Source organism: Alcaligenes sp. Marseille-Q7550, from assembly GCF_965112015.1.
This window is the reverse complement of record NZ_CBCOPU010000001.1, coordinates 739,308-1,647,766: the sequence shown is the minus strand read 5'-3', so window position 1 is coordinate 1,647,766 and position 908,459 is coordinate 739,308. Positions and strand designations below refer to the sequence as shown.

The 908,459-nt window shown below is 64.5% G+C and carries 802 protein-coding genes, 21 tRNA genes, 3 rRNA genes, 2 other RNA genes, 40 pseudogenes and 1 CRISPR repeat array (2 of these 869 cut by a window edge); of the genes and pseudogenes, 380 read left to right on the top strand and 488 right to left on the bottom strand.

Features of this window, described 5'->3' with window-relative positions; genetic code table 11:
- The 4 genes from ACWPWO_RS07880 to ACWPWO_RS07865 all read right to left on the bottom strand — a co-directional run.
- Positions 1-240 carry the 5' portion of a hypothetical protein gene (locus ACWPWO_RS07880; RefSeq protein WP_454005752.1) on the bottom strand. The gene continues 171 nt to the left of window position 1, outside the view, so only the first 240 of its 411 coding nucleotides appear in the window; the start codon lies at positions 238-240; its stop codon lies off the left edge, out of view.
- A gap of 315 nt (positions 241-555) precedes the next feature.
- A complete protein-coding gene (locus ACWPWO_RS07875; protein ID WP_454005750.1) occupies positions 556-906 on the bottom strand; it encodes a hypothetical protein in 351 nt (116 codons plus the stop codon).
- A 247-nt stretch (positions 907-1,153) separates the two neighbouring features.
- Complete coding sequence (locus ACWPWO_RS07870) at positions 1,154-2,146, bottom strand: arsenic resistance protein (RefSeq protein ID WP_454006321.1); 993 nt, start codon at positions 2,144-2,146, stop codon at positions 1,154-1,156.
- Positions 2,147-2,195: 49 nt separating this feature from the next.
- A complete protein-coding gene (locus ACWPWO_RS07865; RefSeq protein WP_394065367.1) occupies positions 2,196-2,456 on the bottom strand; it encodes a hypothetical protein in 261 nt (86 codons plus the stop codon).
- Between the two features lie 228 nt (positions 2,457-2,684).
- Here ACWPWO_RS07865 and ACWPWO_RS07860 point away from each other — a divergent pair, with 228 nt between their 5' ends.
- On the top strand, positions 2,685-3,662 hold the full coding sequence (locus tag ACWPWO_RS07860; RefSeq protein ID WP_454005748.1) for a Bug family tripartite tricarboxylate transporter substrate binding protein: 978 nt from the start codon (positions 2,685-2,687) through the stop codon (positions 3,660-3,662).
- Between the two features lie 7 nt (positions 3,663-3,669).
- Positions 3,670-4,443, top strand: a complete 774-nt coding sequence (locus ACWPWO_RS07855; RefSeq protein WP_454005746.1) for an HpcH/HpaI aldolase family protein — start codon at positions 3,670-3,672, stop codon at positions 4,441-4,443.
- A gap of 423 nt (positions 4,444-4,866) precedes the next feature.
- On the opposite strand, the pseudogene ACWPWO_RS07850 reads toward ACWPWO_RS07855, so the two are convergent.
- A pseudogene (locus ACWPWO_RS07850) lies at positions 4,867-5,639 on the bottom strand (SDR family oxidoreductase).
- A 109-nt stretch (positions 5,640-5,748) separates the two neighbouring features.
- Here ACWPWO_RS07850 and ACWPWO_RS07845 point away from each other — a divergent pair.
- Both ACWPWO_RS07845 and ACWPWO_RS07840 read left to right on the top strand, forming a co-directional pair.
- Positions 5,749-6,675 (top strand): LysR family transcriptional regulator, encoded by a 927-nt coding sequence (locus ACWPWO_RS07845; RefSeq protein ID WP_454006320.1) that lies wholly within the window; start codon positions 5,749-5,751, stop codon positions 6,673-6,675.
- A gap of 85 nt (positions 6,676-6,760) precedes the next feature.
- Positions 6,761-7,042 (top strand): annotated as a pseudogene (locus ACWPWO_RS07840) (lysozyme inhibitor LprI family protein); the annotation flags it as partial.
- A 139-nt stretch (positions 7,043-7,181) separates the two neighbouring features.
- On the opposite strand, the gene ACWPWO_RS07835 reads toward ACWPWO_RS07840, so the two are convergent.
- Together ACWPWO_RS07835 and ACWPWO_RS07830 are read right to left on the bottom strand one after the other, a co-directional pair.
- Entirely contained in the window at positions 7,182-8,351 is a 1,170-nt protein-coding gene (locus ACWPWO_RS07835; protein ID WP_454005744.1) for an amidohydrolase family protein, read from the bottom strand.
- Between the two features lie 169 nt (positions 8,352-8,520).
- Complete coding sequence (locus tag ACWPWO_RS07830; RefSeq protein WP_454005742.1) at positions 8,521-9,435, bottom strand: DNA/RNA non-specific endonuclease; 915 nt, start codon at positions 9,433-9,435, stop codon at positions 8,521-8,523.
- Positions 9,436-9,854: 419 nt separating this feature from the next.
- Here ACWPWO_RS07830 and ACWPWO_RS07825 point away from each other — a divergent pair, with 419 nt between their 5' ends.
- The gene (locus tag ACWPWO_RS07825; protein WP_454005740.1) at positions 9,855-10,244 is read left to right on the top strand and encodes a DUF202 domain-containing protein; all 390 of its coding nucleotides are present in this window, start codon (positions 9,855-9,857) and stop codon (positions 10,242-10,244) included.
- Positions 10,245-10,250: 6 nt separating this feature from the next.
- Here ACWPWO_RS07825 and ACWPWO_RS07820 read toward each other — a convergent pair whose 3' ends face one another.
- The 3 genes from ACWPWO_RS07820 to ACWPWO_RS07810 form a co-directional block, all read right to left on the bottom strand.
- On the bottom strand, positions 10,251-10,697 hold the full coding sequence (locus ACWPWO_RS07820) for a PaaI family thioesterase (RefSeq protein WP_454005738.1): 447 nt from the start codon (positions 10,695-10,697) through the stop codon (positions 10,251-10,253).
- A gap of 153 nt (positions 10,698-10,850) precedes the next feature.
- On the bottom strand, positions 10,851-12,560 hold the full coding sequence (locus ACWPWO_RS07815; RefSeq protein ID WP_454005736.1) for an SLC13 family permease: 1,710 nt from the start codon (positions 12,558-12,560) through the stop codon (positions 10,851-10,853).
- Positions 12,561-12,848: 288 nt separating this feature from the next.
- Positions 12,849-13,745 carry a hypothetical protein gene (locus tag ACWPWO_RS07810; protein ID WP_454005734.1) on the bottom strand — a complete coding sequence of 299 codons (897 nt, stop codon included), beginning with the start codon at positions 13,743-13,745 and terminating at the stop codon, positions 12,849-12,851.
- A 473-nt stretch (positions 13,746-14,218) separates the two neighbouring features.
- Between ACWPWO_RS07810 and dapD the strand changes: the two genes are divergently transcribed.
- The 4 genes from dapD to ACWPWO_RS07790 are packed head-to-tail and all read left to right on the top strand — an operon-like array spanning position 14,219 to position 19,012.
- On the top strand, positions 14,219-15,037 hold the full coding sequence (gene dapD, locus ACWPWO_RS07805) for a 2,3,4,5-tetrahydropyridine-2,6-dicarboxylate N-succinyltransferase (protein ID WP_454005732.1): 819 nt from the start codon (positions 14,219-14,221) through the stop codon (positions 15,035-15,037).
- A 2-nt stretch (positions 15,038-15,039) separates the two neighbouring features.
- Positions 15,040-16,176, top strand: a complete 1,137-nt coding sequence (dapE, locus tag ACWPWO_RS07800) for a succinyl-diaminopimelate desuccinylase (RefSeq protein WP_454005730.1) — start codon at positions 15,040-15,042, stop codon at positions 16,174-16,176.
- Positions 16,170-17,093, top strand: coding sequence for a 50S ribosomal protein L3 N(5)-glutamine methyltransferase (gene prmB, locus ACWPWO_RS07795; protein ID WP_454005726.1), 924 nt, complete (start codon positions 16,170-16,172; stop codon positions 17,091-17,093). The genes dapE and prmB overlap by 7 nt, the downstream gene beginning before the upstream one ends.
- Positions 17,090-19,012: an ATP-binding cassette domain-containing protein gene (locus tag ACWPWO_RS07790; RefSeq protein ID WP_454005724.1), complete on the top strand. Its 1,923-nt coding sequence runs from the start codon at positions 17,090-17,092 to the stop codon at positions 19,010-19,012. The genes prmB and ACWPWO_RS07790 overlap by 4 nt, the downstream gene beginning before the upstream one ends.
- A 239-nt stretch (positions 19,013-19,251) precedes the next feature.
- On the opposite strand, the gene sorU is transcribed toward ACWPWO_RS07790, so the two are convergent.
- On the bottom strand, positions 19,252-19,566 hold the full coding sequence (sorU, locus tag ACWPWO_RS07785) for a SorU family sulfite dehydrogenase c-type cytochrome subunit (RefSeq protein WP_454005722.1): 315 nt from the start codon (positions 19,564-19,566) through the stop codon (positions 19,252-19,254).
- 54 nt (positions 19,567-19,620) lie between these two features.
- Positions 19,621-20,841: a SorT family sulfite dehydrogenase catalytic subunit gene (gene sorT / locus ACWPWO_RS07780; RefSeq protein ID WP_454005720.1), complete on the bottom strand. Its 1,221-nt coding sequence runs from the start codon at positions 20,839-20,841 to the stop codon at positions 19,621-19,623.
- A gap of 258 nt (positions 20,842-21,099) precedes the next feature.
- On the opposite strand from sorT, the gene ACWPWO_RS07775 reads away from it, so the two are divergent.
- A protein-coding gene (locus ACWPWO_RS07775; RefSeq protein WP_454004211.1) for an IS3 family transposase occupies positions 21,100-22,469 on the top strand; the annotation gives its coding sequence in 2 pieces (ribosomal slippage) (positions 21,100-21,588 and positions 21,591-22,469; 1,368 coding nt in all).
- A 77-nt stretch (positions 22,470-22,546) separates the two neighbouring features.
- Here the strand turns inward: ACWPWO_RS07775 and ACWPWO_RS07770 are convergent.
- From ACWPWO_RS07770 to purN, 5 genes are all read right to left on the bottom strand, one after another.
- A complete protein-coding gene (locus tag ACWPWO_RS07770) occupies positions 22,547-23,965 on the bottom strand; it encodes a 3'-5' exonuclease (protein WP_454006318.1) in 1,419 nt (472 codons plus the stop codon).
- 75 nt (positions 23,966-24,040) lie between these two features.
- The gene (locus ACWPWO_RS07765; RefSeq protein WP_454005718.1) at positions 24,041-24,838 is read right to left on the bottom strand and encodes a UvrD-helicase domain-containing protein; all 798 of its coding nucleotides are present in this window, start codon (positions 24,836-24,838) and stop codon (positions 24,041-24,043) included.
- A complete protein-coding gene (locus tag ACWPWO_RS07760; RefSeq protein WP_394065349.1) occupies positions 24,835-26,061 on the bottom strand; it encodes a DesA family fatty acid desaturase in 1,227 nt (408 codons plus the stop codon). The genes ACWPWO_RS07765 and ACWPWO_RS07760 overlap by 4 nt, the downstream gene beginning before the upstream one ends.
- 99 nt (positions 26,062-26,160) lie before the next feature.
- A complete protein-coding gene (locus tag ACWPWO_RS07755) occupies positions 26,161-27,579 on the bottom strand; it encodes an RsmB/NOP family class I SAM-dependent RNA methyltransferase (protein ID WP_454005716.1) in 1,419 nt (472 codons plus the stop codon).
- 32 nt (positions 27,580-27,611) lie between these two features.
- Entirely contained in the window at positions 27,612-28,268 is a 657-nt protein-coding gene (purN, locus tag ACWPWO_RS07750) for a phosphoribosylglycinamide formyltransferase (RefSeq protein WP_454005715.1), read from the bottom strand.
- Positions 28,269-28,317: 49 nt separating this feature from the next.
- Here purN and ACWPWO_RS07745 point away from each other — a divergent pair, with 49 nt between their 5' ends.
- From ACWPWO_RS07745 to dut, 5 genes are all read left to right on the top strand, one after another.
- The gene (locus tag ACWPWO_RS07745) at positions 28,318-29,283 is read left to right on the top strand and encodes a bifunctional riboflavin kinase/FAD synthetase (protein WP_454005713.1); all 966 of its coding nucleotides are present in this window, start codon (positions 28,318-28,320) and stop codon (positions 29,281-29,283) included.
- Positions 29,273-32,113 (top strand): isoleucine--tRNA ligase, encoded by a 2,841-nt coding sequence (gene ileS, locus ACWPWO_RS07740; protein WP_454005711.1) that lies wholly within the window; start codon positions 29,273-29,275, stop codon positions 32,111-32,113. Before ACWPWO_RS07745 ends, ileS begins: the two co-directional genes overlap by 11 nt.
- A complete protein-coding gene (gene lspA / locus ACWPWO_RS07735; RefSeq protein ID WP_454005709.1) occupies positions 32,106-32,642 on the top strand; it encodes a signal peptidase II in 537 nt (178 codons plus the stop codon). The genes ileS and lspA overlap by 8 nt, the downstream gene beginning before the upstream one ends.
- A 17-nt stretch (positions 32,643-32,659) precedes the next feature.
- On the top strand, positions 32,660-33,856 hold the full coding sequence (gene coaBC / locus ACWPWO_RS07730) for a bifunctional phosphopantothenoylcysteine decarboxylase/phosphopantothenate--cysteine ligase CoaBC (protein WP_454005708.1): 1,197 nt from the start codon (positions 32,660-32,662) through the stop codon (positions 33,854-33,856).
- A 73-nt stretch (positions 33,857-33,929) separates the two neighbouring features.
- Entirely contained in the window at positions 33,930-34,391 is a 462-nt protein-coding gene (dut, locus tag ACWPWO_RS07725) for a dUTP diphosphatase (protein WP_454005706.1), read from the top strand.
- Between the two features lie 5 nt (positions 34,392-34,396).
- Here dut and ACWPWO_RS07720 read toward each other — a convergent pair whose 3' ends face one another.
- The 11 genes from ACWPWO_RS07720 to clpS form a co-directional block, all read right to left on the bottom strand.
- Positions 34,397-35,134, bottom strand: a complete 738-nt coding sequence (locus tag ACWPWO_RS07720; protein ID WP_454005704.1) for an ABC transporter ATP-binding protein — start codon at positions 35,132-35,134, stop codon at positions 34,397-34,399.
- Entirely contained in the window at positions 35,131-35,964 is an 834-nt protein-coding gene (locus tag ACWPWO_RS07715; RefSeq protein ID WP_454006316.1) for an ABC transporter ATP-binding protein, read from the bottom strand. Before ACWPWO_RS07715 ends, ACWPWO_RS07720 begins: the two co-directional genes overlap by 4 nt.
- A gap of 5 nt (positions 35,965-35,969) precedes the next feature.
- Positions 35,970-37,049: an ABC transporter permease subunit gene (locus ACWPWO_RS07710; protein WP_454005702.1), complete on the bottom strand. Its 1,080-nt coding sequence runs from the start codon at positions 37,047-37,049 to the stop codon at positions 35,970-35,972.
- Positions 37,046-37,978 (bottom strand): branched-chain amino acid ABC transporter permease, encoded by a 933-nt coding sequence (locus ACWPWO_RS07705; RefSeq protein ID WP_454005700.1) that lies wholly within the window; start codon positions 37,976-37,978, stop codon positions 37,046-37,048. Before ACWPWO_RS07705 ends, ACWPWO_RS07710 begins: the two co-directional genes overlap by 4 nt.
- Positions 37,979-38,108: 130 nt before the next feature.
- A complete protein-coding gene (locus tag ACWPWO_RS07700) occupies positions 38,109-39,173 on the bottom strand; it encodes a branched-chain amino acid ABC transporter substrate-binding protein (RefSeq protein ID WP_454006314.1) in 1,065 nt (354 codons plus the stop codon).
- Between the two features lie 204 nt (positions 39,174-39,377).
- The gene (gene putA / locus ACWPWO_RS07695; protein WP_454005698.1) at positions 39,378-43,151 is read right to left on the bottom strand and encodes a trifunctional transcriptional regulator/proline dehydrogenase/L-glutamate gamma-semialdehyde dehydrogenase; all 3,774 of its coding nucleotides are present in this window, start codon (positions 43,149-43,151) and stop codon (positions 39,378-39,380) included.
- Positions 43,152-43,248: 97 nt separating this feature from the next.
- Positions 43,249-43,860, bottom strand: coding sequence for a PqiC family protein (locus ACWPWO_RS07690; protein WP_454005696.1), 612 nt, complete (start codon positions 43,858-43,860; stop codon positions 43,249-43,251).
- Positions 43,857-45,389: a PqiB family protein gene (locus ACWPWO_RS07685; RefSeq protein WP_454005694.1), complete on the bottom strand. Its 1,533-nt coding sequence runs from the start codon at positions 45,387-45,389 to the stop codon at positions 43,857-43,859. The genes ACWPWO_RS07690 and ACWPWO_RS07685 overlap by 4 nt, the downstream gene beginning before the upstream one ends.
- A gap of 149 nt (positions 45,390-45,538) precedes the next feature.
- A complete protein-coding gene (locus ACWPWO_RS07680; protein WP_454005692.1) occupies positions 45,539-46,798 on the bottom strand; it encodes a paraquat-inducible protein A in 1,260 nt (419 codons plus the stop codon).
- Between the two features lie 3 nt (positions 46,799-46,801).
- Positions 46,802-49,105 (bottom strand): ATP-dependent Clp protease ATP-binding subunit ClpA, encoded by a 2,304-nt coding sequence (clpA, locus tag ACWPWO_RS07675; RefSeq protein WP_454005690.1) that lies wholly within the window; start codon positions 49,103-49,105, stop codon positions 46,802-46,804.
- A gap of 93 nt (positions 49,106-49,198) precedes the next feature.
- Positions 49,199-49,522: an ATP-dependent Clp protease adapter ClpS gene (gene clpS / locus ACWPWO_RS07670; RefSeq protein ID WP_454005688.1), complete on the bottom strand. Its 324-nt coding sequence runs from the start codon at positions 49,520-49,522 to the stop codon at positions 49,199-49,201.
- A 162-nt stretch (positions 49,523-49,684) separates the two neighbouring features.
- Between clpS and ACWPWO_RS07665 the strand changes: the two genes are divergently transcribed.
- Both ACWPWO_RS07665 and ACWPWO_RS07660 read left to right on the top strand, forming a co-directional pair.
- Positions 49,685-49,930: a cold-shock protein gene (locus ACWPWO_RS07665; RefSeq protein ID WP_394065332.1), complete on the top strand. Its 246-nt coding sequence runs from the start codon at positions 49,685-49,687 to the stop codon at positions 49,928-49,930.
- Positions 49,931-49,973: 43 nt separating this feature from the next.
- On the top strand, positions 49,974-50,435 hold the full coding sequence (locus tag ACWPWO_RS07660) for a DUF192 domain-containing protein (RefSeq protein WP_454005686.1): 462 nt from the start codon (positions 49,974-49,976) through the stop codon (positions 50,433-50,435).
- Here ACWPWO_RS07660 and pcaF read toward each other — a convergent pair whose 3' ends face one another.
- From pcaF to xseA, 3 genes are all read right to left on the bottom strand, one after another.
- Positions 50,436-51,641, bottom strand: coding sequence for a 3-oxoadipyl-CoA thiolase (gene pcaF / locus ACWPWO_RS07655; protein WP_454005685.1), 1,206 nt, complete (start codon positions 51,639-51,641; stop codon positions 50,436-50,438). It abuts the gene before it with no gap.
- A gap of 282 nt (positions 51,642-51,923) precedes the next feature.
- Positions 51,924-52,502 (bottom strand): superoxide dismutase [Fe], encoded by a 579-nt coding sequence (sodB, locus tag ACWPWO_RS07650; RefSeq protein WP_454005683.1) that lies wholly within the window; start codon positions 52,500-52,502, stop codon positions 51,924-51,926.
- Positions 52,503-52,551: 49 nt separating this feature from the next.
- Positions 52,552-53,898 carry an exodeoxyribonuclease VII large subunit gene (gene xseA, locus ACWPWO_RS07645; protein WP_454005682.1) on the bottom strand — a complete coding sequence of 449 codons (1,347 nt, stop codon included), beginning with the start codon at positions 53,896-53,898 and terminating at the stop codon, positions 52,552-52,554.
- A 414-nt stretch (positions 53,899-54,312) separates the two neighbouring features.
- Between xseA and ACWPWO_RS07640 the strand changes: the two genes are divergently transcribed.
- The 10 genes from ACWPWO_RS07640 (at position 54,313) to ACWPWO_RS07595 (ending at position 62,042) form a co-directional block, all read left to right on the top strand.
- The gene (locus ACWPWO_RS07640; protein ID WP_454005681.1) at positions 54,313-54,918 is read left to right on the top strand and encodes a MotA/TolQ/ExbB proton channel family protein; all 606 of its coding nucleotides are present in this window, start codon (positions 54,313-54,315) and stop codon (positions 54,916-54,918) included.
- Complete coding sequence (locus ACWPWO_RS07635; RefSeq protein WP_454006312.1) at positions 54,918-55,322, top strand: ExbD/TolR family protein; 405 nt, start codon at positions 54,918-54,920, stop codon at positions 55,320-55,322. The genes ACWPWO_RS07640 and ACWPWO_RS07635 overlap by 1 nt, the downstream gene beginning before the upstream one ends.
- Entirely contained in the window at positions 55,319-56,395 is a 1,077-nt protein-coding gene (gene lpxK, locus ACWPWO_RS07630; protein ID WP_454005679.1) for a tetraacyldisaccharide 4'-kinase, read from the top strand. The genes ACWPWO_RS07635 and lpxK overlap by 4 nt, the downstream gene beginning before the upstream one ends.
- Before the next feature lie 3 nt (positions 56,396-56,398).
- Positions 56,399-56,584 (top strand): Trm112 family protein, encoded by a 186-nt coding sequence (locus ACWPWO_RS07625; protein WP_394065325.1) that lies wholly within the window; start codon positions 56,399-56,401, stop codon positions 56,582-56,584.
- Position 56,585: 1 nt separating this feature from the next.
- A complete protein-coding gene (gene kdsB / locus ACWPWO_RS07620) occupies positions 56,586-57,350 on the top strand; it encodes a 3-deoxy-manno-octulosonate cytidylyltransferase (protein ID WP_454005677.1) in 765 nt (254 codons plus the stop codon).
- Positions 57,351-57,451: 101 nt separating this feature from the next.
- The gene (gene adk, locus ACWPWO_RS07615; protein ID WP_394065323.1) at positions 57,452-58,108 is read left to right on the top strand and encodes an adenylate kinase; all 657 of its coding nucleotides are present in this window, start codon (positions 57,452-57,454) and stop codon (positions 58,106-58,108) included.
- 56 nt (positions 58,109-58,164) lie between these two features.
- Positions 58,165-58,929 (top strand): 3-hydroxyacyl-CoA dehydrogenase, encoded by a 765-nt coding sequence (locus ACWPWO_RS07610; RefSeq protein WP_454005675.1) that lies wholly within the window; start codon positions 58,165-58,167, stop codon positions 58,927-58,929.
- An 18-nt stretch (positions 58,930-58,947) separates the two neighbouring features.
- Positions 58,948-60,501, top strand: coding sequence for a murein biosynthesis integral membrane protein MurJ (murJ, locus tag ACWPWO_RS07605; RefSeq protein WP_454005673.1), 1,554 nt, complete (start codon positions 58,948-58,950; stop codon positions 60,499-60,501).
- Positions 60,502-60,554: 53 nt separating this feature from the next.
- Entirely contained in the window at positions 60,555-60,818 is a 264-nt protein-coding gene (rpsT, locus tag ACWPWO_RS07600) for a 30S ribosomal protein S20 (protein WP_394065320.1), read from the top strand.
- A 276-nt stretch (positions 60,819-61,094) separates the two neighbouring features.
- On the top strand, positions 61,095-62,042 hold the full coding sequence (locus tag ACWPWO_RS07595) for a 2-hydroxyacid dehydrogenase (RefSeq protein WP_454005670.1): 948 nt from the start codon (positions 61,095-61,097) through the stop codon (positions 62,040-62,042).
- Positions 62,043-62,092: 50 nt separating this feature from the next.
- Here the strand turns inward: ACWPWO_RS07595 and ACWPWO_RS07590 are convergent, their stop codons facing one another.
- On the bottom strand, positions 62,093-62,407 hold the full coding sequence (locus ACWPWO_RS07590) for a DUF3579 domain-containing protein (RefSeq protein WP_454005668.1): 315 nt from the start codon (positions 62,405-62,407) through the stop codon (positions 62,093-62,095).
- A 253-nt stretch (positions 62,408-62,660) separates the two neighbouring features.
- Here ACWPWO_RS07590 and argF point away from each other — a divergent pair, with 253 nt between their 5' ends.
- Complete coding sequence (gene argF / locus ACWPWO_RS07585) at positions 62,661-63,602, top strand: ornithine carbamoyltransferase (RefSeq protein ID WP_454005666.1); 942 nt, start codon at positions 62,661-62,663, stop codon at positions 63,600-63,602.
- Here the strand turns inward: argF and ACWPWO_RS07580 are convergent.
- From ACWPWO_RS07580 to argG, 9 genes are all read right to left on the bottom strand, one after another.
- Entirely contained in the window at positions 63,599-64,330 is a 732-nt protein-coding gene (locus ACWPWO_RS07580; protein WP_454005664.1) for a response regulator, read from the bottom strand. The genes argF and ACWPWO_RS07580 overlap by 4 nt on opposite strands.
- Positions 64,327-66,996: a DUF4118 domain-containing protein gene (locus ACWPWO_RS07575; protein WP_454005662.1), complete on the bottom strand. Its 2,670-nt coding sequence runs from the start codon at positions 66,994-66,996 to the stop codon at positions 64,327-64,329. The genes ACWPWO_RS07580 and ACWPWO_RS07575 overlap by 4 nt, the downstream gene beginning before the upstream one ends.
- A gap of 49 nt (positions 66,997-67,045) precedes the next feature.
- The gene (gene kdpB / locus ACWPWO_RS07570) at positions 67,046-69,127 is read right to left on the bottom strand and encodes a potassium-transporting ATPase subunit KdpB (protein ID WP_454005660.1); all 2,082 of its coding nucleotides are present in this window, start codon (positions 69,125-69,127) and stop codon (positions 67,046-67,048) included.
- A 15-nt stretch (positions 69,128-69,142) separates the two neighbouring features.
- Positions 69,143-69,820 carry a potassium-transporting ATPase subunit KdpC gene (kdpC, locus tag ACWPWO_RS07565; protein WP_454005658.1) on the bottom strand — a complete coding sequence of 226 codons (678 nt, stop codon included), beginning with the start codon at positions 69,818-69,820 and terminating at the stop codon, positions 69,143-69,145.
- A 12-nt stretch (positions 69,821-69,832) separates the two neighbouring features.
- Positions 69,833-71,536: a potassium-transporting ATPase subunit KdpA gene (kdpA, locus tag ACWPWO_RS07560; protein WP_454005656.1), complete on the bottom strand. Its 1,704-nt coding sequence runs from the start codon at positions 71,534-71,536 to the stop codon at positions 69,833-69,835.
- 136 nt (positions 71,537-71,672) lie between these two features.
- Complete coding sequence (gene kdpF, locus ACWPWO_RS07555; RefSeq protein ID WP_454005654.1) at positions 71,673-71,768, bottom strand: K(+)-transporting ATPase subunit F; 96 nt, start codon at positions 71,766-71,768, stop codon at positions 71,673-71,675.
- A 446-nt stretch (positions 71,769-72,214) separates the two neighbouring features.
- Positions 72,215-73,327, bottom strand: a complete 1,113-nt coding sequence (locus tag ACWPWO_RS07550; RefSeq protein ID WP_454005652.1) for an S-(hydroxymethyl)glutathione dehydrogenase/class III alcohol dehydrogenase — start codon at positions 73,325-73,327, stop codon at positions 72,215-72,217.
- A 66-nt stretch (positions 73,328-73,393) separates the two neighbouring features.
- The gene (frmR, locus tag ACWPWO_RS07545) at positions 73,394-73,669 is read right to left on the bottom strand and encodes a formaldehyde-responsive transcriptional repressor FrmR (RefSeq protein WP_454005650.1); all 276 of its coding nucleotides are present in this window, start codon (positions 73,667-73,669) and stop codon (positions 73,394-73,396) included.
- A 161-nt stretch (positions 73,670-73,830) separates the two neighbouring features.
- Complete coding sequence (gene argG / locus ACWPWO_RS07540; RefSeq protein ID WP_454005648.1) at positions 73,831-75,168, bottom strand: argininosuccinate synthase; 1,338 nt, start codon at positions 75,166-75,168, stop codon at positions 73,831-73,833.
- A 174-nt stretch (positions 75,169-75,342) separates the two neighbouring features.
- Here argG and ACWPWO_RS07535 point away from each other — a divergent pair, with 174 nt between their 5' ends.
- The 4 genes from ACWPWO_RS07535 (at position 75,343) to ACWPWO_RS07520 (ending at position 77,382) form a co-directional block, all read left to right on the top strand.
- Positions 75,343-75,933 carry a peroxidase-related enzyme gene (locus tag ACWPWO_RS07535; RefSeq protein WP_454005646.1) on the top strand — a complete coding sequence of 197 codons (591 nt, stop codon included), beginning with the start codon at positions 75,343-75,345 and terminating at the stop codon, positions 75,931-75,933.
- Positions 75,934-75,938: 5 nt separating this feature from the next.
- Positions 75,939-76,346 (top strand): YbaN family protein, encoded by a 408-nt coding sequence (locus ACWPWO_RS07530; protein WP_454005644.1) that lies wholly within the window; start codon positions 75,939-75,941, stop codon positions 76,344-76,346.
- A 29-nt stretch (positions 76,347-76,375) separates the two neighbouring features.
- Complete coding sequence (locus ACWPWO_RS07525; protein ID WP_394065305.1) at positions 76,376-76,780, top strand: NUDIX hydrolase; 405 nt, start codon at positions 76,376-76,378, stop codon at positions 76,778-76,780.
- 119 nt (positions 76,781-76,899) lie between these two features.
- The gene (locus ACWPWO_RS07520) at positions 76,900-77,382 is read left to right on the top strand and encodes a hypothetical protein (RefSeq protein ID WP_394065304.1); all 483 of its coding nucleotides are present in this window, start codon (positions 76,900-76,902) and stop codon (positions 77,380-77,382) included.
- A gap of 87 nt (positions 77,383-77,469) precedes the next feature.
- Here the strand turns inward: ACWPWO_RS07520 and metC are convergent, their stop codons facing one another.
- A complete protein-coding gene (metC, locus tag ACWPWO_RS07515; RefSeq protein ID WP_454005641.1) occupies positions 77,470-78,663 on the bottom strand; it encodes a cystathionine beta-lyase in 1,194 nt (397 codons plus the stop codon).
- A 152-nt stretch (positions 78,664-78,815) separates the two neighbouring features.
- On the opposite strand from metC, the gene ACWPWO_RS07510 reads away from it, so the two are divergent.
- Positions 78,816-79,277: an Lrp/AsnC family transcriptional regulator gene (locus ACWPWO_RS07510; RefSeq protein ID WP_454006310.1), complete on the top strand. Its 462-nt coding sequence runs from the start codon at positions 78,816-78,818 to the stop codon at positions 79,275-79,277.
- Between the two features lie 33 nt (positions 79,278-79,310).
- On the opposite strand, the gene ACWPWO_RS07505 is transcribed toward ACWPWO_RS07510, so the two are convergent.
- Positions 79,311-80,180, bottom strand: a complete 870-nt coding sequence (locus ACWPWO_RS07505) for an MOSC domain-containing protein (protein WP_454005639.1) — start codon at positions 80,178-80,180, stop codon at positions 79,311-79,313.
- A gap of 576 nt (positions 80,181-80,756) precedes the next feature.
- On the opposite strand from ACWPWO_RS07505, the gene ACWPWO_RS07500 reads away from it, so the two are divergent.
- From ACWPWO_RS07500 to ACWPWO_RS07480, 5 genes are all read left to right on the top strand, one after another.
- Positions 80,757-81,029, top strand: a complete 273-nt coding sequence (locus ACWPWO_RS07500) for a hypothetical protein (RefSeq protein WP_454005637.1) — start codon at positions 80,757-80,759, stop codon at positions 81,027-81,029.
- Between the two features lie 158 nt (positions 81,030-81,187).
- Positions 81,188-82,642, top strand: a complete 1,455-nt coding sequence (locus tag ACWPWO_RS07495; protein ID WP_454005635.1) for a diguanylate cyclase — start codon at positions 81,188-81,190, stop codon at positions 82,640-82,642.
- Between the two features lie 58 nt (positions 82,643-82,700).
- Positions 82,701-82,925 (top strand): hypothetical protein, encoded by a 225-nt coding sequence (locus ACWPWO_RS07490; protein ID WP_394065299.1) that lies wholly within the window; start codon positions 82,701-82,703, stop codon positions 82,923-82,925.
- Between the two features lie 162 nt (positions 82,926-83,087).
- Positions 83,088-83,780, top strand: coding sequence for a 3'-5' exonuclease (locus tag ACWPWO_RS07485; protein WP_394065298.1), 693 nt, complete (start codon positions 83,088-83,090; stop codon positions 83,778-83,780).
- A gap of 118 nt (positions 83,781-83,898) precedes the next feature.
- On the top strand, positions 83,899-84,135 hold the full coding sequence (locus tag ACWPWO_RS07480; protein WP_394065297.1) for a DUF3892 domain-containing protein: 237 nt from the start codon (positions 83,899-83,901) through the stop codon (positions 84,133-84,135).
- Between the two features lie 82 nt (positions 84,136-84,217).
- On the opposite strand, the gene ACWPWO_RS07475 is transcribed toward ACWPWO_RS07480, so the two are convergent.
- A complete protein-coding gene (locus ACWPWO_RS07475) occupies positions 84,218-85,366 on the bottom strand; it encodes an ABC transporter substrate-binding protein (protein ID WP_454005633.1) in 1,149 nt (382 codons plus the stop codon).
- A gap of 210 nt (positions 85,367-85,576) precedes the next feature.
- Here ACWPWO_RS07475 and ACWPWO_RS07470 point away from each other — a divergent pair, with 210 nt between their 5' ends.
- A complete protein-coding gene (locus ACWPWO_RS07470; protein WP_454005631.1) occupies positions 85,577-86,278 on the top strand; it encodes a tellurite resistance TerB family protein in 702 nt (233 codons plus the stop codon).
- Between the two features lie 217 nt (positions 86,279-86,495).
- The gene (locus ACWPWO_RS07465) at positions 86,496-87,209 is read left to right on the top strand and encodes a DUF4377 domain-containing protein (protein ID WP_454005629.1); all 714 of its coding nucleotides are present in this window, start codon (positions 86,496-86,498) and stop codon (positions 87,207-87,209) included.
- A 277-nt stretch (positions 87,210-87,486) separates the two neighbouring features.
- Here the strand turns inward: ACWPWO_RS07465 and ACWPWO_RS07460 are convergent, their stop codons facing one another.
- Positions 87,487-87,831, bottom strand: a complete 345-nt coding sequence (locus tag ACWPWO_RS07460) for a DMT family protein (protein WP_454005627.1) — start codon at positions 87,829-87,831, stop codon at positions 87,487-87,489.
- 257 nt (positions 87,832-88,088) lie between these two features.
- Here ACWPWO_RS07460 and ACWPWO_RS07455 point away from each other — a divergent pair.
- Positions 88,089-89,572 (top strand): annotated as a pseudogene (locus tag ACWPWO_RS07455) (diguanylate cyclase domain-containing protein).
- An 83-nt stretch (positions 89,573-89,655) separates the two neighbouring features.
- Here the strand turns inward: ACWPWO_RS07455 and aqpZ are convergent.
- The 9 genes from aqpZ to glf all read right to left on the bottom strand — a co-directional run bounded on the left by aqpZ (position 89,656) and on the right by glf (position 98,098).
- Positions 89,656-90,354 carry an aquaporin Z gene (gene aqpZ, locus ACWPWO_RS07450; RefSeq protein ID WP_454005625.1) on the bottom strand — a complete coding sequence of 233 codons (699 nt, stop codon included), beginning with the start codon at positions 90,352-90,354 and terminating at the stop codon, positions 89,656-89,658.
- Complete coding sequence (locus ACWPWO_RS07445; RefSeq protein WP_454005623.1) at positions 90,351-90,635, bottom strand: hypothetical protein; 285 nt, start codon at positions 90,633-90,635, stop codon at positions 90,351-90,353. Before ACWPWO_RS07445 ends, aqpZ begins: the two co-directional genes overlap by 4 nt.
- Before the next feature lie 14 nt (positions 90,636-90,649).
- Positions 90,650-91,408, bottom strand: coding sequence for a metalloprotease LoiP (gene loiP / locus ACWPWO_RS07440; protein ID WP_454005621.1), 759 nt, complete (start codon positions 91,406-91,408; stop codon positions 90,650-90,652).
- 175 nt (positions 91,409-91,583) lie between these two features.
- Positions 91,584-92,732, bottom strand: a complete 1,149-nt coding sequence (locus ACWPWO_RS07435) for an MFS transporter (protein WP_454005619.1) — start codon at positions 92,730-92,732, stop codon at positions 91,584-91,586.
- Between the two features lie 274 nt (positions 92,733-93,006).
- On the bottom strand, positions 93,007-93,591 hold the full coding sequence (locus ACWPWO_RS07430; protein WP_454006308.1) for a hypothetical protein: 585 nt from the start codon (positions 93,589-93,591) through the stop codon (positions 93,007-93,009).
- On the bottom strand, positions 93,588-94,205 hold the full coding sequence (locus ACWPWO_RS07425) for a hypothetical protein (RefSeq protein ID WP_454005618.1): 618 nt from the start codon (positions 94,203-94,205) through the stop codon (positions 93,588-93,590). The genes ACWPWO_RS07430 and ACWPWO_RS07425 overlap by 4 nt, the downstream gene beginning before the upstream one ends.
- A gap of 94 nt (positions 94,206-94,299) precedes the next feature.
- Positions 94,300-94,566, bottom strand: a complete 267-nt coding sequence (locus ACWPWO_RS07420; RefSeq protein ID WP_454005616.1) for a hypothetical protein — start codon at positions 94,564-94,566, stop codon at positions 94,300-94,302.
- 55 nt (positions 94,567-94,621) lie between these two features.
- A complete protein-coding gene (locus ACWPWO_RS07415) occupies positions 94,622-95,782 on the bottom strand; it encodes a beta-glucosidase (RefSeq protein ID WP_454005615.1) in 1,161 nt (386 codons plus the stop codon).
- Between the two features lie 18 nt (positions 95,783-95,800).
- Complete coding sequence (gene glf, locus ACWPWO_RS07410; protein ID WP_454005613.1) at positions 95,801-98,098, bottom strand: UDP-galactopyranose mutase; 2,298 nt, start codon at positions 98,096-98,098, stop codon at positions 95,801-95,803.
- Between the two features lie 244 nt (positions 98,099-98,342).
- Between glf and ACWPWO_RS07405 the strand changes: the two genes are divergently transcribed.
- From ACWPWO_RS07405 to ACWPWO_RS07350, 12 genes and pseudogenes are all read left to right on the top strand, one after another.
- A tRNA-Ile gene (locus ACWPWO_RS07405) sits at positions 98,343-98,421 on the top strand.
- 378 nt (positions 98,422-98,799) lie between these two features.
- A complete protein-coding gene (locus tag ACWPWO_RS07400; RefSeq protein WP_454005611.1) occupies positions 98,800-99,123 on the top strand; it encodes an ArsR/SmtB family transcription factor in 324 nt (107 codons plus the stop codon).
- A 19-nt stretch (positions 99,124-99,142) separates the two neighbouring features.
- Positions 99,143-100,432: an arsenic transporter gene (locus ACWPWO_RS07395; protein ID WP_454005609.1), complete on the top strand. Its 1,290-nt coding sequence runs from the start codon at positions 99,143-99,145 to the stop codon at positions 100,430-100,432.
- A 26-nt stretch (positions 100,433-100,458) separates the two neighbouring features.
- Positions 100,459-100,794, top strand: a pseudogene (gene arsC, locus ACWPWO_RS07390) (arsenate reductase (glutaredoxin)); the annotation flags it as partial.
- Positions 100,795-100,875: 81 nt separating this feature from the next.
- On the top strand, positions 100,876-101,598 hold the full coding sequence (arsH, locus tag ACWPWO_RS07385) for an arsenical resistance protein ArsH (RefSeq protein WP_454006306.1): 723 nt from the start codon (positions 100,876-100,878) through the stop codon (positions 101,596-101,598).
- Positions 101,599-102,183: 585 nt separating this feature from the next.
- A complete protein-coding gene (locus ACWPWO_RS07380) occupies positions 102,184-102,588 on the top strand; it encodes a YchJ family protein (protein ID WP_454005607.1) in 405 nt (134 codons plus the stop codon).
- Entirely contained in the window at positions 102,581-103,051 is a 471-nt protein-coding gene (locus ACWPWO_RS07375) for a GNAT family N-acetyltransferase (protein ID WP_454005606.1), read from the top strand. The genes ACWPWO_RS07380 and ACWPWO_RS07375 overlap by 8 nt, the downstream gene beginning before the upstream one ends.
- Positions 103,052-103,072: 21 nt before the next feature.
- A complete protein-coding gene (locus tag ACWPWO_RS07370) occupies positions 103,073-103,594 on the top strand; it encodes a DedA family protein (protein ID WP_454005604.1) in 522 nt (173 codons plus the stop codon).
- Positions 103,595-103,601: 7 nt separating this feature from the next.
- Positions 103,602-103,946 (top strand): DMT family transporter, encoded by a 345-nt coding sequence (locus tag ACWPWO_RS07365; RefSeq protein ID WP_454005602.1) that lies wholly within the window; start codon positions 103,602-103,604, stop codon positions 103,944-103,946.
- Positions 103,947-103,972: 26 nt separating this feature from the next.
- Positions 103,973-104,431, top strand: coding sequence for a D-aminoacyl-tRNA deacylase (dtd, locus tag ACWPWO_RS07360; protein WP_454005600.1), 459 nt, complete (start codon positions 103,973-103,975; stop codon positions 104,429-104,431).
- Between the two features lie 118 nt (positions 104,432-104,549).
- A pseudogene (gene nhaA / locus ACWPWO_RS07355) lies at positions 104,550-105,904 on the top strand (Na+/H+ antiporter NhaA).
- Positions 105,905-105,970: 66 nt separating this feature from the next.
- Positions 105,971-106,438, top strand: coding sequence for a hypothetical protein (locus tag ACWPWO_RS07350; RefSeq protein WP_454005598.1), 468 nt, complete (start codon positions 105,971-105,973; stop codon positions 106,436-106,438).
- On the opposite strand, the gene cnbZ is transcribed toward ACWPWO_RS07350, so the two are convergent.
- Positions 106,435-107,196, bottom strand: a complete 762-nt coding sequence (gene cnbZ / locus ACWPWO_RS07345) for a 2-amino-5-chloromuconate deaminase CnbZ (protein WP_454005596.1) — start codon at positions 107,194-107,196, stop codon at positions 106,435-106,437. The two genes, ACWPWO_RS07350 and cnbZ, sit on opposite strands and share 4 nt — an antisense overlap.
- A gap of 152 nt (positions 107,197-107,348) precedes the next feature.
- Positions 107,349-107,714 (bottom strand): YgiW/YdeI family stress tolerance OB fold protein, encoded by a 366-nt coding sequence (locus ACWPWO_RS07340; protein ID WP_454005594.1) that lies wholly within the window; start codon positions 107,712-107,714, stop codon positions 107,349-107,351.
- Positions 107,715-107,867: 153 nt separating this feature from the next.
- Between ACWPWO_RS07340 and mgtE (ACWPWO_RS07335) the strand changes: the two genes are divergently transcribed.
- The 3 genes from mgtE (ACWPWO_RS07335) to ACWPWO_RS07325 all read left to right on the top strand — a co-directional run bounded on the left by mgtE (ACWPWO_RS07335) (position 107,868) and on the right by ACWPWO_RS07325 (position 113,355).
- On the top strand, positions 107,868-109,208 hold the full coding sequence (gene mgtE, locus ACWPWO_RS07335; protein ID WP_454005592.1) for a magnesium transporter: 1,341 nt from the start codon (positions 107,868-107,870) through the stop codon (positions 109,206-109,208).
- A gap of 182 nt (positions 109,209-109,390) precedes the next feature.
- On the top strand, positions 109,391-112,348 hold the full coding sequence (locus tag ACWPWO_RS07330) for an MHYT domain-containing protein (protein ID WP_454005590.1): 2,958 nt from the start codon (positions 109,391-109,393) through the stop codon (positions 112,346-112,348).
- Positions 112,345-113,355 carry an HD domain-containing phosphohydrolase gene (locus ACWPWO_RS07325; protein WP_454006304.1) on the top strand — a complete coding sequence of 337 codons (1,011 nt, stop codon included), beginning with the start codon at positions 112,345-112,347 and terminating at the stop codon, positions 113,353-113,355. Before ACWPWO_RS07330 ends, ACWPWO_RS07325 begins: the two co-directional genes overlap by 4 nt.
- On the opposite strand, the gene ACWPWO_RS07320 is transcribed toward ACWPWO_RS07325, so the two are convergent.
- Genes ACWPWO_RS07320 through ACWPWO_RS07310 form a run of 3 tightly spaced genes read right to left on the bottom strand, consistent with a single transcriptional unit; the run spans position 113,352 to position 116,784 of the window.
- The gene (locus ACWPWO_RS07320) at positions 113,352-115,010 is read right to left on the bottom strand and encodes an ABC transporter permease (protein WP_454005588.1); all 1,659 of its coding nucleotides are present in this window, start codon (positions 115,008-115,010) and stop codon (positions 113,352-113,354) included. The two genes, ACWPWO_RS07325 and ACWPWO_RS07320, sit on opposite strands and share 4 nt — an antisense overlap.
- 39 nt (positions 115,011-115,049) lie before the next feature.
- On the bottom strand, positions 115,050-115,973 hold the full coding sequence (locus ACWPWO_RS07315; RefSeq protein WP_454005586.1) for an ABC transporter substrate-binding protein: 924 nt from the start codon (positions 115,971-115,973) through the stop codon (positions 115,050-115,052).
- A 40-nt stretch (positions 115,974-116,013) separates the two neighbouring features.
- Positions 116,014-116,784, bottom strand: coding sequence for an ABC transporter ATP-binding protein (locus ACWPWO_RS07310; protein ID WP_454005584.1), 771 nt, complete (start codon positions 116,782-116,784; stop codon positions 116,014-116,016).
- Between the two features lie 127 nt (positions 116,785-116,911).
- On the opposite strand from ACWPWO_RS07310, the gene ACWPWO_RS07305 reads away from it, so the two are divergent.
- The gene (locus ACWPWO_RS07305; RefSeq protein ID WP_454005582.1) at positions 116,912-117,442 is read left to right on the top strand and encodes a helix-turn-helix domain-containing protein; all 531 of its coding nucleotides are present in this window, start codon (positions 116,912-116,914) and stop codon (positions 117,440-117,442) included.
- Here the strand turns inward: ACWPWO_RS07305 and ACWPWO_RS07300 are convergent.
- From ACWPWO_RS07300 to ACWPWO_RS07250, 11 genes are all read right to left on the bottom strand, one after another.
- Positions 117,436-117,864 (bottom strand): hypothetical protein, encoded by a 429-nt coding sequence (locus ACWPWO_RS07300; RefSeq protein ID WP_454005580.1) that lies wholly within the window; start codon positions 117,862-117,864, stop codon positions 117,436-117,438. The two genes, ACWPWO_RS07305 and ACWPWO_RS07300, sit on opposite strands and share 7 nt — an antisense overlap.
- 14 nt (positions 117,865-117,878) lie before the next feature.
- Positions 117,879-118,991 (bottom strand): aminotransferase class V-fold PLP-dependent enzyme, encoded by a 1,113-nt coding sequence (locus tag ACWPWO_RS07295; protein ID WP_454005578.1) that lies wholly within the window; start codon positions 118,989-118,991, stop codon positions 117,879-117,881.
- 21 nt (positions 118,992-119,012) lie between these two features.
- The gene (locus ACWPWO_RS07290; RefSeq protein ID WP_454005576.1) at positions 119,013-120,311 is read right to left on the bottom strand and encodes an MFS transporter; all 1,299 of its coding nucleotides are present in this window, start codon (positions 120,309-120,311) and stop codon (positions 119,013-119,015) included.
- Positions 120,312-120,412: 101 nt separating this feature from the next.
- Complete coding sequence (locus tag ACWPWO_RS07285) at positions 120,413-122,767, bottom strand: mechanosensitive ion channel domain-containing protein (RefSeq protein WP_454005574.1); 2,355 nt, start codon at positions 122,765-122,767, stop codon at positions 120,413-120,415.
- 100 nt (positions 122,768-122,867) lie between these two features.
- Complete coding sequence (locus ACWPWO_RS07280; RefSeq protein ID WP_454005572.1) at positions 122,868-125,324, bottom strand: DUF3772 domain-containing protein; 2,457 nt, start codon at positions 125,322-125,324, stop codon at positions 122,868-122,870.
- A gap of 238 nt (positions 125,325-125,562) precedes the next feature.
- A complete protein-coding gene (locus ACWPWO_RS07275; RefSeq protein WP_454005570.1) occupies positions 125,563-127,164 on the bottom strand; it encodes a phytoene desaturase family protein in 1,602 nt (533 codons plus the stop codon).
- 66 nt (positions 127,165-127,230) lie between these two features.
- Positions 127,231-128,055: an SDR family oxidoreductase gene (locus ACWPWO_RS07270; RefSeq protein WP_454005569.1), complete on the bottom strand. Its 825-nt coding sequence runs from the start codon at positions 128,053-128,055 to the stop codon at positions 127,231-127,233.
- A gap of 20 nt (positions 128,056-128,075) precedes the next feature.
- Positions 128,076-128,672, bottom strand: coding sequence for a cysteine hydrolase (locus ACWPWO_RS07265; protein ID WP_454005567.1), 597 nt, complete (start codon positions 128,670-128,672; stop codon positions 128,076-128,078).
- Complete coding sequence (locus tag ACWPWO_RS07260) at positions 128,672-129,208, bottom strand: aromatic-ring-hydroxylating dioxygenase subunit beta (RefSeq protein ID WP_454005565.1); 537 nt, start codon at positions 129,206-129,208, stop codon at positions 128,672-128,674. Before ACWPWO_RS07260 ends, ACWPWO_RS07265 begins: the two co-directional genes overlap by 1 nt.
- Positions 129,209-129,223: 15 nt before the next feature.
- A complete protein-coding gene (locus ACWPWO_RS07255) occupies positions 129,224-130,522 on the bottom strand; it encodes an aromatic ring-hydroxylating dioxygenase subunit alpha (RefSeq protein ID WP_394065247.1) in 1,299 nt (432 codons plus the stop codon).
- A gap of 27 nt (positions 130,523-130,549) precedes the next feature.
- The gene (locus tag ACWPWO_RS07250) at positions 130,550-131,743 is read right to left on the bottom strand and encodes an ABC transporter substrate-binding protein (protein ID WP_454005563.1); all 1,194 of its coding nucleotides are present in this window, start codon (positions 131,741-131,743) and stop codon (positions 130,550-130,552) included.
- A gap of 196 nt (positions 131,744-131,939) precedes the next feature.
- Here ACWPWO_RS07250 and ACWPWO_RS07245 point away from each other — a divergent pair, with 196 nt between their 5' ends.
- Complete coding sequence (locus ACWPWO_RS07245; RefSeq protein WP_454005561.1) at positions 131,940-132,923, top strand: AraC family transcriptional regulator; 984 nt, start codon at positions 131,940-131,942, stop codon at positions 132,921-132,923.
- An 18-nt stretch (positions 132,924-132,941) separates the two neighbouring features.
- On the opposite strand, the gene ACWPWO_RS07240 is transcribed toward ACWPWO_RS07245, so the two are convergent.
- Together ACWPWO_RS07240 and ACWPWO_RS07235 are read right to left on the bottom strand one after the other, a co-directional pair.
- Entirely contained in the window at positions 132,942-134,102 is a 1,161-nt protein-coding gene (locus ACWPWO_RS07240) for a PrpF domain-containing protein (protein WP_454005559.1), read from the bottom strand.
- 2 nt (positions 134,103-134,104) lie between these two features.
- On the bottom strand, positions 134,105-135,064 hold the full coding sequence (locus ACWPWO_RS07235) for a GntR family transcriptional regulator (protein WP_454005557.1): 960 nt from the start codon (positions 135,062-135,064) through the stop codon (positions 134,105-134,107).
- A gap of 154 nt (positions 135,065-135,218) precedes the next feature.
- Here ACWPWO_RS07235 and acnA point away from each other — a divergent pair, with 154 nt between their 5' ends.
- Positions 135,219-137,870, top strand: a complete 2,652-nt coding sequence (acnA, locus tag ACWPWO_RS07230; RefSeq protein WP_454005555.1) for an aconitate hydratase AcnA — start codon at positions 135,219-135,221, stop codon at positions 137,868-137,870.
- Between the two features lie 21 nt (positions 137,871-137,891).
- Here the strand turns inward: acnA and ACWPWO_RS07225 are convergent, their stop codons facing one another.
- From ACWPWO_RS07225 to ACWPWO_RS07210, 4 genes are all read right to left on the bottom strand, one after another.
- A complete protein-coding gene (locus tag ACWPWO_RS07225) occupies positions 137,892-138,422 on the bottom strand; it encodes a CinA family protein (RefSeq protein WP_454005553.1) in 531 nt (176 codons plus the stop codon).
- A gap of 171 nt (positions 138,423-138,593) precedes the next feature.
- Positions 138,594-139,061 carry a MarR family winged helix-turn-helix transcriptional regulator gene (locus ACWPWO_RS07220; RefSeq protein ID WP_454005551.1) on the bottom strand — a complete coding sequence of 156 codons (468 nt, stop codon included), beginning with the start codon at positions 139,059-139,061 and terminating at the stop codon, positions 138,594-138,596.
- Positions 139,058-140,977, bottom strand: a complete 1,920-nt coding sequence (locus ACWPWO_RS07215) for an FUSC family protein (protein WP_454005549.1) — start codon at positions 140,975-140,977, stop codon at positions 139,058-139,060. Before ACWPWO_RS07215 ends, ACWPWO_RS07220 begins: the two co-directional genes overlap by 4 nt.
- A 154-nt stretch (positions 140,978-141,131) precedes the next feature.
- A complete protein-coding gene (locus ACWPWO_RS07210) occupies positions 141,132-141,581 on the bottom strand; it encodes a GNAT family N-acetyltransferase (protein ID WP_454005547.1) in 450 nt (149 codons plus the stop codon).
- Positions 141,582-141,826: 245 nt separating this feature from the next.
- Between ACWPWO_RS07210 and ACWPWO_RS07205 the strand changes: the two genes are divergently transcribed.
- On the top strand, positions 141,827-143,533 hold the full coding sequence (locus tag ACWPWO_RS07205; RefSeq protein ID WP_454005545.1) for an FMN-binding glutamate synthase family protein: 1,707 nt from the start codon (positions 141,827-141,829) through the stop codon (positions 143,531-143,533).
- A gap of 25 nt (positions 143,534-143,558) precedes the next feature.
- Here ACWPWO_RS07205 and ACWPWO_RS07200 read toward each other — a convergent pair whose 3' ends face one another.
- Entirely contained in the window at positions 143,559-143,720 is a 162-nt protein-coding gene (locus ACWPWO_RS07200; RefSeq protein ID WP_394065236.1) for a hypothetical protein, read from the bottom strand.
- Between the two features lie 81 nt (positions 143,721-143,801).
- On the opposite strand from ACWPWO_RS07200, the gene ACWPWO_RS07195 reads away from it, so the two are divergent.
- The 4 genes from ACWPWO_RS07195 (at position 143,802) to ACWPWO_RS07180 (ending at position 146,008) form a co-directional block, all read left to right on the top strand.
- Complete coding sequence (locus ACWPWO_RS07195; protein ID WP_454005543.1) at positions 143,802-144,212, top strand: hypothetical protein; 411 nt, start codon at positions 143,802-143,804, stop codon at positions 144,210-144,212.
- Between the two features lie 57 nt (positions 144,213-144,269).
- The gene (locus ACWPWO_RS07190; RefSeq protein WP_454005542.1) at positions 144,270-144,887 is read left to right on the top strand and encodes an SCO family protein; all 618 of its coding nucleotides are present in this window, start codon (positions 144,270-144,272) and stop codon (positions 144,885-144,887) included.
- A 19-nt stretch (positions 144,888-144,906) separates the two neighbouring features.
- Positions 144,907-145,377 carry a copper chaperone PCu(A)C gene (locus ACWPWO_RS07185; protein WP_454005539.1) on the top strand — a complete coding sequence of 157 codons (471 nt, stop codon included), beginning with the start codon at positions 144,907-144,909 and terminating at the stop codon, positions 145,375-145,377.
- Positions 145,378-145,678: 301 nt separating this feature from the next.
- On the top strand, positions 145,679-146,008 hold the full coding sequence (locus ACWPWO_RS07180) for a PsiF family protein (RefSeq protein WP_394065232.1): 330 nt from the start codon (positions 145,679-145,681) through the stop codon (positions 146,006-146,008).
- An 88-nt stretch (positions 146,009-146,096) separates the two neighbouring features.
- Here the strand turns inward: ACWPWO_RS07180 and ACWPWO_RS07175 are convergent, their stop codons facing one another.
- Complete coding sequence (locus ACWPWO_RS07175; protein ID WP_454005537.1) at positions 146,097-146,675, bottom strand: DJ-1/PfpI family protein; 579 nt, start codon at positions 146,673-146,675, stop codon at positions 146,097-146,099.
- Positions 146,676-146,899: 224 nt separating this feature from the next.
- Between ACWPWO_RS07175 and ACWPWO_RS07170 the strand changes: the two genes are divergently transcribed.
- Both ACWPWO_RS07170 and ACWPWO_RS07165 read left to right on the top strand, forming a co-directional pair.
- A complete protein-coding gene (locus ACWPWO_RS07170) occupies positions 146,900-148,939 on the top strand; it encodes a hypothetical protein (protein WP_454005535.1) in 2,040 nt (679 codons plus the stop codon).
- A gap of 76 nt (positions 148,940-149,015) precedes the next feature.
- Entirely contained in the window at positions 149,016-149,588 is a 573-nt protein-coding gene (locus ACWPWO_RS07165; protein WP_454005533.1) for an HdeD family acid-resistance protein, read from the top strand.
- A gap of 58 nt (positions 149,589-149,646) precedes the next feature.
- Here ACWPWO_RS07165 and ACWPWO_RS07160 read toward each other — a convergent pair whose 3' ends face one another.
- The 9 genes from ACWPWO_RS07160 to ACWPWO_RS07120 all read right to left on the bottom strand — a co-directional run bounded on the left by ACWPWO_RS07160 (position 149,647) and on the right by ACWPWO_RS07120 (position 158,886).
- Positions 149,647-150,258, bottom strand: coding sequence for an HAD-IB family hydrolase (locus ACWPWO_RS07160; protein WP_454005531.1), 612 nt, complete (start codon positions 150,256-150,258; stop codon positions 149,647-149,649).
- Between the two features lie 67 nt (positions 150,259-150,325).
- Entirely contained in the window at positions 150,326-151,705 is a 1,380-nt protein-coding gene (locus ACWPWO_RS07155; RefSeq protein ID WP_454005529.1) for an NCS2 family permease, read from the bottom strand.
- A 345-nt stretch (positions 151,706-152,050) separates the two neighbouring features.
- Entirely contained in the window at positions 152,051-153,352 is a 1,302-nt protein-coding gene (locus ACWPWO_RS07150; RefSeq protein WP_454005527.1) for a sulfatase family protein, read from the bottom strand.
- Between the two features lie 9 nt (positions 153,353-153,361).
- Positions 153,362-154,330, bottom strand: a complete 969-nt coding sequence (locus ACWPWO_RS07145; protein ID WP_454005525.1) for a Bug family tripartite tricarboxylate transporter substrate binding protein — start codon at positions 154,328-154,330, stop codon at positions 153,362-153,364.
- Positions 154,331-154,357: 27 nt separating this feature from the next.
- The gene (locus ACWPWO_RS07140) at positions 154,358-155,311 is read right to left on the bottom strand and encodes a tripartite tricarboxylate transporter substrate binding protein (RefSeq protein WP_454005523.1); all 954 of its coding nucleotides are present in this window, start codon (positions 155,309-155,311) and stop codon (positions 154,358-154,360) included.
- 163 nt (positions 155,312-155,474) lie between these two features.
- Complete coding sequence (locus ACWPWO_RS07135) at positions 155,475-157,220, bottom strand: FUSC family protein (protein WP_454005521.1); 1,746 nt, start codon at positions 157,218-157,220, stop codon at positions 155,475-155,477.
- The gene (gene mdtN, locus ACWPWO_RS07130; protein ID WP_454005519.1) at positions 157,207-158,256 is read right to left on the bottom strand and encodes a multidrug transporter subunit MdtN; all 1,050 of its coding nucleotides are present in this window, start codon (positions 158,254-158,256) and stop codon (positions 157,207-157,209) included. Before mdtN ends, ACWPWO_RS07135 begins: the two co-directional genes overlap by 14 nt.
- 7 nt (positions 158,257-158,263) lie before the next feature.
- Complete coding sequence (locus ACWPWO_RS07125) at positions 158,264-158,500, bottom strand: YtcA family lipoprotein (protein ID WP_454006303.1); 237 nt, start codon at positions 158,498-158,500, stop codon at positions 158,264-158,266.
- Between the two features lie 203 nt (positions 158,501-158,703).
- On the bottom strand, positions 158,704-158,886 hold the full coding sequence (locus ACWPWO_RS07120; protein ID WP_454005517.1) for a hypothetical protein: 183 nt from the start codon (positions 158,884-158,886) through the stop codon (positions 158,704-158,706).
- Positions 158,887-158,899: 13 nt separating this feature from the next.
- Here ACWPWO_RS07120 and ACWPWO_RS07115 point away from each other — a divergent pair, with 13 nt between their 5' ends.
- The 3 genes from ACWPWO_RS07115 to ACWPWO_RS07105 are packed head-to-tail and all read left to right on the top strand — an operon-like array spanning position 158,900 to position 163,369.
- Positions 158,900-160,372, top strand: a complete 1,473-nt coding sequence (locus ACWPWO_RS07115; RefSeq protein ID WP_454006301.1) for a Na+/H+ antiporter — start codon at positions 158,900-158,902, stop codon at positions 160,370-160,372.
- Positions 160,373-160,416: 44 nt separating this feature from the next.
- Positions 160,417-161,886 (top strand): amidohydrolase family protein, encoded by a 1,470-nt coding sequence (locus tag ACWPWO_RS07110; protein WP_454005515.1) that lies wholly within the window; start codon positions 160,417-160,419, stop codon positions 161,884-161,886.
- 4 nt (positions 161,887-161,890) lie between these two features.
- Positions 161,891-163,369, top strand: coding sequence for a TolC family protein (locus ACWPWO_RS07105; RefSeq protein WP_454005513.1), 1,479 nt, complete (start codon positions 161,891-161,893; stop codon positions 163,367-163,369).
- A 19-nt stretch (positions 163,370-163,388) separates the two neighbouring features.
- On the opposite strand, the gene ACWPWO_RS07100 is transcribed toward ACWPWO_RS07105, so the two are convergent.
- Positions 163,389-164,522, bottom strand: coding sequence for an aminotransferase class V-fold PLP-dependent enzyme (locus ACWPWO_RS07100; RefSeq protein WP_454005512.1), 1,134 nt, complete (start codon positions 164,520-164,522; stop codon positions 163,389-163,391).
- A gap of 130 nt (positions 164,523-164,652) precedes the next feature.
- Here ACWPWO_RS07100 and ACWPWO_RS07095 point away from each other — a divergent pair, with 130 nt between their 5' ends.
- Positions 164,653-165,327, top strand: coding sequence for a metallophosphoesterase (locus tag ACWPWO_RS07095; protein ID WP_454005510.1), 675 nt, complete (start codon positions 164,653-164,655; stop codon positions 165,325-165,327).
- Positions 165,324-166,190 carry a PhzF family phenazine biosynthesis protein gene (locus tag ACWPWO_RS07090; protein WP_454005508.1) on the top strand — a complete coding sequence of 289 codons (867 nt, stop codon included), beginning with the start codon at positions 165,324-165,326 and terminating at the stop codon, positions 166,188-166,190. The genes ACWPWO_RS07095 and ACWPWO_RS07090 overlap by 4 nt, the downstream gene beginning before the upstream one ends.
- Before the next feature lie 52 nt (positions 166,191-166,242).
- Here ACWPWO_RS07090 and ACWPWO_RS07085 read toward each other — a convergent pair whose 3' ends face one another.
- The 3 genes from ACWPWO_RS07085 to ACWPWO_RS07075 form a co-directional block, all read right to left on the bottom strand.
- Complete coding sequence (locus tag ACWPWO_RS07085; protein ID WP_454005507.1) at positions 166,243-167,871, bottom strand: alpha/beta hydrolase; 1,629 nt, start codon at positions 167,869-167,871, stop codon at positions 166,243-166,245.
- Between the two features lie 160 nt (positions 167,872-168,031).
- A complete protein-coding gene (locus tag ACWPWO_RS07080) occupies positions 168,032-168,295 on the bottom strand; it encodes a hypothetical protein (RefSeq protein ID WP_454005506.1) in 264 nt (87 codons plus the stop codon).
- The gene (locus ACWPWO_RS07075; RefSeq protein ID WP_454005504.1) at positions 168,196-170,013 is read right to left on the bottom strand and encodes a hypothetical protein; all 1,818 of its coding nucleotides are present in this window, start codon (positions 170,011-170,013) and stop codon (positions 168,196-168,198) included. Before ACWPWO_RS07075 ends, ACWPWO_RS07080 begins: the two co-directional genes overlap by 100 nt.
- A gap of 405 nt (positions 170,014-170,418) precedes the next feature.
- Here ACWPWO_RS07075 and ACWPWO_RS07070 point away from each other — a divergent pair, with 405 nt between their 5' ends.
- The 4 genes from ACWPWO_RS07070 (at position 170,419) to ACWPWO_RS07055 (ending at position 172,917) form a co-directional block, all read left to right on the top strand.
- Positions 170,419-170,961, top strand: a complete 543-nt coding sequence (locus tag ACWPWO_RS07070) for a GNAT family N-acetyltransferase (RefSeq protein ID WP_454006299.1) — start codon at positions 170,419-170,421, stop codon at positions 170,959-170,961.
- 56 nt (positions 170,962-171,017) lie between these two features.
- Positions 171,018-171,428 (top strand): hypothetical protein, encoded by a 411-nt coding sequence (locus ACWPWO_RS07065; RefSeq protein WP_454005503.1) that lies wholly within the window; start codon positions 171,018-171,020, stop codon positions 171,426-171,428.
- Between the two features lie 350 nt (positions 171,429-171,778).
- A complete protein-coding gene (locus ACWPWO_RS07060; RefSeq protein ID WP_454005501.1) occupies positions 171,779-172,099 on the top strand; it encodes a hypothetical protein in 321 nt (106 codons plus the stop codon).
- A 359-nt stretch (positions 172,100-172,458) separates the two neighbouring features.
- Entirely contained in the window at positions 172,459-172,917 is a 459-nt protein-coding gene (locus ACWPWO_RS07055) for an HIT family protein (RefSeq protein WP_454005499.1), read from the top strand.
- A gap of 13 nt (positions 172,918-172,930) precedes the next feature.
- Here ACWPWO_RS07055 and ACWPWO_RS07050 read toward each other — a convergent pair.
- Positions 172,931-173,007: transfer RNA gene (locus tag ACWPWO_RS07050), tRNA-Met, on the bottom strand.
- Positions 173,008-173,330: 323 nt separating this feature from the next.
- Between ACWPWO_RS07050 and ACWPWO_RS07045 the strand changes: the two genes are divergently transcribed.
- The 5 genes from ACWPWO_RS07045 (at position 173,331) to ACWPWO_RS07025 (ending at position 179,525) form a co-directional block, all read left to right on the top strand.
- Entirely contained in the window at positions 173,331-174,731 is a 1,401-nt protein-coding gene (locus ACWPWO_RS07045; RefSeq protein WP_454005497.1) for a GntP family permease, read from the top strand.
- A 387-nt stretch (positions 174,732-175,118) separates the two neighbouring features.
- On the top strand, positions 175,119-175,472 hold the full coding sequence (locus tag ACWPWO_RS07040) for a hypothetical protein (RefSeq protein WP_454005495.1): 354 nt from the start codon (positions 175,119-175,121) through the stop codon (positions 175,470-175,472).
- Positions 175,473-175,786: 314 nt separating this feature from the next.
- Positions 175,787-178,600: a xanthine dehydrogenase family protein molybdopterin-binding subunit gene (locus ACWPWO_RS07035; protein ID WP_454005493.1), complete on the top strand. Its 2,814-nt coding sequence runs from the start codon at positions 175,787-175,789 to the stop codon at positions 178,598-178,600.
- The gene (locus tag ACWPWO_RS07030; protein WP_454005491.1) at positions 178,597-179,139 is read left to right on the top strand and encodes a (2Fe-2S)-binding protein; all 543 of its coding nucleotides are present in this window, start codon (positions 178,597-178,599) and stop codon (positions 179,137-179,139) included. The genes ACWPWO_RS07035 and ACWPWO_RS07030 overlap by 4 nt, the downstream gene beginning before the upstream one ends.
- A 113-nt stretch (positions 179,140-179,252) precedes the next feature.
- On the top strand, positions 179,253-179,525 hold the full coding sequence (locus tag ACWPWO_RS07025) for a hypothetical protein (RefSeq protein WP_394065208.1): 273 nt from the start codon (positions 179,253-179,255) through the stop codon (positions 179,523-179,525).
- 32 nt (positions 179,526-179,557) lie between these two features.
- On the opposite strand, the gene ACWPWO_RS07020 is transcribed toward ACWPWO_RS07025, so the two are convergent.
- The 3 genes from ACWPWO_RS07020 to ACWPWO_RS07010 all read right to left on the bottom strand — a co-directional run bounded on the left by ACWPWO_RS07020 (position 179,558) and on the right by ACWPWO_RS07010 (position 182,547).
- Complete coding sequence (locus ACWPWO_RS07020; RefSeq protein WP_454005489.1) at positions 179,558-180,574, bottom strand: tripartite tricarboxylate transporter substrate binding protein; 1,017 nt, start codon at positions 180,572-180,574, stop codon at positions 179,558-179,560.
- A gap of 26 nt (positions 180,575-180,600) precedes the next feature.
- A complete protein-coding gene (gene nadC / locus ACWPWO_RS07015; protein ID WP_454005487.1) occupies positions 180,601-181,464 on the bottom strand; it encodes a carboxylating nicotinate-nucleotide diphosphorylase in 864 nt (287 codons plus the stop codon).
- A 138-nt stretch (positions 181,465-181,602) separates the two neighbouring features.
- Positions 181,603-182,547 carry an NUDIX hydrolase gene (locus ACWPWO_RS07010; protein WP_454005485.1) on the bottom strand — a complete coding sequence of 315 codons (945 nt, stop codon included), beginning with the start codon at positions 182,545-182,547 and terminating at the stop codon, positions 181,603-181,605.
- A gap of 399 nt (positions 182,548-182,946) precedes the next feature.
- On the opposite strand from ACWPWO_RS07010, the gene ACWPWO_RS07005 reads away from it, so the two are divergent.
- The 6 genes and pseudogenes from ACWPWO_RS07005 to ACWPWO_RS06980 all read left to right on the top strand — a co-directional run bounded on the left by ACWPWO_RS07005 (position 182,947) and on the right by ACWPWO_RS06980 (position 189,119).
- Complete coding sequence (locus ACWPWO_RS07005; protein ID WP_454005482.1) at positions 182,947-184,677, top strand: methyl-accepting chemotaxis protein; 1,731 nt, start codon at positions 182,947-182,949, stop codon at positions 184,675-184,677.
- A 291-nt stretch (positions 184,678-184,968) separates the two neighbouring features.
- Positions 184,969-185,250: pseudogene (locus ACWPWO_RS07000) on the top strand (PAS domain-containing protein); the annotation flags it as partial.
- A gap of 193 nt (positions 185,251-185,443) precedes the next feature.
- Positions 185,444-186,619 (top strand): methyl-accepting chemotaxis protein, encoded by a 1,176-nt coding sequence (locus ACWPWO_RS06995; protein ID WP_454005480.1) that lies wholly within the window; start codon positions 185,444-185,446, stop codon positions 186,617-186,619.
- Between the two features lie 292 nt (positions 186,620-186,911).
- Positions 186,912-187,448 (top strand): methylated-DNA--[protein]-cysteine S-methyltransferase, encoded by a 537-nt coding sequence (locus ACWPWO_RS06990; RefSeq protein ID WP_454005478.1) that lies wholly within the window; start codon positions 186,912-186,914, stop codon positions 187,446-187,448.
- A 100-nt stretch (positions 187,449-187,548) separates the two neighbouring features.
- Entirely contained in the window at positions 187,549-187,815 is a 267-nt protein-coding gene (locus ACWPWO_RS06985; protein ID WP_454005476.1) for a transcriptional regulator, read from the top strand.
- Positions 187,812-189,119, top strand: a pseudogene (locus ACWPWO_RS06980) (HipA domain-containing protein). The gene ACWPWO_RS06985 and the pseudogene ACWPWO_RS06980 overlap by 4 nt, the downstream one beginning before the upstream one ends.
- A gap of 3 nt (positions 189,120-189,122) precedes the next feature.
- On the opposite strand, the gene ACWPWO_RS06975 reads toward ACWPWO_RS06980, so the two are convergent.
- The 8 genes from ACWPWO_RS06975 to ACWPWO_RS06940 form a co-directional block, all read right to left on the bottom strand.
- Positions 189,123-190,445, bottom strand: coding sequence for a DUF445 domain-containing protein (locus tag ACWPWO_RS06975; RefSeq protein WP_454005474.1), 1,323 nt, complete (start codon positions 190,443-190,445; stop codon positions 189,123-189,125).
- A gap of 44 nt (positions 190,446-190,489) precedes the next feature.
- Positions 190,490-190,774: a YkgJ family cysteine cluster protein gene (locus tag ACWPWO_RS06970; protein ID WP_454005472.1), complete on the bottom strand. Its 285-nt coding sequence runs from the start codon at positions 190,772-190,774 to the stop codon at positions 190,490-190,492.
- A gap of 46 nt (positions 190,775-190,820) precedes the next feature.
- On the bottom strand, positions 190,821-191,849 hold the full coding sequence (locus ACWPWO_RS06965) for a hypothetical protein (protein ID WP_454005470.1): 1,029 nt from the start codon (positions 191,847-191,849) through the stop codon (positions 190,821-190,823).
- Positions 191,850-191,852: 3 nt separating this feature from the next.
- The gene (locus ACWPWO_RS06960; protein ID WP_454005468.1) at positions 191,853-192,425 is read right to left on the bottom strand and encodes a hypothetical protein; all 573 of its coding nucleotides are present in this window, start codon (positions 192,423-192,425) and stop codon (positions 191,853-191,855) included.
- A gap of 48 nt (positions 192,426-192,473) precedes the next feature.
- Positions 192,474-194,198 carry a hypothetical protein gene (locus tag ACWPWO_RS06955; protein ID WP_454005466.1) on the bottom strand — a complete coding sequence of 575 codons (1,725 nt, stop codon included), beginning with the start codon at positions 194,196-194,198 and terminating at the stop codon, positions 192,474-192,476.
- Positions 194,195-195,244, bottom strand: a complete 1,050-nt coding sequence (locus ACWPWO_RS06950; RefSeq protein WP_454005464.1) for a helix-turn-helix transcriptional regulator — start codon at positions 195,242-195,244, stop codon at positions 194,195-194,197. The genes ACWPWO_RS06955 and ACWPWO_RS06950 overlap by 4 nt, the downstream gene beginning before the upstream one ends.
- Before the next feature lie 119 nt (positions 195,245-195,363).
- Positions 195,364-195,486 carry a hypothetical protein gene (locus tag ACWPWO_RS06945; protein ID WP_454005462.1) on the bottom strand — a complete coding sequence of 41 codons (123 nt, stop codon included), beginning with the start codon at positions 195,484-195,486 and terminating at the stop codon, positions 195,364-195,366.
- Between the two features lie 436 nt (positions 195,487-195,922).
- Positions 195,923-196,540 carry a hypothetical protein gene (locus ACWPWO_RS06940; RefSeq protein WP_454005460.1) on the bottom strand — a complete coding sequence of 206 codons (618 nt, stop codon included), beginning with the start codon at positions 196,538-196,540 and terminating at the stop codon, positions 195,923-195,925.
- A gap of 588 nt (positions 196,541-197,128) precedes the next feature.
- On the opposite strand from ACWPWO_RS06940, the gene ACWPWO_RS06935 reads away from it, so the two are divergent.
- Complete coding sequence (locus tag ACWPWO_RS06935; RefSeq protein ID WP_454005458.1) at positions 197,129-198,688, top strand: FliC/FljB family flagellin; 1,560 nt, start codon at positions 197,129-197,131, stop codon at positions 198,686-198,688.
- A gap of 117 nt (positions 198,689-198,805) precedes the next feature.
- Here ACWPWO_RS06935 and ACWPWO_RS06930 read toward each other — a convergent pair whose 3' ends face one another.
- Positions 198,806-199,252 carry a hypothetical protein gene (locus ACWPWO_RS06930; RefSeq protein ID WP_454005456.1) on the bottom strand — a complete coding sequence of 149 codons (447 nt, stop codon included), beginning with the start codon at positions 199,250-199,252 and terminating at the stop codon, positions 198,806-198,808.
- Positions 199,253-199,722: 470 nt separating this feature from the next.
- Between ACWPWO_RS06930 and ACWPWO_RS06925 the strand changes: the two genes are divergently transcribed.
- Positions 199,723-200,349: a rolling circle replication-associated protein gene (locus ACWPWO_RS06925; protein WP_454005454.1), complete on the top strand. Its 627-nt coding sequence runs from the start codon at positions 199,723-199,725 to the stop codon at positions 200,347-200,349.
- 61 nt (positions 200,350-200,410) lie between these two features.
- Here ACWPWO_RS06925 and ACWPWO_RS06920 read toward each other — a convergent pair whose 3' ends face one another.
- Entirely contained in the window at positions 200,411-201,256 is an 846-nt protein-coding gene (locus ACWPWO_RS06920; protein WP_454005452.1) for a hypothetical protein, read from the bottom strand.
- Entirely contained in the window at positions 201,246-202,502 is a 1,257-nt protein-coding gene (locus tag ACWPWO_RS06915) for a tyrosine-type recombinase/integrase (RefSeq protein WP_454005450.1), read from the bottom strand. Before ACWPWO_RS06915 ends, ACWPWO_RS06920 begins: the two co-directional genes overlap by 11 nt.
- A 108-nt stretch (positions 202,503-202,610) precedes the next feature.
- On the opposite strand from ACWPWO_RS06915, the gene ACWPWO_RS06910 reads away from it, so the two are divergent.
- Complete coding sequence (locus ACWPWO_RS06910) at positions 202,611-202,928, top strand: hypothetical protein (RefSeq protein WP_454005448.1); 318 nt, start codon at positions 202,611-202,613, stop codon at positions 202,926-202,928.
- Between the two features lie 252 nt (positions 202,929-203,180).
- Complete coding sequence (locus ACWPWO_RS06905; RefSeq protein ID WP_454006297.1) at positions 203,181-204,785, top strand: flagellin N-terminal helical domain-containing protein; 1,605 nt, start codon at positions 203,181-203,183, stop codon at positions 204,783-204,785.
- A gap of 88 nt (positions 204,786-204,873) precedes the next feature.
- On the opposite strand, the gene ACWPWO_RS06900 is transcribed toward ACWPWO_RS06905, so the two are convergent.
- From ACWPWO_RS06900 to ACWPWO_RS06890, 3 genes are all read right to left on the bottom strand, one after another.
- On the bottom strand, positions 204,874-205,200 hold the full coding sequence (locus tag ACWPWO_RS06900; protein WP_454005446.1) for a type II toxin-antitoxin system RelE family toxin: 327 nt from the start codon (positions 205,198-205,200) through the stop codon (positions 204,874-204,876).
- Complete coding sequence (locus tag ACWPWO_RS06895) at positions 205,187-205,438, bottom strand: type II toxin-antitoxin system Phd/YefM family antitoxin (protein WP_454005444.1); 252 nt, start codon at positions 205,436-205,438, stop codon at positions 205,187-205,189. The genes ACWPWO_RS06900 and ACWPWO_RS06895 overlap by 14 nt, the downstream gene beginning before the upstream one ends.
- A 211-nt stretch (positions 205,439-205,649) precedes the next feature.
- A complete protein-coding gene (locus ACWPWO_RS06890) occupies positions 205,650-206,552 on the bottom strand; it encodes a LysR family transcriptional regulator (RefSeq protein WP_454005442.1) in 903 nt (300 codons plus the stop codon).
- Between the two features lie 178 nt (positions 206,553-206,730).
- Here ACWPWO_RS06890 and ACWPWO_RS06885 point away from each other — a divergent pair, with 178 nt between their 5' ends.
- The 8 genes from ACWPWO_RS06885 to ACWPWO_RS06850 all read left to right on the top strand — a co-directional run bounded on the left by ACWPWO_RS06885 (position 206,731) and on the right by ACWPWO_RS06850 (position 212,209).
- Positions 206,731-207,198 (top strand): tripartite tricarboxylate transporter TctB family protein, encoded by a 468-nt coding sequence (locus ACWPWO_RS06885; RefSeq protein ID WP_454005440.1) that lies wholly within the window; start codon positions 206,731-206,733, stop codon positions 207,196-207,198.
- A gap of 11 nt (positions 207,199-207,209) precedes the next feature.
- Entirely contained in the window at positions 207,210-208,751 is a 1,542-nt protein-coding gene (locus ACWPWO_RS06880) for a tripartite tricarboxylate transporter permease (RefSeq protein WP_454005438.1), read from the top strand.
- Between the two features lie 59 nt (positions 208,752-208,810).
- Positions 208,811-208,951, top strand: coding sequence for a hypothetical protein (locus ACWPWO_RS06875; protein ID WP_454005436.1), 141 nt, complete (start codon positions 208,811-208,813; stop codon positions 208,949-208,951).
- Positions 208,924-209,442 (top strand): tripartite tricarboxylate transporter substrate-binding protein, encoded by a 519-nt coding sequence (locus tag ACWPWO_RS06870; RefSeq protein ID WP_454006295.1) that lies wholly within the window; start codon positions 208,924-208,926, stop codon positions 209,440-209,442. The genes ACWPWO_RS06875 and ACWPWO_RS06870 overlap by 28 nt, the downstream gene beginning before the upstream one ends.
- Positions 209,439-209,756, top strand: a complete 318-nt coding sequence (locus ACWPWO_RS06865; RefSeq protein WP_454005434.1) for a tripartite tricarboxylate transporter substrate-binding protein — start codon at positions 209,439-209,441, stop codon at positions 209,754-209,756. The genes ACWPWO_RS06870 and ACWPWO_RS06865 overlap by 4 nt, the downstream gene beginning before the upstream one ends.
- 82 nt (positions 209,757-209,838) lie before the next feature.
- Positions 209,839-210,231: a RidA family protein gene (locus ACWPWO_RS06860; RefSeq protein WP_454005432.1), complete on the top strand. Its 393-nt coding sequence runs from the start codon at positions 209,839-209,841 to the stop codon at positions 210,229-210,231.
- Positions 210,232-210,233: 2 nt separating this feature from the next.
- Positions 210,234-211,505 (top strand): NAD(P)/FAD-dependent oxidoreductase, encoded by a 1,272-nt coding sequence (locus tag ACWPWO_RS06855; RefSeq protein ID WP_454005430.1) that lies wholly within the window; start codon positions 210,234-210,236, stop codon positions 211,503-211,505.
- Positions 211,502-212,209, top strand: coding sequence for an aspartate/glutamate racemase family protein (locus tag ACWPWO_RS06850; protein ID WP_454005429.1), 708 nt, complete (start codon positions 211,502-211,504; stop codon positions 212,207-212,209). The genes ACWPWO_RS06855 and ACWPWO_RS06850 overlap by 4 nt, the downstream gene beginning before the upstream one ends.
- A gap of 3 nt (positions 212,210-212,212) precedes the next feature.
- Here ACWPWO_RS06850 and ACWPWO_RS06845 read toward each other — a convergent pair whose 3' ends face one another.
- The 5 genes from ACWPWO_RS06845 to ACWPWO_RS06825 form a co-directional block, all read right to left on the bottom strand.
- Positions 212,213-213,664 (bottom strand): methyltransferase regulatory domain-containing protein, encoded by a 1,452-nt coding sequence (locus ACWPWO_RS06845; RefSeq protein WP_454005427.1) that lies wholly within the window; start codon positions 213,662-213,664, stop codon positions 212,213-212,215.
- A 335-nt stretch (positions 213,665-213,999) separates the two neighbouring features.
- Positions 214,000-214,686: a type II toxin-antitoxin system HipA family toxin gene (locus ACWPWO_RS06840; RefSeq protein WP_454005425.1), complete on the bottom strand. Its 687-nt coding sequence runs from the start codon at positions 214,684-214,686 to the stop codon at positions 214,000-214,002.
- 7 nt (positions 214,687-214,693) lie between these two features.
- Positions 214,694-215,215, bottom strand: a complete 522-nt coding sequence (locus tag ACWPWO_RS06835; protein ID WP_454005423.1) for a hypothetical protein — start codon at positions 215,213-215,215, stop codon at positions 214,694-214,696.
- Between the two features lie 4 nt (positions 215,216-215,219).
- Positions 215,220-215,543 carry a helix-turn-helix domain-containing protein gene (locus ACWPWO_RS06830; RefSeq protein ID WP_454005421.1) on the bottom strand — a complete coding sequence of 108 codons (324 nt, stop codon included), beginning with the start codon at positions 215,541-215,543 and terminating at the stop codon, positions 215,220-215,222.
- Between the two features lie 200 nt (positions 215,544-215,743).
- Positions 215,744-216,505: an RNA polymerase sigma factor FliA gene (locus tag ACWPWO_RS06825; protein ID WP_454005419.1), complete on the bottom strand. Its 762-nt coding sequence runs from the start codon at positions 216,503-216,505 to the stop codon at positions 215,744-215,746.
- 236 nt (positions 216,506-216,741) lie between these two features.
- Between ACWPWO_RS06825 and ACWPWO_RS06820 the strand changes: the two genes are divergently transcribed.
- The 20 genes from ACWPWO_RS06820 (at position 216,742) to fliR (ending at position 232,755) form a co-directional block, all read left to right on the top strand.
- Positions 216,742-217,143: a flagellar protein FlaG gene (locus ACWPWO_RS06820; protein ID WP_454005417.1), complete on the top strand. Its 402-nt coding sequence runs from the start codon at positions 216,742-216,744 to the stop codon at positions 217,141-217,143.
- Between the two features lie 88 nt (positions 217,144-217,231).
- Positions 217,232-218,653 carry a flagellar filament capping protein FliD gene (fliD, locus tag ACWPWO_RS06815; protein ID WP_454005415.1) on the top strand — a complete coding sequence of 474 codons (1,422 nt, stop codon included), beginning with the start codon at positions 217,232-217,234 and terminating at the stop codon, positions 218,651-218,653.
- Between the two features lie 6 nt (positions 218,654-218,659).
- Positions 218,660-219,091, top strand: a complete 432-nt coding sequence (gene fliS / locus ACWPWO_RS06810; RefSeq protein WP_454005413.1) for a flagellar export chaperone FliS — start codon at positions 218,660-218,662, stop codon at positions 219,089-219,091.
- 72 nt (positions 219,092-219,163) lie between these two features.
- On the top strand, positions 219,164-219,499 hold the full coding sequence (locus ACWPWO_RS06805; RefSeq protein ID WP_394065184.1) for a flagellar protein FliT: 336 nt from the start codon (positions 219,164-219,166) through the stop codon (positions 219,497-219,499).
- Positions 219,496-220,737: a flagellar hook-length control protein FliK gene (gene fliK / locus ACWPWO_RS06800; RefSeq protein ID WP_454005411.1), complete on the top strand. Its 1,242-nt coding sequence runs from the start codon at positions 219,496-219,498 to the stop codon at positions 220,735-220,737. Before ACWPWO_RS06805 ends, fliK begins: the two co-directional genes overlap by 4 nt.
- Positions 220,727-221,047 carry an EscU/YscU/HrcU family type III secretion system export apparatus switch protein gene (locus tag ACWPWO_RS06795; RefSeq protein WP_454005409.1) on the top strand — a complete coding sequence of 107 codons (321 nt, stop codon included), beginning with the start codon at positions 220,727-220,729 and terminating at the stop codon, positions 221,045-221,047. Before fliK ends, ACWPWO_RS06795 begins: the two co-directional genes overlap by 11 nt.
- A gap of 142 nt (positions 221,048-221,189) precedes the next feature.
- Positions 221,190-221,525, top strand: a complete 336-nt coding sequence (fliE, locus tag ACWPWO_RS06790) for a flagellar hook-basal body complex protein FliE (protein ID WP_454005407.1) — start codon at positions 221,190-221,192, stop codon at positions 221,523-221,525.
- A gap of 116 nt (positions 221,526-221,641) precedes the next feature.
- Complete coding sequence (gene fliF / locus ACWPWO_RS06785; RefSeq protein WP_454005405.1) at positions 221,642-223,360, top strand: flagellar basal-body MS-ring/collar protein FliF; 1,719 nt, start codon at positions 221,642-221,644, stop codon at positions 223,358-223,360.
- Positions 223,347-224,357, top strand: a complete 1,011-nt coding sequence (fliG, locus tag ACWPWO_RS06780) for a flagellar motor switch protein FliG (protein WP_394065179.1) — start codon at positions 223,347-223,349, stop codon at positions 224,355-224,357. Before fliF ends, fliG begins: the two co-directional genes overlap by 14 nt.
- Positions 224,350-225,084, top strand: a complete 735-nt coding sequence (fliH, locus tag ACWPWO_RS06775; RefSeq protein ID WP_454005404.1) for a flagellar assembly protein FliH — start codon at positions 224,350-224,352, stop codon at positions 225,082-225,084. Before fliG ends, fliH begins: the two co-directional genes overlap by 8 nt.
- Before the next feature lie 5 nt (positions 225,085-225,089).
- Entirely contained in the window at positions 225,090-226,541 is a 1,452-nt protein-coding gene (gene fliI / locus ACWPWO_RS06770; protein WP_394065177.1) for a flagellar protein export ATPase FliI, read from the top strand.
- Between the two features lie 2 nt (positions 226,542-226,543).
- The gene (gene fliJ, locus ACWPWO_RS06765) at positions 226,544-226,993 is read left to right on the top strand and encodes a flagellar export protein FliJ (RefSeq protein ID WP_454005401.1); all 450 of its coding nucleotides are present in this window, start codon (positions 226,544-226,546) and stop codon (positions 226,991-226,993) included.
- 13 nt (positions 226,994-227,006) lie between these two features.
- Positions 227,007-228,287, top strand: coding sequence for a flagellar hook-length control protein FliK (locus tag ACWPWO_RS06760; protein ID WP_454005399.1), 1,281 nt, complete (start codon positions 227,007-227,009; stop codon positions 228,285-228,287).
- Positions 228,288-228,463: 176 nt separating this feature from the next.
- Entirely contained in the window at positions 228,464-228,979 is a 516-nt protein-coding gene (locus tag ACWPWO_RS06755) for a flagellar basal body-associated FliL family protein (protein WP_454005397.1), read from the top strand.
- Positions 228,979-229,986: a flagellar motor switch protein FliM gene (gene fliM, locus ACWPWO_RS06750; protein WP_454005395.1), complete on the top strand. Its 1,008-nt coding sequence runs from the start codon at positions 228,979-228,981 to the stop codon at positions 229,984-229,986. Before ACWPWO_RS06755 ends, fliM begins: the two co-directional genes overlap by 1 nt.
- Positions 229,983-230,480 (top strand): flagellar motor switch protein FliN, encoded by a 498-nt coding sequence (gene fliN / locus ACWPWO_RS06745; RefSeq protein WP_454005393.1) that lies wholly within the window; start codon positions 229,983-229,985, stop codon positions 230,478-230,480. Before fliM ends, fliN begins: the two co-directional genes overlap by 4 nt.
- Positions 230,480-230,779 carry a flagellar biosynthetic protein FliO gene (gene fliO, locus ACWPWO_RS06740; protein WP_454005391.1) on the top strand — a complete coding sequence of 100 codons (300 nt, stop codon included), beginning with the start codon at positions 230,480-230,482 and terminating at the stop codon, positions 230,777-230,779. Before fliN ends, fliO begins: the two co-directional genes overlap by 1 nt.
- A 48-nt stretch (positions 230,780-230,827) precedes the next feature.
- Complete coding sequence (gene fliP / locus ACWPWO_RS06735; protein ID WP_454006293.1) at positions 230,828-231,553, top strand: flagellar type III secretion system pore protein FliP; 726 nt, start codon at positions 230,828-230,830, stop codon at positions 231,551-231,553.
- Positions 231,554-231,564: 11 nt separating this feature from the next.
- A complete protein-coding gene (fliQ, locus tag ACWPWO_RS06730; protein WP_454005389.1) occupies positions 231,565-231,834 on the top strand; it encodes a flagellar biosynthesis protein FliQ in 270 nt (89 codons plus the stop codon).
- 135 nt (positions 231,835-231,969) lie between these two features.
- Positions 231,970-232,755, top strand: a complete 786-nt coding sequence (gene fliR / locus ACWPWO_RS06725) for a flagellar biosynthetic protein FliR (protein ID WP_394065168.1) — start codon at positions 231,970-231,972, stop codon at positions 232,753-232,755.
- Between the two features lie 15 nt (positions 232,756-232,770).
- Here the strand turns inward: fliR and ACWPWO_RS06720 are convergent, their stop codons facing one another.
- The 3 genes from ACWPWO_RS06720 to ACWPWO_RS06710 form a co-directional block, all read right to left on the bottom strand.
- The gene (locus ACWPWO_RS06720; protein WP_454005387.1) at positions 232,771-233,457 is read right to left on the bottom strand and encodes a 3'-5' exonuclease; all 687 of its coding nucleotides are present in this window, start codon (positions 233,455-233,457) and stop codon (positions 232,771-232,773) included.
- Positions 233,454-235,172 (bottom strand): DUF294 nucleotidyltransferase-like domain-containing protein, encoded by a 1,719-nt coding sequence (locus tag ACWPWO_RS06715; RefSeq protein ID WP_454005386.1) that lies wholly within the window; start codon positions 235,170-235,172, stop codon positions 233,454-233,456. The genes ACWPWO_RS06720 and ACWPWO_RS06715 overlap by 4 nt, the downstream gene beginning before the upstream one ends.
- Before the next feature lie 270 nt (positions 235,173-235,442).
- Positions 235,443-237,062: a methyl-accepting chemotaxis protein gene (locus ACWPWO_RS06710; RefSeq protein ID WP_454005385.1), complete on the bottom strand. Its 1,620-nt coding sequence runs from the start codon at positions 237,060-237,062 to the stop codon at positions 235,443-235,445.
- On the opposite strand from ACWPWO_RS06710, the gene ACWPWO_RS06705 reads away from it, so the two are divergent.
- Positions 237,049-237,177: a hypothetical protein gene (locus ACWPWO_RS06705; protein WP_394065164.1), complete on the top strand. Its 129-nt coding sequence runs from the start codon at positions 237,049-237,051 to the stop codon at positions 237,175-237,177. The two genes, ACWPWO_RS06710 and ACWPWO_RS06705, sit on opposite strands and share 14 nt — an antisense overlap.
- A 31-nt stretch (positions 237,178-237,208) precedes the next feature.
- Here the strand turns inward: ACWPWO_RS06705 and ACWPWO_RS06700 are convergent, their stop codons facing one another.
- The 13 genes and pseudogenes from ACWPWO_RS06700 to flgB all read right to left on the bottom strand — a co-directional run bounded on the left by ACWPWO_RS06700 (position 237,209) and on the right by flgB (position 249,446).
- Positions 237,209-237,646 carry a hypothetical protein gene (locus ACWPWO_RS06700; RefSeq protein ID WP_454005384.1) on the bottom strand — a complete coding sequence of 146 codons (438 nt, stop codon included), beginning with the start codon at positions 237,644-237,646 and terminating at the stop codon, positions 237,209-237,211.
- 81 nt (positions 237,647-237,727) lie between these two features.
- Positions 237,728-239,080, bottom strand: a complete 1,353-nt coding sequence (locus tag ACWPWO_RS06695; RefSeq protein ID WP_454005382.1) for a methyl-accepting chemotaxis protein — start codon at positions 239,078-239,080, stop codon at positions 237,728-237,730.
- Between the two features lie 64 nt (positions 239,081-239,144).
- Positions 239,145-240,365: a flagellar hook-associated protein FlgL gene (flgL, locus tag ACWPWO_RS06690; RefSeq protein ID WP_454005381.1), complete on the bottom strand. Its 1,221-nt coding sequence runs from the start codon at positions 240,363-240,365 to the stop codon at positions 239,145-239,147.
- Positions 240,366-240,400: 35 nt separating this feature from the next.
- Positions 240,401-242,065, bottom strand: a complete 1,665-nt coding sequence (flgK, locus tag ACWPWO_RS06685; RefSeq protein ID WP_454005380.1) for a flagellar hook-associated protein FlgK — start codon at positions 242,063-242,065, stop codon at positions 240,401-240,403.
- 107 nt (positions 242,066-242,172) lie between these two features.
- Positions 242,173-243,138, bottom strand: a complete 966-nt coding sequence (gene flgJ, locus ACWPWO_RS06680) for a flagellar assembly peptidoglycan hydrolase FlgJ (protein ID WP_454005378.1) — start codon at positions 243,136-243,138, stop codon at positions 242,173-242,175.
- On the bottom strand, positions 243,138-244,202 hold the full coding sequence (locus tag ACWPWO_RS06675; protein WP_454006291.1) for a flagellar basal body P-ring protein FlgI: 1,065 nt from the start codon (positions 244,200-244,202) through the stop codon (positions 243,138-243,140). The genes flgJ and ACWPWO_RS06675 overlap by 1 nt, the downstream gene beginning before the upstream one ends.
- A gap of 91 nt (positions 244,203-244,293) precedes the next feature.
- Entirely contained in the window at positions 244,294-244,980 is a 687-nt protein-coding gene (locus ACWPWO_RS06670) for a flagellar basal body L-ring protein FlgH (RefSeq protein ID WP_454005376.1), read from the bottom strand.
- 22 nt (positions 244,981-245,002) lie between these two features.
- A pseudogene (gene flgG, locus ACWPWO_RS06665) lies at positions 245,003-245,788 on the bottom strand (flagellar basal-body rod protein FlgG).
- A 39-nt stretch (positions 245,789-245,827) separates the two neighbouring features.
- On the bottom strand, positions 245,828-246,577 hold the full coding sequence (gene flgF / locus ACWPWO_RS06660; RefSeq protein WP_454005374.1) for a flagellar basal-body rod protein FlgF: 750 nt from the start codon (positions 246,575-246,577) through the stop codon (positions 245,828-245,830).
- A gap of 8 nt (positions 246,578-246,585) precedes the next feature.
- The gene (gene flgE / locus ACWPWO_RS06655) at positions 246,586-247,857 is read right to left on the bottom strand and encodes a flagellar hook protein FlgE (protein ID WP_454005373.1); all 1,272 of its coding nucleotides are present in this window, start codon (positions 247,855-247,857) and stop codon (positions 246,586-246,588) included.
- A gap of 50 nt (positions 247,858-247,907) precedes the next feature.
- Positions 247,908-248,592, bottom strand: a pseudogene (locus tag ACWPWO_RS06650) (flagellar hook capping FlgD N-terminal domain-containing protein).
- 20 nt (positions 248,593-248,612) lie between these two features.
- Positions 248,613-249,017 (bottom strand): flagellar basal body rod protein FlgC, encoded by a 405-nt coding sequence (gene flgC, locus ACWPWO_RS06645; RefSeq protein ID WP_394065153.1) that lies wholly within the window; start codon positions 249,015-249,017, stop codon positions 248,613-248,615.
- 12 nt (positions 249,018-249,029) lie between these two features.
- On the bottom strand, positions 249,030-249,446 hold the full coding sequence (gene flgB, locus ACWPWO_RS06640; RefSeq protein ID WP_394065152.1) for a flagellar basal body rod protein FlgB: 417 nt from the start codon (positions 249,444-249,446) through the stop codon (positions 249,030-249,032).
- Positions 249,447-249,615: 169 nt separating this feature from the next.
- On the opposite strand from flgB, the gene flgA reads away from it, so the two are divergent.
- From flgA to flgN, 3 genes are all read left to right on the top strand, one after another.
- Complete coding sequence (flgA, locus tag ACWPWO_RS06635; protein ID WP_454005371.1) at positions 249,616-250,341, top strand: flagellar basal body P-ring formation chaperone FlgA; 726 nt, start codon at positions 249,616-249,618, stop codon at positions 250,339-250,341.
- Between the two features lie 85 nt (positions 250,342-250,426).
- Positions 250,427-250,711 (top strand): flagellar biosynthesis anti-sigma factor FlgM, encoded by a 285-nt coding sequence (gene flgM / locus ACWPWO_RS06630; RefSeq protein WP_454005369.1) that lies wholly within the window; start codon positions 250,427-250,429, stop codon positions 250,709-250,711.
- Positions 250,712-250,729: 18 nt separating this feature from the next.
- On the top strand, positions 250,730-251,179 hold the full coding sequence (gene flgN, locus ACWPWO_RS06625; RefSeq protein ID WP_454005367.1) for a flagellar export chaperone FlgN: 450 nt from the start codon (positions 250,730-250,732) through the stop codon (positions 251,177-251,179).
- 85 nt (positions 251,180-251,264) lie between these two features.
- Here flgN and flhF read toward each other — a convergent pair whose 3' ends face one another.
- The 14 genes from flhF to flhD all read right to left on the bottom strand — a co-directional run bounded on the left by flhF (position 251,265) and on the right by flhD (position 267,681).
- Positions 251,265-253,619 carry a flagellar biosynthesis protein FlhF gene (gene flhF, locus ACWPWO_RS06620; protein ID WP_454005365.1) on the bottom strand — a complete coding sequence of 785 codons (2,355 nt, stop codon included), beginning with the start codon at positions 253,617-253,619 and terminating at the stop codon, positions 251,265-251,267.
- Positions 253,616-255,727 (bottom strand): flagellar biosynthesis protein FlhA, encoded by a 2,112-nt coding sequence (flhA, locus tag ACWPWO_RS06615; protein ID WP_454005363.1) that lies wholly within the window; start codon positions 255,725-255,727, stop codon positions 253,616-253,618. The genes flhF and flhA overlap by 4 nt, the downstream gene beginning before the upstream one ends.
- A gap of 4 nt (positions 255,728-255,731) precedes the next feature.
- A complete protein-coding gene (gene flhB / locus ACWPWO_RS06610; protein WP_454005361.1) occupies positions 255,732-256,883 on the bottom strand; it encodes a flagellar biosynthesis protein FlhB in 1,152 nt (383 codons plus the stop codon).
- 298 nt (positions 256,884-257,181) lie between these two features.
- A complete protein-coding gene (cheZ, locus tag ACWPWO_RS06605) occupies positions 257,182-257,823 on the bottom strand; it encodes a protein phosphatase CheZ (RefSeq protein WP_454005359.1) in 642 nt (213 codons plus the stop codon).
- A gap of 13 nt (positions 257,824-257,836) precedes the next feature.
- The gene (cheY, locus tag ACWPWO_RS06600) at positions 257,837-258,226 is read right to left on the bottom strand and encodes a chemotaxis response regulator CheY (RefSeq protein ID WP_454005357.1); all 390 of its coding nucleotides are present in this window, start codon (positions 258,224-258,226) and stop codon (positions 257,837-257,839) included.
- A gap of 43 nt (positions 258,227-258,269) precedes the next feature.
- Positions 258,270-259,328: a protein-glutamate methylesterase/protein-glutamine glutaminase gene (locus ACWPWO_RS06595; RefSeq protein ID WP_454005355.1), complete on the bottom strand. Its 1,059-nt coding sequence runs from the start codon at positions 259,326-259,328 to the stop codon at positions 258,270-258,272.
- A 35-nt stretch (positions 259,329-259,363) separates the two neighbouring features.
- Positions 259,364-260,206, bottom strand: a complete 843-nt coding sequence (locus tag ACWPWO_RS06590) for a CheR family methyltransferase (protein WP_454005353.1) — start codon at positions 260,204-260,206, stop codon at positions 259,364-259,366.
- A gap of 3 nt (positions 260,207-260,209) precedes the next feature.
- Positions 260,210-261,943 (bottom strand): methyl-accepting chemotaxis protein, encoded by a 1,734-nt coding sequence (locus ACWPWO_RS06585; RefSeq protein WP_454005351.1) that lies wholly within the window; start codon positions 261,941-261,943, stop codon positions 260,210-260,212.
- Positions 261,944-262,022: 79 nt separating this feature from the next.
- Positions 262,023-262,523: a chemotaxis protein CheW gene (locus tag ACWPWO_RS06580; RefSeq protein WP_394065140.1), complete on the bottom strand. Its 501-nt coding sequence runs from the start codon at positions 262,521-262,523 to the stop codon at positions 262,023-262,025.
- 17 nt (positions 262,524-262,540) lie between these two features.
- Positions 262,541-264,607, bottom strand: coding sequence for a chemotaxis protein CheA (gene cheA, locus ACWPWO_RS06575; protein ID WP_454005349.1), 2,067 nt, complete (start codon positions 264,605-264,607; stop codon positions 262,541-262,543).
- Positions 264,608-264,673: 66 nt separating this feature from the next.
- The gene (gene motB / locus ACWPWO_RS06570; protein WP_454005347.1) at positions 264,674-265,612 is read right to left on the bottom strand and encodes a flagellar motor protein MotB; all 939 of its coding nucleotides are present in this window, start codon (positions 265,610-265,612) and stop codon (positions 264,674-264,676) included.
- A gap of 12 nt (positions 265,613-265,624) precedes the next feature.
- Positions 265,625-266,503 (bottom strand): flagellar motor stator protein MotA, encoded by an 879-nt coding sequence (gene motA, locus ACWPWO_RS06565; protein ID WP_454005345.1) that lies wholly within the window; start codon positions 266,501-266,503, stop codon positions 265,625-265,627.
- Between the two features lie 157 nt (positions 266,504-266,660).
- Positions 266,661-267,332 (bottom strand): flagellar transcriptional regulator FlhC, encoded by a 672-nt coding sequence (flhC, locus tag ACWPWO_RS06560; RefSeq protein ID WP_454005343.1) that lies wholly within the window; start codon positions 267,330-267,332, stop codon positions 266,661-266,663.
- A 22-nt stretch (positions 267,333-267,354) separates the two neighbouring features.
- On the bottom strand, positions 267,355-267,681 hold the full coding sequence (flhD, locus tag ACWPWO_RS06555; RefSeq protein WP_394065135.1) for a flagellar transcriptional regulator FlhD: 327 nt from the start codon (positions 267,679-267,681) through the stop codon (positions 267,355-267,357).
- 442 nt (positions 267,682-268,123) lie between these two features.
- On the opposite strand from flhD, the gene ACWPWO_RS06550 reads away from it, so the two are divergent.
- Positions 268,124-268,621 (top strand): C40 family peptidase, encoded by a 498-nt coding sequence (locus ACWPWO_RS06550; RefSeq protein ID WP_454005341.1) that lies wholly within the window; start codon positions 268,124-268,126, stop codon positions 268,619-268,621.
- Positions 268,622-268,744: 123 nt separating this feature from the next.
- On the opposite strand, the gene ACWPWO_RS06545 is transcribed toward ACWPWO_RS06550, so the two are convergent.
- A complete protein-coding gene (locus tag ACWPWO_RS06545) occupies positions 268,745-270,343 on the bottom strand; it encodes an FAD-dependent oxidoreductase (protein ID WP_454005339.1) in 1,599 nt (532 codons plus the stop codon).
- Positions 270,344-270,548: 205 nt separating this feature from the next.
- Between ACWPWO_RS06545 and glpK the strand changes: the two genes are divergently transcribed.
- Genes glpK through ACWPWO_RS06530 form a run of 3 tightly spaced genes read left to right on the top strand, consistent with a single transcriptional unit; the run spans position 270,549 to position 272,720 of the window.
- Positions 270,549-272,042, top strand: a complete 1,494-nt coding sequence (glpK, locus tag ACWPWO_RS06540) for a glycerol kinase GlpK (protein WP_454005337.1) — start codon at positions 270,549-270,551, stop codon at positions 272,040-272,042.
- Between the two features lie 27 nt (positions 272,043-272,069).
- Positions 272,070-272,522, top strand: a complete 453-nt coding sequence (locus ACWPWO_RS06535; RefSeq protein WP_454005335.1) for a TM2 domain-containing protein — start codon at positions 272,070-272,072, stop codon at positions 272,520-272,522.
- Between the two features lie 6 nt (positions 272,523-272,528).
- Positions 272,529-272,720 carry a CopG family transcriptional regulator gene (locus ACWPWO_RS06530; protein ID WP_454005333.1) on the top strand — a complete coding sequence of 64 codons (192 nt, stop codon included), beginning with the start codon at positions 272,529-272,531 and terminating at the stop codon, positions 272,718-272,720.
- A 20-nt stretch (positions 272,721-272,740) separates the two neighbouring features.
- Here ACWPWO_RS06530 and ACWPWO_RS06525 read toward each other — a convergent pair whose 3' ends face one another.
- Both ACWPWO_RS06525 and ACWPWO_RS06520 read right to left on the bottom strand, forming a co-directional pair.
- Positions 272,741-274,411 (bottom strand): SulP family inorganic anion transporter, encoded by a 1,671-nt coding sequence (locus tag ACWPWO_RS06525; protein WP_454005332.1) that lies wholly within the window; start codon positions 274,409-274,411, stop codon positions 272,741-272,743.
- A 191-nt stretch (positions 274,412-274,602) separates the two neighbouring features.
- Positions 274,603-276,906, bottom strand: a complete 2,304-nt coding sequence (locus tag ACWPWO_RS06520; RefSeq protein ID WP_454005331.1) for a heavy metal translocating P-type ATPase — start codon at positions 276,904-276,906, stop codon at positions 274,603-274,605.
- A 78-nt stretch (positions 276,907-276,984) separates the two neighbouring features.
- Here ACWPWO_RS06520 and cadR point away from each other — a divergent pair, with 78 nt between their 5' ends.
- Positions 276,985-277,416: a Cd(II)/Pb(II)-responsive transcriptional regulator gene (cadR, locus tag ACWPWO_RS06515; RefSeq protein ID WP_454005329.1), complete on the top strand. Its 432-nt coding sequence runs from the start codon at positions 276,985-276,987 to the stop codon at positions 277,414-277,416.
- 89 nt (positions 277,417-277,505) lie between these two features.
- On the opposite strand, the gene ACWPWO_RS06510 is transcribed toward cadR, so the two are convergent.
- The 3 genes from ACWPWO_RS06510 to ACWPWO_RS06500 are packed head-to-tail and all read right to left on the bottom strand — an operon-like array spanning position 277,506 to position 278,691.
- Entirely contained in the window at positions 277,506-277,916 is a 411-nt protein-coding gene (locus ACWPWO_RS06510) for a DUF6691 family protein (protein ID WP_454005327.1), read from the bottom strand.
- A gap of 10 nt (positions 277,917-277,926) precedes the next feature.
- Complete coding sequence (locus ACWPWO_RS06505) at positions 277,927-278,358, bottom strand: YeeE/YedE family protein (RefSeq protein WP_454005326.1); 432 nt, start codon at positions 278,356-278,358, stop codon at positions 277,927-277,929.
- 30 nt (positions 278,359-278,388) lie between these two features.
- A complete protein-coding gene (locus tag ACWPWO_RS06500; RefSeq protein WP_394065113.1) occupies positions 278,389-278,691 on the bottom strand; it encodes an ArsR/SmtB family transcription factor in 303 nt (100 codons plus the stop codon).
- Positions 278,692-278,758: 67 nt separating this feature from the next.
- On the opposite strand from ACWPWO_RS06500, the gene ACWPWO_RS06495 reads away from it, so the two are divergent.
- Both ACWPWO_RS06495 and ACWPWO_RS06490 read left to right on the top strand, forming a co-directional pair.
- Positions 278,759-279,625, top strand: coding sequence for an MBL fold metallo-hydrolase (locus ACWPWO_RS06495; RefSeq protein ID WP_454005323.1), 867 nt, complete (start codon positions 278,759-278,761; stop codon positions 279,623-279,625).
- Between the two features lie 127 nt (positions 279,626-279,752).
- Positions 279,753-280,133 (top strand): SirB2 family protein, encoded by a 381-nt coding sequence (locus ACWPWO_RS06490; protein ID WP_454005321.1) that lies wholly within the window; start codon positions 279,753-279,755, stop codon positions 280,131-280,133.
- A gap of 54 nt (positions 280,134-280,187) precedes the next feature.
- On the opposite strand, the gene ACWPWO_RS06485 is transcribed toward ACWPWO_RS06490, so the two are convergent.
- A complete protein-coding gene (locus ACWPWO_RS06485; protein ID WP_454005319.1) occupies positions 280,188-281,243 on the bottom strand; it encodes a YeiH family protein in 1,056 nt (351 codons plus the stop codon).
- Positions 281,244-281,344: 101 nt separating this feature from the next.
- Here ACWPWO_RS06485 and ACWPWO_RS06480 point away from each other — a divergent pair, with 101 nt between their 5' ends.
- Both ACWPWO_RS06480 and ACWPWO_RS06475 read left to right on the top strand, forming a co-directional pair.
- Positions 281,345-282,226 (top strand): LysR family transcriptional regulator, encoded by an 882-nt coding sequence (locus tag ACWPWO_RS06480; RefSeq protein WP_454005317.1) that lies wholly within the window; start codon positions 281,345-281,347, stop codon positions 282,224-282,226.
- Between the two features lie 155 nt (positions 282,227-282,381).
- The gene (locus ACWPWO_RS06475; RefSeq protein ID WP_454005315.1) at positions 282,382-283,608 is read left to right on the top strand and encodes a DUF3734 domain-containing protein; all 1,227 of its coding nucleotides are present in this window, start codon (positions 282,382-282,384) and stop codon (positions 283,606-283,608) included.
- 66 nt (positions 283,609-283,674) lie between these two features.
- Here the strand turns inward: ACWPWO_RS06475 and ACWPWO_RS06470 are convergent, their stop codons facing one another.
- A complete protein-coding gene (locus ACWPWO_RS06470; protein ID WP_454005313.1) occupies positions 283,675-284,601 on the bottom strand; it encodes a DMT family transporter in 927 nt (308 codons plus the stop codon).
- Between the two features lie 127 nt (positions 284,602-284,728).
- Here ACWPWO_RS06470 and ACWPWO_RS06465 point away from each other — a divergent pair, with 127 nt between their 5' ends.
- The 5 genes from ACWPWO_RS06465 (at position 284,729) to ACWPWO_RS06445 (ending at position 289,678) form a co-directional block, all read left to right on the top strand.
- Positions 284,729-285,223: a MarR family winged helix-turn-helix transcriptional regulator gene (locus ACWPWO_RS06465; RefSeq protein WP_394065099.1), complete on the top strand. Its 495-nt coding sequence runs from the start codon at positions 284,729-284,731 to the stop codon at positions 285,221-285,223.
- A gap of 66 nt (positions 285,224-285,289) precedes the next feature.
- Complete coding sequence (locus tag ACWPWO_RS06460; RefSeq protein ID WP_454005311.1) at positions 285,290-286,696, top strand: efflux transporter outer membrane subunit; 1,407 nt, start codon at positions 285,290-285,292, stop codon at positions 286,694-286,696.
- Between the two features lie 24 nt (positions 286,697-286,720).
- Positions 286,721-287,899, top strand: a complete 1,179-nt coding sequence (locus tag ACWPWO_RS06455) for an HlyD family efflux transporter periplasmic adaptor subunit (RefSeq protein WP_454005309.1) — start codon at positions 286,721-286,723, stop codon at positions 287,897-287,899.
- A gap of 89 nt (positions 287,900-287,988) precedes the next feature.
- On the top strand, positions 287,989-289,494 hold the full coding sequence (locus ACWPWO_RS06450; protein WP_454006289.1) for a DHA2 family efflux MFS transporter permease subunit: 1,506 nt from the start codon (positions 287,989-287,991) through the stop codon (positions 289,492-289,494).
- Between the two features lie 108 nt (positions 289,495-289,602).
- Positions 289,603-289,678 (top strand) — tRNA-Asn (locus ACWPWO_RS06445).
- Positions 289,679-289,863: 185 nt separating this feature from the next.
- Here ACWPWO_RS06445 and ACWPWO_RS06440 read toward each other — a convergent pair.
- On the bottom strand, positions 289,864-290,994 hold the full coding sequence (locus ACWPWO_RS06440) for a porin (RefSeq protein WP_454005307.1): 1,131 nt from the start codon (positions 290,992-290,994) through the stop codon (positions 289,864-289,866).
- A 587-nt stretch (positions 290,995-291,581) separates the two neighbouring features.
- On the opposite strand from ACWPWO_RS06440, the gene ACWPWO_RS06435 reads away from it, so the two are divergent.
- A tRNA-Asn gene (locus ACWPWO_RS06435) sits at positions 291,582-291,657 on the top strand.
- A 194-nt stretch (positions 291,658-291,851) separates the two neighbouring features.
- Here the strand turns inward: ACWPWO_RS06435 and ACWPWO_RS06430 are convergent.
- The gene (locus ACWPWO_RS06430) at positions 291,852-293,936 is read right to left on the bottom strand and encodes a PhoX family protein (RefSeq protein ID WP_454005305.1); all 2,085 of its coding nucleotides are present in this window, start codon (positions 293,934-293,936) and stop codon (positions 291,852-291,854) included.
- 208 nt (positions 293,937-294,144) lie between these two features.
- On the opposite strand from ACWPWO_RS06430, the gene ACWPWO_RS06425 reads away from it, so the two are divergent.
- Positions 294,145-295,233: an AI-2E family transporter gene (locus tag ACWPWO_RS06425; protein WP_454005303.1), complete on the top strand. Its 1,089-nt coding sequence runs from the start codon at positions 294,145-294,147 to the stop codon at positions 295,231-295,233.
- A gap of 122 nt (positions 295,234-295,355) precedes the next feature.
- On the opposite strand, the pseudogene ACWPWO_RS06420 reads toward ACWPWO_RS06425, so the two are convergent.
- Positions 295,356-296,577: pseudogene (locus tag ACWPWO_RS06420) on the bottom strand (MFS transporter).
- Positions 296,578-296,713: 136 nt separating this feature from the next.
- Here ACWPWO_RS06420 and ACWPWO_RS06415 point away from each other — a divergent pair.
- Positions 296,714-297,301 (top strand): TetR/AcrR family transcriptional regulator, encoded by a 588-nt coding sequence (locus ACWPWO_RS06415; RefSeq protein ID WP_454005302.1) that lies wholly within the window; start codon positions 296,714-296,716, stop codon positions 297,299-297,301.
- Positions 297,302-297,442: 141 nt separating this feature from the next.
- Here ACWPWO_RS06415 and ACWPWO_RS06410 read toward each other — a convergent pair whose 3' ends face one another.
- On the bottom strand, positions 297,443-297,826 hold the full coding sequence (locus ACWPWO_RS06410) for an MAPEG family protein (protein WP_454005300.1): 384 nt from the start codon (positions 297,824-297,826) through the stop codon (positions 297,443-297,445).
- 112 nt (positions 297,827-297,938) lie between these two features.
- Here ACWPWO_RS06410 and ACWPWO_RS06405 point away from each other — a divergent pair.
- Together ACWPWO_RS06405 and ACWPWO_RS06400 are read left to right on the top strand one after the other, a co-directional pair.
- Positions 297,939-298,014, top strand: a tRNA-Thr gene (locus tag ACWPWO_RS06405).
- A 1,003-nt stretch (positions 298,015-299,017) separates the two neighbouring features.
- Positions 299,018-299,641, top strand: coding sequence for a hypothetical protein (locus ACWPWO_RS06400; RefSeq protein WP_454005298.1), 624 nt, complete (start codon positions 299,018-299,020; stop codon positions 299,639-299,641).
- 236 nt (positions 299,642-299,877) lie between these two features.
- Here the strand turns inward: ACWPWO_RS06400 and ACWPWO_RS06395 are convergent, their stop codons facing one another.
- Positions 299,878-301,203 carry a hypothetical protein gene (locus ACWPWO_RS06395; RefSeq protein ID WP_454005296.1) on the bottom strand — a complete coding sequence of 442 codons (1,326 nt, stop codon included), beginning with the start codon at positions 301,201-301,203 and terminating at the stop codon, positions 299,878-299,880.
- Positions 301,204-301,596: 393 nt separating this feature from the next.
- On the bottom strand, positions 301,597-301,872 hold the full coding sequence (locus tag ACWPWO_RS06390; RefSeq protein ID WP_454005294.1) for a hypothetical protein: 276 nt from the start codon (positions 301,870-301,872) through the stop codon (positions 301,597-301,599).
- A gap of 836 nt (positions 301,873-302,708) precedes the next feature.
- On the opposite strand from ACWPWO_RS06390, the gene ACWPWO_RS06385 reads away from it, so the two are divergent.
- The 3 genes from ACWPWO_RS06385 to ACWPWO_RS06375 all read left to right on the top strand — a co-directional run bounded on the left by ACWPWO_RS06385 (position 302,709) and on the right by ACWPWO_RS06375 (position 307,543).
- Complete coding sequence (locus ACWPWO_RS06385; protein ID WP_454005292.1) at positions 302,709-305,744, top strand: S8 family serine peptidase; 3,036 nt, start codon at positions 302,709-302,711, stop codon at positions 305,742-305,744.
- A 149-nt stretch (positions 305,745-305,893) separates the two neighbouring features.
- Entirely contained in the window at positions 305,894-306,244 is a 351-nt protein-coding gene (locus ACWPWO_RS06380; protein WP_454005291.1) for a VOC family protein, read from the top strand.
- Positions 306,245-306,436: 192 nt separating this feature from the next.
- The gene (locus ACWPWO_RS06375; protein WP_454005289.1) at positions 306,437-307,543 is read left to right on the top strand and encodes an isopenicillin N synthase family dioxygenase; all 1,107 of its coding nucleotides are present in this window, start codon (positions 306,437-306,439) and stop codon (positions 307,541-307,543) included.
- On the opposite strand, the gene glcF is transcribed toward ACWPWO_RS06375, so the two are convergent.
- From glcF to glcD, 3 genes are read right to left on the bottom strand one after another with little or no spacing between them, the layout of a single operon-like run.
- On the bottom strand, positions 307,540-308,769 hold the full coding sequence (gene glcF, locus ACWPWO_RS06370) for a glycolate oxidase subunit GlcF (protein ID WP_454005288.1): 1,230 nt from the start codon (positions 308,767-308,769) through the stop codon (positions 307,540-307,542). The genes ACWPWO_RS06375 and glcF overlap by 4 nt on opposite strands.
- Positions 308,754-309,845, bottom strand: coding sequence for a glycolate oxidase subunit GlcE (gene glcE / locus ACWPWO_RS06365; protein ID WP_454005286.1), 1,092 nt, complete (start codon positions 309,843-309,845; stop codon positions 308,754-308,756). The genes glcF and glcE overlap by 16 nt, the downstream gene beginning before the upstream one ends.
- Positions 309,845-311,344, bottom strand: coding sequence for a glycolate oxidase subunit GlcD (gene glcD, locus ACWPWO_RS06360; RefSeq protein ID WP_454005284.1), 1,500 nt, complete (start codon positions 311,342-311,344; stop codon positions 309,845-309,847). The genes glcE and glcD overlap by 1 nt, the downstream gene beginning before the upstream one ends.
- Positions 311,345-311,537: 193 nt before the next feature.
- Here glcD and glcC point away from each other — a divergent pair, with 193 nt between their 5' ends.
- On the top strand, positions 311,538-312,302 hold the full coding sequence (gene glcC, locus ACWPWO_RS06355) for a transcriptional regulator GlcC (RefSeq protein ID WP_454005282.1): 765 nt from the start codon (positions 311,538-311,540) through the stop codon (positions 312,300-312,302).
- A gap of 66 nt (positions 312,303-312,368) precedes the next feature.
- Here glcC and ACWPWO_RS06350 read toward each other — a convergent pair whose 3' ends face one another.
- The 7 genes from ACWPWO_RS06350 to ACWPWO_RS06320 all read right to left on the bottom strand — a co-directional run bounded on the left by ACWPWO_RS06350 (position 312,369) and on the right by ACWPWO_RS06320 (position 320,466).
- Positions 312,369-313,091, bottom strand: coding sequence for an alpha/beta hydrolase family protein (locus tag ACWPWO_RS06350; protein ID WP_454005280.1), 723 nt, complete (start codon positions 313,089-313,091; stop codon positions 312,369-312,371).
- 43 nt (positions 313,092-313,134) lie between these two features.
- The gene (locus ACWPWO_RS06345) at positions 313,135-314,715 is read right to left on the bottom strand and encodes a phytoene desaturase family protein (protein ID WP_454005278.1); all 1,581 of its coding nucleotides are present in this window, start codon (positions 314,713-314,715) and stop codon (positions 313,135-313,137) included.
- A gap of 413 nt (positions 314,716-315,128) precedes the next feature.
- Positions 315,129-315,241 (bottom strand): 5S ribosomal RNA (gene rrf / locus ACWPWO_RS06340).
- A 180-nt stretch (positions 315,242-315,421) separates the two neighbouring features.
- Positions 315,422-318,303: ribosomal RNA gene (locus tag ACWPWO_RS06335) — 23S ribosomal RNA — on the bottom strand.
- A 374-nt stretch (positions 318,304-318,677) separates the two neighbouring features.
- A tRNA-Ala gene (locus tag ACWPWO_RS06330) sits at positions 318,678-318,753 on the bottom strand.
- A gap of 10 nt (positions 318,754-318,763) precedes the next feature.
- Positions 318,764-318,840 (bottom strand) — tRNA-Ile (locus ACWPWO_RS06325).
- Between the two features lie 90 nt (positions 318,841-318,930).
- Positions 318,931-320,466 (bottom strand): 16S ribosomal RNA (locus tag ACWPWO_RS06320).
- The 16S, 23S and 5S rRNA genes sit together here with 2 tRNA genes alongside, the layout of an rRNA operon.
- 1,018 nt (positions 320,467-321,484) lie before the next feature.
- Here ACWPWO_RS06320 and rng point away from each other — a divergent pair.
- Positions 321,485-322,948, top strand: a complete 1,464-nt coding sequence (rng, locus tag ACWPWO_RS06315; protein ID WP_454005276.1) for a ribonuclease G — start codon at positions 321,485-321,487, stop codon at positions 322,946-322,948.
- A gap of 113 nt (positions 322,949-323,061) precedes the next feature.
- On the opposite strand, the gene ACWPWO_RS06310 is transcribed toward rng, so the two are convergent.
- On the bottom strand, positions 323,062-323,517 hold the full coding sequence (locus ACWPWO_RS06310; protein ID WP_454005275.1) for a hypothetical protein: 456 nt from the start codon (positions 323,515-323,517) through the stop codon (positions 323,062-323,064).
- Positions 323,518-323,547: 30 nt separating this feature from the next.
- Positions 323,548-325,340, bottom strand: a pseudogene (gene msbA, locus ACWPWO_RS06305) (lipid A export permease/ATP-binding protein MsbA).
- Positions 325,341-325,430: 90 nt separating this feature from the next.
- Here msbA and ACWPWO_RS06300 point away from each other — a divergent pair.
- Genes ACWPWO_RS06300 through ACWPWO_RS06290 form a run of 3 tightly spaced genes read left to right on the top strand, consistent with a single transcriptional unit; the run spans position 325,431 to position 327,411 of the window.
- The gene (locus ACWPWO_RS06300) at positions 325,431-326,393 is read left to right on the top strand and encodes a glycosyltransferase family 9 protein (protein WP_454005274.1); all 963 of its coding nucleotides are present in this window, start codon (positions 325,431-325,433) and stop codon (positions 326,391-326,393) included.
- On the top strand, positions 326,390-327,154 hold the full coding sequence (locus ACWPWO_RS06295; protein WP_394065050.1) for a YdcF family protein: 765 nt from the start codon (positions 326,390-326,392) through the stop codon (positions 327,152-327,154). Before ACWPWO_RS06300 ends, ACWPWO_RS06295 begins: the two co-directional genes overlap by 4 nt.
- A complete protein-coding gene (locus ACWPWO_RS06290; RefSeq protein ID WP_454005272.1) occupies positions 327,151-327,411 on the top strand; it encodes a YkgJ family cysteine cluster protein in 261 nt (86 codons plus the stop codon). The genes ACWPWO_RS06295 and ACWPWO_RS06290 overlap by 4 nt, the downstream gene beginning before the upstream one ends.
- A gap of 131 nt (positions 327,412-327,542) precedes the next feature.
- Here ACWPWO_RS06290 and ACWPWO_RS06285 read toward each other — a convergent pair whose 3' ends face one another.
- From ACWPWO_RS06285 to hrpA, 9 genes are all read right to left on the bottom strand, one after another.
- On the bottom strand, positions 327,543-328,097 hold the full coding sequence (locus tag ACWPWO_RS06285; protein WP_454006287.1) for a glycosyltransferase: 555 nt from the start codon (positions 328,095-328,097) through the stop codon (positions 327,543-327,545).
- Between the two features lie 21 nt (positions 328,098-328,118).
- Complete coding sequence (locus tag ACWPWO_RS06280; protein WP_454005270.1) at positions 328,119-328,688, bottom strand: glycosyltransferase family 4 protein; 570 nt, start codon at positions 328,686-328,688, stop codon at positions 328,119-328,121.
- A 159-nt stretch (positions 328,689-328,847) separates the two neighbouring features.
- Positions 328,848-330,020 (bottom strand): glycosyltransferase family 4 protein, encoded by a 1,173-nt coding sequence (locus ACWPWO_RS06275; protein WP_454005268.1) that lies wholly within the window; start codon positions 330,018-330,020, stop codon positions 328,848-328,850.
- Entirely contained in the window at positions 330,017-330,730 is a 714-nt protein-coding gene (locus ACWPWO_RS06270) for a polysaccharide deacetylase family protein (RefSeq protein ID WP_394065788.1), read from the bottom strand. The genes ACWPWO_RS06275 and ACWPWO_RS06270 overlap by 4 nt, the downstream gene beginning before the upstream one ends.
- A 98-nt stretch (positions 330,731-330,828) precedes the next feature.
- Entirely contained in the window at positions 330,829-331,629 is an 801-nt protein-coding gene (locus ACWPWO_RS06265; protein WP_454005266.1) for a glycosyltransferase family 2 protein, read from the bottom strand.
- Positions 331,602-332,441, bottom strand: a complete 840-nt coding sequence (locus ACWPWO_RS06260; protein ID WP_394065040.1) for a polysaccharide deacetylase family protein — start codon at positions 332,439-332,441, stop codon at positions 331,602-331,604. The genes ACWPWO_RS06265 and ACWPWO_RS06260 overlap by 28 nt, the downstream gene beginning before the upstream one ends.
- Positions 332,438-333,544, bottom strand: coding sequence for a glycosyltransferase family 4 protein (locus ACWPWO_RS06255; protein WP_454005264.1), 1,107 nt, complete (start codon positions 333,542-333,544; stop codon positions 332,438-332,440). The genes ACWPWO_RS06260 and ACWPWO_RS06255 overlap by 4 nt, the downstream gene beginning before the upstream one ends.
- On the bottom strand, positions 333,541-337,017 hold the full coding sequence (gene dnaE, locus ACWPWO_RS06250; RefSeq protein ID WP_454005262.1) for a DNA polymerase III subunit alpha: 3,477 nt from the start codon (positions 337,015-337,017) through the stop codon (positions 333,541-333,543). The genes ACWPWO_RS06255 and dnaE overlap by 4 nt, the downstream gene beginning before the upstream one ends.
- 91 nt (positions 337,018-337,108) lie before the next feature.
- Positions 337,109-340,900 (bottom strand): ATP-dependent RNA helicase HrpA, encoded by a 3,792-nt coding sequence (hrpA, locus tag ACWPWO_RS06245; RefSeq protein WP_454005260.1) that lies wholly within the window; start codon positions 340,898-340,900, stop codon positions 337,109-337,111.
- A gap of 108 nt (positions 340,901-341,008) precedes the next feature.
- On the opposite strand from hrpA, the gene argA reads away from it, so the two are divergent.
- Positions 341,009-342,364, top strand: coding sequence for an amino-acid N-acetyltransferase (gene argA / locus ACWPWO_RS06240; RefSeq protein ID WP_454005258.1), 1,356 nt, complete (start codon positions 341,009-341,011; stop codon positions 342,362-342,364).
- A 59-nt stretch (positions 342,365-342,423) separates the two neighbouring features.
- Positions 342,424-342,696, top strand: coding sequence for an oxidative damage protection protein (locus ACWPWO_RS06235; protein WP_454005256.1), 273 nt, complete (start codon positions 342,424-342,426; stop codon positions 342,694-342,696).
- Between the two features lie 70 nt (positions 342,697-342,766).
- Here the strand turns inward: ACWPWO_RS06235 and phoU are convergent, their stop codons facing one another.
- The 12 genes and pseudogenes from phoU to alr all read right to left on the bottom strand — a co-directional run bounded on the left by phoU (position 342,767) and on the right by alr (position 353,471).
- Positions 342,767-343,489 (bottom strand): phosphate signaling complex protein PhoU, encoded by a 723-nt coding sequence (gene phoU, locus ACWPWO_RS06230; protein ID WP_454005254.1) that lies wholly within the window; start codon positions 343,487-343,489, stop codon positions 342,767-342,769.
- An 89-nt stretch (positions 343,490-343,578) separates the two neighbouring features.
- Positions 343,579-344,262, bottom strand: coding sequence for a ribose-5-phosphate isomerase RpiA (gene rpiA, locus ACWPWO_RS06225; protein WP_454005252.1), 684 nt, complete (start codon positions 344,260-344,262; stop codon positions 343,579-343,581).
- Positions 344,263-344,305: 43 nt separating this feature from the next.
- Positions 344,306-344,662 carry a Spx/MgsR family RNA polymerase-binding regulatory protein gene (locus ACWPWO_RS06220; protein WP_454006285.1) on the bottom strand — a complete coding sequence of 119 codons (357 nt, stop codon included), beginning with the start codon at positions 344,660-344,662 and terminating at the stop codon, positions 344,306-344,308.
- 12 nt (positions 344,663-344,674) lie between these two features.
- Positions 344,675-345,481, bottom strand: a complete 807-nt coding sequence (locus ACWPWO_RS06215; protein WP_394065025.1) for an ABC transporter permease subunit — start codon at positions 345,479-345,481, stop codon at positions 344,675-344,677.
- A complete protein-coding gene (locus tag ACWPWO_RS06210; protein WP_454005251.1) occupies positions 345,478-346,398 on the bottom strand; it encodes an ABC transporter permease subunit in 921 nt (306 codons plus the stop codon). Before ACWPWO_RS06210 ends, ACWPWO_RS06215 begins: the two co-directional genes overlap by 4 nt.
- The gene (locus ACWPWO_RS06205; protein ID WP_454005250.1) at positions 346,395-347,525 is read right to left on the bottom strand and encodes an ABC transporter ATP-binding protein; all 1,131 of its coding nucleotides are present in this window, start codon (positions 347,523-347,525) and stop codon (positions 346,395-346,397) included. The genes ACWPWO_RS06210 and ACWPWO_RS06205 overlap by 4 nt, the downstream gene beginning before the upstream one ends.
- Positions 347,526-347,530: 5 nt before the next feature.
- Positions 347,531-348,636, bottom strand: a pseudogene (locus tag ACWPWO_RS06200) (polyamine ABC transporter substrate-binding protein).
- A 77-nt stretch (positions 348,637-348,713) separates the two neighbouring features.
- Complete coding sequence (locus tag ACWPWO_RS06195) at positions 348,714-349,433, bottom strand: 3-deoxy-D-manno-octulosonic acid kinase (protein ID WP_454005248.1); 720 nt, start codon at positions 349,431-349,433, stop codon at positions 348,714-348,716.
- 9 nt (positions 349,434-349,442) lie between these two features.
- A complete protein-coding gene (locus tag ACWPWO_RS06190; RefSeq protein WP_454005246.1) occupies positions 349,443-350,210 on the bottom strand; it encodes a sulfite exporter TauE/SafE family protein in 768 nt (255 codons plus the stop codon).
- A gap of 7 nt (positions 350,211-350,217) precedes the next feature.
- Complete coding sequence (radA, locus tag ACWPWO_RS06185; protein WP_454005244.1) at positions 350,218-351,603, bottom strand: DNA repair protein RadA; 1,386 nt, start codon at positions 351,601-351,603, stop codon at positions 350,218-350,220.
- 2 nt (positions 351,604-351,605) lie between these two features.
- Positions 351,606-352,322 (bottom strand): SDR family oxidoreductase, encoded by a 717-nt coding sequence (locus ACWPWO_RS06180; protein WP_394065013.1) that lies wholly within the window; start codon positions 352,320-352,322, stop codon positions 351,606-351,608.
- A gap of 18 nt (positions 352,323-352,340) precedes the next feature.
- Positions 352,341-353,471, bottom strand: a complete 1,131-nt coding sequence (alr, locus tag ACWPWO_RS06175; RefSeq protein WP_454005242.1) for an alanine racemase — start codon at positions 353,469-353,471, stop codon at positions 352,341-352,343.
- 121 nt (positions 353,472-353,592) lie between these two features.
- Between alr and hpnC the strand changes: the two genes are divergently transcribed.
- From hpnC to hpnE, 3 genes are read left to right on the top strand one after another with little or no spacing between them, the layout of a single operon-like run.
- On the top strand, positions 353,593-354,471 hold the full coding sequence (hpnC, locus tag ACWPWO_RS06170) for a squalene synthase HpnC (RefSeq protein WP_454005240.1): 879 nt from the start codon (positions 353,593-353,595) through the stop codon (positions 354,469-354,471).
- Positions 354,468-355,331, top strand: a complete 864-nt coding sequence (gene hpnD / locus ACWPWO_RS06165; RefSeq protein ID WP_394065007.1) for a presqualene diphosphate synthase HpnD — start codon at positions 354,468-354,470, stop codon at positions 355,329-355,331. Before hpnC ends, hpnD begins: the two co-directional genes overlap by 4 nt.
- Positions 355,328-356,620, top strand: coding sequence for a hydroxysqualene dehydroxylase HpnE (gene hpnE, locus ACWPWO_RS06160; RefSeq protein WP_454005237.1), 1,293 nt, complete (start codon positions 355,328-355,330; stop codon positions 356,618-356,620). The genes hpnD and hpnE overlap by 4 nt, the downstream gene beginning before the upstream one ends.
- A gap of 36 nt (positions 356,621-356,656) precedes the next feature.
- Here the strand turns inward: hpnE and speG are convergent, their stop codons facing one another.
- The 5 genes from speG to alaC all read right to left on the bottom strand — a co-directional run bounded on the left by speG (position 356,657) and on the right by alaC (position 363,274).
- A complete protein-coding gene (gene speG, locus ACWPWO_RS06155; RefSeq protein WP_394065003.1) occupies positions 356,657-357,217 on the bottom strand; it encodes a spermidine N1-acetyltransferase in 561 nt (186 codons plus the stop codon).
- A gap of 774 nt (positions 357,218-357,991) precedes the next feature.
- Positions 357,992-358,942 carry an IS110 family transposase gene (locus ACWPWO_RS06150; protein WP_454005135.1) on the bottom strand — a complete coding sequence of 317 codons (951 nt, stop codon included), beginning with the start codon at positions 358,940-358,942 and terminating at the stop codon, positions 357,992-357,994.
- Positions 358,943-359,382: 440 nt separating this feature from the next.
- Entirely contained in the window at positions 359,383-360,792 is a 1,410-nt protein-coding gene (gene thrC / locus ACWPWO_RS06145) for a threonine synthase (RefSeq protein ID WP_454005235.1), read from the bottom strand.
- Positions 360,792-362,090: a homoserine dehydrogenase gene (locus ACWPWO_RS06140; RefSeq protein ID WP_454005234.1), complete on the bottom strand. Its 1,299-nt coding sequence runs from the start codon at positions 362,088-362,090 to the stop codon at positions 360,792-360,794. The genes thrC and ACWPWO_RS06140 overlap by 1 nt, the downstream gene beginning before the upstream one ends.
- Positions 362,087-363,274 (bottom strand): alanine transaminase, encoded by a 1,188-nt coding sequence (alaC, locus tag ACWPWO_RS06135; protein WP_454005232.1) that lies wholly within the window; start codon positions 363,272-363,274, stop codon positions 362,087-362,089. Before alaC ends, ACWPWO_RS06140 begins: the two co-directional genes overlap by 4 nt.
- Positions 363,275-363,501: 227 nt before the next feature.
- Here alaC and ACWPWO_RS06130 point away from each other — a divergent pair, with 227 nt between their 5' ends.
- Genes ACWPWO_RS06130 through ACWPWO_RS06110 form a run of 5 tightly spaced genes read left to right on the top strand, consistent with a single transcriptional unit; the run spans position 363,502 to position 368,200 of the window.
- A complete protein-coding gene (locus tag ACWPWO_RS06130; RefSeq protein WP_454005230.1) occupies positions 363,502-363,945 on the top strand; it encodes an Mth938-like domain-containing protein in 444 nt (147 codons plus the stop codon).
- A complete protein-coding gene (locus ACWPWO_RS06125) occupies positions 363,942-364,409 on the top strand; it encodes a peroxiredoxin (protein WP_454005228.1) in 468 nt (155 codons plus the stop codon). The genes ACWPWO_RS06130 and ACWPWO_RS06125 overlap by 4 nt, the downstream gene beginning before the upstream one ends.
- Before the next feature lie 52 nt (positions 364,410-364,461).
- Positions 364,462-366,177 carry a PhoH family protein gene (locus ACWPWO_RS06120; RefSeq protein WP_454005226.1) on the top strand — a complete coding sequence of 572 codons (1,716 nt, stop codon included), beginning with the start codon at positions 364,462-364,464 and terminating at the stop codon, positions 366,175-366,177.
- 59 nt (positions 366,178-366,236) lie between these two features.
- A complete protein-coding gene (gene pdxA / locus ACWPWO_RS06115; RefSeq protein WP_454005224.1) occupies positions 366,237-367,232 on the top strand; it encodes a 4-hydroxythreonine-4-phosphate dehydrogenase PdxA in 996 nt (331 codons plus the stop codon).
- Positions 367,229-368,200 carry a bile acid:sodium symporter family protein gene (locus tag ACWPWO_RS06110; RefSeq protein ID WP_454005223.1) on the top strand — a complete coding sequence of 324 codons (972 nt, stop codon included), beginning with the start codon at positions 367,229-367,231 and terminating at the stop codon, positions 368,198-368,200. Before pdxA ends, ACWPWO_RS06110 begins: the two co-directional genes overlap by 4 nt.
- A gap of 37 nt (positions 368,201-368,237) precedes the next feature.
- On the opposite strand, the gene ACWPWO_RS06105 is transcribed toward ACWPWO_RS06110, so the two are convergent.
- From ACWPWO_RS06105 to ACWPWO_RS06055, 11 genes are all read right to left on the bottom strand, one after another.
- Positions 368,238-369,608, bottom strand: a complete 1,371-nt coding sequence (locus ACWPWO_RS06105; RefSeq protein ID WP_394064988.1) for a replicative DNA helicase — start codon at positions 369,606-369,608, stop codon at positions 368,238-368,240.
- A 113-nt stretch (positions 369,609-369,721) separates the two neighbouring features.
- The gene (rplI, locus tag ACWPWO_RS06100; protein ID WP_454005221.1) at positions 369,722-370,177 is read right to left on the bottom strand and encodes a 50S ribosomal protein L9; all 456 of its coding nucleotides are present in this window, start codon (positions 370,175-370,177) and stop codon (positions 369,722-369,724) included.
- 18 nt (positions 370,178-370,195) lie between these two features.
- Complete coding sequence (gene rpsR / locus ACWPWO_RS06095; protein WP_123051413.1) at positions 370,196-370,468, bottom strand: 30S ribosomal protein S18; 273 nt, start codon at positions 370,466-370,468, stop codon at positions 370,196-370,198.
- An 89-nt stretch (positions 370,469-370,557) separates the two neighbouring features.
- A complete protein-coding gene (gene priB / locus ACWPWO_RS06090; RefSeq protein WP_454005219.1) occupies positions 370,558-370,875 on the bottom strand; it encodes a primosomal replication protein N in 318 nt (105 codons plus the stop codon).
- Positions 370,876-370,888: 13 nt separating this feature from the next.
- Positions 370,889-371,272 carry a 30S ribosomal protein S6 gene (rpsF, locus tag ACWPWO_RS06085; protein WP_454005217.1) on the bottom strand — a complete coding sequence of 128 codons (384 nt, stop codon included), beginning with the start codon at positions 371,270-371,272 and terminating at the stop codon, positions 370,889-370,891.
- Positions 371,273-371,421: 149 nt separating this feature from the next.
- Entirely contained in the window at positions 371,422-372,228 is an 807-nt protein-coding gene (folE2, locus tag ACWPWO_RS06080) for a GTP cyclohydrolase FolE2 (protein ID WP_454005215.1), read from the bottom strand.
- A 147-nt stretch (positions 372,229-372,375) separates the two neighbouring features.
- Positions 372,376-374,241, bottom strand: a complete 1,866-nt coding sequence (dxs, locus tag ACWPWO_RS06075; RefSeq protein ID WP_454005213.1) for a 1-deoxy-D-xylulose-5-phosphate synthase — start codon at positions 374,239-374,241, stop codon at positions 372,376-372,378.
- Positions 374,242-374,336: 95 nt separating this feature from the next.
- Positions 374,337-375,245, bottom strand: a complete 909-nt coding sequence (locus ACWPWO_RS06070; protein ID WP_454005211.1) for a polyprenyl synthetase family protein — start codon at positions 375,243-375,245, stop codon at positions 374,337-374,339.
- A 1-nt stretch (position 375,246) separates the two neighbouring features.
- Positions 375,247-375,543: an exodeoxyribonuclease VII small subunit gene (locus ACWPWO_RS06065; RefSeq protein ID WP_454005209.1), complete on the bottom strand. Its 297-nt coding sequence runs from the start codon at positions 375,541-375,543 to the stop codon at positions 375,247-375,249.
- Positions 375,544-375,707: 164 nt separating this feature from the next.
- Positions 375,708-376,571 (bottom strand): sulfurtransferase, encoded by an 864-nt coding sequence (locus ACWPWO_RS06060; protein WP_454005207.1) that lies wholly within the window; start codon positions 376,569-376,571, stop codon positions 375,708-375,710.
- Positions 376,564-377,472, bottom strand: a complete 909-nt coding sequence (locus tag ACWPWO_RS06055) for a DMT family transporter (RefSeq protein WP_454005205.1) — start codon at positions 377,470-377,472, stop codon at positions 376,564-376,566. The genes ACWPWO_RS06060 and ACWPWO_RS06055 overlap by 8 nt, the downstream gene beginning before the upstream one ends.
- Before the next feature lie 244 nt (positions 377,473-377,716).
- Between ACWPWO_RS06055 and htpX the strand changes: the two genes are divergently transcribed.
- Positions 377,717-378,598 (top strand): protease HtpX, encoded by an 882-nt coding sequence (gene htpX, locus ACWPWO_RS06050; RefSeq protein ID WP_394064967.1) that lies wholly within the window; start codon positions 377,717-377,719, stop codon positions 378,596-378,598.
- A gap of 135 nt (positions 378,599-378,733) precedes the next feature.
- The gene (locus ACWPWO_RS06045; protein WP_454005203.1) at positions 378,734-380,398 is read left to right on the top strand and encodes a Na/Pi cotransporter family protein; all 1,665 of its coding nucleotides are present in this window, start codon (positions 378,734-378,736) and stop codon (positions 380,396-380,398) included.
- 61 nt (positions 380,399-380,459) lie between these two features.
- Here the strand turns inward: ACWPWO_RS06045 and polA are convergent.
- A pseudogene (gene polA / locus ACWPWO_RS06040) lies at positions 380,460-383,177 on the bottom strand (DNA polymerase I).
- Here polA and ACWPWO_RS06035 point away from each other — a divergent pair.
- From ACWPWO_RS06035 to hisM, 4 genes are all read left to right on the top strand, one after another.
- Positions 383,176-383,844: an LOG family protein gene (locus ACWPWO_RS06035; protein WP_394064961.1), complete on the top strand. Its 669-nt coding sequence runs from the start codon at positions 383,176-383,178 to the stop codon at positions 383,842-383,844. The pseudogene polA and the gene ACWPWO_RS06035 overlap by 2 nt on opposite strands.
- A 101-nt stretch (positions 383,845-383,945) precedes the next feature.
- The gene (locus ACWPWO_RS06030; protein ID WP_454005200.1) at positions 383,946-384,737 is read left to right on the top strand and encodes a transporter substrate-binding domain-containing protein; all 792 of its coding nucleotides are present in this window, start codon (positions 383,946-383,948) and stop codon (positions 384,735-384,737) included.
- A 15-nt stretch (positions 384,738-384,752) separates the two neighbouring features.
- Positions 384,753-385,442 carry an ABC transporter permease gene (locus tag ACWPWO_RS06025; RefSeq protein ID WP_454005198.1) on the top strand — a complete coding sequence of 230 codons (690 nt, stop codon included), beginning with the start codon at positions 384,753-384,755 and terminating at the stop codon, positions 385,440-385,442.
- Complete coding sequence (hisM, locus tag ACWPWO_RS06020) at positions 385,439-386,143, top strand: histidine ABC transporter permease HisM (RefSeq protein WP_454006283.1); 705 nt, start codon at positions 385,439-385,441, stop codon at positions 386,141-386,143. Before ACWPWO_RS06025 ends, hisM begins: the two co-directional genes overlap by 4 nt.
- A gap of 46 nt (positions 386,144-386,189) precedes the next feature.
- Here the strand turns inward: hisM and ACWPWO_RS06015 are convergent, their stop codons facing one another.
- The 10 genes and pseudogenes from ACWPWO_RS06015 to scpB form a co-directional block, all read right to left on the bottom strand.
- Positions 386,190-386,651, bottom strand: a complete 462-nt coding sequence (locus ACWPWO_RS06015) for a DUF1641 domain-containing protein (RefSeq protein WP_454005196.1) — start codon at positions 386,649-386,651, stop codon at positions 386,190-386,192.
- A gap of 15 nt (positions 386,652-386,666) precedes the next feature.
- Positions 386,667-387,857 (bottom strand): NAD(P)/FAD-dependent oxidoreductase, encoded by a 1,191-nt coding sequence (locus ACWPWO_RS06010; RefSeq protein ID WP_454005194.1) that lies wholly within the window; start codon positions 387,855-387,857, stop codon positions 386,667-386,669.
- Between the two features lie 380 nt (positions 387,858-388,237).
- Complete coding sequence (typA, locus tag ACWPWO_RS06005) at positions 388,238-390,055, bottom strand: translational GTPase TypA (protein ID WP_454005192.1); 1,818 nt, start codon at positions 390,053-390,055, stop codon at positions 388,238-388,240.
- A gap of 3 nt (positions 390,056-390,058) precedes the next feature.
- Positions 390,059-390,808, bottom strand: a complete 750-nt coding sequence (truB, locus tag ACWPWO_RS06000; RefSeq protein ID WP_454005190.1) for a tRNA pseudouridine(55) synthase TruB — start codon at positions 390,806-390,808, stop codon at positions 390,059-390,061.
- Between the two features lie 33 nt (positions 390,809-390,841).
- Complete coding sequence (gene rbfA / locus ACWPWO_RS05995; RefSeq protein WP_394064947.1) at positions 390,842-391,255, bottom strand: 30S ribosome-binding factor RbfA; 414 nt, start codon at positions 391,253-391,255, stop codon at positions 390,842-390,844.
- Between the two features lie 3 nt (positions 391,256-391,258).
- Entirely contained in the window at positions 391,259-394,288 is a 3,030-nt protein-coding gene (gene infB / locus ACWPWO_RS05990; RefSeq protein ID WP_454005188.1) for a translation initiation factor IF-2, read from the bottom strand.
- Between the two features lie 68 nt (positions 394,289-394,356).
- Positions 394,357-395,841 carry a transcription termination factor NusA gene (gene nusA, locus ACWPWO_RS05985; RefSeq protein ID WP_394064943.1) on the bottom strand — a complete coding sequence of 495 codons (1,485 nt, stop codon included), beginning with the start codon at positions 395,839-395,841 and terminating at the stop codon, positions 394,357-394,359.
- Positions 395,838-396,329, bottom strand: a complete 492-nt coding sequence (gene rimP, locus ACWPWO_RS05980) for a ribosome maturation factor RimP (protein ID WP_394064941.1) — start codon at positions 396,327-396,329, stop codon at positions 395,838-395,840. The genes nusA and rimP overlap by 4 nt, the downstream gene beginning before the upstream one ends.
- 329 nt (positions 396,330-396,658) lie before the next feature.
- Positions 396,659-398,274: pseudogene (rluB, locus tag ACWPWO_RS05975) on the bottom strand (23S rRNA pseudouridine(2605) synthase RluB).
- A gap of 2 nt (positions 398,275-398,276) precedes the next feature.
- Positions 398,277-399,158 (bottom strand): SMC-Scp complex subunit ScpB, encoded by an 882-nt coding sequence (gene scpB, locus ACWPWO_RS05970; protein WP_454005185.1) that lies wholly within the window; start codon positions 399,156-399,158, stop codon positions 398,277-398,279.
- Positions 399,159-399,230: 72 nt separating this feature from the next.
- On the opposite strand from scpB, the gene ACWPWO_RS05965 reads away from it, so the two are divergent.
- A tRNA-Met gene (locus ACWPWO_RS05965) sits at positions 399,231-399,307 on the top strand.
- Positions 399,308-399,330: 23 nt separating this feature from the next.
- Here ACWPWO_RS05965 and ACWPWO_RS05960 read toward each other — a convergent pair.
- Entirely contained in the window at positions 399,331-399,696 is a 366-nt protein-coding gene (locus ACWPWO_RS05960) for a hypothetical protein (protein ID WP_454005183.1), read from the bottom strand.
- A 237-nt stretch (positions 399,697-399,933) separates the two neighbouring features.
- Here ACWPWO_RS05960 and ACWPWO_RS05955 point away from each other — a divergent pair.
- Positions 399,934-400,010: transfer RNA gene (locus tag ACWPWO_RS05955), tRNA-Met, on the top strand.
- A gap of 162 nt (positions 400,011-400,172) precedes the next feature.
- On the opposite strand, the gene ACWPWO_RS05950 is transcribed toward ACWPWO_RS05955, so the two are convergent.
- The 3 genes from ACWPWO_RS05950 to ACWPWO_RS05940 form a co-directional block, all read right to left on the bottom strand.
- Positions 400,173-400,688: a peroxiredoxin gene (locus ACWPWO_RS05950; protein ID WP_454005181.1), complete on the bottom strand. Its 516-nt coding sequence runs from the start codon at positions 400,686-400,688 to the stop codon at positions 400,173-400,175.
- Positions 400,689-400,762: 74 nt separating this feature from the next.
- Positions 400,763-401,467, bottom strand: coding sequence for a cysteine hydrolase family protein (locus ACWPWO_RS05945; protein WP_454005179.1), 705 nt, complete (start codon positions 401,465-401,467; stop codon positions 400,763-400,765).
- A gap of 141 nt (positions 401,468-401,608) precedes the next feature.
- The gene (locus ACWPWO_RS05940; RefSeq protein ID WP_454005177.1) at positions 401,609-402,559 is read right to left on the bottom strand and encodes a hypothetical protein; all 951 of its coding nucleotides are present in this window, start codon (positions 402,557-402,559) and stop codon (positions 401,609-401,611) included.
- Between the two features lie 138 nt (positions 402,560-402,697).
- Here ACWPWO_RS05940 and ACWPWO_RS05935 point away from each other — a divergent pair, with 138 nt between their 5' ends.
- Positions 402,698-403,846 carry a GNAT family N-acetyltransferase gene (locus tag ACWPWO_RS05935; protein ID WP_454005175.1) on the top strand — a complete coding sequence of 383 codons (1,149 nt, stop codon included), beginning with the start codon at positions 402,698-402,700 and terminating at the stop codon, positions 403,844-403,846.
- A 9-nt stretch (positions 403,847-403,855) separates the two neighbouring features.
- On the opposite strand, the gene phaR is transcribed toward ACWPWO_RS05935, so the two are convergent.
- The 5 genes from phaR to ACWPWO_RS05910 all read right to left on the bottom strand — a co-directional run bounded on the left by phaR (position 403,856) and on the right by ACWPWO_RS05910 (position 408,804).
- Entirely contained in the window at positions 403,856-404,401 is a 546-nt protein-coding gene (gene phaR, locus ACWPWO_RS05930) for a polyhydroxyalkanoate synthesis repressor PhaR (protein WP_454005173.1), read from the bottom strand.
- Between the two features lie 50 nt (positions 404,402-404,451).
- The gene (gene phbB / locus ACWPWO_RS05925; protein WP_454005171.1) at positions 404,452-405,189 is read right to left on the bottom strand and encodes an acetoacetyl-CoA reductase; all 738 of its coding nucleotides are present in this window, start codon (positions 405,187-405,189) and stop codon (positions 404,452-404,454) included.
- 126 nt (positions 405,190-405,315) lie between these two features.
- Positions 405,316-406,902, bottom strand: coding sequence for a PHA/PHB synthase family protein (locus ACWPWO_RS05920; protein WP_454005169.1), 1,587 nt, complete (start codon positions 406,900-406,902; stop codon positions 405,316-405,318).
- A 184-nt stretch (positions 406,903-407,086) separates the two neighbouring features.
- Positions 407,087-407,854 (bottom strand): peptidoglycan editing factor PgeF, encoded by a 768-nt coding sequence (pgeF, locus tag ACWPWO_RS05915; RefSeq protein ID WP_454005167.1) that lies wholly within the window; start codon positions 407,852-407,854, stop codon positions 407,087-407,089.
- A complete protein-coding gene (locus ACWPWO_RS05910; protein ID WP_454005165.1) occupies positions 407,836-408,804 on the bottom strand; it encodes an RluA family pseudouridine synthase in 969 nt (322 codons plus the stop codon). The genes pgeF and ACWPWO_RS05910 overlap by 19 nt, the downstream gene beginning before the upstream one ends.
- Before the next feature lie 179 nt (positions 408,805-408,983).
- Between ACWPWO_RS05910 and ACWPWO_RS05905 the strand changes: the two genes are divergently transcribed.
- A complete protein-coding gene (locus tag ACWPWO_RS05905) occupies positions 408,984-409,781 on the top strand; it encodes an outer membrane protein assembly factor BamD (protein WP_394065784.1) in 798 nt (265 codons plus the stop codon).
- Positions 409,782-409,854: 73 nt separating this feature from the next.
- On the opposite strand, the gene ACWPWO_RS05900 is transcribed toward ACWPWO_RS05905, so the two are convergent.
- A protein-coding gene (locus ACWPWO_RS05900) for an IS3 family transposase (RefSeq protein ID WP_454004211.1) occupies positions 409,855-411,224 on the bottom strand; the annotation gives its coding sequence in 2 pieces (ribosomal slippage) (positions 409,855-410,733 and positions 410,736-411,224; 1,368 coding nt in all).
- A gap of 115 nt (positions 411,225-411,339) precedes the next feature.
- Positions 411,340-413,379, bottom strand: a complete 2,040-nt coding sequence (locus ACWPWO_RS05895) for an ATP-dependent DNA helicase (protein WP_454005163.1) — start codon at positions 413,377-413,379, stop codon at positions 411,340-411,342.
- A gap of 277 nt (positions 413,380-413,656) precedes the next feature.
- Between ACWPWO_RS05895 and ACWPWO_RS05890 the strand changes: the two genes are divergently transcribed.
- The gene (locus ACWPWO_RS05890) at positions 413,657-416,014 is read left to right on the top strand and encodes a Tex family protein (protein WP_454005162.1); all 2,358 of its coding nucleotides are present in this window, start codon (positions 413,657-413,659) and stop codon (positions 416,012-416,014) included.
- A gap of 3 nt (positions 416,015-416,017) precedes the next feature.
- Positions 416,018-416,533: a hypothetical protein gene (locus ACWPWO_RS05885; RefSeq protein WP_454005160.1), complete on the top strand. Its 516-nt coding sequence runs from the start codon at positions 416,018-416,020 to the stop codon at positions 416,531-416,533.
- Between the two features lie 67 nt (positions 416,534-416,600).
- Here the strand turns inward: ACWPWO_RS05885 and ACWPWO_RS05880 are convergent, their stop codons facing one another.
- The 5 genes from ACWPWO_RS05880 to ACWPWO_RS05860 form a co-directional block, all read right to left on the bottom strand.
- Complete coding sequence (locus tag ACWPWO_RS05880; RefSeq protein ID WP_454005158.1) at positions 416,601-417,926, bottom strand: tryptophan--tRNA ligase; 1,326 nt, start codon at positions 417,924-417,926, stop codon at positions 416,601-416,603.
- Positions 417,927-417,959: 33 nt separating this feature from the next.
- Positions 417,960-419,051 (bottom strand): cell division protein ZapE, encoded by a 1,092-nt coding sequence (zapE, locus tag ACWPWO_RS05875; RefSeq protein ID WP_454005156.1) that lies wholly within the window; start codon positions 419,049-419,051, stop codon positions 417,960-417,962.
- 120 nt (positions 419,052-419,171) lie between these two features.
- Positions 419,172-420,599, bottom strand: coding sequence for a dihydrolipoyl dehydrogenase (lpdA, locus tag ACWPWO_RS05870; protein WP_454005154.1), 1,428 nt, complete (start codon positions 420,597-420,599; stop codon positions 419,172-419,174).
- Positions 420,600-420,849: 250 nt separating this feature from the next.
- The gene (odhB, locus tag ACWPWO_RS05865) at positions 420,850-422,061 is read right to left on the bottom strand and encodes a 2-oxoglutarate dehydrogenase complex dihydrolipoyllysine-residue succinyltransferase (RefSeq protein ID WP_454005152.1); all 1,212 of its coding nucleotides are present in this window, start codon (positions 422,059-422,061) and stop codon (positions 420,850-420,852) included.
- A 34-nt stretch (positions 422,062-422,095) separates the two neighbouring features.
- The gene (locus tag ACWPWO_RS05860) at positions 422,096-424,966 is read right to left on the bottom strand and encodes a 2-oxoglutarate dehydrogenase E1 component (protein WP_454005150.1); all 2,871 of its coding nucleotides are present in this window, start codon (positions 424,964-424,966) and stop codon (positions 422,096-422,098) included.
- A 521-nt stretch (positions 424,967-425,487) separates the two neighbouring features.
- On the opposite strand from ACWPWO_RS05860, the gene ACWPWO_RS05855 reads away from it, so the two are divergent.
- Positions 425,488-427,776, top strand: a complete 2,289-nt coding sequence (locus tag ACWPWO_RS05855) for an NADP-dependent malic enzyme (protein WP_394064902.1) — start codon at positions 425,488-425,490, stop codon at positions 427,774-427,776.
- Between the two features lie 67 nt (positions 427,777-427,843).
- Here ACWPWO_RS05855 and ACWPWO_RS05850 read toward each other — a convergent pair whose 3' ends face one another.
- Positions 427,844-429,613 (bottom strand): L-lactate permease, encoded by a 1,770-nt coding sequence (locus ACWPWO_RS05850; protein ID WP_454005147.1) that lies wholly within the window; start codon positions 429,611-429,613, stop codon positions 427,844-427,846.
- Between the two features lie 244 nt (positions 429,614-429,857).
- Here ACWPWO_RS05850 and lldR point away from each other — a divergent pair, with 244 nt between their 5' ends.
- The 6 genes and pseudogenes from lldR to ACWPWO_RS05820 all read left to right on the top strand — a co-directional run bounded on the left by lldR (position 429,858) and on the right by ACWPWO_RS05820 (position 436,251).
- Complete coding sequence (lldR, locus tag ACWPWO_RS05845) at positions 429,858-430,637, top strand: transcriptional regulator LldR (RefSeq protein ID WP_454005145.1); 780 nt, start codon at positions 429,858-429,860, stop codon at positions 430,635-430,637.
- The gene (lldD, locus tag ACWPWO_RS05840; RefSeq protein WP_454005143.1) at positions 430,634-431,773 is read left to right on the top strand and encodes an FMN-dependent L-lactate dehydrogenase LldD; all 1,140 of its coding nucleotides are present in this window, start codon (positions 430,634-430,636) and stop codon (positions 431,771-431,773) included. Before lldR ends, lldD begins: the two co-directional genes overlap by 4 nt.
- A gap of 103 nt (positions 431,774-431,876) precedes the next feature.
- Entirely contained in the window at positions 431,877-432,629 is a 753-nt protein-coding gene (locus ACWPWO_RS05835) for a TSUP family transporter (RefSeq protein WP_454005141.1), read from the top strand.
- A gap of 232 nt (positions 432,630-432,861) precedes the next feature.
- Positions 432,862-433,868, top strand: a pseudogene (locus ACWPWO_RS05830) (TRAP transporter substrate-binding protein).
- A gap of 44 nt (positions 433,869-433,912) precedes the next feature.
- Entirely contained in the window at positions 433,913-435,823 is a 1,911-nt protein-coding gene (locus ACWPWO_RS05825) for a TRAP transporter large permease (protein WP_454005139.1), read from the top strand.
- A complete protein-coding gene (locus tag ACWPWO_RS05820; RefSeq protein WP_454005137.1) occupies positions 435,808-436,251 on the top strand; it encodes a GlcG/HbpS family heme-binding protein in 444 nt (147 codons plus the stop codon). Before ACWPWO_RS05825 ends, ACWPWO_RS05820 begins: the two co-directional genes overlap by 16 nt.
- 635 nt (positions 436,252-436,886) lie before the next feature.
- Here ACWPWO_RS05820 and ACWPWO_RS05815 read toward each other — a convergent pair.
- The 8 genes from ACWPWO_RS05815 to ACWPWO_RS05780 form a co-directional block, all read right to left on the bottom strand.
- On the bottom strand, positions 436,887-437,837 hold the full coding sequence (locus ACWPWO_RS05815) for an IS110 family transposase (RefSeq protein ID WP_454005135.1): 951 nt from the start codon (positions 437,835-437,837) through the stop codon (positions 436,887-436,889).
- Positions 437,838-438,336: 499 nt separating this feature from the next.
- Positions 438,337-439,635 (bottom strand): citrate synthase, encoded by a 1,299-nt coding sequence (gene gltA, locus ACWPWO_RS05810; RefSeq protein ID WP_394064887.1) that lies wholly within the window; start codon positions 439,633-439,635, stop codon positions 438,337-438,339.
- 17 nt (positions 439,636-439,652) lie between these two features.
- Positions 439,653-439,913: an FAD assembly factor SdhE gene (locus tag ACWPWO_RS05805; protein WP_394064885.1), complete on the bottom strand. Its 261-nt coding sequence runs from the start codon at positions 439,911-439,913 to the stop codon at positions 439,653-439,655.
- 17 nt (positions 439,914-439,930) lie between these two features.
- Complete coding sequence (locus ACWPWO_RS05800) at positions 439,931-440,647, bottom strand: succinate dehydrogenase iron-sulfur subunit (RefSeq protein ID WP_394064883.1); 717 nt, start codon at positions 440,645-440,647, stop codon at positions 439,931-439,933.
- Between the two features lie 13 nt (positions 440,648-440,660).
- Positions 440,661-442,367 (bottom strand): succinate dehydrogenase flavoprotein subunit, encoded by a 1,707-nt coding sequence (gene sdhA, locus ACWPWO_RS05795; RefSeq protein ID WP_454006281.1) that lies wholly within the window; start codon positions 442,365-442,367, stop codon positions 440,661-440,663.
- Between the two features lie 75 nt (positions 442,368-442,442).
- Positions 442,443-442,826 carry a succinate dehydrogenase, hydrophobic membrane anchor protein gene (sdhD, locus tag ACWPWO_RS05790; RefSeq protein WP_454005132.1) on the bottom strand — a complete coding sequence of 128 codons (384 nt, stop codon included), beginning with the start codon at positions 442,824-442,826 and terminating at the stop codon, positions 442,443-442,445.
- Complete coding sequence (sdhC, locus tag ACWPWO_RS05785; RefSeq protein WP_454005130.1) at positions 442,826-443,239, bottom strand: succinate dehydrogenase, cytochrome b556 subunit; 414 nt, start codon at positions 443,237-443,239, stop codon at positions 442,826-442,828. Before sdhC ends, sdhD begins: the two co-directional genes overlap by 1 nt.
- Before the next feature lie 100 nt (positions 443,240-443,339).
- Positions 443,340-444,110, bottom strand: a complete 771-nt coding sequence (locus ACWPWO_RS05780) for a GntR family transcriptional regulator (RefSeq protein WP_454005128.1) — start codon at positions 444,108-444,110, stop codon at positions 443,340-443,342.
- Positions 444,111-444,403: 293 nt separating this feature from the next.
- Here ACWPWO_RS05780 and ACWPWO_RS05775 point away from each other — a divergent pair, with 293 nt between their 5' ends.
- Entirely contained in the window at positions 444,404-445,393 is a 990-nt protein-coding gene (locus ACWPWO_RS05775; protein WP_454005126.1) for a malate dehydrogenase, read from the top strand.
- Between the two features lie 90 nt (positions 445,394-445,483).
- On the opposite strand, the gene prpR is transcribed toward ACWPWO_RS05775, so the two are convergent.
- The gene (prpR, locus tag ACWPWO_RS05770) at positions 445,484-447,406 is read right to left on the bottom strand and encodes a propionate catabolism operon regulatory protein PrpR (RefSeq protein WP_454005124.1); all 1,923 of its coding nucleotides are present in this window, start codon (positions 447,404-447,406) and stop codon (positions 445,484-445,486) included.
- Between the two features lie 257 nt (positions 447,407-447,663).
- Here prpR and prpB point away from each other — a divergent pair, with 257 nt between their 5' ends.
- The 9 genes and pseudogenes from prpB to efp all read left to right on the top strand — a co-directional run bounded on the left by prpB (position 447,664) and on the right by efp (position 456,448).
- Entirely contained in the window at positions 447,664-448,548 is an 885-nt protein-coding gene (gene prpB, locus ACWPWO_RS05765; RefSeq protein ID WP_454006279.1) for a methylisocitrate lyase, read from the top strand.
- A 98-nt stretch (positions 448,549-448,646) separates the two neighbouring features.
- Positions 448,647-449,810 (top strand): bifunctional 2-methylcitrate synthase/citrate synthase, encoded by a 1,164-nt coding sequence (prpC, locus tag ACWPWO_RS05760; RefSeq protein WP_454005122.1) that lies wholly within the window; start codon positions 448,647-448,649, stop codon positions 449,808-449,810.
- An 89-nt stretch (positions 449,811-449,899) separates the two neighbouring features.
- Positions 449,900-450,301 (top strand): hypothetical protein, encoded by a 402-nt coding sequence (locus tag ACWPWO_RS05755; protein WP_454005120.1) that lies wholly within the window; start codon positions 449,900-449,902, stop codon positions 450,299-450,301.
- A gap of 11 nt (positions 450,302-450,312) precedes the next feature.
- Positions 450,313-450,588 carry a GNAT family N-acetyltransferase gene (locus tag ACWPWO_RS05750; protein WP_454005118.1) on the top strand — a complete coding sequence of 92 codons (276 nt, stop codon included), beginning with the start codon at positions 450,313-450,315 and terminating at the stop codon, positions 450,586-450,588.
- Positions 450,589-450,714: 126 nt separating this feature from the next.
- The gene (gene acnB, locus ACWPWO_RS05745; protein WP_454005116.1) at positions 450,715-453,300 is read left to right on the top strand and encodes a bifunctional aconitate hydratase 2/2-methylisocitrate dehydratase; all 2,586 of its coding nucleotides are present in this window, start codon (positions 450,715-450,717) and stop codon (positions 453,298-453,300) included.
- 148 nt (positions 453,301-453,448) lie between these two features.
- Positions 453,449-453,934 (top strand): annotated as a pseudogene (locus tag ACWPWO_RS05740) (DUF2863 family protein); the annotation flags it as partial.
- Positions 453,935-453,942: 8 nt separating this feature from the next.
- Complete coding sequence (locus ACWPWO_RS05735; protein WP_454005114.1) at positions 453,943-454,665, top strand: DUF2863 family protein; 723 nt, start codon at positions 453,943-453,945, stop codon at positions 454,663-454,665.
- A 37-nt stretch (positions 454,666-454,702) separates the two neighbouring features.
- Positions 454,703-455,788 carry an elongation factor P maturation arginine rhamnosyltransferase EarP gene (earP, locus tag ACWPWO_RS05730; RefSeq protein WP_454005112.1) on the top strand — a complete coding sequence of 362 codons (1,086 nt, stop codon included), beginning with the start codon at positions 454,703-454,705 and terminating at the stop codon, positions 455,786-455,788.
- Between the two features lie 102 nt (positions 455,789-455,890).
- The gene (gene efp, locus ACWPWO_RS05725; RefSeq protein ID WP_394064858.1) at positions 455,891-456,448 is read left to right on the top strand and encodes an elongation factor P; all 558 of its coding nucleotides are present in this window, start codon (positions 455,891-455,893) and stop codon (positions 456,446-456,448) included.
- A 74-nt stretch (positions 456,449-456,522) separates the two neighbouring features.
- Here the strand turns inward: efp and exaC are convergent, their stop codons facing one another.
- Positions 456,523-458,049, bottom strand: coding sequence for an acetaldehyde dehydrogenase ExaC (gene exaC, locus ACWPWO_RS05720; RefSeq protein ID WP_454005110.1), 1,527 nt, complete (start codon positions 458,047-458,049; stop codon positions 456,523-456,525).
- Positions 458,050-458,291: 242 nt separating this feature from the next.
- Here exaC and ACWPWO_RS05715 point away from each other — a divergent pair.
- Together ACWPWO_RS05715 and ACWPWO_RS05710 are read left to right on the top strand one after the other, a co-directional pair.
- Positions 458,292-458,789: pseudogene (locus ACWPWO_RS05715) on the top strand (GAF domain-containing protein); the annotation flags it as partial.
- A gap of 349 nt (positions 458,790-459,138) precedes the next feature.
- Positions 459,139-460,116, top strand: a complete 978-nt coding sequence (locus tag ACWPWO_RS05710) for a sigma-54-dependent Fis family transcriptional regulator (RefSeq protein ID WP_454005108.1) — start codon at positions 459,139-459,141, stop codon at positions 460,114-460,116.
- On the opposite strand, the gene ACWPWO_RS05705 is transcribed toward ACWPWO_RS05710, so the two are convergent.
- The 8 genes from ACWPWO_RS05705 to ACWPWO_RS05670 all read right to left on the bottom strand — a co-directional run bounded on the left by ACWPWO_RS05705 (position 460,067) and on the right by ACWPWO_RS05670 (position 470,280).
- Positions 460,067-460,525 (bottom strand): DUF1178 family protein, encoded by a 459-nt coding sequence (locus tag ACWPWO_RS05705; protein ID WP_454005106.1) that lies wholly within the window; start codon positions 460,523-460,525, stop codon positions 460,067-460,069. The genes ACWPWO_RS05710 and ACWPWO_RS05705 overlap by 50 nt on opposite strands.
- A 90-nt stretch (positions 460,526-460,615) precedes the next feature.
- Positions 460,616-462,334, bottom strand: coding sequence for an ABC transporter ATP-binding protein (locus ACWPWO_RS05700; protein WP_454005104.1), 1,719 nt, complete (start codon positions 462,332-462,334; stop codon positions 460,616-460,618).
- The gene (locus ACWPWO_RS05695; protein ID WP_454005102.1) at positions 462,331-463,788 is read right to left on the bottom strand and encodes an ABC transporter permease; all 1,458 of its coding nucleotides are present in this window, start codon (positions 463,786-463,788) and stop codon (positions 462,331-462,333) included. Before ACWPWO_RS05695 ends, ACWPWO_RS05700 begins: the two co-directional genes overlap by 4 nt.
- A 7-nt stretch (positions 463,789-463,795) precedes the next feature.
- Positions 463,796-464,773 (bottom strand): ABC transporter permease, encoded by a 978-nt coding sequence (locus ACWPWO_RS05690; protein ID WP_454005100.1) that lies wholly within the window; start codon positions 464,771-464,773, stop codon positions 463,796-463,798.
- Positions 464,773-466,959, bottom strand: coding sequence for an ABC transporter substrate-binding protein (locus tag ACWPWO_RS05685; RefSeq protein WP_454005098.1), 2,187 nt, complete (start codon positions 466,957-466,959; stop codon positions 464,773-464,775). The genes ACWPWO_RS05690 and ACWPWO_RS05685 overlap by 1 nt, the downstream gene beginning before the upstream one ends.
- On the bottom strand, positions 466,953-467,534 hold the full coding sequence (locus ACWPWO_RS05680; protein ID WP_454005096.1) for a thermonuclease family protein: 582 nt from the start codon (positions 467,532-467,534) through the stop codon (positions 466,953-466,955). The genes ACWPWO_RS05685 and ACWPWO_RS05680 overlap by 7 nt, the downstream gene beginning before the upstream one ends.
- 93 nt (positions 467,535-467,627) lie before the next feature.
- Positions 467,628-469,232 (bottom strand): acyl-CoA dehydrogenase family protein, encoded by a 1,605-nt coding sequence (locus ACWPWO_RS05675; RefSeq protein ID WP_454005095.1) that lies wholly within the window; start codon positions 469,230-469,232, stop codon positions 467,628-467,630.
- Between the two features lie 43 nt (positions 469,233-469,275).
- Positions 469,276-470,280, bottom strand: coding sequence for a magnesium and cobalt transport protein CorA (locus tag ACWPWO_RS05670; RefSeq protein ID WP_454005093.1), 1,005 nt, complete (start codon positions 470,278-470,280; stop codon positions 469,276-469,278).
- A gap of 91 nt (positions 470,281-470,371) precedes the next feature.
- Here ACWPWO_RS05670 and ACWPWO_RS05665 point away from each other — a divergent pair, with 91 nt between their 5' ends.
- From ACWPWO_RS05665 to ACWPWO_RS05635, 7 genes are all read left to right on the top strand, one after another.
- Entirely contained in the window at positions 470,372-470,746 is a 375-nt protein-coding gene (locus ACWPWO_RS05665) for a DUF423 domain-containing protein (protein WP_454005091.1), read from the top strand.
- Positions 470,747-470,836: 90 nt separating this feature from the next.
- Complete coding sequence (locus ACWPWO_RS05660) at positions 470,837-471,841, top strand: adenosine deaminase (RefSeq protein ID WP_454005089.1); 1,005 nt, start codon at positions 470,837-470,839, stop codon at positions 471,839-471,841.
- Complete coding sequence (locus ACWPWO_RS05655) at positions 471,834-472,433, top strand: DNA-3-methyladenine glycosylase (RefSeq protein ID WP_454005087.1); 600 nt, start codon at positions 471,834-471,836, stop codon at positions 472,431-472,433. The genes ACWPWO_RS05660 and ACWPWO_RS05655 overlap by 8 nt, the downstream gene beginning before the upstream one ends.
- Positions 472,434-472,481: 48 nt before the next feature.
- Positions 472,482-472,802: an I78 family peptidase inhibitor gene (locus ACWPWO_RS05650; protein WP_454005085.1), complete on the top strand. Its 321-nt coding sequence runs from the start codon at positions 472,482-472,484 to the stop codon at positions 472,800-472,802.
- A 6-nt stretch (positions 472,803-472,808) separates the two neighbouring features.
- Positions 472,809-473,216 carry a PaaI family thioesterase gene (locus ACWPWO_RS05645; RefSeq protein WP_454005083.1) on the top strand — a complete coding sequence of 136 codons (408 nt, stop codon included), beginning with the start codon at positions 472,809-472,811 and terminating at the stop codon, positions 473,214-473,216.
- A gap of 160 nt (positions 473,217-473,376) precedes the next feature.
- Positions 473,377-473,976 (top strand): NAD(P)H:quinone oxidoreductase, encoded by a 600-nt coding sequence (gene wrbA / locus ACWPWO_RS05640; RefSeq protein WP_454005081.1) that lies wholly within the window; start codon positions 473,377-473,379, stop codon positions 473,974-473,976.
- Between the two features lie 26 nt (positions 473,977-474,002).
- Positions 474,003-475,013: a glutathione S-transferase family protein gene (locus ACWPWO_RS05635; RefSeq protein ID WP_454005079.1), complete on the top strand. Its 1,011-nt coding sequence runs from the start codon at positions 474,003-474,005 to the stop codon at positions 475,011-475,013.
- Here ACWPWO_RS05635 and ACWPWO_RS05630 read toward each other — a convergent pair.
- Positions 475,010-476,179, bottom strand: a complete 1,170-nt coding sequence (locus ACWPWO_RS05630) for an alpha-hydroxy acid oxidase (protein ID WP_454005078.1) — start codon at positions 476,177-476,179, stop codon at positions 475,010-475,012. The two genes, ACWPWO_RS05635 and ACWPWO_RS05630, sit on opposite strands and share 4 nt — an antisense overlap.
- Positions 476,180-476,407: 228 nt before the next feature.
- Between ACWPWO_RS05630 and ssuD the strand changes: the two are divergent.
- The 4 genes and pseudogenes from ssuD (at position 476,408) to ACWPWO_RS05610 (ending at position 478,423) form a co-directional block, all read left to right on the top strand.
- Positions 476,408-477,600, top strand: a pseudogene (ssuD, locus tag ACWPWO_RS05625) (FMNH2-dependent alkanesulfonate monooxygenase).
- 172 nt (positions 477,601-477,772) lie between these two features.
- Positions 477,773-477,849: transfer RNA gene (locus ACWPWO_RS05620), tRNA-Arg, on the top strand.
- 129 nt (positions 477,850-477,978) lie between these two features.
- Positions 477,979-478,055, top strand: a tRNA-Arg gene (locus ACWPWO_RS05615).
- Entirely contained in the window at positions 478,028-478,423 is a 396-nt protein-coding gene (locus tag ACWPWO_RS05610; RefSeq protein WP_454005076.1) for a hypothetical protein, read from the top strand. Before ACWPWO_RS05615 ends, ACWPWO_RS05610 begins: the two co-directional genes overlap by 28 nt.
- A 44-nt stretch (positions 478,424-478,467) precedes the next feature.
- Here the strand turns inward: ACWPWO_RS05610 and ACWPWO_RS05605 are convergent, their stop codons facing one another.
- The 7 genes and pseudogenes from ACWPWO_RS05605 to hpsN form a co-directional block, all read right to left on the bottom strand.
- Positions 478,468-479,904 carry an NAD(P)(+) transhydrogenase (Re/Si-specific) subunit beta gene (locus ACWPWO_RS05605; protein WP_454005074.1) on the bottom strand — a complete coding sequence of 479 codons (1,437 nt, stop codon included), beginning with the start codon at positions 479,902-479,904 and terminating at the stop codon, positions 478,468-478,470.
- A complete protein-coding gene (locus ACWPWO_RS05600; RefSeq protein WP_454005073.1) occupies positions 479,901-480,221 on the bottom strand; it encodes an NAD(P) transhydrogenase subunit alpha in 321 nt (106 codons plus the stop codon). Before ACWPWO_RS05600 ends, ACWPWO_RS05605 begins: the two co-directional genes overlap by 4 nt.
- 3 nt (positions 480,222-480,224) lie before the next feature.
- A complete protein-coding gene (locus ACWPWO_RS05595; protein WP_454005071.1) occupies positions 480,225-481,343 on the bottom strand; it encodes an NAD(P) transhydrogenase subunit alpha in 1,119 nt (372 codons plus the stop codon).
- Position 481,344: 1 nt separating this feature from the next.
- Complete coding sequence (locus ACWPWO_RS05590; protein ID WP_454005069.1) at positions 481,345-482,358, bottom strand: alcohol dehydrogenase catalytic domain-containing protein; 1,014 nt, start codon at positions 482,356-482,358, stop codon at positions 481,345-481,347.
- A gap of 9 nt (positions 482,359-482,367) precedes the next feature.
- Positions 482,368-483,747: an MFS transporter gene (locus tag ACWPWO_RS05585; protein ID WP_454005067.1), complete on the bottom strand. Its 1,380-nt coding sequence runs from the start codon at positions 483,745-483,747 to the stop codon at positions 482,368-482,370.
- A 54-nt stretch (positions 483,748-483,801) separates the two neighbouring features.
- Complete coding sequence (locus ACWPWO_RS05580) at positions 483,802-484,566, bottom strand: SDR family NAD(P)-dependent oxidoreductase (RefSeq protein ID WP_454005065.1); 765 nt, start codon at positions 484,564-484,566, stop codon at positions 483,802-483,804.
- 21 nt (positions 484,567-484,587) lie between these two features.
- Positions 484,588-485,900: pseudogene (gene hpsN / locus ACWPWO_RS05575) on the bottom strand (sulfopropanediol 3-dehydrogenase).
- 169 nt (positions 485,901-486,069) lie between these two features.
- On the opposite strand from hpsN, the gene ACWPWO_RS05570 reads away from it, so the two are divergent.
- The 4 genes from ACWPWO_RS05570 to ACWPWO_RS05555 all read left to right on the top strand — a co-directional run bounded on the left by ACWPWO_RS05570 (position 486,070) and on the right by ACWPWO_RS05555 (position 491,323).
- The gene (locus tag ACWPWO_RS05570; RefSeq protein WP_454005063.1) at positions 486,070-487,077 is read left to right on the top strand and encodes a LacI family DNA-binding transcriptional regulator; all 1,008 of its coding nucleotides are present in this window, start codon (positions 486,070-486,072) and stop codon (positions 487,075-487,077) included.
- A gap of 502 nt (positions 487,078-487,579) precedes the next feature.
- Positions 487,580-488,629, top strand: a complete 1,050-nt coding sequence (locus ACWPWO_RS05565; protein ID WP_454005062.1) for an ABC transporter ATP-binding protein — start codon at positions 487,580-487,582, stop codon at positions 488,627-488,629.
- A 5-nt stretch (positions 488,630-488,634) separates the two neighbouring features.
- Positions 488,635-490,302: an ABC transporter permease gene (locus tag ACWPWO_RS05560; RefSeq protein WP_454005060.1), complete on the top strand. Its 1,668-nt coding sequence runs from the start codon at positions 488,635-488,637 to the stop codon at positions 490,300-490,302.
- 16 nt (positions 490,303-490,318) lie between these two features.
- Positions 490,319-491,323 carry an extracellular solute-binding protein gene (locus tag ACWPWO_RS05555; protein WP_454005058.1) on the top strand — a complete coding sequence of 335 codons (1,005 nt, stop codon included), beginning with the start codon at positions 490,319-490,321 and terminating at the stop codon, positions 491,321-491,323.
- A gap of 67 nt (positions 491,324-491,390) precedes the next feature.
- Here ACWPWO_RS05555 and ACWPWO_RS05550 read toward each other — a convergent pair whose 3' ends face one another.
- Positions 491,391-491,981 (bottom strand): phenylacetic acid degradation protein PaaY, encoded by a 591-nt coding sequence (locus tag ACWPWO_RS05550; protein WP_454005056.1) that lies wholly within the window; start codon positions 491,979-491,981, stop codon positions 491,391-491,393.
- Positions 491,982-492,097: 116 nt separating this feature from the next.
- Here ACWPWO_RS05550 and ACWPWO_RS05545 point away from each other — a divergent pair, with 116 nt between their 5' ends.
- The gene (locus tag ACWPWO_RS05545; RefSeq protein ID WP_454005054.1) at positions 492,098-492,349 is read left to right on the top strand and encodes a hypothetical protein; all 252 of its coding nucleotides are present in this window, start codon (positions 492,098-492,100) and stop codon (positions 492,347-492,349) included.
- Between the two features lie 47 nt (positions 492,350-492,396).
- On the opposite strand, the gene ACWPWO_RS05540 is transcribed toward ACWPWO_RS05545, so the two are convergent.
- Entirely contained in the window at positions 492,397-492,756 is a 360-nt protein-coding gene (locus ACWPWO_RS05540; protein ID WP_454005052.1) for a DUF4870 family protein, read from the bottom strand.
- Positions 492,757-492,989: 233 nt separating this feature from the next.
- Here ACWPWO_RS05540 and ACWPWO_RS05535 point away from each other — a divergent pair, with 233 nt between their 5' ends.
- A complete protein-coding gene (locus tag ACWPWO_RS05535; RefSeq protein WP_454005050.1) occupies positions 492,990-494,636 on the top strand; it encodes a methyl-accepting chemotaxis protein in 1,647 nt (548 codons plus the stop codon).
- A gap of 75 nt (positions 494,637-494,711) precedes the next feature.
- Here ACWPWO_RS05535 and ACWPWO_RS05530 read toward each other — a convergent pair whose 3' ends face one another.
- The 3 genes from ACWPWO_RS05530 to ACWPWO_RS05520 all read right to left on the bottom strand — a co-directional run bounded on the left by ACWPWO_RS05530 (position 494,712) and on the right by ACWPWO_RS05520 (position 496,444).
- Positions 494,712-495,629: an SPFH domain-containing protein gene (locus tag ACWPWO_RS05530; RefSeq protein ID WP_454005048.1), complete on the bottom strand. Its 918-nt coding sequence runs from the start codon at positions 495,627-495,629 to the stop codon at positions 494,712-494,714.
- Positions 495,616-495,759, bottom strand: a complete 144-nt coding sequence (locus tag ACWPWO_RS05525) for a hypothetical protein (protein WP_454005046.1) — start codon at positions 495,757-495,759, stop codon at positions 495,616-495,618. Before ACWPWO_RS05525 ends, ACWPWO_RS05530 begins: the two co-directional genes overlap by 14 nt.
- Positions 495,760-495,937: 178 nt before the next feature.
- On the bottom strand, positions 495,938-496,444 hold the full coding sequence (locus ACWPWO_RS05520) for a hypothetical protein (protein ID WP_454005044.1): 507 nt from the start codon (positions 496,442-496,444) through the stop codon (positions 495,938-495,940).
- Between the two features lie 484 nt (positions 496,445-496,928).
- On the opposite strand from ACWPWO_RS05520, the gene ACWPWO_RS05515 reads away from it, so the two are divergent.
- Entirely contained in the window at positions 496,929-497,309 is a 381-nt protein-coding gene (locus ACWPWO_RS05515; RefSeq protein ID WP_454005043.1) for a hypothetical protein, read from the top strand.
- A 31-nt stretch (positions 497,310-497,340) separates the two neighbouring features.
- Positions 497,341-498,012 carry an SOS response-associated peptidase gene (locus ACWPWO_RS05510; RefSeq protein ID WP_454005041.1) on the top strand — a complete coding sequence of 224 codons (672 nt, stop codon included), beginning with the start codon at positions 497,341-497,343 and terminating at the stop codon, positions 498,010-498,012.
- 33 nt (positions 498,013-498,045) lie between these two features.
- Here ACWPWO_RS05510 and ACWPWO_RS05505 read toward each other — a convergent pair whose 3' ends face one another.
- The 35 genes and pseudogenes from ACWPWO_RS05505 to ACWPWO_RS05335 form a co-directional block, all read right to left on the bottom strand.
- A complete protein-coding gene (locus ACWPWO_RS05505) occupies positions 498,046-498,882 on the bottom strand; it encodes a hypothetical protein (RefSeq protein WP_454005039.1) in 837 nt (278 codons plus the stop codon).
- A gap of 643 nt (positions 498,883-499,525) precedes the next feature.
- Positions 499,526-500,146 carry a transglycosylase SLT domain-containing protein gene (locus tag ACWPWO_RS05500; RefSeq protein WP_454005038.1) on the bottom strand — a complete coding sequence of 207 codons (621 nt, stop codon included), beginning with the start codon at positions 500,144-500,146 and terminating at the stop codon, positions 499,526-499,528.
- Between the two features lies 1 nt (position 500,147).
- Complete coding sequence (locus ACWPWO_RS05495) at positions 500,148-500,609, bottom strand: hypothetical protein (protein WP_454005036.1); 462 nt, start codon at positions 500,607-500,609, stop codon at positions 500,148-500,150.
- A gap of 50 nt (positions 500,610-500,659) precedes the next feature.
- Positions 500,660-502,015: a phage tail fiber protein gene (locus ACWPWO_RS05490; RefSeq protein WP_454005034.1), complete on the bottom strand. Its 1,356-nt coding sequence runs from the start codon at positions 502,013-502,015 to the stop codon at positions 500,660-500,662.
- Complete coding sequence (locus tag ACWPWO_RS05485; protein ID WP_454005033.1) at positions 502,002-502,214, bottom strand: hypothetical protein; 213 nt, start codon at positions 502,212-502,214, stop codon at positions 502,002-502,004. The genes ACWPWO_RS05490 and ACWPWO_RS05485 overlap by 14 nt, the downstream gene beginning before the upstream one ends.
- A gap of 190 nt (positions 502,215-502,404) precedes the next feature.
- A complete protein-coding gene (locus ACWPWO_RS05480; RefSeq protein ID WP_454005031.1) occupies positions 502,405-502,773 on the bottom strand; it encodes a hypothetical protein in 369 nt (122 codons plus the stop codon).
- 3 nt (positions 502,774-502,776) lie between these two features.
- Entirely contained in the window at positions 502,777-508,521 is a 5,745-nt protein-coding gene (locus ACWPWO_RS05475) for a host specificity factor TipJ family phage tail protein (protein ID WP_454005029.1), read from the bottom strand.
- A complete protein-coding gene (locus ACWPWO_RS05470) occupies positions 508,514-508,900 on the bottom strand; it encodes an NlpC/P60 family protein (protein WP_454005027.1) in 387 nt (128 codons plus the stop codon). Before ACWPWO_RS05470 ends, ACWPWO_RS05475 begins: the two co-directional genes overlap by 8 nt.
- The gene (locus ACWPWO_RS05465; RefSeq protein ID WP_454005025.1) at positions 508,897-509,430 is read right to left on the bottom strand and encodes a DUF1833 family protein; all 534 of its coding nucleotides are present in this window, start codon (positions 509,428-509,430) and stop codon (positions 508,897-508,899) included. Before ACWPWO_RS05465 ends, ACWPWO_RS05470 begins: the two co-directional genes overlap by 4 nt.
- A gap of 399 nt (positions 509,431-509,829) precedes the next feature.
- Positions 509,830-511,887 carry a phage tail tape measure protein gene (locus ACWPWO_RS05460; protein ID WP_454005023.1) on the bottom strand — a complete coding sequence of 686 codons (2,058 nt, stop codon included), beginning with the start codon at positions 511,885-511,887 and terminating at the stop codon, positions 509,830-509,832.
- Positions 511,888-511,907: 20 nt separating this feature from the next.
- Positions 511,908-513,158: a tape measure protein gene (locus tag ACWPWO_RS05455; RefSeq protein WP_454005022.1), complete on the bottom strand. Its 1,251-nt coding sequence runs from the start codon at positions 513,156-513,158 to the stop codon at positions 511,908-511,910.
- Between the two features lie 5 nt (positions 513,159-513,163).
- Positions 513,164-513,400, bottom strand: a pseudogene (locus tag ACWPWO_RS05450) (DUF1799 domain-containing protein); the annotation flags it as partial.
- 133 nt (positions 513,401-513,533) lie between these two features.
- Positions 513,534-513,947: a phage tail assembly chaperone gene (locus ACWPWO_RS05445; RefSeq protein WP_454005020.1), complete on the bottom strand. Its 414-nt coding sequence runs from the start codon at positions 513,945-513,947 to the stop codon at positions 513,534-513,536.
- A 24-nt stretch (positions 513,948-513,971) separates the two neighbouring features.
- Entirely contained in the window at positions 513,972-514,901 is a 930-nt protein-coding gene (locus ACWPWO_RS05440; RefSeq protein WP_454005018.1) for a phage tail tube protein, read from the bottom strand.
- A gap of 215 nt (positions 514,902-515,116) precedes the next feature.
- Positions 515,117-515,536, bottom strand: coding sequence for a hypothetical protein (locus ACWPWO_RS05435; protein WP_454005016.1), 420 nt, complete (start codon positions 515,534-515,536; stop codon positions 515,117-515,119).
- Complete coding sequence (locus ACWPWO_RS05430) at positions 515,533-515,856, bottom strand: head-tail joining protein (protein ID WP_454005014.1); 324 nt, start codon at positions 515,854-515,856, stop codon at positions 515,533-515,535. The genes ACWPWO_RS05435 and ACWPWO_RS05430 overlap by 4 nt, the downstream gene beginning before the upstream one ends.
- Before the next feature lies 1 nt (position 515,857).
- A complete protein-coding gene (locus tag ACWPWO_RS05425; RefSeq protein ID WP_454005012.1) occupies positions 515,858-516,856 on the bottom strand; it encodes a major capsid protein in 999 nt (332 codons plus the stop codon).
- Positions 516,857-516,920: 64 nt separating this feature from the next.
- A complete protein-coding gene (locus ACWPWO_RS05420) occupies positions 516,921-517,274 on the bottom strand; it encodes a head decoration protein (RefSeq protein WP_454005010.1) in 354 nt (117 codons plus the stop codon).
- A 14-nt stretch (positions 517,275-517,288) separates the two neighbouring features.
- Complete coding sequence (locus tag ACWPWO_RS05415; RefSeq protein WP_454005008.1) at positions 517,289-518,413, bottom strand: head maturation protease, ClpP-related; 1,125 nt, start codon at positions 518,411-518,413, stop codon at positions 517,289-517,291.
- A 20-nt stretch (positions 518,414-518,433) separates the two neighbouring features.
- Positions 518,434-519,948: a phage portal protein gene (locus ACWPWO_RS05410; RefSeq protein ID WP_454005006.1), complete on the bottom strand. Its 1,515-nt coding sequence runs from the start codon at positions 519,946-519,948 to the stop codon at positions 518,434-518,436.
- Positions 519,948-520,157, bottom strand: a complete 210-nt coding sequence (locus tag ACWPWO_RS05405) for a phage head-tail joining protein (RefSeq protein ID WP_454005004.1) — start codon at positions 520,155-520,157, stop codon at positions 519,948-519,950. Before ACWPWO_RS05405 ends, ACWPWO_RS05410 begins: the two co-directional genes overlap by 1 nt.
- Positions 520,157-522,229: a phage terminase large subunit family protein gene (locus ACWPWO_RS05400; protein ID WP_454005002.1), complete on the bottom strand. Its 2,073-nt coding sequence runs from the start codon at positions 522,227-522,229 to the stop codon at positions 520,157-520,159. The genes ACWPWO_RS05405 and ACWPWO_RS05400 overlap by 1 nt, the downstream gene beginning before the upstream one ends.
- Positions 522,229-522,720 carry a terminase small subunit gene (locus ACWPWO_RS05395; RefSeq protein ID WP_454005000.1) on the bottom strand — a complete coding sequence of 164 codons (492 nt, stop codon included), beginning with the start codon at positions 522,718-522,720 and terminating at the stop codon, positions 522,229-522,231. Before ACWPWO_RS05395 ends, ACWPWO_RS05400 begins: the two co-directional genes overlap by 1 nt.
- Positions 522,717-523,496 (bottom strand): hypothetical protein, encoded by a 780-nt coding sequence (locus tag ACWPWO_RS05390; RefSeq protein WP_454004998.1) that lies wholly within the window; start codon positions 523,494-523,496, stop codon positions 522,717-522,719. The genes ACWPWO_RS05395 and ACWPWO_RS05390 overlap by 4 nt, the downstream gene beginning before the upstream one ends.
- A 448-nt stretch (positions 523,497-523,944) precedes the next feature.
- Positions 523,945-525,000, bottom strand: coding sequence for a RelA/SpoT domain-containing protein (locus ACWPWO_RS05385; RefSeq protein ID WP_454004996.1), 1,056 nt, complete (start codon positions 524,998-525,000; stop codon positions 523,945-523,947).
- A gap of 27 nt (positions 525,001-525,027) precedes the next feature.
- On the bottom strand, positions 525,028-525,411 hold the full coding sequence (locus ACWPWO_RS05380; protein WP_454004995.1) for a hypothetical protein: 384 nt from the start codon (positions 525,409-525,411) through the stop codon (positions 525,028-525,030).
- A complete protein-coding gene (locus ACWPWO_RS05375; protein WP_454004993.1) occupies positions 525,408-525,788 on the bottom strand; it encodes a hypothetical protein in 381 nt (126 codons plus the stop codon). Before ACWPWO_RS05375 ends, ACWPWO_RS05380 begins: the two co-directional genes overlap by 4 nt.
- On the bottom strand, positions 525,785-525,961 hold the full coding sequence (locus tag ACWPWO_RS05370) for a hypothetical protein (RefSeq protein ID WP_454004992.1): 177 nt from the start codon (positions 525,959-525,961) through the stop codon (positions 525,785-525,787). The genes ACWPWO_RS05375 and ACWPWO_RS05370 overlap by 4 nt, the downstream gene beginning before the upstream one ends.
- Positions 525,958-526,686, bottom strand: coding sequence for an ATP-binding protein (locus ACWPWO_RS05365; protein ID WP_454004990.1), 729 nt, complete (start codon positions 526,684-526,686; stop codon positions 525,958-525,960). The genes ACWPWO_RS05370 and ACWPWO_RS05365 overlap by 4 nt, the downstream gene beginning before the upstream one ends.
- Positions 526,670-527,464, bottom strand: coding sequence for a hypothetical protein (locus ACWPWO_RS05360; RefSeq protein ID WP_454004989.1), 795 nt, complete (start codon positions 527,462-527,464; stop codon positions 526,670-526,672). Before ACWPWO_RS05360 ends, ACWPWO_RS05365 begins: the two co-directional genes overlap by 17 nt.
- Positions 527,461-527,982: a hypothetical protein gene (locus ACWPWO_RS05355; protein WP_454004987.1), complete on the bottom strand. Its 522-nt coding sequence runs from the start codon at positions 527,980-527,982 to the stop codon at positions 527,461-527,463. Before ACWPWO_RS05355 ends, ACWPWO_RS05360 begins: the two co-directional genes overlap by 4 nt.
- The gene (locus ACWPWO_RS05350) at positions 527,969-528,103 is read right to left on the bottom strand and encodes a hypothetical protein (protein WP_454004985.1); all 135 of its coding nucleotides are present in this window, start codon (positions 528,101-528,103) and stop codon (positions 527,969-527,971) included. The genes ACWPWO_RS05355 and ACWPWO_RS05350 overlap by 14 nt, the downstream gene beginning before the upstream one ends.
- Positions 528,100-528,360: a hypothetical protein gene (locus ACWPWO_RS05345; RefSeq protein WP_454004983.1), complete on the bottom strand. Its 261-nt coding sequence runs from the start codon at positions 528,358-528,360 to the stop codon at positions 528,100-528,102. Before ACWPWO_RS05345 ends, ACWPWO_RS05350 begins: the two co-directional genes overlap by 4 nt.
- Positions 528,357-528,878 carry a hypothetical protein gene (locus ACWPWO_RS05340; protein ID WP_454004981.1) on the bottom strand — a complete coding sequence of 174 codons (522 nt, stop codon included), beginning with the start codon at positions 528,876-528,878 and terminating at the stop codon, positions 528,357-528,359. The genes ACWPWO_RS05345 and ACWPWO_RS05340 overlap by 4 nt, the downstream gene beginning before the upstream one ends.
- A 97-nt stretch (positions 528,879-528,975) precedes the next feature.
- Positions 528,976-529,182 carry a hypothetical protein gene (locus ACWPWO_RS05335; protein ID WP_454004980.1) on the bottom strand — a complete coding sequence of 69 codons (207 nt, stop codon included), beginning with the start codon at positions 529,180-529,182 and terminating at the stop codon, positions 528,976-528,978.
- 70 nt (positions 529,183-529,252) lie between these two features.
- Here ACWPWO_RS05335 and ACWPWO_RS05330 point away from each other — a divergent pair, with 70 nt between their 5' ends.
- Positions 529,253-529,513 (top strand): hypothetical protein, encoded by a 261-nt coding sequence (locus ACWPWO_RS05330; protein ID WP_454004978.1) that lies wholly within the window; start codon positions 529,253-529,255, stop codon positions 529,511-529,513.
- Here ACWPWO_RS05330 and ACWPWO_RS05325 read toward each other — a convergent pair.
- On the bottom strand, positions 529,494-529,685 hold the full coding sequence (locus ACWPWO_RS05325) for a hypothetical protein (protein ID WP_454004977.1): 192 nt from the start codon (positions 529,683-529,685) through the stop codon (positions 529,494-529,496). The genes ACWPWO_RS05330 and ACWPWO_RS05325 overlap by 20 nt on opposite strands.
- A gap of 400 nt (positions 529,686-530,085) precedes the next feature.
- Between ACWPWO_RS05325 and ACWPWO_RS05320 the strand changes: the two genes are divergently transcribed.
- The 5 genes from ACWPWO_RS05320 (at position 530,086) to ACWPWO_RS05300 (ending at position 532,875) form a co-directional block, all read left to right on the top strand.
- Positions 530,086-530,466, top strand: a complete 381-nt coding sequence (locus ACWPWO_RS05320; protein ID WP_454004975.1) for a hypothetical protein — start codon at positions 530,086-530,088, stop codon at positions 530,464-530,466.
- A gap of 103 nt (positions 530,467-530,569) precedes the next feature.
- Positions 530,570-531,178: a hypothetical protein gene (locus tag ACWPWO_RS05315; RefSeq protein ID WP_454004973.1), complete on the top strand. Its 609-nt coding sequence runs from the start codon at positions 530,570-530,572 to the stop codon at positions 531,176-531,178.
- Between the two features lie 855 nt (positions 531,179-532,033).
- Positions 532,034-532,258: a hypothetical protein gene (locus ACWPWO_RS05310; protein ID WP_454004971.1), complete on the top strand. Its 225-nt coding sequence runs from the start codon at positions 532,034-532,036 to the stop codon at positions 532,256-532,258.
- Positions 532,259-532,284: 26 nt separating this feature from the next.
- Positions 532,285-532,515: a hypothetical protein gene (locus ACWPWO_RS05305; protein ID WP_454004969.1), complete on the top strand. Its 231-nt coding sequence runs from the start codon at positions 532,285-532,287 to the stop codon at positions 532,513-532,515.
- A 120-nt stretch (positions 532,516-532,635) separates the two neighbouring features.
- Positions 532,636-532,875, top strand: coding sequence for a hypothetical protein (locus ACWPWO_RS05300; protein WP_454004967.1), 240 nt, complete (start codon positions 532,636-532,638; stop codon positions 532,873-532,875).
- Positions 532,876-532,911: 36 nt separating this feature from the next.
- Here the strand turns inward: ACWPWO_RS05300 and ACWPWO_RS05295 are convergent, their stop codons facing one another.
- The gene (locus tag ACWPWO_RS05295) at positions 532,912-533,265 is read right to left on the bottom strand and encodes a hypothetical protein (protein WP_454004965.1); all 354 of its coding nucleotides are present in this window, start codon (positions 533,263-533,265) and stop codon (positions 532,912-532,914) included.
- A gap of 222 nt (positions 533,266-533,487) precedes the next feature.
- Between ACWPWO_RS05295 and ACWPWO_RS05290 the strand changes: the two genes are divergently transcribed.
- From ACWPWO_RS05290 to ssb, 3 genes and pseudogenes are all read left to right on the top strand, one after another.
- Positions 533,488-533,682: a hypothetical protein gene (locus ACWPWO_RS05290; protein WP_454004964.1), complete on the top strand. Its 195-nt coding sequence runs from the start codon at positions 533,488-533,490 to the stop codon at positions 533,680-533,682.
- Between the two features lie 79 nt (positions 533,683-533,761).
- On the top strand, positions 533,762-533,989 hold the full coding sequence (locus ACWPWO_RS05285) for a hypothetical protein (RefSeq protein ID WP_454004962.1): 228 nt from the start codon (positions 533,762-533,764) through the stop codon (positions 533,987-533,989).
- Between the two features lie 2 nt (positions 533,990-533,991).
- Positions 533,992-534,321 (top strand): annotated as a pseudogene (gene ssb / locus ACWPWO_RS05280) (single-stranded DNA-binding protein); the annotation flags it as partial.
- Between the two features lie 410 nt (positions 534,322-534,731).
- Here the strand turns inward: ssb and ACWPWO_RS05275 are convergent.
- Together ACWPWO_RS05275 and ACWPWO_RS05270 are read right to left on the bottom strand one after the other, a co-directional pair.
- Complete coding sequence (locus tag ACWPWO_RS05275) at positions 534,732-534,959, bottom strand: hypothetical protein (protein WP_454004960.1); 228 nt, start codon at positions 534,957-534,959, stop codon at positions 534,732-534,734.
- 316 nt (positions 534,960-535,275) lie between these two features.
- On the bottom strand, positions 535,276-535,494 hold the full coding sequence (locus ACWPWO_RS05270; protein WP_454004958.1) for a hypothetical protein: 219 nt from the start codon (positions 535,492-535,494) through the stop codon (positions 535,276-535,278).
- Between the two features lie 125 nt (positions 535,495-535,619).
- Between ACWPWO_RS05270 and ACWPWO_RS05265 the strand changes: the two genes are divergently transcribed.
- From ACWPWO_RS05265 to ACWPWO_RS05225, 9 genes are read left to right on the top strand one after another with little or no spacing between them, the layout of a single operon-like run.
- Complete coding sequence (locus ACWPWO_RS05265; protein WP_454004956.1) at positions 535,620-536,258, top strand: hypothetical protein; 639 nt, start codon at positions 535,620-535,622, stop codon at positions 536,256-536,258.
- Positions 536,233-536,412, top strand: coding sequence for a hypothetical protein (locus tag ACWPWO_RS05260; RefSeq protein WP_454004954.1), 180 nt, complete (start codon positions 536,233-536,235; stop codon positions 536,410-536,412). Before ACWPWO_RS05265 ends, ACWPWO_RS05260 begins: the two co-directional genes overlap by 26 nt.
- Positions 536,409-537,386, top strand: coding sequence for a hypothetical protein (locus tag ACWPWO_RS05255; RefSeq protein WP_454004952.1), 978 nt, complete (start codon positions 536,409-536,411; stop codon positions 537,384-537,386). Before ACWPWO_RS05260 ends, ACWPWO_RS05255 begins: the two co-directional genes overlap by 4 nt.
- Positions 537,383-538,087 carry a DUF2786 domain-containing protein gene (locus tag ACWPWO_RS05250; RefSeq protein ID WP_454004951.1) on the top strand — a complete coding sequence of 235 codons (705 nt, stop codon included), beginning with the start codon at positions 537,383-537,385 and terminating at the stop codon, positions 538,085-538,087. The genes ACWPWO_RS05255 and ACWPWO_RS05250 overlap by 4 nt, the downstream gene beginning before the upstream one ends.
- Positions 538,080-538,268 (top strand): hypothetical protein, encoded by a 189-nt coding sequence (locus ACWPWO_RS05245; protein ID WP_454004949.1) that lies wholly within the window; start codon positions 538,080-538,082, stop codon positions 538,266-538,268. The genes ACWPWO_RS05250 and ACWPWO_RS05245 overlap by 8 nt, the downstream gene beginning before the upstream one ends.
- Positions 538,265-539,122: a ParB/RepB/Spo0J family partition protein gene (locus tag ACWPWO_RS05240; RefSeq protein ID WP_454004947.1), complete on the top strand. Its 858-nt coding sequence runs from the start codon at positions 538,265-538,267 to the stop codon at positions 539,120-539,122. The genes ACWPWO_RS05245 and ACWPWO_RS05240 overlap by 4 nt, the downstream gene beginning before the upstream one ends.
- Positions 539,119-539,334 (top strand): hypothetical protein, encoded by a 216-nt coding sequence (locus tag ACWPWO_RS05235; RefSeq protein WP_454004945.1) that lies wholly within the window; start codon positions 539,119-539,121, stop codon positions 539,332-539,334. The genes ACWPWO_RS05240 and ACWPWO_RS05235 overlap by 4 nt, the downstream gene beginning before the upstream one ends.
- A gap of 41 nt (positions 539,335-539,375) precedes the next feature.
- On the top strand, positions 539,376-539,591 hold the full coding sequence (locus ACWPWO_RS05230; RefSeq protein WP_454004943.1) for an excisionase: 216 nt from the start codon (positions 539,376-539,378) through the stop codon (positions 539,589-539,591).
- Entirely contained in the window at positions 539,561-540,796 is a 1,236-nt protein-coding gene (locus ACWPWO_RS05225; protein WP_454004941.1) for an Arm DNA-binding domain-containing protein, read from the top strand. The genes ACWPWO_RS05230 and ACWPWO_RS05225 overlap by 31 nt, the downstream gene beginning before the upstream one ends.
- A 46-nt stretch (positions 540,797-540,842) precedes the next feature.
- Here the strand turns inward: ACWPWO_RS05225 and ACWPWO_RS05220 are convergent.
- The 6 genes from ACWPWO_RS05220 to cysS form a co-directional block, all read right to left on the bottom strand.
- A tRNA-Ser gene (locus tag ACWPWO_RS05220) sits at positions 540,843-540,935 on the bottom strand.
- Positions 540,936-540,995: 60 nt separating this feature from the next.
- Complete coding sequence (locus ACWPWO_RS05215; protein WP_454004940.1) at positions 540,996-542,249, bottom strand: aspartate kinase; 1,254 nt, start codon at positions 542,247-542,249, stop codon at positions 540,996-540,998.
- Positions 542,250-542,418: 169 nt separating this feature from the next.
- Entirely contained in the window at positions 542,419-543,483 is a 1,065-nt protein-coding gene (tilS, locus tag ACWPWO_RS05210) for a tRNA lysidine(34) synthetase TilS (protein ID WP_454004938.1), read from the bottom strand.
- Positions 543,455-544,420: an acetyl-CoA carboxylase carboxyltransferase subunit alpha gene (locus tag ACWPWO_RS05205; RefSeq protein WP_454004936.1), complete on the bottom strand. Its 966-nt coding sequence runs from the start codon at positions 544,418-544,420 to the stop codon at positions 543,455-543,457. The genes tilS and ACWPWO_RS05205 overlap by 29 nt, the downstream gene beginning before the upstream one ends.
- Before the next feature lie 27 nt (positions 544,421-544,447).
- Positions 544,448-545,119: a DNA-3-methyladenine glycosylase family protein gene (locus ACWPWO_RS05200; RefSeq protein WP_454004934.1), complete on the bottom strand. Its 672-nt coding sequence runs from the start codon at positions 545,117-545,119 to the stop codon at positions 544,448-544,450.
- The gene (cysS, locus tag ACWPWO_RS05195) at positions 545,104-546,543 is read right to left on the bottom strand and encodes a cysteine--tRNA ligase (protein ID WP_454004932.1); all 1,440 of its coding nucleotides are present in this window, start codon (positions 546,541-546,543) and stop codon (positions 545,104-545,106) included. Before cysS ends, ACWPWO_RS05200 begins: the two co-directional genes overlap by 16 nt.
- A 246-nt stretch (positions 546,544-546,789) precedes the next feature.
- Between cysS and ACWPWO_RS05190 the strand changes: the two genes are divergently transcribed.
- The 4 genes from ACWPWO_RS05190 to ACWPWO_RS05175 all read left to right on the top strand — a co-directional run bounded on the left by ACWPWO_RS05190 (position 546,790) and on the right by ACWPWO_RS05175 (position 548,919).
- Positions 546,790-547,437, top strand: coding sequence for a tetratricopeptide repeat protein (locus ACWPWO_RS05190; RefSeq protein WP_454004930.1), 648 nt, complete (start codon positions 546,790-546,792; stop codon positions 547,435-547,437).
- Between the two features lie 170 nt (positions 547,438-547,607).
- On the top strand, positions 547,608-548,117 hold the full coding sequence (locus ACWPWO_RS05185; RefSeq protein WP_454004928.1) for a peptidylprolyl isomerase: 510 nt from the start codon (positions 547,608-547,610) through the stop codon (positions 548,115-548,117).
- Positions 548,107-548,493 (top strand): metallophosphoesterase, encoded by a 387-nt coding sequence (locus ACWPWO_RS05180; RefSeq protein ID WP_454004926.1) that lies wholly within the window; start codon positions 548,107-548,109, stop codon positions 548,491-548,493. The genes ACWPWO_RS05185 and ACWPWO_RS05180 overlap by 11 nt, the downstream gene beginning before the upstream one ends.
- 36 nt (positions 548,494-548,529) lie before the next feature.
- Positions 548,530-548,919, top strand: coding sequence for a hypothetical protein (locus ACWPWO_RS05175; protein WP_454004924.1), 390 nt, complete (start codon positions 548,530-548,532; stop codon positions 548,917-548,919).
- A gap of 58 nt (positions 548,920-548,977) precedes the next feature.
- Here ACWPWO_RS05175 and ACWPWO_RS05170 read toward each other — a convergent pair whose 3' ends face one another.
- The 5 genes and pseudogenes from ACWPWO_RS05170 to ACWPWO_RS05150 all read right to left on the bottom strand — a co-directional run bounded on the left by ACWPWO_RS05170 (position 548,978) and on the right by ACWPWO_RS05150 (position 554,154).
- Complete coding sequence (locus tag ACWPWO_RS05170) at positions 548,978-550,276, bottom strand: type II toxin-antitoxin system HipA family toxin (RefSeq protein WP_454004922.1); 1,299 nt, start codon at positions 550,274-550,276, stop codon at positions 548,978-548,980.
- Positions 550,273-550,575, bottom strand: a complete 303-nt coding sequence (locus ACWPWO_RS05165; protein ID WP_454004920.1) for a helix-turn-helix transcriptional regulator — start codon at positions 550,573-550,575, stop codon at positions 550,273-550,275. Before ACWPWO_RS05165 ends, ACWPWO_RS05170 begins: the two co-directional genes overlap by 4 nt.
- Positions 550,576-550,747: 172 nt before the next feature.
- Positions 550,748-551,610 (bottom strand): annotated as a pseudogene (locus ACWPWO_RS05160) (undecaprenyl-diphosphate phosphatase).
- Positions 551,611-551,635: 25 nt separating this feature from the next.
- A complete protein-coding gene (locus tag ACWPWO_RS05155; RefSeq protein ID WP_454004918.1) occupies positions 551,636-553,219 on the bottom strand; it encodes a TerC family protein in 1,584 nt (527 codons plus the stop codon).
- Between the two features lie 143 nt (positions 553,220-553,362).
- Positions 553,363-554,154, bottom strand: coding sequence for an inositol monophosphatase family protein (locus ACWPWO_RS05150; protein ID WP_454004916.1), 792 nt, complete (start codon positions 554,152-554,154; stop codon positions 553,363-553,365).
- Positions 554,155-554,262: 108 nt separating this feature from the next.
- Here ACWPWO_RS05150 and ACWPWO_RS05145 point away from each other — a divergent pair, with 108 nt between their 5' ends.
- From ACWPWO_RS05145 to ACWPWO_RS05135, 3 genes are all read left to right on the top strand, one after another.
- Positions 554,263-555,111 carry an RNA methyltransferase gene (locus ACWPWO_RS05145; protein ID WP_454004914.1) on the top strand — a complete coding sequence of 283 codons (849 nt, stop codon included), beginning with the start codon at positions 554,263-554,265 and terminating at the stop codon, positions 555,109-555,111.
- Positions 555,112-555,117: 6 nt separating this feature from the next.
- Complete coding sequence (gene cysE, locus ACWPWO_RS05140; RefSeq protein ID WP_454004912.1) at positions 555,118-555,966, top strand: serine O-acetyltransferase; 849 nt, start codon at positions 555,118-555,120, stop codon at positions 555,964-555,966.
- Between the two features lie 111 nt (positions 555,967-556,077).
- The gene (locus tag ACWPWO_RS05135) at positions 556,078-556,848 is read left to right on the top strand and encodes an IclR family transcriptional regulator (protein WP_394064753.1); all 771 of its coding nucleotides are present in this window, start codon (positions 556,078-556,080) and stop codon (positions 556,846-556,848) included.
- 66 nt (positions 556,849-556,914) lie between these two features.
- Here ACWPWO_RS05135 and ACWPWO_RS05130 read toward each other — a convergent pair whose 3' ends face one another.
- Both ACWPWO_RS05130 and ACWPWO_RS05125 read right to left on the bottom strand, forming a co-directional pair.
- Entirely contained in the window at positions 556,915-557,727 is an 813-nt protein-coding gene (locus tag ACWPWO_RS05130) for a mechanosensitive ion channel family protein (RefSeq protein ID WP_394065781.1), read from the bottom strand.
- A 528-nt stretch (positions 557,728-558,255) separates the two neighbouring features.
- The gene (locus tag ACWPWO_RS05125; RefSeq protein WP_454004909.1) at positions 558,256-558,864 is read right to left on the bottom strand and encodes a class I SAM-dependent methyltransferase; all 609 of its coding nucleotides are present in this window, start codon (positions 558,862-558,864) and stop codon (positions 558,256-558,258) included.
- A 45-nt stretch (positions 558,865-558,909) separates the two neighbouring features.
- Here ACWPWO_RS05125 and ACWPWO_RS05120 point away from each other — a divergent pair, with 45 nt between their 5' ends.
- From ACWPWO_RS05120 to ACWPWO_RS05105, 4 genes and pseudogenes are all read left to right on the top strand, one after another.
- Positions 558,910-559,950 (top strand): LLM class flavin-dependent oxidoreductase, encoded by a 1,041-nt coding sequence (locus ACWPWO_RS05120; protein ID WP_454004907.1) that lies wholly within the window; start codon positions 558,910-558,912, stop codon positions 559,948-559,950.
- Positions 559,947-560,858 carry a LysR family transcriptional regulator gene (locus ACWPWO_RS05115; protein ID WP_454004905.1) on the top strand — a complete coding sequence of 304 codons (912 nt, stop codon included), beginning with the start codon at positions 559,947-559,949 and terminating at the stop codon, positions 560,856-560,858. The genes ACWPWO_RS05120 and ACWPWO_RS05115 overlap by 4 nt, the downstream gene beginning before the upstream one ends.
- Positions 560,859-560,951: 93 nt before the next feature.
- The gene (locus tag ACWPWO_RS05110) at positions 560,952-561,980 is read left to right on the top strand and encodes a Bug family tripartite tricarboxylate transporter substrate binding protein (RefSeq protein ID WP_454004903.1); all 1,029 of its coding nucleotides are present in this window, start codon (positions 560,952-560,954) and stop codon (positions 561,978-561,980) included.
- A 20-nt stretch (positions 561,981-562,000) separates the two neighbouring features.
- Positions 562,001-563,586 (top strand): annotated as a pseudogene (locus ACWPWO_RS05105) (gamma-glutamyltransferase family protein).
- Here ACWPWO_RS05105 and ACWPWO_RS05100 read toward each other — a convergent pair.
- Positions 563,580-565,277, bottom strand: a complete 1,698-nt coding sequence (locus tag ACWPWO_RS05100; RefSeq protein ID WP_454004902.1) for a 2-isopropylmalate synthase — start codon at positions 565,275-565,277, stop codon at positions 563,580-563,582. The pseudogene ACWPWO_RS05105 and the gene ACWPWO_RS05100 sit on opposite strands and share 7 nt — an antisense overlap.
- A gap of 259 nt (positions 565,278-565,536) precedes the next feature.
- Between ACWPWO_RS05100 and ACWPWO_RS05095 the strand changes: the two genes are divergently transcribed.
- From ACWPWO_RS05095 to mutS, 6 genes are all read left to right on the top strand, one after another.
- Positions 565,537-566,301, top strand: coding sequence for an AraC family transcriptional regulator (locus ACWPWO_RS05095; RefSeq protein WP_454004900.1), 765 nt, complete (start codon positions 565,537-565,539; stop codon positions 566,299-566,301).
- 170 nt (positions 566,302-566,471) lie between these two features.
- Complete coding sequence (locus tag ACWPWO_RS05090; protein ID WP_454004899.1) at positions 566,472-568,316, top strand: ABC transporter ATP-binding protein; 1,845 nt, start codon at positions 566,472-566,474, stop codon at positions 568,314-568,316.
- Between the two features lie 169 nt (positions 568,317-568,485).
- Positions 568,486-569,250 (top strand): glucosamine-6-phosphate deaminase, encoded by a 765-nt coding sequence (gene nagB, locus ACWPWO_RS05085; RefSeq protein WP_454004897.1) that lies wholly within the window; start codon positions 568,486-568,488, stop codon positions 569,248-569,250.
- A 155-nt stretch (positions 569,251-569,405) separates the two neighbouring features.
- Positions 569,406-570,566: an efflux RND transporter periplasmic adaptor subunit gene (locus tag ACWPWO_RS05080; RefSeq protein WP_454004895.1), complete on the top strand. Its 1,161-nt coding sequence runs from the start codon at positions 569,406-569,408 to the stop codon at positions 570,564-570,566.
- Positions 570,563-573,664, top strand: coding sequence for an efflux RND transporter permease subunit (locus ACWPWO_RS05075; RefSeq protein ID WP_454004893.1), 3,102 nt, complete (start codon positions 570,563-570,565; stop codon positions 573,662-573,664). Before ACWPWO_RS05080 ends, ACWPWO_RS05075 begins: the two co-directional genes overlap by 4 nt.
- 204 nt (positions 573,665-573,868) lie before the next feature.
- Positions 573,869-576,496 (top strand): DNA mismatch repair protein MutS, encoded by a 2,628-nt coding sequence (gene mutS, locus ACWPWO_RS05070; protein WP_454006277.1) that lies wholly within the window; start codon positions 573,869-573,871, stop codon positions 576,494-576,496.
- Between the two features lie 75 nt (positions 576,497-576,571).
- Here the strand turns inward: mutS and ACWPWO_RS05065 are convergent, their stop codons facing one another.
- The 4 genes from ACWPWO_RS05065 to ACWPWO_RS05050 form a co-directional block, all read right to left on the bottom strand.
- Complete coding sequence (locus ACWPWO_RS05065) at positions 576,572-576,892, bottom strand: 2Fe-2S iron-sulfur cluster-binding protein (RefSeq protein WP_454004891.1); 321 nt, start codon at positions 576,890-576,892, stop codon at positions 576,572-576,574.
- Positions 576,893-576,920: 28 nt separating this feature from the next.
- On the bottom strand, positions 576,921-578,144 hold the full coding sequence (locus tag ACWPWO_RS05060) for an NAD(P)/FAD-dependent oxidoreductase (protein WP_454004889.1): 1,224 nt from the start codon (positions 578,142-578,144) through the stop codon (positions 576,921-576,923).
- A gap of 82 nt (positions 578,145-578,226) precedes the next feature.
- Positions 578,227-579,276, bottom strand: coding sequence for a xylose isomerase (locus ACWPWO_RS05055; RefSeq protein ID WP_454004887.1), 1,050 nt, complete (start codon positions 579,274-579,276; stop codon positions 578,227-578,229).
- On the bottom strand, positions 579,273-580,301 hold the full coding sequence (locus tag ACWPWO_RS05050; protein WP_454004885.1) for an aromatic ring-hydroxylating dioxygenase subunit alpha: 1,029 nt from the start codon (positions 580,299-580,301) through the stop codon (positions 579,273-579,275). Before ACWPWO_RS05050 ends, ACWPWO_RS05055 begins: the two co-directional genes overlap by 4 nt.
- Before the next feature lie 210 nt (positions 580,302-580,511).
- Between ACWPWO_RS05050 and ACWPWO_RS05045 the strand changes: the two genes are divergently transcribed.
- Positions 580,512-581,180: a TetR family transcriptional regulator gene (locus tag ACWPWO_RS05045; RefSeq protein WP_454004883.1), complete on the top strand. Its 669-nt coding sequence runs from the start codon at positions 580,512-580,514 to the stop codon at positions 581,178-581,180.
- 24 nt (positions 581,181-581,204) lie between these two features.
- Here ACWPWO_RS05045 and ACWPWO_RS05040 read toward each other — a convergent pair whose 3' ends face one another.
- Positions 581,205-582,287 carry a porin gene (locus ACWPWO_RS05040; protein ID WP_454004881.1) on the bottom strand — a complete coding sequence of 361 codons (1,083 nt, stop codon included), beginning with the start codon at positions 582,285-582,287 and terminating at the stop codon, positions 581,205-581,207.
- 430 nt (positions 582,288-582,717) lie between these two features.
- Here ACWPWO_RS05040 and ACWPWO_RS05035 point away from each other — a divergent pair, with 430 nt between their 5' ends.
- Together ACWPWO_RS05035 and ACWPWO_RS05030 are read left to right on the top strand one after the other, a co-directional pair.
- A complete protein-coding gene (locus tag ACWPWO_RS05035; RefSeq protein WP_454004879.1) occupies positions 582,718-584,034 on the top strand; it encodes an MFS transporter in 1,317 nt (438 codons plus the stop codon).
- A gap of 163 nt (positions 584,035-584,197) precedes the next feature.
- On the top strand, positions 584,198-585,385 hold the full coding sequence (locus tag ACWPWO_RS05030) for a JmjC domain-containing protein (RefSeq protein WP_454004877.1): 1,188 nt from the start codon (positions 584,198-584,200) through the stop codon (positions 585,383-585,385).
- 238 nt (positions 585,386-585,623) lie between these two features.
- On the opposite strand, the gene ACWPWO_RS05025 is transcribed toward ACWPWO_RS05030, so the two are convergent.
- The gene (locus tag ACWPWO_RS05025; RefSeq protein WP_394064713.1) at positions 585,624-585,968 is read right to left on the bottom strand and encodes an antibiotic biosynthesis monooxygenase family protein; all 345 of its coding nucleotides are present in this window, start codon (positions 585,966-585,968) and stop codon (positions 585,624-585,626) included.
- 255 nt (positions 585,969-586,223) lie between these two features.
- Between ACWPWO_RS05025 and ACWPWO_RS05020 the strand changes: the two genes are divergently transcribed.
- The 3 genes from ACWPWO_RS05020 to trpA all read left to right on the top strand — a co-directional run bounded on the left by ACWPWO_RS05020 (position 586,224) and on the right by trpA (position 589,608).
- A complete protein-coding gene (locus ACWPWO_RS05020) occupies positions 586,224-587,477 on the top strand; it encodes a benzoate/H(+) symporter BenE family transporter (RefSeq protein ID WP_454004875.1) in 1,254 nt (417 codons plus the stop codon).
- Between the two features lie 71 nt (positions 587,478-587,548).
- Entirely contained in the window at positions 587,549-588,784 is a 1,236-nt protein-coding gene (gene trpB, locus ACWPWO_RS05015) for a tryptophan synthase subunit beta (RefSeq protein ID WP_454004873.1), read from the top strand.
- On the top strand, positions 588,781-589,608 hold the full coding sequence (gene trpA, locus ACWPWO_RS05010; RefSeq protein WP_454004872.1) for a tryptophan synthase subunit alpha: 828 nt from the start codon (positions 588,781-588,783) through the stop codon (positions 589,606-589,608). Before trpB ends, trpA begins: the two co-directional genes overlap by 4 nt.
- Before the next feature lie 62 nt (positions 589,609-589,670).
- Here the strand turns inward: trpA and ACWPWO_RS05005 are convergent, their stop codons facing one another.
- Positions 589,671-590,324 (bottom strand): GntR family transcriptional regulator, encoded by a 654-nt coding sequence (locus ACWPWO_RS05005; RefSeq protein ID WP_394064705.1) that lies wholly within the window; start codon positions 590,322-590,324, stop codon positions 589,671-589,673.
- A gap of 240 nt (positions 590,325-590,564) precedes the next feature.
- Here ACWPWO_RS05005 and ACWPWO_RS05000 point away from each other — a divergent pair, with 240 nt between their 5' ends.
- The 8 genes from ACWPWO_RS05000 (at position 590,565) to bioD (ending at position 598,895) form a co-directional block, all read left to right on the top strand.
- Positions 590,565-591,050, top strand: coding sequence for a cupin domain-containing protein (locus ACWPWO_RS05000; RefSeq protein WP_454004869.1), 486 nt, complete (start codon positions 590,565-590,567; stop codon positions 591,048-591,050).
- Between the two features lie 87 nt (positions 591,051-591,137).
- Complete coding sequence (locus ACWPWO_RS04995; protein ID WP_454004867.1) at positions 591,138-591,662, top strand: TRAP transporter small permease subunit; 525 nt, start codon at positions 591,138-591,140, stop codon at positions 591,660-591,662.
- The gene (locus tag ACWPWO_RS04990) at positions 591,659-593,014 is read left to right on the top strand and encodes a TRAP transporter large permease (protein ID WP_454004865.1); all 1,356 of its coding nucleotides are present in this window, start codon (positions 591,659-591,661) and stop codon (positions 593,012-593,014) included. The genes ACWPWO_RS04995 and ACWPWO_RS04990 overlap by 4 nt, the downstream gene beginning before the upstream one ends.
- A 41-nt stretch (positions 593,015-593,055) precedes the next feature.
- Positions 593,056-594,177 carry a TRAP transporter substrate-binding protein gene (locus ACWPWO_RS04985; RefSeq protein ID WP_454004864.1) on the top strand — a complete coding sequence of 374 codons (1,122 nt, stop codon included), beginning with the start codon at positions 593,056-593,058 and terminating at the stop codon, positions 594,175-594,177.
- Between the two features lie 390 nt (positions 594,178-594,567).
- Positions 594,568-595,695 (top strand): cytochrome P450, encoded by a 1,128-nt coding sequence (locus ACWPWO_RS04980; RefSeq protein WP_454004862.1) that lies wholly within the window; start codon positions 594,568-594,570, stop codon positions 595,693-595,695.
- Positions 595,692-596,954 carry an aminotransferase class I/II-fold pyridoxal phosphate-dependent enzyme gene (locus ACWPWO_RS04975; RefSeq protein ID WP_454004860.1) on the top strand — a complete coding sequence of 421 codons (1,263 nt, stop codon included), beginning with the start codon at positions 595,692-595,694 and terminating at the stop codon, positions 596,952-596,954. The genes ACWPWO_RS04980 and ACWPWO_RS04975 overlap by 4 nt, the downstream gene beginning before the upstream one ends.
- On the top strand, positions 596,872-598,212 hold the full coding sequence (locus ACWPWO_RS04970; RefSeq protein ID WP_454004858.1) for an adenosylmethionine--8-amino-7-oxononanoate transaminase: 1,341 nt from the start codon (positions 596,872-596,874) through the stop codon (positions 598,210-598,212). Before ACWPWO_RS04975 ends, ACWPWO_RS04970 begins: the two co-directional genes overlap by 83 nt.
- A complete protein-coding gene (bioD, locus tag ACWPWO_RS04965; protein ID WP_454004856.1) occupies positions 598,209-598,895 on the top strand; it encodes a dethiobiotin synthase in 687 nt (228 codons plus the stop codon). The genes ACWPWO_RS04970 and bioD overlap by 4 nt, the downstream gene beginning before the upstream one ends.
- Positions 598,896-598,916: 21 nt before the next feature.
- Here the strand turns inward: bioD and ACWPWO_RS04960 are convergent, their stop codons facing one another.
- From ACWPWO_RS04960 to ACWPWO_RS04930, 7 genes are all read right to left on the bottom strand, one after another.
- The gene (locus ACWPWO_RS04960) at positions 598,917-599,303 is read right to left on the bottom strand and encodes a FecR/PupR family sigma factor regulator (protein ID WP_454004854.1); all 387 of its coding nucleotides are present in this window, start codon (positions 599,301-599,303) and stop codon (positions 598,917-598,919) included.
- On the bottom strand, positions 599,296-599,613 hold the full coding sequence (locus ACWPWO_RS04955; protein WP_454004852.1) for a sigma factor-like helix-turn-helix DNA-binding protein: 318 nt from the start codon (positions 599,611-599,613) through the stop codon (positions 599,296-599,298). The genes ACWPWO_RS04960 and ACWPWO_RS04955 overlap by 8 nt, the downstream gene beginning before the upstream one ends.
- Before the next feature lie 664 nt (positions 599,614-600,277).
- Complete coding sequence (locus ACWPWO_RS04950) at positions 600,278-601,153, bottom strand: IS110 family transposase (protein WP_454006275.1); 876 nt, start codon at positions 601,151-601,153, stop codon at positions 600,278-600,280.
- 529 nt (positions 601,154-601,682) lie between these two features.
- Complete coding sequence (gene bamC, locus ACWPWO_RS04945; protein WP_394064681.1) at positions 601,683-602,816, bottom strand: outer membrane protein assembly factor BamC; 1,134 nt, start codon at positions 602,814-602,816, stop codon at positions 601,683-601,685.
- Positions 602,813-603,718 (bottom strand): 4-hydroxy-tetrahydrodipicolinate synthase, encoded by a 906-nt coding sequence (dapA, locus tag ACWPWO_RS04940; protein WP_454004850.1) that lies wholly within the window; start codon positions 603,716-603,718, stop codon positions 602,813-602,815. The genes bamC and dapA overlap by 4 nt, the downstream gene beginning before the upstream one ends.
- 79 nt (positions 603,719-603,797) lie before the next feature.
- On the bottom strand, positions 603,798-604,448 hold the full coding sequence (locus ACWPWO_RS04935; protein WP_394064678.1) for a site-2 protease family protein: 651 nt from the start codon (positions 604,446-604,448) through the stop codon (positions 603,798-603,800).
- A gap of 164 nt (positions 604,449-604,612) precedes the next feature.
- The gene (locus ACWPWO_RS04930) at positions 604,613-605,239 is read right to left on the bottom strand and encodes an L-threonylcarbamoyladenylate synthase (RefSeq protein WP_454004847.1); all 627 of its coding nucleotides are present in this window, start codon (positions 605,237-605,239) and stop codon (positions 604,613-604,615) included.
- 188 nt (positions 605,240-605,427) lie between these two features.
- Between ACWPWO_RS04930 and ACWPWO_RS04925 the strand changes: the two genes are divergently transcribed.
- The 3 genes from ACWPWO_RS04925 to ACWPWO_RS04915 all read left to right on the top strand — a co-directional run bounded on the left by ACWPWO_RS04925 (position 605,428) and on the right by ACWPWO_RS04915 (position 607,486).
- Positions 605,428-605,503 (top strand) — tRNA-His (locus tag ACWPWO_RS04925).
- Between the two features lie 271 nt (positions 605,504-605,774).
- Positions 605,775-606,032, top strand: a complete 258-nt coding sequence (locus ACWPWO_RS04920) for a hypothetical protein (RefSeq protein ID WP_454004845.1) — start codon at positions 605,775-605,777, stop codon at positions 606,030-606,032.
- Positions 606,017-607,486: a phospholipase D-like domain-containing protein gene (locus ACWPWO_RS04915; protein WP_454004843.1), complete on the top strand. Its 1,470-nt coding sequence runs from the start codon at positions 606,017-606,019 to the stop codon at positions 607,484-607,486. The genes ACWPWO_RS04920 and ACWPWO_RS04915 overlap by 16 nt, the downstream gene beginning before the upstream one ends.
- A gap of 18 nt (positions 607,487-607,504) precedes the next feature.
- Here ACWPWO_RS04915 and ACWPWO_RS04910 read toward each other — a convergent pair whose 3' ends face one another.
- On the bottom strand, positions 607,505-608,299 hold the full coding sequence (locus ACWPWO_RS04910) for an enoyl-CoA hydratase/isomerase family protein (RefSeq protein WP_454004841.1): 795 nt from the start codon (positions 608,297-608,299) through the stop codon (positions 607,505-607,507).
- A gap of 272 nt (positions 608,300-608,571) precedes the next feature.
- Here ACWPWO_RS04910 and ACWPWO_RS04905 point away from each other — a divergent pair, with 272 nt between their 5' ends.
- Positions 608,572-609,297: a PaaX family transcriptional regulator gene (locus ACWPWO_RS04905; protein ID WP_454004839.1), complete on the top strand. Its 726-nt coding sequence runs from the start codon at positions 608,572-608,574 to the stop codon at positions 609,295-609,297.
- Positions 609,298-609,320: 23 nt separating this feature from the next.
- Positions 609,321-609,524, top strand: coding sequence for a PaaX family transcriptional regulator C-terminal domain-containing protein (locus tag ACWPWO_RS04900; RefSeq protein ID WP_454004837.1), 204 nt, complete (start codon positions 609,321-609,323; stop codon positions 609,522-609,524).
- A gap of 238 nt (positions 609,525-609,762) precedes the next feature.
- On the opposite strand, the gene ACWPWO_RS04895 is transcribed toward ACWPWO_RS04900, so the two are convergent.
- The 3 genes from ACWPWO_RS04895 to ACWPWO_RS04885 all read right to left on the bottom strand — a co-directional run bounded on the left by ACWPWO_RS04895 (position 609,763) and on the right by ACWPWO_RS04885 (position 612,056).
- Positions 609,763-611,481, bottom strand: coding sequence for a cation acetate symporter (locus ACWPWO_RS04895; protein WP_454004835.1), 1,719 nt, complete (start codon positions 611,479-611,481; stop codon positions 609,763-609,765).
- Positions 611,478-611,786, bottom strand: coding sequence for a DUF485 domain-containing protein (locus tag ACWPWO_RS04890; RefSeq protein ID WP_394064664.1), 309 nt, complete (start codon positions 611,784-611,786; stop codon positions 611,478-611,480). Before ACWPWO_RS04890 ends, ACWPWO_RS04895 begins: the two co-directional genes overlap by 4 nt.
- Before the next feature lie 193 nt (positions 611,787-611,979).
- Positions 611,980-612,056: transfer RNA gene (locus ACWPWO_RS04885), tRNA-Arg, on the bottom strand.
- Between the two features lie 257 nt (positions 612,057-612,313).
- Between ACWPWO_RS04885 and ACWPWO_RS04880 the strand changes: the two genes are divergently transcribed.
- Entirely contained in the window at positions 612,314-613,618 is a 1,305-nt protein-coding gene (locus ACWPWO_RS04880; RefSeq protein ID WP_454004833.1) for a phospholipase A, read from the top strand.
- Positions 613,619-613,624: 6 nt separating this feature from the next.
- Here ACWPWO_RS04880 and ACWPWO_RS04875 read toward each other — a convergent pair whose 3' ends face one another.
- A complete protein-coding gene (locus ACWPWO_RS04875; RefSeq protein WP_454004831.1) occupies positions 613,625-614,578 on the bottom strand; it encodes a LysR family transcriptional regulator in 954 nt (317 codons plus the stop codon).
- Between the two features lie 125 nt (positions 614,579-614,703).
- Between ACWPWO_RS04875 and ACWPWO_RS04870 the strand changes: the two genes are divergently transcribed.
- From ACWPWO_RS04870 to ACWPWO_RS04855, 4 genes are all read left to right on the top strand, one after another.
- On the top strand, positions 614,704-618,261 hold the full coding sequence (locus tag ACWPWO_RS04870) for an indolepyruvate ferredoxin oxidoreductase family protein (protein WP_454004830.1): 3,558 nt from the start codon (positions 614,704-614,706) through the stop codon (positions 618,259-618,261).
- A gap of 220 nt (positions 618,262-618,481) precedes the next feature.
- Complete coding sequence (locus ACWPWO_RS04865) at positions 618,482-620,371, top strand: LTA synthase family protein (protein WP_454004828.1); 1,890 nt, start codon at positions 618,482-618,484, stop codon at positions 620,369-620,371.
- A gap of 75 nt (positions 620,372-620,446) precedes the next feature.
- Positions 620,447-620,523 (top strand) — tRNA-Pro (locus tag ACWPWO_RS04860).
- An 82-nt stretch (positions 620,524-620,605) separates the two neighbouring features.
- Positions 620,606-620,866: a hypothetical protein gene (locus ACWPWO_RS04855; protein ID WP_454004826.1), complete on the top strand. Its 261-nt coding sequence runs from the start codon at positions 620,606-620,608 to the stop codon at positions 620,864-620,866.
- A 13-nt stretch (positions 620,867-620,879) separates the two neighbouring features.
- Here ACWPWO_RS04855 and ACWPWO_RS04850 read toward each other — a convergent pair whose 3' ends face one another.
- Genes ACWPWO_RS04850 through ACWPWO_RS04840 form a run of 3 tightly spaced genes read right to left on the bottom strand, consistent with a single transcriptional unit; the run spans position 620,880 to position 623,423 of the window.
- A complete protein-coding gene (locus ACWPWO_RS04850; protein WP_454004824.1) occupies positions 620,880-621,368 on the bottom strand; it encodes a DUF421 domain-containing protein in 489 nt (162 codons plus the stop codon).
- A gap of 13 nt (positions 621,369-621,381) precedes the next feature.
- Entirely contained in the window at positions 621,382-621,798 is a 417-nt protein-coding gene (locus ACWPWO_RS04845; RefSeq protein ID WP_454004822.1) for a c-type cytochrome, read from the bottom strand.
- Positions 621,795-623,423: a flavin monoamine oxidase family protein gene (locus ACWPWO_RS04840; protein WP_454004820.1), complete on the bottom strand. Its 1,629-nt coding sequence runs from the start codon at positions 623,421-623,423 to the stop codon at positions 621,795-621,797. The genes ACWPWO_RS04845 and ACWPWO_RS04840 overlap by 4 nt, the downstream gene beginning before the upstream one ends.
- Before the next feature lie 341 nt (positions 623,424-623,764).
- On the opposite strand from ACWPWO_RS04840, the gene ACWPWO_RS04835 reads away from it, so the two are divergent.
- Positions 623,765-623,841: transfer RNA gene (locus ACWPWO_RS04835), tRNA-Pro, on the top strand.
- Positions 623,842-623,944: 103 nt separating this feature from the next.
- On the opposite strand, the gene ACWPWO_RS04830 is transcribed toward ACWPWO_RS04835, so the two are convergent.
- The 3 genes from ACWPWO_RS04830 to ACWPWO_RS04820 form a co-directional block, all read right to left on the bottom strand.
- Positions 623,945-624,166 (bottom strand): hypothetical protein, encoded by a 222-nt coding sequence (locus tag ACWPWO_RS04830; RefSeq protein ID WP_454004818.1) that lies wholly within the window; start codon positions 624,164-624,166, stop codon positions 623,945-623,947.
- Between the two features lie 22 nt (positions 624,167-624,188).
- A complete protein-coding gene (locus ACWPWO_RS04825; RefSeq protein ID WP_454004817.1) occupies positions 624,189-625,385 on the bottom strand; it encodes a S8 family serine peptidase in 1,197 nt (398 codons plus the stop codon).
- A 209-nt stretch (positions 625,386-625,594) separates the two neighbouring features.
- Positions 625,595-626,320, bottom strand: a complete 726-nt coding sequence (locus ACWPWO_RS04820; protein ID WP_454004815.1) for a transporter substrate-binding domain-containing protein — start codon at positions 626,318-626,320, stop codon at positions 625,595-625,597.
- An 83-nt stretch (positions 626,321-626,403) separates the two neighbouring features.
- Here ACWPWO_RS04820 and ACWPWO_RS04815 point away from each other — a divergent pair, with 83 nt between their 5' ends.
- A complete protein-coding gene (locus tag ACWPWO_RS04815; RefSeq protein ID WP_454004813.1) occupies positions 626,404-626,805 on the top strand; it encodes a DoxX family protein in 402 nt (133 codons plus the stop codon).
- Between the two features lie 12 nt (positions 626,806-626,817).
- On the opposite strand, the gene ACWPWO_RS04810 is transcribed toward ACWPWO_RS04815, so the two are convergent.
- The 3 genes from ACWPWO_RS04810 to ACWPWO_RS04800 are packed head-to-tail and all read right to left on the bottom strand — an operon-like array spanning position 626,818 to position 629,379.
- Entirely contained in the window at positions 626,818-628,179 is a 1,362-nt protein-coding gene (locus tag ACWPWO_RS04810) for a sensor histidine kinase (RefSeq protein ID WP_454004811.1), read from the bottom strand.
- The gene (locus tag ACWPWO_RS04805) at positions 628,176-628,841 is read right to left on the bottom strand and encodes a response regulator transcription factor (RefSeq protein ID WP_454004809.1); all 666 of its coding nucleotides are present in this window, start codon (positions 628,839-628,841) and stop codon (positions 628,176-628,178) included. The genes ACWPWO_RS04810 and ACWPWO_RS04805 overlap by 4 nt, the downstream gene beginning before the upstream one ends.
- 1 nt (position 628,842) lies before the next feature.
- On the bottom strand, positions 628,843-629,379 hold the full coding sequence (locus ACWPWO_RS04800; RefSeq protein ID WP_454004807.1) for a PepSY domain-containing protein: 537 nt from the start codon (positions 629,377-629,379) through the stop codon (positions 628,843-628,845).
- A gap of 514 nt (positions 629,380-629,893) precedes the next feature.
- On the opposite strand from ACWPWO_RS04800, the gene ACWPWO_RS04795 reads away from it, so the two are divergent.
- Positions 629,894-630,316: a hypothetical protein gene (locus ACWPWO_RS04795; protein ID WP_454004805.1), complete on the top strand. Its 423-nt coding sequence runs from the start codon at positions 629,894-629,896 to the stop codon at positions 630,314-630,316.
- Positions 630,317-630,523: 207 nt separating this feature from the next.
- Positions 630,524-632,146 carry an acyl-CoA synthetase gene (locus ACWPWO_RS04790; protein WP_454004803.1) on the top strand — a complete coding sequence of 541 codons (1,623 nt, stop codon included), beginning with the start codon at positions 630,524-630,526 and terminating at the stop codon, positions 632,144-632,146.
- Between the two features lie 363 nt (positions 632,147-632,509).
- On the opposite strand, the pseudogene pstB reads toward ACWPWO_RS04790, so the two are convergent.
- The 5 genes and pseudogenes from pstB to ppk1 all read right to left on the bottom strand — a co-directional run bounded on the left by pstB (position 632,510) and on the right by ppk1 (position 638,566).
- Positions 632,510-633,288 (bottom strand): annotated as a pseudogene (pstB, locus tag ACWPWO_RS04785) (phosphate ABC transporter ATP-binding protein PstB).
- A 35-nt stretch (positions 633,289-633,323) separates the two neighbouring features.
- A complete protein-coding gene (gene pstA, locus ACWPWO_RS04780; protein ID WP_454004801.1) occupies positions 633,324-634,187 on the bottom strand; it encodes a phosphate ABC transporter permease PstA in 864 nt (287 codons plus the stop codon).
- 12 nt (positions 634,188-634,199) lie between these two features.
- Entirely contained in the window at positions 634,200-635,138 is a 939-nt protein-coding gene (gene pstC / locus ACWPWO_RS04775; RefSeq protein ID WP_394064627.1) for a phosphate ABC transporter permease subunit PstC, read from the bottom strand.
- A gap of 214 nt (positions 635,139-635,352) precedes the next feature.
- A complete protein-coding gene (pstS, locus tag ACWPWO_RS04770) occupies positions 635,353-636,396 on the bottom strand; it encodes a phosphate ABC transporter substrate-binding protein PstS (RefSeq protein WP_454004798.1) in 1,044 nt (347 codons plus the stop codon).
- Positions 636,397-636,493: 97 nt separating this feature from the next.
- The gene (ppk1, locus tag ACWPWO_RS04765; RefSeq protein ID WP_454004796.1) at positions 636,494-638,566 is read right to left on the bottom strand and encodes a polyphosphate kinase 1; all 2,073 of its coding nucleotides are present in this window, start codon (positions 638,564-638,566) and stop codon (positions 636,494-636,496) included.
- 253 nt (positions 638,567-638,819) lie between these two features.
- On the opposite strand from ppk1, the gene ACWPWO_RS04760 reads away from it, so the two are divergent.
- Complete coding sequence (locus ACWPWO_RS04760) at positions 638,820-640,310, top strand: Ppx/GppA phosphatase family protein (RefSeq protein ID WP_454004794.1); 1,491 nt, start codon at positions 638,820-638,822, stop codon at positions 640,308-640,310.
- Positions 640,311-640,390: 80 nt separating this feature from the next.
- On the opposite strand, the gene ACWPWO_RS04755 is transcribed toward ACWPWO_RS04760, so the two are convergent.
- The 5 genes from ACWPWO_RS04755 to ACWPWO_RS04735 form a co-directional block, all read right to left on the bottom strand.
- Positions 640,391-641,173, bottom strand: a complete 783-nt coding sequence (locus ACWPWO_RS04755; protein ID WP_454004792.1) for a GNAT family N-acetyltransferase — start codon at positions 641,171-641,173, stop codon at positions 640,391-640,393.
- Positions 641,174-641,241: 68 nt separating this feature from the next.
- Positions 641,242-642,585, bottom strand: coding sequence for a phosphoglucosamine mutase (gene glmM, locus ACWPWO_RS04750; RefSeq protein ID WP_454004790.1), 1,344 nt, complete (start codon positions 642,583-642,585; stop codon positions 641,242-641,244).
- Complete coding sequence (gene folP / locus ACWPWO_RS04745; protein ID WP_454004788.1) at positions 642,582-643,424, bottom strand: dihydropteroate synthase; 843 nt, start codon at positions 643,422-643,424, stop codon at positions 642,582-642,584. The genes glmM and folP overlap by 4 nt, the downstream gene beginning before the upstream one ends.
- Before the next feature lie 24 nt (positions 643,425-643,448).
- Positions 643,449-645,356, bottom strand: a complete 1,908-nt coding sequence (ftsH, locus tag ACWPWO_RS04740; RefSeq protein WP_454004786.1) for an ATP-dependent zinc metalloprotease FtsH — start codon at positions 645,354-645,356, stop codon at positions 643,449-643,451.
- Between the two features lie 107 nt (positions 645,357-645,463).
- Complete coding sequence (locus ACWPWO_RS04735; RefSeq protein ID WP_454004784.1) at positions 645,464-646,102, bottom strand: RlmE family RNA methyltransferase; 639 nt, start codon at positions 646,100-646,102, stop codon at positions 645,464-645,466.
- A 17-nt stretch (positions 646,103-646,119) separates the two neighbouring features.
- Here ACWPWO_RS04735 and ACWPWO_RS04730 point away from each other — a divergent pair, with 17 nt between their 5' ends.
- Positions 646,120-646,707 (top strand): YhbY family RNA-binding protein, encoded by a 588-nt coding sequence (locus tag ACWPWO_RS04730; protein WP_454004782.1) that lies wholly within the window; start codon positions 646,120-646,122, stop codon positions 646,705-646,707.
- A gap of 96 nt (positions 646,708-646,803) precedes the next feature.
- On the opposite strand, the gene greA is transcribed toward ACWPWO_RS04730, so the two are convergent.
- Together greA and ACWPWO_RS04720 are read right to left on the bottom strand one after the other, a co-directional pair.
- The gene (gene greA / locus ACWPWO_RS04725; RefSeq protein WP_454004780.1) at positions 646,804-647,280 is read right to left on the bottom strand and encodes a transcription elongation factor GreA; all 477 of its coding nucleotides are present in this window, start codon (positions 647,278-647,280) and stop codon (positions 646,804-646,806) included.
- A 305-nt stretch (positions 647,281-647,585) separates the two neighbouring features.
- Complete coding sequence (locus ACWPWO_RS04720) at positions 647,586-648,911, bottom strand: solute carrier family 23 protein (protein ID WP_454004778.1); 1,326 nt, start codon at positions 648,909-648,911, stop codon at positions 647,586-647,588.
- A gap of 283 nt (positions 648,912-649,194) precedes the next feature.
- On the opposite strand from ACWPWO_RS04720, the gene ACWPWO_RS04715 reads away from it, so the two are divergent.
- Complete coding sequence (locus ACWPWO_RS04715) at positions 649,195-649,863, top strand: histidine phosphatase family protein (protein ID WP_454004776.1); 669 nt, start codon at positions 649,195-649,197, stop codon at positions 649,861-649,863.
- A gap of 16 nt (positions 649,864-649,879) precedes the next feature.
- Here ACWPWO_RS04715 and ACWPWO_RS04710 read toward each other — a convergent pair whose 3' ends face one another.
- The 5 genes and pseudogenes from ACWPWO_RS04710 to carA all read right to left on the bottom strand — a co-directional run bounded on the left by ACWPWO_RS04710 (position 649,880) and on the right by carA (position 657,021).
- Positions 649,880-650,512 (bottom strand): LysE/ArgO family amino acid transporter, encoded by a 633-nt coding sequence (locus ACWPWO_RS04710; protein ID WP_394064601.1) that lies wholly within the window; start codon positions 650,510-650,512, stop codon positions 649,880-649,882.
- A gap of 5 nt (positions 650,513-650,517) precedes the next feature.
- The gene (locus tag ACWPWO_RS04705) at positions 650,518-651,288 is read right to left on the bottom strand and encodes an SDR family oxidoreductase (RefSeq protein WP_394064599.1); all 771 of its coding nucleotides are present in this window, start codon (positions 651,286-651,288) and stop codon (positions 650,518-650,520) included.
- Positions 651,289-651,377: 89 nt separating this feature from the next.
- Positions 651,378-652,274, bottom strand: a complete 897-nt coding sequence (gene lpxO / locus ACWPWO_RS04700) for a lipid A hydroxylase LpxO (protein ID WP_454004773.1) — start codon at positions 652,272-652,274, stop codon at positions 651,378-651,380.
- 318 nt (positions 652,275-652,592) lie between these two features.
- Positions 652,593-655,835, bottom strand: coding sequence for a carbamoyl-phosphate synthase large subunit (gene carB / locus ACWPWO_RS04695; protein WP_454004771.1), 3,243 nt, complete (start codon positions 655,833-655,835; stop codon positions 652,593-652,595).
- A 15-nt stretch (positions 655,836-655,850) separates the two neighbouring features.
- Positions 655,851-657,021: pseudogene (gene carA / locus ACWPWO_RS04690) on the bottom strand (glutamine-hydrolyzing carbamoyl-phosphate synthase small subunit).
- Between the two features lie 168 nt (positions 657,022-657,189).
- On the opposite strand from carA, the pseudogene tal reads away from it, so the two are divergent.
- Positions 657,190-658,151 (top strand): annotated as a pseudogene (gene tal, locus ACWPWO_RS04685) (transaldolase).
- An 81-nt stretch (positions 658,152-658,232) separates the two neighbouring features.
- Here tal and ACWPWO_RS04680 read toward each other — a convergent pair.
- From ACWPWO_RS04680 to ACWPWO_RS04640, 9 genes and pseudogenes are all read right to left on the bottom strand, one after another.
- Positions 658,233-659,026: pseudogene (locus tag ACWPWO_RS04680) on the bottom strand (ABC transporter permease).
- 1 nt (position 659,027) lies between these two features.
- Positions 659,028-659,834: an ABC transporter ATP-binding protein gene (locus tag ACWPWO_RS04675; protein ID WP_454004769.1), complete on the bottom strand. Its 807-nt coding sequence runs from the start codon at positions 659,832-659,834 to the stop codon at positions 659,028-659,030.
- Positions 659,827-660,867 carry an ABC transporter substrate-binding protein gene (locus ACWPWO_RS04670; protein WP_454004767.1) on the bottom strand — a complete coding sequence of 347 codons (1,041 nt, stop codon included), beginning with the start codon at positions 660,865-660,867 and terminating at the stop codon, positions 659,827-659,829. Before ACWPWO_RS04670 ends, ACWPWO_RS04675 begins: the two co-directional genes overlap by 8 nt.
- Before the next feature lie 110 nt (positions 660,868-660,977).
- On the bottom strand, positions 660,978-661,589 hold the full coding sequence (recR, locus tag ACWPWO_RS04665; protein ID WP_454004765.1) for a recombination mediator RecR: 612 nt from the start codon (positions 661,587-661,589) through the stop codon (positions 660,978-660,980).
- Positions 661,589-661,915 (bottom strand): YbaB/EbfC family nucleoid-associated protein, encoded by a 327-nt coding sequence (locus tag ACWPWO_RS04660; protein ID WP_394064583.1) that lies wholly within the window; start codon positions 661,913-661,915, stop codon positions 661,589-661,591. The genes recR and ACWPWO_RS04660 overlap by 1 nt, the downstream gene beginning before the upstream one ends.
- A gap of 39 nt (positions 661,916-661,954) precedes the next feature.
- Positions 661,955-664,051 (bottom strand): DNA polymerase III subunit gamma/tau, encoded by a 2,097-nt coding sequence (locus tag ACWPWO_RS04655; protein WP_454004762.1) that lies wholly within the window; start codon positions 664,049-664,051, stop codon positions 661,955-661,957.
- A 115-nt stretch (positions 664,052-664,166) separates the two neighbouring features.
- Positions 664,167-664,264: signal recognition particle sRNA small type (gene ffs / locus ACWPWO_RS04650), an RNA gene on the bottom strand.
- A gap of 16 nt (positions 664,265-664,280) precedes the next feature.
- Positions 664,281-667,584, bottom strand: a pseudogene (locus ACWPWO_RS04645) (UvrD-helicase domain-containing protein).
- The gene (locus tag ACWPWO_RS04640) at positions 667,584-669,575 is read right to left on the bottom strand and encodes a PD-(D/E)XK nuclease family protein (protein WP_454006273.1); all 1,992 of its coding nucleotides are present in this window, start codon (positions 669,573-669,575) and stop codon (positions 667,584-667,586) included. Before ACWPWO_RS04640 ends, ACWPWO_RS04645 begins: the two are co-directional and overlap by 1 nt.
- Positions 669,576-669,690: 115 nt before the next feature.
- Between ACWPWO_RS04640 and ACWPWO_RS04635 the strand changes: the two genes are divergently transcribed.
- From ACWPWO_RS04635 to ACWPWO_RS04620, 4 genes and pseudogenes are all read left to right on the top strand, one after another.
- On the top strand, positions 669,691-670,311 hold the full coding sequence (locus ACWPWO_RS04635; protein ID WP_454004760.1) for a hypothetical protein: 621 nt from the start codon (positions 669,691-669,693) through the stop codon (positions 670,309-670,311).
- 216 nt (positions 670,312-670,527) lie between these two features.
- Complete coding sequence (locus ACWPWO_RS04630; RefSeq protein WP_454004758.1) at positions 670,528-671,334, top strand: 2OG-Fe(II)-dependent halogenase WelO5 family protein; 807 nt, start codon at positions 670,528-670,530, stop codon at positions 671,332-671,334.
- A 30-nt stretch (positions 671,335-671,364) separates the two neighbouring features.
- Entirely contained in the window at positions 671,365-672,285 is a 921-nt protein-coding gene (locus tag ACWPWO_RS04625) for a DMT family transporter (protein WP_454004756.1), read from the top strand.
- Between the two features lie 221 nt (positions 672,286-672,506).
- Positions 672,507-673,623: pseudogene (locus tag ACWPWO_RS04620) on the top strand (IS3 family transposase).
- Positions 673,624-674,153: 530 nt separating this feature from the next.
- On the opposite strand, the gene ACWPWO_RS04615 reads toward ACWPWO_RS04620, so the two are convergent.
- Both ACWPWO_RS04615 and ACWPWO_RS04610 read right to left on the bottom strand, forming a co-directional pair.
- Positions 674,154-674,741, bottom strand: a complete 588-nt coding sequence (locus tag ACWPWO_RS04615) for a Panacea domain-containing protein (protein ID WP_454004754.1) — start codon at positions 674,739-674,741, stop codon at positions 674,154-674,156.
- A gap of 955 nt (positions 674,742-675,696) precedes the next feature.
- Entirely contained in the window at positions 675,697-676,194 is a 498-nt protein-coding gene (locus ACWPWO_RS04610) for a hypothetical protein (RefSeq protein ID WP_454004752.1), read from the bottom strand.
- A 35-nt stretch (positions 676,195-676,229) separates the two neighbouring features.
- Positions 676,230-677,422: a CRISPR direct-repeat array (repeat unit 29 nt; unit sequence CGGTTCATCCCCGCTCGCGCGGGGAACAC).
- Positions 677,423-677,694: 272 nt separating this feature from the next.
- Here ACWPWO_RS04610 and ACWPWO_RS04605 point away from each other — a divergent pair.
- A complete protein-coding gene (locus tag ACWPWO_RS04605) occupies positions 677,695-678,507 on the top strand; it encodes a TOBE domain-containing protein (RefSeq protein WP_454004751.1) in 813 nt (270 codons plus the stop codon).
- Here the strand turns inward: ACWPWO_RS04605 and ACWPWO_RS04600 are convergent.
- The 3 genes and pseudogenes from ACWPWO_RS04600 to modA form a co-directional block, all read right to left on the bottom strand.
- Positions 678,488-679,212 (bottom strand): annotated as a pseudogene (locus ACWPWO_RS04600) (sulfate/molybdate ABC transporter ATP-binding protein). The gene ACWPWO_RS04605 and the pseudogene ACWPWO_RS04600 overlap by 20 nt on opposite strands.
- On the bottom strand, positions 679,209-679,889 hold the full coding sequence (modB, locus tag ACWPWO_RS04595) for a molybdate ABC transporter permease subunit (RefSeq protein ID WP_454004749.1): 681 nt from the start codon (positions 679,887-679,889) through the stop codon (positions 679,209-679,211). Before modB ends, ACWPWO_RS04600 begins: the two are co-directional and overlap by 4 nt.
- 18 nt (positions 679,890-679,907) lie before the next feature.
- Positions 679,908-680,657, bottom strand: coding sequence for a molybdate ABC transporter substrate-binding protein (modA, locus tag ACWPWO_RS04590; protein ID WP_454004747.1), 750 nt, complete (start codon positions 680,655-680,657; stop codon positions 679,908-679,910).
- 142 nt (positions 680,658-680,799) lie between these two features.
- Between modA and xerD the strand changes: the two genes are divergently transcribed.
- The 3 genes from xerD (at position 680,800) to ACWPWO_RS04575 (ending at position 683,487) form a co-directional block, all read left to right on the top strand.
- A complete protein-coding gene (gene xerD / locus ACWPWO_RS04585; RefSeq protein WP_454004745.1) occupies positions 680,800-681,696 on the top strand; it encodes a site-specific tyrosine recombinase XerD in 897 nt (298 codons plus the stop codon).
- Positions 681,697-681,712: 16 nt separating this feature from the next.
- Positions 681,713-682,207, top strand: coding sequence for a Cys-tRNA(Pro) deacylase (gene ybaK / locus ACWPWO_RS04580; RefSeq protein ID WP_454004744.1), 495 nt, complete (start codon positions 681,713-681,715; stop codon positions 682,205-682,207).
- Between the two features lie 65 nt (positions 682,208-682,272).
- Complete coding sequence (locus ACWPWO_RS04575; RefSeq protein WP_454004742.1) at positions 682,273-683,487, top strand: MFS transporter; 1,215 nt, start codon at positions 682,273-682,275, stop codon at positions 683,485-683,487.
- Between the two features lie 55 nt (positions 683,488-683,542).
- On the opposite strand, the gene ACWPWO_RS04570 is transcribed toward ACWPWO_RS04575, so the two are convergent.
- Positions 683,543-683,968, bottom strand: a complete 426-nt coding sequence (locus ACWPWO_RS04570) for a PACE efflux transporter (protein ID WP_454004740.1) — start codon at positions 683,966-683,968, stop codon at positions 683,543-683,545.
- A gap of 83 nt (positions 683,969-684,051) precedes the next feature.
- Positions 684,052-684,126, bottom strand: a tRNA-Arg gene (locus ACWPWO_RS04565).
- Between the two features lie 429 nt (positions 684,127-684,555).
- On the opposite strand from ACWPWO_RS04565, the gene ACWPWO_RS04560 reads away from it, so the two are divergent.
- Both ACWPWO_RS04560 and ACWPWO_RS04555 read left to right on the top strand, forming a co-directional pair.
- Positions 684,556-684,960, top strand: coding sequence for a hypothetical protein (locus tag ACWPWO_RS04560; protein ID WP_454004738.1), 405 nt, complete (start codon positions 684,556-684,558; stop codon positions 684,958-684,960).
- Positions 684,961-685,239: 279 nt separating this feature from the next.
- On the top strand, positions 685,240-685,743 hold the full coding sequence (locus ACWPWO_RS04555; protein ID WP_454004736.1) for a hypothetical protein: 504 nt from the start codon (positions 685,240-685,242) through the stop codon (positions 685,741-685,743).
- Here the strand turns inward: ACWPWO_RS04555 and ACWPWO_RS04550 are convergent.
- On the bottom strand, positions 685,737-686,723 hold the full coding sequence (locus ACWPWO_RS04550; RefSeq protein ID WP_394064506.1) for a LysR family transcriptional regulator: 987 nt from the start codon (positions 686,721-686,723) through the stop codon (positions 685,737-685,739). The two genes, ACWPWO_RS04555 and ACWPWO_RS04550, sit on opposite strands and share 7 nt — an antisense overlap.
- Before the next feature lie 160 nt (positions 686,724-686,883).
- Here ACWPWO_RS04550 and ACWPWO_RS04545 point away from each other — a divergent pair, with 160 nt between their 5' ends.
- On the top strand, positions 686,884-689,172 hold the full coding sequence (locus ACWPWO_RS04545) for an NADP-dependent malic enzyme (protein WP_454004734.1): 2,289 nt from the start codon (positions 686,884-686,886) through the stop codon (positions 689,170-689,172).
- A gap of 73 nt (positions 689,173-689,245) precedes the next feature.
- Here the strand turns inward: ACWPWO_RS04545 and ACWPWO_RS04540 are convergent, their stop codons facing one another.
- Positions 689,246-690,241 (bottom strand): tripartite tricarboxylate transporter substrate-binding protein, encoded by a 996-nt coding sequence (locus ACWPWO_RS04540; protein ID WP_454004732.1) that lies wholly within the window; start codon positions 690,239-690,241, stop codon positions 689,246-689,248.
- A gap of 153 nt (positions 690,242-690,394) precedes the next feature.
- Between ACWPWO_RS04540 and ACWPWO_RS04535 the strand changes: the two genes are divergently transcribed.
- Genes ACWPWO_RS04535 through ACWPWO_RS04525 form a run of 3 tightly spaced genes read left to right on the top strand, consistent with a single transcriptional unit; the run spans position 690,395 to position 693,128 of the window.
- Positions 690,395-691,291, top strand: coding sequence for an AEC family transporter (locus tag ACWPWO_RS04535; protein ID WP_454004730.1), 897 nt, complete (start codon positions 690,395-690,397; stop codon positions 691,289-691,291).
- A 5-nt stretch (positions 691,292-691,296) separates the two neighbouring features.
- On the top strand, positions 691,297-691,797 hold the full coding sequence (tsaE, locus tag ACWPWO_RS04530; RefSeq protein WP_454004728.1) for a tRNA (adenosine(37)-N6)-threonylcarbamoyltransferase complex ATPase subunit type 1 TsaE: 501 nt from the start codon (positions 691,297-691,299) through the stop codon (positions 691,795-691,797).
- Positions 691,761-693,128 (top strand): N-acetylmuramoyl-L-alanine amidase, encoded by a 1,368-nt coding sequence (locus tag ACWPWO_RS04525; RefSeq protein ID WP_454004726.1) that lies wholly within the window; start codon positions 691,761-691,763, stop codon positions 693,126-693,128. Before tsaE ends, ACWPWO_RS04525 begins: the two co-directional genes overlap by 37 nt.
- Before the next feature lie 96 nt (positions 693,129-693,224).
- Here ACWPWO_RS04525 and ACWPWO_RS04520 read toward each other — a convergent pair whose 3' ends face one another.
- Positions 693,225-693,878, bottom strand: coding sequence for a VTT domain-containing protein (locus ACWPWO_RS04520; RefSeq protein ID WP_454004723.1), 654 nt, complete (start codon positions 693,876-693,878; stop codon positions 693,225-693,227).
- A 239-nt stretch (positions 693,879-694,117) separates the two neighbouring features.
- Here ACWPWO_RS04520 and mutL point away from each other — a divergent pair, with 239 nt between their 5' ends.
- On the top strand, positions 694,118-695,983 hold the full coding sequence (gene mutL, locus ACWPWO_RS04515; RefSeq protein WP_454004722.1) for a DNA mismatch repair endonuclease MutL: 1,866 nt from the start codon (positions 694,118-694,120) through the stop codon (positions 695,981-695,983).
- On the top strand, positions 695,980-696,921 hold the full coding sequence (gene miaA / locus ACWPWO_RS04510) for a tRNA (adenosine(37)-N6)-dimethylallyltransferase MiaA (protein WP_454004720.1): 942 nt from the start codon (positions 695,980-695,982) through the stop codon (positions 696,919-696,921). The genes mutL and miaA overlap by 4 nt, the downstream gene beginning before the upstream one ends.
- 122 nt (positions 696,922-697,043) lie before the next feature.
- Here the strand turns inward: miaA and purM are convergent, their stop codons facing one another.
- Positions 697,044-698,093 carry a phosphoribosylformylglycinamidine cyclo-ligase gene (purM, locus tag ACWPWO_RS04505; RefSeq protein WP_454004718.1) on the bottom strand — a complete coding sequence of 350 codons (1,050 nt, stop codon included), beginning with the start codon at positions 698,091-698,093 and terminating at the stop codon, positions 697,044-697,046.
- A 54-nt stretch (positions 698,094-698,147) separates the two neighbouring features.
- On the opposite strand from purM, the gene hda reads away from it, so the two are divergent.
- Genes hda through folK form a run of 4 tightly spaced genes read left to right on the top strand, consistent with a single transcriptional unit; the run spans position 698,148 to position 701,420 of the window.
- The gene (gene hda / locus ACWPWO_RS04500) at positions 698,148-698,846 is read left to right on the top strand and encodes a DnaA regulatory inactivator Hda (protein WP_454004716.1); all 699 of its coding nucleotides are present in this window, start codon (positions 698,148-698,150) and stop codon (positions 698,844-698,846) included.
- Positions 698,847-698,849: 3 nt separating this feature from the next.
- The gene (locus ACWPWO_RS04495) at positions 698,850-699,551 is read left to right on the top strand and encodes an HAD family hydrolase (protein WP_454004714.1); all 702 of its coding nucleotides are present in this window, start codon (positions 698,850-698,852) and stop codon (positions 699,549-699,551) included.
- A 10-nt stretch (positions 699,552-699,561) separates the two neighbouring features.
- Complete coding sequence (pcnB, locus tag ACWPWO_RS04490; RefSeq protein ID WP_454004713.1) at positions 699,562-700,938, top strand: polynucleotide adenylyltransferase PcnB; 1,377 nt, start codon at positions 699,562-699,564, stop codon at positions 700,936-700,938.
- Complete coding sequence (folK, locus tag ACWPWO_RS04485) at positions 700,935-701,420, top strand: 2-amino-4-hydroxy-6-hydroxymethyldihydropteridine diphosphokinase (protein ID WP_454004711.1); 486 nt, start codon at positions 700,935-700,937, stop codon at positions 701,418-701,420. The genes pcnB and folK overlap by 4 nt, the downstream gene beginning before the upstream one ends.
- 74 nt (positions 701,421-701,494) lie before the next feature.
- Here the strand turns inward: folK and ACWPWO_RS04480 are convergent.
- From ACWPWO_RS04480 to ACWPWO_RS04470, 3 genes are all read right to left on the bottom strand, one after another.
- Positions 701,495-702,864 (bottom strand): IS3 family transposase gene (locus tag ACWPWO_RS04480; RefSeq protein ID WP_454004709.1). Its coding sequence is split into 2 segments (ribosomal slippage): positions 701,495-702,373 and positions 702,376-702,864, totalling 1,368 coding nucleotides; the frame shifts between segments, so codons are not numbered across the junction.
- 110 nt (positions 702,865-702,974) lie between these two features.
- Positions 702,975-704,495 carry a fumarate hydratase gene (locus ACWPWO_RS04475; RefSeq protein ID WP_454004707.1) on the bottom strand — a complete coding sequence of 507 codons (1,521 nt, stop codon included), beginning with the start codon at positions 704,493-704,495 and terminating at the stop codon, positions 702,975-702,977.
- Between the two features lie 36 nt (positions 704,496-704,531).
- Positions 704,532-705,299, bottom strand: a complete 768-nt coding sequence (locus ACWPWO_RS04470) for a crotonase/enoyl-CoA hydratase family protein (RefSeq protein WP_454004706.1) — start codon at positions 705,297-705,299, stop codon at positions 704,532-704,534.
- A 228-nt stretch (positions 705,300-705,527) separates the two neighbouring features.
- On the opposite strand from ACWPWO_RS04470, the gene glyQ reads away from it, so the two are divergent.
- The 6 genes from glyQ to gloA (ACWPWO_RS04440) are packed head-to-tail and all read left to right on the top strand — an operon-like array spanning position 705,528 to position 711,133.
- Positions 705,528-706,436 (top strand): glycine--tRNA ligase subunit alpha, encoded by a 909-nt coding sequence (gene glyQ, locus ACWPWO_RS04465; protein WP_454004704.1) that lies wholly within the window; start codon positions 705,528-705,530, stop codon positions 706,434-706,436.
- Complete coding sequence (gene glyS, locus ACWPWO_RS04460; protein ID WP_454004702.1) at positions 706,433-708,565, top strand: glycine--tRNA ligase subunit beta; 2,133 nt, start codon at positions 706,433-706,435, stop codon at positions 708,563-708,565. The genes glyQ and glyS overlap by 4 nt, the downstream gene beginning before the upstream one ends.
- Entirely contained in the window at positions 708,565-709,104 is a 540-nt protein-coding gene (gene gmhB / locus ACWPWO_RS04455; protein WP_454004700.1) for a D-glycero-beta-D-manno-heptose 1,7-bisphosphate 7-phosphatase, read from the top strand. Before glyS ends, gmhB begins: the two co-directional genes overlap by 1 nt.
- Before the next feature lies 1 nt (position 709,105).
- Entirely contained in the window at positions 709,106-709,855 is a 750-nt protein-coding gene (locus ACWPWO_RS04450) for a lysophospholipid acyltransferase family protein (RefSeq protein WP_394064468.1), read from the top strand.
- Positions 709,821-710,708 (top strand): M48 family metallopeptidase, encoded by an 888-nt coding sequence (locus tag ACWPWO_RS04445; RefSeq protein WP_394064466.1) that lies wholly within the window; start codon positions 709,821-709,823, stop codon positions 710,706-710,708. The genes ACWPWO_RS04450 and ACWPWO_RS04445 overlap by 35 nt, the downstream gene beginning before the upstream one ends.
- Before the next feature lie 29 nt (positions 710,709-710,737).
- Positions 710,738-711,133 (top strand): lactoylglutathione lyase, encoded by a 396-nt coding sequence (gene gloA / locus ACWPWO_RS04440; RefSeq protein ID WP_394064464.1) that lies wholly within the window; start codon positions 710,738-710,740, stop codon positions 711,131-711,133.
- Between the two features lie 8 nt (positions 711,134-711,141).
- On the opposite strand, the gene ACWPWO_RS04435 is transcribed toward gloA (ACWPWO_RS04440), so the two are convergent.
- Together ACWPWO_RS04435 and ACWPWO_RS04430 are read right to left on the bottom strand one after the other, a co-directional pair.
- Positions 711,142-711,549: a VOC family protein gene (locus ACWPWO_RS04435; RefSeq protein WP_454004698.1), complete on the bottom strand. Its 408-nt coding sequence runs from the start codon at positions 711,547-711,549 to the stop codon at positions 711,142-711,144.
- Between the two features lie 180 nt (positions 711,550-711,729).
- On the bottom strand, positions 711,730-713,985 hold the full coding sequence (locus ACWPWO_RS04430; protein ID WP_454004696.1) for an acyl-CoA dehydrogenase: 2,256 nt from the start codon (positions 713,983-713,985) through the stop codon (positions 711,730-711,732).
- Between the two features lie 375 nt (positions 713,986-714,360).
- Here ACWPWO_RS04430 and ACWPWO_RS04425 point away from each other — a divergent pair, with 375 nt between their 5' ends.
- Positions 714,361-715,590 (top strand): nucleoside recognition domain-containing protein, encoded by a 1,230-nt coding sequence (locus ACWPWO_RS04425; RefSeq protein ID WP_394064458.1) that lies wholly within the window; start codon positions 714,361-714,363, stop codon positions 715,588-715,590.
- A 31-nt stretch (positions 715,591-715,621) separates the two neighbouring features.
- On the opposite strand, the gene rsmA is transcribed toward ACWPWO_RS04425, so the two are convergent.
- From rsmA to ACWPWO_RS04410, 3 genes are read right to left on the bottom strand one after another with little or no spacing between them, the layout of a single operon-like run.
- Complete coding sequence (gene rsmA, locus ACWPWO_RS04420; RefSeq protein WP_454004693.1) at positions 715,622-716,410, bottom strand: 16S rRNA (adenine(1518)-N(6)/adenine(1519)-N(6))-dimethyltransferase RsmA; 789 nt, start codon at positions 716,408-716,410, stop codon at positions 715,622-715,624.
- Between the two features lie 8 nt (positions 716,411-716,418).
- Positions 716,419-717,873: a peptidylprolyl isomerase gene (locus tag ACWPWO_RS04415; RefSeq protein ID WP_454004691.1), complete on the bottom strand. Its 1,455-nt coding sequence runs from the start codon at positions 717,871-717,873 to the stop codon at positions 716,419-716,421.
- Positions 717,866-720,214 carry an LPS-assembly protein LptD gene (locus ACWPWO_RS04410; RefSeq protein ID WP_454004689.1) on the bottom strand — a complete coding sequence of 783 codons (2,349 nt, stop codon included), beginning with the start codon at positions 720,212-720,214 and terminating at the stop codon, positions 717,866-717,868. Before ACWPWO_RS04410 ends, ACWPWO_RS04415 begins: the two co-directional genes overlap by 8 nt.
- A gap of 145 nt (positions 720,215-720,359) precedes the next feature.
- Between ACWPWO_RS04410 and ACWPWO_RS04405 the strand changes: the two are divergent.
- From ACWPWO_RS04405 to ACWPWO_RS04390, 4 genes and pseudogenes are all read left to right on the top strand, one after another.
- Positions 720,360-721,400, top strand: a pseudogene (locus tag ACWPWO_RS04405) (aminoglycoside phosphotransferase family protein); the annotation flags it as partial.
- A gap of 4 nt (positions 721,401-721,404) precedes the next feature.
- Entirely contained in the window at positions 721,405-722,115 is a 711-nt protein-coding gene (gene murU / locus ACWPWO_RS04400; protein ID WP_454004687.1) for an N-acetylmuramate alpha-1-phosphate uridylyltransferase MurU, read from the top strand.
- A 164-nt stretch (positions 722,116-722,279) separates the two neighbouring features.
- Positions 722,280-722,441: a hypothetical protein gene (locus ACWPWO_RS04395; RefSeq protein WP_454004686.1), complete on the top strand. Its 162-nt coding sequence runs from the start codon at positions 722,280-722,282 to the stop codon at positions 722,439-722,441.
- Between the two features lie 2 nt (positions 722,442-722,443).
- On the top strand, positions 722,444-722,980 hold the full coding sequence (locus ACWPWO_RS04390; RefSeq protein ID WP_454004684.1) for a hypothetical protein: 537 nt from the start codon (positions 722,444-722,446) through the stop codon (positions 722,978-722,980).
- 67 nt (positions 722,981-723,047) lie between these two features.
- Here the strand turns inward: ACWPWO_RS04390 and glnQ are convergent, their stop codons facing one another.
- The 11 genes from glnQ to mnmD all read right to left on the bottom strand — a co-directional run bounded on the left by glnQ (position 723,048) and on the right by mnmD (position 735,263).
- Positions 723,048-723,776, bottom strand: a complete 729-nt coding sequence (gene glnQ, locus ACWPWO_RS04385) for a glutamine ABC transporter ATP-binding protein GlnQ (protein ID WP_454004682.1) — start codon at positions 723,774-723,776, stop codon at positions 723,048-723,050.
- Entirely contained in the window at positions 723,773-724,552 is a 780-nt protein-coding gene (locus ACWPWO_RS04380) for an ABC transporter permease subunit (protein WP_394064442.1), read from the bottom strand. Before ACWPWO_RS04380 ends, glnQ begins: the two co-directional genes overlap by 4 nt.
- A gap of 169 nt (positions 724,553-724,721) precedes the next feature.
- Positions 724,722-725,465, bottom strand: a complete 744-nt coding sequence (gene glnH / locus ACWPWO_RS04375) for a glutamine ABC transporter substrate-binding protein GlnH (protein ID WP_454006271.1) — start codon at positions 725,463-725,465, stop codon at positions 724,722-724,724.
- A gap of 218 nt (positions 725,466-725,683) precedes the next feature.
- Positions 725,684-726,475: a MetQ/NlpA family ABC transporter substrate-binding protein gene (locus tag ACWPWO_RS04370; RefSeq protein ID WP_454004680.1), complete on the bottom strand. Its 792-nt coding sequence runs from the start codon at positions 726,473-726,475 to the stop codon at positions 725,684-725,686.
- Positions 726,476-726,531: 56 nt separating this feature from the next.
- Positions 726,532-727,191: a methionine ABC transporter permease gene (locus ACWPWO_RS04365; protein WP_454004678.1), complete on the bottom strand. Its 660-nt coding sequence runs from the start codon at positions 727,189-727,191 to the stop codon at positions 726,532-726,534.
- Positions 727,188-728,198, bottom strand: a complete 1,011-nt coding sequence (locus ACWPWO_RS04360; protein WP_454004676.1) for a methionine ABC transporter ATP-binding protein — start codon at positions 728,196-728,198, stop codon at positions 727,188-727,190. The genes ACWPWO_RS04365 and ACWPWO_RS04360 overlap by 4 nt, the downstream gene beginning before the upstream one ends.
- Before the next feature lie 376 nt (positions 728,199-728,574).
- A tRNA-Lys gene (locus ACWPWO_RS04355) sits at positions 728,575-728,650 on the bottom strand.
- 94 nt (positions 728,651-728,744) lie between these two features.
- Positions 728,745-729,542: an alpha/beta fold hydrolase gene (locus ACWPWO_RS04350; protein WP_454004674.1), complete on the bottom strand. Its 798-nt coding sequence runs from the start codon at positions 729,540-729,542 to the stop codon at positions 728,745-728,747.
- 1 nt (position 729,543) lies between these two features.
- The gene (locus ACWPWO_RS04345; RefSeq protein ID WP_454004672.1) at positions 729,544-730,524 is read right to left on the bottom strand and encodes a Bug family tripartite tricarboxylate transporter substrate binding protein; all 981 of its coding nucleotides are present in this window, start codon (positions 730,522-730,524) and stop codon (positions 729,544-729,546) included.
- Positions 730,525-731,079: 555 nt separating this feature from the next.
- Positions 731,080-733,284, bottom strand: coding sequence for a glycoside hydrolase family 31 protein (locus ACWPWO_RS04340; protein WP_454006269.1), 2,205 nt, complete (start codon positions 733,282-733,284; stop codon positions 731,080-731,082).
- Between the two features lie 113 nt (positions 733,285-733,397).
- On the bottom strand, positions 733,398-735,263 hold the full coding sequence (gene mnmD, locus ACWPWO_RS04335) for a tRNA (5-methylaminomethyl-2-thiouridine)(34)-methyltransferase MnmD (protein ID WP_454004670.1): 1,866 nt from the start codon (positions 735,261-735,263) through the stop codon (positions 733,398-733,400).
- A 132-nt stretch (positions 735,264-735,395) separates the two neighbouring features.
- Between mnmD and ACWPWO_RS04330 the strand changes: the two genes are divergently transcribed.
- Positions 735,396-736,244 carry an inositol monophosphatase family protein gene (locus tag ACWPWO_RS04330; protein WP_394064428.1) on the top strand — a complete coding sequence of 283 codons (849 nt, stop codon included), beginning with the start codon at positions 735,396-735,398 and terminating at the stop codon, positions 736,242-736,244.
- Positions 736,245-736,280: 36 nt separating this feature from the next.
- Here ACWPWO_RS04330 and ACWPWO_RS04325 read toward each other — a convergent pair whose 3' ends face one another.
- Positions 736,281-737,978 (bottom strand): AMP-binding protein, encoded by a 1,698-nt coding sequence (locus ACWPWO_RS04325; protein ID WP_454004668.1) that lies wholly within the window; start codon positions 737,976-737,978, stop codon positions 736,281-736,283.
- 346 nt (positions 737,979-738,324) lie between these two features.
- Here ACWPWO_RS04325 and ACWPWO_RS04320 point away from each other — a divergent pair, with 346 nt between their 5' ends.
- The 3 genes from ACWPWO_RS04320 to mgtE (ACWPWO_RS04310) all read left to right on the top strand — a co-directional run bounded on the left by ACWPWO_RS04320 (position 738,325) and on the right by mgtE (ACWPWO_RS04310) (position 741,560).
- Positions 738,325-739,539, top strand: a complete 1,215-nt coding sequence (locus ACWPWO_RS04320; protein ID WP_394064424.1) for a M20 aminoacylase family protein — start codon at positions 738,325-738,327, stop codon at positions 739,537-739,539.
- A 173-nt stretch (positions 739,540-739,712) separates the two neighbouring features.
- A complete protein-coding gene (locus ACWPWO_RS04315) occupies positions 739,713-740,057 on the top strand; it encodes an acyl-CoA thioesterase (RefSeq protein WP_394065775.1) in 345 nt (114 codons plus the stop codon).
- A gap of 21 nt (positions 740,058-740,078) precedes the next feature.
- Complete coding sequence (gene mgtE / locus ACWPWO_RS04310; protein ID WP_394064422.1) at positions 740,079-741,560, top strand: magnesium transporter; 1,482 nt, start codon at positions 740,079-740,081, stop codon at positions 741,558-741,560.
- A 76-nt stretch (positions 741,561-741,636) separates the two neighbouring features.
- On the opposite strand, the gene ACWPWO_RS04305 is transcribed toward mgtE (ACWPWO_RS04310), so the two are convergent.
- The 3 genes from ACWPWO_RS04305 to ACWPWO_RS04295 form a co-directional block, all read right to left on the bottom strand.
- A complete protein-coding gene (locus ACWPWO_RS04305) occupies positions 741,637-742,524 on the bottom strand; it encodes an NAD(P)-binding domain-containing protein (protein ID WP_454004665.1) in 888 nt (295 codons plus the stop codon).
- 650 nt (positions 742,525-743,174) lie between these two features.
- Positions 743,175-745,904 (bottom strand): preprotein translocase subunit SecA, encoded by a 2,730-nt coding sequence (gene secA, locus ACWPWO_RS04300; protein WP_454004664.1) that lies wholly within the window; start codon positions 745,902-745,904, stop codon positions 743,175-743,177.
- Positions 745,905-746,023: 119 nt separating this feature from the next.
- Complete coding sequence (locus ACWPWO_RS04295) at positions 746,024-746,968, bottom strand: M23 family metallopeptidase (RefSeq protein ID WP_394064416.1); 945 nt, start codon at positions 746,966-746,968, stop codon at positions 746,024-746,026.
- Between the two features lie 81 nt (positions 746,969-747,049).
- Here ACWPWO_RS04295 and ACWPWO_RS04290 point away from each other — a divergent pair, with 81 nt between their 5' ends.
- The gene (locus tag ACWPWO_RS04290; RefSeq protein ID WP_454004661.1) at positions 747,050-747,469 is read left to right on the top strand and encodes a DciA family protein; all 420 of its coding nucleotides are present in this window, start codon (positions 747,050-747,052) and stop codon (positions 747,467-747,469) included.
- A 29-nt stretch (positions 747,470-747,498) separates the two neighbouring features.
- On the opposite strand, the gene lpxC is transcribed toward ACWPWO_RS04290, so the two are convergent.
- The 16 genes and pseudogenes from lpxC to rnpB form a co-directional block, all read right to left on the bottom strand.
- Complete coding sequence (gene lpxC / locus ACWPWO_RS04285) at positions 747,499-748,422, bottom strand: UDP-3-O-acyl-N-acetylglucosamine deacetylase (protein WP_394064412.1); 924 nt, start codon at positions 748,420-748,422, stop codon at positions 747,499-747,501.
- Positions 748,423-748,705: 283 nt separating this feature from the next.
- Complete coding sequence (gene ftsZ, locus ACWPWO_RS04280) at positions 748,706-749,872, bottom strand: cell division protein FtsZ (RefSeq protein WP_454004659.1); 1,167 nt, start codon at positions 749,870-749,872, stop codon at positions 748,706-748,708.
- A 168-nt stretch (positions 749,873-750,040) separates the two neighbouring features.
- Positions 750,041-751,267, bottom strand: coding sequence for a cell division protein FtsA (gene ftsA / locus ACWPWO_RS04275; protein ID WP_454004657.1), 1,227 nt, complete (start codon positions 751,265-751,267; stop codon positions 750,041-750,043).
- A gap of 7 nt (positions 751,268-751,274) precedes the next feature.
- Complete coding sequence (locus ACWPWO_RS04270; RefSeq protein ID WP_454004656.1) at positions 751,275-752,066, bottom strand: cell division protein FtsQ/DivIB; 792 nt, start codon at positions 752,064-752,066, stop codon at positions 751,275-751,277.
- Between the two features lie 18 nt (positions 752,067-752,084).
- On the bottom strand, positions 752,085-753,035 hold the full coding sequence (locus ACWPWO_RS04265; protein ID WP_454004654.1) for a D-alanine--D-alanine ligase: 951 nt from the start codon (positions 753,033-753,035) through the stop codon (positions 752,085-752,087).
- Positions 753,032-754,438, bottom strand: coding sequence for a UDP-N-acetylmuramate--L-alanine ligase (murC, locus tag ACWPWO_RS04260; protein WP_454004652.1), 1,407 nt, complete (start codon positions 754,436-754,438; stop codon positions 753,032-753,034). Before murC ends, ACWPWO_RS04265 begins: the two co-directional genes overlap by 4 nt.
- A complete protein-coding gene (gene murG, locus ACWPWO_RS04255) occupies positions 754,435-755,508 on the bottom strand; it encodes an undecaprenyldiphospho-muramoylpentapeptide beta-N-acetylglucosaminyltransferase (RefSeq protein WP_394064400.1) in 1,074 nt (357 codons plus the stop codon). Before murG ends, murC begins: the two co-directional genes overlap by 4 nt.
- The gene (gene ftsW, locus ACWPWO_RS04250; RefSeq protein WP_454004649.1) at positions 755,505-756,698 is read right to left on the bottom strand and encodes a putative lipid II flippase FtsW; all 1,194 of its coding nucleotides are present in this window, start codon (positions 756,696-756,698) and stop codon (positions 755,505-755,507) included. The genes murG and ftsW overlap by 4 nt, the downstream gene beginning before the upstream one ends.
- Entirely contained in the window at positions 756,695-758,221 is a 1,527-nt protein-coding gene (gene murD, locus ACWPWO_RS04245) for a UDP-N-acetylmuramoyl-L-alanine--D-glutamate ligase (protein ID WP_454004647.1), read from the bottom strand. The genes ftsW and murD overlap by 4 nt, the downstream gene beginning before the upstream one ends.
- On the bottom strand, positions 758,218-759,390 hold the full coding sequence (gene mraY / locus ACWPWO_RS04240) for a phospho-N-acetylmuramoyl-pentapeptide-transferase (RefSeq protein ID WP_454004645.1): 1,173 nt from the start codon (positions 759,388-759,390) through the stop codon (positions 758,218-758,220). The genes murD and mraY overlap by 4 nt, the downstream gene beginning before the upstream one ends.
- Positions 759,380-762,159: pseudogene (gene murF, locus ACWPWO_RS04235) on the bottom strand (bifunctional UDP-N-acetylmuramoyl-L-alanyl-D-glutamate--2,6-diaminopimelate ligase MurE/UDP-N-acetylmuramoyl-tripeptide--D-alanyl-D-alanine ligase MurF). Before murF ends, mraY begins: the two are co-directional and overlap by 11 nt.
- Complete coding sequence (locus ACWPWO_RS04230) at positions 762,156-763,892, bottom strand: peptidoglycan D,D-transpeptidase FtsI family protein (protein WP_454004643.1); 1,737 nt, start codon at positions 763,890-763,892, stop codon at positions 762,156-762,158. Before ACWPWO_RS04230 ends, murF begins: the two are co-directional and overlap by 4 nt.
- Complete coding sequence (gene ftsL, locus ACWPWO_RS04225; RefSeq protein ID WP_394064388.1) at positions 763,889-764,191, bottom strand: cell division protein FtsL; 303 nt, start codon at positions 764,189-764,191, stop codon at positions 763,889-763,891. Before ftsL ends, ACWPWO_RS04230 begins: the two co-directional genes overlap by 4 nt.
- Positions 764,188-765,258 (bottom strand): 16S rRNA (cytosine(1402)-N(4))-methyltransferase RsmH, encoded by a 1,071-nt coding sequence (rsmH, locus tag ACWPWO_RS04220; protein ID WP_454004640.1) that lies wholly within the window; start codon positions 765,256-765,258, stop codon positions 764,188-764,190. The genes ftsL and rsmH overlap by 4 nt, the downstream gene beginning before the upstream one ends.
- Before the next feature lie 7 nt (positions 765,259-765,265).
- Positions 765,266-765,694 (bottom strand): division/cell wall cluster transcriptional repressor MraZ, encoded by a 429-nt coding sequence (gene mraZ / locus ACWPWO_RS04215; protein WP_394064385.1) that lies wholly within the window; start codon positions 765,692-765,694, stop codon positions 765,266-765,268.
- A gap of 375 nt (positions 765,695-766,069) precedes the next feature.
- An RNA gene (rnpB, locus tag ACWPWO_RS04210) (RNase P RNA component class A) lies at positions 766,070-766,477 on the bottom strand.
- Between the two features lie 65 nt (positions 766,478-766,542).
- Here rnpB and ACWPWO_RS04205 point away from each other — a divergent pair.
- Positions 766,543-768,345, top strand: coding sequence for an ATP-binding cassette domain-containing protein (locus ACWPWO_RS04205; protein WP_454004639.1), 1,803 nt, complete (start codon positions 766,543-766,545; stop codon positions 768,343-768,345).
- 529 nt (positions 768,346-768,874) lie between these two features.
- Here the strand turns inward: ACWPWO_RS04205 and recQ are convergent.
- The 5 genes and pseudogenes from recQ to ACWPWO_RS04180 all read right to left on the bottom strand — a co-directional run bounded on the left by recQ (position 768,875) and on the right by ACWPWO_RS04180 (position 776,030).
- On the bottom strand, positions 768,875-770,701 hold the full coding sequence (gene recQ / locus ACWPWO_RS04200; RefSeq protein WP_454004637.1) for a DNA helicase RecQ: 1,827 nt from the start codon (positions 770,699-770,701) through the stop codon (positions 768,875-768,877).
- 9 nt (positions 770,702-770,710) lie between these two features.
- Positions 770,711-771,838, bottom strand: a complete 1,128-nt coding sequence (locus ACWPWO_RS04195) for a hypothetical protein (RefSeq protein ID WP_454004635.1) — start codon at positions 771,836-771,838, stop codon at positions 770,711-770,713.
- A 24-nt stretch (positions 771,839-771,862) separates the two neighbouring features.
- Positions 771,863-773,633: pseudogene (locus ACWPWO_RS04190) on the bottom strand (ClcB-like voltage-gated chloride channel protein).
- A 10-nt stretch (positions 773,634-773,643) separates the two neighbouring features.
- Positions 773,644-774,693 (bottom strand): cytochrome d ubiquinol oxidase subunit II, encoded by a 1,050-nt coding sequence (locus ACWPWO_RS04185; RefSeq protein WP_454004633.1) that lies wholly within the window; start codon positions 774,691-774,693, stop codon positions 773,644-773,646.
- A complete protein-coding gene (locus tag ACWPWO_RS04180; RefSeq protein ID WP_454004631.1) occupies positions 774,690-776,030 on the bottom strand; it encodes a cytochrome ubiquinol oxidase subunit I in 1,341 nt (446 codons plus the stop codon). Before ACWPWO_RS04180 ends, ACWPWO_RS04185 begins: the two co-directional genes overlap by 4 nt.
- A gap of 415 nt (positions 776,031-776,445) precedes the next feature.
- Between ACWPWO_RS04180 and ACWPWO_RS04175 the strand changes: the two are divergent.
- From ACWPWO_RS04175 to ACWPWO_RS04155, 5 genes and pseudogenes are all read left to right on the top strand, one after another.
- Positions 776,446-778,202, top strand: a pseudogene (locus ACWPWO_RS04175) (glutamine--tRNA ligase/YqeY domain fusion protein).
- A 30-nt stretch (positions 778,203-778,232) separates the two neighbouring features.
- On the top strand, positions 778,233-779,006 hold the full coding sequence (gene minC / locus ACWPWO_RS04170) for a septum site-determining protein MinC (protein WP_394064370.1): 774 nt from the start codon (positions 778,233-778,235) through the stop codon (positions 779,004-779,006).
- A 181-nt stretch (positions 779,007-779,187) separates the two neighbouring features.
- Positions 779,188-780,003 carry a septum site-determining protein MinD gene (gene minD, locus ACWPWO_RS04165; RefSeq protein WP_394064368.1) on the top strand — a complete coding sequence of 272 codons (816 nt, stop codon included), beginning with the start codon at positions 779,188-779,190 and terminating at the stop codon, positions 780,001-780,003.
- Between the two features lies 1 nt (position 780,004).
- Positions 780,005-780,304, top strand: a complete 300-nt coding sequence (gene minE / locus ACWPWO_RS04160; protein WP_394064366.1) for a cell division topological specificity factor MinE — start codon at positions 780,005-780,007, stop codon at positions 780,302-780,304.
- A gap of 262 nt (positions 780,305-780,566) precedes the next feature.
- On the top strand, positions 780,567-781,718 hold the full coding sequence (locus ACWPWO_RS04155; RefSeq protein WP_454004628.1) for an aromatic ring-hydroxylating oxygenase subunit alpha: 1,152 nt from the start codon (positions 780,567-780,569) through the stop codon (positions 781,716-781,718).
- Positions 781,719-781,781: 63 nt separating this feature from the next.
- Here the strand turns inward: ACWPWO_RS04155 and ACWPWO_RS04150 are convergent, their stop codons facing one another.
- Genes ACWPWO_RS04150 through ACWPWO_RS04135 form a run of 4 tightly spaced genes read right to left on the bottom strand, consistent with a single transcriptional unit; the run spans position 781,782 to position 785,616 of the window.
- Positions 781,782-783,092 (bottom strand): TRAP transporter large permease, encoded by a 1,311-nt coding sequence (locus tag ACWPWO_RS04150; RefSeq protein WP_454004626.1) that lies wholly within the window; start codon positions 783,090-783,092, stop codon positions 781,782-781,784.
- A complete protein-coding gene (locus tag ACWPWO_RS04145; protein WP_454004624.1) occupies positions 783,089-783,712 on the bottom strand; it encodes a TRAP transporter small permease subunit in 624 nt (207 codons plus the stop codon). Before ACWPWO_RS04145 ends, ACWPWO_RS04150 begins: the two co-directional genes overlap by 4 nt.
- Positions 783,713-783,766: 54 nt before the next feature.
- Complete coding sequence (locus tag ACWPWO_RS04140) at positions 783,767-784,819, bottom strand: TRAP transporter substrate-binding protein (protein ID WP_454004622.1); 1,053 nt, start codon at positions 784,817-784,819, stop codon at positions 783,767-783,769.
- 50 nt (positions 784,820-784,869) lie between these two features.
- Positions 784,870-785,616, bottom strand: coding sequence for a maleate cis-trans isomerase family protein (locus ACWPWO_RS04135; RefSeq protein WP_454004620.1), 747 nt, complete (start codon positions 785,614-785,616; stop codon positions 784,870-784,872).
- A 143-nt stretch (positions 785,617-785,759) separates the two neighbouring features.
- On the opposite strand from ACWPWO_RS04135, the gene ACWPWO_RS04130 reads away from it, so the two are divergent.
- Together ACWPWO_RS04130 and hydA are read left to right on the top strand one after the other, a co-directional pair.
- Complete coding sequence (locus tag ACWPWO_RS04130; protein ID WP_454004618.1) at positions 785,760-786,455, top strand: GntR family transcriptional regulator; 696 nt, start codon at positions 785,760-785,762, stop codon at positions 786,453-786,455.
- 54 nt (positions 786,456-786,509) lie between these two features.
- Positions 786,510-787,919: a dihydropyrimidinase gene (hydA, locus tag ACWPWO_RS04125; protein ID WP_454004616.1), complete on the top strand. Its 1,410-nt coding sequence runs from the start codon at positions 786,510-786,512 to the stop codon at positions 787,917-787,919.
- A 99-nt stretch (positions 787,920-788,018) separates the two neighbouring features.
- Here the strand turns inward: hydA and ACWPWO_RS04120 are convergent, their stop codons facing one another.
- The 3 genes from ACWPWO_RS04120 to ettA all read right to left on the bottom strand — a co-directional run bounded on the left by ACWPWO_RS04120 (position 788,019) and on the right by ettA (position 790,584).
- On the bottom strand, positions 788,019-788,246 hold the full coding sequence (locus tag ACWPWO_RS04120) for a glycine zipper 2TM domain-containing protein (RefSeq protein WP_394064350.1): 228 nt from the start codon (positions 788,244-788,246) through the stop codon (positions 788,019-788,021).
- Positions 788,247-788,367: 121 nt separating this feature from the next.
- Positions 788,368-788,904 carry an isochorismatase family protein gene (locus ACWPWO_RS04115; RefSeq protein ID WP_394064348.1) on the bottom strand — a complete coding sequence of 179 codons (537 nt, stop codon included), beginning with the start codon at positions 788,902-788,904 and terminating at the stop codon, positions 788,368-788,370.
- Positions 788,905-788,913: 9 nt separating this feature from the next.
- Positions 788,914-790,584, bottom strand: coding sequence for an energy-dependent translational throttle protein EttA (ettA, locus tag ACWPWO_RS04110; RefSeq protein WP_454004613.1), 1,671 nt, complete (start codon positions 790,582-790,584; stop codon positions 788,914-788,916).
- A gap of 163 nt (positions 790,585-790,747) precedes the next feature.
- Between ettA and ACWPWO_RS04105 the strand changes: the two genes are divergently transcribed.
- Positions 790,748-791,236 (top strand): hypothetical protein, encoded by a 489-nt coding sequence (locus ACWPWO_RS04105; protein ID WP_454004611.1) that lies wholly within the window; start codon positions 790,748-790,750, stop codon positions 791,234-791,236.
- 25 nt (positions 791,237-791,261) lie between these two features.
- Here ACWPWO_RS04105 and ACWPWO_RS04100 read toward each other — a convergent pair whose 3' ends face one another.
- Both ACWPWO_RS04100 and ACWPWO_RS04095 read right to left on the bottom strand, forming a co-directional pair.
- Positions 791,262-792,185 (bottom strand): glycosyltransferase family 2 protein, encoded by a 924-nt coding sequence (locus tag ACWPWO_RS04100; RefSeq protein ID WP_454004609.1) that lies wholly within the window; start codon positions 792,183-792,185, stop codon positions 791,262-791,264.
- Positions 792,186-792,458: 273 nt separating this feature from the next.
- A complete protein-coding gene (locus ACWPWO_RS04095; RefSeq protein WP_003803595.1) occupies positions 792,459-792,587 on the bottom strand; it encodes a hypothetical protein in 129 nt (42 codons plus the stop codon).
- 250 nt (positions 792,588-792,837) lie between these two features.
- Here ACWPWO_RS04095 and uvrA point away from each other — a divergent pair.
- The 3 genes and pseudogenes from uvrA to ACWPWO_RS04080 all read left to right on the top strand — a co-directional run bounded on the left by uvrA (position 792,838) and on the right by ACWPWO_RS04080 (position 800,276).
- A pseudogene (uvrA, locus tag ACWPWO_RS04090) lies at positions 792,838-798,530 on the top strand (excinuclease ABC subunit UvrA).
- On the top strand, positions 798,503-799,645 hold the full coding sequence (locus ACWPWO_RS04085) for an aminodeoxychorismate synthase component I (protein WP_454004606.1): 1,143 nt from the start codon (positions 798,503-798,505) through the stop codon (positions 799,643-799,645). Before uvrA ends, ACWPWO_RS04085 begins: the two are co-directional and overlap by 28 nt.
- On the top strand, positions 799,626-800,276 hold the full coding sequence (locus ACWPWO_RS04080; protein ID WP_454004604.1) for an aminotransferase class IV: 651 nt from the start codon (positions 799,626-799,628) through the stop codon (positions 800,274-800,276). The genes ACWPWO_RS04085 and ACWPWO_RS04080 overlap by 20 nt, the downstream gene beginning before the upstream one ends.
- Here ACWPWO_RS04080 and ACWPWO_RS04075 read toward each other — a convergent pair.
- On the bottom strand, positions 800,253-801,053 hold the full coding sequence (locus ACWPWO_RS04075) for a tRNA threonylcarbamoyladenosine dehydratase (protein WP_454004602.1): 801 nt from the start codon (positions 801,051-801,053) through the stop codon (positions 800,253-800,255). The two genes, ACWPWO_RS04080 and ACWPWO_RS04075, sit on opposite strands and share 24 nt — an antisense overlap.
- Positions 801,054-801,290: 237 nt before the next feature.
- Between ACWPWO_RS04075 and ACWPWO_RS04070 the strand changes: the two genes are divergently transcribed.
- The 5 genes and pseudogenes from ACWPWO_RS04070 (at position 801,291) to purU (ending at position 805,183) form a co-directional block, all read left to right on the top strand.
- The gene (locus ACWPWO_RS04070; RefSeq protein ID WP_454006267.1) at positions 801,291-801,962 is read left to right on the top strand and encodes a gamma-glutamylcyclotransferase; all 672 of its coding nucleotides are present in this window, start codon (positions 801,291-801,293) and stop codon (positions 801,960-801,962) included.
- Between the two features lie 9 nt (positions 801,963-801,971).
- On the top strand, positions 801,972-802,604 hold the full coding sequence (pdxH, locus tag ACWPWO_RS04065) for a pyridoxamine 5'-phosphate oxidase (RefSeq protein ID WP_394064330.1): 633 nt from the start codon (positions 801,972-801,974) through the stop codon (positions 802,602-802,604).
- A 16-nt stretch (positions 802,605-802,620) separates the two neighbouring features.
- On the top strand, positions 802,621-803,133 hold the full coding sequence (locus ACWPWO_RS04060; protein WP_454004599.1) for a flavin reductase family protein: 513 nt from the start codon (positions 802,621-802,623) through the stop codon (positions 803,131-803,133).
- A gap of 64 nt (positions 803,134-803,197) precedes the next feature.
- Positions 803,198-804,315: pseudogene (locus ACWPWO_RS04055) on the top strand (NAD(P)/FAD-dependent oxidoreductase).
- Positions 804,316-804,334: 19 nt separating this feature from the next.
- Positions 804,335-805,183, top strand: a complete 849-nt coding sequence (gene purU, locus ACWPWO_RS04050; protein WP_394064324.1) for a formyltetrahydrofolate deformylase — start codon at positions 804,335-804,337, stop codon at positions 805,181-805,183.
- Between the two features lie 457 nt (positions 805,184-805,640).
- On the opposite strand, the gene ggt is transcribed toward purU, so the two are convergent.
- The gene (ggt, locus tag ACWPWO_RS04045) at positions 805,641-807,386 is read right to left on the bottom strand and encodes a gamma-glutamyltransferase (protein WP_454004596.1); all 1,746 of its coding nucleotides are present in this window, start codon (positions 807,384-807,386) and stop codon (positions 805,641-805,643) included.
- Entirely contained in the window at positions 807,383-808,264 is an 882-nt protein-coding gene (locus tag ACWPWO_RS04040) for a LysR substrate-binding domain-containing protein (RefSeq protein WP_454004594.1), read from the bottom strand. The genes ggt and ACWPWO_RS04040 overlap by 4 nt, the downstream gene beginning before the upstream one ends.
- Before the next feature lie 136 nt (positions 808,265-808,400).
- Here ACWPWO_RS04040 and ACWPWO_RS04035 point away from each other — a divergent pair, with 136 nt between their 5' ends.
- Positions 808,401-810,107 (top strand): thiamine pyrophosphate-binding protein, encoded by a 1,707-nt coding sequence (locus ACWPWO_RS04035; RefSeq protein WP_454004592.1) that lies wholly within the window; start codon positions 808,401-808,403, stop codon positions 810,105-810,107.
- A gap of 17 nt (positions 810,108-810,124) precedes the next feature.
- Positions 810,125-811,318, top strand: a complete 1,194-nt coding sequence (locus tag ACWPWO_RS04030) for an acyl-CoA dehydrogenase (protein WP_454004590.1) — start codon at positions 810,125-810,127, stop codon at positions 811,316-811,318.
- Positions 811,319-811,389: 71 nt separating this feature from the next.
- Here ACWPWO_RS04030 and ACWPWO_RS04025 read toward each other — a convergent pair whose 3' ends face one another.
- Entirely contained in the window at positions 811,390-811,836 is a 447-nt protein-coding gene (locus tag ACWPWO_RS04025; protein ID WP_394064314.1) for a MaoC family dehydratase, read from the bottom strand.
- A 200-nt stretch (positions 811,837-812,036) separates the two neighbouring features.
- On the opposite strand from ACWPWO_RS04025, the gene ACWPWO_RS04020 reads away from it, so the two are divergent.
- On the top strand, positions 812,037-812,852 hold the full coding sequence (locus tag ACWPWO_RS04020; protein WP_454004588.1) for an alpha/beta fold hydrolase: 816 nt from the start codon (positions 812,037-812,039) through the stop codon (positions 812,850-812,852).
- A 6-nt stretch (positions 812,853-812,858) separates the two neighbouring features.
- On the opposite strand, the gene ACWPWO_RS04015 is transcribed toward ACWPWO_RS04020, so the two are convergent.
- The 8 genes and pseudogenes from ACWPWO_RS04015 to ACWPWO_RS03980 all read right to left on the bottom strand — a co-directional run bounded on the left by ACWPWO_RS04015 (position 812,859) and on the right by ACWPWO_RS03980 (position 820,854).
- Positions 812,859-813,884, bottom strand: a complete 1,026-nt coding sequence (locus ACWPWO_RS04015; RefSeq protein ID WP_454004586.1) for an L-threonylcarbamoyladenylate synthase — start codon at positions 813,882-813,884, stop codon at positions 812,859-812,861.
- On the bottom strand, positions 813,877-815,061 hold the full coding sequence (locus tag ACWPWO_RS04010) for a 5-(carboxyamino)imidazole ribonucleotide synthase (protein ID WP_454004584.1): 1,185 nt from the start codon (positions 815,059-815,061) through the stop codon (positions 813,877-813,879). The genes ACWPWO_RS04015 and ACWPWO_RS04010 overlap by 8 nt, the downstream gene beginning before the upstream one ends.
- Before the next feature lie 13 nt (positions 815,062-815,074).
- Positions 815,075-815,599 carry a 5-(carboxyamino)imidazole ribonucleotide mutase gene (purE, locus tag ACWPWO_RS04005; protein WP_394064306.1) on the bottom strand — a complete coding sequence of 175 codons (525 nt, stop codon included), beginning with the start codon at positions 815,597-815,599 and terminating at the stop codon, positions 815,075-815,077.
- 77 nt (positions 815,600-815,676) lie between these two features.
- Positions 815,677-816,558, bottom strand: coding sequence for a phosphoribosylaminoimidazolesuccinocarboxamide synthase (locus tag ACWPWO_RS04000; RefSeq protein WP_454004582.1), 882 nt, complete (start codon positions 816,556-816,558; stop codon positions 815,677-815,679).
- A 137-nt stretch (positions 816,559-816,695) separates the two neighbouring features.
- The gene (fba, locus tag ACWPWO_RS03995) at positions 816,696-817,760 is read right to left on the bottom strand and encodes a class II fructose-bisphosphate aldolase (protein WP_394064302.1); all 1,065 of its coding nucleotides are present in this window, start codon (positions 817,758-817,760) and stop codon (positions 816,696-816,698) included.
- Between the two features lie 80 nt (positions 817,761-817,840).
- On the bottom strand, positions 817,841-818,413 hold the full coding sequence (gene mog, locus ACWPWO_RS03990; protein ID WP_454006265.1) for a molybdopterin adenylyltransferase: 573 nt from the start codon (positions 818,411-818,413) through the stop codon (positions 817,841-817,843).
- 136 nt (positions 818,414-818,549) lie between these two features.
- Positions 818,550-819,309: pseudogene (locus tag ACWPWO_RS03985) on the bottom strand (SDR family oxidoreductase).
- A 102-nt stretch (positions 819,310-819,411) separates the two neighbouring features.
- The gene (locus tag ACWPWO_RS03980; protein ID WP_454004579.1) at positions 819,412-820,854 is read right to left on the bottom strand and encodes an aldehyde dehydrogenase family protein; all 1,443 of its coding nucleotides are present in this window, start codon (positions 820,852-820,854) and stop codon (positions 819,412-819,414) included.
- Between the two features lie 77 nt (positions 820,855-820,931).
- Here ACWPWO_RS03980 and ACWPWO_RS03975 point away from each other — a divergent pair, with 77 nt between their 5' ends.
- Positions 820,932-821,774 (top strand): NAD-dependent epimerase/dehydratase family protein, encoded by an 843-nt coding sequence (locus ACWPWO_RS03975; protein ID WP_454004577.1) that lies wholly within the window; start codon positions 820,932-820,934, stop codon positions 821,772-821,774.
- Between the two features lie 223 nt (positions 821,775-821,997).
- Here ACWPWO_RS03975 and ACWPWO_RS03970 read toward each other — a convergent pair whose 3' ends face one another.
- The 3 genes from ACWPWO_RS03970 to tkt form a co-directional block, all read right to left on the bottom strand.
- The gene (locus ACWPWO_RS03970; RefSeq protein ID WP_454004575.1) at positions 821,998-823,188 is read right to left on the bottom strand and encodes a phosphoglycerate kinase; all 1,191 of its coding nucleotides are present in this window, start codon (positions 823,186-823,188) and stop codon (positions 821,998-822,000) included.
- A gap of 64 nt (positions 823,189-823,252) precedes the next feature.
- Positions 823,253-824,266 (bottom strand): type I glyceraldehyde-3-phosphate dehydrogenase, encoded by a 1,014-nt coding sequence (gene gap, locus ACWPWO_RS03965; protein WP_454004573.1) that lies wholly within the window; start codon positions 824,264-824,266, stop codon positions 823,253-823,255.
- Positions 824,267-824,280: 14 nt separating this feature from the next.
- Positions 824,281-826,326 (bottom strand): transketolase, encoded by a 2,046-nt coding sequence (tkt, locus tag ACWPWO_RS03960; protein WP_454004572.1) that lies wholly within the window; start codon positions 826,324-826,326, stop codon positions 824,281-824,283.
- 173 nt (positions 826,327-826,499) lie between these two features.
- Between tkt and ACWPWO_RS03955 the strand changes: the two genes are divergently transcribed.
- Positions 826,500-827,228: a 16S rRNA (uracil(1498)-N(3))-methyltransferase gene (locus ACWPWO_RS03955; protein WP_454004570.1), complete on the top strand. Its 729-nt coding sequence runs from the start codon at positions 826,500-826,502 to the stop codon at positions 827,226-827,228.
- Between the two features lie 97 nt (positions 827,229-827,325).
- Here the strand turns inward: ACWPWO_RS03955 and ACWPWO_RS03950 are convergent, their stop codons facing one another.
- The 4 genes and pseudogenes from ACWPWO_RS03950 to ACWPWO_RS03935 all read right to left on the bottom strand — a co-directional run bounded on the left by ACWPWO_RS03950 (position 827,326) and on the right by ACWPWO_RS03935 (position 832,363).
- The gene (locus ACWPWO_RS03950; RefSeq protein ID WP_454004568.1) at positions 827,326-827,793 is read right to left on the bottom strand and encodes a barstar family protein; all 468 of its coding nucleotides are present in this window, start codon (positions 827,791-827,793) and stop codon (positions 827,326-827,328) included.
- Positions 827,790-828,988: pseudogene (locus ACWPWO_RS03945) on the bottom strand (patatin-like phospholipase family protein). The gene ACWPWO_RS03950 and the pseudogene ACWPWO_RS03945 overlap by 4 nt, the downstream one beginning before the upstream one ends.
- 9 nt (positions 828,989-828,997) lie before the next feature.
- Positions 828,998-831,292 (bottom strand): NADP-dependent malic enzyme, encoded by a 2,295-nt coding sequence (locus ACWPWO_RS03940; protein ID WP_454004566.1) that lies wholly within the window; start codon positions 831,290-831,292, stop codon positions 828,998-829,000.
- A gap of 156 nt (positions 831,293-831,448) precedes the next feature.
- Positions 831,449-832,363, bottom strand: a complete 915-nt coding sequence (locus ACWPWO_RS03935) for a hypothetical protein (RefSeq protein WP_454004565.1) — start codon at positions 832,361-832,363, stop codon at positions 831,449-831,451.
- A 130-nt stretch (positions 832,364-832,493) separates the two neighbouring features.
- Between ACWPWO_RS03935 and ACWPWO_RS03930 the strand changes: the two genes are divergently transcribed.
- Positions 832,494-833,654: a pyridoxal phosphate-dependent aminotransferase gene (locus ACWPWO_RS03930; RefSeq protein WP_454004563.1), complete on the top strand. Its 1,161-nt coding sequence runs from the start codon at positions 832,494-832,496 to the stop codon at positions 833,652-833,654.
- A gap of 14 nt (positions 833,655-833,668) precedes the next feature.
- Here ACWPWO_RS03930 and ACWPWO_RS03925 read toward each other — a convergent pair whose 3' ends face one another.
- Positions 833,669-834,508: a transglycosylase SLT domain-containing protein gene (locus tag ACWPWO_RS03925; protein WP_454004562.1), complete on the bottom strand. Its 840-nt coding sequence runs from the start codon at positions 834,506-834,508 to the stop codon at positions 833,669-833,671.
- 80 nt (positions 834,509-834,588) lie between these two features.
- On the opposite strand from ACWPWO_RS03925, the gene ACWPWO_RS03920 reads away from it, so the two are divergent.
- Positions 834,589-836,133: a UbiD family decarboxylase gene (locus ACWPWO_RS03920; protein WP_454004560.1), complete on the top strand. Its 1,545-nt coding sequence runs from the start codon at positions 834,589-834,591 to the stop codon at positions 836,131-836,133.
- A gap of 112 nt (positions 836,134-836,245) precedes the next feature.
- Here the strand turns inward: ACWPWO_RS03920 and gloA (ACWPWO_RS03915) are convergent, their stop codons facing one another.
- Together gloA (ACWPWO_RS03915) and ACWPWO_RS03910 are read right to left on the bottom strand one after the other, a co-directional pair.
- Positions 836,246-836,716, bottom strand: coding sequence for a lactoylglutathione lyase (gene gloA / locus ACWPWO_RS03915; protein WP_454004558.1), 471 nt, complete (start codon positions 836,714-836,716; stop codon positions 836,246-836,248).
- A gap of 40 nt (positions 836,717-836,756) precedes the next feature.
- Complete coding sequence (locus ACWPWO_RS03910; RefSeq protein ID WP_454004556.1) at positions 836,757-837,677, bottom strand: LysR family transcriptional regulator; 921 nt, start codon at positions 837,675-837,677, stop codon at positions 836,757-836,759.
- A gap of 307 nt (positions 837,678-837,984) precedes the next feature.
- On the opposite strand from ACWPWO_RS03910, the gene ACWPWO_RS03905 reads away from it, so the two are divergent.
- From ACWPWO_RS03905 to ACWPWO_RS03895, 3 genes are all read left to right on the top strand, one after another.
- Positions 837,985-838,272: a hypothetical protein gene (locus ACWPWO_RS03905; RefSeq protein WP_454004554.1), complete on the top strand. Its 288-nt coding sequence runs from the start codon at positions 837,985-837,987 to the stop codon at positions 838,270-838,272.
- Positions 838,218-839,363 (top strand): MFS transporter, encoded by a 1,146-nt coding sequence (locus ACWPWO_RS03900; protein WP_454006264.1) that lies wholly within the window; start codon positions 838,218-838,220, stop codon positions 839,361-839,363. The genes ACWPWO_RS03905 and ACWPWO_RS03900 overlap by 55 nt, the downstream gene beginning before the upstream one ends.
- 247 nt (positions 839,364-839,610) lie before the next feature.
- Positions 839,611-840,045: a hypothetical protein gene (locus ACWPWO_RS03895; protein WP_454004552.1), complete on the top strand. Its 435-nt coding sequence runs from the start codon at positions 839,611-839,613 to the stop codon at positions 840,043-840,045.
- A 64-nt stretch (positions 840,046-840,109) separates the two neighbouring features.
- Here the strand turns inward: ACWPWO_RS03895 and ACWPWO_RS03890 are convergent, their stop codons facing one another.
- The 13 genes from ACWPWO_RS03890 to dacB form a co-directional block, all read right to left on the bottom strand.
- Positions 840,110-841,420: an amidase gene (locus ACWPWO_RS03890; protein WP_454004551.1), complete on the bottom strand. Its 1,311-nt coding sequence runs from the start codon at positions 841,418-841,420 to the stop codon at positions 840,110-840,112.
- Entirely contained in the window at positions 841,401-842,573 is a 1,173-nt protein-coding gene (locus ACWPWO_RS03885) for an oxamate carbamoyltransferase subunit AllG family protein (RefSeq protein WP_454004549.1), read from the bottom strand. Before ACWPWO_RS03885 ends, ACWPWO_RS03890 begins: the two co-directional genes overlap by 20 nt.
- A 9-nt stretch (positions 842,574-842,582) precedes the next feature.
- Entirely contained in the window at positions 842,583-843,197 is a 615-nt protein-coding gene (locus ACWPWO_RS03880; protein WP_454004547.1) for an NAD-dependent dehydratase, read from the bottom strand.
- A 54-nt stretch (positions 843,198-843,251) separates the two neighbouring features.
- Positions 843,252-844,124, bottom strand: a complete 873-nt coding sequence (locus tag ACWPWO_RS03875) for an NAD-dependent epimerase/dehydratase family protein (protein WP_454004545.1) — start codon at positions 844,122-844,124, stop codon at positions 843,252-843,254.
- A 21-nt stretch (positions 844,125-844,145) separates the two neighbouring features.
- Entirely contained in the window at positions 844,146-845,111 is a 966-nt protein-coding gene (locus tag ACWPWO_RS03870) for a PDR/VanB family oxidoreductase (protein ID WP_454004543.1), read from the bottom strand.
- Between the two features lie 18 nt (positions 845,112-845,129).
- Positions 845,130-846,353 (bottom strand): aromatic ring-hydroxylating oxygenase subunit alpha, encoded by a 1,224-nt coding sequence (locus tag ACWPWO_RS03865; RefSeq protein WP_454004541.1) that lies wholly within the window; start codon positions 846,351-846,353, stop codon positions 845,130-845,132.
- Between the two features lie 236 nt (positions 846,354-846,589).
- Positions 846,590-847,444: a LysR substrate-binding domain-containing protein gene (locus ACWPWO_RS03860; protein ID WP_454004539.1), complete on the bottom strand. Its 855-nt coding sequence runs from the start codon at positions 847,442-847,444 to the stop codon at positions 846,590-846,592.
- Between the two features lie 132 nt (positions 847,445-847,576).
- The gene (locus tag ACWPWO_RS03855; protein WP_454004537.1) at positions 847,577-847,969 is read right to left on the bottom strand and encodes a hypothetical protein; all 393 of its coding nucleotides are present in this window, start codon (positions 847,967-847,969) and stop codon (positions 847,577-847,579) included.
- Complete coding sequence (locus ACWPWO_RS03850) at positions 847,966-848,355, bottom strand: phage holin family protein (protein ID WP_394064246.1); 390 nt, start codon at positions 848,353-848,355, stop codon at positions 847,966-847,968. The genes ACWPWO_RS03855 and ACWPWO_RS03850 overlap by 4 nt, the downstream gene beginning before the upstream one ends.
- A 164-nt stretch (positions 848,356-848,519) precedes the next feature.
- Positions 848,520-848,834 carry a DUF883 family protein gene (locus ACWPWO_RS03845; protein ID WP_454004535.1) on the bottom strand — a complete coding sequence of 105 codons (315 nt, stop codon included), beginning with the start codon at positions 848,832-848,834 and terminating at the stop codon, positions 848,520-848,522.
- A gap of 156 nt (positions 848,835-848,990) precedes the next feature.
- Complete coding sequence (locus tag ACWPWO_RS03840; RefSeq protein WP_394064242.1) at positions 848,991-849,707, bottom strand: hypothetical protein; 717 nt, start codon at positions 849,705-849,707, stop codon at positions 848,991-848,993.
- Positions 849,708-849,826: 119 nt separating this feature from the next.
- Positions 849,827-850,462 carry a uracil phosphoribosyltransferase gene (upp, locus tag ACWPWO_RS03835; RefSeq protein WP_394064240.1) on the bottom strand — a complete coding sequence of 212 codons (636 nt, stop codon included), beginning with the start codon at positions 850,460-850,462 and terminating at the stop codon, positions 849,827-849,829.
- A gap of 71 nt (positions 850,463-850,533) precedes the next feature.
- Complete coding sequence (gene dacB, locus ACWPWO_RS03830; protein ID WP_454004533.1) at positions 850,534-851,982, bottom strand: D-alanyl-D-alanine carboxypeptidase/D-alanyl-D-alanine endopeptidase; 1,449 nt, start codon at positions 851,980-851,982, stop codon at positions 850,534-850,536.
- 155 nt (positions 851,983-852,137) lie between these two features.
- Here dacB and queA point away from each other — a divergent pair, with 155 nt between their 5' ends.
- The 10 genes from queA to lnt all read left to right on the top strand — a co-directional run bounded on the left by queA (position 852,138) and on the right by lnt (position 863,890).
- A complete protein-coding gene (gene queA, locus ACWPWO_RS03825; protein WP_454004531.1) occupies positions 852,138-853,217 on the top strand; it encodes a tRNA preQ1(34) S-adenosylmethionine ribosyltransferase-isomerase QueA in 1,080 nt (359 codons plus the stop codon).
- Entirely contained in the window at positions 853,198-854,382 is a 1,185-nt protein-coding gene (gene tgt, locus ACWPWO_RS03820; protein WP_394064234.1) for a tRNA guanosine(34) transglycosylase Tgt, read from the top strand. The genes queA and tgt overlap by 20 nt, the downstream gene beginning before the upstream one ends.
- Positions 854,383-854,420: 38 nt before the next feature.
- Positions 854,421-854,765: a preprotein translocase subunit YajC gene (gene yajC / locus ACWPWO_RS03815; protein WP_394064232.1), complete on the top strand. Its 345-nt coding sequence runs from the start codon at positions 854,421-854,423 to the stop codon at positions 854,763-854,765.
- A 60-nt stretch (positions 854,766-854,825) separates the two neighbouring features.
- The gene (gene secD / locus ACWPWO_RS03810) at positions 854,826-856,688 is read left to right on the top strand and encodes a protein translocase subunit SecD (RefSeq protein ID WP_454004528.1); all 1,863 of its coding nucleotides are present in this window, start codon (positions 854,826-854,828) and stop codon (positions 856,686-856,688) included.
- 52 nt (positions 856,689-856,740) lie between these two features.
- On the top strand, positions 856,741-857,679 hold the full coding sequence (gene secF, locus ACWPWO_RS03805; protein ID WP_454004526.1) for a protein translocase subunit SecF: 939 nt from the start codon (positions 856,741-856,743) through the stop codon (positions 857,677-857,679).
- Between the two features lie 733 nt (positions 857,680-858,412).
- The gene (gene miaB, locus ACWPWO_RS03800) at positions 858,413-859,813 is read left to right on the top strand and encodes a tRNA (N6-isopentenyl adenosine(37)-C2)-methylthiotransferase MiaB (protein ID WP_394064226.1); all 1,401 of its coding nucleotides are present in this window, start codon (positions 858,413-858,415) and stop codon (positions 859,811-859,813) included.
- Between the two features lies 1 nt (position 859,814).
- Positions 859,815-860,810 (top strand): PhoH family protein, encoded by a 996-nt coding sequence (locus ACWPWO_RS03795; RefSeq protein ID WP_454004524.1) that lies wholly within the window; start codon positions 859,815-859,817, stop codon positions 860,808-860,810.
- Positions 860,803-861,279 (top strand): rRNA maturation RNase YbeY, encoded by a 477-nt coding sequence (gene ybeY, locus ACWPWO_RS03790; RefSeq protein ID WP_454004522.1) that lies wholly within the window; start codon positions 860,803-860,805, stop codon positions 861,277-861,279. The genes ACWPWO_RS03795 and ybeY overlap by 8 nt, the downstream gene beginning before the upstream one ends.
- A gap of 102 nt (positions 861,280-861,381) precedes the next feature.
- A complete protein-coding gene (locus tag ACWPWO_RS03785; protein ID WP_454004521.1) occupies positions 861,382-862,263 on the top strand; it encodes an HlyC/CorC family transporter in 882 nt (293 codons plus the stop codon).
- Positions 862,250-863,890, top strand: coding sequence for an apolipoprotein N-acyltransferase (gene lnt, locus ACWPWO_RS03780; RefSeq protein WP_454004519.1), 1,641 nt, complete (start codon positions 862,250-862,252; stop codon positions 863,888-863,890). The genes ACWPWO_RS03785 and lnt overlap by 14 nt, the downstream gene beginning before the upstream one ends.
- 70 nt (positions 863,891-863,960) lie before the next feature.
- On the opposite strand, the gene ACWPWO_RS03775 is transcribed toward lnt, so the two are convergent.
- Complete coding sequence (locus ACWPWO_RS03775) at positions 863,961-866,783, bottom strand: EAL domain-containing protein (protein WP_454004518.1); 2,823 nt, start codon at positions 866,781-866,783, stop codon at positions 863,961-863,963.
- 596 nt (positions 866,784-867,379) lie between these two features.
- Here ACWPWO_RS03775 and ACWPWO_RS03770 point away from each other — a divergent pair.
- The 3 genes from ACWPWO_RS03770 to ACWPWO_RS03760 all read left to right on the top strand — a co-directional run bounded on the left by ACWPWO_RS03770 (position 867,380) and on the right by ACWPWO_RS03760 (position 867,652).
- Positions 867,380-867,455, top strand: a tRNA-Ala gene (locus ACWPWO_RS03770).
- 21 nt (positions 867,456-867,476) lie between these two features.
- A tRNA-Glu gene (locus ACWPWO_RS03765) sits at positions 867,477-867,552 on the top strand.
- Between the two features lie 23 nt (positions 867,553-867,575).
- Positions 867,576-867,652: transfer RNA gene (locus ACWPWO_RS03760), tRNA-Asp, on the top strand.
- A gap of 199 nt (positions 867,653-867,851) precedes the next feature.
- Here the strand turns inward: ACWPWO_RS03760 and ACWPWO_RS03755 are convergent.
- Positions 867,852-868,412, bottom strand: coding sequence for a hypothetical protein (locus ACWPWO_RS03755; protein WP_454004516.1), 561 nt, complete (start codon positions 868,410-868,412; stop codon positions 867,852-867,854).
- A gap of 142 nt (positions 868,413-868,554) precedes the next feature.
- Between ACWPWO_RS03755 and ACWPWO_RS03750 the strand changes: the two genes are divergently transcribed.
- The 4 genes from ACWPWO_RS03750 (at position 868,555) to ACWPWO_RS03735 (ending at position 873,938) form a co-directional block, all read left to right on the top strand.
- Entirely contained in the window at positions 868,555-869,166 is a 612-nt protein-coding gene (locus ACWPWO_RS03750; protein ID WP_454004514.1) for a TetR/AcrR family transcriptional regulator, read from the top strand.
- Between the two features lie 51 nt (positions 869,167-869,217).
- Complete coding sequence (locus ACWPWO_RS03745) at positions 869,218-870,303, top strand: efflux RND transporter periplasmic adaptor subunit (protein ID WP_454004513.1); 1,086 nt, start codon at positions 869,218-869,220, stop codon at positions 870,301-870,303.
- Positions 870,300-873,371: an efflux RND transporter permease subunit gene (locus ACWPWO_RS03740; RefSeq protein WP_454004511.1), complete on the top strand. Its 3,072-nt coding sequence runs from the start codon at positions 870,300-870,302 to the stop codon at positions 873,369-873,371. Before ACWPWO_RS03745 ends, ACWPWO_RS03740 begins: the two co-directional genes overlap by 4 nt.
- A 108-nt stretch (positions 873,372-873,479) precedes the next feature.
- Positions 873,480-873,938 carry a DUF3293 domain-containing protein gene (locus ACWPWO_RS03735; protein WP_454004509.1) on the top strand — a complete coding sequence of 153 codons (459 nt, stop codon included), beginning with the start codon at positions 873,480-873,482 and terminating at the stop codon, positions 873,936-873,938.
- Position 873,939: 1 nt separating this feature from the next.
- Here ACWPWO_RS03735 and ACWPWO_RS03730 read toward each other — a convergent pair whose 3' ends face one another.
- Positions 873,940-874,362: an acyl-CoA thioesterase gene (locus ACWPWO_RS03730; protein WP_454004507.1), complete on the bottom strand. Its 423-nt coding sequence runs from the start codon at positions 874,360-874,362 to the stop codon at positions 873,940-873,942.
- A gap of 281 nt (positions 874,363-874,643) precedes the next feature.
- Between ACWPWO_RS03730 and bioB the strand changes: the two genes are divergently transcribed.
- The 6 genes and pseudogenes from bioB (at position 874,644) to ACWPWO_RS03700 (ending at position 880,482) form a co-directional block, all read left to right on the top strand.
- On the top strand, positions 874,644-875,660 hold the full coding sequence (gene bioB, locus ACWPWO_RS03725) for a biotin synthase BioB (RefSeq protein WP_394064202.1): 1,017 nt from the start codon (positions 874,644-874,646) through the stop codon (positions 875,658-875,660).
- Between the two features lies 1 nt (position 875,661).
- Complete coding sequence (locus ACWPWO_RS03720) at positions 875,662-876,510, top strand: EamA family transporter (protein WP_454004504.1); 849 nt, start codon at positions 875,662-875,664, stop codon at positions 876,508-876,510.
- Between the two features lie 207 nt (positions 876,511-876,717).
- Entirely contained in the window at positions 876,718-877,668 is a 951-nt protein-coding gene (locus tag ACWPWO_RS03715; RefSeq protein WP_454006262.1) for an ABC transporter substrate-binding protein, read from the top strand.
- A gap of 1 nt (position 877,669) precedes the next feature.
- Positions 877,670-878,455, top strand: coding sequence for an ABC transporter ATP-binding protein (locus ACWPWO_RS03710; protein WP_454004502.1), 786 nt, complete (start codon positions 877,670-877,672; stop codon positions 878,453-878,455).
- Positions 878,452-879,329 (top strand): annotated as a pseudogene (locus ACWPWO_RS03705) (ABC transporter permease). The gene ACWPWO_RS03710 and the pseudogene ACWPWO_RS03705 overlap by 4 nt, the downstream one beginning before the upstream one ends.
- Positions 879,330-879,462: 133 nt before the next feature.
- Positions 879,463-880,482: a BMP family protein gene (locus ACWPWO_RS03700; RefSeq protein ID WP_454004500.1), complete on the top strand. Its 1,020-nt coding sequence runs from the start codon at positions 879,463-879,465 to the stop codon at positions 880,480-880,482.
- A 166-nt stretch (positions 880,483-880,648) separates the two neighbouring features.
- Here the strand turns inward: ACWPWO_RS03700 and ACWPWO_RS03695 are convergent, their stop codons facing one another.
- The 5 genes from ACWPWO_RS03695 to ACWPWO_RS03675 form a co-directional block, all read right to left on the bottom strand.
- Positions 880,649-882,052, bottom strand: coding sequence for an MFS transporter (locus ACWPWO_RS03695; RefSeq protein WP_454004498.1), 1,404 nt, complete (start codon positions 882,050-882,052; stop codon positions 880,649-880,651).
- A gap of 250 nt (positions 882,053-882,302) precedes the next feature.
- Positions 882,303-882,812: a peroxiredoxin gene (locus ACWPWO_RS03690; RefSeq protein ID WP_394064190.1), complete on the bottom strand. Its 510-nt coding sequence runs from the start codon at positions 882,810-882,812 to the stop codon at positions 882,303-882,305.
- A gap of 184 nt (positions 882,813-882,996) precedes the next feature.
- Entirely contained in the window at positions 882,997-884,322 is a 1,326-nt protein-coding gene (locus ACWPWO_RS03685; protein WP_394064188.1) for a TRAP transporter large permease, read from the bottom strand.
- Positions 884,319-884,954 (bottom strand): TRAP transporter small permease, encoded by a 636-nt coding sequence (locus tag ACWPWO_RS03680; RefSeq protein WP_454004496.1) that lies wholly within the window; start codon positions 884,952-884,954, stop codon positions 884,319-884,321. Before ACWPWO_RS03680 ends, ACWPWO_RS03685 begins: the two co-directional genes overlap by 4 nt.
- A gap of 124 nt (positions 884,955-885,078) precedes the next feature.
- Positions 885,079-886,062, bottom strand: coding sequence for a TRAP transporter substrate-binding protein (locus ACWPWO_RS03675; RefSeq protein ID WP_454004494.1), 984 nt, complete (start codon positions 886,060-886,062; stop codon positions 885,079-885,081).
- 115 nt (positions 886,063-886,177) lie between these two features.
- On the opposite strand from ACWPWO_RS03675, the gene ACWPWO_RS03670 reads away from it, so the two are divergent.
- From ACWPWO_RS03670 to ACWPWO_RS03635, 8 genes are all read left to right on the top strand, one after another.
- Positions 886,178-888,031, top strand: a complete 1,854-nt coding sequence (locus ACWPWO_RS03670; RefSeq protein WP_454004493.1) for a sensor histidine kinase — start codon at positions 886,178-886,180, stop codon at positions 888,029-888,031.
- The gene (locus tag ACWPWO_RS03665; protein ID WP_454004492.1) at positions 887,977-888,147 is read left to right on the top strand and encodes an ATP-binding protein; all 171 of its coding nucleotides are present in this window, start codon (positions 887,977-887,979) and stop codon (positions 888,145-888,147) included. Before ACWPWO_RS03670 ends, ACWPWO_RS03665 begins: the two co-directional genes overlap by 55 nt.
- Complete coding sequence (locus tag ACWPWO_RS03660; RefSeq protein WP_454004490.1) at positions 888,140-888,784, top strand: response regulator transcription factor; 645 nt, start codon at positions 888,140-888,142, stop codon at positions 888,782-888,784. Before ACWPWO_RS03665 ends, ACWPWO_RS03660 begins: the two co-directional genes overlap by 8 nt.
- A gap of 88 nt (positions 888,785-888,872) precedes the next feature.
- Complete coding sequence (gene moaC / locus ACWPWO_RS03655) at positions 888,873-889,382, top strand: cyclic pyranopterin monophosphate synthase MoaC (protein WP_454004488.1); 510 nt, start codon at positions 888,873-888,875, stop codon at positions 889,380-889,382.
- A gap of 21 nt (positions 889,383-889,403) precedes the next feature.
- Positions 889,404-889,661 (top strand): molybdopterin converting factor subunit 1, encoded by a 258-nt coding sequence (gene moaD, locus ACWPWO_RS03650; RefSeq protein ID WP_394064178.1) that lies wholly within the window; start codon positions 889,404-889,406, stop codon positions 889,659-889,661.
- Between the two features lies 1 nt (position 889,662).
- Complete coding sequence (locus ACWPWO_RS03645) at positions 889,663-890,142, top strand: molybdenum cofactor biosynthesis protein MoaE (RefSeq protein WP_454004486.1); 480 nt, start codon at positions 889,663-889,665, stop codon at positions 890,140-890,142.
- The gene (locus ACWPWO_RS03640; RefSeq protein ID WP_454004484.1) at positions 890,135-890,653 is read left to right on the top strand and encodes a molybdenum cofactor synthesis domain-containing protein; all 519 of its coding nucleotides are present in this window, start codon (positions 890,135-890,137) and stop codon (positions 890,651-890,653) included. Before ACWPWO_RS03645 ends, ACWPWO_RS03640 begins: the two co-directional genes overlap by 8 nt.
- Before the next feature lie 30 nt (positions 890,654-890,683).
- Positions 890,684-891,889 carry a molybdopterin molybdotransferase MoeA gene (locus ACWPWO_RS03635; RefSeq protein WP_454004482.1) on the top strand — a complete coding sequence of 402 codons (1,206 nt, stop codon included), beginning with the start codon at positions 890,684-890,686 and terminating at the stop codon, positions 891,887-891,889.
- A 412-nt stretch (positions 891,890-892,301) separates the two neighbouring features.
- On the opposite strand, the gene mobA is transcribed toward ACWPWO_RS03635, so the two are convergent.
- The 3 genes and pseudogenes from mobA to ACWPWO_RS03620 form a co-directional block, all read right to left on the bottom strand.
- A complete protein-coding gene (gene mobA, locus ACWPWO_RS03630; RefSeq protein WP_454004480.1) occupies positions 892,302-892,913 on the bottom strand; it encodes a molybdenum cofactor guanylyltransferase MobA in 612 nt (203 codons plus the stop codon).
- Positions 892,910-894,004: pseudogene (gene moaA, locus ACWPWO_RS03625) on the bottom strand (GTP 3',8-cyclase MoaA). The gene mobA and the pseudogene moaA overlap by 4 nt, the downstream one beginning before the upstream one ends.
- A 76-nt stretch (positions 894,005-894,080) precedes the next feature.
- Complete coding sequence (locus tag ACWPWO_RS03620; protein WP_454004479.1) at positions 894,081-895,187, bottom strand: substrate-binding domain-containing protein; 1,107 nt, start codon at positions 895,185-895,187, stop codon at positions 894,081-894,083.
- 196 nt (positions 895,188-895,383) lie between these two features.
- On the opposite strand from ACWPWO_RS03620, the gene ACWPWO_RS03615 reads away from it, so the two are divergent.
- The 6 genes from ACWPWO_RS03615 (at position 895,384) to ACWPWO_RS03590 (ending at position 901,977) form a co-directional block, all read left to right on the top strand.
- Positions 895,384-895,890, top strand: a complete 507-nt coding sequence (locus ACWPWO_RS03615) for a formate dehydrogenase subunit gamma (protein ID WP_454004478.1) — start codon at positions 895,384-895,386, stop codon at positions 895,888-895,890.
- The gene (locus tag ACWPWO_RS03610; RefSeq protein ID WP_454004476.1) at positions 895,887-897,458 is read left to right on the top strand and encodes a formate dehydrogenase beta subunit; all 1,572 of its coding nucleotides are present in this window, start codon (positions 895,887-895,889) and stop codon (positions 897,456-897,458) included. The genes ACWPWO_RS03615 and ACWPWO_RS03610 overlap by 4 nt, the downstream gene beginning before the upstream one ends.
- A 13-nt stretch (positions 897,459-897,471) precedes the next feature.
- A complete protein-coding gene (fdhF, locus tag ACWPWO_RS03605; RefSeq protein WP_454004474.1) occupies positions 897,472-900,372 on the top strand; it encodes a formate dehydrogenase subunit alpha in 2,901 nt (966 codons plus the stop codon).
- A gap of 8 nt (positions 900,373-900,380) precedes the next feature.
- Positions 900,381-901,244 carry a formate dehydrogenase accessory sulfurtransferase FdhD gene (gene fdhD, locus ACWPWO_RS03600; RefSeq protein WP_454004473.1) on the top strand — a complete coding sequence of 288 codons (864 nt, stop codon included), beginning with the start codon at positions 900,381-900,383 and terminating at the stop codon, positions 901,242-901,244.
- Positions 901,241-901,489 (top strand): formate dehydrogenase subunit delta, encoded by a 249-nt coding sequence (locus tag ACWPWO_RS03595; RefSeq protein ID WP_454004472.1) that lies wholly within the window; start codon positions 901,241-901,243, stop codon positions 901,487-901,489. Before fdhD ends, ACWPWO_RS03595 begins: the two co-directional genes overlap by 4 nt.
- 65 nt (positions 901,490-901,554) lie before the next feature.
- Positions 901,555-901,977 carry a hypothetical protein gene (locus ACWPWO_RS03590; RefSeq protein WP_454004470.1) on the top strand — a complete coding sequence of 141 codons (423 nt, stop codon included), beginning with the start codon at positions 901,555-901,557 and terminating at the stop codon, positions 901,975-901,977.
- Between the two features lie 66 nt (positions 901,978-902,043).
- Here the strand turns inward: ACWPWO_RS03590 and ACWPWO_RS03585 are convergent, their stop codons facing one another.
- Positions 902,044-902,505 (bottom strand): universal stress protein, encoded by a 462-nt coding sequence (locus tag ACWPWO_RS03585; RefSeq protein ID WP_454004468.1) that lies wholly within the window; start codon positions 902,503-902,505, stop codon positions 902,044-902,046.
- Between the two features lie 89 nt (positions 902,506-902,594).
- Entirely contained in the window at positions 902,595-902,936 is a 342-nt protein-coding gene (locus ACWPWO_RS03580) for a TIGR01244 family sulfur transferase (RefSeq protein WP_394064150.1), read from the bottom strand.
- A gap of 50 nt (positions 902,937-902,986) precedes the next feature.
- Here ACWPWO_RS03580 and ACWPWO_RS03575 point away from each other — a divergent pair, with 50 nt between their 5' ends.
- Complete coding sequence (locus tag ACWPWO_RS03575) at positions 902,987-903,583, top strand: N-acetyltransferase family protein (protein ID WP_454004465.1); 597 nt, start codon at positions 902,987-902,989, stop codon at positions 903,581-903,583.
- Between the two features lie 8 nt (positions 903,584-903,591).
- On the opposite strand, the gene ACWPWO_RS03570 is transcribed toward ACWPWO_RS03575, so the two are convergent.
- The gene (locus ACWPWO_RS03570; protein WP_454004463.1) at positions 903,592-904,350 is read right to left on the bottom strand and encodes a ChbG/HpnK family deacetylase; all 759 of its coding nucleotides are present in this window, start codon (positions 904,348-904,350) and stop codon (positions 903,592-903,594) included.
- Here ACWPWO_RS03570 and ACWPWO_RS03565 point away from each other — a divergent pair.
- The gene (locus tag ACWPWO_RS03565) at positions 904,349-904,792 is read left to right on the top strand and encodes a GtrA family protein (protein ID WP_454004461.1); all 444 of its coding nucleotides are present in this window, start codon (positions 904,349-904,351) and stop codon (positions 904,790-904,792) included. The two genes, ACWPWO_RS03570 and ACWPWO_RS03565, sit on opposite strands and share 2 nt — an antisense overlap.
- Here the strand turns inward: ACWPWO_RS03565 and ACWPWO_RS03560 are convergent.
- Together ACWPWO_RS03560 and ACWPWO_RS03555 are read right to left on the bottom strand one after the other, a co-directional pair.
- The gene (locus ACWPWO_RS03560) at positions 904,731-906,401 is read right to left on the bottom strand and encodes an ArnT family glycosyltransferase (protein WP_454004460.1); all 1,671 of its coding nucleotides are present in this window, start codon (positions 906,399-906,401) and stop codon (positions 904,731-904,733) included. The two genes, ACWPWO_RS03565 and ACWPWO_RS03560, sit on opposite strands and share 62 nt — an antisense overlap.
- A 93-nt stretch (positions 906,402-906,494) precedes the next feature.
- Positions 906,495-907,472: a glycosyltransferase family 2 protein gene (locus ACWPWO_RS03555; RefSeq protein WP_454004458.1), complete on the bottom strand. Its 978-nt coding sequence runs from the start codon at positions 907,470-907,472 to the stop codon at positions 906,495-906,497.
- A 345-nt stretch (positions 907,473-907,817) separates the two neighbouring features.
- Here ACWPWO_RS03555 and ACWPWO_RS03550 point away from each other — a divergent pair, with 345 nt between their 5' ends.
- Together ACWPWO_RS03550 and ACWPWO_RS03545 are read left to right on the top strand one after the other, a co-directional pair.
- Entirely contained in the window at positions 907,818-908,222 is a 405-nt protein-coding gene (locus ACWPWO_RS03550; protein WP_454004456.1) for a group III truncated hemoglobin, read from the top strand.
- Positions 908,223-908,224: 2 nt separating this feature from the next.
- Positions 908,225-908,459, top strand: partial view of an RrF2 family transcriptional regulator gene (locus ACWPWO_RS03545; RefSeq protein ID WP_454004454.1) — the 5' portion only. 230 nt of this gene lie beyond the right edge of the window; the window shows 235 of its 465 coding nt (coding positions 1-235); the start codon lies at positions 908,225-908,227; its stop codon lies off the right edge, out of view.

The following is a 908,459-nucleotide window of genomic DNA, read 5'->3' as shown; positions in this document are numbered from 1 at the left end:
CAAACATGCTTGAAGAACGTGGAAAGCCACGCCATGGGCATCATCAAGGTAGACGGCCTGCATCGCCATGTCCACTTTCGCCAGCCCGGCGCACTGTGACTGCGCTTCGACGTGATCACCTGGCCGGGGAGCCTCTGCTGCACGAATGACCTGGGCACGTACGTGCTCTGGCGACTGGAGGATATGTTCGGGTTCTTCCGCACTGACCAAGAGTACTTTCAGCGCCACGGCAATCATCAAGGAGAATCACCGATTAACAAACACGCAACTGAGGGTCCAGCTCCAACCCAAAGTGGCACAAGACCACAGCGGCAGCGCTGAGATGTCTGCGCCTGCCGTCATCCAGCTTGCTCAGAGAGTGCCTATTGAGCGGGCCAACCGGGTTATTCTGATGATCACGGAGCACGTCCATGCTTTTCTCAACCATTCGCCGCAAGAACATAATCGTCGGTAGGGGCAATACTTCCCACGCCTGATAGATTTCTTTAACCGCGAGGCTCAAACGATACAAGGCTTCGGGCATGGCGCGCCCATCGCCCGCGAGCACAGCGAGTTTCAGGCCGTAAATTGATTCACGGCTTTTGCAACATCTCCCAGCAGACCAGATAACTGCATGCGCAACTTATCATCAGAACGAATCGAAATTTCATCCAACACATGGTTGCAGGCAGCCTCCTTGCTCAGTACTCCCTGGCTCAGAGCAACAAGATCGGCTTCTCTTAGCTCATCCAAATAAGTATCCAGGCAGTACTTCGCTTCCTTTAGCGAGTACACCCCCCCCTCCTGGGCTGTGTACCGCAAATTGCCAACTATCCCCAGGGGACAAGGCGCCAGATCTTTCCGCTCCAGCGCCACCTCCTGGTGGTTGGCTATCTGGACAGTAGGATTAAGGGTTGGAGTGATCATGATCATCTTTCCTTGAGTAAATCAGGCCTCAACGCCCGAACCGGGAACAGGAGCGCTGATGGCCTGCGCCACAGAAACAAACACGTGGCCGTCGCGGCGCAACTGCCGCTATCTCAAGTCTGGGTAACCGATGAACATCTGGCGTTCCTGTACATGCGAGGGCAATCCCCTGGGGCTCGAGCGGCACGGGAAGCCCCGCGCCTCAAAGAAGCCCGAGTCGTGACACGCTCATCGAAAGAGATACCAATCAATCATCTGCCAAACGCTGGTCCGCGCGCACAACTTCGCTCGCGCCCCACCGCGCCGCCAAGCGCACATAGACCAGCTCTGCCAATAATTCGACCAGCGTCTGCGTCACGATGACGGCCGGCAGAACGGGAATGGCGCCTGGGATGGACAGGGCCAAGGGCAGGACCACCAGGGAATTGCGCGTGGCCGAACTGAACGCGACGGCCCGGCTGGCCGGAACGTCCAGTCTGGCCCTGCGCGCCAGCCACCAGCCGCACATCGGTGCGATGATGGCGTACGCGAGATAGACGGGCAGGACCAGCAGGACGGCGCCCATGGCCGAGCCCAGCTGCGGCGCCACCGCCGCGATGACGATGAACAGCACCAATGCCGTGGCAGGCACGGGCGCCAGGCCGAACACTTGCTGTGCGCGCCTCCATCCTCTGCGGCGCGCGGCCAGGAACTGGGTGAGGCCGGCCAGGACCAGCGGCGCGGCGATCAGCCACAAGAACGCATGCAGGAACGGACCGGCGTCGATGTAAAGAGCAACATCCCGTCCGAATGCGAATTTCAGGTAGAGAGGCAACAGCAGCATCTGCACCAGCAGCAACACCGGCGTCGAGGCCAGAAGCGCCCGAGCGTCCGCGCGGCCCAGGTGGGCAAACGTGACGACATAATCAATGCAAGGCGCCAGCAGCACCAGCAGGACGCCCAGCCGCAGCATGGGCTCGTCCGGCAGCAGGCCGGCAAGCGCGAAGACCAGCGCCGGCATCAACACGAAGTTGGACAGGAGCAACACGGCCATGAACCGCGTCTGCTTCAAGGCCTGGCCCAGATCCACGAGCGGAACCTGCAAGAAGGTCACATACAGCATGAAGGCCAGAGCGGGATTGACAGCCGCTTCCAGCATTGTCGAGCCGGGAACGAACAGGGCCACGCCGAGGGCAATCGCCGCCGCGCCAAAATAGATCGCGATCTGCCTGCCCTCCAGGCCGTCGCGAATTTTTTCCAGGCCCATCCCGCTTCCCTGCAGAACTGTTCAGACCGGCAACCTTAAATGCTTACAGCCCCCGGCGCAAGCGGGCGGCGGACGCCCGGTTCAAGTCCCTGGCTTCTTGCTCGGCGTACTCGCGCTCGCCGGGCTCATAGCGTCCTTCATGCATGCAGTTGCTGCGGTTCCAGGCGCATTCATTGAACAAGCGTGAAATACCGCTCGAGCCGCTCGACCCGCCGACCGTGCTCGAACCGCCGGAAGAGCAGGCGGCAAGCGCGGCGGAACAAGCCAGCAGGATGGCGGATCGGCCCAATAGTCGCGTGATCATCTCTCTTTTCCCTTTATGAATCTCTGACCTGTTCTTATAGCAGATAAGAAAAGCGGGACCGAGGCGGCCTTGCACATGGATACAGTTGCCACGTCAGCCGGGTTTTCGTTCAACCGATAAGCCGCCTTAGCATTTACCCTGAAAAACAACAAAATGGAACCATTGGTCTCAATTTTCGGTGTTAGTATGCTCAGACCTTAGAAAAAGTATCAAATAAAGAGACAAAACATGTCAGTATTCAATAAGAACGCAGCCGCTTTGCTGGCCTGCATCCCGCTGGCCCTTCCTCTGGCTGCACAGGCCCAAGACTATCCCCAGCGCCCCGTCACGCTCGTCGTTCCCTTCGTGGCCGGGGGCGCCTTCGACGTCGTGGCCCGCCTGGCGGCCGAACGCCTGCGCACCGAGCTGGGCCAACAGTTCATCGTGGAAAACAAGCCGGGAGCCGGCGGCACGCTGGGCGGGCGCATCGTCTCCCAGGCCAGGCCCGATGGCTACACCATCCTGCTCTCGGGCGTGGGGCCCATCTCGATCTCCCCCGCCGTCTACAAGAACCTGGGCTACGATCCCGCCAAAGCCCTGGCGCCAGTGATCCAGCTGACCTCCTCGCCTTTCGTGCTGGCAACCAGCCAGGCCTTTCCGGGCAGCACCGTGGCCGAATTCATCCAGTTCCTGAACGACAAGCCGGGGGCATACAACTATGCCTCGACGGGAAACGGCACCCTGGTCCACCTGGCCGGCGAGTACTTCCGCCACAGTGCCAAGGTCCAGTTCGAACACATTCCCTACGCGGGCGGATCGCAGACGACCCTGGCGCTGCTCAACGGCGAAGCCACCTTCTCGATCACCAACATTCCCAACGTGCTGCCGCAAATCCAGGCGGGCAAGCTCAAGGCTCTGGCCACCACGGGGGCACGGCGCCCCTCCGCCCTGCCCGATCTGCCCACCATGACCGAGGCAGGCGTGAAGGACTTCGAGTTCTCGGGCTGGATCGGCATTTTCGCGCCGGCGGGCACGCCCGAGGACATCATCACGACGCTCAACACCGCCTTCAACAAGGCGATGAGCGATCCCGGAATGCGGGAGCGCCTCCAGCAGCAAGGGGACGAGGTGGCGACCGGAACGGTTGCGCAATTCAAACAATTCGTGGCCGAGAGCGATGCCAAGTGGAAGGCGGTCGCAACCCAGGCCCAGGTCTCCATTGATTGAGGCCGCCATGCCCTGCAAATTCAATACGCTCAAAGAGCGCGTGGACCGAGGCGAGCGCTTGATCGGCCTCTGGTGCTCCCTGATCAGCGCCACGGCAGTGGAAGTGCTGTCCACCACCGATTACGACTGGCTCCTGCTGGACATGGAGCACGCTCCGAACAGCCTGGGCGACATCATCGACCAGTTGCGCGTGCTGGACTCCTCCCAGGCAAGCGGCTTCGTGCGTCCGCCCGGCAACGACCGCGTCACCATCAAGCGCCTGCTGGACGCCGGGGCCAAGAACCTGCTCTTTCCCTACGTCGAGAATGTCGGGCAGGCGCGGGACATCATCCATGCCACCCGCTATGCCCCCGCAGGCGTGCGCGGCGTATCCACGGCCGGGCGCGCCGCCCAGTATGGACAACAGCCCGGCTACCTGGCCGACGCAGCCCGGGAAATCGTGATCGCCATCCAGATCGAGACCGTGCAAGCGCTCGAATCCGTCCCCGAATTCACCTGCCTGCCTGAAATCGACATTCTTTTTTTCGGACCGGCCGACCTGTCCGCCGACATGGGCCATCTGGGCGAACCCGAGCACCCCCGCGTCAAGGCCGCCATCGTGGAAGGGATCCGGCAGGCCGAGGCGGCCGGCAAGATGGCCGGCGTGCTGGCGCCCAACCTGGACCTGGCCAGCGACTACTACAAGGCTGGAGCCAGGCTGATCGCAATAGGCAGCGACATACAGTGCCTGCGCTCGGCCGCCACAGCCGCCCTGTGCACCGCCCAGGACAGGCTGTCCTGAGCAGGCGCCTGGCCAGAAGGCTGCAGACGCTCTTCGAACGCCCTTTGGACAGCGCGGCATTTTTTTCATACGGATGCTTGCATCTGGTGCGAAATGCACGACCGGAAGGCCCTAGCATGAAACGGCAGCAAGTCCCGCGTCACTTTCTTTTCGACAAGGAGCAAGCATGCCTCTCACGCCAGATCCCAGACTCGCGCCAGGCCCTGAGCCCGATCCCCGCAGACCGCCCGCCCCCAGCCCGGATCGCACGCCCTACCCCGGCCACAAGCCTGACCAGCCGCCGGAAATCGATCCCGACCGCAGCCCCGTGGAACTCCCCCGGAGCCGCCTGCACAGCCGGACCCCAACGATCCGCCCGGCTCGTGAACAAGGGGCGGCCGCCCCCGGGCAAGAGCCCGGGAGCGGCCCAGTCGGGCCAATCAACTACTTCGTGGTGTAGCCGCCATTGACGAGAATGGTCTGGCCCGTGATCCACCAGCCGTCGCTCACCAGGTGGCGGATGAACGGCACCACGTCCTCGATGTCGGTCAGCCCCGTCTGGCTGAACGGGGACAGGGCGGCCGCCGTCTTGTGATAGGCCACCGCATCCTCGCCTTCAGCGGGATAGAAAAACGGAGTGTCCATGGGACCGGGGCCCACGGCCGTCACTGAAATGCCGCGCGCGCCCAGCTCCTTGGCGGCGGCGCGGGTGAAATGCTCCACAGGGCCTTGGTGCCGGCATAGGCGGCATAAAAGGGCGTAAAGGCGCCCAGCAGGGAGGTCACCAGCGTGCAGATCTTGCCCCCGTCCTGCACATGCCGGCCTGCTTCCTTCAGGAAGAAGAAGGCGCTTTTGGCATTGACGGCGCTCATTTCATCGTACTCCGCCTCGCTGACCTCCAGAATGGGCTTCTTGAGCACCTTGCCCACGGTATTGATGGCGATGTGGGGCCTGCCCACAGCGGCAACCGCTTCGGAGAACAAGCGCTCGACGGCGCCCGCCGAACTCAGGTCCGCCTGCAGGGCCACTGCCTTGGCCCCTGTCTTGCGGATGGCGGCCAGGGTGGCCTCGGCATCGTCCTTGGAGGCCGCGCTATGGTAATGGATCGCCACGGCCGCAGCGCCGTGCGCGGCCAGGTCGCGGGCGATCAGGCCGCCCAGGTTCTTGGCGCCGCCGGCCACGAGCACGACTTTGCCTTCGATACTGTGTTGAGTCATGGAGATCTCCTTTTGGGATGAGGGATTCCATGACTTTATTTAGCAATTGAAGTCGAATAAATCCAGGCTTTGCATCTACACTATCCAGAAATCACTACCAATGCATCCCATGGACCGCATCGACCAGTTCCGCATCTTCATCCGCGTCGCCCACAGCGGCGGGTTCACCGCGGCAGCCGAGCAGTTGAGTCTGCCGCGGCCCACGATCTCGCTGGCGATCCAGCAACTGGAAAACCGGCTGGGCGCGCGGCTCTTCAATCGCACGACCCGCCGCGTAAGCCTGACCCGCGATGGAGAGGCACTGCTGGAGCGCGCCATGGCCCTGGTGAACGACAGCGAGGAACTGGAGCATCTGTTCAAGCCCGACATCCGCGGCCTGAGCGGGCGCCTGCGGGTGGACCTGCCCAGCCGCCTTGCGCGGCGGCAGGTGGCGCCGGCCCTGCCCCGGTTTCTGGAACGCCATCCCGGCATCCAGATAGACCTGGGTTCCAGCGATCGTACCGTGGACCTGGTGCACGAAGGCGTGGACTGCGCCCTGAGAGTGGGCGAGATGGCGGCGAGCAGCCTGGTGGCGCGGCCGCTGGGCGTGTTCAGAATGATCAATTGCGCCAGCCCCTCCTACCTGGCGCACCATGGAACGCCCCATATCCCGCAGGATCTGGCGCAGCACTACGCCATCCATTACGCGGCGCCAGCCGCAGGCCGCCTCGCCCCCTGGGAGTGGCGCGAGCATGGACAGACACGCACCCAGGCGATGCAGACGCGGGTGTCGGCCAATAATGCCGAAACCTACATCGCCTGTTGCCTGGCGGGCCTGGGACTGATACAGATCCCTGCCTTCGACGTGCAGGAGCATCTGCAAAGCGGCGAGCTGGTTCAGGTACTGCAGGACTGGCCGGCGCCCAGCATGCCGGTGCAGATCGTCTACCCGCACCGGCGTCATCTGTCGCGACGCGTCCAGGTCTTCAGCACGTGGCTGGCCGACATCCTGGCCCCCTGCCTGGACACGGGCGACGCGGACCTGCCCGGCGCCTGAGTCCTCGCCGCAACAGCCGCCCGGCAGGTTACGATACACGCCGTTGCGCCATCATCTCAGGCGCGCCATTTCAAGGGAACAATACATGCATAAACACCTGCTTGCACTGCTCGCCCTGACGGCATCCTTCGCCGCCCACGCCAACGACAGCTACAAGGCCGTCGACGCGCAGCTCAACAAGACGTATCAGGAAATCGTCGCCCGTCTCAAAGACGATGCGGACGGCAAGAAATTGCTGGTGGACGCGCAGCGGGCCTGGATGAAGTTCCGGGACGCGGAATGCAAATTCCAGGCCTCGGCGGTGGACGGCGGCAGCGCCTATCCCTTGGCCATGCAGGCCTGCCTGGAAGCCGTGACTCAGCAGCGCGTCCAGGAACTGGAACGCTACACGTCCTGCGAGGAAGGGGACCTCACCTGCCCCGTTCCGCGCTCCGCCTGCCCGACGCCGCCGCCCGACCGCCGGCCTTCCAGGCCGACAAGAGCCTTGGCCTTGCAGCGGCCCGCGGTCAGCACCCGTCGATACGCTGTCCGCGGCGCAGCACCAGGCGCTCGGCGGGCGCCGCCGCCACGGCCGCGGCGGCATTGGGCGCCGGCACGGCCACGAAATTGGCGTCGTTGCCCACGCGCAGCCCATAACCCTGCAGGCCCAGCACGCGGGCGGCCGCCTCCGTGGCCATGTCCAGCGCCACCGCAAGCTCCTCGTCCAGATAAAAACCGGAACGGTAACCGATCAGCATGGCGCGCTGCAGCATGTCACCGTTCCCATAGGGCCACCAGGCGTCCTGGATATTGTCATTGCCCGTGAACACCGTGACGCCCGCCTGGCGCAAGGCCAGGACAGGCGGAAAACCGTGATTGCCGGGCGCATTGGTCATGATGGCGATACCGGAGCGGGCCAGTTCCCGGGCCGCTGCATCCAGCTGCGCGGGATCGAGGTCGCCCAGGCCGTAGGCATGGCTGACGGCGACACGGCCTTCCAGGCCCAGCGCACGGGTGCGCGCGGCGATGCGCTGCAATTGCTCGCGGCAGATCCGGCCGGGTTCGTGCAGATGGATATCCAGCTTGGCGCCATGCCGCTCGGCGATACCGAAGATGAGGTCGAGCTGGCCGTCCGCATCACCGTCCAGCGTGGTGGGATCGATGCCGCCGATGACGTCCACGCCCTCGCGCGCTGCCGCTTCCAGTACATCGGCCGTGCCGGGGCAGCTCATCACGCCGGCTTGCGGAAAAGCCACCAGTTCGATGTCCATGCGGTCCTTCCACTCCTCGCGCACCTGCATCACGGCGAACAGATGCTCCAGGCCGGTCGTGGCATCCACGTCCACGTGGCTGCGCATGGCCTGGGTGCCGAAGGCCGAAGCCTGGCGCAGCAAAGCCTGGGCGCGCTGCGCGATAGGCAGCGCGCCGGCCAGCTCGCGTTTCTCCACCGCCAGACGCTCGCGCAGGCTGCCTGCCGGCTGATGCGGGCGCCACCGATCGCCCACGAAGCTCTTGTCCAGGTGGATATGTCCGTCCACGAAAGCCGGCAGCACCACCCTGCCGCCCAGGTCCACGGCATCCACGCCCGGCAACGCCGGCAGCGCGCCCTCCAGGGCGGCGATACGGCCTTCCTTCACGTGTATGGACAAAGGGCGGCCGACGGCGTCGACGGCGTTCACGTACAGGCATTCATTCATGGCGACTCTCTTTCCAAATAGCGCCGCCGCACTCCGCCGATCGAGAAAAAAGGGGACTGCTTCCAAGCGGCATCAGCTCTTTTTCACGATAAATCAGGGCACCGCCATGCACAAATTAAATATTGAAATCAAAAACATTTATTTATTGAATGCCACGCGCATGTGTCGTTCACGACGACGGCGCCAGCGCCGGCAGCAGATGCATGCCCGTGCGCCGCACGAATTCCTCGTAGCTGATGGGCGGGCCCGCCTTGGTCGCGGCATCATTGGCCTGCCAATGCACCCAGGAACGGCGGGTGGTGGCGTCATACACCAGCTTGAACAGATGGCTGGGCACCGCCACCCTGCCCTGGCCTATGGTGGGCGGCCGCGTCGCGAACACCGGCCCCGTGAACACATACACGTCGCCGGCGGCGCGCTGCACGTATTTGCGGGTGTCCCCTTCGATCTGATTCCAGGGCCCGCCGTTGTGAACCTGATTCTGCGGCACCATATTGGCCAGGGAGAAACTCTGCGCCATGCCCTGCTCGTCGGCCATGTCGCCGGCCGGGGCCATGTGCCCGCGCGAGTAACCCGAACCGCGGTAGTCCGCCAGCTCAGCCCGTTCGGACGCCGGCAGGCGGCCTTCCGCATAGAACTTGTCGGTGCGCGGCAGGCCTTGTCCGGCCTGCAGGGCGCGCCGGTTCAAGCGCTCCGCCACGAAGACGGGCGTCTTGGTCTGACCGCTGTGCAGAATCGCAAACGAACTGAAGCACAACTCGCGCAGCGTATAGGCTGCCGGCACCACGGGCGGCTTGCCTGGAAAGAATTGGGGGCACTGCGCAAACGAAGTCCGGACGTAGCCATTGACCGGCGCCGAGGGCGGCGCGACGGCGGACGGCGCCTGCGGCCAGTCCAGCTTCGCCAGGACCTGATCCAGGCCCGGCCAGTCCCGCAGTTGCGGATGAATAGCGCAACTGGCCGCCCCGAACGCCGCCAGCGCGGAAGCCCCCGCTGACTTCAGAAAGCGGATGAGGCTTCCCGTCCCTGCCTTGTTCCTGCCTGATGTTTTTCTTGCTGGTGCTGCTTTTTTCTTTCTGGTCATGCCGCTCGTACTGGATGCTGCCGCCGGCCCGCATCGTTGCGCCGGCAGCGCACCGATTATAAGCAGCCCTGCCGCCATGCATCCCTCCATACGGGAACGGACTTGTAAAAGTCGTTACTTACAATCATGGAGCGCCATGCAGCACGAACGGACCAGCGTCCGCTTGGGCGGCCCCGCCATGGATCCGGGCCCGCTGCGCATGATCATCGACTCAAGCCCCGCCTCCGCCTGTCGGGCGTCGCTGTATCTGCCCGCGCGCGTATTCAGCAGTCAAAAGATAGTGTTGCGTTATATACCGAAGACGATACCAATCGAATATGTATAAACCATCCCACATAACTAATATTTATAAAGAGAGATTTTCTGTTACACTGGAATCTTCCTATGCAATAGACACTTATCCCTTGATTGCGCAGATCATGAATACCAGAAACCTGATTTTCGGCCTATGCGCAGCGCTGCTCGCTTTCTGGTTTCTTCCTTTTGCCCACATCAACAACAGCCTGGCCCAGGCTTCGGATGCTTATTCGGGCTGGAGCGCCGGTTTTTTCGGCTTTCTCCTGCCGCTGTCCGTCCTGGCCGTCGCCAGCCTGATCTGGGCCGACAAGGTGCGGTCCGCCTGGCTCGCCATGGCCGTACACATCGGCATCTTCGCCTCCACGATCAAAAGCATCTGCGAAAAGTCGCTGTTGTTCTCCAAGGTATGCGGCATGGGCGTCACTTTTTCCTACGGCTCCATCATCTATGGCCTGTGCACCGCCGCGCTGTGCGTGATGCTGCTGACCTACAGGAAGCCGCCGGCCTTCTGAGCCGCCTCAGGACGCCCCCGCCTTCTCGGGGCGGTCGTGCATGACCATGATGGTCTGCTGCATCAGGGCGCATAGCGTCTCCCGCCCTTGCTGCACGGCATATACTTCCCCGCGCGTAATGATCAGGCTGCGTCCTGGACGCAATACCTGGCCGCGCGCAATCAGGGCCTGTCCCTGGGCCGGGGCCAGGAAATTCACCTTGTACTCCACACTCAGGACCGAAGCCCCGGGCGGCGCCAAGGTCATGGCGGCGTAGCCGGCCGCCGAATCCGCGATCATGCCCACCACGCCGCCGTGCACGAATCCGTGCTGCTGCTCCACGCCGCTCCAATGCGGCAGGTGGATCTCGACGCGCCCCGCTTCGACCACGGGCAGGCTGGCCTGGATCAGCGACATGGCGTTCTGACGCGCAAAGCTGGCCCGGATCTCCTCGGCCATACGCGGATCCAGCATTGGCGGCGCCTCTGCGAAAGGGGAACGGCTCGTCATGGTTCAATCCTTGAAAACTGCCGGCTCCACGGCCCGGCCGGCGGCAGGCGTAAACATGCGCTCAGAACGGCCAGAAGATGGGAATGAATGTCACGCCCAGCACCCAGAAGATCAGGTTCAAGGGCAAGCCGACCTTGATGAAGTCGACAAAGCGATACCCCCCGCCCCATACACCATGGTGTTGGTCTGGTAGCCCACCGGGGTGGCAAAGCTGGTGGAGGCCGCAAACGTGACCGCGATCAAAAATGGCGTGGCATCCACCTCCAGCATCCGGGCGGTGGACATGCCGATGGGCGTCAGCAGCACGGCCGTCGCCGCATTGCTCATGAATTCAGTCAGCAGCAGGGCCATCAGGTAGAGCACCGCCAGCACCACCAGAGGGCCGGAGGAACGGACCAGCCCGATGGTGTTCTCGACCAGGAACTGCGCCGCGCCCGTCTCGCTCATGGCCACTCCCAGCGGCAGCAGTCCCCCCAGCAGAATGATGATGCGCCAATCGATGGCATCATAGACTTCGTCGGCATTCAGGCAGCCCGCCAAGGTCATGGCCACGGCGCCGGACAGCGAAGCGATGGCGATCGGCACCCAGCCCAGGGCCGATACGGTGATGACCAGCGCCATGGTGAGCAGCGCGAACGGCGCCCGCCAGCCCATGGGCTTCTCGGCCTCGCGCTCGGACAGCACGATGACATTGGTATCCGAGCGCAAAGCGGCCTTTTCCGAAACCGGCGTCAGCATCAGGAGGATATCGCCTACCCGCAGGCGCACGTCGCGCAGTTTTTCGCGCAGCACCTGGCCGCGCCTATGAATGCCCAGCACGGTGGCCTTGTGATGCCAGCGGGGATCCAGGGTGCCCAGCGTGCTGCCGCTGATGCGCGAACGCGGCGCGATCATCACTTCGGTCAGCACCTGGTCCACGTCCTCGAAGGAGCGCTGCTGCAATTTGAACTTCGGGTCCACTTCCAGGCCAGCCTCTTTGCGCAGTTCGTCCAGCTTGGACCAGTCGCCGCGCGCCAGCAGCACATCGCCTTCCTGCAGTTCCTGCTCGCGCGGCGCCCAGACCTTGTCCTCGCCGCGCAGCAGCTCCAGCACGAAGACGCCGTACTGCTCGCCCAGCTTGGCTTCGCCCACGGAGGTCCCGATCAGGGACGAATCGGACATGACGCGCAGCTCCGTGATGTACTTGCCCAGCTCGTAATGGTCGACCAGCTCCGCGCCGCGGGTGTCCGGCAGCAGCCAGCGGCCGACAGTCAGCAGGTACAGGCAGCCGGCCGCCAGGCAGATGACGCCCAGCGCCGTGAACTCGAACATGCCAAAGCCGCGATGACCCAGGTCGCGCGCGATCGCATTGACCAGCAGATTGGTGGAGGTCCCCACCAGCGTGCACACGCCCGCCATCTGCGATACGTAGGACAAGGGGATCAAGGCCTTGGAGGCAGACATGCCTATGCTGGCGGTAGCCGTCATCACGATGGGCATGAACACGGCGACGACGGCCGTGTTGTTCACGAATGGCGAGATGAGCGCCAGCACCAGGAACAGGATGAGCAGAAACTGCAGCGGCGAGCGGGCCTTGCCCAGCAATCGGCCTATGCCTGACAGCGCGCCGCTGTTCTGCAAGCCCGCCGCCAACACGAACATGGCCGCCACCGTGATGGTAGCCGGATTGCTGAATCCGGCCAGAGCCTGCTCGGGCGTGACCAGGCCCAGCACGGCCAGGCTGCTCAGCACCAGCAGGGCCACCGCGTCGATTCTGAGCTTCTCGGTCGCAAACAGGACAATCGCCGCCAGGGCCGTGCACAGGACCACCGCGATCTCTGCCGTCATGCTGTCATGTCCCCCGTTTTTTTATTATCGAAGCATCCAATGGAAAGACAGGGCGCGATACCCCTGGATCTGGAAGCCAGGGCGCGATGCAAAGCCCTTGCAGAACCTTCTGGAGGCAAAAAAAATTATACACACCTGCCGCGGAATGAAAATAGGCTGCGCGCCGACGGAATTGCCCTTGCCTTTGGAGACTGCAATATAAGCAGGCCCATACGAAAAAAACCGGGAAAACCCGCTCGCGAGACGAAAAAAACCGCCGTTGAAACGGCGGTTTTCCAGGATGCGGGATCACCAGCGCGTCCGGGCCCGGCCTCCTATGGTGGCGGCCAGGCTGGCCACGAACGCTCCCAGCAGCAAGGAGGCGAACCCCCAAAGGGCGAAGGCGGCGGCCGCCTTGCGAGCGGCATCCGCAGCCTCGCGAGCTTGCTGCTCCAGCTTCTGCGCGGCCTGCCGCGCTTGCTGCTGAACCGCGTCCAGGCGCTCCTGGGCCTGTTCGGGCGGCACGCCCGCGCGATCGGCCACCAGCCGCAGCAGATAATCCCTGTCCTGCGGGGAGACGTCGCCTTCCTGCAGGCTGCGCGCCAGGATACGGCCCACTTCCCTGTCCGGATCGCCGCTGCGGACCGCCGGATCGGCCGGCCTGAGCAATACGTCAGTAAAATAATCCAGATCCAGTCCCTGCGCCCGGTCGCCGCCGGCGTCGGCCGCCACGGCCGAGGCGGCCCCCAGCCCCGCGCCGGCCAGGCTCGCCCCCGCCCTGGCCGTTCCCGAAGCGATGGACGCGGCCGTGGAGCCCAGCATGAACAAGGCGACGACGGCGCTGACCGCCCAAACCAGGAAACCATGGGCGGTATCCCGGAAATAGATCTCGTCATTGGGCACCTCGGTCCAGTTGGTGCGCAAGCGGCCCGTCACATACCCGGCAATGCCATAGGCAATGACATGGGTGGCGAACATCCAGACTATGGTGCCGATGGCCAGCGCCGAGCCGGAAGCGCCGTCGCCGCTCCAAGGCGACACGGCCAGAAAACCCAATCCCGTGCCGCCGATGAACAAGGCGCCGGTCAGGGCCGCGCTGATGACAGCGCCCGCAATGACGGCTCCCCAGGAAACCGCGGGCCGGGACGATTCCATCGTCCAGCGCGGGGCGCGTTCCGAACCAGGTGCAATATGCGTATCAGGCATGGTCTTTCCTTTTCAAAAAGATGTCGACGCCCGGCGGTTCAATGCCAGAACAAGGCCAACAAGATAATGATTGGAATAGGAACACCCAACAACCATAGAAGTATCGATCTCATGGCGCCTCCTCATAGTGTCAAAAAAAGAATCTCTTCACTGCGTCCTGAAGCCAGCGACATCGCCTTCATTTATTGATTCATTCTAGGCACAGCCCCGGGCATCCTGGAACAAATGCCTGTAATAAGAAATGGAAAATTGTGAAGAATTCCGGACGTGCAGCCGCAGCCTCCGCATCACGGACCAGGGCCGCTTCCAGCGCCGCCTCCGTTTTGCAGCGCAGCATAAAATCGTGGCGAGGACGCGCCGGACTCGGTTATCCTGTTGGCTCGACCTAAACCTCGGCCGCATCGGCGGCAAGTCCGCGCCCAGCGCGGCTTCTTCCCGCCGCCGGCGGCCTGACTCGACGCAGAGCCTAGACCATGAGCGATCTCCAACGTCTGATCGACGATGCGTGGGAACACCGCGCCTCCATTTCCCCATCCCGGCACAGCCCGGAACTGCGCAACGCCAGCCATACAGACAGCGAGAAACTGGATTACGGCTCCCTGCGCGTGGCGGAAAAGATCGACGGAGACTGGATCGTGCACGACTGGATCAAGAAAGCCATCCTGCTGTCCTTCCGCCTGAACGACAACCGGGTCATGGGCGCCGAACCCGCCCCCTTCTACGACAAGGTACCGTTGAAATTCGAACAGTACGACCAGGCGGCCTTCGCGCAAGCGGGCTTTCGGGCAGTGCCCGGCGCCGTCGTGCGCCAGGGCGCCTACGTCGCTCCCGATGTGGTGCTGATGCCTTCCTTTGTGAACATCGGCGCCTATGTAGGCGAAGGCACCATGGTGGACACCTGGGCCACGGTGGGGTCCTGCGCACAGATAGGCAAGCACGTGCATCTGTCCGGCGGCGTAGGCATAGGGGGGGTGCTGGAACCCCTGCAGGCCAGCCCCACCATCATCGAGGACAACTGCTTCATCGGCGCGCGCTCCGAAGTCGTGGAAGGCGTCATCGTGGAGGAGAACTCCGTGCTGGCCATGGGGGTGTTCCTGTCGCAGAGCACCAAGATCTACGAACGCGAGACCGGCAAGATCTACCAGGGCCGCGTGCCGGCCGGCTCGGTCGTGGTGCCCGGCTCCCTGCCTTCCGAGGACGGGCGCTACAGCCTGGCCTGCGCCATCATCGTCAAACGCGTGGATGCCCGCACCCGCGCCAAGACCAGCATCAACGATTTGCTTCGCGCCTGAACATGAGCTCCGACAACCCTGTACTGAATACGCTTCAAGACCTCATCGCCCGTCCTTCGGTCACGCCGGACGACGCCGACTGCCAGCAATGGCTGGGCGAACGCCTGGCCCGCGCGGGCTTCACGCTGGAGTCCCTGCCCAGCGGACCGGTGCGCAACCTGTGGGCCCGCAGGGGCGCCCAGGCGCCGCTGTTCGTCTTTGCCGGGCACACGGACGTCGTGCCGCCCGGCCCCGAGCAGGCCTGGGATTCGCCTCCCTTCGAGCCCGTCATCCGCGACGGCCAGCTCTACGGCCGGGGCGCGGCAGACATGAAGGCCTCCATCGCCGCCTTCGTGCACGCGGCCGAGGAATTCATCCAGGCCAATCCTGAGCACGCAGGCTCCATCGCCCTGCTGCTGACTTCCGACGAAGAAGGCCCGGCCATCGACGGCACCGTGCATGTCTGCCGGGTGCTCAAGGAGCGCGGCGAACTGCCCGACTACTGCGTGGTGGGCGAGCCCGCCAGCGCGCGCCAGTTGGGCGACACCATCAAGAACGGGCGGCGCGGTTCCCTGTCCGGCCATCTGATCGTGCATGGCCGCCAAGGCCATGTGGCCTACCCGCAACTGGCGCGCAACCCCGTGCACCTGGCCGCCGGCGCCCTGACCGAGCTGACCGAACGCATGTGGGACGCCGGCAATATGGACTTTCCTCCAACCACTTTCCAGATCTCGAACATCCATGCCGGCACGGGAGCCAGCAACGTCATTCCCGGCCAACTGGATGTCCACTTCAATTTCCGCTTCTCGACCGAGCAGACGCCGGCTGGCTTGCAGGCCGAGGTGGAGTCCATCCTGCGCCGCCACGGCCTGGAGTTCACACTGGACTGGACCGTAGGCGGCGAACCTTTCCTGACCGAATCGGGCGCGCTCAGCCAGGCCCTGAGCCAGGCCATTGCAGCGGAAACCGGCGTGCAGGCGGAGCTCTCGACCACGGGAGGCACCTCGGACGGGCGTTTTATCGCTAAAATCTGCCCCCAGGTCGTGGAGTTCGGCCCGCTGAACGCCAGCATCCACCAGATCAACGAACACGTGGCCGTGGCCGACCTTCAACCCTTGAAGAACATCTACCGCCGCACATTGGAAACCCTGCTTTGCTAAGTCCCTCCATCGAAACCCCCGCCCTGCTGGACGCCCAGCAGGAACTGCAGACCGTGCGCGACCTGCTGCGCTGGTCGGTCAGCCAGATGAACCGCTGCGGCGTGGCCTTCGGGCACGGCAGCGACAATGCCTGGGACGAGGCCGCCTACCTGCTGCTGCACACCTTGCGCCTGCCGCTGGACACGCTGGATCCCTACCTGGACGCCCGCCTGCTGCGCAGCGAGCGCGAACAATTCCTGGCGCTGATCGCCCGCCGCTGCAACGAGCGCCTGCCGGCCGCCTACCTGACCGGCGAAGCCTGGCTGCAGGGCCACCGTTTCCGCGTGACGCCCGACACCATCGTGCCGCGCTCGCCCATCGCCGAACTGCTGTCCGAGCAGCTTCAGCCCTGGGTGGCCGACCCGGACGCTGTCTACAGCGCGCTGGACCTGTGCACGGGCACCGGCTGCCTGGCCATCCTGACCGCCCTGGCCTTTCCCCAGGCCCAGGTGGACGCGGTGGATCTGTCCGACGCCGCCCTGGCCGTGGCCCAGTCCAACATCGACGACTTCGGCCTGAGCGAACGGGTAACGCTGCACAAGAGCGACCTGCTGGACCAATTGCCCGATGCGGCCTACGACCTGATCATCTGCAACCCGCCCTACGTCAACGAATCGTCCATGCAGGCCCTGCCCGCGGAATACGTGCACGAACCCCGGCTGGCGCTGGCCGGCGGCGAAGACGGCATGGACCTGGTGCGCCGCATCCTGGATGCCGCCCCCGACTTCCTGGCGCCCAACGGCGTCCTGGTGCTGGAAATAGGCCATGAATACGACAATTTCCTGGCCGCCTTCCCCGAACTGGACCCGGTGTGGCTCAGCACCGAAACCGCCGAGGACCAGATCCTGCTGCTGACCCGGGAGCAACTGGCTCCGTGATACGCGCAACTGGAATCACGCTGCGGCGCGGCGTCAAGGTACTGCTGGAAGACACCGAATTCATCGTCAATCCCGGCGAGCGCCTGGGCATCGTGGGCAAGAACGGCGCGGGCAAGTCCTCGCTGTTCGCCCTGCTGCAAGGCGAGCTGGACCTGGACGCGGGCGATCTGAACATCCCCGAGGCCTGGGAAATCGCCAGCGTGCGCCAGACCATTCCGGACCGCAACCGCCCGGCGCGCGAATTCGTCATCGACGGCGACGTGCGCCTGCGCGCCTTGCAGCAGGCGCGCGCCGACACGCCCGACTCGGACGGCCAGCGCATCGCCGAACTGGAAAACGCCCTGGTGGAGGCCGACGCCTGGTCCGCGCCATCGCGCGCCGAACAGCTGCTGGCCGGCCTGGGCTTTCGCCCCGACCAATGGATGCTGCCGGTGCGCGAGTTCTCCGGCGGGTGGCAGATGCGCCTGTCGCTGGCGCGCGCCCTGATGGCGCCGTCCGACCTGCTTCTGCTGGACGAACCCACCAATCACCTTGACCTGGACGCCATGCTCTGGCTCGAGCGCTGGCTGGCCTCCTATCCGGGCACCGTGCTGCTCATCTCGCACGACACCGAATTCCTGGACGCGGTGGCCCGCTCCATCCTGCACCTGGACCACGGCAAGCTGGTCCGCTACAAGGGCGGCTACAACGACTTCCTGGCGCAACGCGCCGAACGCGTGCAGCAAAGCCAGATCGCCTACGAGCGCCAGACGCGCGAGGCCGCCCGCCTGCAAAGCTTCATCGACCGTTTCAAGGCCCAGGCCACCAAGGCCAAGCAGGCGCAAAGCCGCGTGAAGGCGCTGGCGCGCATGCAGACCCTGGCGCCGCTGCGCGTGGAGTCCGGCGTATCCATACGCCTGCCCTCGCCCGAGTACACGCCCGATCCGCTGCTGACGCTGGAACAGGCCGACCTGGGCTATCCGGACCGCCCGGCTCCCATCCTGAGCGGCGTTCGCCTGATGGTGCGCGGCGGCGCGCGCGTGGGCGTGCTGGGCATGAATGGCGCGGGCAAGTCCACGCTAGTCAAGACCCTGGCCGGCAAGCTGGCGCCGCTGAGCGGCGAGCGGCTGGAATCCAAGGGCCTGGTCATCGGCTACTTCGCCCAGCACCAGCTCGACTCCATCGACCCGGAATCCTCGCCCCTGCAGCACCTGGCGCGCCTGGCCCCGGACACGCGCGAGCAGGAACTGCGCAACTACCTGGGATCGTTCGGGTTCAGCGGCGACATGGCGGCCAGCCCCACCGCGCCGTTCTCGGGGGGAGAAAAGGCCCGCCTGGCCCTGGCCCTGATCGTCTGGCAGAAGCCCAACCTGCTCCTGCTGGACGAACCCACCAACCACCTGGACGTGGACACCCGGGAAGCCTTGGCCGACGCCCTGGCCGACTACGGCGGCAGCGTGCTGCTGGTCTCGCACGACCGCCATCTGCTGCGCTCCACCGTGGACTCCTTCTGGATCGTGGCCGACGGCCGACTGCAGGAATTCGACGGCGACCTGGAAGACTACCGCGACTGGCTGCTGGCGCGCAGCGCCCAGGCCCGCTCCGACGCCCGGCAGGAAACGCGGGCCGACGGAAACGAGGTCGTGGACCGCAAGGCCCAGCGCCGCCAGGAGGCGGAACTGCGCCAGCGCCAGGCCCAGCAGCGCAAGCCGCTGGAAGCAAGGCTGAAAAAAGTGGAAGCGGCCATGGACAAGGCTGCCGCGCGCCTGCAGGAACTCGATGCTCTGATGCAGGATCCGGACTTCTATTCCGACGCCTACAAGGACCAGCGTCCCGCGCTGATGGCCGAACATGGCGAGCGCAGCAAAGAGCGCGACGCACTGGAAGAAGAATGGCTGGAACTGCAGGAAGCCATCGAGGACATCAACCGGCAGGAATGAAGCCGCGCTGGGACGCGCGCACGGCCTCGACGGGGCAAAAGAGGCCGTGGCAGCATCACGGATGATGCCTCAGGCCGCCTTTTCGCCGCTGATCTGCGTGCGGCGCACCTCGGTGAGCCATAAGCAAAAGACAACAGCAAAAAAAGCAACAAACCCATTAAAGTAAGCTGCTTGCGCTCGAAGAAAGCCATAAAAAAAACTCCCCCGAAGGGGAGCCTGGCGCCTGACCGGCAAAAGGATTACTGCCCGGCCACCGAGTTGACATACCCGGCCACGGCCTGGCGTTCCTCATCGCTGAGCGTCTGGGCAAACGAGGGCATGGCGCCCATGCCTTCCTGCATGACCTTCAGGATCTGCTCGCGCGAGGGCTTGAGCTCGTCCAGGTTGGGGCCGATGGCTCCGGCCGACCCCGCGTCGTCCAGGGTATGACAGACCGCGCAGGCGATCGGCTTGGCGCCGGTCAGGAACAACTCCTTGCCCTGGGTATTGTCATCGGCCTGGACCTGGCCGGCTGCCGCCAGCATCCATACTGCTGCTACAAGGTATTTCTTCATGATCATCCATTCACGACCGCCCCGGCGCACCGGGGCGGATTCAACATTCCATGCTCAGACTACGGTGACGGCCAGCATATGGTCGCGCCAGCTGTTGTTCAGGTAGCCGCGATTGTTCGGCACACGCTCTTCGGGCTGCACGGCGCCGGCCTGGCTGGTGGCGCGGCTGGCGATCTCGTACTTGCCGGGCTTCAGGTCCACGCCGACCACGAACTGGCGCCAGGCATACTTGCCCAGATCCGGCCCCACGAAGCTCGCCTTGACCCAGTTCTTGCCGCCGTCCACCGACACTTCCACTTCCTTGGCTTCGGACATGCCGCCGAAGGCCAGGCCCTGGATCTGGACCTTGCCGGCCTTGACCTCTTCACCGGGTTCGCCATTGGGACTGGTGATCCAGGACTTGACCGGCATTTCCCAGACTGACTCTTGATTGGGATTGGATTTCTCGCCGACTGGCGCCAGACGATAGCTGTTCTGCTGGATATTGGCGGCAGATTGCTCCGCCGTGAACGCCAGCTGTTTGATGTACTTGACGTTGTTCACCCCGGTATAGCCGGGCACGACCAGCCGCAGCGGTCCTCCGTGGGCCAAGGGGATGGGCTCGCCGTTGATTTCCCAGGCCAGGATGGCGTCCTCGATGGCTTCCACCGGAATCGAGCGCTCCACCATGATGGTGTTGGGATCCAGGCCCTGCGGGATTTCCTCGCCGCCCGTGCCCGTCATGTACTTGGCGCCCGAGTCCATGCCGCCGACAGCTTCCAACACCGCCTTGATGGGCACGCCGCTGAAGACGACGCAGCCCGCTGCCCCCACCGTCCATTGGGTGCCGCTGGGCTTCTCGGGGAAATAGGCCCGGCCGTTGCCCGAGCATTGCAGCACCATGGGCACGGCCACCAGTCCCAGACGCTTGAGGTCGGCCACCGTCAGGTCCTTGGGCTGCTTGACGCCTTTGATCGACACGACCCAGGCATCCGGATCGGCCACGATCTGTTCCGAGGGAGGCGCCACGTTGTTGCGTACGAACAGGCGATCGAGCGGCGTGATCAGGCCGGAGCCAAAGGCGCTGCGCTTGGTTTCGATGGTATTGGCGCTGTGCACGATCAGGCTGTCGGCATGCTTCCAGGACGCATAGGCCGGCAAGGCCTTGGCCTCGGATTTCGCCTTTTCCTGCGCCAAGGCCTGGGACAGCGGCGTCAGGCCGCCGGCGCCGGCCAGCGCCACGACTCCCCCCGTGGACAGGAGCATGCGTCGCCGTGAAAGATTGCTGGGTTCCATTCTCGCCTCCATGTGTTTTTCATGTATCCACTTAATTTAGGCTTCGATTTTATGGAGGCGATAAGCTTATAACCAGAACTTATAACCCTAGTACATAACGGTCCAGCTTGAGTTGCATTCCTGCCCTGCCCGGCTCGACAGCCCCATGAATTCAGGGCCTGGCTGGATCCATAGGCAGTAAAGATCATGAAAAAGCCCCCGGAAAGATTGAACTGACCCCCGAAAGTTGGACATTGATCCAACCTTCGGGGGTTTTACATGGCGAAATATGATGTGGACTTCAAGCTGGAAGTGGCACGGGACTATTGGTCCGGGTCGCTAGGGGCCCGGGCATTGGCCGGGCGATATGGGCTCGATCATGGGACGGTGCGCCGCTGGGCCGCGCAGTACCGAGAGCATGGCGAGGCGGGATTGCACAAGAAGCACAGCGGTCACTACGGCGCCGAGTTCAAGCTGTCCGTGTTGAGTCGGATGTGGCAAGAGGGCTTGTCTTGCCGCCAAGCCGCGGCGCGGTTCGACGTGCGCGGCGGCCATGGCGTCGTGAGGCGGTGGGAACGCGAGTATCATGAAGGGGGCCTTCGCGCCCTGACCCCCAACCCTCGCCCAGGCCGCTCCCCGACGATGAAATCCCCCAAACCCCCAACCCTTACGCCTTCGCCCTGCGAGGACACGCGCACGCTGGAGCAGTTGCGCCAAGAGAACGAATATCTGCGCGCGGAGAATGCGTACTTAAAAAAATTGAGGGCCTTGCGTCAGGAAAAAGCGCTGGCCGCGCAGAAAAAGCGCGGGTCGTGCTCGAATTGAGGCAAGGCCACACCTTGGCCGTGCTGCTGAAGGTGGCCGGGCTGTCGCGCAGCACGTTCTACTACCAGGCCAAGGCACTGGGCGCGGCCGATCCCTGCGCCGGGCTGAAGGCGCGCATCCGCGCGCTGTACGACCAGCACCAGGGCCGCTATGGCTACCGGCGCATCACGGCGGCGCTGCGCCGGGCCGGTGAGCTCATCAACCACAAGGCCGTCCAGCGCGTGATGCAGACGCTGGGACTGAAGTCCTTGGTGCGCCCGAAGAAATACCGTTCGTACCGAGGCGAGCAGGGCCGTGTGGCGCCGAACCTGCTGACGCGCCAGTTCCAGGCCGACAGGCCCAACCAGAAGTGGGTGACGGATGTGACCGAGTTCAAGGTCGGCGCCGACAAGCTGTACCTCTCGCCGGTGATGGACCTGTACAACGGCGAGATCGTGGCCTACGAGACCAGCCTGCGCCCCGTGTTCCAGCTCGTGGGCAGCATGCTCCAGAAAGCGCTGGCCCGGCTCGCACCCACGGATCGCCCGCTGCTGCACTCCGATCAGGGCTGGCAGTACCAGCAGCCCCAGTACCGGCGTCTGCTCGCTGAGCAAGGCGTGATTCAGAGCATGTCGCGCAAGGGAAACTGCCTGGACAATGCCGCCATGGAAAGCTTCTTCGGTACGCTCAAGGCCGAGTTCTTCCACCTGAACCGCTTCGAGAGCATCGAGCAGCTCCAGGCCGGCATCGGCCAGTACATCCACTACTACAATCACGAACGCATCAAGCTCAAGCTAAAAGGCCTGAGCCCGGTGCAGTACCGAGCTCAGGCCTTCGGGCTTTAGGCTCTGACCGTCCAACTTTTGGGGGTCAGTTCAGCTCCGGGGGCTCTCTGGCGCGTGGTGCAGACTGCGCTGCCTGCCTAGCTGACGGTTTCGAGCTTGGCGATGGCCAGCGCCAGCGTCTTGCTGCCCACCTCGCGGAAGTGGATCTGCGCCTGGGCGTCATCGCCTCGACCCGTCAGGCTGACAATGGTGCCTTCGCCGAAACGGGAATGGCGAACGCCCTGCCCGATCCGGAAGGATTGCCCGTTGACCTCCAGCACGCTGGTCTGGCTGCGCCCGCCATACGGCGTGGCGCTGCTGCCCGATCCCGTGGCCTTCCAGGTCTGGCCGCGCCGGAAAGCGCCGCCGAACGAAGGCTCCGCCGGTTGGGCCGGCGCGCTGGCATAACGGGCCGACAGCCACTTGACGTGGTCATCGGGCAGCTCGTCCAGGAAGCGCGAGCGCAGGGCGTAGCGGGTCTGCCCGTGCAGCATGCGGCTCTGTGCCAGCGTTACGTACAGGCGCTGGCGCGCACGGGTGATGGCTACATACATCAGGCGGCGCTCCTCTTCCAGGCCGCCCGCATCGAACAGGCTGTTTTCGTGGGGAAACAGCCCCTCTTCAAGGCCGGTAATGAAGACCGCGTCGAACTCCAGGCCCTTGGCAGCATGGATGGTCATGAGCTGGATTGCATCCTGGCCGGCCTGCGCCTGATTGTCGCCCGCCTCCAGCGAGGCATGCGTCAGGAAGGCACCCAGCGGGGACATGGGCGCCAGCGTGGCCGGCGCGCCTTCCAGCGCCTGGGCCTGCTCGCCCTGCGGGGCATCCGGCACGCGGCCGGCCGGCAATTCGGCAAAGCCTTCTTCGCCCACGAACACTGTGGCCGCGTTGACCAGTTCCTGCAAGTTCTCCAGACGCTCGGCGCCTTCCTTGTCGGCCTGATAATGCGCCAGCAAAGTGCTTTCGTGCACGACGTGCTCGATCAGTTCGGGCAGGGACAGGACCTGCGCCTGATGCGCCATGTCCTGGATCAGGGCCGCGAAACGGGCCAGGCCGGCGGCCGCCCTGCCCTGCACATAAGGCACGGCGCGCAGCAGGCTGGTACCGCGCTCGCGCGCCAGGTCCGCCAATTGTTCGACCGAACGCGCGCCTATGCCGCGCGTGGGGAAATTGACCACGCGCAAAAAAGCGGTGTCGTCGTCGGGGTTGTCCATCAGGCGCAGGTACGCAAGCACATGCTTGATCTCCTGTCGCTCGAAAAAGCGCTGCCCGCCGTACACCTTGTAGGGCAGGCCCTGGGAGAACAAGCGGTGCTCGATGACCCGCGACTGCGCATTGCTGCGATACAGGATGGCGATCTCGCGGCGCGGCTTGCCTTCGGCGATCAGGGCGCGGACCTCGTCCACGATCCACTGCGCCTCCAGCGCGTCGGAGGGCTGCTCGCAGATGCGGATGAGTTCGCCTTCGCCGCTGTCGGTCCAGAGGTTCTTGCCCAGCCGGCCGCTGTTGTGTTCGATGAGCGCATTGGCGGCGTCCAGGATATGGCCGCAGGAACGATAATTCTGCTCCAGGCGGATGACGTTGCCGCGCGCTTAGTCACGCTCGAAATCCGCCATATTTCCCACGTTGGCGCCGCGGAAGGCATAGATGGACTGGTCGTCGTCCCCGACCGCGAACAGACTGGCCTGATCGCCGGCAAGAAGACGCAGCCAGCGGTACTGAAGCACGTTGGTATCCTGGAATTCGTCCACCAGGATGTGCTTGAAACGGCGCTGATAGTGCTCGCGTATGGGTGCGTTGCGCGACAGCAGTTCGTAGGCGCGCAGCAGCAATTCGCCGAAATCGACCACGCCTTCGCGCTCGCATTGCTCCTGGTAGAGCTGGTAGAGATCGATCAGGCGGCGCCGATGAGGGTCGAAGCCGTCCAGGTCGCCGGGACGCTGTCCGTCTTCCTTGCAGGTATTGATGAAATGCTGGATGTCCTTGGGCGGGAACTTCTCGTCGTCGATATTGTTGGCCTTGACCAGGCGCTTGATGGCGGCCAGCTGGTCGGCGCTGTCCAGGATCTGGAAGGTCTGGATCAGGCCCGCATCGCGATAGTGCATGCGCAGCAGCCGGTTGCACAGCCCGTGGAACGTGCCCACCCACATGCCGCGCGTATCGATGGGCAATAAAGAAGTAAGCCGCGTCAGCATTTCGCGCGCGGCTTTGTTGGTGAAGGTGACGGCTGCCAGGCCATACGGGCTGACCTGCCCGGTCTGGATGAGCCAGGCCATTCGGGAGGTCAGCACGCTGGTCTTGCCGCTGCCCGCCCCGGCCAGCACCAGGGCGTGTTGACCGGAAGGCAGGGTGACGGCGGCGCGCTGCTGGGGATTGAGGCGCTCTATCATGCCGCGTAGCGGCGCAGACGCAGGGCGAACTGCTCCAGGCTTTCGATGCCGCTTTGCTGGGCTCGCTGGCACCAGGCGCGCAGGTCGGACAGCAGCTGCTCGCTGGAGGAGCTGGAGCTTTCCCAGATGCCGGCCAGCTCACGCTGCATGCGCACCAGGATGGACAGGCGGGAATTGCCGGCGGCCACGGTTTCGAGCTCGGCGCGCTGCTCGGGAGCCAGCACGTCGTCGCCGCGGCCGATCCAGTCCTTGCAGCTTTGCAGCAGAGACCACGAGCAATTGGGGTTGTCGTGGTTCACCTGGGGCTTGAGGCGGGCGATTTCCTCGGCGGCCGTGGTCTTGATGATGTCGGCGTAGCGGGCCAGGATTTCATAGCGGTGCGTGATCACGCCCTGCAGGGTGGCCAGGCTGATGGTGTCCACGGAAGAGCTCGAGGGCACGGCGGGCTCCAGGCGCAGCTTGGGAGCGACCTTCTTGACCTTGGCCAGGCCCAGGGCCTTGAACACGGAGATGTAGCACCAGCCCAGGTCGAATTCATACCATTTGCTGGAGAACTTGGCCGAGGTGCCGTAGGCGTGGTGGTTGTTGTGCAACTCCTCGCCGCCGATGATGATGCCCCAGGGGAACACATTGGTGCTGGTGTCGGGACTGGCGAAATTGCGATAGCCGATCGCATGGCCCAGGCCGTTGACCACGCCGGCCGCCCAGAAGGGGATCCAGGCCATCTGGATGGCCCAGACGGTCAGGCCCAGCAGGCCGAACAGGAACAGATCGATGCCCAGCATGATGGTGATGCCCAGCATGCTGTGCTTGCTGTACAGGTTGCGTTCGAGCCAGTCGTCGGGCGTGCCGTGGCCGAAACGCTTGAGGGTTTCGGGGTTGGTGGCTTCCTGGCGGTACAGTTCGGCGCCGCGGAAGAAGACCTTGCCCAGGCCGAACACCACGGGCGAATGGGGATCGCCCTCGCGTTCGCACTTGGCATGGTGCTTGCGGTGGATGGCGACCCATTCCTTGGTGACCATGCCGGTGGTCATCCAGAGCCAGAAACGGAAGAAGTGCATCAGGGCCGGATGGAGGTCCAGGCCGCGGTGCGCCTGACTGCGGTGCAGAAAGACGGTGACTGACACAATGGTGACATGCGTCAGTGCGAGAATGACGAGGGTGAGCTGCCACCAGGACAGTTGCAGCCAGCCATCGGCAAGAAAAGATAGAAACGATTGCATAGACCCTTTTAGACCTGATCTTTGTTAAGGGGAACCAGAAAAGTGTAGCCCACTTGCCTGGTTAACAATAGCATTATTTGGGACTGAACTTGCTTCAAATCAAGCACTTTGCGCGTTTCGTTCCAGTGCCGCCGCAAAAAAGCAGTCGGTCTGGTGGCGATCCGTGCGCAGGTTCAGGTAAGGCCCTTCCAGTTCCAGGGCCGGGCTCTTGTCCTTCAGGATTTCCCGGGCATCCAGCAGACGAAACTCGGGATGGGTTTGCAGGAAGGCCTGCACCTGCTGCTCGTTTTCTTCGGGCAGGAAACTGCAGGTGGCATAGACCAGTCGTCCTCCCGGAGCCACACACGCGGCGGCCTGTTCCAGAATGTCGGCCTGCATGCGGGTGTACTGCTGCAAGGCTTCGGGGCGTTGACGCCACTTTAGATCGGGATTGCGGCGCAAAGTTCCCAGGCCGCTGCAGGGGGCATCCACCAGCACGCGCTGGGCCTTGCCGTGCAGGCGGCGCACGCGCTGGTCGCCCGACTCCTGGATGACCACCGGCACCACATTGGACAGGCCGGCGCGCGCAAAGCGCGGCTTGGCCTTGTTCAGGCGCGTGGCGGACACGTCGAATGCGTACAGCCGGCCGGTGGAGCGCATCAGCGCGCCCAGCAGCAGCGTCTTGCCGCCGGCGCCCGCGCAGTAGTCGATGACCATCTCGCCGCGGCGCGGCTCCAGCAGGGCCGTCAGCAACTGGCTGCCCTCTTCCTGGATCTCCAGCTCGCCTTTTTCATACTGTGGCCAAACCGCGACAGACGGCCGGCCCTCGATGCGTATCCCCCAGGGCGAATACGGCATGGCGGTGGGCTTGAAGCGCGCCATAGGGCCGTTCTGCAGCTGGCGCAGCACCGTGTCGCGCTCGGCCTTCATGGGATTGACGCGCAAGTCCAGCAGGGCCTGGCCGTTCATGGCTTCCATGAGCTTGTAGGAATCAGGGATCTGCTCCAGGCGCTCTTCCAGCCACTCGGGCAGGCTCAGGCGCACGCCCACGGGCAGGCCGTCCACGTTCAAGGAGCGGATGTGGGCAAGCCACTGGCGCTCGTCCTGGCCCAGGCCGGCCGCCAGCTCGTCCTGGCCGAAGGCAGCCGCCAGCCCCAGGATGGCCAAGCGCCGGGTCGACGGGCCTACGCCGCTCTCGGCCCAGTTGCGATACTGGCGCAGGTGGCGCAGCACATCGAACACGGCTTCGCGGATCTCGGCGCGGTCGCGCGAACCCATCTTGGGACGCGTGCGCGCCCAGCGCGTCAGCGCGAGATCGGCCGGATGCTTCCATTGCAGCACCTCGCCCAGGGCGCTGGCCACCTGTTCGATGCGCCGCTGCGCCAGCGCGCCCGGCGCGGGCGGGCCCGAAGGCTTGCCGCGGGCCGGGCCCTGGGAACGGCCGCGCGCGACGGCTGCGCCGTTGCGCTGGCTGGAGGAGGACGGACGCTGACGGTCCGAGCGGTCGCGCTCCGACCGGGAATGACGTTGTTCAGACATGAATGTTCAAGAAATCCTATGGACCCGCCCGCTCAGGCAGGAAAGTAAAAGCCGCGCTGCGCCACGCCCGATACGTGCACGCGCCCATCCGGCTGCAGCGCCACCCTGCCCTCGACCAGCCACTGCACCGCCTGAGTGTAGACCTGGTGCTCGGTGGCCAGCACGCGCCCGGCCAGCGTCTGGGCATCGTCGCCTTGCAGGACGGGCACCAGGCTCTGGGCGATGATTGGACCGTGGTCGAGCACGGGCGTCACGAAATGCACCGAGCAGCCATGGAACTGCACCCCGGCGTCCAGCGCCTGCTGATGCGTGTTCAGGCCCGGGAAACTGGGAAGCAGAGATGGGTGTATATTGACGAGCTTGCCCGCGTAGCGCTGGACGAAGCCCGTGGTCAGAATGCGCATGAATCCCGCCAGTAGAACATAATCCGGCTGGTAGCGGTCGATCACGCGCGCCAAAGCGTCGTCAAAGGCCTCGCGTGTTGCAAATTCGCGATGCGGCACGACCTCCGTGGCCAGGCCGCGGCGCTGCGCCCAGTCCAGCCCGGGCGCATCGGCCTTGTTCGAGATGACGGCCTGGATGCGGCCGTTCAGGCCGGCCTGCTCGATGTGTCCGGCTATGGCCTGCATATTGGAACCCCGGCCCGAAATCAGCACAACCAGGCGACAAGGTAGGGTGGAATCGGTCAAAATCCTGTTTCCCGAGAAATAACGAATCCAAAATTGTAAACTCTCGCTTGTGAAATCTGCTCTAAAACTCTACCGATCCTTGCCGCGCCGCGACAGCACGGCGCGCAGCGCCGTCACCATAGGCAACTTCGACGGCGTGCACCTGGGCCACCAGGCCATCCTGCATCGCCTCAACGAGGCCGCTCGCCAGCACGGCCTGAGTTCCTGCGTGATGACCTTCACGCCGCATCCGCGCGCTTTCTTCGCGCAGCGCGGCCAGCGCCCCGAACTGATCCCCACCCAGATCAGCGGCCTGCGCGACAAGGTCGAGGCCCTGCGCCAATGCGGCATCGAACAGATCTACCTGGCGCGCTTCAACCAGGACATGGCCGACATGTCGGCCGCCGCCTTCATCGAGGACATCCTGGTGCGCGGCCTGAACACCGGCTGGCTGCTGGTGGGCGAGGACTTCCGCTACGGCCACAAGCGCGCCGGCGACATCGCCATGCTGCGCGAGGCGGGCCGGCGCCACGGCTTCGAGGTGGAAACCCTGCAGGACGTGCCCGACGCCGACGGCCGGCGCATCTCCAGCTCGGAAGTGCGCACCGCCCTGGCCGTGGGCCAGCTGGACCGGGCGCGCGCCCTGCTGGGCAAGCCTTTTCACATCAGCGGCCACGTCATCCACGGCCAGAAGCTGGGCCGCGACATCGGCTACCCCACGCTGAACATCCGCGTGCCCGAACACTGCGCGGCGCGCTCGGGCGTATACGTGGTGCTGGCCCACGGCCTGGACGCGCGGCCCATGCCGGGCATCGCTTCGCTGGGCGGGCGCCCTACCGTGCAGGACCAGGGCCGCCTGCTGCTGGAAGTGCATTTACTGGACCGCCAGCTGAACGCTTACGGTAAACTTGCCCGTATAGAATTTCTGGAATTTGTCAGGGACGAAGAAAAGTTCCCCGACCTCATCACTATGATCGCCGCCATCGACAACGATGCACAGCGCGCTCGCGACTATTTCGCCTCAAATGGACTATAAAGACACTCTCAATCTACCCGACACCCCTTTCCCCATGCGCGGCGACCTGGCCAAACGCGAGCCGGGCTGGATTGCCCAGTGGGAAGAGAACAAAGTCTATGCAGCCATCCGGCAAGCCAGCGCCGGCCGTCCCAAGTTCATCCTGCACGACGGCCCGCCCTATGCCAACGGCGACATCCACATCGGTCACGCGGTCAACAAGATTCTGAAGGACATCATCGTCAAGAGCCGCAACATGGCCGGCTTCGACGCCCAGTACGTGCCGGGCTGGGATTGCCACGGCATGCCCATCGAAATCCAGATCGAGAGGAAATTCGGCAAGAACCTGCCCGTGGCCGAAGTCCAGTCCAAGGCGCGCGCCTACGCGCTGGAGCAGATCGACCGCCAGCGCGCCGACTTCAAGCGCCTGGGCGTGCTGGCCGACTGGGAGCGGCCCTACCTGACCATGAACTACAGCAACGAGGCCGACGAACTGCGCGCCTTGTCGCAGATCATGCAGAAAGGCTTCGTGTTCCGCGGCCTCAAGCCCGTGAACTGGTGTTTCGACTGCGGCTCGGCGCTGGCCGAGGCCGAGGTCGAGTACGCCGACCGCAAGGATCCTTCCATCCACGTCGCCTTCCCCTTCGCCCAGAAGGACAAGGTGGCGGCCGCCTTCGGCCTGGACAGCGTGGAGGACGGCGCCATCGTCATCTGGACGACCACGCCCTGGACCATCCCGGCCAACCAGGCCCTGAACGTCCATCCCGAGATCGAGTACGCGCTGGTCAAGCTGAACGCCGCGCGCGCCACGGGCCAGTGGCTGGTCCTGGCCAAGGACCTGGTGGAATCCTGCCTGCAGCAATGGGGTCTGGAAGGCGAGATCATCGCCACCGCGCCCGGCGCCGCCCTGGACCATCTGGAGTTCCGCCATCCCCTGGCCGGCGCGCACGCCGGCTACGACCGCGTCTCGCCCGTCTACCTGGGCGACTACGTGACCCTGGACAGCGGCACGGGCGTGGTTCACTCGGCGCCCGCCTACGGCATCGAGGACTTCAACTCCTGCAAAGCCAACGGCATGAAGGATGACGCCATCCTCAAGCCCGTGCTGGGCAACGGCCATTACGCCGACAGCCTGCCGCTGTTCGGCGGCCAGATGATCTGGAAGGCCAACCCCCAGATCGTCGAGGCCCTGGAAAACGCCGGCACGCTGCTCAAGACCGAACAGTACACCCACAGCTACATGCACTGCTGGCGCCACAAGACGCCCATCATCTACCGAGCCACCAGCCAATGGTTCGCAGGCATGGACAAGGCGAACAACACCGGCCGCACCCTGCGCGAAATGGCGCTGGAAGGCGTGGAACGCACGGATTTCTATCCTGCCTGGGGCCGCGCCCGCCTGCACGCCATGATCGCCAACCGTCCGGACTGGACCCTGTCGCGCCAGCGCCAATGGGGCGTGCCCATGGCCTTTTTCGTGCACAAGGAGACCGGCGAGCTGCACCCGCGCACGCCCGAACTGATGGAACAGGTCGCCCAGCGCATCGAGCAGCACGGCATCGAAGCCTGGCAGAACCTGGACCCGCGCGAGCTGCTGGGCGAGGAAGCCGACCAGTACGAGAAGAATCGCGACACGCTGGACGTGTGGTTCGACTCCGGCACCACCCACGCCACCGTGCTGGGCGGCAAGGACCACATCACGCACGGATCGCACGCCGACATCCTGCAATGGCCCGCCGACCTGTACCTGGAAGGCTCGGACCAGCACCGCGGCTGGTTCCATTCCTCGCTGCTGACCGGCTGCATGCTGTACGGCCGCCCTCCCTACAAGGCCCTGCTCACGCACGGCTTCGTGGTGGACGGCAACGGCCGCAAGATGAGCAAGTCGCTGGGCAATACCGTCGTGCCGCAGAAGATCGCCGACAGCCTGGGGGCGGAAATCATGCGCCTGTGGGCCGCTTCCACCGACTATTCGGGCGAGCTCTCCATCTCGGACGAGATCCTCAAGCGCGTGGTGGAAGGCTATCGCCGCATCCGCAACACCCTGAAGTTCCTGCTGGGCAACCTGGCCGACTTCGACCCGGCGCAGAACGCCGTGCCGCTGGACCAGTTGCTGGAAATCGACCGCTACGCCCTGCAGATGACCGCGCGCATGCAGGCCGAGATCCTGGACAACTACCAGCGCTATGAATTCCACCCCGTGGTGGCCCGCCTGCAGATCTTCTGCTCTGAAGACCTGGGCGCCTTCTACCTGGACATCCTGAAGGACCGCCTGTACACCACGGCCCGCGACGGCCTGCCGCGCCGTTCGGCCCAGACGGCGCTCTACCACCTGACCCAGGCGCTGCTCAAGCTCATGGCCCCCATCCTGTCCTTCACCGCCGAAGAGGCCTGGAAGGACCTGCACCAGGGCCAGGTCGCCAGCGGCACGATTTTCACCGAGCTGTTCCACGACCTGCCCGAGCAGCGGGACCAGGACGCCCTGGAAGCCAAATGGCAGCGCCTGCGGGCCATCCGCGCCGAAGTCATGCGCCGCATCGAAGACGTGCGCAGCACCGGCGCCGTGGGCTCGTCCCTGGCGGCCGAAGTGGACATCCACGCCGGCGGCCAGGATCTGGAATGGCTGCAGTCGCTGGGCCAGGACCTGCGCTTCATGCTGATCGTCTCGCGCGCCGACGTGCACGCCGGCGAAGGCGAGCTGCGCATCAGCGTGAACCCGACCGAACAGGCCAAGTGCGAGCGCTGCTGGCACCATCGCCCGGACGTGGGCCGCAGCCACGAGCACCCCACCCTGTGCGGCCGCTGCGAAGACAATCTGTTCGGCGACGGCGAAGTGCGTCACCATGTCTGACCAGGACCTCGCTCCCGCCAGCCCCGGGCAGGCCCGCCTGCCCGCGCGGCAGTTCTGGGCTTGGCTGGGCCTGGCGGCGCTGATCGTCGTGCTGGACCAGTGGACCAAACGGTATTTCGACACCCACCTGTTCTACCAGGAACGCTGGAACATCCTGCCCTTCTTCGACTTCACGCTGCTCTACAACCCGGGTGCAGCCTTCAGCTTCCTGGCCGGCGGCCAGGGCTGGCAGCGCTGGTTCTTCGTGGCCATCGCCCTGGTGGCCACGGTGCTGATCCTGACCATGCTGCGCCGTTCGGCCAGGCAGCCGCTGTTCTGCCTGTCGCTCAGCCTGATCCTGGGCGGAGCCGTGGGCAATGTGGTGGACCGCCTCCAGCACGGCCACGTCGTGGACTTCCTGCTGTTCTACTGGAACCAGTCCTACTTTCCGGCCTTCAACCTCGCCGACGTGGCCATCACCTGCGGCGCCATCCTGCTGGTCCTGGACGAATTCCTGCGGATGCGCCGCAACAAGCGGCAACACGCCTGACCCTGCAAGGAGCCCCCATGCTCGCCAAGAAGAAACTGGTCTTTGGCATCAGCGGCGGCATCGCCGCCTACAAAACGGCGGAACTGCTGCGCCGCGCCCAGGAACTGGGCGCGCAGATCGACGTCGTCATGACCGAATCGGCCACGCGCTTCGTCACCCCGGTCACCTTCCAGGCCCTGTCGGGGCGTCCGGTCTACACGGACCTTTGGGATGCGCGCGTGCCCAACAATATGGCCCATATCCAGCTCAGCCGCCAGGCCGACGCCATCCTGGTGGCGCCGGCCAGCACCAACTTCATGGCGCGACTGGCCCAGGGCATGGCCGACGACCTGCTCAGCACGTTGTGCGTGGCGCGCGGCCTGTGCCCCTTGCTGGTAGCCCCGGCCATGAATCGCGAAATGTGGCTGCACCCGGCCACTCAGCGCAATGTGGAACAACTGCGCCGCGACGGCGTGCACATCCTGGGCCCAGGCTGTGGCGACCAGGCTTGCGGCGAGACCGGCGACGGCCGCATGCTGGAACCGCAACAACTGCTGGCCGAGCTGGTCGCCTTCTTCCAGCCCAAGCTGCTGGCCGGCAAGCGCGTGCTGATCACGGCCGGCCCCACGTCCGAGCCCATCGATCCGGTGCGCGTCATCAGCAACCGTTCGTCCGGCAAGATGGGCTATGCCATCGCGCGCGCCGCCTTCGAGGCGGGCGCCCGGGTCACCCTGGTTTCCGGTCCGGTCGCCCTGGAAACGCCCTATGGCGTGCAGCGCATCAACGTGGAGACGGCCCGCCAGATGCATTCGGTCGTCATGGCGCAGGCGGCGCAGGCGGACGTGTTCATCAGCGTCGCGGCGGTGGCCGACTGGTACGTCAGCAACGCCAGCGATCGCAAGATCAAGAAAACCGCCGACCAGACAACGCCGCAACTGGAATTCAGCCCCAATCCCGACATCCTCGCCGAGGTCGCCGCCCTGCCCCAGGGCCCGTTTTGCGTGGGCTTCGCCGCCGAGACCGACCATCTGCTGGAGCACGCCCAGGCCAAGCGCCGGCGCAAGAACGTGCCCCTGCTGGTGGGCAACCTGGCGCAGCGCACCATGAATGCCGAGGACACCGAGCTGATCCTGTGCGACGAACACGGCCACACGCACTGGCCCGCACAGGACAAGCTGCAGGCAGCCCGCAAGCTGGTGCAGGCCGTCGCCGAGCGGCTCTCCAAGCGGTCCTGATTTCCATTCCTTCCATCACAGCGGGCGGCGCCATACCCCGTGCGCCGCCCTTCTTTTCAAAGGATGCCCCTACATGCATCGCCGTATCGAAGCCCGCATCGTCAATGAGCTGCTGGGCGCCGCCATAGAAGCCCCCAGCTACGCCACAGACGGCTCGGCCGCCATGGACCTGCGCGCCTGCCTCGAGCAGGCCGTCACCCTGCCGGCCGGCGGGCGCATGCTGGTCAAGACCGGCCTGGCCATCAATATGATGGACCCCGGCCTGGTCGCCATCGTCGCCTCGCGCTCGGGCCTGTCGCTCAAGCACGGCGTGCGCGTGGCCCAGGGCATAGGCGTCATCGACGCCGACTACCACGGCGAAATAGGCGTGATCCTGGCCAATGACGGCGACGCGGACTATGTGATCCAGCCCGGCGAGCGCATCGCCCAGCTGATGTTCCAGCCCGTGGTGCAGGTGGCCCTGCAGTTCGTGGACCAGTTCTCCACCGAGACCGAGCGCGGCACGGGCGGATTCGGCAGCACGGGCAAGAGCTGATCCCTTCAAGCAGCGAAGTCTTCCTCCCCCAGGTAGGCCGCGCGCACCTTGGGATCGTGCAGCAGTTGCGAGGCCGGTCCTTCCAGGATGATGCGGCCCGACTCCATCACGTAGCCCCGATCGCCCAGTTCCAGCGCCAGGCGGGCGTTCTGCTCGATCAGCAGGATGGTGACCCCTTCCTTGGCGATATCCTGGATCAGGCCGAAGATGCGCTCGACCATGATGGGCGCCAGGCCCATGGAGGGCTCGTCCAGCAGCAACAGCTCGGGGCGGGAGATCATGGCGCGACCCATGGCCAGCATCTGCTGCTCGCCCCCCGACAAGGTGCCGGCCGACTGTTTCTTGCGCTCGGCCAGACGCGGGAACAAAGTGTAGGCCCGCTCCACATCCTGGCGCACCTGGGCGTCGTCGCGGCGCGTGTAGGCGCCCATGGACAGGTTCTCCTCGATGGTCAACTGGCCGAAGATGCCCCGCCCTTCCGGCACCATGACCAGTCCGCGCCGCACCAACTGATGCGAGGGCACGCCCACGATGCTCTGGCCCTGATAATCCACCTGGCCGGCCGCCACGGGCACCAGCCCGCAGATGGCGCGCAGCGTCGTGCTCTTGCCCGCGCCGTTGGCCCCGATCAGGCAGACCAACTCGCCCTTGCCCACCTGCAGGTTCAGCCCCTGCACGGCGCGGATGCCGCCGCAGGCGACGTCCAGGCCCCGAATATCCAACAACCACGGCGACGCGCTCATGCCTGCTCCTCCTGCGTAGCGGTAATGCCCAGTTCCTTGGCGGCCCCCGCCCCCAGATAGGCCTCGATGACACGGGGATTGTGCTGCACCTCGGCCGGCCTGCCTTCGGCCAGCACCTTGCCGTATTCCAGCACCAGCACCCGGTCGCACAGGCCCATCACCAGCTTCATGTCGTGCTCGATCAGCAGCACGGTGATGCCGTCGCCGCGGATCTTTTCGATCAACTGGCGCAGGACCACGGTCTCGGAAGGATTCATGCCGGCGGCCGGCTCGTCCAGCGCCAGCAGCTTGGGGTCGGTCGCCAGGGCGCGGGCGATCTCCAGGCGGCGCTGGTCGCCGTAGGAGAGCGAACGCGCGATGTCGTTGGCGCGTTCGACGATGCCCACGTATTCCAGCAGCTCGTAGGCGCGCGCCTCGATCTGCTCTTCCTCGCGGCGCGTGGCGCGATTGCGCAGCACCGCACCCAGCACGCCGGCGCGGGTGCGCACATGCCGGCCTATCATGACGTTCTCCAGCGCCGACAGATTGCCGAACAGGCGGATGTTCTGGAAGGTACGCGCAAAGCCCGCCTCGGCAATCTGATGCGGTTTGTAATCCGTCAGCACGTGGCCGGCGAACTCGCAGCGCCCCGATTCGGGCACGTACAGCCCCGTCATGACATTGAACAGCGTCGTCTTGCCGGCGCCGTTGGGGCCGATCAGCCCGTAGATATCGCCCTGGCGGATGCTGAAGCTGACGTCCGACAAAGCCTGCAGGCCGCCGAAGCGCTTGGACAGCCCGCTGGCCTGCAGCAGCGCCTCGCCGCTGCCCGCGGTCTTGCTTGTTGTCATCGCGCTCATGCCTGGGACTCCTTCATCTTGCGTTCACGGCGTCGCACCGCCGACGGCCACAACCCTTCGGGCCGGTAAATCATGACCAGCACCAGGGCGAAGCCGAACAGCAGCATGCGTATGCCGTCCGGATCCAGGATCACCTCGCCGAACACGCTTTGCTGCAGGGGCACCACCACAGCGCGCAGCAGCTCCGGAAAGACCGACAGCAGGAGGGCGCCCACGATGACGCCGGGGATGTGGCCCATGCCGCCCAGCACCACCATGCACAGCACGGAGATGGACTCGGTCAGGCTGAAGCTCTCGGGGCTGACGAAGCCCTGCATGGAGGCGAACAGCCCGCCGGCCACCCCGCCGAAGGTCGCGCCCATGGCAAAGGCCAGCAGCTTGACGTTGCGGGTATTGATGCCCATGGCCTTGGCGGCGATCTCGTCCTCGCGGATGGCTTCCCAGGCGCGGCCGATGCGCGAATGCTGCAGGCGCACGCAGACGAACACGATCAGCAGCGTCACCGCCAGCAGCAGGTAGTAATACTTCTCCGGTCCGGTGACGCGTATGCCGAAGAAGGTCTCGGCCCGCCCGAAGACGAATTCGCCCACCTTGAAGGTGTCCACCCGGTTGATGCCCTGCGGACCGTTGGTGATGTTGACCGGCGCGTCCAGGTTGTTCATGAAGATGCGGATGATCTCGCCAAAGCCCAGCGTGACGATGGCCAGGTAGTCGCCGCGCAGCTTCAGGACCGGAAAGCCCAGCAGCACGCCGAACAAGGCCGCCAGCACGATGCCGGCCGGCATCACGACCCAGAACGGCAGGTGCAGGCCGAAATGCGGCGAGGCGAGCATGGCCCAGACATAGGCGCCGACGGCGTAAAAAGCGATGTAGCCCAGGTCCAGCAGGCCCGCAAAGCCCACCACGATGTTCAGGCCCAGGGCCAGCATCACGTACAGCAGCGCGAAGTTCAGCGTGCGGATCCAGCTCTGGCCGGCCATGCCCAGCACAAAGGGCAGCACCGCCAGGACCACGCCGATCAGCAACGCGCCCAGCCAGACGCGCACGGGAACGGGTTTCTTCTTGGTGTCCATCATGCCCGGTCTCCCACCCGTTCACCCAGCAGGCCGGATGGACGGAAGAGCAGTACCAGGATCAGCACGATGAACGAGAACACGTCCTGGTAGTTGCTGCCGAACACGCCATTGGTCAGGTCACCGATGTAGCCGGCGCCCAGGGCCTCGATCAGCCCCAGCAGCAGTCCGCCCAGCATGGCGCCGCCCAGGTTGCCGATGCCGCCCAGCACCGCGGCCGTGAAGGCCTTCAGGCCCAGCATGAAGCCCATGGTGTACTGGGCCACGCCGTAGTAGGTGACGATCATGACGCCGGCCACGGCCGCCAGGGCCGAGCCGATCAGGAAGGCGGCGGAGATCACGGTGTTGATGTTCACGCCCATCAGGCCGGCCACCTCGCGGTTCTGCGCGGTGGCGCGCATGGCCGTGCCCAGGCGGGTGCGGTGCACCAGCGCCATCAGGCCGACCATGATCAGGGCGGCGCCGCCGATGATCAGCAACTGCAGCAGGCTGATGCGCGCCTCGCCCAGCTGGAACACCATGGGCTCGATGATGTGCGGAAAGCTCAGGTAGTTGCGGCCCCAGACCATCATGGCGATGTTCTGGACAATGAAGGACACGCCGATGGCGGTGATGAGCGCAGCCAGGCGCGGTGCGCGGCGCAGGGGGCGGTAGGCGTAACGCTCGGCCGTCCAGCCTATGGCCATGCAGGTCGGGATCGCAGCCAGCAGGGCCAGCCCCACGGCCAGCCAGGCGGACATGCCGGCCGGGTCCGCCCCCACCAGGGACAGCACCACCGTGGTCGCCAGCATGGCGCCCACCATCACCACGTCGCCGTGGGCGAAATTGATCAGGCCTATGATCCCGTACACCATGGTGTAGCCCAGCGCCACCAGCGCATAGACACTGCCCACGGTCAGGCCGTTGATGAGTTGTTGTATCAGAATTTCCATCGACAAGGACTCGCTGTCGTTTCCCGGGCATGCACCGCGGCATGGCCACGGAACAGCGGGCGCCGGCCTCCCGGGGAGGCCGGCTGAAGAGCCGCACGGCAACGCACGGCTCAGGCACCAGATGCAGGTCTTAGTTGGCCTGGCTCACCATGGTCTTGACCATGGTCCACTTGCCGTCCTTGACCTCGTAGATGGTCACGGCGATTTCCTTCAGGTCGCCGTTCTTGTCGTAGGCGATGTTGCTGCTGGTGGCGCCGCTGCGCTTGAGGCCGGCCAGCTTGGGCAGGTAGTCCTCGGCCTTGGAGGAGCCGGCTTCCTTCATGGCGGTGATCATGTTCCAGGCGCCGTCATAGGCATAGGGCGCGTAGACGCCGGGATCGACCTTGAAGCGGTTCTTGTAGTCCTGGGCGAACTTCTCGCCGGCCGCCATGGTGGACAGCGGCACGCCGGCCAGGGAGGCGTAGGTGCCGTCGGCGGCGCCGCCGGCCAGACGCAGGAAGGTGTCGCTGCGGGTCATCTCGCCCGAGACCAGGGGCGCCTTGATGTCCAGGGTCTGCATCTGGCGCTTCATGGGGCCGGACTGGGCGTCCAGGCCGCCGAAGAAGATGGCGTCGGGCTGCTTGGACTTGATGTTGGTCAGAATGGAGGTGAAGTCGTTGGCCTTGTCCGTGGTGTACTCGCGGGCCACGATCTGGCCGCCCGCCTTTTCAACGGCGCGCGCCACCTGATCGGTCAGCCCCTGGCCGTAGGCCGTGCGATCATCGATCAGGGCGATCTTCTTGGCCGCCAGATCCTTCACCATGAACTGGCCCACGGCGGCGCCCTGCTGGGTGTCGCTGGTCATCATGCGGAAGGTGTTGTCGTAGCCCTGCTGGGTGTACTCGGGCGAGGTCGCCATCGCGATCTGCGGAATGCCGGCGTCGTTGTAGACGCGCGAGGCCGGAATGGTGGTGCCGGAGTTGAAATGGCCCAGTACGCCGTCCACGCCATCGTCCACGATCTGCTGGGCCACCTGCACGGCGGTGCGCGGGTCGGCCTGGTCGTCCTTGGCGACCAGTTCGAAACGGGCGGTCTCGCCGTCGATCTGGATCTTCTGGGCATTGGCCTCTTCCAGGGCCAGGGTCAGCCCGTTGCGCATGTCCTCGCCGTAGTGCGCCTGCGGACCGGTCAGCGGGGCGGCAAAGCCCAGCTTGATGACTTTCTCTGCAGCCGAAGCCGGCGCTGCGGCAAGCGGCCAGCACCGCGGCCGAGACCAGACCCAATTTGATGTTTTTCATGGACTGCATGGTTGTTCTCCCTAGTTTTAATGGGACCGGGCTTATGGCCGGCCTTACTGCTGTGAATTTTACCGGGCCGCCGACTCCGGGTACGAGTCGGCGCGGCGCGCAGGCGAGCGCGCCTAACCCACCATCATCAGGCTGGCGTTGCCCCCGGCAGCCGCCGTGTTGGTGCTGACCGAGACTTCGCGCATCAGACGTTCGGCCGCATAGGCCGCGCCCCGGCGCAACTCTTGCGTGGACAGCCCCTGGACCCCCACGATGGCGCCTTCGCGCTGCGCCACCTGTATGGCCAGTTGCTCGAGCTCATCGCCGTCGCCTTCAAACAAGACAGCATCATAATCCGCGCAGCCCAGCTCTGACAGATCAATCTGCTCCACGCCCTGCTCGGGCAAGCCGTCCAGCCCGGCGCGGTTCAGCAGAACCGGCTGGCAGCCGCTGAGCGCGCAGGCCTGCATCTGTGCGCGCCAGCCCTCCTCGCTGGCCGGCATGCACAGTACGCGACCGCGCGGATGCAATTGATAGACATTGGATTCGCCGGTGGGCCCGGGCAGGACCTGGCCGTTCTTGCGCAAGGCCTGCAGGGGCAGGTCCTGCGCGCAGCGGCCAAGCAGGCGACGCAGGTACAGCGGGCCGCCCGCCTTGGGTCCGGTGCCCGACAAGCCTTCGCCGCCGAAGGGCTGCACGCCCACCACCGCGCCCACCATATTGCGGTTCACATACACATTGCCGGCGCGCACGCGCGACACCACGCGCTGCACGGTCTCGTCCAGGCGGGTATGCACGCCGAAGGTCAGCCCATAGCCGCGTTCGTTGATCTGGTCGATCAGGGCGTCCAGGTCCTTGCGCGCATACGTCATCACATGCAGCACCGGGCCGAATATCTCGCGCTCCAGGTCCTGCACCTGATTGATCTCGATCAGCGTGGGCAGCACGAATGTCCCGGCCAGACCGGCGGGCCGCTCGCCCTGCTCCACCTGGAAGCCGGCGCTGCGCATGGCCGCAATGTGCTGCTCGATGCCGGCTCGGGCCTCTTCGTCGATGACCGGCCCCACATCCGTGCTCAACAAGTCCGGATTGCCCACGCGCAACTCCTTCAGGGCGCCGCGCAGCATGCCCAGCACGCGCTCGGCCGCTTCTTCCTGGATGCACAGCAGCCGCAGGGCCGAGCAGCGCTGGCCGGCCGAATCGAAGGCCGAATTGAGCACGTCGAACACCACCTGCTCGGCCAGCGCGGAGCTGTCCACCACCATGGCGTTCAGGCCGCCCGTCTCGGCGATCAGCGGCACCACCTGGCCGTCCGGCGTCAGGCGCTGGGCCAATTGGCGCGCCAGCGATTTGGCCACGGCCGTGGAACCGGTGAACAGGACGCCGTTGACCTGCGGGCTGGCCACCAGCGGCGCCCCCACGGTCGGCCCGCCGCCCGGCAGCAACTGCACCGCGCCTTCAGGCACGCCGGCACGGTGCAGCAGGCGCACCGCGGCCGCGGCGATCAGCGGAGTCTGCTCGGCCGGCTTGGCCAGCACCACATTGCCCGCCGCCAGGGCGGCCGACACCTGTCCCAGAAAGATGGCCAGGGGGAAATTCCAGGGGCTGATGCAGACGACCACGCCCAGCGGACGCTGGCGGTCATTGTCGAATTCGCGCAGGACCTGACCCGAATAGTAGCGCAGGAAGTCCACGGCCTCGCGCACTTCGGAGATGGCGTTCGCATAGGACTTGCCGGCTTCGCGCACCAGCAGGCCCATCAGTTCCTGCATCTGGTCTTCCAGCAACTGGGCCGCCTGCTGCAGGGCGCCGGCCCGTTCGTCCACCGGCGTGGCCTGCCAGATCGGGGCATAGTGGGCCGCCGCTTCCAGGGCGTGCGCGACGTCGGCCTCGCCGGCCTCCATGACCTGCCCGACGACATCCTGGTGATTGGCGGGATTGAGCACGGCGCGGGCTCGGGAATCATCCCAGACAGGCGTGTCCTGGGCCAGCAAAGGCTGCGCGCGCCAAGGCTGGGCGGCGCTCTGCATCAGGGCCGCCGCCAGCGAGCCCAGGCGATGCTCGTTGCTCAGGTCCAGGCCCGCGGAGTTCAGGCGCTGCTCCGCCTCCCAATAGAGCTGGCGCGGCAGCGGGATCTTGTCGTGCGGACGGCCGAGCGGCTGCAGTTGCAGGGCCTGAGCCACGGGATCGGCAATCAGGTGCTCGACCGGCAGGTCGGCATCGCCGATCTGGTTCACGAATGACGTATTGGCCCCGTTTTCCAGCAGGCGACGCACCAGGTAGGCCAGCAAGGTCTCGTGCGAGCCGACCGGCGCGTAGATGCGGCAGGGGCGGTTCAGCTTGCCCGCCTTGACCGGGCCAACCACCTCGTCGTAGAGCGGCTCGCCCATGCCGTGCAGGCACTGGAACTCGTACTGGCCGGGATAATAGTTCTGGCCGGCCATGTAGTAGATGGCCGACAGGGTCTGCGCATTGTGCGTGGCGAACTGCGGATAGATGGCCTCGGGCGCCTGCAGCAGCTTGCGCGCGCAGGCCAGATAGGACACGTCCGTATGCACTTTGCGCGTATAGACGGGATAGCCTTCCAGGCCGTCCACCTGGGCGCGCTTGATCTCCGAGTCCCAGTACGCCCCCTTGACCAGGCGCAACATCAGGCGGTGACCACTGCGCCTTGCCAGGTCGATCAGGTAGTCGATGACGAAAGGCGCGCGCTTCTGATAGGCCTGCACCACGAAGCCTATGCCGTTCCAGCCCGCCAGGGAGGCATCGAAACACAGCCGGTCCAGCAAGTCCAGGGACAGCTCCAGGCGGTCGGCTTCCTCGGCGTCGATGTTCAGGCCCACATCGTACTGGCGCGCCAGTTGCGCCAGTTCCAGCAGGCGCGGATACAGCTCGCCCATGACGCGGTCGCGCTGGGCGCGGCTGTAGCGCGGATGCAGGGCGGACAGCTTGATGGAGATGCCGGGACCTTCGTAGATTCCGCGGCCCTGGCTGGCTTTGCCGATGGCATGGATGGCCTGTTCATAGGCCTGGTAGTAGCGCTGCGCGTCCTCGGCCGTGGTGGCCGCCTCGCCCAGCATGTCATAGGAATAGCGAAAGCCCTTTTCCTCGAACTTGCGACTGTTGGCCAGGGCCGAGGCGATGGTCTGGCCGGTCACGAACTGCTCGCCCATCATGCGCATGGCCACGTCCACGCCCTTGCGGATCAGAGGCTCGCCGCCTTTGCCTATCATGCGCGTCAGCGCCGAGGACAGGTTCTTCTCGCTGTTCACGCTGACCAGGCGCCCCGTCAGCATCAGGCCCCAGGTGGCGGCATTCACGAACAGGGACGGCGACTCGCCCACATGGGCGCGCCAGTCGACATGGCTGATCTTGTCGCGGATCAGGGCGTCGCGGGTGGCGCGATCGGGAATGCGCAGCAAGGCCTCGGCCAGGCACATCAGGGCCACGCCCTCCTGGCTGGACAGGGAAAATTCCTGGATCAGTCCCTCCACGCCGCCGCCGGTGCGCTTGGCGCGCAGGGCATTCACCAGGCGCGCGGCCAGTTCCTGGGCGCGCGGATCCTGCGAAGCGCGCGCCGCGCTCAGCAGCAAAGGCACGCATTCGGTTTCGGGGCGGCGGTACGCCGCCGTTATGGCCGCGCGCAGCACGCTTTGCGGCTGCACGTCCTGTGCAAAGGCGTAGAAGGGAGCCTGCGGCGCCTCCACGGGGTCGTCGGCTGCCGCAGCTTCAGCGCCCGGCAGATAGGCCAGCTCACCGGGAATCGCCCCGCGTTCGATATTCTCGATGTAGGAAAGCAGGGCCTGCTTGTGCAGCCAGTGCGGCGTGCATTGCAGCTTGTCCGCCGCGCTGCGCAAACGCTCGCGCAATTCCGTATCGACCTTGATGCCTAAGGTAGTGCTCGCCATGCCCGTATCCCGGTAAAAATGCTGTTGCATTGGAATGCCGAAATACTACTGCTGGTTAACCAAAGCACCTATTCAGGTTAACCCGAATCCGAGAAAGTTAACCCATGCAGGAAAGCGAGTTAACCGACTCCATGGGAACGGTCTTGCCCTGCATCTGCGCGGCCAGCGCATCGGCCAGGCGGCCTTGCAGGCGGCGATGCGCATCGATCAGTTCGGACACCGAGGACGCCGGCTCCGAATCCAGCCAGCGGCATTGGTAGGCCGGCGCCTTGAAGCCTACCGGACGCAAGGACCAGCTCAACTCCAGCGCCGCGCGCTCGCCATAGATGGATTCGAAGCGCTGCACGGCCATGTCCAGGCGCCAGAACGCGGCCTTGCCGCCCGTATCCGCCAGCTGCGGCACGCCCAGGCGGCTTTGCAGCCCCGAAACCAGGGCCAGCGAGAGCTCGTCGGGCAGAGGCGAAGCCCATTGGCTGTCGTTGAGCAGGCGTACTTGCGCGCCCGGCGGCACGGTCAGCACCACGGCGCGACGGTCCAGTTGCGAGGGAACGTCCACGCGGCGCACCTGGAAGCCCGTCCAGCCCTGCACGGGCGCGGCAGCCGGCGCCGACGGCAGCGGAGCCAGCAGGGTGTAGTACGTAGGCTGGGCGCCGGCGCAGGCGGCCAGCAGGCCCAGGCTGGCCAGCAAGGGAATGGGACGGGGCGTCATGGCTTGGGCTCCGGCAGGACGTCGGGCGAGCGTCCCCGCAACAAGGAGGACGGCTGGCTCTGCAAGGTGTCGGTCAGATCGCGCAGGGAGCGCAGGGAACGGTTCAGCTCGCGCAGGGTCTGGTCGACCGAGGAATTCAAGGGTGAATCGGATTCCAGCATGGCGCCCAGCTTCTGCACCGCCTGGTCCATGGTCTTGAGCGTGCCGTTCAACTGGGGGACGGTGGTTTTCTCGAACTGCTTGAGCACCTTGCCCAGGTCCGTCAGGCCGCCTTGCAGGTCTTTGCCGATCTGGTCGAACGGCACGGCTGAAATCTTGGTGACGATATCGCTGACCTGTTCCTGGAGGCGATCGAAATCGCCCGCGATCACCGGAACGACCAGGGGATGCGCATCTGGATTGAAATCCACCTTGGCGGCCTTGTCGAAGAACTCGAGCGCGATGTACTGCTGGCCGGTGATCAGGCTGGCCGGACGCATCTGGGCTCGCAAGCCCCGCTCCACCATGGGCCGGAAAAGCGAGCGCACCGGATCTTCGCCCTTCACGGCGGAGGCGGCGACCTGCTCATAGATGCGGCCGAAGCGTTGCGGGTAGATGCTCGCCTTGACCAGCGCGAAGAAACGCTTGCGTTCGAAATCATATTCCAGGTCGATGTCGTCCACCTGCCCCAGCTCCAGGCCGCGGAACTCCACCTTGGAGCCCACCTTCAAGCCCTTGATGGACTGATGGAAATGGAAGTTCAGCTCCACGGCGGGGCCGTCCGGCTCCGCCATGGCCTGCTCCTTGGTGGAGAACAGCTCGTACTCCGCGTTGCTCTTGGCCGGTACGGCGGGCTCGCCGGGCATCTGCTCGAACGCCAGCCCGCCGGCCAGGGCCGACACCAGGGAATGCGTGCGCACATTGAAACCGTTGGAATCCAGGGACATGTTCACGCCGCTCACATTCCAGAAGCGCGAGCCTTGCGTGACGAACTGATCATTGGGCGCGTCCACGAAGACCTGCACGCGCACGCCATCGCCCGCATCGTTCAGTTCATAGCTGATCACCTGCCCCACCTGTATGCCCTTGTAATACAGGGGCGAGCCCAGATCCAGCGAGCCCAGCGCCGGCGCGGTCAGCACGAAACGCTTGCCGGGGCGGCCGCTGATGACCTCGGGAGGGCTTTCCAGGCCGGTGAAGTCAAAGGCGCTCTCGCCCTTTTCCAGGGTATGCGGCGCATCCACGCCGATATAGACGCCCGACAGCAAGGTGCCCAGGCCCGACACTCCGTTCAGGCCCAGGCGCGGCCGCACCACCCAGAAACGCGAACCTTTCTGGGTGATGAACTCGGAGCCTTCGCGCTCGAGCTGGGCGGTCACGATGACGCGGCGCCGGTCCGGCGCCACCTGGATGTCGGAGATGGTGCCCACGTTCACCTCGCGATAGCGCAGCTTGGTCTGATCCACCACCAGGCCGTCCGCCGAATCGAAGCTGATGGTGATGCGCGGGCCGGTCAGCACCCAGTTGCGCACCACCAGCGAGGCGCCCACCAGCGCCGCCGCGATGGGCAGGATCCAGATCCAGGAAAAGCGCGAACGCTGCGCCAGGACGACGCGGGGCTGGGCCGGCCCCTGCGGCTGCCCGGCCGGCTCCGGCGGGTTCGCCGCCTCTTGTTGTCGTTATCGTCCACGTTGTGTCCTCAAGAAGCGTGTGGCAAAGACGGGGATCTGGCCGTGTCGGTGTCGCGATCCCAGCCATCGCGGGGATCATAGCTCAGGGCGGCCAGCATGGTCAGCACCACCACCAGGCCGAAGCTGAGCGCACCGGGGCCGGGGATGATCTGCGACAGGCCGGGGAAATTGGCCAGGGCCGCCATCAGCACCACCACGAACACGTCCAGCATGGACCATTGCCCGATGAGCTCGACCATATCGTACAGGCGGTTGCGCTGGCGTTGAACGGCATTGCCGCGCCAGCGCCGGCCCAGCAGCAATACGCCCAGCGCCAGCAGCTTGGTGATGGGCACCACGATGCTGGCCACGAACACGATGATGGCCAGATCCCAGGAACCCAGTTCCCAGAGCTGTATGACGCCGCCCAGAATGGTGTGGGCGCTGCTGCCCATGATGCTGCGCAGCTCCATCACCGGCAGCACGTTGGCGGGAATGTAGAAGATGCAGGCGGTGAACACCAGGGCCGCGGTACGCGCCCGGCTGTCGGGCTTGCGCTTGTGCATGGCGGCGCCGCAACGCTCGCAGTCCTGCGCCCCGGCCGTCTGGACCAGGCCGCAATGATCGCAGGCGCACCAGCCTCCCGCCCGCTCCAGCACCCCGGCGCGCGCCATGGGCGCCAGTTGCGCATCCTCGGCCCATAGCCACAGGCGGCGCGCCGTCAGCCGGCTCAGCCCCGTCAGCAGAAAGGTCAGCACGAAAAAGGCGTACAGGCCGGGCGCCACGGTCAGGCGGCCGATGCCGGCGAATTTGACGATGGCCACCAGCACGCCCAGGAAAAGCACGGCCGTCATGGACCAGTGCTCCAGGTGGCTGAGCACGCGCAGGCCCAGGCCGAAATCGCCGGGCAAGGGGCGAGCGCGCGCGATCAGTCCCAGCGCCCAGAATTGGAACAGAAGCTGGAACAGGGGAAGCCAGAAGCCGACCAGGCCCGCCATGATGGACAGGCCGAAATGGCCTTGCTGCCAGATCAGCAGCAGGGCCTTGGGAAAGGTGGGGGATACGGTCTTGCCCGCCATGCCCAGGTGGACGACGGGAAAGAGGTTGGCGATCAGGAACAGGACAAGAACCGCCAGCACCACCGCCTGCCACTGGCGCGGCGAAAAACGGCTGTGCCGATAGAGCTCGGCGTCGCAACACGCGCAGCGGGCGAGCCCCGCGCCCTGCAGGGGAACCCGCTCGTGAACCGTGTCACAATGCGTACAGGCTACAAGCGGGCGAGCCCCCATGGTTTAGTCGACCAGCCCCGGTTCGGGACGCGAGGAGGAAGCCTTGCTGTCCGGCGCGTCCGGACCGGCGGAGGGGAACTCCAGCACCACCTGATCGTTGGCGTCCAGACCCACCTCCACATGGCCGCCGTCGACCAGCCGGCCGAACAGGAGTTCGTCCGCCAGGGCGCGGCGTATGGTGTCCTGGATGAGCCGGTGCATGGGGCGCGCGCCCATGGCCGGATCGAAGCCCTTGGCGGCCAGGTGGTCGCGCAGCGCATCGGTAAAGGATACTTCCACGCGTTTCTCGTGCAACTGGTTTTCCAGCTGCATGAGGAACTTGTCGACCACGCGCAGGATGATCTCCCGCGACAGCGGCTTGAAGCCGATGATGGCGTCCAGCCGGTTGCGGAACTCCGGCGAGAAGTGGCGCTTGATGTCCTGCATCTCGTCGCCGGTGCGCTCGGGCTGCGTGAAGCCGATGCCGGTCTTGTTCAGGGCCTCGGCGCCGGCATTGGTGGTCATGATCAGGATCACGTTGCGGAAGTCGGACTTGCGCCCGTTGTTGTCCGTCAGCGTGCCGTGGTCCATGACCTGCAGCAGGATGTTGTAGACGTCCGGATGGGCTTTTTCGATCTCGTCCAGCAAGAGCACGCAGTGCGGCTGCTTGGTGACCGCCTCGGTGAGCAGCCCGCCCTGGTCGAAGCCCACGTAGCCGGGCGGCGCGCCGATCAGGCGCGAGACCGTGTGACGCTCCATGTATTCGGACATGTCGAAGCGCAGCAGCTCCACGCCCAGCACGAAGGCCAGCTGGCGGGCGACCTCGGTCTTGCCCACCCCGGTGGGACCGGAGAACAGGAAAGAACCGATGGGCTTGTCGGGCAGGCCCAGGCCGGAGCGCGCCATCAAGATGGCGGCGTCCTGGCCGAACACCACGGACTTGAGATCGCGCGCCAGCGTGGCCAGCTTGTTGCGGTCGTCCGTGGACACGGATTGGGGCGGAATACGCGCTATGCGCGACACCGTGGCCTGGATATCCGTCTTGCCGATGACCTTCTTCTGCTTGGAGCGCGGCAGCAGGCGCTGCGCGGCGCCGGCCTCGTCGATCACGTCGATGGCCTTGTCCGGCAGGAAGCGGTCGTTGATGTAGCGGGCCGACAGCTCGGCGGCGGCCGTCAGGGCGGCGGCCGAATAGCGCACGCCGTGGTGTTCCTCGAAGTGCGATTTGAGGCCGCGCAGGATCTGCACGGTCTGCTCCACCGTGGGTTCGGCCACATCGATCTTCTGGAAGCGCCGCGACAGGGCGTGGTCTTTCTCGAAGATGCCGCGGTATTCCGTGTAGGTGGTCGCGCCCAGGCACTTGAGCTGGCCGGAGGACAGCGCCGGCTTGAGCAGATTGGAAGCGTCAAGCGTGCCGCCCGAGGCCGACCCGGCCCCGATCAGGGTGTGGATCTCGTCGATGAACAAGATAGCCTGCGGCGTATCCTTGAGCTGCTTGAGCACGGCCTTCAGGCGCTGTTCGAAATCGCCCCGGTACTTGGTGCCGGCCAGCAAGGCGCCCATGTCCAGCGCGTAAACGCGCGCCTGGCCCAGGATGTCGGGCACTTCCGCGCGCTGGATGCGCAGCGCCAGGCCCTCGGCGATGGCGGTCTTGCCCACCCCCGCCTCGCCCACCAGCAGCGGGTTGTTCTTGCGGCGGCGGCACAGCACCTGGATGACGCGTTCGACTTCCTTCTCGCGGCCGATGAGCGGATCGATCCGGCCCTGGCTGGCTTCAGCGTTCAGGTCCGTGGCGTACAGGTCCAGCGGGGACTTCTGCGAGTCGGAGCGCGTGTCGGGCTCGGGTGCGGCCGAAGCCTTGGGAACTTCGGGCGGCGTGGGCTCGGGATTGGACTTGGTGATGCCGTGGGACAGGAAATTGACCACGTCCAGGCGCGTGACGCCCTGCTGCTGCAGGTAGTACACCGCATGGGAATCCTTTTCGCCGTACATGGCCACCAGCACGTTGGCGCCCGACACCACGTTCTTGCCGGAGTTGCTGGAGGACACATGCATGATGGCGCGCTGGATGACGCGCTGAAAGCCCAGCGTGGGCTGGGTATCCACTTCCCCTTCTCCGGGAAAGGTGGGCGTGTTCTCGTTGATGAATTTGCGCAAATTCTGACGCAGCGCATCAATGTCGGCCGCACACGCCTTCAACACTTCAACAGCCGAGGCGTTGTCAAGCAGGGACAGCAGCAGATGCTCTACCGTGATGAATTCATGGCGCGCGGCACGAGCCTCGACAAAGGCCATGTGTAGACTGACTTCAAGTTCTTCGGAGATCACGCTTCCTCCTACACGGCGAGAGTAAAACTTGGGTGGTTGCTTCTATTCTATGACTAATTTGCCTGATCTGAACAACCCGGTAAACCATTAGTTTCAGGCGTCCGGCGCCGGTTCCATGACGCACTGCAATGGATGCTGGCGGAACTGGGCAAGCTGGCGCACGATCTCCACGCGGGTGGCGGCAATATCGCGCGGATACACGCCGCAGACGGCCCGGCCTTCGTAGTGCACCTTGAGCATCAGTTTTTCCGCTTCCTCGGGCGACTTGCCAAAGACCCGCTCCAGCACGCCCACCACGAACTCCATGGGGGTGTAGTCATCGTTGAGCAGGATGACCTGATACATGGGCGGAGGCGCGAGCCGCGCCGACTGGCGCTCGACGGTCGTCTCGCCTTGCTTGTCGATCTGAATGGCCATAGTACAGACTAGGTGCTTTCCATAGGTTGACTGGGGGTAACGAAATTAAGCATCATCCGCTTGATCGCGTCAATTTCGGAAAAAACCGACATGAAGTGATCGCAGGCCCGGGGAGGGGCCGAAAAAGTATCAACCTTACACTATAGTTGAGAGGCAGGAAGCATGTCGGAAACAACCACCACCGCAAACACGGGAGACAACCAGAAACTGTCCGGCACCGTCAAATGGTTCAATGACGCCAAGGGCTTTGGATTCATTACGCCAGACAATGGTGGAGAAGACCTCTTCGCCCATTTTTCGTCCATCCAGATGAACGGGTTCAAGACCTTGAAGGAGGGCCAGAAAGTCCTGTACGAAGTTGCCCAGGGCCCTAAAGGCAAGCAGGCACTGAATATTACTTCCCCTTAAAATCCTGCACTCTCAATTCTAACAAAAAGCAGACTCGCTACACATGCATTGTTCACGTATCACCACAGGGCCCGGGCGCCCTGTTTTTTTTGCCTGCTCCCTGGCCGCCCTGCTGCTGGCCGGCGCCGCCCAGGCGCAGGATCCATTGCCCATGCGCACCCTGACGCTGGGTGAACGCACCATCCAGGCCGAGGTGGCCGACCGGCCCGAGACACGCGCCATGGGCCTGATGGATCGCCAGAGCCTGACGCCCGATCACGGGATGCTGTTCGTCTTCGAACAGGAAGGCATGCCCTGCTTCTGGATGAAGAACACGCCCCTGCCCCTGGACATCGCCTTCATCGACCAGGAAGGGTTCATCGCCAACATCGCCGCCATGCAGCCGTTCGATCTGCAGTCGCACTGCCCGGTGCGGCCCATCCGCTATGCGCTGGAAATGGAGCAGGGCTGGTTCGCCAAGGCAGACAAGCAGGCCGGCGAACGCGTCGTCGGTCTGCCGCGCTGATCAGACGCGCTCGAGGATCAGGGCCACGCCCTGCCCCACGCCGATGCACATGGTGCACAAGGCGTAACGGCCGCCCGTGCGATGCAATTGATTGACGGCCGCCATGGCCAGGCGCGCGCCGCTGGCGCCCAGCGGATGGCCCAGGGCGATGGCGCCGCCATTGGGATTGACGCGCGGATCATTGTCTTCCAGCCCCAGCAGGCGCGTGACCGCCAGGCCCTGCGCCGCGAACGCTTCGTTCAGCTCTATCACGTCCATCTGGTCCAGCGTGAGGCCCGCCAAGGCCAGCACCTTCTGGCTGGCCGGCGCCGGGCCTATGCCCATGATGCGCGGCTCCACGCCCGCGAAGGCCATGGCCACGACGCGCGCGCGCGGGACCAGCCCCTGCTCGCGCGCCATGGCTTCGCTGGCCACCAGCAAGGCGCAGGCGCCGTCGTTCACGCCCGAGGCGTTGCCTGCCGTGACCGTGCCGTCGGCCCGCACCACGGGCTTCAAGCGCGCCAGCGACTCCAGCGTGGTCTGGCGCGGATGCTCGTCCGTATCCACCACCACGGGATCGCCCTTGCGCTGCGGGATCAGCACCGGCGTGATCTCCTGCGCCAGATAGCCGGCCTGCTGGGCGGCGGCGGCGCGCTCCTGGCTGGCCAGGGCGAACAGGTCCTGGTCCTCGCGGGACACCTGGAACTGACGGGCCACGTTCTCGGCCGTCTCGGGCATGGAATCAATGCCGTACTGCTCCTTCATGCGCTTGTTCACGAAACGCCAGCCTATGGTCGTGTCGTAGATGGCGGCATTGCGGGCGAAGGCCGTTTCGGCCTTGCCCATGACGAAAGGTGCGCGGCTCATGCTCTCCACGCCGCCGGCCAGGATGAAGGCGGCGTCGCCCGAGCGGATGGCGCGGGCGGCCGAACCGATGGCGTCCAGGCCCGAGCCGCACAGGCGGTTCAGTGTGACGCCCGGCACGTCCACAGGCAGGCCGGCCAGCAGCGCGGACATGCGCGCCACGTTGCGGTTGTCCTCGCCGGCCTGATTGGCGCAGCCGTAGATCACATCATCCAGGCGAGCCCAATCCACCTGCGGATTGCGCTGCATCAGCGCGTGCATGGGCACGGCGCCCAGGTCGTCCGCCCTGACGGCGGACAAGGCGCCGCCATAACGTCCGAACGGTGTACGGATTGCGTCGCAGATAAAGGCGTCCTGACTCATCAAACTCATCCCAAAACAAGAATAAAATCGCGCACAACGCCCGCAAGACATAGCTTGGGGGCAATCCAACGATGATAATACGCCGCCTGCGCGATGACGGATACATGATGAAGGCATGTCCGCTGCGCGGCCGATTCAAACGCCATGCCGTCCATCCCCGCCCTGCTTGCAGACCGCCCCGCGCGTGCGGGAACAGGCAATAAAAAAAACCGCCGGGGCAGGTTGCTGCCGGCGGTTTCCAGTCTGTGCGCGGCCAGAGGGCCGCGCAGCCTGAACAGGGGATCAGCCCAGGTTCTTGGCGGCGAACTCCCAGTTCACCAGGTTCCAGAAATGCTCCAGGTACTTGGGACGGGCGTTGCGGTAATCGATGTAGTAGGCGTGTTCCCACACGTCACAGGTCAGCAGGGCTACGTCGTCCGAGGTCAGGGTGGTGCCGGCGTTGCTGGTGTTGACGATGTCCAGGGAGCCATCGGCCTTCTTGACCAGCCAGGTCCAGCCCGCGCCGAAGTTGCCCACGGCGGACTTGGTGAAGGCGTCCTTGAAGGCGTCGAAGCTGCCCCACTTGGCGTTGATGGCGTCGGCCACCTTGCCGGTTGGAGCGCCGCCGCCATTGGGGGACAGGCTGTTCCAGTAGAAGGTGTGGTTCCAGACCTGGGCTGCGTTGTTGAACACGCCGCCGGAGGACTTCTTGACCACGTCTTCCAGGGAGGCGTTTTCGAATTCGGTACCGGCCACCAGATTGTTCAGGTTGGTGACGTAAGCCTGGTGGTGCTTGCCGTAGTGGAACTCCAGGGTTTCCTGGGAGATATGAGGCTCAAGTGCGTTGAGTTCGTAGGGAAGAGCGGGAAGAGTAAATGCCATTTCAATTCCTTCTAAAAAAACCGTGCTTGGTATCCGAAACGGACGCGGCCTAGAGCAAATCGTGCGCACGTACAACATCCACCGAAACGCTGCCGCGACTCAACTCGACATCGAGTCGTTCACCAACGTTTAAGTCTAACGCATTTTGCACGACTTTCCCTGTGGCATTCCTGACAATAGCATATCCGCGATTCACTATAAGACGAGGCGACAAAGCCTGTAGGGTTTGCTGGGCCGCCTGCAGCCGCTGGCGACGCAGAACCAGCCCGTGCTCGCCCGCCTGGAGCAGGCGACGGCGCGCCGAATCCAGGCTTTGCTGGCGCGGCGCCACCTGAGGCATGCTGCGCCGCAGGCGGAACAGCACGGTTTCCAGGCGCTGGCGAGGACGTTCCGGCAAGGTCGAGGCCTGGCGTCGCAGGCGCTGGACCAGACCGTCCAGGCGCTGCTGCTGCTGGGCAATGCGCTGCTGCGGCGAGACCAGCATGGCCACGGCGCGGTCCAGGCGCAGCGAGGCGCGCTCCACGTGGCGCCGCATGCCGTGATTCAGGGCCCCCAGCCGCGCGCCGAGCTGGTCCAGCAATTCCGCCCGGCTCGCGCAGGCCAGCTCGGCGGCGGCCGTGGGCGTAGGCGCGCGCAGGTCGGCCACGAAGTCCGCGATCGTGAAGTCGGTCTCGTGCCCCACTCCGCTGATGACGGGAATCGGGCTGGCGGCGATGGCGCGCGCCAGGCCCTCGTCATTGAAACCCCAGAGATCCTCCAGGCTGCCTCCGCCGCGCACCAGCAGCAGCGTGTCCACCTCGGCACGGGCGACGGCCGTCTCCAGCGCCTGGCGCAGGCGCGCGGGCGCATCGGCTCCCTGCACAGGCGCGGGATAGACGATGACGCGCACGTGGGGCGCGCGCCGCGCCATCGCTGTCAGTACGTCGCGCAGGGCGGCCGCCGCCAGCGACGTGACCACGCCCACGCAGCCTGGCAAGGCCGCAATGGGTCGCTTGCGTTGCGGATCGAACAGACCCTCGTCCTGCAACTGGCTCTTCAGGCGCAGAAAGGCTTCATGCAGATCGCCCAGACCTGCGCGGCGCATGCTCTCCACCTGGACCTGGAAATCGCCGCGCGGCTCATACAGCGAGACGGCGCAGCGGAATTCGAAGCGCTCTCCCGCCCTGGGCACGAAGCCCACCGCCTGGGCCCGACCGCGAAACATCACGGCACGCACGGCCGCCCTGTCGTCCTTGATGGAGAAATACCAATGACCCGAGGCCGCCTGGGTGAAATTGGAGATTTCGCCGCGCACCCAGACCACCGGCATGTGCTCGTCCAGCAACTGGCTGACCCGCCGGTTCAACTGGGCGACCGTCCAGACGACGGGCGTCTTAGTTTCTTGATAATACGTCACATTTTCCTCTTCGCCGCTCGTCCAGGCCGGGTTTTCCACCGCATCGTATCCACAAATGTCATGGTTTTGTCAAATTGCTGATCGCACAACAACTTCCGCTTCAATCGTCATATTTCACTTCACGATGGAACCATAAGGCTTTGAAATAAAAAGATATTTAAAAAACAAGGCGAGTGGAAAAAATTAGCCAGCGAACCGCCAGACCACCAACGGCGGCCCTGACAGGCTTTTTATGCACAGAATTATCCACAGATTCTGTGGATACTCTTGTCCAAGCCAGAGCCCGTGCCGTCCGCAGCCTATGCCGACCGCCCGGGCCCGATCCGGATCCAAAGTGTACCGCGCCGCTCCCCGAATCGCGGCGGCGGCCCTACAATAGACGCTGATCCATTTTCACGACCGGAAAACCGACCCGTGCTTGCCCTTATCGATGCCGCCGGCTGGCCCGTCTGGCTGCTGCTGGCCTGCTCCATCCTGGCCCTGGCCCTGATCCTGGAGCGCCTGCTCTCACTGCGCACCAGTCGCATCCTGCCTCCGGGGCTGGCCCGTCAGATCGGCGAGCTGACCCTCCAGAACCGCATCCAGGACGACTCCCTGGCGCGCCTGCACGCCAACTCGCCCCTGGGCCGCGTGCTGGCCACGGTGCTGCAGCATCGCCACGAGGACGCCGCCTTGCGCCAGGCCGCCGCGGAGGCCGCCGGCAACGAGCTGGGCTATCAGTTGAACAAATACATTCCCGCCCTGGGCACCATTGCGGTCATCGCCCCGCTGCTGGGCCTGTTCGGCACGGTCATCGGCATGATAGACATCTTTGCCGCGTACGATCCGGCCGGCGGCGACCCCAGCCTGGTGGCCCGCGGCATCTCCGTGGCCCTGTACAACACCGCCTTCGGCATCCTGATCGCCGTACCCGCGCTGATCTTCCATCGCTACTTTCGCAGCCGCGCCGATTTCCTGCTGCACCGCCTGGAAAGCGAAGCCGGCGCGCTGGACCGGCTGCTGGGCCAAAGGACCCGATGATGCGTTTTCGCCGCGCCCGCGAACAGGACCATCTGGAACTGAACCTGGTCCCGCTGATCGACGTGCTGCTGGTGGTGCTGATCTTTCTGGCCGCCAGCAGCACTTTCGTGCGCCATCGGCAGTTGGACGTCTCCCTGCCGCAGGCCCAGGCTCAGGCGGCCCAGCCGGCCGAGCTGCTGCTGGCCATCAGCCAGGATGGCCGCTACGCCCTGAACGGCGACTGGCTGGAGGCCGACAGCCCCGCGCCCCTGAGCCGCGCACTGGCGGCCGCCCCGCGCGACGCCCAGGACAGCCTGCTCATACTGGCCGACGGCCAGGCGCCCCATGCCGCCGTGGTGCAAGCCATGGAGGCGGCGCGCCAGGCGGGCATCGCCCGTATCCACTCAGCCACCCAGGCCCCATGAGCCAGCACGCCCGTCTCGCCCGCTGGCTGCATCGCCAATGGCAGCACCGCGGATGGTTCAGCGCCCTGCTCAGCCCCCTGTCAGGGCTGGCGGGCGTCATCGTGCGCCGCAAGCAGGCGCGCTACAGGCGCGAGCCGCAGGCCGCCTACCGCAGCCCCGTGGCCGTCATCGTGGTGGGCAACATCATCGTGGGCGGGGCGGGCAAGACTCCCGTGGTGCAGGCGCTGGCGCGCCATCTGCGTGAACTGGGCTGGACGCCGGGCATCATCAGCCGCGGCTATGGCGTCAAGGTGGGCGCCGAGCCCCGCGTGGGGCAAGGCTTGCTGCCCGCCAGCCAGTTCGGCGACGAGCCCGCCCTGATCGCCGCCCAGACCCAGGCGCCCATTGCCGTGCACCCGCGCCGCGCCCTGGCGGCCCAGGCCCTGCTACGCGACTTTCCCGCCGTGGACCTGATCATTTCCGACGACGGCCTGCAGCATCTGGCGCTGGAACGCGACCTGGAAGTCGTGGTGCAGGACGCGCGCGGCGTGGGCAACGGCCGCCTGCTGCCGGCCGGCCCGCTGCGCGAGCCGCCCGAACGCCTGCTGCGGGCGGACTGGCTGGTCACCCAGCTCAATGCCGACCAGCCCGCGCCCCGCACGCCGCATCCTGCCGACCCCGCCCGCTGCCTGACCATGACGCTGGCCCCCTGCCGCATGGAACAACTGGCCACCGGCCTGAGCCTGGAATGGGCGCGCTGGCGCGAGCAGTACAGCGGCCGTAGCGTCCAGGACCTGGCCGCCATAGGCCAGCCGGAACGCTTTTTCGCCATGCTGCGCCTGAACGGCCTGAACCTGTCCGCGACACGTTCGCGCCCTGACCACGCCGCCCTGGCGCCGCAGGATTTCGCCGGCCTGCATGACGGGCCCATACTGATCACCCGCAAAGACGCCGTAAAATGTCGGGGCATGGACGATCCGCGACTCTGGGTCGTGGACGTGCTGCCGGTCTTTTCGCGACCCCACTGGATCCAGGAGCTGGACGGCGTGCTGCGCACGCGGCGCGCCGTCCCTCCTTCCCCTACCCGGAGCTAAACAATGCAAACACGCCTGCTGGAAGTCCTGGTCTGCCCCTTGTGCAAGGGGCCGCTGCGCCACGACCGCGAACACCAGGAACTGATCTGCAAGGCCGACAAGCTGGCCTTCCCCATCGTCGACGGCATCCCCACCATGCTGGAGAGCGAAGCCCGCCGCCTGGACGCCCAGGACAGCCCCGCGTCCTGACATGAGCTTCACCGTCATCATTCCCGCCCGCCTGGGATCCACCCGCCTCCCAGACAAGCCGCTGGCCGACATCGCCGGCCAGCCCATGGTGGTGCGCTGTGCGCGGCAAGCCGCCCTGTCCCGCGCGCGCCAGGTCCTGGTGGCCACCGATTCGGAGCGCATCGCCCAGGCGGTGCGCCAGCACGGCTTCCAGGCCCTGCTGACCCACTCCGACCACCCCACCGGCACCGACCGCCTGGCCCAGGCCGCGCGCCTGCTGGCCCTGGAGGACGGGGAAATCGTGGTGAACGTGCAGGGAGACGAGCCGCTGATCGCGCCCGAGCACATCGATGCCGCCGCCGACCTGCTGGCCCGCCATGCGCAAGCCGACATCGCCACCCTGGCCGCTCCCATCCGCGATGCGGACACCCTGTTCAATCCCAACGCCGTCAAGGTCGTCTGCGATCTGCAAGGCCGCGCCCTGTACTTTTCGCGGGCGCCCGTACCCTGGGCGCGCGACGCGCTGGCCCAGGGCGAGCGGCGCCTGGCGGACGGGCTTCCCGCATTGCACCATATCGGCCTGTACGCCTACCGCAACCGCTTCCTGCAGCGCTTTGCGCAATTGCCGCGCGGACCGCTGGAACACTACGAATCCCTGGAGCAGTTGCGCGCCATGGAAAACGGTTTTCAGATCATGGTGCACCGCCTGGAACAGATTCCCGCAGCGGGCGTGGACACCGCGCAAGACCTGGAAAGAGTACGCGCTCACTTCGCAAATCGGTTATAAAAGATCTTTTTTCTGCTTGTCCGAACAAGAAATGCGCGAAATATGCTGCATTGCGTCATAATCGAGCGAAAATCGGATACAAGCACTTCCTGGAGGAATTCATGCGACTGATACTGCTCGGTCCCCCCGGTGCCGGCAAAGGCACCCAAGCAGCCTACATCACCGAGAAATTTGGCATCCCCCAGATTTCCACCGGCGACATGCTGCGTGCGGCCGTCAAGGCCCAGACCCCGCTGGGCCTGGAAGCCAAGAAGATCATGGATGCCGGCGGTCTGGTCTCGGACGACATCATCATCGGCCTGGTTCGCGATCGCCTGCAGCAGGCCGACTGTGAACAAGGCTACCTGTTCGACGGCTTCCCGCGCACCATTCCGCAGGCCGACGCCCTGAAGGACGCCCAGGTCAAGCTGGACTTCGTGGTGGAGATCGACGTGCCCGAAGAGAGCATCATCGAACGCATGAGCGGACGTCGCGTGCATCCGGCCAGCGGCCGCAGCTACCACGTCACCTTCAATCCGCCCAAGACGCCCGGCGTGGACGACGTCACCGGCGAGCCCCTGGTGCAGCGCGACGACGACCGCGAGGAAACCGTGCGCCACCGTCTGTCTGTCTATCGCGAGCAGACTCGGCCACTGGTCGATTACTACTCGCAATGGTCGGCCACCGGCGACGCCCAGGCTCCCGCCTACCGCAAGATCTCCGGGGTGGGCAGCGTGGAGGAAATCCGCCAGCGCATCCTGGACGCACTGCAAAAATAAGACCTGACTCGACCGGCCCTCTGGGGCCGGTTGTTTCTTTCGCAGGAGACAACGTCATGCAGATCAGCAACAAGACCTTTATCGTGACCGGCGGCGCCTCCGGCCTGGGAGCAGGCACGGTGCGCATGCTGGTGGAGCACGGCGCCCACGTCGTCATCGCCGACATCCAGGACGAGGCCGGCCAGGCGCTGGCCCTGGAGCTGGGCCAGCGCTATCTGCGCTGCGACGTCACCCGCGAGGACGACGCCCGCGCCGTGGTCGAGTCCGCCGCCCAGGATGCGCAACGGCCGCTGTTCGGCCTGGTGAACTGCGCCGGCGTGGCGCCCGCCGCCCGCACCGTGGGCCGTGACGGCCCGCACAGCCTGGAACTGTTCCAGAAAGTGGTCATGATCAATCTGGTGGGCACCTTCAATATGTGCCGGCTGGCGGCCGCCGCCATGAGCGCCAACACGCCCGACTCCACCGGCGAGCGCGGCGTGCTGATCAATACCGCCTCCGTGGCGGCCTACGACGGCCAGATCGGGCAGGCCGCCTACAGCGCCTCCAAGGCCGGCGTGGTCGGCCTGACCCTGCCGCTGGCGCGCGACCTGGCCAAGACCGGCATACGCTGCATGACCATCGCGCCCGGCATCTTCGGCACGCCCATGCTGTTCGGCATGCCCCAGGAAGTCCAGGATTCCCTGGCCGCCAGCATTCCCTTCCCCTCCCGTCTGGGGCGTCCCGACGACTACGCCAAGCTGGTGCACAGCATCATCACCAACGAGATGCTCAACGGCGAGACCATCCGCCTGGACGGCGCCATCCGGATGGGCCCCAAGTAACTTCTCACCGTCGCATCAATGGGTTTGTTCCGCTCGGCGGCCACGGTCAGTGGCCTGACGCTGCTGTCCCGCATCACGGGACTGGCGCGCGATATCCTGATTGCCCGCGCTTTTGGCGCCGGCCCTCTCACCGACGCCTTCTGGGTGGCGTTCCGCATTCCCAACCTGCTGCGGCGGCTGTTCGCCGAAGGCGCGTTCTCGCAGGCCTTCGTGCCCATTCTGGGGCAGGCCCGCAAGGACAACGACGAGGCGGGCGTGCGCCGGCTGCTGGACCGCGTGGCCCTGCTGCTGACCGTCGCCCTGATGGCCGTGACCGCCATCGGCATCCTGGCCGCTCCCTGGCTGGTCACCGCCATGGCCAGCGGCATGGCCGCGCCCGAACGCCAGCACGAGTTCGGCGCGGCGGTGGCCATGACGCGGCTGATGTTCCCCTACATCATCTGCATGTCGCTGGTGGCCTTCGCCTCGGGCGTGCTCAACACCTGGAGCCGCTTCGCCATCCCGGCCTTCACGCCCATCCTGCTGAACCTGTCCATGATCGCGGCCAGCGTCCTGCTGGCCCCGCACATGGAAACGCCGATTTACGCCCTGGCGGTAGGCGTCATGGCCGGTGGCGTGGCGCAATTGGCGGTGCAGTGGGCGGCCCTGGCCCGCCTGGGCCTGCTGCCGCGCTTCTCGCTGAAGATAGGCCAGGCGCGCCGCGATCCCACGGTGCGACGCATCCTCAGGCAGATGCTGCCCGCCATCCTGGGCGTGTCCGTCGCGCAGATCTCGCTGCTCATCAACACCAATATCGCCACCTGGCTGCAGGCCGGCAGCGTGACCTGGCTGTCCTTTGCCGACCGCCTGATGGAGTTCCCCACCGCGCTGCTGGGCGTGGCGCTGGGCACGGTGCTGCTGCCCAAGCTGTCGGCCGCGCACGCCAGGGGCGATGCGGACAATTACAACGCGCTGCTGGACTGGGGCCTGCGCCTGGTGCTGCTGCTGGGCCTGCCGGCCGCCGTGGGCATGGCCCTGCTGTCCGACGGCCTGGTGGCCACGCTGTTCCACTACGGCGCCTTCGGCGCAGCCGATGTGGCCCAGACCCGGCTGGCGGTGGGCGCCTATTCCGTGGGCCTGGTGGGCCTGCTGGCCATCAAGATCCTGGCGCCGGGCTTCTATGCCAAGCAGGACATACGCACGCCGGTCAAGATCGCCATAGGCGTGCTGGTGCTGACCCAGCTTTTCAACCTGCTGCTGGTGCCCCACTACGCGCACGCCGGCCTGGCGCTGTCCATCGGGCTGGGCGCCACCGTCAACGCCCTGACGCTGCTGACGCTGCTGGTGCGCCGCGGCATCTACCGCCCCCGACGCAACTGGCTCTCCTTCCTGCTGCGCCTGGCGCCCGCCCTGCTGGCGCTGGCCGCCGTGCTGCTGCTGGCCGACCGGCACATCGACTGGATCGCCCTGGGGACCGCGCCCCTGCTGCGCGTGCTGTGGCTGGCCGGCGTGCTGGCGGCGAGCGGCGCCGTCTATCTGGGCATGCTGTTTGTGTTGGGTTTTCGACCCTCTTACTTTACAAAGCGGGGTTGATGACTTAGAATTGCTGTCTTTGCCGATTAAACTTTAAAACTTAGTAAATACATATGGCTAATTCCGCACAAGCTCGCAAGCGCGCCCGCCAAGCAGTGGCCCGCAACAAACACAACGCCAGCATCCGTTCCATGCTGCGTACCGCGATCAAGCGTGTTCGCCAGGCCATCGACGCCGGCGACAAGGCAGCTGCCAACGAAGTCTTCCGCAAGGCCACCAGCATCATCGATCGCGTGGCCGACAAGAACATCATCCACAAGAACAAGGCCGCTCGCCACAAGAGCCGTCTGTCCGCCGCCATCAAGGCTCTTGCCTGATCGCAGACGGTTTTAATGGTTTAATCGGCCCTGGCCTAAAAAACCAGACAAAAAGGGGTGCCAGGCACCCCTTTTTCATTGGCCGAAAAACCATCGCCTCGCCTTGCGAGGCCGGCGTCCCCTTCCAGGCGCGGGCCCGTGCGGACACATCCCGCAGCACCGGAATACAGCGTATTCAACGCCATGGCCACCCGTGCGCCGGCACGCAAAGCCATGCCTTGCCCTGCAAGGCAAACATGCTAAGTTATGGTTTTGAATGCGCCTGCGTTAAATACCATGACCCGCCCCATTCTGCTCCAGCTCGTCCCCCTGGCTGACCACCCTGCCCTGCAGCGCGTGGACGCACACTATGAGCGGGTCCAGGTCAGCGATCCGGGCCAGCTTCCTTCCGGCCTTGCCCAGCGCGTCCAGATCATACTGGCAACCGCCATGACGCCCGTCACCGCCGCCCTTATGGACCAGCTGCCCGCGCTCAAGGCCATCTGCAGCATAGGCGTCGGCTACGATGCCATCGACCGCCGCCACGCGCACCAGCGCGGCATTGCCGTCAGCAACACGCCCGACGTGCTCAATGACTGCGTGGCCGACATGGCCTGGGCCCTGATGCTGGACACGGCGCGTCGGGTCAGCGAAGCCGACCGCTATGTGCGCGCCGGCCAATGGCGCCAGGCCAACAGCTTTCCGCTCGCTACGCGCGTCAGCGGCAAGAAGCTGGGCATCGTCGGGCTGGGCCGCATCGGCCAGGTCATCGCGCGCCGGGCCGGCGGCTTCGACATGGAGCTGCGCTACCACAATCGGCGGCCCCGCAAGGATGTGGACTGGCATTACGAGCCCTCGCTGATCGAACTGGCCCACTGGGCGGACATCCTGGTGATCGCGGCCGTCGGGGGCGACGAGACGCGCGGCCTGATCAATCGCGCCGTCATGGACGCCCTGGGCCCGCAGGGCATCCTCATCAACATTTCGCGCGGCAGCGTGGTGGACGAACGGGCCCTGATCAAGGCACTGCAGGAAGGCCGGCTGGGCGGCGCGGGGCTGGACGTCTTTGAAAGCGAGCCAGGCGTACCCGAAGAACTGGCGCGCCTGGACCAGGCGGTGCTGACGCCGCATGTGGCCAGCGCCACCCGCGAAACGCGCGACGCCATGCTGCGCCTGACCCTGGACAATATCCTGCATTTCCAGCGGACCGGCTCCCTGCTGACCCCGGTCGCTTTCCACGAGTAAAGCCGGCGGAGTAAAAAAAAACCCTGTCACGGACAGGGCTTGCTTGCAGATCAGGACTCGGTCTTGCTCATGTCGGTGGGATCGATGCCGCTGGTTTTCAGGTTGTTGTCCTGGGCAAATCCGCACACGAACTTCCAGGCCAGCGGTTCGAGTTCACGCAGGCGGGCGTCCACCACCACGCAGCGCACCCCGTCGATCAGGCGAGGCACCACATAAGGGGAGTAGGTCAGGTGGCCGCCGGCCGCGCCCGCCGGACGGAACTGGGACATCACCCCGGCCAGGCGCTCTGCCCAGTCGCTGGGACGGAAACGCTGGTCCTGCCGGGTCACACCATGGATTACAAGTTGCTTAACTGGCTCTGTCATAACAATTAAAGACTGATCGCGCCGGCCGGATAGGCTGCGCCGTTTTTTCCCCCGCCCCGCATTGTATCCGATCGGACGGGCCCGTATGCTTTCCACTCCCAAATTAAGCCGCTTGACAAGCGGCGTTCAAGCGGGCCCGAGCCTTCTTTTTGCCCGCCTGCCGCCAAGCCGGGCCCAAAAGCGGGGAACAGCCCCGACTTTGCTCTAACAGCCGGGACAGGGTAAGATGTTTTTCTTTTACGCAGGATTCTTTATGGATGCCACCGTGCAAGCAGGGCCGCTTCGGCACTTTCTGCAGTTTCGCGACTTTTCTCACGAAGAAATTTTGTATGTGCTGGAACGTGCTCGCCTGATCAAGGACAAGTTCAAGCGCTACCAGCCGCATCACACGCTGCACGACCGCACCCTGGCCATGGTGTTCGAAAAAGCCAGCACCCGCACCCGCGTGTCCTTCGAAGCCGGCATGTACCAGCTGGGCGGCTCCGTCATCCATCTGACCACCACCGATTCGCAGCTGGGCCGCTCCGAGCCCATCGAAGACACCGCCCGCGTGGTCTCGCGCATGGTGGACATCGTCATGATCCGCGCCTTGGAGCAGACCCGCCTGGAACGCTTCGCCTCCCATTCGCGCGTGCCCGTCATCAACGGTCTGACCAATGAATTCCATCCCTGCCAGATCCTGGCGGACATTTTCACCTTCATCGAGCACCGCGGCGACATTCGCGGCAAGACGGTGGCCTGGATCGGCGACGCCAACAATATGGCCTACACCTGGCTGCAGGCCGCCGAAATCCTCGGCTTCACCTTGCACGTCTCGGCCCCCAACGGCTACCGCCTGGAACCGGCCCGCACCGGCAATCCCGCCCCCTCCGTACTGCAGGAGTTCGACGATCCGCTGCAGGCCTGCAAGGGCGCGCACCTGGTCACCACAGACGTCTGGACCAGCATGGGCTACGAAGCTGAAAACGAAGAACGCCGCAAGGCCTTCGCCGACTGGTGCGTGGACGAGGAAATGATGGCCGCGGCCGACCCTTCGGCCATCTTCATGCACTGCCTGCCCGCGCATCGCGGCGAGGAAGTCACCGGAGAGGTCATCGACGGGCCGCAAAGCGTCGTCTGGGACGAGGCCGAAAACCGCCTGCACGCACAGAAAGCCCTGATGGAATTCCTGATCCTGGGCCGCCAGCAAAGCTAGGCCGGACCGGCCTGGGCGGCCCCGCCCTCCACCACCACCCCCGAAAGCCGGTAGCCGACCTGCAGTTCGGTCAGCAGATGCCTGGGCTGCGAGGCGTCATCCTCGAGTTTCTGCCGCAGCTGCATCATGTAGACGCGCAGATAATGGGGCCTGTCCGAATAGGACGCCCCCCAGGTTTCATGCAGCAGATGCTGATGGGTCAGCACCTTCCCATGCCCCCGGATCAAGGCTCCCAGGAGGCGGAATTCGATCGGCGTCAAATGCACCGCCTCATCGCCGCGCATGACTTCATGCGTGGAAAGATCAACCGTCACCTGGCCGAACCTGACCCGGGACGAAGCGGCCTGCGCCTGGAAGAACTGCTGCGAGCGACGCAAGAGCGCGCGGATTCTGGCCAGCAGCTCAGGCACGCCGAAGGGCTTGACCAGATAGTCGTCTGCGCCCGCATTCAGCGTCTCCACCTTTTCCTCTTCGCGCTCCCGGGCGGACAGGACCAGGATCGGCGCCGACATCCAGCCGCGCAGCTCGCGGATCAACTTCTTGCCGTCGCCATCGGGCAGCCCCAGATCCACGATGAGCAGGTCGGGTCTGCGCGTGGCGGCATCCACCCTCGCCTGCTCAACCGAAGCGACCTCGCAGACCGTCATCTCCTCCCGCTCCAGGGCAATGCGGACGAAACGCCTGATGTTCGGTTCGTCCTCGACAATCAATATCTTCGGTTTGTTCATGCTTGGGCCTGGTCGATGTCTATCTTGGGTGCGGCGCGCCAGGGCAGGCGGATTTCAAAAATGGCGCCCTGAGGCTGGCGCGGCTTGGCGCAGATGGCGCCGCCATGCGCAGCGACAATGGTACGGCACAATCCCAGTCCCAGGCCGACCCCGGCAGTGGAAGACTCTTTCTGCCCGCGGCTGAACGACTCGAACAGCCGTTCAGGATCGCCGGCCGGCAGGCCGGGGCCATCGTCGCCGATCAGCAGATACATGGAATCGCCCGAGCACAGGCAGCGCACCGTAATGGTGCTGGTCGGGGGCGTGTACTTGGCGGCATTGTCGAGCAGATTGGCGAGCACCCGCTCCATGAGCACGGCATCCACCTCGACCAGCGGCAGATCGGGCGGGACATCCATCAGTACCGACCGGGGCGACAAGGCCGCCGCACAGCGCGCCAGCGCGGCCCCGACGATTTCGCCCGGCGCATGCCATTCTTTGTGCAGCTTCACCCCTTCGTGCTGCATGCGGGCCAGATCCAGCAGATTGGACACCTGGCGACGCAACTCGTCCGCTTCGATGCGGATGGATCGGGCGATGTCGATGCGTTCGACCTCTGCCAGCCCATTGGGATGCTCCAGGGTTTCGGCCAGGCCGCGGATCGCCGTCAACGGGGTCCGGAGATCGTGCGATACGGCCGACAAGAGCGTATTGCGCATCTTCTCGCCTTCCATGCGGACCACCGTGTCCTGGGCGACTTCCACATAATGGATGCGCTCCAGCGCTTGGGCGATGGTGAAGCAGCAGGCATCCAGCAAGCGCCGGGTGCCCGGCGCGCCGAACGAGGCGGCCCCGGACGGCCGGGTCGCCAGCACGCCGCGCGGGGCCATGGGCCCCTTCAAGGGCAGATAGAGCGCAAGAGCGCCATTGAGCGTCTGCGTACCGTGCCCGGCCTGCTCCACATGATCGAAAGCCCATTGCGCGACCGACAGCTCCACGAAGTCCGCGCAGCGCGTGACCACGAGCCGCCCCTTTTCGTCCGGGACGATCAGGACGACGGGCGTCTCGAACAGCGGCTCTATCGTGTCCCGGCACACGGCGACCACCTGCTCGAGCGCAATCGAGCCGGCCAGTTCGCGCGTCACGCGCGCCAGCGCATTCGCGCGGCGCTCGCCTTCCCGCGCCATGCGGGCTTCCGCCTGCAGCCTGGCCGCAAGCTGGCCTATGATGAGCGCCACGGACAGCATCACCCCGAAGGTGAAGACATACTGAGTGTCGGTGACCGAAAACGAAAACCGCGGCTCGACGAAAAAGAAATCGAAGAAGGCCACGGACAGCAAAGACGCCCACATCCCGGCAAGGCGGCCCAGACGCAGGGCGATGAATACCACGGTGATCAGAAACAGCATGACCACATTCGACAGGTCAAAGACGCTGAGCAACTGTGCAGCCACCAGAGCGGTGGCGACGCAGACGGCCGTGGCGGCCGCCAGCGCGCCGCCCTGCCCCTTGGGCCAAAGATTCCAAGGGCGCCGCGGCGGTCGTCGACCTGAGTCGGTGCGCAGCAGCACCAGGCCCATCTCGGGACTGGTGCGGGCGATCCGCTCGGCCAGGCGGGGCTGAAACGAAAAGCCAGACCGCGCCCTGCCTGCACCCAGGATGAGCTTGGTTGCATTGCGCTGGCGCGCATAGGCCAGAATCGTGCGCGCCACCTCCAGGCCGGCGATATTGACGAACTCGGCCCCGGCATGCTGCGCGCTGGCGGCCAGGCGCGCCAGCGCCTCCTGCGCCTCGGGCCTGGCGCTTTCATGGGGCTGATCCACATGCAGGACGATCCATTGGGCCTGCAGCTGCTGGGCGAGCCTGGCCCCCTCCCTGATCAAGGCGTCCTGGCCGCCTTCCGCGCTGACGCACACCATCAGCAGCTCGCGCGTGGGCCAGACCGTGCGGATCGCATGCGAGATCCGGTACACGCGGACATCCGCGTTGACCCTGTCCGCCATGCGGCGCAGGGCCAGTTCGCGAAGTGCGATGAGGTTGCCGCGCCGAAAGAAATTCCGGCGCGCCTGGGCCATCGACGAAGGCAGGTAGACCTTGCCCGAATTCAGCCGCTCCAGCAGATCGTCGGGCGGAAGATCGACCAGCACCACATCGGCCGCCCGGTCAAAGACCCGGTCAGGCACCGTTTCCCGGACGCGCACCCCCACGATGCTTCCCACCACGTCGTTCAGGCTGTCCAGATGCTGCACGTTCAAGGCCGTGTAGACATCGATGCCGGCGTCCAGCAGCTCCTCGACATCCTGCCATCGCTTGGCATGGCGGCTGCCCGCGGCATTCGAGTGGGCGAGCTCGTCGACCACCAGCAGCCGACAGCCCGAGGCGAGCGCACCGTCCAGGTCGAACTCGGCCTGCACGCGGCCGTTGCGCACGCGCTCCTGGCGCGGCAGCACAGGCAGCCCCTGGGCCAGCGCCAGCGTTTCCTGGCGCCCATGGGTTTCGACGATGCCTATGGCGACGGCCACGCCGTCCGCCTGCTGCTGGTGCGCCGCCTTGAGCATGGCGCAAGTCTTGCCCACGCCGGCGCAGGCGCCGAAGAATATCTTGAGCTGACCCCGGCGGGGCCGATGCGGGTCATCGCCCACGATCTTCAAAAGTGCGTCCGGATCGGGCCGCTCCTCGATCATCATCTGCTCCCGTGCTCCTTTCAGGAAAGTTGGCCTCGATATTACGCTCTCATCAGAAGAAAGGCGTCAAGAGCATGTCGATCAGCTTGATGCCCGCGAACGGAGCGACAAGCCCGCCCGCCCCGTAGATGAGCAGATTGCGCCGCAGCAGGTGGCTTGCCGGTTCCGCCCTGTACTTCACCCCGCGCAGGGCAAGCGGAATCAGGGCGACAATGATCAGGGCGTTGAAGATCACGGCGGACAGAATGGCGGTAGCCGGGCTGTGCAGCTGCATGATGTTCAGCGCCTGCAGCGCCGGATAGGTGGCCACGAACGCCGCCGGGATGATGGCGAAATACTTGGCCAGGTCATTGGCGACGCTGAAGGTCGTCAGGGCGCCGCGCGTCATGATCATCTGCTTGCCGACTTCGACCACGCGCAGCAGCTTAGTCGGACTGCTGTCCAGGTCCACCATGTTGCCGGCTTCCTTGGCCGCCTGGGTGCCGCTGTTCATCGCGACGGCGACATCGGCCTGCGCAAGCGCGGGCGCGTCATTGGTGCCGTCGCCGGTCATCGCGACCAGATGCCCCTGCTCCTGGTAGCAGCGGATCAGCTGCAGCTTGTCCGGCGGCGTGGCCTCCGCCAGATAGTCATCCACGCCCGCCTCGGCCGCGATCGCCGCAGCCGTGAGCTTGTTGTCGCCAGTGATCATGACGGTCTTGATGCCCATTGCGCGCAGCTCGGCAAAACGCTCCTTGATGCCGCCTTTCACGATATCTTTCAGTTCGACCACGCCAAGCGCCATATTGCCGTCCGCCACGACCAGCGGCGTGCTCCCGCGCCTGGCGACCTCGTCGACGAGTCTGTCCAGCTCGTCGGGAAACACGCCGCCCAGCGATTGCACATGCGAACGGATGGCGCTGGCCGCGCCTTTGCGGATCCGGCGCCCGCCGATATCGATGCCGCTCATCCGGGTATGCGCGCTGAATGCGACCGTCCGGGCGCCGTGCAGTTCGCGCCCCCGCAGGTTGAATCTGCGCTTGGCCAGCACGACGATCGAGCGCCCCTCCGGCGTCTCGTCCGCCAGCGAGGCGAGCTGCGCCGCATCTGCCAGCCCCTGTTCCGTCACGCCCGGAGCGGGGATGAATGCCGAGGCCTCCCGGTTGCCCAGCGTGATGGTCCCCGTCTTGTCCAGCAGCAGCACATCGACATCGCCCGCAGCCTCGATGGCGCGGCCGGAGGTGACGAGCACATTGGCCTTCATCATGCGGCTCATGCCCGCAACGCCGACGGCCGACAGCAGCGCGCCGATGGTGGTCGGGATCAGACAGACGAGCAAGGCGATCAAGGCCGTGATCGTCACCGGCGAGCCTGCTCCGGTCACCAGGGTGGCAAAGCGGGAAAACGGCAGCAGCGTCACGCACACCAGCAAAAACACCAGGGTCAGCGCGACCAGCAGGATGTTCAGCGCGACTTCATTGGGCGTCTTGCCCCGTTTGGCGCCTTCCACCATGGCGATCATGCGATCGAGGAAGGCCTCGCCGGGCCGGGCCGTGACGCGCATCACGATCCAGTCGGACAAGACGCGGGTGCCTCCCGTGACCGAGCAGAAATCGCCTCCCGACTCGCGGATCACGGGGGCCGATTCGCCGGTGATCGCCGATTCATCCACGGACGCTGCGCCCTGCAGCACCTCGCCATCGGCCGGAATGAGCTCGCCGGCATCCACCCGCACATAGGCGCCCACCACCAGTTCGTCGCTGGGCACAGGCCAGGAGGGGCTGTGGCGCCTTGGCTCTTTGAGCACCCGCGCCACCACTCGCTGGCGCGTGGCGCGCAGCGCGTCCGCCTGCGCCTTGCCCCGGCCTTCGGCCACGGCTTCGGCGGCATTGGCAAAAAGCACCGTGAACCAGAGCCAGGCCGCTACCGCCAGGATGAAGCCGGCCGGGGCCTCGCCCTGGCCGAGCAGCGCCTGGACGCCCAGCAAGGTGGAGACGATGCTGCCCAGGTAGACGACGAACATCACCGGATTGCCGATCTGCACGCGCGGCGACAGCTTCCTGAAGGCGGCGGCGCACAGCGCCCGCCAGGCAAGAGGTCCGGGGACTTCGGAAACAGCGGCGTCTTGCCGCGTTTTCATAACGATGAAGGACATGGCGAGCTCCCTGTCTTAATGCGCTTCGGGCCGAGCGGGGACGGCCAGATCAAGCGCGAGATTGAGTTCCAGCACGTGGACCCGCGGATCACCCAGCACGCCTAGCTGGCGCGGGCTGGTGTATCTATCCATGAGCAGCCGCACCTGTTCCACCGGCACGCCCCGGGCCCTGGCGACGCGCGGCGCCTGCAATTGCGCGTTGGCGACCGAAATATGAGGGTCCAGGCCCGACGCCGAAGCCGTCACCGCATCGACGGGAACGAGGGCGTCGGCCGCCAGGCCGTTCATCTTCCGGTAGGCCAGGGTGCGCTCGGCCACGGCGTCGCGCAGCTGCCTGCTGAGCACGCCCTGATTGCTCGCCGCACCGGCTGCGGCGTTGTAGGGCTGGGCGGCGGCGCGGGACGGGTCGTCCGGGGCGGCGCCCATGGTCGCGCTGGGTCGGCCGTGGAAATACTCCGGCCCGGTGAAGTGCTGGCCGATCAGGCGGGATCCCACCACCTTGCCGTCCTTCACGACCAGGCTGCCCTGAGCCTGATCCGGAAAAAGGGCGACGCCGACCCCTGTCGTGGCGAGCGGGTATGCGACCCCCGCGAGCATCATGAAAAAGACGGCCGAAACGATCACGGGCCGGGCCAGGCTCTTGAAAAATGATGGCGATGAGCTGCCCGCAGCGGAAATAATGATGGTCGACATGAAATTCGCACCTCAGAAACTTGTTCCGTCGAGCATCAGCAGATGTTCGACAATCGGACCGAGCGCGAGCGTCGGCATGAAGGTCAGCCCGCCAACCACCAGGACCACGAAGATCAGCAAGCCGGTGAACAGCGCCGAGGAGGTCGACAAGGTGCCCGGCCCCTCGGGAATGGTTTTCTTGGCCGCCATGACGCCCGCGACGGCCAGCAAGGGCAGCAAGGTCAGGTAACGGCCGGTCAGCATGGCCAGGCCTATGGTTGTATTGAAGAATGGGGTATTGGCATTGAAACCCGCGAACGCCGAACCGTTGTTGGCCGTGCCCGACGCATAGGCGTACAGCACTTCGCTGAAGCCGTGCGGCCCCAGGTTGGAGAGGCTGTCCAGGGTCGACGGCATCAGGCTGGCGAGCGCTGTAAAGCCCAGAATGCTGAACGAACGCGCAAGCAGGGCCAGCATCACGTACTTCATCTCGCGCGCCTCGACTTTCTTGCCCAGGAACTCCGGCGTGCGCCCTATCATCATGCCCACCAGGAAAACCGTCAGAATGGCGTAGCTGACCAGGCTGATGAACCCGACGCCTATGCCACCGAACACATTGTTCAGCATCATCTGCGCCATCGGAACCAGGCCGCCGAGCGGCGTCAGCGAAGAATGCATGGCGTCCACCGAGCCGGTCGTGGCCGCCGTGGTCACGGTGGCGAACATGCTGCTTTGCGCGATGCCGAACCTCACTTCCTTGCCTTCCATATTGCCCCCGCCCTGCACGGCGCTCGGCCTCTGATCCACTCCCAGGGACGACAGCAAGGGATTGCCGGCCTGCTCGGCGCTGTAGGCCAGCCACAGAAATCCGATGAACATCACGACAAAGGCGGCGAACAATGCCCTGCCCTGGCTCCTGCGCCGCACCATCGCGCCGAAGGCATAGGTCAGGGCGGAGGGCACCAGCAACATGCCGAGCATGTGCAGCGTATTGGTGAGCGGGGTCGGATTCTCGAAGGGGTGCGCGGCATTCGTGCCGAAGAAGCCGCCGCCGTTGGTGCCTATGTGCTTGATGCTCTCCAGGCTGGCGACAGGGCCCAGAATGATCTGCTGCCTGGCACCTTCCAACGTGTCCGCCACGATCTGCGCGTCCAGCGTCTGCGGCACTCCCTGCCAGACGTAGACCAGCGCAATCAGAAAGCTGGCGGGCAGGAGCAGGCGATACAGAGAACGGGTGAAGTCCACCCAGTAATTGCCGATGTCGGCCGCGCTCTTGCGACTGAGGCCGCGCATGAACCCGCCGGCCGCCGCCAGCCCCGTGGCCGCGCTGACCGACATCAGGAAGGTGATCACGGCCATCTGCGACAGGTTGGAGAGGCTGGATTCGCCTGAATAAGCCTGCCAGTTGGTATTGGTGGTAAAGGACACCGCCGTGTTGAACGCCAGATCAGGCGGCTGTGCGGCGCGCGCGAGCGTATCGCCGGGCAGCAGGCCCTGCAGGCGCAGCAGCACATAGCCCAGCAGCAGCATGGCTGCGTTGCTCAGCAGCAAGGCCAGGCCGTAGCGCTTCCAGGACATTTTCTCGTCCGGATCGACGCCCAGCATCCGGTAAGTGCCTCGCTCCAGAAAGCCATGACGGGGACTGGTGAAAAGATGCGCTATCCATTTGCCTAGCGCCACGGCCAGCAGCGCCATGACCGCAAGAATAACGGCGAATTGAAAAATGTCCTCAAGCATGACGGCCTCCATCAGATTTTCTCGAGACCGATGGCAAACCGACCGCCACCGCAAAGAACATCACTGCCAGGGACACGAATACAAGATCACCCATATATGCACCTATGAAAAACGCGAAAGCCCCTTGGACCGGACATCAAAACCTCTCAGCCTTCACCAGGGCATACAACAGATAGGCAAAGAGGCCGGCTGAAACGGCGCCGGCCAGAATGGTGGTCAATGAGGCAGTCATCGAGAACTCCCAGTCGAATCCGCAAGCCGGCCGCATCCTCAGGCGGACACTGGCCGGAAACCGGAACTTCGTGTTTTCAGGACTGCCGATCCTGGAGCGCCCGGACCGTCGGTGAACCGGACGGCGCAGACGCTGCGCAAACCGGCAGCAGACGTGAAAAGTCTAGGATTTCCCGTATAAATTCAGGGATGTGTTTAGGCGCCTGCGTATAAGACGGCATATGGATGAGCGCCGCGCCCCGCGGGGCCTGCTTGTCGATGCGCCTTGGGCGGGTCCGGTTCGCCAAGGACGGACCAGGCGTTCGAGCCGCCCCTCGAACCAGCGCTGAGCAAAAAAAATCCCCGGCCAGAACCGGGGGGCTTCGATTCGTCCGGGGCGCGTCGGCTCCGGGGCGTTCACGCAGCGCAGCCGCGGCATCGAGCCTCGGCCGCCGGCTGCGCATGATCTCAGGCGTAATGCACGACCGAACGAATGGACTTGCCTTCGTGCATCAGATCGAACGCTTCATTGATCTGCGTGAGCGGCATGGTGTGCGTGACGAAAGGCTCGAGCTGGATGCGGCCGGCCATGGCATCCTCCACCATGCCGGGCAGTTCGCTGCGGCCCTTCACGCCGCCGAAGGCCGTGCCCATCCATTTGCGGCCCGTCACCAGCTGGAACGGACGGGTGGAAATCTCCTGCCCCGCGCCGGCCACGCCGATGATGACGCTCTGCCCCCAGCCGCGGTGCGCGCTTTCCAATGCGGCGCGCATCACATTGACGTTGCCGATGCACTCGAAGCTGTGGTCCACGCCCCAGCCGGTCATCTCCACGACCACTTCCTGGATCGGCTTGTCATGATCGTTGGGGTTGACGCAATCGGTAGCGCCGAAGGTGCGAGCGAGTTCGAACTTGGCGGGGTTGGTATCGATGGCGATGATGCGGCCGGCTTTGGCCAGCTTCGCGCCCTGGATCGCCGCCAGGCCGATCCCGCCCAGGCCGAACACGGCCACGGTGTCGCCTTCCTGCACCTTGGCGGTGTTCTTGACCGCGCCCAGGCCCGTGGTCACGCCGCAGCCCAGCAGGCAGACATGCTCGGGATTGGCCTCGGGGTTGACCTTGGCCAGCGAAACTTCGGCCACCACGGTGTATTCGCTGAAGGTGGAGCAGCCCATGTAGTGGTAGATGGGTTCGCCATTGTAGGAAAAGCGGGTGGTGCCGTCGGGCATCAGGCCCTTGCCCTGCGTGGCGCGCACGGCGGTGCACAGATTGGTCTTGCCGCTCTTGCAGAACAGGCATTCGCCGCATTCGGCAGTGTACAGCGGGATGACGTGATCGCCGGGCTTGACGCTGGTCACGCCTTCGCCGACCTCCACCACGATGCCGGCGCCTTCATGGCCCAGCACGGCGGGAAAAACGCCTTCAGGGTCGTCGCCGCTGAGCGTGAAGGCGTCGGTGTGGCAGACGCCCGTATGCGTGATCTTCACCAGCACTTCGCCTTTTTGCGGCGGGGCGACGTCAATCTCGACGATTTGCAGAGGTTCTCCAGCTTTGAAGGCGACGGCTGCGCGTGATTTCATGTAACTGTCCTTTGGTTGGTGAGCGTAAGAATGAGATGTCCAGGAAGCGATCCGCGGCCAGGCGGGTCAGCGCAGATATGCGCGCACCAGAGCGATGGCGTCGTCCACGGACGATTGCCGGGCATTGTCCTCGCTGGCCAGGGGAGCGAGCTCCTCGCGCAGATGACTCTCCAGCACGCCGGCCATCAGTCCATTGACGGCGCCGCGCACGGCGGCGATCTGTTGCAGCACTGGCCCGCACTCTTCCCCCTGCTCCAGCGCCCGTTCCAGGGCATCGAGCTGCCCGCGTATGCGACGGACACGGGCAAGAACACGTTTCTTTTCTTCTGGCGTGTGTGGCACGAAGAACCCCCTGAACCTACATACCCCCAGTATATCAAATATACTACCCAGGGGTATATGGAAAACCCCTAGAAACAGGCTGCGCACAGGAAAGAAGCAAGACGCCATGCAAAAAAAAAACCGGGAACAAAGTTCCCGGTTTTTTCATGGCGACAAGGCGATCAGTCCTGCTTGCCGTCCTTGAGCTGGGGCAGAGCCGAACCGGCCGCTGGCGCCAGCAAGCCGGTCTGGGTATAGGTGAACAGCTTGTTGCGGGTGTCCACGATATCCAGGTTGCGCATGGTGAGCTGGCCGATGCGATCGCGCGGCGAGAACATGCTGTCGACCTTTTCCATGCTCAGGCGCTCGGCCTTGTAGGTCAGGTTGGGCGAGACGGTATCCAGGATGGAATAATCGTTGCCGCGGCGCAGTTCCAGCGTGACTTCGCCGGTGATGGCGCGGGCCACCCAGCGCTGGGCGGTTTCGCGCAGCATGATGGCCTGGGGGTCGAACCAGCGGCCCTGGTAGAGCAGGCGGCCCAGGCGCAGGCCGTTGATACGGTACTGCTCGATGGTGTCTTCGTTGTGGATGCCGGTGACCAGGCGTTCGTAGGCGATGTGCAGCAGCGCCATGCCGGGAGCTTCGTAGATGCCGCGGCTCTTGGCTTCGATGATGCGGTTCTCGATCTGGTCGCTCATGCCCAGGCCGTGACGGCCGCCGATGCGGTTGGCTTCCAGCATCAGTTCGACGGGATCGGCGTATTCCACGCCATTCAGGGCCACGGGCTGGCCTTCCTCGAAGCGCACGCGCACTTCTTCGGCGGGCACGGCCACGGCGTCCTGCCAGAAGGCCACGCCCATGATGGGCTTGACGATGCGTATGCCGGCGTTCAGGTGCTCCAGGTCCTTGGCTTCGTGGGTGGCGCCCAGCATGTTGGAGTCGGTGGAGTAGGCTTTTTCGGCCGACATCTTGTAGTCGAAGCCGTTTTCGCGCATGTACTCGGACATTTCGGCGCGGCCGCCCAATTCGTCGATGAAGGTCTGGTCCAGCCAGGGCTTGTAGATCTTCAGGTCGGGGTTGGTCAGCAGGCCGTAGCGGTAGAAGCGCTCGATGTCGTTGCCCTTGTAGGTGCTGCCGTCGCCCCAGATATGGACGTCGTCTTCCTTCATGGCGGCCACCAGCATGGTGCCGGTCACGGCGCGGCCGATGGGCGTGGTGTTGAAATAGGTGACGCCGCCGGTGGAGATGTGGAACGCATTGCACTGCAGTGCGGCGATGCCTTCGACCACCAGTTGCTGGCGGCAATCGATCAGACGCGCGACCTTCGCACCGTATTCCTGGGCCTTGCGGGGGATGGCGTCGTAGTCGGGCTCGTCGGGCTGGCCCAGGTTCGCCGTGTAGGCGTAGGGGATGGCGCCCTTGTTACGCATCCAGAGAAGGGCGGCGCTGGTGTCCAGGCCGCCGGAAAAGGCGATGCCGACCTTCTGGCCGACAGGAATGGATTCGAGGATGGTTGTCATTATCGAGTCAGTAGTGGTGTGCAAGTACGTGCCCGCCCGCCGGACCGCGTGGCGGCCCTGCCCGGGACAAGGTCAATATGTCATTATATCGTCAGGACCGGCACTGGACACCCTCGCCCTGGAGGGATTTGACCACCCGGCGCGCGCGAACCACCTTTTCCGTGGAGAATGCTCATGCCCGACACCCCCACCCTGCCCCCCATCAGCCGCTATCCAGTGCCGGCGCTGGCCGACCTGCCCGACGACATCCGCGCCCGCATCGAGGCGGTGCAGGAAAAATCCGGCTTCATCCCCAACGTCTTCCTGGCCCTGGCGCACCGTCCCGACGAATTCCGCGCCTTCTTCGCCTACCATGACGCCTTGATGGACAAGCCCGGCGGCCTTACCCAGGCCGAGCGCGAAATGATCGTGGTCGCCACATCGGCCGCCAACCAGTGCCACTATTGCGTCATCGCCCACGGCGCCATCCTGCGCATCCGCGCCCGCGACCCGCTGATCGCCGACCAGGTGGCCATCAACTGGCGCAAGGCGGACATCAGCCCGCGCCAGAAAGCCATGCTGGACTTCGCCATGACGGTCTCGCAACGTTCGCAGGAGCTGGGCGAGGCCGACTTCCAGAACCTGCGCAACCATGGCTTCAGCGACGAGGACGCCTGGGACATCGCGGCCATCAGCGCCTTTTTCGGCCTGAGCAACCGCATGGCCAATTTCATGTCCATGCGCTGCAACGATGAATTCCACCTGCTGGGACGCGTTCCGCGCTGAGGTCCATGCGCATCATCCTGTTGGCGGCGGGCTTTGTATGCGTGGCGCTGGCCGTGGCCGGCGCCGTCCTGCCCTTGCTGCCCACCACGCCCTTCGTGCTGCTGGCCGGCTGGTGCTTTGCGCGCAGTTCGCCACGGTTCCATCTGTGGCTGCTGGAGCACCGCTGGCTGGGGCCGTACCTGCGCAACTGGCAGGACGGCCGCGGCCTGACCCGGCAGGCCAAGCGGCGCGCCCTGGCGCTGCTGTGGCTGTCCCTGGCGCTCTCGGCCTGGCTGGCCGAACAGGCCGGCTGGCTGCGCCTGCTGCTGCTGATCCCCGGCGCGGGCGCCACCTGGTATCTGCTGCGCTGCAAGACCCTGGAAGCGGGCGGCCCCGCCACCGCGCCGGATCGCATCCAAAAAGATTTACACTAACGTTTTTGCTCGAATTCCCGTTCAGTCCCATGTCCGCTCCCGTCATCCTGCTAGCCGCTGCCTTCATCACCAACCCATCGGGCCAGATCCTGCTGGTCCGCAAGCGCGGCAGCCCGTATTTCATGCAGGCCGGCGGCAAGCTGGAAGCCGGCGAAACCCCGCTCCAGGCCCTGCAGCGCGAACTCGAAGAAGAGCTGGGCCTGGCCGGCTCCGAAACCGCCCACGCCCGCTACGAAGGCTTCTTCGAATGCCCGGCCGCCAACGAACCGGGGCATGTGGTGCACGCGCACGTCTTCACCCTGACGCTGGATCGCGCCATCCAGGCCGCCGCCGAACTGGAAGAAGCGCGCTGGGTCGACCCGGCCCAGGCCCGCGAACTGCCCCTGGCCCCGCTGCTGGAAGAACACATCCTGCCGCGCCTGGCGGCCGTCTGAACACCCCGTGACGATGCGTTTTTTGGCATAATGACTGCCTTTGGCCGCCAGTGCGGCGGCCGCGGCTCCACGCCCAGTCCGGCCCGCAAAGGCGGGCTTTCTTCATTTGCCGGTTATCTATGTCCTCTGTTCCCAGCCAAGGCGCTGTCGTCACTTTCACTTTGCAGCAATTGCGGGCCGCCACCCAGGCGGGAGGCATTCTGGGCGTGTCGATCAAGGGCCAGGGAAACCATTTTTTCGTGCAGATCGCCACGCGCGCCGGCCAGGCCGTGCTGGTGACGGCGCGCAGCAAGGACCCGCGCAGCTTCAAGAGCCCCTTGCAGGCCATGATCCTGCTCAAGCAGATCGGCATCGTCACCGGCCAGTTCGACCTGAGCCAGTATTCCCCCGACCAGCACGAAACGCCGGTGCGCACGCGGCGCCGCCCCGCCACGCCCAGCAAGCTGGGCCTGCGCTGGAACCGCATCGCCGAGCGCATCTCCAGCCCCGAACAGCCTTCGCTGGACGACCCGTTCCTGAACATCAATGAAGAGCAGGCGCGCCGCCTGATGGCGCGCCAGGAGAACCAGCAGCTGAGCCTGCTGGGAGGCAAGCCCAACTGAACGGCGACGCCGTGGCCGGCGCCGGCCACGGCATTGAGGAAAAGCAAAAAAAAGAGCGCCCGCAGGCGCTCTTCGCATGGCAGGCCCTTAGGCCCGGCACAACTCACCCACGCCGTAGGCCTGCGCCAGAGCCGCCTGCAGATCATCCTGCAGATCTTGCACATCTTCCAGGCCGACATGCAGGCGCAGCAGCTGCCCCTGCCCGAACAGCGGCCGGCCATCGCGCCGGGGCATGTCCAACGGCAAGGCAAGGCTTTCGAATCCGCCCCAGGACAGGCCGATGCCGAACAGCTTCAAGCTGCGGAAGAAGCGCGACAACTGCTCGGCCGACAAGGGCTCCAGCACCACGCCGAACAGGCCCGTGGAACCCAGGAAATCCCGTTCCCAGAGCGCATGCCCCGGGTGCGACTCCAGGGCCGGGTGCAGCACCTGCAAGACCTGCGGCTGCCGTTCCAGAAAGCGCGCCAACTGCAGGGCGCTGGCCTGGTGCTGGCGCAGGCGCACGCCCAGCGTGCGCAGGCCGCGCAAGGCCAGGAAGGCATCGTCGGGGCCGGCAGTCTGGCCGAAGTCATGCGCGGCGCGGCGCAGCAAGGGCCAGGCCCGTTCATTGGCCGTGGCCACGCCCAGCAGGGCATCCGAATGACCGGTCAGGTATTTGGTGGCGGCATGCACCGAAATGTCGACGCCATGCTCGAAAGGCCTGAAGAACAAAGGCGTGGCCCAGGTATTGTCCATGATCACATAGGCACCGGCCGCGTGCGCGCAACAGGCGATGGCGGGAATGTCCTGGATCTCGAACGTGCCCGAACCGGGCGACTCCACATAGACCGCCTTGGTGTCGGACCGGATCAAGGCGGCGATCCCAGCGCCGATGGACGGCTCGTAGAACTGCACCTGGATGCCCATGCGGCCGGCCAGCACCTGCAGGGCAAAAGCGCGCATGGGCCCATAGACCGAATCGGGCAGCAGCACATGGTCGCCCTGCTCCAGCACGCCCAGCAAGGCGTGGCTGCAGGCCGCCAGACCTGAAGGAAACAGCCAGGCGCGGTGTCCGCCCTCGAGCTCGGCCACGGCTTGCGCCAGCGTCTGCAAGGTGGGATTGGTGAAGCGGCCGTAGGAAGCATAGGGATTGTCCGGCTCCTTGCGCTCGGTCCATTGTTCCAGCGTATCGGCCAGAATGGTCGAGCCCCGGCAAACCGGCACGTTCACGAAACCGTTCGATACCGCCGCGTCGCGGCCCAGATGGGTCAATCGGGTGTCCCTGTAGTCACAATTGTGCATGCTGTTTTCCTGTCGGTGACCGGCCCATGTGCGGACCGATAGGAACAGTCTACGCAAAATGCCGGGAGGAATATTGCGTTTTTCTGCCTCTGGAGCCACAATTAAGACAATCAAATTCCTGTTACTTTCTGAAAACAGGAAAATAATTGCTCCTGCTAGACAAATTCGACAAAAACATTCTTGACCTGCTGCAGAACGACGCCACCTTGTCCATCCAGGACATCGCCGATCGCGTGGGCCTGTCCAGCACGCCCTGCTGGCGCCGCATCCAGCGCCTTGAGCAGGACGGCTATATCGAGAAACGGGTGGCGCTGCTGAACCAGGAAAAGCTCAACGTGGGCGTGACGGTGTTCGTGGCCATCAAGACCAATCAGCACAACAAGCAGTGGTACCGGCAGTTCTCCGCGGTGGTGGATGCCATCCCCCAGATCGTGGAGTTCTACCGCATGAGCGGCGACACGGATTATCTGCTGCGCGTGGTCGTGCCGGACATCAGAAGCTTCGACCGGGTCTACCAGCGCCTGATCAGCGAAATCGAGCTGACCGATGTCAGCTCCAGCTTCGCCATGGAGCAGATCAAATACACCACCCGCCTGCCTCTGGACTACGCCTGAACGCCCCGACGGGCCTGGGACCCGTCCGAGACGCTAGAATTCGTATTCCACGTCCAGCGTGCGGCCCGGCAGCAGACGCTGCGGCTCGGATTGCGCCAGCATGGCCTGCATGCCGAACAAGGTGCCCTGGGGAAACTGCCGGCTGGACGCCAGTGCCAACCCCGGCTGCACGCCGACCTGGCCGGTGGCCTGATTCACATTGCGCATGGGGCAGCGCGTACAAGGCCGTATGAAGGCGAAGCTCAGACCCGGTGCGCTGACGCCCAGCACGTAATCTTCCTCGTAGGCCGGCAGGCCTTCAAACACGATATTGGCCCGGAAGCGGTCCATGGGCACGGCCTGCTCGCCGGACTGCACCACACGCTGATTGAGCTCATCCAGGGACGCCTGGTTGGCGAACAGAAACGGCAAGGCGTCGGCAAAGGCGAAGCCCTGTTCCTGACGGCCCACGTCCCGCCAGCCATTCGCCTTGTCCAGCCAGGGCTGGACGCGTTCGGGCTGCACGTAGCGCCGCGCCGCGTCGTGGCGGCGCAACAAACGGCACGGCGTCTGCAGGAAGGCGCTGAACCAATGCGCGACCTCATCGCCCTCGTCCCGTCCCAGCGTTTCCGCGTTCCAGATGCGCACCGGCACAGGCGTCTGCGCGCGGTCCGCGCCGTCCAGCGACCAGGACAGCGCCGGCATGCCGGGCGCCTGGACCGTGATGCATCCTGCGGACACCTGCGGCCGGATCAGGGCCATGCGCGGCCAGCGCCGCTGCGTCATGAAGATTCCCGCCTCGTCCACCACGACCCATTCCCGATCGTGGTCCAGCCCGGCCGCGCTGACTCCCACTCCGTCCGGATGCGTCTGGGCGCCGCAGGATTTGATGGGGTAGGTGTACAGGCCGGTAATGGTGATCATGACGAAGCAAAGCAAGATGATGGGCAATGGCACATTCTAGAGCATCAGCCCGACCATCTGCATGCTGGCTGCTGCGCGTCGCCATGAGCGGGCGCTGCGCTTGACGTGGCGCCCCGCGGACAAGCACCACTTGACAAAGCACTTAACTTATGACTTAATAGTTGCTTGATCGCGCAAATCATCCATTACATTAAGAACTTGCGATCGAACCCAAGCGCATGGCGTTACCCCAGTCAGCCATGCTTGAAGTCCATGGCTGCTGCCGTCGGACCTTGGGTAATACCGAGGCACTTGCGTGCCAAAACTTTCATAATCATTTTTCATGCCGCCCGAACAGGGAACCTTTTCCCAAAGGCGGCACACAAAACCAGCTGTGCAACCGGCGCTCCCGACCCAACACGAGACCGCCTGCCGCATCGATGCGTCGCATCGGTCCTGTTGCCGGCCTGCGTCCGCCTTTCAGGCGGATTTTTAAAGCATGAGGCCTGTTTGCTCACCAGAGCGCGGTCCGTCCCGGTGTCATAAAACTTCAACAAGAACACGATGTAATGGCGCCATACGAAAAGGAAAAAATACATGAAGAACATCTATCCAACCGGTTTGATTTCGCGTCCCGACCATATCACCCTGAACAAGACCGACATCCGCATCGGCGACACGGTCTATCTGCAACCCAAGAACGGCCCGCGCATGGCTGGCACCGTCATTTTCAGCTCGCCAGTGCATGGCTGCACCACCTACACGGCCGACAGCCTGACCGAAGGCCAGGGTCCCAAGGTACGGTTCCGCTTCCGCCTGCAGGACGTGCATCACGTGGCCCCGCGCCACGCCGGCCATCATCTGAACTGATGGCCCGTGGCGGCGCTCCGCGCCGCCCGCCCCCTTCCTTTAACGGCACCAAATATTACAAACCGTAAAAAATCTTCCGGTTTCGACTTACAATAGTTGCGGCTTAAAACTTACCCGGCGCTGCCAGGCGTCTTTCACACGCGCGCGCGTAAATGGCAATGGGTTTTATTTCGACGCAACTTCCCTGGTTACGTCCTCCCTGGCGCCAGACCATCCTCACCGGTCTTTGCCTGTTCGGACTGATCTACATGCTGACGCTGCTGGGCATATCCACGCGGCGCCACGACATGCTGGCGACCTTCTGGCCGTCCGATGCCATCGCACTGGGACTATTCCTGCGCCATCGCGACTGGGGCGCCCGCCCCGTCTACTGGCTGGCTGTCGCCCTGAGCTATCTATGCGCCGAACTGAGCAATCAAAGCCCCGTCCTCATCTCGACCATGCTGGCGGGAGCCAATATGCTCAGCTTGGGCCTCGCTTACCGCCTGCTGACTCGCAGCCCCTATGTGGACCTGTCGCTGCGCCGTCCCCAGGCCATTCTGGCGCCGGTCGCCTACTGTGCGCTGGCCTCCTTCGCCTCGTCATTGCCCGGCGGACTGGCCCATCATCTGTACACCCGGCAGGACCTGCTCTCGGCCAGCCTTTCCTGGCTGATCACGGGATTGCTCACCTACACGGCGATCCTGCCCGTGCTCCTGGCTGCGCCGCCCGAGCCCCTGAAGCGTCTGCGTCAATACTGGAACGAGCCCCACACCCTGACGCTGGCGGATCTGGCGCCCGCCGCCCTGCTGCTGCTCAGTTGCCTGCTGAGCCTGTTCATCGGCGGGCCGGGCTCGCTGGCCTTCCCCGTGCTTCCCTTGCTGTGGTGCGCGTTGAGCTATCCGCTGTTCGGCACCGCCCTGCTCACCCTTCTCTACGTTCTGTGGTCCCTGTTCGCGGTGTGGCAGGCAGCCGGCCTGTTGCCCGATGCCTCCTCGTCTTCGTTGAATTCGCTGTCCATCCGCATCGGCATCGCCTCCATCGCGCTGGCGCCCATCACCGCCGCCTGCATCATGGCCGCACGCAACGAAGCAGTGGAAAAATTGCAGCGCCTGGCCCTGTACGACGCACTGACCGGCATGCTCAACAAGCCCGCCTTCCACCAGCAAGGCCAGGCCCTGCTGATCCGGTGCAGGCTGAGCCATGCGCCGGTCAGCGCGCTGCTGCTGGACATAGACCATTTCAAGCCGGTCAACGATACGCATGGACATCATGCCGGCGACCAGGCCCTGGTGGCCGTGGCGCACCGCATCCAGACCGCGCTGCGCGATACCGATCTGTGCGGCCGGCTCGGCGGCGAGGAGTTCGGCATCCTGTTGCCAGACTGCAGTCCCATGCAGGCCCATGCGGTGGCGGAGCGCGTGCGCCAGAGCGTTGCCCGCGAACCCGTGCTGCTCGAGGACGGGCAAGAACTGGCGCTGACCGCCAGCCTGGGGGTTGCCACGCTGGGAGCCGACACGCCCGACCTGAAGGCCTTGCTGCGCCAGGCGGACAAGGCCCTTTACCGGGCCAAGCACGCCGGCCGCGACCGCAGCCATTCCTTCGACTGGCCGGGTCCCGCAGCGGACGCTTGACTGTTTCCGTAACGGGCATGATACTTGTGTATCAATAGGAAACATAACAGAGGCGTACATGCCCCAGGTTCAAAGCTCGACCTTGTGCGAAGCCTGCCTGCAATTGCCGCAAGGACTGGCCACGGCGGAACCGCATGCCGATCTGCGCCTGCTCGGCCTGCATCCGCCCGCCCGCGACGGCTCTCACGAAACCCAGTATCGCTGTCAGCGCTGCCAGACACATTGGCTATTGCGCACCAACCGCTGGGGCGTGCCTGAAGGTTTCCGGCTCAAACCGCTGTAGAAACCGCACTTATCCACAAAAAATGTGGGTAACCCTGGGGAGAATCTCCCGCCGGAGCCCCGGGGCCAGCCAGGAGCAAGGCCTCGCGGCGGCCCGCATCGCTCCCGTCACCGCTTGACCAGCGCCTGCGCCGTGTAGGCAAAGCGCAGCGCATGAACTACCATGACTGCTTTGCCTGTTACCCGTTCCCGTATGTCCGCCCTGCTGTTTGACACCGAAACCACCGGCACCGCCCAGCCGCAGATCATCGAAGCCGCCTGGCTGCGCCTGAGCGACCCCGTCTTCCTGCTCGTCGACGAAGAATTCGAGCAACGCTACCGCCCCGATGAAGCCATCGCTCTGGGCGCACTGGCCACGCATCACATCTACGACGAAGAACTGCAAGACTGCCCTCCGCACACCGACTTCGCCCTGCCGGCGGACACCCAGTACCTGATAGGCCACAACGTGGACTACGATTGGGGCTGCGCCGGTCGCCCGGAGATCAAGCGCATCTGCACCTTGGCGCTGGCCCGCCACCTGCTGCCCGGACTGGACAGCTACAGCCAGTCCGCGCTGATCTACCATATTGATCGCGCCAATGCGCGCGAGCGGTTGCGCCAGGCCCACTCCGCCTTGGCGGACGTGCGCAACTGCCTGTCGCTGCTGCAGTTTCTCCTGAGCCATACCCAGAACGTCCACACCTGGGAGCAGCTCTGGCAACTGTCGGAAAAAGCCCGCATCCCCACCGTGCTGCGCTTTGGCAAGCACAAGGGCATGGCGATCGCCGACGTGCCGCAGGACTACAAGAACTGGCTGCTGCGCCAGCCCGACCTGGACCCCTACCTGATCAAGGCGCTGAAAGGCCAGGCCTGAACCGGACAGCCTCGCGATATCCCTAATGGAGCGGCGGGCGTTTTTGCCCAACCATAGAAGTCCCTGCAAGCACTTCATGAGGTGGCAAATGACCGAGGTTTCATACGTCACGAAAGATATGAGTCGGGACCCCTACGAACGCATCACGTATCTGGGGGGAGCAGGCTGGCAACGTTCGCAGCCTGAGGTCGTACAACGCATCGAGCAAGGCCTGGAGGATTACTACATCACTCTGCATGGCGTCCCGGCCAAGCTCGTGGTGGCGCTCAGCCGCTTCGGCGCCAAATACCTGAAAACCGAGATCGAAGGCGAGGAACCTCATTTCCTGCTGAGCCTGCCGGCCAGCCCGGGTTGACCATGATCCGCCCCGCGGCGGGGCATTCCATCCGAAGCAAAAAAACGCGGCCTGGCCGCGTTTTTTCGTGGACCTGCGCTTTTTACTTGACCAAGCGCCACTGGCCGTCGCGCACGGTGATCAGCTCTCGCCCGCGCTCGTCAAAGCCGCTGTGATCCTCGGGCGACATATTGTAGACCCCCTGCGTGGCCACCAGTTCGCGCGTCTGTTCCAGGGCGTCGCGCAAGGCGGCGCGGAACTCGGGCGTGCCCGGCTTGGCCTTGGCCGCCGCCTGCGGAATCGCTTTTTCCAGCAGCAGGCCGGCATCGTAGACATTGGCGCCGAAGGTGGCCGGGGCCGTGCCGTACTTGGCGGTGTAGCGCTGGATGTAGTCCTGCGCAATGGGCTTGGACGGATTGCTGTCGGCGATCTCGGGCAGCACCAGCATCAGGCTGGCGGCCAGCACCGTGCCCTCCACCTGGGCGCCGCCCAGTTGCAGGAAGGCCGGCAGCGCCGCGCCGTGGGTCTGGTAGATCTGCCCCTTGTAGCCCTGCTTGACCAGCGTGACCTGCGGCAGCACGGCCGCCGCCCCGGTGCCCGCCACCAGCACGGCGTCAGGCTTGGCCGCAAAGATCTTCAGCGCCTGGCCCGTCACCGAGGTGTCCGAACGCACATAGCGCTCGGTGGCCACGATCTGGATGTTGTTCCTGGCGGCCAGATCCTTGAAGACATTCAGCCAGCTTTCACCATAGGCGTCGTTGAAGCCCAGGAAGGCGGCGGTCTTGACTCCGTGTTCGACCATGTGCTTGACCAGCGCGGCGGCAATGATGTCGTCGTTCTGCGTGGTCTTGAACACCCACTTCTTCTCCGGCGTCATGGGCAGCACCACGGAGGCCGCCCCCACCGGAGCCAGCACGGGCGTGCCGGAATCGGCGGCGAATTGGATGATGCCCATGGCGTTGGGCGACCCGGTGGGCCCGATCAGGGCGTCGATCTTGTCCTCGGAGATCATCTTCTTGAACAAGGTCGCCGTCTGGTTGGGATCGCTGGCGTCGTCCATGGACACGTACTCCGCGCTCAGGTCGCCGACCTTGGCGGGCAGAAGAGGCACCGCATTGCGCTGCGGCAGCCCCACCACCGCCGTCGGCCCGGGGGCCGAAGCGATCACTCCGATCTTGACCTGGGAGTGGGCCGGCGCAGCCGCGGCGGCCAGCAGGACGGATGCGGCAAGTAAAGTTCGAGTCAGCTTCATGGTTTTCGTGGAGCCGACGGCGCGGCCCTTTCCCCTAAAAATCGGCGCGCACGCCTCTATGAACGGATCAGCGCATAAGATACCAAATTCAGTCCGGCACCGGGTGCGCAAAGCCGGGACTTTGGCCAGGTCTGCTTACAATTGCGGACCGGAGCCCCTGGGAAAGTAGTTTATAACTAGCCTACTGTTTATTACTGCGAAAGGCATCCCATGTCACTTCAGCAACTGCTGCAACAGATCCTGCAAAACAGCCAGAGCACCGATCCCGATCGGCAGGAGCGCGGCCTGGGCGGGAAGCTGGCTGAGCAGGCCGGCGGCTTTGGCGGCGGCGCCGTCGTTGGCGGCCTGCTGGGCCTGCTGCTGGGGAACAAGAAATTCCGCAAGATGGGCAGATCCATGGCCGGCTACGGCGGAGCGGCGGCCCTGGGCGCACTGGCCCTGAAGGTCTACCAGAACTGGCAGGAACAGAACGCCGGCCAGCGCCTGGAACCCGTGCCCGTGCAGGCGGTGCCGCCGGCGCCATTGCCCGTGCAGAACGCCCCCTCCAACGCGGCCGACACCCACGCCATGGTGATTCTGGCGGCCCTGGTGTCCGCCGCCAAGGCCGACGGGCACATGGGCGAGCCCGAACGCCAGTTGATCGAAAACGAAATCGCCAAGCTCTCCGCTCCCGAGCAGGCGCGGCTGTGGCTATCAAAGGAACTGCTCAAGCCCGTGGATCCGCAAGCTGTGGCCAGCCTGGCCCAGACGCCGGAACTGGCGGCCGAGATCTACCTGGCCAGCCTGCTGGTCATCGACGAGCAAAGCTATATGGAACGCGCCTACCTGGACGAGCTGGCGCGCCTGATGTCCCTGCCGGACTCCCTGCGCAAGAGTCTGGAGAATCAACTGCAGTCGGAGGCGCAAACGTAAGACATGGTCAAGAAGGCTTGTCAGGGGGCCCATGAGCCGCCCACAATGCATGCCTGTTTTTCTCCCGGGTGCATGCTTCACCCGTCCTGATGACTCAACAAGGAAGAAACCCATGAAAAAAACACTGACTTTGGCTGCCAGCTCGCTGGCATTAATGGGTCTGGTCGCCTGCACGGCTCCGCAAACCGCGTCTGACGCCCCTATTTCGAAACGTCAAATGGACAAAGAGATTTCCCTTGAGGCCTATCACTGGCGCCTGTTCGCGGCCACCGGCAAGGATGGGCAGCCGCTGCCCGCCATCCCGGGCGCGGACGGCAAGCAGGTGACCCTGAACTTCACGGACCGCCAGGTGTCCGTGGACGGCCTGTGCAACCTGCTCAGCGGCGGCTATGTCGTCAACGGCTCCAGGATCAGCATCACGCACCCGGTAAGCACCATGAAGGCCTGCGCCGACGAAAAGCTGATGCGCGACGAACATGCCGTGGGTCAACTGCTGCCGACCGCAACCGACTGGAGCATGGCCAAGGCCGACTCCGCGCCTGACAATCCGGCGCCCGTCCTGACCCTGACCTTCCAGGACGGCACCAAATGGCGCATGAAGGGCGAGCCTACCGCATCCACGCGCTACGGCAGCGAGCCCGAACGCGTCTTTCTGGAAGTGGCGCCGCAGCGCGAAGCCTGCTCGCATCCGCTGATGCCCAATTACCAGTGCCTGAAGGTGCGCGAGATCCAGTATGACGGCAATGGCGTCAAGACCCATACCGGCCAATGGATGTACTACTACGGCGACATCGAGGGCTACACCCACGAACCTGGGGTGCGCAACGTGCTGCGGGTCAACCGCTACACCTTGAAGAACGTTCCTGCGGACGCCTCCAAGCATGCCGACGTGCTGGACATGGTCGTGGAGAGCGAGGTCGTACAGCCCTGAGCACTCTGGCGCTCAGCCCCAACCGGCCTGCGGGCCGGTTTTTTCATGGCCTGCGACACCCGCCGACACGATATGGTAACCATACAGTACAAAGCCGAGGGAAACAGTGGCAATGGCCATAAACGGTTACGCAATGCCCGCTTCGGACACACCGCCGGAGGGCTGGATGCCCTTAGTATGAATACATCCCGGGCGTAAGCATTCACCTCCCCGTACGTCCGGCTTCAGGTCCCCCATGATTTGGGGGACTTTTTTTCGCCCGCCGCCAGCTGGCGCCCTACTTCAACGGCCCATAGAACACAAAAAAGGCCCCGGCGCAGATCAGGGCGAACCCCACCAGATGGTTGAGGGTGAAGCTCTCTTTCAGGTAGAGCACCGAAAACACGGCGAAAACCGCCAGCGTGATGACCTCCTGGATGGTCTTGAGCTGGGCGGCCGTGTAGACCGTATGCCCCAGACGATTGGCGGGCACGGCCAGGCAATACTCCACCAGGGCGATGCCCCAGCTGAGCAGGACGACCTTGAGCAAAGGGCTGTGAGGAAACTTCAGATGTCCATACCAGGCGATGGTCATGAACACGTTGGATGCCAGCAGCATCAGAATGGGCAGGATCTTGGCCATGTTCCACATATACGCGAGACAGGCGGCCGGGGCCGCGACCGCGCCAGTGTAGCGCTACTGGAGCTCGAACGCCGCCAGGCACATCCATGTGTCCGGCCAGCCAGGCGATCAACATGCGCTCCCTCCCCTCTGCGCAACACTCGGGCACCCGCCGGCCTGGACATAGGCATGCCCCCTTCCATAGACCCCGACTGCACGCTACTATTTGTCGCATTTGCCGCCTTACGGCTAGGCGACTCCTCTTTCCGCGCGCCATCATGCCACTTCCCCTCCGGACCACTCCAGCCCTCACCCCGGGCTTCGACGCTTCCCTGACCCTCTTTGACGCTTCCCCCGTATCCATGTGGCTGGAGGATTACAGCGGCGTCTTTGAATTGTTTGACCAATGGCGGGCGCAAGGCATAAGCGATCTGGGCGCTTTCCTGCAAGCTCGCCCTCAGCTGGCGGCACAGTGCTCGGCGCGCATCCGGCTGCTGCATGTGAACCCCGCCACCCTGGCGCTGTACGCCGCTGGCAGCGTCGACGAACTATCCGAGAGGCTCGACGAAGTGCTGCGCGGCGATACGTTCGAGTCCCTCATCCAGGAACTGCTGCAACTCTGGTCCGGGCGGCGCGCTTCCAGGGCCGCAGCGTCAACTACACGCTGGACGGCCGGCGCCTGGACATCCTGCTCAAGGGCGTGCTGCTGCCCGCCCACGAACGCCATGGCGACCGCGTGCTGGTGGTCATCGAAGACGTGAGCGAACTGGAACAGGCCCGGCGCCGCGCCCGCGACAGCGCCCTGCATGCGCTGAGCCTGTTCCAACAGGCGCCCGTCTCCCTGTGGGTGGAAGACTTCAGCACCATACGCGGCCTGCTCGATGAACTGCGCAGCCACGGCATCACGGACCTGCGCACCTTCACCGACGTACACCCTGAATTCGTGGAGCGCTGCATGGCGGAGATCAAGGTGCTGGACGTCAACCAATACACCCTGGACATGTTCAAGGCCGGCAGCAGGGATGAACTGCTGACACGCCTGCCCGAGGTGTTCCGGGAGGAAATGATTCCCAGCTTCCGCGAGCAGCTGATCGATCTATGGGAAGGGCGCCTGCTGCAGCAGCGCGAAGTGCTCAACCACACCCTGGACGGCACGCCGCTGAACATCCACCTGCAGTTCTCCGTATTCCAGGGTCATGAAGACAACTGGAACCAGGTGCTGCTGGCCCTGACCGACATCACCGCCCGCAAGAAGGCCGAGACCTACCTGGAGTACCTGGGCAAGCACGATGTGCTGACCAAGCTCAAGAATCGCTCCTTTTACGTGGATGAGCTCAACCGCCTGAGCCGCAAGAACATCCTGCCCACCTCCGTCATGGTGCTGGACCTGAATCACCTGAAGGAGACCAATGACAGCCTGGGCCACATCAGCGGCGACGCCCTGCTGCAGCGCGTGGGCGAGGTGCTGCTGCAGGCCGTGGACAAACCCTGGCACGCCGCCCGCGTGGGCGGAGACGAATTCATCATCCTGATGCCCGGCGCCGACGAGGCCGCGGCCCACGCCCTGGCCGAGAACATCGGCAAGCTGGCCGAACTGAACAATCAGTTCTACAGCGGCCCGAAGATCGCCCTGTCGATCGGCGCAGCGACGGCGCACGAGCCCAACTGCCTGGAAGCCGTGCTGCGCCTGGCCGACCAGCGCATGTACGACGCCAAGCGCGACTACTACGAGAAAACCGCCCGCAACCGCCGCCAGGCTTGAAAACCACGAAAAACGGGCCCGGGCGCATACGGCCCGGACCCGTTCATCGGCGATGCGGCTCAGAAAGCCGCAGCCCGCGGCGCTTACGCCTCGTCGGACTGCAAGGCGCGGAACACCAGAGCCCCAAGCACGCCCCCGACATTGGGCGCCAGCCAGAACAGCCAGAGCTGGTCGATGGCCCAGCTGCCCTGGAACAGCGCCACGCCGGTGGAGCGTGCCGGATTGACCGAGGTGTTGGTGATGGGGATGCTGATCAGGTGGATCAGCGTCAGGGCCAGACCGATGGCCACGCCCGCCAGGCCGGCGTGGCCGCGCTTGTGGGTGGCGCCCATGATGATGAACAGGAAAAATGCCGTCAGCACCACTTCGGCAACCAGGGCGGAAGCCAGCGGATAGCCGTCGGGCGAATGCGCGCCGTACCCGTTGGAGGCAAAGCCCGCGGATACGTCGAAACCAGCCTTGCCGCTGGCGATCAGGTAGAGCACCGCGCCGGCCGCCAATCCGCCCAGCACCTGGGCCACCACGTAAGGCACCAGTTCGCGAGCCGGAAAACGACCGCCCGCCACCAGGCCGACAGTCACGGCCGGATTGATGTGGCAGCCCGAGATGGACCCGATGGCATAGCACATGGTCAGCAAGGTCAGGCCGAAGGCCAGGGCCACGCCGGCAAAGCCTATGCCCAGTTCCGGGTAGGCCGCGGCAAAGATCGCGCTGCCGCAGCCGCCAAAAACCAGCCAGAAAGTCCCAAAGAATTCCGCACTGCAACGTTTCGTCAAAGTCATGGCCGCCTGCCCTCATCAATAAAAAGTAGAACGAATTCTAGACAGCCCCGTTTGCGCCTGTCCATGGAGCAATCTTCAATAATTGACAAGCCCTTGGCGAATGGGCGGATCAGCCCGGACTCCAAACAGATGCGGCGCAAAACATTGTCGCCATTGCTATTTTTGGGACCCGAAAAAGCAAGAAAGAAAAATAAAACGCGAATTGAAGCAGGCCATTTTTTTTCAAGGCGTTCCGCATTTGATGCAATAAAAAAACGCCCGCGTCGCGGGCGTTTCTTCAAGCAGGACGGGCGCCTTACTTGGCGGCGTCGATGCGCTGCTGCATGCGCTGGGCGCGCTCCGTGGAACCGGGGTGCGAGCTCATCACGCTGCTTTCGCCACCATCCAGCTCGGCCAGTTTTTCAAAGGCCGTCACCAGGCCCTGGGTCTTGAGCTTGCGCTCGGTCAGCAGATCGAAGGCGTAATCGTCCGCGGCCGATTCCTGGGACTGGGAGAATTGCGCGTTCAGCAAGGCCTCGGTGAGCTCGCCCAACTGGCTGGAGTTCAGCTGCGTGACCACGCCATTGCCCGAGGCGGCCGCCAGATCGCGCGCAGCCGACAGGCCGTAGGCGGTCTGCATGGCTTTCTTGCTGTGGCCCAGCTCGACGTGGCCCATTTCGTGACCGATCACGCCGCGCAGCTCGTCGTCGTTCATCTTGTCCATCAGGCCGGCGTACACGCGGATGCAGCCGTTGGCCATGGCCCAGGCGTTGACTTCCTGTACCTGGTACACCTTGAAGTTCGGCGTCTGGCCATTGAGTGACTTGCTCAGCGGCTTGACGATGCGCTGCAGACGCTTGTTGTACTTGCTGTTGGGGCTGGCCACCTTGTTCTGTGCGTCCATCTGCTTGCAGGACTGATCGGACAGGGCGATCACTTCCTGATCAGACAGGTTGTAGGCTTGCAGCGCCTTGCTGCCCGCACCCACCATGCCGCCCACGTCCATCGTCTTGCAACCGGCGGTCAAACCCGCCACGGCCAATACGGCAGCCAATGCACCAAAACGAAAAGTCATCACTCTTCCCTTTTTTCAGTTTGAACAGAACGGGGATTTTAATGACGCCGAGCGTCCTGGCCATCTTTTAAAACAATATTTAACAATTAAATTGTATACATTTATTCACATATTTAATGGATTGAAAAATCAGCGGAAATTCAATCTTCTGTTCCGATTTCTTTTCAACGGAATTTCATCCGGATCGGCGGCCCGGGCAGGCCGCGCCCACTGCCAGGCAGGCGGCCCCGGCCGCAAGAACGGCGGCGACCGCTGGCAGGTAAGCTACGGTGAACCGATCCAGGGTGAGGCCGCCCACGAAGGTGCCCAGGCCCACCCCCACGTGCATCGCGGAGAAATTCAGGCTGATGCCCGCCTGGGCCGTCGGCGCGTCCGTGCGCAGCAGAAAGCCCTGCACCACCGGCGAGATCATCCAGCTGATGCAGCTCCAGATCATGACCACGGGAGCTGCCGCCCAGCCAAACCTGCTCAGCAGCCAGGGCAATATCAGCAATACCAGCAAATAAGCCGCCGGCACCAGCACCAGCGCCTTCCCGGCCGGCAGCCGATCGGCAATCCGCCCGCCCAGATAGCCGCCGGCCACGCCGGCCGCGCCGAAGGCCACGAAGGCATACGCCGCGTCGGCGGCGTCCAGGTCGGCGGCATGCACGAGGTAAGGCAACAGGTAGGCGAACAGGACGAAATGCCCGGCGATCATCAGAACCGACACGCCTTGCGCCGCCACCAGGCGGCCATTGGCGAGATGGCGCCGGTAGGACAGGCGAGGCGCATCCGAGGGCCGCGCCCGCGGCACGAACAGCATGGACGCCAGCAGCACCAGGGCGGCCACGGCGGCCAGCGCCCAGAACACGCCTCTCCAGCCACTCCATTGACTGAGCAGCATGCCCGCCGGCACGCCCAGCACCAGGGATCCGCTGATGCCCATGAATATGATGCCGATGGCGCGGCCGCGCAGCTCCGGCGCCACCTGCTCGGTGGCCAGGGTGGTGGCCAGCACGCAGACCAGGGCGCTGGCGCCGGCCATGAGGATCCGGGCGGCAAACAGCACCGCATAGACCTGGCTGCAGGCAGCCAGCGCATTGCCGGCCACGAACAGCGCCAGCGCGCCCAGGTAAAGCCGCCGGCGCTCCAGGCGCGCCGCCAGCAAGGGCGCCCAGGGCGCGGTCAAGGCAAAGCTGATGGAAAAGACCGCGGTCAACTGGCCGGCCAGCGCCACGGAGACGTCAAGACTGCCGGCCACATCCAGCACCAGGCCGACGATGATGTTTTCGGCGGTGCCGGTCACGAAAGTGGCCAGGGCGAAAAGAAAGATTCGGGGATCCATGCACTCCATCCTCTGAACGTGAATGGCCATGTCATGGCGTCCCGACACGGCCGAACAAACCGATCGGGTTTCGAGGCAGAGCTTCGGTTATCCCTGAATGCGCAAGAAACGCTTGCAAGAAGCGGCGCTGAAGAAATTGCAGAAAAACAGGCGCGTGCCGGAGCGTTCCGGCATGAAGCCGCCGGCCCGGCAAGGGCTGCGGCTGATTCTAGCATGCTTTCAAATGGCCCCGCGGCGGCCGCATGCCCGCCCCTCCTGCATATCGTCCCGGCACTCACTGGCCGAAAAGGCGTTTGAACGTCTCCTCGTCCCGGGCGCGCAGCTCGGCAAGCGTGTAGGTCTTGCCCCGCGGGTCCACGAAACGGTCGAGTTCGTAATACCCTTCTTTGTAGAGTTTGTAGCGCGCGGGTCCCAGCCATTCCTTCTGGTAATGCGGATCCTGGCGAGAAAACCAACGGCTGTAGTTCGTCTCCAGGCCGACTTCACCTCTCTTCACCCCCGCCTTCCTGCGTTGGGCCGGGCTCATCCGCTCCACCGGCCGGTAGGCCGCCGGCCGGGGCACGCGCTCGCCTTCTTCGCCCAGGCGATAGGAGCCGCGCACCTTGAGCGCCAGCACGAACGGCCGATTGCCGGCCAGGCTGCCGTCAAAGCTGGGCACCAGCTGCGTGCGGCACTGGATATGGTAGGGCGGGCGCGGATAAGCCGTGCCGCGCTGATACAGGGCGCCGTCCATGGCGGCGCAATATTTGCTGGTACGCCCGTCCAGCACGGCTGTCACCACGACATACCTGACTCCCGCCTGTTCGTAGACGGCTTCATGCGCGGTAATGGCGACATGGTGGCGCGCCGTGCGTATCATGCGTTCCACATCGAACCTGCCCCGCTGCCAGAGCCCATTGCGCCAGCGCAGCCGGGCGCTGCCCGCAGCAGCCGGACGCTGTCCTTGTCCGCCCTGCCCACCTGCATGCCCTCGCGCAAGGCGCCCACAAGCCGCAGCCTAGCCTGGGCGGCAATCTCCGCCAACAGGTCCTCGACCTGTACGATGCCATCCTGTACGGGAGTCGCCTGGGCCGTCTCCTGGATGCGTGCGCCATCCGCTTTTATAGGAGGCAGCCCGTCCACGGCCCGCTCCAGGACCTTGCCCATATACTCGGCTTCGTAGGCGGCCAGCTCGGCGGCGCTCTTGCTCCACTCGCGGCTGACCACGGCCTGTATGTCGGCCACGGCCTGGTCGATGCGCGCCAGCAAGGGCTGCAGGCCGGCCGCCTCCAGGTCTTCATGAATGAACGCCTGCCGTTCGGCCGGTCCCAGCGCCGCAAGCAATTCAGGCAGGTCATCCAGCACATCCTCGCCGATCTGCTCCACCTCGTTCCAGACGCGATTGACCGCCGCCGTGGACGCGCGGTGACTGTAGGTCGAATGGCGCACCAGGGCGGTCAAGACCGCCTGCTGGGCCCGGGCCAGTTCGCTCACGGCCTCCCCCTCCCGCAGAAGCGGTGAAAACCATGCAGGGCCGGCCTGTTCAGGCAGGCCCCGCCGGAGCCGGGGCTACGGCGGGAGCCGGGCGTCACGACTTCATGCGACCGCACAGATAGGCAAGAGCGGCAACCACGGCCACGGCCGTGATGGGGTTGGCGCGGATGACATCCTTGCCGCAAGCCAGCGCGCTTTCCAAGGCGTCGCGTCCCACTTCACCCGCATCCTGTGCAACGATGCGAGCACGCTGAGCGACTTCAGAGCTTCTGGCGGCGAACTCCCGGCCAGCTTGCTCGGCCGTGTCCATGCCCTCATCGATCGCGCCTTTGAGTTTTTCAGTCGATTGTTCAAGTGCCATCGGTTTCTCCTGGTCATACCGCAGCATGCGGTACGGTTAGTATGGCCCTGCAGGCCTAAAAATAAGTGCTAGCTTGAAACGCCTTATGTCCAGATGTGCGCAACCGGGACGGCGCGCCGAATCGCTGCTGCTGCAAGGCGAGCTCCGCGGCCATTTCTTTATTGACCGGCCGCCCGCCGCCTTCGTCGGGATAGCCAAGCAATCCACAAGGACAATGACGGCCGTCATCCCAACCCGGATAGTCGGTGACCGGATAGAGGCAGACGCCGTCCCCGGGCACCCCTCGCTGCCGGGCGGCCCAGACTTCGTCGCACACGTAGCGGAACCACGGCCTGAGCATGTCTCCCTCAGCCCCCGTCTCGGACACGATCAAGCGCCTGCCGTACCGCCTGTAGGTCTCCTCCAGCAATTGCCGGAACGGCCGGTAGGCGGGATCGCCGCGGTCAAGCGGAGGACCCAGATGGAACCACTGGTTGTACGGGTAGTAATTCACCCCCAGGATGTCCAGGCAGTCGGGCCCGCCTCCCAGTTCCGGGTCTCGCATGCCAGCCAGCATGTCCCACGCGTCATACTGCGCCAGACGCAGGCCCTCGACCTCGGCCTGGCTGTGCGGCGGCTGGCCGACAATATGAATGACGGGCTCCGCCTGGACAAAGCGCGCTCGCGGTTCGACGTTCCTGATGGCCTGTATGGCGCGCACGGCGCTGCGCACCAGCTGCCTCTTCAGCTCCGGCCCCCTGCCCCCGGCACAGGGCGCGAACAGGCGCAGATCGCTCCCCGCCCATGCCCAGAACGAAATCTCGTTGATGGGGCAGTAAAGCGGGGGTGCATCGCTTTCGTCTCGCACCAGCCTGGCTGCCGCCGCTGCGAAACGCGCGAAGCGGTCGGGAAATTCGTCGGACCAGATATCGATGTGCGACGGCCAGCCGTAGTGGCACAAGTCCCAGATGGGCTGGACGCCCGCCTGCACCGAGGCCCGCAACATGGGCAGGAAGCTGCTCCAGTCGAACCGGTAAGGGCTGGCTTCGATCAGGTGCCAGCGCAACCCGTCGCGCACGGTCGCCAGGCCATGCCTGAGCATGGCCCGATAATCCGAACAGGCATGGCGCGCATGCCTCGTGCCTTCGAGCAGGTCCAGGCGGACTCCGTCCGAGCGCTGCTTGGTCGAACATTCGAAGCCGCCCATGAAATAACTGTGAAATACCGTTTCATCCATGGCTTCCCGCACCCCTGGTCACATTGCATACTGCTGCTGGAGCTGCGCGTGCGCCGCCTGCTTCCGTCCCCGCGCCAGGCGCTCATAGACCGACAGCGCCTGAGCCACCACCTGGTCCATGTTGTAGTAACGATAAGACCCCAGCCGGCCCACGAAGGTCACGCCGGGATTGCGGTCGGCCAGCATCTGGTAACGCCGGTACAAGGCTGCATTTTCGGGTCGTGGCACAGGATAATAGGGATCGCCCTGCGCGCTGGGGAACTCGTAAGTGATGCTGGTACGGTCATGCTGTTGGCCGGTCAGGTACTTGTACTCCGTGATGCGCGTGTACGGCACGTCCTCCGAGGGACAGTTGACGACGGCAACCGGTTGAAAACGCGGCTGCTCCAGGGTCTCGTGCTGGAACTGCAACGACCGGTAAGGCAGCTTTCCATAGCAATATTCAAAGAACTCATCGATCGGGCCGCAATAGATCAGGTGCCCGAAATCCACCAGGTCCCGCACATCCTCATAGTCCGTGCCGGTCATGACCTCGATATTGGGATGGTCCAGCATCTTCTCGAACATGGCCGTATAGCCGCGCCGCGGCATGCACTGGAAGGCATCCGTGAAGTAGCGGTCGTCTTGCGAGGTGCGCGTCGGCACGCGAGAGGTCACGGAGCTGTCCAGTTGCGAGGGATCGAGCCCCCATTGCTTGCGGGTATAGCCGCGGAAAAACTTCTCGTACAGTTCCCGACCCACCGTTCCGACAACCACGTCCTCCGACGTCTTGAAACGTCCCACGGGCTCCGCGCGGGCCGCCAGGAAGGCCGTCGCCTCCCCGGGAGTGAAGCGACGCCCGTAAAGCAGGGACAAGGTCGTCAAGTTGATGGGCATGGGCACCAGCTTCCCGTCGACGCTGGCCAGGACCCGATGCTCGTAGGGGCGCCAATCGGTGAAGCGGGAGAGGTAGCCGACCACCTTCGCGCAGTTCGTATGGAAGATGTGCGGTCCGTACTTGTGCACCAGGATGCCGGCTTCGTTATGGTAATCATAGGCATTGCCCGCGATGTGGGGACGCTTGTCGATCACCAGCACTTTCTTGCCCTGCCCGGCGGCCAGCCGCTCCGCCAGCACGCTGCCCGCAAAGCCCGCGCCCACGATCAGGTAATCGTAGCGGCGGCGGATCGGCGTGCGGCGCCGCCGCACGCGAGCCATGATGTCCCGCATGCGGCGCCAGGTATCGTCCCAGGACATGCTGGCCAGGATGGCGTCGGCCTGCCGGCACAGCACCTCGCGATCCTGACTGCGGGGCAACTCGCGCTCGATGGCCTGTACGAACTCCTCGGCCGTGGCCGCTATGTGCACCAGCCCGCAATCGCCGTAGCTGCGCAGCACATCGGGAACCGGGGTGGACACCACGGCGCGTCCGCCGGCCAGATACTCGGGCGTTTTCGTGGGGCTGATGAATCGCGTGGACTCGTTCATGGCGAAAGGCATCAGGGCCACGTCCCAGCCCGCCAGGTAGGCGGGCAGCGTCTCGTAGGTCTTGGCGCCCAGGTAATGGATGTTCGGGCGGCGCGGCAGGCAGGCCGGATCGATCTTGACCACCGGCCCCACCATCACGAAATGCCAGTCGGGCCGCAAGGCGGCCAGCTCATCGAGCAGAGCCGTATCCAGACGCTCGTCCAGCACGCCATAGAAGCCCAGGCGCGGACCCGGTATCCCTGCCTGGTCCGCCGGCTCGGGCCCAGGCGCGCGCGCCCGGGCAAAATGATCCACATCCACGCTGCTGGGGAACAGATGCACATTGGAATGCAGCTTGCGCTTGCTCTCGTACAGGCTGTGCCCGCCCGTGAACACCACGTCGGCCCGTCGCATCAATCGGCGTTCGCGTTCGATCAGTTCCGGCGGCGCGCCATGGAATGCCGACAGCTCGTCCATGCAGTCGTAGACCACGGTCACAGGCTGCAGATGCTCGGAGAAAGCCAGGCTCATGGGCGTGTAGTACCACAGGTGCAGCTCTTTGGCCGGATGAGCTGCCAGGTAGGCGTCCAGCAAGCTGCGCAGCGCCCGCTCATCAGCCGCGCGGCCCTGCCCCGGCATCAGGTGGGGCACCAGGACCCGCAGGCCCGCGCAGGGCTGCTGCTCCTCAAGGTGCGGCTCATCCTGGCGGGCATCGAAGAGCGGCTCTTCGAAGTACAGCACGCTGTAGTCGCGCGCGAACCGCGTGATGAGATGCTGCGGTCGCTGATAGACAAAATTCCAGCGCAGATGAGAAAAGCACAACAGCACAGGCTGCCTGCCGCCCGCCAATAAGGAAGTAGCCGGTTTCATGAGTTCCACCTTGAAGAAATAGGATCTGGTGCTGGAATACGCCGCCCGGACAGTCCTGCAGAGCCGCAGCTCCCGCCCTGCCGGCAAAGGCCTGCGATGCGCCTGGACGGCCTGGGTGGGCACGCTTCAGCAAATAGCGCTCCCAAGGCCCTGCGCGAACGCAGGCCTCCAGGCACTGCGGAAAACACGCTGTGCACAAGGGGAAGACTTTGTGCAATAATTGCCGACTTGATCGCACAGATCTGCCCCTCTAGCTCATGCCTGGTTAGAGCAGCGGACTCATAATCCGTTGGTGCCGTGTTCGACTCACGGGGGGGGCACCAGTATTCATGCGGGTTTACAGGCTTTCTGAGAACCAGCGCAAAATTTCGGTGGGGAAAAATTTGACACTCACCACGAGAGCTCGCCCCAGTGGCGGGCTTTTTTGCGTCTGTAACCGATGCCGGCATCGAGCCGGCGCTGTAACTGCTGAACACAGCCCGGCCGGGGTCTGCGTTTCAGCGGCACCCTGTCGCACGGCAACTGGGCAAGGTGACGTGCCAGGCGCCGAACATCGACCAAGCGTGCGCCATCTGAAGTGCATCCCACACGCCTCAACGTTTGCCTTTCTCCTTGAAAAAGTCCGTCCTGCCCGCGTTGGGCCTCGGGACTGGATTAGAAAACACCCCAATAATTCAACAATTGATGTATTATTGACACAAATGCAAGAAATCAACGTCATCCGAGCGCTATCCGCCCTGGCCCACGAAGCCCGACTACGAATTTTTCGTGCATTGGTCGTGGCAGGGCCAGAAGGTCTGACTCCCAGCGCCCTCGCGGAGCAACTGGGCATCGCTCCCAATGCGCTCTCCTTTCACCTCAAAGAACTTTCGCATGCCGAGCTGGTCAGCCAGGAGCGGCACGGACGCAACGTGCTGTATCGTGCGGAATTTCCAACGATGAATGACCTATTGGCGTACCTCACCGAGAACTGCTGCCAAGGCGCTCCATGCACGCCCGCTTCCGCTACCGCCTGCAAATGCTGAACGACATAGCCCGCTGAGCATGTTGACCGCCACCCTGATCTTCATCTTCACCCTGACCCTGGTCATCTGGCAACCGCGTGGCCTGGGCATTGGCTGGAGCGCATCGATAGGCGCCGCCATTGCCTTGCTGCTGGGAGTCGTCGACCTGGGCGACATCCCCATCGTCTGGGGCATCGTCTGGAACGCCACCGCCACTTTTATAGCGGTCATCATCATCAGCCTGTTGCTCGATGAAGCTGGTTTTTTTGAGTGGGCCGCACTTCACTTTGCACGCTGGGGCGGCGGCAGCGGACTCAAGCTGTTTGCCTTGATCGTGCTGCTTGGAGCCGCCGTTGCCGCATTGTTCGCCAATGATGGCGCCGCCCTGATCCTGACACCCATCGTGATGGCCATGCTGCTTGCCCTCGGTTTTTCTCCTGCGGCTACGTTGGCGTTCGTCATGGCCGCCGGCTTCATTGCCGATACCGCCAGCCTGCCGCTGATTGTCTCCAATCTGGTCAACATCGTGTCCGCCGATTACTTCGGCATCGGCTTCACCGGCTATGCGTCCGTGATGGCGCCCGTCAATGTCGTCTCGGTCCTGGCCAGCCTGTGCGTACTGGTCCTGTTCTTTCGCCGAGACATTCCGGCCGCCTACAAGCTGGAGCAACTCAAGCAGCCTTCCGCGGCAATCAAGGATCCGACCACGTTTCGCACCGGCTGGGCCGTGCTGGTCTTGCTTCTGCTTGGTTTTTTTGCGCTTGAGCCTTTGGGGGTCCCCGTCAGCGCCGTTGCCGCCGCCGGCGCCGCGCTCCTGCTGGGGGTGGCCGCTCGCGGAACCGTCATCAGCACACGCAAAGTGCTGCATGGCGCGCCATGGAAAATTGTCGTGTTCTCGCTGGGCATGTATCTGGTGGTGTATGGCCTGCGCAATGCCGGCCTGACCGATCACATCGCCGCGCTGCTGAACCGATTCGCTGAAGCAGGCATCTGGGGGGCGGCGATGGGAACCGGCGTACTCTCCGCGCTGCTGTCCTCGATCATGAACAATATGCCCACTGTGCTGGTCGGCGCGCTCTCGATCGATGCATCTGCCGCCAGCGGTACGGTCAAGGACGCCATGATTTATGCCAATGTGATCGGCAGCGGCCTGGGCCCGAAATTCGCCCCTACCGGCAGCCTGGCCACATTGCTGTGGCTGCATGTACTGGCCAGGAAAGGCACGACCATCAGTTGGGCCTACTACTTCAAAGTGGGCGCAGTTCTTACCACGCCCGTACTGCTCATCACCCTGGCGGCGCTGGCCGTACGACTGAGCGCCGGATCCTGAGCTGCCTATAAGAGGAATCGAGCACCATGAGCGACATCACGATTTATCACAACCCTGCATGCGGCACATCCCGCAATGTGCTGGCCATGATCCGGAACAGCGGGGAAGAACCGGCCGTCATCGAGTATCTGAAAACGCCACCCGACCGCGCCGCGCTGACAGCGCTCATCGCCAAGATGGACGTTTCCGTGCGCGCGGTGCTGCGCGAGAAAGGCACCCCCTATACGGAACTCGGCCTGAATGACCCGAAATGGACGGATGAGCAACTGATCGATTTCATGCTCCAGCACCCCATCCTCATCAACCGGCCCATCGTGGTCACGCCCTTGGGCACGCGCCTGTGCCGACCGTCGGAAACTGTGCTGGACATTCTTCCCCAGCCGCAGCGCGGCGCATTCAACAAGGAGGACGGCGAAATGGTCGTGGACGCGGGGAGGGGCGCCGTGTCTGAATCCCTTCTTGACTTGCCCAATATCGACGCCGCACTGTTCCAGCAACCCGACGCCCGGCAACTGCTGGCGCCTCAGCGCGCAACGCACGCGCCGCGCTTTCTGCTGCTCTACGGCTCACTGCGCGAGCGCTCGTACAGCCGACTGGCCGCGGAAGAAGCGGCGCGCATCCTGCGTGCGCTCGGCGGCGAAACTCGAATGTTCGACCCTTCGGGTCTGCCGCTGGTGGACGATGCGCCGGTCGATCACCCCAAGGTCAAGGAGTTGCATGACTCAGTGCAGTGGGCCGAAGGCATGGTGTGGAGTTCGCCTGAACGTCATGGCGCAATGACGGGACTGATGAAAACCCAGGTCGACTGGATTCCACTCTCGGTCGGCGCCGTCCGCCCTACCCAGGGCAAGACACTGGCGGTGATGCAGGTATCGGGAGGATCCCAGTCCTTCAACGCAGTCAACCAGATGCGCGTATTGGGACGCTGGATGCGCATGCTGACCATCCCGAACCAGTCATCGATCGCAAAGGCATACCAGGAATTCGATGAAGTCGGGCGCATGAAGCCCTCGGCCTACTACGACCGAATCGTGGACGTAATGGAAGAACTGATGAAGTTCACGCTGCTCACACGCGACCTGGCGCCGTACTTGGTGGACCGCTACAGCGAACGCAAGGAAAGCGCGCAAGCGCTGAGCAAGAGAGTCCACCAAAAAAGCATCTAAGCCAAAGACAGGGATCCAAGCCGCGCCTGAAGCACTGCCATGCTGGATAGCGACTCAATCCAGCGCGGCGGCCTGAACGACTTGGCATCTCTCTCGACTCGAAACGCTGGAGGAAGGCCCGCGCAGCCTCATAGTCGCCGCCTCCTTTATCCATCCCATGACAGTTTTCTTGCACCTGGGTCGGCCCCAACGAGCCAGTACGCAGAAATCAAGCAGACGAGTAGACGGCTAGCGGACGACGCGAAGAAACGCGCAGATCAAGCTCGCCTGGTCACGCGGCAAATTTTTAGCATAAGCACCAGAGCGTGTGTTCAGAAAGCATGTCCAGTCAGCCCATTTAATGCTCTAGTTAAGCCGGCCTCATTGCATTTCATCACCGTGGCTCCAAGCTCGCTCCAGACCTCGCCGCTGCGGCCAAGCACCCTTCGGCAGCAACCGCGTCCGCATGCTCTCGATTTTCCCGCCTGGAGCGCGCCGCGACGAAAACCAGGCAGGGGCGGCTACCTTTGCTCACCGGATTCAGGAAACATTCAGCTATCTTTCAGGTATGCTTTTGGACTTGTCTGTTTTCCCCTGATTCTTCCCGTGAAAAAGTCGTCTTCCCAAGCCGCCTCCTGCCCCTGCGGCAGCGGCGCGGCCTATGAATCCTGCTGCGGCCGATGGCATGCGGGCGAGAGGCGCCTGCTGGCGCCCGATGCCGCGGCGCTGATGCGCTCGCGTTACAGCGCTTTCGTGCGGGACGAGCTGGACTATCTGCTGGCCACCTGGCATTCCTCCACCCGGCCTGCCGCGCTGGAGCCCAATCCTCCCGGGCTGCAATGGCTGGGGCTGCAGGTGCGCCGGCATGAGCGGATCGATGCCGACCACGCCATCGTGGAATTCGTGGCCCGCAGCCGGCTGAACGGGCGCGCCAGCCGCCTGCACGAAACCAGCCGCTTCGTGCGCGAGGACGGACGCTGGTTCTACGTGGAGGGCGATTTCCATGACTGAGCCGCTGGATGGCCTGCGCATCGAACAAGCGTCTGGGAAAGACCTGCCCATGGAGCTCCTGCTGGAGGCCGATCCCAGCCCGTCGCTGGTGCAGGGCTATCTGCGCACCGGCACGGCCTGGCGGGTGACGGACGGCCGGCAGACGCTGGCCGCCGCCGTGCTTCGGCCCCTGCCTGGGCAGGCCTGGGAGCTGATGAACATCGCCGTGCGCCCGGAGCGTCAAGGCCAGGGCCTGGGCGCCCGCCTGCTGCAGGCCGTGATCGCCCATGCGCGCGCCCAAGGCGCGCGGCGGCTGGACGTGGGCACCGGCGCCTTCGGCTATCCGCTGACCTTTTATCAGCGCGCCGGCTTTCGCGTCGTAGCCGTGGAGCGCGATTACTTCCTGCGACATTACCAGCAGCCGCTGTTCGAGGACGGCATCCAGCACAAGGACAGGCTGATGCTGAGCCTGCCCCTGCCCTGACGCTCCCTACTCGGACCTTTCATGCTGAGCACGCTTACCGACTTCGCCGACCAGGCCACGCAACTGATCTCCGCCAACCCCCAATGGGTGGCGCCCGCCGTGTTCGCCCTGTGCCTGGTCGAGTCCCTGCCCTTCCTGGCCCTGCTGGTGCCCGGTACCGCCATCCTGCTGTCCGTGGGCGCGCTGGTGGGCGCGGGCGAGATGGAGCTGCTGCCCGTGTGGCTGGCGGTGTCTCTGGGCGCGGGCCTGGGAAGCTGGATTTCCTTCTGGCTTGGACAGCGCTATGGGGGTAATCTGTTTCATTTCGAATGGGCCCGCAAGCGCCTTCACCTGTACGCCAAGGCGCAGGCTTTTTTCTCCCGCTGGGGCTGGTTCAGCATCGTGGCCTGCCGCTTCATCGGCCCGCTGCGGGCCACCGTGCCCCTGATCGCCGGCACCCGCGGCATGTCGCCGCTGGCCTTTCATGTCTCGGCCTGGGCCTCGGCCTGCCTGTGGGCCAGCGTGCTGCTGCTGCCGGGCTGGCTCAGCTTCCAGAGTTTCTGACTTCGCCATGACGCCTCTTGCCGCCAGCTACCTGACCCTCTTCATCGCCATCGTCTGCGAGATCATCGCCACCAGCCTGCTGCAGCAATCGCAGCAGTTCACGCGCCTGGCGCCCAGCCTGCTGACCGTGCTGTTCTACGCCGGCGCCTTCTACTTCCTGTCGCTCAGCCTGCGCACCATGTCCGTGGGCGTGGCCTACGCCATCTGGAGCGGCGTGGGCATCGTGCTGATCTCCCTGATAGGCTGGTTCCTGTTCAAGCAGAAGCTGGACCTGCCCGCCATGATAGGCATAGGCTTCATCGTGGCCGGCGTGCTGATCGTGAACCTCTTTTCCAAGACGGTCGCCCACTGAACGCGGCCCGACTCGAGACCCGAACCATGATTGCCCTGATTCAACGCGTGCGCCGCGCCCAGGTGGACATCCAGGAACAGACCGTGGCGCGCATCGACGCAGGCCTGCTGGCGCTGGTCTGCGCGGAACACGGCGATACCGCCGTCCAGGCCGAGCGCCTGCTGGACAAGCTGCTTACGTTGCGCATCTTCAGCGACGCCGATGGAAAAATGAATCTGAACCTGCTGCAGGCCGGCGGCCAGTTGCTGCTCGTCAGCCAGTTCACCCTGGCGGCGGACACGCGCAAGGGCAACCGCCCCGGCTTCAGCCGCGCTGCGCCGCCGGCGGTGAGCCAGCCGCTGTTCGACGAACTGGTGGCGCGGGCGCGCCAGCGCCTGCCGGACACGCAATGCGGCCTGTTCGGCGCGGACATGCAGGTGAGCCTGATCAATGACGGCCCTGTCACCATTCCCCTGCACATCCCGCCCGATGGCGCCGCAAGCTGACATTTGCCTTAAAAAATAAGGCTCCCTATAATGCCGGCTGGGTGTCTTTGCGGCATGGTGCCGCAAAACAGGTTAAATACATGCGCAGGTCGGGCCGCCTCGCGGAGACTTGCCGACCATGTCCCCCGTCACCGCCGGGGCGCCGCCGCCGCGCGCCCATACGTTCACCCGCCGCCTGCAGCAACAACTGCAACGCCTGCTGCACATCGAGGCGCTCGCCGGCGTGGCCCTGCTGCTGGCCGCCGCCCTGGCCCTGATCTGGGCCAATTCCTCCCATGCCGACAGCTACCACGCCCTCTGGCACACCCAGGTCACCCTCGAACTGGGCTCCTGGCGCTTCTCCCAGGACCTGCATTTCTGGGTCAACGACATCCTGATGACGCTGTTCTTCCTGGTGGTGGGTATGGAGATCCGCCGCGAGATCCATGACGGCGCCCTGTCGGACTGGCGCTCGGCCATGCTGCCGGTCTGCGCGGCCCTGAGCGCCATCACCCTGCCCGCCCTGATCTATGCCGCCCTGAACCGCGAACCCATGGTGCTGATGGGCTGGGCCATCCCGACCGCCACCGACATCGCCTTCGCCGTGGGCGTGCTGGCGCTGCTGGGACGTTCGCTGCCCGGCAGCCTGCGGGTATTCCTGCTGGCGCTGGCCATCATCGACGACCTGGTCGCCATCCTGATCATCGCGTTCTTCTATTCGGGCGGCCTGGACTACAGCGCCTTCCTGATCGCCGCCGTGGGGGTGGCCGCCGTGCTGGGCCTGCAGAAAATGGGCATAGGCTCGGCCTGGGCCTATGTGCTGCCCGGCGCCGTGCTCTGGTTCGGCCTGCTCAAGACCGGTGCGCACCCCACCCTGGCCGGCGTGGTCCTGGGCATGATGAGCCCGGTGCGCGCCCTGCCGCTGCCGCGCAAGGCCCGCCACCTGAACCTGGAACTGGCCCAGAAGCTGGAGCATCAGCAGGATGCCCACGAGGTGCTGCATACCCTGCGCGACATGCATCTCGCGCAGCGCGAGATGCTGGCGCCCGTGGACCGCATCCCCGCGCTGCTGCACCCTGGGTCGCCTTCGTCATCATGCCCGTCTTCGCGCTGGCCAACGCCGGCGTCAGCCTGGGCGGACTGGACCTGCAGGCGCCCGGCGCGCAAAGCGCCCTGCTGGGCGTGGCGATCGCGCTGATCGTCGGCAAGCCGCTGGGCGTGCTGCTGGGCACCTGGCTGCCGGTGCGCCTGGGCCTGTGCTCCCTGCCTCCCGGCATGGACTGGCAGGGCGTCACGCTGATCGGCCTGCTGGCGGGGATAGGTTTCACCATGTCCATCTTCGTGGCCAATCTGGCCTTCGATCAGGCGGGGCTGCTGGATGCCGCCAAGCTGGGCGTGCTGTGCGGCTCGCTGGTGTCCGCACTGCTGGGGCTGGCCTGGGGCCTGGCGCTGCAGCGCCGCTACCGCCGCCAGGCGGCTCTGGCGGCGACCTAGCAAGCCCCGACAATGGTATGCTGGACGACCCGCAGGCGCGCCTGCCCGTCCAGCCAGGACCACAGCATGACCGAATTCAATATTTCCAGCACCGCGCCGGACTGGCGCGGCCAGGCCCTGTCCAACTTCGTGCTCTCGCCATTCGTGCTGGACGGCCGGCTGCTGGCCTCCGTCGAGGGCTTCATCCAGGGCATCAAGTTCGCGCCCCACGATGCGCGCCGCGCGGCCATTTTCGAGACCTTCGGCATGCAGGCCAAGCAAGCCGGCGCCCAGGCCGAGCGCCGCGTGGTCTGGTGGCAGGATCAGGAGCTGGCCTACGGCAGCGCCGCGCACCATGCGCTGATAGGCCGCGCCATCCGCGCCCGCATCCTGCAAAGCGAAGGCCTGACGGCGGCGCTGGCCAGCACCCGGGGCCACGTCCTGGTGCATCTGACGCCCGAGCCTGAATCGCCCGCGACCTCGCTTCCCGCCACGGTATTTTGCGCCATCCTCACGCAATTGCGCGAGGAAATCCTGGCGGGCCGGTCCGCCTAGTCGATCACCAGCACGCGCTCGTTCAGCACGCGGCGGCAGTCCATCTCGTACTCCAGATCCACCACGGGCGGACGGGCCAGATGCCAGCCCAGGCCGTTGCGGATGGCGCCGCGCCGTGCCAGTTCGCTGGCCATGAAGGCATGCACATCGTGCACGGTGTAGGCATGGGTCGCCGTGATGTCGGCCCACTCGAAGCCCAGCACCTGCATGCGACGCTCCATCTCGTCCAGCACCCAGCGGGCTTTCTGCAACAAGCCTTCTGGCGACACATCCTGGTAGGCCACGACCACATCCTTGTAGTCGCCGGGCGTCTCGGGAGCTTCGCAACTGCCCGCGATCACGAAGGTGGACTCCTCGATGTCGGTGTCCACCGTATAGCTGAAGGCATAGAAGCTGGGTTCGGCGGGCGCGTCCACCAGGGGCGAAACATTGCTGCGCGCCACGGGATTGTGCTTGCCCTTGATCAGGCCCCAGTCGGTCAGGGTCTGGACATAGCTTTCGTTGAAGCTGTTGAAGCCGCTGTCGCTGACCGGTTCGGGCGAGCGCAGCTCGCAGGCGCACAAGGCGGTCAGGGGGCGTTCCTCGGCCTCCAGCACGGCCTGGATCAGGTCGAACCCTTCCTTCACGGGCACGGGCTCGGAAAACACCACGCGGCAGATCTCATAGCCGGGCTGGGCGGCCACGCCGGCCGAATAGCGGTTCACGCCCGTGGGGACGAAACGGTAGTTGCCCTTGTCAAATACCACTGCATTGCTCATTGTCGTTCCTGGTCTTGCGGCGGGCACCCTGCCCAGCCTGAATGAAGGTCGCGCTCCGCCGACGCGGCGCGAAAGCGGGCACTATAGCACCGTCCGCGCGCAAAAAAGCCCGCAGGCCAGGCCTGCGGGCCCCGGGCGGCGCGAAAAAGCTCCTACTTGAGGATGGCGATCGCCTTGACGTCGATTTCGGACTTGCCCATCAGGCTCTTGTCCATCTCGCCGCTGATCTCGACCGGCGTGTTCTCATCCACCGGCACCTTGGGGAATATCTTGTCGTCGATCTCGACCTGGACCTCGCCGGTTTCATCGGCAAAGATGTACTTTTCATCCGACACCTTGCGCACCAGCTTGCCCCGCAGCGCCACCTGATCGTCGTCCTTGGCATTCTTGAGCACCTGGTCCACGGTGGTCAGGGACTTGTGCTCGGACGGACCCACGTACTGGGCCTGGGCCGCAGTCATCATGGCGCCGCCCAGTGCCAGGGCGGCGGCCAGCATCGTCAAACGAGAGTTCTTCATGCTGCGCTCCTGTTGTAAGAAACAGAATTCATCCTAGCATCAAAGACGCATCCGCCTGCCTTCCTTCGCAGTTGGTTACAATGAGGCCCGTCGGCAACCGCCCTGGCGCGGCCGACTCCGCCTCGAGCCTCAGCATGCCCAACGGAGTTCTCCATGCCCTCTTCCCAAGCGACCTCGCTGCTTGATCTGCAGGCCCATCCGGCCGACCTCGTCCAGGCGCTCAATCTGCTGGAACGCCGGCAGGCCGTCGCCGCCGTGCGCGACTTCGACGACCAGCGCCTGCACACCCTGCTGGAGCGGCCCGAGCTGCGCTGGGCCGGCGATGTACTGATGGACGCCGCGCGGCAGCAACGCTGGCCCATGCTGGAAACCCTGGCCGAAGACCGTCTGGCCGACCTGCTCCAGGACCTGGAGCCCGCCGAGCGCGAGCGCATCCTGGGCCATCTGTCCCAACCCACGCGTACCTCCGTGATGCAACTGATGCACTACCCGGCCGACACGGCCGGCGGCATCATGACCACCGAATTCCTCCAGGTGCCCCTGGACTGGAGCGTCGCACGCACCCTGCAGCACATCCGCGAAGTGGAAAGCACGCGCGAGACCGTGTACGCCATCTACGTGGTCAATCCCTTCAAGCAACTGCAGTTCGTGGTCCCGCTGCGCAAGCTGGTCTGCGCCGATCCGCAGGCGCCGCTCACGGACCTGTGGCGCGGGGAAACGCCGGTCACCGTGCAGGCCTACACGGACAAGGAGGTCGTCGCGCAGATCATCCGCCGCCACGACTTCCTCGCCGTGCCCGTGGTCGACGAGGAAAACGTCATCATCGGCATCGTCACGGTGGACGACGTGATCGACGCCCTGATGGACGAGGCGGCCGAGGACATGAACCGCTTCGGCGGCGCCGAGCACATCGGCAAGCCCTACCTGCAGGCCGGCTTCTGGACCATGATACGCAAGCGCGGCGGCTGGCTGGCCGCCCTGTTCCTGGGCGAGATGCTGACCGCCAGCGCCATGCAGCACTACGAATTCCAGTTGGAGAAAGCCGTGGTGCTGGCCATGTTCATCCCGCTCATCATGAGCTCGGGCGGCAACTCCGGCTCACAGGCCACCTCCCTGCTGATCCGCGGCCTGGCGCTGGGCGACGTACGCCTGGCGGACTGGTGGCGCGTGCTGCTGCGCGAACTGCCGGCCGGCCTGGTGCTGGGCACCCTGCTGGGCGCCGTGGGCTTCGTGCGCATCGAGCTCTGGCAGCATCTGGGCCTGTACGACTACGGCGAACACTCCCTGCTGATCGCCTTCACCATCTGGCTGGCCCTGGTGGGCATCGTCACCTTCGGATCGTGCATAGGCTCCATGCTGCCCTTCCTGCTGCAGCGCGTCGGCTTCGATCCGGCCAGCGCGTCCGCACCGCTCGTGGCCACGCTGGTCGACGTGCTGGGCCTGGTCATCTATTTCTCGGTGGCCGCCCTGCTGCTGACCGGCACCCTGCTTTAGGCGGGGCGGGCCCGGCCCGCCGTCAGAAAAAGCCGCTACAGCCGCGTCGATTTTCAGTAACATATCCTCGCAGTTACATACGTCCGATAAGCCGCCGACGCGGCTTTACCTGCGCCCCCCGCCGCCGGCGGGCGGAGCCCGACACCAAGAACAACTCACGGCCCAGCCAGGCCCACGGACCCATGCAGATTCTCGACCAGTTCTTCATCAGCGCCGACCAGACGGCTCCCTTCCTGATCGGCACATACAACAGCGGGCTGGTCATCCTGTCCCTGCTGGTCGCCATCTTTTCCTCCGGCATGGCGCTGCAGACCGCGCACATCGCCCGCATGGCAGACCTGCGCCTGTACCGCCAGGTCGCCATCGGCACCGGCGCCATCGCACTGGGCGGCGGCATCTGGACCATGCACTTCATCGGCATGCTGGCCTTCGAGCTGTGCACCTCCATCCATTACGATCCGGCCATGACCATCCTGTCCGTGGTCCCCAGCGTCGCCGCCTCCTGGGTGGCGCTGCAGATCCTCTCCCAGGCCAGGGTGCAGCGTTCGCACCTGGTCCTGGGCGGCGTGCTGGTGGGCCTGGGCATCGGCGCCATGCACTACAGCGGCATGGCCGCCATGCGCATGGCGCCCGCCTTGCGCTACGAGCCGGTCACCTTCCTGGTGTCCATCCTGGTGGCCGTGGCGCTGGCCATCCTGGCGCTGTGGATACGCTTTCGCCTGCACCGCACGGGCCTGACGCTGCTGCAGCGCATCGTCATCAGCGGCATCGTGATGGGCCTGGCCATCTCGGGCATGCACTACACCGGCATGGCGGCCGCGCGCTTCATCGGCGACGCCTCCCAGCCGGACAGCATGATCATGTTCAACAGCACCTTCGCCTCGCTGGCACTGTCCACCTTCACCATCACCGTGACGGTGCTGGTCACGGCCGCCAACGGCCTGCTGCGCTATCGCCAGCTCTTCCTGAAAATGGAGGAGAGCGAATCGCGCATCCGCGCCATCGTGGACACGGCGGTGGACGGCATCATCACCATAGACAGCAAGGGCACCATCCAGGACTTCAATACCTCGGCCGAGCGCCTGTTCGGCTGGAAAGCGGGCGAAGTGCTGGGGCGCAACATCAATATCCTGATGCCCGAGCCGGACCGCTCGCGCCATGACGGCTACCTGGCCAACTATCTGCGCACCGGCGATCCCAAGATCATCGGCGTGGGTCGCGACGTGACCGGTCTGCGCAAGGACGGCAGCCTGATGCCCATGCGGCTGGCCGTGGGCAAGGTGCTCCAGCCGGGCGAGCCGCTGTTCGTGGGCTTTGTCTCCGACATGAGCGACTACAAGGCCATGGCCATGTCGCTGCGCGAGACGGCCGAGCGCGCCGAACAGGCGGCCCAGGCCAAGACCGCCTTCCTGGCCAACATGAGCCATGAGATCCGCACGCCGCTGAACGCCATCATCGGCTTTACCGAACTGCTGCTGCGCGGCCAGCTCAACCCCCAGCAGAACAAGCACCTGTCCATCGTGCGCAACTCCGCCCGCTCGCTGCTGAGTCTGCTCAACGACATTCTGGACACCACCAAGCTGGAACGCGGCTCGGTCGAGCTGGAGAAGATCGACTTCTCGCTGAAGGATCTGTGCAGCCAGGTCGTGGCCTCGCTGCGGCTGGCGGCCGAGGCCAAGCACCTGGAGCTGCGCCTGAATTACGCGCCCGAGCTGCAGGACCACTATCGGGGCGATCCGCTGCGCATCCAGCAAGTGCTGAACAACCTGATCGGCAACGCCATCAAGTTCACCGAGAGCGGTTCGGTGCGGGTCGATGTGGAAAGCGGGCGCAACAGCGTGGTGATGCGCGTCAGCGACACCGGCATCGGCATGACGCCCGAGCAGTTGCGCCATGTCTTCGCTCCCTTCGCACAGGCCGACGTGTCCATCAGCCGCCGCTTTGGCGGAACCGGCCTGGGCGTGACCATCTCCCGCCAACTGGTCGAGCTGATGGGGGGCGAGCTGGGCGTGCGCAGCACGCCGGGCCAAGGCAGCGTATTTCAGGTGACCGTGCCGCTGGAGCCCGGCGCAGCGCCAGCCGAAATGCCCGACGACGGGAAGATGCCCCATCTGCCGCCCCTGCGCGTCCTGGTGGCCGACGACGTCGCCCTGAACCAGGAACTGCTGACCCTGGCCCTGGAGCAGCACAGCCATGCCGTGGTGGTGGCCGGCAACGGCCATGAGGCCCTGGAACGCTTGCAGGACGAGCATTTCGACCTGGCCCTGGTGGATGTGCACATGCCCGACATGGACGGGCTGGAGACCGCGCGCCGCTGGCGCGAGCAAGAACGCCGCGAAGGCCGCAAGCCCCTGCCGCTGATCGCCCTGACCGCCAGCGTCATGGAGTCGGACCGCCGCGCCGCCCGCGAAGCGGGCATGAACGGCTTCGCCACCAAGCCCCTGGATCTGTCGCGCCTGTTCCAGGAGATCGCCCTGGTCCTGGGACTGGATCCTTCCCAGCCCGACAAGCAGGTCCCGCGGCCGGTCGATCCGCAACTGATAGACTGGGACGCGGGCGTGCGCCTGTGGGGATCGCACGAGCGCCTGCGGCGCGCCATCCTGAGCTTCCTGTCCGATCTGGCCACCCGCTATCCCTTGAGCGAGGCCAGCCATGAACAGCCCAACTGGGAAATCATGCTCAGCAGTCTGCACGGCATCCGCGGCACGGCCGCCAACCTGGGGCTGACGCCGGTCGCCAAGCTGGCCGGCGAACTGGAGGACAAGATCCGCCGCGGCGAGACCCGCCATACGCGCGACCGCATCTACCGCCTGCAGGACCTGCTCAACAGCGTCGCCATGGAACTTAACCAGCACAGCCGCCCCGCCGCAACGTCCGAACACCCCGCCGCCGCCCTGCAACCGGCCCAGGCGCTGGCCCGCATGCGCCGGCTGCAGGACAGCGTCAGCCGCAGCGAACTGGACGAAGAAGCCTTTCAGGCTGTCTGCCGCCATCTGGAAGGCCAGGGCCAGATCACCACCCTGTCCAGCCTGAACAAAGCCATCGACGCCTTCGACTTTGAACAGGCCAATTCCATACTTGCCGGCCTGATCGCCGAGCTGAACGCAACCCTGGCCGCCGATAAACCGCGACATGAATAATTTCACCGTGTCTCGCCCCCACCCTGCTGCTGGTCGATGACGAACCCGCCAACCTGCAGATCCTGCGTCACACCCTGCAGAACGACTACCGGCTGCTCTTTGCCAAGGACGGCGCCAAGGCGCTGGAGCTGGCTCAGCGCGACCTGCCCGAGCTGATCCTGCTGGACATCATGATGCCCAAGCTCTCGGGCTACGATGTCTGCCGCGAACTCAAGGCCAATCCCCTGACCCAGGGCATCCCCGTCATTTTCGTGACGGCCCTGGCGCAGGCGCAGGACGAGCAGTTGGGCTTCGACCTGGGCGCGGTGGACTACGTCGCCAAGCCCTTCAATCCGTCCATATTGCGCGCGCGCATCCGCAACCACCTGTCCCTGGTGCAGATGAGGGAGCTGCGCGAGAGCCGCCTGCAGATCGTGCGCTGCCTGGGGGTGGCGGCCGAGTACAAGGACAATGAAACGGGCCGGCATGTGATCCGCATGAGCCACTACGCCCGCATCCTGGCGCGCTGGGCGGGCTATTCGGACGAAGCCGCCGATGAACTGCTGCACGCCGCGCCCATGCACGACATCGGCAAGATCGGCATTCCCGACGCCATCCTGCAGAAGTCCGGCAAGCTGGACGCCGCCGAGTGGGACATCATGCGCACGCACACCCTGATCGGCGCGCGCATCATCGGCCATCATTCGCACGGACTGCTCAAGCTGGCGCGCTCCATCGCCCTGTACCATCACGAGAAATGGGACGGCAGCGGCTATCCGTACGGCCTGAAAGGCGAGGACATCCCGCTGCCGGCGCGCATCATCGCCATCGCCGACGTGTTCGACGCCCTCACCAGCGAGCGGCCCTACAAGCGCGCCTGGAGCGTGGAAGACGCCGTCGCCCACATCCGGGAGCAGGCCGGCCAACATTTCGATCCCGCCCTGGTCGCGCTGCTGGACAAGTGCCTGCCGGAAATGCTGGACATCAAGCAGAAATGGGCTGACGAAACGGAAGAGTCCGCCGTCTAGCCGGCGCGGCGCTGCAGCCGCAGGGCCGCGAGCATCAGGCCCAGGCTGGCCGCCATCGCCACGCAGGCCATGGCCATGCCCTGGCCGATGGAGCCCTGCTCGAACTGGCGCCAGATATAGATGGACACCGTGCTGACGCCGGCCGGCGCCAGCAGCAGCGAAGTCACCAGTTCACGGGAAGAGACGGCGAACACCATCAGCATCGCCGCCAGCACGCTGGGCCAGATCTGCGGCAGCGTGATGCGCCAGAAGGCCTGCGCGCCGCTGGCGCCATGGACCCGGTCGGCCGCGGCCAGCGAAGGCGACATCTGGCGCAGCGCCGCGCCTGCATAGCGCACCGGATAGGGCAGCAGCAGGCACGAATAGGACAACACGAGGATGAAGATGGTGCCATAGGGCGTCAGGGGCCAGAAGGCCTGGTTCCAGGCCAGGATCAGCCCCACCCCCACCACGATGCCGGGAATGGCCGCCGGCATCAGCGACAGCCCGTCCAGAAAACCCGCCAGGCGGGTGCGCGCGTTCTGCGCATGGCAGGCCGCCGCCACGCCCAGCAAGGCGGTCAGGCAGGCCGTGGCCAACGCCAGACCCATGCTGGAGCCCAGGGACTGGAGCGCGCCGTCGCTCCCCTGCAGCAATGCCCGGAAATGATCCAGTCCCAGATTGCCCCAGGCCACGCCGCCCGACACCGTGCGGCTCAGGGCGCCCAGAACCATCGCCGCCAGGGGCACGCCCACCGCCAGCAAGGCCGTCAGCGCGAAGGCGAGCAGCACGGGCCAGCGCCAGAATCCCAGGCCCGCCGGCGCGCTGGCCACGGAGCGGCCGAGCTGGGTTTCAAATTGACGTCCCGCCAGCACGGCGCGCTGGACGGCATAGGCCGTCAGGGCCAGCAGCATCAGGATCAGCGAGAGCATGGCGGCTCCCGACAGATCCACGGGCCAATCCGACAGGCGGCGCTCGATGGCCACGGTCAGCACGCTGAGCCCGGCCTGGGTTCCCAGCGCCGCCGGCACGCCATACTCCTCGATGGACAAGGTGAAAGCCAGCAGCAGGCTGGCCAGAATGGCGGGCAGGGCAAGCGGCAGGATGACGCGGGCGAACGCCTGGGCGGGCGAGGCGCCGCACACCCTGGCGACCAGTCCCAGGTAGCGGCCGCCGCCGGCCATGCTGCGCGACACGGCGAAATACACGACCGGGAAAGTGTTCAGGCTCATCACCAGCGCCACGCCCCAGGGCGAGAACAGCCAGGCCGAGCCGTCCCAGCCCAGGAGCTGATGCACGTAGCCCCGGCTCTGCAGCGCCAGCGTCCAGGACAGCGCGCAGATGTAGGGCGGCAGAAGAAACGGGATCAGGAAAAGCAGGTCCCACAATCTGGCGCCGGGCAGCGCGAACAGCGCGCGCGCCGCGCCCAGCGGGATGCCGATGGCGGCGCTGATCGCCGCGACCGTCAAGCCCAGCGCCAGGGTGTCGCCGGCCAGTCCCCAGACCTGCGGCTGGGCCAGTTGGCGCGCCAGCCCTTGGAAAGCTTGTGTGAACGAGCCCTGGTGCCACTGCGGGAACACCGCCTGCAGCACGATCATGGCCACGGGCAGCCCGACCAGCAGCAACAGCGCGCCCGCGGTGGCGGACGAACCCCATCGTTGTCGAATCATCATCATGGCGAGACGGCGCGGCCGTGCGGGCCGCGCCCTGTGCGGTCAGTAGCGGTTGAACAGTTGGTTGAAGCGCTGCAGCAACTCCTGGCGCTCGCTGGCGCCGGCCTGCACGTCCAGGATGCGGATGTCGGCCAGCAGGGGCCGCTGCGCCGCCACGCCGGTGCGCACGGGCATGAGCCAGGCCTGACCCACGGCCTGCTGCGCCGGGACCGAGAGAAGGAAGCGGGCGAAACGCTGGGCCAGCTCGGGCTGCCGGCTGGATTTCATCACCATGATGGGCCGCGGCGCGATCACCGTGCCCGACTGCGGAAAGATGACCTGGACGGCTTCGCCCTTGGCCGCCGCCGCATAACTGACATAATCCACGGCGCCGAACACCACCGCGCGCGCGCCCTGCAGCACGGGCGCCAGAGCCTGGGCATTGGGGCCGGAAATCGTCATGCCCTGCTCCTTCAGGCCGGCCAGAAAGGCCCAGAATTCCTCGCCTCTGGCGGCCTGCAGGCCCAGCAGCAAGTCCAGCGTGGCGCCGGAGAGCGCCGGATCGGGCATGGTGACGCGATCGCGGTACTCGGGCCTGAGCAGATCGGCCCAGTCCTGCGGGGCCGGCGTGCCCGAGGCCGGGTTCCACACCATGCCCAGCGCGGACACGCCCTGGGCCACGTAATTGGGCTGCTTCAGGAAGGCGGGCACCTGCCCCTCCGCCTCGCCGGTCTCCAGGGGCGCGAGCAATCCGCGCGCATCCAGCTCGGCGGCGCTGTCCCACGACGCGGATATCACCACATCGGCGCGCGGATTGGCCGACTCGGCCTCGACGCGCGCCATGACCTTGCCGGTGGTGGCCTGGAACACGTCCACTTTCACGCCTTCGCTGCGTTCGAAATCAGCGGCCAACTGCTTGATCAATGTGCCGGGGCCGGCGGAATACACCGTCAGGGTCTGGGCAGACGGGGAGGCGGAAAACATCATGGAACTCGTCAGGAAAGTAAACAAAGCAGTACGCAGCATATCAGTGAACCTTGAAGTCGGGATTGGGGGCAATGTCCAGCAGGCGACCGGACTGCAGGCGCGCGATGCGATGCGCCAGACGGCCGGCCTCCTGGGCATCGTGGGTGACATACACCGCCGTGGTGTTCATCTGGCGCAGCAAGGCGGCGATTTCCTCGCACAGGGTCTCGCGCAGCTCGCGGTCCAGGTTGGACAGGGGTTCGTCGAACAGCAACAGGCGCGGCGCGGCCACCAGGGCGCGGGCCAGGGACACGCGCTGCTGCTGCCCGCCGGACAGTTGGGCGGGGCGGCGCGGCCCGAAACCGGCCAGGCCCACGCGCTCCAGCGCCCACTCGACGCGCTCGCGCCGCAGCTTGGGCTCCAGTCCGCGCATGCGCAGCGGAAAGCCCACGTTGTCGGCCACCGACAGATGCGGCCACAAGGCGTAGTCCTGAAACACCATGCCCAGGTCGCGACGCTCGGGCGGCACGAATACTTGCGGACCGTTGAACTGGCGCGCGCCCAGCCGCACGCTGCCGGAATGGGGCTGGATCAGTCCGGCCAGCACCTTGAGCAGCGTGCTCTTGCCGCAGCCCGACGGCCCCAGCAGCGCCAGCACCTGGCCGGCGGGCACCTCCAGGCTGATGCCGTCGAGCACGGGCTGGGCGCCGTAGCGATAGACGAGTCGGTCCAGGGAAAGCGGACAGGCCGGCGGAACGTCAGGCGCGCAGGCGGAGTCCGGAGGATGGGCGTGCGCGAACGCGCGCCGCCGCAGGCGGGAAAGCAATGACATGCAGGAAGCTCCTCTTTGGGATTCGATCAGCCCCTGCAGTCTAGGCAGCGCACATGACAGCCTGATGACCATGCGTCCGGGCGGCCATGGCTTACAATGCAGGCTTTGCCACCACCCCCTCCCCGTCATGGCCGCCCTGCGTATCCGTGAACTGCGACAGCACAAGAAACTTTCCCTGCGCAAGCTGGCCGAACTCGCCCAGGTGTCCCCGGGCCTGATCAGCCAGGTCGAGCGCGGCCTGACCCAGCCCAGCCTGGATACGCTGCGCCAGATCGCGCGCGCTCTGGACACGCCTCTTTTTTCGCTGCTGGAAGACAATCTGGAACGGGTGGCCGTGGTGCGCGAACATGAGCGCATGACGCTGCATTCGGCCTCGGGCGTGCAGTACCGGCGCATCTCTCCCGGTTTCGGCAAGATCGAGATGCTGGAGGGTTTTCTGCCGCCCGGCGGCGCCTCCGTGGGAGAGCGCTGGAGTCACCCGGCCGAAGAATGCGTGGTCGTCACGCAAGGCCGGCTGATGGTGGATGTGGATGGGCACATCCACTGCCTGGAGACGGGCGACAGCTGCTATTTCGACTCCAGCCTGCCGCACGCCTATCGCAATCCTTACGACCAGGACGTGCGCTTCATCGTCGCCATCACCCCGCCCAGCTACTGAGCCCGGCGCCGCCAACCGCTGTGCAACTGGGCCTGGATCAGGTCCAGCTCCGTTTCGTGGCAGCGCTGCAGGCGCTGCCAGCGCGCCTCGTCCATGCCGGCCGTGCGCGCGGCCATCATCACCAGCACGCAGGCGCGCTCATCGATGGGCTGCACCCAGGCGCTGATGCGCGGGCTGCGCTCGGCGGCACCGCCCACCCAATAGCGCAGCAGCCCCTGCTCGCGCAGGACCTCCACGCTGACGTGGGTCTGCCCGCCGTCGAACAGGGACGTGCCCGCCACCACGCCCTCGCCCGCCGGCCGGGTGTCGAAACACCCCAGCGACCATTGCCCCAGAAGGCTCAGGTCAGCCATGAAATCAAGAACTTCGGCAGCCGGCCGCTCGATGCGGCGGCTGGCCTGATGCGCCCAGCTCATTTCCATGTCCGCTCCTTGCATCACCAGCCCGCCTGCAGCGTATCGCACAGGCGCAACACATCGGCCTCGTCGCACACATTGCCCGGCGACCGGCGCAGCACCCCATCGCGATGATCGCAATACATCTCCTGTTCGCCCAGCGCATCCACCAGCGCCTTGGCGCGCGCCGCGCTGCTCGCCCGCAGCATCACGCTGCCGCCGCGCTCCTGCACGGGCAAGGGCGTAAGCACCGGCCAGCCCTGACGCGCCGCGCGCTCCAGGATCAGGGCCGTCAGCGCCTGGTTCTGTTCCCAGAGGTTCTGCACGCCGGTCTCCAGCACGAAACGCATGCCCGGCAAGGAGGCGATGCTGCCCAGCACCGACGGAGTCCCGTGGTCGAAGCGGCGCGCATCGGGCGCGTAACTGAACTGGTCCAGATTCCAGTTGAAGGGATTGTCCTGGCTGAACCAGCTCCGGAACTCCGGTTCGCACTGCTCGATCAGGTCGGGGCGCACATGCAGCAGGCTGGCCCCGGACACGCCGCACACCCACTTGAGCGAGGCCGACAAGGTGAAGGCCACCCCGTCATGCAACTGGAACGGCACCAGGCCGGCCGCCTGCGTCAGATCCAGCGCCATCAGGCTGCCGTGTTCACGTGCGCACTGGGCCATCCGGTCCACGTCCACCCGGTGCGAAGACGTGGAGCTGACCCAGGTCACCAGCGCCAGCCCGACGCTGTCGTCCCAGGCGCGGATGAAGTCATCGTCCGTCACATAGGACAGGCCCTGGCTGAGCGGCACGGTGCGCAGCGTGAAGTCCAGGCGCTGCGCGAGCTTCTGCAGCAGAAAGTGCAGGCTGGGAAAGCAGTCGCCCGCCACCAGCAAGGTGCGGCCGCGCAGGACATGGGATGGCAAGGCGCCCAGGATGCTGTACAGCCCGCCGGTGACGTTCTCGCTCAGGGCGATGTCCTGGGCGCGCCCGCCGATCAGTTGCGCCCAGCCCTCGATGAAGGCTTGCTTGCGACCCAGCGCATAGCCCCACTGGCTGTCGTCCGGCGCGGACCAGACTCGCGAGAATTCTGCCAGCTCGGCCTGCATGCGGGCCTGCTTGCCCTCGAACATGCCGATGGAGTGATAGAGAAAATAGCCTGACATTGCTTGTGGTTTCCTTGTGAATCAATCCGCCAGCCTGCGGCCGGACGTTTCCTGCACGCTGGCCAGGGCCGCCACGCCCACCAGCGCGGCCGCCATCACATAGAAGGCGGGCGCCATGCTGGAGCCGGTCAGATTGGTCAGCCAGGAGGCGACGAAGGGCGCGGTGGCGCCGCCCAGGATGGTGGCGATATTGAAGCCCAGCGATACGCCGCTGTAGCGTACGCGCGTGGGGAACAGCTCGGCGTACAGCGGATAGCCCACGGACTGTACGATGATGAAAGGGACAATGGACACGGCCACCGCTGCCGCCGCCACGGCGAAATTGCCCCATGAAGCCACCCACATGGTCAGCGGCACCAGCACCAGATAGCCCAGCAGACCCACGGTCAGCAGCGGCTTGCGTCCGAAGCGGTCGGACAGCCCGCCGGCCAGCGGCATCAGGAAGGCGGACACCAGCGTCACCAGCGAAACCAGCCAGAACACGGCCGAAGCGTCGTACTTCAGGGTGCGGGTCAGATGCGTGCTCAGGTAGACCACGCCCACATAGCCGGCGGCATTCTGGGCGAAACCGATGGCGATCACCTGCGCCAGGGGACGGGCGTGCTCGCGCAGGATCACCGACATGGGGGAATGCTCGGGGCGGCGCTCCTTGAGCAGCTCCTGGAAGCGCGGCGAGTCCTCGATGCGCGAACGAGCCCACACGCACAGCAGGATCAGCGGCACGGACAGCAGGAACGGAATGCGCCAGGCCCACTCCTGCATGGCCTGCTTGCCGAAGACCGTGGTGACCAGCCCGGCCACGCCGGTGGCCAGCGACAGTCCCAGCGTGGCGGCGGCCGGATTGAAAGCGCCGAAGAAGCCGCGCCGGTTCGGCGGCGAACACTCTGCGACATAAGTGGCCGCGCCGGTGATCTCCCCGCCGGCGAAAAAGCCCTGCAGCAGGCGGCACAGCAGCAGCAGCGCCGGCGCCGCCAGCCCCAGGGTGGCGTAGGTGGGCAACAGGCCCATCAGGGCGCTGGCCACGCCTATGCCCACGATGGTCACCATCAGAGCGGCCGTGCGGCCGTGACGGTCGCCGAACCAGCCAAAGAAAATGCCGCCCAGCGGCCGGGCCAGAAAAGCCCCGCCGAAGACGGCCAGCGTGGAGAGCAAGGCGGCGTTCTCGTTCTCGCCTACGAAGAACAGCATGCTTAGGGTCACGGCCAGCACGCCGTACAACTGGAAATCGTAGTACTCGATCATGGTGCCCAAGCCGGCGGCGCTGGCCGCGCGCCAGGGCGACACGCCCGGAGGCGCTGGGTTTGTCTGCTTGTCCTGCATGTCTCGTCCGTCCTATTGCGCCTAGTGCGCCCTATTTTGTTTAGTGTGGCTAAACAAATTATACGGACGAATATTTCAGCATTCAATCAGTGCGGCAGTCATCATGAGCGTGCGGACTCATCTGCGCCCCGGCCCTCTTCCTGGGGCAGCCAGCGCTGCGCCGGATGCAGGCTGATGCCATGCGCCCGCAGCCGGCGCAGCAGATCCAGCATCAGGTTGCTGCGCACGCGACGCAGCGGATGCATGCTGCCCAGAAAGCAGCGCATGCCGAAAGCCAGCCCATCGCCCTGGATGCCGTCGCAATACAATTGCGCCGGCGGATCCTCCAGTATCTCGGACTGGGCGCGCACGGCCTGCTGCAACAGCTCCATGACCAGATCGGCGTCCACGTCCAGCGGCAGCAACAGACGCGCCTCCACCGCACCCAGGGAAGCGGGCGTGTAAGTCAGGTTGCGCACCTGGCGGCCCACCATGTCGGCGTTGGGCACCGTCAGCATGCTGCAATCAAACTTCTCCACATAGGTGGCGCGCATGCGGATCTCGCGCACCGTGCCCTCGCTGCCGTCCACTTCCACCCAGTCGCCCACCTTGACGGGGCGCTCCAGCATCAGGACCAGGCCGGAGGCGAAATTCTGGACAATGCCACGCAGCCCGAAACCCACGCCGACCGTCAAGGCGGTGAATATCCAGGTGACGGACTCGATGGGCACGCCCAACATGGACAGGCAGATCACCAGCAGGACGAAATAGCCTACATAGCTCACCGTGCTGACGATGGCGTTCTGCAAGCCCGGCTCCAGATTGGTGTTGGGCATGAAGCGATGGCGCAGCCAATTGCGCAGCACGTGGATCACGGCGATGCCCAGCAGCATCACGCCCAGCGCGATCAGCCACAGGTCCAGGCGCCACTGCACCGCTCCCAGACGCAACACCTCGCGCGAGACGTCCAGACCCGATTCCAGCATCTGCTTGGGCGCGGTCAGCCAGTCCGAACTGATGACCCAGACCGTCAGGGCCAGCACCGAGGCGCGCGCCAGACCGAATATGACCACGATGAGCTGGCTCTGAACGCGAAGCTGTTCGCTCCCGACCGTGCGGCTGCGGCCGCGCAGGTGCGCGAGCAGGCTGTCGCAGATGTCCTGCAGCAGCACCATGAGCAGATAGCCGATGGAACCGAAGACCAGCATCAGGGTCAGGAAATGCGAGAGCAGTTCATCCGCAAGGCCTTGCCAGCCGCACAGGAAAAATAGCAGCGCCAGCGTGTAGATCCCCGCCGCCCCGTAGTACGCCAGCCGCGACCAATAATAGCCGCGCTCGCTCAGCCCCTGCCCTTTCCCGCCCGTCGGCGGCTGGGCGGACAAGAAGCGTTCAGCCCGCAGCCCCCACAGGCCGTAGACGAACAAGACCATGTACAGGACAGTGTCCACGCCATCCACCGAAAGCAGAAAGATCTCGGACATGGGCAGGGTGGTCCTGAACATATCGGCCAGGAACTCGACGTAGGTCGTCAGCATGAACAGCCAGGGGAAACAGCGCAACCGGCGTTGCCCGCGGTCCGACAAAGGCAGCAGGCGCCAGGAGCTGCGCGGCTGGAAGATGACCGCCTTCATGGCGGCCAGCACCAGGGCCCCCATGAAGGCGGCCAGTTGGGTGTAGGCGACCAGCTTGAGTTGCGGTTCCGACAGCCCGGGCCTGTCCAGCAGCAACAACATGATTTCCTTGCCCACGATCCAGGCCATGCCCATCCAGACCATGAAATTGGCCATGGCCAGGCCCGAGCGCCGCAAGCGCCCGCCGGGCGCATGGCGCGTGACCAGGGCCGGCAAGACGCGCAACAGCGCCACGCCCGCGAGCAGCGCGGCCAGGACCAGCCACACCGAGCCGCTGCTTTGCTGCCAACTGGATCGGGACAGGCTCTGGCGCCATTGCTGCGCATAATCCGACAGGCGCTGGCGATCGGACGGCCAAGCCTGGCGCAGTTGGGGCACTCCTTCCAGAAACAACAGGGATGGCGAACGTTTCCAGCGCTGTTCATCTTCGTAGCGCTGGCCGGCGTCCCGCAAGAGCTGGCGCGTCTGCTCGGCCTCGACCTGGACCAGGCGCGCCACTTTCAGTTCGGCCTGCAAAGCCGCCACTGCGCGCTGCAACTGGGCACGCTCCAGGCGCGCCGCTTCCGGCTCGTCATCCCCTTCGGCTTCCTCGCCCAGTTCCTGCAGGCGCGCCTGCAGGAACTGGCTGCGCCGCTCCAATTGCTGCACGGTGCGGGCGGACAGCTCCAAGGCCTCGGTCAGGCGGTCCTCCTGCATACGCGCCGCCTCGGGACGCAAGGTCTCCCTCCCGTCCTCCAGACGGAGCTGCAGCAGGCGCACGCGGTCCTGGGCCTGCTGCAGCTGCATCAACAGCTCCCGATCGGCCGGCCCCACCGGCACGACCTGGCCTTGCGCCGCGATCGGCATCCACAGACTCAGACATAGAAAAACGATCAGCCACACTTCCCGCAACGCCTTCATATCGTCCTTTACCGTGTTGTAAGCAGTCCTGATTCCAGACACCAACCTATTGAGTGTCGGCTGCAAGGGGAAGGGTTCCATCTTTGCCCGCCTGGCTTGCCGCGGGCGTGGCGGGCAGCACCGTCATGGTCTGCGTATGGTGCAGCACCAGCCCGTTCCGGCGCAGGCGATCCAGTATCTCGAACATCAGCGAGCTGCGCGTCTTGGCCGAAAGGCGCGGCGAGGACACGAAACTGCTGGCCGTGAACGCCAGGCCATTGGCGTCGAATCCGTCCAGGGTCACGCCCGGGGCCGGATCCTCCAGCACGTCGGGGTGGTCCTGCATGGCCTCCACCATGATATCGCGCACCCGTTTGGCGTCCGTGTCGATGGGCATGTTGATCTTGACGTTGACCACGCCCAGCGGATTGGTCAGGGTGACGTTGCGCACGGGCTTGGTGATGAATTCCGAATTGGGCACGATCAGGGTGGAGCGGTCGAACATCTCGATCTCGGTGGCGCGCGCATTGATCTTGCGCACATTGCCTTCCACGCCGTTCAGGCTGACCCAGTCGCCCACCTTGATGGGGCGCTCGGCCAGCAGGATCAGGCCGGACACGAAGTTCTGCACCACCGCCTGCAAGCCGAAACCGATGCCCACCGACAGGGCCGAGATGATCCAGGCCATGCGCTCCAGGCCTATGCCCAAGGATGAAATCGTCATGGCCAGCACGACGAAATAGCCCACATAGCTGAAGAGATTGGCCGTGGACACGCGCATGCCCGCGTCGATGCGCGTGGCCGGCAGCAACTGGTTCGTCATCCAGCGCTGCAGGACCTTGACGGCGAAAATGCCCACCAGCAGCACCAGCAGCGCCGCCAGTACGGAACCCGGCTTGATCTGCACCTGGCCGATGGAAAATCCCGTCATCAGGAATCCCAGGCGGCGCTGCAGCCACTCGGCAGGATCCTCGCCGAACGGCAGCAGGACCAGCGTGACGGCCGCCACGATCAGGCTCAGGCGCGCTGCTCCGGACAGCAGGATCACAAGCTGGCTGCGGGCGCGCAACTGCGAATTGGAGAGTTCGTTGGCGGCGCGCTTCTCCTTGAACTGCAGCAGCAGGCTGTTGCCGATGTCGCCGACCAGGGCCACCAGCACGTAACAGGTGCAGATCACCATGCTCAGCCACAGCGTCTCCTGCACGATCAGGCTGCTCAGCGCGATGTAGCCCAGCAGAAAGGCCAGCAAGCCCACGGCGATGACCGCCCCCAGCACCATGGGTACGGAGCGGAACCAGCCGTTGACCCTGGGCGCCGGTTCCGGCTTGGCGCCCTCCTCGGGCGGCTGCGCCGGCTGGCGGACGCGCAGGCCCTGGGTCAGGTTCCAGGCGGCAAAGGCGATCAGCATGCTCAGCGTCAGGGTGTTGAAGCTGTTCACCAGCAAGGTGGCGCTGAGCGTGGCGTTGATCAGGCCCAGCAACTGCTGGGACATCCAGGTGAGCGTCACCATGACGCCCAGGGCGATGGGCAGCCGGGCCAGCTTGGTGGCCACGTCGCCCGGAATGGGCGGCAGGCGCCAGCTTGGCCGCTGCGGCGCCAGCAGCACCCGGCCCATGCCGGTCACGAAACCGCCCAGGTACAAGGCGAACACGCACTTGGACACAAAGCTGTCCAGTTCGGCGGGCAGCTCGCCCTGCCAGTGCAAGAGCATTGACGCAATGGAGCCGAGCAGGCCCGGCGCCAGCGTGTAGAGCACGATCAGGGCGGCGGCGTAGAACGAACGCCGCAGGCGCGAAGGCTTGGTGTGATTGATGGTGAAGTCGGCCAGGCCGCGCGCCAGCAGGATCGCCACGCCCAGCACCAGCAGCGCCAGGGCGCCGGCCAGCCAGAATACGCGCGCGGGCGCATCCACCATGCGTTTTTCCAGATCGCCCACCATGCGCTCGACCCGGCCCAGGTCGCCGGGCAGATCGCGCTTGACGTTGCTCCAGAAGCGCGGCGTCAGGATGGACTGCGAGCGGCGGCCCAGCTCGGCCTGGAAGATCTGCCGGCGCTGCTTGGATATCTGGTCTATGCCTTGGCGGGTCTCCACCCCGATCAGCCTGGCCAGCTTGGTCTGGCCGTCCAGGTTGGACTGGGCCTGCTGCAGCTGGGCCAGCTGGCGGGCGATGTCCTCGGACTCCCCGGCCTGCTCGTCCACCGGCCCCAGCTGGGTCAGGCGCGCCTCCACGCTGCTCAGCTCCGGCTCCAGCCGGGAACCTATCTCCTGCGCCTGCTCCTGGGCCTCGGTCAGGCTGTTGCGCAACTCGACCAGATCGGAATCAGTCAGATCATCCGGCTTCTGCAGCCGGCCCTGCACTTTCTGCAAGGTCTGGCGCAAGCCGTCGAGCGCCTTGCCGGCTTCTTCGGCCTGGACGGCGGCGGGCTCGGCGGCATGCGCGGGCGCGCCCTGCATTCCCAGGAACAGGACAAGAAAACAAAGGCTGAACAGGGCGCACAGGCCCAGGCGGCGCATGGACTGCATCAGGATGGCTCCAGGTATCCGGCAAGGCCGCGCGCCGGCCCTACTGTCGGACCCGGTACGCACGGCAGCGTGAAAACATGCACAGAATACTCAAGAATCGCGGCCATAGTGCTACCCGGTGAAACCGGGAACACATCTTTTTTGCAGGAAAGCCCGCCCCAAAGCGTCCGGGCCGGCAATATGCCGGCCCGGGACGCTGATCTGATTGCTGCAAAGAACGGGTCAGACGCGCCGGCCGCTACCGTATCTGCTCGGCCACCATGAAGCCCGAGGCTCCCGCCAGGCCGGGGCCGGGGTGGGTGGAGGCGCCGATGTGGTAGACATTCTTGTAGGGTGTGCGGTGCGAGCGCGCGCCCTGGCTGCTGGCGAAGGGCCGCATCCAGAAGAACTGGTCGGGCGAGCACACGCCTGAATAAGGGTCTCCCCCCACCAGGTTGCAGTTGGCTCTTTCCAGGTCGGCCGGCGACAGGGCCTTGATGCCGATGATCTGCCGGCGCAAGCCCGGCAGGATGGCCTCCAGCTGGTCGACGATGCGCTCGCACACGGCCTCGCGCACCGCCTCGTTCCATTGCCCGTCTTCCGGCACGGCGATCTTGCCGGCCGCATCGCCGCGCAGGCGCGAGGGCATGTCCTGCATCTGCATCCAGAGAATCCACTTGCCCTGCGGCGCGCGCCCCGGATCCACGGCGCATGGCTGGCCGATGGCCACCGTGGGCTTGGCCGGGATCAGGCCATTGTTGGCCTGGGCCACGCTCATGCTGACATCCTCCAGGCTGTCGGACAAATGCAGCAAAGGCACTTTCAGCAATTCCGGATCGCTCCAGTTGGGCATGCCGTCCAGGGCGATGTGGATCTGCATGTCGCCGCGCCCGAAACGATAGGCCTGCGCCTGCTCGCGCACCGGCGCGGGCGCGCCCGGCAGCAGGCGGCCGTAAAGCTGGGGCGGCGTGACATTGCACACCACGGCCTCGGTGGCTTCATACAGCCGGCCGCCGGCGCGCACGCCGCGCGCTTTCTGCCCGTCCAGCACGATTTCCTCGACCTCGGTATTGAGCTGGACGCGTCCGCCGGCCTTCTCGACCAGTGCGCACAGGGCGCGCACCAGGTTCCGGCCGCCGCCCTTGACCACCGGCATGCCGCCGGCCACCACCGCCGCGAAGGTCAGCTTGCCGATCAGCGCCGAACAAGCGTCGTCCGGCCCCAGCCCGGAGTGCAGCACCCAGGGCGCCATCATGCCGCGCACGCGATCATCCTTGACTTCGCGTTCGGCCCAGCGGCGGAAGGACTCCAGGGATTCGCGGCCGTATTGCATCAAGCCGTCCAGGCGGCGCTTGCGCCACTGGGAGAACAGCAGGCCCAGCAGGCCGCGGCTGTAGGGCTCGGATCCCAGCAGGCCGAAGGTCAGTGCGGCGTCGCGCTCGAACAACTGGCTGGCCATCTGCCCGAAGGCGGCGCCGTCGCCCGCGGCAAAGGCGTTGATGCGCTGCACGGCGTCGCCCACGTCATTGCGCAGGGCCAGGCCCCGCCCGTCGCTGCCCACCACCCCCGTGGTATAGCCATTGTCCAGGAACTCCACGCCCTGGGCCGCCAGGTCGTCCTTCAGGCGCGCATAGGCCGCGCCCGAGGTGAACAGCGGATACCAGGACGAGAACACTTCATGCGTGAAACCGGGAAACAGCTCCTCGGTGCGTATGCAGCCCCCCGCCCTGTCGTTGCGCTCCAGCACCAGCACCCGCTTGCCGCGCTGGGCCAGCAAGGCCGCGCAGACCAGGGAATTGATGCCGCTGCCCACCACCACGACAGCATGCCGCTCGTTGTTTTTTATTGTTTCGCTTGTCATCCCACCATCCTTGTTCTTGCCGCCCCCTGGGCGGCCAACGCATCTTGTACCGCATTTCGCGGCGGATCAGGAAGCCTGTTTCTGCGCCCAGACCTGGAACCAGTGGCGGGGCGAGCGCCCCTGCTCCGGCCCCAGCACGGAAAAGCCGCCGTCCACCGGCAGGTCCACGCCCGTCATCCAGGAAGCCGCGCCGGACACGGCGAACAGCACCGCCTGGGCCACTTCCGAGCCCGAGCCCACGCGGCCCAGCGGATGGACCTGCGCGCCCACCTGGTCGGCCTGCTCGCGCGAGCCGCCGCTCATGCGCTCCACGGAAGGCGACCAGGTCCAGGCGGGCGAGACCGCCAGCACGCGGATGCCCGCCGGCGCGAGCTCCACCGCCAGGCTCTTGGTCAACTGCAGGATGGCCGCCTTGGAGGCCGGGTACAAAGCCCGGCCGGCCACGCCGAACTTGCCGCCCGTGCTGCCCATATTGATGATGACCCCGCCCCGTTCCATGTGCGGGCTGACCTTCTGCGCGAGGATCGCGCCCGACACCAGGTTCACATCCAGCGTCTCGTGCCACAGCGCCCGGCTGGAAGCCAGGCCCTCGTCGCCGTAGCTGCAGGCGTTGTTGACCAGGATGTCGATGCGCCCGGTCTGCTCCAGGGCGGCCTGCACGCAGGCGTCCAGCTGGGCGTCGTCGCGGATGTCGGCCGCCATGAAACGCGCCCGGCCCACGGCCTGCAGGCGCGCCTCGGTGGCGCGCCCTTCATCCTGGCCCCGCCCCACGATCAGCACCCAGGCCCCGGCCGCGCACAAGGCCAGCGCGATATCCGCGCCCAGCCCCTGGGTGGAGCCGGTCACGATGGCGACCTTGCCCTGCAGATTGACTGAAAAATCCTGTTCCATTCTTCCCCCTGCCGACGGCCTCAGCCGCCGAATACCGTATCCCAATCTTCCTGCTGGTCGATATGGACGATCAGGCCCATGCTGGCCAGCGAGGCTTCATGCGTGCCGGGCGGCGCCGCGCAGGCCGTGGCGGCCACGGCCACTTCGAACCCCATGTCGACGGCGTGCCGCACCGTGCTTTCCACGACCGAATGCGTGGCCACGCCGGCCACCACCAGCCGGTCCGCTCCCAGACGCCGGACCACCGGCTCCAGTTGCGAGCCGAAGAAGGCGTTGATGCGCGTGTGGTGCACCTCGAACTCCTGCGGCAAGGGCTCCAGCCCTTCGTAAAAGTCCGCGCCCCAGCTGCCGGCCTGCATGGCCCCGATGCGCTGCACATTGCGAAGGATGGGGGCATTGGTGAGCAGATCGGCGTAGTCGGGCCGGTAGCCGACCCGCACGCGCACCACCGGCACGCCGCGCGCGCGGGCCTGCGCCAGCAGCCTGCCGGCCGCCGCGATGACCTGCTGACGCAGCGGGCTGTCGGCCGTCAGGCCGACCCGGATGCGGCCGTCCGCATGCAGCACATCGTTCTGGTAGTGCAGGGCCAGCAGGGCCGTGCGGCTCGGCGCGCCCATCAGATATACACCTGGATGGCGCCGTGCACCGCATCGCGGTCCACCAGATTGACCTGCTTCATGCGCAGCTTCCAGCCGCCGTCCTCCTGGGCCTGCAGCTTGTGGATCAGCGAGCCGACCCGGTGCACCTGCTCCTTGCCGCGCCACTCCATGGAATGGAAGGCGGAACGCACCACCAGATAGCCGTCCGGATCCGTGCCGTCTATCATCACATTGCTGACCACGCGGCAGGACTGGGTGACGGGCTGCTGCGACCAGTTGCGGCTGTTCTCCAGGCGGCGGATGCGCAGCTCGCGCAGCAGCTTGTTCTCCCAGCACAGCGAAATGTGCTCATAGGGACTGGTCTGGTCGAAGCTGTGCGGGATCCAGTACATGCCGTCCTCGGTCCACAGGTCCAGCCACTCCTGCCAGCGGCGCTCGTCCAGCAGGCGCGCTTCCCGGTAGATGTACTGCTCCACCCCGCGGATGGCGTCCTGGCTCAGGCTCACGGGCGTCACACGGTCCACGCCCACATCAAAATCAATATCAAACAACATGGCAGGTCTCCTCGGTCAGGCGGTCATGAACTTTTTCCAGGCGCGGAACTGATTGCGCATGGGCAATTCGCTGGTGCCGTTGGTGGCCACCATGCCGCCTTCGATGGCCTTGTCCGTGCCGTTGTAGCGGTGCATGCTGATCCACTCGCCGCCTCGGGTCAGATTGCCTTCCTGGCAGCGGCCATACACCTCGATGTCGTCCGGCATCACGTTGGACGAGGGCGAGTTGATCAGGTTGGCGTACATCAGGCCACGCTTGTAGATTTCCTCGGGGGCGCCCTTCAGGCGGAACAGCTGGATCTCGACATGAGTGCGGTCCACGGCCACGGGACGGATCACGCGGAACTGCTGGAACACGGTGTGCGGCGAGCCACTGCCGTAGATGATGGTGTTGTGGCGGTTCTGGCCCAGGATGTTCAGCGCCTTTTCCTCGCCATAGGCTTCTTTCAGCGATTCATAGTGGGCCTTGGACACCGGGTCGGTCTCGATGGCGCCGGGATTGAAGATGCCTTCCATATAGCCGTGGCCGTTCTCGAAGGCGTACAGGTCCAGCTTCTCCCAGAAGCCGTAAGGCTCGCCGTTGCCGTCCATGATGTGCAGCTCCAGGGGCATGGAACCGTAGTCCTGCGCCTGCTCGCGCGCCGCCGTGTAGGACGACTCATGCGTCACGTTGGCATGCATGGTGTCGTGCAGGTTCTCGTAGAACACCTTCCAGTTGGAGGGCTGCCAGACCTTGAAGGTACCGCCCGCCACTTCCACCTCGCCCACGGGCGAGCGGTCGCACAGATTGTCGATGGAGGTGATCACATGGCCCAGGAACTCCTTCAGGCCCGGGCCCTCGGCGCTCTGGTTGGCGAACACGAAGCCGCGATAGCTCTCCACCCGCGCCACGCGGCGCATGGAGAAGTCCGGATGCTTGGGATCGAAACAGGTGCCCTCGAAGCCGTTCTTCATGGGCGCGGCCAGATGCTGGCCGTCCAGCTTGAAGGTCCAGGCATGGTAGGGGCAGCGGAAGAACTTGCCCGTATTGCCGCAGCCCTCGGCCACGACCTTGGCGCCCTTGTGCGGGCAGCGGTTGTACAGCACGTACACGTTCTTGTCGCTGCCGCGCACCATGATCACGTCCTGGCCGCCCAGCGAAGTGGTGTGGTAGTCGCCGGGGTTGGGGACCTGGCTTTCGTGGCCTACATAGATCCAGGCGCGGCCGTAGATGCGCTCCATCTCCAGGCGGAAGATCTCGGGATCGGTATAGACCGATTTGTGCACGCTGTCCTCACGGACCAGCGCGGCCAGGGCTTCGTTGCTATAGCTCATGATTGCCTCCTTGCTGCCGGGCGCCCGTCAGGCGCCCTTCTTGTTGCTGTCCATCTTGCACTGCGGCGCAAAATGATCCTGGAATTGCTCGAAAACGGTGGACACGATCTTGTTGCTCATCTGGCCCTGCGCATTGGGAGCCACTTCGCGCATGTAGTAGGTCTGCACCGGATACTGGTTGTTGTTGAAGGCGAAGGCTCCGCGCACGGACTCGAACGGCGCGCGGCGCAGCGCCTGGCGCAAGGCCTCGCGGTCGTGGGCCGCCTTGGGATCGGCCTTCAGGGCGCCGTCCAGCAGGCGGGCGGCGTCATAGCCCTGGGCCGCGTACATGGAGGGCAGGCGTCCATAGGCCTGCTGGAAATCCTTCACGAAGCGCTGGTTGGCGGCGTTGTCCAGATCCGGCGACCATTGCGCGGCGTTGGCCATGCCCTGCATGGAATCGCCGATGGCGGCGATCGTGTCCTGGTCGGCCGAGAAACCCGGCGTGTAGACCGCCATCTGGCTGGACAGGCCGGAGTTGACCAGCTGCTTGATGAAGGCCACGCCCATGCCGCCGGGCAGGAAGAAGAACACCGCATCCGCGCCCGAGGCCCGCATCTGGGCCAGCTCGGCGGCAAAATCCACCTGGCCCAGCTTCACGTAGACCTCGTCGGCGATGTCGCCCTTGAAGGTGCGCTTGAAGCCCTCGATGGATTCGCGCCCGCCCGGATAGTTGGGCGCGATCAGGTAGACCTTCTTGTGCGCCTTGTCGGTCACGTATTTGCCCATGGCGGCCGGGATGTCCTCGTTCTGCCAGGACACGGCGAAGAAATTCGGGTTGCAGCGCTCGCCGGCGTAGTCCGCCGGACCGGTGTTGGCCGAAATATAGATCGTGTCGCTGCCCAGGATGGTGGGCATCACGGGCAGCAGCACGTTGGAAAACGCCATGCCGGTGATCACGTCCACCTTGTCGCGCTTGATCAGGCGCTCGACGGCCTGCCGGCCTTCCATGGGTTTCTGCTGGTCGTCGACCACCGTCACCGCGGTCTCGATCCCGCCCAGCTTGCCGTCGGCGTGCTTGACGCCCAGCTCGAAGCCGTCGCGGATCTCCGAGCCGATGGCCGCGCCCGGCCCCGACAAGGTGGTCAGCAGGCCGACCTTGAACACATCCTGCCCCCAGGCCGTGGAACTGGCCGCCGCCAGGGCCACAGCAGTCATACAGCCCGCAAATCGCTTGTTCATGCTTGTCTCCGTCCTCTGTCTTTCGTAGAAGGTGCTAAGTAAAGACGTCAATTCACAGCTCTGCCCCGATCTGATAACGTGCCATCGACAGGACTTACTGTTTTAAGTTTGAAATACATTAGGCCAGGGACGGGCCTTCGGGCTATCCGGAAGCAGCAAGCCTTATCCGGATCCGGCAGAAATTAGGAGAGACATCATGCAGGCGTGGTTCATGTCGGGGCTGACGCCCCTGCAGCGCAGCACACCGCGCTTACAATCACGCTGCCCGGACCAGACGCGCAGCGAGACCGCCGGCGTGCTGACCGAGCACCGCCTGACCTGGAATGGCGGCCAGGTGGACGCTTCGCTGCGTTATGCGAAAAGCCACAGCTTTTCCTTCGTGCTGCTCAAATATGGCGCTGCCGTGCAGGTTTCGCCGGGCGCGCTGGAAGACTTCCTGCTGTTCCAGGTGCCCATCCAGGGACGCTCCTGCATACGGGTCGGCCGCGAACTGGTGCGCGCCGACCCTCATACGGCCGGCGTCATCTCCCCTTCCCTGCCCCTGGAGCTGGACTGGGAACAGGGCTGCGAACAATTCCTGATCAAGATTCCGCGCGTGCGGCTGGAAGACGTGGCCCGCCGCTGCCTGGGCCTGAACCTGGAGCGGCCCATCGAATTTGCCGCCACGCTGGCGCTGGACTCGCCCCAGGGGCGCGCCTGGCAGCATCAGGTGGGCAGCCTGCTGGCCTACGGCGCCCAGCCGCCGGGCGAACTGGACGGCTGGCTGCGCCAGGTGGAGGACAATCTGCTGCTGCACTTGTTCCATACCCAGCCGGGCAACTACAGCCAGCAATTGCGGCTGGGCTGTGCGCCGGCGGGCTCGCGCCGCGTGCAGCGCGCCGAGGATTTCATGCGGGCCCATCTGGACGAGGCCCTGACGCTGGAGCAGATCGCTGGCGCGGCCTGCGTCAGCGTGCGCAGCCTGACGCAGGCCTTCCGGGACGAACGCGGCCAGAGCCCCATGCAGTTCCTCAAGCAGATCCGGCTGGAGGCGGCGCATGCCGCCCTGCAGGCCGCGCCGCCCGGGACATTGGTCAGCGATGTGGCCTTGCGCTTCGGCTTCGGCCATCTGGGCCGCTTCTGCGCCGACTACAAGGCCCGCTTCGGCTGCAATCCCTCGCAGTCCTTGCGGGCCAACTGATCAGCCCGCCAAGGGGGATCAAGCCTCCAAGGCCTGGCCGGGCACCCAGAGGCGGCCATCGAAGAGACGCCGCGCCGTGCGGTAGAAAGAACCGGCGCGCGCATGCCACTGGCCGTCCCGGCGGTCCACTTCCGCGCCCACCGTGAGCACGCCCGACGGCATGCCCAGGCGCAGCGGCCCCTGCGGCGCCACCGATGCGGACAGGCATTGCGCAGGCAGGCTGCCCTGCATGCGCGCAGCCACGGCGGTGCACAGCGAAATGGTCAGCGGCAAGGCCCGGTGCGGCTGGCCATTGGAGATCACGCGCGCCACCAGGTCTATGTCGCCGGCGGAGATGGTTTCGCCGGACAGGGTGGGACTTTCCTGGGCCGGCGCCACGATGCAGACAAAAGGCACGATGCGGATCTGGCGCGCGGAATCTTCGTCCGGAGCAATGCCCATGCGCACCGAGGCCTGCACCCGGATGGCGTCCAGGCGCTCCAGGATCTGCGGCTGCGACTCCAGCCAGTCCGGCAGCTCCAGCCCCGTCAGGCCCACATCGGCGGCGCGCACGAACACGGCCGCGTTGGCCGCATCCACCAGCGAGACCTCGATGCGGCCCACGCCGGGCACGTCCAGCCATTCGGAAACCTGCCCGGTCGGCAGCAGCGCGCCCGTGGACGCCCCGCCCGGCTCGACGAAATCCAGGCGTATGGGCGAGCCCGTCCCGCCCACGCCGGGAATGGCCAGATCGCCGTCGTAGCGCGGCTGGCCATCCTCCACCGTGAAGCGGGCGTGGATGATTTTCTGCGTATTGGTGTTGAAGATGCGCACGCAGGCCTCGCCGTCCTCGACCTGCACCAGGCCCTCTTCCACGGCGAAGGGCCCGACGGCCGAGCTCATATTGCCGCAATTGCCGCGGTAATCCACCTTCTGCTCCTTGATGGACACCTGCGCGAAGGTATAGTCCACATCGGCGTCGGGATGGCTGGACGGCCCGATGATGCACACCTTGGACAGCGAAGACACGCCTCCGCCCATGCCGTCAAGCTGGCGCCCATAAGGATCGGGCGAGCCCATGGCTGCGGCGAACAGCGGCGTCCAGTCATCGCGATTGGCCGGCAGGTCGCGGGCGTGCAGCATCAGCGCCTTGCTGGTGCCGCCGCGCATGAATACGGCGGGAAGGGATTTCTGTTTCATCGTCATTCCTGGTGCTTGGCTTGCGCCGTTGGGTTGAAAAGAGAAGATGGGTGTGCGGCGCGCTGCAGCTGCTGCACTTTTTCATGGCTGGCATTGCCCAGGTGGCGCGCCAGCAGTTCGGCGGCGCGGGCGCGCTCGCCCTGCTCCAGCAGGTCCAGAATGGCCAGGTGCTCCAGGCACTGGCGGCGGATGCGCTGCCTGTCTATGGTCTCCTGATATTCCAGCAGGCGCCGCAACTGATTCTGGCGCGTGACGGTCTGGGCAATGAAGCGGTTGCCGGACAGGGACGCCAGCGCCTCATGGAACGTGGCGTTGGCCTGGTACATCTCGGCATGGCCGGCATGACGCCAGCCGCCCTCGGCCAGGGCCTGCTGCTGGCGCCGCACCCGCCGCAGCACGGCGGTATCGATGGCAAAGCCGGGCAGCAGCATGGCGGCGGGCTCCAGCAGCTGCCGCAGCGCGTAGCTCTCTTCGCAGGCCTGGGGGCCGTCTATCATGGGCAGAAAGGACCAGCCCTTGCTCGCGCGCTGCTCCATCCAGCCTTCGTTGGCCGCGCGCGCCAGGATGCGGCGCAGGCGCTCGCGCGTCAGCCCGTGGCGGCGCATGGCGTCGTTTTCCGAGAGCGTGTCGCCCCACAGGCCCGAAAGCTTGTCGCGCGCCAGCTGAAGATAGGCCTCGTCGTCCTGGCTGGCGCCCAGTTCCTGTTCCACCACGCCCAGTTCGTCCGCGCCCTTCAGCAGGAACAGGCCGCGTCGCGGCGGCTGCGGGCCCACCACGCCTTTTTCGGCCAGGTAAGCCAGCGCGCCGCGCACGGGCGAACGGGAAGCGCCCAGCGCCTGAGCCAGCGATTGTTCGGTCAGGTGATGCCCGGCCTGCAGATGACCGGCCCGCACGTAGTCCAGCAGGCGGTGCGCCAGCGTGACGTGCAGGGAATTGAACTCGTTCTTCATACAGGCATCCATGAAAACATCCACGACGCGGTCGCCGTTTTATTGTATTATATACAAACAAAATACAATTTTATTGTTCCGCAACCACTCCAGACGCATATTTTGTCTGGCCTTTCACGGTAAGGCCGCCCCCTCCGGCCTTCATAGTACGGATGAATCGCTTGCCATGTCCCAGTCTCCTGCCCTCGCCAAGCTGTCTGTGAACGGACGCTCCCTGCATTACGTGCCCATCGCCGACATTCCCGGCGTCGACACCCTGCCCTATTCGCTGCGCGTCCTGCTGGAAAACCTCTGCCGCCAGAAGCTTGTGCGCGGCGCGGACGTGGACGAGGAAATCCGCTCCCTGCTCGCGCGCAAGGTGGGCGACGGCATCACTTTCTATCCGGCGCGCGTGTTCGGCCAGGACATCCTGGGCCTGGTCATGCTGCTGGACATGGCGGCGCTGCGCGAAGGCGTGGAAGCGGCCGGCGGCGACGCCAGCCGCGTGCGCCCGCAAGTGCCCATCGACGTCATCATCGACCACTCCCTGCAAGTGGACAGTTGGGCCAACCCGCAGGCCGCCGACATCAACCTGGCGCGCGAATACCAGCGCAACGGCGAACGCTTCGCCTTCCTGCGCTGGTGCTCCAGCAATTTCGAAGGGGTCAAGGTCGTGCCGCCCGGCAAGGGCATCATGCACCAGTTGCACATCGAACACATCGGCCAGGTCGTCCGGTCTGAACAGACGGACAGCGGCGAACTGGTCTACCCCGACAGTTGCGTGGGCACGGACAGCCACACACCCATGGTCAACGGCCTGGGCATCCTGGGCTGGGGCGTGGGCGGCATCGAGGCCGAAGCCGTCATGGTGGGTCTGCCGGTGGCCATCGCCCTGCCCGCCGTGGTCGGCATCGAACTGAGCGGCTCGCTTCAGGACGGCGTGCTGCCCACCGACCTGGTGCTGGTCATCACCCAGAAGCTGCGCGAGCTGGGCGTGGTGGGCAAATTCGTGGAATTCTTCGGCCCCAGCGTGGACCAGCTTTCGCTGGGCGACCGGGGCATGATCGCCAACATGGCCCCCGAGTACGGCGCCACCGCCGTGTTCTTCCCCATCGACCAGGCCGCCCTGGACTATATGCACATGACGGGCCGCCCGCAGGAGCAGATTGCCCTGGTGGAACAATACAGCAAGGTCCAGAAGCTGTGGCGCAATCCGCAGGCGCCCGCCCCCGTCTACGACACGGTGCTGAAGCTGGACCTGGGAAGCATCAAGCCCAGCCTGGCCGGCCCCAGCAATCCTGAAGACCACCTGGACCTGGAGACCGCCGCCGCGCAGTTCCCCGCGCACCACCAGAAAATCGCCCACCGTCCTTACGACCCCCAGCGCGCCGTGCCTGTGGAGGGCGAGGACTACGCCCTGCACGACGGCGACGTGGTGATCGCCGCCATCACGTCCTGTACCAATACGGCCAACCCCGCCAACATGATGGCCGCCGGCCTGCTGGCGCGCAACGCCGTGGCTCGCGGCCTGCGCAGCAAGCCCTGGGTCAAGACCTCGCTGGTGCCCGGCAGCCAGGTCACCGCGGATGTGCTGCAGCGCGCCGGCCTGCAGGACAGCCTGGACGCGCTGGGCTTCGATATTGAAGCCCAGCGCGTCCAGGCTGTCCTGCAGGCCGGCGCGCTGCCGCCCAACATCGTCAAGGCCATCGAATCGGAAAAGCTCGTGGCCGCCGCCGTGCTCTCGGGCAACCGCAACTTCGAGGGACGCATCCACGCCAACGTGCGCGCCGCCTACCTGGCCTCGCCCGCCCTGGTCGTGGCCTACGCGCTGGCCGGCAACATGAACGTGGACCTGACGCGCGAACCGCTGGGCCGGGACGAACAGGGCCGGGACGTGTTCCTGAGCGACATCTGGCCCAAGGCCGCCCAGGTCCGGCAGGCCATCCAGGGCTCCTACGAACGCGACCTGTTCATCGAGCGCTATGCCGAGCTGTACGACGGCGGCGCGCCCTGGGACGCGCTGGCCCGCCAGAGCGACGGCGGCCGCTACCCCTGGGAGGCCGACAGCCCCTACCTCCGCAAGCCGCCTTACTTCGACGGGCTGCAGCGCGAGCCCGCTCCCGTGGCGAACCTGCGCGGCATGCGCCCGCTGGCCATCCTGGGCGACTCCATCACCACGGACCACATTTCCCCGTCCGGCTCCATCAGCCTGGGCACGCCGGCCGCGGACTTCCTGCTGTCCAAGGGCGTGGCCCAGAAGGATTTCAACAACTACACCACGCGCCGCGCCAACCATGAGGTGGTCAAGCGCGCCACCTTCGCCAACATACGCCTGCGCAACAAGATCGTGCCCGGCGTGGAAGGCGGGGTCACCAAAGTCATGCCGGAAGGCGAAGTCATGCGCATCTTCGAGGCCGCGCAGCTCTACCAGGAGCGCCAGGTGCCGCTGCTTGTCATCGCCGGCAAGAACTACGGCTGCGGTTCATCCCGCGACTCGGCCGCCAAGGGGCCGGCGCTGCTGGGCGTGAAGGCTGTGGTGGCCGAAGGGTTCGAACGCATCCACCGCACCAATCTGGTGGGCATGGGCGTGCTGCCGCTGCAGTTCCAGGACGGCGTCAATGCCGACACGCTGGGACTGGACGGCACGGAGACCTTCGATGTGCAGGGACTGGAGGAAAACCTGGGCGTGCGCTCGCAGGCCGAGCTGATCATTCACCGCCTGGACGGCAGCCGGCAGGCCGTGCCGGTCACCGTGCGCCTGGATACGATGGAGGACGTGGAATACTGGCGCCACGGCGGCATTCTGCCGCGCGTGTGGCGCTCCTATCTGCAGGCCTGATGCTTCACGGAAGGCCGTCGATCAGACGCCAGGGCTCAGGCCCTGGCGTTCCTGTTTCAGCATCTGCAGCCAGTGCTCGATGCGCAGGATGGCGTAGTCGGCGCTCTGGCGGCGGATTTCTTCGCGCGAGCCATCGAAGGCGATGGTCTCGGTATACACCACCAGGGGATCGAACGGATCCCGGGGCTTGAACAGCCAGGCATAGCATTGGGTTCCCGCCGGGATGCGCGGCGCGGCCGTGTCGTCGGCCACGCCGGTGTTGGCGATGATGAGGTTGGCCGGCGTCAGCTCGGCCGCACCCTTGGCCATGGCCCGGGCCACGGCTTCGCTGGTCAGGTTGTTGGCCGCCAGCACGGCCTGGTCCACCCCCAGGCAGCGGTACTTGGCTTGCGGCGAATACGTGACGAAGGCGCAATCCAGCAGACCGCCGGCGCCGGGCTGGTCCGCCAGGGTCGAGGCTATCAGTCCCGCCGTGCAGGACTCCGCCGTGGCGATCGTCCATTGCGAATCGATCAGGTTTTTGACCAACCGTGCAAGATCCTGCTCTGTCATGGCGCACCTCCTTATCAGCGGAAACAAGGAGTGTTTATTCAAACATAAAGCAGAAAAGGACGAAACCCGGCCCGGCTCCAGGAATTCTCTGAATAAGTCCAGCGGTAAGCGGACGTTGCGGTTCGGGATGAAACGCAAGGCGCGCGACGCGGCGGCTCGTCCAGAAAACACCTAGAGATCGAACAGGCCGGGAACCTCGGCCGGGCCCTGGCCCAGGTTGCGCGCCAGCACCTGGAAGCAGCGCAAGGCCGCCTGCATGTCCTGCGGATCCATCCCTTCGAACAGGCGCGCGCGCAACTGGCGCAGCAGATCCAGCACATGATCGTGAAAGGCCCTTCCCTTGTCCGTCAGGCGGATCAGGCGGGCGCGCCTATCCTCTTCGTCGGGCACCCGCTCCACCAGCCCGCCCGCCTGCAACTGATCGATGACGCGCACCAGCGTCGGCCCTTCCAGGCGCATCATCTGCGCCAGCTGCCCCTGGCGCGTCTGGTCGCCCAACTGGGCCAGATAGCGTATGGGCAGCACAGTGGCCTCGGACACGCCGTACTGGCGCAGCGCCAGGTCCAGCTCGCGCCGGTACAGGCGCGCCAGCACGACCAGGGACAGGCCGAATTGTTCTTCGAGCGATTGCTCTGTCATGGCTTCCTCGCAAAATCCGTCCCGCCCTGGGCGGGATAGGCATAATCCAGGACCGCACGGGCCCCGTCCAGGGCCTGCGCCACGTCCAGCACCGCGTCGGCCAGCACCGGATCGGCGCACTCGGGAGCCAGCCGCGCCAATTGATTGGCCGCCTCGCGCGGCCGCCGCTCGAAGCCGTCCAGCAAGGCGCAGACATGCTGCACGCAGGCCCGCTGCCGCGGGCCCACGGTGGCCAGCCGCTGCAAAGCCACGATGCCATAGCCCAGATTGATCAGGGACACCGCCCCGCGCGGCGCCTCGGCCCCCGTCCACTGCAGCAATCGCACCAGTTGGCGCGCCGCCCGGCTGCGCCAGGCCTGCACATGACGCGGCGGCTGACTACGTATCAGCGGATGGATTTCGCGCACCATGCGACGCGCCAGCGCGCGCCCCCGGGAGTGGGTACGGCTCGGCAGAAAATAAAAAGCCGTACAGACCACGGCCGAGCCGGCAATCAGGGCCGCCGATCCTTGCACGATGGCCGGCAGGGCCACGGCCGCCATGCCGGCCTGGCTGGCCAGCTGGAAACACATATTGGCGTCCAGCGCCCACAGCGCGGTAGGCCGGTTGGCGCGCGCCAGACCGCCCGCGACCATGAAGGGCAGCACCGAAGCGATGACCTGCCAGTCCTGCGTCAGATGAGGCTGCACGGCATAGCGGTACAGCCCCGCCGCGCCCGCGCCCACGACAATGCCGGTGAAAATGTGCTTGGCCATCAACTGCGGCCGCGGCATGGAGCCCAGAATCATGGAGAAGATGCACACGCCGATGGCGGCCAGCTCCAGGACCGGACTGCCCAGAGCGTAGGCGCCGGCGCCCGCCGCAAACCCGGCCGCGCCCGAGATGGCGCCGGTGCGCAGGGCCAGCGGCCAGTCCACCGCCGCCGCCGGGACGCGTACGGCGCGGATGCGGCGCTGCAACTGCTCCGGGCGCGGCGCGAACAGGCCCTGCCGGGCGCGCCGGATCTGCCCCATGGCGCGCCGCAGACGCGCCAGGCTGACCTCCTGCCCGCCTGAAGCGGGACGTTTCTCCAGCACGGCAATATCCTCCCCGTCCTGCAAGGCCTGGGCCTGGTCCAGCAGCCACTGCGCATGCTCAGGGTGACAGGCAAGACCGCGCGCGCGTTGCCGGGCGATCACCTGGCCGGCCGCGACCAGTTCGATGGCGGCATACAGCAAGGCGTCCACATAGGGAATGCGCCGGTAGGCATCCAGCGAACCGGCGGCGGTCAGACGGGCCTGCGCATCCAGTTCGCAGATTTCGCGCACCACGCGCGCGCTCAGGTTTCTGTCCTCCTCCTGGAATCGCGGGCCCAGATGGTGAGCCGCCAGGCGCAAGGCGTCGGCCGCGAGCTGGCGCACGCGCTCGTAATAATCGGCGCGGCGGCTGTGCGGGGTCGCCCAGCCCGAGATCAACGTCGCGACCAGCACCCCGATCAGGGTGCATTCCACCCGCGACAAGGCCAGCTCAAAAGACGCCTCGGGCGCCAGCACGGAAGGCAGCACCACCACGGCGGCGGTGATGCCGGCCAGCATGGGCATATAGCTGTGGGCGCCGCGCAGCACATGGGTCAGCGCCGAGCCGGCCGCCACCACCAGAGCCATGCACAGCAATTGCAGGTAAGGATCGGGCAGGTGCAGGAAGGCCAGCCCCAGCGCCGCGCCCAGCAAGGTGCCGCCGACGCGAAACAGCGCGCGCTCGTAGATCAGGCCCCGCGAGGCCTGGGAAATCGCCCAGCCCGGCATGGCCGCCCAGTACGGGTTGTCCACGCCCAGCAGCACGGCGATCGTGAAGGACAGCCAGGCGGCCAGCGCCAGACGCAAGCCCAGTTGGACCGAGGCTCGGTCCAACTGGATCAGCTTGGAAGAAGAAGACATGGAAATGGGAAACAGCTAAAGCTCAATTATATAGTTAGCTTAGCTATCTATTTGACAAGCGTTCCGTAACAAAAAGAATCATGCCCAGCCGTCATGACCGGTTCCTGGAGTGGGCCCGCCCCGTCTCGGGCTCGCACACTTCTGCTTCCGGCCATCAGGCCTGCTCTTTCTCCAGCCGCATCATGATGTGGGGAATGCCCGCATCGTCGAAGATCTCGCCGTATTCGACAAAACCGCGCTTGCGGTAAAAAAGCTGCGCCTGGCGCTGTGCCGCCAGGCGCAGCTCCGCGTGCCCGGCCTCCCAGCCCAATTCGATCAGATGATCCAGGATGCGCCTTCCCAGGCCGCTGCCCCGCCAGGGCGCGGCAACCGCCAAGCGGCCGATATGGCCGTCGGCCAGCAGGCGCCCCGTGGCGACGGGCCGCTCGCCGTCGTACGCCACCACATGCACGCTGAGCGGGTCCTGCGCGTCCACCTCTTCCTCCAGAGGCACCTTCTGCTCCTGCACGAAGACCGCCAGACGCACCTGCAGCGCCTGCTCGCCCAGTTCATCCCAAGTTCCGGTGCGCAGGCGCAGCTCCTGTGCTTCCTGAATGCTTTTCATGCTTTTCTGTCCTGTGAAACCCGTTGCGGCAAACGACGTGCGCTCCAGCCTTGCAGCCTGGCCGCGATGCGGGGCCGCTTGCGGCGCCGCATCGATCCGTCCTTGCCTGACCTCGCCGCCAGCGGCGAGGTATGCGCAAAGGCACATGGCCAAATCGTACTGCGCCGTTCTATGATGTAGCGATTCCGGCGCCCCGACCCACGAGGTCGAGCTTGCCGTCGTGTTCATTTTTGGCAGGAGTCATTATGCAACAGTGGCTGACACGCTACACAGCCTTCTATGTGATCATCGCCCTCACCGTCCTGTCCCTGCTGCTGGCCCTGGTCTCGGGCGCCGGCTGGCTGTGGGTGGCCGTGCCGGGCATGGCGCTGTGCGCGCTGGGCCTGGTGGACCTGACCCAGACGCGCCACGCGATCCGCCGCAACTATCCCGTGATCGGCAACCTGCGCTTTCTGTTCGAAGCCATCCGCCCCGAGATACGCCAGTACTTCCTGGAAAGCGACACTCAGCAACTGCCCTTTTCCCGCGCCGACCGCTCCCTGGTCTACCAGCGCGCCAAGCAGCAAGTGGACAAGCGCCCCTTCGGCACCCAGCAGGAGGTCTACGGCAACGGCTACGAGTGGATCAACCACTCCATGAACCCCACCCATATCACCGCTCCGGAATTCCGCATCAACGTTGGCGGCCCCGCCTGTACCCAGCCCTACTCCCTGTCCGTGCTGAACATCTCGGCCATGAGCTTCGGCGCCCTGTCGGCCAATGCCGTGCTGGCCCTGAACAAGGGCGCGCGCATGGGCAATTTCGCCCATGACACCGGCGAAGGCGGCGTCAGCAGCTATCACCTGCGCCACGGCGGGGACCTGATCTGGAACATAGGCTCGGGCTATTTCGGCTGCCGCGACGAGCAGGGACGCTTTTCCCCGGAACGCTTTGCCGAACGCGCCACCCAGGATCACATCAAGATGATAGAGATCAAGCTGTCGCAGGGCGCCAAGCCCGGCCACGGCGGCATCCTGCCCGGCGCCAAGGTGACGGCGGAGATCGCCGCGGCGCGCGGCGTGCCCGAAGGCGTGGACTGCAACTCGCCCTCGCGCCACAGCGCCTTCTCCACACCCGTGGAGCTGCTGCATTTCGTGGCGCAGTTGCGCGAATTGTCCGGCGGCAAGCCAGTGGGCTTCAAGCTGTGCATCGGCCACCCCTGGGAATGGTTCGCCATCGCCAAGGCCATGCTCAAGACCGGCATCACGCCGGACTTCATCGTGGTGGACGGGGCCGAAGGCGGCACGGGAGCGGCGCCGGTGGAATTCGTGGACCACGTGGGCACGCCGCTGCGCGAGGCCCTGCGCCTGGTGCACAACACCCTGGTGGGCATAGGGCTGCGCGAGCAGATCCGCCTGGGGGCCTCGGGCAAGATCATCAGCGCCTTCGACATGGCGCGCATCATGGCCCTGGGCGCGGATTGGTGCAACAGCGCGCGCGGCTTCATGTTCGCAGTGGGCTGCATCCAGGCCCAGGCCTGCCACACCGACAAATGTCCCACGGGAGTGACCGCGCAGGATCCGCTGCGCCAGAAGGCGCTGGTGGTGGACGACAAGTCCCTGCGCGTGGCGAGCTTTCATGCCAACACCCTGAAGGCCCTGGCCGAACTGCTGGCGGCCGCCGGCCTGGAGCATCCGGCCGAACTGCGCCCGCACCACATCGCCCGGCGCATCAGCAACGGCGAAGTGCGCGTGCTCTCGGCCCTGTTCCCGGATCTGCAGAAGGGCGAACTGCTGCGCGGCCACTACCGCCAGACCATCTTCCGGGTGGGCTGGCCCATGGCCAATCCCGATTCCTTCGAACCGGCCTACAGCCTGAGCAAGGCGCTCTCCAGCCTGAACGACGAGGCCGAACCCGACGAACCCCTGAAAAAACAGGATTCGGCCGACAGCGCGGGACAGGCGCTGGCCTGATCCCCGCAGGCAGCGGCGGCGCGCCTCAGCGCGACTGCCGCACCGCTCCCACGCCCACGTCCATTTCCCCGTACACCTGTACGCCCGAACGGCTCAGGCCGGGGTCGCCGCCACTGTCGCGCGCCGCGCAGGCGCCCAGGCTGGCGGCCATCAGTACAAGGGCCACGGCCCGAACGACTTGTCGCATATCAACTCCTTCACGATTGCCTCCCACTGTGCCAGAAAATCCCGCAAGCGGGGTTTCCAACTGTACTAGAATGCAGGGATCATGATGAGGCACACGGCACTTTTCCCGCATCGCTCAGGCAGCCGGCTCCTGCTGGCCCTGGCGCTGTGCGCGCTGCTGCTGCGCGGCCTGATCCCGGCCGGCTACATGCCGGCCTCCGGCCCGGACTACGCCGGCGCGCTCACCTTCTGCGTGCAGGGAGAGCCCGGCCTGGCAAGCTGGAGCGGGCAGGCGCCCCCGCCCGTCCAGGACGGCCATGCCGCCCATCCGGCCTGCCTTTTCGGCCAGGCCCAGGCGCAAGGCGTGCTGCCCCTGACCGACGCTGCGGCCTGGACGCCGGCCTTCCTGCCCGTGCACACCTGGAACGCCGCCGCGCCGGCCCCCGACCCGCTGCTGCCCCTGCCCGGCCCCGCCGTGGGCGCCCGCGCTCCTCCCGCCCCGCTGCGTTCCTGACGGCATCTTGCGCGGCCGCCAACGGCCGCACCACTCTGAATCTAGCGGGACTTACCTATGAAGGCTTCACAACCACGCCGCCGGCTGCTGCTCGGCCTGCTGGCCGCGCCCCTGGCGCTGGCCGCCTGCAAAGACGAGGCGCCCAAGCAGGCCGCCTTGACCAATCTGGAAGGCGTCAACATGAGCGGCGCCGACTTCGCCAAGGATTTCAGCCTGACCGACACCGAAGGGCAGCGGCGCACCCTGGCCGACTACCGCGGCAAGATCGTGCTGATCTTCTTCGGCTTCACCCAGTGCCCCGACGTCTGCCCCACCGCGCTGACGCGCGCCGTGGACATCAAGGAGCAATTGGGCGAAGACGGCGACAAGATCCAGGTCCTGTTCATCTCCGTAGACCCGGAACGCGACAGCAACGACGTATTGCGGGCCTATATGCAGGCCTTCGACCCCAGCTTCGTGGCTTTGCGCCCCAGCGCCGAGGAACTGGCCAAGACGGCCAAGGACTTCAAGGTCTTCTATCAGAAAGTGCCCACCGGCTCCAGCTACACCATGGACCACAGCGCGCTGACCTACGTCTACGACGCCAACGGCCGCCTGCAGCTCGCCCTGCGCCACACGCAGACCACCGAGGAAGCCGTGGCCGACCTGCGCCAGGTGCTGGCCCTGTCCCGCTGAACGAACAAGGAATTTCATCATGCAACGTACCATTATTTCCTCCCTGCTCTCCCTGGCCCTGCTGGGCGCCGCCGGCCTGGCCCAGGCCGAAGTCACCGTCACCGATCCCTGGGTGCGCGCCACCGTCGCCGGCCAGCAGGCCACCGGCGCCTTCATGAAACTGCAGTCCTCCGACAAGGCCCGCCTGGTCGGGGTTCGCAGCCCGCTGACTGAACATGCCGAAGTGCATGAAATGGTCATGGACAAAGAAGTCATGCGCATGCGCCAGGTGCAGCAGATCGAACTGCCGGCCGGCAAGACCGTGGAGCTCAAGCCAGGCGGCTATCACATCATGCTGCTGGGTCTGGACAAGCAGGTTCAGGAAGGCACGGACGTGGACCTGACCCTGCTGGTCGAGACCGACGCCGGCCAGAAACAGGAAATCACTGTCCGCGCGCCCGTGCGAGCGCTCAACGCCAAGGCGGGCGGCCACGGCCACAAGGCCCATTGAAGGGCGGATGCAAATTACGGGTTTTCCTTAATTTGCAAGGCGAAGCCGCCGAGCGTAAAGTGAAGTCACTGACACAGCGTCAGTGAGCTGCCTTAAAACCGCAGCTTCCCTCAACTGCCATCATGGCAGTTCACCGCCGCAAAAGCGGCAAACAGGCCCTACCGCAACGGTAGGGCCTTCGTGTTTTCAGCCCTGTTCAATTGCTGACATTTCCCATCTGGCACGGGCCGGCGGCCTGGATTATGCTTGGCGCAAGGCTGCCGACCGGCAGGCCTTGTTCCTGACTTTGGGGAGAATCTTCATGAAACTGGCCCTGACCCTCGCTTCGGCGGCAAGCTCCTTGTTTCTTCTGGCCGGCGCCGTCCACGCCGCCCCGGCTGCGGATGCCGCCAAGCCCCTGACCCCGCAGCAGCAACGCATGAGCACCTGCAATGCCAACGCCAAGGACCTTGCCGGCGACGAACGCAAGGACTTCATGAGCCGCTGCCTGAAGGGCGAGATCACCCAGCCCGAAAAAGCGCTGAGCGCTTCCCAGCAGCGCATGCGCGACTGCAACGCCCAGGCAAGCGCCAAGGCCCTGAAAGGCGACGAGCGCAAGACCTTCATGAGCACCTGCCTGAAGGCGCAATGATCCCCGCCTGGTCTGGCGGCGGAACGGACGCCGGTCGGCTTTCCGCCGGCCGGCGTCCTGTTCCGGCTGACCCGGACCATGCCGCCGGCTAGTGCGAGATCGTCGTCCCCAGCACCTTCAGAAACTGCGCCAGCCACTGCGGATGCGCGGGCCAGGCAGGCGCGGTGACCAGCTTGCCGTCCGTCACGGCCTCGGTCACGGCAATGTCCGCGTAGCGTCCGCCCGCCAGCTCCACATCAGGGCGGCAGGCCGGATAGGCAGAACACTGGCGGCCCTTCAGCACATCGGCGGCAGCCAGCAGCTGGGCGCCGTGGCAGACCGCCGCCACCGGTTTGTCGGCCTGGAAGAAATGGCGCACCATCTCGATCACGCGCGGATTCAGGCGCAGGTACTCGGGACCGCGGCCGCCCGGGATCACCAGCGCGTCGTAGTCCTGCTCGCGCACCGCGTCGAAATCCGCATTCAGGCGGAAGTTGTGGCCCCGTTTCTCCGAATACGTCTGCTCGCCCTCGAAATCATGGATGGCCGTGGCGATGGTGTCGCCGGACTTCTTGTCGGGGCAGACGGCGTCCACCCGGTGGCCCACCGCCAGCAAAGTCTGGAACGGCACCATGGTCTCGTAATCTTCACAATAATCACCGCAGATCATCAGGATCTTCTTGCTCATCACTGCTCCTTTGACTATGGACACAAGCCCCACTGCACCAGGGCGCAAGCCGGACGCGGGCCGCGCCGGCAACCAGCCCATGATGGCCCAGCCAGATGGCAGGCGCAAGACAGCCGGCGCTGCGCCCCAAAAGCAAATAAACGTAACGATTGCCAACAAGTTCCTTTACTATCTCGCTTTGCGCCTTGCCGCGCCGTCACACACCTGCGAGCCGACCTTCCATCATGAGCTTGAAGAAAGACAGTCTGGGCCGGGATTTCCTGATCTTTGCCCTGATCACCGCCCTGTTCACCCTGGGCGTAGCCATCTTCCTGTACGCTTACTTCCCCGATTTCTACCGCTGGCTGGGCTCGCGCGACTTCGTGCGCGGCGACCAGGAAGGGGTCTTCGACCTGCAGTCCTACACCGGCGTGATGCAGATCGTGCTGGGCATGCCCATCGCCCTGGCCGGGTCCGTCTACGCCATCTACCTGGCTCGCCAGAGCATGAACCTGTCCCGGCTGAGCCACGAACAGACCCAGGCCCTGAACCGCAACGAACTAAGCAACCAGTACAAGGAAAAGCTGGGCCGGGCCTCGCACGCTTTTCACGAACTGGCCCTGACGCTGCGCGACCTGAACCTGGGCTCGCTGGCGGTCTACGGCATGGCCAGCAAGGCGATCAACTTCAGCGCCAGCATGTGGGGCGCCGGCCCCGAAGGCAGCCGCGAATCCCTCGCCGGCGCCAGCCAGCAGTTGTGCCAGACCCTGGAGCGGCTGCGCGCCGCCCTGGAAGTGATTTATGCCGATCCGGCCCTGCGCCGGTTGCTGGAAACCAAGCTGCGCGGCGGCACCTTGATCAACACCATAGACCAGATCTGGCTCAAGGACAGCAACCGCGACGACCTGCCCCTGCTCAATGCCGTGCTGTCCAGCGACTACCTGGCCATCTCGGACCACCTGGCCCAGCGCGCCCGCAGCCTGCACGGCCAGGAACTGATCATGGCCGCGCTGGCGGCGCTGGCCGGCATCGCCCTGCGCTGGTCCCTGTCCGAGCAGTATCGCCAGCAAAACCCGCAACTGATGCGGCACCTGCTGGACACCGAGATCAACGACGGGGCGGAAGCCGCCGACAATTACGCCGAGGAATTCGGCCTGCGTTTCCTGGGCGTGGTCCTGCTCAAGCACTCGCGCCGCGTCAGGCTGAACTCGCCCCTGCCCCACGAATGGCGCATCGACCTGGGCACGGCGGCTTTCGTGGACCTGATCAACGCCCTGCCCAGCCGCGAAGAGATCAAGCGCTGCGTGGACCGGCAGGAAGAGCAGCTGGTACATGATCTGCGCATGCTGCAAGTCGACACCGACGGCTACATCGACCTGGTGACCGAACCCACGCGCTCGTTTTCCTCGGTGCTGCAATACCACGTCCGGCAATTGCTGGACGTGTTCCAGTCGCACAATCACCGCATGGGCCTGATCCGCCCCGACTCGCAGGGCGAGCCGCTGCACCAGTTGGCCCGCACCGCCAGCCAGATCGCCGGCGGACAGAGCCTGGCCCAGGACGACATCACCAACAAGGTCATCCAGCTGGCCATCCGAAACATCCTGGAAATGCGCGACTCCGGCGTGCTGAGCCCGCAGGAGGTCCGCCCCGCCGTGCAGGCGCTGGCGCGCTCCCACACCGAGCCGCTTGCCCTGTTCATTCTGGAGCCGGACCTGCTGGCCGTGCTGGGCGCGGCCTTGTCGCCGGAGCTCGCCCTGGACCTTCTGGTGCAATTGGCCGAGCTGCCCATGCAGGAAGAACAGGCCGCCGCCCGGGCCCAGTTGATGCTGCAAGTGGGCGCGCTGCTGGCGGGCCATGGCCAGGACGAGGCCGCCGCGCAGGCGCTGGAGTCGGGGTCGGAGTTGACGAACACCCTCCTGCGGCACAAGCTGCCGCTGCTCAAGAGTTATTACATCGACGCACAGGACGCCCCCACCCACTTGGCTCAGGTGCTGTTCGCCATTGTCTTGCGCAATGTGGTCTGGAGCCTTCCCGTGCGCGTACTGCTGGAGGGCGAACCGCTGCGCGCCCGCCTGCTGTACGCCACCGACGCCGTCCTGCCCGTCATCTACGAACGCTTCCACCAGTTGAACCAGCTGGACTGGACTCCCGCACTGGACAAATGGGAGGGCGCTCCCCAGGCCGGGCATCTGCATCGCTGGCGGCAGGCGCTGCAAGCCTGGCTGCTCCAGGGTCAGGCTACCGACGAGGGCACCATCGAACTCGACCTGGCCAAGCCCTGAACCACGCTAGGCCGGCGCGCGCGACTGCGGTACAGTAGATGTGTCATGTATGGTTTCTTCTTACAGGAGCACGCATATGGCCTTAGCCCCCCAAGACCGCAATCCCTCTGAACTGCTGCGCCAGTTGCCCTTGAAACCCGGCTGGCTGATCGGGCTGGGCATTGCCCTGATCATCCTCGGCCTGCTCGCCCTGGCCTACATCGTGGGCGCCACGGTGGCCAGCGTCGTGTACGTGGGCGTGCTCATGGCCATCGGCGGCGTCCTGCAGCTAGCCCACGCCTGGAGCGCCAAGGGCTGGAAAGGCTTTTTGCTCTGGAGCCTGAGCGGCGTGCTCTACCTGCTGGCCGGCGTGGTCGCCATCAGCAATCCCCTGGTGGGCGCCACCATCCTGACACTGATCTTCGGCGCCTTCCTGATTGCCTCGGGCGTGTTCCGGCTCTGGGTCTGGTTCCAGAACCGCGCCCAGCCCGGCGGCGGCTGGCTGGCCGTCTCGGGCCTGATCACCCTGGCCGCAGGCCTGATCATCGCCGCCGGCTGGCCCGGCAACAGCGTCTGGGTGCTGGGCCTGATCCTGGGCATAGACCTGCTGACCCAGGGCTGGGCGACCTTGCTGCTGGGCATGGCCATCAAGCGCGTCGGCCCGCGGTAAACCTGCCCTCCCATAAAAAAAAACCGCTCCGTGGAGCGGTTTTTTTTCCGTCATCGCGTCATTCCGGCAAGCTGGGCAACGCAGCTTGCGAACCGCGCAGCCAGGGCCGGCGGGTACAGGCCAGCATGGCCGCGTCACCCTGGCTGTCCCCGTAGGCCATGTCCAGCTGCACCGCAGGCGTGCCCAGCCAGCCCTGCAGGCGGCGCACTTTCTCTTCGCCCCAGCAATTGGCGCTCTTCAAGCCGATATAGCGGCCCTGGGCATCGAAACCCAGTTCAGTGGCCAGCACCTGGGCCAGGCCTTCCTGTCGGGCCCAGATGTCCAGGTAAAGAGAGGGGGAAGCGCTGACCAGCACCACGGTGTCGCCGCGCCGGCAGTGTTCGCGCAGACGCTCCAGCATCTCCGGACGCAACAGCCTGGGCAGGTGGCGGCTTACATAAGCCTGGGCCAGGTCCTCCAGTTGCCGGCGGTCCAGGCCCGCCAGGGCGCTGGCCAGGAAGCGCGCCTTGATGGCCTGGCGCCGCGCCGGTCCGCGATCCAGGCGCGCCACACGCGGCGCGCAGGCCAGGTAGGCTTTCAGGCAGACGCCCCAGCCGCGCATGCGCCGCACGAAGTCCTGCAGGCTGTCCCTGTCGGTAATCGTGCCGTCGAAGTCAAAAGCCACCAACACGGGCGCCCCTTTCTGTCTGGAAAACAGGCAGTTTACGGGCAAAGGGCGCCCTTCTCAAACCATCGCCCTACAAAGCCCAGCCGCCCAGATAGAACACGGCCAGGGCCACGGCGATCAGCACCGTGCCCACATTGAGCTTGTTCAGCTCGCCGGCGAACAGGCGCCCCAGCACCAAGGTGCAGAAACCCAGCATGATGCCGGTCACGATATTGCAGGTCAGCACGATGAAGACGGCGCAGACCAGCCCGGCCATGGTGTCCACCGAATCCTCGGTGTTCAGGTGGCGCACGCCGCCCAGCATCAGCAGGCCCACGTACATCAGGGCGGGCGCGGTCGCGTAGGCGGGCACCAGCGCCGCCAATGGGGACAGGAAGATCAGCGCCAGAAAGCCCAGGCCCACTACCACGGCCGTCAGGCCCGTGCGCCCGCCGGCCGCCGTGCCGGCCGCCGATTCAATATAGGCCGCTGCCGGAGCGGCGCCCAGCGTGGACGACACCATGGAGCTGACCGAGTCCGTGGTCAGCGCGCGGCTGCCATTGATGATCTGGCCCTTGTCATCGAGCTGGCCGGCCTGGCCCGCCACGGCGCGGATGGTGCCGGTGGCATCGAACACGGCCGTCATCACCAGGGCCAGCACGCTGGGCAGGACCACGGCGTTCATGGCGCCGCCTATGTCCATGGCGCCGATCAGCGAGTGTTCGCCGCCCAGCGCCGGCATGGCGAACAGGCCCGTGAAACGCACGGCCGGGTCGAAAGCCAGGCCGATGGCCGACAGGACCAGGATGACGATCAGGATGCCTCCGGCCACGCGGCGGCGCTCCAGGCCGAAGATGGCGGCCAGCCCCAGCACGGACAGCCAGACCGGCATGGCCGTGACATCGCCCAGCGCCACCGGCAGGCCGGCGCCGGCGTTGCGCGTGACCAGGCCGACTTCATTGGCGGCGATCAGCAAGAGGAACAGGCCTATGCCTATGCCCGTGCCGTGGGCGATGCCCAATGGCAGATTGCGCAGGATCCAGGTGCGTATGCCCGTGGCGGAAATGGCGGTGAAGATCACCCCCATCAGGAAAATCGCGCCCAGCGCCACGGCCGGGGTCAACTGCTGGCCCAGTACCAGGTCGAAGGCCGTGAAGGCCGTCAGCGAGATCGCACAGCCCACGGCAATGGGCAGATTGGCCCAGAAACCCATCAACAGCGAGCCGAAGGCGCTGGTCAGGCAGACCGCCACGAACACCGCTGACGTATCGAAACCGGCCTTGCCCAGCATGGACGGCACCACGAAGACCGAATACACCATGGCCAGAAAGGTGGTCAGCCCGGCCAGGATCTCCTGGCGCAGGGAGCTGCCTCGCTCGCGATAGGCAAAATGTTTTTCCAGCCAGCCGCCGGCCGTCGGGGCTTCCAGGGCCTGCTGCCTCGCCCGCAATGCGGTTTCTTGCTCAGCCATGATCCATGCTCCTTTATCAGTATTTGATGTCTGAAACGGTGCTTTGCCGTCATCAGGAATCATTAATGGACAGACCCGCCCCCGACAGGGGAGCGGCATCTCTCATGGCCTGAACCAGGAGCGTGCGCCAGGCAGCGGCCAGCACCCGTCCTGCCCGCGGAAAAACGCAGGCATGCATGCAGAAAAGAAATAGGTGAGCGGGGGTCGTCTCCTCCCCGACCGGCGCCTTTGCGGCGTTTCTTCTGATCCCGGCAATGGGAAATGAGGCCCCATTCTACGAGCCGGCCCGGCGCGGAAAATCACGTCAAGGTAATGAGGGTTATCAGGCTCCGGCCGGGACGCGCTTCAGCGCGACGGCATGTCGCAGGGTCCATAGACCAGGTCCGCGCGCGCTTCGGGCGGAATGGGCGGCATGCTGCGCTCCCATTGCAGGTAGCGTTCGCGCATATCCTGCAGGCGCGCGGGATCGCGCCGAGCCTGATTCGCCCGCTCGCGCTCGTCCTGCCCCAGGTTGAACAGGTACTCGACTTCGTCCACCTTCAGGTATTTCCAGTCTCCCTGGATCAAGGCGCGCTGGTCCCGATGCTTCATGCGCCAGAACAGCGGCCGCCGCACGTCCGGACCCGGTCCGCCCCGCAGCAGCGAGGCCAGCGACACGCCATCAGGCTCGAAACCGGCGCGAGCCCGCACGCCCGCCAGCTCCCAGAACGTCGCCGTCCAATCCATGGTCATGCACGGGACCGCGCACACTCCGGGGCGCACCGCCGCTGGCCAGTGCGCCAGCAAGGGAACCCGGATGCCGCCCTCGGTCAGATCCATTTTCCCGCCGACCAGAGGCCAGTTGTTGGAATAGCGCTCGCCGCCATTGTCGCTGGTGAACACGACCAGAGTGTCATCGAGCAGATCCTGCTCGCGCAGCGCCTGCATCAGAACGCCTATGCCCTCGTCCATCTCGCGGATCATCTGCTGGTAGACATGGATGGAGCCGCTTTCCAGATCGCTCAACGCGGCCGGAAACTCGTACTGCGCATCACGCTGCATGGCGCGCGTCTGCCACGGCCAATGGGGTGCGGTGTAGTGCAGGCTGAGCAGGAACGGCTCCCTGTCCCGGCCACGCTGGCGCACGAACTGCACGGCGCGCTCGCTGAACAGGTCCGTCAGGTAGCCCTGGGCCCGGATGGGCTCGCCATTGCAGTACAGCGCCCCCTCTCCTTTGTTGTCCGTATGGCGCAAATAGTCCGCCCCGCCCGACAGAATGCCCCAATGCTCCTGATACCCGCTTTTCAAGGGACCGAAGTGCGGCGGATAGCCCAGATGCCATTTGCCGATCAGGGCGGTCCGGTACCCTTTTTCGCGCAGCAAAGACGGCAAGGTGGGGTGCTCCGGAGGCAGGCCGGCCACCTTGTCGCCCTTGAAGCGCGGCGTCAGCGGCTCGTGGGCGCCGCCGCGCAGACGATACTGGTAGCGCCCCGTCATCAGGGCGAAGCGTGTCGGCGAGCAGACCGGCGAATTGGCATAGGCCCGCGTGAAGCGCAGGCCATTGCGGGCCATGCGATCCAGATTCGGACTGGTGTCGGGCAAGCCGCCGTAGCATCCCAGATCCGCATGGCCCAGGTCGTCGGCCAGAATGGAGACGAAATTGCTCATCCTGCTCCCTTACAAGGTTCCCGCCAAGCCGGCATCGGTGATGACCTGCCGGTACCGGATACTGTCCTGGTCGATCTGTTGCTGGAACTCATCCCTGCGCTTGATGGTCACGTCCATGCCCAGTTCGCGCAATTTGGCCGCCAGGCCGGGGTCGGACAGGGCCTGAACAAAAGCATCCTCCAGCCACTGGCGCTGCGCGGGATCCGTGCCCGCCGCCACGAAAAAGCCTGTCCAGCTCGCCACGTCCACCCCCGGGAACCCTGCCTCGGACGCCGCCGGAACCTGGGGAAGGATGGGCGTGCGCTCCTGGCTCGTCACCATCAAGGGGCGCAGCTTGCCTGCCTTCAGATGCGGCAGGGACGGGGCCAGGGCATCGATCAGCACGGGGACATGAGCCCCCAGCACCGCCTGTAGCGCCGGCGTGCTGCCATTGAATGGCACCGGCGTGGGCGAGATGCCCGCCGCGCGCGTGACCACCTCCATGGCGATGCGGCCCGGCAGGGCTCCGTGTGCGTACATGGCATAGTCCATCTGGCCTTGCTTGAGGCTTTCCACCCACTGCCCCACCGTCTGGATGCTGGACTCGGGCGCCACGCTCAGGACCAGCGGCATGAAGGTCGCCATGGCCACCGGCTCGAAATCCTTGGCGGGATCGTAGGCCGGTTCCTTGTACAGCACCGGATTGAACACCATGGTGGCGTCGATGGCCGTCAGCACGGTGTAGCCATCCGGCTTGGCGCGCGCCACGTGACGCGCGGCAATCGTGGTGTTGCCGCCGGGCCGGTTCTCCACCACGATGGACACCGACTGCTGCTCGGCCACCTTCTGGGCGATCAGGCGCGACAGCGTGTCCGACCCGCCTGGGGCCGCGACCGGGACAAACAGGGAAAGGGGCCGTTGGGGGTATTGCGCCGGGGCCGCCCCCGCCGGCATCGCTCCCGCCAGAGAAGCCATAGCCAACATATAGGCAAGTTTCATCGTCTCGCTCCGTCAATGAATGAAGAATCAGTCCAGCCGTATGGCCAGACGCTGGATCATGGGTCCATACAGCCGGGACTGCGCCTGGATGAACTGCTCGAAATCCTGGCCCGTGCGTATATCGACCAGCATGCCTTTGGCCTCCAGCCGGGCGCGTATGTCGGCCTGAGCCATGGCCTGGACGACCGCGTCCTGCATCGCCGCCACCGCCGCGTCCGGCGCCTCCCGAGGCGCGACCAGTCCCCACCAGCTGGAGAACGCCAGGGGCTGCCCCAGCTCGGCCAGCGTCGGAATCCGATCCGCCTGCGCCAGTCGCTCATCGGACGCCACGGCCAGCGCGCGCAGCCGCCCCTCTGCCAGCAAGGGCGCGCTGCCCACCAGCAAGTCGAACATGAAATCCACTTCGCCTGCGGCCAGGTCCGTCAGCGCCTGGGCCGCGCCGCGGTAGGGAATGTGGTCGGCCTCCAGTCCCAGGTCGCGGGAGAACTGGGCGCCGGCCAGGTGCGCGACCGTGCCGATGCCCGCCGACCCATACCGCAAGCGGCGCTGCTGCCCCAAGGTCCGCACATCGTCCAGGGAATTGAGGCCGCTATCGGCGCGCACCAGCAAGAGCAAAGGGGCCTGCGCCAACAAGGCGACCGGTTTCAAGCGCTCGGCCGCCTTTTGCTGTTCGGCGCCATGGAACAAAAAGGGATTCAAGGACAGCAGGCCGGTGTGGGCGATCAGGAAATTCCGCTCGCCGGCGCGTTGAGCCACCGTGGCCTGAATGGCCGACATGCCGCCCGCGCCCGGCTTGTTCATCACCACCACAGGCTCGGCCAACTGCCGTGCCAGCGATGGCGCCAGGTCCCGGGCCAGTTGATCGACCGCTCCCGCTGGAGGAAACGGCAAGACAAGGTTGATGGAAGCGGCCAGGGCGGCCAGCGGGAACAGACACAACAGCAGGATCCCCGCTCCTATCCGTAACATCGTCGCGCGCATGGATACCTCCTCTATATTTAAAAATATACTTCGGTATATTTTTAAATATAAAAGAGCAAGCCATCAGGCTCCATGCTTGATTTCCCTAGTCTTTGAAGGGCGACAGGACCTGGCCCTGATCCGCATTCCGCAGCACGACAGGCAGCCAGGATCCGCTCGAACCTCAGTCCTGGCGCGAGACCGTCGCGTCCGCGCCTTGCAGGAATTGCTCCCGCAACTGCTCCCACTGCTCGGTCAAGGCCTGCACGGCTTGCGGCTCGGGCCGCAGCCCCTGCGGCTCCAGCTTCACCAGCGCCAGGCCGTACCGGGCCGCCGACAGGTCCTGCGCCACGCCGGCCGATTGCTGCACGGCTTGCGCGGGGCGGCGGCTCCACAGCTCTCCCAGTCCGGCCAGGCCCTGCGCCGCCCCGGCCAGGCGCCGGCGCACAGAACCAACGATGCTGACCGGCCAGACCAGGGTGAACATCAGGTACATGACGGTATTGCCCAGCAGGATGCCCATGACGCGGTCGCGCGCCGAATCCAGGTCGAAACTGGGACCAAAGCCCTGCAAAGTCACCAGATAGAATGCGAAGGCGATCTGTATGCCTGCATAGGAGATGCGCTCCGGTCCGTAGAACACCCAGGCCCCCAGCAGGGACACCAGGAACACCACGGCCATCAGTCCGCCGATATCCACCAGATGCGGCATGATGAACAGCACCGTCAAAAAGCCCAGCGCCGCGCCCGCCAGGCAACCGGCGATGCGCAGCGCCAGCTTGTGCACGGTTTCTCCCGTCGATCCCAGGGCCGCCACATAACAGGTGATCATGGCGGTGTGAATGCCCTGCCAGTCCAGGGCGCTGTAGATCAGATAGCACAGCACGGCGGCCGCCGTCGCCTTCAAGGCGTGATGCTGATAGATGGGATTGGTCCAGGCATCGGGTACGAAGAAGGGTTCGCGCGGCGGATCGGCGCGCCCGATGGGCGTGACGCCCGCCAGAGACTGCAAGGCCTGATGCAGTTCGAGCGCCGCCGGGCCGCCGTCGGCCGGCGGTGCGGGCAGATCCACAGCCTGGGGAGCCAGACCTTGCTCCAGAGCTTGGGCGCCCTGTTCGCAGGCCCGGGCCAGCGCCAGGCCTTGCGCGGGATCTGCGTCCGCTTCGCGCAACACGGCCACGGCCAGCAGGACGCGATACGTGTTCAGGATGGCCTGATCCAGTTCCTCCTGGCGCCGCGCCGGCAGCAGGTGGAACAGGCGCACCCAGCCCAGGCGTTTCTGCTGCTCGGCCACGCCCAACGCCAGCTCGGCCCACAGCGCCTGCGCGTCCGCCCGCCCGTCCAGGTCTCGGGCGGCCAGGCGCAGGCGCGCGCCCAGTTCGCGGCGCAGCACCTTGTGCGGATACAGGCCGAAACACAGATTGAAGACCAGCACCAGGCCCATGGGCGCGCTGGCCATCAGCCAGGCGTACAGCAAGGCGCGCGTGGCGATCTCCCCCACCGGCACGTAGCCCAGCAGGGTCAGCACAAAGGCGATCACCAGGGCGATGATGCCGCCCAGCGGCCCCAGCTTGCTGGCCACACCCAGAAACAGCAGCGCAAAAGACGTCAGCACCATGGCCAGCAAGCGCAGGGCCGGATATTCGATGGTGAACTGGATCAGCGGCACCATCAGCAGCACGACCAGCGACACCAGCACCACCAGGGCCAAGGCCAGGACCGAGCTTTCGCCCGAATCGGACTTCATCACGAAGAAAATGACGAAACAGCTGACGGCCGATTCCGGGATGCCGTAGTTCATGGCCAGCATGACCATCAGGGCGCACAGGGCGGCGACCCGCCAGCTCAGCGCCAGGCGGCCGGGCGTGGGCCGCAGGTCCTGCAGGAGCACCCGCCACAGGCCGGACGGGCTTGCGCTAGCAGTCGCCATCGGCGTGAATGATGGACGTGGCCGAGGCGCCCATGCGCATCAGATCCTCGGGCGGCTGGTCCAGCCGGATGCGCACCGGAAAGCGCTGCGCCACCCGCACCCAGTTCAGGGACTTCTGGATGAAGGGCAGGCTGCGCGGCAGGTTGATCTCTTCCTGGCTGCTGACGCCCCAGCCTATCTCCTCCACCTTGCCGCTCAGCTTGCGCGACGGATCGGCCAGCACGTAGACCGTGGCGCAGGCGCCGGGGCGGATGCGTTTCAGGTCGGTTTCGCGGTACATGCCGGTGGCGTGCCAGGCGTCCGTGGCGATCAGGGTGAAGACCGACACGCCCGGCAGCAGGTGTTCGCCCGGGCCGGTGCGCAGGCCCACGATGCGGCCATTGACCGGCGCCTTGACCTGCGTGTGTTCCAGGTCGCGCTGCGCCATGGCCAGGCCCGCCTGGCGCATCTGCACCATGGCCTGCTCGGCCTGCGTGTCGCCCACCAGGGCCTGGGCGGCGCCCGCCTGCTCCAGGGCCTGCTTCAAGGTGACTTCCGCGTCCCGCATCAGGGTGTTGGCCTCGTCCAGCTGCTGCCGGGACACATAGCCCTTGGCCGCCAGATTGGCCAGGCGCCGCTGGCTTTGCGCGGCCATGGCCAGGTTCGTGCGGGCGCGGGTGATCTGCTCGTCGGCGATCGTGGCGTTGTGCCCTTCGGCGCGCACCGCCCGCTGCTTGACCTCCAGCGTGGCCTGCGCCAGCGCCAGTTCGGCCTGCGCCTGCTCCAGCCGCAACTGATAGAACACCGGATCCACCGTGAAGAGCAGTTCGCCCTGGCGGACATATTGGCCGTCGCGCACCGCCATCTGCTCGATGCGTCCCGGCAGCGAACTGGACACGTGCACCACGTCCGCGCCCAGCACGGCATCTTCCGAGGCCGGATTGTCCGCCGCGCGCTGCAGGTAGCGCCAACCAAGGGCAAAGGCGGCGATGACGGCCGCGGCCGTCAGCAGCCATGCCAGGCTCTTGCGGGAACGGGAATGCGATGGCGAAGTCATGGCGCGGTCACTCGAAGAAAAGAAGAAGCGCGGCAAACGCCAGGGCCAGCGTCAGGCAGGCGTACACCGGCAGGCGGGCCGGCAGGGCGTCGTCCACGCCCGCCCGGATCAGGCCCCAGCGGATCAGCAAGGTCAGGACAATGGCGCCTAGTACGGCCAGCAGCCAGGCAGGAAAATAGGAACCGGCCAGATAGACCGTGGGCGCGCTGGAGCATCCCCCAGCAGCGGCAAACTCATCATGCAGCCGATACGCGCAAGCATGCGATGCTTCTCCCCGACTTTCTTCAACACTATGAATGGCGCCTGCGCCTTGCGGTATTCATTCGCGAACCCCGGCCATTGTACCGGCGCCCGCGCCGCGGGTCCTGCGCCCTTGCGCTTATTTATTCCGGAACTGGACAGTATAGGCTTGCCCGGCGCGATAGCGGTTATAGTGGGAACCACATTTCAGATCCGTTTTTTCAAGCGCGCCATTTTCAGAAAAACTCCATGAATGACGTCAATCTGACCCTGACCATGCTGGCTGCCGTGCTGATCAGCAACAGCCTGGTCAAGATGATTCCTCTTGCAGTGCCCGCGCCGCTGGTGCAGATCAGTCTGGGCTTCATGATTGCCGGCTGGTTCAATCATGGCATGACGCTGAATCCGGACCTTTTTCTATCTTTTTCTGCCGCCCCTGCTGTTTCTGGACGGTTGGCGCATTTCCAAGGAAAGCCTGATCCGGGACCGCATCGGCATTCTGGTGCTGGCTTTCGTGCTGGTATTCATGACGGTGTTCGGCCTGGGGCATCTCCTGCATTGGCTGATTCCCGCCATGCCGCTGCCCGTGGCCTTCGCGCTGGCCGCCATCGTCTCGCCCACCGACCCGGTGGCCGTGTCCGCCATCACCCGCCGGGTGCCGCTCCCGCCCCGGCTCAAGGCCATACTGGAAGGGGAATCGCTATTCAATGACGCCAGCGGCCTGGTGGCGTTCCGGCTGGCTGTGGCGCTGGCCATGGGCGGCTCCTTTTCGATGGCCTCGGCCGGCCGCAACTTCCTCTGGCTGACCCTGGCGGGTCTGGCGGCGGGCGTGCTGGTCACGCGCGGCCTGCTGCTCCTGCGCAATGCCTTCGTGCGCCGCTGGGGCGAAGAGCCGGGCGCGGAAATCCTCTTCAGCCTGCTGCTGCCCTTCGCCGCCTACTTTCTGGCCGAGCAGCTCGAGGCTTCCGGCATCCTGGCCGCCGTGGCGGCCGGGGTCGCCATGAGCTACGCGGAACTGTCGGGCAACGCCCTGGCCGCCACGCGCACCCAGCGCAAGGCCGTCTGGGACACCTTGCAGCTGAGTCTGAACGGCCTGATGTTCGTGCTGCTGGGCGAACAATTGCCGGCCATCTTCCGCGGCGCCGTGCAGGTCGTGAAAGAGACCGGACACCACAACCCCGCCTGGCTGCTGGTCTACGCCGTCGCCATCTGCGTGGCGCTGGTGCTGCTGCGGTTCCTGTGCGTCTACGGCTATCTGTGGCTGCGGCGCGGCCTGTCCCTGCTGGGCGCCAACCACGACACGGGGAAGGACAGCCCGCGTCTGGTCCTGGTGCTGTCGGTGGCCGGAGTGCGCGGCGCCGTGACCCTGGCCGGCGTCATGACCCTTCCCCTGCAACTGCCCGACGGCAGCCCGTTCCCCGCCCGCGACCTGGCCATTTTCCTGGCGTCGGTCGTCATCATCGTCTCCCTGCTGATGGGCGGCCTGAGCCTGCCGCCCCTGATGAAGAAGGTCAAGCTTCCCGAACTGCATCGCCGCCAGGGCCAGGCGGAACTGGCCGACCAGGCCGCCCGCCAGGCCTGCGTGCAAAGCGTCGCGCACACCCTGAACGAGCTGATCGAGCAGAACCCCGATGTACCCGGCGAGCGCTACGCCGCCATGGCCAACCGCGTGCTGGCCAGCCTGAACCAGGACCGCGACGACGGCAAAGCCGCCGGGGATCCGGCCGAGCAGGATCTGGAGAAACGCATGCAGATGCAGGCTATCGCCGCCGCCCGCAATGCCGTATTCGCCCTGGCGCGCCAGCACCAGATATCCGATGAGATCGCCCGCGAGAAAGTCCGCCTACTGGACCTGATCGAGGTGCTCATGTCCTGAGCCCGCGTCCAGCCCCAACCGCCCCTGACCCCAGAAGAACGCTCATGCAGACCCATACCTATCTCGGCCAGTCCCGCGCCTCCCGCCAGCAACGACACGCCTATCGCCGCGGCCTGCCCGCCTGCGTCTGCGCCCATCCGGCCATCCCCCTGGTCCATCGGCGCCTGGACGCGGCCGCCGCGCCGGCCGCGCCGAACGGGCTCCCGGCCTTTCAGTCCGACAATGCCCTGGAACAGAAACCGCTCGCCCTGGCGCCCAAGCTGTTCCTGACCAATCTGCGCCTGTTCGACGGCCTGCGCACGCAACTGCAACAGGGCCTGGCGGTACAGATCGACCAGGGCCGCATCGCCGCCATCCTGGACAGCGCCGACGTTCCGCCCGACGCGCCGACCCTGGACTGCCGCAACAAGGTGCTGATGCCCGGCCTGATCGATGCGCACTGGCACAGCCTGCTGTGCGGCGTGGACCAGATGACGGCCATGATGGCCGACCCCGCGGACCTGCACCTGATCGCCGCCAAGCAAGCCGAGCGCACCCTGCTGCGCGGCTTCACCACGGTGCGCGACGCCGGCGGCCCGAGCTTTGCGCTCAAACGCGGCATAGACATGGGCCTGCTGCACGGCCCGCGCATCTACCCGTCGGGCGCCATGATCGCCCAGACCGGCGGCCATGCGGACTTTCGCATGCGCTACGAAGTGCCGCGCGCGCAAGACGAGCTGAGCCATACGGAGCGCGCCGGGGTCGCCTGCATTGCGGACGGCGCGGACCAGGTGCTGCGGCGCGTGCGCGAACAGTTGATGCTGGGCGCCAGCCAGGTCAAGCTGATGGCCGGCGGCGGCGTGACCTCCCTGTACGATCCCCTGGAAGGCCTGCAGTTCAGCGATGCGGAATTGCGCGCCGCCGTGGGAGCCGCCGAGGACTGGGGCACCTACGTCATGGTGCACGTCTACTGCGCCAAAGGCATACAGCGGGCCGTCAAGGCCGGCGTGAAGTCCATCGAGCACGGCCAGTTGGCCGACGAGGAGACCGCGCGCATCATGGCCGGCGAAGGCGTCTGGTGGAGCCTGCAGCCCTTCCTGGGCGACGAGGACGCCAACACCCAGCGCGATCCGCGCAGCAAGGCCAAGCAGCAGCAGGTCGCCGCCGGCACCTTGCGCGCCTATGAGCTGGCCCAGAAGCACCGGATCCAGACGGCCTGGGGCACGGACATCCTGTTCAGCCCGCAGCACCTGCCGCGCCAGGGCCACATGCTCGCCAAGCTCACCCGCTTCTACGATCCGCTGACCGTGCTGAAGATGGCCACCGGCGACAACGGCCGCCTGCTGCGCATGTCGGGCCTGCGCAATCCCTACGGGGGCGAGCTGGGCGTCATCCAGCCCGGCGCCCTGGCCGACCTGCTGCTGGTCGACGGCGAACCCGAGCGGAGCCTGGACTTCCTGGACCAGCCGGACCAAAGCCTGGCGCTGATCATCAAGGATGGCAAAATCTACAAGAACGCTCTGCCTGCTTCCTGACCCCATGACCAAACCCGCCCTTCGCTCCCTGCGCATTGCCCTGCCGGCCGCCGCGCTGGCCCTGGCGGCCTGCGCCGCCCCTGCCGCCAAGGCCGCCGCCGGCCCGGTCCCCAGGCAGGATGCGCCCGAACCGCCCCGGCTCATGGAGCCCGGGACCGGCGTCTCGCACGAAGCCCCGGGCGCGCCCCGCGTGCGGGCCGGCCATGAGTACACCCTGCCCGAGCTCATCGACCTGGCCCAGCAGCTCAATCCCAGCACCCGCATCGCCTGGGGCGAGGCCCAGCAGGCGGCGCAGGCCGCCGGCATGGTGCAGAGCGCCTACCTGCCCCTGATTTCCGCCAATATCGTCGGCGGCTATGTGCGCAGCGACCGCAGCGACAGCGCGCGCCTGCTGGGACGCGACGTGGAGCTGAACTACGACACGCACCTGAGCGGCGTGGTGCCGGCCCTGACGCTGCAATGGCTGTTGTTCGACTTCGGCAAGCGCGCCGCCCTGCAGGAGGCCGCCGACAAGCTGGCGCTCGCCAGCCGCATCACCTTCAGCGGCGTGCACCAGGCAGTCATCGCGGAAGTCTCCATCAGCTACTTCAATTACAACTCGGCGCGCCGGCGCGAGCAGATCGCTGCGCAAGGCCTCAAGAACGCAGCCCTGATCGAGGACATTGCCCTGGAGAAAGAGCGCAATGGGCTGGGTACGCGCATCGAAGTGGCGCAGGCGCGCCAACTGAAGGCCCAGGCCCGCCTGCACCACGTCAACGCCGGCACGCTGGCCCGCCAGGCCTACCAGACCCTGCTGGGCGCAGTCGGACTTGCGCCCGATACCCGGCTGGAGGTGGCCGACAGCGCCGGACGGCCGCTGCCCGAAGACCTGGACATTCCCGGCAACGCCGCCTTGCGGCAGGCCATCGCCCGGCGTCCCGACGTGCAGGCCATGCAGGCGGCGCACCAGGCCAGTCTGGCCGGCGTGGACTCGGCCCAGGCCAGTTTCATGCCCAAGCTCATGCTGATGGGCTTTGTCTCCAGGCGGATCGGATCGCTGAGCGTGGGCAATCTGCCCGAAGTCAGCCCGCAGGCATCCTCCAGCGGCGCGGTGCTGGCCCTGTCCATTCCCTTGTACGACGCAGGGCTGCGGACCAAGCAGACCCGCGAGGCGCAGTTGCGCGCCGACACCGCCCGCGAAAGGGTGCAGAAAACGGAACAGGACGCCTACAAGCAGATGGTGATCGCCGCCGACGTGCTGCGCGCGGCCCTTGAATCCCATCGCGCCGCCGGCGAGCTGGTGCAGGCCGCCCAGGTCACTTACGACGGCGCGCTGGAGTCCTACAAGGAAGGGCTGACCGGCATGACGCTGCTGACCGAGGCCCATAGCGGCCTGCTGGGCGCGCTGGAAGCGCAGAGCGCCGCCCATGCGGCCGGCCTGGTGGGCTCGGTCAACCTGGCTTTTGCCATGGGCGAGCTGAACCAGGCGCCCGCCCTGCCGTGAACGCCGCCGGCGCGCGGGTTCAGTTCGCCTCGATGGCCCGCAGGGCCTTGTCCAGGCGATCCACCGTGCGGTCCAGCTTGTCCAGCTTGTCCAGTCCGAACAGGCCGATGCGGAAAGTCTTGAAGTCCGCCGGTTCGTCGCACATCAGGGGCACGCCGGACGCGGCCTGCAGGCCCGCCTGGGCGAACTTGGCGGCCGAATGGATGCCGTCGTCGGTGGTGTAGCACACCACCACGCCGGGCGCTTCGAAGCCGGGAGCGGCCACGCTGCGAAAGCCGTGTTCGCGCAGCAAGGCCCGCACCCGACGGCCCAGCTCGAGCTGCCGGGTCCGGATGGCGTCAAAGCCATGGCTTTCCGTTTCCGCCATGGCTTCCTGCAGCACTTTCAGGGAGTCCGTGGGCAAGGTGGCGTGATAGGCATGGCCGCCGCTTTCATAGGTTTCCATGATCTGCAGCCACTTGCGCAGGTCGCAGGCGAAGCTGGTGCTGACCGTGGTCTCGATGTGCAGCCGGGCGCGTTCGCTGAGCATGACCAGGCCGCAGCAGGCCGAACCTGTCCAGCCCTTTTGCGGCGCGCTGATCAGCACGTCCACGCCCACCGCCTTCATGTCCACCCAGGCCGTGCCCGAGGCGATGCAGTCCAGCACGAACAGGCCGCCGACCGCATGCACGGCTTCGGCCACCTGGCGCATGTAATCATCCGGCAGCATGATGCCCGAAGCGGTCTCCACATGAGGCGCGAAGACCAGCGCGGGCTTTTCGGCATGGATGGCGGCCACCACCTCGGCGATGGGCGCGGGCGCATAAGGGGCCTGGCTGCCGGCCTCGACGGGGCGGGCCTTGAGCACCGTGGTGCTGGAGGGGATGGAGCCCATGTCGAAGATCTGCGTCCAGCGATAGCTGAACCAGCCGTTGCGGATCACCAGGCATTTGCGGCCCGTGGCGAACTGGCGCGCCACCGCCTCCATGCCGAACGAACCGCTGCCCGGCACCACGATGGCGGAATGCGCCTGGTAGACCTGTTTCAGCGTGCGGGATATTTCGCGCATCACATGCTGGAAGGTCTTGGACATATGGTTCAGGGCGCGGTCGGTGTAGACCACCGAATATTCGAGCAGGCCGCCGGGATCGACGGAATTGCTTGTATCAGACATGAAGACCTCGGGATTCAGAAACAAAAGATATAAGGATCACGGTGATTTTAGTCCATGCGGGCAAGCGCAGGTTGACGATGCGACTGCCTCTGGGTACCTTGAGGGCCACGCTTCGCACTCCCCGGAAAAAATGATGCGCATACCTCATTTCACCCTGAACACCCAGGGGCGGGACATCGCCGTGGGCGATGTGCACGGCTGCTTCAGCAAGCTGGAGGCGGCCCTGCGCCGGGTCCGTTTCGATCCTGCCAAGGACAGGCTGTTTTCCGTGGGCGACCTGGTCGACCGCGGACCGGAATCCAGGCAGGCCCTGCAATGGCTGGACCTGCCCTGGTTCCATGCCATCTGCGGCAACCACGAACTGATGACCTGGCGGCGCGCGGTCGGCCGCCCCATCCAGGAATTCGACCATCGCATCCATGGGGGCCTGTGGCTGGACGACTGCCCGCCCGAGGAACAGCAGCGCATCGCCCGGCGCCTGCAGGCCCTGCCCCTGGCCATGGAGGTGGACACGCCCGAGGGCGTGGTGGGCATCGTGCACGCCGACTTCCCCTACGAAGACTGGAGCGCCATCCACGGCCCAGACTTCGACGCCAGCGACGAATATGTCTGCCTGTGGTCCATAGACCGCTACGAAACCCGCTACGCCGGAACCGTGCGCAACGTGCGCGCCCTGATCCACGGCCACCGCACCACCCGCACGATGCTCCAGCTTGGCAACGTCTACTTCATCGACACCGGGGGCTGGCGCGAAGGCGGCCGCTTCACCCTGCTGGACCTGCATACCTTGAAGCCCTTGTCATGAAACCATGGAAACCATTGCAGGGCGTCGCCATGCCCCATGAACTAGGCCGCCAGCGCATCCATGCTTTCGCTGATGGAGAGCGCGGCGGCAACCCGGCCTATGTCATCGCCAGCACGGAGCCCGCAGCGACGCGGCAGAGCGAGCTCATCGCCCTCGCCCGCGCCCAAGGCTGCGAGGTCACGCACCTGCACTTCACCGGCGAACCCGGCACGGCCCGGGCCCGCTTTTACGTACCGACGGGCGAGATCGCCTTCTGCGGCCACGGCGCCCTGGCGGCCGCGGCCTGGGCGATGCGGGCCAGGCAGGCGCAGGATCGTTTGCTGCTGGTCCATCAGGGCGGCGAAATCCTCATGCAGAGGCACAACGATGGCCAGACAGGTTTCACCGACACCGCCGGCAATACCCGCGAACACCCCATGACCCGCCCCCTGCTTAAGGAATTGCGCGCCATGCTGGGGCTGCCGGAACTGCAAGGGGAAGACGTGACCCTGCACCTGGGCGGCAAGCAGCGGCGCAAGGCCCTGATCGCCCTGTCCAGTCCGCGCTGGCTGGCCCGGATAAGCCTGGATGCCGAGCGGCGCGACCGCTTCTGCCGGCAGCATGAGCTGACCGGCATTTATCCCTTTGCCGTGTCGGCGCACGGCGACATCCTGAGCCGTCACTTCCCCTTGGCCGCAGGCCTGGACGAGGACATGGCCACGGGCAACATCGCGCCCACCGTCGCCGCCCTGGTTTGCGGCGACCGGCCCTGGCCCCTGAACATCCTTCAGGGCGGCCCGAACTGCGATACGGCGCGCCTGCTGTTGCAGCCGACGGAGGACGGACTGTGGTTCGTAGGCGGCTATTGCCGCCACATCGCCTAGCCGCCGCGCAGGTCTTCCTGGGCCGCCAGCATCCGCCGGCGCAGATGCTGCTTCAATGCCAGCAGGTCCTCGTCCGACCAGGAACGCCCCGGCGCCACCTCGCGCCACGCATCGATGTAGTGCTCGGGCGCATACACGTGCCCGTAGCCCAGGGGGTGCCCATGGACAGGCTCATGTCCAGGGCCAGCTGCAGAAAGGTCACGACCGGATACCAGCGGAACTGCGACGAGACGTCCGGACCACGAGGCGCGTTCATCCATTCCGGCTGCCGGTACAGCGCATGCTGGTCGAAGAAGGTCACCGCGTCGCTGGCGTACTGCAGATAGACGATGCGCAGCGGCCCCCAATCCTCATACTTGCCGGGAGCCTGGCCGTCCTGATTGAGGAAGCGCACGAACGCGCCATCCCGGAACACCGGCAGCCAGGCCGGGCTGCCGGCGTTCCTGTCCCGAGTAATCCGCCGCCAGTCGCTGCTCATGAAGGGCGGGCCGCTCCATAGCGCGCCATGTATGGGGTCTTCCAGCATCTCGAACAGCAGCAGGGATTTTTCGGAGTTCATGGCGCCCAGGCTCAGGCCATGCAGATACAGGCGGGGACGCTCCTGCCTGGGCAGTTGCTTCCAATAGCCATAGACCTCGGAAAACAATGCGCGGGCCGAATCCGCCCCCATGTCCGCCTGAAACAGCAGCGACAAAGGGCTGTTCAGGTAGGAGTACTGCATGGCTACGCTGGCCACGTTCCCGTCATGCAGATACTCCAGGCCATCGATGGCGGCCGGATCCACCCAGCCCGTGCCCGTGGGCGTGATGATGACCAGCACGTCGCGCTGGAAGCCGCCTTGCCGGATCAGCTCGGCCAGCGCCTGCCTGGCCCTGTCCTGCACGGACTGCCCCACATTCAAGCCGGCGTACACCCGCACAGGATCCAGGGCATCGCGGCCCGTCACGGAACGGATGTCGGCCGCGCCCGGAGCGGACGCCACGAACTCCCGCCCCGCTCGTCCCAGATCCTTCCAGGCCAGCAAGGAACCCGGCCCCCCGGTCTTGCCGGCCTGCGCGGGCTGCGGCCGTTCGGGCTCGATCAGGGCGTCATATTCCTGGAAGGACCGATCCGCCAGCGTGAACACCGCCTGCACTAAGACCCCGTTGACCAGAGTCCAGAGCAGCGCCGCCGTCACGCTCACCCCCAGCACCGTCCCCGCCTTGCGCGGCAGATAGCGGCGGACGGCGGCTACGATACAGCCGCCCAGCCACAGCGCGCACCGGACAAGCAGCAAGAGGATGAAAAAGCTGAGCAGCGCCAATGCCGAGACGCGCAAGGGATAGGCGCTGTCGACCGGCTCCATGCGCATCACGGCATGAATGGCGTTCTGCCATCCTACCGACAAGGCCAGCGCCGCGATCGCCGCGGCCAGGCAAGCCAGGCCGATGACGGTCAGTGCGCGGCGGCGCAGCATCGCGCCCGGCTCGGGCAACTCCAGGTAGCGCCACAAAAGGCGCAAAAGATAGCCCAGGCCATAGCCGCAACTGAAGGCCACCCCGCACAAGACCCCTTGCATGACGAAACTGCGCGGCGCCAGACTGGGCGTCAGCGCTGCCGCAAAAAACAGAGTCCCCAGCAACAGGCCCATGCCCGACAGGGAGCGGCGCAGCGCCTGGAACAACAAAACGAGTCTAGACATGGAAGGCCCTGATGAAGAGTCCTGGTCTTTCGCTTGAAGCACTGCCTCCACCACATGCGCGGTGATGCAGAGCGGCGCGCAAGCCTATGGTTCCCTGGCTTTGATCGTGATCTGGCATTGCAACATCACGCCGGGGCGCGCCCCGTCCCGGCAACGCGATTCAGCCGGCAGCCAGCTTTTTCATTTCGGCAGCCGTGCCTCCGCTCAACACTTGGACATCGCCTACCTTCCCTTGGCCGGACAAGCGCCCGCCGTCTTGGACCGTGACGGTTCCGTCGATCTGTCCGTCGACAACAAGCGCGCCGAAGACCGACACATTCCCCGTCAGCGAGCCTGCCACATGCAGTTCCGCGCCGGACGCCACTTCCGTGGTACCGGAGTAGTCATTGTCTCCGCCCAGGACCAGCCTGCCCTTATCCAGCACGAGACTGCCGCCAAGATTCCTTTCCCTTTTGTCGCGTAGTCGAAGATGGAACCGTCGAAACGCCCGTTCGCGGCAGTCAGGACCAGCTTGTGCCGGCCCAGGAAGATAGAGCCCGCCTTGCCTCCCTCGATGCTGCGCAGCCGGGTGTCGCTCGTCATGTCCGGCACGCGCCACGCCGCCATATAGCCGCCCTTCTGGTCTATATAGAGTGCGCCGTCGACCACCACGCGGGATGACTGCTCGAGAGAGCCCTGGCCGGCAAGATGAAGATGGCTGTCGGCCTTGACATGGGTGGCGCCGGTATAGTCGTTGATGCCGGTCATGCGTACGTTGGTATCTTTTTCAAGCACGAAATCGCCTGAACCGGACAGGCGGCCAGCCAGCCCTATCCATCCCGAACTGCCCGTTTCGCCGGTGATCCGGCTCAAATGGCCCGCGCTGTCAACCGGGCCGTTCGTCGTGAAATCCTGGATGGTGACGAAATAAGGCGAATAAGCGGTGGCCTTGTTCTGGAGATCGTACATCAAGGAATTGGATTGGAAGAACGGCAGGCCTATGGTCACGCCGTCGCCTTCGTCCTCATCCCTGATGCGGCTTATCTCGACATCGTCGAATTCGACATCGTTGAGCTTGTCGGCGAAACCATGCAGCTTGAAATCGACCGTGTCCGATTCATGCTCACCCAGCTTGAAACCTTTGGCCTTAAGCATTTTCAAGACTTTGTCCTGCTCCACGTAAATGAAGTCGGACGTGCCGGTATCAAACAGAATGGGCCCCTTGAATTCAACGGCGCGCTTCTTCTTCCCGACCTTGAAGGAGATAGTGTAGCTGTACGCCCCTTCGTGCTGATTGGACGCATTGGCGCCCGATTGGTCGAACCGCCTGTCATAGCCCTCGTCATCATAAGGCAGCTCGCCCCAAGGCATCACGGCGGTGAACTGGGAGCGTATGCTCGGATTCAGATGAAGCACCAGGCATGGCGCGCAACCGGGCGTCTTCTCCTTGCCCACGTTTGCGTTGGCGGCAATCACATACCCTGTCCTTGTCTGCGAACCCAAGCTGGCGGACGGGCCCTCCGACATCTTGAAATCGCCCGCGCCGTAAGTGCCGTAAAACGGCGGATTATCCGTGGGCTTCCCAGTCCTGATGCGTTCGCGGACTTCCAGGTCGGCATAAAGCGGCGTTTCATCATCGTATCCGACCGGGCTAGCCGAGGTCTTGTGCTCTTTGAACCCATAGTGATCCCGGGTGAACACCCAGTCGAGAATCCTGCCCGCCGCAAAATCGCCTGCCGTCGATGCAACCGGCCCTTGGGAAGGCCTTTTTGGATCATGGTAATGCAGCTCGCCGAACTTGACCCTCTGCGTCCAATAGCCATACGAGCCGTCGCCATAGGCAACCATTTTGGGCTTTTCGCCAGGAACGGGCTTTATGCCGGCCGCATTTGCGTCGAACGGCGCCATGAAATCGTCGGAGCCCGTATCAAACTGGAAAAGACGAGGAGTCGAACCATCGACGCCGATCATGATGCCGAGCGCATCGTAACTGTCATCATTGTCGGTTGAGACGTGCATCAGCGGAACGGAAACAGGTTCGGCTGTCTGGGCAAGAACGAACTGGCTGTCATATGCCATGAGCCCAAAGGCGGCAACGAACATGGCGCCCCGAGACGCGAAGACAACACGCTCTTTTTTACCTCGGCCATACTGCTCCTGCATCACGAATCTCCCTGACTTTTTTGATTATGCGGTCAAGAAAAAACGGGTAATGTTCCGATTTTCAGCGACGAGTCCCCGCATTCCTGCACGGCCGCAACCGCCTGGCCTGCAGCTATGCGAGCTTGCCGAAAAAAGAAGTATTCCCGTTCGACCGCGGGTCATTATCCTGTGCATGAAATGGCAGAGCAAGACATTCGATTTGCGCGAGCTTGCCCTGATTCCGTATTTCCTCTTATTGCACAAGCCCTTTGCATTAACTCGCGTGTCAAAATGGACACGCCAGTCGACTGCACGCCTGGCAAGCCGGCGATAAACTTGCCATATTCGAACCCGCCCCTGAAGCCGCCGGAGCCTGCGCGGCGCAAACAATGACAGGAACCAGCTCTCATGAGGACTCTCGCGTCGATGCAAGCGCATAACGTCACCGTCCGCCGCGCAGGAGCCGCCGACCTGCCGCGCCTTGCCCTCTGCGACTTTTCCTTCGAGGTCGCCGCTGAGCTTGTCGAACCCTTCGAGGCTATGCAGACTGCACCAGTCGAGCCGCCTTACCGGAAAGACTATGGCTTTGACGCGGATGAGCTGGCGGATTACCTTGATCTGTCCGATGGGGGGCTTTTCGTGGCCCTGGCGCGCGGGGCCCCTGTTGCTTACATGGCCGTATCCCCAGGCTGGAACAACTACGCCGTCATAGAAGACATAGCGGTGGATGCTCCCCATCGAGGAAACGGCATAGCCCGCCTCATGCTGGACACGGCAGTGGCATGGGCGCGGGAAGCGTCCTTGGCAGGCCTGCGGCTTGAAACCCAGTCCGTCAACGTGGCCGCCTGCCGCGTCTACAAGCGTTACGGATTCCTGCTCGGCGGCCATGATCGTTATCTGTACCGCGGACTGCACCCCGACAGCCGGGAAATCGCCCTCTTCTGGTACCTGCCTTTTCAAGATAATTGATGGCAACAGGCCATACGCGGGATTAAAGACATAGCCTGCGACAAGGGAGATACACAATGCTCATACGTCTGATACCGCTTGTCGCGGCTGGCATTTTTTTAGGGCTCGGCGCGCATGGCCACAGCGAGGCGGCGCCGACTCGCGGATTGCCGGATGGCGAAACCGTCCTGCTGGCCAGTGAGCTGTGCACCAATATTTATCCCGGCTGGGTGCACGAATTTATCCAAGCTGAGCTCAACGGCGATGAACATGCAATCGGCGCTTTAAATGAGAACATTAAATTCATACACAGTATGGAGCCTTCCCCTTTCCGCGATCTGGGAATGTTCCTCATGACAGTAGCGTATCAGAACTACAGCCAGCACAAAAAAGATCTCTATAAAAGCGGCGTACCGGCCGCTCGTGCGCCTTTGGAGCTCCATCGCCTGGCTCGCGTCTTTTGCATGAAACAATTACATATGTATTGATGAATAAAGGCGCTGCAGCCGCCCTGACGCCGAGACGAGAACGCGTCCAACTTCCATTTCCGGCGGCGCCGCGCTCCAGGTCTGTCCCCGCGTTGCGCGCAGCCGCCGTCGACCTCATTTCCTGTACCAGAGGCCATCCCGTCCTGTTGCCAGTCCAACTGTCATCCCTGAGATCAGCCCCCAAAACAGAGACATAAAGATACATTTGAGACTCTTGATCACGTTTATGGGTTTGTAACTCCGGAACGGTTGGGTATTATTCCCACGCGTCTCGTTACACGCATATTCACTCTGAAAACGGATGTCAAACCCACGATTTTTCGTTATTTAGTCTCTAAGAGGAGAAGGAAATGGGTAAGCTTGACCACGGAACAATGTGCATCATGTGCCAGACCCTGCCGCTATCAAAGCCACACACTTCTCGACATATAAACATGCACCCTCTTACCCGGCTGGAGGATTTCGGGCAGGACGGCGCCGAAAGCCTGTATCGCTGCTCAGTCTGCCATACGCACTGGCTTTACCAGAAAGACAAATGGCACGCCTGCCTCGGCTTCAAGCTCTGGCCCGGCGACCTGCACAGCTACCGGGCGCAGGAAAGAGCACCACGGTCATCGCCCAGCCAATTTGCTCCACAGAAAATCTTCCGTGGTCCTGTACGCTTGAATTAGCTCTCATCCAGACCTAGCTGAGCGTACCTATCGCTTACAGCCTCCATATACCGCATGGCCCTGAACGGCGCAGTGTCAGTCTCAGGCGGCCAATCAGATGCGGGCAGGGCCACATCCCAGCAAGGACTTCGTGGCCCTGTTATGCAAGCGCTGACAGGCATGCTCACCGGCAACATCAACCCTCAGCAGCAAACCCCACCACGTCCGCCGGACCTGCGGGATTGTTCAGAGAAAACACCCCATCGGCGCGTTTCCAGCTTAATCCGACTCTTTGAAACGCAAAAGGCACGAAGCCCCCTGTGAATACTCCAGAGAATTTTCGTATTTTTGAAGGCTCCGGATGGGTTGTGAGCCACCGAATGAACTCCACCCTTCCCGGCTATCTTATGATCAGCTCAAAAGTAGACGCCCAGGATCTATCTGAGCTTTCGGATACTGCACTAAGCGAGCTCGGCCCGTTGCTGGCAGTTGCTCAGCGCGTCTTGAAGCATGAATTGCACGCTCAATGGGTCTATATAGGCCGATACGGGCATACACCCGCTTGTCCTGTCCATTTTCATGTGATCCCGATATACGACTGGGTGACAGACCTGTTCTGGAAGGATCATCGGTATCGCTTGCTTGAGACCTTCACAGACGGGGCAAGCAACAGCTTGACGGATGGAGCTGAGTTGACGCTGTTCGTATGGCGCGAATTTTGCGAACGCCCGGATCCACCGCCAGTCAGCGGCCCTTCAATCTCGGAGGTGATTGAGCTGCTTCGGGAAAAATTCAGGCCATATCTGGCGGCAAAGAAAAAGCGGCTCACATCGCTGTGAGCCGCTTATATCTTGGTGGCGCATCCCTGATTCGAACAGGGGACCTGCGGATTATGATTCCGTCGCTCTAACCTGCTGAGCTAATGCGCCGAAGAAGAAATTATAGCAAGGTTTTCGATTTTGGCAAACGTTTTCGGGAGATTTTTTGCCTGCCCTTGCAGAAAATTCTGCAAACCCTTCCGAAACCCGCATGAATGCTGGCTCAGGCGCAGGAGAATTTCTTCGCCCTCCGCGAAAAAGTGTCACATAAGGTATCCAGACTGTCTATCTGGTCTCATGCAGGGCTGCGTGGGGAGCGTTGACGGCCGTCAAGCGGCGCGCGCCGAAGGCGTTGCTACACTGGCGGCTTGGCGACCCGCCTGTTCTGCCCTATTTCTCGTCCGCGATCCGGACTCCGACAGGAGCTTTTTCCTATGGCCAGTACGCTTGCTATTGTTGTTTCGCTGTTGCTGTTGATGTTTCTTGCTTACAGGGGGGTGACGGTGCTGCTGCTGGCGCCCCTGATGGCCGCGCTGGCGGTGCTGCTCTCGGGCGATGCGGGCTTTCTGCTGCCCATCTACACGTCCACCTTCATGAGCGCGCTGAGCAATTACGTGCTCCAGTTCCTGCCCATCTTCCTGCTGGGCGCCCTGTTCGGACAGTTGATGGCCGACTCGGGCGCCGCCCACACCATCGCCCAATGGATCACGCGCAAGCTGGGGCATCGCCACGCCATTGCCACCGTGGTCATGGCCTGCGGCGTGCTGACCTACGGCGGGGTGTCCCTGTTCGTGGTGGCATTCGCCATCTATCCCATCGCCAAGGATCTGTTCCGCCAGGCCAATGTGCCCAAGCGCCTGATCCCCGCATCGATCGCGCTGGGCTCCTTCACCTTCACCATGACGGCCCTGCCCGGCACGCCCGCCATCCAGAACGCGATTCCCATTCCCTACTACGGTACCAATGTGTTCGCCGCGCCGGGCCTGGGCATCATCGGCGGCCTGGTCATGGCCCTGGGCGGCCTGTGGTGGCTGCAGTCGCGCGCCAGGAAGGCGGCCGCCGATGGCGAAGGCTACGGCGAACACCTGGAGGATTTGGGCGACATCCCTGAAGAGGATCACCAGGGCCTGAGCCACATGCCGCTGTTCCTGGCCGTGCTGCCCCTGCTGCTGGTGATCGGCGTCAACGCCCTGTTCACCTACGGCATCTTCCCCGGCACCAATTTCGATTACCTGGCCGAGCGCTTCCCGCAGATCGCCCCCGCCAAGATCACCGGCCTGTGGGCGCTGATCATCGCGCTGGTGGTCTCCAACCTGGTACTGATCGTCAGCCGTCTGGGCCGCTGGAAGAATCTGCGCGAGAGCATCAACAAGGGCGTGTTCGGCTTCATGCTGCCGCTGTTCAACACGGCCTCGGAAGTGGGCTACGGCGCCGTCATCGCCAGCCTGGCAGGTTTTGTCCTGATCCGCGACTTCGTCCTGAACCTGGCGCCCGGCAATCCGCTGATTTCCGAAGCGGTGGCCATGACCACCCTGGCCGGCATCACGGGCTCCTCGTCGGGCGGCCTGAGCATTGCCCTGCAGACCCTGGGCTCGGACTACCTGCAGATGGCCCAGCAAGCCGGCATCAGTCCCGAACTGCTGCACCGCGTGGCCGTGATGGCCGCCGGCGGCCTGGACACCCTGCCCCACTGCGGCGCGGTGATCACCCTGCTGTCCATCTGCAAGCTGAACCACCGCCAGTCCTATGGCAACATCGCCGTCGTCACCATGGTATGGCCGCTGATTGCCGTAGCCGTCGTCATCACGCTGGGCACGCTGTTCGGCAGCTTCTGACACCACAATGCCGACACGAAGAAAGCCAGCCGCAAGGCTGGCTTTTTCTTGGTTCTTCAAAGAATGCCGGGGATACCTCCGTGTTTGGCGAGCCGTTTGGGCCAAGCGGAAAGAACCTCGGGTTCTCGCGAAGCAGGCCGCGGCGGGCCTCGCGAGAACGGCGCCGCTGTTTTGGCCCAAACGGCGGGACGTCCGCGCAAGCCGTATGACGACGTATCAACCTTTCGCTGAATTTTCTGCTTGGTATGGATGTTCAGGGCCGGGTCGATGCCATCGGCATTTTGAGCCGTTCAAGGCGCGGGAAGATCGGACGGGGCGGGTCCGATGGCTTGCCGCAGGCGGGGCGCAGGGACGGGAGCTAAGCGTCGTTCTGTTCGACGGCGGCGCTTGTTGCTCGCCCGGGGGGCGAGCAACCCGCCGGAGTTAACGACGCGCCCGGCCAGGCGCCCCGACCAGGGCACCGGCGCACCGCGCCGGCAAGCCATCAGCGCCGTCCGATCTTCCCGCGCCTTGAACGGCGTCTTCAAAAACCAGTTCGGCATCGACTTGGCAATTCAGTCCCCCGAATTCTTCGAAGAACCTTTTTCTTTGCCGGGCCTCCCGCCAGCCGCGTTCGTCAGAACGGCGGCAACTCAAGAAAACCACAACAAAAAATCCGTCCACAAGCCGATCAGTAAAAACACCGAGCCCGATGAAACCAGTAACAAGGCCATGTTTTTTATGAAAAAAGCAATAACATAACCAAAACAATATAATCATTATCACGCAAAATGCATGCATTCTCCGTCACTATCCCAACAACTTGATTCTTACAAAGTTAGTTAACTAACCGGGTCAAGCCGGATCCCGCGTCCGGAAAAAGCCACGACAAGCGGGATCCCACACAACAACAACGATTCGGAGACACGCACATGCAACTCGGCCAACAGCCCTACCCTCGGTTCTGACACGTCCCCGCTCCAGGCAGTCACGTGCGGCGCAGCAAGACTGCGCGCGCCCGGCTGCGTGCCGCTCTCGATACCGCGACGCATCTTTCCATTATCCGGAGGTCCTGCATGACCACTGCAACATTCAGCCGGCGCCGATTCCTGAAGTTCGGAGTCGTATCCGGCGTATCCATCTACATGGCGCCCTTCCTGCCCAAGGCGGCGCAAGCCACGCTGCTGGGGGAACAGAACACCCGGCCCACGCCCTGGAATGCCTCGGGGCGACAGGCGCCCTTCAAGATCGACGGCACGCGCCAGGTCACCGGCAGCAAATTCTTCGTGCGCGACATACGCGCCAAGGACATGCCAGGCTGGCCGCAGCAACAGGCGCACGCCTTCATTCTGCGCGCCACCCAGGCCGATCATCTGTATACCGGCCTGGACCTGCAGAAGCTGGGCGCGGACCTGCAGCCCGACATTCTGATCCAGGCCGAAGACCTGAAGAAAGCCGGCCTGGAGCTGCCCGACTACTACAATGACGAAATGCTGCTGGCCGCCGGCAAGACGGCCCGCTTTCTGGGCCACCCGGTCGCCATCCTGATCTACAAGGACTTCGATCGCTACCGCCGCGCCAAGAATGCCAGTCAGACCCCCGGCGTGGTGGGCTATGGCGAAAAAACCGGCTTCCGGGAACTGGACGCCTACGGCGGCGCCCGTTACATCCGCGTCGAAGGCGCCGGCGGCTCGCCCGACGATGTCTTTTCCAGCATGCGCGACGGCGCCGTCTTCCCGGACAAGGTCCAGGGCGAGGCGCCTGTCTGGCCATCCAGCCAGGGAGACTCCCCCGTCGCCAAGGCCATGGCCCTGAGCGAGCAGATGCAAAAGGACTTCCAGCAGCCGCCCGGCGATTGGCTGGTGCTGGAAGGCGACTACTACTCCCAGTCCATCGACGGCTCGCCCCTGGAGCCCGAATGCATCAATTGCTGGTACGACGGCAAGAAGCAGGAACTGCAGATGGTGGTGGGCTCCCAGACACCCGGCGCGGACGGCGCCGAAGCGGCGGGCATGGTGGCGGCTTCGTCCTTTGGCCTGAAGAACGTGGTCGTGCACCCCTGTACAGCCACCGGCTACGGCGTCAAGGAGCACAGCGCCTTCAACCATTATGGCGTGGTGGCGGCCCTGTTCGCCGGCAACCTGCCGGTGCGCCTGGCCAACAATCGCTTCGAGCAGTTCCAGGCCGGCCAGAAACGGCACTCCTACCGCATGAAGAACCGTATCGCCATCGACAAGGCCAGCGGCAAGATCATGCAGTATCAGAGCTTCAGCCTGTCCGACGGCGGCGGCCGGGCCACTTGCAGCTGGCCCGTCACCACGGGCGGCGCGCAGAGCGCCCAAGGCATCTACTACCTGCCCAGGAGCGACGCCTGGGGCGTGGCGCTGGCCTCGCGGGCCGTGGAAGCCGGCTCCATGCGGGGCTTTGGCAAAGGCCAGACCATGACCGCCATCGAGCTCATGATGGACGAAGCGGCGGCCCGGCTGAACATGGACCCCATAGACCTGCGCCTGAAGAACGTCATGCTCAGCGGCCAGAAGAACATGGAAGGCGGCATCCCGGCCGGCTCGCTGCGGGCGCGGGAAATCCTGGAAAAGGCGCGCCGGCACCCGCTGTGGACCGACCGCGAGCAGAAGAAAAAAGCGTTCGAGGCCGCCAACCCCGGCAAGCTGTACGGCGTGGGCTTTGCCTGTGTCATGAAGAACTACGGCACGGGCTCGCAGGGCTACCATTCGGGCATCGAGATCGACGAGCAGGGCCAGGTGCATCTGCGCACCTCCATCGTGGAGATCGGCACCGGCTCGGCCACTTCCCAGGCGGTGATCTGCGCCAAATGGGTGGGCCGCGCCGCGAATACCGTCCAGGCCTCGCACCTGGACTGGCCCGAGCTGGGCATGGAGGCCACCCACAACCCCTACATCCTGAAGCAGGCCGACCAGGACAAGCAGCAAGCCAACTCGCGCTGGACGCCTGTGCTGTCCTCCGGTTCGTACGCCAGCAGTTCGTCCTACTTCGGCTCGCACGGCACCTCCGAAGCCGCCCGCCTGCTGTTCCTCTACGGCCTGTGGCCGGCGGCCGTGTCCATCTGGGGCGAAGGCTATGGCGGCGGCCAGATCGCCCCGCTGACCGTGCGCCCGGAGGACGCCCGCTGGACCAGCGACGGCCGCCTGAGCGCCGGCGGCCTGGAACCCCTGCCCCTGGAGCAGTTGGCCAAGCGCGCGCACGACATGAAGCTGGTGACCGGCGTGGTGCTGCACGCCTTCAACCGCTACCAGTGGGCCGAAGCCGACTACGACGTGGCCGGCCAGAACGTGCGCCTGCCCGTGGACGGGCTGGCGCTGCGCTACGGCGCGGGCGATCCCAAGGCCAGGGAGCTGAATGGCTACCAGCGGCTGGAGCGGCGCAACATCGCCTATCCGCCGGTGGCGCGGCGCCGCGGCGGCTACCTGTACTACTCGGCGGTGGGCGTGCTGACGGAAGTGGAGGTCGACCGCAAGAGCGGCGAGCAGACGCTGCTATCCGCGCACACCTGGGTGGACTGCGGCAAGCCCATCGTGCCGCAACTGGTCATGAGCCAGGCCGAAGGCGGCCTGGCCATGGGCCTGGGCCAGGCCTGGTACGAGGACCTGCCCCTGTATGAAGGAGGTCCCGGCGACGGCACCTGGAACTTCCACCGCTACCGCTTGCCGCGCGCCAAGGACGTGGCCGTCTGGAACACCAGCTTCGAACTGCTGGAGCCGCTGTCCGAGACCGACGCGCCCAAGGGCATTGCCGAAGTGGTGATGATCCCCATCATCCCGGCCGCCGTCAGCGCCGTCAATCACGCCACCGGACAGTTCTTCCGCGAACTGCCCGTCACCGCCGAAAAAATCAAGGAGCGTCTGGCATGAGCAATCCGACCAAGAAACTGCGCCTGAACATCAACCGGGTCGACCTGCAGGCAATGGAAGTCAGCCAGGATCTGCCCATGATCGACTTTCTGCACGAATACGCCGGGCTGACCGGCACGCACCTGGGCTGCGGCATGGGCATCTGCCACGCCTGCGTGGTGATCGTGGACCATCCGGACGGGCGCAGCGAAGAAGTGCGCACCTGCGTCATGCCGGCCAGCTACTTCGAAGGCAAGAAAGTGCGCACCATCGAGGCGCACGCCAAGCGCGACGGGCAGGACAAGGTCACGGAACTGCATCCGGTGCAACAAGCCTTTCTGGAGCACTTCGCCTTCCAGTGCGGCTACTGCACGCCGGGCTTCGTCAATGCCGGCATCGTGCTGTACGAATCCTTGCAGAAGCAGCCGGTGGCGCGCGACCAGGTCGAGGCCAAGGTGTCCGAGGGCCTGCAGAACCACATCTGCCGCTGCACCGGCTATGTGCGCTACCACCAGGCCATGAAGGACCTGATCCTGGCCACGCCCGGCATGGTGAGCTAGGCCCCGGCGCCGGGGACGGCCCCAGGGTTGTCCCCGGCTTGCCGGCGCGCCGGACATGCTACGATTTGCGCAGCAGGACTTGAACCTGGAACAGCAAGAACAAGGAGCGCGCCATGAGCAACACCTACAGCCTCAATGACCTGGGTCGTGAAGCCGTCCGCCAATTCGTGCAAGACCGTGGCCTGCCCGACCTGAACCTGGATGCCTATTACGCCGCCGCCGAGGTGGAGGCCGATAATTTCAATGAAGACGGCAGCCAGCGCGGCGAGATCGAAATCACCCCGCCTTGCAGCAAGGACGGCCTGATGCACACCCTGCTGCTGGAAAAACACTGGTTCAGCGCCGAACCCGTGCCCGAAACACCGGACGACGATCCGCTGTTCTGATGCCGGCCCGAGACGCGCCCCACCCGGGCGCGTCAGTCCACCTGCAGGCCGATCTTGCGGGCCAGCAGGCCGGAGCGGTCGATATCGGTCCAGACGATGTCCCGGAATCCCTGCGCCAGGGCTTGCTTCCCCGGCGATTGCGGCGTATAGCCCAGGTCCATCAGTTCGCGCTGCATGACGGGCTGCGCCACGGCCTCTCGCACCGCCTCGTTCAAGCGCCGCACCACCTGCGCCGGGGTGTGGGACGGCGCCAGCAGGCCGTGCCACTGATCCAGCTCGAAGGGCTGGCCGATGATTTCCGCCACGGTCGGCACGTCCGCCAGCACGGGGCTGCGCTGGGGCGAGGTCACCGCCAGGGCCCGCAGGCGCCCGGACGCGATCAGCGCCGACGCGCTGGACAGCGTGACGATGCCGACCGGCACCTGCCCGGCCACCACGTCGTTCAAGGCCGGGCCGCAGCCCCGGTACGGGATGTGCAGCAGGTACGTGCCGCTGGTCTCGTACAGCATCTCCCCGGCCAGGTGCTGCGGCGTGCCGTTGCCGCAGGACGCATAGGCCAGGGACGGCTCGGAGCGCACCGCCAGCACGTCCTGCAAGGAGGCGATGCCGGAACCTTCCGCCGTCACCAGCACGGAAGGCACGAATCCCACATTGGCCACCGGCGCGAAATCGGCCTTGGGATCAAAGCCCAGGTTGCGGTAGACGCCGGGGTTGATGGCAAAAGAACTGTTGGCCATCAGCAAGGTATAGCCGTCGGCGCGCGCATAGGCCACGGCGCGAGAACCGATATTGCCGCTTGCGCCGGGGCGGTTGTCCACGATGACCGCCTGGCCCAGGCTTTCCTGCAGGCGCATGCCCAGCTTGCGGGCCAGCAGATCGGTGCCGCCCCCCGGCGGGAAGGTGACGATGATGGTGATGGGTCGGCTGGGATAGTCCTGGTCTTGCGCAGGGGCCGCGGGGCCCGCCGCGTCCGCCGGGGCAGCCAGCGCCAGTGAAGCGGCGGCCAGCGCTGCGCCGCCCAGTGCGCAACGCTTCAGGAACGACAACATGGTGTTTCCAGTAAGGTGACGGTCTATCAGGCGTCCAGGCCTATGTCCAGGACCCGGGCGCTATGGGTGATCCAGCCCACGGCGATGCGGTCCACCCCGCAGCGCGCGATCTGCACGGCGGTTTCGGGCGTGATGCGGCCCGAGGCCTCGGTCTTGGCCCGGCCGGCGACTCGGTCCACGGCCTGTTTCAAGGTGTCCGTGTCCATATTGTCCAGCAGGATGCTGTCCACGCCCAGCTCCAGGACTTCGTCCAGTTGCTCCAGCGTGTCCACCTCCACCTCTATGCATACCAGGTGGCCGATGTAGGCCCGCGCCGCTTCCACCGCCGCGCGCACCCCGCCGGCCACGGCAATATGGTTGTCCTTGATGAGCACGGCGTCATCCAGGCCGAAACGGTGATTGCTGCCTCCGCCGACCCGCACCGCATACTTCTGCAGGGCGCGCATGCCCGGCATGGTCTTGCGGGTGCAGGTCACCTTGGTGCCGTAGGGCGCGATGGCACGGGCAATGGACGCGGTGGCCGAGGCCACCCCGCTCAGATGGCCCAGGAAATTCAGGGCGCAGCGCTCGGCCGGCAGCATGGCGCGGGCCGAACCGCTGATGACGGCGATTTCCGCGCCGGGTGCCAGATCATCGCCGTCCTGCAGCCGGGCCTCGAATCGCAAGGACGGATCCAGCAGCCTGAAGGCGATGCGCGCCAGGTCCAGGCCGGCCAGCACGCCGTGCTCGCGAGCCACCAGCCGAGTCCGGGTGCGGGCCTCGGGCGACACAATGGCATCCGTCGTCAAATCGCCGGCGCGACCCAGATCCTCCTGCAGGGCGGCGCGCACCAGCGGCTCCAGGATGACGTCCGGCAGCGGCGGGACGCGGTTCACGCCGGGGACTGTCATTTGCGCGGTCGGCGCAGTGATTTCTTTTATGCTCATTTTGAGTATTAAAAAGGATAAAAAGAAGGCCTGTCGGCACCATGCATTTATGCTATTCCTGAGCATAAAAGCTGTCAAGCCGCAGGCCTTGCCCTCTTCCTCCTAGCGGGCCTGTTTGGCCAGCGGGAGCTTGCTGCCGGAAATAGCGCGTTCCAGCAGCACGTCGCCCCGGAACCGGAACAGTTTGGCGGGCCTGCCCGAGCCGCCCAGGCTCATGGCGCCCGTCTCTTCCACCAGGGCCTGCTGCTCGATCAGGCGCCGGAAATTCTGCTTGTGCAGGCCCCGGCCCGCCAGCGCCTCCACCGCCTGTTGCAGCTGGAGCAAGGTGAATTCCGGCGGCATCAGCTCGAACACCACGGGCCGGTACTTGATCTTGGCCCGCAGGCGAGCCAGGCCCGTGGCCAGGATGCGCCGATGATCATGCATCATGGGCAACCCCAGGCGGTTCTCCTGTCCCACCGCATCCGGACGCGGTTCGCGGCGGCGGATCGCCTCCGGCAGCAAACCCGCCTCGTACAGCAATTCGTAGCGCTGCAGCGCGAAATCCTCGTTCCAGGTCGCACCCGCCAGCCCGGAGCTGTAGGCTACGCGCTGGCGGCGTATGGCCTGCGCTTCCGGATCCTGGTCGCACCACTGCATCAGGGCGGGCGCGATCAGATCCTGGATAAGGGCGGGCGCGCCCTGGCGCCAATCCTCCCAGGGGAAGTAGCGATAACAATCCTGCCAGATGACCTGGGCGACGTCCGGCCGCCCCACTTCGCGCGTCAGCCCCACATAGCTGACCGACACCACGCGCGCCCCGTGGGCGTCGAAGCGGTCCCGGTCCGCAAAGGTGTAGAGCTGCTCCACGTAGCCCAGGGGATGATGGGTCTGCGCCTCCACCCAATCGCGCAGGCCGGTCTGCAAGGAACGGTGCGCCTGCTGGAAAGGGCCGGCCGGCAGGGCCTTGCCCGCATCCGTCGTCAGCACGCGCGGCTCGCCATCAGTGACGGCGACCAGTACGGCCACCAGCTCGGCGCTGACGGCGGGTTCCTGCAGTTCGATCACATGCTCTCCTTGAAAACCGCGCCCGCAAGCGGGCGGCGTCGCCGAATTATAAACGCAGCACATACGGCGCCGAACCAACACACGAACCCGACGCGTTACGATGGACGGGGCGGCAAAATATACCGATGAAAAAGTACAGATCTAAAGAAAAAAAGCGACTATCCGTAAAGCTGATAAACCCTATTTCTAAAACGTTATGTCAGTTCAAGCCGCCGGTCAGACACCGGATATGCGCCTAGTTTCTGCTTTTGCCGCTGTCAGCCATTCGCAAAAATAGAGAGATTTGTGTGGTTTAAGGTCATATTCAGAAAAAGACTTGCCCGTGCGTGCGTCTCCCGACGATTTCCGTCGGTCCGGCTGACCTTGAACAGCACACGTAGTGTTCCTGCAGGATGTTGAATGCGTAAGAATTTTCCCGTTACCCAGGACGAGGTGCGTGTCCGGGCTGATCAGTACCTGATTTCCAAGACGGACCTGAAAGGCCGCATCACCTACGCCAATGCCGCGTTCATCGCCATCAGCGGTTTCTCGCGAGAGGAACTGGTCGGCAAGGCGCACAATATCGTGCGCCATCCGGACATGCCGCCCGAGGCCTTCCAGGACCTGTGGGACACGCTGCAGAAAGAACGCCCCTGGATGGGCGTGGTCAAGAACCGCCGCAAGGACGGCGGTTTCTACTGGGTCTACGCCATGGCGGTGCCCATCTACGAGAACGGCGCCGTCACCGGCTACGCCTCGGTGCGAGTCAAGCCCACCCAGGAACAGATCGAGGAAGCCGACCAGTTCTATCGCGCCATCAACGAAGGACGCGCCCAGGGCTATCGCGTGTTCGAAGGCCGCAAGGTGCCCACGGGCTGGCGGCGCGGCGTGCAGCTGCTGCGCAAGCCCTTCAGCAATTCGCTGCGCGCCAGCCTGTTCCGCATGGGCGCCCTGGCGCTGGCCGCGACCGGCGCGGCACTGTACTTCGCCCTGACCGGCGGCGTTCCCCAAGGCTCGGGCCTGTGGCTGACGGGCGGCCTGTGCCTGGCGGGCGCCGCCATGATGGCCTATGGCTGGCTGATCGCCCAGCGCGTCATCCGCCCGCTGGACCAGGCCTCCCTGATCGCCCAGCAGATCGCCACCGGCAACCTGCAGCTGGACATCGACATCAGCGCGAGTGAAGGGAATTCGGAAATCGGGCAGCTCTACTTCTGCCTGGACCTGATGCGCAAGAGCCTGGTGGGCATCGCCAGCGACGCCCGCCATGGCATCGAGGCGTCCATCCATGCCGCCCGCATCCTGGAGGTGAACAATACCAACCTGGCGGCGCGCACCGAGGACCAGGCCGCCTCCCTGCAGGAGACCGCCGCCAGCATGGAAGAGCTGACCGTGACCGTGCGCCAGAACGCCGACAACGCCAACCAGGCCAGCCAGCTGGCCGACGCCAGCATGCATATCGCGCAACGCGGCGGCGCCGTGGTCAACGAAGTGGTGCAGACCATGCAGGGCATACACGACAGCTCGCGACGCATCGGCGACATCGTGACCGTGATCGAAGGCATCGCCTTCCAGACCAACATCCTGGCCTTGAACGCGGCGGTCGAATCGGCGCGCGCGGGCGAGGCCGGACGCGGCTTTGCCGTGGTGGCCGGCGAAGTGCGCAGCCTGGCCCAGAAGAGCTCCCAGGCCGCCGGCGAGATCAAGATCCTGATCGATGAATCGGTAGGCCGCATGGCCAAAGGCGCCGAACAAGCCGCCCGCGCCGGCGACACCATGGAAGAAATCGTGGATTCGGTCAAGCGCGTGACGGACATCATCGGCGAGATCTCCACCGCTTCCATCGAACAGGCCAGCGGCCTGGACCAGATCAACCAGGCCATGGCCAAGATGGACGGAGTCACGCAGCAGAACGCCGCCCTGGTCCAGGATCTGGGCAACACCATGAGCGGCCTGGCCCAGGAAGCGTCGGAACTGGCCGACGCCATCAAGGCCCTGAACACGGGCGAAGACGGCAAGGCCGACACGGCGCCCCCGGCCGCCCGCCTCTCCCGGGCCCCTGCCCCGCAGGTGCTTTCCTACCAGCCCTCGCCGGCCGCTGTCGTGCCCAGCGCGCGAACGGCATCGGCCCGGCTGAGCGCCGTGCGCCGCTGAAGCGCCAAAACAGGGTCGGATACCGTGGCAGGATTTCCGACCCTGTCAATACTGACAGCTAGACAAATTCAAAAAACTCCCGAACAAAATCCGGATTCAGCGTCCGCGATAAAAATAAAATAAATAAATCAAGCGCATGTGAAAAAAGCGCGGAGTGCTTAAAACAATTATCTGCCACGTCATCAGCGTGACACATTTAGATTCCATGATTAACACGATGTAATAGGAAGACGCAGATCAGTAACATAAGGGGTTGCGTTCCCTGTTGCTTAGCCCTCCATAGGCCTGATCATGCGCGAAAACCATCCCATCACCTCACATGAAACTCAGGTGCCCGACAAGGTCTACCTGATCTCCAAGACGGACCTGCAAGGCCGCATCACCTACGCCAATCCCGCCTTCATCGAAATCAGCGGCTACAGCCACGACGAGCTCATCGGCTCGCATCACAACATCGTGCGCCATCCCCACATGCCGCCCGTCCTGTTCCAGGACCTGTGGCAGACCTTGAAACAGCAGCGACCCTGGTCGGGCCTGATCAAGAACCGACGCAAGGACGGCGGCTTCTACTGGGTCAAGGCGCGCGTCATTCCCCTGCTTGAAAACGGCCGGGTCAGCGGCTATGCCTCCGTGCGCGTGCGGCCCGACGCGCAGGAGATCCGCGAAGCCGAACATCTGTATCAGGCCATCAACGAACAGGGCCTGCGCGATTTCCGCATCCGGGAAGGCCGCCTGCAATCCACCGGCTGGCGCGCGGCGGCGCGCGATGCTGCAGCCGCTGAACCGCAGCCTGCGCGCCAGCCTGCTGCGCTTCGGCCTGCTGACCGGCGGCCTGCTGGCCCTGTGCGCCGCCCTGCTGGCCGGCAGCGGCGCCTCCGCGGCCTACCTGGCCGGCGGGCTGGGCGCCCTGGGTGCGGCCGGACTGGCCACCCTGGCCTACGGCTGGGTGGTGACCCAACGCATGATGCGGCCGCTGCAAAGCGCCACCCACATCGCGCAGCAGATCGCCACCGGCAACCTGCTGATCGAACTGAATCCGCAGCATACGCGCAGCCAGGAGGTCGCCCAGCTCTACTTCTACATGGACATGATGCGCAAAAGCCTGCTGGGCCTGGCGCGCGACGTGCACCAGGGCATACAGGCCTCCCTGGACGTATCGACCCGCCTGGAAGACGGCAACCGCCAGCTTTCCAGCCGGACTTCGGCCCAATCCGGTTCACTGCAGCGCACCGCGGCCAGCATGGAACAGCTGACCATGACCGTGCAGCAGACCGCCGACAACGCCCGCCTGGCCAACAAGCTGGCTGGCCAAAGCCTGTCCACGGCCCGGCGCGGCGGAGAAGTCGTGCAGGACATGGTCAACACCATGCAGGACATTCACAACAGCTCCGAGCGCATCGGCGACATCGTCACCATGATCGAGGGCCTGGCCTTCCAGACCAACATCCTGGCGCTGAACGCCGCCGTGGAGTCGGCCCGCGCCGGCGAGGCCGGCAAGGGCTTTGCGGTGGTGGCGGGCGAAGTGCGCAGCCTGGCCCAGAAAAGCGCCCAGGCGGCGGGCGAGATCAAGGCCCTGGTGGACGATTCCCTGCAGCGCATGGCCACCGGCGCGCGCCACGCCGATCGGGCTGGCGCCACCATGGACGAGATCATGCAGTCGGTCTCGGACGTCACCCACCTGATCAACGAAATCTCCACCGCCTCGGACGAACAGGCCAGCGGCCTGGCGCAGATCAACGAAGCGGTCTCCCACATGGACCAGGACACCAACGACAACGCCGATCTGGCGCGCAACCTGGGAGACACCGTCAGCCAGCTCAGCCGGCAGGCGCTGGAATTGAAGCTGTCCATTCAACTGCTGAACACCGGTCATGGACGCTCCACCTACATCCCCGACCCCGGCGCCACGCAGGACCCCATTCCCTTGTTGAAAGTGGCCTGATCAAGAACGCAGACGCCGATCGCAGACGGATGGCATGAACGAACATGAGACTGATAGTCGCCGGTCCTACCGGTAGCCCTGAACGTGGAACGCCGCCCGGAAAGACCACGCCCCATGGCGTATGGAACGGGCTGGCTGCGTCGGGGGCCGGCAAACAATCGGACAGCCGGCAGGACCGCTTGCCCTCCTCCTCAGCCTGCGCTGCACTAGAGCTTCACATTCCGCCCGCGCTTTTCGGCTGGAAATGCCTCGTCGACCAGGCAGAAAGCGTGCATCCCCAGGAGAGAACACCATGCCCGACACCCTGGAACTGAATTACGCCATCGCCCCCTGCGACTTCGGGCTGCTGCTGGCGGCCATGCACGGCAAGAAACTGATCGCCGCCAGCCTGGGCGATGACAAGGACGCGATGCGCGCCGATCTGCAGGGCCATTTCCCCGGCGCGCAGCTGCACGAAGTGCCAGCCGACAGGGTCCCCGCCCTGCAAAAGCTGGCGGACTACCTGCACGCCCCCGCAAAAGCGCCGGACATCCCCATGGAGCTGCATGGCACCGACTTCCAGCTCAAGGTCTGGAACGTCCTGCGCCAGATCCCGCCCGGCCAGACACGCAGCTATACCGACATCGCCCGCGCCATCGGCGAGCCCGCCGCCACCCGCGCCGTCGCCCGCGCCTGCGCCTCCAACCCCATCGCCCTGCTCATCCCTTGCCACCGCATCCTGCGCAGCGACGGCGGCATCACCGGCTACCGTTGGGGCGTGGAGCGCAAGAAAGCCATGATCCGGCACGAGAAGGAATTCATTAAAACCGCACGAACGCAAGGATTATGAACATACAACCCAGAGGCGATCAAAAATCCTTACGATCATGCGGTTTTATTGCAGAATTTACTATTTCAATCTAAAATCCTCATGGTCATGAGGATTTTTTATGAAAATACCTATAGACCAAGCGAGCGCCATCGGGCAAATAGTACGCGCCAGCCGTAAGGTCCAGAAAATACGGCAAGACGACGCCGCCGGCAGCATCGGGGTCAGCGAAAACTTTCTGGGCAAGATCGAGCGTGGCGGCGAAACTGTTCAGTGGGGAAAACTGTTCCAGGTTATGGAAGGGCTGGGAATCCGCGTGGTACTGGACGTACCCGACAGCGTCGCCTCCTATCTGGGCCATGGCCCTGACGGGAAAGAGAAATCATGAGCGGCCGCACGTTGCAGGCATTCATCGATCAAACCCCGGTCGGCATTCTGCAGGAAATCCAGGGCCTGTGGAGTTTCCAGTACGCTCAACCATGGCTGAAAAACCCTCGATGTTTCGCACTCAGCCCCCACCTGCCACTGACACTGGAGCCTTTGGTAGATGGCGCAAGCAAACGCCCTGTACAATGGTATTTCGACAATCTGCTGCCAGAAGAAAACCAGCGCTTCTTGCTGGCCAAAGACGCCAGGCTGAATGCCGCCGACTCTTTCAGCCTGTTGGCCTGGTACGGCGCAGAATCCGCAGGGTCATTGACATTGTTGCCCACAGATGCGCCGCCACAGTCCGCTGAACCCTTGCGGCCGTTGTCGGACGACCACCTGGAAGCGCGGATACGCCAGTTACCCAAGGCCCCTTTGACCCGTGCCGCCATCAAGCGCATGTCTTTAGCTGGCGCGCAACACAAACTGGCCATCGTCCTGCGCGACGGGGCGTTGTTTGAGCCCGCCGGCGCCACCCCTTCCACTCATATCCTCAAGCCGAACCATCCGGACGAAGATTACCCGCATTCCGTCATTAACGAATAGTTTGTTATGCGTCTAGCTAAACGGCTTCGTCTGGATGTGCCTGACGTGCATCGACGCTATACACCTTCTCCCGTGTATCTGATCAATCGCTTTGATCGAATACCAACCCCGCAGGGCTGGCAACGCCAGCACGCGATAGACGCTTGCCAGTTGCTAGGTTTCGATCGCAGCTTCAAGTACAGCCAAGGCAACATGGACAACCTGGCCTCTTTGGCCATGGCTTGCCGCAGCCCGGCGGTCGCTAGATCCCGCATCTTCGTCTGGCTGGTATTCAATGTGCTTATCGGCAACAGCGACGCGCATTTGAAAAATCTGAGCTTCCTGGTGTCGCACGAAGGCATTCAACTAGCACCGTTCTATGACCTGCTCAGCATTGCCGCTTACGAATCACGGGCATTCGACCGGCAAGGCTGGCCGACCCACACTACACTGGCCTGGCCCATTCTAGGGGCGAATCGCTTCTCGGACATCCACCGGGATCTGGTGCTGGAGGCTGGAGCGGTTTTGAGCCTGACTAAAGGAACGGCGGAACGCCTGCTGGAACATATCCGTGGACGTATCGAGCTGGAGGCCCAAGCGCTCTACGATGAAGTGCAAACGGAAAACATGCGCATTGTCCAGGCCCGTCCGGGGCTTGCAGCCACCATGGCAGGAGAGTCTCGCTGCTTGAGGACTATTTTGCACACCGTCATCAAAGATATGGCGCAGCGTCTGGCCTGAACGTCACGCCACCCACAGCATCAACAAGCCATGCAGCGCAACACCCACCAGGCCGCCCACCAGCGTGCCATTGAAGCGTATGAATTGCAGGTCGGTGCCCACGCTCAATTCCAGTTCGCGCACCAGGTCCTGGTCGTCCCAGTTGCGCACTGTGCGGGAGATATGGTCTTTCGCGCCTTCGCGCAGATGCTCGGCCAGGCCCGCCGCGGCGGACAGCATGTGTTCGTTCAAGGTGGCCCGCAGCTCTTCATCCTTTTCCAGGCGCTGTCCCAGGTCCTGCGCCAACTGGCGCAGATGCGCGGCGACCGCGCAATCGTCCCTGTCCAGGTCAGTGCGCAAGGTCCTGATGACGTCGTTCCACAGGCCATCGATATAGGCGCCGACTTCCCGATGCTCCAGAAGGCGCTGCTTGATGGACTCCACCTGTTCGATCAGTGCGGGATCGCGTCCCAGCCGCTGGATATAGGTCTCCACCCAGCGTTCGTAATCCTGGCGCAACTCGTGATCGGGCTGGCAGAGACTGTCCTGCAGCTCGTCCACCAAGGCGCGCGCCAGCTTGTCGGCCAGCTTGCCCGATAGATCGTCCACCGAGGCGACCACCCCCACAAGCTTCAGGATGCCGGGCCATTCGTTCTGGGCATGACGCAGCAAAACGCCGGCAACACGCTGCCTGACGGCCTCGTCCGCCAGGTAAAGGCCCAGCTGCTGCAAGACCTCGTCCAGCAGCCTCTGATGGCGGCCATTGCGAGTCAGCAGGCCCAGGATCTCGGACGCCGTGCCTGCAAGGTTCCAGCGCAGCAGGTACGCTCGCAGTCCGTCCGTCAGCGCCTGCTTGACGCTTTGCTCATCCAGCAGACGCAAGGCCTCCCGCAGGCCCGTCCGCATGTAGGCCGCCGCTTGTCCGCTTTGCTCCGGCCGGGACAGCCACTGCCCCAGCCGCGCCGCCGGGTCCAGGGCGCGCAGCTTCTCCAGGATGGCGGCGGAGTCCAGGAAATGATCGCGCACGAACACGGCCAGGCTGTCGCCCAGGCTGTTCTTCTTGTTGGGAATGATGGCCGTATGCGGCAAAGGAAGCCCCAAGGGCCGCCTGAACAAGGCCACGACCGCGAACCAGTCGGCCAGAGCCCCGACGGTGGCGGCCTCGCTGAAGGCCCGCAGCCAGGGCCACAGACCCGCCGCCGGCGCCGCCTCGCCCTGACGCATCATGGCGTGACTCAGCAGGAACAGGCAGACAGTGACCACCAACAGCGCCAGAGCGCTGAGCTTCATCTTGCGCAGGCGGTGTTCGGGGGCGGATAAAACCCGGGCACACGCTGACATCGCCATTCAATCTCAAAAAAAAAAACGAACAAGATAGACCTGATGGACGCTCAAGGCAGCACATGTTCTGCGATCTGCCGACATGCCTTGAGATTCAGCGACACAAAATCGTCCCAGCTGTATTGCCGAAAATAGCGCAGCTCGTACTGCCGATCCACTCTGCAAATATCGGGACGCTCCGCGTAAATCCGGCAGCCTTTGGTCTCCACATCGAAGTTTCTACACGTTCCGTCACCACGGTCCAGAAAACGGGTCTCGGCGGCCAGATGAACAATCTGGCAGCACAAGCCACATTGGACACAAGGAAACGCCTTATGCTGCAGAATTTTTTGCATGAAATTGAGTCCCCCTGTCACACAGGGGGAATTTGCCTTGATTGACTTAGCTGCCGTGTCTATCCAACTCATCCTTCTGGCCGTTGGCGACAGCGACTACCTCTTGAATACGCTTTTCAGTCGACAACACCAGGTTGCCGGCCTCATCCAGAATGGGCGTATCAATCATGGCTTTTAACAGCTGGGCAAACTTCACCGCCCTGAATACCGCCGCTTTGCTGTCATCCGAAAACGCCTGGAAGTCCTCGCCTTCCTGTTCGATGATTCTTTTCAGATCACCCACAGCCCGGCGCAGATGAGAGCTGATCTTGGAAAAAGTGCTATTTGCTAATGTAGTCACCTTCTCGATCGCCTTCAGCTTGGTCACCATGAGTTCGGCTTCTTGAGCAAGGGTTCGAGCCTGCTCCATATTGCTCTTGGCTTCGTTGAGCGCCGTTCCCCCCTTGCTGCCAAGAATATGGCCAAAAATAGCCAGCGCAGGCCCGGCGACGATCCCTCCCAGACCCACTATGCCACCCGCCATGCCGTACCCTCCGGCCGCCAGGGATCCGCCTCCCAGCCAGGCCAGGGTTGCATTGGTCGCCGCCACTCCCCCCAAGGAAGAAATAGCGGTCCCCGTACTGGCCGTCGCCAACAGCATCGTGCCGTTATAAGCTCCAAATGCCAACGCGGCGCCTCCTCCCAGACCGGCCCCCAGACCCAAACCGGCATCCTGAAGGGCCTGGTAATCCTTGCGCAATCCGACGATGATCTCACTGGAGAATGCTCCCCCGGTCAATTTGTCAAGCCCGGGGCCTTCACCAAGGTCAACGTTTTTCAGTCGTTCAAATGTCTGGATGAACTCCGCCACGACGCCATTGAACGCCCGCAACTTGCGTTGACCATAATCCTCCAGGACATGATTGGTCGCCTTGCGCTGAGCCTCGACGTCGTCATTGGCTTTGTCCACGACGGAACGAGCGTCGTTGTTCATATCCTTGGCATTGCTATGGTCCATGGCGCCACTCACGCCCTTCACCGCGCCATACACGCCAGCAGCGATGGCCGCGGCGCCGACAATCAATGGAATAGCCATTTCTTACTCCAGAATAATAGATATTGTCTTGCTAGTCTCCCGGCTGAGCGTCTCCGCACGTTCTAGCAAGTCATTAAAAATAAAATCGTCCAGTTGATGGTGCCGCTGAAACTCTTTGAGCAGCGCCCACTTGATTCCCGCCACATGACCGTCACCCAATGCCACCATCAACAGCTCGTAGAGAACGATCTTGGGCACGGCCGGCACATCGAACCCCTTGCCGGCGACGATTTTCTTCAACACCTTGGTCGCCGCCTGCAAGCGCACCTCCGGCTTCTCCATGGTGGAGACCGGATATTCTTTCAAGGCCCCGATCAATGCATCGTGAACCCGCCTTGATGACTCCACGTCCCTGGAACCCAATCCATCGGCCATTCCGGCCACTATTTCAAGCTCATCAATGATCGCCTTCTCATTCTCGCTTTCCAACACGGACAACATGTCCAGATTCGTCCCAACTGTAATCTTGCTGGAAGGCTTGCCATCCCACAACAAAGGCTTATCGCACAAGACCAGAAGCTTCGCCAATCTCAGCAAATACTTCTTATCCTCACTATTGAGCAACTTATAGAACATGAACCTCTTCACCTCCCTTCATGAAAATCATCGGCACACACCCATCCCTTAGAGAATCAATGGCTTGTCCGACGCCATAAATTCGTTGAACTCGGCCTGCCCCCCGAACTGCAGCTGTTTCCCAAGCAAAGAGGCGTACCGATTCACGGCGGCGGCCATCGCGTCCGTTCCACCGTCATCGGCGCAGCTCAATACGTCCATGAGTCGGACGGTCTCCTGCTGCAACCGGGGGAATTCGCGCCTCATAAACCGGGTCAGCTGTTCTTGCTCAATAGCGATGCGCGCTCTTGTCTCGGCCGCTGCCCGGCGCACCCGCTCGAGGTGCTCGCGGGACTGCTCGACATCCCGGGCAGCGTCCAGGGCACTCTGATAGAACATGGACGACAGGGTATAGCCGATCAGTCCGCCGATGGCCGCTCCCACGACCGGGATGGGAATCGCTATCTGCCCCACCGCCGCCATCATGCTGCTTGACAGCATGCCCGCCCCCTTTTCTCCGACTTCGGACAAAAACTGGGCCTCGTTGATCTCACCCCTGACATAACGCTTGACGCTGGCCCCCAGAGACAGGCAGATGTTCACGGCCAGTGCGGGAGCATGGGTGGACGCCAACTGTCGCGCAAACGCACTCTCGGATTGCTGCATTCCTCCCTTTATCGCTGCACCGGCAAAACCTGTGAAGTAACCCGCGGCAACGGCCTGTACGGCATCCTTGCTCACATCCGTGAACACGTCGGCCAATTCCTTCTCTCCTTGCGCAACCGCAAAGAAGTTACGCAACAGTGAGATGCTGACCCCCACGGTCGCGCCGATGCGCGCTCCTTCCAGGCCGGCACGGTGCGACGTGCGGCCAATATCCAGCAATGTTGCTATGGCCGGATGTTCACGATAGAAAATGGCTTCCTGAGTGGTCAGGCCGCTGTCACGCACCTTGTCCGCCAACCGCTCATAACGCTCCGCTTCCGCTTTCAACTTACCGGCCGCCTCTGTATGGCCATGCGTCTCCGCCTGTACGGCATTGGCGCGGCGCTGCCTGGCCTGCTTCAAGCAATACTGGGCAACGGACTCGGGCTGAAAATCCGGCCCTGCAATGTATTGTTCTAGTGAATCCGCCTCTTGCAACAAGCGTTGCGCCTGCCCTGACTTGACAGGATCTGCACCGATCACTTCGGCGCGCGCTCTCAGCCTTTTTGCCTGCTCCAGAAAATAACCCTGATCCCCTTTGAACTGTTCTGACGGCAGTTCCAACTGCACACCCCGGTATCGGGCAAATTTGCCATCCTCGCGAGCGATACTGTCGAGCAACTCATTGCGATTGCCCACAAACTTCATCTGTGACTGCGAACCATCGAGGATCTTGCCGTCAAGTATCAGTACGCGATCGACTACATTGTGATTGACGCCGAATTGAGACAAATCGTCTGTCCGAGACGTACGGACCGGAGAGCCTTTGATGATGGCTTGCGCATTATCCCGGCTGGTCGCGGCCACCTCTGCGCTGAAGCCCGCCTGCTGCCGAATATTCTGGGCGGCATAGACGGGATCATCATTGACCTTGGACTGGGAAATGCCCGCCAATCCCTTGGCGAGGCGCTGTCCGGTTTCTCTATCCAGGCCCGCGTATCCTTTGATGTACTCCGCGCCGGCGCTGCCAAAGCGCTGTACCGTTTCATGCGCTGCCAGCGCTGCAGCAGTGCGATCCATGTCGCGGCTCGTCCGTTTGCGTTCATCCTTGGAGTCGTCGGCGTCAAACTCGGTTTCATAAGGGTTCATAAAGTCTCCAGACATTGGGTTGAGGTACTGCTGGGTTTTGAATACAAGCTGGACATTCCATCAAGCCTGGCTTTGATCTTTTCAATCCAATGGTTGGGCTCATGCACACGGATCTTGTCCCCTAGCCCGAATATCCACCATAAAGTTTCCTGATCATCCGGAACCCGGGCATACAAGCGCTCCCAATCGCTGCCATTGATTGCCTCCAGGTCTTGCTCCGGGGCCAGCGGCGTCTCCCGCAGCAGCCATGCGATTTGCGGCGCCACATCCGCGACAAGGCGCAGCTGCGCTACAGGCTCGGGGTTGTTGAAACCGCCGCTGTGGATATAGCGATCAAGGTCAAAGCCCGGCGGTTCATGCGCAGGCGCATCCGAACAGTGTGCTTGCTTGATGCGGTGCAAGGCGAATTGCCGCACGTCCGCATAACCATCCACAACGCCAATCAAATAGCTGACCGAATGCCGCGATACCAGGGCCGCGGGATGCAAAGACAGGACCTTGTGATCCCCCTTGCTACGGCTCAGATAGTGAATCGTCAACTGCCGCCGCTCCAGCAAGGCAATAGCGGCCTGCTCCCAGACCAGTGGATCCAATTGCGCCGGCTGCAAAGCCTTGCCATTGGGAAGGGCTCGCACCCGCTCCGCCCATCGCCCCAGATTATTGTTCTTCAGGCCGAGCATCTGCCGTTGCGCCAGGTCGAAATGTGGCGCGAGCAGCCCAAGCACGCTGGGAGGCAGCAACTTGCGAAGATGATGCTCGGCCAGAACAAATGCCAAAGCCGTTGGCGTATCCAAGGCCGGAAAGGCAAACTCCGGGGCATCTTTCGAAAAGCTCCATCGATAAGGGCGCTGGCTTTCGTCGCATTGCAAAGGAAAATCCATGGACAGCCGCCCCGACAAGTCTCGTTGCAGGCTGCGCATATCAATATCAAAGCACTCCGCCTTGAGCTTCTCCAGCAAATCCGTGGTGGAAATGCTCTTGGGCGCGCGCGGTATCAATCGCAACATGGCCAAGTGCCTGAAAAGCCTATCCTTGGGCACAGACATAGCCATATCCTTGCCGTTCCATCACCATCTCCATACGCACTTTTTTGACAGCTTTTGTAACAATTATTTCGACCTTCGTGAAGAAGAGCAACTTCTTTCGCGGTCAATTAACCCCCTGTCTAATGATCGCTACGCTGCCGCTCACGATCCAATTCCCGCTGCAGTTCATCAATCATCCGGCTACGCTTCATCAGCATTGCGCCCAAGATCAATCCCATGGAAAAACAAACAAACTCTTTCATGGCAACCGCCCTTTCGAAACGATTCAAGTCTATGGGAGGGATTATTTCACTGACAGGCGACAATCTATGTCGCACGGGAGAATTGCTGAAAAACAGGGAGATTGCGCGGCCCGGCTCTCCTATTGCTCCTCGGCGCCTCTCGCCCGATAGGTCTCGGCAAACGAGCCTCCCCTCTTCCTTGCCTGCCCAGGACACCGCAGCGTCATAGGCTACGTACGAAGCGCGTACGCCGCCGGAGAAACTTGCCCGGCTTGTGCGCCGACGAGGAAGGCAGACTTGGGCATCTATAATAAAGAGCGGCGAGCGCGCGGCAGGGTGTCTGTCGCCATGCGCTGTTTTCGATCAATGTTCCGCCAGGCACGTCCTGCTCCGGAGTGTGGTGTGCTAAGCGTCGTTCATGCGTTCGTACTGCCGAGCACGAATACAGCCATCACCGTTATCGGGGCCTGACCACCATGCACACCGATGCGCTGGCATAATTCTCGCGCCGCGCCAGGGGCCTCCAGCTCATTTGAACTTTGCAAGACAATTCACTGCTGGCTGCCGTACAGCGCGCCTTGATATCGGCAATCAGCTTATCCAGACTGGCCAGCGCCTTCTTCTTTTTTTTGAATGCATAGAACGCGATAACGCCGGATTGAAAACTATTGACCCCGCCGCACATCAAAATACCGCAAATTCGCTCAAGATCGCCGTCGAGACGGCTCAGAACAGCAACCGGATGCTTGACTTCGCCCATAAATCGCGGTTTGTTCTGAATGGAATGTGCGACGAAATCAAAGCGACCATTGCCTCGCAACTCTTTACGAATATTCTCAGCCTCCACCACGCCGGCCAAACGCAATGTGTTCTTGACCGAGCACTCCAAGTTCACAAACAAATTGAGCTGTTTCAACTCATCAGCAATTTTCACCGTCAAATAGTATTCCGGCGCGTCGATGACGTCGCAATCCGACAAGTCTGGATAGTCCTCGTACGCTCTCCGAATGCCTTCATGAACAGCATCCTCGAATTGCCTGATGCCTACGGGCCCCTTTGCCGTCCTTACTGCCATATCTTCTCCAATTGACCCGCCTGACCAAAAACAGAGCTGACCCGATGCTCCGCCGCCTCGGCGAAATCAATAGATTAACTAGCACCCTCAACATGCAACTCCGCCATTAACAACAAAATACGGACATTGTTCAGTCCATCAAGAGTCAATAAGAAAGAACAGAGAACAGCGGTGTGCGGCCATGGCAACGGCTCCTTAGTCTCGAGGCCGTGCTTCAAGAAAATATCCGGAGCAGCGCAGCTTGCTGATGGGCATGGTGGAACGAGGTTGCCAAGGGTAGCCCCCATACCACATGGCAATAGAACGAATGACCAGGGTATCGGTGCCCTGCCCGGATCGCTTGGACACGCCCGGTCGCAGGCAGGAAACATCTATCGACCGCCCCCAGACAGCAGCCCGAGCTCAGACAACTGAATTTTTTCCGCCTCCCCCTAAAGTTCCCATACTGTCCTCCGTAAATGCAACTGAACAGGAAGAACGCAGCGTGTCGAATGCGCGATCAACCCTCCGGGGCCCAGCAGAACGTCAACGCTTTCCTGGGCAAAGGGCGAAACCGTTTCGCCGCTCTACTCAACATTGGGAGTTACCATGTCTGTTATCAATACCAACTACCTGTCGCTGGTTGCCCAGGGCAACCTGAACAAATCCCAAGGCGCGCTGGGCCAGGCCATCGAGCGCCTGTCCTCCGGCCTGCGCATCAACAGCGCCAAGGACGACGCTGCTGGTCAAGCCATTGCTAACCGCTTCACCGCCAACATCAAGGGTCTAACCCAAGCTTCGCGTAACGCGAACGATGGTATCTCCATCGCACAGACGACGGAAGGCGCTCTGAACGAAATCAACAATAATCTGCAGCGTATCCGTGAGTTGACTGTTCAAGCCACGAACGGCACTAACTCCGATTCTGATCTCAAGTCGATCCAGGATGAAATCGGCCAGCGTCTGGCTGAGATCAACCGCGTGTCCGAACAAACGCAATTTAACGGCGTGAAAGTTCTGGCTAGCGACAACGCCCTGAAGATCCAAGTTGGTGCAAACGACAACCAGACGATCTCCGTGAACCTGAAGAAGATCGACGCTCAGTCGCTCGGCCTTCAGGAGTTTCGCATTGACGGTGCGCGTCAAGCCACCGTTAGCGACCTCCGTGCCCAAGGTGCTACCGGTTTCGACAAATACGAAGGCGCAACGGTTGCCGGCACAAATGACGGCGAAGAGATCCGTGTCGATCTGAACAGCGGTAAAATTACCACCGCTGTTACGAACGCTGGCAATACCACTCAAGAAAGCGTCTACGTCAATGCTATTGATGGTAGCTTGACGACGGAAAAGACAATCACCAATACCTCGGTTGGCGATTTTGATGATGTCAATGCAATTGACGCCGCAATCGTTGGCTTAGAAAAGGGCGACACCTTTGAACTGGATGGTGTCGAGTTCACAGTTGACACAGCGTTTGTTCGCGCGGACACTACGGCAGGTGATGAAGTTCAGGCCGAAGGCACGGCCACCGCTATGATTGACGGCGAAAAGGTCACCTTGACTTTGACTAGTGATGCGAACGGTAGTAATGAAGCGCTAGCCATTGATAAGACTGTCTACAAATCCGAAATCGACGGGTCCCTTACTCTGCAAGAAACCTCGTCTAACCGACTGGCAAAATTGGCTGATCTCGATTTGCAAGGGGCTAAGAAAGCTGGCAGCGAGCTCAAATTGGGTGGCGCTACTTACACCGCTAACGCCGACGGAAGCAAACTGACATTTGATCAGGACGACGGTGCCGGTGGTACCGTGGCGGTCACTGCTTTCATTTCGCGTACTGAAGCAGGTAACGTCAAAATCATTTCGGAAGCCGCAGCCGCTGCCGAAAAAGCCACGGACGACCCTCTGAAGACGCTAGATGACGCTCTTTCCACAGTTGACTCCCTGCGTTCGGAGTTGGGTGCGATTCAAAACCGTTTCGAGTCCACGATCGCTAACCTCAACAACACCGTCACCAACCTGTCCGCAGCTCGTTCGCGTATTGAAGACGCTGACTACGCAGTCGAAGTCTCCAACATGACTCGCGCTCAGATCCTTCAGCAAGCTGGTACGTCGGTTCTGGCTCAGGCCAACCAAGTACCGCAAGGCGTTCTGTCCCTGCTGCGTTAATTCTCGGCAAGGCATGGGGATGGGCAACCGTCCCCATACAGAACTCGAAACCGCCTTTCCTTCGGGATTGGTGGTTTTTGCTATTTGGGATGCTGCAATAGCTGAAGGGATCGCCTTTTATCGCAAGATCACCTTCTTCTTGACCGGCCTTCCATCGCTTCCCACGACGGTCCCATACCCGTAGAGGCCAGCCCCCTCCAAGTTATTCCTCACAGCGTTATCGCTGACGTTGACACCTTCCGCTCGTAATGCCTTGCCGATCTGACTTGGATTGGCGTATTGGCCTGACCGAGCCATATCTTCAATACGTTGCCTCACACCCACAGGCAATGCCTTTCCATTCTTCTTCGGCGCTCTACTCCGGGCAGGCAATACGCCCTTCTTGATCCATTCCGGATTCTCGTCTAGCAACTTCTTCCATCGATTGTAGGTACTGCGGGCCAGCCCCACATCCATACAAGCCTGCGTGACTGTTCTTCGCTTCTTCTTGTCGAAATGATTCGCGGCGCTGTAGATGGTCTGTACCAGTTGAAATCGCTCGTCGGCTGATCGCTGCTTGCTCATAGAAAAACGATAACACATATGAGCCAAATCACCTCAGAAACCGGCGCTTTTTAGACGGCTGTAGATAAATACCCGGCCACTTGTGTTCTTGCACTTTTAACCGGGATAGCAAGTGGCCTCATCTCATCAATCTGAACTCATTGGCATCTGCCTGTGAGGACACAATTTAACGCTACAGGCGACTTTGTGATTAAGAACGTGGGGTTAGTCGTTCAGGACATTCGTCGGGCATTTGGAAATGCCCTTGGTGAAACTATGCCCAAAATATCTGTAATGAAGATGGTGAAGTGAACCACATACACGGAATCACCAGTCAGGAAAAACACCAAAGAAAAGACAAAATATCCCTTTAATCAACATTTTCCTCTAACCACTTCATTTAAGAAATGTTGACCACATGACTGATCTACTTCACATATCTCACATCAGTCCGCCCGTAATGGGAACAACAACACAAATAAAGGACATACATGACCACGCATCACAACACCCAATCCCTACAGGGAAATAGCCCTAACGGCAACAAAGCCATCACACTTGAGGACATCAGATCCGCCCTAATGGATGAATTCCACTTCAGCACATCACTCAAAGAGCCAGAGCAATTTCGTATCAGTCAACGGGCACAGCACATCTACGACATCACCCAGCAGGACTTCGAATGGTTCGTCACATTGACTTTCAGGTATAAGAAAAACGACCACGACGAAGTGGTTTCTCTGGGGAAGAAATTCTTTGACCGATTAAGCAGTGAGATATACGGCAAGAGATCAAAAAACCGAATTATTCACTACTCGGCAATTGAACGACATGACGACGGGTCACTTCACATCCATGCATTGCTCAAAGAACCGAAACCACATGCACCAATTGGCATGTATGGAATACGGGATCTAGTCAAGCGGAATTGGTTCAAGGTGGCAAGTACGAATCTGGATATGACTTCTTCCCGCTCCAATCCCGAAGATTCATGGTTTGAACCGGTTCGCGAGGGAAATATACTACGGCTAGCTGGTTACATGACCAAGGACTGCTACCGGTACGACGACACCATCATCTATGACTTGTGCTGCCTTACCGGACGGAAAGTTCGTTAACAGCCGATCTCCGTCTTTACCCATCTTTCTGCGAGGCTCGATGTATGGGCCTCTTTGTCATTCATGGGTATCTGGCTTCAGTCGTCAGCTTCATGAGTTTCCCTTCATCCACGACATTCAAAGTTCCGGCATGAAGGTATCGCCCGGACCACTCCGACAGAAGTTGCTTGATGCCCCCTAATGCAGCCAGCACCAGTTCTTGCTCTTCTGCTTCGGGATTCCTGTCGATCACTTCCCTCACGGATGTTCCCAGACGCCCAAAGAATTCGCGTTTATTGAAGTAATTCAATATTCCATGGGCATCATGCTTCAGCCGCTCGAAAGTCGCATGTAAGGCACCAGCATGACGCGTCATGACCACCGTGTCGGAATCCCGCAGATACCGCAAGGCCACGACATCTTCGGTGGGTTCCATGATGACCGTACCGGCACCACGCCAATAGATGGGGTTGCGCATCGCCCTTTGACGATTTCGGAACCGTTCATACATGTGGCGGTCTTCTTCTCTCAGAAAGTCATCCTGCTCGGCTTCCAACAGATAGATGACGACCTGAGCACGCAGCCGAAAGAACCCAACATACCAGATGTCATAGTCGAGCTTGGCAATGATGTCAGAAAGCCTTTCCTTGCGCTTTTCGACGGCCATCAAGACCTGATAGAAGCCGTCTTGCTCCAGCAATTCATCGAGCTTTTCCGTAATCGTCAGCCGAAGCTTCGAATGACGTTCAAATAAGGCCAGTTCAGCGAGGATCGCGCTGCGGTGCTGTTCAGCGATTTCGCGGAAGTGAGTTTCAAACTGTCCCCAGTGATCGGCCAGCCGATTCGACGTTTTGAACTGTCTGTGGATGGCATTCACGAACCGATTCACAGTTTGCCCGTAGAGCGCGGCAAGGTTTTTATCCGGCATTCACTCCCCTTTCCAGTTCAAAAGCCCTTGAAGGCAGAAAGCCCGTTTTTTCCATTTCCAACGAAGGCAATGTCGTAGCAATCTTATTCATTCTGCCGTCCAGCACGCGTCCAGATATATCCGAAACATAGTCCGACACGGAATTGGTGGCTGCCAGCAGAGTGTCGTTGCTCAGATGGGCGTAGCGCTGCGTCGTCTTCACGTTCGAGTGACCCAGTATTTTTTGCACTTCGTAAATGGATCGGCCCTTGTTGACGAGAAAGCTGGCGTAGCTGTGGCGTAGATCATGCAGCCGCACATCCTCTATGCCCGCCTGTTCCCGTACTCGATTCCATGCATGAAAGATATTGACGTAAGGCTGCATCGTGGCGGGGTTGAAGAAGATGTAGTCCACTCCAGGAACCCGCTCAATATTGCGCAGCAGTTGAATTACTCCCGTCGATAGCGGAACGTATCGGGTAATGCCGCTTTTGTTGAATTCAATTCGCCAGATCCGGTTCTGGAAATCGACATCGCACCACTTCGCACCCAACACCTCATTGCGTCGTGCGCCAGTCAGGATCAGCATGACGATGATCTCCTTGATCCTGGGATGCTCCGAAGCACCGAGTTCGGCAATCAGTCTGCGGAGTTCTTCGTTGCTCAAATATCGATCTCGCAGATTGTTTTCCCGAAGCTTGCGAACCGCAGAGATCGGATTGGATGCCACACCCTGAATCTCCCATTCCCGCGCACAGCTGAAAGTTCTGTGAGCGACGTTCAGCATGCGGTTGGTGGAGGATGGTTTGAAGCGCTTTTCTTCGCGATGCTGCCGCAACAATTCGATTGCATGCTGTTTCTTGATTTCATCCATATACAGCCCGCCCAATACAGGAAGGATGTGCAACCGCAATTGCGCCTCATCAACCCGCCAACTACGTTTGTGGGTCTTCATGTAAGGTAGATAGCGCTTCAGGATGAAATCGCGATAGGTCGGGACGGTTCTGCGCTGGTTCTTTTCAACGAAAGGATCGTCGCCCAGACTCAGGCGAGCCAGTAGTTCCTTCGCTTTGTTCCTCGCGTCTGCCAATGACATGATTCCTGCATCGGCAAATCGCTTCTCCTTGGTACGGCCATGCGTATCCAGATACCGGATGTAGTACGAACGACGGCCACTATCAGAGACCTTGACGAGGAACCCCGGTAGCCGTGTGTCAAAATAGTCGACCCTACGTTTGCCCGCAGGACACAGCATCGAATCGACCATATGTTGAGTCAGTAATGTACGAGGCAGAGGCAAGATCACACAAAACCAATAACGATACTAATAGTATCATTTAATGCGTGTTTGGTATAGGACGGACTTCTGGCTGCTATGACAACGACAGAGAAGAAAAAACAGGTGCGTATTGCCCTGGTAATGCGGTCGGTTCGTTCGGCCATCGGATATAACCAAGTCCAGTTTGCCGAATTGATCGGCAGTGCCAAGCCTACGATTGCGCGAAGTGAAACTCTTGAGATGCCGATGAACGGCGAGCTTTACACCCGCATGGTCGAGCAGCTCGAAGAACTCGGCATCAAGATTGACTCCGATCAGGACGGCGTGAGCCTGCATTTTGATGAGCGGGCCATCGCAGTCCTGGAAGGCAGGTTGCACGACACAGCCCTTAGACGGCCCGACCGGAAGAAATAGTCTCTTCCCAAAACAGACACCTTGGGTGCCGTGACGGATCAGAACTAGGTTTGGGCAACGTAGAAAGCCCGTAGAAAACTTGCCGACAAAGACGGCTAACAAGTCATTGATTCTTATCGTACCTGCGTCAAATCTGTACGGTCGGAATCCTCGACTTTCGTCGACAAGCCGTAGTCACAGAGTAGTAATTTCTGGAAATCGGAGTAAAAACCTTGTTTTTCTCATTATTATCAGCGGCTTACGGAGAGCGTTATCAACAGCGCCAAGGACGACGCCGCCGGCCAGGCCATCGCCAACCGCTTCACCGCCAACATCAACGGCCTGAAGCAAGCCGCCCGCAACGCCAACGACGGCATCTCCATCGCTCAGACCACCGAAGGCGCATTGAACGAAATCAACGCCAACCTGCAGCGCGTGCGTGACCTGTCCGTGCAAGCCGCCACCGGCTCCAACTCGCCTTCCGACCTGAAGTCCATCCAGGACGAAATCCAACAGCGTCTGGACGAAATCGACCGCGTCTCCGGTCAGACCCAGTTCAACGGCGTCAAAGTGCTGGCCGGCGACAATAAGCTGTCGGTACAAGTCGGCGCACACGACGGTCAGACTATCGAAATCAATCTGAAAGAAATCACCGCCAAGACCCTTGGTCTGGATGGTTTCAATGTCAGCGGGTCCGGTGTCATCGCTAATCGCAAGGCAAATCTAAGCGATCTGACCGCCGCTGGCGGAACTCTGAACGCTGGAGCCTATGACGTTGTCACCGACAATGAAGCAGTCCGTGCTGAAGACGCTTTTGCCAAACTTGCTGATGGAAATACAGTAACTGTTGATGACGGCACCAATCCTGCCGTTGCGTACACTTACGACGCAAAGAGCGGTAGTTTCAGCTTTAACAACAGCTTCACTGATGCAGCCAACACTACCGCTGGCGCAACCAATACCGTCAATAAAGTCAAAGCAGCTATTGGCTCGGGCGCAAAGTCGGATGTCACTGTAAATCTCGCTGGCACCGACTTCACTGGCATCAGCATCGCTTCTGACGGAAAGGTGTCTGCAAGCAATGGCGACGCACTTTATCTGGTGAAAGAAGACACCTCTGGAAAGATGGTTCTTAGTGCCAACCAGGGTGCTGCGACAGCGCAAGCAACGCTTGACGATGTTTTGAATGCAGTACTGCGTGAGCAAAATGCAAGCATCACTGTAAACGGTAAGACCTACACAACCACGCAAGCACAGGCCGATGGCACTACTGCAGGCATCATCGGTTTTAAAGACTCCATCAGTTCTTCCGACTTGCTTACCAAAGTCAAAACCAATGCTACTGGCGGTACTACGACTGTTGCACTTGGTGATGGCGTAGTTAACGGACAAATCAACCTCAACAACCTGGGAGTCTCGACTACTCAATTCATCGACTCAAAGGGAAATTTCACCACGACCGGCACCGAAACCGTTAGCTATAAGGTAAATTCTGACAATGGCGAAGTCACAGTTTCCAGCGCTGGCGATAATTTGGGTAAAACGGCTTTCATCGATGCAAATGGTAAATTGACAGTTGCAGCTACTAGCGAAGGCACGGCAACGAAAGATCCTCTGGCCGCTCTGGATAAGGCCCTGGCAAGCGTCGATTCCCTGCGCTCCGAGCTGGGTGCTGTTCAGAACCGCTTCGAATCCACGATCGCCAACCTGAACAACACCGTGACCAACCTGTCCGCTGCTCGTTCGCGCATTGAAGACGCCGACTACGCCGTCGAAGTGTCCAACATGACCCGCGCTCAGATCCTGCAACAGGCCGGCACCTCGGTTCTGGCCCAGGCCAACCAGGTTCCGCAAACGGTTCTGTCGCTGCTGCGTTAATTTCTGCGTAGCCCTGCTCTTTGCCTTGCGCAAGGGGCAGACAGCCTGCAAGAAGCCAGCCCTCGGGCTGGCTTCTTGCATTTCTTCCTTAGCCCAGACCGTCACTCAGTCGCTGGATAGCGGCGCGATAGGCCGCCATATCTTCCCGTTTGTCCACGGCCAGCACCAAGACGACGAGAACATCATCCTCGACGAGATACACCAGACGATACCCTTGTTTCAGCAGCTTGATCTTATAGCAATCCCGCAGGTCGCCATGCAAGGCGGAGCCTGGCACATGGGGCACGTCCAGTCGTTTGCGAAGCAATTTCTTGAACGCCGTTTTCACACTGCCATCCAGCCGCTGCCATTCCTGCAGTGCCTGCGGCAAGCCCTTCAGCCGGTATTTCGGCGCCTTGGGCTCAGAGCTGCTCAAAATCGACCTCGACGGCCGTGTCTTTCAACGCCAACCGTTGCCGCACCAGATCAGCCAACTCGCGGTTGGCCATTTCCTCTACCAGCGCCTCGAACAAGCGTGTCGCGACCACGTATAACGCCGTCCGATTGTGATTCAGTACGGCAACCGGTTTCTCGCCCGCCGTGCGCAGCACTTGTGCCGGATTCTTCTTGAATTCGGACATGCTGATAGAGTAATCGGCATAGATCAGGTCCATATCGACTCCCAAAAAAGCTATGAAATTAGCGCTATTTTAGCAGTATAAAGCCGTCAAGAATAAAGTGAAGAAAGGAAAGACGGCCAGAACGATATCGAAGAACCACGCGAACGCCCAGAGGACCCGAAGCGATTCACTTGGCGCTGGCTTGTCGCATAACGGCCCCATGCCCATCGCTACATCTTGAACAACAGCAACAGCGCCCTTCAGATCAATTACCGGACAGCAGCCCCGCCAGGCGGGCCCGCAGCCGCTCCGTGAACTCCTGGGTAATCCGGGACCTGGCCTGGTGGGCGGGATGCAGCAATCCGACCCGGAACGGCACCATGGGCTTGAAGGGTTTGAAGACCACGCCTTGGCCTGCTTGCGGGCCATAACTGGCCACGGTGATCGGGTCCAGCAGGCAGATGCCTTGCCCGCGCTCCACGAAGCGCAAGGCGGGGATGAAGAATCGGGTACGCACACGCACGTTCAGGCGGCACTGCGCGGCATCGAACACTTGGCTCAAGGCATGCGCCGTGCTGTGATCCGGATACAGCGCAATCATGGGCTCGTCCGCCAGCAGAGCCGGCGTCAGCACCGGTTCGCCCGCCAGGCGATGGCCGGCCGGCACGGCGCATACGCACTCCATGTCGAACAGCTCCACCTCGATGGACGGGTCCGGTCCGCCGATCTCGGCCAGGGCCACGTCATACTGCGCCGAAGCCGTCCATTCCAGAATGCTTTCCGAAGTCCGGGTCTGCAAGGACACTTGCACGCCGGGATAGTCATCCAGAAAATCCGCGACCAGGTCCGGCATGAACACATAAGAAGGACCGGGCATGCAACCGATGCGCAGAACGCCCTGCTGCTTGTTCCGGATGTCCTTGAGGGTTTCGGTCAGCTCCTGCATGCGGCCTGCGATGGCCTCCAGCTCCGTATACAGGTACTTGGCTTCCGGCGTGGGATACAAGCGCTTCTTGCGGCGCTCGAACAGCGGAAAACCCAACTGCTCCTCCAGAGCGGCAATATTCATGCTGACCGCCGACTGCGTCTTGAACAGACGCTGGGCCGCATCGGACACCGACCCGGTCAGCAACACAAGACGAAACGCTTCCATGTGGCGTAGGTTCATGATTCAAAAACATCAATAAAACTGATGAAGTCCTAAAAAAATAAGATTTGCGCTGATCAAACGATTTAGCCACTATCTCGGCTAAGACTAAATAGGGTTGAACCCGATAAACGGCGGTCCCGATACACGCCAATAAAACTCATGGAGACAAACATGACCAAGAAGCCAAGGGGGTGTCATGGATAAACCCCGCGTCGACGTGGCCTTTTCCAGCGCCATCATCCTGATTTCCATACTCATCATCAGCAACGACGCCTTGGTCGAGGGCGGCGTGCAGACCGAATTGGGCTCCCTGTTCCTGCCGCGGATCGTCGCGGCGCTCATGATCATTTTCGCTCTTGGCATGGGCCTGCCCGCCCTGCTCGGCATCTTGCGAACCACCCGCAGGACCAGTTCCCCCGGGGCCGGCGCGCAGGATGCGATCGGCGTGATCCTCTATCTGGCGATCCTGCTGGCCTACTGGCTGGCCATGCCGCTGGCAGGCTTCGTGGTCGCCACCCCAGTGGCCATGCTGGCGATCGGCCGGCTGCTGGGCGCCCGGAAATGGTGGCCCATGCTGGCCGTATCCATTATCACGCCGCTGATGATCGACTCCGGCAGCCGCGCTTTCCTGCGCGTCTTCCTGCCGGTCTGGTCCCTGTCCTGAAGGGGACTCGCATGACTGACATCTTGCATAACTTCATCGGGGGCCTGGGCACGATCTTCGCGCCCGGTCCCATCGCCGCCATCGTCGTGGGCGTGTGCATCGGGATTTTCTTCGGCGCCATTCCGGGGATTTCCGGCATCATGGCCATCGCCATCGTCCTGCCGCTGACTTTTTACGTCGATCCGGTCATCGGCATCACCATGCTGCTGGCGATCTACAAGGCCGGCATCTATGGCGGATCCATTTCGGCCATCCTGATCAACACGCCAGGGGCCGCCGCCTCCTTCCTGACGGCGCAGGATGGGCATGCCCTGGCCAGGGCGGGCAAGGCCGGCAAAGCGCTGGCTATGGCCCTCTATGCCTCCGTGACGGGCGAGGCGCTGGCCACGCTGGTGCTGATTTTCGTGGCGGCCCCGATCTCGGTGATCTCGCTGCAGGCCGGCCCCATCGAAAAAGTATTCCTGCTGATCTTCGCCTTCACCGTCGTCGGCTCCATGACGGGCGAATCCATTGCCCGCGGCATGCTGTCCTGCTGCCTGGGCATGCTGTTCGCCATGGTGGGCATGTCGCCCATCACGGGAGCCGCCCGCTTCACCTTCGACATTCCGGCATTGATGAGCGGCTTCACCTTCCTGCCCTTGCTGATGGGCGTGCTGGTCATGCCGGAAGTGATCGAGGCCGTCAAGCGCCGCCGGGCGCCGCCCCTGGATCTGATTCCCACGGCCTCGGCCAATCCCGACGACAGCCGGGTCACCGGGCGCGAATTCCGCTCGGTCCTGGGCACCATCCTGAAGTCCACCGGCATAGGCACCTTCATCGGCGCCCTGCCCGGCCTGGGCTCCAGTGCGGCCGCCTTCATGGCCTATGGGGAGGCCAAGCGTTCCTCCAAGAACCCCGACGAGTTCGGCAAGGGCTCCCTGCATGGCGTGGCGGCGGCCGAATCGGCCAACAACGCCGTGTGCGGCTCCAGCATGATCCCCATGCTGACGCTGAGCATACCCGGCGACGACGTCACGGCTTTGCTGATGGGCGCCTTCCTGATCCACGGCATCACGCCCGGCCCCACCATCTTCTATGAACATACCGACGTCATCTACGGCATCTTCGCCGGCTTCCTGATCACCGATCTGTTCCTGCTGATCATCGCGCGCGCCGGCTTCAAGTTCTGGACGCGCCTGGCCTCGGTGCCCCGCTACTACATCTTCCCTTGCGTGACGGTCTTCGCCTTCTTCGGCGCCTACACCGTCAACCAGGAGATGTACGACATCTTGCTGCTGATCGTATTCACCATCCTGGGCTGCGGCATGCGCCGGCTGGGCCTGAGCACGGCGGCCTTCATCATCGGCTTCATCCTGACCCCGCTGCTGGAGCAAAACCTGGACCAGGCGGTGACCATCGTGGGCACGGAATACGGCATGCTGGCCCGCTCGCCCATGGTCTGGATATTCACGGCCTTGAGCCTGTTCTCGGTGTATTCCGCGCTGCGCCTGCAGCGCAGGACCCGCCTCAAGGCCGCCATCATGAACCAAGCGGAAACACAGGCCCGAGCCTGACCCCCTTACCAGAACAGGGTCTGAACAAGACCCGATATCAAACCCTCGGAGACAACGATATGAAACACCTGCGCATTTCCATACTGGCCTTGAGCACAGCCGTCGCCACGCTGTTCACGGCATCCGCCGCTGCCGCGGACTACCCCGTCAAGCCCATCAATGTCATCGTGCCCTGGGGGCGGGCGGCGACTCGGATCTGACCACGCGGCTGTGGGCCGACGCCATGGAGCATGAGCTGGGCAAGCCGGTGGTGGTGATCAACAAGGCCGGCGGCGGCGGCGTCATCGGCACCACCTTCGTGGCCAACAGCAAGAAAGACGGCTACACCCTGGTGAATGCCGGTCTGAGCAATGTGCAAGTCACCCCCAACTTCAGCAAGACTCCCTATGACATCGACAGCTTCGAACCCGTGGTCAAGCTCTCATCCGTGCCCTTCGGCATTCTGGTGCCCGTCGACAGCCCCTACAAGACCTTCCGGGAATTCATCGCCGCCGCCAAGTCCGGCACCTTGACCCAAGGGTCCTGGGGCGCCGCCTCCTCGGGCACCGTACTGGCCAGCATCGTGGCCGACCAGGCCGGCTATACCGTGAAATACGTGCACGGCAACACCACGGCGGAGTCCATGGTGGACCTGATCGGCGGCCATATCGATTCAGCGGTTTCCTTCCCCCGGCCTTCGGCCCCCACGTGAAATCCGGGCGCGCGCGCCTGCTTGTCCTGAACCAGGCCATGGATGAATATCCGGGCGTACCCACTTTTGCCGACTTCGGGATCAAAGGCTCCTTCGAAGGCTGGTCTGGCATCTATGCGCCCAAAGGCACTCCCAAGGAGGTCATCGATACTTTGATCGCCGCCAGCGCCAAAGCCATGGCCAAGCCCGATGTCCAGGCGGCCTACGCCAATATGGGCGCCAACGTGGACTTTCGCAGCGGCGAGGCGTGGATCCGGGAAACGCGCGAAACCTATGAGCTGATGAAAGAGGCCGCCGCAAAAATGAAACGGTAAGTCCTGTAAGCCCAGCAGCCTCGCCCACCGCACAAGAACCGGCCTGTCATCAGGCCGGGGGTGCCTTTTTACGCCTTGAACCATGAATATTGAACGCTACCACTCCAATCAACGCATGAGCCAGATCGTTGCCTGCGGCCCCACCGTCTACCTGGCGGGCCAGGTCGCGCAAGACCCCGCCCAGGATATCGAAGGACAGACGCGGCAGATCCTGGCGCAGATCGAGTCCCTGTTGGCGCAAGTGCACAGCAGCAAGTCGCAGCTGCTGGCGGTGACGATCTGGCTGGCCGATATCCAGGACTTCCAGCGCATGAACAGTATCTGGGACGCCTGGGTCGATCGGGCCAATCCGCCGGCGCGCGCCTGTGTCCAGGCCGCCCTGGCCAGGCCGACACTCAAAGTCGAAATGCAGGTGACCGCATGGCGCGCCGCTCCCGCACAGATGCGGGGGCCTGCTTCTGGCGCCGGGGCATAAGCATGGCCAACACCCTGCATGTAGGCGTCGTCGGCGCAGGCATCGTGGGCTTGGCCACTGCGCTGTGGCTGCAGCGTTCGGGTTGCCGGGTGACTCTGCTCGACCGCCAGGAGCCCGGTGAAGGCACCTCTTCCGGTAATGCCGGAGTCTTCGCCGACTATGGACGGGTTCCCTTTGCCAGCATGGCGCAGCTCAAGCAGTTGCCCGGCCAGCTCCTGGATCGCCGGAGCCCGCTGTCGATCCAGGCCAGTTACCTTCCCAGACTGCTGCCATTCGGTCTGCGCTTTGTGCGAGCCTGCCGGCCGGAACAGTTTCTGGCCGGGTGCCGGGCCATGACGCAACTGCAGCGCACCGCGCCGCGGGACGACGCCGTCCTGCTCGACGCGGCCCAGGCGAACGACCTGGTGAAAGCCAACGGCGCACTGGCCTTGTGCTCGACTGAAGACGGCGTGCGGCAAGCCCGGGAAGGCCACCTGAAGCTGCGAGCCGAACTGGGCACAGCCATTGCCATGCTCGATCGTCAGGAAGTGGCCGAGATGGAACCGGCGTTGGGAGACTTTCATGCAGGCGGCGCCTATTACCCGAACACCCGCTTCACCATCAACCCGCTGGCTTTAAGCCAACGCTACGCAAACCACTTCACCCGGAACGGGGGCAGGTTCATCCAGGCCGACGTAGGCCGTTTGTCACCCGGCCCGCAATCCTGCACGCTGAGCGCGAGCGGCCGCAACCTGCGCTTTGACCATATCGTCATCTGCAGCGGCGTGGCCAGCGCCGCCATGGCGGCCCCCTTGGGCGCGCGCATTCCGCTGGCCAGCGAACGCGGCTATCACCTGATGCTGGATGCCACGGGCATTTCCTTGCAGCGCCCCGTGGTCTGGCTGGACAAAGCCATTTTCCTGACACCGATGCAAGACGGCATACGTGTCGCCGGTACAGCGGAGTTCGCGTCGGAAACCGCGCCGGCCAGTAGCGCACGACAGGCTCTGATGCAGCAAACCGCCAAGGCCATGCTCGGACATTTGCCGCCCGTGCTCTCGACGTGGGTAGGCAGCCGGCCATCCACGCCGGATTCGCTGCCGGTGATCGGACGCCTGCCCGGGCAGGACCGCATCTGGGTGGCATTCGGACACGGCCATCTGGGCCTGACCCTGTCCTCGGTCACGGGCCGCCTGATCAGCGAAAGCTTGCGCGCAGGCGCCGAACTGCCCGAAATCGCGCCCTACTCTCCTGCCCGATTCACCTCTTTCTCTGCAACAAGGACCATGCCATGATTCTGAACGGCGGATACAACTACTACGGCATCCCCCTGGGCGTGATTTCGCTGGACTCGCATTTTCCCAAACCGTCCAATCACATCAAGCATGCAGCCAGCTTCGACTTTCCCATCCTGTACAAGACCGTCAAAGGCGCCACCGTCGCTCGCCTGATCAAAGAACGGGACCCCGCCCTGCTTGTTCCGTTCCTGGATGCGGCCCGGGAGCTGGAGCAGGAAGGCGTCAAGGCCATTACCGGCAGTTGCGGGTTCCTGGCCCTGTATCAAAAAGAAATCGCCGCAGCCGTATCCATCCCGGTCTTCATGTCCAGCCTGATCCAGGTGCCTCTGGTGTCCCGCATGCTGGGCGCCGGCCGGCCCGTGGGGCTTGTGGTCGCCGACCAGCATGCGCTGACAAGGGCCCATCTGGAGGGGGTCGGCATCACGGACGAGCCTATCGTCATTGCAGGGATGCAGGATCAAGCGCAGTTTCGCGAGGTTATCCTGTCCGCCCAGCGCAACGAGCTGGACATGGAGCAATTCTCCGCCGAGCTGAATCAAGTCATCGACGCCCTGCTGGCCCAGCACCCGCATGTGGGCGCCTTGGTGCTGGAATGCACGGACCTGTCGCATTTTGCCGCCGCCTTGCAGGCCCGCACCGGCTTGCCGGTCTTCGACCTGAGCAGTCTGGCGCGCATGGTGGTGGGTGCGACCGGACTTTGAAAATCAGGCCTGCATCAAACCCTGGCGCACCAGCAGCTGCTTCAAATCCGCCATCACTTTGGCGGCTTTGGGATCCAGGTTGCGCTGGCCCTTCAAACTGGCGCCGTCGTTGCCGGGAATGCGCCCCGCCGTCCAGGCATCGCACAGATTGCGACGGATTTCGGCGTCGCTGGCCAGGCCTTTGGCCATGTGCTGCAGTACAAAATACTCCGCCTCCGTCAGCTTGATGTTGGCGCCGCCATGCCAACGATTGTATTGGCCTATGCCTTCGTGAACCTGGCGCCGCCACTCCAGCAAGGGTGCAAAGCCCGCCAGCAAGCCCTGCTGCATCCAAGGTTGGGAAGTTTCATCGTCCAACTCCATGGTGTAGCGACCAAAGTTGAACAATGCCTCCATGGCTGCCTGCGCTTTTTCGGCCGTCTGCACTTCAGCGACTTGCATCAGGCGCCTCGCAAGGTCCTGACCGCTGACAGCCTGCGGCCAAGCCTGGTGCAAGATATCCAAGGCGGCTTGCAGTCCTGCTCCATCGATATGCAGCAGCTCGCCTCGGGTATTCTTGTAGGCGCGCACGTGCTCAGGCGCATCGTCGTTCTTTTTGGCCGACTCGAAATATCCGGCAAATCGCAGGTCCGACAGCCGACTCAGATCCGGGCTGGACAAGATTTCGCCTTCCCGATCCGCGTGCACCAGCATGCTCTTGCGGAAATTGCGCCCCACCGCAAAGTCCAGGTATTGCTGGCGCAGCAGGCGGTTCTGCCCCAGGGCGATCAGGCTGTGATTCAGTTGGACGTTCCGGCCGAACACCTGACTGCATTCCAGACGCGGCTCGGAGTCGCCCACATGGACCAGGCCGGCTTGCTGGGCTGCATCCGCGAACTCCACAAAATAGCAGGGGCTGTTGAACGTTTCCAGATACTCGTGGGCAATGTAATAGTCGGAATGCGTAAGCAACTGCTGCACGGCCCCCAGCAAAGAAGGACGCAAGGGATTGCTGGCCGCCAAGCCGTCGGACAGCAAGGTCAGCATGGCCTTGGCGCTGTCCACTTTTTGCTCTTCGTCCGCGAAATGGCTGTGCAGCAGCATGGCGTCGCGTACGATCTCGCCCGCCTTCCAGCCGGGATAGGTGTTGTAACTGATGTAGGCCAGGCCCTTTGGCGACAGGTTCTCCCGGCAGACGCGCAGAATGTCCTGGCGCACCTCGGGAGGGACCCAGCTGAACACGCCGTGCACGATGATGTAATCGAACTGCCCGAACTCGGCGCTTATGTCGCTGATGCTCATGGCATGAAGCTGCACGTTCTCCAGACCCATGTGCTTGACCAGCGCCCGGCCTTGCTCGATCTGCACCGGCGACAGGTCCACCCCCACCGCCAGCGCTTGCGGATGCTGGGCGGCAAAAGGGACCAGATTGCCGCCGGCGGCGCAGCCGAGCTCCAGGACCTTTGCATGCTGCAAAGGCATCGTCTCCACGCCATACAAATGAGCGGCAGCCCGCAGATGAGCCGGCGCCGTGTAAGGAAACGGGTTCGAAGTGTACGGCTGTCTGTTGTAGTGTTCGGCTATTTTCTGGTCAAAATCGACAAGGGCATCCACATCAGGCTCCGGCATCATGCAAAACCATCAGGATAATATGGACGCTCCTTCCCCAAACCCCTGATCAAGCCCGGGAAAAGGCTGGGCTTTGCCGGACAGGCGGCTCTACCAGGCTGAGCTGGCGGCAGGCATGACGCTTTGGCATGAGTCTGCCGCTGTCTTGGAACACCGTCTTCGCCGCAAGAAGGCCTTGCCGGCTACGGTCCCAGCAAGCGCCCCCGGTTAAACACGATGCGTTGCGCCAAAAAGTCCTTGATCTCGCTACCCAAGCGAACAGCCACCGCATCAAAACCATCTTCGACCCGATCTACCAATGCAATCAAGAAATCATCAGCCTGGCTTGAACTTTGAAAGCCGAAACGCAGTGCGTCGGCCAGCACGGCTTCACGGGAAATATCGAAACGTCCCATGGACAATTGCATGCACAATCGATCCGGTGTCTGGTCCGGGTTGGGTACGACGTCGAATGCCGGCGCCAGACGCCAGCGGCCCTCCCGATGGCTGTACACCGCGGCATGATTCCTGGGGTGATCATCGTCATTGCCAACCAGTGCATTGAATACCATTCGACCGAACAGCTCCCGGCCATCCTCAAGCGGCGCGCCAAGCTGCAACAATTCTTCCGCCAGGCGCGGATAGCTCCATTGCTGAGGCTTCAGCCGGCCTGGGTATTCTGTGCGCAGCAGCGTGGCGCCGCTGAGCGTCATATGACGCTGCGCGCCATGACGGTCAAAACGCAGACTGCGCAGAACGCTCAAGCCATCCCCCACTTGCTCATGCTCGGTCCGGGCAAAATGCAGGCCGGCCAGACTGGCCCATTGCTGGGCCACATGCTCCAACAGCGGTATATCAACCGTATCCGAAGGCAAGGCCGGCTTGACCAACCAATAATCATCCCGGTCTTTGACGGTACCTTTGGGGCGCGCCCCCCATGCTGGGCGTAGCCATCAGGAAGCGACGCACACGCACATCCACGACGGGCCTGCGCTCGAACAAAGCCAATAACTCCTGAGCCAGCGCCGCAAGCTGCGGCAGGCCGGGGCTGGCCAGACCAGCCACATCCGGCCTTTTGGATGTGCCGATCGCCAAGGCTCCCCAACGCTGCGCGTTGCGAGCCAGGCGCAGATATATGCTGTCGTGTGCATCGTCCGGTAAGTGGTGCTCGCGTTGCAGCAGCATTTTTCCCCATGAATCGGGAGAGATGTCACGCAAGACATCATGCAGGCCCCCATACCGCATGGCGGCATAATCGGTGTCGGCCACCAGGGGCAGGTTGACGGGATCGATCGACCATGGCAGACCCGCCTGAAGATAACTGGGAGCGTATAGAAAACGCCCCTGTCCGCCATCGAGCTTGTAACGCCCGACCGTCACCCACTCGCCGTTATCGGGCCTTTGCAAATAGATGTACAAGGGCTTAGAAGTCGTCATCTTCGTCGAAGGAAGATGGCCGCGCGCGCGCCGTGGCGGGCTGCTGCCAAAAGACAGGCTCCAGCGCCGGCGCCACTACATCCAGCAGTCCCAAAGCCATCAAGGCCGATAGATAAACCGCCGCGCTGGCGCCGGGATCGCCGCGTTCGACGCGGCGCAAGGTGGCGTCGGAAATACCAATGCGGGCGCAAAGATCCGCCGCCCGGATCTGACGGGCGACACGCTGGCTGCGAATGCTGCGGCCCCACATCAGCAACCGTTCCTGCACCAAGGTGGGGGTCAGCGACGGAGAACGAGATTTTTTTGGCATACGCACAAAATTTATAGATATCGTTTTATTAACTATAACACGATATTTATGAAGAAAAACCTGTTCTTTTCGTTGTTTAAATTAAATTATAGATATCGCATTAACAGGGTTAAAGCATCTTCTATAAAGGATCACACGAGAGCCGGCCTAGAAAAAAAGTCTTGTCCGGTTCTGCTGTTCCTATAGGACGCGGCCCGCTGCTACAGCAAGACCTGAAACTCCGCGCTGTCGGATATGGCGTCCCACTGATCCTTGGCCAGCGCGGCGCGGATGCGGGCCACGGCCTGGCTGCGCAACTGAGACACCCGGCCCTCGGTCACGCCCATGACCAGGGCGATTTCTTTTTGATTCAGGTCCTGCTCGAACTGCAGGGACAGGAGAAGCTTCTCGCGCTCGGGAAGCTGGTCGATGGCGCTGATGAGCGCCTGGCGCAGACCCTGGGAGGTGAGCAGATTCAGGGGATTGTCGAAATAGGCCTGATCCCGGGTGCCGTCCTCCAGGAACTCCAGGGCATCGGCGCCGTTGTCGGCATGCCGGGTCAGGTCCTCGTAGTGGATCACCTGCACGCCGGCGGCCTCGTCCAGCAATTCGTAGTAGTCGTCCAGCGACAGGGACAGGGACTGGGCGATTTCGGCTTCGGACGGTTCGCGCAGCAGCTTCTGCCGCAGGGAAGTGACGGCGAACTCGATCTGCCGCGCCTTGGTGCGCACGCTGCGCGGCAGCCAGTCCTGGCTGCGCAGCTCGTCCAGCATGGCGCCACGGATGCGTGTGACCGCGTAGGTCTCGAACTGGGCCTCGGCCACCACCTGATAGCGCCGCACCGCGACCAGCAAGCCCATCATGCCCGCCTGCATCAGGTCGTCCAGTTCCACGCTGGAAGGCAGGCGCGACACCAGCTGGAGGGCCTGGCGGCGCACCAGAGGGGCATACTGCTCGACCAAGGCGTCTTCAGAACGAGGCATGGGCTGGCACAGAATCCGGAAATGACTAGACTGGCTTATTGTGCCTGCCCCGTTCCGCCCACAGTCTGCAAATCAAGCAGTCTTTCGCCATCTTGTTCGCCCTTTATGGCTGCGGACAGGGAAAAAAACGCCTAAAGAAGCCTCAAGCCATGCCGTAATCGTAACGTTACAGGCACAGGCGCCAAGCTCAACTCGATTGCGGGGGCCTGTCACCAAGCCCCTTCAGGAGTGATGTCATGATCCATTCAGTTTCATCTCAGACGACGGCCTTGGCGCCCCTTTCACCTCCGGTGGACCAGAATCCCGGCGCAATCCAGCCTTCGGCGGCCACCACCGTCACACCCGTCCAGGAAAGCGGTACCGACACGCAGCTTCAGCAGCGCTGGCCCGAGCGGCGCGAACCCGCGCCCGGCATGGTCAACACGCTGGAAGACACCCTGGAGCAGATAAACAGCTCCCTGCAGGCCTGGTCCACCGGCATCCGCTTCGACATGGACGACGAAGCCCAGCGCCTGGTCGTGTCCATCGTGGACAACAGCACCGGCGAAGTGTTGCGCACGGTCCCCTCGGACGCCGTCATACAGATCGCCAAAATGATCGTGCAACTGCAAGGCAATGCCGTCAGCGTCAAGGCATAAAACCAAACAAGCATTGAAACATCCCATAGACATGGGCTTTGCGCGCGACAAAACCGCGACAAAATAGGACATTACAGGAGTATTTGACATGGCTATTTCTTCGATTGGCATCGGCTCCGGCCTGAAGCTGGACGAGCTTCTCGAGAGCTTGCGTAAAGCCGAGAACGCATCGCTGACCGTTATCCAAAATCGCCAGGTTGAAAACGTCAATCGCATTTCCGCCTACGGGAAGTTGAAAAGCACGATCACAGCCTTGCAAACCGCCGGCAAGGCGCTAAATGACGAAACCCTGTACGGCGCCGTCAAAGTCAATGCGGGCGGAGACGGCGTCATTACCGCCACGGGCAGCAACAAAGCCACTCCCGGACAATACACTATCGTAGTGGAAAAGCTGGCGGCCAAGCAGTCGCTGAGCACGAATCGCCTGGACACCCGCGACAGCCCGCTGGGCGTGGGCGGCAAGATTACCGTCACATTGGAAAATGGCAAAGAACACACGCTAGACCTGACCGGCAAGGACACATCCCTGCAAGGCGTCATGAAAGCCATCAACGCCGACCCCAAATTGGGCGTTACGGCGACCATTATCAATAACGGCGACAAAGATCATCCGTATCAATTGGTGCTTACCGCTGCCGACACCGGCGGACAGGCGGCCGTAAAAAGCATAGCCGTGGAAGGAAACAGCGGCCTGCAGGACCTGCTGGGTTTTCCGGCCGTCCAAACCCCGCCGGCCAATGAAGGTGATCCGACTCCGCCGGCGCGCGGCATGTCGGTCCTGACCAAAGCCGAGAATGCCAAAGCCAAAATCAACGGTATTGAAATCACCAGCCAGAGCAATACCCTGAAAGATACCGTCGAAGGCCTGGAAATCACGCTCAGCAAAGTCAGCGCCGACCCCGTCAAGCTGGACGTCACGCGCGACGACAGCATTCCCACCAAGGCTCTCAAGGATTTCGTCAGCGCCTACAATACGCTGAACAGCACCATACGGTCACTGACCTCGTACGATATCGAAAACAATAAAGGTTCGCCCTTGACCGGCGACTCGATTCCCCGTCGCGCCCAATCCAACCTGCGCACGGCTTTGAGCTTTGCCTCCAGCGAAGGTGACCTGCGCACGCTGTCCTCGATCGGCATCACCGCCGATCCGAAAACAGGGGATCTGCTGGTGGACGACAAGAAACTGGCCGCTGCGCTGAAAGATAATATGGCCGACGTCCAGCGCCTGTTCGTGGGCGACGAAGCCATTGGCAACCGCATCTACAAAGCCGCCGATGAATACGTCAAGAAAGACGGCTTCATCGACAATGCCACCGAAGGCGCCGACAAGATCGGCAAAACTCTGGAAAAACAGGCTCTTGCCACCGCCGAGCGCATCGACAACAAGATCGAAGCCTACCGCAAGCAGTTCGTCCAGCTGGACAAGATGGTCAACCAGATGCAAGGCATCAGCAGCTACCTGACCCAGCAACTATCCATGTTGGGCAACATGAACAGCAACAAGTAAACACCCATGAGCTATCCCGCCCCCTCCCGTCGTTTCGGTCAGCAATCGGCCAAGGCCTATGCCCAGGTGGGCCTGGAGACCCAGGTCCTCAGCGCCAGCCCGGAACACTTGATCACCCTGCTTTTCAACGGCGCCCGCGCGGCAATCATGCAAGCGCGGCTGCACATGGAAAACGGCAATATCGCAGGACGGGGGCAGGCCATCTCCAAGGCCTTGGATATCGTGGACTCCGGCCTCAAGATGGCCGTGGACCAGGAAAAAGGCGGCGAACTGGCGCGCAATCTGGTCGCAACTTATGACATCATCCTTCATAACCTGATGCTGGCCAATCTACGCAACGACCAGGACAAGCTGACTCTGGCCGAACGCATGTTGGTGGATATCGCCGACGCCTGGACCTCCAGCGTCGACGCTCAACGCACCCAGGCCCCGGCCTGAGCCTGGGGCCGGCAGAACGGCAGCACCTCTGCACCCTCAATCTCTTTTGCGCCCCAAGCGCCTGGTACGAACATGAGCGATACCCCAAGCCTGATCGTCGATCAATACGAAACCATCGCCGGCATTACCCGCCACATGCTGGAACTCGCCCGTACGGCGCGCTGGGACGATGTGCTCGAGCAGTCCGAACACTATCGGCAAGCCGTCGAGCAGCTCAAGAACATGGAAGATTTGTCTGCCACCGACAAGCAGGCGCGGCGCCAATTGCTGACCCAGATTCTGGAGGACGACGCCGAGATCCGCCACCTGGCCATGCCTGAACTCGCCCGTCTGGGCGCGCTGCTGGGCAACATGAAACGCCAACAGACCGTCCTGCAGGCCTACTACAGCCCCGGCGTCCATTCATGAGCATAGGCGGCCCATCCCCTCTGGGGACGCTGCTGATCCAGCGGCTGGACGCCGTGCTGGGAATAGGCACCTCCCAGCAAAGCAATATCGCCAGCGGCGCCCGTCCGGACGCCGTCAGCCAGACCCCGGGCAGCACGCGCGCGGAGCGCCCGGAAAACACCACGGGCCGCGACCCGCGCCAAAGCGTCGATCACGTGCGGGCCGAATCGCAGCGCCAGGCATCGACGCCTCTGCGCACTCACGGCGGCCGCATGCCGGTCGATCCCAAGCTGCTGGACAGCGGGACCAATACCTCCAGCACGCCTTCGGCTCCCACCACGCTGGGGCGCACCGCCCAGTTCATCCTGGCTCTGTTGGAGCGCTTCCCCGACCGCGCTCCCGCCGTCCAGGGGCGACAGGCCCTGCTGCCCGCCGATCCCGATCCGCAAACGTCTTCTCCGCAACGCCCGGCCACGGACTCGGCCGGCAACGCTCGCGCCGACCAGGCTCCGGCCCAAACCGGCGGCTCCCTCGTGCAGACGCTGGCGCAGCAACGCCTGCCCCTGCCTGCGACCGGCGGACCAGCGCCGGGCGCAGCGGGCCCCGGCGCACCGGCCGCACCGGCCGCACAGGCGTCCACGGCCCAGGCCGGCGACGCAGGCCCGGCAGCCACGCTGGCGCGCCACTTCGCGCAAGCCCTGCCCCAGGCGCTGCAGCATAGCGGCCTGTTCTATGAATCCCATCTGTCCGACCTGCATTTCGGACAGCGCAGCGCAGCCGAACTGCAGCAGGAACCCCAGAACCTCGCCCCGCGTCCGGCCGCCGACCCGGCCTCCCCCGCGCCGTCCGCAGGCCCTTCCGGCCACGCCGCCCAGCAGGCCGATCAGTCGCAGGCCCTGCTGGTGCGCCAGCAATTGGACGTGCTGGCCAACCAGGCCATACAGTGGCAAGGGCAGGCCTGGCCGCAGGCCGACATGGACTGGACCATCCAGCGCCACGAGGCCGGGCCGGACGAAGAACCCGAACACTGGTCCAGCACCCTGCACCTGGATCTGCCCACCCTGGGCCCGGTCACGCTGCGGCTCAATCTGCTGGACCAGCAACTGCTGGTCAACATCCAGGCGCAGCAATCCGCTTCCTATCTGGACGAGCACAGCCTGGCGCTGCGCGAGCGGCTGCACGAACAAGGCCTGCACCTGAGCCAGTTGCACATCGAGGCCGAAACGCCTGAACCGGACGAGCCCCACCATGTCGACTGACGCCTCCTCCAACCGCCAGCAGGCCGTCGCGCTGCGCTACGATCCCCAGGACGGCGCGCCGCGGGTCGTCGCCAAAGGCTACGGCACTCTGGCCGAGAACATCCTGCGCACCGCGCGCGAACACGGCCTGTACGTCCACGAGTCCCCCGAGCTGGTGGGCCTGCTCATGCAGGTCGACCTGGACCGCCATGTGCCGCCCCAGCTGTACCAGGCCGTCGCCGAACTGCTGGCCTGGCTGTACGCACTGGAGCAAGGCCATCCCCAGGCCGCCTCGGCCTTGCAGGCGCTGAAAGAAAACGGCCAACCCTGACCGTGCCGTTCATAAGGGAAGAAAAGCCCCTGTTTTTGGCGATAGATACCCTGCTTACCGTCGAGCTCAAAACGTTACATTAAGCAAGGCAAGCTGCCCGCACCTGCGTGCGCAGCCCATCGTGACTTTGTGGCAAGCGAATATGTCGATTTCCAATCTCTCCAGCATTGAAAACGTTCTGGCCCAGATGCGCGCCGTGGCCCAGGCCGCCGGCGCTCCCGCCTCGGCCTCCTCGCCGGCGGTCGCCTCCGCGACAGGCGGCTTCGCCGCCGAACTGGCCCGCTCGCTCAGCCGGGTGTCGCAGGCCCAGAATGCTGCCAATGCACAGGCGCAGGCCTTCGAACTGGGCGAGCCGGGCGTCTCCCTGAACGACGTCATGATAGACCTGCAGAAAGCCAGCATCGCCTTCCAGGCCACTGTCCAGGTGCGCAACCGGCTGGTCGCCGCCTACCAGGAAATCGCCAGCATGCCTGTCTAAGGCTGCCATCCCACTCGCGGCATACGCCCTTCCTCCCACCGCCAGCCTGAGCCCGCCCTGATTTGAACTCCACTGATTCCATGCAGAACCCCGCATCTGCCTCACCGAGGTCACCCATGAGTCAGACAGCAGAAATGCTGAGCAGAATTCCTGGCTACAACGCAATCCGTTCGCTGCCCAAGGTCGCGCTGATCGGCTTGGGCGCCGCCCTGGTCGCCCTGGTCGCCGGGCTCCTGATGTGGAGCCGCAGCCCCGACTACCAGGTCCTGTTCTCCAATCTGGACGACCGCGACGGCGGCGCCATCGTCTCCGCCCTGGGCCAGATGAACGTGCCCTACCAGTTCAATGGCGCCGGCACGGCCATCCTGGTTCCCAAGGAGCGCGTGCACGAAGCCCGCATGCAGCTGGCCGCTCAAGGCCTGCCGCGCAGCGGCAACGCCGGTTTCGAATTGCTGGACCAGAGCCGCTTCGGCGCCAGCCAGTTCAATGAACAGGTCACCTACCAGCGCGCGCTGGAAGGCGAACTGGCCAACTCCATCAAGGCCGTGCATTCCGTCCAGGAAGCCCGCGTGCACCTGGCCATGCCGCGCGAGACCCTGTTCGTGCGCGACCGCCAGTCGCCCACCGCTTCCGTGGTGGTATCGCTCTATCCCGGGCGCAGCCTGACCGAAGGCCAGGTGTCGGCCATTACCTGGCTGGTCTCTTCCAGCGTCCCCAACCTGGCCGCGGACAAAGTCTCCATCATCGACCAGAACGGCCGCCTGCTGACCGCGCCATCGGGCGAATCGGGCGCCGACAGCCTGCAGCGCAACTTCGTCAACGACATCGAGTACCGCGCCGTACAACGCATCCTGACGCTGCTCAATCCCCTGGTGGGCGCCGGCAATGTGCGCGCCCAGGTAACGGCCGAAGTGGACTTCTCGCGCCGCGAACAGACATCCGAGGTCTACAAGCCCAACCAGGCCCCGGGCCAGGCCGCCGTGCGCAGCCAGCAGACCAGCTCCACGCTGCAGCGCAATCCGACGCAGGCGCAAGGCGTGCCCGGCGCGCTCAGCAACCAGCCGCCGGCCAATGCCACCGCCGATATCGTCAATCCTCCCCAGGGCCAGGAAGGCCAGGCCCAGAACGCGCAAGGCGCACAGAACGCCCAGGCGGCGGGCAATAACGCGCCCAATGCCGGCGCCAACGATCCGTCCCTGGGCTCGCTCGCCGAGCAGGCGCGCCTGCTGCAAAGCGCCGGCAACGCCCGCAACGACGCCACGATCAATTACGAAGTGGACCGCACCATCAGCCACGTCAAGGGACCAATGGGCCAGCTCAGCCGCCTGTCCGTGGCCGTGGTGGTCAACTATCGCAACAAGGACGACGAAAGCCAGCCCCTGGAACAGGACGAACTGGAAAAGATCCGCGACCTGGTCAAGCAGGCGGTGGGCTACTCCGCCGACCGGGGCGACACCTTGAGCGTGGTCAACGGCCTGTTCAACGAACAAGGCGAAACCGACCCACCCTTCTGGAAGAATCCGGAGTACCGCGAGCTCGCCATGGACATGATCAAATACCTGGTCTTCGCCTTCATCCTCTTCATGGCCTGGCGCATCGTCGTCAATCCCATCATCCAGGGCTTGATCCAGGCCAAGGCCAACGCGGACGCCCGCGTCGAGCGCCAGAAGGAAGACAAGGCGCGCGAACAGGCCGCCGAACAGCGCGCCGCCGAGATGAACCGCTACGAAGACAATCTGAACACGGCGCGCGCCATGGCCCACAGCGATCCACGCGCGGTCGCCATGGTGCTGCGCTCCTGGTTGACCAAAGAAGACAAAAATGAAAACGGCTAAAGCAGACAACTCCGTTGAACGCAGCGCCATCCTGATGATGTCGCTGGGAGAGGACGCGGCGGCCGAGGTATTCCGCTACCTCTCGCCACGCGAAGTGCAGCAGCTCAGCTCGGCCATGGCCTCGCTCAAGCAGCTCACGCGCGCCGACATGGACGAGGCCCTGGAAAGCTTTCGCCAGGAAGCCGACCAGTTCATGGCCGTCACCCTGGACTCCAACGCCTACATACGCTCGGTGCTGACCAAGGCCCTGGGCTCGGATCGCGCCGCCGGCCTCATCGAGGACATCCTGGAAGTGGGCGAAGGCGCCAGCAGCGGCATCGACGCCCTGAACTGGCTGGACGCCTCCAGCGTGGCCGAACTGATCGCCGACGAGCACCCCCAGATCATCGCCACCATCCTGGTGCACCTGGAGCGCGACCGCGCCGCCGACATCCTGGGCCACCTCACGGAACGCCTGCGCGACGACGTGGTGCTGCGCATCGCCACCTTCGGCGGCGTGCAGCCGGCCGCCCTGCACGAACTGACCGAAGTGCTCAACTCCATGCTGTCGGGCCAGGGCGCCAAGCGCAGCAAGATGGGCGGCCCGCGCACCGCCGCCGAGATGCTGAACTACATGAACGCCAGCACCGAGGAATCCGTGCTGACCAGCCTGCGCAGCATGGACGCGGACCTGACCCAGCGCATCGTGGACGAAATGTTCGTCTTCGAGAACCTGGCCGACATCGAGGACACCGCCATCCAGCTGCTGCTCAAGGAAATCGAGACCTCGGCGCTGACCATCGCCCTGAAGGGCGCGCCCGAAGAGCTGCGCGACAAGTTCTTCCGCAACATGTCCAACCGCGCCGCCGAGATGCTGCGCGAAGACATCGAATCGCAGGGCCCGATCCGCATGTCCAAGGTCGAGCAGGAACAGAAAGCCATCGTGCAGGTGGCCCGCCGGCTGGCCGAAAACGGCCAGATCACGCTGGGCGGCATGAGCGGGGACGAATATGTCTAACAAAGCATCTGCCTACGCCGAGCTTCAGGAGAGCTGGAGCCGCTGGCAGATGCAGGGGCTGGACGAACCCGAGGAGCCGGCCGTCCCGGCGGAGCCCGAGTTCGTTCCGCCCACTGACGAAGAACTGCAGCGGCAACTGGAGGATCAGCGGGCGCAGGCCCAGGAACGAGGCCACCAGGAAGGCTATCAGGCCGTCTATGAGCAAGGCCGCGCCGCCGGCGAGGCGGCTGGACGGGAAAGCGGCCACGCCGAGGGCTATGAAGCCGGCGTGGCGGCCGGCATGGCCAAGGCCCAGGAACAGATCGAGCAGCACGCCCAGGCCTTCATGGCCCTGAATCGCGCATGCAGCCAATCCATAGAAACTCTGGACCAGGAGATCGGCCAGGCGCTGATCAGCCTGGCCACGCGCATTGCCGAACACGTGCTGCGCAGCACCCTGGACGCCCAACCCGAACGCATCCGGGATCTGGTGGCCGACGTACTGCGCGCCGACCCAGGCGACACCAGTCTGCTGGTGCTGTCCCTGCATCCGGAAGATGTGGCCCTGGTGCGCGAATACCTGAGCAGCGAAGCCGAATTGCGTCCCTGGCGCCTGCAGGCGGACGCCAAGCTGCAACGCGGCGACTGCATCGTGCGCTCGGCCTACGGCGATATAGACGCGACACTGACGACACGCTGGCGACGCGCCCTGGCCGCCCTGGGCCTGCAACCCGACCAGGAATCCTGAGCACCATGCCGCATCGCGCCTATTGTCCCTATGCCGATGCCTCCGATCGCTGGCGGGCCCAGTTGCTCTCGGCCCAGCAGCGCGTGCAGGCCATCGAACCCAGTCTGCGCAGCGGCCGCGTGGTGCGCGCCACCGGGCTGGTGCTGGAAGCCACCGGACTGAAACTGGCGGTGGGCGCCGCCTGCAGGATCGAGCTGTCGGCCGCCCAGGGCATCTGGGCGGAAGCCGAGGTGGTGGGCTTCCAGGGCAATTCGCTGTACCTGATGCCGCTCAGCGATATCTCCGGCCTGCCTCCGGGAGCGCGCGTGGTTCCCGTGGAGCCGGACGTGCAGCCGCCCGTTCCCCTGCCCTGCTCCGACCAGCCCGACAGCCTGCCCGCGCAGGCCCGCTCGCGCCACGTGCCCGTCGGCATGGGCCTGCTGGGCCGGGTCGTGGATGGCAACGGACGCCCTCTGGACGGCCTGGGTCCGGTCGAGGCCGAAGCCTCGGTATCGCTGAACCACACGCCGCCCAATCCCTTGAACCGCAGCCCCATCGACACGGTGCTGGACGTGGGCGTGCGCGCCATCAACGGCCTGCTGACCGTCGGGCGCGGACAACGCATGGGCCTGTTCGCCGGCTCGGGGGTGGGCAAGAGCGTGCTGCTGGGCATGATGGCGCGCTACACCCAGGCCGACATCATCGTCGTGGGCCTGATCGGCGAACGGGGCCGCGAAGTCAAGGAATTCATCGAGCACAACCTGGGACAGGACGGACTGCAGCGCTCCGTCGTGGTGGCGGCTCCGGCGGACGTCTCGCCGCTGCTGCGCCTGCAGGGCGCCGTCTACGCGACCCGCCTGGCCGAGTTCTTCCGCGACCAGGGCAAGAACGTGCTCCTGATCATGGATTCGCTGACCCGCTACGCCATGGCGCAGCGCGAGATCGCCCTGGCCATCGGCGAACCCCCTGCAACCAAGGGATATCCGCCCTCGGTGTTCGCCAAGCTGCCGGCGCTGGTCGAGCGCGCCGGCAACGGCGAACCCGACGCGCAGGGTCGCAGCGGTTCCATCACGGCCTTCTATACCGTGCTGACCGAAGGCGACGACCAGCAGGACCCCATCGCCGACTCCGCCCGCGCCATCCTGGACGGACACATCGTACTGTCGCGCAGCCTGGCCGAGACCGGCCACTATCCGGCCATCGACATCGAGGCATCCATCTCGCGCGTGATGTCGGCCATCGTCCAGCCTGAGCAATACAGCCAGGTGCACCGCTTCAAGGGACTGCTCTCCAGCTACCAGCGCAACCGCGACCTGATCGCCGTGGGAGCCTACACCCGGGGCAACGATCCGCGCATCGACGAAGCCATCGAACGCTACCCCTGGCTGGAGGCCTACCTCAAGCAGGGCATGCAGCAGCGTGTGGATGTGGCGCGCGCCTTTGACGAACTGAATGCCGTACTGAACCACGGACAATGACCATGAAAGCCAATGCCTCCCTGCATACGCTGGTCGACCTGACCCAAGGCCAGGTCGATGAGGCCGGCCGCCAGCTCCAGGAGCTGACCGGCCAGCGCGATGCGGCCAACAGCCAGCTGGACATGCTGCAAGGTTACCGGCAGGACTACGCCCAGCGCCTGCTGGACGCCGGCCGGACCGGACTGTCCATGGCGAACTACCACAATTTCCGCCGCTTTATCGCCACATTGGACGAGGCGATTTCCCAGCAAAATAAGATCATCCTGACGCTGGAAGACAAGATCGAGCAAGGACGCCAGGAGTGGCATGCGCGCCAGCGGCGCCTGAACGCCTACGAAACCCTGATCGACCGTCGCCAGCAGGAACAGCAACGCAAACAACTCCGGATGGAGCAGCGCGCCAGCGACGAGATCGCCGCGCGCCTGTTCCTCCGCAGCCAGTCAGCCTATTGAACAAGCGCCGCACATGACCTCGCCCACCCTCCTGGTTATCCCTTCGGCCGGCCCCGCCGGCAAGGACGCCGCCGTCAACACCGGCGCTGCCGCGCAACCGGGCGACGGCGCCTTCGCCGTGCACCTGCAGGCGCAACAGCAGCAAGTCCAGGGCGGCGCGCGCCCGACGAACGGCGATATTCCCGCCGACGCACAGGCGGCCGAGACCGATGCCGCCCTGCCCCTTCTGATCACAGACCAGGACCCGACCGCCTTGCTGCCCACGGATGAGGCGGACGTGGACGCCGCCGATGACGCCGCGCAAAGCGGCCTGCCCGCCCTGGCGCTGTCCATCCTGTCCGAAATCCAGGCCTTGCGCCAAGGCGCCGCTCGCAGCGAAACGTCCTTGCCCGCCGCCCAGGCTGAAGAACCGACGGACGTCCGCAGGCTGCCTGGCCTGACCCTGGCCGCCGCTCTCGACGCCGACTCGGCAACTGTTTCATCCCCCGACGCGACCTCTCCAACGCCCGGCCAGGATGCCCCGCTGCGTTCAGCCCTGCCCCCTACCGTCGATGCCGGCCTGACGGCCGCCGTGTCAAACGCCGCGCGCAGCCAGCGCCTGGCGCCCGCCTCCGCTGTTCACTCCCAGAACGCCGCGCCGCGCGCCGGCGCCAGATCCGAGCCCACATCGCAGGCCGTCACGGTCCTCTCCACAGCTCCGGAACCACGCGTGAACGCCGAAGCGCCTCCGGCGCCGAACGAACAGGCTGCAGCGCCACGCATCGCAGCCCAGCCGCTGGGCATACCCGCGGCCCCGGCACCAATACCCGCAAGCACGGCTCCTGTCGTTCAGGCAAGCATCACAACCCCGCTGCAGTCGCCCGATTGGAGCGCCGCCCTGGGTCGACAGTTCATCGCCCTGGCCCAGCAGTCCCAAGGGCAGATCCAGAGCGCCGACATTCGCCTGGATCCTCCAGAACTGGGGCCTCTGCGCATCACGCTGCATATCCAGGACGGCGTGGCCCACGCCATGATCACCTCCCCTCATGCCCAGGTACGCCACACCATTGAACAGTCTCTGCAACAATTGCAGCAGCAGTTCGCCGACGGCGGCCTGACTCTGGGGCAGGCCGACGTGGGCGACCAGCACGCCTCGCATCAGCAGTTCCAGGAGCAGTTGGCGGCCCGCCACCAAGCTTCCAGCGGATCGGCATTCAGCCTGGACGGCCATGCCGAAGCCGACGCAGCCGCTGCGCCGGCCGCCCCGCCCGCCCGCCTGCTGGATGCCAACGCGCTGGTGGACACCTTCGCCTGACCACCAGCCCGACGGTCTCCACGGCAAAAAGCATGATCAAGCTTGAAAAGCAGCGTCTATTCGCCGCGCCCGCAGCCTTGCGCCTCGGGCACAATACCCTTGGGAAGCGTGCCGGCCCAGGCCGCATGCACGCTTGTCCTACCGTATTACGCTAGTTACCCACCGCTCACACTCACATGGCCCGAAAAGCATCCACCAAACTCGCACGCCTGATCAAGACCGGTCTGTTGGTTCTGTTTATTGTCGCCGCCAGCGTGGGCGCCACCCTGTACTATTCCTGGCAGCAGGACAGCCCGCCCACCTGGCTGCAGTGGTCGGAAAAAGGCAATCCCGCCGCCGCCGGCGAAGCCGATGGCGCGCCAGCGCCCATCGCCGCTAAGCCCATTTTTGCGCCGCTCGATCCATTCACCGTCACCCTGAGCGAAAACGGGCGCTCGCGCATCCTGTACGTAGGCATCACGCTGCGCGTGCAGGACGACGGCTCGCGCGCCATGCTGCTCGAATACATGCCCATGATGCGGGACCGCGTGCTCAAGATTCTGGCCGAACAGCAGCCTTCCCACATCCAGACGCCGGAGGGCCGCCAAGCCCTGGTCCAGCAGCTCACTGCCGGGTTGAAGGAGCAGTATCCTCCGAATCCGGCCCAGCCGCGCATCAACGATGTCCTGTTCACCGCCTTTGTCATCCAATAATGTCGTATCAGAGCTTCCTATCCCAAGACGAAGTCGATGCACTGCTGGCCGGTGTCACCGGCGAAGGCGCTGACACCAAGCCGCTGAGCGAGAACACCTCGGGCGTACGGGCCTATGACCTGACCTCGCCCGACCGGGTGGTGCGGCACCGCATGCAGACGCTCGAGCTGATCAACGAACGCTTCGCCCGCCGGCTGCGCTCGACCATGCTCAGCTTCATGCGCCGCAACGCCGACATCACCGTGGGTTCGATCCGCATCCAGAAATACTCGGATTTCGAGCGCAACCTGCCGGTGCCCAGCAACCTGAACATGATCTCGCTCAAGCCCCTGCGCGGCGTGTCCCTGTTCACCTTCGACCCCAACCTGGTCTTCCTGATCATCGACAGCCTGTTCGGCGGCCATGGCCGCTACAACACCCGCGTCGAAGGCCGGGACTTCACCACCACCGAACAGCGCATCATCCAGCGCCTGCTGACCCTGACGCTGGAGAGCTACTGCGGCGCCTGGGAATCCATCTACCCGCTGGAAGCGGAGTACATGCGCTCGGAGATGCACACCAAGTTCGCCAGCATCAGCAGCAGCAACGACATCGTGGTGGTGACCTCCTTCAACATCGAATTCGGCGCGCAGGGCGGCAACCTGAACATCTGCCTGCCCTACTCCATGATCGAGCCGGTGCGCGACATCCTGACCCGGCCCCTGCAGGACACGGGCTCCAACGCCATCGACCAGCGCTGGACGCACCAGCTCTCGCGCCAGGTGCGCAGCGCCCAGGTGGAACTGATCGCCGATTTCGTGAGCATAGACATGACCATCTCCCAGCTCACGCAACTCAAGGTCAACGATGTGCTGCCCATCGACATCCCGGACATCATCGAAGCCCACGTGGACGGCGTGCCCGTTCTGGAATGCCGCTACGGCACGTCCAACGGCCGCTACGCCCTGCGCGTGCAGAACATACTGGCCACCAACGCCACCGACCTGACTAAAGGTAAGTCCCTATGACCCACCCTCTCAACCCCAACGACCGGTCTGCTCCCGAGGACGACTGGGCCGCCGCCATGGCCGAGCAGCAGGCCGGCCAGACCAATCAGGCCCAGGGCCTGGGACAGTCCATGGACGACGACTGGGCGTCCGCGCTCGCCGAGCAGACGGCCGCCGCCACGCCCGAGCCGACGCCGGCCGCCAGCACGCTGTTCCAGCCCATCCACCAGAGCAGCGAAGGCGGCGGCAGCGACATCGACATGATCATGGACATCCCCGTCCAGTTGTCCGTCGAACTGGGCCGCACGCGCCTGACCATCAAGAACATCCTGCAACTGGGCCAGGGCTCGGTCGTTGAGCTGGACGGCCTGGCGGGCGAACCGCTGGACATCTACGTCAACGGCTACCTGATCGCCCAGGGCGAAGTGGTGGTCGTGGACGAAAAGTACGGCATCCGCGTGACCGACATCATCACCCCGTCCGACCGCATCCAGCGCCTGAACGGACGACGCTGATGGATCAGGGCCAACTCGTCAGAGTCCTGCTCAGCCTGATCGTGGTGGTGGGGATGATTCTGGCGGCGGCCTGGGCGGCCCGCCGCGGCGGGCTGCTGCGCCAGAGCCAGACGCGGCGCATCCGCATCCTGGACAGCCAGCGCCTGGGCGCGCGGGCCCCCCTGGCACTGGTCCAGGTCGACGACCGCGAGATCCTCATCGGCGTCACACCCCAGCAGATCAGTCTGCTGCACGCCGGCGCCGCCCCGCGCGATGACGACGACTTCCGCTCCCACCTGGATCAAGCGCGCTCGTCCTGAGGCACCATGACCGCATCCTCCTTCTTTCCGCTGTTCCGCCGGCTGTTCATGCTGCTGGCGCTGCTCGTGCTGCTCGCGCCGCTTGACAGCTGGGCGCAGGCGGTGCCCGCCCTGACCTCCACGCCCGGCCCCAACGGATCACAGACCTGGTCGCTCAGCATCCAGACGCTGGCCATGCTGACCATGATGTCGTTCCTGCCGGCGGCGCTGCTCATGATGACCGGCTTCACCCGCATCATCATCGTGCTGGGCCTGCTGCGCAACGCCATGGGCACCGGTACGGCGCCGCCCAACATGGTGCTGGTGGGCCTGGCCCTGTTCCTGACTTTCTTCACCATGTCGCCGGTCTTCGACGAAGTCTACGAACAGGCCTACAAGCCGCTGTCGGAAAACAGCATTTCCTTCGAGACCGCGCTGGAACGCGGTGCGCAGCCCCTCAAGACCTTCATGCTGCACCAGACCCGCGAGGCGGACCTGAAACTGTTCGGCGACATGGCCGACGTGGGAGAACTGCAGAGCCCGCAGGACGTGCCCTTGCGGGTGCTGGTCCCGGCCTTCGTCACCAGCGAACTCAAGACCGCCTTCCAGATAGGCTTCACTGTCTCCATCCCCTTCCTGACTATCGACCTGGTCATCGCCAGCGTGCTGATGTCGCTGGGCATGATGATGGTGCCGCCCGTCACCATTTCGCTGCCCTTCAAGCTCATGCTGTTCGTGCTGGCTGACGGCTGGCACCTGCTGCTGGGTTCGCTGGCGCGCAGCTTCTACCAGTAAAAAGGACTGCCATGACTCCCGAAGCCGTCATGTCCATGACCTACACCGCGCTCAAGCTGGCGCTGACCATGGCCGGTCCCATGCTCATCGTCGTGCTGGTGGTGGGCCTGGGCATCAGCATCTTCCAGGCCGCGACCCAGATCAACGAGATGACCCTGTCCTTCATCCCCAAGCTGCTCGCCATGGGGATCACCGTCGTGCTGCTGGGCCCCTGGCTGATCAGCACCATGGTGGACTACATGCAGAACCTGCTGCGCGGCATTCCCGGCCTGGTGAACTGAGAACCTGTTCAATGCCTTTTCATAGCGCCCGCCCATCCTACTGCCGCGTCCATCCAGGCGCGGGGCGCCGCTCATGCTCCGGCCTGAGCGACCGGCACCATGAAAAGACATTGACCAGGCTCTGAAGGTCGGCACATGCTCCAGGTTACCGCGGAACAGCTCTATGCCTGGCTGAACGCCTTTCTGTGGCCCTTCGTGCGCATCCTGGCCACCCTGGCCGCCCTGCCCTTCTTCAGCGAATCCGCCATTCCCAAGCGCGCCAAGGTCGGGCTGGGCGTGCTGCTGACGCTGGTCGTCGCCCCTTCCCTTCCCGAGCTGCCCGCCGTGCCCACGGCGTCCTGGACGGCGCTGCTGATCGCTGCGCAGCAGGTGCTGATCGGCCTGGCCCTGGGGCTGACCATGCGCATCATATTCGCCGCGGTACAGGCCGCCGGCGAATTCATCGGCCTGCAGATGGGCCTGTCTTTCGCATCTTTCTTCGATCCTGCCACCGGCTCAAACACCGCCGTGCTGTCGCGCCTGCTCAATGTGGTGGCCGTGCTGATGTTCCTGGCCCTGAACGGCCACCTGCTGGTGCTGGGTGTGCTGGCACGCACCTTTCAGGTACTGCCCATTGGCCTGGGCCTGGATGTGGGCGGCTGGGGCGTGCTGCTGGACTGGAGCAGCGAACTGTTCATCGCCGGCATGCTGCTGGCCCTGCCCTTGATCATCGTGCTGCTGTCCATCAACCTGGCCTTCGGCATCCTGAACCGTACCGCCCAGCAACTGACCATTTTCGCGGTGGGCTTTCCCATCACGTTGACCATAGGACTGGTGCTGCTGACGGTAGTCATTCCCCAGACCACGCCATTCCTGGCCCAGCTCTTCAATAGCGGCTACGAAGCCATGATGCGCGTCGCCCTGGGCCTGGCAGGCGGCTAGAGCCTGTCCCCACGCCTAGAACACGGCCGCGAGGCGCCGGCCGTGATGCTGCATGGCCTTGCGCACCTGGCCCACGGTGCGCAGCCCCTTGCGCTCAGCGCGGCTCATCAGCAACTGGAGCAGCTGGGCGCTGGCCAGGGCGTCGCCCAGGGCATCGTGCCGCTCGATCGCCGGCAGGCCGCAGTATGCCAGGCAATCATCCAGGCCATGACGCCGACCCTGCCATTCCGGCAAGAGGCACGCCGCCATCTCGGCCAGGTCCAGGCAGACAGGCATCGGGCCATCCAGCCCGGCGGCCCGCCAGGCCGGCTCCAGAAAGGACAGATCGAAATCCGCGTCCCAGGCCGTCAGCAAGGTTCCCCGGGCGTATTGCGCGAAATCCCGCATGACTTGCGCCAGATCGTGCCCCGTCGCCTGCTGCTGGGGGCTGATCTCATGAATCAGCAGGCTTTCGGCGCTGCGCTCGCCCTGCCCTTGAACCAAACCGGACCATAGGTTCCCAAGCGCTATGCCTTCCCGCTCCAGCCGGACCGCACCGATCTGCACGATATGGTGGCGACGCGCATCCAGGCCGCTGGTCTCCAGATCCAGCACGGCGAACAAGGCGTCCCGCCAGAACCAGGCATCGAAATAGGCCCAGGACCCGACCGTGTCGCGAGCCGCATTCCCGCGCCGCCAGGGCCACCACCGCGGCGCATTCACAGGCGATACCGCAGGGCCAGTATGCGCTGGGCGCGACGCACCTGGGCCAGCGCTTCGCGCAGCACCCGGGCAGCGGGCGCGCCCAGGCCGTGCGGGCGCACGAGATTGTCGGGCTCCACCCGCCGCTGCCATTGCCCTTGGTGATGTTGCAGACGCAGGAGCTGCAGATAGCGATAGGCTTCATGCAGACCTTCGGATTCGCCGGGGGAGAAGACGCCCCGCCGGGTCAGGTAGCTCAAGCGGTCCAGCGACGCCGGCTGCTCGCAGCCATGTGCCAGCGCCAACACCCGCAGCACATCGACCAGAGGCGCCAGAGCCTGCTTTTTGATGTCCAGCACATCCTCGCCCTGGCCGACCAGCGCCTCCAGGCGGCTGCGCGGCTTGCCGCTGGGTACGCGCACCTGGCAGGCGCTCTGGGCCATCATGCGCTGGAACGCAGGATTGTCATTGACCATGCCCAGCACGCGGCGACGCAGGCGCTGCAGCACCTTGTCATTGCCCCAGATGGCGCGGCAATCGAAATAAATGGTGGATTCCAGCAATTGCTCGGCGGCCGGCCGCTCGATCATGACCTGAAAACGATGCAGCCATTCCTGCTCGGACAGGCACAAGGCCGGATTGCTGGCCATGATGTTGCCGCTGCACCAGCGCATGCCGCAGCGGTCCAGCGCTTCATTGACGCGTCGCGCAAAGGGCAGCAGCAGCTCGCGGCAAGTCCGGGCATGCTGTGCGGAATCGGCAATGAAAAGAATGCCGTTGTCCTGGTCGGTGAAGCGCGTCTGCTCGCCGCGCGCCTGACTGCCGAAGGCCAGCCAGCAGAAGTCGATGCCTGCCAGCGCCTGGCCCGGCAGGCACAGCTCGATGACGCGCCGCACCGTATGGTCGTTCAGCCGGGTCACCACTGCCGTCAGTTGCTCGGGCCGCGCGCCGTGCGCCAGCATGGCATCCACCAGCCGGCCGATATCGGCCTGCAATTGCACCAGCGCCGCAACGTCGTGGGCGCAGCGCAAGGCCCGCGACAGATGGACCAGATCCACGCGCTGCAAGGAGAAGACATCACGTTCCGACACCATGCCCACGGCCTTGTGATCCTGCACCAGGCAGACGTGGCCGATGTGGTGCTCCACCATCAGCAAGGCGGCGTCGAAAGCCGAGGCCTGCGGAGTCAGCCATACGGGGTCGACGGTCATGACCTCGGCCATGGCCTGCAAGGGGTCGTAATGCCCGCCGGCTATCAGGCGGCGCAGGTCCCGCAAGGTGAAGATGCCCAGCAGATGGCCGTCGGCATTGAGCACGACGATGCTGCTCACCTGGCGTTCGTGCATGCGTTTGACGGCCTGCTCCACCGGACAGTCCGGCAAACAGCCGAGCACGCCCCGCTCGACGAGCGATTGCAGGCTCATGTCCAGCGTATAGCTGGCGCCCAGCTCGGCGCTCGCGTGGGCCTGGGCCGATCGCCAGACACTGGCCATCAGGCTGCTGGCCCCGCGCAGGCAATACTCGTGGAACGGTTCGCTGGCGGTCAGCAGGTGGGCCACGGCCGGGCCGGCCACGCACAAGGCGAAACAATCCTCCAGAACGTGGTAGTCACTGCTCAACGCCTGTCCCGAGACCAGTTCACGCAAAGGCAGCAGATCGCCGGCCACGTGATCGATCTCTTCGTCCTGTTCCACATTGCGCACCTGTCCCTGGCGGATGATGTACAGCTGCTCCACCCGCTCGCCCGCCGGCAGCAGGGTCTGGCCGGACGCAAAAAGCGCAGCTCGCTGTGCTCTATCAGATAGTCACAGTGCTGCGCCTGCATTTGGTTGAAAGGCGGGTAGGCGATCAACCAGGCCAGGATGCCGGGCGCCTTCTGGCGCACGGCCGTCCTGGCCACGGACTCACCGGGGATGGCGAACGACATGGGTTGCTCCGGCTGCAGTTGGCACAGGTTGATTGTGCCATGCAGCATGCCCTCCGCCGAGCGGTTTTCCTAAGGGATTTCAGCTATAGGCAGCCTGTCCCAGCAAGCCCGCGGAATTGCGCTCCAGTTGCTCCGGTTCATTCTCGGGCATGTCGATGACGTCGCCCTCGTTGATCTTGAATTGCGCCACTGCCTGGGCCAGGCGCTCGGACTGGGATTGCAGCGAACCGGCGGCAGCGGCGGCCTCTTCGACCAGCGATGCGTTTTGCTGCACCACAGCATCCATCTGGGTGACCGCCACATTGATCTGGTCGATGCCCGACGTCTGCTCCTGCGACGCGGAGGAAATCTCGCTCATCAGGGTCGTGACGCTATGCACGGCGCGAACCACGTCCTGGATGATCTCGCCCGCGCTGGCCACCTGCTGCGTACCGGTCCGCACCTCGTCCAGCGACGCTTCGATCAGGCCCTTGATTTCCTTGGCGGCCTGCGCGCTGCGCTGCGCCAGGCTGCGCACTTCGCCCGCCACCACGGCGAAACCCTTGCCCTGCTCGCCCGCACGGGCGGCTTCCACGGCCGCATTCAGCGCCAGGATGTTGGTCTGGAAGGCGATGCCATCGATGACATTGACAATATCAGCCACCTGACCGGAACGCACGGAAATCTGGTTCATGGTGTTCACGACCGCGCCCACGGATTCGCCGCCGCGGCGGGCGACTTCGGCAGCGTTCTGCGCCAGCTTGTCGGCCTGGTTGGCATTGTCGGAGTTCTGGCGCACGGTGCTGGCCAGCTCTTCCAGGCTGGCCGCAGTCTCCTGCAGGGAGGCGGCCTGCTGCTCGGTACGCGAACTCAAGTCCGTGTTGCCGGCAAAGATCTGGCTGGAGCCGGAGGCGATCTCGTCCACGCCCTGGCGCACCGTGGCAACAATGCCCTGCAGACTTTGCTGCATGCGACGCATCGCGTCGTACAGCACGCCGACTTCATTGCTCGACTGGTAGCTGATCTTTTTGGTCAGGTCGCCGTTGGCGATATGGTCGAAATGCACCCCGGCCTCGCGCAACGGCTTCAAGGCCAGCTTGCCCAGGACGATGCGCAGGATCACCATGATGATCAGGCCGAACACCAGGCTGGCGCCGATCACCGTCATGGCAAGGCTGGACTGCTGCTCGGCCTGCGCCAGGTGGCGCTCGGTCAACAGGTCGAAGTAACGGCCCAGCTCTTCGATGCTGGCCTGGAACGCCAGGGCGCGCATGACGCCGAAGCCGTTGCTGACGAAATAAAAGGTGTTGTAGTCCTTGCTTTCCAGCGCCTGCACCATGGGCTCGATGCCATCGTCCAGGTAAGCCTGGTAGGAGGCGATCAGCCCCATGATCAGGCGGCGCAGCTCGGGTTCGGTGTTCATGTCCGCACGCAGGGCGCCAAAATTCTTGCGCACCACGTCCAGCTTGTCGACGGCATTGCGCACCGCCGCCTGGGCGTTGTTCAAGATGCCTTCGTCGTTCTCGATCTCGGCTTCCTGATAGTAACGGGCTGCCGTCATCAAGGTCATGCGCGCCTGCAGCATGTCGTTGCTCAGCTCGAGCACTTGCTCGGCGCGGTCATTCTGTTTGCTCAAGGTCCGCAGAGAGTCCCCGTTCTGCTGCAGATAATAGGCCGACAGGCCGCCCACCAGCACGATGAGCAGCATGAAGATGCTCATCCCCAACATCAGCAAGGTGCTGATCTTGAATCCGGTAGGGCCGGTGCTGCGTGCGCGGAATTCTTTCCTGGTAGCGCGTTTCGATTGCCGAGACGCAGAACTGCTTTTTTTCTGAATACCCAACATGGATAGACCCAATTAATAGACTATTGGCTGACAGGCAGGATTGTGATCATGTCCGAATCCGGAGATTCGATAGTTATGGAGCCGGTCGGCCTGGTGGGAGCTTGTTCGCGATACGTACGCGGGATGTTATTGCGCTTGACCACCTGCTGGAAGCGCCCGGCTGCGTCGAACGTCAGCCAGAGCTCCTGCCGGAAGTAAAGCGCATCGGTCGCCACAGTGGCGCCGTGGAGCCAGACGGCCAGCTCACTGCCGTCCAACTGCCGGTACACCTGATGAGGGGGGGCGTGAAGCAGGACCTCGGCCTGGGCGCGCGTGGTCTGGCCGGGAATCATGTGATTCAGCCCCGAGGCCTCGAAAGAATTGCCTTGCGTGGCGCAGGCCGCCAGCGCCGTCAATGCCAGGCCGGCGGCCGCCTTGCGGACCTGTCCGGCCAGAGCGGCCAGTCGGGTCCGGAACATCAGAACTCCTCCCAGTCATCGTCCGAAGACGCACTGGTGGCCTTGCCGCTCAGGTCCGGACGACGCAAGCGCTGGCTGTCATCACGGGGCGCGGCGGGCGTCTTGGCGGCCGGGGCGCGAGGGGCTGCGCGCCGGAGCGGCCAGGCCCTTGGCGGCGACGGCTGGCTTGGCGGCTGCCGTCTTGCCGGGCAGCGCCGAACCCGGACGGGCCTCGCGGCCGGCCGAGCCCGAGACGGCGCGGCGATTGGCCACGCGGCGGGCGTTGACATCGATGACTTCGGTGCCGGGCACGCGGAACGAGGCAATGGCTTCGTTGACCTGATTGACCTGCTCGCTCAGGCCGGCCGAGGCCAGCGCCGCCTGCTCTACCAGACGCGCGTTGTACTGTGTGGTGTCGTCCATCTGTGAGACGGCGCGATTGACCTGGTCGATCCCCGAGGATTGCTCGATGGTCGCCGCGGTGATCTCGCCCATGATGTCCGTGACCCGGCGCACGGAATCGACGATTTCCTGCATGGTCGACCCGGCGCGCTCCACCTGGGAAGAGCCCTCGGTGACTTTGCGCACGGAATCCTCGATCAGCCCGGTGATTTCGCGGGCGGCCTGGGCGCTGCGTTGCGCCAGGGCCCGGACCTCGGCGGCCACCACGGCGAACCCCTTGCCCTGCTCGCCGGCGCGGGCGGCCTCCACGGCCGCGTTCAAGGCCAGGATGTTGGTCTGGAAGGCAATGCTGTCGATCACGCCGACAATGTCGGAGATCTTGTTCGAACTGGCCGAGATGCCCTGCATCGTCGCAACCACTTCATTGACGGCGCTGCCGCCGCGATGGGCCACGTCCGAGGCCGTGGCGGCCAGCTGGTTGGCCTGCTGGGCGTTGTCGGCGTTCTGGCGCACGGTGCCGGCCAGCTGCTCCATGCTGGCGGCGGTCTGCTGCAAGGAGGCGGCCTGCTCTTCCGTGCGGCTGCTGATGTTGTTGTTGCCCTGGGCGATTTCCTGGGAGCCGGCCTGGATTTCCTCGAGCCCGTTGCGAATCACCGTCATGGTCTTGACCAGCGACTCCTGCATGCGGCGCAGCGAAGCGAACAGCTCGCCGATCTCGTTCTCGGTCAGCACATTGATGCGCTGGGTCAGGTCGCCCTTGGCGATGGCATCGAAGTACGTGGCGAAGTCGCCCAGCGGGCGCACCACGCGGCGCAGGAAATACGCCAGGGTGGCCAGGCTGACCAGAATGGCCAGGACCAGCAGGACGCCGTATGCGCCGTTGACCAGCCCTTGGTGTTCCTGGAGCGTCCGCAGCACGTCGCCGCTGGAGCCCTGGTCCAGCAGCGCATGGTAGTAATACAGCGCGGAGCCCGCCGATGCCAGCGCCAAGACCATCAGAATAACAACGAAGAAGGTCATGCCGACCTTGAGGCTTATATTCTTAAATAGCATAGAAAATTCCCGCAGGTGGTTCCTGGCTGCTGGTTGAGAAAGATGTCAGCCCGACATCAGGGTGTCAGCCCTTGCTGTTGATGCTGAACAGGTTGGTGCTCTGGATCTTGCGAAACGCCAGGGCGGCGGCCTCCAGGGCGGATTTGCGCAGTTCGAGCTGCGTGGTCGCCTGGTAGTAATCCAGATCTTCCAGACGCGACAGTTCCTGCTTGTAATTGATGGTGCGCAAGGCGCCGTTGGCCGACAGCGCGTCGATCTCGTTCAGACGCGTGCCCACCGAAGAGCGCACGGTCAGGATGTTGTCGTAGTTCTCCGAGATGCGCTGAATCGCGGAGTTCATGGTGTTGCGCAGCGCCGCCTTGGCGACCGGATCCTCACCGGAGGGCTGCCTGAGCGCCGTCACGACCGATTGCAAGGTGTTGAACATGTTCATCTCGGCCGGCGAGCTGCTGTCCATGGATTTGATCGTAAACGTGTCGCCGGCTGCAGGCGCGCCTTCGATCTGCACGCTGACCTTGCCGGGCAATTCGATGCGCTGGCGCCCCGTATCGTCCAGGCTGCCCTGCGTGGTGACGCCGCCGGCCGTGATTTCGTAATCGGTTTCCGACGTGAACCTGATGGCATAGCTGGGGAATGCGCCGGCCGCGGTCGAGTTGCCGCTCGGCGCGCTCAGCACCGCCGTCCCGGTGTTGCCATGGGCCTGGGTCAGGTAGGAGGTCGACCCCGGATTGGCGCGCTCGAACAGGTTCTGGCCATGGTCGGAGGAGTCCAGCTTGCGGGTCTGCTCGACCTGTATCTCGCGGCTGTTGGTATCGCCGCGATAGACGTAGCTCGATCCCATGCGTTCGAAGGGCTGCTTGTCGCCCTGCGCTCCCGAGAACAGATACTGGCCGGAGCCGTCCTTGCTGTTGGCATACCCCATCAACGTATCCAGCGCGCTCTCGAGCACCGTAGCCAAGGTGTTGCGGTCCGCATCGGACAAGGTGCCGTTGGCCGCCTCGACCAGCCGGGTCTGCACATCCTGAAGCTGCAAGGTGATGGAGTTGAGAATGTTCTCTTCTTCGCCGAGCGCGCCCTTGGCGACCTCGCGGTTTTCCCCGTAACGCTCGTTCATGGCCTGGGCCTGCGCCAGATTGATCGTCTGGGCGGCAGCCAGGGGATCGTCGGACGGATTGACCATGCGCTGGCCCGAACCGATCTGCTGGAAAATACGCACCAGATCGGACTGCTGCTTGTTGATGGAGTTCAAGCCCGTCTGGAAGTAAAGAGAAGAACTAATACGCATGGCAATTATCCACGTTCAGGACGAAAGAACCGCAATCAGGTACGGAGGTTCAAAAGGGTGTCGAACAGCTGCGAGCTGATGTCGATCAGGCGCGAGGCGGCGCGATACTGCTCCTGGTAGCGCTCCAGCATGATGTACTCCTCGTCCATGTTGACGCCCGACAAGGCCTGCTGCGCCGCGTAGTTCTGCTCGATCAGCTTGGCCTGGGCCTTGGCGGCCGTGCCGTTCTGCTGGGTCTGCACCGCAATGCGGTTGACGATCTGCCCGAAAGCGTCGTTCAGGCTCAGGGAACCCTGGCCCAGCACCTTGTCGTTGCGCAAGGACGCCAGCTTCTGGGCGATGTCCCCATTGGCCGTGCCGGTATTGCCGGCGGCTGCGGCGATGTCCTGCGGATTCTTGATATTGACGGACAGGCTGGTGCCCGCTTCAGCAGTAGGCTGGATCAGCCAGGAATCGCCATCAACAGCTCCTCCAAGCTTGGAAATATCAATTTTCAAGCCATCGACCTCGGTGACGCCGCCGGGTCCATCCAGCGGTTTGACCACATCGGTACTGAGATTGCGCAGCTGAAACTGGCCATTGACGCGCTCGATGCGATAGTTCTGGCCAGTCAGCTCATTGCTGGAACCCGCCAGGAAGCTGACTTCAGGCTTTCCTGCGGATTGGCTGTTACGGCCGTTGGCCGTGACCTTGGGACCGCTGACGCTGAAGAAGTCCGCGCCTTGATCGCCCTTCAAATCGTAGCCTTGGCGATGCAGGTCATTCACCGAATGCGCCAGTCCCACGGCCAGGCGGCCCAGGCTGTTGATGGCGGGCTCCAGGCTTTCCACGCGGAACTGGAGCAAGCCGCCCAGCGAGCCCCCCTTCAGGGCGCCGTCGCGGAATTCGCTGATGACGGGCTTGCCGTTGTCATCCAGGGAGGATGTGAAGCCGACCACCACACGCTCCGGATTCTCTGCCGAGCGCACGGCGTGCAGCGGATACACTTTGTCCGCGCCCAGCAGGAGCTGGCCGCCCACCGTGGTGACGCTGATGCGGCCGTTCTGTTCGACAGTGCGCACGTCCACCAGTTGGCTCAATTCGGACACCAGCTGTTCGCGCTGGTCCAGCAGGTCATTGGGTTCGTGGAAGGGATTGGTGCCCTTGGCCGTGACGATCTGTTGATTGACGTCGTTGATGCGTTCCAGATAGCTGTTGATCTGGGTGACCGTCGTGTCGAGCTGCGTATTGATGTTCTCGCTGACGCGGTTCATGTAGGCTGTGGCGTCGTTGATCTGCGTGGCCAGGCTTTCGGCGCGGCCCAGCAGTTCCTGCCGGGCGGACGAATCGGCCGGCTTGGAGGCCAGCGCCTCCAGTCCGTCGAAGAATTTCTGCAGGGCCGGACTGATGCCCACGGTACGGTCGGAAAACAGGTTGTCCAGCTGGCTGATCTCGTTGCCATAGCTGACCAGGGCCGCGCCTGCCGTCTGCGAGCGCACCAGTTGCTGGTACAGGAAGTTGTCGTAGGAGCGCTGCACCGTGACGGCCTGTACGCCCCGCCCATAGAATCCGCTGCCGGTTCCTACCGATCCAGCGGTCTGCGAGAGCACGGACTGGCGGTTGTATCCGACGGTATCGGCATTGTTCAGGTTGTGGCCCGCGACTTGCAGGCGCTTCTGCGCGGCGAACAAGCCCGAAAGACCCAGATTGGCGAGATTCATGCTAAATCCTTTATGTCCTGCCCGGCTTGTAACGCCCTGGGCGAAGAATGAACATTCTGTTGCTTTTTACGGCGGCAAACGCCCAAGCTTTAGTCCGAAATCGGGACTCAACGCGTTCCTGCATCGAAATACGACATGATTGCGATCAGCTTCTGCGCATAGGACGGATCCGTGGCATAGCCGGCGTCCTGGATGCGCTGCGCGGCCTCCTCCGCGGTGGCGGCTTGCTTCACCGCCTCGTAACGCTTGCTGCTGCCGATCAGGCGCGCATAATCGGAGAACGATTCCGCGTAGGAGTCGTAGGCGCGGAAAGGCTGCTTGACCTTGCGGGCCACGCCGTTCTCGAATTCGGTGGTCATCACTTCCACCACTTTCCCTTTCCAGCCGGGCGTGGCCTTGATGCCGAACAGGTTGTGGCTGGTGCGGCCGCCGGGATGCAGGATCTCCTTCTTGCCCCAGCCCGACTCCAGCGCCGCCTGACTGAGGATCAGCTTGGCAGGCACGCCGCTGTCCTCGGCGGCGATCTTGGCGGCGGAGTTCATGCGGTCCACGAACTGGCGGATATGCTCGGGCGCGCCTCTGATGGAAGAATAGACACGCTCCACCGTGCTGTTGCGCGTGAGCTGGGCGATCAGGGCGGAGATGGACGAAGCGTCCGCCGGGCGCGCATCAGGCGTGCGTGAGCGCAGGACGGCCACCCGCGAGCGGGCCGCTTCAGGCTGGGACGCCTCCGGGCCGGCAGGCCCGGAAGCCTGGCCGCGCATCTGGGCCAGCAGCGCCTGGGCCAGGCCTATGCCGGGGTCGGACAGTTGCAAGGCCAGTTGCTCGTCGCCCATGCTCTGCGCCATGCGCACGGCCTGCGTGTCGAACAGCCCGCCTTCCGGATTGGCCGCCCGCGCCTGCTTCAGGATGTTCTGGATGAACAAGGCTTCGAACTGGCGCGCCACCTGCATTTGCGTGGCCTCGTCCCGGCCGTCCTGGCCGGCGTTGCGGCGCAGTTGCGCAAGCTGCTGGGAATCGAAGATGGACACCTGTCCCCCGGCGCCGGGACGCGGGAAATACTGCACGCTCATCAGATGATCTCCAGGTCGGCGCGCAGGGCGCCGGCGCTCTTGAGGTTCTGCAGGATGGACAGCAGGTCCTGCGGGGTGGCGCCCAGGGCATTGAGGGCCCGCACCACATCGGCCAGATTCGCGCTGGTGCGCACGCGCTGCAGGGAGCCGCCCTGGCTGCGCATCTCGATCTGGGTGCTCTCGGACACCACGGTCTGGCCGCCGCCGAACGGCGTGTCGGGCTGGCTGACCTGGGGCTGGCGGCTGATGACCACAGACAGATTGCCGTAGGCGATGGCCGCCTCGTCGATGGTGACGCTGCGGTTCATGACCACCGATCCGGTGCGGGCATTGATGACCACGCGCGCGCGCGCCGGCGGCAGGTTCACCTGCAGGTTCTCGATCTGCGACAGGAATGCCGTCTGGGCCTGCGGATCCAGCGGACCGCGCACCTGGATCAGGCGCCCGTCCAATGCGGTCGCCGTGGCGGGGCCGAAATGCTTGTTCAGCGCGGCCACCACATTCTGGGCCGTCCCGAAATCAGACGTGTTCATTTCGAGGTTGATCATGCCATCGCGCGCGTAGGTCGTCGGCACGCTCTGCTCCACCGTGGCGCCGCCGGGAATGGTCCCACCGTTGAGCTGGTTCACCTGCACGCTGGAACCGCCGGCCTCCGCGCCCGCGCCGCCCACCAGCAGATTGCCTTGCGCGATGGCGTAGACCTGGCCATTGGCGCCCTTGAGCGGCGTCATCAGCAAAGTGCCGCCGCGCAGGCTCTTGGCGTTGCCCATGGAGGACACCACCACATCCAGCGCCTGGCCCGGACGGGCGAAGGCCGGCAGGCGCGCCGTAACGATGACCGCGGCCACGTTCTTGAGCTGCATGTTGCTGCCCTGGGGAATCGTCACGCCCGGCTGGTACAGCATGTTGGTCAGGCTTTGCTGCGTGAAGGGCGCCTGGCGCACCTGGTCCCCGCTGCCGTCCAGGCCCACGACCAGGCCGTAGCCGATCAGCGGATTCTCGCGCACGCCCTGGATGGACGCCAGGTCCTTGATGCGCTCAGCCTGGCTGACCGGGGCCAGCATCAGGCCCAGCCCCAGCAGGCCGGCGCGCAGCAGTCGGGCCAAGGAAGCGAAACGGATACGACGAAGAGAGGACACCATGGCTAGCCGCGGCTCAGAAGGGGGAAATGTTCAGGAAAAAGCGCTGCAGCCAACCCATGGTCTGGACCTCGTCCATGACGCCCTTGCTGCGGAACTCGATGCGGGCGTCCGCCACCTGGGTGGAAGACACCGTATTGCTGCCCGTGATGGAGCGCGGATCGACCACGCCCGAGAAGCGGATGTACTCGCTGCCGCGATTGATGGCGATCTGCTTCTCGCCCGCCACCTGCAGATTGCCGTTGGGCAGCACGCCCACGACCGTGGTGGTCAGCGTGCCGCTGAAGGTATTGTCGGCGCGGCTGGAGCCCTTGCCCTGCGCCTTGTTCGAGCCGGTGACCTCGAAATTCTGCTTGGCGCCCACCTCGTTGGGCAGCGCGGCCGGCGCCAGGGCGAAGTCCAGGCCGCCGCTGCCGCTGCGGTCCGTGTTCGTGGACACGTTCTTGGCGGCGTTGGTGCGCTCCTGGATCACGATGGTGACAATGTCGCCCACATTGCGCGGCCGGCGATCTTCGAACAGGGGATAGTTGCCATAGGCCGAGGGTTGGTAGATGGAGCCATTGGCAATGGCCGCCGGCAGGGGCGCGGGCGGCGGCGCGGCCGTCAGCGGCCCGGTCACCACGGGCTCGGGCGGAATCGGCGCGCAGCCCGGCAGGTCCAGCACCTGCCCAACAGCCAAACGCGCCAACCGGGCACTGCTCATCCTCGACAGCCCTTTCCGAACCTTACAGCTGCGTCAGACGGGCCAGCATCTGGTCGGCCGTCGATACGGCCTTGCTGTTGATTTCGTAGGCGCGCTGCGTGCTGATCATGTTGACCAGCTCTTCAGCCACATTGACGTTGGACGTCTCGTTGTACTCCTGCAGCACCAGTCCCGCGCCGTCCATGCCGGGCTGCAGGAAATTGGCGGGACCCGAGGCATCGGTCTCGATGTACAGGTTCTCGCCCATGCTCTGCAGGCCAGTGGGATTGATGAAGGTGCTCAACTGCAATTGGCCCACCTCCACGCTGGCGCCGGCCGCGCCGGGCTGGGTGACGGAGACGGTGCCGTCGCGCGCAATCGTGATCTGCAGCGCGTTATCGGGGATGTTGATGGGCGGCTGGATGGGCTAGCCGCCGGCCGTCACCAACTGGCCGTTCTGGTCCACCTGCAGGCTGCCGTCGCGGGTGTAGGCAAAGGTGCCGTCCGGCATCTCGACCTGCAGAAAGCCTCGGCCCTGGATGGCGATATCCATTTCATGTCCGGTGTTCTTCAGGTCGCCCTGGGAATGGATGCGCTCGGTGGCCACGGTGCGCACGCCCGTGCCGACCTGCAGGCCCGACGGCAGTTGATTGGCCGCGCCGACCTGGGCGCCGGGCTGGCGCAGGGTCTGGTACATCAGGTCTTCGAACACGGCGCGCGTGCGCTTGAAGCCGACCGTGTTGACGTTGGCCAGATTGTTGGAGATGACATCCATATTGGTCTGCTGCGCTTCCAGACCGGTCTTGGCAATCCACAGGGAGCGAATCATGAGTAATCCTTGCTGCTAGTTCCCAGCCGCGGGCGGGGTTCAGCCATTGAAAGAAAGAATCGAATTGGCGCGGTCTTCGCGCGCACCGGCTTCCTGGATGATCTTCATCTGCGACTCGAAGCGGCGCGAATTGGCGATCATGGCAACCATGGCCTCGGCCGGATTGACGTTGCTTTTCTCGATGAAACCGGCCACCAGGCGCACGGCCGGATCGGCCTGCGCGGGCGCGCCGTTGGCCTGGCGGAACAGGCCGTCCTGGCCGCGCACGAGGTCTGCGGCAGGCGGATTGACCAGTTTGAGCTGGCCCACCATCTGGATGTCGCGCGGATTGTCGCCCGCGCCCAGGGCGGTCAGCCGGCCGTCGCTGGAAAAAGTCACCGTACCGCGATCGGGCACTTCGATGGGCTGGCCGTCCACGCTCAACACCGGCAGGCCCGACTGCGTCACCAACTGGTTCTGGGCATTGACCGCCAGGTCGCCGGCGCGCGTGTAAGCCTCATCGCCGCCAGGCGTGCGTACGGCGAGCCAGCCCTCGCCGGCGATCGCCACATCCAGGGCATGGCCGGTCTCGGCCATGACGCCAGGCTGGAAGCGGCTGCCGGGAGACACCGTGGCCGTGGCCACGCGGGTCTGGGAGCCTATGTCGCTGACCACGGGCACGGAGCGGTAGTAGGCGAGCTGTTCGCGAAAGCCCGACGTGCTCAGGTTGGCCAGATTGTTGGTGATCACATCCTGCTGTTCCAGGATGCGCTGCGCGCCGTTCATGGCGGTGTAGATCAGACGGTCCATGACGGCTGTTAGCGCAGGTTGACCAGGGTCTGCAGGACCTGGTCCTGCGTCTTGATGGTCTGGGCGTTGGCCTGGTAGGTGCGCTGGGCGATGATCATGTTGACCAGTTCCTGGCCCATGTCCACATTGGATTCTTCAACCGCCTGCCCTTTCACGGTGGCCAGGCCGTTCTCGCCCGGGCGGCCCAGGATGGGCTGGCCGGAGGCCCCGGTCTCGGTCCAGGCATTGCCGCCAATGGGCTTGAGGCCCTGCAGGTTGCTGAAGTCGGCCAGCACGAGCGAGCCCAGGCGCATGGTCTCGCCATTGGTGTAGGCGGCGATGATGGTGCCGTCGCCGTCGATGGACATGCTGGCGTATTCGCCGGTGGCGTAGCCATCCTGGTAAGGGTTGCCGCGCGAAAACTCACCGCCGAACTGGGTGGTGCCGGTGTAGCGCAGGTCAAAGACCAGGTCATCGGCAGGCGAAACCGCGCCGCCCGGATTGGCCAGGGTGAGGCTCACGACAGCCGGATCGGTGGTCAGCACGCCCGCGCCGTTGAAGGTCAGCTTGGCCGAGGCCGGGTTGAGCGGAGTATCGCCCACCATGTAATAAACGTCCCACTCGCTGTCACCTGCGGCATTTGCCGGGCGCTTGGCGTAGTATTGAGTGACATTGTGGCTGTTGCCCAGCGAATCGTAGACCGTGTAATTGAAGGTTTGGGTATAAGTCGTATCGTCCTTGGGGTCAAAAGTCGGCACCATGACAGGATTGCCATTGGCATCCAGGACAGGAGTGCCATCCGGATTAAAACTCTGCTTTTCAGCCACAATACTTTCCGCATTGGCCGGCAGGTTCAGCTTCAGGCGCATTTCCGTGGTGGCCTTGGGCGGGATGTTGCCCGACGGCACCTGCAGGCGCTGCAGGGTGCTGGAGCCTTCTCCGTAACCGGTCAGATAATGGCCCTGGGCGTTGACCAGCATGCCTTCCTTGTTGGGAAAGAACTGGCCGTTGCGGGAATACACGACGGCGCCATTGGCCTGCTCCAGGCGGAACAGGCCTTTTTCGCCGTCGATGGCCATATCGAACTGATTGCCGGTGCTGCTGATGTTGCCGATGGAGAAACGCTGGTTGACGCGCGAGACCTGCACGCCCAGACCGATGCGCGAGTTGGCGTAGACGTCCGCGAACTGCACCGTGGAGGACTTGTAGCCCACCGTGCCGGCGTTGGCGATATTGTTGCCGATGGCGTCCAGGTTCTGGGAGGCAGCGTTCAAGCCGCTCAAGCCTTGTCCGAAACTCATGAGTATTCCTTTTGTTTAACCGTTGAACAGGTCCGGCGCGCGCGCGGGCCTTACATGATTTTGCGTATGTCCAGCAGGGAGTAAGAACCCGCCAGTCCCAGGTCCAGCTTCAATCCAGTGGAGGTGTAGGCCACGCTGCCCACCTTCCCGTAAGTCAGGGCTTCCGCAGTGACGGCCTCGCCGTCATTGCTCGCCAGCACCTTGGCGGTGTAGGCGCCGTCGGCCAGCGGCAGGCCGTCGTTGTCAAGTCCGTCCCATTCCATGGAATAGACGCCGGCCTTCAGGGCGCCCTTGTCGTACTCGCGCACCACCTTGCCGCTGCTGTCCAGGATCTGGACCTTGGTCGTGGTGCTCGAGCTCGGCCAGGTCTATGCCGAACGGCGTGGCGACCTTCTGGCCTTCCGCGTCGCTGCCCAGCAACACCTTGCTGCCGGGAACCAGGACCTCCTTGCCGATCAGCCCGGCCGCCTGCATGGACTGGGTCACATCCATCTGGCCGGCCACGGCCATCAGGGTGTTGTTCAGCTGCGTGATGCCATTGACGGTCGACATCTGCGCGATCTGCGAAGTGACCTGGGCGTTGTCCATGGGGTTGAGGGGGTCCTGGTTACGCAGCTGCGTCACCAACAGCGTCAGGAAACGATCCTGCGTGTCGGCCATCAGGTTCTTGCTCTGGGCGTTGGCCATGCCCAGTGCGGCGACCGACGCATCAACGTTGTTATTGACAGTGCTCAAGATCTGCTCCGTATTCGGGCTTACTGACCGATGCTCAAAGTGCGCATCATGAGATTCTTGGAGGTATTGATCACCTCCACGTTGGCCTGGTAGGAACGCGAGGCCGCAATCATGTTGACGGTCTCGGCCACCACGTCCACATTGGGCATCATCACGTAGCCTTGTTCGTCCGCATGCGGATTGCCCGGGTCATACTGCAGGCGACCGGGCGCCGAACTTTCGCGCACGGCCGCGACCTGCACGCCGCCGATCGGGCTCTGCCCCTGGGGCGTCATCTGGAAAACGACCTCGCGGGCCTTGTAAGGCTGGCCATCGGGCCCCGCCACGCTGTCGGCATTGGCGATATTGCTGGCCGACACGTTCAGGCGCTGGGACTGGGCCGCCAGCGCGGAGCCGGCGATCTGGAAAATGCTGAGACTGGACATGGGAACTCGCGCTTATTGCTGCAGGGCGGTCATCAGGCCCTTGAGGCGCTGTGACAGAAGACTGATGGTGCTCTGGTAATGCATGGTGTTGTCGGCGAACTGCACGCGCTCGACGTCCATCTCGACCGTATTGCCGTCGATGGAAGGCTGGGTGGGCAGGCGATACAAGAGCTGGTCCGTGACCGGCGGCGTCACGGCCTTGGCCGCGATATGGCGCGCCGAGGTCAGGGACAGGCTGGTATCGGGCAGGCGCTGATTGCCTCCCCCGCCCAGGGCGGCCTTGAGCGACGCGGAGAAATCCATATCCCGCGCCTTATAATTAGGCGTGTCGGCATTGGCGATATTGGAAGCCAGCACTTCCTGGCGCTCCTGGCGCACAGCCAGGGCGGTCTGGTAGAACTTCAGGTCGGCACCGATGCGATCGATCATGGAATCAAGCGGAAATCACTATGGGTTCGAAACGGGTGAACAGGCGCAAGCCTTTCACCGCCATAACAGAATGGTAGCCAGAGGCGTCCAGGCACAAACCAGGGAACAAAACGCTATTTGTCTGCCAGTTCTTCTCTTGACGACGAGCCCGACTCCGTAAAATGCCTTCATGACGCCCAATCGCCTGCTTTCCGTCCTGTACCTGTCCGCCGCCTGCCTGGCCTGCCCGGCGGGCGCGCAGCAGCCGCAACAAGAACAGCAGGAGCAGCCCGCCGTCCAGACGGTCGAGGACATGCAGGCCATGGTGCACGACTACCTTCTGGCGCAGGCGCAGGTCCTTCCCGGCCAGGCGCAGATCACCCTGGACGCGGCGCGCCTGCACGCCATGCCGGCCTGCCGCCAGGCCCAGGCCTTCCTGCCCAGCGGCCAGCGCCTGCGCGCGCGCATGAGCGTGGGCGTGCGCTGCCTGGCCCCCCAGCCCTGGAGCAGTTCGGTGAACGCCACCTTGTCGGTCCAAGGCCACTACTACGTCACCAATCGCCGCATCAATCCAGGAGAGACAATCAGCCTGGACGATCTGGTGGCGCGCGAAGGAGATTTGCTGCAACTGGCTTCCGGCGTGGCATTCGACCCAAGCCAGATCGTGGGCTTTGTCGCCAGCCAGCGCATCGCCCTGGGCACTCCCATCCGCAGCTCGGCGTTGCGCGATCCGCAGTCGGTCATGCGCGGCCAGACCGTGCGCACCATCGCGCGCGGCGCGGGCTTCGTGGCGACGGGCGAAGGCCAGGCCCTGCAGAGCGGCGCGCCTGGCATGCAGATCCAGATCAAGGCCAGTTCCGGGCAGATCATTTCGGCCACCGTGCTGGACGCCTCCACCGTCCAGGTCATGATGTAGGACGGGAATCCGCCGCCATGCTAAAGTTCCCGGCTGCCCCGCCGTTACAAGATCAACGCAAAGAACAGGCCCCACGGAGAAACACGTGAAAATCACCACCTCCCCTCTCAAGACGCCCGTGGCTGAACGCAGCGGCACCGTCTCCAGCCAGGCGCGCAATGCCTACGGCGCCGGTTCGCCGACCGCCAGCCAGGAAGTGGATTTCAGCGCCGCCGCCCGGCAGCTCAATTCCCTGCAGGACAGCGCCGGCGACGTGGACATGCAGAAAGTCAGCGCCCTGCGCGATGCCATCGCCTCGGGGCAACTGAAGATCGACACCAGCCGCATCGCGGACTCGCTCATCGCCACCGCGCGCGACCTTCTCAAATAAACCCGCTCCGCCACGGCCATGTCTTTGCAAAACTGCCTCGCCGACCACCTGCAGACGCTGCGGACTCTTGAAACCCTGCTGATCGACGAGAACGCGCTGCTGTTGCGCGCTTTCGAACCCCAGGAACTGGCGCAGATCACCTTGCGCAAATACCAGATCCTGGAGCAGATCGAGCAGCTCGAACAACAGCGCGTCGCCTTGCTTCAGGACCGGCAGCTGGATACGCAAGCCCAAGGCTTGCGGTTGGCTGCGGAGCAGGACCAGCTCCAGGACGAGCTCGAACAGATGTTCGAGCTCAGCGATCGCGTGCGTTCCCTGAGCGAAAACAACGGGATACTGGTGGACGCCTTCCTGGCGGACAACCAGCAAGCGCTCGACGCCCTGGCCGCCTTCAGCGGGCGCACCCATTTCTACGACGCGTCGGGCAAGTCGCAGTCCAGCAGCTCGCCGCTCAGCCTCAAGGCCTGAACGCAAGCGCTGCACTCAAGTCAAAGGCCCCTCGCGAGGGGCCTTTGTTCTGTCTGCTTGGCCGCTGTGGCCGCCATTGGTCCGCTCAGCTCATGGCTTCCTTGAGCACCAGCATCTTGACCAGGGCGTCCACCGATTGCCCCGTCTTCAGTGCGCCCTTTCCCAACAAGCGGCCGGCCAGTTGGCGCACGCCCATGTTTTCCGGAGCCTGCAACAGATCCCACGCCGCCAGGCTCATCTGGCCCGCCGCCAGCAGACGAAGCTCCTCGTCGGCGGCGGAGGCGGCCGGCCGCAAGAATGGCAGCATGGGCGCCAGCAGGCGCGCCATGTCCTGAGCTTCGGCGCGCAACATCATGTAGCAGGCCAGGCTGGCTGGCGCGATGGGCTCGACGCCATCACGCATGTGCACCAGCGCGAACCGTGTCTTGAGCACCTTGCCGTCGTGGCGGCGCACCGTGCGCAGCAAGACCAGGTCGAACGGCACCGGGGGCGCGTTCCTCTGCCTCAGGTGCACCCGCGTATGCGCATGCCAGAGGGCGATCTCGCCCAGGCGCAAGCGTCCCAGGGACTCCATGTGCAGGCGGGCGGGCAAGTCCGGTACGGCATGGAAAGACAATTGCTTGCACAAGGCATTGGGCGTGGTCTGCCCATCCTTGTGCCACAAGGAGGAGGCGCCCGGAATCAGCGCCAGCCAGTCGGCGGGCATGGCCGCCCACTGCCGCCACATCGTGGGCGAGCCGCCTTCGAATATATGCAGCAGGCTCACGGGATCCGCCTGGCTGTTGAGCACTTCCATGGCCTGGCTCAAAGCCTGGGCGGGACTGGGGCGCTGCAGCGTGCGCACGCCCCGCGCGTCGGACCAGTCCGCCGGGGATTGGCGCTGATAATACGGCACGCTCAGGGCCTGGCCCTGAGGACTGAAGAGATAGCTCAGGGACAACTGCTCCTGGCCGCCTGTCAGTGCCTGATCCGCATGGATGACCAGCAGGCGCTTGACGTCCGCATCCGTCATTTCCTGCCGCGCGGCGCGCATCAAGGCCGCTCCTCGCTGTGCGACCTCGCCCAGCTCCGGCTGGACGTCCTGCGCGTGCAGATCCCTCCAGAAATCATACGCCTCCGCACAGGCCAGACGCTCGTCCAGGACGGCGGCCGCGCGCCGCGCCTGCTCCACCGACACGGGAGCCCCGGCCGAGGCCGCGGCCAACAGCCGTGGCAGCACCCGCGCGCGGCGTTCCTGCTCCAGCTCCTGTTCCTGGGCAATCTGTCCGTCCGACTGCAGCAAGGCAGCCAGATCGCCTTGAGTGGGCGAATACAGCGGCCGTTGGCTTTCGCGCACCTGCAAGGCCGAGTCCACCAGTTCGGCGGCGGACATGAAGCGCAGGTCCTCGGGCACCTTCTGGCCGGTGGACACATAATGGATGGGCAGCTTGAAGCGGATGGCCGTGTCCAGCGGGGCCCCCAGCTTGATGGCTTCGTCGACCTTGGACACGATGCAGCCGCTCAGCGGCGTGCCGCCGTCCTGGGTATAGCTGCGTGCCACTTCATCCAGCGTGTCGCCCTGGCTGGCCGCGTTGAGCACCAGCAGGCGCTGCACGCGCCGGCCGGCCCCCGCCAGCAGCGCCGCCTGCTCGCGCACGTAGCGGTCGCGCTGGCTGATGCCCACGTTGTCGATCAGGATCAGTTGGTCGGGGCGCACGCCCAGCACCAGGCTGCGCAACTGCTGCACGTCCTGGACGATATGCACCGGCACCCGCATCAGATCGCCGTAGATCTTGAGCTGCTCGTGCGCGCCGATCCGGTAGGTATCCGTGGTCAGCAGGACCCCGCGCTCCGGGCCGAAACGACGCACGGCCCGCGCCGCCAGCTTGGCCAGCGTGGTGGTCTTGCCCACGCCCGTGGGGCCGACCAGCGCCAGCGCCAGTCCGGGCTGCCACAGGGACTCTTCGGAGCGCAGCACCGGCAGATGCGTCTCCAGTTCGGTGCGCGCCCATTGCAGAGCGGCGCGAGCGCTGAGATTGTCCGGCAGGCGCTTGAGCATGGCGCGCAGCAGGGCCGTGCTGAACCCCTGCGCCAGCAAGGACTGGAATAGATTGACGGCCACTGGCGAGCGCCGCATCTGGTGGCTCCAGACCAGATCGTCCATGCGCCCTTCCAGGGCTCCCCGCAAGGCGCCGATGGCGCCCATGACATTGTCGGCGCCCGGCGGCGGCGCCATCTCCTGGCGCATGCCGGCCGCCTGGTTGGGAGCCGGCGCAGGGGCGACCGGCGCAGGCACGTCGCGGATGGCGGATTCCGGCACCGATGTGGCGTCGGTGGCCAGGATCTCGACGCCGCCGTTGACGCGGCGGTTGGAAACGATCAAGGCATCCGGCCCGAGTGCGATGCGCACCTGGCGCATGGCTTCCCGGCTGGTACTGCCAAAAAAACGGCTTATATTCATGCGGACTGACCAATGATTGTTGTCACCCGAAGCATGCGCTCTTCAGGAATTTCGGCATTCGACAAGACTCCCAGCTGCGGGATGTGATGACGCAGGAAACGCGCCAGGGACGCGCGCAAGACGGGCGGCACGACCAGCACCGGAGGATCGCCGTGCTCTTCCTGGAACTGCGAAGCGCGCATGGCTTCGGTCAGGACGGATTCGGCCAGGCCCGGCTCCAGGGCGCCGCTGCTGGTCAGCGCCTGCGTCAGCACGCGTTCCAGGCGCGCATCCAGGCCGATGACGCGCAACTCGCCCTCGCCCGGGAACCACTGCTGGATGATGGCCCGGCCCAAGGCCACGCGCAGCACGGCCAGCAACTCGCCGGCCTCGTTGCCGGTAGCGGCGCCATTCTGGCCCAGCAGCCGCGGCGCATGCTCGGCCAGGGTCTCCACGATGGTGCGCATGTCGCGGATGGGCACATCCTCGGCCAGCAGGCCGCGCAGGACCTTGAGCAGCAGGCTGAGCGAAATGGTCTGCGGAACGAAGTCCTCGACCAGCTTGGGCGCCTCGCGGCCCACGTGATCCAGCAGTTGCTGAACTTCCTGACGGCCCAGCAGGTCGGCGCCATGGCGATGCAGCAGATGATTGATGTGCGTGGCGATCACCGTGCTGGCGTCCACCACGGTGTAGCCGGCGATCTGCGCCTGCTCGCGCAGCGACACGTCCACCCAGACGGCGGGCAGGCCGAAGGCGGGATCGGTGGTCGGCGTGCCGGGCAGCTTCATGGTGACCCCGCCCGGATCGATGGCCAGCCACTGGCCCGGGGTGGCCGTGTCGCGGCCGATCTCCACGCCCGACAGCAGGATGCGGTAATCGTGGGGCTTGAGCTCCAGGTTGTCGCGTATGTGCACGACGGGCGGCAGGAAGCCCACGTCCTGGGCGAATTTCTTGCGCAGGCTGCGGATGCGATGCAGCAACTCCCCGTTCTGGGCGTGATCCACCAGGGAAATGAGCCGGTAGCCCACCTCCAGCCCCAAGGGATCCGCCATGGTCACATCGCCCCAGCTGGCTTCGGCCGCCGCCGCCTCGGCAGTCGCCTGGACCTGCTCGGGCGGCTCCCCGGCCTGCTGGACTTGTTCGGCCTGGTGCTTCTGCATCATCCAGGCGCCGCCGGCCAGAATGGCCGCCAGCAGCAGAAAGACCAGATTGGGTATGCCCGGAATCAAGCCCATCAATCCCAGGATGCCCGCCGTGATGTACATCACCACGGGATTGCGGAACAACTGGCTGACCATCTGCTGGCCCACGTCTTCGTCCGTGGCCACGCGCGAGACCACCACGCCGGCCGCCGTGGAGATGATCAGGGCGGGAATCTGGGCCACCAGACCGTCGCCGATGGTCAGCAGCGTGTAGACGCGGCCGGCCTCCGAGAAAGACAGATCATGCTGCAGCACGCCGATGATCAGGCCACCGATCACGTTGATGACCATGATGAGCAGGCCCGCGACCGCATCGCCGCGCACGAACTTGCTGGCGCCGTCCATGGAGCCGTAGAACTCGGCCTCCTGGGACACTTCGCTGCGCCGGCGACGCGCCTCGTCCTCGCCGATCAGGCCGGCGTTCAGATCGGCGTCGATGGCCATCTGCTTGCCCGGCAAGGCGTCCAGGGTGAAGCGCGCGCCCACTTCCGCGATGCGCCCCGCGCCCTTGGTGATCACCACGAAGTTGATGATCACCAGGATCACGAAGACGATCAGGCCGACGGCGAAGTTGCCTCCGACCAGGAAATGCCCGAATGCCTCGATCACCTGCCCCGCTGCGTCCGGCCCCTTGTGACCGTGCATCAGCACCACCCGAGTCGAGGCCACGTTCAGCGCCAGCCGCAGCAGGGTCGCGAACAGCAGCACGGCCGGGAAGGCGGCGAAGTCCAGCGGCTTCTTGGTGAACATGGCCACCAGCAGGATCATGACGGCCAGCGCGATGTTGAACGTGAACAGCAGATCCAGAATGAACGGCGGCAAGGGAAGAATCATCATGGCCATGACCATGAGGATGAGCACCGGGCCGGCCATCATGCGGGCGTGCTGCCCGCCGTTCTGTTTGAATAGAGCGAAAATAGAGTTCATTGCGTCAGTGTGTGCGCGAATGCAGGCGGCCGGCATCCATGCCGGCCGGCACGTTCAGCCGGGTGGGCGTCACGGGCCGTTCGCCCTGCCCTTTGTTCCAGTTGCGGAGCTGGTAGACCCAGGCCAGGACCTCCGCCACCGCGGCATACAGGTCCACGGGAATCTCCCGCTCCAGTTCGACATTGAAATACAGGGCGCGCGCCAGGGCCGGGGCCTCGAGCATGGCCACGTGGTGCTGCGCGGCCGCCGCCCGTATGCGCGCCGCGACCAGGCCCGTGCCCTTGGCCACCACGCGCGGCGCCGAGCCATTGCCCTCCTGGTAGCGCAGGGCCACCGCGTAATGCGTGGGGTTGGTCACCACGACATCGGCCGCCGGCACCTGCGCCATCATGCGCGAGCGCGCCATGGCGCGCTGCTGCTGGCGAATGCGGCCCTTCACGTGCGGATCGCCTTCGCTTTCCTTGTGTTCTTCCTTGACGTCCTGGCGCGACATGCGCATCTTCTTGTAGAAACTCCAGAGCTGCCAGGGCGCATCGATCAGCACGATGACCAGCAGACTGGCCGCGATCAACGCACAGCATTTGATGATGATGCCCATGCCCGAGGCGATGGCCTCGGTCGGACTGGCGTACATCAGCGCCGTCATCTGGTCGCGGTGGGACCAGATGACATACACCGCCACGGAGCCGACCAAGCCGGCCTTGGCCAGCGTCTTGATCAGCTCCACGACCGTCTGGGCGGAGAACATGCGCTGCACGCCCTTGAGCGGATTCATGCGCTCGAACTTGGGCGCCAGCGCCTTGTTGCTGAACGTCATGCCGCCCAGCGCCATGGAAGCAAGCATGGCCACGACCACCAGCAGGAGAAACAGCGGCGCCAGGCCCAGCAGCGCCTCGAACGCCAGGTTGGCCGCCTGCGTGACCATGACCTTGGAATCATGGCCCAGACGCGGGTCGAACCATACGCTGCGCCGCACGACACCGCTCAGGGTCTCGTAGAAATGGCCCGCTCCCACCCAGATGCCCCCTATGCCCGCGCACAGCATCAGGAAAGTCGTCAGCTCCCGGGAACGCGCGATCTGCCCTTCTTCCCGCGCCTTTTCCAGGCGCCGGGGCGAGGCCGGTTCGGTTTTTTCGAGATCGCTGTCTTCTGCCATTGACTGCCGAGACGCATGGGATTGAATGGGTGGACGGGGAGCCGGCGCCCAGCGCGGGACCTACGCCCGCACTGCCGCCGACCGTCATTCTAAGAGACCTGCACCCTCCTGATAGCCGGGAGCTAAGGCGATAAACACGGGCTGTTCCCGCGCAAGAAAAAATGCCCCCACGCTGCGCCTTCGGCTTGCTGCCCCCCGAGGGGGCGCTTTCTGCCTTGGGGCGGCCCGGCGGCAAAAAAAGCGCCGCCATGGGCAGCGCCTTGAAAAAATTTGCCCGCAGGCAGGCGCAGGGCAGGATCTAGAACCCCAGATTGGCCAGCAGATCGTCCACCTGATCCTGGCTGGTGACCACCTCGGAAGCCGTCGCCGACACCACCGGCCCGTTGATCAGGCTGTTCGTCTCTTCGCGCTTTTCGGTAGGCACATTGTCCACCAGCACCTGCACCAGTTCAGTCTCGATGGCGCCGACCACGCCCAGCATGCGCGTGATCACCTGACCGGTCAGGTCCTGGAAGTCCTGAGCCATGATGATCTCCAGCAGATTGTCCTGGGTCTGCTGCGCCTTGACCGGCACGTCGCTGAGAAAGGCGCGGGTGCGTTTGACCAGGTCGCGCGCCTGGTCCTGATCCAGAGGCTGATCGAACCACTGTTCCCACTGGGCGTCCAGCTCCTGGGCGTCGGCCTGCAGGGTTTCCTGCAACGGACGGACCTGCTCGGCGGCGTTCAGCACGCGATTGGCGGCCTGCTCCGTCATGCGAGCCACATAATGCAGGCGGTCGCGCGCATCGGGAATGGCGTGCGCGGCATCCTTGATCGCCTGATCCAACCCCAATTCGCGCATGCTTTCGCGCAGCATGCGGGTCAGGTTCGCGATGCGGTAGACCAGATCGGCCGGGACGTTCTGCGGTTCCGGGTGGGTGGGTGTTTGCTGTGGGTCCATGTCGTCCTCCGTTTCAACCGCCCATCTTTTCGAATATCTTGTTCAGCTTCTCTTCGAGCGTCGCAGCGGTAAAGGGTTTGACCCCGTAGCCGTTGGCGCCGGCCTGCGCCGCGGCAATGATGTTCTCCTTCTTGGCCTCGGCCGTGACCATCAGCACGGGCAGGGAGGACAGGTTCGCGTCGGCGCGGATCTGCTTGAGCATCTCCAGGCCGTCCAGGTTCGGCATGTTCCAGTCCGACACCACGAACTCGAAATTGCCGTTGCGCAGCTTCTCCAGCCCCATCTGGCCGTCCTCGGCCTCGTCCACATTTTCGTAGCACAGATCCTTGAGCAGGTTCTTGATGATCCGACGCATGGTCGGGAAATCATCGACAACGAGAATTTTTAAGTTTTTTTGTACCATTCACATTCTCCAATTGAGTAACTGCCAGTGCGCTTCGGCCCGCTTAGACGCGGTGACCGAAGGCCCCCACACTGGCCAGAATTCGTTCACTGATCTGCCCCAGGGGCAGCGCAACTTCGGCGGCGCCGATCTGCAAGGCCTCGCGCGGCATGCCGAACACCACGCAGGTGGCTTCGTCCTGCGCGAAGGTCTGGGCGCCGGCCTGCTTCATGGCCAGCAGGCCCTGCGCGCCGTCCTTGCCCATGCCGGTCAGAATGAGGCCCACGGCGTTGCGGCCGGCCACCTCGGCGGCGGAATGGAACAGGACATCCACGGACGGACGGTGCCGGTTGACCGGCTCGCTGTCCACCAGCTTGACCACATAATTGGCCCCCGAGCGCGCCAGCTTCATATGCGCCACCCCGCCCGGGGCCAGGTACACGTGGCCGGGCAGCACGCGCTGGCCATCCTCGGCTTCGTGCACCTGCATGGCGCACAGCCCGTCCAGGCGATTCACGAAAGAGCGGGTGAAGCCCGCCGGCATGTGCTGGGTGATCATGATGCCCGGGCAATTGGCCGGCAAGGGCTCAAGCACCTGGCGGATGGCCTCGGTGCCGCCGGTGGACGCGCCGATCATGATGAGCTTCTCCGTGGTGGAGAACGCATGCGTGAGCTTGCGCACAGGCTCGGCGCCCGCCGGTTGGGGCGCAGCGCGGCGCGGCCGCGCGATCGAGGCTGCGCGTATCTTGTCGGCGATCAGGTCCGAATAGTCTAGCAAGCCGTCGCGCAGGCCCAGCTTGGGCTTGGTGACGAAATCCACCGCGCCCAGCTCCAGCGCCCGCAGGGTGACGTCGGAATTGCGCTCGGTCAGCGAGGACACCATGACCACGGGCATGGGGCGCAGGCGCATCAGCCGCTCCAGGAAGTCCAGGCCGTCCATGCGCGGCATTTCCACATCCAGCGTCAGCACATCCGGATTGTGTTCCTTGATGAGCTCGCGCGCGACCAGCGGATCCGGCGCCACGGCCACGACCTCCATGTCCGCATGGCTGTTGATGATCTCCACCATGAGGCTGCGCACCAGGGCGGAGTCGTCCACACATAAAACTCGAATTTTCTTCATTGCTGCAAAGTCCCGATTCCGAGCGCCGAGGGCGGTCAATCCCTGACGTAGACCGTCTGGCCCAGCAGGCGGAACGCCTTGGTCAGGTAGGAGAAGTTTTCAGAATGCCCGACGAACAGCAGCCCGCCCGGCTTGATGACGGCGGCGAACCGCTCCAGGATGCGTGTCTGGTCTTCGCGGTCGAAATAGATCATCGTGTTGCGACAGAAGATCACGTCGAAGCTGTTGTTCGCCGGCCAGGCCGAACCCACCAGATTGAACTCGTCGAATTCCACCATCTGGCGCAGCGCCGGCTTGACGCGGGCTAGCCCCTTGCGCGCGCCCACCCCGCGCTGGAAATAGCGCGGCAGCCAGGCTTCGGGCACCGGCTCGATGCGCTCCAGGGTGTAGACGCCCTGGCGGGCCTTGTCGAGCGCGTCCGAGTCGATATCGGTCGCCAGGATGGAGACCCCCGAATCGGGGGAAGCGCAATGCTCGCGCACCGTCATGGCGATGGAATAGGCTTCTTCGCCCGTGGAGGCCGCGCTGCACCAGATGTCCAGCGGCTTGGGCCGCTTGCTGACGAACTTGCCCAGGATGTCGAAGTGATGCTGTTCGCGAAAGAAGGCCGTGTGATTGATGGTGAAGGCGTTGACGAAGTCCTGCCATTGCAGGCTGTGCGAATCACGCTCCAGGAGGTCCAGGTACTGGCGCACCTCCGTCATGCCGGCTTTCTGGGTGCGCATGCCCAGCGTCCGGGCCACCATGTCTTCCTTGTGGGTTCCCAGAATGATGCCCGCATGGGACTTGAGCAGGCGCGCGGCCCGCTCGCAATCCGCGCGCGAGGCTTGCGGAATGACCGGCAGTGTATAGACGAAAGGTTCCACAGGTGTACTCATAGACTACAGGCTGGCCAGCGCCCCGCCCAAAGGTCTTGCCGACAAGGCGGGATCCGAACCGGAACGGCCCAGCTCTGGAGTGTCGAAGGGCACATCGATGACGTCCTGCGCGCTGACCTTGAAGGCCGCCACGGCGTCCGACAGGCGCGTGGCCTGGTCCTGCAGGGAGCCTGCCGCGGCCGTCGCCTGCTCGACCAGGGCGGCGTTCTGCTGCACTACCGTATCCATCTGCGTCACGGCGCGGTTGACCTGCTCGATGCCTTCGGATTGTTCGTTGGAGGCGGAGGAAATCTCCGCCATGATGGTCGTGACGCTCTGCACGGCCGCCACCACTTCCTTGACGACTTCGCCAGCCTCGTCGACCTGCCGGGTGCCGGCTTCCACCTTGGCCAGCGATTCCTCGATCAAGCCCTTGATCTCGCGGGCCGCCTGGGCGCTGCGCTGCGCCAGGCTGCGCACTTCGCCCGCCACCACGGCGAAACCCTTGCCCTGCTCGCCAGCGCGGGCGGCTTCCACGGCCGCATTCAGAGCCAGGATGTTGGTCTGGAACGCGATCCCGTCGATCACGCTGACGATATGGGCGATCTGGCCCGAACTGGCCGATAGTTCTTCCATGGTCCGAACGACCGTGGCCACGGCCGCGCCGCCGCGCAGGGCGACTTCGGAGGCGCCCTTGGCAACCCGGTCCGCCTGCAGGGCATTGTCCGAATTCTGCCGCACGGTGCTGGCCAGTTCTTCCATGCTGGCCGCCGTCTCCTGCAGGGAGGAGGCCTGATCCTCGGTGCGGCTGCTCAGATCCGTATTGCCCATGTAGATCTCGCGCGAGCTGAAGGTGATCTCTTCCACGCCCTCGCGCACCGTCATGACCATGCGCTGCAAGCTGCTCTGCATGCGGCGCACGGCGTCATAGAGCACGCCGATCTCGTTGGTGGAGCTCATCTCCACGCGCTGGGTCAGGTCGCCGCCGGCGATGCGGTCGAAATGCTCCCCGGCCTGGCGCAGCGGACGCAGCACCATGCGGTTCAGGAATACATAGACGGCCAGGGCGATCAGCACGCAGAGGATCATGGCCAGCCCCACCAGACGGATGACCAGGTTGTACTGGTCCGCTTCCTTCTGGTACTGGGCGTCGATGGAGGCCTGCTGATTCCGGTGCAAGGTGCCCAGGGCGCTGTACAGGTCTTCTTCCAGCAGCTTGGTGGTCGTGGTGACGTAACTGCGGAATTCGCTGATGTCGCCCTTGTCCAGATAGGAGATCAAGGGCAGCACGCCGCCCTGCATCAGGGAGGCGAAGGCGGCGTCCACGCGCGAATAATAGCCGTCGCCGTCCTTGAGCTGCTTGGCCATTTCCTGGTAGTGCGCAAAAGCTTTCTGCGTCTGGTCGAACTGCTTGCGGGCCGCATCCATGATCTCGCGCGTGGCCGAGCTGATGGCATTGGCCGTGTCGCCGTCGCCCCACTGGGACATGAGCTCCTGATTCTGGAGATCGCTGTTGACCACGTAGCTGACGGCTGCGCGCCCGAGCAGGGTCTGGGTGTCCTTGTAGCGCTCGATGGCCTGGTACATGGCAGAGCCGACACGCTGATTGGTCACGATGCTCTGCAGGGCCAGATTGTTGCCGCGCAGGGACAATATCCCCAGGGCCGCGCCTGCAACCAGCATCAGCAAAAAGAACACCAGCACCAGAATCAGACTGGTACGCACCTTCAGATTGGCCAACCGTAATCCATCCAGCATTACAAGCACCTTGTCTAGAGTAGACCCGAACACCGGAGGCACTTTTGGCGCCTCCCCCGACCTGCGCCTCCTGCGGCGATCAGGCCACTGCGCTGTCGACCAGCGCCATTTCCTCGCTGGTCATGAGTTTTTCGATATCGACCAGGATCAGCATGCGCTCGCCGAGCGTGCCGATGCCGGTCAGGTATTCCGTGGAGAAGGCCGTGCCGAAGCTGGGCGCGGCGCTGATCTGCGAGGATTGCAGCACGAGCACGTCGGACACCCCGTCCACCACCACGCCCACGACGCGCTCCTTCAGGTTCAGGATCACGACGACGGTCTGGTGGTCGTAGTCCACTTTCTCCATGTTGAAGCGGATGCGCAGGTCCACGATGGGCACGATCACGCCGCGCAGATTGGTCACGCCCTTGATGAAACCGGGCACATTGGCGATGCGCGTCACGGTCTGGGTGTCGTAGCCGCGGATTTCCTGCACCTTCAGGATGTCGATGCCGTATTCCTGGTCGCCCAGAGTGAAAACCAGGTACTCCTTGCCGCCGACTTCAGCGGCTTCGGAATGGGAATTAAAGTCGTTGGACATGCATGTCTCCGGATAGATCAGACCAGCGCGGCGGCGCGATCGCGGGCCAGACGCTGTAAGGCAAATACATCAACAATCAGGGCTACGCTGCCGTCACCAAGAATGGTTGCCGCGGAAATCCCCGGAATCTTGCGATAGTTGGCTTCCAGGTTCTTGACCACCACCTGGTGCTGGCCGATGAGATGGTCGACCAGCAGCGCGAAACGCATGTCCTCGGCCTGCAGGATGACGGCGATGGCGCGCGTCACGTCGACTTCGGCGTCCTCCACCGAGAAGATGTCCCGCAGGGAGATCAGGGGCAGGTACTCGCCGCGCACGAACATGACGTGGTCGGTTTCCGAGACGCGACGCAACTGTTCATGGGTGGGCTGCATGGATTCGGTCACGTGCGCCAGGGGCAGGATGAACACTTCCTTGCCCACCTGCACCGACATGCCGTCCAGGATGGCCAGGGTCAGGGGCAGCACGATGCGGGTGGTGGTGCCCACCCCGGCGCGCGAATAGAGCTGCACATGGCCGCCCATGCTCTGGATGTTGCGTCGCACCACGTCCATGCCCACGCCCCGGCCCGAGATTTCCGTGACCTTGTCGGCGGTCGAGAAGCCCGGGGCGAAGATCAGTTGCCAGACTTCGTCGTCCGGCATGGTTTCGCTGACAGGCAGCCCCGAGGACATGGCCTTCTTCAGGATCTTGTCGCGATTCAGGCCCGCGCCGTCGTCCACGACTTCGATGATGATGTGCCCGCCCTGGTGCTGCGCGGACAGCGTCAGCACGCCCTCGGCATCCTTGCCCGCGGCGATGCGATCCTCCGGCATCTCGATGCCGTGGTCGATGCTGTTGCGCACCAGGTGCGTCAGCGGATCGATGATGCGTTCGATCAGGCTCTTGTCCAGCTCGGTCGCCTGCCCCTTGGTGACCAGGCGGATCTGCTTGTTCATGCGGGCGGCGCTCTCGCGCACCACGCGGGGGAAGCGGCTGAACACGTAGTCCATGGGCATCATGCGAATGGACATGACCGATTCCTGCAGGTCGCGCGCATTGCGCTCGAGCTGTTCGATGCCGTTGAGCAGCCGGTCGTGCACGACCGGATCCAGCGTGGAGGCCGTCTGCACCAGCATGGCCTGGGTGATGACGAGTTCGCCCACCAGATTGATGATCTGGTCCACTTTCTCGACGCCCACGCGTATGGTGCCCGACTCCTTGGCGGCGGCCGGCTTGGCGGCGTTCGCCGCGGGTTTGGCGGCTGGCTTGGCAGCAGCCGGGGCGGGCGCGCTTTCGGGGTGCGCTGCGGGAGCGGCCGCAACTGGCTGGGCCGAGGCGGCAGGCTCGGGCGCCGGCGCGGCGGATGTCGCTGCGTGGGCGGCCTGGGAAGGCGCCGCGCTGAACTTGACCGTCACCTGGTCAGCGTTGACCACGAAGCAGCAAACGGCCTGGATGTCATCGGCCGAGGCCGTGGTTTCCAGCCAGATGTCCAGACGCTGGCCCTCGCGCGACTGGTGCACGATGGTGCCCATCAATTCCATTTCCTGCTGCAGGGCCTCGGCATCCTTGTCGGACACAGGGCCCAGCGACACCCACAGGGGCAGTCCCGACGTCTCGGCAGGCTGGGCCGGCTCAGGTTCGGGCTCCGGTTCAGGCTCGGCCGCAACGGCGGGCGCCTGCTCCTGCGTGGTCAGGATGCCCTTCTGTTCCAGGGCCAGCTGCCGCAATTGTTCGCAGATGCGGCGGTAGGCGTCCTCGTCGGGATCCTCTCCATCGCGGTAGGCGGTGACTTGTCCGGTTAACACGTCCTTGGTTTCCAGAAAAAGGTCGATCATGTCCTTGCGCAGTTGCATTTCGCCGTTGCGGACCAGGTCCAGCAGGTTCTCGAGCAGGTGCGTGGTCTCAGCCAGCTGGGTGAAGCAGCCAAATGTACCCGCCCCGCCCTTGATCGAATGGGCGGCACGGAAGATGGCGTTCAACTGGTCGCGATCGGGCTGGTCCAGGTCCAGCTCCAGCAGCAAGCGCTCCATGTCGGCCAGCAGCTCATCGGCTTCATCGAAAAAGGTTTCGTAAAACTGACTCAGATCTACGCCGGAGCTCATGAACACTTCCTTCTTGGTAATGGCTTAGAACATCTAAACAAAAAGTCCAGCCCGTCTGTGCGGGCTTTACGGCGTGACAGGCAGAGCGCCGGGCAACTCAGGCAGACCGGGGATGCGCACGCTGATGGGCCCCTCCGGCTCCTGCATGGCCTCGCGCAGGTCGAATTCCTCGGAACCGCTGGCATTCTGCTCATCGATGCGTCGTTCCGCGCGGCTATTGAGCACGAGCAGACTGATACGCCGATTTACGGCCGCCGCGGGGTTATCTTTAACCAGGCTGACCGTGTCGGCCAGGCCCAGCACCTGCTTGACCTTGGCCTCGGCCAGGCCGCCCGCGACCAGTTCCTGGCGAGCCGCATTGGCGCGGTCCGCGGACAGCTCCCAGTTGCTGTACAGGCGCTCGCCGCTGGCGTACTGCATGGAGTCGGTGTGGCCGGTGATCTGGATGCGGTTGGGCATCTCGTTCAGGGGCTGGCTCAGGGAGCGCAGGATGGCCCGCATATAGGATTGCACCAGAGCGCTGCCGGTGGCGAACATGGGCCGGCTCTGCCGGTCGATGATCTGGATGCGCAGGCCGTCCTGGGTCATGTCCAGCAGCAACTGCGGCCGGAACTCCTTGAGCACCGGGTCGATGCGGATCAGCTCTTCCAGAGCGGACTTCAGGTCTTCCAGGCGCTCGACATCCTGACGATCCTGCATGGCGTCGCTGTTGGTCGCGCCCGGATGGGGGTTGGGAATCAGGCTGGGCTGCCCTCCGGGAATGACGCTGCGCGACTGATCCCCCTGCTGGCCGCCTGTGACGGCGTCGATCAGCGGCATGCGGAAGTAGTCGGCGATCTCCTTCAGGTCCTGTTTGGGGACCAGCGACAGGATCCACATCACCAGGAAAAAGGCCATCATGGCCGTCATGAAGTCCGCGTAGGCGATCTTCCAGCTTCCGCCATGGTGTTCGCCGTGCGCCGTCTTCTTGCGGCGGATGACGACTCTGTCCTTGTGATTGCTCATGACTGCTTCCGATCAGGCTTTACGGCCGCCACCTGCAGAGCGGGCCTGGCGCACATGCTCCTCCAGTTCCTGGAAGGACGGGCGCTCCGTGGAGAACAGGACCTTGCGGCCGAATTCCACCGCCAGCTGGGGAGGATAGCCGTTCATGTTGGCCAGCAGCGTCACCTTGATGCACTCCAGCACCTTGACCGAGTCGGCCGTGCGGCGCTCGATGGTCGCGGCCAGCGGCGCCACGAAACCGTAGGCCAGCAAGATGCCCAGGAAAGTGCCGACCATGGCCTTGGAGATCAGGTCGGCCAGAACGGCCGGCGGCTGGTCCACCGACGCCAGCGCCTTGACCACGCCCAGCACCGCCGCGACGATACCGAAGGCGGGCAGTGCGTCGGCCACTTCGCGCAGGGCGCGGGCGGGCACGTTGCGCTCGTGCTGGTGGGTCTCGATGTCCTGCTCCATCAGGGTCTCGATTTCAAAGGAGCTCATGTTGCCGCTGATCATCAGGCGCAGATAGTCCGCGATGAAGTTCATCAGGGCCGGATCCTTCACCACGTTGGGGTAATCGGCGAAGATGGCGCTCTGTTCGGGGTTCTCGATATCGGACTCGATGGACATCATGCCGTCGCGGCGCGCCTTGTTGAGCAGGACGTACAACATGCCCATCAGCTGCATGTACAACTGCTTGTTGTAGGGACTGCTGCGAAACGCGATGGGCAGGGCCCCGGCCAGCAGCTTGATGGACTTGCCGCTGTTGGACGCGAAGTAGGCGCCCATCGCCGCACCGCCGATCAGCAGCAATTCGAAAGGCTGGTACAGGGCGCCCATATGCCCGCCCAGGGCCACGAAACTCCCGAACACGGAGACAAAGACAACGATATATCCAATCAGAATAAGCACGGATACGCCTTCTTCAAGTACACGCAACTAATGATGGCGGCAAGTGGCCGGGCCAAAACGCCGCTTCAACGGGCTTTTTCCCGCATAGATCGACGCTTCCGGTCCTCTTTGCACATCGGAAACACTTCAGGAAACTGGAACGGCCGGCGCGCGGACGCTAGCCGATGCGGGCGGGCACGTCCGGCTGGAGCTGGCGCCGGGAAGCGGCCGGGGCGCGGCGCGGGGCGCATGGCTCTTCGCGGGCAGGCCGGGCTTCTTTGCTGGCGGCCTCGACCTTGCGGCTGCCGCGCGCCTTGCTGGCGCGCGTCTTGCCCGCACGCGGCGGCGGGCGGCATATGGCGCAGACAAAACCGGCTTCGGGATCATGGGCGTGGGCAACGAAACCGCCCTTGCAGCGCTCGCACTGGGAAAGCTGCAGCAGACCGCTGTCGAAAAAGCGCAGCAGCATCCAGGCGCGCGTGAAGCTGAGCACGGGTTCCTCGTCCGCCGTCGTTTCGACGCGGCCGGCGGCCGACTGCTCCAGGTACAGACGGTACGCCTCGACCAGAGCCTGGCTCTTGCCGCAGGGAGTCTGCGCGACCATGAATTGATAGATGCTGTAGAACAGGCTGGAATGGATGTTGGGCAGCCAGGTCATGAACCAGTCCACCGAGAACGGCAGCATGCCCTTGGGCGGCGAACATCCTTTGACTTCCCGATACAGGCGCGCGAGACGGTCGTAGCTGAGCGAGGTTTCCGCCTGCAGCACCTGCAAACGCGCCCCCAACTCGATCATTTCCGAAGCCAGGCCGATTTCCTGGGCCTCTTTGGCGACGCTTTTTGTAGCCATAACGTTTGGATCGTCCCTGCCGTCAGCCCGCCTGACCGGCCGTCGCTCTCTGGGACAGCAGAATGGTGGAATGGGCCTGCTGCAGCACGCCGCCCAGCACATTCTGCGTCAGCGTCGTGAGCAGATCGTAGTCGTTGAAGCGAAAGCCGCAGATCAGGGAGCTGGAACTGGCCAGCTTGACCAATTGCGCGGGGGACAGATGCATCAGGGTTTCGGCCACATCGGCGTCGAACCCCAGCCGGAACATTCCTGCCGAAAAATTCTCGCGAAGCAGGCGTTGTGCGAGCAGCAAGTACGACAAATTGACTTCCTGAATGTCATTCAGCAGCGAATTTTCCGATACGGGCATGTCAGCCTTCCTTGTAAAACTGGTTCAACCAGCTAATTTCTTGTAACAAACAACATTTAACACGGGAAATGTTACAAAGATGCGTATCGTGTTCTAGAGAAACCTTGCACGAGCACCCTGCCATACCGCTATTTCTTACCGACTCACGCCGAGAAACAATACGACATCGACATGAATACAGTGAAAAATATGCATTAAATGTATCAATTGCAGACTGAATCTTATCAGATGCTCACTTAATGTTGTAGATATAAAACTGGATGTTACGTGACCGAGATCAAGACGCCGGGCGCCCGGACGTGTTCCGCGCCAGCGGCCGGAAAGCCTAAGCCCTTCTCCCCATGGTTTTTTTTTACTCAAGCTGCCGAAAAGAACGAAAGATCGGCATAATGCAGGCAGAAGCGGGAAGTTCCATTCCCGGCGCACAAGTTTGTAACCACATATGAACCTTGCTGCTTTTACGCAACGACTGATCGCCTTGCTGTTGCTGGCTCTCCTGTCTGCCTGCGCCGGCGCCCCGCCAGGCCCCGCCTCCCGATCCAGTGTTACCGTCGAAGACGGACGGCGTTCCGCCGTGGTGCTCTCGGCCATGACGCTGCTCGACTCCCCGTTCCGCTACGGGGGACGCGAACCCTCCACGGGCTTTGACTGCAGCGGGCTGGTGCACTATGTGTTCAGCCAGGAGCGCTCGAGCTCCCCCATTCCGCGCAGCAGCGCGGAGCAGGCAGGCGCCAGCCGCCGCATCAGCCGCAAGCAGTTGCGGCCGGGCGACCTGGTCTTCTTCAATACATTGGGCAGGCCCAATTCGCACGTGGGCATCTATATAGGAAACAACCAGTTCATCAACGCCCCCTCCAGCGGCGGGCGGGTGCGCATCGATTCCATGGACAACCCCTATTTCGCCAGGCGCTTCGAGACGGCCCGGACATTTTTCGAATAAGAACCCAGAAGAAGGTCTGCTGCCTGGCGGCCGGGATGTGCTGGCGGCAAGGAAGGAGCGCTTCCAGCGCCGCATGGACCAGGCAGTACCTGACTTTGCGGTGAGGGGCTCAACGGCCCGCGATCACGCAGCCGGCAAGGTGGCGTACGTCTGCGCCAGCTTCAGGAAAGCGTCCAGCTCGGGATCGCGGCCGGTTTCTTCCTGCATCAGCCGCGCCACGGCCGGGGCCGTGCGCTGCGCCAGCCGCGCGTCCAGGAACAGCAGACGCGAGCGCCGCGCCAGCATGTCCTCGACGGTGCGGGCGTATTCATAGCGGCAGGCAAAACGCACCATGGCCTCGCTCAGGCCCGGCGCCAGCTCCACGTCCGCACCCGGCAGGGATTTGACCCAGTCCGATTCGCTGCCATAGGCGTCCAGCCCCGGCGCGCTGCCCAGCGAGCGCCGCGCCGCGGCGTGCGACGCGCCGACCAGGCGCTGATCCAGCGTGCTGCAGGCCGGCAGCTTGCCCACCAGTCCGGCCCGTTCGCAACGTTCGAGCACATCCTGGGCCATGGCCCTATAGGTGGTCCACTTGCCGCCGGTGACCGTGACCAGACCGCTGGGGCTGACCAGCACGGTATGTTCACGGCTGATGGACTGGGTCTTGCCATCCCCGGACTCGTCCACCGGGCGGACCAGCGGGCGCAAGCCGACCCAGACGCTGCGCACGTCCTGCTCGCGCGGCGCCTTCTGCAGATAATGAGCGGATTCCGACAGGATGAAATCGATTTCCTGGCGTAGAGGCCGAGGTTCCAGCGGCACGTCTTCGCGCGGCGTGTCGGTCGTGCCCAGGATGAGCTTGCCCAGCCAGGGCACGGCGAACAGCACGCGCCCATAGCGCGTACGCGGCACGAGCAGGGCATGGTCGCCGGGCAGGAAGTCCTGATCCACCACCAGATGCACGCCCTGGCTGGGCGCCACCATGGGGCGCGCCTGGCGGCCGCCCTCCTGGCCGTCCAGTTCGCGCAACCGGTCCACCCAGACGCCAGTGGCGTTCACCACGCAAGATGTCCGCACCTGATAGGTCTGCCCGCTTTCCCTGTCCTGGCATCGCACGCCGGCTATCCGTCCTTCGTGGTGCTGGATTTCCGTGACCGGGCAGTAATTGACGAGCAAGGCGCCGTACAGCGCCGCCGTACGCGCCAGCGCCAGCGCCAGCCGGGCGTCGTCGAACTGGCCGTCCCAATACTTGACCCCGCCCTTCAGGCCGCTGCGGCGGGCGCCGGGCAAGAGTTGCCGCACGCGCGCGGCGCCCAGGAACTGCGTGCTGCCCAGGCCCTCGCGGCCCGACAGCGCGTCGTAGGCCATCAGTCCCAGCCCGTAGAAAGGGGTTTCCCAGCATTTGTAGCTGGGCATCACGAACGGCAGGGGCTGGGCCAGATGCGGCGCGTTGTGCAGGAGATGGGTGCGTTCGTGCAGGGCCTCGCGCACCAGGGAGATGTTGCCTTGCGCCAGGTAGCGCACGCCGCCGTGCACCAGCTTGGTGGCCCGCGACGAGGTGCCTTTGGCGAAGTCCCAGGCTTCCAGCACCACCACCTTGAGCCCGCGCAGCGTCGCATCCAGGGCAATGCCCAGCCCGGTCGCGCCGCCACCCACCACAACGAGGTCGGCCTGTGTTGTGCGCGCAAGAGCGCCCAGCATTTGCGTCCTATCGGTCAGCAACGGTGAGTGTCGAGTGGTCATGGGAGCTATCGTCGAGTCTGGAGCCGGCGGCAGCCCGGATCAGGGCGGGCCGAGTCGGTATTTACCCTTATTTTAACCTCTTGCTCTCCACCTTGCAGCGAAACTTGCCATCCCAAGAATCAGGCGCCGCACCACGCGTGGCGCGCAGAGCCGGCCTGCAGCCGGTACACTGTGGGCTGCTTTTGTTTTCATCGGCCGGACCCGCATGACATTCATTCTTGCACTCGATCAGGGCACTTCCAGCTCCAGAAGCCTCGTGGTGGCGGCCGACGGCCGCATCCTCGCCCAGGCTCAACAGGAAACCCGCCAGTACTATCCACGCAACGACTGGGTCGAGCATGACCCGCAGGAAATCCTGGACACCCAGCTGGCCACCGCGCGCCAGGCCATCGAGCAGGCCGGGCTGACGGCACAGGACATCGCCGCCGCCGGCATCACCAACCAGCGCGAGACCACCCTGCTCTGGGACCGGCGCACCGGTCTGGCCGTGCACCCCGCCATCGTCTGGCAGGACAGGCGCGCCGAGGACCTCTGTGCGCGACTGCGCGAACAGGGCCTCGAAGCACTCATCACTCGCAAGACGGGCCTGCCCATCGACGCCTATTTCTCCGCCACCAAGCTGCGCTGGCTGCTGGATTCGGTGCCCGGCGCCCGCGAACGGGCCGAACGCGGGGAGCTGGCCTTCGGCACTGTGGACAGCTGGCTGATCTGGCACCTGACCGGCGGAGCCGTCCATGCGACCGACATCAGCAATGCCTCGCGCACCCTGCTCTTCAACATCCATCAAGCGCAATGGGACGAGGAGCTGCTGGCGCTGTTCGACATCCCGGCCGCCATCCTGCCCCAGGTGCGCGACTCGGCCGGCCACTTCGGCGACTGCGACCCGGCGCTGCTGGGCCGCGCCATTCCCATTTGCGGCGTGGCGGGCGATCAGCAAAGCGCGCTGTTCGGCCAGGCATGCTTCAGGCCGGGCATGGCCAAGAACACCTACGGCACGGGCTGCTTCCTACTGATGCACTGCGGGTCGCGCTCCCCCGATTCGCACAACGGCCTGATCGGCACCTGCGCCGCCCGCCACGGCCCCGACCCCTCCTACGCGCTGGAGGGCAGCGTATTCATCGGCGGCGCCGTGGTCCAGTGGCTGCGCGACGGGCTGGGCGCGCTGGAGCACAGCGCCCAGGTGGAAGCGCTGGCGCGCAGCGTCCCCGACGCCCAGGGCGTGCATCTGGTGCCGGCCTTCACCGGGCTGGGCGCACCTTACTGGGACGCCCAGGCGCGCGGCGTCATCACCGGCCTGACCCGCTCGAGCACCATGGCGCACATAGCGCGCGCCGCCCTGGACAGCATCGCCTACCAGAGCGCCGCCGTGCTGCTGGCCATGAACCGGGACGTCCAGGCCAGCGGCGGAAGCCCTCTGCACGAATTGCGCGTGGACGGCGGCGCCAGCGCCAACAATCTGCTCATGCAATTCCAGGCCGACCTGCTGGGCCTGCCCGTCGTGCGCCCGGACAACATCGAGACCACCGCGCTGGGCGCCGCCTATCTGGCGGGACTGGGCTGCGGGCTGTATAAAGACCCTCAGGAGATCGCCACGCTCTGGCGCAGCGAGCGGGTCTTCGAGCCCGCCATGTCGCGCGACCAGGCCCAGACCCTGATGCACGGCTGGGAGCAGGCGGTGCGCCAGGCGCGCACGCAATGAACATCGACTCTTTTTGATGGGAACACCATGCTGCAGAGAATCATATTAGGCATCGCCATCTTCGTGCTGGTGCTGCTGGGCCTGACCTTTGGCGAGGCCGTGCTGCGCGAGCTGCTGTCCTACCTGGGCTTCATCATCGATGATTTCGCCGACCTGGCGCTCCAGGTGCGCGAATACCTGGCGCTGCATTGGGGCAAGGCGCTGCTGGCCCTGCTGATCACCATTCCCCTGGTGATGTGGATCGCCAGCGCCAAGAAAGAAGAGCTGGAACGCCCCACCAGCCACCGCAAGATCGCCATCGTGCTGGCCATCTTCCTGGGCTGGATAGGCGCGCACCGCTTCTATCTCGGGCAGATAGGCTGGGGCCTGCTGTTCGTCGTGCTGTTCGTCATCTGGGCCCCGCTGGCCTACATCCTGGCCCTGATCGACGCCCTGCGCTACGCGTTCATGGGCAATGACGAATTCACGCTGAGCCGCTGACCCGCCATGGAAAACAAGACTGCAAGGCTGACGGTGCTGATAGACCCGGCCAAGAAGAAGGCGTTCGAGGCCCTGTGCCAGCGGCAGGACCTGACGCCGCCCCAGGTCGTGCGACAACTGATACGTGATTACCTGGCCCGCCACGATGTGGACTACCCCGGCGCCGCGCGCAATCCCCGCATAGACCCGCCGGCCTAGAACCTGTCGATGCGAGCTTTCTAAATAGCGTTGACAGGCCCTGGCCGGTCCAGGCCGGCTGCCGCGCCCAGCCAGGCTTCAGTCGCCGTGTCGTAGATGCGCCGGCCATGCACGCGGGCCAACAGGCCCATGCGGCGCACCTTGCGCGACACGCGTTCGTTGGCCTCGGTCAGCGCCACCTGCACGCCGCGGCGCGCCAGATCATCCAGGGCCGTCTCCAGGGCCTGCAAGGCGGTGGCATCCATGAAGGGCACGTAGTTCAGGCGCAGCACGATCACCCGCACCGCCTCCGGCACTTCCTGCAAGGCGCGGTTCACCGCATCCACGCTGGCGAAGAAATACGGCCCCTCCACCACCAGCACGCGTATGTCCTCGCGCGGGCTCGCGCCGGGCTCCACGTCCAGCACGCGCTGCAGCTCCCTGCCCTCCAGCGAACGGACCTGCACGCCGTCCGAGGTGCGCTTGAGCACGTACAGCATGGCCAGCACCACCCCGATGTTGACAGCCACCACCAGGTCGGCGAACACCGTCAGGGCGAAGGTCACCCACAGGATGAGCAGATCGGCCGCCGGCAGACGGCGCTGCAAGCGCAGCACCAGCCCCGCCTGGCTCATGTTCCAGGCCACGACGAACAGGATCGCGGCCAGCACCGCCAAGGGAATGTAGGCCGCCAATGGGGCCAGCAACAGAAGGACCAGCACCAGGAAGGCAGCATGCACGATGCCCGCCAGCGGACTGTTGCCGCCATTGCGGATATTGGTCGCGGTGCGGGCGATGGCCCCGGTTGCGGCAATGCCGCCGAACAGGGGCGCCAGCATATTGGCCACGCCCTGGCCCACCAGCTCCTGGTTGGAATCGTGCCTGGCGCCGGTCATGGAGTCGGCCACGACGGCCGATAGCAGGGATTCGATCGCACCCAGCATGGCGATGGCAAAGGCCGGCCCGATCAGTTCCACCACACGCGTCAGCGTGATCTGCGGCCACTGGAACGACGGCAGGCCGGTCGGCAAGGCACCGAAGCTGGACCCGATGGTGGCCACCGACTCGAAGCGGAACACGGCCTGCACCAGCGTCACCAGCACCAGCGCCGCCAGGGGCGCTGGAATGCGCGAGAGGCCGCGCACCCGGGGCAGAACCAGCAGGATGATCAGGGACAGCACTCCCAGTCCGGTGGTGGCCGGGTCCAGAGCGGGCAGGTTCTGCAGCAGGAACCAGAGTTTTTCATGGAAGTGCTGGCCCTGGACGACCGGCAGGCCGAAGAAGTCGCGCCACTGCCCCACCCAGATGATCACGCCAATGCCGGCCGTGAAGCCCACGATGACCGGGTCGGGAATGAAACGTATCACCGCTCCCAGCCGCAGCAGGCCCAGCAGCAGGAGTATGACGCCCGCCATCAGAGTGGCGATCTGCAGCCCCGCCACGCCATGCTGAGCCACCACCCCTGACAGGATGACGATGAAGGCGCCCGTGGGGCCGGCGATCTGAACGCGGCTGCCGCCCAGAACGGACACCGCCAAACCAGCCACGATGGCCGTGTACAGGCCCTGCTCCGGCTTGACGCCCGAGGCGATCGCGAACGCCATGGCCAGGGGAAGCGCCACCACGCCCACGATCAGGCCCGCCAGCACATTGTTCAACCAATGACGGCGGTTCAATAGGCCGGCTCGGCCCGCTTCCAGCAGTGCAATCATCGTCCGTCCTTGCGACACCCGGCCAGCCTGCGTATTTCGACAGGCGCCGGACAGGCCCCGCGCCACATCAGGCCGGTCCTATTAGTTATCATTACATGATAATACTATTCGCATTCTTGCCCATACAGAAGCGGGGCCGGCCGCCAAAAAAACCGCCTGTCGCCAGGCGGGGAAGTCGGACGGAAGTATGCTCAGTGTCGCGCACGCAACAGTCGCAGGCTGTTGAGCACCACCAGCAGGCTGGCGCCCACGTCGGCGAACACGGCCATCCACATGGTGGCCTGGCCGCTCAAGGCCATCACCAGGAACACGGCCTTGATGCCCAAGGCCAGGCTGATGTTCTGCCACAACACGCGGTGCAGGGCCTGGGACTGCCGCATCAGCAAGGCAATCTTGCCCAGGTCGTCGTCCATCAGCGCCACATCGGCTGTTTCGATGGCGATGTCCGAGCCCAGCGCGCCCATGGCAATGCCCACGTCGGCGCGAGCCAGGGCGGGCGCATCGTTGATGCCGTCGCCCACCATGGCCACCAGGCCCTGGCCCAGGCGCTGTTCGATGCGTTCCAGCTTGTCCTGCGGCAGCAGCCCGGCCCGGTAGTCCGCGATGCCGGCCTGAGCAGCCACGTGGCGCACGGCCTGCTCATGGTCGCCCGACAGGATCTCCACCTGCACGCCTTGCCGCTGCAGGGCCGCAATGGCCTGGGCCGTGGTGGGGCGCAACGTGTCCAGGACGGCGAACCAGGCCAGCAGCCCCTTGCCGTCGCCCAGATACACCATGCTGGCGCCGCTCTCCAGGGCCTGCTGCTCAGCCTGGCTGAGGGAAGCCGGATCCGCACCCTCCAGAACCCAGCTGCGCTTGCCCAGCCGCAGCGCGCCGTTCAGGCCGCGAGCCTGCACGCCATGTCCGGCGATGGCTTCGAACTGCTCCAGGCCCGCCAGGCCGGACGCATGCCGGCCCCGGGCGATGGCTTGCGAAGCCGGATGATCGGAGCGCTCCGCCAGCGCCACCGCCAGGTCCAGGGCCTGCTCGTCCGACACGCCTTCGCGCAGGCTGCCGTAGACATCGAGCGCCGGCTGTCCCAGCGTCAGGGTGCCGGTCTTGTCCACAGCCAGGTAGCGCAACTGGCGAGCGCGCTCCAGATAGACGCCGCCCTTCACCAGGATGCCGGCCCGCGCCGTGCTCGCCAGCGCGCTGACCACGGCTACCGGCGTGGAAATCACCAGCGCGCATGGGCAGGCGATCACCAGCAGCACCAGGGCGCGATACACCGCGTCCAGCCAGCTCACCCCCCACACCAGGGGCAGGGCCACGGCCATGAGCACGGCGGCCACGACCACCAGCGGCGTATAGACACGGGAAAACTGGTCCACGAAGCGCTGGATGGGCGCCTTGTTGGCCTGGGCCTCCTGGACCGAGCGGGTGATGCGCGCCAGCAAGGTATCATCGTGCGCGGCCGACACCCGGTACACCAGTTCGCCCATGCCATTGATGGTGCCTGCAAAAACTTCGTCGCCCGGCCCCTTGTCCACGGGCGCGCTCTCGCCGGTGATCGGCGCCTGGTTGACGGCGCTGAGCCCCTCCACGACCTGCCCGTCCAGTCCGAAGCGCTCGCCCGGCGCCACGCGCACGGACCAGCCCGCCTGCACCTGGCTGGCCGGCAGGCGGCTCCAGCCACGCCCGTCGGCGCTGGCCTGCACATCGTCGGGCACCAGCTTGAGCAGGCTGTCCACGGCGTTGCGGGCGCGGTCCAGGGAGCGGGCCTCGATCCATTCGGCCAGGCTGAACAAGGACATCACCATCGCAGCTTCCGGCCATTGGGCCAGCAGCACCGCGCCGGTGACCGCAATGCTCATGAGCGCATTGATGTTCAACTGGCCGTTGCGCAGCGCGATCCAGCCCTTTTTGTAGACCTGCACGCCGCCGGACAGAATGGCCCCCAGCGACAGGATGATGACCAGCCATTCGGGCGCGGCCAGCCAGTGGCTGATCTCCGCACCCAGCGCCAGCGCCACGGCGGCGACAATGCGCACCAGGCCCTGGCGTGCGGGAGCGGCCGCTGCGGGGGCCTCGTCCGCCATGCGAGGCTGGAAGCCCAGGCCGCGCAAGGCCTGCAGCACTATGTCGCGCGCTCCTTCGGCATGATCCACCGTCAGGATGCGCTGCATCAGGTCAAAGCCCAGCTCGCGCACCTGCGGCACGCGCTTCAGGCCCGAACGGATCATGTTTTCCTCGGCCGGGCAATCCATGTCGGCAATGGGCGCCGCCAGGCGGGTGCCGGTGCTGGCGGCCAGGGCGGCGGCCGGCGCGGACGCCGGCATGGCGCAGCAGGCCGCGGCGGCGGCGCCCGCCTGGGCGCGTCCATGATCATGGCCGTGGTCATGCCCATGGTCATGGGAATGGTCATGCGAGTGATCATGGGAATGATCGTGCGCATGGTCGCCCCGCGCTTCGCTGCCCGTGGGAGGGATTGTTCTGGTCTTGTCGAAAGAAGTCATTGCAGCTCCTCGCTTTCTTGCATGCCTGCAGTAGAAAGCCTAAAGTAACTACAAGGTCAAGCCTTCAGGAGCCTTGTCATGAAAATCGGCGAATTGGCGCAAAAAAGCCACTGCAACACCGAAACCATCCGTTATTACGAAAAAGTCGGCCTGCTGCCCGAGCCCGAACGCAGCGAAGGCAACTACCGGCAGTACCGCGCCATGCACCTGGAACGGCTGCGCTTCATCCGCAACTGCCGCAGCCTGGACATGACGCATGAAGAAATCCGCGCCCTGCTGGCCCATATGGACGGCCCGGCCCAGGATTGCGAGCCCGTGAACAGCCTGCTCGACGAACATATCGAACACGTGGCCGTGCGCATCCGCGAACTGGAACACCTGCAGGAACAATTGAAGGAACTGCGCCACCGCTGCGGCCAGGCCGGCGGACTGGAGCACTGCGGCATCCTGCCGGGCCCGGGGGACCGGGACCCGGACCGCGCGCCGGGCCCCACCACCCACCTGGGCTGAGGCTGTCCCGGCGCCAGAAGGCGCCGGCCCGGCCGCATCGACCGGGCCGCGTCACAGGCAGCGGCGAAGAGAGGCGCAAAGGCGCATGCTCAGCCGCGCAACCTCCCCGCCAGCCACATGCCGACCAGCATGGCCGCAAGGAACAGCAGGGCCATGGGCGCACCCGAAGCCGCCAGCACCACGGCCGGACCGGGGCAAAAACCCGCCAACCCCCAGCCCACGCCGAAGACCAGCGCGCCCAGCACCAGCGGCCTGTCGATGCGCCGGCTGGCGGGCAACTGCATGGGCTGGTTCGTGAAATATGTGCGCGTGCGGCGCCGCGCCAGCGTGAACGGGACAATGGCCACCGCAATGGCCGCCGCCATCACCAGCGCCAAAGACGGGTCCCAGGCGCCGGCCAGGTCCAGAAACCCCAGCACCTTGGCCGGATCGGCCAAGCCGGACAGCAGCAGCCCAAGGCCAAAGACCAGGCCGCTGAGCAAGGCAATGATGTAAGTCACATCCCGTTCCTTAAAGCAGATGGCGTACAACGAACACCGTCAGAAAACCGCTGGCCATGAATGCCAGCGTAGCCACCAGCGAGCGGGGCGACAGGCGCGACAAACCGCAGACCCCGTGTCCGCTGGTGCACCCCGATCCCAGTCGCGTCCCGAACCCCACCAGCAAGCCGGCCAGCACCACCAGCAGCCAGGGCTGCCCGCCGGGAACCGGCACGGTGCAGCCTGCCAGGCGATACGCCCAGGGCGCCGCCGCCAGGCCCAGCAAGGCCATCCAGCGCCAGCCGCGATCCCCGCGCGCTGCGCTCCAGGTGCCCGAGACCAGGCCCGAGATGCCGAACACCCGGCCATTGAGCAGCACCAGGACGGCGGCCGCGCCCCCCACCAGAGCGCCTCCCAGCAGGGCGCTCCAGGGCGTGAATGACGCCCAGTCGATGTGAATCATGTTTTGCTCTCCTGAGAACCGGTTCAAGGCCTACGCGCAGAAAATCCCGTACAAGGTCCGCATCACCGCCAGCACATCCGGATGCTCCAGCCGGTAATATACGAACTTGCCGTCCTTGCGGCTGGCGATCAGCCCTTCACGGCGCAATACCGTCAATTGCTGCGACAAGGTGGGCTGGCCGATGCCGCTGCGTTGCGCCAGTTCGCCCACATTGCACTCCCCCTGCACCAAGGCGCATAGAATGAGAAGGCGATCGGGGTTGGCCAGCTTGCGCAACAGATTGCTGGCCTGATCGGCCACCAGGCGCAAGGCCTGCAGATCGGGTTGACTCATATCAATCAGCCAGAAAACAATATATATTATTATATATTATATTTTTAAATAACGTAAGAGGACCGCCATGCCCCAAGCTCAGGTCGCCCACTTCTTCGATCCGGACACCTCCACCTTCTCCTACGTGGTCCATGCCGATGGCCAGAAGGAATGCGCCATCATCGACTCCGTCCTGGACTACGATGCCGCGGCCGGCCGCACCCGCAGCGATTCGGCCCAGGAAATCGTGGATTTTGTGCGCGGGCGCGGGCTGCAGGTGCAATGGATACTGGAGACCCACGCGCACGCGGACCACCTGTCCGCCGCCGTCTGGCTGCAGGAGCGACTGGGCGGGAAGATCGCCATCGGCAGGCAGATACGGCAGGTGCAAGCGACGTTCGGCCGCATCTTCAATATAGAAGCGCAGATCAAGGCCGACGGCACGCCCTTCGACGCCCTGTTCGACGACCAGCAGCATTTCCACATCGGCGCCCTGCCCGTGCAGGCCCTGCACGTTCCCGGCCATACCCCGGCCGACATGGCCTATCACGTCCAGGGGCTGGGCGTGTTCGTGGGCGACACCCTGTTCCAGCCCGACGTGGGCACGGCGCGCTGCGATTTTCCAGGCGGCAGCGCCGTCCACCTGTACCGGTCTATCCAGCGTCTGCTGGCCTTGCCAGCGCAAACGGTGCTGTTCATGTGCCACGACTACCCGCCCGAGGGGCGCGAGCCGCGCTGCAACTGCACGGTGGCTGAACAGAGAGCCGGCAACATCCACGTGCGCGACGGCGTCACCGAAGAGCAGTTCCGGGAACTGCGCGAAGCGCGCGACAAGACCCTGGCCATGCCGCGCCTGATCCTGCCCTCCGTTCAGATCAACATCCGCGCCGGACATTTTCCGGAGCCCGAAGACAACGGCCAGGCGTATCTGAAACTGCCGCTGAACCTGCTCTGATCCCCCGCCGGGGAACCTGCGGCCATGTCGCCGACTCTGAGCTGGAGCAGACCTGTTACAGGACGGGCTTGCGTATACTGCAATCGCCCCCTTTCATTCACATGACCGTTCAGAGGAAATCCAAGGCATGACATACATGGCCATCAAGCACCTGCACATGACCGCGGCAGGATTGAGCATTCTGTTCTTCATCATCCGGGCCTTCTGGTCGGTCAGCGGCTCCGCCCTTTTGCAAAACCGTTTCGTGCGCATCGCCCCCCACGTGATAGACACGGTCCTGCTGGTCTCCGGCCTGGCCCTGGCCGGGATGCTGGGCGCCGCCGCCGGCCAGCCCTGGCTGATCACCAAGATCGTGCTGCTGGCGGCCTACATCGTCGTGGGCAGCTACGCCATCAAGCGCGGCAAGACCGCGCAAAGCCGCGCCTGGGCGGCCGTGCTGGCGGTGGCCATCTTCGTCTACATCGTCGGCGTGGCCTTGCGCCACAGCCCCGGCTCCTGGTTCTTCTGATTCCTTGGCCGGGGCGGCGAGCTCCGCAGCCCCAGCCATGAACGTGCACAGGATTTACCAGACGCCGATCCAGCTCTGCACCGCCAGGCTGCTGAGCGCCACGGCCGCCCACACGCCCAGGCCCCGCAGGGCGGGACGCAGACCGGCCCGCGCCATGATTTTCAGATCGGACGACAGGCCTATGGCCGCCAGCGCCAGCACCATCAGAAACTGGGCCGTCCAGCGCAGGGGCTCCAGCCATTGGACGGGCACCAGGCCCAGCGAACGCAGCGTGGAAGCCACGATGAACCACAGGATGAACCAGGGAAACACGCGCATCAGGTCGAAGTCCCTGCCGTCTTGGCGCGAACGCCAGATCTCCAGGCCGGTCAGGACCAGGCAGATGGGGATGATCAAGGTGGCGCGCGTCAGCTTCACGATGGTGGCGTGGTCGCCCGCCTGATTGCTGTAGCTGTAGCCGGCCGCCACCACGGACGAGGTGTCATTGATGGCCGTGCCCGCCCAGATGCCGAATCCGGCGTCGGACATGTTCATCATGTGGCCGGCCACTGGAAAGATCAGCACCGCCAGGATGTTGAAAATGAAGATGGTGGAGATCGCCAGCGCGGTCTCGTGCTCTTCGGGGCGGATGATGGGCGTGACGGCCGCAATGGCCGATCCCCCGCAGATGGCCGTGCCCACGCCGATCAGGGTGCGCAGCTTGGACGGTATGCCCAGCATGCGGCCCAGCACATAGGCGGCCACGAAGGCCACCGACAGGGTCACCAGGGTGACCGCCAGCGAATCCAGGCCGGTGCGCATCACCTGCGGCAGGCTCAGACCGAAGCCCAGGCCTATGATGGACCATTGCAGCAGGACCTTGGAGGAAAATTGCAGGCCGGGACGGAACACCGGCGACACGCCGATCAGGTTGCGCACCACCATGCCCAGAACGATGGCAAATACCGGCCCGCCGATCAAGGGCCAGTACTCGCCCAGACCCAGGGCGACCACGCCCACGGCCAGGGACAGCAGGAAGCCCCACCAGCGCGACGGCTTCAGGGGCTGGTCCGTCCGGACCTGGGCAGCCGCGCCGGCGCGGCTCAACAATGAATCTGTGGTGCTGGCCATAGTAGAAAACCTCATTTTCTAATAATTGAAAGTAATTTTAGGTTGACCAGCCATATAAAAAAATTCATTATTACTTATCGTAAGTATCAATTTTTTTGATCATGAACGCCATCAGCATCAGACAGCTCGAAGTGTTCGTCGGCATCGCCGCGCTGGGCACGGTGCGCGCCTGCGCACAGAGCATCCACTTGTCGCAGCCGGCCGCCAGCATGGCTCTGGCCGAGCTTGAAAAGCAGCTGGACTGCTCCCTGTTCGAGCGCGCACCCGGCCGCATGCAACTGACCAGCCGCGGCCAGCAATTGCTGCCACAGGCGCGCGAGATCCTGGAACGCCTGCGCGAGATGCAGAGCCTGCAGGATGAAAGCGAATTGCGCGGCGGAATCCGCATCGGCGCCAGCAACACCGTGGGCAATTACCTGATCGGGGACCTGGTGGGCGGCTTCGCGCGCAGGCACCCGCGCGTGTCCCTGCACGTGACGGTGGAAAACACGGCGGAAATCGTCAACCGCCTGCTGGAATACAGTTGCGACATCGCGTGTGTGGAAGGCCCGGTGAATCATCCGCAACTGGAGACCTGGCACTGGCGCGACGACGCCCTGGTGGTGTGCTCGGCGCCGGACCATCCGCTGGCCGCCATACCCGAACTGGAGCACGCCGACTTCGCCGGCGCCAGCTGGATCATGCGCGAACGCGGCTCGGCTTCGCGCGCGCTGACCGAGCAGGCGCTCAATGTCCTGCCCGCAGGCCACGTCCTGATGGAACTGGGACAGGTCGAAGCCATCAAGCAGGCCGTGATCGCCGGCCTGGGCCTGGCCTGCCTGCCGCAGGCAGCCACGGTCGACGCGGTGGCCAACGGGCGTCTGCGCATCCTTCACACTCCCTTCCTGGACCTGAAACGCCGCCTGTCCCTGGTCCTGCACAAGGAGCGCTACCGCAGCGCCGTGCTTGCCGCTTTTGCGCAACACCTGCAGGCCCCCGCCTAGAGCCTGCGGGCGCCATTCAAAGGCGACTTGCTCCCAAAGCGCCGACAGGCCCGGAACCGCTTCACTCTGCTTTGCATTCCATCCTCGGACACGCGCCGCGGCAATGCTATGCTTGTTGCAGCGCACACGTCCTTCTTTTCAGACAGAGCCCCGCCATGAATGCCGAGACCAAGCCCGACCTGCTGGAACAGCCCGCGCCTCCTTTCGCACGGCCCGACTACCTGCCGCCGTATGAAACCGTGGCCCTGGTGCTGCAGGGCGGCGGCGCCCTGGGCGCCTACCAGGCCGGCGTCTACCAGGGATTGCTGGAGGCCGGCATCGAGCCGGACTGTCTGTCCGGGATCTCGATCGGCGCGCTGAACACCGCCATCATCGCGGGCAATCCGCCCGAAACACGGATCGAGCGCCTGCGCGAATTCTGGGACACCATCTGCCAGCCCTATTACGGGCTGCCGGCGCCGAGCTGCATGGAAAAGACGCTGTTCGGCATCAACGATGTCATGCGCGAGGCCGTCAGCGCCTTCCATGCCGGCAGCGCGCTCCTGCTGGGCCAGAACGGCTTCTTCCGTCCGCGCTTTCCGCCGCCGCCGCAGACCACTCCCGGCGTGCCCGAGGCGGCCAGCTACTACGACACCTCGGCCCTGAAGAGCACGCTGGAGCGCCTGTGCGACTTCGACCGCATCAATGACGCGCGCCAGCGCATCTCGGTCGGCGCGGTCAACGTGGGCACCGGCAACTTCGTGTATTTCGACAATCACCGCACGACCTTGCGCGCCGAACACTTCATGGCCTCGGGCGCCCTGCCGCCGGCCTTCGCGCCGGTGGAAATCGACGGGCAGTACTACTGGGACGGCGGCCTGGTGTCCAACACGCCGCTGTCGTACGTGCTGGACCAGTCGCCGCGCCGCGACACCCTGGTCTTTCAGGTGGACCTGTGGAGCGCGCGCGGCCCCGTGCCCACCAACATGAGCGAGGTCAGCGACCGCATCAACGAGATCCGCTACTCCAGCCGCACCCGCATGGTGACGGAAGAAATGCGGCGCTCGCAGTACATGCGCCATGTCATGACGCGCCTGCTGGAGACCATACCCGAAGAACAGCGCAAGGAATTCCTGCCCTGCCGGCTGGCCGAGGAAATGGCCAACAACAAGCGCTACAACGTCATCCACCTGATCTACCGCAACCAGCCCTACGAGCAGCACTACAAGGACTACCAGTTCGGGCGCGTGACCATGAAGGAGCACTGGCGCAGCGGCCTGGAAGACATACGCCAGACGCTCAAGCACAGGGACAGGTTGAGCATGCCTGACAATCTGTCCGGCTTCGCCACCTACGACGTGCACCGCGACGAGATCGAGGAGCGGCTGGCAAACGGAAAATAGGCGTACGCCTCGGATTCGCCAGACGAGAAGCAGTCACTGCTGGCTGCTTCTCGCTTGGACTCATTCTCAGGACTTGCGGCGGCTCAGCACCATGGCTCCGCCCAGCACGAAGACCGTGCCCAGCAGCTGCATGCCGGTTATGGGCTCGTCCAGGAACCAGTTGGCCAGGAACAGCACGGATACCGGCCCGACCAGGCCCATCTGGGCGCTCATGGGCGCGCCCACGCGCTCCACGGCCCACATGGTCATGAAAGTGGGCAGCACGGTATTGAAGATGGCGTGGATCAGCGACAGGCCATAGACGCCCGCCGGCTGCACCAGGCCCTGCCAGCCGAATGCGCCGAAGAAATGCAGCAGCGTGTAGACGGCCGAATAGGACATGGCATAGGCCAGCAGGCGCGTGGAACCGATGGACTTGAGCAGCTCTCCCGACCCGATCAGATAGGCCGCATAGGAAATGGCCGAGCCCAGCACGCACAAGGAACCCAGCAGCACGTTTTCGCCCGACAGGCTCAGGTCCTGCACGAACACCAGGCTGACGCCCAGGTACGACAAGGCCAGGGCCAGCCATTGCTTGGGCAGGATGACGCGCTTCAGGAAAACGGCCGAGAACAGCAGCACGAAGGTGGGCGATAGGAACAGGATCAGGCGCTCCAGCCCGGCCGAGATATATTCCAGGCCGATGAAATCCAGCAGGCTGGCCAGGTAATAGCCTATGAAGCCCAGGCCGACCAGTTCCAGCTTCTGGCGCCCGGTCAGCGCCGGCAATTCGCCGCGGCGCACCTTGCGCACCTGCCACAGGGCGATGGCCAGGAAAAACGGCAGCGACAGCAGCATGCGAAAGCCGATGACGGTCAGCGCCGTGACATCGTATTGATAGGTAAGCTTGGCCACCACCGCCTTGGCCGAAAACAGGATGGAGCCGAATCCCGCCAGCGCCAGACCAATCAAAAAGGAACTACGCTGCGCGCCTGGGCGCTGACTTGCTTGCATGTCGATATCGTCGCTTCGCCCGGCCCCCGATGGCGAATTGCCTCACACATCAGTTATTGCCTAGGCAATAAAAAAAGATTTAAAATATTCGGTGGAATGATTCTACTCTTGCCCAACGCTGCTGCCCATGCCTGAGACGGCCCAACCTTACTATCGTCAAGGTACCGATGTCCTTAACGCTCCCACCAATCTTGGTCTGCTGATCAAGAACGTGTCGGCGTCGCTGCATCTGGCCATCAATCAACGCGTGGCGCCGCTGGGTCTGACGGCCATGCAATGGCGTCCGCTCATCATGTTGCGCTATCACAACGCCCGTACGCCGGCCGAGATCGCACGCCTGATGAACATCGACACCGGCGCCATGACGCGCACCCTGGACCGGCTGGAAGCCAAAGGGTTTCTGCTGCGTCAGCGTTGCGACGAAGACCGCCGCCTGGTCCTGCTGGAGCTGACACCGGAAGGTCACGAGGTATCCGGCAAGATATTGCCTGAAATCGCCCAGTCCATGAACGAGCACCTGGAAGGCTTTTCCGCCACCGAGATCAATACGCTGTTCTCCCTGCTGCACCGGGTCATCGACAACGGCCGCAAGGCGACCGAAGGCAAGGCCGAGCCCGACTGATTTTTTTCAACCAATCACTGCTTAGGCAGAAACAACCTAGGCAGTCTTTTTAAGCTGAATGTAAGCATGAAGCGCCTCACACCTTTACTGCTGTTTGCCCTTCTGTCCGGATGCGCCGCCCTGGATACCCAGGCGCCTCCCGTCGCCGCCCTGGACGGCCCCGCCCTGGCGCTGCAGGACAGCCAGGTCCAGTGGCCGCAGGAGAAATGGTGGACGCGCTATCAGGACCCGCAACTGGACACGCTGCTCGAGCGGGCCCTGCAGAACCATCCCAGCCTGCAATTGGCCCAGGCCCGCATCCGCCAGGCCGAAGCGGCCCTCAAGGGCGCGCGCGCCGTGCAATGGCCCACGCTGGACGCCGGCTACAGCCTGACGCGCCAGCGCTTCTCGGAAAACTACATCTACCCGGCGCCCTACGCCGGCTCCATGCTGACCGACAACAGCCTGCAGCTGAAGCTGGGCTTTGACCTGGACCTGTGGGGCAAGCAGCGTTCGCTGGCAAGCGCCGCGCTGTCGCGCGAACAAGCCGCGCAGGCCGACTACGCCGCCGCGCGCAACGCCCTGGTCAGCGCCATCGTGCAGACCTATTTCCATCTGCAGAACGCCCTGGCCCAGGAACAGACGCTGGACAAGCTCAGCAAGCAGTTCCAATCCGTGCTGGAGATCACGCGGCAGCCCCGTCAGGCCGGCCTGGACACGGAAGTGGAGGTCAGCCAGGCCGAGTCGGCCCTGGCCTCGGCCCGCGTGCAGCAACGCCAGGCCCATGGCAACGCCGCCCTGCTGCGCAACCAGCTCGCCAGCCTGTGCGGCCAGTCTCCCGAACAGGCCGCGCCCGTCGCTTTGGTTTCCCTGCCCCAACCCGACACCCTGCTGCCGGCCGCGCTCCCGCTGGAGCTGCTGGGCCGGCGTCCCGACATCCGCGCCGCCCGCCTGGCGGTCGAGGCCAGCCGGCACACGGTCAAGGCGGCCCGCGCCGACTTCTACCCCAACGTCAACCTGAACGCCTTCGCCGGCTTCATGTCGCTGGGGCTGGACAAGCTGGTGCGCGACTCCAGCCAGATCTACGGGGCGGGCCCGGCGATCAGCCTGCCCATCTTCCATGGCGGCGCCTTGAACGCCCAACTGGCTTCGCGCCGGGCCGAAGAGGACATGGCCGTGGCGCAGTACAACCAGACCCTGCTGGACAGCCTGCGCGAAGTGGCCGACTCCCTGGCCCGCATCCAGTCCCTGCGCGAGACGCGCCAGGAACAGGCCAAGGCCTACGCCGCCATCCAGCACGCCTATGACATCGCGCAGCAGCGCTACAAGTCCGGCCTGGGCACGTATCTGCAGGTGCTGCTGGCCCAGAACGACGTGCTGCGCCAGGCCCTGCTCGACACCGACCTGCGCGTGCAAGCCTTCAATCTGGACGCCGAACTGGCCACGGCCCTGGGCGGCGGCTACCAGGAACCCCAGACCGCCTCCAAACCATAACGAACGCAACCAGCCTTAATCATCATGTCTGCACAAACTCCCGCTTCCTCATCCCGCAAACGCCTGCTGGTCGGCTTCACCGTGCTGATCATCCTGATCGCCGTGCTGTACGGCGTCTGGGTGATGCTCTCGGGCAGGACCGAAACCACCGATGACGCCTACGTCCACGGCAACATGGTCCAGGTGTCCGCCCAGATTCCCGGTACGGTCGTGGACATCGCCGTCGACGACACCCAGATGGTCCGCACCGGCCAGCCCCTGCTGAGCCTGGACCGCGCCGATGTGGACATCGCCCTGGCCCAGGCCGAGGCGTCCCTGGCGCAGAGCGTGCGCAAGACGCGCAGCCTGTTCGCCCAGAACGATGCGTTGAAGGCCGACATCGCCGCGCGCCAGGCCGACGTGCAGCAGGCCAAGGTGAACCTGGACAAGGCCCGCACCGACCTGCAGCGCCGCCAGGCGCTGGGCCGGATAGGCGGGGTCAGCGGCGAAGAGCTGCGTCACGCCCAGACCGCCGTGCAGGCCGCGCAAAGCGCCCTGGCGCAGGCCCAGGCCGGCGTGGAATCGGCCCGCGCGCGCCTGGAGACCAACAAGGCCTTGACAGAGGGCACCGACGTCGCCCATCACCCGGACGTGCAGCAGGCCGCCGAGCATTATCGCCAGGCCTGGCTGGCCCGGCAGCGCGCCGCACTGGTCTCGCCGGTGGACGGCATGGTGGCCCAGCGCTCCGTGCAGGTCGGCCAGCACATCGCCGCCGGCGCGCCGCTGATGAGCATCGTGCCTTTGGACCAGCTTTGGGTGGAGGCCAACTTCAAGGAAAACCAGTTGCAGGACATGCAGCCCGGCCAGAAAGTCACGCTGATGGCCGATTTCTACGGCAAGTCCGCACAATACCGCGGCGAGATCGTGGGCCTGTCGGCCGGCACGGGCGGCGCCTTCGCGCTGCTGCCCGCGCAGAACGCCAGCGGCAACTGGATCAAGGTGGTGCAGCGCCTGCCTGTGCGCATCCGCCTGAACCCCGAGGACCTGCGCGCCCACCCCTTGCGCATCGGCCTGTCCATGCATGTGACCGTGGACCTGGACAGCACGCCTGAACAGGCGCCTGCCGAACCCGGGCACGGCCTGAAGACCGGCATCTATGAAAACAGCGTCCAGGGCGCCCAGGCGCAGGTGGAACGCATCATCCAGGCCAACCTCGCATCATGAGCGAACAGCAAGCCCGAACCGAACAGGCCGCGGCGGACAAGCCCCAGGGCCCGCTCGTCTATCCGCCGCTGGAAGGCCGCGCGCGGGTGATGGGCACCATCGCCCTGTCCGCGACGGTCTTCATGAACGTGCTGGACTCGTCCATCGCCAACGTATCCATTCCCACCATCGCGGGCAACCTGGGCGTGAGCAGCACCCAGGGCACCTGGGTGATCACTTCCTTCGCGGTGGCCAACGCCATCACCGTGCCGCTCACCGGCTGGCTGACGCAGCGCTTCGGACAGGTCCGGCTGTTCGTCATCTCGGTCATGCTCTTCGTGCTGACCTCCTGGCTGTGCGGCTTTTCGTGGTCGTTGGAATCGCTGGTGCTGTTCCGGGTCCTGCAGGGCGCCGTGGCCGGTCCCATGATCCCCTTGTCCCAGGCGCTGATGCTGGGCAGCTATCCGCGCAACAAGACCGGCTTCGCACTGGCCATGTGGTCCATGACCATTCTGGTCGGCCCCATCGCCGGCCCGCTGCTGGGCGGCTGGATCTCCGACAACTACAGTTGGCCGTGGATCTTCTACATCAACGTGCCCATCGGCCTGCTGGCCGGCTGGGCGTCCTGGCAGATCTACCGGGAACGCGAATCGCGCCGCATGCGCCTGCCCATCGATACCATGGGCCTGGTCCTGCTGGTGATCTGGGTCGGCGCGCTGCAGATCCTGCTGGACAAGGGCAAGGAACTGGACTGGTTCGCCAGCCCGACCATCGTGGTGCTGGCCATCGTCAGCGTGATCGCCTTCGTCTACTTCCTGATCTGGGAGCTGACGGCACGCCACCCCATCGTCGACCTGACGCTTTTCAAGCAGCGCAATTTCAGCGCCGGCGTGGTGTCCGTGTCCGTGGCCTACGGCGTGTTCTTCGGCGCGGTGGTGCTGATGCCCTTGTGGCTGCAAAGCACCATGGGCTACACGGCGACCTCGGCCGGCATCGCCCTGGCGCCGGTGGGCATCCTGGCCATCGTGCTGTCTCCCGTGGTGGGCAAGTTGCTGGGCCGCTATGACCCGCGCCTGCTGGCGACTTTCGCCTTTCTGGTATTCGCCCTGACCAGCTACATGCGTTCGCGCTTCAATACGGATGTGGACATCCTGTCGGTGATGCTGCCAACCTTTCTGCAAGGCGCGGCCATGGCCACGTTCTTCATTCCGCTGACCACCATCACGCTGTCAGGGCTGGCGCCCGAGCGCGTGCCCGCGGGCGCGGGCCTGTCCAACTTCGCGCGCCTGCTGGCCGGCGCCTTCGGCACCTCCATCACCACCACGCTCTGGGACAATCGCGCCAGCATGCACCACGCGCACCTGACCGAACTCGCCCGCCCCGGCGAACCGGCCTTCGACGCCATGATGCACGGCCTGCGCCAGGCCGGGCTGGATCCGCAGCAGTCGGCGGCGGTACTGAACCAGATCATCGAGCAGCAGGCCCGCACGCTGTCCGTGACTGACATCTTCCTGGCTTCCGCCATCATCTTCCTCTTGCTGCTGAGCCTGGTCTGGATCGCCCGGCCCCGCAAGGCCTCGGCGGGCAGCGCGGACGCCGCGGCAGGCGCGCACTGAGGAACGGCCGGGCCCCGGTCCGGCCGTTCAAGACAGGAACGCGGTGTTCATGCCCTGCCTTTTAGCTTGCGCATCATTCAAAAAGCATGCTATATTTATCTTCTCTGGTCCCCGATAGCTCAGTCGGTAGAGCGACGGACTGTTAATCCGCAGGTCACAGGTTCGAGCCCTGTTCGGGGAGCCAAGAAAAACACCGAAAACAGCCCATTATCCAATGGGCTGTTTTTTTTTTTGCCGGGCCGACCCCGAGCCTTAAAAAACCTTGGGCCACCGCTCAGGTGGCCCAAGGGGGCGGGCAACGCTACGGTTCGCCCCCGCCCTTTGCACGACACGACCGGCTCCCCATGCGGAGCCGACGCGGCAGACGCATCAGAAGCGATGCGTCACGCCAACCGTCACGACCGACGTCTTCAAATCGTTGTAGAAGCCCACATTGCGTGCATGGGAGCCGATGGCGTACAGATTGGTGCGCTTGGACAGCTTGTGCAGGTAGCCCAGGCTGAACACGTGCTGGCTCTTGTCATCGTCCGTGGCGCGCGGAACCGAGGTGGCATCAGCCATGGTCCAGGAAGCCAGCACCGAACCCGCCTTGCCGGCCGGCACAGTCGCACCCAAGGTGTAGGCATTGATCTTCAGCCCCTTGCGCAGGCCCGAGCCGAACTGCTCGATCTGCAGGGAATCACCGATGAAGCCGTCGCGGCTCTGGCCGAAGCCGGCATGCACCGTGGCAAGGCCGAAGTCGTAGCTGGCCGCGATGTTCCAGGCGCTGACATTGCCGCTCTCGCCCGCCACCAGCACGCCGTTGCGCTCACGCGCATCGCCGTAGCGGGCCTGGTCGAAGGTGGCCACTGCCTTGAGCGGGCCCTGACCGTAGCGCAGCGCCACGCTGTAGGCCTTCACATTGGCTTCATCGCTATTGATGACACCGGCGGACAGATCGCTGCGGCTCCATTTCTGGGCGCCGTTGGTGTTGAAAGAGTAACCCACGCCCAACTGGAAGCCGGAGACTTCAGGCGACTGATAAGCCACCATATTGTCATAGCGAACCGTATTGGCCGCGGCGAAGGCCGCACCCACGCCGTACTGGTAGCCATTGCCGCCAAAGGGGCTGGCCACCGGCGCAAAGTACTGGGAAGTCACCGTCACCTGGCGGCCAATGTCCACTCGTCCCCAGCTCTCGCCCTGCAGGCCCAGCGTGGCCTGGCGGCCGAACAGGCGGCCCTGGCGCTGCGTGCCCTGGCCCAGGTCAAAGCCGCTTTCCAGCAGGAAGTTGGCTTTCAGGCCGTTGCCCAGATCTTCGCTGCCCATCAGGCCCCAGCGGTTGCCCAGCCAACCCTGGTCATACAGGCCGAAACGGCTCTGTTTCTGTGCGCCTCCGGCCAGGTCGCTGCCCTTCCACTGCTCATAGCCCAGGCCTGTATCCACGACGCCGTACAAGGTGACGGTGGATTGCGCATGGGCCGAAACGGCCAGCATCGGCATGGCCAGAGCGGCCAACATGATTTTTTTCACATCTCTGTTCTCTTGTTGAAATAATGTCGGCCTGGCATATCCCGCCGCGGCTTGCACCATCGTCGGGCCAGTCCCCTATCGCCGCGGCGCCTCCCTGGACACCTCCCCAAATGCACGCGCGCGGTCGCAACTTGTCTTTCCGGGAAGCGCCGACCCCAAAAAACCCAACAACAGGTCTTTAAGCCTTTTGGCCGAAAAAATCGGCCCGCTCAGCGCACTTCCACAAGAAAATTCAAGTTTTTATATTTGAGGTTTAAATTATATTCATGTCAATGAACCTGGAGAGACGTGTCGCTGCGCGGTTCTCAGCATTTTCCCTAGTCTGCGAGAACAGCCGTACATCAGGCTGGTCGCCCTTTTTTGGGTGCCAGCTCAACGGCCACCGCCTTTGTAACCGTTTGTTGCCCAGGCAGCGATCCACCATAACTGACCGGCTGGTATTCTCTGGATGAGCCGATCAGGATTTTTTCCTATTGCCAAGCAGGCCCTTCATATGCAAGTGCACGAAAACCTGCTTTTTAAAATTTTTCTTTACAAAGCTCGAACACTGCCTATATAATCATTTTCTTTGCTGGTCCCCGATAGCTCAGTCGGTAGAGCGACGGACTGTTAATCCGCAGGTCACAGGTTCGAGCCCTGTTCGGGGAGCCACTTATACCGAAACGCCCGTTTGGCATACACGCCAAGCGGGCGTTTTTCATTGTGTCGCGGCAGCACAGCTACGCCCAGAGCGATGCAGTTCCGCTCTCCCGCGGGGTTGAAGGATTTCGACGGCGCTGGCGGGCCAGCCGGCTATCGGCGCCGGCCCTCGGGGAGCTGATCCGCTCCCCCTTGCGCCAGCGTGATCAGGCGCCCACGACGCCTCCGTCCGTGCGCCAGATCACCACGGCGGCCGGGCGCGGCCGGCTGGCCTTCCCGCCGTCCGGCCAGGTGGACACGGCGGTGGGCGTCTTCTGGGAAGCTTCCACATCCATGCCCTCGCCGGGATGCTGGATATTGGTGAACACATAGCGCTGATCCGGCGTCCAGGTAATGCCGGGCACCTCGCAGCCCTTGGGCCCGACCAGGAATCGGCGCACCTGCTTGCTGGCCGGATCGGCGATCAGCATCTGGTTGTTGCCATGCCCCTCGTACTTGCCCTTGTTGGAATAGTTGCCATCGGTCTGGATCCACAGGCGCCCCTGCGCATCAAAGGCCAGGCCATCCGGGCTGTTGAAGGCATTGTCCTTGGTGACGTTGGCCGAGCCGCGCAAGGGGTCGCCTTCGGCGTGGATATGCGGATTGCCTGCCAGCAGAAAAATGTCCCACTCGAAGGTGTCCTGGCCAGGGTCGCCGTTCTTGTCCCGCCAGCGCACGATCTGCCCGTAGGGGTTTTCCACGCGCGGATTGGCGGCATCCACCCCGGGGTGCTTGGGGCCGCCCGGCCAGCGCGCCTTGTCCTTGCCGCGGTCGCTGTTGTTGGTCAGGGTGACGTAGGCCTCGCGCGTCACCGGATGCACGGCCACCCACTCCGGGCGGTCCATGGACGTGGCGCCCACCGCATCGGCGGCCTGGCGGGTCTTGATCAGCAGCTCGCCCATGTCGGCGAACAGGTCGCCCAGCGTGCGTCCGTCCGTGGTGGGCGTATCCAGCACCAGCGGAATCCAGCGCCCCGACCCGGCGCCGTCCTTTGCGCCGCCTTCGGAACTGAACTGCGCCACATATAGCACGCCGCTGTCCAGCAACAGGCGGTTGCGGGCCGGCTGGGCAGGATCGAAACGGCCCTCGGACACGAACTTGTAGATGTATTCACTGCGTTGATCGTCACCCATGTAGACCACGACGCGTTTGTCGTCGGCTAGCGTCATGGCGGCGTTTTCATGCTTGAAGCGGCCCAGCGCGGTCAGCTTCTTGGGCGTGGAATGCGGATCGAAGGGATCGATCTCCACGATCCAGCCGAAACGGTTGCTTTCATTGGGCTCGCGAGTCCAGTCAAAACGGGCGTCGTGCGTATCCCAGCGATAGTCGGCATCCGCTGCCTTGCTGCCGCCCTTGTAGCGTTGCAGGTGCGCCTGCTGGGCCGCATCATGGTAGTTCACCGCCTTCTCGTCCTGCTCGCCGATCCCGAAGTAGTCCGTGAAATTCTCTTCACAGGTCAGATACGTGTTCCAGAGGGTGTAGCCATTGCCGCAGTTGCCGAAGGTTCCCAGCACCTGACGGCCCGAGGCGTCCGCGCCGGTCTTGAGCAAGGCATGGCCGGCCGCCGGCCCGACCATGACCATGGGCGTATTGCCGTTGATGCTGCGATTGAAGGGCGAATCCAGCACCGGCTCCCAACCCTTGTCGCCATTGAGGCGGATGTGCACGACCGAGGCGCCCTGCGCATGCTGGGACTTGCGCACCCAGTCGGCGTTCCACTTCTCGTTGGCCGGCACCACGCCTTCCGGGAAAAAGAAATGCGGGGTGATGTATTCATGGTTGGTCACCAGCAGGCCTTCGCGGCTGTTGCTGCCCGGCTGGCTGCCGCTGGCGTCGATGGGAAAGAAATGCATGCCGTCGTGGTTGTAGCCCACTTGCTGAGCCTGGACCTCGCCGCCATCCGACGCGTCGCCCTTGAAAGGAGCGGAATGCGTGAACAGGGGATCGCCCCAGCGATTGATCACCTGGTGCGCATAGCCTGGCGGCAGGACCACCGCGTCATCCGTGCCCGCCGGCACCGCCGCAAAACCGATGGAAGGCGCGCCCTGCGGGGCGCCGGCCGGCGACGCGGCAGGCGTGGCGGCCTGCGCGGACCGGGACAGCCCGGCGCCCAGCCCCAGGAAGCCCAGCGCGCCCGCGCCCAGGCCGCTTTTGAGGAAACGGCGGCGCGAGGCCACGCGCGCCACCACGTCTTCGAATGTTTCCGCCGCGCCCGGGTTGGCGGCGATATCGTCCAGGTCCAGTTCTTTCATGATGCAGTCCTTTGCAGTGGGTTTATCGGGGTTGCCTTGTCCCAGGCTTGCCCGCCACGCTCAAGGATGCGAAACCTATATGACATGCATGTGAAAGCCCTCCGGCCGCCCGGGCCCTGCGGACCGTCGCGCCCGATACCGACAATCACGCCCGCAGGCCCGATTCCCCCGTACAATCGGCACAGTCCAAGCTTCTGGAAAACGTCCTATGTCCATACGGCCCATTCTGCAGTTCCGCACGTTCCTGCTTCTTCTGACCGCAGTGTCCGCCGCCTTCCTCTGGATCCTGCTGCCTTTCTACGGCGCCGTCTTCTGGAGCGCCGTCCTGGCCATCCTGTTCGCGCCCGTGCAGCGCAAGCTGCTGGCCAGGACCCGGGGCCGGCGCTCCCTGTCCGCGCTGATCAGCCTGCTCATCATCGTGCTGATCGTCATCATCCCCGTCACCCTGATCTCCATTTCCCTGGTGCAGCAGATCGCCACCCTGTACGACCTGATGAACAGCGGCCAGCTCAACCCCGGCGCCTACCTGCAGAAGATCCTGAACGCCCTGCCCCCCAGCGCGCACGAACTGGCGGCCCGCTTCGGCCTGGACAACTTCGCCTCCCTGCAGGAAAGATTCTCCCAGTTCGCCGTCCAGGGCGGACAATTCCTGACCAAGCAGGCGGTCAACGTCGGCCAGAACACCTTCCAGTTCCTGGTCAGCATGGGCATCATGCTGTACATGCTGTTCTTCCTGCTGCGCGACGGCGTGGAGCTGGGCCGGCACTGCCGCCAGCTGATCCCGCTCAGCGAAGACCAGAAGACCCACCTGTTCCGCAAGTTCACCACCGTGGTGCGCGCCACCGTCAAGGGCAATATCGCCGTGGCCGCCACCCAGGGCGCGCTGGGCGGAGTCATATTCTGGTTCCTGGACATCCAGGGCGCCCTGTTCTGGGGCGTGCTCATGGCGCTGCTGTCGCTGCTGCCCGCCGTGGGCGCCTCGCTGATCTGGGCTCCGGTCGCCGTCTACTTCTTCGTTTCCGGCAATTACTTCGAAGGCATCGTGCTGACCGCCTTCGGCATCTTCGTCATCGGCCTGGTGGACAATCTGCTGCGCCCCCTGCTGGTGGGCAAGGACACCAAGATCCCGGACTACATCATCCTGATCTCCACCCTGGGCGGCCTGTCCATCTTCGGCCTGAACGGCTTTGTGATCGGCCCGCTGATCGCCGCCATGTTCATCGCCTGCTGGGACCTGTTCCCCTCCGCCATCCGCGCTCGCGAGGAGGCGGACGAACCGCCGGCGAACCAGCCATGAGCGCCGGTTGATGGCTGGAATGATGGATATTCACCAAGCCCTGCACTCTCGGGCTTGGTGAATCCCTATGGACACCAGCAAGGCGAGCGCAGCAAAACCGCCCGCCAGCCACAGATTCGTCGTCAGGCCGAATCCAAGGCGGCAGCAAGTCCGGATGGGCCGAGCGCGCGCAGGCGCTGATGCGCCCGGAGCGCCGCCAGCAGAACCAGGGCGCCGGCGCACACTGCGACAATGAACCCGGCCCGCGCGCCCTCTTCATCCACGACATGGCCCGACGCCGCCGCGCCCAAGGCCACGCCAATGTTCAGCCCGGCCAGCAGCCAGGTCATGCCTTCGGTCAGGCGGCGCTCGGGCACCAGGCGCTCAGCCAGCGACATGGCCACGATCATGGTGGGCGCGAAGGACAAGCCTGCCAGCAGCACAGAGGCGGCCAGTGCAGCGATGTTGCCGACCAGCAGCAGGGGCAGCGCGGCCGCGGCCGTTGCCACGCCGCCCAGCAACAACAGGCGATGCAAGGGAGTCTGCAGCTTGAGCGCGCCGAACAGCAGACCGCTCAAACAGGAGCCCATGGCATAAGCCGACAAGACCAGGCTCGCGGCTGCCGGTCGGCCCAGTTGTTCAGCGAAGGCCACGCTGACGATATCCACAGTGCCGACGATGACGCCCATCGCCACCATCAGCAGCGTCAGCAAGCGCATGCCTGCCACGCGGATCACCGGCTCCGAACGGTCTGCGGCAGCCTCGTGCGCCTGGACGGGCGGCTCGGTGCCGCGCTGCGCGACCAAGGCGACCACGCCAAGCATCAGCAACAAGGCCGCCGCCAGCAGGCCGGCCTGGGGAAACGCCGCCACGGACAGTCCCACCGACAGCGGCGGCCCGACGATGAAGGTGACTTCATCGAGTACCGTTTCCAGCGAATAGGCGGTCTGCAGGCGTGACTGGCCTCGGTAGATTGCCGTCCAGCGCGCCCGCACCATCGCCGACATGCTGGGCATGGAACCGGCCAGCAGCGCACCGAGGAACAAGGTCCAGTCAGGCGCTTGCAGACCGGCGGCGGCGATCAGGAGCAGCATGCCGATGGACGCTGACGCCCACGGCTGCGGGCAGCACGCGGCCTTGCCCGTGGCCATCCACCAGGCAGGATGTCTGCGGCAACAGCAGCGCGTAGGTCAGCACGAAAGTGGCGGACACGGCTCCCGCCAGCGCATAGCTGCCGCGCAGTTGCGACAACATGGTGATGATGCCGATGCCCGTCATCGGCAGGGGAATCCGCGCCAGCAGGCCCGCCAGGACAAAGCCCTTGGCGCCGGGTGCGGCGAAAAGTTCTCGATAAGGATTGGACAATTTGCTCTCCAGGGTGCATCCGCTTGTCATGCCATGACGCTGCGACGATAATACATACAGTGTGTATGAATAAGATCATATATTCATACGCAACGTATGTAAATAAACATGCAACTCGTATGTAAGGGGAAAGTGGATGGCCCGCCGCACTCGCGCCGAAATGGAAGCAACCCGTGCCACACTGCTGGCAACAGCCCGCAAGGTTTTCTGCGAACGCGGCTACGCTGACGCCTCCATGGACGATCTCACCGCGCAGGCGGGCTTGACGCGCGGTGCGCTCTATCATCACTTCGGCGACAAAAAGGGTTTGCTGGCTGCGGTGGTGGAACAGATCGACGCCGAGGTGGATGCGCGCCTGCAGGAGATCTCCGCCACGGCTGAGGATGCCTGGGAAGGTTTCCGCAAGCGCTGCCACGCCTATCTTGAAATGGCGCTGGAGCCCGAAATCCAGCGTATCGTGCTGCGCGATGCCAGGGCGGTGCTGGGCGGCGCTTCGCCGCAGTCCCAGCGCCATTGTGTCGAGTCGATGCGGCGATTGATCGACAATCTGATTCAACAGGGCGTGATGGCCGAGGCCGACCCCCAAGCGCTGGCATCGCTGATATACGGCAGCCTGGCTGAGGCGGCGTTCTGGATCGCCGATGGCGAAGACGGCAATTCACGATTGAAGCGAGGCGCCACCGCGCTGGAACTGCTGCTGCAGGGCTTGTTGGCCAAGCCATGAACTCGGGAGGCGAATGGGCTGTACCCTTCCCTCCCGTTCAATCGGAAAATCAACGCGCCTTGTTGCGCCTTGCCTCAATGGCGCGACAAGGCACAGCCCACATCCTGTGACGCCGGCTGTCCATCGCCTGCAGGCGTCGCGTCAGGTGATCAGCACCGGCAGAAACAAGATCCAGATGTTGACCGCCAGCGCCAGGAACCACACCAGCGAACGCAGCGTCCCCTTGCCCGACAGGTACATCAACAGATACACCACGCGCAACACCAGCCAGGCGATCATCAAGCTTTCCACACGCTGGACGTCCGCCCCCGACCACAGGGAGACCAGCACCGCGGCGTAGAAAAAGGGCAAGGCCTCGAAGGCGTTCGCCTGGCCCGCATTGGCGCGCGCCCGCCAGCCTGTCAGGCCGGCCAGCCAGGGCCGGGGGTTGTTGTTGTCAAAACCCTTGCCGCCTGCCTTGGCGCAGATCGCCGCCATCCACGGCAGGAAAGCCGCCACCAGAAAACCGATCTTGATCCCGAGCATCGCCGTCCCCTTCCCAAGTCCTGAAAACGCCAACATAGCACGCGCCGCTTGAAAACGCCGAGCAGGATTTACAAAAACAAAAAATTCAGGCTATACTTCATGTCTTCGGTTAGCCGGTGTAGCTCAGTCGGTAGAGCAGCTCATTCGTAATGAGAAGGTCGAGGGTTCGATTCCTTTCACCGGCACCAACCAACTTGAACCCATTGATTCCCAACAATCAATATCAAGAAAATCAAGGGTTCAGCTTCCTTGCCATGGAAGCATTTGATGGCCTGCTTTCAACTTTTCAACGCCTGAGGCCCCAAGCAGGCCCTACGGCAGGCCCCACGAAAATAGGCATATGGCAAGCATCACACGACGTGCGGGCTATCGCGCCCAGATCAAGCTCGTTCTTCGTCCTTGCGCGTCCTACGCCTGGGAAAGCGAATCGCTTCCAGCAAAACGTGAGGCCATAGCCTCAAGCTTGCGCTTGCGAGAAATCGCCTTGGCGGCCTCGAGCCAGGGCAAGCTTAGGTCATCGTCCAGCGGCAACACATACTGGCGCGCCAACCGGCCGACGGTCTTAAGCCCATGAGCTAGGTCGCCTTTGGCGGTGAGTCTGCGGCAGGCCGCAAGAAATGGTGTCTCAGCACCTTCTTGGGTGGCGCCCTTTAAACATCGAAGCGACAGCAAAATTCGCGAAAAATTCAGGCATAAAAATTACGGGTTTCAGCCCTTCAATCGCCGAAAAAGTGTCCCAGGCGTCCACAGCCCTCGGCGCCCCCAGCGTCCGCCAAAAAGAGGCCCAATCAATAAAACCAACTGTATAATTCGCAGTTACGCGGCTGGCGGAACAATAGGAGAATCGAAAACAACATAGTCTCCTGATGACTCGCTATCGGCGGGCAACTACGTAATTACGGTTTAATTTGATTCTATTTATTTTTCACGTATTGACAATAACGAGTACGCAAAGCGTTTGCAACGCATGCTTACTGAATACAGGCTGGCAATTCGAGCAATACCCGAAAAAAACAGCCCATAACCCCCCAATTTTACGCCTAATAGGGAATTCCATAGCCTAGGGCGTTTTTTAAAGTTTGGCATAGCCAAGAATTTTGGACGCTTTCTTTGGCTTGGCAAGGCATGAACTTCGAGTCACCTCAAAGCATCCTGCCGTCCTTTTGCTTAACATGAGGCTCGAGTATTCGCATGCGCAATCTTCTTCTTAAGACGCTATTTTTCGCTCAAGTTGCCATACAAGCAACAGCATACGCTCAAGAATGGAACGGCCCGTTTGGGGTCGAGATGGGGCTGACAGAAGAACAATTAAGAAAAAAAATCCCAGAGCTGAAAAAGGTGACTGACTTCAGCTTCGTCTTCACTACCGCTCCAAAGCACTTTCCTGGCACCAGTTTTTATATCGCACTAATAAGCAAAAAATCTGGACTGTGCTCCATTTCCGCCCACTTGACCGTCAAGAGTTCTGTGTTCGGCGATGCTGTAAGAGAAAAATTCAGCTTCATACAAAGCTCCTTAACCGACAAGTACGGGACGCCAACCCGCTCTTTTGACTTCCTTCGAAACGGGAGCCTTTGGACCGACCCCGAGGATTGGATGATAGGGCTTATAAAAAAGGAACGTATCTTGGCTTCTTTCTGGACAAAGCCTGAAGATCCCAGCGGGAAGACATCTTTGCCATCCACGCTAAATGGGATAGCCCTTGAAGCCACCGCAGAAAGGATTAGCGCTGCTGATATAACCATCGGCTATGAGTTTGCTAATTTCGCCACATGCTCCGAAGAGCTTAAGAAAAGTCGAACCGACGTACTTTAAAACCAAAGCACACTTCAAGCACACCTCAGCCGCCGCCTAACTAGGCGGTTTTTTTGCTCGACCTACCCTACAGGCCTGCGAAATGCCTGCTCTTCGCCAAACTAAAAGGACGATGTAAAAAAGCGTTGCCAATGTCCGTTCAAAGCTCTTTAGCAACTCACACATCAATAGCAGCCGCAGCCTGTCTACAAGGTGCGGCATCCCTTCTGCATCCGGTCCGGCCAAACAATCACCGACTAGCAAACACGCAACTCAGGCTCCATCTCCAACCCAAAGTTGCATAAGACCACGGCGGCGGCGCCGAGATTTTTACGCATGCCGTCATCCAGCTTGCGCAGGGAATGCCCATTGAGCGCGCCAAACGGATTGTTCTGTTGATCACGGAGTACGTCCATGGCTTGGCTGGTATAGTCCTGCACATCCATGATTGTGTAATAAGGCAGCTCTCCGAAGATCGCTAAAACCTTGCTCACCCTGACGCTCAACTGACGCAAGAGTGTGCACACATCGAACCGATGTTCATTATCCACGGCTCTGCGCAGACGAAACAGCATCTCCTCCCCTATGATTTCGTTAGCCCGAAGAGAATATGCTGATTCAAACGACCAACTGACCTGTCCCAGCACGGCCAGGGCATCCCTCTTGGCGAGGGCCTCATTCTGCGACTGAGCGGTCATTCGAAACAGGGCCTGTCGGGCGCGACTCGAGTTCTCGGGCAGCAGTACGGACCGCAGTTTTTTCAGCTCGTCCGCCGACAATTTTTTGAAATACTGGTCCAGCATGTACTCATTGTCGGAAACCTTTATCAATTGCGCACACAGCTTGTGCGGATCCACTGGGTGGGCGTCCAGCAGATCAACGACCTTCGACAAAGGTTCATGCACGTAACGACAGACCACCCGCTGATCCACGGCTTTTGCAACATCCCGCAATACACAGGCCGCCTGTATACGCAACGCATCATCTTCACGAGGCGAAATCATGTCCAGAACGGCTTTGCACGCTTCCTGCCTGCTCAGTACCCCGCGGGTCAGAGCCACAAGATCGAATTCTTTTAGCTCCTCCAGGTAAGTGTCCAGGCAGTACTTCGCTCCCTTTATCAAGTAAAACCCCGCCCCCGACAACGGCGTGTTCAGCTCTTTCAGCGCCTGGGCAATTGCAGAGCAGTGATCGGGGTTGACGAAATGACCTGCCCCATCCACCCTGGCCGTCAGGCTGCCCAGCAAATTGCCGATGAGACGGCTGTTGGCGCGGACCTCAGCACGGGCCTGGACCAATGACTCGCGATGCACCCGCACTTCCGAGGATTCGCCGGTGACGCAAGCTTCCAAAACTGCCCGGCGCCCGGTAAATGACGGGGACGTTTCCGGCGACGGCGCACCGGCGCGGGGGGCGGGAACCGTGCCGCCCTCCTGTTCGGTGAATTGCAGGTTGCCCTTGATTCCCAAGGCACCAGGCTCCAGGTCTGTCCGCCTCAGCGGTGGATCCTGCGGGCTACCCAAGGGAACAATCATCTTATAAGGGTAAAGGGAAAGAAAGGTATTTTGGGATGCTATAAGCATGACGGCCCTTTGCAAGCGATCAAGCCCCGCCCCCGAAACCAGGATCAAGAACGCTGATGGTCTGCGCCACAGACCAAAACACATGATCGTCACAGCGCAGTCGCGGGCATCTCAACGTTTGGTAGCCGACGGCCACCTGGCGCTCCTTCACCGGCGCGTCGAGCAGGTTGCCGGCTCGACCACCGCCCGTTTCTACTGAAACAGATCAAGCTGCAGCGCACCGCCCAGGTCTACGGCGCAGGCGCATACACCCCGGCAGTGTCGAGCGCCGCTCCCGATCCTGATTACCACCTTCTGAAGGAGAAACGCCGATGAGAATCAGCAGGCAAGTCCGCAAAACTTGAACCTGTATCCAAGCTCTTGCATCCATCGGATGGACAACAGGGCAGCAAGCTATCTCATCGTCGCTGTATCGCCGGTCGCTCGCCGATACAGCTCCTTCTCAATCTTGCCCAGCAACTGAGACGCCAGCTGACGGGATGGGTCATTTTCACTACGCGAGATCTGATTCAGCGCCACCAGTTTGGCGCTCTGACTGCCCAGGACCCCGTTGAGCATGGCCCTGATGTCCGCATCTGACAACTCTCTCATGTAAACAGACACGCTGTGCCGCCAACCCACCAGTTTTGATGTATCGTTCTCCGACCACCAGCTCAAACGCGTCAGCAATGAGACAATCCTGGCGCGGCCCTAGCGGTCGTCGCGACGAGCGGTCAGACTGCCCAACAGCTCGCCAAGAATGCAGCTGGTGTCGTAGGCCCGCCCCCTGGCCACGCGCTGCGTCCACACTTCCTCGGGCGGACAGGTGCAACACATTGCCAGGGACCCCCCTATTAAGCGTATGTCCGTCCAGAGCTTGACGAGCACGGAACCGCACGGTGTCCCGCCCTGCTCCACGGAGTACTGCAGGTTGCCAAGCGACCCCAGAGGACTAACCCCCATCTCATTGCGCTTCAGCACCCACGGCGCCTGCGATCGGTGGTCAGCGGACGGAATAGAGGAATTAAGGGATTGAATAGCCATGACCAACTTCCTTAAAAAAGTCAGCCTCCTGCTAAAAGGAGGCATCTAGTACGCATACTGCTTGGCACATGCGTAAAGAATCGATGGCAGCCAGCGCAGATACGGTCCTGCATGGCAAGAGACTGCCGCCGCCCCGGCCCTTCCTCGATACGCGATTCAATCAATCGCCATCGTCCAGCTTCAAAATCGGCGCCCTGCTTTGCTGTGTACGGCAAGTTGCCGACTCGAAATTTGAGTAACCGTCGTATGCCTCGCGTTCCTTTAGCGACACGTCGAACGCCTTGCCGGCTCGGCCTCACCCTCTTCGTACAAAAACAGATCAGCCTACAGCCCCCCAGCCCGGCCAACGCCAAGGATTTCAGCGTTACAAAAAAAGAAACAAGCGCGGAAAATGCTCTTATTAAACACCGATGCCGACCGTAAAACGGTACTCTTTCCCAGCCTGCGCGGCAGGCTACAAGACCAGATCATGAGGGGAGTCCGTGGAAACAAAAGTAAACGGCCGGAGCACGCGTCGCGCCTGGCATAAAGAACAGACAAAGACCAATGGGAAGTTCAAGCTGAACGCACTGGCCGGCGTCCTGGCCTGCCTGTGCGCGGGTCCGCTGATGGCCCAAAACAATAGTCCGGACTCTTTCATCACGCCCGAGTTCATGGCCGCTCACACACTGCTGGACATACGCGCCCAGTACGCCTACGCCAAGGGCTACACCGGACAGGGCGTGCTGATCGCCGTGGTGGACGACGGACTGGATATCCATCACCCCGAATTCGCCGGCCGGGTCTCGCCCCATATGGCCAACTTCCTGACCAAGGGTGGCCCTTCCTACGTCGGCCGTCTGCCCGGCGACAAGAAATTCAGCCACGGCACGCACGTGGCCGGCATCGCCGCCGCCGCCCGCGACGGCCATGGCATGCATGGCGTCGCCTATGATGCGCAGGTCCTGCCCTTGCGCATCCTGGGGCCGGCCGACCCCCAAGCCAATGCCGAAGCTGAAGCATTTAAACGCGCCATCGCTCAAGGCGCCGGAGTGCTCAATGGCAGTTACGGCCCCTCCTCCTATCCGCCAGCGATGATCGAGGATCCCGAAACTGGGGCAAAAACGCCCAACCCACATTACCGGGTCATCAATTTCCTGCCCGTGGTGTCGAACATCGAAGCCGACTATCAGGCTGTCCTGAGCGCAGCGAATGCCGACATCGTCATGGTGTTTGCAGCCGGCAATGAATACGGCGCACAGCCGATTTCCAGCTCCTCTCCCAGCGGCAACGCCCTGCTGCCGGCGCTGACGCCCGAGAACACCCGGAAAGGCTGGTACCGCTTCCTTGTCAATGAAGACGACCCCAAGCTCGACCTCAACAATCCGGATACCTGGGTTGTGAACGACGTCAATGATCCTGATCTGCTCGAGCTGGACTACTCCAATCTGCAAGGGTCATTGATCGCCGTGGTGGCCGTCGACCGGAACGGGGAGATAAGCAGCTACAGCAATCGCTGCGGTTATGCGCAATTGTGGTGCATCGCGGCTCCCGGCGGCGACGCTCCGACAATCGGCTACGCCCCCAAGGACTCATTGATCTTCTCCACCATGCCGGACGGCGGGTACGGTTACATGGCGGGCACGTCCATTGCGGCCCCTGTCGTCAGCGGAGCGGCCGCCGTACTGCGCCAGGCTTTTCCTTACATGACGGCGCGGCAGATCATCGAGGTACTGCTCACCTCGGCCAACAACCGCGACAAGAACTGGGGAGACCGCGACATCTACGGCTGGGGCATGCTGGACCTGGGACGCGCCGTGGGCGGCCCGGTGCAATTGGGCGCCGAAGGGTTCCCAGAAATATTCCATGCCGACACCAAAGGGTTCGATTCCGTCTGGAGCAACGACATCAGCGGCAAAGGCGGCCTGATCAAGTCCGGCTCGGGCCAGCTCGTGCTGAGCGGCGCCAACACCTATCAGGGCGCCACCAAGGTGGAGGCCGGCAAGCTCACCGTGAACGGAACACTGCGCCATTCGGACCTCACTGTCGAGCGCGATGGCGCCCTGGGCGGCACCGGCACCCTCGGCAATGTGACTGCCGCGGGTACGGTGCAGCCCGGCAACTCCATCGGTACCTTGACCGTGGAAGGCGATTATACGCAGATGGCCGGCTCCACGCTCGAGATCGAAATGGATCCCAATGGACGCTCCGATGTGTTGAACGTCCACGGCACCGCGGACATTCAGGGCGGCGAACTGAAGGTGCTGGGCCTGACGGCCGGTGCGCTGGATCGCGACATTTCCTTCCTGACCGCCGCCCGCCTGGGCGATGGCGGCGGCTTCGACAATGCCGCCAGGCTGGGGCTGCCGTACATAGACATGACGGTGCAGCAGGCCGATACTTCGTTCGCAACGACCAGCCTGCAGCTGGCGGTCCGGCGCAGCAGCCTGCCATTCGCCGCACTGGCGGCAAACGGCAATCAGGCTGCGGTGGCCCAGGCCATCGAACAACAGGGCCGCAGCGGCCTCGAGTACGGCCAGGCCCTGCTGCTGCCCGACGCGCAGGCGGCCGGCCGCCTGTACGGCCAGCTCTCCGGGGAAATCCACGCCTCGACCCTGTCGGCGCTGATCGACACGAGCGGTCTTTTGCGACAGGCGACCCTGGGCAGGCTGGCCCATGCCGATGTAGGCTTCACGAACGCCGCGTCCTCGTCATCCGCTCCCTATGGAGCCTGGGCGCGCGTGCTGGGAAGCTGGGGCGCGCTGGGCGCCAGCGACGAGGCCTCGCGCATGACCCGCTCCATAGGCGGCATGATGTTCGGCGCCGACGCCCGCATCGGCGCGGCAGGCCGCGCCGGACTGGCGGGCGCATTGACACGCTCCTCCTACGGAACCGCCGCCATGGGATCGGCCAAGGCGGACGGCTACCATCTCATGGCCTACGCCAGCACCGCGCAGGGCCCCTGGTCCCTGCGCGGCGGCGCTTCCTACTCGTGGTACGACATCACCACCCAGCGCCAGATCGACTATCAGGGAATGGGCAGGCAGCAGGCCGACTATCAGGCCAGTTCGACCCAGGTTTTCACGGAAGTCGCCTACACCCGCCAGTGGGAAGCAGCGGCACTGGAGCCCTACGCGAATCTGGCCCAGGTCTGGACCCGCAGGGGAAGCCTGGCGGAAGACGGTGCGGCGGGTGCGCTGCAGGGTGATTCGCAGCGCCATTCCACGGCCTTCTCCACCTTGGGATTGCGAGGGCGTTATGATTTTTCCCGGACAGCGGAGCGGCTAGTGGCCGCCACGGCGGGCCTGGGCTGGCGCCACCTGATCGGCAAGAATGCGCCCGACAGCGAGTTGCGATTCGCTTCCGGTCCCGGATTCAGCATCAGCGGCGCCCCCATGGCCCGCGACGCTCTGCTGGCCGAGGCAGGCATCGAATTGACCACCAGCCGCAATAGCCGCTTGAGCCTGCTGTACACCGGCCAGTTTGCCGGCGCCACACGGGACCATGGCATCCAGGCAAGGGCAAGCTGGCAGTTCTGACGCTCGTCTTTGCCGGCAAGCAGGAAACCTTGCCCTGGATATCCTGCTTGCCGCAAGGCCGCCCCTGAGCCTCGCCTGACGGCAACTGCTGACTGCGGATGGACTCGGGTTATGCTGGTCCCGTCGTCATTTGCACGTGGCTGATTGATATGAACGTCAAACGGATAGTCGCCAATATCGTTGCGCCGGACCCCTCCAGGGCAGACGCTTTTTATCGTGATGTACTGGGGCTGGACGTGGTCATGGATCATGGCTGGCTTCGCACCTATGCTTGCCCGGAGAAGATGACGGTGCAGGTAAGCGTTGCAGATCAGGGCGGCTCCGATACGCCCGTCCCCGACTTGTCCATAGAAGTGGACGATCTTCAAGAGGCGCTGGAGCGCGTGCGGCGCGCCGGCATTCCCATCGAATACGGGCCAAGCCGCGAACCGTGGGGAGTGCGACGTTTCTTCCTGCGGGACCCGCTGGGCAAGCTCGTCAATATCCTCCAGCACGAATAAGACCCCAGCGGCGGACGGGGTCATGAATGAAGTCATATATGCATAAAGAAAAAGCGTCGTAGCCCGCCTGGACGGTTTGCCCGAACATGGAAGGCGAGCGCTCGAACATGCGCCCTGAGCCCGGCTTCGGCATTGGCCCATGGCGGCATGCTTCCTTCGTGCGCCCTGCCTTGCATTTCTTCAGGAGCCTCCATGCCCGCTTCAACGTCCGCCGCCCTCGAAACGCCCTCAGCCCCGCAGCAGGCCGCACAAACCCGGGATCACAGGCCGGAATCCCTGCCGGTCATCGATCTGGCCGAGCTCGGCGATTCCTCGCATCACACCCCGGCCCATGCCTGCCTGGCTCGCATCGCACGCGACACAGGCTTCTTTTATCTGGAAGGGCACGGAGTCGAGAGCGCCCGGATAGAGCAGATCGAAACATCGGTCCGCCGTTTCTTTGCGCTCTCCACCGGAGAAAAACAGGAGATTGCCATTGGCAATTCGCGACATTTCCGCGGCTACACCGGCGTCGGGGGCGAGATCACCCGCCTGCGGCCCGATCTGCGCGAACAGATCGACTTCGGCGAAGAACTGCCTGCCATCGCGCAAGCTGAAGATTCTCAGGCCTGGTGGGGATTGCAGGGTCCGAATCAGTGGCCCTCAGCCCTGCCGGAACTGAAGACCGAGATCCTGGCCTGGATGGAAACCTTGCGCGGCGTGGCGACGCGCTTGCTGCGTGCGTTTCTCCTTGCGCTGGAACAGCCGGCAAGTGCACTGGATGCATTGATAGCCGCGCCGCGCAACCACCGCTTGAAAGTCATCCACTACCCTGAGCAGGGCGACATCCGGCCCGGACAGGGCGTAGGACCGCACAAGGACGGCGGCCTGCTGACCTTGTTGCTGCAAGACCAGGTCGGCGGACTTCAAGTCCGGACGGCCCAGGGTTGGCTGGACGTGCCGCCCCGCAAGAACGCCTTTGTAGTGAACATCGGCGAGATGCTGGAACTGGCCACCAATGGCTACCTGCGCGCCAATGTGCATCGCGTGCTCTCTCCCGCGACCGGCCTGAGCCGCTATTCCATCGCCTATTTCTTCTCGCCCAGCCTGCATGCGCAGCACGTCCCCTTGCTGAACCTGCCGCCCTGCTTGGCCAATCAGGCCCGCGGCCCCGAAAGCGATCCGCAGAACCCCTTGTTCAGACATATAGGCACCAACGCCTTGAAGAGCCGCATCCGTTCCCATCATGATGTGGCGCAACGCTTCTATCCTGAACTGCACGCAAGGCATCAAGCGCCGGAGCCCGAGACGCAGGCTTAGGCAGGCGCCGCCAGGTGCTCGTCCACCAGTTCGATCCAGTGCCTGACCCGGGTGCGTCCCGCACTGTTCAAATGATTGCCGCAGGCCATGTTGGCGGTGGCGATCACATCGGGCTGGCTGCTCTCCAGCGCGTCGAGCTTGCGGTCGCGCAGGCGCCGGGCGATGTCGGGTTCGGTCAGGGAATAGGTTCCCGCCGAACCGCAGCACAGATGACCATCCGGCACGGCCCCCAGCTCGAAGCCCAGGCGCGTCAGCACCGCCTCCACCCGCCCGCCCAGCTTCTGGGCGTGCTGCAAGGTGCACGGGCAATGGAAAGCCAGGCGGGGACGCTCCCGCGCGTCCAGGCACGTCTCCAGGGGCAGCTCCTCCAGCACCTCGACCAGATCGCGGGCCAGCTCGCTGACGCGCCTCGCCTTTTCGGCATAGACCGGGTCGTCCTTGAACAGGTCTGCGTATTCCTTGACGAAAGCGCCGCAGCCGCTGGCCGTCTGCACGATGGCCAGCGCCCCCTGCTCGATCTGCGGCCACCAGGCATCGATATTGCGCCTCGCCTGTTCCAGGCCCTGCTCCTGCGCGCCCAGGTGAAAGGACGAGGCTCCGCAGCAGCCCGCCTGCGCAATCGGCGTGACGCTGATGCCCAGCCTGTCCAGTACGCGGGCCGTGGCGGCATTGATGGACGGCGCCATGGCCGGCTGCACGCAGCCTTCCAGCATCAGTACGCGCCGCTCATGGCGCGGGGCCGGCCGGGCCGTGCTGCCGGCATCCTTTTGCGGGATTTTCTCCTTCAGGGAATCGGGCAGGAAGGGGCGCGCGGCCCGGGCCGCGCCCAGCAGCGCCTGCACGCGCCCCGGTTCCGGCAGGATCCGGGCCAGCGCCACGCGCACGGCGCGCGCCTTCAGGGGCCGCTGCACGCGCGGCTCCAGCGCGGAGCGCCCGATATCCAGCAAGGCGTGGTACTTCACGCCCGAAGGACAGGTCGTCTCGCAATTGCGGCAGCTCAGGCAACGGTCCAGATGACGCTGGGTCAGCTCGGAAGTGGCCTCCCCCTCCAGGAACATCTTGATCAGATAGATGCGCCCGCGCGGACCGTCCAGCTCATTGCCCTGGTCCAGGTAGGTGGGACAGGTGGCGTTGCAGAAACCGCAGTGCACGCAGGAGCGCAGAATGGCTTGCGCTTCTTCCGCACGGGGCAGTTGCCGAGCCCAGTCGGTCAAATGTGTTTGCATGTAGCCTCCGATCCGGACGCGGCGAATAGCCGGCCGGGATTGAAGATATGGGAAGGATCGAGCTGATCCTTCAAGCGACGATGCCAGGCCAGCAAGGATTCCGGCAATTCGTCCTGTCCGGCGTCCGGCCCGCTCCAGCAACGGGCATGTCCTTTCAATTCACGTGCCTGTTCATGGATACGTTCAGGCGTGGCGTCGGACTTCAGCCAGAGCTGCGCGCCCCCCCAATCCACCAGCATGGCGCCCGGCCAGCGCTGGGCGGGCGCATCCACCGGCAAGGCGATGCGCCAGAGGCTGCCCGCCCCCTGGAAAAAGGACAGGCGCTGCTCACGCAGCTCGTCCCAGTAGGACGCATCCAATGGTTCGCCGCCCAGTTCCTCGCGCGCCAGGCGCACCGAGCTTTCCCCGCCCTCCAGGCGCACATGCAGGCGCCCGTCCTGCCAGGACATGGCGCTGATGGGGCGGCTCTGGTCGCGCCACTGTCGCAACAGGCCGGCCAGATCCTCATGCGCCGCGTCCAGGACCAGGCTGTGCGTGCTGCGCGGGCGGGGCAGCACTTTGAAGGAAACTTCCGTGATCACGCCCAGGCAGCCTTGCGCGCCCACCATCAGGCGGGACACATCGTAGCCGGCCACGTTCTTCATGACCTGGCCGCCAAAACGCAGATGCGTACCCAGGCCGCTGATCAGCCGGCAGCCCAGCACATAGTCGCGCAAGGAACCGGACCAGGGCCGGCGCGGACCGGACAGGCCGCAAGCCATGGCGCCCCCGACCGTGGCCCGTCCGTCAAATTCGGGCGGCTCGAAAGGCAGCCATTGGCCCTGCTCCCGCAGGACGGCATCGAGCCTGGCCAACGAGGTGCCGGCGCGCACCGTCACCACCAGCTCGGCCGGATCGTAATCGACCACGCCTTCGTGTCCGGCCAGGTTCAAATCCTGCCCTTGCACGGCGCGCCCCAGGAAGCCTTTGCTGTCGCCGCCGCGGATGCGCAAGGGCGTCTTGCTCGCCAGGGCGCTGCGCACCTGTTCCAGCAACTCCGCGCTCCGGTCCCGGCTCGTCTGTTCCATCGCACTCATCAAAAACGCTCCAATTCAGGAAAAGGCAGATGCCCATGATGAATGTGCATGGCGCCGAATTCGGCGCAGCGGTTCAACGTGGGAATGTTCTTGCCGGGGTTGAGCAGGGTCTGCGGATCGAAAGCCGCCTTGACGGCATGGAAGAAACGCAGCTCGTCTTCGTTGAACTGCACGCACATCTGGTTGATCTTCTCGCGGCCCACGCCGTGCTCGCCGGTGATGGTGCCGCCCACCGCCACGCACAGTTCCAGGATCTTGCCGCCGAGCGCCTCGGCGCGCTCCAGCTCGCCCGGCGCATTGGCGTCGAACAGGATAAGGGGGTGCATATTGCCGTCGCCGGCGTGAAACACATTGGCCACGCGCAGGCCGTACTCCTCGGACAGCTCGGCCGTGCGCTTCAGGACGTGGGCCAGCTGGCGCCGTGGAATGGTGCCGTCCATGCAGTAGTAATCGGGCGAGATGCGGCCCACCGCCGGGAAGGCGTTCTTGCGCCCGGCCCAGAAACGCTGGCGCTCCAGCTCATCGCGGGCCACGCGCACTTCCTGCGCGCCAGAATCGAACAGCACCTGCTCGACGCGCTGCACATCGTCCTGCACGTCGGCCAGCGCGCCGTCGATCTCGCACAGCAGAATGGCCTGGGCGTCCACCGGATAGCCCGCCTTGATGAAATCCTCGGCCGCCCGGATGGACATCTGGTCCATCATCTCCAGGCCGGCGGGCACGATGCCCTGCGCGATGATGCGCGCCACGGCGTCGGCCGCTTTCTCGACCTCGTCGAAACTGGCCAGCAGCACCACCGTACAGGGAGGGCGCGCCAGCAGCCGCACCGTGATCTCGGTGACGACGCCCAGCATGCCTTCCGAGCCGGTGAACAGGGCCATCAAGTCGAAGCCGGGGCTGTCCAGCGCCTCCGAGCCCAGCACCAGGCGTTCGCCCGTCACGGTGATGACTTCCAGGCGCAGGATGTTGTGCACGGTCAGGCCGTACTTCAGGCAATGTACGCCGCCCGCATTCTCGGCCACATTGCCGCCGATGGAACAGGCGATCTGGGACGAGGGATCGGGCGCATAGTACAGGCCGTAGGGCTGGGCGGCCTGGGAAATGGCGATATTGCGCACGCCGGGCTGCACGCGGGCGATGCCGGCTTCCGGATCCAGGTGCAGAATGCGGTTCAGGCGCGCCATTACCAGCAAGATGCCCTGCTCCAGGGGCAGCGCTCCGCCGGACAGGCCGGTGCCCGCGCCGCGCGCCACCACCGGCACGCCCATTTCGTGAGCCAGGCGCATCACCGCCTGCACCTGCCTGGCGTCACGCGGCAGCACCACCAGCAAAGGGCGGGTGCGGTAGGCGCTCAGGCCGTCGCACTCGTAGGGCCGCAACTGCTCGTCGGTATGCAGCACGTCCAGGTCCGGAATGTCGTCGCGCAGACGGCTCAGCAGCCGCGTCCTGTCGATGCGGGGCAGCGCGCCGTCCAGTCGTTCGTCGTAGCGCAAGCTCATGGCGCCTCCTGTAGCTAAAGTCTCCTGAGCCGCATGGTCTGTCATGACACCGTGCTTGTCCAGTGCTCGGACAAGAGGTCAGACCAGTTTTTACCCTAAGTTATTTTCCCGCTGAAATTTTTGACCTTAAAATCAAGCAACTGAAAGGCAAACAAGGCACTTCCGCCCATGGCCTCAAACTGGTCTGACCACTATGGATTCCACCTCTGCCGGCCGGCCCGCGCCCACTGCTGAACTGGTTGCGCGGCGCATCGAAACCCTGATCATGGACAGCGTGATCAAGCCCGGCCAGGCCCTGCCCTCCGAACGCCTGCTGACGCAGCGCCTGGCGGTATCGCGCTCGGCCTTGCGCGAAGGGCTGCAATTGCTCCGGGCCCGGGGCCTGATCGAGACGCGCCACGGCAAGGGCTCCTTCGTGGCCAATCTGGTCCAGTCAGCCGCCAGCAATCCGCTGGAGCATCTGCTGCTGCAGCAGGAACGCACCTTGTACGATTTGCTGGAAGTGCGCGAGCTGCTGGAAAGCGAGGCGGCCAGGCTGGCCGCCTCCCGAGGCACCGAGGCCGACCACATCCTGATACGGCGCCGCTTCCAGGAACTGGAAGACCTGCACGCCCAGGACTGCGCGCCCGAGGACATCGCCCGCGCAGACCACGCCTTTCACCTGGCCATCTGCGAAGCGTCCCACAACCCCGTGCTGGTCCACATGATCAGCCTGTTCAACGAACTGATGCTGTCCACGGTGCGCGTCTCCGTGCGGCACCTGTATCCCAATCAGTCATCCAAACGCCAATTGGACCGTCAGCATGCGCGTCTGTGCGCCGCCGTCACCCAGGGCCAGCCCGACCAGGCGCGCCGGGCCGCGCGCGAGCATATCGACGGCATACGCAAGCAGCTGCGGGAGCTGGAGGCCCGACAGGAACGACTGGAGCACGCGCGCCAGCGCCTGAACGGCCTGTAGATCGCGGCCCATGCCCCATGCCGGGGCCGGCACGGATGGCGCTGCAAGCCGGACAGGACTGCCGTATCAGGACCTGTGCGCGGCCTGCTCCTGCATCCAGCGCTTGACGTCCACCCAGTGCCCGGCGGCCGGGTCAATCATGTCCATGTGATTCAGGCCCGGCCACTCCCGGTAATCCAGATTCACGCCGCCTGCCTGGCGCACATAGTCCCTGGAGTGCTCCACGGGCACGCGTTCGTCCTGATCGCCATGCACCAGCAAGACAGGACGATGCAAGGGCAAGAGCGCCAATGGCGAAGCCTGCCGATACACATCCGGGACCTGCTCGGCCGTGGCTCCAAAAAACTCCACGGCGGCGTCCTCTCCCAGCCCCTCGCGCTGTGTGCGCGGCACATCGGTCACCGGCGACAGGGCCACCACGGCATCCTGTTCTTTTTCCGCCAGCAACACGAGTTCGCCGCCCACCGAGTGCCCGATGCCGATGCACGGGCCATCCCGGCCTTCCCAGCGAGAGCGGCACTGGCGCATGGCCAGTTGCACGTCCTCCAGGATGACAGGCCATTGCCCGCCGCAGCCGCCGCGGCGATACTCGATGTTGGCGACCGCCCAGCCGTCGGCCAGCAGATCCTGGACCAGGGGGTGCATCATGCCTGCGTTGAACCGCCCGCGCCAGAATCCGCCGTGCACCAGCATGGCCAATCCCTGAACGCGACCTGCAGACGCAGGCTCGAACCATTCCACTTGCTGTTCATGGCTGGCGCCATAGGACAGCAATGTCATCTCGCTCATGCTCTTGTCTCCTTGTGTGGCCAATACCCGGCCTTGTGAATGGTCAGCCCGCGAGCAGGGTCGCCAGCATGAAGCCAGAACCCGCTCCTGTGCCGGCGCCGGGCCAGGTGGAGGCGCCGCACAGATACAAACCCCTGATCGGCGTGTTGTAGCGCGAATAGCCGGTCACTGGCCGGAAGAAGAAATTCTGGTCCAGGTGGTGACTGCCCGACAGATTGTCGCCGCCGATCAGGCAGGGGTTGAACTGCTCCAGGTCCTGCGGCGACATCACATGGCTGGCCAATATCTTGGCGCGCAATCCCGGCGCGTAGCCCTCCAGAACGTCCAGCACGCGCTGCGCATAGTCCTGCTTGATCTGGGCCCAGTCCGCCGCCGGGATGCATCCCAGGGCGTCGCCGCGCACCTGTGCCGGCAAGACCCGCACCTGGACCCACAGCACATGCCGCCCTTGCGGCGCGCGCCCCGGATCCACGGCCGTGGGCTGCCCCACCACCAGCACCGGCTCGGCCGGGAGCAGGCCCGCGGCCGCCTCGGCATAGACCCGGCTCATCATGGCCAGGTCCGGCGCCAGGTGCACGTAGGAAAAGCCCTGCAGTTCCGGCCCCGCCTTCCAGTCCGGCAAGCTCTCCAGGGCCAGATGGATCATCATGGTGCCCAGGCCGGGGCGGAACTCGTCCACTTTCTGCTGATACTTGGCCGGCACGGACTGGGCGTCGACCAGGCGGCCGAACACCAGTTGGGGGTTCAGGTTGGCGATGACGGCCTTGCGCGCGCGCAGCGTCCGTCCGTCCGCCAGGACCACGGCGCTGGCCCGACCGTTCTCCTGTTCTATTCGTTGCGCCGCTGCGTTCAGCAGCAGTTCACCGCCCAACTCGCGCAGCAGGCCCGTCATGGCATGGATGATGACGTCTGCCCCGCCCTTGCCGATGACCATGCCGAAGGCCTGGTTGGCCATGGACTCCAGGTAGGGGAACAAGGCCCCGCCCGCCGTGTCCGGCGTGAAGTCCACGTGCAAGCCCCAGGCAGCCATCATGGCCTTCAGGGATTCGCTCTCGAAATGCCGGTCCAGAAAGTCTCGCGGCGTGGCCAGAAGCAATTGCAGCAGCTCTGCAACGCCCTCCTTGCCCAGCTCCCGCCAACTGCGCCACGCACTCTTGGCCAGCCCCCAGGAGGGCATGGGGCTGCCTAGCACGCCGAACAGATGGGGCGCCTTGCGCTGAAAATCATCCAGCATCGCCTGCCAGGCCAGCGCGTCCTTCTCGGAGACGGCGCGGATGCGCTGCAGGGTCGTCTCCAGGTCAGTGCTGACGCCCAGGTAGGTCTGATCACGGAACACACTGGCGAAGCAGTGCTGGGCCGGCGCAAAGGCCAGGCCGTGACGCGCCAGCGCATCTTTGTGGCGCGCATGAAAAGCCGATCCGGCAAAGGAAGACAGATTCATGGCGCAGACATCATGGCGAAAGCCCGGCAGAGTCAGCTCCTGGGTGCTGACCGCACCGCCCGCCGTATCCTTGGCCTCCGCGACCACTACTTTCCAGCCCCGGCTGCACAGCTCCACGGCGGCCGCCAGGCCATTATACCCCGCCCCTATCACCACTGCATCCGCGACGACATCCGCCACCATCGACAACTCCTTTAGTTCTAAACTATTTTTAGACTATTCTACGCGTGAACGCTGGCAAATGAGAAGCGCAAACACATGCGTTCGTGCGAGCGCACGATTTTTTATGGGTCGTTTTAAGAGACTGCTTGGAGTTCAGCAGGTGACGGCTATGCCGCACAGGGAAACCAAGGGCAAACGCAGCAATCCGCCCGAGCGAGGGGCGGGCATGGCGGGACCTGGGATAGGCGGAGAGCGGCCAGGGCATCCGAGCGGGCCGCGCCTCGTGCGGGCGAGGCGTTTGGGGAGCGCCGCGGGCCGCTTCTTGGCCCGACCCCGACGCGCGCCGGGCCGCGAAGGCGCGGGCGCTGTTTTAGGGCGCGCGTAAAAAGCAAAACCCCCGCAAGGGGTGCTTGCGGGGGTTTTGACGGATAAGAGCTTGACGATGACCTACTTTCACAGACGTCCGTCCACTATCATCGGCGCGAAGGCGTTTCACAGTCCTGTTCGGGATGGGAAGGCGTGGGACCACCTTGCTATGGTCGTCAAGCGTAACTGGTTGCCGGGTCGCCTCGGGAGGCGGCCTGGCCAATATGGAAGAAGCACCGTATTCGGATCAGTACGGATCGCGAACACGTGTCTCGAAGGGTTGGCGCGCGGGTTGCGCTGCGCATTCAATATTTACGTTCTGTGGTCAACAACTTGTACTCGCTACAACCCCAAGGGTTATAGGATCAAGCCACACGGGCAATTAGTACTGGTTAGCTACATGCATTACTGCACTTCCACACCCAGCCTATCAACGTCCTGGTCTCGGACGACCCTACAGGGGGTCAAGCCCCCGGGATACCTAATCTTCAGACGAGTTTCCCGCTTAGATGCCTTCAGCGGTTATCTCTTCCGTACGTAGCTACTCGGCAATGCCATTGGCATGACAACCGATACACCAGTGGTACGTCCACTCCGGTCCTCTCGTACTAGGAGCAGGCTCCGTCAAGTATCCAACGCCCACGGCAGATAGGGACCAAACTGTCTCACGACGTTTTAAACCCAGCTCACGTACCTCTTTAAATGGCGAACAGCCATACCCTTGGGACCGGCTACAGCCCCAGGATGAGATGAGCCGACATCGAGGTGCCAAACACCGCCGTCGATATGAACTCTTGGGCGGTATCAGCCTGTTATCCCCAGAGTACCTTTTATCCGTTGAGCGATGGCCCTTCCATACAGAACCACCGGATCACTATGTCCTACTTTCGTACCTGTTCGACTTGTCAGTCTCACAGTCAAGCACGCTTATGCCATTGCACTATCAGAACGATTTCCGACCGTTCCTAGCGTACCTTCGAACTCCTCCGTTACACTTTGGGAGGAGACCGCCCCAGTCAAACTGCCCACCATGCACGGTCCCCGATCCCGATGAGGGACCTAGGTTAGAACCGCAAACAGACCAGGGTGGTATTTCAAGGATGACTCCACGCGATCTGGCGACCACGCTTCAACGTCTCCCACCTATCCTACACAGGCCGGTTCACAGTCCAATGCAAAGCTACAGTAAAGGTTCATGGGGTCTTTCCGTCTAGCCGCGGGGAGATTGCATCATCACAACCATGTCAACTTCGCTGAGTCTCAGGAGGAGACAGTGTGGCCATCGTTACGCCATTCGTGCAGGTCGGAACTTACCCGACAAGGAATTTCGCTACCTTAGGACCGTTATAGTTACGGCCGCCGTTTACCGGGGCTTCGATCAAGAGCTTGCACCCCATCACTTAACCTTCCGGCACCGGGCAGGCGTCACACCCTATACGTCCACTTTCGTGTTTGCAGAGTGCTGTGTTTTTAGTAAACAGTCGCAGCCACCGATTCACTGCGGCCTCGTCATGCTCCGTGCGCAGGCACTTCACACTACAGAGGCATACCTTCTCCCGAAGTTACGGTATCAATTTGCCGAGTTCCTTCTCCTGAGTTCTCTCAAGCGCCTTGGAATATTCATCCCGTCCACCTGTGTCGGTTTGCGGTACGGTCTCGTAGAGCTGAAGCTTAGAGGCTTTTCTTGGAACTGCTTCCAGTCAGTTTAGAGCCGAAGCTCTATCCAGTCACACCCTTGAATTACGCACCCGGATTTGCCTAAGTGCCTTCTACGATGCGCCAACGGGGACATCCAACACCCCGATGACCTTCTGCAATCCGTCCCCCCATCGCACTCTACGACGGTGCGGGAATATTAACCCGCTTCCCATCAGCTACGCATCTCTGCCTCGCCTTAGGGGCCGACTCACCCTGCGCCGATGAACGTTGCGCAGGAAACCTTGGACTTACGGCGAGGGAGCTTTTCACCCCCTTTATCGCTACTCATGTCAGCATTCTCACTTCCGATACCTCCAGCATCCCTCACAGGACACCTTCACAGGCTTACGGAACGCTCTCCTACCATGTGTACTAACGTACACATCCGCAGCTTCGGTCTATGGCTTAGCCCCGTTACATCTTCCGCGCAGGACGACTCGATCAGTGAGCTATTACGCTTTCTTTAAAGGATGGCTGCTTCTAAGCCAACCTCCTGACTGTCTATGCCTTCCCACTTCGTTTCCCACTTAGCCATAGTTAGGGACCTTAGCTGGCGGTCTGGGTTGTTTCCCTCTTGAGTCCGGACGTTAGCACCCGGTGCTCTGTCTCCCACGCTGTACTTGTCGGTATTCGGAGTTTGCCATGGTTTGGTAAGTCGCTGTGACCCCCTAGCCATAACAGTGCTCTACCCCCGACAGTAATACGTGAGGCACTACCTAAATAGTTTTCGGAGAGAACCAGCTATCTCCAGGCTTGTTTAGCCTTTCACTCCGATCCACAGCTCATCCCCTAATTTTTCAACATTAGTGGGTTCGGTCCTCCAGCACGTGTTACCGTGCCTTCAACCTGGCCATGGATAGATCGCCTGGTTTCGGGTCTACACCCAGCGACTGAATCGCCCTATTCGGACTCGCTTTCGCTACGCCTCCCCTATTCGGTTAAGCTTGCCACTGAATGTAAGTCGCTGACCCATTATACAAAAGGTACGCAGTCACCCCCGAAAGGGCTCCTACTGTTTGTATGCATATGATTTCAGGATCTATTTCACTCCCCTTCCGGGGTTCTTTTCGCCTTTCCCTCACGGTACTGGTTCACTATCGGTCGATCACGAGTATTTAGCCTTGGAGGATGGTCCCCCCATATTCAGACAGGATTTCACGTGTCCCGCCCTACTTGTTCGACGCTTAGTTCCACGTCCTGGATTTCGTCTACAGGGCTATCACCTGCTACGGCTGGACTTTCCATTCCATTCGACTATCCAAGACGCTAAAACGTCCAGGCTGCTCCGGTTTCGCTCGCCACTACTTCCGGAATCTCGGTTGATTTCTTTTCCTCGAGTTACTGAGATGGTTCAGTTCACTCGGTTCGCCTCCACACACCTATGGATTCAGTGTGGGATACCGCATTGCTGCGGTGGGTTTCCCCATTCGGACATCTACGGATCAAAGCTTGTTTGCCAGCTCCCCGTAGCTTTTCGCAGGCTACCGCGTCCTTCATCGCCTGTGATCGCCAAGGCATCCATCATATGCACTTATTCGCTTGATCCTATAACGCTTACGGCTATAGAACCTATGAGTATACGTTGTTGCCGTTCATCAATCCTTAGCTGTCATCCCTTCCAAAGAGGGGACAACGTCTATATTTTTGAGAACTTGTTGAACATAAATTGTTCGTGTTGCAATCACAACCCGTGCATTGTCTACACCGCCTCTTGAGAGTCGATGCGTATCAGACAACACACCTTCGTTGTGCTTCTTCCAGATTGTTAAAGAGCAGATCGTGGGTCGCATAACCCAACGAGCAGCGCTCTTGCAAAAGAACGCTCTTCGTTGAATCTCGCGTCGACCAGGTGAACCCCGGGCGCGCCCCGCTCATGTCATGACGTCTAGTACTGTCGCCGTACCGCCCGGCAGGGGCGGTGGTGGAGGATGACGGGATCGAACCGACGACCCCCTGCTTGCAAAGCAGGTGCTCTCCCAGCTGAGCTAATCCCCCGAGGTAATCGTGGTGGGTCAAGTTGGAATCGAACCAACGACCCCCGCCTTATCAAGACGGTGCTCTAACCGACTGAGCTACTGACCCATCTGTCACCAGTGGGCGATACCCTATGGTCATGACCTAACTAACAGCCAATAAGTGTGGACGCTTTCGCTTTGCGGGACCTTCGCTCTGAAAGGAGGTGATCCAGCCGCACCTTCCGATACGGCTACCTTGTTACGACTTCACCCCAGTCATGAATCCCACCGTGGTAAGCGCCCTCCTTGCGGTTAGGCTACCTACTTCTGGTGAAACCCACTCCCATGGTGTGACGGGCGGTGTGTACAAGACCCGGGAACGTATTCACCGCGACATTCTGATCCGCGATTACTAGCGATTCCGACTTCACGCAGTCGAGTTGCAGACTGCGATCCGGACTACGATCGGGTTTCTGAGATTAGCTCCCCCTCGCGGGTTGGCGACCCTCTGTCCCGACCATTGTATGACGTGTGAAGCCCTACCCATAAGGGCCATGAGGACTTGACGTCATCCCCACCTTCCTCCGGTTTGTCACCGGCAGTCTCATTAGAGTGCTCTTGCGTAGCAACTAATGACAAGGGTTGCGCTCGTTGCGGGACTTAACCCAACATCTCACGACACGAGCTGACGACAGCCATGCAGCACCTGTGTTCCGGTTCTCTTGCGAGCACGGCCAAATCTCTTCGGCTTTCCAGACATGTCAAGGGTAGGTAAGGTTTTTCGCGTTGCATCGAATTAATCCACATCATCCACCGCTTGTGCGGGTCCCCGTCAATTCCTTTGAGTTTTAATCTTGCGACCGTACTCCCCAGGCGGTCAACTTCACGCGTTAGCTGCGCTACTGAAGCCTAACGGCCCCAACAGCTAGTTGACATCGTTTAGGGCGTGGACTACCAGGGTATCTAATCCTGTTTGCTCCCCACGCTTTCGTGTCTGAGCGTCAGTATTATCCCAGGGGGCTGCCTTCGCCATCGGTATTCCTCCACATCTCTACGCATTTCACTGCTACACGTGGAATTCTACCCCCCTCTGACATACTCTAGCTCGGCAGTTAAAAATGCAGTTCCAAGGTTGAGCCCTGGGATTTCACATCTTTCTTTCCGAACCGCCTACACACGCTTTACGCCCAGTAATTCCGATTAACGCTTGCACCCTACGTATTACCGCGGCTGCTGGCACGTAGTTAGCCGGTGCTTATTCTGCAGATACCGTCAGCAGCGCCCTGTATTAGAGGGCGCCTTTTCTTCTCTGCCAAAAGTACTTTACAACCCGAAGGCCTTCATCATACACGCGGGATGGCTGGATCAGGGTTTCCCCCATTGTCCAAAATTCCCCACTGCTGCCTCCCGTAGGAGTCTGGGCCGTGTCTCAGTCCCAGTGTGGCTGGTCGTCCTCTCAAACCAGCTACGGATCGTCGCCTTGGTAGGCCTTTACCCCACCAACTAGCTAATCCGATATCGGCCGCTCCAATAGTGAGAGGTCTTGCGATCCCCCCTTTCCCCCGTAGGGCGTATGCGGTATTAGCTACTCTTTCGAGTAGTTATCCCCCGCTACTGGGCACGTTCCGATACATTACTCACCCGTCCGCCACTCGCCGCCAAGAGAGCAAGCTCTCTCGCGCTGCCGTTCGACTTGCATGTGTAAAGCATCCCGCTAGCGTTCAATCTGAGCCAGGATCAAACTCTTCAGTTTAATCTCTGTGGTTGTCCCGTCTTGCGACGAGACCGATTGTGTCTCAAAGAAAAATTCAGAGTTTACACAAGGTAAATCTTCATTTTTCGTCTGTGAGCACTTGATACAAACTTGTGGCGATTCCCATCAAGGGATTCGGCCCGCTCATGCCAAGCGCCCACACTTATCGGCTGTTAATTGTTAAAGAGCAGTGACAGTTGCCTGTCGTCCCGGCTGCCTTGGCAGCGCTGAATCAGCGTTGCTGTTGAAGCAGCAGAGAAACGAGATTATGAAGCGTTTCGTGCAGCGTGTCAAGCATTTTTTGAAGTTCGTTGGGAAGTTTTATTTACCACCCCACTCGTTCCTGCCTGACCGGAACCCAAAGCTCCGTACTGCCTCAACCCCTTCACAAGCCGCAATGCTAAATCTTCTAACTCGAACACTTAGCATTGCCGTCTCGTTTGCAGAACCTCAAACTATAACACAAGAATTTAAATCCGTGCAAGTTTTCTTTTCTGCTTCAGCTTGAACGCTTTCGGTGCGGGCCTCTGGGCCAAGGCGGTGAAAGCCGTTCAATCCGCTTGCCGCATCGCTCCGGGAAAACCCTGTTCGCTGCAGCAAGAAAGAAACTATAGCACGGCGTTTTTCGCGAACGCAAGCTTTTTGGAGTCCATTATCCTGCGCCGGACTGCGGCTTGCACTAAGCATTAACCCTAAGCCATTGATGCATATCGAATTAACCCTATACATTACCAAATGTAATATTTTTTACTGCGCTACGAACTTGTCATGGCGTCGCCCGCCCGTACCCCGCTTTCTGCAGAAGAAGCAGGTCCGACACAGCCTGAATGAGCCATATCTATATAGGGAGACAGGGTAGACATGCCCCGGATTACGCGCTCCCGCACCCGGACTTCCCCCGGCAGGCGTCTATTCGACAAGCCATCTCTATATATAGCTGCTCTCTCTATAAAGGCATGGCAGCCTGCCTGACTTGGCCCTACACTACTCCCAGAAAGATACTCACAGCGAAACCACCATGCATGAAGACATCCTGATCAACGTCACCCCCTTTGAAACCCGCGTCGCCCTGGTCGAACAGGGCGCCGTCCAGGAAATACACATCGAGCGCAGCATCCAGCGCGGGTACGTCGGGAACGTTTATCTGGGCAAGGTCGCGCGCGTACTGCCCGGCATGCAGAGCGCCTTCATCGATATCGGGCTGGAGCGCGCCGCCTTCATCCACGTGGCCGACCTGCGCCAGAACCGCGTGGAACGCAACCATGGAAATGCGCCCACGCCCATCGAAAAACTGCTGTTCGAAGGCCAGTCCCTGCTGGTGCAGGTCATCAAGGACCCGCTGGGCACCAAGGGCGCGCGCGTCTCCACGCAGATCAGCATCGCCGGACGCATGCTGGTATACCTGCCCTTCGACCCTCATATAGGCGTGTCCCAGCGCATCGGCTCCGATGCCGATCGCATCGAACTGCGCGAACGCGTCACCCGGCTGATGGACAAGGACGAGAAAGGCGGCTTCATCGTGCGCACCCAGGCGGAATGCGCCACGGACGAGGAAATCGCAGCGGATCAGCTTTACCTGCGCACCTTGTGGACGCGCATCCAGGAACGCATACGCCAGCAAGGCGCGCCTTCCGTGCTGTACACCGACCTGAACCTGGCGCAGCGGGTGCTGCGCGACATGGTCACGCCCAACACGCATTCCATCATCGTGGATTCACGCACCGTCGTGCAGGAAATGAAGGAATGGGCGCAGATCTATACGCCGTCCGTGCTGGAGCGCATCCATCACCACAAAGGCAGCCGCCCCCTGTTCGATACCGCCAATGTGGACGAGGAAATCAAGCGGGCTCTGTCGCGGCGCGTGGACCTGAAATCCGGAGGCTACCTGATCATCGACCAGACCGAGGCGCTGACCACGGTGGACGTCAATACCGGCGGCTTCGTGGGCGGCCGCAACTTCGACGACACGATTTTCAAGACCAATCTGGAAGCGGCCGTGGCGCTGGCCCGCCAACTGCGCCTGCGCAACCTGGGAGGCATCATCATCCTGGACTTCATCGACATGGATGATCCCGCCCACCGCGAATCAGCGCTCGAAGAACTGCAGAAAGCCTTGAGCAAGGACCGTACCCGGGTCACCATCAATGGATTCAGCCAATTGGGCCTGGTGGAAATGACCCGCAAGCGCACCCGCGATTCGCTGGCGCACCAGTTGTGCGAACCCTGCCCCACCTGCCAGTCGCGCGGCTCCATCCGCACCGCGCGCACGGTCTGCTATGAAATCCTGCGTGAAGTGCTGCGCGAAGCCAAGCAGTTCAATCCCAAGGAGTTCCGCATTCTGGCCGCCCAGGAAGTGGTGGACCTGTTCCTGGAAGAAGAAAGCCAGCATCTGGCGGTGGCGGGCGACTTCATCGGCAAGCCGATATCCCTGGAAGTGGACGCGCATTACTCCCAGGAACAGTACGACATCATTCTGCTGTGATGCGCACCGATGGGCGGGCGCTCAATGCGCACCATTCCGCCCTGCGCGGGCGGTACAAATAACGGCAGCGGTGCGCGAATGGATCATGGGAGAAGAAAACCCCCGGTTCGGCCTTACTGGACCACCGGCTTGAAGTCATCCTCGGGCTGCACTTCCTTGGGCGCCTCGTCCGGATTGCAGACGCCGGGCGCCCGGATGGAGGTGAAGATCTCCTTGATCTGCTGCTGCACGCCGGCCTGGTAACTGTAGACCTTGGCGTCCACCCAGCCCTTCTGCATCAAGGTCAGGTCCACCAGAATGGTTTTTTCCCATCCCGCCCCCTCTTCCAAGGGATAGCGCAAGGTGCCGTAGCTCGCCTGGCGCTCGTCCATCTTGAAAACGGCCGCCTTGCCGCACTCGGCCTGATGCTTGAAGAGCGCCCGCTGGATCCCCACGAAATCCGTATTGATGCGGCGCTCGCTTTGCAGGTAGACCGAGCGGCGCAGATCGTCTTCGCGCAATTGCCCGTTCTGGGCCGCACACCCGGCCAATGCGGCCAATCCGGCCAGGATGATGATGCCTTTCTTCATGATGTTCCTTGGTTTGCGGCGCCGGGCCGCTCATTCGTTGAACTGAAACTGCATGCGGTACAGGCTGGCGTAGACGCCATCGCGAGCCAGAAGCTCGTCGTGACGGCCCTGCTCGATGATGCGTCCTTCGTCCAGCACCAGGATCTGGTCGGCCTTCTGCACCGTGGAGAGACGATGGGCGATGACCAGGGTGCTGCGGCCCTTCATCAAGGTCTCCAGCGAGGCCTGGACCTGGCGCTCCGACTCGTTGTCCAGCGCGGAAGTGGCCTCGTCCAGCACCAGGATGGGCGCGTTCTTGATCAGGGCGCGCGCGATGGCCAGGCGCTGGCGCTGCCCGCCCGACAAGGCATTGGCATTTTCTCCCACCGGCGTGTCCAGGCCCTGGGGCAGGCCGGCGACGAAGTCACGCAGATTGGCGGCTTCCAGCGCCTCCCAGATGCGCTCGTCCGAAACGTCCTGCCCGGCGCCGTAGGCCACGTTCTGGCCTATGGTGCCCTCGAACAGCACCACGTCCTGGCTGACCAGGGATATATGGCTGCGCAGGCTGCGCAGCTTCAGCTCCGGGAGCGCAATGCCGTCCACGCGCACCTGTCCGCCGGTGGGCTCGATGAAGCGCGCAGCATATTGGCCAGCGTCGTCTTGCCGCTGCCCGAGCGCCCCACCAGCGCGACTGTCTGCCCCGGCTGCACGGAGAAACTGACATCGGAGACCGTGTCCCGATGCGCATCGGGAAAGCGATGGTGCACGCCGTCGAACTCGATGTGGCCGCGCACTTCGGCGGGGAGTTCCCGCTCGCCCGTATCGCGCTCGGCATCCTGGTCCACCAGCTTGAAGACGCTTTCGGCCGCCACCAGCATGCGCTGCATGGTGCCGGTGATGTTGGTCAGGCGTTTGATGGGATCGAAGATCTGTCCCAGCGCGGCCATGAAGGCGGCAAAGCTGCCGACCGTCAGCACGCCCGAATTGGCCTGGTAAAGAGCCACGAAGATGACGCCCGCCACCGCGATGGCCACGAAGAACTGGGTGATGGGCGAGAGGGCCGCATCCGCCGAGGCCGCGCGCATGGCGAAGCGGCGCAGCCGCCCGTTCACATAGGAGAAACGGGCGTTCTCTCGTTCGTAGCCGTCGAACAGCTTGATGACGCGCTGGGCGTCGATGGCCTCGCCCACCACGCGGGTCAGCTCGGCGTTCATGTTGACGGTATCCCGGTTGATGCGCCGCAGGCGCCGCGAAACCAGCTTGGCGACGAATACCGAGGCGGGCATGACAAGGAACACGATCACCGTCAGTTGCCAGGACATGTACAGCAGCACCCCCAGCAGCGCCACCACGGTCAGCACTTCGCGCACGATGACGGTCACCACTTCGTTGGCTACGCCCGTCATGGTGCCGGCGTCGATAGTGAAGCGGTTGAGCAGGCGCCCCGTGTCCCCGCGCTTGAATTCCTCGTCGGGCAGGCTGAGCAACCGGGTGAACATATCCCCGCGCAAGGTCAGCAGCATCTTGTTGGCCACCCACGCGAACAGGTACGTGCTGGCATAGGTGGTGATCCCGCGCACGAACATCAAGCCTATGACCGCCAGGGGAATGGACCAGACATAGTATGGCTTGGCCCCCGTGAAGCCGTCGTCGAGCAGCGGCTTCATGATCACCGCCAGCACGGGCTGGGTCGCCGAGGAAATGGCGACCAGGACCAGCGCCACCACCACCGCCTTCCAATAGGGCAGCAGGCGGCTGTAGATGCGCTTCCACAATTCCGACTTGACCGGATCGTGGCCCGCGGGCCGGATTTTTGTTTCTATGGCGTTGGACAACGAGGACACCTATATACTATGTGATTGTGTTCATTTTAACGTTCATTGCCAGACGCTGAGCGTTCCCGCTCAAGATCGTGTTCCCGAGCAGTCCTGTTCATGCCTCAACCATCTGCCCTCTACCTGCGACTTCCCAACTGGCTGGGTGATGTCTGCATGAGCCTGCCCTGCCTGCAGGCCCTGCTGGACACCGGCCGGCCGGTCGTCGTCTGCGCCCGCCCCTGGGCCAGGGAGCTGCTGTCCGCCTATCCCCTGCACGGCTTCATCCCCATGAGCGGGAATTGGCGCCGCGACGGCTGGGCCGTGCGCCGCTACCGCCGGCAGGCCGGCCACCGCCGCGCCGCCGGGATACTGCTGCCCGACTCCCTGACCAGCGCCCTGACGTTCAAGCTGGCGGGCCTGCCGGCCTGCGGCTATCGGGATGACGGCCGCAGCCTGCTGCTGCGCTGGCCTTTGGCCAAGCCCAAGGCGCAGAGGCATGCGGTCGAGTCCTGGTTCCACATCGTGCGCCAGGCGCTGCTGCGCTGGCGGCTGGATCCGGTGCCCGCGGCCGCACCCGCCGCCCTGGGCTTGAAGCTCACGCCCCTGCAGCGCCAGGAGGGCGACAGCAGCCTGCGCCAGGCGGCCTTGCGCCCGGGCGACTATATCCTTATCGCCCCGACCGCCACCGGCCTGCACAAGGGCCGCGTCAAGGTCTGGCCGCACTTCGACGCCCTGACCCGTCGCCTGCAGGCCCTGGGCAGGACCGTGGTCATGTGCCCGCCGCCCAATGAGCACGAAGCCGCCCTGGCGAACGCCCCCACAGCGCGCTGCCTGCCGTCCCTGCCTCTTGGCGCCTTCGCCCGGCTATGCCAGCAGGCCCAATGGGTGATCTGCAACGATTCGGGCGTATCCCATGTGGCCGCCGCAGTCCAGGCGCGGCAACTGACCTTGTGCGGCGTCACCGATCCTGAAGACACCGGCCCCTGGTCGCCCCGCGCCCTGTGCCTGGGACGCGACGGCCAGTGGCCCGAACTGCAGGACGTCCTGTCCGCTCTCCAGCCTGTACCGGAGCCCGCATGAACCTGTCCAGCATATTGACCAGCCTGGTCATTCCCCTGAATCTGTTTGCCGCCCTGCTCCTGCTGGCGGTGATCCTGTTCGCCACTCGCCACCGCAAGACGGCCGCCGCCCTGGCGCTCAGCGGGCTGCTCTGGGCGGGCGCCTGGTCCCTGCCCGCCACCAGCCTGTGGGTGGGCGGCTATCTGGAAAACATGTATCCCTACCAGGCGGCGGCGCAGGTCCCGCAGGCCGACGCCATCGTGGTCCTGGGCGGCTATACGGCCCAGAACCGCAGCAACTGGTTCCTGCCCCAGACGGCGCGCAAGACCTCGGCCCGCGTGGAGCGCGCCGCCGACCTGTACAAGGCCGAGCGCGCGCCCTATATCGTGCTGTCGGGCGCCGCCCTGGACGGCGGCGTCAGCGAAGCGAAAATGATGGCCCATACGCTGGGCACGCTGGACGTGCCGGCCTCGGCCGCCCTGATGGAAAACAACAGCCTGACCACGCAGCAGAATGGCGAATACACCGCTCGGCTGCTGAATGAAAAAGGCTTCAAGCACGTGCTGCTGGTCACCTCCGCCCTGCACATGCCGCGCGCCATGGCCATTTTCCGCAAGCAAGGAGTGGACGTGATCCCGGCCGGCGCGGCGCCCCAGATCACCCTGCCGGACGTGCCCGGCTTCTCGCGCTGGAAGCCCAGCCTGCTGGCGCTGCAGTCCAGCCGCTCCATCATCAAGGAATACGTGGGCATCCTGGTGTACTGGTCGCGGGGCTGGACATGATCTGCCGCGAAGGCTGCGGCGCCTGCTGCATCGCCCCGTCGATTTCCAGCCCTATACCTGGAATGCCTTCGGGAAAGCCGGCGGGAGTCCGCTGTGCCCAGCTTGACGAAGACAACCGCTGCAACGTGTTCGGCCGCCCCGAGCGGCCGGCAGTCTGCGGCTCCCTGCGGCCCAGCGGCGATATGTGCGGCGACAGCCGCGAACAGGCGCTGCACTGGCTGGAGCGCCTGGAAAGAGAGACCTCGGTTTCGCTGTGAAATGCCGGGCGGCAGGGCGCCAAACAGATGAAACATCACGCCCGCTTTGAAAGCTGGATTTCAAAGCGGGCGATATTGCCGCAGACATTCGTGTCATTGACAAAACAACCGCGCAAGCAGGCTGACTCGGGTCAGTAGTTCAGGGCGGCCTGGCGATTCTTGTTGAGCATGGAGCGGGCGCGACGGTAGACCACTTCCGTATCGGCGGCGAACTTGCTCATGGAAAACTCCTGCTCGACACGACGCCGGGCGTTGCCGCCCAGGGTGCGCAGGCAGAACTGCCCGTCCAGCAATTGCTGAAGGTACTGTTGCAAGGCCTGCACGTCCCCCACGGGCACGACCCAGCCGTCCAGGCCGTCGCGCACATTTTCCGGCAGGCCTCCGGCCGCGGATACCAGCGTGGGCAGGCCAGCCGCCATGGTCTCGCAACTGGCGTAGGACGCGGCTTCCCGATACGAGAGCACGAAACCGACGTCGCTGGCCGCCAGCACCCGGCGCACATCCGACACCAGACCGGGAAAATTGACCGACTCCAGCATGCCCAGTTCGCGCACGCGCGCCATCATGGCATCGTTGGGCGGATCGCCGGCCACCAGTATGCGGATGCGCCGGCGTTGCGCTGGAGCCAGCCGACTGACCGCCTCCACCAACAGCAGCCAGCCCTTGTTCAGATCCGTGCCGCCTATGCTGCCAAAGACCAGGGCATCCTAGGGCAAGCTGCCGAAAAACGCCTGCCGCGCCTCTTGCCGCTGACTGCGGGACGGCGGCTGGAGGTAGGAAATGTCGATGCCGTTGCGCACCACGGTGATGGGCGCACGCGCATAGCCCGATTGCCGCAGCTGCCGTTCCACGAATTCACACACGGCAATGGCCGACTGGGTGCCGAAACGGGCGCGCAGGCGGTGGCCGAAACTGTCGACCTCGTTGGTATTGTGCTTGGTCCAGACAATGGCCGGCGCTTCGCGCAGGCCCAGGCTGGCGGCCATGAGATGGCGATGATCCGCCCCGCCGTTGCAATGGGCGATGTCGAATCGTTCGGCCTTCAGGAAGCGGCGCAGGCGCAAGATCTCGGGCACGGCGGAAAACACGCGCGAGGTGGACAGGCCGGGCAGCACACGCACATTGGGCAGGCGCGAAGCCTCCCGGAACAGGCGCCCGGTCGGCGGTGCGGCCAGCGTGAATTCGCAGCGGTCCGCCATCTCCCGCAACAGGCTCAGGACATAGGTCACATGACCGCCGCCATTGCCATGATGAATATCGTTAATGAGAACTTTCACAAATCGCTCCGCCAACAGCCTGCCTGGACAGCTTGCTCAATACGCACCCCGAACGGATGCCCGTACGTGTCGGAGTTTATCTGTTAGCAAGCTTGCTGAACAACAACTGAACAGAGTGAAAACCGGCTGAACGCAACTTAAATACAACACTTCTGCCGTTCAGCGGCGTTGCAGAACCTCGTCGTACAAGGCTTGATAGCGGGCGGCCACGGAGGGCCAGCTGAACTCGGAGAGCAGTTCGCGCGAATTCTCCACCAGTTGCCGGACGGCGGCCGAGTCCTCGCCCAGTTGCCGCACCGCTTGTGCGAGTTCCTGGGCGTTTTCAGGATGGGTCAGGAGCAGCGCATGATGCCCGGCGCGCACATACTGGGCAAAACCGCACCAGGGGCTGGGGCTGAGCACCACCGGCAAGCCGTAGGACATGGCCTCCAGCGGCGCCATGCCGAAGCTGTCGTTCAGAGTGGGATGCACATAAATGTCGGCTGCCCGGTAATAAGGCTCCACATTGGAGGTCTCGCCCAGCAGGACGACACGGTCCTCCAGGCCCAAGCCGGTCAGTTGCTGGCGCATGGCGTCACGCAGGCCCGGCTTGCCGCCCACGACCAGCAGCCGGTAGCGGGACGGCAGTTGCGCCAAGGCCTGCAGCACGGTGACCAGGCCCTTGCGCAAGGGATTGCGCGCCACCAGCAGGCAGACGATGTGCTCGTCGTCCAGTCCCAGCCTGGCGCGGGTCTGCGCGCGATCCTGGCCGCCGGCGTCGGGTTCGGGCAGCAGTACGCCCGGCGCGATGACCGGATAGGGGTGCACGCTGCCGTAGGCCTGCTGCAATTGTTCGGCGATCAGGCCGGAGACGGCCACGACGGCATGCGGGCCGGGGCGCAGCCTGCGGCCCTCCAGATGCAGGTACATGCCGACCCTGGGGCTGAAGCAGGAGCCCAGCTTCTTGAACCAGGGCAGCGCCCGCACGCGCCAGTTGTAGCGTACCGGCGTGACGTGCACCACTTCCACGTCGCCGCACCAGCCGTTCATGTGCGAATGCACGATGTCGAAGCCCCGGGCGGTGGCCTGAGCGGCCTTGCGGGCGAACAGCCAGCTGCGTATCCAGCCCGGCCAGCGCGACCAGTGCCGGATGGGCACGTAGGGCAGTTTCAGATCGCAGCGGCTGTCATAGTCGCGCGCGAATACCGTGATGTCGTGATGGCGCGCCAGTTCGCGCATCAGTTCCACGCCATAGGCTTCGGCGCCGCCGAAGCGGTTGCCGAAACGATCCACCACGAAGGCGATGCGCAGGCGCGCCGGACTCTGATCCGCGGAAGGCTGGGTGTCGCTCATGGGGACGAGGTGCGGCGCCGGTCTTCAAGGCGCGTGATGCACTTTTGCAGAAAACGGAGAATATTCGTGGACCGCGCCACGGTGACGCGGGGCAGGTCGAACAGATCGTCGTCGGCGCGCGCCAGCCCGCGATTGGTCGTGGTGGCGTTATGGTAGCCCGCCTGGCGCACCAGATCGCGGATCGCCCGGGTCTGGTCGCCATAGGGATAGCAGAAGGCGTTGACCTCCACCTGCAACAGGTCCTGCAGCTCGACCCGGGATTGAACGATCTGGTACTGGGCGATCTCGGAGGACACCTCGGTCAGATGGACGTGGTCCAGCGTATGCGACCCGGCTTCGTGACCGGCGGCCACCCAGGCGCGCAATTCGGGCAGCGACATCAGGCCGGAGTGCGGCACGCCCTTGGGCTGGTCCCAGAAATTGGAGCCGTCCAGGTGGCGGGCCACGATATAGTTGGTGGCGGTGAAACCCAGCTCGTCCAGCACCGGCATGGCGTTCTGGAATACGTTGCGATAGCCGTCATCGAAACTGATGCCCACCACCTTGCCCTGCTTCTCGCCGCGCAGGTAGGGCATGAGCTGGGCCATGGACAGGCCGCGGTAGCCCAGCCGCTTCAGCCAGGTCATCTGGCGACGGAAGTCGGTGGGGTGCACGGTCAGGCCGCGATAGGGCGAGCCCTTGGGCGCCGGCAACCCGATCTGGTGGTACATGAGAATCGGAATCATAGCGGCATTATAAGCAGCCATGAGCCTGTCCGCGCTCTTTTCATGGCTCCTCCCGTCCTGCAAAGGCCATGCGTGAACAGGCCCTAGGTCTGCTTCCGGCGCGTGTAGTACCAGAGCTTGCTGTAACGAAAGAGACTGCCGGAAGCAGCCATGCAGGCCAGGATGAAGCCCTGCGGGCCGTCCAGGAAGCCGCGCCGCACGACGTAATGCCGCAGGAACGTCCAGACCGCATGGCCGGCGATGCCGGGCAGGCTGGTGGTCTTGCCGCGCGCCTGCATCTGGCGCGCCGCCTCGGTCGAATACGTATTGATCTTGTCGATGAACACTTCGAGGCTGGCATAGGGGTAATGCAGGAAATGCCCGTCCAGGATCGCCGTAGGCTGGTCGGTCTGCACGCTTTCATGGACCTTGACGTCCTTGAAGCGCGCCGTGCCGCGCCGGAACAGGCGCAGCACCCGGTCGGGCCACCAGCCGCTGTGGCGTATCCAGCGGCCGGCGAATTCGGACAGGCGCGCGATGCGATAGGCCACAGCCCGGGGTCGGGCCAGCTCCTGCTGGATCAGGCGGGCCAGCTCGGGCGTGACGCGCTCGTCCGCGTCGATGGACAGCACCCATTCGCCCGTGGCCAGATCCAGCGCCCGGTTCTTCTGCGGGCCGAATCCCGGCCAGTCCGGCGTCACGGTGACCTGGGCGCCCATGGCGCGGGCGATCTCGCAGGTGCGGTCCGTGCTTCCCGAATCCACCACGATGATCTCGTCGGCAAAAGACACCGACTCCAGGCAGGCGCGGATATGCGCCTCCTCGTTCTTGGTGATCAGGATGACGGAAAGCCGCGGCAGCGGCTGGGCCGTCCCGTTCATTTCTGGCGCTGCCGGCGTCGCCATGCCTTCCACCTGTTGAAGATAGGACCGATGAGCGGATGCACGGCCACGTTGAGGCGGCGCCCCACGGACGCGCCGGTGGTGTCGCGCACGGCGAAACGGTAGATGTGCAGCGGGTCCGTGCCCGGCTGGTTCGAACCGAAGGCGCGCGTGGTGTACAGGTAGCGAAAGCCCGCCTGCTGGGCGATCCGCACATAGTCCGGGTCGAAATAGCCCTGCGGCCAGCAGAACTGGTCCGAGACGGAACCCAGCTTGGCGCGCAGAGTCTGGCGCGACTGCTCCAGCTCCCAGCGCATCTTCTCGTTCTTGTGCTCGCGCTGCTCGCCCAGATCCCAGCGCGTATGCGTATGGGTATGGCTGTGGAACTCGAACACGCCCTCTTCCTGCATGGCGCGGATTTCGCTCCAGCGCAGGATGACTTCGTCGCTGCGTCCGGCCGCGATGCGCGCTTCGCATTCCCGGTGATCGGGGCATTCGGGGACATCGCCCTGGCCAGCGTGCGGACGCACCGGGCCGTCCTTGACCCAGGAGGTCACCAGGAAGATGACGGCATTGAAACCATATTTCTTGAGCAGGGGGTAGGCATGGACCCAATTGTCCAGATAGCCGTCGTCGAAGGTGATCAGCACCGACTTGCGCGGCACGCCCTGCCCCTGCAGGTGACCGACGAACTGCTCGGTGGTCAGGCTGGTCCAGCCGTGGCGCTTGAGCCATTGCAGATGCTGCTCGAAATGCTCAGGGGATGCATTGATCATGCCGCCCTGGGGGGTGACGTGGTGATACATCATCACCGGCACGGTGGTGGCCATTCTCATTTTTGCAGTTCCTTCAGCCAGCGGTAGTACGCGCCTTCAAGCCGGTCGCCCATCGCCTTGGGAGTGAATCGTTCATCGCTGCGGCAGAATTCCCGCCCGGCCGCGCCCATGGCGCGGCGGCGCTCCGGATCCCGGATCAGCTCATGCAGGGCGGCGCGCAGCGCCTCTATGTCGTGCAGGGGCGCCAACAGGCCGCTGCGCCCTTCCAGCATCATTTCCGGCACGCCGCCCACCCGGGTGCCGACCACGGGCAGGCCGGCGCTGCCGGCCTCGACGAAGGCCGTACCCGACGCTTCCATGTGGGTGGCAAGGGCGAAGATGTCCAGGTTTGGCAGCAGGGACGGCACGTCCGAGCGGGCGCCCAGCAGATGCACGCGCTCCTGCAGGCCCTGCCCGGCCACCAGAGCTTGCAGTTCCTCGAAACCTGGCGAGCCTCCGCCCGCCAGGACCAGATGCAGATCGGGGTGCAAGGCGAACAGGGGCTGCATGGCCGCAATCAGTTCGCGGTGCCCTTTTTCGCGCCGCAGCACGGCCACGCAGCCCACCAGCAGCGCGTGCGGCGGCAGGCCGAGCTCGGCCCGCAGGTCCAGCGCGGGGGCGGAATCCAGCAGGGCCGGATCCACGCAGGGATACACGACCTGCACCGATTCCGGCTTGACGCCGCGCTGGATCAGATGCTCGCGCACGTACTCGCTGGGCGTGATGACGCGCTTGGGCACGATGGTGTAGGACAGCAGCGATCCAACCTTCTTGGCCAGGTGGCGCGTACGCACGATCAGCGGCGTGCCCGCCAGCCGCCCGGCCATGCCGGCCAGCAGGGCGTCGCGGCGGCTGTGGCTGTTGACCACGTCGAAGCCGCCCTGGCGCAGCACGCGACGCAACTGACGCACGCCGCGCAGGTAGTTGCGGGGGCCGTCCATGTACAGGGTGTGGACGACGAAGCCTTCGTCGCGCAGGCGCGCCGCCAATTGCGCATGAGGCTGGCAGGCGGCCTCCACATGATGGCCGCGTTCACGCAGGATGCGCATCACGCGCAGGATGTAGTTCTCCTGGCCGCCGAAGCTCGTGGCGGCCTCCGAGTGCAGGATGCGCAGCGGCCTCATCGGTAGCTGATCTCCACTTCCCGCGTGGCGTCCCATTGCTCCAGCTGCTCCAGCATGGAGTCGGCCAGGCGCACCCGCCAGTCCCGGCCCAGCTGGATGACGCATTCATAATCGGGTCGATGCAGTTGCACTTCCACGGCCACCCCTCCCCCTTCCGGGGCGCGATGCGGCGCCAGCAGGTTCTGCAGACAGGCGGCGTCGGCCTGGTCTCCCAGGACGATGCTCAGGCAGCTGGCGCGGGTTTCGCGGGCCAGCTGCAGATCGAAGATGGCGTCGGCCGTCACGCGCAGGCCGCCGGTGTAGTCGTCATTGCTGACCTTGCCCTGGATGATGACGAGCTGGTCTTCCTTCAGGCGCTGGCGGTGCTCCTCGAACAGTTCGTTGAAGATGGCCACTTCGATCTGGGCGGAGCCATCGTCCAGCATGGCATACAGCATCTTGCCTCGGCGCGTCATGCGCACGCGCACGGCCGACAGCACGCCGGCGAACCATTGCGGATTGCGGGAGGCTTCCAGGCGCGCCAGCGGCGTGGGCGCGAAGCGGCGGACCTCGTCGCGCCAGGCGTCGAACAGGTGGCCGCTGAAATAGAAGCCCAGCGCCGTCTTTTCCTGACGCAGCCTTTCCTGCAGGCTCCAGGGCGCGACCTTGGCGACTTCGCCTTCCACGATGTCGTCCGAATCGTCGGCGAACAGGGCGGACTGGTTGGCGCTGCGCTCGGCCTGCTCGGCCGCCTCCACCGCCGCGCCTATGGTGGCCAGCAGCGCGGCGCGGTTGTCGTCGATGCAGTCAAAGGCGCCGGCCCTCACCAGGGCTTCGATGGTGCGCTTGTTGACCTGGTGGCGGTCCACCCGGCGGCAGAAGTCGAACAGGCTCTTGAACGGCCCTTCCTGGGCGCGCGCCTGGACGATGGCCTCCACCGCGGCCTGACCCGTGCCTTTGACGGCGCCCAGGCCGTAGCGCATGGTGCGCGGCGGCAGCCCCTGCGCCGTGTAGCTGTCCTCCACGGGCTCGAAGCGGTAGTTGGACGCATTGATGTCGGGCGGCAGGACCTGCACGCCATTGGCCAGCGCATCCTTCCAGAAGATCTGCACCTTGTCGGTGTCGTCCATGTCCGACAACAAGGTGGCGGCCAGGAACTCGGCCGGGTGATGGGCCTTGAGCCAGGCCGTCTGATAGGCGATCAGGGCGTAGGCGGCGGAGTGACTCTTGTTGAAGCCGTAGCCCGCGAATTTCTCCATCAGGTCGAACAGCTTGACCGCCAGCTCGGGATCATGCCCCTTCTTGACGGCGCCTTCCTCGAACAGCACGCGGTGCTTGGCCATTTCCTCGGGCTTTTTCTTGCCCATGGCGCGCCGCAGCAAGTCGGCGCCGCCCAGCGAATAGCCGCCGATGATCTGCGAGATCAGCATCACCTGTTCCTGGTAGACGATCACCCCGTAAGTGCTGCGCAGGGTGCTTTCCAGGTCCGGGTGGAAGTAGTCCACTTCGGCGCGGCCGTGCTTGCGATTCACGAAGTCCACCACCATGCCCGATTCCAGCGGCCCCGGACGATACAGGGCCAACATGGCGATGATGTCTTCGAAGGTGGACGGCCGCAGGCTGCGCAACAGCTCCTTCATCCCGCGCGATTCCAGCTGGAACACGGCGGTGGTGTTGCCCTCGCACAGCAGCTTGTAGGAGGCGTCGTCGTCCAGCGGCAATGCCATGATGTCGAAGTCGCGCTTAGATGGATTGAACTGCCGCACGTAGCGCACCGCCCAGTCCAGGATGGTCAGGTTGCGCAGGCCCAGGAAGTCGAACTTGACCAGGCCGGCGGCTTCCACGTCATCCTTGTCGTATTGGGACACGGCATTGGCGTCCGGGCCGGGCTGGCAATACAGCGGGCAGAAGTCGATCAGCTTGCCCGGCGCGATCAGCACGCCGCCGGCGTGCATGCCCACGCTGCGCGTCAGGCCCTCCAGGGGCCGGGCAAGATCGATCAGGGCCTTGACCTCTTCGTCGTTCTCATAGCGTTCGCGAAAGGCGGGTTCGTCCGCCAGGGCGCGCTCCAGGGTCCAGGGATCGGCCGGGTTGAAGGGGATCAGCTTGGACAGGCCGTCGCACATGCTGTAGGGCAGCTCCAGCACCCGGCCCACATCGCGCTCCACCGCCTTGGCGCCCAGCGTGCCGAAGGTGGCGATCTGGCTGACAGCCTGGCGGCCGTATTTTTCCTTCACGTAATCGATGACACGTTCGCGGTTGTCCTGGCAGAAATCCACGTCGAAGTCGGGCATGGAGACCCGCTCGGGATTCAGGAAACACGCGAACAGCAAGTGGTAGCGCAGCGGATCCAGGTCGGTGATGCCCAGGCTGTAGGCGGCCAGCGAGCCCGCCCCCGAACCCCGGCCGGGACCGACCGTCACGCCGTTGTGCTTGCCCCAGTTGATGAAGCCGGCCACGATCAGGAAGTAGCCTGGAAAGCCCATGGAAATGATGGTGTTGCATTCCCAGCGCAGGCGCTCCGCGTAGGTCGGATACTGCGCCTGGCGTTCGGCCTCGTCCGGGTAGAGCTGCTCCATGCGCTTTTTCAGGCCTTCCTCGGCCTGATGCACCAGGTAGTCGTCCAGCGTCATGCCGTCGGGCGTGGGGAAATCGGGCAGGTAGGGCTTGCCCAGCTCCAGCTCCAGGTTGCAGCGCTTGGCGATCTCCAGCGTGTTCTCCAGGGCCGAGGGCACGTCGGCGAAACGGCGTGCCATCTCCTCCGAATCCAGGAAATACTGCTCGGGCGTGAAGCGCTTGACGCGCTTGGGATTGGCCAGCTGTTCACCCTCGGCGATGCAGACGCGCACCTCGTGGGCGCGGAAATCGTCGGCCTCGATGAACTGGATGGGATGCGTGGCGACCACGGGCAGGTCCAGCTCGGCGGCCAGCCGCATCGCTGCCTGCACATACAATTCGTCGCCGTCGGCGCCGCAGCGCTGCAGCTCGATGAAGAAGGCGTCGGGAAACAGCCCCGCCCAATGGCGCGCGCACTGGCGCGCCAGCTCCATGTTGCCGGACTCCAGGGCCTGGCCCACGTCGCCCATGCGCGCCCCCGACAAGGCGATCAGGCCGCTGCGCCCTTCCAGCCAGGCGCGCCGCACTTCCGCCCTGCCCTTGTACTGGTTGCCCAGCCAGGCGCGCGTCAGGATGTCGCACAAGTCCAGGTAGCCGGCCTCGTTCTGCACCAGCAGAAGCAGGCGCGAAGGCTTTTCTCGATCCTCCTCGTTCTGCAGCCAGATGTCGCAACCCATGATGGCCTTGATGCCGGCCTTGCGCGCGGCCTTGTAGAACTTGATCTGGCCGAACAGATTGCACAGGTCCGTCAGGGCGAGCGCCGGCTGCCCGTAGGCCAGCGCCTTCTTGATCATGTCGGGTATGCGGGCGATGCCGTCCACCACCGAGAACTCGGAGTGGGATCGCAGATGGACAAAGGAGGTGTGTGTTTCGCTCATGTCGGAATTGTACTGAACCCGATTGAAAATGGTTGCTCCGGCGCGGCCGGGACGGACGGCCGGAGCAGCGGACGGGAGAAGGACGCGCGCATCAGCGCTGCAAGGCCGCCCAGGCTTTCTCCAGGCGCTTGACCGAGACCGGCATGGGCGTGCGCAGCTCCTGTGCGAACAGGGACACGCGCAGTTCCTCCAGCATCCAGCGCAAGTCGCGCAGGCCGCTGTCCTCGGCCCCTTTCAGGGCGGCCACGGCGCGCTGGTACTTGACCAGCAGCGGAGCCATGTCCTGCATCAGACGCTGATCGCGGGCCGGGTCGGCGCGCAGCTTGTCCACGCGCGTCTGCACCGCCTTCAGATAACGCGGGAAATGGGCCAGCTGCTTGTATTCGCTGGCTTCCAGGAAGCGGGCCGGCATCAGCGCCGCCAATTGCTGCTGCATGTCCTTCAAGGCCTCGGGGTGCGCCTTGACCTGGGCCAGCTTCTTCTGCGCCGCGCTCCATTCGACCAGGATCTGGCCCGCCAGCCGGGCCACCTCCTGGGCCACCAGCCCCAGGCGGCTGCGGCCTTCCTGGGCGCGCACCTCGAAGCTCGCCTGGTCATGCGGCCAGGGCTCCATCATGCACGATTGCTCCAGGGCCACATCGATGATCTGGTCGCGCAACTGTTCTTGCGTGCCCAGGGTCATGTACAGCATGCTGATGCGCGTCAGATCCGCGATGTTCTTTTCCAGGAAGCGCACCTGCTCGCGCAGGGCCAGCCGGAACAGGCGGCGCAGACCCTTGCGATGCTGGCGGCGCGCCTCGGCCGGATCGTCGAACACGTCCAGGTCGCAATGCGTCTTCTGATCGATCAGCGCCGGGTAGCCGATGAAGCTGCGGCCCTTGCGCCTGATCTCCATCAGTTCGGGCAGTTCGCCGAAGGACCAACTGGTCAATTGCTCGTGATCCAGCACCTGCGCGACATGCTCGTCGGCCGCGGCCATCTGCTGGAAGGAAGCCTGGGCCTGACGGCCGTGCTCGGCCTTGAGCTGGTCCAGGTTGCGCCCGCCCGAGAGCATCCGGCCATGTTCGTCGATGACGCGAAAGTTCATGAACAGATGGGCGGGCAAGGTCTCCAGCTTGAAATCGCTGCGCTGCGGCCGCTGCTTGACCTGCTCCCACATATCCTGGGCGATGGCGTCCAGCAGGCTCATGCCGGGATCGGCCGCACGGTCGAACCAGCGCTTGTGGAAAGCATCGGCATAGTCCGGCAAAGGCACGCAATGGCGGCGGGTGCGCTGCGGCAGGGACTTGAGCAGCGCCAGCACCTTTTCCTTGAGCATGCCCGGCACCAGCCATTCGCAGCGCGCCGGGTCGATCTGGTTCAGGGCGAACAGGGGCACGCTGAGCGTCACCCCGTCGCGCACCGAACCGGGCTCGAAGTGGTAATCCAGCGCCATCTTGACGCCCTGCCACTCCACCGACCGCGGGAAGACGTCGGTGGTGATGCCGGCGGCGTCATGCCGCATCAGCTCGTCCCGGCTCAACTCCAGACCCTTGGCCTGCTCCTTGGACAGCCCCTTGTACCACTTCTCCAGCGTCGCGGTCTGGTAGACATCCTGCGGGATGCGCTGGTCGTAAAAGGCGTAGATCAATTCCTCGTCGATCAGGATGTCCGGCCGGCGCGACTGGTGCTCCAGGCGCTCCACCGCCGAAATCTGCTGGCGGTTATGGCGCAGGAACGGCAAGCTGGAGTCGATCTCGCCGGGCACCAGGGCCTGGCGCAGGAAGATCTCGCGCGCCTGCGCGGGATCGATCTTGCCGAAATGCACGCGCCGTCCGCTGTAGATCATCAGGCCATACAGGGTGGCGCGCTCGTTGGCCACCACCTGGCCGGCCTTCTTCTCCCAGCGCGGATCGGACCAGGTCTTGCGCAGCAGGTGCGCCCCCACCTTCTCCACCCATTGCGGCTCGATGCGGGCCACGCAGCGCGCGAACAGGCGCGTGGTCTCCACCAGCTCGCCGGCCAGGATCCAGCGCCCGGCTTTCTTGACCAGCTTGGAGCCCGGATGGATGACGAAACGCAATTCGCGCGTGCCTTGGTACAGGCCGGTTTCTTCGCTTTTATGGCCGATATTGCCGATCAGGCCCGTGAGCAAGGCCAGATGCACCTGCTCGTAGGTGGCCGGCGAGGGATTGGCCGTCCAGCGCTGCTCGTGCACCAGGCTGCGCAACTGGGTGTGGACGTCGCGCCATTCGCGCACGCGCACGGGCGAGAGCAGGGCCTGCTTCAGGCTGTTCATGAACTTGCGCTGCGAGCCCTGCTCGGCGGATTGCTCCTCCAGCCAGTTCCACAGTTTCACATAGGACAGGAACTCGGACTTGTCGTCATTGAAGCGGGCGTGTGCCTGGTTGGCGGCCTCGCGCTCGTGCATGGGGCGATCGCGCGGGTCCTGCACCGACATGGCGGCGGCAATGACCAGCATTTCCGTCAGGCAGTGCTGCTCGTGTCCGGCCAGCACCATGCGCGCCACGCGCGGGTCCACCGGCAGCTTGGCCAGCGAGCGGCCCACCGGGGTCAGGCGCTGCTGCTCGTCCAGCGCGCCCAGCTCCTGCAGGATCTGGTAGCCGTCGGCGATGGCCCGGCCCGTGGGCGGCTCCACGAAGGGGAAGGTTTCCACGTCGTCCAGCCGCAGGGCCTTCATGCGCAGGATCACCGAGGCCAGCGAGGAACGCAGGATCTCCGGATCGGTGAAGGGCGGACGGCTCTTGAAGTCCTGCTCGTCGTACAGGCGTATGCACACGCCGGGGCCGATACGGCCGCAGCGGCCGGCGCGCTGGTTGGCCGAGGCCTGGCTGACGGCCTCGATGCGCAGCTGCTCGACCTTGTTGCGCCAGGAGTAGCGCTTGATGCGCGCCAGCCCGCTGTCCACCACGTAGCGTATGCCGGGCACGGTCAGCGAGGTCTCGGCCACGTTGGTGGCCAGCACCACGCGGCGCGCATTGCCCTTGGGGCGGAAGATCTGTTCCTGCTCGGCCTGCGACAGGCGCGCGAACAAGGGCAGGATGACGGTATTGGCGGGCTTGTCCTTCTCCAGGGCCTCGGTGTGCTCGCGGATCTCGCGCTCGCCGGGCAGGAACACCAGCACGTCGCCGCTGCCGTGGCGGGCGCATTCCTGCACCGCGTCCACGATGCCGTTCATCAGGTCACGCTCCTCTTCCGAGGCCGAGCGGCGCTCCTCCGCGTCCCCCTGGGACTCGTCCATGATGGGACGGTACAGGATCTCCACCGGATACAGGCGGCCCGACACTTCGATCACGGGCGCCGGCTTGCCCTTGTGGGCGAAATGACGCGCAAAGCGATCCGCGTCTATGGTGGCGGAGGTGATGATCAGCTTCAGGTCGCGGCGCCGGGGCAGCAACTGCTTCAGGAAGCCCAGCAGGAAATCGATGTTCAGGCTGCGTTCGTGCGCCTCGTCGATGATGATGGTGTCGTAGCGGCTGAGCATGGGGTCGCGCTGCGACTCCGCCAGCAGGATCCCGTCCGTCATCAGCTTGATGGCCGAGCGCGGGCCGGTCTTGTCGTTGAAGCGGATCTGGTAGCCTACCCAGTCGCCGATCTCCGACTGCAGCTCCTCGGCGATGCGCTTGGCCACCGAGGTCGCGGCCAGGCGGCGCGGCTGGGTGTGGCCGATGACCCTGCCGTCCAGCCCCCGGCCCATCTCAAGGCATATCTTGGGCAACTGGGTCGTCTTGCCCGACCCGGTTTCGCCGCACACGATGACAACCTGGTGGTCCCTGATGGCCCTGGCTATCTCGTCCCGGCGGCCGCTGACGGGCAGGTCTTCGGGGTAAAGGATGGGCGGCAGGGTGCGGGGGTTTTCAGTCAATTCTACGGACTCGTGCATGAAAGGTATTTTCTGGTACAGACATCATTATAATTTTGGCTTCAAGCCTTAGAGCGTGTTCAATCTCTTCAAGTACGCTCTCGAATTTGGACGCATAGATCCCCTGCAATGAACACAGACACCCCCGACTCGTTTACCGCTCTCGAACCACCCGATCAAGCCCAGGCGCAATTCGTGCGATGGTTCAGGGAAGTGGCCCCTTATGTGCATGACTTCCGGGGCAAGACGTTCGTGGTGGCCTTCGGGGGGGAACTCATCAACGACGGATTGCTCAACACGCTGATCCCGGACCTGTCCCTGCTGTCCGCCCTGGGCATCAAGCTGGTGCTGGTGCACGGCTCGCGCCCGCAGGTCAATGAACAACTGCGCCTGAAGGGCGAGACCACGCAATTCGGCCGCGGCACCGAGCCCACCAGCGCGGCCGCGCTGGAATGCGCCAAGGAGGCCGCCGGCGAGATCCGCCTGGACATCGAGGCCGCCTTCAGCCAGGGCCTGCCCAACACGCCCATGTCGCACGCGCAGATCCGCATCATTTCGGGCAACTTCGTGACCGCCCGCCCGGTGGGCGTGATCGACGGCGTGGACTACAAGCATGCCGGATCGGTGCGCAAGCTGGACGTGGACGCCATGCGCGTCATACTCAACCAGGGAGCGCTTATTCTACTCTCCCCGCTGGGCTTTTCCCCAACGGGCGAAGCCTTCAACCTGGACATGGAAGACCTGGCCACCAGCACGGCCATCGCGCTGCGCGCCGAAAAGCTGATCTTCCTGACGCCCGAGCACATCGGCCACTCCAACAATCTGGAAATCGACTCGGAGCTGGCGCGCGCCGATGCCGACGCCCTGCTGGCCTCGGGCAAGCTGGACGAGGATTGCTCCACCTTCCTGCGCTATGCCTCCCAGGCCGTCAAGCGCGGCATCGCCCGCGCCCACCTGGTGCCCTACAAGCAGGACGGCAGCATCCTGCTGGAGATCTTCACCCACGACGGCGTGGGCACCATGGTGGTGGAAGACACCCTGGACGACCTGCGTCCGGCCAACCTGGACGATGTGGGCGCCATCGTGCAGCTGATCGAGCCGCTGGAGATCGACGGAACGCTCGTGCCGCGCGGCCGCTCGGTCATCGAGCGCGAGGTGGAACGCTTCACCGTGCTGGAGCACGACGGCATCATCTACGGCTGCGTGGCGCTGATCCCCTACCCCGAGGAAAGCATGGCCGAGATGGCCTGCCTGATCGTGCACCCCGAATGGCAGGGCTCGGGCGAAGGCGAGATCCTGCTGCGCCACACCGAGGCCAAGGCCCGCGCGGCCGGCTTCAAGCGCCTGTTCGTATTGACCACGCGCACCTCGCATTGGTTCATCAAGCGCGGCTTCGTGCAGGGCGGCGTGTCCGACCTGCCCAAGGAAAAGCAGTCGCACTACAACCGTTCGCGCAACAGCATGGTCTTCATCAAGAAGCTCTGATCCGGCGCCTGTATTGGGTACAATGTCCCCATCCAAGCTCAGATTAAAAAGGAAAAGACATGGCACGCATGGTCCAGTGTGCGAAACTCAAGCAGGAAGCCGAAGGCCTGGACTTCCCTCCCTACCCCGGCGATCTGGGCGTGAAGATCTGGCGCAACATCTCCAAGCAGGCCTGGGCCGACTGGATGGACGTGCAGACCCGCCTGGTCAACGAGAATCGCCTGAACCTGGCGGATTCGCGCGCCCGGCAGTACCTGAAAGAACAGATGGAAAAATATCTGTTCGAGGACGCCGACGTCGAAGCCCAGGGCTTCGTGGCGCCCAAGCCCTGATCTCTCCCGTCCCGTCCTCATAAAAAAACACCTGCCGCGGCAGGTGTTTTTTTTGGCGTTCAAGCCAGTTTCATTCCTCGTCCTCAGGCGGGGGTTCGCCGCGCGCGGTGCGCTCGGTGTTCTTGACCCCGGTGTGGCGCACGTCATCGCCGCGCACCATGTAGATGACCCGTTCGGCCATGTTCTTGGCATGGTCGCCGATGCGCTCCAGCGCGCGGGCGATGAAGATCAGGTCAATGGAATGCGAAATGGTGCGCGGGTCCTCGATCATGTAGGTGATGATGTGGCGCAGCGAGCCCTTCCATTCGCGGTCCACCTCCTTGTCGCTGCGCACGATCTGGGCGGCGTGCAGCGCATCCTGACGGGCGAAGGCGTCCAGGGCGTCGTGGATCATGCCGGCCACGGAAGAGCTCATGTGACGCAGCTCGACCACGGGCTCGTAGCCGACCGTGCTTTCGTGCAGGCGGCGGGCCATCTTGGCGATGCGCTCGGCCTCGTCGCCACAGCGCTCCATGTCGGTCAGCATCTTGGAGATGGACAGCAGCAGGCGCAGGTCGATGGCGGTGGGCTGGTTGCGGGCGATCAGATTGGTGATGCGCTCGTCGATTTCGACTTCCAGGCGATTGACTTCCTTTTCGCGTTCGCGGACCAGGTCGACCAGCGACATGTCTCCGGTCTGCAAGGCTTCCGTGGCGCTCTTGACCATGGATTCCACGATGCCGCCCATCTGCAGGAACAGCGAGCGGGTGGTTTCCAGGTCGGAGTGGAACTGCTTGTTGGTATGTTCGTTCATAGTGGCCTTCTGTAACGGCGAAGTGGCTCTCGCCAAGCGCTCAATCAGGCACTTAGCTTAAGCGCAGATTATGACAGAGACATTAAGGTTCAGAAACCTGGACCCGCCAGCATGCGCACGCCCTGCTGGCCCGCCACCAGGGCCACGCTGGCCGGCTTGAGCGCGAACAGGCCGCAGCAGACCACGCCGGGGATGTTGTTGATGCGCGCCTCCAGCGCGGCCGGGTCGGCGATGGACAGCCCGGCCACGTCCAGGATCAGGCCGCCGTTGTCCGTCACGAAGCCGGCGCGCTCCACGGGCTGGCCGCCCAGTTCGCGCAGCTGGCGGGCCACGGCGTTCAGGGCCATGGGGATGACCTCCACCGGAAGGGCGAAGGCGCCCAGGCGCTCGACCAGCTTGGATTCGTCCACGATGCACAGGAACTTGTCCGCCACCGAGGCCACGATCTTCTCGCGCGTGAGCGCCCCGCCCCCGCCCTTGGTCATGTTCAGCGCGCCGTCGATCTCGTCGGCGCCGTCCACGTACCAGTCCATGCGTTCGATGCCGTTCAGGTCCTGCACGGCGATGCCCAGGCCCTGCATGCGCTCGGTGGAACGGTTGGAGCTGGAGGCGGCGGCCTTGAAGCGGCTCTTGTGCGGGGCCAGCGCGTCAATGAACAGGTCCACGGTGGAACCGGTGCCCACGCCCAGGATGGACTCGGGAGTCAGACGGGGCAGGATGTAGTCGACGGCGGCCTGCGCCACCTGTTGCTTGAGCTCGGACTGTGTGTACATGGCGATCAAAGAAAATCGGGGGCTGGGCCCCCGTGATGGGCATTTAGAGAAAACGAGCGGCGAACTTGCCTTCGTTGAAGCCCACGCTGACTTGCCCTTGCGGGGTGAGCAGCACGGGCCGGCGCACCAGGGCCGGGAACTGCGCGATCAGCTCCAGCCATTGGGCGTCGCTTTGCGGATCCTTGCGCTCCTCGGGCAACTGGCGCCAGGTCATGGAGGCGCGATTGACCAGCTTGGGCCAGCCTCCCAGCTCCTGCGCCCAGGCCTGCAAGCGGGCGGGCTCCAGAGGATGGTCGCGGTAATCCGAGAATTCCAGCGGCAGGCCGTGCGCCTCGAACCAGGCGCGCGCCTTCTGGCAGGTGCTGCAATTCTTCAGGCCGTACATCGAGAACATGGCAATACTCCGTATCGATCAAGCGCGCCGCTCGCGGCGCACCTGCAGGCGGTTGGCGACCACGACGAAGGCGCCGACCACCAGGATGAACAGCGTGGCCAGGGCGTTGATCTCGGGCTTGAGGCCCAGGCGCACGCGCGAGAAGACTTCCACGGGCAGGGTCGTGAAACCGGGGCCGGACAGGAAGGAGGCGATCACCACGTCGTCCAGCGACAGGGTGAATGCCAGCAGCCAGGCCGCCATCAGGGCCGGCGTGATCGAGGGCAGCACGATCATGAAAAAGGCCTTGAGCGGCGTGGCGCCCAGGTCCAGCGCGGCCTCTTCCTGCGAGCGGTCCAGTTCGCGCATGCGCGACTGCAGGATGACCGTGGCATAGGCGGTGCACAGCACCACATGGCCGACCCAGATGGTGAACACGCCGTTCTGCTCGGGCCAGCCCAGGAAGGAATTGAGCTCCACGAACATCAGCAGCAGCGAGATGCCCAGCACGACTTCCGGAATGACCAGGGGGGCGCTGATCAGGCCGATGTACAGGGCGAAGCCCTTGAACCGCCCCATGCGGGTCAGCACATAGCCGGCCCAGGTGCCCAGCACCAGCGCCGTGGTGGCGGTCAGGAAGGCCACCAGGAAGGACAGGCGCGCCGCCGAGAGCAGCACCTTGTCCTGGAACAGGGATTCGTACCAGCGCAGCGAAAAGCCCGACCAGGAGGTCATGATGGCCGAATCATTGAAGGAGAAGACCACCAGGAACAGGATGGGGACGTACAGAAAGCCAAAGCCCAGGAGCAGGACCAGGGCGCGCAGCCAGGGATTCGGTTTGGTCATGAACGGCCTCCACGCTGGCTTTCGATCTGGCGCATCTGGCTGTACTGGAACAGGATCAGCGGAATGATCAGCAGCAGCACCATCACGCAGGTCACGGCCGCGGCCATGGGCCAGTCGGCGTTGTTGAAGAACTCGTTCCACATGATGCGGCCCATCATCAGGGTATCCGCCCCGCCCAGCATTTCCGGAATGACGTATTCGCCCACCGAGGGTATGAACACCAGCATGGCGCCGGCGATCACGCCGGGCATGGACAGCGGCAGGGTGAGGTGCAGAAAGGCCGACCAGGGGCGCGCGCCCAGGTCATAGGCCGCCTCCAGCAGGCGCACGTTCAGCTTCACCAGATTGGCGTACAGCGGCAGGATGAAGAACGGCAGGTAGGCATAGACCAGGCCGATGTAGACGGCCAGGTCGGTGCGGTAGATCTCCAGCGGAGCGTCGATCACGCCCAGCCACAACAGCACGCTGTTGAGCAGGCCGTCGTTGCGCAGAATGCCCACCCAGGCGTACACGCGCAGCAGCATGGAGGTCCAGAACGGCAGGATGACGGCCAGCAGCAGCAGGTTGCGCACCGCCGGGGACGAACGGGCGATGTAGTAGGCCACCGGGTAGCCGATCAGCACGCAGCACAGCGTGGTGACGGCCGCCATCTTCAGGGAACTGAGGTAGGTGGCCAGGTACAGATTGTCGCTGAACAGCAGGATGTAGCCGCGCAGGTTCAGCACGAAGGAAATGCTTTCGTCCGCGAACTGCGCCAGCGGCGTGTAAGGCGGAACCCCGAAATCCAGGTCCGCGAAGCTGATCTTGAACACCAGCAGGAACGGCACCAGCAGAACCAGGATCAACCACAGGAACGTGGGAGCCACCACCAGCGTGCGCCCCGCGGGCAGCAGTTTGCGCCAGGACAGGTTCTTCATGCGCTCAGCACCGTTGCGCTGTCATCGGACCAGGATACGTAGACTTCTTCGTCCACGCCGGGCGCATCCGGCTGGGCCAGCGTGCCGCTGGGCATCTGCGCCTCGATCAGCATGCCCGAATCCAGGCGGATCTGGTAGCGTGTGTAGCTGCCCATCCAGGCCACGTGCGTGACGATGCCGTGCCCCCAATTGGTGTCTTCCGTGGGCATCTCGCGGCTGACCTGGATCTGCTCGGGGCGGATGGACACGGACACGGCCATGCCCAGAGGCTCGCTGATGCCGTGGCTGACGTACAGCGGACGGTTCAGCTCTTCGCATTCGATGTGCACGTGGTCGGGCTCGTCCACGGAGATGACGCCGTTGAACAGGTTGGTGGAACCGATGAAGCCGGCCACGAAGCGCGAATTCGGAAAGGCGTAGACATCATAGGGCGTGCCATGCTGGATGATCTGCCCTTCGGACATCACCGCCAGGCGGTCGGCCATGGTCATGGCCTCTTCCTGGTCGTGCGTGACCATGATGCAGGTGACGCCGACGCGCTCCAGGATCTTGACCAGCTCGATCTGGGTCTTCTGGCGGATCTGCTTGTCCAGCGCCGACATGGGCTCGTCCAGCAGGAGCAGCTTGGGCCGCTTGACCAGGCTGCGCGCCCGGGCCACGCGCTGCTGCTGCCCGCCCGAGAGCTGGTGCGGCTTGCGCCGCGAGAAGCCCGCCATCTGGACCAGGTCCAGCGCTTCAAACACGCGCTCGTCGATCTCGTTGCGCGGCACGCCTTCCTGCTTCAGGCCGAAGGCCACGTTGGCCTCGACCGACATGTGGGGAAACAGGGCGTAGGACTGGAACATCATGTTGACCGGCCGGCGGTAGGGAGGCAGGTCCGTGATGTCCTCGTTGTCCAGGTAGATCCGACCGGAGGTCGGCTCCTCGAAGCCAGCCAGCATGCGCAGCAAGGTGGACTTGCCGCAGCCCGAACTGCCCAGCAGGGCAAAGATTTCGTGGCGGCGCACATCCAGGCTGACCGATTTGACCGCGACCGTGTCGCCGAAAATCTTCACGACCTCGTCCACGCGCACGAACGCGTCCTCGCCGTCCATCCAGGGCGACGCTCCGGTACGGATATCTTGCATGGTGCCTAGCGTCCCGATTTCAGTTCAGCCCACAGGCGCGTCTGCAGACGCTGCACCTTCAGAGGCTGCGGCTTGATGACGAACAAGGTCTTGGAGACCTCGGGAGAGGGATAGATCATGGGGTTGTCGGCCACTTCCTTCACCACGAACTTGCGCGCCTCCTTGTTGGCGTTGGGATAGAACATGGTGTTGGTGATGGCGGCATGCACCTCGGGCGTCTCGATGTAATTGATGAAGGCGTGCGCCTGCTCCACATTGGCCGCGCTCTTGGGGATGGCCATGGTGTCGAACCACACGGGCGCGCCGCCCTTGGGAATGTAGTAATCGATGGCGTAGGGCTTCTTGGCCTCGCGGGCGCGGGCGGACGAGATCATCACGTCGCCCGAGAAGCCGTAGACCATGCACAGGTCGCCGGCGGCAGCTCGTCGATGTAGCCCGAGGAACTGAACTGGCGCACGTAGGGACGGATCTTCTTGAGCAGGTCCAGGGCCTCGCGCAAGTCGGCTTCATTGCTGCTGTTGGGGTCCTTGCCGAGGTAATGCAGCACGGCGGGGAACACCTGGGCGGCCTCGTCCAGGATGGAGATGCCGCAGCCCTTCAGCTTTTCGGCGTTTTCCGGCTTGAACAGCATGTCCCAGTTGCCCAGGTCCGCGTCCGCGCCCATGATCTCCTTGACCTTGGTGACGTTGTAGCCCAGGCCGTTGGTGCCGTAGCCCCAGGGGATCAGGTATTCGTTGCCCGGATCCACGTCGGCCAGCAGGGCCATGATGTCGGGGTCCAGGTACTTCCAGTTGGGGATCAGGCTCTTGTCCAGCTTCTGGAACAGGCCGCCCTCGATCTGGCGGGCGGCATAGTGGGTGGAAGGCACCACCACGTCATAACCGGACTTGCCGGTCAGCAGCTTGGCCTGCAAGGTGTCGTTGCTGTCGTACACGTCGTAGCGCACGGTGATGCCCGTGGCTTTCTGGAAACCGGACAGCGTGTCCGGCGCCGTGTATTCGGCCCAGTTGTAGACATTGACGACCTTGTCCTGTGCCTGCGCGGCGGGCAGCATGGCGGCAGCGGCCAGCAGGCCGGCGAGTACCCGTGGTTTGTTCATCCCAAAAGACATCGCGAGTCCCCTTCCTATCGAAAGCGAAAAACCCAAAAGGCGAGATGATAAAGCTTTTTTGCGGCCAATAGTCGTATTTAAAACCGCATTTGATGACGGTATGAGGAAAACATTTCCTGCCACCAGGCATCGCCGCGCTGCGCGCACACTTTGACCAGCGAGCGCCTGAGGCGCTGCAGGTTGTCCAGCGCCTGGGAACGGCTCAGGCCTCCTTGGCGGGCGCGGTCGAAATCGATCAGCCAGACCTTGTCATTCGCATCCAGCAAAATATTGTAGGCGTTAAGGTCGGCATGCCAAACCTCGAATTGATGCATGCGGGCGATCTCGTGCGCCACCCGCTCGGGCGAGGCCCTTTCCAGAGCCTGGCACAGGGGATCGACATCAGGCAGGCGACGGGTCATCAGGGCCGCCCGGTAGCACAGGCCGCGGCGCCACCAGGCGGCGGCCAGCACGGGCGGGACGGCCAGCCCCTTGTGGTGTAAATAAGACATCACCTGGAATTCACGCCAGCTGCGGGTGCGTTCGCGCCCCTGCCAGAGGTAGGAGGACTCGTTGAAACGGGCCACCAGGCCGCCGCGCCGGTAGTGGCGCAGCACGGCCGCGCCGAAAGGACCTTGCACGAACCAGGCGGCCTGCCGTCCGCCCTGCCCCACCTTGGCGGCCTGTGAACCGTAGGCGGCAGGCTCGAACCAGCGCTGCAGCGCTGTCGGTCGCAGATCCGGGAGCCCGGCCAGCTCGGGAGCCAGCAAGGCGCCCCCGTCCGGAAGCGGAAAGAAGGAATCAGGCGTGGCGTTCACAACGGCTCCTCAAGCGCGGGCCAGCAGCAAGGCCATGATGAGCACCAGCATGCAGGCGAAGATGAATTTCAGCCGGGGTTCGGGCAGGCGATAGGCCAGGCGCACCCCGTACGGCACCAGGGCCAGGCTGCCCAGCGCCATGGGCAGGCCCACCTGCCAGCTGGCCTGCCCGTGCACGGCGTAGGTCAGCAAGGCCACCAGCGTGCCCGGGATGATCATGGACAGCGCCAGGCCTTGCGCGCCGGTCTGGCTGTAGCCCATGCGGCTGGTCAGGAACGGCACGACCAGCACCGAGCCGCCCACGCCGAAGATGCCGCCGGCCAGCCCCGCCATCATGCCCACGCCCACGTACCAGGACCAGCCGAAGGAGTCCGGATCGGGCCGACTGCGGGCGGAGCCGCGCCTGCCCAGGCTCTGGTGGAAATAATACAGGGCGATGAGCAGCACGAACACCGAATAGATGCGCCGCAGCAGCACGGCATCCATGCCCAGGGCCAGGCGCGCGCCCAGCCAGGTGAAGACGATGGAGGACAGGGCGCCCAGGGCGGCGCGGCGAAAGTCGATGTGATTGCGGCGATGGTACTGGCGCACCGTGAGCAGCACGGCCGGCACCACCATGAGGAGAGCCGTGCCTGGGGCCGTCTGCTGGTCCATGCCCAGGATCAGGCCCAGCAGCGGAATGGCCAGCAGCCCCCCGCCTATGCCCAGCACGCCGCCCGTAAAGCCGATGAGCGCGCCTCCCAGCAGGCAGGCCAGGATCAATTGAAAACTTGTCATGAAATCGCTACAGGTTGCGCAGGCGCTCGACCGCGTCCTCGACCCGGTCCACGGCCCAGATCTCCAGTCCCTCGATGGGCTGGCGCGGCGCATTGCTCTTGGGAATGAGCGCGATGCCGAAGCCCAGCTTGGCCGCTTCGCGCAGGCGCTCCTGCCCGCGCGGGGCCGGGCGAACCTCGCCGGCCAGGCCGATCTCGCCGAACACCACCAGCCCGCGCGGCAGGGGGCGGTTGTTCAGGGACGACAAGATGGCCAGCAGCACGGCCAGGTCGGCGGCCGGCTCGGTGATCTTGACACCGCCCACGGCGTTGACGAACACGTCCTGGTCGTAAGTGACCACGCCCGCGTGGCGGTGCATGACCGCCAGCAGCATGGCCAGCCGCGAGCTTTCCAGGCCCACGGACAGACGGCGCGGATTGGGCACGTGGGCCGAATCCACCAGCGCCTGGATCTCCACCAGCAGGGGCCGCGTGCCTTCCTGCGTGGCCATGACGCAGGAGCCGGCCACGCTTTGCGAATGCTGCGACAAGAACAGCGCGGACGGGTTGCTCACGCCCTTGAGGCCTTTCTCCGTCATGGCGAACACGCCCAGCTCGTTGACCGCGCCAAAGCGGTTCTTGAAGGCGCGCACCATGCGGAAGGAGGAATGCGTGTCGCCTTCGAAATACAGCACCGTGTCCACGATGTGCTCCAGCACGCGCGGGCCGGCCAGCGTGCCGTCCTTGGTGACGTGGCCGATGAAGATCATGGCGGTGCCGCTCTGCTTGGCCAGGCGGGTCAGCTGTGCGGCGCACTCGCGCACCTGCGACACCGAACCGGGCGCGGCGCTGAGCTGGTCCGAATACAGCGTCTGGATGGAGTCGATGACCACGATGCGGGGCTGGTGCGACTGCAGGGCCTCGCTGATGGACTCCAGCCGGATCTCGGCCAGCAGGTCCACGCCCTGCGTGGGCACGCCCAGGCGCCGGGCCCGCAGGGCCACCTGCTCGGCGGATTCTTCGCCGGTAACGTACAGGACCTTGGTCTGCTGGGCCAGGGCGGCCATGGCCTGCAGCAGCAGCGTGGACTTGCCCACGCCCGGGTCGCCGCCGATCAGGATCACGCCGCCTTCCACCAGCCCGCCGCCCAGCACGCGATCGAATTCGCCGATGCCGGTGGGCACGCGCGGCAGTTCGCGCGCCTGCACGTCCGACAGACTTTGCACCGGACTGGAACCGGCCAGGGAGGCGAAACGGTGCGAGGAAGCCGCCGCAGGCGACTCCACGGTTTCCTGCAGGCTGTTCCAGGCCCCGCAGGCCGGGCACTTGCCGGCCCACTTGGGCGTGTCGGCCCCGCATTCGTTGCAGACAAAGACGATCTTGGCCTTGCGGCCGGCGCGCGCGCCTATGGCCATCGTCAGCGCCCCGCCAGGCTGCCGCCGCCGTCCACGCCCAGGTTCTGGCCGGTGATGAAGGCGGCCTCGTCGCTGAGCAGGAAGGTCACGGCGGCGGCCACTTCGCCCGCCTGCCCGAAGCGTCCCAGCGGGATGGAGGCCAGGCTGCGCTGCTCGGCTTCGCTGCCCACGGGATGCGTGGCGCGGAACAGTTCGGTTTCAATGGGGCCTGGAGAGACGGCGTTGACCGTGATCCCGTAGGGAGCCAGCTCCAGCGCCCAGGTGCGGGTGCAGCCCAGCAAGGCGCTCTTGGCGGCCGAATAGCTGGTGCGGTCGCTGCCGCCATGCACCGCCCGGCTGCAGATATTGACGATGCGGCCTTCCTTGCGGGCCTTCATGGACGGGATGAAGGCCTGGGTCACCTGCACGGCCACGCGCACGTTCAGGTCGAAGACCTGGTAGAGATTGCCCAGGTCCACCTGCCCGATGGGCTCGGGCGCCACGGCGCCCACATTGTTGACCACGGCGTCCACCGGGTACTTTTCGCGGATGACGCGCAGCATTTCCTCGGTCTCGCCCGCATTGCTCAGGTCGCAGGAATACAAATAGCCGGGAAAGTCGATGTTTTCCGTATGGCGGGCAAGGCCCACCACGTGGGCGCCGGCGTCCGCCAGGCGTTGGCTGATGGCCCAGCCTATGCCTTTGGTGGCGCCGGTGATCAATACGCATTTGTTCTTCATGGCCCTGCCTTCGAGGTGTTAATCCTGGATGATGCGCGGCACGCGCGGCGCGACGGCGCAAATCAGTTCATAGCCCAAGGTGCCGGCGGCGGCCGCCACCTCGTCCACGCAGGGGCCGCCCTGGCCGAACAGCACGACCTGGCTGCCCACTCCCGCGGCGGGCACGGGCGTCAGGTCCACGGCCAGCATGTCCATGGATACGCGGCCCACCAGGCGGGTGCGCACGCCATTGACCACCACGGGCGTGCCGGTACCCGCATGGCGCGGATAGCCGTCCGCGTAGCCGCAGGCCACCACGCCCACGCGCATGGGCTGCTCGGCCACATAAGTATGACCATAGCCCACACCTTCGCCCTGTTTGACGCCGCGCACGCTGATCAGTTCGGCCGCCAGGGTCATGCCGGCCTCCAGGCCGAAATCCTGTGCACTGATGTCGGCGAAGGGCGAGCTGCCGTACAGGCAGATGCCGGGTCGCACCCATTGCTCCGGACCGGCGGGCATGTAGGCGCCCAGATCGGGGCTGAGCGTGGCGGCCGAATTGCAGATGCTGACCGGACCGGGCAGGCCGTCGGTGATGCGGGTGAAGCAGCGGATCTGCTCCAGGGTCGCGTCGATATTGTCGTCGGCGCGCGCGAAATGGGTCATCTTGCCCACCACGCCCAGCTTGCCGGCCTTTTGCAGGCGCTGGGCGCGCGCGAAGGCGGCCGGATAATCGTCCACGCTGAAGCCCAGGCGGTTCATGCCCGTGTTGAGCTTGACCATGGCGTCCAGCGCCCGGCCTCCGGCCCACTGCTCCAGCATCTTGAGTTGTTCGTGCCCATGGATGACGGTGGACAGGCCGTAATGCGCCAGCACCTCCAGGTCCTCGGGCTGGAAAAAGCCTTCCAGCAGCAGGATGGGGCGCGTCCAGCCCGCTTCGCGGCAACGCACGGCCTCCTGCAGATCCAGCATGGCCAGTCCTTCGGCGGCCTGAAAGGCGCGCACGGCGTTCTCGATGCCATGTCCGTAGGCATCGGCTTTCATCACCGCCCAGATATTCGGCCGCCGCGCACCCGACATGGAGGTTGCGCTGTTCAGGCTCTGGATGACGACATCGAGATTGTGACGCAGCGACGACACATGAATGGTCGCCGATATAGGACGTGGCATGGCTCTCCCCAAAGGAATCTGAGAGTCTAAACCAGCCCCTGTGGAAACGAAAGTCGTGGGGATGTTGCGCCTGTAACAAGAACCTGAACAGGCTCCCGGGTCTGCCGTATACTGGCGGGCTATGTCTATCGAGCATTATGAAAACTTCCCTGTCGCCTCGGTCCTGTTGCCGCGCCGCCTGCGCCGCCCCGTGGTGGACATCTATCGCTTTGCCCGCAGCGCCGACGACATCGCCGACGAAGGCGATCTGAGCGCCGGCGAGCGCCTGGCGCTGCTGGACCAGTTCCAGGCCGGCATCGAGCAGCTGCAGTATCACCAGCCGCCCATGCTGGACGACCCGCACAGCCACATCTTCGTACCGCTGGCCGCCACCATCCGTGACTTTCAGTTACCGCTCAAGCCTTTCCTGGACCTGCTCTCGGCCTTCCGCCAGGACGTCACCACGCAGCGTTACGCCGACATGGCCGCGCTGCTGGACTACAGCTCCCGCTCGGCCAATCCGGTCGGCCGGCTGATGCTGCACCTGTACCAGGCCCACGAGCCCGAATTGCTGGACATGGCCGACGCCATCTGCACCGGCCTGCAACTGGTCAATTTCTGGCAGGACGTGGCCATGGACTGGCACAAGAACCGCGTCTACATCCCGCAGGAACTGCTGCAGCAGCACGACCTGGACGACGGCTACATCGAAGCGCGCTGCCTGCTGCAGCGCCAGCCCGGCGCCGACGATCGCTGGCAGGAGATGATGCAGCTGCTCGCCACCGACGCGCGCCAGCGTCTACAATCAGGCATGCCGCTGGCCGCGCACCTGCCGGGGCGCATCGGGCTGGAACTCAAGCTGATGGTCCTGGGCGGCCTGCGCATCCTGGAACGCCTGGAAGCGGTGCGTTTCGATGTGTTTTCCCGCCGCCCCACCCTGGCCCGCCTGGACTGGCTGCGACTGATCGCCCGCGGCCTGAGCCGCTCCCCCTTTCCACCTCAGCGTCCTGAACGTCCATGAGCCCAGACGAGTACTGTCAGAACAAGGCGGCCCAGAGCGGCTCCAGCTTCTACTACGCCTTTCTGTTCCTGCCGCCCGAGCGCCGCCGCGCCATCACCGCCCTGTACGCCTTCTGTCGCGAGGTGGACGACGTGGTGGACGAAGTGCACGAAGAATCCGTGGCGCGCATGAAGCTGGTCTGGTGGCGCAGCCAGGTGGCCGAACTCTACCAGGGCCGCACGCAGCACCCGGTCATGAAGGCGCTGGCGCCGCACGTGCAGGCCTTCGGCCTGCCGGAGGATCAATTGCTGGCCGTCATCGACGGCATGGAAATGGACCTGGACCAGGCCCGCTACCAGAGCTGGGAGGATTTGAAGCGCTACTGCTGGCACGCGGCAGGCGTGGTCGGCCTTCTGTCGGCGCGCATCTTCGGCCAGACGCAGGAGCAGACCAGCGACTATGCCGAGAAGCTGGGCCTGGCCTTCCAGCTCACGAACATCATCCGCGACGTGGGCGACGACGCTCGCCGCGGACGCATCTACCTGCCCCAGGACGAGCTGGACCGCTTCGGCGTGCGCGCCTCGGAGATCCTGGATCACCAGCATTCGGAACGCTTCGAAGCCCTGATGGCCTTCCAGACCGAACGGGCGCAAGGGCTGTACCGCGAGGCCATGCGCGCCCTGCCGGCCGCCGATCGGCGCGCCCAGCGTCCGGGCCTGCTGATGGCCGCCATCTACCATGCCCTGCTGGATGAAATTGCACGCGACCGCTGGCACGTGCTGGAGCAGCGCATTTCGCTCACGCCCATCCGCAAACTGTGGCTGGCCTGGAAGACCTGGGTGTCGGGCGGACGCGGGCTGCAGCGCAAGCTGAGCAAATGAACGTCGCCGTCATCGGCGCTGGCTGGGCCGGCTCCGCCCCTGCCTGGCGCCCGAAGACCCTGGGGCATCAGCCCGAAGTCTTCGAAGCTTCCCGCCATATCGGCGGAAGAGCGCGCCGGGTCCGCAGCCCCGGCCTGGGGCGCGAACTGGACAATGGCCAGCACATCCTGCTGGGCGCCTATTCCCAGACCCTGCAATTGATGCGCGAACTAGGGCTGGACGAGTCCACGCGCCTGCTGCGCCAGGACCTGGACGTGGTCGCCGCCCGAGGAGACTTCCGCCTGCGCAACCGCGCCCTGCCCGCCCCCTGGCACCTGCTGGCCGGCCTGCTGACTGCCCAGGGCATAGGCTGGGCGCAAAAATACCGGCTGGCCCGCTTCTGCCGCCGGCTCGAGAAACACCACTGGCGTACTCCCCCCGGCCTGACCGTACTGCAACTGCTGCACAGCCAAGGGCAGGACGCCGAGCTGATCCGGCTGTTCTGGCAGCCGCTGTGCGTGGCCGCCATGAACACGCCCATCGAGCAGGCCTGCGCCCAGTTGTTCGCCCACGTGCTGCGCGACAGCCTGGGCGGCCCGCGCCCGGCCAGCCAGACCCTGATCCCGTTGACGGATCTGAGCCGCTTGTGGTGCGAACCGGCTCTGCAGGACCTGCCCGTCCACCTGGGCAGCCGGGTGCGCGAATTGCGGCTGCATGAGCACGGCGTGGAAGTGGACGGTCGGCACTTCGAGGCTGCGATAGTGGCCTGTCCGCCCCCTCAAGCCCTGCGCCTGCTGGAGACACTGCCGCCGGCCCACGGCAGTGCGGAGCTGCTGGCCGACCTGAAGGCCATGCAGTACGTGCCCATCGCCACCCTGTACCTGAACCTGGAGCGGGCCTGGCAATTGCCGCAGCCCATGCTGATGCTGGCCGACGACACCGGCTGCGCCGGCCAGTGGCTGTTCGATCACAGCGCGCTCAAACCCGGCAGCGCGGAGACGCTGGCCAGCGTGGTGATCAGCGACGCCGTGCGTCTGCAGGCACTGGAGCGCGGCCAGGCCGTCGCGGCCATTCTGGAACAGATCCGGAACCAGACCCGGCGCTTCGGCCCCATGCCGGCCGTGCGCGCCACTGAACTCATCATCGAAAAACGGGCCACCTTCGCCGCCCTGCCCGGCCTGCGCCGCCCGTCCGTCGTCACGCCGTGGCCGGCCCTGCGCCTGGCGGGCGATTGGACCGATACCGGCTACCCCGGCGTGCTGGAAGGCGCGGTGCGCAGCGGCCTGCAAGCGGCGCAGAGCCTGGCCTGAGGGCTACAGGCCCTCCGCGCCCTTGCCGACACGCCTTTACTGGGCGAGCGGCGTCACCATGCTCGGCTGCGCGGGACGGTGAATGGCAAAGAAATCCTGCTGGAACAGGCGCATGCGCACCACGTCCCGATACTGGCCGTTGATGAAGAACTCGTGCTTGAGCTCGCCCTCCACTTCGAAGCCAAACTTTTTGTAGATGTGGATGGCCTTGACGTTTTCCTTGTCCACGATCAGCACGATCTTGTAGAGGTTCAAGACGCCAAAGCCATACTCGATGGCCTGCAGCGTGGCGCGCGAAGCGATTCCCTTTCCCTGGAACTCCGGCGCGATGATGATCTGGAACTCGGCCCGGCGGTGCACATGGTCGATCTCGACCAGCTCCACGACGCCCGCCGCCTGCCCTTCCCACTGAACGATGAAGCGGCGTTCCCGCTGATCGTGGATGTGCTCGTCATACAGGGCGGCCAGCTCCCCGTAGGTTTCATAAGGCTCCTCGAACCAGTAGCGCATGACATTGGCGTTGTTGTCCAGCAGGTGCACGAAGCGCAGGTCTTCGCGCTCCAGGGGCCGAAGTTTCACATGGGTGTCCTTGCTCATCTCTTTTTCTCCATTTCGAATCGTAGGCGTGGCTGATGCCGCCAGGCAGAAGCTTTCGCAATGATCAAGCCGACGCCCGATCATTCTCTACCGAAAGAATTGATCCATAAAGTTGAAAATGATCGATTCCATTGATGAGTCTTTGTCGGCGGAGTGATTCCTCGACACAGGCCAGGGCCACCGGGAAGAAAAAGGTTCTTCGAGGAATTCCAAGGAAGGAGTTGCCAAGTCGATGCCGAACCGGTTTTTTGAAGACGCCGTTCAAAGCGCAGGAAGATCGGACGGGGCTGACGGCTTGCCGGCGCGGCGCGCCGGTGCCCTGGTCGGGACGAGTGGCCGGGCGCGTCGTTAACTCCGGCGGGTTGCTCGCCCCCCAGGCGAGCAACAAGCGCCGCCGTCGAACAGAACGACGCTTGCACCCCGTCCCCGCGCCCCGCCTGCGGCAAGCCATCCGACCCGCCCCGTCCGATCTTCCCGCGCCTTGAACGGCTCAAAATGCCGATGGCATCGACCCGGCCACAGGCATCATTCATCAAACAGAAAGCTCAGCGAAATGTGAGGTTGACACGTTATATGGCGCGCGCGGACATCTCGCCGTTTGGGCCAATACAGCGGTGTCGTTCTCGCGAGGCGGGCCGGGGCGGGCCGGCGGGCGAGTCAGGGCCTTCGCCGCAGGCGGGATGCGGGGGCGGGAGGCAAGGGGCGTGCTGCTCGAGCAGGACGCTTGTGATTCGTCCAGTGGACGAATCACCCTGCGAGGTTCTATGGTTTGGGTCAAGTCGTTTTAGGCAATAACTTGGATGGATCGAAGGCTTGTCCGCTTTTCCATACCGCATAGGCGATGCGCAACAGCTTGCGCGCCAGAATCACAATCGACTCTGTGCCCGCCAGGCCTCGAGCTCGATACGCCTCATACAGCGGTTTACATGCCGTACTACGGCACGCCGACATCGCTGCCAAGTACAGTTGTCGGCGCAGCAGGGCTGGCCCACGCTTGCTGATACGGCGACGTCCTCGTTTGGCCCCGGAGTCATTGGGTCGGGGATCCAATCCGCTATACGCCACCAAGGCATCCGCGTTGGCGAAGGGGATACGATTGAGCAGCTCCGTTAACACGGACGCTGTCTGCTGGCCAATGCCCGTGACGCTGCGCAAGCGTTGATACCCCTGTTCGAGCTGTGGATCGCCGGCAATCAAGCGCTGTATTGGCCGATCCATTGAAGCCAGAACAGCCTCAAACCCCTGCTGCAACGCGTGGATATCCACACCCGATACATCCACATCCGCAAACGCCTGACGTAAGGCGCCCTGGTGAGCGATGACTTGAGCGCGACGAGACAGCAGCTGGCGTAGCTGTTGCTGTTGGATGCTGAGCGGTTGCCAGGCCTGCAAGCTGGATTGATGCTCTTGCAGGTAGCGGGCAATCACCTCGGCATCAAGGCTGTCGGTCTTGCCCCGGCTGCCCAAGGCCCGCGCATAGTAAAAGACGTCGCGAGCGTTCAGAATAAACACCGTCAGGCCATGAAGATGAGCCAACTGAGCCAGCAAGGCGTGATAACGGCCCGTTGACTCCATCGCAATTTGAGCCTGTTCGGGCACCGTCTTTAACCAGCGCGTAATACCAGCCGCCGTGTTGGCAATGGTGCAGGGCCGTTCGCCCGCTACGCTGATGACCACGTCAGCCTTGGCGACATCGGCGCCGATATAAAGCCTAGTCGTTTGCATGGGAGCACCTCCTGAGCGCATTATGAACAATGTCGGGGTGTACGCCATCGGGCTCGTTAACTTGCGTTCAGATCGGCGGTCGCGGTTCAAGGAACAGCGCCGCTCAGTTCCTTATCGACGATGATGGGTGGGGCAGGAGAGCTCTCGCAGTGTCGGTCCGGCGATGGCCGATAGTTCACAGTGTCCCTCCACCCCGACACCTTAACCATACAAGTTCGCGCCCCGCCCGCCCCAGTATCCTGACCAGGGAACCCGCGCGCAGCGCGGGCGAAGGACCCAGCCAAGCCGGCCCGCCGCGGCCGGCCTTGCGAGAACCTGAGCCTCTTTCCGCTTGGCCCAAACGACTCGCCAAACACGGAGGAATCCCTGGAATTCTTCGAAGAACCAGAAAAAAACCCCTGGCAAGCCAGGGGTTTCACAAGCAGAAAGGTCGGCGCCAATCAGGCCGGCGCGTGCTCTTCGATGTAACGGCGCACTTGCGCCAGCTCGGCGTCCATGACCACCACTTTCTGGGGCAGTTCGGCCAGGCCGGCCAGATGGGCCGGCACGGGAGCGGGCTGGCCGATGGCTTCTTCGATGGTTTCGGAGAACTTGGCCGGCAAGGCCGTCTCCAGCACCAGCATGGGAACGCCGGCGTCACGATGCGCCAGCGCCACCTTGACGCCGTCGGCCGTATGCGGGTCGATCAGGGTCTGGTGCTGCTCGAACACCTGGCGGATGGTGGCCAGGCGGTCCTGGTGCGAGCTGGCTCCGGCCACGAAGCCGAACTCGGCCTCGAAACGCGGCAGGTGCTCGCTGAGGTCGAACTGGCCGTCGCGCGACAGCTGGTCCCACAAGGCCTTGACCTGGCCGCCGTCGCGGCCCAGCAGATCGAAGATGAAGCGCTCGAAGTTGGAAGCGCGCGAAATGTCCATGGAAGGGCTGGAGGTCGCGTAGGTCTGCTCCGAGCCGCGGGGGCGGTAGATGCCGGTGCGGAAGAACTCTTCCAGCACGTTGTTCTCGTTGGTGGCCAGCACCAGCTTGTGGACGGGCAGCCCCATCTGCCGGGCGATATGGCCGGACAGGATATTGCCGAAATTGCCCGAAGGCACGGCAAAGGACACCTTCTGGCCCGAGCCCGTGGTGCTGCGCAGCCAGCCCCAGAAGTAATACACCACCTGGGCGGAGATGCGCGCCCAATTGATGGAGTTGACGGCGCCCAGGTGCATGCGCGACTTGAATTCCAGGTCGCCGGCCAGGGCCTTGACGATGTCCTGGCAATCGTCGAACACGCCCTTGACGGACAGGTTGTGGATATTGTCGTCCTGCAGCGAATACATCTGCGCGCGCTGGAAGGCGCTCATGCGGCCGAAAGGCGAGAGCATGAAGACGCTGACGCCGCGCTTGCCGCGCAAGGCGTACTCGGCGGCCGAGCCCGTGTCGCCGGAGGTCGCGCCCACGATGTTCAGGGTGCTGTTGCGCTGGGCCAGCACGTATTCGAAGGCCTGGCCCAGGAACTGCATGGCCATGTACTTGAAGGCCAGCGTGGGCCCCTGCGACAGGCCCAGCAGGGCCAGGCCGGGCTCCAGCGGCTTGACGGGCACGACCTGCCCGCTGTCGAACACGCCGGGCGCGTAGGCGCGCTGCGTCAGCGCAGCCAGCTCGTCCCTGGGGATGTCGGTGGCGAACAGGGACAGCACCTCGGCGGCCAGCTCGGGATAGCTGAGCGCGCGCCAGGACTCCAGCGTCTGGGCGCTGACCTGGGGATACTGTTCGGGAATGGCCAGGCCGCCGTCCGGCGCCAGTCCTTCGAGCAGGATGTCCGAGAATGGCTGGGGCGTCATGCCCCCGCGGGTGGAAATGTACTTCATCACAGGTTCTCCACGCGCAGGCGGGTGACGGCCGAACGCACGAAGGGCAGATTCTGGATCTGGCTGATGGCGCCGTTGATGGCTCCCTCGCGGGCCTCGTGCGTCAGGAAGATGATGTCGGCGTGATCGCCGGCCGGCTCCTGGAACATGGAGCCGATGGAGATGTCCGACTGAGCCAGGATGCGGGCCACGTCGGCCAGCACGCCGGGGCGGTCGTCCACGCGCAGGCGCAGGTAGTAGGCCGAGACGACCTCGTCCATGGGCAGGATGGGCGTGTCGGCCATGGCATCGTGCTGGAAGGCCAGGTAGGGCACGCGGTGTTCGGGTTCGGCGTTCTGCAGGCGGGTGACGTCCACCAGATCGGCCACCACGGCCGAGGCCGTGGGCAGGTCGCCCGCGCCGGCGCCGTAGTAGACCGTCTGGCCTACGGCGTCGCCATGCACCAGCACGGCGTTCATGGCGCCCTGCACATTGGCCAGCATGCTCTGGGCCGGCACCAGGGTGGGATGCACGCGCAGTTCGATGCCCTCCTCGCGGGCGCGGGTGATGCCCAGCAGCTTGACGCCGTAGCCCAGGCGCTGCGCGTGCTGCAGGTCTTCCAGGGTCAGGCTGGTGATGCCTTCCACATGGGCCTTGCTGAACTGCACGGGAATGCCGAAGGCCAGCGAAGCCAGCAGGCTGAGCTTGTGCGCAGCGTCCACGCCTTCGATATCGAAGGTGGGGTCGGCTTCGGCATAGCCCAGGCGCTGGGCGTCGGCCAGGGCCTCGGCGAAGCTCACGCCGCGGTTGCGCATTTCGGACAGGATGTAGTTGGTGGTGCCGTTGATGATGCCGGCCAGCCACTGGATGCGGTTGGCCGTCAGGCCTTCGCGGATCGCCTTGATGATGGGAATGCCGCCGGCCACGGCGGCCTCGAAGGCCACCATGACGCCGCGCCGGTGGGCGGCGGCGAAGATCTCGTTGCCGTGCTTGGCCAGCAGGGCCTTGTTGGCCGTGACCACGTGCTTGCCCTGGGCGATGGCTTCCATGACCCACTCGCGGGCCACGGTGGAGCCGCCCACCAGCTCGACCACGATGTCGATCTCGGGGTTGCGCACCACCTCCATGCCGTCGGTGGTCAGGGCGATCTGGTCGCCCACCAGGGCGCGCGCCTTGTCCAGGTCGCGCACGGCGGCCGTCACGACCTCGATGCGGCGGCCCGCGCGGCGGGCGATTTCATCAGCGTTGCGTTTCAATACGTTCCAGGTGCCGCTGCCGACCACACCCAGACCCAGCAGACCTACCTTGATGGGACTCATTTAACAAAACCGTCCTTACGGAACATTTCCTTGATGCCGCGCACCGCCTGACGGGTGCGCTGCTCGTTTTCGATAAGCGCAAAGCGCACGTAGTTGTCGCCGTACTCGCCAAAACCGATGCCGGGGGATACGGCGACCTTGGCGTCGCTGAGCAAGCGCTTGGCGAATTCCAGCGACCCCATGTCCTTGTAGAACTCGGGAATCCTGGCCCAGATGTACATGGAGGCCTTGGGGATATCGACCATCCAGCCGGCCTCGTGCAGGCCCTTGGCCAGCACGTCGCGACGGCGACGGTATTGCTCGACGACTTCGGACACGCAGTCCTGCGGGCCTTCCAGGGCCGCGATGGCGGCCACCTGGATGGGCGTGAAGGTGCCGTAGTCGTGATAGCTCTTGATCCGCGCCAGGGCGTTGACCAGAGTCTGGTTGCCCACCATGAAGCCGATGCGCCAGCCGGCCATATTATAGCTTTTGCTCATGGTGAAGAATTCCACGGCCACGTCGCGCGCGCCTTCCACCTGCATGATGGAAGGGGCCACGTAGCCGTCGAAGGTGATGTCGGCATAGGCCAGGTCGTGCACCACCAGGATGCCGTGCTCGCGGGCCAGGGCGACGATGCGCTCGAAGAAGGACAGGTCCACGCACTGGGCCGTGGGATTGCTGGGAAAGCCCAGGATCATCATCTTGGGCTTGGGGATGGACTCGCGCACCGCCTTTTCGATCTCATCGAAGAAATCCACGCCCGGCACCATGGGCACGGAGCGGATGTTGGCTCCGGCGATGACGGCGCCGTAGATGTGGATGGGGTAGCTGGGGTTGGGCACCAGCACGGTGTCGCCCCTGTCCAGGGTGGCCAGCATCAAGTGGGCCAGGCCCTCCTTGGAGCCTATGGTCACGATGGCCTCGCTGTCCGGGTCCAGCTGCACGTTGTAGCGGCGCTCGTACCAGTTGGTGATGGCGCGGCGCAGGCGCGGGATGCCCTTGGACACGGAGTAGCCGTGCGTGTCGGGTCGGCTCGAGGCCTCGACCAGCTTTTCCACGATATGCGCGGGCGTCGCCCCATCCGGGTTGCCCATCGACATGTCGATGATGTCCTCGCCACGGCGACGCGCAGCCATTTTCAGCTCGCCGGTGATGTTGAACACATAGGGAGGCAGGCGCTCGATGCGCGGAAAGCGGATCATGATATTCCTTGGAAAGACGACAGCGGCAGGCGCAATCGGAAAGGCGAGATCAAATCAAAGAGTTTAATCCATGATTGACAATGTGAGAAACATTGTGCGGTGCCGGGGCGCGCCCATGGGCGGCACGGCTTTGCGCTATCATCGGGTGTGCAAGAACCGGTTCGCGATCTTCGTGCGGCGACAGCGCCGCCGAGAGCCCGGACTGGTTCCAACGGGAGATACTCATCGTGCAACTGCAACGCGAACACAATCCGGCCCTCAACGCCATCACCGCCTACGGGGATGACTATGTGGCCATCAATTTCCAACGCCACGATCATTCCATCTTCTTCGCCCCGGAAGGCCCGATCCGGGACCTGGCGATCCAGTCCGCCTCCGAGCTGACGGCGGCGCATCTGCGCTCCTTCGCCGGTCTGGACCAGGTCAGGCAGGACCCCATGGCCTTCCTGGACGACGCTCCGCAGGAGCGCCCCGACAACGCCCCGGAGCTGATCCTGATCGGCACCGGCCAGCGCCAGCATTTCCTCAATCCCGCCATCACGCAGGAAGTGCTGCGGCTGGGCATAGGTGTGGAAATCATGGATACCCAGGCCGCCGCAAGAACATACAATATCCTCATGGCCGAGGGCCGCAAGGTCGTCGCCGCCCTACTGATACAGGAAACCCCATGACCGCCGTACAGACCGGATCGCCCATCCCCGAGTTTTCCGTACCCGCCACCCGCGGCCAGTTTTCCACGGCCGACCTCAAAGGCAGGAAGACCGTGCTGTATTTCTATCCCAAGGACAGCACGCCGGGCTGCACCACCGAATCCCAGAATTTCCGTGACGCCCTGCCCCGGTTCGAAGCCGCCGGCGCCCAGGTCATCGGCGTCTCGCGCGACTCGCTGGCCTCGCATCAGCGCTTCACGGAAAAGCAGGAACTGAACTTCTCCCTGGCCGCCGACACAGACGAGACCCTGTGCCAGTTGTTTGGCGTCATCAAGATGAAAAACATGTACGGTAAACAGGTACGAGGCATCGAACGCAGCACCTTCCTGATCGACGCCCAGGGCGTCCTGGTCCAGGAATGGCGCGGCGTCAAAGTGCCCGGCCATGTGGAGGCCGTGTTGCAGGCCGTCCAGCAACAGGCCTGAACCCTTACCGCGCCGGCCGCCGCGCCGGCGCACAACCAGGAGTACGTGTTACATGCCGCTACCCAAGTTGCCCACCAAGCTGGTAGCCCTGCTCGGCGACGACGACGCCTCCGTCGTCCTTGCCGAACCGCCTGTACAGGCGCCCGAGCCGGCCGCGCCGCCGCAAGCCAAGTCCAAGCCGGCCCGCGGCAAGCCGGCGGCTGTCCCGCGCAAGGCGGAACCCGCTCCTGAGGCCGCGCCCCAGGAGGCGCCCGCAGCCGAATCCGCTTCGGCGCCTGCGCCCGCCCCGGCGGCCGCGCCCGCCGCCAAGCCCGCCCGCAACCGCCGGGCATCGGGCGCCGCGCCCAAGCGCACCCGCCTGTCCCCGCAACTGCGCAAGCTGTTCGTGCTGGACACCAATGTGCTGCTGCACGACTCCAACTCCCTGTTCAAATTCGAAGAGCACGATATCTTCCTGCCCATGATGGTGCTGGAAGAACTGGATCACCAGAAGAAGGGCCTGTCCGAAGTCGCCCGCAACGCGCGCCAGGTCAGCCGCTCCCTGGAGGGCCTGGTGGGCGAGCACGGCCTGGACAAACCCATACACCTGGACGGCATCGGCAACACCGAAGCCCTGGGCTCGGTGATTTTCCAGACGGCGGCGCTGGACACCACGCTGCCCATCCAGTTGCCGGTGGGCAAGGCCGACAACGCCATCCTGTCCGTGGTGCACGCGCTCAAGCAGGCCTTGCCCAAGCGCGAAGTGGTGCTGGTGTCCAAGGACATCAACATGCGTCTGAAGGCCAAGGCCCTGGGACTGCAGGCCGAGGACTACCGCCACGACCACGTGCTGGACGACTCCGACCTGCTGTATGACGGCGTCATGCCCCTGCCCGCCAACTTCTGGACCAAGCATGGCAAGAACATGGAGTCCTGGCAGCAAGGCGGCACTACCTTCTATCGCATCAGCGGACCGCTGTGCAGCCAGTTCATGGTCAACCAGTTCGTCTTCACCGAAGGCGACGACCCGCTGTACGCCCAGGTGCGCGAGACCGCCGGCAACACGGCGGTGCTGGCCACCCTGCGCGACTACAGCCACGGCAAGAACAATGTCTGGGGCATCACCGCGCGCAACCGCGAGCAGAACTTCGCCCTGAACCTGCTCATGAACCCCGACTTCGATTTCGTTTCCCTGCTGGGACACGCGGGCACGGGCAAGACGCTGCTGGCGCTGGCCAGCGCCTTGACCCAGACCCTGGAGACCAAGCGCTACAACGAGATCATCATCACCCGCGCCACCGTTCCCGTGGGCGATGACATCGGCTTTCTGCCCGGCACCGAGGAAGAAAAAATGCAACCGTGGATGGGCGCACTGGAAGACAATCTGGAAGTGCTGCATCTGGGCACGGGCAAGTCCTCGGCCAGCCTGGGCGGCGGCCAGGGCGAGCCCCAGCGCAACTCGACCATGGAGCTGATCCGCTCCAAGATCAAGGTCAAGTCGCTGAGCTTCATGCGCGGGCGCACCTTCATGAACAAGTTCCTGATCATCGACGAGGCCCAGAACCTGACGCCCAAGCAGATGAAGACACTGGTGACGCGCGCCGGTCCGGGGACTAAAATCGTCTGTCTGGGCAATATCGCGCAAATCGACACGCCCTATCTGACCGAAGGCAGTTCGGGGCTGACCTACGTGGTGGACCGCTTCAAGGGTTGGCCGCACGCCGGCCACGTCACCTTGCAGCGCGGCGAGCGCTCGCGCCTGGCGGATTACGCCAGCGACGCGCTCTGACCGGCCGCCGCCGGAACTCAAACCGGGTCCAGGACCCGGTTTTTTTATTGTTGGAACGCATGCACAAACGCATAGAACAACCCGTGGGGCTGACCATGGGCGATGCCGCCGGCATCGGACCGGAGATCATCGCCCGGCTTTTCACGCAAGGTCTGCCTCATCCGGCCGTCGTGTATGGCGATGCGGGCGCCCTGCGGCGCGCGCTGGCGCTGATCGGCGAACAGACGCGCTGGCAGGTGCGGGAAGTCGGGGATCCGGTCGCCGCTCCGGCGGGCGTCATCCCGGTGCTGAACCGCTGGCGGCCCCTGCCCGAGGACCTGCCCTACGGCCGGGTCCATGCCCTGGCCGGGCGCGGCGCCTATGAATACCTGTGCCACGCCATCGACGACGCCCAGGCAGGCCGCCTACGCGCCATCGTCACCGCGCCCCTGAACAAGCTGGCCATGCAGGCCGGCGGCATAGACGCGCCCGGCCACACCGAGATCCTGGCCGCGCGCAGCGGCACGGAACATTTCGCCATGATGCTGGCCAATGACGAACTGCGTGTCATCCTGGTCACCATCCACGAGGCCCTGAGCCGCGTGCCCGCGCTGATCACCCGGGAACGCGTGCTGCAGACCATACGCCTGGCGCACCGGGCCTGCCGGCAAGCCGGCGTGGCCCGGCCCAGAGTGGCCGTGGCCGGCCTGAACCCCCACGCGGGCGAAGGCGGCAAATTCGGCCGCGAGGAAATCGACGTCATCGCGCCGGCCATCGAGCAGGCCCGCGGCGAGGGGCTGGAGGCCAGCGGCCCCTGGTCGGGCGATACCATCTTCATGCGCGCCCGCCAGGGCGAATTCGACATCGTGGTGGCCCAGTACCATGACCAGGGCCTGATTCCCGTGAAGTACCTGGGCCTGGACGAAGGCGTCAACGTCACGGTGGGCCTGCCTTTCATCCGCACCAGCGTGGATCACGGCACCGCCTACGACATCGCCGGCCAGGGCAAGGCGGACGCCGCCTCGCTGGCCTGCGCCTACCGCCTGGCCCTGACCATGAGCGCCCACGCCTCATGATCAAGCGCCTGCCCATCGATCCGTTCCTGCTCAAGCTGTTCGCCACCGTGGCCCTGGCCAGCGTCCTGCCCGCCCAGGGCTGGGGCGTGCCGCTGTTCCACCACGCCACCCAGATCGGCATCGCCCTGCTCTTCTTCCTGCATGGCGCGCGCCTGTCGCGCGAGGCCATCCTGGGCGGCCTGTCGCACTGGCGCCTGCATCTGGCCATTCTGTCGGTCACCTTCGTGCTGTTTCCGCTGCTGGGCAGCGGCATGGCGGCCCTGCTGCATCCCTGGCTGACCGAGAACCTGTACCTGGGCGTGCTGTTCCTGGCCTGCCTGCCCAGCACCGTGCAGTCGGCGGTCGCCTTGACCGCCATAGCGCGCGGCAATGTGCCGGCCTCGATCTGCAGCGCATCGGCATCCACCTTGCTGGGCGTGTTCCTCACGCCGCTGCTCATCGGCATCGTGCTGGCGGGTGCCACCGCCACCCAGGCCGCCGTCTCGCTGGAAGCCGTGGGCAAGATCATGCTGCAGCTGTTCTTTCCCTTCGTGTTCGGCCACCTGCTGCGGCCCTGGACAGGAAACTGGGTGGGCAGGCGCAACCGGCTGCTCAAGATCGTCGACCAGGGTTCCATCCTGCTGGTGGTCTATACGGCGTTCTCGGGAGCGGTCGTGGGCGGACTGTGGTCATCCACGCCCGTCAGCGCCCTGCTGGTGATCCTGCTGGGCAATGCCGTGCTGCTGGCGCTGGCTCAAGGGCTGGCCTGGCTGCTGGGGCGCTGGCTGGGCTTCAGCAGGCCGGACCGGGTCAGCCTGCTGATGTGCGGCTCCAACAAAAGCCTGAGCAGCGGCATCCCCATCGCCAATGTACTGTTCGCCGGCGGTTCCGTGGGCGCCATCATCCTGCCCATCATGTTGTTCCATCAGTGGCAGCTGCTGGTCTGCGCCTGGCTGGCCGGACGGCTGGGCGCCCGCACGCAAGCATGAAAAATTCCGGCCGGCCCCCAGGCCGGCCGAACCGATCTTAGACTGGCGTGTAATTCAGGAAGCGCGTGCTGGCGCCGGCGAAGGTCAGGCGTACCGTGCCGATGGGGCCGTTACGCTGCTTGCCGATGATGATCTCCGCCGTGCCCTTGTCGGGCGAATCGGGGTTGTAGACCTCGTCGCGATAGATGAACAGGATCAAGTCGGCGTCCTGCTCGATGGCGCCCGATTCACGCAGGTCGCTCATGACGGGGCGCTTGTTGGGCCGCTGCTCCAGGCTTCGGTTGAGCTGCGACAGAGCGATCAGCGGGCAGTTCAGCTCCTTGGCCAGGCCCTTGAGCGAACGGCTGATCTCGGAAATTTCGGTGGCGCGGTTTTCGCCGCCGCTGGAGGACATCAGCTGCAGGTAGTCGATGATGATCAGCCCCAGCTGGCCGCACTGCCGGGCCAGGCGGCGCGCCCTGGCGCGCACTTCCATGGAAGACAGGCCCGGGGTTTCGTCGATGTAGATCTGCGCTTCCTGCACCTGCTGCACAGCGTGCGTGAGGCGCGGCCAGTCATCGGCCGTCAGCTTGCCGGTGCGCATGCGGTGCTGGTCCAGCATGCCGACCGAGCCCACCATACGCATGGCCAGTTGCACCGCGCCCATTTCCATGGAGAACACCGCCACCGGCAGGCCCTGTTCGATGGCCACGTGCTCGCCGATGTTCATGGAGAAGGAGGTCTTGCCCATGGACGGGCGGCCGGCCACGATGACCAGATCCCCCGCTTGCAGGCCGGAGGTCATCTTGTCCAGGTCGGCAAAGCCCGTGGGCACGCCCGTGACCTCGGAGTCGCCCTCGCGGTGGTAGAGCTCGTCGATGCGCTCCACCACCTGGCTGAGCAGCGGCTGGATGTCCAGAAAGCCCTGCGAGCCGCGCGCGCCCTCCTGGGCGATCTGGAACACCCGCGTTTCGGCCTCGTCCAGTATCTGGCGGGCTTCCTTGCCCTGCGGATTGAAGGCGGCCGACGAGATATCGTCCGCCACGGTCACCAGCTTGCGCAGCATGGAGCGTTCGCGCACGATCTCGGCGTAGCGCCGGATGTTGGCCGCGGACGGCGTGTTGTGGGCCAGCGCGTTCAGATAGGCAAGGCCGCCCACTTCTTCCTGCTTGCCGGCCACCGACAGCGACTCGAACACGGTCACCACGTCGGCGGGACGGGCCAAGCCGATCAGGCGGGTGATGTGCTGCCAGATCAGCTTGTGATCATGGCGGTAGAAGTCCTCGTCGGTGACGATGTCGGCCACCCGATCGAAGGCGGCGTTGTCCAGCAACAGGCCGCCCAGCACGGACTGCTCCGCCTCGATGGAATGGGGCGGAACCCGTAGGTAATCCAGGGACGAATCGGTCTGGGCGGACTTGCTCTCCACGCGCGCACCTTCAAGTCAAGGAAAGAAAACAAAAAAAGCCGGTTTGCACCGGCTTTTTCCAGGCCTTGCCGGTACACCCCAGAAAGGAATGTACCATGAGCAAACCGGGCTGCTTAGGCGACGTCGCCTTGAACCACCACGGTGATGTCGGCCACGACATCAGCGTGCAGGGCGATCTGCACAGGGTACTCGCCAACAGCCTTCAGGGGACCGTCGGGCAGACGCACCTGGGACTTGACGATTTCGGCGTAGCCGGCACCCTGCAGGGCAGCGGCGATGTCCATGGTCGTCACGGAACCGAACAGGCGGCCGTCGACGCCGGCCTTCTGCACCAGCGTCACGGACTGGCCGTTCAGCTTGTCGTTCTGTGCCTGGGCGGCAGCCAGTTTTTCAGCTTGCAGTTTTTCCAGTTCGGCGCGGCGGGCTTCGAATTCCCGCAGAGCGGCAGCCGTGGCGCGGCGGGCGATCTTGCGGGGCAGCAGGAAGTTGCGGGCATAACCATCACGCACGCGGACCACGTCACCCAGGTTGCCCAGGTTGACGACTTTTTCGAGCAAAATGACTTGCATGACTAATGTTCCTCTGGATTATTTGTGGTTGTCGGTGTACGGCAACAGAGCCAGGAAACGCGCGCGCTTGATAGCGGTGTCCAGCTGACGCTGGTAGTGCGCTTTCGTGCCAGTCAGACGTGCGGGGATGATCTTGCCATTTTCCTGGATGAAATCACGCAGGGTGTCCAGGTCTTTGTAATCGATTTCTTCAACGCCAGCGACGGTGAAGCGGCAGAATTTGCGGCGCTTGAACAGTGGGTTCTGTTGTGCAAATTTGCGTTTTTTGTCTTTGCCTCTACGGAAAGCCATTTTGTGCCTCGTTAGTAACCGGACGATGTCCGGGAGAATTCAATGTGAAGCGAAGTGTAGAAACGCTTCGCGACGATCGGGTCGGACTGTCAGACCGTGACCGTGGCCTGCCCTGCAAAGTTGCGCCGGTATTGCTGCACGTGCAGCACCAGTCGCGTGGATCCTTTGCGGGCCGGGGCGATGAAGCCCTGTACGAGCAGGCGGGCCCCAAGGGGGGTGTCCACCAGCGCCAGGGCATTTTCACCCAGAGCCACCACCTGCATCGCCAGGGCGATCTGCCGGGGGTGGCCGGCTTCCATCACGGAGGATTCATGCTCCAGAGCCAATTCCAGGGCGGGCACGCCAGCCGGCGTATAACGCAGCGGCTTGATGTCGATGACCTGCCCGTCGAGACTGACCTGGTTCACGCAGTCGGAACTTTTATTCTTCAGCTTCAGCGGTTTGGGCGCTGGCTTCTGCACTTGCCTTGCGCGCTTCTTCGCGCTCGACGGACTTCATCATGACCGAAGCGCCTTCGGGGGCTTTCTTCGTGCCGGCGATGAGATAACGCAGAATGGCGTCGTTGTAGCGGAAGGAATGCTCCAGTTCGTCCAGGATGGACTGACCGCATTCGATGTTCAGGCACACGTAGTGGGCCTTGACCAGTTTCTGGATGGGGTATGCCAGTTGACGGCGGCCCCAGTCTTCCAGGCGGTGGATCGTACCGCCGGCGGAAGTGACGATCGCCGAATAGCGCTCGACCATGGCGGGCACTTGCTCGCTTTGATCGGGATGCACAATGAACACTACTTCGTAGTGACGCATGAAACAACTCCTTGTGGATATCGACTGTCTGCACCCGGCCAAACAGAACACAGGCACAGCAGACGCGACAGCCCGCCCGTCAAAACCGGGTCGAGCAAGAAACCATAAATATTAGCACCAGGCCAGGCGCGCTGACAAGCTGCACGCCATCAGCCTTCGACGCTGGCGTAGGCGGAATGGTTATGGATGGACTCGAAATTCTCCGCTTCGATGCGGTAGCGCAACACTCCGGGCAGAGAACGCACGCTGACGGCCACATCGCGCACCAGGTCCTCGACGAACTTGGGATTGTCGTAGGCCTGTTCGGTGACGTATTTTTCGTCCGTGCGCTTGAGCAGGCCCCACAGTTCGCAGGAGGCCTGGCTTTCGACGCGACGAATCAGGTCCGGCAGGTCGACGGCGGATGGATCGGCGAATACCGCCTGCACCGTGACATGGGAGCGCTGGTTATGGGCGCCGTACTCGGAAATGGCCTTGGAGCAAGGACACAGGCTGGTGACCGGCACCATCACGGACAGCTCGAACTCGGGCCGCGCGTCCACGCCCACCCGGGCGGTCCAGCCGACGGTGTAGTCCATCAGGCTGGCCACGCCCGAGACCGGCGCGATCATTTGCAGAATTACGGGAAATAAGGCCCTGATGTGCTCCCGCCCCGCGTTCAGCAAGGGCAGCATGGCCTGGGCCATCTGCACGAACCCGGCCGGCGTCATGGCCTGGCGGCGGTATTGCTCCAGCAGGGCCACGAAGCGCGACATGTGCGTGCCTTTTTCCTCGGGCGGCAAGGCCACCGTCAGTTCCCATTGAGCCACGGTGGGCACGGACTGCCCCTGCCCCAGGTCCAGCATCATCGGATGACGGACCCCGCGCACGCCGACGCGCTGGATGGCAACGCGGCGGGTGTCCACGCTGCTTTGCACGTCCGGCATGGTCAAGGGCATTTCCGACACTGTATTCATATCAGTCAGTCCGGCCGCGGCAGGGCCGCGACCGCAATTAATCAGTAATGGAACATTATCTTATGCTTATCGAGGCGAAAGTTCGATAACCTTAAGAACAGGGTGCATATTTGCGCGTTCCCGGCCGGCCGGGCGCCGCAAATTGCGTCAGGGCTCAAGCAAACTTGAAAAACGTTCACGGACGGCGCGCTCGATGCCGGCGGCGTCCAGGCCCAGCGCGGCGGCGATCTTCTTCTGATCGCCATGGTCTATGAATTCATCCGGATAGCCCAGTTGCAGCACGGGTGCGACGATGCGTTCGCGGCTGAAGAATTCCAGCACGGCGCTGCCGGCTCCTCCCATGATGCAGGCTTCCTCCAGGGTGACGAAGGCCTGATGGCCCTGGACCAGCTCCTGCAGCAGGGCCTCGTCCAGCGGCTTGACGAAGCGCATGTCCACCACGGTCGCATCCAGGCTCTCGGCCGCCTTCAGCGCCTCGTGCAGCACCGGCCCGAAAGCCAGCAAAGCCAGGCCCTTGCCCTCGCGGCGCACCACGCCCTTGCCCAGCGGCACCGTGGCCAGGTCTTCCCCGGGCGCCGCGCCCACGCCCGCGCCGCGCGGATAGCGCACCGAGCTGGGGCCGGGATGCTGGTAGCAACAGGTCAGCAGCAGGCGGGTTTCGCGCTCGTCCGAAGGCGTGGCCACCACCATGTTCGGGATGCAGCGCAGGAAGGCGATGTCGTAATTGCCCGCGTGCGTGGCGCCGTCCGCGCCCACGATGCCGGCGCGGTCCAGCGCGAAGGTGACGTCCAGGTTCTGCAGGGCGACGTCGTGGATGAGCTGGTCGTAGCCGCGCTGCAGGAACGTGGAATAAATGGCCACCACGGGCTTCTGGCCTTCACAGGCCAGCCCGGCGGCGAAGGTGACGGCGTGCTGTTCGGCAATCCCCACGTCGAAATAGCGGCGCGGAAACTGCTGCTCGAATTCCACCATGCCGCTGCCCTCGCGCATGGCCGGCGTGATGCCGTACAGGCGGGCGTCTTCGGCGGCCATGTCGCACAGCCACTGGCCGAACACCTGGGTGAAGGTGGGCCGCGGCGGGGTGGCCGGCTGCACCAGACCCACGGAGGGGTCGAACTTGCCGGGACCGTGATAGAGCACCGGATCGGCCTCGGCCAGCTTGTAGCCCTGTCCTTTGCGGGTCACCACATGCAGGAACTGCAGCCCGCCCAGCTCGCGAAGGTTGCCCAGGGTGGCGACCAGCGCGTCCAGGTCATGGCCGTCGATGGGCCCCACATAATTGAAGCCCAGTTCCTCGAACAGCGTGGCCGGGGAAAGCATGCCCTTGGCGTGGCCCTCGAACTTGCGCGCCAGGTCCAGCACGGGCGGCACATGCTGCAGCACGGCGCGGCCCACGTTCTTGGCGGCGGCGTAGAAGCGGCCCGACATCAGGCGCGCCAGGTAGTGGTTCAGCGCCCCCACCGGCTGAGAGATGGACATGTCGTTGTCGTTCAGCACGACCAGCACGTTCACGTCGGGCGTGACGCCGGCATTGTTCAGGGCTTCGAAGGCCATGCCCGCCGTCATGGCGCCGTCGCCGATCACGGCGATGTGCTGGCGCTCGACGCCCGCATTGCGCGAGGCCACCGCCATGCCCAGCACGGCGGAGATGGAGGTGGACGAATGGGCCGTGCCGAAATCGTCATAATCGGATTCCGAGCGCTTGGGAAAGCCCGATATGCCGCCCTGCTGGCGCAGCGTGGCCATCTGGTCGCGGCGCCCCGTCAGGATCTTGTGCGGATAGGATTGGTGCCCCACATCCCACACGATGCGATCGTGCGGGGTGTCGAATACATAGTGCAGGGCCGTGGTCAGCTCCACCGTGCCCAGGTTGGAAGACAGATGCCCACCGGTTCTGGAGACGGACTGAAGAACAAACTCCCGCAACTGACGGGCCAGTTCGGGAAGATCGCGCTGATCGAGCTTGCGCAGGTCAGCGGGCGACTGGATCTGTTCTAGGGAAACGGTTGTCATACTGAAAGACGTCTATCCGGGCAAATAAGTGAAACGACTGCTGTGGAACAATCGCCAATCAACTATTGTAAAACGCTTAGCCGCCAGCGCCAAAACTAGCGGTCACGGCCCACGATGTAATCGGCCAGCTGAGTCAGCCGCGCCGCCGAGGGTCCCACCGGCCGCAGGGCCAGCTGCGCCTTCTCGTTCAGGGCGCCCAGCAGTTCGCGGGAGCCTTCCAGGCCCAGGATGGACACATAGGTGGGCTTGGTGTCGGCGGCGTCCTTGCCGGCCGTCTTGCCCAGCGTGGCGGTGTCGGCGGTGACATCCAGGATGTCGTCGGCCCCCTGGAAGGCCAGGCGCACCGCCTGGGCATAAGCTTCCAGGCCCTTGCGCACCGTGGACGAAGCTCCCGCGACGATGCCTCCCAGCAGCACGCTGGCCTCCAGCATGGCGCCGGTCTTCATGCTGTGCATGGTCTGCAGCTGATCGCGATCCAGCTGCAGGCCCACGCTGGCGCAATCGATGGCCTGGCCGCCGGCCATGCCGGCGCTGCCGGCGGCCCGCGCCAGCTGGGAAATCGCCTGGACCACCAGGGCGGGAGCAATGGGCATCTGCGCCAGCAGCTCGCCGGCCAGCGGCTGCAGCGCATCGCCGGCGAGCATGGCGCAGGCCTCGTCGAACTGGATGGGCACGGTGGGGCGGCCGCGCCGCAGCTCGTCGTCATCCATGCAAGGCAGGTCGTCGTGCACCAGCGAATAGGCATGGATCAACTCCACCGCCGCCGCCGCCAGCTCCAGCGCCTTCAGCTGGGCGGTCGCCATGGGCTTGCCCTGCATGGCCGCCTCGCCGGCGGCATAGACCAGCGCGGCGCGCACCCGCTTGCCGCCGCCCAGCACGGCATAGCGCATGGCCTCGTGCAGGCGGCACGGCTCCTGGGCGGCGGCGGGCAGCAACTGATCCAGCACGACTTCAGTCTGCTCGACCCGCGCCTGCAGCCATTCGGTAAAACTCACAGAAACCATCTTAAATGTCTCCATCCGCCTCGTCCCCGGACAAGGGACGCAGCAGATTTCCTTGCAATACACTGACTTGTTCCTGCGCAACGTCCAACTTGCGCTGACAGAATTTGGCAAGCTCCACGCCCTGCTCATAGGCCTGCAAGGCCTGCTCCAGCGGCAAGGAGCCGCTCTCCATCCGCGCCACCAGCGCCTCGAGCTGCGCCAGCGCGGACTCGAAGTCCTGCTCGGCGGACACGTCGGCCGCCGGTACGCCGGCCGCCGGTTCGCCGGCCGCCTGATTTTCGTCGCGAGATGTAACCATACCTTTTCCTGCTCTGTGAGGACTGCCCGGGCGGCCATGGCGCCCGCCTGAAAAACGCATTGTACGGGAGCGGCGGACAACGCGCCGTTCAAGCACAAGCGGGACTGCAGGTCATGGACGCGAAAAAGGGCCGCCTGGAAGCGGCCCTTCTGCATTGCTTGCGCTCAGCCGCGCGCCACCGGCCGCGTCGGGTCGCTGACCCATTCGCTCCAGGAGCCGGGGTAGATGCGCGAGCCGTTCAGCCCGGCCAGCTCCATGGCAAAAAGATTGTGACAAGCGGTAATGCCCGAACCGCACTGATGCACGACCTGCGAGGCAGGCGTGTCGCCCAGCAGAGCCTGGAATTCCTGCTGCAATTGCCCGGCAGGCTTGAAGCGGCCCCGGGCGTCGAGGTTGTTCGTGTGGGAACGGTTGAGAGCGCCCGGGATCTGCCCGGCCACCGGGTCCATGGGTTCGACTTCGCCCCGATAACGTTCGGGCGCGCGCGCGTCGATCACGGTGAAGACGGGCTGGGCGATATTGGCCAGGACCTGGTCGGCCTGTACCGTGGGCATGGCGGCCTGGCGCGGCAGGTTCAGGCTCTGTACGGCCTGGGCCTCGGAAACCGAAGGCTGGCGCCGGCCGGTCTCGACCTCGCCGCCGGCCTCCCGCCAGGCCTGCCAGCCGCCGTCCAGGATGGCCACATGCGGATGTCCGAGCCAGCGCAGCATCCACCACAAATGGCTGGCGAACAGCGAACCTTGCGCATCGTAGGCCACGACCTGCATGCCGGAGGTCAGCCCCTGCAGGCGCATCAGCGCCGCCAGGTCCTGGCGGTCGGGCAAGGGATGGCGGCCGTTGGCGCCGGTCCTGGACGCGGCCAGGTCGGTTTCATGATCCAGGAACAGCGCGCCGGGGATATGGCCCTGCTCATAGGCGCGTCGCCCCGCCTGATGATCGGCCAGGTCGTGGCGCACATCGAACACCAGCCAGTCGGCGCGGCCCAGGTTGGCGCGCAGCTGCTCCGGGGTAACCAGGTAATCAAACATGTTCTGCCTCCTTGGCGGGCGCCTCCGGACCGGGCGGCTGCTGGCCGCGCAGGATGCGGTCCTCGCTGTACGTGCGCCAGGCCGACAGCAGGCCCGATCCGATGATCAGCGCCATGCCGGTCCAGGCCAGCCAGTCGGGGAGATCGCCCCAAAATACGATGCCGATCAGAGCGGCAAAAATAATGGTGGTGTATTGGAGGGCCGCCGTCAACAGGGCCGAGCCCAGGCCGAAGGCGCGCGTCATGGTCAGCTGACCGAACAGGCCCGCCAGGCCCACGCCCAGCAGCGCCAGCCAGGCGCGCCAGTCCAGGTCGCGCCAGCCGTCCAGCAGCAGCCCGACGGCGCTTGAACAGACCACGAAGCAGGAGAAGATCAGCACCGTGCGCCATTCCGGCTCGCCCGCTCGCCCCAGGGCCCGCACCTGCATCATGGCAATCGCCGACAGGGCGCCGGCGCACAAGCCCAGCATGGCGGCGAACCACTGGTCTTCGGATATGCTGGGCCGCAATACGCCGATCACGCCCAGAAAGCCCAGCAGGACGGCCAGAATGCGGACGGGATCGCGCTGGGACCCGCCCCAGGCCAGCATCCAGACGGCGATGAACAAGGGCGCGGTGTAGTTCAGGCTGACGGCGGTGGACAGCGGCAGATAGGCCAGCGCCAGAAAGCCCAGCCACATGGAGGTGACACCCGAGACATTGCGGCGTATGTGCAGCTTCCAGCTCTTGGGGGCGATGGGGCGTCGCCCCGCCTTGGCCCAGAAATAGAGCAGCAATACGGACGGCAGTCCGCGAAACAGCACGATCTGGGGCATGGACGCCCCCGCATCGGCGGACACTTTGACACAGGCCCCCATGATGGCAAACATGGCACAGGCCACCAGCATCCATAATGACTGCATGCGAACAAACCAGAATCAAAAATAAGGGGAAGTCATTACTATACTCCCCCGACTTGTAAAAAAACGCCCGCGTCCCCATATTGAACAAGCCATGCGACAGGATTGCGACACGCCGCCGCGGCGCTGCAAGCCAGAAGCTGACGAAAAGCTGAATTTTCTTGTCTTCCCGCTTTCAATTAAGGCTAAAATTTTCCACGGACCGCGGCGCGGCCCGTTTTTCTCAGTCACACCGGAATCCGCATTCATGAAACGAATTGTTCTCTTCCTGATCACCAACCTGGCCGTCATGCTGGTGCTGAGCGCCTCCATGAGCATCCTCGGTGTGGGACGGTATCTGAACGCGCAGGGCCTGGACCTGACCCAACTGCTGATCTTCTCCAGCCTGGTGGGCTTTACCGGCGCCATCATTTCGCTGCTGATGAGCAAGTGGATGGCCAAGCAAAGCGTCAACGCCCGGGTGATCGATCCCAACGCCCCCGCCAATGCCGAAGAAGCCTGGCTGGTCGACACCGTTCACCAGCTGGCCGACCGCGCCGGCATCGGCCGCCCCGAAGTGGCCATCTACGAAGGCGAGCCCAACGCCTTCGCCACCGGCGCCTTCAAGAACGACGCCCTGGTGGCCGTGTCCACCGGCCTGCTGCGCGGCATGACCGAAGAGGAAGTCATGGCCGTGCTGGGCCACGAGGTCGCGCACATCGCCAACGGCGACATGGTCACGCTGACCCTGATCCAGGGCGTGGTCAACACGTTCGTGATCTTCCTGGCGCGCGTGGCCGGCTACTTCGTGGACCGCGTGCTGCTGCGCAACGAGCGCGAGGTGGGCATAGGCTACTACGCCTCGGTCTTCGTGTTCGAACTGATCTTCGGCGTGCTGGCCTCCATCATCGTGGCCTGGTTCTCGCGCCAGCGCGAGTACCGCGCCGACGCCGGCTCGGCGCGCCTGCTCGGTTCGCGCCAGCCCATGATCCACGCCCTGGCCCGCCTGGGCGGCATGACTGCGGGCGAACTGCCCAAGAACTTCGAGGCCTCGGGCATCTCGGGCGGCGGCGCCGTCAGCGCCATGTTCGCCTCCCATCCGCCCATCGCGGCCCGCATCCAGGCCCTGCAGAACGCCCAGGCCGTGTAAGCCCCCCTCCCCGAAAAGCCCGCCTTCATGGCGGGCTTTCTTTATCCCTGCGCCCCTGGCGCTCCTGGATGGGTTCCGCTCGGCGATCGGCCTTCAGCCGCCACCATCGAGTCCGCGCTGCGCTATGATTCATTCATGAAGGAAATCTTTGCATTACTCGATTTCGGGGGGTATATCGCGCTGCTCATGTGGGGCGTCCACATGGTGCAGAGCGGGGTCCAGCGCGCCTTCGGCGCGGAGCTGGGCGTCTGGATGGGGCGCGCGCTGGGTCGTCCCAACCGCGCCTTACTGGCGGGCGCGGCCATCACCGCCGCCATCCAGAGCAGCACCGCCACCGGCCTGATGATCACCAGCTTCGCGGCCGGCGGCCTGGTGGCGCTCGTGCCGGCCCTGGCCGCCATGCTGGGCGCCAACGTGGGCACGACCCTGATCGTGCAGCTGCTGTCCTTCAAGCTGACCGCGCTGGCGCCGGCCCTGATCCTGCTGGGCGTCTGGCTGTTCCGCGCCCACGAGTCGGGACGCCGCCGCGACCTGGGACGAGTCTTCATCGGCCTGGGCCTGCTCCTGCTCTCCCTGCATGAACTGGTCGCGCTGTTCTCGCCCATCCAGGACGCGCCGCTCTTGAAGACCATTCTGCAGGCGCTGTCCGACTCACCCATGACGGGCCTGATCCTGGCCGCCCTCCTGACCTGGGCGGCGCACTCCAGCGTGGCCATCGTGGTGCTGATCATCTCCCTGGCCAACCATCACTACATGGATCCGCAACTGACCTACGCCCTGGTGCTGGGCGCCAACCTGGGCACGGCCATCAATCCGGTGCTCGAAGGCGCGGGCGGCAACAAGGACCCGGCCAGCAAGCGCCTGCCGCTGGGCAATCTGGGCACGCGCGTGGCCGGCTGCGTCGTCGGCATGCTGCTGCTGCCCTGGATCCCGGGCCTGATGAGCTGGTTCACGGACGACGCGGCGCGCGCCGCGGCCAACTTCCACACGTTCTTCAACCTGGCCGTGGCCGCCGTGTTCATGCCGCTGCTCAAGCCCTATTCGCGCCTGCTGAGCCGCCAGTTGCCGCGACGCAGCGATCCGGACGATCCCGGCAAGCCGCTCTACCTGGACGAATCGGCCCATGAAGTGCCCGCCGTGGCCCTGGGCAATGCCGCCCGGGAGGCGCTGCGCCTGTCGGACATGCTGCAGAGCATCCTGGGCACCGCTCGCCAGGCCCTGATCAGCAACAGCGCGCAAAGCATCAACCATGCGCGCTACATCAGCAACGCGGTCAACCGGCTGGACCAGTTGATCACCACCTACCTGGCCCGCCTGGACCAGGACAACCTGAGCAAGAACGACACGCGGCGCCTGAACGAGATCCTGGCCTTCTCGACCAATATGGCGCACGCCGCCACCATCAGCGTCAGCGGCCTGCTGACCCATACCAGCAAGCTGCGCAAGCAGGGCTGGATCCTGCAGAGCGACGAGCAGGAGGAGATCGGCAAGGTCATGGACCGGCTGATCCGCAACCAGCGCCAGGCCGCCGCCCTGTTCGTGGCCGAGGACGTGAAGACGGCCCGCTTCCTGGCGTTCGAGAAGGACTACTTCCGCGACCTGGAGGCCGGCGCGGCCGAACGCCACATCCGCAAGATCAAGTCGGGCCAGCTGGATTCGGCCGACCAGGGCTCGCTCTACCTGGAGATCCTGCGCGATGTGCGCACCATCAACTCCTATCTGGTCAGCGCGGCGGCCTATCCCATACTGGCCAAGCACGACGAACTGCTGCCCAACCGGGTGCGCGACCAGGGAAACTGAAGGCGATTCGATCAGGCAGAAAAAAAGGGGCGTCGAATCGCCCCTTTTCCGTCTCCGGCAGTCAGTGAGCCTGCTCCCAGTTCTCGCCCACGCCCACCTCGGCCACCAGCGGAACATCCAGCTTGGCCACATTGCACATCAGGCCGGGCAACTGCTCGCGCAGCAGTTCCAGCTCATCCGGGGGGACGTCGAACACGAGTTCGTCGTGCACCTGCATGACCATCTGCGTCTTCAGGCCCTTTTCCCGGATCCAGTCCTGAACGGCCACCATGGCCATCTTGATCAGGTCGGCCGAGGTGCCCTGCATGGGCGCATTGATCGCGGCGCGCTCGGCGCCGGCCGTGCGCGGCCCCTTGGCCCCTTTTAGTTCCGGCAGCCACAGGCGGCGGCCGAACACGGTTTCCACGAAGCCCTGATCATGCGCCAGCGCCTTGATGCGACTCATGTAGTCGGCCACGCCGGGATAGCGCGTGAAGTAGCGATCTATGTAGGCGCGCGCCGCATCCCGGGTGATGCCCAGGTTGCTGGCCAGGCCGAATTCGCCCATGCCGTAGATCAGACCGAAGTTGATGGCCTTGGCGGCGCGGCGCTGGTCCGAGGTGACCTCCTCGGTCTTCACGCCGAAGATTTCGGCCGCCGTGGCCGTATGCACGTCTCCGCCCTGCTCGAACACCTGCTGCAGGTTCACGTCGCCCGACACATGGGCCATGACGCGCAACTCGATCTGGGAATAGTCCGCGGACACGACCTTGCCCTGCTCGGACACGAAAGCCGTACGCACGCGCCGGCCCTCGGCCGTGCGCACCGGGATGTTCTGCAGGTTCGGATCCGAGGACGCCAGCCGCCCGGTCACCACCCCGGCCTGGGAATAGCGCGTGTGAACGCGCCCGGTGCGCGGATTGACCATCTTGGGCAGCTTGTCCGTATAGGTGGACTTCAGCTTGGCCAGGCCGCGGTACTCGAGCAGGACCTGGGGCAAGGGATAGTCCTGGGCCAGGCGGGTCAGCACGTCCTCATCGGTGGACGGCGCGCCGCTGGCCGTCTTGCGCACCACCGGAATGCCCAGCTTGCCGAACAGGATCTCCCCGACCTGCTTGGGCGAATTCATGTTGAAAGGCTGGCCGGCCAGTTCGTACGCCTTGTTCTCCAGCTCCAGCATCGTCTGCCCCAGCTCGCGACTTTGCCGGGCCAGCGCCTGCACGTCCACCTTGACGCCATTGCGCTCCACGATGGTCAGCACCTCCGAAGTCTGGACCTCCAGCAGATAGACGCGCTCCAGGCCGGCCTGCTCGGCCACCTTGGGACGCAGGCACTCGTGCAGGCGCAAGGTGTAGTCGGCGTCCTCGCAGGCATACTTCGACGCCGTCGGGATGTCCACCTCGTCAAAGCAGATCTGCTTGGCGCCCTTGCCGCAGATGTCCTCGTAGGACGTCCCCTTCAAGCCCAGCCATTGCAGGGCCAGCTCTTCCATGTTGACGCGCTTGTGCGACTGCAGCACGTAGGCCTGCAGCATGGTGTCTTCGCGTATGCCGCGCAATGCCACGCCTTCGTTGGCAAAGACATGGCTGTCGTACTTGGCGTTGTGCAACAGCTTGGCGGCCTGGGAGTCCTCCAGCCAGGGCCGCAGCACATCGAGCACCAGCTCCTTGTCCAACTGCTCCAGCTCGTGGGTGGCGCGATGCGCCACCGGCACGTAGAAGGCCTGGCCCGTGCGTACCGCCACGGACAGGCCCACCAGGCGCGCCTGCAAGGGGTCCAGCGAGGTCGTCTCCGTATCCAGCGCCGTCAATTCGGCCTGCTGCAGCAGTTGCAGCAAGGCGCGCAATTGCGGCTCCGTGGTCACCGTCTGGTAGTCCAACTGGTCGGGCGCGGCCTGGACCTGCGCCTGCACACGACCGTCCTGCGCGGGGATGCGGTCCGGATCGCCGGTCAGCTCGCGCAGCCAACTGCGAAAGCCATAGGTCTCGTAGATGTCCTGCAGGACGTCCAGATCGGGAGGCAGAGGCGCCAGGGCGGCGAAGTCGCCGCTGAAGCCGGGCACGTCGCAGTCCAGCTTGACGGCCACCAGCTTGCGCGTCAGCTCGAAGTTGGGGCTGAAATCGCGCAGGTTCTGGCCGGCCACGCCCTTGATGCTGTCCGCGTGGCGCAGCAATTAATCCAGGCTGCCGTGTTCGCTCAGCCATTTGGCGGCCGTCTTGGGCCCCACCTTGGGCACGCCGGGGATGTTGTCGGAGGTGTCGCCGATCAGCATCAGGTAATCGATGATCTGGTCCGGACGCACGCCGTATTTGGCGATCACGCCCTCGATGTCCAGGCGCTCGTTGCTCATGGTGTTGACCAGTTGGACGCGCTCGTTGACCAACTGCGCCAGGTCCTTGTCGCCGGTGGACACCACGGTGTCTATGCCGCGCTCGGTCGCCAGGCGAGCCAGCGTGCCGATGATGTCGTCCGCCTCCACGCCCGGCGCGCAGATCAGATGCCAGCCCATGGCGCGCACCGCGCGATGGATGGGTTCGATCTGCTGGGCGAGGTCTTCCGACATGGAAGGACGGTGGGCCTTGTACTGCTCGTAGAGGTCGTCGCGGAATGTGCGGCCCTTGGCGTCGAATATGCACACCATATAGTCGGCCTGATAATCCTGCAGCAGCCGGCGCAGCATGCCGATGACGCCATACAGCGCGCCCGTGGGCTGACCCTGGGCGTTTCTCAGATCGGGCATCGCGTGGTACGCTCGATACAGATAGCTGGAACCATCAACAAGCAACAAGGTTTTTTTCATGTCTAACAATAAAATCGTCCGTTTACCGGCCACAGAGCAGATTCCGACCATCATGCGGGAACTGCAGACTGCGGCCGATACATTAAAAGAAATGGGCGCGGGCGTCAGCGTGTTCGGCAGCGCGCGCATCAAGCCTGGTCACCCTTATTATCAACTGGCCCAGGAAGTGGGCCGCCGCCTGGCCGAAGCCGGCGTCACCCTGATCGCCGGCGGCGGCCCGGGCCTGATGGAAGCCGCGAACAAGGGCGCGTTCGAGGCGGGCGGGCAAAGCGTCGGCCTGAATATACGCCTGCCCCACGAAACCACCAACAACCCCTACCAGACCCAGAGCCTGCAGTTCGAATATTTCTATTCGCGCAAGGCCACCTTCTTCATGCACAGTTGGGCCTACATCGCTCTGCCCGGCGGCTTCGGCACCATGGACGAACTGTTCGAGGTCATGACGCTGGTGCAGACCGGCAAGGTACCGCCGGCTCCCATTGTACTGATCGGGACCGAGTTTTGGTCCGGGCTGATCGGATGGATCCGCGAACAACTGCTGACACTGGGGCTCATCGCGCCCAAGGACCTGGATCTGCTGGTGGTCACCGACGATCTGGACGAGGTCATGACCTACATCAACAAGTGCTGCGTGCTGCCTAGGGCCGAACCCGCATTGCCCCAGTAAGGCGGACGGGTTAAATTTGCGTTCTCTTACCTCGGCCCTCCATCAGCAGGGCCGAATTCGTATTGAACGCCACAAGCTTGTCGATATTTGCAGGAGCACACATGAACAAGATCCTTGCCCGCCTTCTGATGGCGGCCTTTTGCAGCGCTGCGCTGCCCGCGGCGCACGCCGCCGGTATCGAGGAAATCCGTTTTGCCACCGAAGCGGGCTACCCGCCCTTCGAATACCTGAGCCCCAGCGGCGAGCTGCAAGGCTTCGACATCGACATCGGCAATGAGATCTGCAAGCGCCTGCAAGCCAGGTGCGTCTGGATAGACACCTCGTTCGACAGCCTGATCCCCGGCCTGCAGGCCCGCAAGTTCGACCTGGCCAACTCCACCATGACCGCCACCGCCGCGCGCGCCAAGGTCATCGACTTCTCCGAGCCCATGTACATCGTTCCGGTGCGCCTGGCGGCCCGCAAGGGCAGCGGCCTGGAGCCCACGGCCGAATCGCTCAAGGGCAAGCGCGTGGGCGTGCAGCAAGGCACCACCATGGAAACCTACGCCCGCCAGTACTGGGCCCCCAATGGCGTGACCGTGGTGGCCTACCCCAGCTATACGGACGCTTTCAACGACCTGGCAGGCGGACGCGTGGACGCCACCTTCCAGGAAGCCCAGAACGCCGTTGAAGGCTTTCTGACCAAGCCGGCCGGCGCGGACTTCGAACTGACCGGCTCGGTCATCACCGACAGCCCCATCCTGAACGAGCCCATCGCCATGGGCATGCGCAAGGGCAACAAGAAGCTCAAGACGGCCATCGACCAGACCCTGCGCGAGATGAAGTCCGACGGCACCATGCAGACCTTCGCGGACAAGTACTTCCAGAAAGAGAACATCCGCATCGCCCCCTGACCTGGACGCCAGACCATGCTGCTTTACGGCTATGGGCCACAGTTGCTGGCCGGCACCTGGGAAACCATCAAGCTGGCGATCCTGTCGCTGCTGGTCTCCCTGGCGCTGGGCCTGCTCGCGGCCCTCATGAAGCTGTCCCGCGCGCCGCTGCTGCGGCTGGCGGGCGGCCTGTACACGACGCTGATCCGGGGCATTCCGGACCTGGTGCTGCTGATGCTGTTCTTCTTCAGCCTGCAGATCTGGCTGAACGACCTCACCGACTGGCTGGAGATCGACATGATCGAGATCGATCCCTTCGGCGCGGGCGTCGTCACCCTGGGCTTCATCTACGGAGCCTATTTCGCCGAGACCTTCCGCGGCGCTCTGCTGGCCATCCCCAAGGGCCAGATCGAAGCCGGCAAGGCCTGCGGCTGGAGCACCCTGCTGATCCTGCGCCGCATCCAGATTCCCCAGATGATGCGCTACGCCCTGCCGGGCCTGGGCAATAACTGGCAGGTGCTGCTCAAGTCCACGGCGCTGGTGTCGCTGATCGGGCTGAGCGACGTGGTGAAGATCGCCCAGAACGCGGGCAACGCCACCTTCAACTCCTTCCTGTTCGTGGGCCTGACCGCCCTGATCTACCTGGCGCTCACGGCCGTCAGCAACGTGGGGCTGCGCCATCTGGAGCGGCGCTACAACATGGGCGTGCGGGGAGCGGAATTCTGATGGACGTATTGAACGAATTCTGGCGCGCCTACCTGTACCAGAGCAACGGCCAGCTCTCGGGCCTGGCCATGACCTTGTGGCTGCTCGTGCTGTCGGTCGCCATGGGCTTTTTCCTGTCCATCTTCATGGCCATGGGCCGGGTCTCGGCCAGGCAGTGGCTCTCCCGACCCATCGGCGCCTTCACGTACTTCTTTCGCGGCACGCCCCTGTATGTGCAGATCCTGCTGATCTACACGGCCATGTACAAGCTGGCCATCATCAAGGCGGTGCCGCCTCTGGAAGCCTTCTTCCAGAGCGGTTTCAATTGCCTGGTGCTGGCGCTGACGCTCAACACCGTGGGCTACACCACCGAGATCTTCGCCGGCGCGATCCGCTCCATGCCGCCCGGCGAAGTGGAGGCCGCGCGGGCCTACGGGATGTCGGGCTGGACCCTGTACCGGCGCGTCATCCTGCCCCAGGCGCTGCGGCGGGCCCTGCCCGCCTACAGCAACGAAGTGATCCTGATGCTGCACGCCACCTCCCTGGCCTTCACCGCCACGGTGCCCGACCTGCTGAAGATCGCGCGCGATGCCAATGCCGCCACCTACCAGACCTTCACTTCCTACGGGATCGCGGCACTGATCTACCTGGGCGTGTCCTTCGCCCTGGTCGGCTTGTTCCGCATCGTCGAGAAGCGCCAGATGGCCTTCCTGAACCGCTGAGCCGGCTGCAGGGCCGGGGCGCGGCCACGACGCGCCCCGCCGCCTCTCAGTCGCCCGTGTAGTCCAGGTTCTGGTAGCGCATCTGCCGGCCCATCACCCCCGCCATCAACAGGAAGAAGGTCAGGCCGCGGCGCACGTCCGGCTCCTTGGCCAGGCGCACCAGTCCCATCAGCGAGGGCGTCTGCTCGCTGGCGCGCAACTGGTCGGCCGCCATGCGCGCCGCATTGCCCGCCGCCCAGGCGGCCCCCACGCCCTCCTCGAAGGCGCGCGCCAGCTTCTCGACCATGTAGTCATCGCTCATGTCCACCAGGTCGGCCATCAGCGAGGCCACGTCCACCAGGCGATTGAGTCTTCCGCCGGCCAGCAGCGGCTCCACCTTGGCCAGGAACTCCTCCAGACCCTTGATGCCCGGATCCTCGCCCAGCAATGATTCCAGGCGCGAGGGGCCGGCCTGCCCGGCGGCGCCCGCCATGCCCTGCTCCAGCTCCTTGTCCAGTTCTGCTTTCATGGATGCTCTCCTTGTTCAGACCAGTCCGCGGGCCACGGCCCAGTACACGCCCCGATTGAAGCCCTTGCGCATCAATCCGCCCAGCTTGGTGGGCGGCGTGGGGTGCACATCCTCCTGGTAGTCGTACCAGAGCGGCATGCCGCCTTCCAGCCCCATCTGCGCCACGGCCACCACGCGCCCGTCGTACTCGTCGCAAGTCCGCCCGAAGCGGAGCTCGGAAGCCAGGTTGTTCACCAGCACGGGCGACTGGTTATGGCAGGAGCCGCCCGCCTTGCTGATGGGCAGGTCCACCGTATCGCCCAGCACGTAGGCATTGTCCAGCCCCAGCACCTTGAGCGTCTGGTGATCCGTGGGCACCCAGCCCTCGTCATCGGCCGCCTGGGAGATGCCGGCGTCGCGCACGGCCGGCACCGCCGTGATCGGCGGGGTGGCCATCAGGATGTCGAAGGGTTCCTCCCCGCCCTCTTCCGAATAGGCCACCTTGCGCTCCGGATCCACGCGGCTGAGCGTGAAGCCCCGCTGGTGATGAATCCCGCGCTGCTCGAAGATGGGGGGCAGGACCTGGCAGACCTCGTCCTGCAGGAACAGGCAGTTGCGCAGCAGTTGCGACACCGTGGGATAGGTGTAGGAAATCTGCACCTTGTCGCGCACGCCGCGCCTGCGCAGGAATTCGTCCAGCATCAGGGTGGTCTCCACCGGAGCGATGCCGCATTGATGGGGCACGTTGTGGGTCTTGGGAAAGGTCACCGTGATCAGCACCCGTCCTTTCTCCAGGCGGCTGAGCCGGTCGGCCAACTGGCGGGCCGGGGCATGCTGGTAGAAATGGTCGCCGCCCTCTTTCAGGCCTTCGATCTTTTCCGGCGCCGGCACGCAGCCCGTGGCGATGACCAGATAGTCATACGGTATTTTTCTACCGCTGGCGCAATACAGGCGACTGGCCGAAAAATCAAAACCGGTCACCTCTTCCAATTGAAAATCGATTTCCGGCCGGAGCAGCGAAATCTGCGGCCGCCGCAATTCATCCCGGAAAAAGGCATTGAAGGCCACATACATGAAAGCCGGCTTGTAATAATGCCAGGGAGAATTGGACAACAGGGTGATGCGGACTTTTCCGGAACGGATTTCCGGATACAGCTTGGTGACCAGATGATTGGCGGTCATGGTGCCGCCAATGCCTCCGCCTACTATGACAATATGCTGCGCCATCGGTGTTCTCCTTATGGAAAAGCGGGCTCGGGCTCGCCAAGCCGTCGATGCAAGCCGAACCGAAACCAACAACTTCGTAGCAGCGAACCGCCGCCGGCCATGCCGGCGCGATTCAGGCGTAGATGCCCCTTGCGCCCGGCGGGCTGCAGGGCGTGGCCATAGCTTAGTAAAACAATTATTTATTATCCAGGGTTATTTTCCCTTAGATAATCAGCGCGCCATGGACCATCAATTTGATTTATCCGGCATTCTGATTTTTATTCCGCATTTTTATTAGCCGCCATATTTACAAACTATTCACCAGAAATTCATGTTGTTCAACAAGATAAAAAAAAACGCCTGCACGAGGCAGGCGTTCCTGAGGGCTTGAAAAGAAACGATCAGCCTTCGCGCAGGCTGCGACGGCGCTCGTGCTCCTTCAGGTAGCGCTTGCGCAGACGGATGGACTTGGGCGTCACTTCCACCAGCTCGTCGTCATCCAGGAAGTCCACTGCATACTCCAGGCTCAGGCGGATGGGCGGCACCAGGTCGATGTGCTCGTCCTTGCCGGAGGCGCGTACGTTGGTCAGCTTCTTTTCCTTGATGGGATTGACGACCAGGTCGTTGTCGCGGCTGTGGATGCCGATGATCATGCCTTCGTACAGGGCTTCGCCTGGCGAGACGAACATGCGGCCGCGATCCTGCAGCTTCCACAGTGCATAGGCCACGGCGTCGCCCTCGTCCTGGCTGATCAGCACGCCGTTGCGACGCTCGCCCACCGTGCCTTCGCGCATGGGGCGGAACTCGTCGAAAATGTGGCTCATCAGACCCGTACCGCGCGTCAGCGTCATGAACTCACCCTGGAAGCCGATCAGGCCGCGGGCGGGGATGCGGTATTCCAGACGGGTGCGGCCGCGACCATCGGGGATCATGTCCTGCAGGTCGCCGCGGCGGCGGCCCAGCTCTTCCATGACGCCGCCCTGGTGGCCGTCTTCCACGTCCACGGTCAGCAGTTCGTAGGGCTCCATCTTCACGCCGTTCTCTTCACGGATCAGCACGCGTGGACGCGACACGGCCAGCTCGTAGCCTTCACGGCGCATGTTCTCGATCAGGATGGTCAGGTGCAGCTCGCCCCGGCCGCAGACCTCGAACACCGTATCGTCGTCGGTGTCGTTCACGCGCAGCGCCACGTTGGATTTCAGTTCGCGTTCCAGGCGGTCGCGCAGTTGGCGGCTGGTCACGAACTTGCCTTCGCGGCCGGCCAGCGGCGAGGTGTTCACCATGAAGTTCATGGTCAGGGTGGGCTCGTCGATGCGCAGCAGCGGCAGCGCCTCGGGATTGGCGGGCTCCATGACCGTGCAGCCTATGCCCACTTCCTCGATGCCGTTGATCAGCACGATGTCGCCGGCCTCGGCTTCCTCGACCTGGACGCGTTCCAGGCCCTTGAACTTCAGCACCTGGTTGATGCGGCCCTTGATGGGTTCGCCTTCAGGGCCGAACTTGACGATCACGTCCTGGCCGGAACGCACGCGACCGCGGTTCACGCGGCCCACGCCGATCTTGCCCACGTAGGAGCTGTAGTCCAGCGAACAGATCTGCAGTTGCAAGGGCGCGTTCACATCGTCTTCGCGCTGCGGCACGTGCTTCAGAATGGCGTCGAACAGGGGACGCATGTCGCCGTCGCGCACGTCCTCGGTCAGGCCGGCGTAGCCCGACAGGCCCGATGCGTAGATGATGGGGAAGTCGAGCTGCTCGTCGGTGGCGCCCAGCTTGTCGAACAAGTCGAAGGTGGCGTTGATGGCGTAGTCGGGACGGGCGCCGGGGCGGTCGATCTTGTTGACCACCACGATGGGGCGCAAGCCCAGCTCCAGCGCCTTGCGGGTCACGAAGCGGGTCTGGGGCATGGGGCCCTCGACCGCGTCCACCAGCAGCAGCACGCCGTCCACCATGGACAGCACGCGCTCGACCTCGCCGCCGAAGTCGGCGTGGCCGGGGGTGTCGATGATGTTGATGTGCGTGCCTTCGTATTCGACGGCGCAGTTCTTGGCCAGAATGGTGATGCCGCGCTCTTTCTCGATATCGCCCGAGTCCATGACGCGTTCCGAGACATGTTCGTTCTCGCGGAACGTACCGGCCTGTCTCAACAGTTGATCGACCAGGGTAGTCTTACCGTGGTCGACGTGGGCAATAATGGCCACATTGCGCAATGCGCGACTCATAACTCATCCTTCTGATTGAAGTTTCTTGGGCAAAATCTCAGTAGGCAGGCTCTCGATGGCCAGCAAGGCCGACATCGGGTCTTCCATGGCCTGCAGCGTGTCAAGGCTGAAGGCATCGTCGATATTAAAAGGTCCCAGTTCCGTGCGGCGCAGGGCCGACAGGTGGGCGTAGCATCCCAGCGCGCGTCCGATGTCCTGGGCCAGGGTCCGGATATAGGTTCCCTTGCTGCAGCGTACATACAGGCGCGCCGAGCGCGGCGTGCATGCCAGCACAGTCAATCCGTGAATCACGACGCGTCGGGGTGCACGGTCCAGCACAATGCCCTGGCGGGCATATTCATACAGGGGCTTGCCATCGCGCTTGAGCGCGGAATACATGGGCGGCACCTGCGATATGGGGCCCCGGAAGGCCGGCAGCGCCGCTTCCAGCGCGTCCTTGGCCACGCCCGCAAAGTCCGCGGCCTGGGCCGTGACGTTGCCGGTCAGGTCCCCGGAATCGGTTTCCTCGCCGAAGGCGAGCGTGGCCTCGTAGGCCTTGTCCGCCTCCAGCATGGTGGCGGAGATTTTGGTGGCCCTGCCGAAGCAGCAGACCAGCAGCCCCGTGGCGAAAGGGTCCAGCGTACCGGTGTGGCCGGCCTTGCGGGCGTCCAGGGTACGGCGGGCGCGCTGCAGGGCGTGGTTGCTGGACAGGCCCTCAGGCTTGTCCAGAAGCAGCACGCCATCGATCAACTGCCCGCGTCGTCGCGTAGCCATTGTGTGTCAGTCCGTGAGAAAACAACAGCCTAGTCAGGACTGTTCGTCAGGGTCGTCGGCCTGGGAGGCAGAGCCGGTCAGTTCGCTGTCGGCCCTGGTCGCGCTGTCGATGAGCTTGGACAGCTCCATGCCGCGCTCCAGTTGCCTGTCGTGATGGAAATGCAGGGTGGGCACGGTATGGATGTGCAGCAATTTGTACAGCTGCGAATGCAGCCAGCCCGCCTTCTCCGATAGAACGGCCTGGGCCGCCTCGGGTTCGGCGCCAAGCACCGAATAATAAATTTTAGCGTGTGCGTAATCAGGCGACAACTCCACGCCGGTCAGGGTGATCAGACCGGCGCGGGTCATGTCGATCTCGCGCTGGATGAGAACCGCCAGATCCTTCTGGATCTGGTCGGCCAGGCGCGTATTGCGCCCCGGATTGGGTTTGGACTTGTGTCTTGCCATGAATTAAAGCGTCCGGGCGATCTCTTTGATCTCGAAGACCTCGAGCTGGTCGCCCACTTCGATATCGTTGTTGCCCCGCAGCGTGATACCGCAATCGAAACCGGAACGCACTTCCTTGGCATCGTCCTTGAAGCGGCGCAGCGATTCCAGATGGCCGGTCCAGTGCACCACGTTGTTGCGCAGCAGCCGCACTTGCGAGTCGCGGCGCACCACGCCTTCGGTGACCATGCAGCCGGCCACGTTGCCGATGCGGGAGATGTGGTAGACCTCGCGGATCTCGACCATGCCGATGATTTCCTCGCGCTGCTCGGGGGCCAGCATGCCCGACAGGGCCGCCTTGATCTCGTCCACCGCATCGTAAATGATGTTGTAGTAGCGCAGATCGATGCCGTTGGCCTCGGCCAGCTTCTTGGCGCTCTGTTCAGCGCGCACGTTGAAGCCGATGACCACGGCATTGGAGGCGATGGCCAGGTTGACGTCGCTTTCGGAGATGCCGCCCACGGCCGCATGCACCACTTCCACGCGCACTTCGTCGGTGGAGAGCTTGAGCAGCGACTGCACCAGCGCTTCCTGCGAACCCTGCACGTCGGTCTTGATGATCAGCGACAGGGTCTGCGTGCCTTCGCCCAGGTTGTCGAACATGGACTCCAGCTTGGCGGCCTGCTGGCGCGACAGCTTCACGTCGCGGAACTTGCCCTGGCGGAACAAGGCGATTTCACGCGCCTTGCGCTCGTCGGCCATGACGACCATTTCGTCGCCGGCGGCCGGCACTTCGGTCAGGCCCTGGATTTCCACGGGGATGGACGGCCCGGCCGAGCTGAGCGATTTGCCCAGTTCGTTGACCATGGCGCGCACGCGGCCGAAGGAAGCGCCCACCAGCACGGTGTCGCCGCGATGCAGGGTGCCGCTCTGCACCAGGATGGTGGCCACGGGACCGCGGCCCTTGTCCAGGCGCGCTTCGATGACGGTGCCCTTGGCGGGCGCGTCGACCGGCGCGGTCAGCTCCAGCATCTCGGCCTGCAGCAGCACGTTTTCCAGCAATTCGTCGATGCCCTGGCCGGTCTTGGCGGACACGGGAATGAACGGCACGTCGCCGCCGTATTCTTCGGGCACCACTTCCTCGGCCACCAGTTCCTGCTTGACGCGCTCGGGGTTGGCTTCGGGCTTGTCGATCTTGTTGATGGCCACGACCAGCGGCACGCCGGCGGCGCGGGCATGGTGGATGGCTTCACGGGTCTGGGGCATCACGCCGTCGTCCGAGGCCACCACCAGGATGACCACGTCCGTGGCCTTGGTGCCGCGGGCGCGCATGGCCGTGAAGGCCTCGTGACCGGGGGTGTCCAGGAAGGTGGCGGTGCCGCGATCGGTCTTCACGTTGTAGGCGCCGATGTGCTGGGTGATGCCGCCGGCCTCGCCCGAGGCGACCTTGGTGCGGCGGATGTAGTCCAGCAGCGAGGTCTTGCCGTGGTCCACGTGGCCCATGACGGTGACCACGGGCGCGCGAGGCTTGAGTTCGGCGTCGCTGGCCTCGGTGTCGACCAGGAAGGCCTCGGGATCGTCCAGTTTGGCGGCGATGGCCTTGTGGCCCAGTTCCTCGACCAGGATCATGGCGGTTTCCTGATCCAGCACCTGGTTGATGGTGACCATCTGGCCCAGCTTCATCAGGTGCTTGATGACCTCGGCCGCCTTGACGGCCATGCGGTGCGCCAGGTCGCTGACGGAAATGGTTTCGGGCACGTGCACTTCGCGGGCGATGAACTCGGCCGCCTGCGGTTCGCGGCGCTCGGGCTGGGCATTGCGCCCGCCGCGGGCGTTCTTGCCGCGGCCCGCCTTGGCATTGGTTTTCCAGCCTTCGCGCGCGCCGCCGGCACCCGCCGAGGCGACATCCGCCTTGGAGGGCTGCTTCTTGCGGCTGGCATCGCCGCCCCAGCCGGGAGCGGCGTCGGTCTTGACGACCTTGCCGGGAGCCTTGTCCGCCTTGACGCCCTTGACGTCCTTCTTCAGGGCGCCCTTGGCGCCTGCCTTGCCGGCGCCTTCGGCTTCCGGTTCGGGAGCGCGCAGCACCTTGCGCGGGCGGTTCAGCATCTCGCGCAGCGCGGCGGCCTCTGCTTCAGCCGCCTTGCGGGCGCGCTCGCGATCCTGGTCCTGCTCGACATCGGCCGCGACCGGAGGAATGGCGGGGCCACGAGCCGGACGGCGCTGGTTCGCGCCAGGCAGGTCCCGGGGCTTTCCGGTCGGAGCGGGCGTTTTCGCCCCTTGAGGATGCTGAGATTTGTTCACAGGAGTAGATTGACGAGCTTCTGAAGCAGATTTAGTAGGTACCACTGGCTTCTCTTCGGCCTTGGCCTGGGTGGATGGAGCCTCGACCGTTTCGGTCGTCCTGGCGGGCTCGGCGGCTTCGGGGCTTTCCGAAGGCGCGGCAGCCTGCTCCTGGGGCTGAGGCTCGGGTTTAGAGTGACTTTCCTCGACGGCGGCGGCCGGCTCGGCGGGAGCGACAGGTTCCGGCGCAGGAGGAGTCGGTTCGGGAACCGCTTCGGCGACCGGTTCGGCGGGCGCGGGTTCGGGCTTGACGACGGCTGCCGGCTCGGGCGCCGCCACAGGTGCAGCGGGCTCGGCGGCTGGCGCGGCGGGTTGGGCCGGAGCAGGAGCGGCCTGGCTGGCTTCTTCGGCCTTGGCCGCCGCCTGCCGGGCGTTTTCCTGCTGCAGCGCAGCCGTTGCCTCTGCCACCAGCTCGGACGGATCACGTTTGACAAACACGCGCTTCTTGCGTGTTTCCACCTGGATCGTGCGCGAACGGCCGGACCCGTCGTCCTGACGGATCTCCGATGTCTTGCGGCGGGTCAGGGTGATTTTATTCCCTTCCTGACCGCCATGCGAGCGGCGCAACGATTCAAGCAGCTTCGCCTTATCCGAATCGGTGATTGCATCATCCACCGATTTGAGCTCAATACCTGCGGTGCGCAGCTGCTCCAGCAGAACGTTCGCAGGCATTTTCAGTTCTTGAGCGAACTGGGCGACAGTGTTACTCGGCATTCGACTCTCTCTTGCTTTACTACAACTATTCTTAATGAATACAACGCGCGGGACCTAGCTGGTCATGATCAGGCCTCGTCGTCAAACCAGTGGGCGCGAGCGCGCATGATGAGCTGGCTGGCCTCGTCCTGGCCCAGTCCGGTCATGTCGGACAGCTCATCGGTGGCCAGCTCGGCCAGATCGTCCAGCGTTGTAACCTCGTTTTCGGCCAGCTTGGCGATGACCTCCGGCGTGATGCCCTCGATTCCGGCCAGCTCCTTGGCGGCGGTCTGCACCAGCTCTTCCTTGGCGATGGCCTCGCTCAGCAGCGCATTGCGGGCGCGGGCGCGCAGCTCATTGACCATGTCCTCGTCAAAGGCTTCGATCTCCTGCAGCTCCTGCAAGGGCACGTAGGCGATTTCCTCCAGGCCGGTAAAGCCTTCGTCGATCAGGATGTCGGCCACGTCCTCGTCCACATCCAGGCGGGACATGAAGGTGGCGCGCAGTTCCTCGCGCTCTTCGTCCTGGCGGTTGCGGCTTTCCTCGGGCGTCATGATGTTGATCTGCCAGCCGGTGAGCTCCGAAGCCAGACGCACGTTCTGGCCGCGGGCGCCAATGGCCTTGGGCAGGTTTTCCTCGTCCACCACGACGTCCATGGCGTGCTTGTCCTCGTCCACCAGAATGGATTCGACATGCGCGGGCGCCAGCGCGCCGATCACGAATTCGGCTGGGTCGTCGGCCCACAGCACAATGTCGACCTGTTCGCCGCCCAACTCGTTGCGCACCGCGGTGACGCGCGAACCGCGCATGCCCACGCAGGTGCCGATGGGATCGATGCGCTTGTCATAGGCGATGACGGCGATCTTGGCGCGCACGCCGGCGTCGCGGGCGGCCGCCTTGATCTCCAGCAGGCCCTGCTCGATCTCGGGCACTTCGTTCTCGAACAGCTCCTTGATGAATTCAGGAGCGGTGCGCGACAGGATGACCTGCTGGCCGCGGGCGGCGTAGTCCACCTTCTGCACCCAGGCGCGGACGCGGTCGCCCACGCGGATGTTTTCCTTGGGGATCATCTCGGAACGGGGCAGGCGGGCTTCGATCTTGCCCATCTCGATGATGGCGTCACCCTTGTCCATGCGCTTGACCGTGCCCGAGACGATGGTCTCGCCGCGCTCCAGGAAGTCGTTCAGGACCTGTTCGCGCTCGGCGTCGCGGATCTTCTGCAGGATGGCCTGCTTGGCCGCCTGCGCGCCGATGCGGCCGAACTCGATGGGTTCGAGCGCTTCCTCGATGTAGTCGCCCACCTGCAGGTCGGGATCGATCTCCAGGGCGTCGGAATACAGCTCCTGCTTGTCCGGCTCCTGCAGGCCGGCCTCGTCGGGCACGACCAGCCAGCGCCGGTAGCCTTCGTGGGCGCCGGTTTCCCGGTCGATGTCCACACGGATATCGACGTCTTCCTTGAAGCGTTTCTTCATGGCCGAGGCCAGGGCGCTCTCAAGCGCGCTGAAAACAACTTCACGTGCTACGGATTTTTCACGCGCCAGCGCATCGACCAGCAATAGAATTTCGCGACTCATCGCTTCTTACCCTTGAAATCAAGAACGGGATCCAATTTGGCACGATCCACCTGGTCATAGGTGAAGTCGACCTGCGTCAGCTTGCCCGATGCTTCGTCCAGTTCGAGCCTAAAAACGGTATCCAGGGGCACATCGGCAGGCGAGGCGCCCTCTGGGGCGTGGAGCGTACCCACGAATACTTTCCGATTGTCGATCGCCTCGTGCAGGCGGACCTGCACGCGCTGACCGGCGAAACGCACGAAGTCGCCCACGCGCAGCAGGGGGCGGTCCACCCCCGGCGAGGCCACTTCCAGGCGCTTGTAGTCGACGTTCTCGACCTCGAAAACGCGAGACAATTGTTTGGACACCCATTCACAGTGCTCGATACGCACCCCTTCCGGATGATCGATGACCACTCGCAACAGGCCCAGCGGCGCACGTTCCACGTCCACCAGTTCGAACTCCGTGCCCGCCAGGGTCTCTTGTGCCAAAGCTAGAATGTCTGCCATAAAATCCAAAAAAAATGGGCTGTACGCCAGCCCATGGTCACCATGCCAGTCCGCCGCCTGCCTTGCAAACGGCGCTGGCCTCGCGCACTGCCAACGCAATATCCGTCTTGCCGCAAGCGCAACGAGACTGGATGATGCGCCCCGCCCCGCATATCCGCGAAGACAAGGCCGATCGCTGGCATGCAGCATCAAAAAAGACTCAAGCGGCACAAATGCCACTGAGCCAAGTTCATTATTCTACCAGAAATCCGGAAAATACGTGCATTCACGCGGCTTTACACGCCCGCACGCCACAGGCTGCGCCGGGCGGCAAGCCCGGCGCCCGGCGCTCAACGGCGTCCGCGCCCGAGCTGGGACTCATGGGCGGCGGCGCCGGCCGGCTGCCAGTCGTCGTCGCGGCGGCTGCGGCGGCGCACCACCGTGGGTTTCTTGGCGCCGGACTTGCCGGCCTGGCCCGCGGAGGCGCGATCCGCACCCGACTTGCGGCGGGCGGCGGGACGCCCGTCCTGGGGCCCGCGCGGCTGTTCGTTGCGCTGACGCCGGCCGCCCTGCTCGCGGCGGCCCGCATCCGGATGGCCGTTGGCCAGGCCGCCGCTGATGAACAGCGCGCCATTGGCCGACTCGTTGACCTGCGCGACGCGCGACGCGCGGGGGCGGGCGGCGGCCAGGCGTCCGCCGTCTGTCCCGGGCGCGCTCCGCTCAGGCGATTGTGCTCGAGCGTGCCGAAACCGGGCGGCAAGGCGCTGTCATGCGACAGAGGCTGGCGTTCGCGGCGCTGATGGCCGTCCTCGTCGCCGTCCTTGACCAGGCCCAGGCGCAGCATGAAAGCCAGCACCAGATCGGCGTCCAGCTCCTCCCAGCGGCCGCGGCGCAGGTTCTTGGGCAGGCCGACTTCCCCGAAGCGGGTGCGGATCAGGCGGCTGACCGTGACGCCCACCGCCTCGAACATGCGGCGCACTTCGCGGTTGCGGCCTTCATGGATGGTGACGCGATACCAGCGGTTGCTGCCCTCCCCGCCCAGATACTCCAGAACGCCGAACTTGGCCAGGCCGTCCTCCAGTTGCACGCCCTCGCGCAGGGACTGCATCTGCTCTTCGCCCAGTTCGCCCAGCACGCGCACCGCGTACTCGCGCTCCGCGCCGTAGCGCGGATGCATCAAACGGTTGGCGATGTCGCCGGAAGTCGTGAAGATCAGCAGGCCTTCCGTGTTCAAGTCCAGGCGGCCGACCGACAGCCACTTGCCCACTTTCAGGGACGGCAGGCGGCCGAACACGGTGGCGCGGCCTTCGGGATCATCGTGCGTGACGATCTCGCCGGCCGGCTTGTGGTACAGGATCACGCGGGGCGGACGCTTGCCGCTGGCGCGGTTGATCAATTGGCCATTGACGCGCACCTTGTCGTCTGCGCCGACGCGCTGGCCGATGTGGGCGGGTTCGCCGTTCACGGACACCCGTCCGGCGATGATCAGCTCCTCCATGTCGCGGCGCGAACCGATGCCGGCCTCGGCCAGCACCTTGTGCAGCTTGGGCTGCACGAGATCGCTGCCCATGTACTTGCCCAGCTTCTGCGACAGGCGGCCCTGCTTGTCCAGGTGGCCGAAGGCGATGTCGTCATCCCCTTCCAGAATGACCACGGGAGCCTCGTCCGCCGCATGCCGCGCGCCGCCCCGCCCGCCGCGGGCGGACTGGCCGGCCGGACGGCGCGGATTCGCCGCGGGCTTGCGCCGATTCTGGGCGCGGGCCGGCTTGACCTTGGGCTCGGCCGGCGCCGCCGCCTCGGCGGACTCGCGCTGGCGGGGCGCCGATTCCTGCGCGGCATCGCCGCGCCGGCGCCGGAACGGCGTCCGCAGCTTGCGGCCCTGACCCTTGGCGCGGGCATTCTTGCCGCCGGCGCCATCCTGGGCTTCCGGCGCGGGGGCTGTCATCGTCTCGTGCGAATCAGTCATTTTTAATCTTTTACTCCAGAGTTTCTTATTTCTTCCGACGGCTCCGCATCCTGCCGCCCGGCATCCGCCTGGGCCGGCTCCAACGAATCCGGGTCAAATTCCACATCGGCCAGGGCGGCCTGCGGCAGGGCCTCTTCGGACGCCCGGCCGGCGACAGCCTCTTGCTGCACGGCCGGTTCAAATTCCATCTCGGCGCCCGGCGCCGACTCCTGCTCCGCGGCAACGCTCACGGATTCCTGCTCATCGCCCGGCGTCGGTTCGCCGGACGGCGTTCCGTCGGACGGCGTTCCGTCGGGCGGCGTTCGCTCGGACGACCCTTCGTCGGACGTCGCGCCGCCGTCGGGCAACTGCGCCAGCACGTCCAGCGAGTCCAATGACTCCACGGCCGGCAATTCGTCCAGCGAACGCAATCCAAGATCATTGAGAAACTGGCGGGTCGTCCCCAGCAAGGCGGGCCGGCCCGGCGCATCACGGTAACCCAGCACCTCGATCCAGCCCCGGTCCTCCAGGGTGCGGACGATCTGGGTGGATACGCTGACGCCGCGTATATCTTCGATATCACCCCGCGTCACGGGCTGACGCCAGGCGATGATGGCCAGGGTCTCAAGCACCGCGCGGGAATACTTGGGAGGACGCTCCAGGCTCAGCCGCGACAGGAACACCTGCATGGCGGGCCGGCTCTGAAAGCGCCAGCCGCCGGCCACCTGCACCAGCTCCAGGCCGCGCTCCTTCCAGTCCAGCTGCAGCAGGGCCAGATAACGGCGCAGGTCATCAGCCGACACTTCCGGCGATACGAACATCTTGCGCAGCTCGGCGCTGTTCATGGGCTGCTGCGCACACAGCAGGGCCGTCTCCAGGACGCGAATTATTTCACTTTCGGTCACTGCTGGGAAGCCTCACTGTAAGACAATACTTGCATAAGGTAAAAATTCAATGTTAATATTCTTTTTTTCCGGCGCGGGGTGGAGCAGCTTGGTAGCTCGTCGGGCTCATAACCCGAAGGTCGTAGGTTCAAATCCTGCCCCCGCAACCATTTTCCGGAACCCTTCTGGGACATCAAAGCAGCCAGCCATCACGTGCTGGCTTTTTTGTTGCCCGCTGATCGCGCACGCGCCGCGCGCAGGCGCTGCGCCCGGAACAGGCCGTACAGCAAAGGCGGATAGAAAAAGGCTCGCGGAACGATACATGCTTGGATAAGTCCAGGAACAATACCAGGATGAATCCACGCCGGCCGGGCCGGCGCAAAAACAGCACAAGGAACAATCGAAGCGACTGCTGGCGGTCTGACAAGACGCCGGGACCCGGCGCGCAGCGCGGCTGAAGCACAGACCATCGACTGCCAAAACCTGAAACAGAGAAATTCGTCGCCGGGGCGCCCTGCATATCGGGGGCCGGCTGCCAATACAGCGCCGTGTTGACCATAAAGGTACAGGCGGGGTACGGTTGGCTGCTTGCGCGTTTGAGCTTTTTGAAATGCCAGTCAGGCCAAGCCGGTACTCACAGTGCTATTACACCATCACGACCGGCTCGACGCAAGAAAATTGCCTGAAAGAAACGTCAAGCCGTCTCGCCGGCGCCGCGCGCCGATCCCGATCGAATTGAAAGAAAACAGTCATACTATGTACACATTCAAAAAATGTGTTATAGTTAACTTTCTGACGCGGGGTGGAGCAGCTTGGTAGCTCGTCGGGCTCATAACCCGAAGGTCGTAGGTTCAAATCCTGCCCCCGCAACCAAACATAGCAAGCCTGCCTTTTCAGGCAGCTTCGCCAAAAAAACCGGGCCTTGCCCGGTTTTTTCTTGCCCGCTTCCCTCCTCACGCCGGAATCCGCACGCCAAGGCCGTGCCTTGGAGCCCCGGCGCCCCCTTCGCCCCCCGCAGTTGCGCGCTGCCCGGAATCAGGAATACGCCTGCCCCTTCAGCCGGCCAAGCCGGACCAGGACCTCCTGCGCATTCCGACCCGGATCGTCGACCGGAAACATCACCTGCTCGACATATCCATGGCAGAAAATGAAAGTCAGCCTCTTCAGCAGCGTCATTCCGCCAGCCGAAAAGGTAGGCAGCCCCAGCGCGCGGGCCAGCCTGAGCTCGGCGTCCGACAGAAGGGCGAACGGCAAGTGAAGACGTTCGGCCGCCTCCGACTGATAGGCGGTCGTTTGAGTGGACAGTCCGAAAACGAACCGCGCCCCGGCGCCCGCAAGCTCGGCATGATGATCCCTGAAAGCGCAGGACTGCTGCGTGCAGCCTCGCGCGCCGGGAATCCGATCCCATCCCTCGAGTGGCGGAGAATCCGGCGGACTGGTCCGAGGGTAGGCATAGACGACCCCGATCCCCTGGAGACTGGAGAGATCGACGTGTCCTCCGCTGCTTGCGGCGAGCGGAATGGACGGCAGCCTCATGCCCTTGGCTATCAACTTGCGATCCTCCTGTCGATACGCACGGGGTCTCGCGGCTCATGCCGAACGGCTGCGATCCCCGACCGCATCCATCATACCAGCGGTTGCGCGCTGCCTTCCTGACTGGCCGCCAGGGCCAGCAGCTCGTCCACCCGCATCACATCGATGAAATAGGCGCACAAATTATTCAAGGATGCATTGTGCTCCTCGTCCGTCAGGGTGGCGTTCGCATCGGCCAGGAAGATCGCTCGGTAATTGAGCTGATGCGCGTCGCGGGCCGTGCTTTCCGAACAGCAATTGGTCAAGGTGCCCGAGATGATCACGGTACCTACCCCCGACTCCTGCAGGCGCTCGTGCAGATCGCAGGTGCCGGGCGTGAAGGCGCTGAAGCGCGTCTTGTCCACGATGAGGTTTTCGTCATGCACCGCAAGCCCGGGCCAGAGCCGATGTCCGTGCGCGCCGCGCAGGAACGCCCGCCGCGACCGCTCTGCCGCCTCGGGCGCGCAGAAACCGTCGTACCAGCGCGTCCAGGGCGTGGTCTCATCAGGATCATAGGTATAGCGCAGAAAGATATTCAGCCCGCCCGCAGCGCGCACGGCAGCGCTGACCCGGTTGATATTGGCCACGATGTCACGCGCCGGAGGCACCTCCACGGCCGCCCCCGGCTCCAGAAAACCGTTCTGCATATCGATGACGAGGTGGGCCGTCCTGCGCCAATCCATCGGTTCTGCCGCGCGCGGCCCGCGCAACTGCCTCACCCGCTCCAGAATGGCGGGCGATATGCGTATCTGATGCACAGTGTCTCCTTGGTGGATCATGCCAGGCTAAAACCGCCTCGGCATGTGCTTATATTTAGCGTCTACACTTTATTATTTTGATAAATCCAGTTTAATTGGTATTAACCAGAAGCGCATACGCTTCAACTAGCGGGCTCTTCCCTATTCCCCCGGGCGCTCGGACACAGCCAGCACTCGCCGTATCCAGTCACGCACGCGCACATAGGCCGCAGGCAGCTCGCCGCGATCGTAACGCGCCTGGACTTTCATGCTGGACAAGGCCTTGCGCGCCTCGTCCATGGATTGGGCGCCGGCCAGGGCCGCGCTGTCCAGCGGCGGGTCGAAAGACAGGTTCAGGTCCAACCGGCCCGTGGGCGCAGGCAGTTCGCCAATGAACTCCTGCAGAGCCTTGCGGCTGGCGGCCGGGGCCGTGGCCGGCGGCATGACCATGACGGCCGTGCGCGCCCCCAGCAGCGCCGCCTGGATGGCTGGCCTGGGGTCTTCATACATGCCCACGAAGCCCACCACGGCCGGCATGATCATGTTCTGGACCAGCCTCACGTTGTCCAGCCGCAAGGCCAGACTTTGCAATTTCAGGGCCTGCAGATCATCGCCATGCAGGGCGCGCCCCGCCAGTTCGGGGGCATGGGCCGCCGCCTGCAGACTGATCTCGCGCAGGCTCTCGCCGCTCAGCACGGCGCGTTTCAGATGCAGTCGCCCGGCCTGCTCGTCCCACTCGTAGTCCAAGCCGAAACGCATGGGGGAGGCCTGCAGGCGCATCAGATAATCCTGGCCCGGCAGACGTCCGGTCAACGTGTAGATCCCCGAAACATCCAGCTTCAGGGACCGGGGCAAGGCCCCCTCCTCCGCATCCTGATCCAATCCCGCGCCGCTGAAACTCAGCTCATCAAAAGCCAGCACCACGGATGCGTGCTCGACGTTCCATTGCCCGCGCCGCATGACGCATACGCCATCCCTGTCCTGAACCTGCAACTGCGCCCCGTCCTGGCCCTGCAGGCTTATACGCTCGAGCAGGAAATCGCAGCTCGTCCCTGCCTGGACCGCTCCTGCCACCAAGGCGGCCAGCAGGCCGCTCATCACCGTTTTCTTCATTGTTCCGCATCCCGGACGAACCAAGCCGTCTCAAGGGTTTATCCTTCACATTGACCGCAACGCTGGCTAGTATACAAACCCACTCCCGCCGGGTTCGTCCGCGGCGACCCCGACACCGCCACCTTTACCAATGCTTACATGTCGCTTTCCGAATCTGTCCGCTTCTCGCTCCTGACCCGACTGGACGACCTGTCTGCCCGCGACTGGGACGAGCTGGCCGGCGGACACGTCTTTGTGCGCCATGCGTTTCTGCTGGCCCTGCAGCACAGCGAATGCGCCAGTGCGCGCAGCGGCTGGGAAGCGAACTTCCTGCTCATGCATCGGGACGCGCAGCTGTGCGGCGCCGTGCCTTTGTACCTGAAGCACCATTCACGCGGCGAGTATGTCTTCGACCAGGGCTGGGCCCAGGCCTACCACCGGCACGGGCTGGCCTATTACCCCAAGCTGCTGAGCGCGGTCCCCTTCACGCCGGTCGGCGGCCCGCGCCTGCTCGCCCGCACGCCCCTGGACAAGCTGCTGCTGGCGCGCCAGTTGCAGCAACTGGCGCGGGACAATCAGTTGTCCTCCGTACATGTGCTGTTTCCGACTCCCGAAGACAGGCAGGCCCTGGAGCAGGCGGGCTTCATGATCCGGCACGACGTGCAGTTCCACTGGCGCAACGAAGGCTATGAGGACTACGAGGATTTCCTGGCTGCGCTCACCCAGCAAAAGCGCAAGAAACTGCGTCAGGACAGCCGCAAGATCGCGGAACAGGGCATCGAATTCGAGCACCGCCACGGCGAACAGTTGCGCGCCCGGGACCTGGATTACTTCTACCAGTGCTATGCCAACACCTACCTGGAACGGGGCCAGGCGCCCTACCTGACGCGGGAATTCTTCGATCGCCTGCACGCACAGATGCCCGACAGCCTGGTACTGATCCTGGCCCACAGGCAGGGACGGAACGTGGCCAGCGCCCTGTCGCTGCGCGACGGGCAATCGCTGTACGGACGCTATTGGGGATGCACGCAGTACGTGCCGGGCCTGCATTTCGAAACCTGCTACACGCAGGCCATCAAGCACTGCATCGCGCAGCATCTGCAGGGCTTCGAAGGCGGCGCACAGGGAGAGCACAAGCTGTCGCGCGGCCTGCTGCCGACGCCCACCTGCTCGGCTCACTGGATTGCCGACCCGCGCTTTGCGCAGGCCGTGCAGGACTTCTTGAATGAAGAAGCGGGCCATGTGGCCCGCTACCGCGATGCGCTGGCGGCCCACGCCCCGTTCAAGTCCGGTGAACCGCCAGCCTGAACCCGGGCGTCAGCCCTTCTTGTCCTTGCCGCCTGGATTGACGAAGGGGAAGACGGAGAACATCTGGCGCGTCTGGTCCTGCATCTGGTCCTGCATCTGCACGAACAGATTCTTGCTCTGGTCGATGTAGTTGTTCATGACGGACTGCATGATGGGCGCCTGCACATTCATGAACTGGGCCCAGGCCTCGGGGCCGAACTGCGCCCCGTACATGCCCTTGGACTGCTCGGTCATGCGCTCCTGGATATCCATGAAGGCCTGGATGTTCTTTTCCAGATAGGAGCCCATGACGCCCTGCATGGCGTTGCCGTAGAAGCGGATGATCTGCATCAGCACCGGCGTGGAGAACATGGGGATCCCGCCGCTTTCTTCTTCGAGGATGATCTGCAGCAGGATGCTGCGTGTCAGATCTTCGTTGCTTTTGGCATCGACGACCGCGAACTCCTCGCCCGACAGCACGAGTTGCTTGACGTCGGCCAACGTGATGTAGGCGCTTGCCTGCGTGTCGTACAGACGCCGGTTGGGGTATTTCTTGATGAGTCGAGGAGATCCCATGCTAGTGCTTGCTTCCTAATCAGTGAATACGTGGAACGCGCCTGCGAGCGTCAGCTCATGTGCAGTCCGCCGTTCAGGGAGAAATCCGCTCCCGTGGCGAAACCCGAATCCCCCGATGCCAGCCAGGCCACCATGGATCCGATCTCTTCCGGCGTGCCCAGCCGTCCCACCGGAATGGTGGCGACGATCTTCTCCAGGACATCGGGCCGGATGGCGCGGACCATGTCCGTGCCAATATAACCTGGAGAAATAGTATTGACCGTCACGCCCTTGTTGGCAACCTCCTGGGCCAGGGCCATGGTGAAACCGTGGATGCCGGCCTTGGCGGTGGAGTAGTTGGTCTGGCCGAACTGCACCTTCTGGCCGTTGACCGAACTGATGTTGATGATGCGCCCCCACTTGCGCTCGACCATGCCGTCGATGACCTGCTTGGTGACGTTGAACAGGCTGTTCAGGTTGGTGTCGATCACGGCGCGCCAGTCTTCCTGGCTCATCTTGCGAAAGGTGCCGTCGCGGGTGATGCCGGCGTTGTTGACCAGCACGTCCACCTGGCCGAACTCGGCGAACACCTTCTTGAAGGTGTCGACCGTCGAATCCCAGCACGCGACGTTGCCGACCGAAGCGTGGAAGGTGAAGCCCTGTTCAGCCTGCTCATTCAGCCACTTCTGGTAGTCGCGGCTGGGGCCGCAGCCGGCGATGACCACGAACCCATCTTTTGCGAGACGCTGACAAATTGCCGTGCCTATCCCTCCCATACCACCAGTTACATAGGCTACTTTGCTGCTCATATACTTCTCCTGAGGGGGTGACAAAGCTGGAATCCACATCCGGCGCCGCAGGCTGGCCCGTACCGGTTCCAGGCAGAAGGAACAGGACCGCGGCCCTGTTCCGGAAAAAAGAACGGATGGACCTCACTACCCGGCGCGCACCTTGACGTAGCTGCCGGGCGCGGCCTCCAGCACCGGGTAGCGCGCATGGCCCAGGCTACGCTTGGCGCGCTTTCTGGGACCGGACAAGGGCTTGAGCCAGTCCATCCAGTCCGGCCACCAACTGCCCGGCACCGACTGCGCCTGGGCCAGCCACTGTTCGGCCGAGGCCGCCTCGGCCGCGGCATCGGCCGCCACCCAGTAATTGCGCCTCTGCCTGGCAGGCGGGTTGATGACGCCGGCGATGTGGCCCGAGGCGCCCAGCACGAACCGATGGCGCGCGGCCGGCAAGGCCCGCAGCGAGGCATAGGCCGACTGCCAGGGCACGATATGGTCGTCGCGCGAGCCATAGACATAGACGGGCAGCTCCAGGCGGGCCAGGTCGGCCCGATGGCCGCCGAAGGCCATGCCGCCCGGCTGCACCAGGCGGTTCTCCAGATAGGTGTTGCGCAGGTACCAGGCAAAGAAGGGGCCGGGCAGATGCGTGCCGTCCGAGTTCCAGTACAGCAGATCGAAGGCCGGCGGCGTCTTGCCCTGCAGATAATTGCTGCTGACGTAGTTCCAGACCAGTTCGGCCGGCCGCAGGAAGGAAAAGGTGCTGGCCAGCTCGCGCGCATCAAGCAGCCCGCCATTGCCCAGTTGCCATTCGCGAAATGCGACATGGGCCTCGTCGATGAAGACATTGAGCACGCCCACGTCGGAGAAATCCAGCATGGTGGTCAGCAGCGTCATGGAGGCGGCCGGATCCTCGCCCTTGTCGCGGGCCAGGGTCATGGCGCTGGCCAGCAGGGTCCCGCCTATGCAGAAACCCAGGGTGTTGATCTTGCCCTGGCCGAACAGCTCCCGGGTGACGCGGATCGCCTCCAGCACGCCCTGCTCCAGGTAGTCCTGCCAATCCAGCGCCTGCACGCCGGGCGGATCGTCGGGCTGGGGATTGCGCCAGGACATCAGGTACACGGTAATGCCCTGATCCACGGCGTGACGCACGAAGGAATTGCCTTCCTGCAGGTCCAGGATGTAGTACTTGTTGATGCAGGGCGGCACGATCAGCAGCGGAACGGCATGCACCATGGTGGTGGTCGGCGCATACTGGATCAGCTGGAATATGTCGTTCTGGTAGACCACGGCGCCGGCCGTGGCGGCGACATTGCGGCCCAGCTCGAACTGGCTTTCGTCCGTCTGGGTCAGGCGCCCCTTCTGCAGGTCCGCCATGAAATTGAACATGCCCTGCAGCAGGGACTGTCCGCCGCTGTCCACCATGGCCTGCAGGGCTTGAGGATTGAGCATCAGATAATTGGTGGGAGACATGGCTTCGGCCCACTGCATCAGCGAAAAATCCAGCCGCTCGCGCTGCGCCGGCTCCAGCTCGGTCAGCTCCAGCATGTCGCGCATGGCCTTGACGCCCAGTTCCCAGACATGCGCGTTGAACAGGGCCACGGGATTCTGCTGCCAGGCCGCATCGGCGAAGCGCCGGTCCCGGGGGGCGGGCAGTTTTCCGCATTGAGCCTGTTCCCAGAGCTTCTGCCACTGCCGTGTATAGCTCGTCTGTAATTCGGCGAACCGTGCTGGATCCATCAAGCCTGCAAAACCTTGAAAAACATTTTCATTATTCAACATCGGCCACCTGTACACGGTTCGAACTCACGCTTTGATGATGGAGTTGGTAACAATAATCGTCAATTGGGGTAATTAATTAGGTTATTCAGCCAATATTAATTATTCGCTAATCCCATAATGTCCGGATCCTACCGACGCCATGTTACGCGCCGGTTAAGCGCACGATGGTGGCCTGCCGCCCGGTGCGGGGAGAACGGCGATATGAATAGAAACGGTCGTGCTCCTGAAAAGTGCACAGGCCGCTGAGGTGCACCTGGATATCGCCCTTGCAGAGAAACTCCAATTGCCGGCGGGCGATTCCCGGCAAATCCGCCTGCCATTTGCCCGGTACGCGGCCCTGAATGAAAAAGGGCCGGTTTGCCTCATTATCCTGGACGAAGGCATCGAACACCTCCTGCCCCACTTCGAAGCAGGGCTGGCTGATGGCCGGTCCTATCCAGGCGCGCCAGGACCGGACCTGGGGACAGCGCCGGCGCATCATGTCCAGCGTGCGCGCCAGCACGCCGGCCTGCAGGCCCCGCCAGCCCGCGTGCGCGGCGCCCGCCACACGCGCCTGCTCATCCCAGATGACGACCGGCAGGCAGTCGGCGGTCAGGATGGCCAGCGCGCGATCCGCGCGGGTGGTGACGGCGGCATCGAACGTGCGCGGCGCCTCGGGCAGGACATCCTGGTCGGCGTCGAGCACGTCGGTGCCGTGCACCTGCTGCAGCCACACCGGCTCGATGCCCAGAAAAGCGTTCAGCCTCTGCCGGTTCTCCTGCACGAGCTGCGGATCATCGCCCGTGTTCAAGCCCAGATTAAGGCTGGCCCGCTCGTCCCGGCTGACGCCGCCGGCTCGCGTGGTGCAGAAATAAAGCAGCCCGGACTGAGCCGGGCCGCTGACAGTGGGAATCAAGGGCGGGAATTCCATTCGACAGTCTCCTGAACGGACTGGAAATCAGAAGGCGGAGGCGCCGTGAAGGACTGGCGCTCGCCCGTGTCGGGATCATCGAACTGCAGGACATGGGCGTGCAGCATCTGGCGCTGTGCGCCCGCGATCATGCGCCCTCCATACAAGGTATCGGCCAGCAGGGGGTGGCATATGGAGCTCAGGTGCACGCGGATCTGGTGGGTGCGGCCCGTCTCCAGCCGGCAGGCCACCTCGGTCACGGCTTCGTCGCCGGGCGCGTAGCCCTGGCGCAGCGTCTGGTAATGGGTGACCGCGGGCTTGGGCGCGATGGAAGCGCCGGCGCTCATGCGCACCGGCACGCGCGCATCGCGTCCGATGGGCGCGTCCACCGTGCCCTGGCCCGGCAGCACGCCGTGCACCAGAGCCAGGTACTGCCGGCCCATGCTGCGTTCCTGCAACTGGCGCACGAAATGCGTCTGCGCCACTTCCGTGCGGGCCACCACCAGCAGGCCCGAGGTGTCCTTGTCCAGTCGGTGCACGATGCCGGCGCGCGGCACCTGGCGCAGGGCCGGGTAACGGAACAGCAGGCCATTGAGCAAGGTGCCGCGCCAGTTGCCCGCGCCCGGATGCGTGACCAGGCCCACGGGCTTGTTCACCACCAGCCAGGAATCGCTCTGGGCCAGCACCTCGAACGGCACGTCATCCGGCTCGAACGCCATGTCCTCGGGCGCCTGCTGCTCCCATACCAATACCGTATCGCCGGGGTAGACGGTATGCTTGACCTTGACGGTTTCGCCATTGACCAGGACATGTCCGTCCTCCACCCACGATTGCAGGCGACTGCGCGAATGCTGGGGGATCAGGCGCGCCAGCGTCTTGTCCAGACGGTCCGGCGCAGCATTGACGGGAAGGATGAAACGCAGCGGTTCCGCGGAAAAAATACTATCTTTTTCGGTATCTGTGTCAGGCATGGCGACAAATCATATAATTGACCAGCAATGCTAACACCAAGGATGCTTTTGTGACTCGTCTGAACCTCGACTTGCCTCGCGCTCGTGGCACCAAACAGGCCCCCACGCCGCGCAGGCTTTCGCCTGCTTGCTGCCCCCCGAAGGGGAGCGTTTCACCTTGGAGCGGTCCGGCGGCAAAACTGGCCCGTCTGGCCGCAATGATGGCTGCAGCCGCCGTGCTGGCAGGCTGCGGCGCCACCAAGAAGGACGTTGATCCCACGGCAGGCTGGACGGCCGAACGCCTGTACCAGGACGCCCGCCAGGAAATGTCCGCCGGCAACTGGAAAGACGCCCGCACCCGCCTCGAGGCGGTCGAGTCCCGCTACCCCTTCGGCACCTACGCCCAGCAGGCCCTGATCGACCAGGCCTACATCAACTGGAAGGACGAAGAGCCCGCCAAGGCCCTGGCCGCCATCGATCGTTTCCAGAAGCAATACCCCAGCCACCCCGGCACGGACTACATGCTCTACCTGAAAGGCCTGATCTCCTTCACGCCGCCCAGCGCAGCCCTGTCCAACATCACGCAGCAGGATCCCAGCGAGCGCGACCCCAAGGGCCTGCGCGAATCCTACGAAGCCTTCCACGAGCTGCTGCAGCGCTACCCCAACAGTCGCTACGCCCCCGACGCGGCCAAGCGCCAGACCTGGCTGGTCAGCACCATCGCCCAGAACGAAGTGCACGTGGCCGAGTACTACTACAAGCGCGGCGCCTACGTGGCCGCCATCAACCGGGCCCAGACCGTCATCACCGACTTCAAGGGCGTGCCCATCGCGGAAAAAGCCCTGTACCTGATGTACCTGTCCTACGACAAGCTGGGCCAGACGGACCTGCGCGACGACACCAAGCGCGTGCTGGACGCCAACTACCCGGACTCGCGCTACTTCAAGGACGGCCTGGACGCCAAGGTCAACTACTGGAACCCGATCAACTGGTTCTGATCGTTCCCAGGCATCCGGCAAAGAAAAAACCCGCAAGCAATGAACTGACCCCCAAAAGTTGGACGGTCAGAGCCTAAAGCCCGAAGGCCTGAGCTCGGTACTGCACCGGGCTCAGGCCTTTTAGCTTGAGCTTGATGCGTTCGTGATTGTAGTAGTGGATGTACTGGCCGATGCCGGCCTGGAGCTGCTCGATGCTCTCGAAGCGGTTCAGGTGGAAGAACTCGGCCTTGAGCGTACCGAAGAAGCTTTCCATGGCGGCATTGTCCAGGCAGTTTCCCTTGCGCGACATGCTCTGAATCACGCCTTGCTCAGCGAGCAGACGCCGGTACTGGGGCTGCTGGTACTGCCAGCCCTGATCGGAGTGCAGCAGCGGGCGATCCGTGGGTGCGAGCCGGGCCAGCGCTTTCTGGAGCATGCTGCCCACGAGCTGGAACACGGGGCGCAGGCTGGTCTCGTAGGCCACGATCTCGCCGTTGTACAGGTCCATCACCGGCGAGAGGTACAGCTTGTCGGCGCCGACCTTGAACTCGGTCACATCCGTCACCCACTTCTGGTTGGGCCTGTCGGCCTGGAACTGGCGCGTCAGCAGGTTCGGCGCCACACGGCCCTGCTCGCCTCGGTACGAACGGTATTTCTTCGGGCGCACCAAGGACTTCAGTCCCAGCGTCTGCATCACGCGCTGGACGGCCTTGTGGTTGATGAGCTCACCGGCCCGGCGCAGCGCCGCCGTGATGCGCCGGTAGCCATAGCGGCCCTGGTGCTGGTCGTACAGCGCGCGGATGCGCGCCTTCAGCCCGGCGCAGGGATCGGCCGCGCCCAGTGCCTTGGCCTGGTAGTAGAACGTGCTGCGCGACAGCCCGGCCACCTTCAGCAGCACGGCCAAGGTGTGGCCTTGCCTCAATTCGAGCACGACCCGCGCTTTTTCTGCGCGGCCAGCGCTTTTTCCTGACGCAAGGCCCTCAATTTTTTTAAGTACGCATTCTCCGCGCGCAGATATTCGTTCTCTTGGCGCAACTGCTCCAGCGTGCGCGTGTCCTCGCAGGGCGAAGGCGTAAGGGTTGGGGGTTTGGGGGATTTCATCGTCGGGGAGCGGCCTGGGCGAGGGTTGGGGGTCAGGGCGCGAAGGCCCCCTTCATGATACTCGCGTTCCCACCGCCTCACGACGCCATGGCCGCCGCGCACGTCGAACCGCGCCGCGGCTTGGCGGCAAGACAAGCCCTCTTGCCACATCCGACTCAACACGGACAGCTTGAACTCGGCGCCGTAGTGACCGCTGTGCTTCTTGTGCAATCCCGCCTCGCCATGCTCTCGGTACTGCGCGGCCCAGCGGCGCACCGTCCCATGATCGAGCCCATATCGCCCGGCCAATGCCCGGGCCCCTAGCGACCCGGACCAATAGTCCCGTGCCACTTCCAGCTTGAAGTCCACATCATATTTCGCCATGTAAAACCCCCGAAGGTTGGATCAATGTCCAACTTTCGGGGGTCAGTTCATCAGGCGGGTTTTTTCTTTGCAATGTCGGCCAGCTCGGGGGCGTCGGGCGCCGATGCTCGGCGGCTTACTCGGGCGCTTCCTCTTGCTGCGCCTGCGCCGTTCGGCGCTTCTGCTTCTGTTCGCGCAGAAAGGCCAGTGCACGGGCCGGGTCGCGGGTGCGGGCGAAAGGCGGCAGGCCGCGCCAGAGCAGCTTGCCATAGGGCTTGTCCACGATGCGCGTGTCGCCCACCATCAGCACGCCCCAGTCGCGTTCGGTGCGGATCAGGCGGCCGGCGCCCTGCTTGAGGGCGATGGCTGCCTCGGGCAACTGGTACTCCATGAACGGGTTGCCGCCGCGCTCCCGGCAATCGTTGATGCGGGCCTCCAGCGCCGGATCGTCGGGCGGCGCGAAAGGCAGCTTGTCGATGGCCACCAGGGTCAGGGCATCGCCCGGCAGGTCTATGCCTTCCCAGAAGCTGGCGCTGCCCACCAGCACGGCATTGCCGCGGGCACGGAACTCGTCCAGCAGCACCTGTCGGGAGCGCTCGCCCTGGCGCAGCACGCTGCGTTCGATGTCGCGCTGGTCGAACTTGTCCCTGAGCATGTCGGCGATGCGCTCGACCGAGCGCAAGGTGGTGCACAGCACCAGCACGCCGCCCTGCCCGGCTTCGATCAGGGGCAGCAAGGCTTCCACGAACGCCTCGTTGAAACGCGGGTGGCTGGGCAGCGGCAAGGTGCTGGGCACATAGAACAGGGCCTGGCTGGCATAGTCGAAGGGCGAGGACCAGGCCTCGGTGCGCGCGTCGAACAAGCCCAACTGGCGCTTGAAATGATTGAAGTCTCCGTGCACGGACAAGGTGGCGGAGGTCAGCACCCAGGATTGCTCCTTGCCGCGGTAGCGCGAAAAGATATTGGCCACCGACAGCGGCGCGCTGTGCAGGCGCAGGTAGTGCTGGCCGCTTTCCACCCAGCGCACGGCCTGGTCGGCCTGCTCGCGCTCCTGGGAGTCGTCGGGCAGGTAGGCATGGCGGCCCTGGCGGTCCGGCTGGCTCCACTGGAACAGGCGGGCGCGCAGGTCCAGCGCCCCCTTGTGGGCGGCGGCCAGGTCCGGGTGGCGCTCGGCCACCATGGCCAGCATCTTGATGACTTTGTCGAAAGTCTCCAGCAGTTGCTCCAGCGCCTCGTCGAACGCCTCGGGCTCGGGCAGCGCCTGGAACGTGGCGCGTCCGCCCTGCGCGGCCAGCGACGCCGTGCGCAGATGCAGGTCGCGCGCGGCCTGTTCCAGCTTGCGGGACACGGCGCTCCAGTCCACGGTCTCGCGCGCCTGGGCCAGGCCCGCCGCCTCGATCTGGCGGCACAGGTCCACGATCTGGTAGAGCGAGACGCTGCTGCCCAGGAAACGGGTGGCCACATCCGGCAACTGGTGGGCCTCGTCGAACACCACCAGGTCCACGCTGGGCAGCAGGTCCGTGACGCCTTCCTCGCGCAGCGCCAGGTCCGCCATGAACAAGGCATGGTTGACCACCACCACATCCGCCTCCTGCGCATGGCGGCGCGCCTTCATGACGAAACAGTCGCGCACGAAGGGACAATCCTGCCCAAGGCAATTCTCGCGCGTGGAGGTGACGCGGTGCCAGATGTCGGCATCCTCGGGAACTTCGGCCAGCTCGCCCTTGTCGCCGGAGCGGCTGCGCTCGGCGAACAGCTGGATGGCGCGCAGGTAGCCGATCTCGGCGCGCGACTTCAGGGCGCGGTCGTCCTGGCCCAGCCGCTCCAGATGGTAGTGGCAGACATAGTTGCCGCGTCCCTTGAGCAGGGCCACGTCCACCGGCAGGGCCAGGGCCTTGCGCAGGTGCGGGATGTCGCGCCGATAGAGCTGGTCCTGCAGCGTGCGGGTTCCGGTGGACACGAGCGCCTTGCCCCCGCCCATGAAGACCGGCACCAGGTACGCCCAGGTCTTGCCCGTGCCCGTGCCGGCCTCGGCAATCAGCACGCCCGCCTCCGACACCGTCTGGCTGATGGCCTGGGCCAGCTCCAGCTGGGCCTGCCGGGGACGGTAGTGGGCGCCGGCTTCCGCCAGGGGTCCCTGGGGAGAAAAAATATCGGAATAATCCTGCAACAGCATGGGGCAAACGACCGGAAGTGAAAGGTGACCACGCGCCAAAGCATATACCCCGGCCTTCAGGCCGGGATCAAGCGGGGCATTATCTTTTAACTGGCGCCAAAGGCGCTCCTAACCAGTGTCGGAGAAGCTCCGGCCTGAAGGCCGGAGTTCTTCACGGCAGCAAGAACTGTCTACAATCACAGTGGATACATACAAGATGATACTCGTCATTCCTGCTTCGCCGCTGAGCTTTATGGCAAAATGCGGCGCTTGAAGACCCTTTTACAACGATGGACCCATGACTGAAACGACTGTGGAAACCCTCGCCCAGGAACAGGATCAACAGCAGATTCTGGCACTGCTGGCCACCGAACTGAACATCCGCGCCAACCAGGCGGCCGCCGCCGTGGAGCTGCTGGACAACGGGGCCACCGTCCCCTTCATCGCCCGCTACCGCAAGGAAGCCACGGGCGGGCTGGACGACAATGTGCTGCGCGAACTGGAAGTGCGCCTGATCTACCTGCGCGACATGCAATCCCGCCGTCACGCCATCCTGGACTCCATCCGCCAGCAGGGCAAGCTCACGGCCGAACTGGAGCAGGCCATCCTGGCCGCGGACACCAAGCAGCGCCTGGAAGACCTGTACGCGCCCTACAAGCCCAAGCGCCGCACACGCGCCCAGATTGCCCGCGAGGCCGGCCTGGAGCCGCTGGCCGACGCCATTCTGGCCGATCGCAACGCCGATCCGCTGGCCCTGGCCGAAGGCTACCTGAATCCGGAAGCCAAGGTGGACACGGCCAAGGCCGCGCTGGACGGCGCGCGCGATATCCTGGCCGAGCGCTTCGCCGAGCAGGCCGACCTGCTCGAGGCCATGCGCGACTACCTCTGGAAGTCGGGCCATCTCTACTCCAAGGTCGCCGAAGGCAAAGAGCAGGAAGGCGACAAGTTCCGCGACTGGTTCGACTTCAACGAACCCCTGCGCCAATTGCCGTCGCACCGCGTGCTGGCGCTGCTGCGCGGCCGCCAGCAAGGCGCGCTGGAGCTGCGTCTGGGGCTGGACCCCGAGACGGACCAGCTGCTGCCCCACCCTTGCGTGCTGAAAGTGGCCGAACTGACCGCCATCGGCGCCAGCTTCGCCGCCGATGCCAGCCCCCGCGACCATTGGCTGGCGGAGGTCTGCCGCTGGACCTGGCGCGTCAAGCTGCTGACCGCCTTCGAGACCGAACTCATCGGCCGCCTGCGCGAGCAGGCCGAGCAGGAGGCCACCCGCGTCTTCGCCGCCAACCTGCGCGACCTGCTGCTGGCCGCGCCCGCCGGCCACAAGGCCGTACTGGGCCTGGATCCCGGCATTCGCACCGGCGTCAAGGTGGCCGTGATCGATTCCACCGGCAAGGTGCTGGACACCGCCACCGTCTACCCCTTCGAGCCGCGCCGCGACCGCGAAGGCGCCCTGCGCACCCTGGCCGCGCTGGCCACCCGCCACAAGGTCGAACTGGTGGCCATCGGCAACGGCACGGCCTCGCGCGAGACCGAAAAGCTGGTCGCCGACCTGCAGCAGGCCTTCCCGCAGCTGCCCCTGACCCGCGTGGTGGTGTCCGAAGCGGGCGCTTCAGTGTATTCCGCCTCGGAGGTGGCCGCCCAGGAATTTCCCGACATGGACGTGAGCCTGCGCGGCGCCGTCTCCATCGCCCGTCGCCTGCAGGATCCCCTGGCCGAACTGGTCAAGATCGATCCCAAGTCCATCGGCGTGGGCCAGTACCAGCACGATGTCAACCAGCGCGAGCTCGCGCGCAGCCTGGACGCCGTCGTGGAGGACTGCGTGAACGCCGTGGGCGTGGACGTGAACACCGCTTCTTCCGCGCTGCTGGCGCGCGTCTCGGGCCTGAACAGCACGCTGGCCAAGAACATCGTCAGTTGGCGCGACGAGAACGGCGCCTTCCAGAGCCGCCAGCAACTGCGCGACGTGCCCCGCTTCGGCGAGAAGGCCTTCGAGCAGGCGGCGGGCTTCCTGCGCATCCCGGGCGCCAAGAATCCCCTGGACGCCTCCGCCGTGCACCCGGAAGCCTACCCCGTTGCCGCCCGCATTCTGGAGCGCCTGCAGGCGGACGCCGCCAGCGTCATGGGCAAGGCTGGCGCCCTCAAGGGCCTGTCGCCCTCGGACTTCACCGACGAGCGTTTCGGCCTGCCCACGGTGCGCGACATCTTCAATGAAATCGAGAAACCGGGGCGTGATCCCCGTCCCGAATTCAAGACCGCGCAATTCCAGGAAGGCGTAAACTCTCTTAATGACCTGGCGCCGGGCATGGTGCTGGAAGGCGTGGTCGCCAATGTGGCCAACTTCGGCGCCTTCGTAGACGTGGGCGTGCATCAGGACGGCCTGGTGCACATCTCGGCCCTGTCCGACACCTACGTCAAGGACCCGCGCGACGTCGTACGTGTAGGCCAGACCGTCAAGGTCAAGGTCCAGGAAGTGGACATCGCCCGCAAGCGCATCGCGCTGACCATGCGCCTGAACGACGACAGCCCCGCGGGCGGGCGCCGCGCCGAGGCCGGCAGCTCCGCCGCACCGCGCCGCAGCGGGCCGCGCCCCGCCCGCCAGGCCGACAGCGCTCCCCAGGGCGCCATGGCGGCCGCCTTCAGCAAACTCCGGAGATAAGCCATGATCACCACCGAGCGCCTTTCCTCCCTGCAGCGCCTGCTCAATCTCCTGACCGGATTCGAACAGCACGAACAGGACATCCAGGACATCAGCCAATCCATCCTGAACGCCTGCTCCAGCCCCGCCGCCATGGGCGAAGCCTACGGCAGCCAGGCCCGGACCCTGATGGAGCATGATCCCGAAGGCGCCCTGGTGCTGGCCATCAGCTACGAGCTGGACGACTACCTGGCCCTGGCCGACACGGTGGACGAGCTCTGGGAGGAAATCCAGGCCGCCTTCGAGGCGCGCGACATGCCTCCCTTTCCTTACGACGACATGCCCTTCCAGGACGTGGAGGGCTTCTTCGACTGGGCCGACCAGCAATTGCTGGCCTGCCACCCCGACTATGGCCTGCTGGAATTCGCGCAAAGCTACGACGAGGAATTCCAGCTCATCCTGGTCAAGCGCGAACACACGCCCGAAATCCTGCGCCTGTGCCAGGAGCTGGGCATCCCCGCGGAGCCCTGCTGGAAGTAGGCCGCACGGCCATGAAAAAACGCCTGCAGCAATGCAGGCGTTTTTCTTTGAGGCCTTGCGCCGGGGCTTACTCGTCGCGGAACGTGGCCAGGGCCTGCTCGATCGCCTCCCGAGCGCCCGCGTCCAGTTCAGCCACGACCTGGTCCTGCCATTGCACCGTCAGGCGGCCGTCCTGCACGCGCAGCAAATCCGCCGCCGCCTCGCCCTGCAGGGCCTTGATCACGGCGCCGGCCTGCTTGGGATCGGCATAGGAGCGCGACAGGAACAGCTCCTGCCCATCGGCATCCATCAGGCGGAAGCGGAAAGAGCCGTCCTCGTCGCGGAAGTTGACGAAGCGGGCCTTGCGGACCTTGGCCTCGGGCTTGGCGCCGACCGTGCTCAAGGGATCGCGCAGGCCCACGGCGGCCTTCAGTTCGTGAATGAAGGGGGTGGCGTAGGAGCGGGCCTTGCGGGCGCCGACCTGCAGCAGTTCCTCGATGTCCTGCGGACGGGCCATCAACGCTTCGTAGCGCTCGCGCATGGGCGCGATCATGTTCTCCAGCAAGTCGTACAAGGCCTGCTTGGCCTCGCCCCAGGCCAGCCCGTCCAGCAACTGCTGGCGGAAGGCCTGGCTCTGCTCGCGGGTGGAAAAAGCCTGGTACAAGGCCATCAGGTGCGAATCGTCGGGATTCTTGGCCTCGCCCGGCCCCTTGGAGTCGGTGACGATGCGCGCGATGGCCGACTTCAGGGCTTTCCGGCCGCCTTCGAACAGGGGAATGGTGTTGTCATAGCTCTTGGACATCTTGCGCCCGTCCAGGCCGGGCAGCAGGGCCACGTCCTCCTCGACCTGCACTTCGGGCAGCACGAAGAAATCCTTGCCGCGCCCGTACAGGTGGTTGAAGCTCTTGGCGATATCGCGCGCCATCTCCAGGTGCTGGACCTGGTCGCGGCCCACGGGCACCTTGTGGGCGTTGAACATCAGGATGTCCGCGGCCATCAGCACGGGATAGCTGAACAGGCCCATGGTCACGCCGTCGTCCGGCTCGGCGCCGGCCAGCTCGTTCTTGTCCACGGAAGCCTTGTAGGCATGGGCGCGGTTCATCAGGCCCTTGCCGGTGACGCAATTGAGCATCCAGGTCAGCTCGGGGATCTCAGGGATGTCGGACTGCCGGTAAAAGGTGACCTTCTCCACGTCCAGGCCGCAGGCAATCCAGGTGGCGGCGATGGCCCGGCGCGAGACGGCGACGCGTTCGGGATCATCGCACTTGATCAGCGCGTGATAATCCGCCATGAAGAAGAAGGCGTCGACGTCGGCCTGCTGGCTGGCCCGGATGGCCGGACGGATGGCGCCGGCATAATTGCCCAGGTGAGGGATACCGGTCGTGGTCACGCCGGTCAGTACTCGAATCGTCATGAGAATTGCACTCGTTAAACAACGTGGTGGGAATCAGAGCGTCACCGCCTGGCGCCGTTCGGACTCCAGGTATTCGCGCGACTGCATCTCCAGCAGGCGCGAGACCGTGCGGTGGAACTCGTTGGCCATGGGGCCGTCCACGTACAGCTCCTCGGCGGGAACCGCGGCGGACATGATGAATTTGACCTTGTGATCGTAAAAAACGTCAACCAGCCAGGTGAAGCGTCGTGCCGCCGAGGCGTCGCGCGCCGTCATGCGCGGCACATCCGACAGGATGACGGTCTGGAAGCGTGTGGCCAGTTCCAGATAGTCGTTCTGCGAGCGGGCGCTCTCGCACAAGGTGGAGAAGTCGAACCAGACCACGGAACCGGACAGGGCCACGGCGCGCAGCTCGCGGTTCTCCACCGTCAGCACGGGCTCCAGCGGCGCCGTGTCCGACAGCGACGCGAAAATCGCCTTCAACTGGGCCGTCGTGTCCTCGTTCAGCGGAGTCAGGTAGGTATGCACCTGTTCCAGGGCGCGGCGGCGATAGTCCACCCCGGTGTCCACGTTCATGATGTCCAGGTTCTTTTGCAGCAGGGCGATGGCCGGCAGGATGCGGTCGCGGTGCAGGCCGTCCGGGTACAGCGTGGAGGGCTCGTAGTTGGAGGTCATGACGAAGGACGTGCCGCGCTCGAACAGGCCCAGCAGCAGCTTGTACAGAATCATGGCGTCGGCCACGTCCGAGACGTGGAACTCGTCGAAGCAGATCAGGCGATAGCGCTTGGCGATGCGCTTGGCGACTTCGTCCAGCGGGTCGCTCATGCCCTTGACCTGGTCCAGTTCCTTGTGGACGCCGCGCATGAATTCGTGGAAGTGGATGCGCGTCTTGCGCTTGAGCGGCACGGTCAGATAGAAGGCGTCCATCAGGAAGCTCTTGCCGCGCCCCACCCCGCCCCACAGATAGACGCCGCGCGGCACGGCGGGCCGCGACAGCAGGCGGCGCAAGGTGCTCGAACGGGCCTGGCGATACGCGACCCAATCGTCATAGAAGCGCTGCAGGCGCTCGATGGCGGCCTGCTGGGCGCTGTCGGCGCGGTAGCCTTTCTCGGCCAGGGCCTGATGGTAATACTCTCGAACGTTCATGACACCGGAAACTGAAAAAAGCCTGCCTGCGGTTGATACCCGGGGGCAGGCCGAAGACGGCCCTCAGACAAAAAAGGGCGAGCCTGTGCCCGCCCTTTCCTGAAACACACTGAAAGTCTATCAGAAGTTCAGCGCGCGCTTGTCCACGGCCAGGGCCGCTTCCTTGACGGCTTCGGACAAGGGGGGGTGCGCATGGCAGATGCGGGCGATGTCTTCGGCGGCGCCGCGGAACTCCATGATGGCGACGGCTTCGGCCACCAGCTCGGAGGCCACTGGGCCGACGATATGCACGCCCAGGACCTCGTCGGTCTTGGCGTCGGCCAGCACCTTCACAAAGCCGGTGGTGTCGCCCAGAGCGCGGGCACGGCCGTTGGCCAGGAAGGGGAAGCTGCCGGCGCGGTAGGCGCGGCCGTCGGTCTTGAGCTGCTGCTCGGTCTTGCCCACCCAGGCGATTTCAGGCGAGGTGTAGATGACCCAGGGCACGGTGTCGAAGTTGACGTGCGGCTGCTGGCCGGCCAGGCGCTCGGCCACGGCCACACCTTCCTCTTCGGCCTTGTGGGCCAGCATGGGGCCGCGCACCACGTCGCCGACCGCCCAGATGCCGGGCAGGCTGGTGGCGCAGTCCTCGTCCACGACCACGAAACCGCGTTCATCGAGCTTCAGGCCGATGGTCTCGGCGCCCAGGCCGGCCGTGTTGGGCACTCGACCGATGGATACGATCAGCTTGTCGGCGTCCAGCTTCTGCTCGGCGCCGGCGGCGTCCACGTAGCTGACGCTGACCTGCTTGGCGGTCTTCTTGATCTCGCCGACCTTCACGCCCACATTGATCTTCAGGCCCTGCTTGGTGAGGGCCTTCAGGGCTTCCTTGGCCACGTCGCGGTCCACGGCGGACAGGAATTCGGGCGCGCCTTCCAGGATGGTGACGTCCGAGCCCAGGCGGCGCCAGACGCTGCCCAGCTCCAGGCCGATGACGCCGGCGCCGATGATGGCCAGCTTCTTGGGCACCTTGGGCAGGCGCAGCGCGCCGTCGTTGGACAGGATCTGCTCTTCGTCGAACTCGGCGCCAGGCAGGGCGCGGGCCGAACTGCCGGTGGCGATGATGACGTTCTTGGCGACCAGCTCTTCGGCATTGGCGCCGGCCACGTTGACCGACCAGCCGCCGTCGACCTTGGCGCCAAACGAGGCGGTGCCGTGGAAGAAGTTGACCTTGTTCTTCTTGAACAGATAGAGGATGCCCTCGTTGTTCTGCTTGACCACCGTGTCCTTGCGGCCCAGCAGCTTGTCCAGGTTCAGGGAAACGCCCTTGACTTCGACGCCGTGGTCGGCCAGGTGCAGGTTGGCATGTTCGAAATGCTCGGACGATTGCAGCAGCGCCTTGGAAGGAATGCAGCCGACGTTGGTGCAGGTGCCGCCGGGGGCCGGCTTGCCGTCCGTGGTGGACCAGGCGTCCACGCAGGCCACGCTCATGCCCAGCTGGGCGGCGCGGATGGCTGCAATGTAACCGCCGGGACCGGCGCCGATAACAACGACATCAAACTGTTTTGCCATGAGAATTCCATAGAAGTGGAAGGGTTTCCGGGACCGCCCTTCGACTGGGCGGGAAGCAATCGGGCCGGTCGCGCCGGCGCCCCGGGGGCCCTTCATGAAACAGGATCGGCCAAGGCTCGGAATCAAGCACTTGGCCGTAAAAACACCCTACGCAACACAGGCCAAAGCCTGCTGGACGCCCAACTGAGGGGGGCTTTTCATCTTGGGGAAGGCCCGGCGATGAAAATACGAAGCGCAGGTTACAGCGTGCTTAGACGTTCAACAGCAGACGCTGAGGATCTTCCAGCGCTTCCTTCATGGCCACCAGGCCCAGGACGGCTTCGCGGCCGTCGATGATGCGGTGGTCGTAGGACATGGCCAGGTAGTTCATCGGACGGATCACGATCTGGCCGTTCTCCACGACGGGACGATCCTTGGTGGCGTGGATGCCCAGGATGGCCGACTGCGGCGGGTTGATGATGGGGGTGGACAGCATGGAGCCGAACACGCCGCCGTTGGAGATCGAGAAGGTGCCGCCCGTCATTTCTTCCAGGGTCAGCTTGCCGTCGCGGGCGCGCACGCCGAAGTCGGCGATCTGCTGTTCGATCTCGGCGATGGAGAGCTGGTCGGCGTTGCGAAGGAGGGGCCCCACCAGGCCGGGCGGGCTGCCGACGGCCACGCCGATGTCGAAGTAGCCGTGGTAGATGATGTCCTTGCCATCGACCGAGGCGTTCAGCACGGGGTACTTCTTCAGGGCGGCCACGGCGGCCTTCACGAAGAAGGACATGAAGCCCAGCTTGACGCCATGCTCTTTCTCGAACTGGTCCTTGTACTTCTTGCGCAGGTCCATGACAGCCTGCATGTTCACTTCATTGAACGTGGTCAGGATGGCGTTTTCGGACTGCGACTGCAGCAGGCGCTCGGCCACGCGGGCGCGCAGGCGGCTCATGGGCACGCGCTGCTCGGGACGGCCGTCCAGCGACAGCGTGGGAGGCGCCACGGGAGCGGCGGCGGGCTTGGCGGCGGCAGGCGCGCCGGCCTGCAGGGCGTCGCCCTTGGTGATGCGGCCGCCGCGGCCGGAACCTTCCACGGAGCTGGCGTCCACGCCCTTTTCCGCCAGGATCTTGGCGGCGGCGGGCGAGGCCACGGACGACACCGAAGCGGCGGGAGCGGCGGCAGGAGCGGCTTCGGGCGCAGCCGCCTTTTCAGGGGCGGCGGCTGGCGCGGCGGCGCTGGCCTTGCCTTCGGAATCGATGCGGGCCAGGACTTCGCCGGAGGTCACGGTGCTGCCGTTGGCCTTGACGATCTCGCTGAGCACGCCCGAGGCCGGGGCGGGCACTTCCAGGACCACCTTGTCGGTTTCGACTGCGATCAGGAGTTCATCGGCCTGGACCATTTCGCCAGGCTGCTTCTTCCACTCGAGCAGCGTGGCCACGGAAATGGATTCGGAGAGTTGAGGGACCAGAACGTCGGTAATTGCCATGATTGTATTTTCCGTCTTTAAAAATTTGGGGTGCTTACTTGGTCAGCATGAAGCCTTTGCCACGAGGAGCGTAGGCCTGTTCGATCAGGGCCTTCTGCTGTTCCTGGTGCTTGGCCAGGTAACCGACGGCAGGCGATGCGGAAGCGGGACGACCGGCGTAACCCAGCTTCTGACCTTCGGTCATGTTCTCGTAGATGTGATGCTGAACATAGAACCACGCACCTTGGTTTTGCGGCTCGTCCTGAACCCAGATGACTTCCTTGGCGTTGGCGTATTTGTGCAGCTCGGCCTGGAAGGACTTGTGGGCGAAGGGATACAGCTGTTCCACACGGATGATGGCGACGTCGTTGCGTTCCTGTTCCTTGCGGGCGTGCAGCAGGTCGTAGTAGACCTTGCCCGAGCAGACCAGGACGCGCTTGACGGCGGAGGCGACGATGGATTCGTCGCGTTCGCCGATGACAGGCATGAAATGCCCTTCGGCCAGGTCCTTCAGTGGCGAAGTGGCGTCTTTGTTACGCAGCAAGGACTTCGGCGTCATGATGACCAAAGGCTTGCGGAAGGGGCGGATCATCTGGCGGCGCAGCACGTGGAAGATCTGCGCGCCGTTGGTGGGTTGCACCACCTGGATGTTGTTGTCCGCGCACAGCTGCAGGAAGCGCTCGATGCGGGCGGAGGAGTGCTCGGGACCCTGGCCTTCGTAGCCGTGAGGCAGCATCAGGGTCAGGCCGCACTGACGGCCCCATTTGGCTTCGCCGGAGGTGATGAACTGGTCGATCACGACCTGGGCACCGTTGGCGAAATCGCCGAACTGGGCTTCCCAGATGGTCAGAATGTTGGGTTCGGCGGACGCATAGCCGTATTCGAAAGCCAGCACGGCTTCCTCGGACAGCACGGAGTCGATCACGGTGAAGCTGGCCTGGCCTTCGGAGACATTCTGCAGGGGAATGTAGGTGCCGTCGTTCCAGCGCTCGCGCTTCTGGTCATGCAGCACGGCGTGGCGGTGGGTGAAGGTGCCGCGGCCCGAGTCCTGGCCGGTGATGCGCACGGCGTAGCCGTTGTTCACCAGCGTGGCGAAGGCCAGATGTTCGCCCATGCCCCAGTCCACGTTGGCTTCGCCGCGCGCCATGGCGCGACGGTCGTTCAGCAGGCGGTTCACCAGCGGGTGCACCGTGAAGCCTTCGGGAATGGTGGTGAGCTTCTCGCCGATGCGGGTCAGCTCGGAGATGGGCAGGGCCGTGTCGGCGTGGTCCGTCCACTTGGCGTTCAGGAACGCGGACCAGTCGGTGGCGTACTTGTTCTTGTAGTCGGTCAGCACGGGTTCGACCGTGCGCTTGCCGTCTTCCATCAGCTGGCGATAGGACTTGACCAGGTCTTCGGGCTCGTTCTCGGACAGCACGCCCTGGGCGACCAGCTTGTCGGCATACAGCTTGCGCGTGCCGTTGTGCATGCCGATCTTCTTGTACATCAGGGGCTGGGTCAGCGAGGGGGTGTCCTGCTCGTTGTGGCCCAGCTTGCGGAAGCAGACGATGTCGATGACCACGTCATGCTTGAATTCGCGGCGGTAGTCCAGGGCCAGCTGGGTCACGAAGACCACGGCCTCGGGATCGTCGCCGTTCACGTGGAACACGGGGGCTTCGATCATCTTGACCACGTCCGTGCAGTACAGCGTGGAACGCGTGTCGCGCGGATCGGAGGTGGTGAAGCCGATCTGGTTGTTGATGACGATATGCAGCGTGCCGCCGGTGCCGTAACCGCGGGTCTGGGCCAGGTTCAGGGTTTCCATGACCACGCCCTGGCCGGCGAAGGCCGCGTCGCCGTGCACCAGCACGGGCAGGACCTGGCTGCCTTCCTCGTCGTTGCGGCGATCCTGGCGGGCGCGCACCGAACCTTCAACCACGGGGTTGACGATTTCCAGGTGCGAGGGGTTGAACGCCAGGGACAGGTGGACCGGGCCGCCGCGGGTGGACAGGTCGCTGGAGAAGCCGTTGTGGTATTTCACGTCGCCGTCGGTCAGGCCTTCGGCGTGGCGGCCTTCGAATTCCGCGAACAGGTCGCCGGGCATCTTGCCCATGATGTTGACCAGCATGTTCAGGCGGCCGCGGTGGGCCATGCCCACGATGATTTCCTGCACGCCGTTCTCGCCGGCGTGGTTGACGACCTCGTCCATGCAGGCGATGAAGCTTTCGCCGCCTTCCAGCGAGAAACGCTTCTGGCCCACGTACTTGGTGTGCAGGAAGCGTTCCAGGCCTTCGGCCTCGGTCAGCTGCTGCAGGATGTGGCGCTTCTGATCCACCGTGAAGGTGCCCGTGCCGTGCACGGATTCCAGGCGTTGCTGGATCCAGCGCTTGGCCACCGGATCGGAGATGTGCATGAACTCCGCGCCCGCCGAACGGCTGTACGTGTCACGCAGGGCCTTGAGCATGTCGCGCAGCGTCATGGTGTCGGCTTTGGTGAAGTACGTGTTGGTGGCGGAATAGACCTGGTCCAGGTCGGCTTCGGTCAGGCCGTAGAAGGCCGGATCCAGCTCGGGGAAGTTGGGGCGCTCGGAGCGCTTGAGCGGATCCAGGTCGGCGATGCGCGCGCCCAGCGCACGGTAGGCGGCGATCATGGACTGGATGGAGACCTGCTTCATGGCCACGGCCAGATCCGGGGCCTGGGAGCGGGTCAGGAAGGCATTGGCCTTGGCGCGCTGGGCGAAGGATTCGACGATGGGGGCATGGGCCTGGTCACGAGTGGTGTCGCGGCCGGCGGTGGCGGGCAGGTGCTGCAGCTGATCGAAGTAGTCGCGCCATTGGTCGGCGACGGAACCTGGATTGTCGAGGTAGGACTCGTAGAGTTCTTCGACATAGGGAGCATTGCTCCCGAACAAATAGGAGTTACTTTGCAGTTCTTTTTGCGATGACATTATTACGCTTCACCTATCCGAGTGCTTCACTCGTGTTGAGATGCAGGAAAACCTTCCGCGACACGGCCACGCCGGTTAGCGGATAGCGGAGCAGAAGGCAACGTGTGACGCCTTATACAAGCCGTATGTTTTCTAGTATAACGCCGCGGACAGAAGGCGCAATTGTTGAGATCCAAAATGCTTCGCCCGCCTCCAAGACCGTTGGCATTAACAAACACCCCCGTTCGGACGGGGCTTGCCCGAGGCTCGTCCCAAGAGCCAAAAATCCGCACTTGCCGCTCCTCGCCGCCCCACACGGGCGGAAAATTCCGATATGCTAAATAGTCTCGGAATCCAAGCCGCCGCCAGCTTCTCTTCAGGCGCCGCCTCCCGACCCATCGGCCCACGAGGTCATGCGCCGCACCCGGGCGCAGACATGGCATATGCTGGCTATAACAAATCAGCATCTATCCAGCGCTTAGATTTCTTATAAATTACTGTCATTTTTACGCCAAAAAAATACACTCAGGAGCTTTACCATAATGGATGCCAACGCCGATCTGGCCAAACTTGCGCTGGACTATCACGCGTATCCCACCCCCGGCAAAATCTCGGTGGTCCCGACCAAGACCCTGGCCAACCAGGACGACCTGTCCCTGGCCTACTCGCCTGGCGTGGCATCGGCCTGCATGGCCATCCATGCCGAAGGCGAAGAGGCCGCCGCCAAGTACACCTCGCGCTCCAACCTGGTGGCCGTGGTCACCAACGGCACGGCCGTGCTGGGCCTGGGCAACATCGGCCCGCTGGCCGCCAAGCCCGTCATGGAAGGCAAGGGCTGCCTGTTCAAGAAATTCGCCGGCATCGATGTGTTCGACATCGAACTGAACGAAAACGATCCCGACAAGCTGGTGGACATCATCGCCGCGCTGGAGCCCACGCTCGGCGGCGTGAACCTGGAAGACATCAAGGCGCCCGAATGCTTCTACATCGAAAAGAAGCTGCGCGAGCGCATGAGCATCCCCGTCTTCCACGATGACCAGCACGGCACCGCCATCATCTCCTCGGCCGCCGTCATCAACGGCCTGAAGGTGGTCGGCAAGGACATCGGCGACGTCAAGCTGGTCTGCTCTGGCGCCGGCGCCGCCGCCATCGCCTGCCTGGACCTGCTGGTCGCCGTGGGCGTGAAGCGCGAAAACATCTACGTGACCGACTCGCGCGGCATCATCTGGAAAGGCCGCGAAGAGAACATGGAGGCCAACAAGGCCCGCTACGCCCAGGACACCAGCGCCCGCACCCTGGCCGACGCCTGCGTGGACGCCGACGTGTTCCTCGGCTGCTCGGCCCCCGGCGTGCTGACCGCCGACATGGTCAAGACCATGGCCGACAAGCCCCTGATCCTGGCCCTGGCCAACCCCGAACCCGAAATCCGCCCTGAAGTGGCCAAGGCCGCCCGCCCTGACTGCATCATCGCCACCGGCCGCTCGGACTACCCCAACCAGGTCAACAACGTCCTGTGCTTCCCCTTCATCTTCCGCGGCGCGCTGGACGTGGGCGCCAGCGTGATCAACGAGGAAATGAAGCTGGCCTGCGTGAAGGCCATCGCCGAACTGGCCCAGGCCGAGCAGAACGATGAAGTCGCCACCGCCTACGCCGGCCAGGACCTGAGCTTCGGTCCTGACTACATCATTCCCAAGCCCTTCGATTCCCGCCTGATCGTCCAGATCGCTCCCGCCGTGGCCCAGGCCGCCATGGATTCCGGCGTGGCCGCCCGTCCCATCGAGGACATGGAAGCCTACCGCCAGAAGCTGATCTCCATGATCTACCACACCGGCCCGCTGATGCGCCCCCTGTACATGCAGGCCAAGTCCGCGCCCAAGCGCATCATCTACGCCGACGGCGAAGACGAACGCGTCCTGCGCGCCGTGCAGACCGTCATCGACGAAAAGCTGGCCCAGCCCATTCTGGTCGGCCGCCCCAGCGTCATCGAGATGCGCGTCAAGAAGGCCGGCCTGCGCCTGGAAGCCGGCAAGAACATCGAGATCGTCGATCCCGAGGACGATGCCCGCTTCACGGAAACCTGGACCGCCTACTACAAGCTCAAGGCCCGCGAAGGCGTCACCCCCGACATCGCCAAGGCCATGATCCGCAAGCACAACTCGCTGATCGGCGTAATGCTGCTGCAACGCGGCGACGCGGACGGCATGCTGTGCGGCGTGGCCAGCAACTACGACAGCCAGTTGAACTACGTCGAGCAGGTCATCGGCCTGAAGCAGGACGCCCAGACCTTCGCCGCCATGAACGTCCTGATGCTGCCCACCCAGACGCTGTTCGTCTGCGACACGCACGTCAACGAGAACCCCACGGCCGAGCAGATCGCCGACATGACCATCCAGGCCGCCGAGGAAGTCAAGCGCTTTGGCGTGGTGCCCCGCGTCGCCCTGCTGTCGCACTCGAACTTCGGCAGCCGCCAGACCGAGTCGTCCCGCAAGATGGCCAAGGCCCGCCAGATCCTGGCCGAGCGCGCCCCCGACCTGGAAGTGGACGGTGAAATGCACGCCGACTCCGCCCTGTCCGAGAAGATCCGCCTGAAGGCCTTCCCCGACAGCACGCTGCGCGGCGCGGCCAACCTGCTGATCACGCCCAACCTGGACGCCGGCAACATCACCTACAACATGCTCAAGATGACGGGCAGCAACGGTGTGGCCATGGGTCCCATCCTGCTGGGCGCCGCACGCCCCGTGCACATCCTGACCACCAGCGCCACCGTGCGCCGCATCGTGAACATGACGGCCCTGGCCGTGGTGGACGCGCAGATCGAAGCCCAAGGCTAAGCCCTACGCTTTTCGTCCGACAAAAGAACAGCGGCCCCGAAGGGCCGCTGTTCTTTTACTGCGATGCTCAGGCTGCCAGCGCCGCCGCGCCCTGGCGGCCCCGCGACAGGCTCAATCCGCCCAGCGTCACGGCCAGCCAGACGGCCGCCGCCACCCACCACAGCATGGAGCCGGTGATCAGCGCCTGGCCGATCAGGCCCGCCTGGATGACGTAGTAGACCATGGGGATGAGCGTCTTGCGCACGATCTCGCCTTCGCGCCCCAGCATGCCCACGACCGCGCCCGCGGCCACCACGTTGTGCACGCAGATCATGTTGCCGGCCGCGCCGCCCACGGCCTGCAAGGCCACCACGACGGCCGACTGATCCAGGTTCAGGCCGATCTGCTGCGCCGTGGAAAACTGGAAGTAGGCGAACATCATGTTGCTGACCGTGTTGGAGCCCGCAATGAAGGCCCCCAGGCTGCCCACCCAGGGCGAGATGGTGGGCCAGGCCTGTCCGGCGGCTGCCGCGGCGCCCTGCGCCAGCACCAGGGGCATGCTGGCGATCGACCCGTCGGCGGCGGCCGAGTTGATGAAGACCTGCACCATGGGCACGGCCAGCAGGAGGGCGGGAGCGGCGCTGCCCATGGTGCGCAGCGAGTCCTTGACCCCCGCCATGTACTGCCTGCCGCTCATGCTGAAGATGGCGATGCAGGCCAGCGAGACCAGGATCAGGATGGCGCCGGGCGAATACAGCAGCTGGGCGGAGGCCGATATGCCCGTGCCCAGGATGCCATCCACCTTCAGGGTGGCGTCAGGTCCCGTCAGCCAGGCTTTTACCGACGGCACGGTGCGCGTCAGGATGAGCAGCAGCACGACCAGCACATAGGGCGAGAACGCGCGCAGCACGGAAAAACGCGGTCCTTGCCGGGAAGCATCGTCCATATTGACTGTACCCAGCCAATGCGAAGGCCATTGGCGACGATCCGGAAAATCAAATGTCTGGCTTGGCTGGAACCAGCCCTTGCGGGCCGCCGTCACCACGATCACCAGTCCCACCATGGCGCCCAGCATGGACGGGAACTCGGGTCCCAGCACCACGGCGATCAGGTAGTACGGCACCGTGAAGGCCACGCCCGCGAACAGGGCGAACTTCCAGGCTCCCAGCCCCTCGGCAAAGGAGCGCCGCTCGCCGAAGAAGCGCGTCAGCAGTCCGCACAGCAGCAAGGGAACGACGAAACCGGTCAAGGCATGCAGCAGGGCCACGTTCTCCACGATCTGCTGCAGATACTCCATGGGCTGCATGGGGGCGATCGCCGCCGCCACGTCGGCCTTGTTGTCCACGCCCGAGCGCACGCCCACCAGCATGGGCGTGCCCACGGCGCCGAAGGACACGGGAGTGGACTGGATGACCAGCACCGCCATGACGGCGGCCATGGCCGGGAAGCCCAGAGCCAGCAGCAGGGGCGCGCCCACGGCCGATGGCGTGCCGAAGCCCGACGAACCCTCGATCAGCGAACCGAACAGCCAGGCGACGATGATGACCTGCACGCGCCGGTCGGGCGACACGTCCATGAAGCCCTGGCGTATGGCGGCCAGGGCGCCGCCCACCTTGAGCGTATTCAAAAGCAGCACAGCCCCAAATACAATGAACAGCAGCGTCAGGGCCGTCACCACGCCGTTGATGGTGGCCGCCGCCACGACCGTGGCCTGGCTGCCCCATACCAGCAGGGCCAGGGCCGCCGTCACGACATAGGCCGTTCCCATCGACAGGGTGGCCGAGCGCCCCATCACCACCATCAACAGGAACACGACTGCCAATGGCGCCAGGGCCAGCAGGGTATACACAAGACTCATCCCTTTTCTCCTTCGTGTGGATAGCACGTTTCTTGGGCGGCGGACGCTTCTTCCTTGTGCGGCCCCGGCTCGCGGCCGGGCGCCTGGAGGGCGCCGCCTCCCCTTCTTTCCTTTGGTCGGAGAATATTAGCGGTATTACCACTTCAGCCTTATTGGAAATAACCCTTACTGAAATCCCCATTTTTAGTCTTATAATTAACTTCAATGCCGCAAGTGGTAATACCACTTTGCCTGGAAAATCACTATGACTACGCTTTCGAGTACCCGCCTCTCAGATCAGGTCGCCGAGAAGATCCGGCAATTGATCGACGAACAGCAATTGCAGCCCGGCGACCGGATCCCATCCGAGCGCCAGTTGGCCGAGCGGCTGGCGGTATCTCGCGTGCCCATCCGCGGGGCACTGCGCGCCCTGAAGTCGCAGGGACTGCTGGTGACGCGCCGCGGCGGAGGCACCTACGGCCAGGAGACCGACCTGATGAACTGGCCGGCGCAAAGCATCGCCCCGCTGGGCGAGCTGATCAGCCAGGATCCCCTGTACCGCTACGACGTGCTGGAGGCGCGCCATGCGCTGGAAGCCAGCACCGCCTGGCACGCCGCTCGGCGCGCCACCGAAGCCGACAAGAACCGCATCCGCCACTGCTTCGACATCATGGTGCGCCACCAGCAGAACCAGGACGCCGAACTGTCCGCCCGCGCCGACGCCCAGTTCCACCTGGCCATCGCCCAGGCCTCGCACAATGTGGTGCTGCTGCAGATCATGAACGGGCTGTTCCAGCTGGTCTTCTCCACCGTCAAGGAGAATCGCCGTGCCATGTTCGAGTTCGACAACGCGCGCGAAGTGGAACTGCTCACGCAGCAGCACGAGGCCGTCATGGACGCCATCCTCAAGGGCGAGGCGGATCTGGCGCGCGACCGGATCACCCGCCACCTGGACCACGTTCAGGCCAAGGTGCGGCTCTCGGAAGAAAACAATGCCCGCGAACAGCGCGTGTCCCGATTCAACAGCCATCTATCGCAACTATGATCATTTCCTCTCCGACCGATTTCCGCGCCCAGGCGCAGCGTCGCCTTCCCCCTTTCCTGTTCCACTACATCGACGGCGGCGCCTACGCCGAAGAGACCTTGGGCCGCAACGTGCAGGACCTGTCGGGAATCGCGCTGCGCCAGCGCGTGCTCAGCGACATGTCCAGCCTGGATCTGGGCGTGGAGCTGTTCGGAGAGAAATTGTCCATGCCGGTGGCGCTGGCCCCGGTGGGCCTGACCGGCATGTACGCTCGCCGCGGCGAAGTCCAGGCGGCCCGGGCCGCCGACCGCCACGGCATCCCGTTCACCCTGTCGACGGTATCGGTATGCCCGATCGAGGAAGTGGCGCCGGCCATGGGGCGGCCCATGTGGTTCCAGTTGTACGTGCTGCGCGACCGCGGCTTCATGAAAAGCGTGCTGGAAAGGGCCTTGGCGGCCGGCTGCTCCACCCTGGTGTTCACCGTGGACATGCCCGTGCCGGGCGCCCGCTATCGCGACGCCCATTCGGGCATGAGCGGCCCGCGCGCCGCGCTGCGGCGCTACGGCCAGGCCCTGCGGCGTCCGCACTGGTCGCTGAATGTGGGGCTGCGCGGCAGGCCGCATGACCTGGGCAATGTCTCCCGCTATCTGGGGCGGGCCGTGCAACTGGAGGACTACATAGGCTGGCTGGGCGCCAACTTCGATCCCTCCATTTCCTGGAAGGACCTGCAGTGGATACGGGACTTCTGGCCCGGCGCCATGGTCATCAAAGGCATACTGGATCCCGAAGACGCGCGCGAAGCCGTGCGATTCGGCGCCGACGGCATCGTAGTGTCCAACCATGGCGGCCGGCAACTGGACGGCGTGCTGTCCTCGGCGCGCGCGCTGCCGGCCATCGCCGACGCCGTCCAGGACGACCTGAGCATCCTGGCCGATTCGGGCGTACGCAACGGGCTGGACGTGCTGCGCATGCTGGCCCTGGGCGCCAGGGGCGTGCTGATCGGCCGCCCCTTCGTCTACGCCCTGGCGGCGGCGGGCGGCGCGGGCGTATCCCTGCTGCTGGAGCTGATGGAAAAAGAGCTGCGCGTGGCCATGACCCTGACCGGCACGCGCAGCCTGTCCCAGGTCGGACGAGACTGCCTGGCGGCGCTGCCCTGAGCCCAGCTCCTCCCGCAAGCTGGACCAAGCCAGGGACCCGGCGATTCTTTACAATAGGTTAAATATTAATCACCTAAAGTAATTTGCGAGCCCGACCGAGTCCATGCCGACCACGCTGCTGATCGCCCTGATCATAGGGCTGGGCACCTATTTCCAGACCGTCACCGGCTTTGGCCTGGCCATGATCGTCATCGGGCTGAGCAGCCTGCTCAAGCTCGCCCCGGTCGCCTTCCTGGCGACCGTCATCAGCCTGCTGACCGTGGTCAACGGCACCGTCGCCCTGCGCGGCAAGCGCCACCTGATCCATTGGCCCGCCGCCCGCGCCGTGCTGGCCGGCGTGGTGCCCTCCACCGTGGCCGGCCTGATGCTGCTGGACTACCTGAGCAGCCAGGCCAGCCTGCTGCTGGAGTTCCTGCTGGGCCTGGTCATCATCTACAGCGGAGTGTCCTATTCCCTGAAGTCGCCCGTGCGCGCGCACATGTCGGGCGCTGCTTCCTTTTTCGCAAGCGGCGTGCTGACGGGCCTGTGCGGCGGCCTGTTCGGCATTCCCGGCCCGCCCATCATCTTCCAGCTCTACCGGCAGCCCCTGGAATTTCCGACCGTACGCCACATGTTGCTGCTGATCTTCTCGGCAACCTCGGCCGTACGCTGCCTTCATGAGCTGCTCAAGGGCACGCTGCAGACACAGGCGTTGTGGACGGCCGCCATCGCCGTGCCGCTGGTCATGGCGGCCACCTGGGTGGCGCAGCGCCACCCGCCGCCGGTGCGTCCGGCCACGCTCCAACGCCTGACCCTGCTCATCCTGGTATTGATAGGGGTGAGCCTGTGCCTGCCGGCCTTGAAAGCCTGGCTGTGAGCCGCGCTGGCCCCAAGGCCTGCAACCAGTGCCTTGTCGGCTAGAGGTTTACACTAGTTTCGGCACGAAAAGTTCTGAATTCGAAAAAATCTGATTGACAGCCTTATTACCCACCGCCAATATCCGATCAAGTTCCAATTAACGGAACCATTAATGTCGTAAAACGGTATTTCACATTTTTCAAATGTGAAAAATAGATGCCAAGGCATCCATAACGATATTGGAGGTTGACATGAAAGCGTTCACGTACGCCCTGCCGCTGGCCGCCTGCCTGGCGGCTTTTCCCAGCCACGCCGACTACACCGGCCCCGCGCTCAAGTTCCGCCTGGCCCATACCGCCCCTCCGGGCAATCACATCACCCAGGCCTACCAGACGTTCGCCGATCTGGTCAAAGAGAAATCCGGCAACAAGATCAAGGTCCAGGTCTTTCCAGGCGCCGTGCTGGGCAGCGACCGGGTCCTGATCGAAGGAGCCCAGAAAGGCTCCCTGGAAATCGGCGTCAGCTCCACCCCCAACCTGGCCAATTTCTCGACCATGTACCAGGTATTCGACCTGCCCTACATCACTGCCCCCGCCAAGCAGGCTCAGTTCTACCAGTCCATGGATCCGGGCGGCCCGCTGAACGCCTACTTCGAAAAGGTCGCCAACGGCATCGGCCTGCAACCCATCATGTACGCCGAGTACGGCTATCGTCACTTCGTGTCGGCCGCCAAGCCCCTGGGCAAGGCCGAAGACCTGCGCGGCCTGAAGATGCGCACCACGGACTCGCCCGTGGAGGTGGACGTGGCCAAGGCGCTGGGCGCCAATCCCGCGCCCATCGCCTGGGGCGAGGTCTACACGGCCCTGCAGCAGGGCACCATAGACGCCGAAGGCAATACCTTCCCCACCTGGCCGGCGCCAAGCATCATGAAGCTCTGAAGTACGCCATCACCTCGGCCCACAACTACGGCATGCAGGTCGCCATGGCCAACAAGGCCTGGTGGGACAAGCTGCCGCCCGAGGCCCAGCAGATCATCCGCGAATCCGCCCAGGAGGCTGTGCAGGCCCAGCGCGAGCGCTACTACCCCGAGAACGAGAAAAAAGCCCGCGAGGAATTCCTGCAGGCCGGCGTCGCCATCCATGACGCCACGCCCGCCGACCTGGAGCAGTTGCGCGCCCTGACTCGTCCCGTATACGAGCAGTACGCGCAGAAACTGCCCGCCGAACTGGTGCAACTGGTCACCGATACCCAAAAGTAACAAGGCCGGCTTCGCACCGCGCTCCGCCTGGTGGATAAAACGCCATGAATCCTGTCTCTTCCCGACTGAATGCGCTGGAAAAGCCGTTCCTGTTCATCGGCCTGCTGCTGATGATACTGATCATCAACTATCAGACCTTGTTCCGCTACCTGATGGCCAGCTTGAGCCATGTGGCAACGGACCCCGTCCAGCGCTCCTGGCTCGAAGCCATCATGGACCCGGACCGGCTGCTGGCCATGCTGCGCTCCATGATAGGCTGGGCCAGTTGGACGGAAGAGCTGTCGCGCTACATCTTCATCTGGATTTCCTACCTGGCCGTCTCCCTGACCATCCTGACCCGCACGAGCATACGCGTGGACGTGCTGCACAATGCCTTGAGCCCGGCCTGGCAGCGCCGCCTCTGGCTGTCCATCGACGTGCTGTGCCTGCTGCTGACGGCCCTGCTGTGCTACATGGGCGCCGAGCACATCCAGATGCAGATGCAGTTTCCCCAGACCACGCCGGCCCTGCAGATCAGCTATGCGATTCCTTACCTGATCCTGCCCATAGGCTTCGGCCTGATGGCGGTACGCTGCGCGCAGGACATCCTGCGCATGCGCGCCGAACTGAACGCCACGGACTGGCTGGCCGGACTGCTGCTGCCCGTACTGCTCGCCCTGCCCGTGCTGCTGAACGACGAGCTGAACGCCAGCCTGCTGCTGTTCGGCTACTTCGCCGTACTGGTGGCCCTGGGCGTACCCATCGCCTTTTCCCTGGGCCTGGCCACCTTGGCAACCGTAGTGGGGGCCGGCACCCTGCCCATGGACTACCTGGCGCAGATCGCCTTCGTGTCCATCGACTCCTTCCCCATCATGGCCATCCCCTTCTTCATCGCGGCGGGAGTGTTCATGGGAGCGGGCGGACTGTCCAACCGCCTGCTTGCCGTAGCCGACAAGCTGGTCGGCTCCCTGCCCGGCGGCCTGGCCCTGGCCGCCATCATGACCTGCATGTTCTTCTCGGCCATCAGCGGCTCGGGGCCGGCCACCGTGGCCGCCATCGGCACCATCACCATCCCGGCCATGATCGCCCGCGGCTACGACAAGGCCTTCGCCGCCGCCGTGGTGGCCTGCGCCGGCGCCATCGGCGTCATCATCCCGCCCAGCAACCCCTTCGTGGTCTATGGCGTATCCGGCCAGGTCTCCATCGGCAAGCTGTTCGTGGCCGGCATCATTCCAGGCATCCTCATGGGCCTGGCGCTGATGCTGGTGGCCTACCTGATCTCGCGCCGGCAAGGCTGGCGCGGAGAACCTGGCGACCGCTCCCCCGCCGCCCTGCTCAAGGCCGTCTGGGACGCCAAGTGGGCGCTGCTGGTGCCCGTCATCATTCTGGGCGGCATCTACGGCGGCATCATGACGCCCACCGAATCGGCCGCGGTGGCGGCGCTGTACGGCCTGCTGGTGGGCATGTTCGTCTACAAGGAGATCACCTGGATCCGGCTGTGGAACGCCACCATAGAATCGGCCGTCACCTCCTCCATCATCATCCTGCTGATGGCCATGGCGACCCTGTTCGGCAACATCATGACCATCGAGCAGATTCCGGAATTCATCGCCGGGCAGATCCTGAGTCTGACCGACAACCGCATCCTGATCCTGCTGTTCATCAATATCCTGCTGCTGGTGATCGGCGTGTTCATGGAGGCGCTGGCGGCCATCGTCATCATCACGCCCGTGCTGCTGCCCCTGGCCCTGAAGATGGGCGTGGATCCGGTGCATTTCGGCATCATCATGGTGATGAACCTGGCGATCGGCTTCGTCACCCCGCCCGTGGGCGTGAACCTGTTCGTGGCCAGCGGCATCAGCAAGATCGGCATCGAGAAGATCGCCCGCTCCGCCCTGCCCTTCCTGGGGATCATGCTGCTGGTGCTGATGCTCGTGACTTATGTGCCGGAGGTCTCGCTGTGGCTGACGCGCTGAACCGGATACTGACACAGCCTGGCCTGGGGCTGGAGCCGGCCAGGCAAATTCTGCAATGGGCGCTGGAGCGGGCACGAGCCGACGGCGGCCCGCCCGTCTGCCTGTCCCTGTGCGACGGGCAAGGGGAGCTGCTGCATTTCCTGCGCATGGACCAGGCGCCGGTCCGCTGCATCGCCATCGCCCAGGCCAAGGCCTACACCGCTGCTCGCTTCGGCGCGGAAACCCGGACCCTGGCCGAGCGTCTGCGGCGCGAAGCGCTGCGCCTGGAGGACTTCCAGGATCCGGCCTATTGCAGTCTGCCGGGCGGCGCGCCCCTGCTCTGGCAAGGGCAGTGCATCGCCGCGCTGGGCGTGAGCGGCCGCAGCCTGGAGGCCGACGAAGCTCTGTGCCGAGACGCGATACGCCATGCGCAGGGACTGCTGGGTTGAAGCAGACGATTGGTCGGTCTCCGGTACGAAGCCCCCGTCCGGCCAGGCAAAAAAGGTTCTTCGAAGAATTCCGAGAGCCAATTTGCCAAGTCGATGCCGAACTGGTTTTTTGAAGACGCCGTTCAAGGCGCGGGAAGGTCGGACGGGGCTGATGGCTTGCCGGCGCGGCGCGCCGGTGCCCTGGTCGGGGCGCCTGGCCGGGCGCGTCGTTAACTCCGGCGGGTTGCTCGCCTCCCAGGCGAGCAACAAGCGCCGCCGTCGAACAGAACGACGCTTGCACCCCGTCCCCGCACCCCGCCTGCGGCAAGCCATCCGACCCGCCCCGGCCGATCCTCCCGCGCCTTGAACGACTCAAAATGCCGATGGCATCGACCCGGCCACAGGCATCATTCATCAAACAGAAAGGCTCAGCGGATGTGAGGTTGACGCCTCATACGACTTGCGCGGACGTCCCGCCGTTTGGGCCAATACAGCGGCGCCGTTCTCGCGAGGCAGGCCGGGGCGGGCCGGCGGGCGAGTCAGGGCCTTCGCCGCAGGCGGGATGCGGGGGCGGGAGGCAAGGGGCGTGCTGCTCGAGCAGGGCGCTGGTGATTCGTCCAGTGGACGAATCACCCTGCGAGGTTCTATGGTTTGGGTCAAGTCGTTTTAGGCAATAACTTGGATGGATCGAAGGCTTGTCCGCTTTTCCATACCGCATAGGCGATGCGCAACAGCTTGCGCGCTAGAATCACAATCGACTCTGTGCCCGCCAGGCCTCGAGCTCGATACGCCTCATACAGCGGTTTACATGCCGTACTACGGCACGCCGACATCGCTGCCAAGTACAGTTGTCGGCGCAGCAGGGCTGGCCCACGCTTGCTGATACGGCGACGTCCTCGTTTGGCCCCGGAGTCATTGGGTCGGGGATCCAATCCGCTATACGCCACCAAGGCATCCGCGTTGGCGAAGGGGATACGATTGAGCAGCTCCGTTAACACGGACGCTGTCTGCTGGCCAATGCCCGTGACGCTGCGCAAGCGTTGATACCCCTGTTCGAGCTGTGGATCGCCGGCAATCAAGCGCTGTATTGGCCGATCCATTGAAGCCAGAACAGCCTCAAACCCCTGCTGCAACGCGTGGATATCCACACCCGATACATCCACATCCGCAAACGCCTGACGTAAGGCGCCCTGGTGAGCGATGACTTGAGCGCGACGAGACAGCAGCTGGCGTAGCTGTTGCTGTTGGATGCTGAGCGGTTGCCAGGCCTGCAAGCTGGATTGATGCTCTTGCAGGTAGCGGGCAATCACCTCGGCATCAAGGCTGTCGGTCTTGCCCCGGCTGCCCAAGGCCCGCGCATAGTAAAAGACGTCGCGAGCGTTCAGAATAAACACCGTCAGGCCATGAAGATGAGCCAACTGAGCCAGCAAGGCGTGATAACGGCCCGTTGACTCCATCGCAATTTGAGCCTGTTCGGGCACCGTCTTTAACCAGCGCGTAATACCAGCCGCCGTGTTGGCAATGGTGCAGGGCCGTTCGCCCGCTACGCTGATGACCACGTCAGCCTTGGCGACATCGGCGCCGATATAAAGCCTAGTCGTTTGCATGGGAGCACCTCCTGAGCGCATTATGAACAATGTCGGGGTGTACGCCATCGGGCTCGTTAACTTGCGTTCAGATCGGCGGTCGCGGTTCAAGGAACAGCGCCGCTCAGTTCCTTATCGACGATGATGGGTGGGGCAGGAGAGTTCTCGCAGTGTCGGTCCGGCGATGGCCGATAGTTCACAGTGTCCCTCCACCCCGACACCTTAACCATACAAGTTCACGCCCCGCCCGCCCCAGTATCCTGACCAGGGAACCCGCGCGCAGCGCGGGCGAAGGACCCAGCCAAGCCGGCCCGCCCCGGCCTGTCTCGCGAGGGCCTGAGCCTCTTTCCGCTTGGCCCAAACGGCTTGCCAAACATGGAGGAATCCCCGAAATACCTCGAAGAACCCCAAAAAAAAGTGCACCTTCAAGGTGCACTTGGCGTCCGAACTGGCAGCCCGGCTGCCACTACCTGCGGTCAGTGCGCCTGGAAGGCTCCAAACACCTGACCACAAGCGGTTCTCAACGCTTGACGTCGCGCAGCGTCTCGCCCACGTAGAGCTGGCGAGGGCGGCCGATCTTGTAGTTCGGATCGGACAGCATTTCGTTCCACTGGGCGATCCAGCCTACCGTGCGGGCCAGCGCGAAGATCGCGGTGAACAGCGAGGTGGGGATGCCGATGGCGCGCTGCACGATGCCCGAGTAGAAGTCCACGTTCGGGTACAGCTTGCGCTCGACGAAGTAGGGATCTTCCAGGGCGATGCGCTCCAGCTCCATGGCCAGCTTGAACAGGGGATCGTTCTCCAGGCCCAGGGCGGTCAGCACTTCCTTGCAGGTTTCCTGCATCAGCTTGGCGCGCGGGTCGTAGTTCTTGTAGACGCGGTGGCCAAAGCCCATCAGGCGCACGCCCGAGTTCTTGTCCTTGACCTTCTCCATGAACTCGCCGACCTTGGCCACGCCGCCGTTGGCCTGCAGCTCTTCCAGCATGTTCAGGCAGGCTTCGTTGGCGCCGCCGTGGGCAGGACCCCACAGGCAGGCCACGCCGGCTGCGATCGCGGCGAAGGGGTTGGTGCCGGAGGAGCCGCACAGACGCACCGTGGAGGTGGAGGCGTTCTGCTCGTGATCGGCGTGCAGGATGAAGATGCGGTCCAGAGCGCGTTCCACCACTTCGTTGACGTGGTAGTCTTCGCAAGGATTGGCGAACATCATGCGCAGGAAGTTGCCCGTGTAGGACAGGTCGTTCTTCGGATAGATGAACGGCTGGCCCAGCGAGTACTTGTAGGTCATGGCCACCAGCGTGGGCATCTTGGCGATCAGGCGGATGGCCGAGACATGGCGGTGGTGAGGATTGGTGATGTCCGTGGAGTCATGATAGAAAGCCGACAGCGCGCCCACCAGACCGGTCAGTATGGCCATGGGGTGTGCGTCCGGACGGAAGCCGCGCAGGAAATACTGCATCTGCTCCTGGACCATGGTGTGATTCGTGACCAGAGAGTCGAACTCCTGCTTCTGGTCCGCATTGGGCAGGTCGCCGTTCAGGATCAGGTAGCACACGTCCATGAAGTCGCATTTCTGCGCCAACTGGTCGATCGGGTAGCCGCGGTACATCAGCTGGCCCTTGTCGCCGTCGATGTAGGTGATGCCCGACTCGCAGGAAGCGGTCGCCATGAAGCCCGGGTCATAGGTAAACATACCCGTCTGACCATAGAGCTTGCGGATATCGATCACGTCCGGGCCCACGGTTCCCTGGTAGACAGGGAATTCGACTGCAGGGCTGCCGTCGGAGAAAGATAGCGTGGCTTTCTTGTCTGACAATTCCATCACTTTTTTCCTCAAGGTTAAAGCTTTCGCATAATTTCCACTAGCCGCCGGATGTCGGGCGTGTCGTACCGCCCTTCCGGCTCGGAACGAGCCAGAAGGACATCCAGCAAAACTGTATCGTCCATTTCGAACAGACGGGTCAGGGCCGACACATCCACGTCCGTGAGCTCGCTTTCGTACTGATCCAGAAAACGGGTGATCATCAGGTCGTTTTCGAGCAGCCCGCGGCGCGCCCGCCAGCGCAGACGCGCGCGTTCCAGTTCCGTCAATGTTCTCATTGGTCCATACCCACCTTTTAGATGCTGCGACGCACCAGCATTTCTTTGATCTTGCCGATGGCGTGCGACGGATTCAGACCCTTGGGACAGACGTCCGTACAGTTCATGATCGTGTGGCAACGGAACAACCGGTACGGATCTTCCAGATTGTCCAGACGCTCGCCGGTGGCTTCGTCGCGGGAATCGGCGATGAAGCGGTAGGCCTGCAGCAGGCCGGCGGGGCCGACGAACTTGTCGGGGTTCCACCAGAACGAGGGGCAGGAGGTCGAGCAGCAGGCGCACAGGATGCACTCGTACAGGCCGTCCAGCTCTTCGCGCGCCTCGGGCGTCTGCAGGCGCTCTTTTTCAGGAGGTGGCGCGTCGTTGATCAGGTAGGGCTTGACCGAATGGTACTGGTCGAAGAAGTGCGTCATGTCCACGATCAGGTCGCGGATCACGGGCAGGCCGGGCAGCGGGCGCAGCACGATGGGCTCCTTCAGGTCGCGCAGGTTCGTGGTGCAGGCCAGGCCGTTCTTGCCATTGATGTTCATGGCATCGGACCCGCACACGCCTTCGCGGCAGGAGCGGCGCAACGCAACGCTGTCGTCCACTTCGTTCTTGATGCGCAGGATAGCGTCGAGCAGCATCTTGTCGGTGGGCTGCAGCTCGACTTCCAGCTTCTGCATGTAGGGACGCTCGTCCTTGTCGGGATCGTAGCGGTAGATTTCGAATTTGACCTTGCGAGTTTGGCTCATTTCAATATCCTGCTTAGAAAGTCCGGGCCTTGGGCGGAATGGTTTCGGCCGTCAGGGGCTTCATCTGGACGGGCTTGTATTCCAGACGGCTGCCTTCGGAGAACCACAGGGTGTGACGCAGCCAGTTCTCGTCGTCACGCTCGGGATGGTCGCTCAGGGCATGGGCGCCGCGGCTTTCGGTGCGGTTGGCCGCCGACTTCGTGGTGGCGCGGGCCACTTCGATCATGTTGGCGACTTCCAGCGCTTCGATGCGGGCCGTATTGAAGACCTTGGACTTGTCCTTGAAGTAGATGTCCTTGACTTCGGGAACCAGGGATTCGATCTTGTCCACGCCCTTGTGCAGCAGATCCAGCGTGCGGAACACGCCGCAGTGCGCCTGCATGGCGGTGCGGATCTTGTTGCCCACGTCCTGGGCCTTCTCGCCGGAGGTGCGCGATTCCAGGCGGTTGACGCGATCCAGGGAGAAGTCGATGGACGACTGGTTGATTTCCTGGTGGGAGTGATCTTTTTCGGGGTGCGAGGCCACGATGTGGTTGCCCGCGGCGCGGCCGAAGACGATCAGGTCCAGCAGCGAGTTCGTGCCCAGGCGGTTGGCGCCGTGCACCGAGGTGGCGGCGCATTCGCCGATGGCGTACAAGCCGTTGACGATCTTGCTCTCGCCGGAGGCGGTGCGGGTGACGACCTGGCCGTAGTAGTTCGTGTGGATGCCGCCCATCTGGTAGTGGATGGTGGGCACGACCGGAATCGGATCCTTGATGGGGTCCACGTTGGCGAACTTGATGGCGATCTCGCGGATCGAAGGCAGGCGCTTCTTGATGACGTCGGCGCCCAGGTGATCCAGCTTCAGGACCACATAGCTGCCGTCGCCGCAGCCGCGGCCTTCCTTGATCTCCTGGTCCATTGAGCGGGACACGAAGTCGCGCGGGGCCAGGTCCTTCAGGGTGGGCGCATAGCGCTCCATGAAGCGTTCGCCATCCTTGTTCAGCAGGATGCCGCCTTCGCCGCGCACGCCTTCGGTGATCAGCACGCCGGCGCCGGCCACGCCGGTGGGGTGGAACTGCCAGAACTCCATGTCCTGCAGAGGCAGGCCGGCGCGGGCGGCCATGCCCAGGCCGTCGCCCGTGTTGATGAAGGCGTTGGTGGAAGCGGCCCAGATGCGGCCGGCGCCGCCGGTGGCCAGCACCACGCGCTTGCCTTCCAGGATGTAGATTTCACCGGTTTCCATTTCCAGGGCGGTCACGCCCAGCACGTCGCCGGCTTCGTTGCGCAGCAGGTCCAGAGCCATCCATTCCACGAAGAACTGGGTGCGGGCGGCCACGTTGCGCTGGTAGAGCGTATGCAGCATGGCGTGACCGGTACGGTCGGCCGCGGCACAGGCGCGCTGAACGGGTTTTTCGCCGAAGTTGGCGGTATGGCCGCCGAAGGGGCGCTGGTAGATGGTGCCGTCGGGATTGCGGTCGAAGGGCATGCCGAAGTGTTCGAGCTCGTACACGGCGTGCGGCGCTTCGCGGCACATGAATTCGATGGCGTCCTGGTCGCCCAGCCAGTCGGACCCCTTGACGGTGTCGTACATGTGCCAGTACCAATGGTCTTCGCTCATGTTGCCCAGCGAGGCGCTGACGCCGCCCTGGGCGGCCACGGTATGGGAGCGGGTTGGGAACACCTTGGACAGGACGGCGACGGACAGGCCGGCCTGGGCCAGTTGCAGGGAACAGCGCATGCCGGCGCCGCCGGCGCCGACCACCACCACGTCAAACTGGCGGCGGGGCAGAGAAGTTTTGATGGAAGCCACGGTTTAGAGACTCCAGATGATTTTTGCAAAGAATACGACGGAGGCCACCAGCCACAGCAGGGTCAGGACCTGCATCAGCAGGCGCAGACCGGCGGGCTTGACGTAGTCCATCCAGATGTCGCGCACGCCGATCCAGGCGTGCCAGGACAGGGACAGGAAGAACAGCGTGGCCAGCAGTTGGCCGAGCGGCAGGGAGCCGACGCGGAAGGTGAACAGGCCGCGCCAGGTGTCGAAGTTGAGTTCGCTGCTGAACAGGATGCCGCAGACGATGATCAGGGTGTAGACGGCCATGATGACGGCCGTGACCCGCTGCGCCAGGAAATCCAGCGTGCCATAGTGGGCGCCGACCACCAGACGGTGTGCGCCGATGCGTTCACGAGTAGCCATTACCACACCCCAAACAGTTTCAGACCAAACACCAGGGCGAGCGCCAAGCTGACCCCGAAAACCATACCGGCCGATTTCTTGGCCGATTCCTTGTCGTTGCCGATGTGCAGATCGAGGATCAGGTAGCGGATGCCGGCACAGAAGTGGTGCAGGTAGCCCCAGATCAGGACCAGCAGGATCAGCTTACAGACAGGATTGTCGACATAGCTGCGCAGGGTCTCGAACGATTCGGGAGAGCTGACACTGAGGGAGAACAGCGGCAACAGCACGAGCGGCAGGCAAAGAAACAGCAATGCGCCGCTGACGCGATGCAAAATCGATGATTTTGCCGCCAGTGGCAAGCGGTAGCTCAATATCTGCGGCACGCTGATATTGCGATACTGCGGGCGCTGCTTGGGTGCGGTATCAGACATGATGGCCTCGAAGTAGATAAAAAAAGTAATTACAAATTAACCTTGGTATTTTCACCGATTTGACTGGACGATGCAGTATCAAATGCCGTATGCCGTCGGTCTAGTTCAAAGTGTTTCGATAATGGAAGCGCTCTGTCAGGTAGAGCCCGCGGCGCAGTTCCATGGGGCGATCACCATAGGTGTAGGAGACGCGCTCGACCTGCAGCAAGGGAGTGCCTTCGGGCACATGCAGCACGGCGGCCGCCTCCCCCGTCGCGGCGACCGCGCCGATTTTTTCGTCGGCCCGCACCATGCTGACGCCGAACTTGCTCTCGAACCAGGCGTACATGGGGCCTTTGTTCTGGCTGGCGGCCTCCATGGTCAGGCCCTTGAAGACCGAGCCGGGCAGCCAGATGTCGTCGTAGATGGTGGGCGTCTGGTCGAAGGCCAGGACCCGGCGCAGGTTGACCACCATGTCCGAGGTGCGCAGATCCAGCAACTGAGCCACATCGGCCGGGGCCTTCAGGCGGCGCACGTCCAGGATGCGGCTGGAGGACGGCACGGGCTTGCCGTCGTCCGGGGCCAGGCGCAGGAAGCGAAAGCGCACGCGCGCCTCGTGGTGCGTGGCCACGAAGGTGCCCTTGCCCTGGCGGCGAATCAGCAGGTTGTCCGCGGCCAGCTCGTCGATGGCCTTGCGCACCGTGCCCTGGCTGACCTGGAAGCGGGCCGCCAGTTCCAGTTCGCTGGGGATGGATTCGCCCGGTTTCCATTCGCCGCGATCCAGACCCTGCAGCAACAGGGCCTTGATCTGCTGGTACAGTGGGCTATAGGCCGCACTGGGCGCGGATTTTTCGATTTCCTGGGCGCGTAGGGGCGGCACGTTTTCAGACATGGTTGATAATGGACAAATGCGCGACGCCGGCAGGCGCCCGGCGCACTTGTAAATAAAATAGACAGTGCGCCAATTTTCGCATGCCCGGCCCCGAATGTCTAACACTCTTCTGTCTTATATAAGATATAAGACGTTTGACGCGCCGCCCGTTTTGGTCTAGGCTGCGCAGTGAAAAAAGGGACCCCGCCGCCCCTTCGAAAAACCGCCGGCCGGACGTGATGCGACGTCCGCAAAAGCATTAAACTGTGTTTTTCGTCACCGCCTTTCAAACCCCAAAACGGAGTCATACTCTCATGTCCAAACCCGCAATGCGCGTTGCTGTGACCGGTGCAGCCGGCCAGATCGGCTATGCCCTGCTGTTCCGCATCGCTTCCGGCGAAATGCTGGGCAAAGACCAGCCCGTGATCCTGCAGCTGCTGGAGCTGCCCGACGAGAAAGCCCAGAAAGCCCTGAAGGGCGTCATGATGGAACTGGACGACTGCGCCTTCCCGCTGCTGCAAGGCATGTCCGCCCACAGCGATCCCGAAGAAGCCTTCAAGGACGTCGACATCGCCCTGCTGGTCGGCGCCCGCCCGCGCGGCCCCGGCATGGAGCGCAAGGACCTGCTGGCCTTCAACGCCCAGATCTTCACCGCCCAGGGCCGCGCCCTGAACAAGGTCGCCAGCCGCGACGTCAAGGTCCTGGTGGTCGGCAACCCCGCCAACACCAATGCCTACATCGCCATGAAGTCGGCTCCCGACCTGCCCGCCAAGAACTTCACCGCTCTGCTGCGCCTGGACCACAACCGCGCCCTGTCGCAACTGGCCGCCAAGTCCGGCAAGCCCGTGGCCGACATCGAGAACCTGATCGTCTGGGGCAACCACTCGCCCACCATGTACCCCGACACGCGCTTTGCGACCGTCAACGGCGAGAAGATCGACGCCATCATCAACGACCAGGAATGGAACCGCAACACCTTCATCCCCACCGTGGGCAAGCGCGGCGCGGCCATCATTGAAGCGCGCGGCCTGTCCTCGGCCGCCTCCGCCGCCAACGCCGCCATCGACCACGTGCGCGACTGGGTGCTGGGCTCGAACGGCAAGTGGGTCACCATGGGCGTGCCTTCCGACGGCTCCTACGGCATCCCCGAAGGCATCATCTACGGCGTGCCCGTCACCACCGAGAACGGCGAGTACAAGCGCGTGGAAGGCCTGGAGATCGACGCCTTCTCTCGCGAACGCATGGACCACACCCTGAACGAACTGCTCGAAGAACGCGACGGCGTGAAAGACCTGCTGGGCTGATTTCATCACCCGCTTCATGCGATCCCCGCCGCTTGACGCCGGCGGGGATTTTTTTTCGGCGCGAGATTTCCCCCGGCTCCAGGTCCCGCCCTACTTGCGCAGCTTGCGCCACAAGGTCGTCCGGCTGATGCCCAGCCGGACGGCCGCCAATTCACGATTGCCGCCGCACTGCTCCAGCACCCGCAGCAGATGCGCCTGCTCGCTGCGCTCCCGCTGCTCGCGCAGTTCCTCGCCTGCCTGGCCGGGCGCCGGCTCGACGGCCAGCAGCTCCGGCGCGATGTCCGCCAGCGACAAGGGCCGGTCGGCCCTTTCAGCGCCAAGCACCGTCAGGCGCTCGATCAGGTTCTCCAATTCGCGGATATTGCCCGGCCAGGCATAGGAACGCCCTGCCTGCAGCAAATCATCCAGCAGCCCCGGATCCGGCGCGCTCGCCCCTCCCAGCCGCTGCGCCACCTTGGCCGCCAGGTGCGCGACCAGCATGGGCAGATCCTGGCTGCGCATGCGCAGGGCGGGCAGGCGCAATACCAGTATGTTCAGCCGGTAGAACAGGTCCTGGCGGAACAGCCCCTCGCGCACCTGGGCGGCCAGGTCGCGATGCGTGGCGGCAATGATGCGCACGTCCACCGGCGTGGGCTCGATCGCGCCGATGCGCAGCACTTCCTTTTCCTGCAGCACGCGCAGCAGCCGCGTCTGCAGGGACAAGGGCATCTCCCCGATCTCGTCCAGGAACAAGGTGCCCGTGTGGGCCGCCTCGAACAGGCCCACCTTGCCGCCGCGGCTCGATCCGGTGAAGGCGCCCTCCACATAGCCGAACAGCTCGCTCTCGAGCAGGCTGTCCGGAAAGGCCGCGCAGTTCACGGCCACGAACGGCTGGGCGCGCCGCCCGCTGGCCCGGTGTATGCCCTGGGCCAGCAGCTCCTTGCCCGTGCCGCTCTCGCCGATGATCAGCGTGGTGGCCGCACTCTGCGCGCAAGCGCGCGCCTGTTCGCGCACCCGCTGCATGGCGGGGCTGTCGCCCACCAGATCGGCCAGCTCGTAACGGGCGTGCCGTGAAGCGCCTTGATGGCTGCGCGAGCGCAGGCTGCGATCCAGCCGCTGGATGGCGGCCGGGTCCTGGCATACCAGCACCGCGCCGGTCAGCCGGCCCTGCTCCAGGATGGGCATGCGGGTGACGACCGCGGTACGGCCGCCCACCTGCTGCACGGCATCCTGCTGCCTCTCCAGGCTGCGCAGGGTCGGCCTCAGATCCAGTTCGGGATGCAGTTCGCTAAGACGCCGCCCCAGCAGCGCCTGGGCGGGCTGCCCCAGCCAGGCCTCCATGGCCGGATTGACGGTTTCCACCCGCTCGTCCGCGTCCACGGACACCACGCCGTCGCGCAGTTGGGCCAGGATGGTGTTGAGCCGATCGCGGCGCGCCGCCTCGGCGCGGGCCACCCTGGCCAGCTCGATGGCCGCCTCCAGCGCTTCGCGGACGGCGCCCTGCGAATACAGCAGCACGCCGTCCATGCCGCAGTCGCGCGCCAGGTCCACGACCAGCCCGGGCGCCAGCACCCGCTCCACGCCCAGGCGCCTGAGCTCCTGGACGCAGGCCTGGGCGTCGATTTCGCTGCGGTAGGTGCGCAGCTCCACGGGCAGGCCGAAACCGTCCACGAACTCCTGCAGCTCGGCCGGCATGCCGCCGTAGGTGACAACGGCCATGCGGCGCGCCTGGGCCGCCGCCAGCGCCAGCCCGCGCATGATGTCGAAGCCGCCGGGCCGCACCATGACCACCGGCAGGTCCAGATGCTCGCGCAGATAGCTGCCGTTGGAGCCGGCGGACACCACCACGTCCATTTCCCCGGTCCCGCGCAGCGCCTGGACCATGTCCACCGCCTCGCCGTATGCCTTGTCGACGATCAGTATTTCCGCCTGATTGCGGTACGCAGGCGCCAGTTCTTCCAGCAAGGCGCGCAGTCCGTGCAGCCCGACTGCGACGATGCGCAGGCGGGCCGAGCTTGCCGGGGCATAGGGCATCCACGAATCTCCAGAACAAAAACGAAACACTGTTTCAAGCAAGGTTTCAATAATGAAACATCTGGAACGCGGACGCAAGCAGCCATCCGCAGGCGGCGAATGAGACCCGGCGCGCGCAACAGGCATGAACAGGCGGCGCGGCCCCCGTCGCCGACCCTTCGGTACAATTTGGCATGCTATTTGCTAAAACCGCCTGGACGCCGCGGCGCCCAGTCCGCCGGCACTCTTTATCTTGGAGCCAAGCATGAGCCACCCCCCTGACTTCGGCAGGCGCCCGTTTCCGCCAGGCGCTGCGCGAGGAGCAGCCCCTGCAGATCATCGGCGCGATCAACGCCAACCACGCCCTGCTGGCGCAACGCGCCGGCTACCGCGCCATCTACCTGTCGGGCGGCGGCGTGGCCGCGGGTTCGCTGGGCCTGCCCGACCTGGGCATCAACACCCTGGACGATGTGCTGACCGACATCCGCCGCATCACGGACGTATGCGAGCTGCCGCTGCTGGTGGACATAGACACGGGCTTCGGCGCCTCGGCCTTCAACATCGCCCGCAGCATCAAGAGCCTGATCAAGTTCGGGGCCGCCGCCTGCCACATCGAGGACCAGGTGGGAGCCAAGCGCTGCGGCCATCGCCCCGGCAAGGAGATCGTCAGCGCCGATGAGATGGTGGACCGCGTCAAGGCCGCCGTGGACGCGCGCACCGATCCCGACTTCTTCATCATGGCGCGCACCGACGCCATCGCCGTGGAAGGCGTGGACGCGGCGCTGGAACGCGCCCGGGCCTGCGTCGAGGCGGGCGCGGACGGCATCTTCGCCGAAGCCTGCTACGATCTGGATACGTACCGCCGGTTCACGCAGGCGCTGGACGTTCCCGTGCTGGCCAACATCACCGAGTTCGGCAAGACGCCGCTGTTCACGGTGCAGGAGCTGGCCTCGGCGCAGGTCGCCATGGTGCTGTATCCGCTGTCGGCCTTCCGCGCCATGAACAAGGCGGCCGAAACGGTCTATGAAGCCATCCGCCGCGACGGCCACCAGAAGAACGTGGTGGACTTGATGCAGACGCGCGAGGAGCTTTACGATCGCATCGGCTACCATGCCTACGAGCAAAGGCTGGACGCCCTGTTCCAGAAAAACAAGAAATCCTGAGCCCGGCCCCGCTCCCGCCTTGCGCGCGAGAGCCCGGCCCGGCCTGCAGCCTACCCTGGCGGACAGCGCTACTGTCCGCCGCCAACCAGGAGACCCGCATGAGCAGTACCGAGAACACCACCACCTCCGGCTTCAAGCCCAAGAAATCCGTCGCCCTCTCGGGCGTGGTCGCCGGCAATACCGCGCTGTGCACCGTCGGCCGCAGCGGCAACGACCTGCACTACCGCGGCTACGACATTCTGGACCTGGCCCAGGCCTGCGAGTTCGAAGAAGTCGCCTACCTGCTGATCCACGGCAAGCTGCCCAATCGCGACGAGCTGCGCGCCTACAAGCAGAAGCTCAAGCGCCTGCGCGGACTGCGGCTGGCCGTGCAGAGCGCCCTGGAGGCCCTGCCGGCGCACAGCCACCCCATGGACGTGATGCGCACGGCGGTCTCGGTGCTGGGCTGCGTGCTGCCCGAGAAGGACGACCACAACCTGCCCGATGCGCGCGACATCGCCGACCGGCTGCTGGCCTGCCTGGGCTCGGCCCTGCTGTACTGGTATCACTACAGCCACAACGGCGAGATGATCGACGTGCAGACCGACGACGACAGCATAGGCGCCCACTTCCTGCACCTGCTGCACGGCGAGAAACCCTCGGCCCAGTGGGAACGCGCCATGCATACGTCGCTGAACCTGTACGCCGAGCATGAGTTCAACGCGTCCACGTTCACCAGCCGGGTCATCGCCGGCACGGGATCGGACTTCTACTCGGCGATCGCCGGCGCCATCGGCGCGCTGCGCGGCCCCAAGCACGGCGGCGCCAATGAAGTGGCCTTCGAGATCCAGAAGCGCTACGACACGCCGGATCAGGCCGAAGAGGACATCCGCCGCCGCGTGGAGAACAAGGAAGTGATCATCGGCTTCGGCCACCCCGTCTACACGGTCTCGGATCCGCGCAACCAGGTCATCAAGGCCGTGGCCAGGGAACTGGCCGAACAGGACGGCAACATGCGCATGTACGACATCGCCGAACGCCTGGAAAGCGTCATGTGGGATGTCAAGAAAATGTTCCCCAACCTGGACTGGTTCTCCGCCGTGTCCTATCACACCATGGGCGTGCCCACCGCCATGTTCACCCCGCTCTTCGTGATCGCCCGCACCGCAGGCTGGGCGGCGCACATCATCGAGCAGCGCGTGGACAACAAGATCATCCGTCCCACCGCCAATTACGTCGGTCCGGAAAATCAGGCCTTCGTGCCGCTGGACCAGCGTCCATAAGTCCCCGGGCATGCGCTATCATGCGCCAGTGATTTGACTCGCGGCCCCGCGGCCTTCAGCCCGCGGGGCCGCCCTTGCCGGTGACTTCGATGCTCTCTGATTTCGTTCGCTACGCCCTGCCCATGGCCGGGACCCTGATGATCGCCTGCGCCCTGACCGCCCTGGTCTCGGGCACCTACCTGCTGCTGTTCAATGTGCGGCGCACCAACCAGGCTCTGCGCCATCCCTATCTTGCCCAGCACCCCTGGGAGCGTCTGCCTTTCTCGCTCAAGGCCGGCGTGCTGCTGGACTACTTCCTGCGCCTGAACTTTCCCGCGCGCCAGGGCGGCGTATTCGGCAATGCCAACCGCCTGCTGCCCCACGTCCAGCGCGACGAGGTGCCCATGGGCATCAAATGGCCGCTGATGGGCCTGTGGGGCGGCTGCTTCATCGGCCTGGCCTGCATGCTCGTGCTCTGGGTGCTGATCGCGCTGCAACCCGCTTCCGTCTGAAGGAGACCGCCATGGACCTGGAAATCCGCCACGACACCCAAGCCCGCCAGTTCTACTGCACGGTCGAGAACCTGCGCTGCCTGATCGACTACCGGCTGGAGGGCGATGTCATGAGCATCACCCACACGCTGGTTCCGCCGGCGCTCGAAGGCCGCGGCATCGCCGCCCGACTGACGCGCCACGCCCTGGAAACAGCAAAAAACCAACACTGGAAAGTGATTCCCCTGTGCAGCTATGCGGCCGCCTACATCCGGCGTCACCCGGAATACGCCGATCTCCTGGCCTGATTCAGCTTCTCGTAAGTCTTATATAAGATATAAGACTGTTGCTTCACTCCCGGCTTCAAATTACAATCGAGGCAACACTCGATTTTGAGCATTTCCATTCAACTTTTACCGATAGGCCCCCGCACCATGCTGGACTCTTACCGCGAACACGTTGCCGAGCGCGCCGCGCTGGGCATTCCTCCGCTGCCTCTGTCGGCTCAGCAGACCGCCGACCTGATCGAGCTCATCAAGAACCCGCCCGCCGGCGAAGAAGCGTTCCTGCTCGAACTGCTGACGCATCGCGTCCCCGCCGGCGTGGACGATGCCGCCAAGGTCAAGGCCTCCTACCTGGCCGCCGTGGCCCTGGGCGCCGAAACCTGTGCCCTGATCAGCCGTGAGCGCGCCACCGAACTGCTGGGCACCATGCTGGGCGGCTACAACATCGGCCCCCTGATCGAACTGCTGGACCAGCCCGGCCTGGGCCAGATCGCCGCCAACGGCCTGAAGAACACCCTGCTGATGTTCGACTCCTTCCACGACGTGCAGGAAAAGGCCGAAAAGGGCAACGCCTACGCCAAGGAAGTGCTGCAGAGCTGGGCCGACGGCGAATGGTTCACCAGCCGCCCCGAAGTGCCCGAGAGCCTGACCATCACGGTCTTCAAGGTCACCGGCGAGACCAATACCGACGACCTCTCCCCCGCGCCCGACGCATGGAGCCGTCCCGACATCCCGCTGCACGCCCTGGCGATGCTCAAGAACCCGCGTCCCGGCATCACCCCCGAAGAGCCCGGCAAGAAAGGTCCGGTCGCCTTCATCGAATCCCTGAAGGACAAGGGCCACCTGGTCGCCTACGTCGGCGACGTGGTGGGCACCGGCTCGTCCCGCAAGTCCGCCACCAACTCGGTGCTGTGGTTCACCGGCCAGGACATCCCCTACGTGCCCAACAAGCGCTTCGGCGGCGTGTGCCTGGGCGGCAAGATCGCCCCCATCTTCTACAACACCATGGAAGACGCCGGCGCGCTGCCCATCGAGCTTGACGTCTCCCAGATGGAGATGGGCGATGTCATCGAACTGCGCCCCTACGAAGGCAAGGCCCTGAAGAACGGCCAGGTCATTTCCGAATTCCAGGTCAAGTCCGACGTGCTGTTCGACGAAGTGCGCGCCGGCGGCCGCATTCCGCTGATCATCGGCCGCGGCCTGACCACGCGCGCCCGCGAAGCCCTGGGCCTGCCGCCCACCACGCTGTTCCGCCTGCCCCAGAGCCCCAGCGACACCGGCAAGGGCTACACCCTGGCCCAGAAGATGGTCGGCCGCGCCTGCGGCCTGCCCGAAGGCAAGGGCGTGCGTCCCGGCACCTATTGCGAACCGCGCATGACCACCGTCGGCAGCCAGGACACCACCGGCCCCATGACGCGCGACGAGCTCAAGGACCTGGCCTGCCTGGGCTTCTCCTCCGATCTGGTGATGCAGTCCTTCTGCCACACCGCCGCCTATCCCAAGCCCGTGGACGTCAAGACGCACCACGAGCTGCCCGCCTTCATCAGCACCCGCGGCGGCGTTTCGCTGCGCCCGGGCGACGGCATCATCCACTCCTGGCTGAACCGCATGCTGCTGCCCGACACCGTGGGCACCGGCGGCGACTCGCACACGCGTTTCCCCATCGGCATCAGCTTCCCCGCCGGCTCGGGCCTGGTGGCCTTCGCCGCCGCCACGGGCGTGATGCCCCTGGACATGCCTGAATCCGTGCTGGTGCGCTTCAAGGGCCAGATGCAGCCCGGCGTCACCCTGCGCGACCTGGTCAACGCCATCCCGCTGTACGCCATCAAGCAGGGCCTGCTCACCGTGGAAAAAGCCGGCAAGAAGAACATCTTCTCCGGCCGCATCCTGGAGATCGAGGGTCTGCCCGACCTGAAGATCGAACAGGCCTTCGAACTGTCCGACGCCTCCGCCGAGCGTTCGGCCGCCGCCTGCACGGTGCGCCTGAACAAGGAGCCCATCATCGAGTACCTGAACAGCAACATCACGCTGCTCAAGTGGATGATCGCCAACGGCTACGAAGACGAGCGCACCCTGGGCCGCCGCATCAAGGCCATGGAAGCCTGGCTGGCCAATCCCCAGCTGCTGGAGCCCGACGCCGACGCCGAATACGCCGCGGTCATCGAGATCGACCTGGCCGAGATCCACGAACCCATCGTGGCCTGCCCGAACGATCCTGACGACGTCAAGACTTTGTCCGACGTGGCCGGCACCGTGATCGACGAAGTGTTCATCGGCAGCTGCATGACCAACATCGGCCACTTCCGGGCCGCCTCCAAGCTGCTGGAAGGCAAGCGCGACATCCCCACGCGCCTGTGGGTGGCTCCGCCCACCAAGATGGACCAGCAGCAGCTGACCGAGGAAGGCCACTACGGCGTGCTGGGCGTGGCCGGCGCGCGCATGGAAATGCCCGGCTGCTCGCTGTGCATGGGCAACCAGGCCCAGGTGCGCGAAGGCGCGACCGTCATGTCCACCAGCACCCGCAACTTCCCGAACCGCCTGGGCAAGAACAGCAATGTCTTCCTGGGTTCGGCCGAGCTGGCCGCCATCTGCTCGCGTCTGGGCCGCATCCCCACCCGCGAGGAGTACCTGGCCGACATGGGCGTGCTGCAGGCCAACAGCGACAACATCTACCGCTACATGAACTTCGACCAGATCGAGGAATTCAAGGAAGTCGCCGACTCCGTAGGCCTGTAAGCCGCAGAGCTTGCTTGCGACGCCTCCGCCGTCACGCACGGCGGGGGCGTTTTTCATTGCCCGTCAATCTCCTTCGGGCCTGCCCGCCCATGCCATTCCCCCGCCACCGCCCAGGGGGTAAACTAAGGTGTCCACCAACCGGCAACGTATGTCAATGTCGCAACTCAATCCCAAACTGCTCGCACGACAATCCAAGGAAATCCAGCGCCTGGTCAACTATGCCGACGCCCTGGTGCGCTCCGGCTCGCAGGTCGAAGACCGTTACTGGCAAGGGCTGGCCGGCCAGTTGCTGGACAAGCTGTATGCCGGCCGCCGCAACACGTCGGTCGAACAGACGCTGGAGCTGCTGGGCAGCCAGCAGCAGAACCAGCACTACGAAATCGTGATGGAACTGGCCGAGGCCCATGCCGAGAGCCTGCGCATCGAACATCAAGGCGTGCTCTACGACGCCCTGCTCTTTTCCGCTCCCCTGACCGCCTGGACCCGCTACCAGCTGCCGCAGGGCGTCCTGACCGAGACCCAGCGCCAGGAACTGGACGCCTGCCTGCGCAACACCATACTGGCCGAAGGCGTGCTGTGCGCGCTGGTGCCCGATCTGGTCAACTACGACGAGATGCCCCAGACCTACCAGCAAGCCTACGAATGGACCCACACGCTGGCCGCCAAGGCCCTGGGCCGCAGCCAGGAGAACGTTCGGCCCCTTGCCCCTCGGAGGCCAATACGCTGCTGGCCGACGCCCGCTTCCTGGTGGGCGTGGCGCTCGCGCCCGTGGGCCAGCCCCTGTTCCGCTGGCAGCAGCATGGCGAAAGCGCCCATGCCGCCCATCTGCACTGCATCGAACAATGGGTGCAGCAATGCTCGCCCATCCTGGGACCGCTGTTCACCGGCTGCCAGGTCCAGTACCTGGCGCCCAACGCCTATTATGTGAACACGCGCGAGGCCGACCGGGAGATCCGGCCGCTCGCGGTCCAGGCCGGCGTCACCTGGCTGCAGACCGCCGCCAACATCGCCCCTGATCAGTTGCGCGCCGTCATCGTGGCCAGCGGCAACGAGGTGGTTGAAGAATATCGCGTGGGCTTCAGCACCGTGTCCTCCCCCGCCGTCATCTATGGCTGCATCTGGCCGGTGCTCAGCCAGGAAGAGGCCGAGTCCTCGCTCAGCGAAGACGAGCACATCGACATTCCGGACATCATCGCCGCCCTGCTCAAGAGCCTGGGCGTGCAGCACGTGCATCGCCTGCCCGGCCTGCATTCGACCGAAGTCTGCGAGGACTGCAACGCGCCTTTCTTCCCCGACATCCACGGCGAAATGCAGCACCCCGAGCTGCCCGACGAAATCGACCTGGATCCGGTCCATCTGCACTAGGGCCTGTCAACACCATTCAAGGAGCCGCGGAAGCCCAATGCCCGCCGTTGATCTGTTCTGCCGCGTCGTCGACAACTTCGGCGACATCGGCGTGTGCTGGCGGCTCGCCCGCCAGCTGGCCGCCTCGCCCGAGGTCCCGCAGGTGCGCCTGTGGGTGGACGACGGGGCCAGCTTCCAGCGCATCCAGAACGAGCTGGGCCCCGAGCTGGAAAGCCAGGACCTCCAGGGAGTGCGCGTCGAGCGCTGGAGCACGACGCGTGTTCGCTACCCCGACCCCCATCCATTGCTGATCGAGGCCTTTGCCTGCGAACCGCCTGCGGCCGTCACCGAACGCCTGCGGGCCGGACAGCATGTCTGGATCAACCTGGAATACCTCAGCGCCGAAAGCTGGGTGACGGGTTGCCACGGTCTGCCCTCGCCGCAAGCCGGCGGGGCGGCCAAGTATTTCTTTTTCCCCGGATTCCTGCCCGGCACGGGCGGACTGCTGCGCGAACCGGACCTGTTGGCCCGGCGCGACGCATTCCGGCGCGACGACGACGCCTACGAGGCCCTGCTCGCCCGGCTGGGCGTGGCCGCCGAGCAGCGCCGCGCCCTGCTGGACGGATCCATGCGGCAGATGTTCCTGTTCTGCTACCCGGACGCGCCGGTCCTGGCCTTGCCTGATGCGCTGGCGCAACAGGGGCCGGAGACGCTGCTGCTGGTGCCGGACTCCGTGGCCCGGCGCCTGCCGCCCCTGGCGGCGGGCCGATTGCGCGTGCAGGAAATACCCCATGTCGACCAGGCCGATTTCGACGCCCTGCTCTGGCGCAGCGACCTGAACATCGTGCGCGGCGAAGACTCGCTGGTGCGCGCCGTCTGGGCCGGCGCTCCCATGATCTGGCAGCCTTACGTCCAGGACGAAGACGCCCATCTGGACAAGCTGGACGCCTGGCTGGACACCACCGGTCTGCCTGAACCCGTGCGCGCCCTGCACTACGCCTGGAGCCGTTCGGAGCGTCTGCCGGCCGCGCAGGCGCTGGCCGGCTGCCTGGAGGCGGAAAACCTGTCGCGCTGGCGCGAGCAGGCTGCCGCCGCTACTGTGCGAAACAGGCTCGGCAGCCCGATCTGGCCGCCAGCTTGCTGAGTTTTTATACCCAAGTCGCCCGAAAACGCTAAAATAGACTGTTTTCCTCAAAGCTCCCTGACATCACGCTCGGCGGAGCCACCCCATTCGGAGTTTTTTTTAATGAAAATCGCACAAGAATTGCGCGTTGGCAACGTCGTGATGGTCAATGGTGACCCTCTGGTCGTTCAGAAAACGGAATACAACAAATCCGGTCGTAACGCCGCAGTCGTCAAGCTGAAATTCAAGAACCTGCTGACCGGTTCGAACAGCGAAGCCGTGCACAAAGCCGACGAAAAATTCGACATCGTCATGCTGGAAAAGCGCGAGTGCACCTACTCGTACTTCGCCGACCCCATGTACGTCTTCATGGACGAAGAGTACAACCAGTACGAAGTCGAAGCCGAAAGCATGGGCGACGCCCTGAACTACCTGGAAGAAGGCATGACCGTGGAAGTGGTCTTCTACGAAGGCCGCGCCATCTCCGTGGAGCTGCCCACCATCATCGTGCGCGAGATCACCTACACGGAACCCGCCGTCAAGGGCGACACCTCCGGCAAGGTGCTCAAGCCCGCCAAGATCAACACCGGCATGGAAATCAGCGTGCCCCTGTTCTGCAACATCGGCGACAAGATCGAGATCGACACCCGCACCGGCGAATACCGCAGCCGCGTGATGTAAGTCCGCGTTCGACTCCGAGAAAAACCGCAGCGCCTGCGCGCTGCGGTTTTTTCGTTTTTGAAGACTGAAAAAGATCAGAAGAAGCCCAGCGCCTGATCGCTGTAGCTGACCAGCAGGCACTTGGTCTGCTGGTAGTTGCCCAGCGCCACCTTGTGCGTCTCCCGGCCTATGCCGGACTGCTTGTAGCCGCCGAAGGCCGCGTGCGCCGGGTACAGATGATAGCAATTGGTCCAGACCCGACCGGCCTGCACGCCGCGCCCCACGCGATAGGCTCTCGAGCCGTCGCGGCTCCATACCCCCGCGCCCAGCCCGTACTCCGTGTCATTGGCAATGGCGATGGCCTCGTCCTCGTCCTTGAAGGTGGTGACGGCGGCGACCGGTCCGAAGATTTCCTCCTGGAAGGTGCGCATGCTGTTCTTGCCCAGCAGCATGGTGGGGCTGACGTAGAAACCCTCGTCCAGCCCCTGGCCGGGCCGGTTGCGCTGTCCTCCTATCAGGCAGTCGGCCCCTTCCTCGCGACCCAGGTCTATATAGCCCAGGATGCGCTCCATCTGCTTTTGCGACACTTGCGCGCCCACCATGGTCCCGGCATCCAGGGGATTGCCCGTCTTGATGCGGCCCACGCGCTCCAGCGCCCGCTCCATGAAGCGCTCGTAGATGGATTCCTGCACCAGGATGCGCGAGGGGCAGGTGCAGACTTCGCCCTGGTTCAAGGCGAACATGGTCAAGCCTTCCAGCGCCTTGTCGAAGAAGGCGTCCTCGGCCTGCATCACGTCCTCGAAGAAGATGTTGGGGCTCTTGCCGCCCAGCTCCACGGTGGCGGGAATCAGCCGGTCGGCGGCCGCGTGCAGGATCTCCTTGCCTACGGGCGTGGAGCCGGTGAAGGCGATCTTGGCGATGCGCGGCGAGGCCGCCAGGGCGTGCCCGGCCTCCTTGCCAAAGCCGGTGACCACGTGGACCACGCCGGCAGGCAGCAGGTCGCCGATGATCTCCATCAGCAGCAGGATGGAGGCCGGCGTCTGCTCGGCGGGCTTCAGCACAACGGGGCAGCCGGCCGCCAACGCCGGGGCCAGCTTCCAGGCAGCCATCAGCAAGGGGAAGTTCCAGGGAATGATCTGGCCCACCACGCCGATGGGCTCATGGAAGTGGTAGGCCACCGTCGTGGCGTCGATGTCGGAGATCGCGCCCTCCTGCGCCCGCAGGCAACCGGCGAAGTAGCGGAAGTGGTCCACGGCCAGCGGCAGATCCGCGGCGCGCGTCTCGCGTATGGGCTTGCCGTTGTCTATGGTCTCGGCCACCGCCAGGCGTTCCAGGTGCTGCTCCATGCGGTCGGCAATGCGCAGCAGGATGGTGGAGCGTTCGGCCGCCGAGCTCGCCCCCCATTGCGCCCGCGCCTTGTGGGCGGCGTCCAGCGCCAGCTCGATGTCGGCGGCGCCCGAACGCGGCACCTGGCAGAACACCTGGCCCGTCACCGGCGAGACATTGTCGAAATACTCGCCATCGACCGGCGGCACCCAGCGTCCGCCGATATAGTTGTCGTAGCGGGACTTGAAGGGGAACTCCAGGTCCAGGCCCAGGGATTTCAGGTCTGACAGATTCATGATGTCTCCTTGTGGAATGGTCGGACGCGCCGGCGGGCGCTCCGCGGATGAAGAGCGTTCGTCGTCTTCGTCTCGTCTTGTATCCAAGCAAATAACGTGCCAAGCAACATAGCGGATGTCCCGACTCGTTGCCCGAGCAGCCTGCCGCCATAATGAGCAGACCTCCAGGCGCATGATGCGACAGCCGCTGTCGCACGCCGCAACCGCTGTCGCACGCTGCGACACCCACCCGGAGCGTCACCATGTCTTTTCCGTCCCCCTTCCGCCCGCAGGCAGATGAAGTCCTGTGGCGCCAGTCCTGGGAGCGTTGCCGCGCCCTGGACCGGGAATTGAGCCAGGAGCCCCGCGACCTGAGCCAGGGCGCCTTGCGCCAGTTGCTGGAGCAGCAGCACAGCCTGCTGCATCATTCGGCGGCCGCCCTTCAGGAGCTGGCCGCCCTGGTGCGTCCGCACCACAGCCTGGTGCTGCTATGCGACGCCCAGGGAACCGTGCTGCAACAGGCCGGCGACCCGCATTTCCTGGAGCGCGCCGACCGGGTCGCCCTGCGCGCCGGCGTCAGCTGGGCCGAACACCACCGCGGCACCAATGCCATAGGCACGGCGCTGGTGACCGGCCAGGCCATACGCATACACGGACAACAGCACTACCTGCCCGGCAACCGCATCCTGAGCTGCCACGGCGCTCCCATACGCGATCCGTACGGCCAGGTCGTCGGCGTCCTGGACATTTCCGGCCCCGCCGACCTGGAGCACAGCTATGCCCTGGACATGGCGCGCCTGTATGCGCGCCAGATCAGCCGGCAGATGCTCCAGGCGCTGTGCACACCCGCGCGCCGCCTGCTGCATCTGCATACGGACCCGGCCCTGCTGGACGGTCCGTTCAGCGGCCGCCTGCTGGTGGAGGACGGCCTCATCGTCGCCGCCGACGAAGTGGCTGCGGCCCTGCTGGGCCAGGACTGGCAATCGCTGCCCGGCCTGGATCTGGAGGCCGCGCTGGAGCAGGCGCGCGCCGCGGCAATCCGCCAAGCTGCATGTCCGCCCTTCGGCGCCCGCACGCCCGCTCCCCGCCCCGGCCGCGCCCCAGGGACCGATGCTGTCGGATCAGCAACAGCACGCGCTGGAGCCCGCCTTGCGGGCCCTGCGCATGGGTCTGTCCGTGTTGCTGAGCGGAGAAAGCGGCTCGGGCAAGGAACTCCTGGCGCGCGAGCTGCATCGCCGCCACCGCGCCCGCCCCGGCCCGTTCGTGGCCATCAATTGCGCCGCCCTGCCCGAATCCCTGATCGAAGCCGAGCTGTTCGGCTACGAGGCCGGCGCCTTCACCGGAGCGCGCCGCCAGGGCTACGCCGGCAAGCTGCGCCAGGCCGACGGCGGCGTGCTGTTCCTGGACGAGATCGGGGACATGCCGCTGGCCTTGCAGAGCCGCCTGTTGCGCGTGCTGCAGGAACGCGAAGTGCAGTCCCTGGGCTCGGACCAGACCCATGTCCTGGATTTCCGCCTGATCAGCGCCAGCCACCAGTGCCTGGAGACGCTGGTACGCCAGGGGCGGTTCCGCGCCGACCTGTTCTTCCGCCTGCAGGATTACACCTGCCGCGTCCCCGCCTTGCGCGATCGGCCCGACCTGGGCCCCTACATCCTGCGCGAACTGGCCAGGCTGAGCGGAGAAAACCCCGCCCCGCGCTTGCAGGACGAGGCGCTGGAGCGCCTGCGAAGCTACGATTGGCCGGGCAACTACCGGCAGTTGCGCTCCGTGCTGCTGCAGATCATTTTGCAGGACGCGCCTGGCCGGGTCTGGAGCGCGGCGCAGTTGCCCGCCCTGCCCCGGCTGAGTCAGGACGCGACCGCCGCGCCTCCCCCGTCGCGCCCGGCCGCGCCCCAGGGAACGACGCTGCGGGAACGCGAACAGGCCGCCCTGCGGGAAGCCCTGGAAAGGCACAAGGGGAATGTGTCGCAGGCGGCGAAGGCCTTGGGCCTGCATCGCAGCACCGTCCACCGGCGCCTGAAGGAAATGGAAAACGGCCCTACTGCAGGCGATCGTCGTCCAGGAAATCCGGGATCGGCATGGCGATGATGCCGTCCTCGGCCAGCTCCTGGTACTGCTGCAGGGTCGCCTGGCCGCGGATCGAGCGCTGGCGCGCCTGGCCTTCGTGCATGCGCCGGGCTTCCTCGGCGAACCTGGCCCCGACGTCGTCCGACTGGCGGATCATGGAGCGCAGCTGCTGCAGGAACTGCCCCTGGGCGTCCTGCATCCGGGCTTGCGGCGGCGCGGGATTGTCCATGGGCGCCGGGAGGTCCGCCGGGGCCTGCGCGCCTACATTGATGCGCGGCGCGGACAGCTTGCGGCTGACCTGGCGACTGTCGCAGACCGGGCAGCGCAGCAGCCCTTTCTGCAACTGCTCGTCGTAGCTGTCGCGCGAGCTGAACCAGCCCTCGAACACATGACCGTGTTCGCACTCGAGATCAAAAACCTTCAGGCTCATGGTTTATTTATCAATCACTGACCAGACAGTCCTATTGTAGACACATACAGGATGCACAGATAGCCGCCGGACGCCGTACGCCGGACTCATTCATCCTGATCCGGCCAGGCTGCGGCGGCCGGGGCGGTGGCGCCGGGCGGCCGGCTCGACCTCCAGTCTGGGCACGGCGGCCAGCAGGCGCTGCGTCTGCTCCTGCCGGGCATGAAACAGCACCTGCTCGGCGGTGCCCTGCTCGACGATGCGCCCCTGCGCCATGATGGCGATGCGGTCGGCCAGGTACTCGACCACGCCGAAATTATGCGTGATGAACAGATAGGCCAGGCCCAGCTCGGCCTGCAGCTGGCGCATCAGGTCCAGTATCTGCGCCTGCACCGACACGTCCAGCGCCGAGGTCGGCTCATCGCAGATCAGCACCGCGGGCTCCACCGCCAGAGCGCGCGCGATGGCGATGCGCTGTCGCTGACCGCCGGAAAACTCGTGCGCGTAGCGCTCCAGCGTGTTCTTGGGCAGGCCCACCTGATCGACCAGGGTCGCCACGCGCTTGCGCCGCGCCGCGCCGTCCAGGTCCGGGCGCAGCGCGGACAGGCCCTCCTGGAGAATGTCGCCCACCATCATGCGCGGGTCCAGCGATCCGTACGGGTCCTGAAAGATGATCTGCAATCGCGACCTGAGCTGCCGCAGGGCCTTGCCCCTGGCCGCCAGCACGTCCTGCCCCAGCAGCCTGACCCGGCCGCCGATCTCGGCCTGGCTGTCCAGCAGGCGCATCAAGGCGCGCGCCACCGTGCTCTTGCCGCAGCCGGACTCGCCCAGCAGGGCCAGGGTTTCGCCCTTGTGCAGCCGCAGGCTCAGGCCCTTGACCACCGGCACGGGCGGCAGGCGGCGCCACCAGGAGCCCGACTGGCGGTAGGCCACGGACAGGGCCTCGATCTCCAGGACGAGCCATCCCTTTTCTGGGACCCGTCCGGGCTCGGGCGCCGCCTCCCTGGAGAGCGGACGCCCGCGCTTTTCATACGTGGGGATGGCGCCCAGCAATTCACGCGCATAAGGATGCGTGGGCCGCAGGAAGAACTGGCTGGCCAGGCCCGATTCCACGATCTGGCCGTGGCGCATCAGCGCCACGTAGTCCGCGTACTGGCGCACCACCGCCAGATCGTGCGTGATCAGCAGGATGGCCAGCCCCATTTCCTTCTGTATGTCGGCCAGCAGCTGCAGGATCTGCGCCTGCACCGTCACGTCCAGGGCGGTGGTGGGTTCATCGGCCACCAGCAGGTCGGGCTCGGCCGCCAAGGCGATGGCGATCATGATGCGCTGCTTCTGTCCGCCCGAGAACTGGAAGGGAAAATCGTCGTAGCGCTGCTCGGCGGCCGGGATGCCCACGCGCTTGAGCCAGCGTACGGCCGCCGCGCGCTCCTGCCCGGCCGGCGCCACGCGGTGCCGGCGTATGACCTCGCTGATCTGCCGGCCGACGGACATGACCGGATTCAGGCTGGTGGACGGCTCCTGGAAGATGACGCTGATGCGCCGGCCGCGCACGTCCTGCATCTGCTCCTCGGCCAGCGGCGGCAGGTCCAGGCCGTCCAGCTCGATGGCGCCGGACTGCATCCAGGCGGCTTCGGGCAGCAGGCGCAGGATGGCCATGGCCGTCATGCTCTTGCCGCAACCCGATTCGCCCACCAGGGCGAAGGTTTCGCCCTTGCGCACCGCCATGGACAAATTGCGCACCACGCTTTGCACCCCGGCGTCGGATTGCACGCGCACTTCCAGGCCCTGGATATGCAGAACGGAAGAACTGCCGGATGGGCTCGTCATGGCTTGATGTCTCCAGCGGGATGGCGCAAACGGACCGCACGGAAGCGGCGCGTGCGGGGATCGAAGGCCGCCTGCACCGCGTCGGCGAAGATATTGGCGGACAGCACCAGCGCCAGCATGAAGGCGAAGGCGCCGGCCAGCCCCCACCAGATGATGGGATCGCGCGACAGCTCGCTGCGCGCGGCGTCGATCATGCGCCCGAACGAGGGCATGCTGGGATCCACCCCTATGCCCAGGTAAGACAGCACGGCCTCATACAGGACCAGCCCGGAAAACTCCAGGATCAGGGTGATGAGGACGATGTGCATGACATTGGGCAGCAGGTGACGGAACATGATGCGCAAGGGGCTGACGCCGAAGGCCTGGGCGGCCTGCACGTAGTCCAGCTCGCGCAGCTTCAGCACCTCGGCGCGCAGCAGGCGGCACAGTCCCGCCCACCCCGTGAGTCCCAGGATCAGGCACAGCATGAACAGGCGCAGGTCGGCGCGGGCCGCCACGGTGTCGAAACTGTCCGGGTGCGTGTCTATGTACACCTGCATCATCAGCACGCAGGCGGCGATCAGCAGCACGCCGGGTATCGAGGTCAGCGTGGTGTAGATGTACTGGATGACATCGTCCACCCAGCCGCGGAAATAACCGGCGGCCAGACCCAGTATGATGGCCGGCGGCAGCATGGCGAAGGTGGTCAGCGTGCCGATGACCAGGGCCGTGCGCACGCTCTTGAGCGCCTGCCAAAGAATGTCATTGCCGGTGCGGTCCGTGCCCAGCACGTGATAGTTGGCGCTCAGGCTGATCACCACGCTCAGCGCCAGGCCGAGCAGGCAGGCGCTGATCCAGACGGCCCGCCAGGGCACCAGGCCCTGGCCCTGCCACCAGTAGACCCAGGCGCCGCCCCAGCCCGGTTCCAGGGCCTTGCGCCGCCCCCACAGGGTCAGGGCCAGCGCCAGCAGCAAGCACCAGCCCGCTCCCCAGGCCAGCCCCCGCAGGGCCAGCCGCCGGACGTCCTGGTGATGGGCCTGGATGGTATCCATGCCTACCCCGGCGTTGACCAGGCGTGGGAAGTCGCGCACCGCCTCGCCCGCGATCAGCACGGTTTCCTTGGTCAACTGAAAGCGCGCCAGGGGCGCGGAATAGGTTTTTTCCACATCCGACAGGGCGGCGCGGCTCAACAGGTCATCCAGCACGGAACGGGCCACCGGCGCATACATGGGCGCAGCCGCCTCCTGGCCGGGCGCCGGCGGCAGCATAGGCCGATAGTCGATGGAATCGAGCAGGCCCACCAGCAGGAAAAAAGCCAGGAAGACGGCCGCGCACATGGCCGAGGGCGTGCGCGCCACACTGGCCCAGGCCGAACGCAGCCCCGGGCGGCGCGCCACGCGCAGCGCATAGACGGCCATCGCCAGGAACAGCGCCAGCACGAAGGTATCGGTCCAGAGAAAGACGAACTGTGGCATGGCGGACTCAACTGAAGCGGATGCGGGGATCGACCAGCGTGTAGGATATGTCCGCCAGGATCAGCCCTGCTATATACAGCAGCGATCCCAGGAACACCATGGCGCGCACGATGGAGAAGTCTTGGGCATTGATGGCATCGATGGTGAAACTGCCCAGCCCCGGAATGCCGAAGAACGATTCCGAGATCAGGCTGCGCATGAACAGCAGCGGCCAGGCGGACACCGTGCTCGTCAGGATGGGCAGCAGCGCATTGGGCAGCACGTGGCGAAACAGCACCCAGCGCTCGGCCAGGCCCTTGGAGCGCGCCGGGCGCACGTAGTCCCGGCTGGCCTCCTCCAGGAACAGGCTGCGGTAGAAGCGCGATTCGGCGCCCAGCCGGGACAGAATGCCCACCAGCACGGGCAGGACCAGGAAGCGCCAGTTCTCCAGGCCCTGCACCCAGCCGGAGAACGGCACCCAGCGCAGCACCCGGGCGAACAGCCATTGCCCGGCAATGATGTAGAACAGCCCGGAGATGGACATCAGCACGACGCACAGCACGACCGCCGAAAAGTCCAGGCGGCTGCCGCGGAAAAAGACCATCAGCAGGGAGAAGCTGATGCAGACCCACAGGCCCAGAAAGAACGTGGGCAGGGCCAGGGCCAGGCTGGGACCCATGCGGTTGCGTATCTGGTAGCCGATATCCTGCCCCTGGTCGGACAGGCCGAAATCCAGGCGCAGCAAAGGCACGGAACGTTCATAGAAGATGGTGTCGGTAAACCGTTCGCCGCCCTGCGCCTGGCCGTTGTAGAACAAGGGTTTGTCGTAGCCGCGTTCGGCCTTCCAGTTGTCTATCGCCGTCTGGCTGACGCGCTGCCCGCCGATGGACAGGCGCGCCATGTCGTCGGGCGTGTTCACGGCGAAGAACAGGATGAAGGTCAGCAGGTTCACGCCGACCAGGATCAGGGCTCCGTACAGCACGCGCCGCAGCAGATAAGAAAACATCAGGATTCCTCCTTGCGCAGGGCGGCGCGGGTGCGGCGCTGGCGCGCCATGCGCCGCACCGCCCACACCAGCGCGGCCAGCATCAGCAGCAAGGGAATGGCCGGCCACCAGACAGGGCGGTTCCACTCCTGGATCCGCTCCACCCGCTGCTGCGCGTCGATGCGGTAGTACTGCAGGCTGTCGCGTATCATCAGGGAGGGCTTGGCATTGCGCACCCACACCTGATAGGCCCCGCCCGCGTTGGGCACATAGCCGAACATCCAGGGCGCGTCGTGCTGCACCACCTTGACCATCTCGCGGATGACGGCCTCCTTGTCGGGGCCGTCGTTCAGGAAACGCATCTGCTCGTACAGCCGGTCATAAGCGTCGCTCTGGTAGTTGGCGGCGTTCTCCCCCCCATGATCCACCTTCGATTGCGGACCGTAGAGCAAAGTCAGGAAGTTCTCGGCGTCAGGATAGTCCGCCACCCAGCCCCAGATGAACATCTGCGCGGCGCCGCGCTTCATCTTGTCCTGGAAGCGGTTGTAGTCGGTGGCGCGCACCTCCAGTTGCAGGCCCACCTGGCCCAGCTGGCGGCGCATCCAGTCCACGGTGGCGTCCGAGCCCATGCCGCCCATGGAATCGTAGTACAGGATCAGCGGCTTGCCGGTGCGCGCATCGCGCCCGTCCGGGTAGCCGGCTTCGCGCAGCAGCTCGCGCGCCTCGTCCAGGCTGCGGCGCTGCACCGTCTGTCCCTTGACGGTGTAGACATAGGGATTGGCCCCCTGCGGCAGCGGCTGGTAGCCCGGCACGCCCGGCGGCAGCGGGCTGTGCGCCACCTGGGCCTGGTCGTTCATGAAGATGGAGACGTACTCCTCCCAGTCGAAGGCAATGCTCACGGCCTGGCGCAGCTTGCGATTGCGCTCGGCCTGCTCGGGCGTATCGCCCTTGCCCACCACCGGGTCGTGCCAGTTGAAGCCCATGTAGAACAACTGCGCCTCGGGCGCCGTGCGCAACTGCAGGCCCCGCTCCCTGTACAGCGCAGCCTTGTCGGCGGAATCGTTGGCCGCCACGGTCATGGCCACGCCGTACTCGCCGCGCTCCACCTGGGGAATGTCGTAATAGCCTTGCAGGAACTTGCCCATCAGGGGCACGCTTTCCTTCTCCAGCGAAAACACCACCTTGTCCAGGAAGGGCATGGACTTGCCGCAGTCCTCCAGCAGGCCGGCTTCCAGGTCGCCGGCCTCGCCCACGCACGGGTAGGGCTCGCCCCGGTACAAGGGATTGCGGCTGAGCACATGGCGCCGGTTGGTCTGGGACTCGGTCAACATGAAAGGGCCGGTGCCCACGGGCCAACTGTCCAGGGTCAGGTTGTGCTGCGCCATGCGCGGCTGGCTGTAGAAGCGCTCCGCCTCCCAGGGGACAGGGGCCGTGAACGTCATGGCCAGCCAGTACTTGAACTGGGGGTACTTCCCCAGCACCTCGATGCGCAAGGTGTGCTCGTCCAGCGCCTGCACCCCTGACAGCGTGTAGGGCCGCAGGTCCAGCCAGTCGGGCCGGGGCGAGCGCTTGTCGTCCTGCGCCAACTGCTGGGCCAGTTCCTTGAAGCCGCGCACATGCTCGGCCATCACGCCGGATATGGGCGAAGCCAGGCGCGGGCTGGCCAGGCGCTTGAAGGCATAGACATAATCCTGCGCGTTGAGCTCGCGCGAATCCGCATGGGGGAAGTCACCGATGCTGAAAGCGTCCCGCAGGTCCGGTGCGCGCATGGGATAGTAGCGGTACTGGCCCTGCTCGTCGCGCGCGAAGGCCGGATGGGGCTGGAAGGCGATGCCCGGCTTGATGGGAATGTCGTAGCGGCTGATGGCCACCTGCTCTCCCGGCGCATCGGCAGGCAGGCGGCGGCCATTGGCGTCCAGGTAGACGGGCTCGACCAGTTCGGCGGCCGCCTTGGGAATCAGGCGGTAGGGCCGGTCCAGGTAGTGATAGCCGTACAGGGGTTCGTAGATGGAATAGGTGAACGGCGTCTCGTCCCCCGAATAGGACAGCGCCGGATCCAAGTGGTTGGGCGAACGGGTGGTGAACGCGCTGTACAGCACGTTCTCCGCTGCGCTATGCTCCTCGTAGGGGCTGTTGACCGGCTCCGAGCAGGCGGCCAGCGCGCTGCAGCCCAGGATCAGCAGCGCCCGCCGCAGGCGGGCTAGCATTGTCCTTTCTGCCAGCACTGGTAGCGCCATTGCCAGGGTGCCACCGGCTCCTGTTCGGACCAGATGCCCAGGCCGGCGCGCCTGGCTTCGCGCTCCAGGCCATCGATGCGCGCGTCGCGCAGGAAACGGCCGCGCTTTTCCCGGTTGGCCATGGCAAGGCCGGCCTCCACCATTTTCTGATTGGCGGTCTGGCCGCCTTCCAGCAGCACGTCGCAGACGGCCCGTCCGTGCCTGTCTTTCTCGAAGCAGGACAGTCGCACGTCCTTGCCGGCCACCAGCTCGGACAGGTAGCGGCGCGAGGCCTCCGCATAGGGCTGGCCGGGGCGGCGTGCATCCTTGGTGGTTTCGGGGGCGTCGATGCTGGCCAGGCGCACACGCTGCTGCTGGCGATTGTCCAGCAGCACGGTCAGGGTATCCCCGTCGGCCACCCGCACCACCCGGCCCTCCAGCTGGAAGCCCGCCGCTTGCGCCTGCGCCGCCAGCATCAGCAGCAGGGCGGCAAGTCCGCTGCGGGCGGCGAACTGTGCGCGAAGGCGCGGAGTCAGGCTCGGGCACGGCAAGGCGAAGGCAATCATGATGCAGACGATGCTCCAGGCAAAAAGCAGAATCGGGGCTAACAAATTATAGGTATTGCCCGTCCCCTGTCCAGAGCATTCTCCCCATAGGCCTCATGCGTCCAGCCTGAGCCAGCTGCGCCGGAGCCAGTCCAGAGGCCGCGCCGCGCCCTCCACGCCGAACACGGCGGCCGGGCCGCGCTCCAGCCGATGCGTCTGGAAAAGGCCGGCCCAGTCCTGCGGCGCCATCTCGCGCATCAGGCAGGCCTGGTACAGTACGGCCAGCGCCTGCGTCCAGGCGCGCCCGCCCGCCTGGGCGCTCCCGTCCATCAGCTCGCGCGCCGCATTCTCCAGGCGGGCGTCGCCCGCGCAACGGGCCTGCAAGTCCGACTGCAAGGCGGCCTGGACGGCGGGCTGGGCCAGGGCGCGCTGCACGTCCAGGCACATCACGTTGCCCGAACCTTCCCAGATGGAATTCACCGGCGCCTCGCGCAGCAGGCGCGGCATGGGCCCGTCCTCGACGTAGCCATTGCCGCCCCAGGTCTCCATCGCCTCGGCGCACAGCGCCACCGCCCGCCGGCAGACCCAGAACTTGGCGGCCGGCGCGAGTACGCGCAAGACGCCCTGCGCCTGCTCATCATCCGCCCTTTCCTGCAGCTCCGTCAGGAAGAACGCCAGATGGGCCGCCGCCTCGCTCTCCAGCGCCATGTCCAGAAGCACCGCCTGCATCAAGGGCTGCTCCAGCAGGATCTTGCCGAAGGCGCGACGATGGCGGCAGTAATGCAGCGACTGCACCAGGGCCTGGCGCATCAGGGCGGCGCTGCCCAGCACGCAATCGACGCGGGTGCGCGCCGCCATGCCCGCCAGCAGCGCGATCCCCCGCCCCGCCTCGCCCACTCGCCAGGCCAGCGCCCCGTCGAATTCGATCTCGGCGCTGGCGTTGGAACGATTGCCCAGCTTGTCTTTCAGGCGGCGGATGCGCAGGCCGTTGAGCCCGTCGGCGACATGGCGCGGCACGAGAAGGAAGGACAGCTGCTCCTGTTCACGGGCCAGGACCAGATGAGCGGCCGCCTGCGGCACCGAGAAGAACCACTTGTGACCATACAGGCGAAAGGCCCGGCCGTCGCCGTCGGCATGCGCCTGCGTGGTGCAGCCGCGCAGGTCCGAACCGCCCTGCATCTCCGTCATGCCCATGCCCAACAGCACGCTGTGCTTGCGCGCGACGGGGCGGCTGGAAGGGTCGTACTGGCGCACTTCCAGGCGTCGCCGCCAGTCCTCGAAGCCTTCGCCCTGCAGCAAGGGCGCCGCCGCGCGGGTCATGGTCAGGGGGCACAGGGTCCCGGCCTCGATCTGGCCGTGCATATAGAAACTCGCCGCACGGGCCAGATGCAGCCCCGGACGCGGCTCGTGAGGCCAGACATGCAGGCCCTGCCCCATGCCCAGCTCCATCAGGGCATGCCAGGCCGGGTGGAAGTCCACCTGGTCGATGCGCTCCCCCTGGGGCGACCAGGGACGCCATTGCGGCGTCTCGCGATTGGCCAAGGCACCCTGGGCCCGCCAGTGGGCGGACCCCAGCTCGCGTCCGTAGCGCTCCAATCCATGAAGTCCCGGCTGCAGATGTCCGCGCTGCAGCCAGGCCTGCAGCACGGGATCGTCCTGCAGCAAATCATCGTCGGCCAGGTCCGGCACCTGACTTTGCAATTCCTTGTCCAGATTCATGATGCCTCCTTGCGCGCGGCGCGGCTCAGCACCCCGATGCACGCTAAAGCCACTTGGCTTTCTTGAACTGCCAGTAAAGAAACCCGCAGACTCCGCCCATCAGCGCCAGCGCCATGGGATAGCCCAGGCGCCAGTCCAGCTCCGGCATGAACTTGAAGTTCATGCCGTAGATGCCGGCCACGGCCGTGGGCACCGCCAGGATGGCGGCCCAGGCGGCCAGCTTGCGGGTGGTGTCGGTCTGCTGCATCTGTCCTATCATCAATCCGCCTTCGAACGCGAAGGCCAGCGCCTCGCGCAGGCTGCCGATGAACTCCGAAGTGCGCGAGATGCGGTCGGCCACTTCACCGAAATAGGCGCGGCTGTCCTCGTCCACATAGGCCAGCCCCACCCTGGAGAGCCGGCGGCACAACTCCGCCAGCGGCGTGACAGCCGTATGGATGCGCAACAGATCGCGCCGCAGCCTGTAGATGCGGCGCACGTCGCTTTCCTTGAAGCCGCGGATCAGGAACTGCTGCTCTATGGTCTCCACGGCCTTCTCCATCTGCTCCAGCGACACCAGGTACTGGTCCACGATCAGGTCCAGCAGCTCTGAGGCCACGTAATCGCTGCCGCGCTGCAGCAGTTCCGGCGAATTCTCCAGCCGCGAGCGCAGCTCCAGATAGTTGCTGTTCGAGCCGCGCCGCACCGTCATCAGAAAGCCGGGGCCTATGACCAGCTGGGTATTGCCGAACACCGGCCGCAGCTCCTTCATGCCCAGCGTGATGGCCACCACGATCAGACAATTGCTGTACTCCACCAGCTTGGGACGCCGGTGGGGGGAGATCAGTTCCTCGATGGCCTTGGAGGGCAGGCCAAGCTGCGCGCCCACGCACTCCAGCAGTTCGTCGGAAGGATCCTTCAGACCTATCCACACAAAACCGTCCTGGGCCGGGTCTCGGGCCGGCAGGCTGCGCACGTCCACCGCCTCGGCCGGCCTGCCGGGCCTGTACCGAAAGGCGGCCACCACGGAAGACTGTTCGTCCTGAAGCACGGGATCCGTCGCGCTCATGCACGCTCCTTGCAGGAAAAGCTGTTTTTTTGTCTGATAATAGCATCCGCCACCACCCGCGCCGCCCCGGCGGCGCCTTGCAAGGACAGACATGAATCCACGATCCGCGATTGCCGCCGGCGCCCTGCTCCTGGCCCTGGGCGTGGGCCTGGGCGCGTTCGGCGCCCACGCCCTGCGCTCCCTGGTCGACGCCTCTTCCCTGGCCGTCTGGCATACGGCCGTGCTGTACCAACTGCTGCACGGGCTGGGCCTGCTCCTGACGGCGGCCCTGGGCTCGCAGTTGCATCCGGCCTGGCGGGCGCGCAGCGCCGCGTTGATGCTGGCCGGCGTGCTGATCTTCAGCGGCAGCCTGTATGCGCTGGTGCTCAGCGGCGTGAAATGGCTGGGCGCAATCACGCCCATCGGCGGCGTGGCCATGATACTGGCCTGGCTGGCCCTGGCCGCAGCGGCCCTGCGCCGCCCCTGACCGGGGCGCGGCGGCTACGTATAATGGCAGGCATCACCCGTCATCCATGGAGCCCGACGTGACCGCCTCCCCCAGTCCCTGCGCGAGTTCGTGCGCGCCCTGCCCAAGGCCGAACTGCATCTGCACATCGAAGGCACGCTGGAGCCCGAGCTGATCTTCCGCCTGGCCCGGCGCAACGGCGTGGACCTGCCCTATCCGGACGTGGAAAGCCTGCGGGCGGCCTACCAGTTCACCGATCTGCAGTCTTTCCTGGACCTGTACTACGCCGGCGCCGGCGTGCTGATCACCGAGCAGGACTTTTTCGACATGACCTGGGCCTACCTGCGCCGCGCCCGCGAGGACGGCGTGGTGCATGCGGAAATCATGTTCGACCCGCAGACCCACACCGCGCGGGGCGTGTCCATGCAGACCGTTTTCGCGGGCATCGCCGGGGCCGCCCGCCAGGCCCGCCGGGAACTGGGGGTGAGCAGCTATCTGATCCTGAGCTTCCTGCGCCACCTGAGCGAAGAGGACGCCTTCCAGACATTGGAGGCCGCCTTGCCGCTGCGCGAACAGTACGCGGACCTTTGGGTGGCCATAGGCCTGGACTCGGCGGAGAAAGGCAATCCTCCGGCCAAGTTCGAACGCGTCTACGGCCGCTGCCGCGAGATGGGCTTTCGCCTGGTCGCGCATGCCGGCGAGGAAGGCCCGGCCAGCTATGTGCGCGACGCCCTGGACCTGCTCAAAGTCGAACGCATCGACCATGGCGTGCGCAGCGAAGACGATCCGCAACTGATGCAACGCCTGATCGAACAGGCCGTGCCGCTGACCGTCTGTCCCCTGTCCAACCTCAAGCTCAAGGTTTTCCACAGCCTGCATGCGCACAATCTGAAGCGCCTGCTGGACCAGGGCCTGAACGTGACCGTCAACTCCGACGACCCGGCCTACTTCGGCGGCTACGTGCTGGACAACTACATGCAGACCGCACAGGCCCTGGACCTGCAGGCGGAGCAGTTGCGCACCCTGGCCGCCAACAGCCTGCGCTCGTCGTTCCTGCCGGCGCAGGAGCGGCAAGCCTGGCTGGACCGCCTGAACGCCGTGCCCGCCCATGTCTGAACAGACGCTCTGGCTGCCGCGCGAGTTCTTTGCACGCGACGCGCGCATCGTCGCACTGGAGCTGCTGGGCAAGACGCTGGTGCTGGACGACGAACGCGGCCGGCGGCAGGCCGTGATCGTGGAGACCGAAGCCTACCTGGGCCCCCAGGACCAGGCCGCCCACAGCCGGCGCGGCATCACGCCGCGCACGCGCGTCATGTTCGGCCCGGCCGGTCACGCCTACGTCTACCTGATCTACGGCATGCATCACTGTGTGAACCTGGTCAGCGGCGTGGAAGGCGACGGCACGGCGGTGCTGCTGCGCGCGGCCCACATGCCCGGCGCTCCGGCCCCATCGCTGTCCGGTCCGGGCCGCCTGTGCCGCGGCCTGGACATCGACCGGCACTACAATGGCGCCGATGTCTGCACCCCGTCCCTGCACGTGCTCGATGCGCCGGCCCTGACGCTGGAGGAAGTGCGCATAGGCCCCAGGGTGGGCGTGGACTATGCCGGCCAATGGGCGCACGCGCCCCTGCGCTACGCCATCGCCGGCCATCCGGATGTGTCGGCCGGATGGGGCTCCAAGGCAAGGCGCCCTAGGCAGCAGGCGTAGAAAAGGTATCATTGATTCTTCAGGCTTGATGTTTTCAAGGATCTCCCCATGCGACCTTCTTTTCTCCTGCCCCTGCTGCCGGCCGTGATGCTGGCCGCCTGCACCGCCACCGGCGGCTCCTCCACGTCCAGCGCCCCATCCTCCTCGCAGTTCGAGAATTCCAGCGGGGGCGTGTGCAACGTCGACGCCCTGAATCCCGCCGGCCAGCAGGCCGGCGACAGCCAGGTGCAGCGCCTGGTCCGTCAGTCCGGCGCGGCCCGCGCCCGGGTCCTGGTGCCGGACCGCATGTACACGACGGATTACGACGCCAGCCGGCTCAGCATCCGGGTGGACGAGCAGAACCGCATCATCTCCGTCTACTGCGGCTGAGGCAATATGGACATCCAACAAGCCCGAGAATCGCTGTCTACGCTTTTCGCGCCCTGGGTCCAGGCCCTGCGCCTGCAGGTGGAGCAGATCGGCGACGGCGGCGCGACCCTGCGCCTGCCTTTTTCCGATCAGATCACCCACGTGGCCGGCGTGATCTGCGGCCAGGTCTACATGGCCGCCGCCGACACGGCCATGGTGCTGGCCGTCAGCAGCAGCCTGGGCGAATTCCGCCCCATGACGACGGTATCGCTGAACACCAGCTTCGTGCGGCCCGTCAGCCAGGGCGACGTGCTGGTCCAGGCGCAGGTGCTCAAGCGCGGCAAGAGCCTGGCCTTCGGCGACGTGAAGCTGCTGGATGAACAAGGCCGGCTGGTGGCCCACGCCACCACCACTTACGCCCTGCTGCCGGCCTGATCCGGCCGGCCCGCAAGCGCCTGAGGCCACGCTCCGGACTTGCAGGTCCGGCACGGCTGGCAAAGCCGCCCGCCAGACTCTATGATGCAAGCTCGGTGCGCAGCACAAGCCCTGCCTGTCCCGCACCGTTTTTCTCGGTCCTATTCTCGGAGCAGATCAGATGGCAAAAGTCCTCGTTCTCTATTATTCCGCCTATGGCCACGTGGAAAAAATGGCCCAAGCCGTCGCCGAAGGCGTCCGCAGCGCCGGCGCCACCGTGGACATCAAGCGCGTCCCCGAACTGGTGCCCGAGGCCGTGGCCAAGGCGGCCCATTTCAAACTGGACCAGGAAGCGCCGGTCGCCACCGTGGCCGATCTGGAGCACTATGACGCCATCATCGTGGGCACAGGCACGCGCTTTGGCCGGATCAGTTCGCAGATGGCCAGCTTCCTGGATCAGGCCGGCGGCCTGTGGGCGCGCGGCGTGCTGAACGGCAAGGTCGGCGGCGCCTTCACCTCCACCGCCACCCAGCACGGCGGCCAGGAGCTGACGCTGCTGTCCATCATCCACAACCTGCTGCACTTCGGCATGGTCGTGGTGGGTCTGCCCTACAGCTTCGAAGGCCAGACCCGGCTGGACGAGGTCACCGGCGGCAGCCCTTACGGCGCCTCCACCCTGGCCGGCGGCGACGGCTCGCGCCAGCCCACCCAGAACGAACTGGACGGCGCGCGCTATCAGGGCAAGCACATTGCCGAGATCACCCTTAAACTTAAGGGTTGAATATTGAAATCTTAAAGGAGTAGGGCATGGGCATGCTGGTCGATGGAATCTGGAATACCGAGGAGCCCGTCACCGGCAAAGTCTCCGGCGAATTCAAGCGCGTCCAGTCGCAATTCCGCGACTGGATCACGCCGGACGGCCAGCCCGGCCCCCAAGGCCGGACCGCCTGGCCCGCCCAGGCCGGTCGCTACCACCTGTTCGTGTCGCTGGCCTGCCCCTGGGCGCACCGGACCCTGATCATGCGCGAGCTCAAGGGCTTGCAGGAACTGGTCGGCGTATCCATCGTCAACCCCGTGATGGGCGAGCAGGGCTGGACTTTCGAGCCCGCCGCCGGCGTGGTGCCCGATCCGGTGATGAACGCAGGGTTCCTGCACCAGCTTTATCGCCGGGCCCGTCCCGACTACACCGGACGCGTCACCGTGCCCGTGCTCTGGGACAAGCAGCGCGGCGCCATCGTCAACAACGAGTCCGCCGACATCATGCGGATCTTCAACAGCGCATTCGACAAGCTGGGCGCGCGCGAACTGGACATGGCGCCGGCCGAGCTGCTGGAGCAGATCGACGCCATGAATGCGCAGGTGTACGACGCCATCAACAACGGCGTCTACAAGGCCGGCTTCGCCACCGCCCAACCCGCCTACGAAACGGCCGTGCAGGCCTTGTTCTCGGCCCTGGACGAGCTGGAATCCCTGCTGGGCCGCCAGCGCTACCTGATCGGCGCGCGCCTGACCGAGGCCGACTGGCGCCTGTTCACCACCCTGATCCGCTTCGACCCGGTCTATGTCGGCCACTTTAAGTGCAATGTGCGCCGCCTGATCGACTATCCCAATCTATGGGGCTACATGCTGGAGCTCTACCAGATTCCGGGCGTGGCCGGCACCGTCAACCTGGACCACATCAAGACCCATTACTACATCAGTCACCGGCACATCAATCCCACCGGCATCGTGCCCGCCGGTCCCATGCTGGACCTGGAGCGGCCGCACGGACGCGGCCGCCTGCCCGCCCGGCCGGGGCCGCTGAACACGGATATTTAATAGCCCGGGCGGTCGAAAATGTCCGGATTGAGCAGGATGGAGCGGTCCACCTTCTCCACGGACGTGCGCCCGCAGAAGGCCATGGACACGTCCATCTCGTTGGCCATGAGCTGCAGCAGGCGCGTGACGCCCGCCTGACCCGCCGCGCCCAGCGCATACAGGAAGGCGCGGCCTATCATGGCGCCCTGGGCGCCCAGGGCGCGGGCGCGCAGCACGTCCTGGCCCGAACGTATGCCGCCGTCCACCAGCACTTCGATGCGGTCGCCCACCGCCTGCGCGATGGCCGGCAGGCAGGAAATCGAAGACGGCGCGCCGTCGAGCTGGCGCCCGCCGTGGTTGGAGATGATGAGCGCGTCGGCGCCGCTGTCCACGGCCAGCCGCGCGTCGTCCGCATCCATGATGCCCTTGACGATCAGCTTGCCGCCCCAGACCTTCTTGATCCATTCAATATCGCCCCAGTTCAGAGACGGATCGAATTGCTCGGCCGTCCAGATGGACAGGGAGCTCAGGTCCGACACGCCCTTGGCGTGGCCCACGATATTGCCGAAGGTGCGCCGGCGCGTGCCCAGCATGTTGCGGCACCAATAGGGCTTGGTGGCCAGGTTGAGCAGATTGCGCAGCGTGGGCTTGGGCGGCGTGGACAGCCCGTTCTTGATGTCCTTGTGGCGCTGGCCCAGCACCTGCAGGTCCAGCGTCAGCACCAGGGCGGAACAATTGGCCGCCTTGGCGCGGGCGATCAGGTTCTCGATGAAGCCGCGGTCGCGCATCACGTACAACTGGAACCAGAACGGCGCGCGCGTGGCCGGGGCCACGTCCTCGATGGGGCACACGCTCATGGTGGACAGGGGGAAGGGGATGCCGAAGTCGCGCGCGGCCACCGCCGCCAGCATCTCGCCGTCGGCGTGCTGCATGCCGGTCAGGCCGGTGGGCGACAAGGCCAGCGGCATGGCCACCTCCTGGCCCAGCAGGGTGGACTTCAGGGAACGGCTCTGGATGTCCACCGCCACCCGCTGGCGGAACTTCAGTTTCTGGAAGTCCTCTTCGTTGGCCCGGTACGTGCTTTGCGTCCAGGAGCCGGAATCGGCGTAGTCATAGAACATCTTGGGTACGCGGCGCTTGGCCGCGAGCCGGAAATCTTCGGTGCAGGTAATTTTCGAGAGGTCCATCCAGTCGGCTCCAAAACAATGGCGTAATGATGCTCGTTTGTGCCACGGGGAGCAAGCCGTCCGTGCCGGGCGAACCCACCATGCTAGCTCGCCCTGGCGGCGCCGGCCAATACGGATTGGCAGGCTGCATATGAGCGTCCACGCTATTTCCATATTGGAAATACATCGTTTTTCCAGCCGTCTTGATGACCCATAGTGAAATGGAAGACCGTTTCCGAAGAGCCGCCCATGCGTCCCCGCATCGCCGCGTCCCTGACCTTTATCTGCCCAGGAGACCCCATGAGTTCCCAGCCGTTGTCCATTTTCTGGTTCCTGCCCACCCACGGCGACAGCCGCTTCCTGGGCACCGACAAGGGCGCCCGCCCCGTGGACCTGGCCTATCTGCAGCAGATCGCCCAGGCGGCCGACTCACTGGGCTATGAAGGCGTGCTGATCCCCACCGGCCGCTCCTGCGAAGATGCCTGGATCGTGGCGGCCTCCCTGGTCGCGAGCACGCAGCGCCTGAAGTTCCTGGTCGCGCTGCGGCCCGGCGTCATTTCCCCCACGGTGGCCGCCCGCCAGGCCGCCACGCTGGACCGTCTGTCAGGCGGGCGCGCCTTGTTCAATCTGGTGACCGGCGGCAATTCCGAGGAGCTGCGCGGCGACGGCGTGCACCTGGACCACGACGAGCGCTACGAGGCCGCCGCCGAGTTCACGCGCATCTGGCGGCACGTGCTGGAAGGCGAGACCGTGGATTACGACGGCCGCCACATCCAGGTCCAGGGAGCGCGCCTGCTGTATCCGCCTGTGCAGCAGCCGCGCCGCCCCTGTTCTTCGGCGGCTCCTCGGACGCCGCCCTGGAGCTGGCGGCCGAGCAGGTGGACATGTACCTGAGCTGGGGAGAGCCGCCCGCGCAGTTGAAGGAGAAAATCGAAACGGTGCGGACGCTGGCCCTGCGGCAGGGCCGGCGCCTGCGCTTTGGCATACGTCTGCACATCATCGTGCGCGACACCAACGAACACGCCTGGCAGGCGGCGCAGGAACTGATCAGCCATCTGGATGAAGACACCATCGCCCGCGCCCAGGCCTCTCTGGCGGACTACGACTCGGTGGGCCAGCAACGCATGCGCGCCCTGCACCAGGGCAGCCGCGAACGCCTCGAGGTCAGCCCCAACCTGTGGGCCGGCGTGGGCCTGGTACGTGGCGGCGCCGGCACGGCCCTGGTGGGCGATGGCCCCACCGTGGCGCGCCGCATGCAGGAATACGCCGAGCTGGGCATAGACACCTTCATCTTCTCGGGCTACCCGCATCTGGAAGAAAGCTACCGGGTGGCCGAGCTGCTGTTCCCGCACCTGAACCTGCAGGCGCCCCGCACGCGACTGCAGCCCACCGGGGAGATCATCGCCAACGACGTGCTGCCCGCGCCCGCCGCCACGCCGTGAACCGGAAGCCGCCGCGCCGCTGCACTTCGACATCACTTTCAGGCGCGGCTTCCGGGCCCGATAGAAATGGGCCGCGGCATGGACTGCTCTCGCGCTCCAGACATCACCATGAAAAAAATTACGAGCATTTCGTGACAAGCCCAAAAACCCGTGTTATAGTTCTACTTCTTTAGCGGCTGTAGCTCAGTTGGATAGAGTACTTGGCTACGAACCAAGGGGTCGTGGGTTCGAATCCTGCCAGCCGCGCCAGTTTCAAGAAATCTTCCCGCCAGGCGGGAAGATTTTTTTTGAAGCAGCAAGTCATCGACGACTATGTTCAACAGGCATGGTCGAACATAACTTGCAAAAACTTCAAGACGATATATAATATTCGTCTTTGCGGCTGTAGCTCAGTTGGATAGAGTACTTGGCTACGAACCAAGGGGTCGTGGGTTCGAATCCTGCCAGCCGCGCCAAATTCAAAAAACCGCGATGCGTCGGCATCGCGGATTTTTTTCGTCCGGCGCGCATTCTGCCTGCCGTCGTAGTGGCGCTGGCCGCCAAGGCCGTCGTCGCACAAGACATCAATCCGTCCACGCAACTGGCCCAGATGGGCGGAGCCATGCACGCCGCCGCCCAGATCTGCGGCGATTACACCGAGGCGCAACTGCAGGACATGAAGGCCAAGCAGAAAGAATCCATGAAAGACATGGGCCTGAGCGAAGCCGATTTCGACGCCGCCGTCCAGCAAGGGCTGGAGCGCGGCCGCCAGGATCTGGAAGGCGCCACCGAGGCGCAGCGCAAGCAGATGTGCGAACAACTGCGTTCCGGCCCCAAGTTCTGAGCGACCAGTACCCGGACCCGTCGGGTCCGGGATGGCCGCCTGGTTCACAAGGCCTTGACCATGTCCTCGATGGTCTTCTTGGCGTCGCCGAACACCATCATGGTCTTGTCCATGTAGAACAACTCATTGTCCAGGCCCGCATAGCCGGCCGCCATCGAACGCTTGTTCACGATCACCGTCCTGGCCTTGTACGCTTCCAGGATGGGCATGCCGGCAATCGGCGAGCCCGGGTCGTTCTTGGCGGCCGGATTGACCACGTCGTTGGCGCCCAGCACCAGCACCACATCGGTCTGGGCGAACTCGTTGTTGATGTCATCCATTTCGAAGACCTGCTCGTACGGCATCTCCGCCTCGGCAAGCAGCACATTCATGTGCCCGGGCATGCGGCCGGCCACGGGGTGGATGGCATAGCGCACCGTCACGCCCTGGCTGCTCAACTTGTCCGACAGTTCCTTGAGGGCAGGCTGGGCCCGGGCCACCGCCAGGCCGTAGCCGGGAACGATGATGACGGACTCCGCATTGCTCATCATGAAGGCGGCGTCCTCGGCGCTGCCTGACTTGACCGCGCGGCTGCCCTGCTCGGCCGATGCCTGCGCCCCCGGGGCGTTCGCCCCGAACCCGCCCAGCAGCACATTGAAGAATGCCCGGTTCATGGCCTTGCACATGATGTAGGACAGGATCGCGCCCGAGGCGCCCACCAGGGAGCCGGCGATGATCAGCATGGAATTGTTCAGGGAGAATCCGATCCCCGCGGCCGCCCAGCCCGAATAGCTGTTCAGCATGGACACCACCACCGGCATGTCGGCCCCGCCGATGGGAATGATGAGCATCACTCCCAGCAGGAAGGACAGGGCCAGCAGCACGCCGAAGGCCCACCACGCCTGCGTCGCGACGAACATCGCGCCGCAGGCCAGCGCCAGCAGCCCCAGCAGCAGATTCAGCAGATGCTGTCCCTTGAACGTGACCGGGGCGCCCTGGAAAAGGCGAAACTTGTACTTGCCCGACAGCTTGCCGAAGGCGATGACCGAGCCCGAAAAGGTGATCGCGCCCACCAGCGTCCCGAGAGCCAGCTCCAGCCTGTTGCCCATGGGCAAGACGGCGCCGGACGAGCCTATGCCGAAGGCCAGGGGCTCCAGGACGACGGCGACGGCGATGGCCACCGCGGCCAGGCCTATCATGCTGTGCATGAAAGCCACCAGCTCGGGCATCTTGGTCATCTGCACGCGGCGCGCCATGACGGCGCCCAGCAGCCCGCCCGCGGCCAGACCGACCAGAACCCTGAGCAGTCCCGGCACGGCTTGCCCCGGCGCGGACAGGCTCACGATCAGCACGGCGGTGGTCGCGATGGCCAGCGCCATGCCCAGCATGCCGAACGCGTTGCCGCGCCGCGAGGTCGCCGGATGGGACAGGCCCTTGAGCGCCTGTATGAAGCAGACCGAGGCCAGCAGATAGCACATGGTGACGGTATTCATGGAGATCATGGCCGCTCTCCTCGCGCAGCGTCCTTGCCGCCCTTCTTCTTGAACATCTCCAGCATGCGCCGGGTGACGAGGAAGCCGCCGAACACATTCACGGACGCCAGCGCCGTGGCGATGACGCCCATGGCTTGCGCCCAGGCGCTTTCGGTCAGCGCCGCAGCCAGCATGCCGCCCACGATGATGATGGCGGAGATGGCATTGGTGGCCGCCATCAAGGGCGTATGCAGGGCGGGCGTGACATTCCAGACCACGTGATAGCCCACATAGATGGCCAGCACGAAGATGATGAGATTGATGACTACGGGAGAAATGATGTCCATGGCTCAGGCTCTCGGCTGTGGAAAGAGACGTTGGCCGGCTCGCAGCACCCGGCTGGCCTCGATGATGTCGTCGCCCTCGGGAATGTGCAGCTCGTCCGACTGGTCCTGGAGCATCAGGCCCAGGAAGTTGCGGATGTTGCGGGCGTACAGGGCGGAAGCGTCCGCGGCCACGCGGGCCGGGAAATTGGTTTCCCCCACCAGGATCACGCCATGCCGCTGCACGATCTGGTCGGCGACGGTCAGGGCGCAATTGCCGCCGCGCGCGGCGGCCAGGTCCACGATCACCGACCCGGCGCGCATGGACCTCAGGACATCCTCCTCGATCAGGCGCGGCGCGGGCCGCCCCGGAATCAGGGCCGTGGTGATGATCACGTCGGCCTGGGCGCAGCGTTCCGCCACCACCCCGGCCTGCCGCTGCAGCCAGGAGGCCGGCATGGGCCGGGCGTAGCCTCCCGAACCCTGGGCCGCCTCGCGTTCCTCGTCGGTCTCGTAGGGCACGTCGATGAACTTCGCCCCCAGGGACTCGATCTGTTCGCGGGCCGCCGGCCGCACATCCGAGGCTTCCACCACGGCGCCCAGCCGGCGCGCGGCGGCGACCGCCTGCAGCCCCGCCACGCCCTCGCCCAGCACCACGACGCGCGCCGCCTTGGCGGTGCCGGCCGCCGTCATCATCATGGGGAAAAAGCGCGGATACAGGGTGGCGGCCTTGAGCACGGCGGCATAGCCCGCAATATTGGCCTGCGAAGAGAGCACATCCATGCTCTGCGCCCGCGTGGTCCTGGGTATCAGCTCCAGCGCGTAGGCCTCGCACCCCGAGGGCGCCAGCCTGTCCAGGCCTGGCGTATCGTAGGGGTCCAGCATGCCCACCACCACATGCCCGGCCCGCAGCCGCGCCGGGTCCAGGTCCTGCGCGCCGACCACCAGCAGCACCGTGGCCTGGTAAGGATCGCCGATGGTCGCCCCCGCCTGCTCGTAGTCCGCATCGGAGCAAGCGATTCCTTGCCCCGCCCCCGCCTCGACCACCACGTCGTGGCCCGCCTTGAGATAGCCCCTGACCGTCTCCGGCGTGGCGGCTACCCTGTTTTCCCCGGTCGCCCGGGGCGTGAACACACCCAGTCGCATCTCAGTCCTCCAGTTCCGGAACCAGCACCAGCTTTCCGGCGGCGATTGCTCCCGAATCCAAGGCCGCGAACGCCGCCGGGCCATCGACCAGGCTGCGTTGCTCGACCCAGCCCAGGTCGCCAAATGCGCCCTCGTGCAGGGCGGCCACCGTGGCCTGCATGTCGGCCATGGTGTAGATGTACGATCCCAGCAGCGTGATCTCGGCCAGGGTCAGTTTGCGCATGTCGATCTCGCTGGCCCAGTCCTGCAGGCCGATATGGACGACCGTTCCGCCCGGCCGCACCCCGTCGAGCGCCAGGGCGCGGGTAGGCGCTGCGCCCACGGCGTCGACCACCAGCTCGAACCGGGCGCTGCGGGCGGGATCGCTGATGGGATCATACACCTCGCAAGCCGCATGCCGGGCGGCGGACTGGCGGCGCAGCGGGTTGGTCTCGGCCAGCACGACCCGCCTGCAGCCGTACGAGCGCAGCAGCAGGGCCGTCAGCAAGCCGATGGCGCCCGCCCCGATCACCAGGGCGCCAACCTCGGGCAGTGGGCGGCTCAAGCTCCTCATGGCCAGATTGCCGGCGTGCAGCGCGGTAGCGGCCGGTTCGGCCAGGGCCGCCGCCAGATCGCTCATGCCTTCGGGCAGCCCGATGAGGCAGGACGCCGGGATGGCCATGAACTGGGCGAAGGCGCCGGGCCGGGACATGCCCACCATGCCGCGGTCCTGGCACAGATTGTCCCGGCCGGCCACGCAGTAGGGGCACGCGCCGCAGGCGATGGACGGATTGGCCGTCACGCGCTGGCCGGGCCTGAACAAGGGCGAGGCGCTTTCCTGCACCACGCCCGCCAGTTCATGCCCCAGCACCAGGCCCGGCTGGCGGCGGGGATCCTTGCCATGGTAGGCGTGCATGTCCGAGCCGCAGATCCCGGCGGCCGTGATGCGCAGGATCACTTCCCCGTCCCGCAGCTCCGGATAGGCAATGTCCTGCAGGCTGATGTGATTGGCTCGTGTATAGACCAGTGCTTTCATCTCGGCTCCTCAATGGCGTGAAGGGGAATAGGCGGTACGCAGCGCCTGTCCGAGCAAGGCCGCTGCCGCGGCTGCAGTGTCTTCCTCGGGGGCGGGCTGTCGGGATATCCAGATCGTGCAGGCCGTGCTGACAAGGCCGACCGCCAGCACATAGGTGCACAGGAACCAGGGTTCGCCTGCGTTCCAGTCGGTCAGCAAGGTGGCGATGATGGGCGTGAGACCGCCCGCCAGCACGCCCGCCACCTGGTACACGAAGGAAATGCCGGTATAGCGCACCGAGGCGTCGAAGCAGGAAGCGAAGAACGAGGACATGGTGCCGAATACGGCGGCATGGAAGATGCCGAAGGGGATGATGATCGCCGCCCATACCAGGTAGACGTTCCCGCCGCTGTTGTGCATCACGTAGAACGACGGAAAAATGGACAGGGCGGCCAGCAAGGCTCCTGTCCCATAGACGCGGGCCTTGCCGACGCGGTCGGCCATCGCTCCCCAGAAGGGGATGAAGGCCGTCATCAGCAAGGCGCCGAACATGATGCCCATCAGTACCGGAGTGCGCTCGAAATGCAGCTGGCGGGTCAGGTAATTCAAGGAGAACACGCCCAGCACATTGAAGAACACGCCGTCGATCATGCGCGCGCCCATGCAGGCCAGCACCATGCGCGGATAGCGCCGCAAGGTGCTCATGATGGGAATGTCGCGCCGGGGAGCGGCGGCCGCCGTACGCTGCGCGCTCTTGAAATCCTCCGTCTCGCTCACATGGCTGCGGATGTAGCCGCCCACCAGCACCATGACGCCGCTGAGCAGGAAGGCGATGCGCCAGCCCCATGCCATGAACTGCTCCTCGCTCAAGGCCCAGGACAACAGCCCCACCACGCCGGAAGCGCCCACCAGACCCAGCGACATCCCCGTCTGGGGCAGGCTGCCGAAAAATCCCCGTCTATGCGGCGGCGCCGATTCATAGGTCATCAATACCGCGCCGCCCCACTCGCCGCCCAGACCGATGCCCTGGACGATGCGGCACAACAAGAGCAGGACGGGCGCGGCGAGGCCGATCTGCGCATAGGTCGGGATCAGGCCTATGGCCACCGTGGCCCCGCCCATCAGCAACAAGGTCAGCATCAGCATCTTCTTGCGCCCCAGGGTGTCGCCGAAGTGTCCGAATACAATGCCGCCTATGGGCCTGGCGACAAAACCCAGGGCAAACGTGCCGTAGGCCAGCAAGGTGGCCACGAAAGCGTCGTCGCCCGGAAAATACAGCTTATCCAGCACCAGGCCGGCCACCACGCCGTACAGGAAAAAGTCATACCACTCGATGACCGATCCCAGCACGCTTGAAATAGAAGCCCGCCGCAGGTTGCCCCGCTTGGCGCCGTCAGTATCCTGTTTCATGTCCAGTCTCCTCCAGTTTTCTGGATGGTTTTGTGAATTCGATGCGGCATCACGCTACTTGGCCGTGTAGCCTCCATCGACCATCAGCACTTGTCCGGTCACGTAGGCCGAAGCCTGGCTGGCCAGGAAAACGGCCGGACCATGCAGATCGCTCAGCTCGCCATTGCGGCCGATGCACGTATTGCGTGCATGCCGGTCGGCCAGTTCCTGGTTCTGGAAGACGGCGGCCGTCAGCGGAGTGGGAAAAAAGCCCGGCCCCAGGGCATTGCAAGTGATTCCGCTGCCCGACCAGCGCTGAGCGATGGCCCGGGTCAGCTGTGCAATGCCGCCTTTGCCGGCGCCATAGGGGGCGCTGTCGGCGAAGGCCCGATAAGTCTGCAGCGAAGCCAGATTGATGATGCGGCCCCAGGCGCGCGCCTGCATGAAAGGCGCCAGGGCCTGTGTCAGAAAGAACGGCGCCTTCAGGTGCAGGTCCAGTTGCCTGTCCCAGCTCTCGGGCGTGACGTCCTCGAAAGCCTCGCGCAGATTGACCCCCGCCGCGTTCACCAGGATGTCGATGCCAGGGCCCCCTGACTCGAGCTCATGGGCCTGCCGCCTCAGAGCCGCGACATCGCACAGGTCGCAGACCGCATAGGAGGCGGCCACCCCCTGCCGCCGCAACTGCTCGGCGGCGCTTTTCAGCTCCGGTTCGCGCCGCGCCATCAGCACCACGGCGGCGCCCGCCTCTCCCAGGGCCCGGGCAATGCCCAGCCCTATGCCCGAGTTCCCTCCGGTCACCAGCGCGGTACGCCCGCTCAGGTCAAACAAGGTCATCTTCATGTCTGCCTCCCGGATCCCGGCCTAGACCGTCACCGCCTGGCCCAGCTCGAACTGCTCATGAGCGAAATACTTGGCCAGCCTATCGTCGGCGGTGCGCGCATGCGCTTCCATGCCCTCCAGCCGCGAAATGCGCGCCGTCACCTGCGCCACCTGGCGCACGGCTTCCCTGTCCATGCGCTGCCAGGTCAGCGTCTTCATGAACTTGTGCACGGACAGCCCTCCCGAATAGCGCGCCGCGCCCTTGGTGGGCAGGACGTGGTTGGGACCGCTGCACTTGTCGCCGAAAGCCACGGTGGCCTCCTCTCCCAGGAACAGCGAACCATAGCAGCTCAGGTTCTCCAGCCACCAGTCCAGGTCCCGGGCCTGCACTTCCAGGTGTTCCGAAGCATAGCGGTCCGATACCTGCGCCACCTCCTCGCGGGAGTCGCAGACAATGACTTCGCCATAGTCCCTCCAGGCCGCGCCTGCCGCGTCCCGCGCGATGGGCGACAGGTCCTCGATCAGGCGGGGCACCAGGGCCATGACTTCGCGCGCCAGCGACTCGGACGTGGTGAAGAGCCAGGCCGGAGATTCATGCCCATGCTCGGCCTGGCCCACCAGATCGCTGGCGACGATGGCCGGATCGGCGCTGTCGTCGGCAATCACCGCCACCTCGGAGGGGCCCGCGAACACATCGATTCCCACGCGGCCGAACAAGGAGCGCTTGGCTTCGGCCACGAACTTGCTGCCCGGCCCCACCACCACATCCGCGGCCTTGCCGGTGAACAGGCCGTACGCCATGGAAGCGATGGCCTGCACGCCGCCCAGCGTCATGATGTCGTCGGCGCCGGCGGACTTGAAGGCATACAGCACGTAGGGATGCATGGCGCCGCCCGGAACGGGCTGGAGCAGGCGACGATGTGCCCTACTCCCGCCGCCTTGGCCGTGGCCACGCCCATATAGGCGGACGCGATGTGCGCGTAGCGTCCCGCAGGGGCGTAGCAGCCCACGGCGTTGACGGGAATGACGCGCTGGCCGGCGCGCACGCCCGAGGGCAGCGTCACCGAGAATTCCCGCAGGGAATCGCGCTGCGCCAGGGCGAAGTCGTGGACCTGCCGCGCCGCGAAGTCGATGTCGCGGCGGATGTCGGCGGGCACGTCGCGGATGGCCGCATCGATCTGCGCCTCGCTCATCACGATGTCGCCCGTCCACTTGTCCAGCGCGCGAGCGTAGTCGCGCACCGCCGCCTCGCCACGAAGCTCGATATTCTCCAGCATCTCCTGCACCACGGCGCGCGCCGTCCCCGTTTCCGTCTCGGGTGTCTTGCTGGCTTGCTTCAGATAAATAATGGCCATGTTTCGTCTCCAATGTATGCGCTTACATTTCAAAGCCAAAAAAACGATCCGCGCATTGAATCGCTTTTCGGGAAGAAGGCATTGGGTTGCGCCGGCCTAGGGACATGCCCCGAATGGCCCCGCGCCTGCGGCTTGCTATGATGGACCGGTTCCACTCTCGCGGATACCCATGAAATCCAGAACTCGCATCATCGATGTGGCTTTGCGCGCCGGCGTATCGGTCGCCACGGTGTCGCGCGCCTTCGCCAGGCCCGACATGGTCCGGCCTGAAACCCGCGAACGCATCCAGCGCGCCGCCCAGGAACTGGACTATGTGATGGACGGGGCGGCCCGCGCCCTGGCTCTGGGACGGGCGCGCACGGTGGGCGCCGTGGTGCCCACCCTGGACAACGCCGTCTTCGCCCAGGCCGTGCACGGCCTGCAGACCGTGCTGAACCGCTCGGGCTACCAGTTGCTGATCGCCGCGCACGAATATGACCTGGACCAGGAAAGCCGGCAGATCCGGGCCCTGGTGGAAAGCGCTGCCGAAGCGCTGGTCGTGGTGGGCGCCGAGCATGCGGAATCGGCCTGGCAGTTCATCCGGCAAAGCCGCATCCCGCTGCTGATCGCCTGGTCGTCCCACGATCGCCTGCCGTACATAGGTTTTGACAACGAGCGCATAGGCCGCCTGGCCGCCGAGCACCTGCTGGAGCTGGGCCATCGCCATTTCGGCATCATCACCGGACACAGGGCGAACAACGACCGGACGCGTGCGCGCTGCCGGGGCTTCCTGCATGCGCTGCGCCGGGCCGGCATCGCTGAATCGGCCTGTCCCATCAGCGAGCAGACGTTCAGCTTCGAAGGAGGCCGGCAAGGTCTTCATGCCCTGCTGCACTCTGGCGGCCCCGCCGTGACCGGCGTCTTCTGCGGCAACGATGTTCTGGCCATGGGCTGCCTGTTCGAGGCCCAGGATCTGGGCTTGGATGTGCCGGGCCGGCTGTCCATCGTCGGCTGCGACGGCCTGCCCATTGTCTCGCAGATGCATCCCTCCATCACCACGATAGACCTGCCCACGCTGGCCTTGGGCCAGGCCTGCGCCAAGGCCTTGCTGGACTGGCTGGAGCACGACCGCGCCCCTGCCTCGGTGACGTTCGACATCCAGCTTCGCCAAGGGCAGACCAGCGCCATGGCGCCTTGAGGCGGCTTCGCAGGGGGCCGGCATACAGTACGACAAAGACATATTCATGGCGCGTACCAACAGAAGGAGTTCATGGTTCGCAATGGGCCGTCACGCTCCCGCCTGGATTCCAATGCGACAGCACGACAGCAATTCAACTAAATGATATATATCACTTAGCTCTTTTACAAGCTTCTTTTTTGCACATTTCATGCCGCGCCGATCCGGCCAGGGCAGGCGCGAACAGGCGCCGCGACTTGGCAAATCAGCATGAACGGCCGCTGCCGGCGCGTACGCTTCATAATTGAAGTTCAAAACGTCAGCCTGCTGCTAAAATAGGCAACCTTATATATAACTTGTCATCAATTTGTAATAATGCCCCGAGCACATGCCGGGGCCTTGACTTCGCCGTCTCCCGGCTCGCGCCGCTTCCCGCCGGAAAGCGGCTTTTTTCAGCCGGCGGCTCCCGCGAATCCGGAGCGCGGCGCATGTCCACTCATCAGTCCCGGACTGGTCTATACCCATGGCAGAAATCAATATCGACCGCGTGGTCAAGCGCTACGGCAGCAACACCATCATCAATCAGCTCAGCCTGCAGATCGGGCACGGCGAATTCTTCACCTTGCTGGGTCCCAGCGGCTGCGGCAAGACCACCCTGCTGCGCATGATCGCCGGCTTCATCACGCCAGATGAAGGCCGCCTGTTCCTGGACAAGGAAGACATCACCCATCTGCCCGCCCACAAGCGCGAGACCGGCATGGTGTTCCAGGACTACGCCCTGTTTCCCGACAAGACGGTGTTCGACAACGTGGCCTACGGCCTGCGGGTACGCAAGAAAAGCAGCAGCGAGATCCAGACCAAGGTCAAGCACATCCTGGAACGCGTGGAGCTGGGCAATCTGGGCAAGCGCTATCCGGGCGAGCTGTCCGGCGGCCAGCGCCAGCGCGTGGCGCTGGCGCGCGCCCTGGTGATCGAACCGCGCGTGCTGCTGATGGACGAGCCCCTGTCCAACCTGGACGCCAAGCTGCGCATCCAGATGCGCCAGGTGATCCGCGAGCTGCAACAGGAGGCCAACATCACGGCCATCTTCGTGACGCACGACCAGGAAGAAGCCCTGTCCATGTCGGACCGCATCGCGCTGCTGCGCCAGGGCCGCATCGATCAGCTGGACACGCCCGAAGGCCTGTACTCCAGCCCGCGCACGGCCTATGCCGCGGACTTCATCGGCGCCGCCAACCTGATCGACACCCTGGGCGTGCACACCGAATCGGGCCGGACCACGGTGAGCATCGCCGGCGGCCACCTGGTGCTGAACACCACCCCGACCAGCGCCAAAGTGCTGTTGGCGGCGCGTCCCGAGAACATCCGCCTGAGCACGCAGCCCCAGCAGGGCGGCGTCCCCGCCCAGGTCGTGGGCCGCCAGTACCTGGGCATGAAGACCGCCTACAGCCTTCGCCTGAACGACGGCAAGCACATCAATGCCGACGTGCCCGCCGCCCAGGACCCGCGCCTTCAGCCGGGCACCACGGTCAGCCTGAGCTTCAGCCCCGACTGCCGCCTGGTCGAGGCCTGAACGCCATGAGCATCGCTGCAAAGCCTTTCGGCTCCCGTTCGCCCTGGTTCCTGCCCGCGCTGGTCTGCGTGGCCGTGCTGCTGTTCTGGGTCGTGTGGCCGCTGGCCTCCCTGTTCTACCAGAGCGTGACCGACCCCGTCACCGGCCTGCCCAGCCTGCACGGCTTCCGTACCTTCTTCGAGGAGCCGCGCTATGTCGAGGCCTTCTTCAACACCGTCAAGCTGGGCGCCATCTCCACCGTGGGCACCCTGCTGCTGGGCGCGCCCCTGGCCTATGTGGTGGCGCGCTACGATTTCCCCGGCAAGGGCGTCGTCGCCATCCTGCCGCTGACCACCATCGTGCTGCCCGACATCGTCGTCTCCCAGGCCTGGCTGATGCTGCTGGGCAACAACGGCGTGGTGCGCCTGGCGCTGGAGAGCATAGGCGTGGACCTGCCCAGCTTCTACGGCTGGTTCGGCATGTCCTACGTGCTGATCCTGAATGACTACACCTATGTGTACATCGGCATGCTGGCCGCCCTGAAGGCCGTGGACGGCACCATAGAAGAAGCCGCGGTGAACCTGGGCGCCAGCAGCCTCAAGCGCGCGCTCAGCGTGACCTTTCCGGTGCTGATGCCCGCCCTGCTGGTCAATGCCATGATCGTCTTCACCCTGGCGGTGGACAATTTCTCCATTCCCATGATCCTGGGCGGACAGGTGGACGTGCTTTCCTCCCTGACCTACACCACCTTCCTGTCCGAGATGAGCGGCAATCCCACCATGCAGGGCGTGCTGGCGGTGGTCTCGGTGGTGCTGGTGGGCGCGGTGCTGTTCATCCAGAAGCGCGTGGTCGAACGCAAGACCTACCACATGCAGCAAGGCCGCGCCCCGCGTCCGGTGCGCGCGCAAGGCCTGTCCGCGGTGCTGCTGACCGTGGGCGCCGTGCTGTTCGTGACCTTTTCGCTGATCCCCGCCTTCATCGTGATCCTGGGCGCCTTCACCAAGGCCAGCGGCCCGGTGATGCAGTACGGCACCTTCACGCTGGACAATATGGAGCGGGCCCTGCGCTACGCGCCCGAGCCCATCCTGAACTCGCTGATGCTGGCCAGCATCGCCAGCGTGGCCGGCACCTGCTTTGCCACCGTGGCCAGCTACCTGATCGTCAAGAAGCGCCTGTTCATGGTGACGGCGCTGGACTACATGGTGATGCTGCCCCTGGCCATTTCCGGCACGGTGCTGGGCATCGCCCTGATCCAGACCTACAACAGCGGCATGCTGGTGCTGACCGGCACCTGGGTCATCATGGCCGGCGCCTATTTCGTGCGCAAGGTGCCCTTCTCCATCCGTTCGGCCTCGGCCTCGCTCTACAGCATCCCCGACTCCATCGAGGAGGCTTCGATCAATCTGGGCGTGTCGCCCTTTCGCAGCTTCTTCAAGGTGGTGCTGCCCCTGATGAAGCCCGCCATCCTGGGCGCGGCCATCCTGATGTGGGTGACCTCCCTGGCCGAGATCTCCGCCACCATCGTGCTGTACTACGGCGGCATGGAGACCATGCCCATCCAGATGTTCCGCCAGATCGACGCCGGGTTCCTGGCCCGCGCCTCGGCCTACGGCGTCATCCTGATGGTCGTGATCCTGGTGCCTATCTACCTGGCAGTCCGTTTCCTCAAGCTGGATCTGTTTTCCAGCCGCTAACTTTCAAAGGCTCACTATGCTGACTCAACGTTTCCTGAAAACCGGTCTGGCCCTGTCGCTGAGCGCCGGCGCCCTGGCCCTGTCGGGCGCCGCCCAGGCCGCCAATGTGGTGATGTACACCCCCAACAACGTGCAGACCATCGACACCGCCCTGGAGATCGCCCGCAAGACGGCCTCCGACCTGTCCATCCAGCAGGTGACTTCCGGCGCCGGCGCCCTGATGAAGCGCATCGAGGCCGAAGCGCAGAACCCGCTGGGCGACGTGGTGTGGGGCGCCGCCTACGGCACCATGGCCGCCTTCCAGCAGAACTTCGAACCCTACGAATCGCCCGAAGCCAAGCAGATCCCCGAGCAGTTCCACGGCAAGGACAATCTGTGGACGAGCTCCAACGCGCACGTCATGGTGATCATGGTCAACGAGCGCCAGCTGAAAGGCCAGGCCGCTCCCAAGACCTGGAAGGACCTGTTCGACGAGCAATGGAAAGACAGGATCATGATCGGCGATCCCGCCTCCTCGGGCAGCGCCTATGACCAGGTCTACGGCATCTACCAGCTCTACGGCGACGAAGGCCTGCAGAAACTGGCCGCCAACGTGATCGTCTCCAAGAGCTCGGGCCAGGTCTACAAGAGCGTGGCCAACGGCGAGTACCCGCTGGGCGTGACCATGGAATACGCCGCCTACTCCTACGTGGCCGGCGGCCAGAAAGGCATCGGACTGGTCTACCCCGAAGACGGCACCTTCATCGCCCCCGAGGCCGTGGCCGTGATCCGCAATCCCAAGAACGGACAGGAAGCCGCCCGCAAGCTGGTGGACGTGCTGCTGTCCAAGGAAGTCCAGGAAGCCGAGCTGGTGGAGAATTTCCGCCGCCCCACCCGCAGCGACATCAACGTGGCCGAGCTGACCAAGCTGCCCAACCTGGACCAGATCAAGGTGGCCGCGGTCGATCCGCTGAAGGCCGCCGCCGAGTACGACACCGTCATCGAGGCCTGGAAGAAAGCCCTGGCCGCCGCCGGCAAGTAAACCGGCCCTGCCGCACCCGAAAAGCCCTGCCCCGTGATGCGGCGGGGCTTTTTTCGTTGTCATGCTGTCAATCCTGCGGATAGATCTGATCGTCGCGCAGGCGCGGACGGTCCGGCTCCACCTCGGTCAGGGGCTGGACGCGCTGCATGCTCGCCAGGGAGCGCTGCGCCAGGCGCTGGTACATGCGCGTGCCGAAATGCTTGCCGGCTATGGCGGCCGGGTCCAGTTCCTTGACCACGCGGGCGGGCGAGCCGGCCACCAGGCTGCGCGGCAGCACGGCCATGCCTTTCTTGACGAAGGCCATGGCGCCGATGATGCTGTCCGCGCCGATGTCCGCGCCGTCCATGACCACCGCATTCATGCCCACCAGCACGTTGCGCCCGATCACGCAGCCATGCAGCACGGCGCCATGGCCCACATGGCCGTCTTCGTGCACCACCGTGTCCTGCTCGGGCGTGCCGTGGATGACGCAGGTGTCCTGGATGTTGGAGCCCGCCTTCATGATGATGCGGCCGAAATCGCCCCGCAGGCTGGCCAGCGGTCCGACATACACGCCTTCGCCGATGATCACGTCGCCGATCAGCACCGCCGTGGGATGCACGTACGCCGTGGGATGGACGACCGGCACCAGGCCGTCGATGGAATAAATGTTCTGCATGCCTGTCTCTCTGTTTTTCTGGAGCCGGCCGGGCGACAGGCCCGGCGGAAACTGGGATCATAGTCCCTCCGGGCCGATATAATGCGCCCTCCCCCTCCACTTTCCATTGTGTGCACATGTTGTACTACTGGATCGCCTTTGCGGTGGGCATGCTGTTCTATGCCGCCTACCTGTCCCAGCCCATGCTGGTCTCCCTGGGCATGGCCTACATGAAAGACAGCCAGAAGTCGCCGTCGCTGCCATGGCTGTTCGCCCGCCTGCTCGGCGTCATTGCACGCCTGCTGCCCGCGCTGCTGATGAGGCCCGTGCCGCTCCTGCTATGGATGGGCGGTCTGGGACTGACCGTCTACCAGGCCTTTTCCCTGTGAACAACAAAGCCCGCTTCAAGCGGGCTTTGTTTTCGATGCGGATCACATCAGGCAATGGGCTTGCCGTCATTCAGGGCCAGCAGGCCCTTGACCAGGCGATAGACGATCCAGATTCCGACGATCCAGATCGTGACGAAGCCGATGGCCACCAACATCAGCAGGAATGAGGCGCACACGCCGACCAAGCCTATCCAGAAGGTGTTGATCTGCCAGGTGAAGTGGGACTCCAGATACGTGCCGCGCACCTCGTCGCGCTTGAGGTAATTCATGATGATGGCCACCACGGAGGTGATGCCTCCGAAGATGGACAGTATGTACAGCGCATAGATGATCGGTGTCAGGTTGCGCAGGCTGACCAGTTGTTCCGTGCCGTCCCGTTGCGGCTGTGGACTGAGATCGCTACTCATGAGGCATGGGCTCCCTTGAAGCACATCGAAGGACGCTGCCGGGCCCCTGCCCGGCTTCCTGAAGTGTACCGCAGCCGCTCATGGGCGGGACGCCAGGAACGCCCCAGGCCCAATTGCAGCAAGTACATACCTGAAGCTTGCCAATTCAACTATTAGCCGGTTCAGCCACGCCACTACAATTTCCATCAGGGAAAACCCTGAAAAACTTTTGCCTCGAGCACACAGGAAAAAACATGACTTGGCTTACCGGCCTTACCGTCAGAACCAAATTAATTGGTTCTTTTTTGATCGTCGCCGCCATCGCCGCCATCATCGGCGCCGTGGGGTTCCGGGCGACGGCCCATGTCAACACCATGGCCGCCGCCATGCACGATGTCGAGCTTGCGGGGCTGGACCACGCCGCGACGACCTCGACCACGCTGGTGGCTGCCGGGCGCTCCATACGCTCGGCCCTGCTGGTGCGCACCGTGCAGGAACGGAACAAGGAGCTTGAAAAACTCGATGAACGCATCGCCAAGGTCAAGGCCGAGCTGGACGTGCTGGACGATCTGTTCGTCACCGCCGCCGGCCGGGAAATGATAAGCCGGGCTCGCTCGGCCACGCATGCCTATGAAGCGGGGCTGGCCAAGGTCGTGGCGGCCCTGAAGACGGAGCAGCCCGGCGAGCCTGGGCAGTCCACTCTGGTCGCGCTGGAGCAGACCCGGCTGCTGGGCGATGCCGCCGAGAATCTGGTGCGCGAAATGGTATTCATGAAACGCCAGAACGCACAGCGGTTCGCCAACGAGATCGCCAATGTCTACACCGACACCGTCACCACCCTGAGCGTCATGACCATTGCGGGCGTGCTGATGGCCCTGGTGCTGGGCTGGCTGCTGACGCGCAGCCTGACGCGTCAATTGGGAGGCGAGCCCGCCCAGGTCGCCGCGATCGCCAGCGCGATCGCCCAGGGCGATCTGACCGGCCGCATCGACGCCGGGGCCGCGGCGCCGGGCAGCGTGATGCTGGCCATGCACACCATGCAGCAATCCTTGCGCAAACTGGTGGCTTCCGTGCTCGCCAGCAGCGACAGCATCGCCAGCGGCGCCACCCAGATTGCCGCCGGCAACACCGACCTGTCGCGGCGCACCGAGGAACAGGCGGCAAATCTGACGGAAACGGCCGCCGCCATGGAGGAGCTGGCCAGCACGGTGCAAAGCAATGCCGACGCGGCCCAGCAGGCGGCGCAACGCGCGGCGAGCGCCAGCGTCTCGGCTTCCCGGGGCGGTGAAGTGGTCAGCGACGTCGTCGCGACCATGGCCGGCATCAACGATTCATCCAAGCGCATCGTCGACATCATAGGCGTGATCGACAGCATCGCCTTTCAAACGAATATCCTGGCCTTGAACGCGGCTGTCGAAGCCGCCCGGGCCGGAGAGCAAGGTCGCGGCTTTGCCGTGGTGGCCGGGGAAGTGCGCAGCCTGGCGCAGAAAAGCGCCTCGGCGGCCAAGGACATCAAGAGCTTGATCGACGACAGCGTGATCAGAGTGGAGACGGGCAGCAGGCTGGTCGACTCCGCCGGGGAAGTCATGCAGGGCATCGTCAAAGAGGTGCAGCACGTCACTGAACTGATGAGCGAGATCAGCGCCGCGACCAAGGAGCAGACCACCGGCCTGGCTCAGATCAACGAGGCCGTGCTGCAACTGAGCGATGCTACGCAGCAGAACGCCGCCCTGGTGGAAGAGTCGGCAACCGCCTCACACAGCCTCAGCGAACAGGCCGGCATGCTGGTCGATACGGTCAGCAGCTTCAAGGTGGAGCCGCGCGAAAAACAGCCAGGGGTCTTCACCGCCGCGCAGCGGCCCCCGGCGATTTCCTACGCCGATCGCAGGCTTGAAAGCTGAACTACATCCTTGCTACACAGCCGTCCCGGCGGGACGGCTGCAAGCCAGGCTCAAGCAAAAAAAAAACCGCAGCGCTCAACGCAGACCGATGAATGGCAGCGCCGAACCGGGAACCAGGCTTTCGGGCAGCTTGCCGTCCCACTTCTCCACGGCATTGAGATTGACCAGGTTGGTGTTCTGGGCCAGCGCCTGCGCCTTGGCGCGAATGGCTTCGGCCTCGGCTTCGCCGCGCAGCTTGATGCCTTCGGCCTCCGCCATGTAGCGCTCGCGCTGGGCGCGAGCCTCGGCTTCGGCCTGCACCACCTTGATCTCGGCCTGGATGGACGCCGTCTCCTTCTGCTGGCGCGTGGTCTCGATCTGCACCTGGGCCAGCATGCGGTTCTCGATGGACTGCTCGTAGGCTTGCGAGAACGACACCTCCTCGACCTGCACCCCCATCATCTGCAAGGGCGCATTTTCCAGGGACAGCCGCATGGCGTCGTTGATGTCGCCGCCCAGCTTCTCACGGTTCTGGATGGACTGCGCCGCCGTGTACTTGCCGAACACATTCTTGATCACGTCCAGCGCCTTGCGCTCCAGCAGGCGCGCCTCCAGTGCTTCCAGCGAGCCATATTCGGAATACAACTGGGCCACGTCGTCTTCCGGCACCCGGTAGGTCACGGAGGCGACCATGGACGCTGACTGCTGATCGAAACTGTAGGCTTCCAGTTGCATGCGCACCGTATGGTCGCGCACCGAGATCTTGCGCACGGTATCGAAGAACGGCACCTTGAAATCCAGGCCTGGGTTGGCCACCCGCACCAGCTTGCCGTTGCGCAGCACCACGCCGCGCTCGCCCTGGTCCACCTGCAGGAAGGAGCCCATCGAGGCGACCAGCAGAATCAGGAAGAGAACAACCACGGCCGCCAGAAACCAGAGCCCTTTGGAGCGCGAGGCGACCGCGCCCGCCGCGCCGTCGGCCTTGGCGGCAAAAGGATTTTTATTGGTGCTCATCGCGGCCTCCGTCAGGAGGCAGCTTCGCGGGGCCCCTGGCCTGGCGGCGTTCCACCAGGACCTGGCGCACGCCTTTCGCGATCAGGTAGGCCAGCACGGCGGCTCCCACCACAATCAAGATATAACGCATGACGCTTTCTCTTCCACATGTTTTGAAACAGTGGGCAATTATCCACGATCCAGCGTTTGAAGTAAGAGAAAAAAGCGTCAAAACATGTCAACAGGCTCTTTTTGAACACATTTCCAGAAAGAAGGGCCTTGAGGCCGGCAAATGCCGGACGCCCCGCCGAGAGCCAGGCCCGGCGGCCTTATTCGATGGAAGACAGCGCCGTATTGAGTTCCGCCAGACGCGGCTGCACCAGCGGCACGTCCGCGCGCGTGGACACCACCATCAGGATGTGGTTCTTGCTGTCCTGGAATGTGCGCATGATCTGCTCCAGCTCCGCCGTCGAATATTGGCGCGCATTGTCCAGCAGGCTCCGCTCCAGCTCGTCCAGGTGATCGTAGAGCTTGTCCAGTTCCTCGCGCTCCTGGATGTACAGGCGCGTGAGCAGGATGCGGTCGCCTACCCGCGCCCATTGGTCCACGCTGGCGAAGCCGTGCTTCTGGGCCAGGCGGTTCAGTTGCAGGTAAAGTTCCGAGCCGCGTTCTATATGTCCCACGTACAGCGCCTCGGGCACGCCATCAGGCGCGCTGTCCTCCCAGAACTGCTCGCCGCGATCCACCGTCTGCAGCAGGGGCAGCATGTCATCCAGGCTCTGGACATAGCGTGCCACCACGTTGCCATCCAGCTCGACCTGAGGCGAAGCCGCCATCAGGGGAAGGCTGAAAAAGGCAAAACCGCAAATGCACAGTATTTTTCTGATCATCGCTCGCTCTGGAAGATAAGGCCGCATTCTTGAACGACAGGGAACATGATCATCCAATTGTAAACAGAGCCGCGCTTTTCATTGCTTGTCTCTGCACCAATAAACAACACTGGTTAACGATGATTGCGCAAGGCTCGCAAAACAAAAAACCCGCTAAACGAGTTAGCGGGTTTTTGTGCGGCCTTAAAGACCAAGCTGGCGGAGACGGAGGGATTCGAACCCTAGGCAAGGGGAACATAGGGGATGATAGGGCGGAAAAACAACGACTTACGCTCTTTTCTAGGCCCTGAACGCCCCCGCATTCCCCTTCATGGTCAGTGAAATGGTCAGTTAGCGCCCGCCTTTTGGCGGGCTTTTTTGCGTCTGTAACCGATACAGCCCAAGCTCAACAAGCGTGGTATTTTACTGTTTTTTATACAGCAAAATTGCCATGAAACCGCAAGACATCAAGGAAGCGGTCAGGGGCCTGGACCCGCTGACCGACGAGGAGCTGCGAAGGCTATGGGTTTCTGCGCCCTATCCCGAGGTGCGCCGGCTCATGTGGGAGATTCGGCGACTGCAGGAAACCATAAACTGCAACCATGAGACGCTGATGAATATTGCCTGCGGATACTCAATGGTGCTGTCCTATGTTGACAAAACAGCTGTAGAGCTGGTGTCTGAGCCGTGCGTGCGGCGCCGCGTTCAAGAGCAGGTGGCCCAGGCGATGTTAGAGCGGCCGAACTACAGCCACCCGCTGAATGAGATCGAGGATTACAAAAAGTGGCTGCAAGCAGAGATCGACGCCGCTCAAGCCCGAAGAGGGGTATAAAGGCAGTTCATCCCATATGCAGAGGTGACGTATGTGCGGACGCATCAGGCAGGCCCGTGAGCCTGTTGAATATGAAGAGTCGATGAACTGGAATCCGCGGGACTTAGGCAAATTGACCGATGGCCTGAAATACAACGTGCCACCCGGCACGCGGCCGCTCGTCATGCACCAGCTCGGCGACGGCCAGGACCAGATCGACAGACTCTTCTGGGGCTACAAGCCGGCCTGGTACAAGCGGACGCCCGTCATCAATGCCCGCCTCGACACGATCCTGAAGAAGTCCCCGATGTGGCGGGCCCTGCTCAGCCGACGCGTGTTGGTACCGGCGGACGGCTGGTTCGAGTGGACCGGCGAGGTCGGCGACAAACAGCCATGGTTTATCCGCCCCAAGGATGGCAAGCCGATTTACATGGCAGCCATCACCGCGTGGACCCCAGGCAAAGACGAGGACGTGGAGCACGGGTTTGCCATCGTGACAGACGACAGCGCGGGTGGAATGCTCGATGTGCACGACCGTCGCCCCATCGTGCTGGCGCCAGATGCTGCGCAAGAGTGGGCGTCGCGAGATACCAGTATAGATGCAGCGCTGGAACTGCTCAGCACGGCTCGACCTGAATCTGCATTCCAGTGGCACCCGGTCACGCGGCAAATGGGGGATGCGCGGTACCAAGCACCAAATACCGACCAGGTGAGCTTGATCTAATTGCAACTAAAACTGCTTAACTTTTTTCACAGACTATGACTGCCTTGCTGCCCAGGCCAGTTCGACCATCTCCGGCGTATTGGCCGCCTGTAATTCTCTTAACGCATTATCGGAGTACCGAGGATGATTTTGAGAACCAAATTTAAAGACCATCATATTTTCTTCATTTTCATCAATCTTCAAATAGTCCCTAAGAGCCTTACAGCGCGCAGAACTCAACCCTAATTTGATTGCAAGGTCTTGTCGACTAATATAATATTTTTTCTGAAGATCAACCTCTCTTATTGCCGCTGCCGCGCTTGGATCATCACCTGATATATATCTTACCGGCGCACCTTCTTTTTTACTAAAATGAACTCTTATAGTTGGCCCTTCACCCGAAACGTTGCTAGCAAGTGTCATTAGTCGCGGAAACACGCTCTCAATCTCAACACCATTTTTTATAGCCCTTTCAATACGATCAATATCCCTTTCAGATACCGCAATTTCATTTGTGACATGCGCCTCCATTGCCAGCAATGTTCTAATTCTACCTCTTGCCTCATCGCGAGACCTCTTATTTGGCGCTAAAAGCTCGACAATTTGTGAATATTCACGATCCACTAGAAGTTCAAAGTCGGTAATAGGTTGAGTAGACAGTGGCAATACCCGTAAAGGTAAAATATTGGCTAAACAATCCTCAAAGTGTAGCTGCAAAATCTCATCAACAGTCGTAATTAATGCCCTTGCATTTATAAACAACGCATCTTCTGGAACCACAATCATCCAATGCTGCGCCGCATCTCGCATTGCATCAATCGACCGAATAGCCCCGGCTTGCGCCGAGTTTATATAACCTGATGACGAGCTTATATTTAAGGCCTTCTCCAACCCTATAGAAGTTCCTTTTTCCTTATCAAAAACTTGTTTATTTTTTGAACAAGGAGAGCTTTTATTAGCATTTCACTACAATGCTGCATATGCAAGAGGACAGATTCAGTGCGCCCCTGATCATCATGCCCATTAAAAACCTCAAGGCCCCGCCTCAAAGAAGCCATTGCCTTCTGCTTCAACGTGCGCGCATCACGCTTTAGCTTCATCTCCCCTCCTTACCGGTAGCTTTCCCTGATTTTAAAATTGAGCATACATCAAAGCATAAAACTCAGCTACCTGCACAAATTGAGCTATATTTTTTATTATGCCTCAAAATCTGCTGATTTAACTGCCTCGACGTTTGATACACTTCCTCCTCTGAATCGTAGTAAATCGGTTGAGTCAGATCACAAAAGCTACCGCCGCGGACCGCGCACCCAGTCACGCTTAAGCTCATCAGCAATAGCGCCATCAGACATGGACGATGTTTCATTCTCAATAGCACGCGCTTTCTCCCAGGCGTCTTTCTCCGCCTCATGTTGTTCCTGTTTCGCCTGCCTTCTGCCCTGGCGCCGCCCGACCTGCAGCAGCGCCAGAGCGGCCAGGACCAGGCCGCCCAGCAGGCCCAGCCAACCTGCGACTCGTTCCCATAGCTTCGTTATCACACGCCCTCCCATAGAAATTGCGCCTGGCGCCCGCGCTCCAGCTTGGCCAGCACCTTGGCCGCCGCTTCGACATTTGTGATCCGGCTATCCTTGTTGGCATCCAGTCCCGCGTTCTGGCGGTACGTCGTGGGCCGGCTGGACTGGCCCCACAGCGTCCAGTCGTCGGGCTTGCCGATGCCAGCAGGCCAGAGGATCGCCATGTACACGTCGGCCAGCGTGTGCAGACGGCCTTTGTATGGCAGAAAGTAGGCCAGCACCCATTCCAGCTGCTGCTCGGCCGTCATCGCTGCCAGCGCGTCTGTGGTCGTGCCCAGGCCCCGGGCCGTCGACGGCATGAACTGAATCAGCCCTATGGCGCCACTGCCCGCAGCGTTTCGGATATCCGGCCTGAACGTCTCGGCCGACTCGAACGCCATGCAGGCCATCAGATAGTCCGGTTCGACGCCCAGGATCTGGCAGATCTCGAACAGCCGATCCCGGAACGCCGCGCTGACTTTCTGGCCCCAGGCCAGCCGGCGCAGGGGCTTAGGCTCGGCTGGCGCTGGCGCGGGCTCCGCTTTCTTCGGACGAAAAAAAAGGGCCAGCAGGCCCAGGATCACGTCGATCAGTTTTTGCATATCACTTCCCCAGAATCTTTCCCTTCATTTCAGCAACCCAGTTTGGGATGCCCTGCTCCTGCATGCGCTGTGCCCACCGGACCCAGGCTCCGAGGATCCACCACGCTGGTAGGCCCGCGATCAGCATGCACGGCCCCATGACGTAGAGCATGCCGACCAGGCGGTGCATGTTCTCGGCAATGCCCATGTGCGCCGCAAGGAGAACGGCATACTCCAGCAATGCAGGGCGCCACGTGATAATCCAGACCGCCAGCAGCGGCCCAAAAATGAATGAGCTCAGCGTCGTGCACACCGTGCGCGCGATGAACTCCGCCGCAGTGCGTGGCGGCATTACTAGCATGCCAATGATGGCCGCCAGCGCCGCGGGCGCCCCGAACGCGATGGCCACCTTGGCCGCTGCCCAACCTGCACCTGCTCCGCTTGTTGGTTCCACTCTCTTCCCCTTTGCATAAACGGTCGGCATGGCTGTCTCCCGTGAAGCGCCGCGCTCGCGGCAGACGTAAAAAAAGCCGCTTACGCGACTGGCTGTTCCTCGGTTTCATCATCGAGCTCCGGCTCATCCGGATACAGGCTCGGATCCTCAGCAAACCGCAGGCTGATGAATCGCCCCTCCAGAATGTCCACCGGCTCGCCGGCTTCGGCGCGCCCTGTGCTGTAGTCCGGCGTCGTCGTCGTGATCGTGAGCGTGCGCTCGCCAGGGTCTTCCTCGTAGTCCATGTGGAAATAGATGTTCCCATTCCGGTCTCTGGGAGTCTCGATGTACCAGCCATCGCGGCTCAGCAGCGGGACGTTGCGCAGCACGTAATGCCCCACCCCGACATGCTCGAGCACAGCATCCTGGATTTCCAGGTGATCGGACCGCTCTATACGGTCGGCGTAGAGCTGGACAATGGGCGAGGCGCGTTTGATGAACCCGTTGCTGTCGACTGTCGTATTCGCGGAATGCCATAGCTTGCACGCATCACGCCACGTCTCGCCCGCCGTATTCCACCCATGCATATAGAAATCGTCGCTATAGGGTGCCGCGGAAATCCTGATCCCCCCTCTTGTTGACGAATACTGCATGTCGAAAAAGAACGAGCCGCCGCCAAAACTCACAGGTGCAGTGCTGTAGTAGAAGCCGGTAGGGTTGTTGCCAGCACGGCCGGCAGGAGGCGAGGACGAACTGCCGCCCAGGCCAAACTCCCCCACCCGCAAATACTCGCGCCACGCAGAATACACTCCGGCAGTGCGAGCCCGTACAATTAGCTGACCATACCCCCACACTACTATCTGGCCGCCTGCGGTTCCGGCTTGGCGGTGCCATATTACTGTATTGTTGCTACCAATCTCTGGAGGTCGATCTGCAATACTCGGCGGCAGCAAATAAACACCAGAAGGTACGTTCAGGTCATTCAAGGAGGCGGATGGCCACACATCATAGCTGCCTAGTGCCCCAGTGCTCCCCAGGCCAAATGATCGGCCAACGGCAAGGAGCTTCCCGGCAGTTGCGTCGTTAGGGCTTGACTGCACATTCAGATCGAGTCCGTACGGTGACAGCGCCTTCGTTTTGCTGGTGCGCGCCACCGCCTCAGCATCTGTTGCCAGGCCGTACTCATTGAGCAATTGCGCAGCACGATCGGCCAGCTCCTTCACGTAACCCTGCATCGGTGCTAGCGCATACTGCTGTCCGGTGGCGGTCGTGCCGCGGTAGGGTTTCGTCAGCGTCAGCGACGTGTTCGATGCGATGTTCAGCACCTCATACAAACGGCCATCCGGCGCAACAAACGCCTCCCCCCTACGCGCGCCGGCGAGCCACTGCGTTCCGACACCAGTCACGGTGGCGCTGTTCGCGGTGACGTTGACCGTCCCTGTGTCATACCATGCCATTGGCGCCCTCCTGTTCGTCCTGATGCTCCTGGGCAGCCAGCTGGACGGGTTCGCCTGGCGAGTCCACGTCGGCCCGCTGCTGCACGCCGGCGGCAAGGATGTCGATCAGGCTGCGGATCATGCCGGCGGCGAGCTCGGGCGTGATGCGGTTGCCCATGTTGTTCTCGAAAACCTGGGCGATGGAGTGATGGATGTTCATGATTTCCCCATAAAAAAAGCCGCTTTACGCGGCTGGATACTTTTCTTTGACGGTCCGGCATTGGGCTACCCATCGCTCAACATCGGGCGGTAGTCGTTCACCCTGCTCTTGCAGGTGGCGAGCCAACTTGTAGACCGCATCGAGCTGGTCCCCAATGTCGGGGTATTCCGCCCGACGCTTCTGGTGGTAGTCAGACTGGTGGTGGATTTTCAACGGTGTACCTCCCATCAAGATACGGCCAGCGCGTGACCGTGATTTCGTAAGTGCCGGGGTACTGAAAAGACAACTCCACATCCCCGCCCTCTTCGCACTCGTACTGCTCGCCTTCAATGATGATGGTGCTGCCGGGTCGGACGCCACGGAGCGTAAGCCCGTCCACCATAACGGGGCACGCCTGGCGCTGGCGCGCCTCGCCACCGTAGAACCACCATGAGTCGTCAAGCTGCCCTTCTGCCCATTGCCCAGGCCAGCTCTGCAAAGTAGGCTGCACAACGAACATATCGGGCCCCGAAACAACGGCATGAAATCGTCCCTCGTTGAACAATGAAACTGTTCTCATCTATCACCTCATGGCTATCAATGCGACCATCGACGCAGCGGGGAACACCGTATTTCCGCCCAGACTGGGTTTCTGTCGCATCGTAATCGAATGCGGACCGGCAGCCAGCCAGCCCTTGAATGTTGCCGACCCGCCCGTCGATAACACGGAGTTCAGGTCGCGCACAGAGGCAACCCGCGCAATGATGTAGCCCCCGTTGTCGTACCAGATATCGCTGAATGCATCTCGCGCTCCGCTGCCATTCAAAATCGTGAATGGCTCAACGTTTGCGATCAACGTGATATCAGCCGCGTACGGTAAATAGAAGGTCAGATTGACAGCCCTCTCGGATTGAACATAACCGGGCGAAAAATATGGTGCGGTGACCGATGCGTGAATCGTGACCGCGTTCCCTGCCAGCTTGAGCGTATCGACTGCCGCATCGACGATGTGGACCTTCTGGATCTGTGCCCAGTGAATATGTGCCGCGCTCACATAGGCAGTCCCGAGCGTGGCTAGTTTGGCGGCCAAGTTTGCGCTCTCGATCTTGTTGGCATCGAGCGATTGAATTTTTGCGCTGGTGATCGATGCATCGCCAATCAGAGCCGTATTCAGGATGCTGGTCCCGCCCTGAACAGAAAACACGGTCGTCGGGTTGCCGTTGACTGCGTGCATGACCGCGAACCGATCGGCCAGCACGGCGAACGTGGACTGCATCACGCCCGATTCGTTCGTCAGATCCAAGCCAACCCCAGCGACATAGCGAACACCGTTGGCGTTCGCCTGCAGCTTGACTCCCCACGCTGCTGAGACCTTGGCGAACTCACCTTCCATCTCAACCATGGAACGCATGATTTGCTCGACTGCCGCAGAGCCCTGCTCCAGGTTCACTGCCAGGGTTGTGATGGACTCAGCCAGAGCGCGGTTCTCTTCGGCCTGCACATTCTTGAACTCGGCCAGCGACGCACGGGTCTGCCACTGATTCAGTACGCGCTCAAGCTCGGCATCCTCATCGGACTGCAACCGTTTCACCTCGGCGTTCAGAACGAGCTGGTTGGTGGCCTGCGCCTCCTGCTTGCCCTCAATGCTGGTGACCCGGCTGTTCGTGTCGTTCAGCGCGCCAGCGGTAGCCGCCAGACCCGTATTGGGGTCCCTGACCTCATTCTGCAGCGCCGTCAGATCCCGCCCCTGGGACGTGATTGTGTTGCCCTGCTGGGTCACCGTACCGCTCAAGCTGGTAACGGACTGGGCTGTGGCAACCTCGTCGGGGTTGATGTCGGCGCCCTGCGCTACCCGCGTGACGCGGTACCCCTGGATCTGCGCCCAGCCCTTGGTGCTGGTGTAATTGATGGCGAAACCAAACCGGATGCCGGTAAACCCGTCTGCAATAACCGACGCGGCTGCCTGGTAGACGAAATCGACCAAGTGCCACTGGCCGTCCGCCGGGACCTGGCCTATCACCGACGCGGAGCTGTAGTTGGTCTGCAGCCCTGAGTCCCCGTCCGTGGTTTTGCGGTACTTGTAGGTGATCCGCATCTGGCCGTCAGAATCCGGCGACCGACGCATCCAGGCCTGAATGCGGTATTGCTGCGTGATGGGCAGCGTCACGACGCTGAAGTTGAAGGTCCGACCCGCGTCGAAATGGAAGACTGTCGGCGCAATTTTCCCGTCCGTCACCCGGATGAAATTAGGCGCCAGGTCCGTGCCCGGATAGTAGCTGTACCAGCTATCAGGGTTAGCCATCATGTAATCGGGCAGCAGCGAGTCGCTGTCGAGCCCAGCGCTCAGCCGGGCATCGATCTTCGTCACGCTCTCGCCCTGGGCCGTCAGCCCCTGTTCCGTCGCCGTTACCCGGTTCGTTAAGGCTTGAACCGTGCTGGTGTCCGCCTTTTGGTTTGCGGTAGCCTGGGCCGCATCGGCGGCCGCCTTTGCAGCAGCAGCCGCAGCAGCCGCGTCACTTGCAGCCCTGTCCGTCACAACGACCCAGGCCGAACCGTTCCAGCGTTTGGGCGCGTTCGCGTTGCCTGTCGTGTCGATCCACAGATTTTGCGCCAGGCGCTTGGCGGCTGGCGGGGCCGTGCTGCTGAAGATCACCTCGCCCTTGGCGCCAGCCGCATCCGCGGCGGCAGCCGCTGCCTGCTGAGCGGCCACGGCCTTGGCATCTGCATTGCTCACGCTCGCGCCTAACTGCGTGATGCTGCTGGACTGCGCATCAAGCCGGCCTTCTGCCAAGGTAACTCGCGTGCTCAACGAATTGACCGCCGTGGCCAGTCCCTGCTGAGCCTGCTCCAGCCCGTCTACCTGGCTGGATAGCACAGTCGTGGCCTCAGACAGGGATTGCAGGCCGGATTCGAGCTGGCCTACCTGCGTGCGCATCGACTGTACCGCCGACCCCAGAGCGCCCAGGCCAGTGCTTGGGTCGTCGATTTTGCCCGCAACCGTGCTGATCTGCTCGGCGTTTGCCTGGATCCGACCCTCGGCCTGATCCACCCGGCTGATCGTCTCCTGCGCCTGCACGGCCAGCGCGGCCAGGCCGTCCGCGATCGAGGCGTAATCGCCGATCAACTCCCAGTGTGCAGCATCCGATACAGGCGTTCCGGCCGGGACGGCCTGCTTGGCGCGATACATTTTGCCGTCCGCGAACACCACAGTGCCCACCGCATACGCGGCAGCCGGATCCCACTCGCCCGCGCTCAGCAGCTCTTGCACCTGGCCGTTAATCTCGTCTACCCGGCCGTTCAGCTCGCCCAAATCGACGCTGATCTCATCCACCGCATCACGGATGTTCGGAATGTCCCGGATGTCGCCCATGATCAGCTCGCCCAGGCCCCCGGTGACGATCTCCTCGGTGATCAGCTCGTTGTAGCCCCCGGCACCCTGGCTGGGCGTCCTCGGTCTCGTGGGCTCGGAGATGTGTATAAGAGAACAGTACCAGGGCCCAGGCTGATCTGCTTCATCACGCACACGCGCCCAGAAATACAGCTCCGTGGTGATGGCGAGGTTCAGCATCTCGTGCGACCCCTGCGGGAACGCAAACTGCCCCAGCGGCGTGGCATCGGAGAAATTGGGCGTGCGGCTGTGCCAGATCTCGATGTAGCGCAGGCGAATGGCCGACGGCCACGTCCATGCCAGACGGATTCCCCACAGCACAGGCGACGCGACAAAATGCGTCAGCACGGGCGGCGGCAGCATCGTCGCGCTAATGTGCCCCTGCCACGTCTTCCAGGGGCCTGGGTTTTTGCCCACGCCGCGAGCACGCACCCACCAAGGCCCCACAGGTAGGCGGATGGTCAGTGACGGAACGGTGTCAGCGCCCAGACGCGCCCAGGTCTGCCCCTGGTCCTGCGACGCCTCGAACTCATACACCTGAGCGCCGCGCGCGGGCGTGCACGACGCGATCTGCTCGCCAGGGGTCGCCGTCGCGTACACGGTGACCTCGGCCACAATCGGGGCGTCGGGCGTCGATGGCAGTAGAGACGGCGGTGGAGGCGGCGGAACCTCCCCACCCAACTCAGCGGTGTGCACGCTGTCGGCGTAGTTCACCAGCTCCAGGGTGACGTTGCCGTCCTCATCCGGCACGGCACGCCGAACGAGAGCCCTCAGGCCCGTACGCTCGCCGGGGCCGAAGGTGTAGAGCGTCGGCTCTTCGATGATCCCATCCGAGATATACAGATCCGCCGGCGCCGAAGCAATCACGCACTCCAGCGCATCGGCTCCGGGAGTGACGCGGAACGGCCCCCGCGGCACGCCATCGCGCTGGCGCAGAGAAATATAGTGCGTCTCGTCGCCATACCATTCCAGGGGCTCGGAAACCTGCAGGCGGCGTGTCGTGGGGTTCCAGCCCGTCACGAATCCGGACAGGCCCCATTTCGGCACGTCGTGCACCACGGTCACCAGGTCCAGGTAGTTTGGAATGTGGCCCTCCATCTCTGTACGCAACGTCGTCATTGTGCGCTGGTCGCGGTTGGACGCCGCCATGCTGATGCCCTCCCGCCAGGCCTGACTCCGGTTCGTCACGCCCGGCAGCGGAACACGCGCAGGGCGATCCTGCGTCCCGCCTGGCAGCACACACTCGACCTCGGCCGGCTGCCACGTCTCGCCGTCGATATATTCGACAATGACGTGATCGGGGCTGTCATGCTCGATAAACGAATAGTCGATGCTGAACGAGCCCTCGATGATATTGTCCGGCGTGAACATCGCGCGCGGGATCGAGCGCGGCTCATTGCGCACGAAATCGATCAGGCCCGCATAGTACATGGGCATGGCACGCCCGACCCGAACGGCACGCGAGAGTGCATCCCACAGCGTCATGGTCGTGTCGATCACGTCGTCGTAGTAGTCGCCTCGCTGCTCCCAAACCTGCGCCAAGCGGTACAGCTCGGGCAGGTTGTAGGCCGTGTCCGGCATGCCCCGCCCATACGTGCGGTTGCGCAGCATATCGGCAGCTGCCCAGGCCGGGCTTCGGGTGGCGCGTAACTCCTGCGACCAGCCAGCCACCGGATCCCACGTCTGCAGCTTGCGCGTGGCGATCACATTGATGCGCCGTGACGTGGACTGATTCAGGTTGTTCGTGGCACGCATGGCCACGGCCAGCATCGTGACGTTGCCGTAGGATTGCTGGGACGGCAGGTAGGCGCGCATGCCGGCCCAGGACACCGTGTTTGCGCAGCGCTGATCCAGATCCGTGTTGCCCACGCGCATCGCACGAACTTCAAATCGGCCATCGGGAACGCCATAGCGGAAGGACATTACCTGAGGCGTGGCGGTGTTCTCCCACCAGAACTCCTCCCCGAGCAGCGTCCATTCGCCCAGCGGAGCCCCCACATCATTGATCGGGCGGGCCTCAACGCGCCACGAAACTCGAACGCGGCCCAGCGATCCATCATCCTCGGCGTAGTACAGACCCATTGGCAGGGCAATATCGATGCCGATGACGTTGCATTTGGTGCCGGCAGGATTGGTGACGTACGGCCCCATGTACCCGCCGCCGCCTTCCTCGTTTAGGGCCTTCAGCTCCAGGTTCTGGACGATATTCGAGGTCACCACGTTGTCGGGGAACAGCGTGACAAGGCCGCCAGGACGCACCACCTCCCAAGTGACCTCGGCAAAATTCTCGATCGACGTTTCCTCGATACGGATTTTCTCGATCTCCAAATCGCCTTGGCCCAGACAGAACAGCTGATACAGATAGACGTTGTTGGAATCTGCCTCGGTATACGGCTGCGATGCGAAATCCGGGTAGATCAGATGGCGCCCATACATCACAGGGATCGCCTCCTGCAGACGTGCGCTGTTGCCCTGAGCAGAGAGCGTATGCGTTGGACTGGCCTGCTCTCGCGCCTGCATGGCATTGGGGCGAGGCGGTGGAAATACCAGGTTCAGCAGCATGCTGCCGACCATGGAGATCCCGGCCGCCGCCAACGCACCCCATACCCCGCCAATCGCAAAGCCCGCCCACGCAGCCAGCGCGATCAGCGCGATCTGCAGCACAAACCGCAACGGGTTCGAGCCGCCGCCGCCTTCTGGCACGAGCGAGACGATCACCACGTCATCACTGCGGATCCGACGCGCCCACTGGTCGGCCAACAGATACTGGCCATTGACCTGCACTACGAACGTAGACAGGCGCTGCAGCCGGCCGGCACGGCCTTTTACCAGCGCCTGCTGGCGCAGCATCGTATCGACGCGCGTGCCGGCGCGCACGGAGACAAGCTCGCGCTCGACCTGGGGCCGGAAAGGGTTCTTGCAGATAATTACCTTAGCCATGGATTCTGTAGTACTTCGGGACGTAGCCCATCAAGCGCAGGCTGCGCAAATCATCAAACACGACGCCGCGGCCCTCCTCGCAATGCAGGATGCCGCCGCCGTCCAGATCCAGATAAATGCCGACATGGGGCTGGTCGCCCTCGCGCATCAACACACCATCGCCGTGCGCGGGCGTGGCGACGATCTCCCAAGTGCCGGAGCGCATTTTTTCCGCATACAAGTCGCGGGCCGGATCGCCCAGCACGGTGTCGGGGATCCCGCCGCCAAAATGGGTCTCACGCACCGCCTTGAGCAACCCCCAGCAATCGTACGCAGCAGGGCCGCGGGCGCCGGCTGCCCAAGGGCGGCCCAGATAGGGAATGACTTGATCAGCTGTCATCGTGCCAGCCCTGGAAAACGCGACGCCCGGTACTTCTCAGACGGGAACGGCCAGTTGTGCACGTCGGTCAGTGTGGCCACGCCAGTCACCTGGAACGCATCCACGGTGACGCTGGCCAGCGTCATATGCAGCGGCGGGCTCATCTGGGGCTTGCTCAGATCGCTCGACAGGTACGGTCGATACGTCACCTCGATGGGCCTGGGCCGGCGCATCGCCGCCTCGATGTGCTGGACGACCTCGCGGCTTACGCCATCTAGCGTGATCTTGAGGCGGGGAATCTGGTTCTCCTCGAACCCAGGCAGCGCAAAATTGAAGGCACCTGCGACGAATTGGACCCACGCACCGGGATCCATCGGGGCCTCCGGCTCCAGCCGAACCTGAATATCCTCCCAGCCGATCACCACGCGAATGGCCGTGGGCAATCCGCTATCGTCTACGAAATCAGGATGCCGGAGCTCCAGCGTGTCGAAAATCACCGCGTCCTGGCGCGCCGACGCGTAGGCCTCCTGCAAAGCAAGCTCAAGCGACATACTTCACGTCCAAAGAAAAACCCGGCTATGCCGGGTCAGTAGATGTTCAAAGTAAGCAGCTCCACATCTAGCTGCCATATTCCAAGCCTGCTCTTCAGGGCTTCTGGAGGGGGCTTTGCAAATTGAACCCTCGCCTGCCGAACCCCATTTCGATCTCGAATCGTCAGCAGAAATGGCGATGCCCAACCGTTCAGGGTCACCTCCATGAACTCCGAACATGCCCGATACTCAGAGTCCCGCATAATGAAAGTGCCGCTCAGCTCAACAGGAAACACTCGCCGTCGCCTGCGCACCCGAGATCTGCCCGACTCCATTTTTGTACGCGCTGCGGGATCGCCTGGTTGCCTGACAAATCCGTCGGTCAACAGATCTGGGCCAGGCCAAATGGGAAGAGTCATATCACCACGCCTTTGCTAAACCGTACCGTTCTTTAATTGCGGCATCTATCTGGCCACGCCCAGCCCGAATATCCCCTGCTGCCCTGCGCTCAAAACGTTCGTACATCAACTCAACATTCAAACCATCTTTGCCCATGCTGGCCCTTACCTCCTGGGGCCGTTCAGACGCCCCGTAGAACGTTAGATTCACGTTTGGCGATGCTGTCGCGCCTGACTGCGATGCAGAAGGCGGCAGCGACGGTCTGCCTCCCATTCCGCCGAGCGAATGACCTGGCCCACGCAATGCGCGGCGTAGCGCATTGAATCCAGCCTCGCCGCCTAGCGCTCGCATATCATCTTGATTCAGCACTCCCTCGCCTTTATGGACGATGCCTGCTGGTTCATAACGCCCGCCGTCGCCGGTATAACCGCCAGATGACCACGTCATCGTCGGGCCAAACGTCGCGCCTGCGCCGCCTCCCAGTTCGCCCATCGGCATGTTAGGCGCCGCAGAAACCCCGCTCAGTGGGTTAAACAGGTTGCCAATTGCCCCCGCCAAGGGGCCTGTGATGCTTTGCTGAATCATGATTCGGGCCATGTCAGCAATGATGCTATCGGCCAAGCTGGCGAAATCCAGTTTTCCAGTGCGAACGAACTGGACGAGAGAATCCTCCATTCCCTTGAACACGTTGGACACCATGTTTCCAACGGACTCAAACAGGTTGCCGGCTTGATCAACGTAGTTTTCAAGAGCGCTTGTGGCGCCGAGACGCCAATTGCCCTGCAGCTCCTTCAACTGAGCATAGTGATCGCGCACCATGATCAGCTCTTCGTGCAGCGACGCCTGAATGGCCTTCAGCTCGTCTTGGTTCAAGCCATGGGCAGAGTTCTGCCGATCACGGATGATCTGCCGATACCGCTCCTCTACAGAGGAGAGCGCTGCGACAACACCGTTGGCCCAATCGCCCTTGCCGAACGCCTCAATCTCGCGCATGAATTGGCGCTGGGTGACGCCTTGCTCTTCCCGCAGCTCTTTTAGCGTTTTCTCCAGGTCGATCTCACGCTGCTTCTGGTCAAGCGCCTTTGCCAGGGCACGAGCCTGTTCTTCTTGCCCGGCGACTCGGAACTTGATCGCACCGGAAGAAATATTGGCGAGCAGCTTCTCGTACTCGGTTTCTTTGCCAATAAGCTCCAGGCGCTCCTTCATCTGCTGGATCAGGCGTTTGCCCTCATCCTCTTTCTTGGAGCTCGCCCCCTTCTTGGTCGGGGTCGTGTTCTTGGCGATGTTGTCCTGGAGCGCTTTAAGCCTGGCTGCGGCTCGCTCCTGAGCCTCTGCCCTCTTCTTCTCCCCGTGCTCATCCGCAGACAGAGAAGCCCATATCGGGTCCACCCCAAGCGCAATCAAACGGGCGAACTCGGCGGCTCTTTCAATATTCGCCACGAGCTGCACCTCCTGCGCCGCAAGCTCAGACAACAGGCTCCGCGCTCCCTGCGACGCTTTCGCATCCTTATCCGCCGTTGCCTTTTCAAGCCTTTTTGCCGCGTCGGCCATGCCTGCCAGCACACCAGCAAGTGCAGCCTGCTCGTCGGTTGCCCCCTGAAGCTTGGCACGGTATTCCTCAGCCTGTTGAGCGCTCATGCCGATGACATCGAGCGACTCTGTCAATCCAGTGATCAGTTTGCTGAAATCCGCTTCAGCCATGCCCTTAAAGGCATCGGACACCAGAGACAAATCTTTGGATCGATCTATGAGACTGGCCAGCTTCGCCTTCAAGTCATCAACATTCTCGCCAGACTCTGCAAGCCTCTGGATCATTTCCTGCAGAGCCTTGATGACCTTATCAGGAACCGCGCCTTGAAGACGATCAAGCGCCCCCGCCAGAAGATCAGCTTTTTCGGCTGCGCTTACCGAGGAGCTCATGATTTCGTTGAACGCTGCGGCGAACTCTTCGATAGGCGCACCTGCGCCGACCATGCCCCCTTGAAGAAATAGCGTTTGGATTTCCCTACGGATTGACGCTATCGATTCCTTGACCGCGTCTTCCTGCTCACCTATCTCCTTTTCCAGAGACAGGACCATGCCACGCTGCTGCGTCGAAGTCAGTTTCGAAAATCCTCTTCCAACTCTTTCAGCGAGCGGCTGGCAGCATTGATCGACTTAATCGAGTCTTCCGTGGCGCTGCCCCAGCCCGCCCACGCCATCGCCCCCGCTGTCAAAGCGAGCGACGCCAGGCCGATAGGGCCGCCCACTAGTGCCATCGCAGCGCTGGCCGTGCGAGCGGCGGTGGCCATTGCGCTGTAGCCGAGGACGGCCGCACGGCTCGAGCCAGAAATGCTTGCGGATAAAGCGAGCACTGCACGCTGTTGCGCTGTAGCTGCACCCGCAGTCGCCCAGAGTTTCTGCGCAGCGATCGCCTGAGCACCAACAAACCTCGATGCATACACGGCGGCGACCGCTCCTGCAGCCCCCGCCAGACCATCGAAGTTCTGGGCCAGGAAATCAATCCCGGCCGCCAGCCTGGAAGTCCCACCCAGGGCATCATTGTTCTTACCGAGAAACTCAGTTGCAGCCGTGGCCAGCCTGCCCAGCGCGTCGCGTACGGTGGTAGGCATGAGCTCTACCTGCTTGAGCACCTCCGCGTTGCCCTCAACCAGCGCCCTTGCCAGATCCCGCGCACTAAGCTTGCCCTCCGCGCCCAGATGGCGGATCTCAGCCGCGCTCTTGCCCAGCGACTGCGCCAACAGGTCCACAATCGAGGGCATCGTGGTCAGGATTGTTCCCCACCCGTTCGCGTCCAGTCGCCCTTTTTGCAGCGCCGAGGACAGCGCCCCCAGCGCAGACTTGCCCTTCTCTGCGCTTGCTGCATTCGTGACCAGCAGGCCAGAGAACGTGTCGATGGCATCAATCGACTGGTCCAGACTCAAGCCCATTTCCCGCAGCGGCGGGGACATGTTGACGAACCCTTCACGGGTTTCCGCCAGCGACCGATAAGTAATTGCCGCCGACTGCGCCAAACGCTCCTGTGCGTGCGCAAACTCGTCGGTGCTGGCCGTGGCCTGCCCTACCCGGCTGGCGTACTGCCCCCAATCATCCGCCGAGTCGATGATCTTCATGGCCGAGAAGCCGGCCACGGCGCCGCCCATCAGTCCGCGCAAGCCAGAGAGCATGCCAACTGCGGACGTAACGCCCTTGGTTGAATCGGCGAACTCGCGGTTGGCGGCCTTGGCGCGCGCCATGCTCCGCTCGACCGTCGCTCCAAAATTCGTGGCCGCCATCGTGCTGGTGGAGAACGCACGCTGCAGGTGCGATGCGTCCCCAGTCAGCGTGACAGCAATCTTTTTATCGGCCATGCCTTCTACTCATTAAAAACGGATAGGGCCGCCCGCTCCATATCCCGAATGTTGCGGAACGCTTCTATGCGCTTACGCTTGGAGAACCCCAGTAATCGCAAGGTCGATTCAATTTCCGCGGCGGGAAGGCCCAGACGGAACGGCTCACCCATGGGAGGCGCAACCACCGCCCAACAGGTCGCGAGCTGGAGAAAGGCCTCAACCACCGCCTCGTTCTCCGGCCAGACTTCGAAAGCCCCTCCTCCCGGCCCCGGACATTTCGAATCACGTCCTCGGGCGCCCCGGCGGCCAGCAGCGCCTCGATCACCAGCTCATCCGGCTGGAAATCCTGCGATTTGCGCTGACCGTCCCGCGCCCAATAGCGGGCGGCCTCGATTAGTTTTTTGTGCGTGCCCCCAAGTGCGCCTGGAAAAACCCATCAAACAGGGGTTGCGTGAACTCGGGGTACTCCGAAAGCAGCTCATCCAGAGCGACGGGAGAGAATTCGACAATCGCGCCGTCCTCATCTTTTACTCCCACCCAACCACACATCCGACCCTCCAAGCAGGCGAGATCGGACCTGTAGGGCCATTCAGCCGCCTTATCGCCATCCTCGGCAAGGATCGGATCGAGACCATGCTTCTGACGATCCAGATTGCGAGCCGCCGTGATCAACTCACGCAACTCCTTGTGCTTGGCGCGCTTGTACTGCGCAATAAACTCCAGCCTCCGTGCCTTGCCTTCGGCGTCGTACACAGAGACGGACACGGGGAAGCCCACCACGGGGCGCTTGGCGATTTTGAAACTCATGGGTACTCCGGAGAGAAAATAGAATTACGAGACGACGATCTCGATTTCGTCGTTGCCCTGGCCTGGCTGCAGGCTTAGGTTCATGCCCAACATGGCGACGTTGTCCGCTTCGGAATACGAGGGTTCGCTCAGTTGGGCGCCTGGCGCGCTGATCGTGACGATGTTGCCGGGCTGCGTGCCGTGGGTGATGGATAGAGGTTGCGTAGCCGCGCTGCGCACCATCTCGGGCCAGTTCAGATCGGCAATTTTCGGCAGCTCCAGCGAGATCTGACCCGTAGGCTGTCGGTCCGTAATCTCAGCGCCTTCGCAGCTGATCAACGAGCGCCAAACCAGCGCGTTGGCCAGGTCGAAATTCAAGGCCTGCAAGCAACCGCTATATCCGCCAAGGCTCCACTGCGGCGTGTTCTGTTTATTCACACCTAAGGGAATCTGGAACGCACTGAAATCCACATCCGCGGGCGCCGCCTTATCCGCAATGGGGTGGTATGCGCCAATGAACCGATAGCGCATGAATGGGATGCCCTTGGCCGTAATATCGAACGAAACCGTGCCTCGGGCATCAGTGATCTTATGGAAAAGGCCATCCAGGTAGTAGTGCAGAGTCAGCATTTCGAAGTCATCGGACACAGGCGTGTAAGTGACTTTCGTCGCATCGACAACCTCTGCAAAGCCACAGCCGCGCAGCAGAGACCCCCATGCCGGAGCCGTACCGGCTGCACCCGACCCCGCGAGCTCGACCTCGCCCTCGATCTGCGCATAGACCGTCGTGACAATTTGGCCAGAGTTCCCCATATAGGGGCGAAGCAGCGCCCGCTCCACCGTCTCGGTGGTCAACGGCGTTGCGGTGACGTTGCGCAGCAGGATTGCATCCGTAGCTGCTGCAGGGGCCGCTTCTGTGCCAGCAGCCGTCTGGGGCTTGGCCATCAGCAATGTTTTTTTGGCGGATTTAGCCATGGATCACTCCTTTTTGCCAGACTTCAGAACGCAGTCCACGCACGTTTCCGTGTGCTGGACCCGTATCAATGCGCCTGATTTAGGATCGCGGACATAGCGCCCGCCTCGGCCTGGATTCTGCGCAGCGGCAACATCCGCCACCGGCAGCTCAGAACTGGGCGGCAACACACCGCCCTCCTGCGTAGGGGCAGGATCTGCATCTTTCATGATTGCTCCTATGCGCTGAGCGAGTCGTCAGCGGTTTGGTAGGTGAACAAATAACGCTTGGTGATCGCTTGGCGCAGCAAATCGCCATTCACATAACGCGGCTCGTCGGTGCGCAGTTCCTCAGCCTGGACCAAGCCTGGGCCTGTGAACGCCATCACGATCGGATGAGCAGCTGAAAAAACCTGCTCCGACAGGCCCAGGCCATCCTCCCCTGCTGTGTGAACCAGCAAATGGATTTCGCGCATGCGGGTAACTCGGGGCGTCGCGCCATCCGTAACGCGTTCCGCCCCCACTTGAACAGTGACAACCTGTGCCAGTTCGTGCGTATGGGCACGAACTGGCGACGGTTCGATCACCGCAGGAAACCCCGGCACAGCGCGCAGGGCGTCGTGCAGGCCTTCGACATACATCTGGACGCGTGTCTTCATTTGACGATCCCCAACTCGGCGCGTGTCCAGTAGCCATCCCCTTGTGCCAGAGGCTCCTGCTTGATGCGGAAGCTCTGGAGAACGCCTTTGGATACCTCCACCTGCACGACATCATTGAACTGCAGAGGTGGCTGCACATCCGAAGTCGTGAACTCGATGGAGTAGTCAGTGGTCACCACAAGACCGTCCATCACTATCTGCTGGGGCCGGTCAAAGCGGGCCTGAAACTCGCCCGCCGGCAAGCCGCCAACCAGACGGACAACACGTTGGCGCATGCCCGCCTGATCGAACGCCTCATCAAAGACGCTGTTGTCCCACATATCAGGCTCGTTTCAGCCGGATGATGGCTTTGGGACGGGTCGGGATGTGCAGTGGGTTAGACTGACTTTCGATGTCCAGGCCCTTGCCCATGCGCAGCGGCTCGACACGGCTGTAGTAAGGCAGGCCATCCGTATTGACGGTTTCCATGTAGTCAGCCGGGGCAAAGCGCGTGATGAAAAAGTCAGGCACGCCCTCAGGAAATACGTAGGCATCATCATCGCCCACGTAGGGCTGGCCGGCGACGCGCCCACGATAGCGCTCAAAAGTGATACCGCCCAGCTCGAAGCTGTCCGGCGCTTTGCCGCGCAGCTCTGCCGCCTGCTGCGTATTCAGGAACGTCTCACGCACGCTCTTGTGATCGATGAGCGAGTTCCAGAAGTTTTTGCCGCACAGCGCGCGCGCACCCTGCATGGGAGCAGCCCCCAGGACGTCTTCGATCATGTCTAGCACTTCGGAGCATTTCGTACGAACGATGGTACCGGCGGTCCCCAGTTCCATGTTGTATTCGAGCTGAGTGATGCCAAAGGTCTGATAAACATCCAGCAGCACCGTAGAGCCGTCCGCGTCCAGAATCTTGCCCTTGATGGCGCCCATGCGATGGTGTTCATGAGTCAAATCCAGCTGGGTACGATGTTTGGCCAAGTACTTCTGCACACGTGCTTCTGCCGATTCCAGTTCAGACTGCGAACCAAACGCCCGAATACCCTGGATTTCGTCGGCCATCATGGTCGAGCGCTGCGGCAAGTGAACAGTATTGATGGGGATCGTGCGCCGGCCTTCCAGCGTCACCGGCGCACCATCGCTGCCACGAGGCTTGGCGGCGACCAGGCCAATGGTCTGGCCGTCGTACTCGATTTGCGCCACGACCGTCGGGATGCCCTCTTCTGCGAAAAGGCCCAGGGCGCCGATGCGACCAGGCACATAGGGGGTCTCGTTGATCGCAGCAGTTAAGCGGGATACGGAGAACGCCTCATCCTGAAAAATATTGATATCTGCCATGTTGGCTCCTGGAAAGTAAAAAAGGCCGCATAGCGGCCCCGAATGGTTTACGAATAGAGAAGGATCAGGCGCGAACGATAATGCCCTGCTCTGCCAGGTCGGTGGTGGCATCAGCGTCCAGGCCCAGCAGCAGCGCACTGGCCACCTCGGCATCGCGTCGGATGACGGCAATGGCTTGAGGCTGGGCGGAGGCCGGGACGCCGGCATACAGGACGCCAACGGCCCTCACGGGATCATCGGGCAGATCGCCCTTGCCGGTGAAAGGCACGTAGCGACCATCGGCGTCCTTCGCAAGCACCTGGCCGGCGTAGACATCAGCGGTAATTGCGGCCATCTCACCCGTCTCACGGGAACGCTGGCCGTTGGCCTCAGACAGAAGAAAATCAGCCGCGCGGGGTTTTTGCTCAATAAATGGCATATGTGGACTCCTGGTTATGCGGAGAAGGCTTTACGGTTGGCGTAGATTGCCTGGGGGTTCGGCCCGCTCCGCTCCGGGACCGACGATTGATTGGATGGTTGGTCGCGCTGCAGACTGCTGATCTGGATCGAGTCAGCAGCGCTCACCACATGCTCGAAAAGACGGGCGCGCACCTGCTCAGCAGACAGGCCTGCCGTAATGAACCCAGCGGCCTTGTCTTGCAGCTTGACGGACGCACAGAGGGTAGCGATTTGCTCGGCCTCATCCAGGCGAGCAATTGCTGCATCAGGCCCTGCCAGCCCGCCTGACAGCAGCACGGCCTCTGCCAGCTGAGGGATGCCGCGCTCACGGCTCTGTGCGTATATCTGCGCCGCAAGCGCCGCCGCATCCCGAGGCGCGGAAGGCGTGGACCCAGTCCCTGGCTCGGATTCAGTCTCAGGCTCGGGTTCGGGTTCGGGAGTAGCATCAGGCGTCGGAGTCGGTTCTGGCTCGTCGCCAGGACCAGCGGCCTGCGCACGCAGCTTAGCCACCAAATCGGACGGGACACCTTCTAGGCGCTCCAAAATATCGACGCTATCCGCCGAGGCGGCCAGCGCGACTGGATCCTCAATGAGCGAACAAAACCCCATGGATTGCGCCTCCAAAGCGTCCATCCATGTGGTTGCATCCATCATTTCGATGATCTTTTCGTCGGCCAGCCCACTGCGCCGATATGCCGAAACGATACCGTCACGGGCCTTATCCATCATTTCAGCGGTAGTGCGCAGCTCATCCGCGGTACCCGCCGCAATGATCCAGGCACTGTGGCACATCAACATGGTGTTCTCGGGCATGATGCGTTTATCGCCAGCCATGAAAACCAACGATGCCGCCGACGCCGCTACGCCATCCACCCGGGTCTCCACGGGCAGTTTATGACGCATCAGCGCATTGAATATGGCGAACGCATCGAATACGTTTCCGCCGGGGCTGTTGATCGACACAACGATTTTGGAGGCATTTTCTGCAGCCGCTTCCAGGTCCTGGACGAATGATTTAGCCGTCGTTCCCCAAAAACCGATTTCATCGTAGATCCGCACCTCGGCGACCTTCTCTTCGCCGATCTGCTTGGCTTGGATCGAAAGCCATTTCTTAGCCATGCTGGCTCCTAAAAGTTAATTCAGGCCCCAGAGGGGTCATCATCACGTTCACTTGGGTCACCGGGCTCTGCGCCTTTGTTGCGCGCATGGCGGGAATCGCTATCCAAGCTCAGCCTGTCCCGATCCGCCTGCTCGTTATCGGCTCGCATCTGCGCAGCCACCTCCTCGGGATCCTCGCCTTGAGCCAAGATAATTGCCGACCTTGAGGTAAAGCCAGCTCGAACTGCATCGGTATTTGCCTTGACGTCTTGCACCGGGTTGAAATACGGCCAGCCCTCGGGCACCCACAATACCCGCCGCCACTTCCGGCGCTCCAGATAACGCACCGGCATCAAACCGGCGAGCGTAATGGCGTCGATCCAAGCATTCCAAATCGGGCGGCACCACTGGTGAATAAACACCGTCCACTGGAACTGCTCCACGAGTCGATGAAATTCATTCACCACCACTCGCAGCGTGCGATCGCTGATGCCTCGCAGGTCGCCAGTGGCCAATTCGTAGGGAATGCCAACGGAGGCGAATGCGGCCATCAACTGCTGACGCATGAACTCTGAGTAGTTGTCGGGCGCGCCTGGAGGCGTCGCAAACGTCACATTCTCGCCATCACCCAACACATTCAGGCTTCCTGGCTCGATGCTTGCGATGGGCGCACCATCGTAGTCGTAGACCTCATCCTCTCCTGTCAGCTGATTCACTGGGTCAGGACTGTCTGCCTCGTCGCCTTTCCGATAAATGAACCCGGCGAAAAGGTTTGCCACCTCCTGACGAAATGCAACCGCATCATCGAAGTTATCCAGGGTCTTGAGCCGAAGCAGTACCGTAGCCAATTCAGACACGCCGCGCACTTGCCCCGGCCTAAGCACCGGATAGGCATGAACAACCTGCTCTGCCGGCACTCGACGCTGCTCGCGAAGGCTCCGGCCGTGAGGTGCGGCAGGGTGCCAATTCCAAAGGTGGTAAGCAGCGCGCCGGCCAAGCGCATCAAACTCCACTCCATTCACCACCTCGTTACCGCCAGCCAATGTGCGGTTGTCCTCGGTGGGCAACAGATCCGCCTCGATTGCCTGAACCTGCAATGGCACGGCCAGGTCATCCTCCGGCCGACGAGATCTCAGCCGCCCTAAGGCCTCCCCATCCACAAACATGGCGCGTACGGCCAAGGCCTGAAGCCCATAGAAATCCAATCGTCCGTCGGCATCCGCATCCGGCACCCAGTCCGCCCACAGCTCCTTCAAAGCAGCCCGAACACCCGCATCCGGATGCCGAGGGTACGGCTGTATGCCTGTCCCGATCACGTTGGACACCCAGCGCGTGACGCTGGTTTTGGCCCATGTGTCATTTCGAACCGCATCCCGAGCACGGCGTCGAATCGTGTTCAGATTGGACGTGGCCGCACTATTAGGGCCGGCGCCAGAGGGATTCCAATTGCGCGAACGGCTCCCCGTCGCGCTCCCTCCCTCATAAGCCGTCGACATAGAGGCTTGGAGGCGAGTCGGCAACACGAACCCCCTCTGCTGCAAAGCTCGGTACTTCATCAGATCCCCTTGCCACTGTTGCGCAGCCTGATAATGCGAGACTGACGCCGCCCCTCCTGCCCACGAAGGCCAGCCAAGATGCGTTGCTCCGCCCGGAGCAGCTCACTCGTTGATTGATAGCGAACCGTCTTATCACCGTATCGAACCTCCAGGACGCCTGCGGCCAGAGCTTTTTGCACGGCCGCGAGGTTTTCCTTGGTATAGGCCATCAGCGTCTACCCCTCATCATTGACCCTACCCGGCGTATGCCGGCTCTGCGCCCACCTCTGGCGGGCACAGGAGCCGCAGTTTTCGCTATCGGTCGAGCATTCGTAGAAACGCCCGCGGATGCGGGCGTCAATGTGGTTTCATCGGTAGGGCTCGAGCCCAACACAGACTCGTCAATACCCAGCTTCTCAGCCAGGCTCGCCCACCAGTGGTCAGTTTTACGTGCCAGCTCCAGATGCGCTTCCAGCCAAATGGCATAGACGCAGCAGTCCAAAACCTCATTACGTTTTCGGATCGGCGTCCAGACCGAGCGCGAACCAAAAGCGGTCCGTCGCACTGCACGAACCTCGGCAGCAAGCTGGCGAAACCACTCCTCCGACATGTCAGAGGCCAGATGGACATACCCACGCCCAGGCGTTTCAACCTGCAGACGCCCAAACAACAGATCCTTTGCCATGTTGGTGCCGACATACCAGAGCCGGACGCCCTTTTTGACGCGTTTCCCGCGCCAGTCGATGTCGACCTGCGTCACGCCATCTTTAATGTGCTTCTCGCCAGTCGGCCGCCCCCGGATGGCATACACCCGGCGCGCCCGATTCTTGCGCGCATATTCATAGACCGCCTGCGAATGGTGGCCACCAGTATCGATGGCCGTAGCGTAAATGGGCATTTGCCGCCCGCCCTCATGCAAATAGCGGCGCTCGAACAGCAGCTCATCTAGTTTCTGCCACACCTCATCTTCTGAAGGATTGCCGAACAAGACCTGGTGATCCACCACCCACATCTCGCCGCCCTTGCCTACGCCCCAGACGCCGACCTCAATTCGATTGCCCTGAATATCTGCGCCGGCCAGCAACAGCATGCACCGATTGGGCACAAGCCCATCGTCCAGGCCGGGAGATCGATAACCCTCTATCTCCGCACGGCGCTGCAGCTCATCAGACTCCATACGCTCGATTTCACCCTCCCAGGTTCGACCCAGCGTGGTATTCCAGAACGTGCGCAGCTCCTCGTCCTCGCCCATCGAGGCCTTCTGATAGGCTTCCAGGAACTCCTTGACGATCGTCGACCAGGACACCAGGGGACTATAGGCGGTCCATACATGGAACGCTACGCGCAGGTGAGGCTGAACCAAGTTTCCGGCAGAGTCTCGAAATACTCCATCCTGATCAATCGTCGTGCCGTCGTCCCCGACCCATATGCCACGCTCTGCAGCAGCCAGGTACTCGCCCTGAGTGGCTAGGGCGCCGCAATGCGGGCACAGGTGCCGAACCGTGCGTGGATCCCCGTCTACCCACTTGAATCCATGCGGCTCCCCTTCCCCGCCCCAGGTCAGGTCATGCAGCTCGTCACAGTGTGCGCATGGGACGTGGTAGGTGTAGCGAGCATCCGCGCCCTCGGCGCGTTTCTCCATCAAGCAAAGGCCCTTGATCTTCGGCGTGGACCCCACTACCAGCTTAGGAAAGGTCGCCCCCTCCAGGCGCTTGAGCGCCAGCTTTCCGGGGTCACCCTCGCCGTCGATATTGCTGTCGAACGAACTGAATTCATCCAGATACCCCACGCTGACGGACAGACGCCGATAGTTGTCGGCAGATTTCCCGCCTCGCAGATGCAGCATGCTGCCGGTAAATTTTTTCACCAGCAGCGTGTTGTCTTTGTGCCTGGATTCGCGCATCGGGAAAATCGGATGCAGCACCGATACGTCCCGAATCATCGTGTCCAGCTCAGTCTTTACAAACTCATCGCGCGCCGAGTCGGTTGGCTGCCACAGCACCTGATTCCGGCGCCGATGCTCCGCAAAATATCCAATCGCTGCCAGCAATATCTTCGTGTAGCCGACACGGGCCGACTTGATGACATCCACCTCGTGGACATCATCACTTCCAATACAGGCCAGAATGGCCCGCTGAAAGGGCCAAGACTCCCAACGCTGCTCTACATACGAGGATTCAGCAGACAGATAAAAGTGGCTTTCAGCCCACTGGCGCAGCGAAACAGGTTCCTGTGCGGCAAATCCTGCCAGGCCACGGCGCAACGCGCGCGCAATCGCTGCTCGATTCTCCGTGACCAGCATTATTCCGCCTCATTTTCGTCTGCCTCGACATCCTCCAGGGTCAGATTTGCAACCGCGTTGCGGGCCTTCGCAATTTCTCGCCTGACAAAGCCGATGTCAGAATCCGTCAGGGACGGCACGCGGCGTTTGATAGACGCCGGAATTGTATCGAGCAGGGCCGCGATCTTGCCGCCTGCCCGCACGAGCACCTGTTCCAGCACAGCCACCGGCGCGAGCTCACCACGCCGGACGTTATTTTCCATTTCAATCTTGTCAGCCTGGGCCGAAGCCAAACGCGCCTTCTCTGAAACCAGGTCGATTGAGTCGTCAGACTGGCGTGTACGGCCAGCAGCGATCTCTCGTAGATGCCCGCAGTAGGCCAGCAGCCAGTTCCCGGCGTTATCCCCTACCGTCAGAACGCCCTGTGCAATCAGCCCGCTCACCGCTGGCTGCGTGATACCCACTATTTGGGCAAACCGTGCCTGCGTTATTCTCTTGTCTGGATCAATCATCGAGCTGTCGCAATGGCCTGATCAAGCGCCTTGGTGAATTCGTCCTCAAACCGCAGTCCATAGTTTTCGTCGGCAGTCTCGTAGAACGGCAACCGACGCTCATACTGAACACTGTCCACCTGCAGCAGGACGGGAGCCACATCAGCTCCATGCGTGCCTGTTTTGCGCCACACGCCGGCAGGCAAATGCTGAGTGCGATTCCCTGATACAGCCCCCTTGCCTCGGGAAATGAAATAGACCACGCCATTGATACGGCGGTAGCCACCTTCGCCCCGTCCCATCTTAGCCGTGCGAGCGCGGCTCTTTTCAGTCGAATTCGCCCGATACCCTTGCTCGCCAAATGCCTGCAAATACGACATCAACCGAACAACCTGGCCCCGCGACATATTTCCGTAGGCGTCTTGCTCAGCGCCACCAGCTGGAATGTAGTACCCACTGGGGCCGATTCGCCCCAACGCGCTCTCGAACCGTTTCTGGCGGCGGCCGCCGCCCTCAACCTGCGGCAACAGATACCTGTTTGCCGCCGTTCCTTTCCCGGCAAAGTCCTTGAACCCTACGGTAGCCGATAGCCGCTGCTTTGTTGCCCGATCAGTGCGCAGAGACCGAAGCGTGTATGGCGTCGGTCGATCAAAGACCTGGGGCATCAGCTCAGTAATGGCTTTTTGGATCGCCGCCGCTGTGCGGTTCAGTGCCAGTGACGTGGCATATGGGACCTGCCGCTCAGCACGCCCAAGCCACCGGGCGCCGTCCTTGGCGGTGCTGGTGTACTCGATCATGCCAGCCTCGAAAAGAATATAACCCCCCCCCCCCTCTAAAAATATAACCCCCGCCCTTCGGAGTCAGGTCATTCTTAGAGGAACAGGCGCATAAACATTGGGTTTGCGGGGAAAAAAATATAACCCCCCTACGAAAAAACTCGTGAACAGCGAGAGTCCGGGGTTCGAACTCCCCTTACCGGGGCATTTTTCCCAGGGGCCCCCGGCTCATTTGAGAACCGACCTCATTCACGAAACACGCCTTCATGGCATCCTCAGCCCAGCCCGCGCGGCCCAAATGACTGAGCGGCGCTAGGCTGGGCTCAGCATCAAAACAAAAGCCCCGCCGTTTCCGGAGGGGCTTGGTTCTTCGGGCTGAGCAATATCCAGCCTACGGGAAATATTATGATTTCATCTAGACACTTAAGCAACCTGTCTAGACACTTTATTTCTCACTTACCTTCAAGCTTCAACGTAAAGCAGGTTTTATAGACTCAACAAAGTCCACTGCATCCCTAAAATAGTTTTTAAAAGCATCTGCTATAGCACTTGGAGATTGCGCGGTGACATATACAACGTCGTCGTCTGGATAACTTCCTTCTATCTCATCCCGATACGCCATAGCTCTACTCGCGGTACCGTAGCCACTGGCTGAGAGTTCGCCGTTATGAAAGTGAAGAATTACGTGCTTACGCTGCGGAATCTCCGTAGAGCTTCTTCGTGCCATGTCAAGCGTATTAATCACACCAAGTTGTCCCTCCAACTCGCTCATCTCACGGCACAACTGCTCATCAGTCAGTTCGGGGCAGGCACCGTACATCGACTCTTTTGTTCTTGCTAAGTACTCGCTCGCCAGCACAAAAAGCCTTTCTCTCATCGGATTGGCATTTTGATCAAACTTGATGCGTGCCCCGTCCAATAAGTCACTAATCTCCACAGCGGTAGCCCACGAATGCTGCGTCTTTGTCCGATACTGAATTTCAATTTTTAAATCATCGTACCGTCTGCCGCCTTCCGTTTGAGCAACATACTTGTAGACCTCATGCACACCGCGGTACCCGGTAGATTTTGGATTGGCAATGTAATCGTATCTGCCCTTATCGTCTCGTATATGCCTCGCTTTCGTTCCATGGAAAGCCTCTCGAAACTGCGCTATGTCCTCAATGCTTGAGAAAATTAAACGACAGCCAGCTAAATCATGCATCGACGACAAATCTCTAGCCCGCCCAGACTTTAACTTGTCAACGATGGTGTTCAACCTCTTCAGTCGTTGAGCAAACACTATTTCCATGGGGCTTTGACGCTTCATGTATAGCCTCAGCGTCGCCTGAAACGTGTTCAGGATGTATGCGTGCGAGTTACGCCAATTGTTTACTATTTCTCGATCCAGCTCAGTGCCGCCGTTGGCCAACGCCTGACCAGCCCGCCTAACCTCACCTTTCGTGAATCTTTGCGGATCACCATACGAAGCCATTATCACCCTCCCGTGCGATTTATTCGGGGTAAGTGTATCAATCTTTTTCATTTCACGCTCCAGGCGGGAATAGAGACATCAAAGTCGTGCGTTGGCTTTGCTTGCGGCTCCTGTTGAAACCATCCCATACATCAAATGATCTAGCTGCCTCATGGCAAAGTCCAGCCTAAAGTAGTACGAAGGCCGCGACAGACCTAAACGCTCGATCTTCTGCTTTACCACGCCAGGCCAAACATACTGCGCCACCACAACCGCCTTGGCGTCTGGATACAGAGCGTCAATCCAGTCATCCAGCCGTCGCAGCTCGTCATCCACAAGCAGCACCTCTACCTCGGGCATACTCATGCCGTCCACGCGCATGTTCTGAAACGCAGACTGGGAAGGCAGCCCAAGTGCCGAACGGTTCTCGCCTCGCTTCCACGCCCCCCACTCGCCCAACAGAATCTCCAGTCTGCTCTTCATACATCCCCCACTTCAATCTTCAGATACCCGCGCTTGGCTGGGTCTACTCCGTCGTCCACCACCAGAGGCCGGAACCGCCGATCATCAATCCCCAGGGCCTTGGCAATGCCATCGATCTGCGGCTTGATGCAGGCCAGCAGGTTATCCAGGTCGCGCCCCCGCCGATCTGGCGACATGAAAGTCACTTTCACGGGGATGCGGTCGCCGCCAGTGAATCGACGCAAGCCCAGCTCGGCCACTGCCGCCACGCGCCCATCGCGCCGCGCCTGTTCCTTGGCCGCCTGGACTCCGCCCCAGTGCCGACCATTCTTGCGATTGGGCATCAGCCGCATGTCCGGCCAGGGCAGCACCAGAGTCAATGCCGTTGCGTCAGTCATGCTGCCTCTCCTACTGCTGCCTGGGCCATGCGAATTACCGCAGGCGAACGGCCCTTGGGGCTGTTGAGGATCTTCCAGGCCCAGGCTTTGTGATCGCGCTGGGGCTTCTGCTCGTCCTGGTTGCCTATCTGCTGCATGGCCCGCTCGGCGGCCTCCCGGTTCTGCGGACTCATCGGCGCCCCCTGTAGCTTTCCCAGGCAAATGACACGGCGCGACCATCACCCTCACGCAGGCGGTCGAACGCGCGTTGCCCAAGGCATTCCTTGATGCCGGCCGTAGTGAGGTTGCTGATCACGATGGTTGGGCGCATGTTCTCGTAACGACCATTCAAGATCTCGAACAGGTACAGCCTCTCGGTTTGGCTCTCGAACTGCACGCCCACCTCGTCCAGGATCAGCAGGTCAGGCTCAACTAGACGAGCAATGGCCTGGGACTCGGTCAAGTCGCGCCTGCCGTAGGTTTCCTTCACGCTGCGTACCGCCCCCATGACCGAAGTGAACAGAGCCGTGAAGCCCTGCTCCATGACTTCGTGCGCGATGCCAACAGCCAGGTGCGTCTTGCCCGCGCCCACGTTGCCGGTGAAGATCAGGCTGCGGCCCGTCTCCACAGCGTGCCGGAACGACTCGGCATACTCCTGGGCGATCTGCAGCGCTTTGGCTGCCTCTGGGCAGGTAGGCTGGTAGGTGCTCAGCCGGCGATCAGCGAATCGGGCGGGAATCGCTGCGCGAGACAGGATCGAATGCGACTTGATCTGAGCCCGCTCTGCTGCGGTCTGCTCCGTCACCAGCCGGATCTGATCCTGAATCAGGGCCTTCGGATCCTGGCCAGTAGCCAGCGCCCCCATCGTCATCTGCTCCAACCGCGCCAATGCGCCGCCGAGGTTAGAAACGGCCATCATCGTCTATGCCCTCCCCGTAGTCGTTGCCTTCAAATCCTGTGTGCTGACCCGCCCCTGGCTTGCCGCCCCCTTTGCCCTTGTCCTGCGGTACGCCGTCCTCCCAGCGACGCTGGTTCAGGTACGTCAACGGCGCCGGCTCGTAGCCGTCCTTCCACTGGGTGGTTTTGCACATCGCCTTGACGTGGTCGATCACCTTGTCAGCGACGGCATCGAGGTTGCGGGCCTTCCACTTCTTCTGGCATTCCGATTTCGCTACCCGGCGAGCTGTGTTCGGGTATGCCTGCCAGAACTTCTCGAAGCGCGACTCGCACGAGATCTCAGTTGAAGTCTCAGTAGTCTCAGTAGAAGTCTCAGTCTTATATTCAAGATGGCAATTTGCACTCTCCGATAGTGGCAATTTGCCATCTTCAGAAGGTGGCAGAATGGGGGTGTTCGATGGTGGCAAAATGCCATCTTCGATGCGGGCCAATTGCTCGTAGTCGATCCGGTAGAAAAGCGTCTTGTCGAAGCGGTTTTCACTCAGGCGCTCACCCACCAGCAGGCCCTGCTTGCGCAGGCTCGCCAGCGTGCGCCGGACGGTATCGTCAGACCAGAATGGGAACTGCTCCTGCCATTGCTGGATCGTGTTGTAGGTCCAGGTGTAGCCGTTCTTCTCGGTCGTGCTGCGGCCCAGCCAGTAGTGAATCTGTTGGACCACGATGGCCTCATTCAGGCCAATGGCAGCGGCGAGCTTTGGCAGCACCTGTAGCGGGTTTTCGTCTATCAGCAGCCTGCTCATGCCACCTGCCTCCTCAAATACGCCCCCACGAACTTCTCGACGTCGCGGTCGGCTTCCTCGGGCCATTGGCCCAGGCGTTTCAATTCATCGCGGGTCTGGTGCAGCCAAGTGATTTGGAATCCGATGGCTGTGCCCTTGTCGTAGATCCCGCCCTGGTCGAGCAAGCTGTGGCAACCACGGACACCGACTTCGTCTACGCACAGAGGGAACATGAGCGCATCGGAGACTTTTAAGCCCAGGCCTTTGCCGAATTCGACGCCGTTCATGTGGGCGGCCTGGGAGCGCCCCCAACGGCCGCAGTTCGCACACGGCAGCGCGGCGACGTTGCGCCGATGCCGCTCGGAACGGTAGACGCCCTGGGGCTTGGGGCGGTGCTGCAAGGCGGTGCCGAGAAGCTGCGCGATGCGCTGACCCAGGCTCGGACCTTTCTTGACCTTAGGTTTGGATTTGAACGGGGTGCGCTTGAGCATCTGCCGGCGAACCAGCGGCGTGCGCTGAGGGAAGTCAGTTTTCTTCATCACGCTTCCCCAACACGATCCAGGTAGATGCGCCCAGGGCGCCAACGAGGATGGCCGCGGCGAACCACACGCCCATGGGCAGGCCGCCGTAGATCTCGGTCACGATTTCGAGGGCCTTCATCGCACTTGGCTCCGCAGAGACGTCGGGAGCGTGAAGTACAAGCCCATGCCCTGCAGGACTCGGACGAAATGCGTCGGGTCCACCTTGGCAAGGCTGTCCGTGCCGAACTCGGCGTACAGGCGCTCTTTGATCTGGCGCTCGCGCTCGTGCGGCTCCTGGTTGAAATCGATTTTCAGCTTGTCGCAGACCTGGCGGCTCTTGAACCAGTTCAGCTTGTACAGGTCCGTGTAATAGGTGCCGTAAGGTGCTTTGGTCATGCCGCTCCCTCCTTGCGATGCCAGCGGGTCACGTTGCGGATGATGCGGAAACACAGCACGATCAGATCGCGGGCCTTGGCCACCACCATTTCGCGTTCTTCGGCGGATACGCGCCCGTCGGCAGTGGTGCCCGTGATGGCGCCGCACATTTCGCCCAGCTCGGATGCAGCCTTGAGCGCCTTCTCATTCAGGGCACGGGCCTCATCGTCAAAGCCACCCACCGGCTCAGGCGGCAGCTCGACCACGTGCAGACCGCCCTGCTGAGCAGCCGCAATCAGCCAGTCACGGGCGCCTTCACGGCTGTCGGCCAGTTCGTCCAGCCATTCGGTCAGCAAGAAAGCCATGTCCATGTCCAACTGCTCGCCACCGGTGAGCTTGCGGCGCAGGGACTCGGGGTGGATGGACACGCCACGGCGCTCGGACAGAAACACGGCAGCCGCGCCAATGCCGCCGGCGGCTTCGCGGACGCTGCTGTAAAGCGCATCCCGCCAGTTGAGCGAGGAAAAACGTCTTGTCATTGGGTTGAACTCCTGTTCATTTCAGCGTTTCGCCCCTCCACAAGAATCGCTACAGTGCAAGTGTCAAAAGTACGTAGCGATTAATACGGAGTGGGAACTACAAATGGAAAAAACCGGGTGTGAAACTCAAAATGCGGGGATGGAAAAAAATCAAATCCCCCGCTTCGAAATCATTGATAGGGCCACTGAGCTGGCGTATCAGGCTTTCAGTAGCCCTACCGATGACCACATTGCCGGCATATACGACCGACTGATTTGGAATGAACTGCATGGGCTGGGCGAAGCTGGCGCCATAACGGTTCATTGAGGTGGTCAATCCCGATCAGGTATGCTTAGAGATTCCAGTAACTAAACTTTTCTGAAAGGAATTGACCGTGATTCATCCAATCGACAATACGCAGGGCGATTTGAAATTGCTGGCGATGGCTATTCAGGCGCTTATCGAAACTCACCCTGATAAAAAGGCATTTCATGCAGCCTTTAAAGAAATCTTCGATAACTCCGGCTTGCATAGCCTTTACGCTGGGGAGAAGGCCCAGCCCCACACAGGCCAGCTCCTGCAAGACATATTTCGAACTGCGCATTCGCAAGCAAAGCTGCCGCAGGACCTGAAGGCTACTGACCAGTCCTCTTGATCCTGTAAACGAACTCAAGGCCGCAGCGAATACCAGATCTCGGATTGCTGGCGATGTCCTTGAAGACGATGTCGAGGATCTCCTCCCGGCGCTGCTCTGCTATTTCGTGCATGTAGCGATGCAGCGCCGGGCGGATCAGCCATAGAACTAGGCGGGCGTACCAGTTACGCATGGGCGCCCCCTTTTGTGATTACGTTTGTGGGGCCGATGGGGATCAGGCCATCAGGGGTTGGGTCTTGGGTTGGGTCGGGGGTGTTGGGCATGGGGTGCTCCGCGGTCGAAAGTTCCGAAAATTCAGCTATCAGGTCAGCTGCCTCCAGGCGATGGTCCGCTCGCACCAACCTTGCGATCACGTCAATAGACGGCTTTTTCCCCCGCCACTTCGTAGCGATCTGCCACAAATAGCCAGCATTCACACCGGCCTTATGCGCTAGCGCCTGACGACCGTGACGGTCCAAAGAAAGGTAGAGGTCAGATAGCTTCATACCAAAAGATTAGCGCCGCGCTATGCCTCATGTCAATAGCGCGGCGCTACGCCCCAGCATTAGCACTGCGCTGTTTAATTGAGAGCTATGAAAACTGTCGAAGAAGTGCGCCGCATAAGACTTAAGATGCTCATCAACGAGGTGGGCGGCACAGCTGCGGACCTTAATAGGGCAACCGGCAAAATAGACAGGGACTCGACCTATAGCCAGATCCTGAACCAGTCACTTGGGAGCAAGACCAAAAAGCCCAAGCAGATGGGCTCTCCAATGGCCAGATCCTTGGAAGAGGAACGTGGAAAACCGACTGGATGGATGGATACAGATCCAGACTTGTCAGATGACGCCTGGCCCTTTCCCTCTATCAAAAAAAGCCGCATCTTGGCCTTAGATCGCCTTGACATCGTGCGTCTCGAAGCGGCTTTGCGCGTCTCCGCTAAGGAGCTAGGTTTAGACATAGAGAAAGATTGAGCCAGTCTCCACACAACAAAAGGCAGATCGTCCGATTCTGCCTTTTCATTACAGCCTAACGTAACAAAACGTTTAAACTGAAAGTAAACAATTAGGAGGTAGCATGAAACTCAAGGTGTTGGCGGCTGTCATATCTGCAGGCCTGCTCCAAGCTTGCGCCTACAAAGGCCATATCGATAGCGTAAGTGGCGCGGCGGAAATCATGCCCACAAGGCGACTGGAAGCCAATGCGGAGGTTAGGTTTGAGCCTGAGCTGTTAAGCGTTTCACAGCGAGTTAACACGGGCTTTATCTGCGGCGCCCACAATTACACTATCACCCCTGGCGTTGCCATTGCTGACTCCATCATGCGCACGCTTGAGGGAGCATTCAAGCAGGTCGTGAGAATAGACAGCCAGCAAACCACATCAGGCGCCTATTTTTTAGATTTTTCGCTAGACGATTTCTCTCCTCGCCTACGCTTCAACCCTGGCTTTTGGATGGCTACGCCCGAAGCAAATGTAGATTTATCTATACGTGTGAGGGCTTGGAAGGACACTGGCGAACTTGCATTCCAAACAACCGCGCGAGGACAGGGCCGACACGAAGACGGATCGGGCGGTTGCGGCGACGGCATGCCTGTCGTCGAGCAAGCTACGCGCCAAGCCGTGCAACGCGCCATGGAGGATCTAGTACAAAAACTGATCAACAGCCGCGCCTTAACCGACACTTGAGCGTTTCACCTATACCGCAACAATCCACCCGCCCTTTGAGCGGGTTTTTTTCGCCCTCAGCCCCGAGACTTGTACGAAGCAGTTTGATTCGGGGCATAAAGCGGCCAAGTTTGGCAACGCTATTGACCCAATTAACTGTACGGATATACAGTATCCGTATTCCACCCGCCCCCTCCCCGTAGAACACGCGTTAACCAGATCCCGTATGGATGCGCCCACTTGCACGTAACAGCAGCCCGTGGCGCTCGGAGAACTAGATGAAGAAGTCCGACCGAAAAAAGCAAAGACGTAACCCGCATGACGTACCCGCCCAGAAAGGCGCGAAACTCCCGGCCACCGACGCACAAAGGCTATACCCCCACAGGCCTGTACAAAGACTCGAAACCTTTGAGCTTGAGAGCGCTGCGATCCAAGAAATTTTAGACGCAGTCGTAAGGCTCCAGACCTACATAGCCCTGCGCCAGCGTCGCCAATAGTTCGCCCAGCAGATCGTCGCTCTGAGCACTTTTCAAGACCCGCGATAGCGGGTTTTTTCTCGCAATCTAAATTAGCGCCGCGCTATTGACCAAATGATTAGCGCTGCGCTAATATTCGTTCAAGCTCTTTAACAACCCGCATACCAATAGCACCGGCAGCCTGTCTGCAGGTGCGCGGCATCCCTTCCGTGTCCAGTCCAGCCAAGCGCGGTAAACGGTGAACAGGGTGAGGCGCAGACGGCCAAAAACGGTAACGGTCATGCCGGTTGGAATCCCGGCCATAGGCCCCCTTTGGTGGGGCCGCATCTGAAACCGCCCTACTCAGGGCGGTTTTTCATGCGAACAAAGAAGTGAAAGTGACTTTCAAGGAGAGCAGCAAATGGCCTATGTGCGCCTGAATGTCGATGTCGACATTGATATGTCTGAGTTTGAAACCGATGAACTGGTGGCTGAGCTGGATAGACGATGCAAGTCGCCAACGGACGAGATTGACCACGGCCCGGCTCTACAAGCGATGTTTACCGCCCTGGCACCCGGTCAGGAACAGGAGGCCTTGAAGCTGCTGCGCACTTATCTGTGCGACTGCCTGGGCCGCGTCATGTAACCCGCCCCCGAACATAGGAGAAAGGCATGAACTACAACCGCATGACTATCCGCGAAGCTGCGGCAGGGTTTGAAGTTTTCAAGATGAAGCCGGCCCATGCATACGCTGGGAGCGTGAGCGGCGGCGGGTATCGAAAAACCACGTTCGCCGTCAGCAGGATCGCGAAGCCGCTGTTTTGTGGCAGCTACGCCGAATGCGCCGGGTTCATTCAAATGAGCGGCGCGGAATTCATGAGCGAACACGGCTTGCCAGTCTGACAACCCATTCCCGGAGATAGGAGGACGCCATGTCCGCATTCTGTGTATTTGGTATGACCGAGCCGCTGGCCAAGACGCTGGCGGCGCGTAAAGCCCCCCCCCAGTGACAAGCTGAAAGCAATGAGCGATGAAGATCTGCGCAAATGGTATGCAGATCAGGCCGCCAAGATATTGGAATCAGGCAAGCACCGGCAGGTGTCGCCTGAGTTTGATGCGCCGCAGTTCTGCCAGGACTGGATTGAGCTGGCGCGAAAGACCGTCGGGCATGACGGTCTACGCATCATGGTTCGCGGCGAGCGGCCCGGCGGCGCGGTAAGCAAGCGAACGGGCAAGCCGATCATGGCATGGCTACCCTACTGAACTATCACCCGGCCAGGCGGGCCGGCTGTAGGGAGCCTAAGCATTTGATCGGGATACATACCACAAATAAGCGATGCCAAGCGGAGCAATGAACCAAGCGCACAGAAACAACGCGAAATTAATGATGAATTTAGCTATTAGCATCACCAAAGCGTTCAGGAAAAAAACATTATCCCCAAGCACGAAGCGCTTCAATTCATCATAGACGAGCTTCGAGAATGGAAAAAGCGCCAAACATATCAGACCTGGGAATGTTCGCTTCCAAAAGAAACCGTCCGGCCAGCCAGCTTGATAATCCATGAAGACAAACAAGGCAAAAAAAGCTAAGCCAATAGCGTAAGCCCTAAGCAAATACTCTCGTCGTATTGATCCAAAAATTCTAGTAAGCATTCAGCACCACCTAATAGAGACAAAACCAATTCAAGCCAAGCGATCATAACAGCACTTGCTCATTGAAGTCGCCAAAAGCCATGAGCCTCTGGAATGAGGCCATGCAGTCTAAGTACAGCATACATTACGCCAGCCTGAGAGCGCACAGGCCCATGGCCCGCATGGTGAGAGCGGGCGCCATCCCTCCCGGCCATCCCGGCCACACTCTCAAGGAACCTACCCATGACGCAAATTGCCGTCGGCAAAACTGTTGCCATCAAAACCGGCTCGGTCCGATCCAAGAACCTGACCGAGCAGAACGCCACCATCACCGCGGTTACCAAGAAAGGCCGTGGGCACACAGTGAAATACACGGCTGGCGGCAAGGAATACGCCCTGCCCTACGCCAAGTTTGAAGCCAGCATCGCCCGCGCCTGACGCCGCGTACCCGCTCCGGCCCTGCCTTTCCGTCTGGAGCGCAGGGCCTCTTTCTGCCTATTCATTTCAGGAGACCAGTATGTCGGCTCTTGCCTACCTGTTTCTGATTTTTTGCGTCTTCGGCCTGGCCGGTATGCTGGATAGTGCCTGGCTACGGGTTGTACGTCCGCGGCTGGCGGCCCGCTACGGCTGGCAGCCCAGTGCTGATGACTGGCATATCCCTAACTCGGCCTGGGTCGGCTGCTGCGCCATCGCCCTGGGCTTGTATGTCACCTTGCGCCACGTCGCCCCCGCTGCAGGATTCTGAATATGGCATCAGTGAACAAAGTGATTTTGGTCGGTAACCTCGGACGGGATCCGGAGGTCCGATACAACCCCGACGGCGGCGCCGTCTGCAACATTTCCATCGCGACTACTTCTGCCTGGACAGACAAGGCTTCCGGACAGCGGCAGGAGGTCACAGAGTGGCACCGCGTCGTGTTCTACAACCGCCTGGCCGAGATCGCCGGCGAATACCTACGCAAGGGCCGCTCCGTCTACGTGGAAGGCCGCCTGCGCACCCGCAAGTGGACCGGCCAGGACGGCCAGGAGCGCTACACCACTGAAATTATCGCCGAACAGATGCAGATGCTGGGCGGTGCGGCTGAAATAAATTAACTCAATATATCGTTAATGTTCTTTTGATAGCCGGCAATGCCACGCTCAGCCTCTTCCGCGCTATCAGCTCCAACTCGTATCAGAAATACCGTGTCAGACTCCGCCCCCTTAGCTGGTCAACGAGTTTGCTCACTTCTCGAGCGGTTTCAACTGCAATTAATTCTTCCTGGGTTACCGCTAGTGCATCCGCGATCGCTGGGGTGCACTCCGCCTTGACCCGATTTAAGCGCCCTACGTTCTGAGCAGCAATTCTCTCGCGCCCTCTACGCAGAAGCACCTGCCATTCTTGCAGTTCCATTTCTACCTCCCGCCTGGCATAAACCAGTTCGAAAAAAGAAGCAGGCCAGTGACCTGCTTGATGAAACAGTGAGCTTGACGCAATTCAGCCTAACTTAATTCCGACCGAAATTGCTGAGCGTAGAGGATATTAGGTAATCCACAGCCTTCGTCGATTCATTGGCCAACACTGCATCACTCACCCAGCGATATTCGGCCCCGCCAATAATGCCAGTTTTCGCTTTCTCGCCCAGAGCCTGTAAATCAATACCTTGTGCTTGAGCCTCGGCCAAAAGGGCAACGGCCGCTTGTTCAACACATGTTTCACGATTTTCCTCAGACATACGTTCTCCAAAAAAGTTAATCCGACCATGACATTACTTTGGAAAAGCTTATATAGCAACCAGGGAGGAAAAGATGAAAAAGCAGTTTTCAGCCGGCGACGAGCCGCCACAAACCATTGCCCCGCCTTCGACACATCGAGCCGGGGCAAATTTTTACCGTTCGCCATGACCCCGTGCCCCGCGTGCTGCTGCACAAAACAGGGCGCCACGGTCATTTCAACAACGGATATGCATCCCTCTGCCATGAGCTGGATCCCAGCTGCATGGTGTGGGGTGAGAACGGATGGAGAGCCAAGGCGTAACGGTCAAAGCGCCTTCAGGCTTCGTGGCGTTTTTCCCGTATCGCCTTGCGAGCAAGATCGCGGGCAGCCTCGGAAGCCTCTTCGCCTGTCTCATATAAGCCAGTGCGATCTCTTAGGCAAAGCGAATCAACCCTGTAACGACCTTCATAGCCCTTTCCCACGGGCACCGTTGAAACCATGCATTCATACCCATCAATCATTTCAGTGATCGGTTCGGAATAAGGAACAGACATTGTCAGCACTCCAGTTCTAAATGCGTAAAAACTCAGTTGGCCAATAGGCTGGCCAGGACAATCATATGGCAAATCAATATCAAATCAACGAACTGCAGTTCCTAAGAGACGTGGAGAGCCACGTCATGGAAATCATCAAAGAGGACGGCCTGCACCGGCACGTTCGATTTCGCCGGCCCGGCACGATGTGCATGCACTTCGATCTGATCACCTGGCCCGGATACCTCTGCTACACGGGCGACATGGGTACGTACGTGTTCCAGCGCCTGGAGGATATGTTCAAGTTCTTCCGTGTTGACCGCGAGTACGCCAAGCTCGATGGAGAGCGGCTGGGCATCAATGTGGACTATTGGGCTGAAAAACTCCAGGCCGTTGGCGGGAATCGTCACAAGGCATCCGCCGTGGAGTTCGATGAAACCGAGTTCCGGCGAGCGATCAATGAGTACCGGATCAGCTGGATACGCGAAGCGCGCAACGGTGGCCTTCTTGATGAGTCTGCCCGCCGCGACCTCTGGGAAGACGTGGAGCATCGGGTCTTGGGAGAGATTGATAACGGCGGCGAGCGAGCCATGCACGCCGCCTTTGATTTCTCTTGGCGTGACCACAGCAGCCGCAAGGTTTGGCAGTTCGACGACCTCTTCGAACACGACTTCACCCGGTACACCAGCCGCTTTATCTGGTGCTGCTACGCCCTGGCTTGGGGCATCCAAAAATACGACGAACACAAGGAGGCCACCAATGCGCCAGAGCCAGCCCATGCATGACGACATGCGCCGCAACCCCGTTCAGGCCCTCAGTCAGGAGACCATCAACCTGCAGCGCGCCGCCCAGGTCTACGGCACACGCGCATTCATCCCGGTGGTGTCGAACGCCGCCCCCAATACTGAATACCACCTGCTGAAGGAGAAGAACCGATGAGCACCAGCACTCAAAAGCAGGCCAAGCCTTCCGCGGGTGTAGAGCCGATCGCCTACAGAGTCCCGAGCGGCACCGCGCATGCAATGCGGATCAAGAGGTACCAGGACGCAGCCAGCTTTGGCGGCGACAAAAAAAAGCTCCATGAGGCAGCCGAGAAATTTGGCTGGAAACCGCTCTTTGCCGCCCCTGTGAGCGCGGAGCCGGTGGGTTACGTCAGCAAGCAAGCTATCGGGCGATTTCAGGATGGCCGTCACGCTGATATCTATCCAAGCATCGAAGAACTGGCCCACGAGTTTTTTGACGCAACGCCCATGGCTTTGTACGCCGCCCCCGTTGCCGCCCAGGCGCAGCCACCAGCAGGATGGGAATGGAAGCTATGCCCGGTCGGGCTGAGCGCTGAGACATTTGCGGCCGCCCAGGCGCAGCTTGAGAAGGGGTGCAAGCGCAGCCACCCTCACGAGAATATGTCGCCCGAATGCGAAGCTCTTACCAAAGCGGCACGAGTAGCGAACCAAGCAGCCCAGGCCCAGCCCCTCCCCGGTAGCCTGATTCCCAGTGCGCCCGATCTGGAGTATCTGCGCGGCGCAACCGAAAACACCGCGCTGCCGGCATTCCTGCGCGGGCAGATCGCGGCTGCTGGGCATTGCGAGAACTGCGATGCAGCCCAAGACTGCCACCCCGAAGACCTCCGCGCCCTGCTGGCTGAGAGGGCTGCTCTACGCGATGCGCTTGCCGGCGTCCTTGTGGATGACCTGCTGCCCCTACTACCTGCGGAATACATCGCAAAAGTGCGTGCCGTACTCGCCCAGCAGGACGCCGACAAGGCGGATGCGGACCCGCTCCAAGGCGCAGCCGAGTGGCTGGTGAATGGCTGCGGCGTGACGAGCATATCCAAACTGGCAAGAAGCCTATCAATTGGCTACAACCGCGCCAATCGACTGCTGGAAGCAGCCCGTAAGGAGGCAGGCCAATGAGCCAAGACGACAAAGAACGCCACATCGAGCGCATCAGGAAACTGCTTGCTCTCTCTGGCTCCAGCAACGAACACGAGGCAGCAATTGCCAGGCGCCGCGCCGAAGTCTTGATGGAGAAGTACGCCATTTCCCAGGCTATGCTCGGGCAAGCTGAGTTCGGTTCAGGAGATTTCGAGACGGACACAAAAGATAGCGCGATCTGGAAGCACAAATTGTTTACGGCTATTGGCTTCATATTCGGGTGTGCGACGGCTTACTACACCAGCCGGAACCAAAAGCTAACCTATACCTTCTACGGGAAAAAGCCCAGCGTCGAAATCGCTTTGTATGTCTGCGAGGTCGTTACCCGCTCCCTAAAGCAAAGTTGGAAGAACCATCTTCAGGAGCTGAAACTCCGCGGCCTTAATTCCAGCGCCAAAGCCAGAGCTGATTTTCATTATCACTTCTCTATCGGCGTGACCCGCAAGATCAGCGAAGTGTTTCACGGCATGAGCGAGCAGGAAAAAGCCCGCCTGGATGATGAGCTTTCCCAATCCCAAGAACAGGTAGCGGACTTTCCCAAGGCCAGAACAAGAGCTGTCCGGGACAAGGAATACGACCGAACGGCCTCTCTCGCTGGCTACCGTGCAGGCCAGTCGCAAACCATCAACATCGGTGTCGGGCAGCACACAAGCTGCCAAATCGGAGCCAGCCATGGCTGACTGGCAGATCCTCCAGCAAGTGCTAGCCCGCCTACAGCAGATGCAGCAGGACCGATCCCGCATCATCGTAGACGGGCGGGCCATCACAGACGGCACCGGTTGCGATCTGTTCTACACCGGCACGGCGGTTGCCGACGCGCTGCGGGGACTTGACGAAAACAAGAAGGAGGGCAGACGGTGACGACGTTTAAGAAAATGATCGGCGACAAGACGATCAAGCGGGCGGACGCGATGAAAATCCGCTATCAGGATCTACACATCAAACCCGGCTTCAACCTCCGGATCCCTACGGATCAGCTGCCGGAGAATCTAAGGAAAGAGGCCGAGGAGAACGACGAGCAGCTGTTCCAGCACATCATGGCCGGCAAGCCCTACCCTCCGCTGGAGGTGAAGCCCCGCCAGGAGGGCGGCGTCTGGATTGTCGAAGGCCACCGCCGCCACATGCAAATTGGAAGAGCCATTGATGCCGGCGCACCGATTCAGAGCGAGGATGGCGAAGTCTGGGTCCCCATCACCCAGTTCACAGGCAACGACGCCGATAGCACGCTGCGCATCATGTCCAGCCAGGACAACAGGAAGCTGTTGACCCTGGAGATCGCACGAGGTTATCTGCGACTGATCGGGTTCGGCTGGACGGTGGCGCGGATCGCCCAGGAGCGCAACAAATCACGGACACACGTGGAGGGCATGTTGCTACTCGCCACAGCGAACAGCGACGTTCAAACAGCGGTGCTGTCTGGCCTGATCGCTCCCTCGGCAGCCATTGAGCTGATCCGGCAGCACGGCGAGCGGGCAGGAGATGTGATCGCCCAGGCTGCCCAGCGGGCTCAGGCTGAGGGCAAAGAGAAAGTCACGCCCAGGATCGCCGCGGCCCGCCCTCGGCTGACAGTTAAAACTCTCGCGCCCCCGCTGCAGAAATTCCTGGCGGCGGCTTGTGAATACGAACGAACAGAACAGGGTGGCGCGGACTATGTCCTGGTGCCAGCCCAGGCCCTGCAGGATCTGCAGACCATCATGAGTATGGAGAAAGAATGAAAGCTATTTGCGAACGACATAGGGAAGCCCAAGCCCACCGCGGCCGCCAGTGTGTTGCGTGCGAGATCGAGGATCTGCAGCTGCAGATCACGCGGGCTCAACTGCCAGCCACCGCCATGTGGAACTGGATGAACAACCCAGTCAACGCCAAGGATCTGACAGGCGACGAACTGCGGCTGCGTTTCTTGCGGGAGTTCCGCCAGACGCAATGACCCGGCAAGGCCGGCCATAGACACATGAAACGAGGCTGATTATGAGCATCAATAAATTGGGGATCGCGCCAGCACGCTATGTCCGGCTGCCTCTGTTCGAGGCAATCACCGGCTACACCGAAAAAGCGGCTCGACGAAAAATCGAAGATGGGGTGTGGCTGCAGGACCGGGAGTACCGCCGCGCCCCCGATGGAAACATTCTTGTTGACCTGGAGGGCTACCTGAAATGGGTGGAAAGCGCGAATACAAGGGGGTAAGGCCAGAAGGCGACGCAATTCAGGTTGATTTTCGCTGGAAGGGGAGGCGGCTACGGCCCACCCTCAACCTGAAGCCCACGGCCGCCAATCTGCGACATGCGGAGCGGATCCGCGCCGACATTCTGCAGGACATACGCCGGGGCGAATTCAACATCCATAAGTATTTCCCGGACTACAAGCACGCCGACGACCACGCCCCCGCCAATGCAGGAGCGTCGCGCACGCTTCGGGATTGGGCCGCTGTCTGGGCGTCGCTTGCGGCCCGCTCTCTGGATGACTCCACCATCCGCATTTACAAGCGTCACCTGAACGCATACTGGCTGGCCCCATTCGGAGACGAAATGCCGGCCGCAATCACTCACGAGAAAATTCTGACCCATCTTGCATTACTGAGCACCGAGCGGATAGATGAGGTGACAGGGAAAGTAAAGCGACCACTGGCGGCCAAGACACAAAACAATATTCTCATACCACTCAAGTCGGTTTTCGAGTTGATCTGTAAAGCAGATCGAAGCATCGACAACCCAACGGAAGGCATCGAGAATATCCGTACCCAGAAAGCCCTCCCGGACCCTTTCAGCCTGGAAGAAATTGAAGTCATCCTGGCAACGCTCGTGAAACAGCAGGGCAAGGAAATGGCCGACTATTTCGAATTCGCGACTTTCGCCGGCCTGCGCCCGAGCGAACAGATTGCCCTGCTCTGGGAGGATGTCGATCTACGTTCCGGGGTTGTCGTTGTCCGGCGCTCCAGAGTCCTGGCCACGGACAAAGAGCGGACAAAGACGAAGGTGCGCCGCGAAGTTGAGCTGAACGCTCGGGCGCTGGCTGTGATTGAAAGGCAGAGGCCCAGGACCCAGATGGCGGGCGAGCATGTCTTCCGGTGCCCCTCGACCGGGAAGCCATGGCACGATGACCAGGTGCAACGCAGGGTGTGGGAGCAGGCCCTCAAGCTCGCAAGAGTCCGCCATCGCCCCCCAAAAGAGTGCCGGGATACCAGCGTAACGCTGGCCCTGCTCTCCGGCGCCGATCCCGTCTGGGTGGCAAAGCAACATGGCCACAGCCTGACTGTCATGATGCGTGATTACGCAAAATGGATTGCCGGCGCAGACAGGGGGAGAAATCTCGCGGCGATGAACCGGATGTACGGCCAGGAGAAAGCCGTATGGTCAGTTGATGGTCAGAGAAACGGTACGACCGAAAAGTGAAAAAGAAAAAGCCCCTGAAGAATCAGGGGCTTAATTTCTTACTAGCTGGCGGAGACGGAGGGATTCGAACCCTCGATACGGGTATAAGCCGTATGCTCCCTTAGCAGGGGAGTACCTTCAACCTCTCGGCCACGTCTCCAGCTCTAGGAAAGACGATACTATAGCATTTTAAAAAAACCAATGCAAATAGCAGTTTGAATTATTTTTCCTGATCCAGCTCGAAGGTCTTGTGCAGCGCGCGCACGGCCAGTTCCATGTATTTGTCGGCGATGATGACCGAGGTCTTGATCTCGCTGGTGCTGATCATCTGGATGTTGATGCCTTCCTGGGACAAGGCGCGGAACATGGAGCTGGCGACGCCGGCGTGGTTGCGCATGCCGATGCCCACGATGGAAACCTTGCACACGGCGTCGTCAAAGACGATTTCGCCGGCGCCCACGGCGGGACCGATCTGCTGGGTCAGCAGGTCGCGGGTGCGCAGCGCGTCGTTGCGGCTGACCGTGAAGGAGAAGTCCGTGGTGCCCTGCACCGACAGATTCTGCAGGATCATGTCCACTTCGATGTTGGCCGCGGCGATGGGGCCCAGGATGGAGTAGGCTACGCCGGGAGTGTCGGGTACGGCGCGCAGGGTGAACTTGGCTTCATCACGGCTGAAGGCGAGGCGCGTGAGAGGGGCAGCTTCCATTTTTTGATCTTCCTCGAAAGTAATCAGCGTGCCCGAAGACATTTCTTCTTCGAGCGGAATCAGGGGGTCTGTCAGCGAGGACAGGACTCGAACGGGAACCTGGTACTTGCCGGCGAACTCCACGGAACGGATCTGCAGCACCTTGGAGCCCAGGGAGGCCATTTCCAGCATTTCCTCGAAGGACACCACTTTCATGCGGCGGGCTTCGGGAACCACGCGCGGGTCGGTCGTGTAGACGCCGTCCACGTCGGTGTAGATCAGGCATTCGGACGCCTTCATGGCCGCCGCCACGGCCACGGCCGAGGTGTCGGAGCCGCCGCGGCCCAGAGTGGTGATGTTGCCCTCTTCGTCCACGCCCTGGAAGCCGGTGACGATGACCACGCGGCCGGCGTCCAGGTCCTGGCGGATGCGGGTGTCGTCAATGGAGCGGATGCGCGCGCGCGTATAAGCGCTGTCGGTCAGCACGGGCACCTGCCAGCCGGCATAGCTGCGGGCGGGGACGCCCTGGGCGGCCAGCGCCATGGCCAGCAGCGCGCTGCTGGCCTGCTCGCCGGTGGCGGCCAGCATGTCGAGTTCGCGGGGATCGGGCTGGGGGCTGAGCTCCTTGGCCAGACCGAGCAGACGGTTGGTTTCGCCGGACATGGCCGAGGGAACCACCACCACCTGGTGGCCGGCCGCATGCCACTTGGCAACCCGGCGCGCCACATTCTGGATGCGCTCGATCGAGCCCATCGACGTGCCGCCATATTTATGTACGATCAGGGACATCTTTTACTCTGCATCAAAGGGCTAATGTCTGGAATAGACACAAAAACGATCTATTTTAACGACTTTCTGCTATTGCGTTTGGGCTAGAGGTGGTCTGTCGAAAAAAAAATCAAGCTCCGAAGAGGAATACTCCCACATTACGCAAGCTGATGAGCCGCGCGGCGCAGGCTCAATCCGTCCCGGCCGGCTCCAGCAGCACCCGGCCGCGCACGCAGCGGATCAGCCAGGTTCCGTGCTTGACTTTCAACTGCCGGTCGTGGCCCAGCGCGTGGACGCTGCGCAACTGGCGCATCAATTCAGCCAGGCGCGCCTCGGTAGGCATGCCGGCCCCGTGCTCCTGCAGCCAGTGGCGGATGACCAGGGCCTGGCGGGCCGGCTCCAGCAGGCGCCAGGAAGCCAGGCTGAAACTGCGTCCCGTCTCGTCCAGGTCCAGCGACTGCAGATCCTGCCGGGCCACGCTGTCCAGGACATCGCGGGTTTCCCGGCTCAGCCGGGCCTGGCGCTGCAGCACGGATTGCCAGCCCGGCCAGCGGGCGTCGAGCACCGGCGTCAGCAGTTCGCGCACGGCGCCGCGGGTGTAGTCGGGATTCAGGTTGGTGGGGTCCTGTACGGCCTGCCAGCCGCAGGCCGCCGTGAAGCAATCGCTGGCCTGCAGAATGCGCGCGCGCGGCTGCTCCAGCCAGGGCCGCCAGTAAACGATGCCGTCGCGCCGGCTGCTGGGCGCCATGGCGCCCAGGCCGACAGGGCCGGCGCCGCGCAACAGGCGCAGCAGGACCGTTTCAGCCTGGTCGTCCTGGTGATGCGCCAGCAGAATGTCGCCCACCCCCGCAAAGCCGGCCAGCTCGGCCAGGGCGCGATAGCGGGCGTCACGGGCGGCGGACTCCATGCCGTCGGCGCTCAGCCGGTCCGCCCGGACCTGGACGCGCAGGCTGTGACAGGGGCGCCGCAAGCGCCGCGCAAGGTCGTGCACGCGGGCCTGCCACTGGTCTGCGGCGGCCTGCAGGCCGTGGTGAACATGGAAAAAATGAAGTTCGATGCGGCGGCGGCTGGCCCAGAGGGGGGCATGCACCGCCAGCATGGCGGAGTCGGCGCCGCCGCTCAGGCCCAGGCCAAGGCGGTGTCCGGGCTTGAAGGGCAGATGCAGCGTCAGGGCATCCAGCAGCGCGGGCGAGGGCTCGAAGCCCGCCAGCCCGGCGCTCGCATGATCAGGCGCGGACTTCCTGGAAGCGGCCATACGCCAGCAGGCGCTCCATGCGCTGATCCAGCAATTGCTCGGTGGACATGCCCGAGACCTGGCGCAAGGCGTCGGCCAGGGCGCGGCCCAGCTGGCGCGCCATCATGGTGGGATCGCGATGAGCGCCGCCAATGGGCTCGTTGATCACGCGGTCCACCAGGCCCAGCTCCTTGAGGCGCGGCGCGGTGATGGCCAGGGCCTCGGCGGCAACGGGAGCCTTGTCGGCGCTGCGCCAGAGGATGGACGCGCAGCCCTCGGGGGAGATCACGGCGTAGGTGGAATACTGCAGCATGGACACGACATCGCCCACGGCAATGGCCAGGGCGCCGCCCGAACCGCCTTCGCCGATGATGGTCGAGATGATGGGCACGCGCAGCTTGGCCATGGCATACAGATTGTGGCCGATGGCTTCGGACTGGCCGCGCTCTTCCGCGCCGATTCCCGGATAGGCGCCGGGCGTATCCACGAAGGTGAACACCGGGATGCCGAACTTCTCGGCCAGGCGCATCAGGCGCAGAGCCTTGCGATAGCCTTCAGGACGCGGCATGCCGAAGTTGCGGCGCGCGCGCTCCTTGGTGTCGCGGCCCTTCTGATGACCGATGACCATGCAGGGCGTGCCGTTGAAACGCGCCAGGCCGCCCACGATGGCCAGGTCGTCCGCATACATGCGATCGCCGTGCAGCTCGTGAAAGTCGGAGAAGATCTCGCGCACGTAGTCCAGCGTGTAGGGACGCTGAGGGTGGCGGGCCACGAGCGCCGTCTGCCAGGGAGTGAGCTTGGCGTAGATATTCTTGGCCAAGGTCTGGCCCTTCTGCTGCAGACGGCTCAGCTCTTCTGAAATATCCACGGCGGAATCAGACTGCACGTAGCGGAGCTCTTCGATCTTGCCTTCGAGCTCGGCCAGAGGCTGCTCAAATTCCAGGAATGTATTTCGCATTGTCGGGTCTTAAGGTTTGGGCCTAATTTAATATCGTACAGCAACCGTGTTCAGGCTGCGCCACAGATGCCAGGTGGCCACCGTGCACCACGGCGCCCAGGCCTGGGCTACTTCACGCGCTTCGAACCGGGAAACCGGCTCGCCACTGAAATAGTGCTGGGAAATTGCCTTGAGCAGGCCGGCATCGTCCAGGGGCAGGACGTTGGGCCTGTGCAAGTTGAAAATCAGAAACATTTCGGCGGTCCAGCGGCCCACGCCTCGAATGGCGCACAGGTCCGCGACCACGGCTTCGTCCGGCATGGACTGCCAGGCTTGAGGATCGATTTTACGGGCATCGAAGTGCGAGGCCAAATCGTGGATATATTCCACCTTGCGCTTGGGCAGTCCCAGCCCGCGCAGATCCTGCGGATCCAGCGCCAGCAGCGCGGCCGGCGACAGCGGCTGCCCGCAGCGCTCGAGCAGGCGCTGCCAGAGCTGGTCGGCCGTGCGCAGGGCAACCTGCTGGCCGACGATGGAGCGGGCCAGCGTCATGAAGGCCGGCGCCTTGTGCTGCAGCCAGTGGTCCCCGTGCTGGGGGATCAGCTTGCGCAGGATGCGGTCGCGCTTCATGAGCTGTGCGCAGGCCTCGTCCCAATAATCCGGCTTGCCCACCAGACGCACCTGGGAGCCGGCCAGGGAACCGGCTATGCCCTGCGCCATTGCGTCGCTCCACCAGGCCGGTCCTCGAGTTCGACGCCCTGCTCCTTGAGCTGGACGCGGATCGCGTCCGCGCGGGCGAAGTCGCGGTCCTTCTTGGCCTGCGCGCGCTCGGCCACCAGAGCGTCAATGGCCTCGTTGTCCAGGCTGGAGGCGGCGCCGCCCAGATAGCGCGACGGCGACTGCCAGTACAGGGCGGGATCGAGCTGCAGCAGCCCCAGCACCCCGCCCAGGGCGCGCATCAGGCCGCTGGCCTGAGGGTCCTTGTCGCGGTTGGCCTGCCCGGCCAGCTCGAAGAGCACGGCCACGGCGCCGGCCGTGTTGAAATCGTCGTCCATGGCCTGGGCGAAGGCCTGCGCCGGCCCCTGGGTCCAGTCTATCTGCACCGGGGCGGCCGGCACGTTCTGCAAGGTCTGGTAGAGGCGGTCCAGCGCATGCTGGGCGTCGCGCAGGTTGTCCGGAGCATAGTTCTGCAGGCTGCGGTAATGGTTGCGCACGATGAAAAAACGCACCATTTCCGCTTCGCGCGGATTGGCGGCATAGCTGCTCTGCCCATCGTCCAGGCCTTCGGGCGCGATGGTGTCGCGGATGCGGCGGAAGTTGCCCAGGGACTTGGACATCTTTTCCGAATCCACCATCAGCGGCCCGCAATGCATCCAGACATTGGCCAACTGGCCTCCGAAGGCGCCTTCGGTCTGGGCGATCTCGTTTTCGTGATGCGGGAACTTCAGGTCCGGGCCGCCGCCATGGATGTCCAGCGGCAGGCCCAGGATGGCCTTGCTCATGGCCGAGCATTCGATGTGCCAGCCCGGCCGGCCCAGGCCGTAGGGCGATTCCCACTTGGACTCCGGCGGCTCCTCTTCCTTGGCGGACTTCCACAATACGAAGTCCAGCGGATCGCGCTTGGCGGAATTGAGCGCCACGCGCTCGCCGGCGCGCAGGTCGTCCAGGGACCGGCCCGACAGCTTGCGGTAGCCGGGAAACTGGCGCACGGCGTAGTTGACGTCGCCGTCCTCCGACCGGTAGGCCAGGCCGTTGTCTTCCAGCTTGGCGATGATGCCCAGCATGTCGGGCACGTGCTGGGTGGCGCGCGGCTCCGAATCCGGACTCTGCACGCCCAGCGCCTTCTCGTCGGCGTGCATGGCGGCGATGTAGAAGTCGGTGACTTCGGACATGCGCTGCTTGCGTTCGACCGCGCGGCGGATGATCTTGTCGTCGATGTCGGTGATGTTGCGCACGTAGCTGACCTGGTAGCCGCTGGCGCGCAGCCAGCGCTGCACCACGTCGAAGCTGACCAGCATGCGCGCATGTCCGAGGTGACAGAAGTCATACACGGTCATCCCGCACACATACATGCGTACGTGGCCCGGCTCGACCGGAGTGAACACCTCTTTGGAGCGTGACAGCGAGTTATAAATGCGCAACATGGGCTGTAATCGTCATAAAATCGGAGCTTTGCGCCAGGAGGCATGATCCTGGCTTGCGGTCCGGATTTCCCGCCCGGCAATGGGCAAGGTTAGAATGATGGTCGACAAGTATAGCAAGCAGACCTCGTTAAAGGCAGCAATCAACCAACCTTCCTGGTCTCCAAGCCAGATTTTATAGGCGCTCCCGCTGTGTTCAGTACACCTCGACGGAATCGGTTTCTTGCCCCCTGCGCGCTGGCCCTCTTCGTGGCCGGAACCCAGGGCGCAACGGCCCAGCCCCATCCCCCCGCCCAGGTCGCACCGGCGTCCTCTTCCTCGGCGCCGCGCGTCAATGACCCGCTGCTGGAAGCTCCCCGCGAAGAAGAACGCGGATGGAAAGGCCTGGCGCGCGCCCTGGACGTGCTCGCGCCCAGCGTGGACACCTCGGTGCCGCTGAGCGCCGGCGAGGTCAGCAAGCGCATCAGCAGCCTGATCGCCCAGGGACGCCATGACGACGCCCTTCAGGCCATCGAAAACCGCCTCAAGCAGCGCGAACGCAATGGCGAGACGGGCGCGGACGTGCAGCTTCTGTTCCTCAAGGCCCGCGCCCTGTCGGCCGCCGGACGGCACAACGAGGCCATCCGCATCTACCAGGACATGACGACCTATTATCCGGAACTGCCCGAGCCCTGGAACAACCTGGCGGCCGAATACATCGCCCAGGACAAGCTGGACATGGCGCTGGAAGCCCTGAAGATGGCCCTGACCGCCGATCCGTCCTATGCGCTGGCGCGCAACAACATGGGCGAAGTGCAGTTGATGCTGGCCAATGACGCCTACCGCAAGGCGGCATCCGAAGGCGTGCAGAAGGCTGCGCAGCGCGCGCAACAAACAGGCCGAATTCTGCAACAATAGGGCTTTTACTCGACGGGAACGCCCGCTTTCATATGTTTGCAACCGCTTTTCAATGGTGTGCGCAAGCCCGCGGCTTGCGCACTCTCGGTATTGCCGCCTGTCTGGCCATGTCCGCCATGGCCAGCATGCCTGCCGCGGCAGATTCTTCAACCCCTTCCCAAGGTAAATCCATGAGCACCTCCACGCGCGTCAAACTGCAGACGAACCAAGGCGACATCGTTATCGAACTGAACGCCGAAAAGGCTCCCAACACGGTCGCCAACTTCCTGAACTACGTGAACAGCGGCTTCTACGACGGCACCGTGTTTCACCGCGTGATCAACAACTTCATGATCCAGGGCGGCGGTTTCGAAGCCGGCATGAAGCAAAAGCCCACGGAAGCCCCCGTCAAGAACGAAGCCGACAACGGCCTGAAGAACAACAAGTACACCATCGCCATGGCCCGTACTTCCGATCCTCATTCCGCCACCGCCCAGTTCTTCATCAACGTGGCCGACAACGACTTCCTGAACTTCACCGCCCCCACCTCCAACGGCTGGGGCTACGCCGTGTTCGGCCAAGTGGTCGAAGGCACCGAGGCCGTGGACAAGATCAAAACCGTGCGCACCGGCAACAAAGGCTTCCACCAGGACGTGCCTGTTGAAGACGTCGTCATCGAAAAAGCCACGGTTGCCGAGTAAGCAGACCCTGCCCGGCGTCGTCTGGATTGCCGCCGACCTGCACCTGGGTCCGGACAATCCGGCGACCATCCAGGACTTCCTGCGATTCCTGGACAAGGCCAAGGCCCAGGCCGACGCCTTGATTCTGGGCGGCGACATCTTCAACGCCTGGATAGGCGACGACCAGATTGCCCGCCCCGCTCCCTGGCTCTCCCGTGTCAGCGCGGCCCTGCAGGCCTACGGCGCCCGCCGCCGCCTGTTCCTGATGCGCGGCAACCGGGATTTCCTGCTGGGCCCAGCCTACGCTCGCCACGTGCACGCCAGCCTGTTGCCCGATCAGGTTCTGCTGGATACGTCCGCCGGCCTGGTGCTGATGTCGCACGGCGACGAATACTGACTGGAAGACGCCGCCTATCAGCGCTTTCGCCGCTGGGTGCGCAAGCCCTGGCTGCAATCGCTCTACTTGGCCTGCCCGCTGGGCCTGCGTCAGCGCATCGCCGACGCCGCCCGTGCGCGCAGCCGGCGCGGCCAGCAATACAAGAACATGCAGATCATGGATGTCACGCAGGCGGCCATCGAGCGGGCCTGCGCAGCCCAGCCGCTGCAGGCGCTGGTGCACGGCCACACGCATCGTCCGGCCAGCCACGTCATCCCCGGCCAGCCCGAAGCTCGCCGCTGGGTCCTGCCCGATTGGGACAGCGACCACGATGGCCCGGCGCGCGGGGGCTACATCAGCATCCAGGGCGCAGAGCTGTGCCTGCGCCAATGGGGCCGGCCCGAACAGTGCCAGACATTGAACCCCCAGGAGCCACACCGGACGTGAAACCTGTCCACGATCTTTGCAAGCCCGAGGGCGTCCTGCAAAGATCGTGAACAGCCCTTTAGCGCGTCAGCGCCAGCCCGCCCTGCAGGCGTTCCGAGACCGACCGCTGCATGGAGGGCGGTGCCTCCTTCAGCAAGGCCGGCCATTGCGCCTGGGCCTGGCGAACCAGATCACGAGCCAGGCGCAGATAATGCGGAGCACGCATCAGGCCCGCCTGGCGGATCAAGCCATCCAGATCATTCCAGCCGAATTCACGCAGTTCCCGGTCTATGCGGCGGTTGACACCGTAGTCCTGCGGCCCCACGGACTCGAAGAACGCCGTCACGCAGACGGGATCGTACAAGGGAGCCAGCTGCGGATGGCGTGCATCGGGATAGACCAGCGCCCAGTTCTTCAGGTGGGCATCGGTATTGCCCAGCAGGATGAAGGCCACGAAGCGCAGGATGAATTCACGCAGATCCGCCGCCCGGCGGCTGGAGACGGCGTCGATCACGCGCAACATGTCCGCATAGTCCCCCATGCCCCGGCCATACTTGTGGCGCGGCGAGAAACCCAGCACCTGCGCGAACTCCTCCATATGCACGCGCAGGCCGTCCGGCCCCCGGTCGAAACGCGGCACGGCCAGGATGCGCTCGAAAGGCACGGCTTCGGGCAGCTCCGCCTGCGCCCGCGTGATGATGCCGGCCTGCGCGCACTCCAGCCCCAGAGCCCGGCACAGCACATAGCCGGAATATTCGTTGTCCACCAGATCCGGATGCCGGGACGTGGGCAGCTTCAGGATGGTGGATCCCGCCCGCCCCTGCCGGCGCACCACATAGCGCCGTCCGTCATAGACCGCCGAGAACTTGGTGACGACGCCGGGCAAGGCGGCGGCGTCCTCCACCGGGTCCTCCACGAAGCCCGGCTCCAGCACATCCAGCCCCAGGGCGGTGTGCCACAGACGCACGGCATCCGGTATGCCTTCTCGGGCGGGCACCGGCTCCACTTCCAGGGCGCCCATCAAGTCGTGGCCCGCCGCCGCAAGCAGCTCGAACTCGTCATCGGCCGCGCAATGGCGCTCGCGCGCAAGACGTTCGCGGTTGTGGCCTTCCGGCAAGAGATTGGCGAAATAGCTGGGCCAGCGCCCGTCGGCGCGCACCAGTCGAGCGTCGCGGGCAGCGCTCAGGATGGCCTGGGTCGCGGCCTCGTCCTGGCCCACATAGGTCAGCGACAACACCGGGCGCAGTGGATCGGAAATGTAGTCCTCGTCGAAGGACACCCGCAGGATATCCCCGTACTGTGACAGATAGCCGATGGCGCGACGGCTGCGGTCCGGCAGGTGCATGAACATGCGCAAGTACTTGATGGACGTGCTCATGACCTTTCCCGCAGGCTGTCCGCCAGCGACAAGGGCGCCGCGGCGCCCGCATCCTGCCCCAGGTAGCGGCCTCCCGATGCCAGAAACGCCTCCAGTTCCTTGCGCAATCCGATCGGCACGACCAGATACTGCGCCCCCAGCACGCGGGCCAGTTCCTGCAGCGTGGACAACTGCGGATCCACTTGGCCGCGCTCTATCTTGCTGACAGTCATGCGCGACAGGCCCGCCAGCCGCGCCAGTTCAGCCTGAGTCAGCCCGTGCGCCTTGCGCAGGCGTATCAAATCCTGGATTACGCTCATTTTGATTATCTTTTTGGCAAAATAGATAATTCAAGTTATCAAATTGCTGAGCCAATGTCAAAAAGATTATTATCATTATCTAGACAACAAAAAAGATAACTAACATTATCTTTTGAGGTAAAAAAATTCCCCATCCGCGGGCAGGATGGGGAATGCTGACGGTGGTGCGTTCTTATCGCGCCATCAACCAGACCAGGACCACCAGGCCCAGGGCGATCCGGTACCAGGCAAAAGGCCGGTAGGTACGGCTGGACACGAAACGCAGCACGGCCTTGACCAGAACCAGGGCGCTGATGAACGCCGCCACGAACCCCACCACAATGGCCGAGGTCTGGTCGGCGCTCAAGGCCGCGCCATTGCGATAAAGATCGTAGACAGTCGCCGCCAGCATCGTAGGCATGGCCAGGAAGAAAGAAAACTCCGTGGCGGTCTTGCGCTGGATGCCGGCCAGCATGCCGCCGATGATCGTCGCTCCCGAACGGGACGTGCCCGGAACCATGGCCACGCATTGGGCGAACCCGACCACCAGCGCCTGCTTCCAGGTGATCTCCTCCAGGGCGAAAGCCGTGGCGCGCTGCGAGGTCGCCGTCTCCCCTTCGGCGAGCGCAGGAGCATGCTTGGCGTACTCGGGCTTGCGTTCCACCCACAGCATGAGCAGCCCCCGAGCACCAGGGTGAAGACGAACACGATGGGGTGGTGGAACAAGGCCTTGACGTACTTGATGGTCAGGGCGCCGATCACGGCCGCGGGCAGGAAGGCGATCAGGAGATTGCGGGTGAACATCACCTCCTTGCGCTCGCCGCGCAAGGTGCCGCCGATCAACTGGATGAGGCGGGCCCTGAAAATCCAGATCACGGCCAGAATGGACCCGAACTGGATGACCACTTCAAAAACCTTGTCGTCTCCGGAGGAAAAGTCGATCCAGCTTCCCAGGATCAGCAAGTGCGCCGTGCTGGAGACCGGGATGAACTCCGTGAAACCTTCAATGATGCCCAGCAGCAGGGCCTTCAGCAGATACAGAGTGTTTTCCGTCATGTTTCTTGAAGTGAAGTGAAAAAACCTAAACAGTGGACTCGTCGGCGATCATGTCGGGATCGGCCGACTGACGCTCCAGGCGAACAGAGGCAATGCGGCGGCCTTCGAGCTGGTCCACGGTGAAGCGGTACAGCATGCCGCCCTGCACGAGCTCGCAGCTGTCGCCCGCCTCGGGCAGATGGCCGAACCGCTCCAGCAGATAGCCGGCCAGGGTGGAGTATTCCTCGTCCTCGTCCACCAGGCCCTCCACGCTCAGAAGCTGCTCGAGGTGATGCAGGTCGGTGGAGCCGTCCAGCAGCCAGTGATCCGGAGATTCCTCGACGATGTCCGGGGATTCGTCTTCGTCGGGAAAGTCTCCGGCGATGGCTTCGAAGATATCCAGCGGCGTGACCAGGCCCTCGATAGCGCCGAACTCGTCCGTCACCAGCACGAGCTGGCCGCGTGTCTGCTTGATCGTCTCCATCAACTGCAGGATGCCGATGGATTCGTACACGAAGACGGGCTGCCGCAACTGGTCCACGCGGATATGGCCATGAACCAGCAGATCGGCCAGCATTTCCTTGGAACGCCCTATGCCGACCACGTCATCGAGCGAACCGCGGCAGACTGGCAGCATGCTGTGCGCTTCCTGGGTGATCTTCTCGCGCAGGAGCTCGGGATCGTCCTGCAGATTGACCCAGGTGATGTCATTGCGCGGGGTCATGACCGACTGCACATTGCGCTCGGACAGCGTCAGCACGCCGCTGACCATATTGCGCTCCTCGTCGCCGAACACAAGCTGCGCACCGCTGGCGGGCTGGTCGGGACCGGCCGCGGCCAGTTCGGACACCGGCCGTTTGCCCAGCATGCGCAGCACCGCCTCGGCCGTGCGCTCGCGCATGGGACGCCGGGCTTCGGCCAGCCGCATCTTGCGGCGCGCCAGTTGGTTGAACACCTCGATCAGGATGGAGAAGGAAATGGCGGCGTACAGATAGCCCTTGGGCACGTGCACGCCGAAGCCTTCGACCAGCAGCGAGAAACCGATCATCAGCAGAAAGCCCAGGCACAGGATGACCACCGAGGGCCGGCTGTTGATGAAGACGGTCAGAGGCTTGGAGGCCACCAGCATGATGCCGATGGCGATGACCACCGCCGCCATCATGATGGGCAGGTGTTCGACCATGCCCACGGCGGTGATGACCGCATCGATGGAGAACACCGCGTCCAGCACCACGATCTGGGCCACGATGACCCAGAAGCTGGCGTACATGCGCGACCCCGAGGCATGCGCGCCGCGGTTGTCGATGCGCTCGTGCAGCTCCAGCGTGCCTTTGAACAGCAGAAAGAAACCGCCCACGATCAGGATCAGGTCCCGCCCGGAGAAGTCCAGCTCGCCCAGGGATATGAGAGGATCGGTCAGTTGCACCAGATGCGACATGAGGGTGAGCAAGGCCAGGCGCATGATCAGCGCCAGCGACAGGCCCACGATGCGCGCGCGGTCGCGCAGCTCCGGCGGAAGCTTGTCCACCAGGATGGCGATAAATACCAGATTGTCTATGCCCAGGACGATTTCCAGGACCACCAGCGTCAACAGCCCTACCCAGGCCGTCGGGTCCATCAACCATTCCATGTCAGCTCCTTGTCGCCTTCATAAAAAATGCCCCCGCGCCGCACAAGCCATAGCCCGCTCGCGGCCCCGCGAAGGGGCGCTTTTTGTCCTGGGCGGACGATGGCGAAAAACACCCCGGCGGGCCGGGGTATGCGTACTGGATTCTAGTCCTGCAAGTGCGCCAGCATCTGGGTGAAGATCTTCGGGGTGGCCGCCAGCACATTGCCAGTTTCCTTCCAGGTCTGCTCGCCGTCGAAGTCGGCGACCAGGCCGCCCGCCTCGGTCACCAGCAGCGAGCCGGCCGCCAGGTCCCAGGGCTTGAGGTTGACGGCGCAGAAGCCGTCCAGACGGCCGCAGGCCACGTAGGCCAGGTCCAGCACCGTTGCGCCCACGCGACGTACGGCAGCGCATTCGGCCAGCATGTCGGCGAAGGGCGACGTGCTCTTCACGCCGGCGCCCGAATCGGGCACGTGCGCGCCGATCAACGCATCGTGGTAGCGGGTCAGGCCCGACACTCGCACGCGGCGGTCATTCAGGAAGGCGCCGCCGCCCCGGCTGGCCGAGAAGATCTCGTTGCGATTGGTGTCGAAAATGACGGCGTGGACGGCCTGGCCCCGGTGCAGCAGCGCGATGGAGATCGCATAGGCCGGGAAGCCGTGGATGAAGTTGGTGGTGCCGTCCAGCGGATCGATGACCCATTGGTATTCGGGTTCGCCATCGCCGCGCGGCTCCAGGGGCGGGCGCACGCCCGATTCCTCGCCGATGAAGCCGTGGTCCGGGTAGGCTTCGCTCAGGACTTCGATGATGGCTTCCTCTGCAGCGCGATCCACTTCCGTGACATAATCCTTGGGGCCTTTACGCGCAATCGACAGGTGTTCCAGGTCAAGACTGGCGCGATTGATAATGGTGCCGGCACGGCGAGCCGCCTTGATGGCGGTATTGAGCATCGGGTGCATGGAAATTCCGTATTTTTAACAATGATCGAGCCTGCCTCGCTCGCCCTGACGCAGGACGAGACCGCTTTGGCAGACACAGGAAGCGTTGCTTCAAACCAGCTATTTTAAATGACTCAGACGCAAGCATCGGCATTTAACGATAATTTTGACCGGGTTCGCTTCATTATGGTGCAACCCAGCCATCCTGGAAACGTGGGCGCGGCCGCGCGCGCGATCAAAACCATGGGCTTCGGGGACCTGTGCCTGGTCGATCCGCAGGACCCCGGCGTGCTGCAGGATCCCCAGGCCATTTCGCTGGCCAGCGGCGCCACCGACGTGCTGGCCTCGGCCCTCATCGTCCCCACCCTTGCCCGGGCCCTGGAGCCGGTCACCCTGGCATTCGCCCTGACCGCCCGGCCGCGCTACCTGGGCCCGCCGCCGGCGGACATCCGCCGGACCGCCGAACTGAGCCGCGACCACCTGCGCAGCCACTCGGGCGCCGTGGCCATCGTGCTGGGCACCGAGCGCGTGGGACTGGCCAACGAACACATCGCCCAGTGCCAGTACGTCTGCCACATCCCGGCCAACCCCGAATACAGCTCGCTGAACGTGGCCCAGGCCCTGCAACTGGCGGCCTGGGAGCTGCGCTACGCGCTGATCGCGGCGCAAGGCGCCGACCTGATCCCGCATACCGAGGGCAAGGCCGACCCGGGCAAGGAGCTGGCCACGCAGGACAAGGTGCAGGCCCTGATGGCGCACTGGGAGCAGGCCATTGAAAGCGTGAAGTTCCTGGATCCGCGTCACCCCAAGAAACTGGTGCCGCGCATGCGCCATCTGTTCGCGCGCAATCAGTTGACGGTGGACGAGGTGGACATGCTGCGCGGACTGTGCACGGCCATGATCAAGACCGCCCGCGCGGCGGGCTTCCCCGTGCCTGGACAGCCCTCTCCCGACGACGGGCAAAGCGTGCCAAAATAAGCTTATATGCTCAAACAGTTACGCGAAGACATAGCCTGCATCCTGCAGCGCGATCCGGCCGCCCGCAGCTCCCTGGAAGTGCTGACCTGCTACCCCGGCCTGCACGCCATCCTGATCCATCGCCTGTCCCATCGTCTATGGAACAGGAACTGGTTCTGGCTGGCGCGCTTCTGTTCGCACCTGGCCCGCATGCTGACAGGCATAGAAATCCATCCCGGAGCGCGCATCGGCCGGCGCGTCTTCATCGACCACGGCTTTGGCGTGGTGGTGGGCGAAACCGCCGAGATCGGCGATGACTGCACCATCTACCAGGGCGTCACCCTGGGCGGGACGCGGCTGTACAAGGGCGAAAAACGCCACCCCACCCTGGAAAACGGAGTGGTGGTGGGCGCGGGCGCCCAGGTCCTGGGCGGCTTCACCGTGGGGGCCGGGGCGCGCATCGGCTCCAATGCCGTGGTGGTCAAGCCCGTGCCGGCCGGCGCCACGGTCGTGGGCAACCCGGCCCGGCTCATCGTCAAGGAAGAGTCCGGTCCGCAGGAGCCGGCGGCGCAGATTCCCGCCGTCCCCGCAACGCCTTGCCAGAACCCCGGCTGGGACGCGGCGCCCCTGCAGGACCTGCTGCGCCAGGGCCGCCCGGACCGCGATGCGCCCGAGGCGCCCGGTTTTGAAGCCTACGCCGTTTGCCGCGCCGCCGAGGACCCGGTGGCCAAGGTGCTGCAAGAGTTGATCGATCACACCGCCCGTCAGGACGCCCGCATCCACAAGCTGTGCCAGGCTCTGGAAGAACTGGGCCAGCGCGTGGAGAACGGCCAGCAGCCGCTGGACGCCGAGCGCCTGAACAAAATGGTGCAATAGGCACGCGGTCTGCCGCCGCCCCGGAGGGCGACCGCCTGGTGGACACCTGGGCCCAGCGCGTTTATTCTTACCTGAACCATTTTTTCGGTAAGCAACAGCGCGTTTCTATCCATGGACACACCCGAAATCGTCGAGCAGCAGGATTCGGCCGGACCCCGCACCCTGCAACGCGGCCTGCTCGTACTCAAGACCTTGCAGAACCACCAGGGCAAGGGACTCAGCGTGACCGACCTGTCGCGCGCCACCGGCCTGCAACGCCCCACCATCTACCGCCTGCTGGCCGCGCTGATGGACCATGACCTGGTCCAGAGCAGTCCCCACAGCCGGCGCTACACCGCCACGCGACAGGATCATGGGCTGCTCGGCCTGGACCCGCGCGTGACCATCATGCAGCCCATCATGCAGGAGCTTGCCCAGCTGACCGGCGACGCCGTCTTCCTGGTGGGGCGCGACGGCGACGAATCCGTGAGCCTGTGGCGCGAGATCGGCCCCTATCCGGTGCAGATCCTGGCCACCTACGTGGGCAAGCGCCAGCCCCTGGGCGTGGGCTCGGGCGGCATGGCCTACCTGGCCAAGCTCAGCGATGACACCATAGACCAGATCATCGAGCGCAATGCCGGCCAGCTCGACCAGTACGGCGGCATGACGCAGCGCGAAATGCGCCAGTTGGTGGCCAATACCCGCATACGCGGCTACTCCGTGGTGGGCAACTACGCCGTACGCGGCGCCCTGGGCGTGGGCGCGGCCTTGTGCGACCACAAGGGCCGCCCCATCCTGGCCATGAGCGTCACCGCCATCACCGAGCGCATGCCCGCGCCGCGCCAGAAGGAAATCGCCAGCCTGCTGCGCGACGCGCTGGACTCCGTGGCGGGCAAGTTCTAGGACGGCGCGCCCGGGCATGAAAAAGCCCCGCCCTCCCGGCGGGGCCAACAGCCGCAAAAGGCAATATCAGGCCGCTTTTTCGGCGGTCGAGGATTGCAGGATTTCTCGAACCGGAATGGGAGTCTGCAGGCCGGCCCGGTTCAGCACCTGCACGGCCTGACGGTACAAGTCGAAACGCAGGTCCCAGAAATCCTCCGCCTTGGCCCAGGCGCGCAGGTTCACCGTGATGACGCTGTCCTTGTACTCCATGGCCATGACCTGCGGGGCCGGATCCTGCAGGACTTTTTCGTGGCCGTCCAGCAGTTGCTTGAGCAGCTCGATGGCGCGGTCCAGGTCGTCGCCATAGCGCACGCCCACGCCGATGTCCAGACGACGGGTGGTGTTGCGGCTGTAATTGATGATGGGATTGCCCCAGATCAGGCTGTTGGGCAGGGAAAAATGAATGCCGTCCACCTGCACGAAGCGGGTCAGGAACAGGCCGACTTCCTGCACCGTGCCGTCGCCCTTGCCCACCACGGATACGAATTCGCCCGCCCGCAAAGGACGCAGCATCAGCAGCATGATGCCGGCGGCGATATTCTGCAGCGTGTTCTGCAAGGCCAGCCCGATCGCCAGGCCGGCGGCGCCCAGCACGGTGATGATGCTGGCCGTCTGCACCCCGAAACGAGCCAGCACGGCAATCAGCACGAAAATGCGGATGGTCCACACCGTGACGCTCTTGCTCATGGGAACGATAGTGGGATCGATGCGCGGCGAACGCTGCGCCAGCCGTTCGATGGCGCGCCCCGCCACCGAAGACAGCCACCAGCCCAGGATCAGGATGGCCAGCGCGATCACCACATTCAGCGCAATGGCCCAGGCGGCGGGAAACTCCACCATCCATGCTTTGAGTTTTTCCACTGTAGGGTCTCCTAGAGTTGCGGCGCAGGCCGCCGGCGTATGCCGCAGCGACCGCGAACCGGAAGCCGCCATCATAGCCTCTGGACCCTCGGCCCCTCAAACCCGCCCCACAGGGCCTGCTTATCCACGCAAACTGTGGATAGGCCGCAGGAAAAACTGGGCAAATCAGCAAAACCCGCTTATATATCAATGCGATAAAACCCAAGGGCAAAAAACAGCCAGGTGGCTCCATTTTGCACGGCCTTATCCACCCAAAATGTGGACAAGTCGCAGGATAAGCCGTGCACCACCGCACTTAATAATTAAAAAACAAACACTTGCAGTTGATGATCAGAAAAACGACAGTTTTTGACGTTTTTCGTCGCCCGGCCAGTTCCCCTCCTTGCCGCTCCGGCTTATCCACAAAAGATGTGCATAAAATTCGGGAAAACCCTTGGAGTAACAATAAATTCCGCTAGACAACAAGCCATTGCTCAGCAGGGTCAAGAAATCGCCAAGCGCCTCCGCTCAGGCGGTCCGACGCCACACCGACGCGAGCCACGGCTGTTCCTCGCGAGGCCGCCCCTCGGGCCGGTAGTAATGACGTATTTCCTCGAAGCCCGCGTCCTGCATGCGCTGCGCCCATTGCTCCCAGGAGTAGTAGCAGCCATAGCGCTCGCCGTTCCAGCCCTCCTCGCCCTGGCCGCGCGGATTGGAGGAGAACAGCGCGCCGCCCGGACGCAGGCAGGCCCGCAGGCGCGCCAGCACCTGCGCCAATTCCGCGCTGGGCACATGAAACAGCACGGCGTTGGCGAAGACGCCGTCGAATGCGCCCGGCGGCAACGCCAGGTTCAGAAAATCCTGTTGCAGGACCTTCAGGCCGGTCTGGCGGCGCGCCATCTCCACGAACGCCGGGCAGGCGTCCAGCCCCACCGGCCTGTGCCCCAATGCCTGGAAGGCCAGCAGGTCCCGGCCCGGTCCGCAGCCCAGGTCCAGGATGTCGTAGGGTCCCGGCCCCGGCAAGGCGTCGAGCAGCGCCTGCCGGTTCTGGCTGACGTCGTGGTCCCAGGTTCCGTCCCGGAAGGCCTGGGCATGGCGTTGATAATGATCCACGGTGCGGCGGCTGGCTTCCTTCATGATCATCCTTTCCTGTCCTGTGGGTTTGCTTGACGGTGCCTGACTATGCGTCGACTATATCCCGAATACCAGCCTGAACCTTATGCCATGAAGCCCAGCTACCCCCTGTCCGTACTGGACCTGTCCCCCGTCACCCAGGGGTCCACCCCTGCCGAATCCTTCCGCCGCTCCGTCGACATCGCCCGCCATGTGGAAAACTGGGGCTACCGACGCTACTGGCTGGCCGAACATCACGGCATGCCCGGCATCGCCAGCGCCGCCACCTCGGTGCTGATCGGCCACATCGCCAGCCAGACGCGCCAGATCCGCGTGGGCGCGGGCGGCATCATGTTGCCGAATCATTCTCCGCTGCTCATCGCCGAGCAGTTCGGCACGCTGGAATCGCTGTATCCCGACCGCATCGACCTGGGCCTGGGACGCGCGCCCGGTTCGGACCCCGACACCGCCCGCGCCCTGCGCCGCAATCTGAACAGCGACCCGGACCAGTTCCCCCGCGATGTGATGGAGCTGCTGGATTATCTGTCGGACGAGCCGCGCAACCGCATCCTGGCGGTGCCCGGCAAAGGGCTGAACGTGCCTGTCTGGATCCTGGGCTCCAGCCTGTTCGGCGCTAAGCTGGCCGCCGCACTGGGCCTGCCCTACGCCTTCGCCTCCCATTTCGCGCCGGCGCAACTGATGCCGGCCATCGACATCTACCGGCGCCAGTTCCAGCCCTCCGCCTACCTGGACAAGCCCTACGTCATGCTGGGCTACAACCTGTTCGCCGCCGACTCCCAGGAAGAAGCCGAACTGCTGGCCTCCTCCTGGCAGCAGTCCTTCGTCAGCCTGCGCAGCGGCCGGCCCATCCAGTTGCCGCCGCCGGTGGCCAACTATTACGAGCAATGCAGTCCGCCGGCGCAGGCCTTGCTCGATTCGCTGCTCAGCTGCACCGCCGTGGGAGACGCGGACCGCGTGCGCGAACAGATGCAGTCCTTCATCCGCCTGACCGGCGCCGACGAACTGATGCTGAACGCCAACATCTACGATCATCGCAAGCGCCTGCGTTCCTACGAGATCGCCGCCGAGCTGCGCCACAGCCTGGCATGAACGCGCGCCGCCTGCAGGACACCGCCCTGCGCTACTTTCTGGAAGTGGCGCGCTGCGGCTCCATCGCCGAGGCGGCCGCCAATCTGCACGTGGCCGGCTCGGCCATCAGCCGCCAGATCAGCAGCCTGGAAGAGAGCCTGGCCACGCCGCTGTTCGAGCGCCATGCGCGCGGCATGACCCTGAACGCGGCCGGCGAACTGCTGGCCGCGCATGCGCGCCGCGCCGCCATGGACGCGGAACGCACGCTGCACGACATCGCCGCCCTGCAAGGCCTGCAGACCGGCCTGGTGCGCATCGCTTCCTCCGAAGGCGTGGCCGCCCAGCTCCTGCCGCAGTGCATAGCGCAGTTCCGCCGGCAGCACCAGGGCGTGCACTTCCAGCTCGACGTGCTGGCCCCCCAGCAAATCACCATGCTGCTGCTCAGCGGCCAGATCGACATAGGCATCAAGTTCACCCAGGCGGCGGACAAGGACATCAAGGTGCTGTTCCGGCGCGATGCCCCCGTCATGGCCCTGGCCGCCCCCGACCACCCCGCCACGCGCACGCGACGCATCAGCCTGAAAAGCCTGCTGGCCCATCCTCTGGCCCTGCCTGGGCCGGACACCACGGTGCGGCAGATGCTGGACGTGGCCTGCAGCGCGCAGAACCTGGACCTGCGCCCCGTGCTGACCAGCAACCACATGAATTCCCTGCATCAGTTCGCCTTGTCGGGCGCCGGGGTGACGGTGTCGGCGGAGCTGTCGGCCCGGCACTTGATCGAGCAGGGCCTGCTCCAGGCCAGCCTGATCCAGGAACGCGTGCTGCTGGGCCGTCAGATCGAAGTCCAGGCCCTGGCGGGCCGCCGCCTGCCGCCCATTGTCCGCAGCTTCGTGGACTTCCTGACGCCCTGGCTGGAAACATCGGCCTGAGCATTGCCAAAAAAGCAAGGCAGACCTGCTAATTTCTTGCTGGTTCGGCATGTGGTGCTTTTATATGATCCTCTGAAAACAGGAGGAGACCCCATGAACATCCAGAATTCCGCCCTATCGCGGCCCGGCACGGGCGCCAAGAGCCGACGCTGGCTGCGCCCGCTGCGGGCGCTGGCCGGACTCTTGCTGGCCGGAGCCTGCGCGGCATCGCAATCAGCCCAGTGGCCGGAGCGCCCCATACGACTGATCGTGCCCTTTCCCACCGGCGGCGCCACTGACGTCATCAGCCGCCTGATCGCCGAACAGGCCTCCAAGGAGCTGGGCGCCAACATCGTGGTGGACAATCGCACCGGCGCCGGCGGCACCATAGGCACGGGCGAGGCCGCGCGCAGCAAGCCGGACGGCTACACCCTGCTGCTGACCACCAGCAGCACCCACGCCGTCGCGCCGCACCTGTACCGTTCCCTGCCCTACTCGGTGGAAAAGGACTTCACCCCCATCGTCCACCTGGGCGACGCGGCCAGCGTGCTGCTGGTCAATCCGGGCGTGCCGGCCAAGACCCTGTCCGAGCTGATCGCCTATGCCCGCGCCCGCCCCGGCGAATTGAACTACGCCAGCAGCGGCAACGGCACCATCGTGCACCTGGGCACCGAAGCCTTCCTGAACCAGGCGGACATCGTCATGTCGCACGTGCCCTACCGCGGCACCGGCCAGGCCATCAATGATATGCTGGCAGGCTCGGTGCACGTCCTGCTGGACGCCATTCCCACGGGCATGCCTTATGTGCGCAGCGGCCAGCTGCGTGCGCTGGCGGTGACCGGTCGACAGCGCTCGCCGCTGGCGCCCGAGCTGCCCACCTTCCAGGAAGCAGGCCTGCCCGGCTATGAATCGCTGACCTGGTTCGGCCTGTACGGCCCGGCGGGCTTGCCCGACGACATCCGCGACAAGGCCTATGCCGCCTTCGCCAAAAGCATCCAGGACCCCAAGGTGCGCGAACGGCTGCAGAACCTGGGCGTGGACCTGCCGCGCAGCGCCAGCCGGGAGGAGTTCATCACCCTGGTGCGCGACGACGGCGATCGCTGGCGGGGCCTGATCGAAAAGACCGGCATACAGATTCAATAAGCATTTCTACAGAGCACAGCATGGACTGGACCAACCCTTACCCCTCTTCGCGCTCGGCCGTACTGGGCCGCAACATGGTCAGCACCTCGCATCCGCTGGCGGCGCAGGCCGGCCTGCGCATGCTGCAGTCAGGAGGCAACGCCGTGGATGCGGCGCTGGCGGCGGCCCTGGCGCTGACCGTGGTCGAACCCACGGGCTGCGGCATAGGCAGCGACGCCTTCGCCATCGTCTGGGACGGCGCGAGCTGCACGGGCTGAACGCCTCGGGCCGCGCGCCGCGCGCCTGGACGCCCGAACGCTTCCAGGGACGGGAGCTGATGCCCGACAAGGGCTGGGAAAGCGTGACCGTGCCGGGCGCCGTCTCGGCCTGGGCGGAACTGTCGGCCAAGTTCGGCGCGCTGAGCCTGGAACAGGTGGCCGCGCCGGCCATCCATTATGCCCGCGAGGGCTTTGCGGTTTCGCCCATCATCGCCCGCCTGTGGGAGCTGGGGCGCCTGCGCCTGGGCGACCAGCCCGGCTTCGCTCAAGCCTTCCTGCCCGACGGCCGCGCACCGCTGGCCGGGCAGTGGTACCGCAATCCCGAACAGGCCGATACGCTGGAGCGCATCGCCGCCAGCCAGGGCAGGGACTTCTACACGGGCGAGCTCGCGCGGCGCATCGCCGCTTTTTCCCGCGAGCACGGCGGCGCCCTGGACGAGCAGGACCTGGCCGAGCACCGTGCGCACTGGTGCGGCACCATCAGCCAGGCCTTCGGCCATTCCGTGCTGCATGAGATCCCGCCCAACGGCCAGGGCCTGGCCGCGCTGATGGCGCTGGGCATGCTGGAGCATGCGGGCATAGGCCGCGAACCCGTGGACCATGTGGATACCGTGCACCTGAGCATCGAAGCCATGAAGCTGGCCTTTGCCGACCTGTACGAACATCATGCCGACCTGGAGCACATGCGCCACGCGCCGGAACATCTGCTGGACGAAGGCTACCTGCGCGAACGCGCCGCCCTGATACGCCGCGACCAGGCGGGCGATCCCCGCCACGGCCTGCCCGGCCCTTCGGGCACCGTCTACGTCACGGCCGCCGACGCCTCGGGCATGATGGTGTCCTTCATCCAGTCCAACTACATGGGCTTCGGCTCGGGCGTGGTGGTGCCCGGCACCGGCATCAGCCTGCAGAACCGGGGCCACGGCTTCAGCCTGCGCCCCGGCCATGCCAACCAGGTGGCCGGCGGCAAGCGCCCCTCGCACACCATCATCCCCGCCTTCGCCATGAACGCGGACGGCAGTCCGCAGATGTCCTTCGGCGTCATGGGCGGGCCCTTCCAGTCCCAGGGCCATGTGCAGATGGCCTTGCGCGTGCTGCTGTACGGCCAGAACCCGCAGGCGGCCGCCGACGCGCCGCGCTGGCGCGTCACCGGCGGCCGGGGCGTGGCCGTGGAGCCGGACTTCGACCCGGCCGTGGTGCAGGCCCTGCGCGAACGCGGCCACGACATCCAGGTCGAAAGCGGCAGCGGAGTCTTTGCCTTCGGCGGCGCGCAGCTGATCCTGCGCCAGGGCTCGCACTACGTGGGCGGCTCCGACCCGCGCAAGGACGGGCAGGTGGCCGCCTACTGACGCGACCCGGCCGACGGGACCGCCGCGCCCTCGGCCTGGGCCGCGGCCCGATTGCAGGCGCACAGGACCGCCAGGATGGAAGCGGTGGTGATGTTGCGGTCCACTCCCACGCCGAAGCAGCTGCCCATGCGCTGCGCGCCGGCCAGCTCCACGATGGCCACGGCCTGCGCGTCCGAGCCGCTGCCCAGGCTGGACTGATGGAAATCGTCCACGCGCCAGCCCGCATCCAGGGCCGCGACCGTCGCCGCCACGGGCCCGCTCCCGCACCCGGTCAGCACGGCTTGCCCGCCCTGCCCGTCGATCAGGCGCAATTCGATCTCCTGGCCATCGTCGATGTCCTGCAGGCGATGCCCCTGGTAGCGCCACCGCCCCGAGCGGCGCGGGTCGCCATATTCCCGGCAGAACAGCGCCCAGATCTGCTCGGAGCTGATCTCCGTTTCGCTGTCGTCCACGCTGGCCTGCACCACCGCGCTGAACTCCACCTGCATGCGCCGCGGCATGCGCACGCCATGGTCCCGCTCCAGCAGATAGGCGATGCCGCCCTTGCCCGACTGGCTGTTGACGCGCACGATGCGGTCGTAGCTGCGGCCAAGATCATGCGGGTCGATGGGCAGGTAGGGCACGCGCCAGGGCTGCTCCGGTTTCTGCGCCGCCAGCCCCTTGGCGATGGCGTCCTGATGCGAGCCCGAGAACGCTGTGAAGACCAGGTCGCCCACATAGGGATGGCGCGGATGGATGGGCAGGCTGGTGCAGTCCTCCACGATGCGCGCCACGGCGGCGATGTCCGAGAAATCCAGGCCCGGCGATATGCCTTGGGTGTACAGGTTGAGCGCCAGGGTGACCAGGTCCAGGTTGCCGCTGCGCTCGCCATTGCCGAACAGGCAGCCTTCGACGCGCTGCGCGCCGGCCAGCAAGGCCTGTTCGGCGCAGGCCACGCCCGTGCCCCGGTCATTGTGCGGATGCACGGACAGCACGATGTGTTCGCGCCGTTCCAGGCGCCGGTCCATCCACTCGATCTGGTCGGCGAACACATTCGGCGTGGACACTTCCACCGTGGTGGGCAGATTGATGATCATGGGCCGTCCCGGACCGGCGTCCCAGGCGCGGATGGCGGCATTGCACACCTGCAGCGACACCTCCAGCTCCGCCATGCAGAAGGTCTCGGGCGAATATTGCAGGATCCATTCGGTCTGCGGCTGCGCTTCGGTCAATTCGCGCAACAGGGCGATATGACGCTCCACCATGGCGATGATCTCGGGCACGGTCAGCCCGAACACGAGCTCGCGCCAGGCCGGCGCGATGGCGTTGTAGAAATGGACGATGACGCGCCGCGCGCCCTGCACGCTGCGCACGGTCTCGAGGATCAGGTCTTCGCGCAGCTGCGTCATGACCATGGGGGTCACGTCCTCCGGAATGCCGCCTTCGTCGATCAGGCCGCGGATGATGTCGAAGTCCGTGCGCGAAGCAGCCGGAAAGCCCAGCTCGATCTCCTTGAAGCCCAGCCGCACCAGTTCATGGAACAGACGCAGCTTGCGCTCGCGGTTCATGGGCTCGAACAAGGCCTGATTGCCGTCGCGCAGATCGGTGGACAGCCATACGGGCGCCTGGGTCAGGGTGCGCGAGGGCCACTGCCTATCGGGCAGCACGACGGGAGGGAAGGGGCGGTACTTGGTCTGGGGCTGGCTCAACATGGAAACCTCTCTAGCAATGAATGGAGCGATTTCCCTGGCGGGCCGGGCCGCCTGTTCAGGTCGGGATCAGGGGAAATCGTTCTCTGCGCGCAAACGGCAGGCCGACCCCGACCAGGGTCAGGGATAGGCGTGCCGATAGCGCGGGGTAGAACGGGTTCATGCCGGGATCCAGAAAATGGAAAGGACAAGGGCATGATACGCAGCACTTGCAGGACTTGATTTCTATAATATGCCTATTGCTATCTTGAAAGAGCCAAGCATGCAGGAACCGGACCTGTCCCTTCTCGACACGGCCGCCGCCCGCCTGAGCGGGGCCGCGGCGGACTACGCCGACGGCGCGGTCGTCCCTCCCCACCGCCATGCCCGCTGCCAGCTGCTGGCGACCTTGCGAGGCGTCGTGGAGGTGCGCACGCCCGCGGCGCGCTGGCTGATCCCGCCCGACCGCGCCATCTGCCTGCCGCCCGATACCGATCACGAGCTGCTCATGCGCGGCGCCGTGCGGGTGCGCTGCCTGTACCTGGCGCCCGAGGTGCGCCCGGACCTGCAGCAGGCTCCGGGAGTGATCGCCGTCAGCGCGCTGCTGCGCGAAATCATCGCGGAGCTGGCTCTCTTGTCCACCGACATCGAAACCGGCCGGCGCGGGCAGTTGCTCAGCGAGTTGCTGCTCGAGGAACTGGACAGGCCCGCCGACGCCGCCTATCTCCTTCCCTGGCCGCAGGACGGGCGCATCGCCCGCGTCTGCCAGGAGCTGCTGGATCAGCCTGCCCTGGATCTGACCGCCCAGCAATGGGCCGGGCAACTGGCCATGAGTCTGCGCACCTTCCACCGCCACTTCGAACGCCAGACGGGCATGCGCTTCGGCCGCTGGCGCCAGCAGGCCCGCCTGCTGCACGCCCTGGAAGCCCTGAATCGCGGCCAGGCCGTGCTGCAGACCGCCTTGGACTGCGGCTACGACAGCCACAGCGCCTTCACGGTGGCGTTCCGCCGCCACTTCGGCTTCACGCCGTCGACGGCGCGCGCCTGATTGTTGACGCATCTGCAACACAAGGGCTGCATGCCCATGAGGTTTTCACGATCTGGCGATACAGACTGCGTTACGATCAAACAGCGTTCCGCCCCGCACCCCTCGGGCGGAGCCCCCTCTTCTTCCAATCGGGCCCGCCATCCGCAGGCCTGCCAGCCGGAGCCCCCTCGGTGCTGTCTTTCTTCGAACGCCGTGTTCCGCCCTATCCGGAACATGAACCCGCTATTCCTCCCAAAGGCTTCTTCGCCTTCATCTGGGCCTGTACGCGCGGCTCGCGCGGCTGGATCGCCCTGCTGACCATCACCTCCATCGGCCTGTCCGCCTACGAGGCGCTGCTGTTCGGTCTGCTCAGCTACATCGTGGACTGGCTGCCCTCCATCGAGCCGGCGCTGTTCTGGAGCCAGCAGGGCATCACGCTGCTGGGCATCGCCGCCGTGCTGCTGGGCAGCGTCCTGCTGCTGGGGCTGCACACCATGGTCATGCACCAGGCCCTGGCCATCAACTTCCCCATGCGGCTGCGCTGGCTGTTCCACAAGCTGATGCTCAACCAGAGCATGTCCTTTTATGCGGACGAGTTCGCCGGCCGCATCACCACCAAGATCATGCAGACCGCCCTGGCGGTGCGCGAAACCCTGTTCATGGCGGTGGAAGTGGTGGTGGGCATGGGAGCCTATCTCATCAGCATCCTGATCCTGACCGCCAGCTTCGAGCGCCTGCTGATGATCCCCTTCCTGCTCTGGGTGCTCTGCTATGCCTTCGTATGCTGGTATTTCGTGCCGCGCCTGGGCAAGATAGGCAGCGAACAGGCCGACGCCCGCGCCCTGATGACCGGCCGCATCACGGACGCCTACACCAATATCACTACCGTCAAACTGTTCGCCCATACCCGCCGCGAAGCCGATCACGCGCGCCGCGCCATGGAGCGTTTCCAGCAGACCGGCTACGCGCAGATGCGCCTGGTCAGCCAGTTCGAAGTCGCCAATCACGTGCTGGCCACCCTGCTGTTCATCGGCTCCACGGGCCTGGCGCTGTACCTGTGGTCGCAAGGGCAGAGTTCGGCCGGCGTGGTGGCAGCCATCATGGCCGTGGCCTTGCGCCTGTCGGGCCACTCCCACTGGCTGATGTGGGAACTGACCAATCTGTTCGAGAACGTGGGCACCATCCAGGACGGCATCAACACCCTGACGCGCGAACCCACCGTGGTGGACGCGCCCGACGCCCGTCCGCTGCAGGTGCGGCAGGGCCGCATCGAGTTCCAGGACGTCAGCTTCGCCTATCGCGACAAGAGCCGCCAGGTCATCGACAAGCTGAATCTGGTCATCCAGCCGGGCGAGCGCGTCGGCCTGATCGGGCGCTCGGGCGCAGGCAAATCCACGCTGGTGAACCTGCTGCTGCGCTTTCACGACGTGGACAGCGGCGTGATCCGCATCGACGGCCAGGACATCGCCCACGTCACCCAGGACAGCCTGCGCGAGGCCATCGGCATGGTCACGCAGGACACTTCGCTGCTGCATCGCTCCATGCGCGACAACATCCTCTACGGCCGCCCGGACGCCACGCTGCAACAACTGGAAGAAGCCGCCGAACGGGCGGCCGCCGCGGACTTCATCGTCAATCTGCATGACCGCGAAGGCCGCCAGGGCCTGGACGCGCATGTCGGCGAGCGCGGCGTCAAGCTGTCCGGCGGCCAGCGCCAGCGCGTGGCCATCGCCCGCGTCATGCTCAAGGACGCCCCCATCCTGCTGCTGGATGAAGCCACCAGCGCGCTGGACTCGGAGATCGAGGCCGCCATCCAGGAAAGCCTGGACACGCTGATGCAGGGCAAGACCGTGATCGCCATCGCCCACCGCCTGTCCACCATCGCCGCGCTGGACCGCCTGATCGTGCTGGACCAGGGCCGCATCGTCGAACAGGGCAGCCACCAGGAACTGCTGCAGCAAGGCGGCCTGTACGCCCGCCTGTGGGCGCGCCAGAGCGGCGGCTTCCTGGGCGAGACGGGCCGGCAGGAACACTAGAAGACCTGCGGACAGGCCTGCGCGCCGCCCCGGCGGAGTCATTCTGTTGCCAAAAAATACTGACGGCCGCCGCGACTGACATTAGAATTCCGGGAGCTGAAGCTTCGCCCGTGCACGGCGAAGCTTTTTTTTCAACCCGATACGCACTCAATACCAGACGCTCGTCATCATGTTTCTAGTCTTCCCTGATTCCGACGCCATCGCGCGGCACCTCAGCGCACGCCTGATCGAGATCATCCGCAACGATCCGCAGGCCGTCCTGGGCCTGGCCACCGGCGGCACCATGGAGCCCATCTACGCCCGCTTCGTCCAGGACGCCCTGGAAAGCCGGCTGGACGTGTCGCAGGTCAGCAGCTTCAACCTGGACGAGTATGTAGGCCTGGCGGCCGCTCATCCGCAAAGCTACAACCACTACATGCACCAGCACCTGTTCGATCGCCTGGCTTTCGACGAGTCGCGCCTGCGCCTGCCCGACGGCCTGACCACGCAACTGGAGCAACACTGCCGGGATTATTCGGACGCGATCGCCTCGCACGGCGGCGTGGCCTTGCAGTTGCTGGGCGTGGGCACCAACGGCCACATAGGCTTCAACGAACCGGGCACCCCCTTCGACAGCCGCACGCACGTCGTGGAACTGTCCGAGCGCACCCGCGTGGACAACAGCCGCTTCTTCGATTCCATGGAGGAAGTGCCCGCCTCCGCCATCACCATGGGCATCCAGGACATCCTGAGCGCGCGCGAAATCGTGCTGGTGGTCACCGGCGAGCACAAGGCCCGCACCATGTTGAACTACCAGGAAGGCGGCATCACGGAAAAGCTGCCCTTCACGGCGCTCAAGCTCCACGCCAACACGCACATCCTGCTGGACGAAGCCGCCGCCAGCCTGCTGGACGACACGCTCTGCCACAGACCGCCGCAACAGGCCTGCGCCTGATCCGCCGCCCCGACCCGTCCTGGACGGGTATTTTTTTGTCCCCTGTCTCCAAGCAGCGGTCACCGTTCCTTCACTCCTTATCAACGCTTCCCACGCCATGATGACCAGGTTTCCGGCGCGCTCCGCGCCCTGCAACCCCTTTTCCATCTGGCGCCATGAACATTTTCCCCTTCTGGTCCGGCAAATGGCGCGCGCGGCTCGTGCCGATCGCCTTGATCATCCTGCCTCTGCTGTCCGCTGCGCTGCTGCTGAACCGGCCAGCCTCGGACGCCCCGGCTGCCGACCCGGCCCAGGCGGCGGCCCCTGCCGTCAGCATCGCCAGCGCCCAGCCGGCCCGATGGACGCGCACGCTGCGCGTCTTCGGGACATTGGTGGCGCAGGACGCGGTGGCCATCAGCAGCACGCTGGCCGACCTGCGCATCGCCCGCGTCCTGGTGGAGGAAGGCGACCACGTGCATGCAGGACAAGTCCTGGCCGAGCTGGACGATGCGCAGCACCGCGCGCGCCTGCGGCAGGCGCAGGCCGAACTGGACAAGGCCCGCGGTGAATTGCGCGCGCACCAGGCCGAGCATGACGACGCGCAGCGCCACCATGCCCGCCTGCAGGCCTTGGGAGTGGGGCCCGTCAGCGCTCATCTGATCGAGGAACAGAAGGCCCGCGCACAGGCTGCGCTGGCGCGCATGCAGGCGGCGCAGGCCCAGGTGCAGCGCGCCCATGCGGCCGTGGAACAGAACAGCGATCAACTGGAACAGACGCGCATCCTGGCTCCCCAGGCGGGCCTGCTGTTGCAGCGCCATGCCCAGGCTGGCGCCCTCAGCGGCACGCAGCCCCTGTTCGTGCTGGCCGTCCAGGGCAGGCTGGAGCTGGAAGGCGAGCTGCCGGCCCAGGAGCTGGCCTTGCTGCAGCCGGGCCTGACCGCGCACATTCGCCTGCGGGAACAGGAGCTGACGGGCACGGTGCGCCTGGTGTCGCCGCGAATCGATCCCTATACCCGCCTGGGCAAGGTACGGATCGCCCTGCCGGACTCCATCCCGCGTATGCAAGCCGGGCAGTTCGTGCAGGCGGTGCTGGAGCTGCCCAGCCGGGACCTGTCGGTAACGGTGCCTGCAGCCTGCCTCGTCATGGACACGGCGGGCCGCGCCGGCGTCATGGTCGTCAACGAACAGCGGCAAGCCATCTGGCGCCGCATCCAGCCCGGCGAGCGCCACGACGGACAAGTGGAAATACTCGCCGGGCTGCAGGCCGGCGAGCATGTCGTTGCCCAGGCCGCTGCTTTCCTGCGCGACGGCCAGGACATCATCCCGTCCGTCCCATGAGCTTCCAGCTGTCCTCCTGGGCGATACGCCGCCCCGTCCCCACGCTCGTCCTTTTCCTGATCCTGACCCTCTGCGGCTGGCACGCCTTTCGCATGCTCCCCATCCAGGCCAGTCCGCAGGTCAGCTTCCCCCTGGTGTCCATCACTGTGACCCAGGCGGGCGCCGCCCCCAGCGAGCTGGAACTGGACGTGGCGCGCCCCGTCGAAGACGCGCTGGCCGCCCTGCCCGGCCTGAGGCGCATCACCTCCACGTTGAGCGACGGCCTTTACCTGGGCATGGCGGAATTCCAGCTTGACGTGGCGCCGGACCGCGCCGTCGGCGACGTGCGCGACGCCATCGCCAAAGTGCGCGCCGAGCTGCCCGGCTCCGTCCAGGAGCCGCAGGTCGCCCGCGTGGACGTGGAGAACGAAGCGCTGAGCTACTACGCCGTGGGCGGCGAGGGCCGATCGCCCGCCGACCTGTCCTGGTTCGTGGACGACACGGTGCGGCGCGCCTTGCTGGCGGTGCCCGGCGTCGAGCAGGTCGAACGCCTGGGCGGGGTGCGCCGCGAGATACGGGTGGAGCTCAAGCCCGAGCGCCTGCTGGCGCTGGACCTGAGCGCGGCCGAGGTGAACGCGCAGGTGCGCCGCCTGAACGTCAATCTGCCCAGCGGACGCGCCCTGCTGCATGGCCAGGAGCAGGCCATACGCCTGGGCGGGCAGCCTGACCTTGAGGCCCTGGCGGCGCTGCCGATCAGCCTGGGCGAGCGGCGCTGGGCCCGTCTTTCGGAACTGGCCGATATTCATGACGGGCACGAAGAAATCCGCCAGCAGGCCAGGCTGGACGGACGGGAGGTCGTGGCCTTCGCAGTCTACCGCGCCAAGACCGCCAGCGACACCATCGTGGACCAGGGCGTGCGGCAAGCCTTGGCCCAGTTGCAGGACCAGCACTCCCAACTGCGGATAGAGCCCATCCTGACCCTGGTGGACTACACCTACGACAGCTTCAAGACCTCCATGACGGCCTTGCTCGAAGGCGCTGCGCTGACTGTGCTGGTGGTGCTGCTGTTCCTGCGCAACGGCCGCGCCACGCTGGTGGCCGCGCTCGCCCTGCCCCTGTCCATCCTGCCGGCTTTCGCCGTCATGGCCGTGCTGGGGTACACGCTCAACAGCATCACCTTGCTGGCCCTGACCCTGGTCATCGGCATCCTGGTCGACGACGCCATCGTGGAAATCGAGAACATCGAGCGTCATCTGGCCATGGGCAAGCGTCCCTTCCAGGCCGCCATCGACGCCGCCGACGCCATCGGACCCGCAGTGATCGCCATCACGGCGGCCATCGTGGCGGTGTTCCTGCCGGTCAGCTTCATCGGCGGCTACATAGGCCAGTACTTCGAACAGTTCGGCGTCACCGTGTCGGCGGCCGTCCTGGCCTCCCTGCTGGTGGCGCGCCTGGCCACGCCGCTGCTGGCCGCCTACCTGCTGCGGCCCGCCGCGCCGGCGCCGGCCGCGGCCGAGCACGGCTGGATGAAGCGTTACCTGGCGCTGCTGTCCCTGGCCCTGGCGCACCGCCGCCTGGCCCTGTTCAGCGGCGCCGCCATTCTTGCCTCGTCCCTGCTGCTGGCGCCGCTGCTGCCTTCGGGCTTCCTGCCCGCCGCCGATCAGGGTCTGAGCCACCTGAATGTCACGCTGCCTCCCGGATCCACCCTGCAGCAGACCGATCTGCGCCTGCAGGAACTCAGCCGCGTCATCGCCCGCCACGAGGACGTCGCGCTGGTGTTCGCCACGGCGGGCGGAGCGGACTCCAGCGGTGCGCAGGACGTCTCGCGCGGCCGCCTTCTGATCCGCCTGAAACCCTACGAACAGCGCCGCCGCAGCCAGAAAGACGTCGAGCAGCAACTGCACGAGCAATTGTCCGGATTCAGCGACCTGCGCTACTACTTCCGGGGCCGAGGCGACGAGCGCGACCTGAGCATCGTCCTGCTGGGCGCCGACGCACAAAGCCTGTCGCGCAGCGCGCACGAGCTGGCCGCGCAGATGCGCGCGCTGCCAGGCCTGGCCGGGGTGCAGGTCAACGAGCCTTTGCTGCGGCCGGAATTGCAGGTACAGGTGAACGCCGAACAGGCCGCCCTGAGCGGGGTCACGAGCCAGGATATCGGCGCGGCGCTGCGCGTGGCCACCCTGGGAGAAACCGACACGGAATCGGCCCGCTTCTCGCTGCCCGACCGGCAGGTGCCCATACGCGTGCTGCTGCCCGCGTCCGCCCGCCAGGACCTGGACCTGCTGAAGCGGCTGCGCATCCCGGCCGGTCCCGAAGGCGGCGCGGGGCTGCATGCGGTCGCCGAACTGAGCCTGGGCGCGGGGCCGGCGCGCATAGACAGGCTGGACCGCCAGCAACGCATTTCGGTGGACGCCGACCTGCTGCCCGGCCGGACCCTGGGGCAGGCCCTGGAGACCATAGAGGCCCTGCCCGCCCTGCGGAACCTGCCGGCCGGCGTCACCCGCAGCGATACGGGCGATGCCGAACTGATGCAGGAAATGTTCGACAAGTTCGGCCTGGCGATGGGTTTCGGCGTGCTGATGGTCTATGCCGTGCTGGTGCTCCTGTTCCGCGATTTCCTGCAGCCCCTGACCATCCTGGTCGCCCTGCCCCTGTCCATCGTGGGAGCCATCGCCGGGCTGCTGCTCTACCGGGCCGCGCTGGACCTGGCCGCCATCATCGGCATCCTGATGCTGATGGGCATCGTCACCAAGAACTCCATCCTGCTGGTGGAGTTCGCCGGCGGCAAGCGCCGCCAGGGCATGGACGCGACAACCGCCCTGCTGCAGGCGGGCCGCGAGCGCGCCCGTCCCATCGTCATGACCACGTTGGCCATGGTGGCGGGCATGGCGCCCACCCTGTTCCTGAGCGGCGCCGACGCCGGCTTTCGCGCGCCCATGGCCGTGGCCGTGATCGGCGGGCTGATCAGCTCGACCCTGCTCAGCCTGGTCTACGTGCCCGTGGTCTACAGCTACCTGGACCAGCTGCGGCATTGGCTGGGCCGCCGCCTCGCTCCCCTGACCTCGGTCACCGCCGAGGACCGGCGCCAGGCCGAGGAGCGGGCGGCGGGGAAAGGCTGAAGCTCAGGCCGGCCCAGGCTGCCGCTCAAGAAAGCCGATCTGTTCAAAATTCACCCTTGGCTTCATGGGTGAACACATACCGGCACGATCGCGACCACAAACTTGTCCCGGCACGCCTGGCCCCACCCCGCCCCCGCTCGCTACAATAGCCAATTGGCCGTCCTCGAGACGGCGTTGTTGTTGATTTCCGACCTGTACTGCGCCATGACCTCCACCGCCGACCTGTCCGCCCACACGCCCATGATGCGCCAATACCTGCAGTTGAAAGCCGAAGCCGGCTCGCATCTGCTGTTCTATCGCATGGGGGATTTCTACGAAATGTTCTATGCGGACGCGGAGCGGGGCGCGCGGCTGCTGAACCTGACGCTGACCAAGCGCGGCTCGTCCAACGGCGAACCCATTCCCATGGCCGGCGTGCCCTTCCACGCCATGGAAGGCTACCTGGCCCGTCTGGTCGCGCTGGGCGAATCCGTGGCCATCTGCGAGCAGATCGGCGACCCGGCCGCCAGCAAGGGGCCGGTGGAGCGCAAGATCGTGCGCGTGGTCACGCCCGGCACGCTGACCGACGACGCCCTGCTGCCGCCCAAGGCGGACCGCATGATCGCCGCCTGCACCACCCTCAAAATACAGCGCCAGGAGCTCGTGGGGCTGGCCTGGATGAACCTGGCCAGCGGCGAATTCATGGTGTGCCAGTGCGAGCCGGACATGCTGGAAACCGAGCTGAACCGCATCAGCCCGGCCGAACTGCTCTACCCCGAAAGCCTGCGCCATCTGCCCGAGCTGCCCGGCGCCAGCTGCCACACGCTGCCGGACTGGCATTTTGCGCAGGACGGCTCGCGCCAGACGCTGCTGGATCACTTCAAGCTGGATTCCCTGGCCAGCTTCGGGCTGGACGATCTGCCCGCCGCCTCGGCGGCGGCCGGCGCCCTGCTGCGCTACGTGGGCAGCACGCAATCGCAGTCCCTGGCGCACATCAGCGCCATCCGCGTGCAGCACGGCTCGGACTTCGTGGTGCTGGACGCGGTCACGCGCAAAAACCTGGAGATCACCGAAACCATCAGCGGCGAGACCAGCCCCACCCTGTTCTCCACCCTGGACCACTGCCAGACGCCCATGGGCAGCCGCCTGCTGCGCCGCTGGCTGCACCATCCGCTGCGCCTGAACCAGGCCGCCCAGCAGCGCCAGGACATCGTCTCGCTGTTCTTCCAGTCCCAGCAGGCGGCCAGCCTGGACGCGCGCGATCCCCTGGGCCTGCTGCGCCGGGCATTGAACAGCTTCCCCGACCTGGAACGCATTGCCACGCGCATCGCGCTGCGCAGCGTGCGGCCGCGCGAACTGGCCAGCCTGCGCGACGCCCTGGCCAGCCTGCCGGAACTGCGCGCCGGGCTGGAGCAGAACTTCGGCGCTGCGGGCGGATTGCACGACCATCTGCAGCGCCTGGCGCTGAACCCCGAACTGGCCGCCCTGCTGCAGGCCGCCATCGCCCCTGAACCCGCCCTGCTGGTGCGCGACGGCGGCGTCATCGCCGACGGCTACGACGCCGAGCTGGACGAATTGCGCAGCCTGGCCAGCGACAGCGGCGACGTGCTGATGCGCATCGAAGCCCGCGAACGCGAGCGCACCGGCATCGCAACCCTGCGCGTGGAATACAACCGCGTCCATGGCTTTTTCATCGAGGTCAGCCGCGGCCAGGCCGACAAGGTGCCGGACGACTACCGCCGCCGCCAGACCCTGAAGAACGCCGAACGCTTCATCACCCCGGAACTGAAGGAATGGGAGGACAAGGTGCTCTCGGCCAAGGACCGCAGCCTGGGCCGCGAGAAGTTCCTGTTCGACGCCCTGCTGGACCGGCTGCAGGATTATGCCGGCCCCCTGGCCCTGTGTTCCTCCGCGCTGGCGGAGCTGGACGCCCTGTCCTCGCTGGCCCTGCACGCCCTGGACAACGACTGGGTCGCGCCCGAACTGAGCGAACAGGCAGGGCTGTGGATCGAAGCCGGCCGCCACCCCGTGGTGGAGCGCAGCATCGAACACTTCACGCCCAATCATTGCGAAATGCACGCGCAGCGCCGCATGCTGCTGATCACCGGCCCCAACATGGGCGGCAAGTCCACCTATATGCGGCAGGTGGCGCTGATCGCCCTGCTGGCGCGCGTGGGCAGCTTCGTGCCGGCGCGCAGCGCGCGCATCGGCCAGATCGACCGCATCTTCACGCGCATCGGCGCGGCCGACGACCTGGCGGGCGGCCGCTCCACCTTCATGATGGAGATGACCGAGGCCGCCGCCATCCTGGCCGGCGCCACGCAGTACAGCCTGGTGCTGATGGACGAGATAGGCCGGGGCACCTCCACCTATGACGGCCTGGCGCTGGCCTGGTCCATCGCGCATCGCCTGCTCAGCCACAACCAGGCGCTGACGCTGTTCGCCACGCACTACTTCGAGATCACCCGCCTGCCCAACGAACTGCCCACGGCGGCCAATGTGCATCTGGCCGCCGCCGAATCCGCTTCGGGCATCGTGTTCCTGCACGAAGTCCAGGAAGGACCGGCCAGCCGCAGCTACGGCATCCAGGTGGCGCAGCGCGCCGGCATCCCGGCCGCGGTCATCCGCCAGGCCAGCCGCGAGCTGAACCGCCTGGAAACCCAGAACGACCCCAGCGCGCAGCTGGATCTGTTCAATGCCGGCAGCGCGCCCGCCGCCCGCGAAGAGCCCGACCCCGCCACCGAGCAGGCCCTGGACCTGATGGACCAGTTCAAGCGCCTGGACGTGGACGACTTGAGCCCGCGCGCCGCGCTGGACTTCCTGTATCAGGTCAAGAAAAGCCTGAAGGACTGAAAGAAAAACGGGCCGGTGGATTCGAACCCCCGGCCCGTCCCCGGGTCAGGCCCGAAAGCCCGGCGCCTTCGGCCTTCAGTATTGACTGGCGGGCAGATGCACCATCAGCCCATCCAGTTCGGGCGTCAAGGCGATCTGGCAGGCCAGCCTGGAGTTCCCGCGCACCTCGCTGGCGCACTCCAGCATATCCACTTCCTGTTCCTGCGCAGGCGGCAGGCGCGCCTGCCACTCCGGCGGCACGTACACATGGCAGGTAGCGCAAGCGCAGGCCCCTCCGCACTCCGCCACGATGCCCGGCACATTGTTCAGCACCGCGCCCTTCATCAGGCTCAGGCCCGGCTCCACCTGCACGGCGTGCGTCGCGCCGCCGTGCTCCACATAATTGACTGTAATCATCTCGGTTCCTTGTAAAGCACACCCGCGTTCAGGCGGGCACGGCGGCCAGCGCCGCCGCCAGCTTGCCGGCGCCGTCCAGTTTGTCCAGGTCCAGCTCGCGCCCCTGGGCGATGGCCTTGCGCGCCTGCATGAAATCCGCCGGCGCATTGACGCATTCGGCGGCCTGCAGGCGGGCGCCCTGCAGATGCAAGACCACAAACCGCCCCTGCCGGGCATCGCCCAGCACGTGGGTCCGCGCGCCGGCTCCGGCCAGGCCCGCCATCTGCAGCTTGGCCTCGTATTGATCCGACCAGAACCAGGGAACATCCGGCTCGGCCGGCGGCCGGCCGCACAGGTGCAGGGCCAGTTGGCGCGCCTGCTCCAGCGCGCTGGGCACGCTTTCCAGACGACGCCGGGCGCCATCGGCCAGGGTCCGCACGCTGACATCGCCGATGGCATACACCCGCGGCCACGGGCTGCGGGCGGATTCGTCCACCGGAATGCCGTCCGCGCAATCCAGGCCGGCTCGCTGCAGCAGCTCCGTATTGGGCGTGGAGCCGACGCCGACCAGCACCACGTCGGCGTCCAGTTCGCGCCCGTCGCCCAGGCGCACGCCGCGCACGGCCGTCTCGCCCAGCATGGCCTGGACCTGCACGCCCAGCTCCACCGTCACGCCCCGGCTGCGGTGCAAGTGCGCCAGATGATCGGACAGCGTCGCCGACGCCAGCCGCGACCACAGGCGCGACTGCCGTTCCAGCACGACCGCCCCCACGCCCAGGGCCCTCGCCGTGGCCGCCACTTCCAGGCCAATGAAGCCGCCGCCGACGATGGCCAGGCGCCGCGCGCCCGCCAGGGCCTGCTTCAAGGCCCGGGCATGACCCAGCTCCCGCAACGGGTGCACGCCCTGCAACTCCCGTCCCGGCAGGTCGAGCTCCCGGGCGCGGGCGCCGGTGGCCAGGACCAGATGGTCGAAAGCCACCTCGGATCCGTCCGCGCAGCGCAGCCGCCGGTCCTGCAAGGACAGGTCCTGCACCACGCAGCCCAGGCGCAGGTCTATGTCCTGCTCGGCATAGAAAGCGGGTGCTCGCAGCAGCAGATCCTGCTCCTGCGTTTCACCCTTGAGCCAGGCCTTGGACAGGGGCGGGCGCATGTAGGGCGGACTGGACTCCCGGCCCAGCAGGACGATGGGGCCGCGATAGCCCTGCTGGCGCAACTGCCCGGCCAGGCTGCCGCCGGCATGGCCTGCGCCCACGATCACGAGGCGGCCGTCCATATCAGGCCTCCGTCCGCTTGTAGCCCGCTTTCCGGGCAAGGGCTGCACGTGTCTTCATGATGGTTCTCGTCTCGAAGGTGAATCAGGCGTCGATCAGGCCCGCCGCATGCAAGGCGCTGATTTCCGCCCAGGACTGCCGGATGAAACGCGCGGCGGCCACGTTCTGCTCGAACAGGTCGTAACGTGCCGCAAGGCCGTAATCGGGCAGATTGATCATCTCGGTGGTGATGTAGCGCAAAGGGCTCTGCGGATGCGTGATGTGGTAGCGCAGCACCTGGCGTATGGCCTCCTTGGAAGGCTCGAGCTGCCAGGCGTGCCAGGGAGAGTGCCACTGGCCGGGGCCGGGCTTGACCATGGGATATTGGATGCCGCGCGCAAACCGGCCGTCCTCGTTGCGATGCCACAGATTGGCGGGCTGCTTGGGCGCCACGGTGCGCAACTGGGTCCATTTCACGATGTTCATGTCCAGCCAGCGCTCGCACAGCGAGCCGGACTCGAAGGGATCCAGGACCAGCTCCCCGCGCTCCACCTGCTCCCGCACCCCCGACAGGGCCAACTCCCCGGGCTGGTGCATCTTGAAGACCACGTGACTGTAGTCCAGCGTGAAGTTGAACGGGACGCCGCGCTCCTGCACGGCGCGCGCGACGGTCTCCACTCGCGGAAAAAACTCCGTCCACATGTTCACGTGCAGCTCGAAGCTGGGTTCCACGCCCAGCGCCATGCCTTCGTCATACACCTGCAGGTAGTGGTCGACGATCTCCTGGTCGCTCAGCTCATGACCGTCCGCATGATGCGTGAAGGTCATGATGTTGTGGCAGGCCGCGCCGATGTCGCGGCAGATGCGCAGATTGTCGCTGAGCAGGGCCTCATCCTGGCCCAGGCGGTAGAACCAGCTGGCGGTATGCACAGGCAGGTCATGGCGCGCCATGGCCTGTTCATATTCGCGCAGATTGCCGCGCAAGGGGATGCGGTCGAAATAGTCGAACACGCCCGACTCCTTGACCATGCGGAACTGCTCGTCGATGGACGCCTCCTGCAGCCCGACCGGCTTGTCCAGTCCGGAGCGCTGCGCGCCCCGGCCGTTGCAGCCGATCAGGAACGGCGGCGCGGAATTCTGATTTGCCGTACTCATGCCGTCACCGCGCTGTCATCCATCATGCGCTCGACCATCTTGCGCATGCGGCGCGGCGCGGCATCGATGGCGATCTTGACGGTACGCCGGTCCGCATAGCGCCGCTCGTTGGCCTCGATGGCTTCCAGGATGGCCTTGTCTTCCGCGAAGGCCTCGCGGAACGAGGCCGACAGGGCGCGGTTGGTGGCCTCGTCGGCCGTGAAATTCTTGACGTGCAGCCAATGGTCGATGGAGTTCTCCGCATCCACGGGCGTGATGAAATGGCAGGCGTAGATCTGCATGCAATCGTCGCGCCGCCCCTCGGGCGCGCCCGTGCCCGTTTCGGCCGAGCCGAAGTCGATGATGGCGATGCTGGGCGCGTAGTAGTGGTAGTAGTGCCAGCGGTCCACATTGCCCTTGAAGTTGCCGAACTTGGCGAACAGGGGGATGGGCTCGGCGTCGATGATCCAGCGCCAGGTCACGAGCCTGTCCGCCTCCTCGGCATGCTGCACCGGCACGTCCTCGCTGGCCGCATTGCCCAGCGTGGTCTGGTGCACGAAGCTGACGTGCGCCGGGTCGCACAGATTGTCCGCCAGGCTCAGGTAATTGGCGCGGATGTGCAGCGCATCGCCCTCCACGGCGCTCCAGGCTGGGTCGTGGTACTGGGGCAGGTCGAAGATGCGGCCCCGATCGGCCAGTTCGGGCTCGCCCATCCAGATCCAAACCAGGCCCATGTTTTCGGCCGTGGGGAAATGGCGCACCCGGGCGCTGGCGGGCACCATGTCCTGGCCCGGCACCCGCACGCAGCGGCCGCTGCAGTCGAACGTCAGGCCGTGATAGCCGCACTCCACGCTGTCGCCTTTCAGCTTGCCCTTGGACAGGGGCAGCAGGCGGTGCGGACAAACGTCCTCCAGCGCCACCACTTCGCCCGCCTGGTTGCGGAACAGCACCACGTCCACTTCGATGATGCGATGCGCGCTCAGTTCCCGGCCGACCTGCCGGGACCAGGTCAGGGGATACCACGTGTTGGTCACGTATTTCTGCATTGCTGTCTCCTGGATAACCGTTGATTTGAGTGATTGCTCAAAATTCTATTTGAGCGTTTACTCAAACTCAATAGGGTAAACACCAATAAAAAGCGTACACGCTGTTTTTTCTGAAGAAGGAGACAGCGGGAAAAAAGCAGTCGGCTACGTTATGATGCAGACAGCGCCGTCTTGCGGCGTCCGGTTTCCCCACCTTTCTGCGATCGCGCCATGGAAGAGACACTCGCCAGCACGAAAACCAGCACGCCCGGCCGGCAAGGCCGGCGCGCCCGTCCCAGCAACACCACCAGCGACACCATCCTGGACGCCGCCGAATTCGTCTTCGCGCGGCACGGCTACGCCGGCGCCACCGTCAAGCGCATCGCCAAGCAGGCCAAGTGCTACGAAAGCCTGATCTACTACCACTTCGGCAGCAAGGACAAGCTGTTCGCCGCCGTGCTCAAGAACGCCTACCAGAAGCTGATAAAAGCAGAGCAAGCGCTGGAACTGGACATGGACTCGCCCGAGCAGGCGCTCAGCGACATCGTGCTGTTCATGTGGAACTACTATCAGAAGAACCCGGAACTCATCATCCTGCTGAACACGGAGAACCTGCTCAAGGGCAAGCACCTGGCCAAACTGGGCTCCATGGACGAGTTCCTGTCGCCCGCGCTGTCCGTCATCCGGCAGGTCGTGCTCAAGGGCGGGGAAAGCGGCGTCTTCCGCCAGGACGTGGACATCCTGGACCTGTACACCACCATCATGGGCCTGGGCTATTTCTACTTGTCCAACCGCTATACGCTGTCGGTCTTCTTCGGCCGCGACTTGATGACGGACGCCGAGCGCCGGCGCTGGGGCCAGGTCATCGTGCAGACCGTCCTGGCCACCCTGCGCCCCTGACGCGCGCCAGGGGCGCGCACTGCGCTAGAAGGTGTGGCGCATGCCCGCGCCGACGCTGTGGCCGCGCCCGACCACATCCACCCGATCGGAAAAATAGCTGGCGTACAACTGCGTGCGCTTGGACAGGCCCATCTCATACCCCAGGGCCCAGGTGTTGCGCTTTTCCTCGCTGCGCCCGGTGCTGCGCGAATAGGCGTAGGACAGCAGAACCCGATCCTGGCCACGCACCGGGATCGCGGCGCCGGCCTGGCCGCCGCGCACGCGCAGGTCCTGCAAGGGACCGCCGCGGTTGTCGATCTGCTGGAACTGGCCGTACAGCTTCACGGGACCGAAATCATAGGCCAGACCCGCCAGCACGGCGCGCTGCTTGTCCTGGCGCCCGGCCAGATCACCCGAATAGCGTGAAAAGCTCAATTGCTGCAGAGCCACGGTGGCGGTCAGCGGCCCCTGGTCGTACGACAGGCTGCCGCCCCACTTGTAGGCGCCGGACTCCTCGCTCCAGTCGCCGCCGGCGCCCGGGTTGCCGCGCCCATACAGCACATTGAGCTTGAAGCCCCGTACTTTGGGCGACGCGTAGGCCACGGAATTGCTCCAGATCGAATCACCCAGCAGCGGCGCGGCAACGGCGCCGTTGCCGCCATAGCTGTGGTAGATGGACGGGCCGAAACCGAAGGAGCCGCCGAACGGGTTGGTGCCGACGACGGACACGAAATACGGCGTGGTGTTGCGGCCCACGGTCAGCCGGCCCCAGTCGCTCTCCAGCCCCACATAGGCGCTGCGCGAAAAGAAGTCGTCGCTGTCGTAGCGACCCGCCTGGCCGGTGTTGACCCGCATGAAGGACTCCAGCGCGAACACGGCGCGCCAGCCCTGGCCCAGGTCCTCGCTGCCGCCCAGCCCCCAGTAGGAGGTCTGCCAGCCCCCGCTGCCCACCGTGCCGCTGCTGCCGGCCGCGCCGATGGGCTTGCTGCTGCCCGCCCAGGCGTCCACCGTCCCGTACAACCGGACCGAGGAGCCGCCCTGCGCCAGGGCCGGCGCCGACGCCGACGCCAGCGCGCCGCACCCCATCAGAACCCGTCCCCAACATCCTGTTTTTTCCAATGTCTTCATTCTTTTCCTTTGTGTAGTGCGCTCCCTGTTGTCGAGGCGAAAGCCAGCGGCCGCGCCTCTCCCGATCGCGCGAGAGCTGCGCGACGGAATGGCGAAATATAGCGTATACAAAGTTTATTTACAAAGACACCGGCTCGGGTAAAAACCCTAATTTTAGTGTTTACTCAATTAAATTAATCTTCATGGACTTCGCAAACAGCGCCCTTGCATGGCTTATGAAAATTTCATGCAGGTAAAAAAACACGCTGTAAAAGACGAAAAAAAGAAAGGTGCACGCTACTAAAACAGGATCAAGCACTTGAGGAGACACACGTGCCTACACAAGCCAGATGCACCCGTTTGCAGAACTCCGGGGGGAGTTCAGGCAAACGCCGTTTTCGCGCCTTGCCCGCCGCCGCGCCGATGCGGCGCCCGTCGTAAGGAGCGCGCCATGTCCCAATCCCTGGAAAACGCCCTGAATCCGGCCCTGGCCGTGCCGCAAGACGACAACGCCGCCCTGTACGCCAAAGTCACCTGGCGCCTGATTCCCCTGCTCTGCATCTGCTATGTCGCGGCCTACCTCGACAAGATCAACATCGGCTTTGCCAAGATGCAGATGCAGGCCGACCTGGGCTTCAGCGAAACGGTCTACGGCCTGGGCGCGGGCCTGTTCTTCATCGGCTACATGCTGTTCGAAGTGCCCAGCAACCTGATCCTGCAGCGCGTGGGCGCGCGCGCCTGGATCGCCCGCATCATGATCACCTGGGGAGCCATCTCCGCCTGCATGATGTTCGTCACCACGCCCACGCAGTTCTACATCCTGCGCTTTCTGCTGGGCATCGCCGAAGCCGGCTTCTACCCCGGCGTCATGCTCTACATCACCTTCTGGTATCCCACCTTCCGGCGCGGCAAGATCATGGCGTTCTTCCTGCTGGGCATCCCCTTGTCCAGCATGATAGGCGGCCCCCTGTCGGGCTGGATCCTGACGGCTTTTTCCGGCGTGCACGGCATGCCGGGCTGGCAATGGCTGTTCCTGCTGGAAGCCATCCCGTCCGTCGTGCTGGGCGTGGCCGTGCTGGCCTGCCTGCCCAACGGGATCCAGAGCGCGAAATGGCTGAGCATTGACGAAAAACGCATTCTGGCCGACGAGCTGGAGCGCGACGAACTGGCCCAGACGCACACCTCGGTGCGCGAGGCCTTTGCCAGCCTGCGCGTCTGGCTGCTGGGCGTCATCGACACCTTGCTGATGCTGGCCGTGTACGGGCTGAACTTCTGGCTGCCCACCCTGATCAAGGAGTCGGGCGTGCACAGCGACCTGCACATCGGCCTGATGACCGGTCTGTCCAGCGCCCTGGCCGTCGCGGCCCTGGTCCTGAACGGCATGAGCTCGGACCGGCGCAGGGAACGCCGCTGGCACATCGCCGTGCCCGCCTTCGTCGCCGCGGCCGGCATAGGCCTGAGCCCTCTCTACAGCCATGACCCCGTCGTCACCGTGCTGCTGTTCTCCATCGCCAACCTGGCGCTGATGGCCACTTTCCCGGTGTTCTGGTGCATACCGCCGACTTTCCTGAAGGGCCGCGCCGCCGCCGCCGGCATTGCGCTGATCGCCTCCATGTCCACCTTGGGCGGCATCGCGGCCACGTATCTGATGGGCGTGCTCAAGGATCTGACCCAATCCTCGCAGGCCGGACTGATCATGTTCGCCGTCTGCCTGCTGCTGGCCGGACTGCTGACCCTGACCCTGCCTCGCCACGTGGTTAACCGCTGAACTGCCCCAAGCAGTCATGGCGGACGGCGCGGTCCAGCCATGCCCGGCGGGCGTGCACCCCCGTCGGGCCGGCCCGCGCCGTTTTTTATACCCCTGATCCGCGGGCTCCCGGCCCGCGGATCAGTTAAGCTTACGGCTGACTCATTTATTGTTCGGGCAGCCCATGAACATCGACCAGCCACTGGCCCTCCTGGGCGGCATCAGCGCGCATGAATTCATGCAGATCTACTGGCAACGCAAACCATTGCTGATCCGCCGCGCCATCCCCAACTTCAAGCCTTCGCTGAGCATCGCCAACATCCGCGAACTGGTGACGCGCGAAGAAGTCGAATCGCGTCTGATCAGGCACGACGAGGATGGCTGGCACATGGAGACCGGCCCTTTCGACGAATTGCCTCCCGCCTCCCAGCCCAACTGGACGGCCCTGGCCCAAAGCGTGGACCTGCACGACGACGCCACCGCCGCCCTGATGCGCCAGTTCCGCTTCATCGCCGACGCCCGCCTGGACGATGCCATGATCAGCATCGCCTCGGACGGCGGCGGCGTGGGACCGCATTTCGACAGCTACGACGTCTTCCTGCTGCAGGCCCACGGCCGGCGCCACTGGCGCATCAGCCAGCAAAAGGACCTGAGCCTGGTGCCCGACCTGCCACTGAAGATATTGCGCAACTTTCAGGCCGAGGAAGAATTCATCCTGGAGCCGGGCGACATGCTGTACCTGCCCCCGCACGTGGCGCACGACGGCATCGCGCTGGGCGACTGCATGACCATCTCCATCGGTTTCCGCTCGCCCACGCTGGCCACGCTGGCGCGCGGCCTGATGGACGCCGCCTCCGATCAGCTGGCCGCCGCCAGCGGCGACGGCTACGGCCTGTATTCCGATCCCCCGCTGCCCATGCCCGACCTGCAGGCCCGCTATACCGACCCGGGCGCCGGCGCGACGCGCACCCCGGCCGCCCTGCCCGAGAACCTGGTGCAGAAGACGCTGGACGCCTTGAACGCGGTGCGCTTTGACGAGGCGCTGGCCTCGCGCTTTTTGGGCGTCTGGCTGACGGAGCTGCCGGCCAATTCCTGGTTCGACATCGCCGAGGACCCCGTGGACCTGCACGACCCGGACCTGCCCGCCGGCCGACTGACGCTGGACCGCTGCACCCGCATGATGTATCGCGGCGAGGAACTGTACATCAATGGCGAAGTGGCCCCCTGCCCTGCCAGCCGTTCATTGCGCCTGCTTGCCGATGAGCGGGAGATCAAGGTGGGCAGCGCCGCTTTCCAGGAACTGGACGAGGACGCGCTGGACATGCTGAACGCCTGGCTGGATGACGGCTGGCTGCAGTTCCATCCTCTCTGAGGCGTTTTCTTTCTTGTTTACTTGAAGCCGATTCCGATCGGCTTTATTTTTTTATCTATCCGAAACAGTAATTCGTATTTTTTCGATAATGGCACTTGCCGCCAATAACCACATCATCACACATTAAACAAGAAAAGCTGAAAGGAATGAATACCGGCTGGCTCGACAGGCCAGCCGGTATTCATTTCCCGCCGTCAGGCGTCGGCGCGATTCGAGACATATCGGCCGGCTTTCACGCTCAGGCCTGGCCCAGCAGGCTGTCCGACGGCGCCTGTTCGCGCTGGTGCAGGCCATAGTCGCGGATGACGGACATCACGCGCACCCGATAGTCCTTGAAGATGCGGTCGCGTCCCGCCTTCTGCGCCGCCAGGTGGGCGTCGACATTGCGCCACTGAACCACCGCCTCTTCGTCGCGCCAGGTGGTCACGGACATGACCTTTTCGGGATTGGCCGCGCTCTGGAAGCACTCCACCGAAATGAACCCCTCGATGGGCTTGAGCAAGGGCGTGAGCTTGTTGACCAGATCCACATAATTCTGGTTCTGGCCCGGCATGGCCTGCAATTCGAACAGAACGACGATCATCTCCATCTCCTCAAGGGCTTGAATATAAAATATGCCTTCTGGACAATCCTCGGGTCCATCGGCATGAAGTTTATAAAGCAATAAAACTTGCACTATTCAATCCATTTCTTACATGCCCGCTAGACCACTTTTCCCGTTTTCAAAAGTGGTCTGCCTCAAACTCCGCAAGCGTACCGTCCAGGTAGGCCAATCAGGCGCTATAAAAGCCTTTTGGCTTCTATCCAACGCGCACCCCCTGGGGAGTCCAGCATCACCATGTCCACGTCCAAACCATCTTCAGCCATCCTGCTCAGCGACCTGACCCACCCTGTCGTGGCCGGCCTGATCTCCGTCATCGTCAACTACGGCGGCACCTTCATCCTGGTGTTCCAGGCGGCCCAGGTCGCCGGACTCAGCCCCGAACTGACGGCGTCCTGGGTCTGGTCGGTGTCCATCGGCGTGGACGCGACCGGCCTGATCCTCAGCTGGATCTCGCGCGAACCCATCATCACCGCCTGGTCCACGCCCGCGGCCGCCTTCCTGGTCACGGCGCTGGCCAGCACGCCCTATGCGGAAGCGGTCGGCGCCTACATCATCTCCGCGGCGGCCTTCGTGGCGCTGGGCCTGTCAGGCTGCTTCGAACGGGTCATCCGCCTCATCCCGGCCGGCATCGCCTCCGGCCTGCTGGCCGGCATCCTGCTGCAGTTCGGCATCGGCGCCTTCGGCGGCATGAGCGTGGATCCCATGCTGGCCGGCCTGCTCATCGTGGCCTACATCATCCTCAAGCGCTTCACGGCGCGCTACGCCGTGGTCGGCATCCTGGTCCTGGGCCTGGGCTTTCTGGTGCTGCAGAACCGGGTGGACTTCAGCGGCCTGCAGCTCCAGCTGGCCACGCCCATCTTCACCATGCCCGTGTTCTCGCTGAACGCCCTGCTCAGCGTGGCCCTGCCCCTGTTCCTCATCACCCTGACCGGCCAGTACATGCCCGGCATGCTGGTGCTGCGCAACGACGGCTTTCGCACCAGCGCCAACCCCATCGTCACGGTCACCAGCCTGGGTTCGCTGCTCATGGCCCCGTTCGGCTCGCACGCCATGAACGTGGCCGCCATCACCGCCGCCATCTGCACCGGCCCCGAAGCCCACGAAGATCCGTCCAAGCGGTGGATCGCCGGAATCGCGGCGGGCGTCTTCTACATCCTGATCGGCGTGTTCGGCGTCACCCTGGCAGCGGTCTTCATGGCCTTTCCCAAGACCTTCATCACCACGCTGGCGGGCCTGGCCCTGCTGGGCACCATAGGCGGCAGCCTGGCCGGCGCCATGGGCGACTCCAAAACCCGGGAAGCGGCCCTGATCACCTTCCTGGCCTCGGCCGCCAACATCACCCTGTTCGGCATAGGCGGCGCATTCTGGGGCCTGTTGATCGGCCTGCTGGCCTACCTTGCGCTCAACGGCAGGATGCCGCGGCGCAAGTCCGCGCCCGCCGCCGGCCTGGTCGCCGAGCCCCTGGCCGAAAAACCAGCCGCCAACTAGCACGACCCGTTGCGTCCGGCGCGGCCGGACGCAGCAGCATCCATGCCGGCCCCCCGGCCAGGAATACGATCATGAACACCCGTTCCAGCTACACCCAACCCGACGCCCAAGGCTTCTTCGGCCGGTTCGGCGGCTGCTTCATCAGCGAAACCCTGGTGCAGGCGGTCGAACAACTGAACCACGCCTATTTCCGCTACCGCGACGATCCCGACTTCCTGCGCGAGTTCCGCCAGGACCTGGCCGACTACGTCGGACGCCCCTCGCCCGTCTACTACGCGCGCCGCCTCAGCGACGAAATAGGCGGCGCCCGCCTGCTGCTCAAGCGCGAAGACCTCAACCACACCGGCGCGCACAAGATCAACAACGTCATCGGCCAGGCCCTGCTGGCGCAGCGCATGGGCAAGCGCCGCATCATCGCCGAGACGGGCGCCGGCCAGCACGGCGTGGCCGTGGCCACCATCTGCGCGCGCGCCGGCCTGGAATGCGTCATCTACATGGGGTCCGAAGACATGCAGCGGCAAAGCCCCAATGTGCAGCGCATGCACCTGCTGGGTGCCACGGTCGCACCCGTGACCAGCGGCAGCCGCACGCTCAAGGACGCCATGAACGAAGCCATCCGCGACTGGGTCGGCAATGTGGACACCACCTTCTACCTGATCGGCTCGGTGGCGGGCATGCACCCCTACCCGACCATGGTGCGCGACTTCCAGACCGTCATCGGACGCGAATGCCTGGAACAACTGCCCGAACTCTTCCGGCGCCTGGGCATGGACAAGCGGCACCCGGACGCCGTAGTCGCCTGCGTGGGCGGCGGCAGCAACGCCATAGGCATCTTCCATCCCTACATAGACCATGCCGACGTACGCCTGATCGGCGTGGAAGCCGCCGGCCTGGGCCTGGACAGCGGCAAGCATTCGGCCTCGGTGCAGCGCGGCCGCCCCGGCGTCCTGCACGGCAACCGCTCGCTCATCCTCCAGGACAGGCACGGCCAGGTGCTGGACACCCACAGCATCAGCGCCGGGCTGGACTACCCCGGCGTAGGCCCCGAACACGCCTGGCTGCACGAACTGGGCCGCGCCGAATACGTGGGCGCCACGGACCGCCAGGCGCTGGACGCGTTCCACCGGCTCAGCCGCGTGGAAGGCATCATCCCGGCCCTGGAAGCCAGCCATGCCCTGGCCCATGCCTTCGAGCTGGCGGCAGGCATGTCCCGGGACCAGGCCATTCTCGTCAATCTGTCCGGGCGCGGCGACAAGGACATGGACACCGTCATGGGGCAGTCAGCCCCTTCAGGAGAGTCCTCATGAGCCGGCTCCACGATACCTTCCAGGCCTTGCGGCGCGACGGCCGCAAGGCGCTGATTCCCTACATCACGCCCGCCTATCCCTGCCCCGGCGTCACGCCGGCCCTGATGCACGCCATGGTGCAGGCCGGCGCCAACGTCATCGAACTGGGCATGCCTTTCTCGGATCCTTCCGCGGACGGCCCCGCCATCCAGGAGGCCAACGAACAATCATTGGCCAATGGCATGAATCTGCCGCAGGTGCTGGCCATCGTGGAAGAATTCCGCCGCCGGGACCAGCGCACGCCCGTGGTGCTGATGGGCTACGCCAATCCGATCGAACAATACGACCAGCACGCCAGGGCGGGCGCCTTTGCCGCCGACGCCGGCCGGGCCGGCGTGGACGGGGTGCTGGTCGTGGATTATCCGCTTGAAGTGTCCGCCGAACTTTCCCGGGAGCTGCAGCGCCACGGCATGGACATGATCCTGCTGCTGACGCCCGCCGCCTCCGACGAACGCATACGGCTCATTGCCGAGCGCGCCAGCGGCTATGCCTATTGTGTTTCGGTCAAAGGCGTCACGGGCGTCCGCAGCCTGGACCTGGACCAGGTGCGGCACACCCTGCGGCGCGCCCGCCGCCACATCAGCCTGCCTCTCGGGGTCGGCTTCGGCATCCGCGACGCCGCCACGGCGCAAGCCGTCGCCCAGATGTCCGACGCCGTCATCGTGGGGTCGTGGCTGCTGGAGACCTTGCGGGGCAAGACTGCCGAACAGGCCCTGCAGGCGGCCGGCGCCCTGATCCAGAACCTGCGCCGCCATCTGGACGCCACCAAGGCATCCGCCTCCTGATGCCGGCCCGCGTCCGCCCCTGCGGCGGGCGCACGCCCCTTGCGGCATATGGAACGCGCCGTTCAGTCCGCTTCCATCCAGTCGATCACCAGGCGCATGGTCTGCAGCACATGCTCCGCCATGGCTTCCCTGGCCGCCGGCCCGTTGCGGGCGGCCAGGGCCTGGATGATGTCCTCGTGCTGCTGGATGTTGTCCTCCATCAGGCGCGGCGGCATCTTGGAGGCAAAGCTCAGCACGCTGGCCACGCCCCCGCCCTGCAGTTCCTGGACCAGGTCGTGCAGCCGGCCGTTATGGCTGGCCTGCGCGATCAGCATGTGGAAATCCTGGTTGTGGCTGCGCCATTGCGAGCCGCTTTCCCCCTGTATGCGTCCGCGCAGCGTCTGGGCGTACAGGTCCTGGTGCCGGCGCAGGCTCTCCAGGTCCGAATCCTGCAGCCAGTCCACCGCCAACTGGGCCGCCAGGCCCTCCAGTTCGGCCCGTATCTGGAAGGTTTCACGGATGCTGCGCACGGAAGGAACGGCCACCATGGCGCGCCCGCTGCTGCTCAAGGCGATGACGTGCCTGGCCTCCAGCAGGCGCAAGGCCTCGCGCACCGGCGTGCGGCTGATGTTGAATTCTTCCGCCAGCTCGTACTGGCTCAAAGGGTCGCCGGGCAGATAACGGCCGGACTGGATGCGCCGCTGGATTTCCTCGGCTACTTCTATCGACGATCTCATGGTGGATGCGGCCGGGCTGCGGCCTTTGGGCTGAACAAACAATACAAGTCCGCCGCTGGAGCGGACGCGGCCGGCCCGCGCGCCGCAGCGCGCCGGCTGCCATGTCCTAAGACGAGGCGGCCAGGGCCGAAATCATCATAGGGTAATTCCGACTGTCGTGCCTGTTTTTTCTATTTAGAATCCCTTTTACCGTTAATGGGATCCCGTTTTTAAACTATAGCATCCTGAATGGAGTTTGCAATGAGCGACATCGACACCATCACCGCCGCCAGAATCATCAACCCCGGCGGCCGCGGCGGCCCCCTGACCGAAAAGCACCAGCCCATGCAGGTCAAGCACCGCGACCAACTGGACTGGGAAAACCTGCGCTACGAAGGCCAGCGCACCAAGATGATGTTCCACCCCACCGCGCAGGACGCCACCATTCCCAACGCCGGGATCGTCCACTACGCCAAAGGTTCGGGCCATCCGCTGCACAACCATTACTTCGCCCAGATCTGGTACGTGCTCAGCGGCAAGTTCCAGATCGACGGCAAGGTCTACGGCGAAGGCACCATGGTCTTTCACCCCGACCCGCACTACGAGCACGAACTGACCACGCTCGAAGAAGGAGAAATCCTGTACGTGCAGTACATGGGCCCCAGCACGCGCCAGCCGCCCATCTATGACGGCCGCTTCAACCTGAAGACGCGCCGCGCGCTGGAAGACGAATCCACCGCCGTCTAAGCACGGCCCGGCCGCCGCCCGGCGAGGCGGCGGCCGCAACGCGTCTTCAAAGAAAGACGCATGACCATAATTTCCGGGGGCAAAAAAATGATTACATTCCGTGCCTGGCTCGATGCGCTCAACGAGCGCATCGGCCGGCTCGTCAGCCTGTCCATGCTGCTCATCCTGGCCATCGCCTTCACTGTCGTGGTGCTGCGCTACCTGTTCGGCATAGGCCTGATCTGGCTGCAGGACAGCTATGTCTGGCTGACCAGCCTTTTCTTCATCGGCCTGTCCGGCAGCGCCCTGCTGCACGACAGGCACGTGCGCGTCGAGCTTTTCTATTCCCGCATGCGCCGGCGGCGCCAGGCCCTGGTCAATGCGCTGGGCGTCGTGCTGCTGCTCTGGCCCACGCTGCTGGTCATCACGCTGACCAGCAGCAAGCCGATCTCCCGATCCTGGCAGTTTCTGGAGGCTTCGCCCAACACGGGCGGCCTGCCCTTCGCCTATGTCCACAAAAGCCTGATCTACGTTTTCTGCGCCCTGCTTTTCATCCAGGGCCTGTCTTTGCTGCTGAGCTCGCTGGCCGCGCTGCCGGACAGGCGTGAACCCGCCGCAGGAGCGCAGCCATGAGCCTGAACGAACTGTTGTGCATCCTGATGTTCGCCAGCGTCATGGGCGTGATGATGTTCGGCTTTCCCGTGGCCTTCGCGCTCTCGGGCGTGGCGATCGCCTTCGGCCTGCTGGGCAGCGCCCTGGACGTCTTCCAGTGGCGCACCATGGGCGGGGTCATGGGCCGCATCTACGGCATCATGAGCAACGAGATGCTCGTGGCCATCCCGCTGTTCATCTTCATGGGCATCATGCTGGAAAAATCCAAGACCGCCGAGAGGCTGCTGGAAACCACGTCGCGCCTGTTCGGCTCCCTGAGCGGCGGCCTGGCCTTCACCGTCGTGGCCGTGGGCACCCTGTTGTCGGCCGCGACCGGCATGGTAGCCGCCACGGTGGCCACCCTGGCCATGATCAGCGTGCCGGCCATGCGCCGCGCCGGCTACCAGCCCTCCTTCATGGCGGGCTCCATCTGCGCCTCGGGCACGCTGTCGCAACTGATCCCGCCTTCCACCGTGCTGATCCTGATCGGGGACATGCTGCGCGGCGTCACCCCGCCGGACCGGGTCGGCGGCCCGGTCACGGTCAGCGACCTGTTCGCGGGCGCCGTCGTGCCCAGCGCGCTGCTGGTGGGCCTGTTCCTGCTCTATGTGCTGTACAAGGCGATCGTCCAGCCCAAGACCTGCCCGCCCCTGCCCGGCGCCGGACGCGAACCCGTCAGCATCCGCCAGATACTGACGCAGGCGCTCGCTCCCCTTGCCCTGATCGTGGCCGTACTCGGCTCCATCCTGGCCGGCATCGCCACGCCCACGGAGTCGGCGGCCGTGGGCGCGGCCGGCGCGACCCTGATGGCCTGGGGCTGCCGGGCGCTGAACTGGGCCATGGTCCGCCAGGCCTGCCTGGCCACCGGCCATCTGGTCGCCATGGTCTACACCATCATGATAGGAGCCGCCATCTTCTCGCTGGTCTTCAAGGGGCTGGGCGGCGAACAACTGGCGCACCACCTGCTGTCCCAGGCTCCCGGGGACACGCTGGGCGCGCTGATCCTGGTGCTGGCCATCGTCTTCGTGCTGGGCTTTTTCCTGGACTCCTTCGAGATCATCTTCATCGTGATCCCCATCTTCGGCCCGCCCCTGATCGCGCTGGGCGTGGATCCGCTGATGTTCGGCGTGCTGCTGGCCGTCACGCTGCAGACCAGCTACCTGTCCCCGCCCTTCGGCTTTGCCGTGTTCTACCTGCAGGGCGTCTACAAGGACATCGCGGCCGCCACGGCCTATCGGGGCGTCATGCCCTACATCTCGCTGCAGGTGGCCGCCATCGCCGCCCTGCTGATCTTTCCGCCGCTGGTGCTGTGGCTGCCCTCGGTCCTTTACTGAATCCAAGAAGACGTTCCTACCCATAACGACAGGAGACAAACATGACCCACACCGTTCCCGCTCGCCGCCTGCTGCTCAAGACCGGCGTCACCGCCGGCCTGGCCGGCATTCTGGCCGGCCGCCAGGCGCCCGCCTTCGCCAAAGGCCAGGTGCGCTGGCGCATGGGCATGGCCTGGACCAAGACCGCTCCCGGCTACACCACGCCCGTGATCGCGCTGGCCAACTTCGTGAACACGGCCAGCCAGGGCGAATTCCAGATCGACTACTTCGGCGCCGGCGAAGTCGTGCCCGCGATGCAGACTTTCGATGCCGCGCTGGACGGCACCCTGGACTGCGGCCACGGCTACCCCAGCTACTGGGCCGGAAAGTCCATCGCCATGAACTTGGCCATGAGCATGCCCTTCGGCACCACGGCGCAGGAAAAGAATGCCTGGCTGCAGTTCGGCGGCGGCCAGGAACTGCTGGACAAACTCTACGGCCGTTTCGGCGCCAAGTTCCTGCCGCTGGGCAACTGCGGCACCCAGCCCATGGGCTGGTTCCGCAATGAAATCCGCTCGCTGGACGACCTCAAGGGGCTGAAATTCCGCGTCACCGGACTGGCCGGCCAGATCCTGGCCGAATGCGGCGTGGCCGTGGTCGGCATGCCCACCGGCGAATTGCTGCAGGCCATGCAGTCGGGCGCGGTGGACGCCTGCGAGCTGACCGGTCCCTATGTGGACAGCTCCCTGGGCATCCAGCGCGTGGCCAAGAACTACTATTTCCCGGGCTGGCACGAGCCTGAAGGCCTGTTCGACCTGATCATCAACCTGGATGCGTGGGAACAGCTCCGCCCCGAACACCAGGAGATGCTCAAGGTGGGCGCCTATTACGCCAACAGCGTGATGCTCAACGAGATGACCGCCAGGAACGGCGCGGCCTTCGAAGAGCTGCGTGACAAGCACGGCGTGCAGGCCCGCCTGCTGCCCGCCGACGTGCTGCAGCGCCTGCATGACATCTCCCGGGACGTACTGAGCAAGACCTACGGCGCCGATCCCCAGGCTCGCGAGATCCGCGACAGCCTGCAAGCCTTCCTGGGCAAGGTCGCCCCCTACTCGGAATATTCCGAGCTGCTGTACATGCAGAACCGCGCCCGGCTGGCTGGGCGGGATGCGCTGCTGGCATGACCTTCCTCCCGCCCAGCGCCCTCTCCCGGTCCGGCACAGCATGAACGGCGCCGGACCGGGAGCCGGGCAAAACATGGAACGCAGGCAACCGGGCCTTGTCCCCTCTCGAAATGTGAGGGGGCAAGGCGCGGCAGGTGGCCCGATACCCTGCATGGATTTGTAAAACCTGGATACCAAAACCACACCTATTCCCGGCTTTTTCTTTCTACTTCGCCCTATGTCGCTTTAAATAAGCTCAAACAATTAATGGATACAGCTTGCCGGCTGTTGTTTCGGCGGCAGCATGCTAGCCTGCGCTGGCTTTGGTTTCCCTGGAGGCTTGCCGTGTTCGGCGCGGAGTTTATTGCTGATCCTTATGCGTTCTACGCCCGTCTGCGCCAAGGACCGCCCTTGACCTGGAGTCGTGATTTCTGCGGCGGGGCCTGGCTGGTCCATCGGCACGCCGACGTGCAGCAGGCGCTGCGTGACCCGGACCTGAGCGCGCGCCGCATCGGCGGCTGGGTGGCCTGGTCCGCTCTGCCCCCCTCTCCACGCCTGCAGACTTTCAAAAGCCTGATGGCCCGGACGCTGGTCTTTCTGGACCGTCCGCGCCACACCCGGGTCCGGCGCGTGTTGAACACCGCCTTCACCCCCGACGCCTTGCGCACCCTGGAGCCCGTCATCCATGCCCGCTGCCGGGAAGTGACGCAGCAACTGCAGAACAATCTGAACGCCGGACGCGCCGACCTGATACGCGACGTCTGCCAACCCTTGCCAGCCCTGGTGATGATGGATATGTTGGGCCTGCGCGAACTGCCGGTCGCGCTGTTCCAGGGCTGGGCGATGCGGCTGGCGCGCTTCATCGGTCAGCCCACTCCCGATGCCGTGCTGCTGCGCGACACGCAGGAGGCGCTGCTGGACATGGCGGACTGCCTGCAATCGCCCTGCCATATCGCCCAAGACGGCCTGGCCTGGCGCCTGCTCCATGACGACAGCCTCTCCCTGCTAGGCCGGCAGGAGCGCCTTGCCCAATGCTGCATGCTGCTGTTCGCCGGCTACGAGACATCCCGGCACCTGCTCGGCAATATGCTGCTCACCTTGATTGAACGGGACGCGCTGCGCGAGGACCTGATCCGCCGCCCGGAGCGCATACCCGCAGCCGTCAGGGAATTCCTGCGCCATGACAGCCCGGTCCAGTACACGGCCCGACGAGTCGGACAGGATTGCCGCTGGCACGGACAGGCCCTGCGCAAAGGGCAACTGCTGGTCCTGCTGCTGGGTGCCGCCAACCGCGACCCATCGGTTTTTCCCGATCCGCAACGGCTGGATTTCGACCGTCCGAACCAGGCCGAATTGTCACTGGGACACGGCATACACCGCTGCCTGGGCGCCGGCCTGGTGCAAATGGAAGCCAGGCTGGCGCTGCACGTCCTGCTGCCGCTGCTGCCCACGCTGATTGCAGCCCAGGGCCGCCGGCTCGCCCTGCCCGCCTACCGGGGCTGGCAATCCCTGCCCGTACGACAGGCCATGGCGGCATGAGCGCTCTGCAAGCACGCCTGCGGCTCGGCCTGGCCGCCCTGCAGGACAGCGACCTGCTGCGCCGCCGCGCGCTCTGCCGCCCTTTGCCCCACGGGCGGCTGGAGCGCAACGGCCGGACGCTGCTGAGCTTCGCCGGCAATGACTACCTGGGCTTGAGCCTGCACCCCGACCTGGCGCCCGGCCTGGCGAACGCCGCCGCCGGCGCGACCGCTTCGCCCCTGGTCTGCGGCCATCACCCCGAAGCCCAGGCGCTGGAACAGGAATTGGCCGCCTGGAGCGGTTTTCAGGCCGCGCGCCTGTTCGTCAGCGGCTATCAGGCCAGCCTGGGCGTGATCCCGGCCCTGGCCGGGCCGGGCGACACGATTTACTGCGACCGCCTGAACCACGCCAGCCTGATCGACGGCAGCCGCCTGTCCGGCGCCCGCCTGCGCGTGTATCCGCATCTGGACATGGAGCGGCTGGACGCATTGCTCTCACGCCCCCATTCCGGGCTGAAGCTGGTGATCTCGGACAGCGTCTTCAGCATGGACGGCACGCTGGCTCCGGTGGACCGGCTGCTGGCGCTGTGCGAGCGCCATGACGCCGTGCTGTACCTGGACGACGCCCACGGCCTGGGCGTGCTGGGCGACACCGGCCGGGGCGCCCCGGAACATTTCGCGCTGACGGAGACGCAGCGGCGCAGACTGGTCTACCTGGGCACGTTCGGCAAGGCCGCGGGCCTGGGCGGCGCCTTCGTCGCCGGCGATGCAATCCTGGCGGAATGGCTGACCCAGCGCGCCCGCAGCTACGTCTACAGCACAGGGCTGGCGCCCGCGCATTGCGCCGCGCTGCGCGCCTGCCTGCCCCTGATCACGCGCGCCGCGCCGCAGCGCGCCAGACTGCAAAACCATGTCCGGCGGCTGCGCGAACAGTCGCAGGACCTGCCCTGGCCGCTGCCCCCGTCCGACACGCCCGTGCAAAGACTGATGCTGGGCGACGCCCGCACGGCCCTGATCCTGTCCGAATACCTGGCCGGCCAGGGCGTCTGGGTCCCGGCCATCCGCCCGCCCACAGTGCCGCGCGGTCAGGCGCGCCTGCGCATATCCCTGTCGGCCGCCCACGGCGACAACGACATCCTGCGCCTGGCAAACTGTCTGCGCCAGGCGGCCCATCACTTCTCCTGCCTATCGGAACGCCATGAGCAAGATCGAACTCCCTTCCCTGTCGCGCCGCAGCCTGGACGCCGTCTGGCACCCCTGCACGCAGATGCAGCACCATGACCAAGGCGTGCCGCTGCCGGCCATCGCCCGCGCCCAGGGCGCCTGGCTGCACGACCAGGACGGCAAGTCCTACCTGGACGCCATCAGCTCCTGGTGGGTGAACCTCTTCGGCCACAGCCACCCGCATATCGTGCAGGCGGTGACGGACCAGTTGCACACGCTGGACCACGTCATGCTCTGCGGCCTGACGCACGAACCCGTGGTGCAGTTGTCCGAACAACTGGCCGCACTGACCGGCAACCAGCTGGGACACGCCTTCTACGGCAGCGACGGCGCCTCCGCCGTGGAAGTCGCCCTGAAGCTCAGCGTCCAGTACTGGCGCAATCAAGGCCGGAGCCACAAACACCGCTTCGTCGGCATACGGCAGGGCTATCACGGCGAAACCCTGGGCGCGCTGGCCGTGACGGATGTGCCGCTCTTTCGGGAACACTACGGCGACCATCTGGCGGCGACTTATACCGCGGCCAGTCCGGACCTGCGCCAGGCGCCGCACCCCGACGGGCATGAAGCCGTCACCCAGGCCGCGCTGGACTCCCTGGCGGACGTGCTGGCCAGCCACTCCGACATCGCCGCCGTCATCCTGGAGCCCCTGGTGCAGTGCGCCGGCGGCATGGCCATGCATGCGCCCGCCTATCTGCGCGGCGTGCGCGCGCTGTGCGACCGCCACCAGGTTCACCTGATCCTGGACGAGATCGCCGTGGGCTGCGGGCGCCCAGGCACCTTCTTCGCCTGCGAGCAGGCCGGCATCTGGCCGGACCTGCTGTGCCTGTCCAAGGGCATCACGGGCGGCACGCTGCCCTTGTCCGCGGTGCTGTCCAGCCATGTGCTCTACCAGGGCTTCTATCATGCCGATCTGCGCCGTGGCTTTCTGCACTCGCACTCCTATTCCGGCAACCCATTGGCCTGCCGGGCCGCCCTGGCCACGCTGGAGCTGTTCCGCCGTCTGCCCGTCTTTGACTTGCAGGCCGCCCTGGGCGCCAGCCTGGACCAGGGCCTGCAGGATCTGGCCGCCCGCCGCCCCGGCATGCGCCATCTGCGGCGCTGCGGAATGATCTGGGCTTTCGAGCTGGACGCCGGCCCGGCGCGCTGCGACCACCTGGGCTTTGCCCGTCGTTTCTACCGGTCTGCCATGCAGCAGGGCCTGCTGCTGCGCCCCATCGCCAACACCGTCTATGTGATGCCGGGCTACCTGTGGCAGCAAGCCGAGACCGATCACCTGCTGTCGGGACTGCACGCGCTGCTGAAGGAGTACGCATGAACGCCTGCTTCGTGACGGGCACGGATACCGAGATCGGCAAGACCCTGGTCAGCGCCGCCCTGCTGCGCCTGCTGGCCGGCCAGGGCGCGCGCAGCCTGGGCATGAAGCCCATCGCCTCCGGCGCCGAACGGATAGCGGGACGCCTGCACAATGAAGACGTGCAGGCCCTGGCCCGGCATTCCACCGTGCGGGGCGATCCCGTCCTGCTCACGCCCTACCTGTTCCAGCAGGCGGCGGCGCCGCACATTCTGGCGGCCCGGGACGGCGTGACCCTGGACCCGCGGCGTATCCAGACGAACTTCCAGGCGCTGCGCGAGCAGGCCGACTACATCGTGGTGGAAGGCGTGGGAGGCTTCATGGTGCCGCTGGGCGCGGGCAGGACCGGCGCCGACCTGGCGCAAGCCCTGAACCTGCCGGTGATCCTGGTGGTGGGCTTGCGCCTGGGCGCGCTCAACCATGCCCTGCTCAGCACACTGGCCATACGCGCCGCCGGCTTGCGCCTGCTGGGCTGGGTAGGCAACCAGATCGATGCAGACCTGCTGCACGCGCAAGCCAACCTGCAAAGCCTGCGCGACTACCTGCCCGGCCCCTGCCTGGGCGTCATACCGCGCCTGAACGCGCCGGATCTGGACGAGCGCATCCGCCAGGCAGCCGGACATCTGAGCCATCCTTGGGCGGGCTGAACGCGGGACGCCGCATCCTCGCTAGCCCAGATAGCGTCCCAATCCTCCCAGAATGAACAATCCCGCCAGCAGGCACAAGGCCCCGCCCAGCGCCAGGCGTCGCGCGGGATGCCCCAGCCAGAAGTCCGCGCAGACATCCTGGACGCGCCGCAGCCATCCGCAAGGCGCCGCCTTTTCGCCGGCAGGCTGCGGACGCAGGGCAAGCCGTTGTTCGGCGCTGATGCCCTCCAGGGCTTCCCACTCCCGGCGCCAGCGCGCATAGGCGGCTTCATGCTCGGGATCGATATCCAGCCAGGCCCGGAAGGCTGATTCGCTGCGGGCGTCGGCGTCATCGTTCAGTTTCAGCAGCCATTCCAGCGCTTGTGCGTCGATGCGCCTGACGCGCTCGTCGTCATGCTGCTCAGCCACGGCGCATGGGACTCTGATGGCCCGCACCGGGCCGGGGCTGCGCCCATTGGATCTGGCGGCACGCCAGCATGGCCATGCGCACATGCTCCCGCACCATGCGCCGCGATGTATTCATGCGCAGGGCGATCTGCGCATGGGAGAGCCCTTCGAATCGATGCAGCACGAAGGCCTCGCGCCGGCGGCGCGGCAAAGAGCGGATCACGGCCAGCATGCGGACGGAGGCATCCTGCCCCGCGCCGGCCGCCGCAGCTTCGCCATGAGCCAGGCGCGTGCAGAAATTCAACAATCCACGGTAGTAGCGTTCCAGCATGAGAACACCTCGCACAACAATCAAACGATAATAGTTCTTATTATCTTTTGATCGTTACTGAAAGTCCAGTTGTCACGGGCGAAAAAAGGTTCTTCCAAGAATTCCGGGGACTGGGTTGCCAAGTCGATGCCGAACCGGTTTTTTGAAGACGCCGTTCAAGGCGCGGGAAGATCGGACGGGGCTGACGGCTTGCCGGCGCGGCGCGCCGGTGCCCTGGTCGGGGCGCCTGGCCGGGCGCGTCGTTAACTCCGGCGGGTTGCTCGCCTCCCAGGCGAGCAACAAGCGCCGCCGTCGAACAGAACGACGCTTGCACCCCGTCCCCGCACCCCGCCTGCGGCAAGCCATCCGACCCGCCCCGGCCGATCTTCCCGCGCCTTGAACGACTCAAAATGCCGATGGCATCGACCCGGCCCTAAATATCCATACCAAGCAGAAAACTCAGCGGATGGTTGATACGTTGTGCGGCTTTTGCGCGGACGTCTCGCCGTTTGGGCCAAAACAGCGGCGCCGTTCTCGCGAGGCAGGCCGGGGCGGGCCGGCGGGCGAGTCAGGGCCTTCGCCGCAGGCGGGATGCGGGGGCGGGAGGCAAGGGGCGTGCTGCTCGAGCAGGGCGCTGGTGATTCGTCCAGTGGACGAATCACCCTGCGAGGTTCTATGGTTTGGGTCAAGTCGTTTTAGGCAATAACTTGGATGGATCGAAGGCTTGTCCGCTTTTCCATACCGCATAGGCGATGCGCAACAGCTTGCGCGCTAGAATCACAATCGACTCTGTGCCCGCCAGGCCTCGAGCTCGATACGCCTCATACAGCGGTTTACATGCCGTACTACGGCACGCCGACATCGCTGCCAAGTACAGTTGTCGGCGCAGCAGGGCTGGCCCACGCTTGCTGATACGGCGACGTCCTCGTTTGGCCCCGGAGTCATTGGGTCGGGGATCCAATCCGCTATACGCCACCAAGGCATCCGCGTTGGCGAAGGGGATACGATTGAGCAGCTCCGTTAACACGGACGCTGTCTGCTGGCCAATGCCCGTGACGCTGCGCAAGCGTTGATACCCCTGTTCGAGCTGTGGATCGCCGGCAATCAAGCGCTGTATTGGCCGATCCATTGAAGCCAGAACAGCCTCAAACCCCTGCTGCAACGCGTGGATATCCACACCCGATACATCCACATCCGCAAACGCCTGACGTAAGGCGCCCTGGTGAGCGATGACTTGAGCGCGACGAGACAGCAGCTGGCGTAGCTGTTGCTGTTGGATGCTGAGCGGTTGCCAGGCCTGCAAGCTGGATTGATGCTCTTGCAGGTAGCGGGCAATCACCTCGGCATCAAGGCTGTCGGTCTTGCCCCGGCTGCCCAAGGCCCGCGCATAGTAAAAGACGTCGCGAGCGTTCAGAATAAACACCGTCAGGCCATGAAGATGAGCCAACTGAGCCAGCAAGGCGTGATAACGGCCCGTTGACTCCATCGCAATTTGAGCCTGTTCGGGCACCGTCTTTAACCAGCGCGTAATACCAGCCGCCGTGTTGTGGCAATGGTGCAGGGCCGTTCGCCCGCTACGCTGATGACCACGTCAGCCTTGGCGACATCGGCGCCGATATAAAGCCTAGTCGTTTGCATGGGAGCACCTCCTGAGCGCATTATGAACAATGTCGGGGTGTACGCCATCGGGCTCGTTAACTTGCGTTCAGATCGGCGGTCGCGGTTCAAGGAACAGCGCCGCTCAGTTCCTTATCGACGATGATGGGTGGGGCAGGAGAGCTCTCGCAGTGTCGGTCCGGCGATGGCCGATAGTTCACAGTGTCCCTCCACCCCGACACCTTAACCATACAAGTTCACGCCCCGCCCGCCCCCGTATCCTGACCAGGGAACCCGCGCGCAGCGCGGGCGAAGGACCCAGCCAAGCCGGCCCGCCCCGGCCTGCTTCGCGAGAACCCCAGGTTCTTTCTGCTTGGCCCAAACAGCTCGCCAAACACGGAGGAATCCCCGGAATTCTTCGAAGAACTCAAAAAAAACCCTGGCTACGGGAGCCAGGGTTCTGCCGTCCGGCCTTGGCGGCCGGCGTACATGCTTCAATTGCCGGGGCGCATATTGCTCGAGAGCACGTTGATGATGCGCTTGGCCGTGGGCGTGGTCTGCTCCTGGCCATTCTGGTCCAGCACGGTCACGCGCGTCGCGTTGCCCTGGCCCGTCAGCTTGATGCGCAGCGGCACGGCTTCGGCGGTATTGCGGCTGCCGAAGATGCGGCCGATGATGTTCTGCTGCTCGATCTTCTCGCCGGTATCGGAGTCCAGATAGCGGATGAAGAACTCGCCGGCGGAACGGTCCCGATCCTCGACGGAGAAGCCGGCCGAATCGATGGCCACCCCGACCCGGCGCCATGCCCGGTCGAAGGACTCGTTCAGCAACAGCTCAGCCTGGCCGGCGGCGTCCAGCGTCTGCACCTGGGCGGCCGACGGATCCTTGGAAGCGTTGGCGACCTGCTCGCGGGCGGAATCGATGTCCGACCCCAGGAACACCATCATGCGGGCCAGCATGGCGGCGTTCAGGCCCGGATCTTCCTTGGCGTAAACCCATTTGAAGGCGGAACCGTCGGCGGTGGGCGTCTCTTCCATGTGCTGGTGCGAGACGTAGACTTCGGTCTTGTTGCCCACGCGCTCGATGCGAGTGCGGAAGCGATCCCGTTCGCCGCTGTCGAACACCTGGTCGATGATGGAGCCCAGGGCGCTGCGGATCCAGCTTTCGGGGATCTTGGCGCGGTTCTCGGCCCAGTCGGTCTGGATCAGGCCGGCGCGCGGATCCTGGGATTGGATGGTGAAGCCCTGCTCGCCCCAGAAATCCACGATGCGAGGGAAGATCTGGTCCACGGGACGGTCGATGACCAGCCAGCGCAGATCGCCGTCGCGCATGACCTGGATGCCCGCGGCCTGCGGCAGGACCTGGTCGGCGCCGCCGGTGGCCTGCTGGGCGCTGCGGCCCTGCGCGTACTGGGAATAGGAGGTGACGCCTTCCGGGGCGCGGTAGTGGGCATCGCGATTGGCCTGGGTCAGATCCGGAGGAATGCTCAGGGGATCGCCCGCCACGGTGCTCTTGTAGTCAATGGACTCCTCCTTGCCCAGGATCTGGTCCACGGAGGAACACCCCGACAGGACCAACAGGCTCAAGGACAAGCCGATCAGGCTCTTACTAGCTGGCTTAACTATCATGAAATCAGATCCGCAACTTTCAAGGAGTGGCGCAATAAATCATGGTACTGCTGGCTCAACGGCGTCAATGGTAAACGATAACCGAGCTGAGTAAGGCCCATTTCTGCAACCGCCCATTTCACGGGAATGGGATTGGCCTCGACGAACAAGTTCTTGTTCAGCTCGGCCAGCTGGGCATTGAGACGGCGCACGGTGGGCACGTCCATGTCCAGCGCGGCGCGGCACAGCTGGCTCATCAGGCGCGGCGCCACGTTGGCGGTGACCGAAATATTGCCGCGCGCGCCCAGCAGGATGTAGGAGGCGGCGGTCGGGTCGTCCCCGCTGATGACCAGGAAGTCCTCGGGCGCGTCGCGCAGCAGCAGGCCGCCGCGCGCCAGGTCGCCGGTGGCGTCCTTGATGCCGATGATGTTGGGAATCTGGGCCAGGCGCAGCACGGTGGCGTTGCTCAGGTCGGCCACGGTGCGGCCGGGCACGTTATACAACAGCTGGGGCAGTTCCACCGCCTCGGCGATGCTGCGGAAATGCTGGTACAGGCCTTCCTGGGTGGGACGATTGTAGTAAGGCACGACGGACAGGCCGGCGTCCGCGCCCACTTCCAGCGCATGGCGGGACAGTTCGATGGCTTCGCGGGTGGAGTTGCCGCCCACGCCGGCCACGACCGGAATGCGGCCGGCGGCGTGCTCGACGGCCACCTTGATCAGTTCGGCATGCTCATCCACGGACACGGTGGGCGATTCGCCCGAGGTGCCCACGACCACCAGCACATTGGTTCCTTCCTGGATGTGCCAGTCGATCAGTTTTCGGTAGGCGGCAAAATCCAGACCCCCATCGGGATCCATGGGTGTGACAAGGGCAACCATACTGCCCTGAAGGTTGGAAATAGCAGAGTCCGAACTTGCCATGATGAGAAGAATCTCCGGATTTAAGGCGCAACAGCCGAAAAAAATATTGACCTACAAGTTTAACGGATAAGCGGTCAAATCATAAGAACCATTTCAACACGCCCTCGCCCAGCGCGATCAAGGGGCGCATCAGGGTCCAGAGCACGCCGGTGAACATCAGCACGATCAGGATGATCATCCCGTAGGGCTCGATGCGCGAATATGGATAGGCGAGTCGATCGGGCAGCAGGCTGAAGACCACCCGCCCGCCGTCCAGGGGCGGCAGAGGCAGGAGATTCAGGGCCATCAGCACCAGATTGACCTGTACGCCGGCGATGGCCATGCCCATCCAGAACGCGCTGTCGCCCTGCCCGATCGCCACCATCAGGTGAGCATAGAACACCCACAGGATGGCCATGAGCAGATTGGAGCCCGGCCCGGCCAGGGCCACCCAAAGCATGTCGCGCTTGGGGTTGCGCAGGCGTCCCCAGTCGACCGGCACCGGCTTGGCCCAGCCGAACAGGATGCCGCCCATGCCCATCAGCGAGCTGCTCAGCAACAGCACCAGGGGCACCACGATGGTGCCCACCGGGTCGATGTGGCGCAAGGGATTGAGGCTGATGCGGCCGGCCAGCATGGCGGTGGGATCGCCGAACATGCGCGCCACGTAACCGTGCGCGGCTTCATGCAGGGTGATGCCGAAAATGACCGGCAAGGCGTAGACAGTAATTGTCTGTATGAGTGAATCCATGGCAATCCTGATTCCGGGCAAGCGGCCGGCCCGCCTGGCTAGCTGAGCGGCGGGCTTGCCGCCGGCGGGTCCGGCCGTCTGGATTGGACAGCAAGCGCTGCCCCAGGTTCAGGATTGAAACACGAATGCGCGTCCGGGCGCGAATTTTTTCCTGCCGCCCGCGGTCAGGACAGGCCCAGCAAGGCCGGATCGCCCGAGCCGCGGCGCAGCACCTCGGGAGTCGCGCCGGTCAGGTCGATGACGGTGGTGGCCTGCAGGGGGCAAGGGCCGCCGTCGACCACGGCCGCCAATTGATGGGCATAACGCTCCAGGATCTCCTGGGCGTCGTTCAGGGGTTCGTCCTCGCCCTCTGGGATCAGGGTGGTGGAAATCAGCGGGCTGCCTGCCTGCTCGATCAGCGCCAGGGCCACATTCTGACCGGGCACGCGTATGCCTATGGTCTTGCGCGACGGGTGCGACACGCGGCGCGGCACTTCCTTGGTGGCTTCCAGGATGAAGGTCCAGGGGCCGGGCGTGGCCATTTTCAAGAGTCGGTATTGAGGATTGTCGACCTTGGCGAACAGGCTGATCTCGGCCAGGTCGCGGCACAGCAGAGTCAGGTGGTGGCGCTCATCCAGGCCGCGCAGGCGCCGCAGGCTTTCCGCGGCGGACTTGTCATCCAGGCGCGCCACCACGGCATAGCTGGAGTCGGTGGGAACGGCGACCAGCCCTCCTTTGGCCAGCAGCTCGGCGGCTTGGGCCATGGCGCGTGGCTGGGGATTCTCGGGATGAACGACGAATAACTGAGACATATCGCGCTTCCTTTATTATTGGGAGGATGATTAAACCTGATGCTTGCGCAGCGCGGCAAGATCGCTTGCGTATCCAGAAGGAGAAATGCGAACGCAAGTATTGCACTTTCCAAAAAAGCCATGCTAGAATAGCTTTTTTGCATCAAGGCCCGCAGGCCAAGAGTAAAAAAGCGATCAGCAATACAGTGGTGACCGTAGCTCAGTTGGTAGAGTCCCGGATTGTGATTCCGGTTGTCGTGGGTTCGAGTCCCATCGGTCACCCCACTAAACACGCTGTTTCCTGTACTTTTCTTTCTCCTGCTTTGGTGACAAGAATCGGAAATGGTGCATGCACCTGAAAAGCCCGCCCACTGAGCGGGCTTTTTTGCGTCCATTCATCGTAGCAGAGCCGGGCCGCTCGTGCATCTGCACGCCGGACAAACTGTTCCCGCATCGGACCAACGGCCGCCGCACCTCTTTCACCGAACCTCGGAAACTGGCACAAAGCGATACTTTCTTATACCCTAGTCTGTCCCCATTTCCTGGAGGCATGCGGATGGAATACGGCTTTCCCTGTTGGGATCAGGCGCCGGCAGGCTGGAACTGGCTGGCCCAGGATGAAGACGGCCAATGGTACTGGTATGGCGTGGAGCCCTCGCCCGGCATAGGCGGCGGCGTCTGGCGCGCGCCCTCGCGCCTGCAGAAACCCGCGGGCCAGGGCCGGCCCAATCCGGCCTGGACGCAAGCCCTGTATCAACGCCCGGCCCTGCCGGGCAACGACACGTCCCGCGAGTCCGCATGCAGGAACACCTGATCCATCTGCGCGCCCTGCTCCAGGACTACTGGCCGCATCTGGCTCTGGGCCTGAGCGTCGTGCTCGGCGCCTCGGCGGCCATCCATGCCGCCATGACCAAGAACGACGTGCGCGCCGCCATCAGTTGGGTGGGCGTGATCGTCATGTCGCCGCTGCTCGGCCCTTTCCTGTACCTGATCGCCGGCATCAACCGGGTGCGCCGGCAGAACCTGCTCGAGCACGGCGCCGAGGTCTTTCGCGAGCAGGTCTCCTATCTGCACCCGCCGGTGTCCGACGTCGGCCCGCTGGCCGGTCCGCAGTTCCGCTCCCTGCAGATACTGGGCGATCGGGTCAGCCGCAGCCAGCTTCGCAACGGCAACAATGTGCAGGTGCTGGACGGCGGCGACCAGGCCTATCCCGCCATGCTGCAGGCCATACGCGAAGCCCGCAGCACCATCGCCCTGCAAAGCTATATCTTCGACAGCGACCGGCTGGGGCGCGAATTCGTCCAGGCCCTGGCCCAGGCGCATCAGCGCGGCGTCCAGATCCGCGTGCTGGTGGACGCCATAGGCGCCAAGTATTCGCGCGTCCCCGTGGTGCGCCTGCTGCGCCGCGAAGGCATACGCTGCGCGCTGTTCATGACCAATCCGCTGGGGTTCATGCGCATGCCCTACGCCAATCTGCGCAGCCACCGCAAGCTGCTGATCGTGGACGGCGCCATCGGCTTCACCGGCGGCATGAACCTGCGCGAGAGCTTCATGGCGCAATACACGGACGGCCATCCGTCGCGCGACACGCATTTCCGCCTGGAAGGCCCTGTCGTGGTGCAGTTGGCCGCCTCCTTCGCGCACGACTGGCAGTTCACCACCCGCGAAGCGCTGCCGCATTCGCAATGGTGCGCGGACAACTGGCAGGCTCCCAAGCCGCACGTGCCGGCGCGCTGCATCTGCACCGGCCCGGACCGGCTCATGGCCAGCACGCATCACATGCTGCTGGGCGCCTTCGCGGTGGCGCAGCGTCACATCCGCATCCAGTCGCCTTATTTCCTGCCCGACCAGATCCTGCTGGGCGCGCTGAACACCGCCGCCCGACGCGGCATACAAGTGGATATCGTGATTCCGGGACAGAACAATCTGCGCCTGGTGAACTACGCCATGACGGCGCAACTGGACCAGGTGCTGCGCGCCGGCTGCCGGGTCTGGCGCGCCAGCGGCCCGTTCAACCATTCCAAGCTCATCACCATCGACGGCGCCTGGTCCTATGTGGGCTCGTCCAACCTGGACCCGCGCAGCCTGCGCCTGAACTTCGAGCTGGACGTGGAGATATACAGCCGCGAAACCGCGCGTCACATCCAGAACCTGATCGACAAGGAAATCGAAGACGCGCAGGCCGTCAGCCTGGAATCGCTGGGAGCGATTCCCTTCGGCAAGCGCCTGCGCAACCGCCTGATCTGGCTGGCCAGCCCCTACCTGTAACGATCCGGGCGCGCGGCCTCAGTCGCCCGTGAAGGTCGGCGACTCGCCGGCCAGGAAGGCGCGCACGCCTTCCTGGTGATCCTTGGTCTCGGCGTAGCGGAAGAAATCGTGCATCTCTCCGATGCTCAAGGGCGCGTCGCTCTTGAGCAGACGGTTGATCATCTGCTTGTTCAGTCGCGCCGCCAGCGGGCCGCCGTCGCAGATGCGGGCGGCCGCGCGAGCGACTTCCCCGGCCACTTCGCCGTCGTCCACGATACGGGTCAGCAAGCCTTTTTCCTTGGCTTCGGCCGCGCTGAACACTCGTCCTTCCAGCAGCAGCTCGCGCGTGACGGCCGGCCCGGCCAGTGACAACAGGGTGCGGATTTCCTCCGGCGCCATGGGCAGGCCCAGCTTGTTGGTCGGCGCGCCGAACCGGGCGCTCTGGCCCGCAATGCGCAGGTCGCACTGCACTGCGATCTCCAGACCTTCACCCACGCATACGCCTTCGATCTGCGCAATGACCGGATGCGGGCAATTGGCGATCTCCTGGAGCGCCGGCGCAAGCACCTTGGTGTGATAGTGCATCACGCTGTCCAGGTCGGTGCGGACATACTGGAATTCGCTGACGTCCGCGCCGGCGGCGAACTGACGGTCGGCGCCGCGAATGATGACCGCGCGCACGTCCATATCCTGCGAGACGGTCTTCATGTGGGCCTGCAACTGCCCCCACATGGATACGGTCAGCGCATTGAGCTTGCCCGGGTTGGACAAGGTGATGAAGACCTGATCGCCTTCGCGTTCGAGAGTCACTTCTGCGGTATTGAGTTGAGTCATAACCATCGGCTCGTCAGTTTGGTTTCGAGTTGCACCGCCGCCATCAGCGCGCGCAGGGCTCCACCCTAACATGAATGGCTTGGCGATAGAAAATCAGAAAATCCATATAAACCCTCGCCGGTTTCAGGTAGAGGGCGGGCAGGCGCTTTATAATCCTGGCAGAAACAGGCCTGGCAAGGCAGGCGATCCATCCGACTTCAGCCTCCGGGACCTGTTGACGAGCTTCAAGGAGATCGTTAACAAGCCCCGGCCCTTACAAAATCAATAGAACAATGTCCGACCTTCCCTACCGCGACCTGGCCCAGTGGGCCGCCCACCATCTGGAAACCCGTCCTCCGCGCGCCAAATCCCTGGTCATGACCTTGTTTGGCGATGTCATCCGTCCGCACGGCGGCAAGCTGTGGCTGGGCAGCCTGATCCAGCTGCTGGCCCCCTTCGGCATCAGCGATCGCCTGGTGCGCACCAGCGTCTACCGCTTGGCCGAGGAAGGCTGGCTCAGCGCGCAGCGCGAAGGCCGGCGCAGCCAGTACACCCTGCGTCCCGAGGCCAGCCGGCGCTTCGAGCATGCCTACCAGCGCATCTACACGCCCACCTACCTGGCCTGGAACGGCAAATGGACGCTGGTGTTCAGCCTGCCGGGCCTGATGATGAATTCCAAGCAGCGCGCCGACCTGCGCAAGGAACTGCTGTGGGAAGGTTTCTGCGCCTTGTCGCCCACGGCCTTCCTGCACCCCAACCCGGACCACACCATACTGGACTACATCCTGCAGGCCGCCCAGGCGAGCTCCCAGGTCTATGTGGCCAAGCTGGAGCCGGCCGAACTGCCCGAAACCCGTCCGCTGGCGCAATTGATCGAAGAAAGCTGGGACCTGGCCCTGGTGGCCAAAGGCTACGGCGAATTCATCCGGCGCTTTGCGCCCGTTCGCGAGCTGCTGGCCGGCGACCGGCGCTACAGCGACGAGCAGGCTTTCGTCGCGCGCACGCGCGCACGCTGCTGATCCACGAGTTCCGCCGCATCCAGTTGCACGACCCGCAACTGCCCATCGAATTGCTGCCAGCGGGCTGGGCGGGCAAACAGGCCTATGAATTGTGCCGGGACATCTACCGCCAGGTCTGCGGCAAGGCCGAACAGTACATCCTAGCCACGCTGCGCGCCGAAGACGAGCACGCCCCGGAAGCGGCCCCCTATTTCTATGAACGCTTCGACGGCCTGCCGCAGGCCTGAAAAAAACGCAGCGTCCCGTTTGAGCGCATGAATCAACCTCCGGCCGGGGGCTTTGCTCATCCAGGAGCAAAAAAACCGGCGCGACTCGTAGTCACGCCGGCGGGAAGCCCGTCCGCCTGTAAGGCTCGGGGCACACTGCTGAAGGTGTCCTGCGGACGCCTTCCGGAGCACGGTTGAAGATCGATGTCGCCCCGCTTGGCCTCGCCGTGAACGGCGAGGCTGTCGCGAAGGCGCGTGGTCAGTGCGAAGAAGCCGCCGCCGCGCCTATGCCGGTTTCGGAGCGCACGGACTGCGCCGCGAAGCCATCGCGGTCGATCTGGGCGCGCGGGCTGTTGTCCAGCACCGAGAACAGCCAGATGGCGACGAAAGCCAGGGGCATGGAGAACAGGGCGGGCGAAGCATAGGGGAACGGCGACGAGCCTGCGGGGTTGCCCAGGGTGGCCTCCCAGACCGAGGGCGAGAGCAGGGTCAGGATCAGGGCGGTGAACAGGCCCAGGAATCCGCCTATGGTGGCGCCGCGCGTCGTGCAGCCCTTCCACAGAATGGACAGGAACAGCACGGGGAAGTTGGCCGAGGCGGCGATGGCGAAGGCCAGCGACACCATGAAGGCGATGTTCTGCTTCTCGAACAGGATGCCCAGCAGCACGGCGATCACGCCCAGGACCAGGGTGGTGATGCGCGAGACGCGCAGCACTTCTTCGTTGCTGGCGTCGCCCTTCTTGATCGGGGTCGAGTACAGGACGTGCGAGACGGTCGAGATGCCCGAGAGCGTCAAGCCGGCCACCACGCGCAGGATGGTGGCGAAGGCCACGGCCGACATGAAGCCCAGGAAGATGTCGCCGCCCACCGCGTCGGCCAGGTGCACGGCCGCCATGTTGGAGCCGCCGATGAGCTCGCCCGTGGTTTCCAGGAACTTGGGATTGGTGGACACCAGCACGATGGCGCCAAAGCCGATGATGAAGGTCAGGATGTAGAAGTAGCCGATCCAGGTCGTGGCCCAGAACACCGATTTACGCGCTTCCTTGGCATCGGGCACGGTGAAGAAGCGCATCAGGATGTGAGGCAGGCCGGCGGTGCCGAACATCAGGGCCATGCCGAAGGAGATGGCGCTGATCGGATCCTTGATGAAATTGCCCGGTCCCATGATGGCCTGGCCTATGCTCGATGCCTGGGCCGCGTCCTTGCCGGCGGCCAGGGCGGACTCGGTCTTGACCTGCACGGCGGCGGCGAACAGCTTTTCAGGCGAGAAGCCGTACTGCGCCAGCACCATGATGGCCATGAAGGAAGCGCCGAACAGCAGCAGGCCGGCCTTGATGATCTGCACCCAGGTCGTGGCCGTCATGCCGCCGAACAGCACGTAGACCATCATCAGCACGCCCACCAGCACCACGGCCACCCAGTACTCCAGGCCGAACAGCAGCTTGATCAACTGGCCCGCGCCCACCATCTGCGCGATCAGGTAGAACAGCACCACCACCAGCGTGCCCGAAGCCGCGAAGGCGCGGATGGGGCCCTGGCGGAAACGGTAGGCGGCCACGTCGGCAAAGGTGAACTTGCCCAGGTTGCGCAGCTTCTCCGCCAGCAGGAAGGTGATGACGGGCCAGCCCACCAGAAAGCCGATGGAGTAGATCAGGCCGTCGTAGCCGTTGATCATGACGGCCGCCGAGATTCCCAGGAAGGAGGCCGCGGACATGTAGTCGCCGGCAATGGCCAGGCCATTCTGAAAGCCCGTGATGCCGCCGCCGGCCGTATAGAAGTCGGACACGGATTTGGTGCGCGCAGCCGCCCATTTGGTGATCCACAGGGTAGCCAGCACGAAGACGCCGAACATGGCGATGGCCGTCCAGTTGGTGGCCTGCTTCTGCAGCTCGCCCAGATCGCCGCCGGCCGCCATCAGGACGGGGCTGGCCAGCAGCAGCCCCAGCGCCAGCCCGGAACGAAGAAGGGAATGCTTCATTTGCGCACCTCCTCGAGGACTTCGCGGGCCATGGCGTCGAACTTGGTGTTGGCGCGCCACACGTAGATGCCGGTGATGACCACGGCCAGCACGATGACGCCAAAGCCCACGGGGATGCCCACGGTCATGACGCCCTCGCCCAGCCGCCGGGCGAACAGCTCCTTGTCGAACGCAATGATGCCGATGTAGCTGTAATACGCCGCCAGCATGATGATGGTCAGAATCCATCCCAGGCGCAGCCGGGTCTTGACCAGTTTCTGATAACGGGGATTGGCCGTGATCCGGCCTACAAGAGGATCCTGCATGTTTTGTCTCCGTATTGTTCTGACCGCCTGATTGGCCGGCGGATCTTTTGAACCGGCCCGGCCCTGGCCGGGCCGGCGACGGTGCCGTGCAGACGCCTTCCGGCGTCTATGCGGTGAACATTAGACGGCGACACTTACACCATGCTTACTGGAAAGCGGGATAAGGGTAACTGCTGAGGGAGAGGTGCGACGCTGGCACGGGTGGAGGGATTCGAACCCCCGACCCCAGGCTTAGAAGGCCTGTGCTCTATCCAACTGAGCTACACCCGCCAGGATGAAGACGCGCAAGGCCGACGAATGGCTACCGTGGCAAGCCGCGCGAAACATTCGCCCCGGGCGCCCTGCCTGCGCACGCCGTGCGGACAAGGCAACCCAAGGTAATCGGGCATTTTAGCGCGAAAACAACTTTTGCATAGCAACCAGACGCAAGCCTGGCGTAAGAGCGTAAAAAACCAGGGGCACAAATACCATTCCTGCACTGCAATGGTACAGTCGTGCACGGATAAATGAGAATCATTGGGAAAGCCATGCAGACGACGAAGACCCAACGCAAACACCCGTTTCTCCTTGCCGCCCCGTTCATCGTGCTGGGAGCCTCCCTCGGCACCGCGCAGGCGGGCGTCAATTACCAGCTGCGCCAGGTGCACGCCAGCTCGGGCGAAAGCGTCAACATCGACGCGCTGGTGTTCAACGACACCGGCAGCCTCATGACCTGGACCGCCCCGCGCAACCTGGTATTGCAATGGCGCGACAACGCAGGCAATGTGGTGCGCAGCCTGGCCGAACTGGAGACGCCGAACCGCCAGGCCTCGATTCCGGTCAACAATTTCACCGCCTACAGTTGGCGCGCCGTCGTGCCCAACGGCCTGAAAGGCCTGCAGGCCGTCAACATCGAAGGCGAGCGCGTCATGCTGGCGCTGGACACCAACTCCCAGGGCAACAGCCCCATCACCTCCACGCCGGCCGTGGCCGCTGTGGTCGACGCGGGCGCCAGCGGCAATCCGCGCGCCCCCGACCCGGCGCTGCCAGCGGCCCAGGTGGCCGCCGCAGGCGCCTCCGAACACGGCCCCGCGATCAACAGCGGCCAGGGACTGCGCCCGGCGACGTCCAGCTTCGAGAATTTCCGCAACGCGATCTCCGCGCACGACCCCACGTATTTCGTGGTCGGCAACAAGGACGGCAACAATGCGCGCTTTCAGCTGAGCTTCAAGTACCGCCTGCATTCGCCGTCGGATCCCAACAATCCGCGCTTCTACGACCACTTCTACCTCGGCTACACGCAGACCGCGCTCTGGGACCTGCACTCGGATTCCAAGCCCTTTGTGGACACCACCTACAACCCCAGCCTGTTCTGGCGCAAGGACTCCATCTGGGAGTCCGAACAGAAGAGCGTCTTCGTGGGGCTGGCCACGGGCTACGAACACGCCTCCAACGGGAAGGCGGGCGCCGATTCGCGCTCCATGAACGATTTCTTCATCCAGCCTGAATTCAACTACCGTTTCGATCACGGCGCCACGCTGACTTTCGCGCCGCGCGTCAAGCACTACGTATTCATGGGCGAGAACGACGACTGGGCGGACTACCGCGGCCGTGTGGACTGGCGCCTGCGCTACGCCCAGGACAACGGGCTGGTGCTGTCGGGCCTGTACAACCGCGCCTCGCAGGGACGCGAAACCAAGGAGATCTCGATCGCCTGGCCGCTCAAGCGCACGCCGCTGAACATGAACGGCTACCTGTACGGCCAGTATTTCTCCGGCTACGCCGAAACCATGCTGGGCTACCGCGAACGCAGCCCCGGCCAGTTCCGCATCGGTCTGGCCCTGGTTCCCTAGCGCTCTCTAGAGCAGACCGCCCCCGCGCCGCCCTCCCAGGCTGGCGCGGGCCATGTCCTGTTCGCAGGCCTGGATCAGGAAGCGCTGGAACAGCGCCACCAGGCCGATGGGCTCGCGCCCCCGGGGCCAGAGCAGGCCCACTTCCATGGGCTCGACCGGATCGCTGATGCTGACCGCATGGATGCGCTTGCCTTCCAGCGACCAGGGCCGGTAGACCATGTCCGACAGGATGCTGACCCCGAATCCGTAGGCCACCAGGCCCCGCACCGCCTCCAGCGAACGCGTCTTCATGGCCACCCGCTCCGGAAAGGCGCCCTGCCCCCCATGGCGGGCCGCCGCCGTGTCCGCGTCGTCCACCGTCAGCAGGATATAAGGCTGCTCATTGACCTGCGCCAGCGTCACGCTGGATTCGCGCGCCAGCGCGTGCTGGTCGGACACCCACAGCCGCCGGCGCGAACTGGCCAGGCGATGGTGGCCGTACTGCTCCAGGTGAGCGATATTGGACAGCAGCCCTATGCCCAGGTCGATCTCCTGGCGTTGCAGAGCCTGCTCCATGGCCGGACGCTCCATGTCCACCAGGGCGATGTCGATATTCGGGTAGCTGTGCTTGAAGCGGCTGAGCAGGTCGGGCAGGAAATAGCCCAGCACGGTATAGCCGGCGGCCACGTGGATCTGGCCCCTGATGTTCTGCCGCTTCAGGTCGGCATGATTGAGTGCGTCATTGACGGCGTCCAGAACATGATGGGCATGATGAAAGAAAACCTGCCCCTGGGGCGTGAGCGCCACGCCGTGCGGCAGGCGCTCGAACAGGGGCGCGTTCAGACGCCGCTCCAGGCTCTGCACCGCATTGCTGATGGCCGACTGGGAGACGTTCTCCGCCTCGGCGGCCGCCGAGAACTGGCCGCTGACGGCGGCGGCGATGAAATATCGGAACTGCCGCAAGGTCACTTCGTGTTTCATGGGCCATCCGTTTTTCAGATATCAGATACACGTAAATTTGATTTTACGATAGCAAAAAGCTTCACTAGACTAAAGCCATAATTACGACAACTTGCACGAACACAATTCCTGCAGGAGACAAAACCATGAATGCTCCACTCAACAAGCCCCACAAGGCCATGCTGGAGTCCGTGTCGCTGGACGATAAATACACTATCGAACAGGGGCGCGCCTACATGAGCGGCACCCAGGCGCTGGTGCGCCTGCCCATGTTGCAGAAAGAACGCGACCGGCGCGCCGGCCTGAACACCGCCGGCTTCGTATCCGGCTACCGGGGCTCCCCGCTGGGCGGCCTGGACCTGGCGTTCTGGCAGGCCGACAAGCACCTGAAGGAACACGACATCGTCTTCAAGCCGGGGCTGAACGAGGACCTGGCCGCCACGGCGGTCTGGGGCAGCCAGCAGACCAATCTGTATGACGGCGCCCAGTACGACGGCGTGTTCGGCATGTGGTATGGCAAGGGGCCGGGGGTGGACCGCTCCATGGACGTGCTCAAGCACGCCAACTCCGCCGGCAGCTCGCGCCACGGCGGCGTGCTGGTGCTGGCGGGCGATGACCACGGCGCCAAATCCTCCACCGTGGCCCACCAGTCCGAACACGTCTTCGCGGCCGCCGGCATTCCCGTGCTGTATCCGGCCAATGTGCAGGAATATCTGGACTTCGGCCAGCACGGCTGGGCCATGAGCCGCTTCTCGGGCCTGTGGGTGGCGCTCAAGTGCGTCACGGAAGTGGTCGAATCCAACGCCTCGGTGGACCTGGATCCGGAACGCGTGCAGATCGTGCTGCCGCAGATCGAGGACCTGCCCGCCGACGGGCTGAACATACGCTGGCCGGACCCGCCGCTGGCCCAGGAAGCGCGCATGATGAACCACAAGTGGTATGCCGCCCTGGCCTACGTGCGCGCCAACAAGCTCAACCGTCTTGAAATCGATTCCCCGCAGGCGCGCTTCGGCATCATGACCGCCGGCAAGGCCTATCTGGACACCCGCCAGGCGCTGGCCGACCTGGGCCTGTCCGATCAGTTGTGTTCCGAGCTGGGCATACGCCTGCTCAAGGTCGGCTGCATCTGGCCGCTGGACGCGCAGGATGCGCGCCAGTTCGCCACCGGCCTGACGGAAATCCTGGTCATCGAAGAAAAGCGCCAGATCCTGGAATACGCCCTGAAGGAGGAGCTGTACAACTGGCGCGACGACGTGCGCCCCAAGATCTACGGCAAGTTCGGCGAGACCGAACACGGCGGCGGCGAATGGTCCATGCCGCGCTCGCCCTGGCTGCTGCCCGCGCAGGGCGAATTGTCCCCCGCCATCATTGCGCGCGCCATCGCGCGCCGCCTGAACACCATGGACATTCCGGACGAGCTGCGCGCCCGCATCCAGGCGCGCCTGGCCATCCTGGACGCCAAGGACCGCGAAGCCCGCGTGCCGCGCGTGACCGCCGAGCGCAAGCCCTGGTTCCGTTCCGGATGTCCGCACAACACGTCCACCCGCGAGCCCGAAGGCTCGCGCGCCATGGCCGGCATAGGCTGCCACTACATGACGATCTGGATGGAGCGCAGCACTTCCACCTTCAGCCACATGGGCGGGGAAGGCGTGGCCTGGATAGGCCAGCAGCCTTTCACCAAGGAAAAACACGTCTTCGCCAACCTGGGCGACGGCACCTACTTCCACTCCGGCATCCTGGCCATACGCGCCTCGATCGCCGCCAACTCCAACATCACCTACAAGATCCTGTACAACGACGCCGTGGCCATGACGGGCGGCCAGCCGGTGGACGGGGTGCTCAAGGTTACGGACGTGATTGCCCAGGTCCATGCCGAAGGCGCCAAGAAGATCGTGGTGGTCACCGACGAGCCGGAAAAATTCAAGGGCGTGAACCTGGCCGGCAATCCGCCTGTCTACCACCGCGACGAACTGGACCGCGTCCAGCGCGAGCTGCGCGACATTCCGGGCACCACAGTGCTGGTCTACGACCAGACCTGCGCCACCGAGAAACGCCGCCGCCGCAAGAAAGGCACCTACCCGGATCCCGCCCTGCGCGCCTTCATCAACGACACGGTCTGCGAAGGCTGCGGCGACTGCTCGGTCAAATCCAACTGCCTGTCCGTGGAGCCCCTGGAAACGCCGCTGGGCACCAAGCGCACCATCAACCAGTCCTCGTGCAACAAGGACTTCTCCTGCGTGAACGGCTTCTGTCCCAGCTTCGTCACCCTGAAAGGCGCCCAATTGCGCAAGCCGCAGGCCAAGGGCCGCTCGCTGGAGTCCTTCCACCTGGCGGACCTGCCCCTGCCCGTGCTGCCTGAGCTGGACAAGACCTTCGGCATCCTGATCGCGGGCATAGGCGGCACCGGCGTCATCACCGTCGGCGGCCTGCTGGGCATGGCGGCCCACCTGGAGAACAAGGGCGTCACGGTCCTGGACATGGCCGGCCTGGCCCAGAAGGGCGGCGCGGTGCTCAGCCACGTCCAGATCGCCCGCCATCCCGACCTGCTGCACGCCACCCGCGTGCCCACGGGCGAAGCGTCGCTGCTCATCGGCAGCGACGCCCTGGTCAGCGCCTCCACCGAGGTACTCAGCCGCGTGAGCCGCGACCAGACCCGCGCCATCATCAACACCGCCGCCAGCCCGACCTCGGACCTGATCGGCAACGCGCACTGGAAGTTCCCTCTGAAGACGGCCTGCACCGACATCGAAAACGCCATCGGCAGCCACACGCGCTACCTGGACGCCAACGCCCTGGCCGTGCATGTGATGGGCGACGCCATCTACGCCAACCCCATCCTGCTGGGCTACGCCTTCCAGCGCGGCTGGATTCCGCTGCAGATGAACAGCCTGCTGCGCGCCATCGAACTGAACGGCGTGGCCGTGGAAGCCAACCGCCAGGCCTTCCAATGGGGCCGGCTGGCTGCTGCGCGCGGCATGCAGGCGCTGATGGAAGGCTCGGAGCCCAGCGCCCGCCCCGTCGCCTTTCCCGAAACCGTGCAGTCCCTGGTCAAGCGGATGGAGGCCCACCTGAGCGCCTACCAGAATCCGGACTGGGCCCAGCGCTACCGCGACGCCATAGACCCCCTGCTGGCGCGCGAAGCCCGGCTGGGGCTGGACAAGTCCCTGCCCCTGACCCGCACGGCCGCCACTCAACTGGCCAGGCTGATGAGCTACAAGGACGAGTACGAAGTCGCGCGCCTCTATACCGACCCGGCTTTCCTGGACAAGCTGCGCGCCCAGTTCGCCGGAGAACCGGGCACGGACTATCAGATCCAGTATCATCTGGCGCCGCCCATCCTGGGACGCAAGAACAGCCAGGGCCAGCCCATCAAGAGCCGTTTCGGGCCTTCCACCATGACGCTGTTCCGCTTCCTGGCGCGGCTGCGCGGCCTGCGCGGCACCCCGCTGGACTTGTTCGGCTACAGTCAGGAACGCCGCCACGAACGCCAGGGCATCGAGGATTACCTGGCCGACCTGGCCGAGGTCTGCGAACACCTGAACGCGGACAATATGGAAACCGCCCAGCGCTGGCTGAGCTACCCCGAGCTGATACGCGGCTATGGCTACATCAAGGAAGCCGGACGCCTGAAGGCTTATGCGCTGCGCGAACAGCAGCGCGGCCAGTTCCGGGCGCGCACCGAACCGCGCCAGCACGTCGCCTGAGCACGCGCCAAAGCGCACCAGCTCCCTCGTTCGCGAAGGGGCCGGAACTCCCCACACCTCCCCGGGCGGTGCCGGTTCCCGCCGCTCGTTTCCAGCCCCGGACCGGATCAGGTCCGGGGCCTTTTTACCGCAGGGTCCAGCGGGAAAAACTGTCATACAATCGAGGCGAATCCAATCTTCGTTCCGCCGCCGGCGCCGGCGCGGCGCGGGACAGCTCCTTATGCGCCACCTCATCTATCTGTTCGTTCCCTCGGCCCTGATCCTGCTGACCTCTTTCCGGCTGGCCTTCGCATTCTGGCAATGGCCGCGCGTGCGCCAGGCCGGCGGCCTCGTTCCCGTGCTGCTGGGCGGACTACGCATCGACGCGCTGATGATCGCCGCCCTGTGCGCGCCGATCGCCCTGCTGGCCCCCTGGCTGGGCCACCATGCCTGGGCCACGACCGCAGCCGCGGTCTGGTTCACGTTCGCCTGGTTCATGCTGGCCCTGCTGGAAGTGTCCACGCCCCAGTTCATCATCGAATACGACACCCGGCCCAACCGCCTCTACGTGGACTACCTCAAGCACCCCCAGGAAGTCCTGGGCATGCTCTGGAAAGGCTACAAGCTGATGATCGCCGCCGCCCTGACGGGCCTGGCGCTGATCGTCTGGTCGGGCTGGACGATTTTCGGCAACTCCGCCCCCGATCCCGTCATGAGCTGGTGGCTGCGCCCCCTGTGGATGCTGGCCGCCGCCGCCCTGTGCGCCCTGGCCATACGCGGCACGCTGGCGCACCGTCCCATCAATCCCTCCACCGTGGCCTGGTGCGGCGACAGCATGGTCAATACCCTGCCCCTGAACTCGCTGTACAACGTAGCCTATGCCGTCTACAGCATGAAGAACGAGCGTTCGGCGCAGGACATCTATGGCCACATGGATCCGCAGCGCATGAACGAGATCGTGCGCCAAGCCGCGCAGTTACCGCCCGGCCCCGCGGCCCTGCCCACCCTGCACCGCCAGCAGCCCACCCACGCCCGGCCCCGCAAGCCCAAGCTGGTGCTGATCGTCGAGGAAAGCCTGGGCGCGCAGTACGTGGGCAACCTGGGCGGCGCGGGCCTGACGCCGGAGCTGGACCAGCTGGCCCTGACGGGCTGGAACTTCCGTCGCGCCTACGCCACCGGCACCCGCTCGGTGCGCGGCCTGGAAGCCGTCAGTGCGGGCTTCCCGCCCACCGTGGCCGACGCCGCGCTGCGCCTGCCCGGCTCCCAGAGCCGCTTCTTCACCCTGGCCCAGCTGCTCAAGGAGCAAGGCTACCGCTCGCGCTTCATCTACGGCGGCGAAGCCCACTTCGACAACATGAAGAGCTTCTTCCTGGGCAACGGCTTCGACGAGTTGCATGAACAGTCCAGCTTCGAGTCGCCGCAATTCGTGGGCACCTGGGGCGCCAGCGACGAGGACATGTTCAACAAGCTGCACGAGCTGCTCAGCCGGGACGGCGACCAGCCCACGCTGACGCTGGCCTTCTCGGTCAGCAATCACTCGCCCTGGGAGTATCCGGCCGGCCGCATCCAGGTGCAGGGCGACCCGGCCACCGTGGAGAACACCGTGCGCTACGCGGACTGGGCCATCGGCGATTTCTTCCGCAAGGCGCGCGCGGCCGACTACTGGGACGACACCCTGTTCCTGATCGTGGCCGATCACGACTCGCGCGTGGGCGGCGCCAGCCTGGTGCCTCTCAAGCACTTCCACATTCCCGCCCTGATCCTGGGCGGCGGCGTGCCGGCCCGCCAGGACGAACGCATCATCAGCCAGATCGACCTGGCGCCCACCCTGCTCTCGCTCATGGGCATAGACTGCGAACACCCCATGATAGGACGCGACCTGACCCGCCAGGACAGCGGCCGGGCCATGATGCAGTACTACGAGAACTACGGCTACCTGAAGGGCGACATCCTGACCGTGCTGGCCCCGCACCAGGAACCCGGCCAGTACCGCTTCACCGCGCCGGACCAGTATGTCCCCTTGCCAGAAATCGACGCGGCCCTGGCCGAAGAAGCCCTGGCCCATGTGCTCTGGCCCAGCTGGGCCTACCACGAGCATGCCTACACCCTGCCCCACTTGCAGACCCGGTGAGGCGGCCCGGATGGCATTCACGCTGTCCGAGCCTTGACCTTGAGGCGAAATCCATCTATGATGCTTGTCTCTAGTCGGGGCGTAGCGCAGTCTGGTAGCGCATCTGGTTTGGGACCAGAGGGTCGCGAGTTCGAATCCCGCCGCCCCGACCACCCCTTTGAAAAAGCACCGTTCACCGGTGCTTTTTTGCTATTGGCCGCCCTGCGGGGCGGACCTGATCGGGCAAAGAACGCCATGAGCAATCTGAAAATCCTGGGTTTGAGCTGTCTGGCCCTGTTTCTGGCGCTGCTGACCCTGCCCACGGCCTTTCTGCTGCTGCCCGTTCTGCTTCTGCCCGCCCTCTCGTGCCTGATCAGCATCCTGGTCTACCGGCGCGGCCTGCGCGGACAGAAGCGCCCTCCAGGCCTGAAGATCATCGCGCTGCTGCCCATTCCGATGGCGCTGACCGTTTTCTGGGTCTGCTTCCAATGGATCTCCACCGGCTACCGGGCCTGAGCAGCACCGAAACCTAGCTTTTCTTCAAAAAGCTCAGCTTTCCATTGGGCTCGATGTAGGCGACCCGAACCTCGTCCAGCGACTCGATGCCTGCGAGCCGCATCTCGCTCATGATCTCCTCCCGGGTCACGTATTCCCGCCTCATGTTGCGCCATTGCAGCTCCCCGTCGCGGACCACGCAGACCTTGCGCGCGCTCGCCAGCCTGTTCAGCAGAGGAAAGCGATACATCAGCCAATCGATGATGTACCCCCAGGCCACGATGGTGGCCGCCACCAGCAAGCCATCGGTCAGCGAATTGCTGCCGCCGGTCATGGCATTGCCGCTGGCGTCGGCAATCAGCAACAGGATCAGCAGATCGGCCGGGCCCAGCGAGCCGAGCTCGCGCCGGCCCGCCAGCCGGAGCAGGATGAACAATACGAAATACACGACGGTTCCCCGGAGCACGGACTCCAGGACCGGATTCTCCAGTTCGAAAGCCGTGCTCCAGATGGCGCCGTCCATGCCGCTCTCCCGGTCAGTTCAGATCGAAATACTGATGATCCTTGGGCCGTTGGGCCGCCACTTCCTTGGCGGTGACCTTGTCAGTGTAATTATCGCCGAAATGCGTGCGGATATAATTGACCACTTCGGCAATCTGCTCGTCGTTGAGCACGCCGCCCAGGCCCGGCATGCCCTTGTTGCCCACCATCACCATGTAGATGGGGTAGCCGGCGGCCGCCAGTTTGGGATTGTTGGCCAGGGCCGGATACTTGCCGGCTCCTTCGGCGCCTTTGCCCCCGGCCATGTGGCAGGAAATGCAGACCTGGTCGTAGATCTCCTGGCCGGTCTTCTGGGTGAATACCTCCGTGTCCCCGCCCACCACGGCCGTATCGGCCATGCTGACGCTCAGCAGGCCCGAAGCAATGAAAACAGCAAGCGATCGCAGAATCATGACTTGTCTCCTTGATTGTCGGCCTGACGGTTGCCCGTCACGTGCGCGTGCAGGCGGGTAATGGCGTTCAGGGCGGACAGGATCGCGCCCTCCTGCCAGGCGTTCACATACGAGGCGTGCTCGCCGGCCAGCACCAGATTGCCGTCGATCCTGCACAGATTCTCGTAGTGCGCCTTGCGGGTCTGTTCGGTCCACATGCCGTAGCAGCCCAGCGTCCAGGGCACGCGGTGCCAGGCCACGGACACGCCGCTCTCGAACTCGTCCTTGTATTGCTTGTGGATCTGCGCGCCATATTCCACCGCCTTCTGGACCCGCTCCTCCGGGCTGAGCGATGACCATTCCATGGCTGAAGGGCCGAACATGTATCCGCCCAGCAGCACGCCTTTCCTGGAGGACAACATGCCGGTGCTGGGATAGGAGATCTGCGTGATGGGCAGATCCGTATAGGTGATGCCGCCGTAGATGGCCTCATCGTCCTCCCAGAAGCGCCGCTTGAACTGCAGGCCGATTTTGACCGAAGGGGCGTACGGCACGGCGTCGATGGCGGCCAGCATTTCCTTGCTGGCGTCCAGTTCGATCTGGCTGAGGATGGACAGGGGAATCGTGCATACGCACCAGTCCGCCGTTTCCTTGGACTCCTTGCCGCTGTTGTGGTCCGTATAGGCCACGGTGACCTTGCCGTCGGCTTGCTTGATGGCCGTCACCTTGGCGTTGAAGGTGATCAAGCCCTCCAGTTCCCGGCCGAAGGCCGCGCCGATCTGGTCCATGCCCCCCACCGGCTGGAACATGGTCTGCTGGAACTCGTACAGGTCGTGGATGCCCATGTTGTGCCAGACATCGGACCGGACGATGTCGGCCAGGGCCAGGGGTTCGGAAAATATGGGCTCTGCCCCCAGCCCGCCGCCCGCATCGCGCTCGAAGCCGCGCACCGAGGAACTGGCCATGCCCTTGACATACGCCATGTTCTTGTCCAAGGCTCCCCAGCTGCGCAGCGCCTCCAGCATCCGCTCCTGGTCCTCCTTGGACAGGGGCTCGTCCAGCTTGCCGGCATTGATGGCTTTGGACATCAGTTCGGCCACCTGCCCCTGGAAGTCGGCGTGGATATGGCGAAAACGCTGCGGCGTGCCGTTGAAATGGCCGCTGCTGTGCAGATAGGCGTTGAAGTTGTACTGGATGAAGGGTTCCAGCTTGACGTTCAGGCGCTTGCAGTAATCCAGCAAGGCGCGGTGATGGAAGGGAATCCGCCATGGACCGGGATTGATGTACTGGTCCTTGTCGAACTTGACGTCCTGCCTGGCTCCACCCAGTTCGGTAAAGCTGTCCCCGCCGTGCAGCGACCAGTTGCGGCCGCCGACCTTCTCGCGGTATTCCAGAATCTTGACCTTGTAGCCCGCATTGCGCAGCTCCAGCGCCGACACCATGCCGGCCAGTCCCGCGCCCAGGACCAGCACGGTGGTGCCCTCCCTGGGCTTGCCCTCCAGCCGGATGGGGCCGTCGTAGCTGCCCTCGGCCGCATGTCCCAGCTTCATCATCGCCTGGTACATGGCAGCGCCGCCGGCGGCGTACCCCACCATGGTCAGGAAACGCCGCCGTGTCAGCGTCTGGCTCTCTAGCAATATGCTCATCTCGTTCTCTCCTCTGGAAAACCCGATGAGCAGCACTCGCGCCCTGTTCTACTTTTATCCCCCGGTGCTCTGAATGCCGCCCATTTCTGAAAAACAAACAAGGATCGCAAAGCAAGGATTCAGCGTAGTCGCTTGTTTTAACTATAGCTCAGCGGGATAGGCAAACCAGGGGAGGGACACAGACATTTACAGCGAAGCAGCTAATTCTCACCTTAAAGCACTTATTCGTTCTTCTAATTACAGGGCGGTAACTAATTTTGACCTTAAAGCATTTATTCGTTGACAATGCACGAGGCGCCGCTTGCCAATTTCAAAAACCGGGGATATAATTTTTTCTTAGTCGGGGCGTAGCGCAGTCTGGTAGCGCATCTGGTTTGGGACCAGAGGGTCGCGAGTTCGAATCCCGCCGCCCCGACCACCTAATGCAACGGCCTTTTTGGAAAGATCCAAAAAGGCCGTTTTCATTTTGCAGGGCAAAGCCAGCCTCGCCGTCATGGGCGAAGCCGGCTCAAAAAAGGAGTTCAGTCCAGCGCCTTCACCTGCCGGTCGATTTCAATGGCGCCCACGCCTTCCACCCGCTCAAGAAGATCCAGAAGAGGGCTGTCGATGGAGCCCGAGACGAGCCCGACCGTGCGCATCTCCCGCTCGACGAGCAGGCCGACGCGCCGGCAGTCCTCCACGACCTGCTCGAATCGGTCGCGCCAGGCATCCTGAATAATGATGTTCAATCGAATATAGGACATGGCAATCCAGAACAAAAAATGATCATGTCTTGTCGGACGCATGGACCAGACCCGCGCCTACGTCCCGCTTCGGATCGTCCAGGGACCGCACCTGTTTCACCAGCATGTCCCAGAGCGCCTGCCCGCGGTTGGCCTTGTCGGCCTGCGCATACAGGGCCGCCACGCCCGCCACGAACGGCGTGGCCATGCTGGTGCCGCTGATCGTGTTGTAAAGCTTCGGCCGCGTCCAGGCCGAGCGCACGTTGCCTCCCGGCCCTGCGATGCCCCCCTGGCCGCCCTCTTCGTTCAGCCCCGCCCAAAAAAAAGGCGCCACGTGAAGCTGCTCATCGACGGCTCCCACCGCCATGATGGAAGGGCAATTGGCCGGATGCCCGACCGGCGCAAGATAATCGGGACGGCGGCTTTCGTTGCCGGCCGCCGCGATCAGCATCGTGCCGGCCGCCAACGCGCGCCGGGCGACCTCTTCGAATACGCGCGAATACGGTTCCCCCTCCTCGACCGGGCTGCCCAGCGACAGAGAGACGATCTGGCAGTCATTCTCGATGGCCCAGTTGATGCCCTCCAGCACGCCGCCCTCGGTTCCCGAGCCCTCATTGTTCAAAACCTTGCCCACATACAGTTCCGCCTGACCCGCAACGCCGTAGCGTGGCCCTGATCCTGGCTTGAGCGGCCCGGCTGCGATGCCCGCGCAATGCGTGCCATGACCGTTCCGGTCCTGAACGTCCTCGCCATGGATGAAGGAGCGCGACACGATTGTCCGTCCCTCGAAATCCGGATGTTCCATATCCAGGCCGGTGTCCAGAATGGCAATGCGCACGCCCTCGCCCGAGTATGGCGACAGGGCCGCCCCGACGGCTCGCACCCCCCAGGTCAACTCGTCGGCGGCGGGATCGGCCAGCGGCGGCGCCCGCCGCACGCCCCCCAGAGCCCGAACGCTGCGTTCGGGCTCCACGGCCAGGATGGGGCTGTCGTCTGCCGTCACCAGGCTCCTGAGCGAGGGCTGCTGTTCCGGCGCACACCGCACCAGCATCACGCCGATTCGATGAAACACCACCGCACACTGCGGCGGCAATGTCGCGGCTCCCAGCTCCTCGTCGCCCTGCGCGCTGAGTATCTGCATGTTCGAAAGGGCGGCCAGTCGCTGAATGCCATGTTCAGGCTTGTCCTTGCGCAACAGGACAAGATAGCGACCCGTGGTTGCAGACAGATTCTTCATCATATCTCCTCCACAACTTGAACGTTGCGGCGGCGGCAAATTCCGCCGCCTCCATGACAGGCTACTCGCGGGCGCGAACCGGCGTCAACACGCCCGCCAGGCGCCCCGCCCGCCTCATAGAGGGAGATTAAAGTTCAATAACATCAATTACTTGCGGTAACCCACCTGTACTGCCTCGGCCAGCCCCCGGAGCGGTGCGCATCGCTGTTCTTCTAGTCGGGCACGCTCACATTGGCCTGGCCGCTATCGGCCAGGAACTGGGCCACCATGCCCTCGCTTTTCTGGCGCGCGATGAAGGCTTCCAGCCAGGCATGGGCCAGGGTGCGGCCCGACGGCACGGCCATGGCCTGGCGTATCACGGTAAAGCTGTCAGCCAGCACGCGCAGGCCCGTGCGCGAACGGGCGTACCGTTCCAGCGGCTGACGCACGCCGGCCGCCGCGTCCAGCTCCTGTTCCACGAACAGGTCGATGGCCGCCGCCGATGTAGGCGCTCGCACCAGATCGGCCTGCTTCAGGGTTCGGGTGAGGAACAGGTCGTAGGCCGCGCCCTTGCCCACGGCAATGCACACGCCGCGCTGGTCGAGCTGGTCCACGCCCTGATAGGCGGAGTCGGCGCGCACCAGGTAGGTCCCCTCGATATGCACATAGGCTTGTGTGAACAGGATTCTCTCGGCGCGCTTGGGGTCGATGGCCAGAAAGGCCAGGTCCCAGTCGTCCCTGTAGACGCCTTCGACCACCGACTGCGCGGAATCGTAGGAGTGGAACTGCACGCTCAGCCCCAGTTCCTGGGCCACGCTGCGGGCCAGATCCGCCGACACGCCGCGCGGAGCCTGCTCGTGCTCGCCGCGCTGCGCCAGTACGGGATTGCCGTAGTTGATGGCGACGCGCAGCACGCCCGTGGGAGCCAGTTCAGCGGCGACAGCCTGTTTTTGTGTCATGGATACGCTCCGTCATACTTGTTGATCCTGTGTCCCCCTACAATACCCCACGTTGCCAACCTTTCAAATTGTGGAGACTGTGCATGTCCCGGGATGATCTTGGAAAACTGATTCTGCGCGTGGGCGTGGGCCTGCTGCTCTTGCTGCACGGCATCGCCAAGATACGCTACGGCATAGGCAACATCGAGAAAATGGTGGTGGCCAACAATCTGCCGTCCGTCGTGGCCTGGGGCGTGTACCTGGGCGAGGTCGTCGCGCCGGCCCTGATGATCCTGGGCTATTACGCTCGCGCCGCGGGCCTGGTGGCCGCGCTGAGCATGGTCATCGCCCTGCTTCTGGCCCACAGCGGGCAGTTCGGCTCGTTTACGGCGCAGGGGATCTGGAGCCTGGAGCTGCAGGGCCTGTTCCTGATCGGCTGCCTGGCCGTGGGCCTGATCGGCGCCGGCAAGTACAGCGTGGGCGGCGGCAGCGGCCCCTGGAACTGAACGGCGCAGGGATCAGGCGGCCAGAACCAGGTCCAGCCGCAGGCCGCCTTTGTCGGAGGGTCCGGCCTGCACCCGGCCATGGTAGCTCTCGGCCAGTTCGCGCACGATATCCAGTCCCAGGCCAAAGCCCGGATAGCGCTCGTCGGCCCGCTGGCCGCGCCCGAACACGCGCTCGAGCTGGTCGGGGTCCAGTCCCGGCCCGTCATCCTCGACCACCAGGCGCAGCGCACCTTGCTCCAGGCTCACGCGGCACCAGACATGCCGTGCGGCCCACTTGCAGGCATTGTCGAGCAGATTGCCCGCCATTTCCTGCAGATCCTGCTCTTCGCCCTTGAATACCAGCTCCCGGTCAGGCAGATCCAGATGAATCTGCTTTTCCGCATGCAGCCGGCCCATGACGCGACACAAGGACTGCAAGCTGGCCCGCACATCCGTGCGCACGCCTATGGCGCGCACCGCCGTGGCCCTGGCCCTGGACAAATGATGATCGACCTGGCGCTGGGCCAGGGCGACCTGTTCGCTGACCACCGCGGCCAATTGCGGATCCGCGCCCGCGGCCGCATTGCCCATGATGGTCAGCGGAGTCTTGACGGCATGGGCCAGGTTGCCGGCCTTCGCCCGCGCGCGATCCACCATGCGGGCGTTGGCATGCAGCACGGCGTTGAAGTCGTCCACCAAGGGCTGGATCTCCGAGGGAAAGCGCCCTCCTATCTCGGGCTGGCGTCCCTCCTGCACGTCCAGCAGGCGCCGGCGCAGCAATTGCAGGGGATACAAGGCCAGCACCACCTGCAGCACGGCCGCCAGGATCAGGCCCAGCGCCAGGCCGCCCAGGGACAGGAACAGGATGCGCTGGAAGCGCTCCAGCGGCTCGGCCAGCAGCCCCCGGCTCCCTGCCACCATGATCTGCAGGCTTTGTCCCTTGTCGTTGACCTCGTCCAGCTCCTGGCGCAAGACGATCAGCGGCTGCTTCTCCGGCCCCGGCAGGGTGAAGGAGCCATGCGCGCTGCCTGCGGCGTTCGCATCCAGCGCCTCATCCCACAGCGAAGTGGAACGCAGCGCGACCGTCCATTTCCCGCCCGTCGCCTCGCGCCGGGCAATTTGCCAGTACATGCCTGAATAAGGTTGTTCGAACAGGGGATCGCTCAGGCGGGACTGCAGGGAGAGATTGTTGAGATTCTCCAGATTGACGTCGGCCATGATCTGGTCCAGATGCGTCTGCAATCGCTGCTCGAACTGACGATAGACGTGGTCCTGGAACAGGCGGTTCAAGCCCAGCCCCGCCAGGACGATGCTGACCAGGATCCAGGCCAGCGTGCCCAGCAGCAGCCGGCTGCGCAGCGAACCCAGGGCCGCGTGGCTGCGCTCCGGCTTCATGCGGCGGGATCCACCAGGCGGTAGCCCATGCCCCGCACCGTTTCGATATAGCCGGCCGGCAGCTTCTTGCGCAGGCGCACGATGAAGACCTCGATGGTGTTGGAGTCGCGCTCGAAATCCTGGGAATAGATATGCTCGGTCAACTGCGTGCGCGACAGTACCTGGCCCGGGTGATGCATCATGAAGGCCAGCAGGCGATATTCATGGCTGGTCAGGGTCAGGGTCATGCCATTGCAATTGATGGTCGAGGAACGCGGATCCAGCTCCAGGGCGCCGACCTGCAGGCGCGGATTGGCCTGACCCGCCGCCCGCCGCAGCAAGGCTCGCATCCGGGCCAGCAGTTCCTCCATGTGGAAAGGCTTGCCGACATAGTCGTCGGCGCCCGCGTCCATCCCTTCGACCTTGTCGTGCCAGTCGTTGCGGGCGGTGAGGATCAGCACCGGCATCGTGAGGTTCGCCGCACGCCAACGCCGCAGCACCGACACGCCGTCCATGCCGGGCAGGCCCAGGTCCAGGACGATGGCGTCGAAAGGCTCGACTTCGCCCAAATAATGTCCTTCGCGGCCGTCATGGGCCACCTGCACCGCATAGCCCGCCCGCTCCAGCGCCTGCTGCAACTGGCCCGCCAGCGTGGGTTCGTCTTCGACGACCAGTATCCGCATGTCAGCGTCCCCCCTTGGGCGCACGCTTGGGGCCGCGCACGGCCAGGACCTCGGCCGTCAAGGCGTCTACCTTGAGGCGCAGGAGGCGGTTTTCATCGAACAGCATGCGAATGTCGTACACCCAGACTCCAAAACGATCATCATATTCAAACTGCACGCGCAGCACGCGGCCCGGATAGTCGTGCCGCAGGCGGCGCAGGACCTCGCGCAAAGGCAAGGCTTCGCCGCGGCGCACGGCCTCGCGCGCCTGGTCGTGGCCCCGGTAGGCCGGGCCCGGCGGCCAGTGCGGACTGGGCCCGAAACGTTCGGCAGGCGCCGGCAGGGGCGGCGGCGGCGGCGGAAAATCCCCCGCGCGCAATGGCTCGCGCCCGGGCCCGCCGCCTTCGTCCTCATCAGGCCAGGCATATCCTTCGTGCGCGTCCGGCGCACGGTCCCGGCGTGCCGCGTCATGCGAATGCGCCTGCAACAGCGGCGGCGCCGCCGTCAGCGCGGCGCCCAGAACCAGGCAGGATATAGACAAGCGCTTGGGGGTTTTCATCGGAACACGGCTGGACAAGACATAAAAGAGGGACGAAAGGATCACGCCCCTGTGTATAGCAAGTTCCAGATGAACATAACATGAACGCGGACTTCAGACTGGATTCAGAGCCCTGCTCCCATAATGGGCACCAGGCTGATACGAACCAGCCTGACTTTTCCTACTGCAAGGAGCATCACCATGAAACGCTCGACATTGATCTGCGCTGTGATTATGGGTACCACGGGTGTATTGGGCGGCACGGCCGCCCTGGCGCAAAAACCGGCCCCCGCCCCCCAGTCCGCCGTACATCCCGCAACGCCTGCGGCGCCTGCAGCCCAAGCTCCTGCAGCCAAGAAGGAACCGGGCGCCACGGCGCACACGCACGCCACGGGCCATGCTCCCGCCAAGCATGCGAAACACGCCCGCTGAACAATGATTTCTTTCCCTGGGTCAGGCCCGGCCTGACCCTTCTTTCCCAACCTGAACAGGAAAACGACCCCTCCCCGCTTTCCGCCTCACGAAGGAGCTGTTCATGAAACACACTTCCCTGTTTGCCTCCCTGGCCCTTGCCGCCGGCCTGCTGGGCGGCACTGCCGCCATGGCCCAGGAAACCGCCAAGACTCCCCAGGCCGAAGCCGCCACCCAGCAGGCGCGACCCGCCCGCGCCCACAAGCCTCTGACGGCTGAGCAGATCAAGGACGTCGGCCCCGCCTATCAGCGTCTCAAGGATGCCGGCTACACCAAGGTGGGCAGCATCATGCAACGCGACGACAAGATCATCGCCACCGTCGTGGACAAGGACGGAAAAGTGCTGCGCGTCAAGGCCGAAGGCGAAAACGGCGCCTTCACCCCTTGGGAGCCCAAGAAGGACAAGCGCCACCACCGCCGTGGCAGCCATGATGAATCCAAGGGCGAGGCGCAAGCCGCCCCCGCCGCTGCACAGGTCAGCAGCTGAATCCCGAGCGCCCTCCAGGGCGCTTTCCATAAGCGAAACCCGGCGCAAGGGAGACGCCGGGTTTCGCTTATGGAGAGACGCTTCATATGCTAAGGCGACAAAGCAAAGTCCTTTATCTGCAAGCATCTACATATAAGCCCGAATAGGGAAAGCTCCGCGAACCGGCTAGGATAGATCGTCGCATCCGGATTCAAGGAACGTACCCTCATGCTGTCTGCTGGCTCTGGCTATACAAGCGCGTATTCGCAGTTTCGCTGGTCCATCCCCGAGCACTACAACATCGCATCGGACGCCTGCGACAAATGGGCTGACGGTTCGGGGCGGCTGGCGCTGATACAGCAGATGCCCGACGGCGAAGTGCGGCGCTACACCTTCGACCAGCTCAAGGCCTGGTCCGACTCGCTGGCCGCCGCCTGGCAGGCCCAGGGCCTGTGCCGGGGCGATCGCATCGGCATCCTGCTGGCGCAGGGGCTGGAGACCGCCATCGCGCACCTGGCCACCTACAAGATCGGCGCCATCGCCATGCCGCTGTTTACCCTGTTCGGCACGGACGCGCTGAGCTACCGTCTGAACGACTCCGGCGCACGCGCCCTGGTCACCGATCAGGCCGGCCTTGACGCCCTGCGCCCGGTCAAGCACCAATTGACCAGCCTAAAGCGCGTCTATAGCGTGGATTCCACCCGCACCTGCCCCGAGGCCCTGTCCTTCTGGCAGGTGCTGCGCGCCTGCGAGCCCGGCGCTCCCAACCGTGTGAACACCCGCGCCGACGATCCCGCCCTGCTGATCTACACCTCCGGCACCACGGGCTCGGCCAAGGGCGCCCTGCACGCCCACCGCGTCCTGCTGGGCCACCTGCCCGGCGTGGAAATGTCGCACAACTTTTTGCAGGACGGCCAGGGCCTGATGTGGACGCCGGCCGACTGGGCCTGGATAGGCGGCCTGCTGGATGTGCTGCTGCCCGCTTGGCATCACGGGATTCCCGTGCTGGCGCACCGTTTTCCCAAATTCGACGCCGAAGCCGCCTGGAAGCTGATGGCTGACCACGGCGTGACGCACACCTTCCTGCCGCCCACCGCCCTGAAAATGCTGCGCCGCAGCCCCTCGCCGCGCAATCGTTGGACACTGCGGCTGCAATCGATCGCCAGCGGCGGAGAATCGCTGGGCGCGGAACTCCTGGAGTGGGCACGGCAGGAACTGGGCATCACCATCAACGAGTTCTACGGCCAGACCGAATGCAACATGATCGTGTCCTCCTGCTCGGCCTGGTTCCCCGGCCAGGCCGGCAAGATCGGCAAGCCGGTGCCCGGCCACCGCGTGGCGGTGGTGGATGATGCGGGCCGCCCGGCGCCGGCGGGCGTGGAAGGCCACATCGCCGTGCAGCGGCCCGATCCGGTCATGTTCCTGGAGTACTGGCAACGGCCCGAAGCCACGCGCGAAAAGTTTGCGGGCGACTGGCTGCTGACCGGGGACAAGGGCATGGCGGACGAGGAAGGCTACATCCGCTTTGTGGGCCGCAACGACGACGTCATCACCAGCGCGGGCTACCGCATCGGCCCCGGCCCCATCGAGGACGGGCTGCTGGGCCACAGCGCCGTGGCCATGGCGGCCGTGGTCGGCATTCCCGACCCCGAACGCACCGAGATCGTGAAAGCCTTCGTGGTCCTGAAGGAGGGCGTCGAACCGTCCGACGCCCTGGTGAAGGACATCCAGGAACACATCAAGCGGCGCGTCGCCGCCCACGAATACCCCAGGGCGATCGAATTCGTGGACACCCTGCCCATGACGGCGACGGGCAAGGTCATACGGCACGCCTTGCGGCAGCGCGGCTAGGCGCAAGCTTATGGAACAGTTCTTCGTCGGCTTGCCGGTGCGGCGCACCGGTACCCTTGCCGGCTCACGTTCACGACGCTGGCATCCCAACCCCGCGCCCCGCCTGCGGCAAGCCGTCTGACCCGCCCTGTCTGGCTTTCCAGCGATTTGAACGGCTCATGATAGCTCTCGCATCGAACAGGCCATAACCGATTGGAAGCCTCATCGTATGACGGTACAGGCGCCTGGCACGGCGTGAGCGGACACCCTGCCGTTTGGGCCAAGGGATTTCCGTAAATCGGCGAAAAACCTAAAAAAACCCCGCCATGAGGCGGGGTCTGGGGGAAACGGTATAACGGCCTTGGCGCCGCCAGCGTACAACAATCAACCGAAACGGCCGGTGATGTAGTCCTCGGTCTCCTTGCGGGCCGGCTTGACGAAGATCTGGTCGGTCTCGCCGAATTCCATCAATTCGCCCAGATACATATAGGCCGTGTAGTCCGAGCAGCGGGCGGCCTGCTGCATGTTGTGCGTCACGATGACCACGGTGTAGTCGGTCTTCAGTTCGGCGATCAGTCTTCGATCTTGGCCGTGGAGATGGGGTCCAGGGCCGAGCAGGGTTCGTCCAGCAGCAGGACTTCGGGCTTGATGGCCACGCCGCGGGCGATGCACAGACGCTGCTGCTGGCCGCCGGACAGGCCGTTGCCGCTCTGGTGCAGCTTGTCCTTGACTTCGTTCCACAAGGCGGCCTTGGACAGGGCCCATTCCACGCGCTCGTCCATTTCGCCCTTGCTCAGGCGCTCGAACAGGCGCACCCCGAAGGCGACGTTGTCGTAGATGCTCATGGGGAAAGGCGTGGGCTTCTGGAAGACCATGCCCACCTTGGCGCGGATCAGGGAGATATCCTGCTTGGAGGTCAGCAGGTTCTCGTTGTCCAGCAGGATCTCTCCTTCGGCGCGCTGGCCGGGGTAGAGCTCGTACATGCGGTTCAGCGTACGCAGCAGCGTGGACTTGCCGCAGCCCGAGGGGCCGATGAAGGCCGTGACCTTGTTTTCCTTGATGGACATGTTCACGTTGCGCAGAGCATGGAACTTGCCATAGTAGAAATTCAGGTTCCTGATTTCAATCTTGGTCGATTCGGCAGAGGTAGTGGTTTGACTCATAGCGATCAGGCCGACGAGGGCGCTCCGTGAAAACTTTATTTATTGCGGAAAAGGCTGCGGGCCAGAATATTGATGCCCAGAACCAGCAAGGTGATCAGGACCGCGCCGGCCCAGGCCAGGCGGTTCCAGTCCTCGAAGGGGCTGGCGGCGTATTGGAAGATCACCACCGGCAGGTTGGCCAGCGGGGCGTTCATGTTCAAGGACATGAACTGATTGTTCAGGGCGGTGAACAGCAGCGGCGCGGTCTCGCCCGAAATGCGGGCCACGGCCAGCAGGATGCCGGTGATGATGCCCGAACGCGCGGCGCGATAGGACACGGCCATGATGATCTTCCACTTGGGGCAGCCCAGGGCGGCAGCGGCTTCACGCAGGCTGTTGGGCACCAGCAGCAGCATGTTGTCAGTGGAGCGCACCACCACCGGAATCACCAGGATGGCCAGGGCCAGGGCGCCGGCCCAGCCGGAGTAATGCCCCACCTGCGCCACGTGCACCGCATAGATGAACAGGCCGATGATGATGGACGGGGCCGACAGCAGCACGTCGTTCAGAAAGCGCGTGGCCGGCGCCAGCCAGCCGCGCTGGCCGTATTCGGCCAGATAGGTGCCGGCCAGGATGCCGATGGGCGTGCCGATCAGCGTGCCCACGGCGGCCATCATGACGCTGCCCACGATGGCGTTGAGCAGGCCGCCCTCGCCGCCGGGCGGCGGGGTGCTTTCGGTCAGCAGCGACCAGGCCATTTCGCTGGTGCCCTTCTCGATCAGGGTCAAGATGATCCAGAACAGCCAGAACAGGCCGAAGATCAGGGTGGCGAAGGAAATCCCCAGCATCAGGCGGTTGAAGATCTGCCGGCGCTTGTAGATGGGGTTGTCCAGACTGATGGCGGATTTTTTATCGAACATGATGTATGACCCTTAGCGCGACGAACCTTCGTTCTTGGCCAGACGCAGCAACAGCAGCTTGGAGATCGCCAGCACGACGGTGGTGATCAGGAACAGGATCAGGCCCAGTTCCAGCAGCGCGGACTTCTGCATGCCGCCCGCTTCGTTGAATTCGTTGGCCAGCGCCGAGGCGATGGAGTTGGATGGGGCGAACAGCGAGTTAGGCAGGTTGAAGGAGTTGCCGATCACGAAGGTGACGGCCATGGTCTCGCCCAGGGCGCGCCCCAGGCCCAGCATGATGCCGCCGATGACCCCGTTCTTGGTGAAGGGCAGGACCACGCGCCACATCACTTCCCAGGTCGTGCTGCCCAGGCCGTAGGCCGATTCCTTGAGCATGGGCGGCACCAGTTCGAACACGTCGCGCATCACGGCGGTGATGAAGGGGATCACCATGATGGACAGGATCAGGCCGGCGGTGAACACGCCGATGCCGAAAGGAGGGCCGGCGAAGATCTGGCCCAGCACGGGCACGCCCGCGAACAGGGAGATCAGCGAGGGCTGCACGTAGGCCTGGAACAGCGGCACGAAGACGAACAGGCCCCACATGCCATAGATGATGGACGGAATGGCGGCCAGCATCTCGATGGCCGTGCCCAGCGGGCGGCGCAGCCAGGTCGGCGACAGTTCGGTCAGGAACATGGCGATCCCGAAGGAGACGGGTACCGCGATACAGAGCGCGATCAGGGAAGTCAGCAAAGTGCCCACGATGGGCACCAGGGCGCCGTATTCGTTGTTGACCGGGTCCCAGTTATCCGTCCAGAGAAAGGAGAAACCGTATTCGGCGATGGACTCCCGGCTTCCGTAGATCAGGGAAATGGAGATGGCGGCCAGCAGGATGAACACGAAGAACGCAAAAGAGCGCGTCATGTTCTTGAATATGCCATCCATAAGGGCGTTCTGATTTGATTTCATGTAGACAGATGAAGTGTCAGGCCGGAATGGGACAAACGAACAGACGCTGTGCCTTCAGCCCTCGGCCGCCCGGGACGGACTGTCGCCGGAAGCCGCTGAATGCGCCGTACGTTCAAGACAAAACCGTAATTTTTACATAACAAAGACGGCGCCACCTAGCGGTGGGCCGTCTCGGGAGATCAATTTACAACTGACCTGTATTTGAACACGAATCTTACTTCCAGATCGCAGCGCCGTCTTTGGTCTTGATCTCGGCAGCCCAGGCGGCCTTGATCTGATCCGTCACGTCCTTGGGCAGGGCGACGTAATCCAGCTCTTCAGCGGACTTGGCGCCGTTCTCGAAGGCCCAGTTGAAGAAGTCCAGCACGGCCTTGCCGCTTTCGGGCTTGTCCTGCGACTTGTGCATCAGGATGAACGTGGCCGAGGTGATGGGCCAGGATTCGGCGCCGGGCTCTTCGGTCAGGATCACGCCCATGCCGGGCGCGCTCTTCCAGTCGGCGTTGGCGGCGGCGGCGGCAAAGCTGGCCTGGCCGGGCTGCACGAACTGGCCGTCCTTGTTCTGCAGTTGCGTCCAGGACAGTTTGTTCTGCTTGGCGTAGGCGTACTCGACGTAGCCGATGGAGTCTTTCAGCTGGCGCACGTAGGCGGCGACGCCTTCGTTGCCCTTGCCGCCCTGGCCGGTGGGCCACTTGACGGCCTTGCCTTCGCCGACCTGGGCTTTCCAGTCGGGCGAAACCTTGGACAGGTAGTTGGTCCAGCCGAACGTGGTGCCCGAACCGTCGGAGCGGTGCACGACCACGATGTCCTTGCTGGGCAGCTTCAGGTCGGGGTTCAGGGCCTTGATGGCCGGGTCGTCCCACTTGGTGATCTTGGCCAGGTAGATGTCGCCCAGGACCTTGCCGGACAGCTTCAGCTTGCCGGGCTCGATGCCTTCGATGTTGACCACGGGCACCACGCCGCCGATCACGGCCGGGAACTGGATCAGGCCTTCTTTTTCCAGCACTTCGCCCTTCATGGGGTCGTCGGAGGCGCCGAAGTCGACCGTCTTGGCGATGATCTGCTGCTGACCGCCACCCGAGCCGATGGACTGGTAGTTCACGCGATTGTTGGTTTGCTTGGCGTATTCAGCAGCCCATTTGGCGTAGATGGGGTATGGGAAGGAAGCGCCCGCGCCGGTGATGTCGGCGGCCGTGGCGGATGCTGCGAATGCGCTGAAGGCCAGAGCAATGGTTACCTTGTTAAATACACGTTTCAACATCGAGAAATCCTCTTGATGATAGTCAGAGACAGGCCCACCCTGTATGTGACGACATGTTAAACAGCCTTTATGACATGTTCGTGACAATGAAGTCTTTTCACGCCCCGCCCAGGCGGTGCATCAGGAACTGGTGCAGGTTGAATGGGGTGCGGCGGCTGCGGATGCGGCTGTAGGTTCCGTCCGAATTGGCCTTCCAGGCCAGTTGGTTGTCGCGCAGCGCGAAGGTGAAGGCCTCGGAGATGACGCGCTTCTTCAGGCTTTTGTCCAGCACGGGCACGCCCAGTTCCACGCGGCGGAAGAAGTTGCGGTCCATCCAGTCGGCCGAAGAAATGAATACATCCTCCTGCCCTTCGTTGTGGAAATAAAACACCCGCGAATGCTCCAGGAAGCGCCCGATGATGGAGCGCACCTGGATGTTCTCGGACAGGCCCGGCACGCCCGCGCGCAGCGCGCAGGCGCCGCGCACCACCAGATCCACCTTCACGCCTGCCTGGCTGGCATCGTACAGGGCCTGGATGATCCTGGGCTCCAGCAGGGAGTTCATCTTGGCCATGATGCGGGCGCGCTTGCCGGCCAGGGCGTGTTCGGTCTCCTTCTGGATGCGCGCCATCATGCTGTCGTGCAGCGTGAAGGGGGATTGCAGCAGCAACTTGAGCGGCCGCCAGGCGCCCAGCCCCGTCAGCAGGGAAAAGACCTTGTCCATGTCCTCGCAGATGTCCTGGTTGGCCGTGATCAGCCCGAAGTCCGTATACAGGCGCGCGGTGCGCGGGTGGTAGTTGCCCGTGCCCAGGTGCCCGTAACGTCGTATGCAGCCTTCTTCGCGGCGCAGCACCAGGGCCATCTTGGCGTGGGTCTTGTGGCCCACCACGCCGTAGCTGACGTGCGCGCCCACTTCTTCCAGCTTGGCGGCCCAGTTGATGTTGGTCTGTTCATCGAAGCGCGCCATCAGCTCCACCACCACCGTCACTTCCTTGCCCGCCCGGGCGGCCGACAGCAGGATGTTCATCAGCTCGGAATCCTCGCCGGTGCGGTAGATGGTCTGCTTGATGCCGACCACGGCCGGATCGGCCGCCGCGGCCCGCAGAAAGCTGAGCACGGGCTGGAAGGACTGGTAGGGGTGATGCAGCAACTGGTCCTTGCGGGCGATCGCCGCGAAGAACTGCGCGGGATGGTCGAAGGAGGCGTCGAAAGGCGCCGGGATGGGCGCGCGGTAGTCCGGAAACAGCAGGTCCGGGCGGTCGGGCGCATTGCACAGCTGCATCAGGCGCGACAGATTGACCGGCCCGCGCACGCGGTAGGTGTCCGGCCCTTCGAGCGAGAACTCGCTCTGCAGGAAGCGCTCCAGGCTTTCGGGCATGGACTGGTCGATCTCCAGGCGCACCGCCGCCCCGAAATTGCGCTGCGACAGTTCGCCCTGCAGGGCCGAACGCAGATTGGTGACTTCTTCCTCGTCCACGAACAGGTCGCTGTTGCGGGTGACGCGCCACTGATAGCAGCCCTTGACGTCCATGCCGGGGAACAGCTCGTTGACGAACACGCTGATGAGCGAGGTCAGCATCATGTAGCCCTGCGGGATGCCGGCGATGTCGTCCGGCACGCGGATGACGCGCGGCAGGGCGCGCGGCGCCTGCACGATGGCGATGGTGCCGCTGCGTCCGAAGGCGTCCTCGCCGCTGAGCGCCACGATGTAGTTCAGGCTCTTGTTGTAGACGCGCGGAAACGGGTGCGCCGGGTCCAGCCCGATGGGCGTGAGCAGGGGCATGACGTCGCGCTGGAAGGTCTGGTAGGCCCATTCGCGCTGGGCCTCGGTCCAGCGCGCGGGCAGCAGCAGGCCTATGCCCTCCTCCATCAGGATGGGCAGCACCGTCTGCATCAGCAGGCTGTTCTGCCGCTCCACCAGCTGGTGCGTGGCCAGTTGCACCCGCTCGAAGGCCTCCAGGGGCAGAAAGCCGTCGTCGCCGATCTGGTGCGGATTCTGGTGGATCTGCTCCTTCAGGCTGGAGATGCGGATTTCGAAGAACTCATCCAGATTGGAGCTGACGATGCAGATGTAGCGCAAGCGCTCCAGCAAGGGCGTGCTCGGGTTCTCGGCCATGGCCAGAACACGCTCGTTGAACTTGAGCAGCGATAGTTCGCGATTGAGCAAAGTTGAATCGGGAGAAGGCAGCATGGTGAGGTCGTTGTCCAACAGAGGAGGAAAGGATCGACAGACTTTTACTACATGAATATTACTGTTCTATGAACGAGAGGCGATCCACGGCCACGGCGGCGCAGGCGCGTGTCCCAACCCGCCGTCTTGAAAGCCGGAAGCGCGGTGGGTGGAGGAGCCGATTGCGTATCTTTTGCGAATTTTCCGGGTTATGTAACAAAACACACGATTAATGTCCTTATAATCGCACAGTATTCATCCTCAGCGATTCCTCATGGAACAACTTCTCGCCGCCGTGGATCTCGGCTCCAACAGCTTTCGCCTGTCCATCGGGCGCGTCGTCCAGCACAACGGCCACGCCCAGATTTACGCGATAGACCGCCTGAATGAATCCGTCCGGCTGGCCGCCGGCATGGGCGCCGACAAATGCATCAGCCCGGACGCCATCGAACGCGCGGTGGTCATCCTCAAGCGCTTCAACGAGCGCCTGCTGGGCTTTCACCCCAACCGCGTACGCGCCGTGGCCACCAACACTTTCCGCGTGGCGCGCAACCTCAGCGAAGTGCTGCCCGCGGCCGAAGCAGCGCTCGGCTTTCCCATCGAGGTGATCTCGGGACACGAAGAAGCGCGCCTGATCTTCTCGGGCATCAGCAACGAGCTGCCGCCCTCCCCCAACCGCCGCCTGATGATAGACATCGGCGGGGGCTCCACGGAAGTCATCATCGGCAAGGGCCTCAAGCCCATGCTGCTGTCCTCCCTGTACATGGGCTGCGTCAGCTACACCGACAAGTTCTTTGCCGATGGCGTCATTACGGAAGAGCGCATGCAGAAGGCCATCCTGGCCGCGCGCCGCGAGCTGGAAGGCATCACCCGCCAGTACCGCAAGACCGGCTGGCAGGAAGCCTACGGCTCCTCGGGCACGGCCAAGGGCCTGATCGCCATCCTGCAGGAAAACGGCATGTCCAAGAAGGGGATCACCCTGGAAGGCATGGAACTGCTCAAGAAGCGTCTGGTCCAGGACGGCAAGGTGGACATGCGCACGCTGCACGGCGTCAAGCCGCACCGCGCGCCCGTGCTGGCGGCAGGCCTGGCCATCATGATGGCGGCCTTCCAGGAACTGAAGATACGCCAGATGATGCCCGGCGAAGGCGCCCTGCGCGTGGGCGTGCTGTACGACATGCTGGGCCGCGATTCCGAGCGCGACCAGCGGGCCCAGACCGTGCAGCAGATGATCAAGCGCTATCACGTGGACACCCGCCAGGCGCATCGCGTGCGCGAAGCGGCCCTGAGCCTGTTCCGCGAACTGCGCCTGCCGGACTCGCCCGAGACGCAGGAGCTGTCCCGTCAGCTCGGCTGGGCCGCCGACCTGCACGAAGTCGGCCTGAGCATCGCCCATGCCGACTACCACAAGCACACCGCCTATGTGCTGGAGCATGCGGACATGCCCGGCTTCTCCAACGACGACCAGGCCATGCTCAGCTTCCTGAGCCTGGGCCACCAGGGCAAGCTGGGCAAGCTCAAGCGCTTCGAGACCAGCAACGCCTGGTGGCTGACCCTGCTCAGCCTGCGCCTGGCCGTCATCCTGATGCGCCGCCGCGAGGACATGGAAACCCTGCCCCTGCACATCGAACTGCAGGGCAAGAAAGTGCTGATCCGCCAGAACGCCGGCTGGATGGCCACGCACCCCTTGTCGCAGGCCTCGCTGCAGGCCGAGGTACAGGCCTGGCAGACCGACCATAACGACCTGAGCCTGGAACTGGCCTGATTGCAAAGCCAGACAAAAAAAGCGCATCCTGGGATGCGCTTTTTTCGTCCGTCCAGACGAGCAGCCCGACGGGGAGCGGATCAGGCCAGGCCGAAGTGCCGCTTGTAGCGCTCGTCCATGGCATGCAGGTCCAGCAGCACGGGGAAATCCGCCGTGTTGAAGTCCGGGTCCCAGGCCGGCTCGCCGCAAATGGTGGCCCCCAGCTTCAGATAGCCTTTGATCAGCGGCGGGATGCGCGCCGGCAGGTCGCTGTCCAGGCGTTCTATCGGATAGCGGTTCAAGGGCCGCACCTGCGGGACCTCGGGATGATCCTGCATGGACTTTCGGGCCACGCGCCAGACTTCGGCCGCCGTCACGCCGTCATCGCGCAGGCTGACGCTGGCGCAGCCCAGCAGATAGCGGTAGCCTCCCATGCGCATGAGCGCGGCAATGCCGCCCCACAGCATCATGATGGCCGAACCGTTCCGGTAGTCCGGATGGATGCACGAGCGTCCGACCTCGACCAGGCTGGGCCGCAAGGCGTCCAGGGACCCGATGTCGAATTCGGACTCCGAATAGTAGGCGCCCGCCAGCTTGGCCTTTTCAGGCGTCAGCAGCCGGTAGGTGCCGATGACCCGGTTGCTTTCCGGCTCGGTCACCATGAAATGCTCGCACCATTGGTCGAAACGGTCCGTGTCCAGGCCCGTATGCTGGTCCGGGAAGACCGCGTTCATTTCCTCGGTAAAAACCTGGAACCGCAGGCGCTGCAGGATTTCAAGCTCTTCGTCTGTGCGAGCCAGACGCAAAGCCAATCCTCCGACGGTGTGACCGGCCCAGGTATTGGCCAGGTCAGCCGCGGATCGTGCACGCTCAAGATCTAGCATCGTGGTGACTCCAAAAACTTTAGTGCATGATGCACAAGCAATGTTTCAGGTTTTTGATAGTCAAATTACTATTTCGTTAAATCCACTGCAAGTAGAGCATCAATTCCCGATTGAGCCAGGTCAGCATCCTCGGCCTCTACCATGAGGCGCAGCTTGGGCTCGGTGCCCGAGGCCCGGATCAGCACCCGGCCGCGATCGCCAAGCTGGCTTTCCACCTGCTTCCTGGCCGTCTGCAGGCCTGCATGGCTCTGCCAGTCCTGGCCCGGCTGCAGCGGTACGTTGACCATGATCTGGGGATACATCTTGAGATCTTTCAGCAGCTCGGACAAGGTCTTGCTACTGTGGCGTAAAGCCGTCAGTACCTGCAGGGCGGCGATGATGCCGTCGCCCGTGGTGTGCCAGTCCAGGCACAGCAGGTGGCCCGAGCTTTCGCCGCCGTACAGCCAGCCGCGCTGCTGCATCAGCTCCAGCACATAGCGGTCGCCCACTTTGGCGCGCTCGAACGCAATGCCCAGCTCGCGCATGCTTTTCTCGAAGCCGAAATTGGTCATCAAGGTGCCGACCACGCCTTGCACGGTCTGGGTCTGCTGGCGATCGCGCACGATCAGGTACAGCAGTTCATCGCCGTTGTAGATGCGGCCGTCCGCATCCACCATCTGCAGGCGATCGGCGTCGCCGTCCAGGGCGATGCCCAGGTCCGCGCCGTGAGTACGCACTTCCTCGGCCAGGCGTTCCGGATAGGTGGCGCCCACTTCCTTGTTGATATTGAAGCCGTCCGGCTGCACGCCGATGGCCACCACTTCGGCGCCCAGCTCGCGGAACACGTGCGGGGCGATGTTGTAGGCGGCGCCGTGCGCCGCATCCACCACGATCTTCAGGCCGTTCAGGTCCAGCTCGTTGGGAAAGGTGCTCTTGCAGAATTCGATGTAGCGGCCGGCGGAGTCGGCCAGGCGGCGGGCGCGACCCAGCGACTCGGACTTGACCCACTGCATGGGCTCGTCGATGGCCTGCTCGATCTTGAGTTCGACCTCGTCGGGCAGCTTGGTGCCCTGGGCCGAGAAGAACTTGATGCCGTTGTCGTAATACGGATTGTGCGAAGCGGAGATGACGATGCCGGCGGCCAGGCGCAAGGTGCGCGTCAGGTAGGCGACGGCGGGCGTGGGCACGGGACCGGCCAGCAGCACGTCGATGCCCGCGGCCGACAGGCCCGCTTCCAGCGCGGACTCCAGCATGCAGCCGGAAATCCGGGTGTCCTTGCCGATCACGACAGTGGGACGACCCTTGCCCTGGTGCTGGCCGGCCAGCACCTTGCCGGCGGCGTAGCCCAGGCGCAGGGCAAATTCGGGATTGATGGTTGGACCGCCTACTTCACCACGGACACCATCGGTGCCGAAATACTTCCGATCGCTCATTCAGAGACTCCATGTTCAACCGCATTCCAGACGTCCAGGGCTTCTCGCATCGCGGCAACGTCATGGACACGGACAACTTTCGCACCCCGGGCCACGCAGGCCAGGGCTGCCGACAGACTACCGATCAGGCGCTGATCCACCGGCTTGCCGGTGACATGCCCGATCATGGACTTGCGCGACAGGCCGATCAGCCAGGGGTAGCCGGGCACTCCTGCCTGCTCCAGGCCGCGCAGCAACTGGTAATTATGGGCGGCCGTCTTGCCGAAGCCAAAACCAGGATCCAGCATGATACGCCTGGAATCCACGCCATGCTGCTGCAAATGGTCACAGCGCTCTTGCAAAAAGTCACGAACTTGTGTCAACACGTTGTCGTAGTGCGGTTCCTTCTGCATGGTGCGCGGCTCGCCCTGCATGTGCATGATGCACAGGCCGCAGTCCGAATCGCGCACGGCCTCCAGCGCGCCGGGCATGCGCAGTGCATAGATGTCGTTGATGATGTCGGCCCCGGCGGCCAGGCTGGCGCGCATGATCTCGGGCTTGAAGGTGTCCACCGACAGCGCCACGCCGGTGGAGCGCAAGGCCTCCACCAGCGGAATGACGCGTTCCATTTCCTGCTCCAGGGACACGGGTTCGGCGCCCGGCCGGGTGGATTCCCCGCCTATGTCCAGGATATCGGCGCCTTCGGCGATCAATTGATGGGCGTGGTCCAGCGCCCGCGGCAGATCGGCATGCTGGTTGCCGTCGTAGAAGGAATCGGGCGTGACATTCACGATCCCCATAACCAAAGGGCGCTCCAGCCCAAGCTGGAAGCGCCCACAAGACCACTCGGAGTGATTCATGAAATAGGCAATGCCTATGAGAAGTTAAACAGGAGTCGTCGCGGCCGTGCCCTTGTCGCCGGTGGGGCTGGCGCCCGTGGCCGGTGGCGTGGAGCCGTCGGACGGAGAGTTGTCGCCGCCGGGCACATGGGGCGCCCGTGGAGGCAGGCCCTTCATGATGTCGTCGATCTGGTCGGCGTCGATGGTTTCCCATTCGAGCAGGGCCTTGGCCATGGCTTCCATCTTGTCGCGGTTGTCCTCGATGAGCTTTCGGGCCACGCCGTACTGCTCGTCGATGATCTTGCGGATCTCGAAGTCCACCTTCTGCATGGTGGCCTCGGACACGTGCGTCGTCTTGGTGACGCTGCGGCCCAGGAACACCTCGCCTTCGTTCTCGGCATACACCACGGGACCGAGCGAATCGGTCATGCCGTAGCGGGTGACGATGTCACGGGCGATCTGCGTGGCGCGCTCGAAGTCGTTGTACGCGCCGGTGGTCATCTGGTTCATGAAGACCTCTTCGGCGATACGGCCGCCGAACAGCACCGCGATCATGTTGAGCAGGCGTTCCTTGTCCATGCTGTAGCGGTCGCCTTCAGGCAGTTGCATGGTCACGCCCAGGGCGCGGCCGCGCGGGATGATGGTGACCTTGTGCACGGGGTCCGTCTTGGGCAGCATGCAAGCCACCAGCGCGTGGCCGGCTTCGTGGTAGGCCGTGTTGCGGCGTTCTTCCTCGGGCATGATCATGGTGCGGCGCTCGGCGCCCATGATGATCTTGTCCTTGGCGCGCTCGAAGTCCTGCATGTCCACCGTGCGGCCGTTGCGGCGGGCGGCGAACAGGGCGGCCTCGTTGACCAGATTGGCCAGGTCGGCGCCGGAGAAGCCGGGCGTGCCGCGGGCCAGCACCACGGGATCCACGTTGGGAGCCAGCGGCACCTTGCGCATGTGCACTTTCAGGATCTGCTCGCGGCCGCGGATGTCGGGCAGGCCGACCACCACCTGGCGGTCGAAGCGGCCGGGACGCAGCAGCGCGGGGTCGAGCACGTCGGGACGGTTGGTGGCGGCGATGACCAGCACGCCCTGGCCGGTTTCGAAGCCGTCCATTTCCACCAGCAACTGGTTCAGAGTCTGTTCGCGTTCGTCGTTGCCGCCGCCCAGGCCGGCGCCGCGCTGACGGCCCACGGCGTCGATTTCGTCGATGAAGATGATGCAGGGAGCCTGCTTCTTGGCGGTCTCGAACATGTCGCGCACGCGCGAGGCGCCCACGCCCACGAACATCTCCACGAAGTCGGAGCCGGAAATGCTGAAGAACGGCACCTTGGCCTCGCCGGCGATGGCGCGTGCGAGCAAGGTCTTGCCGGTGCCGGGCGAACCGACCATCAGGATGCCGCGCGGGATGCGGCCGCCCAGACGCTGGAAGCGGGACGGATCGCGCAGGAAGTCGACCAGTTCCTGCACGTCTTCCTTGGCCTCGTCGCAGCCGGCGACGTCGGCGAAGGTGACGGGATTGGAGTTTTCATCGAGCAGGCGCGCACGCGACTTGCCGAAGCTGAACGCCCCGCCCTTGCCGCCGCCCTGCATCTGGCGCATGAAGAACACCCAGACCCCGATCAGCAGCAGCATGGGGAACCAGGAGATGAACAGGCTGGTCAGGAAGGAAGGTTCTTCGCGGGCCTTGCCCGAAACCTGCACGCCGGACTTGACCAGCTCGGGCACCATCCACAGGTCGCCCGGCGAGGTCAGCGTGTAGCTGCGGCCGGAGTCGGGCGTGACGTGCAGGGTATCGCCCTGAATGTCCACCTTGGTGATGCGGCCGGCGCGCGCATCGTTCATGAATTGCGTGTACGTGACGCCATCGGTGGTTGCCGGCCGGCCGTCGAACTGCTTGAAAACAGTAAACAGCACCAGCGCAATGACCATCCAGATCGCGACTTTGGAAAACGAGTTGTTCAAAGCCAATCTCCTGCGATTGCGATAACTTGCCAAATATGCTGACACACACCTGAACAAGCGCCATACTTAGTTCATTCTACCCGATCCCGAGACCGGCAAGTCATAAATTACCTGGCCTTCAGACCCCGGGCAACCAGAAAAGTCTCGGCGGATTTATCGCGCGACGCCTTGGGTTTGCGTTCCACCACTCTGACAAATTTCTGCTTGAAAGATTCGACGATCTGGGAAAAACCACTACCGTGGAACGCCTTGACGATGAGCGCGCCGTCCGCAGTGAGATGCTCCGTGGCGAATTCCAGCGCCAGATCGCACAGATGCTGGATGCGGGCCGAATCGGCCGAGGCCACACCAGACAAGTTGGGGGCCATGTCTGAAATTACAAGGTCCACGGGCGCCCCGTCCAGGCTGGCGTGCAGGCGCTCGAGCATTTCGTCCTCGCGAAAGTCCCCCTGCATGAACTCGACCCCTGCGATCGGCTCCATTTCCAGGATGTCCAGCGCGATGATGCGCCCGTCCAGCACCCCGCCGGGCCCCACCATGCGCTCGCGCACCAGTTGCGACCAGCTGCCCGGCGTGGAGCCCAGGTCCACGACCACCTTGCCCTTGACAGGAATCTTCTCCAGATCCAGGATTTCACTCAGTTTGAAGGCCGCGCGCGCGCGATACCCTTTTTGTTGCGCCAGTTTGACGTAGGGGTCATTTATATGCTGATGAACCCAATCTTTAGAGAATTTTTTCTTGGCCATTCCCGTACAATCTCTTTATGCCAAAACTCAACCTTACACCCCATGAGCGCAGCGATCTTCGTGCTGCTGCTCACGCCTTGCGCCCTGTCGTCCTGATCGGCGACAACGGCCTGACGCAGGCCGTGCTGAAGGAAATCAGCGTGCACCTCCAGGCCCATCAGCTCATCAAGATCCGTGTGGCCGGCGACGACCGCGAAGCTCGCCTGGAAATGCTCGAACGCATCTGCGACGCGCTGGACGCCGCCGCGGTCCATCACCTGGGCAAGATGCTGACCATCTACAAGCCCAATCCCGAACGCCCGTCCGTGTTCGGCGTTCCAGAAAAGCCCACTCGCGCCGTACGCAAGCCTTCCGAGCCCTATACCCCCAAGAAACTGGCGGCATCGGGCGTCAAGCGCACCCGCAGTTCGGAACGGGCCCGACGCGCCGAAATGAAATCGGAACGCAGCAGCACCCAGGAAAAGAAGTCGACCGCCGCTCCCCGCAGCGTGCAGAAATTCGCCGCGGTCAAGCCGGCGGCTCCTCGCAGCGCCACCCGTCGCCCGGGCAGCGCCATGTCCCTGAAGGCGGGCGCCCGTCGCGGACTGTCGTCCGGCAAGCGCTGACCGCCCGACTTCATAAATTATAAGGCCCCCGCAGAATGTGCAGGGGCCTTTCTTTTCGGGGCGCGCCCCGAAGGCGGCGGACAGGACCGCCGGGCATCAGATGTAGCTGATGCCGATGATCTCGTATTCGCGGATGCCGGCCGGCGCCTTGACTTCGAGCACGTCGCCTTCGGACTTGCCGATCAGGGCGCGCGCCACGGGGCTCGAGATGGAAATCTTGTTGGCGCGGATGTCGGCCTCGACGTCGCCCACGATCTGGTACGTGACCGTGTTGCCCGACTCCAGGTCCTCGATCTCGACCGTGGCGCCGAAAACGACGCGGCCGTCGGCCTGCAGCGTGGACGGCTCGATGATCTGGGCGTTGGACAAGGTGCCTTCCAGTTCGCTGATGCGGCCTTCGATGAAGCCCTGGCGCTCGCGGGCGGCGTCGTACTCGGCGTTCTCGGACAGGTCGCCCTGCGCGCGCGCCTCGGCGATGGCGTTGATGACGTCAGGACGTTCTACCGTCTTGAGGCGGTGTAATTCGACTTGCAAACGTTGGGCGCCCTGCGCAGTCAATGGAATCGCAGACATAATATTCCTGCTCAACAAGTAAAAGACGCTCCGCAGCGGGAGCGCCTGGAAGATAGGGAGAACCGGTGATAGGGGCGTATGCCCTGCTGCGCAGGCCAAGGCCTGCTTTCCGCCCCCGAAGGGCGTTCTTGCCTTGAGCGATCCGGTGTTCCGGCGGCCCCGCGGCAAAACAAGTCCCGCAAAGAACCGGGACTGTGAGGGCTATTGTCGGCAAACTGTCAGGAAATAGCAAGCCCCCGCGCATCGCGGGGTTTTGCCGAGTCCGTCACGGTCGGGCGGACCCGGTATGCGGCGCGCAGGCCGCCTCAGCCCGCTGCGGCGCGGCGGCCCCGCAACAGCGCATGCAGGATGATGGCGCCGAAGGTGGCGCAACCGATGCCGTCCAGGCGGATCACGCCAAATTGCAAGGAAAAGTTGCCGGCGCCCAGGATCAGGGTGACGGCGGCCACCAGCAGATTGCGGTTGTCGCTGAAGTCGACCTGGTTGACCACCCAGATGCGCGCGCCGGAGATGGCGATCAGGCCGAACACCACCACCGACATGCCGCCCAGCACGGGGCCGGGAATGGACTGTATGACGGCGCCGAACTTGGGCGAGAAGCCCAGAAAGATCGCGATCACGGCCGCGAAGGCGAAGACCAGCGTGGAATAGATGCGGGTGGCCGCCATCACGCCGATGTTCTCGGCATAGGTGGTGACGCCCGTGCCGCCCACGGCGCCCGAGACCATGGTGGCCACGCCGTCGCCCACGAAGGCCCGGCCCAGGTAGCCGTCCAGGTCCTGGCCCGTCATGGCGCTGACCGCCTTGATATGCCCCAGGTTCTCTGCAACCAGGATGATGGCCACGGGCACGATGACCGTCATGGCGTGAGCTTCGAAGACGGGCGAGGAAAAGGTGGGCAGGCCCAGCCAGGCCGCCTGCTCGATGGCGCTGAAATCGATGGGGGTGCCGTAACCCATGACGTTGGTGAACACCCAGTACAGCACGCAGGCCGCGATCAGGCCCACCAGGATCAACAGGCGTTGCGCCACGCCGCGCGTGTACACGGCGATGCCGCCCACGCACAGCACCGTCATCAGGGCCATCAGGGAATCGAACGTGCCCCCGCCCATGGCGCCCTTGGCGGCGATGGGCGCCAGGTTCAGGCCGATCACCGCCACGATGGCGCCGGTCACGACGGGCGGCATCCAGTGGTTGATCCAGCGCGCCGCCCCGCCCCGCGTGCGGGCGTTGAAGATCCAGACCAGCAGCCCGATCAAGGTATAGACCAGGCCGCAGACGATGATGGCGCCCAGCGCCACGCCGATGTTGGCGTTGGCGCCGCTGCCCGCGTAGCCCGTGACGGCGATCACCCCGCCGATGAAGGCAAAGCTCGAGCCCAGGTAGCTGGGCACGCGCCCGCCCACGAAGACGAAGAAGATCAGGGTGCCGATGCCGGACATCAGGATGGCCAGATTGGGATCGAAACCCATCAGCAAGGGGGCCAGGATGGTGGAGCCGAACATGGCCACCACGTGCTGCGCGCCCATGGCGATATTCTGCGGCGTGGCCAGACACTCGTCGGGCTGCACCACCGTACCCGGCTCGCTGCCGGACACGCGGCGCCAGCGCGGGAAGTAGGACTGAGACATAAAAGGAAATTCCAGAAAGGAAGAAAACGGGACGGACGAACCCGGGCGGCCTCCATGAGCCATCCCGGTCGGCGGATCAGGGCCGGTTCGTCGAGGCATAATTTTAGACATGAACGGCTGAGCTAGACAGCAAAAAACGCGGTGCGGCGCTTCTTTTGCCGCACATGCAGCGTCTGATGCAACACTGGCCGGTCCCGGCGGCTATATGCGGTATACGCATGCCCTTCTGGTTCCCCATGCCGCAAGCACTACAATGGAAGCAGCGCCGGCCCCGGCTGGCCCGATGCAACTCTTTCTCTTGATGACCCTGATCATGAACACGTCCATCTGCCTGATACGCCACGGCGAAACAGCCTGGAACGCGGTCCGCCGCCTGCAGGGCTGGCAGGACATAGAACTGAATGAAACGGGACTGCAGCAGGCCCACGCCCTGCAGCGCCACCTGAGTTCTCCCGCCTTCGACATGCGGGTCGACGCCGTATTCAGCAGCGACCTGCGCCGCGCATCGGAAACCGCGCGCCTGGCCTGCCGCCACTGGGACCTGCCCGTGCAGACGGATGCAGGGCTGCGCGAGCGCGGCTTCGGCGTGCTGGAAGGCCAGCCCTGGGACGCTGCGGGGCGCCACGGCCCCGACCAGCCCGGCAACACGGTGGACATAGACTACGCCGTGGAAGGCGGCGAGTCCCTGCGCCAGTTCCAGGCCCGCGTGCTGGGCTGCTTCGAGAAGCTGGCTGCCGGGCATCCCGGCAAGAACCTGCTGGTCTTCGCCCATGGCGGGGTCATCGACATGGTCTGGCGGCGCCTGAACGGCCAGGCGCTGAACGCCAAGCGCGCCCACGCCATCCTGAACACCAGCCTGAACTATTTCAGCATCGATCCGGCCCTGAACTGGACGACTCGGGCCTGGGGGCAGTTGCCCCATCTGGAACAGGCCCTGGACGAGGCGCCGTAGCGCGCCGTCCGGCGGCCTACAGTGAGCGCGCCAGGCCCACCGCCTGCCACAGCAGGGGAAAGGCGATGGACCACATGATCACCCCGATCAGCAGCTCCAGCATGCGCCAGGCGCGCGGCTGCCTGAACAGCGGCAGCAGCAGACGCGCACCGAAACCCACGCCGAAGAACCACAAGGCCGATGACAAGGCGGCGCCAAGCACGAACCAGGGTTTCTGCTCGGCCGAGAACGACGCGCCCAGGCCGCCTATGATCAGCAGCGTGTCCAGGTACACGCCCGGATTCAGGTAGGTGACGGCCAGGGTGGCCAGAATGGTGGCCCACAAGCCCGCCCCGCCCTGTCCGTCCAGCAATTCCAGACTGCTTTGCGAGCGCAGGGCGGAATGGAAGGATCGGGCACCGTAGGCCAGCAGAAACAGGGCCCCGCCCAGCGTCAGTGTCAGGGCCAGCCAGGGCCGCGCCGCGATGACCGCGCCGACCGCCATGACCCCCATGATGATGAACAGCAGGTCCGACAGGGCGCAGATCAGTACGACAGGCAGCACATGGCGGCGCAGCAGGCCCTGCTTGAGCACGAACGCATTCTGGGCGCCGATGGCCACGATCATGGCCAGGCTCAGCATGAAGCCTTTGAACAAAGGTTGCAGCATGGGAATCAGGAATCCTGGGGCTGGCGGGGCTTGCGCGGCGCATTGCGCGCCAGAAGGTCGTACAGCCAGTTGGGAAGCAGGCGCATCAGGCGCGAAACCACGCCCATGGGCCAAGGTATGACTCGATAGGATGCGCCGCGCGCGATGGCCTTGACGGCTCGCCGGGCAAAGGCGTCGGCCGGCATCAGGAACGGCATGGAATAGGGATTGCGGGCGGTCATGGCGGTGCGCACGTATCCCGGCGCGATGGTGACCACGCGTATGCCCTGCCCCGCCAGTTCCAGGCGCAGGCTTTCGCAATAGGCGATGACGGCCGCCTTGGAGGAGCTGTACGCTCCGGCGCCGGGCAGCCCGCGTATGCCGGCCACGCTGGCGATGCCCACCAGGGCGCCGCCGCCAGCCGCCTTCATGGGCGCGACGAATGGCTCGAAAGTGGCCACCATGGCCAGCAGATTGGTGTCCAGGATGGCCTTGAACACGGCGAAGTCCTCGCGCTCCTCGGTCAGGGTGCCGGCGCTGATGCCGGCGCTGGCGATCACCACGTCCACTTTTCGCCCACAGAAAGCCAGGAAATCGTCGGCCGCCTCATGCAGGGCATGGCGGTCGCGCACGTCCACGGCATAGACGCGATGCTCGCCGGGCAGGCTGTCCGCCAGGGCCTGGAGCTCGTCCAGGCGGCGCCCCAGCAGGCCGAGGCGCGCGCCCTGCGCAGCGTACTCCCGGGCCAGGGCGCGCCCCAGTCCGCTGCTGGCGCCGGTGATGAAGACCGACAACATGGCTCAACGCTCCCGCAAACCGGTGCGCGGACGGGGAAGCCGGCGCAGAGACGCCCGGCCGACGGCGAGGCCTGCGTGCATAAGCATGATCACAGGAAGATCAGGGCCAGAATGCCCAGCACCAGCGCCCATTTGAGCACGTAGTACAGGGTCTCGTTCTTCTTCTTGATGGCCTTGCCGAAGCGGCGCACCGCGTAGACGGCGCCGAAGATGCGGTTGATGCCGCCGGTGCGGTCGCCTTCCTGGTTGGGCGCCGCCGCGGCGCGCAGCAGGAACCCGCCCACGGCGTGGTTGACGGCCTGCGCCCAGCGATAGCGCATGGGGCGCTCCACGTCCGCGAACAGGATGATGCGGTTCTGGTCGGACTTGTTCTCCGCATAATGGATGAACGTCTCGTCGAACACGACGGCCTGGCCGTCGCGCCAGTAGTAGGACTGGCCGTCCACATTGATGTAGCAGTCCGGACTGTTGGGCGTCATCAGGCCCATGTGGAAACGCAGCGAGCCGGCATAGGGATCGCGGTGGCGCGGCAGGCGGCTGCCCGGCGGCAGCGAGGCGAACATGGCCGCCTTGATGGATGGAATGTCCTTGAGCAGGCTGGTGGTGACCGGGCACAGTTCGCGCGCCGACGGATGGTCCGCGTCATACCACTTCAGGTAGAAGCGCTTCCAGCCGGTCTTGAAGAAGGAATTGAAACCGGCGTCATTGTATTTGTCCGAGGCCTTGATGTGGCCGTCGCCGTACAGACGCTCGGCTTCGGCGCGGATCTCGTCGCAGCGCTCCAGCAACACCTTCAGTTCCGGGAAGTTCTCCAGGTCCAGGTAGGGCTTGTTGGGCACGGCCGAGAAGGCGTACATGAAGCAGTTGAGCGGCGCCGTGAAGGTGGAGTGATCCAGCACCTGGCGGGAAAAGCGATGCCGCACCCGACCCCTGAAATGCACGACCAGCGTGCATGCGATGAACAAGGCAAGAATGAACCACTTCACGACATGATCTCCATAATAAGCCCCCACGCTGCGCAGGCTGATGCCTGCTTGCTGCCCCCCGAGGGGGGCGATTTTTGCCTTGGGCGGTCCGGCGTTCCGGCGGCCCGGCGGCAAAAAAGCCCCCACGCTGCGCAGGCCGATGCCTGCTTGCTGTCCGCCTCGCGGCAGGCAGGCCGCTCGGATTCGCCAGGCATAGTACAGTCCGCAGGGACTGTACTATGTCCGGGCTCATCCCCCAAGGGGGCTTTGTTCCTTGGGGCGGCCCGGCGGCAAAAAAAAGGGCGCACCTGCGGGTGCGCCCTTCCGGCCTGATGCGCCTTAGTGTTCAGCGAGCGAAGCGTGCAGCTCCTGGACCGCGTAAACCTTCAGGCCATCGCCATGGCGCAGATACTGCAGGCCTTGGACCGCCGCCACCGCACCGGCAATGGTGGTGTAGTAGGCAAGATTAGCAGCCAGGGCGTGAGTACGGATTGTACGCGAATCGGCAATCGCGTTGCGGCGCTCTTCGACCGTGTTGATGACCAGGGCGACTTCGCCGTTCTTGATCATGTCCACGATGTGCGGGCGACCTTCGGTGACCTTGTTGACCACCTGCACGGGCAGGCCTGCCTGCTCGATGGCGGCGGCCGTGCCGCGCGTGGCGACCACCTTGAAGCCCAGCGACACCAGGCCGCGAGCCACTTCGACCGCCTGCGGCTTGTCCTGGGCGCGCACGCTGATGAAGGCCAGGCCGCTGTCGGGCAGGCGCACGCTGGCGGCCATCTGCGACTTCACGAAGGCCTCGGCGAAGGAAGCGCCCACGCCCATGACTTCGCCGGTGGACTTCATTTCAGGCCCCAGGATGGTATCCACGCCGGGGAACTTCACGAAGGGGAACACGGCTTCCTTGACGCAGTAGTAAGGCGGCGTGACTTCTTCGGTGACGCCTTGCTGGGCCAGGGTCTCGCCGGCCATCACGCGCGCGGCGATCTTGGCCAGCTGCAGGCCGGTGGCCTTGGACACGAAGGGCACGGTACGCGAGGCGCGCGGATTGACTTCCAGCACGTAGACCTCGCCGTCCTGGATGGCGAACTGCACGTTCATCAGCCCCTTGACGTTCAAGGCCTTGGCCATGAGGGCCGTCTGGCGCTTGATTTCGGCCACGGTCTCGTCGCTGAGCGAATAGGGAGGCAGGCTGCAGGCGGAATCGCCCGAGTGCACGCCGGCCTGCTCGATGTGCTGCATCACGCCGCCCACGAACACGCGCTCGCCGTCGGCCAGGCAGTCCACGTCCACTTCGGTGGCGTTGTTCAGGAAGTGGTCCAGCAGCACGGGAGAGTCATTGCTGACCTTCACGGCTTCGCGCATGTAGCGCTCCAGGTCCTGCTGCTCGTGCACGATCTCCATGGCGCGGCCGCCCAGCACGTAGCTGGGGCGCACCACCAGCGGATAGCCGATCTCGGCGGCCAGGGCGATGGCCTCGCCTTCCGTGCGTGCGGTGCGGTTCGGCGGCTGGCGCAGGCCCAGCTTGGTCAGCAGCTTCTGGAAGCGTTCGCGGTCTTCGGCCACGTCGATGGACTCGGGGCTGGTGCCGATGATGGGCACGCCGTTGGCCTCCAGGGCGCGGGCCAGCTTCAGGGGCGTCTGGCCGCCGTACTGCACGATGGTGCCGACGGGTTTTTCGGTGTGCACGATCTCCAGCACGTCTTCCAGCGTCAGGGGCTCGAAGTACAGGCGGTCGGACGTGTCGTAGTCGGTGGACACGGTCTCGGGATTGCAGTTGACCATGATGGTTTCATAGCCATCCTCGCGCAGCGCCAGGGCGGCGTGCACGCAGCAGTAGTCGAACTCGATGCCCTGGCCGATTCGGTTGGGGCCGCCGCCCAGGACAATGATCTTCTTCTTGTCGGTGGGGTTGGATTCGCACTCTTCCTCGTAGGTGGAGTACATGTAGGCGGTGTTCGTGGCGAATTCGGCCGCGCAGGTGTCCACGCGCTTGTACACGGGGCGCACGTTGAGCTGGTGGCGCAGCTTGCGCACTTCGGATTCCACCGTGTCCAGCAGGAAGGCCAGGCGGCGGTCGGAGAAGCCGCGGCGCTTCAGGCCGAACAGGGTGTCGCGATCCAGATCGGCCAGCGTCTTCTGTTCCAGGGCCAGCTCGATGTCCACGATTTCCTTGATCTGGGCCAGGAACCAGGGGTCGATCTTGGTCAAGCTGTGCACTTCGTCCAGGGAAAAGCCCTGGGCGAAGGCGTCGCCCACATACCAGATGCGCTCGGGGCCGGGCTCGCCCAGCTCGACCTGCAGTTTTTCGCGGTCGGTGGTCTTCTGGTTCAGGCCGTCCACGCCCACTTCCAGGCCGCGCAGGGCTTTCTGGAAGGATTCCTGGAAGGTGCGGCCGATGGCCATGACTTCGCCCACGGACTTCATCTGGGTGGTCAGGCGGGAGTCGGCCTGGGGGAATTTCTCGAAGGCGAAACGGGGCACCTTGGTGACCACGTAGTCGATGGTGGGCTCGAACGAGGCCGGGGTCGCGCCGCCGGTGATCTCGTTGCGCAGCTCGTCCAGGGTGTAGCCCACGGCCAGGCGCGCGGCGACCTTGGCGATGGGGAAGCCCGTGGCCTTGGAAGCCAGCGCCGAGGAACGGGAGACGCGCGGATTCATCTCGATGACGATCATGCGGCCGTTGTCGGGATTGACGGCGAACTGCACGTACGAGCCGCCGGTGTCCACGCCGATCTCGCGCAGCACGGCGATCGAGGCGTTGCGCATGATCTGGTATTCGCGGTCGGTCAGCGTCTGGGCGGGAGCCACGGCGATGGAGTCGCCCGTGTGCACGCCCATGGGGTCCAGGTTCTCGATGGAGCACACGATGATGCAGTTGTCGGCGCGGTCGCGCACCACTTCCATCTCGAATTCCTTCCAGCCCAGCAGGGATTCCTCGATCAGCAGTTCGCTGGTGGGCGAGGCTTCCAGGCCGCGACGGCAGATGGTCTCGATTTCTTCGGGGTTGTAGGCGATGCCGCCGCCCGTGCCGCCCAGCGTGAAGCTGGGGCGGATCACGACGGGAAAGCCGGAGGTGCCGATTTCCTCGGCGATGCGCTTTTGCACCGCCCAGGCTTCATCCATGCTGTGGGCCACGCCGGACTTGGCGGACTCCAGGCCGATGGAGGTCATGGCGTCCTTGAACTTCAGGCGGTCCTCGGCTTTCTCGATGGCTGCGGCGTTGGCGCCGATCAGCTCGACGCCGAATTTATCCAGCACGCCGTGCTTGGCCAGATCCAGGGCGCAGTTCAGCGCGGTCTGGCCGCCCATGGTGGGCAGCAGCGCGTCAGGACGCTCTTTTTCGATGATTTTTTCGACCGCCTGCCAGGTGATGGGCTCGATGTAGGTGACATCGGCCGTGTCGGGGTCGGTCATGATGGTGGCCGGATTGCTGTTGACCAGCACGGTCCGGTAGCCTTCCGCTTTCAGGGCCTTGCACGCCTGGGCACCGGAATAGTCGAATTCGCAGGCCTGACCGATGATGATCGGGCCCGCGCCAATGATGAGAATACTTTTTATGTCTGAACGCTTTGGCATGGTGCGATAGTGATCTTACGCGGCTTTTTCGGCCTGGTGGGCAGCCATCAGGCTGATGAATTTGTCGAACAGCGAGGCGATATCGCGCGGTCCGGGCGTGGCTTCAGGGTGACCCTGGAAGCAGAACGCGGGGCGATCCGTCAGCTCGAAGCCCTGCAGGCTCTGGTCGAACAAGGAGATGTGCGTGACCTTGGCGTTGGCCGGCAGCGTATCGGCGTCCACCGCGAAACCGTGGTTCTGGCTGGTGATGAACACGCGGCCGCTGGACAGTTCCTGCACGGGGTGGTTGGCGCCGTGATGGCCGTTCTTCATCTTGAGGGTCTTGGCGCCCACGGCCAGGCCCAGGATCTGGTGGCCCAGGCAGATGCCGGAGACGGGCAGCTTGCGCTCGGGCAGGCCGCGGCAGGCGTTCGATGGCGTAGTCGCAGGGCTCCGGATCGCCGGGGCCGTTGGACAGGAACACGCCGTCGGGCTGGTAGGCCAGCACGTCGGCCAGCGGCGTCTGGGCGGGCACCACGGTGACTTTGCAGCCGCGGTCGGCCATCAGGCGCAGGATGTTGGCCTTCCCGCCGAACACGTAGGCCACCCCGCGGAAGCGGCCGGCTTCCGGCTGGGTGAAGCCCTGCCCCCGCCCCCAGGAGCCTTCGGTCCAGTCGCGGCGCTCGGTGGTGGACACGACCTTGGACAGGTCATGGCCCTGCATGCCCTTGAAGGAGCGGGCCAGCTCCAGCGCGCGCTCGGCGTCCTCGCCCACCATGATGCAGGCGCCCAGGGAGCCTTTCTCGCGCAGGATGCGGGTCAGTTTGCGGGTATCGACGCCGGAGATGGCGACCACGCCCTGCGACTTCAGGTAGTCGGGCAGGGACTGGGTGGAGCGGAAGTTGGACAGGCGGGAAGGACAGTCGCGAACCACGAGCCCGGCAGCATGGGCCTTGGTGGATTCGGAGTCCTCCGGGTTGGCACCGGTATTACCGATGTGCGGATAGGTAAGCGTAACAATTTGCCCGCTGTAGCTTGGGTCGGTCAGGATTTCCTGATAACCCGTCATGGCCGTATTGAAAACGATTTCAGCAACGCAGTGCCCCTCGGCACCGATTGACACCCCTTTGAATAGGGTTCCATCCGCCAGGGCTAGGATAGCACTAGTGATAGTGCGGGACTCCTCAGGAAATAAAGACGGCAGCACGTTAAAAAACCCCGGTTCTGAAATTGACATTAAACCTTCTGATTATATGCCGAATCCCCCTTCTTCCGAAAGTTAATCGGGAAAAACACTGAAAAAAGCGCGTTTCGCCACAAAATCGTCTACAGTGGCCGATTGGCTTGATGGCTTTAAGATGGACTTGCAACAGACATGACGACTCAGCTTGAATCCCTGCGCCAGTACACCACCGTCGTGGCCGACACCGGCGATTTCGAGGCCATGCGCGCCTTCCGCCCCACGGACGCGACGACCAACCCGTCCCTGATCCTGAAGGCCGTCCAGCTGCCGGCCTACCGGCCCCTGCTCGATCGCGTCATCGCCGACCACCCGCAGGCCAGCCTGGCCGAGACCAGCGACCTGCTGCTGGTGGCGTTCGGCCGCCAGATCCTGGACATCGTGCCCGGCCGCGTCTCCACCGAAGTGGACGCCCGCCTGTCCTTCGACACGCCGGCCAGCATCGAGCGCGCCCGCCAGATCATCCAGCACTACGAGCGCGCCGGCGTGGACCGCGAGCGCGTCCTGATCAAGCTGGCCTCCACCTGGGAAGGCATACAGGCCGCGCGCGCCCTGCAGGCCGAAGGCATACGCTGCAACCTGACCCTGCTGTTCTCCCTGCCCCAGGCCGTCGCCTGCGCCCAGGCCAAGGTGACGCTGATCTCCCCTTCGTGGGCCGCATCTACGACTGGTTCAAGAAAGCCGCCGGCGCCGACTGGAACGAGGACGCCAACCGGGGCGAGAACGATCCGGGTGTGCGCTCGGTGCGCAGCATCTACGAATACTACAAGACCTACGACATCCCCACCGAGATCATGGGCGCCAGTTTCCGCAACATAGGCCAGATCCAGGCGCTGGCGGGCTGCGACCTGCTGACCATCAGCCCCGAGCTGCTGGGCCAGCTGGCCGCCGCCGACGGCGAGCTCTCGCCCGCCCTGAGCGTCGCCCGGGCCAAGGCCGCCGCCCCGGAATGGCGCGCCAGCAACGAGGTGGCCTTCCGCACCGAGCTGAACCAGGACGCCATGGCCACCGAAAAACTGGCCGAAGGCATACGCCTGTTCACGGCCGACGCCATCAAGCTGGCCGCACTGATCCAGCAGGCCCGGCAGCGGAGCTGAACTCCGCCCTTACCGAACTGACACAAACCGGCCCCATCGCACGACGGGGCCGGTCTTTTTCATGCGGCGCCATGGCGAACGCTAGAGCTTCTCCGTCTCGCCCCCTTTGGGCCGCCAGGCCAGCATGCGTTCTTCGAACAAGCTGACCAGGCCGTCCAGCACCAGGGCAAAGAGGGTCAGGACCACGATGCCGGCGAACACGGTGTTCACGTCCAGCGTGCCTTCGGCCTGCAGGATCAGATAGCCCACCCCGCTGGCCGAGCCCAGGTATTCGCCCACCACGGCGCCCACGAAGGCCAGGCCCACGGAGGTGTGCAGGCTGGAGAACACCCAGCTGGGGGCCGAGGGAATGGAGACGTGGCGCCGCAACTGGCGGCGGCTGGCGCCCAGCATGCGTGCGTTGTCCAGCAGCGTGGAACTGACTTCGCGCACGCCCTGGTACACGTTGAAGAACACGATGAAGAACACCAGCGTGACGGCCAGGGCCACCTTGGACCAGATCCCCAGGCCGAACCACATGCCGAAGATAGGCGCCAGGATGACGCGCGGCATGGAGTTGGCGGCGGTGATGTAGGGATCCAGCAGGGCCGCCGCGCGAGGCGACAGCCCCAGCCACAAGCCGCAGCCCAGGCCGGCCACCGTGCCGATCGCGAAGGCCAGCAAGGTCTCGCTCAGGGTGACGCCCAGGTGCAGGTAGATATCGCCATTGGGCACGAACCAGGCCCAGATGACCTTGATCACCTCCAGGGCTGGCCGAAGAAGAAGGCGATCTTGGGGTCCAGGGTGAAGAAGTGCCAGGCCAGCAGGATGACGACCAGCAGCAGGAGTTGCCAGGCGCGCAGGGCCAGGCGGGAACGGTGAGTAGACTTCGACATATCAGGCGCGCTTTTGTTGGGCATAGCCCTTCAGGACTTCATCACGCAGCACGGCCCAGATGGCCGAATGCAGTTCGACGAAGCGGGACTGGTTGCGGGCTTCGGCCACGTCGCGGGGACGCGGGAGATCGATGTGGAATGCGCCGATGGGGCGCGTGCCCGGCCCGGCCGACAGCACCACGACGCGATCGCTCATGGCGATGGCCTCGTCCAGGTCATGGGTAATGAACAGGACGGCCTTGCGTTGCGCCATCCAGATCTCCAGCACTTCGTTCTCCATCAGTTGCCGGGTCTGGATGTCCAGGGCGGAAAAAGGCTCATCCATCAGGATGATGTCCGGGTCGCGGATCAGCGTCTGGGCCAGCATGACGCGCTTGCGCATGCCGCCGGACATCTGATGCGGATAGCGGTCGCCGAAACCGCCCAGGCCGACCCGCTTGAGCCATTCCCGGGCGCGGGAGCGCGCTTCGTCCTGCGGCACGCCGGCGAACTCCAGGCCGGCCATCACGTTGGACTCGGCGCTGCGCCAGGGCATCAGCGCCTCGCCCTGGAACATGTAGCCGGCGCGCTGGTTCACCCCGTGCAAGGGCTGGCCGAAGACGCGCACCTGCCCGGCGGAGGGGGCCAGCAGGCCGGCCCCCACGTTCAAGAGCGTGGACTTGCCGCAGCCGGTCGGACCGACCACGGACACGAACTCGCCAGGGGCGACCGTCAGGCTGGCGTCGCGCACCGCGGTGTACGTGCCCTTGCCGTCGCGCGAGGCAAAAACACAGCTGACGTTGTCAAGGGAAAGCGCGGCCTCAGGCATGGGGGTACTTCTTGTTGGCATTGTCGGCAAATTCGTTGGTGAAGATCTTGCTGGTGTCGATCTTGGAAGCGTCCAGGTTGGGAACAAAAGCCGCCAGCGCATTCAAAGCCGTGGCCGGGCCGTCCTCGTCCACCAGGCCGTTGGGCGAGAGCGACTCCTTGTTGGCGTCCAGGCACTGCTTGTACAGCTCCACGTCGCCCAGCAGGTAGGCGGCCGGCACCGTCTTGGCGATGGTCTCGGCGTCATTGGCCTGGATCCACTTGTCGGCGCGCACGATCGCATTGGCCAGCGCCTGGGCGGTCTTGGGGTTCTTGTCCAGGAATTCCTGTGAGGCGTACAGGCAGGCCGAGGGCATGTTGCCGCCGAAGATCTTCTTGGTGTCGGCCACCGTGCGTGTATCGGCGATGACCTGGATGGCGTCTTCCTTGGCCAGGGTGCCGATCACCGGATCCAGATTGGCCATGGCGTCCACCTGGCCGGTGCGCATGGCGGTCACGGCGCCGGCCCCGGCGCCCACGCCGATGAAGGAGACGTCCGAAGGCTTCAGCCCGTTCTGTTCCAGGAAGAAGTTGACCATCATGTTGGTCGAGGAGCCGGGCGCGGTCACTCCGATCTTCTTGCCTTTCAGGTCGGCCGGCGACTTGTAGTCGGGCAGGGTCTTCCTGGAGACGGCCAGCACGATGGCCGGAGCGCGGCCCTGCTGCACGAACGCGCGGTAGAACTGGCCCTTGGCCTGCAGATTGATGGTGTGCTCGAACGCGCCCGAGACCACGTCGGCGCTGCCGCCAACCACGGCCTGCAGGGCCTTGGAGCCGCCCGCGAAGTCCGCAACCTTGACGTTCAGGCCTTCATCCTTGAAGAAACCCTTGAGCTCCGCAATGGACAGGGGCAGGTAGTAAATCAGCGCCTTGCCGCCTACCGCGATCGTGATGTCTTTCTTTTCCAGCTCCTGGGCGCGGCCGACGGACGGCAGCGACATGGCCAGCCCGGATGCGCCGGCCAGTTTGAGCATGTGGCGACGAGTCAGTGTCATGGGGATCCCCTTCTTGTTGTGTAGTCATAAAGTAAAGGCCTAATACTTATACTACTAAAACGAGGGGCACCGGGACGCGAGCGGCCAACTCGCCGCCAGGGCGGTCGGGCCTACGCGGCGCCCCGCTCCACCAAGGCCCAGGCGATGGTGCCGGGATCCACATATTCCAGTTCGCTGCCCGCGGGCACGCCGCGCGCCAGGCGGGTGACCTTCAAGCCCTGGCTGCCCAGCATTTCAGCCAGGTGATGGGCGGTGGTCTCGCCTTCGGCCGTGAAATTGGTGGCCAGGATCACTTCCTGGACCTGTCCGTCGCCGGCCCGCTCCAGCAGGCGGTCGAACTGCAGGGCGTCGGGCCCTATGCCCTCCAGCGGCGTCAAGCGGCCCATCAGCACGTAGTACAGGCCGCGGTAGCCATGAGTGGCTTCGATCATGTTCTGATCGGCGGGAGTCTCCACCACGCACAGCAAGGCGGGATCACGGCGCGGGTTGGAACAGGTTTCGCAGACCTCCTGGACCGTGAAGCCGTTGCAGCGCCGGCAATGCCGCAGGGTCTGGGTGGCCTGCTCCAGCGCCCGGCTGAGCTGGTCCGCCCCCACCAGGTCATGCTGCAGCAGGTGATAGGCCATGCGGCGGGCGCTGCGCTCGCCTATTCCGGGGAGGCGGCGCAGGGCCTGGATCAGAACCCGAAGCGGTTCGGGTTCGGCGATCTGCGGCTCGTTCATCAGAAGGGGAACTTCATGCCGGGAGGCAGGGGCAGGCCGGCGGTGACGCCCGCCATCTTTTCCTGCGAAGTGGCTTCGGCCTTGCGCTGGGCGTCATTGAAGGCGGCCGCGATCAGATCCTCCAGCATGTCCTTGTCCTCTTCCAGCAGGCTGGGATCGATGGACACGCGGCGCACGTCGTGGCGACAGTTCATGACGACCTTGACCAGGCCGCCGCCCGAGACGCCTTCGACCTCGATTTCGGCCAGGGCTTCCTGCGCCTTCTTCATGTTTTCCTGCATTTGCTGCGCCTGACGCATCAAGCCGGCAATCTGACCTTTCATCATGGTGTGGTTTCCTGATTGTTGGAATTGAACGAGGGCCGCTCAGGCGGCCCGGACCAAGGGGGCTGCCTTGACCGACCCTTCCTTGACGCTGGCGCCAAAGTCCCGGATCAGGGTCAAGACAAAGGGATCCTGGGCGACCTGCTCTTCGGCCTGCCGCTGGCGCTCGGCCAGCTTGGCCTGCTCCACGGCATGGGCCGTGGCATCGCCGGTGTCGCCGTATTCGATGGCCAGCTGCACGGCCTGGCCGAAGTATTCCGACAGCACGGTGCGCAGCCGGGCCTTGCCCTGGCTGCCTTCCGTGGCCTTGATCTTGGCGCGCAGGTGGATTTCCTGGCCTTGCACGCCCACCCATTCCGTCTGCCGGGCGAGCTCGGCGGCCCAGCCGCTGAGCGGCAGCTCGGCCGCCACGGACGGCCATTTCTCGGCCGTCATGCCGCCCAGGCGCACCGCGCGGCTGCCCTCGCGAGCGGGCGCCGGCACAGGCAGGCCCAGTTCGCCGTCCGGCATGAAGTTGCCCGAGGCCGGCAGGGGCGGCATGTCGTCGTCATCGCCGCCGCCGGAGGCGGCGTCCATGCCGGCGGGCTGGTAGTTCTCGAATTCGTCGTCCATGCCCTCAGACAGCCAGGCCGGCTCCTGCAGCCCGTCGTCCGCAGCAGGCGAAGCGGCTGGCTCCCGGGCGGCCGGAGCGGAATCTTCCTGCTGTCCGGGCGGCTCGTCCTGGACGGCGACGGGATCGGCTTCGACCACGGGCGCAGACTCAGGCGCCGGTTCCAACTGAACCGGCGAGGGAACTTGCGGAGCCGGCGCATCGGCGGACCGGCGGCTCGGCGCGGTGTCCTCCCAGGCGGGAACGAAATCATTCCTGGCAGGTGCGGGCGGGACGGGCGGAGTCGGCGCAACGCGGGCCTGGACGGGCGGCGCCTCGGCGGCCTCCCGGGCGACTGGCTCCATCGGTGGTTCGGACGGCGCAGGGGCAGGAGGAAGCGCCGCCTCTTGCGGCTGCGTTCGGCCGCCCTCAGGACCGGCCGGCGGCGCGGGCTGGGCCGGCACCGGTTCGGGCAGCAGGGCCAGCATGCGCAGGCAGGCCATGACGAAGCCGGCGTATTCGTCCGGCGCCAGGGACAATTCCTGGCGGCTGTGCACGGCCACCGAGTAGAAAAGCTGCACGTGGTCGGGCGAGAGCGCAGGCGCCAGCTCGCGCACCGGGCCGGCCAGGGGGTCGTCGTCGGTGATCGTGCCGGGAATGCGTTGCTCGATGGCGATGCGCGACAGCAGCGTGGCCAGATCGGCGAGCGCCCCCGCGTAGGACAGGCCGCGCGCGGCCAGGTCGTCCGCCACCGCCATGATGGCCTTGGCGTCGTAGGCCACCAGGGCCTGCAGCAGTTGCGCCAGGTGGCGCTGGTCTATGGTGCCCAGCATGGCCTGGACGGCCTGGGCGCTCAGGTCGCCGGCGCTGTAGGCGATGGCCTGGTCGGTCAGCGACAGGGCGTCGCGCATGGAGCCGGCCGCCGCCTGCGCCAGCAGGCGCAGCGCCGGGACGTCGAACTGCATGCCTTCCTGGGTCAGGATGTCCTGCAGGTGCTCCACGATGGCCGGCACCGTCATCTGCTTGAGGTTGAATTGCAGGCAGCGCGACAGCACGGTCACGGGGATCTTCTGCGGGTCCGTGGTGGCCAGGATGAATTTCACGTGCGCCGGCGGCTCTTCCAGCGTCTTGAGCATGGCGTTGAAGGCATGGCCGGTCAACATGTGGACTTCGTCTATCATGTAGGCCTTGTAGCGTCCGGCGCTGGGCGCGTAGACGGCCTGCTCCAGCAGCTGCGTCATTTCCTCCACCCCGCGGTTGGAGGCGGCGTCCAGCTCCACGTAGTCCACGAAGCGGCCCGCGTCGATCTCGGTGCAGGCCCGGCAGGCGCCGCACGGCGCGGCGGTGATGCCGGTCTCGCAGTTGAGCGACTTGGCCAGGATCCGCGACAGGGTGGTCTTGCCCACCCCCCGGGTCCCCGTGAACAGCCAGGCATGGTGCAGGCGTTGCGTGGACAGGGCGTGCGTGAGCGCGCGCACCACATGATCCTGACCGATCAGGGTGTCGAAGGAGCGAGGGCGCCATTTGCGGGCCAGAACGAGATAGGTCATGCGAATTCCGGACGGCGTGAGCCATCAGCACAGATGAGCGAAAGGAAAAGTGTACCGGATTCGGTGCCCGAGAGGAGCAGACAGACCGGGCACGCTGGACCCGGCAAGAATGTGAAGTGGCGAGCCTGACTCCGGCACTGACTCTGCACGGCTGTGGCTGCTTCGTTCCCGACCTGACCAGGTTCACCGCCGAACCATGCGGAGGGGCCCGCCATCTCGTAGTGTAGCACTAATACGGCACCCACAGGTCCGCGCGCGGAAAATAAAGCGCGCCGCGCGCGGGCCGGCCGTCCAGCGCCGCGACCTGGGCGCAATAGCGCTCCAACTGAGGCGCATACCGCTGCAACATGCGTTCGCGAAACAACTCCAGGCTCTCGCCGGGCGCCGGCCGGCTGGTCTTGTAGTCCACCACCAGCCAGTGATCCTCCTGCGAGATGGCCAGGTCGATGATGGACACCCGGCCGCTGACATCCAGCAACGACCATTCGCGGTGCGCTCGCGCCACGCCCAGCAGCCAGCGGCCCTGCTCGGACTGCGTCGTGGCGGCCACGGCTTCGAACAGGGCCTGGCCGGCCTCGTCCAGATAGGCGCCCGGCACGCCGGCGCGCTGAAGCTGGCGCCACATCACCGGTCGGCTTTCGCGCAGGCGCTCCAGCGGCCATTGCTCCAGGCCCTCGCGGCCCAGTTTCTCCAGCCAGGCGTGCGCGACCGTGCCTATCGCGGTTTCGTGGCTGGTGTCCAGCGTCCAGTTCCATGCCTGATGGGCCTGCGTGCCGCCCGCCTGCAGGCCGGGCGGCAGATCGGGCAGGCTGGCCACGCGCACGAGCGGCGGCCCCGCCAGTTGCTCCCCCGCCTCCGTCTGGCTGTCCAGCACGGCCTGCCAGGGCGGGGCCGGCGGCGGCGTGACGGCCGACCACGAGGCGGCTCCGCAAGGAGCGGCCGTCGGGTTCGCGCAGCCCCTTGTCCTGGGTAATGCTCAATTCGGCGAACAGATGCAGCTCCCGGCGCGCCCGCGTCAGGGCCACATAGAGCAGCCTATGGCTTTCCTGTTCGGCGCGTATGCGCTCGCGCGCGGCCAGGAACTGCGACACCGGGTCGCGGTCCTCGCTGGCCCGGTGCGTGATGGGCCCCAGGATCAGGCGCTCGGCGCTATGCTCCAACCGGATCAGAGGCTCGGAATCCGCCGCCGACTGCTTGTGCAAGCCGAACAGGATCACGGTCTCGAACTCCAGGCCCTTGGACTTGTGAATGGTCATTACTTCCACGGCCTTGCCCGAACCCTGCGGCGTGGCGTACAGCGATTCCACGCGCGCCTGCAGCAATTGCTGGTCGGGCGGTCCGTAGGGACACAGTTCCTCCAGCAGACGCAGCACCTGTTCCGCGTCGGCCTGATCGGCGACCGTGGGATAGACCCGTTCGCCGCCCAGGCGCGTCCAGCATTCCTGCACCCAGGCCGCAAAAGGCATCAAGCCGCTGCGATTGCCTTCATCCAGCAGGACCTGGCGGGCGAACAGCAGACGTTCCCGTTCGCCCGGCTCCCAATCCAGCGCCTCGCAGTCCCGCAGCAGCTCGGGCATGGCCTGGCGGGGATGCCGCGCGCACAGGCGGTGCAGGCTGTCCAGGCGCAGGCCTATCATGGGCGAGCGCAGCAGCGACAACCAGGCCAGGCGGTCCGCCGGATGCGCCAGGGCGCGCACCAGTTGCACGAGGTCGGCCACCACGGGACGCTGCTGCAGGGGCTCCAGTTCGACGGCGCGGCACGGTATGCCCTGCTCGCCCAGCTTGCGCACCAGGCCGCTCAAGTGCGAGCGCGCGCGTACCAGGATGGCGACCGGATGGGGGCTGCCGGAATGGCGCTGCAAGGCGGCGCCGGCGCAGCGCACAGCCTGCTCCACCGCCTCGTCCTGGGCCGTCTGCTGGGCCGCGGTCCCATCCTCGCCGCGCGCCACGCGGAAATGCCAGGATGCATGGAACTCCACCGCCGAGCCCGGCTCGTCGGGCCTGAAGGCGATCGATTCCTCGTAGGTGACCATCCCAAGCTCGGGGTCGGGTTGGCGAGGGAACAACTGCGTCCCCACCCGGTTCACCCATTCGACGAGCCGCGGATGGGAGCGGAAGTTGTTGGTCAGATTGAGCGGCTCCAGCGGCACGTCGCCCAGGCGCCGCTCCTGCCAGACGCGCAGGAACAGGCCCACCTCGGCCTTGCGGAAACGGTAGATGGACTGCATGGGATCGCCCACCAGGAACAGGCTGCGCCCGTCGCCCGGCTCCCAGCCGCTGGTCAGGCGCTCCAGCAACTGCACCTGGGACTGGCTGGTGTCCTGAAATTCATCCACCAGCAGGTGCCGGATGGAGCGATCCATGCGCAGCAACAGCTCGCCCGGCTCCTGCGCATCGCCCAGAGCCTCCAGCGCCCGCTGTGCGATTTCGGTGAAATCGACCTCGGACTTTTCGGCAAAGCGCAGCTTGAGCTGGGCGGCCGCCAGCCACAAGACCTGGATAAGGTTGGCCAGCACGTCCTGCTGCTGCGCCGAATACTGGCTCGGCAACAGGCGGGCCGCCGCCAGCCGGGACACCCAGGGCTCGGTGCCCAGACAGCGGCCCAGCCAGTCGGCCAGGAGTTCTTTCTCGGCCGTCTTGGGCGGAAAGCCGTTGCGCACGGTCAGGCTCTTGCGCACGTCACCCTTGTCCGTCAGCAGCAGGCACGCCAGGCCTCGCCAGCGCGGCAACTCATCCATGACCGGCGCCAGCGGCTCGCCGTCCCAGTCGGCCAGGGCCAGCACCTCTCCGTCGTCCAGGTTGGCCGCCGCGAAACGAGCCAGCGGCGCCAGGGTCGGCGCCCAGCCGGGCGGCATGCAGCGCCGCAACTGCTCCAGCTGCTGTTCGACCACCTCGCGCAGGCTCTCCTGCAGCACGCTCACATCCCCGCTCGCCCCCAAGGCGGGCAGCCATTGGTCGCGGCTGGCCAACATGGCGGCCAGCAGGGCCTGGGCCTGGGTCAGGTTCACGTCCATGTGTTCCAGAAAGCGCGCCACGCTGGGCACGCTTTCCGCCATCTCCAGCGTCGCCCAGGCGGCGGCCTCGTAGTGCTCCAGGGCATTGTCGGCAATCGCCGGCACGCCGCCCAGTCCGGTCACCCAGGGCATGGCGCGCACCAGGTGCGCGCACAGCGAGTCGATGGTGCGTATGCTCAGGCGCGCCGGGTAGGCCAGCAGGTCCCACTTCTGCTCGCGGTTGCGGCGCATGGCCTCGCAGGCCAGCTCCCAGCTTCGCACCCGATAGGGTTCGCTCGGGCAGGGCTGGTCGGCGGCGGCCAGTTTTTCCAGTACGCGGGCATGCATCTCGGCGGCCGCCTTGCGCGTGAAGGTGATGGCCACGATTTCCTCGGGCCGGTCCACACGCGCCAACAACCCCAGAATCCGGTCCGTCAGCAATTCGGTCTTGCCCGAACCGGCCGGGGCCTGCACCAGAAAGGAACGGTCGGGATCCAGCGCCCGGCTGCGGGCGTCACTGTCGCTAGGTTGAAAAGACATCACATTTCCCCGCCGTTGCCGACGGCATCGTACTCTTGCTGAAACAGGCGCAGAAACGGCAAGACGTCGCAATAAAGCAAGTCGTTGCGGTTCCAGATCTGATTGGCCGCCCGGCCCTGGATGAATTCATCAGCCAGCCCCTGCACGGCCTGCCTCCAGGCCAGGAGCTGGGCCAGCCATTGCTGGCCGCTGTCGACCTCGGTCATGCCCGCGATCTCCATGCCCGGCGCCGCCAGTCCGCTGAACGCGACCTGGCGCGCATGCAGGCGCACAAAAGCCAGCGCGCTGACCTGCTGGCCCTGCTCCTGCAGCACGGTGGCGTAGAACGGCAGCTGCAGATTGACGGGACGGCCGCGCAGCCAGTCCTTGTCGGGGCGCAGCTCGCCCATGCCCGTCTTGTAGTCTAGCAGCACATGGGACCCGTCCGCCAGGCGATCGAGCCGGTCCAGGCGCAGGCTCAGCCGCAGCGGGCCGCGCGTCCAATCGACATCCTCTTCGGTCGCCTCCAGGGCAAAGGGCGGACGCCGGGCTTCCAGCTCGGCATATTCGGCCAGCACGGCCCTGGCGCGCTCCACTTCCAGCGCGCGCAGCACCGGACCGTAATCGGCCAATTCTTCCTGCGCCGCCTGCTCCACGCTGTCGTGCAGCACCTGCGCCAGGCTGGCCCGGGCCAGGTGCTCGTGCAGGGAATCCTGGTCCTGCACGGCGCGCCAGAACAGTTCGACGGCCCTGTGCAGAAACAGCCCGCGCGTGTTCATGTCGCCCAGGCGCGCATAGTCCGGCAGCGCCTGGCCGTGCAGGCGGAACTTCACGAAAGCCCACAAGGGATTGCGCGCCTGGGTGTCGAGCACGCTGATGCCCCCGCGTATGGTTTCATCAGCCTGCAGGGCCGGCCCCTGCGCATCGGGCAGGCTCGCCAGTTCGGCCGCCTCGCCGCGGCGCGGCGTCCACTCCAGCTCCAACAATGGCCAGGGCGCGATCAGTGGGCTGGGCCTGAGCTCCTGCTCGCCCAGATGCAAGGGCGCGCTCAGCAGCACCTGATCCGCGCAACGCAGCAAGGCCGCCATCATCCAGCGCGCCCACTCCAGTTCGCGTTCCGGCGTGGAGCGCGGCGCCTGCGCGCGGCGCAGCACATGGGCGGGAATCAAGGGATTGGGCTTGACGGCGGCCGGCAGCACCTCGTCCGTCAGGCCCAGCACCCAGACGGCGGCCCCGCGGCCGCCTGCGGCCTCCCGGAAGCCGAGCACGTCCAGCCGCGCGCGCGGGTCGCGCTGCGGCTGGAACAGGCTCTCGCGCGCCATGCGCGCCAGGGCGCCCTGCGCGCGCAGGGCGCTGATGCGGCCCAGCACCGGGGCCTGCTGGGCAAAACGCAGCATCAATTGCTCCAGCGCTTCCAGGGTCTGGAACTGCGCGCTGTCCAGGCTGGCGCTGCCGGGAAACCCCAAGGCCTGCAGGCATTGGCGCATCACGCCGGCCCACACGTCCACGCCCTGGGCGCCGGTGGGAGCCGCCTGCAGCACCGCCATGGCGCGGTCCCAGGCCTGCGCCAGTTCGGGTGCATAGCGGCTGAGCATGTTTTCGAATTCATTGCGCCGCACTACCGTTAGGCGATTGTCGCGCCAGGCCTTGTCGATCTGGGCGCGCCCGCCCGTCTCGGACTGGTCGGCCTGGCAGGCGCCCAGGCGCAGGGCCTGGCCCAGCAAGGCGGGCTCGGCCCGGCCCTTCTCGGCCAGCGTGAACAGGGCCTTGAGCCAGGCCAGGGCGGCCTCCACCAGCGGCCATTGCGCCAGGGCCCTGGCCGCCGCCACGTTGTACGGAAGCACGCCCTGCTCGGTATGCATGGCCTGGCGCAGCAGCCTGTGCACCAGCGGCAATTGCGTCTCCAGTTGCGCCGCCACGATGGCTACGCATGCCTTGGGCCTCTCGTCCCGCTGCCGGCGCGCCCAGCGCGCCGCCAGCCGCCATTCGGTGTCCGCGTCCTGCGCCTGGATCAGCCGGAACCCGCCACACCTGCGAGGCCTGGGGTTCCGGCTGATCCAGGCGCACTATGCGCAGCCCCATGGCCCGCAGACCCGCGAGCAGGCGCTGCAGACGCGGGGAAAATTCGTGAAAGCCATGCAGGACCAGATGCGTGTGCCGCAGGTGCAGCGCGCCCGCTTCCACTGCCGCCACCACGCGCCCGGCGGCGCGGTTGGCATCGTCCAGGTCGCCCTGTTCCAGACCGGCGCGATAGTGGGCGCGCCACAGCAGGAAGCGTTCGTAATCCATGCTGGCCTCGGACGGGTCGATCCGAATCTCCCAGTCGTCCAGCAGGCTGTCGGCTTCGCAGGCAAACCGCGCGGCCTGCGCCATGTCCAGGAAGTAACCTTCGGGTTCGCACTGTTCGATGCTGTGCTCCCAACGCTGCAGGGCGGCAAAGCGATCCATGTGATGGGCGGCCGGCTGCCATTGGGACGAAAAGCACAACTGGTCGCTGGCCTGCGCCAGCCAGGCGCCCAGCGGCAGGATCTCGGGCACGGCCACGGTCCCGCCCTGCGCCGCCAGCCGGGCGGACAGCCGGCTCAGCAGCCGGCGCGCATAGCGGTTATTGACGGTCAGCACCACCGTGCGGGCGCTGTCCAGTTCCTGCAGCTCGGCTACGGAAATGGCAGGGATGTCATGCATGTCGAAAACCGGTTAAGGTTGCAAGAAACGACCGCGCTCAGGCGGTCAGCCCGGTCATTGTAGCGGTGCAAGGCGGCTCCTTGACCATGACGAGCATCGCGCTCGATCCTGGTCCCCTTCGAGGAAGGTCGGACTGAAATTGCCTGCGGCAGCGGCGGTGCGAAGCAGCGCCCAATCGCAATCAAGGCAAGCGGGGCTCGACATGCCGCCCCTGAACGCACTTCGTGCCCGTTCGGATAAGCGCGACTTATGGCACTCGACCTGGCCAGGATCTTACCCATGCGCAGCATAACCGGAAGCTTAAGTGCCATGAAAAGAAGATGGAAACATGCGGGCCTCGCAGCGCTTTCGTCGGAGAGCCTGCAAGCGGTCATAGACAAGGAAATCCCGGCCGTGATCATCAGCGATTTCGCCCCCCTCGCGGAATGCGATCAGCTCGCAGCGGCCATCTTGAGCATGAAAGCCAAGGAGTATGAATTCGGGAAACCCGGCTCATACCTGGGCATTCCGCTTGCCCACTACCGCGATCGCCCCAAGGAAGCGTATTTTGCGCAGGTCAAAGCTGCCGAACGGGAACGAGCAACCATCGTCAACGCGGCCTTCGACCCCGTTGAGCGCTTCATGCACCGCATCAGGAACCAGACCGATTTCAATATTTCCATCGCCGAAGAACCGGGTTCGGGCCGGTATTTCGCAGGGATCATCAGGCTGATCCCCGGCGGCTCCGACGTCCATGTCGATTATGCGCCGACCTTTGCCAAGGGGCTGATGGCCGTTGGCGACATCTCCGCACAACTGACCTGGAACCTGTATGTCTCATCCCCTTCGCAAGGAGGAGAGACCGTTGTGTATGATCAGCCATTCGAGTTCACCGGCATCGACAGAAGCTACAAGGCTTACGACAGCGCCCTGCTCGTCGACTGCGACTCGTTCACCTTCCAGCCCCAGGTCGGTTCCGTGGTCATCTTCAATACCGGAAATCCGCATGTGGTCCTGCCAAGTCCCGAAGGCGCCGCACGGCAACGAATCGCGACAGGCTCCTTCATGGGCGTCATGGATCGCAGAAACCTGATCCTGTGGTCTTGAGCCGCTCGTTCGAACTCATCGGAACAAGCCATGAAGACAGGTTTCACTTCCGGCACGGCCTTTCTCTATGTCGTGACCATCCTCACGGGCGGGACCTCATGGTATGCCGCCAAGCTGCAGCTCACCGGCGTCTCCCCCATCGTCTCGCTGATCTACCGCTTCAGCGCCGCATCCACGTTGCTTCTGCTGATTGCCGGGATCACGGGCAAGCGTCTGCGCTACGGCTGGAGCCAGCATGCAGCCATGGCCATGCTCGGCGGCTTCGGCTTCTCCGTCGCCTTCCTGCTGATCTACAAAGCAGCAGCAATGATCACCACCGGGCTGATCGCGCTGACCTACTCCACAGTCGTCCTGCTCAACGTCGTCAATACCCGCCTTTTTCTCAAGACGCCCATCACCCGGCCAGTCATGGCGGGGATCCTCCTGGGCCTGGCCGGCATGGCTCTTGTATTCCTTCCCGAACTGCCCGCCGGAAGCTGGAGCTGGCTGGGCTTTGCCTGCGCTCTCGCTGCTCCATTGGCATTCTCTTCCGCCAATATCTCGGCCGTTCAGCTACAAGGCAGCGGAGTTGAAGTGCTCCCTCTGACGGGCATTTCAATGGCGTATGGCGCCCTGTTCCTGCTTGGATATGCCGTCTGGACCGGTCAATCATTCACCTTCGATATGTCACCGGCCTACGCCGCTTCGCTGGCCTACCTGATCGTCTTTCCCTCTATCATCGGCTACACCACCTATTTCGCCGTCATCGGACGTCTAGGCGCGGAGCGAGGCGCCTATACGATGCTCTTCGTTCCGCTCGTAGCATTGGCCATCTCCAGCATTACCGAGGGCTATCGCCCGACCCTCTTGGCGATCATCGGCACATTGATGATCCTGGCCGGCAACTATTGCGTCATCGCCAACAAGTTCAAGACCACGCGCCCTCAAGCCGGCGGTTCAAGCGTGGAATGACAAAACCGCACAGCCTCGGCGCGGACAGCGTCGTCAGGAGGACTTCGATGCCTTCCCTGGATCGAAGCGCGCAGCCCCGCCGGACACCGGAAACGCCGCCGTATTGAATGAAAGCGGCCAGGCTTGAAAGCCTCTTCTTGACATCCAATTGCGCGTAAGCTCCCCCTGTGAATAGACGATAGCCAGTAGAATTTCGGAGCCTCCTAGAGTCGGAGACTCCCTTGAAGAAAAGCAGATTTACCGAAAGCCAGATCGTTGCAGTGCTAAAAGAAGGCGAGGCCAGTATGCCGGCCCCTGAGTTGTGCCGCAAGCACGGCATCAGCAACGCCACGTATTACCAGTGCAAGAGCCAGTACGCAGGCGTGCAGGTGTCCAAACTGCAGCGCCTGCGCGAACTCGAAGCAGAGAATGCCAAGCTAAAGCGCATGTACGCGGAACTGGCCCTGGAGAATTCAGCCATCAAGGATGTGCTGAACCGAAAATCCTGACGTCGTCAGCCAGGCGCGAGGTCGTCGAGCAGTTGGTGCAGTCCAAGCTCTCGATCACACGCGCCAGTCTGATTGCTGGCCTATCGCGGGCGGCGTACTACAAGAGGCCAACCTCGGCAACGCAACGCGATGCCGAGGTCATTGATGCGCTCAATGCGATCGTGACTCGGCATGGGCTTGGGGGTGCTGGAAGTGCTTTACGCGGCTACGGCTCGATGGTCGTTGCTGGAACAAGAAACGAGTTCATCGGGTGTACTGCGAAATGGGATTGAACCTGCCTCGCCGCTGCAAGAAACGGCTGACCGACCGGCCACGCCAGCCGCTGGATCATTCGCTGGTGCCGAACCGATGCTGGGCATTGGACTTCATGCACGATGCCCTATACTGCGGCCGACGCTTCCGGACGTTGAATGTGATCGACGAGCCCAATCGGGAATGCCTGGCCATCGCAGTCGGCACATCGATCCCTCCGGCTCGCTTGATACGCGTGCTCAATCGCCTGATCGATTGTTATGGGGCGCCTGAGACCATACGGCTGGACAATGGCCCGGAGATGATCTCTCAGACCTTCACCGAATGGGCTGGTGCTCGGGGAATCGCCGTGCGTTATATCCAGCCTGGCAAGCCAAATCAAAACGCGTTCATCGAGCGCTTCAACAGAACCTGTCGAACCGAAGTGCTCGATGCTCACCTGTTCGCTAATCTTCAGCAGATGCAAGCCATTACCGAGCAATGGCTGATCGATTACAACGAATACCGTCCACATGAATCTCTGGGCGGCCTCCCGCCGGTACAGTTTATGCCTCGGTTAACCCCTGCTCCGAATCTCTATCAACCACTGTCTACTTGACGGGGGTGCTTACGCCCCTCCGCAACAAAACGTTGTAGAGATAATACTACCCAAGCTGGAGCTAATGGACCAAGCACAAAAAAGCCCTCGCGGGGAGGACTAATAAGATAAGTAAAACAAAAATTAGCTAGCCAAACTTTCCAAGAGCACTTTATAGTGCCTAGGCAAGCGCTTCGATGTAAGAAAGCCAGCCCTTATTTTTTCTATGAGGCCAGCATCACAAATAGGCTTTTCAGTCCATACGCCGCTTGCAACCATCGTTTGTACATGAGAGACCGAATAGATGCGCGGCTCGCGGTAGTAAATATAGCTCCCCTTCACTATAAAAGGATGCTCACCTGGTGATACCTCACATGCAGGATCATAAGGCAACCCGGCCTTAATTGAAGAGAAGCTTACCATAATCACCTGATCTTCAGGCCCATACCCCTCTAGCTTCATCGGCCCAAACGAAACAGTAAATAAATGCTCACCAGATGGGCCGGAGGGGACTAATAAACAAGCCCCTGCTTCACACTTCCAGGCCATATTTAGCCCATCACGGCACTTAATCGAGCGCGTTCATTCAAATGTTCGACCGCTGATCGGATGCCTTCGTCTGTATAGCCTAAAGCCTTAAAAAGACGCCCCATAGGGATCGGCCGGCTCGATCCCCGCGGATCCTCCCATTCTGGGCAAGCCTCCGAGTGGGTATAGTCCCGGAGCTCCCACTTTCCCATGTGGCCGAATTGGCCCCATACGCTCTCTAGCACTTCCAGGTCCCCGTCGCTGAGTTCCAGCAAATCTAGCTCCGGCGTACGTATCCGGCTAGGATCTCGCAACGCAATTTCATGGGCAGCCTTATCATCCATCCAGCAGTCCCACCCATCAGGGCCGCTCTCCTCGCTCCCATTCATCAGGTCATATGTTCTGGACAAGACAGGGCCATGAGGCATGGACACTAAACGATCACCGGCAATGGGCTCACCGTAGATTCTCAGCGATTCTCGCTCAGCCAGATACATCAATTTCATCAACTTCAGAACAGGTAAGCGCCCCCCAGCCTTGTGCAAGAGGAACGCTGCAGCTTGCGCAGTCCGCCGCTCATCAAAAAGGGAAGGATAGGATACTTCTGTCATAGTCGCTCGCATCATTAGACGCTTATCAATTCGGTGCTACACAAGTACGGTGCGGAGTCAGACCACACAGTGTTTTTTAGTATTTTTTGTTTAGGCAGCTAAACCAACTATAACACACAGAACCCCATACTCCCCTACACTCCCACTCACGCCCCAAATACGCGTTGCCTTCGCAACACTGCGGCCAACTCCTGCAGGGCTGCACAGGAACATCGAAACGCCTTTCTCCCCAGCCACATGCTCCTGCCGTCCATCTTGTTCTGTAACCAAAACGCCCCGCCAGTTCCTTGATAGGTTACAGGTTCCATCGCAAACACCGCCGCTTCCAGCTCTCCCCTGGGTAGCGGCGTCCCATATGCCATCACCACGGCGATGATATTGGCCGTGGTCAGAGTCAGCGGCACAGCACCGGCCCCCCGTCAAACCTCCATTTCATTGCCCCTATAATGCTCTTTTCACGAGAACCTACAGGGGCAAACAGATGAAGCGTTTTTTGGCAAGCGGGCTATTGGCGGCGGCTTGTTTTGGGGCGCAGGCGGAGACGAAGAAGCCCGAGGCGGAAAAGCCCGTTTACTTCATCAATCAGCAGTTGTAGACATTTGTAGCAAACCAGTCGGCTATAACGCCTGCACCTACATAATTCTTGATATTTCCCAAGGTATAGATCCGCGTGGATTCATCGAGGGGTCCGGTAAGGCTTGCTCGGCTTACAACATAGCTGGCACCAACGACGATTAAAAAATCGTCATCATCGGGTACCTTGCAGCCCAACAAGAACGTCACCACACCCCAGCAGCAACCTCCGTAGTCATGGCGGTCAGTACCGAAGAATGTAAAGCTGAGCTAGGGCCTCCACATTAGGGAATGACCACCGAGCACTCATCACGCGATCCGTAACCCGGCCGGCAGCTTGGCCTGCCAGTTGGCCAAGACAACCGAATTATCGGTATTAGCGTTAATGGTGATTCACGACGTTGTTAATTTGGCTTAGGGCGTGAGATTGTGGGCGCTGCAAAGCCCCCATATTGGTACTACGTTTACTCCATAAGTTGCGAGGGTCCTTTTGCCCAAGCTCTTCTGGCTGCTTAGAAGCCTCGTCTTGAGATAGCACCCACCCATCAAGCAGCACACTCTTGAGCTTACCCTCTAGCCACGAGAGCGCCTCAGTCCATTTCTTGCTGAAATAGCCCGTCACGCTATCCCAAACCCCATTGATAAAGTCACGGATCACGTCGAACTTGGCGATGACCAGCGCCACCATGGCGGCCAGCGCAATGCCCAAAAGCGCAGGCCAGCCGATGACGGCCGCAACTGCGCTCATAACTGGCGCCACCAGCCAAAGAAGGAGAAAGCCACCAATTCTGACGATCGGTCTGCCAATTTTCCACAGAATGGACAGCAAACCCATTGCCAGCACGCCGACAATGCCAAATTTGGTGATCCATTCACCCAACGTCTGACCGCCGCCACCCAGCAGGTTTTTTATGACGGTTCATCCCCGCTCGCGCGGGGAACACTCAGACGCCGACAGGTGGCCGAACTGCGAGTTCGGTTCATCCCCGCTCGCGCGGGGAACACGGAAACTTGCGCTTATAGCTGTAACAGCAATTCGGTTCATCCCCGCTCGCGCGGGGAACACGGCGACGATATCGCCATGCACGGCTGCGACAGCCGGTTCATCCCCGCTCGCGCGGGGAACACCCGGCTCGATGTGTCGAAGGCGGGGCAGGGGTCGGTTCATCCCCGCTCGCGCGGGGAACACACGCCATGCGGCCAGGTCTGGCGCTCCAATGTCGGTTCATCCCCGCTCGCGCGGGGAACACGTCGATCGGCGGGATCGCCACCAGGGCGCCCACGGTTCATCCCCGCTCGCGCGGGGAACACGATGAGAACAGTTTCATTGTTCAACGAGGGACGAGGTTCATCCCCGCTCGCGCGGGGAACACCGCAGTGACCGCGTGAACCATGCGGCTGTGTTCGGTTCATCCCCGCTCGCGCGGGGAACACGTCATGGTTTTTCCTCCATCGTGTCAAGCTCGCGGTTCATCCCCGCTCGCGCGGGGAACACGCCTGACACCGCGTACCCGCTCCGGCCCTGCCCGGTTCATCCCCGCTCGCGCGGGGAACACGAATCGGAACGGGTCAGGGCCCTGGCATATTGGCGGTTCATCCCCGCTCGCGCGGGGAACACAACGAAGCTCTCGATTTCGGCCATGTCGGGCACGGTTCATCCCCGCTCGCGCGGGGAACACTTGATAGCGCCCTGCAATCGCCCACATGTCGCCGGTTCATCCCCGCTCGCGCGGGGAACACTAGCCTTGCGGCTTGCTTCTTACGTCATGATACGGTTCATCCCCGCTCGCGCGGGGAACACGAGATACCACGACGCTCGGGGCAGGTTGCCGACGGTTCATCCCCGCTCGCGCGGGGAACACCTTCTACGGGAAAAAGCCCAGCGTCGAAATCGCGGTTCATCCCCGCTCGCGCGGGGAACACGGGTGATAGATCGAAACGATCCGCCCGCCCGTCGGTTCATCCCCGCTCGCGCGGGGAACACGTCGGGTGAGCTTTTCCATGCAGCGGTTTAGTTCGGTTCATCCCCGCTCGCGCGGGGAACACGCCGGGCTGGGCGGTGGTGCGTTGGGCATTCAACGGTTCATCCCCGCTCGCGCGGGGAACACTCCAAAAACAACCTGTTGATTTCAATAAAGAAATCCCAGCCTCCATTTTCCACCAAAAAAATGGACGAGAAACTCAGCCTGCTTTCGGAGCCTGCAACAAGGTTTATCATTAAACCACGATGGACGCTCAAGCCGATGCGCGCCTGCATGCGGTCCCCGCCCATGCCCGTCCCGCCAGTTTCCTTCGCACGGATCGGGCATTTCCGCATTGCGCCTGCGGTCGCCGGGGCGTGGCTTGTTGAGCGTCGCCTTCCGCCCTTACACTTACGCCCATGTCCAGCACACACGATACCCAAGCCGAGTTCACCAGCAGCCTGTCGCTGCGCACCGGCGAAAACACCTGGGGCAGCGCGCGCCGCATGGCTCTGCTGGCCGCGATCGGCGAGCAAGGCTCCATCTCCGCGGCGGCGCGCAGCATAGGCATCAGCTACAAGGCTGCCTGGGACGCCATCGACATCATGAACAATATGGCTGGCGAGCCCCTGGTGCTGCGCAGCACCGGCGGCCATCGCGGCGGCGGCGCCACGCTGACGCCCAAGGCGGTCGAGCTGCTCGACCTGTACCAGACCTACGACCGGCTGCACCAGCGGTTCATGGCGCGCATCGGGCGCCTGATGCCCTCGGCAGCCACCCAGATGGAGCTGCTCCAGACCATGATGATGCAAACATCCGCCCGCAACCAGCTGCCCGGCACGGTTACCGCCATCAAGACCGGCGCCGTCAATGACGAAATCCACCTGGACATCGGCCAGGGCCAGAGCGTGGTGGCGTCCATCACGCGGGAGAGCACCGAAAACCTGGGCATACGCGTGGGACAGAAAGTGCTGGCTTTCCTGAAGGCGTCTTCCATCATGATAGGAACCACGGACACCCGCGGCACCCTGTCGGCCCGCAACCAGCTGCTTGGCGCCATCACCCAGGTGATTCCCGGCGCCGTCAACGCCGAGGTTCGGCTGGAGCTGCCGCAAGGGCTGGCGCTGACTGCGACCATCACCCTGGACAGCACGCAGCGCTTGCACCTGGAGGCCGGCCAACAGGCCTACGCCCTGTTCAAGGCCTCCAGCGTCATGATTGCGACGGTATGAGATCCAATGGGCGCGACGCCTCCAGCTCTTCGGCGGCGCAGCAATCGACGATGCGCCCGTCGCGGATGCGATAGACCTCCTGCGCCAGCACGCGCGCATCCTCGGGATCATGCGTGATCAGGATGGTGGGAATGTCGAGCTGCTTCTGCAACTGGGCCAGCTCCGCCCGCAAGCGCACGCGCAGATCCTGGTCCAGCGCCGCCAGCGGCTCGTCCAGCAGCAATACCTCCGGCTCCACGGCCAGCGCCCGGGCCAGCGCGCAGCGCTGCTTCTGCCCGCCTGACAATTCGGCCGGGTAACTGTCCAGCACCGCTTCCAGGTCAAACGCCTGCACCCAGCGCCGCGCCGCCGCGGGCAGCGCTTGCACGCGCCGGTTGAACAGGCCGGTATTCAATCCGAAACAGATGTTCTGCGCCGCCGTCAGGTGCGGAAACAGGCCGTAGTCCTGGAACAGGTAGGCCACGCGACGCTCGCCGATTTGGACCCGCCCACCCGCCGCGATTCGAAGTTATCCCCCCCGCCTATGCTGATGCGGCCCCGGTCCGGTCGCAGCAGGCCGGCCACGCTCTGCACCGTCAGGGACTTGCCCGAGCCGGAAGGGCCGTACAAGGCGATGTGCCTGGCGTCGGTCTGCACCTGGATGTCCAGGGTGAACTGGCGCGCCTGCGACTGCACGGTGCGCCGGATATCCAGAGTCAGGCTCATTGCACGCTCCTTTGGCGCCGCACATGCCGGGGCGAGAGGGCGCCGGCGCTCCACAGCACCAGCACGCAAGTGATTGAAATGACGGTCACCAGCACCAGGGCCAGGCTGTCCTCGCCCGCCTGCACGGCTTCATAGATGGCGATGGACATGGTCTGCGTGCGGCCCGGTATGCTGCCCGCGATCATCAAGGTGGCGCCGAACTCGCCCAGGGCGCGCGCGAATGCCAGCAGAATGCCCGCCAGGATGCCGCGCGCCGCCAGAGGCAGGCTGACCCGGAAGAAGACGGCCAGGGGCTTGAGGCCCAGCACGCGGGCGGCGTTCTCCAGGCGGGCGTCCACGTCCTCGAAGGCGGCGCGGGCCGCCTTCAGCACCATGGGGAAAGCCACCACGGTGGCGGCGATCACGGCCCCCTGCCAGGTGAACACGAGCTCGATGCCGAACTGCGACAGCCACTGCCCGAAGGCGCTGCGCCGTCCGAACAGCACCAGCAGGTAATACCCGATGACCGTGGGCGGCAGCACCATGGGCAGGGTCAGGATGGAGTCCAGCAGGTCGCACCAGCGCGACTCCCAGCGCGACAAGCCGTAGGCGACGGCGATGCCCAGCATGCAAGCGAACAAGGTCGCCCAGCCGGCGACCTTGAGCGACAACCACAAGGGAATCCAGATTGTATTCATCCCGTCCTTGCGCAACGATCAGGGTTTGGCAAAACCGTATTTTGCCAGGACCTGCTGTCCCGTTTCAGAAAGAACGAAATCCTGGAAGGCCTGGGCCTTGTCGTTGCGGCCTTCACGCTGCACCAGGGCGATGGGATAAGTGACCGGTTCAGTGGTCTTGAGCGTTTCCATGACCTGCACCTTGTCCTTCATGATGGCCGCGTCCGTGGCGAACACGAAGCCGGCCTCGACTTCGCCGCGCGCCACGTAATCCAGCACCTGGCGCACGTTCTGGCCCAGAATCTCGCGCTGCTTGACGGCGTCCCACTGGCCCGCCTTCTCCAGCGCGGCCTGGGTGTAGCGGCCCACGGGCACGATGGCGGGGTTGCCCAGGGCGACGCGCTTGACCTCGGGTTTGTCCAGGTCGCCGGCATTGCCCACCTTGGCGGGATTGTCCGTCGGCACGATCAGGACCACCTGGTTCTGGACGAAATTCTTGCGCGTGGCCGGATCGATCGCCTTGGCTTCCTCGGCCTTGTTCATGGCTTTCTGGTCGGCGGAGGCGAACACGTCCACCGGCGCGCCGTTCACGATCTGCTGCAGCAGCACGTCCGAAGCGGCGAAGCTGGTCAGCACCTTGGTGCCGGGATGATCGGCCTCGAACTGGGCCGCCAGATCCTTGAAGGCATTGGTCAGGCTGGCGGCGGCGGCCACCACCAGCTCGTCGGCATGGGCGGCGCCTTGCACCATCAGGGCCAGGGCGGCGGCCGACACGACTCGTTTGAACATGATTCTTCTCCTCCGGAAACAGGGTACGCCCTATAGGCGCAAACAGGAAATATATATAGGTATATATCGAGGGCCAATGAAATCGGGCAAATAGACTCATCACGCCGGAGTGATAGCATGGAGTCCCAGGATGGATACAGCCATGACACGCAACACCCGGATCGACGATTTCATCTCCATGCTCTGGCTGCAGGACGGCCTGGCCGCCAACACGCAGCAAGCCTATCGCCAGGACCTGGAACGGCTGGCCGAATGGGCCCGCGCCGAGCGACCCGGCAAGGAACTGGAGCAGCTGGACGCCGCCGACCTGCAGGACTGGATCGCCAGCCAGTCAGCCGACACCAAGGCCAGCACCGCCAACCGCCGGCTGGCCACCCTGCGCCGCTTCTACGAATGGACCCTGCGCGAAGGCCTGCGCCAGGACGATCCCTGCCTGGAGCTGAACAGCGCCCGCCAGGCGCCGCGCGTGCCGCACACCTTGACCGAAGAGCAGGTGGAACGCCTGCTGGCCGCGCCCGACATCGGCGCCCCGCTGGGCCTGCGCGACCGCTGCATGCTGGAGACGCTGTACGCCACCGGCCTGCGCGTCAGCGAGCTGACCGAACTGCCCGTGCAGAACGTCAGCCTGAGCGACGGCGTGCTGCGCGTGGACCAGGGCAAGGGCGGCAAGGACAGGCTGGTGCCGCTGGGACAGGAGGCCCTGCATTGGATCACCCTGTACCTGGGCCAGGCGCGCCCCGCCCTGCTGGGGCCGCGGCGCAGCGACTTCCTGTTCATCACCGCGCGGGGCACCTGCATGACGCGCCAGTCCTTCTGGCTGATCGTCAAGAAATACGCCTTGCGCGCCGGCATCCAGGCCCCGCTGTCGCCGCATGTGCTGCGCCATGCCTTCGCCACGCACCTGCTCAATCACGGCGCGGACCTGCGCGTGGTGCAGATGCTGCTGGGCCATGCGGACATTTCCACCACCCAGATTTATACTCATGTGGCGCGCGAGCGCCTCAAGGCGCTGCACGCCGCCCATCACCCGCGCGCCTGAGCGCGCCAAGTTCATCATGGCCAAAGAAAAACACGTCAGCGAAACGCCCGCCACCCAATGGCTGCGCAAGCAGCGCATCCCCTTCACGGAACACAGCTACGAGTACGTCGACCACGGCGGAGCTACCGAGGCCGCGCGCCAACTGGGGCTGGACCTGCACCAGGTCGCCAAGACCCTGATCATGGAAGACGAGAACGCCAAGCCGCTGATCATCGTCATGCATGGCGATCGCGAAGTGTCCACCAAGAACCTGGCGCGCCAGACCGGCGCCAAGAAGATCGCGCCCTGCAAGCCCGAAGTCGCCCAGCGCCATTCCGGCTACCTGGTGGGCGGCACTTCGCCCTTCGCCACGCGCAAGGCCATGCCGGTCTGGATCGAAGCCGAGCTGCTGGACTACGACACCATCTACGTCAACGGCGGCCGGCGCGGCTACCTGGTGGGCGTCTCGCCCAAGGACCTGGTGGAGAGCCTGAAGGCGCGCAGCGTCCAGGCAGGCCTGGAGAAAGCCTGAACACGCGCATTGCGCGGCCTCGTCCTTTAGCCAGATAATTGACGCCTCAAACAGAGGGGAGTCTCATGTTTCAATCCTTGCGCCATCCCGGGGTGATGACGGTCACCCTGGCGGCCGCCGGCATCCTGATGGTCACCATGGGCATACGACAGTCCTTCGGCCTGTTCATCAGTCCGATCGACAAAGCCACCGGCATGGGCATCGTGTCCATCAGCTTCGCCATGGCCGTGGGCCAACTGGCCTGGGGCGCCATCCAGCCCATCGCCGGCGCCTGTTCGGATCGCTGGGGCCCGGACCGCGTGCTGGCCGCCGGACTGGTGATCCTGGCGCTGGGCTGCGCGGCCACGCCCTTCATCGGCACCGGCCTGGGCCTGACCATCACCATGGGCCTGCTGGCCAGCATCGGCTCGGGCGCGGGCAGCTTCTCCACCCTGATCGGCGCCGCCGCCCAGCGCCTGCCGGCCAACGCGCGCGGCGAAGCATCGGGTCTGATCAACGCCGGCGGCTCCTTCGGCCAGTTCGTCTTCGCCCCTCTCGCGCAGAAACTGATCCAGATGGTCGGCTGGATGTCCACGCTCTGGGTTCTGGCCCTGACCGCCCTGCTGACCCTGCCGCTGATCCGCAAGCTGGGAAGCGGCGGCGCGAACCGCCCCGCCGTCGCCGCGACGCCCGCCGCCCCAGGCCCCGGACTGAAACAGGCCGTCAAGGGCGCCCTGCGGGACCGCAGCTACCTGCTGCTGAACCTGGGTTTTTTCACCTGCGGCTTTCACATCGCCTTCCTGGTCACCCACCTGCCCGGCGAGATCGACCTGTGCGGCCTGCCGCCGTCGGTGGCCAGCTGGTCGCTGGCGCTGATCGGGCTGGCCAACATCTTCGGCAGCATCGTGGCAGGCTCGTGCATTGCCCGCTACCGCAGCAAGCACGTGCTGGCCCTGATGTACGGCTCGCGCGCCCTGCTCATCATCTGGTATCTGCTCATGCCCAAGACCGACTGGGTGTTCTACCTGTTCGCCATCGGCCTGGGCTTCACCTGGCTGGCCACCGTGCCGCCCACCGCGGGAATCGTGGGCAAGCTTTTCGGCACGCGCTACCTGGCCACTCTTTTTGGACTGACCTTGCTGTCGCACCAGATCGGCGGCTTTCTGGGCGCCTGGCTGGGCGGCATCGCCCTGACCGAATTCGGCGACTACAGCTGGATGTGGTATGCCGACATAGCCTTGGCCTTGATGGCCGCCCTGGTCAACCTGCCCATACGCGAAGCGAAAATACAGGCGGCATGACCCGCCATAAAAAACAGGCCGCTGACGCGGCCTGTTTTTCTTTGTCGGCGAGGGCTCAGGCCGCGCTGCTGGGCAGGCCGAACACCCGGTCGAAGCTCCAGCTGAACGAGAAGGAATACACCAGGAAGAAGACCAGGATCGCCACTTCCATTTGTAGCGCCTCAAGCAGCCCGACCTGGTACCACCACATGTACATGGGAACGATGAACAGGATCAGTCCGGCTTCGAAACCAATGGCATGCACGCTGCGGCGCAAGACACTGCGCCCCTTGACCGCCTGGCGGGACTCCCAGTATTCGAACACGGTGTTGAACACGTAGTTCCAGGCGATCGCGACGGCCGAGATGGCGATGGCGATGGGCACCGAATCCGACGTGGCCCCACCCACGAAATACGCCAGCAAAAACGACGAAAAAATGATCGCTAAGAACTCGAACAGCCCCACGTGCAGCACGCGGCGCTTCCAACCCTGAAGTGTCATTGAAACCCTGCTCCTGCGCGCGAACACCGCCCCATGGGCGGAATGCCCGGTCCGGGGAACGCGCGGTGAAAGACGAGTGGGGATGGCGGGCCCAGCAGGAATCGAACCTGCAATCTTCCCTTAGGAGGGGAAAGTTATATCCATTTAACTATGGGCCCGACGGGCTTTCCGTACGGCTCGCGCAATCCGCAGGCTGCTGACGCGTCCAGATCGGGAAAGCAGGGCGTAAGTCTATCAGTAAGACGTTTTCCGTGAAAGCCTTCCATAGAAGGCCAGGAACAACGTTGGCTGAACAACACGGGACCGAGCCTCATCAAGGCGGACATATCAGAGGCGGAACAAGCGGCCCGCGCCGCCCAAAGACACAAGCTGTCGAAAATAGATTGCTCGAGCGTCTGCCCGCTGGACCGAGAGCAAAAAAACCTCCCCCATACCTTATATTCAATCCAAAGCAAATCCCATAAGCTTATTCCAAACAATGCATAACGATTCATTCGCCCGCCATGACTGACACGCTATCATCATTACCCTTGCCTCCAAAATAATGAATCCTTCTCATCAAAATCTCATTTTCAAGAAAATAAGCCATGCAAACCTATTTACTACATGGATTGATCCTATTTTCATTGGGCACTCTGCTTGGCATTCCTCATGGCCTGTCAAAGGGGCGTAAACCGGCATCCGTCACGGAACTCTGGCGCGTCGCCCATCTCTCGACGTGCGTGGGAGGCGTATCGCTTATCGCATTAGCATTTGCCATGGAGCGCATATTTCCAGAAAAGGAATACATCGTCATGATCCCGTTCAGTCTTGCCGCTTATTTATTCTTCATTGCATGTACAGCAAGCGGAATAATCGGCAAAGGATGGGATAGCGATAAAAGCAACCCAAGCATTCTGATTGTTTACTGGCTTCAGGCGATCGCTTCCACTTCCTCCGTAATCGCCGTACTTGGATTTTTCTTTCTTTTAACAGAGAAAATTCACGAATGAGCCAACCGGAAATTTGAGAAAAAACAGGCCTGACGTAAAACGCTCAGCCTATAGCAGCCATGGCAACCGGCCGCGCCAGGTTACCGGCTGGCTGGCGACAGCAGACAAGCATTACGAGGCCCGCCGCCAGCGTTATCCAACCTCGTCTGCGCCAGCCGGAGCACTATGCCAAGACGCATGTTGCCTATATGGGAGCGCGCATTTTTATAGTCCCCAGTCTGAGCTACAGTTCAAGCTGGACCGCTTCCAGGCTGCCACTTTTTGTCCCGGACTGTTTTCATGAATGATTTTCTCGCCAACGCCCTGCCCCTGCTGGTGCTGGTCTTCGTCGTACTGGGCTTTTGCCTGCCGGATCGTCGTTTCGCCGCCTCAGGCCGTCCCGGCGGTTACGGCGGGTGGCTGATCGCCCTGTCGCTGAGCCTGGTCTTGTCCGCGCTGACCACCGTGGGCAACGCCTATGAAAACGGTCCCTTCGGCCCCGGCCAGGTCCCACTGGCATGGGCGGCCGGGCTGCTGTTCTTCAGCGCCATCGTGGCGCTGCGCCGCTTCTACGACAAACGCACGGTCTGGTGGGCGCTGGCCGTGCTGTGGCTGGCCGGACCCGGCTATTACCTGGCCAGCATGATGCTGTGGAGCCAGCACGATGCGCAGGCCTACGCCCTGCAATCCCACCAGCAGGGCCTGATGCACCATCTGGTCCATGCCGTGGTCTGGTCCCTGTACCTGACCCAGTCGCGCCGCGTGGCGCTCACCTATTCACCCGCCGCCCAGACGGCTCAATAGAAGAACGCGCCGCGCTCCAGCGGCACGGTCTTGTCCGTGCACAGGCGCTTGAGCGCCTGGCCGAACAGGACGTCCACCGGCCGATGCGGCCCGGCCACCCGCGTGAACAGGGCAATGGGCGACAGCGTCCATTCGAACGAGTATGGCACGATGGCCACGCCCGACACGCGCACCAGCTCCTCGGCGATCTCCGTGGGCACCACGGACACGGCGCGCGGATTGTTGGCGATCAGCTCGCCGATCAGTTTGGGCGAGGCGGTCTCCACGCTGGGCACCGGCTCCAGCAGGCCGGCCTTCAGGAACAGGTCGGCCACCTGGCGGCGCATGGGCGTACGGCGCGGCCCCAGGATCCAGTCCAGATCCTGCAACTGCGCCCAGTCCAGCCTGCGCCGGCCCAGGCGCCCGGCCAGTTCCCGGCTGGCGATCAGGCGCGGATGCTGCGAGTACAAGGCCTCGTGACGCACGCCCTTCATGTTCAGGCCGGGCGAGGTGCGCGCCACCACGCAATCCAGGGAGTGGTCCAACAGTTGTTCCAGCAGGTCTTCGGTCAGGCCTTCGGATACGCTGACGGATACGGTCTGGCCCTGCGGGCGCGTGTCGTGAATGGCGCTGGAGATCAGCTTGCCCGACACCAGGGGTATGACTCCCAGCCGCAGATGGGCCTGCCGCCCCGCCGCGTGCGCCTGCAGGTCCAGGCTGAGCAGCTCCAGGTCCTGCAGCATGGCGCGTGCACGAGACAACACGATCCGCCCCTGGGGCGTGGCCGCCATGCCTCGCGAGGAGCGCAGGAACAAGGGCGTGCCGAAGACCTGTTCGGCCTCCGCCAAAGCCTGCGTCACGGCCGGCTGGCTGGTGGCCATGTGCTCGGCCACCTTGGTCAAGGATCCCAGCCTGTCGATATGAAGCAGCAGGGCCAGGTGGCGCAGCTTCAGGCGGCTGAGCAGCCGATGCACCATGTCCGTGGAATCGGGCAAGTCCATACACATCCATAAGCAATTGCTAATAGGGTAATAATAAACCCGAATATCGCTCCCCGAAGGTTTATCTACACTGGCTCCATGATTACAGCCGGCCCGCGCCGGCGCCCGACAACCGGTTTCTTGCCGGCCCGCTGGCCGGCAGCTTGCAAAAGAGGATGACATGAGCACGACGGTAGACCGACAGGCCGCCCTGGATTATCACGAGTTCCCCATTCCCGGCAAAGTCACCATTGCCGCGACCAAGCCGCTGGTCAGCCAGCGCGACCTGGGCCTGGCCTATTCGCCCGGGGTGGCGGCCGCCTGCGAGGAAATCGTCTCCGATCCGCAGAACGTGTTCCGTTTCACCGGCCGCGGCAACCTGGTGGGCGTGATCTCCAACGGCACCGCTGTGCTGGGCCTGGGCAATATCGGCGCGCTGGCCTCCAAGCCCGTCATGGAAGGCAAGGCCGTGCTGTTCAAGAAATTCGCCGGCCTGGACGTGTTCGACATCGAGATCAACGAAACCGATCCGGACAAGCTGGTGGACATCATCGCCGGGCTGGAGCCCACCTTCGGAGGCATCAACCTGGAGGACATCAAGGCGCCCGAGTGCTTCGAAGTCGAGCGCAAGCTGCGCGAGCGCATGAACATCCCGGTCTTCCACGATGACCAGCACGGCACGGCCATCTGCGTGACGGCTGCCTTCATGAACGGCCTGAAGGTCGTGGGCAAGGACATCAAGAAGATCAAGGTCGTGACCTCCGGCGCCGGCGCGGCCGCCCTGGCCTGCCTGGACCTGATGGTGGACATGGGCCTGCCCGAGGAAAACGTCTGGGTCACGGACATCGACGGCGTGGTCTACGTGGGCCGCCCCGGCCACCAGGTGCCCGAGCTGGCGCGCTTTGCCAAGCAGACCGAGGCCCGCAGCCTCAATGACGTGATCGACGGCGCGGACGTGTTCCTGGGCCTGTCGGCCGGCGGCGTGCTCAAGCCCGAGATGCTCAAGAAAATGGCCGACCGCCCCTTCGTGATGGCCCTGGCCAACCCCACGCCCGAGATCCTGCCTGAAGCCGCCCGCGCCGCGCGCGAGGACGTCATCATGGCCACCGGCCGTTCGGACTTCCCGAACCAGGTCAACAATGTGCTGTGCTTTCCCTACATCTTCCGCGGGGCGCTGGACGTGGGCGCCACCACCATCACCCGCGGCATGGAAAAGGCCGCCGTGCACGCCATCGCCGCGCTGGCCGAAGAAGAGCAGGACGAGACCGTGGCCGCCGCCTACGGCGGCTATGGCCTGAGCTTCGGCCCCGACTACCTGATTCCCAAGCCTTTCGACCCCCGCCTGATCGTGCGCATCGCGCCGGCCGTGGCCCAGGCCGCCATGCAGGACGGCGTCGCCACCCGTCCGCTGTCGGACCTGGACAGCTACATCGCCAAGCTGCAGCAGTTCGTCTACCATTCGGGCGCCTTCATGAAGCCGGTGTTCGCCGTGGCCAAGCAGCTGGTGCGCGAAGGAGGCAAGGCGCGCATCGTCTTCACCGAAGGCGAAGAGGAGCGCGTGCTGCGCGCCGTGCAGGTCATCGTGGACGAGAAGCTGGCGCACCCCATCCTGGTGGGCCGCCCCGCCGTGCTGCTGTCGCGCATCAAGAAGTTCGGCCTGCGCCTGCGCCTGGGCGTGGACGTGGAAGTCACCAATCCCGAGTCCGACGACCGCTTCCACCAGTACTGGACCACCTACTGGGAAAAAATGTGCCGCCGCGGCATCAGCAAGGAAATGGCCCGCGTGGAAATGCGCCGCCGCCTGACGCTGATCGGCGCGACCATGGTGCATCTGGGCGATGCCGACGGCATGATCTGCGGCACCATAGGCTCCTACCACGCCCACCTGCGCTACATCGACGAGATGATCGGCCGCAAGCCCGGCTCCAGCGTCTATGCCGCCATGAACATCCTGTTGCTGGGCGAGCGCACCGTGGCCCTGACCGACACCCACGTCAACGACGATCCCAGCGCCGAACAGATCGCCGAATACACCGTGGAAGCCGCCAAGGCTCTCAGCTCGCTGAACCTGGAGCCCAAGGTGGCCCTGCTGTCGCGCTCGAACTTCGGCTCGGACGCCTCCTCCTCAGGCCCGAAGATGCGCCGCGCCCTGGAGCTGGTGCACGAGAACGCTCCCGACCTGGAAGTGGACGGCGAAATGCATGCCGACTGCGCCCTGGACGAAGCCCTGCGCAACCGCACGCTGCCCACGTCCACCCTCAAGGGGGCCGCCAACCTGCTGGTCTGCCCGAACGTGGATTCGGGCAACATCAGCTACAACCTGCTCAAGACAGCGGCCGGCAGCAACGTCGCCATCGGCCCCTTCCTGCTGGGCGCCAACGCGCCCGTGCACATCCTGACCTACAGCTCCACCGTGCGCCGCATCGTCAACATGACGGCCCTGACGGTGATGCAGGCCAACCGGGTCTGATTCCCGCGCCCCCGGCAGAAAAGCAAACCGGCCCCTCGGGGCCGGTTTTTCATTGCAACAAGAGCCGCAGATCTTATTCGAGCTTGATGTTGCCCTTCTTGACCACGTCGTGCGCCCAGTCGTACTGCTCCTTGATCTCCTTGGCGAACTCCTCGGGCGTATTGCCCGAAGGCGTGGCGCCCTGTTTTTCCAGGGCGGCGATGATCTCCGGAGACTTGAGCGGGTGGGGTGTCGGCGGCAGCGTCAGATGTGTAGAAGAGGCAGGAGTGCCCTTGGGGGCCAGCAGGCCGTACCAGGCGGGACTATTCAACTGCGGATAGCCTTCCTCGGCCAGCGTGGGCACGTCCTTCAGGGCGGCCAGGCGCTCGGGCCAGGCGATCGCCAGGGCGCGCAGGTTGCCGGACTGGATCTGGCCCATGGACGAAGGCAGGTTGTCGAACATGGCATTGATCTGGCCGCCTACCGCGTCGGCCACGGCCGGACCCGCGCCGCGATAGGGAACGTGCACGATGTCGGTGCCCGTGGCCAGCTTGAAGGCCTCGCCGAACAGGTGCAGCACCGAGCAGGTGCCCGAGCTGCCGTAGGAATACTTGCCGGGGTTTTCCTTGAGCTGCTGCACGAACTCCTTGAAGTTCTGCGCCGGGAACTTGGGATTGACCTCGATCACGTTGGGCAGGTTGGCGAAATTCGTCACCGGCACGAAATCGTTCAAGGGATCGTAGGGCAGGTCGTTGGGGCGGCAGGCCGGATTGACGGCCAGCGTCGAAATGGTGGCGATGGACAGCGTGTAGCCGTCTGGCTTGGCGCGTGCCGCCTCGGCCGCTCCGATGGCGCCGCCGGCGCCGCCTTTGTTCTCCACCACCATGGACTGGCCCAGAACCTCGCTCATGCCCTTGGTGACGATGCGCGTCACGATATCGGTGGAGCCGCCGGGCGCGAACGGCACGATGACCCGGATGGCCTGCTTGGGGTAATCTTCGGCCGCCCGGGCCGACTGGCTGAATCCGACTGCGGCCAGCCCTGCACAAAGGGATAAGAGCGCAAAGCGTCGATGGAGCGTAGATGTCATAGGGTGTCTCTCCTGAGAAAGCTTCTTTTTGGTACCTCCCCCTGGGTAAGGGGTGCTCATCAATAGTAGCGCAGCTGATCGAAAGCGTAGTCAAATAATGCAAAACCTATTGATGCAGGACAGGCCTGCACGCCCGCCGATACCACTTGCGCCATGCCCGCCATTTTCTCGCTGATCCTGCCCGACTTCCTGCTGATCGCCCTGGGAGCCTTGCTCCTGCATCGTTTCCGCTTCAGCGTCGAGTTTTTCCAGGGAACGGAAAAGCTGGTGTACTACGTGCTCTTTCCCGCCCTTTTGTTCCACTCCATCACGCGCACGCCCATGAGCCTGTCCGAAGCGTGGACGCTGCTGCTGGCCGCCGCCGCCCTGATCGCCGCCGGAACGGCGCTGGCCTGGCTGGCCCTACCCGTCCTGAAGCCCGATCTGCGCCGGCACGCCTCGGTCACGCAGTGCGCCTTCCGCTTCAACACCTACCTGGGCATGTCGCTGGCCAGCGCCGTCGCCGGCTCTTCGGGCGTGACCGTCATGGCGTTGCTGGTGGGCTTTTCGGTACCCATGGCCAATATGGTGGCCGTGACCGTGCTGGCGCGCGGCCGGCAAGGACGCGTCTGGATCGAGCTGCTGAAAAATCCCCTGATCCTGGCCACGCTGCTGGCCCTGGCCTGGAACCTGCTGGGCCTGCCCCTGTCCGGTCCGGCGGAGGTGGCGCTGAGCCGCCTGGGCGCCTGCGCCCTGGGCGTGGGCCTGCTGTGCGTGGGCGCAACACTGTCGGTGCAAGGCGCCCGGCAGGCCGGGCCGCTGATCGGCTGTATGGCCGTCGTCAAGCTGATGGCCCTGCCGCTGGTGGCCCTGCTGTCCGGCTGGCTGCTGCAGATGAGCCCCATGGAGCGCCAGATGCTGCTGGTCTTCGCCGCCCTGCCCACAGCCTCCTCGGCGCACGTGCTGGCGGCGCGCATGGGCGGGGACAGCCGGCTGGTCGCACTGACCATGTCGATCGGCACTATACTAGCCGGCTTCACCATTCCATTCTGGCTGGCCATCGCCGGCTGAACGCCATGACACACGACACCCTGACGCTGACCCTGCCGGACGAGGAAGCCACCACCCGTCTGGCGGAACGCTTCGCGCCGCTGCTGACCGGCCAGGCGCCCGGCACGCGCCCCGGCGGGCGCATCCACCTGCACGGGGACCTGGGCGCGGGCAAGACGCACTTCGTGCGGGCGCTGTTGCGCGCCTGCGGCGTCACGGGCCGGATCAAGAGTCCCAGCTACGCGCTGCTTGAAAGTTATAAAGTTTCTAGCTTATACTTCTATCACCTTGATTTCTATAGATTTAGCGATTCACGAGAATGGGTGGATGCTGGTTTTCGTGATATTTTGCAAGACAATGCGGTCGTGCTGATCGAATGGCCTGAAAAAGCAGGGAATTTACTGCCCGCGCCCGACCTGGATCTACACCTGGATTATTGTGGCGACGGTCGTCTGGCCACCCTGGATGCACACAGCGCCAAAGGAACGCTATGGATTACGACACTCGCCCCCAGCCAGCAGAAGTAGGCGCCGCCGGCAAGGCTCGTCGCCGATTCGTCGCCACGGCCACCACCCTGTTCCTGCTGCCCGTGATCCCGCGTCTGGCCAAAGCCAGCACGATCGTTGCCGTCCGCACCTGGCCCGCCGATGAATATACCCGCGTCACGCTGGAGATGGACAGCGAACTGAAGGCCGAGCACTTCACGCTGGAAAATCCCCACCGCATGGTGGTGGACATCCAGGGCCTGACCATGAACCGCACCATCGAAGAGCTGGTGTCCAAGGTCCGCCCCAACGATCCCTACATACGCTCCGTGCGCGTGGGCCAGAACCGCCCGGACGTGGTGCGCCTGGTGCTGGACCTGAAGCAGGCCGTCGCCCCCCAGATCTTCACCCTCAAGCCCGTGGGCGAATACAAGTACCGCCTGGTGCTGGACCTGTATCCGCGCATCGCCCAGGATCCGCTGGTCGCCCTGCAGATCCAGGACGACAACGATCCGCTGGCCTCCGTGCTGGAAAGCCTGGCTCAGAATTCGTCCGACGCTCCCGTGCCCACGGTCAAGGGCCAGTCCCTGCCGCCGGTGGCGCGCACGCCGGCCCCGCCCGTGGCCGTGCCCTCGCCGCCCTCGGCGCCCAGCACCAGCGGCAGTCCCAACCGCCCCCTGCTGATCGCGCTGGATCCCGGCCACGGCGGCGAAGACCCGGGCGCCATCGGCCCCGGGGGCACGCGCGAGAAAGACGTGGTGCTCAGCATCGCCCGGCGCCTGAAGCGCCTGATCGACGCCCAGCCCAATATGCGCACCTACCTGACGCGCGACGCGGACTTCTTCGTGCCGCTGCAGGTACGCGTGCAGAAGGCGCGGCGCGTCAAGGCCGACCTGTTCATCAGCATCCACGCCGACGCCTGGATCAAGCCCAGCGCGCGCGGCTCGTCCATCTACGCCCTGTCGCAGAACGGCGCCACCAGCTCGGCGGCCCGCTGGCTGGCCAAGAAGGAAAACGACGCCGACCTGATCGGCGGCATCAACCTGGGCTCGCACAACCGCCAGGGGGCGCAGATCCTGCTCGACTTGTCCACCGCGGCGCAGATCAACGATTCGGTCAAGGTCGGCTCGCGCGTGCTGGGCGAGATCGGCAAGATCAATCGCCTGCACAAGAACAACGTGGAGCGCGCGGGCTTCGCCGTGCTCAAGGCCCCGGACATCCCGTCCATCCTCATCGAGACGGCCTTCATCAGCAATCCCGAAGAGGAACGCCTGCTGCGCAGCGCCTCCCACCAGGACAAGATCGCCCAGGCCATGCTGACCGGCATACGCGGCTATTTCGCGGAGTTTCCGGCCCTGGCCAGCCGCGGCTGAAACATCCGCTCCCCCCAAAAAAAAACCGGCCTGGGGGCCGGTTTTTTTGTCGGCGCCCGGAACAGGCGTGCCCTGCTCCGGCGCTTTGCTGAAAAGTCAGCTCAGGGGCGCATCGCCCTTGGCCTTGCGCTTGAACAGCTTCCACAGCGCGCCCGCCACCACGGGCACCGCGGCCGCGCTGATGCCGATCAGCACGATGGTGTTCAGATGCGCCTTGATGAAAGGCACCTTGCCGAAGAAAACACCCACAGTGATCAGGCCGCCCACCCACAAGACGGCGCCGGCGACGTTATAGAGCTGGAAACGCAGGGCGTTCATCTGGCCCACCCCGGCCACGAACGGCGCGAAGGTGCGGAATATGGGCAGAAAGCGGGATATCACGATGGTCTTGCCGCCGTGTTTTTCGTAGAAGGCGTGCGTCTTGATCAGGGCCTTGCGATCCAGGAAGCGCGAATCCGTGGTGAACACCTTGGGACCGATGAAACGCCCCACATAATAGTTGACCGTATTTCCCAGGATGGCGCCCACGATCAGCAGGCCGCCCAGCAGGACAGGATCGAGCATGCCCGAAGCGCCGAATGCGCCGGCGATGAACAGGAGCGAATCGCCCGGCAGGAAAGGCAGGACCACAAGGCCGGTCTCGCCAAATACGATCAGGAACAGAATAAGGTAGATCCAGGCTCCATATTGCTCGACCCAGATGCCCAGGTACTGGTCAATATGGAGAATCATGCTGAATAAATCGGGCATATCTCGACACCAAAAAGAAACCGCGCCGCGCCTTCGGCTTGCCGCTCCGATTCGCCAGGCGCATGGCGGTCCGCACGGATTGCCATGAGTCCGGGCTCATCCCCAAGGGAGCGCGTTTTACCTTGGGACGGCCAGACGGACACCATAGAATAAGCTAGTAAAATAAGCCGTTACCGTTTAAAACCCGCGGGCCCGCAGCAGCCGGCCCAACACCGATCACACACGAGGCAAGACGCCCCATGTCATCACGCCGCAGTATTATCCCACTCCCCGACTTGCTTGTAAGCCAAATCGCGGCCGGCGAGGTCATCGAGCGCCCCGCCTCGGTCTTGAAGGAGCTGCTGGAAAACGCCATCGACGCCGGCGCCCGCTCCATCGAGATCCGCCTGGACGGCGGCGGCATACGGCGCATCTCGGTCAGCGACGACGGCCACGGCATTCCCCGGGATGAACTGCCGCTGGCCCTGCAGCAGCACGCCACCAGCAAGATACGCACGCTGGACGAGCTGGAATCCGTGGCCTCCATGGGTTTTCGCGGCGAGGCCCTGCCCTCCATCGCCTCTGTGGCGCGCCTTACCTCGCATTCACGCCCGCAGGCCGATGCCCACGCCTGGGAATACGTCCCCGGCCAACCGGGCGCCGAACCCGCATCCGGCCAGATCGGCACTCGCGTGGACGTGCGCCAGTTGTTCGACGAGATCCCTGCGCGCCGCAAATTCCTGCGCACCGAAGGCACCGAGTACGGCCACTGCGTCACGGCCCTGGAACGCATCGCGCTGGCGCAGCCGCAGATCGCCTTTCGCCTGTTCCACAATGACAAGCCCCAGCGCCACTGGCGCGCCGGCTCGCTGGAACAGCGCCTGCTGGACATACTGGGCAAGGATTTCGTGGACCAGAGCCTGCCCGTGGAGCAGGAGCAGGGGCTGATCGGGCTGCGCGGCCTGATCATCCATCCGGCGCACGCCCGCCCCAGCGCCGACAAGCAGTTTCTGTTCGTCAATGGCCGCTTCGTGCGCGACCGCACGGTGGCCCACGCCATACGCAGCGCCTACGCGGACGTGCTGCACGGCGACCGCCAGCCGGCCTATGCGCTGTTCCTGGACATAGATCCGTCCACCCTGGACGTGAACGTGCACCCGGCCAAGCACGAGGTGCGCTTTCGCGACAGCGGCGCGGTCTACCGCTTCGTGCTCCAGACCCTGAGCCAGGCCTTGGCGCAGGGCAGCATGGCCGGCGACACGCACGTAGGCGCCATGCCTCTGCTCGCCGGCGCGCCCGCCCCTGCGGACTCCTCCGCCGGCGTCCCAACGGGCTTGGCGCCGCAGGAGCGCGAATCCCACGCCGTGACGGGCATGCCCTACACGCATCCGGCCCGCCAGGGCTGGCAGTCCAGCTTCAGCCTGCGCGAACCCGCCATGGCGCGTCCCACGGACTGGAAAAGCCTGTATCGCCCCGTCGAACCCCAGGCGCCCGTCCTTCCCGCGGCCGCCACGGCGCCCGCGGATGACGCCGCGCCGGACGAATTTCCCCTGGGCATGGCGCTGGGCCAGCTGCACGGCATCTACATCCTGTCCGAGACCCGCCAGGGACTGATCCTGGTGGACATGCACGCCGCGCATGAGCGCGTGGTCTACGAGCAGCTCAAGCAGGCGCTGGACGGGCGCGAACTGCCCCGCCAGGACCTGCTGGTGCCGGTGGTCTTTGCCTGTACGGAAAGCGACATCGCCCTGGTGGACGAACACCAGGACACCCTGGCCGAACTGGGCCTGGCCCTGAGCCCCGCCGGCCCCGCCACCCTGGCCGTACGCGCCGTCCCCGCCCTGCTGGCGCAAGGCGACATCGAATCGCTGGCGCGCGGCGTGCTGCGCGACCTGGCCCAGGTCGGCTCGTCCCGCCATCTGGCCGAGCAGCGCAACGAGCTGCTGTCCACCATGGCCTGCCACGGCGCGGTACGCGCGAACCGGCGCCTGACCATACCGGAGATGAACGCCCTGCTGCGCAAGATGGAGCAGACAGACCGCGCCGATCTGTGCAATCATGGCCGCCCTACCTGGTTCCAGTGGAAACTCAGCGAACTGGACAAACTCTTCATGCGTGGACAATGACGGATTTACCCATACTGTGCCTGGCCGGCCCCACGGCCAGCGGCAAGAGCGCGACCACCCACACGCTGGCGCAGCATTGGCCGATAGAGATCATCGTCATGGACTCGGCCACTATCTACCGGGACATGGACATAGGCACGGCCAAGCCTTCGGCACAGGAGCAGGCGGCCATCCCCCACCACCTGCTGGACATCCGCGACCCGGCCGAGCGGTATTCGGCTGCGGAATTCACCGCCGACGCCGGCGCCCTGATCCGCGACATCCGCGCCCGCGGCCGCCTGCCGCTGCTGTGCGGCGGCACCATGCTGTACTACAAGGCCTTGCGGGAGGGCCTGAACGATCTGCCCGGCGCAGACCAGGCCATCCGCGACCAGTTGGACGAGCAGGCCAGGCAGGAAGGCTGGCCCGCCGTGCATGCGCGCCTGGCGCAGGTCGATCCTGAAACGGCCGCCCGCCTGGCGCCCAACGACAGCCAGCGCATCCAGCGCGCCCTGGAAATCTACCTGTCCAGCGGTCGCCCGATGAGTGTCTGGCTGAAGGAGCAGCGCCCTGCTCAGGACGACGGCCTGCACTACGTCACGCTGAGCCTGGAGCCCTCGGACCGGCTGCAGCTGCATGCGCGCATCGCCCAGCGCTATCACGCCATGGTGGAACAGGGACTGGTGGACGAGGTGCGCGCCCTGTACGAGCGCGGCGACCTGCACATTGGCCTGCCTTCGGTGCGCTGCGTGGGCTACCGGCAGATCTGGGACTACCTGGACGGACAAATCAGCCTGGAGCAGGCCGTGGAGCACGCCATCGCGGCCACCCGCCAGCTGGCCAAGCGCCAATTGACCTGGCTGCGCAGCGAGCCGGAACGCCACCGGGTGGATTGCCTGGCGTCCGACGCCCCCCAACAGGTATGCGAGATCGTGCGGGAGTACTGGCCCGCGGCTTGAAAAGACTGATCGACAGCACGGCTGACCCGGCGCAGCGCAGGACCGGGCCAGCGCCCCCGAAAAAGAACCCGACCCCCATCGGGATCGGGCTCTTCCTATGCCGCCAGCGGAATGCGTGCGCGTCAGACCACCACGGTCTGGGGCTGGCCTTCTGCGCGCTCGACGATCTCGCCCAGCGTCCAGACCTGCTCGCCCTGGGCTTGCAGCGTGGCGCTGACGGCCTGGGCCTGTTCGGCGGAAACGATGATGACCATGCCGATGCCGCAGTTGAAGACCCGGTACATTTCCTCGTCGGCCACGTTGCCGTTGGCCTGCAGCCATTGGAACAGGGCCGGCATGGTCCAGGAATCGCGGCGCAGGCGGGCCGTCAGGTGATCCTGCAGGATGCGGGGCACGTTCTCCAGCAGGCCGCCGCCGGTGATATGGGCCAGGCCCTTGATGTCCGTGCCGTGCGCGGCCAGGGCGGCCAGGACGGATTTCACGTAGATGCGGGTGGGCTCCATGACCACGTCCGCCAGGGGACGGCCGTCCAGCTCGTCGGTGGGTTTGGCGTTGGCGTGCGCCAGGATCTTGCGGATCAGCGAATAGCCGTTGGAGTGCGCGCCGCTGGAGGCCAGGCCCAGCACCACATCGCCCGCGGCGATGGACTTGCCGTCGATGATGCGGGACTTCTCCACCGCGCCGACCGCGAAGCCGGCCAGGTCGTACTCGCCCTCGGGGTACATGCCGGGCATCTCGGCCGTCTCGCCGCCGATCAGGGCGCAGCCGGACAGTTCGCACCCCTTGGCGATGCCGCCCACCACCTGGGCGGCGGTGTCCACCGACAGCTTGCCGCAGGCGAAATAATCCAGGAAGTACAAGGGTTCGGCGCCCTGGACTAGAATGTCGTTCACACTCATGGCCACCAGGTCTAGGCCCACGGTGTCATGGCGCTGCCAGTCGAATGCCAGGCGCAGTTTGGTGCCGACGCCGTCGGTCCCCGAAACCAGCACCGGCTCCTTGAGGTGGGCAGGCACTTCGAACAGTGCGCCAAAGCCTCCGATTCCAGCCATGACGCCCGCGCGCATGGTCTTGGCGGCCAGTGGCTTGATGCGATCGACCAGGGCATCGCCCGCGTCGATATCCACGCCTGCATCGCGGTAGGTCAGGGAAACAGAAGAATTGTTTTTCATGAGAAAAGCCGTGGGATATGTGAAAATTGCGAGTTGGACGAAATTGTACGACACATGACCGAGCAACTGATTCTGGATATATCTCCAGCGCCGCCTGCTTCTCTGGACAACTTTGTTGCCGGAGCGAACCAGGCTGCGCTGCAGGCCCTGCGCCAGTGCGCTCCAGGACGTGCGGTCTATCTGTGGGGGCCGCCCGGCGCGGGCCGCACGCACTTGCTGCGGGCCATGGCCAGCCGGGATGACAGCCGCTATTTTAGTGCAGATGATCCCCCGCAACCCATTCTTCGCATCGCGACCGACGACAGGCCCCCGCCCGGGCTGGTGGCTGTGGACGATATAGAACGTTTCGACCAGGCCGGCCAGGCGGCCGTGTTTGCACTGTACAATCGCTGGCGCGAATCGGCCACCCGGACAGACGCCTTCACGCTGGTGGTGTCGGGCGACCGCGCGCCCAAGGCCATGTCCGTGCGCGAAGACCTGCGCACCCGGCTGGGCTGGGACCTGGTCTTTCGCCTGGAGCACCTGTCGGACGCCCACCGGGCCGAGGCCATGCAGCAGCGGGCCCAGGCGCGCGGCCTGCAGCTTCAGGCCGAAGTCATCGCCTGGATCCTGACCCACTACGCGCGCGACATGAATCGCCTGAGCGCCCTGGTCGACGCGCTGGACAATTATTCATTGGTAAAGAAACGCCCCATCACTTTGCCCCTGCTCAAAGAACTGCTGGCTAACAGCCGGACCCAATCCTCTTCCTGAGTCATGACTGCCACTTCCTCTCTCGCCCTTTTCGATCTGGACCACACCCTGCTTCCCCTGGACAGCGATTACCAATGGGCGGACTTCCTGGCCCGCAGCGGCCGCGCCGGCGACCCGCTCGAAGCCGTGCGCCGCAATGAAGACCTGATGGAACGCTACAACCAGGGCCTGCTCACCGCCGAGGAGTCGGCCGAATTCATGCTGGGCCTGCTGACTCGCGGCACCCAGGAGGAACTGCTCGCCTGGCAGGACGAATTCATGCAGGCCATCATTCTGCCCTCCATCACCCCGGCCGCGCGCGAGCTGCTGGCGCAGCACCAGGACCAGGGCCACCTGGTGGCCATCGTCACCGCCACCAACGAATTCGTCACCCGCCCCATCGCAGCCGCCCTGGGCGTGCAGCACCTGATCGCCACCACGCCGGAAATGCTCGAAGGCCGCTACACCGGCAAGATCGCCGGCGTGCCCAGCTTCCAGGCAGGCAAGATCACCCGGGTCAACCAGTGGCTGCAAGGCATGGGAAAGGCCCTCTCCGATTTCGAGCGCAGCTGGTTCTACAGCGACTCGCCCAATGACCTCCCCCTGATGGAGGTGGTCAGCCACCCCGTGGCCACCAATCCCAGCGACCGCCTGCGCAGCGTGGCCGTCGAGCGCGGCTGGACCATCATCGATCTGTTCGCTGACATGATGGACAGCAAATCGTAAAATCGAACGCATGCTTAAACGGACAATAAAAACATTCGTCAGCCGGCTCCTGAATCCGGCCCAGCGCGCCCGCTCCAATGGACCGCGCCGCTACGAGCGCCAGGAGCACGGCATAGACCGGCGCCTGGTCTCGCGCCACGCCGTCAAGGTCTGCGAAGTCCTCAGCCAGCACGGCTACGAAGCCTATGTGGTGGGCGGGGCCGTGCGCGACCTGATCGTGGGCCTGGAGCCCAAGGATTTCGACGTGGCGACCAACGCCACGCCCGAGCAGATCCGCTCCCTGTTCCGGCGCGCGCGCATCATAGGACGGCGCTTCCGGCTGGTGCACGTGGTCTTCGGCCAGGAAATCATCGAGACCTCGACCTTCCGGGCCGACGACAGCGGCAAGCAGACCGACGAGCACGGCCGCATCCTGCGCGACAACGAATTCGGCACGCTGCAGGACGACGCCGCGCGCCGCGACTTCACCCTGAATGCGCTGTATTACGACCCGCTGTCCGAGACCGTCATCGACTACCACAACGGCGTGGCCGACCTGAAGGAACGCCTGGTGCGCATCATCGGCGACCCCGAGACCCGCTACCGCGAAGACCCCGTGCGCATGCTGCGCGCCGTGCGCTTCGCCGCCAAGCTGGACGCGTCCATCGAAGCGAAGACGCACGAGCCCATCAAGCGCCTCTCGCGCCTGATCGAGAACGTGCCCGAATCGCGCCTGTGCGACGAGACCCTCAAGCTGCTCAATTGCGGGCACGCCATGGACTGCATCCGCCGCCTGCAGGACGAAGGCCTGCACAACAAGCTGCTGCCCATGGTCGAGCCCGTGCTGCGCCTGCCGGACGGCGAAGCCTTCCTGGACATGGCGCTGGCTCGCACCGACAGTCGTGTGCGCGCCGGCAAGTCCGCCAGCCCCAGTTTCATCTATGCCTGCCTGCTCTGGAAACTGGTCCAGAAGGATTGGCTGCTGCGCTGCGACAAGGGCGAGCATCCCCAGCAGGCCTTGCTGGAGGCGGCCGACGCGGTCATCGAATCGCAGACCCGGGTCATGCCCATCCAGAAACGCTACCAGTCCGACATGCGCGAGATCTGGTTCATGCAGCCGCGCTTCGAGCGTGTCGCCAACCGCGCCATCTGGCGCATGACCGAACAGCCGCGCTTTCGCGCCGCCGTGGACTTTCTGCAACTGCGCGCCGAAGCCAAGGAAGTGGACAGCGTGCTGGCGCAATGGTGGATGGACCTGGCCAATGCGGGCGATGACGAACGCAGCGAGATGATCGCCGTGCGCAAGCCCGCCGGCGCCGCCGCCGCGCCGCGCAGCGGCCAGCGTCGCAATCGCCGCCGGCGCTCCAACGCCAAGCGCACCCAGCAGGCCGGCGGCATCGAGCCATGAGCGCGCCCCTGATCACCGCCTACGTGGGCATGGGCGCCAACCTGGGACAGGCCCGCCAGACGCTGGAGACCGCCGCCGCCGAGCTGGCCGCCACGCCCGGCGTGCAGGAACTGGAACTGGCGCGCTTCTACCGCACGGCGCCGGTCGATGCCGGCGGCCCGGACTACACCAATACCGTGGCGCGCCTGCGCTGCACCCTGTCGGCGCTGGAGCTGCTGGACCGCCTGCAAGCCATCGAGCTGGAGCATGGCCGCACCCGCCTGTACCGCAACGCGCCGCGCACCCTGGACCTGGACCTGCTGCTGTACGGCGACGCGTCCATCTCCCACGAGCGCCTGACCGTGCCCCATCCACGCATGCACGAGCGCGCCTTCGTGCTGGTTCCCCTGGCGGAGCTGGCCCCCGGCTTGCACCTGGCCCAGGGCAGCCTGTCCGACCTGCTGGCCCGCGTCGGCGACCAGGACATCGCTCCGCTGGATTGAAGCCGTCGGACACAGGACGACACGAAAAAAGCCCGCGCAATTGAACTGACCCCCGAAAGTTGGACGGTCAGAGCCTAAAGCCCGAAGGCCTGAGCTCGGTACTGCACCGGGCTCAGGCCTTTTAGCTTGAGCTTGATGCGTTCGTGATTGTAGTAGTGGATGTACTGGCCGATGCCGGCCTGGAGCTGCTCGATGCTCTCGAAGCGGTTCAGGTGGAAGAACTCGGCCTTGAGCGTGCCGAAGAAGCTCTCCATGGCGGCATTGTCCAGGCAGTTTCCCTTGCGCGACATGCTCTGAATCACGCCTTGCTCAGCGAGCCGACGCCGGTACTGGGGCTGCTGGTACTGCCAGCCCTGATCGGAGTGCAGCAGCGGGCGATCCGTGGGTGCGAGCCGGGCCAGCGCTTTCTGGAGCATGCTGCCCACGAGCTGGAACACGGGGCGCAGGCTGGTCTCGTAGGCCACGATCTCGCCGTTGTACAGGTCCATCACCGGCGAGAGGTACAGCTTGTCGGCGCCGACCTTGAACTCGGTCACATCCGTCACCCACTTCTGGTTGGGCCTGTCGGCCTGGAACTGGCGCGTCAGCAGGTTCGGCGCCACACGGCCCTGCTCGCCTCGGTACGAACGGTATTTCTTCGGGCGCACCAAGGACTTCAGTCCCAGCGTCTGCATCACGCGCTGGACGGCCTTGTGGTTGATGAGCTCACCGGCTCGGCGCAGCGCCGCCGTGATGCGCCGGTAGCCATAGCGGCCCTGGTGCTGGTCGTACAGCGCGCGGATGCGCGCCTTCAGTCCGGCGCAGGGATCGGCCGCGCCCAGTGCCTTGGCCTGGTAGTAGAACGTGCTGCGCGACAGCCCGGCCACCTTCAGCAGCACGGCCAAGGTGTGGCCTTGCCTCAATTCGAGCACGACCCGCGCTTTTTCTGCGCGGCCAGCGCTTTTTCCTGACGCAAGGCCCTCAATTTTTTTAAGTACGCATTCTCCGCGCGCAGATATTCGTTCTCTTGGCGCAACTGCTCCAGCGTGCGCGTGTCCTCGCAGGGCGAAGGCGTAAGGGTTGGAGGTTTGGGGGATTTCATCGTCGGGGAGCGGCCTGGGCGAGGGTTGGGGGTCAGGGCGCGAAGGCCCCCTTCATGATACTCGCGTTCCCACCGCCTCACGACGCCATGGCCGCCGCGCACGTCGAACCGCGCCGCGGCTTGGCGGCAAGACAAGCCCTCTTGCCACATCCGACTCAACACGGACAGCTTGAACTCGGCGCCGTAGTGACCGCTGTGCTTCTTGTGCAATCCCGCCTCGCCATGCTCTCGGTACTGCGCGGCCCAGCGGCGCACCGTCCCATGATCGAGCCCATATCGCCCGGCCAATGCCCGGGCCCCTAGCGACCCGGACCAATAGTCCCGTGCCACTTCCAGCTTGAAGTCCACATCATATTTCGCCATGTAAAACCCCCGAAGGTTGGATCAATGTCCAACTTTCGGGGGTCAGTTCAAATGCGCGCGGGCTTTTTCATGCTTCATGCGGCCGGGACGGACGTCCCGCCGCGCCGGGCTCAGATCGCGACCAGCGGGATCTCGGCAATGCGCTTGCGCCATTCGGCCGGGCCGGTATTGTGCACCGACACGCCTTCGGAATCCACGGCCACCGTCACAGGCATGTCCTTGACGTCGAACTCGTAGATGGCTTCCATGCCCAGGTCCTCGAAGGCAACGATCTTGGCGCCGCGGATGGCCTTGGACACCAGGTAGGCGGAACCGCCCACCGCCATCAGGTAGGCCGACTTGTGGGCGCGGATGGAATCGATGGCGACCGGGCCGCGCTCGGCCTTGCCTATCATGGCGATCAGGCCGGTCTTGGACAGCATCATGTCGGTGAACTTGTCCATGCGAGTCGCCGTGGTCGGGCCCGCAGGACCCACGACCTCGTCGCCCACGGGATCGACAGGGCCCACGTAGTAGATGACGCGATTGGTGAAGTCCACGGGGAGGGACTCGCCCTTTTCCAGCATGTCCTGGATGCGCTTGTGGGCGGCGTCGCGGCCGGTCAGCATCTTGCCGGACAGCAGCAGGGTCTCGCCAGGCTTCCAGGAGGCGACCTCGGCCGGCGTCAGGGTGTTCAGGTCCACCTGGCGGGACTTGTTGTAGTCGGGCGCCCAGTGGATGTCCGGCCAGGCCGACAGCGGCGGAGGCGTCAGTTCGGCAGGGCCGCTGCCGTCCAGGGTGAAGTGCGCATGACGCGTGGCGGCGCAGTTGGGAATCATGGCCACGGGCTTGGAGGCGGCGTGCGTGGGGAAGGTGTTGATCTTCACGTCCAGCACGGTGGTCAGGCCGCCCAGGCCCTGGGCGCCTATGCCCAGCGCATTGACCTTCTCGTACAGCTCGATGCGCAGCTCTTCCAGCTTGTTCTGCGGGCCGCGCTGCAGCAGCTCGTACATGTCGATGTCTTCCATCAGGGCTTCCTTGGCCATCAGCATGGCCTTCTCGGCCGTGCCGCCGACCCCGATGCCCAGCATGCCGGGCGGGCACCAGCCGGCGCCCATGGTGGGCACCGTCTTCAGCACCCAGTCCACCAGCGAGTCGCTGGGGTTCAGCATGACGAACTTGCTCTTGTTTTCCGAACCGCCGCCCTTGGCGGCCACCTGCACGTCGACCCGGTCGCCCGCGACCAGCTCGACGTTGACGATACAGGGCGTGTTGTCGCGCGTGTTCTTGCGCGTGAACAGGGGATCCGTCAGGATGGAGGCGCGCAGCGGATTGTCGGGGTTCAGGTAGCCGCGGCGCACCCCTTCGTCACACAGCTCCTGCAAGGAGCGCTGGGTGTCGAAGCGCACGCCCATGCCCACCTTCAGGAACACGTTGACCACGCCCGTGTCCTGGCAGATGGGCCGATGACCTTCGGCGCACATGCGCGAATTGGTCAGGATCTGGGCGATGGCGTCCTTGGCGGCCGGGTTCTGCTCGCGCTCGTAGGCGCGCGCCAGATGCTGGATGTAGTCAGTGGGATGGTAATAGCTGATGAACTGCACCGCGTCGGCGATGGACTGAATCAGATCGTCTTCTTTGATCGTGGTCATGGTGGCGTCTATAAAACGGAGTGAAACGAAGGGAAATTACTTGCCCTGCCAGACGGGCTCGCGCTTCTCGGCGAAGGCGGTGGCGCCTTCCTTGGCGTCGGCGGAGGTGAAGATGGCGGCGATGCGCGGGCGCTGCAGGTCGAACATGTCGGCCTGGCGCCAGTCGCGCGATTCGGCAATGATGCGCTTGGCGGTCTGCACGGCCAGCGGACCGTTGGCGGCGATCTGGGCGGCCAGCTCCAGGGCCTGCCCGCAGGCCTGGCCCTCGTCCGCCAGACGGCTGACCAGGCCCAGCTCGGCCATGCGTTCGGCCGGGTACATGCCGCCGGTCAGCACCATTTCCATGGCCACGTGATAGGGCACGCGGCTGGGCAGGCGCACCATGCCTCCCGAGCCGGGCACGATGCCGCGCTTGACCTCGGGCAGGCCGAACGAAGCCTTGCGCGAGGCGACGATAAGGTCGCAGGACAGGGCGATCTCGAACCCGCCGGCCAGGCAATAGCCCTCCACGGCCGCGATCAGGGGCTTGCGGGGCGGGCGCTCGCAGATGCCGGCAAAGCCGCGCTCGCCCACGTAGGGACGCTGGCCGGTCTTGGCGAAGGCCTTCAGGTCCATGCCGGCGCAGAAGGTCTGGTTCGCGCCCGTGAGCACGCCCACCGCCACGTCCGGGCTGCCGTCCAGCTCGTCCAGCGCCTGGGCCAGCTCCTGGGCCGTCTCCAGGTTGATCGCATTGCGCGCCTCGGGACGGTTCAGCGTGATGAGCAGCACCTTGCCGATGCGTTCGAGCTTGACGAGTTCACCCATGGATATGGCCTCCTGAGACGCCGGCCAGATAAAGCCGGCAAATAAGCGAAGTTTGAATAAACGCATATCATACGTCTAAAACTGTGCTACCCGCTGAGGCGGGTCCGGCCCCGCCCGTGGCCCGGACGGCGCGGCCCGGGCCGGCGGCGGGCGCTTTTATGCTGCAAGCGCGCAGTTCACGGTAAAATAGAAAAATTTTGCGGCTTCTCGCTTTACTGGCCATTGCTCATGCTCACCTTTCAGCAAATCATACTTACGCTCCAGCAATACTGGGACAAGCACGGATGCGCGCTGCTTCAGCCCTACGACATGGAAGTCGGCGCCGGCACCTCCCACACGGCGACCTTCCTGCGGGCCATAGGCCCCGAACCCTGGCGCGCCGCCTATGTGCAGCCTTCGCGCCGCCCCAAGGACGGCCGCTACGGCGACAATCCCAACCGCCTGCAGCACTACTACCAGTTCCAGGTGGTGCTCAAGCCCGCCCCTGAGAACATCCTGGACCTGTACATAGGCTCGCTGGAGGCGCTGGGCATCAATCCCAAGGCGCACGGCGTCCGCTTCGTCGAGGACGACTGGGAAAACCCCACGCTGGGAGCCTGGGGCCTGGGCTGGGAAGTCTGGCTCAACGGCATGGAAGTCACCCAGTTCACCTACTTCCAGCAGGTGGGCGGCCTGGACTGCACGCCCACGACCGGCGAGATCACCTACGGCCTGGAGCGCCTGGCCATGTATCTGCAGGGCGTGGAGAGCGTCTACGACCTGGTCTGGACCGAAGGCCACAACGGCCAGCGCATCTACTATCGCGACGTCTTCCACCAGAACGAAGTGGAGCAGTCCGCCTACAATTTCGAACATGCCAGCACCGAAGTGCTGTTCGCGCACTTCAACGACCACGAAGGCGAAGCCAAGCGCCTGATCGACGTGCCGCTGGCCCTGCCCGCCTACGAACAGACCCTGAAAGCCGCCCATACCTTCAACATGCTCGATGCGCGCGGCGCCATCAGCGTCACCGAGCGCGCCGCCTACATCGGCCGCATCCGCAATCTGTCGCGCGCCGTGGCGCAGGCTTATTACGATTCCCGCGAACGCCTAGGTTTCCCCATGCTGACCAAGAACACCACGGAGGCCAGCGAATGAGCGCCTCCAACACGCAGCCTTTGCTGGTCGAGCTCTTCACCGAAGAACTCCCTCCCAAGGCATTGAACCAACTGGGCCAGGCCTTTGCCGAAGGCCTGCAGAAGATCCTGGGCGAACAGGCCCTGCTGGCCGAGGACTGCGAACTGCGCGCCTACGCCACCCCGCGCCGCCTGGCCGCCTGGTTCAGCGCCGTGCACAAGCAGGCCGACGACCAGCCCTACACTGAAAAACTGATGCCCGCCCACATCGGCCTGACCGAGGACGGCCAGATCGCCCCCGCCCTGGCCAAGCGCCTGGACGCCAAGGGCCTGGGCCACCTGGGCACGGCCGACCTGGTGCGCGAATCCGACGGCAAGCAGGACTATCTCTACGTACGCGGCGTGGCGCCGGGCGCCGCCCTGCAGGAGGGCCTGCAGCAGGCCCTGGACTGGGCCATAGGCCACCTGCCCATTCCCAAGGTCATGCGCTACCAGCTGGCCGACGGCGTCACGAGCGTGCGCTTCGTGCGCCCGGCCCACGGCCTGGTCGCGCTGTGGGGCTCGGACATCGTTCCCGTCAGCGTGTTGGGCCTGCAGGCCGGCCGCCGGACCCACGGCCACCGCTTCATGTGCGACGCCCCCTTCGACATCCGCGATGCCGACTCCTGGGCCGCCCAGATGCTGGAGCAGGGCAAGGTCGTGCCCTCCTTCGAAACCCGCCGCGAGCAGATCCGCCAGGACCTGGAAAACCAGGCCCGCGCCCTGAACGCCACGCTGGGCCAGGACCCCGAAGTCGAGGCCCTGCTGAACGAAGTCACCGCCCTGGTGGAATTCCCGACCATCTACGTGGGCGAGTTCGACGAGCAATTCCTGAAAGTGCCGTCCGAGTGCCTGATCCTGACCATGCGTCTGAATCAGAAGTACTTCCCCCTGTTCGACCCCGCCACCCAGGCGCTGACCAATCGCTTCCTGATCGTCAGCAACATGCGCGTGGACAACCCGGTCAACATCGTCGAAGGCAACCAGCGCGTGGTGCGCCCCCGTCTGGCGGACGCCCAGTTCTTCTTCGAGACCGACCGCAAGCTGCCGCTGGCCGAGCGCGTGGCCACGCTGGCCAACAGCGTCTACCACAACAAGCTCGGTTCGCAGCTGGAACGCGTCGGCCGCCTGCAGGCCGTCGCCGGCTATATCGCCGACCAGCTTGGCGCGGACAAGGCCCGCGCCCAGCGCGCCGCCCTGCTGGCCAAGGCCGACCTGAATTCCAACATGGTCGGCGAATTCCCTGAACTGCAGGGCGTGATGGGCGCCTACTATGCCCAGGCCGACGGCGAGGCCGAGGACGTGGTCCTGGCCATCCGCGAGCAGTACCGCCACCGCCTGGACCTGCCCGTGCATCCCCGCACCCTGACCCAGGCCGTGCTGTTCCTGGCCGAGCGCGCCGAGGTGCTGGTCGGCATCTGGGGCATAGGCCTGGCGCCCACGGGCGAGCGCGACCCCTATGCCCTGCGCCGCGCCGCGCTGGGCCTGATCAGCGCCTACGAGCAGTTGGAGCGCGGCGGCTACTTCGACAACCGCAGCCTGGACCTGGGCGCGCTGCTGAACCACGCCGCCTCGCTGTTCAAGAACGGCGTGCTGGCCGCCGACACCGTGCCGGCCGTGCAATCCTTCATCTACGAGCGCTACCGCAACCAATTGGGCAACGAATACGACCGCAACGTGGTCGACGCCGTCCTGGCCCTGCAGCCGCCGCTGGAGCAGGTGCACGCCCGCATCCAGGCCTGCGCCTCCTTTGCGCAGCGCCCCGAGGCCGACAGCCTAGCCGCCGCGAACAAGCGCGTCAGCAACCTGCTCAAGAAGGCCGATGGCGCACTGGCCGCGCTGGACCCCGCCCTGCTGGTGGAGCCCGCCGAACGCGAGCTGGCCGAACTGGTTGCGCAATTGCAGCCGGTGGCGCAGCAGCAGTTCGAAGCCGGCGAATTCGACGCCTCCCTGGCAACCCTGGCCCAGGCTCGCAGCGCCGTGGACGCCTTCTTCCAGGACGTCATGGTCATGGCTGACGACCCGGCCGTGCGCGCCAACCGTCTGGCCCTGCTGGGCAAGCTGCACCAGCTGATGAACCAGGTGGCCGACATTTCGGGGCTGGCTCGATAGTGAAGCTCACCATCAGCGATCGGGACGGCGTCATCAACCAGGACAGCGACGCCTTCATCAAGAGCCCGGACGAATGGATCCCCATTCCGGGCAGCCTGGAGGCGCTCGCGCGCCTGACCGAGAACGGCTGGAAGTTGGTCGTCGCCACCAACCAGTCGGGCCTGGCGCGCGGCCTGTTCAGCATGGCCACGCTCAACGCCATCCATGCCAAGATGCGCCGCGAACTGGCGCTGCACGGCGGCCTGATCGACGCCATCTTCATCTGCCCGCACGGACCGGACGACGGCTGCGCCTGCCGCAAGCCGGCATCGGGCATGTTCCGCGACATCGCGCAGCGCTACGAGATCAGCCTGCAGAACGTGCCCGCCGTGGGCGACTCCCTGCGCGACCTGCAGGCCGCCGCCGCGCTGGGCTGCGCGCCCTGGCTGGTGCAGACCGGCAAGGGACTGCGCACCCTGGAAAAAGGCGGCCTGCCCGAGGGCACCCGGATCGAAGCCGATCTGGCGGCCGTCGTCGACAAATGGCTCAGCGAGACCTGACATGGGCATCATCCGCGCCACGCTCTACCAGCTCTTCCTGCTGGTCACCGTCATCCCCTATGCCTTCGCCTGCCTGCTGTGGGCTCCCCTGCCCCTGGACTGGCGCTACCGTCTGACCGTGGGCTGGCCGCGCCTGGCCCTGTGGGGCGCGCGCGTCATCCTGGGCATACGCTGGCAGACCAAAGGCTGGGAGAACCTGCCCGACGGCAAGGCCGTCATCCTGTCCAAACACCAGTCTGCCTGGGAGACCCTGTTCTTCCCCGGCCACATGCCGCGCCAGGTCTGCTTCGTCTATAAAAAAGAACTGCATCGCGTACCCTTTTTCGGCTGGGGCCTGGCTCTGCTGCGCATGATTCCCATCGACCGCTCCAAAGGTCGCGACGCCTTCGAACAGGTCATACGCGTAGGCCAGCAGCGCATCGACGAAGGACGCTGGCCCCTGCTGTTCCCCGAAGGCACGCGCACCGCGCCGGGCACGACAGGCCGCTACAAGATGGGCGGCGCCCTGCTGGCCAGCCGCACCGGCACGCCCGTCATCCCCGTGGCCCACAACGCCGGCGAGTGCTGGCGCCGCAACGCCTTCGTCAAGACGCCGGGGCTGGTCACGGTTTCCTTCGGTCCGCCCATCGATCCTGCCGGCCTCACGCCCGAAGAATTGAACCAACGCGTGCAGGAATGGATCGAAACCGAAATGCGCGTCCTGAACCCCGAACGCTATGCCGGTACCTCCACAACTGGCGCTGTTTCCTGACACCGCCTTTCCCCACCCCGAGCAGCGGCCCGCGCCGTCCGCCGAACAGCCCGCCCTGCCCGCCAGGGCGCCCGCGCCGCTGACCGTCAAGCCCGACACCCTGCCCGCGGGCGTGCAGTGGCGCCATATCGTGCTGGACGGCCACGACATAGGCTACCAGCTGAAACGCTCGCGGCGCCGCACCGTGGGCCTGACCATCAACGACAGCGGCCTGACCGTCTCCATCCCTTCCTGGATCAAGCTGAGCCAGGCCGAGCAGGTCCTGCAGCGCAAGACGGACTGGGTCGTGCGCAAGCTGCAGGAATACCGCGAACGGCGCGAACAGCTGGCCCTGAACCGGCTGCGCTGGCAGGACGGCGACTGCCTGCCCTACATGGGCGCCTCCATCCGGCTGGCCCTGGACCCGACCGCCCAGCAGATCAGCTTCAGCGGCGCGCCCCTGGCTCCGCAGGCCGGCGACTGCCTGTGCCTGCCCCTGCCCATGCAGGCCGACTCGCGCCGCGTCCAGGAACTGACCCAGGCCTGGCTGCAGCAGCAGGCCCGGCAGTGGTTTGAACAACGCCTGGCGCACTATCTCCAGGCGGCCGGACTGACGGCCCGGAAACTGCGCCTGGCGGCCCCGGCCAAGCGCTGGGGCTCATGCAGCAGCGACGGCACCATCATGCTGAACTGGCGGCTGATACACTTTGAGCCGTCCGTCATCGATTATGTGGTCGCCCACGAGGTGGCCCACTTGAAGGAAATGAACCATGGCCCCCGGTTCTGGGCCCTGGTCGAGACGCTTTATCCGGACTTCATGCGCGCCCGCAACCATCTGCGGCAACATGACCCGGGCACCCTGCCCCTGCTGTAAGGCAGGCTGAACTCAAGGAGCTTTTACCCATGCGTATCCTGCACACCATGCTGCGTGTCGGCAATCTGGACCGTTCCCTGGCCTTCTACACCGAAGTGCTGGGCATGAAGCTGCTGCGCAAGTCGGACTACCCCGACGGCCGCTTCACACTGGCTTTCGTCGGCTACCAGGACGAGGCCGACGGCGCCGTCCTGGAACTGACCCACAACTGGGACACCGAATCCTACGACCTGGGCAACGCCTACGGCCACATCGCCCTGGAAGTGGAAGACGCCTACAAGGCCTGTGAAGACATCAAGGCGCGCGGCGGCAAGGTCGTGCGCGAGGCCGGTCCCATGAAGCACGGCACCACCGTCATCGCCTTCGTGGAAGATCCCGACGGCTACAAGATCGAGCTGATCCAGGCCAAGGGCCGCGTGGACTGATTCCCGCCTCAGCCGCCGGACATGGCGGCCGGGTCCATCCAGGCCGCCTCCCACACATGCCCGTCCGGATCGGCAAGATTGCGGTTGTACATGAAGCCCAGGTCCTGCCTGGGGTTGATGTCCGCCGTTCCTCCATGCCGGGCGGCCGCCTCGTTCATGCGATCGACGGCGTCGCGGCTCTCGCAGGAAAGCGCCAGCATCACCTCGCTGGCCTCGGCGGCGGGGATGGGACGGCTGGTGAAGGTGCGCCACCGCTCGTGGGTGTGCAGCATCACATTGATGGCCTCGCTCCATACCATGCAGGCGGCGCTCTGGTCGGTGAAGCGCGGGTTGTTGGTAAAACCCAGGGCTTCGTAGAACGCCACGGACCGCGGCAAGTCCGTCACCGGCAGATTCACGAAAATCATTTTCTGCATGTCAGTCTCCTTGCGCAATGCAGCGCAGGCCGGCGGCCATCCGCCCAAAGCCTGCCTGTCAGCCCAAGCTTAAAGACGTTCCCATGCATGGAAAACGGAATTTGGTAAGGGAACGCATCCGTCTGGCACGCGTGCCGGGGCACGCTCGAGCTCAAGCGCAAGAATTGGCAACAACCAGAGTCAGGCCGGCTGGGAACCGTCCGGGCCGCCGCCGCTGCCATTGGTCCGCGCAAAGGCGTCCGCCGGGAAGTCATCCACGGCAATGACATCGGCCACCGCCTGCTGATAGGCCTCGATCAGGGCGGCCTGCTCGATGGTGATGGCGCCCTTGTCCCGCGCGATGCGCCAGTCGGCCAGGCCGGCCTTGCGCACCTGGTCCAGCAGCGGCTGGGCCTGCACCGCCAGGCTGAAGGCGCGTTCCAGCAAGGCGACGGAGGGCGTGTCATGTCCTTCCCAGACCGCGCCCACCAGGCGGTCGCGCGAGCCGGACGATTCCAGCAGGATCCCGGCCGCCTTGCGGGTCAGCTCATCGCACGGCGGGCGCGCCGCCAGCCCGAATGGCCGCAGCAGCACTCGCGGGAGCCGCGCCAGCGGGCGGGAAGGCAGATTGGACAGGACCTCGTCCATGCGCCTGTCCAGGCGCGCCAGGCTGTCCCGCGCGCACCAGTGCACCAGGGGCAGGTCGGAATGATGGCGCCCTTCATCGTTCCAGCGCTTGAGCACGGCGGACAGCAGGAACAGTTCGGCCAGCATGTCGCCCAGGCGGGCGGACAGCATTTCCTTGCGCTTCAGGCTGCCTCCCAGCGACAGCAACGCACATTCCGCCAGCAGCGCGAACGCGGCGGCATAGCGGTCCAGGCGCCGATAGACCGGCGCGATCTCGCCGGCCTGGCGAGGCCAGCGGCCGATCAGGCCGCCCGTCCAGGCCATGCCGGTAGCGCGCAGCGCATTGCGCACGCTGTGAGCCAGATGGCGCCAGATGACGGCGTCGAAATCATCCTCGCCCTGCTGCTCGTCCGGATTGGACAGGGCCTTGACTTCCTGCATGAGCCAGGGATGGGAGCGGATCGCCCCCTGGCCGAAGACGATCAGGCTGCGGGTCAGGATATTGGCGCCTTCCACCGTGATGGCCACGGGCAGCGCCCGATACAGGCTGGAGAGGTAATTGTTCGGACCGTCGATGACGGCCTTGCCCGCATGCACGTCCATGGCCGCGTTGACCGATTCACGCATGCGCTCGGTGCAGTGCAGCTTCATGATGGCCGAGACGACCGCCGGCTTGACGCCCTGGTCCAGCCCGGCGCAGGTCATGCGCCGCGCCGCCTCCACCACGTAGGCATTGCCCGCCATGCGCCCCAGCATTTCCTGCACGCCTTCGAACTTGCCGATGGGGACGCCGAACTGGGTGCGTACGCGCGCATAGGCTCCGCTGGTGTGGGCGGAGAACACGCAGGCGGCCGCCGCCAGCGAGGGCAGCGAGATGCCCCGGCCCGCGGCCAGGGCGCTCATCAGCATGATCCAGCCCTTGCCGGCCTGGGCCGGGCCGCCGATCAGGGCGTCGATGGGCACGAAGACATCCTTGCCTTGCGTGGGACCGTTCTGGAACACCTGCATGGCCGGCAGATGCCGGCGCCCGATGGTGATGCCGGGCAAGTCGGTGGGGACCAGCGCCACGCTGATGCCCGGCTCCGGATCATCGCCCAGCAGGCCTTCCGGATCCTGCAGCTTGAAGGCCAGGCCCAGCACGGTGGCGACCGGGGCCAGGGTGATGTAGCGCTTGGACCAGTTCAAGCGTATGCCCAGCACGGAGCGGCCGTCCACGTCCTGCCGGCAGACCACGCCCGTGTCCACCATGGATGCGGCGTCCGAGCCCGCTTCGGGACTGGTCAGGCCGAAGCAGGGAATTTCCTGGCCGCTTGCCAGGCGCGGCAGCCAATGGCGGCGCTGCTCGTCGGTGCCGAACTGCAGCAGCAGCTCGCCCGGCCCCAGGGAATTGGGCACCATGACCGTGACGGCGGCCGTGATGGAACGCACCGCGATCCGGCGCACCACTTCCGAATGCGCATAGGCCGAGAACCCCAGGCCGCCGTATTCGGCCGGGATGATCATGCCGAAAAAACCCTGTTCGCGCAGAAAGGCCCAGACCGTCGGAGGCAGGTCGCCCCGCACCCACTGGGTGTCCCATTCGTCCAGCATCTTGCACAGTTGCGCCACGGGACCGTCCAGGAAGGCCTGCTCCTGCGCCGTCAATCGGGCGGGCGGCACGGCTAGCAGCTTCTGCCAATCGGGCCGGCCGGAAAACAGTTCGGCTTCCCACCAGGTGTCGCCAGCGTCTATGGCCTGCTGTTCGGTGGCTGACAAGCGTGGCAGGGCATCCCGTCCCAGACGGTACAAAGGCACCGTCAACCATTTTCTGCGCCAGGCTTTCCAGTCCATAATGTCTCCCTAAGAACCTGTTCGATGTCTTTTCATAGCGCCTGTTCCCCCTACCGGCTCGTGGATGCAAGATGCAAGGCGCAGCCGGGCTGGTAGCCCGGCGAGTACTTGCAACGCCGCGGACGCAGCTGGTAGAGGTAAGCCTTCGGGCCCGTGCTCGCGCCACGCCCCTCGTCGTTGCGCGGCTTGCTCAGGCGCGGAGCATGAGCGGCGCCACTCGCCTAGATGGACGCGGCGGGAGTACGGGCAGGCGCTATGAAAAGACATCGAACAGGTTCTAACATGATGCCGTGCTCAATCTTCATTATCACCTTAATGCCCTGAGTCTGCGACAATCTTGCGTGGCCCTTTGTTCCTTCGCGCACTGCCGACAACATGCTCAATACTCTCTGGCTGGTTTTTTTCCTGATCGCCGCCGTCAGCGGCTTCTACCAATGGCTGGTCCAGGGCAACAGCGAGATTTTCGCGCACATGGTGCGCAGCCTGTTCGACATGGCCGCCCTGTCGGTGCAGCTGATGCTGCTGCTGTTCGGCACGCTGACGCTCTGGCTCGGTTTCCTGAAGATCGCCGAGCGGGCCGGCCTGATCGACGTGCTGGGCCGCTGGCTGACGCCGCTGTTCGCCCGCCTGATGCCCGAAGTGCCGCGCGGCCATCCAGCCCTGGGGCTGATCACCCTGAACTTCGCCGCCAATGGCCTGGGCCTGGACAACGCCGCCACGCCCATCGGCCTGCGCGCCATGAAGGCCCTGCAAAGCCTGAATCCCCGGCCGGACACCGCCACCAACGCGCAGATCCTGTTCCTGGTGCTGAACGCCTCATCCCTGACGCTGCTGCCGGTCAGCATCTTCATGTATCGCGCGCAGCAGGGGGCGGCCGATCCCACCATGGTGTTCCTGCCCATCCTGCTGGCCACCACCGCCTCTTCGCTGGTGGGCCTGCTGTGCGTGGCCCTGGTGCAGCGGCTGCGGCTGCTCGATCCGGTCCTGCTGCTCTGGTTCACCGCCCTGGCCGTGGTGCTGGGCTCCTTCATGGCGCTGCTGGCCACGCTCAGCTCGGCGGCCATCCAGACTTTGTCCTCCCTGCTGGGCAATCTGACCCTGCTGGGCATCATCTGGCTGTTCCTGCTGGTGGGCTGGCGCCGCAAGGTGGCGCTCTATGACTGCTTCATCGAGGGGGCCAAGGAAGGCTTCGCCGTGGCCCGCGACCTGCTGCCCTATCTGGTGGCCATGCTGTGCGCCGTGGGCATCCTGCGCAGTTCGGGTGCGCTGGACATCGCCCTGGACCTGATACGCTGGCTGGTGGGCCTGTCGGGATTGGACACCCGCTTCATCGACGCCCTGCCGACCGCTCTGGTCAAGCCTTTCTCGGGAGGCGCGGCGCGCGCCCTGCTGATCGAGACCATGCAGCATCACGGCGTGGACAGCTTCCCCGCCCTGCTGGCCGCCACCGTGCAGGGCAGCACGGAAACCACCTTCTATGTGCTGGCCGTGTACTTCGGCGCGGTAGGCATACAGCGCGCGCGGCACGCCGTGCCCTGCGCGCTGATCGCGGACCTGGCCGGCGTGCTGGCCTCCATCGGAGTGTGCTACTGGTTCTTCGGCTGATCAGGCGGCCTTACAAGGCCTCGCCGATCTGTCACGCGCCGAGCACGCCCTTGTCCAACAAATGGTCCGCCAGGGCGATGTACTGCTGCAGGGACAGGTCCGCGGGCCGGGCGGTGGGCGCAATGCCCAGCTCGTCCCAGGCGATGTGCGGCGTCCAGTCGCCCAGCCCGCCGCGCAGCATCTTGCGCTTCTGGGCAAAGGCGCGCGCGACCACCTGCTCGAACGCGCCGGCGTCCCTGGCCTGCGGGCGGTCCGCCGGCAAGGGCACCATGCGCACCACGGCCGACACCACGCGCGGCGGCGGGTTGAAGGCTTCGGGCGGCACCTCGAACAGCTTGGCCATGCGATAGCGCGACTGCAGCATGACGGACAGCCGGCTGTAATCGGACGAGCCAGGCCTGGCCACCATGCGATCGATGACTTCGCGCTGCAACATGAAGTGCTGGTCCACCACGGCGTCCGCGTAGCCCAGTAGATGAAACAACAGGGGACTGGAAATGTTGTAGGGCAGATTCCCCACCACGCGCAGTTGCGGGCCCAGCGCGCCGAAATCCACCGTCAGGGCGTCCGCCTCGATGATTTCCAGCTTGCCGGCCGGATACTGATGGCGCAGGCGCGACGCCAGGTCACGGTCGATTTCCACCACGCGCAGGCGCTCGACCGCCTGCGTCAGCGGCCGGGTCAGGGCCGAGAGGCCCGGACCGATTTCCACGATATTGTCGATGGCACGCGGGCCGATGGCCCGGATGATCTGGTCGATGATGGCTTCATCTTCCAGGAAGTTCTGTCCAAAACGCTTGCGCGCCTGATGCTGCGCCATACCTGTCCTTAACGTTTGCGCGTGCTGGATTCGGGGTCCAGGCGATTGTCGATGTAGGCGCGGCCGCGCAGACCCTTGAGAAAGTCCTCGAAGGCCGGCTCGGCGCGCTGCTGGAACAAGGCCTGACGCGCCTGCATGCGCTTGTACTCGTTTTCCATGTTGCGCGTGCGGCGCTCCACGACCTGGATCAGGTGCCAGCCGAACTGGGACTCCACCGGCCCGCTGATCTGGCCGGGCTCCAGCCTGTCCATGGCCTGCTCGAAAGGCGGCACGGTTTCGCCGGGCGACAGCCAGCCCAGGTCGCCGCCCTGCGGCGCGCTGCTGTCTTCCGAATAGCGCTTGGCCAGGTCTTCAAAGGATTCGCCGTTGTTGATGCGCTGCTGCAGTTGCTCGATGCGCTGGCGGGCCTGCGCGGAAGTCATGACCTTGGACAGCTTGACCAGGATGTGGCGGGCGTGCGTCTGGGTGACCATCATCGGACCGGACTGCACCGCGCCCGCGCCAGGCGCCTGCGTGGTGGTGACGGGCGCGCCGGCGCCGCCGCGCTCGAGCAGCTTCAGGATGTGGAACCCCTGGCCGCTGCGCACCAGATTGGAGACCTGGCCGGGCTCCAGCGTATGGATGGCCTGCACGAACAGGTCGGGCCAGTCGGACAGCGGCCGCGTACCCAGCACGCCGCCCCTCAGGGCTTCCTGTCCATCGGAGCTGGAAGCCGCCAGGCCGGAGAAATCCGCGCCCGAGCGCACCTGGGCCAGCAGGCCTTCGGCCTTGCGGCGCAGTCTGTCCTCTTCGCGGGCGTCGGCATTTTCCGGCACTCGCACCAGGATCTGCGCCAGCGTGACCGGCGCATCCTGATACTGGGCCGCCGACTGCCCCAGGGAAGCCAGACCGGCGCCGCCCTGGGCACGCAGATAGGTGTCGATATCGGCGTCGGTGATGTTGATGGAGCTGTCCACGGCGCGCATGCGAAGCTGGTCCAGCAGGATTTCCTGCTTCAGGTTGGTCAGGTACTGGTCCCAGCTGATGCCGTTCTTCTCGACTTCGGCGCGCAACTGGGCTTCGGTCATCTTGTTGCGCGTGGCGATCAGCCGCACGCCTTCGTTCACCTGCTCGGGCGTCACCCGTATGCCCATGGTGCGGGCTTCCTGCTGCTCCAGGCGCTCGTTGATCAGGCGCTGCAGCACCTGCTTGCGCAATACGTCCTGCTCCGGCGCGGGAATCTTCTGATGCTGCAGCTGCTGGCGCACCTGAGCCGCCTCCTGCTCGACCTGGCGCAGGGTGATGACCTCGTCGTTGACCACGGCCGCGATGCCGTCCACGAACTGCGGGCCGGCCGGCTGGGCCGCCTTGGCTTTGTCCTGCTTGGCCTGCGCCCAGACAGGTTGGGCCGCGCCCAGGCCCATGGCGGCCGTCAGGGCCAGCGCCAGGGTACGGTTTTTCAAGCTGAAACGCATATTATTCATACCTCTCGTAGATCGTTTTTTCCGGTACGGGCTCCGATACGGGCTCGTAGCCGATCACGCGGTCACGCAGCAGACGCATAGGGTCGTTGCCGATGCCGCCCAGTCCGGAGAGCTCCAGCTGGAAGAACATGGCCTTGTTGGTTTCCTTGGCCGACACGGCATAGCGCTGCAGCACCACGCGTGCCGTCCAGCAGCAGTCGCCCTTGTACTCCAGCCCCAGGATGGACTGGGTGCCGCGGCTTTCCTGGAAGGAATAATCGTAGCGCCCCACCGCATAGACCTTGTTGGTGAGCGGCCACTGGCCGGTCACGGAGATGGACTCCTTGCCGCGGAAATCATCCGGCGCGGGCACATAGGAGGGATCCAGGACCTGGTCGGGATTGCGCTCGTAGCGGTAGTTCACGCCCAGCGTGGCCAGGCGCTTGGGCCGCCAGCGCAGGCCGGAGGACATGCGGTTGCGGCGGCTCTCCTCGGGGTTGAACTGGGCGTCGAAGTTGACCGACAAGGTATTGGTCAGCGCGGCGCTGGCGCCCACCAGATAGTCCGAGCGGGTGCTGGTGCGCGGTTTTTCGCCCAGGGTCACCTTCTGGTCGTCGAAGTACAGGCGCTGCGCGGCCTGCAGCACCAGGCGCTCGAAGCCCGTGTCGGCGTCCAGCCAGCGGGACGTCAGCCCCAGCGTGACCTGGTTGGCGTTGGAAATGCGGTCCCAGCCGCCGGAGTAGATGTTCTCGCTGAAGGCCTGGGCGAAGTTGAAGCTGGCCAGGCCCGTGTCGAACAAGGGCAGCGTGGACTGGTCGCGGTACGGCACGTACAGATAGTAGACGCGCGGCTCCAGGGTCTGGATGGAAGGATTGCCGAACAGCGAGGTGTCGCGCTCGAAGGTCATGCCCGAGTCCAGGGACAGGATGGGCAGCACGCGGCTTTGCGTGCGGGACCGATTGGCGTACTGAGGCAGCTCGCCCGGATACCAGTCGGTGGAATACTGGCTCATGTGCAGGCCGGCCTTGGGCGTGATGTACCAGCCGGGGCGCACGATGGGATAGGCCACCGTGGTGTAGGAAGAAAAGCGCGTGCCGTCGGGTGCGATGCGCCGGTCCCGATAAGCATCGAATTCCCTCAGATTCCCGCTGTAGAAAGGCATGCGGAAACGCGTGGCGTAGTTGTCGCTGACCACGTCCAGGCCGCCCCAGTTGTAGCGCGAGGCCCCCAGGTAGAGTTCGGGCAGCTTGTCGAACTGCGGCTGGCGATAGGTGGTGGTCGCATCCTGCAGCGTCTGGTAGCGCGTGGCGCTCAGATTGGCGCGGAAGTACTTGGAGCCGCCCCAACCCAGGTTGATGGTGCTGGCCAGGTCCTGGATGGTGGAGTCGTTCAGGCCGAAGCTGCTGAAGTCGCGGAAGTAATCGTCGTCCGAGACGCGGCGGATGTCGGCGTTCAGATAGAAGCTGGCGGGCAGCGCCTGGCGGTACTGGCCCATGAAGAGCCAGCGCTTGAAACCCAGCTCGCGATCATGCGGCAGGTAGTTGCCGGTCAGCTCGCCCGAAAAAGTATCGCCCAGGTAGCGGAATTCGCCGCCCAGCATGGCGCCGCGCTTGAGCATGACGCGCGGGGTCAGGGTGGCGTCGTAGTTGGGCGCCAGGTTCAGGTAGTACGGCACGCTGATGTCCATGCCGCTGCGGGTGGACATGCCGTAGGTGGGCATCAGGAAGCCGGACTTGCGCTCCTTGCGCAGCGGGAAGGTCAGGTAGGGCGAATACAGCAGCGGCACGCCCTTGAAGTACAGCACGCCGTTGCGCGCGACCCCTTCGTTCTCCTTGGAGTACAGGTCCACTTTGGGGGACTTGATGTACCAGGCGGGTTCAGGGCAAGGACAGCCCGAATACGCCACCTTGGACAGGCGCATGTGATTGCTGCTGAGGATGTCCGCTTCGGTGGCGGTGCCGCTGCCGCCGGTGGCGCCCAGCCAGAATTCCGGCATGGTCATGCGCCCGGTCTCGGCATCCAGGTTGTAGTCGAACTCCGGGCTGCGCACGATAGAGCCGTCGCGCATGATCAGGCCGTTGCCGCGCACCCGGACCTGACCCGTCTTTTCGTTGTAGTCGATGCGGTCGCCCTTGACCACGGAATCGATGCGCCGCACCTGGGCGTTGCCCTGCAGGCGCAGGGTGCCGTCCTCGTCGGCCTGCATGTCGTCCCCGATCAGGTAGACGGACATGTCCTCTTCCTGGAGCTTGCGCACCTGCAGTTCCGGAGACGTCTGCAGAGACGGACGGACGGACGACTGGGCCTGGGCTGTAACCAGGCCGGCCACCATCAAGACGAAAGACCACGCCGCGACTCGCACTAAGAATGCGCCTCCAGTTGTGTGCTGCACATTTGCTCGCGCCAGGTGCTGAAAACCCTGGCGAGCCGGTATTATAGTTAAGCCTGCCGTTTAGCGGCACTGCTAAAACATCAATCCGTTACGATCCTCTGCACCGAATCATCTCATGTCAGTTCCATTTTCTCCTACTGCGGACGCTCGCCTGCAGCAAGCCATCGCCTGGCTGACCACTCTGAAAGACCGTTACAGCCTGCAACTGGAGACCTTGCAACCGGCATCCAGCGACGCCAGCTTCCGCCGCTATTTCCGCCTGCAGGCCGACGGCCGCAGCCTGATCCTGATGGACGCGCCGCCGGCCATGGAGGACTGCGGCCCCTTCCTGCACGTGACCGAGCTGCTGGCGCCCACCGGGATCAACGTGCCCGACATTATCGCCGCCGACCGTGAACAGGGTTTCATGCTGCTGAGCGACCTGGGCAAGGACAATTTTTACAATGCCTTGCAATCGCCCATAGAGCAGAAGGCGCTGGACCAGCTGTACCGCAGCACCCTGCTCACCCTGGTCAAGATGCAGCAGGCCGACACCACGGGCCTGCCCGCCTACGACGAGGCGCGACTGCTGGAAGAACTGCAGGTCTTTCCGGAATGGTACGTGCAGCGCTACCGCCAGGTCGAGCTGACCGACAAGGAACGGGACATGCTGCGCAGGACCTTCGACGAACTGGTGAAGGCCAATGTGCAGTCCGCCACCGTGCTGGTGCACCGCGACTTCCACAGCCCCAACCTGATGATGCCCCTGCCGGGACAGACCGAACCGGGCGTGATCGACTACCAGGACGCGCTGGCCGGCCCCATCACCTACGACATCGCCTCCCTGGTGATGGACGCCCGCCACACCTGGCCGGAGGAACAGCAGCTGGACTGGGCCATACGCTACTGGCAGGCCGCCGTGGAAGCGGGGCTGGAAGTGCCGGCCGACTTCGCCGTCTTCCACCATCAGTACGAGTGGATGAGCCTGCAGCGCAACCTGCGCATCCTGGGCGTGTTCGCGCGCCTGTCGCTGCGCGACGGCAAGCACCATTATCTGGACCACATGCCGCGCCTGCTGCAGTACGTGCACCAGGTCGCCAGCCGCTACCAGGCCTTCAGCGGCCTGCTGCGCCTGCTCAACCGCCTGGAAGGCCGCCAGACCGTGCTGGGAATGACGGTCGATGCGCGCCATGATCCTGGCCGCCGGCCGGGGCGAGCGCATGCGCCCCCTGACCGACACCTGCCCCAAGCCCCTCATACCCGCCGGCGGCCAGCCCCTGATCGTCTGGCATCTGCAGGCGCTGGCCCGCGCCGGTATCCGCGACGTCGTCATCAACCACGCCTGGCTGGGCGAGCAGATCGAGGCCGCCCTGGGCGACGGCAGCCGCTGGGGGTTGCGCATCAGTTACTCGCCCGAGCCCAGCGCGCTGGAGACCGCCGGCGGCATCGCCAACACGCTCGATTTCTTCCAGGGGGAGCCGTTTCTGGTCATGAATGGCGACGTCTGGAGCGACTGGGATCCCGGCCAGGCTTTTGCCATGGCGCAGCGCCTGCGCGAGGGCGACGAACTGGCCTGGCTGGTGCTCACGCCCAATCCGCCCCACCACCCCGACGGCGACTTCGGCATGCGGGCGGGCCAGGCCCGTCTGTGCGCCAAGGAGGAACCCGGCGCGCGCAGCGCCACCCTCAGCGGCCTGGGCGTCTACAAGCCGGAGCTGTTCGCGCACTTGCCCAAGGGCCAGCCCGCCAAATCGGCCGCCCTGCTGCACGCAGCCATCGCCCGGCAACGAGTGCTGGGCAGCCTGCATGAAGGATTCTGGATGGACGTGGGCACGCCCGAACGCCTGCAGGCCTTGAATCAGCACTTGGAATCGCTGACGGCCTCACGGTAAACTGAAACTCAGGGACAGCGCAGCAATCGTTTCCAGGCACAACAAAGGGCAACAATGCCGGCTGAATGCGCCCCCACGCTGCAAATGACGACTATGCTGTCTGGTTTTGTAAACAGGACTTGCCTGCGCGCAAGCCCGCATGTCTGACAGGAACAATTGTTCTCATGCTTGGTTCCTCCAAACGCGCCGTATTCAAACCCACCGCCTACGGTTCCAGCCGCCGCAAGCGCCGCGTGCCGCGCTGGCTCGTGCTGCTGCTGACCGGCATCGCCCTGGGCGCCGGCGGCCTTCTTTTCTGCAGAAAAGCTACGGACCGCCCCGCCTGACCGTGGAACAGTCGGAGCAGCTGCACTATGACCTGAACAGCGCCAACGCCGACAAGCAGCGCCTGCAGGGCCAGTTGAGCCAGACCAGCCGCGACCTGGAGGAAACCCGCCAGAAGGAAGAAGCGCTGGACAGCAAGGTCGGCGGCCTGCAGGCCAAGGTGGACAAGCTGGAAAAGGACATCGCCCTGTTCGCCGACGCGATGCCGCCCGATCCTCGCGGCACCTCGCCCGGCATCCGGGCCGCCGAGTTCACCGTGGTCGACGGCCAGTTGCGCCATTTCGTGCTGATCATGCAGGACAAGGGCAAGGACGCGGCCTTCAAGGGCACCATGGAAATGGTCGCCGCCGGCCGCTACAGCAATGGCCGCAACGGCAGCATCGACCTGCCCGCGGTCGCCTTCGAGGTCGGGCGCTACGCCTACATCGACGGCCTGTCCGACCTGCCCGCAGGCTTTACGCCGCGCCAGATCACCATCCGCGTGAAGGCCGAAGGCTCGGAGCGCGTCAGCGCCACCCGCACCATCTACGTCTCGCGCTGACCGACCTTTCCCCAATGAAAAACCGGCCTGCAGGCCGGTTTTTCATTGGCGCTCCACCATACCCGGACTAGGCCACGTGCTGCAGGAAGTCCTTCAGGCGCTGGCTGGGCGGATTGGCCAGGAGTTCGGCCGGCGAGCCGTCGTGGGCCACCTTGCCCTGGTCGATGAACAGCAGCCGGCTGCCCACGCGGCGGGCGAAATCCATCTCGTGGGTCACCACCACCATGGTCATGCCCTCTTCGGCCAGCAGTTGCATCACTTTCAGCACCTCCTGGCGCAATTCCGGATCCAGGGCCGAGGTGGGTTCGTCGAACAGCATCAGCTTGGGCTTGATCGCCAGCGCGCGCGCAATGGCCACCCGCTGTTGCTGGCCGCCGGACAGCTCGCTGGGGTAATGGTCCACCCGTTCGGCCAGTCCGACCTTGGCCAGCAGATCCAGCGCCTGGGAGCGGGCCTCGGCGCGCCCGGTCCCGCGGGTATGGATGGGGCCGAACATCACATTCTCCAGGGCCGTCATCTGCGGGAACAGGTTGAACTGCTGGAACACCATGCCGGCCTCGCGGCGCAGTTCGCGCACCTGCGCCGGCGTGCCGTTGACGCTCAGGCCGTTGACCACGATGTCGCCGGACTGGATGTCCTCCAGCTTGTTGATGCAGCGCAGGAAGGTGGACTTGCCCGAACCGGAAGGCCCCACCACCACCACGACCTCACCCTTGTCCATGTTCAGGCTGATGTCGTCCAGCACCGTGTTCTGGCCAAAGCGCTTGGTCACATTCTTGAACTCGACAATGCTCATACTATCCTCATGCGGTGTTCGATGAACTTCAGCGTCAGGGCAATCAGGCCGGTCAGGATCAGATAGATCACGGCCACCGCCCCCCAGATCTCCACGGAACGGAAATTGTTGGCGATGATCTCCTGCCCCTGGCGGGTCAGCTCGGCCACGCCGATCACGATGAACAGCGAGGAATCCTTCAGGCTGATGATGCACTGGTTGCCCATGGCCGGAATCATACGGCGAAAGGCCACGGGCCCGATGATGTGCGTGAGGATCTTGTGGAACGGCAGGCCCATGGCCTCGCCCGCCTCCTTCAGGCCCTTGGGCACGGACTGCAGCGCGCCCCGGACAATTTCGGAGATGTAGGCGCCGGAGTTGATCATGAGGGTGAAGATGGCCGCGGTCAGGCCGTCGATGCGGATGTTCGCCAGCATGGGCAGGGCGAAGTAGATGAACATCACCTGCACCACGATGGGCGTGCCGCGTATGACCAGCACATAGGCCTGGCACAGGAAAGACAGGATTACCAGCAGCGAGCGCCGCAAGCCTCCCAGCAGCGCCACCACCACCAGCGCCTGCAGGGCGCTCCAGACCCAGCCCGGCACGCTGCCGAACCAGTGGCTGACCGCCCAGGAGATGCCGCGTCCCAGGAAACCCAGCGCGATCAGGCCCAGCACGGCCAGCAGCGCATTGCGCAGGGTGACGGGCACCCGCACGTAAGTGGTGATGACGCCGGTCAGAAACCCCAATACGGCTCCGCCCGCCAAGCCCATCAAGGTGATGAGCAAGGTCATCTTCGTTCCTTCCAGGAGGCTGGGCAGCGCCCCCCAGATAGCGTCCCATTGAAAAGTCACGATGCTACCTTTGCGTTAAGTGACGCGCCGCGGCGTGCGCGGCGGAAAAACAAAAGCGGCGACCCGCGACTGGCACGTGATCACCGCTCCGTACTGCGCCGGCCCTGACTCAGTCAGGCTGCTTGCCGAACCACTTCTGATAGAGCTTGTCGTAGGTGCCGTCGGCCCGGATGTCCTTCAGGGCCTGGTTCACCACGGGCACCAGTTCGCTGCCCTTGGGGAAGGCGATGCCGTAGAAGTCGCCGCTCTTGACCGCGCCGGTGACCTTCACGCGGTCCTTGCCGCCGGTCTGGGCGTAGTACTGGACGTTGGGCGTATCATGCACCACGGCGTCCACGCGGCCCGTGGCCAGTTCCAGGAAGGCGTTGTCGATGTTGGGGAACAGCTTGAGCTTGGCGGTGGGCACCGAGCGCTGCATGTAGTCCACCGTCGCGGTGCCTATCTTCACGGCCACCGTCTTGCCTTCCAGATCCTTGGCCGACTTGATGTCCGAATTGTCCGCGTTGACCAGGATGGCCAGGCCGCTTTCGTAATACGGATCGGAGAAATCGATCACCTGCTTGCGGTCGTCGCGGATGGTGATGCCCGCCAGCGCCACGTCCAGGTTGCGCGTCTGCAGGCCGGGGATGATGCCGTTGAAGTCCATGGGCTGAAGCTTGTAGTTCAGCTTGGCCTTCTTGGCCACGGCGTCCCACAGGTCGATGTCGAAGCCCGTGTACTTGCCATTCTGCTTGAACTCGAACGGCACGAAGGCGGTGTCCGTCGCCACGACCAGTTCCTTCCCCTGCTGGGCCAGCGCCTGTCCGGCGGGCAAGACCAGGGCCAATGTCAGGCCGGCCACAAGTGTCTTCATTTTCTTATTGAACATCAACAGCTCCTCTCTAGGTTCCGGCCTGCGAAAGGCCGGTACGATGATTCAGCCCGGGTCGGCGCCGGGCTTATGGCCTGCGCCGAGCTAGGCCTATCGTACCTGAAGCGGTGGGAAGCGATGCGTTCTTGGCGCCCAAAAAAAGAAAAACCTCGGGAAATCCCGAGGTTTTTCAAGCATGCGGATCAGGGCCTGGGCGCGGATCAGAATGCGGGCACGATGGCGCCTTTGTACTTGTCGGCGATGAAGGTCTTGACCTCGTCGCTGTGCAGGGCCTTGACCAGCTTGGCCACGCGGGCATCGTCCTTGTTCTTGGCGGCCACGGCGATCAGGTTCGCGTAGGGAGAATCAGCGCCTTCGATCACCAGGGCGTCCTTGGTGGGGTTCAGGCCGGCTTCCAGGGCATAGTTGGTATTGATCAGGGCCAGGTCCACGTCGGCCAGCACGCGCGGCAGCGTAGCGGCTTCCAGTTCCTTGAATTTCAGCTTCTTGGGGTTCTGGTCGACGTCGCGCGCCGTAGCCTGGATGTTGGACGGATCCTTGAGCGTGATCACGCCCGCCTTTTGCAGCAGCAACAGGGCTCGGGCGCCGTTGGAGGGGTCATTGGGGATGGCGACCAGAGCGCCTTCCTTGAGTTCGTCCAGGCTCTTGACCTTCTTGGAGTAGGCGCCGAAAGGCTCCACGTGCACCAGGCCCACGGACACCAGGTCGGTCTTGTGCTCTTTGTTGAAGCTGTCCAGGTAGGGCTTGTGCTGGAAGAAGTTGGCATCGATGTGGCCGTCGGCAACCTGCTGGTTGGGCTGCACGTAGTCGGTGAACACCTTGATGTCCAGCTCCACGCCTTCCTTGGCCAGGGCGGGCTTCACGAATTCCAGCAGTTCGGCGTGCGGCACGGGCGTGGCCGCCACGGACAGCTTGTCGGCGGCGTGGACGGCGCCGGCGAACAGCGCCGACACGGACAGGGCCAGAACGGGTACGAATTTCTTCAAAGACATGAACAACTCCATTGCGAGAAAGGGGCCGACACCCTAGCTTCAGGCACCAGCCGGACTTATTTTCGGCTCAAGCGAGCCACCATGGCATCTCCAAACACCTGCAGGAGCTGCACCAGCACCAGCAGGATCGCCACGGCCACCACCATGACGTCCGTCTGATATCGTTGATAGCCGAATCGCAGGGCCAGGTCGCCCAGGCCGCCGCCGCCGATCACGCCGGACATGGCCGAATAGCCCACCAGCGCAATGGCCGTGACGATGACCGCCGCCACGATGCCGGTGGTGGCCTCGGGCAGCAGGGCCCACAACACCGTCTGGCGAGAGTCGGCGCCCATGGCGCGGCAGGCTTCGTTCACGCCGGGGTCCAGTTCGCGCAGCACATTCTCCACCAGACGGGCGAAGAACGGCGCGGCGCTGAGCACCAGCGGCGGGATGGCGCCCGGCACGCCCAGGGACGTGCCGGCCAGCACGCGCGTCAGGGGGATCATGACGATCAGAAGGATCAGGAACGGCACGGAACGCAACACGTTCACGATCAGGGACAGCGTCTGATAGACCCAGGCATTGTCCAGCATCTGCCGGCGGCTGGTCAGGAACAGCAGCACGCCCAGCGGCAAGCCGATGATGACGGTGAAAGCCAGGGACACGCCCGTCATCAACAAGGTATCCAGGGTCGCTTCGCCGATCAGCGCCCAGTCCAGATTGGTGAAATTCATGGCCGCAGCACCTCGGATTCAATGTTCAGCTCGGTCAGCAAGGCATGCAGGCGATCCTGGGGAGAAGCGTCTCCTTCCGCCGCCACCACCAACTGGCCATAGGGTTCGCCCTTGATGCGGCTGACGGCGCCTTGCAGGATGCTGACGTCCAGGCCCAGCTCGCGGGTGACGCGGCTGAGCAGCGGCTGCGTAGTCGCGGCGCCGCGAAAGCTCAGGCGCAGCAGGCGGCCGCCCACCGTGCCGGCCAGCTCCTGCCAGCCGTCGGCGTCCACGCCGCTTTCGCTGAGCAGGGACTGCGTGGTCGCGTGGTGCGGGTGCAGGAATACGTCCAGCACCTCTCCCATCTCGACGATCTGCCCGGCGTCGATCACGGCGACGCGGTCGCACACGGACCGGATGACATCCATGCCGTGCGTGATCAGCACGATGGTCAGGCCCAGTTCCTGGTTGATCTCGCGCAGCAGACGCAGGATGGATTGCGTGGTTTCGGGATCCAGGGCCGAGGTGGCCTCGTCGCACAGCAACAGCTGCGGCCGGTTGGCCAGGGCGCGCGCGATGCCCACGCGCTGCTGCTGCCCGCCGGACAATTGACGCGGATATTTGTGGGCGTGATCCTGCAGGCCCACCAGATGCAGCACCTCCAGCGCGCGCTGCTGGCGCTGGGCGCGAGGCACGCCGGCCAGGCGCAGCGGAAAGCACACATTGTCCAGAACGGTGCGCGAATGCAGCAGGTTGAAATGCTGGAACACCATGCCCACGCTCTGGCGGAAGGCGCGCAGCTGGGCGTCGGAAAAACGGGTAATGTCCTGATCCTGCACCCAGACCTGTCCGGTGCTGGGTTGCTCGAGCAGGTTCAGCATGCGGATAAGCGTGCTTTTCCCGGCCCCCGAGCGGCCGATGATGCCAAAGACCTCGCCTTGGCGAATCTGCAGGGATATGTCGCGCAATGCGTGAACCGACCTGCCCGCCGAGGTGTAGGTTTTGGAAATATGTTCAAGACGAATCAAGGTGGACTCAGCCTAAATACGTTAGTCAGTCGAGTTATAAGCGCCTGACCTGAAAGCGAAATTTACCATAAAGCAAATCCGGCAACGGGCAGATGCATATAGCAGGAGGAAATATGGGCCCCTACCGAGACGCGACCCTCGTGGCAACGGCTCCAGACCTGCTCCATTCCGGCTTGACTACTCACCCTCGCGCAGCCCCGCCACGCATGGCGATATCGAGCGAAACTGGACTGGCGCGGCGCCAAAGGCGCCCCTGCAAAGCGTCAAAGAAACGCTGGCCTCAAGGCCGATGCGTCTTTACTTCAGGCGGTACAAAATGAAAGAACCAAAGAAAAAGGCCGCTGAAAGCGGCCTTTTTTCATGTTTCAGCTTAAGGTGGTGGGTCGTGCGCGACTCGAACGCGCGACCAACGGATTAAAAGTCCGCTGCTCTACCGACTGAGCTAACGACCCCCGACTGAAAGATAGAATTATGCAAGGATAAACCCAAGCTGTCAAGTACCGTTGCTCAACTTCAGCAAAATACACGCGACTGGGGCCGAATCCGTCAGCAGGCCGCCGGCACGGAGTCCAGCACTCGTTCCCGCCGCAGGAGAAACTGCCTGAGCGCCTGGACAAACAGAACAGGCTGTTCCAGATGCGCGGCATGGGCGCAGTCGGGCAGCACGCACAGGCTTGCCTGCGTCAGGGCCTGCACCAGCTCCAGCGCGCTGGCCGGGGGATGGCTGCGTTCGTGCTGCCCCAGTATCACCAGGACAGGCGCCTGCACCTGCCCCAGCCTCCCCGTATAGTCCACGGACTCGAAGGCGTTCAAGGCCGCCGCCGCGCCTTCGACAGTCATGCCCTGCAAGGCGCGCCTGCACAGTTCGAACTCTTCGGCATGGCGCCCGGGCCGGACGAACCATTTCTCCAGCACGGGCAAGGAACTGGCCATGGGCCCCTGCCGCTCCAGCCGCTCTATGGTCTGGGCAATGGACTCGAAGCGTCGCGCCTTGTCCACACGCAGTCCCGATCCGTACAAGGTGGCCGATGCCAGGCGGCGGGAGTGGCTGACCAGTAACTCCTGTACGGGAAAGCCTCCCATGGAATGCCCCAGCACATGAAAACGTTCCAGCCCCAGGGTGTCGACCAGGTCCAGGACGCGGTCGGCAAACTCCTGCACCGTCCGACAGGGCTCCACCGCATGACTGCGGCCAAATCCCGGCCAATCCGGCGCAATCACATCAAAGTCGGGTTCGAGCTCGCGGCGCAAGGGCTCCCAGAACAAGGATGACGATGCGTAGCCGTGCAGCAGCAGCAAGGCCGGCCCCTGCCCGCTGCGCCGATAGAACAATGGCGGACGCATGTCATTGCTCGATGCGGATGTTGGCGCGCTCGATCACCGCCTTCCAGTACGGCGCCTCCTTCTGCAACTCGGCGGCGAACTGGCCGGAATTGCCCGGCGTCACCACAAAGCCCAGTTCCAGCAGCTTCTTGCGCACATCGTCCTGGGCCAGCACGTTCTGCACCGCCTTGTCCACCGCCTGCACCACCTCATCCGGCGTGCCGCCGGGCGCGGCCAGGGCCCACCAGTTGTTCACCACCGCTTCCGCTATGCCCAGTTCGCGGGTCGTGGGCACGTCGGGCAGATCCTTGAAGCGCTGTTCGGCGGACACGGCCAGGGCGCGGATCTTGCCGGTGGGTAGAAAGGAGGTGGCAATGCCGTAGCCGCCGATGTACATCTGCACCTCGTTGCCCAGCAGGGCCTGCACGCCAGGGCCCGAGCCACGGTAGTTGATGCCCACCATCTTGCCCTTCACGGCGTCCGAGACCAGCCAGCCGGACAGGTCGGGAGTCGTGCCCGCTCCCGGCGTGCCATAGTTGATGGCGCCGGGGTGCGCGGCGGCATAGTCGCGAAACTCGGCAAAGGTTTTGACGGGCAATTGAGCGTTGATGAAAATGAAGGCAGGCACGTCCACCAACTTGCCGATGGGCTTGAGGTTCTTCAGCGGATCAAAGCCCAGGTTCTTGTACAGGTACTGGTTGATGACGAAGTTGTTGGTCGCGCCCAGCAGCAAGGTATAGCCGTCCGGCTCGGCCCGGGCGACGTTCAAGGCTCCGATGTTGCCGCCCGCTCCCGTCTTGTAGTCCGCCACCAGGGTCTGGCCGAGCTCGCGCGTCAGCTCCGGCTGCAGGATGCGGAACACGACATCGCCCGCCGCGCCCGGCGCGTAGGGGATCACCACCTTGATGGGCTGGCGATCCGGGTAGGCGGCCTGCGCCGCCGCGCCGGCGGCGACCAGCATCAACCCGAACCCTGCCAGGCGCACTGCTTTGTCATACATCATCCCTGCCTCCTTTGAACAAGTTTGTTTTATGCTTAAATCATAAAGTACGTTCTATAGTTCTTTTTATTCAAAAAAACCCTTAGAGACAAAATTCTACGCAGACGGCAGGACGGCTATTGGTCAGATTTTTCATAAGCTAAGCAGGTAGTGAACAGATGCCGGCAGCGCTCCTGGCAATGCCCCCAAAGGTGGAAAGCGGTTTGCCTGTTGCTTCTGTTTTCTGAACCGGTCTGGTCTTTGTCTCGGCTGGACAGGGCGGGTCGGACGGCTTGCCGCAGGCGGGGAGGAGCGCAGGGAAGCAAGCGCTCTCTGAACCCCCGCGGGGCCTCGCCCCCGGGACGAGCCACAAGCGTCGCGGTCGAACAGCAGAGCGCTTGCTTCCCTGCGCTCCTCCCCGCCTGCGGCAAGCCGTCCGACCCGCCCTGTCCAGCCGAGACAAAGACCAGACCGGCGTCTCCAAAAGCAGAATCTTCCAACAGACAAACCGCTTTCCACCCAAGCCCGGCCCATAAAAAAACCGCCCCGAAGGGCGGCTTTCCAGCAGGAACGGAACGCTCAACGTGCGCGGGAGATGCGCACCTCGGCGCCGCGGCGCTTCACTTCCAGGCCTTCAGAAGGAAGGATCTTCAGCCCTTCCAGGCCCTTGATATAGCTGGAGCCCTGCATCTGCATGACGCGGATCTTGTTGCGCATGACGACGGGACTGTGCTCGGGCATGCCGAACATCCAGACCTCGTCCAGCAGGCGCGCGGAATTGAACTCGGAGGTATGGCCCACCACCGGCCCCAGGCACAGCATGTGTCCTTCGCGACCGAAGACCGGCAGACGATCCAGCCCCGCCTTGAAGTCCAGCGTCGTGCCGCCCTCATAACGCCAGCCCGTGCTCAGGTCCCACCAGGCCTCGCCCTTGGGCAGATAGACCTGGATCTCTTCGCCCGGCTGCAGGATGGGCGCCACCAGCAGGGCCGGACCCAGCAGATACTGGGTGTCCCACAGACGCGCCTCGCCGTCGGCCGGAAAAGCCTGGGCCATGGAGCGCTGCACCGGCAGGCCGGTGCGCACGGCGTCCTCGATGATGCCCAGCACATACGGCACCAGGCGGAAGCGCCACTCCAGCCAATGGCGCACCAGCGCCTGGGTGGCCTCGTCGAACGCATCCGGACGCAATGCCGGCACGCCTTGCAGGCTGAAGTTGGCGGAGAATACCGCCATGGCCAGCCAGCGCAGGTACAGCTCGGGCGACATGCCGGAAGTATCGGCGGCCGCATTGCCCAGGCCGTGCACCTGAATGGGCACGCCGCTGTTGCCCGTGGACAGGGCGGATTTCAGGGATTGGGCCAGGCCCTCCCAGGAATTCTCCACGGCCGGCCCAAGCTGCCAGGCAAAACGCTGCGCCGATGGAAACAAGTCCCGGCTGGCGATCGCGCGTTCCTGGGGCGTCTTGTGACCGGCCACCGCATCGAACAGGGCCTGGCGGGCCAGCACGGGGTAGATGGCGCGCAGCAGCGCGCCCGATTCGCCGCCGCGGCTGGTGATGGCGTCCGGAATGTCGAAGCGGGCGTTGCACAGCACGGCGCCCAGGCCATCGTCCACCATCTGGCGCTGGCGCTCCGTCCACATGCGGAACACGTCCTTGTGGGTCAGGTCCAGCAGACCGTAGTCCCGGCCGCCGCTCAGCGCGTCGCCCTTGAAGACGTGGGCGCTGCCGTCCTCGTCATTGATCAGCAGCCAGCCCCTGTCTTCCCATTCGTCGAACAGGGCCGTGCCGGCCAGCACGCAGGGCCGCGTCCAGGCTGCCAGCTGCGCCTGCTCGGCCTGCAGGCCGGCCAGGGTCTCGCGGGGATCGGCCAGACGGGCCGCATCCCACTCCAGCATGGGCTTGTCCTGCTGGAAACCGTAGGACTGCGGCGCGGGCAGGACGGCCACGTCGGCCGCGATGCCTTGTTCACGCAGTTGACGGGCCTGCTCGCGCAAGGCCTGGGCGTCCTGCCCGACGGCGCCGTCCAGCCACAGTCCCATGGGCCAGACGCCGGGCTGGCCGGCGCGGCCGGTCAGTGCGGAATACTGGTTGATGATCTCGCCCGGTTCGCCCACGAACAGGAAGGCGTCCAGTTCAGCCGCATGAATACGGGCGCGGTAGCGGTCATCCGCATCCCTGCCCAGATCGTGCTCCACGCGCTCGAAGGTATTGATGTACAGACCCCACCCCTGGGTGCTCCACAGCAAGGGCAGGCTGCGATCGGCGGGGCGGTCCGTGTCCACGGTTTCCTCGCGCCGATCCAGCTCGCCCAGGGTCTCGCCCAGGCCATACAGGGCGTCTTCGTCGGCCAGGGCCAGATCCAGCTGCCAGCAAGGGGCGTCGCCCTGCAGCAAGGCCAGAGGCTGGTCGCTGCTGCTCAGCACGCAGCGCTCGCCGCGCCGGATCTCGAAGCGCCAGGGCGCGGCCTGCAGGTGCACGACGACGTCGCCCTGCTCGATGCGCCAGCCCTGTTCCGCGGACTCGAGCTGGAATTCGCTGACGGCCTCATGGCGGGCCAGCAGCATGTCGCCCAGGGCTTTGGCCCGGGTACTGAGCTTTTCGTTATCGAGCTTGGCGCTCGGCAGGCAGCGCAAACGGAAAACACCCGGCGCATGCGCCTCGATGCGGAGCGCGTAATCGGTTTCGACAAAGGCGAAATCAGCATGCGCTGGTTTCGCCGTCAATAAACTCAGATGATTAAACAATTGTGTCACGTCGTCAGAGTGGAAGGACGGAACGATGCTTATCGCAGGGCACGCCCAAAATACTAAACAAGGCCATTATTTTGACGTATTTGCGCCACAAAGGAAAACCCTCGTTAAAAATAAGCGGAAATAAAAAATAAAAAAAGAAATCAGCGCGGCAGAACCGCCCGTTCCAGGCGCCGCTCCAGAGGAGCCGGCTCCTCCAGCCAACGCGAGGCCAGCAGGCCGGCTGCCAGCAGGCTCCAGCTCAGGCCGCGCGAGCCGTAGGCCGCCGCCATGAACAGCCCCGGGTGGCCCGGCAGGCATCCCATGACGGGCAGATGATCGCTGAGGGCGGCGCGCCAGCCCGCCCAGCCCGACCGGGGCTCGCGGCCGGCTGCTTCAGGCGGATCCGCCAGCATGGCGCCCACCTTGGACAGGTTCTGCGCATGGCCCTCGGCCGTCACTTCCGGCGTCTGGCCGGAACGCAGATACGTGCTGCCGATGACCTGGCCGCTCGCGTCCGCCGGCAGGATGTAGCCCAGGCCGCTGAGCGTGGGCCCCGACGGCGTCAATGACTGATCCGGCGGCAGGTAGCTGACCTGTCCCGCCAGGTCCTGCATGCGGGACAGGCGCGGCAGCAGATGAGCCGCCAGCACATCCGAATGCAGGGCCCGCAGGCTGCGCCCGGCCGCCGCCACCACGACGCGCGGCGTACGCTCGGCCACTCCGCCTGCCTCGCGATGGATGTCCCAGCAGCCCGGCTCGGACGAATCCCACACCTGCACCCGCTCCGGCAGGCATTCGATCAGGGGATGGTCCAACAGATGCGCCACCAGGGCCCCCGGATCCACCACCATGCCCTGCGGGAAATGCAGCCCGCCCCGGGCCAGGGCCATGCCTGCAGCCTGCGAGGCCCGGCCCCGATCCCACCATTGCACCCATTCCTCATCAAGCTGAAGGCGCGCAAGGGCGTCCTGGATATCTTCATCCAGGTTCCCGGCCTGCCCGACCAGCAGCGTGCCGACGCGCCTGGGCCGCGCGGCTTCCGGCAGATCCTTCCAGCCCTGCCAGGCGCGCAATACGCCGTTGCGGCTCAGGCGCGCGAGCGGAGCGTCATCCAGGGCGAACACGGGAGAGATGGCCGCCAGCCTGTGCCCCTGGTGGGAACCGTCGCGCCCCAGGCGCAGCACCGGGTCGCAGACCAGCACCGGCTGACCGCGGCGCGCCAGCTCCCAGGCGCAGGCCGCGCCGGCCAGGCCGGCGCCCACGATCACCACCCGTCCTTGCGCGGGCGGCGCGTCCCGGAGTCCCAGATGCGGCCGCAGGCTCGCCTGCATCGTGCACCATTTGCCGCCCGAGCCGGGCACCTTGCGCACCTCGAAGCCGACCGCGGCCAGATCGCGCCGCACCTGTCCGGCGCAGCACCAGGACGCAGCCGTCGCCCCGGGCGCGGCCAGACGCACCAGCTGGCCCAGCACCGCGCGCGACCACATTCCCGGATTACCCCTGGGAGCGAAACCGTCCAGGTAGAAGGCGTCGGCCCGGCATTGAAGTTCGCGCATGACGCTGTCCGCCTGGCCCAGGGCCAGGGTCAGCGTGACGCGGCCGCCTTCCAGCTCCAGGCGGTGCATGCCGGGCACCAGCACCGGCCAGGCGGACAGCAGCTCCTGCGCCCGAGGCTGCAACTCCTGCGGCAGGCGGCGATACAGGCTCGCGAGGTCGGCCCGGCGGAACGGATGGGCTTCGACTGACACAAAATGCAGGAAGTCGCTGCGCTGGGGATCGCTGCGCCATGCATCCCAGGTCGCCAGGAAGTTGGAACCCAGTCCGAAGCCCGTCTCGCAAATGGTGAATTGGCGACGCCCGCGCCAGCGTTCGGGCAAGCCGTTGCCGCGCAGAAACACTTGCTCGGCCTGGCCCAGCGGACCGCCGGGCGGGTGATAGACGTCCTGATAGGCCGAGCTGACGGGCACGCCCTGCTCATTGAATTCCAGGCGGGCCGGAACGAGCGGATCGTATGCTGCTGCAGTCATTGAAAAATTCGCCTGAAGAAAGACCGCCCATTGCCGGTCGCGCCCCCGGTCGGGGGCTTAATAAAACTGGAACAAAGACGCGCGTACAATGAAATGATCCACCGGCTTTTTTCAATCTCGAGAACACATCACATGCCATTGCCACGTTTACCGCTCAGCGACTGCCTGGACGCCGCCGTCACGGCGGCGCACGCCGCTGCAGCCATTTTACAGGCCTACGCCTTGAACCGCAGCGAACTGGTCATCACCAGCAAGATGCGCAACGACCTGGTGTCGCAAGCCGATCACGAAGCTGAGCAGGCCTGCATCGCGGTACTGCGCGAACGTACGCCCGACATGGATATCGTGGCCGAGGAAAGCGGCGGCGCCAGCAACGGCCGCCCCACCTGGTACATAGACCCGCTGGACGGCACCACCAACTTCCTGCATGGCATCCCCCAGTATGCCGTCTCGGTCGCCCTGATCGCGCCGGCCGGCACCCAGATGGACAATGTCGTGCTCGCCGAGGACACGCCCGTGATCGCCGTCGTCTACGACCCCAACCGCGAGGAGATGTTCACGGCCATGCACGGAGTGGGCGCCTGGCTGAACGGCAGCCGCATCCAGGTCTCCCAGGCCAAGACCATCGCGGATTCCGTGCTGGCCACGGGTTTTCCGTTCCGCGACTTCTCCTTCGCCGACCAGTACATGCCCACGCTGCAGGCCGCCATCACCGGCAGCCGCGGCGTGCGCCGCATGGGCGCGGCCGCGCTGGACCTGGCCTGGGTGGCCTGCGGCCGCTACGATGGTTATTGGGAAATGGGCCTGGCGCCCTGGGACGTGGCGGCCGGCACCTTGCTGGTGCGCGAAGCCAAGGGCGTGTGCCAGGACCTGTACCAGGAACAGCCCTGGCCCTCGGGCGGCTACGTCTATGCGGGCAATCCGCAAATCGCCGAACAGTTGCTGGAGATGGCCCGCCCCCATCTGACCCGGCGTCCTTGATCGTCCGCCGGCCGGAACGTTCTGCGCCGCGCCGGTTCAACCGGCCGGCGCCTTCCCGGCTTCCTCGTCGCGCAGCACGCGGCGCAGGATCTTGCCCACATTACTCTTGGGCAGCTCGTCCCGGAACTCGATGATGCGCGGCCGCTTGTAGGCCGTCAGCCGCTCCTTGCACCAGCGCTTGATCTCGTCCTCGGTCAGGGACGGGTTCTTGCGCACCACGAAAAGCTTGATGGTCTCGCCGCTGTGCTCGCTGGGCACGCCCACGGCGGCCACTTCCAGCACGTCCGGATGCGAGGCCACGACATCTTCGATCTCGTTGGGATAGACGTTGAAGCCCGAGACCAGGATCATGTCTTTCTTGCGGTCGACCAGGCGGATGCGGCCCTGCTCGTCCATGATGCCTATGTCCCCCGTCTTCAGGAAGCCTTCGGCGGTGAAGGTCTTGGCGGTTTCCTCGGGCTGGTTCCAGTAGGCGGACATGACCTGCGGCCCTTTCACCGCCAGTTCGCCCTGCTCGCCCTGGGCCACGGGCTGATCCTGGCTGTCCAGCAGGACAACGTCCGTGGACGGCAGCGGAAAGCCGATGGTGCCGCTGTAGTCCCTGGAGTCGGTGGCGTTGACCGCCACCACGGGCGACGTCTCGGACAGGCCGTAGCCCTCGATCAGCGGGCACCCGGTCAGCGCCAGCCAGCGCTCGGCCACGGACTTCTGCAGCGCGGCCCCGCCGGCCAGGCACAGCTTGAGCTGCGCGAAAGGCAGGGAACGGAACGGTCCGTGATTGGCCAGGGCGTTGAACAAGGTGTTGACCGCCGGCACGACCTCGGGCGGGTTGCGCTTCCAGGCCTTGCAGATGGAATCCAGATCGCGCGGATTCATGATCAATACCATGTGCATGCCCGCATACAGGGCGAACAGACCGCACACGGTCAGGGCGAAGATGTGATAGAGCGGCAGGGCCACCATCATGGTGTAGGCCGGTCCCTGGAAATCGCCCAGGGCCGGATGCCCGACGGCTTCCACCTGCAGCACGTTGGCCATCAGGTTGCGCTGGCTGAGCATGGCGCCCTTGGGACGGCCCGTGGTGCCGCCGGTGTACTGCAGCAGCGCCAGATCATCGGGATGCGCGGGCTCGCGCCGCAGGGGCAGGCTCGCGCCCTGCTCCAGCACATCCTGCAGGTGCAGCGCGCCGGGCAGGGAGTACGAGGGCACCATGCGCTTGAGATAGCGCACCGCCAGGTTGATCACGGCGCCCTTCAAGCCCATCAGGTCGCCCACCGTGCTGATCAGCACATGGCGCGGCTGCACTTGCTTGGGCACCTGCTGCAGCACATGCGCGAAGTTTTCCAGGATAACGATGACATCGGACTGGCTGTCGGCCAGCTGGTGCTCCAGTTCTCGCTCGGTGTACTGCGGGTTGGTGTTGACCGCCACCATGCCGGCGCGCAGCGTGCCCACCAGAGCCATCAGGAACGGCAGGCCGTTGGGCAGCATCAGCATGACGCGGCTGCCGCGCTCCAGGCCCTGGGACTGCAGCCAGGCGGCAAAGGCATCGGCGCGCCGGTCCAGTTGCGCATAGCTGACGTCATGGCCCATGAAGGTCAGCGCGGTCCTGTCTTTGTGCTTCTTGATGGCGGTATCCAGAGAGTCGATCAGGGTCTGGTCGGGGCCGAGCCGGATGTCCTTGGGCACAGATGGCGGATAGTGCTCGAGCCATGGTTTTTGCTGAGTATCCAAGAGCTTGTCACCTAATTCTGGTTTATTTATGGTTAACTCTACTCTACCTCATTGTTTAGAACCTGTTCACGTTCTTTTCATGGCGCCTGCCGCCCTGCGAGGCCGTGGGCGCAAGGCGCGAACCGCAGCCGGGCTGGCGGTCCGGCGGGAAATTGCAACGCGGCAGACGCGGCCCTGTAGGGGCCACTCTTCGGGCCAGGCAGCATACAGCAGCGCCCCGTGTTGCGCGCCATGCCCAGGCGCCAGCATGAGCGGCGACGCGCGCTCGGCTTGCCTCTGTCTGCTGTCCTGCGGACGCCATGAAAAGAACGTGAACAGGTTCCCGGCCCACGAACAGGACTGCATCATGAAGCTGCTCGAACCCATTTCCGCCTGGTCCCACGAGATCGCGGCCATACGCCGCGACCTTCACGCCCATCCCGAACTGGCCTTCGAAGAAACCCGCACCGCCGACCAGGTGGCGCACTGGCTGCAGCAGTGGGACATCCCCGTGCATCGGGGGCTGGGCGTCACCGGGGTGGTGGGCGTGCTCAAGGGCACGGGCGGCGAAGGGCCTTCCATAGGCCTGCGCGCCGACATGGACGCCCTGCCCATGCAGGAACTCAACGAGTTCGCCCACAAAAGCCGCCACGACGGCAAGATGCACGCCTGCGGACACGACGGCCACACCGCCATGCTGCTGGGCGCGGCCCGCTATCTGTCCGAGCACCGCGATTTCGCCGGCACCATCCACCTGATTTTCCAGCCGGCCGAGGAAGGCTTCGGCGGGGCCCGCGAGATGATACGCGACGGACTGTTCGAACGCTTCCCCATGCAGGCGGTCTTCGGCCTGCACAACTGGCCCGGCATGCCCGCGGGCACCTTCGGCGTGCTGCCCGGCGCCATGATGGCCTCCAGCAATACTTTCGAGATCCGCATCGAGGGCAAGGGCGCCCACGGGGGCATGCCCAACCTGGGCGTGGACCCCGTGGTCACGGCCGTGCAGCTGGCCCAGAGCCTGCAGAGCATCGTCAGCCGCAACGTGGACCCGCTCGAGCCCGTGGTGCTCAGCATCACGCAGATCCATGCCGGTTCGGCTGACAACGTCATTCCCAACGAGGCCGTCATGCGCGGCACCGTGCGCACCTTCTCCGTGCAGGCCCTGGACCTGGTCGAGCAGCGCATGCGCGAGCTGGCCGAGCACACCTGCGCGGCCTTCGGCTGCAAGGCCGAATTCGACTTCGACCGCCGTTACCCGCCCACCATCAACGACCCCGGCCAGGCCGCCTTCTGCGCCCAGGTCATCCGCGAACTGGTGGGCGAAGACCGCCTGCGCCAGGACATCCGCCCCTCCATGGGGGCCGAGGACTTCTCCTTCATGCTGCAGGAGGTGCCCGGCTGCTACGTCTGGCTGGGCAACGGCGACGGCGACCACCGCAGCCAGGGCCACGGCATGGGGCCGTGCATGCTGCACAACGGCAGCTATGACTTCAACGACGCGCTCATCCCCGTGGGCGCCAGCTACTGGGTCAAGCTGGCGCTGGACTGGCTGCGACAGCATCGATCACCGTCGATGCTTTAACAAATGTTTAGCGGCAGACCTCGCGCTTGCCATTACAATGCCAGTTCCCGCCGTCTGCCGTGCGCGGCCCGGTCGCGCACCTCGGCCATCCGCCAATCCGTACCACTGGAGTATTCGTGAGTACCCCAAGCATTCCCACCCAGCTTCCCGACGGCGCGCCCACCCTGCGCGTCATGCCCATGCCCTCGGACGCCAACATCCACGGCGACGTCTTCGGCGGCTGGATCATGTCCCAGGTCGACATCGCCGGCGCCATCCCGGCCACGCGCCGCGCCCAGGGCCGGGTCGCCACCATTGCGGTGAACGCCTTCACCTTCAAGCAGCCCGTCTTCGTGGGCGACCTGCTCAGCTTCTATACCGAGATCGTCAAGACCGGGCGCACCTCCATCACCGTCTCGGTGGAAGTCTATGCGGAGCGCAAGCGCCTGCAACTGGAAACGGTCAAGGTGACCGAGGCCACGCTGACCTACGTGGCCACCGACGACGAGCGCCGCAGCCGCCCGCTGCCCCCACTCTAAGCAACAGCAACAGGCAGGCCTATGCAGGAAAACCAGGTTTCCCCCTCCGACACCAGCCCCAACCCGACGCCGCGCCGGCTGGAGCCCGAAGACGCGCAACAGGCCCTGCATCGCCTGCAGAACATCCTCAAGCGCCAGGAAGTGGTGGAATCCCTGGCCCAGCGCCAATTCGAGGACGATGACCGCTCCAACCTGCTCGAAGGCCTGATCCACCGACAGCACGAGGCCGAGATCAAGGCCATCATCAACGACCTGCATCCGGCCGACATCGCCTTCATCCTGGAGTCGCTGCCCGAAGCCGAGCGCCAGGCCGTCTGGCAGCTGGTCAGCTCCGAACACGACGCCGACGTGCTGCTGGAAGTGGCGGACTGGGCGCGCGAGTCGCTGATCCGCTCCATGGACACCGCCGACCTGATCGCGGCCGCCGGCAACATGGACGCCGACGAGATCGCCGACCTGGTGCCGGACCTGCCGCCGGACGTGGTGGCCGCCGTGCAGCGCGGCCTGACCGACGAGGAGCGCGCCCAGCTGATCGAAGCCATGGGCTATCCCGAGGACACCGTCGGCGCCATCATGGACTTCGACATGGTGCGAGTGCGCGAGGACGTCACCCTGGAGGTGGTGCTGCGCTACCTGCGCCGCCTGCAGGAGCTGCCCGACCACACCGACCAGATTTTCGTGGTGGACCGCGCCGACAAGCTGCAGGGCACCCTGTCCCTGACCCGCATGCTGGTCAGCGAGCCCGAAACCCTGGTCTCCTCGGTGATGTCCACCGACTACCTGACGCTCAATCCCCTGGATTCGGACTCCGACGCGGCCGGCGCCTTCGAGCGCTACGACCTGGTGTCCGCCCCCGTGGTGGACGACATGGGCCGCCTGATCGGGCGCGTGACCATCGACGAGGTCGTGGACGTGCTGCAGGAGGACTCGCAGGAACAGGCCCTGTCCCGGGCCGGTCTGCAGGAAGAAGACATCTTCTCGCCCATCCGCACGGCCATCCGCAACCGCGCCCCCTGGCTGCTGATCAATCTGTGCACGGCCGCCACCGCCTCTTTCGTCGCCTCGCGCTTCGAGGACACGGTCAGCCACATCGTCATCCTGGCCTTCCTGATGTCCATCGTGGCCGGCATAGGCGGCAACTCCGGCAACCAGACCATGACCATGATCATCCGCGCCATGGCCACCGGCCGCGTCACGGGCTCGAACGTGCTGCCCCTGATCAAGCGCGAACTGCTGGTCACCTTTCTGGTGGGGGCCTGCGGCAGCATCGTCACGGCCTTCTTCGCCTGGTTCATTTCCGACTCCATCGCCATCGCCGCCGTGATGATGGCCGCCATGATAGGGAACATGCTGCTGGGCGCCGCCCTGGGAGTGCTCATCCCCATTCTGCGGGACCGCTTCGGCAACGACCCCGCCGTGGGCTCATCGGTGCTGCTGACCTTCGCCACCGATTCGCTGGGCTTTCTGCTGTTCCTGGGCCTGGCCACCATCTTCCTGCTGTAGGGCCGGCGCGGGTCCTGCAAGCGCGGACGGAGGCCCGGCCTCCCCCTGCGGCGGCATTCCCGGCGGCGTTGCGCTGTCAGCGCGCCTTAGTGTCCGCGTCCGCCAGCAGCACCGCCAGGCTTTCTTCCACGCCCAGCGCCTGGCTGCGCTGCAGCGCCGGCGTATCCGCCGTGTGCTGGAAGAAGTCCAGAACCCCGTCCATGACGCGAGGCGCTATGCCCGCCTGTTCGATCTGCCGCTTCACTTGCAGCACTTCGTCACGCCTGCGCACGCCGTGCACCAGGTGCGTGCGCAGGCACAGTTCCATGAAATGGCGCAGCCCGTGGCGATCCAGATCCCGCAGCACCTCGTGCAGCTCCTCACGCAGGCCCATCCGTTCGGCCAGCATCAGGTTCTCGATGGCCAGCGCTTCCAGGCCCTTGGTCATCAGGCTGCGCAACAGCTTCAGGCGCATGGCGTCGCCCGCCTTGCCGGGCAGCACCCGCATGGCGGCTCCCTGCGCCTGCCAGAATGCGGCGGCGCGTTCCGCGCCCTTTCCGGCCCCCAGCAGCGAGGTGCGCACGCCGGTGGTGGGCACCGAACCCATGATGGCGATGTCCGCGAAATCCACGTCGCGCTGCCGGGCCAGCTCCTCCATGACCTCCATGTCCTGCGGCTCGCCGGTGCACAGGTCCATGTACAGGCTGCCCGGCGGCAGACACGGCAGCACGGACTGCGCCACCGCCGCCGCCTGCGCGCCCGTAACGGCGCTGATCACGGCGTCCAGCCCGCGCCAGGCTTCGCCGGGCGCCAGGCACAGTTCGGCCTGCAGTTGCCGCGCCAGCTCGCGCGCCGCCGGCGTCTCGCGCCGCACCAGCAGAAAAGAAATCTCCACCCCGGCTGACTTCAAGGCCGGACCATAACAACGGGCGACCTCGCCCGCGCCCACGAGGGCGATACGATGCAATTCAGGGAACATGCTCATGAGGGGGAAACGAGGGCTGCAATGTCGGTACAAACTTCAAGCTTAAACCACGACTCGTGGCATCTCACTGACGTCCTCGTCCCGTGATTCGGCAGATTGACTCGTACCAGTTGGCTGATACAGCGGACCTTGAACTGCATCCTTATAAAGACCGGCTCTCCTACCGAACAGTCGGCCAGTTGCGCCGCAACTTCTGGGCAAGGAACAAAGGCTCTTCGTCCTTTATCGAGGCCATGGCAGGCGTGCAGGATCCTCTTGGGTCAGGTGACCATTGTGAGCCGTTCAGGATGTGGGTGGACTCGTCAGGGCGGGTCAGATGGCTTGCCGCAGGCGAGAGAGCGCGCAGGGATGCAAGCACCTTGCTGTCTGAGTCCGGCGCTTGTGGTTCGCCCGGGGGGCGAACCACCCGGACGAGTTCAAGGTGCGCCCGGAGCGATCTCCCGACAAGGGAACCGGTGCGCAGCATCGGCAAGCCGTCAGCCCGGACGGGTCCACCCACATCCTGAACGGCGTCTTTACAAAGGCCAGCTCTGCTATCGACCAGCCGATTCGTGCTCTGCAACTCGACGGAGAGCCAAAGAAAAACCCCATGGGCCGGAGTCCATGGGGTCGATGAAGACAGCATCCGGCCTATGCGGGCCGGGCAGGCGTCAGGCCAGGCGGCCGTGGCATTGCTTGTATTTCTTGCCGCTGCCGCACGGGCAGGGGTCGTTGCGGCCCACGCGGGGGACTTCGCCCTGTGGAGTCTCCTCCAGGCCGGGGTCCTCGCCGCTGAGGGCGGCGTCGTAGTCCGAGTGATGGAAACGCACATTGGCCGGGGGCGGCGTGTCCACCGCGGCTTCCTGCGCCTGTTCGGGCGACTGGATGCGCACGGTCATCAGCACCTTGACCACTTCGTCACGCACGCGATCCAGCATGTCGGAGAACAGCTCGAAGGCTTCGCGCTTGTATTCCTGCTTGGGATCCTTCTGGGCGTAGCCGCGCAGGTGGATGCCCTGGCGCAGGTGATCCAGCGCCTGCAGGTGGCCGCGCCATTGCGTGTCGATGGACTGCAGCAACACCGCGCGCTCGAAGCTGCCCCAGTTGGGCTGGCCCACCTGGTCGATCTTGGCCTGCAGCAGGCGGCGGGACTCTTCCACGACGCGGTCATGCAGGTCCTCGTCGGTCAGGTTGGGCTCCTGCTCCAGCATGGCGGCCAGGGGCAGCTCGATCTGGAAGGTGCTGGCCAGGGCCGTGGTCAGGCCGGGAATGTCCCATTGCTCTTCCATGGACTCTTCAGGCACATATTCGCGGAACAGGCGGCTGACGGCGGCTTCGCGCAGGCTGCTGATGGTGTCGGTGATGTCGGCCGACTCCAGGACCTCGTTGCGCTGGGCGTAGATGACCTTGCGCTGATCGTTGGCCACGTCGTCGTACTGCAGCAATTGCTTGCGGATGTCGAAGTTGCGGGCCTCGACCTTGCGCTGGGCCGACTCGATGGAGCGGGTGACCATGCGGGCCTCGATGGGCTCGCCTTCGGGCAGGCGCAGGCGCTCCATGATGGCGCGCACGCGGTCGCCGGCGAAGATGCGCATCAGCGAGTCTTCCAGCGACAGGTAGAAGCGCGAGGAGCCGGGGTCGCCCTGGCGGCCGGCGCGGCCGCGAAGCTGGTTGTCGATACGACGCGATTCGTGGCGCTCGGTGCCGATGATGCGCAGGCCGCCGGCCTGCTTGACCTGCTGGTTGACGGGCTCCCAGGCGGCGCGGATGGCCTGGATCCGGGCGTCCTTCTGTTCCTGGCTGAGCGAGGCGTCCTCGCGCACCTGCGCGATGGCGCGCTCGATGCTGCCGCCCAGCACGATGTCGGTGCCGCGGCCGGCCATGTTGGTGGCGATGGTGACATGGCCCGGCTTGCCGGCCTCGGCCACGATCTCGGCTTCGCGCGCGTGCTGCTTGGCGTTCAGCACCTCGTGCGCCACGCCCGCGGCCTTCAGGCGCTGGGAGATCAGCTCGGAGTTCTCGATGCTGGTGGTGCCCACCAGCACGGGCTGGCCGCGCTCATGGCAGTCCTGGATGTCCTTCAGGATGGCGTTGAACTTTTCCTCGTCGGTCTTGAACACCTGGTCGTTCTGGTCGTTGCGCTGGGGCGGACGGTTCGGAGGAATGATGACAGTTTCCAGGCCGTAGATTTCCTGGAATTCGTAGGCTTCCGTGTCGGCCGTGCCGGTCATGCCGGCCAGCTTCTCGTACATGCGGAAGTAGTTCTGGAAGGTGATGGAGGCCAGGGTCTGGTTTTCGTTCTGGATGCGCACGCCTTCCTTGGCTTCCACGGCCTGGTGCAGGCCGTCGGACCAGCGGCGGCCGGCCATCAGGCGGCCGGTGAACTCGTCCACGATGACCACTTCGCCGTCCTGCACCACGTACTGCTGGTCGCGGAAGAACAGGTTGTGGGCGCGCAGGGCGACCATCAGATGGTGCATCAGGGAAATATGGCGCGGCTCGTACAGGGACTCGCCCTCGGGCAGCAGGCCGATCTCGGTCAGGATTTCCTCGGCGCGCTCGTGGCCGGCCTCGGAGATGTGGACCTGCTGGCCCTTCTCGTCCACCCAGAAGTGGCCTTCGGGCTCGGGTTCGTTGGGGCGCGGCTCCTGTGTCATGCGGGTCAGCATGGGCGGGACCACATTCATGCGCACGTACAGTTCGGTATTGTCCTCGGCCTGGCCGGAGATGATCAGCGGCGTGCGGGCCTCGTCGATCAGGATGGAGTCCACTTCGTCGACGATGGCGTAGGACAGGCCGCGCTGACGGCGGTCCTCGGCGCGATATTCCATGTTGTCGCGCAGGTAGTCGAAGCCGAATTCGTTGTTGGTGCCGTAGGTGATGTCGGCCTGGTAGGCGGCGATCTTCTCGGCGTTGTCCTGCTGGGGCACGACCACGCCCACGCTCAGGCCCAGGAAGTTGTACAGGCGCCCCATCCATTCGGCGTCGCGCCGGGCCAGGTAGTCGTTGACCGTGACCACGTGCACGCCCTTGCCCGCCAGGGCGTTCAGGTAGACGGCCAGCGTGGCGGTCAGGGTCTTGCCTTCGCCGGTGCGCATTTCGGCGATCTTGCCGTTGTGCAGGGCGATTGCGCCCAGCATCTGCACGTCGAAGTGGCGCATGCCGAAGACGCGTATGCTGGCCTCGCGCACCACGGCGAAGGCCTCGGGCAGCAGCGAATTGAGCGACGCCCCGTCGTTGGCGATGCGCTGGCGGAACTCCTGGGTCTTGGCAGCCAGGTCCTCGTCGCTCAGCCCTTTCACGGAGGGTTCGAGCGCATTAATCTGCGCGACCAGCTTGCGGTATTGTTTGAGCAATCGGTCGTTGCGACTGCCAATAAGCTTTTTCAGCAATGAAACCATTCTTGTGTCGTCAATGTGGGCGAGGCTGCAAGGACTTGCAACAATACCCCATTCCTATATCAGGTTAAAGGGAAGCGCAAGAAAACAATACAGTTTAACGCACATGCCGTCCGGTGGAACTACTTGCCCGAATCCAATTGCGCGATCTGATTGTCCACGTACTCGCGCGCCGGCAGGAACAGGTTGGGGTCCAGCGCATGGCCCGCCATGCGCACCTCGAAGTGCAGATGCGAGCCGGTGGACTGTCCGGTGGAGCCCACGCGGGCGATCAGCTGGCCTTTTTCCACGACGTCGCCCAGCTTGACGATGATGGAGGAGGCATGCGCGTAGCGGGTGCTCATGCCGTTGCCGTGATTGATTTCCACCAGCTTGCCATAGCCGGGCACGTAGCGCGCCTCGGACACCACACCGCCGGAAGCGGCATAGATGGGCGTGCCCTTGGGCGCCGGAAAGTCCAGCCCCTCGTGCAGGGCGTGGCGGCCCGTGATGGGGTGCCGGCGCCAGCCGAACGACGAGGCCACGGCATCGTAGTCAATGGGGCGGTAATTGGGCAGGCGCGCTTCGTTGCCGCTGCGTTCGGTCAGCACGGAATCCAGCATGTTGAACCAGTCCTGCTGGTCGGACATCTGCTTGGCCAGGCTGTCCAGCTGCTCCCCCAGGCGTTCGGCGCTCCAGCCCAGGTCGGCGCCCGCGATGCTGGTGGACAGCTCGGCGTCCTGCACCGGCATGGAGTCGGCCAGTTCGGGATTGGTGTAGGCGATGCCGGCGGCCTCGGCCACACGCTTGCTCACGCCGTCCATCTCGATCAGCTTGGCCTGCAGGTCGCCGACCTTTTCGGCCAGGCGATTGACGTTGTCCTGCAGTGCGGCGCTGCGCACCTGCTGCTGGACATCCGCCCCGCCCTGCGGGGCGGAGGCGCCGTCGCGTTCGTTCCAATGCGATTGCACCCAGGCGCCCGCACCTGCGGAAACGCCCAACGATGCAGCGGCCAGGACGGCAATCAGCGCCTGGCGCAGTCCTTTGGCGTTAGAATCCAAGGACTTGTTGTCTTTCTGTCGATCCACTTTCGTCAAACCTCGAGCAGGGCCGAGAAGCCGCATTCCGCGTGGGCGGCGCGCAAGCGCGGCAGTGGCCAAGGCCACGCCTTGGGCTGGCTGGCCAGCGACCAGCAAGGTTCCCAGGTTCTGGAAATGGCCCGGCAGCTCATGGCGGCGCAGACCCATGTCAGCAAGGCCTTGCCACCGGCATTGGGCAAGGCATGTAAGGTAGCCCGTATAGACAGACAGCAATTGACGCTGGCAGTTCCCAGCGCCGCGCATGCCGCCAAGCTGCGACAGCTGCTGCCCACCGTGATGCGGCGCCTGAACGCCGCTGGCTGGAACATTACCGATGCGCTGGTCCATGTACAAGCCCATTTGTTCGCCGGCGAGACAATAAAAGCCGAGCGCCAGGTCCAGCCCCTGGACGAGCGGGCCTTGCAATCGTTCGAGCAGTTGCGCGACTCACTGCCTCAGGGGCCGCTGGCCGAGGCCATAGAACGACTGCTGCGGCATCACCGCGGCTGACTTTCCCCGCCAGGGGAAGCGGCCCGCGATCAGGCGAACTTCCACTCGCTGGTGTAGGCGCGCGGCGCGGCCGCGGCCGATTCGAAGGTGACCAGTTCCCAGCTGTCCTGGGCGGCCAGCAGGGCGCGGGCCAACTGGTTGTTCAGGCCATGGCCGGACTTGCAGGCCACGTAGCGCGCGATCAGCGGATGGCCGATCAGATACAGGTCGCCGATGGCGTCCAGGATCTTGTGCTTGACGAACTCGTCTTCGTAGCGCAGGCCGTCGCTGTTGAGCACGCGGTACTCGTCCATGACGATGGCATTGTCCAGGCTGCCCCCGCGGGCCAGCCCGGCCGCCCGCAAGGCTTCGACTTCGCTGGCAAAACCAAACGTACGGGCACGGGCGATGGTCTTGACGTAGGAGTCGCGGGCGAAATCCACTTCGGCGAAATTGGCGGTGGCGTCAATGGCCGGGTGGTGAAAATCGATGGAGAACTGCAGGGCGAAGCCCTCGAAAGGTTCCAGGCGCGCCCACTTGATGTCCTGCCCCTCGCCCTCGGAGACTTCGATGGGCTTGAGCACGCGCAGGAACTTCTTGGGCGCGGCCTGCTCCTGCAGGCCAGCCGAACGCAGCAGATACACGAAGGTGCCGGCGCTGCCGTCCATGATGGGCACTTCTTCGGCGGTCAGGTCCACGTGCAGGTTGTCGATGCCCAGTCCGGCGATGGCCGACATCAGGTGCTCGACGGTGGAGACGCGCACGTTGTCCTTGATCAATACAGAGGCCATGCGGGTGCCGCCGACCTTGTCGGCCTGGGCCGGCAGGTCCACGACTTCGGGCAGATCAACGCGGTGGAACACAATACCGGTATCGGGCGCAGCGGGACGCAGCGTGATCTCCACGCGACGTCCGGAGTGCAGGCCGACTCCTTTCGTACTGATGACGTTCTTGATGGTGCGTTGGCGAAGCATGGCGGTTCTTGTATTTGTAAATCGTTGTTCGTAAAGACGATTGTAACCGGGTTACGGGTTATCCACTATACCTTTTGTGTTGCCGAACCTTGTTGTCAAGGGGTAACTGCAACAAAACCGGCAAGAAACACCCCTCGCTGCGCCTTCGGCTTGCTGCCCCCCAAGGGGGTGCTTTTTGCCTTGGGAACGGCCCGGCGACAAATAAGAACGCCCCCCGGAGCGCGAACGCCCAGGGGGAGTGTGGGAGAAATCAAACAGGCGAATCGGGTATCGCCGGCCTGATTCAATCAGCTTGCTTGCGCAGGAATGCCGGAATGTCGAAATGGTCCATGCCGGCGGTTTCCAGGGCGCGCACCTGGGCCGATGCCTGGCTGCGCGGGTTGCGGATCACGGCGGGCACGTCCGCATTGGCGTAGTCCACGCCGATGACGGGCATGTTGTCCGTGCCGGTGCGCAACACTTCTTCGTTGTTCTGCACCAGTTGAGGACGGGACTGCTTGCGGCCCAGGCCGGTCGCCACCACGGTGACGCGCAGGCTGTCGCCCATGGACTCGTCGTAGGCCGTGCCGAAGATGACGGTGGCGTCCTCGGCGGCATAGCTGCGGATGGTGTCCATGATCTCGCGGGTCTCGCGCATCTTCAGCGAGGACGAGGACGTGATGTTCACCAGCATGCCGCGGGCGCCGTGCAGGTCCACGCCTTCCAGCAGCGGGCAGGCGATGGCGCGCTCGGCGGCCTCGCGGGCGCGGTTCGAGCCCGAAGCGATCGCCGTGCCCATCATGGCCTGGCCCTGCTCGCCCATGATGGTCTTGACGTCTTCGAAGTCCACGTTCACGTTGCCTTCGACATTGATGATCTCGGCAATGCCGGCGCAGGCGTTGTGCAGCACGTCGTCGGCGGCCTTGAAGCAGTCGGACTGCGTGGCGTCCTCGTCCATCAGATCGTACAGGTTCTCGTTCAGCACCACGATCAGCGAATGAACGTGCTTGCTCAGCTCCTCGATGCCTTCCTCGGCCATGCGCAGGCGGCGGCTGCCTTCAAACGAGAAAGGCTTGGTCACCACGCCCACGGTCAGGATGCCCAGCTCCTTGGCCACTTCGGCCACCACGGGGCTGGCGCCCGTGCCGGTGCCGCCGCCCATGCCGGCGGTGATGAAGACCATGTTCGCGCCGTTCAGGGCCGCGCGGGGTTCCTCACGGGCCGTCCCGGCGGCGGCGCGGCCCTGGTCGGGCTTGGCGCCGGCGCCCAGGCCGGTGCGCCCCAGGCGGATCTGGACGGGGGCTTCGCTGCTGGCCAGGGCCTGCGAATCCGTATTGGCGCAGATGAAATCCACGCCCTGCACGCCCGAACGGATCATGTGCATGACGGCATTGCCGCCCGCCCCGCCCACGCCGACCACCTTGATGACCGTGCCGTTCCGGCTGGTATCCAACATTTCAAAATTCATCATGATTGACTCCCACTCAAACACAAATTAGTAAATTTCCAACTCGCTTCCCCGATACAGCTTCGATTTGGAATCGCCTCAAAACACCTGCCAGCCTTGGGGCTCGCAACCGGTTTGAATCGCCTCCCGGACAGTCCCGAGGGACCGCCCCTTTCAGGCATCTGCATGCCTTTAATTCATGAACCACTCCTTCATGCGCGCCAGCAGGCTTTTCACGCTGCCTTTCTGCTGGGCGACCTTGCGGCCCCGCGCACTTTGCAGCCGCGCCTCGGTCAGCAAGCCCATGACCGTGGAAAAGCGCGGATTGCGCATCACATCGGCCAGGCTGCCTTCATAACTGGGCACGGCGACCCGCGCCGGCTTGAGGAACACGTCCTCGGCCAGCTCGACGATGCCGGGCAGCATCGCCGTGCCGCCGGTCAGCACCACGCCCGAGGACAGCAGGTCCTCGTAGCCGGACTCGCGCAGGCTCTGCTGCACGAAGGTGAACAATTCCTCGACGCGCGGCTCGATCACCGCGCCCAGCGCCTGGCGCTTGACCTGGCGGTTGGGCCGGTCGCCCAGGCCGGGCACTTCGATCATCTCTTCGGGATGAGCCAGCGACTGCTTGGCCAGGCCGAAGCGCAGCTTGATCTCCTCGGCGTCGGGCGTGGGCGTGCGCAACATGGCGGCGATATCGCTGGTGATCTGGTCGCCCGCGATCGGGATCACGTCGGTGTGGCGGATGGCCCCGCCCGTATAGATGGCGATGTCCGTCGTGCCCCCGCCTATGTCCACCAGCACCACGCCCAGCTCTTTTTCGTCGGCCGTCAGGCACGACAGGCTGGAGGCCAGCGGCTGCAGGATCAGGTCCTGCACTTCCAGGCCGCAGCGGCGCACGCATTTGACGATGTTCTGGGCCGCGCTGACGGCGCCGGTCACGATGTGCACGCGCACTTCCAGGCGCAGGCCGCTCATGCCGATGGGCTCGCGGATGTCCTCCTGCGAGTCCACGATGAATTCCTGGGTCAGCACGTGCAGCACCTGCTGGTCCGTGGGTATGTTCACCGCCTTGGCGGTCTCGATCACGCGCGCCACGTCGGTCGCGGTGACTTCCTTGTCCTTGACGGCCACCATGCCGCTGGAATTGAAGCTGGTGATGTGGCTGCCGGCGATGCCCGTGTAGACCTCGCGGATCTTGCAGTCGGCCATCAGCTCGGCTTCCTCCAGCGCGCGCTGGATGGAATTGACCGTCGTCTCGATGTTGACGACCACCCCTTTGCGCATGCCCTGAGACTCATGCTGTCCCAGCCCAAGCACTTCAAATCGGCCTTCGGGCAAGACTTCGGCCACCACCGCAACGACTTTGCTGGTGCCGATATCCAATGCAACGATCAGGTCTTTGATGTCACGAGTCATATGTTCTTTACTTCACAGGGGTAGATGAAACCGGAGCCAGCGTAATCGCAAAGCCATTCGGATAACGTAGATCGGCACTCTGCAGCGCGCGGTCGCCCAGCCGCTGCATCAAGGCAGGCCAGGCCTGCACGAATCGTTCAATGCGCACGGCGAAGGGCAAGGCTCCCTTGCGCCCGTGCGGGTCGGCGATGTCCGCCGCCGGGTCGCGGCCCAGGCTGAGCTGCACGCCGTTGGACAGCACCACGTCCCAGGCGTAGCGCGGGCTCAGCGTGACTTCGCGCACCTGCACGTCCAGCGGCCCGAACCAGCGGGCCAGCTCGGCGTAGCGCTGCACCACCAGCCGCTCCGAATTGGGCGGGCCGCTCAGCTGGGGCGGCTCGACATCGTCCGGGATCACGGCCTGGTTGGCGGCGAAGGCCTCGCCCCAGGTGTTGATCATGTCGTTCTCGTTCCAGTACGCCAGCGGCTGCTGCTCTTCGATGCGCACCTGCAGCGTATTGGGCCAGACCCGGCGGATCTGGGCGCGCCGCACCCAGGGCGCGGTCTCGATCAGGGCGCGGGACTTGTCCAGGTCCACCGTGAAGAAGTTGCCCTCCAGGCGGCCCGCCACCGTGGCCTTCACGCCTTCGGGCGTGACATAGGCCAGCGGCTCCCCCTGGGAGGACTCGATCTGGATGCGCTCGATGTTGAAGTACGGACGGCGCACGGCCCAGACCACGACCCCGACGACCAGCGCCGACACGGCCAGCAGCGCCAGCGTGTTAGCGATCAGATTGGTCAGGCGGGCATCGGAAAACATGATCCTGGCTCCTTGCGTCTACAGGCTGCGGGCGATGGCCTGCACCTTGCAGCGCGCCGTCGCCAGGATGTTCACGCAAAGCTGCGCATAGCTGCAGCCTTCCGCCTTGGCCGCCATGGGCACCAGCGAATGGCTGGTCATGCCCGGCGAGGTGTTCATCTCCAGCAGCCAGGGCCGGTTCTGCTCATCGAGCATGAAGTCAGCCCGGGCCCAACCTTCGCAGCCCAGGGCCTGGAAGGCGCGCACGGCCAGGTCCTGCACCTGGGCGGTCAGCTCGGCAGGCAGATCGGCGGGGCAGAAATACTGGGTGTCGTTCGAGTAGTACTTGTGCTCGAAGTCATAATTGCCCTGCGGGGCGACGATGTCGATGACGGGCAGCGCGCGCGCCTGCTCGCCCGTGCCGATGATGGGCACGGTCAGCTCGCGGCCGCGGATGAACTGCTCGGCCAGCACCACGGTGTCGTAGTGCATGGCGGTTTCAAAGGCGGCCTGCGCCTGATCGGCATGGTCCACGCGGACCACGCCGACGGTGGAGCCTTCGTGCGGCGGCTTCATGATCATGGGCACGCCCAGACGCTGCACGGCGGCCGGCACGTCCTTGGCGTCGAACAGTTCGACGAAATCCGGCGTGGGCAGGCCCACATGCTGCCAGATGCGCTTGGTCATGATCTTGTCCATGGCCACGCCGGAAGCCATCACGCCGCTGCCGGTATAGGGAATGCCCAGCCATTCCAGCGCGCCCTGCAGCGTGCCGTCCTCGCCGAAGCGGCCGTGCAGCGCGATGAAGACGCGATCGAATCCCGCCTGGGCCAGCTCCGCCAGGCCTTTCTCGCCCAGGTCGAACAGGTGTGCGTCCACGCCCATGCTGCGCAAGGCCTCATGCACCCCCTGGCCCGACATCAGGGATACCTCGCGCTCGGCGGACTTGCCGCCATACAACACGCCGACCCGGCCAAAATCCGCTGTCATGCCACCTCTCCCAATTGGGCAGGGATCCGGCTGATGGACCCTGCTCCCATTACCAACACCACATCGCCGTCGCGGACAAAGTCCAGGACGGCCTGCGCCATATCATTGATTTCCGCCACGAAGATCGGCTCGACCTTGCCCAGCACGCGCACGGCGCGGCTCAAGGCCCGGCCGTCCGCCGCCACCAGAGGCGGCTCGCCGGCCGCATAGACTTCGCTGAGCAATACCGCGTCGGCCTGGCTGAGCACCTGCACGAAGTCCTCGAAGCAGTCGCGGGTGCGCGTGTAGCGGTGCGGCTGGAAAGCCAGCACGATGCGGCGCTCGGGCCATGCGCCACGCGCGGCAGCCAAAGTAGCAGCCATTTCGACCGGATGGTGGCCGTAATCGTCAACAACTGTAAACGTGCCGCCGCCCTGGCGCTCGGGCACCGGAAAGTCGCCCACCATGGAGAAGCGCCGGCCCACGCCGGTGAACTCGCTCAGGGCGCGGGCGATGACTTCGTCGCTCACGCCCAGCTCCGTGGCCACCGCGATGGCCGCCAGGGCGTTGAGCACGTTGTGCCGGCCGGGCAGGTTCAGGCACACGGACAGCAGCGGCAGGTCCCCGCCCGCGCCCTTGCGCTGCACGTCGAAGCACATGGTCGTGCCGCGGCTCTCGATGTTGACGGCGCGCACCTGCGCATCGCTGTCTATTGCGTAGGTCGTGACAGGCCGGGATACAAAAGGAATGATTTCGCGCACATTGGCGTCGTCGCTGCACAGGATCGCGCTGCCGTAGAACGGCAGGCGGTGCGTGAAGTCGATGAAAGCGCTCTTGAGGCGCGCGACGTCGTGGCCGTAAGTGTCCATGTGGTCCACGTCAATATTGGTGACGATGGCCATCACGGGCAGCAGGTTCAGGAAGGAGGCATCGGATTCGTCCGCCTCCACCACGATGTACTCGCCCTGCCCCAGACGCGCATTGGCGCCGGCCGACTTGAGCCGGCCGCCGCTGACGACGGCGGGATCCCGTTCGCCGGCGGCCAGCAGGCTGGCCACCAGGCTGGTGGTGGTGGTCTTGCCATGCGTGCCGGCCACGGCAATGCCCCGCTTCAGGCGCATCAGCTCGGCCAGCATCAGGGCGCGAGGCACCACCGGAATGCGTGCGGCGCGGGCGGCAAGGACCTCGGGGTTGTCGCCGGCGATCGCCGTGGAGGTGACGATGGCGCCCATGCCCGCCACGTTCTCGGCCTTGTGGCCGATGACGATGCGCGCGCCCAGCTTTTCCAGGCGGCGCGTGACCGCCGTCTCCTGGATGTCCGAGCCGCTGATGGCGTAGCCCAGGTTCAGCTTGACTTCGGCGATGCCGCTCATGCCCGAGCCGCCGATACCTACAAAATGAATTCGTTGAATGCGGTGCTTCATTCCGCTCTCCTTGCCGCTTGCTGACATGCTTCGGCAATCTGCTGCGTGGCATTCAACTGTGCATGCTCCTGCGCGTGGCTGGCCACGCGCGTCAATTCTTCACGGTCCAGGTCCTGCAGCCATTGCGCAAGCCACTGGGCCGTCAACTCCGATTGTTTCTTCAGCCAGGCGCCCGAGCAGTCGCTCAGGTACCGGGCGTTGGCCGTCTGGTGGTCGTCGATGGCGTGCGGCAAGGGCACGAACAGGGCCGCCACGCCGATCGCGGCCACCTCGGCCACCGTCATGGCGCCCGCCCGGCAGATGAGCAGGTCCGCCTCTTTCATGGCCTGCGCCATGTCGCCGATGAAGGCCTTGCAGTCGGCCTGCACCCCGGCATGGGCGTAGCGCTCCTGCAGGGACGCCAGGTGCTGCTCGCCGGCCTGGTGCGTGACCACGGGCCGGCGATCGACCGGAATCAGGGCCAGCGCCTCGGGCACCACCGAATTCAAGGCCGCCGCGCCCAGGCTGCCGCCCACCACCAGGATGCGCAAGGGGCCCTGGCGGCCGGCGTAGCGGCCGGCGGCGGCGCCCTGCCCGACGAATGCGTCGCGCACCGGATTGCCCACCATGAGGGCGCCCGGCAACGCGCCGGGAAAGCCGGTCAGCACCCGGTTCGCCATCTTGGCAAGGTAGCGGTTGGCCGTGCCGGCCACGGCGTTCTGCTCATGAATGACCAGCGGGCGGCGCGACAGAAAGGACATCAGGCCGCCCGGAAAGGCGACATAGCCGCCCATGCCCAGCACGACGTCCGGCTGCGCTTCCTTCAGGCAGCGGCGCGCCTGCAGGCAGGCGCCCAGCAGGGTGAAGGGCAGCTTGAGCAAGGCCGCGACACCTTTGCCGCGCAGGCCCGAAAATCGCAGCGGCAGCATTTTAATACCGTGCTGGGGAACCAGGCTACCCTCCATGCGCTCGGGGTGTCCCAGCCATACCACGTTCCAGCCGCGCCGGCGCATCGCCTCGGCCACGGCCAGGCCCGGCATGATGTGCCCGCCGGTGCCGCCTGCCATGATCATGATGGTGGGCGCGCTCATGTGCGTTTCCCCCTCATCATCTGCCGATTCTCGAAATCCACGCGCAGAAGCAGCGCCAGGGCCACCAGATTCATCACGATGCCCGAGCCGCCGTAGCTGACCAGCGGCAGCGTCAGCCCCTTGGTGGGCAGCAGGCCCAGCACCACGCCGATATTGATGAAGGTCTGCACGCCGAACCAGACAGCTACGCCCTGGGCCACCATGCCGCTGAAGATGCGCTCCATGGCGATGGCCTGGCGGCCTATGTTGAAGCTGCGCCACACCACGAAGGCAAAGGCCAGCACCAGGGCGGACACGCCCACGAAACCCAGCTCTTCGCCGATCACGGCCACGATGAAGTCCGTGTGCGCTTCGGGCAGGTAATGCAATTTCTCCACGCTGGAGCCCAGGCCCACGCCGAACCATTCGCCGCGTCCCAGCGCGATCAGGGAAGGGGAGAGCTGATAGGCGCTGCCGTAGGCATTGTCCGGATTCCAGGGATCCAGGTAGACGAACAGACGCTCGCGCCGCCAGGGCGAGAGCCAGATCAGCAGCAGGAAGCTGCCCACCAGAATGCCCAGCAGGGCCGAGAACAGCTTGCCGTTGATGCCGCCGATGAACAGAATGCCCACCGCGATGGCCACGATGACCATGAACGCGCCCAGGTCGGGCTCCATCAGCAGCAGCACGCCCACGAAGCCCAGGGCGACCGCCATGGGCAGGAAACCCCGCAGGAAGGTCTGCAGGTGCTCCTGCTTGCGCACGGTATAGTCCGCCGCGTACAGGACCATGGCGATCTTCATCAGCTCGGAAGGCTGGAAGTTGATGATGCCCAGCGGCAGCCAGCGCCGCGCGCCGTTGACTTCGCGGCCGATGCCGGGAATCAGCACCACGATCAGCAGCAGGATGGCGAACACGAAAAGAGGGATGGCCAGCTTCTGCCAGACGCGCATGGGCACGGTGGCGGCGAACACGGCCATGAAGGTGCCCACGGCGATGAACATGCCATGGCGGATCACGAAGTAGTAGCGGCCGTAGCTTTCATAGCGGGGCCCGTCGGCCAGGGCGATGGAGGCCGAATACACCATCAGCAGCCCGAACAGGGTCAGCATCAGCGTGGAAGCCAGCAAGGGGCGGTCAAAAGTGGGCAAGGCGGTGCGGCCGGGCCGCACGGCGTTCACGCCGGAGGTCAGTTCCGCGAACAGACTCATGCCGCCTCTCCTCTGTCCAGGGCCAGTTCCGTCACGGCGGCCACGAAGCACAGCCCGCGGTGATGGTAGCTCTTGAACATGTCCATGCTGGCGCAGGCCGGCGACAGCAGCACGACGTCGCCGGAGCGGGCCTGCTCGGCCGCCTGCCGCACGGCGGCGTCCAGCCCGTCGCAGAAGCGGTGCGCCACCTCTTCGGCCTGCAGGGCCTGGGCCAGTTGCCCGGCGTCGCGCCCGATCAGGAATACTTCGGCCACGCTCTTGCGCGCCGCCTGGGCCAGCGGCCCGAAATCCTGACCCTTGCCCAGGCCGCCGGCGATCAGCCAGACGCGCTGGTCCAGCCCGCGCAGGGCGGCCACCGTGGCGCCCACGTTGGTGCCCTTGCTGTCGTCCAGGTACTGCACGCCATCGATGACGCGCACCAGCTCCACCCGGTGCGGCTCGCCCCTGTAGCTGCGCAGGCCGTTGAGCAGTTCGGCCCAGCCCAGGCCCAGGCTGCGCGCCAGGATCAGGGCGGCCTGGGCATTCAAGGCGTTGTGGCGCCCTTTGATCTGCAGGGCTTCCGCCGGCATCAGGCGGTTCAGCCGGCCGGGCGCGCGCAGCGCCGGGCCTTCTTCGCCCTTGCGGCGGCGCGGCGCGGCGGGCGCATCGAAATCCTGGGGGTCGCTGGCCAGCAGCCACTCCACGCCCCCGTCCAGACCCAGCCCCATGTCGCCGGTCAGCTCCGGCTTGCCCAGCCCGAAGCTGCGCACGGTCTCCAGGGAGGCATCGTCCACCATGGCCATGACGGCCGGATCGTCGCGGTTGACCACGGCCAGGCGGCACAGGCCGAACAGGCGGGCCTTGGCCTGAATGTACGGCTCCATGCCGCCGTGCCAGTCCAGGTGATCCTGGGAAATATTCAGCACCACGCCGGCCTCGGCCTGCAGGCTGAACGTGCTCTCCAGCTGGCAGCTGGACAGCTCCACGACCCAGACCTGCGGCAGGTCGTCGTCCTGCAGGGCCTGGTACAAGGCCGCCAGCGCGGCCGGGCTGATATTGCCCACGGCGCGGGCCGACACGCCGGCCTGCTCCAGGATGTGACGGGTCATGGCGGTGACCGTGGTCTTGCCGTTGGTGCCGGTGATGGCCAGGACGCGGCTGTCGCGTCCCTGCTGCGCCAGATCCTTCAGCGCGCGGGCGAACAGTTCGATCTCGCCGATGACTTCGGCGCCCTGCTCGCGGGCCTGCGCCAGGAACGCCGCGATGGGCGCCTCCAGCGGCGACAGGCCGGGGCTGATCACCACGGTATGCACGTCCTGCAGCGTGGCGGAATGCAGGGCCTGGCCGCCCAGGCGGCAGTCCAGCTCGGCGCCCGCCAGGGCGGTCAGTTCATCCCGTCCCTGGATCTGATCGCGCGTGTCGGCCAGACGCACGACGGCGCCCTGGGCGATGCACCAGCGGGCCGCGGCCAGGCCCGTCTCGCCCATCCCCAGGATGAGCGTGACGCCGTCGGTGCGGATCGAAGGAAAGCTCAGACCGTTCATCGCAGTTTCAATGTAGACAGACCCAGCATCACCAGCATCATGGTGATGATCCAGAAGCGGACCACCACCTGCGTTTCTTTCCAGCCGCCCACCTCGAAATGGTGGTGCAGCGGCGCCATGCGGAAGATGCGCCTGCCCTCTCCATAGCGTTTCTTGGTGTACTTGAACCAGGTGACCTGGAGCATGACGGACAGGGTCTCCACCACGAAGACGCCGCCCATGATGAACAGCACGATCTCCTGACGCACGATCACGGCAATGGTGCCCAGCGCGCCGCCCAGCGCCAGCGCGCCCACGTCGCCCATGAAGACCTGGGCGGGATAGGCGTTGAACCACAGAAAGGCCAGGCCCGCGCCGGCGATGGCGGCGCAGATCACCATCAGCTCGCCCGCGCCGGGAATGTAGGGGAACAGCAGGTACTTGGAATAGTCCACGCGGCCGACCACGTAGGCGAAGATGCCCAGGGCGCTGCCCACCATGACCGTGGGCATGATGGCGAGGCCGTCCAGGCCATCGGTCAGGTTGACGGCATTGCTCGAGCCCACGATGACGGCCCAGGTCAGCACCACGAAGCCCAGCACGCCCAGCGGATAGCTGACGGACTTGAAGAACGGCACGATCAGGTCGGCCTGGGTGGGCAAGGACATGGTGAAGCCGCTCATCACCCATTCCTTGAACAGGGGCCACAGCTCCGTGCTGGCGGGCACGGACACGGCAAAGCTCAGGTACACCGCGGCCACCGCGCCGATCAGCGCCTGCCAGAAGAACTTCTGGCGCGAAGACATGCCTTCGGGATCGCGGTTGACCACTTTTTTATAGTCGTCGGCCCAGCCTATCCAGCCGAAGCCGAAGGTGACCAGCAGCACGACCCAGACGAAGCGGTTGGTCCAGTCGGCCCACAGCAGGGTGCTGACGCCGATGGAAATCAGGATCAGCACGCCGCCCAGGGAGGGCGTGCCGTTCTTCTGCAGGAGCGGCTGCGGGCCACAGGCGCGGACGGCCTGCCCGAGCTGCAGCTCGGGGAGCTTGCGAATCACCCAGGGGCCGCACAACAAGCCGATGGCCAGCGCGGTCGCGCACGCCAGGATGGCGCGCAGCGTGATGTATTCGAACACACCGAAGGCGCGAATATGATCGTCCGACAACCAGCGCGCCAGTTCAAGAAGCATTCGTCGCCCCTTCGAGTTTGGAGAAATGGTTTTCCAGGGCCGAGACCACGCGCTCCATGCGCGCGCTGCGCGAACCCTTGACCAGGATGTGCGAAGGCTCCAGGGCCAGCAGATAAGCCACCATGTCCTCGAAACCGTCGAACTGGTGGGCCCGGGCGCCGAAGGCCTGCGCCGCGTGGCTGGCGTCGCCGCCCAGCGTCAAGAGCTCATCCACCCCGCGCTCCTTGGCGTAGGCGCCTACCTCGGCGTGCAGCTCGGAACTGTTCTCGCCCACTTCGGCCATATTGCCCAGCACCAGGACTTTGCGGCCGCTCAACTGGGCCAGCACGTCGATGGCGGCGCGCACGGAATCCGGATTGGCGTTGTAGCTGTCGTCGATCAACTGGTAGCCGGTGGACAGCAGCTTGGGCTGCATGCGGCCGGACACGGGAAGAAAGCTTTCCAGGCCCTGCACAATGGCTTCCAGCGGCGCGCCGGCGGCATGGGCGCAGGCCGCGGCGGCCAGCGCGTTGCGCAGATTGTGGAAGCCGGGGGAGTTCAGGGTGACGGGCGCGCTTTCGCCGGCCACGCTCAGCACGAAGCGCGTGCGCGCCGGCTCCACGAACATGTCGGCGGCGAACACGTCCTCCTGGCCGCTCAGACCAAAGCGCAGCACGCGGCGCTCGCCGGCCTGCCCCGACCACAGGGCGCTGAATTCGTCATCGCCCGGAATGACTACCTGGCCGTCCTGCGGCAGGAAGTCGATCACCGAGCCGTTTTCGCGGGCCACGGCTTCCACGCTGCGCATGAACTCCTGGTGCTCCCGCTGGGCGTTGTTCACCAGCGCGATGGTGGGCCGCACGATGGCGGACAGCAGGGCGATCTCGCCAGGATGGTTCATGCCCATCTCCAGCACGGCCGCCTTGTGTTCGGGCGTCAGGCGCAGGACCGACAGCGGCACGCCCAGGTCATTGTTCAGGTTGCCCTGCGTGGCCAGGCTGTGGGCCTCGCCCAGCCAGGCGCGCAGGATGGCGGCAATCATTTCCTTGGTGGTCGTCTTGCCGTTGCTGCCGGTCACGCCGATCAGCGGGATGGCGAAGCGCGAACGCCATTCGCCGGCCAGGGTCACCAGCGCCTGGCGGGTGTCGCCCAGCACGATCTGGGGCAGGTCCACGGCGGGATCGCGCTCAGCCACGATGGCGGCAGCCGCGCCCAGCTCCTTGGCCTGGGCCAGGTAGTCGTGACCGTCGAACTGCTCGCCGCGCAGGGCGAGGAAGATGTCGCCCTTGGCCAGCTTGCGGGTGTCGCTGCTCAGGCGCGCGCCGCGCAGCCAGCACAAGGCGGCCTGCGCCCAGTCGCGGTCGTCGAACACGTGACGCTCGCCGCGAACTTCCTGATAAGTCTCGTGGCCTTTGCCGGCCAGCAGCACGATGTCGTTGGGGTGCGCCGCCCAGACGGAGGTCAGGATGGCGCGCGCCCGGTCGGCCTGCACGTGGGGCGTGCCAGGCATGCCGGCCACGATCTGGCGGATGATCTCGTCCGGCTCCTCGAAGCGGGGGTTGTCGGTGGTCACGACCACTTCGTCGGCCAGCCGGGCGGCTATCCCGCCCATGACGGGCCGCTTGGCGGTGTCGCGATTGCCGCCGCAGCCGAATACGCAGACCAGCTTGCCGCCGCGCACCTTGGCCACGTCGCGCAGGGCGAGCAGCGCGCGCTCCAGCGCATCGCCGGTGTGGGCGTAATCCACCACGACCAGCGGCGCGGGCTGGTGGCGCCCCACGGCGGAGATGGGATCGACGATCTGCAGGCGGCCCGGCACGGACACCAGCTTGGCCATGATGCGGGCGATCTTGGAGACCGGCCAGCCCACTTCCTGCAGCACGCCGGCCACCAGCAGCAGATTGGCCACATTATGCTCGCCCAGCAGGTGGGTCAGGATCTGGGCGGTGCCGTGCGGCGTGACCAGGCTGAAGACCTGGCCGTCGGCGCCGGTGTGCACATCCTCGGCCAGCAGGTCCACGCCGGGCTGGCTCATGGAATAGGAGACCACGCGGGCGGACAGGCCGGCCTGCATCAGCTCGCGGCCCATCGCGTCGTCGGCGTTGATCACCGCGCTGCGCAGGCCGGCCAGCTGAACAGGCGCAGCTTGGCCTGCTTGTAGGCCTCCATGGTCGCGTGGTAGTCCAGATGGTCGTGGGTCAGGTTGGTGAAGCCGGCGATGTCGATGCGCACGCCGTCCAGCCGGCCCTGCTCCAGGCCGATGGAGGAAGCCTCCAGAGCCACGGCATTGCCGCCCTGGGCGCGGATGGCCGCCAGGCTGCGGTGCATGGTCAGCACATCGGGCGTGGTCAGCACGCCGCCCAGGTTCGAGCCGTCAGGCAGGGTCACGCCCAGCGTGCCTATGGTTCCGCAAGGCACCTGGGAATGATTCAGGGCCGAAGCCACCCACTGCACGCTGGAGGTCTTGCCGTTGGTGCCGGTCACGGCCACCACGGTCATGGACTCGGACGGACGGCCCCACCACTGGTGGGCCACCTCGCCCAAGAGAGCGTTCAGCCCGGCGACCTGCAGGACCGGCACGCCGGGCTCGGCCGCCTGTTCGCCCTGCTCGCGGACAATCGCGGCCGCGCCCTGCTGCACCGCCTGGGCTTCGTACTGCCGGCCGTCGCCGCCATGCCCCCGGCACGCGAAGAAGACATCTCCTGCCTTGATCTGACGGGAGTCCAGGCACAAGTTTGCCGTCGGCGCCACGTGCTGCGCCAGCAATTCCAATACTGCTGCGGCATTCATCGTACTTCCTCCCCGCTGGGGCCTATGGCCACCAGCGACTCTATGGGCGCATCGGGCTGCACGCCAAGGCGTCGCAGGCTCCGGGCCACAATTTCTGAAAACACCGGCGCGGCAATGCGCCCGCCGTAATAACTGGAACTGTGCGGTTCGTCGATCGTGACGGCCACCACGATGCGCGGATTGGACACGGGTGCAAAGCCCACAAAGGAGCCGCGGTACAGCGACTTGCTGTAGCGGCCGTTCACGATCTTGCGCGCCGTGCCGCTCTTGCCGGCCACGCGGTAGCCCTGCACCTGGGCCAGGCGGGCGCCGTCCGGGCCGGCCGCGGCCTCCAGCATGCCGCGCATCAGCTCGGCGGTGCGCGGCGCATAGACCTGCACGCTGGCCGGCTTGCCTTCGCGCTTGAGCAGCGTCATGGACACCATGTCGCCGTTGCGCGCGAACGCCGTGTAGGCGTGCGCGATCTGCAGCAGCGAGACGGACAGGCCGTAGCCGTAGGCCATGGTGGCGCGCTCGATGGGACGCCAGCGCTCCCAGGGCCGCAGGCGGCCGCTGGCAATGCCCGGGAAATCCGCCTGGGGAGAACGGCCGAAGCCCAGCTCGGTGAACTTGTTCCACATTTCCTGCGAGGTCAGGCGCTCGGAAATCATGGTCATGCCGATATTGCTGGAACGGCGCAGGATGCCCGCCACATCCAGCACGCCGTTGCGGCTCACGTCGGTGATGGTGTTGCCCTGGTAGCGGTACTGGCCGTTGCCCGTATTGAACTGGGTGGAGGTGCTGATGCGATTGATGTCCAGGGCCAGCGCCGCCGTGAACGGCTTCATGATGGAGCCGGGCTCGAAGGTGTCGGTCAGGGCGCGGTTGCGCAGCGCGGCGCCCTTGCGGTCGTCGCGATCATTGGGATTGTAGGTAGGCAGATTGACCAGCGCCAGGATCTCGCCGGTCTTGACGTCCAGCACCACGGCGGCGGCGGCGTTGGCCTTGACGTCCTCCATGCCTTTCTTCAGAGCGGTGTAGGCGTCGAACTGCAGGCCGGCGTCGATGGACAGGTGCAGGTCCTGGCCGTGCGTGGGAGGGATGACGGCGCGCACGTCCTCGACCACCCGTCCCAGGCGGTCGCGGATGACGCGGCGCGAACCGGGCTTGCCCGACAGGGCCGAATTGAAGGCCAGCTCGATGCCTTCGATGCCCTGGTCCTCGATATTGGTGAAGCCCAGGATGTGCGCCATGACGTCGCCTTCGGGATAGAAGCGGCGCATTTCCTCCTGCTGGTGGATGCCGGGGATCTTCAGTTCGGCGATGCGGGCGGCCGTGTCCACGTCCACCTGGCGCTTGATGTAGACGAAACTGCGGTCCTCGACCGAGAGGCGGCGCTGCACGTCGGGCAGGCCCATGCCCAGCAGCTTGGCCAATTCGGAGATCTGTTCGGGCTTGGCATTGCGGGCGTCGTCCGGAATGGCCCAGATGGCGCGCACGGGCACGCTGGAGGCCAGCACCACCGCGCCGCTGCGATCGAACACCTTGCCGCGCATGGGCGGCAGGACCAGGGTGCGCTCGTAGCGGCGCTCGCCCTGCTGCTGCAGGAACTCCGTGGACAGGCCCTGCAGGTAGAGGGCCTTGACGATCAGCGCACCAAATCCCAGGAACAGCAGCACCAGCACCAGGCGCGAACGCCAGAACGGCAGCTGCACATTCAGTACGGGATTCTCGTGGTAGCCGAAACGCCTCATGGATGGTCTCCCTGCTGCGCCGCATTGGAAGTCAGCTCGCCGCCTTGCAGGTAGAGCGTGCGGTCCGGCGATCCCAGCACCAGATGCAGCTCATTGCGGCCGATATCGTCCACGCGGGCGTTGCGGGCCAGTTCGGCGCGCTCCAGCTGCAGGCGGCGCCAATCGGTGTCCAGCTCGCGGGCCTTGGTGGCCAGACGATCGGTCTGTACAAACAGTTCGCGCGCCTGATAGCGCGCCGTGACCAGGGAGATGGCCGACAGCATGAGCACCAGGGCCAGGGTGATGACAAGGCGCATCATCGGCGCGCCCTCCTGCCGGCGGGCTGGCGGCTGTAGGCGGCCTGATGCAGCAGGCGCTCGCTGGCGCCGCGCATCCATTCCTGGGGGATGGGAATGTCGGTACGCTGCACGACCCGCAGCACCGCCGAGCGCGCACGGGGATTGTCGGAGGCTTCCTCGTCCGTGGGCAGCACCCGTCCCAGGGAACGGACCAGGGGCTGGGGCATGTCTTTTTCAAGAATGGGCAGGCGCGACTGCTCCTGCGCGGGACGCGCCGCCGCATTCATGAACTGCTTGACCATGCGGTCCTCCAGCGAATGAAATGCAATCACAGCGAGAATTCCCCCTGGCGCCAGCCGGCTCAGAATTGACGGAAGCGCATGCGCGAGCTCTTCGAGCTCACGATTGAGGTAAATCCGTATAGCCTGGAAGGTCCTGGTTGCCGGATGTTGACCCTTTTCGCGCGTGCGGACGACACCGGCGACGAGCTCGGCGAGATCACGCGTTGTATGCAGCGGGCGGGATTGGCGGCGATCAACAATCGCCTTTGCAATCTGGAAAGCAAACCGTTCTTCGCCATATTCTGCAATGACCTCCTTTAAAACTTCCACGCTGGCCTGAGCCAGCCACTGTTCAGCGGTCGGACCGCTGCTGGTGTCCATGCGCATGTCCAGAGGACCTTCGCGCATGAACGAAAAACCTCGTTCCGCATCGTCGATCTGGGGCGAGGACACACCCAGATCCATCATCACGCCGCTCAGGGGCCCGGCGTCGATCTCGTCCAGCGCCTGCGCCAATTCGCCAAAGCCGCTGTGCAGCACCGTGACGCGCGCGTCCCGGGCGGCCAGCTCGCGGGCCACGGCGATGGCCTGCGGATCCTTGTCGAACACGATCAGGCGGGCCTGGGGCCCCAGGTAGGACAGCAGCAGGCGGCTGTGCCCTCCCCGGCCGAACGTGCAATCCACGTACACGCCGTCCAGTACACCGTGTGCCGGCGGGGCCTGCGTCCAGCGCCGGGCCTCGAATGACGGGTCCACGAGGGCCGCCACCGTAGGCTCCAGCAGCACGGATCGATGTACCAGCGTCATGACTTACTCAGAAAGAAAATGTTTCGAATACTTCTGTGGAGCCTGCCGCCAGATCCTGGGCCTGGCGGCGTTCCAGTTCCTGGGCGTTCCACAATTCAAAATGGGTCGCCATGCCCAACAGCATGGCGTCGCGCTCCAGGCCCACTGCGGCGCGCAGTTCGGGAGCAATCAGTATCCGGCCGGCGGAATCCAGATCGACGTCCTGAGCACTGCCCAGCAGCAGGCGTTGCAGAAAACGTGCGCTCATGGGGAAGCGGGCGATCTGTTCACGCTTTTCCTCCCAGACGCTGCGCGGATAGACCAACAGGCAGCCGTCGGGATGACGGGTCAGAGTCAGGCGACCTTGTTCCTGCTGAGCGAGCGCGTCACGATGCCGGGTCGGAATGGACATCCGCCCCTTTGCATCGATCGTGAGTGCGCTGCTGCCTTGGAACATTTCCCCCCACTTTTTCACACTATTTCCTACTTTTCCCCACTCTACGGCGGAAACTGAGACTGGTCAAGACGCAGGTTGCAATTTTTTCAATCACAACAAGCACTTAGCGCACTATCGGAGAAAGCGCCGCAAAAAATTTCTCTGTTAAATCAAGAAATTGCAGGGTGCATTAAAAGTGATTTGTCATAAAAACGGACGCGGGCGGGCCAAGCCTGGGCTTTGCCGTCCCTGACAATTCATTTCAATTGACTGAAATATGAATGAAATATGGCGAGCGCCGTGGCAGACTGGCGGGCGCTTGCGCCGCCGCAGACGCGGCCCGGCAGGAGCAGTCTTTCGGGCCCGCCATGAAAAGACATCGAACAGATTCCAGGAGTGTGAGACAGGCCTGTAGGCCGGATTCTGTATGCCGGCGGGAACCCGCCGGCCGGCAATCATTCCTCTGGGCCGGCCATTGCTGGACGGCTCTAGCTACCTACCCGCATACTGAGACGAGCCGCCTCTCTGGCTTGATGCCTGCGTATGCCTATTTGGTATTGCTCCGGGTAGAGGTTACCGCGTTTCACCCCGCAGCGCCCTGCCCCCTGAGGGACAGGAAATACGGAGATGGCCATATCTGTGTCCGCCGTGGCGGACCCTCGCTGCGGTCTCGTCTCTGTGGCCCTGGTCCTCGACTTGCCCGGCGCGGGGCCGGGTTCGTCGGACGGCTGTTAGCCGCTACCCTGCTCTGTGGAGTCCGGACCTTCCTCGATGCGTGCGCACCGCGACTGCCCAGCCTGCCTCACAAGGTCATTGTAACCTGCGACAATAATGAAATTCGCACGACGCGCCGATTTATCTGGAGTTTTATGTCCATCAACCTGATTTCCCTGACCGACGTCCAGTTGGCGTTCGGCCACCATGCCCTGCTGGACCATGCCGACCTGGCCATCCAAAGCAACGAGCGCATCGGCCTGATCGGACGCAACGGGGCGGGCAAATCCTCTCTGTTGAAGATCCTGGACAAGCGCATCGCCCCCGACGACGGCCAGGTGCAGAGCCTGAACGGCCTGAAGGTCGCCACCGTGGAGCAGGAGCCCGAACTGGACCCCGGCCAGAGCATCTACGACATTCTATGCGGCGACCTGACCGAGACCGAGGACTGGCAGCGGCCCGCACGGGTCAACGCCCTGGTCGACAAGCTGGGCCTGGACCCGCAGGCGCCGGCCGGCAGCCTGTCGGGCGGCCAGCGCAAGCGCGTCGCGCTGGCGCGCGCCGTGGTCGAGGAACCCGACCTGCTGCTGCTGGACGAACCCACCAACCACCTGGACTTCGACGGCATCCTCTGGCTGGAACAGCTGCTGCTGGGCTTCAAGGGCAGCGCCGTGATCATCACGCACGACCGGCGCTTCCTGGACGCCGTGGCCACGCGTATCGTGGAACTGGACCGCGGCAAGCTGTTCAGTTTCCCGGGCAATTTCAGCGAATGGCAGACCCGCAAGGCTGAATGGCTGGAGGCGGAGAAACAACAGAGCGCCAAGTTCGACAAGTTTCTGGCGCAGGAAGAAGTCTGGATACGCAAGGGCGTGGAAGCACGCCGTACGCGCAACGAAGGCCGGGTGCGCCGCCTGGAGCGGCTGCGGGTGGAGCGCGCCGAACGGCGCGAGCGCTCGGGCGACGTCAAGTTCGCCCTGGCCGAGGGCCAGCGCTCGGGCAAGCTCGTGGCCGAGCTCCAGCACGTGTCCCACGGCTACGACGACCGGATCCTCATACGCGACTTCTCCACCTTGCTGATGCGCGGCGACCGCATCGGCCTGATCGGCCCCAACGGCGCCGGCAAGACGACCATGCTGCGCATCATGCTGGGCCTGCAGGAACCGAACGAAGGCACGGTGCGCCACGGCACCCGCCTGAACATAGGCTATTTCGACCAGATGCGCAGCCAGCTGGACGAGAACGCCACCCTGGCCGACACCATCAGCCCCGGCAGCGAATGGGTGGAGATAGGCAGCCAGCGCAAGCACATCATGAGCTACCTGGAGGACTTCCTCTTTCCGGCCGCCCGCGCCCATTCGCCGGTGCGCAGCCTCTCGGGCGGGGAGCGCGCCCGCCTGGCGCTGGCGCGCATGTTCGCCCAGCCCACCAACGTGCTGGTGCTGGACGAGCCCACCAACGACCTGGACATCGAGACCCTGGAACTGCTGGAGGACCTGCTGCAGGACTACGCCGGCACCGTGCTGCTGGTCAGCCACGACCGGGCCTTTTTGAACAATGTGGTCACGCAGGTCATCGCCGCCGAGGGTGACGGGCTCTGGGCGGAGTATGTGGGCGGCTATGACGAATGGCTGGCCCAGCGCCCGGAACCGGCCGCACCGGCGGCTGCCGCGCCCGAGCCGGCCAAACCCGCCGCCGAGCGCCCCGCCAAGGCCAGCAAGCCCGGCCGGCTCGCGCCCTGGGAGGAAAAAGAGCTGGACGCCCTGCCCGAGAAGATCGCCGGCATTGAAGGCCGCCAGGCCGCCCTGGCCGAGCAGCTCGGCGATCCGGACCTGTACAAGGACGGCGCGGCCCGCGCCGACGACATCAACCGCCAGCTCGACGAACTGAACGCGGAACTGGAGAAGCTGTTCGAGCGTTGGGAGAAGCTGGAAGAGAAGCGGCAGGCGAGCCAGTAAGCAGTTACTCGAAAAAAGCGTTTCGGCGACTATTAAAAATATTGCAATACCGCGGAGCCTTTTTGGACCAGGCAGGGAGAAACCTCAGTTTTCTTGGGTAGGCCTGGCCCAAACAGCGGCATCAGCACAATCACGACATTGAACACGGTGGTTCAAGGTCATGATGCGCCAAGACACTCTGTATCAGCACAGCATGCTATCGACTGGTCGATAAGATGCCATTGCAAACCGGTCAAGAAGGGGCTGGGCCAGACAGGGCGGGTCAGACGGCTTGCCGCAGGCGGGGAAACGATCCGGGAGGCAAGCGCCGTGCTGTTCGCGTCCGACGCTTGTGATGGGTCCGGGGGACCCATCACCGGACAAGTTCACGGCGCGCCCGGAACGATTCACCGACAAGGGCACCGGTGCAAGGCACCGGCAAGCCGTCAGCCCTGACTGGCCCAGCCCCTTCTTGACCGGTGTTTTGACAAAGGCCAGCTCCTGTATCGACAAGCCGGCTCATTTCACAAATCGACGCTGCGCTCCATCCTCACTGCGGATGGATCTCCTCCACGCAGCGCAGCAGCGCCTCCCCGTAGGCTTCGCGCTTGCGCACCCCTATGCCGGTGATGTGTTCCAGGTCGGCTTCCGAGCGCGGGCAGCGTATGGCCACTTCCCGCAAGGTCGCATCATGGAAGATGACGTAGGCGGGCACGCCGTGCTCCTTGGCCGTGGCGGCGCGCCAGGCGCGCAGGGCCTCGAAGCGGGCCTGCTGCTCCGGCTCCAGCGCCGGCCCCTGACTGGCCTGGCCGCGCGTGCGGTGCGCCGCCGGGCCGCGGGAGACGGTCTCGCGGCGCAGCATCAATGTACGCTCGCCCTTGAGCACCTCGCGGCTGGCCTCGGTCAGCATCAGGGTGCCGTACCCTTCCGGATCCACGGCAACCAGATTGTGCGCCAGCAGTTGGCGCAGCACGCCGCGCCAGGCCTGGTCGGACAGGTCCGCGCCCACGCCGAACACCGTCAGGCTGTCGTGCTGGTTTTCCTTGACCCGGTCCGTCAGCTTGCCGCGCAGGATGTCGATCAGGTGCCCCGCGCCGAAGCGCTGGCCGCGCTCGCGCCACAGGCGATAGATGGTGGAAAGCATTTTCTGGGCGGCCACCGTGCCATCCCAGGCCTGCGGCGTTTCCAGGCAGGTGTCGCAATTGCCGCAAGGTTCGATCTGCTGGCCGAAATACGCCAGCAGGCGCTGGCGGCGGCAGGAAATGGTCTCGCACAAGCCCAGCATCGCGTCCAGCGCCTGGCCCTGCTGGCGGCGATAGGCGGCGTCGCCCTGGGATTCGTTGATCATGCGGTGCAGTTGCACCACGTCCTGCAGGCCGTAGGCCAGCCAGGCCGTGGCCGGCTCGCCGTCGCGTCCGGCGCGCCCGGTCTCCTGGTAATAGCCCTCCACAGACTTGGGCAGGTCGATGTGCGCGACAAAGCGCACGTCCGGCTTGTTCACCCCCATGCCAAAGGCGATGGTGGCCACCATGACCACGCCTTCCTCGCGCAGGAAGCGCGCCTGATTGGCGGCCCGCACCTGGGCGTCCAGGCCCGCGTGATAGGGCAAGGCATTGATGCCGTTGCGGCACAGGAACTCCGCCGTATCGTCCGCCCGGGAGCGCGACAGGCAATAGACAATGCCCGCCTGGCCGGCGTGCTCCTCCTGGATGAAGCCGAGCAGTTGCTTGCGCACCTCGTTCTTTTCGACGATGCGGTAGCAGATGTTGGGACGGTCGAAACTGGCGACGAAATGGCGCGCGCCCTCCAGCTTCAGCCGCTGGGCGATCTCCACCCGGGTGGCCTGGTTGGCCGTGGCCGTCAGGGCCACGCGCGGCACGTCCGGCCAGCGCTCGGCCAGCAGGTCCAGGCCCAGATACTCGGGCCGGAAGTCGTGCCCCCACTGCGACACGCAATGGGCCTCGTCGATGGCAAACAGGGAAATATTGCCGCGCGCCAGCAGATCCAGGCAGCGGTCGGTCAGCAGGCGCTCGGGCGCCACGTACAGAAGGTCCAACTGTCCGGTCAAGAACTCGCGCTCGACCTCGCGGGCGGTCTGCCAGTCCTGGGAGGAGTTCAGGTAGGCCGCGTTCACGCCCAGTTCGTTCAGGGCGTCGACCTGGTCCGGCATCAGGGCGATCAGCGGCGAGACCACCACGCCCGTGCCCGGGCGCACCAGCGCCGGGATCTGGTAGCACAGGGACTTACCGCCGCCGGTGGGCATCAGCACCAGGGCATCGCCGCCCTGGATCAGGGTGTCGATGATCTCGTGCTGAAACCCCCGAAAACTATCGTAGCCGAAAACTTCCTGGAGAACGTCAAGTGCTGACTGGGCCATGCCGCCTGCTTAAAAAATCGGAACGGAAAAACGCACGGCGATGTTCGACTGGCGGCTTTCCAGATGACGGTGGGCCTGCAGGCCCACCCTGAGGCTGGGACTGTACCAGAACTGCTGCGACACCCCAACATAACGATTTACTCCGCCGGCCAGGGGATGCTGCACCTCGTACTGCGTGTTCAGCTCCCCCCAGCGGCGCAAAGGCACGGTGGCGCCCAGCACCTGCCGGCTGCTGGCCACGACCGTCTTCATGCCCTGATAACGGCTCAGGTCCACGAAATGATCCTGGTAGCGCTCCCCCCGCCACTCCAGGTGCAGGTCGTCCAGCACATCCATGCCGTAAGCGGCCTGATAGCGCCAGCCCTGCCCCAGCGAATGAGAGGCCCGGGCCACGCTGGCCTGCCACACCCCCCACTGCGGCGAACGGTAGGTGGCGCCCAGCCCCGTCATGGCGAAGTCGCGCGCACTCTCCATCTGGGTGTCCACGCTGGTGTTCTTGCTCACGTCGGTGCTCAGCATCAGGCTGCCGGCCGTGGGCCCGTAGACCAGGTCGCCATTGTCGCGGTTGCCGGTGGAGTCCAGGGCGCCGATGGCCAGGGCATAGCGCCACGGCCCGGTCGGCCCCTGCTGGAATTCCTGGGTCAGGTTGACCCCGCCCATCGAGACGGGCTGCGCCCAGTCCGGACCCGTGATGGTATCGTTGCCCAGCGTCAGTTGCAGGCCTTGTTCCCCCACATAGCGCCAGTTGCGCTCGCCGAATACCCAGACCTGGTCCGCCGAGCTGGGCAGCCAGCGGGCGCGCCAGATCGGCGAAGACTGGCGGCTGTACTGGATGGAACGGGCAAGACTGGCCGTCCCCGCTCCGCTCAGGCTGTAGTCGGAGAAGGAGAAGGCTTCATCGGCGTCGGACGCGGGGAGCGTGTCGACCTGCCACTGCGAAGGATCGAAGAAAGGAGCGGGAGGCGGCAATTCCTGGGCGGGAACGGCTCTGGTCTCCGTGACCCCGTATACCTGCGTGGAAGACAGGTTTTCCAGACCGATGCGGTTTTGCGCGACAGCCGCCGGGCACACCAGCATCGCAGTCAGGCCGGACATCAGCACCCCTGCCGACAAGCGGGCGAGGGCAAGGATGGACATGATTCAGATTATAAAATCAGTATATCAGCGACGGGCATCGAGCATCACTTCGCCGCTGGCGTCCAGCGAGCGTTTGATGGCGGAGTACTTCTCCAGCACGGCGGACTTGTAGACTACGCCGATCAGCCGGCCCGAGCCATCGCCATTGAGCACCGGCAGGCGCTCACCCAGAAAGTGTACAAAATGCTCCTGGGCTTCATCCAGGCTCATGTCCGGATAAAGCGTCTTGACAAAATCCATGCGCAGGATGTCCCCTACGAGCCGCTGCTGGGCGTCGTTGTCATCGAGCAACATCCGGGTCAGGTCCTGTTGCGCGATCACGCCCTGATAGACCTGGCTCTCGTCCACCACATACAGATAGCGCACGGGATATTCCAGGAACATCTGCAGGGCCTCGCGCACCAGAGTGGTGGTGCTGACCACCGTGTCGGCCGGCCGGATCAGCTCGGCCAGGGTCGTGTGGCGCAGCTTGTGGCGCAGCAGCGCGTCGCGCTCGCGCACCAGGGTGACTTCGTACATGGCCACTTCGGCCACCGCGCGCGACACGAAGTACGCCATGACGCAGGCCACGATCAGCGGCAGCACCAGCTGATAGCTGAGCGTCATCTCGAACAGCATCAGGATGGCCATGAAGGGCGCGCTGGTGGCCGCGCCCAGAAAAGCGCCCATGCCCACCAGCGTGAACAGATACAGGGGCACGTCCAGGCCCGGCAGCAGCATCAGCGCCAGCTTGCCGAACAAGGTGCCAAAGGCGGCGCCCACGAAGATGGCCGGCGTGAATACCCCGCCCACCGCGCCCGAGCCCACGGTCAGCCCGGTGGCCAGAACCTTGAAGAACAGCATCAGCAGCACGGCGTGCCAGGCCCAGTCGCTGTGCAGCATGGACGACACCACGCTGAAGCCGTTGCCGGCCACACGCGGCACGAACACCAGCAGCAGGCCCAGCAACAGGCCGCCCAGCGCCAGGCGCAGCGGCAGCCCCAGGCCAGGTGCGCTTGAGCAGGCTGCGCGCCAGATACATCAATTTCAGGAAGGCCGGCGCAGCCACGCCGATCAGCGCTCCCAGCACCAGGAAAGGCAGGATGTCCAGGCCGGCGACGGACTGCACATCCGCCATTTCATAGGGAGCATGGTAATTGCCCAGCATGCGCATGGTGATGTGCGCGCTGACGGCGGCCATCAGCAAGGGACCGAAGCTGGCCATGGTCATGGTGCCCAGCACGATCTCCGCCACGAAGACCGCGCCGGCGATGGGGGCGCCGTAGGCGGCCGCCACCCCGGCCGCCGCGCCGCAGGCCACCAGCAGGCGCAGCCGCGCCTCGCTGAACAAGGTGAAGCGGCCGATGGCCGAAGCCGACAAGGAAGCCAGGTGCACCATGGCGCCCTCGCGCCCGATGGAGCCGCCCGAGGCCACCGTCATCAGGGACGAGAGCGAGCGCAGCAGGCCCTGGCGCACCGACAGGCGGCCGTCGCCAATGGCCACGGCTTCCATATAGTCCGAATTGCCCTTGGACGGCAGGCGGCCGGCCAGCCACAGCAGCGCGCCCGCGCACAGTCCGCCCAGGGCGGGAAACAGGATGCGCATGGGCCAGGACAGGCTCTCGGTGACCGCCACGATGCCGCCGTGCTGGCCCGTCACCCATTGCTGGACCAGCTTCATGCCGTAATGGAAGGCAATGGTGGCCAGGGCGCCCAGCACGCCGGCCAGCACCGCCCAGGCCAGCATGGCCGGCAGGTCCGACAGCCATCGGAAACCCTGCAGGCGCTTGCGCATGGAAAGGACGGAATGGGCGATCATGAGGTCGTCAGCCTTTGAAGCTGGGCGGCTGGGGCGGCCGCGACAGGCCGAACATGCGCCAATAGACGCAGACGTTGAAGATCAGCGTGATCGGCAAGGCGATGATGATGGCCGACAGGATCAGGCTCAGCGACGGCACCGAAGCGGCCGCGTCCCAGATGGTCATCTCGTCCAGGATCAGGTAGGGGAAGAAGCTGAAGGCCAGGCCGCCCATGACGGACACCATCACGAACAGGGTCAGCAGAAAAGGCAGCGCCGTGGTGCGATAGCTGCTGTTGATCATGCGCTGCAGGCTCATCTCGATGGACACGAAGCTGATCAGGATGGCGGCCCACAGCAGCAGGACCACGCCCCAGTAGGGGCCGTCCGTCCACTTGAGCAGCACGCCGGCGTTGACGAAGGCCAGCACCACGGACACGCCCACCGCCCCCGCCGCGAACCAGCGCACCGAACGCCGCCCCCAGCTGACGGCGCGCGCCCGCAATTCCCCGGCCTCGCGCATGATCAGCCAGCTCGAACCCAGCAGGCAGTAGGCGGCAATGGCGCAAAAGCCCATGAAAACGGAAAACCAGGCGTAGCCCGAATCGCTCTGGAAGCCCACCGCCACCTGCGCCAGCAGCACGCCGTGGGAAAAGGCGGTGATCAGCGATCCCAAGGCGAAGCCGATCTGCCAGCGCGACTGCAGCTCCAGCGGCGCGCGCATGCGGAACTCGAACGACACCGAACGCACGAAGACCCCCGCGCCCAGCGCGCACAACGGTCCGTAGAGCTCGCCCATGACCGCGCCCCAGCCCTTGGGAAAGGCGCACACGAACAGCCCCAGCCCCAGGAACAGCCAGAATTCGTTGGCGTCGCGCCAGGGGCTGAGCAGGGACAGCATGCGCGGCCGCAGGGTCGGCGGGGCCAGCAGCGACAGGCAGCCCACTCCGATATCGAAGCCATCCAGCACCGTGCCGGCCACGATGATCAGGAAAAACAGGGCCAGGAAGGCCAGCGGCATCCAGAAGGCGGGATCGTGCGCCCCGATGCCCACCGCGTTGGCGAAGGAATCTATCATGCGCGCCCCCGGTGACGGGCCACAGGCACCACGCCGAAGCGTACCACGTGCCGCAGCATCTGCAGAAAACCGAGCATGCACAGGACATAGACCAGGACGTAGACCAGCAGGCCCAGGGACGCGGTGAACACGCTGTTGCTGCCCTGGACCTCGGCCAGGGTGATGTCGGCGCCCACCACGTAGGGGGCAAAGCCGAACAGCAGGTAGGCGGCGCCGGCCAGCAGCATGACCCAGCCCAGCACGGAAGCGCCCACGAGCGCCTGACGTGAACGATAGGACAGGGAATGCGGATCCAGACCGTAGCGGCGCGTGCGCAGCAGCACCCAGCCCAGCACCAGCAGCATCAATACGCCGGCGAGCAGGGCCGCGCGGAAGGACCAGAACGTCAGGGCCACGGGCGGCAGGGAATCGGCGAACTGGTCCAGTCCGATCAAGAGCCCGTTCTCATCTTTGCCCAGCCAGCGCCCGCCGGCGTGCGTCCAGCGCAGCGCGCCCAGGATGCCGTCCTGCAGGCGCGAAGGCGCCGCCACGAAGATCAGGTCGGGCTGCTCGCCGCTGTGCCAGTAGGCGGCCGCGGCCGCGGCCTTGGCAGGCTGGTGCTCGGCGGTCATGAATCCATTGCCCGCGACCAGGAATACCTGCACGCACCAGGCCGCCGCCCCGAGAAACAAGGCGGTGCGAAAAGCCAGCCGTTCATTATCCGTCACAGGTCTTTGCATGGTCTGCGCGCAGGTCACTCCCAACATGAAAAAAGCCACCGTCAACAGGCTGCCGGCCAGCAGCAGGCCGCCGTACCAGGGCAGCGCCGGGGTGCTCAGCACCGCCAGCCAGTCCAGCACCACATAATGCCCTTCCACCACGTCCACGCCCGTGGGCACCTGCATCCAGGCCAGCACGGCCACCAGCCAGAACGCGGTCACCGTCACGCCCACCGCCACCATGAACACCACCAGCGTGTGCACCACGTTGGAGAGCATGCGCTGGGCGAACAGCATCACGCCCAGAAAGCAGGACTTGAAGATGAACAGGCACAGCATGGAGGCCGCCAGCATGGGACCGACCACATCGCCCACCCGCTCCATCAGGCCCGGCCACACGCCGCCGAACTGGATCAGTACCGGCATGGAGGCGGCGAAGCTCAGGATGAAGGCCAGCGCGAAGATGCGCACCCAGAACCGGTAGGCGCCCATCCATGCATTTTGTTTAGAACCAAACGTTTTAATCCTAAAGTAAAACAGCACCCAGGACAAGCCCAGCTCCAGGGCCAGGAACAGCAACATGAAGCCCAGGCTGAGAAAAAACTGGACCTGGGAGATGGAAAGGGCGGAGTGCGTCATAATGTCCAGGGCCTGTTCACACGATGGAAGGAGATCGCGTTCGAACCAGAGCGAATCGTGCGCGAGGCGCCCGCCGCAGCCAGACCCCATGCCTGGCGAGGATAAGCAACACCGCGAACACCACACTCTGGCTCCAACCCTTCGGGAAGGGTTGAAACCTCCTTGCACTCTGCGTTGCATCTCCTGTGTGTATGGACATGCACACTGCGAGCTGCGCCTTGATTGAAAGCAGGTTTCATCCCTTCGCGGCTCCTTCCATAGTATGAACAGGCCCTAAGTTTAGGGCGAATCGCCCCGCCCACGCCACCGTTCCCGTGCAATGCCCCGCCACCATTTCTGCTCGCGAATGAGCCACCAAAACAAGAACGTGGCAAAATGACCGATTAGTCCGTCGCATTCTTTTTTTCATACGTGTATGACCTCTGCCTCCACTCCCGCTCCCGCCTCTAATTTCCTGCGCACGATCATCGACCAGGACCTGAGCGCCGGCCGCTACGCCCAGAAGACCTGGGCCGGACAGCCCGGCCCGGCCGATGTCCAGCAGGGCGCCGAGCCGGACATTGCGCGCATCCGCACCCGCTTCCCCCCGAGCCCAACGGCTACCTGCACATCGGCCACGCCAAGAGCATCTGCCTGAACTTCGCGCTGGCCAGCGAGTACCAGGGCGCCTGCCACCTGCGCTTTGACGACACGAATCCTGAAAAGGAAGAGCAGGAGTACGTGGACGCCATCATCGACATGGTGAAATGGCTGGGCTTTGACTGGACTTTCAAGAACGAAACCAATCTTTATTTCGCCAGCGACTACTTCGGCCATATGTACCGCTTCGCCGAGGCCCTGGTGGAGGCGGGCTACGCCTACGTGGACCAGCAAAGCGCCGAGGAAATGCGCATCAACCGCGGCACCCTGACCGAGAAAGGCGTGGACTCGCCCTGGCGCGACCGCCCGGCGCAGGAATCCCTGGCCCTGCTGCGCGAGATGCGCGACGGCAAGCACCCGGACGGCAGCATGGCGCTGCGCGCCAAGATCGACATGGCCTCGCCCAACATCAACCTGCGCGATCCGGTCATGTACCGCATCCGCCACGCCGAGCACCATCGCACCGGCAAGCAGTGGTGCATCTACCCCATGTACAGCTGGGCCCATCCGGTGGAAGACGCGCTCGAGCGCATCACCCACAGCCTGTGCACCCTGGAGTTCGAAGACCAGCGCCCCTTCTACAACTGGATCCTGGAACGCCTGGTGGAACTGGGCCAGTTGTCCGACCCGCTGCCCAGGCAATATGAATTCTCGCGCCTGAACCTGTCCTACGTGGTCACCAGCAAGCGCAAGCTGCGCCAGCTGGTCCAGGAGAACCACGTGCAGGGCTGGGACGACCCGCGCATGCCCACGCTGGCCGGCCTGCGCCGGCGCGGCTACACGCCGGGCGCCATACGCCTGTTCACCGACCGCCTGGGCGTGTCCAAGCCCGCCCAGCACATCGACTACAGCAGCCTGGAACAGGCGCTGCGCGACGACCTGGACCCCGTGGCCGACCGCAGCGTCGCCATCCTGGATCCCATCAAGCTGGTCATCACCAACTACCCCGAAGGCCGGAGCGAGCTGTGCCACGCCCCGCGCAACCCGCACGACCCGCAGGCCGGACAGCGCGAGTTCCCCTTCAGCCGCACGCTCTACATCGAGCGCGAGGACTTCAAGGAAGAACCGCCCAAGAAATATTTCCGCCTTTTCCCGGGCAATCTGGTGCGCCTGAAGTATGGCTACGTGGTGCGCTGCACCGGCTGCGTCAAGGACGAACAGGGCAATGTCACCGAAGTGCAGGCCGAATACCTGCCGGACACCAAGAGCGGCACGCCGGGCGCGGACTCCGTCAAGGTCAAGGGCAACATCACCTGGGTCAGCGCCGAGCACGCCATCGCCGCCGAGTTCCGGCTGTACGATCGCCTGTTCGCGCATCCGCAGCCCGATTCCGGCGACCAGGACTTCCTGGAACACCTCAATCCGGATTCGCTGCGCGTCGTGCAGGGCTGGATCGAGCCGGGCACGCGCGCCGAGCCCGACGCCCGCTGGCAGTTCGAACGCCTGGGCTATTTCGTGGCCGACCGCGTGCAGTCCACGCCCGCCAAGCCCGTCATCAACCGCACCACGACCCTGAAAGACACCTGGGTCTAAGGTTTCCCACAACGATCACAAGCGATTCAAGTGAACGATCAGACTCATGCCAAAGGGCCCCAGGCCCTGGATTTCAAGAGCGCCACCCTCTATGCCGTGCGCGTGGTGCTGCGCTCCGCCGATACGTCCGAGCAGCTGGCGGCGCTGGCGCAGCGCATGAAGGACGCCGGTTCGTTCTTCGAGGACGAACCCGTGGTCATCGATGCAAGCGCCATCGCCGCCGCCGTGGACTGGCCGGCCCTGACGGCGGCCCTGCGCCAGTACAAGCTGCACCCGGTGGGCGTGGTGGCGCACCCCGACCATGCGCACGCCGCCCTGGACAGCGGCCTGCCTCATGTGGAGCTGTCCAGCCCACCGGCTCGTCCGCAGGCCGAGGCCGCGCCCGACAAGGACGTCCCGGCGCTGTCCGTCGCGCCGCAGGAGCAGCCGCAGGCGGCTCCCGCCGCGCCGGCCGCGCCCGCCGTCGCCCCGGCGGCGCTTCTCATCAACCGGCAGTTGCGCTCGGGCCAGCGCATCTACGCGCGCCATACCGACCTGATCGTGGTGGGCGCGGTCAGCCAGGGCGCGGAGGTCATCGCCGACGGAAACATACACGTCTACGGTCCGCTGCGCGGCAAGGCCATGGCCGGCGCCCGGGGCGATGCCAACGCCCGCGTCTTCACCACGGAGCTGGACCCGGAACTGGTGGCCATCGCCGGCGTCTACCGCGTCATCGAGACCCGCCTGGATTCCCAGCTGCGCAACAAGCCGGCGGTCGTGGCGCTGGACGGCGACAAGCTCAGGATAGACCCGCTGGGCGCCTGAATCCCCAAGGGTCGGCTCTGCGCCGGCCTTTTTTGTAGTAATTCCCGGCAAACCGGCACGAAACAACGCAATTGATATTTTTTGTTGCGAAGCAGTAGGCGAAGTCCAGGGACGAATGCCAAAATAGCGCCGGTTATGCTTTACGATTATGTAACTTGAAAAACAAAGGAATCCGATTGTCATGGCGCGTATAGTTGTGGTGACATCAGGCAAGGGCGGTGTAGGCAAGACCACCACCAGTGCCAGTTTTGCATCTGGTCTTGCGATGCGCGGTCACAAGACCGTGGTCATCGACTTTGACGTCGGCTTGCGCAATCTGGACCTGATCATGGGCTGCGAACGGCGCGTCGTCTACGACTTCGTCAATGTCATCCAGGGCGAGGCCACGCTGAACCAGGCCCTGATCCGCGACAAGCAGCTGGAAAACCTGTTCATCCTGCCCGCCTCGCAGACGCGCGACAAGGACGCCCTGACCCGCGAAGGCGTGGAAAAAGTGCTCGAAGAGCTCAAGGGCATGGACTTCGAGTACATCGTGTGCGACTCGCCCGCCGGCATCGAGACCGGCGCCCTGATGGCCTCCTACTTCGCCGACGACGCGCTGGTGGTCACCAATCCCGAAGTCTCCTCCGTACGCGACTCGGACCGCATCCTGGGCATTCTGGCCGCCAAGTCGCGGCGGGCCGAACGCAACGAGGAACCCATCAAGGAATACCTGCTGCTGACCCGCTACAGCCCCAAACGCGTGTCCGAAGGCGAAATGCTCTCGCTGCAGGACGTGGAGGACATCCTGCGCATCAAGCTGATCGGCGTGACGCCCGAATCGGACACCGTGCTCCAGGCCTCCAACCAGGGCGTGCCCGTCATCCATATCCGCGAAAGCGACGTGTCCCAGGCCTACCAGGACATCGTGGCCCGCTACCTGGGCGAGGAAAAACCCCTGCGCTTCGTGGACTACGAAAAACCCGGCCTGTTCAAGCGCCTGTTCGGAGGAAAGTGATATGTCTTTCCTGTCCTTCCTGCTCGGTCACAAGAAAACATCAGCGACGGTCGCCAAGGACCGCCTGCAGCTGATCCTCATCAACGAACGCGGTCAGGGCGGCGTCGCCCCCGACTACCTGCCTCGCCTGCAGAAAGAGCTGGTGGAGGTCATTTCGCGCTACGTGAAAATCGACCCCGACGACATCAAGGTCAACCTTGATCGCCAGGACTCGCTGGAAGTGCTGGAAGTCAAAATCGAAATGCCCCAGGTGGACGCAGCCGCGCTGGCCGGCAAGCCGGCCGCCGACGGCAAGGCCTGACCCCGGCCGCAGGGCCGCCCCGCTCGCGGGCGGCCTGGCCAGGCCCTGCCGGCCTTGCTCGTTCATCCCTGAACCATCAGTCTGCAAAAAAAACGCCTCTCCCGCGGCTTTTCTGGCTTTGCCAGGCGCACAAGCAAAAGGGATGGGGTACAATTTTCCGTTTGCAATCGGCCAGTTCCGATTTTTCTTCGCGCCAGTAGCGGCAACGGCTCAATCCAGAACAACCCCGCCGGCTGGCTTATTTATCCATGCGGAGGGAATCATGACCGACATAGGTCGCATGGCACATGTGGTGCCGGCTCGCCCCCAGCTTCCCGTCAGCGCCTACTTTGACGAAGCCCTCTTCGAGCGCGAGCAAGAACTCATTTTCAAGCAGTCCTCGCTGTACGTCGGCAACGAAAAACTCGTTCCCGAGCCCGGCGACTGGCGCACCCTAGTCCAGGAAGACGCGGGGCGGGTGCTCGTGCGCAGCGCCAACGGCGTGGAACTGCTGTCCAATGTCTGCCGGCATCGCCAGGCCCTGATGCTGGGCGGCGCGCCCGGCCAGGTCCAGGGCCCGGCCAACGGCAAGGGCAACCTGGCGGGCACCGGCGGCAACATCGTCTGCCCGCTGCACAGCTGGACCTACAACGACAGCGGCGAGCTGCTGACCGCCCCGCGTTTCAAGGACAAGCCCTGCCTGAACCTGCAGCGCTACCGCCTGCGCGATTGCCACGGCCAGCTGTTCGAAGGCCCGCGCGACCCGGCCGCCGACATGGCGCCCCTGTTCGCGCGTCCGGAATTCGACTTCGGCGACTACGTCCTGGACCACGTCGAGATCCACCAGTGCAATTACAACTGGAAGACGTTCATCGAAGTCTACCTGGAGGACTACCACGTCGCGCCCTTCCACCCCGGCCTGGGCCAGTTCGTCACTTGCGATGATCTGCAATGGGAGTTCAACGATTGGTACAGCCTGCAGCGCGTCGGCGTGCACCAGGCTCTGGCCAATCCGGGCTCAGACATCTACCGCAAGTGGCACGACAGCCTGCTGGCCTATCGCGGCGGCGAAGCGCCCGACTTCGGCGCCGTGTGGGTGACGTACTTCCCCACCCACATGATCGAGCTCTATCCACATGTGCTGGTGCTGTCCACGCTCTACCCCAAGAGCCCCCAGGAAACCGTCAACGTCGTCGAATTCTACTATCCCGAGGACATCGTGGCCTTCGAGCGCGACTTCGTGGAATCGCAGCGCGCCGCCTATATGGAAACCGCCATCGAGGACGACGAGATCGCCGAGCGCATGGATGCGGGCCGCCGCGCCCTGATGCAGCGCGGCGTCTCCGAAGCCGGCCCCTACCAGTCGCCCATGGAGGACGGCATGCGCCACTTCCACGAATGGTATCGGCGCCTGATGGGCGACCCGACGCTGTAAACGGAAACAAAAACGCGAACCCTCGGGTTCGCGTTTTTTTTCAGGACAGGCTCTGCCCGGGAATCACCCTCCCGACATCATCAAGTCCGGCAGCCACATCACGGCCTGAGGCCAGACAATGATGGCGAACACGAACAGCAGCATGACCAGCATGAAAGGCAGGCTGCCCAGCATGACGTCCGTGATCGCTCCCCGGCCGCGCACGCCCTGCACCACATACAGGTTCATGCCCACGGGCGGGGTGATCAGCGAGATTTCCATCATCAGCACCAGGAAGATGCCGAACCAGACCGGGTCGAAGCCGAACTGCAGCACCAAAGGCACCACGATGGGCACGGTGGCGATCATCATGGACAGGGTTTCCAGGAAGCAGCCCAGCACCAGGTAGAACACGACCAGGAACAGGATCAGCGTCAGCGGACTCAGGCCCAGGTCGGACACCCAGCGCGACAAGGCGGCCGGAATGCCCAGGATGCCCACCACATAGTTCATGAAATAGGCGCCCACGATGATGAGCAACAGCATGGCTGTGGTGCGCGCCATGGACAGGAAGCACTCGTGCAGCATGGCCAAGGTCAGCTTGCGGCGCTGTGCGGCCACCAGCAGGGCCGCCACCACGCCCAGCGCGGCCGCCTCGGTAGGAGTGGCCCAGCCGCTGTAGATGCTGCCCATCACGATGAAGAACACGAAGGCCGGCGGCAACAGGTCCTTCAGGGCGGCGAGCTTCTCGCCCCAGCTGGCCGGCGGCTCCCCCTGCCCCGCGATGCCTGGCTTGAAGACGGCGTACAGGTAGATGGTCGCGGAGAACGCCGCCGCCAGAGCCAGCCCCGGCAATATGCCGGCAATGAACAACTTGCCGATGGACGTGTTGGTGATGGCACCGTAGATGATCATGTTGATGCTGGGCGGGATCAGAATGCCCAGCGTGGCGCCGGCCGCCAGCGAACCCAGCGCCAGGCGCTCGTTGTAGCCGCGCTGCTTGAAGGCTGGCAGGGCCACCGTGCCTATGGTGGCGGCCGTGGCCACCGAAGAGCCCGACATGGCGGAGAACACCGTGGAGGCGCCGATATTGGTATGGAGCAGGCCGCCGGGCAGCCGTTGCATCCAGACCGACAGGGCGCCGTACATGCGCTCGGTGATCCCGCAGCGCAACAGGATCTCGCCCAGCAGTATGAACAAGGGGATGGCGGTCAGCAGAAAATCGTTCAGCGTGGCCCACAGATTGTTGCCGAAATTGAACAGCAAAGAGGTGTTCAAGTACATCAGCACTCCGGTGGTGGCCACGGTGAAGATGGCGACGGCGACGCTGATGCCTGCAGCCAGCAGAGCCAGCAGCAGGACGAAGCCGCCGGCGATTCCCAATAGCGTGATCATGGCTTGGCCTCCATATGAGTTTCCAGCCCGCGGTTGGGCAGCGGAGCCATCTGGCTGTCCTCCAGGGCTTCGTTCAGCTCTTCATCGGTGGTCTTGGGACCCAGCAGGCGATTCAGGGAGTCGATCTCCCCGCCAGACGCCAGGCGCAGGCCGCGTACCAGGTAGCTGAGCGCCACCACCGCGAACAGCGCGAAACCCACCACCCAGATGAGCTGCGGTATCCACAAAGGCGTCTCCAGCGGCGTGGAGGCCCGGCTGTCGAACTCCAGCGTCTCGCGCAGCGTCGCCACGCTTTGCCAGCACAGGAAACAGGCCAGCGCGGCCATCATGGCGGCAGCCAGCACATTGAAGAAGGCGCGCAGGCGGCGCCCCAGGGGATTGATCAGCACGTCCACCCGCGTGTGCGCGCGCATGGCCAGCGCATAAGACAGGCTCAGGCTCACGCCGATGGCCAGAACGTAGCCGCCGTACTCGTCGACGCCCTGGAAAGAAAAACCGAAGAACTTGCGGCTGATCACCTCGACGGTGATCAGAATGGACAGGATGAACGTCGCATAGCCGGCCACCATGGCGGCCATCCTCACGATGACCTGGGCCGCGCCGGTTCCTTGTTCAGACATAGCACACCTCCCGGATGCGCGGGTCGCGCCCGCGCATCCTGACTTGAATCGCACCTATTGAATGGAGAAGCCGGTCGCCTGGCCCACGGTTTCGTTCCAGACGGACTTGCACTCCTTGTAGCCCCGGGAACAACTGGCGCCCCAGGCCGGCAGGACGGCCTGATTGGTCAGCTCCACCACGCGCTGCCGGTTCTGGCCGTCGATGGGGACCTCGCGCATGGAGTAGGCGGTATGGTGCTTGCACTCGCCCTGGCCGGTGCTGCACTGGATGGCATCCTTGTTGTAGTCGTTGGCCAGGTTCCACATGCGGTCGTCCATCTTCTTGAACTCGGCCTCCAGCTTGGCCTGCTGTTCAGGGCTGAGCGCCTTCCAGCGATCCAGGTTCATGAAGTGGCCCTGTACCGAATAGGACAGCGGCAGAGGCAGCAGCACCTTGGTCACTTCCGGCCATTTGCCGCTGTTGCCGGCGCTGGGCGCGGTCACACCGCAGTCGGCCACTCCCCGCTGCAAGGCCAGGTACACCTCGCTGAACTGCAAGGTGACGGGCGTGGCCCCCAGGCCCTCCACCAGCCGGGACATGGACGGGGTGAACACGCGCACCTTCTTGCCCTTCAGGTCGTCCACCGAATTGATGTCGCCGTTGCAGAACAGCACCTGGGCGCCGAAAGGCCACAAGGTCAGCAGCTTGGCGTTGAAGCGCTGCTGCAGGCGCTCGTCCATCTTGGACCGGAACGCGTCCACGGCCTTGCGCTGGCTGTCCAGGTCGGCGGACACGCCCGCCAGGTCTATGCCTTCGAAAAAGGGATCGTCGCGGGAGGCCATGCCGATCTGCACCGACATCACATCGAAGGAGCCCGAGCGCAGCATGCGCAAGGCGTCCGCGGCGTTCACGCCGATGGCGTCCATGGTGTTGTAGACCACGGGCATGCCCATGCTGGTCTGCAGTTGCTCGAAGAAAGGCCGCTCGATCTCCTCCACATGGATCTTGTTGCCGGAAAAATTACCCACGACTCTCAGCGGCGTCTGCGCCTGGCTGATGCCGCTGCCCAGAATGCCCGCGCCCAGCAGGGCGCTCCCAACCCACTTCACAAGTTTCAGGTGTTGCATGGTGTCTCCTCCTTGCTTGTTAGCCTGAACGAATTTTGCCTGGCGCAGCTTTATGCTTTTTCAGCCAGGCTGGCTTGTCGGAACAACTGCCCCCAGCCGCGTATGCGGGCGGGGTCCTGCCCGGCCAGCAGCAGCGACTTCCACACCGTCACGCTGACCGAATCATAGACAGGAATGCCAATCTCCTTTTCAATGTCCTCCACCAGCCGCGCGCCGCGCAGGTTGGTGCACAGGATGGCGATGGCCTCGGGCCGGCTGTCGGCCACGCGATAGATCATGTCGCGCAAGGTGGGCTCGTCATACTCGGAAAACGAGAAATTGCCTTTGTCGCCCAGATGCTCCTCGGCCACGACCTGGTGCCCTGCCGCGTCATAGTTGCGCACGATGGCGCGCTGTACGTCGTCCAGGTAGGGCGTCACCAGCCCCAGGCGGCTCACGTTGCCGCGCGCCAGCACCTCGTTCAAGGCCAGCACGCTGGTGGTGGCGGGAATGCCGGTGCGCTCGGTGATCGCCGCGCACAGGCGTTCGTCCACCTCGAAGCCCAGCCAGCTGGCCGCCGTGCCGCTCCAGGCAATGGCGTCCATGCGCGCATCGCTCAACAGTTCGGCCGCCTCCAGCAGGGCCGGCAGGGAAAACTGGGCCAGCGCACCATCCTCCAGAGATATCTCGCGCACCACGAAGCGCTGGAAATGCGCCGTCACCAACGGGAACAGATCCATCAGCAAGGCGCTGGTGTAGGGCTCCAGCACGGTGTTGGAGGAAGGGGTGATCATGCCCAGCAAGGTCCGCTTCATCACAGGGTCTCCTGACTAAAATTGCGTTTTTAATTTTGTATGCAAAATTCAAAGTTCAAAAACATGCTATAAAATTCACTGCAAAGCCGCAATCAAAAATCGAGCGGATTAGGGAATGTTCTAAGGACCCCAATCGGAGCATCGCCATGAATGGCATCAGCAATACCTCCACCGGAGCCGCACTGCGCGTCAAGCGCGAACCCATGTACTTGGCCATCGCCAACCAGTTGCGCGGCCTGATCCTGAAAGCCGAGCTCAAGCCGGGCAGCCGCGTGCATGAGCAATACCTGTCCGAGCTGTTCGACGTCTCGCGCACGCCGTTGCGCGAAGCCCTGAAAGTCATCGCCCAGGAGGGACTGATCGAGCTGCTGCCCAACAAGGGCGCACGCATCACCGCCATCGACGTCAAGGAGCTGCAGGAGATCTTCCAGGTCATGACCAATCTGCAGGCCCTGGTGGCCGAGCAATTGCTGGAGCATGCCGGCGAACCCGACGTGCGCGGTCTGCTGCAACTGCACGAGGCCATGGTGCGCGCCGCCGACCAGGGTGACCGGGACACCTACTTCAAGCTGAACCAGAACGTGCACCACGAGTTCAGCCGCCTGGCCGGCAACAGCGTGCTGGCCGACATCGAAAAACAACTGGGCGTGAAAATCGCCCGCGCCCGCTACCTGGCCAACCTGAACCCCAACCGCTGGCTGGAGTCGGTGGCCGAACACGGGCGCATCATGCAGGCCCTGCAGGCCCGCGATCGCGCCGGCCTGATCGCCGCCATGAGCGAGCACATGCGCAACACCGGCCAGGCCGTGCTGGCCGGCCTGCCGCCCGACGAGCAAGACTGAGAGCACTTACCCTTGTACAACAGTGTCCACAAAGACACGCGGAGGAGCCTTTTCATGTTTGACCTGATCATCAAGAACGCCGACATCGCCACCGCCAGCGAACGCTACACCTGCGACATCGGCATACGGGACGGGCGCATCGCCGCCCTGGCCCAAGGGCTGGAAGGCGCGCGGGAAATCGTGGACGCCTCCGGCTACCTGGTGCTGCCGGGCGGAGTGGATGCACACTGTCATCTGGACCAGCCCATGCCGGAAGGCGTGCGCATGGCCGACGACTTCCAGAGCGGGACGCGCTCGGCCGCCTGCGGCGGCACCACGACCGTGATCCCCTTCGCCGCGCAGGAGAAGGGCCAGTCCCTGCGGGCCGCCGTGCAGGATTACCACCAGCGCGCCCAGGGCAAGGCGGCCATCGATTATGCCTTTCACCTGATCGTCTCGGACGCCACGCCCGAGGTGCTGGATCGGGAACTGCCCGAACTGATCCGCGAAGGCTACACCTCCTTCAAGATCTACATGACCTACGACGACCTCAAGCTCAGCGATCTGGAGATCCTGAAGGTGCTGGACGTGGCGCGCGGCGAAGGAGCGCTGGTCATGATTCACGCGGAAAGCGCGGACTGTATCACTTGGCTGACCGAACGGCTCAGCGCCGCCGGACACACCGAGCCGCACTACCATGCCGTCTCGCGCCCGTCGGCCGTGGAGCGCGAGGCTACCCATCGCGCCATCACCTTCTCCGAGCTGGTGGACGTGCCCATCCTGATCGTGCACGTATCGGGCCGCGAGGCCATCGCCCAGATCCACTGGGCGCAAGGCAAGGGGCTGAAGATCCACGCCGAAACCTGCCCGCAGTATCTGTTCCTGACGCAGGACCATCTGGAAGAGCCCCATTTCCATGGCGCCAAGTTCGTCTGCAGTCCTCCGCCCCGCGACAAGGACAACCAGCAGGCCGTCTGGAACGGCCTGGAGAAGAACATCTTCAGCATCTTTTCCTCGGACCACGCGCCGTTCAATTTCGAGGACCCCTGCGGCAAGAAGCTGGGCGGGCAGGAACCCGATTTCCAGTACATCCCCAACGGCATCCCCGGCCTGGAGACCCGCCTTCCCTTGCTGTTCTCCGGCGGCGTGAACGAAGGCCGCCTCAATGTGCACCAGTTCGTTGCGCTCACCGCCACCAATCCCGCCAAGCTGTACGGGCTGTACCCGCGCAAAGGCTCCATCGTGATCGGCGGCGACGCCGACCTGGTCCTCTGGAAGACGGACCAGGAGGTCACCATACGCAATGAGGCGCTGCACCACGCCGTGGACTACACGCCGTACGAGGGCATCAAGGTGCGCGGCTGGCCCATGATGACCTTTTCGCGCGGCAAGCTGGTCAGCAAGGACTTCCAGTTCGTGGGACAAGCAGACGCGGGCGAATTCATGCCCTGCCAGAAGCCCACGCTGGACGGCCGCCTGCGTTAGCGGCTGGCAACCCGGGCGGCTTGCCGGGAGGTCCCGCCCATGAAAAAACCCCTTGGTTTCCCAAGGGGTTTTTCGTGTCGGTCGTGCGAAAGGACGGGATCAGCGGCGCTTGCCGACCTGATCGCCGATCACGCCACCGATGGCTGCGCCACCGACCGTGCCCAGCACGCCGCCACCGCTGATCACGGCGCCGGCAACGCCACCCAGACCTGCGCCGGTGACCGTGCTCTTCTGACGGTGGCTCATGTTGTCCCAGGAGGAACAGCCCGCCATGGTGATCGCCAGAACGGCGGCCAGACCTGCCTTGGTGATAGTAGCTAATTTCATATGCAACTCTCCGTGAAATAGCAGTTGTTGAAACTACATTAACGGATATGACACAAGCGTAGCAAGAAAACGCCCGGACAGGGTTGTTAGGTAACACTACATTTGTAAATCCCGCCTTCCCCTACTTGATCAAGGCCAGAACCTGCTTGAAAGCCGGGTTCGACGGAATCTCCAGCCACTCGAACATGGCCATTTCCGCCGTGATGCGCTCCAGCCCGTGGCAGGCCCAGCGATCCCAGGCGGCCTGCCTGTCCTCGAGGCGGCGCGAACCCACGCAGTCGCCCACCAGAACGGGCTCGTAGCCGCGCTCCTTCAGGCCAAGGCCGGTTTGTAACACGCAGATGTGGGCCTCCGTGCCCAGAAGCAACACTCGAGGCCGACCTACGGCCAGAGCGGGCAGAAAATCCGCTTCGCGCGTGGCGTCGAAATGCTTCTTGTGCAGCACCTGGTCCACATGGGGCGCCAGGGCGGGGTCGGTCGGGCCGATCTTGTCGGCCCAATGTTCGGTCGCCAGCACCGGCACACCCAGCAGGCGCGCAGCCTGCGCCAGCTTGCCGGCGCGATCGAGCAGCGCCTGGCCGTCCGCGATGGCCGGCAGCAGGCCGGTCTGCATATCGACGATCAGCACTTGCGATTGATGGGCGGTCAGTACGGGCATGGCGGCTCCTTACTTCAGGGACTTGTAGCGGATGCGGCGAGGCTTGGCGGCCTCCTCGCCCAGGCGGCGCTTCTTGTCGGCTTCGTATTCCTGGTAGTTGCCGTCGAAGAACACGACCTGGGAATCGCCTTCGAAGGCCAGGATGTGCGTGGCGATGCGGTCCAGGAACCAGCGGTCGTGGCTGATCACCATGACGGTGCCGGCGAACTCCAGCAGGGCGTCTTCCAGGGCGCGCAGGGTTTCCACGTCCAGGTCGTTGGATGGTTCGTCCAGCAGCAGCACGTTGCCGCCGGCGATCAGGGTCTTGGCCAGGTGCAGGCGGCCGCGTTCACCGCCGGACAGATTGCCGACGATCTTGTTCTGGTCGGCGCCCTTGAAATTGAAGCGACCCAGGTAGGCGCGCGAAGGCATCTCAAACTTGCCCACAGTCAGCAGGTCGGCGCCGTCGGCGATGGCGTCGAACACGGTCTTTTCATTGGCCAGGGCGTCGCGCGACTGGTCCACATAGGCCAGCTTGACCGTCTGGCCCAGCTTGACCGTACCGGAATCGGGCTGCTCCTTGCCCGCCAGCATGCGGAACAGCGTGGACTTGCCCGCGCCGTTGGGGCCGATGATGCCCACGATGGCGCCGGCCGGCACCTTGAAGCTGAGATTGTCGATCAGCAGGCGATCGCCGTAGCCCTTGCTGACGTTCTCGAATTCGATGACCTCGTTGCCCAGGCGCTCGGCCACGGGAATGAAGATCTCCTGGGTCTCGTTGCGCTTCTGGTATTCGTGCGAAGACAGTTCCTCGAAGCGAGCCAGACGGGCTTTGGCCTTGGCCTGGCGCCCCTTGGGATTCTGGCGCACCCACTCCAGCTCCTTCTTGATGGTGCGCTGGCGGGCGCTCTCGGACGCCTCTTCCTGCTTCAGGCGATCTTCCTTCTGCTCCAGCCAGGAGCTGTAATTGCCCTTCCAGGGAATGCCATGGCCGCGGTCCAGTTCCAGGATCCACTCGGCGGCGTTGTCCAGGAAGTAGCGGTCGTGGGTGACGGCCACCACGGTGCCGGGGAACTGGCGCAGGAACACTTCCAGTTCCACGCTCTCGGCGTCCAGGTGGTTGGTGGGCTCGTCCAGCAGCAGCATGTCGGGCTTGGACAGCAGCAACTGGCACAGGGCCACGCGGCGCTTCTCGCCGCCGGACAGATTGCCGATGACCGCGTCCCAGGGCGGCAGGCGCAGGGCGTCGGCGGCGATCTCCATCTGGGTCTCGATGTCGTCCGCGCCGCTGGTGGCGGCGGCGGCGATGATGGACTCCAGCTCGGCCTGCTCGGCGGCCAGGGCGTCGAAATCGGCGTCCGGCTCGGCATATTCGGCATACACCTGCTCCAGGCGCTGGCGGGCTTCGAAGACCTGGCCCAGCCCGGCCTGCACGGCTTCACGCACGGTATGGGCGGGATCGAGCTGGGGCTCCTGGGGCAGGTAGCCGATCTTGATGCCCGCCATGGGAATGGCTTCGCCCTCGATATCCTTGTCCACGCCCGCCATGATCTTGAGCAGGGTGGATTTGCCCGAGCCGTTCAGGCCTAGCACGCCGATCTTGGCGCCGGGGAAGAAGGACAGGGAGATGTTGCGCAGGATCTGCCGCTTGGGCGGCACAATCTTGCCGACGCGGTTCATCGAATAAACGTATTGAGCCATAAGAACCTAAAAGGAAAAAACTGGGCGTGTTCGGAAAACAGGGATTGTAGGCGTTCAGCGCGCGAAAAGCGCGCTATTGCCCGGCATGCGGGCTGAAGAACGAACTGCCCGTGAGCATCCGTCGGGTAATATACTCACTTTATGCTGACAAACCAAAGACGCCATGTCCACCCCCGACGCACCTGACCTTGTTTTTACCGCCGACGAGCTGGAAACCCTGGGCCGCACGGCCGACGCCCTGAGCGCCTACCTGGGCCGCGCCGTCCTGGCCGAAGTCGTGGACGCCGAGGAAACCGGCTTCGAATGGGCCATCTTCGCCGTCCCCCTGGACAAGGACGAGGACGAGAGCAAATTCACCGTGGTCCAGATCGGCGGCGAAGGCGCGCGCGTGCTGGGCAACCGCGGCGGCCTGGAGCCGGACGATACGGCGGTGTATGCCTGCCGCTACCTGTGGGCCGTCCAGTTGACGGACGCCGACCCCATACGTTTCATCAAGGTGGACGAGGAAGGGGACGAGGTGGCCTGGACCGAAACGCTGGAAGAACTCCTGCCCTTCGCCCTGAGCGACGACGCCTTCGTCCCTGAAGAGGACGATGATGACGACGAGGACGACGACGACTTCCCGGATCCCCAGAGGCGCACCCTGCACTAAGGCGGCGCCTTTCCAGGGCGCGCTGTCAGGCGCGCATGCGGTCGCGCAGGTACAGGGCGACGCCCAACGGCCACATCAACCCCACCAGCAGACGCGAGGCCAGGCCCTTCAGTTTGTATTGCGGCGGCGGGGTGCGCCCGCTGGCCCGCAGGTGCAGGCCGAAGCGCGTGTAGCGCGCAGCCGCCATCAGGAAAGCCTTGGGGCTGTATCGGAACCAGGGCAGGCACTCCACCACCGTGTCCTGCGCCAGCAGCCACAGCCCCAGCGCGTGCTGCTGGCTGGTCCTGCCCTGAACCGACAGGGAATCCGGGCTGTCGTGGTAGACGCGGAACACCATGTTCACGAAACGGTTCTTGTAGCCGGCCCGTGCGATCGCACGCCAGACCATGCTGTCGGGCACGAAGCCCTCGATCTGCTCGGGAAACGGGAACTGCCGCAGCACGGCCGTGCTCAGGCAGCCGAATTTCTCGCCGCGGATGTCGTAGCGGAAGGTCAGGTCCAGAGAGGTCGCATCGAACACGTCGCTGGGATACATATCGCCCACGACCTTGCCGTCGGGCCGCACGCACAAGCCGGTCACGCCCGCATAGCGCCCGCGCTCCTGCTCGGGGATGTCGCGCCAGACCTGCGCCATGTCGTACAGGGCGTTGGTGTCCAGCGCGTCGTCGCTGTCCAGGGCGACGATGAGCTCGCCGTGCGCCAGGGCCACGCCATGGTTGAAGGCCGCCTTCTTGTGGCGGTTCTCCTGCCAGGCATAGTGGATGGGAAAGCGCGCCTCCTGCTGCCAGCCCAACACCAGCTCGCGGGTGCCGTCCGTCGAGCCGTCGTCGATCACCACCCACTCGAAATCCTGATACGTTTGTTCACACAGTGAGCGGTAGGCCCGCTCCAGGGTGTGGGCCCGATTGTAGGTGGGCGTCAGAACCGTGAACAAATGGCGCCATTCCATGATTGTTTTTCTTCTTTCCCAAGATTGAACGGCCGACGCAGCGAGCGTATGCAGGCCTCGGCCAACGTGCACGCATACCATAGCATGCGCGCCCCCTGACGCCATCGCCCGGCCAGCGGCGGCTCGCCAGGGATTTGGTATCCATTCTTAACCGGCCCTTTGGCGAGCGCAAAAAAAACCACAGGCATGCCTGTGGTTCTTTTCCTGTTCAGGAACAGTTCGCTTCCCCTGGGGCCGCGGATGCGATCCGGGCCGGGACGCGGCCAGGCGCACTTACACGCGCTTGACTTTTTCCAGCATCTTGAACACGCCTTTGGGGGCGCGAACAAACAGACGCTTGAAGGCCTTGCCAAGGCAACGACGCTCCAGCGTGTTGCGGCGAGTGCGTTTGATTTCCGCCATGGTGATCTCCGATCTCAAATAAAAGCCCTGCCGGATGATCCCGACAAAAGCGCAAAAGCTAACCGGAAATTCTACCGTAATCCGCGTTAAGATACAAAGGTTAGCGTGAGCCCTCCATGGTGGATCGACGCTCGGAGCCCACAGGCTGCGCCCAGCCTGCGCGCGGTCCGTACTCGCGACCCGCCCCTCTCGGGGGCCCGGCTCTTCCCTGCGCGTCCTTCTCCGCCCTCTCCAAGAAGCCTACCTTGCCATGAGTTCAGAAATACGCATTTTTGGCGCCCGCCAGAACACCCTGAAAAACCTGGATGTCAGCATCAAGACCGGCGAGCTGCTGGTCATCACCGGCGTGTCCGGCTCGGGCAAGAGCTCGCTGGCCTTCGACACCCTGTATGCGGAAGGGCAGCGGCGCTATGTGGAAACCTTCTCGCCCTATGCGCGCCAGTTCCTGGACCGCATGGACAAGCCCCAGGTCGACCGCATCGAGGGCATCCTGCCCGCCATCGCCATCGACCAGGTGAACCCGGTGCGCAACTCGCGCAGCACGGTGGGCACCATGACGGAGCTGAACGATTACATCAAGCTGCTGTACGCCCGGCTGGGCGAGCTGTTCTGCCGCCAATGCTCGCGCCCGGTGCGGCGCGACGATGCCGACAGCATCGCGCGGCAGATCCGCGCGCTGGCCCGCGACCACGACGACCCGCGCCTGGTGCTGACCTTCCCGGTCAAGGTGCCGGTCAATTTCACCAGCGAGGAAATCGAGAAGCTGCTGCACCAGCAGGGCTACACCCGCCTGCACCACGAGGAAACCGCGCCGGCCGACACGCCGGCCAAGGGCAAGGCGTCCAAGGGGCGGCCCGCGGAACAGAAGACGCTGTACGTGATCCAGGACCGCTTTCGCGCCGGCACGGTGGAGCCCGAGCGCTTCATGGAAGCCATCGAGGCCGCCCTGCGCCACGGCCAGGGCAGACTGACGGTCTACGCCTCGGCCGGCAGCGAAGGCCCGGAAACCGCCTGGCGCTTCAGCCAGGGCCTGCACTGCGCGCATTGCGACATCGACTACAGCGCGCCGGTGGCCAGCACCTTCTCCTTCAATTCGCCCTTGGGCGCCTGCGACAGCTGCCGGGGCTTTGGCCGCGTCATGGGCATAGACTACGGGCTGGTGGTGCCCGACCAGACCAAAAGCCTGCTGGAGGGCGCCGTGCGTCCCTGGCAGACGGCCAGCTACAAGGAATGCCAGCAGGACATGGAGCGCTACGCGCCGGCGGCGGGCGTGCGCCTGGGCGTGCCCTGGAAAGACCTGAGCGACGCGGAAAAGGATTGGGTGATCCACGGGACGCCGGACTGGAAAGGCGGCAACCACGCCTGGAAGACCCAGTGGTACGGCGCCCAGCGCTTCTTCGACTGGCTGGAGTCGCGCGCCTACAAGATGCACGTGCGCGTGCTGCTGTCCAAGTACCGCAGCTACAACACCTGCCCGGCCTGCGCCGGCTCGCGCCTGAAGCCCGACGCCAGCCTGTGGCGCGTGGGCGGGGATGCAGCGCCCGCCGAGTCTGTCTACAAGCGCTTCATGCCGGTGCATGCGCTGTGGTCGCGCGAGCAACTGGACGCCCTGCCCGGCCTGAGCGTGCCCGACCTGATGCGCCTGCCCATCGAGCATGTGCGCAACTTCTTCCGCGGCCTGCATTTCGGCGATGCGCGCGACGCCGCCATCGACCTGCTCCTGAAAGAAACCCTGGCGCGCCTGGACTACCTGTGCGATGTGGGCCTGGCCTACCTTTCGCTGGACCGCCAGAGCCGCACGCTGTCGGGCGGCGAGGTGCAGCGCATCAACCTGACCACGGCGCTGGGCACCTCGCTGGTCAACACCCTGTTCGTGCTGGACGAACCCTCCATCGGCCTGCACCCGCGCGACATGCATCGCATCATCCAGGTCATGCACCGGCTGCGCGGCAACGGCAATACCCTGGTGGTGGTGGAGCACGATCCGCAAGTCATGGTGGCGGCCGACCGCATCCTGGACATGGGGCCAGGGCCCGGAGAGCGCGGCGGACAGATCCTGTTCGACGGTTCCCCGCAGGCGCTGCGCCGCGCCGACACCCTGACGGGCCGCTACCTGAGCGGCGAACTGAGCATCGAAGCGCCCCGCCCCCTGCCCGTGGCCGACAGTACGCCGCGCCTGCTGCTGGAAGACGTCAGCGCGCACAACCTGCGCCACATCTCCGTCTCCATCCCCTTGGGCCGCCTGGTCTGCGTGACCGGGGTGTCGGGCTCGGGCAAGTCCACCCTGATCCAGGACGTGCTCTACCCCGCCATGCTCAAGCAGCAGGGCAAGCCCACCGAGGCGCCCGGCGCCTACGGCGCGCTGCTGGGCGTGGAGCAGGTCGCCGAGGTCGTCATGGTGGACCAGACGCCCATCGGCAAGACCGCGCGCTCCAACCCGGCCAGCTATGTGGGCGCATTCGACCCCATCCGCAAGCTCTTCGCCCAGGCGGCGCTGTCCAAGGAGCGCGGCTACACGCCCGGCACCTTCAGCTTCAACAGCGGCGACGGCCGCTGCCCGACCTGCGGCGGCACCGGCTTCGAGCACATCGAGATGCAGTTTCTCTCGGACGTCTACCTGCGCTGCCCGGACTGCGACGGCAAGCGCTTCCGCCCGGAAGTGCTGGAAGTGCGCATCGAGCATTTCGGCCGCAGCGCCTCCATCGACGAAGTGCTGGACATGACCGTGCACGAAGCGCTGGAATTCTTCGAAGGCCTGCGCGACGTGCAGACGGCCTGGCGCCGCTGGCCGACGTGGGCCTGGATTACCTGAAGCTGGGCCAGCCCGTGCCCACGCTGTCCGGCGGCGAGGCCCAGCGCCTGAAGCTGGCCGGCTACCTGGCGGAAGCCTCGCGCAGCCGTCTGAGCCGGGTGCAAGTGGCCAAGAAGGGCAATCTGTTCCTGTTCGACGAGCCCACCACCGGCTTGCACTTCGATGACATCGCGCGCCTGATGCGCGCCTTCCGCAAGCTGCTGGCCGCCGGCCACAGCCTGCTCATCATCGAGCACAACCTCGACCTGATCCGCGCCGCCGACTGGGTCATAGACCTGGGCCCCGAAGGCGGCGAGCACGGCGGCCTGGTGCTGGGCGCGGGCACGCCCGCCGACATCATGGCCCTGCCGCAATCGCATACCGCCCGCGCCCTGAAGGAGTACGAAGACGCCATCATCGGCCAGGCCGCACCGGCGCTGGCCGAGCCCGCCGTCGCCTACGCCGCCGCGCCCGCCAAGGCGGACGACGGCCGCATCGCCATCCTGAACGCGCGCGAACACAACCTGAAGGGCATCTCCGTCCACATCCCGCGCAACACCTTCACCGTGGTCACGGGCGTATCGGGCTCGGGCAAATCCACGCTGGCCTTCGACATCCTGTTCAATGAAGGCCAGCGCCGCTACCTGGAATCCCTGAACGCCTACGCGCGCGCCATCGTGCAGCCGGCCGGCCAGCCCGACGTGGACGCCATCTACGGCATCCCGCCCACCGTGGCCATCGAGCAGCGCACCAGCCGGGGCGGCCGCAAGTCCACCGTGGCCACCATGACGGAGATCCACCACTTCCTGCGCCTGCTGTACGTGAAGCTGGCCACGCAGTACTGCCCCACCTGCCATGTGCCGGTGGCGCCGCAGACACCCGAGCAGATCGCCGCGCAACTGCTGCGCGACCACAAGGGCGAACACATAGGCCTGCTGGCCCCGCTGGTGACGGCACGCAAGGGCTATTACACCGACCTGGCCAAGTGGGCCCGGGGCAAGGGCTACACCCACCTGCGCGTGGACGGCGAGTTCATCCCCGTCTCTCCCTGGCCGCGCCTGGACCGCTACAGCGAACACACGCTGGAGCTGCCGGTAGCCGACCTGATCGTGGACCCGCGCCACGAGCTGCAACTGCGCCAGGCCATACGCGAGGCGCTGGAACTGGGCCACGGCACGCTGACCGTGCTCCCGCCGCTGACGCCGTCCGGCGCCCTGCCGCTGTAGGAACGCGGCCGCGCCCCGCCTTCGGCCGACGCCGGGCAGCAGCATTTCTCGGTGAAGCGCGCCTGCCCCTGCTGCGGCACCAGCTTTCCCGAGCCTGATCCGCGCATGTTCTCCTACAACTCCAAGCATGGCTGGTGCACGGACTGCTTCGGCACCGGCGTCAAGCTGACCGGCTTCGACCAGGAGCAGACCGGAGAAGAAAGCGCCTGGAACGCGGGCTACGAAGGCGAAGCCGTAGAATGCCCGAGCTGCCGCGGACAGCGCCTGAACCCCGTATCGCTGGCCTTCGAATGGCGTGATCGCTCCATTGCGCAACTGGCCTCCCTGCCGGTGGAGGAAGCGCAGACCTTCTTCACGGGGCTGGACATGGACGGACGCGAGGCCGACATCGCCCGCGACATCCTGAACGAGATCCGCAGCCGCCTGGACTTCATGCACGAAGTGGGCCTGGGCTACCTGGCCCTGGACCGCGCCGCCCCCACGCTCTCGGGCGGCGAGGCGCAGCGCATCCGCCTGGCCGCACAGCTCGGCTCCAACCTGCAGGGCGTGTGCTACGTGCTGGACGAACCCACCATAGGCCTGCATCCGCGCGACAACCAGATCCTGCTCAAGGCCATGGCCCGCCTGGAAGGCAATGGCAACACCCTGGTGGTGGTGGAACACGACGAAGACACCATACGCCGCGCCCAGCACATCATCGACATGGGCCCGGGCGCCGGCAAGCGCGGCGGCGAAGTCATCGCCCAGGGCACGCTGGAGGAAATCGAGGCCAATCCGGCTTCGCTGACCGGCCGCTACCTGCGGGAACCCTTGCAGCACCCCATGCAGGCGCGCCGCCCGGTGGAGTCGGACACGCCGCTGCTGATCGTGCACGGCGCCCGCATGCACAATCTGCAGAACGTGCAGGCCGGCATTCCGCTGGGCAAGCTCAGCGTGGTCACGGGCGTGTCGGGATCCGGCAAATCCACTTTCGCCCGCGACGTGCTGCTGGACAACCTGGCGCGCGCGGTGGGCAGCAAGCTGCCGCCGTCCTGGCAGGGTTGTTCGCGCATCAGCGGCTGGGAGTCCCTGGACCGCGTCCTGGAAGTCGACCAGACCCCCATCGGCAAGACGCCGCGTTCCTGCCCGGCCACCTACATCGGCTTCTGGGACGAGGTGCGCAAGCTGTTCGCCGGCACGAACGACGCGCGTCTGCGCGGCTGGACCGCGTCGCGCTTCTCGTTCAACACCGGCGAGGGCCGCTGCCCGCTGTGCGAAGGCCAGGGCATGCGCACGCTGGAGATGAGCTTCCTGCCCGACGTCAAAGTGCCCTGCGACGCCTGCCACGGCCAGCGCTTCAATCCCGAGACCCTGTCCGTGACCTGGCGCGGCGTGTCCGCCGGCCAGCTGCTGCAGATGGACGTGGACGAGGCCGTGGAATACTTCGCCGCCCACCCCAAGATCCTGCGGCCCTTGCAGCTGATGCAAAGCGTGGGCCTGGGCTATCTGACCCTGGGCCAGCCTTCGCCCACCCTGTCGGGCGGCGAAGCCCAGCGCATCAAGCTGGTCAGCGAACTGGTCAAGGCGCGGCTGGATGAAGGCCTGACCCGCACGGGCCGGGCCTACAAGGCGCCCCATACGCTGTACGTGCTGGACGAGCCCACCGTGGGCCTGTCCATGGCGGACGTGGAAAAACTGATCCTGGTGCTGCACAGGCTGGTCGACGCCGGGCACACCGTGGTCGTGATCGAACACAATCTGGACCTGATCGCCGAAGCCGACTGGATCGTGGACCTGGGCCCCGAAGGCGGCTCGGGCGGCGGCCGGCTGGTCGTGCAAGGCACGCCCGAACAGGTCCAGGCCACGCCGGCCTCGCATACCGGGGCGGCGCTGGCGGCATTTTTAGAGGAACACGGCGCATGTATGGCCGATTCGAAGACCGACTGACGAACACGGCGCTGGAAATGCGGGAGTGCCTGGGCAAGATCGAAGCCCGCACGCCCCAGGAGCTGGAGCAGGCTTTCGACGCCATCGAGCAGGCCCGGCTGGCGGGCCGCTGGGTGGCGCTGGCCCTGGACTACGAGCTGGCCGAACTGTTCGAGCCGCGCCTGGCGCCGCGTCCGGCGCGCGCCCAGGCGCCGCTGACCGCCCTGGTCTTCGAACAGGCCCGGCACGTCCCCCTGTGGAACAGCCAGGCCGCGCCCGCGCTGCAGGCCAGCCTGGACGTCGCGCCGCAGGACTACCGCGCCGCGCTGGAACAGATCCAGGCCGGACTGCGGGCCGGCGAGTTCTACCAGATCAATTACACCGTGCCCGTGCGCATCCATGCGGACATGCCGCCGCGCGACCTGTACGCCGCCCTGGCCGCACGCCACCCGGTGGCCTACGGCGCCTACCTGGACCTGGGCGGCCGCCACGTCCTGTCCCTGTCGCCCGAGCTGTTCCTGGAAAAGCGCGGCGCGCGCATCCGCACGCGCCCCATGAAGGGCACGCGGCCGCGCGACCCCGCCCCCTTGCGCGACCGGGCCAATGCGCAGGAACTGCGTGACAGCCTTAAAGACAGGGCGGAAAATGTCATGATCGTGGACTTGCTGCGCAACGACCTGGGCCGGGTGGCCCACACCGGCACGGTGCGCGTCACCAGCCTGTTCGACGTGGAGCAGTATGCCTCGGTCTGGACCATGACCTCCACCGTCGAGGCCGAACTGGATGCGGACTGCGGGCTGGAAGCGCTGCTGCGCGCCCTCTTCCCCTGCGGGTCCATCACCGGCGCGCCCAAGCTGGCCGCCATGCAGTGCATACGCCGGCTCGAACCCTGGCGCCGCGGCATCTATTGCGGCTCGGTCGGGTTCCTGAGCCCGCAGGGCGACCTGTCCCTGAATGTCAGCATCCGCACCCTGGAGCTGGACGACCACGGCCAGGGCGTGTTCGGCGCCGGCGGCGGCATCGTGCTGGACTCGGATCCCGAACAGGAATGGCAGGAGTGCCTGTGGAAGGCGCGCGTGCTGCAGACCCCCGTAACCCTGACGCAAAGGCCCCGCCATGACGCACGGCAAACCTGAACTGATCGAAACGCTGCGGGTGGATGCGGACGGCCAGATTCCGCTGCTGGAGCTGCACCTGGAGCGCGTGGCGCGCAGTTGCGCCGCCCTGGATTACGCCTGGGACACGCAGATCTGGCTGCAGGCCGTGCATCTGGCCCTGGCCCGGGCGCCCAGCCGGACCGCGCTGCGACTGCGCGTGCTGTGGCAGGCGCATGGCGCGGCCACCGCCCAGGCGGAACCGCTGCCCGCCCTGCCCGGACCGCTGCGGCTGCGCCTGTCGCCTACGCCGCTGCCGGTCCTGGATCCGCTGCTGGCCCACAAGACCACGCATCGCCCCTGGTACCAGCAGGCGGGCCGCCTGCTGGCGGAAGACCCCGATCTGTTCGACATCATCTTCGTGGACGGCCAGAACCGCGTCTGCGAAGGCAGCCGCAGCAACATCTACATCCAGGACGAGCACGGAGCCTGGTGGACGCCGGCCGCCAGCGGCTGGCTGCTGCCCGGCGTGCAGCGCCAGGCCCTGCTGAACAGCGGGCTGGTACGCGAAGCCGACATCACGCTGGACATGCTGCTGCAGGCCCGGGCGCTGCGCATCTCGAACGCCCTGCGCGGCTGGCAGGACGCCTTACTGATTCAGGATGCGGCGTAAGGCAACATCGGCCGCCAGCAGGCCCATGCTGGCCGTGACCGTCACGCCCGATCCATAGCCGGCGCAGGCCAGGCCCTGCAGGGCTCCGTCCTCCCGGGCCGTCCAGGCCTCGGGCAGGCGGGTTTCCTGCTCGAACCACAGGCAATCCACGCCCATGCGCGGCACGCGCTTCAAGGCGCGGCCCTGCGCATCGCTGCCGCGCGCAAAGCCATCCTGCTTCCGCAGGATCTGCCGCAACCGCCCCAGCAGCGCATCGTGCCGGGCCTGCGACAGGTCGCCGGCGCGCAGGGAAAGAGGATCGGTCTTGCCGCCGGCGCCGCCGCAGGTCAGCAAGGCGACGCCGCGCCGGCGGGCCTCCAGGATCAGGGCGATCTTGGCGCTGGCCTGATCGGTGCAGTCGAGGAACACGTCGGGCTGCTGCCCGAGCAGGCCGGCCACATTGTCTTCCGAGACGAAATCGTCCACCACCTGCACCCGGCAGGCCGGATTGATGTCGTAGATGCGGCGGGCCATGGCCTGCGCCTTGCCCTGCCCCAGCGTGCTGTCCAGCGCCGGCAACTGGCGATTGATGTTGGACTCGGCGATATGGTCCAGGTCGATCAGGGTGATGGCGCCCACGGCCGAACGAGCCAGCGCCTCCACCGCCCAGGTGCCCACGCCGCCTATGCCCGCCACCATCACGTGCGCCCCGGCCAGGCGCGCGCGGGCGCCCGCGCCGTACAAACGGTCTATGCCCCCGAAGCGGCGCTCGGCATCCATGTCCTGCAGCTCTGTCATACGTCCTTCCACGACCGGCCAGCCCGGCCAAACCCATCAATTTTACGAAAATTTCCCGCCTCCGAAGCCTTATGCTCCAACGGCTTGACGGCGGCCTGCCAAATAGCAACACTCGTATAAGCAAATTATTATTTTTCCTTAGTTATCAGGCAGAAAGCCCGCTACAGTAGGTTCTGCTTGATCTACAATCGCTACAGGTATCAACTATCAGTGACTCAGGCCACAAGCCCCCTTGCCGTGAACATGGATTCCTCCTTCGCCCAGCCCTCCGAAGCGCCCAAGCCCTGCAGCTTCCGCGTGTTGACCGATGATGAACGCAACGCTTCCTTGCGCCAGTCCCTGGACCAGGTCCAGTGGTGCGGAGAACAAGACCTCTGGGTCTACGGCTACGGCTCCCTGATCTGGCGTCCCGATTTCGAATTCGTCGAACAGCGCCAGGCGCTGCTGCGCGGCTACCACCGCGCCCTGTGCCTGTGGTCGCGCATCAACCGCGGCACCCCTGAACAGCCCGGCCTGGTCTTCGGCCTGGACGTGGGCGGCTCGTGCCGCGGCATGGCCTTCCGCATCGCCGGGCGCGACGTGCCCAAGGTCTTCGACGCGCTGTGGCAGCGCGAGATGCCCAGCGGAGCCTACATTCCCCGCTGGCTGCGCTGCCGCACCACCCAGGGCGACATCCGCGCCCTGGTGTTCACCATGAACCGCAAGACCGATGCCTACGTGCCGCGCATGCCCGACGAGCAGCTCATGCAGGTCGTCCATTCGGCCCAGGGCATCAACGGCCCCTGCATCGAATACGTGATGGAAACCGCGTCCGCGCTCCGACGCTCTAAAATCTTGGATAAACGCCTGCAATCGGTGGTTCAATTGCTGCAAAGCTATACTGGGCAGGCAATCCCTCATCAAGCATAAGAGCGCATCATGTCCCTAGCCGATATTCGGAACGAGTACGAACGTTTTTCCCTGAGCGAGCAGGAGGTCGCCGCCGATCCGCGCGTGCAGTTCCAGCGCTGGCTGGACCAGGCGCTGGAGCTGAAGGAAACCGAACCCACGGCCATGACGCTGGCCACCGTGGACGCTCAGGGCCGCCCTTCGGCGCGCATCGTGCTGCTCAAGGGCTACGACGAGCAGGGACTGGTGTTCTTCACCAACTACCGCTCCCGCAAGGGCGCCGACCTGGACGAGAACCCCTGGGCCAGCCTGTCCTTCTTCTGGCCGTCCATGCAGCGCCAGGTGCGCTTCGAAGGCCGCGTCAGCCGCATCAGCCACGCCGAGTCCGATGAATACTTCCACAGCCGTCCGCTGGGTTCGCGCATCGGCGCCTGGGCTTCGCCGCAGAGCCAGCCCATCACCCGGGCCGAGCTGGACGCGCGCACCGAACACTATGCGCGCAGCCTGGGCGAGCACCCCGCCCGCCCTGAACATTGGGGCGGCCTGCGGCTGACTCCGGATCACGTCGAGTTCTGGCAGGGGCGCGCCTCGCGCCTGCACGACCGCCTGGTGTTCGATCGCAACGACCAGGGGCAATGGGAGCTGAGCCGGCTGGCTCCCTAGGGTGACTCGCCGCTCGATGACCGCATTTCCCTCCGCCTTCGATACCGACTTCTTCCGTTCCGCGCTGGGCCGCTTCGCCACCGGCGTCACGGTGGTGGTCGGCCCCGACAAGGACCATCCGGGCCGGGCCGTCGGCCTGACCGTCAGCTCCTTCAACTCCGTTTCGCTGGATCCGCCGCTGGTGCTCTGGTCCCTGGCCCGTCATTCGCGCTCCCTGCCCCATTTCCTGCACGGCGCCGGCTACGTCATCCACGTGCTGGGCGCCAGCCAACTGGCGGTGGCCAAGCGCTTCGCCTGGGGCGAGCAGGCCGATCGCTTTCGCGACCACCCCCTGACCGCCTCGCCCCACGGCCTGCCCATGCTGGATGACGAACGCTGCAGCGCCTGGTTCGAATGCAAGCCCTATGCCTGCCACGAAGCCGGAGACCATCTGATCTTCATCGGCGAGGTCACGCATTGCGAACGCAGCGCCCACCAGCCCCTGATCTATCACGCCGGCGACTTCGACCTGACGCCGTCCCAAGGCTGACCTCGGGATAAAGCCGGGAGTACACTAGTTCCTTTTTCCTGATTCTGCAGGCAGGGGCTTGATCATGAGCAATGATGTGGATTGCGTGGTGCTGGGCGCGGGCGTCGTCGGCTTGAGCCTGGCGAGGGAACTGGCCGGACAGGGCATGGACGTGCTGGTGGTCGAACAGACGCCGGGCATAGGCAACGGCGTCAGTTCGCGTAACTCGGAAGTCATCCATGGCGGCATCTACTACGCCCCAGGCAGCCTGAAGGCCAGACTCTGCGTCCAGGGCAAGGAGCAGTTGTACGACTACTGTCGCGAGCGACACGTGGAGCACAAGCGCTGCGGCAAGCTGATCGTGGCCGTCTCCGCGGCGCAGGAAGCAGCCTTGCGGGAACTGCAGGCCAATGCGCAGGCCTGCGGCGTGCACGATCTGCAGTGGCTCTCCGCCGAACAGGCCCAGGCGCTGGAGCCGGCCCTGCGCTGCAGCGCCGCCCTGCATCCGCCACCGACGCCGCCCACGACCTGCAGCTGGCGCCGCAGGGCGACGCCGCGAACCTGCGCCCGCAGATGGTCTTCAACACGCCCTTCACCGGCGCCCGCGTACTGCCGGGGCAGGGATTCGAAATCCAGGTGGGCGGCGCGGAAGCCTTCTCGCTGACCGCCACCCGTCTGGTCAATGCGGCCGGCCTGGGAGCCGTGGCGGCGGCCCGCCAGATCCAGGGCCTGGACCCGGCCCACGTCCCCCAGGCCTATCTGTGCAAGGGCAGCTATTTCTCGCTGTCCGGGCGCTCGCCCTTCAAGCGCCTGATCTACCCCATGCACAATGAGGCCGGCCTGGGCGTGCACCTGACGCTGGACCTGGCCGGGCAGGCGCGCTTCGGTCCCGACACGGAATGGGTCGAGCACGAGAACTACGACATGGACCCGCAGCGCGGGCAGTCTTTCTACGCCGCCGTGCGTCAGTACTGGCCTGACCTGCAGGACGGCAGCCTGAGCCCGGCCTACAGCGGCATACGCCCCAAGTTCGTGCCCGCCGGCGCGCCGGCGGCCGACTTCCTGTTCTCGGGCCCCGGGCAGCACGGCGTGCCCGGGCTGCTGAACCTGTTCGGCATCGAATCGCCCGGCCTGACGGCCTGTCTGGCGATTGCGCAACACAGCCGGGAAATCCTGGCTTCATCAGATCAAAAAACCCTCTGAAGTCTTTACAATACCGTCGATGAACGATTACATCTTGACCCTTTCCTGCCCGGACCGCACCGGCATCGTGCACAATGTGTCCGGCTGGCTGCTTGAACAGAACGGCAACATCATTGAAGCCCAGCAGTTCGGCGACGCCGAGACCGAGCGATTTTTCCTGCGCATCCAGTTTTCCCTGCCCGAGAAAGTGGCCGTGGCCGACCTGCAGGCGCGCTTTGCGCCCATCGCCGACCGATTCGGCATGGACGCCAACATCTACGACGCGCAGCGCAAGGCCCGCCTGCTGATCCTGGTCAGCCGCCAGGGCCACTGCCTGAACGACCTGCTGTTCCGCGCCCACAGCGGCCAGCTGCCCGTGGAGATCGCCGCGGTGGCCTCCAACCACACGGACCACGCCGGCCTGGCCTCCTCCTACGGCATTCCCTTCCACCACCTGCCCGTCACGCCTGAAACGCGTCCGCAGCAGGAACAGCAGATCCTGCAGCTCGCCGGCGACCTGAAGGTGGACCTGGTCGTGCTGGCGCGCTACATGCAGATCCTGTCCACGGACCTGTGCCGCGCCCTGTCGGGCCGCGCCATCAACATCCACCACAGCTTCCTGCCCAGCTTCAAGGGCGCGCGCCCCTACCATCAGGCGCATGCCCGCGGGGTGAAGATCATCGGCGCCACCGCCCACTACGTCACCGAGGACCTGGACGAAGGCCCCATCATCGAGCAGGACGTGGAACGCGTGAATCATGCCGTCAGCCCCGCCGAACTGACCCAGGTGGGCAGCGACGTCGAGTCCCTGGTCCTGGCCCGCGCCGTGCGCGCCCACGTCGAGCACCGCATCCTGCTCAACGGCCAGCGCACCGTGGTGTTCCGTTAATCATCCGGGCCCGCCGCCCTGTACCGAAGCCCGGCCGCTGGCCGGGCTTTTTTATCGCTGGATTTTCCCATGCCCTGAGCGCCTCGCCGACGCAGGCCGTCCGGGGGCTGGCGTTGGAAGGGTTTACGGTTTTGAGCTTGGTCAGTGTGTGTCAGGGCCAGCAGGCGGGTCAGGGCGGTCGCCGCAGACGAGGTGCAGGGGCGGGAGGCAAGGGGCGTGCTGTTCGAGCGGAACGCTTGCAGCTCGTCTGGGGGACGAGCTGCTCCGCGAGTTCACGCCCCGCCCGCCACCAGGCTCGTCAAGGGAACCGGCGCATGGCGCCGGCGACTGCCCAGCCTGCAGGCCCTGACACACACTGACCAATCGCACAGTCTGACACCGACCCTTCCAGCGCCAGCCCCCGGACTCGACGCATGTTCCGAACACAAAGTCCGACACCTGCCCTGGCGAAGCGCCATCACCGCCCCAGCGCCAGCCCTTCCCTGCGCGGGTCCACCCCCGCCTCCAATCCATTCGGCGTCCAGCGGATCACGTGGGTGCCGCTGGGAAAAGGCTGTTCGCGCACCTCGTGCCCCATGGCCCGCAAGGCCTGGGCCTGGGCGGTCACGGCCGTGCCGGCCTCCAGTTCCGTGGCCCGGTTGCGGCTGCCATAGTGCGGCAGGCCGACGGCCTGCTGGGCGTCCAAGTTCCACATCAACATGCCGGTCAGGGTCTGCGCCACGTACGAAATGATGGCGCTGCCGCCTGGCGAACCCAGGGCAATGACGGGGCGGTCGTTCTCCAGCACCATCATCGGTGCCATCGAACTGCGCGGGCGCTTGCCCGGCTCGACGCGGTTCACGGACAGGCGGCCGGCTTCATCCCTGGGGCTGAGCGCAAAATCGGTCAGCTGGTTGTTCAGCAGGAAACCGCGCACCATGATCTTGCTCCCGAAAGCCGACTCCACCGACGTGGTCATGGACACCACCTGCCCCTGAGCATCGGCCACGGACAGATGCGTGGTGGACGGCAGTTCAAGCGTGCTGTCTCCCGCCGGCTGCCGCCCGGCCAGCGGCTGGCCGGGCGGCGCATGGCCCAGGGAGCGGTCGGGGCGGATCAAGGCGGCGCGCGCCTTCAGGTAGTCGGGCGCCAGCATGGCCTGCTGCGGCCCGGCCACGAAGGCCGGATCCGCCACCCAGGCGTCGCGATCGGCAAAGGCCAGGCGTCCCGCCTCGGCAAAGTAATGGATGGCCTGGGCCGATTGCGGCTCCAGCGAGGCGATGGGCGTGTGCTGCAGAATGCCCAGCATCTGCATGACCGTCAGCGGGCCGGAACTGGGCGGCGCCATGCCGCACAGGGCCCAGCGCTGCCAATCCATGCACGGCGGCTCGCGGCGCAGAGCGCGGTAATCGCGCAGGTCCGCCTCCGACAAATCGCCGGGAATGGGATCGGCGGCCACCGCCGCCGCCATGTCGCGCGCCAGTTCGCCCGTATAGAAGGCGTCCGCGCCCTGCTGCGCCAGCACCTTCAGGACCTGGGCGTAGGCCGGATTGCGCAGGCGATGCCCCACCGGCCAGGGCCGGCCCTGCTCATCCAGGAAATAGGCGCGCGCGGCCGGCTTGTCCGCCAGCCCGGGATTGTCGGCGATCAAGGCATGCAGACGGGGACTGACTTCGAAGCCCTGTTCCGCCAGATCGATGGCCGGCCTGAACAGGCTGGCCCAGGGCAGCCTGCCGCCGTCCTGGTGCATCAGCTCCAGGGCGCGCATGAGGCCCGGCACGCCCACGGAGCGTCCGCTGTTGACGGCTTGCTTGAAGGACATGGTCTTGCCGTCCAGTTCGAAACGGTCCAGCGGACTGGCGGCGGGAGCCGTCTCCCGCCCGTCGTAGCTGAGCAGGCCCTTGTCCGGCCGGAACAGCAGCAGGAAGCCGCCTCCGCCCAGGCCGGACGACTGCGGTTCGACCAGCCCCAGCACCAGCTGGCTGGCAATGGCGGCATCCACGGCGCTGCCGCCCTGATCCAGCATGCTCAGACCCGCGCGCGTGGCCAGCGGATGCGCGGTGACCACCATGCTCGCGGCGCTGCTCACCTTCTCGCGCTGCACGCTGGCCGTCGCCGCCTCGGGGTTCAGATCGGGCGCGGCGGGCTCTCGTCCCTGCGCCAGGCCCGTGAGGGCCAGTGTCAGGGCGCCGGCGGCCAAGCCTCGCATCCAGGCATGCTTCATGACGTCTCCTTGTCGTAGTGGGCCAGCCATTGCTCCAGCAGCAGGACGGCCTCTCCCGGGCCGTCGGCCGTCGGGTAGCTGAAAAAATAAGCTTCGCTGACCGGCATGGCGTGCCGCACCGGCATGACCAGCTCGCCGGCCGCCAGGGCGTCCTCGACCAGAAAACGCGGCATCAGGGCCGCGCCCATGTCGGCCTGCAAGGCAGCCAGGATCAGCGTGAACAATTCATACCGCGGACCGGCGCTGACGCGCAAGCCCGGCTCCAGGCCCGCCGAGCGATACCAGTCCAGCCAGCTGTCCGGCCGGGTGGACATGTGCAGATGCACCAGCTCCTGCAAAGGCGCGCGGGCCGCCAGGCGCGGCGTGCAGACCGGAACCAGCTCGCCCTCGTCGAACAGGCGTATGCCCTGGGTCTGGGGCCACAGCTCCCGGCCGTGGTAGATGGCCGCGTCAAAAGGATGGTCGCCGAACTGGAACGGCGCCGTACGTACCGACAGGCTGACGGTGATGTCCGGATGCCGCCGGTTGAAGGCCGCCAGGCGCGGCATGAGCCATACCGTGGACAAGGTCGGCAGCACCGCCAGGTGCACGCTGCGCCCCACGCCCGCGCGGGCTATCAGGCTGAAGGTGTCCTTGCCTATCTGTTCCAGGTGGTGGCGTATGCGCGCCGCGTAGTCGCGTCCGGCCGGCGTCAGGACCAGCCGCCGGCGCACGCGCGTGAGCAACTGCACGCCCAGGCGCTGCTCCAGGCCGCTGACCTGGCGATACACCGCGCTGTGCGTCAGGGACAGCTCCTCGGCCGCCCTTGAAAAAGACCCCAGCCGGGCTGTGGCCTCGAAGGCCTGCAAGGCCCCCAGGCTGGGTATGCCGTGTCTCATGGAAATCCCCCTGGGCCGGGCCCGCGCCCGCCCGTAGCATGATGGAGCAGCCGCGGCGGCTCGTTACGCCAGCACACGACAATGTGCAATTTTATCAATTGCCCTGTGCGCTTTACGCACACTATCCTGGGACATTATGACGACATCCGACTCTTCCGTTCGCTCGCCACGTCTGGGTGGCCATCTCCTGGTCGATCAATTGCGCCTGCACGGCGCGGATCATGTCTTCTGCGTGCCCGGCGAGAGCTACCTTGCCGTGCTGGACGGACTGGTTGACTCGGGCATGCAGGTCACCGTCTGCCGCCAGGAAGGCGGGGCGGCCATGATGGCCGACGCCTACGGCAAACTCACGGGCCGGCCCGGCATCTGCATGGTCACCCGCGGCCCAGGCGCTTCCAACGCCATGGCCGGCGTGCACATCGCCTCCCAGGACTCCACGCCCATGATCCTGCTGGTGGGCCAGGTGGAGCGCGGCATGCTGGAGCGCGAGGCGTTCCAGGAAATGGACTACAAGGCCGTCTTCGGCACCCAGGCCAAATGGGTGGCGCAGATCGACCAGGTCGAACGCATCCCCGAGATGATGGCGCGCGCCTTCCATGTCGCCGCCAGCGGCCGCCCCGGCCCGGTCGTGCTGGCCCTGCCGGAGGATATGCTGACCGATTCGACGGATGCGCCCGATGCGCGTCCCATGACCCCGCTGGGCATCCATCCTTCTCCGGAGCAGCTCCAGGCCATGCGCCAGATGCTGGACAAAGCCAGGCAGCCGGTATTCATCCTGGGCGGCGGCGCCTGGGACGAAGAGGCCGTGCTGAGCCTGGAGCGGATTGCCGGCCGGCACGCCGCCGCCGTATGCGTGGAGTTCCGCCGGCAGATGCTGTTCTCCACGCGCCACGACTGCTTCATCGGCGACCTGGGCCTGGGCGCCAACCCGGACCTGCTTGACTATCTGCGCCAGGCCGACCTGATCGTGCTGCTGGGCGGACGCCTGCCCGAAGTGCCCAGCCAGTCCTACACCCTGCTGGGCATTCCCCAGGCCGGCACGCCCCTGATCCATGTCCATCCGGACAGCGCCGAGCTGAACCGCGTCTATCAGGCCGACCTGGCCATCAACAGCACGCCGCGCGACTTCGTCCGGGCGCTGGCCCAGGACCCGCCCGCGCCGCGCCAAGCCGGTCCCGCCCTGCAGGCCATGCGCCAAAGCTACCTGCGCTGGAGCGACCCGAGCGGGATCCGCGTGCCCGGCGCCCTGCAGATGGGCCGGATCATGGCGCACCTGGCCGACACGCTGCCCGCGCACGCCATCCTGTGCAACGGCGCCGGCAACTCCGCCACCTGGGTGCACCGTTTCCATCCCTTCCAGCGCTACGGCACGCAGCTTGCGCCCACGTCCGGCAGCATGGGCTATGGCCTGCCCGCCGCCGTGGCCGCCAAGCGCCTGCAGCCCGACACGCCCGTGCTGTGCTTCGCCGGCGACGGCTGCTTCATGATGCACGGCCAGGAGTTCGCCACGGCCGTGCAGTACGGGCTGCCCATCGTGGTCATCGTGATCGACAATGGCATGTACGGCACCATACGCATGCACCAGGAGCGCCAGTATCCCGGACGCGAAAGCGCCACGGCGCTGCGCAATCCCGATTTCGCGGCCCTGGCGCAGGCTTATGGCGGCTGGGGCGAGACCGTGCTGGACAGCGAAGAGTTCCCGGCCGCCCTGGAGCGCGCCCAGGCCAGCGGCCTGCCCGCCCTGATCCACTGCCTGCTCGACCCGCAGGCCATTTCTCCCTCCACGACGCTGGACGCCATCCGCACCCGCGCGGAGCAAGCGCGCCGCTCGGACAGTCTTTGATTTTCCGGAGTACCTCGATGTCTTCCTCTCCTTCTTTCCACTGGGACGATCCCCTGCTGCTGAACCAGCAGCTCAGCGACGAAGAGCGCATGGTGCGCGACGCCGCCCAGGCCTACGCGCAGGACAAGCTGCAGCCGCGGGTGCTGGAGGCCTTCCGACACGAACGCACCGACCCCGCCATCTTCGCCGAAATGGGCGAGCTGGGCCTGCTGGGCGCGACCATCCCCGAGGCCTATGGCGGCGCCGGGCTGAACTACGTCAGCTACGGCCTGATCGCCCGCGAGGTGGAGCGCGTGGACTCCGGCTACCGCTCCATGATGAGCGTGCAGTCCTCCCTGGTCATGGTGCCCATCTTTGAATTCGGCAGCGAAGAACAGAAGCGCAAGTACCTGCCCAAGCTGGCCAGCGGCCAATGGATAGGCTGCTTCGGCCTGACCGAGCCCAACCATGGCTCGGACCCCGGCGCCATGGAGACGCGCGCCGTGAAGGTGGACGGCGGCTACCGCCTGAGCGGCAGCAAGATGTGGATCACCAACTCGCCCATCGCCGACGTGCTGGTGGTCTGGGCCAAGGTCGTGGGCGGCGAGGACGACGGCAAGATACGCGGCTTCATCCTGGACAAAGGCATGGCGGGCCTTTCCACCCCCCCCCATTCCGGCAAGGTGGGCCCGCGCGCCTCCCTGACCGGGGGAATCGTCATGGACGGCGTCGAGGTCGAGGACAAGCGCATGCTGCCCGGCGTCAGCGGCCTGCGCGGCCCCTTCACCTGCCTGAACTCGGCCCGCTACGGCATCGCCTGGGGCGCGCTGGGCGCCGCCGAGTTCTGCTGGCACACGGCGCGCCAGTACACGCTGGACCGCAAGCAGTTCGGCCGCCCCCTGGCCGCCAACCAGCTCATCCAGAAAAAACTGGCCGACATGCAGACCGAGATCACCCTGGCCCTGCAGGGCTGCCTGCGCCTGGGCCGCATGAAGGACGAAGGCACGGCGGCCACGGAAATCACCTCCATCATGAAGCGCAACTCCTGCGGCAAGGCGCTGGAGATCGCCCGCCTGGCGCGCGACATGCTGGGCGGCAACGGCATCTCCGACGAATTCGGCGTGGCCCGCCACCTGGTGAACCTGGAAGTGGTCAACACCTACGAAGGCACCCACGACGTGCACGCCCTGATCCTGGGACGGGCGCAGACGGGGATTCAGGCTTTCTTCTGAGTTTTTTCCGTGCAGGGACAAAAGCAAAAAGCGCTCCCTGCGGAGCGCTTTTTTATAACCGGTTGCAACTGTCAGCCCGCAGACTGCTTCAGATCGAACATGCTGGTGGCTTCGACCTCCAGCACTTGCTGGTCGTTCTGGTTGAAGACGCTCCAGGACCAGCGCACGATGCCCAGGTCGTCGCGGCTGGAGGAGACGCGCTTGGAGGCGACCGTGGCTTCCAGGCGGATGGAATCGCCGGGGCGCACGGGCAGCAGCCAGCGCAGGCGCTCCAGGCCGGGGGAGCCGAAGGATTCGGAGTCATGCAGCGCGGCGTCCACCGCCATGCGCATGGTCTTGCTGCAGGTCAGCCAGCCGCTGCCGATCAGGCCGTTCCAGTGTCCGTGCTCGGCCCGTGCCTCGTCCACGTGGAACCACTGCGGATCGTACTGCCGCGCGAACTCCAGCATTTCTTCCCGCGTGACGGGAACGAGCGGGTGATGGATCACCATTCCCACTTCGAATTCGTCGAATTTCATGTTGTGACGCAACAAAAAGATGTTCAGGCCGCCAGTGTACCAAGACTGCATGGTTTTGCAGCGCAGCAAGGACCATGCCTGAAATGTCCGCTCCGGGCACATCTGCGGACCGCGGCGAGCGCCCGGGCGCAATCTGTGGCATAAAGACTATTTTTCCAGATCATGCCGGCCCGTTGCGGCCGCCTACGCACAATCCGTTTATGAGCAGCCTGGACACATCCCTACAATTTGCTTCCCTGACCCAGGGCGGTCAAGCCATACGCCTGGAATACCAGTGGATACGCCCCGAGCGGCGCGAAGCGCCGCTGCTGGTGTTCCTGCACGAAGGCCTGGGCTCCATCGCCATGTGGAAGGACTGGCCCGCGCAGCTGTGCGAGCAGACCGGATGCAGCGGCCTGATGTACTCGCGCTACGGCTATGGCCGCAGCGCCCCGCGCAACGAGCACGGCCCCAAGCCCCTGGACTACCTGCATGAACAAGCGCTGGAAGTCCTGCCCCAATTGCTGGAGCAGTTGGGCGAAGACGGCCGCAGGCCCATCATGCTGGTGGGCCACAGCGACGGCGGCTCCATTGCGCTGCTGGCCGCCAGCGGCTTTGGCGACCGGCTGCAGGGCATCGTGGTGATGGCGCCGCACCTTTTCGTGGAAGACATTTCGCTGCGCGGCATCCTGGTGGCCCGCGAGGCCTACGAACAGGGATTCCTGCGCGAGCGCCTGGCCCGCTATCACGACGATGTGGAGTCGGCTTTCTGGGGCTGGAACCGCACCTGGACCGAACCGTCCTTCCGCGCCTGGAACATCGAAGAAGAAGTCAGCCGGATCCCCTGCCCCATCCTGGCCATACAGGGCGTGGACGACGAATACGGCACGCTGGAGCAGATACGCCGCATCCGCGAACTGGTGCCGCACACCGAACTGCTGGAACTGGAGCAATGCGGCCATCTGCCCTACCGGGACCAGACGGCCATCGTCAACCAGGCCATCCAGGATTTTCTGGAAAAAACCCGGCGAACCTGATTGCGCCTACTCGAAGGCGGCGGCGGCTCGGCCCAGGCGGTCGTTCACCGCCCGCCATTCGGGCGTATCCGGACAGCGCTGCACCCAGATGTGCTCGTACTGGCCCTGGTCCAGGCGACGCAGCATGGCGTACAGGTCCTGTGCGTAGGCCTGCGGCTCGGGCGAGCATACATGCCAGTCGTGCCGGTCCGCCGCAAAAGGCGGCAAGGCGGCGAAAGCCACCACGGCGTGCCGCCCGCCCTGGGACAGCACGGCCTTGAGCGCGGGCACGGACTGCTCGTCGAACAACGACAGCGGCGTGCGCGGCGCATAGTGCGCCTTGAGGCTGCCCGAGACCTGCGGCGCCTGCGCGTCGGGGCCGGCAGGTTCGTAGCCGATGACCTGCGCGATCATGGCGGCCGTGATGTGGCCGGGACGCAGCAGCACGGCTCCCAGGCCCTGCCGGGTTCGCGACACATCCACGATGGTCGACTCGATACCCACCTCCGAAGGACCGGCTTCCAGGATCAGCAGCTCGTCGGCGGACAGGTCGGAGAACTCGTCGCGCACGTGGCTGGCGGCCGTGGGCGAAACCTGGCCGAACTTGTTGGCCGACGGCGCGGCCACGCCCGCCTGCCCGCTGGGCCTGAGCGCCGCCATGCGCTGCAGCAGGGCCTGGGCCACGGGATGCGAGGGGCAGCGCAGGCCTATGGTGGCCTGGCCGCCGCTGACCGTGTCCGGAATGCGCGGGTTGCGCGGCAGGATCAGCGTCAGCGGCCCCGGCCAGAAGGCGGCGATCAGTTGCTGCGCCAGGGGCGGCAGCTCGGACGCCCAGTAAAGCAGGTCGGCCTGCGGCGCCACGTGCACGATCAGGGGATGGTCGGACGGACGCCCCTTGGCGCGGTAGATGCGCCGCACCGCATCGGGATTCTCGGCGTCGGCGCCCAGGCCATAGACGGTTTCGGTGGGAAAGGCCACCAGCCCGCCTTGCGCCAGGCGCTCGGCGGCCCGTTGGATGTCCTGGTCGGAAGGATGAAGGACGGCGTCAGTCATGATCGAAGGCGATGCGCAAGGCGGCGGCGGCCTGGGCGGCGCGCTGGCGGACCTGCGCGTCGGACTCGCCCACCACATTGACGTGACCCATCTTGCGGCCCTGGCGCGCCTGCGCCTTGCCGTACAGGTGCAGGGACACGCCGGGAATGGCCAGCAGGCCGGCCCAATCCGGCTCGCGATGCGCACCCTGCTCGTCGAACCAGATGTCGCCCAGGATGTTCAGCATGATGGACGGACACAGAGCCTGGGTGCTGCCCAGCGGCAGGGCCGCCATGACGCGCGCCTGCTGTTCGAACTGGCTGCTGACGCAGGCGTTCATGGTGTAGTGGCCGCTGTTGTGCGGGCGCGGCGCCACTTCGTTGGCCAGCAGGCGGCCGTCCTTCAGGATGAAGAACTCCACGCACAGCACGCCGTAGTAGTCCAGCGTGCGGGCGATGGCCGCCGCGGCCGAGCGGGCCTGCTCGGACAAGGCGTCGTCCTGGAACTGGTCGCTGACGGTGGACACGGCCAGGATGCCGTCGCGATGTTCATTGCGGGCGCAGGGAAAGGTCTGGACCTGCCCGTCCAGGCCGCGCGCCAGGACCACGGAGATCTCCGACTCCAGCGGCTGCAGGGCTTCCAGCACGCAAGGCTTGGAGCCGAATTCGGCAAAGGCCGCCAGGGCCTCGTCGAGGTTGGCGACGCGAGCCTGGCCCTTGCCGTCATAGCCGAAGCGCGCCGTCTTGAGAATGCCGGGGAACAGGCCGGCGTCGGCCGCCTGCAGGTCGGCTGCGCTTTCGATGGCGGCATAGGGCGCCACCGGCACGCCGGCCTGGACGATGAAGGCCTTCTCGCGGATGCGGTCCTGCACGATCCCAACGGCATGCCCCGACGGGGTGACGCGGGTATGGCGGGCCAGGGTCAGCAGCGATTCGGCGGGCACGTTCTCGAATTCGGTGCTGACGGCCTGGCACAGCTCGCCCAGGCGGGCCAGCGCCTCGGCATCGTCGTAGGGCGCGCACACACGCAGGTCCGCCACGGCGCCGGCCGGGCTGGCCGTGTCCGGGTCCAGCACCGCCACCTTGTAGCCCAGGCACTGGGCGGAGTGGCAGAACATGCGGCCCAGTTGGCCGCCCCCTATCATGCCCAGCCAGGAGCCGGGAACCAGTAGGGCAGCGTCGGTAGTCGGGATAGTCATAACAGGACGGTAATCAGGCAGAAACGGGTGGGACGACCATGGCGCGGGCCGCCTCGGTCTGGCGGGCGCGGAAGGCGATCAGTTTTTCAGTCAGTTCGACATCGTTGACCGCCAGGTTGGCGATGACGTGCAAGGCGGCATTGGCGGCGCCGGCTTCGCCGATGGCGAAGGTGGCCACGGGCACGCCCTTGGGCATCTGCACGATGGACAGCAGGGAGTCTTCGCCGCGCAGATAGCGCGAGGGCACGGGCACGCCGAACACGGGCAGATGCGTCAGCGCGGCCAGCATGCCGGGCAGGTGGGCCGCTCCGCCGGCCCCGGCGATGACGGCCTTCAGGCCGCGCGCGGGCGCCTGGGCGCCGTACTCCACCATGTCGATGGGCATGCGGTGCGCGGACACCACGCGGCATTCGTAGGGCACGCCGAACTCATCCAGCACGGCCACCGCCTGTTTCATGACTTCCCAGTCGCTGGAGGAGCCCATGACGATGCCCACCACGGGAGAGGGACCGGTCGAAGAAGATGCGCTTGCGCTCATAAGAAATGCACCAATTCAGAAAAGGACGAAGGCGCCAGCCCTGCAGCGGCGCCTTGCTGAAGGACGGGAAAGCAGGATCAGGCCGTCAGGCGATCCAGGGCTTCGCGGTACTTGGCGGCCGTGCGTCGCGCCACTTCCTCGGGCAGGCGCGGCGCGGGCGGCGTCTTGTCCCAGACCTGGGTTTCCAGCCAGTCGCGCACGAACTGCTTGTCGTAGGACGGCGGGCTGATGCCTTCGGCATAGCTGTCGGCAGGCCAGAAACGGGAGGAGTCGGGCGTCAGCGCCTCGTCCATCAGGTGCAGCCGGCCCTGCTCATCCAGGCCGAACTCGAACTTGGTGTCGGCGATGATGATGCCGCGGTTGGCGGCGTAGTCGGCGGCCTCGGTGTACAGGCGCAGGGTCACGTCGCGGATCTGCTCGGCCAGTTCGCGGCCCACTTCCTTGACTACGTAGTCGAAGTCGACGTTCTCGTCGTGCGCGCCGAACTCGGCCTTGGCGGCGGGCGTGAACAGGACTTCGGGCAGCTTGGCGGCCTGTTTGAGACCGGCGGGCAAGGTGATTCCGCACAGCGTGCCGGTGGCCTGGTAGTCCTTCCAGCCGGAGCCGATCAGGTAGCCGCGGGCCACGGCTTCGACCAGCACGGGCTTCAGGCGCTTGACCACTACGGAGCGGCCGGCGACCTGCTCGCGTTCGCTGGGGGCCACCACGTCGGCCGGGTCGATGCCGGTGGAATGGTTGGGGATGATGTGCGCAAGCTTGTTCAGCCAGAATTCGGTCATCCGGGTCAGAACGGCGCCCTTGCCGGGAATGGGGTCATCCAGAATCACATCGAACGCCGAGATGCGGTCGCTCGCCACGATCAACAACTTATCATCACCCACGGCGTACATGTCCCGGACCTTGCCGCGCGCGATCAGCGGCAGGGACTTCAGGCTGGATTGATGTAAGGGCTCTTGCACGATTTCATCCTTGAAACGAAAACATCCCGCTGGCCGGAGAAGCTGGCGGGACGACAGTCCCGGCGCCGCGGGCGCCGGGGGTAAAGACGGGACGGGGGCAGACGGCGAGGACGCGCATGCCCGGGTCCGTCAGACGGTTACTGAACGATCTGGGCCAGCTGGCCGGAGGCGTACTGGCGAGCGATCTCGTCCAGCGGAATGGCCTTGATCTTGGAGGCGTTGCCGGCCGTGCCGAACTGCTGGTAGCGGGCGATGCACACCTTCTTGGCGGCTTCGCGGGCGGGCTTGAGGTATTCGCGCGGGTCGAACTTCTCGGGATTCTCGAACATGAAGCGGCGGATGGCGGCCGTCATGGCCAGGCGGATGTCCGTGTCGATGTTGACCTTGCGCACGCCATACTTGATGGCTTCCTGGATTTCCTCCACGGGCACGCCATAGGTTTCCTTCATGTTGCCGCCGAACTGGCGGATCTCGGCCAGCAGTTCCTGGGGAACGCTGGAGCTGCCGTGCATCACCAGGTGGGTGTTGGGCAGGCGGCGGTGGATTTCCTTGACGCGCTCGATGGACAGGATGTCGCCGGTGGGCTTGCGGGTGAACTTGTAGGCGCCGTGGCTGGTGCCGATGGCGATCGCCAGGGCGTCCAGCTGGGTGCGCTTGACGAAGTCGGCGGCCTGCTCGGGATCGGTCAGCAGTTGGTCCAGGGTCAGGGTGCCGTCGGCGCCGTGTCCGTCTTCCTTGTCGCCCTGCATGGTTTCCAGCGAGCCCAGGCAGCCCAGTTCGCCTTCCACGGTCACGCCCAGCTTGTGGGCCATGTCCACCACTTTGCGGGTGACGTCCACGTTGTATTCGTAGTCGGCGATGGTCTTGCCGTCGGGCAGCAGCGAGCCGTCCATCATGACGCTGGAAAAGCCCAGGGCGATGGCGCCCTGGCAGACGTCGGGCGACTGGCCGTGGTCCTGGTGCATGACCACGGGGATGTGCGGGTAGGCTTCGACGGCGGCTTCGATCAGGTGGCGCAGGAAGGCTTCGCCGGCGTATTTGCGGGCGCCGGCCGAGGCCTGCATGATGACGGGGCTGTCCGTCTCCGACGCTGCTTCCATGATGGCCTGGACCTGCTCCAGGTTGTTGACGTTGAACGCTGGAATACCATAACCGTGCTCGGCTGCGTGATCGAGCAGCTGGCGCATGGAAACTAGGGCCATGAGAAGACCTCCTGAAGACGAAATTGATTGAAAACGTGGCTACGCATTTTAATTGCGAACCCGATTGTGTGCTTGACGGTTCAAGGGCCTGGCCGGCGCGCCGACTTGGGTCGGAACGCCTGGACCACCTCGTCGCGGGTTTGCGCGTAAGGTCCGCCGATGAGATCGATGCAATAAGGCACGGCCGCGAAGATGCCGGGAACCAGCACCCGTCCGGACTCCGGATCACGCAGTCCTTCCAGGGTCTCCTGGATGGCCTTGGGCTGCCCCGGCAGGTTGATGATCAGGGCGGCGTGGTCCTGGATTTCACGGATGACCGCGACTTGTCGCGACAAAATCGCTGTTGGTACGAATTTTAAACTGATTTGCCGCATCTGTTCACCGAAACCGGGCATTTCGCGCGTGCCGGCGTCCAGTGTGGCCTCCGGAGTCACGTCGCGCCGCGCGGGCCCCGTTCCCCCGGTGGTCAGAATCAGGTCGCAGCCGGCTTCGACCAGGTCTATCAGCGTGCCGGTGATCAAGGGGCGCTCGTCGGGAATCAGGCGCTCTTCATAGAGCGGGGTCACCGTCAGGGCCGAATCCAGCCAGCGGCGCAGCGCAGGGATGCCCTCGTCCTGGTACTGGCCGCTGGACGCCCGGTCGGACACCGACACCAGGCCGATGATGAGCTGGGCGGCATGGGGGGCGCTGGGACTGCAGGTGTAAAGACATGTTTTTCCTTGCAACAGAATGAGCGCAGGCCCCTGGCGAGGCCTGCCGACAAGCGCATTGTAGCGGGAGGACGACGCCTCAGATGCAGCGGCCGCCGTCGACCTCGATGCAGGCGCCGGTGATGAAGTCCGCTTCGTCCGAAGCCAGATAGAGCGCCGCGGAGGCCTGCGTCGCGCGGCGTCGAGAAACGCCCCAGCGGAATGCCGGCAAGAAAGCGGGCGCGGTTCTCGGGCGTGTCGGGCATGCCCATGAATTCCTCCAGCAAGCCCGTATCGCCGATCACCGGGTTGACGCAATTGACCCGTATCCGGTCGGGACCAAGCTCGGCCGCCATGCCCTTGCTGATGGTCACCACCGCGCCCTTGGTGCCGTTGTACCAGACCAGGCCGGGGCGCGGGCGCAGCGCGGCCGTCGAGGCGATGTTGACGAAGGCGCCGCCGCCCTGCGCCCGGAAATACGGCACGAAGTGGCGCGCCGTCCAGTAGATGCTCTTGACGTTCACGGCATAGACATGATCAAACTCGCTTTCACTAACCTCCAGCAGCGGCTTGTTGCGATGCGTGGTGCCCGCGTTGTTGACCACCACGTGCAGTCCGCCGCACTCGCGCAGCGCGATGTCCAGCAAGGCCTCGACCTCGTCGCCGTGCGAGACGTTGCAGGGTGCGAACATGGCCTGTCCGCCCTGCGCCTGGATGTGGGCGGCGGCGGCCTGCCCTTTCTCGGCGTTCAGATCGGCGATCAGCACGCGCGCGCCTTCGCGGGCGAAGCATTGCGCAATCCCAAAGCCGAACCCCGATGCGCCACCGGTCACGATGGCCACCTTGTCTTGCAAACGCATGGTTGTCTCCTTGCTGTCAGATGAATGGGCGGCCCGCGGGCCGCCCCTGGTTCGCCCCCGAAGGCGCCGGAGCGCCCGCAAAGGCTGTGGGCCGCAGCGCTCTCAGGCGCCGTCGTGCCGCACCGCCACGGGCTTGAGGCTGGTCAGGGCGGACAAGGCTTCCAAGCCTTTCCCGCGCCCGAGGCCGGACTGGCCGGAACCGCCGTAAGGCAGCTCCACGCCGCCGCCGGCGCCATAATTGTTGATGAAAACCTGGCCGGCGCGCAGGCGCCGCGCCAGCCGTATCTGCCGCGCGCCGTCGCGCGTCCACACGCCGGCCACCAGGCTGTAGGGCGTGCCGTTGGCCAGGGCGACGGCTTCGTCCTCGGTGCCGAAAGGCTGCGCCACCAGCACCGGGCCGAAGATTTCCTCCTGCGCCAGCCGGTGCTGGGCCGGGACGTGGTCCAGCAGCACGGGCACCTGGTAGAAACCGCCCTTGGGGGCCTGGGAGTCGAGCTTGCCCTGGGCGACCACGGCGATGCCGTCCTCCTCCAGCCCGTCCAGATAGGAGCGCACCCGCTCCAGCTGCCGGGCGCTGATCAGCGGCCCGCAGTCCAGGTTGTCGGACGCCGCGCCGGTCAACAGCCCCTTGAAGGCCTGAGCCAGCCGGTCCAGGAAATCGCCATAGACAGCCCGCTGGATCAGCACGCGGCTGCCGGCCGAACAGGTCTGGCCGGCGTTCTGCACGATGGCGTTGACCACCACGGGCAGCGCGGCGTCCAGATCGGCGGCGGAGAGCACCAGCTGGGGGGACTTGCCGCCCAGCTCCAGGGTGACGGGCACGAAATTCTGCGCGGCCAGCAAGGCCACCAGCCGCCCGGTGGAGGGGGAGCCCGTGAAGGAAATGTGATTGATGCCCGGATGGGACGCCAGCGCCTGCCCCGCCTCCGCGCCCAGGCCAGTGCAGATGTTGAGCACGCCGGCCGGCAGCCCGGCCTCGTTGAGCAGCTCGGCCACGCGCAGCAGGGACAGGCTGGCGTCCTCGGCCGGCTTGACCACGCAGGTATTGCCCGCCGCCAGCGAGGCGGCCACGCTGCGCCCGAAGATCTGCAAGGGATAGTTCCAGGGAATGATGTGCGCCGTCACGCCCAAAGGCTCGCGCAGGGTGAAGGCCGTCATGTCCGGCCCCAGGGGGATGGTCTGGCCGTGCAGCTTGTCCACCGCGCCGGCGTAGAACTCGAAATAGCGCGCGATGGCGGCGGCATCGGCCTGGGCCTGGCGCAGGGGCTTGCCGGTGTCGCGCGACTCCAGCCTGGCCAGCTCCTCGCGGGCGTCGGTCAGCATGCGCGCGCAGCGCAGCAGCAACTGGCTGCGCTGGGCGGCGCCCAGGCCTCGCCAATGGGCCTGGCTGGCGCGCTGGGCCGCCTTGACCGCCCAGTCCACGTCCACTTCCGAGGACTGGGCCAGGCGGGCGAAAACCTCGCCGGTGGAAGGATCCGTCACCGGCAGCAGCGCGCCGCTTTCCGCGCCCAGATATTGCCCGTCAATCCAATTGCGACACTCCATGACTGCCTCCGATGCTATCGTTATACCAGCCGACATGAGCTCTGCTCGACAACCATTCTACTCAAGGACATGCCGCTGTGGACCCACGAGACTGTACTTTGCTGCTGGCCGGAGCCGGAGACCTGGGCCGGCGCACCGGCCTGCTGGCCCTGCGAGAGGAATGGCAGGTCATGGGACTGCGTCGCCACCCGCCCGCCGACGACTCGACCGGCATCGAATGGGTGGCCGCCGACCTGGGCGAACCCGCCACCCTGCGCCTGAAGCACCGCGCGATCACGCACGTGCTGTATGCGGTCTCGCCCGATCAGCGCAGCCAGGCCGCCTACGAACGCGTCTTTCTGCAAGGCCTGGAAAATCTGCTGAATGAACTGGATTTGCGCGCGCTCAAACGCCTGGTGTTCGTGTCCTCCACGGCGGTCTATGGGACGGCCTCGGACTGGCTGGATGAAAACTCCCCCACCCTGCCCACCCATTTCAACGGCCAGGTCCTACTGCGGGCCGAACAGATGCTGCAGCACCTGATACCCGCCCAGGCCGTGGTGCTGCGCCCTTCGGGCCTGTACGGCCCTGGCCGCACCCAGCTGCTGGACCGCCTGCGCCAGGGCCGCGCCACGGTGCCCGACGACCCGAACCAATGGGCCAACCGCTTCCACATCGAAGACGCGGCCCGCGCCTGCCTGCACCTGTTGCGCATCCCGGCGCCCTTCCCCTGCTACATCGGCACGGACAGCCGCCCCTACCGGATCACCGAACTGTACGACGGCCTGGCGGACCTGCTGCAGGTTGCCCGCCCCGCGCGCGTGCCCGCCGGCGAGGGCGGCAAGCGCCTGAGCAATCAGCGCCTGCTGGACAGCGGCTTCGAGCTGAACTGGCCCGACGCCCTGAACGGCTATGCCCAGTTGATCCGCGACGGGGAGTGATGGGCGAAGCCACGGCCGCCAGACAACTTCATGAGCGATGAGCCCGGCGGTATCGCCGGTGAATAGCTGAGTCCATTCAGACCGATAGCGCTCGAGGACACGGAAACCTCCGACCCGCCTGGCGTTAAAAAAGCCAGTCAGCACAAGACTGACTGGCTTTCATGCCTGCATTTGAAAACGCCGCGCCGCCCCGTAAATCCGGATGACGCGGTCGTCTTGAAAATCAGGCGCGGTCTTCCAGGGCCGCCACGGCGGGCAGGCGCTTGCCTTCCAGGAACTCCAGGAAAGCGCCGCCGCCGGTGGAGATGTAGCCTACCTGATCGCCGATGCCGAACTGGGCGATGGCGGCCAGGGTGTCGCCGCCGCCGGCGATCGAGAAGGCCGACGAGGAGGCGATGGCGCGCGACAGGGTTTCGGTGCCCTGCGCGAAGGCGGGAAACTCGAACACGCCCAGCGGTCCGTTCCACACCACGGTGCCGGCCTTGGCGATGATGTCCGCGATCTGGCCGGCCGTCTGCGGACCCACATCCAGAATCATGTCATCGTCCAGGACCTGATCGGCCGACTTGGTCTGCGCGGGCGCATCCGCGGCAAAGGACTTGGCGCATACCACGTCCACCGGGATGGGCACTTCGGCGCCGCGCTCTTTCATGATGCGGATCACTTCGCGCGCCTCGTCCAACTGGCTTTCCTCGACCAGGGACTTGCCCACGGGCAGGCCGCTGGCCAGCATGAAGGTATTGGCGATGCCGCCGCCCACCACCAGCTGGTCCACCTTGGCGGCCAGGGCGCGCAGGATGGACAGCTTGGTGGAGACCTTGGCGCCGCCCACGATGGCCACCAGGGGGCGGGCAGGTTCGTGCAGGGCGCGGCTCAGGGCTTTCAGTTCGGCTTCCAGCAGCGGACCGGCACAGGCTACGGGCGCGAAGCGGGCGATGCCTTCCGTGGTCGCTTCGGCGCGATGCGCGGTGCCGAAGGCGTCATTCACGTAGACATCGCACAGGGCGGCCATCTTGCGGGCCAGTTCAGGATTGTTTTTCTTTTCGCCGACGTTGCAGCGGCAGTTCTCCAGCAGCACGACCTGGCCGGGCGAGACCTGCACGCCGTCGAGCCAGTCGCGGCGCAGTTCCACCGGCATGCCCAGCAGCTCGGACAGGCGCTGGGCCACGGGAGCCAGGGAGTCGGCTTCCGTGAATTCGCCTTCCTTGGGGCGGCCCAGATGGGAGGTGACCATGACGGCCGCACCGGCGTCCAGCGCCATGCGGATGGCCGGCACGGACGCGCGCACGCGCGTGTCCTCGGTGATGCGCCCGTCCTGCAGCGGCACGTTCAGGTCGGAGCGAATGAATACCCGTTTTCCGCGCAGCGCATCGCTGTCGGCCAGCGCAGACAAAGTCTTGATGGTAGTAGACATGATTTTTTGTTGTGGGAATTAACGTGACAAGGGCGGGATGACCCGCCCTTGCCGGTCTGCCGGCTTACTTGGCCGACATCAGTGCAACCGTGCTGTCCAGCATGCGAATGGAGAAGGCCCATTCGTTGTCGTACCAGGCGGCGACCTTGACCATATTGCCGCCGGTGACCTTGGTCAGCAGGGAGTCCACGGTACTGGAGGCCGTGGTGTGGTTGAAGTCGATAGACACCAGGGGCTCGGTGCAGTAGTCCAGGATGCCCTTCATGTAGCCTTCGGAAGCGCTCTTGAGGATGCCGTTGACTTCTTCGACCGTGGTGTTGCGGCTGGCCACGAAAGTCAGGTCCACCATGGAGACGTTGATGGTGGGCACGCGCACGGCATAGCCGTCCAGCTTGCCGTTCAGCTCGGGCAGCACCAGGCCCACGGCCGCGGCGGCGCCGGTCTTGGTGGGGATCATGCTGCTGGTGGCGGAGCGGGCGCGGCGCATGTCCTTGTGGCGCACGTCGGTCAGCACCTGGTCGTTGGTGTAGGCGTGGATGGTGGTCATCAGGCCGCTGACCACGCCCAGTTCCTTGTGCAGGGGAGCGACCAGGGGAGCCAGGCAGTTGGTCGTGCAGGAGGCGTTGGAGATGACGGTGTCCGTGCTCTTGAGGATGTCGTGGTTCACGCCATAGACGATGGTGGCGTCCACGTCCTTGCCGCCGGGCGCGGAAATGATGACCTTCTTGGCGCCGGCCTTGATGTGGTCACTGGCTTTTTCCTTGGAGGTGAAGGCGCCGGTGCATTCCAGCACCACGTCCACGTCCAGTTCGGCCCAGGGCAGGGTCAGCGCATCGCGCTGGCTCAGCAGGCGGATGCGGTCGCCGTTGACCACCAGGTGATCGCCGTCCAGCTTGACGTCGGCGTTGAAGCGGCCGTGCACCGAGTCGTAGCGAGTCAGGTGTTCGTTGATCTCGGCACCGCCCGAGGCGTTGATGGCCACGATCTCGATGTCGTGCTTCTTGCCGTACTCGTAATGGGCACGCAGGACCATGCGGCCGATGCGACCATAACCATTGATTGCGACGCGAATCGTCATTTCAGGGACTCCAATTACAGAATTCGTTGTACCGCCGCGGCGACATTGTCCGCCGTCAGGCCGAAATGCTTGAACAGGACGCCGGCGGGGGCGGACTCGCCGTAGGTGTCGATACCCACGACGGCGCCTTCCAGGCCTACGTACTTGAACCAGAGCCCGGTCGTGCCGGCCTCGACGGCCACGCGCGGCAGGCCGGGCGTGAGCACGCGGTCGCGCCATTGGGCGTCCTGGGCATCGAACAGGTTGGTGCCGGGCATCGACACCACGCGGGTCGCGATGCCTTGCGCGGCCAGCTGCTCCTGGGCCTGCAGCGCCAGGGCCACTTCGGAGCCGGTCGCCATGATGATGGCGCGGGCGCCTTCGGCATCGCGCAGCACGTAGCCGCCGCGACGGATGTCCTGAATGGTCTGGGCGTCGCGGGCCACGAAAGGCAGGTTCTGGCGCGACAGCAGCAGCGCGCTGGGGCCGCCGTCACGCACGTCCATGCCGATGCTGGCCGGACGCTCCACGGCGCAGGCCCAGGCCACGGCGGTTTCCGTGGTGTCGCAGGGACGCCAGACGTGCAGGTTGGGGATCAGGCGCAGGCTGTTGGCATGCTCGATGGACTGGTGGGTGGGACCGTCTTCGCCCAGGCCGATGGAATCGTGGGTGAACACGTGCACCACGCGCTGCTTCATCAGGGCGGCCATGCGGATGGCGTTGCGCGAATAATCGGAGAAGGTCAGGAAGGTGCCGCCGAACGGCAGGTAGCCGCCGTGCAAGGCCAGGCCGTTCATGATGGCGGCCATGCCGAACTCGCGCACGCCGTAGTTGATGTGGCGGCCGAAGTGCACGCCGTCTTCGTGGGCGCGCACGGCCTGGACGCCCTTCCAGTCGGTGAAGTTGGAGCCGGTCAGGTCGGCCGAGCCGCCCAGCATCTCGGGCAGCAGCTCCACCAGCGCGGCGATGGCGAATTGCGAAGCCTTGCGGGAAGCCACGGTTTCGGCCTTTTCGGCGGTGGCGGCGATGAACTCCTGCACCTTGGCGGCGAAGCCCTCGGGCAGCTCGCCCTTCAGGCGGCGCTCCAGTTCGGCGGCCAGCTCGGGGTGGGCCTGGCGGTAGGCGTCGAAACGCGACTGCCAGCCGGCCTGCAGGGCGGCGCCCTTCTCGCGGCCGTCCCAGGCCTGGTAGATATCCTGAGGAATTTCGAAGGGACCATGGTTCCAGCCCAGCGCGGCGCGCGTGGCGGCGATTTCATCGGCGCCCAGCGGAGCGCCGTGCACTTTCTCGGAGCCTGCGGCATTGGGCGCGCCCTTGCCGATGACGGTGCGGCAGCAGATCAGGGTGGGGCCGGCGCCTTCGGAGGCGTTGCGCCGGGCCTGCTCGATGGCGGCCTCGATGGAGGCCGCGTCGTGGCCGTCCACGGCGCGGATCACGTTCCAGCCGTAGCTTTCGAAGCGCGCGGGCGTGTCGTCGCCGAACCAGTTCTTCACCTGGCCGTCGATGGAGATGCCGTTGTCATCGTAGAACACGATCAGCTTGGAGAGCTTCAGGGTCCCGGCCAGGGAGCAGGCTTCGTGGGACACGCCTTCCATCAGGCAGCCGTCGCCGGCAAACACCCAGGTCAGGTGGTCCACGATGTCGTGGCCTTCGCGGTTGAACTCGCGCGCCAGCAGGGCTTCGGCCAGGGCGAAGCCCACGGCGTTGCCCAGGCCCTGGCCCAAAGGCCCGGTGGTGGTCTCGACGCCGGCCGTGATGCCCACTTCGGGGTGGCCTGGCGTGCGCGAATGCATCTGGCGGAAATTGCGCAGTTCCTCGATGGACAGGTCGTAGCCCGTCAGGTGCAGCAAGGCATAGATCAGCATGGAACCGTGGCCGTTTGACAACACAAAGCGGTCGCGATCAAACCAGGCAGGGTCCGAGGGGTTGTGTTTCAGGTGCCTGGACCACAGAACCTGGGCGATATCGGCCATGCCCATGGGCGCACCGGGGTGACCGGAATTCGCTTGTTGCACGGCATCCATAGACAAGGCGCGGATGGCGTTGGCTAGGGTTTTATCAGAGGCTGACGCAAGATCCATTAGAAGCTCGTTGGGGCGCGGGCAGCAGCGGGTCCGGCGTTGCGGACGGCCCACGGCCGGGATTAGTTTATAAAGCGCGCTATTTTAGCATTGCTGGCGCTAAACCGCCGCGACACGCTGCCGCCGGGGTACGGTATGCTTGTGCCGTTTTTTGTGTTCCTTGGTGTCCGGATATGGCCGCTCCCCGTTTCTATCATCCCCTTCCCCTGGAGTCCGGCGCTCATGTCGCCCTGCCCGAGGCGCTGGCTCATCACGCCATCCGCGTGCTGCGCCTCGCCAACGGCGCCGACATCGTGCTGCTCGACGGCCGGGGCGCCCAGTACCCGGCCTCGCTGCGCATAGAAGGCAAGAAGGGCTATGCCTTCCTGGGCCAGGCCCAGGCCCCGGCCACCGAGCTGGCTGGCCGCATCACCGTGCTGCAGGGCATCGCCTCGGGCGACAAGATGGACTGGATCATCGAGAAGGCGGTGGAGATCGGCGTCTGCCATTTCGTACCCGTCCGCGCCAGGCGCAGCGTCCTGCAGCTCAATGCCGAGCGCCAGGCCAAGCGCCTGGCGCACTGGCAGCGCGTGATCGAATCGGCCAGCGAACAGTGCGGACGCAACCGCCTGATGACGCTGTCCGAACCCCTGACCCTGGCGGACTATTTCCGCCAGCCCCGGACCGGCCTGCACCTGTTCTGCGATCCCGACGCGCCGCAGACGCTGGCGCAGGCCATTTCACCGGACCAGCAGGACATCGTGATCCTGATCGGCCCCGAAGGCGGCTGGGCGGACGAGGAACAAGAGGCCGCGCTGCGCGCGCAGGCCCAGGCCATCCGCTTCGGCCGGCGGGTGCTGCGCACCGAGACTGCCGCCCTGGCCCTGGGCGCGGCCATCAGCGCGCTGCAGGGCTGGGAATGAAAAGGGCCCCCACGCCGCGCAGGCTGATAAAAAAACTCCGGCTCAAGGCCGGAGTTTTCATTTGTCCTGTAGCGCACTCACGCGCGTGAGCGCGGGATCAGTCTTCGTCCTGGCCCGAATACGGCACGGGGTCCACGCCTGGCTCGGGGTCGGGGTGCTTGCCGGCATGCAGCACGGCATAGACAAAACGGCGATCGTTGTTGGAGGCCCACTCATGCACGTCGTCGCAGACGCGCAAGATGGCCTGGGCGTCTTTTTCCAGGGCGGGATCGCCCGAATGCAGATTGTCGAACCACAGGGCCAGGCCGCTCTTCTGGTCCAGTACGGTATCGCACAGGCAGTCGTACAAGGCGTCCAGATTGCCGCCGAAGAACTCGGGAAAATCCACCGCCTTGACCACGGCGCGCAACACCGCCGAGCGGTTGCGCGCCCGGTCGCACTCCTCCACCATGGCCGTCAGGCCGTGGGCCTGGGCCTGCTCCAGGAAATCGGCGGCCTTCAGGCCGCCTGCGTCGAGCAAACCGCCCTTCTGCAAGACAGCTTGCAAAGTAAGGTCCTGGCTCATTTCGACGTCTCCTTAAAAAACGCTAACACTTCTTCACGACGACTCATGGTATCGGTCTTTCCTAACTCGATCAGCTCTTGGGTGTAGCCGGACTCGAATAACAAATATGAGATTAATGCGCCGCCTGTAGTCGGACCGGACTTTGAAGATACACCAAGTACTCGAAATAGGGTACGCGCAGCAGTTGGCATCTGATGGATATGCCGGATGGCAATTTCGTCCAGCGAGCGGCTGGGAGTGATGGCAAACGTGCTGACAGGACGCAGCGATTGGCTTTGTAATACATTTGCTGGCATGTACGCAAGTAGCGTATTTATGCGCTCCATGCGCTCGATATCCATTGACACGCTGTCCAGGAATATGTTGGATAAAGCATAGCCGCTGATCTGCGCCAGGGACGGATAGGGAGGGTCGGACGGCTTCTCGCTGCGGTAGGTATTGTCGGCATAGCCCGTGCCCACGATCAGAACCTTGTGCGCCCCCAGGTGGATGGCGGGACTGATGGGCGCGAGCTGACGCATGGTGCCGTCGCCGCACCATTGCACCTGCCCTTCCACCATCAGAGGCTGGGCCGGGAAAACAAAGGGAATGGCGCTCGAGGCCATCAGGTGTTCTACGCCGATGGCTCCCGATATGGCCCGGCGCAGGTTGCGCGACCAGGAGCGGATGCGCCGGTCGGATTGGTAGAAAGTCAGGTGTTCGCCCGTGGTGTAGGCCGCCGCCGTGATGGCCAGCGCGCCCAGGTGCTCGCAGGCCAGATTGCGCTGCAGCCGCTCGAAGTCCAGATTTTCCTCAGCAGGCGGCGCAAAGGCGCATTGTCCAGCAGGGAATGGGGCGTGTGCTCGCGCAGGCGCGGCGCGAGCCAGCCCAGCGACACCGTGGCCAGCCAGTGCAGGCTGGTCTTGAGCAGCAGCACCGGATCGGCATGGAAGATGTGGTGGCTGTTCAGCGAGCCCCACAGCTGTTGTATGTGGTCCACACCTTCATGGGGTTTGTCGGCCTTGCAGGCCAGCCCCGCCGCATTGATGGCGCCGGCCGAGGAACCGCAGATGATGTCGAATGGATTGGTGAAGTCCGGATTACGCTGCGGATCCAGGATCTCCAGCAGGCCGGCCAGCACGCCGGCCTGGTAGGCGCCGCGCGCCCCGCCCCCGTTCAGGACCAGTGCGACGGGAGACGAGGTGCGGAAGATCATGGCGCGGGATCAGGCGTCGGCGGGCACGTTGGCGTCCACCACCGTGACCGCCGTCATGTTGACGATGCGCCGCACGGACGACGTGGAAGTCATGATGTGCACCGGGGCGCGCGCGCCCAGCAGGAAAGGACCGATGGCCACATTGCCGCCGGCCGCCGTCTTGAGCAGATTGTAGGCGATGTTGCCCGCCTCCACGTTCGGGCAGACCAGCAGATTGGCCTCGCCGCTGAGCGTGGACGTAGGCAGGACCTGCAGCCGGGCCTTCTCGTCCAGCGCGCAGTCGCCATGCATCTCGCCATCCACCTCCAGCGTGGGATCCAGCATCCGCACCTTTTCCAGGGCCTGGCGCATCTTCACCCCGGCCGGCGCGTCGTTGGTGCCGAAGTTCGAGCTGGACAGCAGCGCCACCTTGGGCTCGATGTTGAATTGGCGCATCTTGCGGGCCGCGGCCAGCGTGATCTCCGCCACCTGGGCGGCGTCCGGGTCGTGATTGATGTGCGTATCGGTCAGCGCCACCGAGCGCTCGCTGAGCAGCAGGATGTTCATGGCGGCGTAGGTCTGCACGCCCGGCGCCTTGCCGATGACCTGGTCCACCAGCTCCAGGTGGTTTTCATAGCGGCCCACCGTGCCGCAGATCATGCCGTCGGCATCGCCCAGGTGCACCATCATGGCGCCGATCAGCGTGGGGCGGCGGCGCATTTCCACGCGGGCCATTTCCTTGCTGATGCCGCGCCGCGACATGATCTCCCAGTAACTGGTCCAGTATTGGTGGAAACGGTCGTCCTGCTCGGGATTGGTGACTTCCACATCGACGCCCAGGCGCAGGCGCAGGCCGTAGCGCTCGATGCGCTGCTGCAGCACGGCGGGTCGGCCGACCAGGATGGGACGGGCCAGGCCTTCGTCCACAATGATCTGCACGGCGCGCAAGACCCGTTCGTCCTCGCCCTCGGTGAAGACCACGCGGGCCTTGCCGCCATCCTGCACCAGGCCCCGGGCCAGGGAATAGATGGGCTTCATAAACGAGCCCGACTTGTAGACGAACTGGCGCAGTTGATAGACGTAGTTGTCGAAGTCCTGGATGGGCCGGGTGGCCACGCCTTCGTCCATGGCCGCCTTGGCCACGGCGGGTGCGATGCGCACGATCAGGCGCGAATCGAAAGGGCGGGGAATGAAGAAGCCCGGACCGAAGGTGACTTCCTGCAAGCCGTAGGCGGCCGCCACGCCTTCGTCCTGCTCTTCGCGCGCCAACTGGCAGATGGCGTGCACGGCGGCCTTCTCCATGCCGCGGGTGATGGTGGTGGCGCCCACATCCAGCGCCCCGCGGAAGATGTAGGGAAAGCACAGCACATTGTTGACCTGGTTCGGATAGTCCGAACGGCCGGTGGCCATGACCACGTCGTCGCGCGCGGCGTGCGCATCCTCGGGCAGGATCTCCGGATTGGGATTGGCCAGGGCCAGGATCAGCGGATTGTCCGCCATTTTCTTGAGCATCTCGGGCTTGAGCACGCCGCCGGCCGACAGGCCCAGGAACACGTCCGCGCCGTCGATCACGTCATTGAGGGTGCGAGCCTCGGTCTGCTTGGCAAAGCGCGCCAGCTCGGGCACCTGGTGGCCGGGGCGGCCGGCGTAGACCACGCCGTCGATGTCCGTGACCCAGACATTTTCCTCGGGCAGGCCCATGTCCACCATCAGGTCCAGGCAGGCTAGGGCGGCCGCGCCGGCGCCGGAAGTCACGACCTTGATCTTCTTGATGTCCTTGCCGACCACGCTAAGGCCATTCAGGAAGGCGGCCGTCACGCAGATGGCCGTACCGTGCTGGTCATCATGGAAAACTGGGATGCTCATGCGCTCGCGCAGCTTGCGCTCGACCTCGAAGCACTCGGGCGCCTTGATGTCTTCCAGGTTGATGCCCCCGAAGGTGGGCTCCAGCCCGGCGATGATGTCCACCAGCTTGTCCGGATCGGTTTCGTTGATCTCGATGTCGAACACGTCCAGGCCGGCGAATTTCTTGAACAGCACGGCCTTGCCTTCCATGACGGGCTTGGAGGCCAGCGCGCCGATATTGCCCAGGCCCAGCACAGCGGTGCCGTTGGAGATCACGCCCACCAGGTTGCCGCGGCCGGTGAAACGGAACACGTTCTGCGGATCGGAGACGATTTCCTCGCAGGCGGCCGCCACCCCGGGCGAATAGGCCAGCGCCAGATCCCGCTGATTGGACAATTGTTTGGTCGGTATGACCGACAGCTTTCCGGGCCGTCCCTGCTCGTGATATTCCAGGGCCGCTTTCCGAAAATTGGCATCCATGCTGTACACCTACACAAAAAACCATTGAACGAACTGGCGGCCCGGCGGCGAATCGTCATTCCCCGGCCCCAGTGGCGTCATCCCCTCGCCAGGACGGGACAGGGTTCATTCTAGCCCTTGAGCATGAGGCTGGGGAAATCGGGCGGGACAGATCGGCTACAGCGCCTGGCCGGGATAGGAAAAACGATCGGTGGGATCGAACAGGGCCTTCACCTGGCTATCCACATCCTGGGCCTGCCAGCACTGGCCTTCGCCCGGCCAGCGCCAGTCGTCCGGGTCAGCGCCGGCTTGCAGGTTCTCGTCCAGCACCAGCCATTCCACCCAGGCCAGATCGCCCCCATGGCCCAGCATCAGGTGCGCCAGATTGATGCCGTCGCCGGCCGCCGGCTGCAGGGCGTCCAGCCGGTAGCGGCCCGGCCATGCGTGGCCCGGCCATTCGCCCTGCAGCAGGGCCTGCGTATCCGGCCGGGACATCAGTTGGAACAAGGCGGGAATCAGTTGCTGCAGGCGCAGGCTGTCGAGCGGATTGCGGTTGGCTTCGCCGAAAGGCCCCAGTGCCGCCTGGGTATTGTCGGCCAGCAGCACAGAGCAGTGCCGCAGCCCGGACAGGGCCGTGCGGCCCGCGGGCCAGGCATGCAGGCGGCGGTCGGCCAGCCAGGCCCCCACGCTCATGCCCGCCGGCAGGTGGGCCAGTCCCGCGAAGCCGTGCGCCTCCAGCTCGCCCAGCAGGCAGCCGGGCTGCACGAACCACAAGGGCGAGCCCGGCTCCAGGCGCTCGCAGCGCGCCATCTGGCGTCCCGGCGCCAGCCAGAGCGTCGGCCCTTGCGGTTCGGCAGCCAGCGGCACGCCGTCCAGCCCCAGGGTGATGCCGTACTCGGCGGCCAGGGTCAGGGCGATATGCACGTCGGCGCTGGAATCGGGCGCCAGGCGGGCCTGCTCATGACCCTCGGCGTCATCCAACTGGAGAAATGAGCCCTGGACCCGGGCCGCCAGGCGCGAGCCAAACGCCTGCCAGGCCGTCTGGGGCGGGCGGCGCCCCATGAGAAATGCACGCCGGGACGGAGAAACCATAGACTTTTCCTGCAACAGACCTAAACTTGAGACAGGCCGACCCTTGCGCGCCGCGCACGCGCGGTCCAGGCCGCCTCGCTGCCCTTTCGAGCAAGGCACTACAATACACTTTTTGCCCGAGATTTGCCGTATGTCCCGCCTCGCCAGCCGCACCGAACTGGTCGCTCCCTTCCACGCCGTGGAACTCTTCAAGCAAGCCAATGCCCTGCAGGCCGCCGGCCGCGACATCATCAGCCTGGGCATAGGCGAGCCGGACTTCACCGCGCCCCAGCCAGTCGTGGAAGCCCTGCGCCGGGCGACCGAACAGGGCCTGGGCCAGTACACGGCGCCGGCGGGCCTGGCAGCGCTGCGCGAACGCATCGCGCTGTACTACGAACAGCAGTTCCGCGCGCGCGTGGACCCGTCCCGCATCCTGGTCACGGCCGGAGCCTCGGGCGCCCTGTCGCTGGCCACGCTGGCGCTGATCAACCCGGGCGACGAGGTGCTGATGCCCGACCCCTCCTACCCGGCCAACCAGAACTTCATCACGGCCGCCGGCGGCGTGGCGCGCCTGATCCCGGCCAGCGCCGAAGAACGCTTCCAGCTCAGCGCCCGGCACATCCGTGAACATTGGGGCCCGGCCACGCGCGGCGTACTGATCGCCTCGCCGAGCAACCCCACCGGCGCCACCATCTCGCGCCCCGCCCTGAAAGAGCTGATCGCCGAAGTGCGCGCCCGCGACGGCTTCATCATCATGGACGAGATCTACCTGGGCCTGTTCTATGAAGAGGCGCCGCTCAGCGCCCTGACGCTGGATCAGGACATCATCGTCATCAACAGCTTCTCAAAATACTTTCACATGACGGGCTGGCGCCTGGGATGGGTCATCGCCCCTGCCTGGATGACGGCGGTCTGCGAGCGCATGGCCTCCAGCCTGGCGATCTGCGCGCCCTCGCTGGCCCAGCACGCCGCCCTGGCCTGCTTCGAACCCGAAACCATGGCCATCTACGAAGAGCGCCGCCTGGCCTTCAAGCAGCGCCGCGACTACCTGCTGCCCGAGCTCGAGCGCCTGGGCCTGCGCGTGCCGGTGCGCCCCGACGGCGCCTTCTACATCTACGCCGACATCCGGGAGCACAGCCAGGACAGCGACGCGTTCTCGCACCAGCTGCTGCACGAAGCCGGCGTGGCCGCCGTGCCAGGCCGCGACTTCGGCCATGCGCATGCCTCCTACACCCTGCGCCTGGCCTACTCCACCGGCATGGATCGCCTGCAGGAAGCCATCGCCCGCCTGGGCCGCTTCCTGGGACGCTGACACCACGGGCGGGCTCAGCCCGTCCGGATGGGAATGCCCGAAGCCAGTGCGATGCGGCGCCGTTCGGCCAGGACCTTGGCCCCGTAGCCGCCGTCGCTCGGCCCCGTGGCGCCCACATAGCAGGCCAGGCCGCCCTCGACGGAGCCCCGCCGCCGTATGCAGTCGGACAGGATCTGGGCGCCCACGCGCACATTGGCTTCGGGGCTGAGCACCGCCAGCGTGCCCTCCATGTAGATGTCGAATTTTTCCTTGTGCACCTTGGTCATGACCTGCATCAGGCCTTGCGCGCCCACATGGCTTTCCGCATACGGGTTATAGCGCGACTCGATGGCAATGACCGCCAGGATCAGTTGCGGATCCAGATTCTTTTCCTTGCCCACGATGAAGGCGGTGTGGATCAGGGCCCCGGCCACGGAATGGGCGATCTTGTACTTGCGGGCCAGGTAGCTGCGCAGGGCCTGCATCTGGGCGGGCGTCACGCCTTCCACCGGCTGGCCCGCCACCGAGGCGCGCAGGTTGCGCATGAAGCCCTGGTAGGCCGACACGGCCTGGCGCTGCTCGGCCGGCGTCAAGCTGGCGTCGTCCGCCGGTTCATCCTGCAGTTGCTGCTCGGCAGGCCAGACGGCCTGGCTGTAGGCGTCGTATTTCACCGCTTCCGGACGCAGGGTTTGCACGAGTCCGGTGTAAAGCTGGTTAAACTGGGCGCGCATCGAGGGCACGACCACGCAGGCGGCGATCGTGACCAGCACGGCAATGCCCAGGTACATGGCGCAGACGTGCACCAGCTCGCCGACGCGATACGTCAGGGTGCGAGCCGAACGACTGAGCACATGATCCATTTCCTGGAGGACCATCCGTGGCATCCTTAGTGTTGCAGACTGCCCGATGTTAACCTTAACGATCCAAACAAATGTAACCGGAGCCACTTTCATCTGTGAAATACCGTGACTTGAGAGACTTTATTGCCCAGTTGGAAGCGCGTGGCGATCTGAAGCGGATTACGCAGCCGGTGTCGACCCGCCTGGAAATGACGGAGATCAGCGACCGCGTGCTGCGCGCCGGCGGCCCGGCCCTGCTGTTCGAAAATGCGCAGCACAACGGCGCTCCCGCCGCCATGCCCGTACTGGCCAATCTGTTCGGCACGCCGCAGCGCGTGGCTCTGGGCATGGGCGCGCAGGACGTGTCGGCCCTGCGCGAGACCGGCGAGCTGCTGGCCTCTCTGAAAGAACCCGAGGCGCCGTGCGGCAGGCGCGATGCTCTGGCGAAGGTATCCATGCTGAAATCCGCGCTCTGGGACATGAGTCCCAAGAACGTGCGTTCGCCCGCCTGCCAGGAAATCGTCCTGGAAGGCAAGGACGTGGACCTGAACCAGATTCCGCTGCAGCTGTGCTGGCCGGGTGATGTCGCCCCCCTGCTGACCTGGGGGCTGGTGATCACCAAAGGACCGCACGCCAAGCGGCAGAACCTGGGCATCTATCGCCAGCAGCTCATCGGCCGCAACAAGCTCATCATGCGCTGGCTCTCGCACCGAGGCGGCGCGCTGGACTTTCGCGACCACGCCCTGGCCCATCCCGGCCAGCCCTTTCCCATCGCCGTGGCGCTGGGCACGGATCCGGCCACCATCCTGGGCGCGGTCACCCCGGTACCCGACAGCCTGTCCGAATACCAGTTCGCGGGCCTGCTGCGCGGCTCGCGCACGGAAGTGGCCAAGGCCCTGGGCAGCGAATTGTCCGTGCCCGCCTGGGCGGAAATCGTGCTGGAAGGCCACATCCTGCCCAGCAGCCATCCGGATGCGCTGGCTCCCGTCGTGCCCGAGGGCGTGAATCCGCCGCCCGACAGCGGCTATGAAATGGCGCTGGAAGGCCCCTATGGCGACCACACCGGTTACTACAACGAGCAGGACTGGTTCCCGGTGTTCACGGTGGAGCGCATCACCATGCGCCGCAAAGCCATCTACCACAGCACCTACACCGGCAAGCCGCCGGACGAGCCGGCCGTGCTGGGCGTGGCCCTGAACGAAGTCTTCGTCCCGCTGCTGCGCAAGCAACTGCCGGAAATCGTGGACTTCTACTTGCCGCCCGAAGGCTGCAGCTACCGGCTGGCCGTGGTCTCCATCCGCAAGCAGTATGCCGGCCACGCCAAGCGCGTGATGTTCGGAGTCTGGAGCATTCTGCGCCAGTTCATGTACACCAAGTTCATCGTGGTGGTGGACGAGGACGTCAATACGCGCGACTGGAAGGAAGTGATCTGGGCCATGACCACGCGCATGGACCCGGTGCGCGATACCGTGCTGGTGGAGAACACTCCCATCGACTACCTGGACTTCGCTTCGCCGGTGTCCGGTCTGGGCGGCAAGATGGGGATGGATGCGACCAACAAGTGGCCTGGCGAAACCCAGCGCGAATGGGGTACGCCCATCAAGATGGACGACGCCACCCGGAAGAAAGTGGACGATATGTGGTCGTCCCTGGGGCTGTAGGCGCAACAGCCCCCCCTGAACGACAGGCTAGAGATAAACAAAGACCATGCTCCGTCATTGCGGCGCCTGGTCTTTGTTTCATGCGGCACATCAAACGGGACGCAGGCCTTCGTCAGGGCGACGCAAGCGGCTCCACCAGTTCAATCAGGTACTCGTCGGGGTCCAACACAAACGCAATCGTACGTTTGCCATGATTCATCTGTTTGGGGGGTGTCTTTATCTTTACCCCGCTCTCTTCCAGCTTGCGCACCGCCTGATGAACATCATTCACCATCAATGCCAGATGACCAAACGCCCGGCCCTTTTCGTAGGGTTCCGGATGGTCCCAGTTATACGTCAACTCCAGGCTGGACTGGGTGGCTTCATCAAAGCTGAGAAACACATTGGTGAACCTGCCTGATTCGTACTCGGTGCGCCGCAGTATCTTCATGCCCAGAATGTCTCTGTAGAACGCCAGGGATCGCTCCAGATCCAGTACGCGCAACATGACATGATCAAAGCCAAATTGTATTTCAGAGGTGCTCATGGAGACGGGCATGTATTTGAAAACTGCAATGTAGCAAAACCGCCCGTCTTCAATCATGACCGCTCCTCACAGAGCCGTGAGAAATACTCAAGGCCGATCAGGTGGATGCCATCAAGCCTGAAGAGATGGTCTGGATGAACAAAGGTACGCAAGGGTTGGCATTGCTTTCCTGCCACATGATGTTGATGAAGGACTGTGGGTGCTGCCCTGACAAGTCCAGATCAATCGCAACCAGGTCCCGGTGTACGTACTTGCGCAGGGACTGGGACAGAATGGCAATGCCGATATTGGCCGCGACCATGCTCATGATCCCCGTAATGGTGCTGGCTTCCTGCACGGAATTGGGGTGAAACCCGGCATGACGGCACAAGGAATAAAAATAACGCCGCCATACCTGCCAGTGAGTCTTGCTGCCCACCACAAAGCGTTCATTGGCGAGATCCACCAAAGGAATGGTCTTTTCCTTTGCCAAAGGATGATGGCTCTGCAACAACACAATCGGATCATCACGACACACCGGCTTCCACCGCACCCCCAGCTCTTCAGGGTCATCGGAAAACGCAAAGCCGAAGCCCAGGTCGAGGCTGCCCTGCTGCAGGCCCTGAATCTGCTGCTGAGTCGGCATATACAGCAAATCGGTGGTGATGTTGGAGTACTGCCGCTTGAAGTGCTCCAGCGTCCTGGGCAGCACATCCTGAACGGCGTAGTCGTTATAGGCGATGATCAAATGACCAATATCACCAAACTTGGCTTTCTGAGCCAGCTCGATGCCCCGCTCCAGGTGGACGAATACTTGCTCGATCTCTTGCAGAAGCAGGAAACCGGCCGCGGTCAGTTTGACCTGGCGGGTACTGCGCTCGAACAGGTCCACCTGCAGGTCATCTTCGAGTTTCTTGATGATGCGCGTCAGCCCCGGTTGCGTGATGTGCAGCAGCTCGGCCGCTTTCTTGAAGTGCAACTGCTCGGCCACCGTTTTAAAAGCCCGCAAGTGATGCAAGTCGAGGCGTCCTGGGATCATGGCTCAGCTCGTTTTTCTATTATTAACACCGCGATCAATAATAGTGCGCGAATAGTGAATGGACAAGCAATTTGCGGAGGTTTAGCTTATCGATCACGTGCTGGCCAGCATATCCACGAGGATGTCATGACCTCATTCAGCCCCAGATAGCAAGGAGGATTCCGTCCTGTTCCAGTCGATTCTCTATTCGACCTTTGAAAGAACATCCATAAGACCAACACCAACTTATAAATAATAAGAACGAATATTCCCACAGGGTTTGATTTCAGAAAAAACAGATAGTCCCAGCACTTGAGGAGACATGAGTATGCAAAGGGAAACCAAGGTGGCGGAATCGGGGCATACCGATACCGGCCATATCAAAAAAGTAATGATGGGTTCAGCGGCAGGCACTATCGTTGAATGGTTTGATTTTGCTTTATTCGGCTACATGGCCGTCTATATCGCACAGAACTTCTTCCCCTCGGAAGACAAGATGGCTGGGTTACTGGCAACCTTTGCCGTGTTTCTGGTGTCGTTCATCGTAAGGCCGCTGGGGGGATCTACTTCGGCAAGCTGGGAGACAGGATTGGCCGAAAAAAGATCCTGGCCTTGACCGTCCTGCTGATGTCCGGATCGACCGCAGCGATTGGCCTGATCCCTACCTATCACAGCATCGGTATCTGGGCTCCGATTCTGCTGATCATCATCCGCTGCATCCAGGGACTGTCCGCAGGTGGGGAATATACCGGCGCCACCATATACACCGTCGAGCACAGCCCCATGAACAAACGCAATTCCTATGCCTGGGCCATGTCGGGCGCGACTTACTTTGCCTTTGCGCTGGCTGCGGGGATCAGTGCGGCTCTGGCGGCAATTGTAGGGACCGAAGCCATGGGGGATTGGGGCTGGCGCACGATTTTCCTGCTGGCCATCCCAATGGGTATCGTGGCCTTCTTCATCCGTGACCACTTGTCCGAATCGCCTGAATTCCAGCAAATGCGTGCGGAGAAAAAGGGCCAGGTCAGCTACACGGCGTCGCAGGTTTTCAAGGCGGAAGGCTGCAACATCGTGAAGCTGGGCGGATTCATCGTGCTGTACGCCTTGTCCTTCTATATTTTCTCCACCTACATGAACACCTTCTTGCGTACCGTGATTGGCTTGTCGCCGGTACAGTCCCTGACCGCCAATATGGTTGCCCTGCTTTTCGTGACGGCGCTGACACCGATTGCCGGCATCATTTCCGACAAAGTGGGCCGTCGCAGGATGATGCAGTTCGCCGCTGTCTGGCATGCCCTGTTCACGATTCCCGCCTACATCATCGTCAGCAAGGGAGCTTCTCTGGAAGCGGCCATCATCGGCATGCTGATCATCGGCATTGGTCAGGTTGCGGCCAGTGTCGTGGCGGTAACGCTGCTGTCCGAGATGTTTCCCACAGACATGCGCTATACCGCATCAAGCATGTGCTACAACATCACCTTCGCCGTTTTCGGCGGCACCGCTCCCTACTTGGCCATCTGGCTGACTGCCCAGACCGGCAGTTATCTGGCGCCGGCCTTTTACGTCACCGTGGTGGCGGTACTGTGCTTCTTCTGGGTCACGATCTTGATGCCCGAGACAGCCAACAAGCCCTTGCGTCGCTATCACACTGAACCGTCACATGATGCCAAGCCGGCTGTCAGCCTGGGCAAGGCAAGTGCCAGCTAGCCAATAAAAACCCCTGCTCGTTTTCATTCTTGAACAGCCCTGTTTTGCAGGGCTGTTTTTTTACGGCGTGAAATCATTGATTTACATTAAAACCAATAAACAAAAACGAAAGTCTGTCTATACAAAAAACATATTCCCATACCGGCTCCTATAGAATAGCCTTCTGTAGAACTCATCATAAGCAGACTCGCTCCCCGCCTACAGCAGACTGAAGGACGACGTTGAACCTGCCAAAGGGATAAGCACCATGACCACCATAAGCCTGACTGACGTAACGGTAAGCAGCGATGTCGCCTCGCGTTCCGAAGGATGGCTGAATGTCCATTTCAGCAATGGTCACACCATCAGCGCCTACTGCCCTGAAGACAATGACAACTGGGCAGCAGGCGCCAAGCATCTGTGCAATACCGATCGGGAGCACCGCCCGCATCCCATCAAGGTGGACACGCTGTTGCTGCAGGCGGCCCATGATGGCAAATACATCATTTTGCAGGCTGACCTGCCCAAGGCGGCCATCCCCATGACCTACGCGCGGCCCGCGGATGAACATGTGTACCTGGAGTTGCCCCATAAACAGCAAAGCGTGTTCAGTGCTGATTTTCTGGCAATCGTCGCCCTTGTTTTTGCTGCGCTGTACGGCTTGAAATGGCTGTTTGAGAAATACTTTCTGCACAAGCTTTAAAAAAACAGCTTGAATAAAAAAACGTCCTGTAAAAACAGGACGCAAGGTGGAAAAAAGCGACAAGTCACACGGCCAGTACAGCGCCCGCATGCAGGAACCTTTGCTGCAACCGCCTGGCCTGCAACAGCAGGGCATCGTCCTGATGCGGCCTGCCTATAAGTTGCAGACCCATGGGCATTTTCTGGCAATACCCCAAAGGCAAGGAGACCACAGGCAGGCCGACAAGCTGCCAGGCTCGACTCATGAAAGGCGCTCCCGTGCCTTCGCTTTTATAAGGTGCAACACCTGATGCAGCAGGAGCAAGAATGAAGTCGACATCATTGCCGTCAAACCATTGCAGCAGCGTGTGCTTGATCGCATCGGCTCTTTGCAACGCGGCAATGTAATCCTGGTGGGGCAAAGCCAGGCCGCTGCGTATCAAACCCTGCATATGGGCACTCAAGGCTTCATGCCGCTGTTGCTCATGGATCAAGTTGCGGGCCGCCTCATAGGCCATGATCTGGCCATGCAGTGTGGTTAGTTCGGCAATGGCCTCCGGCAAGGGAAAATCGATGCACTGATGCCCCTGCTCCAACAGCTCCTTCTGGCAGCCATACAGAGTCTCCAGCATCTTGTCTTGCACGGCGCCCAGGATCTCACCGGAGAAAACACCGAAAACGCAGGGCCCGTGCTTGCCTGGCAAGGCGAGGCTCAAAGATTTGTGCAGCAATATATCCCGTACCAGTATGGTATCGAGCACATCGTTGCTGATGATGCCCAGCGAGTCCAGCGATTGAGCCAAGGGCTGAATATTGCGCAGGGAGAACTCGTTCTTGCTGCCCACATAGCCGATACAACCGCAATAGGAGGCAGGCCTGATCACGGATGCCGCGGTTTGGGTGCCAAAAGCGACAGGCACCATGTAATCAGCGACAGCAGCAGCCGAGCCGCTGGATGAACCGCCCGGCGTGCGCACCGGGTCCTGAGGGTGGTTCGTCTTGCCTGCCGGGAAGTAGGCAAATTCGGTCGTGGCGGTGTTGCCCATCAAAATGCCGCCCGCCGCCTTCATCGCAGCGACACAGGAGGCGTCCATGTCAGGAATGCGATCCTGATGAATGACAGAGCCCATGGTGGTGGGGATACCGGCTGTATCAATGACGTCCTTGACCGCAAATGGCAGGCCCATCAAGGGCGATGCCCTGTAAAACTCCCGGCGGCTCTCGTACTCTGCCAGATAATCTTCCTGATCAATCAGGTATTGCCAGGCGCCAATTTTTTCATCGCGTGTCGCAATGCGCTCATAAAAAGAAGCGGCAATCTCCGGCAGCCCTGCCTCCCCCGTATGAAGCGCATGCAGCAATTGATGCAAAGGTACCTTAAACCACTGTCGTTTCACTCTGCCACTCCCTAAGCGTTCGCAACAATTGGGCATCCACGGTAGCCACGCCGCCGCCGATGCGCCCCCGCTCCCCCGCCCCGTCAATCATGCCCAGCAACACCAGGGGCCCCGTATCACTGGCCATCACATGGCTGAAATCGGTGATGCCCGCGCGACCAGCCAGAAATGGGAGTCTGGTGCACAAAAAACGGCGTTGACGGCTCAGGTAATCAGCAGGCAGGAAAGCCTGCAGGTTCTGGGCGCTCAAGCTGGCCAGGTCCAGGCACTGGCCCCCCAGCCCGACAAAATCCACCACGGCGCTGTCGCCTAATGTGCCCAGTGCTTCCGCCTGCTCATTGCCCGGATCCTTATTGCCGGCTATGGCCGGAGCATCCGCGACCAGCCAGGTAGTCGAGCTTGCCAATTGCAGACCGAAACGCAGCCCGTTGCCCCCCACCTTGACAATCCGATCAATGCCGTCCGCCTGTTCCTGTGTGGCCAGAATCAATGCACTGGCCGCCATCCAGTAGTTCAGCGCCCATGCCAGCGCCCCATAAAGAAAGGTCTTGCTGTGTTCGTCATTAATGCCCCACGAGACAATAATGTCAGCCAGCAAGCGCGAAGCATGCATGGTGCGGGCATGGCCATCGTCGCCATTGAGCAGCGAGGCCTGCAGAATGGGGGACAGGTCCACGCCGCCCCCAAAGCGAGCAGCCAGCTTTGCTCCCAGATCCTGATGCAGCCAGCGCAGATGCGGGACCATTTCATCGGCAAAAATGCCAAGGCGCGTGCACCACTTCATCCCCTCATTCAGCACCGAGTATTTTTTGTTCTCAGGCCGATTGCCATCGCTGACCTCCAGCAGGTACATGGAAGGAGTGGCCACTCCAGCCAGCGGCACCACGACACCGTAGTCCTGTGCAGGCGCCAGTTGCACGCCTCCCTCATCCAACAATGCCCGGGCCTCTGCCTTGCTGGATGCCCAGCCTTCATACAGAATGCCGACCAGCACCGAGTTGCGTATGGCGGCAGGCATTTCCCGGGCATCACGAAAAGGAGGCCCGGCATGCAGAACCAGACGGCCTTGCGACGGCAGAAGGTGTTGCAGCGGTCTGACTCCCGTCCAGAACGGCATGACTGCTGGCGCGCTCTTGTCCACATGCTGAGCCATATCGCCTCCTTACGCCACGCGTACCCAGGTTTCACTGTTCGCCAGGCTGGCGGATTGCGCCCGCGCGCCATTGAAGTCCCGTTCGATCGTGGTGCCCGCCAAAGGAGCGCCATTGACCAGAACCCGGGCCTGCTGCGCGGGGTGGAACACGCACATCATTTCATGCTTCTGGGTCTGGGTCTGGCTTTGCGGCAGGTCCACGCAGATGGCCTGCTGGGTCATCTGATGCCATTGCAGTTCTATTTTCAGATTGGCGCTGGCAGATTCCGCCGCCTCCGTCACGAGCTCGGGAAAGCGATTGACCGTATGAAACACTCCGTCGCTGAGAATCTTCAATTTGTCCAGCGCAACCGCTTTGCGAAACAGACCGAAATGGCGCACGAAGTCGCGGACCAGATACTCGGCCAGGGGCTGGTTGTTGGTGACAAGCAAACGGGTGTCGCTGTCGTCCCCCTCTTCGTAAGGCTTGTCCAGCACCAGAATGGCCTGGCCGCTGCCGTATTCCGAACTGGCGATACGGAAATACAAAGACAAGGAAGACCATTCCTGATCAGGATCGGTTTTCAAGTAGATAAATGGGTTGTCGCCCGTCCAGTCCAAAGTGCCTGTTTTAATACCGGTCATGGCCAGTCTCCGTGTTCAAGTTTTCGATCATTGCTAGGCTTCACGTTGGCGCTGTCAAGCAAGGTCTTTCGCCGCCGCGTATTCTTCACGTAATTGCTTGAAATCCGTGCTGGGCTGCCAGCCCAGGATTTCCTTGGCGGCGCTGCTGCTGAAGATGGAAGCGCGCGGATTGTTTTGGTACCAGCGAGGATGCTTGATTTCAGGCACGGGGCCGATGATGTGCTGATACCATTCGATGGTCGCCAAAGGATGCGAGGTGTCGTCGGCGCCGATGAAGAACACGCCATAGCGCAAGCCCTGGACATTGACCGCGGCCTCGAAAGCACGCGCCAGATCGGCCGCCCAGATGTAATAGAACAGCCAGTTGCGGCCCGGGCCGTCCACAAACTGGATGTATTCGGCAATGGTCTCCGGCAAGACAACGGCCAGCGGACGCAGGCAGATGACTTCCATATCGGTGGCGTCGCTAAAGCTTTTTGCCATCTGCTCCATCAGGATTTTGCTGACGCTGTAAGCCTGGTAAGGCTTGTTTTCATGGGCCTCGTCAACCGGCAGGTACTGGGGTTTCCAGTCGGCGCGCATTTCCGACAGGCCGCAGGCGGAAATGCTGGAGCACAGCACCACTTTTTTCACGCCATTCGCACGACAAGCCTGCAGCACATGCCATGTACCGCGCACATTGACATTGATGTATTGCTCTTCGGCCGCCTTCCAGTCGAAGTCAATTGCAGCCAGATGAATGACAGCATCCGCACCTTTGGTCGCTGCGCGTACCGCCTCCAGGTCCATCACGTCGGTTTGAATGAACGATACCGGGTGCTGGCTGGGCTTCAAGTCCGCCACCACCACGTCCATGGTCTGCATCAGTTGCTGCACCACGTACGACCCTACGCGGCCCGAGCCGCCTGTTACCACCACTTTCTTCATGGTGTTTTCTCCTGTTTATCGTTATAGATCCAAAACCAGTTCGTCTGACAAGGCGCGCGAGACGCATATCATCATGGTTTCATTCGACTGTCGTTCTTCTTTGGACAGCACAAAGTCCCGGTGCTCGGGCAGACCTGAAATCACAACGGTTTCGCAGGTTCCGCACGTGCCGTTCCGGCATGAGCACTTGACCCGTACTCCTTCACGCCTCAAGGCCGCCAGGATGGTTTCGTCGCCCGCCACGGTGATGCTTTTGCCCGATTTCCGCAGTGTCACGGTAAAGCTGTTGCCCTCGAGCAGGCCGGCGCTGGTTTCGACAGAAAACCGTTCCAGCACCAGCCGCCAGCCAATGTCCGCCTGTTCCTGTTGGTAGCTTTCCAAGGCGTTGAGCAAGGCTTGCGGGCCGCAGGAATACACGACGGTCTGCTCGTCCAGCGCCTGCAAGGCACGCTGCAGATCAAACAGGCCATCTTGGTTGGAGGCATGCGTTGTAATGCGTGAGCCGTCCGCCTGTTGCAGCTCTTGCAGAAAGATGAAATCAGCCGCGTTCCTTGCCAGATACAGCAAGCTCCAGTCCAGGCCCGCTGCCGCAGCGGCCTGGACCATGGGCACGATGGGGGTGATGCCGATGCCGCCGGCAATAAAGAAACACTTTTTGTTGGCAGCAAAGGGAAAGTGATTTTTCGGAATGCTGACGGCCAATGCATCACCTTCCTGCAGCACCTCATGGATATACGCAGAGCCGCCACGACCGGCCTCTTCCTTCAGAACGGCTATTTGCCATTCACGGGTATTGGCCTGTTGGCCACAAAGCGAATATTGACGATAAAGCGACTCTGTCTTGGAAACAGCCAGCTCCAGTTCAATATGCGCCCCCGGTTCCCAGACGGGAAATTCGGCTCCATCCGGCAGACCGAGCGTCAGGCCCACGACCCGATCCGACAGCCTGGTTTTTTTCAGCACGCGTGTTTGCAATGTTTGCTGCATGATGCTGCTCCTGCTCTTTTATGCAATCGCTCTGATAGGCAGGACTCGGCTTTCCTCGTCGGCGCGACGGTCTTCAGCACGGTACAGTTCAATCAGCCAGTTCTGCAGGCGCTTGATGACCAGCTCTTCGTTGGTCAGACGGCCACGGGATGCAAAATTCGATTGCATGCCCATGTGAGAACGACGCCATGCGAAGAGGTCCTCAATCATCACTGGGTACAGATCGTCATGTTCCTGGTCGAATTTTTCCTTGTGATCATCACGTTCTAGAGTGGATTGCGGATACATCCAGGACACGCCGTAGGTGGACTGCTTGGCGCTTTTGGGCAACCACATGAAATACTTGACCTTGTCCGGCATGGCGACCAGCAGCAGGTTCGGCGCAACCGTCACGTATGAAAGCCGGGTACGCTCCTGATCAGTCAGAAATGCCATGGGAGGCTGCAGGATGGAGCCGGTATGGGTAGGAGCCGCATCCTTGTGGGTGGAGATCAGGTTGTAGGACACGATGCCGTTGGATACGTCGTTGAAGACGGCGCTTTCATCCACGCGGTCCGGATTGGTTTCGTACATGCCGCCCCACGACGACGCATGCAGAAAACTGCAGTGGTAGCACTCGTCGTTGAAGATCTTCCAATTCCAGTCAAAGCTTTCCATCTTCAGCGGCTCTGAAGACTTCAGTTCGGACATCCGGTAGTTCGCCAGCTGTTCGCCCAGTTTGCCCAGACGGGTATGCAATGCCGGGGCCAAGGGGTCGTAATTGATGAAAATGAAGCCTTCCCAGACTTCCGCACGGATTTTGGGCAGACAGACGCTCTTGGGATCGAAGTCGGCGCCGGCATCGGTCAGGCCCGGGGCGGACACCAGCTCACCGTCCATGTTGTACACCCAGGCGTGCAAGGGACAACTGATGCGGCGCACATTGCCTGTCCCTTCCAGCAACAGCATATTGCGATGACGGCAGACATTCGAGAGCACATTGATCCCGCCGTCACGGGTACGGATGGCGAACAGTGCGTCATTACCGACATCGAATGTGAAAAAGTCCCCGGCGTCGGGAATATCAGTGGCGCGACCGACGCAGAACCACTGCTTCTTCCAGACCGCATTCAGTTCAAACTCAAAGAACGCTTCCGATGTGAAGCACTCCGGGGGCAAGGCAAGAACCTCATCGGTTTCCTGCTGGAAGTAGCTTCGGTCGAATTCTTCAATATCAATCGGTGAGCGTAGGGCTGTGTTCATCTCGATGTCTCCTCTGATTGGCATGAGCGCCATCAATGGCTGGTTGTCAGGTCAGGCCAATCATGCGGCAGGGAGCCATTCTTGAAAATTGAGCAAATTTGACGGATGGATGAGTTTTTTTTGAGGTACCGAGCCAAACCATCGGCTTGTTCCGTCCGGCAAAAGCCGGGACGCAAAAAAAATGCCTGCGAATTCGCAGGCATTTCAGACAAGACAAGGCGGCTAAGCAGACGGTGTTACTGAATGGCGATGGACGCCACCCAGTCGATGAATTCTTGTTCCTGGCTGCTTAAATTGGCTTGCATGGGATAAGCCAGAAAGTACGCATACTCATCCAGGTACACATCAAACAGCTGGATGATCTCCTGCTTCTCGATCAGGGGCTGCAGCAAAGCCGGGCAGCCCAGCATCACTCCCTGACCGTTCAGCACGGCGTTCATGCGTACATTGGTGTCATCGATATGGAAGCTTTTTTTGGCTGTCAGCTCCTGACCCGCGGCCTTGTGCAGCCATTGCTGCCAGCACACATGGTTTTCTTCATGAATCAGAACATGCTGGTTCAAATCGGCTGCGGACTTGATGTCGCCATGCGCCTTCAGGTAGGACGGCGCGCAGACCGGCGTGAGATTGCCGGGGATGATGCGCAAGGTGTTCAAATGCGGCCAGTCGCCCTGCTTGCCCCAGACGATGGCAAAGTTGATGTTGTCTCTGAAAAAATCAGGCGCTTGCAGACGATGCAGCAGGTTGATTTCAATATCAGGATGCTTGAGCCAGAAGTCGTGCAACCGCCGGGTAAACCACATGCTCGAAACAAAAGGCCGCAAGGACAGGTTGATGCGGCTCTTGCCATGCGGCATGCGCAACTCGCTCAAGGCCTGGTTGATTTCATAGAACGGCCGTTGCAGACGATCAAACAAGAACTGCCCCTGCTCCGTCAGCTCCAGTGACCGGTTTTTACGCAGGAACAGCTTGCATCCCAAATACTCTTCCAGAACCTTGATCTGGTGACTGACCGCCGAAGGAGAGACCAGCAGGTCTTCTGCCGCCTTGGTGAAGTTCAACCTCTGTGCTGATACCGTAAAGGTCTTCAAGGCATTCAGTAATGGCACTTGCATGGCGGCCTACGTCTCCTGATCATCTTATTTCCAGAATGAAATTGGAATATAAGCTTAGCAGGCGTCAGCAAGGCGGAGAAAGGACTTCCAGAGAACGAGACCTCAGGCTTATCTGGAATCGCCGCCCCGATCGCGCCGCACCGGCACCAGCACGCTTTCGCGCTTCTTGCGCTGGTGGTCCACAGCGGAGCTGTACAGCTTCCAGCCCGTCAGGGCCAGGGCGCCCAGCCGCACCCAGCGTCCGCCCAGGCTGCTGAGCAGGGCCGAGGCGCTGCTCAGCAACGAGGGATAGCGGCGAGTCAGGGTCAGAGCGCTGCTCAGCAGGCCGCCCATGCTGTGTCCGGACGGCGCCATGCTGCGCAGCAGATTGCCGGGGCGCAGATCGTCGCCCAGCGCGTGGATCTGTTGCGACAGGGCCTGGCGCTCCAGTGCGGCCCGGGCGCGCAGCAATTCAATACGGATGGCCCGCTCCTGCGAGCTCATGCTCTCTTTCGCACTCATTCCCGTTCTCCCGCTTTATCGCCCAGGCGCTCCAGAAACGCGGCGTCACGGCGCAGTTCGTCCAAGGTGGCGGCAAATGGAATGGGGCCGGTGGTCAGTCGCCGACGCACGGCCAGAAACAGTCCCACGCCCAGGACGGCATAGACCACCACCAGGATGCCCAGTGCCACATACCGATAGTCGGTCGGCCAGAAATACAAGGCCAGCAGCAGGCTGAAGACCAGCACGGCCAGGGTGGAGAACAGCAATGCGCCAAACAGCATGCTCAGCAAGGAAATCAGGCTGGCCTTTTGCTGCCCTGCTTCCAGCGCGAACAGTTCGAGACGGGTGCGGGCCGACGACACCAAGGTCGAGCCCAGTTCACTGACGGATTGCCGAAGCGCCATAATATGTCCCTGCTCCACGGCGTCCTGTCATTGCAAGCAATGACGGCCGCCAGATTGGTATAAGAACCTGTTCAAGGCTGCCGACCGGCGCCGCGGGGCGCCGGTCGACAGGACCGGTATGCGCCACGCGCGCCCGCGGCCGCGCGGCGCAAGGCGTGGACGGATCAGCGGCGGCACATGAGCATGCCGAACATCAGGCCGACCACGCCGGCAATGCCGATGGCCTGCCAGGGATTGTCGTGCACGTAATGGTCGGTGGCCTTGGCGGCGCGCACGCTGCGCTCCACCACGGCTTCCTGGGCGTCATGCAGAGAGTCGCGCGTCAAGCGCAGCGAGCGCAAGGCCTTCTCGCGCAGTTCGCCGGCCTTGTCGCCGGTTGCGTCGGCCGCTTCGCGCAGGAGCTTCTCGGCCTCGTCCAGGCTTGCCTTGACCTCGGCGATGAAATTTTCGCTGGTTTCCATACTTTTCTTGGTTGCCATATACAGCTCCTTCTGGTTGAAAGGGATGCACGTTGCGAGCGCATCGCCAAGTTGGTGGCGCGGCTGGGCGCCGGATCGGTACTGTTCGCCGCCCATGGCCCTGCAGCCGGGGGACGGCGCCATTCAATGGGCAGCGACCTCACCTGTTGTACAGGTTTACTTCAATTGCGTCACGTCCACAAGGGAAGCGACGCCGTTCTGCACGCTTTCCTGCTTCATGACCATCTGCACCTCGGGGCAATACCAGTCCGTCACCTGGGCATTGACGCCGGGCAAGGGCAGGCTGATGCCGCTGAAACTGGCCTGCGTGGGTTCGATCTCGCGCTGGTAGCGTATGGGCCAGCATTCATGGCGGCCCAGCGCGGTTTCTATGGTCTGCGCCGCGCCTACCGTCTTGGTGCCGGTGTGGATGCGCAGGGGATTGGTCTGGGCGCGCTTGTCCAGCTGGATCTGGAAATCCTGGCGCGGGAAGGTCTGGCCCTCGCGCAGCGCATTGCGGTCATAGGAGAACAGACCCACCAGGCGCAGGTCGAACGAACCCTTGACCGGCTCCAGCCCGCCGCGTCCGTCGTCGCGCTGAAAGCTGGCGCGTCCATCGCGCACCGTCATGACGTAGTCGATGTTCGGCTTGCTGGCCGGCAGGCCCGCCAGCGCCACGCTGGCCTGGCCGCGCACCCGCGCGCTGCAATGATCGCCGCCGGATTTGGTGACGTCCGAGAACGCCAGGTCGGCGCCCATGGCCAGAAAACCCGAGCCGGTCAGCTGCACCTGCCCGCCGTCGCGCATGAATGGGACGTCGCACAGGCCGGCCCGGGCGGTGCCCAGGCCCAGCAGCAACAGGAACGGCAAAGCAGACCAGACTGGCAGTTTCATGATCTTCCGTTTACTCCAAGGAATCACAGTTCATCCTACCCTATTTATCGCGGAGGCCGGGCCGCGCCCTGGCAAGGGAATGTAAAAAACCGCGACAGCTTCTGGTTCAAGGATACGGGTCAGACCTTCTGGCGCGTCCCGAAGATGCGGTCGCCCGCATCGCCCAGGCCCGGAACGATGTAACCGCTCTCATCCAGGTGGCTGTCTATGGATGCCGTATAGATATGCACGTCGGGGTGATGTTTTTCAAGGGTGGCGATGCCTTCGGGCGCCGCCACCAGCACCAGGGCGCGGATGTTCTTGCAGCCGGCCTTCTTGAGCAGGTCGATGGTGGCCACCATGGAGCCGCCGGTGGCCAGCATGGGATCGACGATCAGGGCCAGGCGCTGGTCCAGGGCGCCCACCAGGCGCTCCAGGTAGGTCTGGGCCTGCAGGGTCTCCTCGTTGCGCGCGATGCCGATCACGCTGACCTTGGCGCCGGGGATCAGGTTCAACACGCCGTCCAGCATGCCTATGCCGGCGCGCAGGATGGGCACCACCGTGACTTTCTTGCCCGCCAGCTTCTCCACTTCCACCTCGCCGCACCAGCCTTCGATGGTGGTGGGCTCCAAGGGCAGGTCCTTGCAGGCCTCGTAGGTCAGCAGCGAGGCGATCTCCTGGGACATCTCGCGAAAGTTCTTGGTGCTCAGGTCCGCCTTGCGCATCAAGCCCAGCTTGTGGCGGATCAGAGGGTGGCGTATTTCGTGTATGGGCATGGTTGCCTGCTAAATAGAGGTACAAATAGAAAAACGGGGTCCGGAGGAACCGGACCCGGATAAAGCGGGGATCAGCGCACGGCCAGCCACTTCACCACGGCGTCGAAAAAGGGCCGGGCCGCGGCGGAGCGCTCGTCGTTGACCATCATGACGACAATATACCGCTTTCCACTGGCGCCCAGCACGTAGCCGGCCAGGGCGCGGCTGTCGCGCATCGTGCCTGTCTTGAGGGGGGCGCGGCCCTGGACTTCGTCATCGCGCAGGCGTCCGCGCACCGTGCCATCCACGCCCGAAATGGCGAAGGAGGAAATGTATTCGGGCATCCAGTTGGAGCGCCAGGCGACCTTGAGCATGTCGGCCATGCCGCCGGCGGTGACGCGCCCGTTGCGCGACAGTCCCGAGCCGTTGTCCACGACCCAGCCGCGGGTGTCCACGCCCTGGCGGGCGAGAATGGACATGACGGCGCGCTCGCCGCTGGCCACCGTGGCGCCCTGGCCGCTGGTCTCGGCGCCCACCGTCAGCAGGATGGTGCGCGCCATGACATTGTTGCTCTGCTTGTTGATGATGCGGATCAGGTCCGAAAGCGAGCGCGAATCGTGCCAGGTGATGGCCTGGGCATTGCCCGGCACGCGGCCGGTCCGGATGTCGCGCGCCAGCGTGCCGCCCAGGTCGCGCCACAAGGAACGAAACAGCTTGTCGAAGAATTCGGTCTGCGAATGCACCAGGCGATAGACGCTGAACTCGCCGCAGGAGGCCGCCGCCTTGCCGCTGACGCGGATGACGATATCGCGCCCCTCGGGGGCGACCTGCGTGCCCACCACCGGCGAACCGGGGCAGACCGCCGTGGACCACTCCACCTCGCCCTGTACGCGCACGCCGGGCAGCGGGGGATCGACGATGGCGACCCACTTGCGCGCCTGGGCGTCGGGTTGGAAGACCAGGCGGGACGCCCCCAGGCCGACCATCATGGCGTCGGGACTGGCGTTGTAGGGCCGGTCTCCCGCGTTGTCGAAATCGCCCGGATTGATGGTGACGTTGCCGAAGATGGAACGATCGACGACGACCTCGGTCAGATTCTTCACGCCGCGCAGCCGCAGCTCGCGCAGCATGTCCCACAACTCCGGCACGGTCAGGAACGGATCGCCGCCGGCCTTGATATACAGAGGTCCCTTCAACGTGCCCTGCTCATCGACCTGCAAGCCGCCCTGCGCCATCAAAGTGGTGCGCCAGGTATATTCCGGCCCCAGGGCCGACAGGCCCGCCCAGGTGCTGACCAGCTTCATGACCGAGGCCGGGTTGCGCGGCTCCTGGGCATTGACGCCGATCAGGCGCGCGCCGTCGGCCTCGTCCACCACGATGGACAAGGCCGATTGCGGCAGGCGGCTGGCGCCCCAGACCGTGGCCAGTTCGGGCGGCAAGGCCTGCGCCAGGGCGAGCGTGGCCCCTTGCGCCACCAGCAGCGCGGCGAGCGCCAACTGTTTGCAGCGGTTCAAAACAGGCTTTGCCATCAGGGCCGTCATGCACGCGTCTCCGTCAGTTCGTTCTGGAAAGCCCCAAGCATACCGAAAGAAAAACAGCGAGGAAACGGCGACTTCGGTAATCCGGGGACAAAGCGTTAAAATGGTCGGCTTATATCGGGTCCGGCCATCCCGCGCCCGGACCTTCATTGCACACCATGAGCATCGATCCCTCTCTTGATATCTCGCAGTTCGACTATGAACTGCCTCCCGAGCTGATCGCCCAGAGCCCCGCCGCCCAGCGCCAGGACAGCCGCCTGCTGCGCCTGGACGGCGCCGGCCGGGTGCACGATCTGCGCTTCACCGACCTGCCCGGCCTGCTGCGCCGCGGCGACCTGCTGGTCTTCAACGACACCCGCGTCATCAAGGCGCGCCTGCACGGCCGCAAAAACAGCGGCGGCAAGGTCGAGGTGCTGATCGAGCGCGTCACCGGCCCGGACACCGCCCTGGCCCACATCCGCGCCAGCAAGTCGCCCAAGGCCGGCGCCCTGCTGGAGCTGGCCGAAGGGCGCGTGCTGGCCGACTGCACCGGACGCGAGGGCGCCCTGTTCGCCCTGCGCTTTCACGAACCCGTGCTGGACATGCTGGAGCAGTACGGCGCCACGCCCCTGCCGCCCTACATCACCCACCAGGCCGACGCGCAGGACGAATCCCGCTACCAGACCGTCTATGCCCGCCATCCCGGCGCCGTGGCCGCGCCCACGGCCGGGCTGCACTTCACCGACGACATGCTCGCGCTGCTGCGCGAACAGGGCGCGGAGCAGGCCTTCGTCACCCTGCACGTGGGCGCCGGCACCTTCCAGCCCGTGCGCGTGGACAAGATCAGCGAACACGTCATGCATGCCGAACGCTATCGCGTGCCGGCGCAGACCCTGGAAAAGATCCAGGCCGCCCGCGCCGCGGGGGGCCGCGTGATCGCCGTGGGCACCACCAGCGTGCGCTCGCTGGAATCGGCGGCCCGCCGGGAAGAAAGCAACAGCCACCTGTGCCCGGACGGCAGCATCGAAGGCGACACGCGCCTGTTCATCACCCCCGGCTACCAGTATCAGTGGGTCGACGCCCTGATCACCAATTTCCACCTGCCCCAGTCCACCCTGCTGATGCTGGTGTCGGCGCTGGCCGGCATGGAACCCATACAACGTGCCTACCGGCACGCCGTCCAATCCCGGTATCGCTTCTTCAGCTACGGCGATGCCATGTTCATCGAGCCCCCACCCCATGAGCGGACTGAAGTTTGACCTGCTGAGCACCGACGGCGCCGCGCGCCGTGGCCAGCTCACCCTGAACCACGGCGTCGTGCAGACGCCCATCTTCATGCCGGTCGGCACCTATGGCAGCGTCAAGGCCATGATGCCGCACGAGCTCAAGGACAACGGCGCCCAGATCATTCTGGGCAACACCTTCCACCTGTGGCTGCGGCCCGGCACTCAGGTGCTGGACCGCTTCGGCGGCCTGCACGGCTTCATGGGCTGGGACAAGCCCATCCTGACCGACTCGGGCGGCTTCCAGGTGTTCAGCCTGAAAGGCATGCGCAAGATCACCGAGGAAGGCGTCAAGTTCGCCTCCCCCATCACCGGCGAGCGCCTGTTCCTCACGCCCGAGGAATCCATGCGCATCCAGTATTCGCTCAATTCGGACATCGCCATGGTGTTCGACGAGTGCACGCCCTACCTGATCGAGGACCGGCCCGCCACGCACGCCGAGGCCGCCACGTCCATGCGCATGTCGCTGCGCTGGGCGCGCCGCTCGCGCGAGGAATTCAAGCGCCTGGGCAACCCCAACGCCTTGTTCGGCATCGTGCAGGGCGGCATGTTCGAAGACCTGCGCGACGAATCCCTGGCCGGCCTGACCGACATCGGCTTCGAAGGCTATGCCATCGGCGGCCTGTCCGTGGGCGAGCCCAAAGAAGAGATGATGCGCATCCTGGCGCACACGACTCCGCGCCTGCCCGCGCAGGCGCCGCGCTACCTGATGGGCGTGGGCACGCCCGAGGACCTGGTGGAAGGCGTCAGCCGGGGCGTGGACATGTTCGACTGCGTCATGCCCACCCGCAACGCCCGCAACGGCTGGCTGTTCACCCGCTACGGCGACATCAAGATCCGCAACGCCCGCTATCGCGACGACACCCGCCCCCTGGACGAGGGCTGTCGCTGCCACACCTGCATGAACTTCTCGCGCGCCTACCTGCACCACCTGCAACGCGCCAACGAGATCACCGGCGCGCGCCTGAACACCATCCACAATCTACATTTCTACCTGCAGATCATGAAAGAGATGCGCGAGGCCATCGAGCAGAAGCGGTTCGAAGCCTGGCGCGAACAGTTCCACCAGAACCGGGCGCATGGCATCGATGGAGGCCGTCTTGAGTTCCTGCAACAAACTACCGCTACAATACAGAGTTAGTTTTTACAACCCACATTAAAAATACTCAGGAGCCCTCCATGTCCGCAGTTGACATCTTGACTCTCATTCCAGCACAGGCGGCCGCCGGCGGCGAAAACGCCCTGATGGGCATGCTGCCCATCATTCTGATGTTCGTCGTGCTGTATTTCCTGATGATCCGCCCCCAGATGAAGCGTCAGAAAGAGCATCGCAACCTGGTCGCCGGCCTGTCCAAGGGCGACGAGGTCATCACCTCCGGCGGCCTGCTGGGCAAGGTCAGCAAGGTGCACGACAACTACCTGACCATCGAAGTGGCCAACCTGGCCGACAAGCCCGTCGAGATCCTGGTCCAGCGCGTGGCCGTGACGACCGTGCTGCCCAAGGGCACCATCAAGTCGCTGTAATGCCCCCGACCCCGGACCCTGGTCCGGGGTTGCCATTTCTGCACCCGCCGTAGATACCCCATGAATCGTTACCCCATCTGGAAATATCTCATCGTATTGGTGGCCCTCGCGATCGGCCTGCTCTATACGCTGCCCAACTTCTTTGGCGAATCGCCTGCCGTCCAGGTCTCCAGCGCCAAATCCACCGTACGGGTCGACTCCAGCCTGCTGAGCCAGATCGACGAGCTGCTCAAGCGCAACAATATTCCCACGACGGGTTCGTATTTTGAACAGAACGGTCCCAGCGCCACCGCGCGCGTCCGTTTCGAGTCCACCGACACCCAGCTCAAGGCCAAGGACCTGATCGAGCGCGAGCTCAACAAGGACGCCTCCGCCCCCGACTACACCGTCGCCCTGAACCTGCTGCCCGCCTCGCCCTCCTGGCTGACGGCCCTGGGCGCACATCCCATGTACCTGGGCCTGGACCTGCGCGGCGGCGTGCACTTCCTGCTGCAGGTGGACATGCAGGGCGCGCTGACCGCCCGCTACGATTCCATGGTGGCCGACGCCCGCAGCGTGCTGCGCGAAGCCAAGACGGCGGTCGGCGGCATCGAGCGCGAAGGCCAGTCCCTGCGCCTCACCTTCGCCTCCGAGCAGGATCGCGACGCCGCCCAGCTGGAACTGCGCCGCGGCATGCCCGACCTGGTCTTCACCAATGCCGGCCCCACCGGCCTGACCGGCCGCCTGTCCGAGGCCGCCGTCATCCAGGTCCAGAGCAACGCCCTGAAACAGAACATCACCACCCTGCACAACCGGATCAACGAGCTGGGCGTGGCCGAGCCCGTCATCCAGCAGCAGGGCGCGGACCGCATCGTGGTCCAGCTGCCCGGCGTGCAGGACGTGGCCAAGGCCAAGGAAATCCTGGGCCGCACCGCCACCCTGGAGCTGCGCATGGTGGAGGACTCCCCGGCCGCCATCGCCGCCCTGAACGCGGGCACGGTGCCTTTCGGCCTGGAGCGCTATACCGAGCGCGGCGGCGCGCCCCTGCTGCTGCGCCGCCAGGTCATCCTGACCGGCGAGAACCTGCAGGACGCCCAGCCCGGCCGCGATCACCAGACCCAGCAGCCCACGGTCAACCTGACCCTGGACAACAAGGGCTCGCGCATCTTCCGCGACGTCACCCGCAACAACATCAACAAGCGCATGGCCATCGTGCTGTTCGAGAACGGCGTGGGGGAAGTGGTCACCGCGCCTGTCATCCGCAGCGAGATCCCCAACGGCCAGGTCCAGATCAGCGGCAGCAGGAGCGCCCAGGAAGCGGCCGACATCCCCCCGCTGCCGCGCGCCGGCACGCTGGCCGCGCCCATGAGCATCATCGAAGAGCGCACCATCGGCCCGAGCCTGGGCGCGGACAACATCCGCCAGGGCTTCGACGCCACGCTGTACGGCTTCATCGCCATCGCCATCTTCATCATCCTGTACTACCACCTGATGGGGGTGTTCTCCACCATAGGCCTGGCCTTCAACGTGCTCTTGCTGCTGGCGGTGCTGTCCATGCTGCAGGCCACGCTGACCCTGCCGGGCATCGCGGCCATCGCGCTGACGCTGGGCATGGCCATCGACGCCAACGTGCTGATCAACGAGCGCATCCGCGAAGAACTGCGCAACGGCGCCTCGCCCCAGCAGGCCATCCACCTGGGCTTTGACCGCGCCTGGGCCACCATCTTCGACTCCAATCTGACCAGCCTGATCGTCGGGGTGGCGCTGCTGGCCTTCGGCTCCGGCCCGATCCGCGGCTTCGCGGTGGTGCACTGCATCGGCATCCTGACCTCCATGTTCTCCTCCGTGGTCGGCGTACGCGCCCTGGTCAATCTCTGGTACGGCAACAAGCGCCGCCTGCAGAAGATCTCCATCGGCCAGGTCTGGAAACCACAGGACAAGTAATGCGCCCGCGCCGGCAGGCGCCGGCCAGGCCCCACAACAGGCATAACGCATCATGGAATTTTTTCGTATTCACCGCAGCATCCCGTTCATGCGCCATGCACTGGTGCTGAACCTGATCAGTCTGCTGACCTTCATCGCGGCGGTCGTGTTTATCGTCCTGCGCGGCTTTCACCTGTCGATCGAATTCACCGGCGGCACGGTCATGGAAGTGCACTACCAGCAGACCGTGCAGGTCGAGGAAGTGCGCCGCTCGGTCCAGTCGCTGGGCTACTCCGACTTCCAGGTCCAGAACTTCGGCACTTCCCAGGACATCATGATCCGGCTGCCCGTGCAGGACGGAAAGGACTCGGCCCAGCAAAGCGACCAGGTCCTGCAGGCCCTCAAGCAGCAGCACGCCGACGTGGAGCTGCGTCGCGTCGAATTCGTCGGCCCGCAGGCGGGCCAGGAACTGCTGCACAACGGCCTGATGGCGCTAGCCTTCGTGGTCGCGGGCATCCTGCTGTACCTGGGCTTTCGCTTCGAATGGAAGCTGGCGCTGGCCTGCGCCATCGCCAACCTGCACGACGTGGTCATCATCCTGGGCTTCTTCGCCTTCTTCCAGTGGGAATTCTCGCTGTCGGTGCTGGCTGGCGTGCTGGCCGTGCTGGGCTACTCCGTGAACGAATCCGTGGTGGTCATGGACCGTATCCGCGAGAACTTCCGCAAGCAGCGCAAGATGTCCGTGTCCGACATCATCGACCTGTCCATCACGCAGAACATCTCGCGCACCATCATCACCCACGGCTCCACCCAGATGATGGTGCTGTCGATCTTCTTCTTCGGCGGCCCCACCCTGCACAACTTCTCCCTGGCCCTGACCATCGGCATCTGGTTCGGCATCTACTCCTCCGTATTCGTGGCCGCCGCCATCTCCATGTGGCTGGGCGTCAAGCGCGAGGACCTGGTCAAGCCCATCAAGAAGGACGAAGGCGGCGAAGTCCTGGAAGGCTGATCTTCCTTCCTTTCCTTTCACTCAAGCCCGGCATGCTCATGCCGGGTTTTTTTTGCTTCGTCGTTTTCCAGGGCCATCACAGAAGGACAGAGGCTTCTTGGGCCAAGCGGTGGAAAGTCTCGGTTTTCTTGAGGGGGCCTGGGCGGCAGTGCACAGACGTCCAAAACATCAAGAGCAACACTCAAAGGCCACAATGCGACGAGAAAGACCCTCTTTATCGGCAAAACGCGTTCGTTGACTGGTCGATAAGGTGGCCATTGTGAGCCGTTCGGGAAGTGGGCGGACCCGGCAGGGCGGGTCAGATGGCTTGCCGCAGGCGGGGGAGCGATCCGGGAGGCAAGCGCCTTGCTGTTTGAGCCGCACGCTTGTGGTTCGGCACGAACCACGCGGCGAGTTCAAGGCGCGCCCGGAGCGATCCGCCGACAAGGGCACCGGTGCGCAGCACCGGCAAGCCGTCAGCCCAGACGGGTCCGCCCACTTCCCGAACGGCGTCTTTACAAAGGCCAGCTCTGCTATCGACTGGTCGACTCAGGTTCTATATTCAATGCAAAAGCTTTTTTACTGCCGGAACACTGGACCGCCCAATAAAAAGACGCCCCATGCTCAGCAAGCAGCCCCCAGCCTGCGCGGCAGCATCACGGGCTTTTTTTCCGCCCTGCAGGCGGCGGCGCTATAATGAGCGATTCATCATTTCCAACCGCCCCCGGGATATACACCCGTCACGGCCCCATCCATGACCGACACCACCCTGCCCACGCCCGCCAGCGCGGACAACGCCGCCAAGCCTGTCCGCAAGCTCTTCATCCGCACCTTCGGCTGCCAGATGAACGAGTACGACTCCGAGAAAATGGCCGACATCCTGAACCAGGACCGGCCGGTGGAACTGACCACCAATCCCGAAGAAGCCGACATCATCCTGTTCAACACCTGTTCGGTGCGCGAGAAGGCGCAGGAAAAAGTATTCTCCGACCTGGGCCGTGTACAACACCTGAAGGCCCTCAACCCGGACCTGGTGATCGGCGTGGGCGGCTGCGTGGCCAGCCAGGAAGGCGACACCATCATCCGCCGCGCCCCCTACGTGGACGTGGTCTTCGGCCCCCAGACCCTGCACCGCCTGCCCGAACTCATCGTCAAGCGGCGCAACAGCGGCCGCTCGCAGGTGGACATCAGCTTTCCCGAAATCGAGAAATTCGACGCCCTGCCGCCGGCCCGCGTGGAAGGCTACTCGGCCTTCGTGTCCATCATGGAAGGCTGCAGCAAGTATTGCAGCTTCTGCGTGGTGCCCTACACCCGCGGTCCTGAAGTCTCGCGTCCCTTCGACGACGTGCTCATGGAGATCGCGGACCTGGCCGACCAGGGCGTGCGCGAAGTCACCCTGCTGGGCCAGAACGTGAACGCCTACCGCGGCCCCACCGGCGTGGCCGGCGAAATCGCGGACTTCGCCATGCTGCTGGAGTACGTGCACGAGATCCCCGGCATCGAACGCATCCGCTACACCACCTCGCACCCCAAGGAGATGACCTCGCGCCTGATCGAGGCCCACGGCAAGCTCCCCAAGCTGGTGCCCTTCCTGCACCTGCCCGTGCAGGCCGGCAGCGATCGCGTGCTGGCCGCCATGAAGCGCGGCTACACCTCGCTGGAATTCAAGTCCATCGTGCGCCGCCTGCGCGAAGCGCGCCCCGGCATGGTGCTGTCCTCCGACTTCATCGTGGGTTTCCCGGGCGAGACCGAGGACGACTTCCAGAAGACGCTCAAGCTGATACGCGACGTCAACTTCGACCAGTCCTTCTCCTTCGTGTATTCACGCCGTCCCGGCACGCCCGCCGCGGACCTGGAGGACACCACCTCCAAGGAAGAAAAGCTGGACCGGCTGCACCGCCTGCAGGCCCTGATCAACGAACAGGCGCAGGCCATCAGCCAGGCCATGGTGGGCGGCGTGCAGCGCATCCTGGTCGAAGGCACCTCGCGCAAGGACGAATCCGAGCTGATGGGCCGCACCGAGAACAACCGCATCATCAATTTCCCCGGCGGCAAGCGCCTGATCGGTCAGATCGTGGACGTGCGCGTCACCCAGGCGCTGACCAATACCCTGCGCGGCGAAGTCCTCACGCAGGAACTCGTAACGGGAGCCTGACATGAGCGCCAACCGACGACGCATGCCCACCACGCTGCGCCTGGACGGGGACAACACCCACCTGGCCAATCTGTGCGGCCCGCTGGACGAGAACCTCAAGCAGATCGCCATCGCCTACGGCGTCACGGTGCGCCGGCGCGGCAGCCACGTGTCCGTCGAAGGCGAGCGCGCTGCCGAAGCCGCCAAGGCCATCGCCTGGTTCCACGCCCGCGCCGTGCACCAGGCGCTGAACATCGACGACATCCAATTGGGCCTGGTGGAGCTGGGCGCCAGCCGCAGCCGAGACGAAGAACGCCAGCAGGACGCCCTGCCGGAACCGCCTCCGGTGGGCCAGGACGACTTCCAGCTGCGCACCAGCAAGCGCGACCTGCGCCCGCGCACGCCGCGCCAGCGCGACTACCTGCGCAACATACTGCACCACGACGTCACCTTCGGCGTCGGACCGGCCGGCACGGGCAAGACCTGGCTGGCGGTCGCCTGCGCCATCGACGCCCTGGAGCGCGAATCGGTGCAGCGCCTGATCCTGACCCGTCCGGCCGTGGAAGCAGGCGAACGCCTGGGCTTTCTGCCCGGCGACCTGGCCCAGAAAGTGGACCCCTACCTGCGTCCGCTCTACGACGCCCTCTATGACCTGATGGGCCTGGAGAAAGTCCAGCGCCTGTTCGAAAAGCAGACCATCGAGATCGCCCCGCTGGCCTACATGCGCGGGCGCACGCTCAATCATGCCTTCGTGATCCTGGACGAGGCCCAGAACACCACGCCCGAACAGATGAAGATGTTCCTGACACGCATCGGCTTCGGCAGCAAGGCCGTGATCACCGGCGACCCCACCCAGGTGGACCTGCCCAAGGGTCAGCGCAGCGGCCTGACCCACGCGGTCAACATCCTGAAGGACGTGCAGGGCATCGCCTCCACCCAGTTCACCAGCCGCGACGTGGTGCGCCATCCCCTGGTCGCCCGCATCGTGGACGCCTACGAGAATGCCGGCGATGCCTGACCTGACCCTGAGCGTCCAGTACGCCGCCGCCTGTCCCGAACTGCCCCGCTGGCGCCTGCGCCGCTGGATGCAGCGCGCCCTGGACATCGCCTGCGAACGCATCCATCCCGAAGACCGTTTCAGCGGCCTGTCGGCCACCCTGCGCATCGTGGATGCCGAGGAAGGCCGCAGCCTGAACCAGGGCTACCGCGAGAAAGACTACGCCACCAACGTGCTGACCTTCGAATACGGCCAGGATCCGGAAGGCGTGGTCCACGGAGACATCGTGCTGTGTCTGCCCGTGCTCGAACGCGAAGCCGGCGAGCAGGGCAAGCCCCTGCTGCATCACGCCGCCCATCTGGTGGTCCATGGCACCCTGCACGCCCTGGGCTACGACCACATCGAGGAAAACGAGGCGCAGGACATGGAAGCGCTGGAGACGGCCGTGCTGGCCAGCCTGCGCATTCCCGATCCCTACCAGGAACGCTAGCCCGCAAGGGGCGCCGGCCGCCGCGGCCAGGCCCCTTCCAGCCCATGTCCTGCGTCCATTTTTCGGTTATGCTAACTTTTCCATCAACTCGTCCTTCGGACAATGTCAGATTCTGCCCCCGACCCTGAACCGCGCGCTTCCAAACCCGGTTCGACCAACCCCATCTCCCGCCTGAGTGCCTTCTTCAACCGGCGCGCCGAGCCCGAAGACCGAGAAGACCTCAAGGCCCTGCTTGTCTCGGCGCACGAGCGCCAGGTCATCGACGACGAATCCCTTTCCATGATCGCCGGCACGCTGGACATGGCCAGCAAGACGGTCGCGGACATCATGGTGCCGCGCTCCAAGATCGACATGCTGGACATCGCCAAGCCCCTGGCCGAGCTGCTGCCCGTCATCATCGAAACGGGGCACAGCCGCTTCCCCATCTACGAGAACGAACGCGACAACATCATCGGCATCCTGCTGGCCAAGGACCTGCTGCTGTCCATCGCCAACCCGACCATAGACCTGCGTCCGCTGATCCGGCCGGCCGTCTTCATCCCGGAGACCAAGCGCCTGAACGTGCTGCTGCACGAGTTCCGCAGCAGCCGCAACCACATCGCCGTGGTCATCGACGAGCATGGCGGCACCGCCGGCCTGGTCACCATGGAAGACGTGCTGGAGCAGATCGTCGGCGACATCGAGGACGAATACGACGAGGATGCCGAGCAGACCATCTTCCAGGCCAGCCCCGACAGCTGGCGGGTCATGGCGCTGACGGAAATCCCGGATTTCAACGAGGCCTTCCACACGTCCCTGCCCAACGACGACTTCGACACCGTGGGCGGCTGGCTCGCTTCCGAGCTGGGCCACATCCCCCGCCGGGGCGACGTCGTCCAGCTGGACGGCATCAGCATCACGGTGGTGCGCGCCGATGCCAAACGCGCCCTGTGGCTGCACGTGCAGCGGGCCGTTCCCGCCGAGCCCGATCTTGAACACAACTGATCCCAAGCCCTTGCCAGAGGCCCTGCGCATCGCCCTGCTGATCGCACTGGGCGGCTTCCACGCCCTGTCCTTCTCCATCGGCCCGCTGCCGGCCTGGACGCTGCCCTTCTATCAGATCGCCCTGCTGGCCATGGCCAGTTCGCAGATCATGGCGTCCGCCGGCATGCGCCAGGCCTTCGGACGCGCCTGGCTGTTCGGCCTGGGCCACTTCGGGGTGGGCGTCTACTGGCTGTACATCAGCATGCACCAGTACGGCGGCATGCCCGGCTGGCTGGCTGCGCTGGCCGTGCTGTTGCTGGCCGCCGCCCTGGCCCTGTTCCTGGGACTGGCGGCCGCCCTGTGGCAGGGCCTGCGAAGCGGCCTGCGAGCCGATGCCTGGCCCGCCCGCCTGCTGCTGGCCGCCGCCTGGGCCAGTTGCTGGACCCTGGCCGAATGGCTGCGCGGCACGCTGTTCACTGGCTTTCCGTGGCTGAACATCGGCTACGCCCATGCCGAAGGCATGTTCGCCGGCTGGGCGCCCGTCGTGGGCGTGTATGGGCTGGCCTGGATGTCCGCCTTCAGCGCAGCCGCCATCGCCCAGTTCGCCGCCTCCAAGGACAAGAACCAGAGCCCGTCCACCGCCATCGGCATCGGCGCGGCGCTGCTGCTCGGGCTGGTGGGCATAGGCCTGCCCCATGTCGCCTGGGTGCAGGCCGACGGCCAACCCTTCATCGTGCGCCTGGTACAAGGCAATGTGGACCAGGCGGACAAGTTCGGCCAGTCCATGGAGCAGGGCATACGGCGTTACTACGAACTGGCCGACGTGCCCGCCAAGTCGCCGGAAGACGCGCCGCGCCTGATCGCGCTGCCCGAGACCGTCATCCCCGTCCTGCAGAACCGCCTGGATCCCGCTTTCTGGCAGGACTGGACGGAGCTGGCGCGGCGCCGCCAGGCCGATGTGATCCTGGGCGTTCCCATGGACCGCAGCCAGCCCCAGGGCGACTTCCAGTACACCAACAGCGCCCTGCTGATCCGGCCGGACACCCGTCCCGAGGACATCCTGCAAAGCGCGGCCCCCTATTACGACAAGCACCACCTGGTGCCGTTCGGCGAGTTCATCCCGCCGGGCTTTCGCTGGTTCGTGGACATGATGCAGATCCCGCTGGGCGACTTCTATCGCGGCGCGTTGCCCCAGCCGCCCTTCCGCCTGGACCAGGGCCGCATCGCGCCCAACATCTGCTACGAGGACGTCTTCGGCGAGGAAATCCTGCAGGCCGTGCGCGGCGACGGCCGCAACCCCGGCGCCAACCTGCTGCTGAACCTGAGCAATCTGGGCTGGTTCGGCGACTCCTGGGCGCTCAGCCAGCACCTGCAGATTTCCCGCATGCGCTCCCTGGAAACCGGCCGGCCCATGCTGCGCGCCACCAATACCGGCATGACGGCCGCCATCGATCCGCGCGGCCGCATCCGCGCCGTCCTGCCGCCGCTCAAGCCAGGCGTGCTGGACGTGGAAGTCCAAGGCACACGGGGGCTGACGCCCTATGTGCGCATGGGCAATCTGCCCGTGCTGGCCTGGTCCGCACTGATTCTGATCCTGCTGCTGTGGCAGGGCCGGCGCAAGGCGGCCGGAAAGGACGAGGCGGCCTGAAGGAGAAAGCGGGCCGTCGGGGCCTGCACCGCGGACTGAAAAAAGAACAGGCTCCGGCCTGTTCTTTTTTTCAGGCGGACTCCTCTTCGAACCGCGTGCGCGTGCGGCGCACGAAGTCCTGTGCGCGATCGCGATTCCAGTCCTTGCACCACTGGACGAAATCCGCGGCCGGGATGGGCGGCGAGCAGAGATAGCCCTGCATGTAGTCGCAGCCGGCGTGATGCAGCAGCTCCACTTGCTCGTAGGTGGTGACGCCCTCGGCCACGACGCGCAAGCCCAACTTCTGCGCCATGACGATCATGGCCTGGGTCAGCACCAGATCCTCGCTGCCCTGTGCCAGGTTGCGGATGTAGCACTGGTCTATCTTGAGCACATTGATGGAGAAGCGCTTCAGGTGCGAGAGCGACGAATAGCCCGTGCCGAAGTCGTCCAGCGCCACGCCCATGCCGTATTCGCGCAGGAAGCGCAATTGCTGCAAGGCCTGATCCTGGCCGTCCAGAAGCAGCCGTTCCGTGATCTCCACCACCAGCGCATCGCCCGGAATGTTTTCGCTCTGCAGGTGCTCGACCCAGTCGCGGGCGCAGGAGCCGTTGAGCTTGAATTGCGCCGGCGACACGTTCAAGCCGACCCGGAAGCCTGGATCCAGCTCGCGCCGCAATTCCATGGCGGCCCGGGCGGCCGTCTCGAAGACCCATTCGCCGATCGCGACGATCAGTCCGGAATCTTCGGAGAAAGGGATGAATTCCGACGGCGGCACCAGCCCCAGCTGCGGATGCTCCCAGCGGATCAGGGCCTCGGCGCGCGAGATCATGCCGGTCTCCAGGTCGACGATGGGCTGGTAGTAAAGGCGGAACTGTTGCTCATGCAAGGCGTTCTGCAGATCCTGCGAAAAGCGCAGACGCGCCTGGACGGCCTCGCCCATGGCGGGCAGGAAGCGGCAATACTGGTTGCGGCCGCAGGCCTTGGCCGCGTACATGGCCATGTCGGCGTTCTTGAGCAGTTCGCCGGCGTCGTCGCCGTCCTCCGGATACAGGGTGATGCCGATGCTGGCCGACACCGCCACGGAGTTGTTGTCCAGCTGGAACGGTTCCTCGATGGTGTCCAGCATGCAGCGGCAGGTGCGCTCCACGATGGATGGGTCGCTGATGTCCGAGATGATCACCGTGAACTCGTCGCCGCCGATGCGCGCCACGGTATCGGGCCCCCGCACGCATTGCTGCAGGCGTCGCGCGACCTCCTGCAGCAGGACATCGCCCTTCTCGTGGCCCAGCGAATCATTCACGTCCTTGAAGAAATCCAGGTCCATGAAGATCAGGGCGAATGGCAGGCCGGTGCGCTGGGACTGCTCCATGGCCTGCTGCAGCCTGTCCTGGAACATCTGCCGGTTGGGCAGGCCCGTCAGATGATCGTAGTGCGCCTGCCTCCACATCTGCGCCTCGCGCTTCTTGTGGCTGGTGATGTCCGTGAACAGGCCGATGTGGCGATAGACCGTGCCGTCGGGATTCCATGCCGTACTGATGGTCAGGCGTTCCGCGTATTCCTCGCCGCTCTTGCGACGGTTCCAGATATCGCCCTGCCAGCGGCCGGTCTCGATGATCTCCTGCCACATCTTGCGGTAGAACTCCTTGTCCTGCCGGCCCGAACTGAGGATGGCCAGGGTGCGCCCGCGCACCTCGTCCAGCGCATAGCCCGTGATGCGGCTGAAAGCCGGGTTGGCATCGACCACGTGCCCGAAGCGGTCCGTCACGACGATGGCCTCGCACGTGTTGTCGTAGACCACGGCCGCCAGCCGCCCCGTCACTTCGTTGCGCACGCGGGTGGTGATGTCCTGGACCACCGCCACCGTGGTGACGCGGCCCTCCAGGCGTATGGGCACCTCGCACACTTCCACGTCGATGCTCTTGCCGTCATGGCGCACGGCGCGGGTCTCGTAGCGCACGCTGTTGGCGCCCAGGTGGCGCTTGGGAACGACCTCGGACAAGGAAGGAAAGCGCGGTTCCAGGAAGACATCGGCCAGGGTCAGGTTCTGGCGCAACTGGGCGCGCGTATAACCCAGCGTATCGGCCAGCTTCTTGTTGACGAAATCGAACCGGCCCTCGCTGGATATGTAAACGCCCAGCAAAGGGTTATGGCTGAGGCTGCGGCAAGCGGCATTGACCTGTGCAAGATTGCGCTGCTGAATGGAAAGCTGCGCATCCAATTGCTGGATGCGCAAACCGCAAAAGTTCAGGACCCGCGACAGATAATTGATTTCACGCGTGCCCGAAGCCGTGCTCTTGGCGCGATAATTGCCGCGGAAAAAAGCGCCGGCCTGAGCCGACAATTGATTCAGGGGCTGGGCCGCCCAAGCGCGAAACATCAGGTATGAACCGATCAGCGCCAGTATGTTCAGGCCCAGCAGCGCGAGCACCGTCCAGCGATGCCGGGCCTGCGTCTTCTGGCGCTGCAGCTCGAAGGAATCCAGCAGTTGCTGCGTGTTGTGGCGGAACAGGGAGTCTTCGGCGCTGAGGGTGGCGGCCGGCAGCAGCACCTGATCGGGGGAAGCCGGGAAATCCAGCCGCATCAGGCGGCGCTGCCATTCGTTGGTGACCTGTCCGACCAGCCCCAGGAGCGGCTTGTCCAGCGGCTCCAGCCGCACGCCGTCCACCGTGCCGCCTTCCTTGAGCAACTGCACCACGTTCTGGAACTGCTGGTCCAGCCGGCGCAGCCGCGACGGCGTGGCGCTGTCGGGCGCAGACAGCCCCACGCAATAGCTTATCTCGGACAATTTATGCGTCTGTGCGCTGCCGGCCTGAAGCTGGGCCTTGGCCTGGTTCTGCTTGTAGATGACGGTGACCGTGGCCGAAACCAGCAACAGCCAGATCAAGAGCACCCATATCAGCAAAGCGCCCAAGCTGATTCGTCTTTGGGCGTCCGCAGGGACAGGCATGGACGAAGATGTGCACTGCTTAGCTGACATAGCGCCATTAAATAAAAAATGCAGGCTCCGGGAATGGCCTACAAAACGTAATTATTGCAGGTGAAATGTTACTCGCTGAAGCATACCATTAATAGATTGCAGCACTGGGGACATTTATCAAGAAGCGCTTGATACAGCGCTTGCGGCGTTGAAATAAAGCATCGGTGCATTCGGACGGCGAGTGAAAAAAGATACAAGTTGATCCGTGCAAGCAGGCGGAAATTGCAACGCGACGAAACAAGTTAGCTTTTCAGACCGGAGCGCCGCATCGTGGAACGGCGCATCGTCATGCCGCGTCTCGCCGCCTGACGCCCCGCGCCGACCGCATTCACCTGCGCGCATATGTAACGTCGCTGCGCTCACAATCACATTTTCACTGTATCTTCATACAGACAGGCAGGCTGATACGCCTTCCAGACGCACTTTTTTGAGCTGTTCGGTCATTTTTTCCAAAAAGGGCTTGCGCAAAGCAAAAAACATGTTCATAATCTCATTTCTTCGTTGGTGGACAACAAGTTGAACACCGAAATGGGGGTATAGCTCAGCTGGGAGAGCGCTTGCATGGCATGCAAGAGGTCAGCGGTTCGATCCCGCTTACCTCCACCAAGACGAAGAAATGCATGTCCTGTCCCCTTCGTCTAGAGGCCTAGGACACCACCCTTTCACGGTGGGTACAGGGGTTCGAATCCCCTAGGGGACGCCAACGCTTCTGCTTGGCACCGCTGCGGAGCGGTAGTTCAGTTGGTTAGAATACCGGCCTGTCACGCCGGGGGTCGCGGGTTCGAGCCCCGTCCGCTCCGCCAAAGAATTCCAAAGCCCGACGATGTCACATCGTCGGGCTTTTTGTTTTTTGATCCCCCGCGCAGGCCATGCAGACCTGCACCATGCGGCAAGACATGGCTTGCATGCGGCCTGCGCCGCTATCGTAGAGACAACAGCCTCCACACGGGCATCGTCGACGCCGCCGACCTGCGTCCGATGGGCGCCGACTTCCGAAGTCGCTCAATCAGTCGACAGTTTGCCCAGCGCCTGCCGCTTGGACTGGACCCAGTTGCCCTGCTTGTCGAGCTTGAGCGTGGCGCGATACTGCAAGGTGGGGCAACAATTGGAGTCATCCTCGTCGAAATCCAGATACTCCACCACCAGCGTATCGTGCGTGGCGGAGACGATGCGCTCCAGGAAACGCGTGTTGAACTCGAAACTGGCCAAAGGGGATGAACGGGACGGATCAACGTAATATTGGCCTCGCGGCCCCCGGATCACATAAGCCGCGTTGTAGCCGGTGGTGCCCGAGCCGCCGGCGCAGCCCACGTCGCCCGCCCAGAATGCCAGATACTCCGCATCGTCATAATCATCGGCGCCTCGGTACGGCCGCAGGGCCGCGATCAGGTCGGGAGAGATCTGTTCGCTGCCCTCCATGTCCATGCAGGACACCGCCTGCCCATACTCCCACGCTTTCTGCGCCACGTTGCGCATCACCGACTCCGCGCTTTCATCCTGCGCCCAGACTGCCGGCGCCACGCACAACAAGCCCCAGATCCCCAACCGCACCGCTCGCTTCATGACATCCTCTATTTACTTTTGAGCCGCTGTCGCAAACTGCTGATTTTATCGGATTCGTCAGGCCCGCGGCAGCCGGGCCTCTTGCCGCCAGAGCTCGATAAGGTTAACGTATTTCATTATCGTTACCTGACCACGCCTTCCCATGCCAGCCAGCACCAGCGGACAACGCGGCCCCAGCGATCACCACAGACGCGAACAGATCATCGAACAGGCCGATGCGCATTTCCGGCTGTACGGCTATCGCAAGACCTCGGTCGCCAGCCTGGCAAAAGCCATCGGGGTGTCCAGCGCCTACCTGTACCGCTTCTTCGACTCCAAGCAGGCCATAGGCCAGGCCATCTGTCATTCCGTGCTGGCCGGCCTGACCACGCAACTGCAAGCCATCGTGGACAGCGATCTGCCCGCCATCGAACGCCTGCGCCGCTACACCGACACCGCCTGCACGCTCAGCCTGGAGCTGTTCCTGCAGGAAGGCCGCATGCACGAAGTGGTCATCGAAGCGCTGCAGAACGCCTGGCCGCCCGTGGCCTTGTACGAGCAACAGTTGCTGGAGCAGATCACCACCCTGGTGCGCCGCGGGCGCGACAGCGGCGACTTCGAACGGCGCACGCCTCTGGACGAAGTGGCCCAGGGCATTCTCGAAGCTTTGACCCCCTGTCTGCATCCCGTGCTGCTGGAGATGCGCCCCCCGGCCGAAACCCGCCAGGGGCTGCACGTGGCCACGCAGCTCATCCTGCGCAGCCTGATGCCTTGAAACCCCTGAAAGTTACGATTCAAAATAATCTTTACCCATCCGGAGTCTGGCATGGTCTTTACGCGACACATCTCCCCTGTTCTGGCGCTGACCGCCGCACTGCTGCTGGCGGGCTGCAAAGGCCAGGCCCATGACGTCGATCCGCGCACCCAGCCCCCCCTGGTCATCCAGGATCAGGTCCGCCCGCCGCAGACCGAACAGCGCCGTTTCCTCGGACTGGTCAGCGCTCGCGTGGAGAGTCCGCTCAGCTTCCGGGTGGGCGGCAAGATAGAAACGCGGCAGGTCCAGAACGGGGAACGCGTGGAGCGCGGGCAGGTTCTGATGACGCTCGATCCCAAGGACCTTCGCCTCGACCACCAGGCCCGGCAGGCCGCCGTGCAGGCGGCCCGCGCACAGGCCGAGCAGGCCCAGGCCGACCTGCGGCGCATGAAACTGCTGGTGGACCAGGGCGCCGTCTCGCGCCAGGCCTACGAACAAAGCCGCCAGGCCGCCACCAGCGCACAGGCCAATCTGCAGTCGGCGCGGGCGCAGGCGGAAATATCCCGCAATGCAGACCAGTACAGCACCCTGAAGGCGGAGGCCGATGGCGTGATCACGGCGCAACTGGCCGATGCCGGCCAGGTGGTCGGAGCCGGCCAGGCCGTGCTCCAGCTCGCCCACGACGGTCCGCGCGACGTGCTGGTCAGTCTGCCCGAACAGATGGATGTGCCCCCGGGCACGCACGCGCGCGTCGAGCTCGCCGGCCGGCAGACCTTCGCGCCGGCCCGTTTGCGGGAGCTGGCCCAGTCTTCCGACCCCGCCACGCGCAGCTACCAGGCGCGCTTCTCGCTGGATGACGAGCAGGCGCAGCCCCGCCTGGGCTCGAGCGCGATCGTCTACCTGGACATGCCTGGCGCCGCGGGGCTGAACCAGGTGCCCATTACGGCGCTCTACGATGCCGGCCAGGGGCCGGGCGTCTGGGTCATCGCCGAAGACGACACCGTGCATTGGCAGGCCGTGCAGATCGCCCGGCTGGCCGAAGAAAACGCGTATCTCTCCCACGGGCCGCAAGCCGGCGCCGCCATCGTGGCGCTGGGCGCTAACCTCCTGCATGAAGGGCAGAAAGTGCGCCCCCAGCCGCGCAAGGCGGGTGAATGATGGAGCGCTTCAATCTCTCCGCCCTGGCGGTGCGTGAACGCGCCGTCACCCTGTTCCTGATCATCGCCGTCGTGGCCTCCGGCGTGTATTCCTTCATCAAGCTCGGGCGCGCCGAAGATCCGGACTTCACGGTCAAGGTGCTGACGGTGACGACCCTGTGGCCCGGCGCCACCGCCCAGGAGATGCAGGACCTGGTGGCCGAGCCCCTGGAAAAACGCATGCAGGAGCTGCGCTGGTTCGATCGCGTCGAGACCGTCACCCGGCCGGGCACGGCCCTGATGGTGGTCCTGCTCAAGGACTCCATGCCGCCCAAGGACGTGCAGAGCGAGTTCTACCAATTGCGCAAGAAACTGCAGGACCAGGCTCCGCGCCTGCCTCAAGGCGTGCAGGGGCCTTTCGTGAACGACGAGTATTCCGACGTGTCATTCGGCCTGTTCGCCCTGCAGGCCCCGGGGCTGCCGCCGCGACTGCTGGCGCGTGAAGCCGAGAACGTGCGCAGCCGCCTGCTGCAGGTGCCGGGCGTCAAGAAGGTCAACATCCTGGGCGAACAGGGCGAGCGCATCTTCGTGGACCTGGACGAAGGCAAGCTGCACAATCTGGGCGTACACCCGCAGCAGATCCTGGCGGCCCTGTCGCAGCGCGGCGCCATGACGGCCGCGGGCGCTATCAGCACCGAAGGGCCGCGCATCCACCTGCGCCTGGCCGCCGGCCTGGACGACCCCGAGGCCGTGCGCCACACCTACGTCTACGTGCAGGGCCCGAACCTGCGCCTGCGGGCCATCTCCAGCGTCACGCGCGGCTACGAGGACCCGCCCACCTTCGAGATCCATCACAACGGTCAGTTCGCCATGCTGCTGGGCGTGGTCATGCAGGAAGGCTACAACGGCTTGCGCCTGGGCGAGGACCTGGAGCAGGCGCGCCGCGACATCGCCGCGGACCTGCCCCTGGGCTTCCAGTTCGACACCGTCACCAACCAGGCCGTGAACATCGCCTCGGCGGTGGACGAATTCATGCTGAAGTTCTTCGCCGCGCTGGGCGTGGTGCTGCTGGTCAGCCTGACAAGCATGGGCTGGCGCGTGGGCATCGTGGTCTCGGCCGCCGTGCCGCTGACCCTGGCCATGGTCTTCGTCATCATGATGATGACGGACCGGGTGTTCGACCGCGTCACGCTGGGCGCGCTCATCATCTCGCTGGGCCTGCTGGTGGACGACGCCATCATTGCCATCGAGATCATGATCGTGAAGATGGAGGAAGGCATGGACCGCCTGAAGGCCGCCGCCTATGCCTGGAACCATACGGCCGCGCCCATGCTGTCAGGCACGCTGGTGACCATCATCGGATTCCTGCCGGTGGGCTTCGCCCGCTCCTCGGCCGGCGAGTACGCCGGCAATATCTTCTGGATCCTGGCCGCCGCCCTGCTCGCCTCCTGGCTGGTGGCGGTGGCCTTTACGCCCTACATGGGCGTGAAGCTGCTGCCGCCCATCGCGGCGCGGCCGGGCGGCCACCAGGCCATCTACGACACGCCCAACTATGCCCGCCTGCGACGCATGATCGCCTGGTCCGTGCACCACAAGTTCCTGGTGGCCGCCGTCGTCGCGCTCGCGCTGGCGCTGTCCGTGCTGGGCATGGGGCTGGTCAAGCAGCAGTTCTTCCCGACTTCGGACCGGCCCGAGCTGCTGGTGGAAGTCCAGTTGCCCGAAGGCAGCAGCATCCAGGCGACGCAATCCGTCACCCGCCAGGTGGAGCGCTGGCTGATGGGGCAGCCCGAAACGCGCCTGGTCACCAGCTATACCGGCCAGGGCGCGCCGCGTTTCTTTCTGTCCTACAACCCTGAACTGCCCGATCCCTCGTTCGCGCGGCTGATCGTACTGACGCCCGACGACAAGGCGCGCGACGCGCTGCAGGCCCGATTCCGGCAGAGCGTGGCGGACGGCCTTGCTCCCGGCGCGCGCGTGCGCGCCACCCAGCTGGTGTTCGGCCCGGCCACCAAATATCCTGTCGAATTCCTGGTTCGCGGACCGGATGTGGCCGCCCTGCGCGGCATCGCCGAGCAGGCCATGGCCATCATGCGCGCCGACCCGGCCATGCGCCAGGTCAATGTGGACTGGGGCGGACGCGTGCCCGTCCTGAAACTGGACGCCGATTCCGAACGCCTGCAGGCCCTGGGCCTGGACCGCCAGAGCCTGGCCGAACAGATCCGGCTGCAGTTGGACGGCGCCACGATCGCCGAGTATCGCGAAGATGTGCGCAATGTCCTGGTGGTGGCGCGCAGTTCAAGCGCCAACCGGCATGATCCCGCCCGGCTGGCAGGCCTGACGGTCGTCAACGACCAGGGCCGCAGCCTGTCCCTGGAGCAAATCGGCAAGCTGGAGATCCTCCAGGAGGATCCGACACTGGCGCGCCGCAACCGCCTGCCCACCATGACAATACGCGGCGACATCGATGACGCCCTGCAGCCTGCCGAGGTGGCGCACCGCCTGATGCGCGACTTCCAGCCGCTGATCGACGCCCTGCCGCCGGGCTACCGCATCGAGATGAGCGGCATCACGGCCGAAGCCGACAAGGCCAACGACGCGCTGCTGCCGGTATTCCCGGTCATGGTCGCGCTGATGCTGCTGGTCATCGTCATCCAGGTCCGTTCGCTGTCGGCCATGTTCATGGTGTTCCTGACCGCGCCGCTGGGGCTGATCGGCAGCGTACCGGCCCTGCTGATCTTCCAGCAGCCCTTCGGCTTCACGGCCATCCTGGGCCTGATCGGTCTGGCCGGCATCCTGATGCGCAATACCTTGATCCTGATCGAGCAGATCAAGACCAATCGCGCCGAAGGGGCCTCGCCCTACGATGCGGTGATCGAGGCCACCGTACAGCGCGCCCGCCCCGTGATCCTGACCGCCCTGGCCGCCGTGCTGGCGTTCATCCCGCTGTCTTTTTCCATCTTCTGGGGATCCATGGCCCTGACCCTGATCGGAGGCACCGCCGTCGGCACCGTGCTGACCCTGCTCTTCCTGCCCAGCCTGTATGCAATCTGGAACAGAATCGAGGACCCGCGCGCGGCCGAACTTGCCTGAGTCCGGATATTGTGCAAATAATGGTTGCACGACTCGCCGCCAGTCAGCCCGGCCGCTGACTGGCTCCGGCACCGGGCCCGGCGGTCCACGCACACGCAGGACGGCATCATGCTTGAAAAGGTTGATCTACCCGCATCCCTGTCCAAGGCCTTTCAGCAGGCCATCTACCAGGTGCAGACTCCCGAAGGGGAACTGAAGCTGCGCATCGGCGCGCACCACCCTCGCCTGGCCCGGTGGCTCGACACGGAAAACTGCCGCGGCGCCGCCATACTGACGGCCTACAATCCGCAAGCCCAATTGTGCGACGACAGCTTCAACGAAGCCGTGCAGGAAACCCTGCTGCGTTCGCTGCAGCAACTGGGGTTGCGCTGGTGGCCCGCCGTGAACCTGGATCCGACCGGCAAATGGCCGCCCGAACCGGGCTTTCTGGTGCTGGACATCGGCCTGCACCAAGCGCGCTGGCTGGCCCGCCTGTTCAATCAGCTAGCCTTCGTCTACGTCCGGCCGGACGGCACCCCCAGCCTGCAGCAGGTGCAGCAACGGCTGCGCCTGTCCGAACCGGCGTGACTCAGTCCGCGCCGACGCTTTCCAGACGCCGGCGGAAATCGGCGGCAACCGGCTCGCCCTTCAGGCGCCCTTCGGGCAGGACCCGCGCCCAGGCCCGCCATTCATGACCTGTAGCCACCAGCAGGCCGTCCATGTTGTAGACCTCGTAATCCAGCTTGAAGCGCCGCTCCAACCATTGCGCCACCCGCACGCACACCCGTATGTCGCGGTCATAGGCGACCGGTGCGCGAAAGTTCGCGCCCACATCCACCAGCGGCGTCACCGCCCCGTGCTCCTGGCGCAATACGCGCTGGCTCAAGCCGACCCGGCGCAACCAGGCCTGATAGGTGCAATCGAACCAGTAGAAGTAATTGGGATAGAACACGATACCGGCCTCATCGCAATCCCCCCACTCCACGGTGATGCGGCGCTCGAACGCATGCATGGCAATCCTTGGCTGAAAAAACCCAGGCATTTTAGCGCTAAAGCATTTGTCCCTTCCCCGCGCCTTTCCAAACACGGGAAACATTTTGAATACATTTTCCATGAAACAATTTGCTACTTTATAAATAGCAGAAGTTAGCAACTTATAGGCTCAAGTTCGGCAAACAAGCACTCAGCCATGCGCCGCCTCGCCGGCAGCGCGGGGCGCCGTCCCTGCCGCCGATTCGTCTTTGCCGCCGCCGACCACTAGCATGGCCGCACAACTGAACGCGACCGCATGCCATGACCCAAACTGTTTCTTCCCCCTGGACCATTCGCGCCATCCTGGACCTGTACGAGCTGCCCTTCATGGAACTGATGTTCAAGGCGCAGGAGATCCATCGCCGCCACCACCGCCCCAACGAGGTACAGCTCTCCAGCCTGCTGTCCATCAAGACCGGGGCCTGCCCCGAAGACTGCGCCTACTGCCCGCAATCGTCCAAATACGAGACCGAACTGGAGCAGGAACCGCTGATGCCCCTGCCGCAGGTCCTGGAGGCGGCGCGCAAGGCCAAGGAACAGGGGGCCCAACGCTTCTGCATGGGAGCGGCCTGGCGTTCTCCCACGGAAAAGCAATTGGACCAGGTCATCGAGATGGTCAGCGCCGTCAAGGCCATGGGGCTGGAGACCTGCGTGACGCTGGGCATGCTCAAGAACGGCCAGGCCGAGCGCCTGAAGGACGCCGGCCTGGACTACTACAACCACAACCTGGACACCTCGCCCGAGTTCTACGGCGAGATCATCAGCACCCGGACCTACCAGGACCGCCTGGACACGCTGGAGCGCGTGCGCGCCGCCGGCCTGAACACCTGTTGCGGAGGCATCATCGGCATGGGCGAGAGCCGGCGCGAGCGCGCCGGCCTGCTGGCCCAACTGGCCAATATGCGCCCCTATCCCGAGTCCGTACCCATCAATCAGTTGGTCAAAGTGCCCGGCACGCCGCTGGGCGAGGTCCAGGACCTGGATCCCTTCGAGTTCGTGCGCACCATCGCCGTGGCCCGCATCCTGATGCCGACCAGCGCCGTGCGCCTGTCGGCGGGACGCGAAGCCATGGACGACAGCACCCAGGCCCTGTGCTTCATGGCCGGGGCCAACTCCATTTTCTATGGCGAGCAACTGCTGACCACCGCCAACCCGCAGTTCGCGGCCGACCAGGACCTGTTCGCGCGCCTGGACCTGCAACCGGCGCAGTCCGCCCTGGCCGACGATCATCCGGTCGCCGGCAAGACTCGTTTCGTCGCCCTTACCGAGGCTCTCTGAGATGTACACCCTGATCGCCAGCGTCGCCTGCAGCGTCGCCGTCTCCATCCTGCTCAAGGTCGCCCGTCAGAAACAGGTGGACGTGGGCCAGGCCATTGCCGTGAACTACCTGGTGGCGGTGCTGCTGGCCGTGGCTCTTCTGCAGCCGCATCCTTCTAGCCTGCTGAATCCGGCCACCCCCTGGTGGATCCTGATCGCCCTGGGCGTGCTGCTGCCCACCATCTTCCTGGCCATGGCCGCCGCCGTGCGCCATGCGGGCATCGTGCTCAGCGACGCCGCCCAGCGCCTTTCCCTGTTCATTCCGCTGCTGGCCGCCTTCCTGCTGTTCGGCGAACAACTGGGCGTACAGAAGCTGCTGGGCGTGGGCCTGGCCCTGACGGCCCTGCTGTGCCTGCTGGCGCGCCCCCGCCAGGCCGACGGCCCGGCCCAGAACGGGCGCTCCTCGGCCATGCTGCTGGCCGTCTGGGTGGGCTACGGCACCATCGACATCCTGTTCAAGCAGCTCTCCAAGGCAGGCGCCGCCTTTTCCAGCAGCCTGGTGGTGTCCTTCTCGCTGGCGGGCGTGCTGATCCTGGCCTGGCTGCTGGCGCGCCGTACCCGCTGGAACCGCGCGAGCCTGCTGGCCGGCCTGCTGCTGGGCCTGCTGAACTTCGGCAACATCTATTTCTACATCCGCGCGCACCAAACCTTCCCGGACAATCCGACCCTGGTGTTCTCGGCCATGAACATCGGCGTGATTTCCCTGGGCGCGCTGGTCGGCGCCGGTTTCTTCAAGGAAAAGCTCAGTCTCGTGAACATGGCGGGCGTGGCCCTGGCGGTCGCCGCCATCGTGGCGCTGTTTCCGCGTTGAACCTCCCGCCGGCGTAAGCAAACAAGACACAAGGCCATAAGAACATGGCCTTTCTGTCGTTCAGGCGCGGCGCGCCCCCGACCACAATGAAAGGCAATCGCCCATCCGGCGCGACTCAACCGTCTTTCAGGAGGTCCCTACGTGATCCACGGCATAAGAACCCGGCTGCGCTCCTTGTCCCTGCTGCTGGCGCTGTGCTGCGCCGCGATGTCCGCCGCGCAGGCCGAAGGCAGGATACGCATCTCGGAACAGCACGGCATCGTGTACGTGCTGCTGCACATCGCTCGCGACCAGAACCTGATCCAGAAGCACGGTCAGGCGCTGGGTCAGCCCATCGAGGTGGAATGGGTGCGCCTGTCGGGCGGGCCGGCCATCAATGACGCCCTGCTGTCCGGTTCGATCGACATCGCCGCGGCCGGCATAGGCCCGCTGCTCAATATCTGGGACAAGACGCGCGGCAAGCTGGACGTGCGCGGCGTGGCCTCGCTGGGCAGCTTTCCCAACTACCTGATCAGCCACAACCCCAAGGTGCGCGGCATCGAGGACTTCACCGACCGGGACAGGATCGCCCTGCCCGCCGCGGGCACCTCCGTCCAGGCGCGCATCCTGCAACTGGCCGCCGCCCGGAAATGGGGCGAGGCCAACTACCGCAAGCTCGACGCGCTGACGCTCACGCTGCCGCATCCGGACGCGGCGGCGGCCATCATCTCCAACAGCCCGGACATCACCGCGCATTTCGCCAACTCCCCCTTCCAGGAGCAGGAGCTGGCCGCCAACCCCAATGCGCATATCGTGCTGAACTCCAATGACGTGCTGGGCGGTCCCAGTTCCGCCACCGTGCTCTACGCCACGGAGCGCTTCCGCTCCCGCAATCCCAAGACCTACGCCGCATTCCTGGCCGCACTCCAGGAAGCGGCGCAGATCGCCCGCCAGGATCCCGAGGCCGCCGCCCAGGCCTACCTGCGCGCCACCGGCGCCAGCACCGACAAGGCCCTGCTGCTGTCAGTCCTGACCCAGCCCGAGGTGCGCTACGACCTGGCTCCGCGCAATACCCATGTGCTGGCCCATTTCATGTACCGGGTGGGAGCCATCCAGAACGAACCACGCTCCTGGCAGGACTACTTCTTTGCCGATGACGCCGTCCAGGGAGGCAGTTGACATGGCCACGCCTGACATTCTGCTGCGCGCCCGCGGACTGCACCTGCGCTACCCCCAGGGCCGCGAGCAGCTCGTGGCCTGCCACGACATCAGCTTCGATGTGCACCGGCATGACAGGCTGGTGCTGCTGGGCCCCTCGGGCTGCGGCAAATCCACCCTGCTCAAGGCCGTGGCCGGCTTCCTGCCGCTGCAGTCCGGCGTCCTGGAGCTGCAGGGCCGCCCCATCCAGGGGCCGTCGCCGGAACGCGCCGTGGTCTTCCAGGAGTTCGACCAGTTGCTGCCCTGGAAGACCGTGCTGGACAACGTGGTCTTCGCCCTGACCGTCAGCGGACGCCTGGCGGCGCAACCGGCGCGGGACCGGGCGCGGCAGGCCCTGCAGTCAGTGGGACTGGACGGGTTCCTGCACGCCTACCCGCACACGCTGTCCGGCGGCATGAAGCAGCGCGTGGCCATCGCCCGGGCCTTCGCGCTGCAACCGGAAATCCTGCTGATGGACGAACCCTTTGCCGCACTGGACGCCCTGACCCGCGCCAGCTTGCAGCAGGAGCTGCTGGCCCTGAGCGTCAAGACGCGCCTGACCCTGCTGTTCGTCACGCACTCCATCGAAGAGGCCTTGCTGGTGGGCACCCGCATCCTGCTGCTCAGCCCCCATCCCGGCCAGGTCCGGGCGGAGCTGCAGGCAGGCGCGCACCAGCCCGGCAGCCCCGCTTTCGAACGACAGGTGCGCCGGATCCACGACTTGCTGTTCGGTCAGGCGCAGGAGCAGCCGCAAAGGAGGGCCGCATGAACCCAAGCGCGCGCTCGCCTCGCCCGGATGTGATCCACGTTCCGGACCCGCTGGCTCCTGCCCGCCTGCCGGCCGACCGCCGGCCCTGGCGGCACTGGCTGCTGCAGCCCGTGGTCCTGCAGTTCGCCCTGATGGCCGCCCTGGCGCTCTGCTGGGAGCTTGCGGCTCGCTGGAACGACAATCCTCTGCTGTTGCCCACTTTTCTGGACACAGCCCGGGCCTTGTCCAACGGTCTGCTCGACGGCGAGCTGATCAGGCGCAGCCTGACTTCCCTGGGCCTGCTGGCGCAAGCCTATGCCGTCGGCGTGCTGCTGGCCGCCGCCATCACCTGCGCCGCCATGCTCAGCCGCGTCGGCCAGGCCACGCTGGGCATGCTGACGGCCATGTTCAATCCCCTGCCGGCCCTCGCGCTGCTGCCCCTGGCCATGATGTGGTTCGGCCTGGGCACATTCAGCCTGATCTTCGTCATCATCCATTCGGTGGTCTGGCCGCTGGCCCTGAACGCCTGCGCGGGCTTCGGCGGCGTCTCGCCCACCCTGCGGCTGGTGGGCCGCAACCTGGGCCTGTCGGGCCTGCAGATGACCATGCGCATCCTGATCCCCGCCGCGCTGCCTTCCCTGTTCTCGGGGCTGCGCCTGGCCTGGGCCTTCGCCTGGCGCACCCTGATCGCGGCCGAACTGGTCTTCGGGGCGGCCTCCAGCGGCCAGGGGGCCTGGGCTGGTACATCTTCCAGAACCGCAACGAGCTCAACACCGACCAGGTTTTCGCCGGGCTGATCTGCGTGATCGCCATCGGCCTGCTGGTCGAAACCCTGGTGTTCGAGAACCTGGAACGCCTGACGATACGCCGCTGGGGAATGCGCCATCAAAATTGAACGCATATACATATAAGTAAAAACGTATATTTGATATTTAAACTTTGAGCGCGCGGACCATTTTCAACTCCTGTAGATTAGAAAAAAACTTTTCACCGGCGCACACGCCGGGTACAACACAGGAGACACCATCATGGCAGGACTTTCCCGTCGTCAACTACTGCTGGCCGCCGCTTCGGCCGGCGCCGGGGCCCTGACGGCCCCCTGGCTGAGCCGCGTCGCCTTCGCGGCCGGCAAACCCGTGGTGGCCGCGCTGTTCTGCGGCCACATCGACGACAACGGCTTCATGCAGGCCGGATACCAGGGCTTCAAGAAGGCCCAGGACAGCCTGGGCATCACCGCCCACTACAAGGACAAGGTCGCCAACGAGACCCAGGCCCAGATCGCCGCCCTGCGCGAGCTGGCCAAGCAGTACAAACCCGCCTTGCTCATCGCCCACGGCGGCCAGAACACGGACGCCGCCCTGGCCGTTGCCAAGGAATTCCCGGAGGTGCGCTTCGTGGTCACCCAGGGCGCCGTGACGGCCGACAACCTGAGCAGCTACGATGTGCGCCAGGAAGAATCGGCCTGGCTGGCCGGCGCCTATGCCGCGCTGATGACCAAGACCGGCGTGGTCGCCCACCAATCGGGCATCCGCGTGCCGCCCGGCCTGCGCGCCCGGGCTTCGTATGCCGCCGGCGTGAAGTACGCCAATCCGGACGTCAAGCTGCTGACCAACTTCTCCGGCAACCAGGACGACACGGCCCTGGCCGAACGCGTGACGCGCGCCCAGGCCAAAGCCGGCGCCGACATCATCTACACCATGCTGAACAAAGGCCGCAGCGGTACCACCCAGGCCTGTCGCGAGCTGGGCATCAAGGAGATCGGCAACGTGATCGACTGGGTTGCCCGCGAACCGGACGTGTTCATCGGTTCGGCCTGGGCCGACGTGGGCATAGGCGTGTTCGAAGCCTGCAAGGACCTGGCCGACGGCAAGTTCCAGGCCGGCAAGATCTTCAAGGTGGGGCTGCAGCAGCCCGACGCCGTGCGCCTGATCATGGCCCCGGACACGCCCGATGCCGTGCGCCAGCGCATCGCCGCCCTGCAGCAGGACATCCTGGCGGGCAAGATCCATGTCGAGTCCGAATTCAACGGACCTGAATTCCAGATCTGATCGCGGCTTTGGAGCCATCGCAGAAAAGCGGCCCGCAGGCCGCTTTTTTCTCTTGCTCTTCATGAAGCCAATCCGCGGACCGACGGGAAAAACGGCTTTTTCGACAACGCCCTACCCAAGTTTGAAGGCACAGGCAGGGCTGAGGCCTCGCCGTTGCTGCGCGGACTCAAGTGCCGGAGCGCAGCGCAGGCTCTTGCGGCTTGTCTCCCTCGGGCCCCGCCCCGTCAAGCGAATCGCTTGCCGTCGGCTCCACCGGCGCGCCCTCGGCCGCGGCCGGCACGCGTTCCTCGACCGGAGGCAAGTCTTCAAAGACGGGATCATGCGATACGTCCGAGGTGATATCCACACGCGGATCCAGCGCCACCGCGGCAGCCGAGCTTTGCAGGCTGTCGGGCATGGGCACGAAAGTGGTCGGGGCGTCCTGGCTCAGGTGATCGCCCAGGACCTTCTGCGGACGCACCAGCAGCACCAGGGACAGGCCGCACAGGGCCACGAAGATATAGTAGAGATTGCTGCCTATATAGGACATCAGCAGGCCCGCCAGCAGCGGCCCCAGGCAGGCCCCCAGCCCGTACACCATGTAGAGGATGGCGCTCAGGCCCACGCGGCGCTCCGGGTCCACGTTGTCGTTGGCGAAGGCCGCGCCCAGCGGATACAGGGTGAACTGCAGGATGCCGAACAGGGCGGAAAACGTCAGCAGGAACCAGAAAGGCGCCTCGAACCAGCCCCATAGCGGAATGGCCAGGGCCAGCAGACAGGCGGCATTGATACGGATCAGCAGAACGCGGCTGACGCGGTCGGCCAGCCAGCCCACGGGCCATTGCGCCAGCACCCCGGCGGCCACCGATACGGCCACGAACAGGGCGGCCTGCTCGTTGCTCAGGTGCACGCGCACCGCGTACACCGGCGCCAGGCCGTAGAAGGCCCCCGTCAGCATGCCGGCGATCAGCAGCACCATCATGGACATGGGCACGCGATCCACATAGTAGCGGGCGTTGATCGGGGCGGGCACCTGCAGCGGCGGGTGGCTGCGCCGCGTGATGGCCACCGGCACCAGGCTGAAGGCCGAGCAAATGGCCACGAAGACCAGGGGTTCGAAATTCAGGTGGGGAAACAAGGTCAGGGACAACTGGCCCAGCACCGTGCCCAGGCTGGAGAACACCATGTAGAAGGCGAAGATGGTGCCGCGCTGGGAATTGTCGGTCTGTTCGTTCAGCCAGCTCTCGATGCCCATGAACTGGACCACCATGGCGGCGCCGGCCAGAAAGCGCAGCACCAGCCAGATGTACATGGTGTCGATCAGGATCTGAGCCAGCACGCAGATGGTGACGATGGCGGCGCTGGCGGCATAGGCGCGGATGTGCCCCACTCTCATGATCAGGCGGTGGCCCACCCGGGCGCCGAATACCAGACCCAGGTAATACACCGCGATCAGTCCGCCCACCCAGACTTCCGACACCGAGATGGCCGTCAGGCGCACCCCCATGAAGGTGTTGAACAGCCCCGAGCTCATCAAGAGCATCAAGGTGGCGAAATACAGTGACGAGAAGGCGCCTACCGATGACAGCATTCGCGGGTATCCTAAAATAACGCCCTCATGCCGCGCAGGCCGGCGCCTGCTTGCCGCCCCCCAAGAGGGCGGTCTTACCTTGGGGCGGCCCGGCGGAAAAAAAGACGCCGGCACGAGGCCGGCGCCTTCTTGCTGTCCACCTCGCGGCTGGCAGGCCGCTCGGATCCGCCGGGCACAGGACAGTCCGCGGGAACTGTGCTGCGCCCGGGCTCATCCCGCGCCGCGCCGGACGGGGCGCGGGACCGCTGACTTAGGACTGGACCTGCTTGAGCAGGGTGTCGGCGTCGCTGGTGTGCAGCCCGCCGCCCTCGTCGATGTTCAATTGCTTGACCACGCCGTCCTCCAGCAGGGCCGAATAGCGCTTGGAGCGCACGCCCAGGCCCTTGGCGGTCAGGTCGAACTCCAGGCCCAGCTTCTTGGTCCAGATGCCGCTGCCGTCCGCCAGCAGGCGCACCTTGCCATCGATGTTCAGGGACTTGCCCCAGGCGCCCATGACGAAGGGATCGTTCACGGCCACGCACCAGATCTCGTCCACGCCGGCGGCCTTGAAGGCGTCGGACTTGGCGGCGAAGCCGGGCAGGTGCTGCTCGGAGCAGGTGGGCGTGAAGGCGCCGGGCACGGCGAACACGGCGATTTTCTTGCCCTTGACCAGGTCGGCCACCTGGAAATTGTTGGGGCCGACGGCGCAGGTGTCCGTGGCGGTTTCGATGTATTCGCTCAATGTTGCGTCTGGAACGCGTTCGCCGACTTTGATAGACATGAGGGTCTCCGTGTTGGGTTGCACCGCCGAAACGGCGGCCTTGAACCGCCTATGATACTGATAGTCCGGCCCTGCTTGAAGCCTATAGTGCTTATCAGGAAGTATCACGATGCAAGGAAGGATGCGAAAAGGCCGGGCGCATGGCCCGGCCTTCAGTCTTGACGCATCGTGTGCGGCAGGACGACTACAGCCATCCCATCATGCGGGGCAGCCAAAGCGTGATTTCCGGCACGAAGGTGATCATCAGCAGGAAACCCAATCCGGTGAGCAGCCAGGGTATGGTTGACTTGGTCACTTCGGTCAGCCCCAGCCTGGATATGCTGGAGGCGACGTACAGGTTCAGGCCCACCGGCGGCGTGGCCAGGCCGATCTCCATGTTCACCACCAGCATGATGCCGAAGTGCACGGGGTCCATGCCCAGCTTCATGGCGACCGGGAACAGGATGGGCGCCATGATCAGGATCAGGCCGGAAGGCTCCATGACCATGCCGATCACCAGCAGCAGCACGTTCACGAACAGCAGGAAGGCGATCAGGCCCATGCCCTGCGTGACGATCCATTCGGCGATGGCCTGCGGGATCTGCTCGGAAGTCAGGATGAAGGCGAACATCACGGCGTTGGTGATGATGTACAGCAGCATGGCGCTCATGGCCGCCGATTCCAGCACGATGCGCTTGACGTCGCGCATCTTCACGTCCTTGTAGACCCAGACGGCGATGACAAAGGCGTAGACCGCGCTGATGGCCGCCGCCTCGGTGGGCGTGAACACCCCGGAGTAGATGCCGCCCATGACGATGACGATCAGCATCAGGCCCCAGATGGAGTCCATGAAGGCACGCCAGCGTTCCTTGTAGGAAGCGCGCGGCATGCGCGGGTAGCCCAGCTTCCAGGCGCGGAACATGGTGGTGGCGCCCAGGCACAGGGCCAGGATGATGCCCGGCACCACGCCGGCAATGAACAACTGGCCGATGGACGCGGTGCCCACCTTGGCGCCGTCCGGGCCTTCGACCATCATGCCGCTGGTGGCCACGGCGTACATCACCATCACGATGGAGGGCGGCAGCAGAATGCCCAGGCCGCCGGACGTGGACACGATGCCGGTGCCGAACTGGGCCGGATAGCCCTGCTTGACCATGGCCGGAATCATGATGGAGCCGATGGCCGCCACGGTGGCGGGCGAGGAACCGCTGATGGAGGCGAACAGCGCGCAGGCCAGCACGGCCGCCAATCCCATGCCGCCGGGCAGGTGGCCGACCATGGAGGAGGCAAAGCGGATCATGCGCTGGGCCACGCCGCCATGCGTCAGAAAGCCCCCGGCCAGGATGAAGAACGGGATCGCCATGATCTCGAATTTCTCGATCCCGGTGAACAGCTTGAGCGCGATGCTGTCCATGGGCACTTCGGTCATGGTGAACAGAAAGCCCATCACCGTCAGGCCCAGCGCGATGGACACGGGCATGCCGGTCAGCAGCAGGACCGCCAGCAGGGCGAAAATGATCAGGGCGGTCATGCGCGCGCTCCTTGGTTTTCAGCCAGGCCTTGCTCGGTCTCGGCGACCAGGTCGACGGCGGGCTGGTGGTGGACGAGCTCGCCTGTCTGCACGAAGCGCACCAGCGCCTGCAGGAAGCGGAAGCACATCAGCAGGGAACCGGCGGGCACCGCCAGGTAGACGATCCAGACAGGCACTTCCATGTCGGCGGACACCTGCGCGGTCTGGGCGATGCCATAGACGAACTTGCCGCCGATCCAGGCCACGATGGCCGTGAACAGCGCGCCGGCGAACAGGGAGATCACCACCAGCAGATGGCGCCAGCGCGGCCCCACGGCATTGACCAGCACGTCCACGCCCACGTGGATGCCCACGCGCACGCCGTAGGCGGCGCCGAACTTGGCCATCCAGACGAACAGGTAGATGCACAGCTCCTGGGCCCAGAGCAGATTGACGCCCACCACGCTGCGGTAGGCGGAGCGCGCCATGCCCATCAAGGTCTCATGGCCGTTGGCGCGCGACCAGGACACCAGATCGGCCAGCAGGCTGACCGAATAGCGCTGGCAGACCGCCACAAAAATGAGCAGGACCGCCGCCACCATCAGAAGCGAGATGAAGGCTTCCTCGAAACGATCCAGTAATCGTAAGAACATGATATCTCCAGGCTGCAGGCGGACTGCCCGGCGCGCGGCAGGCATTCGCCCATAGCGGGAACGAAAGGGAAAAAGCGGGCCTGGAACAGGCCCGCGGGAGGCGGCCGCCGCAGCGGCGCGCGCCTTACTCCATGGCTTTGTAGAACGAGTCGATCACGTCCTGGCCGATGCGGGAAGCCATTTCCTTGTGCACGGGACGCAGCTGCTTGATCCACTCCTGGCGCTCGGCATCGCTCAGCTCATAGAACTGGGTCTTGCCCGAATCCTTCATGGCCTGCAGCGACTCCAGGTTTTCCTGCTCGGCGATGTCATTGGCGTACTGGGTGGCTTCGGTCATGGCCTTCTCCAGCGGCTGGCGCACGTCCTCAGGCAGGCCTTCCCAGAATTTCTTGTTCACGATGACCGCATAGCCCAGATAACCATGATTGGACATGGTGGCGTGCTTCTGCACTTCGTGCATCTTCTGGGTGTACATATTGGAAGGCGGGTTCTCGGTGCCGTCCACCACGCCGGTCTGCAGGGCCTGGTAGACCTCGGAAAACGCCATCACCTGGGGCACGGCGTCCAGCGCCTTGAACTGGGCCTCCAGCACCTTGGAGGACTGGATGCGCATCTTCAGGCCCAGGAAGTCATCCGGGGTGTGCAAGGGAGTATTGGCGCTCATGACCTTGAAGCCGTTGTCCCAGTAGGCCAGGCCCTTGATGCCCTTGGACTCCAGCTTGTCCAGCAGTTGGCGGCCGACCGGGCCTTCGGTGACCTTGCGCAGGTCCGTGCGGTCCTTGAAGATGAAGGGCAGGTCGAACACCTCGAATTCCCGCACGCCCAGGGGGCCGAACTTGGCCAGCGACGGCGCCAGCATGTGCACCGCGCCCAGTTGCAGGGCTTCCAGCTCCTCCTTGTCCTTGTACAGTTGCGAGTTCGGGTAGACCTCCACCACGACCTTGCCTTCCGTGTACTTTTCCGCCAGCTCCTTGAAGCGCGTGGCGCCCTTGCCCTTGGGCGTGTCCGGCGAGACCACGTGGCTGAACTTGATGATCAGGGGGTTGGCCATGGCGGGAGCGGACAGGAATACGGAAGCCACCAGGGTGGCCATGAGCGTCTTTTTCATGATTGCCTCCGGTCGGAGCGGAACCGACACACTTTATTGATTGATATGCGTAAAAGCGTGTAGCTTAAAAAAGCAGTGTGATTTTATCTATTGTGGAAATCCGAAACCTTTTGTCATGAAGCGCCTTGCCCGACCGCCCCGCCCCGACGGCCCCGCCGCCTCCCTGGCCCTGGCGCCTCACCCGCTCAGCCCCTACGTGCCCATCCTGGCCATCGTGGTCATCGTCCTGCTGATGGGCGTGTTCGCCTGGGCGGTCAGCTCGGAGCGGCGCGACGAACAATCGGACGAGCTGATCCGCAACGCCCTGTGGGTCGAACAGTCGCTGTCCTTCCAGCTGCGCTCGCACGAAAACAACCTGACCCGCATCGCGGACGATCTGAGCCTGCCGGACCATCCCGGCGATACGCGCGACGCCCTGACCCAACTGCAGCATTTCAAGACCATCCATCCCGACCTGCTCAAGGTGGTGGTCCAGGACCGCTTCGGCACCACCTTGCTGGTGCGCCCGCCGGGCGCGGACACGCGCATCGCCGCACACGTATCCACGCCGCGCAGCGCCACCTGGCTGCCGGCATACGAATCCAGCGAGCACAAGGAGGCCGCGCTGGACCTGGTCGTGCCCATCTACGAGAAAGACGAAATCGCCGGCACCCTGCGCGCCACTTTTTCGCTGCACAAGATCCTGACGGAAAACGTGCCCTGGTGGATTGCCGAGCACTACCACGTCATGCTGGTGGACAGCAACGATACGGTGCTGGCCATGCGCTCCAAGGGCGAGCCGGCCCGGGACGCGCTGCGTCACGCCATGTCCGTGGACCCGCCGCTGCACGGGCTGCGCATGATCATCACTCCCTACCAGCAGAAAAGCATTCCCACCTTCACGCTGCTGCTGACCGTGATCGCCGGCCTGGCCTTGCTGGCCGTGGTCAACCTCATCATCCAGCACCACTACGCCCGCAAGCGCCGCGACGCCGAGAACGCGCTGATGCAGGAGCAGGCCTTTCGCAGCGCCATCGAGAACTCCATGGTCACCGGCATGCGCGCGCGCGATCTGGACGGCCGCATCCTGTACGTCAATCCGGCCTTCTGCCGGCTGGTGGGCCTGGAGAGCCGCGACATCATCGGCCTGTCCCCTCCCATGCCCTGGTGGGTGCCGGAAATGATGGACGAGACCCTGGAGAGGCGCGACCGCCTCAGGCGCGCACCCTCGGTGCAGGTCTTCGAGACCCGCTTCCAGCACGCGGACGGCTCGCGCCTGGACGTGCAGGTGTTCGAATCGCCGCTGATCGACGCCCAGGGCGAACAGGTCGGCTGGATCGGCTCCATCATCGACATCAGCTCGCGCAAGCAGGCCGAGGCGCTGGCCAGCTCGCAGTCCGAGCAGCTGCACCACACGGCCAAGCTCATCACCATGGGGGAGATGGCGTCCACCCTGGCGCATGAACTGAACCAACCCCTGTCGGCCATCGCCAGCTATGCGGCCGGCGCGCTGAACCTGCTGCGCGCCGGCCAGGCCGATCCGGCCCTGCTGACCCGCAGCATGGAGAGCCTGGCCGAGCAGACTCGCCGGGCCGGCCTGATCATCCACCGCATCCATGACTTCGTGCGCAAGCGCGACCCGCAACTGACCCGCCTGAACCTGGTCGAGGCCCTGCAGGGCGCGCTCGCGCTGGCGCGCGCGGACCTGCGCCGCCACGACATCCAGCTGCGCCTGCCCGCGCATCCGGCATGCCTGCCGGTGCTGGGCGACAAGGTGCTGCTGGAGCAGGTCATCTTCAACCTGGTGCGCAACGCCGCCGAGGCCATGTCCGGCCTGCCGCCCGAGCGCCGCCTGCTGGAAGTCTCGCTGCAGGAGCGCGACGGCATGGTCCTGGCCATGGTGGCCGACCAGGGTCCGGGGTCGCTGCGGCCATCATGGCCGAGGTGTTCCAGGCCTTCACCACTACTAAAAACGACGGACTGGGGATAGGATTGAACATTTGCCGCTCCATCATCGAGCTGCACCATGGCAAACTCTGGTTCGAGAACGAGGCCCCCTACGGCGCCACCTTCCTGTTCTCCCTGCCCCTGATCGAACATGACTGAGCCCCTATCCTCCCCGCTGGTCCATATCGTGGATGACGACGACGCCATCCGCGACGCCCTCTCCTGGCTGTTCGCCACCCGCCGGGTGGACACCCGGACCTGGAGCAGCGGCGAAGCCTTCCTGCAGGCCATCACCTCCGAAACCCAAGGCTGCATCCTGCTGGACATACGCATGGGCGGGATCTCGGGCCTGGAAGTGTTCGAGCGGCTGCGCCAGATGCATTCGGACCTGCCCGTCATCTTCCTGACGGGCCACGGCGACCTGCCGCTGGCCGTCAATGCGCTCAAGCAGGGCGCGGCCGACTTCATCGAGAAACCCTTCAACGACAACGACCTGGTGGACCGCGTGCTGGAGGTATTGCGCAGCTATCAGGCCAGCCAGGCCGAGCGCGCCAGCGAGGACGCCCTGGAGCGGCGGCTGGAGACGCTGTCCCAGCGCGAACGGGAGGTGCTGGGCCTGGCCCTGGAAGGCCGCCTGAACAAGCAGATCGCCGAGGAACTGAACATCACCATGCGCACGGTGGAAGTGCACCGGGCCCGCGCCCTGGAAAAAATGCAGGCCCGCACCCTGCTGGAGCTGGCACGCGTCCTGGATCCGGCCCGGCTGCGCGAAGACCGCGGCCCGGCAGGGGCATGAGGCGGCGGCGCCCGCCCCGATGTATATAATGAAAACATAAAGCAATGGAACCGCGCGGGCGCCCGCCCGGACGGCTCCCGGAGGAATGATGAGCAACACACCCAAGCCGGCCGCTGCCGCACTGCACCTCTCCCACCTGGACGACGACGGCCAGGTCCGCATGGTCGATGTCAGCGACAAGACCGCCACCTCCCGTTCGGCCACCGCGCGCAGCGTGGTGCGCCTGAGCCCGGCCGCCTTCGAACTGCTGTCGGCCAGCCGCAACGCCAAGGGCGAGGTGCTGAACACCGCCCGCGTGGCCGGGGTGCTGGCCGCCAAGCGCTGCGCCGACCTGATCCCCATGTGCCACAGTCTTCCGCTGGATTTCGTGGGCATAGATTTCGAAAGCGACGCGGCCGCGGGCACCATCGCCGTGCTGGCGACCTGCCGCACGCGCTACACCACGGGCGTGGAAATGGAAGCCATGACGGCCTGCAGCGTGGCCGCGCTGACCATCTACGACATGTGCAAGGCTGCCGACAAGGGCATCATCATCGAACAGACACGCCTGCTGGAGAAGACCGGCGGCAAGAGCGGCACCTGGACGGCCCCGGCCTGACAGGCGCCCACGGAGACTTTCATGACTAACCCATCGACTTTGCGCGTCCTGTACTTCGCCCAGGTGGCCGAGCGCACCGGCGTGCGCCAGGAAAGCTGGGACTGGCCGCAGGAGGGCACCGTCCAGCAATGGCTGGACGCGCTGCTGCAACGCCACCCGGACCTGCAGGACATGGCCGGCCGGCTGAAGGTGGCCGTCAACCAGTTCCACGCCCGCCCGGACGACCCCGTGCGCGCCGGCGACGAAGTGGCGGTCTTCGAACCCGTCACCGGAGGCTGACATGGTCATCGTGCAGACCCAGGACTTCGACGCCGCCGCGCTGAACGAACAACTGCGCCGCACGGCCGGCGGCAAGGCCGGCGCCATGGTCACCTTCGTGGGCTACGTGCGCGACCAGGCCGACGGCACCCCGACCCGCTCCCTGTTCCTGGAACACTATCCGGGCATGTGCGAGCGCGAGATCGAGGACGTATGCGCCCAGGCGCGCGCGCGCTGGCCCGTCCTGGACACCCTGGTCGTGCACCGCGTGGGCGAGCTTTCCCTGACGGACCAGATCGTCTACGTGGGCGTGACCAGTCCCCATCGCGGCGACGCCTTCCGGGCCTGCGAGTTCATCATGGACGTGCTCAAGACCCGGGCCCCCTTCTGGAAACGCGAAACCCTGGCCGACGGCCAGCGCTTCTGGGTCCAGCAGCGCGACAGCGACGCGCAGAAGACCGACTCCTGGAATTCTTCTTCCGACACCGCCAAACATGTCTAAAGCCAAACCCGACCTGCCCCCGGTCAGCCTGGCCGCCGCCGTGCTGACCATCTCGGACAAGCGCGGGCCCGGGGACGACACCTCGGGCGACTACCTGGCCGCCAGCCTGCAGGAAAGCGGACAACGCTGCGTGCAGCGGGCCATCAGCCGCGACAATATGTACGCCATCCGCGCCGTGCTCAGCCAGTGGATCGCCGATCCGGCCATCCAGCTCATCCTGTGCAACGGCGGCACCGGCTTCAGCCACCAAAAGTCCGCCATCGCCGCCGTCCCCCCGCTGCTGGACCAGGTGGTCCCCGGCTTCGGCGAACAATTCCGCTTCCTGTCCTACCAGGAGATCGGCTCCTCGGCGCTGCAGTCGGACGCCCTGGCCGGCACCGCCAACGAAACCCTGCTCTTTTGCCTGCCCGGCTCGCCCGGCGCCTGCAAGCTGGCCTGGGAAGGCATTCTGCGCCAGCAACTGGACAGCCGGCACCGCCCCTGCAACTTCGCCTCGCAATACCTGCGCTGAGGCCCTGATTCCACGGACTCCTGTACAACGATGATCGAATTTGACGTAGCCCAGCAGCGCCTGGCCCAGGCGGGCCGGCTTCCCGAACGGACCGAAACCTGCGAACTGAGCGCCGCCCTGGGCCGCATCCTGGCCCAGGACATCCAGGCCCAACTGGACATGCCGCCGGCCGACAACAGCGCCATGGACGGCTATGCCGTGCGCCTGGCCGACGTCGCGGACGGCCGCGTGCTGCCCATCCAGCAGCGCTGCTATGCCGGCGAGGTTCCCGAGACGCTGAAGGAAGGCATGGCCATCCGCATCTTCACCGGCAGCCTGCTGCCGCCCGGCGCGGACACCGTGATCATCCAGGAGAACTGCCAGGAAGACGAACACGGCGTGCGCATCCTGGAAGCCCCCGAGGTCGGCGCCAACATCCGCCGCCGCGGCGAGGACATGCGCCGCGGCGAAGTCTTGATCCAGTCCGGCACGCGCCTGACCGCGGCCCACATCGCGCAGCTGGCGGCCCAGGGCCACGCCGCCCTGTCCGTCTATCCGGGACTGACCGTGGGCATCCTGACCACGGGCGCCGAGCTGACGCCCGCCGGCCCGCCGCGGCGCCCCGGCCAGATCTACAACTCCAACGCCCCCATGCTGCAGGCCCAGCTGCTGGCCCTGGGCGTGGCCGCGGTGCGCGCCGTCCACGCCGCCGACACGCTGGAGGCCATCCGCGACGCCCTGCAGTCCCTGCTGGCCGAGTGCGACCTGGTCCTGACCGTGGGCGGCGTGTCCGTGGGCGAGAAAGACCTGGTCAAGCCCGCCATCGAGTCCATCGGCGGCCAGCTGGACCTTTGGAAAGTGCGTATGAAGCCGGGCAAGCCCCTGGCCCTGGCCTATGTGCAGGACAAGCCGCTGGTCTGCCTGCCCGGCAATCCCGTCTCGTCCTACGCCGTCTTCGCCCTGATGGTCTCCCCCCTGGTGCGTCGCTTGCAGGGCCGCCGCGAAACGCTGCCCGCGATACGTTACGGCGTGCTGCAGGGCGAGCGCCACTTCCAGGGCGACCGCGAGGAATTCATCCGCGTGCAGCTGGACAGCGACGAGCAGGGCCGGCTGCTGGTCCGCCCCTTCGGCAACCAGGGCTCGGGCGTGATCAGCTCCCTGCCCTGGGCCCAGGCCCTGGCGCGCATCCCCGCCGACGCCCACGTCGCGCCGGGCGACGTGGTCCGCATCTACGAATACAGCCTGTGGCAGGCCTGATGCCCTGAATTCTTGAGGGCCGTTTCGCCGTAACGATGCCGGTCAGCCCAGCGCTGGCTGGCATTTTTTTTGATCCACCCTAGAATTCCGCCACACCCATCAGTTGCTCGATAGCAGAGTGAGTCTTTGTGAGGGCGCTGTTCGAGGACGACGTTTGTGGCTTGTCCGGGGGACAAGCCACCGTCCAAGTTAACGGCACGCCTGTCGCTGTCCTTGGGCAAGGGGACCCGCGCATAGCGCGGGCGAGGGCCCCAGCCAAGCCGGCCAGCACAGGCTTCCCTCAAGAAAACCACGGTTCTCACGCCTTCGACCACATCACATTGCCTCTCAATCAAGGATCCCCGCAAAAACTTGCGACACGCCGTAGCCCACCCGCTTGGACGACAAGACCTTTCATGAGCCCCGGCCGGCATCAAAAGACAAAATCAACCGAATGCGCCGCCTCCAGGTCCTGGGGCGTATTGATGTTGAAGAACGACGGCGCCGACGCATCGCGGAAGTACACCTCCAGGGCGCCGGCGGCGTGCAGCCAGCCCATGACGCGGCGCTCGCCGCTGAGCAGGTACTTCTTCAGGGAAGCCGCCTGGTCGGCCCGCAGCAACAGGCACAAAGGATGCGTGCGCTCGGCCTGCGCATAGGCCATGGGTGCACCGTGCTCCTGCACGGCCTGTGCCAGCCGCCTGCCCAGGTCCGCCGGCAGAAAAGGCAGGTCCACCGGACAGGACAGGGCCCATGGCGTGTCGACCTGCTCCAGCGCGCTGGCCAGTCCGGCCAAGGGGCCCAGGAAGCCACCCAGCCCGGCCTCATCCGGCACGACGCGCCCCCAATGCGCGTACTGTTCGGGATTGCGGTTGGCGCTGATCAGGATGGAGCCGACCTGCGGGCGCAGGCGCCGCACCACGTGCTGCACCAGCGGCTGCCCCGCCAAGGGCAGCAGCCCCTTGTCGACCCGACCGGACAGATCGAACCGTCGGGCCTGCCCGCCCGCCAGCACGATTCCGCTGATGTCATGCGCGGCTATCATCCGCCGATATAACTCATCTCGATGCGCGGCCGGCCGACGGTCTGCTCGCCGCGGATCTCGGAATATCGGTCCCGCCGCCCGGACCAGACGCCGTGCAGGTAGGCCGCCAACTGCTCGTCGGTCGCACCGGCCCGCAGCTGCGCGCGCACATCATAGCCCTGGGAAGCGAACAGGCACAGGAACAGCCGCCCTTCCGGCGAGAGGCGCATGCGCGAACAGTCGCCGCAGAAAGGCTGGGAAACACTGGTGATCACGCCGATCTCGCCCGACCCGTCCGCAAAGCGCCAGCGGCTGGCCACCTCGCCCCTGTACTACGCCTGGGTCGGCTCCAGCGGATAGCGTTCGTGGATGCGCGCCACGATGTCCGCGCCGCTCACCACCTCGTCCAGGTTCCAGCCGTTGCTGGTGCCCACGTCCATGTATTCGATGAAGCGCAGGATCTGCCCCGAACCCTTGAAATGTTCCACCATGGGCAGGATCTGGTCGTCGTTCAAGCCTTTGCGCACCACCATATTGACCTTGACCGGCGCCAGGCCCGCGGCGTGCGCCTGGGCGATGCCGTCCAGCACGGTGGCCACCGACACGCTGCTGTCGCTCAACTGGGTGAAGCGCTGGTCGTCCAGGGCGTCCAGGCTGACCGTGACCCGGTGCAGGCCGGCTTCCTTCAAGGCCCGGGCCTTGCGGCCCAGCAAGGTCCCGTTGGTGGTCAAGGTCAGCTCGACGGGATGCCCTTCGGGCGTGCGCAGCCTGGCCAGCATGGCGATCAGCACTTCGATGTCGCGCCGCAGCAAGGGCTCGCCGCCCGTCAGGCGCAGCTTGCGCACGCCCAGGGCCACGGCCTGGCGGGCCACACGCTCGATTTCCTCGAAGCTGAGCAGCGAAGCATGCGGCAGGAATTCGTAATCCGAACCGAAGATCTCGCGCGGCATGCAGTAGGTGCAGCGGAAATTGCATTTGTCGGTCAGGGAGATGCGCAGGTCGCGCAAGGGCCTGTGCCGCGTATCCAGGGGCTGTCCGGACGCGCCGGCGGCGCGCACCGTCGGCCTGCGTTCGGGTGCTGCCCCGAGGGAAGCCCTTATGTCATCGCTCATTGTGTTCTCGTCATTCAAGGACGGGGTTCGGCCCCGTCTCATGGTCTGTGTTTTCGTAAGGCAACACGGCGCCGCATCAGCGCCAGAGCAGGTCGGCCGGTTGGCCGAAGGCCTGCTCCAGAGTCAGGATGCGCCCCATGCCCGCCGGATCGTAGCCCGCCAGCTCCTGCATGAACTTGCCATAGGCCGGGCCCGTGATCAAATCCATCAGGTGCTGCATGGGCGCGGTGTCCAGCTTGTCCTGCTGCACGGCGATGAAATACCGCTCCTGCGCCAACGGAATGAAATCCAGTCCGCAGCGGCTGGCCGCCGTCTCCACGCCCAGGCCGGTATCGGCCATGCCGCTGGCCACGTGCGCCGCGACCGCCATGTGCGTCAATTCTGTGGTTTCGAAACCCGGGACCGCATTCGTGTTTACCCCTAGCTGGCCCAGCAGCAGGGTTGCCAGGAAGCGGGTACTCGAACCGATCTGCCGGTTCACGAAGCGCACGTCCGGCCTGACCAGATCCGCGATGCCGGTGATGTTCTTGGGATTGCCCTTCTCCACGAAGAGGCCCGTGTTGCGCGTGGCCAGGAAAATCAGGCGATGGCGCAGCGGCGAAAGCCATTCGCTGTAGCGCCGCAGGGCGGCTCCCTCGAACTGGCCGGCCGGCACCTGAAAGCCCGCCAGGTCGCAATCGCCGCGCTCCAGCGAGGCCAGCGCCTCGATGGCGGTGCGGTAGCGCAGCTCCAGCGGCAGCACATCCATGTCGTTGGCCAGGCGCATCAGGCCTTCGATCGCAAAGCCATGGCTGGCCTGAAACCGCAGGCGGGCGGGCTGCTGGCTGTACAGGCGGCCCAATTCTTCCTGCAGCTCGGAGGCCATGCTCTCCAGCGTGGGCGTCAGGCGCGCGTCCAGGCGCCGGTTGGCCCACAGCAGGCGCTGGGCGAATTCGGTCAGCTTGGTGCCTTTGCGCCGCGACGTCTCCAGCAAGGCGGCGTCGAATTCTTTCTCGGCATTGCGCAGCAGGCCCCAGGCGTGGCGATAGGAAAACTGGCAGGCCTTGCTGGCTCCGGACAGGTGTCCCAGGCTTTCAATGGCGCCCAGCAGGCGCAGCACGTCTCCCATGGGAAGCTCCGCGCCGCCTGAATTTTCCAGCACCCATTCTGATCGCAGCCTGGCTTTGAACTTGAGGTTGGCCATGGTCTCGAGCGTTGTGTGTTTGCGTATTATGTTCCCAGGAACATGTTCAAATCATTATATATGCGAAATATTGCTTATTGAAGTTGATTGATTTCCTTTGTAGATTACGGGGGAGAACACATTCAATAATATGCACGATCGTGCATAAAAAAACATGGAGGCGCAGGCGCCTGACTCTGGCGCCGCGCATACGGACATGCAATTACCCCCACACACGCGGGAGTTCGAGCCATCCGGCCAGGCTCCCCTGGACGTCGTCATGCAGGCCTTGCAGCAGCACGCCGGCCAACGCGGCAATCTGCTCCCCATTCTGCACACCATCCAGGACGCGCTCGGCTACCTGCCCGAATCCATCGTGCCCGTGCTGGCCGAGCATCTGGCGCTGTCGCGCGCTGAAATCCATGGCGTCATCTCTTTCTACGCCCACTTTCGCGAACAGCCGCACGCCTGCCGCACCCTGGAGATCTGCCGAGCCGAGGCCTGTCAGTCGCGCGGCGGCCTGGAGCTGGCCGCGCATGCCCGCCGCCGCCTGAACTGCGATTTCCACGAAAACAGCGCCGCCGGCCAGGTCACCCTGGAGCCGGTGTACTGCCTGGGCCTGTGCGCCCAGTCGCCCGCCATCATGCTCGACGGCGTCCCGCATGCTCGCGTCACCCCCGAGAAACTCGACGCCCTGCTCACTGCCGAAGGGGTAGCGCCATGACCGCCATCACTGTCTACATTCCCCGCGACACGGCCGCCGTGGCCATGGGCGCCAACCAGCTGGCCGCACTGCTGGACGAAGAAGCCAAGCGCCGCGGACAGGACGTGCGCATCGTGCGCAACGGCTCGCGCGGCCTGCTCTGGCTGGAGCCCATGGTGGAAGTGCAAACGCCGCAGGGACGCGTGGCCTACGGCCCCGTCCAGTGCGAAGACCTGCCCGGCCTGCTGGATGCCGGATTGCTGCAGGGCGGCGAGCACGCCCTGCGCCTGGGCCTGACCGACGAAATCCCCTACCTGAAGAATCAGGAGCGCCTGACCTTCGCGCGCGTAGGCGTCATCGACCCGGTCAGCGTGGCGGACTATGAGTCCTTCGGCGGCTTCGAGGGCCTGCGCAAGGCGCTGGCCATGGAGCCGGCCGCCATCGTCCAGGAAGTGACCGATTCGGGCCTGCGCGGCCGGGGCGGCGCCGCCTTCCCCACCGGCATCAAGTGGAAGACCGTGCTGGGCACGCCCGCCGAGCAGAAATACATCGTCTGCAACGCCGACGAGGGCGACTCGGGCACTTTCTCCGACCGCATGCTGATGGAAGGCGATCCGCTGTGCCTGATCGAAGGCATGGCCATCGCCGGCGTGGCGGTGGGCGCCACCTGCGGCTACATCTACGTGCGTTCCGAATATCCGCTGGCCGTGCAGGTCCTGAACGAGGCCATCGTCGCGGCGCGCGCCGCGGGCTGGCTGGGACAGGACATCCAGGGCAGCGGCCGCGCCTTCGACCTGGAAGTGCGCAAGGCGGCCGGCGCCTACATCTGCGGCGAAGAAACCGCCCTGCTCGACAGCCTGGAAGGCAAGCGCGGCGTGGTGCGCGTCAAGCCGCCGCTGCCGGCCATCAAGGGCCTGTTCGGCCAGCCCACCGTCATCAACAATGTGGTGTCGCTGGCCTCCGTGCCCGTCATCCTCGCCAAGGGCGCGGCCTACTACCAGAACTACGGCATGGGGCGCTCGCGCGGCACCCTGGCCTTCCAGTTGACGGGCAACCTGAAACAGGGCGGCCTGGTGGAAAAAGCCTTCGGCGTGACCCTGCGCGAGCTGCTGTACGACTACGGCGGCGGCAGCGCCAGCGGCCGGCCGCTGCGCGCCGTGCAGGTGGGCGGCCCGCTGGGCGCCTACCTGCCCGAGCACCAGTGGGACGTGCCCCTGGACTACGAGGCCTACATGAAGATCAACGCCATGGTCGGCCACGGCGGGCTGGTGGCCTTCGACGACACGGTGGACATGGCCCACATGGCCCAGTACGCCATGGAATTCTGCGCCATCGAGTCCTGCGGCAAGTGCACGCCCTGTCGCATCGGCTCCACACGCGGCGTGGAGACCATCCAGAAGATCCGCCGCCGCGAAGACCTGGACAACCACGTCGAGCTGCTGCGCGACCTGTGCGACACCATGTTCTCGGGGTCGCTGTGCGCCCTGGGCGGCATGACCCCTTACCCCGTCCTGTCCGCCCTGGAGCATTTTCCCCAGGATTTCGGGCTGGCCCCGCAAACCGACGAGAGCCGCCTGGCCAAGGCGTGAGACGGAGAACACCATGAAAGAAACCATCGCCGTGCGCGAGCGCGACCTCGGCACCCCCGCCTCCCTGCAGACCGAGATGGTCAGCCTGACCATCGACGGCAAGCTGATCGAAGTGCCCGCCGGAACCTCGGTCATGCGGGCCGCCGCCATGGCCGGCATCAACATCCCCAAGCTGTGCGCCACCGACACGCTGGAAGCCTTCGGCTCCTGCCGCCTGTGCCTGGTGGACATCGAAGGCCGCCGCGGCCATCCCGCCTCCTGCACCACGCCCGTCGAAGAAGGCATGGTCGTGCACACCGAAAACGACACCCTGCACAAGCTGCGCCGCAACGTGATGGAGCTGTACATCTCCGATCACCCGCTGGACTGCCTGACCTGCCCGGCCAACGGCAACTGCGAACTGCAGGACATGGCCGGCGTGGTGGGCCTGCGCAGCGTGCGCTACGGCTTTGACGGCGCCAACCACCTGGACGACGCCACCGACGCCTCAAACCCCTATTTCGCCTACGACGCCAGCAAGTGCATCGTCTGCAACCGCTGCGTGCGCGCCTGCGAGGAAGTCCAGGGCACCTTCGCGCTGACCATAGACAAGCGCGGCTTCCAGGCCCGCGTGGCCGCCGGCCAGAACGAGGACTTCCTGGCCAGCGACTGCGTCTCCTGCGGCGCCTGCGTGCAATCCTGTCCCACCTCCTCACTGATGGAGAAATCCGTCATCGAGCTGGGCCAGCCCGAGCACGCCGTCATCACCACCTGCGCCTACTGCGGCGTGGGCTGCGGCTTCAAGGCCGAGATGAAAGGCGACAAGGTCATCCGCATGACGCCCTGGAAAGATGGCAAGGCCAATCGCGGCCACGCCTGCGTCAAGGGCCGCTTCGCCTGGGGCTACGCCACCCACCAGGACCGCATCCTCAGCCCCATGATCCGCAAGAGCATCACGGATCCCTGGCAGGAAGTCTCCTGGGAAGAAGCCATCAACTACGCGGCCTCCGAGTTCCGCCGCATCCAGGACCAGTACGGCCGCGACGCCGTGGGCGGCATCACCTCCTCGCGCTGCACCAATGAAGAAACCTACCTGGTGCAGAAGCTGGTGCGCGCCGCCTTCGGCACCAACAATGTGGACACCTGCGCGCGCGTCTGCCACTCCCCCACCGGCTATGGCCTGAAGATGACGCTGGGCGAATCGGCCGGCACGCAGACCTTCGATTCGGTCATGCATACCGACGTGGCCATCGTGATCGGCGCCAACCCCAGCGCGGCCCACCCGGTCTTCGCCTCGCGCCTGAAGCGCCGCCTGCGTCAGGGCGCGCGCCTGATCGTGATCGATCCGCGCCAGACCGAGCTGGTCAGCTCGCCCCACATCCAGGCGGACTACCACCTGCCCCTGCGCCCCGGCACCAACACGGCCATGCTGACCGCCATGGCGCACGTCATCGCCACGGAAAACCTGATCGACGAAGCCTATGTCGCCGAACGCTGCGACACCGCCGCCTTCGCCGAATGGCGCGGCTTTGTCGGCAAGCCCGAGAACTCCCCCGAAGCCATGGCCGAGATCTGCGGCGTGCCCGCGCAGGACATCCGCGGAGCGGCCCGCCTGTACGCCACCGGCGGCAACGGCTCCATCTACTACGGCCTGGGCGTGACCGAGCACAGCCAGGGCTCCACCACGGTCATGGCCATCGCCAACCTGGCCATGGCCACCGGCAACGTGGGCCGCGAAGGCGTGGGCGTCAATCCGCTGCGCGGCCAGAACAACGTGCAGGGCTCCTGCGACATGGGCTCCTTCCCGCACGAGTTCCCCGGCTACCGGCACGTCTCCGACGATGCCGTGCGCCACCAGTTCGAGCAGGCCTGGGGCGTGCCCCTGCAGTCCGAGCCCGGCCTGCGCATCCCCAATATGTTCGACGCGGCCCTGAGCGGCAGCTTCAAGGGCCTGTATTGCCAGGGCGAAGACATCGTCCAGTCCGACCCCAACACCCAGCACGTGGCCGCCGCCATGGCTTCCATGGAATGCGTGGTGGTCCAGGACCTGTTCCTGAACGAGACCGCCAAGTACGCCCACGTCTTCCTGCCCGGCTCCTCCTTCCTGGAAAAGGACGGCACTTTCACCAATGCCGAGCGCCGCATCTCGCGCGTGCGCCAGGTCATGAAGCCCAAGGCCGGCATGGCGGATTGGGAAGTCACCTGCGCACTGTCCCGCGCGCTGGGCTACCCCATGAACTACGAGCACCCCGGCCAGATCATGGACGAAATCGCGCGCCTGACCCCGACCTTCACGGGCGTGTCCTACGCCCGCATCGACGAGCTGGGCGGCAGCGTGCAATGGCCATGCAACGAGCAGGCGCCCGAGGGCACCCCCACCATGCACATAGATCAGTTCGTGCGCGGCAAGGGTCGCTTCATGCTGACGCAGTATGTGCCCACCGAGGAGCGCAGCAGCCGCAAGTTCCCGCTGCTGCTGACCACGGGCCGCATCCTGTCCCAATACAACGTGGGCGCCCAGACGCGCCGAACCGAGAACGTGGCCTGGCATTCCGAGGACCTGCTGGAGATCCACCCGGCCGATGCCGAGGACCGCGGCATACGCAGCGGCGACAAGGTGTCCGTCAAGAGCCGGGCGGGCGAGACCGTGCTGCGCGCCACCGTGACGGAGCGGGTGCAGCCGGGGGTGGTCTATACTACCTTCCACTTTCCCGAGTCGGGCGCCAACGTGGTCACGACGGACAATTCGGACTGGGCCACCAACTGCCCGGAATACAAGGTCACCGCCGTGCAGATCCAGCGCGTGACCGCCGAATCCGATTGGCAGAACCGCTGGAACCGCTTCAATGACATCCAGCAGCGCCTGCTGCAAGGCGAAGCGGTGCCGCCCGACGCCCTTCCCCTGGGCGGCCACGAGCACGCCCATCACGACTAGGAGCCCGCGTGAGCAAGGCGGATTTTCATGATGCCAGCGCGCCCGCCACTGTCTGGCGGCAGGCGCGCGCCACACCAGGCCAGGCCGGCGGACCGCCGCTGGCCGACAGCGACAGCCTGGCCTGCGAGCAGGCCGTGGCCCTGGAGTACAACGGCATCAGCCACGCCGCCTTGCTGTGCAGCCCCACGGACCTGGAAGACCTGGCCTACGGTTTTTCCATGACCGAAGGCATCATCCGCGGCGCCGAGGACATACGCAGCGTGGACGTGCTGGAGGACGAGCGCGGCAGCCTGCTGCAGATCGACATCGCCAGCGCCTGCCTGCACCAGCTCAAGGCGCGCCGCCGCCAACTGGCCGGACGCACAGGCTGCGGGCTGTGCGGACTGGAAAGCCTGGACGAAGTGCGCCGCAGCCTGCCCGCCCTGCCCGAACCGGAACGCAGGCCGCAGGCCGACGCCATCTTCCGCGCGCTGGACGCGCTGCGCGACAGCCAGCCCCTGCACCGCCTGACCGGCGCCACCCACGCGGCGGCGTGGTGCACGCTGCAGGGCGACATCCTGGCCGTGCGCGAGGACGTGGGGCGCCACAACGCCCTGGACAAGCTGCTGGGCCACTTGCTGCGCCAGGGGCTGGATCCCCGCCAGGGCATGGTGCTGATCTCCAGCCGCGCCAGCTTCGAGATGGTGCAGAAAGCCGCCGCCATGGGCATCGCCTTCGTGGTGGCCGTATCGGCCCCCACCCGCTACGCCGTGCAGATCGCCGACGAGCTGGGCGTGATGCTGGCCGCCTTTGCCCGCGACCGCGCCTTCACGCTGTACAGCCACCCCCAATACCTGAATTCTTCCGAGCCCGCCTCGACCACGACATCATGAATATTGCCCCCCTGATTCCCATGGCCAATCGCATCGGCCTGTTCTTCGAAGCGCTGAGCGATCGCCAGCAGGGCCTGAACGAAATCGCCGAGCACATCCGCAAGTTCTGGGATCCGCGCATGCGCCGCGCCCTGCTGGAATTCATCGAACAGCACCCGGACGGCAAGGGCCAGGCCGGAGAGCTGGCCCCCATCGTTCTGGAGGCCGTGGTGCAGCACCGCCAACGGCTGGAGCCGCGGGCCTGAGGTCTCCGCCGGCCACCGCTTGATCCACTCCGGCCCCGGCCCCCGCACCTGCAAGGTCGCCCGTCATGCCCAGCCGCGACTTCCCCTTTTCCACTCCCGTCCGCCAACGCACCACCCGCCCGAACTCCCTGCTATGGGTATTCGATCCCCTGGAGCAGGATGGCGACTACCTGCGGCGCAAGATGTTCGGCTGCGATGCCGCCTACGTGAACGGCCGCCTGTGCCTGGCCGTCGCCGACCGGGACGAACCCTGGGACGGCCTGCTGGTGTGCACCGCGCGCGAACACCATGCCGCGCTGATCCAGGAGGCGCCGGGCCTGCTCCCCCATCCCATCCTGGGCAAATGGCTGTACATTCCGGAGAGCGACGAAGCCTTCGAAGCCGTCGCCGCCCACATGGTGGAGCTGGTGCGCGCACGCGATGCCCGCATCGGCGTGGAACCGGGCTCCCGGTCCCGCAGGCGTCGTTACGAGACTCCAGGCGACTAAGCCCGCGATCAGCGGCCATGAAAAAGCCCGCCTTGGCGGGTTTTTTCATGGCTGTTCCGCAAGCGGTCAGTCGCTTTCCTTGACGCGATACACCAGCACGGTGTTCTTGGCGATGTTCAGCACCTTGATGGTGACGCTGCCCAGCAGCCGGCTCGACAGGCCGCTGCGGCCGTGGCTGCCGATGAAGATCAGATCGCAGCCTTCCTGCTCGGCGGCCTGCACGATGCCGTCGGCCACATTGAAGTTGGACACCGACTTGCCGGTGGCCTTCACGCCGGCGGTCTCGGCGCGGTCCAGGATCTGCTGCAGGTACTTCTTGGACTGCTCCTTGGCGGTCTTGTCGTAGTCTTCGTCGGTGATGGCATAGGCGGCGGCCATGCCGTCAAAGCCGACCGTGGCGGCAAAAGGCTGGGTCACGTGCAGGGCCACGATTTCGGCGCCGATCTGCCGGGCGAAGGTCACGCCCTTGTTGGCGGCCTGGGACGACAGGACGGAACCGTCGGTTGGAATGAGAATCTTCTTGAACATGGCGATAACCCCCTTTGAATGGATACAGACAGCTTACCGTCGCGCTCACGCGCAAGACAAGCCTGGAACAGACCTGGACTTGAGCCAGATCAGGTTTCGGTTGCGGCGCGAAACAGGGTGGCGCAGCGGTTGCCGGTGCGGCAATAGGCCAGGATGGGCTTGGGCAATTCCTGCAGCAGTTCGGCAAAACGGTCCACGTCGGCCGCGGTGATGGCGCTGCCCACCACGGGCTGGTACTCCACCTGCAGGCCGGCGGCCTGGGCGGCCTGCATGACATCCGCGGACAAGGGCTGGCCGGGGCCGCCCTCCAGGTCGGGACGGTTGATGATCACGCTCTTGAAACCGGCGTCGGCCACGGCCTGCATATCGTCGCCCGATAATTGAGGAGCCACGGCAAACTGCTCGGTCAGCGATTGATAGGGAAGCGACATAGGAACTCCTGAAATCGGGATAAACTAGGTGCATTCAAAGGAAAAATAGTATGTCCACCCCCGGTACTGCGCAAGTCCCCTTTTCTTCTACGCCTCATCAGGATGCCGCGCCCGCCGACCTGCTGATACGCTCCGCCACGCTGGCGGACATGGACGCCGTCCAGGCCATCTACGCCTACCACGTGCTGCACAGCACGGCCACCTTCGAGGAAACGCCTCCGGACGTGGCCGAAATGCAGGCCCGGTTCACGCACATCACCGGCCAGGGCCTGCCCTGGCTGGTGGCCGTGCTGGACGGCCAGATCGTGGGCTATGCCTACGCGGGCCTGTACCGGCCGCGCGTCGCCTATCGCTTCACCCTGGAAGACTCCATCTACCTGGCCCAGGGACAGGTGGGCAAGGGCCTGGGCAAAGCCCTGCTGGCCCGCCTGCTCGAAGAATGCGAGAAAGGTCCGTGGCGCCAGATGATCGCCGTGATCGCGGGCCACGACAACCGCGGCTCCATCGGCCTGCACCGCTCCCTGGGCTTCACCCATGCGGGCACGCAGGTCGCCACGGGCTACAAGTTCCGGCAGTGGATAGATGTGGTCTTCATGCAGCGCGCCCTGGGCGAAGGCAGCCAGACCCACCCGCGCGCCGACAATTGACCGCTCGTTCAGGCGATACGCAGGCTGTACTGGTCCAGCCACCGGGCCATGTCCGGCCCTGACAGGACCTGGTATTCGGCCAGGCGCTGCGCACCCAGCGGATCGCCGGCAAGCGCCTCCAGGGCGGGATGGCACATCAGGCTGTCGCCATGCCGCATGGCCGCCAGCCAGGCCTGCATCAAGCGGGCGTAGCGCGCCTGCCCGCCCTTGAAGTCATAGACGCCGGTAAAACCGGCATTGAGGGTCACGCCCTTGGCCGCGGCCAGGCTCGCCAGGGCATCGGCCCCCAGCGAGGCGATCACGCGCGCCTTGAATCGTTCGCCAACGCTGAAGGCGCTCCCCAGGCGCTGCGCGCCGGTGTAGCGCAGCCAGGGCATGCGACCGCCATAGCGGCGTTCCATCTCCTCCAGCAAGGCCTCGCGGATCATGGGCAACTGATGCACGTGCTGATGCCCATCGATATAGTCGGGCCCCTGGCCCAGCGCCTGCTCGAACTGATCGCACTGGCGCGCGATGCTCGCCTTGACCCTGGCGCTGTCCAGCCTGCGCAGCAGGCTGGACAGGATCACCTGCTTGAGCGGCATGGCATACACGCCCGGCCTGGAGCCGAACTCGGTAAAATTCAGGTGCAGGCCTTTTTGCAGATGGGTCTGGCGCAGGGCCGGCGCGCTCTGCCTGAAGCTGGCGCCCTCCACCAGGCAGGATGTGCCGGACAGCCGCCGCGCCTGCGCCAGTTCCAGCACGGCTGCATCCACGGCCGGCGCCATGCCGAAATCATCCGCGCAAATACTGATCTGCCTGTCCTTCGCCACTGTTCGCTCCACCTTCGCCATGTCCCGTCAAATCATTCTGTTCATCCTGGTCGGCACGCTGGCCGCCATCACGCACTGGGGCATTGTAGTCGCAGTGGTGCAAACCCTGGGCGCGCCGGCTCTGCTGGCCAACCTGTTCGGCTGGCTGGTGGCTTTCCTCGTGTCGTTCAGCGGCCACTACTGGCTGACGTTCCGCCAGCAGCAGGCCCGCCTGCTTCCCGCCCTGGGCCGCTTCTTTATGGTGTCGGCCGCCGGCTTCGCCGTCAACGAAGCCAGCTATGCCGCGCTGCTGAAATACAGCGGCCTGCGCTACGACATCCTGCTGGGCCTGATCCTCATTGCGCTGGCTGTGCTGACCTTCCTGGCAGGCCGTCTTTGGGCGTTTCGCCGCACATGAAGGCATGATCGTCCTCGTCGAAGCGCCACAAGGCGATGCGGTGATCTTCATATAAACGCTGGGCATGGGTCAGCACGAGGCTGTGACGTACCGCGTCAGGCGCGCCGATCAGCCAGAAGACCTGCTTGCCGTCCCGGCACAAGCGTTCACGCAACGCATTCCGGTCGATCAACGTCGACGCGCCGCGCTGCGGCTCGAAGCGAGCCGCTTCCACCAGTTCCTTGCGCCAGCTGTCCGTGCGGGCGATGTCCGGATCGGACCAGTCGCCCATGACGCTGACGGCTTTCAACCCCGGCACATAGAAACCCAGATCGTAGCGGTAGTCGTTCACGAAGACGACCTGGTCGCCCGGCTTGTATTCCGCCGCCAGCACATGGCCCAGGGCGCGGCTGTTGACTTGCGGCCGCATTACCATCGCCGCGACCGCACCCAGGCACAAAGCCACGCCCAGCGCCAGGCTCCAGACCGCACGCCGGTCTGTGCCGGCCTCCCCGTCCCGGCTGCGGCGGCGCACCAGCGCATCGGCCAGGAAGAAACTCCACGGCCCTATGGCGGGCAGGACATAGCCCACCAGCTTGGAGGTCGGGATGGAGAAGAACACCACTACTGTCAGGAAGGCCGACAGCATCAGGCCGCGCACCGGGCCCAGGCCGTCGTCCGGCTTGCGGGCGCCGCTCCGGCGCTGGAACAGAAACGGCGTCCAGGTCAACGTGGCGACGGGCATCAAGGCGAAATAAAACCAGAAAGGCTGGGGATTGTTGAAGCCCGTCTCCAGGAAGCGCTGGAAATGCTGATAGACGATGTAGTAATCGAAGAATCCGGGGTAGCGCGCCTGCATGGCCCACATCCAGGGCGTGGCCACCAGCGCGAGCACGCCCAGTCCGGTCAGGGAAAACAGGCGCAGCAGGATCCCGGGCTTGCGGCGGCCCAGCAGCCAGAACACCAGGATGCCGCCCGGAATCAGGATGCCGATCAGGCCTTTGGCCAGAAAGGCCAGGCCGGCCGTGGCGTACAGCCCCATCAGCGCCAGGCGGTAGGGACGGCCCTGCTCCATCTGCAAGGCCGTATGCGCGCCCAGCAGGACGCAACAGGTGATCCAGGCCGCCACGGTCATGTCCAGATTGGCATAATGCGACGCGCCGAACAGCAGCGGACTGCTGACCAGGATCAGGGCGGTCCAGGCTGCATGCTGGCGGCTGGCGTGCCGTCGGCAGAACGCATGCATGGCTCCGATCAGCAGCGCAGCCATGAGCGCCGGCACCAGGCGGGCCGCCACGAAGTTGACGCCGGCCACCTTCAGGCTCAGGGCGGTCAGCCAGTAATGCAGGGGCGGCTTATGGAAAAATGGCAATCCGTCCAGGCGCGGCACCAGGTAATCGCCCGACTGCAGCATGGACAAGGCCACTCCTACATAGCGGCCCTCGTCCGGAATCAGCAGGGGGTACGCCCCCAGCGTCAATGTGAACCACAGCAGGGACAGCAGCGTGACGGAGACGCTGGACATGGCGCCCAGGCGCTGCACGGCCGGCGCCAGCCAGCGGACGACGCCGCGCGCACGCCCCGCTGGAGCCGTTGCTGTGGAAACAGAAAGCGGATTATCGATACTCATCGTTCAGGGTCTGGCTAATAATGTTGGGCAGCCACGGATGCGGCCGCCGAAGGAGGAATTCAGAATATCGATGTGGTGCCGGACGGCCCCCGCTCAGGGCGCATCGTCGGCCCGGGACTGCCCCAGCCCCTCGCCCTGGCGGCGGCGCACCAGATACAAGGGCCTGTTCTTGACCTCGGCGAAAATACGGGCCACATACTCGCCCACGATGCCCAGCGACAGCATGTTCACCCCGGCGAAAAACAGCACCACGGTGATCAGGGTCGCCCAGCCTCGAACCGCGTCGCCATACAGCAGGTGCTTGAAGATGATGAACAGGCCGTAGCCAAAGGACAGCATGGCCAGCACCGCGCCCATCAGGGACAGCAGACGCAGGGGCCAGGTGGTGAAGGCGGTCAGGCCGTCCACCGCGAAGCGCAGCAGCTTGCCGGGACGAAAGCGGCTGACGCCGTGCAGGCGTTCTGCGGGCGAGTAATAAATGGGCTCAGACGGAAAGCCGACCCATGCGAACAGCCCCTTCATGAAGCGGCTGCGCTCGGGCAGGGCCAGCAAGGCATCGACCACGCAGCGATCCAGCAGGCGAAAGTCGCCCGCGTCACGCGGCACGCGCAGCCCGCTGGAGGTACGCATGAGCTTGTAGAACAGGCTGGTGCCGGCCCGCTTCATCCAGGTTTCGTCGTCGCGGGTTTCCCGCACGGCATAGACCATTTCCACCCCGCAGGCCCAGCGCTCCAGCATGTCCCCGATCAAGGCGGGCGGATGCTGCAGGTCTGCGTCCATGCAGACCACGACCTGGCCGCGGCTGGCCTGCAGGCCGGCGGTCAGCGCCGCTTCCTTGCCGAAGTTGCGCGACAGCTGGATGTAGACCAGTTGAGGATAGGTCTGGCGCAAGTGCTCCACCACAAAAGGCGTTGCATCGGTGCTGCCGTCATCAACGAAAATGATCTCGAAATCCTGTACCAGCTCGCGCAGTTGCGCGACCAGCACCGGCATCAGCGCCGGCAGGTTCTCTGCTTCATTCAACCCAGGAATGACGCAGGAAAGCGTCCGGGCCTGTCTTGTTGTAGTCATTCGTCCTCAAGCGGCAGTGCTGTAACAAAATTAGCGTTCAGCCAACAAAAAGTAATCGTATCCCGCCAGAACTGCCAGCGCAATTTCGGCTTGCCGGCGTTGCGCTTTCTGTCGGAAGAACGCCGCATAGCGCAGGTTCCGCCGTTCATCGACACACGGCGCCAGGCGGATCGCCCGACACCACAGCTTTACTCTGAAAACGGGGCCAGTGTACGGAAGCGAGCGTTGAATTCGCGTTGAATCGAGATATTTTCTTGCGCGCCCTGGCCTCTATTTGCGCTGCTTGACCGCGGCCGCCAAAGCCCATAAGATGAATTGCAAATATATCTTCAAGCCGCGACTTTCATGACCACAACGACTCTTTGCACCCGCCAGGAAATCCATGACCTGGTCTGGGATTTCTACGACCGCATCCGCATGGACGAGGTTCTGGGCCCCATCTTTTCCGAACGCATCAAGGATTGGGACACGCACCTGGGCGTCATGGAGGAATTCTGGTCGTCCCTGCTGCTCAAGACCGACGGCTACCAGGGCAACCCAATGGGCAAGCACCTGACTCTTTCGCACATCCAGGCCAGCCACTTCGAACAATGGCTGCGCCTGTTCAAGGAAACCTGCGAGGAACGGAACAACCAGGCCATGGCGCAGCTCGCCCTGGAATACGCCCAGCGCATCGCCCGCAGCTTCTGGTTCGGTTGTCAATTCCAGCATCACCCCACCCAGGTCTCCACGGACCTGCAACTGCCCTGACCATGCGCCTGACCAACCTGACCGATTACGCCTTGCGCCTGCTCATGTACCTGGGCCAGCACGAAGACCGGCTCTGCACCATCGCGGAAATCGCCCAATACCACCAGATTTCCGAAGCGCACCTGATGAAAGTCACGCATCTGCTGGCCAAAGGCGGCTGGATCCAGACCCAGCGCGGCAAGAACGGCGGCATGCGCCTGTCGCGTCCGCCCGAGGACATGAACCTGGGCCAGCTCG

Bases quoted from the DNA above. Each gene is read 5' to 3' on its own strand.
- ACWPWO_RS07875 (WP_454005750.1), bottom strand. From the start codon at position 906: ATGATCACTCCAACCCTTAATCCTACTGTCCAGATAGCCAACCACCAG.
- ACWPWO_RS07865 (WP_394065367.1), bottom strand. From the start codon at position 2,456: ATGATCACGCGACTATTGGGCCGATCCGCCATCCTGCTGGCTTGTTCC.
- ACWPWO_RS07860 (WP_454005748.1), top strand. From the start codon at position 2,685: ATGTCAGTATTCAATAAGAACGCAGCCGCTTTGCTGGCCTGCATCCCG.
- ACWPWO_RS07855 (WP_454005746.1), top strand. From the start codon at position 3,670: ATGCCCTGCAAATTCAATACGCTCAAAGAGCGCGTGGACCGAGGCGAG.
- ACWPWO_RS07845 (WP_454006320.1), top strand. From the start codon at position 5,749: ATGGACCGCATCGACCAGTTCCGCATCTTCATCCGCGTCGCCCACAGC.
- ACWPWO_RS07835 (WP_454005744.1), bottom strand. From the start codon at position 8,351: ATGAATGAATGCCTGTACGTGAACGCCGTCGACGCCGTCGGCCGCCCT.
- ACWPWO_RS07830 (WP_454005742.1), bottom strand. From the start codon at position 9,435: ATGACCAGAAAGAAAAAAGCAGCACCAGCAAGAAAAACATCAGGCAGG.
- ACWPWO_RS07825 (WP_454005740.1), top strand. From the start codon at position 9,855: ATGAATACCAGAAACCTGATTTTCGGCCTATGCGCAGCGCTGCTCGCT.
- ACWPWO_RS07820 (WP_454005738.1), bottom strand. From the start codon at position 10,697: ATGCTGGATCCGCGTATGGCCGAGGAGATCCGGGCCAGCTTTGCGCGT.
- ACWPWO_RS07815 (WP_454005736.1), bottom strand. From the start codon at position 12,560: ATGACGGCAGAGATCGCGGTGGTCCTGTGCACGGCCCTGGCGGCGATT.
- ACWPWO_RS07810 (WP_454005734.1), bottom strand. From the start codon at position 13,745: ATGCCTGATACGCATATTGCACCTGGTTCGGAACGCGCCCCGCGCTGG.
- dapD (WP_454005732.1), top strand. From the start codon at position 14,219: ATGAGCGATCTCCAACGTCTGATCGACGATGCGTGGGAACACCGCGCC.
- dapE (WP_454005730.1), top strand. From the start codon at position 15,040: ATGAGCTCCGACAACCCTGTACTGAATACGCTTCAAGACCTCATCGCC.
- sorU (WP_454005722.1), bottom strand. From the start codon at position 19,566: ATGAAGAAATACCTTGTAGCAGCAGTATGGATGCTGGCGGCAGCCGGC.
- sorT (WP_454005720.1), bottom strand. From the start codon at position 20,841: ATGGAACCCAGCAATCTTTCACGGCGACGCATGCTCCTGTCCACGGGG.
- ACWPWO_RS07765 (WP_454005718.1), bottom strand. From the start codon at position 24,838: ATGATAGAGCGCCTCAATCCCCAGCAGCGCGCCGCCGTCACCCTGCCT.
- ACWPWO_RS07760 (WP_394065349.1), bottom strand. From the start codon at position 26,061: ATGCAATCGTTTCTATCTTTTCTTGCCGATGGCTGGCTGCAACTGTCC.
- ACWPWO_RS07755 (WP_454005716.1), bottom strand. From the start codon at position 27,579: ATGTCTGAACAACGTCATTCCCGGTCGGAGCGCGACCGCTCGGACCGT.
- ileS (WP_454005711.1), top strand. From the start codon at position 29,273: ATGGACTATAAAGACACTCTCAATCTACCCGACACCCCTTTCCCCATG.
- lspA (WP_454005709.1), top strand. From the start codon at position 32,106: ATGTCTGACCAGGACCTCGCTCCCGCCAGCCCCGGGCAGGCCCGCCTG.
- coaBC (WP_454005708.1), top strand. From the start codon at position 32,660: ATGCTCGCCAAGAAGAAACTGGTCTTTGGCATCAGCGGCGGCATCGCC.
- dut (WP_454005706.1), top strand. From the start codon at position 33,930: ATGCATCGCCGTATCGAAGCCCGCATCGTCAATGAGCTGCTGGGCGCC.
- ACWPWO_RS07720 (WP_454005704.1), bottom strand. From the start codon at position 35,134: ATGAGCGCGTCGCCGTGGTTGTTGGATATTCGGGGCCTGGACGTCGCC.
- ACWPWO_RS07715 (WP_454006316.1), bottom strand. From the start codon at position 35,964: ATGACAACAAGCAAGACCGCGGGCAGCGGCGAGGCGCTGCTGCAGGCC.
- ACWPWO_RS07710 (WP_454005702.1), bottom strand. From the start codon at position 37,049: ATGATGGACACCAAGAAGAAACCCGTTCCCGTGCGCGTCTGGCTGGGC.
- ACWPWO_RS07705 (WP_454005700.1), bottom strand. From the start codon at position 37,978: ATGGAAATTCTGATACAACAACTCATCAACGGCCTGACCGTGGGCAGT.
- putA (WP_454005698.1), bottom strand. From the start codon at position 43,151: ATGGCGAGCACTACCTTAGGCATCAAGGTCGATACGGAATTGCGCGAG.
- ACWPWO_RS07690 (WP_454005696.1), bottom strand. From the start codon at position 43,860: ATGACGCCCCGTCCCATTCCCTTGCTGGCCAGCCTGGGCCTGCTGGCC.
- ACWPWO_RS07680 (WP_454005692.1), bottom strand. From the start codon at position 46,798: ATGGGGGCTCGCCCGCTTGTAGCCTGTACGCATTGTGACACGGTTCAC.
- clpS (WP_454005688.1), bottom strand. From the start codon at position 49,522: ATGGCCATTCAGATCGACAAGCAAGGCGAGACGACCGTCGAGCGCCAG.
- ACWPWO_RS07665 (WP_394065332.1), top strand. From the start codon at position 49,685: ATGTCGGAAACAACCACCACCGCAAACACGGGAGACAACCAGAAACTG.
- ACWPWO_RS07660 (WP_454005686.1), top strand. From the start codon at position 49,974: ATGCATTGTTCACGTATCACCACAGGGCCCGGGCGCCCTGTTTTTTTT.
- pcaF (WP_454005685.1), bottom strand. From the start codon at position 51,641: ATGAGTCAGGACGCCTTTATCTGCGACGCAATCCGTACACCGTTCGGA.
- sodB (WP_454005683.1), bottom strand. From the start codon at position 52,502: ATGGCATTTACTCTTCCCGCTCTTCCCTACGAACTCAACGCACTTGAG.
- ACWPWO_RS07635 (WP_454006312.1), top strand. From the start codon at position 54,918: ATGCGTTTTCGCCGCGCCCGCGAACAGGACCATCTGGAACTGAACCTG.
- lpxK (WP_454005679.1), top strand. From the start codon at position 55,319: ATGAGCCAGCACGCCCGTCTCGCCCGCTGGCTGCATCGCCAATGGCAG.
- ACWPWO_RS07625 (WP_394065325.1), top strand. From the start codon at position 56,399: ATGCAAACACGCCTGCTGGAAGTCCTGGTCTGCCCCTTGTGCAAGGGG.
- kdsB (WP_454005677.1), top strand. From the start codon at position 56,586: ATGAGCTTCACCGTCATCATTCCCGCCCGCCTGGGATCCACCCGCCTC.
- adk (WP_394065323.1), top strand. From the start codon at position 57,452: ATGCGACTGATACTGCTCGGTCCCCCCGGTGCCGGCAAAGGCACCCAA.
- ACWPWO_RS07610 (WP_454005675.1), top strand. From the start codon at position 58,165: ATGCAGATCAGCAACAAGACCTTTATCGTGACCGGCGGCGCCTCCGGC.
- murJ (WP_454005673.1), top strand. From the start codon at position 58,948: ATGGGTTTGTTCCGCTCGGCGGCCACGGTCAGTGGCCTGACGCTGCTG.
- rpsT (WP_394065320.1), top strand. From the start codon at position 60,555: ATGGCTAATTCCGCACAAGCTCGCAAGCGCGCCCGCCAAGCAGTGGCC.
- ACWPWO_RS07595 (WP_454005670.1), top strand. From the start codon at position 61,095: ATGACCCGCCCCATTCTGCTCCAGCTCGTCCCCCTGGCTGACCACCCT.
- ACWPWO_RS07590 (WP_454005668.1), bottom strand. From the start codon at position 62,407: ATGACAGAGCCAGTTAAGCAACTTGTAATCCATGGTGTGACCCGGCAG.
- argF (WP_454005666.1), top strand. From the start codon at position 62,661: ATGGATGCCACCGTGCAAGCAGGGCCGCTTCGGCACTTTCTGCAGTTT.
- ACWPWO_RS07580 (WP_454005664.1), bottom strand. From the start codon at position 64,330: ATGAACAAACCGAAGATATTGATTGTCGAGGACGAACCGAACATCAGG.
- ACWPWO_RS07575 (WP_454005662.1), bottom strand. From the start codon at position 66,996: ATGATGATCGAGGAGCGGCCCGATCCGGACGCACTTTTGAAGATCGTG.
- kdpB (WP_454005660.1), bottom strand. From the start codon at position 69,127: ATGTCCTTCATCGTTATGAAAACGCGGCAAGACGCCGCTGTTTCCGAA.
- kdpC (WP_454005658.1), bottom strand. From the start codon at position 69,820: ATGTCGACCATCATTATTTCCGCTGCGGGCAGCTCATCGCCATCATTT.
- kdpA (WP_454005656.1), bottom strand. From the start codon at position 71,536: ATGCTTGAGGACATTTTTCAATTCGCCGTTATTCTTGCGGTCATGGCG.
- kdpF (WP_454005654.1), bottom strand. From the start codon at position 71,768: ATGACTGCCTCATTGACCACCATTCTGGCCGGCGCCGTTTCAGCCGGC.
- ACWPWO_RS07550 (WP_454005652.1), bottom strand. From the start codon at position 73,327: ATGAAATCACGCGCAGCCGTCGCCTTCAAAGCTGGAGAACCTCTGCAA.
- argG (WP_454005648.1), bottom strand. From the start codon at position 75,168: ATGACAACCATCCTCGAATCCATTCCTGTCGGCCAGAAGGTCGGCATC.
- ACWPWO_RS07535 (WP_454005646.1), top strand. From the start codon at position 75,343: ATGCCCGACACCCCCACCCTGCCCCCCATCAGCCGCTATCCAGTGCCG.
- ACWPWO_RS07530 (WP_454005644.1), top strand. From the start codon at position 75,939: ATGCGCATCATCCTGTTGGCGGCGGGCTTTGTATGCGTGGCGCTGGCC.
- ACWPWO_RS07525 (WP_394065305.1), top strand. From the start codon at position 76,376: ATGTCCGCTCCCGTCATCCTGCTAGCCGCTGCCTTCATCACCAACCCA.
- ACWPWO_RS07520 (WP_394065304.1), top strand. From the start codon at position 76,900: ATGTCCTCTGTTCCCAGCCAAGGCGCTGTCGTCACTTTCACTTTGCAG.
- metC (WP_454005641.1), bottom strand. From the start codon at position 78,663: ATGCACAATTGTGACTACAGGGACACCCGATTGACCCATCTGGGCCGC.
- ACWPWO_RS07505 (WP_454005639.1), bottom strand. From the start codon at position 80,180: ATGATCACCATTACCGGCCTGTACACCTACCCCATCAAATCCTGCGGC.
- ACWPWO_RS07500 (WP_454005637.1), top strand. From the start codon at position 80,757: ATGAAGAACATCTATCCAACCGGTTTGATTTCGCGTCCCGACCATATC.
- ACWPWO_RS07495 (WP_454005635.1), top strand. From the start codon at position 81,188: ATGGGTTTTATTTCGACGCAACTTCCCTGGTTACGTCCTCCCTGGCGC.
- ACWPWO_RS07490 (WP_394065299.1), top strand. From the start codon at position 82,701: ATGCCCCAGGTTCAAAGCTCGACCTTGTGCGAAGCCTGCCTGCAATTG.
- ACWPWO_RS07485 (WP_394065298.1), top strand. From the start codon at position 83,088: ATGACTGCTTTGCCTGTTACCCGTTCCCGTATGTCCGCCCTGCTGTTT.
- ACWPWO_RS07480 (WP_394065297.1), top strand. From the start codon at position 83,899: ATGAGTCGGGACCCCTACGAACGCATCACGTATCTGGGGGGAGCAGGC.
- ACWPWO_RS07475 (WP_454005633.1), bottom strand. From the start codon at position 85,366: ATGAAGCTGACTCGAACTTTACTTGCCGCATCCGTCCTGCTGGCCGCC.
- ACWPWO_RS07470 (WP_454005631.1), top strand. From the start codon at position 85,577: ATGTCACTTCAGCAACTGCTGCAACAGATCCTGCAAAACAGCCAGAGC.
- ACWPWO_RS07465 (WP_454005629.1), top strand. From the start codon at position 86,496: ATGGACAAAGAGATTTCCCTTGAGGCCTATCACTGGCGCCTGTTCGCG.
- ACWPWO_RS07460 (WP_454005627.1), bottom strand. From the start codon at position 87,831: ATGGCCAAGATCCTGCCCATTCTGATGCTGCTGGCATCCAACGTGTTC.
- aqpZ (WP_454005625.1), bottom strand. From the start codon at position 90,354: ATGACTTTGACGAAACGTTGCAGTGCGGAATTCTTTGGGACTTTCTGG.
- loiP (WP_454005621.1), bottom strand. From the start codon at position 91,408: ATGACTTTTCGTTTTGGTGCATTGGCTGCCGTATTGGCCGTGGCGGGT.
- ACWPWO_RS07435 (WP_454005619.1), bottom strand. From the start codon at position 92,732: ATGGATCCCCGAATCTTTCTTTTCGCCCTGGCCACTTTCGTGACCGGC.
- ACWPWO_RS07430 (WP_454006308.1), bottom strand. From the start codon at position 93,591: ATGATACGCACGGCGCGCCACCATGTCGCCATTACCGCGCATGAAGCC.
- ACWPWO_RS07420 (WP_454005616.1), bottom strand. From the start codon at position 94,566: ATGGCACTTGAACAATCGACTGAAAAACTCAAAGGCGCGATCGATGAG.
- ACWPWO_RS07415 (WP_454005615.1), bottom strand. From the start codon at position 95,782: ATGGATGAAACGGTATTTCACAGTTATTTCATGGGCGGCTTCGAATGT.
- glf (WP_454005613.1), bottom strand. From the start codon at position 98,098: ATGAAACCGGCTACTTCCTTATTGGCGGGCGGCAGGCAGCCTGTGCTG.
- ACWPWO_RS07400 (WP_454005611.1), top strand. From the start codon at position 98,800: ATGCAAGAAATCAACGTCATCCGAGCGCTATCCGCCCTGGCCCACGAA.
- ACWPWO_RS07395 (WP_454005609.1), top strand. From the start codon at position 99,143: ATGTTGACCGCCACCCTGATCTTCATCTTCACCCTGACCCTGGTCATC.
- ACWPWO_RS07375 (WP_454005606.1), top strand. From the start codon at position 102,581: ATGACTGAGCCGCTGGATGGCCTGCGCATCGAACAAGCGTCTGGGAAA.
- ACWPWO_RS07370 (WP_454005604.1), top strand. From the start codon at position 103,073: ATGCTGAGCACGCTTACCGACTTCGCCGACCAGGCCACGCAACTGATC.
- ACWPWO_RS07365 (WP_454005602.1), top strand. From the start codon at position 103,602: ATGACGCCTCTTGCCGCCAGCTACCTGACCCTCTTCATCGCCATCGTC.
- dtd (WP_454005600.1), top strand. From the start codon at position 103,973: ATGATTGCCCTGATTCAACGCGTGCGCCGCGCCCAGGTGGACATCCAG.
- ACWPWO_RS07350 (WP_454005598.1), top strand. From the start codon at position 105,971: ATGACCGAATTCAATATTTCCAGCACCGCGCCGGACTGGCGCGGCCAG.
- cnbZ (WP_454005596.1), bottom strand. From the start codon at position 107,196: ATGAGCAATGCAGTGGTATTTGACAAGGGCAACTACCGTTTCGTCCCC.
- ACWPWO_RS07340 (WP_454005594.1), bottom strand. From the start codon at position 107,714: ATGAAGAACTCTCGTTTGACGATGCTGGCCGCCGCCCTGGCACTGGGC.
- mgtE (WP_454005592.1), top strand. From the start codon at position 107,868: ATGCCCTCTTCCCAAGCGACCTCGCTGCTTGATCTGCAGGCCCATCCG.
- ACWPWO_RS07330 (WP_454005590.1), top strand. From the start codon at position 109,391: ATGCAGATTCTCGACCAGTTCTTCATCAGCGCCGACCAGACGGCTCCC.
- ACWPWO_RS07320 (WP_454005588.1), bottom strand. From the start codon at position 115,010: ATGATGATGATTCGACAACGATGGGGTTCGTCCGCCACCGCGGGCGCG.
- ACWPWO_RS07315 (WP_454005586.1), bottom strand. From the start codon at position 115,973: ATGATGTTTTCCGCCTCCCCGTCTGCCCAGACCCTGACGGTGTATTCC.
- ACWPWO_RS07310 (WP_454005584.1), bottom strand. From the start codon at position 116,784: ATGTCATTGCTTTCCCGCCTGCGGCGGCGCGCGTTCGCGCACGCCCAT.
- ACWPWO_RS07305 (WP_454005582.1), top strand. From the start codon at position 116,912: ATGGCCGCCCTGCGTATCCGTGAACTGCGACAGCACAAGAAACTTTCC.
- ACWPWO_RS07300 (WP_454005580.1), bottom strand. From the start codon at position 117,864: ATGGAAATGAGCTGGGCGCATCAGGCCAGCCGCCGCATCGAGCGGCCG.
- ACWPWO_RS07295 (WP_454005578.1), bottom strand. From the start codon at position 118,991: ATGTCAGGCTATTTTCTCTATCACTCCATCGGCATGTTCGAGGGCAAG.
- ACWPWO_RS07290 (WP_454005576.1), bottom strand. From the start codon at position 120,311: ATGCAGGACAAGCAGACAAACCCAGCGCCTCCGGGCGTGTCGCCCTGG.
- ACWPWO_RS07285 (WP_454005574.1), bottom strand. From the start codon at position 122,767: ATGCCGATCGCGGCGCAAGGCCAGGTCGTGCCGGTGGGGCCGGCCGAT.
- ACWPWO_RS07280 (WP_454005572.1), bottom strand. From the start codon at position 125,324: ATGCAGTCCATGCGCCGCCTGGGCCTGTGCGCCCTGTTCAGCCTTTGT.
- ACWPWO_RS07275 (WP_454005570.1), bottom strand. From the start codon at position 127,164: ATGACAAGCGAAACAATAAAAAACAACGAGCGGCATGCTGTCGTGGTG.
- ACWPWO_RS07270 (WP_454005569.1), bottom strand. From the start codon at position 128,055: ATGGAACAGGATTTTTCAGTCAATCTGCAGGGCAAGGTCGCCATCGTG.
- ACWPWO_RS07265 (WP_454005567.1), bottom strand. From the start codon at position 128,672: ATGGGCGCGCCGAGCCGCACGGCCCTGCTGGCCCTGCACTACCAGAAC.
- ACWPWO_RS07260 (WP_454005565.1), bottom strand. From the start codon at position 129,208: ATGTTGTTTGATATTGATTTTGATGTGGGCGTGGACCGTGTGACGCCC.
- ACWPWO_RS07255 (WP_394065247.1), bottom strand. From the start codon at position 130,522: ATGAGCTATAGCAACGAAGCCCTGGCCGCGCTGGTCCGTGAGGACAGC.
- ACWPWO_RS07250 (WP_454005563.1), bottom strand. From the start codon at position 131,743: ATGAACAAGCGATTTGCGGGCTGTATGACTGCTGTGGCCCTGGCGGCG.
- ACWPWO_RS07245 (WP_454005561.1), top strand. From the start codon at position 131,940: ATGCAGGCGTGGTTCATGTCGGGGCTGACGCCCCTGCAGCGCAGCACA.
- ACWPWO_RS07240 (WP_454005559.1), bottom strand. From the start codon at position 134,102: ATGAAACAGAAATCCCTTCCCGCCGTATTCATGCGCGGCGGCACCAGC.
- ACWPWO_RS07235 (WP_454005557.1), bottom strand. From the start codon at position 135,064: ATGGATGCCTGTATGAAGAACGAGTTCAATTCCCTGCACGTCACGCTG.
- acnA (WP_454005555.1), top strand. From the start codon at position 135,219: ATGTCCCAGTCTCCTGCCCTCGCCAAGCTGTCTGTGAACGGACGCTCC.
- ACWPWO_RS07225 (WP_454005553.1), bottom strand. From the start codon at position 138,422: ATGACAGAGCAGGATCTTGCACGGTTGGTCAAAAACCTGATCGATTCG.
- ACWPWO_RS07220 (WP_454005551.1), bottom strand. From the start codon at position 139,061: ATGACAGAGCAATCGCTCGAAGAACAATTCGGCCTGTCCCTGGTCGTG.
- ACWPWO_RS07215 (WP_454005549.1), bottom strand. From the start codon at position 140,977: ATGTCTTCTTCTTCCAAGCTGATCCAGTTGGACCGAGCCTCGGTCCAA.
- ACWPWO_RS07210 (WP_454005547.1), bottom strand. From the start codon at position 141,581: ATGAAAAGCATTCAGGAAGCACAGGAGCTGCGCCTGCGCACCGGAACT.
- ACWPWO_RS07205 (WP_454005545.1), top strand. From the start codon at position 141,827: ATGCAACAGTGGCTGACACGCTACACAGCCTTCTATGTGATCATCGCC.
- ACWPWO_RS07200 (WP_394065236.1), bottom strand. From the start codon at position 143,720: ATGCGACAAGTCGTTCGGGCCGTGGCCCTTGTACTGATGGCCGCCAGC.
- ACWPWO_RS07195 (WP_454005543.1), top strand. From the start codon at position 143,802: ATGATGAGGCACACGGCACTTTTCCCGCATCGCTCAGGCAGCCGGCTC.
- ACWPWO_RS07190 (WP_454005542.1), top strand. From the start codon at position 144,270: ATGAAGGCTTCACAACCACGCCGCCGGCTGCTGCTCGGCCTGCTGGCC.
- ACWPWO_RS07185 (WP_454005539.1), top strand. From the start codon at position 144,907: ATGCAACGTACCATTATTTCCTCCCTGCTCTCCCTGGCCCTGCTGGGC.
- ACWPWO_RS07180 (WP_394065232.1), top strand. From the start codon at position 145,679: ATGAAACTGGCCCTGACCCTCGCTTCGGCGGCAAGCTCCTTGTTTCTT.
- ACWPWO_RS07175 (WP_454005537.1), bottom strand. From the start codon at position 146,675: ATGAGCAAGAAGATCCTGATGATCTGCGGTGATTATTGTGAAGATTAC.
- ACWPWO_RS07170 (WP_454005535.1), top strand. From the start codon at position 146,900: ATGAGCTTGAAGAAAGACAGTCTGGGCCGGGATTTCCTGATCTTTGCC.
- ACWPWO_RS07165 (WP_454005533.1), top strand. From the start codon at position 149,016: ATGGCCTTAGCCCCCCAAGACCGCAATCCCTCTGAACTGCTGCGCCAG.
- ACWPWO_RS07155 (WP_454005529.1), bottom strand. From the start codon at position 151,705: ATGGCTGAGCAAGAAACCGCATTGCGGGCGAGGCAGCAGGCCCTGGAA.
- ACWPWO_RS07150 (WP_454005527.1), bottom strand. From the start codon at position 153,352: ATGAGCAATTTCGTCTCCATTCTGGCCGACGACCTGGGCCATGCGGAT.
- ACWPWO_RS07145 (WP_454005525.1), bottom strand. From the start codon at position 154,330: ATGAAACTTGCCTATATGTTGGCTATGGCTTCTCTGGCGGGAGCGATG.
- ACWPWO_RS07140 (WP_454005523.1), bottom strand. From the start codon at position 155,311: ATGCGCGCGACGATGTTACGGATAGGAGCGGGGATCCTGCTGTTGTGT.
- ACWPWO_RS07135 (WP_454005521.1), bottom strand. From the start codon at position 157,220: ATGGCGACTGCTAGCGCAAGCCCGTCCGGCCTGTGGCGGGTGCTCCTG.
- mdtN (WP_454005519.1), bottom strand. From the start codon at position 158,256: ATGACTTCGCCATCGCATTCCCGTTCCCGCAAGAGCCTGGCATGGCTG.
- ACWPWO_RS07120 (WP_454005517.1), bottom strand. From the start codon at position 158,886: ATGATTGAACCAGCCGGCAATCATGAAGCCCAGACTGATCTGCACCAG.
- ACWPWO_RS07110 (WP_454005515.1), top strand. From the start codon at position 160,417: ATGCAGACCCATACCTATCTCGGCCAGTCCCGCGCCTCCCGCCAGCAA.
- ACWPWO_RS07105 (WP_454005513.1), top strand. From the start codon at position 161,891: ATGACCAAACCCGCCCTTCGCTCCCTGCGCATTGCCCTGCCGGCCGCC.
- ACWPWO_RS07100 (WP_454005512.1), bottom strand. From the start codon at position 164,522: ATGTCTGATACAAGCAATTCCGTCGATCCCGGCGGCCTGCTCGAATAT.
- ACWPWO_RS07095 (WP_454005510.1), top strand. From the start codon at position 164,653: ATGATGCGCATACCTCATTTCACCCTGAACACCCAGGGGCGGGACATC.
- ACWPWO_RS07090 (WP_454005508.1), top strand. From the start codon at position 165,324: ATGAAACCATGGAAACCATTGCAGGGCGTCGCCATGCCCCATGAACTA.
- ACWPWO_RS07085 (WP_454005507.1), bottom strand. From the start codon at position 167,871: ATGTCTAGACTCGTTTTGTTGTTCCAGGCGCTGCGCCGCTCCCTGTCG.
- ACWPWO_RS07075 (WP_454005504.1), bottom strand. From the start codon at position 170,013: ATGCAGGAGCAGTATGGCCGAGGTAAAAAAGAGCGTGTTGTCTTCGCG.
- ACWPWO_RS07070 (WP_454006299.1), top strand. From the start codon at position 170,419: ATGCAAGCGCATAACGTCACCGTCCGCCGCGCAGGAGCCGCCGACCTG.
- ACWPWO_RS07065 (WP_454005503.1), top strand. From the start codon at position 171,018: ATGCTCATACGTCTGATACCGCTTGTCGCGGCTGGCATTTTTTTAGGG.
- ACWPWO_RS07060 (WP_454005501.1), top strand. From the start codon at position 171,779: ATGGGTAAGCTTGACCACGGAACAATGTGCATCATGTGCCAGACCCTG.
- ACWPWO_RS07055 (WP_454005499.1), top strand. From the start codon at position 172,459: ATGAACTCCACCCTTCCCGGCTATCTTATGATCAGCTCAAAAGTAGAC.
- ACWPWO_RS07045 (WP_454005497.1), top strand. From the start codon at position 173,331: ATGGCCAGTACGCTTGCTATTGTTGTTTCGCTGTTGCTGTTGATGTTT.
- ACWPWO_RS07035 (WP_454005493.1), top strand. From the start codon at position 175,787: ATGACCACTGCAACATTCAGCCGGCGCCGATTCCTGAAGTTCGGAGTC.
- ACWPWO_RS07030 (WP_454005491.1), top strand. From the start codon at position 178,597: ATGAGCAATCCGACCAAGAAACTGCGCCTGAACATCAACCGGGTCGAC.
- ACWPWO_RS07025 (WP_394065208.1), top strand. From the start codon at position 179,253: ATGAGCAACACCTACAGCCTCAATGACCTGGGTCGTGAAGCCGTCCGC.
- ACWPWO_RS07020 (WP_454005489.1), bottom strand. From the start codon at position 180,574: ATGTTGTCGTTCCTGAAGCGTTGCGCACTGGGCGGCGCAGCGCTGGCC.
- nadC (WP_454005487.1), bottom strand. From the start codon at position 181,464: ATGACAGTCCCCGGCGTGAACCGCGTCCCGCCGCTGCCGGACGTCATC.
- ACWPWO_RS07005 (WP_454005482.1), top strand. From the start codon at position 182,947: ATGCGTAAGAATTTTCCCGTTACCCAGGACGAGGTGCGTGTCCGGGCT.
- ACWPWO_RS06995 (WP_454005480.1), top strand. From the start codon at position 185,444: ATGCTGCAGCCGCTGAACCGCAGCCTGCGCGCCAGCCTGCTGCGCTTC.
- ACWPWO_RS06990 (WP_454005478.1), top strand. From the start codon at position 186,912: ATGCCCGACACCCTGGAACTGAATTACGCCATCGCCCCCTGCGACTTC.
- ACWPWO_RS06985 (WP_454005476.1), top strand. From the start codon at position 187,549: ATGAAAATACCTATAGACCAAGCGAGCGCCATCGGGCAAATAGTACGC.
- ACWPWO_RS06975 (WP_454005474.1), bottom strand. From the start codon at position 190,445: ATGGCGATGTCAGCGTGTGCCCGGGTTTTATCCGCCCCCGAACACCGC.
- ACWPWO_RS06970 (WP_454005472.1), bottom strand. From the start codon at position 190,774: ATGCAAAAAATTCTGCAGCATAAGGCGTTTCCTTGTGTCCAATGTGGC.
- ACWPWO_RS06965 (WP_454005470.1), bottom strand. From the start codon at position 191,849: ATGGCTATTCCATTGATTGTCGGCGCCGCGGCCATCGCTGCTGGCGTG.
- ACWPWO_RS06960 (WP_454005468.1), bottom strand. From the start codon at position 192,425: ATGTTCTATAAGTTGCTCAATAGTGAGGATAAGAAGTATTTGCTGAGA.
- ACWPWO_RS06955 (WP_454005466.1), bottom strand. From the start codon at position 194,198: ATGAACCCTTATGAAACCGAGTTTGACGCCGACGACTCCAAGGATGAA.
- ACWPWO_RS06950 (WP_454005464.1), bottom strand. From the start codon at position 195,244: ATGTCTGTGCCCAAGGATAGGCTTTTCAGGCACTTGGCCATGTTGCGA.
- ACWPWO_RS06945 (WP_454005462.1), bottom strand. From the start codon at position 195,486: ATGAAAGAGTTTGTTTGTTTTTCCATGGGATTGATCTTGGGCGCAATG.
- ACWPWO_RS06940 (WP_454005460.1), bottom strand. From the start codon at position 196,540: ATGGCAGTAAGGACGGCAAAGGGGCCCGTAGGCATCAGGCAATTCGAG.
- ACWPWO_RS06935 (WP_454005458.1), top strand. From the start codon at position 197,129: ATGTCTGTTATCAATACCAACTACCTGTCGCTGGTTGCCCAGGGCAAC.
- ACWPWO_RS06930 (WP_454005456.1), bottom strand. From the start codon at position 199,252: ATGAGCAAGCAGCGATCAGCCGACGAGCGATTTCAACTGGTACAGACC.
- ACWPWO_RS06925 (WP_454005454.1), top strand. From the start codon at position 199,723: ATGACCACGCATCACAACACCCAATCCCTACAGGGAAATAGCCCTAAC.
- ACWPWO_RS06920 (WP_454005452.1), bottom strand. From the start codon at position 201,256: ATGCCGGATAAAAACCTTGCCGCGCTCTACGGGCAAACTGTGAATCGG.
- ACWPWO_RS06915 (WP_454005450.1), bottom strand. From the start codon at position 202,502: ATGGTCGATTCGATGCTGTGTCCTGCGGGCAAACGTAGGGTCGACTAT.
- ACWPWO_RS06910 (WP_454005448.1), top strand. From the start codon at position 202,611: ATGACAACGACAGAGAAGAAAAAACAGGTGCGTATTGCCCTGGTAATG.
- ACWPWO_RS06895 (WP_454005444.1), bottom strand. From the start codon at position 205,438: ATGGACCTGATCTATGCCGATTACTCTATCAGCATGTCCGAATTCAAG.
- ACWPWO_RS06890 (WP_454005442.1), bottom strand. From the start codon at position 206,552: ATGAACCTACGCCACATGGAAGCGTTTCGTCTTGTGTTGCTGACCGGG.
- ACWPWO_RS06885 (WP_454005440.1), top strand. From the start codon at position 206,731: ATGGATAAACCCCGCGTCGACGTGGCCTTTTCCAGCGCCATCATCCTG.
- ACWPWO_RS06880 (WP_454005438.1), top strand. From the start codon at position 207,210: ATGACTGACATCTTGCATAACTTCATCGGGGGCCTGGGCACGATCTTC.
- ACWPWO_RS06875 (WP_454005436.1), top strand. From the start codon at position 208,811: ATGAAACACCTGCGCATTTCCATACTGGCCTTGAGCACAGCCGTCGCC.
- ACWPWO_RS06860 (WP_454005432.1), top strand. From the start codon at position 209,839: ATGAATATTGAACGCTACCACTCCAATCAACGCATGAGCCAGATCGTT.
- ACWPWO_RS06855 (WP_454005430.1), top strand. From the start codon at position 210,234: ATGGCCAACACCCTGCATGTAGGCGTCGTCGGCGCAGGCATCGTGGGC.
- ACWPWO_RS06850 (WP_454005429.1), top strand. From the start codon at position 211,502: ATGATTCTGAACGGCGGATACAACTACTACGGCATCCCCCTGGGCGTG.
- ACWPWO_RS06830 (WP_454005421.1), bottom strand. From the start codon at position 215,543: ATGCCAAAAAAATCTCGTTCTCCGTCGCTGACCCCCACCTTGGTGCAG.
- ACWPWO_RS06825 (WP_454005419.1), bottom strand. From the start codon at position 216,505: ATGCCTCGTTCTGAAGACGCCTTGGTCGAGCAGTATGCCCCTCTGGTG.
- ACWPWO_RS06820 (WP_454005417.1), top strand. From the start codon at position 216,742: ATGATCCATTCAGTTTCATCTCAGACGACGGCCTTGGCGCCCCTTTCA.
- fliD (WP_454005415.1), top strand. From the start codon at position 217,232: ATGGCTATTTCTTCGATTGGCATCGGCTCCGGCCTGAAGCTGGACGAG.
- fliS (WP_454005413.1), top strand. From the start codon at position 218,660: ATGAGCTATCCCGCCCCCTCCCGTCGTTTCGGTCAGCAATCGGCCAAG.
- ACWPWO_RS06805 (WP_394065184.1), top strand. From the start codon at position 219,164: ATGAGCGATACCCCAAGCCTGATCGTCGATCAATACGAAACCATCGCC.
- fliK (WP_454005411.1), top strand. From the start codon at position 219,496: ATGAGCATAGGCGGCCCATCCCCTCTGGGGACGCTGCTGATCCAGCGG.
- ACWPWO_RS06795 (WP_454005409.1), top strand. From the start codon at position 220,727: ATGTCGACTGACGCCTCCTCCAACCGCCAGCAGGCCGTCGCGCTGCGC.
- fliE (WP_454005407.1), top strand. From the start codon at position 221,190: ATGTCGATTTCCAATCTCTCCAGCATTGAAAACGTTCTGGCCCAGATG.
- fliF (WP_454005405.1), top strand. From the start codon at position 221,642: ATGAGTCAGACAGCAGAAATGCTGAGCAGAATTCCTGGCTACAACGCA.
- fliG (WP_394065179.1), top strand. From the start codon at position 223,347: ATGAAAACGGCTAAAGCAGACAACTCCGTTGAACGCAGCGCCATCCTG.
- fliH (WP_454005404.1), top strand. From the start codon at position 224,350: ATGTCTAACAAAGCATCTGCCTACGCCGAGCTTCAGGAGAGCTGGAGC.
- fliI (WP_394065177.1), top strand. From the start codon at position 225,090: ATGCCGCATCGCGCCTATTGTCCCTATGCCGATGCCTCCGATCGCTGG.
- fliJ (WP_454005401.1), top strand. From the start codon at position 226,544: ATGAAAGCCAATGCCTCCCTGCATACGCTGGTCGACCTGACCCAAGGC.
- ACWPWO_RS06760 (WP_454005399.1), top strand. From the start codon at position 227,007: ATGACCTCGCCCACCCTCCTGGTTATCCCTTCGGCCGGCCCCGCCGGC.
- ACWPWO_RS06755 (WP_454005397.1), top strand. From the start codon at position 228,464: ATGGCCCGAAAAGCATCCACCAAACTCGCACGCCTGATCAAGACCGGT.
- fliM (WP_454005395.1), top strand. From the start codon at position 228,979: ATGTCGTATCAGAGCTTCCTATCCCAAGACGAAGTCGATGCACTGCTG.
- fliN (WP_454005393.1), top strand. From the start codon at position 229,983: ATGACCCACCCTCTCAACCCCAACGACCGGTCTGCTCCCGAGGACGAC.
- fliO (WP_454005391.1), top strand. From the start codon at position 230,480: ATGGATCAGGGCCAACTCGTCAGAGTCCTGCTCAGCCTGATCGTGGTG.
- fliP (WP_454006293.1), top strand. From the start codon at position 230,828: ATGCTGCTGGCGCTGCTCGTGCTGCTCGCGCCGCTTGACAGCTGGGCG.
- fliQ (WP_454005389.1), top strand. From the start codon at position 231,565: ATGACTCCCGAAGCCGTCATGTCCATGACCTACACCGCGCTCAAGCTG.
- fliR (WP_394065168.1), top strand. From the start codon at position 231,970: ATGCTCCAGGTTACCGCGGAACAGCTCTATGCCTGGCTGAACGCCTTT.
- ACWPWO_RS06705 (WP_394065164.1), top strand. From the start codon at position 237,049: ATGAAGATGCTCATCCCCAACATCAGCAAGGTGCTGATCTTGAATCCG.
- ACWPWO_RS06710 (WP_454005385.1), bottom strand. From the start codon at position 237,062: ATGAGCATCTTCATGCTGCTCATCGTGCTGGTGGGCGGCCTGTCGGCC.
- ACWPWO_RS06700 (WP_454005384.1), bottom strand. From the start codon at position 237,646: ATGTTCCGGACCCGACTGGCCGCTCTGGCCGGACAGGTCCGCAAGGCG.
- ACWPWO_RS06695 (WP_454005382.1), bottom strand. From the start codon at position 239,080: ATGCTATTTAAGAATATAAGCCTCAAGGTCGGCATGACCTTCTTCGTT.
- flgL (WP_454005381.1), bottom strand. From the start codon at position 240,365: ATGCGTATTAGTTCTTCTCTTTACTTCCAGACGGGCTTGAACTCCATC.
- flgK (WP_454005380.1), bottom strand. From the start codon at position 242,065: ATGAATCTCGCCAATCTGGGTCTTTCGGGCTTGTTCGCCGCGCAGAAG.
- flgJ (WP_454005378.1), bottom strand. From the start codon at position 243,138: ATGAGCGTGCAGTATTTCCCGCGTCCCGGCGCCGGGGGACAGGTGTCC.
- ACWPWO_RS06675 (WP_454006291.1), bottom strand. From the start codon at position 244,202: ATGCTGGCCCCGGTCAGCCAGGCTGAGCGCATCAAGGACCTGGCGTCC.
- ACWPWO_RS06670 (WP_454005376.1), bottom strand. From the start codon at position 244,980: ATGAGCAGTGCCCGGTTGGCGCGTTTGGCTGTTGGGCAGGTGCTGGAC.
- flgF (WP_454005374.1), bottom strand. From the start codon at position 246,577: ATGGACCGTCTGATCTACACCGCCATGAACGGCGCGCAGCGCATCCTG.
- flgE (WP_454005373.1), bottom strand. From the start codon at position 247,857: ATGAGTTTCGGACAAGGCTTGAGCGGCTTGAACGCTGCCTCCCAGAAC.
- flgC (WP_394065153.1), bottom strand. From the start codon at position 249,017: ATGTCCAGTCTCAGCATTTTCCAGATCGCCGGCTCCGCGCTGGCGGCC.
- flgB (WP_394065152.1), bottom strand. From the start codon at position 249,446: ATGATCGATCGCATCGGTGCCGACCTGAAGTTCTACCAGACCGCCCTG.
- flgA (WP_454005371.1), top strand. From the start codon at position 249,616: ATGACGCCCAATCGCCTGCTTTCCGTCCTGTACCTGTCCGCCGCCTGC.
- flgN (WP_454005367.1), top strand. From the start codon at position 250,730: ATGTCTTTGCAAAACTGCCTCGCCGACCACCTGCAGACGCTGCGGACT.
- flhF (WP_454005365.1), bottom strand. From the start codon at position 253,619: ATGAATATAAGCCGTTTTTTTGGCAGTACCAGCCGGGAAGCCATGCGC.
- flhA (WP_454005363.1), bottom strand. From the start codon at position 255,727: ATGAACTCTATTTTCGCTCTATTCAAACAGAACGGCGGGCAGCACGCC.
- flhB (WP_454005361.1), bottom strand. From the start codon at position 256,883: ATGGCAGAAGACAGCGATCTCGAAAAAACCGAACCGGCCTCGCCCCGG.
- cheZ (WP_454005359.1), bottom strand. From the start codon at position 257,823: ATGGACCCACAGCAAACACCCACCCACCCGGAACCGCAGAACGTCCCG.
- cheY (WP_454005357.1), bottom strand. From the start codon at position 258,226: ATGGTACAAAAAAACTTAAAAATTCTCGTTGTCGATGATTTCCCGACC.
- ACWPWO_RS06595 (WP_454005355.1), bottom strand. From the start codon at position 259,328: ATGAAGAAAATTCGAGTTTTATGTGTGGACGACTCCGCCCTGGTGCGC.
- ACWPWO_RS06590 (WP_454005353.1), bottom strand. From the start codon at position 260,206: ATGAGTACACCTGTGGAACCTTTCGTCTATACACTGCCGGTCATTCCG.
- ACWPWO_RS06585 (WP_454005351.1), bottom strand. From the start codon at position 261,943: ATGCTGGATGGATTACGGTTGGCCAATCTGAAGGTGCGTACCAGTCTG.
- ACWPWO_RS06580 (WP_394065140.1), bottom strand. From the start codon at position 262,523: ATGTCCAACGACTTTAATTCCCATTCCGAAGCCGCTGAAGTCGGCGGC.
- cheA (WP_454005349.1), bottom strand. From the start codon at position 264,607: ATGAGCTCCGGCGTAGATCTGAGTCAGTTTTACGAAACCTTTTTCGAT.
- motB (WP_454005347.1), bottom strand. From the start codon at position 265,612: ATGAGCAATCACAAGGACAGAGTCGTCATCCGCCGCAAGAAGACGGCG.
- flhC (WP_454005343.1), bottom strand. From the start codon at position 267,332: ATGGCTACAAAAAGCGTCGCCAAAGAGGCCCAGGAAATCGGCCTGGCT.
- flhD (WP_394065135.1), bottom strand. From the start codon at position 267,681: ATGCCCGTATCGGAAAATTCGCTGCTGAATGACATTCAGGAAGTCAAT.
- ACWPWO_RS06550 (WP_454005341.1), top strand. From the start codon at position 268,124: ATGAACCTTGCTGCTTTTACGCAACGACTGATCGCCTTGCTGTTGCTG.
- ACWPWO_RS06545 (WP_454005339.1), bottom strand. From the start codon at position 270,343: ATGACCACTCGACACTCACCGTTGCTGACCGATAGGACGCAAATGCTG.
- glpK (WP_454005337.1), top strand. From the start codon at position 270,549: ATGACATTCATTCTTGCACTCGATCAGGGCACTTCCAGCTCCAGAAGC.
- ACWPWO_RS06535 (WP_454005335.1), top strand. From the start codon at position 272,070: ATGCTGCAGAGAATCATATTAGGCATCGCCATCTTCGTGCTGGTGCTG.
- ACWPWO_RS06530 (WP_454005333.1), top strand. From the start codon at position 272,529: ATGGAAAACAAGACTGCAAGGCTGACGGTGCTGATAGACCCGGCCAAG.
- ACWPWO_RS06525 (WP_454005332.1), bottom strand. From the start codon at position 274,411: ATGATTGCACTGCTGGAAGCGGGCCGAGCCGGCCTATTGAACCGCCGT.
- ACWPWO_RS06520 (WP_454005331.1), bottom strand. From the start codon at position 276,906: ATGACTTCTTTCGACAAGACCAGAACAATCCCTCCCACGGGCAGCGAA.
- cadR (WP_454005329.1), top strand. From the start codon at position 276,985: ATGAAAATCGGCGAATTGGCGCAAAAAAGCCACTGCAACACCGAAACC.
- ACWPWO_RS06505 (WP_454005326.1), bottom strand. From the start codon at position 278,358: ATGATTCACATCGACTGGGCGTCATTCACGCCCTGGAGCGCCCTGCTG.
- ACWPWO_RS06500 (WP_394065113.1), bottom strand. From the start codon at position 278,691: ATGAGTCAACCCGATCTGCAGGCCTTGCGCCTGGTGGCCGATCAGGCC.
- ACWPWO_RS06495 (WP_454005323.1), top strand. From the start codon at position 278,759: ATGCCCCAAGCTCAGGTCGCCCACTTCTTCGATCCGGACACCTCCACC.
- ACWPWO_RS06490 (WP_454005321.1), top strand. From the start codon at position 279,753: ATGACATACATGGCCATCAAGCACCTGCACATGACCGCGGCAGGATTG.
- ACWPWO_RS06485 (WP_454005319.1), bottom strand. From the start codon at position 281,243: ATGGCCAGCACCACAGATTCATTGTTGAGCCGCGCCGGCGCGGCTGCC.
- ACWPWO_RS06480 (WP_454005317.1), top strand. From the start codon at position 281,345: ATGAACGCCATCAGCATCAGACAGCTCGAAGTGTTCGTCGGCATCGCC.
- ACWPWO_RS06475 (WP_454005315.1), top strand. From the start codon at position 282,382: ATGAATGCCGAGACCAAGCCCGACCTGCTGGAACAGCCCGCGCCTCCT.
- ACWPWO_RS06470 (WP_454005313.1), bottom strand. From the start codon at position 284,601: ATGCAAGCAAGTCAGCGCCCAGGCGCGCAGCGTAGTTCCTTTTTGATT.
- ACWPWO_RS06465 (WP_394065099.1), top strand. From the start codon at position 284,729: ATGCCTGAGACGGCCCAACCTTACTATCGTCAAGGTACCGATGTCCTT.
- ACWPWO_RS06460 (WP_454005311.1), top strand. From the start codon at position 285,290: ATGAAGCGCCTCACACCTTTACTGCTGTTTGCCCTTCTGTCCGGATGC.
- ACWPWO_RS06455 (WP_454005309.1), top strand. From the start codon at position 286,721: ATGTCTGCACAAACTCCCGCTTCCTCATCCCGCAAACGCCTGCTGGTC.
- ACWPWO_RS06450 (WP_454006289.1), top strand. From the start codon at position 287,989: ATGGGCACCATCGCCCTGTCCGCGACGGTCTTCATGAACGTGCTGGAC.
- ACWPWO_RS06440 (WP_454005307.1), bottom strand. From the start codon at position 290,994: ATGTTGGCCGCTCTGGCCATGCCGATGCTGGCCGTTTCGGCCCATGCG.
- ACWPWO_RS06430 (WP_454005305.1), bottom strand. From the start codon at position 293,936: ATGAAAGAACTGGACCTGGACGATATCGCCGCCAACCCGGGCGCGGCG.
- ACWPWO_RS06425 (WP_454005303.1), top strand. From the start codon at position 294,145: ATGTCCATACGGCCCATTCTGCAGTTCCGCACGTTCCTGCTTCTTCTG.
- ACWPWO_RS06415 (WP_454005302.1), top strand. From the start codon at position 296,714: ATGGCCCGCCGCACTCGCGCCGAAATGGAAGCAACCCGTGCCACACTG.
- ACWPWO_RS06410 (WP_454005300.1), bottom strand. From the start codon at position 297,826: ATGCTCGGGATCAAGATCGGTTTTCTGGTGGCGGCTTTCCTGCCGTGG.
- ACWPWO_RS06400 (WP_454005298.1), top strand. From the start codon at position 299,018: ATGCGCAATCTTCTTCTTAAGACGCTATTTTTCGCTCAAGTTGCCATA.
- ACWPWO_RS06395 (WP_454005296.1), bottom strand. From the start codon at position 301,203: ATGCTTATAGCATCCCAAAATACCTTTCTTTCCCTTTACCCTTATAAG.
- ACWPWO_RS06380 (WP_454005291.1), top strand. From the start codon at position 305,894: ATGAACGTCAAACGGATAGTCGCCAATATCGTTGCGCCGGACCCCTCC.
- ACWPWO_RS06375 (WP_454005289.1), top strand. From the start codon at position 306,437: ATGCCCGCTTCAACGTCCGCCGCCCTCGAAACGCCCTCAGCCCCGCAG.
- glcF (WP_454005288.1), bottom strand. From the start codon at position 308,769: ATGCAAACACATTTGACCGACTGGGCTCGGCAACTGCCCCGTGCGGAA.
- glcE (WP_454005286.1), bottom strand. From the start codon at position 309,845: ATGAGTGCGATGGAACAGACGAGCCGGGACCGGAGCGCGGAGTTGCTG.
- glcD (WP_454005284.1), bottom strand. From the start codon at position 311,344: ATGAGCTTGCGCTACGACGAACGACTGGACGGCGCGCTGCCCCGCATC.
- glcC (WP_454005282.1), top strand. From the start codon at position 311,538: ATGGATTCCACCTCTGCCGGCCGGCCCGCGCCCACTGCTGAACTGGTT.
- ACWPWO_RS06350 (WP_454005280.1), bottom strand. From the start codon at position 313,091: ATGAGCGAGATGACATTGCTGTCCTATGGCGCCAGCCATGAACAGCAA.
- ACWPWO_RS06345 (WP_454005278.1), bottom strand. From the start codon at position 314,715: ATGGTGGCGGATGTCGTCGCGGATGCAGTGGTGATAGGGGCGGGGTAT.
- rng (WP_454005276.1), top strand. From the start codon at position 321,485: ATGCATGAAGACATCCTGATCAACGTCACCCCCTTTGAAACCCGCGTC.
- ACWPWO_RS06310 (WP_454005275.1), bottom strand. From the start codon at position 323,517: ATGAAGAAAGGCATCATCATCCTGGCCGGATTGGCCGCATTGGCCGGG.
- ACWPWO_RS06300 (WP_454005274.1), top strand. From the start codon at position 325,431: ATGCCTCAACCATCTGCCCTCTACCTGCGACTTCCCAACTGGCTGGGT.
- ACWPWO_RS06295 (WP_394065050.1), top strand. From the start codon at position 326,390: ATGAACCTGTCCAGCATATTGACCAGCCTGGTCATTCCCCTGAATCTG.
- ACWPWO_RS06290 (WP_454005272.1), top strand. From the start codon at position 327,151: ATGATCTGCCGCGAAGGCTGCGGCGCCTGCTGCATCGCCCCGTCGATT.
- ACWPWO_RS06275 (WP_454005268.1), bottom strand. From the start codon at position 330,020: ATGAGCGACACCCAGCCTTCCGCGGATCAGAGTCCGGCGCGCCTGCGC.
- ACWPWO_RS06270 (WP_394065788.1), bottom strand. From the start codon at position 330,730: ATGTACCACCAGATCGGGTTGCCGGCGCCCAAGGGCTCGCCCTATCGC.
- ACWPWO_RS06265 (WP_454005266.1), bottom strand. From the start codon at position 331,629: ATGGCGACGCCGGCAGCGCCAGAAATGAACGGGACGGCCCAGCCGCTG.
- ACWPWO_RS06260 (WP_394065040.1), bottom strand. From the start codon at position 332,441: ATGAGAATGGCCACCACCGTGCCGGTGATGATGTATCACCACGTCACC.
- ACWPWO_RS06255 (WP_454005264.1), bottom strand. From the start codon at position 333,544: ATGAGGCCGCTGCGCATCCTGCACTCGGAGGCCGCCACGAGCTTCGGC.
- dnaE (WP_454005262.1), bottom strand. From the start codon at position 337,017: ATGAGCGAAACACACACCTCCTTTGTCCATCTGCGATCCCACTCCGAG.
- hrpA (WP_454005260.1), bottom strand. From the start codon at position 340,900: ATGCACGAGTCCGTAGAATTGACTGAAAACCCCCGCACCCTGCCGCCC.
- argA (WP_454005258.1), top strand. From the start codon at position 341,009: ATGAACACAGACACCCCCGACTCGTTTACCGCTCTCGAACCACCCGAT.
- ACWPWO_RS06235 (WP_454005256.1), top strand. From the start codon at position 342,424: ATGGCACGCATGGTCCAGTGTGCGAAACTCAAGCAGGAAGCCGAAGGC.
- phoU (WP_454005254.1), bottom strand. From the start codon at position 343,489: ATGAACGAACATACCAACAAGCAGTTCCACTCCGACCTGGAAACCACC.
- rpiA (WP_454005252.1), bottom strand. From the start codon at position 344,262: ATGTACACACAGTCCGAGCTCAAGCAACAGGTGGCGCAGGCCGCCGTC.
- ACWPWO_RS06215 (WP_394065025.1), bottom strand. From the start codon at position 345,481: ATGACCAAACCGAATCCCTGGCTGCGCGCCCTGGTCCTGCTCCTGGGC.
- ACWPWO_RS06210 (WP_454005251.1), bottom strand. From the start codon at position 346,398: ATGAAGAACCTGTCCTGGCGCAAACTGCTGCCCGCGGGGCGCACGCTG.
- ACWPWO_RS06205 (WP_454005250.1), bottom strand. From the start codon at position 347,525: ATGCAAGATATCCGTACCGGAGCGTCGCCCTGGATGGACGGCGAGGAC.
- ACWPWO_RS06190 (WP_454005246.1), bottom strand. From the start codon at position 350,210: ATGACAAGTTTTCAATTGATCCTGGCCTGCCTGCTGGGAGGCGCGCTC.
- radA (WP_454005244.1), bottom strand. From the start codon at position 351,603: ATGGCCATAGGCGCGCGCGCCGGCCGCAAGGCCAAGATCGTCTTTGTC.
- ACWPWO_RS06180 (WP_394065013.1), bottom strand. From the start codon at position 352,322: ATGAAGAACAAATGCGTATTGATCACCGGCGCCACCAAAGGCATAGGC.
- alr (WP_454005242.1), bottom strand. From the start codon at position 353,471: ATGCCACGTCCTATATCGGCGACCATTCATGTGTCGTCGCTGCGTCAC.
- hpnC (WP_454005240.1), top strand. From the start codon at position 353,593: ATGTCTATCGAGCATTATGAAAACTTCCCTGTCGCCTCGGTCCTGTTG.
- hpnD (WP_394065007.1), top strand. From the start codon at position 354,468: ATGAGCCCAGACGAGTACTGTCAGAACAAGGCGGCCCAGAGCGGCTCC.
- hpnE (WP_454005237.1), top strand. From the start codon at position 355,328: ATGAACGTCGCCGTCATCGGCGCTGGCTGGGCCGGCTCCGCCCCTGCC.
- speG (WP_394065003.1), bottom strand. From the start codon at position 357,217: ATGAGCAAGGACACCCATGTGAAACTTCGGCCCCTGGAGCGCGAAGAC.
- ACWPWO_RS06150 (WP_454005135.1), bottom strand. From the start codon at position 358,942: ATGCAAACGACTAGGCTTTATATCGGCGCCGATGTCGCCAAGGCTGAC.
- thrC (WP_454005235.1), bottom strand. From the start codon at position 360,792: ATGAAGTACATTTCCACCCGCGGGGGCATGACGCCCCAGCCATTCTCG.
- ACWPWO_RS06140 (WP_454005234.1), bottom strand. From the start codon at position 362,090: ATGAGTCCCATCAAGGTAGGTCTGCTGGGTCTGGGTGTGGTCGGCAGC.
- alaC (WP_454005232.1), bottom strand. From the start codon at position 363,274: ATGATCCGCTTTCCGCGCATCGAGCGCCTGCCTCCCTATGTGTTCAAC.
- ACWPWO_RS06125 (WP_454005228.1), top strand. From the start codon at position 363,942: ATGACCGCCGTACAGACCGGATCGCCCATCCCCGAGTTTTCCGTACCC.
- ACWPWO_RS06120 (WP_454005226.1), top strand. From the start codon at position 364,462: ATGCCGCTACCCAAGTTGCCCACCAAGCTGGTAGCCCTGCTCGGCGAC.
- pdxA (WP_454005224.1), top strand. From the start codon at position 366,237: ATGCACAAACGCATAGAACAACCCGTGGGGCTGACCATGGGCGATGCC.
- ACWPWO_RS06110 (WP_454005223.1), top strand. From the start codon at position 367,229: ATGATCAAGCGCCTGCCCATCGATCCGTTCCTGCTCAAGCTGTTCGCC.
- rplI (WP_454005221.1), bottom strand. From the start codon at position 370,177: ATGCAAGTCATTTTGCTCGAAAAAGTCGTCAACCTGGGCAACCTGGGT.
- rpsR (WP_123051413.1), bottom strand. From the start codon at position 370,468: ATGGCTTTCCGTAGAGGCAAAGACAAAAAACGCAAATTTGCACAACAG.
- rpsF (WP_454005217.1), bottom strand. From the start codon at position 371,272: ATGCGTCACTACGAAGTAGTGTTCATTGTGCATCCCGATCAAAGCGAG.
- folE2 (WP_454005215.1), bottom strand. From the start codon at position 372,228: ATGAATACAGTGTCGGAAATGCCCTTGACCATGCCGGACGTGCAAAGC.
- dxs (WP_454005213.1), bottom strand. From the start codon at position 374,241: ATGACAACCGTTTCCCTAGAACAGATCCAGTCGCCCGCTGACCTGCGC.
- ACWPWO_RS06070 (WP_454005211.1), bottom strand. From the start codon at position 375,245: ATGGTTTCTGTGAGTTTTACCGAATGGCTGCAGGCGCGGGTCGAGCAG.
- ACWPWO_RS06065 (WP_454005209.1), bottom strand. From the start codon at position 375,543: ATGGTTACATCTCGCGACGAAAATCAGGCGGCCGGCGAACCGGCGGCC.
- ACWPWO_RS06060 (WP_454005207.1), bottom strand. From the start codon at position 376,571: ATGTTTGATTACCTGGTTACCCCGGAGCAGCTGCGCGCCAACCTGGGC.
- ACWPWO_RS06055 (WP_454005205.1), bottom strand. From the start codon at position 377,472: ATGCAGTCATTATGGATGCTGGTGGCCTGTGCCATGTTTGCCATCATG.
- htpX (WP_394064967.1), top strand. From the start codon at position 377,717: ATGAAACGAATTGTTCTCTTCCTGATCACCAACCTGGCCGTCATGCTG.
- ACWPWO_RS06045 (WP_454005203.1), top strand. From the start codon at position 378,734: ATGAAGGAAATCTTTGCATTACTCGATTTCGGGGGGTATATCGCGCTG.
- ACWPWO_RS06035 (WP_394064961.1), top strand. From the start codon at position 383,176: ATGTCTAACAATAAAATCGTCCGTTTACCGGCCACAGAGCAGATTCCG.
- ACWPWO_RS06030 (WP_454005200.1), top strand. From the start codon at position 383,946: ATGAACAAGATCCTTGCCCGCCTTCTGATGGCGGCCTTTTGCAGCGCT.
- ACWPWO_RS06025 (WP_454005198.1), top strand. From the start codon at position 384,753: ATGCTGCTTTACGGCTATGGGCCACAGTTGCTGGCCGGCACCTGGGAA.
- ACWPWO_RS06015 (WP_454005196.1), bottom strand. From the start codon at position 386,651: ATGAAAGCAGAACTGGACAAGGAGCTGGAGCAGGGCATGGCGGGCGCC.
- ACWPWO_RS06010 (WP_454005194.1), bottom strand. From the start codon at position 387,857: ATGGCGCAGCATATTGTCATAGTAGGCGGAGGCATTGGCGGCACCATG.
- typA (WP_454005192.1), bottom strand. From the start codon at position 390,055: ATGAGTCGCGCATTGCGCAATGTGGCCATTATTGCCCACGTCGACCAC.
- truB (WP_454005190.1), bottom strand. From the start codon at position 390,808: ATGGCTACGCGACGACGCGGGCAGTTGATCGATGGCGTGCTGCTTCTG.
- rbfA (WP_394064947.1), bottom strand. From the start codon at position 391,255: ATGGCAAGACACAAGTCCAAACCCAATCCGGGGCGCAATACGCGCCTG.
- infB (WP_454005188.1), bottom strand. From the start codon at position 394,288: ATGCCGAGTAACACTGTCGCCCAGTTCGCTCAAGAACTGAAAATGCCT.
- nusA (WP_394064943.1), bottom strand. From the start codon at position 395,841: ATGAGTCGCGAAATTCTATTGCTGGTCGATGCGCTGGCGCGTGAAAAA.
- rimP (WP_394064941.1), bottom strand. From the start codon at position 396,329: ATGGCAGACATTCTAGCTTTGGCACAAGAGACCCTGGCGGGCACGGAG.
- ACWPWO_RS05960 (WP_454005183.1), bottom strand. From the start codon at position 399,696: ATGGTCAACACGGCGCTGTATTGGCAGCCGGCCCCCGATATGCAGGGC.
- ACWPWO_RS05940 (WP_454005177.1), bottom strand. From the start codon at position 402,559: ATGAAGAAAACGGTGATGAGCGGCCTGCTGGCCGCCTTGGTGGCAGGA.
- ACWPWO_RS05935 (WP_454005175.1), top strand. From the start codon at position 402,698: ATGTCGCTTTCCGAATCTGTCCGCTTCTCGCTCCTGACCCGACTGGAC.
- phaR (WP_454005173.1), bottom strand. From the start codon at position 404,401: ATGGGATCTCCTCGACTCATCAAGAAATACCCCAACCGGCGTCTGTAC.
- phbB (WP_454005171.1), bottom strand. From the start codon at position 405,189: ATGAGCAGCAAAGTAGCCTATGTAACTGGTGGTATGGGAGGGATAGGC.
- ACWPWO_RS05920 (WP_454005169.1), bottom strand. From the start codon at position 406,902: ATGGATCCAGCACGGTTCGCCGAATTACAGACGAGCTATACACGGCAG.
- pgeF (WP_454005167.1), bottom strand. From the start codon at position 407,854: ATGGAATTCCCGCCCTTGATTCCCACTGTCAGCGGCCCGGCTCAGTCC.
- ACWPWO_RS05910 (WP_454005165.1), bottom strand. From the start codon at position 408,804: ATGCCTGACACAGATACCGAAAAAGATAGTATTTTTTCCGCGGAACCG.
- ACWPWO_RS05895 (WP_454005163.1), bottom strand. From the start codon at position 413,379: ATGCTGTTGCAGGATTATTCCGATATTTTTTCTCCCCAGGGACCCCTG.
- ACWPWO_RS05890 (WP_454005162.1), top strand. From the start codon at position 413,657: ATGACTGAAACGACTGTGGAAACCCTCGCCCAGGAACAGGATCAACAG.
- ACWPWO_RS05885 (WP_454005160.1), top strand. From the start codon at position 416,018: ATGATCACCACCGAGCGCCTTTCCTCCCTGCAGCGCCTGCTCAATCTC.
- ACWPWO_RS05880 (WP_454005158.1), bottom strand. From the start codon at position 417,926: ATGACGATTCGAGTACTGACCGGCGTGACCACGACCGGTATCCCTCAC.
- zapE (WP_454005156.1), bottom strand. From the start codon at position 419,051: ATGAACGTTCGAGAGTATTACCATCAGGCCCTGGCCGAGAAAGGCTAC.
- lpdA (WP_454005154.1), bottom strand. From the start codon at position 420,599: ATGGCAAAACAGTTTGATGTCGTTGTTATCGGCGCCGGTCCCGGCGGT.
- odhB (WP_454005152.1), bottom strand. From the start codon at position 422,061: ATGGCAATTACCGACGTTCTGGTCCCTCAACTCTCCGAATCCATTTCC.
- ACWPWO_RS05860 (WP_454005150.1), bottom strand. From the start codon at position 424,966: ATGTCATCGCAAAAAGAACTGCAAAGTAACTCCTATTTGTTCGGGAGC.
- ACWPWO_RS05855 (WP_394064902.1), top strand. From the start codon at position 425,488: ATGGATGCCAACGCCGATCTGGCCAAACTTGCGCTGGACTATCACGCG.
- ACWPWO_RS05850 (WP_454005147.1), bottom strand. From the start codon at position 429,613: ATGAGTCTTGTGTATACCCTGCTGGCCCTGGCGCCATTGGCAGTCGTG.
- lldR (WP_454005145.1), top strand. From the start codon at position 429,858: ATGACTACGCTTTCGAGTACCCGCCTCTCAGATCAGGTCGCCGAGAAG.
- lldD (WP_454005143.1), top strand. From the start codon at position 430,634: ATGATCATTTCCTCTCCGACCGATTTCCGCGCCCAGGCGCAGCGTCGC.
- ACWPWO_RS05835 (WP_454005141.1), top strand. From the start codon at position 431,877: ATGCCGACCACGCTGCTGATCGCCCTGATCATAGGGCTGGGCACCTAT.
- ACWPWO_RS05825 (WP_454005139.1), top strand. From the start codon at position 433,913: ATGAATCCTGTCTCTTCCCGACTGAATGCGCTGGAAAAGCCGTTCCTG.
- ACWPWO_RS05815 (WP_454005135.1), bottom strand. From the start codon at position 437,837: ATGCAAACGACTAGGCTTTATATCGGCGCCGATGTCGCCAAGGCTGAC.
- gltA (WP_394064887.1), bottom strand. From the start codon at position 439,635: ATGGAATTGTCAGACAAGAAAGCCACGCTATCTTTCTCCGACGGCAGC.
- ACWPWO_RS05805 (WP_394064885.1), bottom strand. From the start codon at position 439,913: ATGAGAACATTGACGGAACTGGAACGCGCGCGTCTGCGCTGGCGGGCG.
- ACWPWO_RS05800 (WP_394064883.1), bottom strand. From the start codon at position 440,647: ATGAGCCAAACTCGCAAGGTCAAATTCGAAATCTACCGCTACGATCCC.
- sdhA (WP_454006281.1), bottom strand. From the start codon at position 442,367: ATGCGCTGTTCCCTGCAACTGGCCCAGGCCGGCCTGTCCGTCGCCGTC.
- sdhD (WP_454005132.1), bottom strand. From the start codon at position 442,826: ATGGCTACTCGTGAACGCATCGGCGCACACCGTCTGGTGGTCGGCGCC.
- sdhC (WP_454005130.1), bottom strand. From the start codon at position 443,239: ATGTCTGATACCGCACCCAAGCAGCGCCCGCAGTATCGCAATATCAGC.
- ACWPWO_RS05780 (WP_454005128.1), bottom strand. From the start codon at position 444,110: ATGTCTGAAAACGTGCCGCCCCTACGCGCCCAGGAAATCGAAAAATCC.
- ACWPWO_RS05775 (WP_454005126.1), top strand. From the start codon at position 444,404: ATGTCCAAACCCGCAATGCGCGTTGCTGTGACCGGTGCAGCCGGCCAG.
- prpR (WP_454005124.1), bottom strand. From the start codon at position 447,406: ATGCCCTATGCCCCGGCAAGCTCGGCCCGCCTGCGCATCGTCGCAGTC.
- prpC (WP_454005122.1), top strand. From the start codon at position 448,647: ATGAGCAGTACCGAGAACACCACCACCTCCGGCTTCAAGCCCAAGAAA.
- ACWPWO_RS05755 (WP_454005120.1), top strand. From the start codon at position 449,900: ATGCTCTCTGATTTCGTTCGCTACGCCCTGCCCATGGCCGGGACCCTG.
- ACWPWO_RS05750 (WP_454005118.1), top strand. From the start codon at position 450,313: ATGGACCTGGAAATCCGCCACGACACCCAAGCCCGCCAGTTCTACTGC.
- acnB (WP_454005116.1), top strand. From the start codon at position 450,715: ATGCTGGACTCTTACCGCGAACACGTTGCCGAGCGCGCCGCGCTGGGC.
- ACWPWO_RS05735 (WP_454005114.1), top strand. From the start codon at position 453,943: ATGGACCCACACGCTGGCCGCCAAGGCCCTGGGCCGCAGCCAGGAGAA.
- earP (WP_454005112.1), top strand. From the start codon at position 454,703: ATGCCCGCCGTTGATCTGTTCTGCCGCGTCGTCGACAACTTCGGCGAC.
- efp (WP_394064858.1), top strand. From the start codon at position 455,891: ATGAAAATCGCACAAGAATTGCGCGTTGGCAACGTCGTGATGGTCAAT.
- exaC (WP_454005110.1), bottom strand. From the start codon at position 458,049: ATGAATCTGTCAGACCTGAAATCCCTGGGCCTGGACCTGGAGTTCCCC.
- ACWPWO_RS05710 (WP_454005108.1), top strand. From the start codon at position 459,139: ATGCTGTCGGATCAGCAACAGCACGCGCTGGAGCCCGCCTTGCGGGCC.
- ACWPWO_RS05705 (WP_454005106.1), bottom strand. From the start codon at position 460,525: ATGAGCCTGAAGGTTTTTGATCTCGAGTGCGAACACGGTCATGTGTTC.
- ACWPWO_RS05700 (WP_454005104.1), bottom strand. From the start codon at position 462,334: ATGACGAGCCCATCCGGCAGTTCTTCCGTTCTGCATATCCAGGGCCTG.
- ACWPWO_RS05695 (WP_454005102.1), bottom strand. From the start codon at position 463,788: ATGCCACAGTTCGTCTTTCTCTGGACCGATACCTTCGTGCTGGCGCTG.
- ACWPWO_RS05690 (WP_454005100.1), bottom strand. From the start codon at position 464,773: ATGTTTTCTTATCTGCTGCGGCGCGTGCTGTACGGAGCCCTGATCCTG.
- ACWPWO_RS05685 (WP_454005098.1), bottom strand. From the start codon at position 466,959: ATGCTAGCCCGCCTGCGGCGGGCGCTGCTGATCCTGGGCTGCAGCGCG.
- ACWPWO_RS05680 (WP_454005096.1), bottom strand. From the start codon at position 467,534: ATGATTGCCTTCGCCTTGCCGTGCCCGAGCCTGACTCCGCGCCTTCGC.
- ACWPWO_RS05675 (WP_454005095.1), bottom strand. From the start codon at position 469,232: ATGAATCTGGACAAGGAATTGCAAAGTCAGGTGCCGGACCTGGCCGAC.
- ACWPWO_RS05670 (WP_454005093.1), bottom strand. From the start codon at position 470,280: ATGAGCGCGACGGATCCCGTGCTTCAGGACGAACAGTCTTCCGTGGTG.
- ACWPWO_RS05665 (WP_454005091.1), top strand. From the start codon at position 470,372: ATGAATCCACGATCCGCGATTGCCGCCGGCGCCCTGCTCCTGGCCCTG.
- ACWPWO_RS05655 (WP_454005087.1), top strand. From the start codon at position 471,834: ATGTCTGAACAGACGCTCTGGCTGCCGCGCGAGTTCTTTGCACGCGAC.
- ACWPWO_RS05650 (WP_454005085.1), top strand. From the start codon at position 472,482: ATGCGACCTTCTTTTCTCCTGCCCCTGCTGCCGGCCGTGATGCTGGCC.
- ACWPWO_RS05645 (WP_454005083.1), top strand. From the start codon at position 472,809: ATGGACATCCAACAAGCCCGAGAATCGCTGTCTACGCTTTTCGCGCCC.
- wrbA (WP_454005081.1), top strand. From the start codon at position 473,377: ATGGCAAAAGTCCTCGTTCTCTATTATTCCGCCTATGGCCACGTGGAA.
- ACWPWO_RS05635 (WP_454005079.1), top strand. From the start codon at position 474,003: ATGGGCATGCTGGTCGATGGAATCTGGAATACCGAGGAGCCCGTCACC.
- ACWPWO_RS05630 (WP_454005078.1), bottom strand. From the start codon at position 476,179: ATGGACCTCTCGAAAATTACCTGCACCGAAGATTTCCGGCTCGCGGCC.
- ACWPWO_RS05605 (WP_454005074.1), bottom strand. From the start codon at position 479,904: ATGATCTCCATGAATACCGTCACCATGTGCTATCTGCTGGCCTCGGTC.
- ACWPWO_RS05600 (WP_454005073.1), bottom strand. From the start codon at position 480,221: ATGGACATCATTTCTCCCGTAGTCATCAATCTCATCATCTTCGTGCTG.
- ACWPWO_RS05595 (WP_454005071.1), bottom strand. From the start codon at position 481,343: ATGCGACTGGGTGTGTTCACGCCCCGGGCGACCGGGGAAAACAGGGTA.
- ACWPWO_RS05590 (WP_454005069.1), bottom strand. From the start codon at position 482,358: ATGAAAGCACTGGTCTATACACGAGCCAATCACATCAGCCTGCAGGAC.
- ACWPWO_RS05585 (WP_454005067.1), bottom strand. From the start codon at position 483,747: ATGAAACAGGATACTGACGGCGCCAAGCGGGGCAACCTGCGGCGGGCT.
- ACWPWO_RS05580 (WP_454005065.1), bottom strand. From the start codon at position 484,566: ATGAAGATGACCTTGTTTGACCTGAGCGGGCGTACCGCGCTGGTGACC.
- ACWPWO_RS05570 (WP_454005063.1), top strand. From the start codon at position 486,070: ATGAAATCCAGAACTCGCATCATCGATGTGGCTTTGCGCGCCGGCGTA.
- ACWPWO_RS05565 (WP_454005062.1), top strand. From the start codon at position 487,580: ATGGCAGAAATCAATATCGACCGCGTGGTCAAGCGCTACGGCAGCAAC.
- ACWPWO_RS05560 (WP_454005060.1), top strand. From the start codon at position 488,635: ATGAGCATCGCTGCAAAGCCTTTCGGCTCCCGTTCGCCCTGGTTCCTG.
- ACWPWO_RS05555 (WP_454005058.1), top strand. From the start codon at position 490,319: ATGCTGACTCAACGTTTCCTGAAAACCGGTCTGGCCCTGTCGCTGAGC.
- ACWPWO_RS05550 (WP_454005056.1), bottom strand. From the start codon at position 491,981: ATGCAGAACATTTATTCCATCGACGGCCTGGTGCCGGTCGTCCATCCC.
- ACWPWO_RS05545 (WP_454005054.1), top strand. From the start codon at position 492,098: ATGTTGTACTACTGGATCGCCTTTGCGGTGGGCATGCTGTTCTATGCC.
- ACWPWO_RS05540 (WP_454005052.1), bottom strand. From the start codon at position 492,756: ATGAGTAGCGATCTCAGTCCACAGCCGCAACGGGACGGCACGGAACAA.
- ACWPWO_RS05535 (WP_454005050.1), top strand. From the start codon at position 492,990: ATGACTTGGCTTACCGGCCTTACCGTCAGAACCAAATTAATTGGTTCT.
- ACWPWO_RS05530 (WP_454005048.1), bottom strand. From the start codon at position 495,629: ATGAGCACCAATAAAAATCCTTTTGCCGCCAAGGCCGACGGCGCGGCG.
- ACWPWO_RS05525 (WP_454005046.1), bottom strand. From the start codon at position 495,759: ATGCGTTATATCTTGATTGTGGTGGGAGCCGCCGTGCTGGCCTACCTG.
- ACWPWO_RS05520 (WP_454005044.1), bottom strand. From the start codon at position 496,444: ATGGCGGCTTCGCCTCAGGTCGAGCTGGATGGCAACGTGGTGGCACGC.
- ACWPWO_RS05515 (WP_454005043.1), top strand. From the start codon at position 496,929: ATGAAACCGCAAGACATCAAGGAAGCGGTCAGGGGCCTGGACCCGCTG.
- ACWPWO_RS05510 (WP_454005041.1), top strand. From the start codon at position 497,341: ATGTGCGGACGCATCAGGCAGGCCCGTGAGCCTGTTGAATATGAAGAG.
- ACWPWO_RS05500 (WP_454005038.1), bottom strand. From the start codon at position 500,146: ATGCAAAAACTGATCGACGTGATCCTGGGCCTGCTGGCCCTTTTTTTT.
- ACWPWO_RS05495 (WP_454005036.1), bottom strand. From the start codon at position 500,609: ATGCCGACCGTTTATGCAAAGGGGAAGAGAGTGGAACCAACAAGCGGA.
- ACWPWO_RS05490 (WP_454005034.1), bottom strand. From the start codon at position 502,015: ATGGCATGGTATGACACAGGGACGGTCAACGTCACCGCGAACAGCGCC.
- ACWPWO_RS05485 (WP_454005033.1), bottom strand. From the start codon at position 502,214: ATGAACATCCATCACTCCATCGCCCAGGTTTTCGAGAACAACATGGGC.
- ACWPWO_RS05480 (WP_454005031.1), bottom strand. From the start codon at position 502,773: ATGAGAACAGTTTCATTGTTCAACGAGGGACGATTTCATGCCGTTGTT.
- ACWPWO_RS05475 (WP_454005029.1), bottom strand. From the start codon at position 508,521: ATGGCTAAGGTAATTATCTGCAAGAACCCTTTCCGGCCCCAGGTCGAG.
- ACWPWO_RS05470 (WP_454005027.1), bottom strand. From the start codon at position 508,900: ATGACAGCTGATCAAGTCATTCCCTATCTGGGCCGCCCTTGGGCAGCC.
- ACWPWO_RS05465 (WP_454005025.1), bottom strand. From the start codon at position 509,430: ATGTCGCTTGAGCTTGCTTTGCAGGAGGCCTACGCGTCGGCGCGCCAG.
- ACWPWO_RS05460 (WP_454005023.1), bottom strand. From the start codon at position 511,887: ATGGTCCTGTCTCTGGAAAAGGAGATAGGTGAGCAGGAAGACGCGGTC.
- ACWPWO_RS05455 (WP_454005022.1), bottom strand. From the start codon at position 513,158: ATGGCCGATAAAAAGATTGCTGTCACGCTGACTGGGGACGCATCGCAC.
- ACWPWO_RS05445 (WP_454005020.1), bottom strand. From the start codon at position 513,947: ATGAGTTTCAAAATCGCCAAGCGCCCCGTGGTGGGCTTCCCCGTGTCC.
- ACWPWO_RS05440 (WP_454005018.1), bottom strand. From the start codon at position 514,901: ATGGCTAAATCCGCCAAAAAAACATTGCTGATGGCCAAGCCCCAGACG.
- ACWPWO_RS05435 (WP_454005016.1), bottom strand. From the start codon at position 515,536: ATGAAGACACGCGTCCAGATGTATGTCGAAGGCCTGCACGACGCCCTG.
- ACWPWO_RS05430 (WP_454005014.1), bottom strand. From the start codon at position 515,856: ATGTGGGACAACAGCGTCTTTGATGAGGCGTTCGATCAGGCGGGCATG.
- ACWPWO_RS05425 (WP_454005012.1), bottom strand. From the start codon at position 516,856: ATGGCAGATATCAATATTTTTCAGGATGAGGCGTTCTCCGTATCCCGC.
- ACWPWO_RS05420 (WP_454005010.1), bottom strand. From the start codon at position 517,274: ATGCCATTTATTGAGCAAAAACCCCGCGCGGCTGATTTTCTTCTGTCT.
- ACWPWO_RS05415 (WP_454005008.1), bottom strand. From the start codon at position 518,413: ATGGCTAAGAAATGGCTTTCGATCCAAGCCAAGCAGATCGGCGAAGAG.
- ACWPWO_RS05410 (WP_454005006.1), bottom strand. From the start codon at position 519,948: ATGAAGTACCGAGCTTTGCAGCAGAGGGGGTTCGTGTTGCCGACTCGC.
- ACWPWO_RS05405 (WP_454005004.1), bottom strand. From the start codon at position 520,157: ATGGCCTATACCAAGGAAAACCTCGCGGCCGTGCAAAAAGCTCTGGCC.
- ACWPWO_RS05400 (WP_454005002.1), bottom strand. From the start codon at position 522,229: ATGCTGGTCACGGAGAATCGAGCAGCGATTGCGCGCGCGTTGCGCCGT.
- ACWPWO_RS05395 (WP_454005000.1), bottom strand. From the start codon at position 522,720: ATGATTGATCCAGACAAGAGAATAACGCAGGCACGGTTTGCCCAAATA.
- ACWPWO_RS05390 (WP_454004998.1), bottom strand. From the start codon at position 523,496: ATGATCGAGTACACCAGCACCGCCAAGGACGGCGCCCGGTGGCTTGGG.
- ACWPWO_RS05385 (WP_454004996.1), bottom strand. From the start codon at position 525,000: ATGAAAAAGATTGATACACTTACCCCGAATAAATCGCACGGGAGGGTG.
- ACWPWO_RS05380 (WP_454004995.1), bottom strand. From the start codon at position 525,411: ATGAAGAGCAGACTGGAGATTCTGTTGGGCGAGTGGGGGGCGTGGAAG.
- ACWPWO_RS05375 (WP_454004993.1), bottom strand. From the start codon at position 525,788: ATGACTGACGCAACGGCATTGACTCTGGTGCTGCCCTGGCCGGACATG.
- ACWPWO_RS05370 (WP_454004992.1), bottom strand. From the start codon at position 525,961: ATGAGTCCGCAGAACCGGGAGGCCGCCGAGCGGGCCATGCAGCAGATA.
- ACWPWO_RS05365 (WP_454004990.1), bottom strand. From the start codon at position 526,686: ATGATGGCCGTTTCTAACCTCGGCGGCGCATTGGCGCGGTTGGAGCAG.
- ACWPWO_RS05360 (WP_454004989.1), bottom strand. From the start codon at position 527,464: ATGAGCAGGCTGCTGATAGACGAAAACCCGCTACAGGTGCTGCCAAAG.
- ACWPWO_RS05355 (WP_454004987.1), bottom strand. From the start codon at position 527,982: ATGAAGAAAACTGACTTCCCTCAGCGCACGCCGCTGGTTCGCCGGCAG.
- ACWPWO_RS05350 (WP_454004985.1), bottom strand. From the start codon at position 528,103: ATGAAGGCCCTCGAAATCGTGACCGAGATCTACGGCGGCCTGCCCATG.
- ACWPWO_RS05345 (WP_454004983.1), bottom strand. From the start codon at position 528,360: ATGACCAAAGCACCTTACGGCACCTATTACACGGACCTGTACAAGCTG.
- ACWPWO_RS05340 (WP_454004981.1), bottom strand. From the start codon at position 528,878: ATGACAAGACGTTTTTCCTCGCTCAACTGGCGGGATGCGCTTTACAGC.
- ACWPWO_RS05335 (WP_454004980.1), bottom strand. From the start codon at position 529,182: ATGAACCGTTATGGCGCCAGCTTCGCCCAGCCCATGCAGTTCATTCCA.
- ACWPWO_RS05325 (WP_454004977.1), bottom strand. From the start codon at position 529,685: ATGCGTAACTGGTACGCCCGCCTAGTTCTATGGCTGATCCGCCCGGCG.
- ACWPWO_RS05320 (WP_454004975.1), top strand. From the start codon at position 530,086: ATGAAAACTGTCGAAGAAGTGCGCCGCATAAGACTTAAGATGCTCATC.
- ACWPWO_RS05315 (WP_454004973.1), top strand. From the start codon at position 530,570: ATGAAACTCAAGGTGTTGGCGGCTGTCATATCTGCAGGCCTGCTCCAA.
- ACWPWO_RS05310 (WP_454004971.1), top strand. From the start codon at position 532,034: ATGGCCTATGTGCGCCTGAATGTCGATGTCGACATTGATATGTCTGAG.
- ACWPWO_RS05305 (WP_454004969.1), top strand. From the start codon at position 532,285: ATGAACTACAACCGCATGACTATCCGCGAAGCTGCGGCAGGGTTTGAA.
- ACWPWO_RS05300 (WP_454004967.1), top strand. From the start codon at position 532,636: ATGAGCGATGAAGATCTGCGCAAATGGTATGCAGATCAGGCCGCCAAG.
- ACWPWO_RS05295 (WP_454004965.1), bottom strand. From the start codon at position 533,265: ATGCTTACTAGAATTTTTGGATCAATACGACGAGAGTATTTGCTTAGG.
- ACWPWO_RS05290 (WP_454004964.1), top strand. From the start codon at position 533,488: ATGACGCAAATTGCCGTCGGCAAAACTGTTGCCATCAAAACCGGCTCG.
- ACWPWO_RS05285 (WP_454004962.1), top strand. From the start codon at position 533,762: ATGTCGGCTCTTGCCTACCTGTTTCTGATTTTTTGCGTCTTCGGCCTG.
- ACWPWO_RS05275 (WP_454004960.1), bottom strand. From the start codon at position 534,959: ATGTCTGAGGAAAATCGTGAAACATGTGTTGAACAAGCGGCCGTTGCC.
- ACWPWO_RS05270 (WP_454004958.1), bottom strand. From the start codon at position 535,494: ATGTCTGTTCCTTATTCCGAACCGATCACTGAAATGATTGATGGGTAT.
- ACWPWO_RS05265 (WP_454004956.1), top strand. From the start codon at position 535,620: ATGGAAATCATCAAAGAGGACGGCCTGCACCGGCACGTTCGATTTCGC.
- ACWPWO_RS05260 (WP_454004954.1), top strand. From the start codon at position 536,233: ATGCGCCAGAGCCAGCCCATGCATGACGACATGCGCCGCAACCCCGTT.
- ACWPWO_RS05255 (WP_454004952.1), top strand. From the start codon at position 536,409: ATGAGCACCAGCACTCAAAAGCAGGCCAAGCCTTCCGCGGGTGTAGAG.
- ACWPWO_RS05250 (WP_454004951.1), top strand. From the start codon at position 537,383: ATGAGCCAAGACGACAAAGAACGCCACATCGAGCGCATCAGGAAACTG.
- ACWPWO_RS05245 (WP_454004949.1), top strand. From the start codon at position 538,080: ATGGCTGACTGGCAGATCCTCCAGCAAGTGCTAGCCCGCCTACAGCAG.
- ACWPWO_RS05235 (WP_454004945.1), top strand. From the start codon at position 539,119: ATGAAAGCTATTTGCGAACGACATAGGGAAGCCCAAGCCCACCGCGGC.
- ACWPWO_RS05230 (WP_454004943.1), top strand. From the start codon at position 539,376: ATGAGCATCAATAAATTGGGGATCGCGCCAGCACGCTATGTCCGGCTG.
- ACWPWO_RS05225 (WP_454004941.1), top strand. From the start codon at position 539,561: ATGGGTGGAAAGCGCGAATACAAGGGGGTAAGGCCAGAAGGCGACGCA.
- ACWPWO_RS05215 (WP_454004940.1), bottom strand. From the start codon at position 542,249: ATGTCCCTGATCGTACATAAATATGGCGGCACGTCGATGGGCTCGATC.
- tilS (WP_454004938.1), bottom strand. From the start codon at position 543,483: ATGGCCGCTTCCAGGAAGTCCGCGCCTGATCATGCGAGCGCCGGGCTG.
- ACWPWO_RS05205 (WP_454004936.1), bottom strand. From the start codon at position 544,420: ATGCGAAATACATTCCTGGAATTTGAGCAGCCTCTGGCCGAGCTCGAA.
- ACWPWO_RS05200 (WP_454004934.1), bottom strand. From the start codon at position 545,119: ATGGCGCAGGGCATAGCCGGTTCCCTGGCCGGCTCCCAGGTGCGTCTG.
- cysS (WP_454004932.1), bottom strand. From the start codon at position 546,543: ATGTTGCGCATTTATAACTCGCTGTCACGCTCCAAAGAGGTGTTCACT.
- ACWPWO_RS05185 (WP_454004928.1), top strand. From the start codon at position 547,608: ATGAGCACCTCCACGCGCGTCAAACTGCAGACGAACCAAGGCGACATC.
- ACWPWO_RS05170 (WP_454004922.1), bottom strand. From the start codon at position 550,276: ATGAGCACGTCCATCAAGTACTTGCGCATGTTCATGCACCTGCCGGAC.
- ACWPWO_RS05165 (WP_454004920.1), bottom strand. From the start codon at position 550,575: ATGAGCGTAATCCAGGATTTGATACGCCTGCGCAAGGCGCACGGGCTG.
- ACWPWO_RS05155 (WP_454004918.1), bottom strand. From the start codon at position 553,219: ATGGAATGGTTGATGGACCCGACGGCCTGGGTAGGGCTGTTGACGCTG.
- ACWPWO_RS05150 (WP_454004916.1), bottom strand. From the start codon at position 554,154: ATGCACCCGATGCTCAATACCGCCATCAAGGCGGCTCGCCGTGCCGGC.
- ACWPWO_RS05145 (WP_454004914.1), top strand. From the start codon at position 554,263: ATGACTCAGACGCAAGCATCGGCATTTAACGATAATTTTGACCGGGTT.
- cysE (WP_454004912.1), top strand. From the start codon at position 555,118: ATGCTCAAACAGTTACGCGAAGACATAGCCTGCATCCTGCAGCGCGAT.
- ACWPWO_RS05135 (WP_394064753.1), top strand. From the start codon at position 556,078: ATGGACACACCCGAAATCGTCGAGCAGCAGGATTCGGCCGGACCCCGC.
- ACWPWO_RS05130 (WP_394065781.1), bottom strand. From the start codon at position 557,727: ATGGTGGAGTTTCCCGCCGCCTGGGCCATTGCGCTGAATGTGGTGATC.
- ACWPWO_RS05125 (WP_454004909.1), bottom strand. From the start codon at position 558,864: ATGAAGGAAGCCAGCCGCCGCACCGTGGATCATTATCAACGCCATGCC.
- ACWPWO_RS05120 (WP_454004907.1), top strand. From the start codon at position 558,910: ATGCGTCGACTATATCCCGAATACCAGCCTGAACCTTATGCCATGAAG.
- ACWPWO_RS05115 (WP_454004905.1), top strand. From the start codon at position 559,947: ATGAACGCGCGCCGCCTGCAGGACACCGCCCTGCGCTACTTTCTGGAA.
- ACWPWO_RS05110 (WP_454004903.1), top strand. From the start codon at position 560,952: ATGAACATCCAGAATTCCGCCCTATCGCGGCCCGGCACGGGCGCCAAG.
- ACWPWO_RS05100 (WP_454004902.1), bottom strand. From the start codon at position 565,277: ATGTTGAGCCAGCCCCAGACCAAGTACCGCCCCTTCCCTCCCGTCGTG.
- ACWPWO_RS05095 (WP_454004900.1), top strand. From the start codon at position 565,537: ATGCAGGAACCGGACCTGTCCCTTCTCGACACGGCCGCCGCCCGCCTG.
- nagB (WP_454004897.1), top strand. From the start codon at position 568,486: ATGTTTCTAGTCTTCCCTGATTCCGACGCCATCGCGCGGCACCTCAGC.
- ACWPWO_RS05080 (WP_454004895.1), top strand. From the start codon at position 569,406: ATGAACATTTTCCCCTTCTGGTCCGGCAAATGGCGCGCGCGGCTCGTG.
- ACWPWO_RS05075 (WP_454004893.1), top strand. From the start codon at position 570,563: ATGAGCTTCCAGCTGTCCTCCTGGGCGATACGCCGCCCCGTCCCCACG.
- mutS (WP_454006277.1), top strand. From the start codon at position 573,869: ATGACCTCCACCGCCGACCTGTCCGCCCACACGCCCATGATGCGCCAA.
- ACWPWO_RS05065 (WP_454004891.1), bottom strand. From the start codon at position 576,892: ATGATTACAGTCAATTATGTGGAGCACGGCGGCGCGACGCACGCCGTG.
- ACWPWO_RS05060 (WP_454004889.1), bottom strand. From the start codon at position 578,144: ATGGACGGCCGCCTCGTGATCGTGGGCGCAGGCCATGCCGGCGGCAGC.
- ACWPWO_RS05055 (WP_454004887.1), bottom strand. From the start codon at position 579,276: ATGAGTACGGCAAATCAGAATTCCGCGCCGCCGTTCCTGATCGGCTGC.
- ACWPWO_RS05050 (WP_454004885.1), bottom strand. From the start codon at position 580,301: ATGCAGAAATACGTGACCAACACGTGGTATCCCCTGACCTGGTCCCGG.
- ACWPWO_RS05045 (WP_454004883.1), top strand. From the start codon at position 580,512: ATGGAAGAGACACTCGCCAGCACGAAAACCAGCACGCCCGGCCGGCAA.
- ACWPWO_RS05040 (WP_454004881.1), bottom strand. From the start codon at position 582,287: ATGAAGACATTGGAAAAAACAGGATGTTGGGGACGGGTTCTGATGGGG.
- ACWPWO_RS05035 (WP_454004879.1), top strand. From the start codon at position 582,718: ATGTCCCAATCCCTGGAAAACGCCCTGAATCCGGCCCTGGCCGTGCCG.
- ACWPWO_RS05030 (WP_454004877.1), top strand. From the start codon at position 584,198: ATGAACATCGACCAGCCACTGGCCCTCCTGGGCGGCATCAGCGCGCAT.
- ACWPWO_RS05025 (WP_394064713.1), bottom strand. From the start codon at position 585,968: ATGATCGTCGTTCTGTTCGAATTGCAGGCCATGCCGGGCCAGAACCAG.
- ACWPWO_RS05020 (WP_454004875.1), top strand. From the start codon at position 586,224: ATGTCCACGTCCAAACCATCTTCAGCCATCCTGCTCAGCGACCTGACC.
- trpB (WP_454004873.1), top strand. From the start codon at position 587,549: ATGAACACCCGTTCCAGCTACACCCAACCCGACGCCCAAGGCTTCTTC.
- trpA (WP_454004872.1), top strand. From the start codon at position 588,781: ATGAGCCGGCTCCACGATACCTTCCAGGCCTTGCGGCGCGACGGCCGC.
- ACWPWO_RS05005 (WP_394064705.1), bottom strand. From the start codon at position 590,324: ATGAGATCGTCGATAGAAGTAGCCGAGGAAATCCAGCGGCGCATCCAG.
- ACWPWO_RS05000 (WP_454004869.1), top strand. From the start codon at position 590,565: ATGAGCGACATCGACACCATCACCGCCGCCAGAATCATCAACCCCGGC.
- ACWPWO_RS04995 (WP_454004867.1), top strand. From the start codon at position 591,138: ATGATTACATTCCGTGCCTGGCTCGATGCGCTCAACGAGCGCATCGGC.
- ACWPWO_RS04990 (WP_454004865.1), top strand. From the start codon at position 591,659: ATGAGCCTGAACGAACTGTTGTGCATCCTGATGTTCGCCAGCGTCATG.
- ACWPWO_RS04985 (WP_454004864.1), top strand. From the start codon at position 593,056: ATGACCCACACCGTTCCCGCTCGCCGCCTGCTGCTCAAGACCGGCGTC.
- ACWPWO_RS04975 (WP_454004860.1), top strand. From the start codon at position 595,692: ATGAGCGCTCTGCAAGCACGCCTGCGGCTCGGCCTGGCCGCCCTGCAG.
- ACWPWO_RS04970 (WP_454004858.1), top strand. From the start codon at position 596,872: ATGAGCAAGATCGAACTCCCTTCCCTGTCGCGCCGCAGCCTGGACGCC.
- bioD (WP_454004856.1), top strand. From the start codon at position 598,209: ATGAACGCCTGCTTCGTGACGGGCACGGATACCGAGATCGGCAAGACC.
- ACWPWO_RS04955 (WP_454004852.1), bottom strand. From the start codon at position 599,613: ATGCTGGAACGCTACTACCGTGGATTGTTGAATTTCTGCACGCGCCTG.
- bamC (WP_394064681.1), bottom strand. From the start codon at position 602,816: ATGATAGTTAAGCCAGCTAGTAAGAGCCTGATCGGCTTGTCCTTGAGC.
- dapA (WP_454004850.1), bottom strand. From the start codon at position 603,718: ATGGCAAGTTCGGACTCTGCTATTTCCAACCTTCAGGGCAGTATGGTT.
- ACWPWO_RS04935 (WP_394064678.1), bottom strand. From the start codon at position 604,448: ATGGATTCACTCATACAGACAATTACTGTCTACGCCTTGCCGGTCATT.
- ACWPWO_RS04930 (WP_454004847.1), bottom strand. From the start codon at position 605,239: ATGTCTCAGTTATTCGTCGTTCATCCCGAGAATCCCCAGCCACGCGCC.
- ACWPWO_RS04920 (WP_454004845.1), top strand. From the start codon at position 605,775: ATGGAATACGGCTTTCCCTGTTGGGATCAGGCGCCGGCAGGCTGGAAC.
- ACWPWO_RS04915 (WP_454004843.1), top strand. From the start codon at position 606,017: ATGCAGGAACACCTGATCCATCTGCGCGCCCTGCTCCAGGACTACTGG.
- ACWPWO_RS04910 (WP_454004841.1), bottom strand. From the start codon at position 608,299: ATGACTCAACTCAATACCGCAGAAGTGACTCTCGAACGCGAAGGCGAT.
- ACWPWO_RS04905 (WP_454004839.1), top strand. From the start codon at position 608,572: ATGTCCGACCTTCCCTACCGCGACCTGGCCCAGTGGGCCGCCCACCAT.
- ACWPWO_RS04895 (WP_454004835.1), bottom strand. From the start codon at position 611,481: ATGAAGCATTCCCTTCTTCGTTCCGGGCTGGCGCTGGGGCTGCTGCTG.
- ACWPWO_RS04890 (WP_394064664.1), bottom strand. From the start codon at position 611,786: ATGCAGGATCCTCTTGTAGGCCGGATCACGGCCAATCCCCGTTATCAG.
- ACWPWO_RS04880 (WP_454004833.1), top strand. From the start codon at position 612,314: ATGCAGACGACGAAGACCCAACGCAAACACCCGTTTCTCCTTGCCGCC.
- ACWPWO_RS04875 (WP_454004831.1), bottom strand. From the start codon at position 614,578: ATGAAACACGAAGTGACCTTGCGGCAGTTCCGATATTTCATCGCCGCC.
- ACWPWO_RS04870 (WP_454004830.1), top strand. From the start codon at position 614,704: ATGAATGCTCCACTCAACAAGCCCCACAAGGCCATGCTGGAGTCCGTG.
- ACWPWO_RS04865 (WP_454004828.1), top strand. From the start codon at position 618,482: ATGCGCCACCTCATCTATCTGTTCGTTCCCTCGGCCCTGATCCTGCTG.
- ACWPWO_RS04855 (WP_454004826.1), top strand. From the start codon at position 620,606: ATGAGCAATCTGAAAATCCTGGGTTTGAGCTGTCTGGCCCTGTTTCTG.
- ACWPWO_RS04850 (WP_454004824.1), bottom strand. From the start codon at position 621,368: ATGGACGGCGCCATCTGGAGCACGGCTTTCGAACTGGAGAATCCGGTC.
- ACWPWO_RS04845 (WP_454004822.1), bottom strand. From the start codon at position 621,798: ATGATTCTGCGATCGCTTGCTGTTTTCATTGCTTCGGGCCTGCTGAGC.
- ACWPWO_RS04840 (WP_454004820.1), bottom strand. From the start codon at position 623,423: ATGAGCATATTGCTAGAGAGCCAGACGCTGACACGGCGGCGTTTCCTG.
- ACWPWO_RS04830 (WP_454004818.1), bottom strand. From the start codon at position 624,166: ATGTCCTATATTCGATTGAACATCATTATTCAGGATGCCTGGCGCGAC.
- ACWPWO_RS04825 (WP_454004817.1), bottom strand. From the start codon at position 625,385: ATGATGAAGAATCTGTCTGCAACCACGGGTCGCTATCTTGTCCTGTTG.
- ACWPWO_RS04820 (WP_454004815.1), bottom strand. From the start codon at position 626,320: ATGACACAAAAACAGGCTGTCGCCGCTGAACTGGCTCCCACGGGCGTG.
- ACWPWO_RS04815 (WP_454004813.1), top strand. From the start codon at position 626,404: ATGTCCCGGGATGATCTTGGAAAACTGATTCTGCGCGTGGGCGTGGGC.
- ACWPWO_RS04810 (WP_454004811.1), bottom strand. From the start codon at position 628,179: ATGAAGCCGGAGCGCAGCCACGCGGCCCTGGGTTCGCTGCGCAGCCGG.
- ACWPWO_RS04805 (WP_454004809.1), bottom strand. From the start codon at position 628,841: ATGCGGATACTGGTCGTCGAAGACGAACCCACGCTGGCGGGCCAGTTG.
- ACWPWO_RS04800 (WP_454004807.1), bottom strand. From the start codon at position 629,379: ATGAAAACCCCCAAGCGCTTGTCTATATCCTGCCTGGTTCTGGGCGCC.
- ACWPWO_RS04795 (WP_454004805.1), top strand. From the start codon at position 629,894: ATGAAACACACTTCCCTGTTTGCCTCCCTGGCCCTTGCCGCCGGCCTG.
- ACWPWO_RS04790 (WP_454004803.1), top strand. From the start codon at position 630,524: ATGCTGTCTGCTGGCTCTGGCTATACAAGCGCGTATTCGCAGTTTCGC.
- pstA (WP_454004801.1), bottom strand. From the start codon at position 634,187: ATGTTCGATAAAAAATCCGCCATCAGTCTGGACAACCCCATCTACAAG.
- pstC (WP_394064627.1), bottom strand. From the start codon at position 635,138: ATGAAATCAAATCAGAACGCCCTTATGGATGGCATATTCAAGAACATG.
- pstS (WP_454004798.1), bottom strand. From the start codon at position 636,396: ATGTTGAAACGTGTATTTAACAAGGTAACCATTGCTCTGGCCTTCAGC.
- ppk1 (WP_454004796.1), bottom strand. From the start codon at position 638,566: ATGCTGCCTTCTCCCGATTCAACTTTGCTCAATCGCGAACTATCGCTG.
- ACWPWO_RS04760 (WP_454004794.1), top strand. From the start codon at position 638,820: ATGGAACAACTTCTCGCCGCCGTGGATCTCGGCTCCAACAGCTTTCGC.
- ACWPWO_RS04755 (WP_454004792.1), bottom strand. From the start codon at position 641,173: ATGCTAGATCTTGAGCGTGCACGATCCGCGGCTGACCTGGCCAATACC.
- glmM (WP_454004790.1), bottom strand. From the start codon at position 642,585: ATGAGCGATCGGAAGTATTTCGGCACCGATGGTGTCCGTGGTGAAGTA.
- folP (WP_454004788.1), bottom strand. From the start codon at position 643,424: ATGAATCACTCCGAGTGGTCTTGTGGGCGCTTCCAGCTTGGGCTGGAG.
- ACWPWO_RS04735 (WP_454004784.1), bottom strand. From the start codon at position 646,102: ATGGCCAAGAAAAAATTCTCTAAAGATTGGGTTCATCAGCATATAAAT.
- ACWPWO_RS04730 (WP_454004782.1), top strand. From the start codon at position 646,120: ATGCCAAAACTCAACCTTACACCCCATGAGCGCAGCGATCTTCGTGCT.
- greA (WP_454004780.1), bottom strand. From the start codon at position 647,280: ATGTCTGCGATTCCATTGACTGCGCAGGGCGCCCAACGTTTGCAAGTC.
- ACWPWO_RS04720 (WP_454004778.1), bottom strand. From the start codon at position 648,911: ATGTCTCAGTCCTACTTCCCGCGCTGGCGCCGCGTGTCCGGCAGCGAG.
- ACWPWO_RS04715 (WP_454004776.1), top strand. From the start codon at position 649,195: ATGCAACTCTTTCTCTTGATGACCCTGATCATGAACACGTCCATCTGC.
- ACWPWO_RS04710 (WP_394064601.1), bottom strand. From the start codon at position 650,512: ATGCTGCAACCTTTGTTCAAAGGCTTCATGCTGAGCCTGGCCATGATC.
- ACWPWO_RS04705 (WP_394064599.1), bottom strand. From the start codon at position 651,288: ATGTTGTCGGTCTTCATCACCGGCGCCAGCAGCGGACTGGGGCGCGCC.
- carB (WP_454004771.1), bottom strand. From the start codon at position 655,835: ATGCCAAAGCGTTCAGACATAAAAAGTATTCTCATCATTGGCGCGGGC.
- ACWPWO_RS04675 (WP_454004769.1), bottom strand. From the start codon at position 659,834: ATGCCTGAGGCCGCGCTTTCCCTTGACAACGTCAGCTGTGTTTTTGCC.
- ACWPWO_RS04670 (WP_454004767.1), bottom strand. From the start codon at position 660,867: ATGACACTGACTCGTCGCCACATGCTCAAACTGGCCGGCGCATCCGGG.
- recR (WP_454004765.1), bottom strand. From the start codon at position 661,589: ATGAACGAGCCGCAGATCGCCGAACCCGAACCGCTTCGGGTTCTGATC.
- ACWPWO_RS04660 (WP_394064583.1), bottom strand. From the start codon at position 661,915: ATGATGAAAGGTCAGATTGCCGGCTTGATGCGTCAGGCGCAGCAAATG.
- ACWPWO_RS04655 (WP_454004762.1), bottom strand. From the start codon at position 664,051: ATGACCTATCTCGTTCTGGCCCGCAAATGGCGCCCTCGCTCCTTCGAC.
- ACWPWO_RS04630 (WP_454004758.1), top strand. From the start codon at position 670,528: ATGCGCAGCATAACCGGAAGCTTAAGTGCCATGAAAAGAAGATGGAAA.
- ACWPWO_RS04625 (WP_454004756.1), top strand. From the start codon at position 671,365: ATGAAGACAGGTTTCACTTCCGGCACGGCCTTTCTCTATGTCGTGACC.
- ACWPWO_RS04615 (WP_454004754.1), bottom strand. From the start codon at position 674,741: ATGACAGAAGTATCCTATCCTTCCCTTTTTGATGAGCGGCGGACTGCG.
- ACWPWO_RS04605 (WP_454004751.1), top strand. From the start codon at position 677,695: ATGTCCAGCACACACGATACCCAAGCCGAGTTCACCAGCAGCCTGTCG.
- modB (WP_454004749.1), bottom strand. From the start codon at position 679,889: ATGAATACAATCTGGATTCCCTTGTGGTTGTCGCTCAAGGTCGCCGGC.
- modA (WP_454004747.1), bottom strand. From the start codon at position 680,657: ATGTTCAAACGAGTCGTGTCGGCCGCCGCCCTGGCCCTGATGGTGCAA.
- xerD (WP_454004745.1), top strand. From the start codon at position 680,800: ATGACACGCAACACCCGGATCGACGATTTCATCTCCATGCTCTGGCTG.
- ybaK (WP_454004744.1), top strand. From the start codon at position 681,713: ATGGCCAAAGAAAAACACGTCAGCGAAACGCCCGCCACCCAATGGCTG.
- ACWPWO_RS04575 (WP_454004742.1), top strand. From the start codon at position 682,273: ATGTTTCAATCCTTGCGCCATCCCGGGGTGATGACGGTCACCCTGGCG.
- ACWPWO_RS04570 (WP_454004740.1), bottom strand. From the start codon at position 683,968: ATGACACTTCAGGGTTGGAAGCGCCGCGTGCTGCACGTGGGGCTGTTC.
- ACWPWO_RS04560 (WP_454004738.1), top strand. From the start codon at position 684,556: ATGCAAACCTATTTACTACATGGATTGATCCTATTTTCATTGGGCACT.
- ACWPWO_RS04555 (WP_454004736.1), top strand. From the start codon at position 685,240: ATGAATGATTTTCTCGCCAACGCCCTGCCCCTGCTGGTGCTGGTCTTC.
- ACWPWO_RS04550 (WP_394064506.1), bottom strand. From the start codon at position 686,723: ATGGACTTGCCCGATTCCACGGACATGGTGCATCGGCTGCTCAGCCGC.
- ACWPWO_RS04545 (WP_454004734.1), top strand. From the start codon at position 686,884: ATGAGCACGACGGTAGACCGACAGGCCGCCCTGGATTATCACGAGTTC.
- ACWPWO_RS04540 (WP_454004732.1), bottom strand. From the start codon at position 690,241: ATGACATCTACGCTCCATCGACGCTTTGCGCTCTTATCCCTTTGTGCA.
- ACWPWO_RS04535 (WP_454004730.1), top strand. From the start codon at position 690,395: ATGCCCGCCATTTTCTCGCTGATCCTGCCCGACTTCCTGCTGATCGCC.
- tsaE (WP_454004728.1), top strand. From the start codon at position 691,297: ATGACACACGACACCCTGACGCTGACCCTGCCGGACGAGGAAGCCACC.
- ACWPWO_RS04525 (WP_454004726.1), top strand. From the start codon at position 691,761: ATGGATTACGACACTCGCCCCCAGCCAGCAGAAGTAGGCGCCGCCGGC.
- ACWPWO_RS04520 (WP_454004723.1), bottom strand. From the start codon at position 693,878: ATGCCCGATTTATTCAGCATGATTCTCCATATTGACCAGTACCTGGGC.
- mutL (WP_454004722.1), top strand. From the start codon at position 694,118: ATGTCATCACGCCGCAGTATTATCCCACTCCCCGACTTGCTTGTAAGC.
- miaA (WP_454004720.1), top strand. From the start codon at position 695,980: ATGACGGATTTACCCATACTGTGCCTGGCCGGCCCCACGGCCAGCGGC.
- purM (WP_454004718.1), bottom strand. From the start codon at position 698,093: ATGAAAAACAATTCTTCTGTTTCCCTGACCTACCGCGATGCAGGCGTG.
- hda (WP_454004716.1), top strand. From the start codon at position 698,148: ATGACCGAGCAACTGATTCTGGATATATCTCCAGCGCCGCCTGCTTCT.
- ACWPWO_RS04495 (WP_454004714.1), top strand. From the start codon at position 698,850: ATGACTGCCACTTCCTCTCTCGCCCTTTTCGATCTGGACCACACCCTG.
- pcnB (WP_454004713.1), top strand. From the start codon at position 699,562: ATGCTTAAACGGACAATAAAAACATTCGTCAGCCGGCTCCTGAATCCG.
- folK (WP_454004711.1), top strand. From the start codon at position 700,935: ATGAGCGCGCCCCTGATCACCGCCTACGTGGGCATGGGCGCCAACCTG.
- ACWPWO_RS04475 (WP_454004707.1), bottom strand. From the start codon at position 704,495: ATGACCACGATCAAAGAAGACGATCTGATTCAGTCCATCGCCGACGCG.
- ACWPWO_RS04470 (WP_454004706.1), bottom strand. From the start codon at position 705,299: ATGGGTGAACTCGTCAAGCTCGAACGCATCGGCAAGGTGCTGCTCATC.
- glyQ (WP_454004704.1), top strand. From the start codon at position 705,528: ATGCTCACCTTTCAGCAAATCATACTTACGCTCCAGCAATACTGGGAC.
- glyS (WP_454004702.1), top strand. From the start codon at position 706,433: ATGAGCGCCTCCAACACGCAGCCTTTGCTGGTCGAGCTCTTCACCGAA.
- ACWPWO_RS04450 (WP_394064468.1), top strand. From the start codon at position 709,106: ATGGGCATCATCCGCGCCACGCTCTACCAGCTCTTCCTGCTGGTCACC.
- ACWPWO_RS04445 (WP_394064466.1), top strand. From the start codon at position 709,821: ATGCCGGTACCTCCACAACTGGCGCTGTTTCCTGACACCGCCTTTCCC.
- gloA (WP_394064464.1), top strand. From the start codon at position 710,738: ATGCGTATCCTGCACACCATGCTGCGTGTCGGCAATCTGGACCGTTCC.
- ACWPWO_RS04435 (WP_454004698.1), bottom strand. From the start codon at position 711,549: ATGCAGAAAATGATTTTCGTGAATCTGCCGGTGACGGACTTGCCGCGG.
- ACWPWO_RS04430 (WP_454004696.1), bottom strand. From the start codon at position 713,985: ATGGACTGGAAAGCCTGGCGCAGAAAATGGTTGACGGTGCCTTTGTAC.
- ACWPWO_RS04425 (WP_394064458.1), top strand. From the start codon at position 714,361: ATGCTCAATACTCTCTGGCTGGTTTTTTTCCTGATCGCCGCCGTCAGC.
- rsmA (WP_454004693.1), bottom strand. From the start codon at position 716,410: ATGGCGCAGCATCAGGCGCGCAAGCGTTTTGGACAGAACTTCCTGGAA.
- ACWPWO_RS04415 (WP_454004691.1), bottom strand. From the start codon at position 717,873: ATGAATAATATGCGTTTCAGCTTGAAAAACCGTACCCTGGCGCTGGCC.
- murU (WP_454004687.1), top strand. From the start codon at position 721,405: ATGCGCGCCATGATCCTGGCCGCCGGCCGGGGCGAGCGCATGCGCCCC.
- ACWPWO_RS04395 (WP_454004686.1), top strand. From the start codon at position 722,280: ATGCTTGGTTCCTCCAAACGCGCCGTATTCAAACCCACCGCCTACGGT.
- glnQ (WP_454004682.1), bottom strand. From the start codon at position 723,776: ATGAGCATTGTCGAGTTCAAGAATGTGACCAAGCGCTTTGGCCAGAAC.
- ACWPWO_RS04380 (WP_394064442.1), bottom strand. From the start codon at position 724,552: ATGACCTTGCTCATCACCTTGATGGGCTTGGCGGGCGGAGCCGTATTG.
- glnH (WP_454006271.1), bottom strand. From the start codon at position 725,465: ATGAAGACACTTGTGGCCGGCCTGACATTGGCCCTGGTCTTGCCCGCC.
- ACWPWO_RS04370 (WP_454004680.1), bottom strand. From the start codon at position 726,475: ATGTCTTTGAAGAAATTCGTACCCGTTCTGGCCCTGTCCGTGTCGGCG.
- ACWPWO_RS04365 (WP_454004678.1), bottom strand. From the start codon at position 727,191: ATGAATTTCACCAATCTGGACTGGGCGCTGATCGGCGAAGCGACCCTG.
- ACWPWO_RS04350 (WP_454004674.1), bottom strand. From the start codon at position 729,542: ATGCGTCCGCCATTGTTCTATCGGCGCAGCGGGCAGGGGCCGGCCTTG.
- ACWPWO_RS04345 (WP_454004672.1), bottom strand. From the start codon at position 730,524: ATGATGTATGACAAAGCAGTGCGCCTGGCAGGGTTCGGGTTGATGCTG.
- mnmD (WP_454004670.1), bottom strand. From the start codon at position 735,263: ATGACTGCAGCAGCATACGATCCGCTCGTTCCGGCCCGCCTGGAATTC.
- ACWPWO_RS04330 (WP_394064428.1), top strand. From the start codon at position 735,396: ATGCCATTGCCACGTTTACCGCTCAGCGACTGCCTGGACGCCGCCGTC.
- ACWPWO_RS04320 (WP_394064424.1), top strand. From the start codon at position 738,325: ATGAAGCTGCTCGAACCCATTTCCGCCTGGTCCCACGAGATCGCGGCC.
- ACWPWO_RS04315 (WP_394065775.1), top strand. From the start codon at position 739,713: ATGCCCATGCCCTCGGACGCCAACATCCACGGCGACGTCTTCGGCGGC.
- mgtE (WP_394064422.1), top strand. From the start codon at position 740,079: ATGCAGGAAAACCAGGTTTCCCCCTCCGACACCAGCCCCAACCCGACG.
- ACWPWO_RS04305 (WP_454004665.1), bottom strand. From the start codon at position 742,524: ATGAGCATGTTCCCTGAATTGCATCGTATCGCCCTCGTGGGCGCGGGC.
- secA (WP_454004664.1), bottom strand. From the start codon at position 745,904: ATGGTTTCATTGCTGAAAAAGCTTATTGGCAGTCGCAACGACCGATTG.
- lpxC (WP_394064412.1), bottom strand. From the start codon at position 748,422: ATGCTTCGCCAACGCACCATCAAGAACGTCATCAGTACGAAAGGAGTC.
- ftsZ (WP_454004659.1), bottom strand. From the start codon at position 749,872: ATGATGAATTTTGAAATGTTGGATACCAGCCGGAACGGCACGGTCATC.
- ftsA (WP_454004657.1), bottom strand. From the start codon at position 751,267: ATGACTCGTGACATCAAAGACCTGATCGTTGCATTGGATATCGGCACC.
- ACWPWO_RS04270 (WP_454004656.1), bottom strand. From the start codon at position 752,066: ATGTTTTCCGATGCCCGCCTGACCAATCTGATCGCTAACACGCTGGCG.
- ACWPWO_RS04265 (WP_454004654.1), bottom strand. From the start codon at position 753,035: ATGACAGCGGATTTTGGCCGGGTCGGCGTGTTGTATGGCGGCAAGTCC.
- murC (WP_454004652.1), bottom strand. From the start codon at position 754,438: ATGAAGCACCGCATTCAACGAATTCATTTTGTAGGTATCGGCGGCTCG.
- murG (WP_394064400.1), bottom strand. From the start codon at position 755,508: ATGAGCGCGCCCACCATCATGATCATGGCAGGCGGCACCGGCGGGCAC.
- ftsW (WP_454004649.1), bottom strand. From the start codon at position 756,698: ATGAGTCTGTTCGCGGAACTGACCTCCGGCGTGAACGCCGTGCGGCCC.
- murD (WP_454004647.1), bottom strand. From the start codon at position 758,221: ATGAACGGTCTGAGCTTTCCTTCGATCCGCACCGACGGCGTCACGCTC.
- mraY (WP_454004645.1), bottom strand. From the start codon at position 759,390: ATGCTTCTTGAACTGGCGCGCTGGTTGTCGGACGATCATATTCGCGCC.
- ACWPWO_RS04230 (WP_454004643.1), bottom strand. From the start codon at position 763,892: ATGAGGCGTTTCGGCTACCACGAGAATCCCGTACTGAATGTGCAGCTG.
- ftsL (WP_394064388.1), bottom strand. From the start codon at position 764,191: ATGATGCGCCTTGTCATCACCCTGGCCCTGGTGCTCATGCTGTCGGCC.
- rsmH (WP_454004640.1), bottom strand. From the start codon at position 765,258: ATGACGCTGGTACATCGATCCGTGCTGCTGGAGCCTACGGTGGCGGCC.
- mraZ (WP_394064385.1), bottom strand. From the start codon at position 765,694: ATGTTCCAAGGCAGCAGCGCACTCACGATCGATGCAAAGGGGCGGATG.
- ACWPWO_RS04205 (WP_454004639.1), top strand. From the start codon at position 766,543: ATGTCCATCAACCTGATTTCCCTGACCGACGTCCAGTTGGCGTTCGGC.
- recQ (WP_454004637.1), bottom strand. From the start codon at position 770,701: ATGGCCCAGTCAGCACTTGACGTTCTCCAGGAAGTTTTCGGCTACGAT.
- ACWPWO_RS04195 (WP_454004635.1), bottom strand. From the start codon at position 771,838: ATGTCCATCCTTGCCCTCGCCCGCTTGTCGGCAGGGGTGCTGATGTCC.
- ACWPWO_RS04185 (WP_454004633.1), bottom strand. From the start codon at position 774,693: ATGATAGATTCCTTCGCCAACGCGGTGGGCATCGGGGCGCACGATCCC.
- ACWPWO_RS04180 (WP_454004631.1), bottom strand. From the start codon at position 776,030: ATGACGCACTCCGCCCTTTCCATCTCCCAGGTCCAGTTTTTTCTCAGC.
- minD (WP_394064368.1), top strand. From the start codon at position 779,188: ATGGCGCGTATAGTTGTGGTGACATCAGGCAAGGGCGGTGTAGGCAAG.
- minE (WP_394064366.1), top strand. From the start codon at position 780,005: ATGTCTTTCCTGTCCTTCCTGCTCGGTCACAAGAAAACATCAGCGACG.
- ACWPWO_RS04155 (WP_454004628.1), top strand. From the start codon at position 780,567: ATGACCGACATAGGTCGCATGGCACATGTGGTGCCGGCTCGCCCCCAG.
- ACWPWO_RS04150 (WP_454004626.1), bottom strand. From the start codon at position 783,092: ATGATCACGCTATTGGGAATCGCCGGCGGCTTCGTCCTGCTGCTGGCT.
- ACWPWO_RS04145 (WP_454004624.1), bottom strand. From the start codon at position 783,712: ATGTCTGAACAAGGAACCGGCGCGGCCCAGGTCATCGTGAGGATGGCC.
- ACWPWO_RS04140 (WP_454004622.1), bottom strand. From the start codon at position 784,819: ATGCAACACCTGAAACTTGTGAAGTGGGTTGGGAGCGCCCTGCTGGGC.
- ACWPWO_RS04130 (WP_454004618.1), top strand. From the start codon at position 785,760: ATGAATGGCATCAGCAATACCTCCACCGGAGCCGCACTGCGCGTCAAG.
- hydA (WP_454004616.1), top strand. From the start codon at position 786,510: ATGTTTGACCTGATCATCAAGAACGCCGACATCGCCACCGCCAGCGAA.
- ACWPWO_RS04120 (WP_394064350.1), bottom strand. From the start codon at position 788,246: ATGAAATTAGCTACTATCACCAAGGCAGGTCTGGCCGCCGTTCTGGCG.
- ACWPWO_RS04115 (WP_394064348.1), bottom strand. From the start codon at position 788,904: ATGCCCGTACTGACCGCCCATCAATCGCAAGTGCTGATCGTCGATATG.
- ettA (WP_454004613.1), bottom strand. From the start codon at position 790,584: ATGGCTCAATACGTTTATTCGATGAACCGCGTCGGCAAGATTGTGCCG.
- ACWPWO_RS04105 (WP_454004611.1), top strand. From the start codon at position 790,748: ATGTCCACCCCCGACGCACCTGACCTTGTTTTTACCGCCGACGAGCTG.
- ACWPWO_RS04100 (WP_454004609.1), bottom strand. From the start codon at position 792,185: ATGGAATGGCGCCATTTGTTCACGGTTCTGACGCCCACCTACAATCGG.
- ACWPWO_RS04095 (WP_003803595.1), bottom strand. From the start codon at position 792,587: ATGGCGGAAATCAAACGCACTCGCCGCAACACGCTGGAGCGTCGTTGC.
- ACWPWO_RS04085 (WP_454004606.1), top strand. From the start codon at position 798,503: ATGTATGGCCGATTCGAAGACCGACTGACGAACACGGCGCTGGAAATG.
- ACWPWO_RS04080 (WP_454004604.1), top strand. From the start codon at position 799,626: ATGACGCACGGCAAACCTGAACTGATCGAAACGCTGCGGGTGGATGCG.
- ACWPWO_RS04075 (WP_454004602.1), bottom strand. From the start codon at position 801,053: ATGACAGAGCTGCAGGACATGGATGCCGAGCGCCGCTTCGGGGGCATA.
- pdxH (WP_394064330.1), top strand. From the start codon at position 801,972: ATGTCCCTAGCCGATATTCGGAACGAGTACGAACGTTTTTCCCTGAGC.
- ACWPWO_RS04060 (WP_454004599.1), top strand. From the start codon at position 802,621: ATGACCGCATTTCCCTCCGCCTTCGATACCGACTTCTTCCGTTCCGCG.
- purU (WP_394064324.1), top strand. From the start codon at position 804,335: ATGAACGATTACATCTTGACCCTTTCCTGCCCGGACCGCACCGGCATC.
- ggt (WP_454004596.1), bottom strand. From the start codon at position 807,386: ATGAAGCATGCCTGGATGCGAGGCTTGGCCGCCGGCGCCCTGACACTG.
- ACWPWO_RS04040 (WP_454004594.1), bottom strand. From the start codon at position 808,264: ATGAGACACGGCATACCCAGCCTGGGGGCCTTGCAGGCCTTCGAGGCC.
- ACWPWO_RS04035 (WP_454004592.1), top strand. From the start codon at position 808,401: ATGACGACATCCGACTCTTCCGTTCGCTCGCCACGTCTGGGTGGCCAT.
- ACWPWO_RS04030 (WP_454004590.1), top strand. From the start codon at position 810,125: ATGTCTTCCTCTCCTTCTTTCCACTGGGACGATCCCCTGCTGCTGAAC.
- ACWPWO_RS04025 (WP_394064314.1), bottom strand. From the start codon at position 811,836: ATGAAATTCGACGAATTCGAAGTGGGAATGGTGATCCATCACCCGCTC.
- ACWPWO_RS04020 (WP_454004588.1), top strand. From the start codon at position 812,037: ATGAGCAGCCTGGACACATCCCTACAATTTGCTTCCCTGACCCAGGGC.
- ACWPWO_RS04015 (WP_454004586.1), bottom strand. From the start codon at position 813,884: ATGACTGACGCCGTCCTTCATCCTTCCGACCAGGACATCCAACGGGCC.
- ACWPWO_RS04010 (WP_454004584.1), bottom strand. From the start codon at position 815,061: ATGACTATCCCGACTACCGACGCTGCCCTACTGGTTCCCGGCTCCTGG.
- purE (WP_394064306.1), bottom strand. From the start codon at position 815,599: ATGAGCGCAAGCGCATCTTCTTCGACCGGTCCCTCTCCCGTGGTGGGC.
- fba (WP_394064302.1), bottom strand. From the start codon at position 817,760: ATGGCCCTAGTTTCCATGCGCCAGCTGCTCGATCACGCAGCCGAGCAC.
- ACWPWO_RS03980 (WP_454004579.1), bottom strand. From the start codon at position 820,854: ATGGAGTGTCGCAATTGGATTGACGGGCAATATCTGGGCGCGGAAAGC.
- ACWPWO_RS03970 (WP_454004575.1), bottom strand. From the start codon at position 823,188: ATGTCTACTACCATCAAGACTTTGTCTGCGCTGGCCGACAGCGATGCG.
- gap (WP_454004573.1), bottom strand. From the start codon at position 824,266: ATGACGATTCGCGTCGCAATCAATGGTTATGGTCGCATCGGCCGCATG.
- tkt (WP_454004572.1), bottom strand. From the start codon at position 826,326: ATGGATCTTGCGTCAGCCTCTGATAAAACCCTAGCCAACGCCATCCGC.
- ACWPWO_RS03955 (WP_454004570.1), top strand. From the start codon at position 826,500: ATGGCCGCTCCCCGTTTCTATCATCCCCTTCCCCTGGAGTCCGGCGCT.
- ACWPWO_RS03950 (WP_454004568.1), bottom strand. From the start codon at position 827,793: ATGAGCCAGGACCTTACTTTGCAAGCTGTCTTGCAGAAGGGCGGTTTG.
- ACWPWO_RS03940 (WP_454004566.1), bottom strand. From the start codon at position 831,292: ATGGATGCCAATTTTCGGAAAGCGGCCCTGGAATATCACGAGCAGGGA.
- ACWPWO_RS03935 (WP_454004565.1), bottom strand. From the start codon at position 832,363: ATGGTTTCTCCGTCCCGGCGTGCATTTCTCATGGGGCGCCGCCCGCCC.
- ACWPWO_RS03930 (WP_454004563.1), top strand. From the start codon at position 832,494: ATGTCCCGCCTCGCCAGCCGCACCGAACTGGTCGCTCCCTTCCACGCC.
- ACWPWO_RS03925 (WP_454004562.1), bottom strand. From the start codon at position 834,508: ATGGTCCTCCAGGAAATGGATCATGTGCTCAGTCGTTCGGCTCGCACC.
- gloA (WP_454004558.1), bottom strand. From the start codon at position 836,716: ATGATTGAAGACGGGCGGTTTTGCTACATTGCAGTTTTCAAATACATG.
- ACWPWO_RS03910 (WP_454004556.1), bottom strand. From the start codon at position 837,677: ATGATCCCAGGACGCCTCGACTTGCATCACTTGCGGGCTTTTAAAACG.
- ACWPWO_RS03905 (WP_454004554.1), top strand. From the start codon at position 837,985: ATGCAAAGGGAAACCAAGGTGGCGGAATCGGGGCATACCGATACCGGC.
- ACWPWO_RS03895 (WP_454004552.1), top strand. From the start codon at position 839,611: ATGACCACCATAAGCCTGACTGACGTAACGGTAAGCAGCGATGTCGCC.
- ACWPWO_RS03885 (WP_454004549.1), bottom strand. From the start codon at position 842,573: ATGGCTCAGCATGTGGACAAGAGCGCGCCAGCAGTCATGCCGTTCTGG.
- ACWPWO_RS03880 (WP_454004547.1), bottom strand. From the start codon at position 843,197: ATGACCGGTATTAAAACAGGCACTTTGGACTGGACGGGCGACAACCCA.
- ACWPWO_RS03875 (WP_454004545.1), bottom strand. From the start codon at position 844,124: ATGAAGAAAGTGGTGGTAACAGGCGGCTCGGGCCGCGTAGGGTCGTAC.
- ACWPWO_RS03870 (WP_454004543.1), bottom strand. From the start codon at position 845,111: ATGCAGCAAACATTGCAAACACGCGTGCTGAAAAAAACCAGGCTGTCG.
- ACWPWO_RS03865 (WP_454004541.1), bottom strand. From the start codon at position 846,353: ATGAACACAGCCCTACGCTCACCGATTGATATTGAAGAATTCGACCGA.
- ACWPWO_RS03855 (WP_454004537.1), bottom strand. From the start codon at position 847,969: ATGAGTGCGAAAGAGAGCATGAGCTCGCAGGAGCGGGCCATCCGTATT.
- ACWPWO_RS03850 (WP_394064246.1), bottom strand. From the start codon at position 848,355: ATGGCGCTTCGGCAATCCGTCAGTGAACTGGGCTCGACCTTGGTGTCG.
- ACWPWO_RS03845 (WP_454004535.1), bottom strand. From the start codon at position 848,834: ATGGCAACCAAGAAAAGTATGGAAACCAGCGAAAATTTCATCGCCGAG.
- ACWPWO_RS03840 (WP_394064242.1), bottom strand. From the start codon at position 849,707: ATGAAACTGCCAGTCTGGTCTGCTTTGCCGTTCCTGTTGCTGCTGGGC.
- upp (WP_394064240.1), bottom strand. From the start codon at position 850,462: ATGCCCATACACGAAATACGCCACCCTCTGATCCGCCACAAGCTGGGC.
- dacB (WP_454004533.1), bottom strand. From the start codon at position 851,982: ATGACGGCCCTGATGGCAAAGCCTGTTTTGAACCGCTGCAAACAGTTG.
- queA (WP_454004531.1), top strand. From the start codon at position 852,138: ATGAGCATCGATCCCTCTCTTGATATCTCGCAGTTCGACTATGAACTG.
- tgt (WP_394064234.1), top strand. From the start codon at position 853,198: ATGAGCGGACTGAAGTTTGACCTGCTGAGCACCGACGGCGCCGCGCGC.
- yajC (WP_394064232.1), top strand. From the start codon at position 854,421: ATGTCCGCAGTTGACATCTTGACTCTCATTCCAGCACAGGCGGCCGCC.
- secD (WP_454004528.1), top strand. From the start codon at position 854,826: ATGAATCGTTACCCCATCTGGAAATATCTCATCGTATTGGTGGCCCTC.
- secF (WP_454004526.1), top strand. From the start codon at position 856,741: ATGGAATTTTTTCGTATTCACCGCAGCATCCCGTTCATGCGCCATGCA.
- miaB (WP_394064226.1), top strand. From the start codon at position 858,413: ATGACCGACACCACCCTGCCCACGCCCGCCAGCGCGGACAACGCCGCC.
- ACWPWO_RS03795 (WP_454004524.1), top strand. From the start codon at position 859,815: ATGAGCGCCAACCGACGACGCATGCCCACCACGCTGCGCCTGGACGGG.
- ybeY (WP_454004522.1), top strand. From the start codon at position 860,803: ATGCCTGACCTGACCCTGAGCGTCCAGTACGCCGCCGCCTGTCCCGAA.
- ACWPWO_RS03785 (WP_454004521.1), top strand. From the start codon at position 861,382: ATGTCAGATTCTGCCCCCGACCCTGAACCGCGCGCTTCCAAACCCGGT.
- ACWPWO_RS03755 (WP_454004516.1), bottom strand. From the start codon at position 868,412: ATGAAGCGAGCGGTGCGGTTGGGGATCTGGGGCTTGTTGTGCGTGGCG.
- ACWPWO_RS03750 (WP_454004514.1), top strand. From the start codon at position 868,555: ATGCCAGCCAGCACCAGCGGACAACGCGGCCCCAGCGATCACCACAGA.
- ACWPWO_RS03745 (WP_454004513.1), top strand. From the start codon at position 869,218: ATGGTCTTTACGCGACACATCTCCCCTGTTCTGGCGCTGACCGCCGCA.
- ACWPWO_RS03740 (WP_454004511.1), top strand. From the start codon at position 870,300: ATGATGGAGCGCTTCAATCTCTCCGCCCTGGCGGTGCGTGAACGCGCC.
- ACWPWO_RS03735 (WP_454004509.1), top strand. From the start codon at position 873,480: ATGCTTGAAAAGGTTGATCTACCCGCATCCCTGTCCAAGGCCTTTCAG.
- ACWPWO_RS03730 (WP_454004507.1), bottom strand. From the start codon at position 874,362: ATGCATGCGTTCGAGCGCCGCATCACCGTGGAGTGGGGGGATTGCGAT.
- bioB (WP_394064202.1), top strand. From the start codon at position 874,644: ATGACCCAAACTGTTTCTTCCCCCTGGACCATTCGCGCCATCCTGGAC.
- ACWPWO_RS03720 (WP_454004504.1), top strand. From the start codon at position 875,662: ATGTACACCCTGATCGCCAGCGTCGCCTGCAGCGTCGCCGTCTCCATC.
- ACWPWO_RS03715 (WP_454006262.1), top strand. From the start codon at position 876,718: ATGTCCGCCGCGCAGGCCGAAGGCAGGATACGCATCTCGGAACAGCAC.
- ACWPWO_RS03710 (WP_454004502.1), top strand. From the start codon at position 877,670: ATGGCCACGCCTGACATTCTGCTGCGCGCCCGCGGACTGCACCTGCGC.
- ACWPWO_RS03700 (WP_454004500.1), top strand. From the start codon at position 879,463: ATGGCAGGACTTTCCCGTCGTCAACTACTGCTGGCCGCCGCTTCGGCC.
- ACWPWO_RS03695 (WP_454004498.1), bottom strand. From the start codon at position 882,052: ATGCTGTCATCGGTAGGCGCCTTCTCGTCACTGTATTTCGCCACCTTG.
- ACWPWO_RS03690 (WP_394064190.1), bottom strand. From the start codon at position 882,812: ATGTCTATCAAAGTCGGCGAACGCGTTCCAGACGCAACATTGAGCGAA.
- ACWPWO_RS03685 (WP_394064188.1), bottom strand. From the start codon at position 884,322: ATGACCGCCCTGATCATTTTCGCCCTGCTGGCGGTCCTGCTGCTGACC.
- ACWPWO_RS03680 (WP_454004496.1), bottom strand. From the start codon at position 884,954: ATGTTCTTACGATTACTGGATCGTTTCGAGGAAGCCTTCATCTCGCTT.
- ACWPWO_RS03675 (WP_454004494.1), bottom strand. From the start codon at position 886,062: ATGAAAAAGACGCTCATGGCCACCCTGGTGGCTTCCGTATTCCTGTCC.
- ACWPWO_RS03670 (WP_454004493.1), top strand. From the start codon at position 886,178: ATGAAGCGCCTTGCCCGACCGCCCCGCCCCGACGGCCCCGCCGCCTCC.
- ACWPWO_RS03665 (WP_454004492.1), top strand. From the start codon at position 887,977: ATGGCCGAGGTGTTCCAGGCCTTCACCACTACTAAAAACGACGGACTG.
- ACWPWO_RS03660 (WP_454004490.1), top strand. From the start codon at position 888,140: ATGACTGAGCCCCTATCCTCCCCGCTGGTCCATATCGTGGATGACGAC.
- moaC (WP_454004488.1), top strand. From the start codon at position 888,873: ATGAGCAACACACCCAAGCCGGCCGCTGCCGCACTGCACCTCTCCCAC.
- moaD (WP_394064178.1), top strand. From the start codon at position 889,404: ATGACTAACCCATCGACTTTGCGCGTCCTGTACTTCGCCCAGGTGGCC.
- ACWPWO_RS03645 (WP_454004486.1), top strand. From the start codon at position 889,663: ATGGTCATCGTGCAGACCCAGGACTTCGACGCCGCCGCGCTGAACGAA.
- ACWPWO_RS03640 (WP_454004484.1), top strand. From the start codon at position 890,135: ATGTCTAAAGCCAAACCCGACCTGCCCCCGGTCAGCCTGGCCGCCGCC.
- ACWPWO_RS03635 (WP_454004482.1), top strand. From the start codon at position 890,684: ATGATCGAATTTGACGTAGCCCAGCAGCGCCTGGCCCAGGCGGGCCGG.
- mobA (WP_454004480.1), bottom strand. From the start codon at position 892,913: ATGATAGCCGCGCATGACATCAGCGGAATCGTGCTGGCGGGCGGGCAG.
- ACWPWO_RS03620 (WP_454004479.1), bottom strand. From the start codon at position 895,187: ATGGCCAACCTCAAGTTCAAAGCCAGGCTGCGATCAGAATGGGTGCTG.
- ACWPWO_RS03615 (WP_454004478.1), top strand. From the start codon at position 895,384: ATGCAATTACCCCCACACACGCGGGAGTTCGAGCCATCCGGCCAGGCT.
- ACWPWO_RS03610 (WP_454004476.1), top strand. From the start codon at position 895,887: ATGACCGCCATCACTGTCTACATTCCCCGCGACACGGCCGCCGTGGCC.
- fdhF (WP_454004474.1), top strand. From the start codon at position 897,472: ATGAAAGAAACCATCGCCGTGCGCGAGCGCGACCTCGGCACCCCCGCC.
- ACWPWO_RS03595 (WP_454004472.1), top strand. From the start codon at position 901,241: ATGAATATTGCCCCCCTGATTCCCATGGCCAATCGCATCGGCCTGTTC.
- ACWPWO_RS03590 (WP_454004470.1), top strand. From the start codon at position 901,555: ATGCCCAGCCGCGACTTCCCCTTTTCCACTCCCGTCCGCCAACGCACC.
- ACWPWO_RS03585 (WP_454004468.1), bottom strand. From the start codon at position 902,505: ATGTTCAAGAAGATTCTCATTCCAACCGACGGTTCCGTCCTGTCGTCC.
- ACWPWO_RS03580 (WP_394064150.1), bottom strand. From the start codon at position 902,936: ATGTCGCTTCCCTATCAATCGCTGACCGAGCAGTTTGCCGTGGCTCCT.
- ACWPWO_RS03575 (WP_454004465.1), top strand. From the start codon at position 902,987: ATGTCCACCCCCGGTACTGCGCAAGTCCCCTTTTCTTCTACGCCTCAT.
- ACWPWO_RS03565 (WP_454004461.1), top strand. From the start codon at position 904,349: ATGCCGAAATCATCCGCGCAAATACTGATCTGCCTGTCCTTCGCCACT.
- ACWPWO_RS03570 (WP_454004463.1), bottom strand. From the start codon at position 904,350: ATGGCGCCGGCCGTGGATGCAGCCGTGCTGGAACTGGCGCAGGCGCGG.
- ACWPWO_RS03560 (WP_454004460.1), bottom strand. From the start codon at position 906,401: ATGAGTATCGATAATCCGCTTTCTGTTTCCACAGCAACGGCTCCAGCG.
- ACWPWO_RS03555 (WP_454004458.1), bottom strand. From the start codon at position 907,472: ATGACTACAACAAGACAGGCCCGGACGCTTTCCTGCGTCATTCCTGGG.
- ACWPWO_RS03550 (WP_454004456.1), top strand. From the start codon at position 907,818: ATGACCACAACGACTCTTTGCACCCGCCAGGAAATCCATGACCTGGTC.